At 44.8% G+C, this 919070-nt stretch carries 890 protein-coding genes, 7 tRNA genes and 4 other RNA genes (2 of these 901 only partly in view); 487 read left to right on the top strand and 414 right to left on the bottom strand.

What is annotated here, in order from left to right; translation table 11 throughout:
- On the top strand, window positions 1–1474 hold the 3' portion of the coding sequence (locus ACLWOR_RS08685; protein ID WP_413940305.1) for a tryptophan halogenase family protein. It extends 128 nt beyond the left edge of the window; 1474 of the gene's 1602 nt are visible here — the last part of the coding sequence; the start codon falls outside the window, past its left edge; the stop codon is at window positions 1472–1474.
- A 79-nt stretch (window positions 1475–1553) separates the two neighbouring features.
- Here ACLWOR_RS08685 and ACLWOR_RS08680 read toward each other — a convergent pair whose 3' ends face one another.
- Window positions 1554–1982 (bottom strand): organic hydroperoxide resistance protein, encoded by a 429-nt coding sequence (locus ACLWOR_RS08680; RefSeq protein WP_413940304.1) that lies wholly within the window; start codon window positions 1980–1982, stop codon window positions 1554–1556.
- Window positions 1983–2067: 85 nt separating this feature from the next.
- Entirely contained in the window at window positions 2068–2529 is a 462-nt protein-coding gene (locus ACLWOR_RS08675) for a MarR family winged helix-turn-helix transcriptional regulator (RefSeq protein WP_413940303.1), read from the bottom strand.
- Window positions 2530–2694: 165 nt separating this feature from the next.
- Between ACLWOR_RS08675 and ACLWOR_RS08670 the strand changes: the two genes are divergently transcribed.
- From ACLWOR_RS08670 to ACLWOR_RS08655, 4 genes are all read left to right on the top strand, one after another.
- On the top strand, window positions 2695–3174 hold the full coding sequence (locus tag ACLWOR_RS08670; RefSeq protein ID WP_413940302.1) for a carboxymuconolactone decarboxylase family protein: 480 nt from the start codon (window positions 2695–2697) through the stop codon (window positions 3172–3174).
- Window positions 3175–3666, top strand: coding sequence for an Rrf2 family transcriptional regulator (locus tag ACLWOR_RS08665; protein WP_413940301.1), 492 nt, complete (start codon window positions 3175–3177; stop codon window positions 3664–3666).
- A 102-nt stretch (window positions 3667–3768) separates the two neighbouring features.
- The gene (locus ACLWOR_RS08660) at window positions 3769–4506 is read left to right on the top strand and encodes a hypothetical protein (RefSeq protein ID WP_413940300.1); all 738 of its coding nucleotides are present in this window, start codon (window positions 3769–3771) and stop codon (window positions 4504–4506) included.
- A 61-nt stretch (window positions 4507–4567) separates the two neighbouring features.
- Entirely contained in the window at window positions 4568–4804 is a 237-nt protein-coding gene (locus tag ACLWOR_RS08655; RefSeq protein ID WP_413940299.1) for a DUF1653 domain-containing protein, read from the top strand.
- On the opposite strand, the gene ACLWOR_RS08650 is transcribed toward ACLWOR_RS08655, so the two are convergent.
- Window positions 4784–5359, bottom strand: coding sequence for a DUF2239 family protein (locus ACLWOR_RS08650; RefSeq protein ID WP_413940298.1), 576 nt, complete (start codon window positions 5357–5359; stop codon window positions 4784–4786). The genes ACLWOR_RS08655 and ACLWOR_RS08650 overlap by 21 nt on opposite strands.
- A gap of 302 nt (window positions 5360–5661) precedes the next feature.
- Between ACLWOR_RS08650 and ACLWOR_RS08645 the strand changes: the two genes are divergently transcribed.
- Both ACLWOR_RS08645 and ACLWOR_RS08640 read left to right on the top strand, forming a co-directional pair.
- Window positions 5662–6954, top strand: coding sequence for a hypothetical protein (locus ACLWOR_RS08645; protein WP_413940297.1), 1293 nt, complete (start codon window positions 5662–5664; stop codon window positions 6952–6954).
- Between the two features lie 33 nt (window positions 6955–6987).
- Entirely contained in the window at window positions 6988–7371 is a 384-nt protein-coding gene (locus ACLWOR_RS08640) for a hypothetical protein (protein ID WP_413940296.1), read from the top strand.
- A 70-nt stretch (window positions 7372–7441) separates the two neighbouring features.
- Here ACLWOR_RS08640 and ACLWOR_RS08635 read toward each other — a convergent pair whose 3' ends face one another.
- On the bottom strand, window positions 7442–8197 hold the full coding sequence (locus ACLWOR_RS08635; protein ID WP_413940295.1) for a transglycosylase SLT domain-containing protein: 756 nt from the start codon (window positions 8195–8197) through the stop codon (window positions 7442–7444).
- Window positions 8198–8401: 204 nt separating this feature from the next.
- On the opposite strand from ACLWOR_RS08635, the gene ACLWOR_RS08630 reads away from it, so the two are divergent.
- Window positions 8402–9037, top strand: coding sequence for a hypothetical protein (locus ACLWOR_RS08630; RefSeq protein ID WP_413940294.1), 636 nt, complete (start codon window positions 8402–8404; stop codon window positions 9035–9037).
- Window positions 9038–9054: 17 nt separating this feature from the next.
- The gene (locus tag ACLWOR_RS08625) at window positions 9055–9666 is read left to right on the top strand and encodes a 16S rRNA (guanine(527)-N(7))-methyltransferase RsmG (RefSeq protein WP_413940293.1); all 612 of its coding nucleotides are present in this window, start codon (window positions 9055–9057) and stop codon (window positions 9664–9666) included.
- On the opposite strand, the gene ACLWOR_RS08620 is transcribed toward ACLWOR_RS08625, so the two are convergent.
- The 4 genes from ACLWOR_RS08620 to ACLWOR_RS08605 all read right to left on the bottom strand — a co-directional run bounded on the left by ACLWOR_RS08620 (window position 9663) and on the right by ACLWOR_RS08605 (window position 13022).
- Window positions 9663–10202 (bottom strand): GNAT family N-acetyltransferase, encoded by a 540-nt coding sequence (locus ACLWOR_RS08620; protein ID WP_413940292.1) that lies wholly within the window; start codon window positions 10200–10202, stop codon window positions 9663–9665. The two genes, ACLWOR_RS08625 and ACLWOR_RS08620, sit on opposite strands and share 4 nt — an antisense overlap.
- A 9-nt stretch (window positions 10203–10211) precedes the next feature.
- A complete protein-coding gene (locus ACLWOR_RS08615) occupies window positions 10212–10964 on the bottom strand; it encodes a tyrosine-protein phosphatase (protein ID WP_413940291.1) in 753 nt (250 codons plus the stop codon).
- A gap of 115 nt (window positions 10965–11079) precedes the next feature.
- Window positions 11080–12534 (bottom strand): methyl-accepting chemotaxis protein, encoded by a 1455-nt coding sequence (locus ACLWOR_RS08610; protein ID WP_413940290.1) that lies wholly within the window; start codon window positions 12532–12534, stop codon window positions 11080–11082.
- A 101-nt stretch (window positions 12535–12635) separates the two neighbouring features.
- Window positions 12636–13022, bottom strand: a complete 387-nt coding sequence (locus ACLWOR_RS08605; RefSeq protein WP_413940289.1) for a cell wall hydrolase — start codon at window positions 13020–13022, stop codon at window positions 12636–12638.
- A gap of 134 nt (window positions 13023–13156) precedes the next feature.
- Between ACLWOR_RS08605 and ACLWOR_RS08600 the strand changes: the two genes are divergently transcribed.
- The 4 genes from ACLWOR_RS08600 to adeD are packed head-to-tail and all read left to right on the top strand — an operon-like array spanning window position 13157 to window position 19479.
- Window positions 13157–14623 (top strand): xanthine dehydrogenase small subunit, encoded by a 1467-nt coding sequence (locus ACLWOR_RS08600; RefSeq protein ID WP_413940288.1) that lies wholly within the window; start codon window positions 13157–13159, stop codon window positions 14621–14623.
- Window positions 14614–16938 carry a xanthine dehydrogenase molybdopterin binding subunit gene (xdhB, locus tag ACLWOR_RS08595; protein WP_413940287.1) on the top strand — a complete coding sequence of 775 codons (2325 nt, stop codon included), beginning with the start codon at window positions 14614–14616 and terminating at the stop codon, window positions 16936–16938. The genes ACLWOR_RS08600 and xdhB overlap by 10 nt, the downstream gene beginning before the upstream one ends.
- Entirely contained in the window at window positions 16931–17728 is a 798-nt protein-coding gene (gene xdhC, locus ACLWOR_RS08590) for a xanthine dehydrogenase accessory protein XdhC (RefSeq protein ID WP_413940286.1), read from the top strand. Before xdhB ends, xdhC begins: the two co-directional genes overlap by 8 nt.
- Window positions 17719–19479: an adenine deaminase gene (adeD, locus tag ACLWOR_RS08585; RefSeq protein ID WP_413940285.1), complete on the top strand. Its 1761-nt coding sequence runs from the start codon at window positions 17719–17721 to the stop codon at window positions 19477–19479. The genes xdhC and adeD overlap by 10 nt, the downstream gene beginning before the upstream one ends.
- Here adeD and ACLWOR_RS08580 read toward each other — a convergent pair.
- The 4 genes from ACLWOR_RS08580 to ACLWOR_RS08565 form a co-directional block, all read right to left on the bottom strand.
- Window positions 19443–20666: an MFS transporter gene (locus tag ACLWOR_RS08580; RefSeq protein ID WP_413940757.1), complete on the bottom strand. Its 1224-nt coding sequence runs from the start codon at window positions 20664–20666 to the stop codon at window positions 19443–19445. The two genes, adeD and ACLWOR_RS08580, sit on opposite strands and share 37 nt — an antisense overlap.
- 119 nt (window positions 20667–20785) lie before the next feature.
- Window positions 20786–21562, bottom strand: a complete 777-nt coding sequence (locus tag ACLWOR_RS08575) for an enoyl-CoA hydratase-related protein (protein WP_413940284.1) — start codon at window positions 21560–21562, stop codon at window positions 20786–20788.
- Window positions 21563–21564: 2 nt separating this feature from the next.
- Complete coding sequence (locus tag ACLWOR_RS08570; protein WP_413940283.1) at window positions 21565–23172, bottom strand: carboxyl transferase domain-containing protein; 1608 nt, start codon at window positions 23170–23172, stop codon at window positions 21565–21567.
- A 62-nt stretch (window positions 23173–23234) separates the two neighbouring features.
- The gene (locus ACLWOR_RS08565; RefSeq protein ID WP_413940282.1) at window positions 23235–23858 is read right to left on the bottom strand and encodes a PaaI family thioesterase; all 624 of its coding nucleotides are present in this window, start codon (window positions 23856–23858) and stop codon (window positions 23235–23237) included.
- A 101-nt stretch (window positions 23859–23959) separates the two neighbouring features.
- On the opposite strand from ACLWOR_RS08565, the gene ACLWOR_RS08560 reads away from it, so the two are divergent.
- The 7 genes from ACLWOR_RS08560 (at window position 23960) to ACLWOR_RS08530 (ending at window position 29096) form a co-directional block, all read left to right on the top strand.
- The gene (locus ACLWOR_RS08560) at window positions 23960–24469 is read left to right on the top strand and encodes a hypothetical protein (RefSeq protein ID WP_413940281.1); all 510 of its coding nucleotides are present in this window, start codon (window positions 23960–23962) and stop codon (window positions 24467–24469) included.
- Between the two features lie 4 nt (window positions 24470–24473).
- A complete protein-coding gene (locus ACLWOR_RS08555; protein WP_413940280.1) occupies window positions 24474–25517 on the top strand; it encodes a class I SAM-dependent methyltransferase in 1044 nt (347 codons plus the stop codon).
- A complete protein-coding gene (locus ACLWOR_RS08550; RefSeq protein WP_413940279.1) occupies window positions 25507–26034 on the top strand; it encodes a GNAT family N-acetyltransferase in 528 nt (175 codons plus the stop codon). Before ACLWOR_RS08555 ends, ACLWOR_RS08550 begins: the two co-directional genes overlap by 11 nt.
- 93 nt (window positions 26035–26127) lie before the next feature.
- Window positions 26128–26658, top strand: coding sequence for a hypothetical protein (locus ACLWOR_RS08545; RefSeq protein ID WP_413940278.1), 531 nt, complete (start codon window positions 26128–26130; stop codon window positions 26656–26658).
- A gap of 39 nt (window positions 26659–26697) precedes the next feature.
- A complete protein-coding gene (locus ACLWOR_RS08540; RefSeq protein WP_413940277.1) occupies window positions 26698–27528 on the top strand; it encodes an ABC transporter ATP-binding protein in 831 nt (276 codons plus the stop codon).
- Window positions 27479–28297 (top strand): ABC transporter permease, encoded by an 819-nt coding sequence (locus tag ACLWOR_RS08535; protein ID WP_413940276.1) that lies wholly within the window; start codon window positions 27479–27481, stop codon window positions 28295–28297. Before ACLWOR_RS08540 ends, ACLWOR_RS08535 begins: the two co-directional genes overlap by 50 nt.
- A 1-nt stretch (window position 28298) precedes the next feature.
- The gene (locus tag ACLWOR_RS08530) at window positions 28299–29096 is read left to right on the top strand and encodes an ABC transporter permease (RefSeq protein ID WP_413940275.1); all 798 of its coding nucleotides are present in this window, start codon (window positions 28299–28301) and stop codon (window positions 29094–29096) included.
- 9 nt (window positions 29097–29105) lie between these two features.
- Here ACLWOR_RS08530 and ACLWOR_RS08525 read toward each other — a convergent pair whose 3' ends face one another.
- The 5 genes from ACLWOR_RS08525 to ACLWOR_RS08505 form a co-directional block, all read right to left on the bottom strand.
- A complete protein-coding gene (locus ACLWOR_RS08525; RefSeq protein WP_413940274.1) occupies window positions 29106–31154 on the bottom strand; it encodes a phospholipase D-like domain-containing protein in 2049 nt (682 codons plus the stop codon).
- On the bottom strand, window positions 31151–32371 hold the full coding sequence (locus ACLWOR_RS08520) for a hypothetical protein (protein WP_413940273.1): 1221 nt from the start codon (window positions 32369–32371) through the stop codon (window positions 31151–31153). Before ACLWOR_RS08520 ends, ACLWOR_RS08525 begins: the two co-directional genes overlap by 4 nt.
- 9 nt (window positions 32372–32380) lie before the next feature.
- Window positions 32381–33964: a YiiX/YebB-like N1pC/P60 family cysteine hydrolase gene (locus tag ACLWOR_RS08515; protein WP_413940272.1), complete on the bottom strand. Its 1584-nt coding sequence runs from the start codon at window positions 33962–33964 to the stop codon at window positions 32381–32383.
- Between the two features lie 133 nt (window positions 33965–34097).
- Complete coding sequence (locus tag ACLWOR_RS08510; protein WP_413940271.1) at window positions 34098–36092, bottom strand: di-heme-cytochrome C peroxidase; 1995 nt, start codon at window positions 36090–36092, stop codon at window positions 34098–34100.
- Window positions 36093–36109: 17 nt separating this feature from the next.
- Window positions 36110–38431: a cytochrome P450 gene (locus ACLWOR_RS08505; protein WP_413940270.1), complete on the bottom strand. Its 2322-nt coding sequence runs from the start codon at window positions 38429–38431 to the stop codon at window positions 36110–36112.
- Between the two features lie 361 nt (window positions 38432–38792).
- Between ACLWOR_RS08505 and ACLWOR_RS08500 the strand changes: the two genes are divergently transcribed.
- Genes ACLWOR_RS08500 through ACLWOR_RS08490 form a run of 3 tightly spaced genes read left to right on the top strand, consistent with a single transcriptional unit; the run spans window position 38793 to window position 41127 of the window.
- Window positions 38793–39563: a hypothetical protein gene (locus tag ACLWOR_RS08500; protein WP_413940269.1), complete on the top strand. Its 771-nt coding sequence runs from the start codon at window positions 38793–38795 to the stop codon at window positions 39561–39563.
- Window positions 39563–40390 (top strand): hypothetical protein, encoded by an 828-nt coding sequence (locus ACLWOR_RS08495; RefSeq protein ID WP_413940268.1) that lies wholly within the window; start codon window positions 39563–39565, stop codon window positions 40388–40390. The genes ACLWOR_RS08500 and ACLWOR_RS08495 overlap by 1 nt, the downstream gene beginning before the upstream one ends.
- Window positions 40387–41127: a hypothetical protein gene (locus ACLWOR_RS08490; protein ID WP_413940267.1), complete on the top strand. Its 741-nt coding sequence runs from the start codon at window positions 40387–40389 to the stop codon at window positions 41125–41127. The genes ACLWOR_RS08495 and ACLWOR_RS08490 overlap by 4 nt, the downstream gene beginning before the upstream one ends.
- On the opposite strand, the gene ACLWOR_RS08485 is transcribed toward ACLWOR_RS08490, so the two are convergent.
- Together ACLWOR_RS08485 and rnpB are read right to left on the bottom strand one after the other, a co-directional pair.
- Window positions 41124–41948: a DUF6279 family lipoprotein gene (locus ACLWOR_RS08485; RefSeq protein ID WP_413940266.1), complete on the bottom strand. Its 825-nt coding sequence runs from the start codon at window positions 41946–41948 to the stop codon at window positions 41124–41126. The genes ACLWOR_RS08490 and ACLWOR_RS08485 overlap by 4 nt on opposite strands.
- 97 nt (window positions 41949–42045) lie before the next feature.
- An RNA gene (rnpB, locus tag ACLWOR_RS08480) (RNase P RNA component class A) lies at window positions 42046–42428 on the bottom strand.
- Window positions 42429–42525: 97 nt separating this feature from the next.
- Here rnpB and ACLWOR_RS08475 point away from each other — a divergent pair.
- The 3 genes from ACLWOR_RS08475 (at window position 42526) to ACLWOR_RS08465 (ending at window position 45098) form a co-directional block, all read left to right on the top strand.
- The gene (locus ACLWOR_RS08475) at window positions 42526–42996 is read left to right on the top strand and encodes a fibronectin type III domain-containing protein (RefSeq protein WP_413940265.1); all 471 of its coding nucleotides are present in this window, start codon (window positions 42526–42528) and stop codon (window positions 42994–42996) included.
- A 150-nt stretch (window positions 42997–43146) separates the two neighbouring features.
- Window positions 43147–43383 (top strand): CPXCG motif-containing cysteine-rich protein, encoded by a 237-nt coding sequence (locus ACLWOR_RS08470; protein ID WP_413940264.1) that lies wholly within the window; start codon window positions 43147–43149, stop codon window positions 43381–43383.
- A 128-nt stretch (window positions 43384–43511) separates the two neighbouring features.
- Window positions 43512–45098 carry an ATP-binding protein gene (locus ACLWOR_RS08465; protein WP_413940263.1) on the top strand — a complete coding sequence of 529 codons (1587 nt, stop codon included), beginning with the start codon at window positions 43512–43514 and terminating at the stop codon, window positions 45096–45098.
- On the opposite strand, the gene ACLWOR_RS08460 is transcribed toward ACLWOR_RS08465, so the two are convergent.
- On the bottom strand, window positions 45073–45900 hold the full coding sequence (locus tag ACLWOR_RS08460; protein WP_413940262.1) for a Bd3614 family nucleic acid deaminase: 828 nt from the start codon (window positions 45898–45900) through the stop codon (window positions 45073–45075). The two genes, ACLWOR_RS08465 and ACLWOR_RS08460, sit on opposite strands and share 26 nt — an antisense overlap.
- 97 nt (window positions 45901–45997) lie before the next feature.
- Between ACLWOR_RS08460 and ACLWOR_RS08455 the strand changes: the two genes are divergently transcribed.
- The gene (locus ACLWOR_RS08455; protein ID WP_413940261.1) at window positions 45998–46912 is read left to right on the top strand and encodes a class I SAM-dependent methyltransferase; all 915 of its coding nucleotides are present in this window, start codon (window positions 45998–46000) and stop codon (window positions 46910–46912) included.
- Between the two features lie 223 nt (window positions 46913–47135).
- Window positions 47136–47756: a superoxide dismutase gene (locus ACLWOR_RS08450; RefSeq protein ID WP_413940260.1), complete on the top strand. Its 621-nt coding sequence runs from the start codon at window positions 47136–47138 to the stop codon at window positions 47754–47756.
- 214 nt (window positions 47757–47970) lie between these two features.
- On the opposite strand, the gene ACLWOR_RS08445 is transcribed toward ACLWOR_RS08450, so the two are convergent.
- A complete protein-coding gene (locus ACLWOR_RS08445; protein ID WP_413940259.1) occupies window positions 47971–48759 on the bottom strand; it encodes a hypothetical protein in 789 nt (262 codons plus the stop codon).
- 340 nt (window positions 48760–49099) lie between these two features.
- Here ACLWOR_RS08445 and ACLWOR_RS08440 point away from each other — a divergent pair, with 340 nt between their 5' ends.
- Both ACLWOR_RS08440 and ACLWOR_RS08435 read left to right on the top strand, forming a co-directional pair.
- Window positions 49100–49927, top strand: coding sequence for a TIGR02147 family protein (locus ACLWOR_RS08440; RefSeq protein ID WP_413940258.1), 828 nt, complete (start codon window positions 49100–49102; stop codon window positions 49925–49927).
- A 4-nt stretch (window positions 49928–49931) separates the two neighbouring features.
- Window positions 49932–50477 (top strand): hypothetical protein, encoded by a 546-nt coding sequence (locus ACLWOR_RS08435; RefSeq protein WP_413940257.1) that lies wholly within the window; start codon window positions 49932–49934, stop codon window positions 50475–50477.
- Here the strand turns inward: ACLWOR_RS08435 and ACLWOR_RS08430 are convergent.
- Entirely contained in the window at window positions 50474–51034 is a 561-nt protein-coding gene (locus tag ACLWOR_RS08430; protein WP_413940256.1) for a flavodoxin family protein, read from the bottom strand. The two genes, ACLWOR_RS08435 and ACLWOR_RS08430, sit on opposite strands and share 4 nt — an antisense overlap.
- Before the next feature lie 278 nt (window positions 51035–51312).
- On the opposite strand from ACLWOR_RS08430, the gene ACLWOR_RS08425 reads away from it, so the two are divergent.
- The 4 genes from ACLWOR_RS08425 (at window position 51313) to ACLWOR_RS08410 (ending at window position 54824) form a co-directional block, all read left to right on the top strand.
- On the top strand, window positions 51313–51828 hold the full coding sequence (locus ACLWOR_RS08425; protein WP_413940255.1) for a hypothetical protein: 516 nt from the start codon (window positions 51313–51315) through the stop codon (window positions 51826–51828).
- Between the two features lie 66 nt (window positions 51829–51894).
- Entirely contained in the window at window positions 51895–52896 is a 1002-nt protein-coding gene (locus ACLWOR_RS08420; protein WP_413940254.1) for a hypothetical protein, read from the top strand.
- Window positions 52886–53815 (top strand): hypothetical protein, encoded by a 930-nt coding sequence (locus ACLWOR_RS08415; RefSeq protein ID WP_413940253.1) that lies wholly within the window; start codon window positions 52886–52888, stop codon window positions 53813–53815. The genes ACLWOR_RS08420 and ACLWOR_RS08415 overlap by 11 nt, the downstream gene beginning before the upstream one ends.
- 19 nt (window positions 53816–53834) lie before the next feature.
- Window positions 53835–54824, top strand: coding sequence for a hypothetical protein (locus ACLWOR_RS08410; protein WP_413940252.1), 990 nt, complete (start codon window positions 53835–53837; stop codon window positions 54822–54824).
- Between the two features lie 119 nt (window positions 54825–54943).
- On the opposite strand, the gene ACLWOR_RS08405 is transcribed toward ACLWOR_RS08410, so the two are convergent.
- A complete protein-coding gene (locus tag ACLWOR_RS08405; RefSeq protein ID WP_413940251.1) occupies window positions 54944–55468 on the bottom strand; it encodes a BON domain-containing protein in 525 nt (174 codons plus the stop codon).
- 34 nt (window positions 55469–55502) lie between these two features.
- Window positions 55503–55886 (bottom strand): HPF/RaiA family ribosome-associated protein, encoded by a 384-nt coding sequence (locus ACLWOR_RS08400; protein WP_413940250.1) that lies wholly within the window; start codon window positions 55884–55886, stop codon window positions 55503–55505.
- Between the two features lie 205 nt (window positions 55887–56091).
- Between ACLWOR_RS08400 and ACLWOR_RS08395 the strand changes: the two genes are divergently transcribed.
- Entirely contained in the window at window positions 56092–57012 is a 921-nt protein-coding gene (locus tag ACLWOR_RS08395) for a LysR family transcriptional regulator (RefSeq protein ID WP_413940249.1), read from the top strand.
- Here the strand turns inward: ACLWOR_RS08395 and ACLWOR_RS08390 are convergent, their stop codons facing one another.
- Complete coding sequence (locus tag ACLWOR_RS08390) at window positions 57013–58245, bottom strand: M20/M25/M40 family metallo-hydrolase (protein ID WP_413940248.1); 1233 nt, start codon at window positions 58243–58245, stop codon at window positions 57013–57015. It abuts the gene before it with no gap.
- 78 nt (window positions 58246–58323) lie between these two features.
- On the opposite strand from ACLWOR_RS08390, the gene ACLWOR_RS08385 reads away from it, so the two are divergent.
- Window positions 58324–59868, top strand: a complete 1545-nt coding sequence (locus tag ACLWOR_RS08385; protein ID WP_413940247.1) for a DUF4080 domain-containing protein — start codon at window positions 58324–58326, stop codon at window positions 59866–59868.
- Here the strand turns inward: ACLWOR_RS08385 and ubiG are convergent.
- On the bottom strand, window positions 59865–60635 hold the full coding sequence (ubiG, locus tag ACLWOR_RS08380; RefSeq protein WP_413940246.1) for a bifunctional 2-polyprenyl-6-hydroxyphenol methylase/3-demethylubiquinol 3-O-methyltransferase UbiG: 771 nt from the start codon (window positions 60633–60635) through the stop codon (window positions 59865–59867). The genes ACLWOR_RS08385 and ubiG overlap by 4 nt on opposite strands.
- 124 nt (window positions 60636–60759) lie before the next feature.
- On the opposite strand from ubiG, the gene ACLWOR_RS08375 reads away from it, so the two are divergent.
- The 3 genes from ACLWOR_RS08375 to ACLWOR_RS08365 all read left to right on the top strand — a co-directional run bounded on the left by ACLWOR_RS08375 (window position 60760) and on the right by ACLWOR_RS08365 (window position 64778).
- On the top strand, window positions 60760–61131 hold the full coding sequence (locus ACLWOR_RS08375) for a DoxX family membrane protein (RefSeq protein WP_413940245.1): 372 nt from the start codon (window positions 60760–60762) through the stop codon (window positions 61129–61131).
- 64 nt (window positions 61132–61195) lie between these two features.
- Complete coding sequence (locus tag ACLWOR_RS08370) at window positions 61196–62980, top strand: glycosyltransferase family 39 protein (protein WP_413940244.1); 1785 nt, start codon at window positions 61196–61198, stop codon at window positions 62978–62980.
- Between the two features lie 55 nt (window positions 62981–63035).
- Window positions 63036–64778 carry a hypothetical protein gene (locus ACLWOR_RS08365; RefSeq protein WP_413940243.1) on the top strand — a complete coding sequence of 581 codons (1743 nt, stop codon included), beginning with the start codon at window positions 63036–63038 and terminating at the stop codon, window positions 64776–64778.
- Between the two features lie 2 nt (window positions 64779–64780).
- Here the strand turns inward: ACLWOR_RS08365 and ACLWOR_RS08360 are convergent, their stop codons facing one another.
- Together ACLWOR_RS08360 and ACLWOR_RS08355 are read right to left on the bottom strand one after the other, a co-directional pair.
- Entirely contained in the window at window positions 64781–65044 is a 264-nt protein-coding gene (locus tag ACLWOR_RS08360; RefSeq protein ID WP_413940242.1) for a peptidylprolyl isomerase, read from the bottom strand.
- Window positions 65007–66437 (bottom strand): NAD(P)H-binding protein, encoded by a 1431-nt coding sequence (locus tag ACLWOR_RS08355; RefSeq protein ID WP_413940241.1) that lies wholly within the window; start codon window positions 66435–66437, stop codon window positions 65007–65009. Before ACLWOR_RS08355 ends, ACLWOR_RS08360 begins: the two co-directional genes overlap by 38 nt.
- A gap of 61 nt (window positions 66438–66498) precedes the next feature.
- Here ACLWOR_RS08355 and ACLWOR_RS08350 point away from each other — a divergent pair, with 61 nt between their 5' ends.
- Window positions 66499–67155: a hypothetical protein gene (locus ACLWOR_RS08350; protein ID WP_413940240.1), complete on the top strand. Its 657-nt coding sequence runs from the start codon at window positions 66499–66501 to the stop codon at window positions 67153–67155.
- Here the strand turns inward: ACLWOR_RS08350 and ACLWOR_RS08345 are convergent.
- Window positions 67138–68280, bottom strand: a complete 1143-nt coding sequence (locus ACLWOR_RS08345; RefSeq protein ID WP_413940239.1) for a hypothetical protein — start codon at window positions 68278–68280, stop codon at window positions 67138–67140. The two genes, ACLWOR_RS08350 and ACLWOR_RS08345, sit on opposite strands and share 18 nt — an antisense overlap.
- A 218-nt stretch (window positions 68281–68498) precedes the next feature.
- On the opposite strand from ACLWOR_RS08345, the gene ACLWOR_RS08340 reads away from it, so the two are divergent.
- Entirely contained in the window at window positions 68499–68912 is a 414-nt protein-coding gene (locus ACLWOR_RS08340) for a hypothetical protein (protein WP_413940238.1), read from the top strand.
- On the opposite strand, the gene ACLWOR_RS08335 is transcribed toward ACLWOR_RS08340, so the two are convergent.
- On the bottom strand, window positions 68909–69193 hold the full coding sequence (locus tag ACLWOR_RS08335) for a YheU family protein (protein WP_413940237.1): 285 nt from the start codon (window positions 69191–69193) through the stop codon (window positions 68909–68911). The genes ACLWOR_RS08340 and ACLWOR_RS08335 overlap by 4 nt on opposite strands.
- 131 nt (window positions 69194–69324) lie before the next feature.
- Between ACLWOR_RS08335 and ACLWOR_RS08330 the strand changes: the two genes are divergently transcribed.
- Both ACLWOR_RS08330 and ACLWOR_RS08325 read left to right on the top strand, forming a co-directional pair.
- Window positions 69325–70917 carry an ABC-F family ATP-binding cassette domain-containing protein gene (locus ACLWOR_RS08330; protein ID WP_413940236.1) on the top strand — a complete coding sequence of 531 codons (1593 nt, stop codon included), beginning with the start codon at window positions 69325–69327 and terminating at the stop codon, window positions 70915–70917.
- Between the two features lie 47 nt (window positions 70918–70964).
- The gene (locus ACLWOR_RS08325) at window positions 70965–72236 is read left to right on the top strand and encodes an MFS transporter (RefSeq protein WP_413940235.1); all 1272 of its coding nucleotides are present in this window, start codon (window positions 70965–70967) and stop codon (window positions 72234–72236) included.
- On the opposite strand, the gene ACLWOR_RS08320 is transcribed toward ACLWOR_RS08325, so the two are convergent.
- Complete coding sequence (locus ACLWOR_RS08320) at window positions 72233–73726, bottom strand: FMN-binding glutamate synthase family protein (protein ID WP_413940234.1); 1494 nt, start codon at window positions 73724–73726, stop codon at window positions 72233–72235. The two genes, ACLWOR_RS08325 and ACLWOR_RS08320, sit on opposite strands and share 4 nt — an antisense overlap.
- A 296-nt stretch (window positions 73727–74022) precedes the next feature.
- On the opposite strand from ACLWOR_RS08320, the gene ACLWOR_RS08315 reads away from it, so the two are divergent.
- Complete coding sequence (locus tag ACLWOR_RS08315) at window positions 74023–74682, top strand: L,D-transpeptidase (protein ID WP_413940233.1); 660 nt, start codon at window positions 74023–74025, stop codon at window positions 74680–74682.
- Between the two features lie 78 nt (window positions 74683–74760).
- Here the strand turns inward: ACLWOR_RS08315 and ACLWOR_RS08310 are convergent, their stop codons facing one another.
- A complete protein-coding gene (locus ACLWOR_RS08310) occupies window positions 74761–75066 on the bottom strand; it encodes a hypothetical protein (protein WP_413940232.1) in 306 nt (101 codons plus the stop codon).
- Window positions 75067–75256: 190 nt separating this feature from the next.
- A complete protein-coding gene (locus ACLWOR_RS08305; RefSeq protein ID WP_413940231.1) occupies window positions 75257–75763 on the bottom strand; it encodes a hypothetical protein in 507 nt (168 codons plus the stop codon).
- Window positions 75764–75951: 188 nt separating this feature from the next.
- Between ACLWOR_RS08305 and ACLWOR_RS08300 the strand changes: the two genes are divergently transcribed.
- Window positions 75952–76455: an SRPBCC family protein gene (locus ACLWOR_RS08300; RefSeq protein ID WP_413940230.1), complete on the top strand. Its 504-nt coding sequence runs from the start codon at window positions 75952–75954 to the stop codon at window positions 76453–76455.
- A gap of 14 nt (window positions 76456–76469) precedes the next feature.
- Complete coding sequence (locus ACLWOR_RS08295) at window positions 76470–77822, top strand: alginate export family protein (protein ID WP_413940229.1); 1353 nt, start codon at window positions 76470–76472, stop codon at window positions 77820–77822.
- A 1-nt stretch (window position 77823) separates the two neighbouring features.
- Here the strand turns inward: ACLWOR_RS08295 and ACLWOR_RS08290 are convergent, their stop codons facing one another.
- Window positions 77824–78738 (bottom strand): LysR family transcriptional regulator, encoded by a 915-nt coding sequence (locus ACLWOR_RS08290; protein WP_413940228.1) that lies wholly within the window; start codon window positions 78736–78738, stop codon window positions 77824–77826.
- 156 nt (window positions 78739–78894) lie between these two features.
- Between ACLWOR_RS08290 and ACLWOR_RS08285 the strand changes: the two genes are divergently transcribed.
- The 3 genes from ACLWOR_RS08285 to ACLWOR_RS08275 all read left to right on the top strand — a co-directional run bounded on the left by ACLWOR_RS08285 (window position 78895) and on the right by ACLWOR_RS08275 (window position 82433).
- Window positions 78895–79599 carry a hydrolase gene (locus ACLWOR_RS08285; protein ID WP_413940227.1) on the top strand — a complete coding sequence of 235 codons (705 nt, stop codon included), beginning with the start codon at window positions 78895–78897 and terminating at the stop codon, window positions 79597–79599.
- Between the two features lie 67 nt (window positions 79600–79666).
- Window positions 79667–81478: an amidohydrolase gene (locus ACLWOR_RS08280; protein ID WP_413940226.1), complete on the top strand. Its 1812-nt coding sequence runs from the start codon at window positions 79667–79669 to the stop codon at window positions 81476–81478.
- 253 nt (window positions 81479–81731) lie between these two features.
- The gene (locus ACLWOR_RS08275) at window positions 81732–82433 is read left to right on the top strand and encodes a pirin family protein (protein WP_413940756.1); all 702 of its coding nucleotides are present in this window, start codon (window positions 81732–81734) and stop codon (window positions 82431–82433) included.
- A gap of 44 nt (window positions 82434–82477) precedes the next feature.
- On the opposite strand, the gene ACLWOR_RS08270 is transcribed toward ACLWOR_RS08275, so the two are convergent.
- The gene (locus ACLWOR_RS08270) at window positions 82478–83689 is read right to left on the bottom strand and encodes an MFS transporter (protein ID WP_413940225.1); all 1212 of its coding nucleotides are present in this window, start codon (window positions 83687–83689) and stop codon (window positions 82478–82480) included.
- A 99-nt stretch (window positions 83690–83788) separates the two neighbouring features.
- Between ACLWOR_RS08270 and ACLWOR_RS08265 the strand changes: the two genes are divergently transcribed.
- Both ACLWOR_RS08265 and ACLWOR_RS08260 read left to right on the top strand, forming a co-directional pair.
- A complete protein-coding gene (locus ACLWOR_RS08265) occupies window positions 83789–84682 on the top strand; it encodes a LysR substrate-binding domain-containing protein (protein WP_413940224.1) in 894 nt (297 codons plus the stop codon).
- A 102-nt stretch (window positions 84683–84784) separates the two neighbouring features.
- Complete coding sequence (locus tag ACLWOR_RS08260; protein ID WP_413940223.1) at window positions 84785–86059, top strand: dicarboxylate/amino acid:cation symporter; 1275 nt, start codon at window positions 84785–84787, stop codon at window positions 86057–86059.
- A gap of 25 nt (window positions 86060–86084) precedes the next feature.
- On the opposite strand, the gene ACLWOR_RS08255 is transcribed toward ACLWOR_RS08260, so the two are convergent.
- Together ACLWOR_RS08255 and ACLWOR_RS08250 are read right to left on the bottom strand one after the other, a co-directional pair.
- The gene (locus tag ACLWOR_RS08255) at window positions 86085–86663 is read right to left on the bottom strand and encodes a TetR/AcrR family transcriptional regulator (protein ID WP_413940222.1); all 579 of its coding nucleotides are present in this window, start codon (window positions 86661–86663) and stop codon (window positions 86085–86087) included.
- A 13-nt stretch (window positions 86664–86676) separates the two neighbouring features.
- A complete protein-coding gene (locus tag ACLWOR_RS08250) occupies window positions 86677–87432 on the bottom strand; it encodes an SDR family oxidoreductase (RefSeq protein ID WP_413940221.1) in 756 nt (251 codons plus the stop codon).
- Between the two features lie 263 nt (window positions 87433–87695).
- On the opposite strand from ACLWOR_RS08250, the gene ACLWOR_RS08245 reads away from it, so the two are divergent.
- Window positions 87696–88229 (top strand): YceI family protein, encoded by a 534-nt coding sequence (locus ACLWOR_RS08245; protein WP_413940220.1) that lies wholly within the window; start codon window positions 87696–87698, stop codon window positions 88227–88229.
- Between the two features lie 63 nt (window positions 88230–88292).
- Here the strand turns inward: ACLWOR_RS08245 and ACLWOR_RS08240 are convergent, their stop codons facing one another.
- Complete coding sequence (locus tag ACLWOR_RS08240; protein ID WP_413940219.1) at window positions 88293–88826, bottom strand: SRPBCC family protein; 534 nt, start codon at window positions 88824–88826, stop codon at window positions 88293–88295.
- A gap of 87 nt (window positions 88827–88913) precedes the next feature.
- Here ACLWOR_RS08240 and ACLWOR_RS08235 point away from each other — a divergent pair, with 87 nt between their 5' ends.
- Window positions 88914–89537 carry a TetR/AcrR family transcriptional regulator gene (locus ACLWOR_RS08235; RefSeq protein WP_413940218.1) on the top strand — a complete coding sequence of 208 codons (624 nt, stop codon included), beginning with the start codon at window positions 88914–88916 and terminating at the stop codon, window positions 89535–89537.
- On the opposite strand, the gene ACLWOR_RS08230 is transcribed toward ACLWOR_RS08235, so the two are convergent.
- Entirely contained in the window at window positions 89538–90206 is a 669-nt protein-coding gene (locus tag ACLWOR_RS08230; RefSeq protein ID WP_413940217.1) for a hypothetical protein, read from the bottom strand.
- A gap of 109 nt (window positions 90207–90315) precedes the next feature.
- Here ACLWOR_RS08230 and ACLWOR_RS08225 point away from each other — a divergent pair, with 109 nt between their 5' ends.
- Together ACLWOR_RS08225 and ACLWOR_RS08220 are read left to right on the top strand one after the other, a co-directional pair.
- Window positions 90316–91017, top strand: coding sequence for a hypothetical protein (locus ACLWOR_RS08225; RefSeq protein ID WP_413940216.1), 702 nt, complete (start codon window positions 90316–90318; stop codon window positions 91015–91017).
- A gap of 178 nt (window positions 91018–91195) precedes the next feature.
- On the top strand, window positions 91196–94546 hold the full coding sequence (locus tag ACLWOR_RS08220; protein ID WP_413940215.1) for an ATP-binding protein: 3351 nt from the start codon (window positions 91196–91198) through the stop codon (window positions 94544–94546).
- 48 nt (window positions 94547–94594) lie between these two features.
- Here ACLWOR_RS08220 and ACLWOR_RS08215 read toward each other — a convergent pair whose 3' ends face one another.
- Window positions 94595–95389: an SPFH domain-containing protein gene (locus ACLWOR_RS08215; protein WP_413940214.1), complete on the bottom strand. Its 795-nt coding sequence runs from the start codon at window positions 95387–95389 to the stop codon at window positions 94595–94597.
- A 77-nt stretch (window positions 95390–95466) separates the two neighbouring features.
- Complete coding sequence (locus ACLWOR_RS08210; RefSeq protein ID WP_413940213.1) at window positions 95467–96816, bottom strand: MBL fold metallo-hydrolase; 1350 nt, start codon at window positions 96814–96816, stop codon at window positions 95467–95469.
- A gap of 125 nt (window positions 96817–96941) precedes the next feature.
- Between ACLWOR_RS08210 and ACLWOR_RS08205 the strand changes: the two genes are divergently transcribed.
- Together ACLWOR_RS08205 and ACLWOR_RS08200 are read left to right on the top strand one after the other, a co-directional pair.
- On the top strand, window positions 96942–97307 hold the full coding sequence (locus ACLWOR_RS08205; RefSeq protein ID WP_413940212.1) for an ArsR/SmtB family transcription factor: 366 nt from the start codon (window positions 96942–96944) through the stop codon (window positions 97305–97307).
- Window positions 97291–98253, top strand: a complete 963-nt coding sequence (locus ACLWOR_RS08200) for an SRPBCC family protein (protein ID WP_413940211.1) — start codon at window positions 97291–97293, stop codon at window positions 98251–98253. The genes ACLWOR_RS08205 and ACLWOR_RS08200 overlap by 17 nt, the downstream gene beginning before the upstream one ends.
- A 19-nt stretch (window positions 98254–98272) precedes the next feature.
- Here ACLWOR_RS08200 and ACLWOR_RS08195 read toward each other — a convergent pair whose 3' ends face one another.
- Complete coding sequence (locus tag ACLWOR_RS08195; RefSeq protein ID WP_413940210.1) at window positions 98273–98986, bottom strand: helix-turn-helix domain-containing protein; 714 nt, start codon at window positions 98984–98986, stop codon at window positions 98273–98275.
- A 187-nt stretch (window positions 98987–99173) separates the two neighbouring features.
- On the opposite strand from ACLWOR_RS08195, the gene ACLWOR_RS08190 reads away from it, so the two are divergent.
- Window positions 99174–99947, top strand: coding sequence for an exodeoxyribonuclease III (locus ACLWOR_RS08190; RefSeq protein WP_413940209.1), 774 nt, complete (start codon window positions 99174–99176; stop codon window positions 99945–99947).
- On the opposite strand, the gene ACLWOR_RS08185 is transcribed toward ACLWOR_RS08190, so the two are convergent.
- Entirely contained in the window at window positions 99948–100445 is a 498-nt protein-coding gene (locus ACLWOR_RS08185) for an FBP domain-containing protein (RefSeq protein WP_413940208.1), read from the bottom strand.
- Window positions 100446–100599: 154 nt separating this feature from the next.
- Here ACLWOR_RS08185 and ACLWOR_RS08180 point away from each other — a divergent pair, with 154 nt between their 5' ends.
- Together ACLWOR_RS08180 and ACLWOR_RS08175 are read left to right on the top strand one after the other, a co-directional pair.
- Complete coding sequence (locus ACLWOR_RS08180) at window positions 100600–101196, top strand: AhpC/TSA family protein (protein WP_413940207.1); 597 nt, start codon at window positions 100600–100602, stop codon at window positions 101194–101196.
- Window positions 101197–101312: 116 nt separating this feature from the next.
- Complete coding sequence (locus tag ACLWOR_RS08175) at window positions 101313–102635, top strand: c-type cytochrome (RefSeq protein WP_413940206.1); 1323 nt, start codon at window positions 101313–101315, stop codon at window positions 102633–102635.
- Window positions 102636–102740: 105 nt separating this feature from the next.
- Here ACLWOR_RS08175 and ACLWOR_RS08170 read toward each other — a convergent pair whose 3' ends face one another.
- On the bottom strand, window positions 102741–103964 hold the full coding sequence (locus tag ACLWOR_RS08170) for a hypothetical protein (protein ID WP_413940205.1): 1224 nt from the start codon (window positions 103962–103964) through the stop codon (window positions 102741–102743).
- A gap of 77 nt (window positions 103965–104041) precedes the next feature.
- Window positions 104042–105052, bottom strand: coding sequence for an SDR family oxidoreductase (locus ACLWOR_RS08165; protein WP_413940204.1), 1011 nt, complete (start codon window positions 105050–105052; stop codon window positions 104042–104044).
- A 176-nt stretch (window positions 105053–105228) separates the two neighbouring features.
- On the opposite strand from ACLWOR_RS08165, the gene ACLWOR_RS08160 reads away from it, so the two are divergent.
- Window positions 105229–106071, top strand: coding sequence for an acid phosphatase (locus ACLWOR_RS08160; RefSeq protein ID WP_413940203.1), 843 nt, complete (start codon window positions 105229–105231; stop codon window positions 106069–106071).
- Here the strand turns inward: ACLWOR_RS08160 and ACLWOR_RS08155 are convergent.
- Window positions 106068–106517, bottom strand: coding sequence for an SRPBCC family protein (locus ACLWOR_RS08155; protein WP_413940202.1), 450 nt, complete (start codon window positions 106515–106517; stop codon window positions 106068–106070). The genes ACLWOR_RS08160 and ACLWOR_RS08155 overlap by 4 nt on opposite strands.
- A 134-nt stretch (window positions 106518–106651) precedes the next feature.
- On the opposite strand from ACLWOR_RS08155, the gene ACLWOR_RS08150 reads away from it, so the two are divergent.
- Window positions 106652–107245: a YdeI/OmpD-associated family protein gene (locus ACLWOR_RS08150; protein ID WP_413940201.1), complete on the top strand. Its 594-nt coding sequence runs from the start codon at window positions 106652–106654 to the stop codon at window positions 107243–107245.
- A 214-nt stretch (window positions 107246–107459) separates the two neighbouring features.
- The gene (locus tag ACLWOR_RS08145; protein ID WP_413940200.1) at window positions 107460–108383 is read left to right on the top strand and encodes an SOS response-associated peptidase family protein; all 924 of its coding nucleotides are present in this window, start codon (window positions 107460–107462) and stop codon (window positions 108381–108383) included.
- A 2-nt stretch (window positions 108384–108385) separates the two neighbouring features.
- Here ACLWOR_RS08145 and ACLWOR_RS08140 read toward each other — a convergent pair whose 3' ends face one another.
- Genes ACLWOR_RS08140 through ACLWOR_RS08125 form a run of 4 tightly spaced genes read right to left on the bottom strand, consistent with a single transcriptional unit; the run spans window position 108386 to window position 110026 of the window.
- Window positions 108386–108586 carry a tautomerase family protein gene (locus ACLWOR_RS08140; RefSeq protein WP_413940199.1) on the bottom strand — a complete coding sequence of 67 codons (201 nt, stop codon included), beginning with the start codon at window positions 108584–108586 and terminating at the stop codon, window positions 108386–108388.
- A 20-nt stretch (window positions 108587–108606) separates the two neighbouring features.
- A complete protein-coding gene (locus ACLWOR_RS08135; RefSeq protein ID WP_413940198.1) occupies window positions 108607–109140 on the bottom strand; it encodes a GNAT family N-acetyltransferase in 534 nt (177 codons plus the stop codon).
- Window positions 109140–109619 (bottom strand): VOC family protein, encoded by a 480-nt coding sequence (locus ACLWOR_RS08130; RefSeq protein ID WP_413940197.1) that lies wholly within the window; start codon window positions 109617–109619, stop codon window positions 109140–109142. The genes ACLWOR_RS08135 and ACLWOR_RS08130 overlap by 1 nt, the downstream gene beginning before the upstream one ends.
- A gap of 17 nt (window positions 109620–109636) precedes the next feature.
- Window positions 109637–110026 (bottom strand): DUF3224 domain-containing protein, encoded by a 390-nt coding sequence (locus ACLWOR_RS08125; RefSeq protein ID WP_413940196.1) that lies wholly within the window; start codon window positions 110024–110026, stop codon window positions 109637–109639.
- A gap of 153 nt (window positions 110027–110179) precedes the next feature.
- On the opposite strand from ACLWOR_RS08125, the gene ACLWOR_RS08120 reads away from it, so the two are divergent.
- The gene (locus tag ACLWOR_RS08120) at window positions 110180–110476 is read left to right on the top strand and encodes an ArsR/SmtB family transcription factor (RefSeq protein ID WP_413940195.1); all 297 of its coding nucleotides are present in this window, start codon (window positions 110180–110182) and stop codon (window positions 110474–110476) included.
- Between the two features lie 193 nt (window positions 110477–110669).
- Window positions 110670–111419, top strand: coding sequence for an SDR family NAD(P)-dependent oxidoreductase (locus tag ACLWOR_RS08115; RefSeq protein WP_413940194.1), 750 nt, complete (start codon window positions 110670–110672; stop codon window positions 111417–111419).
- A 270-nt stretch (window positions 111420–111689) separates the two neighbouring features.
- Here ACLWOR_RS08115 and ssrA read toward each other — a convergent pair.
- From ssrA to ACLWOR_RS08095, 4 genes are all read right to left on the bottom strand, one after another.
- Window positions 111690–112034: a transfer-messenger RNA gene (gene ssrA / locus ACLWOR_RS08110) on the bottom strand.
- 567 nt (window positions 112035–112601) lie between these two features.
- Window positions 112602–113768, bottom strand: coding sequence for a TIGR02147 family protein (locus ACLWOR_RS08105; protein WP_413940193.1), 1167 nt, complete (start codon window positions 113766–113768; stop codon window positions 112602–112604).
- Window positions 113769–114004: 236 nt separating this feature from the next.
- Complete coding sequence (locus ACLWOR_RS08100; RefSeq protein WP_413940192.1) at window positions 114005–115009, bottom strand: hypothetical protein; 1005 nt, start codon at window positions 115007–115009, stop codon at window positions 114005–114007.
- Between the two features lie 212 nt (window positions 115010–115221).
- Window positions 115222–116700, bottom strand: a complete 1479-nt coding sequence (locus tag ACLWOR_RS08095) for a hypothetical protein (protein WP_413940191.1) — start codon at window positions 116698–116700, stop codon at window positions 115222–115224.
- A gap of 124 nt (window positions 116701–116824) precedes the next feature.
- Here ACLWOR_RS08095 and ACLWOR_RS08090 point away from each other — a divergent pair, with 124 nt between their 5' ends.
- Window positions 116825–117565, top strand: coding sequence for a phosphatase PAP2 family protein (locus ACLWOR_RS08090; protein WP_413940190.1), 741 nt, complete (start codon window positions 116825–116827; stop codon window positions 117563–117565).
- Here the strand turns inward: ACLWOR_RS08090 and ACLWOR_RS08085 are convergent, their stop codons facing one another.
- The gene (locus tag ACLWOR_RS08085; protein WP_413940189.1) at window positions 117566–118318 is read right to left on the bottom strand and encodes a M48 family metallopeptidase; all 753 of its coding nucleotides are present in this window, start codon (window positions 118316–118318) and stop codon (window positions 117566–117568) included. It lies immediately after the preceding gene.
- 57 nt (window positions 118319–118375) lie between these two features.
- On the opposite strand from ACLWOR_RS08085, the gene ACLWOR_RS08080 reads away from it, so the two are divergent.
- Window positions 118376–119347, top strand: coding sequence for a serine/threonine protein kinase (locus ACLWOR_RS08080; protein WP_413940188.1), 972 nt, complete (start codon window positions 118376–118378; stop codon window positions 119345–119347).
- Here the strand turns inward: ACLWOR_RS08080 and ACLWOR_RS08075 are convergent, their stop codons facing one another.
- The 3 genes from ACLWOR_RS08075 to ACLWOR_RS08065 all read right to left on the bottom strand — a co-directional run bounded on the left by ACLWOR_RS08075 (window position 119348) and on the right by ACLWOR_RS08065 (window position 122731).
- Window positions 119348–121441 (bottom strand): MGDG synthase family glycosyltransferase, encoded by a 2094-nt coding sequence (locus tag ACLWOR_RS08075; protein WP_413940187.1) that lies wholly within the window; start codon window positions 121439–121441, stop codon window positions 119348–119350.
- A 192-nt stretch (window positions 121442–121633) separates the two neighbouring features.
- Entirely contained in the window at window positions 121634–122293 is a 660-nt protein-coding gene (locus ACLWOR_RS08070) for a type 1 glutamine amidotransferase (protein WP_413940186.1), read from the bottom strand.
- Window positions 122294–122326: 33 nt separating this feature from the next.
- The gene (locus ACLWOR_RS08065) at window positions 122327–122731 is read right to left on the bottom strand and encodes a four-helix bundle copper-binding protein (RefSeq protein WP_413940185.1); all 405 of its coding nucleotides are present in this window, start codon (window positions 122729–122731) and stop codon (window positions 122327–122329) included.
- A 205-nt stretch (window positions 122732–122936) separates the two neighbouring features.
- Here ACLWOR_RS08065 and ACLWOR_RS08060 point away from each other — a divergent pair, with 205 nt between their 5' ends.
- Window positions 122937–124166, top strand: coding sequence for an isocitrate dehydrogenase (NADP(+)) (locus ACLWOR_RS08060; RefSeq protein WP_413940184.1), 1230 nt, complete (start codon window positions 122937–122939; stop codon window positions 124164–124166).
- Between the two features lie 117 nt (window positions 124167–124283).
- Here the strand turns inward: ACLWOR_RS08060 and ACLWOR_RS08055 are convergent, their stop codons facing one another.
- On the bottom strand, window positions 124284–124661 hold the full coding sequence (locus tag ACLWOR_RS08055) for a hypothetical protein (protein WP_413940183.1): 378 nt from the start codon (window positions 124659–124661) through the stop codon (window positions 124284–124286).
- 308 nt (window positions 124662–124969) lie between these two features.
- Here ACLWOR_RS08055 and ACLWOR_RS08050 point away from each other — a divergent pair, with 308 nt between their 5' ends.
- Window positions 124970–127228, top strand: coding sequence for an RCC1 domain-containing protein (locus tag ACLWOR_RS08050; RefSeq protein ID WP_413940182.1), 2259 nt, complete (start codon window positions 124970–124972; stop codon window positions 127226–127228).
- 8 nt (window positions 127229–127236) lie between these two features.
- Here the strand turns inward: ACLWOR_RS08050 and ACLWOR_RS08045 are convergent, their stop codons facing one another.
- From ACLWOR_RS08045 to ACLWOR_RS08035, 3 genes are all read right to left on the bottom strand, one after another.
- Complete coding sequence (locus ACLWOR_RS08045) at window positions 127237–127683, bottom strand: hypothetical protein (RefSeq protein ID WP_413940181.1); 447 nt, start codon at window positions 127681–127683, stop codon at window positions 127237–127239.
- 71 nt (window positions 127684–127754) lie between these two features.
- Entirely contained in the window at window positions 127755–128165 is a 411-nt protein-coding gene (locus ACLWOR_RS08040; protein ID WP_413940755.1) for a GFA family protein, read from the bottom strand.
- Between the two features lie 1165 nt (window positions 128166–129330).
- Complete coding sequence (locus ACLWOR_RS08035) at window positions 129331–129549, bottom strand: hypothetical protein (RefSeq protein WP_413940180.1); 219 nt, start codon at window positions 129547–129549, stop codon at window positions 129331–129333.
- A gap of 161 nt (window positions 129550–129710) precedes the next feature.
- Here ACLWOR_RS08035 and ACLWOR_RS08030 point away from each other — a divergent pair, with 161 nt between their 5' ends.
- From ACLWOR_RS08030 to ACLWOR_RS07985, 10 genes are all read left to right on the top strand, one after another.
- Entirely contained in the window at window positions 129711–130283 is a 573-nt protein-coding gene (locus ACLWOR_RS08030; protein WP_413940179.1) for a lipocalin family protein, read from the top strand.
- 104 nt (window positions 130284–130387) lie between these two features.
- Window positions 130388–131332, top strand: a complete 945-nt coding sequence (locus ACLWOR_RS08025) for a hypothetical protein (RefSeq protein WP_413940178.1) — start codon at window positions 130388–130390, stop codon at window positions 131330–131332.
- Between the two features lie 61 nt (window positions 131333–131393).
- An RNA gene (ffs, locus tag ACLWOR_RS08020) (signal recognition particle sRNA small type) lies at window positions 131394–131492 on the top strand.
- A 41-nt stretch (window positions 131493–131533) separates the two neighbouring features.
- Window positions 131534–133294 carry a DNA polymerase III subunit gamma/tau gene (gene dnaX, locus ACLWOR_RS08015; protein WP_413940177.1) on the top strand — a complete coding sequence of 587 codons (1761 nt, stop codon included), beginning with the start codon at window positions 131534–131536 and terminating at the stop codon, window positions 133292–133294.
- 11 nt (window positions 133295–133305) lie between these two features.
- Complete coding sequence (locus ACLWOR_RS08010) at window positions 133306–133629, top strand: YbaB/EbfC family nucleoid-associated protein (protein ID WP_413940176.1); 324 nt, start codon at window positions 133306–133308, stop codon at window positions 133627–133629.
- Window positions 133630–133631: 2 nt separating this feature from the next.
- A complete protein-coding gene (recR, locus tag ACLWOR_RS08005) occupies window positions 133632–134246 on the top strand; it encodes a recombination mediator RecR (protein ID WP_413940175.1) in 615 nt (204 codons plus the stop codon).
- Window positions 134246–134839 carry a GTP-binding protein gene (locus ACLWOR_RS08000; RefSeq protein WP_413940174.1) on the top strand — a complete coding sequence of 198 codons (594 nt, stop codon included), beginning with the start codon at window positions 134246–134248 and terminating at the stop codon, window positions 134837–134839. The genes recR and ACLWOR_RS08000 overlap by 1 nt, the downstream gene beginning before the upstream one ends.
- Before the next feature lie 93 nt (window positions 134840–134932).
- Window positions 134933–135907: a quinolinate synthase NadA gene (gene nadA, locus ACLWOR_RS07995; RefSeq protein WP_413940173.1), complete on the top strand. Its 975-nt coding sequence runs from the start codon at window positions 134933–134935 to the stop codon at window positions 135905–135907.
- Window positions 135907–136431: a 4'-phosphopantetheinyl transferase superfamily protein gene (locus ACLWOR_RS07990; protein ID WP_413940172.1), complete on the top strand. Its 525-nt coding sequence runs from the start codon at window positions 135907–135909 to the stop codon at window positions 136429–136431. The genes nadA and ACLWOR_RS07990 overlap by 1 nt, the downstream gene beginning before the upstream one ends.
- Before the next feature lie 72 nt (window positions 136432–136503).
- A complete protein-coding gene (locus ACLWOR_RS07985) occupies window positions 136504–136896 on the top strand; it encodes a hypothetical protein (protein ID WP_413940171.1) in 393 nt (130 codons plus the stop codon).
- Here the strand turns inward: ACLWOR_RS07985 and ACLWOR_RS07980 are convergent, their stop codons facing one another.
- Together ACLWOR_RS07980 and ACLWOR_RS07975 are read right to left on the bottom strand one after the other, a co-directional pair.
- Window positions 136897–137532: a hypothetical protein gene (locus ACLWOR_RS07980; RefSeq protein WP_413940170.1), complete on the bottom strand. Its 636-nt coding sequence runs from the start codon at window positions 137530–137532 to the stop codon at window positions 136897–136899. It abuts the gene before it with no gap.
- Between the two features lie 39 nt (window positions 137533–137571).
- Window positions 137572–138315, bottom strand: coding sequence for a L,D-transpeptidase (locus ACLWOR_RS07975; protein WP_413940169.1), 744 nt, complete (start codon window positions 138313–138315; stop codon window positions 137572–137574).
- 209 nt (window positions 138316–138524) lie between these two features.
- Between ACLWOR_RS07975 and ACLWOR_RS07970 the strand changes: the two genes are divergently transcribed.
- From ACLWOR_RS07970 to ACLWOR_RS07960, 3 genes are all read left to right on the top strand, one after another.
- Window positions 138525–139508 carry an alpha/beta fold hydrolase gene (locus ACLWOR_RS07970; protein ID WP_413940168.1) on the top strand — a complete coding sequence of 328 codons (984 nt, stop codon included), beginning with the start codon at window positions 138525–138527 and terminating at the stop codon, window positions 139506–139508.
- A 70-nt stretch (window positions 139509–139578) separates the two neighbouring features.
- Entirely contained in the window at window positions 139579–140508 is a 930-nt protein-coding gene (locus ACLWOR_RS07965) for a universal stress protein (RefSeq protein ID WP_413940167.1), read from the top strand.
- Window positions 140509–140661: 153 nt separating this feature from the next.
- A complete protein-coding gene (locus ACLWOR_RS07960; RefSeq protein WP_413940166.1) occupies window positions 140662–142044 on the top strand; it encodes an MBL fold metallo-hydrolase RNA specificity domain-containing protein in 1383 nt (460 codons plus the stop codon).
- On the opposite strand, the gene ACLWOR_RS07955 is transcribed toward ACLWOR_RS07960, so the two are convergent.
- On the bottom strand, window positions 142041–142940 hold the full coding sequence (locus ACLWOR_RS07955; RefSeq protein WP_413940165.1) for a LysR substrate-binding domain-containing protein: 900 nt from the start codon (window positions 142938–142940) through the stop codon (window positions 142041–142043). The two genes, ACLWOR_RS07960 and ACLWOR_RS07955, sit on opposite strands and share 4 nt — an antisense overlap.
- A 92-nt stretch (window positions 142941–143032) precedes the next feature.
- Here ACLWOR_RS07955 and ACLWOR_RS07950 point away from each other — a divergent pair, with 92 nt between their 5' ends.
- Both ACLWOR_RS07950 and fghA read left to right on the top strand, forming a co-directional pair.
- Complete coding sequence (locus tag ACLWOR_RS07950; protein ID WP_413940164.1) at window positions 143033–144142, top strand: S-(hydroxymethyl)glutathione dehydrogenase/class III alcohol dehydrogenase; 1110 nt, start codon at window positions 143033–143035, stop codon at window positions 144140–144142.
- Between the two features lie 14 nt (window positions 144143–144156).
- Window positions 144157–145020 carry an S-formylglutathione hydrolase gene (gene fghA / locus ACLWOR_RS07945; RefSeq protein WP_413940163.1) on the top strand — a complete coding sequence of 288 codons (864 nt, stop codon included), beginning with the start codon at window positions 144157–144159 and terminating at the stop codon, window positions 145018–145020.
- A 12-nt stretch (window positions 145021–145032) separates the two neighbouring features.
- Here fghA and ACLWOR_RS07940 read toward each other — a convergent pair whose 3' ends face one another.
- The 5 genes from ACLWOR_RS07940 to ACLWOR_RS07920 form a co-directional block, all read right to left on the bottom strand.
- The gene (locus ACLWOR_RS07940) at window positions 145033–147795 is read right to left on the bottom strand and encodes a TolB family protein (RefSeq protein WP_413940162.1); all 2763 of its coding nucleotides are present in this window, start codon (window positions 147793–147795) and stop codon (window positions 145033–145035) included.
- Between the two features lie 307 nt (window positions 147796–148102).
- Window positions 148103–150910: a hypothetical protein gene (locus tag ACLWOR_RS07935; RefSeq protein ID WP_413940161.1), complete on the bottom strand. Its 2808-nt coding sequence runs from the start codon at window positions 150908–150910 to the stop codon at window positions 148103–148105.
- A 185-nt stretch (window positions 150911–151095) separates the two neighbouring features.
- Window positions 151096–151171, bottom strand: a tRNA-Val gene (locus ACLWOR_RS07930).
- A 68-nt stretch (window positions 151172–151239) separates the two neighbouring features.
- Window positions 151240–151791, bottom strand: coding sequence for a hypothetical protein (locus ACLWOR_RS07925; RefSeq protein ID WP_413940160.1), 552 nt, complete (start codon window positions 151789–151791; stop codon window positions 151240–151242).
- 9 nt (window positions 151792–151800) lie between these two features.
- Entirely contained in the window at window positions 151801–152901 is a 1101-nt protein-coding gene (locus ACLWOR_RS07920; protein WP_413940159.1) for a winged helix-turn-helix domain-containing protein, read from the bottom strand.
- Between the two features lie 249 nt (window positions 152902–153150).
- Here ACLWOR_RS07920 and ACLWOR_RS07915 point away from each other — a divergent pair, with 249 nt between their 5' ends.
- Window positions 153151–153507 (top strand): hypothetical protein, encoded by a 357-nt coding sequence (locus ACLWOR_RS07915; RefSeq protein ID WP_413940158.1) that lies wholly within the window; start codon window positions 153151–153153, stop codon window positions 153505–153507.
- 19 nt (window positions 153508–153526) lie between these two features.
- Here ACLWOR_RS07915 and lon (ACLWOR_RS07910) read toward each other — a convergent pair whose 3' ends face one another.
- Entirely contained in the window at window positions 153527–156016 is a 2490-nt protein-coding gene (gene lon, locus ACLWOR_RS07910; protein WP_413940157.1) for an endopeptidase La, read from the bottom strand.
- 338 nt (window positions 156017–156354) lie between these two features.
- On the opposite strand from lon (ACLWOR_RS07910), the gene ACLWOR_RS07905 reads away from it, so the two are divergent.
- Window positions 156355–157899, top strand: coding sequence for an ATP-binding protein (locus ACLWOR_RS07905; protein WP_413940156.1), 1545 nt, complete (start codon window positions 156355–156357; stop codon window positions 157897–157899).
- Window positions 157896–158285, top strand: a complete 390-nt coding sequence (locus ACLWOR_RS07900) for a response regulator (protein ID WP_413940155.1) — start codon at window positions 157896–157898, stop codon at window positions 158283–158285. The genes ACLWOR_RS07905 and ACLWOR_RS07900 overlap by 4 nt, the downstream gene beginning before the upstream one ends.
- Window positions 158286–158375: 90 nt before the next feature.
- Here ACLWOR_RS07900 and clpX read toward each other — a convergent pair whose 3' ends face one another.
- Window positions 158376–159671 carry an ATP-dependent Clp protease ATP-binding subunit ClpX gene (gene clpX, locus ACLWOR_RS07895; protein ID WP_413940154.1) on the bottom strand — a complete coding sequence of 432 codons (1296 nt, stop codon included), beginning with the start codon at window positions 159669–159671 and terminating at the stop codon, window positions 158376–158378.
- Between the two features lie 16 nt (window positions 159672–159687).
- A complete protein-coding gene (locus ACLWOR_RS07890; RefSeq protein WP_413940153.1) occupies window positions 159688–160290 on the bottom strand; it encodes an ATP-dependent Clp protease proteolytic subunit in 603 nt (200 codons plus the stop codon).
- Between the two features lie 147 nt (window positions 160291–160437).
- Between ACLWOR_RS07890 and ACLWOR_RS07885 the strand changes: the two genes are divergently transcribed.
- The gene (locus tag ACLWOR_RS07885; RefSeq protein ID WP_413940152.1) at window positions 160438–161940 is read left to right on the top strand and encodes a leucyl aminopeptidase; all 1503 of its coding nucleotides are present in this window, start codon (window positions 160438–160440) and stop codon (window positions 161938–161940) included.
- An 81-nt stretch (window positions 161941–162021) separates the two neighbouring features.
- Here the strand turns inward: ACLWOR_RS07885 and ACLWOR_RS07880 are convergent, their stop codons facing one another.
- Together ACLWOR_RS07880 and ACLWOR_RS07875 are read right to left on the bottom strand one after the other, a co-directional pair.
- A complete protein-coding gene (locus ACLWOR_RS07880; RefSeq protein ID WP_413940151.1) occupies window positions 162022–162651 on the bottom strand; it encodes a hypothetical protein in 630 nt (209 codons plus the stop codon).
- Between the two features lie 56 nt (window positions 162652–162707).
- On the bottom strand, window positions 162708–164105 hold the full coding sequence (locus tag ACLWOR_RS07875; RefSeq protein WP_413940150.1) for a hypothetical protein: 1398 nt from the start codon (window positions 164103–164105) through the stop codon (window positions 162708–162710).
- Window positions 164106–164346: 241 nt separating this feature from the next.
- On the opposite strand from ACLWOR_RS07875, the gene ACLWOR_RS07870 reads away from it, so the two are divergent.
- The 4 genes from ACLWOR_RS07870 to ACLWOR_RS07855 all read left to right on the top strand — a co-directional run bounded on the left by ACLWOR_RS07870 (window position 164347) and on the right by ACLWOR_RS07855 (window position 175591).
- Window positions 164347–164562 carry a hypothetical protein gene (locus ACLWOR_RS07870; RefSeq protein WP_413940149.1) on the top strand — a complete coding sequence of 72 codons (216 nt, stop codon included), beginning with the start codon at window positions 164347–164349 and terminating at the stop codon, window positions 164560–164562.
- Window positions 164563–164575: 13 nt separating this feature from the next.
- Window positions 164576–173332: a hypothetical protein gene (locus ACLWOR_RS07865; RefSeq protein ID WP_413940148.1), complete on the top strand. Its 8757-nt coding sequence runs from the start codon at window positions 164576–164578 to the stop codon at window positions 173330–173332.
- A gap of 238 nt (window positions 173333–173570) precedes the next feature.
- Window positions 173571–174323: a TIGR02147 family protein gene (locus ACLWOR_RS07860; RefSeq protein WP_413940147.1), complete on the top strand. Its 753-nt coding sequence runs from the start codon at window positions 173571–173573 to the stop codon at window positions 174321–174323.
- Window positions 174320–175591: a hypothetical protein gene (locus ACLWOR_RS07855; RefSeq protein WP_413940146.1), complete on the top strand. Its 1272-nt coding sequence runs from the start codon at window positions 174320–174322 to the stop codon at window positions 175589–175591. The genes ACLWOR_RS07860 and ACLWOR_RS07855 overlap by 4 nt, the downstream gene beginning before the upstream one ends.
- 31 nt (window positions 175592–175622) lie before the next feature.
- Here the strand turns inward: ACLWOR_RS07855 and gshA are convergent, their stop codons facing one another.
- Genes gshA through ACLWOR_RS07835 form a run of 4 tightly spaced genes read right to left on the bottom strand, consistent with a single transcriptional unit; the run spans window position 175623 to window position 179947 of the window.
- Entirely contained in the window at window positions 175623–176879 is a 1257-nt protein-coding gene (gene gshA, locus ACLWOR_RS07850) for a glutamate--cysteine ligase (protein ID WP_413940145.1), read from the bottom strand.
- A gap of 13 nt (window positions 176880–176892) precedes the next feature.
- A complete protein-coding gene (locus ACLWOR_RS07845; protein WP_413940144.1) occupies window positions 176893–178008 on the bottom strand; it encodes a hypothetical protein in 1116 nt (371 codons plus the stop codon).
- Complete coding sequence (locus tag ACLWOR_RS07840; RefSeq protein WP_413940143.1) at window positions 178005–179081, bottom strand: ArsA family ATPase; 1077 nt, start codon at window positions 179079–179081, stop codon at window positions 178005–178007. The genes ACLWOR_RS07845 and ACLWOR_RS07840 overlap by 4 nt, the downstream gene beginning before the upstream one ends.
- Window positions 179078–179947: an ArsA family ATPase gene (locus ACLWOR_RS07835; RefSeq protein ID WP_413940142.1), complete on the bottom strand. Its 870-nt coding sequence runs from the start codon at window positions 179945–179947 to the stop codon at window positions 179078–179080. Before ACLWOR_RS07835 ends, ACLWOR_RS07840 begins: the two co-directional genes overlap by 4 nt.
- Window positions 179948–180086: 139 nt before the next feature.
- Between ACLWOR_RS07835 and tig the strand changes: the two genes are divergently transcribed.
- A complete protein-coding gene (tig, locus tag ACLWOR_RS07830) occupies window positions 180087–181400 on the top strand; it encodes a trigger factor (protein WP_413940141.1) in 1314 nt (437 codons plus the stop codon).
- 159 nt (window positions 181401–181559) lie between these two features.
- On the opposite strand, the gene ACLWOR_RS07825 is transcribed toward tig, so the two are convergent.
- The 6 genes from ACLWOR_RS07825 to ACLWOR_RS07800 all read right to left on the bottom strand — a co-directional run bounded on the left by ACLWOR_RS07825 (window position 181560) and on the right by ACLWOR_RS07800 (window position 186616).
- A complete protein-coding gene (locus tag ACLWOR_RS07825; protein WP_413940140.1) occupies window positions 181560–182141 on the bottom strand; it encodes a hypothetical protein in 582 nt (193 codons plus the stop codon).
- A gap of 69 nt (window positions 182142–182210) precedes the next feature.
- Window positions 182211–183602: a S41 family peptidase gene (locus ACLWOR_RS07820; protein WP_413940139.1), complete on the bottom strand. Its 1392-nt coding sequence runs from the start codon at window positions 183600–183602 to the stop codon at window positions 182211–182213.
- A 3-nt stretch (window positions 183603–183605) separates the two neighbouring features.
- Window positions 183606–184685: a murein hydrolase activator EnvC family protein gene (locus tag ACLWOR_RS07815; RefSeq protein WP_413940138.1), complete on the bottom strand. Its 1080-nt coding sequence runs from the start codon at window positions 184683–184685 to the stop codon at window positions 183606–183608.
- A gap of 33 nt (window positions 184686–184718) precedes the next feature.
- On the bottom strand, window positions 184719–185612 hold the full coding sequence (locus ACLWOR_RS07810; protein ID WP_413940137.1) for a cell division protein FtsX: 894 nt from the start codon (window positions 185610–185612) through the stop codon (window positions 184719–184721).
- Window positions 185609–186271, bottom strand: a complete 663-nt coding sequence (ftsE, locus tag ACLWOR_RS07805; protein WP_413940136.1) for a cell division ATP-binding protein FtsE — start codon at window positions 186269–186271, stop codon at window positions 185609–185611. The genes ACLWOR_RS07810 and ftsE overlap by 4 nt, the downstream gene beginning before the upstream one ends.
- A gap of 72 nt (window positions 186272–186343) precedes the next feature.
- Window positions 186344–186616, bottom strand: coding sequence for a hypothetical protein (locus tag ACLWOR_RS07800; protein WP_413940135.1), 273 nt, complete (start codon window positions 186614–186616; stop codon window positions 186344–186346).
- A 108-nt stretch (window positions 186617–186724) separates the two neighbouring features.
- Between ACLWOR_RS07800 and ACLWOR_RS07795 the strand changes: the two genes are divergently transcribed.
- The 8 genes from ACLWOR_RS07795 to ACLWOR_RS07760 all read left to right on the top strand — a co-directional run bounded on the left by ACLWOR_RS07795 (window position 186725) and on the right by ACLWOR_RS07760 (window position 199346).
- A complete protein-coding gene (locus ACLWOR_RS07795; RefSeq protein ID WP_413940134.1) occupies window positions 186725–187435 on the top strand; it encodes a YdiY family protein in 711 nt (236 codons plus the stop codon).
- 10 nt (window positions 187436–187445) lie between these two features.
- Window positions 187446–187922 (top strand): large conductance mechanosensitive channel protein MscL, encoded by a 477-nt coding sequence (gene mscL, locus ACLWOR_RS07790; protein ID WP_413940133.1) that lies wholly within the window; start codon window positions 187446–187448, stop codon window positions 187920–187922.
- A 205-nt stretch (window positions 187923–188127) separates the two neighbouring features.
- On the top strand, window positions 188128–188616 hold the full coding sequence (locus ACLWOR_RS07785) for a hypothetical protein (RefSeq protein WP_413940132.1): 489 nt from the start codon (window positions 188128–188130) through the stop codon (window positions 188614–188616).
- Window positions 188617–188770: 154 nt separating this feature from the next.
- Window positions 188771–190273: a hypothetical protein gene (locus tag ACLWOR_RS07780; RefSeq protein ID WP_413940131.1), complete on the top strand. Its 1503-nt coding sequence runs from the start codon at window positions 188771–188773 to the stop codon at window positions 190271–190273.
- 79 nt (window positions 190274–190352) lie between these two features.
- Complete coding sequence (locus ACLWOR_RS07775; protein ID WP_413940130.1) at window positions 190353–193004, top strand: penicillin-binding protein 1A; 2652 nt, start codon at window positions 190353–190355, stop codon at window positions 193002–193004.
- A complete protein-coding gene (uvrA, locus tag ACLWOR_RS07770; protein WP_413940129.1) occupies window positions 193001–195913 on the top strand; it encodes an excinuclease ABC subunit UvrA in 2913 nt (970 codons plus the stop codon). Before ACLWOR_RS07775 ends, uvrA begins: the two co-directional genes overlap by 4 nt.
- On the top strand, window positions 195913–197643 hold the full coding sequence (locus tag ACLWOR_RS07765) for an ABC transporter ATP-binding protein (protein ID WP_413940128.1): 1731 nt from the start codon (window positions 195913–195915) through the stop codon (window positions 197641–197643). The genes uvrA and ACLWOR_RS07765 overlap by 1 nt, the downstream gene beginning before the upstream one ends.
- Before the next feature lie 143 nt (window positions 197644–197786).
- Entirely contained in the window at window positions 197787–199346 is a 1560-nt protein-coding gene (locus tag ACLWOR_RS07760) for a sigma 54-interacting transcriptional regulator (protein WP_413940127.1), read from the top strand.
- Window positions 199347–199412: 66 nt separating this feature from the next.
- On the opposite strand, the gene ACLWOR_RS07755 is transcribed toward ACLWOR_RS07760, so the two are convergent.
- Entirely contained in the window at window positions 199413–200702 is a 1290-nt protein-coding gene (locus ACLWOR_RS07755) for a sensor histidine kinase (RefSeq protein ID WP_413940126.1), read from the bottom strand.
- 257 nt (window positions 200703–200959) lie between these two features.
- On the opposite strand from ACLWOR_RS07755, the gene ACLWOR_RS07750 reads away from it, so the two are divergent.
- Genes ACLWOR_RS07750 through ACLWOR_RS07740 form a run of 3 tightly spaced genes read left to right on the top strand, consistent with a single transcriptional unit; the run spans window position 200960 to window position 203888 of the window.
- A complete protein-coding gene (locus ACLWOR_RS07750) occupies window positions 200960–201832 on the top strand; it encodes a hypothetical protein (protein ID WP_413940125.1) in 873 nt (290 codons plus the stop codon).
- 47 nt (window positions 201833–201879) lie between these two features.
- Window positions 201880–202899, top strand: a complete 1020-nt coding sequence (locus ACLWOR_RS07745; protein ID WP_413940124.1) for an aminoglycoside phosphotransferase family protein — start codon at window positions 201880–201882, stop codon at window positions 202897–202899.
- A complete protein-coding gene (locus ACLWOR_RS07740; RefSeq protein WP_413940123.1) occupies window positions 202896–203888 on the top strand; it encodes a nucleotidyltransferase family protein in 993 nt (330 codons plus the stop codon). The genes ACLWOR_RS07745 and ACLWOR_RS07740 overlap by 4 nt, the downstream gene beginning before the upstream one ends.
- On the opposite strand, the gene ACLWOR_RS07735 is transcribed toward ACLWOR_RS07740, so the two are convergent.
- From ACLWOR_RS07735 to ACLWOR_RS07720, 4 genes are all read right to left on the bottom strand, one after another.
- A complete protein-coding gene (locus ACLWOR_RS07735; RefSeq protein WP_413940122.1) occupies window positions 203877–204863 on the bottom strand; it encodes a hypothetical protein in 987 nt (328 codons plus the stop codon). The two genes, ACLWOR_RS07740 and ACLWOR_RS07735, sit on opposite strands and share 12 nt — an antisense overlap.
- 6 nt (window positions 204864–204869) lie before the next feature.
- A complete protein-coding gene (locus ACLWOR_RS07730; protein WP_413940121.1) occupies window positions 204870–206426 on the bottom strand; it encodes a hypothetical protein in 1557 nt (518 codons plus the stop codon).
- Between the two features lie 109 nt (window positions 206427–206535).
- On the bottom strand, window positions 206536–207288 hold the full coding sequence (locus tag ACLWOR_RS07725) for an OmpA family protein (protein WP_413940120.1): 753 nt from the start codon (window positions 207286–207288) through the stop codon (window positions 206536–206538).
- A 2-nt stretch (window positions 207289–207290) separates the two neighbouring features.
- On the bottom strand, window positions 207291–207989 hold the full coding sequence (locus tag ACLWOR_RS07720; RefSeq protein WP_413940754.1) for a flagellar motor protein: 699 nt from the start codon (window positions 207987–207989) through the stop codon (window positions 207291–207293).
- Here ACLWOR_RS07720 and ACLWOR_RS07715 point away from each other — a divergent pair.
- Genes ACLWOR_RS07715 through ACLWOR_RS07695 form a run of 5 tightly spaced genes read left to right on the top strand, consistent with a single transcriptional unit; the run spans window position 207963 to window position 211004 of the window.
- The gene (locus ACLWOR_RS07715; RefSeq protein ID WP_413940766.1) at window positions 207963–208088 is read left to right on the top strand and encodes a hypothetical protein; all 126 of its coding nucleotides are present in this window, start codon (window positions 207963–207965) and stop codon (window positions 208086–208088) included. The two genes, ACLWOR_RS07720 and ACLWOR_RS07715, sit on opposite strands and share 27 nt — an antisense overlap.
- A 43-nt stretch (window positions 208089–208131) precedes the next feature.
- Window positions 208132–208716 (top strand): phosphatase PAP2 family protein, encoded by a 585-nt coding sequence (locus tag ACLWOR_RS07710; RefSeq protein WP_413940119.1) that lies wholly within the window; start codon window positions 208132–208134, stop codon window positions 208714–208716.
- Entirely contained in the window at window positions 208713–209699 is a 987-nt protein-coding gene (locus ACLWOR_RS07705; RefSeq protein WP_413940118.1) for an NAD-dependent epimerase/dehydratase family protein, read from the top strand. The genes ACLWOR_RS07710 and ACLWOR_RS07705 overlap by 4 nt, the downstream gene beginning before the upstream one ends.
- Entirely contained in the window at window positions 209683–210600 is a 918-nt protein-coding gene (mtgA, locus tag ACLWOR_RS07700) for a monofunctional biosynthetic peptidoglycan transglycosylase (RefSeq protein WP_413940117.1), read from the top strand. The genes ACLWOR_RS07705 and mtgA overlap by 17 nt, the downstream gene beginning before the upstream one ends.
- On the top strand, window positions 210597–211004 hold the full coding sequence (locus ACLWOR_RS07695) for a DUF523 domain-containing protein (RefSeq protein ID WP_413940116.1): 408 nt from the start codon (window positions 210597–210599) through the stop codon (window positions 211002–211004). The genes mtgA and ACLWOR_RS07695 overlap by 4 nt, the downstream gene beginning before the upstream one ends.
- A 65-nt stretch (window positions 211005–211069) precedes the next feature.
- On the opposite strand, the gene ACLWOR_RS07690 is transcribed toward ACLWOR_RS07695, so the two are convergent.
- The 4 genes from ACLWOR_RS07690 to dusB form a co-directional block, all read right to left on the bottom strand.
- Window positions 211070–211858, bottom strand: coding sequence for an ABC transporter permease (locus tag ACLWOR_RS07690; RefSeq protein ID WP_413940115.1), 789 nt, complete (start codon window positions 211856–211858; stop codon window positions 211070–211072).
- Entirely contained in the window at window positions 211859–212785 is a 927-nt protein-coding gene (locus tag ACLWOR_RS07685; protein WP_413940114.1) for an ABC transporter ATP-binding protein, read from the bottom strand.
- An 18-nt stretch (window positions 212786–212803) separates the two neighbouring features.
- The gene (typA, locus tag ACLWOR_RS07680; protein ID WP_413940113.1) at window positions 212804–214618 is read right to left on the bottom strand and encodes a translational GTPase TypA; all 1815 of its coding nucleotides are present in this window, start codon (window positions 214616–214618) and stop codon (window positions 212804–212806) included.
- Between the two features lie 68 nt (window positions 214619–214686).
- Window positions 214687–215700 (bottom strand): tRNA dihydrouridine synthase DusB, encoded by a 1014-nt coding sequence (gene dusB / locus ACLWOR_RS07675; RefSeq protein ID WP_413940112.1) that lies wholly within the window; start codon window positions 215698–215700, stop codon window positions 214687–214689.
- A 625-nt stretch (window positions 215701–216325) separates the two neighbouring features.
- Here dusB and ACLWOR_RS07670 point away from each other — a divergent pair.
- Window positions 216326–216859, top strand: coding sequence for a hypothetical protein (locus ACLWOR_RS07670; RefSeq protein ID WP_413940111.1), 534 nt, complete (start codon window positions 216326–216328; stop codon window positions 216857–216859).
- Here the strand turns inward: ACLWOR_RS07670 and ACLWOR_RS07665 are convergent, their stop codons facing one another.
- Both ACLWOR_RS07665 and lysC read right to left on the bottom strand, forming a co-directional pair.
- A complete protein-coding gene (locus tag ACLWOR_RS07665) occupies window positions 216860–217456 on the bottom strand; it encodes a nitroreductase family protein (protein ID WP_413940110.1) in 597 nt (198 codons plus the stop codon).
- 14 nt (window positions 217457–217470) lie between these two features.
- On the bottom strand, window positions 217471–218838 hold the full coding sequence (lysC, locus tag ACLWOR_RS07660) for a lysine-sensitive aspartokinase 3 (protein ID WP_413940109.1): 1368 nt from the start codon (window positions 218836–218838) through the stop codon (window positions 217471–217473).
- 91 nt (window positions 218839–218929) lie between these two features.
- Here lysC and ACLWOR_RS07655 point away from each other — a divergent pair, with 91 nt between their 5' ends.
- Window positions 218930–219424, top strand: coding sequence for a hypothetical protein (locus tag ACLWOR_RS07655; RefSeq protein ID WP_413940108.1), 495 nt, complete (start codon window positions 218930–218932; stop codon window positions 219422–219424).
- Between the two features lies 1 nt (window position 219425).
- Here ACLWOR_RS07655 and mltG read toward each other — a convergent pair whose 3' ends face one another.
- Genes mltG through ACLWOR_RS07630 form a run of 5 tightly spaced genes read right to left on the bottom strand, consistent with a single transcriptional unit; the run spans window position 219426 to window position 225776 of the window.
- Complete coding sequence (gene mltG / locus ACLWOR_RS07650; protein ID WP_413940107.1) at window positions 219426–220508, bottom strand: endolytic transglycosylase MltG; 1083 nt, start codon at window positions 220506–220508, stop codon at window positions 219426–219428.
- A complete protein-coding gene (locus tag ACLWOR_RS07645; RefSeq protein WP_413940106.1) occupies window positions 220508–222025 on the bottom strand; it encodes a succinylglutamate-semialdehyde dehydrogenase in 1518 nt (505 codons plus the stop codon). The genes mltG and ACLWOR_RS07645 overlap by 1 nt, the downstream gene beginning before the upstream one ends.
- 2 nt (window positions 222026–222027) lie before the next feature.
- A complete protein-coding gene (locus ACLWOR_RS07640; protein WP_413940105.1) occupies window positions 222028–223056 on the bottom strand; it encodes an arginine N-succinyltransferase in 1029 nt (342 codons plus the stop codon).
- A complete protein-coding gene (locus ACLWOR_RS07635) occupies window positions 223053–224399 on the bottom strand; it encodes a M20 family metallopeptidase (RefSeq protein ID WP_413940104.1) in 1347 nt (448 codons plus the stop codon). Before ACLWOR_RS07635 ends, ACLWOR_RS07640 begins: the two co-directional genes overlap by 4 nt.
- Window positions 224400–225776: an aminotransferase class III-fold pyridoxal phosphate-dependent enzyme gene (locus ACLWOR_RS07630; protein ID WP_413940103.1), complete on the bottom strand. Its 1377-nt coding sequence runs from the start codon at window positions 225774–225776 to the stop codon at window positions 224400–224402.
- 131 nt (window positions 225777–225907) lie between these two features.
- On the opposite strand from ACLWOR_RS07630, the gene ACLWOR_RS07625 reads away from it, so the two are divergent.
- The 18 genes from ACLWOR_RS07625 (at window position 225908) to ACLWOR_RS07540 (ending at window position 240912) form a co-directional block, all read left to right on the top strand.
- Window positions 225908–226693: a tetratricopeptide repeat protein gene (locus ACLWOR_RS07625; RefSeq protein WP_413940102.1), complete on the top strand. Its 786-nt coding sequence runs from the start codon at window positions 225908–225910 to the stop codon at window positions 226691–226693.
- 34 nt (window positions 226694–226727) lie between these two features.
- Complete coding sequence (locus ACLWOR_RS07620; protein ID WP_413940101.1) at window positions 226728–227468, top strand: outer membrane protein assembly factor BamD; 741 nt, start codon at window positions 226728–226730, stop codon at window positions 227466–227468.
- Entirely contained in the window at window positions 227468–228190 is a 723-nt protein-coding gene (locus ACLWOR_RS07615) for a tetratricopeptide repeat protein (RefSeq protein ID WP_413940100.1), read from the top strand. Before ACLWOR_RS07620 ends, ACLWOR_RS07615 begins: the two co-directional genes overlap by 1 nt.
- A 16-nt stretch (window positions 228191–228206) precedes the next feature.
- Window positions 228207–228725 (top strand): hypoxanthine phosphoribosyltransferase, encoded by a 519-nt coding sequence (gene hpt, locus ACLWOR_RS07610; RefSeq protein ID WP_413940099.1) that lies wholly within the window; start codon window positions 228207–228209, stop codon window positions 228723–228725.
- Between the two features lie 282 nt (window positions 228726–229007).
- On the top strand, window positions 229008–230492 hold the full coding sequence (locus tag ACLWOR_RS07605) for a methyl-accepting chemotaxis protein (RefSeq protein ID WP_413940098.1): 1485 nt from the start codon (window positions 229008–229010) through the stop codon (window positions 230490–230492).
- Window positions 230493–230507: 15 nt separating this feature from the next.
- The gene (locus ACLWOR_RS07600; RefSeq protein WP_413940097.1) at window positions 230508–230813 is read left to right on the top strand and encodes a hypothetical protein; all 306 of its coding nucleotides are present in this window, start codon (window positions 230508–230510) and stop codon (window positions 230811–230813) included.
- A 168-nt stretch (window positions 230814–230981) separates the two neighbouring features.
- A complete protein-coding gene (locus ACLWOR_RS07595) occupies window positions 230982–231164 on the top strand; it encodes a Flp1 family type IVb pilin (RefSeq protein ID WP_413940096.1) in 183 nt (60 codons plus the stop codon).
- Between the two features lie 30 nt (window positions 231165–231194).
- On the top strand, window positions 231195–231383 hold the full coding sequence (locus ACLWOR_RS07590; RefSeq protein ID WP_413940095.1) for a hypothetical protein: 189 nt from the start codon (window positions 231195–231197) through the stop codon (window positions 231381–231383).
- Window positions 231380–231634, top strand: a complete 255-nt coding sequence (locus ACLWOR_RS07585; protein WP_413940094.1) for a hypothetical protein — start codon at window positions 231380–231382, stop codon at window positions 231632–231634. Before ACLWOR_RS07590 ends, ACLWOR_RS07585 begins: the two co-directional genes overlap by 4 nt.
- 12 nt (window positions 231635–231646) lie before the next feature.
- A complete protein-coding gene (locus ACLWOR_RS07580) occupies window positions 231647–232294 on the top strand; it encodes a hypothetical protein (protein WP_413940093.1) in 648 nt (215 codons plus the stop codon).
- On the top strand, window positions 232288–232806 hold the full coding sequence (locus ACLWOR_RS07575) for a hypothetical protein (RefSeq protein ID WP_413940092.1): 519 nt from the start codon (window positions 232288–232290) through the stop codon (window positions 232804–232806). Before ACLWOR_RS07580 ends, ACLWOR_RS07575 begins: the two co-directional genes overlap by 7 nt.
- Window positions 232807–232823: 17 nt before the next feature.
- Window positions 232824–233747 carry a Flp pilus assembly protein CpaB gene (gene cpaB, locus ACLWOR_RS07570; RefSeq protein WP_413940091.1) on the top strand — a complete coding sequence of 308 codons (924 nt, stop codon included), beginning with the start codon at window positions 232824–232826 and terminating at the stop codon, window positions 233745–233747.
- A gap of 39 nt (window positions 233748–233786) precedes the next feature.
- Window positions 233787–235346, top strand: coding sequence for a BON domain-containing protein (locus ACLWOR_RS07565; protein ID WP_413940090.1), 1560 nt, complete (start codon window positions 233787–233789; stop codon window positions 235344–235346).
- Window positions 235347–235428: 82 nt separating this feature from the next.
- Window positions 235429–237648 (top strand): ATPase, T2SS/T4P/T4SS family, encoded by a 2220-nt coding sequence (locus tag ACLWOR_RS07560; RefSeq protein WP_413940089.1) that lies wholly within the window; start codon window positions 235429–235431, stop codon window positions 237646–237648.
- A gap of 3 nt (window positions 237649–237651) precedes the next feature.
- The gene (locus ACLWOR_RS07555) at window positions 237652–238527 is read left to right on the top strand and encodes a type II secretion system F family protein (RefSeq protein ID WP_413940088.1); all 876 of its coding nucleotides are present in this window, start codon (window positions 237652–237654) and stop codon (window positions 238525–238527) included.
- Between the two features lie 41 nt (window positions 238528–238568).
- Window positions 238569–240221 (top strand): DUF6531 domain-containing protein, encoded by a 1653-nt coding sequence (locus ACLWOR_RS07550; RefSeq protein WP_413940087.1) that lies wholly within the window; start codon window positions 238569–238571, stop codon window positions 240219–240221.
- A 19-nt stretch (window positions 240222–240240) separates the two neighbouring features.
- Window positions 240241–240504 carry a hypothetical protein gene (locus tag ACLWOR_RS07545; protein ID WP_413940086.1) on the top strand — a complete coding sequence of 88 codons (264 nt, stop codon included), beginning with the start codon at window positions 240241–240243 and terminating at the stop codon, window positions 240502–240504.
- A 189-nt stretch (window positions 240505–240693) separates the two neighbouring features.
- A complete protein-coding gene (locus ACLWOR_RS07540; protein ID WP_413940085.1) occupies window positions 240694–240912 on the top strand; it encodes a hypothetical protein in 219 nt (72 codons plus the stop codon).
- A 66-nt stretch (window positions 240913–240978) separates the two neighbouring features.
- Here ACLWOR_RS07540 and ACLWOR_RS07535 read toward each other — a convergent pair whose 3' ends face one another.
- Genes ACLWOR_RS07535 through ACLWOR_RS07525 form a run of 3 tightly spaced genes read right to left on the bottom strand, consistent with a single transcriptional unit; the run spans window position 240979 to window position 242857 of the window.
- Complete coding sequence (locus tag ACLWOR_RS07535) at window positions 240979–241239, bottom strand: hypothetical protein (protein ID WP_413940084.1); 261 nt, start codon at window positions 241237–241239, stop codon at window positions 240979–240981.
- The gene (locus ACLWOR_RS07530; protein ID WP_413940083.1) at window positions 241226–241618 is read right to left on the bottom strand and encodes a response regulator; all 393 of its coding nucleotides are present in this window, start codon (window positions 241616–241618) and stop codon (window positions 241226–241228) included. Before ACLWOR_RS07530 ends, ACLWOR_RS07535 begins: the two co-directional genes overlap by 14 nt.
- A 42-nt stretch (window positions 241619–241660) precedes the next feature.
- Window positions 241661–242857, bottom strand: a complete 1197-nt coding sequence (locus ACLWOR_RS07525) for a hypothetical protein (protein WP_413940082.1) — start codon at window positions 242855–242857, stop codon at window positions 241661–241663.
- A gap of 77 nt (window positions 242858–242934) precedes the next feature.
- Here ACLWOR_RS07525 and ACLWOR_RS07520 point away from each other — a divergent pair, with 77 nt between their 5' ends.
- On the top strand, window positions 242935–244536 hold the full coding sequence (locus ACLWOR_RS07520) for a hypothetical protein (protein ID WP_413940081.1): 1602 nt from the start codon (window positions 242935–242937) through the stop codon (window positions 244534–244536).
- Between the two features lie 169 nt (window positions 244537–244705).
- On the opposite strand, the gene groL is transcribed toward ACLWOR_RS07520, so the two are convergent.
- From groL to ACLWOR_RS07505, 3 genes are all read right to left on the bottom strand, one after another.
- Entirely contained in the window at window positions 244706–246352 is a 1647-nt protein-coding gene (groL, locus tag ACLWOR_RS07515) for a chaperonin GroEL (protein ID WP_413940080.1), read from the bottom strand.
- 95 nt (window positions 246353–246447) lie between these two features.
- Window positions 246448–246735: a co-chaperone GroES gene (gene groES / locus ACLWOR_RS07510; RefSeq protein WP_331339357.1), complete on the bottom strand. Its 288-nt coding sequence runs from the start codon at window positions 246733–246735 to the stop codon at window positions 246448–246450.
- Window positions 246736–246876: 141 nt separating this feature from the next.
- Window positions 246877–247353, bottom strand: a complete 477-nt coding sequence (locus ACLWOR_RS07505; RefSeq protein WP_413940079.1) for a hypothetical protein — start codon at window positions 247351–247353, stop codon at window positions 246877–246879.
- A gap of 250 nt (window positions 247354–247603) precedes the next feature.
- On the opposite strand from ACLWOR_RS07505, the gene ACLWOR_RS07500 reads away from it, so the two are divergent.
- Complete coding sequence (locus ACLWOR_RS07500; protein ID WP_413940078.1) at window positions 247604–248020, top strand: hypothetical protein; 417 nt, start codon at window positions 247604–247606, stop codon at window positions 248018–248020.
- A gap of 226 nt (window positions 248021–248246) precedes the next feature.
- On the opposite strand, the gene ACLWOR_RS07495 is transcribed toward ACLWOR_RS07500, so the two are convergent.
- The 3 genes from ACLWOR_RS07495 to ACLWOR_RS07485 form a co-directional block, all read right to left on the bottom strand.
- Window positions 248247–248322 (bottom strand) — tRNA-Asn (locus ACLWOR_RS07495).
- Window positions 248323–248375: 53 nt separating this feature from the next.
- Window positions 248376–248828, bottom strand: coding sequence for a hypothetical protein (locus ACLWOR_RS07490; RefSeq protein ID WP_413940077.1), 453 nt, complete (start codon window positions 248826–248828; stop codon window positions 248376–248378).
- A gap of 90 nt (window positions 248829–248918) precedes the next feature.
- Window positions 248919–248995, bottom strand: a tRNA-Arg gene (locus ACLWOR_RS07485).
- A gap of 144 nt (window positions 248996–249139) precedes the next feature.
- Here ACLWOR_RS07485 and ACLWOR_RS07480 point away from each other — a divergent pair.
- Both ACLWOR_RS07480 and ACLWOR_RS07475 read left to right on the top strand, forming a co-directional pair.
- A tRNA-Ser gene (locus ACLWOR_RS07480) sits at window positions 249140–249232 on the top strand.
- Window positions 249233–249404: 172 nt separating this feature from the next.
- Window positions 249405–249896, top strand: a complete 492-nt coding sequence (locus ACLWOR_RS07475; RefSeq protein WP_413940076.1) for a hypothetical protein — start codon at window positions 249405–249407, stop codon at window positions 249894–249896.
- Between the two features lie 74 nt (window positions 249897–249970).
- Here the strand turns inward: ACLWOR_RS07475 and ACLWOR_RS07470 are convergent, their stop codons facing one another.
- The 7 genes from ACLWOR_RS07470 to ACLWOR_RS07440 form a co-directional block, all read right to left on the bottom strand.
- Complete coding sequence (locus tag ACLWOR_RS07470) at window positions 249971–251191, bottom strand: N-acetyltransferase (RefSeq protein WP_413940075.1); 1221 nt, start codon at window positions 251189–251191, stop codon at window positions 249971–249973.
- Window positions 251172–252095 carry a hypothetical protein gene (locus ACLWOR_RS07465; protein WP_413940074.1) on the bottom strand — a complete coding sequence of 308 codons (924 nt, stop codon included), beginning with the start codon at window positions 252093–252095 and terminating at the stop codon, window positions 251172–251174. The genes ACLWOR_RS07470 and ACLWOR_RS07465 overlap by 20 nt, the downstream gene beginning before the upstream one ends.
- 23 nt (window positions 252096–252118) lie before the next feature.
- Window positions 252119–252478: a hypothetical protein gene (locus ACLWOR_RS07460; protein ID WP_413940073.1), complete on the bottom strand. Its 360-nt coding sequence runs from the start codon at window positions 252476–252478 to the stop codon at window positions 252119–252121.
- Window positions 252479–252666: 188 nt separating this feature from the next.
- Window positions 252667–253176: a preQ(1) synthase gene (gene queF, locus ACLWOR_RS07455; protein WP_413940072.1), complete on the bottom strand. Its 510-nt coding sequence runs from the start codon at window positions 253174–253176 to the stop codon at window positions 252667–252669.
- A gap of 46 nt (window positions 253177–253222) precedes the next feature.
- On the bottom strand, window positions 253223–253675 hold the full coding sequence (locus ACLWOR_RS07450) for a hypothetical protein (protein WP_413940071.1): 453 nt from the start codon (window positions 253673–253675) through the stop codon (window positions 253223–253225).
- Between the two features lie 4 nt (window positions 253676–253679).
- Window positions 253680–255716: a hypothetical protein gene (locus tag ACLWOR_RS07445; protein ID WP_413940070.1), complete on the bottom strand. Its 2037-nt coding sequence runs from the start codon at window positions 255714–255716 to the stop codon at window positions 253680–253682.
- A gap of 58 nt (window positions 255717–255774) precedes the next feature.
- Window positions 255775–256242, bottom strand: coding sequence for a nucleoside deaminase (locus ACLWOR_RS07440; RefSeq protein WP_413940069.1), 468 nt, complete (start codon window positions 256240–256242; stop codon window positions 255775–255777).
- Between the two features lie 136 nt (window positions 256243–256378).
- Here ACLWOR_RS07440 and ACLWOR_RS07435 point away from each other — a divergent pair, with 136 nt between their 5' ends.
- The gene (locus tag ACLWOR_RS07435) at window positions 256379–257938 is read left to right on the top strand and encodes a phosphoenolpyruvate carboxykinase (RefSeq protein ID WP_413940068.1); all 1560 of its coding nucleotides are present in this window, start codon (window positions 256379–256381) and stop codon (window positions 257936–257938) included.
- Here the strand turns inward: ACLWOR_RS07435 and ACLWOR_RS07430 are convergent.
- Both ACLWOR_RS07430 and ACLWOR_RS07425 read right to left on the bottom strand, forming a co-directional pair.
- Window positions 257886–258518, bottom strand: coding sequence for a DedA family protein (locus tag ACLWOR_RS07430; protein WP_413940067.1), 633 nt, complete (start codon window positions 258516–258518; stop codon window positions 257886–257888). The genes ACLWOR_RS07435 and ACLWOR_RS07430 overlap by 53 nt on opposite strands.
- 11 nt (window positions 258519–258529) lie before the next feature.
- Window positions 258530–259180 (bottom strand): SRPBCC domain-containing protein, encoded by a 651-nt coding sequence (locus tag ACLWOR_RS07425; protein WP_413940066.1) that lies wholly within the window; start codon window positions 259178–259180, stop codon window positions 258530–258532.
- A gap of 294 nt (window positions 259181–259474) precedes the next feature.
- Here ACLWOR_RS07425 and ACLWOR_RS07420 point away from each other — a divergent pair, with 294 nt between their 5' ends.
- The 3 genes from ACLWOR_RS07420 (at window position 259475) to ACLWOR_RS07410 (ending at window position 261563) form a co-directional block, all read left to right on the top strand.
- Window positions 259475–259783 (top strand): RNA recognition motif domain-containing protein, encoded by a 309-nt coding sequence (locus tag ACLWOR_RS07420; protein WP_413940065.1) that lies wholly within the window; start codon window positions 259475–259477, stop codon window positions 259781–259783.
- Between the two features lie 101 nt (window positions 259784–259884).
- Window positions 259885–260106, top strand: coding sequence for a translation initiation factor IF-1 (gene infA / locus ACLWOR_RS07415; RefSeq protein WP_413940064.1), 222 nt, complete (start codon window positions 259885–259887; stop codon window positions 260104–260106).
- 290 nt (window positions 260107–260396) lie between these two features.
- Window positions 260397–261563: a sensor histidine kinase gene (locus ACLWOR_RS07410; RefSeq protein ID WP_413940063.1), complete on the top strand. Its 1167-nt coding sequence runs from the start codon at window positions 260397–260399 to the stop codon at window positions 261561–261563.
- Here ACLWOR_RS07410 and ACLWOR_RS07405 read toward each other — a convergent pair whose 3' ends face one another.
- The 5 genes from ACLWOR_RS07405 to ACLWOR_RS07385 all read right to left on the bottom strand — a co-directional run bounded on the left by ACLWOR_RS07405 (window position 261564) and on the right by ACLWOR_RS07385 (window position 267281).
- On the bottom strand, window positions 261564–262451 hold the full coding sequence (locus tag ACLWOR_RS07405) for a hypothetical protein (protein ID WP_413940062.1): 888 nt from the start codon (window positions 262449–262451) through the stop codon (window positions 261564–261566).
- A 117-nt stretch (window positions 262452–262568) separates the two neighbouring features.
- Window positions 262569–262658 (bottom strand) — tRNA-Ser (locus ACLWOR_RS07400).
- Window positions 262659–262729: 71 nt separating this feature from the next.
- A complete protein-coding gene (gene serS / locus ACLWOR_RS07395; protein ID WP_413940061.1) occupies window positions 262730–264037 on the bottom strand; it encodes a serine--tRNA ligase in 1308 nt (435 codons plus the stop codon).
- 17 nt (window positions 264038–264054) lie between these two features.
- The gene (locus ACLWOR_RS07390; protein ID WP_413940060.1) at window positions 264055–264363 is read right to left on the bottom strand and encodes a hypothetical protein; all 309 of its coding nucleotides are present in this window, start codon (window positions 264361–264363) and stop codon (window positions 264055–264057) included.
- 26 nt (window positions 264364–264389) lie between these two features.
- Window positions 264390–267281 (bottom strand): tetratricopeptide repeat protein, encoded by a 2892-nt coding sequence (locus ACLWOR_RS07385; RefSeq protein WP_413940059.1) that lies wholly within the window; start codon window positions 267279–267281, stop codon window positions 264390–264392.
- 237 nt (window positions 267282–267518) lie between these two features.
- Between ACLWOR_RS07385 and ACLWOR_RS07380 the strand changes: the two genes are divergently transcribed.
- Window positions 267519–267944: a hypothetical protein gene (locus ACLWOR_RS07380; protein WP_413940058.1), complete on the top strand. Its 426-nt coding sequence runs from the start codon at window positions 267519–267521 to the stop codon at window positions 267942–267944.
- A 187-nt stretch (window positions 267945–268131) separates the two neighbouring features.
- Here the strand turns inward: ACLWOR_RS07380 and murA are convergent, their stop codons facing one another.
- From murA to rho, 5 genes are all read right to left on the bottom strand, one after another.
- Window positions 268132–269385, bottom strand: coding sequence for a UDP-N-acetylglucosamine 1-carboxyvinyltransferase (gene murA / locus ACLWOR_RS07375; RefSeq protein WP_413940057.1), 1254 nt, complete (start codon window positions 269383–269385; stop codon window positions 268132–268134).
- A complete protein-coding gene (gene prmC, locus ACLWOR_RS07370) occupies window positions 269378–270259 on the bottom strand; it encodes a peptide chain release factor N(5)-glutamine methyltransferase (RefSeq protein ID WP_413940056.1) in 882 nt (293 codons plus the stop codon). The genes murA and prmC overlap by 8 nt, the downstream gene beginning before the upstream one ends.
- On the bottom strand, window positions 270256–271335 hold the full coding sequence (gene prfA / locus ACLWOR_RS07365) for a peptide chain release factor 1 (RefSeq protein ID WP_413940055.1): 1080 nt from the start codon (window positions 271333–271335) through the stop codon (window positions 270256–270258). The genes prmC and prfA overlap by 4 nt, the downstream gene beginning before the upstream one ends.
- Before the next feature lie 114 nt (window positions 271336–271449).
- Window positions 271450–271695, bottom strand: coding sequence for a type B 50S ribosomal protein L31 (locus ACLWOR_RS07360; protein ID WP_413940054.1), 246 nt, complete (start codon window positions 271693–271695; stop codon window positions 271450–271452).
- Between the two features lie 241 nt (window positions 271696–271936).
- The gene (gene rho / locus ACLWOR_RS07355; RefSeq protein WP_413940053.1) at window positions 271937–273688 is read right to left on the bottom strand and encodes a transcription termination factor Rho; all 1752 of its coding nucleotides are present in this window, start codon (window positions 273686–273688) and stop codon (window positions 271937–271939) included.
- 369 nt (window positions 273689–274057) lie between these two features.
- Here rho and ACLWOR_RS07350 point away from each other — a divergent pair, with 369 nt between their 5' ends.
- Window positions 274058–274426, top strand: a complete 369-nt coding sequence (locus ACLWOR_RS07350) for a PilZ domain-containing protein (protein ID WP_413940052.1) — start codon at window positions 274058–274060, stop codon at window positions 274424–274426.
- Window positions 274427–274559: 133 nt separating this feature from the next.
- Here the strand turns inward: ACLWOR_RS07350 and ACLWOR_RS07345 are convergent, their stop codons facing one another.
- The 6 genes from ACLWOR_RS07345 to gatC form a co-directional block, all read right to left on the bottom strand.
- Complete coding sequence (locus ACLWOR_RS07345; protein ID WP_413940051.1) at window positions 274560–275930, bottom strand: LysM peptidoglycan-binding domain-containing protein; 1371 nt, start codon at window positions 275928–275930, stop codon at window positions 274560–274562.
- A 105-nt stretch (window positions 275931–276035) separates the two neighbouring features.
- The gene (locus tag ACLWOR_RS07340) at window positions 276036–276506 is read right to left on the bottom strand and encodes a DUF192 domain-containing protein (RefSeq protein WP_413940050.1); all 471 of its coding nucleotides are present in this window, start codon (window positions 276504–276506) and stop codon (window positions 276036–276038) included.
- A complete protein-coding gene (locus ACLWOR_RS07335; RefSeq protein ID WP_413940049.1) occupies window positions 276472–277383 on the bottom strand; it encodes a Ppx/GppA family phosphatase in 912 nt (303 codons plus the stop codon). The genes ACLWOR_RS07340 and ACLWOR_RS07335 overlap by 35 nt, the downstream gene beginning before the upstream one ends.
- Before the next feature lies 1 nt (window position 277384).
- The gene (gene gatB, locus ACLWOR_RS07330) at window positions 277385–278818 is read right to left on the bottom strand and encodes an Asp-tRNA(Asn)/Glu-tRNA(Gln) amidotransferase subunit GatB (RefSeq protein WP_413940048.1); all 1434 of its coding nucleotides are present in this window, start codon (window positions 278816–278818) and stop codon (window positions 277385–277387) included.
- Window positions 278808–280283, bottom strand: a complete 1476-nt coding sequence (gene gatA / locus ACLWOR_RS07325; protein WP_413940047.1) for an Asp-tRNA(Asn)/Glu-tRNA(Gln) amidotransferase subunit GatA — start codon at window positions 280281–280283, stop codon at window positions 278808–278810. The genes gatB and gatA overlap by 11 nt, the downstream gene beginning before the upstream one ends.
- Window position 280284: 1 nt before the next feature.
- Window positions 280285–280569, bottom strand: coding sequence for an Asp-tRNA(Asn)/Glu-tRNA(Gln) amidotransferase subunit GatC (gene gatC / locus ACLWOR_RS07320; protein WP_413940046.1), 285 nt, complete (start codon window positions 280567–280569; stop codon window positions 280285–280287).
- A gap of 119 nt (window positions 280570–280688) precedes the next feature.
- Between gatC and ligA the strand changes: the two genes are divergently transcribed.
- Complete coding sequence (ligA, locus tag ACLWOR_RS07315) at window positions 280689–282689, top strand: NAD-dependent DNA ligase LigA (RefSeq protein WP_413940045.1); 2001 nt, start codon at window positions 280689–280691, stop codon at window positions 282687–282689.
- A gap of 78 nt (window positions 282690–282767) precedes the next feature.
- Here the strand turns inward: ligA and ACLWOR_RS07310 are convergent, their stop codons facing one another.
- Window positions 282768–282962: a histone-like protein gene (locus ACLWOR_RS07310; protein ID WP_374076622.1), complete on the bottom strand. Its 195-nt coding sequence runs from the start codon at window positions 282960–282962 to the stop codon at window positions 282768–282770.
- A 90-nt stretch (window positions 282963–283052) separates the two neighbouring features.
- The gene (locus ACLWOR_RS07305) at window positions 283053–284513 is read right to left on the bottom strand and encodes a metallophosphoesterase (RefSeq protein ID WP_413940044.1); all 1461 of its coding nucleotides are present in this window, start codon (window positions 284511–284513) and stop codon (window positions 283053–283055) included.
- Between the two features lie 29 nt (window positions 284514–284542).
- On the opposite strand from ACLWOR_RS07305, the gene murD reads away from it, so the two are divergent.
- A complete protein-coding gene (gene murD, locus ACLWOR_RS07300; RefSeq protein ID WP_413940043.1) occupies window positions 284543–285847 on the top strand; it encodes a UDP-N-acetylmuramoyl-L-alanine--D-glutamate ligase in 1305 nt (434 codons plus the stop codon).
- On the opposite strand, the gene ACLWOR_RS07295 is transcribed toward murD, so the two are convergent.
- The 11 genes from ACLWOR_RS07295 to ACLWOR_RS07245 all read right to left on the bottom strand — a co-directional run bounded on the left by ACLWOR_RS07295 (window position 285837) and on the right by ACLWOR_RS07245 (window position 296262).
- Entirely contained in the window at window positions 285837–287957 is a 2121-nt protein-coding gene (locus ACLWOR_RS07295; RefSeq protein WP_413940042.1) for a hypothetical protein, read from the bottom strand. The two genes, murD and ACLWOR_RS07295, sit on opposite strands and share 11 nt — an antisense overlap.
- 128 nt (window positions 287958–288085) lie before the next feature.
- Entirely contained in the window at window positions 288086–288526 is a 441-nt protein-coding gene (locus ACLWOR_RS07290; protein ID WP_413940041.1) for a hypothetical protein, read from the bottom strand.
- Between the two features lies 1 nt (window position 288527).
- A complete protein-coding gene (gene fsa, locus ACLWOR_RS07285) occupies window positions 288528–289175 on the bottom strand; it encodes a fructose-6-phosphate aldolase (protein ID WP_413940040.1) in 648 nt (215 codons plus the stop codon).
- Between the two features lie 53 nt (window positions 289176–289228).
- Entirely contained in the window at window positions 289229–289714 is a 486-nt protein-coding gene (locus tag ACLWOR_RS07280; protein ID WP_413940039.1) for a hypothetical protein, read from the bottom strand.
- Window positions 289715–289717: 3 nt separating this feature from the next.
- Window positions 289718–290401: a 4-hydroxy-tetrahydrodipicolinate reductase gene (locus tag ACLWOR_RS07275; protein ID WP_413940038.1), complete on the bottom strand. Its 684-nt coding sequence runs from the start codon at window positions 290399–290401 to the stop codon at window positions 289718–289720.
- A complete protein-coding gene (gene dapA, locus ACLWOR_RS07270; RefSeq protein ID WP_413940037.1) occupies window positions 290398–291279 on the bottom strand; it encodes a 4-hydroxy-tetrahydrodipicolinate synthase in 882 nt (293 codons plus the stop codon). The genes ACLWOR_RS07275 and dapA overlap by 4 nt, the downstream gene beginning before the upstream one ends.
- On the bottom strand, window positions 291276–292136 hold the full coding sequence (dapF, locus tag ACLWOR_RS07265) for a diaminopimelate epimerase (RefSeq protein ID WP_413940036.1): 861 nt from the start codon (window positions 292134–292136) through the stop codon (window positions 291276–291278). Before dapF ends, dapA begins: the two co-directional genes overlap by 4 nt.
- A complete protein-coding gene (locus ACLWOR_RS07260) occupies window positions 292133–292345 on the bottom strand; it encodes a hypothetical protein (protein WP_413940035.1) in 213 nt (70 codons plus the stop codon). The genes dapF and ACLWOR_RS07260 overlap by 4 nt, the downstream gene beginning before the upstream one ends.
- Complete coding sequence (locus ACLWOR_RS07255; RefSeq protein ID WP_413940034.1) at window positions 292329–293195, bottom strand: tetratricopeptide repeat protein; 867 nt, start codon at window positions 293193–293195, stop codon at window positions 292329–292331. Before ACLWOR_RS07255 ends, ACLWOR_RS07260 begins: the two co-directional genes overlap by 17 nt.
- Window positions 293196–293198: 3 nt before the next feature.
- On the bottom strand, window positions 293199–293771 hold the full coding sequence (locus tag ACLWOR_RS07250; RefSeq protein WP_413940033.1) for a hypothetical protein: 573 nt from the start codon (window positions 293769–293771) through the stop codon (window positions 293199–293201).
- Window positions 293772–293838: 67 nt separating this feature from the next.
- Complete coding sequence (locus ACLWOR_RS07245) at window positions 293839–296262, bottom strand: DNA translocase FtsK (RefSeq protein ID WP_413940032.1); 2424 nt, start codon at window positions 296260–296262, stop codon at window positions 293839–293841.
- 92 nt (window positions 296263–296354) lie between these two features.
- On the opposite strand from ACLWOR_RS07245, the gene ACLWOR_RS07240 reads away from it, so the two are divergent.
- The 5 genes from ACLWOR_RS07240 (at window position 296355) to ACLWOR_RS07220 (ending at window position 300136) form a co-directional block, all read left to right on the top strand.
- Window positions 296355–296993: a radical SAM protein gene (locus ACLWOR_RS07240; protein WP_413940031.1), complete on the top strand. Its 639-nt coding sequence runs from the start codon at window positions 296355–296357 to the stop codon at window positions 296991–296993.
- 33 nt (window positions 296994–297026) lie between these two features.
- Complete coding sequence (locus ACLWOR_RS07235; RefSeq protein WP_061834327.1) at window positions 297027–297326, top strand: helix-turn-helix domain-containing protein; 300 nt, start codon at window positions 297027–297029, stop codon at window positions 297324–297326.
- 105 nt (window positions 297327–297431) lie between these two features.
- Window positions 297432–298847 (top strand): replicative DNA helicase, encoded by a 1416-nt coding sequence (gene dnaB, locus ACLWOR_RS07230; RefSeq protein WP_413940030.1) that lies wholly within the window; start codon window positions 297432–297434, stop codon window positions 298845–298847.
- A 71-nt stretch (window positions 298848–298918) separates the two neighbouring features.
- The gene (locus ACLWOR_RS07225; protein ID WP_413940029.1) at window positions 298919–299791 is read left to right on the top strand and encodes an SDR family oxidoreductase; all 873 of its coding nucleotides are present in this window, start codon (window positions 298919–298921) and stop codon (window positions 299789–299791) included.
- A gap of 138 nt (window positions 299792–299929) precedes the next feature.
- Window positions 299930–300136: a hypothetical protein gene (locus ACLWOR_RS07220; protein WP_413940028.1), complete on the top strand. Its 207-nt coding sequence runs from the start codon at window positions 299930–299932 to the stop codon at window positions 300134–300136.
- 110 nt (window positions 300137–300246) lie between these two features.
- On the opposite strand, the gene ACLWOR_RS07215 is transcribed toward ACLWOR_RS07220, so the two are convergent.
- From ACLWOR_RS07215 to rpsF, 4 genes are all read right to left on the bottom strand, one after another.
- The gene (locus ACLWOR_RS07215) at window positions 300247–301086 is read right to left on the bottom strand and encodes a S1 family peptidase (RefSeq protein ID WP_413940027.1); all 840 of its coding nucleotides are present in this window, start codon (window positions 301084–301086) and stop codon (window positions 300247–300249) included.
- Window positions 301087–301266: 180 nt separating this feature from the next.
- The gene (gene rplI / locus ACLWOR_RS07210) at window positions 301267–301710 is read right to left on the bottom strand and encodes a 50S ribosomal protein L9 (RefSeq protein ID WP_413940026.1); all 444 of its coding nucleotides are present in this window, start codon (window positions 301708–301710) and stop codon (window positions 301267–301269) included.
- A 12-nt stretch (window positions 301711–301722) separates the two neighbouring features.
- Window positions 301723–302613, bottom strand: coding sequence for a DUF2232 domain-containing protein (locus ACLWOR_RS07205; RefSeq protein ID WP_413940025.1), 891 nt, complete (start codon window positions 302611–302613; stop codon window positions 301723–301725).
- Window positions 302614–302634: 21 nt separating this feature from the next.
- A complete protein-coding gene (gene rpsF / locus ACLWOR_RS07200) occupies window positions 302635–303078 on the bottom strand; it encodes a 30S ribosomal protein S6 (RefSeq protein ID WP_413940024.1) in 444 nt (147 codons plus the stop codon).
- A 149-nt stretch (window positions 303079–303227) separates the two neighbouring features.
- On the opposite strand from rpsF, the gene ACLWOR_RS07195 reads away from it, so the two are divergent.
- A complete protein-coding gene (locus tag ACLWOR_RS07195) occupies window positions 303228–303917 on the top strand; it encodes an FHA domain-containing protein (RefSeq protein WP_413940023.1) in 690 nt (229 codons plus the stop codon).
- 32 nt (window positions 303918–303949) lie between these two features.
- Window positions 303950–304822 (top strand): alpha/beta fold hydrolase, encoded by an 873-nt coding sequence (locus tag ACLWOR_RS07190; protein WP_413940022.1) that lies wholly within the window; start codon window positions 303950–303952, stop codon window positions 304820–304822.
- A 76-nt stretch (window positions 304823–304898) separates the two neighbouring features.
- Here the strand turns inward: ACLWOR_RS07190 and ACLWOR_RS07185 are convergent, their stop codons facing one another.
- From ACLWOR_RS07185 to ACLWOR_RS07165, 5 genes are all read right to left on the bottom strand, one after another.
- Window positions 304899–306542 carry a S8 family serine peptidase gene (locus ACLWOR_RS07185; RefSeq protein WP_413940021.1) on the bottom strand — a complete coding sequence of 548 codons (1644 nt, stop codon included), beginning with the start codon at window positions 306540–306542 and terminating at the stop codon, window positions 304899–304901.
- Between the two features lie 195 nt (window positions 306543–306737).
- A complete protein-coding gene (locus tag ACLWOR_RS07180; RefSeq protein WP_413940020.1) occupies window positions 306738–306989 on the bottom strand; it encodes a hypothetical protein in 252 nt (83 codons plus the stop codon).
- A 473-nt stretch (window positions 306990–307462) separates the two neighbouring features.
- The gene (locus ACLWOR_RS07175; RefSeq protein WP_413940019.1) at window positions 307463–308251 is read right to left on the bottom strand and encodes a succinate dehydrogenase/fumarate reductase iron-sulfur subunit; all 789 of its coding nucleotides are present in this window, start codon (window positions 308249–308251) and stop codon (window positions 307463–307465) included.
- 10 nt (window positions 308252–308261) lie between these two features.
- Window positions 308262–310178, bottom strand: a complete 1917-nt coding sequence (locus tag ACLWOR_RS07170) for a fumarate reductase/succinate dehydrogenase flavoprotein subunit (protein ID WP_413940018.1) — start codon at window positions 310176–310178, stop codon at window positions 308262–308264.
- 12 nt (window positions 310179–310190) lie between these two features.
- Window positions 310191–310853, bottom strand: coding sequence for a succinate dehydrogenase cytochrome b subunit (locus tag ACLWOR_RS07165; protein WP_413940017.1), 663 nt, complete (start codon window positions 310851–310853; stop codon window positions 310191–310193).
- A 180-nt stretch (window positions 310854–311033) separates the two neighbouring features.
- Between ACLWOR_RS07165 and ACLWOR_RS07160 the strand changes: the two genes are divergently transcribed.
- The 9 genes from ACLWOR_RS07160 (at window position 311034) to ACLWOR_RS07120 (ending at window position 320411) form a co-directional block, all read left to right on the top strand.
- On the top strand, window positions 311034–311807 hold the full coding sequence (locus ACLWOR_RS07160) for an electron transfer flavoprotein subunit beta/FixA family protein (protein ID WP_413940016.1): 774 nt from the start codon (window positions 311034–311036) through the stop codon (window positions 311805–311807).
- Between the two features lie 9 nt (window positions 311808–311816).
- Complete coding sequence (locus tag ACLWOR_RS07155; protein ID WP_413940015.1) at window positions 311817–312785, top strand: electron transfer flavoprotein subunit alpha/FixB family protein; 969 nt, start codon at window positions 311817–311819, stop codon at window positions 312783–312785.
- Window positions 312786–312817: 32 nt separating this feature from the next.
- Complete coding sequence (locus ACLWOR_RS07150) at window positions 312818–313441, top strand: lysophospholipid acyltransferase family protein (RefSeq protein ID WP_413940014.1); 624 nt, start codon at window positions 312818–312820, stop codon at window positions 313439–313441.
- Window positions 313442–313494: 53 nt separating this feature from the next.
- Entirely contained in the window at window positions 313495–314301 is an 807-nt protein-coding gene (locus ACLWOR_RS07145; protein ID WP_413940013.1) for a peptidylprolyl isomerase, read from the top strand.
- 12 nt (window positions 314302–314313) lie between these two features.
- A complete protein-coding gene (locus ACLWOR_RS07140; protein ID WP_413940012.1) occupies window positions 314314–315285 on the top strand; it encodes a peptidyl-prolyl cis-trans isomerase in 972 nt (323 codons plus the stop codon).
- Entirely contained in the window at window positions 315278–316225 is a 948-nt protein-coding gene (locus tag ACLWOR_RS07135) for a peptidylprolyl isomerase (RefSeq protein WP_413940011.1), read from the top strand. The genes ACLWOR_RS07140 and ACLWOR_RS07135 overlap by 8 nt, the downstream gene beginning before the upstream one ends.
- Window positions 316218–317177 (top strand): 4-hydroxythreonine-4-phosphate dehydrogenase PdxA, encoded by a 960-nt coding sequence (locus ACLWOR_RS07130; protein WP_413940010.1) that lies wholly within the window; start codon window positions 316218–316220, stop codon window positions 317175–317177. The genes ACLWOR_RS07135 and ACLWOR_RS07130 overlap by 8 nt, the downstream gene beginning before the upstream one ends.
- Window positions 317178–317218: 41 nt before the next feature.
- A complete protein-coding gene (locus ACLWOR_RS07125) occupies window positions 317219–318589 on the top strand; it encodes a phosphomannomutase/phosphoglucomutase (protein ID WP_413940009.1) in 1371 nt (456 codons plus the stop codon).
- 163 nt (window positions 318590–318752) lie between these two features.
- The gene (locus tag ACLWOR_RS07120; RefSeq protein ID WP_413940008.1) at window positions 318753–320411 is read left to right on the top strand and encodes a methyl-accepting chemotaxis protein; all 1659 of its coding nucleotides are present in this window, start codon (window positions 318753–318755) and stop codon (window positions 320409–320411) included.
- Between the two features lie 85 nt (window positions 320412–320496).
- On the opposite strand, the gene ACLWOR_RS07115 is transcribed toward ACLWOR_RS07120, so the two are convergent.
- From ACLWOR_RS07115 to dnaA, 10 genes are all read right to left on the bottom strand, one after another.
- On the bottom strand, window positions 320497–320814 hold the full coding sequence (locus ACLWOR_RS07115) for an ATP synthase F0 subunit C (protein WP_413940007.1): 318 nt from the start codon (window positions 320812–320814) through the stop codon (window positions 320497–320499).
- Between the two features lie 39 nt (window positions 320815–320853).
- Window positions 320854–321543 (bottom strand): F0F1 ATP synthase subunit A, encoded by a 690-nt coding sequence (gene atpB / locus ACLWOR_RS07110; protein ID WP_413940006.1) that lies wholly within the window; start codon window positions 321541–321543, stop codon window positions 320854–320856.
- Complete coding sequence (locus ACLWOR_RS07105; RefSeq protein WP_413940005.1) at window positions 321533–321889, bottom strand: hypothetical protein; 357 nt, start codon at window positions 321887–321889, stop codon at window positions 321533–321535. The genes atpB and ACLWOR_RS07105 overlap by 11 nt, the downstream gene beginning before the upstream one ends.
- Window positions 321886–322122, bottom strand: coding sequence for an AtpZ/AtpI family protein (locus ACLWOR_RS07100; protein WP_413940004.1), 237 nt, complete (start codon window positions 322120–322122; stop codon window positions 321886–321888). Before ACLWOR_RS07100 ends, ACLWOR_RS07105 begins: the two co-directional genes overlap by 4 nt.
- Window positions 322119–322799, bottom strand: coding sequence for a tetratricopeptide repeat protein (locus ACLWOR_RS07095; RefSeq protein WP_413940003.1), 681 nt, complete (start codon window positions 322797–322799; stop codon window positions 322119–322121). The genes ACLWOR_RS07100 and ACLWOR_RS07095 overlap by 4 nt, the downstream gene beginning before the upstream one ends.
- Window positions 322800–322893: 94 nt before the next feature.
- The gene (gene gyrA / locus ACLWOR_RS07090; protein WP_413940002.1) at window positions 322894–325386 is read right to left on the bottom strand and encodes a DNA gyrase subunit A; all 2493 of its coding nucleotides are present in this window, start codon (window positions 325384–325386) and stop codon (window positions 322894–322896) included.
- A gap of 24 nt (window positions 325387–325410) precedes the next feature.
- The gene (gene gyrB, locus ACLWOR_RS07085) at window positions 325411–327828 is read right to left on the bottom strand and encodes a DNA topoisomerase (ATP-hydrolyzing) subunit B (protein WP_413940001.1); all 2418 of its coding nucleotides are present in this window, start codon (window positions 327826–327828) and stop codon (window positions 325411–325413) included.
- A gap of 22 nt (window positions 327829–327850) precedes the next feature.
- The gene (gene recF / locus ACLWOR_RS07080; RefSeq protein ID WP_413940000.1) at window positions 327851–328975 is read right to left on the bottom strand and encodes a DNA replication/repair protein RecF; all 1125 of its coding nucleotides are present in this window, start codon (window positions 328973–328975) and stop codon (window positions 327851–327853) included.
- Window positions 328975–330081, bottom strand: coding sequence for a DNA polymerase III subunit beta (dnaN, locus tag ACLWOR_RS07075; protein ID WP_413939999.1), 1107 nt, complete (start codon window positions 330079–330081; stop codon window positions 328975–328977). Before dnaN ends, recF begins: the two co-directional genes overlap by 1 nt.
- Window positions 330082–330312: 231 nt before the next feature.
- Entirely contained in the window at window positions 330313–331725 is a 1413-nt protein-coding gene (dnaA, locus tag ACLWOR_RS07070) for a chromosomal replication initiator protein DnaA (RefSeq protein ID WP_413939998.1), read from the bottom strand.
- Window positions 331726–331908: 183 nt separating this feature from the next.
- On the opposite strand from dnaA, the gene rpmH reads away from it, so the two are divergent.
- The 8 genes from rpmH to ACLWOR_RS07030 are packed head-to-tail and all read left to right on the top strand — an operon-like array spanning window position 331909 to window position 338826.
- Window positions 331909–332058 (top strand): 50S ribosomal protein L34, encoded by a 150-nt coding sequence (gene rpmH / locus ACLWOR_RS07065; protein WP_413939997.1) that lies wholly within the window; start codon window positions 331909–331911, stop codon window positions 332056–332058.
- Window positions 332048–332407, top strand: coding sequence for a ribonuclease P protein component (rnpA, locus tag ACLWOR_RS07060; RefSeq protein WP_413939996.1), 360 nt, complete (start codon window positions 332048–332050; stop codon window positions 332405–332407). Before rpmH ends, rnpA begins: the two co-directional genes overlap by 11 nt.
- On the top strand, window positions 332349–332642 hold the full coding sequence (gene yidD, locus ACLWOR_RS07055; RefSeq protein WP_413939995.1) for a membrane protein insertion efficiency factor YidD: 294 nt from the start codon (window positions 332349–332351) through the stop codon (window positions 332640–332642). Before rnpA ends, yidD begins: the two co-directional genes overlap by 59 nt.
- Entirely contained in the window at window positions 332629–334230 is a 1602-nt protein-coding gene (yidC, locus tag ACLWOR_RS07050; RefSeq protein ID WP_413939994.1) for a membrane protein insertase YidC, read from the top strand. Before yidD ends, yidC begins: the two co-directional genes overlap by 14 nt.
- A gap of 36 nt (window positions 334231–334266) precedes the next feature.
- Complete coding sequence (locus ACLWOR_RS07045) at window positions 334267–334824, top strand: protein jag (protein ID WP_413939993.1); 558 nt, start codon at window positions 334267–334269, stop codon at window positions 334822–334824.
- A gap of 17 nt (window positions 334825–334841) precedes the next feature.
- Complete coding sequence (mnmE, locus tag ACLWOR_RS07040) at window positions 334842–336272, top strand: tRNA uridine-5-carboxymethylaminomethyl(34) synthesis GTPase MnmE (protein ID WP_413939992.1); 1431 nt, start codon at window positions 334842–334844, stop codon at window positions 336270–336272.
- A 3-nt stretch (window positions 336273–336275) separates the two neighbouring features.
- Window positions 336276–338174, top strand: a complete 1899-nt coding sequence (mnmG, locus tag ACLWOR_RS07035) for a tRNA uridine-5-carboxymethylaminomethyl(34) synthesis enzyme MnmG (protein ID WP_413939991.1) — start codon at window positions 336276–336278, stop codon at window positions 338172–338174.
- On the top strand, window positions 338155–338826 hold the full coding sequence (locus ACLWOR_RS07030) for a 16S rRNA (guanine(527)-N(7))-methyltransferase RsmG (protein ID WP_413939990.1): 672 nt from the start codon (window positions 338155–338157) through the stop codon (window positions 338824–338826). The genes mnmG and ACLWOR_RS07030 overlap by 20 nt, the downstream gene beginning before the upstream one ends.
- Window positions 338827–338864: 38 nt before the next feature.
- On the opposite strand, the gene ACLWOR_RS07025 is transcribed toward ACLWOR_RS07030, so the two are convergent.
- Window positions 338865–339389, bottom strand: coding sequence for a hypothetical protein (locus ACLWOR_RS07025; protein WP_413939989.1), 525 nt, complete (start codon window positions 339387–339389; stop codon window positions 338865–338867).
- 125 nt (window positions 339390–339514) lie between these two features.
- Here ACLWOR_RS07025 and ACLWOR_RS07020 point away from each other — a divergent pair, with 125 nt between their 5' ends.
- The 10 genes from ACLWOR_RS07020 to atpC all read left to right on the top strand — a co-directional run bounded on the left by ACLWOR_RS07020 (window position 339515) and on the right by atpC (window position 347715).
- Entirely contained in the window at window positions 339515–340345 is an 831-nt protein-coding gene (locus ACLWOR_RS07020; protein ID WP_413939988.1) for a ParA family protein, read from the top strand.
- Window positions 340338–341366 (top strand): ParB/RepB/Spo0J family partition protein, encoded by a 1029-nt coding sequence (locus tag ACLWOR_RS07015; RefSeq protein ID WP_413939986.1) that lies wholly within the window; start codon window positions 340338–340340, stop codon window positions 341364–341366. Before ACLWOR_RS07020 ends, ACLWOR_RS07015 begins: the two co-directional genes overlap by 8 nt.
- A 14-nt stretch (window positions 341367–341380) precedes the next feature.
- On the top strand, window positions 341381–341722 hold the full coding sequence (locus ACLWOR_RS07010) for a bactofilin family protein (protein WP_413939985.1): 342 nt from the start codon (window positions 341381–341383) through the stop codon (window positions 341720–341722).
- 92 nt (window positions 341723–341814) lie between these two features.
- The gene (locus ACLWOR_RS07005; RefSeq protein ID WP_413939983.1) at window positions 341815–342249 is read left to right on the top strand and encodes an ATP synthase F0 subunit B; all 435 of its coding nucleotides are present in this window, start codon (window positions 341815–341817) and stop codon (window positions 342247–342249) included.
- A gap of 18 nt (window positions 342250–342267) precedes the next feature.
- Window positions 342268–342834 (top strand): ATP synthase F0 subunit B, encoded by a 567-nt coding sequence (locus ACLWOR_RS07000; protein WP_413939982.1) that lies wholly within the window; start codon window positions 342268–342270, stop codon window positions 342832–342834.
- Window positions 342834–343382, top strand: a complete 549-nt coding sequence (gene atpH, locus ACLWOR_RS06995; protein WP_413939981.1) for an ATP synthase F1 subunit delta — start codon at window positions 342834–342836, stop codon at window positions 343380–343382. The genes ACLWOR_RS07000 and atpH overlap by 1 nt, the downstream gene beginning before the upstream one ends.
- A 2-nt stretch (window positions 343383–343384) precedes the next feature.
- Complete coding sequence (gene atpA, locus ACLWOR_RS06990) at window positions 343385–344908, top strand: F0F1 ATP synthase subunit alpha (protein WP_413939979.1); 1524 nt, start codon at window positions 343385–343387, stop codon at window positions 344906–344908.
- Window positions 344909–344920: 12 nt separating this feature from the next.
- Window positions 344921–345811, top strand: a complete 891-nt coding sequence (gene atpG / locus ACLWOR_RS06985) for an ATP synthase F1 subunit gamma (RefSeq protein ID WP_413939978.1) — start codon at window positions 344921–344923, stop codon at window positions 345809–345811.
- An 11-nt stretch (window positions 345812–345822) separates the two neighbouring features.
- Window positions 345823–347229 carry a F0F1 ATP synthase subunit beta gene (gene atpD / locus ACLWOR_RS06980; RefSeq protein WP_413939977.1) on the top strand — a complete coding sequence of 469 codons (1407 nt, stop codon included), beginning with the start codon at window positions 345823–345825 and terminating at the stop codon, window positions 347227–347229.
- A gap of 72 nt (window positions 347230–347301) precedes the next feature.
- Window positions 347302–347715 (top strand): ATP synthase F1 subunit epsilon, encoded by a 414-nt coding sequence (gene atpC, locus ACLWOR_RS06975; protein ID WP_413939976.1) that lies wholly within the window; start codon window positions 347302–347304, stop codon window positions 347713–347715.
- 54 nt (window positions 347716–347769) lie between these two features.
- On the opposite strand, the gene ACLWOR_RS06970 is transcribed toward atpC, so the two are convergent.
- Window positions 347770–349443: a glycoside hydrolase family 3 protein gene (locus tag ACLWOR_RS06970; protein WP_413939975.1), complete on the bottom strand. Its 1674-nt coding sequence runs from the start codon at window positions 349441–349443 to the stop codon at window positions 347770–347772.
- A gap of 54 nt (window positions 349444–349497) precedes the next feature.
- Here ACLWOR_RS06970 and ACLWOR_RS06965 point away from each other — a divergent pair, with 54 nt between their 5' ends.
- The gene (locus ACLWOR_RS06965; protein WP_413939973.1) at window positions 349498–350250 is read left to right on the top strand and encodes a hypothetical protein; all 753 of its coding nucleotides are present in this window, start codon (window positions 349498–349500) and stop codon (window positions 350248–350250) included.
- Here ACLWOR_RS06965 and mfd read toward each other — a convergent pair.
- Window positions 350247–353771 (bottom strand): transcription-repair coupling factor, encoded by a 3525-nt coding sequence (gene mfd / locus ACLWOR_RS06960; protein WP_413939972.1) that lies wholly within the window; start codon window positions 353769–353771, stop codon window positions 350247–350249. The genes ACLWOR_RS06965 and mfd overlap by 4 nt on opposite strands.
- Window positions 353772–353895: 124 nt before the next feature.
- Between mfd and ACLWOR_RS06955 the strand changes: the two genes are divergently transcribed.
- The 8 genes from ACLWOR_RS06955 (at window position 353896) to ACLWOR_RS06920 (ending at window position 364525) form a co-directional block, all read left to right on the top strand.
- Entirely contained in the window at window positions 353896–354264 is a 369-nt protein-coding gene (locus tag ACLWOR_RS06955; protein WP_413939971.1) for an NADH-quinone oxidoreductase subunit A, read from the top strand.
- A 9-nt stretch (window positions 354265–354273) separates the two neighbouring features.
- On the top strand, window positions 354274–355425 hold the full coding sequence (locus ACLWOR_RS06950) for a complex I subunit 1/NuoH family protein (RefSeq protein ID WP_413939970.1): 1152 nt from the start codon (window positions 354274–354276) through the stop codon (window positions 355423–355425).
- A gap of 10 nt (window positions 355426–355435) precedes the next feature.
- Window positions 355436–355972 (top strand): NADH-quinone oxidoreductase subunit J, encoded by a 537-nt coding sequence (locus ACLWOR_RS06945; protein ID WP_413939969.1) that lies wholly within the window; start codon window positions 355436–355438, stop codon window positions 355970–355972.
- Complete coding sequence (nuoK, locus tag ACLWOR_RS06940; protein ID WP_413939968.1) at window positions 355962–356285, top strand: NADH-quinone oxidoreductase subunit NuoK; 324 nt, start codon at window positions 355962–355964, stop codon at window positions 356283–356285. The genes ACLWOR_RS06945 and nuoK overlap by 11 nt, the downstream gene beginning before the upstream one ends.
- 11 nt (window positions 356286–356296) lie before the next feature.
- Complete coding sequence (nuoL, locus tag ACLWOR_RS06935; RefSeq protein ID WP_413939967.1) at window positions 356297–358228, top strand: NADH-quinone oxidoreductase subunit L; 1932 nt, start codon at window positions 356297–356299, stop codon at window positions 358226–358228.
- 4 nt (window positions 358229–358232) lie between these two features.
- Window positions 358233–359843, top strand: coding sequence for a complex I subunit 4 family protein (locus ACLWOR_RS06930; RefSeq protein ID WP_413939966.1), 1611 nt, complete (start codon window positions 358233–358235; stop codon window positions 359841–359843).
- A complete protein-coding gene (locus tag ACLWOR_RS06925; RefSeq protein ID WP_413939965.1) occupies window positions 359843–361303 on the top strand; it encodes an NADH-quinone oxidoreductase subunit N in 1461 nt (486 codons plus the stop codon). The genes ACLWOR_RS06930 and ACLWOR_RS06925 overlap by 1 nt, the downstream gene beginning before the upstream one ends.
- Before the next feature lie 138 nt (window positions 361304–361441).
- Window positions 361442–364525 carry an efflux RND transporter permease subunit gene (locus ACLWOR_RS06920; RefSeq protein WP_413939964.1) on the top strand — a complete coding sequence of 1028 codons (3084 nt, stop codon included), beginning with the start codon at window positions 361442–361444 and terminating at the stop codon, window positions 364523–364525.
- Here the strand turns inward: ACLWOR_RS06920 and ACLWOR_RS06915 are convergent.
- Window positions 364522–365724: a patatin-like phospholipase family protein gene (locus ACLWOR_RS06915; protein ID WP_413939963.1), complete on the bottom strand. Its 1203-nt coding sequence runs from the start codon at window positions 365722–365724 to the stop codon at window positions 364522–364524. The genes ACLWOR_RS06920 and ACLWOR_RS06915 overlap by 4 nt on opposite strands.
- A gap of 249 nt (window positions 365725–365973) precedes the next feature.
- Here ACLWOR_RS06915 and ACLWOR_RS06910 point away from each other — a divergent pair, with 249 nt between their 5' ends.
- Window positions 365974–366438, top strand: a complete 465-nt coding sequence (locus tag ACLWOR_RS06910; RefSeq protein WP_413939962.1) for a hypothetical protein — start codon at window positions 365974–365976, stop codon at window positions 366436–366438.
- A 3-nt stretch (window positions 366439–366441) separates the two neighbouring features.
- On the opposite strand, the gene ACLWOR_RS06905 is transcribed toward ACLWOR_RS06910, so the two are convergent.
- From ACLWOR_RS06905 to hemW, 9 genes are all read right to left on the bottom strand, one after another.
- Window positions 366442–366984 (bottom strand): hypothetical protein, encoded by a 543-nt coding sequence (locus tag ACLWOR_RS06905; RefSeq protein ID WP_413939961.1) that lies wholly within the window; start codon window positions 366982–366984, stop codon window positions 366442–366444.
- A 12-nt stretch (window positions 366985–366996) separates the two neighbouring features.
- A complete protein-coding gene (locus ACLWOR_RS06900; protein WP_413939960.1) occupies window positions 366997–367578 on the bottom strand; it encodes a hypothetical protein in 582 nt (193 codons plus the stop codon).
- Window positions 367579–367865: 287 nt separating this feature from the next.
- Window positions 367866–370271 (bottom strand): endopeptidase La, encoded by a 2406-nt coding sequence (gene lon / locus ACLWOR_RS06895; protein ID WP_413939959.1) that lies wholly within the window; start codon window positions 370269–370271, stop codon window positions 367866–367868.
- 140 nt (window positions 370272–370411) lie between these two features.
- Window positions 370412–370783, bottom strand: a complete 372-nt coding sequence (locus ACLWOR_RS06890) for a TraR/DksA family transcriptional regulator (protein ID WP_413939958.1) — start codon at window positions 370781–370783, stop codon at window positions 370412–370414.
- Window positions 370784–370889: 106 nt separating this feature from the next.
- Window positions 370890–371258: a TraR/DksA family transcriptional regulator gene (locus ACLWOR_RS06885; RefSeq protein WP_413939957.1), complete on the bottom strand. Its 369-nt coding sequence runs from the start codon at window positions 371256–371258 to the stop codon at window positions 370890–370892.
- A 108-nt stretch (window positions 371259–371366) separates the two neighbouring features.
- Window positions 371367–373046: a penicillin-binding protein activator gene (locus ACLWOR_RS06880; protein ID WP_413939956.1), complete on the bottom strand. Its 1680-nt coding sequence runs from the start codon at window positions 373044–373046 to the stop codon at window positions 371367–371369.
- On the bottom strand, window positions 373043–374050 hold the full coding sequence (locus tag ACLWOR_RS06875; RefSeq protein ID WP_413939955.1) for a DnaJ C-terminal domain-containing protein: 1008 nt from the start codon (window positions 374048–374050) through the stop codon (window positions 373043–373045). The genes ACLWOR_RS06880 and ACLWOR_RS06875 overlap by 4 nt, the downstream gene beginning before the upstream one ends.
- Before the next feature lie 11 nt (window positions 374051–374061).
- The gene (locus ACLWOR_RS06870) at window positions 374062–374577 is read right to left on the bottom strand and encodes a nucleotide exchange factor GrpE (protein ID WP_413939954.1); all 516 of its coding nucleotides are present in this window, start codon (window positions 374575–374577) and stop codon (window positions 374062–374064) included.
- 71 nt (window positions 374578–374648) lie between these two features.
- Window positions 374649–375821, bottom strand: a complete 1173-nt coding sequence (gene hemW / locus ACLWOR_RS06865; protein ID WP_413939953.1) for a radical SAM family heme chaperone HemW — start codon at window positions 375819–375821, stop codon at window positions 374649–374651.
- A 16-nt stretch (window positions 375822–375837) separates the two neighbouring features.
- On the opposite strand from hemW, the gene ACLWOR_RS06860 reads away from it, so the two are divergent.
- From ACLWOR_RS06860 to tatC, 4 genes are all read left to right on the top strand, one after another.
- Entirely contained in the window at window positions 375838–378441 is a 2604-nt protein-coding gene (locus ACLWOR_RS06860; RefSeq protein ID WP_413939952.1) for a M16 family metallopeptidase, read from the top strand.
- 76 nt (window positions 378442–378517) lie between these two features.
- Window positions 378518–379150 carry a hypothetical protein gene (locus ACLWOR_RS06855; protein ID WP_413939951.1) on the top strand — a complete coding sequence of 211 codons (633 nt, stop codon included), beginning with the start codon at window positions 378518–378520 and terminating at the stop codon, window positions 379148–379150.
- Between the two features lie 18 nt (window positions 379151–379168).
- Window positions 379169–379510: a twin-arginine translocase TatA/TatE family subunit gene (locus ACLWOR_RS06850; protein WP_413939950.1), complete on the top strand. Its 342-nt coding sequence runs from the start codon at window positions 379169–379171 to the stop codon at window positions 379508–379510.
- Window positions 379507–380268, top strand: coding sequence for a twin-arginine translocase subunit TatC (gene tatC, locus ACLWOR_RS06845; RefSeq protein ID WP_413939949.1), 762 nt, complete (start codon window positions 379507–379509; stop codon window positions 380266–380268). Before ACLWOR_RS06850 ends, tatC begins: the two co-directional genes overlap by 4 nt.
- A gap of 76 nt (window positions 380269–380344) precedes the next feature.
- On the opposite strand, the gene ACLWOR_RS06840 is transcribed toward tatC, so the two are convergent.
- From ACLWOR_RS06840 to ACLWOR_RS06825, 4 genes are all read right to left on the bottom strand, one after another.
- Complete coding sequence (locus ACLWOR_RS06840) at window positions 380345–380872, bottom strand: acetyl-CoA carboxylase biotin carboxyl carrier protein subunit (protein WP_413939948.1); 528 nt, start codon at window positions 380870–380872, stop codon at window positions 380345–380347.
- Window positions 380873–380875: 3 nt separating this feature from the next.
- Window positions 380876–382378, bottom strand: a complete 1503-nt coding sequence (accC, locus tag ACLWOR_RS06835; protein ID WP_413939947.1) for an acetyl-CoA carboxylase biotin carboxylase subunit — start codon at window positions 382376–382378, stop codon at window positions 380876–380878.
- Window positions 382379–382387: 9 nt separating this feature from the next.
- On the bottom strand, window positions 382388–383956 hold the full coding sequence (locus ACLWOR_RS06830) for an acyl-CoA carboxylase subunit beta (RefSeq protein WP_413939945.1): 1569 nt from the start codon (window positions 383954–383956) through the stop codon (window positions 382388–382390).
- A 128-nt stretch (window positions 383957–384084) separates the two neighbouring features.
- Window positions 384085–385317: a S8 family peptidase gene (locus ACLWOR_RS06825; protein WP_413939944.1), complete on the bottom strand. Its 1233-nt coding sequence runs from the start codon at window positions 385315–385317 to the stop codon at window positions 384085–384087.
- A 283-nt stretch (window positions 385318–385600) separates the two neighbouring features.
- Between ACLWOR_RS06825 and ACLWOR_RS06820 the strand changes: the two genes are divergently transcribed.
- Window positions 385601–386482, top strand: a complete 882-nt coding sequence (locus ACLWOR_RS06820) for a hypothetical protein (protein ID WP_413939943.1) — start codon at window positions 385601–385603, stop codon at window positions 386480–386482.
- A 248-nt stretch (window positions 386483–386730) separates the two neighbouring features.
- A complete protein-coding gene (locus tag ACLWOR_RS06815; RefSeq protein ID WP_413939942.1) occupies window positions 386731–388335 on the top strand; it encodes a hypothetical protein in 1605 nt (534 codons plus the stop codon).
- A 50-nt stretch (window positions 388336–388385) separates the two neighbouring features.
- Here the strand turns inward: ACLWOR_RS06815 and ACLWOR_RS06810 are convergent, their stop codons facing one another.
- From ACLWOR_RS06810 to deoC, 4 genes are all read right to left on the bottom strand, one after another.
- Entirely contained in the window at window positions 388386–389201 is an 816-nt protein-coding gene (locus tag ACLWOR_RS06810) for a hypothetical protein (RefSeq protein ID WP_413939941.1), read from the bottom strand.
- Between the two features lie 99 nt (window positions 389202–389300).
- Window positions 389301–390116 (bottom strand): purine-nucleoside phosphorylase, encoded by an 816-nt coding sequence (locus ACLWOR_RS06805; protein ID WP_413939940.1) that lies wholly within the window; start codon window positions 390114–390116, stop codon window positions 389301–389303.
- A 25-nt stretch (window positions 390117–390141) separates the two neighbouring features.
- Window positions 390142–391461 (bottom strand): thymidine phosphorylase, encoded by a 1320-nt coding sequence (locus ACLWOR_RS06800; protein ID WP_413939939.1) that lies wholly within the window; start codon window positions 391459–391461, stop codon window positions 390142–390144.
- Window positions 391461–392135, bottom strand: a complete 675-nt coding sequence (deoC, locus tag ACLWOR_RS06795; RefSeq protein WP_413939938.1) for a deoxyribose-phosphate aldolase — start codon at window positions 392133–392135, stop codon at window positions 391461–391463. Before deoC ends, ACLWOR_RS06800 begins: the two co-directional genes overlap by 1 nt.
- A gap of 46 nt (window positions 392136–392181) precedes the next feature.
- On the opposite strand from deoC, the gene ACLWOR_RS06790 reads away from it, so the two are divergent.
- Window positions 392182–392565, top strand: coding sequence for a hypothetical protein (locus ACLWOR_RS06790; RefSeq protein ID WP_413939937.1), 384 nt, complete (start codon window positions 392182–392184; stop codon window positions 392563–392565).
- On the opposite strand, the gene ACLWOR_RS06785 is transcribed toward ACLWOR_RS06790, so the two are convergent.
- Window positions 392562–393647: a type IV pilus twitching motility protein PilT gene (locus ACLWOR_RS06785; RefSeq protein ID WP_413939935.1), complete on the bottom strand. Its 1086-nt coding sequence runs from the start codon at window positions 393645–393647 to the stop codon at window positions 392562–392564. The two genes, ACLWOR_RS06790 and ACLWOR_RS06785, sit on opposite strands and share 4 nt — an antisense overlap.
- Window positions 393648–393795: 148 nt before the next feature.
- On the opposite strand from ACLWOR_RS06785, the gene ACLWOR_RS06780 reads away from it, so the two are divergent.
- The 6 genes from ACLWOR_RS06780 to ACLWOR_RS06755 all read left to right on the top strand — a co-directional run bounded on the left by ACLWOR_RS06780 (window position 393796) and on the right by ACLWOR_RS06755 (window position 399174).
- Window positions 393796–395316, top strand: coding sequence for an Rne/Rng family ribonuclease (locus ACLWOR_RS06780; protein ID WP_413939934.1), 1521 nt, complete (start codon window positions 393796–393798; stop codon window positions 395314–395316).
- 349 nt (window positions 395317–395665) lie between these two features.
- Window positions 395666–396232, top strand: coding sequence for a 50S ribosomal protein L21 (gene rplU / locus ACLWOR_RS06775; RefSeq protein ID WP_413939933.1), 567 nt, complete (start codon window positions 395666–395668; stop codon window positions 396230–396232).
- Between the two features lie 29 nt (window positions 396233–396261).
- On the top strand, window positions 396262–396522 hold the full coding sequence (gene rpmA / locus ACLWOR_RS06770; RefSeq protein ID WP_413939932.1) for a 50S ribosomal protein L27: 261 nt from the start codon (window positions 396262–396264) through the stop codon (window positions 396520–396522).
- A gap of 111 nt (window positions 396523–396633) precedes the next feature.
- A complete protein-coding gene (gene obgE, locus ACLWOR_RS06765; protein ID WP_413939931.1) occupies window positions 396634–397665 on the top strand; it encodes a GTPase ObgE in 1032 nt (343 codons plus the stop codon).
- Window positions 397662–398696, top strand: coding sequence for a nicotinate (nicotinamide) nucleotide adenylyltransferase (nadD, locus tag ACLWOR_RS06760; protein WP_413939930.1), 1035 nt, complete (start codon window positions 397662–397664; stop codon window positions 398694–398696). The genes obgE and nadD overlap by 4 nt, the downstream gene beginning before the upstream one ends.
- A gap of 7 nt (window positions 398697–398703) precedes the next feature.
- On the top strand, window positions 398704–399174 hold the full coding sequence (locus ACLWOR_RS06755) for a 23S rRNA (pseudouridine(1915)-N(3))-methyltransferase RlmH (protein ID WP_413939929.1): 471 nt from the start codon (window positions 398704–398706) through the stop codon (window positions 399172–399174).
- Between the two features lie 20 nt (window positions 399175–399194).
- On the opposite strand, the gene ACLWOR_RS06750 is transcribed toward ACLWOR_RS06755, so the two are convergent.
- Window positions 399195–399968 carry a protein-glutamine glutaminase family protein gene (locus ACLWOR_RS06750; protein ID WP_413939928.1) on the bottom strand — a complete coding sequence of 258 codons (774 nt, stop codon included), beginning with the start codon at window positions 399966–399968 and terminating at the stop codon, window positions 399195–399197.
- Between the two features lie 224 nt (window positions 399969–400192).
- On the opposite strand from ACLWOR_RS06750, the gene ACLWOR_RS06745 reads away from it, so the two are divergent.
- Genes ACLWOR_RS06745 through rimO form a run of 3 tightly spaced genes read left to right on the top strand, consistent with a single transcriptional unit; the run spans window position 400193 to window position 402721 of the window.
- Window positions 400193–400708 (top strand): hypothetical protein, encoded by a 516-nt coding sequence (locus ACLWOR_RS06745; protein ID WP_413939926.1) that lies wholly within the window; start codon window positions 400193–400195, stop codon window positions 400706–400708.
- Between the two features lie 7 nt (window positions 400709–400715).
- Entirely contained in the window at window positions 400716–401351 is a 636-nt protein-coding gene (locus ACLWOR_RS06740; protein WP_413939925.1) for a LolA family protein, read from the top strand.
- Window positions 401348–402721 (top strand): 30S ribosomal protein S12 methylthiotransferase RimO, encoded by a 1374-nt coding sequence (gene rimO / locus ACLWOR_RS06735; RefSeq protein ID WP_413939924.1) that lies wholly within the window; start codon window positions 401348–401350, stop codon window positions 402719–402721. Before ACLWOR_RS06740 ends, rimO begins: the two co-directional genes overlap by 4 nt.
- Before the next feature lie 6 nt (window positions 402722–402727).
- On the opposite strand, the gene ACLWOR_RS06730 is transcribed toward rimO, so the two are convergent.
- Window positions 402728–403750: a tetratricopeptide repeat protein gene (locus tag ACLWOR_RS06730; protein ID WP_413939923.1), complete on the bottom strand. Its 1023-nt coding sequence runs from the start codon at window positions 403748–403750 to the stop codon at window positions 402728–402730.
- A 19-nt stretch (window positions 403751–403769) separates the two neighbouring features.
- Here ACLWOR_RS06730 and ACLWOR_RS06725 point away from each other — a divergent pair, with 19 nt between their 5' ends.
- The 3 genes from ACLWOR_RS06725 (at window position 403770) to ACLWOR_RS06715 (ending at window position 406727) form a co-directional block, all read left to right on the top strand.
- Window positions 403770–404627 (top strand): hypothetical protein, encoded by an 858-nt coding sequence (locus ACLWOR_RS06725; protein ID WP_413939922.1) that lies wholly within the window; start codon window positions 403770–403772, stop codon window positions 404625–404627.
- Between the two features lie 127 nt (window positions 404628–404754).
- The gene (locus tag ACLWOR_RS06720) at window positions 404755–405108 is read left to right on the top strand and encodes a DUF2203 domain-containing protein (protein WP_413940753.1); all 354 of its coding nucleotides are present in this window, start codon (window positions 404755–404757) and stop codon (window positions 405106–405108) included.
- The gene (locus tag ACLWOR_RS06715; protein WP_413939921.1) at window positions 405105–406727 is read left to right on the top strand and encodes an NAD+ synthase; all 1623 of its coding nucleotides are present in this window, start codon (window positions 405105–405107) and stop codon (window positions 406725–406727) included. Before ACLWOR_RS06720 ends, ACLWOR_RS06715 begins: the two co-directional genes overlap by 4 nt.
- 42 nt (window positions 406728–406769) lie before the next feature.
- On the opposite strand, the gene ACLWOR_RS06710 is transcribed toward ACLWOR_RS06715, so the two are convergent.
- Window positions 406770–407387 carry a PolC-type DNA polymerase III gene (locus tag ACLWOR_RS06710; RefSeq protein WP_413939920.1) on the bottom strand — a complete coding sequence of 206 codons (618 nt, stop codon included), beginning with the start codon at window positions 407385–407387 and terminating at the stop codon, window positions 406770–406772.
- A 69-nt stretch (window positions 407388–407456) separates the two neighbouring features.
- Here ACLWOR_RS06710 and ACLWOR_RS06705 point away from each other — a divergent pair, with 69 nt between their 5' ends.
- Window positions 407457–407756 (top strand): 2Fe-2S iron-sulfur cluster-binding protein, encoded by a 300-nt coding sequence (locus ACLWOR_RS06705; RefSeq protein WP_413939919.1) that lies wholly within the window; start codon window positions 407457–407459, stop codon window positions 407754–407756.
- Here the strand turns inward: ACLWOR_RS06705 and ACLWOR_RS06700 are convergent.
- From ACLWOR_RS06700 to mdh, 18 genes are all read right to left on the bottom strand, one after another.
- On the bottom strand, window positions 407753–408958 hold the full coding sequence (locus ACLWOR_RS06700; protein WP_413939918.1) for a hypothetical protein: 1206 nt from the start codon (window positions 408956–408958) through the stop codon (window positions 407753–407755). The genes ACLWOR_RS06705 and ACLWOR_RS06700 overlap by 4 nt on opposite strands.
- Window positions 408955–410271 (bottom strand): ArnT family glycosyltransferase, encoded by a 1317-nt coding sequence (locus ACLWOR_RS06695; RefSeq protein ID WP_413939917.1) that lies wholly within the window; start codon window positions 410269–410271, stop codon window positions 408955–408957. Before ACLWOR_RS06695 ends, ACLWOR_RS06700 begins: the two co-directional genes overlap by 4 nt.
- Window position 410272: 1 nt before the next feature.
- The gene (locus ACLWOR_RS06690) at window positions 410273–411358 is read right to left on the bottom strand and encodes a helix-turn-helix domain-containing protein (protein WP_413939916.1); all 1086 of its coding nucleotides are present in this window, start codon (window positions 411356–411358) and stop codon (window positions 410273–410275) included.
- Window positions 411355–412113, bottom strand: coding sequence for a tetratricopeptide repeat protein (locus ACLWOR_RS06685; protein ID WP_413939915.1), 759 nt, complete (start codon window positions 412111–412113; stop codon window positions 411355–411357). The genes ACLWOR_RS06690 and ACLWOR_RS06685 overlap by 4 nt, the downstream gene beginning before the upstream one ends.
- 23 nt (window positions 412114–412136) lie before the next feature.
- The gene (locus ACLWOR_RS06680; RefSeq protein WP_413939914.1) at window positions 412137–413318 is read right to left on the bottom strand and encodes a class I SAM-dependent RNA methyltransferase; all 1182 of its coding nucleotides are present in this window, start codon (window positions 413316–413318) and stop codon (window positions 412137–412139) included.
- A gap of 45 nt (window positions 413319–413363) precedes the next feature.
- Window positions 413364–413789: a nucleoside-diphosphate kinase gene (gene ndk, locus ACLWOR_RS06675; RefSeq protein ID WP_413939913.1), complete on the bottom strand. Its 426-nt coding sequence runs from the start codon at window positions 413787–413789 to the stop codon at window positions 413364–413366.
- A 111-nt stretch (window positions 413790–413900) separates the two neighbouring features.
- Window positions 413901–416210 carry a fatty acid cis/trans isomerase gene (locus ACLWOR_RS06670; RefSeq protein WP_413939912.1) on the bottom strand — a complete coding sequence of 770 codons (2310 nt, stop codon included), beginning with the start codon at window positions 416208–416210 and terminating at the stop codon, window positions 413901–413903.
- Window positions 416211–416321: 111 nt separating this feature from the next.
- Window positions 416322–416801 carry a hypothetical protein gene (locus tag ACLWOR_RS06665; RefSeq protein ID WP_413939911.1) on the bottom strand — a complete coding sequence of 160 codons (480 nt, stop codon included), beginning with the start codon at window positions 416799–416801 and terminating at the stop codon, window positions 416322–416324.
- A gap of 160 nt (window positions 416802–416961) precedes the next feature.
- The gene (locus ACLWOR_RS06660) at window positions 416962–418539 is read right to left on the bottom strand and encodes a hypothetical protein (protein ID WP_413939910.1); all 1578 of its coding nucleotides are present in this window, start codon (window positions 418537–418539) and stop codon (window positions 416962–416964) included.
- 217 nt (window positions 418540–418756) lie between these two features.
- Window positions 418757–419650: a hypothetical protein gene (locus ACLWOR_RS06655; RefSeq protein WP_413939909.1), complete on the bottom strand. Its 894-nt coding sequence runs from the start codon at window positions 419648–419650 to the stop codon at window positions 418757–418759.
- Window positions 419651–419678: 28 nt separating this feature from the next.
- The gene (locus tag ACLWOR_RS06650; protein ID WP_413939908.1) at window positions 419679–420923 is read right to left on the bottom strand and encodes a hypothetical protein; all 1245 of its coding nucleotides are present in this window, start codon (window positions 420921–420923) and stop codon (window positions 419679–419681) included.
- Window positions 420920–421957, bottom strand: coding sequence for a Tfp pilus assembly protein FimT/FimU (locus ACLWOR_RS06645; protein WP_413939907.1), 1038 nt, complete (start codon window positions 421955–421957; stop codon window positions 420920–420922). Before ACLWOR_RS06645 ends, ACLWOR_RS06650 begins: the two co-directional genes overlap by 4 nt.
- A complete protein-coding gene (locus tag ACLWOR_RS06640) occupies window positions 421918–422364 on the bottom strand; it encodes a type IV pilus modification PilV family protein (protein ID WP_413939906.1) in 447 nt (148 codons plus the stop codon). Before ACLWOR_RS06640 ends, ACLWOR_RS06645 begins: the two co-directional genes overlap by 40 nt.
- 2 nt (window positions 422365–422366) lie before the next feature.
- The gene (locus ACLWOR_RS06635; RefSeq protein ID WP_413939905.1) at window positions 422367–424847 is read right to left on the bottom strand and encodes a hypothetical protein; all 2481 of its coding nucleotides are present in this window, start codon (window positions 424845–424847) and stop codon (window positions 422367–422369) included.
- A 186-nt stretch (window positions 424848–425033) separates the two neighbouring features.
- Window positions 425034–427247: a hypothetical protein gene (locus ACLWOR_RS06630; protein ID WP_413939903.1), complete on the bottom strand. Its 2214-nt coding sequence runs from the start codon at window positions 427245–427247 to the stop codon at window positions 425034–425036.
- Between the two features lie 104 nt (window positions 427248–427351).
- Window positions 427352–428221, bottom strand: a complete 870-nt coding sequence (gene sucD / locus ACLWOR_RS06625) for a succinate--CoA ligase subunit alpha (RefSeq protein ID WP_413939902.1) — start codon at window positions 428219–428221, stop codon at window positions 427352–427354.
- Window positions 428222–428226: 5 nt separating this feature from the next.
- Window positions 428227–429390, bottom strand: coding sequence for an ADP-forming succinate--CoA ligase subunit beta (gene sucC, locus ACLWOR_RS06620; RefSeq protein WP_413939901.1), 1164 nt, complete (start codon window positions 429388–429390; stop codon window positions 428227–428229).
- A 16-nt stretch (window positions 429391–429406) separates the two neighbouring features.
- Window positions 429407–430351, bottom strand: a complete 945-nt coding sequence (mdh, locus tag ACLWOR_RS06615) for a malate dehydrogenase (protein ID WP_413939900.1) — start codon at window positions 430349–430351, stop codon at window positions 429407–429409.
- A 159-nt stretch (window positions 430352–430510) separates the two neighbouring features.
- Between mdh and ACLWOR_RS06610 the strand changes: the two genes are divergently transcribed.
- The 4 genes from ACLWOR_RS06610 to ACLWOR_RS06595 all read left to right on the top strand — a co-directional run bounded on the left by ACLWOR_RS06610 (window position 430511) and on the right by ACLWOR_RS06595 (window position 433555).
- Window positions 430511–431263: an ABC transporter ATP-binding protein gene (locus ACLWOR_RS06610; protein WP_413939899.1), complete on the top strand. Its 753-nt coding sequence runs from the start codon at window positions 430511–430513 to the stop codon at window positions 431261–431263.
- Between the two features lie 68 nt (window positions 431264–431331).
- Window positions 431332–432063 (top strand): ABC transporter ATP-binding protein, encoded by a 732-nt coding sequence (locus tag ACLWOR_RS06605; protein WP_413939898.1) that lies wholly within the window; start codon window positions 431332–431334, stop codon window positions 432061–432063.
- Window positions 432060–432839, top strand: coding sequence for an MlaE family ABC transporter permease (locus ACLWOR_RS06600; protein ID WP_413939897.1), 780 nt, complete (start codon window positions 432060–432062; stop codon window positions 432837–432839). Before ACLWOR_RS06605 ends, ACLWOR_RS06600 begins: the two co-directional genes overlap by 4 nt.
- Entirely contained in the window at window positions 432836–433555 is a 720-nt protein-coding gene (locus ACLWOR_RS06595) for an MlaE family ABC transporter permease (protein ID WP_413939896.1), read from the top strand. Before ACLWOR_RS06600 ends, ACLWOR_RS06595 begins: the two co-directional genes overlap by 4 nt.
- A 3-nt stretch (window positions 433556–433558) precedes the next feature.
- Here the strand turns inward: ACLWOR_RS06595 and ACLWOR_RS06590 are convergent, their stop codons facing one another.
- Together ACLWOR_RS06590 and ACLWOR_RS06585 are read right to left on the bottom strand one after the other, a co-directional pair.
- Entirely contained in the window at window positions 433559–434422 is an 864-nt protein-coding gene (locus tag ACLWOR_RS06590) for a hypothetical protein (RefSeq protein WP_413939894.1), read from the bottom strand.
- A gap of 85 nt (window positions 434423–434507) precedes the next feature.
- Window positions 434508–435134: a hypothetical protein gene (locus tag ACLWOR_RS06585; RefSeq protein ID WP_413939893.1), complete on the bottom strand. Its 627-nt coding sequence runs from the start codon at window positions 435132–435134 to the stop codon at window positions 434508–434510.
- A gap of 170 nt (window positions 435135–435304) precedes the next feature.
- Between ACLWOR_RS06585 and ACLWOR_RS06580 the strand changes: the two genes are divergently transcribed.
- From ACLWOR_RS06580 to ACLWOR_RS06540, 9 genes are all read left to right on the top strand, one after another.
- Complete coding sequence (locus ACLWOR_RS06580; RefSeq protein WP_413939892.1) at window positions 435305–436081, top strand: MlaD family protein; 777 nt, start codon at window positions 435305–435307, stop codon at window positions 436079–436081.
- A gap of 23 nt (window positions 436082–436104) precedes the next feature.
- Window positions 436105–436740, top strand: coding sequence for a hypothetical protein (locus tag ACLWOR_RS06575; protein ID WP_413939891.1), 636 nt, complete (start codon window positions 436105–436107; stop codon window positions 436738–436740).
- Between the two features lie 419 nt (window positions 436741–437159).
- Window positions 437160–437897, top strand: coding sequence for a hypothetical protein (locus tag ACLWOR_RS06570; RefSeq protein ID WP_413939890.1), 738 nt, complete (start codon window positions 437160–437162; stop codon window positions 437895–437897).
- Entirely contained in the window at window positions 437885–438322 is a 438-nt protein-coding gene (locus ACLWOR_RS06565; RefSeq protein ID WP_413939889.1) for a hypothetical protein, read from the top strand. The genes ACLWOR_RS06570 and ACLWOR_RS06565 overlap by 13 nt, the downstream gene beginning before the upstream one ends.
- Window positions 438323–438352: 30 nt before the next feature.
- Window positions 438353–438562 (top strand): hypothetical protein, encoded by a 210-nt coding sequence (locus ACLWOR_RS06560; RefSeq protein WP_413939888.1) that lies wholly within the window; start codon window positions 438353–438355, stop codon window positions 438560–438562.
- A 4-nt stretch (window positions 438563–438566) separates the two neighbouring features.
- Entirely contained in the window at window positions 438567–439619 is a 1053-nt protein-coding gene (locus tag ACLWOR_RS06555; RefSeq protein ID WP_413939887.1) for a PLP-dependent cysteine synthase family protein, read from the top strand.
- Window positions 439620–439628: 9 nt separating this feature from the next.
- On the top strand, window positions 439629–440789 hold the full coding sequence (locus ACLWOR_RS06550) for a cystathionine gamma-synthase (protein WP_413939886.1): 1161 nt from the start codon (window positions 439629–439631) through the stop codon (window positions 440787–440789).
- An 87-nt stretch (window positions 440790–440876) separates the two neighbouring features.
- Window positions 440877–440952: transfer RNA gene (locus ACLWOR_RS06545), tRNA-Phe, on the top strand.
- 202 nt (window positions 440953–441154) lie between these two features.
- Window positions 441155–442660, top strand: coding sequence for an Ig-like domain-containing protein (locus tag ACLWOR_RS06540; protein WP_413939885.1), 1506 nt, complete (start codon window positions 441155–441157; stop codon window positions 442658–442660).
- Between the two features lie 49 nt (window positions 442661–442709).
- On the opposite strand, the gene pgeF is transcribed toward ACLWOR_RS06540, so the two are convergent.
- The 13 genes from pgeF to ACLWOR_RS06475 all read right to left on the bottom strand — a co-directional run bounded on the left by pgeF (window position 442710) and on the right by ACLWOR_RS06475 (window position 454408).
- Entirely contained in the window at window positions 442710–443405 is a 696-nt protein-coding gene (gene pgeF / locus ACLWOR_RS06535) for a peptidoglycan editing factor PgeF (protein WP_413939884.1), read from the bottom strand.
- Complete coding sequence (locus ACLWOR_RS06530; protein WP_413939883.1) at window positions 443402–444412, bottom strand: RluA family pseudouridine synthase; 1011 nt, start codon at window positions 444410–444412, stop codon at window positions 443402–443404. Before ACLWOR_RS06530 ends, pgeF begins: the two co-directional genes overlap by 4 nt.
- Window positions 444402–445031, bottom strand: coding sequence for a helix-turn-helix domain-containing protein (locus ACLWOR_RS06525; protein ID WP_413939882.1), 630 nt, complete (start codon window positions 445029–445031; stop codon window positions 444402–444404). Before ACLWOR_RS06525 ends, ACLWOR_RS06530 begins: the two co-directional genes overlap by 11 nt.
- Window positions 445032–445036: 5 nt before the next feature.
- Window positions 445037–446017, bottom strand: coding sequence for a P-loop NTPase (locus ACLWOR_RS06520; protein WP_413939881.1), 981 nt, complete (start codon window positions 446015–446017; stop codon window positions 445037–445039).
- A gap of 13 nt (window positions 446018–446030) precedes the next feature.
- Window positions 446031–446726: a tRNA (adenosine(37)-N6)-threonylcarbamoyltransferase complex dimerization subunit type 1 TsaB gene (gene tsaB / locus ACLWOR_RS06515; RefSeq protein ID WP_413939880.1), complete on the bottom strand. Its 696-nt coding sequence runs from the start codon at window positions 446724–446726 to the stop codon at window positions 446031–446033.
- Window positions 446723–448381 carry an RIP metalloprotease RseP gene (gene rseP, locus ACLWOR_RS06510; protein ID WP_413939879.1) on the bottom strand — a complete coding sequence of 553 codons (1659 nt, stop codon included), beginning with the start codon at window positions 448379–448381 and terminating at the stop codon, window positions 446723–446725. The genes tsaB and rseP overlap by 4 nt, the downstream gene beginning before the upstream one ends.
- A gap of 74 nt (window positions 448382–448455) precedes the next feature.
- Window positions 448456–449286: a phosphatidate cytidylyltransferase gene (locus tag ACLWOR_RS06505; protein WP_413939878.1), complete on the bottom strand. Its 831-nt coding sequence runs from the start codon at window positions 449284–449286 to the stop codon at window positions 448456–448458.
- Window positions 449258–449986 (bottom strand): isoprenyl transferase, encoded by a 729-nt coding sequence (locus tag ACLWOR_RS06500; protein WP_413939877.1) that lies wholly within the window; start codon window positions 449984–449986, stop codon window positions 449258–449260. Before ACLWOR_RS06500 ends, ACLWOR_RS06505 begins: the two co-directional genes overlap by 29 nt.
- A 25-nt stretch (window positions 449987–450011) precedes the next feature.
- Window positions 450012–450572: a ribosome recycling factor gene (gene frr / locus ACLWOR_RS06495; RefSeq protein WP_413939876.1), complete on the bottom strand. Its 561-nt coding sequence runs from the start codon at window positions 450570–450572 to the stop codon at window positions 450012–450014.
- A 14-nt stretch (window positions 450573–450586) separates the two neighbouring features.
- A complete protein-coding gene (gene pyrH / locus ACLWOR_RS06490; protein WP_413939875.1) occupies window positions 450587–451300 on the bottom strand; it encodes a UMP kinase in 714 nt (237 codons plus the stop codon).
- Window position 451301: 1 nt separating this feature from the next.
- Window positions 451302–452228, bottom strand: a complete 927-nt coding sequence (gene tsf / locus ACLWOR_RS06485) for a translation elongation factor Ts (RefSeq protein ID WP_413939874.1) — start codon at window positions 452226–452228, stop codon at window positions 451302–451304.
- 102 nt (window positions 452229–452330) lie between these two features.
- Window positions 452331–453269, bottom strand: coding sequence for a 30S ribosomal protein S2 (rpsB, locus tag ACLWOR_RS06480; protein ID WP_413939873.1), 939 nt, complete (start codon window positions 453267–453269; stop codon window positions 452331–452333).
- A 425-nt stretch (window positions 453270–453694) separates the two neighbouring features.
- A complete protein-coding gene (locus ACLWOR_RS06475) occupies window positions 453695–454408 on the bottom strand; it encodes an NTF2 fold immunity protein (protein ID WP_413939872.1) in 714 nt (237 codons plus the stop codon).
- Window positions 454409–454843: 435 nt separating this feature from the next.
- On the opposite strand from ACLWOR_RS06475, the gene ACLWOR_RS06470 reads away from it, so the two are divergent.
- A complete protein-coding gene (locus ACLWOR_RS06470) occupies window positions 454844–456175 on the top strand; it encodes a sensor histidine kinase (RefSeq protein ID WP_413939871.1) in 1332 nt (443 codons plus the stop codon).
- Window positions 456176–456206: 31 nt separating this feature from the next.
- On the opposite strand, the gene ACLWOR_RS06465 is transcribed toward ACLWOR_RS06470, so the two are convergent.
- The 5 genes from ACLWOR_RS06465 to galU are packed head-to-tail and all read right to left on the bottom strand — an operon-like array spanning window position 456207 to window position 462072.
- Window positions 456207–457358 carry an NAD(P)/FAD-dependent oxidoreductase gene (locus tag ACLWOR_RS06465; RefSeq protein WP_413939870.1) on the bottom strand — a complete coding sequence of 384 codons (1152 nt, stop codon included), beginning with the start codon at window positions 457356–457358 and terminating at the stop codon, window positions 456207–456209.
- A gap of 55 nt (window positions 457359–457413) precedes the next feature.
- A complete protein-coding gene (locus ACLWOR_RS06460; RefSeq protein WP_413939869.1) occupies window positions 457414–458250 on the bottom strand; it encodes a CFI-box-CTERM domain-containing protein in 837 nt (278 codons plus the stop codon).
- Window positions 458251–458290: 40 nt separating this feature from the next.
- Window positions 458291–460333 carry a primosomal protein N' gene (priA, locus tag ACLWOR_RS06455; RefSeq protein WP_413939868.1) on the bottom strand — a complete coding sequence of 681 codons (2043 nt, stop codon included), beginning with the start codon at window positions 460331–460333 and terminating at the stop codon, window positions 458291–458293.
- Complete coding sequence (locus tag ACLWOR_RS06450) at window positions 460330–461178, bottom strand: hypothetical protein (protein ID WP_413939867.1); 849 nt, start codon at window positions 461176–461178, stop codon at window positions 460330–460332. The genes priA and ACLWOR_RS06450 overlap by 4 nt, the downstream gene beginning before the upstream one ends.
- 9 nt (window positions 461179–461187) lie before the next feature.
- A complete protein-coding gene (gene galU / locus ACLWOR_RS06445) occupies window positions 461188–462072 on the bottom strand; it encodes a UTP--glucose-1-phosphate uridylyltransferase GalU (protein WP_413939866.1) in 885 nt (294 codons plus the stop codon).
- Window positions 462073–462202: 130 nt separating this feature from the next.
- Between galU and ACLWOR_RS06440 the strand changes: the two genes are divergently transcribed.
- A complete protein-coding gene (locus tag ACLWOR_RS06440; protein WP_413939865.1) occupies window positions 462203–463477 on the top strand; it encodes a hypothetical protein in 1275 nt (424 codons plus the stop codon).
- Here ACLWOR_RS06440 and ACLWOR_RS06435 read toward each other — a convergent pair.
- Window positions 463474–464580 carry a M23 family metallopeptidase gene (locus ACLWOR_RS06435; protein ID WP_413939864.1) on the bottom strand — a complete coding sequence of 369 codons (1107 nt, stop codon included), beginning with the start codon at window positions 464578–464580 and terminating at the stop codon, window positions 463474–463476. The two genes, ACLWOR_RS06440 and ACLWOR_RS06435, sit on opposite strands and share 4 nt — an antisense overlap.
- Between ACLWOR_RS06435 and ACLWOR_RS06430 the strand changes: the two genes are divergently transcribed.
- The gene (locus ACLWOR_RS06430; RefSeq protein ID WP_413939863.1) at window positions 464579–465403 is read left to right on the top strand and encodes a hypothetical protein; all 825 of its coding nucleotides are present in this window, start codon (window positions 464579–464581) and stop codon (window positions 465401–465403) included. The genes ACLWOR_RS06435 and ACLWOR_RS06430 overlap by 2 nt on opposite strands.
- A 41-nt stretch (window positions 465404–465444) precedes the next feature.
- Entirely contained in the window at window positions 465445–465573 is a 129-nt protein-coding gene (locus tag ACLWOR_RS06425) for a hypothetical protein (protein ID WP_413939862.1), read from the top strand.
- A gap of 97 nt (window positions 465574–465670) precedes the next feature.
- Here ACLWOR_RS06425 and ACLWOR_RS06420 read toward each other — a convergent pair whose 3' ends face one another.
- Entirely contained in the window at window positions 465671–467023 is a 1353-nt protein-coding gene (locus ACLWOR_RS06420; RefSeq protein ID WP_413939861.1) for a TonB family protein, read from the bottom strand.
- Between the two features lie 245 nt (window positions 467024–467268).
- Here ACLWOR_RS06420 and ACLWOR_RS06415 point away from each other — a divergent pair, with 245 nt between their 5' ends.
- Window positions 467269–467532 (top strand): KH domain-containing protein, encoded by a 264-nt coding sequence (locus tag ACLWOR_RS06415; protein ID WP_413939860.1) that lies wholly within the window; start codon window positions 467269–467271, stop codon window positions 467530–467532.
- Here ACLWOR_RS06415 and nagZ read toward each other — a convergent pair.
- Window positions 467529–468647 carry a beta-N-acetylhexosaminidase gene (nagZ, locus tag ACLWOR_RS06410; protein ID WP_413939859.1) on the bottom strand — a complete coding sequence of 373 codons (1119 nt, stop codon included), beginning with the start codon at window positions 468645–468647 and terminating at the stop codon, window positions 467529–467531. The genes ACLWOR_RS06415 and nagZ overlap by 4 nt on opposite strands.
- A 5-nt stretch (window positions 468648–468652) precedes the next feature.
- Entirely contained in the window at window positions 468653–469534 is an 882-nt protein-coding gene (locus ACLWOR_RS06405; protein WP_413939858.1) for a hypothetical protein, read from the bottom strand.
- A gap of 121 nt (window positions 469535–469655) precedes the next feature.
- Here ACLWOR_RS06405 and ACLWOR_RS06400 point away from each other — a divergent pair, with 121 nt between their 5' ends.
- The 4 genes from ACLWOR_RS06400 (at window position 469656) to trxA (ending at window position 476214) form a co-directional block, all read left to right on the top strand.
- Window positions 469656–471869, top strand: coding sequence for a Tad domain-containing protein (locus ACLWOR_RS06400; protein WP_413939857.1), 2214 nt, complete (start codon window positions 469656–469658; stop codon window positions 471867–471869).
- Between the two features lie 153 nt (window positions 471870–472022).
- Window positions 472023–474920, top strand: a complete 2898-nt coding sequence (locus ACLWOR_RS06395; protein ID WP_413939856.1) for a hypothetical protein — start codon at window positions 472023–472025, stop codon at window positions 474918–474920.
- A 133-nt stretch (window positions 474921–475053) separates the two neighbouring features.
- Window positions 475054–475704, top strand: coding sequence for a hypothetical protein (locus ACLWOR_RS06390; protein ID WP_413939855.1), 651 nt, complete (start codon window positions 475054–475056; stop codon window positions 475702–475704).
- Window positions 475705–475863: 159 nt separating this feature from the next.
- Window positions 475864–476214 (top strand): thioredoxin, encoded by a 351-nt coding sequence (gene trxA, locus ACLWOR_RS06385; RefSeq protein ID WP_413939854.1) that lies wholly within the window; start codon window positions 475864–475866, stop codon window positions 476212–476214.
- A gap of 78 nt (window positions 476215–476292) precedes the next feature.
- Here trxA and ACLWOR_RS06380 read toward each other — a convergent pair whose 3' ends face one another.
- The 7 genes from ACLWOR_RS06380 to ACLWOR_RS06350 form a co-directional block, all read right to left on the bottom strand.
- On the bottom strand, window positions 476293–477021 hold the full coding sequence (locus tag ACLWOR_RS06380) for a peptidylprolyl isomerase (RefSeq protein ID WP_413939853.1): 729 nt from the start codon (window positions 477019–477021) through the stop codon (window positions 476293–476295).
- Between the two features lie 40 nt (window positions 477022–477061).
- Window positions 477062–479365 (bottom strand): glutamine-synthetase adenylyltransferase, encoded by a 2304-nt coding sequence (locus ACLWOR_RS06375; RefSeq protein WP_413939851.1) that lies wholly within the window; start codon window positions 479363–479365, stop codon window positions 477062–477064.
- Window positions 479358–480743: a translocation protein TolB gene (locus ACLWOR_RS06370; protein ID WP_413939849.1), complete on the bottom strand. Its 1386-nt coding sequence runs from the start codon at window positions 480741–480743 to the stop codon at window positions 479358–479360. The genes ACLWOR_RS06375 and ACLWOR_RS06370 overlap by 8 nt, the downstream gene beginning before the upstream one ends.
- A 10-nt stretch (window positions 480744–480753) precedes the next feature.
- A complete protein-coding gene (locus ACLWOR_RS06365; protein ID WP_413939848.1) occupies window positions 480754–481599 on the bottom strand; it encodes a TonB family protein in 846 nt (281 codons plus the stop codon).
- Window positions 481596–482015 (bottom strand): ExbD/TolR family protein, encoded by a 420-nt coding sequence (locus tag ACLWOR_RS06360; protein WP_413939847.1) that lies wholly within the window; start codon window positions 482013–482015, stop codon window positions 481596–481598. Before ACLWOR_RS06360 ends, ACLWOR_RS06365 begins: the two co-directional genes overlap by 4 nt.
- A gap of 2 nt (window positions 482016–482017) precedes the next feature.
- Window positions 482018–482758, bottom strand: a complete 741-nt coding sequence (gene tolQ, locus ACLWOR_RS06355; protein ID WP_413939845.1) for a protein TolQ — start codon at window positions 482756–482758, stop codon at window positions 482018–482020.
- A 95-nt stretch (window positions 482759–482853) separates the two neighbouring features.
- Window positions 482854–483249, bottom strand: a complete 396-nt coding sequence (locus ACLWOR_RS06350) for a hypothetical protein (RefSeq protein ID WP_413939844.1) — start codon at window positions 483247–483249, stop codon at window positions 482854–482856.
- 192 nt (window positions 483250–483441) lie between these two features.
- On the opposite strand from ACLWOR_RS06350, the gene ACLWOR_RS06345 reads away from it, so the two are divergent.
- Entirely contained in the window at window positions 483442–484044 is a 603-nt protein-coding gene (locus ACLWOR_RS06345) for a hypothetical protein (protein ID WP_413939843.1), read from the top strand.
- A 111-nt stretch (window positions 484045–484155) separates the two neighbouring features.
- Here ACLWOR_RS06345 and ACLWOR_RS06340 read toward each other — a convergent pair whose 3' ends face one another.
- The 3 genes from ACLWOR_RS06340 to ACLWOR_RS06330 are packed head-to-tail and all read right to left on the bottom strand — an operon-like array spanning window position 484156 to window position 487694.
- On the bottom strand, window positions 484156–485172 hold the full coding sequence (locus ACLWOR_RS06340; RefSeq protein ID WP_413939842.1) for a hypothetical protein: 1017 nt from the start codon (window positions 485170–485172) through the stop codon (window positions 484156–484158).
- A 12-nt stretch (window positions 485173–485184) separates the two neighbouring features.
- Window positions 485185–486201 (bottom strand): hypothetical protein, encoded by a 1017-nt coding sequence (locus ACLWOR_RS06335; RefSeq protein ID WP_413939840.1) that lies wholly within the window; start codon window positions 486199–486201, stop codon window positions 485185–485187.
- Window positions 486198–487694 carry a hypothetical protein gene (locus ACLWOR_RS06330; protein WP_413939839.1) on the bottom strand — a complete coding sequence of 499 codons (1497 nt, stop codon included), beginning with the start codon at window positions 487692–487694 and terminating at the stop codon, window positions 486198–486200. Before ACLWOR_RS06330 ends, ACLWOR_RS06335 begins: the two co-directional genes overlap by 4 nt.
- 192 nt (window positions 487695–487886) lie before the next feature.
- Between ACLWOR_RS06330 and ACLWOR_RS06325 the strand changes: the two genes are divergently transcribed.
- Window positions 487887–488192, top strand: coding sequence for a BrnA antitoxin family protein (locus ACLWOR_RS06325; RefSeq protein WP_413939838.1), 306 nt, complete (start codon window positions 487887–487889; stop codon window positions 488190–488192).
- 147 nt (window positions 488193–488339) lie between these two features.
- Here ACLWOR_RS06325 and ACLWOR_RS06320 read toward each other — a convergent pair whose 3' ends face one another.
- Both ACLWOR_RS06320 and ACLWOR_RS06315 read right to left on the bottom strand, forming a co-directional pair.
- Entirely contained in the window at window positions 488340–489263 is a 924-nt protein-coding gene (locus ACLWOR_RS06320) for a hypothetical protein (protein WP_413939837.1), read from the bottom strand.
- Window positions 489264–489314: 51 nt separating this feature from the next.
- Window positions 489315–490151, bottom strand: coding sequence for a hypothetical protein (locus tag ACLWOR_RS06315; RefSeq protein WP_413939836.1), 837 nt, complete (start codon window positions 490149–490151; stop codon window positions 489315–489317).
- A 162-nt stretch (window positions 490152–490313) separates the two neighbouring features.
- Between ACLWOR_RS06315 and ACLWOR_RS06310 the strand changes: the two genes are divergently transcribed.
- Genes ACLWOR_RS06310 through ACLWOR_RS06285 form a run of 6 tightly spaced genes read left to right on the top strand, consistent with a single transcriptional unit; the run spans window position 490314 to window position 496031 of the window.
- Window positions 490314–490766 (top strand): RrF2 family transcriptional regulator, encoded by a 453-nt coding sequence (locus tag ACLWOR_RS06310; RefSeq protein ID WP_413939835.1) that lies wholly within the window; start codon window positions 490314–490316, stop codon window positions 490764–490766.
- Complete coding sequence (sufB, locus tag ACLWOR_RS06305) at window positions 490759–492207, top strand: Fe-S cluster assembly protein SufB (RefSeq protein WP_413939834.1); 1449 nt, start codon at window positions 490759–490761, stop codon at window positions 492205–492207. The genes ACLWOR_RS06310 and sufB overlap by 8 nt, the downstream gene beginning before the upstream one ends.
- Window positions 492208–492221: 14 nt before the next feature.
- A complete protein-coding gene (sufC, locus tag ACLWOR_RS06300) occupies window positions 492222–492977 on the top strand; it encodes a Fe-S cluster assembly ATPase SufC (RefSeq protein ID WP_413940752.1) in 756 nt (251 codons plus the stop codon).
- Between the two features lie 9 nt (window positions 492978–492986).
- On the top strand, window positions 492987–494252 hold the full coding sequence (gene sufD / locus ACLWOR_RS06295; protein ID WP_413939832.1) for a Fe-S cluster assembly protein SufD: 1266 nt from the start codon (window positions 492987–492989) through the stop codon (window positions 494250–494252).
- Complete coding sequence (locus ACLWOR_RS06290; protein WP_413939831.1) at window positions 494245–495474, top strand: aminotransferase class V-fold PLP-dependent enzyme; 1230 nt, start codon at window positions 494245–494247, stop codon at window positions 495472–495474. The genes sufD and ACLWOR_RS06290 overlap by 8 nt, the downstream gene beginning before the upstream one ends.
- Window positions 495471–496031, top strand: a complete 561-nt coding sequence (locus tag ACLWOR_RS06285; protein WP_413939830.1) for a NifU family protein — start codon at window positions 495471–495473, stop codon at window positions 496029–496031. Before ACLWOR_RS06290 ends, ACLWOR_RS06285 begins: the two co-directional genes overlap by 4 nt.
- Before the next feature lie 18 nt (window positions 496032–496049).
- On the opposite strand, the gene ACLWOR_RS06280 is transcribed toward ACLWOR_RS06285, so the two are convergent.
- The 3 genes from ACLWOR_RS06280 to ssrS all read right to left on the bottom strand — a co-directional run bounded on the left by ACLWOR_RS06280 (window position 496050) and on the right by ssrS (window position 498864).
- Window positions 496050–496622 (bottom strand): hypothetical protein, encoded by a 573-nt coding sequence (locus tag ACLWOR_RS06280; RefSeq protein WP_413939829.1) that lies wholly within the window; start codon window positions 496620–496622, stop codon window positions 496050–496052.
- Window positions 496613–498538, bottom strand: a complete 1926-nt coding sequence (locus tag ACLWOR_RS06275; protein WP_413939828.1) for a hypothetical protein — start codon at window positions 498536–498538, stop codon at window positions 496613–496615. Before ACLWOR_RS06275 ends, ACLWOR_RS06280 begins: the two co-directional genes overlap by 10 nt.
- Window positions 498539–498689: 151 nt before the next feature.
- A non-coding RNA gene (gene ssrS, locus ACLWOR_RS06270) (6S RNA) lies at window positions 498690–498864 on the bottom strand.
- Window positions 498865–498944: 80 nt separating this feature from the next.
- Between ssrS and ACLWOR_RS06265 the strand changes: the two genes are divergently transcribed.
- The 8 genes from ACLWOR_RS06265 to ACLWOR_RS06230 all read left to right on the top strand — a co-directional run bounded on the left by ACLWOR_RS06265 (window position 498945) and on the right by ACLWOR_RS06230 (window position 505189).
- Window positions 498945–499163: a hypothetical protein gene (locus tag ACLWOR_RS06265; RefSeq protein ID WP_413939827.1), complete on the top strand. Its 219-nt coding sequence runs from the start codon at window positions 498945–498947 to the stop codon at window positions 499161–499163.
- Window positions 499164–499219: 56 nt separating this feature from the next.
- Entirely contained in the window at window positions 499220–500638 is a 1419-nt protein-coding gene (xseA, locus tag ACLWOR_RS06260) for an exodeoxyribonuclease VII large subunit (RefSeq protein WP_413939826.1), read from the top strand.
- Window positions 500638–500859, top strand: a complete 222-nt coding sequence (locus ACLWOR_RS06255; protein WP_413939825.1) for an exodeoxyribonuclease VII small subunit — start codon at window positions 500638–500640, stop codon at window positions 500857–500859. The genes xseA and ACLWOR_RS06255 overlap by 1 nt, the downstream gene beginning before the upstream one ends.
- 32 nt (window positions 500860–500891) lie before the next feature.
- Window positions 500892–501731: a polyprenyl synthetase family protein gene (locus tag ACLWOR_RS06250; RefSeq protein ID WP_413939824.1), complete on the top strand. Its 840-nt coding sequence runs from the start codon at window positions 500892–500894 to the stop codon at window positions 501729–501731.
- Window positions 501732–501733: 2 nt separating this feature from the next.
- The gene (locus ACLWOR_RS06245; RefSeq protein WP_413939823.1) at window positions 501734–502507 is read left to right on the top strand and encodes a TlyA family RNA methyltransferase; all 774 of its coding nucleotides are present in this window, start codon (window positions 501734–501736) and stop codon (window positions 502505–502507) included.
- 55 nt (window positions 502508–502562) lie between these two features.
- Window positions 502563–503477 carry a patatin-like phospholipase family protein gene (locus ACLWOR_RS06240; RefSeq protein ID WP_413939822.1) on the top strand — a complete coding sequence of 305 codons (915 nt, stop codon included), beginning with the start codon at window positions 502563–502565 and terminating at the stop codon, window positions 503475–503477.
- An 8-nt stretch (window positions 503478–503485) separates the two neighbouring features.
- Entirely contained in the window at window positions 503486–504802 is a 1317-nt protein-coding gene (locus ACLWOR_RS06235) for an aminopeptidase P family protein (RefSeq protein WP_413939821.1), read from the top strand.
- A gap of 96 nt (window positions 504803–504898) precedes the next feature.
- Entirely contained in the window at window positions 504899–505189 is a 291-nt protein-coding gene (locus ACLWOR_RS06230) for a hypothetical protein (RefSeq protein ID WP_413939820.1), read from the top strand.
- Between the two features lie 6 nt (window positions 505190–505195).
- Here ACLWOR_RS06230 and ACLWOR_RS06225 read toward each other — a convergent pair whose 3' ends face one another.
- A complete protein-coding gene (locus tag ACLWOR_RS06225) occupies window positions 505196–505939 on the bottom strand; it encodes an HAD family hydrolase (protein WP_413939818.1) in 744 nt (247 codons plus the stop codon).
- A gap of 52 nt (window positions 505940–505991) precedes the next feature.
- On the opposite strand from ACLWOR_RS06225, the gene ACLWOR_RS06220 reads away from it, so the two are divergent.
- Together ACLWOR_RS06220 and ACLWOR_RS06215 are read left to right on the top strand one after the other, a co-directional pair.
- On the top strand, window positions 505992–506447 hold the full coding sequence (locus ACLWOR_RS06220; protein WP_413939817.1) for a hypothetical protein: 456 nt from the start codon (window positions 505992–505994) through the stop codon (window positions 506445–506447).
- Between the two features lie 4 nt (window positions 506448–506451).
- On the top strand, window positions 506452–508095 hold the full coding sequence (locus tag ACLWOR_RS06215; RefSeq protein ID WP_413939816.1) for a glycerol-3-phosphate dehydrogenase/oxidase: 1644 nt from the start codon (window positions 506452–506454) through the stop codon (window positions 508093–508095).
- Between the two features lie 6 nt (window positions 508096–508101).
- Here ACLWOR_RS06215 and ACLWOR_RS06210 read toward each other — a convergent pair whose 3' ends face one another.
- A complete protein-coding gene (locus ACLWOR_RS06210) occupies window positions 508102–508740 on the bottom strand; it encodes a transposase (RefSeq protein WP_413939815.1) in 639 nt (212 codons plus the stop codon).
- Between the two features lie 249 nt (window positions 508741–508989).
- Between ACLWOR_RS06210 and ACLWOR_RS06205 the strand changes: the two genes are divergently transcribed.
- From ACLWOR_RS06205 to ACLWOR_RS06175, 7 genes are all read left to right on the top strand, one after another.
- Window positions 508990–511548: a hypothetical protein gene (locus ACLWOR_RS06205; RefSeq protein ID WP_413939814.1), complete on the top strand. Its 2559-nt coding sequence runs from the start codon at window positions 508990–508992 to the stop codon at window positions 511546–511548.
- Window positions 511549–511708: 160 nt separating this feature from the next.
- Window positions 511709–512515, top strand: coding sequence for a hypothetical protein (locus tag ACLWOR_RS06200; RefSeq protein WP_413939813.1), 807 nt, complete (start codon window positions 511709–511711; stop codon window positions 512513–512515).
- A gap of 104 nt (window positions 512516–512619) precedes the next feature.
- Window positions 512620–513663 carry a rod shape-determining protein gene (locus ACLWOR_RS06195; protein ID WP_015089392.1) on the top strand — a complete coding sequence of 348 codons (1044 nt, stop codon included), beginning with the start codon at window positions 512620–512622 and terminating at the stop codon, window positions 513661–513663.
- 11 nt (window positions 513664–513674) lie between these two features.
- Entirely contained in the window at window positions 513675–514145 is a 471-nt protein-coding gene (locus ACLWOR_RS06190) for a hypothetical protein (protein WP_413939812.1), read from the top strand.
- Complete coding sequence (locus ACLWOR_RS06185; RefSeq protein WP_413939811.1) at window positions 514126–515112, top strand: hypothetical protein; 987 nt, start codon at window positions 514126–514128, stop codon at window positions 515110–515112. The genes ACLWOR_RS06190 and ACLWOR_RS06185 overlap by 20 nt, the downstream gene beginning before the upstream one ends.
- The gene (locus ACLWOR_RS06180) at window positions 515109–517061 is read left to right on the top strand and encodes an ATP-binding protein (protein WP_413939810.1); all 1953 of its coding nucleotides are present in this window, start codon (window positions 515109–515111) and stop codon (window positions 517059–517061) included. The genes ACLWOR_RS06185 and ACLWOR_RS06180 overlap by 4 nt, the downstream gene beginning before the upstream one ends.
- 104 nt (window positions 517062–517165) lie before the next feature.
- Window positions 517166–517729 carry a hypothetical protein gene (locus ACLWOR_RS06175; protein ID WP_413939809.1) on the top strand — a complete coding sequence of 188 codons (564 nt, stop codon included), beginning with the start codon at window positions 517166–517168 and terminating at the stop codon, window positions 517727–517729.
- Here ACLWOR_RS06175 and ACLWOR_RS06170 read toward each other — a convergent pair.
- The gene (locus tag ACLWOR_RS06170) at window positions 517719–518141 is read right to left on the bottom strand and encodes a JAB domain-containing protein (RefSeq protein ID WP_413939808.1); all 423 of its coding nucleotides are present in this window, start codon (window positions 518139–518141) and stop codon (window positions 517719–517721) included. The two genes, ACLWOR_RS06175 and ACLWOR_RS06170, sit on opposite strands and share 11 nt — an antisense overlap.
- 157 nt (window positions 518142–518298) lie before the next feature.
- Here ACLWOR_RS06170 and lpoB point away from each other — a divergent pair, with 157 nt between their 5' ends.
- Entirely contained in the window at window positions 518299–518898 is a 600-nt protein-coding gene (gene lpoB / locus ACLWOR_RS06165) for a penicillin-binding protein activator LpoB (protein WP_413939807.1), read from the top strand.
- 4 nt (window positions 518899–518902) lie between these two features.
- Complete coding sequence (locus tag ACLWOR_RS06160; RefSeq protein ID WP_413939806.1) at window positions 518903–520159, top strand: COG3014 family protein; 1257 nt, start codon at window positions 518903–518905, stop codon at window positions 520157–520159.
- Between the two features lie 58 nt (window positions 520160–520217).
- On the opposite strand, the gene ACLWOR_RS06155 is transcribed toward ACLWOR_RS06160, so the two are convergent.
- Window positions 520218–520760: a polyhydroxyalkanoate synthesis regulator DNA-binding domain-containing protein gene (locus tag ACLWOR_RS06155; RefSeq protein WP_413939805.1), complete on the bottom strand. Its 543-nt coding sequence runs from the start codon at window positions 520758–520760 to the stop codon at window positions 520218–520220.
- 285 nt (window positions 520761–521045) lie between these two features.
- Between ACLWOR_RS06155 and ACLWOR_RS06150 the strand changes: the two genes are divergently transcribed.
- Window positions 521046–521525, top strand: coding sequence for a hypothetical protein (locus ACLWOR_RS06150; protein ID WP_413939804.1), 480 nt, complete (start codon window positions 521046–521048; stop codon window positions 521523–521525).
- Window positions 521526–521623: 98 nt separating this feature from the next.
- Complete coding sequence (locus ACLWOR_RS06145; protein WP_413939803.1) at window positions 521624–523480, top strand: tetratricopeptide repeat protein; 1857 nt, start codon at window positions 521624–521626, stop codon at window positions 523478–523480.
- A 61-nt stretch (window positions 523481–523541) separates the two neighbouring features.
- On the opposite strand, the gene ACLWOR_RS06140 is transcribed toward ACLWOR_RS06145, so the two are convergent.
- The gene (locus ACLWOR_RS06140; RefSeq protein ID WP_413939802.1) at window positions 523542–524132 is read right to left on the bottom strand and encodes a hypothetical protein; all 591 of its coding nucleotides are present in this window, start codon (window positions 524130–524132) and stop codon (window positions 523542–523544) included.
- Window positions 524133–524149: 17 nt separating this feature from the next.
- Between ACLWOR_RS06140 and ACLWOR_RS06135 the strand changes: the two genes are divergently transcribed.
- The 7 genes from ACLWOR_RS06135 (at window position 524150) to ACLWOR_RS06105 (ending at window position 531617) form a co-directional block, all read left to right on the top strand.
- Window positions 524150–524782: a hypothetical protein gene (locus ACLWOR_RS06135; protein WP_413939801.1), complete on the top strand. Its 633-nt coding sequence runs from the start codon at window positions 524150–524152 to the stop codon at window positions 524780–524782.
- A gap of 80 nt (window positions 524783–524862) precedes the next feature.
- Window positions 524863–526938, top strand: a complete 2076-nt coding sequence (locus ACLWOR_RS06130; RefSeq protein WP_413939800.1) for a PrkA family serine protein kinase — start codon at window positions 524863–524865, stop codon at window positions 526936–526938.
- Complete coding sequence (locus tag ACLWOR_RS06125) at window positions 526938–528035, top strand: DUF444 family protein (RefSeq protein ID WP_413939799.1); 1098 nt, start codon at window positions 526938–526940, stop codon at window positions 528033–528035. The genes ACLWOR_RS06130 and ACLWOR_RS06125 overlap by 1 nt, the downstream gene beginning before the upstream one ends.
- 1 nt (window position 528036) lies before the next feature.
- Complete coding sequence (locus ACLWOR_RS06120; RefSeq protein WP_413939798.1) at window positions 528037–529563, top strand: SpoVR family protein; 1527 nt, start codon at window positions 528037–528039, stop codon at window positions 529561–529563.
- On the top strand, window positions 529560–529922 hold the full coding sequence (locus tag ACLWOR_RS06115) for a translation initiation factor (protein ID WP_413939797.1): 363 nt from the start codon (window positions 529560–529562) through the stop codon (window positions 529920–529922). The genes ACLWOR_RS06120 and ACLWOR_RS06115 overlap by 4 nt, the downstream gene beginning before the upstream one ends.
- Window positions 529923–529977: 55 nt before the next feature.
- Entirely contained in the window at window positions 529978–530694 is a 717-nt protein-coding gene (locus ACLWOR_RS06110; RefSeq protein WP_413939796.1) for a response regulator transcription factor, read from the top strand.
- A 149-nt stretch (window positions 530695–530843) separates the two neighbouring features.
- On the top strand, window positions 530844–531617 hold the full coding sequence (locus ACLWOR_RS06105; protein WP_413939795.1) for a 4-hydroxy-tetrahydrodipicolinate reductase: 774 nt from the start codon (window positions 530844–530846) through the stop codon (window positions 531615–531617).
- On the opposite strand, the gene ACLWOR_RS06100 is transcribed toward ACLWOR_RS06105, so the two are convergent.
- The 3 genes from ACLWOR_RS06100 to ACLWOR_RS06090 are packed head-to-tail and all read right to left on the bottom strand — an operon-like array spanning window position 531614 to window position 534081.
- Entirely contained in the window at window positions 531614–532627 is a 1014-nt protein-coding gene (locus ACLWOR_RS06100; RefSeq protein WP_413939794.1) for a M48 family metalloprotease, read from the bottom strand. The genes ACLWOR_RS06105 and ACLWOR_RS06100 overlap by 4 nt on opposite strands.
- Before the next feature lie 42 nt (window positions 532628–532669).
- Window positions 532670–533062: a hypothetical protein gene (locus ACLWOR_RS06095; RefSeq protein ID WP_413939793.1), complete on the bottom strand. Its 393-nt coding sequence runs from the start codon at window positions 533060–533062 to the stop codon at window positions 532670–532672.
- Complete coding sequence (locus tag ACLWOR_RS06090) at window positions 533059–534081, bottom strand: hypothetical protein (protein WP_413939792.1); 1023 nt, start codon at window positions 534079–534081, stop codon at window positions 533059–533061. The genes ACLWOR_RS06095 and ACLWOR_RS06090 overlap by 4 nt, the downstream gene beginning before the upstream one ends.
- Window positions 534082–534192: 111 nt before the next feature.
- On the opposite strand from ACLWOR_RS06090, the gene ACLWOR_RS06085 reads away from it, so the two are divergent.
- Entirely contained in the window at window positions 534193–534585 is a 393-nt protein-coding gene (locus tag ACLWOR_RS06085) for an NINE protein (RefSeq protein ID WP_413939791.1), read from the top strand.
- 14 nt (window positions 534586–534599) lie between these two features.
- Here the strand turns inward: ACLWOR_RS06085 and tadA are convergent, their stop codons facing one another.
- Genes tadA through ACLWOR_RS06070 form a run of 3 tightly spaced genes read right to left on the bottom strand, consistent with a single transcriptional unit; the run spans window position 534600 to window position 537346 of the window.
- Window positions 534600–535496, bottom strand: a complete 897-nt coding sequence (gene tadA, locus ACLWOR_RS06080) for a tRNA adenosine(34) deaminase TadA (RefSeq protein ID WP_413939790.1) — start codon at window positions 535494–535496, stop codon at window positions 534600–534602.
- A 17-nt stretch (window positions 535497–535513) separates the two neighbouring features.
- On the bottom strand, window positions 535514–536266 hold the full coding sequence (locus tag ACLWOR_RS06075) for a TerC family protein (protein WP_413939789.1): 753 nt from the start codon (window positions 536264–536266) through the stop codon (window positions 535514–535516).
- 24 nt (window positions 536267–536290) lie between these two features.
- Window positions 536291–537346, bottom strand: coding sequence for a hypothetical protein (locus ACLWOR_RS06070; RefSeq protein ID WP_413939788.1), 1056 nt, complete (start codon window positions 537344–537346; stop codon window positions 536291–536293).
- Window positions 537347–537522: 176 nt separating this feature from the next.
- On the opposite strand from ACLWOR_RS06070, the gene rpsU reads away from it, so the two are divergent.
- The 4 genes from rpsU (at window position 537523) to rpoD (ending at window position 541987) form a co-directional block, all read left to right on the top strand.
- Window positions 537523–537717, top strand: a complete 195-nt coding sequence (gene rpsU, locus ACLWOR_RS06065) for a 30S ribosomal protein S21 (protein ID WP_413940751.1) — start codon at window positions 537523–537525, stop codon at window positions 537715–537717.
- Window positions 537718–537808: 91 nt separating this feature from the next.
- Window positions 537809–538255 (top strand): GatB/YqeY domain-containing protein, encoded by a 447-nt coding sequence (locus ACLWOR_RS06060; RefSeq protein WP_413939787.1) that lies wholly within the window; start codon window positions 537809–537811, stop codon window positions 538253–538255.
- A gap of 25 nt (window positions 538256–538280) precedes the next feature.
- Complete coding sequence (gene dnaG, locus ACLWOR_RS06055; RefSeq protein ID WP_413939786.1) at window positions 538281–540143, top strand: DNA primase; 1863 nt, start codon at window positions 538281–538283, stop codon at window positions 540141–540143.
- Between the two features lie 14 nt (window positions 540144–540157).
- Window positions 540158–541987 carry an RNA polymerase sigma factor RpoD gene (rpoD, locus tag ACLWOR_RS06050; RefSeq protein ID WP_413939785.1) on the top strand — a complete coding sequence of 610 codons (1830 nt, stop codon included), beginning with the start codon at window positions 540158–540160 and terminating at the stop codon, window positions 541985–541987.
- An 89-nt stretch (window positions 541988–542076) separates the two neighbouring features.
- On the opposite strand, the gene ACLWOR_RS06045 is transcribed toward rpoD, so the two are convergent.
- Both ACLWOR_RS06045 and ACLWOR_RS06040 read right to left on the bottom strand, forming a co-directional pair.
- Window positions 542077–542910, bottom strand: coding sequence for a hypothetical protein (locus ACLWOR_RS06045; RefSeq protein ID WP_413939784.1), 834 nt, complete (start codon window positions 542908–542910; stop codon window positions 542077–542079).
- 19 nt (window positions 542911–542929) lie between these two features.
- Window positions 542930–544411 carry a hypothetical protein gene (locus ACLWOR_RS06040; RefSeq protein ID WP_413939783.1) on the bottom strand — a complete coding sequence of 494 codons (1482 nt, stop codon included), beginning with the start codon at window positions 544409–544411 and terminating at the stop codon, window positions 542930–542932.
- Window positions 544412–544645: 234 nt separating this feature from the next.
- Here ACLWOR_RS06040 and ACLWOR_RS06035 point away from each other — a divergent pair.
- The 3 genes from ACLWOR_RS06035 to ACLWOR_RS06025 all read left to right on the top strand — a co-directional run bounded on the left by ACLWOR_RS06035 (window position 544646) and on the right by ACLWOR_RS06025 (window position 545882).
- Window positions 544646–544722: transfer RNA gene (locus tag ACLWOR_RS06035), tRNA-Met, on the top strand.
- 201 nt (window positions 544723–544923) lie between these two features.
- Entirely contained in the window at window positions 544924–545400 is a 477-nt protein-coding gene (locus ACLWOR_RS06030; RefSeq protein ID WP_413939782.1) for a carboxymuconolactone decarboxylase family protein, read from the top strand.
- Window positions 545397–545882: an RrF2 family transcriptional regulator gene (locus tag ACLWOR_RS06025; RefSeq protein ID WP_413939781.1), complete on the top strand. Its 486-nt coding sequence runs from the start codon at window positions 545397–545399 to the stop codon at window positions 545880–545882. The genes ACLWOR_RS06030 and ACLWOR_RS06025 overlap by 4 nt, the downstream gene beginning before the upstream one ends.
- 91 nt (window positions 545883–545973) lie before the next feature.
- On the opposite strand, the gene ACLWOR_RS06020 is transcribed toward ACLWOR_RS06025, so the two are convergent.
- On the bottom strand, window positions 545974–546336 hold the full coding sequence (locus ACLWOR_RS06020) for a DUF1428 domain-containing protein (protein ID WP_413939780.1): 363 nt from the start codon (window positions 546334–546336) through the stop codon (window positions 545974–545976).
- A 139-nt stretch (window positions 546337–546475) separates the two neighbouring features.
- Between ACLWOR_RS06020 and ACLWOR_RS06015 the strand changes: the two genes are divergently transcribed.
- Window positions 546476–546670, top strand: a complete 195-nt coding sequence (locus ACLWOR_RS06015) for a DUF5522 domain-containing protein (RefSeq protein WP_413939779.1) — start codon at window positions 546476–546478, stop codon at window positions 546668–546670.
- A gap of 46 nt (window positions 546671–546716) precedes the next feature.
- On the opposite strand, the gene ACLWOR_RS06010 is transcribed toward ACLWOR_RS06015, so the two are convergent.
- Window positions 546717–547697 (bottom strand): SDR family NAD(P)-dependent oxidoreductase, encoded by a 981-nt coding sequence (locus tag ACLWOR_RS06010; protein WP_413939778.1) that lies wholly within the window; start codon window positions 547695–547697, stop codon window positions 546717–546719.
- 347 nt (window positions 547698–548044) lie between these two features.
- On the opposite strand from ACLWOR_RS06010, the gene ACLWOR_RS06005 reads away from it, so the two are divergent.
- The 3 genes from ACLWOR_RS06005 (at window position 548045) to ACLWOR_RS05995 (ending at window position 551776) form a co-directional block, all read left to right on the top strand.
- Window positions 548045–549610: a L,D-transpeptidase family protein gene (locus tag ACLWOR_RS06005; RefSeq protein ID WP_413939777.1), complete on the top strand. Its 1566-nt coding sequence runs from the start codon at window positions 548045–548047 to the stop codon at window positions 549608–549610.
- A gap of 92 nt (window positions 549611–549702) precedes the next feature.
- A complete protein-coding gene (locus tag ACLWOR_RS06000; protein ID WP_413939776.1) occupies window positions 549703–550998 on the top strand; it encodes a beta-sandwich domain-containing protein in 1296 nt (431 codons plus the stop codon).
- Between the two features lie 133 nt (window positions 550999–551131).
- Window positions 551132–551776 carry a DUF4214 domain-containing protein gene (locus ACLWOR_RS05995; protein ID WP_413939775.1) on the top strand — a complete coding sequence of 215 codons (645 nt, stop codon included), beginning with the start codon at window positions 551132–551134 and terminating at the stop codon, window positions 551774–551776.
- A 113-nt stretch (window positions 551777–551889) separates the two neighbouring features.
- Here the strand turns inward: ACLWOR_RS05995 and ACLWOR_RS05990 are convergent, their stop codons facing one another.
- Window positions 551890–552510: an ATP-dependent Clp protease proteolytic subunit gene (locus tag ACLWOR_RS05990; RefSeq protein ID WP_413939774.1), complete on the bottom strand. Its 621-nt coding sequence runs from the start codon at window positions 552508–552510 to the stop codon at window positions 551890–551892.
- 361 nt (window positions 552511–552871) lie between these two features.
- Between ACLWOR_RS05990 and ACLWOR_RS05985 the strand changes: the two genes are divergently transcribed.
- Window positions 552872–553255, top strand: a complete 384-nt coding sequence (locus ACLWOR_RS05985; protein WP_413939773.1) for a hypothetical protein — start codon at window positions 552872–552874, stop codon at window positions 553253–553255.
- Window positions 553256–553492: 237 nt separating this feature from the next.
- The gene (locus ACLWOR_RS05980) at window positions 553493–553840 is read left to right on the top strand and encodes an RNA recognition motif domain-containing protein (protein WP_413939772.1); all 348 of its coding nucleotides are present in this window, start codon (window positions 553493–553495) and stop codon (window positions 553838–553840) included.
- Window positions 553841–553931: 91 nt separating this feature from the next.
- Here the strand turns inward: ACLWOR_RS05980 and ACLWOR_RS05975 are convergent, their stop codons facing one another.
- Genes ACLWOR_RS05975 through ACLWOR_RS05965 form a run of 3 tightly spaced genes read right to left on the bottom strand, consistent with a single transcriptional unit; the run spans window position 553932 to window position 558029 of the window.
- On the bottom strand, window positions 553932–555491 hold the full coding sequence (locus ACLWOR_RS05975) for a GIY-YIG nuclease family protein (RefSeq protein ID WP_413939771.1): 1560 nt from the start codon (window positions 555489–555491) through the stop codon (window positions 553932–553934).
- Window positions 555488–557860, bottom strand: coding sequence for an ATP-dependent DNA helicase (locus ACLWOR_RS05970; RefSeq protein WP_413939770.1), 2373 nt, complete (start codon window positions 557858–557860; stop codon window positions 555488–555490). Before ACLWOR_RS05970 ends, ACLWOR_RS05975 begins: the two co-directional genes overlap by 4 nt.
- Complete coding sequence (locus tag ACLWOR_RS05965) at window positions 557853–558029, bottom strand: hypothetical protein (RefSeq protein ID WP_413939769.1); 177 nt, start codon at window positions 558027–558029, stop codon at window positions 557853–557855. The genes ACLWOR_RS05970 and ACLWOR_RS05965 overlap by 8 nt, the downstream gene beginning before the upstream one ends.
- 77 nt (window positions 558030–558106) lie before the next feature.
- On the opposite strand from ACLWOR_RS05965, the gene ACLWOR_RS05960 reads away from it, so the two are divergent.
- Window positions 558107–558667 (top strand): hypothetical protein, encoded by a 561-nt coding sequence (locus ACLWOR_RS05960; RefSeq protein ID WP_413939768.1) that lies wholly within the window; start codon window positions 558107–558109, stop codon window positions 558665–558667.
- Between the two features lie 59 nt (window positions 558668–558726).
- Here the strand turns inward: ACLWOR_RS05960 and ACLWOR_RS05955 are convergent, their stop codons facing one another.
- On the bottom strand, window positions 558727–559164 hold the full coding sequence (locus tag ACLWOR_RS05955) for a hypothetical protein (RefSeq protein WP_413939767.1): 438 nt from the start codon (window positions 559162–559164) through the stop codon (window positions 558727–558729).
- A 139-nt stretch (window positions 559165–559303) separates the two neighbouring features.
- Here ACLWOR_RS05955 and ACLWOR_RS05950 point away from each other — a divergent pair, with 139 nt between their 5' ends.
- Entirely contained in the window at window positions 559304–560095 is a 792-nt protein-coding gene (locus tag ACLWOR_RS05950; RefSeq protein ID WP_413939766.1) for an MOSC domain-containing protein, read from the top strand.
- A gap of 3 nt (window positions 560096–560098) precedes the next feature.
- On the opposite strand, the gene ACLWOR_RS05945 is transcribed toward ACLWOR_RS05950, so the two are convergent.
- Window positions 560099–561385: a helix-turn-helix domain-containing protein gene (locus ACLWOR_RS05945; protein ID WP_413939765.1), complete on the bottom strand. Its 1287-nt coding sequence runs from the start codon at window positions 561383–561385 to the stop codon at window positions 560099–560101.
- A gap of 217 nt (window positions 561386–561602) precedes the next feature.
- Between ACLWOR_RS05945 and ACLWOR_RS05940 the strand changes: the two genes are divergently transcribed.
- The gene (locus ACLWOR_RS05940; RefSeq protein ID WP_413939764.1) at window positions 561603–561728 is read left to right on the top strand and encodes a hypothetical protein; all 126 of its coding nucleotides are present in this window, start codon (window positions 561603–561605) and stop codon (window positions 561726–561728) included.
- A 19-nt stretch (window positions 561729–561747) separates the two neighbouring features.
- Window positions 561748–562779 (top strand): FUSC family protein, encoded by a 1032-nt coding sequence (locus tag ACLWOR_RS05935; protein ID WP_413939763.1) that lies wholly within the window; start codon window positions 561748–561750, stop codon window positions 562777–562779.
- On the opposite strand, the gene ACLWOR_RS05930 is transcribed toward ACLWOR_RS05935, so the two are convergent.
- Entirely contained in the window at window positions 562760–563020 is a 261-nt protein-coding gene (locus ACLWOR_RS05930; RefSeq protein WP_413939762.1) for a hypothetical protein, read from the bottom strand. The genes ACLWOR_RS05935 and ACLWOR_RS05930 overlap by 20 nt on opposite strands.
- Window positions 563021–563139: 119 nt before the next feature.
- On the opposite strand from ACLWOR_RS05930, the gene ACLWOR_RS05925 reads away from it, so the two are divergent.
- On the top strand, window positions 563140–564306 hold the full coding sequence (locus tag ACLWOR_RS05925) for a hypothetical protein (protein ID WP_413939761.1): 1167 nt from the start codon (window positions 563140–563142) through the stop codon (window positions 564304–564306).
- Here the strand turns inward: ACLWOR_RS05925 and ACLWOR_RS05920 are convergent.
- Entirely contained in the window at window positions 564267–565064 is a 798-nt protein-coding gene (locus ACLWOR_RS05920; protein WP_413939760.1) for a substrate-binding periplasmic protein, read from the bottom strand. The two genes, ACLWOR_RS05925 and ACLWOR_RS05920, sit on opposite strands and share 40 nt — an antisense overlap.
- Window positions 565065–565248: 184 nt before the next feature.
- Between ACLWOR_RS05920 and ACLWOR_RS05915 the strand changes: the two genes are divergently transcribed.
- Window positions 565249–566061 (top strand): transporter, encoded by an 813-nt coding sequence (locus tag ACLWOR_RS05915; protein WP_413939759.1) that lies wholly within the window; start codon window positions 565249–565251, stop codon window positions 566059–566061.
- Here ACLWOR_RS05915 and ACLWOR_RS05910 read toward each other — a convergent pair.
- From ACLWOR_RS05910 to ACLWOR_RS05895, 4 genes are read right to left on the bottom strand one after another with little or no spacing between them, the layout of a single operon-like run.
- Complete coding sequence (locus ACLWOR_RS05910) at window positions 566048–566956, bottom strand: DMT family transporter (protein ID WP_413939758.1); 909 nt, start codon at window positions 566954–566956, stop codon at window positions 566048–566050. The genes ACLWOR_RS05915 and ACLWOR_RS05910 overlap by 14 nt on opposite strands.
- 44 nt (window positions 566957–567000) lie before the next feature.
- Window positions 567001–567408 carry a glycine cleavage system protein H gene (locus ACLWOR_RS05905; RefSeq protein ID WP_413939757.1) on the bottom strand — a complete coding sequence of 136 codons (408 nt, stop codon included), beginning with the start codon at window positions 567406–567408 and terminating at the stop codon, window positions 567001–567003.
- A 24-nt stretch (window positions 567409–567432) separates the two neighbouring features.
- Window positions 567433–568845, bottom strand: a complete 1413-nt coding sequence (gene glnA, locus ACLWOR_RS05900; protein WP_413939756.1) for a type I glutamate--ammonia ligase — start codon at window positions 568843–568845, stop codon at window positions 567433–567435.
- A 25-nt stretch (window positions 568846–568870) separates the two neighbouring features.
- Complete coding sequence (locus ACLWOR_RS05895) at window positions 568871–569209, bottom strand: P-II family nitrogen regulator (protein WP_413939755.1); 339 nt, start codon at window positions 569207–569209, stop codon at window positions 568871–568873.
- Window positions 569210–569481: 272 nt separating this feature from the next.
- Between ACLWOR_RS05895 and ACLWOR_RS05890 the strand changes: the two genes are divergently transcribed.
- The 15 genes from ACLWOR_RS05890 (at window position 569482) to cyoE (ending at window position 583189) form a co-directional block, all read left to right on the top strand.
- The gene (locus tag ACLWOR_RS05890) at window positions 569482–570084 is read left to right on the top strand and encodes a gamma-glutamylcyclotransferase (RefSeq protein WP_413939754.1); all 603 of its coding nucleotides are present in this window, start codon (window positions 569482–569484) and stop codon (window positions 570082–570084) included.
- A complete protein-coding gene (locus tag ACLWOR_RS05885; protein WP_413939753.1) occupies window positions 570077–570559 on the top strand; it encodes a tRNA (cytidine(34)-2'-O)-methyltransferase in 483 nt (160 codons plus the stop codon). The genes ACLWOR_RS05890 and ACLWOR_RS05885 overlap by 8 nt, the downstream gene beginning before the upstream one ends.
- A 120-nt stretch (window positions 570560–570679) precedes the next feature.
- On the top strand, window positions 570680–573349 hold the full coding sequence (secA, locus tag ACLWOR_RS05880; protein ID WP_413939752.1) for a preprotein translocase subunit SecA: 2670 nt from the start codon (window positions 570680–570682) through the stop codon (window positions 573347–573349).
- Window positions 573350–573469: 120 nt separating this feature from the next.
- The gene (locus ACLWOR_RS05875) at window positions 573470–574144 is read left to right on the top strand and encodes a hypothetical protein (RefSeq protein ID WP_413939751.1); all 675 of its coding nucleotides are present in this window, start codon (window positions 573470–573472) and stop codon (window positions 574142–574144) included.
- Window positions 574125–574733 carry a hypothetical protein gene (locus tag ACLWOR_RS05870; RefSeq protein ID WP_413939750.1) on the top strand — a complete coding sequence of 203 codons (609 nt, stop codon included), beginning with the start codon at window positions 574125–574127 and terminating at the stop codon, window positions 574731–574733. Before ACLWOR_RS05875 ends, ACLWOR_RS05870 begins: the two co-directional genes overlap by 20 nt.
- 118 nt (window positions 574734–574851) lie before the next feature.
- Window positions 574852–575298: an outer membrane protein assembly factor BamE gene (gene bamE, locus ACLWOR_RS05865; RefSeq protein WP_413939749.1), complete on the top strand. Its 447-nt coding sequence runs from the start codon at window positions 574852–574854 to the stop codon at window positions 575296–575298.
- An 86-nt stretch (window positions 575299–575384) separates the two neighbouring features.
- Complete coding sequence (locus ACLWOR_RS05860) at window positions 575385–576164, top strand: SDR family oxidoreductase (RefSeq protein WP_413939748.1); 780 nt, start codon at window positions 575385–575387, stop codon at window positions 576162–576164.
- 206 nt (window positions 576165–576370) lie between these two features.
- Complete coding sequence (locus tag ACLWOR_RS05855; RefSeq protein WP_413939747.1) at window positions 576371–577108, top strand: hypothetical protein; 738 nt, start codon at window positions 576371–576373, stop codon at window positions 577106–577108.
- A 190-nt stretch (window positions 577109–577298) separates the two neighbouring features.
- Window positions 577299–577835 (top strand): c-type cytochrome, encoded by a 537-nt coding sequence (locus ACLWOR_RS05850; RefSeq protein ID WP_413939746.1) that lies wholly within the window; start codon window positions 577299–577301, stop codon window positions 577833–577835.
- A gap of 14 nt (window positions 577836–577849) precedes the next feature.
- Complete coding sequence (locus ACLWOR_RS05845) at window positions 577850–578734, top strand: SCO family protein (protein WP_413939745.1); 885 nt, start codon at window positions 577850–577852, stop codon at window positions 578732–578734.
- 6 nt (window positions 578735–578740) lie between these two features.
- Window positions 578741–579697, top strand: a complete 957-nt coding sequence (gene coxB, locus ACLWOR_RS05840; protein WP_413939744.1) for a cytochrome c oxidase subunit II — start codon at window positions 578741–578743, stop codon at window positions 579695–579697.
- Window positions 579698–579710: 13 nt separating this feature from the next.
- A complete protein-coding gene (gene ctaD / locus ACLWOR_RS05835) occupies window positions 579711–581318 on the top strand; it encodes a cytochrome c oxidase subunit I (RefSeq protein ID WP_413939743.1) in 1608 nt (535 codons plus the stop codon).
- Window positions 581305–581967 carry a cytochrome c oxidase subunit 3 family protein gene (locus tag ACLWOR_RS05830; RefSeq protein ID WP_413939742.1) on the top strand — a complete coding sequence of 221 codons (663 nt, stop codon included), beginning with the start codon at window positions 581305–581307 and terminating at the stop codon, window positions 581965–581967. The genes ctaD and ACLWOR_RS05830 overlap by 14 nt, the downstream gene beginning before the upstream one ends.
- Before the next feature lie 3 nt (window positions 581968–581970).
- Window positions 581971–582306, top strand: a complete 336-nt coding sequence (locus ACLWOR_RS05825) for a cytochrome C oxidase subunit IV family protein (protein ID WP_413939741.1) — start codon at window positions 581971–581973, stop codon at window positions 582304–582306.
- 4 nt (window positions 582307–582310) lie between these two features.
- Entirely contained in the window at window positions 582311–583189 is an 879-nt protein-coding gene (gene cyoE / locus ACLWOR_RS05820; protein ID WP_413939740.1) for a heme o synthase, read from the top strand.
- A 76-nt stretch (window positions 583190–583265) separates the two neighbouring features.
- Here cyoE and maiA read toward each other — a convergent pair whose 3' ends face one another.
- Window positions 583266–583928: a maleylacetoacetate isomerase gene (gene maiA / locus ACLWOR_RS05815; RefSeq protein WP_413939739.1), complete on the bottom strand. Its 663-nt coding sequence runs from the start codon at window positions 583926–583928 to the stop codon at window positions 583266–583268.
- Between the two features lie 149 nt (window positions 583929–584077).
- Between maiA and ACLWOR_RS05810 the strand changes: the two genes are divergently transcribed.
- The 5 genes from ACLWOR_RS05810 to ACLWOR_RS05790 all read left to right on the top strand — a co-directional run bounded on the left by ACLWOR_RS05810 (window position 584078) and on the right by ACLWOR_RS05790 (window position 587186).
- On the top strand, window positions 584078–584716 hold the full coding sequence (locus tag ACLWOR_RS05810; RefSeq protein WP_413939738.1) for a hypothetical protein: 639 nt from the start codon (window positions 584078–584080) through the stop codon (window positions 584714–584716).
- A gap of 45 nt (window positions 584717–584761) precedes the next feature.
- Window positions 584762–585298: an outer membrane beta-barrel protein gene (locus ACLWOR_RS05805; protein WP_413939737.1), complete on the top strand. Its 537-nt coding sequence runs from the start codon at window positions 584762–584764 to the stop codon at window positions 585296–585298.
- 9 nt (window positions 585299–585307) lie between these two features.
- Window positions 585308–586285, top strand: coding sequence for a fumarylacetoacetate hydrolase family protein (locus ACLWOR_RS05800; protein WP_413939736.1), 978 nt, complete (start codon window positions 585308–585310; stop codon window positions 586283–586285).
- A gap of 199 nt (window positions 586286–586484) precedes the next feature.
- Complete coding sequence (locus ACLWOR_RS05795; protein WP_413939735.1) at window positions 586485–586709, top strand: helix-turn-helix domain-containing protein; 225 nt, start codon at window positions 586485–586487, stop codon at window positions 586707–586709.
- Between the two features lie 123 nt (window positions 586710–586832).
- On the top strand, window positions 586833–587186 hold the full coding sequence (locus ACLWOR_RS05790; protein WP_413939734.1) for a response regulator: 354 nt from the start codon (window positions 586833–586835) through the stop codon (window positions 587184–587186).
- Here the strand turns inward: ACLWOR_RS05790 and ACLWOR_RS05785 are convergent.
- Genes ACLWOR_RS05785 through ACLWOR_RS05770 form a run of 4 tightly spaced genes read right to left on the bottom strand, consistent with a single transcriptional unit; the run spans window position 587183 to window position 591586 of the window.
- Window positions 587183–587590 carry an OsmC family protein gene (locus ACLWOR_RS05785; protein ID WP_413940750.1) on the bottom strand — a complete coding sequence of 136 codons (408 nt, stop codon included), beginning with the start codon at window positions 587588–587590 and terminating at the stop codon, window positions 587183–587185. The two genes, ACLWOR_RS05790 and ACLWOR_RS05785, sit on opposite strands and share 4 nt — an antisense overlap.
- Window positions 587591–587646: 56 nt before the next feature.
- Window positions 587647–588144 (bottom strand): response regulator, encoded by a 498-nt coding sequence (locus tag ACLWOR_RS05780; protein ID WP_413939733.1) that lies wholly within the window; start codon window positions 588142–588144, stop codon window positions 587647–587649.
- Window positions 588145–588158: 14 nt separating this feature from the next.
- Window positions 588159–591266, bottom strand: coding sequence for an ATP-binding protein (locus ACLWOR_RS05775; RefSeq protein WP_413939732.1), 3108 nt, complete (start codon window positions 591264–591266; stop codon window positions 588159–588161).
- Window positions 591267–591280: 14 nt separating this feature from the next.
- Window positions 591281–591586 (bottom strand): Hpt domain-containing protein, encoded by a 306-nt coding sequence (locus ACLWOR_RS05770; RefSeq protein ID WP_413939731.1) that lies wholly within the window; start codon window positions 591584–591586, stop codon window positions 591281–591283.
- A gap of 129 nt (window positions 591587–591715) precedes the next feature.
- On the opposite strand from ACLWOR_RS05770, the gene ACLWOR_RS05765 reads away from it, so the two are divergent.
- Window positions 591716–592603, top strand: coding sequence for a phosphate/phosphite/phosphonate ABC transporter substrate-binding protein (locus tag ACLWOR_RS05765; protein WP_413939730.1), 888 nt, complete (start codon window positions 591716–591718; stop codon window positions 592601–592603).
- A gap of 1 nt (window position 592604) precedes the next feature.
- Here the strand turns inward: ACLWOR_RS05765 and ACLWOR_RS05760 are convergent, their stop codons facing one another.
- Window positions 592605–593636: a Ppx/GppA phosphatase family protein gene (locus ACLWOR_RS05760; protein WP_413939729.1), complete on the bottom strand. Its 1032-nt coding sequence runs from the start codon at window positions 593634–593636 to the stop codon at window positions 592605–592607.
- A 253-nt stretch (window positions 593637–593889) separates the two neighbouring features.
- On the opposite strand from ACLWOR_RS05760, the gene ACLWOR_RS05755 reads away from it, so the two are divergent.
- The 4 genes from ACLWOR_RS05755 to ACLWOR_RS05740 all read left to right on the top strand — a co-directional run bounded on the left by ACLWOR_RS05755 (window position 593890) and on the right by ACLWOR_RS05740 (window position 598389).
- Window positions 593890–595368, top strand: coding sequence for an acetyl/propionyl/methylcrotonyl-CoA carboxylase subunit alpha (locus ACLWOR_RS05755; RefSeq protein ID WP_413939728.1), 1479 nt, complete (start codon window positions 593890–593892; stop codon window positions 595366–595368).
- Window positions 595368–595745, top strand: a complete 378-nt coding sequence (locus ACLWOR_RS05750) for an acetyl-CoA carboxylase biotin carboxyl carrier protein subunit (protein WP_413939727.1) — start codon at window positions 595368–595370, stop codon at window positions 595743–595745. The genes ACLWOR_RS05755 and ACLWOR_RS05750 overlap by 1 nt, the downstream gene beginning before the upstream one ends.
- Window positions 595746–595754: 9 nt before the next feature.
- Window positions 595755–596696, top strand: a complete 942-nt coding sequence (locus ACLWOR_RS05745) for a hydroxymethylglutaryl-CoA lyase (protein ID WP_413939726.1) — start codon at window positions 595755–595757, stop codon at window positions 596694–596696.
- A gap of 157 nt (window positions 596697–596853) precedes the next feature.
- On the top strand, window positions 596854–598389 hold the full coding sequence (locus tag ACLWOR_RS05740) for an ABC-F family ATP-binding cassette domain-containing protein (RefSeq protein ID WP_413939725.1): 1536 nt from the start codon (window positions 596854–596856) through the stop codon (window positions 598387–598389).
- Between the two features lie 7 nt (window positions 598390–598396).
- On the opposite strand, the gene ACLWOR_RS05735 is transcribed toward ACLWOR_RS05740, so the two are convergent.
- Window positions 598397–598792 (bottom strand): hypothetical protein, encoded by a 396-nt coding sequence (locus tag ACLWOR_RS05735; protein WP_413939724.1) that lies wholly within the window; start codon window positions 598790–598792, stop codon window positions 598397–598399.
- A gap of 336 nt (window positions 598793–599128) precedes the next feature.
- Between ACLWOR_RS05735 and ACLWOR_RS05730 the strand changes: the two genes are divergently transcribed.
- Window positions 599129–600439, top strand: coding sequence for a hypothetical protein (locus ACLWOR_RS05730; RefSeq protein ID WP_413939723.1), 1311 nt, complete (start codon window positions 599129–599131; stop codon window positions 600437–600439).
- Here the strand turns inward: ACLWOR_RS05730 and ACLWOR_RS05725 are convergent.
- From ACLWOR_RS05725 to ACLWOR_RS05690, 8 genes are read right to left on the bottom strand one after another with little or no spacing between them, the layout of a single operon-like run.
- Window positions 600436–601248 (bottom strand): DUF2799 domain-containing protein, encoded by an 813-nt coding sequence (locus tag ACLWOR_RS05725; protein WP_413939722.1) that lies wholly within the window; start codon window positions 601246–601248, stop codon window positions 600436–600438. The genes ACLWOR_RS05730 and ACLWOR_RS05725 overlap by 4 nt on opposite strands.
- A 15-nt stretch (window positions 601249–601263) precedes the next feature.
- Complete coding sequence (locus tag ACLWOR_RS05720) at window positions 601264–603093, bottom strand: ABC-F family ATP-binding cassette domain-containing protein (protein ID WP_413939721.1); 1830 nt, start codon at window positions 603091–603093, stop codon at window positions 601264–601266.
- Window positions 603094–603105: 12 nt separating this feature from the next.
- Entirely contained in the window at window positions 603106–603480 is a 375-nt protein-coding gene (gene panD / locus ACLWOR_RS05715; RefSeq protein WP_413939720.1) for an aspartate 1-decarboxylase, read from the bottom strand.
- An 8-nt stretch (window positions 603481–603488) separates the two neighbouring features.
- The gene (locus ACLWOR_RS05710) at window positions 603489–604259 is read right to left on the bottom strand and encodes a type III pantothenate kinase (RefSeq protein ID WP_413939719.1); all 771 of its coding nucleotides are present in this window, start codon (window positions 604257–604259) and stop codon (window positions 603489–603491) included.
- Window positions 604256–605521, bottom strand: a complete 1266-nt coding sequence (gene coaBC / locus ACLWOR_RS05705; RefSeq protein WP_413939718.1) for a bifunctional phosphopantothenoylcysteine decarboxylase/phosphopantothenate--cysteine ligase CoaBC — start codon at window positions 605519–605521, stop codon at window positions 604256–604258. The genes ACLWOR_RS05710 and coaBC overlap by 4 nt, the downstream gene beginning before the upstream one ends.
- A complete protein-coding gene (panC, locus tag ACLWOR_RS05700; protein ID WP_413939717.1) occupies window positions 605508–606263 on the bottom strand; it encodes a pantoate--beta-alanine ligase in 756 nt (251 codons plus the stop codon). Before panC ends, coaBC begins: the two co-directional genes overlap by 14 nt.
- Entirely contained in the window at window positions 606260–607051 is a 792-nt protein-coding gene (panB, locus tag ACLWOR_RS05695) for a 3-methyl-2-oxobutanoate hydroxymethyltransferase (protein ID WP_413939716.1), read from the bottom strand. Before panB ends, panC begins: the two co-directional genes overlap by 4 nt.
- Window positions 607052–607058: 7 nt before the next feature.
- Complete coding sequence (locus ACLWOR_RS05690) at window positions 607059–607784, bottom strand: DUF2520 domain-containing protein (protein WP_413939715.1); 726 nt, start codon at window positions 607782–607784, stop codon at window positions 607059–607061.
- A gap of 132 nt (window positions 607785–607916) precedes the next feature.
- On the opposite strand from ACLWOR_RS05690, the gene ACLWOR_RS05685 reads away from it, so the two are divergent.
- The 9 genes from ACLWOR_RS05685 to ACLWOR_RS05645 all read left to right on the top strand — a co-directional run bounded on the left by ACLWOR_RS05685 (window position 607917) and on the right by ACLWOR_RS05645 (window position 614590).
- Complete coding sequence (locus tag ACLWOR_RS05685; protein WP_413939714.1) at window positions 607917–608657, top strand: hypothetical protein; 741 nt, start codon at window positions 607917–607919, stop codon at window positions 608655–608657.
- 198 nt (window positions 608658–608855) lie between these two features.
- Window positions 608856–609011 carry a hypothetical protein gene (locus ACLWOR_RS05680; RefSeq protein WP_413939713.1) on the top strand — a complete coding sequence of 52 codons (156 nt, stop codon included), beginning with the start codon at window positions 608856–608858 and terminating at the stop codon, window positions 609009–609011.
- A 10-nt stretch (window positions 609012–609021) separates the two neighbouring features.
- Window positions 609022–609831 carry a helix-turn-helix domain-containing protein gene (locus ACLWOR_RS05675; protein WP_413939712.1) on the top strand — a complete coding sequence of 270 codons (810 nt, stop codon included), beginning with the start codon at window positions 609022–609024 and terminating at the stop codon, window positions 609829–609831.
- Between the two features lie 185 nt (window positions 609832–610016).
- Window positions 610017–610817: a S1 family peptidase gene (locus ACLWOR_RS05670; RefSeq protein ID WP_413939711.1), complete on the top strand. Its 801-nt coding sequence runs from the start codon at window positions 610017–610019 to the stop codon at window positions 610815–610817.
- A 73-nt stretch (window positions 610818–610890) separates the two neighbouring features.
- On the top strand, window positions 610891–611283 hold the full coding sequence (locus tag ACLWOR_RS05665) for a VOC family protein (protein ID WP_413939710.1): 393 nt from the start codon (window positions 610891–610893) through the stop codon (window positions 611281–611283).
- A 126-nt stretch (window positions 611284–611409) separates the two neighbouring features.
- Window positions 611410–612264 (top strand): hypothetical protein, encoded by an 855-nt coding sequence (locus tag ACLWOR_RS05660; protein WP_413939709.1) that lies wholly within the window; start codon window positions 611410–611412, stop codon window positions 612262–612264.
- A 77-nt stretch (window positions 612265–612341) separates the two neighbouring features.
- Window positions 612342–613127: a basic amino acid ABC transporter substrate-binding protein gene (locus ACLWOR_RS05655; protein WP_413939708.1), complete on the top strand. Its 786-nt coding sequence runs from the start codon at window positions 612342–612344 to the stop codon at window positions 613125–613127.
- Window positions 613128–613871 carry an amino acid ABC transporter permease gene (locus ACLWOR_RS05650; RefSeq protein WP_413939707.1) on the top strand — a complete coding sequence of 248 codons (744 nt, stop codon included), beginning with the start codon at window positions 613128–613130 and terminating at the stop codon, window positions 613869–613871.
- On the top strand, window positions 613868–614590 hold the full coding sequence (locus ACLWOR_RS05645) for an amino acid ABC transporter ATP-binding protein (protein WP_413939706.1): 723 nt from the start codon (window positions 613868–613870) through the stop codon (window positions 614588–614590). Before ACLWOR_RS05650 ends, ACLWOR_RS05645 begins: the two co-directional genes overlap by 4 nt.
- Before the next feature lie 3 nt (window positions 614591–614593).
- Here the strand turns inward: ACLWOR_RS05645 and ACLWOR_RS05640 are convergent, their stop codons facing one another.
- The 4 genes from ACLWOR_RS05640 to ACLWOR_RS05625 form a co-directional block, all read right to left on the bottom strand.
- Window positions 614594–616006 (bottom strand): HD domain-containing phosphohydrolase, encoded by a 1413-nt coding sequence (locus ACLWOR_RS05640; protein WP_413939705.1) that lies wholly within the window; start codon window positions 616004–616006, stop codon window positions 614594–614596.
- Window positions 616007–616131: 125 nt separating this feature from the next.
- Entirely contained in the window at window positions 616132–617505 is a 1374-nt protein-coding gene (locus ACLWOR_RS05635) for an HAD-IG family 5'-nucleotidase (RefSeq protein WP_413939704.1), read from the bottom strand.
- A gap of 5 nt (window positions 617506–617510) precedes the next feature.
- Window positions 617511–617870, bottom strand: a complete 360-nt coding sequence (locus ACLWOR_RS05630) for a rhodanese-like domain-containing protein (protein ID WP_413939703.1) — start codon at window positions 617868–617870, stop codon at window positions 617511–617513.
- Window positions 617871–617958: 88 nt separating this feature from the next.
- A complete protein-coding gene (locus ACLWOR_RS05625) occupies window positions 617959–619950 on the bottom strand; it encodes a M13 family metallopeptidase (protein WP_413939702.1) in 1992 nt (663 codons plus the stop codon).
- 86 nt (window positions 619951–620036) lie between these two features.
- On the opposite strand from ACLWOR_RS05625, the gene ACLWOR_RS05620 reads away from it, so the two are divergent.
- Window positions 620037–621275 carry a DEAD/DEAH box helicase gene (locus ACLWOR_RS05620; RefSeq protein ID WP_413939701.1) on the top strand — a complete coding sequence of 413 codons (1239 nt, stop codon included), beginning with the start codon at window positions 620037–620039 and terminating at the stop codon, window positions 621273–621275.
- Here ACLWOR_RS05620 and ACLWOR_RS05615 read toward each other — a convergent pair.
- Together ACLWOR_RS05615 and ACLWOR_RS05610 are read right to left on the bottom strand one after the other, a co-directional pair.
- Window positions 621272–621445, bottom strand: a complete 174-nt coding sequence (locus ACLWOR_RS05615; RefSeq protein WP_413939700.1) for a DUF1328 domain-containing protein — start codon at window positions 621443–621445, stop codon at window positions 621272–621274. The two genes, ACLWOR_RS05620 and ACLWOR_RS05615, sit on opposite strands and share 4 nt — an antisense overlap.
- 122 nt (window positions 621446–621567) lie before the next feature.
- The gene (locus ACLWOR_RS05610) at window positions 621568–622752 is read right to left on the bottom strand and encodes a sodium/glutamate symporter (protein WP_413939699.1); all 1185 of its coding nucleotides are present in this window, start codon (window positions 622750–622752) and stop codon (window positions 621568–621570) included.
- A gap of 360 nt (window positions 622753–623112) precedes the next feature.
- Between ACLWOR_RS05610 and hppD the strand changes: the two genes are divergently transcribed.
- From hppD to ACLWOR_RS05590, 4 genes are read left to right on the top strand one after another with little or no spacing between them, the layout of a single operon-like run.
- Window positions 623113–624168 (top strand): 4-hydroxyphenylpyruvate dioxygenase, encoded by a 1056-nt coding sequence (gene hppD / locus ACLWOR_RS05605; RefSeq protein ID WP_413939698.1) that lies wholly within the window; start codon window positions 623113–623115, stop codon window positions 624166–624168.
- A 26-nt stretch (window positions 624169–624194) separates the two neighbouring features.
- Entirely contained in the window at window positions 624195–625382 is a 1188-nt protein-coding gene (gene ribD / locus ACLWOR_RS05600; RefSeq protein ID WP_413939697.1) for a bifunctional diaminohydroxyphosphoribosylaminopyrimidine deaminase/5-amino-6-(5-phosphoribosylamino)uracil reductase RibD, read from the top strand.
- Entirely contained in the window at window positions 625379–625759 is a 381-nt protein-coding gene (locus ACLWOR_RS05595; protein WP_413939696.1) for a PspC domain-containing protein, read from the top strand. The genes ribD and ACLWOR_RS05595 overlap by 4 nt, the downstream gene beginning before the upstream one ends.
- A gap of 23 nt (window positions 625760–625782) precedes the next feature.
- Window positions 625783–626190, top strand: coding sequence for a hypothetical protein (locus tag ACLWOR_RS05590; RefSeq protein ID WP_413939695.1), 408 nt, complete (start codon window positions 625783–625785; stop codon window positions 626188–626190).
- Here the strand turns inward: ACLWOR_RS05590 and ACLWOR_RS05585 are convergent.
- Both ACLWOR_RS05585 and ACLWOR_RS05580 read right to left on the bottom strand, forming a co-directional pair.
- On the bottom strand, window positions 626187–627554 hold the full coding sequence (locus ACLWOR_RS05585; protein WP_413939694.1) for a sensor histidine kinase: 1368 nt from the start codon (window positions 627552–627554) through the stop codon (window positions 626187–626189). The two genes, ACLWOR_RS05590 and ACLWOR_RS05585, sit on opposite strands and share 4 nt — an antisense overlap.
- Window positions 627544–628221: a response regulator transcription factor gene (locus ACLWOR_RS05580; RefSeq protein ID WP_413939693.1), complete on the bottom strand. Its 678-nt coding sequence runs from the start codon at window positions 628219–628221 to the stop codon at window positions 627544–627546. The genes ACLWOR_RS05585 and ACLWOR_RS05580 overlap by 11 nt, the downstream gene beginning before the upstream one ends.
- A 128-nt stretch (window positions 628222–628349) precedes the next feature.
- Here ACLWOR_RS05580 and ACLWOR_RS05575 point away from each other — a divergent pair, with 128 nt between their 5' ends.
- Window positions 628350–628541, top strand: a complete 192-nt coding sequence (locus ACLWOR_RS05575) for a hypothetical protein (RefSeq protein WP_413939692.1) — start codon at window positions 628350–628352, stop codon at window positions 628539–628541.
- 90 nt (window positions 628542–628631) lie between these two features.
- Here the strand turns inward: ACLWOR_RS05575 and ACLWOR_RS05570 are convergent, their stop codons facing one another.
- From ACLWOR_RS05570 to rfaD, 4 genes are all read right to left on the bottom strand, one after another.
- The gene (locus ACLWOR_RS05570; protein WP_413939691.1) at window positions 628632–629630 is read right to left on the bottom strand and encodes a DUF4105 domain-containing protein; all 999 of its coding nucleotides are present in this window, start codon (window positions 629628–629630) and stop codon (window positions 628632–628634) included.
- A 543-nt stretch (window positions 629631–630173) separates the two neighbouring features.
- On the bottom strand, window positions 630174–630956 hold the full coding sequence (locus ACLWOR_RS05565) for a TrmH family RNA methyltransferase (protein WP_413939690.1): 783 nt from the start codon (window positions 630954–630956) through the stop codon (window positions 630174–630176).
- Window positions 630953–632698 carry an aromatic amino acid hydroxylase gene (locus ACLWOR_RS05560; protein WP_413939689.1) on the bottom strand — a complete coding sequence of 582 codons (1746 nt, stop codon included), beginning with the start codon at window positions 632696–632698 and terminating at the stop codon, window positions 630953–630955. The genes ACLWOR_RS05565 and ACLWOR_RS05560 overlap by 4 nt, the downstream gene beginning before the upstream one ends.
- A 12-nt stretch (window positions 632699–632710) precedes the next feature.
- On the bottom strand, window positions 632711–633679 hold the full coding sequence (gene rfaD / locus ACLWOR_RS05555; protein WP_413939688.1) for an ADP-glyceromanno-heptose 6-epimerase: 969 nt from the start codon (window positions 633677–633679) through the stop codon (window positions 632711–632713).
- 189 nt (window positions 633680–633868) lie between these two features.
- Here rfaD and ACLWOR_RS05550 point away from each other — a divergent pair, with 189 nt between their 5' ends.
- The 3 genes from ACLWOR_RS05550 to ACLWOR_RS05540 all read left to right on the top strand — a co-directional run bounded on the left by ACLWOR_RS05550 (window position 633869) and on the right by ACLWOR_RS05540 (window position 636540).
- Window positions 633869–635419 (top strand): S41 family peptidase, encoded by a 1551-nt coding sequence (locus tag ACLWOR_RS05550; RefSeq protein WP_413939687.1) that lies wholly within the window; start codon window positions 633869–633871, stop codon window positions 635417–635419.
- The gene (locus ACLWOR_RS05545; RefSeq protein ID WP_413939686.1) at window positions 635416–636060 is read left to right on the top strand and encodes an alpha/beta hydrolase; all 645 of its coding nucleotides are present in this window, start codon (window positions 635416–635418) and stop codon (window positions 636058–636060) included. The genes ACLWOR_RS05550 and ACLWOR_RS05545 overlap by 4 nt, the downstream gene beginning before the upstream one ends.
- 69 nt (window positions 636061–636129) lie before the next feature.
- On the top strand, window positions 636130–636540 hold the full coding sequence (locus tag ACLWOR_RS05540; protein WP_413939685.1) for a bacteriohemerythrin: 411 nt from the start codon (window positions 636130–636132) through the stop codon (window positions 636538–636540).
- A gap of 7 nt (window positions 636541–636547) precedes the next feature.
- Here the strand turns inward: ACLWOR_RS05540 and ACLWOR_RS05535 are convergent, their stop codons facing one another.
- The gene (locus tag ACLWOR_RS05535; RefSeq protein ID WP_413939684.1) at window positions 636548–637558 is read right to left on the bottom strand and encodes a trypsin-like serine protease; all 1011 of its coding nucleotides are present in this window, start codon (window positions 637556–637558) and stop codon (window positions 636548–636550) included.
- A 102-nt stretch (window positions 637559–637660) separates the two neighbouring features.
- Between ACLWOR_RS05535 and ACLWOR_RS05530 the strand changes: the two genes are divergently transcribed.
- Entirely contained in the window at window positions 637661–638326 is a 666-nt protein-coding gene (locus ACLWOR_RS05530; protein WP_413939683.1) for a YkgJ family cysteine cluster protein, read from the top strand.
- A 10-nt stretch (window positions 638327–638336) separates the two neighbouring features.
- On the opposite strand, the gene ACLWOR_RS05525 is transcribed toward ACLWOR_RS05530, so the two are convergent.
- The 3 genes from ACLWOR_RS05525 to ACLWOR_RS05515 form a co-directional block, all read right to left on the bottom strand.
- Complete coding sequence (locus ACLWOR_RS05525) at window positions 638337–640193, bottom strand: hypothetical protein (protein WP_413939682.1); 1857 nt, start codon at window positions 640191–640193, stop codon at window positions 638337–638339.
- Between the two features lie 105 nt (window positions 640194–640298).
- On the bottom strand, window positions 640299–641468 hold the full coding sequence (locus tag ACLWOR_RS05520) for a hypothetical protein (protein ID WP_413939681.1): 1170 nt from the start codon (window positions 641466–641468) through the stop codon (window positions 640299–640301).
- Complete coding sequence (locus tag ACLWOR_RS05515) at window positions 641468–641995, bottom strand: peroxiredoxin (protein ID WP_413939680.1); 528 nt, start codon at window positions 641993–641995, stop codon at window positions 641468–641470. Before ACLWOR_RS05515 ends, ACLWOR_RS05520 begins: the two co-directional genes overlap by 1 nt.
- Before the next feature lie 68 nt (window positions 641996–642063).
- Between ACLWOR_RS05515 and ACLWOR_RS05510 the strand changes: the two genes are divergently transcribed.
- Entirely contained in the window at window positions 642064–642831 is a 768-nt protein-coding gene (locus ACLWOR_RS05510) for an exodeoxyribonuclease III (RefSeq protein WP_413939679.1), read from the top strand.
- 14 nt (window positions 642832–642845) lie between these two features.
- Window positions 642846–643406 carry an FxsA family protein gene (locus tag ACLWOR_RS05505; protein WP_413939678.1) on the top strand — a complete coding sequence of 187 codons (561 nt, stop codon included), beginning with the start codon at window positions 642846–642848 and terminating at the stop codon, window positions 643404–643406.
- A gap of 24 nt (window positions 643407–643430) precedes the next feature.
- Here ACLWOR_RS05505 and ACLWOR_RS05500 read toward each other — a convergent pair whose 3' ends face one another.
- Window positions 643431–644711, bottom strand: coding sequence for a penicillin-binding transpeptidase domain-containing protein (locus ACLWOR_RS05500; RefSeq protein WP_413939677.1), 1281 nt, complete (start codon window positions 644709–644711; stop codon window positions 643431–643433).
- 138 nt (window positions 644712–644849) lie between these two features.
- On the opposite strand from ACLWOR_RS05500, the gene ACLWOR_RS05495 reads away from it, so the two are divergent.
- From ACLWOR_RS05495 to ACLWOR_RS05475, 5 genes are all read left to right on the top strand, one after another.
- Window positions 644850–645464, top strand: a complete 615-nt coding sequence (locus ACLWOR_RS05495) for a TetR/AcrR family transcriptional regulator (protein ID WP_413939676.1) — start codon at window positions 644850–644852, stop codon at window positions 645462–645464.
- 83 nt (window positions 645465–645547) lie between these two features.
- Window positions 645548–645892: a hypothetical protein gene (locus ACLWOR_RS05490; RefSeq protein ID WP_413939675.1), complete on the top strand. Its 345-nt coding sequence runs from the start codon at window positions 645548–645550 to the stop codon at window positions 645890–645892.
- A gap of 353 nt (window positions 645893–646245) precedes the next feature.
- Window positions 646246–646614 carry a TraR/DksA family transcriptional regulator gene (locus ACLWOR_RS05485; RefSeq protein ID WP_413939674.1) on the top strand — a complete coding sequence of 123 codons (369 nt, stop codon included), beginning with the start codon at window positions 646246–646248 and terminating at the stop codon, window positions 646612–646614.
- A 163-nt stretch (window positions 646615–646777) separates the two neighbouring features.
- Window positions 646778–647047, top strand: coding sequence for a hypothetical protein (locus tag ACLWOR_RS05480; protein ID WP_413939673.1), 270 nt, complete (start codon window positions 646778–646780; stop codon window positions 647045–647047).
- Between the two features lie 91 nt (window positions 647048–647138).
- Window positions 647139–647585: a hypothetical protein gene (locus ACLWOR_RS05475; RefSeq protein ID WP_413939672.1), complete on the top strand. Its 447-nt coding sequence runs from the start codon at window positions 647139–647141 to the stop codon at window positions 647583–647585.
- Between the two features lie 25 nt (window positions 647586–647610).
- Here the strand turns inward: ACLWOR_RS05475 and ACLWOR_RS05470 are convergent, their stop codons facing one another.
- Entirely contained in the window at window positions 647611–649599 is a 1989-nt protein-coding gene (locus ACLWOR_RS05470; RefSeq protein ID WP_413939671.1) for a glycine-rich protein, read from the bottom strand.
- Between the two features lie 145 nt (window positions 649600–649744).
- On the opposite strand from ACLWOR_RS05470, the gene ACLWOR_RS05465 reads away from it, so the two are divergent.
- The 3 genes from ACLWOR_RS05465 to ACLWOR_RS05455 are packed head-to-tail and all read left to right on the top strand — an operon-like array spanning window position 649745 to window position 652226.
- Entirely contained in the window at window positions 649745–650485 is a 741-nt protein-coding gene (locus ACLWOR_RS05465; protein WP_413939670.1) for a TIGR02147 family protein, read from the top strand.
- Complete coding sequence (locus ACLWOR_RS05460; protein ID WP_413939669.1) at window positions 650482–651126, top strand: hypothetical protein; 645 nt, start codon at window positions 650482–650484, stop codon at window positions 651124–651126. The genes ACLWOR_RS05465 and ACLWOR_RS05460 overlap by 4 nt, the downstream gene beginning before the upstream one ends.
- Window positions 651117–652226, top strand: a complete 1110-nt coding sequence (locus tag ACLWOR_RS05455; protein ID WP_413939668.1) for a hypothetical protein — start codon at window positions 651117–651119, stop codon at window positions 652224–652226. Before ACLWOR_RS05460 ends, ACLWOR_RS05455 begins: the two co-directional genes overlap by 10 nt.
- Here the strand turns inward: ACLWOR_RS05455 and lexA are convergent.
- Window positions 652223–652942, bottom strand: a complete 720-nt coding sequence (gene lexA / locus ACLWOR_RS05450) for a transcriptional repressor LexA (protein ID WP_413939667.1) — start codon at window positions 652940–652942, stop codon at window positions 652223–652225. The genes ACLWOR_RS05455 and lexA overlap by 4 nt on opposite strands.
- A 139-nt stretch (window positions 652943–653081) precedes the next feature.
- Window positions 653082–653303 (bottom strand): hypothetical protein, encoded by a 222-nt coding sequence (locus ACLWOR_RS05445; protein ID WP_413939666.1) that lies wholly within the window; start codon window positions 653301–653303, stop codon window positions 653082–653084.
- Window positions 653304–653460: 157 nt separating this feature from the next.
- Between ACLWOR_RS05445 and ACLWOR_RS05440 the strand changes: the two genes are divergently transcribed.
- Window positions 653461–654402: a M14 family zinc carboxypeptidase gene (locus ACLWOR_RS05440; protein WP_413939665.1), complete on the top strand. Its 942-nt coding sequence runs from the start codon at window positions 653461–653463 to the stop codon at window positions 654400–654402.
- Window positions 654403–654417: 15 nt separating this feature from the next.
- On the opposite strand, the gene ACLWOR_RS05435 is transcribed toward ACLWOR_RS05440, so the two are convergent.
- Window positions 654418–656256, bottom strand: a complete 1839-nt coding sequence (locus tag ACLWOR_RS05435; protein WP_413939664.1) for a diguanylate cyclase — start codon at window positions 656254–656256, stop codon at window positions 654418–654420.
- A gap of 156 nt (window positions 656257–656412) precedes the next feature.
- Between ACLWOR_RS05435 and ACLWOR_RS05430 the strand changes: the two genes are divergently transcribed.
- Window positions 656413–657249, top strand: coding sequence for a substrate-binding periplasmic protein (locus tag ACLWOR_RS05430; protein WP_413939663.1), 837 nt, complete (start codon window positions 656413–656415; stop codon window positions 657247–657249).
- Here the strand turns inward: ACLWOR_RS05430 and ACLWOR_RS05425 are convergent.
- The 3 genes from ACLWOR_RS05425 to ACLWOR_RS05415 all read right to left on the bottom strand — a co-directional run bounded on the left by ACLWOR_RS05425 (window position 657237) and on the right by ACLWOR_RS05415 (window position 660515).
- A complete protein-coding gene (locus ACLWOR_RS05425; RefSeq protein ID WP_413939662.1) occupies window positions 657237–659018 on the bottom strand; it encodes a methyl-accepting chemotaxis protein in 1782 nt (593 codons plus the stop codon). The genes ACLWOR_RS05430 and ACLWOR_RS05425 overlap by 13 nt on opposite strands.
- A 97-nt stretch (window positions 659019–659115) precedes the next feature.
- Window positions 659116–660069, bottom strand: coding sequence for an aldo/keto reductase family protein (locus ACLWOR_RS05420; protein ID WP_413939661.1), 954 nt, complete (start codon window positions 660067–660069; stop codon window positions 659116–659118).
- Between the two features lie 44 nt (window positions 660070–660113).
- Window positions 660114–660515: a hypothetical protein gene (locus ACLWOR_RS05415; RefSeq protein ID WP_413939660.1), complete on the bottom strand. Its 402-nt coding sequence runs from the start codon at window positions 660513–660515 to the stop codon at window positions 660114–660116.
- A gap of 147 nt (window positions 660516–660662) precedes the next feature.
- Between ACLWOR_RS05415 and ung the strand changes: the two genes are divergently transcribed.
- The 8 genes from ung (at window position 660663) to ACLWOR_RS05375 (ending at window position 668190) form a co-directional block, all read left to right on the top strand.
- Window positions 660663–661349: a uracil-DNA glycosylase gene (ung, locus tag ACLWOR_RS05410; protein ID WP_413940749.1), complete on the top strand. Its 687-nt coding sequence runs from the start codon at window positions 660663–660665 to the stop codon at window positions 661347–661349.
- A 47-nt stretch (window positions 661350–661396) separates the two neighbouring features.
- A complete protein-coding gene (locus ACLWOR_RS05405; RefSeq protein WP_413939659.1) occupies window positions 661397–661711 on the top strand; it encodes a hypothetical protein in 315 nt (104 codons plus the stop codon).
- 41 nt (window positions 661712–661752) lie between these two features.
- Entirely contained in the window at window positions 661753–662154 is a 402-nt protein-coding gene (locus tag ACLWOR_RS05400) for a hypothetical protein (protein WP_413939658.1), read from the top strand.
- Between the two features lie 71 nt (window positions 662155–662225).
- Window positions 662226–663212: a hypothetical protein gene (locus ACLWOR_RS05395; protein WP_413939657.1), complete on the top strand. Its 987-nt coding sequence runs from the start codon at window positions 662226–662228 to the stop codon at window positions 663210–663212.
- Window positions 663205–664380 carry a 3-phosphoshikimate 1-carboxyvinyltransferase gene (locus ACLWOR_RS05390; RefSeq protein WP_413939656.1) on the top strand — a complete coding sequence of 392 codons (1176 nt, stop codon included), beginning with the start codon at window positions 663205–663207 and terminating at the stop codon, window positions 664378–664380. Before ACLWOR_RS05395 ends, ACLWOR_RS05390 begins: the two co-directional genes overlap by 8 nt.
- Window positions 664377–666200: a shikimate kinase gene (locus ACLWOR_RS05385; protein WP_413939655.1), complete on the top strand. Its 1824-nt coding sequence runs from the start codon at window positions 664377–664379 to the stop codon at window positions 666198–666200. Before ACLWOR_RS05390 ends, ACLWOR_RS05385 begins: the two co-directional genes overlap by 4 nt.
- Window positions 666197–667216, top strand: coding sequence for a chorismate synthase (aroC, locus tag ACLWOR_RS05380; RefSeq protein WP_413939654.1), 1020 nt, complete (start codon window positions 666197–666199; stop codon window positions 667214–667216). The genes ACLWOR_RS05385 and aroC overlap by 4 nt, the downstream gene beginning before the upstream one ends.
- Before the next feature lie 74 nt (window positions 667217–667290).
- Window positions 667291–668190 (top strand): 1,4-dihydroxy-2-naphthoyl-CoA synthase, encoded by a 900-nt coding sequence (locus ACLWOR_RS05375; RefSeq protein WP_413939653.1) that lies wholly within the window; start codon window positions 667291–667293, stop codon window positions 668188–668190.
- A gap of 68 nt (window positions 668191–668258) precedes the next feature.
- On the opposite strand, the gene ACLWOR_RS05370 is transcribed toward ACLWOR_RS05375, so the two are convergent.
- Window positions 668259–668909 carry a TetR/AcrR family transcriptional regulator gene (locus tag ACLWOR_RS05370; RefSeq protein WP_413939652.1) on the bottom strand — a complete coding sequence of 217 codons (651 nt, stop codon included), beginning with the start codon at window positions 668907–668909 and terminating at the stop codon, window positions 668259–668261.
- 154 nt (window positions 668910–669063) lie between these two features.
- Between ACLWOR_RS05370 and ACLWOR_RS05365 the strand changes: the two genes are divergently transcribed.
- The 3 genes from ACLWOR_RS05365 to ACLWOR_RS05355 are packed head-to-tail and all read left to right on the top strand — an operon-like array spanning window position 669064 to window position 674246.
- On the top strand, window positions 669064–670500 hold the full coding sequence (locus ACLWOR_RS05365; protein ID WP_413939651.1) for a TolC family protein: 1437 nt from the start codon (window positions 669064–669066) through the stop codon (window positions 670498–670500).
- A 2-nt stretch (window positions 670501–670502) separates the two neighbouring features.
- Window positions 670503–673700: an efflux RND transporter permease subunit gene (locus tag ACLWOR_RS05360; protein ID WP_413939650.1), complete on the top strand. Its 3198-nt coding sequence runs from the start codon at window positions 670503–670505 to the stop codon at window positions 673698–673700.
- A 30-nt stretch (window positions 673701–673730) separates the two neighbouring features.
- Window positions 673731–674246, top strand: a complete 516-nt coding sequence (locus ACLWOR_RS05355) for a MarR family winged helix-turn-helix transcriptional regulator (protein ID WP_413939649.1) — start codon at window positions 673731–673733, stop codon at window positions 674244–674246.
- 275 nt (window positions 674247–674521) lie between these two features.
- On the opposite strand, the gene ubiE is transcribed toward ACLWOR_RS05355, so the two are convergent.
- Together ubiE and aroF are read right to left on the bottom strand one after the other, a co-directional pair.
- Window positions 674522–675235, bottom strand: coding sequence for a bifunctional demethylmenaquinone methyltransferase/2-methoxy-6-polyprenyl-1,4-benzoquinol methylase UbiE (gene ubiE, locus ACLWOR_RS05350; protein WP_413939648.1), 714 nt, complete (start codon window positions 675233–675235; stop codon window positions 674522–674524).
- Window positions 675225–676058: a 3-deoxy-7-phosphoheptulonate synthase gene (gene aroF / locus ACLWOR_RS05345; protein ID WP_413939647.1), complete on the bottom strand. Its 834-nt coding sequence runs from the start codon at window positions 676056–676058 to the stop codon at window positions 675225–675227. Before aroF ends, ubiE begins: the two co-directional genes overlap by 11 nt.
- A 135-nt stretch (window positions 676059–676193) precedes the next feature.
- Here aroF and ACLWOR_RS05340 point away from each other — a divergent pair, with 135 nt between their 5' ends.
- The 3 genes from ACLWOR_RS05340 to ACLWOR_RS05330 are packed head-to-tail and all read left to right on the top strand — an operon-like array spanning window position 676194 to window position 679536.
- Window positions 676194–677213: a chorismate-binding protein gene (locus ACLWOR_RS05340; protein WP_413939646.1), complete on the top strand. Its 1020-nt coding sequence runs from the start codon at window positions 676194–676196 to the stop codon at window positions 677211–677213.
- On the top strand, window positions 677210–678781 hold the full coding sequence (gene menD / locus ACLWOR_RS05335; RefSeq protein WP_413939645.1) for a 2-succinyl-5-enolpyruvyl-6-hydroxy-3-cyclohexene-1-carboxylic-acid synthase: 1572 nt from the start codon (window positions 677210–677212) through the stop codon (window positions 678779–678781). Before ACLWOR_RS05340 ends, menD begins: the two co-directional genes overlap by 4 nt.
- Complete coding sequence (locus tag ACLWOR_RS05330; protein ID WP_413939644.1) at window positions 678748–679536, top strand: alpha/beta fold hydrolase; 789 nt, start codon at window positions 678748–678750, stop codon at window positions 679534–679536. Before menD ends, ACLWOR_RS05330 begins: the two co-directional genes overlap by 34 nt.
- Here the strand turns inward: ACLWOR_RS05330 and ACLWOR_RS05325 are convergent.
- From ACLWOR_RS05325 to add, 4 genes are all read right to left on the bottom strand, one after another.
- Complete coding sequence (locus tag ACLWOR_RS05325) at window positions 679516–680316, bottom strand: S1 family peptidase (protein ID WP_413939643.1); 801 nt, start codon at window positions 680314–680316, stop codon at window positions 679516–679518. The genes ACLWOR_RS05330 and ACLWOR_RS05325 overlap by 21 nt on opposite strands.
- 70 nt (window positions 680317–680386) lie before the next feature.
- Window positions 680387–681217, bottom strand: a complete 831-nt coding sequence (locus ACLWOR_RS05320) for a S1 family peptidase (RefSeq protein WP_413939642.1) — start codon at window positions 681215–681217, stop codon at window positions 680387–680389.
- 121 nt (window positions 681218–681338) lie between these two features.
- A complete protein-coding gene (pip, locus tag ACLWOR_RS05315; RefSeq protein ID WP_413939641.1) occupies window positions 681339–682298 on the bottom strand; it encodes a prolyl aminopeptidase in 960 nt (319 codons plus the stop codon).
- A gap of 73 nt (window positions 682299–682371) precedes the next feature.
- Complete coding sequence (add, locus tag ACLWOR_RS05310; protein WP_413939640.1) at window positions 682372–683394, bottom strand: adenosine deaminase; 1023 nt, start codon at window positions 683392–683394, stop codon at window positions 682372–682374.
- A 36-nt stretch (window positions 683395–683430) separates the two neighbouring features.
- Here add and ACLWOR_RS05305 point away from each other — a divergent pair, with 36 nt between their 5' ends.
- A complete protein-coding gene (locus ACLWOR_RS05305; protein ID WP_413939639.1) occupies window positions 683431–685437 on the top strand; it encodes a transketolase C-terminal domain-containing protein in 2007 nt (668 codons plus the stop codon).
- Between the two features lie 17 nt (window positions 685438–685454).
- On the opposite strand, the gene ACLWOR_RS05300 is transcribed toward ACLWOR_RS05305, so the two are convergent.
- The 3 genes from ACLWOR_RS05300 to ACLWOR_RS05290 are packed head-to-tail and all read right to left on the bottom strand — an operon-like array spanning window position 685455 to window position 688720.
- Window positions 685455–686396 carry an alpha/beta hydrolase gene (locus ACLWOR_RS05300; RefSeq protein ID WP_413939638.1) on the bottom strand — a complete coding sequence of 314 codons (942 nt, stop codon included), beginning with the start codon at window positions 686394–686396 and terminating at the stop codon, window positions 685455–685457.
- Window positions 686397–686408: 12 nt separating this feature from the next.
- Window positions 686409–688349 carry a DUF4105 domain-containing protein gene (locus ACLWOR_RS05295; protein ID WP_413939637.1) on the bottom strand — a complete coding sequence of 647 codons (1941 nt, stop codon included), beginning with the start codon at window positions 688347–688349 and terminating at the stop codon, window positions 686409–686411.
- Between the two features lie 50 nt (window positions 688350–688399).
- Window positions 688400–688720: a hypothetical protein gene (locus ACLWOR_RS05290; RefSeq protein ID WP_413939636.1), complete on the bottom strand. Its 321-nt coding sequence runs from the start codon at window positions 688718–688720 to the stop codon at window positions 688400–688402.
- A 273-nt stretch (window positions 688721–688993) separates the two neighbouring features.
- Here ACLWOR_RS05290 and ACLWOR_RS05285 point away from each other — a divergent pair, with 273 nt between their 5' ends.
- On the top strand, window positions 688994–689335 hold the full coding sequence (locus ACLWOR_RS05285; protein WP_413939635.1) for an FKBP-type peptidyl-prolyl cis-trans isomerase: 342 nt from the start codon (window positions 688994–688996) through the stop codon (window positions 689333–689335).
- Window positions 689336–689351: 16 nt separating this feature from the next.
- Here the strand turns inward: ACLWOR_RS05285 and ACLWOR_RS05280 are convergent, their stop codons facing one another.
- The 3 genes from ACLWOR_RS05280 to ACLWOR_RS05270 form a co-directional block, all read right to left on the bottom strand.
- The gene (locus ACLWOR_RS05280; protein ID WP_413939634.1) at window positions 689352–689804 is read right to left on the bottom strand and encodes a low molecular weight protein-tyrosine-phosphatase; all 453 of its coding nucleotides are present in this window, start codon (window positions 689802–689804) and stop codon (window positions 689352–689354) included.
- A 36-nt stretch (window positions 689805–689840) separates the two neighbouring features.
- Window positions 689841–690542, bottom strand: coding sequence for a tyrosine-protein phosphatase (locus tag ACLWOR_RS05275; RefSeq protein WP_413939633.1), 702 nt, complete (start codon window positions 690540–690542; stop codon window positions 689841–689843).
- Between the two features lie 153 nt (window positions 690543–690695).
- Complete coding sequence (locus ACLWOR_RS05270) at window positions 690696–691178, bottom strand: chemotaxis protein CheW (RefSeq protein ID WP_413939632.1); 483 nt, start codon at window positions 691176–691178, stop codon at window positions 690696–690698.
- 254 nt (window positions 691179–691432) lie between these two features.
- Between ACLWOR_RS05270 and ACLWOR_RS05265 the strand changes: the two genes are divergently transcribed.
- The 3 genes from ACLWOR_RS05265 to ACLWOR_RS05255 are packed head-to-tail and all read left to right on the top strand — an operon-like array spanning window position 691433 to window position 695455.
- Window positions 691433–693514, top strand: a complete 2082-nt coding sequence (locus ACLWOR_RS05265) for a chemotaxis protein CheA (protein WP_413939631.1) — start codon at window positions 691433–691435, stop codon at window positions 693512–693514.
- Window positions 693511–694383, top strand: coding sequence for a CheR family methyltransferase (locus tag ACLWOR_RS05260; RefSeq protein ID WP_413939630.1), 873 nt, complete (start codon window positions 693511–693513; stop codon window positions 694381–694383). Before ACLWOR_RS05265 ends, ACLWOR_RS05260 begins: the two co-directional genes overlap by 4 nt.
- Before the next feature lie 10 nt (window positions 694384–694393).
- Window positions 694394–695455, top strand: a complete 1062-nt coding sequence (locus tag ACLWOR_RS05255) for a protein-glutamate methylesterase/protein-glutamine glutaminase (protein WP_413939629.1) — start codon at window positions 694394–694396, stop codon at window positions 695453–695455.
- Between the two features lie 43 nt (window positions 695456–695498).
- Here ACLWOR_RS05255 and ACLWOR_RS05250 read toward each other — a convergent pair whose 3' ends face one another.
- Entirely contained in the window at window positions 695499–696689 is a 1191-nt protein-coding gene (locus ACLWOR_RS05250) for a CCA tRNA nucleotidyltransferase (RefSeq protein WP_413939628.1), read from the bottom strand.
- 121 nt (window positions 696690–696810) lie between these two features.
- Here ACLWOR_RS05250 and ACLWOR_RS05245 point away from each other — a divergent pair, with 121 nt between their 5' ends.
- Both ACLWOR_RS05245 and ACLWOR_RS05240 read left to right on the top strand, forming a co-directional pair.
- Window positions 696811–697626, top strand: a complete 816-nt coding sequence (locus ACLWOR_RS05245) for an alpha/beta fold hydrolase (RefSeq protein ID WP_413939627.1) — start codon at window positions 696811–696813, stop codon at window positions 697624–697626.
- Window positions 697627–697692: 66 nt separating this feature from the next.
- Window positions 697693–699312, top strand: coding sequence for a DEAD/DEAH box helicase (locus ACLWOR_RS05240; RefSeq protein ID WP_413939626.1), 1620 nt, complete (start codon window positions 697693–697695; stop codon window positions 699310–699312).
- 102 nt (window positions 699313–699414) lie between these two features.
- Here ACLWOR_RS05240 and ACLWOR_RS05235 read toward each other — a convergent pair whose 3' ends face one another.
- The 8 genes from ACLWOR_RS05235 to ACLWOR_RS05200 form a co-directional block, all read right to left on the bottom strand.
- A complete protein-coding gene (locus ACLWOR_RS05235; protein WP_413939625.1) occupies window positions 699415–699954 on the bottom strand; it encodes an ankyrin repeat domain-containing protein in 540 nt (179 codons plus the stop codon).
- 11 nt (window positions 699955–699965) lie between these two features.
- Window positions 699966–701384: a D-alanyl-D-alanine carboxypeptidase gene (locus ACLWOR_RS05230; RefSeq protein ID WP_413939624.1), complete on the bottom strand. Its 1419-nt coding sequence runs from the start codon at window positions 701382–701384 to the stop codon at window positions 699966–699968.
- Window positions 701385–701588: 204 nt separating this feature from the next.
- Complete coding sequence (locus ACLWOR_RS05225; protein ID WP_413939623.1) at window positions 701589–702794, bottom strand: serine hydrolase domain-containing protein; 1206 nt, start codon at window positions 702792–702794, stop codon at window positions 701589–701591.
- A gap of 207 nt (window positions 702795–703001) precedes the next feature.
- Window positions 703002–704084, bottom strand: coding sequence for a hypothetical protein (locus ACLWOR_RS05220; RefSeq protein ID WP_413939622.1), 1083 nt, complete (start codon window positions 704082–704084; stop codon window positions 703002–703004).
- 25 nt (window positions 704085–704109) lie between these two features.
- Window positions 704110–704991 carry an ABC transporter permease gene (locus ACLWOR_RS05215; RefSeq protein ID WP_413939621.1) on the bottom strand — a complete coding sequence of 294 codons (882 nt, stop codon included), beginning with the start codon at window positions 704989–704991 and terminating at the stop codon, window positions 704110–704112.
- Window positions 704988–706016, bottom strand: coding sequence for an ABC transporter permease (locus tag ACLWOR_RS05210; protein WP_413939620.1), 1029 nt, complete (start codon window positions 706014–706016; stop codon window positions 704988–704990). The genes ACLWOR_RS05215 and ACLWOR_RS05210 overlap by 4 nt, the downstream gene beginning before the upstream one ends.
- A complete protein-coding gene (locus ACLWOR_RS05205; protein ID WP_413939619.1) occupies window positions 706013–707485 on the bottom strand; it encodes an ABC transporter ATP-binding protein in 1473 nt (490 codons plus the stop codon). The genes ACLWOR_RS05210 and ACLWOR_RS05205 overlap by 4 nt, the downstream gene beginning before the upstream one ends.
- Window positions 707486–707490: 5 nt before the next feature.
- Window positions 707491–708471 (bottom strand): BMP family lipoprotein, encoded by a 981-nt coding sequence (locus tag ACLWOR_RS05200; protein ID WP_413939618.1) that lies wholly within the window; start codon window positions 708469–708471, stop codon window positions 707491–707493.
- A gap of 268 nt (window positions 708472–708739) precedes the next feature.
- Between ACLWOR_RS05200 and ACLWOR_RS05195 the strand changes: the two genes are divergently transcribed.
- Window positions 708740–709456, top strand: coding sequence for a Crp/Fnr family transcriptional regulator (locus ACLWOR_RS05195; protein WP_413939617.1), 717 nt, complete (start codon window positions 708740–708742; stop codon window positions 709454–709456).
- Between the two features lie 124 nt (window positions 709457–709580).
- Window positions 709581–711023 (top strand): phospholipase D family protein, encoded by a 1443-nt coding sequence (locus ACLWOR_RS05190; RefSeq protein ID WP_413939616.1) that lies wholly within the window; start codon window positions 709581–709583, stop codon window positions 711021–711023.
- Here the strand turns inward: ACLWOR_RS05190 and ACLWOR_RS05185 are convergent.
- The 8 genes from ACLWOR_RS05185 to ACLWOR_RS05150 form a co-directional block, all read right to left on the bottom strand.
- Window positions 711020–711622 carry a DJ-1/PfpI family protein gene (locus ACLWOR_RS05185; RefSeq protein ID WP_413939615.1) on the bottom strand — a complete coding sequence of 201 codons (603 nt, stop codon included), beginning with the start codon at window positions 711620–711622 and terminating at the stop codon, window positions 711020–711022. The genes ACLWOR_RS05190 and ACLWOR_RS05185 overlap by 4 nt on opposite strands.
- Before the next feature lie 53 nt (window positions 711623–711675).
- Window positions 711676–712158: a hypothetical protein gene (locus ACLWOR_RS05180; protein WP_413939614.1), complete on the bottom strand. Its 483-nt coding sequence runs from the start codon at window positions 712156–712158 to the stop codon at window positions 711676–711678.
- A complete protein-coding gene (locus ACLWOR_RS05175) occupies window positions 712110–712940 on the bottom strand; it encodes a thrombospondin type 3 repeat-containing protein (RefSeq protein ID WP_413939613.1) in 831 nt (276 codons plus the stop codon). Before ACLWOR_RS05175 ends, ACLWOR_RS05180 begins: the two co-directional genes overlap by 49 nt.
- A gap of 83 nt (window positions 712941–713023) precedes the next feature.
- Window positions 713024–714271 carry a hypothetical protein gene (locus ACLWOR_RS05170; protein WP_413939612.1) on the bottom strand — a complete coding sequence of 416 codons (1248 nt, stop codon included), beginning with the start codon at window positions 714269–714271 and terminating at the stop codon, window positions 713024–713026.
- 177 nt (window positions 714272–714448) lie between these two features.
- The gene (locus ACLWOR_RS05165; RefSeq protein ID WP_413939611.1) at window positions 714449–715903 is read right to left on the bottom strand and encodes a methyl-accepting chemotaxis protein; all 1455 of its coding nucleotides are present in this window, start codon (window positions 715901–715903) and stop codon (window positions 714449–714451) included.
- Window positions 715904–715924: 21 nt separating this feature from the next.
- Window positions 715925–716662 (bottom strand): DUF5020 domain-containing protein, encoded by a 738-nt coding sequence (locus ACLWOR_RS05160; RefSeq protein WP_413939610.1) that lies wholly within the window; start codon window positions 716660–716662, stop codon window positions 715925–715927.
- Window positions 716663–716753: 91 nt separating this feature from the next.
- Window positions 716754–718361, bottom strand: coding sequence for a S8 family serine peptidase (locus ACLWOR_RS05155; RefSeq protein ID WP_413939609.1), 1608 nt, complete (start codon window positions 718359–718361; stop codon window positions 716754–716756).
- Window positions 718362–718479: 118 nt separating this feature from the next.
- Window positions 718480–718887: a hypothetical protein gene (locus ACLWOR_RS05150; RefSeq protein WP_413939608.1), complete on the bottom strand. Its 408-nt coding sequence runs from the start codon at window positions 718885–718887 to the stop codon at window positions 718480–718482.
- Window positions 718888–719007: 120 nt separating this feature from the next.
- On the opposite strand from ACLWOR_RS05150, the gene tsaA reads away from it, so the two are divergent.
- From tsaA to ACLWOR_RS05130, 4 genes are all read left to right on the top strand, one after another.
- The gene (gene tsaA, locus ACLWOR_RS05145; RefSeq protein ID WP_413939607.1) at window positions 719008–719715 is read left to right on the top strand and encodes a tRNA (N6-threonylcarbamoyladenosine(37)-N6)-methyltransferase TrmO; all 708 of its coding nucleotides are present in this window, start codon (window positions 719008–719010) and stop codon (window positions 719713–719715) included.
- Between the two features lie 66 nt (window positions 719716–719781).
- Window positions 719782–720765, top strand: coding sequence for an isopenicillin N synthase family dioxygenase (locus ACLWOR_RS05140; protein WP_413939606.1), 984 nt, complete (start codon window positions 719782–719784; stop codon window positions 720763–720765).
- Window positions 720766–720776: 11 nt separating this feature from the next.
- Window positions 720777–721241, top strand: coding sequence for a hypothetical protein (locus tag ACLWOR_RS05135; RefSeq protein WP_413939605.1), 465 nt, complete (start codon window positions 720777–720779; stop codon window positions 721239–721241).
- A gap of 7 nt (window positions 721242–721248) precedes the next feature.
- On the top strand, window positions 721249–722001 hold the full coding sequence (locus ACLWOR_RS05130; protein ID WP_413939604.1) for a hypothetical protein: 753 nt from the start codon (window positions 721249–721251) through the stop codon (window positions 721999–722001).
- A 104-nt stretch (window positions 722002–722105) separates the two neighbouring features.
- Here the strand turns inward: ACLWOR_RS05130 and ACLWOR_RS05125 are convergent, their stop codons facing one another.
- On the bottom strand, window positions 722106–722336 hold the full coding sequence (locus ACLWOR_RS05125; protein WP_413939603.1) for a hypothetical protein: 231 nt from the start codon (window positions 722334–722336) through the stop codon (window positions 722106–722108).
- Between the two features lie 155 nt (window positions 722337–722491).
- Here ACLWOR_RS05125 and ACLWOR_RS05120 point away from each other — a divergent pair, with 155 nt between their 5' ends.
- Window positions 722492–723871: a hypothetical protein gene (locus tag ACLWOR_RS05120; protein ID WP_413939602.1), complete on the top strand. Its 1380-nt coding sequence runs from the start codon at window positions 722492–722494 to the stop codon at window positions 723869–723871.
- Between the two features lie 172 nt (window positions 723872–724043).
- Entirely contained in the window at window positions 724044–726017 is a 1974-nt protein-coding gene (locus tag ACLWOR_RS05115) for a lysophospholipid acyltransferase family protein (RefSeq protein ID WP_413939601.1), read from the top strand.
- Between the two features lie 62 nt (window positions 726018–726079).
- Here the strand turns inward: ACLWOR_RS05115 and ACLWOR_RS05110 are convergent, their stop codons facing one another.
- Together ACLWOR_RS05110 and ACLWOR_RS05105 are read right to left on the bottom strand one after the other, a co-directional pair.
- Window positions 726080–728758: a valine--tRNA ligase gene (locus ACLWOR_RS05110; RefSeq protein WP_413939600.1), complete on the bottom strand. Its 2679-nt coding sequence runs from the start codon at window positions 728756–728758 to the stop codon at window positions 726080–726082.
- A gap of 119 nt (window positions 728759–728877) precedes the next feature.
- Window positions 728878–731109, bottom strand: a complete 2232-nt coding sequence (locus tag ACLWOR_RS05105; protein WP_413939599.1) for a cation:proton antiporter — start codon at window positions 731107–731109, stop codon at window positions 728878–728880.
- Window positions 731110–731316: 207 nt separating this feature from the next.
- Here ACLWOR_RS05105 and ACLWOR_RS05100 point away from each other — a divergent pair, with 207 nt between their 5' ends.
- Complete coding sequence (locus ACLWOR_RS05100; protein WP_413939598.1) at window positions 731317–732795, top strand: methyl-accepting chemotaxis protein; 1479 nt, start codon at window positions 731317–731319, stop codon at window positions 732793–732795.
- On the opposite strand, the gene ACLWOR_RS05095 is transcribed toward ACLWOR_RS05100, so the two are convergent.
- From ACLWOR_RS05095 to ACLWOR_RS05080, 4 genes are all read right to left on the bottom strand, one after another.
- Window positions 732792–733643: a 3D domain-containing protein gene (locus ACLWOR_RS05095; RefSeq protein ID WP_413939597.1), complete on the bottom strand. Its 852-nt coding sequence runs from the start codon at window positions 733641–733643 to the stop codon at window positions 732792–732794. The two genes, ACLWOR_RS05100 and ACLWOR_RS05095, sit on opposite strands and share 4 nt — an antisense overlap.
- A gap of 236 nt (window positions 733644–733879) precedes the next feature.
- On the bottom strand, window positions 733880–734932 hold the full coding sequence (locus ACLWOR_RS05090; RefSeq protein WP_413939596.1) for a porin: 1053 nt from the start codon (window positions 734930–734932) through the stop codon (window positions 733880–733882).
- A 93-nt stretch (window positions 734933–735025) separates the two neighbouring features.
- The gene (locus tag ACLWOR_RS05085; protein WP_413939595.1) at window positions 735026–735367 is read right to left on the bottom strand and encodes a rhodanese-like domain-containing protein; all 342 of its coding nucleotides are present in this window, start codon (window positions 735365–735367) and stop codon (window positions 735026–735028) included.
- A complete protein-coding gene (locus tag ACLWOR_RS05080; RefSeq protein ID WP_413939594.1) occupies window positions 735357–736586 on the bottom strand; it encodes an MFS transporter in 1230 nt (409 codons plus the stop codon). The genes ACLWOR_RS05085 and ACLWOR_RS05080 overlap by 11 nt, the downstream gene beginning before the upstream one ends.
- 29 nt (window positions 736587–736615) lie before the next feature.
- Here ACLWOR_RS05080 and ACLWOR_RS05075 point away from each other — a divergent pair, with 29 nt between their 5' ends.
- The gene (locus ACLWOR_RS05075; RefSeq protein WP_413939593.1) at window positions 736616–737740 is read left to right on the top strand and encodes a hypothetical protein; all 1125 of its coding nucleotides are present in this window, start codon (window positions 736616–736618) and stop codon (window positions 737738–737740) included.
- Between the two features lie 34 nt (window positions 737741–737774).
- On the opposite strand, the gene ACLWOR_RS05070 is transcribed toward ACLWOR_RS05075, so the two are convergent.
- Genes ACLWOR_RS05070 through ACLWOR_RS05050 form a run of 5 tightly spaced genes read right to left on the bottom strand, consistent with a single transcriptional unit; the run spans window position 737775 to window position 740799 of the window.
- Window positions 737775–738062 (bottom strand): DUF167 domain-containing protein, encoded by a 288-nt coding sequence (locus ACLWOR_RS05070; RefSeq protein ID WP_413939592.1) that lies wholly within the window; start codon window positions 738060–738062, stop codon window positions 737775–737777.
- Window positions 738063–738077: 15 nt separating this feature from the next.
- Window positions 738078–738620, bottom strand: a complete 543-nt coding sequence (locus ACLWOR_RS05065) for a DivIVA domain-containing protein (RefSeq protein ID WP_413939591.1) — start codon at window positions 738618–738620, stop codon at window positions 738078–738080.
- A gap of 60 nt (window positions 738621–738680) precedes the next feature.
- Window positions 738681–739517 (bottom strand): pyrroline-5-carboxylate reductase, encoded by an 837-nt coding sequence (gene proC, locus ACLWOR_RS05060; protein WP_413939590.1) that lies wholly within the window; start codon window positions 739515–739517, stop codon window positions 738681–738683.
- Window positions 739518–739555: 38 nt separating this feature from the next.
- On the bottom strand, window positions 739556–740215 hold the full coding sequence (locus ACLWOR_RS05055; protein ID WP_413939589.1) for a YggS family pyridoxal phosphate-dependent enzyme: 660 nt from the start codon (window positions 740213–740215) through the stop codon (window positions 739556–739558).
- On the bottom strand, window positions 740212–740799 hold the full coding sequence (locus tag ACLWOR_RS05050; RefSeq protein ID WP_413939588.1) for a Maf family protein: 588 nt from the start codon (window positions 740797–740799) through the stop codon (window positions 740212–740214). Before ACLWOR_RS05050 ends, ACLWOR_RS05055 begins: the two co-directional genes overlap by 4 nt.
- On the opposite strand from ACLWOR_RS05050, the gene ACLWOR_RS05045 reads away from it, so the two are divergent.
- From ACLWOR_RS05045 to ACLWOR_RS05020, 6 genes are read left to right on the top strand one after another with little or no spacing between them, the layout of a single operon-like run.
- A complete protein-coding gene (locus ACLWOR_RS05045; protein ID WP_413939587.1) occupies window positions 740798–741736 on the top strand; it encodes a type II secretion system F family protein in 939 nt (312 codons plus the stop codon). The genes ACLWOR_RS05050 and ACLWOR_RS05045 overlap by 2 nt on opposite strands.
- A 2-nt stretch (window positions 741737–741738) precedes the next feature.
- Entirely contained in the window at window positions 741739–742086 is a 348-nt protein-coding gene (locus ACLWOR_RS05040; RefSeq protein WP_413939586.1) for a DUF192 domain-containing protein, read from the top strand.
- On the top strand, window positions 742073–743743 hold the full coding sequence (locus tag ACLWOR_RS05035) for an FHA domain-containing protein (RefSeq protein WP_413939585.1): 1671 nt from the start codon (window positions 742073–742075) through the stop codon (window positions 743741–743743). Before ACLWOR_RS05040 ends, ACLWOR_RS05035 begins: the two co-directional genes overlap by 14 nt.
- A 29-nt stretch (window positions 743744–743772) precedes the next feature.
- Window positions 743773–744864: an FHA domain-containing protein gene (locus tag ACLWOR_RS05030; protein ID WP_413939584.1), complete on the top strand. Its 1092-nt coding sequence runs from the start codon at window positions 743773–743775 to the stop codon at window positions 744862–744864.
- Window positions 744864–746858: an FHA domain-containing protein gene (locus tag ACLWOR_RS05025; RefSeq protein ID WP_413939583.1), complete on the top strand. Its 1995-nt coding sequence runs from the start codon at window positions 744864–744866 to the stop codon at window positions 746856–746858. The genes ACLWOR_RS05030 and ACLWOR_RS05025 overlap by 1 nt, the downstream gene beginning before the upstream one ends.
- On the top strand, window positions 746858–747538 hold the full coding sequence (locus tag ACLWOR_RS05020; protein WP_413939582.1) for a hypothetical protein: 681 nt from the start codon (window positions 746858–746860) through the stop codon (window positions 747536–747538). The genes ACLWOR_RS05025 and ACLWOR_RS05020 overlap by 1 nt, the downstream gene beginning before the upstream one ends.
- Here the strand turns inward: ACLWOR_RS05020 and ACLWOR_RS05015 are convergent.
- The 3 genes from ACLWOR_RS05015 to ACLWOR_RS05005 are packed head-to-tail and all read right to left on the bottom strand — an operon-like array spanning window position 747525 to window position 750395.
- Window positions 747525–748694 (bottom strand): hypothetical protein, encoded by a 1170-nt coding sequence (locus tag ACLWOR_RS05015; protein WP_413939581.1) that lies wholly within the window; start codon window positions 748692–748694, stop codon window positions 747525–747527. The genes ACLWOR_RS05020 and ACLWOR_RS05015 overlap by 14 nt on opposite strands.
- Window positions 748691–749056 (bottom strand): hypothetical protein, encoded by a 366-nt coding sequence (locus tag ACLWOR_RS05010; protein ID WP_413939580.1) that lies wholly within the window; start codon window positions 749054–749056, stop codon window positions 748691–748693. The genes ACLWOR_RS05015 and ACLWOR_RS05010 overlap by 4 nt, the downstream gene beginning before the upstream one ends.
- Window positions 749028–750395 (bottom strand): hypothetical protein, encoded by a 1368-nt coding sequence (locus ACLWOR_RS05005; RefSeq protein ID WP_413939579.1) that lies wholly within the window; start codon window positions 750393–750395, stop codon window positions 749028–749030. The genes ACLWOR_RS05010 and ACLWOR_RS05005 overlap by 29 nt, the downstream gene beginning before the upstream one ends.
- A gap of 240 nt (window positions 750396–750635) precedes the next feature.
- On the opposite strand from ACLWOR_RS05005, the gene ACLWOR_RS05000 reads away from it, so the two are divergent.
- Window positions 750636–751439 carry a TIGR02147 family protein gene (locus ACLWOR_RS05000; RefSeq protein ID WP_413939578.1) on the top strand — a complete coding sequence of 268 codons (804 nt, stop codon included), beginning with the start codon at window positions 750636–750638 and terminating at the stop codon, window positions 751437–751439.
- On the opposite strand, the gene ACLWOR_RS04995 is transcribed toward ACLWOR_RS05000, so the two are convergent.
- Window positions 751436–753259, bottom strand: a complete 1824-nt coding sequence (locus tag ACLWOR_RS04995) for a sulfatase-like hydrolase/transferase (protein ID WP_413939577.1) — start codon at window positions 753257–753259, stop codon at window positions 751436–751438. The genes ACLWOR_RS05000 and ACLWOR_RS04995 overlap by 4 nt on opposite strands.
- A 77-nt stretch (window positions 753260–753336) precedes the next feature.
- Between ACLWOR_RS04995 and ACLWOR_RS04990 the strand changes: the two genes are divergently transcribed.
- Together ACLWOR_RS04990 and ACLWOR_RS04985 are read left to right on the top strand one after the other, a co-directional pair.
- Complete coding sequence (locus tag ACLWOR_RS04990; protein ID WP_413939576.1) at window positions 753337–753966, top strand: MotA/TolQ/ExbB proton channel family protein; 630 nt, start codon at window positions 753337–753339, stop codon at window positions 753964–753966.
- A gap of 3 nt (window positions 753967–753969) precedes the next feature.
- Window positions 753970–754377, top strand: a complete 408-nt coding sequence (locus tag ACLWOR_RS04985; protein WP_413939575.1) for an ExbD/TolR family protein — start codon at window positions 753970–753972, stop codon at window positions 754375–754377.
- Between the two features lie 72 nt (window positions 754378–754449).
- Here the strand turns inward: ACLWOR_RS04985 and ACLWOR_RS04980 are convergent, their stop codons facing one another.
- Window positions 754450–754839: a response regulator transcription factor gene (locus ACLWOR_RS04980; RefSeq protein ID WP_413939574.1), complete on the bottom strand. Its 390-nt coding sequence runs from the start codon at window positions 754837–754839 to the stop codon at window positions 754450–754452.
- A gap of 8 nt (window positions 754840–754847) precedes the next feature.
- On the bottom strand, window positions 754848–756704 hold the full coding sequence (locus ACLWOR_RS04975; protein WP_413939573.1) for a sensor histidine kinase: 1857 nt from the start codon (window positions 756702–756704) through the stop codon (window positions 754848–754850).
- A 165-nt stretch (window positions 756705–756869) separates the two neighbouring features.
- Here ACLWOR_RS04975 and ACLWOR_RS04970 point away from each other — a divergent pair, with 165 nt between their 5' ends.
- Complete coding sequence (locus ACLWOR_RS04970) at window positions 756870–757373, top strand: hypothetical protein (protein ID WP_413939572.1); 504 nt, start codon at window positions 756870–756872, stop codon at window positions 757371–757373.
- 305 nt (window positions 757374–757678) lie between these two features.
- Window positions 757679–758335: a hypothetical protein gene (locus ACLWOR_RS04965; RefSeq protein ID WP_413939571.1), complete on the top strand. Its 657-nt coding sequence runs from the start codon at window positions 757679–757681 to the stop codon at window positions 758333–758335.
- 57 nt (window positions 758336–758392) lie between these two features.
- On the opposite strand, the gene ACLWOR_RS04960 is transcribed toward ACLWOR_RS04965, so the two are convergent.
- Window positions 758393–759631: an MgtC/SapB family protein gene (locus ACLWOR_RS04960; RefSeq protein WP_413939570.1), complete on the bottom strand. Its 1239-nt coding sequence runs from the start codon at window positions 759629–759631 to the stop codon at window positions 758393–758395.
- Between the two features lie 314 nt (window positions 759632–759945).
- Here ACLWOR_RS04960 and ACLWOR_RS04955 point away from each other — a divergent pair, with 314 nt between their 5' ends.
- From ACLWOR_RS04955 to ACLWOR_RS04890, 14 genes are all read left to right on the top strand, one after another.
- Window positions 759946–760533, top strand: a complete 588-nt coding sequence (locus ACLWOR_RS04955) for a diacylglycerol/polyprenol kinase family protein (RefSeq protein WP_413939569.1) — start codon at window positions 759946–759948, stop codon at window positions 760531–760533.
- Between the two features lie 9 nt (window positions 760534–760542).
- Entirely contained in the window at window positions 760543–761397 is an 855-nt protein-coding gene (pssA, locus tag ACLWOR_RS04950; protein WP_413939568.1) for a CDP-diacylglycerol--serine O-phosphatidyltransferase, read from the top strand.
- Window positions 761381–762385: an aspartate-semialdehyde dehydrogenase gene (locus ACLWOR_RS04945; RefSeq protein ID WP_413939567.1), complete on the top strand. Its 1005-nt coding sequence runs from the start codon at window positions 761381–761383 to the stop codon at window positions 762383–762385. Before pssA ends, ACLWOR_RS04945 begins: the two co-directional genes overlap by 17 nt.
- Window positions 762386–762486: 101 nt before the next feature.
- Entirely contained in the window at window positions 762487–763863 is a 1377-nt protein-coding gene (locus ACLWOR_RS04940; protein WP_413939566.1) for a CFI-box-CTERM domain-containing protein, read from the top strand.
- Window positions 763860–764918 carry a hypothetical protein gene (locus tag ACLWOR_RS04935; RefSeq protein WP_413939565.1) on the top strand — a complete coding sequence of 353 codons (1059 nt, stop codon included), beginning with the start codon at window positions 763860–763862 and terminating at the stop codon, window positions 764916–764918. Before ACLWOR_RS04940 ends, ACLWOR_RS04935 begins: the two co-directional genes overlap by 4 nt.
- A 129-nt stretch (window positions 764919–765047) precedes the next feature.
- A complete protein-coding gene (locus tag ACLWOR_RS04930; RefSeq protein ID WP_413939564.1) occupies window positions 765048–766319 on the top strand; it encodes an Hsp70 family protein in 1272 nt (423 codons plus the stop codon).
- A gap of 192 nt (window positions 766320–766511) precedes the next feature.
- On the top strand, window positions 766512–767012 hold the full coding sequence (locus ACLWOR_RS04925) for a hypothetical protein (RefSeq protein WP_413939563.1): 501 nt from the start codon (window positions 766512–766514) through the stop codon (window positions 767010–767012).
- A 159-nt stretch (window positions 767013–767171) separates the two neighbouring features.
- Window positions 767172–770603 (top strand): RCC1-like domain-containing protein, encoded by a 3432-nt coding sequence (locus tag ACLWOR_RS04920; RefSeq protein ID WP_413939562.1) that lies wholly within the window; start codon window positions 767172–767174, stop codon window positions 770601–770603.
- Between the two features lie 106 nt (window positions 770604–770709).
- Window positions 770710–771504: a tRNA pseudouridine(38-40) synthase TruA gene (gene truA, locus ACLWOR_RS04915; RefSeq protein WP_413939561.1), complete on the top strand. Its 795-nt coding sequence runs from the start codon at window positions 770710–770712 to the stop codon at window positions 771502–771504.
- A 109-nt stretch (window positions 771505–771613) separates the two neighbouring features.
- Window positions 771614–772054, top strand: coding sequence for a 50S ribosomal protein L13 (gene rplM, locus ACLWOR_RS04910; protein ID WP_413939560.1), 441 nt, complete (start codon window positions 771614–771616; stop codon window positions 772052–772054).
- 13 nt (window positions 772055–772067) lie between these two features.
- Entirely contained in the window at window positions 772068–772466 is a 399-nt protein-coding gene (gene rpsI, locus ACLWOR_RS04905; protein WP_413939559.1) for a 30S ribosomal protein S9, read from the top strand.
- Window positions 772467–772809: 343 nt separating this feature from the next.
- The gene (locus tag ACLWOR_RS04900) at window positions 772810–773052 is read left to right on the top strand and encodes a hypothetical protein (RefSeq protein WP_413939558.1); all 243 of its coding nucleotides are present in this window, start codon (window positions 772810–772812) and stop codon (window positions 773050–773052) included.
- 206 nt (window positions 773053–773258) lie between these two features.
- On the top strand, window positions 773259–773507 hold the full coding sequence (locus ACLWOR_RS04895; RefSeq protein ID WP_413939557.1) for a hypothetical protein: 249 nt from the start codon (window positions 773259–773261) through the stop codon (window positions 773505–773507).
- An 11-nt stretch (window positions 773508–773518) separates the two neighbouring features.
- A complete protein-coding gene (locus ACLWOR_RS04890) occupies window positions 773519–774868 on the top strand; it encodes a DUF3373 family protein (RefSeq protein ID WP_413939556.1) in 1350 nt (449 codons plus the stop codon).
- Window positions 774869–774956: 88 nt separating this feature from the next.
- On the opposite strand, the gene ACLWOR_RS04885 is transcribed toward ACLWOR_RS04890, so the two are convergent.
- A complete protein-coding gene (locus ACLWOR_RS04885) occupies window positions 774957–775349 on the bottom strand; it encodes a hypothetical protein (protein WP_413939555.1) in 393 nt (130 codons plus the stop codon).
- Between the two features lie 195 nt (window positions 775350–775544).
- Between ACLWOR_RS04885 and ACLWOR_RS04880 the strand changes: the two genes are divergently transcribed.
- Both ACLWOR_RS04880 and ACLWOR_RS04875 read left to right on the top strand, forming a co-directional pair.
- Window positions 775545–777839 carry an ATP-binding protein gene (locus ACLWOR_RS04880; protein WP_413939554.1) on the top strand — a complete coding sequence of 765 codons (2295 nt, stop codon included), beginning with the start codon at window positions 775545–775547 and terminating at the stop codon, window positions 777837–777839.
- 117 nt (window positions 777840–777956) lie between these two features.
- On the top strand, window positions 777957–778475 hold the full coding sequence (locus ACLWOR_RS04875; RefSeq protein ID WP_413939553.1) for a hypothetical protein: 519 nt from the start codon (window positions 777957–777959) through the stop codon (window positions 778473–778475).
- Between the two features lie 84 nt (window positions 778476–778559).
- Here the strand turns inward: ACLWOR_RS04875 and alaS are convergent, their stop codons facing one another.
- Window positions 778560–781283 (bottom strand): alanine--tRNA ligase, encoded by a 2724-nt coding sequence (alaS, locus tag ACLWOR_RS04870; RefSeq protein ID WP_413939552.1) that lies wholly within the window; start codon window positions 781281–781283, stop codon window positions 778560–778562.
- Window positions 781270–781737: a regulatory protein RecX gene (locus ACLWOR_RS04865; protein ID WP_413939551.1), complete on the bottom strand. Its 468-nt coding sequence runs from the start codon at window positions 781735–781737 to the stop codon at window positions 781270–781272. The genes alaS and ACLWOR_RS04865 overlap by 14 nt, the downstream gene beginning before the upstream one ends.
- 197 nt (window positions 781738–781934) lie before the next feature.
- On the opposite strand from ACLWOR_RS04865, the gene ACLWOR_RS04860 reads away from it, so the two are divergent.
- The 7 genes from ACLWOR_RS04860 to recA all read left to right on the top strand — a co-directional run bounded on the left by ACLWOR_RS04860 (window position 781935) and on the right by recA (window position 788203).
- Window positions 781935–782285: a KH domain-containing protein gene (locus ACLWOR_RS04860; protein ID WP_413939550.1), complete on the top strand. Its 351-nt coding sequence runs from the start codon at window positions 781935–781937 to the stop codon at window positions 782283–782285.
- Between the two features lie 74 nt (window positions 782286–782359).
- Window positions 782360–784072: an AMP-binding protein gene (locus tag ACLWOR_RS04855; protein ID WP_413939549.1), complete on the top strand. Its 1713-nt coding sequence runs from the start codon at window positions 782360–782362 to the stop codon at window positions 784070–784072.
- Window positions 784073–784128: 56 nt separating this feature from the next.
- Window positions 784129–784920, top strand: coding sequence for a substrate-binding periplasmic protein (locus ACLWOR_RS04850; protein WP_413939548.1), 792 nt, complete (start codon window positions 784129–784131; stop codon window positions 784918–784920).
- 115 nt (window positions 784921–785035) lie between these two features.
- On the top strand, window positions 785036–785944 hold the full coding sequence (locus ACLWOR_RS04845) for a 3D domain-containing protein (protein WP_413939547.1): 909 nt from the start codon (window positions 785036–785038) through the stop codon (window positions 785942–785944).
- Between the two features lie 52 nt (window positions 785945–785996).
- Window positions 785997–786476, top strand: a complete 480-nt coding sequence (locus ACLWOR_RS04840; RefSeq protein WP_413939546.1) for a phosphatidylglycerophosphatase A — start codon at window positions 785997–785999, stop codon at window positions 786474–786476.
- Entirely contained in the window at window positions 786476–786979 is a 504-nt protein-coding gene (locus ACLWOR_RS04835; protein ID WP_413939545.1) for a CinA family protein, read from the top strand. The genes ACLWOR_RS04840 and ACLWOR_RS04835 overlap by 1 nt, the downstream gene beginning before the upstream one ends.
- Before the next feature lie 93 nt (window positions 786980–787072).
- Window positions 787073–788203 carry a recombinase RecA gene (recA, locus tag ACLWOR_RS04830; protein WP_413939544.1) on the top strand — a complete coding sequence of 377 codons (1131 nt, stop codon included), beginning with the start codon at window positions 787073–787075 and terminating at the stop codon, window positions 788201–788203.
- A gap of 107 nt (window positions 788204–788310) precedes the next feature.
- Here recA and ACLWOR_RS04825 read toward each other — a convergent pair whose 3' ends face one another.
- The 3 genes from ACLWOR_RS04825 to ACLWOR_RS04815 are packed head-to-tail and all read right to left on the bottom strand — an operon-like array spanning window position 788311 to window position 790760.
- Window positions 788311–789045, bottom strand: coding sequence for a hypothetical protein (locus tag ACLWOR_RS04825; protein ID WP_413939543.1), 735 nt, complete (start codon window positions 789043–789045; stop codon window positions 788311–788313).
- A gap of 41 nt (window positions 789046–789086) precedes the next feature.
- Entirely contained in the window at window positions 789087–789473 is a 387-nt protein-coding gene (locus ACLWOR_RS04820; RefSeq protein ID WP_413939542.1) for a YbaN family protein, read from the bottom strand.
- A gap of 42 nt (window positions 789474–789515) precedes the next feature.
- Window positions 789516–790760, bottom strand: a complete 1245-nt coding sequence (locus ACLWOR_RS04815) for an NAD(P)/FAD-dependent oxidoreductase (protein WP_413939541.1) — start codon at window positions 790758–790760, stop codon at window positions 789516–789518.
- A gap of 194 nt (window positions 790761–790954) precedes the next feature.
- Here ACLWOR_RS04815 and ACLWOR_RS04810 point away from each other — a divergent pair, with 194 nt between their 5' ends.
- The 7 genes from ACLWOR_RS04810 to rnk all read left to right on the top strand — a co-directional run bounded on the left by ACLWOR_RS04810 (window position 790955) and on the right by rnk (window position 796094).
- Window positions 790955–791338: a hypothetical protein gene (locus ACLWOR_RS04810; RefSeq protein WP_413939540.1), complete on the top strand. Its 384-nt coding sequence runs from the start codon at window positions 790955–790957 to the stop codon at window positions 791336–791338.
- Window positions 791339–791460: 122 nt separating this feature from the next.
- Window positions 791461–792129, top strand: a complete 669-nt coding sequence (locus tag ACLWOR_RS04805; protein WP_413939539.1) for an isochorismatase family protein — start codon at window positions 791461–791463, stop codon at window positions 792127–792129.
- 162 nt (window positions 792130–792291) lie between these two features.
- Window positions 792292–793302 carry a hypothetical protein gene (locus tag ACLWOR_RS04800; protein ID WP_413939538.1) on the top strand — a complete coding sequence of 337 codons (1011 nt, stop codon included), beginning with the start codon at window positions 792292–792294 and terminating at the stop codon, window positions 793300–793302.
- 104 nt (window positions 793303–793406) lie between these two features.
- Window positions 793407–793667 carry a hypothetical protein gene (locus tag ACLWOR_RS04795; RefSeq protein ID WP_413939537.1) on the top strand — a complete coding sequence of 87 codons (261 nt, stop codon included), beginning with the start codon at window positions 793407–793409 and terminating at the stop codon, window positions 793665–793667.
- 216 nt (window positions 793668–793883) lie between these two features.
- The gene (locus ACLWOR_RS04790; protein ID WP_413939536.1) at window positions 793884–794120 is read left to right on the top strand and encodes a hypothetical protein; all 237 of its coding nucleotides are present in this window, start codon (window positions 793884–793886) and stop codon (window positions 794118–794120) included.
- Window positions 794121–794394: 274 nt separating this feature from the next.
- Window positions 794395–795492 carry a ribosome small subunit-dependent GTPase A gene (gene rsgA, locus ACLWOR_RS04785; RefSeq protein WP_413939535.1) on the top strand — a complete coding sequence of 366 codons (1098 nt, stop codon included), beginning with the start codon at window positions 794395–794397 and terminating at the stop codon, window positions 795490–795492.
- Between the two features lie 197 nt (window positions 795493–795689).
- Window positions 795690–796094 (top strand): nucleoside diphosphate kinase regulator, encoded by a 405-nt coding sequence (rnk, locus tag ACLWOR_RS04780; RefSeq protein ID WP_413939534.1) that lies wholly within the window; start codon window positions 795690–795692, stop codon window positions 796092–796094.
- 9 nt (window positions 796095–796103) lie between these two features.
- Here the strand turns inward: rnk and ACLWOR_RS04775 are convergent, their stop codons facing one another.
- Window positions 796104–796853 carry a hypothetical protein gene (locus ACLWOR_RS04775; protein WP_413939533.1) on the bottom strand — a complete coding sequence of 250 codons (750 nt, stop codon included), beginning with the start codon at window positions 796851–796853 and terminating at the stop codon, window positions 796104–796106.
- 115 nt (window positions 796854–796968) lie between these two features.
- On the opposite strand from ACLWOR_RS04775, the gene ACLWOR_RS04770 reads away from it, so the two are divergent.
- Window positions 796969–798768 (top strand): M3 family oligoendopeptidase, encoded by a 1800-nt coding sequence (locus tag ACLWOR_RS04770; protein WP_413939532.1) that lies wholly within the window; start codon window positions 796969–796971, stop codon window positions 798766–798768.
- Here ACLWOR_RS04770 and ACLWOR_RS04765 read toward each other — a convergent pair whose 3' ends face one another.
- Window positions 798769–799443 carry an NAD(P)H-binding protein gene (locus tag ACLWOR_RS04765; RefSeq protein WP_413939531.1) on the bottom strand — a complete coding sequence of 225 codons (675 nt, stop codon included), beginning with the start codon at window positions 799441–799443 and terminating at the stop codon, window positions 798769–798771.
- Between the two features lie 36 nt (window positions 799444–799479).
- On the bottom strand, window positions 799480–799851 hold the full coding sequence (locus ACLWOR_RS04760; RefSeq protein WP_413939530.1) for a hypothetical protein: 372 nt from the start codon (window positions 799849–799851) through the stop codon (window positions 799480–799482).
- 150 nt (window positions 799852–800001) lie between these two features.
- On the opposite strand from ACLWOR_RS04760, the gene ACLWOR_RS04755 reads away from it, so the two are divergent.
- On the top strand, window positions 800002–800469 hold the full coding sequence (locus ACLWOR_RS04755; protein WP_413939529.1) for a CBS domain-containing protein: 468 nt from the start codon (window positions 800002–800004) through the stop codon (window positions 800467–800469).
- Here the strand turns inward: ACLWOR_RS04755 and ACLWOR_RS04750 are convergent.
- Window positions 800466–800951, bottom strand: a complete 486-nt coding sequence (locus ACLWOR_RS04750) for a glutathione peroxidase (RefSeq protein ID WP_413939528.1) — start codon at window positions 800949–800951, stop codon at window positions 800466–800468. The two genes, ACLWOR_RS04755 and ACLWOR_RS04750, sit on opposite strands and share 4 nt — an antisense overlap.
- 309 nt (window positions 800952–801260) lie before the next feature.
- Here ACLWOR_RS04750 and ACLWOR_RS04745 point away from each other — a divergent pair, with 309 nt between their 5' ends.
- Window positions 801261–802550, top strand: coding sequence for a hypothetical protein (locus ACLWOR_RS04745; RefSeq protein WP_413939527.1), 1290 nt, complete (start codon window positions 801261–801263; stop codon window positions 802548–802550).
- Here ACLWOR_RS04745 and ACLWOR_RS04740 read toward each other — a convergent pair whose 3' ends face one another.
- Together ACLWOR_RS04740 and ACLWOR_RS04735 are read right to left on the bottom strand one after the other, a co-directional pair.
- Window positions 802551–803744 (bottom strand): aspartate kinase, encoded by a 1194-nt coding sequence (locus ACLWOR_RS04740; protein WP_413939526.1) that lies wholly within the window; start codon window positions 803742–803744, stop codon window positions 802551–802553.
- Window positions 803741–804709 (bottom strand): lytic transglycosylase domain-containing protein, encoded by a 969-nt coding sequence (locus ACLWOR_RS04735; protein ID WP_413939525.1) that lies wholly within the window; start codon window positions 804707–804709, stop codon window positions 803741–803743. The genes ACLWOR_RS04740 and ACLWOR_RS04735 overlap by 4 nt, the downstream gene beginning before the upstream one ends.
- A 233-nt stretch (window positions 804710–804942) precedes the next feature.
- Here ACLWOR_RS04735 and flgF point away from each other — a divergent pair, with 233 nt between their 5' ends.
- From flgF to ACLWOR_RS04670, 13 genes are all read left to right on the top strand, one after another.
- Window positions 804943–805764, top strand: a complete 822-nt coding sequence (gene flgF, locus ACLWOR_RS04730) for a flagellar basal-body rod protein FlgF (RefSeq protein ID WP_413939524.1) — start codon at window positions 804943–804945, stop codon at window positions 805762–805764.
- A 43-nt stretch (window positions 805765–805807) separates the two neighbouring features.
- Entirely contained in the window at window positions 805808–806593 is a 786-nt protein-coding gene (gene flgG / locus ACLWOR_RS04725; RefSeq protein WP_413939523.1) for a flagellar basal-body rod protein FlgG, read from the top strand.
- A 3-nt stretch (window positions 806594–806596) separates the two neighbouring features.
- The gene (gene flgA / locus ACLWOR_RS04720; protein ID WP_413939522.1) at window positions 806597–807526 is read left to right on the top strand and encodes a flagellar basal body P-ring formation chaperone FlgA; all 930 of its coding nucleotides are present in this window, start codon (window positions 806597–806599) and stop codon (window positions 807524–807526) included.
- Window positions 807527–807534: 8 nt separating this feature from the next.
- A complete protein-coding gene (locus ACLWOR_RS04715) occupies window positions 807535–808284 on the top strand; it encodes a flagellar basal body L-ring protein FlgH (RefSeq protein WP_413939521.1) in 750 nt (249 codons plus the stop codon).
- Entirely contained in the window at window positions 808277–809284 is a 1008-nt protein-coding gene (locus tag ACLWOR_RS04710; protein WP_413939520.1) for a flagellar basal body P-ring protein FlgI, read from the top strand. Before ACLWOR_RS04715 ends, ACLWOR_RS04710 begins: the two co-directional genes overlap by 8 nt.
- Window positions 809285–809813: 529 nt before the next feature.
- Window positions 809814–810503: a rod-binding protein gene (locus ACLWOR_RS04705; RefSeq protein ID WP_413939519.1), complete on the top strand. Its 690-nt coding sequence runs from the start codon at window positions 809814–809816 to the stop codon at window positions 810501–810503.
- 102 nt (window positions 810504–810605) lie between these two features.
- Complete coding sequence (gene flgM, locus ACLWOR_RS04700) at window positions 810606–810944, top strand: flagellar biosynthesis anti-sigma factor FlgM (RefSeq protein WP_413939518.1); 339 nt, start codon at window positions 810606–810608, stop codon at window positions 810942–810944.
- An 83-nt stretch (window positions 810945–811027) separates the two neighbouring features.
- Complete coding sequence (locus ACLWOR_RS04695) at window positions 811028–811546, top strand: flagellar protein FlgN (RefSeq protein ID WP_413939517.1); 519 nt, start codon at window positions 811028–811030, stop codon at window positions 811544–811546.
- 53 nt (window positions 811547–811599) lie between these two features.
- Window positions 811600–813009, top strand: coding sequence for a flagellar hook-associated protein FlgK (gene flgK / locus ACLWOR_RS04690; RefSeq protein ID WP_413939516.1), 1410 nt, complete (start codon window positions 811600–811602; stop codon window positions 813007–813009).
- 62 nt (window positions 813010–813071) lie between these two features.
- Window positions 813072–814154 (top strand): flagellar hook-associated protein FlgL, encoded by a 1083-nt coding sequence (gene flgL, locus ACLWOR_RS04685; RefSeq protein ID WP_413939515.1) that lies wholly within the window; start codon window positions 813072–813074, stop codon window positions 814152–814154.
- Between the two features lie 60 nt (window positions 814155–814214).
- Complete coding sequence (gene csrA / locus ACLWOR_RS04680) at window positions 814215–814442, top strand: carbon storage regulator CsrA (RefSeq protein ID WP_413939514.1); 228 nt, start codon at window positions 814215–814217, stop codon at window positions 814440–814442.
- 172 nt (window positions 814443–814614) lie between these two features.
- Window positions 814615–815142 carry a flagellar assembly protein FliW gene (gene fliW, locus ACLWOR_RS04675; protein ID WP_413939513.1) on the top strand — a complete coding sequence of 176 codons (528 nt, stop codon included), beginning with the start codon at window positions 814615–814617 and terminating at the stop codon, window positions 815140–815142.
- A 123-nt stretch (window positions 815143–815265) separates the two neighbouring features.
- Window positions 815266–816126, top strand: coding sequence for an EamA family transporter (locus tag ACLWOR_RS04670; RefSeq protein WP_413939512.1), 861 nt, complete (start codon window positions 815266–815268; stop codon window positions 816124–816126).
- A 6-nt stretch (window positions 816127–816132) separates the two neighbouring features.
- Here ACLWOR_RS04670 and ACLWOR_RS04665 read toward each other — a convergent pair whose 3' ends face one another.
- The 5 genes from ACLWOR_RS04665 to ACLWOR_RS04645 all read right to left on the bottom strand — a co-directional run bounded on the left by ACLWOR_RS04665 (window position 816133) and on the right by ACLWOR_RS04645 (window position 821748).
- A complete protein-coding gene (locus ACLWOR_RS04665) occupies window positions 816133–816693 on the bottom strand; it encodes a hypothetical protein (protein ID WP_413939511.1) in 561 nt (186 codons plus the stop codon).
- Window positions 816694–816758: 65 nt separating this feature from the next.
- On the bottom strand, window positions 816759–818678 hold the full coding sequence (locus ACLWOR_RS04660; protein WP_413939510.1) for a transglutaminaseTgpA domain-containing protein: 1920 nt from the start codon (window positions 818676–818678) through the stop codon (window positions 816759–816761).
- A complete protein-coding gene (locus tag ACLWOR_RS04655; protein ID WP_413939509.1) occupies window positions 818675–819619 on the bottom strand; it encodes a DUF58 domain-containing protein in 945 nt (314 codons plus the stop codon). Before ACLWOR_RS04655 ends, ACLWOR_RS04660 begins: the two co-directional genes overlap by 4 nt.
- Complete coding sequence (locus ACLWOR_RS04650) at window positions 819555–820469, bottom strand: AAA family ATPase (RefSeq protein ID WP_413939508.1); 915 nt, start codon at window positions 820467–820469, stop codon at window positions 819555–819557. The genes ACLWOR_RS04655 and ACLWOR_RS04650 overlap by 65 nt, the downstream gene beginning before the upstream one ends.
- 52 nt (window positions 820470–820521) lie before the next feature.
- Window positions 820522–821748 (bottom strand): DNA recombination protein RmuC, encoded by a 1227-nt coding sequence (locus ACLWOR_RS04645; RefSeq protein ID WP_413939507.1) that lies wholly within the window; start codon window positions 821746–821748, stop codon window positions 820522–820524.
- 77 nt (window positions 821749–821825) lie between these two features.
- Here ACLWOR_RS04645 and menA point away from each other — a divergent pair, with 77 nt between their 5' ends.
- From menA to ACLWOR_RS04625, 4 genes are read left to right on the top strand one after another with little or no spacing between them, the layout of a single operon-like run.
- Complete coding sequence (gene menA / locus ACLWOR_RS04640; RefSeq protein ID WP_413939506.1) at window positions 821826–822707, top strand: 1,4-dihydroxy-2-naphthoate octaprenyltransferase; 882 nt, start codon at window positions 821826–821828, stop codon at window positions 822705–822707.
- Window positions 822704–823696, top strand: coding sequence for an enolase C-terminal domain-like protein (locus ACLWOR_RS04635; protein ID WP_413939505.1), 993 nt, complete (start codon window positions 822704–822706; stop codon window positions 823694–823696). Before menA ends, ACLWOR_RS04635 begins: the two co-directional genes overlap by 4 nt.
- Complete coding sequence (locus ACLWOR_RS04630; RefSeq protein WP_413939504.1) at window positions 823672–824844, top strand: AMP-binding protein; 1173 nt, start codon at window positions 823672–823674, stop codon at window positions 824842–824844. Before ACLWOR_RS04635 ends, ACLWOR_RS04630 begins: the two co-directional genes overlap by 25 nt.
- Window positions 824845–824856: 12 nt before the next feature.
- Window positions 824857–825180: a (2Fe-2S) ferredoxin domain-containing protein gene (locus ACLWOR_RS04625; RefSeq protein WP_413939503.1), complete on the top strand. Its 324-nt coding sequence runs from the start codon at window positions 824857–824859 to the stop codon at window positions 825178–825180.
- Between the two features lie 21 nt (window positions 825181–825201).
- On the opposite strand, the gene ACLWOR_RS04620 is transcribed toward ACLWOR_RS04625, so the two are convergent.
- A complete protein-coding gene (locus tag ACLWOR_RS04620) occupies window positions 825202–827166 on the bottom strand; it encodes a hypothetical protein (RefSeq protein WP_413939502.1) in 1965 nt (654 codons plus the stop codon).
- A gap of 251 nt (window positions 827167–827417) precedes the next feature.
- Here ACLWOR_RS04620 and ACLWOR_RS04615 point away from each other — a divergent pair, with 251 nt between their 5' ends.
- Entirely contained in the window at window positions 827418–827783 is a 366-nt protein-coding gene (locus ACLWOR_RS04615; RefSeq protein WP_413939501.1) for a hypothetical protein, read from the top strand.
- A 22-nt stretch (window positions 827784–827805) separates the two neighbouring features.
- On the opposite strand, the gene ACLWOR_RS04610 is transcribed toward ACLWOR_RS04615, so the two are convergent.
- From ACLWOR_RS04610 to ACLWOR_RS04600, 3 genes are all read right to left on the bottom strand, one after another.
- Window positions 827806–828588 carry a D-alanyl-D-alanine carboxypeptidase family protein gene (locus ACLWOR_RS04610; RefSeq protein ID WP_413939500.1) on the bottom strand — a complete coding sequence of 261 codons (783 nt, stop codon included), beginning with the start codon at window positions 828586–828588 and terminating at the stop codon, window positions 827806–827808.
- A gap of 146 nt (window positions 828589–828734) precedes the next feature.
- The gene (locus tag ACLWOR_RS04605) at window positions 828735–830726 is read right to left on the bottom strand and encodes a chondroitinase-B domain-containing protein (RefSeq protein ID WP_413939499.1); all 1992 of its coding nucleotides are present in this window, start codon (window positions 830724–830726) and stop codon (window positions 828735–828737) included.
- Between the two features lie 339 nt (window positions 830727–831065).
- Complete coding sequence (locus ACLWOR_RS04600) at window positions 831066–831521, bottom strand: YkgJ family cysteine cluster protein (RefSeq protein WP_413939498.1); 456 nt, start codon at window positions 831519–831521, stop codon at window positions 831066–831068.
- A gap of 78 nt (window positions 831522–831599) precedes the next feature.
- On the opposite strand from ACLWOR_RS04600, the gene ACLWOR_RS04595 reads away from it, so the two are divergent.
- From ACLWOR_RS04595 to ACLWOR_RS04560, 8 genes are all read left to right on the top strand, one after another.
- Window positions 831600–832556 (top strand): polyprenyl synthetase family protein, encoded by a 957-nt coding sequence (locus ACLWOR_RS04595; protein ID WP_413939497.1) that lies wholly within the window; start codon window positions 831600–831602, stop codon window positions 832554–832556.
- The gene (locus ACLWOR_RS04590; protein ID WP_413939496.1) at window positions 832553–833620 is read left to right on the top strand and encodes a prenyltransferase; all 1068 of its coding nucleotides are present in this window, start codon (window positions 832553–832555) and stop codon (window positions 833618–833620) included. The genes ACLWOR_RS04595 and ACLWOR_RS04590 overlap by 4 nt, the downstream gene beginning before the upstream one ends.
- On the top strand, window positions 833596–834357 hold the full coding sequence (locus tag ACLWOR_RS04585) for a class I SAM-dependent methyltransferase (protein ID WP_413939495.1): 762 nt from the start codon (window positions 833596–833598) through the stop codon (window positions 834355–834357). The genes ACLWOR_RS04590 and ACLWOR_RS04585 overlap by 25 nt, the downstream gene beginning before the upstream one ends.
- Entirely contained in the window at window positions 834335–835492 is a 1158-nt protein-coding gene (locus ACLWOR_RS04580; RefSeq protein WP_413939494.1) for a hypothetical protein, read from the top strand. The genes ACLWOR_RS04585 and ACLWOR_RS04580 overlap by 23 nt, the downstream gene beginning before the upstream one ends.
- A gap of 20 nt (window positions 835493–835512) precedes the next feature.
- A complete protein-coding gene (locus ACLWOR_RS04575) occupies window positions 835513–836394 on the top strand; it encodes a PP2C family protein-serine/threonine phosphatase (protein WP_413939493.1) in 882 nt (293 codons plus the stop codon).
- Between the two features lie 88 nt (window positions 836395–836482).
- A complete protein-coding gene (locus tag ACLWOR_RS04570) occupies window positions 836483–837622 on the top strand; it encodes a citrate synthase (protein ID WP_413939492.1) in 1140 nt (379 codons plus the stop codon).
- Window positions 837623–837764: 142 nt separating this feature from the next.
- Window positions 837765–839318, top strand: coding sequence for a L,D-transpeptidase family protein (locus ACLWOR_RS04565; protein WP_413939491.1), 1554 nt, complete (start codon window positions 837765–837767; stop codon window positions 839316–839318).
- A gap of 16 nt (window positions 839319–839334) precedes the next feature.
- Window positions 839335–839844 carry an HIT family protein gene (locus ACLWOR_RS04560; protein ID WP_413939490.1) on the top strand — a complete coding sequence of 170 codons (510 nt, stop codon included), beginning with the start codon at window positions 839335–839337 and terminating at the stop codon, window positions 839842–839844.
- 75 nt (window positions 839845–839919) lie between these two features.
- Here ACLWOR_RS04560 and ACLWOR_RS04555 read toward each other — a convergent pair whose 3' ends face one another.
- Window positions 839920–840804, bottom strand: coding sequence for a hypothetical protein (locus ACLWOR_RS04555; RefSeq protein ID WP_413939489.1), 885 nt, complete (start codon window positions 840802–840804; stop codon window positions 839920–839922).
- A gap of 406 nt (window positions 840805–841210) precedes the next feature.
- Between ACLWOR_RS04555 and ACLWOR_RS04550 the strand changes: the two genes are divergently transcribed.
- The 4 genes from ACLWOR_RS04550 (at window position 841211) to ACLWOR_RS04535 (ending at window position 846742) form a co-directional block, all read left to right on the top strand.
- Window positions 841211–842959: a chemotaxis protein CheA gene (locus ACLWOR_RS04550; RefSeq protein WP_413939488.1), complete on the top strand. Its 1749-nt coding sequence runs from the start codon at window positions 841211–841213 to the stop codon at window positions 842957–842959.
- The gene (locus ACLWOR_RS04545; RefSeq protein ID WP_413939487.1) at window positions 842956–843723 is read left to right on the top strand and encodes a chemotaxis protein CheW; all 768 of its coding nucleotides are present in this window, start codon (window positions 842956–842958) and stop codon (window positions 843721–843723) included. The genes ACLWOR_RS04550 and ACLWOR_RS04545 overlap by 4 nt, the downstream gene beginning before the upstream one ends.
- Window positions 843720–845276, top strand: coding sequence for a chemotaxis protein CheB (locus ACLWOR_RS04540; RefSeq protein ID WP_413939486.1), 1557 nt, complete (start codon window positions 843720–843722; stop codon window positions 845274–845276). Before ACLWOR_RS04545 ends, ACLWOR_RS04540 begins: the two co-directional genes overlap by 4 nt.
- 80 nt (window positions 845277–845356) lie before the next feature.
- Window positions 845357–846742 (top strand): aldehyde dehydrogenase family protein, encoded by a 1386-nt coding sequence (locus ACLWOR_RS04535; RefSeq protein ID WP_413939485.1) that lies wholly within the window; start codon window positions 845357–845359, stop codon window positions 846740–846742.
- A 49-nt stretch (window positions 846743–846791) separates the two neighbouring features.
- On the opposite strand, the gene ACLWOR_RS04530 is transcribed toward ACLWOR_RS04535, so the two are convergent.
- Window positions 846792–846998, bottom strand: a complete 207-nt coding sequence (locus ACLWOR_RS04530) for a hypothetical protein (RefSeq protein ID WP_413939484.1) — start codon at window positions 846996–846998, stop codon at window positions 846792–846794.
- Window positions 846985–847113, bottom strand: coding sequence for a hypothetical protein (locus tag ACLWOR_RS04525; RefSeq protein WP_413939483.1), 129 nt, complete (start codon window positions 847111–847113; stop codon window positions 846985–846987). Before ACLWOR_RS04525 ends, ACLWOR_RS04530 begins: the two co-directional genes overlap by 14 nt.
- Window positions 847114–847178: 65 nt before the next feature.
- Here ACLWOR_RS04525 and ACLWOR_RS04520 point away from each other — a divergent pair, with 65 nt between their 5' ends.
- Window positions 847179–848135, top strand: coding sequence for a hypothetical protein (locus ACLWOR_RS04520; RefSeq protein ID WP_413939482.1), 957 nt, complete (start codon window positions 847179–847181; stop codon window positions 848133–848135).
- On the opposite strand, the gene ACLWOR_RS04515 is transcribed toward ACLWOR_RS04520, so the two are convergent.
- From ACLWOR_RS04515 to ACLWOR_RS04500, 4 genes are all read right to left on the bottom strand, one after another.
- A complete protein-coding gene (locus ACLWOR_RS04515) occupies window positions 848123–849214 on the bottom strand; it encodes a D-alanine--D-alanine ligase family protein (protein ID WP_413939481.1) in 1092 nt (363 codons plus the stop codon). The genes ACLWOR_RS04520 and ACLWOR_RS04515 overlap by 13 nt on opposite strands.
- Before the next feature lie 13 nt (window positions 849215–849227).
- The gene (gene elbB / locus ACLWOR_RS04510) at window positions 849228–849881 is read right to left on the bottom strand and encodes an isoprenoid biosynthesis glyoxalase ElbB (RefSeq protein ID WP_413939480.1); all 654 of its coding nucleotides are present in this window, start codon (window positions 849879–849881) and stop codon (window positions 849228–849230) included.
- Window positions 849882–849944: 63 nt separating this feature from the next.
- Window positions 849945–850856, bottom strand: coding sequence for a hypothetical protein (locus ACLWOR_RS04505; RefSeq protein WP_413939479.1), 912 nt, complete (start codon window positions 850854–850856; stop codon window positions 849945–849947).
- Window positions 850853–851944, bottom strand: coding sequence for a GNAT family N-acetyltransferase (locus ACLWOR_RS04500; protein WP_413939478.1), 1092 nt, complete (start codon window positions 851942–851944; stop codon window positions 850853–850855). The genes ACLWOR_RS04505 and ACLWOR_RS04500 overlap by 4 nt, the downstream gene beginning before the upstream one ends.
- 166 nt (window positions 851945–852110) lie before the next feature.
- On the opposite strand from ACLWOR_RS04500, the gene ACLWOR_RS04495 reads away from it, so the two are divergent.
- The 6 genes from ACLWOR_RS04495 to ACLWOR_RS04470 all read left to right on the top strand — a co-directional run bounded on the left by ACLWOR_RS04495 (window position 852111) and on the right by ACLWOR_RS04470 (window position 856706).
- Window positions 852111–852347, top strand: coding sequence for a ferredoxin (locus ACLWOR_RS04495; protein ID WP_413939477.1), 237 nt, complete (start codon window positions 852111–852113; stop codon window positions 852345–852347).
- Between the two features lie 90 nt (window positions 852348–852437).
- Entirely contained in the window at window positions 852438–853088 is a 651-nt protein-coding gene (gene nth / locus ACLWOR_RS04490) for an endonuclease III (RefSeq protein ID WP_413939476.1), read from the top strand.
- A 14-nt stretch (window positions 853089–853102) separates the two neighbouring features.
- A complete protein-coding gene (locus tag ACLWOR_RS04485; RefSeq protein WP_413939475.1) occupies window positions 853103–853585 on the top strand; it encodes a DoxX family membrane protein in 483 nt (160 codons plus the stop codon).
- A 1-nt stretch (window position 853586) separates the two neighbouring features.
- Window positions 853587–854627 (top strand): thiamine ABC transporter substrate-binding protein, encoded by a 1041-nt coding sequence (locus ACLWOR_RS04480; protein ID WP_413939474.1) that lies wholly within the window; start codon window positions 853587–853589, stop codon window positions 854625–854627.
- Window positions 854624–856087, top strand: a complete 1464-nt coding sequence (locus tag ACLWOR_RS04475) for an ABC transporter permease (RefSeq protein WP_413939473.1) — start codon at window positions 854624–854626, stop codon at window positions 856085–856087. Before ACLWOR_RS04480 ends, ACLWOR_RS04475 begins: the two co-directional genes overlap by 4 nt.
- Window positions 856059–856706 (top strand): ATP-binding cassette domain-containing protein, encoded by a 648-nt coding sequence (locus ACLWOR_RS04470; RefSeq protein ID WP_413939472.1) that lies wholly within the window; start codon window positions 856059–856061, stop codon window positions 856704–856706. Before ACLWOR_RS04475 ends, ACLWOR_RS04470 begins: the two co-directional genes overlap by 29 nt.
- 249 nt (window positions 856707–856955) lie before the next feature.
- On the opposite strand, the gene ACLWOR_RS04465 is transcribed toward ACLWOR_RS04470, so the two are convergent.
- Window positions 856956–859673, bottom strand: coding sequence for an ATP-binding protein (locus ACLWOR_RS04465; RefSeq protein WP_413939471.1), 2718 nt, complete (start codon window positions 859671–859673; stop codon window positions 856956–856958).
- 94 nt (window positions 859674–859767) lie between these two features.
- On the opposite strand from ACLWOR_RS04465, the gene ACLWOR_RS04460 reads away from it, so the two are divergent.
- The 3 genes from ACLWOR_RS04460 to ACLWOR_RS04450 all read left to right on the top strand — a co-directional run bounded on the left by ACLWOR_RS04460 (window position 859768) and on the right by ACLWOR_RS04450 (window position 862743).
- Window positions 859768–860526 (top strand): substrate-binding periplasmic protein, encoded by a 759-nt coding sequence (locus ACLWOR_RS04460; RefSeq protein WP_413939470.1) that lies wholly within the window; start codon window positions 859768–859770, stop codon window positions 860524–860526.
- Between the two features lie 111 nt (window positions 860527–860637).
- Entirely contained in the window at window positions 860638–861384 is a 747-nt protein-coding gene (locus tag ACLWOR_RS04455; RefSeq protein WP_413939469.1) for a 3D domain-containing protein, read from the top strand.
- 87 nt (window positions 861385–861471) lie between these two features.
- Window positions 861472–862743, top strand: a complete 1272-nt coding sequence (locus ACLWOR_RS04450) for a sensor histidine kinase (RefSeq protein WP_413939468.1) — start codon at window positions 861472–861474, stop codon at window positions 862741–862743.
- Here ACLWOR_RS04450 and ACLWOR_RS04445 read toward each other — a convergent pair.
- From ACLWOR_RS04445 to ACLWOR_RS04435, 3 genes are read right to left on the bottom strand one after another with little or no spacing between them, the layout of a single operon-like run.
- Entirely contained in the window at window positions 862712–864394 is a 1683-nt protein-coding gene (locus ACLWOR_RS04445; RefSeq protein WP_413939467.1) for a GMC oxidoreductase, read from the bottom strand. The genes ACLWOR_RS04450 and ACLWOR_RS04445 overlap by 32 nt on opposite strands.
- A gap of 10 nt (window positions 864395–864404) precedes the next feature.
- Window positions 864405–865505 carry a DUF6765 family protein gene (locus ACLWOR_RS04440; RefSeq protein WP_413939466.1) on the bottom strand — a complete coding sequence of 367 codons (1101 nt, stop codon included), beginning with the start codon at window positions 865503–865505 and terminating at the stop codon, window positions 864405–864407.
- Window positions 865506–867269 (bottom strand): alpha/beta hydrolase, encoded by a 1764-nt coding sequence (locus ACLWOR_RS04435; protein ID WP_413939465.1) that lies wholly within the window; start codon window positions 867267–867269, stop codon window positions 865506–865508.
- A 175-nt stretch (window positions 867270–867444) separates the two neighbouring features.
- On the opposite strand from ACLWOR_RS04435, the gene ACLWOR_RS04430 reads away from it, so the two are divergent.
- The 18 genes from ACLWOR_RS04430 to ACLWOR_RS04345 all read left to right on the top strand — a co-directional run bounded on the left by ACLWOR_RS04430 (window position 867445) and on the right by ACLWOR_RS04345 (window position 886001).
- Complete coding sequence (locus ACLWOR_RS04430) at window positions 867445–869103, top strand: methyl-accepting chemotaxis protein (RefSeq protein ID WP_413939464.1); 1659 nt, start codon at window positions 867445–867447, stop codon at window positions 869101–869103.
- Between the two features lie 607 nt (window positions 869104–869710).
- Window positions 869711–870535, top strand: coding sequence for a flagellin (locus ACLWOR_RS04425; RefSeq protein WP_413939463.1), 825 nt, complete (start codon window positions 869711–869713; stop codon window positions 870533–870535).
- A 296-nt stretch (window positions 870536–870831) separates the two neighbouring features.
- The gene (locus ACLWOR_RS04420) at window positions 870832–871470 is read left to right on the top strand and encodes a transposase (protein WP_413939462.1); all 639 of its coding nucleotides are present in this window, start codon (window positions 870832–870834) and stop codon (window positions 871468–871470) included.
- Window positions 871471–871817: 347 nt separating this feature from the next.
- Window positions 871818–872651 carry a flagellin gene (locus tag ACLWOR_RS04415; protein ID WP_413939461.1) on the top strand — a complete coding sequence of 278 codons (834 nt, stop codon included), beginning with the start codon at window positions 871818–871820 and terminating at the stop codon, window positions 872649–872651.
- Between the two features lie 404 nt (window positions 872652–873055).
- Entirely contained in the window at window positions 873056–873430 is a 375-nt protein-coding gene (locus ACLWOR_RS04410) for a hypothetical protein (protein ID WP_413939460.1), read from the top strand.
- A 196-nt stretch (window positions 873431–873626) separates the two neighbouring features.
- Window positions 873627–874967, top strand: a complete 1341-nt coding sequence (fliD, locus tag ACLWOR_RS04405; protein ID WP_413939459.1) for a flagellar filament capping protein FliD — start codon at window positions 873627–873629, stop codon at window positions 874965–874967.
- Between the two features lie 35 nt (window positions 874968–875002).
- Complete coding sequence (gene fliS / locus ACLWOR_RS04400) at window positions 875003–875410, top strand: flagellar export chaperone FliS (protein ID WP_413939458.1); 408 nt, start codon at window positions 875003–875005, stop codon at window positions 875408–875410.
- 23 nt (window positions 875411–875433) lie between these two features.
- Entirely contained in the window at window positions 875434–875859 is a 426-nt protein-coding gene (locus ACLWOR_RS04395) for a hypothetical protein (protein WP_413939457.1), read from the top strand.
- Window positions 875860–876022: 163 nt separating this feature from the next.
- Window positions 876023–877069: a tetratricopeptide repeat protein gene (locus tag ACLWOR_RS04390; RefSeq protein WP_413939456.1), complete on the top strand. Its 1047-nt coding sequence runs from the start codon at window positions 876023–876025 to the stop codon at window positions 877067–877069.
- A gap of 8 nt (window positions 877070–877077) precedes the next feature.
- The gene (locus ACLWOR_RS04385) at window positions 877078–877689 is read left to right on the top strand and encodes a hypothetical protein (protein ID WP_413939455.1); all 612 of its coding nucleotides are present in this window, start codon (window positions 877078–877080) and stop codon (window positions 877687–877689) included.
- Entirely contained in the window at window positions 877689–879230 is a 1542-nt protein-coding gene (locus ACLWOR_RS04380; RefSeq protein WP_413939454.1) for a glycosyltransferase family 9 protein, read from the top strand. Before ACLWOR_RS04385 ends, ACLWOR_RS04380 begins: the two co-directional genes overlap by 1 nt.
- Before the next feature lie 101 nt (window positions 879231–879331).
- Window positions 879332–880753, top strand: a complete 1422-nt coding sequence (locus ACLWOR_RS04375; RefSeq protein ID WP_413939453.1) for a glycosyltransferase family 9 protein — start codon at window positions 879332–879334, stop codon at window positions 880751–880753.
- Window positions 880740–881423 (top strand): hypothetical protein, encoded by a 684-nt coding sequence (locus tag ACLWOR_RS04370; RefSeq protein WP_413939452.1) that lies wholly within the window; start codon window positions 880740–880742, stop codon window positions 881421–881423. Before ACLWOR_RS04375 ends, ACLWOR_RS04370 begins: the two co-directional genes overlap by 14 nt.
- A 172-nt stretch (window positions 881424–881595) precedes the next feature.
- Window positions 881596–883386, top strand: coding sequence for an ATP-binding protein (locus ACLWOR_RS04365; RefSeq protein ID WP_413939451.1), 1791 nt, complete (start codon window positions 881596–881598; stop codon window positions 883384–883386).
- Window positions 883383–883736, top strand: a complete 354-nt coding sequence (locus ACLWOR_RS04360; RefSeq protein ID WP_413939450.1) for a response regulator — start codon at window positions 883383–883385, stop codon at window positions 883734–883736. The genes ACLWOR_RS04365 and ACLWOR_RS04360 overlap by 4 nt, the downstream gene beginning before the upstream one ends.
- Window positions 883733–884314, top strand: coding sequence for a 16S rRNA (guanine(966)-N(2))-methyltransferase RsmD (gene rsmD / locus ACLWOR_RS04355; protein ID WP_413939449.1), 582 nt, complete (start codon window positions 883733–883735; stop codon window positions 884312–884314). The genes ACLWOR_RS04360 and rsmD overlap by 4 nt, the downstream gene beginning before the upstream one ends.
- Window positions 884307–884789 carry a pantetheine-phosphate adenylyltransferase gene (gene coaD, locus ACLWOR_RS04350; protein WP_413939448.1) on the top strand — a complete coding sequence of 161 codons (483 nt, stop codon included), beginning with the start codon at window positions 884307–884309 and terminating at the stop codon, window positions 884787–884789. The genes rsmD and coaD overlap by 8 nt, the downstream gene beginning before the upstream one ends.
- Before the next feature lie 9 nt (window positions 884790–884798).
- The gene (locus ACLWOR_RS04345; RefSeq protein WP_413939447.1) at window positions 884799–886001 is read left to right on the top strand and encodes a pyridoxal phosphate-dependent aminotransferase; all 1203 of its coding nucleotides are present in this window, start codon (window positions 884799–884801) and stop codon (window positions 885999–886001) included.
- Between the two features lie 66 nt (window positions 886002–886067).
- Here ACLWOR_RS04345 and ACLWOR_RS04340 read toward each other — a convergent pair whose 3' ends face one another.
- Window positions 886068–887372, bottom strand: coding sequence for a hypothetical protein (locus tag ACLWOR_RS04340; protein WP_413939446.1), 1305 nt, complete (start codon window positions 887370–887372; stop codon window positions 886068–886070).
- Window positions 887373–887532: 160 nt separating this feature from the next.
- Between ACLWOR_RS04340 and ACLWOR_RS04335 the strand changes: the two genes are divergently transcribed.
- Window positions 887533–888384: a DUF2802 domain-containing protein gene (locus ACLWOR_RS04335; RefSeq protein ID WP_413939445.1), complete on the top strand. Its 852-nt coding sequence runs from the start codon at window positions 887533–887535 to the stop codon at window positions 888382–888384.
- 127 nt (window positions 888385–888511) lie between these two features.
- Here the strand turns inward: ACLWOR_RS04335 and ACLWOR_RS04330 are convergent, their stop codons facing one another.
- From ACLWOR_RS04330 to ACLWOR_RS04315, 4 genes are all read right to left on the bottom strand, one after another.
- A complete protein-coding gene (locus tag ACLWOR_RS04330; RefSeq protein ID WP_413939444.1) occupies window positions 888512–889402 on the bottom strand; it encodes a hypothetical protein in 891 nt (296 codons plus the stop codon).
- Between the two features lie 22 nt (window positions 889403–889424).
- On the bottom strand, window positions 889425–890282 hold the full coding sequence (locus ACLWOR_RS04325) for a hypothetical protein (protein WP_413939443.1): 858 nt from the start codon (window positions 890280–890282) through the stop codon (window positions 889425–889427).
- Window positions 890283–890593: 311 nt separating this feature from the next.
- Window positions 890594–891760, bottom strand: a complete 1167-nt coding sequence (locus ACLWOR_RS04320) for a hypothetical protein (RefSeq protein WP_413939442.1) — start codon at window positions 891758–891760, stop codon at window positions 890594–890596.
- Window positions 891748–894198: a hypothetical protein gene (locus tag ACLWOR_RS04315; protein WP_413939441.1), complete on the bottom strand. Its 2451-nt coding sequence runs from the start codon at window positions 894196–894198 to the stop codon at window positions 891748–891750. The genes ACLWOR_RS04320 and ACLWOR_RS04315 overlap by 13 nt, the downstream gene beginning before the upstream one ends.
- A 130-nt stretch (window positions 894199–894328) precedes the next feature.
- Between ACLWOR_RS04315 and ACLWOR_RS04310 the strand changes: the two genes are divergently transcribed.
- Window positions 894329–897265, top strand: a complete 2937-nt coding sequence (locus ACLWOR_RS04310) for a hypothetical protein (RefSeq protein WP_413939440.1) — start codon at window positions 894329–894331, stop codon at window positions 897263–897265.
- Here ACLWOR_RS04310 and ACLWOR_RS04305 read toward each other — a convergent pair.
- The 4 genes from ACLWOR_RS04305 to ACLWOR_RS04290 form a co-directional block, all read right to left on the bottom strand.
- Complete coding sequence (locus tag ACLWOR_RS04305; RefSeq protein WP_413939439.1) at window positions 897243–897662, bottom strand: hypothetical protein; 420 nt, start codon at window positions 897660–897662, stop codon at window positions 897243–897245. The genes ACLWOR_RS04310 and ACLWOR_RS04305 overlap by 23 nt on opposite strands.
- Window positions 897663–897703: 41 nt before the next feature.
- The gene (locus tag ACLWOR_RS04300; protein WP_413939438.1) at window positions 897704–898543 is read right to left on the bottom strand and encodes a hypothetical protein; all 840 of its coding nucleotides are present in this window, start codon (window positions 898541–898543) and stop codon (window positions 897704–897706) included.
- A gap of 109 nt (window positions 898544–898652) precedes the next feature.
- Window positions 898653–899171 carry a hypothetical protein gene (locus ACLWOR_RS04295; RefSeq protein ID WP_413939437.1) on the bottom strand — a complete coding sequence of 173 codons (519 nt, stop codon included), beginning with the start codon at window positions 899169–899171 and terminating at the stop codon, window positions 898653–898655.
- Window positions 899172–899291: 120 nt separating this feature from the next.
- The gene (locus tag ACLWOR_RS04290) at window positions 899292–902249 is read right to left on the bottom strand and encodes a TolB family protein (protein WP_413939436.1); all 2958 of its coding nucleotides are present in this window, start codon (window positions 902247–902249) and stop codon (window positions 899292–899294) included.
- A 121-nt stretch (window positions 902250–902370) separates the two neighbouring features.
- Between ACLWOR_RS04290 and pal the strand changes: the two genes are divergently transcribed.
- The 6 genes from pal to smpB are packed head-to-tail and all read left to right on the top strand — an operon-like array spanning window position 902371 to window position 906214.
- Window positions 902371–902874 (top strand): peptidoglycan-associated lipoprotein Pal, encoded by a 504-nt coding sequence (gene pal / locus ACLWOR_RS04285; protein WP_413939435.1) that lies wholly within the window; start codon window positions 902371–902373, stop codon window positions 902872–902874.
- Between the two features lie 23 nt (window positions 902875–902897).
- Window positions 902898–903209, top strand: coding sequence for a DUF4398 domain-containing protein (locus ACLWOR_RS04280; RefSeq protein WP_413939434.1), 312 nt, complete (start codon window positions 902898–902900; stop codon window positions 903207–903209).
- Window positions 903206–903889, top strand: a complete 684-nt coding sequence (locus ACLWOR_RS04275) for a tetratricopeptide repeat protein (protein ID WP_413939433.1) — start codon at window positions 903206–903208, stop codon at window positions 903887–903889. Before ACLWOR_RS04280 ends, ACLWOR_RS04275 begins: the two co-directional genes overlap by 4 nt.
- A 5-nt stretch (window positions 903890–903894) precedes the next feature.
- On the top strand, window positions 903895–904932 hold the full coding sequence (tsaD, locus tag ACLWOR_RS04270) for a tRNA (adenosine(37)-N6)-threonylcarbamoyltransferase complex transferase subunit TsaD (protein WP_413939432.1): 1038 nt from the start codon (window positions 903895–903897) through the stop codon (window positions 904930–904932).
- Window positions 904929–905756 (top strand): 16S rRNA (adenine(1518)-N(6)/adenine(1519)-N(6))-dimethyltransferase RsmA, encoded by an 828-nt coding sequence (rsmA, locus tag ACLWOR_RS04265; protein ID WP_413939431.1) that lies wholly within the window; start codon window positions 904929–904931, stop codon window positions 905754–905756. Before tsaD ends, rsmA begins: the two co-directional genes overlap by 4 nt.
- Entirely contained in the window at window positions 905753–906214 is a 462-nt protein-coding gene (smpB, locus tag ACLWOR_RS04260) for an SsrA-binding protein SmpB (RefSeq protein WP_413939430.1), read from the top strand. The genes rsmA and smpB overlap by 4 nt, the downstream gene beginning before the upstream one ends.
- Here the strand turns inward: smpB and ACLWOR_RS04255 are convergent.
- Window positions 906159–906818, bottom strand: a complete 660-nt coding sequence (locus ACLWOR_RS04255) for a hypothetical protein (protein ID WP_413939429.1) — start codon at window positions 906816–906818, stop codon at window positions 906159–906161. The two genes, smpB and ACLWOR_RS04255, sit on opposite strands and share 56 nt — an antisense overlap.
- A gap of 69 nt (window positions 906819–906887) precedes the next feature.
- On the opposite strand from ACLWOR_RS04255, the gene ACLWOR_RS04250 reads away from it, so the two are divergent.
- A complete protein-coding gene (locus tag ACLWOR_RS04250; RefSeq protein WP_413939428.1) occupies window positions 906888–907613 on the top strand; it encodes a hypothetical protein in 726 nt (241 codons plus the stop codon).
- Between the two features lie 16 nt (window positions 907614–907629).
- Here ACLWOR_RS04250 and ACLWOR_RS04245 read toward each other — a convergent pair whose 3' ends face one another.
- From ACLWOR_RS04245 to ACLWOR_RS04230, 4 genes are all read right to left on the bottom strand, one after another.
- A complete protein-coding gene (locus tag ACLWOR_RS04245; protein ID WP_413939427.1) occupies window positions 907630–908046 on the bottom strand; it encodes a hypothetical protein in 417 nt (138 codons plus the stop codon).
- A gap of 236 nt (window positions 908047–908282) precedes the next feature.
- Window positions 908283–908960 (bottom strand): flagellar brake protein, encoded by a 678-nt coding sequence (locus ACLWOR_RS04240; protein WP_413939426.1) that lies wholly within the window; start codon window positions 908958–908960, stop codon window positions 908283–908285.
- Window positions 908936–909835: an SAM-dependent methyltransferase gene (locus ACLWOR_RS04235; RefSeq protein ID WP_413939425.1), complete on the bottom strand. Its 900-nt coding sequence runs from the start codon at window positions 909833–909835 to the stop codon at window positions 908936–908938. Before ACLWOR_RS04235 ends, ACLWOR_RS04240 begins: the two co-directional genes overlap by 25 nt.
- Window positions 909832–910134: a hypothetical protein gene (locus tag ACLWOR_RS04230; RefSeq protein ID WP_413939424.1), complete on the bottom strand. Its 303-nt coding sequence runs from the start codon at window positions 910132–910134 to the stop codon at window positions 909832–909834. The genes ACLWOR_RS04235 and ACLWOR_RS04230 overlap by 4 nt, the downstream gene beginning before the upstream one ends.
- Window positions 910135–910325: 191 nt before the next feature.
- On the opposite strand from ACLWOR_RS04230, the gene ACLWOR_RS04225 reads away from it, so the two are divergent.
- Window positions 910326–911549, top strand: a complete 1224-nt coding sequence (locus tag ACLWOR_RS04225) for a hypothetical protein (protein ID WP_413939423.1) — start codon at window positions 910326–910328, stop codon at window positions 911547–911549.
- A gap of 14 nt (window positions 911550–911563) precedes the next feature.
- Here the strand turns inward: ACLWOR_RS04225 and ACLWOR_RS04220 are convergent, their stop codons facing one another.
- On the bottom strand, window positions 911564–912079 hold the full coding sequence (locus ACLWOR_RS04220) for a MarR family winged helix-turn-helix transcriptional regulator (protein ID WP_413939422.1): 516 nt from the start codon (window positions 912077–912079) through the stop codon (window positions 911564–911566).
- A 167-nt stretch (window positions 912080–912246) separates the two neighbouring features.
- Here ACLWOR_RS04220 and ACLWOR_RS04215 point away from each other — a divergent pair, with 167 nt between their 5' ends.
- Window positions 912247–913134: an NAD(P)H-hydrate dehydratase gene (locus tag ACLWOR_RS04215; RefSeq protein ID WP_413939421.1), complete on the top strand. Its 888-nt coding sequence runs from the start codon at window positions 912247–912249 to the stop codon at window positions 913132–913134.
- Here the strand turns inward: ACLWOR_RS04215 and ACLWOR_RS04210 are convergent.
- Window positions 913106–914425 carry a phosphodiesterase gene (locus ACLWOR_RS04210; protein WP_413939420.1) on the bottom strand — a complete coding sequence of 440 codons (1320 nt, stop codon included), beginning with the start codon at window positions 914423–914425 and terminating at the stop codon, window positions 913106–913108. The genes ACLWOR_RS04215 and ACLWOR_RS04210 overlap by 29 nt on opposite strands.
- A 134-nt stretch (window positions 914426–914559) precedes the next feature.
- On the opposite strand from ACLWOR_RS04210, the gene ACLWOR_RS04205 reads away from it, so the two are divergent.
- Complete coding sequence (locus ACLWOR_RS04205) at window positions 914560–915495, top strand: hypothetical protein (RefSeq protein WP_413939419.1); 936 nt, start codon at window positions 914560–914562, stop codon at window positions 915493–915495.
- 310 nt (window positions 915496–915805) lie between these two features.
- On the opposite strand, the gene ACLWOR_RS04200 is transcribed toward ACLWOR_RS04205, so the two are convergent.
- Complete coding sequence (locus ACLWOR_RS04200; protein ID WP_413939418.1) at window positions 915806–916405, bottom strand: NUDIX hydrolase; 600 nt, start codon at window positions 916403–916405, stop codon at window positions 915806–915808.
- Between the two features lies 1 nt (window position 916406).
- Between ACLWOR_RS04200 and ACLWOR_RS04195 the strand changes: the two genes are divergently transcribed.
- Both ACLWOR_RS04195 and ACLWOR_RS04190 read left to right on the top strand, forming a co-directional pair.
- Window positions 916407–917687, top strand: a complete 1281-nt coding sequence (locus tag ACLWOR_RS04195) for a TCR/Tet family MFS transporter (protein WP_413939417.1) — start codon at window positions 916407–916409, stop codon at window positions 917685–917687.
- 82 nt (window positions 917688–917769) lie between these two features.
- Complete coding sequence (locus tag ACLWOR_RS04190; protein ID WP_413939416.1) at window positions 917770–918300, top strand: hypothetical protein; 531 nt, start codon at window positions 917770–917772, stop codon at window positions 918298–918300.
- Between the two features lie 42 nt (window positions 918301–918342).
- Here ACLWOR_RS04190 and ACLWOR_RS04185 read toward each other — a convergent pair whose 3' ends face one another.
- Window positions 918343–919070, bottom strand: the 3' portion of a protein-coding gene (locus ACLWOR_RS04185) for a hypothetical protein (protein ID WP_413939415.1). Its footprint extends 286 nt past the window's final position; only the last 728 of its 1014 coding nucleotides appear in the window; the start codon falls outside the window, past its right edge; the stop codon is at window positions 918343–918345.

The following is a 919070-nucleotide window of genomic DNA, read 5'->3' as shown; positions in this document are numbered from 1 at the left end:
ACTCGCTCTAAAGAAATTGCACCCGAATATCAAAACTTCTGTAATCGAATCTAGCAAAATTCCAGTCATCGGCGTTGGCGAATCGACGACGACAGAGATCGTTCCTTTCTTGCACAGAACTCTGGGGATTGATCCAGGCGAATTCTTCCGCGCAGTTGAACCGACATTGAAACTCGGCATCCGCTTTGACTGGGGCGATCCAAAGGATTCTCATTTCAACTTCAATTTCTTCGCAGGTCACCAACAAGAATCTTACTACTACGAGCAGTCTATCAATAATGCGAACTGGGCGTCTGTTCTGATGGACAATAACAAAGTCCCAGTGGTTCGCCAAAAGGATGGCTCTCTTCTTTCGCTTCTTCCCAGTATTCCGTTTTCGTACCACATAGATAACAAGAACTTGATCCGCTTTTTGAACTCACTCTTGAAGCAACGTCAGATTCCAATCATCGATGCTGAAGTCGTGAAAGTGAACTTGGACGAGAAAGAATTCGTCACGTCTCTTGAAACAGATGACGGCCAGAAGCTTTCATTTGATCTTTATATCGATTGCTCTGGTTTCCGTTCCCGCGTTCTAGGGCAGGCTCTGAAAACAGAATTCATTCCGTTTAATTCAACTTTGATTAACAACCGTGCGTTGACTTTCGATATGCCCAATAAAGGCGAAATCGGTGTTCACACGCGTTGCTCGACAATGGATAACGGCTGGTGCTGGACAATTCCTATGCGCCAGGAAAACCATTATGGCTATGTTCACTCGACACAGTACTGTGACGAAGAAACCGCTGTTAAAGAAGCGCGCGCAAAGTACGGTCATTTTGATAAATACAAAATGGTTGAATTCAGGTCAGGCCGCCATAAGCAAGCTTGGAACAAAAATGTTTTCGGTCTTGGCAATGCTTACGGCTTTGTTGAGCCTTTAGAATCAACAGCTATTCAAACAGCTGTTCACAGCATTATGACTCTTTGTAAGTTGATGCCAAACAATCACCAAGATCATTCATCGATTGCAGGCATCAACCAAGAAATCGCTGTGACTTGGGATACATTCCGTTGGTTCTTGGGGATTCACTATAAGTTCAATAACAAGTTGGATACACCTTACTGGAAATGGTGCCGCGAAAACACAAACATCGGTGACGCAAAAGTTGTTGTGGACCTCTTCAAGCAACGCCCGCCATTAGTATCTTCAAACTTTGGGACCAATTCTCCGTACACAGCTCTTGAAGCTTTGGTCTTTAATAGCTACAGCTATGACACTCTTTTGTACGGACAAAAGGTGATCCCACATGACTTTAAGAAACCAAAAATGTCGAAGGCAGAATACGAGGCTCGCGTGGCTTCTTATCACGCACTCACCAAGAATGCGCTTTCGTTGCGAGAGCTATTTGATGGGGATCATCTATTTGAAGATGGAATCCTTGAGCATCTGTTTGAAGAACAAGATACTTGGATTGTTGAAACAGAAGCTTAAAATAAAAAAAGGGCAGCCTTCTCAAGCTGCCCTTTTCTTTATTCTCTTTTAGAGAACTACATGCACTTAAATTTCATTCCTACACGACGGTCAAAGTGACTTTGATATTGCCTCGTGTTGCATTGGAATAAGGGCATACACCGTGTGCTTTTTGCACCAGTTCTTGAGCGGCTGTGCGATCGAAACCTGGTATATTGATTTTAAGTTCAGCTTCGATTCCAAAGCCTGTTGGAATAACACCAATACCTACGAGTGCATTGACCGACGTGTCCGCTGGGAGAGCGATTTTTTCTTTCATTGCAACGAATTTCAAAGCTCCAATGAAACATGCGGAATATCCAGCTGCAAAGAGTTGCTCTGGATTTGTCCCGTGCTCACCTGTTCCGCCCAATGCTTTTGGTGTTGTCAGTGTCACATCAAGAACTCCGTTATTTGAAACAGAACGACCTTCGCGACCACCTGTTGTTGTGACTTCAGCTGTATAAAGAACTTTATCGATTGTTGCCATGGTATCTCCTTTTTTCATTTTGTACTATTTAATCGCGCGCTATTTAATTACCTCAGGAAAGGCGCTTTCTTTCCCAGGTTTTTCCTTACGTGTTCTTGGTTAAATTATCTCGCAGATGGTTCAGCTGGTTTTTCAGAGTTACAGCTTCATTCACTGTGCATTCTGCCGCACAAGCAATTGCTTCCCATACGGCCTCTGCTTTTTGCTTGAGTTTTTTACCTGCACTCGTCAACGTCACAATGACCACGCGCTCGTCTGCTGGCAAACGTTTGCGCGTGATAAATCCGGCTGTCTCCATTCTTTTTAAAAGCGGAGTCAGCGTCGCTGAATCTAAGAACAAACGCTCCCCGATCTGGCTGACGGACTGCTCATCGTTTTCCCAGAGCACCATCATCACAAGATACTGTGGATACGTCAGATCCAACTTCCCGAGCTGCTTACGATAGAGTTTATTCATCGCGAGACTTGCTGAGTAGATGGCAAAACAGAGTTGGTCATCTACGAGAAGTGTGGGTTTCATTTTGTTCATTGCGGTATCTGTTTTCATAAGAATATATTAGATCGCGCGCTATTTAATTGCAAGCTATTTTTAATAAGCAAGACGGCAAGGAGGTAAAACATCGTAAAAACAACTACTTATGGTGTATAAAATTTCAGCCTTGCGTCTGGATAATTAAGGATATATTATGTCCTTAATTGAAAGAGGTGTACCATGAGTATCCGTTTAAACTATCCAAGTCTCTCCCCTGAATCTTACTCAAGCTTGCTACAACTTGAAAAAACCATTGCGCAGTCGAGTGTTGAAAAAAACATTATAGATCTAGTGAAGATCCGTGTTTCACAATTGAACGGCTGCTTGTTTTGCCTTGATATGCATTCCAAAGAGGCCAAACGTCACGGCGAAAGAGAACTTCGCCTGTATCATCTGCCAATGTGGCACGAATCCAAACTCTTTACTGAAAAAGAAAAAGCCGCATTAGAATGGGCAGAACTTTTGACAAACTTTAAACCTCATGGTGTAGAAGACTCTGATTTTGACAAAGTCAGAACATTCTTCTCTGAAAAAGAATTGTCTGATCTCACATTTGCAATTGGCACTATCAATCTCTGGAATCGCTTCGGTGTCGCGTTTAGAAACGAAGCCGGTGCACTCGATAAATTGATGGGGCTTGATAAAGTTGGATTGAACTAAATGATTTTAAGAAACCAGGTCGAGTGGGCCCTCCATTGTTGTAGCATCTTAAGCGGACTTCCCGCCGACCGGTTTCTTTCAACTAAAGCTTTGGCAGAACTCCACGGAGTTCCAAAAGAATATCTCTCCAAAGCATTGCAAGCTCTCGCACAAGCGGGCCTGATCACGGGCACGCTTGGCCCAACCGGTGGCTATCGACTGGCTAAAAAAGCCAGCGAAATTACATTCCTGGATATTGTCGAGGCGGTCGAAGGACGAACCAGAACTTTTAATTGCCAAGAAATTCGCCGCAACAATCCATGCTTGAAAAAAACTGATAAAATTTCTGGTGTCTGCGTTGTCGCAAAAGTTATGAACCGCGCGGATCAAGCTTGGCGCGATGAGCTTCAAGCGATGACGCTTGAGATGCTGGCAATCGAGGTCATGAAGACCGTTCCTCAAGATCAACTCGAGCGCACCCAAGATTGGTTGCTCTCTCCGAAAGAGTCATAAATCATTAGCAAAACTGATTGCTATATTAAATCAATTAATTTTACGAATAATGGGATCTCCGCTATTTTCCTTGCAGAAACGAACTGTAAAAAGGAGATCGTAATGAAAGCAGCTCTATTGGCATTTTTGATCAGCTTTGGCAGCTTCTTGAACGCAAAGGCTGATATCCCGTCTGTTCATGGAATGTTAATGTTCGGTGATAAGAAGATTTATGCTTCTCACCTACCGATGTTCCATATTCCTCACAACTATCAAGTGATCCTTGAGATCTCTATTGAAAATGCCACACGTTCTCAGACGTTTGCATATTATGAATCATTGAAAGCATCAGGCAGTGAACAGTTCACTCTTGAACCTGAAGTAATGGATCTTACTCAAATCATCAGCGGTGAGAAAACTTCGTTTGGCGCTAAACTTTATAAAGGACATTTCGAAAGAGGTGGAACGCTTTTGGGTTCTGTGACAGTGAAAGTTGAGAAAGTTGTTTTCTCGAAGACACTTGATGCCAACGAAGCTTCCAATGGTGCAGATTACTTGTTCTTTGGTGCAGGTGATGAGTACTTTGCAGCTCACGTGATTCAGGGCCAACCAGGCTTTGATCAGATCCTGCAAATTGCGCATCCAAACTGGGGCAGAGTACCAGCTTGCAGAACAAGACTTTGCGAAACAGAGCCGGTTCAAACGCCTGCAATGGATTCAAACTTTCCGAAAGTGATTACACAGGCAACTATGGAAGATCCTTTGCAACTCAAACCTGGCTCTTTTCTTGGCGCTTTTGACGGATTCAATTCCTCTGTCCTTAAAGTTCTCTACACAGAAGTAGACGAGCTTTCACACTAAGCATCGTTTCTTGCAAAGTCCTTTGCCCTCTCCTAGATTGATGAGGCAAAGGACTCTTTATATGAATACTCCAACAGTTGAAATTGGCGGCATCTACAAACACTACAAAGGGAACCTCTATAAGGTTCTTGATATCGCCAAATCCAGCGACAATCTTGCTGATTACGTTTTTTACGAATGCCTTTATGCCAACTCTCTCGGACAAAAATGGATTCGGTCACTTCAAGAATTTACGGGAACCCTTGAAGTTGATGGTAAACAAGTCACGCGCTTTGCCTTACAAAATAGCGTCGGATAATTTCAATACGTGGTCGCGTACGTCTTTCGGCCACTCACCCATGAGTTTTTTGAACAACGAACCGTCCTTCGCGTAAAACGCACGAAGGGCTTCTTCGTAATGAGGCAGATCCCCTGCCATCACAGTCATAAACTTATAAGTCGCATCTTGTGCTTGGCGAATTTCATCGCGGCCTTGAGTTTTCTTTTTGGCTTCTTCAATCAGTTTACGAATTGTGACGGAAGCTCCTCCAGGTTGTAGGGCAAGCCACTCCCAATGACGCGGAAGCAAGCTGATTTCTCGAGACACCACGCCAAGTTTTGGTCTTCCGGGACCCGCTGGTTTTTCGCTTTCATCGGGAAAAGCTTCTTTCATTCTTTTTTCAACAGCTTCCATCGTTCCGCGCAGATCCAACTCGACTTGTGCGCTAGTCACATCGTCAAAAATCAAGATGGAAGCATTCTTATCTTTTTGCAGGTGACTTTTAACTTTCAGGGCCACATCCAGCAAATGACCATGGGCGATCTTTTTAGGCCCGGCAAAAGCGGTACAAGTTCTTTCCGGAGAGGGATTCATTGGAAACTCCTTTAATTCATCTTAGGAACTCCCTTAATATTACCCGGGTAAAATAGAAATGTCAATATTACCCGGGTAATATTATAAGACCATAAAATAGATCGTCTTTCTAGTAAGTTACAAATATTCAGGCTTAAACTTATCCTTTAATCACGCACTCTCTGCTTTCTCGCACCACCTAAAAGCTATGATTTGCACCCAGATCGTGCGCACTAACACCGCTTGCTTTGCTTTTAGCCACCAGCTCGTTCTTTCTTGATTCTGCAAATCTATAATCAAAGAAATCCAACAGGAGAGGCTTTATGCAAAGACTCGCGGCTGTGATTTTGCTACTTTTTCTTTTCTCACCTAATGCTCGAACTGAAACTTTCAAATGCAATCAGTTCTGGCCCGAGATTCCCGATCAAAACGAAAACTGCAACGAGTGGAAAAGCTTTCATCTCCCTAAGAGAATTAACGGTTCAGAAATGCGCATCTATCACTTTGCCGACTACTGGCATAACGACAAAACCTCACAAGAAATTTTGGAAACTATGGCCAACGTGATGGCAACATCAGTTCCACTCTTTAATCGCTGGTTCAAAACGCCTTCTGTTTACGCGACACTTTTTAACGAAGTCTCAGCTGACGGTACCTTTTCAGAGCAATCAAGTATCAATCCGAATCTGGGACAGCCTTGTCGCATTTCACTTTTCATGAACATTTCTGAAAACCGTCATCTGGCTGAGCAGATCGGAGCCCATGAAATCTTTCATTGTATTCAGGACAATTTGGTCTTTCACAAATCTTCAGAAAGTCGCCAAGGAGTTTATTCGTATGATTGGTGGATTGAAGGTTCTGCCAACTTTTTTGCCTCGTATCCATTTCCTGAAGGTGGTCTGGATATCCAGCACGGCGAAACCTACAATCCTCAAGAACCACTCGATCGTCAGCGCAATCCTTATTCCACGGTGTTGTTCTTTGATACCCTCCGCCAGCATTTCGGCATGGACTATGGCCAAATAGGTAATTTATTAAAACGCCAACCAGTCTATTCTTCTTTCGCCTCAGAAAGACTCGCCTTGGCTCGCTGGCCCGGCATCGACGAAAAGTTTTTTCAATTCGCACGTCATTTTGCCAATAAAGATATTCGCAATGTGGGAGGCTTTCTCTATAACAACGAGACTCTCCCATATGGACAACCGATCAAAATTGAGAAGGACAAATTTAAATTAAAACTTGTCGTTCAGCCCTTTACAATTGGCTCGTTTCGCATACAAGTTCCTTCTGCCACAGCGTTCAAAATTAAAGTGAAACGCTCTATGGGGTTTAACCAGCGCATACGCGTTTCCTATCGGCCCTACTTAAATTTAGAATGGAAAGAACCCACTACCTCCGCTTCGGAATTCGATGTTGATTGCCGAAATGAAGATCACAGTGGTATTTACGATGTGCTGGTTACAGGAATTTCCGAAACAGACCACGTACTCACAACCGAACTTGATATTGAACTTAGAGACTCAAATGCATGTAGCTTAACAAACTATGCCGATTTCCGATTAAATGCGGGAAATGTAAACTCTTTCCGTTCGCCGGTGATAGGTCCTTTTTGGTAAAACGAATCTTCACCTCAAAATAGGAGAGTTTCCATGAAAGTGCTTTTCGCAATTCTTGCGCTATCTTTTGCTTCGTCTTTAAGTTGGGCTAACATCACAGAAGTCTCAAGCTGCCACTCAGCGAGTCCCACCCACAGACTTGAGATCGCGAATGTTGGAGGAGGAGTTGAGCTTTCATTCAAAGAACTTACGCCTGAAAACCTCGGCAAGATCCCCGGATCCAATTATAAAGTGAGCGGTATTACGAACACGCGTCGTGTGATTCATGGAATTACGCTCTCTGAACTCACTCTGAAACGAAATCTAATCTCCGAAAGTTTGGTTTCTATCATGCGGAGTCGTCCCGAGTTCGATGGAGACGCGGACATGCACTATGCTTATGCCGATGAATTCATTCGCGCAATGAACTGCAAATAATTTCAAAACAAACAGGGCCGCAAGCTCATCATGAAACTTGCGACCCCAAGGAATTTAGATTCGAGAATAATTATTTACAGAAAGCGAGATTCTGACTCCACTTAACGATGGAGTTATAAGATTCTTTGTCACCGGCGCGAAGAACAGCCCAGTAACGAGCGCCGCCCTTCCAGCCGCCACTCACTTTACCAGCGATACGACCATCACGACCCACCCAACGATTCAAGATGCGGATACCGCAGCTTAAGTTTTGATATGGATCATGAAGATCTGCTGTCGTTTTGAAGTTACAACCGTAGGAATTTCCGCTCTCAATCGAGATTTGCAACAAACCACGGCTGATAACGCGTCTACCATTGCTGTCGTTGAAATCTTCTGTGTACTTGGTTTCAGTTTTGAAGTTACTTTCAAAACGAACCATTGATGACAAAATATATGTCCAATATTGCTTACGTTGTGCGTATGACAAGTTTGAGTATTTTGGACAGAACAAGCTTTTATCTGCAGGAATCACGTCCAACATATCTTGGCCCAAACTATCGAGCGCGTGATAAACGTGTGTTGACCACTCTTTGCCGTCTGCAACTTTGCTTTCCCAAAGTGGTGTGACATCCCAAGCTCCTGTATCGGGCTCTGTTGGTGTCGGTGACGGCGTCGGAGTTGGGGTTGGCGTCGGTTTTGGCGTTGGAGTCGGTGTTGGTTTCGGAGTTGTTGAACCACCCGAACCAGAACCTGGAATTTTTTTACCCATCGCAAAAGCAGATGGAGTTGAGAAGATTAAAAGACCAGCCAATAAGATTGTAAGTTTGTATGTCGTATTTTTCATACGACTAAGATCGGCATTTGACCACAGGCCTTTAGTCTCATTAAAACTGTCGAAGTTTTGATGATTTTCCTAGACCTAGATCCTGCAAAAAATCGCGATTTTTGCCTCTTAAACCGAGATTCCCAACCGTTCATCTAGAATCGAGGACGAAGTAGTCCAGCGTCATCTCTGGTTTTTTCACTCGGAGTCCTGCATGTTAGAGGCATGAAAAAGATCGGTTTTCTCCTCGGTGGAGCCTTCGTTATTATCACTGTTTGCATGTTGTATTTGGTGCGTAAGGGTATCAGCTTACGAACAGCTCCCCTGATTAAACCCACGGAGATTAGTACAGATCGACACAACATTGCCGAGCATTTAGTCCTTCGCCTTTTCCCTGAGTTGCAAAGCAATGACATCATTCTTTGGGGCATTCTTCCCGAAAACGCAGAATCACAAGCGCTTGTCCAAATGGCCGCTTCTGATTACGAAAGGATGTTTAAAACTCCTGTTCATTTCATCTCCAATGCTGAGTCTGCGACATTGCAAGATTTCCAAAACTGCAAGAAGCCTTGCTGGATTCTTTTAGCAAAAGATAAAGCCAATGAACTGACGCCCAATGAGTTTATTGATAAAAACATCCAGCCTCTGAATCGCCCTTATATCACTCTGACTTTGGTGAATTTCACGGGAGCAGAAGAAGTGACCGATGCCTGTGAGAATCAGCATCGTCTTCACTTGGACTGCCTAGTCCCGCTTTCGGTCCGTGATGCCAAGAAAAAAATGAAAGATCCGAACAAGCTTTACTTCTTTCTTCGCAAATACAATGATAGAGACTACTTCCTCTTCACGCAGACCAAATAACGTCGGAAGGACCTCAGATGTATTTTGAAAAAAGAATTCCTTTATTTTTGGAACTCGGATTCCGTGAAGAAGCTATTCCGCAGTTGAAGGCCTACGTTGATCTTTTGTGGAAATCCAACGAAGAGCTGAATCTTATCAGCCGCAAAATGACTTTTGAAGAATTGATCGATAATCACGTTATTGACAGCCTTTTGCCTCTTAAACATTTTCCAAACGGAGTTAAGACGGCTGCAGACTTTGGCTCGGGCGGCGGACTGCCAGGCGTGATTTACGCCATTCAGTTTCCGCAAGTGGCTTATCATCTTTATGAAAAAAGTCCGTTGAAGCAGGAGTTCCTCACACGTTGCAAAGCGATTGCACAAAACCTGGAAGTGCACGGGGAAATTCCCAAGGACCTGGATAAATACGATATCGTCACGGCTCGCGGGTTTAAACCTGTTGATGTGATTTTGGATATGAGTCGCGGTTATTACGCTAAAAAGGGCAAGTATTTCTTGTTAAAAGCTCGTCGCGAAAAAATCGATGAAGAAATGACTCTAGCGAAAAAGAAATTCAAAGACTTGAAAGCCGATATTATTCCACTTCAGTCTCCAGTTCTTGAAGTTGAACGCCATCTTGTACTGATTTAGATTTCTGATTTCAGCAACCCGTAATATTCAACTGAAATATATTTGCCGTTTTTAAATTCCGACTCGCGAAGCGTTCCTTCGTGAGTAAATCCGTTTTTCAAAAGCAAATGGCCGGAACGATCATTTCCTACTTCGACAGTGGCTTCAATACGGCGCAGACGAGTCTGGGTAAAAAGGTAATTGATAATCGCAGGTACACATTCACGCATCACCCCCTGCTTCCAGTACTCTGGCAAAAGCCAATAGCCCATTTCAGCTTTGTTGTGCACGTGAGACCAGCTGTTCACACCGCAAGCCCCTAGCAATACTCCCCGAGCGCGACGTGATTCGATAGCCCACCAAATTCCCGAATCTTCTTGGACAATGCGCTTAAACCAGTCCATTTGCTCTTTGGTCGCAGCTTTTGTTTTGTAGGAAACCCCGTAGTGCTTGATAACGGCAGGATGAGACAACCCACGAAAAACTTCGTCGATGTCGTTTTCCTTAAACTCGCGCAAATAATAATTTTCTGTGTGAAGCTCTGGAAACTGCTCCATCCCCTTATCCTATTCTGAAAAACGTGCTTGTAGAACTTCCAACTTTTCAGGAGTTAAACCAAATTCTGCACTGAAATATCTCTCAAAACTTCCATAGCGTTGTAAAATCGCATCAAATCCAGAGTGCAGAAAGCTTTCTCGCACAGACATCACGTAATGAAAATTGTCCATCGCTTTGACCGAATGACTGCCATTTGAAATACGCTTTAAAACTTCACTGCGATAATCGCTCAAACGCTCTTGCGTCAGCAGATAATCTTCCATCACAGTGTCTTGAGAAACCCCCAGCGAAAGCAACAATAACGCAGACCCCATCCCTGTACGATCCTTCCCAACCGCACAGTGCTGAACAAGCCCACCGTCCTGCAAATTCTCAACCTTACGAAAAAGCGCCTGATAAGCCGCATTCCCAAAAGGAAGCTTCTGATAAAGCGACTCCATAAAATCATGAGGAATAGCGGAAAGAACATCGTCACTAAAAAAATCCCGAGTTTGCGGAGAACTCTTATGAGAAATAGGATTCGCCGGAACGCACTCATGCTGAGCCCCATTCCAAACAACATCCTTATCATTCTCAGACTCATGATGATCCCGATAATCAAGAATATGCTTAATTGATAAAGACTCTAAGGTTTTACAATCATCCGAAGTTAACCGAGAAAGGGATCCCGAGCGATAGAAAGTCTGCTTTTTAAGCTTCATCCCACCCCGAGTAAGATAACCACCCAAATCACGAAAATTAATGCCACCTTGTAACTTCATGAAAAACCTCTCGTAAAATACAAATATATCACAAGAGATACTAACGAAAACATATTTATGAAAAGTAACCAAGGGCTTCGTGCTAGATTTCGCGGGTTAAAAGCCCCTCTAAAATCTAGCTCGCTTTGCCCATAACCTCGGTTGCAAGACTTGTGACCATGCCTTGTAGAGTTCGAGCCTGTGCCGACATTTCTTCAGATGTCGCCGCAGTTTCTTCAGCAACCGCTGAGAATGACTGCGTCTGCTTTTCCAAAGAACCCATACTCTCTTGAATAGAGTGAATGCCGCCCGCTTGTTCGCTCGTGGTCTCTGCGATTTCTTGGTTGAGCACGTTCACCTTTTCAACCGAAGCGACAATTCCATCAAGGACTCGGTCACTTTTTTCAGCTAACACTAATGACCGCTTCGTCTGCTCAACACTTGTCGTGATCACAGATTTTACTTCTTTAGCAGCTTCAGCTGACTTGAGCGCAAGACTTCGAACCGCATCAGCGACAACCGCAAAACCCTTACCTTGTTCCCCTGCTCGAGCCGCTTCGACTGCCGCATTCAGGGCGAGCAAGTTTGTTTGGAACGCGATATCGTCAATGATATCCATCGCAGAAGTGATCTTCTCAGAAGTTTTCGACATATCCGTAATTGCAGCGATGAGTTTTTTCAGCTCGGCATTTCCTTCTGAAGCTCCTTGTTGTGAACTTCTTGCGAGGTCGGCTGCGACACGCGAACGCTCTTCGTTCGCTTTTAGAATCGAGTTAAGATCTTGGATTGCACGCAGGGTTTCTTCGATTCGAGCTGCCGCATCCACGGCACCTTGTGCGACATTTTGTCCTGCACCAGAGAGCATGGTTGACGCCTCAAGAACTTGCTTACTTGCATCTCCTGTATCTTGCACTGTGCGAGATAAGAAACTCATCAAACGGTTTGTAAAGAGGAAGAAGACGATAAACGCCAAAGCAAAAGCGCCGAAAAAGCTGATCAAGACTTTATTGCGGAAACTCCCCACAGCTTTTTCCACATCATCTATGTAAACACCACTCCCCACGATCCAATTCCAATTCTTAATTTTGCGAACGAAACTGATTTTCGCGACTGGATTTGGCGTATCTGGCTTTGGCCAGAGGTATTCCACAAAACCTTCGCCAGAGGGGCCTTCTCCGACTTTGACAAATTCTACGAAGAGACGAAATCCATTTGGATCTTTCATATCACTAAGATCTTTGCCATTAAGCTCCGGCTTCATTGGGTGCATCAGCATTTTTGGATGAAGATCGTTGACCCAAAAATATTCTTTGCCGTTATAACGAAGTCTTCCCACTGCTGCGAGGGCTTGTTTCTGCGCCTCATCGACAGGCAGAACTTGTTTGTCTGCAAGCTCCTGATAGTGCTCAATCACTTTTGTCGCTATATCAACTGTGCTTCGAACCGCGACTTGGCGGTCTTCATGCATGGAAGTACGAACCAGTGGCAGAACATAGAAAAGCACAATTCCCCAGAGCGGAAGAATTGCCAAAATCAAAAGAGACAAAATCTTGAATCGATAGCTGCGTGATGACCAAAGTTTTTTATACATATATGAGATATTTCGGAGCCCCGAAAAAATCCTGAAGGCCACTCATGGCTTTGCGAACTTGTCTTTGATATTCGCATCAAACAGACACAAGACGAGACCTCTTAGTCATTGATCTTTGTGCAGAAAATCGGACGCTTTAAAGAGTTCTTCATATAAGTCGCCTGAAATTCGCGACTAGAAGACGACCACGACATTTGCGCATCGACGCGAAGTGAAGGGGCATACCACATCTTGATATAAGTATCGCTCTCCCAAATAGGCACTTCCAGAATTTGTGTGCGCGTGCTTTCTTTCACTTCAAGGCCGACCATCAGATCCACCTTCCCCATTTCCATATTCAAGTTTGCGTCGAAGTAGTCTTTCATGCGCAAAGAAGTCAGAGGATTGATTTCATCAGTGAAATGACAGCTAAAAACGCGGCTACTTTGAGCCAGAGCTTGCCCAGCTGTAAGGACCGTCATTAAGAGAGTGAGGACGCACTTTTTCACACTCAACTTATCGCGAAATTTCGCGACTTCCTTAACGCTGCTAAAAGTCCCCGCCCAAAGACTAGAGACCTTCTGCCGAGAACCTGCGTTTCCCTGTGAAAAGTATTGAAATGACAGCCGATTTATGAGAACCAATGAGAATGGCTGATTCAAGAATTCGCAATAATATCAATATCTTCATTAATGGAGTTGAGCACTCTGTTGCAGGTGAAGAGGCTTTTCTTCCACTCGCTCAATTTCTTCGTTATCGCGCAAGTCTTCCAGGTACAAAGGTTGTTTGTGCTGAAGGTGATTGCGGCGCTTGCACCACTGTTGTGTCAAGACTCACTGATAACAAATGGTCAAAACCACAAACCATCAACTCGTGCATTGCACCTCTTTATCTTTTTGATGGTTGTTCGGTGGTGACTGTTGAAGGACTTGAGAAAAATCAGCAACTCAGTGAAGTCCAAGAAAAAATGCGCAACTTCCACGGCGGCCAATGCGGATACTGCACACCGGGTATGGTGTGTTCTCTTTCATCTCTTGCCGAAGATTGTTCGCGCGAAAAAAAACAAATCACAGAGAAAAAAGCCCGCAACTATCTGACTGGAAATCTCTGCCGCTGCACGGGTTATGAGCCTATCTTGAATGCCGCAAGAAATTTAGATCTTTCTAAATGGGAATCACTCGAGTCTCGATACTTCACCGATAAAGAAGCCACTGTCCTGAAAGAAAAAACCAAAGACAGCTTAGCAATTCAAACATCTCTGAAACAAATCTTTGCGCCCACGACTCTTTCTGATGCCTTGGCATTTAAAGCACAGAACCCAGGCGCCCGTATTGTTGCCGGGGCGACAGATCTGGGTGTTCTTCATAACAAAGGAAAATCATTTCTAGATCAGGTTCTCGTTCTGAATCGCATCGCGGCTCTCTCTGAAAACAACAATACGCCAGACGGCGTTTGGATTGGCGCGCGCACAACTCTGACAGAGTTTGAAAACTACATTGAAGCCGCTCATCCTGAGTTTTCACGTTTACTAAGAATCTTTGCCTCTCCGCAAATTAAAAACCAAGGCACTTTGCTTGGGAATGTGATGAATGGATCACCGATCGGGGACAGCATCCCCGCTTTGTTAGTGCTGAATGCATCGGTGAAGCTAGTTTCTGCGGAAGGCTCCCGACTGGTTCCGCTTACTTCATTTTATAAAGCTTATAAAGTTTTTGACATCAAACCCAACGAACTTGCGACTGGAATTCTTATTCCGCACTTGCCAGGAAAATGGCAATCAAAACTCTTTAAGGTTTCGCTGCGCAAAGATCTTGATATTTCAGCGGTCACCTTTGCAGCCGTGCTTAAAATTGAGAATCACAAAATTTCTGAAGCACGACTGGCAATGGGCGGCGTAGGACCGACAGTGATCCGTCTGCCTGATCTGGAAAAACAAATGATCGGTCAGAACTTCTCACAAGGCCTTTTTCAAAAACTAGGCTCGCAGGTGAAAAACTTTATCACGCCCATTTCAGATCTCCGCGCCAGTGATGCTTACAGATGGCAGGTGGCACAGAATCTTTTTGAAAAATGCTATCACGAAATGAATGAGGAGCTCGCATGTCCATAGGTCAAAATATTCCCCACGACTCCTCTCGTGGTCATGTTTCAGGACAAAGCGTTTTCATTGACGACAGAGCTTTTCAAAAAGGTGAGCTCACGGTTCTGCCAGTTGGCGTTCCCGCGGCAGCTGGAAGACTTAAGAAAATCAATTACGAAAAAGCGTTACAGGCACCAGGTATTCTGGCGGCTTACACAGCAAAAGATCTGCACCACAACCATTGGGGAACTATCGTCGCCGAACAACCGATTTTGGTAGAAGATCAAATTGGTCACTATGATGAACCGGCTCTTCTCTTAGTTGGAACAGATATGGAAGAGCTTTTGCGTGCAAGATCTTTAGTTAGTTTTGAAGTTGAAAAATCCACTCCGGTTCTTTCTATCGACGAAGCCATCAAGCAAAATCGTTATATCTATAAGGCAAATCCTTTTATTCAAGGGAATGCCGATAAAGCTCTAGCCTCGGCTCCTCACAAACTCCAAGGTGTCTTTGAGTGTGGGGGCCAAGAACATTTTTACTTGGAATCAAACGCCTGTATCGCTTATCCACTTGAAGATGGACAAATCGAAGTTCACTCAAGCTCTCAACATCCGAGCGAAACACAACATGTGGTGGCTGAAGCTCTGGGTCTTCACCTGCATGAAGTCGTCTGCGTTGTAAAACGTATGGGCGGAGGCTTTGGCGGCAAAGAAAGCCAAGCCGCACCTTTTGCTGCCATGGCTGCTTTGGTTGCACAAAAAATGCGTCGCCCGGCCCGTCTGGTTCTTTCGAAAGACGATGACATGGTGATGACAGGAAAGCGTCATCCTTTTAAAAATTTCTATGAAATTGGTTTTGATAACGATGGCAAAATCTTAGCTCTGAAGGCTCACCTCTATGCAGATGGAGGCGCTTACGCCGATCTTTCCAGTTCCATTTTAGACCGTGCGCTATTTCATATTGATGGCGCTTATTATTTGCCTCATGCACACATCGAGGGAACTGTTTGCCGGACCAATCTTCAATCAAACACAGCGTTCCGTGGTTTCGGTGGCCCGCAAGGCACAATGACTATTGAATCCATCATCGAAGAGGTCGCGACTTATCTTAAGATGGATCCGCTTGTCATTCGTGAACGCAATTGTTATCAAGGCGAGCGCAACACCACTCACTATGGCCAGAAAATTGATCACAATCCACTTCCAGAACTTTTTGCGCGACTTAAAAAAGAATCTAACTATGACGTTCGCCGTAAAGAGATCGACGAGTTTAATGCGCAAGCCACTGGTAAAATCCGTGGTCTTTCATTGACTGCAACTAAATTTGGTATTGCCTTCACCGCGCGTTTTCTAAATCAGGGAAATGCTTTAGTAAATGTTCATAAAGACGGAACTGTGCAAGTTTCAACGGGTGCAACCGAAATGGGTCAAGGTGTGAACACCAAGATTCAACAAGTGGTAGCACATGCTTTTGGTATTCCCGCAACACATGTCAAAGTGATGGCCACGTCGACTGAAAAGAATCACAATACGTCACCAACGGCGGCTTCCAGTGGTTCCGATATCAATGCCGCAGCGGCGTTAAAAGCCTGCGTAGAAATTCAAAAGCGTCTAGCTTGGCTCTTCACACATATCATGAAGGGTACACGCATGGATGATATCAACGAATGTCCTCCATTGAATGAGAAAGAGCTCAATCTGAACGATTTTGAATTTGTGAATGAAGAAATTCGCCACAAAGTCTCAGGACAAAAGAAAACTTGGAAAGAAATTACGATCTCTGCCTACCTCAACCGAATGTCCTTGGGTGAGTACGCACACTTTAAAACAGAAGGCCTTGGATTTGACAAAAAGAAAAGCCAAGGAACTCCGTTTAATTATTTCACCAATGGTGTTGCTGTCAGTGAAGTGCAGATCGATACTTGGACCGGAGAATACAAAGTTTTGCGCTCTGATATATTAATGGATCTCGGGCGCCCGTTGAATCCTGGTATTGATAAAGGCCAAGTGACGGGAGCTTTTATCCAGGGCATGGGCTGGGTCACCTCGGAAAAACTCTTCTACAATAAAGACGGCCGTCTGCTCAGTCATTCGCCGACAACGTATAAGATTCCAAATGTGCAAGACACGCCTCGAATTTTTAACGTGTCCTTTATTGAAAATAATGAGAATCATCAAAATGTTCATCGCTCAAAAGCTGTCGGTGAACCGCCTTTCCTTTTGGGAATCTCAGTGTGGACAGCCTTGAAAGATGCTCTTCGCTATAAAACCAAAGGGAAGCTGCCTCAGATCAAATCACCTGCAACACCTGAGGAAATTTTGATGGAGCTAACAAAACATGCTTAAGACAAATTTTGAAGATCTTCTCTCTGCGGTAAAGACTCTGCAAAATCAGGGCAAGGACTGTGTCATTGTCACTCTGGTCAAGCAAGTCGGTTCATCCCCGCAAGATGTCGGCGCCAAAGCTTTAGTCAGCCGCGATGGATTGGAGTTTGGAACTGTTGGCGGAGGCAAAGTCGAAGCTCGCGCAATTTTAGAAGCGCAAAAGATGATTCAAGAACGCACGCCGCATGTCTATGCAGATTGGAATCTGCAAAAGGACATCGGCATGACCTGCGGTGGAGTGGTGAGTTTCTTTTTTGAACTTTTTGAAAAATCCCATCCTTTTCATGTCACAGTTTTCGGTGCGGGTCATATAGCCCAAGAATTCGTTCGTCTCCTGCTCCACCTGGACTGCCAGATCACCTGTATGGATTCTCGTCAGGAATGGGTGGCAAAGCTTCCGCAATCCCCAAAACTTAAAACTCTCTGCCTGGACAATCTTGCCGGAGAAGTTGCAAAAATTCCTGAACGCAGTTTCGTGACAGTGATGACGATGGGACATGGAACGGATCTTCCGGTCCTTACTGAAGTCATGAAACAAAGAGATCGTTTTAGCTATGTCGGCAATATCGGCAGCGATCAGAAAAGACTGCGCTTAGTAAAAGACCTGAAAGATGCCGGAGTACCAGATGGTGCGGTGGAGCGTTTCCATTGCCCGATGGGAGAAGAATTCGGCACCAACTCCCCTGTTGAAATTGGCTTTAGCATTGTCGCGCAAATTCTTCGCACTCGCGATGAGGTTCTATGTCTCTAAGTAAAAAAAAGACTCAAAACATTCCTTCTCATGAACTTCCTAAAAAACTTGCGCAAGCGCGAGGAGCTGAGAAGTTAGATCTTTTGATTAAAAATATTCGCCTGCTTGACGTGATTACGGGTGAAATCTATCCAAGCTGTATCGCAATTGGCGGAGATCATATCGTCGGCATTGGAATGGAGTATGAAGATTCCGATGCCAAAGAAGTCTTTGACGGAAAAGGCGCTTTCATCACTCCGGGTTTTATCGATGGGCACTTGCACATTGAATCTTCGATGATGTCGCCGTTTGAGTTCGAAAAAGCCACTTTGCCTTTAGGAACCACAACAGCGATCTGTGATCCACACGAGATAACAAACGTTTTAGGTGGAAAAGGCTTTACTTGGTTCCTCCGCTGTTCTGAACTTATGCACCAGAACCTTTTCGTGCAGATGTCATCTTGTGTTCCCGCTCTTCCTGGTTTTGAAACAACAGGCAGCGATTTTCCTTTGGAAGAAATGAAAAAGCACAAAGACCATCCATCTGTTTTAGGACTGGCGGAAATGATGAACTTCCCAGGTGTGATTAACGCCAATCCCGAAGTTCTGGCAAAGGTCGAAAGCTTTTCTGACCTCAATCTTGATGGGCACGCTCCTCTTCTCCGTGGAAAAGCACTGAACGCCTATTTGCTCGCGGGAATTCAAAACTGTCACGAAACTGTGACTTTAGAAGAAGGCCGTGAAAAACTGCAAAAGGGCATGGGCCTTATCATCCGTGAAGGCAGTGTTGCGAAAAACCTGCGCACATTGGCTCCGCTCGTAAATGAGTTTTCGTCACCGCAGTGTTTGCTGTGCACAGATGATCGCAATCCCTTTGAAATCGCTCATGAAGGACATATCAACTATATCATTCATGAACTTATCAATACGCATAAAGTGGCTGTTCACGTGGCTTATCGTTTGGCGACTTATTCCGCGGCAAAACATTTTGGTCTGAAACGCTTAGGCCTTGTTGCTCCAGGGAAAAAAGCCGACTTAGTTTTGTTGAGCAATCTTGAGAAAGTCGCAATCCAAGATGTGATGATCGGTGGCCAATGGGTTTCGAAACTTGAACTACAAAAAAACCTCAAAACAAAACTTGAGAAATCAGCACCGCCTCTTGAAAACACCATGAAACGCAAGCCCCTGACGGCAGGCGATCTGAAATTCAATTTAAGTCTTGGTACGTACAACGTGATTGAGATCGTTCCAAACGAAATTATAACCAAGCATTTAAAACTCACCTATGATGGTTCTAAATTTAATGGTGATGACGTGCTCTTCATGGCCAACATCGAACGCTATGGAAACAACCGCCCTCCTGCTTTAGGCCTTGTCAAAGGCTTAGGACTTAAAAGTGGGGCTATTGCAAGTTCTGTTGCTCATGATTCTCATAACTTGATGGTGATTGGAACAAACTCGGCTGATATGGAACTTGCCGCCAATACACTGATTAAATCAGGCGGTGGTTTTGTGGTGGTAAATAACGGCCAGGTACAAGCTCTTGTGGAATTGCCATTAGCAGGATTGCTCAGTCTGCAAAGTGCCGAAGAAATCAAAACTGGAATTGAATCCCTGAAATTCGCCTTTAAAAAACAGGGTGTTGTCATTGAAGAACCCTTTATTCAAATGGCTTTCTTGGCACTCCCAGTGATTCCGACCTTGAAATTGACTGATCAAGGCTTAGTTGATGTCACTCAATTTTCTTTCATTCCTCTGATGTGCGAATTTTGATTCCTCCAGAGATAAAGAAGAATCGTCACAATCCCGAGCGCTGAAAGGATCGTGGTTGTGATGATTGTTCCATAAAGTGAGGTGCGTTCCAAAAGAAAGAACGTACCCATGAGCTGCGCAACAGACCCCAAAAGACCAAACCCGAAATGATAGGCATTCGCTAATAAAAAATTGCGATACGCCTGTGGCAGCAACTCGCCAAGAAAAGATATCAGCGGAGCGTAGGCCGCCACTACGATGGTGCTTATAGCAGAACCAAAAATAATCATGAGCCAAGTATGAAGACCTATCAATGTTCCTTGGTTTTTCAAGCTTTCGCCGACATATTCAGCCAACATAAAATAAGGCAAAATAAAAACCGTACTAAGACTAATACCGATCAAAATCATTTTGGTTTTGTTCATTCGATCGGAAAGAACTCCCCAAAAGAAAAATGTCGGCAAATAAATAAGACTGCTTAACGCCAAAATAAATTTAGAAAGGATTGGGTCGACTTTCAGAAGTGTTTGCATAAAAAACAGCTGATAGACATTTCCCATAAAAGTCGTGAGGCCCACAACTCCAGTCACTGGCAAAATAAAAAAGAAAAAGGCCTTTGCAAAAGACTTGCGTGTTTTAAAAGAATTCACAACGGACTTAAGAACTTCCATCCGCGTTGAAAAAAGAGGCTGAAGTTCGAATTCACAATTCGTTAATTGAATTTTACGAATGAAATATAAAAGTGCCACTGCTGCAATGAAACAAACTCTCCAGCCCCACGCATGAAAGGCGACGTCACCGAGAAATATTTTGACAACAAGAACTGCTGCCAAGGAACTTAGATACCCTGCCGGCGCAGCCACCTGAATAAAACAGGTAAAACGTCCTTTAGAATTTTCTGGAGCCGCATCATAAGCTAAGAGCGCAATGGAACTATAAGTTCCGCCAATTGCAAAACCCTGCAATAAGCGTAAAAAAATATTTAAACTGGGTGTTCCCGCACCTAAGATATCGTATCCCGGAACAACAGCAATGATCGAAGTCACGACGCCCATTAAATACCCGCTTCGAAGCAGACATTGTTTCGCTCCCCGACAGTCACCTTCTAATCCGAAAAAGAAAGCACCCAGTGGCCGGGCGGCCATACCAATAACAAATCCTAGAAAGGATCCCACCATGGCAAAGTCGGACATTTTCGGTGCAATCATCGACACCGAGCCCTCGGAATAAAGGGCGCTCGGTAAATAAAAACAATACATGGAAAGGAAATTTGCGAGGGCGAGATAAGTCAATATCTCCCAGCGAACGTAATAATTAGGCTGCGAGTCTACACTCGCCATGAGGGTTCTCGTTTTTCAAGAAACGATTTCAATCCCTCTTGTCCCTCTGCACTTGCACGTCTTTCAGCGATCAATTTGCTGGTTGCTTCTTTTTGTTGTTCCCAAGTCATGCTGCTAAGTGAATTAAGCAATTTCTTGGTTTCACGAACGGCTTCGCGTCCGCACTGCAAATAGTTATGCAAAACTTTTTGCACCGTCGTGTGACCTTCACCTTGTGGAACGACTTCTGTAACCAACCCAGCTTGGTGGGCAATATGGGAGTTAAACACGACACCGGAAAGCATCAAAGGACGAACTTTCCCAGCTACAGCTTTGCGGTTTACAAATGCGCTGATCACAGCGGGAGCAATTCCCAACTTCACTTCACTAAAGCAAAATTGAGTCCCTTCCTCTGCAATCACTTCATCACATACCGCGACCAAACCCAGGGCGCCACCGAAGGCAGCACCATGAACCATACCGATAACTGGAAGTGAACAATTGGCGATGGATTCAAACATCGCAAAAAGTTTTAAAGAGTCTTCACGGTTTTGCGCAAATGAAAAATTCACCATTTCGCGCATCCAATTTAAATCAGCACCAGCGCAGAAAACTTTGCCTTCACCTTGTAAAACAACAGCCGCAAGATCTACTCTCTTATCCAAATCTGCAAAAGTTTGCGTGATCTCTGCGATCATCTCTGGATTAAAAGCATTACGCACATCGGGTCTGTGCAATTTTACATAGGCAACTTTATTGAGTTCCGTGACGACTACAAAATTCATAACTACATCCTAAATACGCCCTGAGATTTTGGTCCCCAGTCTTTATTCAAGCTGGCGGCAATTCCCAAAGCAAGCACACGGCGCGTATCAGCTGGATCAATGATGCCATCGTCCCACAAACGAGCCGTTGAATAATAAGCAGAACTTTCTTTTTCATATTTTTCAAGCGTTGGACGTTTGAACTCTGCTTGTTCGTCAGGCGACATAGTTTGATTTTTTGCTGCCATTTGATCCAATTTCACAGTCAACAAAACATTGGCTGCCTGCTCGCCACCCATCACGCTGATTTTCGCATTCGGCCACATCCACAATTGACGAGGTTGATACGCACGACCGCACATCCCGTAGTTACCAGCGCCGTAAGAACCACCGATCACAACCGTAAACTTTGGTACGTGAGCGTTAGAGACCGCCATCACAAGTTTAGCTCCGTGTTTCGCGATACCTTCGTTTTCATACTTCTTGCCGACCATAAAGCCCGTAATATTTTGCAAGAAGATCAAAGGAATTTCACGCTGCTCGCAAAGTTCGATGAAGTGAGCGCCTTTGACAGCACTCTCGCTGAACAACACGCCATTATTCGCGATAATTCCAACTGGCATTCCCCAAATATGTGCAAAGCCGGTTACGAGTGTGGAACCAAAGAGAGGCTTAAACTCATGGAAACGAGAACCATCGACAAGACGAGCGATCACTTCACGCACATCAAATGGCACGCGACTGTCTTTAGGGATCAAACCGTAAAGCTCTTTGCTGTCGAAAAGAGGCTCTTCAACAGGAAGCATTTTTAGGTTCACAATTTTTTTATGATTTAAATGCGCAACGATAGAACGTGTGATCTCAATGGCATGTTCATCATCTTCAGCAAAATGATCTGTCACACCGGAAGTGGCACAGTGAACTTGAGCGCCACCCAATTCTTGCGCATCAACAACTTCACCAGTTGCGGCTTTCACCAAAGGAGGACCACCCAAAAAGATCGTTCCGTTTTCTTTCACGATCACGTTTTCATCACTCATCGCCGGAACGTAAGCACCACCGGCTGTACATGACCCCATCACCACGGCAATTTGTGGGATGTTGGCGGCAGACATGCGAGCTTGATTATAAAAAATTCTTCCGAAATGATCGCGATCCGGGAAAACGTCTGCTTGCATAGGCAAGAATGCGCCACCTGAGTCGACAAGATAAATACAAGGCAAACCATTTTCAAAAGCGATCTCTTGCGCACGCAAATGCTTTTTCACTGTCATCGGGAAGTAAGTTCCGCCCTTGACAGTTGCATCATTGGCCACAATCACGCACTCAGTTCCGTGGATCACACCAATACCCGTGATCACGCCCGCACCCGGTGCTTGACCTTCATACATATCCCAAGCAGCTAAAGTCGAGAACTCAAGGAAAGCCGTGCCACCATCAACAAGCGCTTCAATACGCTCACGCGCCGTCAACTTGCCGCGAGCTTTGTGCTTTTTCACAGCATCAGCGCCCCCACCTTGCTTCACAAGGTTCACGCGCTCGCGCCATTCTCCTACAACGCTCATCATCGCATCGTAGTTTGCTTTAAAGTCCGCTGACCCAACATTAACCTGACTCTCTAAAATTTCCATAAAACTCTCTCTAAAAAACTCTAATCTCTAAATTTCTAATATCTAATTTCTAGCGCTCGCGACTAAGCGAGTGCTGGAATGTGTTTGAACTGCAAATGCAAACGGACATCCGCAACTGCTTGCTCATTTTCATCAAACACTTTCACTTCGGCTTCAGCTTGCGAAGAGCGATGATCACGCACTTCCGACAAAACCACTTCTTTCGTTGTTTCGGGAAGTTCAATGCGCAGACGACCTTCTTGCGAAAGCTCACGGTGCATTTCAAACTCAACTTTTGTCACAGTGATAACGAAGCTACCCATCGGTGCATGACGGCCCCACAAAAGTTTAGCGGCCTCGATGGCAGCAGTAACCAGAGCTCCTTCATGCATCATTTTGTCTTCATTCAAATTGCGCGTGCGTGTGGGGATTACCATTTCTAAATGGGTGTCTGACAGCCGAGAAACTCTCAATCCCATACCTGCAGAGAACGGGCGAACCACGTCCAGCGCATAACTCAAGGCGGCATGCGAGACCTTCGGAGAGATCTCTTCAAGAAGAGCAGCCAAATCCGCCGCGCTCATACGAATCCCACGTTCTTCAAGCTGAGTTTTCAAACCATCTTTCGCGGTTTGCAACTGCTGACGTAGGTTTTGTTCAAGCTCAATCCCCTTTGACATTAACGTTGTCAGCCAGTGTGGGTTCATGAGATATCCTCTCTGCTAGAGTGTTGAAAAAAACCGAATATCATGCTCGGATAAGGATGTCAGTTTTATCACACTGAGTAAATGGAGAGAGGACTCTGTAAATGAAGAAAATTGTAAGTTTAGTGGTTTTCATCGTAGCGTTGGCTTGGACTTGGAATGTGATTCACAGCTCTGAAGCTATTGGATTCGAGACGCACTCCGGCATTCAGACGAAATTGGCTGAATTGATCCAACAAACTCTCTCTGCAAAAAAACCGCACGCGAAAGATCTGTCAATTATGCGTCTATGGACAGAATCAATGGGCGAAAACAAAGTTCGCGCTATTTTCGCTTACAAATTCACCGACACTTCTGAAACAGGCGAAGCACTTGAGCAAATCATCGAAGGTGAAGCTGTTCTTCACCGTGAACCATCTGAAACACCAAACGTTGATAAATGGACTTTACAGTCTGTGAAAACAACAAACGACATGGTTGTCTTCTCAGAAGGTTCAACAATCACTCCGGGTGAAGCTGCTCCTGAATCAGAAGCATCTCCTGCTCCAACAGCAACTGCGACGCCTGCGCCTACAGCAAGCCCAGCAGCTCCTGCACACGGTGAAACGAAGTAATTAAATGCCAATTCCTACGCAGTTCGTACAGATCGATGAAGAGGGTTTTGGTCTTAGCCGCGAAATTCGCATCCAAGATCCTCTGGTAGGTCAAGAACTGCTCAGCAATCTTCACCTTCATGAAGGTAGCACTCTTCTCTCTACAATCGGCGCCACTCCTGTCATTGTTGAAGCTTTTGATGAGCCCTACGTGGCGGGACAAGTTTCAGTTTCCGACGGTCAATGGACGATTTCTCTCCCCTACGGTTTAGAAAAATCATTCGAATTAGAATCTCTTTCTCTGGACGAATGGGATCGTTTTCACGGATATGCAGATAATAAAATTCCATTTGTGATGTCTCGTAAAGCACAGGCGAGCTTCTTTAATCAGCTAGAAGAATTCGGCGATGATTTCATTATTTTCAACGGCAAACAATACGACATTCCGCCTTACTGGACAGATAAGGCCGAAGTTGAAAATGAAACTTATTGGAGCAAAATCTATCGTACTGAACCAGAGCCTGGATGGAATTTAGGGGCTCCTGCGGAAGCACTGAAAGACATGCTTCCGCGTCTGAAAATCTCTCGCTCTCGTGTTTTAGTTTTAGGATGCGGTGATGGGCATGATGCGGCTTTCTTTGCAGAAGCAGGTCACGTGGTCACAGCAGTGGATATTTCCCCATTGGCTCTGGAAAGAGCTAAAAAACTTTATGGTCACTATAGCAATTTAACTTTTGTGCAGGCGGATTTATTTAAACTTCCGCGCGAATTTGATGGCGCATTTGATATCGTATTTGAACAAACATGTTATTGCGCGATCAACCCGACTCGTCGCCAAGATTTGGTGAAAGTTTGGAACCGTGTTTTGACTCGCGATGGATTTTTGATGGGCGTTTTCTTTGCCATGGAAAGACGTAACGGTCCTCCATTTGGTGGCAGTGAATGGGAACTCCGTCAGCGCTTGAAATCAGCTTATCATCCGGTGTTCTGGGGCCGCTGGCAAAAGTCTGTTCCAAGACGCCAAGGCAAAGAATTTTTCGTGTATCTTAAGAGGACCCATGCATATTGAATTCACGCAAGCACAAGAACAGCATCTCGAAAAACTCGTTGAACTGGTGAACTCTGCCTATCGCGGCGAAAGTTCAAAAAAAGGTTGGACGACAGAGGCTAATTTTTTAGATGGTCAGCGCGTGGACATTGAAACTTTGCGAGAAATTATCGGCAAAGAAGATGCAGCGATCCTAATTGCCGAAGACGAAGATGCCGACAAAATCGTGGGCTGCGTGCAATTGGAAAAACAAGGGTCAGATTTGTACTTGGGCATGCTCACTGTGTCCCCGGAATTGCAGAAAAAAGGACTTGGCCGCCAACTTCTTCAAGAGAGTGAGGCATTTGCTGAGTTTTGGGACTGTACGCATATTGTTATGACGGTCATCGGGATTCGTACCGAGCTGATTGAATGGTACGAAGGACACGGTTTCAAAAAAACTGGTGAAAAGAAGCCGTTCCCCTATGGAAATGAACGTTTCGGGATTCCCAAAGTCCCTGATCTTTACTTCGAAGTTCTGAAGAAACGTCTGTCTTAGTCTATATTCTAGAACTGCATAATAACTTATGTTCTATACATTATAAAAACTCCTCGTTTTTAGCTATTGTCTCTCCAAATTCGGGAGGTATCCATGGCTATGAAAATCGTACTAGCAGCAGTTTTGGGGCTTTTGACCTCTTCACTTGCGTGGGCAGATCGCATGGGACCGAATGGCGATAAATTCTACGAAGCAGCTGCTCATTTCGAAAACGCATGTGGAACTGGAGAGTGTAAAGCTCCATTCAAGCGCATCGAAAACTACAACGTGAAAACTTCAATTGATACCCTCGATGCAAAAGTAAAAATTGAAATGAAGAAAGTGGCTAACGACCAAGCTGAATCTTGGGGCGACACTATTCTTGAAGGCGACTATTATTCATCTGGTCGCACTCGTTTGGATTCAGTTTCAGCTTTCTACAAAGGCAAAACTTTGGTGGGCTACAAAATTCAATACTCTGAAAAAGCATGGTTTGTTGGCGACTGCCAATACAATGGCACTCGCGAATCTTTGAAAGGCTGCAAAGAAGGCCGTATCGTGGAAGTCAGCTATGTTTCTCCAGATTTCTTGACTTACTTCAGCGACGAAGAACGTTACGCTGAGTTTTCTTTTGCTTCAAACTAGTCTATAGTTTCCTCTCCCCCCGTGGGATAGGAAACTAGCATGAGCATTGTCATCGAAACTCAAGACCTCACAAGGGTCTATCAGACGTACCAAAAGCCTGAAGGATTTCTGAATTCAATTAAATCCTTCGTCAATCGTCAGCACGTCTCTAAAGTCGCTCTCGATAAAACCACACTGCAAATTGAATCAGGCCAAATTGTTGGATTGGTGGGCGCGAATGGTGCTGGCAAAACAACTCTATTGAAAATGCTTTCAGGCCTTGTCACCCCAACAAGTGGCGATGCGAAAGTTCTCGGATTCAGACCGTGGGAACGTAAAAACGAATTCCTCCGTCAGATCAGCATTCTTTTGGGACAAAAGAATCAATTGTGGTGGGATATTTCTCCAGCTGATTCTTTTGCCTTACTTGCGCGTATTTATGATTTAGACCCGACGGCGGCTCGCCAACGCTATCTGCACTTAGCAGACCTTTTGCAATGCTCTCACGTCCTTCAAACACAGCTGCGTCGCTTGAGTTTGGGAGAGCGCATGAAGATGGAAATCATCGGTGCACTTTTGCATGAACCGCGAGTTTTATTCCTTGATGAACCAACGATCGGTCTGGATATCGTGGCTCAAGAAATCATTCGCAATTTCTTAGACGAGTATGTGAAAGAAAAAGGCCCCACAGTGATTTTAACCAGTCACTATATGGATGATATTGCCAAACTTGCCGACAAATTGCTTTTAATCAGCAAGGGTCACATTGTTTATCAAGGAACCGTTCCTGATTTTGTTGCGAAATCCAATACGAACTTAGCTGAAAATGAAGAGGTTGATTTTGAAGAAGTCATTCGCCGTTTTTTGGAAACGGAATCTCGCGTTCGCTAAGCTGGCGATCGTATCCAATCTTGAATATCGCCTGAACTTTTTTGTCGACGCTATTTTGCAACCGACGCTGACCACGGGAATTGAAGTTCTTTTGTGGTTTGCGGTTTTCCGGGGCGCTGGCACAACTGAAATCGCAGGTTTTACTCGCGAGTATTATATCGCTTATGTGATCTGGGGTGCGTTCTTTGCTCGTATTGCGACAAGCTGGATGTACGAGTTCCGTATGATTCAAGAAATTGATTCCGGCAGCGTGAACAGCCTGCTCGTTCGTCCGATGAGTTTCTACGAATACTATTTCTCCCAACTTATGGGATATAAGTTTGTAACGACAGTCATTTCGATGCTGGTTCCATTGTCTGTCATGTTCTTGGCAGATTTACCGACGCAGTATTCTCGTCTGCCGATGGCCTTTGCTTTAGAATTTTATTTTCTAATTCTAGTTCACTCTATCAGCTTCGTGATTGCTTCTTCTGCTTTCTATCTTAATAAGGTTTACGCCATTACGGGGGCTAAAAACTTAGCTCTGTGGCTTTTCACGGGTGAGTTGTTCCCCCTAGATTTGATGCCTGAACCGCTAAGATCTATCGTGATTGCGTTGCCTTTTAGTGCGGGCGTTTATGTTCCAGTCGGATACATCACCGGACGACTAGAAATTGATTCTGTTTGGCAATCATTTGTTTCTATCACGATCGGCATTTTAGTCGTAAATGCCATTGGCGCATGGATGTGGAAAAAAGGTGTCAACGTTTACTCAGGAACAGGGGCCTAGAATGTTTAAAACATTAAAAAAATACGCCTCTTTGTATGTCGCCCTTTTCCGCGCAAGTTTTATTGCCGACCTTGAATACCGGGTGAATTTCCTGACCAAAGTTGCCACTGACATTTTCTGGTACGCAGCTCAAGTCACGACGTTTGAAGTCCTCTTCCGCCACACGCCTCTTATTGGCGATTGGAACCTTGATCAAATGCGTGTCTTTTTGGGCGTTGTTTTTGTCGTCGACGCTCTTTACATGATTATTTTCTCAGAAAATCTTGATCAGTTCTCTGAAAAAGTTCGCAAAGGTGATCTGGATTTGCTTCTCGCAAAACCAATCAACTCGCAGTTTTTTATTAGCTTGCAGAAGGCCACCACCGCAATGATTGGAAATCTGGGAATTGCTTTGTCGTGGTTTATCTATGCCATGATCAAGATGCCTGATTTTGAATGGATTCGTTTGTTCTGGTTGATTCTTCTGGTCCCGTGCGGTCTTGTGGCATTGTATGCGACTCGCTTTTTTATGTCAGCTATGGCCGTCATCTTTGCACGTTCCGAAAATTTACAATTCATTTGGTATCAAATTTATCGCTTAGGGATGAGACCTGATTCTATTTATGTGCCGTGGATGAAGTGGTTGGTTCTGACGGCACTTCCTATGGGTGTGATTGCCAGCGTTCCAGCCAGATCTTTGCTGGAGCCACCAAACTATGGGCTTTTTGCTTGGGTTTTTGTTTTGGCGTGTGGGCTTTTGTATCTAACAAACAGATTTTGGAAATTCGCGCTGAAATTTTACTCCAGCGCGAGTTCTTAGATTTTTAATCTAGCGTTTTTCCAGATCATCCTTCGCACGAAGGATGGTTGCTCCTAAATTGTTTAAGAGCGAGCTTTGTTCAGGGGACAGAGTTTTGCCAAGAACTTGAAGTTGCAAACGGTCGCCCTCAAAGAAGGGACCCGTTTGCTCATTGTCATTCCAGGCAGCTTCAAACTCTTTCTCAAATCCCGCAATCACTTTTGTATCGTAAATCTGTGCACCAAATTCACGGAAGCTTCCTTGCAAAGTATCTGGATTCAAGTTTGAAGATCCGCCTAAGATCACCTTGCCATCAACGGATGTGATTTTGCGATGATTCTCTTGGTGATAACCTTGCGTTGTTCCGTTCGGGAATTTTGCTTCAATACCCAAAGTTCGGCGAGCTTTAATTTCCACTCCGTGTTTTAACATCTGCTCAAGGAACAATGTGTTTGGCAAACCACCCAAATGGAAGTTTCCGTTATGGTCAGCCAAGATACGGATTTTAAGACCCGGTACTTGGGCCTTACGTTTCATTAAAGCGTCATTGATATATTTGTCATAAATGAAAAGCTGTTCCATATAGATATGGCTTTCTGCTTTTGAAATCATATCGACAAGAATATTACGCACATCCTTGATTTTCCCATCAACATTAGCTTCTGCTAAACGCACGACTTGATCACCGACTGCTGGATAAGATGTACGTTTGACGCGAAACCATTCCAAGATTTCTTTACGAATTGGCAGGTAAGCCTCATTCGCGAAACCTCGTTCTTTAAAGAAGAACCATTTTTTCTCGTTTGGATCTGTCGTCAAAGCGGCATCGACGTCATCATAGTACGCGGCCTGAACCACAGCTGCCATCGGACCTTTTACGTAAATCGCATTGTCGTAGTAGTAACCACCACTGTGATCCGACCAGTTTTTAGAACCAAAGTAAGCTTCTGGCGCATCACCTTCTGCATCGATGACGATCACTTTACTGTGATCGATTTTTGATTCGTAGTACGTGTTCCGCTTTTCTAAATTCTTGAAAGTCTCTTCGGTTTTAGGAATGAGGTTGGTGATTCCGAAAGGAATTCCCGGCGGATGGCGCTGAATATTTGCTTGCAGCATGTACACAGAACCTTTAAGAGCCGGCTCTTTCTCAATACGATCTTTGATGTATTGGAAGATTGGCATCATCTCTTCCTTCATATTGTAGTTCGTTGCATAGTCGTGCAACAAAAGCACTTTGAAGTTTGGATTTTGCTTTTTTTTTTCAATAGCTTGATCCAGCAAGAACTTACTGAGAGTTCCTCCCATTGTTCCACCGAAAAGGAAGATATCAATAAAGACGGACTGTTTTGCTGTCAGTATCATATCGCGGATTTTGGCAAACATCGGGTCCTTAAACGAAGGATGTCCCTCATCAGTTGAACTGAGTGGCATCTTCATATAGGGCTGGTTGAAATCCAAAACCCCACCTGCAAAGATCACGCGGTCATTAAACCACTGAATTCTTTCCGGGGAGACTTCGTTATGACTGACTAGTTCCACGATATTTCCCGGAACAAAACCAATTGCCGACAACGAATAGTTATCCATTTCGGGGAAACGTTTTTTCAAATTCTCAGACAGCTCCGGCTGACGAGGATTTGTCGCACGAGCTTGCGACCATTTCATCATCAGGTCACGAGCTGCCGCTTGCGCGGCTTTGTCCTTCTTAAGAGGATGATCGGCGTAATCACGAAGTGCCTGCAGTCGTTGTTGCAACCAGAATTGCAACACGATTTGCACTTGCGGTTCCGATTTTTTGACATACTTCCAGTAAACGTAAGGCAGCAAAACTTTTTCCGGAACAAAATCTTCGTGATCTCGAACATACTGGCGAACAATCTTTTGTTCATTGGAGGAAAGCTTCTTTACTTGCTCCAACAAAGTCTCAGAACGTCGACATGCTTCCGGACCAAACAGTGTATTAAAATTCTTTTTATAAAATTCAGCCGCTTCCAACCGCTCTTTGATAGAAACGCTTTGAGCTTGAGCATGCACTGTGAATGAAAGTACCAATGCTAGAGAAATCAGAAGTTTCACAGCGAACCTCCCGGAAGAACAAAATCTAAATTCAACAATTTAGATAAAGGTTTTTCACATTGCTTTAAGAAATTGATTTTCGCTTGATTGGCAAGAGTTGAGTCCTCAGCAGGGCCGAATGAACGACCCGTTCTTTTCACGATATCAACTTCTGAGTCGCCGTAATTCAAAACACGGTCTTCAGCTTTATAGACAAGCTTTTGCAAGCTAAAGCTGACATCTCCACCTAAACCTTTTTTCTGACTGACGATCACGCTGGCTGTCGGAATACTTTTACCAATTCCTTCCGTCCCGCGCGGTAACAATTCTTGACGACCGACATTTGTCGTCGCGATAAGACCTGGATAAACTTCCACAGTCTCAGCGGTCGGGATCAAATTTTTAAGATTAAAGTTCTTATAAAGATCGACTGTATAGAATAACGGAACTCCCGCACCCGCTTTAGCCGCTTTTAGCGTAAAGTTTCCACAAACCATTTCACTCGAAAGATCTTGAGGCACACGATAGTAACGACGGTATCGAACAAAACCTTTCACACCATTTTTAAGCGGAAGAGGCAAACGAAGCTTCGGATTTGCATCCAAAATCTCAATAAAGATCGTCGCGACGCCACCAATATAGGAAGCATTTCGACCCGTATCTGGAACCAACGTCGAATACTTATAAACCGAATCTGTAGTCGTTGCTTTTTCAAGCTGATCCCATTTGCTGGTTAGAGATCCAACCTCATCTAAGTTCACAAGTTGATTGCTTGCAAATTCCGTTGTGAAATCCCCGGCTTTATTAGGTGTCGGTGCAAAGACCAGATCAACTTGCAAACTCGTGTTCACGATTTTATAGACACGAAGAGTTTTTACGAAATTATCTAAAATTGCGTCCTTAAGATTGCCAGCAACGATTTTTCCAAGGCCTTGCTCACTAGTATCCGAACCTAAACTCTTAAAAAGAGCTTCTTGCAATGCTTTCTTCGTTGTTTCTGTCAGATACTTCTTGTCGTTGTTCGTATAAAAGCGCACTTGCATCGAGTGACGATACGGCTTTATTGGAGAGTCTCCGGAAATCATTTCCGCCAAGATTTTTTCTTGCGATGGAGTGATCGAAATCCCAGCAGCCGCAGGTTCGCGGCTGTCGGCTGCTTCACTCACCACTTTTTTGTGCGTGCAGCTTGCCAAACCTAAAGACAATATCAGAGCTCCTGCAATCTTAAGTTGTCGCATAGTCTTTCCTTACTTGTGGAAACGTTCAAATTCAGCGTAAGATTCATCCGTCGCTTTCATAAGAAGCGACAATGAATGTCTGAGGTCTTTGTTGTAGCGCTTACCGTTGTAATAAAGAATCACAGGATCCAAAATTGGGTTTTGGCTGATTGCCAATTGCGCGACGTTATCTGGGCTGATCGTATAACGTTTAACCATTTCTTCGGTTGGCCATTTCACGTCCGTGAAAACAACGTAAGCGATCTCAGAACAAACGATACGGTTTTGTGTATTCACGTCAAAGTTAAAATCATACTCTTTACCGATCTGAGCAATGGCTTGCAAAACAGCCTTACGGCGATAAGCATCGTCAATCGGACGGTTATCACGAAGAACCAAGAAATCGTCGATGTTCATGAAGTGTTGAAGAGTATTAATTTGAACACCAGGTCGCAAAGCTTCAACTATGTAGTGACCATTACGGATACGCTGTTGAATCGCCGCTGGGATTTGATCCCACACGTTTAGATCTTTCAGCTGGCGCTCCGTTCCAGTCCAAATAGCAACGTGACCATAGTGACCAGGGATAAATTTATCAGTCAAACGGAATGGCGTTTTTTCTAACAAGATATCAAGGGGTTTCATTTCACTGATAAGGCCTTCTTGTTCTTTTTCAGACATATTGTACAAAAGACCTTTACGTTCTTCATATAGGCCCACCATGTTACCGAAGCCCATGCTGATACCAAAGCTAGCTGCGCGGACGCCGCGTTTTCCACGCAACATGATTCTATTCCAAAGGTTTTCTACACGAGCCGTAAGCGAGTTACCCGTTTCGCCTTTTTTCTCCATTAGATACCAGATTGTGGACTGAGTAATACCGTAAAGGTAAGACTCTTCAGGAGAGGTATCGACCATATTTTGACGTCTCCATGCCATCACAGCATCAACAAATTCTGTTGCTTGTGCGACTTGAAGTCTTTTAACCGGATTTGTATAGCTATCTGCGATTTCTTGGAGTTTACGTTGAGCATCGCCATCGTAATTTAAAACATACCTTGTCGAGGCATTGTCATTATAAGGAGCAACACCGACAACGTAGTTATCCATTAATAATAGCGCTGCCGCAAGACCCATTTGGATGTTGTAGATCGCTTTGCGACCTGTTTCATCAGTCGGATCCACACTGAATACTTCAATTTGCTCGGCCTTCAGTCCACGGTCACGGGCTGGGCCTGGTTTATCAATCTTGTATTTCGATGTCCCTTTTCCTGGGGCAAGAACGATTTTATGATTAAGGCCAAAATCGTTTTTATCACGTTCCGCGATTGCCATCAGCGCAGCACGAGTTTCAAGGTACTTCCTGCCTCTTGCACGAAGATAGTCACCCTCTTCCCGATTCAGTTGAAGATCCTTGCCTTCACCAACTTTATACTTTTCAGCAAAGTTCAGGGCCTCGGCACGAAAGCTCACGGACTCAGCCAAAAGAATTTGCAACTGCACATAGCGAGGATCTACCGGTGCCGATGCGGGTGTTCTTTCAGAAGTTTTAAAAGTTGTACACGCCGTTAAGGCAAAGAATAGCGAGAACGCCCCTAGAAGCGAACGAGACATAAAAATAACCCTCCACTACTTAAAATTTTAAATCTGCTTTAACTTTATAAATAAATGACATTTGTAGGCCGACACTTTTTTGGACCTTTGTCCGATTAAAAAAGAGCCTTCACGTGAAGGCTCCAGATACTTTTTACCAAGAGTATTCAGGCTCAGGTGGCAAGACTTTGAGGTATTCGATCAAAGCCCACTTATCGGAATCGGCCAAAGATGTTCCGTAATAGTGACCCTTGTTAGAGTTGCCAGGTGCCGACGTATCAAAGCAATGATCTTCACCTTTTTTACAAGGCTTCGGTCCACCTAACAAAGTCTTCTCGCGTTCGAACTTGTATCCCAATACTTTTGGATCAAATTCACGACTGCGAACTTCAAATATCTTCGAACGCTTCTCATGTGGCTGCAAAAGTTCCCACATATTAGGAACAGATCCGTTATGTAGGAACGGCGCTGTACCCCACGCACCTGAAAGATGGCGAGCTTTATATCCAGCACCTTTTTCAACGTCGCCATAGTTGTTTTGAAAACTATTTTGACGATCAAAACCATTTAAAGTGTCGCGGAAGAATTCATATCCACGAATATTACGGAACTCCATTTCAGCCTGTTGTTGCTCGCGAATATCATATTTTTGATAGTAGCGGGCTTTCAAACCGCCAACACCTTGGAAGATCGAATCTTCAAATGCTACATGGCCAACTGCTTTTGTCGCATTCACTGCCGCATTAGGATCCGTGCCAATCTTTTCCAGACGAATAACGTGGTATTCACGCAATTGACGATTTGGTCCGACGAAATGATTCGACTCGTGACAACCTTGGCAGTTTCGTTCGTAAACTTTTTGCCCACGTTGTGCCAACTCTTGATTGATTTGCAACTCTGTCACACCTGCGAATATCGTGTTCCAATCGGGAACTTGGATTTTATGAACCAAGTGCTCAATTCTATCCAAGTTGTGGATATTCACTGTCGAGTCACCGTTTTTATTCGTGATAATTGCGCCCAATCCTAACGATTGACCTACGTTGCGTAAGATCACCGAGTTTGAGTTGGCGTTATAGTGAAGCATCGCCATGTACTTAAGACCCCACACCCACGGTAATGACACCGGAGCTGTGTAATCAATTGGATCATCTCCACGCAGAACAAGATTTCCGATACGGCCGAAAGCATCAGTTCTGTTATAACCAGATGTCGTTTCACCTAGTTTCGGATCTGTACCAACCATCAAGTTCCCGAGATACTTCATACGAAGTTTCAAGTCACCAATGTTATCAGTTTCCTTAAGTCCGTAAGTCACACGCACGAGTTTTTCCAAGGTGTCGGCGATTGCTTTTTGACCTCGGAAAAAACGTTTTGTGTCCTTGAAGTACTTCGCCTTTGCTAAAGTGATTTTCGCACTTAGATTTCCTGCATTGAACAAACCGTAAGTATCATCTGCCAAACGAGCGTAGAAATAATCATTCAATTCCTTGGCACGTTTTTCAGGCTCAGGAACATTAAGACGTTTCAGGAATAAAACCATTTGCTCTTCGCTGGCCAAAATCGAAGCCGTTGATTTCGCCAAGTCCTGGAAGAACCCACGAACATTCAACATACTTGGCGATCCGTCGATTTTATAAGTCTTACCCTTATAATCAAGCGCACCCGAGTGACAGAACGCACAGTTTGTTCCCACCATTCGGATCGATTTTACGCCTTGGATATCACGAACGATTGTACCTTCGTCTTCCACGAATGCATCTGAAGATTGTGGAGGATGATTACTCCAAGCGGCCGTTAATCCCACCCAAGGAATCAAATAAGTTTTGCCTTCGGCATTTTTAAGATTAGAGCTTGGTAAAGCACCAAAGCGCACATCTAAATCTTTTAAGAACGGCTGAGTTGGATTTCCGTTTTTATCCTTGAATCCAATTGAATTTAGAGCCTTGATCCAATCATAAGGATAGACGTCAGCGCCCTCTGCCAAATGCTCAAAGTCAGCAAGGTCTGCACCGCGAAGACCTTCCGGTCTCTCATACACAGGTCCTTGCGAAGAAGGACCGCGTACATCGCTTTCGCGTTTCGCGCTGGTGCAAGAAACTGCACCAGCCAAGACGATACCAGATAACAAAGCCAATTTCATTTTCATGAATTCACCCTCTTAAATTATTTGATATCACTGAATTTTACTTTGCGGCCCAATACCAATGTTTCGTAGTAGTATTTTTCCTCGCGAGAAAGACCATCTTCTTTTTTGAAAGTCTTTTCATTGTAAACACCGTCTTTACATTTTTCGTACATTGTTTCACGGTCTTCACCCAAAAGGCCGCCCGTGTATTTGTGTTTCAATGCTGGTTTACCCAAGCACATTCTGAAACCGATGTTGAAGCGTGCATACATCATCATATCGCGCGATTTTGGAAATGAGCTTAAACCCGCAGGGTTCATGAAGCACTCACGGTAAGTGAAGCGGTCATAGAATTTCAACACATCTTCAAACTGCCAATCAGCGTTTGTCGTTCTTTGGGCCTGACGCAAGTTCAATTGCGAAACATCCAAAGGCTGACCCAACATCACGTTTCTATAGAAAGCGTCTTCGTTGATAGAAACCGGGAAGTCCGTCATACACTTTTTGTATGCAGCCGTGTGTTTGTCGCCACTTTCAAGTAAACCGAACTTACCTTTCTTAGCAGCATCCAACATACAAGCACGGAATGGCTTATTCATACGGCAGAACAAAAGATCGCGGTTTTCGTTGCTTTGTGCATTGATCTTGTGAACCTTGATATTACCGATAATAGCCTTCGTTGTGCGGAAAGGAGTTCCTGGTTTGTCATTGATGGACAAACCAGCCAAACATTTACGATACTCCTCACGGTCGAAGTCCATGATATAGTCTTCGTAAGAATAGCGGCTGTTCGCAACTTCAATCGCTTTACGATCTGCAGGGGCAGCATCGTAAACGAGAGAGAAACTCTCTGGGAACGAAACGCTCGTGTCATCTGCAGAGAAGATTTTGCCAGACATGCGTTTGCGGAAATCAACTTCACCCGCATATCCAGAAGCCCTTCTCAAACCTGGAAGTTTCAAAATCGCCATTACGATTTCTGGAACTTCGATTTCAGCCACATAGTCACCCAAGCAACGGTGATGACCGTAACCCAAGTGGAACATTTTATTTTGTGGACGATCTAAACGGAACTCAAGAGGGTTTTCAAAACCAGGCTCGGAAGCATCAAGCATCGCTGCTTGTGTCGCCACGAGAACGTGTGAACCTTTTTTGATCGTGGCGCCAGACTTCAAAGTGTAATCTTGTTCAGCGTAACGAACTACGAACGGATTCACTGGGTGGAAACGAAGAGCTTCCCACACGTATTTCGCCACCGTATCCACGTCACCCGCCAAAGCCGCTTGACGAGCTTGCTCAAAGATCTCGGGGCGTTTCATCATTTGATCGATAGATTGAACGATAGCGGCTTGTGTTGTTTCAACACCACCAACCAATGTACCAATGATATTTGTGCGCAAACGATCGTCTTCTGGCGAAGTCGGAGCCACAAAATCATTTACTTTGCTGCGGATCAAACGAGACATAATGTCATCAGAAGTGTCCGTACCAGCTGCGATTGCTTGCTGTCTTTGTGCAATCAGATCTTTCAAATAGACATGCATTTCTTTACCAGCTTTGATGGCAGCCGCAGCAACAGCCGGTTCATTTTTTACGTTATGGAAGAAATCGTCTTGAGTTGCGCGTGACCACTCATACATTTTATCCATGCTTGGACCAGGGAAACCAAAGTAAGCACCTGAAAGTTGAATCGGAACGCGTCGAGCGATCGAGTTTACAACTTCCAAACGACCGTAAGTACGGCCTTCAAGGTCGACTCCGATATAAGATTCATTTTTGATGGCCTCTTGAACAAGAGAACGAACCATTTGACGGATTTTCGGGTGATCCGAGTGTGGCATCATTTGTCTCATCCAAGGTTTTTCTTGGGTTGTGTAACGAGAACCATCAAACGCCAACATGAATGGCCCGACTGAATCAACCATGCGTTTTGAGTAGTTGCGAACTGTAAAGATTTTTGGATTATCCAAAACTTCTGTTACATCTTTATAGCGAGTAACAACAGTTGTTCCCTCGAATTTGTAAGGAGCATCTTTAATTGGAAGACTCTCCACGTTCAACACTGGAGCTTCTTGCAGAAGAGTTGTGAATGTCGCCACAGGATTTGCGCGCACCCATGTACCAAATTTTGCGAGCTTTGGTTTCAACAAAGGAAGCGTTTTTGGATTTGTGATTTTAAAATCGTCAACTTCCTGAAACTCTTGCCAGAAAGTTTTTCCAGATTGTGGATTCGTAAAAGTGATTGGCGATTCCGACGCCACCGCACGAGTTGTTGCAGGTTTCTTGTCACTGCTCACACACGAGCTTTGAATGAGGGAAAGGCAAACCAATCCCGACACCACGAAACGACGATTAAACATGAGCCCTCCTTAGCATTCACGTTCAGTATTTCCACACGCTAGCGAATTTATTTTGGAGTGAATACAAATCCATGTGGCCTGACAGCGAACTGGACTTTGGATCTGAGTCCAAAAAATTTAAAACGTATATGTTGTTTATAAGCGGTCGAGTGCCAAAAAGACCCTACTAATTTTTTCAGTAAAAAAAGTGTCCCGATTTACATGCGCGAATTTGCAGAGGATTTTTTCCGTCGAAAAACGGCAGCTGTCTCACTTTTAGACACCCTTAGAACCCTTGTACATCAATAGATTCCCGCTCTTCTTGGTATGCGATTCGCACAGAAATCATAGGATTCATTTTATTTTCCAATGGAGAACTTTTATGCGCGCAACTCAAACGCTTAAATCGGTTTTGGTAGCCTCAATCCTAGTAACGGGTGCTTTGTCTCACGCAGCCCCCGCGAAATCCGCTGCGGCAGCAGAAGCTGTTGCTAAAAAGGAAGCTAAAGAAACCAAAGAGAACTCCGCAATCTCGCAAGCTCTGTTAAACACTCTCCTGACATTGAAAAGTTTCGGCTGCGGATGGGAAATCGAAGGATCTATTGATGGCGAGAAAACAAATATCGATCTTCTCAAGGGTGATTGCATGTTGCAACTCTCTGACAAAAGCGATCTTATTCTTCCGATCCTTGAGCAGGAAGTTGATTCTAAAGGCCGTAAAGAAGGATTTAATATCGCCGTAGCCGTGAAGGCAAAAGCCCTCTACGTTCGTATTCTGACTCAAAAGAAGGGTGCTGACCTTGTCACGACAGTACGTTCGTATTCTGCTTTCGATAAAGCGACGAAAAAATGGACTGACAAACCTATTCTCGTAAGTGCAAGCGTTCTCAATGGCGATCAGGCATTAAATGCAGAATTATTTGAAGCTCGCTTTCATGGTATCGACGTCAAGCTTACTGAAAACTCAGAAAAACCAGGACAATATAAAGTCTCAGGAACTTGCAAAGCCGACAGAAAAGAATTTAGCTTCGTGACGAACACGTTCGAATTCAAGCCGGCTAAATGTTACCTTGAAGGAACATTCGGACCTAAGGACGAAAGAAAATTTAACTTTGGTTTCGTCAACGCAACTTCAGGTGCGGTTCTTCCTTAATGAAGGTTCTTCGCCTGGCGCTTGCCGCACTTTTTCTGACTCAAATGGCTTTTGCTGACGGCACTTCGGCTGTTCCGGCAAAACCAACTCCTCCTGAGAAAGCATCTTGGAGTTATCGCCTATTGGGTTTCATCTTCAAAGGACTTGAAGAGTCGTTGCAAAAGTCAGGACTTGAATTCGAAGTCTGCTCTTATCAAAGCTTAGACCCTGAAAAATCCATGTCCGCAAAAGGCATGGGCGAATGCCTCTTCATGAATTTCAAAGAAGGTCTTTCTAAAAAAGGCGACGTCGGCGTCACTTATATTTGGGTGAAATCTTTGCGCGGTGAAACTCTTCCCGTTCGCGTCGACTGGCGCCCAAGCGAAGAAGGTCTTGGTAAAATGGTGACCGAAGTTCTGACGTTGGCATTGGAAAACAACCGTCGCCCATCAAGACCGGGATTACCCCGCCTTGATACAACAAAGCAGAAACCTTTAAGTTATAAGCAAAATCTACTTGGTCATATTCGCTTAACGTTCCCAAGCGGGACCAAGCTTGTTGATTTCATTGCGGTAGAAAATCAACTACTGAGTGAAATGCAAATGGCGAAACAAATCGATTTAGAACTCACTCCGCTTTATAAAGAGAACGGCAAAGCTAACTATAAAGGTGTTATCAGCATCCAAAGTGAAGTGGAATCGCCGGATGAGCAAGGTCAGTGGACTATCGATTTTAAAACCAATATGAATTTCTTAAAACTGTCTCGCCCGTTTAACGTGCAAGGCCATGTTGATGGCGGTATCGCTCCTGAAGACATGCCGGAAATTCCAACAGAGGAGACTCCATGAAATCGCTGATTTTCATCCTTCTCACTGTTGTTGGGTTGCAAGCACAAGCCCTTGAATACGGTTGCAAGTTTCACCCGAAAGAGCTCAATGAAAAGGGCACGAACATGGTGAAGGCTTTCGCCGCGAGAAAACAATCCGTTCCCGAATCACTGCCTGTCACTCCTCTTCAGATTGAATACGCTGAATCCAATTCCGGCGAAGAAACTTCGCAGGTTGCAAAAGGTACTCTGGAAGGTTTCTACCGTCCTGCAGAAGACGACTTCTATTCTTTAATACCCATTCCAGTACTTGGAATCGCCCTGAGCCGCGAACGCAATATGATTTACGTTTGCGCCCACTATGACAGTATGGATCCAAAGAAAACGCACGTCACAGTTTACATGTTACGTGGTTACTATTTAGATCCCACTTCTCTCGGCACGGTCATTGGTAATCTGGCGTCGGGTCCACGCTTGGAAGTCAAACCATTGACAGCTGCTCTTGTTGATATCAACTTTATTCGCAAAGACTTCCTACATATTTTGAAATGGATTCCCTTTGTTGATGTTGGCTTAAACGCAACAAATGGAATTCAGCGCTTACTTGTCAATATGGTCGGTGACTTCACGGGTATCGGTGTTGAACGCCTGACAATGACAATGGATGGTGTTGAAATCGCCAGCGGCATTGATCTCAAACGCCCAGAAAAAGCGACGATCAAAAAATTCATTTCGTTTGATAAAATGAAAAAAGACTAACGACGGGCCAACTTGTCCAGATCCTGCGCACGAGTGAGCAGATGTTCTTTCAATTCAGATTTCTGTTCTTTATCCATCTTGGGCCAAAGTGACTGAGCAAAGAACTTTTGAAAAGCCAGCTGATGCTCATCGAGAGCCACCTTGAATTCAGGCAATCTTGCTGAATCATAGTCCCGGCAGTAGTCTGAGACGAATTTCTTTAAGGTGTCGCGACTTTTTCGCGCTTCCATAAACTTCGCTAGAACGAATTTCTTGTTTTTATTTTGTAAATCCCAAGGATAGGGATGATCTTTCAGAAATTTTCGTAGCTCTTCTTCCTGTGCGCTGGTCAGATCTCCAAACCAAAATTCAATCGACTTTGTATAGCGTTTCATCGATTGTTTCAGAGCCTTCTCGGGAGTTTCTGTATCCTCCGCACTCTCTTCGACTTCTTTATCAACTTTCTTTTCAAAATAACGGAATTGATCGTCTTCTAATGTGCTGGCGGTTTTCACCGCCGTTTGTTCAAATTTCGTACTGATTTGTTTTAAATATTGATCGATGTCTGAATAGATTTGTCCGACTTGCTCTGCCGACATTTCATTTTTGCTGGCTTGTTTATCTATTTTGCGAAGAGACTCTGCCATCTGCGGAAAAACATGCTGGCGAACTTCTGCCATATCTTTTTCTATATCTTTTTTAAGGGCGTCTTTTTGTTCACTGTTCAAATCGAAGTAATCATCGGCTTTAGAAACCGTCATGGATTCCAGGGCCACCCCTAAAAAACTGGGTGCACATCCTGTCAGAAACAAAAAACTGAGGAGGACGATAAGAATCTTCATAGTCCCTCAAGTTTAGGGATATATGACGACTTCAACTATGCTTGACGGAAAAAAACAGAGCCTTCGACCGAAAGGCTGCTAAAAGACACGAAATTGGGAGCGCGGTTTTGCTATAAGCCGGATTCTGTCCAAAACACCAGGTCCCATAAGTTTCCCGATATTCTTAGATGATCATTCCTCTAGGAGCGACATTACTGTCGCCCTCAAGCGATCTTACCCGAAAGCACCGGACTGGCCGTCCTTATTCGCTTTCCTATTTGATCTTGCTCCGCGCAGAGTTTGGCTGTTTTCACTCCAGCGGCTCCCCTGACCCTCCCGTTCCCGGTGTCAGGCTCAATGCCCTGGACATTCTCTCTGTTCCACTGTTCCTAGTATTACTACCGAGGGGCGTTACCCCTTGCGCTGCCATATGGAGTCCGGACTTTCCTCTCTAATATCAGATATTTAGAGCCTTAAAAGAGCGATCATCCGCAAAACCGACGGGTTTTTTAACACCCTCCAGCAAAATTCGCAAGAAGGTTTTCTAAAATCCCATTTTATTTTACTTTCAAAGCACTGATTACAAAAGGACTTAATTATGAAGATCTTGATCTCCCTCGTGGCGTTCGCAATGACATTGGCTCTATCAACTCAATCTCTAGCTGAAGAAGCTGCACACGGTGGCGGTCATGGCGGCGGTCACGGCGATCTAGCTGCTAAAATGAACGCACTCTTCCCACCTAAAGAAGCAAACCCTGCACGTCGTGATGTGCCCGCGAAACCAGAGCTTGTTTCTCCTGCTTATTTCGCGACTATCAAAGCTGACAAAGCAAACCTTGAGTGGAAAGCAATCGAGGGCGTTGAGTACCACGTACAAGTTGCAACTGATGCAAACTTCAAATGGCTTGTAGCGAATGAATATCATGTAAAAGGAAATAACTTTGAAGTGGCAGGTCTTGAGGCGGGTCACCACTACTTCTGGAGAGTGGCTGCTGTAAAACCAAATAACTGGAATACATTCCGCAAAAGTTTCTTCGCAACTTCAATGTTTGCGACTCCAGCAAAATAATAATTTCCTCTCGAGAAAAACTAAAAAAGCCTTGAAGATTTCTTCAAGGCTTTTTTTATTCCTAGACTCATTCTTTGTAAATCACCACAGGACCTTTTGATCTTATTTTTTCGCGCGATAATTCTCTTATGAATTTCTAAGGATTTTATTATGCGTGAAGAAAGAGCCGATTTTGATTTTAATAATTTTGAAAGTTTCGAACGAACCCAAGTCGAAAAGAAATTTCGTTGCCCGTATTGCCACGAAAAAATTTCGATGGTGATGGACGTTTCTGAAATAGGTCGCCACCTCTATATCGAAGACTGTGAGGTCTGTTGTCGCCCCATTGAAATCAGCTATTCCGCTGATCGAGGCCGCCTCTTCGACTTCACGGCGCGCAGCATTTAAAATGAAAAAATGTCATGCGACAACAAATCTAGTGCTTGTTTAGAGCTACTGAACACCAATTACAAAACTTTAATTCCTAAAAGTTTTTGTAATTTTATTAAGATGAAGAAATCAAGGACACTGTCGAAATGAATGATTCTGTTTACGATGCTTTGTTAAATTCGAACGCCGTAGTTGAATTTGATGTTAGAGGACACATCCTCTGGGCAAATCAAAATTTTCTCGCGTTGATGGGTTACGAACTCGATGAGCTCAAAGGCAGACATCATTCCGTTCTGTTGCCAGAAAATCATCATCAAGAATTCGAATATCAGAGAATGTGGAGCCTCCTTGCTTTGGGACAACCACAACAAGGTGAATTCAAACGCGTCAAAAAAAATGGCGAAATACTTTGGGTCCAAGGTTCTTACACTCCTCTTCGCGGTCCCCGTGGCGACGTCTTGAAAGTCATTAAAATGGCCCTCGACGTGACCGAAAAACGCACGCTCGAAGAAAATTTGAAAAAGAAAAACCAAGAGCTTTTAGCCGTTGCAAGTAAAGCGAAGGCCGCAACATATGCAAAGTCTGTGTTCCTCGCAAACATGAGTCACGAAATCAGAACACCTTTAAACTCTATTATCGGAATCACTGATACTTTGGCAGAAACTCCTCTTGATCATCAGCAAGCTTCATTTGTTGAGATCCTTCAGCGCGCCAATCATCAGCTCATGACAATTATCAACGACATTTTAGATCTTTCAAAGGTTGAAGCCGGTGAAATCGAAATGAAGCCGCTGCCGTTTGAAATGCAAAAAGTTTTAGACGATCTCAATGCAGTTCTGGGTTTCCGCGCGAAAGAAAAAGGTTTAGATCTTCAACTCAACATTGATTCTGATGTCGAGGAATTTTTCTTAGGCGATGCAGATCGCCTGCGGCAAATTTTAATCAACTTGCTGAATAACTCGATCAAGTTCACACATCAAGGTTCGGTTTCGTTAACGATTTCAAAAAATCGCACAAGCCGCCCGGGGAACTTACTATTCTGTATTGCCGATACAGGTATTGGAATTCCTCGCCATAAATTCAAAGATATCTTTAGACCTTTCACTCAAGCCGATCCGACAACGACTCGTCGTTACGGCGGCACGGGCTTGGGACTTTCCATTACTCAAAAAATGGTTCATCTGATGAACGGCGATATTTGGCTTGAAAGCGAACCAGCCGTGGGAAGCGTATTTTACTTTACCACGACGATGCCGGTGACTACAGAGCGAGTCACAACTGTGCACAATCCATTGCAGGGCAAATTTCAGCTCACGGATCTGAAACACAATTTAATCAGCACACGTTTGCGCATTTTGGTCGTCGATGATGTCGATGACAATCGCAATCTTTTTGGAATTTATTTGCAAAACACGATTCACAACATCAGTTATGCAAGTAGCGGCCTAGAAGCCTTGAAAATGATCGAAGAAGAAGACTTTGATTTGATCTTTATGGATGTGCAAATGCCAGAAATGGATGGATACGAAGCTACACGCCGTATTCGTCTGTATGAGAGCAGCAAGGGCCGTGGAGCAACTCGTATCATTGCTTGTACAGCTAATGCCTTCTCGGAAGACGTTGCGAAAAGTTTGCAAGCGGGTTGTGATCTGCATTTATCTAAACCTATTCGCAAAGACACTCTGCTCAAAACTATTAGCTATTACTTCAGTCCTCGCGAAGCTGTTTGTTAATTCCGTGTTGATCTAAAATAGTGGCCGTTGAAAGCCGGCCCTTTTCCTCGACTCCATAATAAACTTGCACTGACAAGGGTTGCTCACACCAATCATAAATCATCCCCGCGCACATCTTGCAGGGTTTGTGAGTCGAATAAATTTGTGCACCGATGGGAATTTTCTTTCCGGTTTCGCGAAAATATCTTTGCACCATATTCACTTCAGCATGCAGGGTTTTATTTTTAGAATTGGAGTTTACGCCATAACCTAAAACTGTGCCTTCTGCAGAAATCAGCAAAGCTGCGATTCCTCGGTCATAATCGTGTAAAATTTCACCACGAGGAACTTCACTGGCGACCTTGGCGGCACTTTTTAAAAGACTCTTAGGCGTTGTTGCATCCTTCGATGGCAAAAAACTCACAAGCCTTTCTAATGGCCATTGATTGCTGGAATTCAAGAAGGCCTTGGGCTGATAGAACATTTCTGCTTTCCCAATTTCAATCATCTCAAGAGATTCACCGAACGAACCTTGAGGCCTCATATCGCCTGTCGCTCTTTTGGCAACAACTTTGATCATACCCTTGTCCATTTCGGTGAGGGTGGCTGTCGTAAAGATCCGATTGCGCAGAATAAAGAAGCTATGATCGATGAACTGCTCAAAAAGACCCTGCAAGAGTTTTACAACCGCTGACGACGGCGCAGGTGTCCGTTTAGGATAGTAGGAAAAGAAAACTTTGCCTTGGTGTTCGACGAAGGCCACATCCATTTCCGGTTGGACCAAGTAAGAAGCTATCTGAGAGGCTCTGAATTCGTCTGACACTGGGGATTCCTTTAAATTCAGACTGAAATTACTATCTTTTTGGCTCGAGGAGCAGGTTTTTGTTCCCCTTCCCGCAAATTTTGTCTAAAACCGCCACATGATCCAAAATCGTCTCGAAAAAAATCTCAAAAAACTGAAACCCTGGGCTGACCGTGCGCAAATCGAGGCCTACCGCCTTTATGATCGTGATATTCCCGAGTTTCCGTTTATAGTCGACGTTTATAAGGATCACTATGTTGTTTACGACAAAAGCGAAGCCTTTAAAGATAAAGACAAGAACCATTTGCCGCTGGTGATGGATGCGATCAAGGCGATTTTCAAAACCGATGACAGCAAAATCATCCTCAAACGAAGAGAGCGCCAAGAAGGTCTTAAACAGTACGAAAAAATCGAAGAACAAAATCAAACCTTTGTCGTTCGCGAAAGCCAAGCTGTTTTTAAAGTCAATCTTTTGGACTATCTCGATACCGGGCTTTTCTTGGACCACCGCCCGATGCGCAACAAAATCTATAAATCTGTGCGCGGAAAAAGATTTTTAAATCTGTTTTGTTATACGGGTTCGGTCAGTGTTTTCGCAGCTCTCGGTGGTGCTTACACCACGAGCGTTGATATGTCGCAAACTTACTTGAGCTGGGCTCAAGATAATTTTGCACTGAACAGTATCGATTTGGGTCATCATAAATTTATCAACGCAAATGTCATTGAATGGTTGGCTGCTCAGCCTGCGAATCCCGTATTTGATGTAATTTTCCTAGATCCACCTACATTTTCAAATTCGAAAAAAATGTCGGACACATTTGAAGTTGAACGCGATCAAGATTTTCTCATCGAGAATTGTATGAAAATGCTCGCCCCTGAAGGCGTGCTTTATTTCTCGAATAACAAAAGAAAATTTAAACTCTCAGAGAAGGTTTTGTCTTCGTACAAAGTGCGAGATCTTACGGAAGAAAGCATCCCGCAGGATTTTCACGACAAAAAGATCCACAACTGTTTTGAGATCAGACATAAATAAGCAGTTCACACGCTTTTACCCAGCCAAAGACTTCAAGACTAAGCGCGCCAATTCTCTGGCCGAAGGTCTTAAATATTGTCACGAAGAACTCACAGGGCCGCCGCTGCATGATCCACGTTTGTGCGTCAGATGCTAGGCGATAACGCTTAATTCGTAGACCGCCTTCTGTTTTCATTATATTTTCATTTCACGAACATATAATTCAGAAAACAGGAGGCCTTTCATGTTCAAATTGCCACAACTTCCGTATGCGAAGAACGGACTTGCTCCTTTGTTCAACGAAGAACAAATGACATTCCACTACGACAAACATCATAAAGCTTACATCGACAACTTGAACAAGTTCGCAGAAACAGATTCTTCTTTGAAAGGCAAAACTTTAGAAGAAATCACTCTGACTTCTTCTGGTGGCGTATTTAACAACGCAGCTCAAGCTTGGAATCACACATTTTTCTGGTTTGGTATGTCTCCAGCTGGTCAAGGTGGCGCTCCATCTGCTGACCTTGAAGCAGCAATCAAACGCGATTTCGGTTCAATGGATGAGTTGAAAGCGAAATTCGTTGATGGTGGTGTTAAAACTTTCGGTTCTGGCTGGATCTGGTTGTGCACAGATGCTTCTGGCAAACTAAGCTTGGTATCGACTTCAAATGCAGCGGTTCCATTTACAAACAACGGACCAACGCCAATCTTGACGGCAGACGTTTGGGAACACGCTTACTACATCGACTACAGAAATCTTCGTCAAAAGTTCTTGGAGACTTTCTGGACTCAAATCAACTGGAAGTTTGTTTCTGAAAACTACGCTTCCAAAAAAGTTCGCGATTTGACGAAATCAATGACGTAAAATAAGTGGCCCCTCAAAAGAGGGGCCTTTTAGTTTCATTTTGACGGTAAAAGTCTTAGGGGGCCGTCAAAATAAAAAATGGAAATAATTTAAGATCTATGATTGAAACCCCAACTCTGATCCCTCCCATTATTTGGTTATGTTGATATAACGAAACCACAAGTCAAAAAGAAGATGCAGTTCCCCATCTTCTGTTTTCACCACTGATTTCTGCTCACCTCACCATTCGCATTTGAGAGCGTGATGAAGAAATATTCTTCCGATCCCTGCACAAACCTCGAGATTGGGAGTTCATGCTGATGATCGATGGTGATTTATTCGTGTCGCATTTCGTCTGTGTTTCAGAGTTGCTGCCACTGTTGAAGAGAGTCACATACTCTGAGTATCTGTTGTCTCTCGCGTTGAAATCATAAAGAATATCGACTTGCTTGTTTCTGGTGAGGCAAAGGCCTCCACTGCTGTTAACTCTAAAGGCGATGTCGGTCTTCGTGTATGATGAGCTCGCGTAGTTAGTTGAATTCGAGTCTGAATCAAGGATGTAAGCGCTATAGATGCCTTCTGGAAGTTGACCACATGGTGCTAATGAAAGTTCTTTGGTATTTATAATCTCCGCACGATAATCCCCCTTCATTTCACAGATCTTGTTCCCCGTTGCCTTATTCACGATGACAATCTTCACTGCGCTGCTCAAAATCAAGTTGCTGCCGAACTTTTCGCTGCGAATGTTTGAACACTCGAACTGGAACTTTATTTTGAGAGAGCTGCTTTCTTTACATGCTGTCGGATCTACTCCAGGATCTCGATCATCCGATTCACCCAATCGAATCGGATCTTCTCCTGGATCTCTCCCAAATACCGTTTCACTACTCACTTTGTCTGTTTTCGCAAGCTGATCGACTTCAAAGTGAGGGCGTGAGCAATTTTGATAACTCACACCGATGACCGTTAAAGCACCTGCTATCTTGATGTAAGCCAGTGTCTTGTTGAAGTTTAACGGTTTCATGTTGTACAGTTCCTATGTACAGGCTTAACAATGCAAACCAGAAGCCGAAGTCCAAAACGCGTAACTTCAACTACTTACCAACCGCGAAGTTGTTGAGGTCCTATTCAGTTTCATTCGCAGACAGGCGATAAGTTCTTGAGATCTTTAAGCTAAAGCGGCGTTACCCAGTAACTAGACAAAGGTCAAAAATTTGATCACACCTTTTAAGACACTTAAATTCATTTTTAAATCGAAAATCTTTATATCTATTTGTAACTACGTATAAATCTCATTTTGAGATGATCACATTTCTTTTATTTCATATGTTAATTCGCAAGAAAATGTTGAATACTATAAGTAGATGAGCAAACCAAATGTCTATAGCTATCATGACTATCGGACTTTTCTGAAAGATTGGATTTCTTCTCTTCAAGAAACTCAATCCGATCTTTCTATGCGCAAGCTCGCAGAAAAATCTGAACTTGCTGTCGGCTATCTACCAATGGTTCTCAGCGGTAAGCGCAACCTCACAGTCAAAGCGCTCGAATCACTAAAAAAGCACCTCAAACTTAAAACAGATGAAATCGCTTATCTCAAATACATGATGGAACTCAACGACTCTGATTCTCGCGAAGACAAATTAGAACTCGTGAAGAAGATGCAGAAGTTCCACAAATACGGCGAAGAAAATGCCAAAGAGCTTGAAGCTTATAAATATCTGACGAAATGGCATTACGTCGCTTTACGTGAAATGATTCTTTTAGAAGATTTTAAAAACGACGTTGATTGGATCCAAGATCGACTGAGTTTCGCCGTCACACCTAAAGATATCAACGAGGGATTGAGTTTTCTTTTAGAACACAACTTCATTGAAAAGACAGCCAAAGGAAAATTCAAAGTTAAGGATAAAATCATCGATTGCTTTGACGGCATATATCGCCTTTCTTTAGGCGAGTTTTATAAGCAGGTGTATGCGCTTGCTGTTGAATCTATTGAAAAGGTGCCGCGCAATGAGAGACTCTTATTAGGGCACACTTTTGCGGTATCAAATGAAGCTTTTGATAAAATTAGTGACGTCTTAAATGAAGCATTGGCGAAAATCCGTGAGATTGAGAAAAATGACTCTCAAAGAGACCGGGTTTATCAAGTTTCGTTTGCGGCTTTTCCATTAACAAAGAAGAAGGGATAACTTCATGAGAATCTTCTTGCTCTCTCTTGCGTCTCTCATGTTTCTCGGTTGTGCTAAGGATAGCGGGACCTCTACCGGCAATCCATTAGTTGCACTGAAGTTTGATTCCTTTACGTCAACACTCGCGCTTAAGACAGGTGATGTCGGTACTGAAGCTGTATCTTCCCTCAAACTTTGCTTTAAACGTTTGCGCTTTAAACTTGCCAACACTACGGCTGAAGACGAAGTCGATTTCTATCTTGGTGATGTGACAATTTCTAATCTCGGAACGGATTTGGGATCCATCAACCTGCCAATTGGAACCTATGACCGCGTCGAGTTCGACCTTGATGAGGACTGTCCGTCAACCAAGAGTATCCAATTGGTTAATTCGTCAGGAAGCTTTAGCACTACGGACCGCATTTCGATCCGCTTCGATGGCACCTTCACTCATACTGGCAGCAGCGACGTCCTGGGCATGAGCATCCAACAAATCGTGGATTCTCTGAACACAGTCACGAACAGCAGCCAACTGAAAGCCAAAGCCGAAGGCGCCTCCGGCAGCTTCTAAAGCCAAAGGCGACGAGGATCTTTTTTATCGACGGGCCAATCGGCCCAATCGATTTTGATTTCGCTGGCCTTGATAAGATTTAACAAAATCAATTCCGCATCTTCTTTCTGCCAGAAGTCCGCCGCATGAGAATTCTTTTTTGAAAGAGCAATATCAGAAACGAGAGAATACACCATTCCACTCATCGGCGGGATCAGACAACCGAACGTCGAAAGCACGCCTTGCAATCTTGAGAGGACACCTTTACCCCCCACTGAGTGCATCAATACGAAAACCGCAGCTGGTTTTCCCATAATAGCTTCCGTGCCTTCGAGGTCCGTCATGTCTTCTAAAAGTTTTTGTAGAGGGCTTCCCCAAGAATCCCAGTACGTTCCAGTCACGAAGACAAACCCATCCGCTTTCGCGATTTCTTTTTTGAAAGCAGAAGAGTAGCTTTCGTTTGCCAGATGCACGACTGACAGCTTCGCTGCATTGAGCTTAGGTAGAGATGAGATAAAGCGCGCGCAATTGCCCTTCTTACCAGAAGGACTTCCGTTTATAACTAAGATCTTCTTCATGACTTCCTCTATATATAGACAACTACTCCATCAGTGCCACTCGCAAAAATCAAATGTTTCATTTTGAGACGGAAAAATCTGACAATATTTGGTAGCGTCTGCGCACTCACAAAACAGCGCAGATGAATTTTAAGGGTGCGATTCATTTTTTGAAATCGGGTGCTCCCAACTCCGAACGGATGCAAATGCCATGGCTTCAACTTTAATTTGAGCCTATCAATTTGGCACACCCCTCGCATTGAAAAACCTCGTACTCAAACCAAAACAAGGAGAGATTCATGAAAAAAACGATCGTATCAGGTGTTATCGCGACAGCTTTACTTGCCGGTGCTGCTGCCCCTGCATTTGCTGATTCTGGCATCCAAGCTGCTCAACAAATGACTGAAGAGCAAAAAGACCTTAAAACTCAACAAATCATCGTAGCGTTGAGAACAGCTCAAGAGCAATTGAAGCAAGCTAATAAAGAGCTTAGCGACGCCCAATCAATCGCTGAGTATGCTGCTTTTGCGAACGCAGGTCTTAAAGGTAGTGAGTGGGCTTTTGCACTTATGGGTGCTAAAGACGCGGCTTTCGCGGTCATGGCGAAAGACAAACCAGCTCTTTCTAAAGCTCTTACTAAAGTTATCATCGGTGCAAGTGCTTACGTAGGCCACAAAGCTTATCTGGATGACGCTGTTGAGCGCCGTTCAACTGTAAGCGAAACAGAAGCGAAGAAAAGACGCGATGAACTTAAAACGAAAATCGACGACCTTCAACGTGACCTTGCTGCTGCGCTTGTAGAAGCAAAAAAATAATTATTACCGGCACGCGGCATCTTTGTCGCGTGCTGGATTTCTTGTGAAGACTTACCGGAGAAAATTATGAATGCGAAAAAGTTTCTGTCTGTCATGATTAGCACGGCTCTCTCTATTTCGAGCACGCAGTCTTTGGCGAAAACTGAGAATCTTTTTCGATCGTTCGACTCTAAGTCTTCAGAACAAATTCAACGAGAAATCGAAGCGGAAAAGGTTCGACTAGAGCCGCTTTTAAATTATGCCACCGAAGTCGACAACTTTTTAGTCGAAGCCGGCGATGAAGGATTGCTGACAGATTCACAAGAAAAACGAGACGGTCTACTCAGAGGAGCGATCGCAGCCGCCATGGCTTTCACGCCTATCGCAGTTACTTACAATATTGGCTTTAGCGAAGCCGTCTATCAGGAGATGAGAAAAGAAGACCGAGCTCTTTTCAAAGAGGCTATGGACCAAGCTCACGCTTATCACAATGAGTTTATTGAAAGTTTAAAAAAGACTTTCGATACAACAACCGCACGAAATATGCAGAAGCTTGAAAAGGAATACCTTCAGCACATTGATGAATTTGAAAAAGCGACTGGAAAGTATACCGAATCCATCTATGCTGCCAGAAATATTCTCCCAGGTCTTCGTTCAAACATCAGATTCGAGATTGAGAAGGCTGGCGGGGATGCAGGAAAAATTTTTCTTGCTAATGTCGAAGAGTATTTGCAGCACCATGCCTTCAATAAACGTTTTATGACTCCTTACGGAATTAAAGTAGATGCCCTTGAAGCGCGCTTAAGTAAAAAAAGATGGTTAGGCGTTCTCGTATCGGGTATTGCCGCGTCGGCTGGTGGAGCATTTTATTACTTCACAGATAATGCTCACAAGTTATCCGACCGTAATAAAGACGACATTAAAATACTTCTAAAAATGAAGAAGGATGGCCTGGATCAAGAGGTTGAAAACTACATTGATAAGGTTTTTGTCAACCAAGCCAAAAATGAAGCCAACATACTTGCGATCCAAGAGCGCATCATCCTGCTTGAAACTGTCTTAATGATGAGAGGCACAGTTGAGAAATAGTTTTTTCGCACTCATTCTGACGTTCTCTTTTTTGGGCGGAACAGCCTTCGCTGCTGGCCCCCAATGCGCAGAACTATTTGCGGAAAGCCTGCAACCCACCGCAGGGGCTGATCTCGGCCCTATCGAGATGGTGCGAAATCTCAAACAGAAATTTTTCCCGTCGAAGCTAGTTAAGAATTTCGATCAGCGTGCCTATGAAAACTCGGTTGCCGCAATTAAGAGTCAAGATCTTCGCGTGGAAAATGGCTTTAGACCCGAAAATTTAGAACAAGCTATTGCTTATTTAGACGTGCAGCTGGAATCACTTTCGATTTCGATTCCTCAAATGCCGCCCGTTCTTCGCCATAAAATTTATAAAACAGTTTCCGGCGTCCTTAAAGCCCAGGGCCGCAATTCAGATTCAGCTGCACAAGGCCTCGCGAACCTCATTTTCCGTGGCAGTTACACTAAGCCAACAAGCTTCTATAATATTCTGACGCATATGCCGCAAAATTCAGGGCGAGAAATGTTCGTTCAGCATTTACATACACTTGAAGTCACAAGCATCGTGACAGCTGCTTATGATTACAACTCAGGTCCGAAAAAAGCCGGCATGATAGAAAGACATTTACCAAAATTCTTGAAAGAGCATCGTGAAATCGCGATGGCTTCTCTTTGGGGCGGCATTAGTATCTACAGTACGATTAGCTCTCACTCACTTGAATCTATGTTTTTGCCTTCGCTCAATATTTTTAAACTCAAAAAACACAGAAACGACATCGAGCAAATCTACCTTGAGAACGGCCTTGAGGCGACGATTGAAATGCTAGGCGTAAAATACGAAAACACGGCTACTTTCAACTTCACTTATGCCGTCATCGAAAAAGCAATGAACTGGTATTTTTTTGGATCTATTTTAACAGTTTTCACTGGACCTTAAAGGTTCACGGAGAGTCAGTATGAAACCGAACAAGATAGTTTCGCTTGCAGTTGCAACAGCTCTGACGATTTCAAGTTCTCTTTCAGTTGGTGCAACTTCTATAAAACAATACAATAAGATGACGACGCAAGAGCTTCAGGCGCAGCTTAAATATGCGCGCACGGAAATGAAAAACGTCGAAATCCAAAGCAGAAGTAATGACGAGCTATTAACTATTCTCGAAAAAGAACAATACATGACGCCTCTTCAATCCGCGGCGAATGTCGCAATAAAAGGAGGCGTCTTAGCTGCAATAGTGAGCATCCCTCTTTATCTCGTCGCGAAGATAGAAGTGGAAGAAGGCTTAAACTATGAAAAGCATTTGACCGATCAAAAACGTCTTGAGAGCCAGTCCTGGCAAAAAGCTCTCGATATGCACCGAGATTTTTTGAACGAACTTAGAGCCGGCCTCGATGAGTCTTCAAATGTTAAGAAGGGAACCGCTCCACTTCGTGAAAAGCTGCTGTCTCGTATAATTGAAATTTCATCTAAATACGAACAATCTGTTTCAACAATTGCAGTCCAAAACGTTGAGGCTATTTTGGCATACGCTCAAGATCATACCCAATCCGAAAAAATGGTTATGGAGAAACTGGCTTACAACATGGGACTGCACGCACATAGAACTCCAGAAATCCAAAGCGAACTTAGCAAAAGTTTGCAAAAATATCGTCTCGAATCAAATGCTATGATGAAGAAAAAACTTGGTTTGTTGATTTTGGCTATCGGTGGCGGTTCTTGGTGGCTATTTAAGAATCTCAGCTCTGACCTGAGCGATGAGGATGATATTACTTACGATATCATCAAAGAGCATAAAAGAAATGACAATACAGATGCTGTTCAAGGGACAATTGATCGAGAAATTTTAAAACGCGCTGCTCTTGGAGAGAAAGCTGTTCGCCTTCAAGAAGACATCGTAAAAATCGAAACCGTTCTTATGATGAGAGGCGAGTCCGTCGTCGAAGAGTAAGTTCATTTTCTCTAGAACAAAAATGGAAAAGGGCGCCAGTGCGGCGCCCTTTTTTACTCATGGAGGGATAGGATAGGGAAAAGGATCGACCTATCTGTCTATTTAAAGGAAATTCACCATCAAGAAACCTCCTTCAAGGAGCCTTCAAGAGAAACATCTCCTGAAGGTCTAATAAATTCAGATTCGTATTCCATCTCTAGCGGCAATCGGTGAGGCGGTTCACGAATCTCGATGAAGTTGAGTACGTCGCGCACACCGGAAAGTTCCCACGCCGCACCAACGGCCATGGCTTTCATACGAGGTCTAAAGACCTCCCCTTCCAGTTTCACTATACCATCGACGACTTCCACTTCGACATGCTCGCCACCGATCATAACAAGTTCCGCTAGAGTGGATTTTAAGATCTGAGCGATCTCATCGTCGGTTCGATAGTAGTCTATCGGAACCACTATACGATCTTCGACCGCCCAAACTCCTTCCATTTCGGATATAATTTCAAGGGCCGCGTTTTTCTTGTAGGATGTGTCAACGAAACCGTTGACGATCACAACACCTCCGCGAATCGTAATATCAAGATCAGCAAGGCTCACTCTTTTATCCCACTTAATTCTTTCTCTGATTTTATGTAAAAGAGTACTACTCATTGGATTCTCCTTCTGCCTCTTGTTGCTTAACGAATTAAGCGACGGCTTGTTCCTCTTCTACTGTTGGCCAATAGCCAATCATCGGATCTCTTCGATGATGTTGCGCCTTTTTAGAAGAGCGTCTCTCCAACTGGGTTTTTAATGCGGCGACCGTTTTTGCAACACAGGCTCTAAATCTTTCATCCGTCTTGCGCACCTTAATGATGTTACGCGAACGGCTTGGTTTCAATATGACCTCACAAGTGTAACTTGGTTTCCGAGTTTGCGAGCGGTGTCTTTCCTGCTCGACTCGCACCGTGAGATGAGCATCACTGTCATATTTGAAAAAGAGCTGCACAGCTCCTTCTACTTTCTCAAGTAGATAGTCTTCCAAGTTATCTGATTTAGTGATGTCTCTGTAGTAGATGTCTGTTTGCATGATCTACCTCCTGTCTTGCTTTCATTATCGTTCAACCCCACCATTTCGTTAAATATATAATAAGTAATGGATAGTTAGCTTTTTCCTATGTATTATAGGGCCTGAACTTGGATTTTCTTTGGAGGTTTCATGACTTACAGATCCGCAGCGAAAGACCAGTTCCAAAAAGGCTCCAAAAAAGCCTTGTTAAGAGGGGGTCTAGATCGTGTTTAACTACAACCATTTGTATTACTTTTATGTAACGGCAAAGCTAGGTGGGGTTAGCAATGCAGCTCAATACCTCAGAATCAGTCAGCCTTCTCTCAGCTCTCAGATAAAAGTTTTCGAGTCGCAAATTGGTCAGAGACTCTTTGAAAAAAAAGGTCGTCGCCTGCAGCTCACGGGAGATGGCGAACGAGCTTACGCTTACGCAAAAAAGATTTTTGATGTGGCCAATGAATTCGCCGAATCGTTAAAGTCCCCAACAGAACAACAACGTCGTCGTATCCGCATCGGTGTCACTGATCAAGTTGAAAGACCCTTTGTCGCCGATCTCATTTCACCTCTGGTAAAGGGACAGAAAAAAGGCGAAGAGAAATTGTTTTATGTCAGCTCTACCTCTTCGGAACGACTTTTAGATCAGCTCCGCCGCGAAGAAATTGATCTGCTGTTAACTAATAAACCGGTCTATGCCGAAGATCTGGAAGAACTCGCTGTAGCTCCCATGGCGGTCAATCTTTTTGTATCCACACAAAATCTGCGCGAGCTTAAAATCCGTATTTCCAAACACACCACTCCTGCGGATTTTCTAAATGCCGTGCCGTGGGGTTTGGTGATTCCATCGAGCAAAATGAAACTGCGACACGAAACCGATGTGTTCATTCAAGAGATCAAAGCCCAAAAGAAAATTGTTTTCGAATCGGATATCATCTCAGTCGTGGGACGTGCGATCGTCGATGGTGCCGGGGTTGGGTTCTTACCACGTCCTTATCTTTTGGACGAACTTACTAATGGCTTAGTCACAAGCTTGGGATCAAAAGCTGGTTATTGGAAGCACACGTTGTATTTATTGGGCCGAAAAGATTCACGCTATGACCAAGCCATCGATGACATTGTTCATAGCGTGCAAAGAATGGAAAGAATGTAACTACGGCTGGCGAGCGTCGCTGTTCGCCAAATCCATACCAAAGATCACGGCAATTTTAGAATACATTGCCGAGTGCGCGAAGTTTGAAGTCGGAGAGATCACATCGCGAACAGTGTGAATATTGTTGTTCATTTTTCTCATTGTAGCTTCAAATGGCATCAAAGTTGGATAACCATTTTTGTACCAAGAAGCATGATCACTGCAACCGTATCCGCACTTGTCTTCAGAAATCGTCGCATGAATATAAGTTTCATTTAGTGCACGAAGGTAATCACGCAACCAAGCACTTGTGAAATCCGTCATGCTGCCGATCACGAACTCTCCTGAACCAGGGAACAAAGTCATATCTAACTGAAGGACAGCGACAACATCTTTTTTCTCTGACTTGTAAGAAGCGGCAATTTCAGCAGAACCAAGCAATCCAGATTCCTCACCCGCATACCAGAAAAACTCAATCGTGCGGCGAGGTTGGGGTTTATCCATCAAGATGCGAAGAGCTTCGATCAAGTTCGCGGAACCGGAAGCATTGTCATCAGCACCCGGCGCTTGTGTTCCACCACCCCAAGATTGGTTGATAGAATCCAAGTGACCACCTAGCACCACGATCTCATTTGGCTTTTCACTTCCCAGCAAACGCACACGAATCGATTTCTGTGGCGTGCTTCTGTGAGAAATCAAAGTCACTTCATGTGGAAGATTTGAATTTCCAAGCATCAATTCCAAACGCTGTTGCATTTGTTCAACGTGAACATTTGGAGTTTGTCCTTTGTTGAAACGATTCGGAAAAGACGAAAGCCATTGCACATAGCTTTTCAAATTTTCTTCATTCACTTCACTGATTGCCGATTGAATGTCGGCTCTGTTTTCCAAAGCCAAAGCTTTAAAAGGAGCGCGCTCATACAGATCGTTTTTGCGTTTCATCTCGGCAAATGGAGCAAAAAGCGAGTCAAAATCCATCGCGTGAAGTGAAGAAACTTGTGAGCTTAAATCCTCGAATCCCCCACATTTACCCACGTAATGAGCATTTTCTTGTATTTTTTGCTGCATCTGAGGTGTGATGACCGCATAAGCCACTTCAGACTCTTCATCCTTTGCCAGAACTGGAATGTTCAAAGCTTTGAGGTAGTTTAAGTCCGCTAAAATAGGCTTAGTTTCGAAATTTTCCAGGTGGGTCGGATGCGCGTGAACGACTGACGCCGCGGCGAATAAAAGAACCATCGTGGCCATTTTCATAATTTCAATCCTTTGAAATAGCATTGCTGCCATTTAATCCTAGCTAATTTCGAAGCATGATGGCAAAGAAAATGCGCGATGACTAAAGACATTCTGCTGACCACACTCAACTCTTCATATCCTCACAGTTCATTCGGATTGCGCTATCTTTATGCCAATCTCGGAGATCTCCAAGAGCGTGCGCAAATCATTGAATACACCATTCAAAGAAATGCGATGGATATCGCAGAAAATCTTCTGTCCTTTAAACCCAAGATCATCGGTATCGGCGTATATATTTGGAATTCCCAAGAAAGTCTTGAACTGGTTTCGCTTCTTAAGCGCATCAGTCCCGACACAATTGTCGTTCTGGGTGGACCTGAAGTGACACATGAAAGTGAGTCTCAACAGATCTGCAAGATCGCGGATTTCACCATCAAAGGCGAAGCTGACTTTTTGTTCCGTGAGTTCTGCGAAAAAGCATTGCTCGAGAATGTGTTGCCGGAAAAGAAATTTATCTCGGGCGATCTTCCTGACATTAAAGCGATCAAAGCGCCTTATGCCTACTACACCGATGAAGACATCAAAAATCGCGTGATCTACGTCGAAGTGTCGCGCGGTTGTCCTTATCGTTGTGAGTACTGCCTATCATCTCTTGATAAAGCTGTGCGCAGTTTTGATATCAATGAGTTTTTGGGACATATCCAAACGCTTATCGATCGAGGAACAAGACAATTTAAATTTATCGATCGCACTTTCAACTTAAGCCCAACAACGTGTACGCAGATTTTGGAATTTTTCTTAGCGCGAAGCGATCTAGGATTGTTCCTGCATTTTGAAATGGTGCCAGATCGTTTGCCGACAGAAATTCGTGAGCTGATTAAAAAATTCCCACACGGTGCTTTGCAATTTGAAATCGGAATTCAAACTTGGAATCCCGAAGTTGCAAAAAATGTCAGCCGTCGCAACGACCTTGAAAAAGTAAAAGACAATTTCAAATTCTTGCGCCAAGACACCGGCGTTCACACACATGCGGATTTGATCGTGGGACTTCCTGGAGAGAGCGTTGAGAGCTTTGCCAAAGGCTTTGACGTACTTGCTGGTCTTGATCCCGATGAGATTCAAGTTGGAATTTTAAAACGCCTCAAGGGCGCGCCTATTGCTCGTCATGATTTTGCATTCCAGATGGTTTATGCCGATCATCCTCCGTTCCAAATTTTGCGCACCAAAGATATCGACTTTGAGTGGATGCAAAAAATGAATCGCTTTGCGAAATATTGGGATTTGTATGCAAACAGCGGGAACTTTAAAAAGTTCACAGCCTACATCAAATCACAAGCAACAGAGTCTTTCTTTTGGGAATTCTTTAATTTCTCTGAGTATCTTTCAAAACGTTTTGCTCAGAACTACGGGATTTCTTTGAATAGTCTTTTTGAAGCAGCTTTTAATTACCTCAAAGAAGTAAAAGGTTTTAGCTTTGAAGAAGCACGTGACTTGTTGACGGCCGACTATTTGGCGCCGGGCAATCGTGACTTACCTCGTTTCTTGAAATACGACCTAGTGGCTCAGGCTGCCGCACAAGCAGCCCAAGCAAAAAACAACGTGATCCCTAAACGTCAGCAAAGGCACATGAGCACAACTTAGTGCTCACGCATCTTCTTCGCAAAACCCGTATAAGCAATCATTGTGGATTTAGTGAAAGTGAACTGGAAGTTTTTCGGAACAATTCCAGTTCGGATCAACTCCAGCATCGGCTTTTGAACAAAGACTGGGCGTATGCCTCTCACAGCCACCGTCTCTAAACCAAAGTCTTCCATCCACAGACGCAATTTATTGGGCTCAAGGAAAAGCGAGTACACGTGATATTGCGGAGGTGTGTTCTTCACAAACCACTCCATGCCTTTAATCACCACAAGCCAAGCCAGCGGATTTTTATTAAAGGTATTAAAGAAGAAAAGTCCCCCGGGTCTCAAAACGCGTGATGCTTCGGCGATAACTTGCTGTGGATCCGAGACGTGTTCAAGCATATCCATCGAAGCCACCACATCAAAGCTGCGTGAAGGAAATGGAACATGATAGGCGTCACCTTGGATGTATTTCACTGAATGTGTGCGGTCCCGCGACTCTGCAACCTTTAAACTGGAGGTTGAAAGATCAATCCCCGTCACTTTGTGACCTGCTAGAGCTAAGTCGTTTGAAAGAAAGCCGGCTCCGCATCCGATATCTAAGATTTCTGCGCGAAAGCCAATGTTGCGGCGGATTTCCTCTAAAATCCACGGCATCTCAAGTTTGTGTTGATTGCGCAAAAGCGCGATGGGATCGTCTTGAGCTTCGTACCATTTCTCTGCAAGAAGATCATAGGCCTCATTGTTAATGATTTCTCTATCTAACTTCGCAAGATCCATATCCATAGGCTTCCTCCCCATATTAAGGCTACAGAAGCAACAGCTCACTTGAGTAGGATTCGCTCGGGTCCAGTGTTTACAATCAAGTTAGTTCTTTCATCTCGGAATTTTTTAAAGTAGCATTTTGTTTATGAACTACCTTGAATTGGCACTTCGATGGATTTTTGGTTTGCAAATCGCGTTTTGGGGCCTCAATGGTTTCTTCAACTGGGTGAAAATTCCACCCCAACCTCCCGTCATCGACAAGTTCGTACAAGCTTGCATTGAAGCGCGCTTTATCATGCCGATAGTGAAAATTATTGAAATCGCAGCTGGCGTGATGTTGCTCTTAAATCTTTCGGTTCCCCTCGCTCTTGCACTTCTCGCTCCGATCATGTTTTTGATTACTGGATTGCACGCACTTCATAATCCAAAGCCAGGCGCGATTCTTTTACCGTTGGTTCTTCCTTATGCGTGCTTATGGCTCTTTTACGGGGTCACTTTCCTGCAGTTTTTCCACTAAATCATCGCTAGATGATGACAACGTAACTTGTGGTCAGACATAGGAGGCTCTAGAAAAGGGCCCTATGAGAAAATTCCTGTTAAATACCAATCTTCAGGTGGCGGCTTGTCTTCTCGGTCTGATCTCTCTCATCAGTTGGTTCTATATCCTGACTCCACAGTGGTCCCGAGTTGATTTTACCAACTCCCGCTCGCAAACTTCGCGCTCAACTTCACCGATGATTCCGGTAAAAGAAAACGAAGCGAACGGCATTTTCTGGATCACGCTTAAAAACCAATCACAAGCCATTGCTCCTGATCGTCTGATCATGCGTGTACGTGGCTGCATCACCAATTTTGCAATTAACGATAAAATCATTCCGCTCACCTCTTCGAATGGAGTTTTTTGCAACCGCCTCGAAGGCGCGCCAGCTCCGGCAGCAATTTCAGATTATCTGAAAAATGAAAACACTTGGTACATGGCCGGGATGAATCAGGGTAAAACTTACGGATTTCTGCTTGATAAGGACTGGCGAGATTTGCGCATGTGGCCCGCGCTTTTGCTCTTTGCAATCTTATTTGGATATTTTTGTTATCTAGTTATGCCCTTTTATCATCGCGCGGAAAAAACTTTTGCTGCAGCGGTGTTCACGTTGGCCCTTGCCATCCGCTACTACTTTGTTTTTATCGTTTCTCCTCCGGAATTAAGTATCTATAGTGACATGGCCGCTTACTACAATCGCGCCGTGGAACTTTCATACGGGAGTTTCACCACACGCCAACTTTTTCAACCTCTCGGTTTTACGCTCTGGAGTTGGCTTGTTCGTGAGTTCGGAAACTGGGAACTTTTCAAATGGGGTCAGGTGTTCCTTTCCCTCGGAACTGTGTATATCGTATTTATTATTGCGCACCGACACCTGGGAAAAGTCGCAGCCTTTGTGGCGTTAGCGTTAGCAGCCGTGCATATGCCACAAGTGTCGCTTGCGACTTTGCATCTATCTGAAACTCTCTATGCGTTTTTGCTAACGCTTTCCTTTTGGTATCTTTTGAAAATCAGTGAGTCGAATAAACTGGTCGGTTATATCGGCGCGGGATTTCTGCTCACCCTCGCCTTTTATGTGCGCGGAGCTCACAGCTTCTTTCTCCCCCTCTTCGGTCTGTGGATTTTCTGGCGGGATCGCAAAAATATCGGAAGAGCTTTTTTAAAAAACTTCTCTTTTGCAGTTGGCTGTTTGACCCTGATTATTCCCTTCGCTCTTTGGAACTACAAAATGGTAGGCCAAGCGGCATGGAGCCCTCGCGCCGGTGCCCTTAACTTTGTCGAAGGCAAATGTCCTTGGAAAGATAATACAGACTCTCGCGGCGAACGTTGGATGTCACCGCTCTTTGTCTTCACTCAAGAAACCACCGCACGCAAGTGGCCCCGTCCTTTTTCGGATGATAAATATTTTTGGCAACAAGGGTTTCAATGTATCCAGGAAAATCCAGCTGTTTTGATTGAAAGTTTTCGATCCATTTATTACCTAGCCGCTGGCAATCCACTTTGGCCCGCAAACACCACACTGATGCGTCCGTGGATGCAAACGTGGGAGCCGCTGTTTTATTATCTCATTTTACCGTTGACCTTTTTGGGTGTTCTAATTCGAAGACCTCAAGCTCGTAGCTTCTATGAGCTGAGTTTGTTGATGATACTTTCGCTGTTTTTCACAGTGTGGTTCTTTAAATCAGAAAACCGATTTCGCGTGCCGTTTGATGGATTTCTCATCATGTGGAGTGCCTGGGCCTTAGAGTGGATTTGGATCTTCTGTGGCACAAAAGTGGCTTTGTATCTCATCAGAGACTGGCAACTCAAGCGATCGGCAATTAGATAAACCTTCCTTGTCTATTGCGTTGACACCTGATGAGCCAGTTTAAGGAGGTCTCAAAATGAGATGGTCAAAGCTATTGCTGACATGTGGAGTGCTTTCATCGGTGATTATGATGGGTTGTCGCCAATCATCCAACAACGACAACGGACAAGCTGTGATCACGCCACCCACAACGCAATACCAATCTCAAAATTCAACCTATTCACATTCGGAAACGACGGTTACGACTTATCAACAAGGACTTCCACTGAACCTTTCCTCTCCAGCTGATCTTTCTAAAGCTTGCTACAGGGATCTTTGCCAAAGTGATCTTTCTTTGACGGACCTTTTAAAAAAATCAGAAAAAGGAAGCCCTGCCCAGTCCGAATACTTTCATTCCCACATCGAACCCCTGGCGAAAAAGCTCATGCAGCTCCGTCACACTCGCAAGAATCTTCGTCTTGAATTTATTAAGGAATTCGAAGGTCAGTTTGAGGAACTTGAACTGACTGACGTTCAACTTCGTATTGCAAAAGCTCTTCTGTTTGTCTTTAAAGAGGAACTCTATAAGCGCAAAGAGTTAGAGACGATCTACAAAAAGCTGGGAAAAGAATCCTTTTTCAAAGCTATGCACAACATATTCCCAACACAAGGGCTTCCAGGCTATTTCGCTGAGTTACACCCCAATACGGAAGTCACCAAAGCAGCCCGCCTTGAAGCGCAATATATCGTCGATACTCAGGCGAAATTGAATGCCGCCGCAAACACAGAACTTATCGCAATTAAAGATCCCTCTATTTTGCGTGCACTCAGAGGTGATTCTCTCGATGCCGCAGATTTAAATGTCATTATGTACAACTCCTATGGCATGCGCCGAGCTGAAACCATGATCACGGGTCATCTTGCTCAATATATGGACTCCATTCCTCGCAAGACATCATACTTTAGAGATTTGATTAAAGAGTCCAAGTATCAAAAGAAAATGGAAAAGCTTCCGGAGTTCAGTCAAATTGAAATGGACACGTGTCGCACGTCCTACTTTCAGTCCATCAACCTCTCTCCGACTAAAGAACAAATCGCTTCTTTCCGCGAACAGATGGATGTTGTTAAAGATGCGGCACTTCAACTGGTTCGAGAACAAAATCCTGCTTACAAAAAAATTAAGCAAACAGAATTTTTGCTGCCATTGACTCGCGATGAAATCAATCAAAGCTGGATCAAGCTCTTAAAAAGCCAAATCGCCGATCTCAAAGTGAACAGCGAAGACGAGGAAAAGAACCGCCGTGCTCCAGAAGCTTTTCTTACAGCACTGGGCGAATCTTTGAGAGCTGGAAAAGAAGACCTTTTTTGCAACGGATATTTCGACCCCTCAGTTAACGATTCGGTTCATGCAGACCTGGGTTCTTCACGACTCAGTTGGCTGAGTGTCATGTATCCGCGCTATGGCGTCGCGATCATGGCCCATGAGTTAGGACACGTTGTTTTCAAGCACAGCGATGAACACACAAATCAAGTTTCTTGTTTGATTGAAAAACAAAACAGTCAAAAGAAATACGCCAATGAAGACTACTCAGATCTTTTTGCCTCTAAAGTTGAACTCATCACGCAGAAAACTTTACAGCTTCCTAAGTCAAATTTTGGTTGCCTTGTTGCATCCCCAACCGTTGAGCAAGGCTTTATTAACATGGACTCCAATGACGTTCACTCCAGTCATCTGTACCGTGCGGTTCAATTTGCTTTAAATCGCAAGGAAGTGATTCCTGCGTCTTGTGAGCGACTCGGAGAAGTTCAATCACCGAAAGTCACAAAAAGTTGCGAGTAAGATCAGGCCACGCGCAAAATAATATGAAATCCAAAGCGCGTGCGCACAATACCTGACATTTGCCCCGGCTTTAAGATTTCAGCGGCCTCTTCAAAATCAGGATCGAGCTTTTTACCTTTAAGATTTCCCAAATCACCACCACTGGCCGCGGAAGGACACTGACTGCGCTTCTTAGCCATTTCAGAAAAATCTTTACCTTCTTTTAGAAGTTTTAAAATGTCTTCCGCCTCATAGCGGTGGGGAACTAGAATGTGTTTCAGATGCATATTCACTCTTTATCGCACGGCGCGAGTGTCTTGCCAAGTGACGTCCAAACTGTTTCATCACCCAGAGATGAAATAAAGCTTGAGTCGCCATGTAGATGGGCCACGGAAGCTTTGGTCTGAAATCATGAATGGCAGCGATACAAGCCTTGCCTCCGAGAATCTCTCGAAACTCCAAACGACCTCGACCTGACTTTTGCGATAACAGTCCCCCGCGTACATAAAAAAGATGACGATGATCCCAGCTGCGCAGAGGTGCGTATTCGAGAATCAAAAGAGGATAATAGGGAAAACGCACACTAAAATTAATCCACGGCACATCGACTTCGACTTTAATCAGTCCCGTATGCAAGCGCGGAAGAAATCGCATGTACGCGCGAGCAACTTGACCTGCGTTCCAATTCTTCGGAAGCGGCAAGCGCTGAACAGATCGCACCTCGTGATAACCGACAGGAGCAGATTGAAAGGCGTGAGGGGCTTTACTGTGATCATAGGATTGAAAAGCAAGAGCCAAAGCTTCTTGAATGTTCATGAACCGATGACCGGGAATTTTAAGCTCGCGTCTGGGATCGGCGACTAAATCTATTCGCAATCCTTCAATCAAAGGATCTACTAAATCTTTGGGAGCTCCTGTAATCAGTGACACCCAAAGACTCGAAAGACCTGGCGACATAAAGGGCACAGGAATCATGCGACGCTTTTTTCCTAAGAGCTTCGCCATTTCGCCCATCATTTCGCGATAACTTAAAATCGAAGTCCCACCTAAATCAAAAATTTTGTTCTGACATTCTTTTCTGCCTAAACAATACGAAAGAGCCAGAATCACGTCGGAAAGAGCCACCGGTTGACTGCGTGTCTGTGACCAGGTTGGACAGAGCATGGCTGGAAGCCGCTCTACTAATCTCGTCATAATATGAAAGGATGATCCTTCTGCGCCAATAATCATTGCCGCACGCAAGATCGTGTACGGCAAACCCGAGTCAACAAAGACGTCTTCCACTTCTTTGCGACTTTTTAAATGCAGGGAGCACTCCGAGTAGTCTTCGGGATGGAGTCCGCCCAGAAAAATAATGTGTTTGACTCGGTTTTTCTGTGCCGCGCGCACAAAGTTATCCGCCACGATTAAATCAAAATCTGCAAAATTGCCTTGAGTTAAATGCGCGTTGGGACGCATCGAGTGAACCAGATAAACCGCAACATCTGCCCCGACGAGTGCTTTTTCTGCATCCAACAAACTAAAAAGATCGCAGGTTCGCCACTCAACTGCGCCTTCGGTATTTTTTTGACTTTGACTGCGCTGCGAACGACTGAGAGCGATAATACGATGCTGTAAGGAGAGCTCTTGAACCAAGGCTTTCCCTATAAATCCGCTGGCACCCGCTATCGCCACTTTCATCGCATTTTCCCCAACTCTGGTCTAGATGACTTCAATTTTACCCTGAAGATATAATAAAAAAATGCGCCATCTTCATGTAACTGCCAAGTATCTGATTATTTTTCTACTCGTATGTTTTGTCACAGTTTTGGGAGGCGTCGTTTATCTTTCGTATCACACAGTTCAAAAGCTCACCCAGGTTGCAACGGATCAATCCGAAAGTGAACCCAATTTATCTGCAGTTTTAAAGCTCACTGGGTCTTATCTGGAAGACATTCGCCAGTATGAAGAATTTCTCACCACATTAGGATCTGATAAGTGGCCGTCTTTTTGTTCGGTGATCTGCAATCCTTCTCATTTTAATCGCGAACGCTATGTGAACGAACGTACGCCGTACTTGGTTTCTTATTACCGCCAACAAAAAAAGCAAGCGGCCGCTGATCCCGTGTTTCGCATGAAAATCGCGCAACTTGATTTCTTGCGCGAAACTGTTCCTTCTTCACTAAGAAATGTCATGCGCGACATTTTAGTTCCTCAGTCGCAGCACAGTATTGCTTCTCTTTCCTTTCGCTTGGACGGCGCAATGATGACGGTTTTGCCCTTCGCACAGTCGCGATACAACCAAGCTAAAGCCAGACTTGAGATCTTAAATCAAGTGCGAGAGATTGCGAGCTCCTGCGGAAAAGCGCCCAAAAAGGAAGTGATTGAGCGCTGTGAAGTTTTAGTCCCAGGCCAATAAAGCCGACCACGCCTCCAGATTTTCAATTTGACTGTGATCGTAAACATCAATACCTGGCGAGATGTCTTTGATAACTTCTATACTGCGGCGGAATTGCTCGACGGTGGGATAAACAGTTGAGTGCTGCCCCATCCATCCGGAAATTTCCACATGCATGATCGGAAAACTGCGATCCCCGATCATGGTAACAAAATCATGGGCGGCTTTTCTTGTCCACTCCGGTGAGAACGCCGGTGTCCCATATTCGGCGGCCCACTGTTGCCACATGATTTCCCCTATGACGAAATCCATCTTTTGCGGACCTTGCAAATTCAAAATGCCTTCCAGATCATAGCCCACTTCGTCTCGGACCATATCAAAAGTAAAAAGTGTTCCGTCTGCATAAGCTGGCCATGTCTGCACCACGCCACTGAGGACTCCTTGGGCATGAGCTGTTTCTGACATAATCGCCAGAAGCTCGGTCATCCCTAAGGCGCGCACTTTTTTCCAATCAGCATCACCCAATTCTCCTTGCGGAAAGCGCTTAAAAAATTCAGCGTTTGCCACGGGGTTGTAGTCAGACTCTGCCAACCAAAAGCAATCGATCGTCGGTTCAACAGCTTCAACAGCATATAATTCTGGAAAACGACTCACGAGATCCCGCACATAGCCACGCAACCACTGGCGATAATCAGGGTGCCATGCTGAAAGATAATACGAATGTGGGAAGGGACGATAGTCTGAACCATCCGCAATCTTTGATCGCCAAGTCGGATTTCGCTCCCAAATACTTTTGAAATCAGAGATGGGAATGACCGCTACGACTTTAAGCCCTCTGGTTAAGGCAAGATCGTAAATTTTTCGAAAGATGTCCTGTGTTCCATACCCAATTTCAACTGCGGTTTGTGGATAGTCGGTCAGATAAAATGCACCATTTGTTGGATTGTAGGCATACAGAAAAAGAGTATTAACATTTGCCGCTTGAGCTTTGCTAATAAGATCTTCAGCGATAGTACCTGCGTAGATCTGCCCTCCATAGAGGCCATAAAAATAAGATGGATCTACTCGCAGTCCGCGAATTTCAGGTGCGGCCCCTGCAATTCCGGTAAAGAACATCACAGACATCACTAAGATTAATGTGCGCATAAATTCCCCTCGATGAATTTAAAAATTATCTGATTGTCTAAGGGAGACTCTCTTCAGACAAGAAACCAGATACTGATTTTTGAAATGGTGGGACTGTTCGCCGAAGTAAATATTTCCTTCGACAGCGGGTAAAAATCAGGCGCGAATTACAAAATTAGAACGTGTTTTTATTTCCATCGTCACATATAAAAACTCGAAATATTGGAGGAGAAAAATTTATGAAAGCGCTGTTCGTATTACTTGGATTACTGGTTTCCGTCAGTGCATCAGCAAAAGAAATTCGACTTATTTGTGTAACAGGTGATGCTGTTGACATGGATATCGTGATTGAGCAAGGCACCGACAAAAAAGAAACTCTGAAAGTGATTTTGACTGGAATGGGAGAGCCTAATCCCAAAATCTATCTCAACTCTCACTTCGTAAAATCATCTTTATCTGAGGGTCTTAAAAAGGGCACAATCGAAGCTATTGTTTCAAAGTCTGACCTTGACCAAACATTTGGTGGAGCTTACATCGATGCGGGCATGATGGATCTTGCCTACAACAAGACGACGAAGAAATACGATGTCTTGTTTGCAGCTGAAGGTGAAGTTTATACAGGCGCTTGCCTCATTGATGATCGAAAACCTTAGTCTTCTGCAGCAGCGGGAGAGACTTTTGAAAGTTTGTTCCACTCATTCTTTGTTAAAAGAGTCACGGACTCAGAGTCAGGATCAAAAACCACTTTCACATCTCCCCGTTGCAGCTGCTTTCGAATTTGCTGCATTTTCGTCTCCAGGGCGATCTCATTTGCTCCATAGTCAGTGCCTTCCCGCTGAATAAAGTTTTCTATAATGCCGTTTAAAGCGTCTTCACTCAGGGCTTCCAAGGGAATTTCTAATGGAGGCTGTGGTTTTTGCTGATGATCTCTCATAGTTTCACATGCTCCTGCCTTTTCTGGGCTCTGTCACCCCTTTTCCCCTCTGTAAGGCCTTCATAAATGTAAGAAACGGTTGCTAATCCCCTCTGAAACACGTAAAAAATGCTCTTCCAAAGGACCCTTCCATGATCAGTACAAGCAATGTCAGCCTCCGCTTCGGTGGCAAAAAACTTTTTGAAGAAGTGAATGTTAAGTTTACCCCGGGCAACTGTTACGGCCTGATTGGCGCAAACGGTGCGGGAAAATCAACTTTCCTGAAAATTCTTTCTAAAGAACTTGAGCCCAACACTGGTGAGGTTCATATCGGCGCTGACATGCGCTTGTCGGTTTTAAAACAAGACCACTACGCTTACGACGAATTCCCTGTTCTTAAAACAGTTCTAATGGGAAACGAGCGCCTGTACAAAGTCATGGAAGAAAAAGACGCTCTTTATGCCAAGGCTGACTTCTCTGAAGCCGATGGCGTGCGCGCTTCTGAATTAGAAGGCGAATTCGCTGAATTGAACGGTTGGGAAGCAGAATCTGAAGCCGCCGTAATGCTGGCAGGTCTTGCAATTCCTGAAAGCATGCACGGCAAACTCATGAAAGAACTGAACGGCGGCGAGAAAGTAAAAGTACTTTTGGCGCAAGCTTTGTTTGGTCGCCCGGATATCTTGTTGCTGGATGAGCCGACGAATCACTTGGACATCTACGCGATCCAATGGCTTGAAGAATTTTTGCTGAATTTTGAAAACACAGTCATCGTGGTATCGCATGACCGTCACTTCTTAAACAAAGTCTGCACGCACATGGCCGATATTGATTACGGCAAAGTGACGACATACACGGGTAACTACGATTTCTGGCGCCAAGCGAGTGAATTGAATCAACGCTTGCTTGCAGATCAGAATAAAAAGAGTGCGGATAAAGCCGAAGAACTTAAATCGTTCATCGCCCGCTTCAGTGCAAATGCTTCTAAGTCGGCGCAGGCTTCTTCTCGTCGCAAACTTTTGGAAAAATTGGAGTTCAATGAACTTCCAGCTTCTTCACGTAAACAACCGTTCATCGGTTTCGATATCAAACGTGAATTAGGGAATGACGTTTTAGTCGTTGATAAATTAAATAAAACTTGGGAAGGCGAAACTCTTCTTAAGAACATCAACTTCACTTTAAAAAAAGGCGACAAGGTTGCTTTGGTTGGCAGAAACGATTTAGCTAAAACTTTGCTTTTAGAAATCATCGCTGGCGAAATGGCTGCGGATTCTGGAACCTATACTTGGGGTATTACGACAAATCGCAGTTACTTCCCCACTGACAACTCCAAATACTTCCAAGGCGACGAAGAAACTCTTGTGGATTGGCTTCGTCCGTTCTCTGAAGAAAAAGATGAGACCTTCTTGCGTGGCTTCTTAGGAAAAATGCTCTTTAGCGGAACAGATGCGTTGAAAAAACCAAATGTTCTTTCTGGAGGCGAGAAAGTTCGCTGCATGTTCTCGAAAATGATGCTTTCTGGTGCAAACATTCTGATCCTTGATGGTCCTACAAACCATCTAGATCTCGAGAGCATCACTGCGGTGAATGAAGGTCTGAGCCGCTTTAAAGGTACTGTGATCTTTACCTCACACGACCACGAACTGATTCAAACCGTTGCGAATCGAATTATTGAAATCGACGAGAGCGTTGTTTACGACAATCACATCACGTACGACGAATACTTGGCTGCCCGAAAGCCTCATTAATCAAAGGGCCCGTTGACAGGGCCTCTGCAGTTCTTCACCATGAGGGGATGACCAATACGCAAAATCCCCCTCAGTCTTTGTTTTCCGGTTATCAAAAATTCGTGATCGCAGTTCTCGCCTTCTTGCAATTCACGATCATCCTAGACTTTATGATTCTTTCCCCTTTGGGGGCCATACTAATGCCAGCCCTGAATATCACCACTTCCCAATTTGGATTGGTCGTTTCAGCTTATGCGTTTAGCGCGGGAGCCTCTGGACTTCTGGCTGCTGGATTTGCAGATCGTTTCGATCGCAAAAAGTTGCTGTTGTTTTTCTATACGGGATTTGTGATTGGCACTTTGATGTGCGGCCTGGCTCCAAACTATCATGCGCTTTTAATCGCTCGTATCGTGACGGGGATTTTTGGTGGTGTGATCGGCTCTATCTCATTTGCCATCGTAACGGATCTTTTTAGTTTTGAAAAACGCGGTCGTGTTATGGGTGTGATTCAAACTTCATTCGCAGCCAGTCAGATTCTCGGTTTGCCTTTAGGACTCTTCCTCTCTAATCACTGGGGATGGCATATGCCGTTCATTTTGATCGTCGTGGTCAGTGTGCTTGTGGGTGCGGTGATCTTTAAATATCTCAAACCCATCGACTCTCACTTGCAGCTGAAAACCGACAAAAAACCTTTTCATCACTTGATGCACACGTTGACTCAACCTCGTTATGTTCAAGGATTTGCTTCTGCAGCGCTCATCAGTATCGGTGGATTTATGATGATGCCTTTTGGTAGTGCGTTTAACGTGCACAACCTGGGTGTGAGTCTCGATGATCTTCCGGTCATCTATATGATCTCGGGAGTGGCCTCAATCATCATCGGTCCGTTGATGGGTCGCCTTAGTGATAAATACGGCAAGCTACAAATTTTTGCTTTCGGAAGCTTGCTTGCGGCCGTGTCTGCCCTCATCTATACGCGCCTTGGTGTTGTACCTTTGTGGTTTGTGATCCTCATCAGCGTGGTCATGTACTCAGGTGTCTCCGCACGAATGATTTCTTCATCGGCATTACTTTCAGCACTACCGGCCGCAACAGATCGCGGCTCTTATATGGCGGTTAGTTCTTCGATTCAACAAATCTCAGGTGGTGTTGCAGCAGCAATCGCCGGAATGATCGTCATTCAAAATCCCGGGGGCTCTTTGGGGCGCTTTGAAATCGTCGGCGACGTCATGGTAGGCACGACCATCATCACAGTTCTTACAATGGCCTTTATCAATCGCGTGATCCAACGCAAAAGCGAGATCCCATCGATCCCGCCCGTTGAACCCGCTACTCACTAGTTTGGATAAATCTCTGCATAAGTCATGATGCGATTTTGTTCGACCCGCTTGTGCAGATGATGTCTTTGTAGATCTCCGACTTTTGCGACTCCCATTGCACCCACCACGTGAGCCACTGCTTCCAAAGTTTCTTGGTGGAAGTTTTTAACACGTGTTCGTTTTGTCGGGACATGCAGGCCGTCGAATAAGTTCTTATCTTGAGTCGCAACACCTGCAGGACATTTATTGTTATTGCAACGAAGAGCTTGGATACAACCCAATGCCAACATCATGGAGCGAGCGGCGTACGTCGCGTCTGCGCCAATACACAGCAATTTCACGATATCAAAAGCCGTCGTGATTTTACCTGTGGCAATAACTTTGATTTTGTCTTTAAGTCCTGCCTTACGAAGGCAATCTACGATCACGACTAATGCATCAAAGCCTGGTGTGCCGATATAATTCGTAAACTCAAGTGGGGCTGCGCCTGTTCCACCTTCAGCTCCATCAACAACGATAAAGTCTGGATAACTTTTTTCTTTCACCATCAAATTAACGAGTTCTTCGAACTCTTGACGATGTCCCAAACACATTTTGATTCCAACAGGCTTACCACCTGACAAATCACGAAGCTGTTGAATAAACATCAACATGCCATGCGCATCTTTAAATGCCTTATGTGCCGGAGGAGAAATAACGTCTTTACCAAGAGGAACGTTACGAATGTCTGCGATTTCTTGAGTCACTTTTTTCCCAGAAAGAATTCCACCGTGACCAGGCTTGGCCCCCTGAGACAGTTTCAACTCAATCATTTTGACTTGGGGATGGCTGGCATTTTTCCTAAAAAGTTCTGGATCGAAATCACCGTCATGTGTGCGGCAACCAAAATAACCTGTTCCAATTTGCCAAATAAGATCGCCACCTGGCTCCAAGTGATAAGGAGAAATTCCACCTTCGCCAGTGTTGTGAGCGAAGTTTCCATCTTTCGCCCCACCGTTTAACGACAGAATCGCATTTGGTGAAAGAGAACCAAAACTCATCGCGGAAATATTTAAGAGCGAAAGAGAATACGGCTGCTTACAAAGATCGCTCCCCACTGTCACACGCAAATCTTTACGGTCCAGATGCGCGGGATACATGGAGTGGGTCACGAACTCGTAACCCTGTTCGTAAACATTATGTTGAGTTCCAAACGGCACCGTATCTAAAACTTTTTTAGCGCGTTGATAAACCACAGAACGTTGCTCGCGCGAAAAAGGTTTTCCATCGGTATTGGATTCAATGAAGTACTGATTGATTTCAGGACGGATGGATTCAAACAAATAACGAAGATGCCCAAAGACAGGAAAGTTGGCTTTGATGGCATGACGTTTTTGACGGATGTCGCGAAAGCCGAGCATGAAGAACGGCACAAAGAAACATAGCGAATACAGTCCTGGCGTCCAAACCCACAAAAAAATAAGGTTCAACACGATGACGGCAAAAAACGCGATATAGAATTCTTTTCTCACTTCTTCCTCTGCTGACAGAAATTTGTCCCTGCAGCATAACAGAAAAAACCTGTTTCGGCATGGACTGAAGAGCTTAGCAAGCCTGTCCACAGCCCTTAAAACCCACTCTATTGTGATAATATCTCTGATTCGCGCAAGAAAAGTGGACTTTGGCTAGTCGGCTGACTTTTGAGCGCTCACAAAGCTGTGTGAAATTTGAATGTCATAAATCGGAATTCGAACAGAAATAAACGAAATTTTGGCCGCAGGAGTAAAATGGGGGCAGAAAAACAGTCTCACAACAAATGAGGTGTGACATGAAAACAATGCGCCACATATCTAAGTTTGCCGCTTCCCTGCTTTTTATACTTTTTAGTTCCGTCAATGCACAATCATCACAGACCGTTTACATCAACAATGACCCGAACATTCCTGACATGATCGAAGAACTCAATCCGTTCGACCCGAACGTTGAGGAAACTCTTCGTTACTACGATGAGATCTATGAAGAAGAAACAGGAATGCCTTCGCACATTGAAAGCGATATGACGATTGATGAATATCTGGGACTTGCTGGTTGTCGACGTGCGAGTTGCCCTGTGTGGATACAAGTTGTGAAATCTTCGCAACGTGCATATTTGTATCGTAATGGCAGCATGGTCGATTCATGGCTGGTATCAACTGGAATTCCGGGATACGGAACTCCAAGTTTTGACAGACATCCAGACGGCCGTATCTATGACAGATACACTTCCAAAAAATTTCCTGGCGGTGATTATAACGGTTTAGGAAATATGCCTTATGCGGTTTTCATCACGGGAGGTTTCGCTTTACACGGAACACCACAAAGCAACTGGCCGAAGTTAGGTCAACGTGCTTCTCATGGATGTATTCGCATGATGCCCGACAAAGCATATATGTTTAATCGCCTGGTTCGCAGCTATGGCGTGCGCAATGTGTGGATCACAGTTCAATAGTGATCTTCGTTGGGCAAAAAAAAAGCTACGAGCAAAAACTCGTAGCTTTTTATTACTCAGAAATTACTGAGCTAGAAATTATCTAGCCAAGAATTTGCAGTATTGAGCAGTGTGAGCAACTTCTCTTACAGAAGAAGACAATTTTTCGCCAGAGCGAACACGTTGGTCAATGCGCTCTTGAACTTGCCATTGGCCATCACCGTGGCTGCCAAGTCTTTCGAAAGCAAACACAACATATTTCATGTCAAGAGTGCCGTCAGTTTTGTTGTTAAGAGTGCAAGTCCAAACATTTCCACGACGAGAAACTTTACCGTAGTGGCTGTCCAATTTTGCTTGAGCTGCGAATGCAGATACAGTTACCAAAAGAACCAAAAGTGATTTCATGTGAGCCTCCGTTTTTTTTGGAACTACTATTAGTATAACAAGATTCGGTCAAACTTTTTCGAACACTGAAGCCTTACATTTTCATTTAGTTTTCTAAACACGTGAAAGTCCATGGGTACGAAGCGTCAAACCCGCACTGAACGCGGAATTGGGGACAGGAGTGGCCACGAAATGCGGCCACTTTGTTCCCTTAATCAATAGCTGTGATACGGAGTTTTTCGATTCCAACCTTAAGACCTAGGCCGCCTAAAAGCTGGACGGAAACATTATAGGCTAATTGTGGCAATCCCAACTTGGTCGCTGTGAAGTATCCCGCACCGCCGCCAACTGCCACTTGATAGTTGGTGACGGAGTACTTACCCAGAATAGATTCAGGGTGTTCATTGAACAAACTAATCTCTGAAGACACGCCGGCCATTTTAAAATATCCCGCACCAATTGTCGGTCCGACTTTGTAGCTTGAAATATCAATTCTAACTTTACGTTTGTATGTTTCGCCGTGAATGCTAGCGCAGCTGAGTGTTCCGTAGGCGCGTGTACCAAATTTTCCAACGATAAATTGCAGACCTTTAGAGACACCTTTGAATTTCATTCCGCAGGCCCACACGCGCCCACGTTCGATTTCGATTTGATCTGTTTGAGCTTTGGCAGTCACGCCCGCAAAAAGCAAAACGCCCAACAACAATAACTTTTTCATCCCACACCCTCCTTGGTGAAAAAAAGTCCTCTGCTTAGTTCACCTGAGGAGTTCGAAGGAGGCAAAGACTCCAACACAAATACATACTTTCATCTTGGAGGTGTTGATCATTGTCAAAAAGCTCATTCCTTAGTGCAAAGTGACTTGGATAGAGTAAAGCCTGATCTGGAAGGCGCAGGAGACATATTATGGAAAATACCTCTGTCGACGTGGGAGCAGAAAGAGAACTCATCCTGACTCGCACACTCAATGCAAGACGTGATCAGGCATTTGAAGTTTGGACCAACCCCAAGCATGTCGAAAATTGGTGGGGCCCGGAGGACTTCACTGTGCCTCATTGTTCTATCGATCTTCGTCTGGGTGGCAGCTTTCATATCTGCATGCGCTCACCAACAGGGGAAGACTCTTGGCACAAAGGATTTTATCGGGTGATTCGACCGCCAGAGCAGATTATGTCGACAATTTTCTTTTCTGACAAAGACGGCAACTTCATTGCTCCGGTTAAATATGGAATGGGCCCTGACTTCCCAGCCGAAATTCTCATGACAGTTAATTTTACTGATGCGGGAAATGGAAAAACAAAGTTGACACTCAACTGCGGTCTTAGCGAAGTGATTGCGAAACGTTATCAAGCGGATCAAGGTTGGTCGCAATCATTAGATCGCTTCGAACAAGAACTAAAGCGCGTGTGAAGGAACTATAAGCCTTGAATTATTTTTTAGTTTTTTTATTAGCGGTGTTGCCTGCTTTGTCGTGGGCACAGGCGAAAATTCAATTTCAAACTTTGCGTTATAACGAAGACTACTCTCAGCTCATTGAGAAAAATACGTGGTTCGAAAAAATGAAAAACATCACGTTCGGAGAATTCCGCCTGAATTTCGGTGGAGACCTGCGCACCTCCGAAGAATGGATGGCTCATACTGATTTTGGTCAGGGCACAAATAACTCTGACGGTTATTTTCTCGTGCGCTATCAAATGCATATGGATTTGCATGCCCCCTCCGATGTTCGCGTTTTTGCTCAGCTCAAGTACTCCGCTATTGCGAGCAAGGAAGGTCCTTTAAGCCCTACCGATCGCGACGAGGGAGATCTGCATCAACTTTTCCTGGATAAAGTTTGGAACTTGGCGGATGAAGAAGCCCTCATCGCAAGGCTCGGTCGCCAAGAAACGGTCTTAGGCTCGGGATTACTTGTAGGAATTCGCGAAGGCCCTAACTCTCGTTTAAGCTTTGACTCTTTCAAAATGAATTGGGGGCGCAAGAAAGAATATTCTTGGGAGCTTTTTGCTGGAAGACCTGTCGATATTCTTCCTTGGGGATTTGATAACGAAACCAGCTCCAACATTTTACTTGCCTCTCTTTATGGAGATTCCCTTCGCAAGACTCCTGACTATCAGTCGGATGTCTATTTCATTTATTATAAAAATGACGCCAACACCTTCCAAGGGACGAATGGTAAAGAAGAACGCTACACGTTTGGAACACGTTTCAAAACGACTTTTCCAGAGTTCATATCGGAAACAGATTTCATGGTGCAATTTGGAAGATTTGCGGGAAAAGATATCTGGGCCTATGGTTTCGCCTCTCAGATGCGTGCACCCTTCATCGGAAATTTGGATGGCAATTTGCAACTGAGCGGTTTTTCAGGAGATGAAGATTCGACTGACAACCAATTGAATACCTTTAACGCTCTTTTTCCTAAGGGTCAGTATTATGGCTACTCTGCAGAAATTGGACATCCCAACTTGATTGCAGTGCAACCAGGTATCCTGTGGAAGATTCAACCCAACTTAAAGTGGCTCAATCAAATCGGGTATTTCTGGCGACAGAATGTTCATGACGGAGTTTACAAAGGCAATGGCCTGCTTCTGCGCCCTGCGGGAGGAAATGATCAAAGTGAAATCGCGGGACAATACAACACAATCGTTGAATGGAAGACCGATACGCAGCTGACACTCATTCTTGAATACAATCATATATTCCCGGGAAGCTTTCTTCGCGAAACAGGACCGTCAGAGGCCGTGAGTTTCACAGCCCTTCGTGCATATATGTATTTCTAGATTATTTTTTGGTTGAACGCTTTGGCTTTTTGGCGATCGCGTTCTTCTCAAGTTGCGCCCAAACAGCCCGGGCCACCGGTCCCATGGGTTTATTTCTTAGTCGCATCACATGAAGATCTAAGATGAAAGGTTTCACGTTGTCGTCTTGAATTTCCACCAAGACTTCTTTTTTAATTTCTTTTTCGACCTCATTACGCGCCAGTCGGCCCCAGCCAAAACCATGCAAGATCATCTTTTGTTTCAAGCTGTGATCGTTCACCAAACACTTTTTAGCGTCAGCTACGACTCCTTTTGTGTCTCTTTTGAGCAAATTACTTTTATCTCCTTGTTGAAGGACGACAACTTGCGGGTATTGTTTCAAATATTTGAACTGAAGCGATGGCATTGTTTTCGCCAAAGACTTTGCGATCACCGGGATCATTTCAATTTTATCGAACGGAATGCTTTCGATCGCATCATTCTCTGGCCCTTTAGTTGAAACGGCAAAATCAGCCTCACCCGAAAGAAGCAAATCCAATCCACCACTCATGATTTCAGAGCGAAAACTCATTTCCGTAGGATGTTTACTTAAAATGGTTTCTTGAAAGATCCCTTCGATGGCTTCAAAACGCGCCAACGGGTCTAGCACGATTGTTAAAAACGGCTCGACCTTTTTTGTGCCCAATTCTTGACCGACAGTCTGCAACTCTCGGAAAGAATAAAGGCATTGTTTGGCCCAATTATAAAAAACCAAACCTTCTGGAGTGAGTTTTGGACGGTACTCTTCTCGATTGAAAAGTTTGAGGTCAAATTCTTCTTCCAATTTCTTGATCGCGACACTCAGACTGGGTTGCGTCTTATAAAGATGTTCAGCAGCTGCTTTAAAACTGCCTTTTTCAACGATCATTTCAAGTGTCTCTAGCTGGTCGATGGTCATAAAAAGCCCCGAAAACTATATAAATTATTTCAATACACAATATAGAAACAAAATAATTTTTTTCAAGCCTTTTTGTGGCGATAGTAACTCCATCAGCGCAACACAAACACAAAGCGCACAACAAAAAAATAAAACATCTATGAGATGGGGGAATATATGAAACTAGTAAAATCACTTTTGACAGCACTTGTAGTACTTGCAGGCGTTCAAGCTCAAGCAGGAGCACCGGGGAAGGGTCTACTGACACCAACAAATCACACACTGATCTTAATCGATCACCAACCACAAATGGCGTTTGCAACTCGTTCGATTGATATCCAAGAACTTCGCAACAACACAGTAGGCCTTGCGAAATCGGCAAAAGTCTTTAAGGTTCCAACCATCCTTACAACGGTTGCAGAAAAATCTTTCTCAGGTCCACTCTTCCCAGAAGTTCAAGCAGTGTTTCCTGACGTAAAACCAATTGACCGTACGACGATGAATACTTGGGAAGATAATCGCGTTACAAAACGTGTGAAAGAAATCGGCAAAAAGAAACTTGTGATCGCAGCACTTTGGACAGAAGTGTGTGGCGTTGGTCCGGTGTTGTCAGCAATCGAAGAAGGTTATGATGTTTACTTCGTAGTAGATGCTTCTGGTGGCGTTAGCAATGTGGCTCATGACACAGCGATTACAAGAATGGTTCAAGCGGGTGCTCACCCAATCACATGGTTGCAATACCTTCTTGAGCTACAACGTGACTGGGCTCGCGGCGAAACTTACGATGCCGTTACTAAAATTGCGAAAGAACATGCTGGTGGTTACGGTCTAGGTATCATCTACGCAAAAGAAATGTTCGGTGCCAAAGAAGGCGCAAAATAATCAAAGACGATTTGCAAAGCTGAGGTGAAAGCCTCAGCTTTTTTAATATCCTAAGGGGACACCACCAATGAAAACTTCTTTTGCAACACGACTTAAAACTCTACTTATTTCTTCAGCTGCAATCCTTGCTTCTTGCTCCTCAACACCTGCGAACAAATCGACAACAAGCTCCTCCCCTGATTTGATCGTCTATAACGCCAAAGTTTTTTCTCACGCCAATGGATTTCAGGAAGCCTTTGCTGTGAAAAATGGCGTTTTCATGAAAATCGGTAAAAACGATGAGATCATGAAACTAAAATCCGATAAGACACAACTCATCGATGCTGCCGGGCGTACAATCATTCCCGGATTAACGGATACCCATGCCCATCCCATTCGCGCCGGTCTGAATTACAATCTTGAACTTCGTTGGGACGGACTGAAATCTCTCAAAGAAGGCCTGCAAATGATTAAAGAGCAAGCGGCGCGCACTCCTGAAGGACAATGGGTTCGTGTTGTCGGCGGCTGGTCTCCGCATCAATTTAAAGAAAATCGTTTTCCGACAATTGAAGAATTAAATGAAGCTTCTCCGAATCGTCCGGTTTTTGTTATGTACCTTTACTCCAAAGCTTTCATTAATAAAGCGGCGATTCAAGCATTGAACTACACGAAAGATACTAAATTTCCAGGTGGTGTGGTTGAGCTTGATAAAAAAGGAAATCCAACCGGTGTTTTGACAGCAAAACCAAACGCCATGGTGCTTTACAAAACTTTAGCTGCAGGCCCAAAACTTTCCAGCCGTGCAGAAGAACGCAACTCGACTATTTTGTATTTTCAAGAACTCAGTAAAATGGGTCTTACGACGGTGATTGATGCTGGTGGTGGCGGATTTTTCTTCCCTGAAGATCACCGCATTGCTAAAGAACTTTTCGATAAAGGCAAACTTGCCGTGCGTATTCCGTTCTTTTTATTTGCGCCCGTTGCTGGCAAAGAACTAGAAGACTACAAACGCTGGACAGCTGCCGCTCACCCTGCCACTTTGCACGAGATTGAAGAAAATCTTCCGTATCATTTGATGGGTGGTGGTGAGAACTTAACTTCAACAGCGGCCGATTTTGAAGACTTCATGGAGCCTCGTCCTGATTTGCCTCCAAACATGGAAGCAGAGTTGAAACCGATTCTAAAATTGATTTTTAAACATCAATGGATCTTCCGTATTCACGCAACTTATGATGAATCTATTGGTCGCATCTTGAATGTAGTTGAAGAAATCAAAAAAGAAGGTGGACCTTTCCCTGATCGTTTCATTATTGATCATGCAGAAACTGTCAGCCTTAAAAATCTAAAACGCATTCAAGCTTTAGGTGGCGGAATTTCTGTTCAAGACCGTATGGCCTTTCAAGGTGAAGAGTTCGTGAAACAATATGGCGCAAAAAAAGCGGAAACAACTCCGCCAGTTGCAGATATGTTGTCACTTGGAATTCCAGTCGGCTCAGGCACTGATGCCACTCGAGTTTCCTCTTTCAATCCTTGGATTTCACTTTACTGGCATGTGAGCGGAAAAACCGTAGGTGGTCTGAAACACATGAGCGATCGTAATCGCCTGTCTCGCGAACAAGCCTTGTACCTGATGACGAAAGGGGCTGCTTGGTTTTCGAAAGAAGAACAATTCAAAGGCGATATTCGTGAAGGTGAGTTTGCAGACTTTGCACTTTTGAACAAAGACTACTTCTCTGTTCCTGAAGAAAAAATCAAAGAGATCCACTCAGATCTAACTGTGCTGAGTGGGCGTGTGATGTACGGAGAAAAAGAGTTTTCAACTCTGGTTCCCCCAGCGCCGCCAGCTCTGCCAAAATGGTCTCCAGTGAACTTCTTTGGCGGCTATCAATATAATCGCTAAGTGTGCGGAAGCCCTGAGATTTTCAGGGCTTTTTTGCGTCTGCAACTATATAGTTAATATTTATATAGACTATGAATATTTAATAATTTTTTTATATCACAATATCCCCGATAATGTATTCAAGAGGGAGGCAAGTATGGCCAAGAAAAGCACGACACTGCCACGTCGAAAGTTTTTAGCGGGAGCTTTAGTAACGACCGCTGGGCTTATGGGTGCGGCCCTTGCAACACAATCCCTGAGAAAGGAAAAAGGTATGCTAACAATTAGAAAATCCAACGACAGAGGACTTGCAGAGCACGGATGGTTGAAATCACGTCATACTTTTTCATTTGCTGAATATTATGACCCACAACACATGGGCTTTGGACCACTTCGTGTTATTAACGAAGATCGTATTTCGGGAGGAACAGGTTTCGATACTCACCCCCACCGCGATATGGAGATCATCTCGTATGTGATCTCAGGAGCTCTTCGTCACAAAGACTCAATGGGAAATGTGGCGTTGATTAAACCCGGCGAAGTACAACGTATGAGTGCAGGCACAGGTGTTTTTCACTCCGAGTACAATGAGATGCAAGGAGAAGAAACGCACTTTTTCCAAATCTGGATCATGCCAAACAAACGTGGCGTGGCTCCTGGTTACGGGCAAAAGTCATTTGAGAAAGAACTGGATTCACAAAAACTTGTGCATGTGATTTCTCCAGATGGCAAAGACGGTTCGATTGGCATTCACCAGGACGCAGATATGTATATTTCTCGTCTGAAAAATTCAGAGAGCTTAACATTCAACCTTCCAGAGCAACGTAAACTTTGGATTCAGTTGGTGAAAGGCTCTGTGACTGTGAATGGAGAAAAGATCGAAACTGGTGACGCTATTGCAGCTCAAGATATCGGCAAAGCTGACATCACAGCCTCTGCTGATTCAGAAATGATCTTGTTCGAACTTCCTGCTTAGTCCCTACCTACCGGCGCGGGCATAGGGCCCGCGTCGTTTTTTACTTAATGCATTGAAACCAAATTTGTCGTGCCACTGTTAACGAATGTAGCGGCAGGATCGCGACGATCCAAATATCCCGCCAGAGTCGTTAATGCAGCAGCTCCCACTACGACCAAAGATCCCACCCAAGGTGTCGTCATAAGACCTGAACCCTCAACGATCAGTCCCCCGGCCCACGCGCCACCAGCAATTCCTAAATTGAAAGATGCAATATTTAATCCCGATGCGACGTCAACAGCTTCAGGTGCAAATCTCTCTGCCTGTCTAACGACGTAAATTTGCAGACCCGGTACGTTCCCAAACGCAACAGCTCCCCAAAGAAGAATTGTTCCTAGAGCGAAGTATGGTGAGTAAGCAGTGAACGTAAAGATGAAAAGTACAATCGCAAGTCCTAGAAAAATAAATTGCAAGGCGCGAATCGGACCAAGCTTATCCGCTAACTTTCCTCCCCAGATATTTCCAACTGCAACTGAGATTCCGTACACCAAAAGCACAAGTCCCACAGCACCTTCAGTAAAGCCCGTCACTTTTTGCAAAATTGGAGCAAGGAACGTAAACGCCGTGAAGGATCCCCCGTAACCAAGAGCTGTGATCAAATAGACCAACATAATGCGCGGTTGTTTTAAAACATTTAATTGCGCACTCAATTTCGCTGGGGCTGCTTTCGCAATATTTTTTGGAATGAGAACTGTACTGCCGATGACAGCAATGGCTCCAAGAGCTGAAACGGCGAGGAAGGTGGCTCTCCATCCAAAATGCTGACCGATGAAAGTTCCAAGCGGAACACCCGTTACCAAAGCCACTGTTAAACCCGTGAACATGATCGCAATCGCACTGGCAGCTTTTTCTTTAGGAACTAAGCTTGCCGCAATCGTTGATCCGATTGAGAAAAACACACCGTGCGCAAGTCCCGTGAGAACGCGAGCCACTGTGAGTGAACCATATCCCGGAGAAAGCCATGCCAGAATATTTCCAATGGTGAAAAGTGCCATCAACCCGACCAGCAATTGCTTGCGGGGAATTTTTCCGGTGAGCGCGGTTAGTACGGGAGCACCTATGGCAACACTTAAGGCGTAGAGACTAACAAGCAATCCCGCTGACGGAAGCGAGACATTCAGATCCTGTGCGATAGTTGGTAAAAGCCCCACAATCACGAACTCCGTCGTTCCGATTGCAAAGGCGCTAATAGTAAGTGCGAATAATGCTAATGGCATAAAGCCCTCTTTCCTGTTTCTTATGACACTCAATTTAGCACTTTCACTCTTGCTGATTTAGCCATAAACTATCAATTGATACTTGACTGGGAGTCAATAATGAAAACCACGCTGGACGAGCTGCAAACCTTCGTTTCTATTGCGGATTCTGGATCTATTACAAGTGCCGCGGAACTGCTGTTACAAACCCCATCTGGAGTCAGCCGGACTCTCTCTCGGCTTGAGAAAAAACTGGGGTGCACACTCTTAAGACGAACGACGCGCAAAATAGATCTCACACAAGAAGGCGAAACATTCTTGAGTCATGCGCGCGAAATCTTGAATTCTTTTGAGGTCGCAGAGGAATCTGTGAAACAAAAAAATATCGCCCCTTCGGGAGTTTTAAAGGTCGACTCGGCGACGCCATTTATTTTGCATGCGATTGTTCCGTACGTAAAAGAATTCAACGGACTTTACCCTGGCATTCAGGTGGAACTGCATAGCAGTGATCGTATCATTGATCTTTTAGAGAAAAAGATCGACGTCGCCATTCGCATTGGAAAGTTAGATGATTCAACACTCCATGCCGTGAGCTTAGGTGCCAGCCGCAGACGACTGATGGCAAGTCCTGCCTATTTAAAAGAGCACGGAACTCCTAAAACAGTTGAGGACTTAGACAAACATCATCTTCTAGGCTTTACAGCTCCTGTTCGCTTGAATCATTGGCCTCTTAAAACTGAAAATGGAAATTCTTATCCAAGTAAACCACGCACCATGGCTTCAAGCGGAGAAACCTTGATTCAACTGGCGCGACAAGGAGTCGGGATTGCGTGCTTATCAGATTTCATGACTAAGAAGGATTTAGCAGAGGGAACTCTTGTCCAAGTTTTAAAATCCCAAACTGTAGATCACCGTGAAGAAATTCATGCGGTTTATTACAAGAACACACAAGTTTCTCAACGCGTGACTCTGTTTATTCAATTTTTAAAGAAAAAATTGAAAGATCAGTACTAGCATTCAAGAGATCTCACGAATTTGTAATACAGACGGAGGGTTGCATACCTTGCCCCTCTTCGCAGAAACCTATTTAATGAAAACTTAAAGGGACGTTCGGTTATGAATACAAAAAGACTTTTTCGTTTGGATAATCTGACTTTTATAGCCGCTCTTCTTGGATTGGCTGCGGGTTTTTGGTTACCAGAGTTTTCTATTCGCGTGGGATTTTTAGGCGATATCTTTCTCACTCTTCTCCGCATGATGATTATTCCACTGATTCTGGTTTCCGTCTTTTTGGCTGTGGCGAAACAATCAGCACAAGGCGAGCTTTCCAAAATTGGATATAAAACTCTTGGCTATTTTATCAGCACCAGCGCACTGGCGTGTTTGACGGGAATGCTGGCGGCAAATCTTTTACCAGACGCGGCACCCGCGGTGACCGCGTTTAAAGGCTATGATGCTTCAAAAATTGAATCTGTTTCTTATGAACAGTTGATCCTCAGTTTCTTTCCTTCAAATCCGGTCAAGGCTCTCGCAAATGGCGAGATCATTCAGATCGTGATTTTCTCAATCCTCATGGGGCTTGCATGCATTCGCTTAGAAGCTAAAAAGCGTGATCTGCTAATCAATATTTCCGACGCGGGACATGATTTGATTATGACGGTGATCCAGTGGGTTCTTGTGATTGCACCCCTGGGAATTTTCTCTCTAGTCGCCGCCACGATCGCAAAAACAGACGCCGGAAGTTTGTCGGGACTCGGTTGGCTCTTTGCCGCGATCGGTGTTGCCGCTGCAACTCATTGCCTGATCACTCTGCCCGCATTTGGATTTATCATGGGACGTTTTCATCCCTACAAATTTATTTGGAACGTCAAAGAAGCTTTGCTTGTGGCTCTTGCAACAGCGTCAAGTTCTGCCACGCTCCCCGTTTCCACACGAGTCTTAGAAGAAAATGAAAAGGTCAGCCCCAAAACCACAGGTTTTGTTTTGCCGTTAGGGGCAACACTCAATATGGATGGCTCAGCTCTTTATCAAGTTCTGGTCGTTCTATTCTTGGGTCGTTTAGCGGGAGTCGATTTCTCAATCGGCCAGCAATTTCTGGTTTTCATTTTTGTGATGCTGTCATCTTCGGGAACCGCAGGAATTCCTGGTGGAGGCCTCATGATGATGGGCGCGATGTTGCAGATGTTGGGAATTCCATTAGAACTTATCGGAATTTATCTTTTAGTCGATCGCTTCTGGGATCCACCTATCACTGCTATTAATGTTATGGGTGATCTTTTCGGAACAAAAATCATTGATCGTTTTATTAAAGCCGATGCTGTGAAGTCACCCGTGAATCACACCAGTGATATCCTAACGAGTAATGGCTATTTAGAACCAAATAAAACTTGATGAATGAGTTTCACGCTTTGAGATTTTAGACATCCATTAAGGTGTAAGCTTGTCTTTTTCCCAGTTGAAGAATTTCACTGATCGTTTCTTGCGGGTAAAGCATGCGGCATACGCTCATGGTTCCAACCATCATCGAAAAAAGCGTGATGGCCTTCTTCTTACGCTCGGGTGAAGTGCCTTTTGAAAAACCCGAAGCTAAGATTTCAATCAAAGCTTCGTAGCGTTCTTCAAACCCGGATTTCTTAGACGTCTTTGCACGGTGGATATCGGGGCTAAGAGCGGCAAACAAACAACCCTGCTCCACTCTTTCAACGTGAGCCTCGCTGAGATATTCATCGACGATAGTTTTAAGACCTTTTGAACCTTGAGAATCGACGATCTCGCGATAACGAGACAAGAGATTATCAAAGTCCAAAAGTGTTGCTTGCAGGAACAGATCGTCTTTGCCTTTAAAGTGGCTGTAAAGAGCACCCGAGGTGAGGCCCGCACGCTTCATGATCTGATCGACCGGAGCGCCCGCATGACCGAACTTCTTAAAAGTCTTAACAGAATCTTTTAAGATCTCGCCTCTGAGTTTTTCTTTTTCACCCGCTTTAGTTCTCATAATTCCTCATGTCTTAGAGCTGAGTAGATCCACCATCAACAAATAACTCTGCGCCCAAAATATAAGTCGACTCGTTTGAGAGTAAAAACACGATAGGACCTGTCACTTCGTCAACTGTTCCGTACCGTTTCAATGGAACCTTCTCGGCAACCGCTTGTTTTGTCTGAGCCACAGCTTCACCAGGAATTGTTCCTGGTCTGTTCCAGATAGGAGTTTCAATCGGTCCAGGGCTCACAACATTAAAACGAATTCCTTTCTCTAAGCATGCACCGGAAAAAGTTCTCGCCATCGAGCGAACGGCCGCTTTCGTTGCACTGTAAACAGTCGAAGTCGCACTGCCAGTACTTCCCGCCACAGAAGCGTTCACAACAACAGAGCTTCCTTTTGAAAGAAGTGGAATTGCTTTTTGCATAGTAAAGAAAACACCTTTGACGTTCACATCAAATAGTTGGTCATATTCGGCTTCGGAGACAGCTTCGACTGGATTGAATTTTGCAATTCCAGCGTTAGCGAAAAGACCGTCGATATGACCGTATTTATTTTTTATTTGAGCATACATCGAATCAATTTCGGAAAGCCGACTGACATCTGCTTGAATTGCTTCGGCATTCGGTCCGAGCTCCATTTGCGCTTGTTTTAGTGTCTGCGGATCTCGGCCGGTGATAATGACTTTGCCACCCTCACTAACGATGCGTTTTGCTGTCGCAAATCCAATGCCGCTGTTACCACCAGTTACCAAGATAGTTTTTCCTGCGAATCGTTGTCCCATTTTGAAGCCTCCTTTGAGCATTCATAATTATAATAACGTTCGTTATTAATAATGAACGTTATTATAGCCAATGTCAATATGGCCACAGATCCAGCCTGAATCAATTTCTAAGTTATTGATATTACACATGTAATTTACATACACAGACGAGCTCACCTGGGAACACAATCGAAACAATCATTCCTGATTGTGTCCTCTTTGAAACAATCGGTTTTTGCCCGATGATAGATCCATAACAAACACGAATCCTCGGGAGGATCCAAATGTCTCAAGCAACTTTCACAATCGACTCTGCTCACTCCAGCGCTAACTTTTCAATTAAACATATGATGATCGCTAAAGTTCACGGTGGTTTTGAAAAAGTCTCTGGCACTTTACTTTTAGATTCACAAGATATTACGAAATCATCCATTGAGGCTTCGATTGAAGCTGCAAGTATCAACACGCGTGAACCACAACGTGATGCTCACTTAAAAAGTGCTGATTTCTTTGATATCGAAAAGTATCCAACTTTGAATTTTAAATCTAAAAAGGTCGAACAAGACGGTGATGATTTAAAAGTCACAGGTGATCTCACAATTCACGGAGTGACCAAAGAAGTGGTCTTTGAAGTAGAAGGCCCAACGGCTGAAATGAAAGACCCGTACGGAAATATCAAAATCGGTCTATCTGCTAAAACCAAAATCAAACGTAAAGATTTTGGACTCTCATGGAATGCTGCTCTTGAAGCAGGTGGTGTGCTGGTCGGTGACGACGTTGCCATCTCTTTAGACGTGCAATTCGCCAAAAAGGTTTAAGCCCCTCCCAATCCAAAGGTCCCCGCGAAGGGGACCTTTTTCTCGCAAACTATCTTTTTTAAATTAAGGTTGAGATTCTACAAGCTTTTTAAGGTTTTCGATGCCGACGTCGAACTGTCCCGCGATCATAGCTTCGCAATCAATAAAGACGTTAATTAATTTACCCATAAATCCACCATCACCTGACATCGACCAAGTAAATCGAGTGCCGCCGGCTTCAGGAGTCAAAGTGTACTGAACCAGATTTTCAGCGTGCAGAGGTTTGATCATTGTAAGTTTAATGTCGACAGATTGGTTCGGCACGATGTTAAGAATTTCAAGCTTTCCCGATCCGGCATCTTGATTTCCCTCGAACTCCATTGTTGATCCTGCTTGGCCATCTGTTCCTGAGTAGGACTTTTTCATATTCGGATCCATCTGCTCGTAGGGCGACCATAAACCACCTTTTTTAAAATCACTAATATAAGGGAATATCTTTTCGGGAGGAGCTTGAATGAGGCCACTGCGCTCATAACGGAATTTTCCTTCACGAGTCGCCACGTAACCTAGGAATACGAGGATCAGACCGCCAATAATAAGACCGATAGTTTTAAACACAGTAAACCCTTTCGTTGAATGTGAGATAAAATTAACATACTATTTAGTATGTTGTAAAGAGCCTTTAAATTTGCTAGACTTTCCCTAATGAAAAAGAAGACTTCCGCACCTAAAAAGACTCGAAACCTCGAAAAATCTCGAAAAGAGATCCTTGAGGTGGCCTTTATGGAAGTTTATACCCGAGGGTTTCAAGGGGTCAGCGTTGATGACATTGTTAAAAAGACCTCAATGACCAAGGGTGCTTTCTATCATCACTTTCCGACCAAGCTTGATTTGGGATATGCCCTTGTCGATGAAGTTATCAAGCCCATGACTGTGAGTCGTTGGATTGGGCCTCTGGCTGAATATCAAAATCCTCTTGAAGGAATCCTAAAACAGATGAAGCTTCTTATCGGGAAAGCAGATCCTGCAGAGTTGAAGCTCGGGTGCCCTCTTAACAATCTCGTACAAGAAATGGCTCCCGTTGACCCAGGCTTTAAAACTCGTCTGCAATCAGCTTTGAATTTTTGGATTGATGAAATGGACGTTCATCTTAAGCGCGCTAAAAAAAATGGTTATCTGAGAAGTGACATCAACACTCGCCATGTCGCTCAATTCGTCGTGATGACTCATGAAGGATTTTACGGAATGCTCAAAGGCCTTGATGATCCCAAAGCTTTTGATGCCATGTTTGATTCCTTAAAAAGATACTTTGAAACAATTTCGGCCTGATCAGAACATCATCCCCACATGAACTTGGATCAGCGAGAGTCGCGGTAAGTAGGATAAAATATCGACTGCTGTTTGCACTTTGTCGCGGTCATCGGGATCAGAACTGTCTTTCAAATAATCCGCATCTTTTGTCGTAATCAAAAGTGGTTGCGCCAGACACATCCAATCAATGCCGATGTTGATATTCTTTCGAATCGTCCATGTGTTGCCAAAACCCGCGGCAATTCCCCAGCCCTGAATTTTTAAAACATCAGCAGAAGGATAATTTCCATTCACCGAGTTCATAAACTCATCCCCTAGGGTCATTGAAAAATCAAAATAAGAAATGCCGTAACTTAAATGAAAACTTCCGCCAAAATAAGTACGTCCGATCAAAGAAATCTTGGTATCAGAAACATTGGCAATATCCGAAAGCAGAATCGACGATCCAACACTCCCCTTCATGTATTCAAGTTCCCATGTCTGGTCCGGATTCGAAATCAGGCCGACCGTACCTCCGTATTTACTTAGAATAGGAATATCCACAAAGGCATAGTTGGCAGAAGCAAAATAATTAAAGGAACTTCGTGGCGTCGCGGGAGATTCGAGCACCGACGTGTTTTCTGGTTCTGTCGCCCCAGCATTGGAAATTGCAAGCAGAGTAAAGATTGTGATTACAAATGTCTTCAATGTCTCCTCCATGATGCATGGAAATACTACTGTGATTTGACAATTACATCTACAACTTTGTTTCAGAACTCTTTGCCGACATGAAATCAATTCTGATAAAAGAAAGTCTATGTCGGGTGAAAAAATGAGAGCTCTTCAGGCCGCAAAATTCTTGGACTTTTTCTCTGCGCTAATGATTATCTTTCAGATCATTCTGATTGGTTTTGCTATTCACGCTGATAATCAAACTTATAAAGCTTGGGAAGTCCGCTTTCGCTCGATTCGATTAGCCGAAGAGCTTCGTCATAGTTCGCGTGACCTGACCACTGCCGCACGAGCGTACGTTGCAACAGGAGACATTCGTTACTGGCAGGAATTCCAATCCATATTGGACATTCGAAACGGTGTTAAACCACGTGCCGACGGCCGAACTGTGCCATTACGTACACTCATGAATGAGGCCTCATTTAAGACCGACGAAATTCTCCTTCTGGATTTCGCTGAGAAACAATCCAATGAGCTCGCGCGATTTGAAACAGAAGCAATGATGATGGTGAGAGAGTTACCAAATCCAAGCGCTTTGAACGAAAAGAAAAATAAGGCCATAAGCAAACTCTATGACCTTTCCTATAGAAGAAGTATTCAAGAAATCATGGCACCTATTTTAAGATTTGAAGACAGTGTGAATCAACGTACGCTTTTAGATGTCGAGAAGTACGACTTCTTATTAAAAACTTTGCTTATCGTGATTGCGGGTCTTCTTCTTATCAATGCGCTATTGACCTATGTCTCTTCACTGCTCAAGGCGAAAGACGCAAAAGTAGAAGTCTAGAGTATTCTGTAATCTAAATTTACCTGAATAAACCGTGAAAGTTACGGCATCGACATTCAATGTTCGAATTCACAATTTCTGTAATTAATTATGGAATCACACGATTTAATTATAGTTAGGAAATTAACATATTCGTGTATTGCTTATTTAAAAAGCACGATGCTATCCCCTCCGCACTATGAAAAATAAAACTGAAAACCAAACTCTAGGTGCGAACTCTCTTGAAAAAATTTTTCCAGGCGATAGCGAAATGGCGCAACACATGCGTGCTTTCGATTGGACAACAACCCCATTGGGGTCGCCAGAAACCTGGCCACAAAATCTCATAACTTCCATCAGTATTTGTCTCACATCACGTTTTCCAATGAATATTTGGTGGGGACCTTCACTTACTTATTTTTACAATGATGCTTACATTTCATATCTTGGTTCACAAAAACATCCTAAAGCGTTAGGCCGATCTGGTCGTGAGGTTTGGGCAGAAATCTGGCCAACAATTGGACCAATGATTGATGATGTTAAAACTCTGGGTTACGCGAGCTGGTCAGAGGACATGCAAATGTTCTTCGATCGTAAGATCACTCAAGAAGAAGTTTACATGACGTTTTCGTTCAGTCCTATTTACGGAGCATCGGGGCAGGCTGACGGAATTTTCTGTGCGAGTACCGAAACAACAGAAAAAATTCTCGGTAACAGACGTTTGCGCACGCTCAGAAAATTAAGTGCTAAAGCTGGGGAACCTCAAACTCTTAGTTCTGCTTTTGCTTCTATCATTGATATTTTATCTGTGAACCCAATGGATTTGCCGCTAGCTGCACTTTACTCCATTGATGAAAACGGCAACCAGCTTCGCCAGTCCACTGGTGAGCTTCAACCAGGTGAAATTTTACCCGAGCAACTCAAGCAAAATCTCGACGGCACTTATGTAACACCCCAAGAGGGCATGCACCTTTTCCCAATTCGTTCACTGGTTGCAGATAAGGTTGCTGGAATTCTTCTGGTTGTGCCAAATCCGCACCGCCCATTGGATTCTGCTTACATCACATTCTTCGATCTCGTGGCTTCACATATCGCCACTATTATAGATAACTCAGTCGCCTACGAGCTTGAGAAAAAACGCGCAGAAGCCCTGACTGAGCTTGATAAAGCCAAAACAACATTCTTTAGCAATGTGAGCCATGAGTTCCGTACACCTCTGACATTAATGCTAGGACCCATCGAGGAAATGCTCGACGGTCTTTATTTCGATTACGATAAACTCAAAATTGTCCATCGCGGTTGTCTCAGACTTTTAAAGATGGTGAACTGTCTTTTGGATTTCTCACGACTTGAATCCGGAAAAGCCCATCTTATCTATGAAGCGACAAAAGCTCCGGCTTTGACAGCTGATGTGGCGAGCGTATTCCGCTCCATGATTGAAGATGCGGGGATTGAATTCATTGTCGACACTCCAGAGCTTGATGAAGACCTTTATTTGGATGCCGAAAAATGGGAAAAAATCGTTCTGAACCTTCTTTCGAATGCCTATAAGTTTACAATGTCAGGACGAATCGAAGTTCGCACTCGCCGCCTCGAAAATAGATTTATTCTTGAGGTCAAAGATACAGGAACTGGAATTCCAGAAAACGAACTTCCAAATATTTTCAAACGTTTCCATCGTGTAGAGGGCGCCAAAGGACGAAGTCATGAAGGCACAGGCATCGGTCTGTCCCTTATTGAAGAAATCATCCACCTCCATGGTGGACATATCAGTGTGGAAAGTACGCTTGGTCAAGGCAGCACGTTTACCGTCTCTGTTCCTTTCGGAAAAGACCACCTGCCTGCGGGCCGCCTTGCCACTCGCAACGTCTCTTACTCTTCGGTTCGTCGCAAAACTTACCTTGAAGAAGCCATGCAATGGGGTACTGAGACAAGTTGCACAAGCAAAGTGGCTGATTCAACTGATGTGGAAGGTGCTATCGAAACCATCTGCAAAGATCGAAAAACTCGCATCCTACTTGTCGACGATAACACGGATATGCGTCGCTACGTTCATGGTCTCCTAGAAAAACATTGGGAAGTCGATGCCGTCTCTGATGGAACTCAGGCTATTGCCGCTCTTAAGAAGCAATCTTATGATTTGATCCTCTCAGACGTCATGATGCCTAATTTAGATGGATTTGGATTGGTCTCTAAAGTCCGTGAAAATCCACTCTGGTGTTCGATTCCAATTATTCTTTTATCTGCACGTGCGGGAGCTGACTCGAAGGTTTTGGGACTTGATGCTGGAGCAGATGATTATCTGACGAAACCATTCTCGGCAAAAGAGTTGATTGCTATTGTTCGCTCAAACTTGAATATGTCGAAGTTCCGCATGGAAACAAAAATGGCGGAAGCAGCTAATGAAGCGAAGTCGCAGTTCTTAGCACATATGAGCCATGAAATTCGCACTCCGTTAAATGGAATTTTGGGTTTCACGGAACTCTTGGCAGATGCTCCTCTGAGCAGCATACATCAAGACTACCTTGAGCGCGTGCGCGGAAGTGGCGCACACCTTATGAACATCATTGATAGCGTTTTGGATTTGACCCGTGTTGAAGAAGGAAAAATTCAAATTAGCTCGGTGCCTGTTTCAGTAGAAAATATTGCTCTTGAAGTATTCAACGCCACCAAGGTGCTGGCACAAAAGAAGTCACTCAAAACACGTTTTGATTACTCTTCCGTTGTTCCGTCATCGATCCAATCAGATCCGACGCGACTGCGGCAAATCCTGATGAATCTGATGAGCAATGCCATCAAATTCACCAGTGAAGGAGAAGTCACTCTTCGTTTAGCGAGTGAAAAAATCTCAGAACAAGAACAAATCGTCGTTGAGGTTGAAGATTCAGGGATTGGAATTGCTGAAGAAGGCGTTAAAAATCTCTTCCAGCCATTCACGCAAGCAGATCCGTCCATCAATCGCCGATTTGGCGGTACGGGATTGGGACTCGCGCTTTCTCACAAACTGGCTTTAGCTTTAGGTGGAAACCTCGAGCTGAAACACAGTGTTCTGGGCAAGGGCAGCTGTTTCCGTCTGACAGTTCCTGCAAATTCGTATTTATCTAAAGTTTCATCACTCCAGGATTTGGTTGCAACTCCGATTGCCCCACCTGACCCAGAACTTGCGGGTATGAAGGTTCTGCTAGCAGATGACTCTCCGGATAATGCGAAATTGATCGAAGCCTATTTAAAATCAACAGGCGTCGCTTTGAATTTTGCTCGCAATGGTCGAGAAGCAACCGTCATGGCAAGAAGCGATGACTACGACGTTATTTTAATGGATATTCAGATGCCAGAAGTAGACGGAATTAGCGCTACAAAAATCTTGCGCTCCCTTGGCTATGAAAAACCAATTATCGCATTCACCGCACACGCTCTTGAGACAGAACTGGTAAAAACTCTCCTTGCTGGATGCACGTCACACCTGACGAAACCAGTAAAGAAAGCAAACTTGATCAGTGCCTTGAAGCAGCACTCAAGAGTCGCAGCGGCAACCGCAACAGCTCACTAAATATACCCCGAGCAGACTCAAAGTCTGCTCGGGTCTTTTCGCCTGGTTTTATTTGCTGATGTTTACCATTCCCTTAAAGTCCATCGGAATGACTATCGTATTCACTCTGCCATTCGCAATCGCCTCTGCAATCTTCATATTTGCCATCGCTGACATATATTCAATAGCGCCTTTATTCGCATTAAGCGCAGCAATTCGTTCTGCTTCTTTTTTGGCTGTTTGGACTTCCACCTCTTTTTGCTTGTATTCATTTTTTGCGCGCACAAGGTCGTTTGCGGAAGCCACGACGGAGTCTGCTGGCAAGATAACTCTTACTAAGACTTGGCTGATAGTAATCGCCGAATCAAGTTTTTCATCCGCGAGACTGTGAACCATAAGGTCTTTTACTTCTGTTTCAATGGCTTGACGGTTGTCGTTCATATCAAGAGCATCGTATTTTCTTGCGGATTTATAAATCGCGTTTCGAGCAGTTTGATGAACATAGTTATACATCAAGTAGATGTCTCCATCATGTTCGGCATGAAAAGACCTGTTCTTGGAAACATACAACTCACTCACGGACTGAGGATTGATACTATAAATCACGAGCGCATCAAAATCCTTCATTGTGCTATTGTCTTTTGCAAGTGGTGTCATATCCTCGACTCTCACACTCACGTCTTTTACAGGAAATGTTAATACACTTCCAATGAGGGTTTGATTGAAGCTTCCTGGCAATAATTCGCCTGGGCTGATTTGTTTATCAAATCCAATGCGAACGCCGACCTCCCCGGTTTCAATACGAGTGCAACCAACGGATAACGAAAGAACAATACACGCAAAAAGACGATTAAAGAGTTTCAACTGAAAACGCTCCTGTAAATATGTTTGTGTCCTTAAATTTCGCCACACTCACAGGACTTAAGCAAACGGAAACATATTTATGACCAAGAACCCTTAATTCGTTTAAGTTGCTCGAGTTGGTAGGAACCGAATTCGCTCGTGAAGAGACAACGGACTAACGGGTCCTCCATGATGTCCACGGATTCCATTTCTTTTTCGATTTCCGCGCTGAATTTCATGGAATTGATTCGCACATACATTGAAGTTAGTGATTCACCTAGATCCAAAGCCGCAAAAAGTTTGTAAAGAGGGACTTCGGTTGACCATTCCAATGGTGCACGATCCTCTTCCTGAATTTGCAAATGACCTTGCTGAACCGAGTAGGTGAAGTGTTTGGCTGCACCTGTGTGATCAAATACTGAAAGCCGCCAGTTGCGAGGACGGTCAAAGAATGACTCTTCCAATTGATCAAGGGTTGTATACTTTTGCAGAATTTCTTCTTCGCAGAATTTGTAAACGCGTTGGGTTTGGACTGCATTTAACTCTGGGAAGTTCTTTGCAATTTCTGCCGTTGCTGGCGGAACCAACGCGGGCAAATATTGATAATCTAGGTTTTGCTCTCCTTTAGGTTTAACCCACGGAAGAGGTGCGGAGGGCTCTATACCTTGTTTACCGAGAAGTATTGAAACAGACGGATTGAGCCGAATCACTTTTGCTGATGGCAACGCTTGCTGAACTTCTTCTTGAAAGAATTGGTATGAGATGGGGAAGAAAGCATTGTTATACCAAGACCAACTCTCTTGTTTAAACTGACAAGAGCTGGGTACGACAAAGCGAGGATCGAGAGCTTGCAACTGCTCGATCCATTCTGGAGGAAGCTCTTGAAGGGCCGCAGGAAAACGAGTCGGCGCAATCACTTCAAGTTCTCGCATCGTTTGAAAGGGCCAAAGAATCATATCCCATGGTGATTCGTTTTTCAGCAGTTCTAAAGTGTCATAATCAATCCAAGAATCAACAACGTTGAGGATATTCATGCCAGCTGCTTTGATTTGAAAAAGAGAATCCACCTCTGCATCCAAGGCACGACGCGGGATCACTTCAAATGCGCCGATGTTCACTGGCTTATTCAAAGTAAGTGAGTAAACATTTTTAAATCCCAACTCTTGAATCCAAGTAAAGATTTCTTCAAACACACAGTACATGTAAATCGGTGTCTCGCGATCCAGAAGATTTAAACTCTCTAGCGAGCAGTGATCATCGTGATAATGAGATATAAACACGGCAGAAAATTTCAAATTTCGGATTTGCGCTTGATCAAACTCGACATCAGGAAAGGCATAACAATTTCGGCTGAATGGGTTTTCAAAAATCGTATCAAAAGCAATTTGAGTGCCCTCACACTCAAATACATAACCCGCATGCAGAATTCGCGAAACCTTGACACTCATGGGGGCATCCTAACCCAAGCAGTCCTTTATATCTAGCTAATATTGCTGGTAAATTCGGCAAATTTGACAATTTACTTGGTTCTTTTTATACTTAACTTATTAGTTAATTAACCGATAGGTAAAATATGCAAGATCAACTCAGCCAAACCTTTGCCGCACTCGCAGATCCCACCCGCCGGGCAATGCTTGCTCGTCTTTCCGAAGGTGAAGCCAATGTGTCTGATTTGGCGAAACCATTTCTGAAGGAAATGAGTCTTCCAGCCGTCACAAAGCATTTAAAAGTTTTGGAAAAGGCAGGTCTCATCACCAAAACTAAAGAGGCCCAGTGGCGACCTTGTAAATTAAATGCCAACGCCTTGAAAGATGTCTCCGACTGGATGGAGCACTACCGAATTTTTTGGGAAGAAAGTTTAGATCGTCTAGATGCTTACTTAAAAACCGTCACTGCTAAAGAAAAACCGAAAGGGAAAAAACATGGCCGCAAAAAGTAAACCGAATGAACTGACGCTCACAAGAATTTACGATGCTCCGGTAAAAACTGTCTGGGATGCTTGGACGGATCCCGAGCAAGTGGCGCAGTGGTGGGGACCGCGCGGCTTTACTCTTACAACTCATAGCAAAGATTTGAGAGTCGGTGGTCATTGGTCTTATACAATGCATGGACCTGATGGCACCGACTACGAAAATAAAACCATCTACCATGAAGTCGAACCTTACGCTCGCTTGGTTTACGATCATGGAGGTAATGAAGACAAAGATCGCCCGCCTCTTTTCCGCGTAACCGCGACATTCAAAGAGATCAAAGGCAAAACTCATTTTGAAATGACGATGACGTTGCCAACTCCAGAGGCCGCACAACAAACAAAAAAATTAATCAAACAAGCTGGCGGCAATTCAACATGGGATCGCCTGGGTGAATTTTTGGAGAAAAGAGCCTCTGGTAAAGAAAAATTCGTTATCAATCGTTCATTTGAAGTGCCATTGGCAACAATGTTTGAAATGTGGACGAATCCAAAGCATTTTGAAAAATGGCTTCCACCGACAGGTTTCAAAATGGAGTTTATCCGCTCGGATATTAAGCCAGGCGGAAGTACTTTCTATTTTATGAACAACGACAGCGGAATGAAAATGTACGGACGTGCTCACTACCAAGAAATTCGTCCCGATCGCATTGTCTACACCCAAGAGTTCTGTGATGAGAATGAAAACCTCTCCCGTCATCCTCTCGCACCGACTTGGCCCGCCAAGATGCTCACGGTTGTAACTTTAACTGAAGAAGGACCTGATCAAACTCGTGTGACTGTTGAGTGGGAACCGACTGGAGAATTTACCGCGGAAGAACTTGATACATTTATCAAAGGCCGCGCTGGTATGACTCAAGGTTGGACGGGCTCATTTGATAAGCTTGAAGACTATTTACTCTCTGGCCCTCGATAACTGCGACAATGTGACTTAACTAAAACGTTTTTCCTATACTTAATTGATTCAGCCAGACCGTCATATTATGGCGGTCTGTGACATCTCGTACGTACATTGATGAGGTGGGATTATCGGGATTGGGATTTAAATTGCAGTGAAAATGCTGCAGAACTTTAAATCCCTTTGGGAAAGCATACATGGTTTCAATAAGAGCCTCAGTTAAGCCGTAACGAAAAATAATTTCCCAGCGTTCTACCGTTGAAACTTTCAGAGCATAGGGCTGTACATCAACAACCGAGTTTTCAAAACCAATCAGTGCAGATAAGTTTTCGGTCATTGTCGCAACAGTGCCTTTAAGTTCGGCTGCCATACCAGAACTTTCATCAGGCAGCCGTTTTTTGTCCAACTCAATCATTCTTTGCACAAAGCGAACATCCTCTTGGTCATAAGTGACGACATTATTGAGCTCGCGATAATTTGTGCGCTCAGTGCTGGATGAAACATCTGAGATCAAGAGGTCCTCGACCGCAGTCATACGAATCAACGACGAAATTGGCAGTTCCAAAAACTTTGCAATTCGACCGAGTGTTTCAAGCTTCGGTTCAACCTCCCCCATTTCTAAACGCTGAAAGTTACGTGGAGAGATTTGGAGGGCTTCTGCCATTTCTGCTTGCGAAAAACCTTTGAGTCTTCGATAAAAACGCAAAATATAGCTGATCTTATTTATCACTTTAAAGTTTGGAGCACGCATGATGACCTCCATAATTTATGATAACATTCTTCATTCACATTCATTTTCCCCTTTGAAATTTCTCATCCAAAGACGCTAACCCTAAGACTTAATTGGCTAAAACTGTTTCTTAAATCCCACAATGTGCACCCAAGACTTAAGACAGCAGGCCTTGACCTTTTTCTTGGCAGAAGCCTAATGTAGATGCATGAAATTAATTTCCTGGAATGTTAACGGCCTTCGCTCTGTTCATCGTAAAAACTTTCGCGAATGGTTTGAAAAAGAAAAGGCCGACGTTGTTTGCCTTCAAGAAATCAAAATCACAGATGAAGCGATTCAGAAGGATGAAACTTTCTATCATCCTGCCCGTTATCATTCTTCTTGGGCCTTTGCTGAGAAAGCTGGTTACTCAGGATTAGCTCTCTATTCAAAAAAAGAACCCGACGATGTTCGCATTGGTCTGAGTATTCAAAAATTTGATCGCGAAGGACGTTGGCTTGAAGCTGACTTTGGAAATATCACGGTCGTGAATAGTTATTTCCCGAATAGTCAGCGTGACCATGCAAGATTACCATTCAAATTGGAATTCTGTACCGCGGCCGAAAAGCGCCTTGAATCTTTAAGAAAAAAAGGCCGTGAAGTAATGATCTGCGGTGACTTCAATATAGCGCACAAAGAAATCGATCTAAGAAATCCAAAGACCAATATGAAAAACGCAGGCTTTCTCCCAGAAGAACGCGCTTGGATGACGAGATTCCTGGATAAGCTTGAATGGGTCGATAGCTTTCGCAAGTTCGAACAAGGACCTGATCATTATACTTGGTGGAGCTATCGTCCCGGTGTTCGCGAAAAGAACATTGGTTGGCGCTTAGATTATTTCTTAGTGAATAAAGAAGCCTCAGATCGTCTTAAGTCAGCATCGATCTGCGCTGATGTGATGGGTTCGGATCACTGTCCTGTGCGCTTAACTCTCAAAAAATAATTAATCTGGTTTGTGCCCGCTAAGTCTTTCAAAGAGCTTACTCATGCGATGATAGAGCTCGGCGATGGGCTTTTCTGGATCTTTACCGGCAAGCATTGCCGCATCTTCGATTTTTTCAATGCAACTCAAATCTCGGCATAGAATATAGGAATTGCTGATATTCGGGTCCATCACCACAGATAAAAATCCAATTTCTTCCGATGACCCATAGGCATGACACCAGTTACAAAGCCCACCGACTGATTCCCCCGTCGGTGGGGTCCTTTTAAAGGCCACTCCACGGGGCATATCCCAATTTGGCATTTTAAAAACAAGATAAACGTAAACTCCGGAAGGCTCTTTCCAAGTAAAGTAAGAACGCACGTTGAGCGGAAACTTGAGGTTGTCAGGAAGGACCAATTTTTTTTGATCTCTCAAACGAAAGGCCTGAATTAATTCTTTTTCCGAATCAACAGAAAAGAAAATTTCTTTCTGGAAGTTATTGATTTGAGTTTGCATGCCACCCCACTGAGCAAAAAACTTATTATAGCACTAACCAGTGGAGAGATCTCTAATTTTCCCCCAACAGCGATTCACTACTTCGGTCTGTGTTTAAGTTATTTCGCAGATCCGAATAATGACAGATCCAACATCTGTTTGGTAAATTTTGTCTATGGCTACCGCTCACGACACAAAAATCGTAGTTGATATTGAAAATTTCAAGCTCTGCACTGTCATGAAGGAAGATGGAGAGAGCATTTCCATCCGATCTTTATGGGAGCATCAACCCGCGATATTTGTTTTCTTACGTCATTTCGCCTGCGATGCCTGTCGCCGACATGCACTTGATGTTTGGGAAAACCGCAAAAAGTACGAAGAAAAAGGTGCAAAGATTCATTTTATCGGCAATGGTTCACCTCATTTCCTAGCGGAATTCAAAAAGACTTTTGGTTTGCAAGAGGCTTCGTTTTACACAGACCCGACATTAAAAACATTTAGAGCTGCTGGATTTAAAAAAGGATTCTGGATTGATCCAGGAACTATGCATTCTCGTCCTGAATTTTTATACAAAGCCATTCGCTTTGCCGCGAGAAAAGAAAACGCAGGCTCTGGAAATGTTTGGCAACTTGGCGGGGTTCTTGTGGTGTGTCCAGGCGCTCTTCCGACTTACCAATTTACCAGTTTAACTATGGGACACTTCCCTCCTATCAACGACATTCCCGTCATCGTTGCCAGTGCCAAAAAGAAATTGGAAACTGTCGACACTTAAGCACTGTTTCATCACAAACATGCTTTGTTGATCTTTAACGACATCAAGAAATTAATTTGAGGCTTTCTTGTTCGCGATTCAATATCTGGGAACTTACAAAACCAGGAGATTGAATCATGAGAACGAAAAATCTAATTCTTCTTTCTTCTTTGCTTTTCGCCACCACAGCTGTGACAGCGATGGCCATCAGTAAAGGAGGATTCCAAAAAGCCTTTGGTAAAAATCCACCTGCTCGCGCAACTGACATTGTTGAAGAAGGCCGGGAAATATTCCGTCACGATACTTTTGGCAGCGAAACTTTTTGGGGGGATAAACTCCGCTTGCATCACGCTATTATCGGAGAGAAAAACGGCGGCGTTGGCGCGGGCGTGAGTCCCAAAGCTGCGCTGGCTGTCGGACTAAAAGTCGACATCGAATCCCTCTCGCAGGCCACGCTTGATGCCATCAAAAACGGAACTGCCGATTTAGATGATCCAAATACCAGCATTGTTCTTTTAAAAGAAGATGCCATCATCGGAGTGAAAGGCTTTTTCAATGATGCCGGTCAAATGACTTCGATCGGTGTTCAGTGCGCACTCTGCCATTCGACGGTCGACAATTCTCTAGCTCCAGGATTAGGAAAACGCCTCGATGGTTGGCCCAACAGAGACCTAAATGTAGGTGCCATTGTCAGCTTGTCTCCAGATCTAAGTTACTACAATACATTATTAGGTGTTGATGATGCCACAACTCGAACCGTCTTAAGTTCTTGGGGACCAGGCAGGTATGATCCGATTTTATTTTTGGATGGAAAAGCTTTTCGTCCTGATGGAAAAACAGCGGCCACACTGCTCCCTGCTGCGTATGGGTTGATGGGAGTTAACTTGCACACGTCAACGGGTTGGGGCTCGGTTACCTATTGGAACGCCTTTGTCGCCAATCTACAAATGCATGGTCAGGGAACTTTCTATGATCCGCGTTTAGACGATGCGAACAAATATCCCATCGCTGCTCGAGAAAAAATGGGACATATCAAAAATGCAGATGACAAAATCACGAGCAAACTTGCTGCTCTTCATGCTTATCAACTGGCATTAACTGCACCCGCGGCCCCTGCTGGATCGTTTGATGAAGCCATGGCAAAACGCGGCCAAGTTCTTTTTAATGATAAAGCAAAATGCGCTACCTGCCATACTCCCCCGCTTTATTCAGAACCCGGTTGGAATATGCACACGGGTGCTGAGATCGGTATTGATGAATTTCAAGCCATGCGCTCTCCAGCAGAACGCTATCGCACGACACCACTAAAAGGGGCGTGGGCACGTGCTCAAGGTGGTTACTACCATGATGGTCGATTTGCAAATTTAGGAGAGGTAGTCGAACACTATAATGGACACCTTCAGCTCAGTCTGACAGATGCAGAAAAAGCTGACTTGGTTGAGTTCTTAAAATCACTTTAAAAAAGAATGGGCTTCTCGATCTAAGTTGTACAAGTGCATCGCTCTCCAAAGAGCGACGCGAACTGCAGTGCTATCAGGTGTTGAATTTTCTTTTTTGTCCATTCCTTAAAATGGCCATAGATGCATTGAGAAGTCCAGAATAATGACGCCTGAGTTTTTTGAAAACTCTTGCGCAATCTGGTCATAGAGCTTCGTTGCTTGCTCTATCTGCTGACGAAGTGTTTCGCGGTCTCCAGATGAATTTTCGCAAAAAGACTTCATGGATTTCAAGTTTTCCGCCAACAGCACACGAGGCTGACCCTCAGCATCGGTATCAGGCACAAAACCTAAGCGGTTCACATTGTCGCGAAGAATTTCTGCTTGTTTGATATAGCGAGTGATAGTTTCACAAATATGCTCTTGTGTTCCGATTGTTCTGATTGATTTTAAATAGTTGAGGCCAGAGCGCAAACGCGCGAACGTCCCTTTGATGCTGTCGATATAATTCAAATTCTTAACCGCAGGGAGTTTGTAGTATTGCTCGACTTGTTGCGCGAGTTTTTCATCAGCGCCGTGTTGGTATGCAAACTCACGCATAATCAACGGGCGAAGGCTTTCTTCGGGCTTTTCATTTGAATTTTTGATCTCGTCCATGCTTACGCAAAGAGGAGCATTGGAACCGTTGTCTCTTTTGCCATCGCTATAATCACAAACACCTTGCTCTTTGATTTCAAACTGTAAATGGTTCTTGGTGCTGTTGCGAACAACGAGGTCGTCACGCATTTTTGCCAGAATATTTGTCAGCTCCTGTGAGCTTCCGGGTGAAACCAGAAAGTGCGTATGCTCTTGGCCGTTTGAATCTTTATAGGAATCCACGAACGTTGGCTTCATCGCCCACAAATAACTTGCATTGATACGATCAGCTGCGGAGGGAAGTTCTTCTTTCACTGACACTTCAATATTTGCGCGTGAATACTCACTCGCACTTGTAATCGGCGACGGCGAATTTTTTGATAAAATAGTTTCATCAGCAGCTTGTTCATTTCTAATTTGAGCTGTGTCACCTGCGGGAATGACCTTCACTTCCGGTTTTGTCTCAACAGCAGGAACTGTCTCTTCTTTAGAAGTTTTCTCTTCATGTTCATGCTGACGCTCAATTTCAGAGTGCCCATCCTCTGGGATCTCAATTTGCTCATCCGCGAGAGGGGTCGGCTTTGTTTTAGATCCCGAACTTTGAGGGCCGCAAGAAGCTGTCAATAACATGGTCACCAAGCCGCAAAACGCTATTAGATGGCGAAACGCAGTTTTAGCTCTTATGAGATGAAATATAACCGTATCTAGGCTCTTCATAGGTATGTCCTCTATAGGGACTTTCCATTTCAAATCCTATGCCTGCTGAATGTGAATCTGTATCATCGGTATCACTCTTAAGGCATTCCTCCGCCGCCGGCCGAACCATAGATCTGTCCTGTCGCGTAGCTCGCGTCGTTTGCCGCCAGTTGTACGAATATCGATGCCAGTTCTGCAGGTTGTCCCGGTCGACCCATCGGACTATCCGCTCCGAATTTTTTTAGTTTCTCTTGTGTCGCTCCACCACTCACTTGCAGCGGTGTCCAGATCGGACCGGGAGCGACACCATTCACACGAATACCTTTCGGCGCAAGTTGTTTGGCCAAAGAGCGAATGTAGTTGGTAGTGGCTGCTTTTGTTTGAGCGTAATCGTAAAGATCCGGAGAAGGATCGGTTGCTTGCACAGAACTTGTACCGATAATAACAGAGCCTGGTTTTAAATACGGCAGGGCTGCCTTGATTGTCCAAAACGGTGCATACACATTTGTTTTCATCGTCGCATCGAAATCAGCAGTAGTGACATCCAAAATAGAAGCTCGTGTTTGCTGTCTGGCTGCATTGTTCACCAAAATATCCAAGCCGCCTAGTTGTTTGATCGCCGTCTGCACTAGGACCTGACAAAAATTTTCTGTACGAAGATCACCTGGAATTGCCACCGCTGTTCTACCTGCTGAACGGATCAGCTCTAAAACTTCTTTTGCATCCTCTTCTTCAGCCGGTAAATAGTTAATTGCGACATCAGCCCCTTCTCGTGCGTAAGCAATAGCAGCAGCCCTTCCCATGCCGGAATCTCCTCCGGTAATAAGAGCTTTTCGTCCAGCCAATCGGTTGGTTCCACGATAAGATTTTTCTCCGTGATCAGGTCGCGGAATCATTTTACTGGCAAGCCCAGGCCAAGGCTGAGATTGTTGCTGAAAAGGAGGTTTAGGATATTTGCCACGAGGGTCTTGCAGCGGTTCGATCTTAACTGTGCGGGCGTCGGTCTGCGCTTGCGCTTGAGAATTTGCGAAGGCCACCGCAACAAGTCCTGCGCCAAAGCCACCCAATAGCTCGCGACGCTCTCGCGATTTTTCATCTAACTCATCCATATGTTCCTCGTTTGAAACGTTCCACTTGATGATAAGGGATATTCACAAGACGTCGCGCTGTATTTTAGACCCTGCATTTAACAGACAGTCAGCAAGGTCATGTTTCTCCGCTAGCCTTGTCTTTTTTCATAACTTCCTTTTAAATCAAAGACTCATGACATTTTTTGGAGATCATTATGAATGCTCAAACTGCTTCGATATTTCGTTTAATTGCTGCCTGCTCACTCTTTGTCGGCTGTGCAAGTTCGCGCCCTTCTGTTGTTATTCCAAAAGAAGTTCCCGTGGTTCGTCATGGAATTCTTGCGGGTTATCTTAAAAACGAAGATCTCCCAAATAGTTTAACGTTGCTGCCTCCACCACCAGCTGAGAAAACAGCTGCCTTTGCCGGCGACGAAGATGCTTTTAAAAAAACTCGCTCGTTGAAAGATACTCCTCGCTGGAAACAAGCCATTGAAGATGCCGACCTTAAGTTTCCGAAAGCTGCGGAAAATTTCTCTTGTGCTCTTGATGTTCCAATTTCAGAAAAAGAAACCCCTCACCTTTACATGTTAATGCGACGTACGTTAGCTGATGGAGCGCTTGCAACTTACAAAGCCAAGGAACATTACAAACGCACACGCCCGTTCGTTTTTAATAACACTACAAGCTGCACACCACATGATGAACAATTTCTGAGAAAAGACGGCTCTTACCCATCTGGGCATTCCGCTGCTGGTTGGACGTGGGCTTTGGTGCTTTCTCAAGTTGCCCCTGAAAGAACAAATGAATTGCTGGCGCGCGGACTTGCTTACGGTCAAAGCCGCGTGATCTGCGGGGTGCACTGGCAAAGCGACGTGACACAAGGTCGTGTGGTAGCAGCAGGTGCTGTTGCAAGACTGCAAAGTGATCCGATTTTCCAAGCAGAACTTGAAGCCGCGAAAAAAGAAGTTCTGAATTTGCGCACCCAAGGCCAAAAACCAACTCGCGATTGCAAAGCGGAAGCTGAAGCCTTGGGGTTGAACCTTGTAAGTTCTCTTTAGTTACCGTCGGGAATAGTTGGCTCAACAACATGAGCCAACAAGTGCAAGGACTGTTGCCATCCGACGTAACACATTTCCACAGGGATCATATCAGGAATTCCTTCCTGCGTGATCTTGACTTCCGTTCCACCAATAACTTCGCGGAATGAAATCGTCATCTTCATTTCACCAGGCATATTGGGATCATCAAACTTATCGATATATTTAAGAAGTTGATTTGGCTTAATCTCCGTATAGGTTCCGCCAAAAGACTGCACACTTTTGGTGGTAAAGTTTGTAAATGACATTTTATATCCACCGCCCACACGCAAATCCATCTGATGGACTTTCGCGGTAAAGCCATGCGGAGCCATCCATTTTACTAAAGCTTCTGGATCTGTAAATCCACGATAAACTCTTTCCACTGGTGCGGTAAAAACGCGATGAAGGTTTACTGTCCCCGCCATATTGTGCTCCTTTGAAATTTTTTGTTTTATCTCAGCATAAACACATCTTGCTTACAGGGCAGTCCAGAAAGTTCTAATTTTGTCGACAACCTCTATTTGGGAACACTAACGTGATAGTAGGCAAGGAAACAGCAATGAAATCATCACCGAAAAATCCAAAAGTAGATGCGTTTATAAAGACTCAGAAAAAATGGAAAGATGAAGTTACACTTCTCAGACAACTGGCATTAGAGTGCGGACTTAATGAAGATCTAAAATGGCGACTTCCTTGTTACACGCTTAATGACGCCAATATCGCTATCATTCAAAACTTCAAAGACTTTGTTGCGATCATGTTCTTTAAAGGTTTCGCGCTTAAAGACCCTAAAGGTTTATTAAAACAGCCCGGCGAGAACTCGCAGTCAGCAAGACGATTTGAGTTCACGAGTGTTTCTGAAATTTCAAAGATGAAGTCCACAATTAAGTCTTACATCAAAGAAGCGATCAAAGCTGAAGAATCAAACGTTAAACTTGATAAGAAAACCACCAAGCAACCAAAAATGCCTACCGAGTTTAAAGATAAATTAGACGGGAACAAAAAGCTAAAGGCCGCATTCGAAAATTTAACTCCCGGCCGTCAGCGTTTGTACCTTATGCACTTCTCTTCGGCAAAACAGTCGGCAACGCGTATTGCAAGAGTCGAAAAATGCATTCCTAAAATCATGAAGGGTCTTGGCCTCAACGATTGATTTCGTCAGGCGCATTCTTATCTGAAGCATTGGAAAATAGGATCGTCTTACGTTGGATATAGCCTCAGAGCAATACCTTTACAGAGGCGTGTCGTACTTGAAAACTTCACCCTGAGATGACAAATCCGCTTTGAATTTCCAAAATAGCTTGAAACGGTCCTGTTCTACGAGAATTCCTTTCATTCATAAACACAGGCACCTAAGATATTAAATTATGTGCTATTCAGCGATGATCGAAGCAGATCTGCGAAAACTTGAATATCATTTCGGCTCTCAGGTCGATTGGACAAGCTTTGAAGAAGCCTTTACCATTCGCTCGAAGTACGACCAGGCGATGATTCCGTCTGGTTTAGATTCTTATATAATTCAAAACGCCGAAACTCCGCTGCAAAAGCGTTTAGCGAAAATGGCAAAGGCCCATTATCAAGCTGAGATCGAAAAGTTTTCTGCAAAGTTGAAAAAGTACGAACAAGACGTCAAAGACTTTGAAGCCAAATTAAAAAGTGGATCGAAGGCGAAGGACCTCGCGGAGAAGTTAGAAAAACGTCGCGCGACGGTTGAGTGGCACAAAGAAAAAATCGAATACTACGAAAAAATTGAAGAAGCGGGCGCTCCTCGTGTCTTTCCAAATTTCTATGCACCCGTCATTGTTCAAGATGGAAAAGAAAACGTGATCCGCTTGATGCGTTATCATCTTTGCCCTAAGAACGGCAAAGAAATGAATGCGTTTAAGTATAACCTCTTCAATGCCCGCCGTGATCGTTTGTTAGATTCTCGTACATGGAAACCCATTTTCGGAAAAAAACATGCGATCTTTCCATTTCATCGTTTTTACGAAAGCGTCGACGATGGCAACGGCAACTCAAAGATTATTTATTTTGAACCAAAAGATCAGGAAATCATGTGGTCCGCTGCAATCTTTGAAGAAGCCAAAATCGAATCCGGATTATTGCGATCTTTCGCCGCGATCACAGACGAACCACCACCTGAAGTCGAAGCAGCCGGTCACGACCGCTGCCCAGTTTTTTTATCAAAAGAACATTTCAACAGATGGCTTACACCAAAAGAAAGTCCCACTGCTTTAGTGGACCTGCTCACTTCGGTAGTGCCTACTTACTTTGAACATAAAGCGGCTTAAATCTATTTCTGCCGCTTCTTCCATTCATCTGTCGGCAATCCTTCAAAACCCCAATCCTCATCGGCAATTTCTTGAATGACGATATGAGTGTGCTCTGGTTTTTTACCAAGAACTTTCACCAGAGATTGAGTGATATCCGCAATGATTTTTGCTTTTTGTTCTTTAGTCGCACCCTTGGTAATCTGAACATTCACGTACGGCATAATTTTTCCTTCAAAGAAATTTATGTAGAGAGCAGTTCATAACGAAAAGAATCTCTTATATAGCTCTTTATCTCTTTTGTTCCTTTTATAACTCCGACTCTTTTCATTCCAAGCTTTTCCATGACTTTGAAAGATGGAATATTGCGGGTATCGCAAGTCGCATAGATCACTGAAAGTCCTAGCGTATTGAAACCGAAGTTAATGAGGGCTTTAGCAGCCTCTGTTGCAAAACCTTGTTTTTGAAACTCGGGATTGATTGCCCATCCAAGATTTGCGACGTGACTGGCTTCAGTTTCTCTTCTAATTCCGCAGCCGCCAATCAGGAGGTCACTTTCTTTTAGACAAATAGCGAAATCAAATTTGTATCTTGGATTAGAGGTCGATTGCTCAATCATATCTGCAACGAACTTTTTTGTGTCTTCGACAGAGTTCGGACCCCATAATTCGTACTTAGAAAAATCCGGATCAGAACCGTAGATATGAACACGCTCCCAATCGTCAGGTCGGTAAGGGCGAAGAACAAGTCTGTCTGTTTGAAGCAAGAATTGTTTCATCAGGCTTGATCGTAAGCTTTCTTTAGTTCTTTGATATCAAGCTTAACCATTTTCCACATGGCATGCGCGACAGCTTCGGTCTTTTTCTTATTTTTGCTGGTATTCCATTTATCGAAATCCGCCGGCACGATTTGCCAACGAACGCCATACTTATCAATCAACCAACCACACTGGACAGGTTTACCACCACCACTCGTTAATTTTTTCCAATATGTATCGATCTCGCGCTGAGTTTTACATGGAACAACAAACGAAATGGATTCGTTGAAGGGCATATTTACGAAACCATTAAGGAGCATAATTTTTTGGCCCAAGAGAGTGATGTGCATAGTGAGCACCGAACCCTCTTTCACTCCCATAGGATTTTTAACCCAATAAGAAGTCTTTCCGATTTTCGTACCTTTGAAAATTGATTTATAAAACTTCGCCATATCGGCGGCTTTGTCGTTGGACCAAATGCAAGCGTACATTTTCAACATGGTGAACTCCTTCGTTTTTAAAGACTATATTCGAAATGATAAAAATGCTGACCGTCGATGATCTCAATTTTCATTGAGCCCGCAAGACCCGAGAGTCCACCAGTCCCCGTATCGGGTACAACCTGGATGCTCTGCTCTTGTTTACCTTTACTCATAAAGCAAGAATGCTGAAGAACGAAAGTTCCCTTTTTGTCTTCAATTTCGCCCTCAACAAGTTCAAACGCAATGTAACCACCAGAGCCTAACTCTTTGTTCATGATCCCGAACATAGAAACCTTACTGTTGGCTCTAAGAGACCCAGAGAACACTTTATCAAAGGACATTCCCATGCCACCCATCTTCTTGATGTTGTCGTCGGTAGTTGCCGGTGATGATTTAATTTCGAATTTGCCTTTAATCGTTTTCATATTTGTGTCTCCAAATCCATCCTATCTTGTTGAAATTATTAAGACCATAATATTCGACGATTTCAAAAACTCCGATACCGCAACCTGAGTTGCAAGTTCTGGAAAAGAGGCTCTCTAGACAGAACTCATCATTTCCAGTATGATCAATGTATTATGACGACAAAAACAGTTCGCTTAACAGACAAACAGTTTGAGCAAATCGGAAAGGCCCTCGCCGAGCCTCGTCGTTATATGATTTTAAAACAAATTGGCTCTTGTAAAAACGAGGGCACAATGTCGTGCAGCACCTTGCAGGAAGCGCATGAAATTTCCGCCGCAACTCTTTCCCACCATATTAAGGAATTGGAAACGGCTGGACTTATTGAGATCACTCGTGAAGGCAAGTTCATGCGAATGTCCATTCAACGTGATGTCTTACACGCCTATTTAGACAAGCTCGCAAAGATTTAATTCGTACTCCGTTATTTCCTAAAAACGACCTACGAGGGCTCCAGGATATTTTCTATCTATTGGATTTTACCTTGTTTTTCTCCACACTTCGATAATTATCTAATCGTCATATTGACAAAAGAATTTTCATTTCGATATTTATCTAAGTGTCGAACAATAACCCGGTTTATCCGGACAATCATTGGAGTCCCAAATGAAGAAGTTAAATGGAAAAGTTGCTGTAGTAACAGGAGCCTCTAAAGGCATTGGTGCGGCGATCGCAAAAGAGTACGCGGCCAACGGCGCATCGGTGGTAGTGAATTACTCAACCAGTAAAGAAGATGCAGAGCGCGTCGTTAAAGAAATCATCGCTAATGATGGCAAAGCTATCGCCGTCCAAGGTAGCGTTGCCAACGCGAGCGACGTTAAAAGAATTTTTGAGCAAACGAAGCAGGCCTTCGGTAAATTAGATGTTCTGGTCAATAACGCCGGCATTTATAAATTTGATTCTATAGAAGAAGTGACTGAGGAAGAATTCCATCGCCAATTCAACACGAATGTTTTAGGTGTCCTTTTATCTACACGCGAAGCCGTTAAGTATTTCTCCAGTGAAGGCGGAAGCATCATCAATGTCAGCTCCGTCGTCAGCACGAATCCGATTCCAGGCACCGCGATCTATGCAGCCACGAAAGGCGCCGTTGATACCATGACGATCGGTCTGGCTCGTGAACTAGCTGGACGCAAAATTCGCGTCAACAATATCGCTCCAGGTGGAATCGAAACTGAGGGCTCCATCACACTCGGCATGATCGGTTCAGACTTAGAAAAACAAATCGTTGCACAAACGCCGCTGGGTCGTATCGGTCAACCGCAAGATATTGCAAAAATCGCGTTGTTCTTAGCCTCTGACGATTCTGGTTGGGTTACGGGCGAGCGCATTCATGGCTCTGGCGGTTATCGTTAATCGTTTTCATTTTTTTGAAAGAAGAGGTGCAGGTTGGAGCATTTCAGCGGCGAACATTTAGTAGTGATTTTGTTAGCAGGATTTTCCTTCTTGGACCTCTTCAAACGTAGTGTTACGCGAATAATTTCGTGGCACAAGAAACCCCAAGCCATTCCGATTCCGTCACAGCAAAAATACTATCCTGGTGTTTATGCAAAAGTTCAGACTCCCATCAAACAATTTACGAAATAAAAAACCACCCGAGTGGGTGGTTCTTTATTTAGAAGAAATTGGTGGAGGCGGCGGGAATTGAACCCGCGTCCGCAAGTGATCCACGATAAGGCGCTACATACTTAGTCAGTGTTTTAGTTTGTCTGTACAGCTTCCACTAACAAAATCAGCACAGACACTCCCCCAGTAAATTTAAGCGAGCTTGCTGGAGAAAACCCAGCTCACCGAGGTCCCTAAATGACGATCAATCCAAGAGCGGAACCACCTCAAGGTTGATCGTGCGGCTAATTAAGCTGCAAGTGCGTAATCGTTGCCAATTACAAAATGCACGTTTTTATCGAGGTCCTCATGCGCCCCGGTATGCTCCTTATGTTTCAGCACCCACGTCGAAGCCAGTACGCCCCCACGATGAAAATGACTGGACATACTCAAGTTATATCACGAATTCAGCAAACGAAAATCGACAAAGTCACAGCGCAAAAATTCAGCACCTTATGTTACGTGATCTTAACGATACTCTAACAGAGGCAGTGGAGAAGCGACCCCAAAAGGTCCAGATATCCACCATTTATAGGGCTATTCCACAGACTTATCCACATGAGTGCCTAAAAAATGGGGCAAAAGTGACACTGAAATTTAAGAATCTTAAATTTACATGAGAGCGTTTCGTGTTATTAAACAGCTTATTTTTCAAGCAAAACACCCACTTTTTTGGTCAAAAAAATGGCTACACCCGTACTCAACATCGTGTCACCTCACATTTTAAAATTCGAAAAATGCGGTTGAACAAATTTGTAGCAGCAGCTGCTTTCATAACAAGCGATCTGCTTTTTCAAGCAAAGTCAGTATCTGTCTTTGCTGCTTTAATTTTAGTATCGGAATTTTAAGATCACGAAGAAGTCGCGGACTAAAAACAAAAATCCCCGAGACTTTGGATCTCAGGGATTTTCAATAGAACACTTAATAAGAGAACTAGCGGAAAAGATCTGCTGCTGACGCTGCAGACGCAGCCAAAGAACTGACGTTCTTGCGAGGGTCATCGTTCTTCTCAGGCTTAGCTGCAGGAGCTTGTGGCTTCGCTGCTGGTGCAGTTGCTGCCGCCGCCACAGGTTCAGCTGCTGGAGCAACCGGAGCTGCTGTCGCTGCTACTGGCGCTTCTGCTGCCACCATTGGAGCTGGAGTATCTTGAACGTTCAATGTTGGAGCTGCTGCTTTAGAAACAACACCATCAACTGCATTCGTTACCGGGAACAATTGAATGTTCAATTGATAAACTCTTTCGCCTTTTTCTTTCATACGAGCGATGGAGTTATCTTTGTTCAAAGCTTTGCGCATTTGACGAAGCTTGAATTTGATTTCTTCAAATTCAGATTTAGTAAGTGACATCGTCAATGTTCCGAACTCGCGATCCATCGGCTGATCTTGGTACAAAGACTCGAGACCCAAGTACATAAGTTGTGATTGCAACTTACGAACAAGTGCTACCGGCACTTCTTCAGGAGATTCAATCAAGTTGCGGCTTTTCTTAAGCTCGCCCGTTGCTTCATCACGACGAAGTTCGCCAGAGTTGAGCAATGTTGTCAGAGCGTGATCGATTTCGTCTTCAGACGCTTTACCGCGCAAAACTTTTTTCAAGCTTGCTGTATCAAACGTCACACCTTCTTGATCGACCATTGCATAGATAATCCACGCAACCCAGTTCGGAACTTTTTCCCAAGTCTTTTTGTCGATCTCGCCTGATTTCAATTTCATCGCTACACGGTGTTCGCTCAATTTCTTGAGGTACATGTTGCGATCAGCTGGATCCGTAGCTTGAGTAAAGTGCACAAGCAGGCGGAATTCTTCCGTGAGGTCTTTATTAAAGCCCAACGCTTTACCGAATTTACCGATCATATCGTCGGAAAGATTTCTTTTCCCTTCGATGATCATTTTCAAATAATTCGGTGATTTGATATTCGCTGCTGCTGAGAAAACTGCGTAGTTATAAGAGCGAAGAGAACCGCGAGAAGCTTTTCTCTTAAACTGATAAAACGCGCTCAAAAACTGGCGGTAATTCATGTAATCTGCAAGCACCGGCGGATTCGCCGAAGCTGTTGAAATTTCTTTGCCTTTGCCAAACTCTGGATGAAGATTTTGCATAGAAATTGTCTCCTCTTTTCACCCAAATAGTTCACCCGATTTGGGATACCAAAACAAGAGATTTAGAAAAGAGAAGTTTCGCGGAGCATTAAGCTGCCGACTTACACACGAAGACCGATCAAAAGGGTTCAGATGCAAGGCGGAGGGCTATTCAAAGCGCGGAGGCGTACTTTTATGTACGTCGCAGCGATTTGAATGGCCCGACAACGCAGTCAGATGGGCCCTTTTCATCGGTCTTATTCCGCAACCATTTTTGAGTAGAGATTGATCACTTCTTTGGAGTTACCAATGACCTGGTTCTTATCATCGACGGTCACGAACCATGAATCGTATGGTTTGGCCACACGCAAGTAAGCATCGTGCCCATAATCTCGGCGCTCTTGCTCACGAGCGACTTTATTTTCTGGAGGTGTCAGGAAAACATGCGTGAACTGACTTTGAACGTAGGATTTAAATAGACCCGTGTCGCCACCGGCAATAGACATTCGCATAAATGGAGTCACCGCCAAGAAAGGCATCGCCAAGACTTGCAAAGATACACGCGTATCCAAATCTATGAATTTTCCCGGTGAGCAATCCCAACAATTCTCGTGTTTTTTAAATTTCAGTTCCGGCTGAACCTTCGTGAAATCAAGAATTTCATCCTGACATGGCAAAATTTTTGGAAGTTGCCCATCAACGTAAGAAGAAAACATGTGAGCTGTTAAGAGTAAGTTATTACGATAATCAAGCCCGGGAGTTTTACCTCCCCAACTTGGAACACCTGTTGAAATAAAACGAATCGTATTTCGAACAGTCGAACACTGAGCACCTTCAATACCTTTAGAAAGTTCACGCGCCAAAATCTCAAACCCAGTTTGCACGATCACCGGATTATCAAACAACTGGGTACGACGATCCAGCATATCAGCCCAATCTTTAACATCACCCGCACCCTTTGTAGGTTCCGGCATTGTTGTAATCATCGTCGATTGCAAAAACTGATAAAGCGATCTCTGCGCCTCCAACAACTGGGCATTCTGAGATTGTTTTAACTGGTTGTACTGCTGAAGATTGATAGACTTAAAAGAAGCAAACTGAGCCCCAATTTCCTGAACAACAGCCTGATCTAAAACGATTTCATAAGAAGCCGCATGAGAAGTAGAAACAGCAAGTCCGACCACCGCAAGTGTCAAAACCTTAGACACGCGCCCCATCAAGGCACTCAAAATATTGTGAGGTCGAACAGATCGCAGTTTCATATCAGTTCCCTTTCTCAAAGACCTTATTTGCAAGGTCAGGGCCCAAGATATCGCACCAGCTATCACAATCCGTTAAAAACATTCTAACAAATCTGACCCATCCAAAACTTCAATGAGCCCTTTTCATCGACCGACAAATAAAAAAAGGCTGACAGCTTGGAGGTCTGTCAGCCTTTAAAACAAAACTTGGAGGAAATTGTTTTTATGAAGAACTATTTCAAATTGTCGTCATCAAGATCCACGATTGGCTTGATAACTCTCATAACAGTTACGGCCCAACGATCTTGAGCGTAGTTGTTACGTTTTCTCATTTTAAAGCCCAAGCGGATTTGACCCAAACCGTTGTTTGCAATCAAACGTGCTTCGCCAATTGAGTTAGCGTAGTTCAATTTCGATGAACCAATCGCGAGCAAGTCCAAAGAATTGTCTTCGTCTTTACCGATGCGGTTCAATGGAACGTTGATCGCTGTGCCACCTTCTTGAGAAAGAAGAGGACCCGCGAAAGCAAGAAGCTCATTGTTATAACCTTTAGTAGAGAAAATGAAACCAGAACGGCCGTTCACTACTTCCCAAGATTTAAATGATCTTGTTTTGATTTTCTCGTTTGTGCGTTTGTCACCAATAGTTGAAACGATATAGTCGCTGATGCTGTAGAACTCTGGGTTGCCAGAGTAGTCAGCTTTAGCAGGCAAGTGGAAATACAAGTCTGCTTTTGAGCTTCTGAATACAACATAAACGATACCAGAAGAACCTTTCGCACCGATTTCAACGCGTGCAAAAGAAGTTTCACAACCACCATCAAGGTCTACGCACTTCAAAGTTCCTTTGATTGGACGAGCACCTGTTGTTGGCAAACCGTTGCCACCACGAACAGCATACAATGTAGAAGCAGGGCCTTCAGCCATTGTGCCTTCAAGGTTGTAAACTTTGATGCCACCTGATTCTTGAACTTTCAATGTGATCACTGCGCTTTCGCCAGAGAAACCATCGTTTGAGATTTTAGCAGAAACGATAGAAGCCGCAGCAGCAAGGTTTTGCTGACGAGACTCATAACCTACGCGCTCGTTACGAGCTCTTAGGTAGTTGAGCAACTCATCAGTAGAAGTTGAAGTATAAACGTAACCTTCTTTTGTCACGCCACCAGTGAGACGTTTTGAAACACCGTCACGAGTCACGTTTGTGACGTCATTTGGACGGTAGTCACTTGGAAGTTCATTTGCAGAACCTGTTGGAGTTGGCATCACGTCAGTAATTGAAGGAGTTGTTGGCACCTTCTCAACTGCAGGTGGTTGCGGATAGTTTGGTTGCGCAGGTTTCGCAGGAGCCGGTTTTGCCGGAGCTGGCACTGGCTGTGCTGGAGCAGGCTTCGCCGGAGCTGGTTTAGCAGGCGCCGGTTTCGCTGGTGCTGGCTTCGCAGAACCTGGTTTAGGAGAAGTTGGTTTTGGCTCTTGTGGAGCTGGTTCATTAGGAACCGGAGTAGGTGGTTCTACGCTCTCATCATTTTCATCAGGCACGCCACCGCCAAGGTCACCACTTGTGCCTTCGTCTTTGCAGTTGTCTGTGCAAGGGCCTGCTTGTTTTTGCGGTTCCGCTGGTGGCGGAGTCACAACGTCAGTTTTCTTACCGCAAGCTGTAAGGCTTAAAGAAGCCATAAGTGCAGTCATAATGAGAGTGTGCTTGTTCAGCATCATAGGAAACCTCCAAGATTTCAATTCGCTCTCCTATAAGCAAGCCCTGGGCCAGGATTCGTCACTCCCCATCAGGCCTTGAATTCGAATACAGAACTGTTTTACACTCTGGCAAAGAAGGATTTACATGCCCGTACAAACATTCGCCGCGCTCCTTAAGGATCCTAAAAAACTCACAGTGCATCTGATTACGGTGCTTTCTACAGCGTTTATTTTGACTCTGATTGCGATGTATTCTGTGGACCAAAATCTCTCGATGTATTTCGGAGTAGCCGAGGTCAAAGAACGCTATTGGAAAGTCGCGCGTATCCTCACAGACATCGGGCTTTCAGAGTATTATTTTGCAATGGCTCTTCTGGTGTGGGCGGGAGCTAAATGGGTTGCTCCGAAATTGCACCTGCTTCGTTCCTCGAAAGAAACCATCGACTTTGCCCGTCGCTGGGGTTTGAACTTTTTTGTCGGCCTGATTGTTTCAGGAATTATGACTTTGCTAATTAAAATGACCGTCGGTCGTCAGCGTCCTCATAAGTCTCCTGAATTTGATCCTTATGTGTTCACGCCGTTTACCACGCACTGGCACTGGCATTCGTTTTCTTCGGGGCACACGCAGACCATTTTTACGGTTGCGACTTTCTTTAGTGTCGCGTTCCCGAAATTACGCTGGCTCTTTATTCCACTGGCAATGCTCATCGGTTTTACCCGCGTGGTTGTACACGATCACTTTATGAGTGACGTGATTATGGGAGCTTCGATTGGTTACGTGGGTTCGTTACTTGCAATGAAACTCATGCTGGAAAAAACCGAAAACGGACTTTATCCAGAAATTAAAGTCGAAGAAGAAAAAGCAGAAGGCCGAATTCCTGTTTAGTTATTTTTCAGAGAGAAATTCAACCAGTGGTTGGGTTTCTTTAAGTGCCTTCATCGGGATTTGATAATCACTGATGTACTTTTCCACCAATCCCCAAAAACGGTTGGAATGATCCATGTGTTGTAAGTGCGCCAGCTCATGCACAATCACATAATCAATAATTTCCGGCTTAAAAACAATTAGACGCCAATTTAAGTTAATCACTTTTTTGGACGAACAGCTTCCCCAACGCGTGCGTTGCTCACGGAATTTCACCTGTGATGGATAAAGCTGCATCTGTTCTGCCCAGTGTTTCACTCGCTCTGACAGAAATTTAACTGATTCGCGCTTATAGAAGTGACGAATCTCTTGCAAAGCTGTTGGGTGCTCATCAAGAGGGGTATTTGCACTCCACTCATCGCGTGGAATATGAATAAGTAGATTTTCGTCTGTGACTGAAACAAATGGTTTTTTATTCAGCGTGATTACGACCTTGCACTGACGTTCAATTCCTAAAAAAGGAAAAGTCTCGCGGGCCTTGATCTTTTTATCGGGGAATTTCTCTTTGTGTTCTTCAAACTTTTGAAAGTTCTTTTCAATCCAATCTTTTTTTGCCATCAAAAAATCAACAATCAGCTTTTGCGATGTCATTTTGCTAGCGACAACTTTGATCGGCTTGTTTGGGTACAAATAGATAGAGATCGAGCGACGAAACGCACGGCGGTGCACTTCCACAGACCAATTCGCAAATAGAAAGCTCTCTGTCTCTTTCATCGAAAGAAGAATGACTTAAAGTCTTCTTCGTGGCAATCTGCACTGTGTGAGGTTTCCTTGGATAAAACGTCTTCTTTCTACAATCTAGACCCCGATAAGGTTTTGCACGCGGCAGAACGGGCGGGTTTTTATCCAACGGGCGAGTTTACGCAGCTCAATTCCTATGAAAACCGCGTTTTTGATTTGAAACTGGAAGAGCCGATTCCGCAAAGTCTCACCAAAAACCTCATCGCCAAATTCTATCGCCCCAATCGCTGGAGCAAAGAAGCCATTCTTGAGGAACATGAGTTTCTGCTTTCTTTAAAGAATGAAGGCATTCCCGCGGTCGCGCCACTCATTCAAGGACACGACAGCACGATCATGGAAGCTGACGGCATGTATGCCGCCTTCTTTCCAAAGGTGCTCGGCCGTATGCCGCAGGAATTTTTAGGTGATGATCTTAAAAAAGTCGGAAGACTGATGGCGCAGGTTCATAATATCGGAGCCCGCCAAAAAGCTCTTCACCGCCCAACCCTTGATACGAGCTATTTTGGCGCCTGGGAGGCGTTGGATCTTTTGCAGGATTGGATCGCCCCGGAGCTTAAGGGTCGCTACAATGCGGCCGCTGAAGACATTCTCTATGCTTTAGAGGATACGGTTGATCCAAACGAGTTCATCCGCATTCATGGCGATTGTCATAAGGGCAATTTGCTTCATAACGGTCAGGAGTTTTTCTTGGTCGACTTTGATGATTTCGTCAATGGCCCGGTCATTCAGGATTTCTGGATGCTTTTATCAGGCGATGAAGACCACGTGGATGAAGAACGTTTTCAGATTATTGACGGCTATGAAGAACTGCGCGAGTTTCCGCATCACCAATGGAACTGGGTTCCTCTTTATCGGGGCTTGAGAATTATTTCTTATGCAGGATGGATTGCGCGCCGTTGGGAAGATCCAAGTTTCCCCAGACTTTTCCCGAACTACCGCGACTTCCGCTATTGGGCGGAAGAAGTGGAAGCTTTGGAAAAAGTCGCTTGGAAACTTGGCTAGCTAGAAAATTCCTTCACAAGTCAAAGCGCCCATGCGAACAGGAATTTCGTTTCTTTGCGGCAGAACACGTTCATAACGAACTTCATCTGAGCTTCTTGAAACCAGAAGGTGCGCATTCACTTTGCTCTCAATTGGATCACGGCCTTTACGGAACATTGTTCTGATTGAACGTCCGACTTGATACAAGCTTAACGGGAAACCCGCTGCGCGGTATTCATTTTGTGAGCTCTTCACATACCCGTAGTGAATTAAAGAACTTTGCAGCTTTACGTTGTTTTCAGCAAAACGCACAACTTCATCAAACACATCCAATGGCATCTTGATTTTCTTTTTCAGCAAAGTGCTATCAGAAATAACGCCGCCAGCTTTCAAGATTCTCAATGTCATATCGGCACAGTTGCAAGATTTTGCAACGTAATCGATTTTGCCATCTTTCCAATCTTGCTCGATCTTCACGATTTCTTCTTTCATCTTTTGCAGGTCTGCATCGGACAAACCATCCAAACGAACTGAAATAGAATCGCGACCGTACGCTTGGCCCTGCATTCCCGTGAACTCTTCATTTCGATAGTACGACTTCGTCGTATAGAAATAATCATGAACAGAAAGTTTATGTAAGAAGTAAGGTTCAGATCCACGTTGCGCCAAGTGATTCACTGTATAGACATTATCTTTCACACGAATCGCGATATGACCAAATGGATTGCTTTCTTTACCATCACCCATGTAGGTGCCATCTGCAGATTTTGGATAATTCAAATAAACTTCCACTTGCGCCGGGAAATCCTTGTCCAAACGTTCAATGGCGTCACCAGATCCACGAACTTCTTTTCCTTGCTTTAAGCCCAACTCAACGCTCAAAGTTTCTTTCTGTCCTGGAGACTGCGCCCAGTTTGCGATGTAATCCAAGTTGACCGAGTTACGGTACTCACGTTGATTCTCCATCATTTTTTGCATCAAAGGTTTGTTGGCAAGAACCTCAGCCGTTTTTGCTCCCAAATCTTTTGAAGAATTCACGATCTCTGCCATACCAGTACGTTTAAAGAACTCTGCGTTTTCTGCTTCATGCCCGCCGTACTCATTAATAAGAACCAATGGCTTCATCAAAAGCGCGCCCTCTGTCGGAGACAGACCACCCGCTTTTGTGACGTAAAGATCCGACACCGAAATCAGGTCAATCAATTGTTTATTCGGGATGAAGCCAAGGGGCTTCAGTGTCACGTTTGTCGGAAGTTTTTGTGCAAGAGCCTCAAGCATAAGGCGTGCTTTTTCATTTTTTCCGCAAACAGCCACGATTTGAATTTGTTCATTTGAATATTGCTGAGCCAAAGAACGAACCGCCGATTCATAGTCTTTAAGACCTTCTGATCCGCCAGACATCACAAAAGTTTTTGGCGCAGACTCCAAATTGATTTCCTTAAGAACGGCATCACGCTGCGCTTCTCCTGGTTGTGGGAGGTTGCGCACTGGAATACCCGTCACAGCCACTTTATCTTTGCTCACACCAAAACGTTCCCAGGCATCTGCCAAAGCTTGATGACCCACGAATGTTTTATCCAGGCGCTGAGAAATACGCGGAAAATAGTGTTCGATATAATCCGTATGAACCCAAGCCGTCTTAATGCCTGGAATTTTACCTTCACTTTTTAAAGTACCCAAATCAACGGCAGAACCATAGTGAGTCGCAATCACAGTTGTCGCATTAGAAGCACGGATATACTCAAGAAGTTGCTCCTTATTATAAGAAGATTTCAAGTCAGCTAAATCCTGAGCCTCAAGACCTGCTTTCATGGAGCTTAAATAAGCATTGCTAAAAACTTTCGGTAGATATTTAAAGACAACCCAATAAAGTTTCTCATCGATCTTACGCTTTGTTGGCGTCATAAAATCGCGAATATTCTTGAGCTCCACTTGAGCGTTGGGATCTTGCGCTTTGATTTTTTCTTCGATTGCACGAGATGCACTGAGGTGCCCCATCCCAATAGATGAGTAAAGAATCAACGTCTTTTGTTGGGCCCAAGCCGTGCCCATAAAGACAAGTGTTGAAATGATTAAGCTTCCGAAAAATGCAAAAACGAGTCTCGCGAATCTCATGGATTCCTCCGCATGAGACTCATTTCAAGATCCAGGCCCACCCGCGGTTTTCACGGGCGGCTCACCATTGCGCTTTATTTTGATTAAGAGATTGTTAAGAACGAAAACTTCTCAGATTTTGAGGTTTTAAGGACTTCGCGCTCCGTTTATCAATTAAGCAGGAGCTGACAAAAAACGTCGCTGGTTTTGTAACTAATACCAGCGATCCAATGTTTTAAAGAACCAGGCCTGCATAGGTTTTAAGAGGGGAAGGCTCTCAAGCATGTCTTGTTTGCTTTGCACCAGGCCTTCGTATTTAGGATCGATATCTTCAGCGCACTCACGCACCCAAGCTTCTGTCGTTTCTGGATGAAATTGAGTTGCGTAGATTTTGCTTCCCATGCGGAAAGCCTGATTTCGCCAGAACTCGCCCTCAGCCAAGTATTCAGCTCCTGGTGGTAAATCAAATCCGCACTGATGCCAGTGATAGACATGCAACTCGTAAGGGTTGGCTTCATCTTTCATCTGAACAGGAACAAAACCGACTTCCCATTTATGAAGTGGATAAACGCTTCCACCTAAAACTTCCGCGAGTAATTGACTGCCAAGGCAAAGGCCGAAAACAGGTTTGCCGAGGTCGATGGATTTTTTGATGAAGTCTTTTTCAGCGATCAACCATGGGTTTTCCGCTTCTTCAAATGTGTTCATGCTGCCACCACAAATGATCAAAGCTTTGAATTGATTAAATTCCAATGGCTGCGGATCACGAGCGACGTGCCAGATTTGCGTCGAAAGGCCACGCTCAGCGGCCCATTGCAGTGCCGTTCCCGGCGTCACGTCGTCTTCGTGTTGAATAATCAAAATATCTATCATGGGCTTTGTCTTAGCAAACAAAGCCCCAGAAATCTAGAGGACGTTGCGTGCTGTTTCGGTTTTGGAAGAAGTTCCCATACGAACTGTCATACCCGCCATTCCACGGCAAGACTCTGCACAACGACGGCAGAAATCAGCACATTTTGCCATGACTGGATCATCAGCATAGCGTTCGCACTCAATCGCACAGGCTTCGCAAATTTCATAGCAGAGTTCACAACTTTGATGATGAAACTTAAGATCGGCGATCATCATTTTTGCGGAAAGTTGACAGGCCTCCACGCACATTTGCAAAAGTGTGATGTGATTCCCCTGAAAGCGATTGGATCTCCCATTCAAGCAGTGATGAAGGGTTTCAAGACAAACCCGAGCGCAGGTCAGGCAGTTATTGATGCATTTTTCCATGTCGCTATCACGAAGAATCGGGTTCGTTGCCATTGGCGGCCTCCTTGAAAAAGTATTTCCTTGTCTTTCAAGTTTACCTGACACCGTAAAGGCAGGTCTTAAAGGTGTTACATTGCAGAGCATTCTCGTGCAGGAACACATGAAACACCCCGTCATCGAAGCCTTTTGGCTTGGGAACTCTGCGCTTCGTATTTTATATTTTGGATGCTTTAAAACGTCTAAAGACAAAGGAAATCCCATGAACAAGATTAAAGTAGCAAATCCTGTCGTTGAGCTTGATGGCGACGAGATGACACGTATCATTTGGAAATTTATCAAAGAAAAATTGATTCTTCCTTACCTCGATATCGACATTAAGTATTTCGACTTGGGCATGGAACATCGTGATGCCACAAACGACCAAGTAACTGTTGATGCTGCTGAAGCAATCAAAAAGTACAACGTGGGTATCAAGTGCGCGACGATCACTCCTGACGAAGCACGTGTTAAAGAGTTCAACTTGAAACAAATGTGGAAATCACCAAACGGTACAATCCGTAACATTCTTGACGGTACTGTTTTCCGTGAACCCATCATCTGCAAAAACGTTCCACGCCTTGTTCCTAACTGGACAGCACCAATCTGTATCGGCCGTCACGCATTCGGTGACCAATACCGTGCAACAGATTTCGTGACTAAAGGTAAAGGTAAATTGACTGTGACGTTCCAACCAGAAGGTGGCGGCGAGACGCAATCTTATGAAGTGTACAACTTCAAAGGTGATGGCGTTGCATTGACAATGTACAACACTGACGAGTCTATCTCTGGCTTTGCTCGTTCATGCTTTAACCAAGCATTGACGAAAAAATGGCCGTTGTACCTTTCAACTAAAAACACGATCTTGAAAAAGTACGATGGTCGTTTCAAAGACATCTTCGAAGAAATCTACCAAAAAGAATTCAAAGCGAAATTCGATGCTGCTGGTATTACTTACGAGCACCGTTTGATCGACGACATGGTTGCTTCTGCTTTGAAATGGAACGGTAACTTCGTATGGGCTTGTAAGAACTACGATGGCGACGTTCAATCAGATACAGTTGCTCAAGGTTTCGGTTCTCTTGGTTTGATGACTTCAGTTCTTGTAACTCCAGATGGAAAAACAATGGAATCTGAAGCCGCTCACGGAACAGTGACTCGTCACTATCGTCAGCACCAACAAGGTAAACCAACTTCTACAAATCCAATCGCTTCTATCTTTGCTTGGACTCGTGGTCTTGAGCATCGTGGAAACTTGGATAACAACCCAGCACTTGTGAAGTTCGCTCAAACTTTGGAAAAAGTTTGCGTTGAAACTGTTGAAGCTGGTTTCATGACAAAAGACCTTGCAGTGTGCATCTATGGCGACAAAGTTCCTGCAGACAAATACATGAACACTGAGCCATTCCTAGAAAAGCTTGATTCAAACTTGAAAAAAGCTTTGTCAATGTAGGTACCTGCTTCCTTTCGTGTCGAAAAGGTACCAGGTTCTTTTCGTTCGGAAAAAAGCACCAAATAAAAAAGCCTCGGGAGACCGAGGCTTTTTTTATTTCTAAATTTACGTGAGATATTACTTCACTTTGAACTTCGTTGAAGTTGAGCACTTCAACTCTTGCCATTCACCATCGAGAGTGGCTTCAGTGGTATAGCTGCGAAGGTGACGGAATGCTTTGATCACGAATTTTCCGTCAGTGCCGGTTGCTCCTGCAAACACACCAACTCCTTTTTCAAGGCTGATCGTGTTTCTGGCAATCGCTTTTTCACCATCAAAATAGATAGTAACAGGCACTTCGACATCGACATTCGTATCGTACTTAAGAACAACACGTACGTTGCCAGCTGTATCGCGACAGCTGACTCGATCTTGACGAGAAATTTCATACATCGCTGCATGAGCACTTGTTGCAGATATCGCCATCAATGAAGCAATAAGAATCTTGTTCAACATAAGTTATCTCCTCGAAGGAAGTCCGTTCTAATGAAAAGGAAACTACCAGAAACTTTCTAAGAAGGGTGAATTTTCCCTCACAAGAGAACGCCGAACACCTCCGGCTCCCCAATTACTGGAAAATTTCTATGACAAAAACTTTTACACCGAGACTTATATTACAGCCGCGAAAGACAACTCGATATGCGTGAAAGAAAAATCGATATCTCCGTGGAGCTCCATGAAGGCCCATATCATTCGGAGTCGCGGTCCGTGAGAATCCATCGCAATAATTTGATTCGGATAAGATTCGTTGCTGCAATTATCTCATGCCACACGACAAAGCTTTTGGACGTCGTACATTCTTGACTCGTCTCTCGGCGCTTGCAGCATCAAGTTTCGCGGCGACTTTTTCAAAGATCGAAAAACTTTACGCCTTCTCTTCTCCGCGGATGCGTCGTCCTCATGTGATGGTCTCGACTCTGTTTGGTTGGGGCAACAACTACGCATCTATTTTATCCGTATCAAGTGCAGCGACCTATGCTTCAACTCCTTGCCAAGCTAATACTAAAAAGTGGGCCAAGGTTGTCGGTGAAGCCAATTTTTCTTTCGGCATCACTGAAGATGGAGCGCTTTGGTATTGGGGCAACGATGGGCGTGGTTCTTTCGTACACGGAAACGGTGTGAACAACCTTTATAGTTCTCCGGTGCGCTTGGGAACAGCGACGTGGACCGATATTGCGTTAAGTGAAGACACGGCTTTAGCAATCAAATCCGATGGAACCTTGTGGGGATGGGGTCGAAATTATACTGATGCCTTTCCTATTAACGTTGCCAGCGATGCTGTGAGCTTGCCACTTATCGCTGCTGGCGCTGGCAATCCTTGGGTGTCGGTGTCTGCAAACTATGCGCAAGGTGCAGGTTCTAATACAATTGGAATTCGCTCGGATGGTTACGGCTACGTTTTTGGTTCAAACAACGATTATCAGTTGGGTCTTGGTGACAATACCAAACGTTCCGCTGTCGTTCAGATTGGACCAGGTTTTAGCTCCGCCGCTGTCGGCAGACGTCACTCCATGTTTATTTCTAGCGGCACGCTAAAAGGCGTTGGGCATCAGCAGTACGGGGCTCTTGGGAACGGAGTTAAAACTGACACCTTCGTCAGTACACCTGTCACGATAGGAGCTGCGAACAACTGGTCTGCGGTTGCTGCGGGAAACGAATGCACAGTTTTAATAAAATCAACGGGCACGCTGTGGTTTACCGGCATTGGGACCGACGGCACCTCAGGACTTAATAATACGAATGATGTCTCAACCCCGCTGCAAATCGGATCGCAGTCGACGTGGTCTAAAATTTCCTTGATGGATCGGCATGTGCTGGCCGTTAAAACCGATGGCTCTTTATGGACCTGGGGAAAAAACAATTTGGGTCAGCTTGGAAATGGGAACACGACTTATCAGTCATCTCCGGTTCGCGTTGGCGCTCTCACAACGTGGTCACAAGCAGCAGCGGGCACAGAAACTTCTCTCGGCATCATGACCGATGGTTCGCTCTGGGCTTGGGGTGATAACAACAACGGTGCACTTGGCATAGGAAATCTAACTTCCCAGAGTTCTCCTGTCAGAGTGGGAACCAACACTTGGCTGAAAGCTGCCACATCAACTTACATGAGCGCTGGCGTGCGCTCCGATGGAACACTGTGGGCGTGGGGATTTTTAACGAGCTTTACAAATTTTGGTCAGGTCTCAACCCCTGTTCAAATTGGATCTGATACGACTTGGACAGATGTGAAATCGGGTTATCACTATATCGTCGCCATTAAATCCGACAACTCGATGTGGAATCTTGGCACCAACTACTATGGACAATTGGGATCATCTGTTGAGGTCCTTTACTCAACTCCTGTGCAAATGGGTTCTGCAACTAACTGGAAAAAAATTGCGATGAAAGACTTTGCCGGAGTGATTGCCTTAAAGACTGACAACACACTTTGGAATTGGGGCTGGCAAATCCCGTCTGGTGACCAAGCATGGGCAGCCTACCGTCTTAAAACACCTGTGCAAGTCGGAACAGGAACGAACTGGAAAGACATCGACTGTTGCGGTGGCAACATGATGGCGCTTAAAAACGACGGCACCTTGTGGAGCTGGGGATCACAAAGAAACAAGAGCGGTTGGGCTGGATCTAATGGAGACACATCCACTCCGATTCAAGTGGGAACAGCAACGAACTGGCAACAGTTCTCTTTAGGAACAACGGCTGCAATTGCGATTAAAACCGATGGTACTTTATGGTCTTGGGGTGATTCTTACTACGGAGTTCTTGGCCAAGGTGGCGTCGGCAATATCTCGACACCAGTACAAATCGGAACAGCAACAAACTGGACCGAAATTCAAGTGCGCAACTTTCATGCGACGGCACTGCGGTCTGATAAAACAATGTGGTCATGGGGCTGGAATGATTTCGGTCAAATGGGTAACGGCACGACCAGCAACTCTGATACGCCCGTGCAAATTACGTCCACCAAAAATTGGGTTAAAATTTTTAGTGGCTCGCAATCGACTTACGCTATTCGAAAACTTTAAGACTGATTTTAATTTAAACGTTTGTGTACGGATTTATAGACAGGCGTCTCGTCTTGTATGATTTCTTTTACAAGATCTGAGTTTCTGTTGATGCGATAATCAAAGTTCTCGTCATCTGTTCGAACAACGCGACCTGTTTCATCGTAAAATTCACGCGAACGTCGGAATTTCAAGCGATTCTCATCACAAGAAATGGTAGTGATTTCAGCGCTGTTGCTGACTGGAAAGTCTTTGCGCACAGTTTTACCATCGGCGCGCAAAACACTGTCATACTTACAAACAGCACAGGTATGATCATCGATTGTGACTTCAAAAGTAGTGATTCCCGCTTCATCTTGCTTTTGCACGATATCAATCGTGGTTTTCCCACCATAGACAAAACTGCCTTCCAAATTCGGGCAAGCCATCGCCAAAGATGAAAAAGACATCACTGCTGCTAAAATTACTTTTGTCACAAAAAAACCTCGGTTTCCCGCGCAATATAGATCAAAGAAATGACAAGGTCACGTCTGCATTCGGTTTTTTATTAGAGATAGCTTGTAATTTTTGGCTCATGGAACCAGTTATTATCTTTACCATCAAAATAACGCATCGGAAGTGCTGCCAATTCTTCAGGCGAAACTCCCTCAAGGACAGAAATAACAACACTACGATAATCACCGCCTATTTCTTCAACATATCCTTTGCTAAACATTCTGACGCCGCAAGATTTACAGAAATAGTGGTGATTGGGACTTTCCGGTCTGAATTGATAATCGCCCAATTCAGCTTCAGAAGTGAGCAATCGAAATGCAGAAGGTTTCACAATCGCACTCCAGTTTCTAACCTTCGCACAAAAGCTGCAGTTACAACGGCCTGTTCCCGCCATCAAATCTACATCCGCTTCAAAGCGAACTTTTCCACAATGACAACTGCCTGTGTATGTTTTCAAAGCCATGCCGAACCTTCCTCGCTTGTTTAGATCTATGCATTTCTCAAATAGATCTAAACATCTGAAAGAAAGATCATCAAATCGATTAACTTCGATGAACTCCAACTTTAGACCAAGTAACTTTTCCGATACTTTGCGCGATATTTCATTGTTGGCAACAAGTCCGAACTCATCACTCACAATAGAACTGAGATATTGAACTAGTTTATCCTGAGTAGTGCCATTGTAAAGCACTCCAGCTATTTTTATTGCATACTGATCGTACTCTGCGTGAGCATTCGGATTACTCTTAACCCCAATCGGATCCCAGTCATTCAATAAAATCGCTTTTACATCATCAATTGCTTTCATTAAGCCGCCTAGGGGAAAACATTTATATCACTCAGAACGTGCGGGAGCGAATACCGGTTTATCGGATCGTTTCTACGTAGCCGTACAGATTTGCCTCCCCCACCTTCAAACCGAATCGGATCCTTACTGTCCAACGCCCGACCGTCGAATCATAGTAGCGTGCTCCAAATTTAATTAAGGAAGAACGCAATTTTTCTGATCGCACAATGGAGCAGATCGTGCCAGCGATTTAAATTTATTGAATTTTTTGGCACGTATCTGATTAATATAAAAATTAAACGCCCAAAGAAGACATCTAATTACTTTTTTCCTCCGCATAAAGAGGACTATACTTTTGATTCATTTCTTCTTTTAAGTCGTCTTTAAAAAAATAACCAAAGACAAAAAATAGAACCACTGAGACGATCATGATCAGTAATATCTTTTTAGATCTAGACACCTGGAGGCCTCCATGTATCAAGTCACAATTTTTCACCTCGAAGCCACAGCGATATCTTTTCTCGATATGGCCTTCCGTAATCTCAATAGTTAAATTTTTTCCCCTTTGAAAAAAAATAAATGCCCATCCAGATTATTAACTCGAGAAGAAAAAACTGAAAAATGCTAAGAAATAGTACCAACATGCGAGCCTTCCTATTTGCATCGCCGATAACTGGGTCATCTGAAATCTCCATAAAATAAAATAGAAGCGTCGTTTGAATCATCCAAATTAACCCAAAGTCGTAAAGAGTTCCTAAACAAAGACCTTTCAGTGAAGGTCTTTGTTTTTTATTCGGATAATACATGAAGAATTTTTTGAGACTTTTCATTGAACAACACCTTATGGGGAAGGACTTAAAAGGGCTGCTATGCACGCCGCACCTATTAACGCCTGTCTGCCTAAATCTGGAGTCATATAACTTTGAACCAAAGCTTTTTGCTTGTGGAGAAATTCTGCTTGGAGCTGGGCGATTTTCTCTTCATTCTCCGGACAGGTCTCTACCCCACTGCCTTTAAGCTTTTGAAATGCAATGGCACAAATTAGCATGAAAATTTTCACAATTATCCTCCGACAAAGCTAATTACTATATATCTATTTATCAATTCAATATTTGTTTGTTTATTGTTGCTAGACCTTGATCGTGAAGAATCCGTTTTGTATTTCGGCACCTTGATAACCTTTTTTTGAGAGCAGTGATAAAATATCTGCTAGGAGGCACCATGAAGTTCCTTCTAACAATTTTGTTTTTGGTCTATTCTTCCTTTAGTTATGCAAGATTACCACTCGATCGTGATCTCGTGCCTGTTGAACACGTCGATCTTGTTCGCTATCAAGGAAAATGGTTTGAGATCGCCTCGATCCCGCAATTCTTCCAAAGAAAATGTACGAAAAATACAACGGCAGAGTACACACTTCTCCCCGACAATTTGATGAAGGTCTATAACGCCTGCACGATTAAAAACGGCACCACAATTTCCAGCGAAGGCCGCGCCAAACCCATCGACACCACAAATGCCAAACTCAATGTCACCTTTGCCAAACTTTTTGACCGCTATCTCTTTTGGTTTTCTGGAAAATACTGGGTGATCTATCTTGAACCGAACTATCAATATGCTATCGTCGGTCACCCCACCCGCGACTATGGTTGGATTTTATCGCGCACACCCGAGCTAGCACCTGACATACTAAAAGAGCTCACCCACTACCTAAAAGTGGCTGGTTATGATCCGTGCCGATTCTATACGACGCCTCAAGAAGGCGGGCTGCAAACCAAGAAGTCACTTTGTAAGTAAATTGGAATTTAACTTGCTCTCAAACTGAGAATCCTAAAAAACTCAATTGTCCTTCGCGGATAAATATCCCATCATTAGTACTAAGCATCCAAGAGAAGGGTTTTATGATAAAACTCGCAGCCACGTTTTTGGTTTTCTTTCCGCTTTCGGTCTTTGCCGTGACCGATGCTCAATCTTTTTTTATGGCGACAGCCAAAGTCTACAATGCGCGACTCAATAAGTCGGCATGGCTGACAAAAATGAAAGCCACAGTTCCTGCTGAAGAAATCAAATCACTCGAAGACAGCCTCAACGCCATCAAAGACGATCAATTGCCGTCAGCCGTGCAACGAGATCGCAGTACTTTGGCGTTTGTGAATATGGAAGGCAAAACTTTAGCCACCCTGAAAGTTAACGAAGAGGGCAAAATCACTGTGAACGATCAAGAACTCAATCTTGAAGCGCACACGGGATTTAAGGCTCAGTTGGATTATCTCAAAACACTCGTGGCAAATGATCTCGCCGACGCAGGAATTTTAAAATTCCACCAAAACTTACTTGAAGGAACCAACGCTAAGACTCTCGCGCGCATTGAAACTGAAAGCAGTGATGATGCGCAAACTTTGAAAAGCATCACCGCAGGTCTTGAGGTCAAACGCCTCGACATTCAATGCACTTTGCAAGAAGACCAACTACCCAGCTATCTGGTTAAAAAATATAAAAGCGGCAAAGACTCTGAAATCGCACAAAAAGACAAAATCTATTCAGTGCGAAGCCTCAGCCTTCACCAATTGGACGAGTACGATGAACCCTATGAAGAGCGCGTCGATGTCGTGATTATTTCGCCAGAACACGAAGTGAAGTTCACAAAACCTTCAAAAAAGAAGAAGGGTGCAAAGCTCGTGGCGTCGGAACCTCGCTTTATGGAAGTGTGGAATTCGGGGAATTTGGTCAAAAAGAACGTCATGATTGAAAAAGCGAGTAATGATGCAGAAATTCAGAGAGCCAAAGCCCTCTTAAAATGCTGCCAAGACACAGCTAAATCCTGCCTCGATCGACTTCGTCCATAATCATCCTTACGCAATGAGTTATAGAATGAAAAGACCGCCCCCATGGGATACACCTGCCCGTGGTCGGGTCCCATACGATTGCTCTCTTGACGAAACCCGCTAGGTCCGGAAGGAAGCAACGGTACTCGAGGGACTTTGCGATATGGGGCGCCCGGCCACTTTTTTCGTGTCTTCGCACGAAGAATCTTGAAGGGGTGAGTTTTGTCTTATCAGGTGATTGCACGCAAATGGCGTCCACAATCCTTTTCTGACGTTGTCGGACAAAATCATATTACCCAAACGCTTTCCAATGCACTTAAGAACTCCCGCTTGCCTCACGCGCTGTTGTTCACGGGTCCCCGTGGAACAGGAAAAACTTCATCTGCGCGTATTTTGGCGAAAGCTTTGCGTTGCCCGAATGCAGTAAACTTCGTTCCTTGTGGCGAGTGTGATTCTTGTAAAGAAATCGCAGCCAGTGCCAGTGTTGACGTCATCGAAATCGACGGAGCATCGAACAACGGTGTCGACGCGATTCGTGAACTTCGCGACACAGTGGCGTTCATGCCTTCATCGGGTAAATACAAAATCTACATCATCGACGAAGTTCACATGCTTTCAACAAGTGCATTTAATGCATTGTTGAAGACTTTGGAAGAACCACCTGCGCACGTGATCTTTATCATGGCGACAACTGAGGTTCACAAAATCCCGCAAACAATTTTGTCTCGTTGCCAACGCTTTGACTTCCGCCGTATCTCGACAAAACAAATCACGGAGCATTTGAAAAACATCTGCGACAGTGAAGGTGTCAAAGCCGAAGAAGAAGCCCTTTGGGTCATCGCTCGTCAGGGTGATGGATCTATGCGTGACTCACAAAGTTTGCTTGATCAAGTGATTACGTTCGCCAACGGTCCTCTGACGCGCACAAATGTTGTCGACATTTTGGGTCTCACTGACCGTGCACTTTTGTTTGATACTCTCGAAGCTCTGATCGGTCGCTCAACGGCTGGCATTCTGGCTGTAATTGAAAAAATCGCAGCGGCTGGTTTTGAACCGCATCTCTTCTCTCAAGATTTGCTTGAGATGATTCGCAATTTGCTTTTGGTGAAAGTCGCTGAAGGTGAAGCTGTGAATATGCTTGAAATGCCAGATTCTGAAATCCAAGCATTGCAAGATATGTCTGCGCGTTTGTCAGAAGAAGATATTCACATGCTCTTCGACATGGCTCTTAAGGGTGGTAACGATATTCCTCGCGCCCAAGATCCTCGTATTGTTCTTGAAGTCACTTTGCTACGTATGGCTTCTGCTCCGAAAATCCAAGATTTGCGGACTTTGCTAGCGAACGGACCTGCGTCCTCTCACAGCGCAGGTGGGGCCAGGCAGCACTACACGCCGCCGGTAACTCCCTCTGCAAAAGGACATCCACGATTTCAGGAAGCGGCAAAAGTAGCGGAAGTTCCCTCAGGTTTAGAAGCTCTGCGTTCAGCTGTGGAAACTAAACCTGCTGCTAAAAAACCCGAAGCCCCTGCAAAACCAGCTCCTGTCGTCGAAGAAAAGCGTCCTCAGATTGCTGTCGGCGCAACTCCAGCGGAACGTTGGGTGAATTTCGTAGAATTAATTCGTAATGATGACGCCCTTTTCGCGGCAAAAGTGGAAAATCTTTTGTTTGTGAAAGAAGACGGGAAGCTTTTAAGCCTGGGAGTTCCAGCTAAATTGGTCTTTTTAAAAGAACAGATGGCTGACACCCAAGTGCGAAAAAAGCTGCAAGGATATATTGATTCACACTGGGGCCCTGGGTATTCTTTTGAGGTATTAATGAGCCGTGATCAAACTGGTGAATCCGCCCAAGCAATGGTGCAAAAAAAGCATCAACTTGCTGAAGACGAGATTCGCAATCAGATCGCAGCAAACCCGATGGTGAAAGCCGCTCAAGAAGCATTTCAAGGGCAGATTAAATCCATCACAGATTTGAATAAAAAATAAAGGAGTATTCCATGAAAGGTATGCCTGGTGGAATGGCTCAGCTGATGAAGCAAGCCAACCAAATGCAAATGAAAATGAAGAAAGCCCAAGAAGAACTCGCGAAAGCTGAGTACGAAGCAACTTCTGGTGGCGGCGCCGTAAAAGTAAAAGTGAATGGCGACCACATGATGACAGCTTTGACGATTGATCCTGAAGTTCTAAAAGCAGGCGACGTTGAGATGCTTCAAGATATGATCCTTTCTGCAACTAACGAAGCGGTTAAAACTGCACGTGATACTTCATCTAAAGAGATGGAAAAAATCACTGGCGGCATGAATATCCCAGGAATGTTCTAAGAATGCTTAATATCCCTGCTCTTGAAAAATTAGTCCACGAGTTGAGCCGTCTTCCCGGTATCGGGCCCAAGACTGCTCAGCGCTTGGCTTATTTTATTTTAAAATCAGGGAATGAGTATTCAGATCGCTTGGGCCAAGCATTGACCCAAGTGCAAGCTGAAGTTCACGATTGCCCTCGCTGCTTTAACTACACAGACGCAGATTTCTGCCGTTACTGTGTGGATCCTCATCGCAGCGATGATTCTCTTTGTATCGTCGAAGAACCTTCAGACATCATGCGAATTGAGTCTTCAGGTGCTTTCCGCGGTCGTTATCATGTTCTTCATGGTGCGATTTCTCCTCTTGAAGGTATTGGACCGAAAGATTTGAAGATTCAGGATCTTTTAGACCGTGTTGATGCGGGTTTAGAAGGAAATGGTCCTCAGATTAAGGAAATTATCCTGGCCCTTGATGCTGATCTTGAGGGAGATACGACTATTTTATACTTAGCGAAGCAACTTCAGGGCAAAGGATTGAAATTATCTCGCATTGCCCATGGAGTTCCTATTGGCAGCGACATCGATTTCATAGATGATAGAACTATGGGTCGTGCCCTGCAAAATAGAGTGGAGCTGTAATGTCTTTCATTAATTATAACGCTAAAGAGATTCATTGTAAGGTCGTTTACTACGGCCCCTCTTTGGGCGGAAAGACCACGAACCTCCAATGGGTTTACCAAAAAACTGCTGATGACCAAAAATCAAAGCTCGTTGCTTTGAACACTGATATCGAAAGAACACTGTTCTTTGACTTCTTGCCACTGAACGTGGGCGATATCCGTGGTTTTAAAACTCGTTTCCACCTGTATACGGTTCCGGGCCAAGTGGTTTACGATGCTTCTCGTAAGTTGATTCTGAAAGGCCTTGATGGCGTGATCTTCGTTGCCGACTCTCAAATCGAGCGTATGGAAGAGAACCTTGAGTCTTTGAGAAATCTTCAGATCAACCTTGAACAACAAGGTTATGACATTAAAGAGATTCCTTTGATCATGCAGTACAACAAGCGTGATCTTCCAAATGTGGCTTCTTTAGCAGAGCTTCGTAGCGCTCTAAATCCTTTCAATGCTCCTGAAATCGAAGGCTGTGCATCTGAAGGTAAAGGCGTCTTCGAATCGCTTAAAACCGTTTCTAAATCCATCATCAATGTCCTAAAAGGTGGCGCGACTCTGTAGTCGTTTCCCCCTACTTGCCCCGAGCTTTGGGCCTGTGCTATATGAGCCTTCTCAGGTTTTGTCCGTGCTATACTGACGTACTGAGTGAGGTTTATGAAAATGGCGAACTCAACAATAGTTGCAGAGATTCAGCGTCTTAAAAAAGAAAAGGATGCCGTCATCCTGGCTCACTACTATCAAGATGGTGAGATTCAAGATATTGCCGACTATATCGGTGATAGTTTCTATTTAGCGAAGATGGGCCAACAAGTTCAGGAGAAGGTGATTCTTTTGGCTGGTGTTGTGTTCATGGCTGAATCTGTAAAGATCATGAATCCTGAGAAAACTGTTTTGGTTCCTGAAATGCAGGCCTCTTGTTCTTTGGTGAAGGGTGCTCCTTACAAAGACTACTTAGCTTGGCGTCGTCAGCATCCTGATGGCATCGCGGTGACTTACATCAATTCCAGTGCGGAAGTAAAAACCATCTCTGATGTGATCATCACGTCTTCAAATGCGCAGCAAATTATTGAGTCGATCCCGAAAGATCGCAAAATCCTTTTCGGGCCGGATCAACACTTGGGTCGTTGGTTGTCTAAAAAACTTGGCCGTGAATTTGAATACTGGCCGGGAGCTTGTGAAGTGCATGTGCTCTTTAACGCCAAACGCCTGACTGATCTGATCAGAGAAAATCCAGATGCGTTGGTTCTGGCGCATCCTGAGTGTGATGCTTCGGTATTGGCTTACGCTCAAGTGATTGGCTCAACTTCTCACTTACTTGAATCAGTAACGAAACATCCGCATAAGAAATTTATCGTCGCAACTGAAACGGGTATTTTCCATCAAATGCAAAAACTTCGTCCCGATGCTGAGTTCATCCAAGCTCCGGTTGTCGATGAAGGTTGCAAATGTAACGACTGCCCTTACATGAAAATGAATTCTCTTGAGAAGATCAAACATGCTTTAGAGACTTTAAAACCGGAAATTACATTGCCTGAAGACCTGCGCTCAAAAGCGCAAACATCTTTGGATCGCATGATGGCCATCACAAGTGGCAAACCTGTGACTTGGCCTTCGGAGTTTTCTCTGTAATGACACCTGCGCAGATAGAAACTTTTAAAAAGATTTTATCTGCGCCGGATTTGCAAATCTTCACGCGTCCTGAATGGGGCGCACAGAATGAAAGTCACCGCGAACTGATTCGCTCTTTTGTTTCTGTTCTTAAAATTTCTCCTGACACAAAATTATCGATTTCTCACACGCAAGGCATGGGGCTTGTCGCCATCAACTCGTCTTCTGTGGGTGTTGATATCGAAGTCTCAAGACGAGTCACACCTGCCACAGTCGCGCGCATCTCGCGCGAAGAAGAGGTGAAGGCAGCTCCCTCGCCTGCTGCTCTCTGGTGTGCGAAAGAAGCGGCATTTAAGGCTCTTCGTGACTTTACCCAACCCCCGGTCGTTTCCAAGATTACTATAGGGGATTGGCAAAAAATTGATTCTCAGCTTGAGACGTTTAAGATTTTTAATTTCGCTGAACTTTCAGCTCCACAAAATGGCTTAGGCCTTCTAGCTTCGTTTTCACCTTACACTTACGCATTTTTTGTATTTCCCTCTTAACTTTGGTCGAGTCCTGCCGAAAAGTTTCTTAACTGAATGAATTGTTCTGAGTTGTTGAAGAGAGGGTTAGTTATGGGAAGTCCAAATAGCAATCGTCGAGTGGCTCCAAGGAAAGAAGTCTCTCCCATTCATGTGTCGTATCTCACTTCACTAGATGATTTTGCGAAGATCGCAAAAAACTGTGAGATCGTTGAAGCTTCATCATCAGGATTGTTGATGCTAGTTCGTCGCGAAGACTTGATCCCCGCGCAGTTACGAAAAAACCTGAACTTGGATGTTCTGGTTGGAGATCGCGTGTTCATGCATTTGGAAGAGTTGAATATCGAAATCTCAGGAGTGATTACGCGCACCCAATTGACGGGTAAAAAAGGTTTCCACATTGCTGTGGACTATAGCGATGATGCTCCCGAGTACTGGAGAGAATGCCTGATGGACCTTCTCCCAGCTCCCGGTGAATTAGATTAATTAAAGCTCTACGAATGGTGGCAGACCTTTTTCTGACACCAATACCAAAGAATAATGCGGAGGCAGGAACCAACTGATCGCCTCTGCAATTCCCTGATGTTCCTTCGTCGGCGGGTTCTTCAAAGACTCAAGTGAAATAGCCAAATCATAATTTTTGCGATCTGTGCTCATCACCAAAATGCGTGGTTGCAAGATACCTTGGTCGCGGAAAAATTCTTTTAAAATATTGCGCACGTATTGTGGCAAGTAATGAGGTGCTGGAGGACCGGCGTGAAGCTTTTGTCCTTCGCTCATCTCAAGCGTGCCGACAGGAACTTCGTCAGCAGTTTTATAGAACAAACCTGTTTCCTTGAAATGCCAAAGCATCCCGTAAGTGAAAACATAATCTGGATAATCTTTGTGAGGATTAACGGCAATGCCGATGCCTTTAGTAGCTGCCCACTGCATGATCTTGTTTGCAGGCTCTGTGGCGTCTTCAGAAGTGGCCGCCAACATGTAAGGCCATCCATCCGGTCCCGTTTGCGGAGCCTCGTGGAGAAGTTTCAATTTGCCAGAAGTGATCGACATGAAAAAGTCGATTTCCCATTGAGGGTCACGCTTTTCATCAGGGATTTGGACAAGCTCTAGTAAGTTCATGGGGAGATTCCTAACAGGTCCCTCCCCAGAGAGCAAGATTTAGTACTCTTCTACGATAACAATAGAACGGAAGCCTTTCTCATAACGAGGGCGGCCGTCGCGGTCTACCAAATGACGACCCGTGCGAGTGTCAATAACTGGGACCAAACCTTTATCAGCAGCAGTTACTGCGCTGTGGATATCAAGGATACGAGATTTGTGAACACGAACGCAGCCAGAAGAAGCACGCTTACCAAGTTGTGCTTCGCCTGCTGCTTCACCGCCAGAAAGATCTGGTGGAACTTGATGCACAGCTAAACCGCGCTTTTCGTTAAAGAACATCGCGTATGGCATGTGGAATTTAGATTCGCCAGAGCGGTAGTTGTAACCGTGAACGCGTTTGATTGTATAGAAACCACGAGTCGTGTGTCTCCAGTGAGATTCAGTTGTACCTTTGAAGATACCGTTGATGATGCCACGGAAAACACCGATGTGTTCAACGTCTTCGCGACCAGAGGAAATTTTTGTCGTTAAACGCAATTGGCGATTTGTATAAAGACGCAAAGTTTGAGCGTCAGGGCCACGTGCCGCTTTGTTAATAACGATCACGTTTACGAATTCATTTAGTGGTGTTTCACCACGGAAGTAAGCTTCTTCGTCAAACAAAACACCGCGTGGTGCTTCGTAAGAATCTTCTGTCATGATGCGCGCTTCGAATTCCGCTTTTGTTTCCGCAAGAGCATCAGATACAGAGCACATCACAAGTGCCATCGCAAAAAAGAAAACAACTCTCAATGACTTCACCGCGCACCTCCAAGTACTGTGAAAAAACTACGCTGGGCTAACATTTTCCGGCGCTTTATCGGCGCGTTTTGTAACATTACCATCGAGAAAGTGGAGAATATTTCCCCCATTGTGTAACTAATCAACAATCACATAAATTTTTCAAAACCTTGCCTAGGCACTGGTATTTCTGTGTGTCATTCTAGTTTTTCGACGGGAGGTTTTCTGAGATGCGTCTACTATCTGTTTTCATTCTAGTTCTGGCTTTTGGATCGCACACTTTCGCAAAAGGTTTTGATAAAGAGTTGAGTGAATACCCTTATCCCTTCCCGATTCAAAAGCATTCCTTTGAGTCCCAAAAGAATTCGTTAACGATGGTCTATATGGATGTTCCAGCAGTTGGAACCCATAAAGAGAACATCGTTTTGCTACACGGAAAGAATTTTAACGGTGCTTATTTTGAAGAGATGGCAACCATCTTAGCTAAAAAAGGCTATCGCGTGATTATTCCTGATCAGATCGGATTCGGGAAGTCCACAAAACCACAAAGTTATCAATATAGCTTTCAAACACTTGCCGAGAACACGCACGCACTTTTACAGAAACTTGAAATCAAACAGTATCAACTTCTTGGTCACTCGATGGGTGGAATGCTCGCAACCCGCATGAGTTTGATGTATCCCGATGAGGTGAAAAAACTATTCTTAGTAAATCCAATCGGACTTGAGGATTGGAAAACCATGACTTCTTATCGCAACGTCGATGAGCAGTTTAAAAATGAAATGGCAACAACGGCTGAGAAGATCAAAAAATATCAGCTCGATTTTTACTATGATAACAAATGGAAACCTGAATACGACCGCTGGATGTCGCCTCTAGTAGGTTGGGTGGAAGGCCCGGACCGCGAGATCATCGCTTGGACGGCGGCGCTTACATCCGACATGGTTTTCACGCAGCCGGTTTATTATGAATTCAAAAATTTGAAGATGCCGGTTATTCTGGTGATTGGTCAGCGGGATCGCACAGCTATTGGTAAGGCCTGGGCACCTGAAAATATGAAATCAAAGATGGGCGACTATCCGAAAATGGGAAAAGCAGTGGCTAATCTTATTCCCAAATCAACTCTGGTGGAGCTGCCTGGCCTGGGGCATTTGCCATTTATTGAAGCTCCCGACCAGTATTACAAAGCGATGGAAAAACACTGGACTCGTTAAGTCCTAAGTTGTCGCCAAACATCTTTAAAGCATAGAAACTTTCGGCAAAAATAAAGCGAAGGAAGTTTCTATGCCTACTAAAAAAATTCTTCTGATTGATGATATTAGCAAGCGTAACGGTGGAGCTAATGAACGTTCTCGAGCGCTTCACACGCTGACCGCTCAGCTTGCAAAAACTCTGAAAGCCGAAGCGCATTTTCTTTATATCGAGGACCTTCCTGAAAATTTACGCAAACGAACACGCATACCGCCATTGGAAAAGCGCAATCCTCTGCTCATCTCCGAACTCAACGAAGACCTCGCTGCAACAAAAATTCCGTGGACATTGCATTTCGACTCAGGACTCCCCGTCGAAAAAATTCTGAAATGGAATCGAGGCATGCAGCCTTATCTCACTGTTATGGGAACAAAAGGTTTGCGCGGATTGAGCAAGTTTGTACTTGGAAGTGTTGCGGAAGAAGTGTTGCGTAGGGCGACAAACCCGATCGTCGTCGTTGGTCCAAACAGCAAAGAAACTTCTTTTATGAAAGGAAAAAAATCTCTTCGAATATTAGTCCTGACTGATTTAAGCGGAGCGAGTCTACCTTGTGAAGAGTACGCAAAACACTTTGCAAAAGCCTGGGGAGCCCAGGTGACTCTCTTTCATGCTGTCGGCGAGACAGCGTTGCATCTAAAGAATCTCGCTTACTCAAGCCGTTTCCCAATTTACGACATCGATGCACAAATCGAAGATCTCAAATCCTGGTCGCGAAAAGAACTTCAAAAACGACAAAACCAATTTCAAAAAGAAGGTGTCTCCACGAGAAGTCTTTTTTCAGAGAAGGAATCTCCTCTTAAAAAAATTATTCCTGATATCGTTGAGAACAACTACGACTTTCTCGTCATGGGTACCCACGCTCGGAATAAGCTACTAACGGCTTTTTTCGGTAGTTCCGCTCGCGAAGCCTGCCGGGTGTCACCGTGCCCCGTGATCATTGTTCGCGCAACCAAAGGATCATAAATCAGCTCGATTATTTAAGGTTCTCCTAAACGCACAGCAGCTTTTTGATACTTGATATGTTCGATTGGTATCTGATTATTCCGATGATAAGCTCTTCCAGAAAGTCTTCACCGCAGATATTCGGGTTGTTTTCTTAAAGAAAGGTTAAGGCAAATGGAACTTGTGTTTTTAGGCGCCGCAGGAACAGTTACTGGCTCCAAGTTTCTAGTTCGTACCAAAAAACTTCAAATTCTCGTCGATTGCGGAATGTTTCAAGGACTCAAAGAGTTTCGACTCATGAATTGGGAGCCACTTCCAATAAAACCCGCGAACATCGACGCTGTCGTTTTGACTCACGCTCACCTAGATCACTCTGGCTATTTGCCACGCTTGATAAAGCAAGGATTTAAAGGGCCCATCTTCGCCACGGCGGCCACTGTCGAAGTGACCAAGATCGTCTTGGAAGACGCAGCAAAGATCCAAGAAGAAGAAGCAAACTTCGCTAATAAACATGGCTATTCTAAACACAAACCTGCTCTTCCACTTTATGACAGTGCAGATGTGGAAAAAACCTTGCCTCAATTTATAGGTTTGGACCTGCAATCTGATTTTGAGTTCGAAGATGTTATTTTTCGTTTTGAAAAAGCAGGCCATATCTTGGGAGCAGCTTCCGTGCTCATTAAGAACGAAGGTTCTCGCGTTTTATTTTCTGGAGACATCGGAAGACCAAATGATCCGCTGATGCCGGTACCGGAGGCTCCAGTATTGAGTGATGCGATTGTTATGGAATCGACCTACGGAGACCGAGTGCATAAGAATGAAAGTACAAGTGAACTTCTTCGCGATCTTGTTCTTGAAGCTTTTAATAAAAAAAGTATTTTGTTGATACCAGCTTTTGCCATTGGCCGCGCTCAGAATTTAATGTACGAACTTGTGACCCTCAGAAAAAATAGAGAAATTCCCAAAGAGATCCCGATCTATCTCAACACACCGATGGGTCAAAAAATTACCGCTCTTTACAAACAACATTCAGATAGCTTGAAAATATCTGCTGATGAAATGCAGAGTATACTCGAAGAAATAAATTTCGTTGAAACTTCTCAAGACTCAAAAGCATTGAATGAGCGGCAAGGTCCTATGGTGATCATCGCCGCCAGCGGAATGTTGACCGGTGGTCGCGTTCTCTATCACTTGGAATCTTTTGGTGGAGATCCAAAAAATATAATTCTGCTAGCAGGTTTTCAAGGCGCGGGAACCCGCGGCTGGGCACTGGCGAATGGATGTACCGAACTCAAGGTTCACGGACAGTATATTCCGATTAAAGCCAAAGTCGTACAATCAGATGCATTTTCAGCCCACGCTGATCAGAAGGAACTCTTGGCTTGGCTCGCGCAGGCCGCGCAAAAGCCTCAGCAAGTTTTCCTGGTCCATGGTGAGCCTTCTGCTTCGGCTGAACTTGCCAATCGTATTCGGGATCATCTGGGTATTCCCGTTACAGTGCCAAAGCTAAATCAGACAATTCTGTTGAAAGGAATTAAACCCTCAACTCACGACTAAAAGACAACATCGGCGTAATCATTTGAAAGATATTTTTTCAGTTCTTGAATGAACATCTTTACATTCACGTTTTGCGTGCGCCGAGCAGGAGTGACTACCCAGATATCTTTTTTTCCTTCGCCATAATTCTCTAGAACAGATATCAAACGGCCTCTTTTTATTTCCTCAAAAACATAGGAGCCCGGCAGCCGGGCGATACCTAAACCAGCAAGGGCCGCCTTCTGAATGACTCGCGGATTATTACTCTTGAGATTTCCGTTCACCGACACACGAATAGGCTGGCCTCGCTTTTTAAAACTCCACGAAAGGCGTTCACCGATACAGTTGTGCGCATAAAGATCCGCTGGCTCTTTCAAAGGGGGCGCGTGAGCCAAATAGCCTTTCGTGCACACGACGTATTCAACACGTGATGCTACCTTCTGGGCCATAAGCGTTGAGTCCTGCAGGTGGCCGATACGAATTGCGACATCGAACTTTTCCGCAATAAGGTCCACAATGCGCGAACTAAAATCCAGTTCCACTCGAAGATCGGGATATTTTTTTGCCATCTCTATAAGAACCGGTGCAATGTATTCTTCGCCAAAAATTCCGGCTAATGTGACTCGCAATGTACCTCGGGGCGTTTCAGAGAGATCAAGAATCTCTCTTTTAGCAGCATCGAGATTCTCAAGTGCGTGGCGGCACGTTTCTAGATAACGCTCCCCTAAATTCGTCAGCTGAATCTTGCGAGTGGAGCGCAAAAAAAGTGAGATTCCCAAATCCTTTTCAAGCTGACTTATGACCTTGCTTACGTGTGATTTGGAGACGCCTAGCTGTACGGCGGCTTTTGAGAACGTCCCTGTTTCAGCCACATTCACGAACGCAATGATTCCCTGTAATGATTTGATTGTTTCCATTTGGAAACACTATTGTTCCCGCCAGTGCCTAGTCAATGAAAGCCGCTATGCTATAATTTGTGGTTCACTATTCTGAAACTTAAGGAGTCACTATGAAAGTCAAAGCCGCTGTTGCGTGGAAAGCCGGAGCCCCTCTCTCTATTGAGGAAGTTGATCTAGAAGGGCCGAAAAAAGGCGAAGTCCTGGTTAAAATCGTGGCTACTGGCGTTTGCCATACTGATGCCTTTACATTGTCGGGTGCGGATCCTGAGGGACTTTTCCCCGTGATTCTTGGACATGAAGGTGGCGGCATTGTTGAAGAGGTCGGTGAAGGTGTCACAACACTGAAAAAAGGCGATCACGTGATTCCCCTTTACACTCCTGAGTGCCGTGAATGTAAGTTCTGTTTGTCTGGAAAAACAAATCTCTGCGTGCGCATCCGCGCGACACAAGGAAAAGGCTTGATGCCGGATGGAACATCTCGTTTTTCTAAAGACGGAAAAATGATCCATCACTACATGGGCTGCTCGACTTTCTCGGAATACACTGTGGTTCCTGAGATCGCGTTGGCGAAAGTAAATCCGGCGGCGCCATTAGAAAAAATCTGCTTGCTTGGTTGTGGAGTAACAACTGGTATCGGTGCTGTTTTAAATACAGCAAAAGTTGAAAAAGGTTCGACCGTCGCCGTATTTGGTTTGGGTGGCATTGGTTTGTCAGTGATCCAAGGCGCAAAGATGGCCGGGGCTTCACGCATTATCGCCGTCGACATCAACGATGCGAAATGGGAAATGGCGCAAAAATTTGGCGCGACTGATTTCGTAAATCCGAAAAAACACGACAAACCTATTCAACAAGTCATCGTTGAAATGACTGAATGGGGCGTTGATTATTCATTTGAGTGCGTAGGCAATACTTCGCTTATGAGAGCAGCTCTTGAGTGTGCTCACCGCGGCTGGGGTCAATCGATCATTATCGGTGTTGCCGGTGCCGGACAGGAAATTTCAACTCGTCCATTCCAATTGGTCACAGGCCGTGTATGGAAAGGTTCTGCATTCGGCGGTGTGAAAGGTCGTACAGAGTTACCAGGCTATGTTGATCAATATATGTCAGGCACAATCAATATCGACGATATGGTCACTTTCACAATGCCACTTGAAGACATCAACAAAGCATTTGATTATATGCATGAAGGTAAAAGCATTCGTTCCGTCATTAAGATGTAACAGCAGGAGATAAAATGTCGGTACAACTACTAAAATCACACAAGACGTTCAATGGACTCACTCAATTTTGGGAACATGATTCTTCATCTACCAAAACTAAAATGAAGTTTTCTACATTTATTCCTACGGGAAAAGTAAATGGCTGCATTGTGTGGCTTTCTGGTCTGACTTGTACCGACGAAAATTTTATCACCAAAGCTGGCGCACAAAAATATCTTGAGCGTGCGGGTCTTATGGTGATTTGTCCTGATACATCCCCTCGCGGTTTGCAATTACCTGGTGAACACGACAGCTATGATTTTGGTTCGGGTGCGAGCTTTTACGTGAACGCGACTGTTCCTGGATATGCGGATCACTATCAGATGTACACTTACGTGGCTTCTGAACTTCCGCAATTGCTGCAACAGCATTTCAAAGTTCCTGGTGATAAAATATCTATCATGGGCCACTCCATGGGTGGACATGGGGCTTTGGTGATCGGTTTGCGCAATCCGCAAGTATTCCAATCAGTTTCTGCGTTTTCTCCAATCACGAATCCAACTCAATGTCCTTGGGGTCAGAAAGCTTTGCCTGGCTATCTGGGCGCTGAGCAATCGGCTTGGCAGAATTACGACGCCACAGTTCTTGTCAACAATGGCAAGACTCATCTCCATGCGATCTTGATTGATCAAGGCACCAAGGACGAGTTCTACGAGAAAAAACAATTATTACCTGAAAATTTTGAAGAAGCCTGTCGTTCAAAAGGCCAAGCCTTGAAATTGAACTACAGAGAAGGTTACGACCACAGTTACTATTTTATTTCGACGTTCATTGAATCCCACATCGAACATCATGCTCAGGTCCTTTGCGAAAACAAAAACTGGGTCTTGGGCCTTTAAGCTCTCCCTGATTTAGAACGGGACTTTTTTCACGAATATGCAGCCGACTTCATAGATGTTGCCGGCTGTAAGGTTCGTCGCCCATGATGTAAACGACACGTAACGACCATCTCCGCTAATCGCCGTTTGGAATGAATCATCATTGCTTTGCATGCCTAATGCGTTTGTCGACAGACGAACCGTGTTCCCACTGACCCGATCGCGAATAAACACATCCTCCTGAGAGTTTGTGTCCCCAGAGACCAAATCATCGGCTTCACTATAGAAGACAACTCTCATCCCATCGTCACTGATTGATGGAAAATAGGAACTTCCATTGCCCTCACCACCTGAGGAATTCAGAGACTCACGAGTTGTAATCCCGGTTTGCAAGTCATGTACGAAGACGTCACGAGATGCATTTGTGTCTCCGGCTACAAGAGTATTCGCATGAGAATTGAATACAACGTATCGGCCATTGCCGCTCACCTTACCTGCTTCTGATATATCGTTACCTTCAGTCCCACCTGTGCTGACTGAAACTCGAGTCGTGGTGGCCGTTCCGATGTCATGAACGAAAACATCTGATCTGGCATTTGTATCACCGCCAACTAAATTAGTTGCGTCGGATGTGAATGCAATGACTTGCCCATCCGAACTAATTGATCCATCGGTAGATCCGCCGTTCGCTTGTAAGCCTGCAGGCCCCACTGAGACTCGAGTGGTAACGCCCAATTGAAGGTCGCGCACAAACGCGTCCGATGTTCCATTCGTGTCACCCGCAACTAGGTTCGTAGAACTCGAATGAAAAACGACATATCGACCGTCATCGCTGATCGCACCGCCCGAGGCACCTTGGTTTGCTTCAACGCCAGAAGCTCCCACGGAGGCTCGAATAGTCGTGCTTGTTTGCAAATCATGCACGAAGACATCGGAGAGTCCGTTTGTATCTCCTGCCACTAAGTTCGAAGCATAAGACATAAACACAACGTAGCGGCCGTTGCCGCTGATCTGAGGCTCTTGTGAATTTGCGTTGCCTTCAACTCCCGCAGAACTGACCGAAGCGCGAATCGTGACGCCAGTGCCTCGATCATGCACAAAAACATCGGAGGAACCATTTGTATCACCCGTCACAAGGTTTGATGAATCAGCGTCGAAAGCAATGAAACGGCCGTCATCGCTTATACTCGAGTGTTCCGCATCGCTGTCAGCAATGGCACCTTGAACTGTTTGCGTAAAACGAGAGGTTACGCCGGTATCTCTGTCGATAACAAAGATATCTTCGCTTTGATTCGTGTCTCCAATCACGAGGTTGTTAGCTACGGATGCAAACGCCACATATCGTCCCGACGAACTTATCATAGGATCGCGAATATGCTCGTTTGATTCAGTACCTGATAAACCTTGGTTTGCTCTCGACGTTGTCGCCGCCTGAATATCATAAACGAAAAGATCGGATCTAGTATTGGTATCGCCAGCGACAAGATTCGTAGAGTGCGAAGCAAAACTGACAAAATTTCCGTCTTTACTAATTTTTGGAGAAAACGAGTAGCCGTTACCAATTACACCCGCAGAACTTTTTGAAACTAATGTCGTTGTTCCCGCCTGAAGATCGCGAAGAAAGATATCGTTACCACCATTTGTATCTCCAGCAACAAGGTTTGTGGCACCCGCTTCCCAAGCAACATAGCGGCCATCACCACTTATAGTGGGAGTCATAGAATATCCATTTGCTTGAACACCAGCAGTTGTCACAGAAACTCGTGTCGTGGTGTTTGCGACCATGTCTCTTACAAAAATATCTTGTTGATTGTTGGTATCACCCGCAACGAGGTTATTTGCATCAGAACTAAAGACAACAAATTGACCATTATTGCTGATACTCGACTCGCCCGCTGAGCTATTACTTTGGACTCCCGCCGTACTTTGCGAGACCAACGTGATCACACCCGACTGCAGATCTAAGCGAAAGACGTCGCCACTGCCATTGCTGTCACCTGCAACCAGATTTGAGGCATAAGACACAAATACGACATAACGGCCATCCATTGAGATTGACGGAGCAAAGGAATCGGAATCAGCCTCCGCTCCCGCCAAGCCAACAGAAATTCTTGTCGTCGTTCCTAGCTGGCGGTCACGCAGAAAGATGTCGCTAAAACCATTTACATCACCAGCAACAAGATTCGTCGCATAAGAATTAAACACAACATATCGACCGTCGAGACTGGCTGCGCCTCCAACAGACTCACCATTTCCTTCCACACCGGCTGTAGAAACCGAAATTCGACTTGTTGTATTTGTCTGCGTGTCTAATAGGAAAATATCTTTAGTTGAATTTGTATCTCCCGGAACCAGATCCGCAAGTGATGACTCGAAGAGAATATAACGACCGGAATCAAACGCACCAGTGAGACGAAAGTAAGAGTGTGACTCAACTCCAGTGTACGGCGCATTTGAAATCATCACGATGTCTGATTCTTTTAAACTGATGTTGAAAGATATTTCAGAAGAAGTTTGGCCGTTAAGTTCATACGAACAAGTGAAGGATCTATTTTCGAGCGTTGACCAGGGACTTGCGGTGTTAAGCCAATAATTGAACCTCACATCAAAGTCTTCATCACCGCTCAAATCGACTGCATAAAGAACATCTGTAAGAGTTGTACCGCCGCAAGACAGAACCGCACCCGCCGGAAGATTTTTAAATCTGATCTTGCTTTGATAAATGTACTCTTCCATGTTGATGTCGACTTCATCACCACTCAATCCAGAACTTGTCGAATATAACGTTGATTTCATTCGACTGAAATCAACGTTATTCAAATCAAAGGCTAACGGAGAAGTGGAAGATGATCGACCCTGAGTAATATCGATATCGAGGGTACATCCCATTATGAGACTGCTAATGGCGAATAAAAATACAAGAGAGAACGTCCAAGTCATGTATTACTATTCGGAAAAACACACGTATTCTTGAAAATTAGATTCGCGTTTGATGACACATTTGAATCAATTTGGATCAAAAACCGTGAGCTTCATCGCTCAAAACGAAAAAGCTGTTACCAAATTTCGATGCAACACTCGTGTCTCTCAGAACGCGAATAAATTAGAAAAACGAACTAGCAAAGAAGAGTTCACCCTTCACTTCGTTATCGTCAAGTTTCTGAAGAACGCGCGCTCCCCAAGTCATTGGAATAAAGCGGAAGAAAACCGATTCAAAACGGGCCTCCGCTCCATAACTATTCAACGTCGAAGCAACCTTTGTGCTTGTCACATACGTCGAATCAAAGAAGAACTGACCGTAGACTTGTTTCAAATAGTACCAACGTGGAATCGCCACGTTCGGATACATGATCGGGAAGACGTAGTTTCCAGAAAGCTTCTGATACTTCGGCACCTCTTTATAATCATACCCGCGTGAAAACACATATCCGTCGTAGCTTATGCCTGCGGGTAGGAAGCGATAATTACCAGGACCGTCCTCTTGAACTTGTTCATCAAATGAGAATACAAAGCCGTCGTTCGCGAAAGCTCCGGGAGTTTGCAATACAGCTTCTTGGAAAACACGGTACGAAGATGACTCTGACTGCGCAGGATTTTCCGCATTGTCATAATGAATTTGATAGCTCAAGAGCCACGGCGCTTGAATCGAGCGCGCATGTTTTGCCTTAAACCAAGAAAGACTTAAACCTGATGACGTCTTATAAAAATAATCAGACCCATCAACATCTACTTTGTTGAACTCGTAATTAGAAGCGTCCGTATATTCAAAGCCACCACTTAAGCTTGCTGTGAAATTGTAAAGTCCCAGCTGCTTGATGTATGGGACAATCACGCCAAGACCTGCGTTGTTTTCTTCCCAAGTCGTGATGTCGTCAGTATCGAAATCAGTAACCGATCTGTTACGAGTTTCCGCCTGCAGACTCAAAATCGGATAATATTTTTTAATATTGAATGCAAAGTTAGCAAAGGACTCGTGTTCTTCAGGATCTGTTCCGATCACGAAGCTCGTGCTGAGAGTACGAAGGTAGTTGTCGGTCTGAAATCCAAGACCTCCACCACGACCCAAAGCAAATCCCCACGTATGCGGGATAAACAAACCACGATCAAAATCACCATAGTCCTGCGCTAGATAGCTGTCCTTGTTTTTTGTGAACATGCTTTCTTGATCTGGAAAACCTGTGATCGCAAATTTATTATAGTTATCAGAAGGTCCGTCGCCGAGATATTTGAAATCAACAAGATCACCAGCGGCCATATTTTTACAAGATGCCAGCGGTGACATCGCAATCACAGTCCCATACGTATCCATTTTGCTATAGTAAAGATTCGTACCATCTGAGTTCGGCGTATAGGCACCAATTTTAGATTCCGAGCAACGTGAAATCTGATTTTGTGCGATCATGAAAATTTCGTTGTAGCCCCGGTACTGAGCTTCGAACAAAATATTTTTATTCGGATCCACAACAAGTGAAGTCAGCATATTGCGCGAATGCGGAATCAAAGTTTTCGTGATGCTTTTTGCTTTCAAATCCACTTCGACCAGCGAACGATCCCCCAGCTTGTTTTGGAAGATCGCAACAGCGCGAGAGTCATCCAAATAGCGAGCTTCAGAGAATTTTCCCTCTGGTAGAGCAAAACTTTGGATTTCATTTCCTTGAAGGTCGAATTCAATAATTCCCCAGCTTTGATCTTTTTTAAATTCGACCGCAATGATTTTGCTTTCAGATTCATTCATGCTTGGATTATAAATCCTGCGACCGCTAGTGACTTTGTCTTGTGATCCAGATTGAAGGTCCACCACAACAACATCAGAGTAGTTTTCATGGCCATAACGACTGTCAGGAACGAATTCCGTCATGACCGCTTTTGTTTTACCAAAATGAATCTGCATGAAGTCTTTGGAAAAACTGATCTCAGCGATTTTTTCAGACTGACCGTTTTGTTCACGGTAAATCGTCGGAACTGTATTCATCGTCTGATGAACGTAATAAAGTCCATTTTGATTTTTGCCTGGAGAATAGCTTTCGCGGTAATCGACTTTCTCTTCAGCTGTCGGAGCATCCGCACTCCACTTTGTTTTCAGGTCATTCATTGTCTCAGCGTAGAAGTCTTCAAACTTCTGTCCCGTTACTCGTTCAAACGAAGTATAAAAACGGAATGGATTTGGAAATTTAGCGGCATCGTCCGCCACTTTCTGCCAAAGCTGATCACCGTACTTGATTGTACCGTAAGAAATAAGCGCATAACCGTAGACATATTGATTCGGCAAATTCGTTTTATAAGAACCACTCAAGAATTCATCATAAGACGGAATGTCGCCACTTAAGACAATAGCTTTGATACGCTCAAGAAAACGAGGAGAGCGCCCACGTCCCGCGTCTGTGTATTTCGTTTCAGTCCAAACAGCGTCACCTTCCATGTACCAAGAAGGCATCGTCATGGCGGCGGCTAACTGCACACCCATATCACCCATGAGAACTTGAAAAACCTTAGTTCCACTTCCATACATGAAGTTATCGAACTGATTTACGTGTCGGTATTCGTGAATCGAAAGTGTTTGCAGCCACTCTGTCGCGCCCACATAAGGAAAGAACGTTGAGTTCGTAAACCATTCACTACGACGAGGAGCCAACGTCACATAGCCATTTGGCAACGCGATTTCGGTTCTGACGATCAGATTGAATTGCTTCGGTTTCTCAATGTTATAAGTCTGACCAACAACTTTAGAATAGTGTTCAACCAAGTTCGCGATATAAACAGGTTCTACACCCAGATAGTCGGGGTAAATAACTTTCACAGAATTATTTTCGATCGACTTCCATTTTATAGACGGCGGACTTTGCATCAGATCAACTTGTGCAAAAGCCAATGAACTTGCGAACAACATCAAGAACGACAGACAGAATTTCATTACAGATCTCCCCGAGTATATCGGGTTACATGACTTTAATGGCGAAAGCATCGAATTCTCGCCATAACGAACAGAATTACGTTTAGGTACCAATAGATTTTGAAGCTGATAAGCATTGATAGATTTAAAACTAAAAAACCCGCTTGGTAGCGGGTTTAAAGATCCAGTCTAAGCCGGCATAAAAATGGTAGGGAGTACAGGATTCGAACCTGCGACATCCACCTTGTAAGGGTGGCGCTCTACCAACTGAGCTAACTCCCTGTGCGCGTTCGGAAGGATCACTTTGTAACAACGGTCCTTCCGTTCTGCAATCCTTTTTTTAAAAAAGATTACTTTTTCATCTCTTCAATACAGCTGCGCTGGTCGTATTGAGGAGAAATTTTCATGATTTCCATATGGAACATGTCATCAGGCTTCCCAGCATCGTTATTTAGGCCCAAAGAAAGGACCATAACTGATTCTTGGTGCGCCGCTGGCACATCCTTTTTATCTGTAATAGACGTCAAAACCAGGCGGTAAGACGTTCCGCTCTTTTTAGCCGTCATTTGGGCCAAAACGCGAGTTCCAGATGAATTTTCAGTTCCAACACCCGTTGCGATGTCTTCGCACGTTCTTGGATCCATTTGGCGAACTTGAAGTTGGCGGTGAGCGCCTTTTACTTTCACCTTTTTGAAGGAGAAGTAAGACACGTAATCGCCTTGCTCAACTCTCCATGTTCCTTGGATGTTATTCCATGGGAATCGCACCACCACCCCTTGTGGGAATGGAACAGGTCGGTTGTCGTGAGGAAGAATTTGATCGTCATCGCCTGTCGCATGAGCTGTTACAGCTGCGCCTAGTGATAACAAGACAGTTGCAGTTAACAAGATGTTACGAAACATGAACTCCCCCTATTGCTCGATGTGGATCCGAGCCACTTTATTCATGTAGTATCCGTTTTTAGCTCTGAAGATATACTTCGGCTTTTCGTAATCCGGCTCAATCATTTTACGCAAACGTTTAATTGTCACGTAAATCTTGTTGTCATGAACCTCAGGATCGTAGGGTTGTTTCCATACGTTTTCAACAAGGTACTCTTTCGAGTAAATGTGACCCTGATTCGAAACAAAAAGTCGCAATAGATCGAGAAGAATAAACTGATTTTTGAAATCAATTTTCCCCAGTTTCTTCTCAGTTACCGCATGGTTACCTTCGTCAAAAATAAGATCATAATTAGTTTGCGATTCTGTTCCCAGTTTATCGGAATAGAATTTTGCTAAACGAGAAAGACGAGTGTGCTCTTCTGTGATGGATCTTTGTGCCATCGACAAGTAAACACGAGCCAAATCTTTATCGCCCATTTCGAAGTACACATCACCCAAATTGATCATCAAGTAAGATGTTTGAATGATATTACGAGTTTCTTTCAAAGCATCGTAAGCTTTCCACAAAACCGTGAGAGCTTCTTCGTGCTTTTTCATTTGCGCCAAGATGTTACCATTTAGAATCAAAGCAGAAACGCGCAATTCAGGAAGATTGTAGACTTGGAAGAACACTTCCAAGTTGTAGATTTCTTTCAATGCATCGGCATTACGGCCGATAGACGGCACAGAGTACACCCATGCAAGACCGAAAATAGCATTGCAGATGTCTTCTTTATGGTCTGTCGCCAAACCAATAGCGAGAGCTTTTTGGAAGTAATCAAGAGCTGTGTCGTATTGGCTTTTGTAAGTCGCACAAATAGCAAGCGTGTAGTACGTGCGTGAATTGAGCTCAAAGCCTTCTTTCAAAACAAGGTCTTGGAGTTTTTCTTTGAAGACGTTGATTTCTTCAAACTCTTCTCTTTCTGCGTGAATACGCAAAAGAGTATTTAAGCACTTGAGGTACTGAGAAAAATTTTTCTCGGCGAAATACCCAACCGATGCGTCCTGGAGATGAGTCATTGCCTGACTGTACTCCCCGCGATCGAAATAGAGTTTGCCGAGCTCAAAAGCGCGATCAAATTGACTCATTTAAATTAACTCCAACGGAAATCTGCCGTCTTGGCAGGCGTGTGTTTTTGTCAGATTGTCAGGATTTCGTCAACGCAAGACGCGGACCGATGCTAACTTTTTAAGCAACTTGAGAATTGATTTCAGTAATTTAATGAAAATACCCGCATCTACGCGGAATGACTCTTGTTGTCGAGCCTCTTGCAAAATCGAAATTTGCCCCGGTTCGGAAACCCATGCTGGGATTGATTTCCACAGGGAGAAGCAGATATGAAAAATTCTGTCGTCATAGCGTTCGCCATATTGGCGCTCCCCTTGTCTGCTGTCGCAAATAAGATCGTGACAGTTAAGGGGCAAGGAACCACATCTGGATATTTCGAAATCAACGATGAGTGGAGTCTTACACCTTTAAAAAATCGCGCCAAGAAAGACGCCGATAAAGAAGCCCAAGGCAAGTGTGCAAAACTTCGGGGAAAACCACTTTTGAATTTAGCCTCTTACACTTCCACCTGCAAACCTCAGCCGCGATTCTGGACAGCCGCTGGTTACTGGCATGATTGTAAAGTCACGGTTCTCTTAGACTGCGAAATTAAAAAAGCCGACTTCTTTTGGAAGCCGGCTTTTTAGTTTTAGGGTTTAATTCGTCCTAGTGATGAATTGTCTGTTGGCCTGTGTATTGGGCTTTGATGCCGAATAGAGGCTCTTTTGTAAGTTTGAAAATCTCTTTTGGATTTTTGATGTCCAAAGCGTTAATCAACACTTGGTCAACATGGTCCACAAGGATCACTTTCAAATCTTTCATCACTTCTTTAGGGATATCTTTCAAATCTTTTTCGTTCTCTTTCGGGCAGATGATCAATTTGATTCCACCACGGTGAGCGGCCAAGATTTTTTCTTTCAATCCACCGATCGCCATCACACGACCACGAAGAGAAACTTCACCTGTCATCGCAACTGTGCGTTTCACAGGGATCTTCATGATTGCTGATACAATCGAAGTCGTCAGAGCGATACCCGCTGAAGGACCGTCTTTAGGAACAGCGCCTTCTGGCAAATGGATGTGAACGTCGATGTTCGAGAAGTATTCTTTATCCAAACCGAACAAAGGACCTCTTGAACGTACGTAGCTCATCGCTGCCGCACAAGACTCTTTCATCACATCGCCCAGTTGACCTGTCACTGTGAACTTACCTTTACCAGGTACAACGCTCACCTCAACAGACAACAAGTCACCGCCAACTTCAGTCCAAGCCATACCGTTCGTCATACCGATTTCGTTTTCAGTCTCGATAACGCCGAACTTGAATTTGTGAGGACCAAGAAGTTCTACAAGCTTCGTCGGAGTCACAATGTAACCGCCCTTGTCGTTCGACTTCGCTTTTGCTTTCGATTTACCAGCTGTTTTAGCTGTTTTCTTCTCAGCTTTATCTGTTTTGAAGTCGGCCATTGCTTCTGACATCACGATGTCTTTAGCAACTTTACGGCACACGTTTCCAACTTGTCTTTCCAAGTTACGCACACCCGCTTCTCTTGTGTAGTAGCGGATGATATCGCGGATCGTAGAATCCTGGATCGTAACTTTAAATTCTTTCAAACCATGGTTTTCCAATTGTTTTGGAACCAAGTAGTTCTTCGCGATATGGAATTTTTCCTGCTCGATATAACCTTCAAGCTGGATGATTTCCATACGATCCAACAATGGACGTGGGATCGTGTGCAGGCTGTTCGCCGTCGCAATGAACATCACTTTTGAAAGATCGTATTCAACTTCCAAGTAGTGATCTTGGAATGTTGAGTTTTGTTCTGGATCCAAAACTTCAAGCATCGCTGCTGCTGGGTCACCACGGAAGTCATTCGCCATCTTGTCGATTTCGTCGAGCAATACGAGCGGATTTCCTTTGTCGACTTTGCGAAGCGCTTGGATAATTTTACCCGGCATCGCACCGACATATGTTTTTCTGTGACCACGGATCTCTGCCTCATCACGCACGCCACCCAAAGAGATACGCGCAAATGAACGGTTCAAAGATTCAGCGATAGATTTCGCCAATGACGTCTTACCGACCCCTGGAGGACCTGCCAAGCAAAGGATAGGACCTTTCATGTCTTTTGAAATCGAAAGAACTGCTAGGTACTCTAGAATTCTTTCTTTTACTTTCTCAAGACCCCAGTGATCGTTATCAAGAATGCGTTGAGCATTTCTGACGTCATGTTTTTCTTCCGAGTAATCAGACCAAGGAAGTGAAAGAACCCAGTCGATGTAGTTACGAACAACTGTCGCTTCAGCTGACATTGGTGACATCATTTTGAGCTTTTTAATCTCTTTCATCACCTTGTCTTTAGCTTCTTGAGACATTTTCTTCGCTTTACATTTCAACTCAAGCTCTTGCAACTCAGCTTGGTAGTCGTCTTTCTCGCCAAGCTCTTTCTGAATCGCTTGCATTTGCTCGTTGAGGTAGTATTCCTTTTGCGAGCGCTCCATTTGTTTTTTCACGCGCGTGCGGATCTTTTTCTCGACTTCGAGAATTTCGATTTCGCCCGTCATCAAGTTCAACAAATGTTCCAAACGTTTTGCTGGATCTAGGATTTCTAGAACCGCTTGTTTGTCTTCCAATTTCAAATTGAGCTGAGCAACGATGATGTCAGCGAGTTCCCCCGGACTTTCAATCGTTGATACACGCATCAAGATTTCTGGTGGAATACGTTTGTTCAATTTCACGTAAGTTTCGAAAGTCGATTTTACGGAACGAACCAGGGCTTGCGCCTCAACGATATTCTCAGACTCTTCTTCGATCGGCTCACAAGCCACCACGAAGAAGTTCTCATTGTTTACAAAATTCTTAATCTTTACGCGACGTTTGCCTTCAACAAGAACCTTTACAGTTCCATCTGGCAGGCGCAGAAGCTGGATGATCGTTCCGATGGTACCAACGGAGAAGATATCCTTAGGCTCTGGATTGTTCGTCTTTGCATCTTTTTGTGCTGCAAGAACGATGTCGGTTTGTTTGCTCATCGCCTCTTCAAGAGCGTTGATGCTCTTTTCACGGCCTACGAACAACGGCATCATCATATGCGGAAATATGATGAGATCTCTTAGGGGCAAAAGTGGTAGTTGCTGTACTTTTCCCTCGCTCATATCCAGTCCCTCCCTGTGGGTTAACGAGCCCTTGCGCCTGTGACACAAGAGGGTCGGAGTTCCGGTTAATATCCATATTAACAACTCTCATCCCTAGACTCAGTTTAACTATGGTAACGATTGCTGGGAAGTAAATATATTCAGGAGAAAAAGAAGTCTGGTCCTCTCGCACTCACAAACCAGTCCTGCTTTGCGTAAAATTTGAGCAAAATAAGGGGCGCTTATGTTAACCGAAAGCAGCTCTGATTTGTGTCGAAATTTGAGAATCTTTCCATAATGTAATTCGAGAGCACAAAATATTCGTGCCCTTTTTCCTCAGAATGCACGATAAGTGCATAGTGACACCAAAGAAATCCCGTTGGAAGTGGTTCCGCGCCAATTCTCTATCATTGAAATTGCTCATCGCGACTTGGGCCGTGAGTTCCTTTGCTACGTTAATACTAACGGCATTTCAACTTTTCATGGATTATCAACGCGACTTTGACAAATTACAGAATAATTTCTCAATTATTAAAAATTCTTACCTCGACTCAATGGCGGAACACCTTTGGTCTTACGACACCCGCTTGCTTGAGATTCAGCTTGAGGGCTTAAGTCGCCTGCAAGGTGTGAGTTATTTGAAACTCACTGCCGATTCTAAAGCGATTTACGAATCGGGGAAATCAGATCCCTCGGAAGAAAATTTTAAGCGTTTTGAAATTCTTCATAAAAACACAAATGAGATCCTAGGTACTTTGGATGTCGAACTAGATATCAAGAGTCTGCGCGAAAAATACTTCACCGAGGCAATTTGGATTTTCATTCGTCAGGGTGCTAAAACTCTGGTCGTTGTATTTTGCTTGTACTTTGTATTTAACCACATCTTGGTTGTGCACATTCAACATATTGCCCGTTATTTGCGTGATCGCGCCGCCACCGGACCGATACGTGAAGGCGGTCCGCTGGTCTTAAAACGAAAACCGCAGGCCCAAGAAGACGAGCTCGATATTCTAGTTGGCTCGATTAATAAATTCCGTGGCGACATTTTGGATGCCTACCAAAAGCTTGAGCTCTTGAATCAGGCTCTTGAAAACAAAGTCAATGAACGCACCAAACAGCTCACGACTAAAAATGAATCTCTGGAAAAAGCGATGTTCCAGATTAAACGCATGCAAGCAACGATGGTCGCGCAAGAGCGTTTAGCTTCTTTGGGGGGACTGACTGCCAGTGTGGCCCATGAGATTCGCAATCCCCTCAATTTCGTTTTAAATTTCAGTGAGCTTTTAAGCGATTCCGAAGATCCAAAAGAAGTGCATGAAATCAGTCGCGTGATTTTGAAACACAGTCAGCGTATCGATCAGATTGTGCGCTCGATGCAGATTCTTTCGGGTCACGACAGCGACCTGTTAGAAACGGCTGATATTAACGAGATTGTGCGCAAAGCTTATCAGCAGACGATTTCAAATCGTTCACTGGGCTCAAACTTCCTGCCACCGAAGGTAAACTTCCGTTTAGCAGATGATTTGAAAGCCCCTGTGTTTTCGACCTCACTTGTCCGCGCCTTAAGTAACATTATTGACAATGCGATCTACGCGCTTGAGAAAAAAACAGGGACTAATAAAAACTTTGAGCCCGAGCTCACGATCTCGACTGCCCATAAAGGCGAGAGTATTGAAATCTCGATCAAAGATAACGGCGTCGGCGTTCCTGCCATTCTTGGGGAAAAAATCTTCGATCCATTTTTGACCACAAAAGCTCCTGGTGAAGGCGCAGGTTTGGGACTTACTGTCGCTTTTAATATTGCCCAGAGACACGGCGGTACATTAAAGTACACCAGTGAATTTGGTGAATGGACAGAGTTCGTTATGTCTTTGCCCGCAAGCCAGGAGAGACAAATTTCATGATCCATATCGTGATTGTGGACGATGAGGCAGACACTCACTTGCTCTACAAACTCAAAATGAAAAAACTGTTCGCTAATCTTGGTGAACTGAGCTTGGTTTCATTCCTAAATGGCCAGGACTGTCTTGATTATTTGAAAAAGACAGATACTCCCCACGTGGATTTGATTCTCTCTGATATCAATATGCCCGGCATGGATGGTTTTGAGCTTTTAAAGGCCGTGCGCGCGCTTAATAAAGACATTCCTTTTTATATGGTCTCTGCCTATGAATCGAGTGAGTTCCGCAATAAAGCAGAATCATTAGGCGCTCAGCGCTTTATCAGCAAGCCCGTTGATTTCGGGAACCTGGGTGATCTTCTTCGTCATGATCTCAGCTTAGAGTCCTAAGCCGTTTTACAAAAAATTTGTCCCATTTCAGAAACAAAAAAGCCCCTTCTTTGCGAAGAGGCTTTTTCTTTTTAGATTTTCATTTTTGAACTAAGCAGAAGTTTTCTTCTTTGCTTCTTCTTCTTCAGCTCTGATTTCTTCATCAGTTTTGTACACCAACATTGGCTGTGCGCCGTCGTTGATGACGTTTTCATCGATGACAACTTCCTTCACGTTATTTTTTGAAGGAATGTCGTACATGATATCCAACATCGCTGTTTCAAGAACTCCACGCAGACCGCGGGCTCCTGTTTTACGTTTCAAAGCCATTTGAGCAACTGCTCTCAAGGCCTTGTCAGTAAACTTCAACTCAACACCTTCAAAACCAAAGAGACGTTGATATTGTTTTGTGATCGCGTTTTTAGGGCGAGTCAAAATATCCATCAAGGCTTCTTCGTCCAAAGGAGCAAGAACTGCGATCGCTGGCAAACGACCAATGAACTCTGGGATCAAACCAAACTTCGACAAGTCATCTGGCTCAACCTTCGACAAAAGATTCGATGCTTTTTCGACTTCCGCAGATGTGCGGATGTCGGCAGCGATACCCATTGTTTTATTTGTAGTTCTTTGTTCAATGATCTTATCAAGACCTACGAAGGCACCGCCTACGATGAACAAAATATTTGTTGTATCAACTTGGATGAATTCTTGTTGTGGATGTTTACGACCGCCTTTTGGTGGCAAGTTCGCAACTGTCCCTTCAAGAATTTTCAGCAATGCCTGCTGAACACCCTCACCCGATACGTCACGAGTGATAGATGGGTTTTCAGACTTACGAGAGATCTTATCGATCTCATCCACGTAGATCACGCCTTTTTGGGCTTTTTCTACGTCATAGTCGGAAGCTTGCAGTAGATTCAAGACAACGTTTTCAACGTCTTCACCCACGTAACCTGCTTCAGTCAATGTTGTTGCATCCGCCATAGCGAATGGAACGTTAAGGACTTTTGCGATTGTTTGTGCCAGCAATGTCTTACCAGAACCTGTTGGACCGATAAGCAAGATGTTGGATTTTTGCATTTCAACTTCAGTGCTTTTCTTACCATTCGCCATCGCGTTTACACGCTTATAGTGATTGTGAACGGCAACAGCCAAAGTTTTCTTCGCCTGAACTTGTCCGATGACGTAATCATCAAGGTAAGTTTTGATATCAGCTGGTTTTGGAACTTTGAACGTTCCCTTGACCGCCGTCTCTCTCTCTTTTTCCTCATCAATGATGTCGTTGCAAAGATCAATGCACTCATCACAGATATAAACGCCAGGCCCTGCAATCAATTTTTTAACTTCTTTTTGGCCTTTACCACAGAAGCTGCATCTCAATGTTCCGTTTGTATCTTTAGTTGTCATCAGAGTACCTTCTTAGTTATTTTTTCGCTTTACGAGATTCTACAACGTGATCAAGCAACCCGAACTCTTTCGCTTGGAGAGGGTCCATAAAGTTATCCCTTTCCATAGCTTTTACAAGTGTATCGTAGTCACGACCTGTGTGCGTTTCATAAATGCGAGTCAGCTTCTCTTTAGTTTTAATCAATTCTTTCGCATGAATTTCGATGTCCGTTACTTGACCAGACAAGCCACCACCCGACAAAAGCGGTTGATGGATCATGATACGCGTGTTCGGAAGAGAATAACGCATTCCCTTCGTGCCGGCAGTCAAAAGGAGTGAACCCATACTTGCAGCCATACCCATGCAATATGTCGCCACATCGCACTTTACGAATTGCATCATGTCGTAGATAGCCATCCCTGCGGAAACGCTTCCGCCTGGAGAGTTAATATAGAGGTGAATCGGCTTCTCAGGATTGTCCACTTCTAGGAAGAGGAACTGAGCGATAATGGCATTAGCAACCTCATCTGTGACCGGTGTGCCCAAGATGATAATTCGGTCTTTTAAAAGGCGGGAATAAATGTCGTATGATCTTTCGCCTTTTGAGGTTTGCTCGACGACGTAAGGAATAAGTGCCACTGCTGTCTCCTGTGGTTAGTAAGTCTTATGCTGTGCTACCTATCGGAATACTCCCGCAGGACTTTATCAAAAAGCCTTTGACCAGCAAACTTGCTATGTTACACCTATTTTGGTCCGATAAAACCGTATTCATTTTAAGAGGTTATTATGACTTTCAACTTGCTCAATAAAGACATCAACACCCTGACTTGCCCGGCCTTGGTCGTGTTTGCGAAGGCTTCTTCACAAAAAGACAAACCAGCGAAAGTGACTCATTCTGAACTAGCAAAACGTCTAGCAGGAGCGGTCGAAGAAAAAACAATCACTGGTAAACACCAAGAAGCGGTTACTTTCCGCGAAATCGGCTTCAACGGCTTCCGCCACGTTATCGTAGTAGGTCTTGGTAAAGAAAATGCGATCGACCATGAGTCTGTTCGTCAATCAATGGCTTCTGCTTACGAAGCTATTAAAGCTTTGAATGTTAAAGAAGCGGCTATCCACTTTGATGGCGTCGCAACTGGCAAAAAAGATGCAGTTGAATTTGCACGTGCAACAGCTGAGGGTTTGACTCTGACAGCTTATGTATTTGACGAATTGAAATCTGATAAAAAAGATGGAAAAAAATCTGAGTTGAACGTTCACGTTGTGACTAAAGCTGCTGCTGGTATCAAAGCTGCTTTCAACGAAGGTTTGGTTCTGGGTTCTGTTGTTAACTTCTCTCGTCGCTTGGGCGATATGCCAGGTAACTTGATGACTCCAACAATCCTTGCTGACTCTGCTGTAGAGGCTGCAAAAGGTATCGCGGGTCTTAAAGTCACTGTTTGGGACAAAGCTCGTATCAAAAAAGAAAAAATGGGCGGCCTTTTGGGCGTTGCTCAAGGTTCTGATCAAGAGCCACGTTTCATCATCATGGAATACAAAGGCGCAGCAGCTGCTAAAAAGCCAGTTGTGTTCGTAGGTAAAGGTCTTACATTTGATTGCGGTGGTATCAGCATTAAGCCTTCTGCAGGTATGGAAGAAATGAAGTACGACATGTGCGGTGGCGCGAATGTTATCGGTACTTTGCTTGCAATCGCTAAATTGAAATTGAAAGTAAACGCAGTTGGTCTTGTGGCTTCGACTGAGAACTTGGTGAACGGTTCTGCGACTAAACCAGGTGACGTGCACACAGCTCGTAACGGTAAAACTTTTGAAGTGAACAACACAGATGCTGAAGGTCGTTTGATCTTGGCTGACGCTTTGTCATACGCTACTGAACTTGAGCCACAAATGATCTGCGACGCTGCGACTTTGACAGGCGCAATGGTTGTTGCTTTGGGTAACACGCACACTGGTTACTTCACACGCAACTCTGCTTTGAAAAACAAAATTGAAAAAGCAGCTGGCGAGTCTGGTGAGTGGGTATGGCAAATGCCTTTGACTGATTTCCACGTGAAAGACATGAAAGGCACTTACGCTGACCTTTCGAATATCTCTGCTGGTAAAGGTGCGGGTTCTGCGACTGCAGCAGCCTTCCTTGAGCAATTCGTTGGCGAAGGCATCCCTTGGGCACACTTTGATATCGCGGGCACTGGTTGGGCTGTAGGAAACAGACTTCCATACGCTCCGAAAAAAGGTGCGTCTGGTGCGATGATTCGTACATTCGTAGAAATTGCGAAACAGTACAAATAGTCCGCTCTTAAAGACTAAAAAACAAAACCCCTTAAGTTCATCGCTTAAGGGGTTTTTTATTTTCTTAATTTGAAACTAAAACTACCAAGTCAGAACCAATGGATGACCGAGGTATTTTGCGATTTCTTCGCTCTCTACTAACAAACCTTCGGATTTTTTTGGGTTGCTTAGTTTTACTGACTTCAAGATCCACTTGTGTGGCCAAGCATCAGGTAGGTTCGCAAAACGCACAACTACCGGACGACCTTCAGTAAAGCTAAACTCCCCGTCTCCGGGATTTTGAGCGAGGATTTTTTGAAACGGAACAACCAAAGGATTGATTTTCGTAAGGTCCGCCGAGAATTCACAACGACCTTCGACTTCCATCACTGAACTTTCACCTGATACCATCACACCTTCTGCTTCAAATCGCAGTGTGACCGTTTCAAATTCTTGGCAAGCTAGTTTCTTGTCACCTTCGTTTGTGAACGCAAAGTGACCCAAAGAAATACCGGTGCCTTCCAATTCTTTTTTGATTTCAAAGCCGGCAAGTAGTCTTTGTTTCACTGCTTCTTGCAGTTCATTGCCTTGGAGGTGAGAGAAGTCGAAATTATTTCGGATGGCTGCAGGATCACGATTGATTGTGTAGACATCGGTCGTGAAATACATGGCGGCATATCCACCAACAAAGCAAAGCGTGAAAAGCCCCAACACTCCATAGTACTTGTGCATACTAAAACCTCTTTCATGCAGAATAACATGCGAAGAGTTGGAGAATCCTCAGATATTTAGCGTGCCCCGCCCTTAGTCTGCGCAAGCTTCTCAAGTTTTGAATAGATGTCCTTATATGTGTGTTCCCAATTACCGAACTCTTTCTGACGATGAAGTTCAACTTGTGGATACCATGCACGTCCATTGTCGGGTCCAGCCCACACGTAATATGAACTTAAAGGACAGAACAACCAAACGGGTTTTCCCATCGCAGCTGCCAAGTGAGGAACAGAAGTACAAGATGAAATGACGAGGTCCAGATTGGAAATCGCAGCAGCTGTGTCCTCCCACGTATTTAAATAAGGCGCAAGGTCGACTACTTTAGAGTCTGCTGGACGTTCTTCAAGTCCACTGTCACGTTGAAGCGAATACACTTCTACGCCTGGGATATTCACGAAAGTTTCCATCAAATTAAACGGAACCGAACGCATCAGATCTTGTTCGTACAAAGCATTCCCCTGCCAACGAACACCGATGCGGAGTTTTCCGTTGTTAGGAATTCTCTTCGACCATTCTTTCACGAGACCTTCTACAGGTGTGATGTAAGAATTTTTTGGAATGTCTTCTGAGTTCAACTCCAAAATGCGCGGCAGATCCATAGCTGGCGCCCAATAATCAAAAGCTGGCGGCGCTTGTTTTTGCGAAAAGGCTTTTTCAATTCCTGGAGAGCGCGCCAGCAAAGATTCCAATTTATGGTTCGAGGCAAAAAAGACTCGAGCTCCGCGATCGCGCAAGGTTTGAGCGAAACGAGCGTTGATAATCTCGTCCCCGGCTCCACCCTCACCGACGATTAATATGTCTTTGTTACGAACATCGACCCCTTCAGTGAGCATTGGCTGAGGATAAGGGAATGAATACGCTCCCCAGATTCTCAAAGTACGCCCGATACCCAACATTCGTATGCCTTCTTTGAAATGCCCGGCCCTGATCTCATGCCATCCTAGATTAAATTGAACGACAGCATAGTTGCGATCAGCAGTGCCCACTCTGTTTAAGAGAGTACGAAGTTCTGCCTCTGCTTCATCAAAGCGACCTTGAGCCGCGACGTAAACCGCGTGATCGATAACGGGATCAATCCAATCAGGGCGTTCTTTCACAACCTCCGCCATCACCTTTTCAGCTTCTGCAGGAAAGGCTGCTGAGTTTAAACATTTCGCCAGATTGAATTTCGCCTCTGGAGTAGGAAGCATTGCCACTGTTTGACGAGCGTAAGGCACAGCTTCGCGATACATTTTGGCTTTGTGAAGAACCATTGCCATGAAGTCTGTGACTTCGGGATTGTCTTTAGGGAGGAACTTATAGACGGACTCCGCCAGAGCGCGAATGGTATTGAACTCTTCAACCTTAATTAGCCACCTAAATGTGTTCTGCACATCTTGGGGTATGAACGATGGAAAACTAATCTCTTTTTGCATAGGTTCTCTACTACGACGTTCGTCTTTCATACATAGATTCGATGTTTCATTGAGGGTTTGCAATACTTAATAGCTTCCGAGCTACATTACAGATTTGTAACTCATTTTAAGACGATCCTAAGGCCCTTTTAATGAAACCTCGCTTTAGGTTCCGAGAAACTGTCCGAAACGTATACATATGAAGAACTTCTTTACGTTTCTGTTTATAGTTTCTTGCGGATCGTTTCTTTCGGGGTGCTATATGGATGCACACATCGGGGAAATCATTTCATCCGTTATTACAGCAGACGCAGAAGAGACCACAATCGCTGTCGCACCTTCGGTGCAGCATAAATCTTCAGACACTACAAATACTTATAAAGCGAGAAGCGCAGTCGGGGAAGTCACATCGGGAACAAGCGCAGACTCTGGAAATCAATATCGCGCCGAAGTCAGCATAACGTATCAACGGTTGTAGGAAGGGCGGAACCATGACGGGTCGTTTTTTCATAATTCTTCTGCTTCTCACGTTCTCGGTTTATGCCGAGGCGAATCCCTCCGGGATTAATATCTCCGGTAAAATCACTCTCCAATCCGACAATTCAGCATTGTCAGGAAACGACGTGGATTTCAAGATTCGCGTGTTAAGTCCAGATGGTTGCGTGCTTTATACTGAGAAATTCGTTAACCAAGATCTTTCAACTACAAGTGGTGTTTTCAATCTAACTATTGGTAATGGTGATGTAACTTATAATGCTTGGGGTGGTACAACTGGTACTTCCGGTACTGCGAAATCTAAACCTTTCTTATTAAAAGTATTCTCTAACGGTTCAGTTCCTATTGCTTCTGGTTTGACTGCGTATCCAGGTGAGACATGTGCCGGTGGTTCTTATACTCCTGCAGATGGCGACGTTCGCCGTGTGGTTATCGAGTTCAGTCCAACAGGTGTTGATGCTCCTGCAAGTTACGTAGCATTGAGTCCTTATCACAGCATTCGTTCAGTTCCTTATGCGATGTTAGCTGACCAATCAGCCGACTCTGATAAGTTGGGTGGAGTACCTGCTGCTCAGTATGCGAAAAATTCTGATCTTGCAACAGCGGTTCCTGCTGCGGAAACAGATCCTAATACAAAAGCTTGGGCGAAAGCAGATATCAACGGTAACGCGGCTTGCTCGGGTTCTGATGTTTTAACATTTAATGGAACAAATCTTGTTTGTACTGCCGGTGGTGGTGGTGCTTACACATTGCCAGTTGCTTCCGACACTGTTCTTGGTGGTGTGCGTGTTCAAGCTGGTAGCAATATCACAATCAATGGTTCTGGTGATATCGCAGTTGATACAAACCTTGTAAATACTATTAATGGTAAAGTTGACATCTCTAAGATGGAAACTTGTGCTGCCAATCAAGTTCCAGTGTGGACTTCTGTGACTGATGAATTTGATTGTATGAATATCTCTGTCACAGCTTCCCAAATCTCAGACTTTAATACAGCTGTAGATGCGCGTGTTGCTGGTGGTGCTTTCTTACCTCTAGCGGGTGGTACGTTAACAGGTGACGTTTCTACAAACAGTAATCTTACATTCAGCGGTTCAAGCAAATATATCAATATGGGCAACAACAGCATCGCTAATATTGGTTACTTGCACATGGAGAACAAAGCTGCAGATCCAGGCGGTACCGCTAACGGTCACGTTTGGTACAACTCTACTTTGAAACAATTGAAGTATTATGATGGTGCTGCAAATCGCACAATCCCTGGTTACACGGGTGCCTGTGCAGACCAAGAAGTTTTAAAGTGGGATAATACTGCTGGAACTTGGGTCTGTGCTTCTGATGCCGGTGCTGGTGGTGGTGCTAATGCCACTCAAATCCAAGGTGTTGACGTAGCTGCAGCGGCTCCAACTGCTGGTCAATTCTTGAAATTGGTTGGTGGTGATTGGACTCCGACAAGCATGCCAGTATGTACTGCGGATCAAACTTTGATCTTTGATGCTAGCGGTGTGGCGACTTGTACGGCAATCTCCGGTTTAACTGATTCTGCGATTGCGGCTGGTGCGGCAATTGCTCGTACGAAATTGGCTTCTGGTACTGCAAACCATGTATTGATCAATGATGGTACAGGTGTGATGTCTTCTGAAGCTCAATTGGCAGTATCACGTGGTGGTACAGGTCAATCAACTTATGCTGATGGTGAATTGCTCATCGGTAAAACTGACGGCACATTGGCGAAAGCGACTTTGACTGCTGGTACAGGTATCAGTGTAACTAATGGTGATGGTTCTATCACTATTGCTTCAACTGGTGCTCCTCCAACAGGTGCTGCTGGTGGCGACCTTGATGGCACTTATCCAAATCCAGTTATCAAAGATACTGTGACGGGCGCGACTGGTACGAAAATTACTTATAACAATAAAGGTCTTGTGACGGGTTCTGCTGCTCTGGTTGCGGCTGATATCCCAGATCTTGATGCTGCGAAAATCACAACAGGTCAGTTTGGTGATTCGCAAATTTCTGGTGTTGCTGTTGATAAAATTCAAAGTGGTGCTGGTAAGTACTTCACTTATGCTCCAAACAACGTAGTCTGTGCCGATGGCGGAGTATTGAAGTGGGATAACACGAATAGCCGTTGGATTTGCGGTACTGACGCTGGTGCTGGCGGTGGTGTTGATGCAGTAAGCTTGCAAGGTAATGCCTTGAATGCAGCGACTCCTGCAATGGGTGAGTTCTTGCAATTCACTGGCGCTTCTTGGTCGCGTTTTGCAATGCCACAATGTACAGCTGATAAAGTTCTTACTTTCAGTGCAACAGGTGTTGCGACTTGCGAAAACATCGCCGGTCTTACTGATTCAGCAATCGCCGCTGGTGCGGCTATCGCTCGTACAAAATTAGCTTCAGGAACTGCGAACCATGTGTTGATCAATGATGGTACGGGTGTGATGTCTTCTGAAGCTCAGTTGTCTGTATCACGTGGTGGTACAGGTCAATCAACTTATACTGATGGTCAATTGTTGATCGGTAAAACTGACGGTACATTGGCAAAAGCTACTTTGACTCAAGGTTCGGGCATCACAATTACCAATGGTGATGGTACTGTGACGATTGCAGCTTCTGCAGTTGGTTCATCTGGTATCACTGATGACTCTATCGTTGATGCTGACATTAATTCTGCAGCTGCCATTGCTCGTACTAAACTTGCTAACGGCACTGCGAACCGTCTCGTTGTTAATGACGGTACTGGTGTTATGGCAGATGCTGCTGCTATCACGGCTAACCGTGCATTGGTTTCTGACGCTAACGGCATCCCTACTCACTCTGCGGTGACTGATACTGAACTTGGTTACGTATCAGGTGTCACATCTGGTATCCAAGGTCAAATCGATGCAGCTAGCACAGCTATTGGCACTAAAGTTAATAAAGCTGGCGATACAATGACAGGCAACCTTGTCATGAGTAACGAAAAAGAAGTTCGCTTCGGTGACTCTGGTGCAAAATACATCGGCTTGAAATCACCTGCGACTATCACGGGTTCTAGCCTCACTTTCACACTTCCAAATGGTGACGGTACTGCCAACCAAGTTCTTCAAACGAATGGTTCAGGCGTATTACAATGGACATCGATCCCAACAGGTCCTGGCGTTGCGAGTTACTCTGCAACAGGTCTTGTACAGTTCGATACGGATGCTGCGACATCAGGGGTTATTGTAGATGGTGCTGGTCTTGCGAAAGTCAACTTCGGCACTGGTAACAACCAAATCGTGAAATTAGATGGAACTGCAAAACTTCCAGCTGTTGACGGTTCGGCGTTAACGAACATCACAACAACGATTGATAAAATCACAAGTGGTGCTGGTTTATACTTTAACTATCGTCCAAACAATAATGCTTGTACGGACGGCCAAGTTTTAAAATGGGATAACGGAAACTCTCGTTGGATTTGCGGAGCTGATGCGGGTGCCGGTGGTGCTGATGCTTCTAGTATCCGTGGTGTAAGCGTTTCTCTCGCAGCCGTAACTCCCGCTGACGGCGCTTTCTTGACTTATAATAATGCGACAACAAGTTGGGAAGCTGCAGTTTTCTTGAACTGTAATGCTGCTAACAAAGTTCTTCACTACAACTCCACTCTTGATGTGTGGTCTTGTGATGATATCCAAGTAAACTCTGCTGAAATCGTGGATGGCACTATCGTCGATGCCGATATCAATGCATCTGCTGCGATTACACGTTCTAAACTTGCAAGTGGCACTGCCAACCGCATGGTTGTGAACAACGGTTCAGGTGTTATGTCCGATGCAGCAGCAATCACTGCTGACCGCGCTGTTGTTTCTGATGCAAATGGCATCCCGACTCACTCTGCTGTGACTGGTACTGAACTTGGCTACTTGTCTGGTGTGACTTCAGCTATCCAAACTCAAATTAATAACTTGAGTTCAGGTGCCGCCGATAAAGTTGCTAAAGCTGGTGACACAATGACTGGCAACCTTATCATGAGTAACGAAAAAGAAGTTCGTTACGGTGATTCAGGTTCTAAGTATATTGGTTTCAAATCACCTGCGACAATCACAGGTTCAAGCCTTACATTCACTCTTCCAAATGGTGATGGTACAGCTAACCAAGTTTTGCAAACGAATGGTTCAGGCGTGCTTCAATGGGCAAGTGTCTTGACGACTGTTGATTCATCTTCAATCACAGATGGTTCAATCATGAACGTGGACATCAATGCCTCTGCTGCGATTGACAGAACAAAACTTGCCAACGGTACCGCAAACCGTGTTCTTGTGAACTCAGCAGGTGGCGTGATGTCTGAAGCTGCTGCTATCACTGCTGACCGTGCTTTGATCTCTGACGCTAACGGTATTCCAACTCACTCTGCAGTAACAAATACGGAGCTTGGCTACTTGTCCGGTGTGACTTCTGGTATCCAAACTCAATTTACTGGAAAAGTGTCTAAAGCTGGCGACTCAATGACTGGTGCGTTGACGATGAATGCGGCTAACGAAGTTCGTTTTGCTGATACAGATTCTTCGAACTATGTCGGTTTCAAATCTCCAGGTGTCGTTGGTACAAATAGAATTTGGACTCTTCCTGCTGCTGACGGTGCCGCTGGTCAAGCGTTGAAAACTGACGGTGCAGGTAACTTGGATTGGGTCAACCTGCCTGCAGGTGCCGTTACTTCAGACTATGGGGTACAAGGTATTGTAGGATTCGATACAAATGCAGCCACTTCAGGAATGGTGTATTCAACTCCTGGTATCGCAAAAGTAAATACGGGAACTGGTGCAAACCAAATCGTTAAGTTAGATGGTTCTTCAAAACTTCCAGCTGTTGATGGTTCGGCTTTGACAGGTCTTGATGTTGCTAACATCGCAAGTGCAGCTGGTAAATACTTTAGCTATAAACCAAACGGAGCAGAGTGTGCTGACGGTGGCATCTTGAAATGGGTTGCTGCTTCTGACCAATGGGTCTGCGGTACTGTGGCTGATCTTGGTGCAATCACTTCGGTTGTTGCTGGTACAGGTGTTGATGTCAATACGGCTGCCGGTGCTGCAACAGTTTCAGTTGAAGCAGAGCTTGCAGCTCTGAATGGCCTTGCCACAACTGGTTATGTCCAACGTACAGGTGCTGCGACTTACTCGACAACTGCTGGTAATACATTGAATTCGAACAATACAGTTGTGACTCGTGATGGATCTGGTGTTTCTGGGTTCGCGGGTGTTGTCTTAAACAATGCCTCTATGAACGTCACTCAGACTGCTCCTGCAGCGGGAACAAGTTACTCTGTGACATGGCCAGATGCCGCTCCGGCTTCTAATGGTTATATCCTTTCATCCACGACTGGTGGTGTGATGTCTTGGATCCCTGCTCCTGCTGGCGCCGATAACCTAGGCAACCACACAGCGACTCAAAATATTCAATTGGGTTCTTTCTGGTTAAGCGGTGATGGCGGCAATGAAGGTATCCGTGTTGACAGTTCTGGAAATGTTGGTATCGGCGTTGCGGCTCCAAGTAAACTCCTTGACGTTCAGGGAACTGGCGACGTGGTTGCAAGCTTCCGCCGCTCTGATGATGACAACACTCGCGCGACTGTCATGCAGTTCCGCAGATCACGTTCAAGTGCAACAGCACCGGGCTCTGGGTTCGGCAGCGCAATGAGTTTTAGAGCTGAAGGTTTCACCAATGGTTCTGAAACAAATCAAGCAACTATCGGAGCCCTTTGGGAAACAAATCAAACGAACGATACAACAGATCGTGATGCGGCTCTAGTTTTCCAAACAGCTGATGCTGACACACTTGATGAGCGCATGCGTATTACTTCAAATGGCCGCGTTGGTATTGGCACAACGACTCCAGCTACAACACTTGATGTTGATGGCGGAATCAAAATTGGTGCGGAAAGTGCGACCTGTGACCTCACTCTTGAAGGTGCTATCCGCTACAATGCGGGAGCAGTTCAATACTGTAACGGCACAACTTGGACTTCTTTCGGTACAGGCTCTGGCAGCGGCACAGTTACATCAGTGACTTCTGCAAACGGTGACATCACGATTACAAATACAACTTCAACGCCGCAATTGACGTTGAATTCTGGTACTGGCAACAACCAAATCGTGAAACTCGATGGTTCTGCAAGATTGCCAGCGGTAAACGGTTCTTTAGTAACTAACCTTGATGTTCAAAATATCGCGAGCGCTACTGGCAAATATTTTAAATATATGCCAAACGGCGTAGAGTGTGCTGACGGTGAAATCTTGAAGTGGGTTGCTGCTTCTGACCAATGGGTCTGCGGTACTATCGCTTCTCTTGGCGCAATTACTTCAGTTGTTGCAGGTAACGGTATCGACGTGAATACAGCTGCAGGCGCTGCAACTGTTTCAGTTGAAGCGGAGTTGAATGCTCTTAATGGATTAGCAACAACTGGTTTCGTACAACGTACAGGTGCGGCGACTTATTCAACAGTTACAGGTAACACGGCAAATTCAAATTCAACAGTTGTGACTCGTGACGGATCCGGTGTTTCTGGATTCGCGGGTGTTGTGTTGAACAATGCTTCAATGAACGTAACTCAACAAGCTCCTGCGGCTGGCACAAGCTATTCAGTTACTTGGCCATCAGCTGCGCCATCATCAAATGGACAAGTTTTAAGCTCCACTACGGGTGGGGTGATGTCTTGGGTCAGTGCTGCAACAGGCGACTTCAAAGCTGACGGTACAGTTGCTATGACAGGCGCTCTTAGACATATTGCTGGAACAGCTGCGCTTCCTGGTATGACTTTCGTGAGCGATACGAACACAGGTATCTCGGCAGCAACTGCAGATACTATGGTTCTTTCGACTTCAGGTACTCAAAGAATGATTTTTGATCCGAACGGAAACGTTGGTATCGGAACGGCTGCTCCAACTGCTCTTTTCGATGTCCAAGGTGGTACGGCATCTGGCTCTACGAAGGGTAAAGATATTAAAATCACTGCCCAAACGGGTGGATCAAGTGGTGCTGCCGGTGGTGACATTTACATCACTCCTGGTGATGGCGGCGGCGGATGGCAACCTGGTAAGGTCTTTATTAATACTTCAGGTTCAACGAATACGGCCTTTCAGGTCACTCGCGCGGGAAATGACGCCTACGCAACTTCAAGTGGTGCTACGAGCATGCCGGGCACGAACACCGTACTCTATAACAGCTGGAACGTTGATAACAATACAGCGTTACTTGGATTCTCGGTTAACAACGGAAACTCAAGAAATCAAAATGCTTACATTGGTGCAGTGGCTGTTACAGGCGCTGGCTCTTATAATCCGGCATTGGTCTTTGGCCAAAGCACGGGTGCCAATGCATATTCTGAAAGTATGCGTTTAGATCCAAGCGGTAACCTAGGTATTGGCACATCTTCGCCAGGTGCGAAGTTAGACGTTAAAGGTGCGATCCGCATGTCGGGTTCGACTTCTGGTTACGTTGGTTTCCAACCAGCTGCGGCTGCGGGTTCAACTGTATATACTCTTCCTGCTGCCGACGGTACAGGTGGCTATGTTCTGAGCACGAACGGTTCGGGAGTATTAAGCTGGATTCCAGCTGGAACAACTCCAGGCGATGCTGGATACGGATCAGGTAATAAAGGTGTCGTAGCATTCAATTCGAATGCTACAACCTCAGGTATCAGTGTTGCTTCAGGCGTAGCAACAGTGAACATGACTCAAACTGCAGAGGTGAGCAAAGTTCTACAATTGGACGGTTCAGGTAAAGCAATGGTGAAGGGCCTTGACCTTAAAGGTACAACAAACTCTCTCACTCTTTCTCCTGCATCTGGTACGGCCGCTTACACATTGACGTTCCCTGCTGCGCAGGGTGGTTCAGGTCAAGTTCTTTCGAATGACGGTTCGGGTGGTTTAAGCTGGGTGACGGCTTTGACTGGAAGTATCGCTTCATCGCAAATTACTGACGGCACTATTGTCGATGCTGACATCAGCGCTTCTGCTGCAATCACACGTTCTAAACTTGCAAGTGGTACAGCGAACCATGTTTTGATCAACGACGGTTCAGGTGTGATGTCTTCTGAAGCCAATCTTGCAGTATCGCGTGGTGGTACGGGCGCAGGAAGCTTCACTGCTAACGGCCTTGTGATGGCAGGCACTACAAGTACATCCGCTCTTTCATCTATTACATGCTTGGCCGTTGCGGGTAGCGTTTTGGAGTGGACAGGAAGCGGTGGCGTTTGGGGATGTTCAAAAGACTTTGCAACGACAGGATCACCAGGAAGTAAAGTTAACTATGTCCTTATGACAGGTGCAGCTACTGGTTCTGCAGCTTCTATTGCAGCTGCCGGTGGGGATTTAAACGTCACATTATCCGTTGGTGCTAAAGGAACTGGTTACGTTCAAACAGATTCAACTCTGAACGTAAACGCGACTTATATCGAGCGCGCCCCTGCTGCAGCCACTGGTACTGGTGCAGTAACGATTCCAGTAACGTCAAATATCTATCGTCATACTTTGACGAATGGGGCTTCAACGACGTTCACATTGCCAGCGTGCCCTGCTGCTACGAACACAGCATTTAGCTTAACTGTGAAAGTTACCCAAGGAAACCTTGGCACAGGTACTCTTGGTACGTGGGCAGTCGCTTCGGGTGCTCTTGAATGGGATTCGAACACAGAACCAACAATGACAACGACTGCAAGTAAAGATGCTATCTACCAATTCCTCTGCATCGGTGGTGAGGCGAAGTGGTATGGTATGCAAGTTTGGAAATATCAGTAATAATCTTCTCCCCCGCTGCCCGTGCGGCTTTGCGGGGGAAACCTTTCTCCGAACATTTCCGTTACAAATTGGTCGCGGGTAAGAATCCCACAACGCTGTAATATTTTCCGAAGAGCCTACCAAATTTTGCAATTTACCTTCGAGATTTCGGTTATTTAGTCGGTCTTCGCAGACGTTGTCGGTAATGTATGTTTTCAAATTTGACTCGTATTGAGGGGCTTGTGGTAAACCCCCGGACATGAACAAGTCTTCAGAATTTCTAATCAATGAATATCACAGACGTAAACTCAATTCGCCTGGCCTGACGAACGCTCAGTTCGCCGACATTCTTGGAATTCCTTCCAGCCGTTTGAGTGATTATATTAACGGTCGTCGTATCATGACTCTACCAATCGCAAAACAAGTTGTGAAAGGTCTTAACCTCGATATCGTAGATGATTTCGAACACTTGAAAACGTTGATCGAAAGCGACCGCAATAAAAGAAAAACTCTTCTGCCAGAAACACAACTGAAAGAAGATGAGTTCTCTGTTATCTGCGACTGGTATCACTTCGCAATTCTCGCTTTGATCACAACGAAGAATTTCCGCTTGGATGCACACTGGATCGGCGAGCGCATCAATATTCCAGTTGATGTTGCTGCTGCTGCTATCGAGCGTCTTGTGCGTTTGGGCCTTATTGAAGTTAATGGTGGTGAAGTTGTTGCAACTCAAAAAAATCTTGAGACAACTCACAACATTCCTTCTGAATCTTTGCGCCGGTCTCACAAACAGTCTTTGGTGCAAGTGATTGATAATTTGGATCGCGTTCCGACTGATTTACGTGATGTCACGTCCATCACGTTTCCGATGAATCGCAAAAAGATACCTGAGGCAAAACGCCTCATTCGTAACTTCCGCCGTAAAATGGCAGGTCTTTTGGGACAGGGACCTAAAAATGAAGTTTACAATCTCAATGTGCAACTGTTCCCGGTAACAAAGGTGACGAAATGACAATCTATAAACTATTAGTGGGCCTCCTTCTCTTGGGTCTGTCACAACAGACTTGGGCCAACAACTGGTATGATCGTGGTAATGGCGGATTCGTATTGAGCTGCGGGGAACAACCTCTGCAAGTTCTTGATATTTACGAAGCTGCTTCTCGCTATTTTTTCTCTGTGAAGCTTTCTGAAAAAGGCGACGCCCTAGAAAAGGCAGAAGAAATTATCGCGCGCTTGGTTCCGTTGGATCCTGTTCGTGCTGAAATTTATTTGGCATGGCTTAAAAATTTCTATTCTGAATCGCAAATTCTTGTTGATACAGAATTCATGGAAACTCCAGATTTGGGTTTGGTAAAAAAACCTAAAGAATGCAAATTGGAACAAGTTGTATTCCAACGTGAACCTTCACGCTTGAATCCTGCTCGTTATATCATTAACAAAGTTCTTTGGGATAAACTTGATGCCGACAATCGCGCTGCTTTGATCATCCACGAGTTGATCTACCGTGATTTCTTGGCTGGCACTTCTCTAGAGAGCACGTCAGAGCGTATTCGTTTGTTCAATGCTGTGATCTTGGGTGACAAACTCAATGGTATCAAATTGCAAGAGTACCTTCGTATTCTTCAAGATGATCTTCACCTTTCAACGTACACGTTTAAAGGTATTACGTTGTTCCTAGGTGCAACGGATTCATCTGGTCGTTGGAGATCCGCTCCACTTGAGTTCCACAATAACGATGTTATCGCAAATGCACGTTTTGCTGCGAACCAAATGGTGAATTCAAAAAGCTTTGATTATTTCTGCATGAGTTCAGTTGATGTTCCAGATGGTGGATCAATTAACTTCTGGGAAAACGGAAACGTTCGCTCTTTGCGTATTTCTCCAGCGATGGAAGATAACGCCCTTTGCATGTATCCGAAAGTTGATGTTCCTTTTGACGGCCAATCCACGTCTGTTTCTGGAACAACTTGGGATTTCTATGAAAACGGCCAAGTGAACACAATCTCTGGAACGACGGCAAATTCAGTTTACTCAAAATTGAATTACAAACACATGGAATATGAGCGCAAGATCACTCTAGGCGCGGTTCCAGCTGTTGATACATATTTCCGTTTCGACACTGACAAAAATCTTGTTGAACTAAGCTTGGGCGGACGCCCTTGTGTCTTGCAAGATCTTTCATTGGTTCGTTTCGAACCAAGCTCCGACTCTCGCATCTGGACAGTTGTGATTGATAAAAACGGAGAGCTACAAACGAAATTGAACATCTGTAACTACTAGGATTTTTAAAAGCGGCTGACCTGTTCAGCCGCTAGTTTCCGCATCCGCTACGAGCCGTGTAGCCTTTAAATACCACACCCATTTCTTTTGCTTCGTAACCAATAGCTAACAATCCAAGTTTCGCTGTCCAACCGTAAACGTTTTCTTGCGGGCAACCTGGTGTGTTAATCGCGAGATCTGATACGCACAAACGCTTATAAACGGCGCCTGGGCTGTTCAAGCTCTCCGTTGAGCTTTTCTCTGAGTGAGTTCTTAAAAAGCCTCCAGCAAGCTCACAGCCGATCATATAGATCACAGGCTCCGCACTCGCGCCGTCAGCTTGTACGATAGAGGGAATGCCTTCTTGAATGATCACTTCTTCAACGTCACGTCCGCCTTTAGCAGCTTTCATTTTTTTGCGAGACTTGTACGTCCAATCCATCACTTCTGCACCTGATCCAACACGGATCACTGCTAAGCCGTAAGTGCCAGCGTTGTTTTTCACAAAAACAAAAGGTTCTTGGTCGATGTTACGTTTTTTGTATTCTTCACGAAGCTTTGCCAGCATCGCATCGACTCTTTCAGCCAAAGCTTTGCGGCTGTTTTCATCGCCGATATCAAAGTGCTCGAAAAGTTCTGTTTCAACTTTTAAAATGAACGGATCGATTTTTGCGATCGCCGCGAACTCTTCAACAAGTTGATTGTAGTATTTGAAGTAAGTGCTTTTCTTTCTTTGATACCAACCCAACTCGCGCGGAGGGTTCATCGGAATTGCGGCAACTGTTGCAGCCCATTCTTCGTAAGCAACCGAGAAATCGTTGTTGCTGATGATAAGATCTGGTTTGAATGTTTTGAACAACGGCCCGTCAACAAGCGCCGAATGAACTTCGACTTCGTTGCCTGCAGAGCTTGTCAGTTTAAGAGGTTCAGGCAAAGGTTGTGGAATCGCGACTTTCACAACGCGACCGCTGGCTTCAATCAAGTTGCGAATCGTGTGTACGTTTTCCCAGTAGAACGGATTATTCGTATGTTCTTCCGTCACCAAAAGAATATTTTTAACTGTCGAACCATAGTGACGTGTGATGAATTTCCCCATCAAGCCAATGGAAGTTTCTTTATCTGTGGGACAGATGTTGTTAAAACCTGCTGGATAGATGTTGGCATCGACGTTTGAAATCTTATAACCCGAATCGCGAATGTCGTAACTTGAGTAAATCGGATATCCCATGTCAGCCGTCTTAGCAGCAAACCAAGAGCAGATCTCTGTCATGTTGGACATTGTTTGTTTGTGGAGTGTTAACTTAGCCATGGGTGATCATCTCCTAGAGATTCGGATCCTCTGTCGGAACGACTTTGAGAGGAAGAGATATAGTGGACTTCTTTTCGTGAGGCAAGAGGGAGTCCGCTTTGACCCGTCCCGCACGTTTTAAGCTGTTGAGTTTTTTTGATTCCTCAGTTAGCTCCATGCCCCCGCGTGTCGAATATAGAAGTTCCTCGGTTTTTTTACGCATCAAAGACAACATCGCAAAGAAGTCTTTCTCATATGTTGTCTGTCTTTGTCCTTCAAGTGGACGGAAAAGATCTGCTCCTTCAATTAAATCAAAAAAGGCTCCGCCCATTTGAATTTGATTTTGATGAGATGTCTCTGCCACGACGAGGCGATCCAACTCACGATACATCTCATTGAGATAGTTCAACGCTTTCGGCGACCATTTGCTATCGTTGAGTTTGAGAACTTTTAGTAAGTACACCTGAACGACTCTTTCACCGCGGATAAACTCCGAAAAATTCTCGGCACCGAGCTGATTGATTGAAATACTTCCCATTTGATAATACGCGCGTGGCAACCAATCCTTGGCAAGACCTTCAGGTTTTTCTTGTTGGACTTTTTCCACACCTTTTTCCGCATCGTTCAAATAGCTCGCAGCTTCTTTGTCGCGTCCTTGGCTGGCGTAAAAAGCTGCAAGGCGTGCGGGGATTTCCACTTTCGTAATCTGCATTGGCAAATAGTTTCCAAGTCTTTGCGCATCTAAAAGAGCCGCCGCAGCTTTACTATCTTCACCAATTTCACGATACGTAAATGACAATCTGTAAAGAGCGAGAGCTGCGATTTCGGGTTGTTCTTTAAGAGTGATAAGGGAAACTTCGCGTTCGATGGCAACGGCTTGAGTCCATTGGCCTAAGCCCTCTAATGCTTGGGCTTCGCCTAAACGTGCTGCCATAAAAAATCCGCTTTGCGGGTATTCAGCTTGAAAGGCCTGAAAAGCTGCTAGGGCCTCGGCGTATTTTTCTTGGGCAAGAACTTCTTCGATTTTATTCAGTTCTTTCTCTTGAGCATCTCGTTCTGCCTGTGATGCCGCTTGATCATTTGGAGAAACCCACACATGACCGCAAGACATCATAAGACTTGCGCAAACTAAGAGTAGAATTCTCATCATGATTTCTTTTCCCCTTTTTTTATCACTTCACCTAGTTCTTGAAGACCCGCTAAATCTGAAATGTCTTTGACCAAATCAGGTACGCGGAAGATTTGCGCTTGGTGCGACATCTTCTCTTCAAAACCGCGATATAGAACATCCCTACGATTGTAGTAAGATTTCATTTGAGAATACATCTCGATAAGGTCTTGTTGCCCTTTTTGCGCGTTAGAAGCCGAGCGAAGGTCTAGCCAATGCGGGAAGACTCTATTGAGGACAACTGCTTGCAGATGATATCCACCTTTGTTGATCTCTCGAGCGAAATACTCAGCCTCACGCAGTTTTGCTTGATCAAATCCCGTGACTAGACAGAATTTTGTCTTTGGCGAAACTAACATGCGGTGAGTTTCTACGGTGCGAGCTAAAAGCTGTCCTTGCCACTGTTCGATATTCACAAAGAAATCAGCAAGCTCGCCAATAAACTGCGAACCCGTCAGTGTTTCAAGAATCTTGAGAACTTGGCGGGTACCTGTCTGTAAAAGATTGCCGAAGAATCCAGATTTTTTTCCCTCAGGATCACGGAACCACTTCGCCACACCCTCGTTAAAAAGAGCGGCGAGTTTTTGGGGTGCGCTGAGAAAGTCCAACGCATGCTTGGTTGGTGGGGTATCAAGAATGATCAAATCAAATTTTTTGGATTCATAGACGGAATAGAGTTTCTCAACACTGGTAAATTCTTGCGAACCGCTTAAATTTGTCGAGAGCTGTTGATAAAGACGGTTATTAAAAATCTTTTGCACGGCCTCTGACTTTTTCGCGGCTCTTAAGACAAAATCATCAAAAGTTTTTTTATGCTCAATCACTGAAGCATAAAGTTCCCCAGGAAAATTTTGTCCAGGAACTTTCGTGATATCACTTGTTCCCTCGATGCCAAGAGTTTGCGCCAGACGCTTGGCAGGATCGATGGTGAGAACCAGAACGCGTTTTCCTTCTTGAGCAGCGATTGTCGCAAGAGAGGCAGCAATTGTGGTCTTGCCAACTCCACCACTCCCCACACAAATCAGAATTTCTGTGTCTGCAAAAAAGGAACTCATGACAGTTTCTCCGCGATGAGTTCACTTAGGCGCCAAGGATCCATTTCAAAAAATTGCGGCACAATTCGAACTGAAGCTTTGCATTCCTGCGCTTTCGCGATCATCTCACGTTGGTGGGAAAGTTGGAATTCCACATAGCGCGCAAATTCTCCCATATCGGAATTTTCGCTCTGAGTTTTTTTAAGTGTGTCTTCACTCACCGCTGTCGTGAGCACTTTATTCATGATGAGCTCTGGTGCCACGGAAAATTCTGATTCTAGCTTTTCTATCAACTCGCGGGATTCTTTGACCGGAAGTTCTTCTGGCAGCGAAACAATGTGATAGTGAGAAATTTGCGGGTCACGAAGCACGCGGTCGATTCCACGACTTTGTTCACCCATCGGTCCAAACTGAACGGCACTGGCCATTCCTTTGGGGGCTTCCATCAGGGCAAGAAAATGTCCTGTGGCAAACGCATCCACAACGATGCAGTCAAATGGCAAAGGAGGGCCGTGTTTTCTTGGACCACTTGTGACCTTGCCAAGAATCGCAAGTTCCTGGAGAGCCGGAGCGATATTGATAAAAGCGCGCATCACCGCATTTTCAAAAAATAATTTCGAGAGACTCTCGACTTTAATGAGATGGACAGCGTATTCGCGTAAGCAGGTATCACCACTCCAAAGAGCGACCGACAGATTGGGCTTGAGCTGAACTGGGGAAAAGCCCACAGTTTCAAGTCCATAGAAGTCTTTATAGAAGCTCTGATCACCCAATTCGACAAGCAGAACGCGACGTCCTTCTCGGCTCTTTTTGAGGGCGAGAGAGGCCGCCACTAATGACTTCCCAACCCCGCCTTTTCCACTCACAAAGTGTATCTCTTGCTTCATAGATTCCTCAGTGTCTCTGAGGCTTGAAATATAGGCATCACGCATCGCGTAATTGTGTTGATTTAAGGCCTCCCCTCCACTAAGATCCACAGGCTTTAACGCACTTGCGTAATTGTCTGAAAATCTGAGGAGAATCCCCATGAAATCGAATGTAGAAAAGGTTTCTAACCTGTCTCGTAAATTGAAAGTAGAAGTGCCTGCAGCAGCTGTTCAAACTGCTTTCCAAAAAGTATTCAATGGCATCCAAAAAGAAGTCACTATTAAGGGTTTCCGTAAAGGGAAAGCTCCATTGAACACAATCAAATCTATGTACGGCGATCGCGTAAAACAAGACGTTGTTCAAGACTTGATCCAAAAACACTACGCTTTGGCACTTGATGAACACAAGCTTGAGCCAATCAGCTACCCTGAATTTGAATTCGTTGATCCAACTGAAGACAAAGATTTTTCTTTCTCTGCAAACTTTGATGTTCGCCCAGAAATCGCATTGAAAAAATACGAAGGCTTGGAAGTAGAAAAAGAAAAGTTCGAATTCGACGAGAAAAAAGTTGAGCAAGTTCTTGAGAACATCCGCGCTTCTCGCGCAACTTTCGAAACTGTGACTGAAGATCGCGCTATCAAAATGGGCGATACTGCTGTTGTTGATTTCGAAGGTTTCATGGGTGGAGCTCCACTTGAAAACGGTTCTGGTAAAAACCATCACCTTGAGTTGGGCGCAAAACAATTCATCGAAGGTTTTGAAGATGGCATCGTAGGTATGAAAAAAGGCGAAACTAAAACTTTGTCTTTGAAATTCCCAGATCCATATCACGCTGCTGAACTAGCTGGTAAACCAGTTGAGTTCAAAGTGACTTTGAATGAAATCAAAGCAAAAGTTTTGCCTGAAATGAACGAAGAGTTCATCAAATCATTGGGCGGTCCTGCAGATCTTGAAGCCTTGAAAAAATCAATCCGCGAAGATCTTGAAGGTACTGAAAAGAAACGTATCGAAGACGGTTTCAAAAACCGCATCTTGAAAACGCTTGTTAAAGAAAACCCAGTTGAAGTTCCTCCTTCATTGTTGAAAGAGCAAAAAGCTTCTTTGGTTGAAGACTTCAAAAAACGTATGTCTGAACAAGGCATGGGTGAAGCTGATTTCGCTTCTTACGTTGATAAATGGGATTCTGATTTCGAAAAAACAGCTTCTGAAATGATCCAATCTTCTTTCCTAGTTGATGCGATCGCGAAGAAACACGATCTTTTCGCTAAAAAAGAAGACCTTGATGCGAAATTCAAAGAATACGCTCAACAAACTGGTATCGAAGAATCTCGTATTAAAGAATTCTACGGTCGTCCAGAGCAAGCTAGCCGTCTTACTTACATGATCACAGAAGAGAAAGTTTTGGCTCTTTTGAACAAATCAGTAAAAGTTAAAGAAGTTCCAGCTGGAACTTTCAAAGACGAACAAAACTAGTTCGAAGCTGAAATTCAAAAAACTAAAAAGGGAACCGCGAGGTTCCCTTTTTTTATTCTTCTGCCAGAACCAAGGTTGATCAAAAAGGTTCAGATGCAAGGCGGAGGGAGCAAGGATCGCACCCGACAACGAAGTCAGATGAGCCTTTTTCATCAACCGTTAACGGCAGTTTCTGTATTCTTCGAAATAGCGCTGGCAGACTGAGTACTGCGAATTGCAGTCGTTGATATCTGTCGACGAATAGTGTGCGTTTGGACAGCGTCTTACTGGAGTGCGTGTGACTTTAACTGTGAAGCGGCCCTTTGCGATTTCGGTTTTTGGGCGGTCGTCGGCTGTGATTCGATAGTCGATAGTGTTTATGCCGGCTTGAAGAAGTGGTTTTTGGAAAAGTGTTGAGATCCACAAGTTAAAAGAATCTGAACTAATTCCGTTTGGTCCATCATAGTCGCCTGTTTTTGTGCGAACTGAACCGTCTTCGCGCGTGCAACGAAGCTCAAGGTTGGCTCCGCGAGCATCGCGAGGTCCGACGAAATAATCATAAGCTTGAGGATCCAAAACGACGTCACGGCAGGCATAGATCGCAGAACCTGTGCCATTAAAACCATTACATGTCACTGTGACTTGGCCTTCAACCGCAGCAGCAATGAACTCACTTCCGTGACGAAAACCAACGTACGCTAAATCAGCGTTGGCTTCGACAGCAGTCGCCATCAGAAAAATTGCGATGAAAGTTCTTAACATAAAAAGGCCCCCTCGCCTTATACGTGCAGAGGGGGCTAGAGTAGTTTTTCTAGTTTTTGGAATCAATTCCTAGCGCGTCAACGTTTTCATGGCGTTCCATGCTTTGAGATAGCTAAATGCCTGATATGCTTGATAATCGGACTTAAAAATCTTGTCGCGTGGCGACAGTTTTTCATCTTTTTTAGAGCCGATATCTTTCCACCATGCCAAAGCACCATCTTCATCGTTCTTCTTAATATCAAGCTTCTCAGCCGCTTTCTCTGCAGCCTTTTCGCGATCACCTTTTAAGTGACCCGCGATATCGCCTTCGCGTGTGCTTGATGATTTCACTATCGATTTCGTAAATGCTTCCGTATCCACTTCTTCGATATCGATATCAGGGTGAATACCTTCAGCTTGGATCGAAACACCACTTGGAGTGTAGTAACGAGCCACAGTTAATTTCAAACCACTGCCATCACCAAGTTTAATAACGGACTGAACAGAACCTTTACCGAACGTACGCTGACCTACGATCAAAGCACGTTTATTATCTTGAAGAGCGCCGGAAACGATCTCACTCGCACTCGCTGTGTATTCGTTAACCAAGATCACGATTGGGAAGTTTGTGTATTGAGCTTTACCAGAAGCTTTTGCGACTTCTTTTTCGTTTTTGTTACGACCAATCGTACTGACGATAGTTCCTTCTTTTAGGAACATGTCGCTGACTTTAACTGCCTGATCCAACAATCCACCTGGATTTCTGCGCAGATCGATGAGCAACCCACCCACTTGGCCTTTGTTGGCTTTCGCGTGAGTTTCTAAAATCTTTTGCAAATCTTTAGCTGTGTTTTCGATAAAGCTTGTGACTTTCACGTAAGCGTAACCATCACCCAAATCTGTGTACTTCACAGATTTGATTTTTACACTGCCGCGAACAACAGGAATGTCGATTGGCTTCTCTTCGTTTTCACGTACAACTCGCAAAACAACTTTGCTGCCTTTTTTACCGCGCATCAATTGCGAAGCTTCTACAAGGCTTACACCTTTTGTGCTTGTTCCATTGACCGCGACAACTTTATCTCCGGCTTTAACACCTGCAGTCCATGCGGGAGCATCTTCGATTGGAGAAATAATTGTGAGAATTCCGTTTTGGATCGAGATCTCAATTCCCAGACCACCGAACTCACCGCTAGTTTCTGATTCGAAGTCTTTGAAAACTTCTGGCGCCATAAAGTTTGTGTGCGGATCAAGCTCTCGCAACATTCCTTTGATCGCCCCGTAGATCATTTTTTTCGTATCTACTTCTTCAACATAGTATTGCTGAACAAGATTCAAAACCTTTGAGAAATTTTGAAGATCCGCATAGCGTTCTTGGGCAAAGGCCTTCACCTGGAAACCCGTCTCTGCCATAACGAGAAGAATGAGCACTAAAAGGGCTCCTAAGATGTACGTTTTCCAATAACGTTTCAGTGATTGCATTTACTAAAGTCCTTTCATCCACAACTGCGGGTCGTAGGGTTCTGAAAAATGTCGAATCTCAAAATATAGTCCGGGGTTGCTTTCAAAAGCGACGTCACCCACTTGCGCAAGAACTTGAGCCTGAGTCACCTCATCGCCCTCTTGCACCTTCACCGCATCTGCATGTGAATACACGCTGTAGTAGTGATCTCCATGATCAACGATCAAAGTTTGACCGAAACCTGGAACGGACCCAACAAAAGAAACTCGGCCGCCGAAAATGGATTTAATCTCACTTCCTTTTGCCGCTGAGATATAGATTCCTTTGTTATTAAAAGTGTAAGGCTGATCTTGACCTTTCATAAGTCCAAATTTTCTTGTTACGACCCCCTGAAGTGGGAGTGGTAAGTTTCCTTTTTGGTCAGAAAAAGAGGCTTTGAAAAGAAGATCGAAAACTCCAGCATCATCGATATTGAAATGCAGAGATTTCTCTCTAAGGCCCTGGATCTTATTCAGAGCGAAGAGTCGGCTTTTGCGGATGCCGTCGAGTAGTTTATTTTTCATCACTTGCTCGCTACGCAAAAGCTTCTCTTGCTGCGCGATTTGTGTTTCGAGATTTTTTATTTTCTCTAGACGAACGGCCAGAGCTTTTTTCTTGGTATCAAGATCTTTAAGGTCACGACTGTAGTTACGGATGACCTCAACATCTCTCCCCGCCACGAAACCTAAGATTTTAAGATTGCGTTCAAGCGAGGCAGAGCTGTTGGAGCTAAAAAGAAAACGCGCCAGCGAAGGGCCCCCCAGTTTGTAGATAGCCTTGAGTCTTTCTGCAAGCATCGCTCTTTGCGATTTTGTTCTCTCTTCGAGTTCGGTAATTTTTTGCCCGAGAATTCTGTTATTCACCTCAAGGTAAGCTCTTTGTTGTGAGAGATTTCCTTTTTCTGTGACGATCTTTTTTACTTTTTTATTTACTTGGTAAAGCGCCGAGAGAACTTGGCGTTGTTTGACTTCCGCTTCTTCGAGTTTTTGTTTGGTGTTTTCAAAGTCTTTCGTCAATGTGTTCACATCCGTCGGAGTCGAAGCACCGGCAGAAAAAGAAATCACACTAAAAAGAATGAAGAAAAATTTGTTCAACGCTTAACCCTGAGCCGCAGCCCAACCCGTATTTAATTTTTTCACGCAGAGATAAGATCCCAATGCACCCAAAAGAGTTCCTAAAACAACGAATGCCAAACTGACCCAGATCGGAAGGAACGTCAGATGTTGTCCTAGTTGGAAGAAGCTCAATTTTTGAACCAATAGATTTTTAAGTCCCCAATACAGAGCAAAACACAAAATGAGTGCGACTGCAGAAGACACAAATCCTAGCATCGCGCCTTCTTTTAAAAATGGCTTACGAATCGTGGTGGCCGTAGCCCCAATCATTTCAAGAACGACAATTTCATCAAAGCGGGTTTGAATCGATGCGCGAATCGCGTTGGACATAACAAATAAAGACGCAAGAACAATAATAACACCCAAAGAACTGAGGGTCATTTCAATTGCCGTTACTAATGAAGCATATTTCTCTACCCACTCTTGCCCATAGCTCACTTCATCAATGCCTTCTTTGTCTTTCAAAAGCTTCGCTAAGGAATCGAGAGTGGATTTTTGATCTGTGATCGAAATTGAATCCGCCAGTGAGACTTGTAAGCTTGCTGGAATCACCCGCAAAAGTTCATCATCTTGAGAAAGATCGGGTGCATAGGCCGCCAATTGCGTGCGGAAATCTGCGAGTGCTTTTTCTTGCGTCACTAAAGTGATCTGACCAACTTTGCCAGAATCTTTCAGCAGCTTTTCGATATCTTGTCGACCCTGCTCAGAAAGATCCGATGACAAGTAAACTGTCATCTGCACATCCTCACCCCAAAGCGTTAGAATCCTTTGGAAATTCTGAGACAAAATGAGCGAGAAGCCCATCACAACAAAGCACGCGGCGACGACGATAAAGGTTGAAATTCGCAGGGTCCATTGAGCATCTTTGCGCTTCATTTTTGATCTCCCACGATAGTGCCGTCTTTCAGTTGCAACGTGCGCTTGTTTCGACGTTTCACCATTTCATGATCGTGGGTCGCGACAAAAACTGTGGTTCCCTGAGCGCAAACTCTTTCCAAAAGATCCATGATCTCTTCGCTCAGGCGAGGATCAAGATTTCCCGTCGGCTCATCGGCAATCAACACGCCCGGTTGATGGACAATGGCTCGCGCAATTGCCGTTCGCTGTTGCTCACCACCTGAAACAAACTCGGGATACTGATCGTGTTTGTGAGCGAGTCCTACTTGCTCAAGCACGTCATAGACTTTTCTTTGAATGGTTTGAGTTCTTTCTCCGCGCACTTGCAGAGGCATGGCGATGTTTTCAAAAAGTGTGCGGTCTTTCAGAAGTTTGAAATCTTGGAAAACCACTCCGATTTTACGACGAAAAAATGGAACTTGATTGTGCTTAATGGTCCCTAAGTCATAACCTGCGACCTTGACGCCACCGGAGGTTGCAATGTCGTAAGCAGAGATCATTTTGAAAAGTGTGGTCTTCCCTGCACCGCTCGGTCCTGTGAGAAAAACGAACTCGCCCTTGTCGATACGCAAATCAATGTTTTTGAGAGCGTGAACAGGACCCGGATATGTTTTGTAGACGTGAGAGAATTCAATCATCCCCTTATCTTATGAAAGAAGACTGGGGAAGAATACTCGCCTCTGGTCGAGGTTTTAATGAAATGCCAAGATTTAAGGCATAGCTCCAGCCATCAGCGTATCGATGATCGTAGAGTGCTGGCGATGAAGTGCTTGTTTAATTGCTTGCTCCGAGTAAACCGAACCCGTGCGCAGAACAAGATCGTAAGGTGTTTTGATCGTTTTTAGTACGGCTCCATTCGCAAAAATTCGACTGACTAAAAACGGATTCTGCTGACCCCAATCTTCTGTTTGGATATGAAACTTTTGGCCACGCACTGTAATGTCTGAATTAAAACCTTTTTGCACCTTAACAAACCTCGACATGTACGTTACCAAAACTTTCGCTTCTTCTCATCAATTATTTGCGCGGAACTTTGTCGATTGACTCTGATCTTGGACCTGCTAAACAAAAATAAAAGGAGATACTCAGATATGCGTTTTATTATTGTTGCGCTTTTGTCTCTATCAGCATTTTCTGCTTTTGCAGATGAACAACCACCCTTCAAAGGTGAGGCAGAAGCCGGTGCGATTGTTGTTAGTGGAAACTCCGATTCAGAAAACTATGCCGCAAAACTTGGCATGAGCTACACGGTCGATAAAAATGTGTACAAAGCATTTGGTCGCTATCTTGAGGCAACAGCAAATGGGGTTCAAAGTGCCCATCAATGGGAAGCGGGCGTTCGTTACGAGCGTGAGCTGACAGAGCACTTTAGCTTGTTCATCGGTCAAAAAAGCGAAAGCGATATTTTCGCTGGTTACACCCAAAGGGATTCATCAGACCTTGGTGCCAAGTACTACTTCATTAAAGAAGACGCCATGAACTTCTTTGTTGAGCTTGGTTTGCGTTATTCAAAAACTCAGCCTTCAACTGGAGCGACTGCCTACGATAACTACGGTCGTCTTTACACGGAATTTAACCAAGCTATTGATAAAACTCTTTCCTACAAATTGTGGGCGGAGTATTTGCCAAACTTCACGGAAAGTGACGCTTACCTAGCTAACACTGAAGCTTCTTTGAATGTGATGTTGAATTCCATCTTCTCATTGAAACTTGCGTACCTATTACAATATCAAAATGTGCCTCCTTCTGGTGGCAAGGCAACGACGACCACGTCTACAATGAATCTTGTCGCAAAATTCTAAAGGAGTTTTTATGTTCAAAGAGTTTAAAACATTTCTTATGCGCGGAAACGTGTTGGATCTCGCTGTCGGTATCATCATCGGTGCGGCATTCGGCAAAATCGTTTCTTCTTTCGTAGGTGATGTGTTGATGCCTGTCATTGGGCTTGCAGCAGGGAAAGTTGATTTTTCAAATCTTTTTGTTGTTCTTAATGGTGGTAGCTATCCAACATTGGAAGCGGCGAAGGCGGCAGGCGCTCCCACTTTGAACTACGGTTTATTTCTAAATGCAGTCATTGATTTTGTGATCGTTGGTTTTGCGATCTTTTTGATTGTGAAGGCGGCGAACAAATTTGCTGCCAAAGAAGCAGCAAAAGCTCCTGATACAAAAGAATGTCCAGAATGCTTGTCGCAAATTCCCCTTCGCGCACGCAAATGCTCGCACTGCGGAAGCTTGCAAACAACGGGATCTTACTCGACTAAAGATACGTCACCAACCACAACGATGTAGTCATTTCAGCGAGACAATTTAAACAACGGCTTCAAACCCACAGCTCCGAACGGACTGTGGGTTTTTTCGTTCTAGCCCTTCGACCGAGCATGTTGACCTCATCATGTCACCCACCACAGAATAAGGTACCTGCTTCTTTTCGTGTCGAAAAGGTACCAGGTTCTTTTTCGACACGAAAGAAAGCAGGTACGTTCAAAGGAGACGAATGGAAACTGCTGATCAATCTTGGCGCAAATGTAGCACTTGTAAAAAACCTCTTGCATGGGGTGTTCGTTATTATGAATGCTCGGTTTCAACTTGTACCAATGAGCGCACAGGATACGTGTTCTGCAGTGTGGGTTGCTTTGATGCTCATCTTCCGGGAGCTCGCCATCGCAGTGCTGGAGCCATCGAAAAAATGGCTCCGAAACAAGGTCAGCAATCTCAGGGCGCGCGGACCTTGATTCGTCCTGCTCCAGCTGCTGGAGTTGCTTCTCCTTCCGCAAAAACTCAAATGCCTCAAGAAGTCCTTATTATTGCTTCTCGTTTGAAAGAGTACATTCAAGCGCGCTCGGAGTTTAATACCTCTGCTGCCGTGATGGATGTTTTGTCTGATTATGTACGCGTTCTATGTGATCGCGCGATTGATAATGCGAGAGCTGAGGGACGTAAAACCGTATTAGATCGTGATTTTGATTTCCTAAAAAAAGGTTAAGTCAGTTTTGAGAGGAAAAGAACCTGGTACCTTTTCAGCACGAAAGTAAGCAGGTACCTTTCGTCTCATTTTGAGAATGTGTTTAATTTTTAGAGTGGTGGTGCCGATAAATGGTACTGGTATTGCATCGTAATATATCATCCGGGAGGCGCAAATGAACAAACTCTTAAAGAATATAAACCAGGCAGGTGTTAAAACTCTTGGCATGGGTGTTCTGGGAATGATCATTTTCTCTACTCAAATTGCTCTCGCTGCTGATCCAACATATTCCTACAATCCTGAAGAAAATTGTAAGGGGTTGAAAAATGCCGAGATGCAACAGTGTTTGCGCGAAGTTAATGAAGCGCGCAGCGGAACAAATACTTGTAAAGACGCGCTTAAAGAAATCTCGGATGCAAAAAAAGAAATCGGAACTATTTGCGGTGAAGCTGGTTTCGGCGATGGCAAGCAGTGTATTCAAGATGCGATTGATTGTGATGATTTTATTACTGACGACACGCCAGGCGGAGGAGCAACAGGCCTTCTTGCCGGTGCAGCCACTACGCTCACGGGTCTTGATATTGCCAGTGCATTTAAAAGTTCAGGTAGCGGTGGAAATTGCCCGCAAATGGGTGGTACGGACTACTTTGAACAAAAGAAAATTCTGGATGATAAATTAGATGATCTAAAAAAAGAGTCGGCTGAGCTGACAGAAGATATCGCCAAGGCGAAAAAAGATTATCAAGACAATATCACGCAACTGCAAAAAGATATTCAAACGGCGCAAGAAGATTTGAAGAAAATGAAGAGAGACTCAAAAAACGCTCTCGCGGAACAGATTGCTGAGGCGGCTCGAAACGCAGATCAGGCAAAAAACAGTCTTCGTGAAGCTGAACTTAAAATGGTTCAACTGCGTAGCGATCTCAACATGGCCCAAGCTGATCAAACGAAAGTGATGATTACATTTTCAGACCAGTCGATGAAGGCCGCTTGTATGAAAAACGTAAACACTGCTAACGAAGAGTTTAAGAAGCTCTACTCCAGCAAATCTATCGGCAGCGGCAATTTGATTTCTGTTCAAAAAGAAAAAAAGAGAACTCTTATTGCAACTTATAACAGCTGCATTGCCTCCTATCAGCAGCAACGTATCGATGGATATAAGCAAGCGGAAGCAAGACAGCGTTCATTGCAAACTCAGATTGAAAACCTTCAAGGGTCAATTGACGACCAAAGAGTCGCAATGCAGTCAGCTAATGAGCGCATGACACAAATCCAAAATGATAATCAAAAAGAAATTACAGAAGCTGAGGAAAGCGTGATTCAAAAGATGTCGATGGCTCAGCAGGAAATGCAGTCAGCCTCAACAAATCTTCAAGATAATCTAACGGCCATCGCGCAAAAACAGCAGGCGAATAAGGACGCGATCCAACGTGTGAATGCTCAGCTTGCTGATATGACTGTGGGCGGAGTTCCTAAACGCGGAACAAAAATTTCTTCGTCTGAAGCTCGCAGTAAGATTTCTTCAGAAACTGAGCGAATCAAGGATATCGCTGCAGCTAATCCATCATGTCCAGCAGTTGTCGATGCAGCCAATGGCTATGACGGAAAAGTTTATTACGGTGGAAGTTCTTCTAACAAACACGGTCGAGGTAAGTCTTCAGACAAGGCAGCAAAATAACTCGCCTTCCGTCCAGTCTAACTCTAGACCCCCACTTTACACACTGCTAGAATAGGGGCTCGTTAAAGGAGCCCCCTCAGTGTTAAAAAAGATTCTTCTCCTCTTTGTCGGCCTTTTCTTGGTCGGTGTGCTTGGCATCTATCTGGCAATTCAATCTGTCAAATCAAGTTTGCCACAATTAATCACAGTCAAAGACTACGAGCCACTGTTGGTGAGTCAGGTTTATGATCGCAACGGGAAAAAGATCGGCGAGTTCTTTCGTGAACGCCGCACTTTGGTTCCTTACGAAAAAATTCCGAAAAACTTAGTCAATTCATTCCTCGCTGCAGAAGACGATCAGTTCTTCCAACATAAAGGAATCAATCCTCAAGCTATTTTCCGTGCGGCGCTTGCCAATCTTCGTGCGGGTCGTTCGGTTCAAGGGGGATCGACGATCACACAACAGGTTGCAAAAACATTGCTCCTTTCTTCGGAAAAAACTCTCACTCGTAAGTTGCGCGATATCCTACTCGCCATCGAGATGGAGAAAAACTTATCTAAAGAAGATATCTTGTACCTTTACCTGAATCAGATTTACTTTGGTCAAGGTGCTTACGGTATCGAACAAGCTGCTCAAGTTTACTATCGTAAAACAGTTTCAGAACTCACACTTCCAGAAATGGCGATCCTTGCGGGTCTTCCCCAAGCGCCAAGCGGATACAGCCCAGTCAGAAACCCTCTGCGAGCGAAAGAACGTCAGATGTACACGCTTCGTCGTATGGCGGATGTTGGCTACATCACCAAAGATGAAGCTGAAGCGGCAATCAAAGAACCTGTGAAAGTATATGTTCGCGAAACCTACGAAGAGTTCGCTCCCTTCTTTTTAGAAACAGTTCGTCAGTTGCTCGTTGCTCAATTGGGCGAGAATATGGTTCTAGATAAGGGTCTGCGCATTTACACAAGCCTTGATCTCGACAAGCAAAAGGCCGCACAAGAGTCTATGGTTGCGGGACTTAAAAGTTTAGATAAACGCCAAGGCTATCGTGGTCCTCTTAAAAACATCGCAGGTGACGACGTTGAGGCCTTCTTAAAAGAAAACCAACGCAAACTTATTTTAGAGTCGACTCCAGAGCGCATCATCATGCCGGATGGTAAGTTTGCTGAGATCACTCCGCAAAAAACTGACAAGCATCATCCGCTTCTGCCTGCTTTCGTCAAATTGAAAGACACTGTGGAAGGAGTTGTGGAAAAAGTCGATGACACTCTTGGTTTAGTTTATGTGCGCCTCCCAGATGCAAAAGGTCTGATCGATCTTGATTCTATGACATGGGCTCGTAAACCAGATCCAGAAGTTCGTTGGGATGCAGTCCCTCTAAAGAAACCTTCCGATGCTCTTAAGCAAGGTGACGTGATTCTTACTAAGATCGTCAGTGAAAAATTCTCTTCGTCTCGTTTGGAAAAAAAGAAAGTCGCAATTCCCGATGGTGATTATCTTGAACTGGAACTTGATCAAGAGCCACTTGTTGAAGGGGCATTGATTTCATTTGATCAACAAACACAAGACATTTTAGCAATGGTCGGCGGATCTAACTTTGCAAAAAGTGAATTCAACCGCGCGATTCAGGCTCCTCGTCAAACAGGCTCTTCTTTCAAAGCAATCGTTTATGCCTCTGCTTTGGACAAAGGCTACTCCCCTGCAACTCCAATCATGGATGCACCGATTGTATTTGAAGAAGGTGGTTCAGCGGCATCGGGCGATGCTGAAGGCCAAGGCGATCCAAAAGTTTGGAAACCATCGAACCACTCGAAAAGTTTCGGTGGCGATATCATGTTCCGAAATGCCCTTGTTCAATCACTTAATATTCCGACTGTAAAAATCATTGAAGACGTCGGCGTACCTTGGGCAATGGAATACGCAAAGCGTTTGGGAATTTACAGTCCACTTAATCCTGACTTTACATTGGCACTAGGTTCAAGCTCAGTGACTTTGTATGAGATGACAAAAGCTTTCTCTGAGTTCGGTCGTCTCGGTCGTCGCATCAGCCCGCTTTTGATTCACAAAGTTCAAGATGCAAATGGCAAAAGCCTTTTGCAGGAAGTGTCTTTAGATAAACGCTTTGAAAAAGAAGTTCATACGATTGATGAAGATTATGAAAAACGTCGTAAGGAATATCTTGAAATCGCAAAAGATGCGGCAAAGCTGGAAGAGTATAAAAAGAAAGAACCAAAAACGTCTTTGTTGAATGAGCATATCTTCTTTGAAGATCCAGATCAGTTGATCAAACCAACAACTGCTTATCTGATGACTTCGATGTTAAGAGGTGTTGTTGAAGATAAAAACGGAACTGGTGGTCGAGCTCGCGCACTTGGTCGCGAAGTTGCTGGTAAAACCGGAACAACGAATAACTACTATGACGCGTGGTTTATCGGTTACACAGCACAGATTTCTACGGGCGTTTGGGTGGGCTTTGACAAAGAGAAAAGCATCGGCAAAGGCGAGGTCGGTGGACGTGCGGCGTTACCTATATGGGTAGATTACATGAAAGCAGCTCACGAGAACCTTCCGCAGATGACTTTCCCAGTTCCAGACGGTATCGTATTTGCGAATATTGATAGTGAAACTGGTAAGCTGGCTTCAGCATCGACGAAAAATATTCTTCGTCAAGCTTTCGCAGAAGGTAGCGAACCAACTGCTGCCTCGAACAAAGCTGAAGAAGCCACTGACTTTTACAAACAGGATCTCTCTGAATGAAGGATATTCACCTCTGGGGGGTGAAACAAAACAATCTCAAAAACATCGAGGTTAAAATTCCGGTGGGTTCACTCACCGTGATTTGTGGCCCGAGCGGGTCAGGGAAATCATCCTTGGCTTTTGAGACTCTTTTTGCCGAAGGCCAACGCCGCTTCATCGAGAGTATGTCAAACTATGCGCGCCAGTTCCTGAACAAGGCGCCTAAGCCTGACATCGAAGGCATCAATAATATTCCGCCTGCAATTTCTATCGAACAAAAAAATAGCGTGAAGAGTTCTCGATCCACTGTTGGCACAACAACAGAGATCATCGATTACCTTCGTTTGTTATTTGAGAAAATGGGGCGTTCTTACTGCCCGATTCATCACTGCCCCACTGAAAAAGAAAGTGTCACCGAAGCGACTGACAAAGTAATTAAGAACTTTGCTGGTAAACGCGGTTACATTCTGGTCGAGATTTCTGCTGAAGGTCGCGTGGCTGAAGGCAAAAAACTTCATTCGCTGCTTTTGCAAGACGGATACTTGCGTATCTATCTTCCAAAGGTAGAGGCGAAAAAACCTGCCGCGGCTAAAACGGCCAAAAAAGCTTCTAAAAAAGTAAAAGTCGAAGTGGTTCCTGCTGTGGCTTCTTCTCCAGTGACATCTGAGGAGATGGGCACTGTGGTTGAAATCACCGATGCCGCGGCCATTAAAAAAGGGCTTCCGAAAGAGACCTTTTACTTAGTTATTGATCGTATGAGCTTTAACGAAGACGAGCGCGGTCGTATTGCCGACTCTCTGACTCAAGCTTACGAAGCAAGCATCAAATACAATACACATCTAGTGACTCGCAAAGCGACGATTCTTTCAACAGAAGGTCAACGCTTGCAGGTCAGTGAAGAAGCTTCGTGTCCTGTGTGTGGTTACACGCCGCCGCCATTAAGCTCTCGTCTTTTTAGTTTCAATTCCCCAATTGGAGCCTGCCCGACTTGTAAAGGTTTCGGAAACATCTTGGATGTGGATGAATCGAAAGTCGTGCCGAATCCAAATTTAAGTTTGGCGCAAGGAGCACTCAGTCCGTTCTGGATGCCAAGTGCGGCGCATGAAAAAAAGCAACTTCTCGCATACTGTAAAAAAGCGAAGATCGATGTACACACACCGTGGAGAGAACTTCCTAAAGAACACCGTGAGGTGATCTGGAACGGAAATAAAGAATTCTTCGGCGTAAAAGGTCTTTTTGAGTACCTTGATCAAATTAAATATAAAATGCACGTGCGCGTTTTTATCGCGCGCTTCCGCAGTCCCTTTATTTGCCCAACATGTAAAGGCTCTCGCCTACGCGAAGAAGCTCAGCATGTTTTGATTTCTAATACCAATATTCACCAGTTGTCGTCGATGACGATCGAAGAACTCACTGCTTTCTTCCAGAAATTGGAAGTCACTCCTTATCAACAAGAAGTGGCTGGTGAAGTTCTTAAGCAAATTCGTTCACGCCTCGAATTTTTGATGCGCGTTGGGGTTCATTATCTTTCCTTAGGTCGTGAAACCAGAACTCTTTCTGGTGGTGAGTATCAGCGATTGATTTTAGCGAACCAATTGGGCATGGGACTTTCGCAGACATTGTATGTTCTCGACGAACCAACAGTGGGCTTGCATCCTCGCGATAATGATCGATTGATTTCAATCCTTAAAGATCTCAAAGAACTTGGTAACACATTGGTTATCGTCGAACACGATCACGATGTGATCAAGGCTTCAGAAAACATCATCGAGATGGGACCAGGATCTGGATATCTTGGTGGACAAGTCGTTTATGAAGGAACAACCAAGGAATTCTATAAATTTCCACAATCAAATACAGTTCCTTATTTGTTGCCTCAAAAGAAAACGGCTCTGCGCACGATTCGTCCGGTTGATGTTAGCAATTACAAAGTAAAACTGGAGCTTAAAGGAGCTAAAGGCCACAACCTTAAAAATCTTGATGTGGTCATTCCTTTAAACCGCTTAGTAACTGTCACCGGCGTCAGCGGCTCAGGTAAGTCGACGTTGATTTCTAAGACATTGTATCCAGCATTGGCTCGCGCTCTTGATATCGATTATCTTCCTGCGCAAGACTATGCAGGTCTTGATGGCACTGAGCACGTGAAAAACGTTTTGCTCATTGATCAGTCACCGATTGGAAAATCGGCGCGCAGTTCGCCGATCACTTATCTGAAAGCATTTGATGCTATTCGCAGCATCATGGCAACAACTCAGGAATCTCAATCTCGCGGTTATACGCCCGGAACATTCAGTTTGAATGTGGATGGGGGTCGTTGTCCTGCATGTAAAGGTACGGGTTACGAGGAAATCGACATGATGTTTATGGATAACGTCGTGATTCCTTGTGATGTCTGCGATGGAAAAAAATATCGCCCTGAAATTCTGGAAGTGAAATACAAAGACCGCAACATTCACGAAATCCTGTCAATGACTGTCAGTGAAGCGATGAACTTCTTTGTGGCACATCCAAATATTCGAAAACCACTCAGCGTTCTTAAAGAAGTCGGCTTAGACTATTTACAATTGGGCCAACCAGCGAACTCACTGAGCGGTGGCGAATCTCAGCGTCTTAAAATCGCCAAAGAGCTTTCACAGGTTCAACAGAAGTCCACCCTGTACATTCTGGACGAGCCGACCACAGGTCTGCACTTCCGCGAGGTCGACTTACTGATGAAAGTTTTGAATAAATTAATCGAAAGCGGCGGCAGCGTCGTTGTAGTCGAGCACAACCTCGATGTGATCCGCAGCTCTGATTATATCATTGACCTGGGTCCCGAAGCGGGTAAAAAAGGCGGAAACATTGTCGCCCAAGGATCTCCTGACGAGATCATGAAGGTTAAAAAGAGCCTTACCGGGCAGTATCTCAAACGCTATCTTGAAGAGTCATAATGAAGAAATTAATACCTATAGAAATCCAAAAGCTCCTCGGCGAAGTTAAAGAGTACAAAAGATATATCTACGTCGTGGCAGTTACTGGAATTCTTTATGCCCTGGCTTACAGTCAGTTTGCGTTGATTATCAAATCTCTGTTCGACAACCTCCAATCTGGCAAACACGACGAACTGATGAAGCTGCTTCCAATTGCATTGGGGCTGACTTTGGTTTCTGCCGTTTCCCGCTATTACCATATTTATTTAATGAACTATGTCGCAGAATCCGTAGTTCAGCGTATCCGCCAGAAACTGCAACAAAAGTTCATGCACTTAAGTTTGTCATTCCATAATTCTTACGTGACGGGTTCGGGCGGTCTACTTAGCCGTATCACAAATGACGTGCGTATTATTCAAGATGGTTTGCGCTTAGTGGCCGACGTATTCTTGTACCCTTTACTTCTTATTGGTTTGATCGGAAACCTTTTGGTCATCGACTGGAAGCTGACGTTGTTTGCCACTTTAGTTACGCCTCTAATTGCGATGCTCTTGAAATCCGTTTCCCGCAGCATGAAAAAATACGTGCCGCAAGAGCGCGTAGCTATGGAACACATTACATCGACAATTAAAGAGAGCTTGGATGGCGTTCGCATCATCCAATCGTTCAATCTTGAAAAAGAAATGGGCGATAAACTCGTGAAGCAATCTGACGAGTATCTGGCGATTCGCAAAACCGTCTACTCACGCCAAGAAGCTGCGGGTCCGGTTACAGAATTTATCGCAACAGCTTTGCTTCTGACGATCTTGGGTTATACAAGCTTTCAGTTGGCGCATGGACAAGGTTCTGCCGGTGTGTTTGTCGGCTTCGTCACATCACTCTTGATGTTGAACGCACCGATTAAAAAAATCCAAGAGGCCATCGTCCGCCTCAATGATATCACGATTTCCTTGCAACGGATTTACTCTATCATCGATTCTCCAGAAGAAGTTCCGCAAAAAGCGGATCCAAAACCATTCCCTAAAGACTGGCAGAAGATTGTCTATAAGAATGTGACCTTCAGCTATGGCAAAGAGATGATTCTTAAAGGCATCGACCTTGAGATTAAGCGCGGGGAAGTTGTGGCTCTTGTTGGTGCCAGCGGCAGTGGTAAGTCGACGATCGTCAATCTTATCGAAAGATTTTTTGATGCAACGACAGGAACGATTTCCTTCGATAACACAAATATCTTGGATATCGACCTGAAAGATTTGCGCCGTAACGTTGCTCTGGTCACTCAAGATGTCTTCCTCTTCAGTGATACTATTGAGCGCAATATCCAAGCTGGTGATTTTGATCGCAACAAAGAAGATGTTTCTAAAATGGCAAAACTTGCCAATGCCCACGACTTTATCATGAAGATGCCTCAGGGCTATCAAAGCCGTGTCGGTGATCGCGGAAACTTGCTTTCAGGTGGTGAAAAGCAACGTATCAGTATCGCACGTGCGATGTTTAAAGATGCGCCGTTGTTGATTCTTGACGAGGCAACAAGTGCTCTCGATACAGCTAGTGAGATCGAAGTTCAAAAAGGTATTGATCACTTGATGGAAGGCCGCACAGCACTTGTGATCGCTCACCGTCTTTCCACTATCCAAAAAGCTGACAAAATTGTTGTTCTTCGCGAAGGCAAGATTGTCGAAATCGGAACACACCAAGATCTAATCTCTAGACAGGGTGAATACTTCCGCTTCCACAGCCTGCAACACACTTAAGTTCTTTTTAGCGCTTCAAAACGAGAAAGTACTGGATGATGGTCCAGTACTGCCGTCTTTTTCGACACTCTCCCTCAAGTTCGTCTACTTTCTTGACGATAAAACTATCGACAGTTTTTACGTTCATTTGAAAGGAACAGACTATGATTAATTGGGATGAGTTTGAACATATACATGTGATCAATAAGCTCAAACAGATTCTCGGAGCGTGGTGGAACATCGACGTGGTCTTTACAGACGAGCGTGGAACCCTAAAGGGTTATGATTCCGACAAAGCTCAGTTTGCAAACCCTGCTGTTGCAGCTCTTTTGAAAAAAGAAGCTGGTCAACAAAGCATCGCGGAACTTGCAACAAGAACTCTTGAAGATCTTCGCACTTCACAAAATCGTTTCAGCCTGCGCAAGTGGGATATGGTTGGTTTTGATGTCGGTATCTTCCCTATCATGATCGACAACGATTGTGTCGGTACAGTGATGGCTTTTGGTTTCTTCCGTGATGCAAACTTCAGCTCACGCCTTCAAGAAATCCGCGACCGTTTGGCTGCTTTTGGTATGTCAGGCGAGGTGATTGAAAAATCTTTGGGCAAATTGAAGTACATCGACGATTCAGAGCGCACTCACTTCTGTGAACTTTGTGAACTGGTTGCTCAAGAAATCGTAACTCTTCACCTTGAGATCACATCTCGTGAAGATCGTATCAAAGAATTGAATAAAGAACTTGGTAACAGATTTAAATACGACAACATGATCGGTAAATCTAAACCAATGCAATCTTTGTATGCACTTTTGGATAAAATCAAAGGCGCTGATTCAACAGTGCTTGTACAAGGTGAGAACGGTACTGGTAAAGAATTGATCGCAAAATCAATCCATTACAACTCAACTCGTAAAGACAAGCCTTTCGTTATCCAAAACTGTTCAGCGTTCAATGACAACCTCTTGGAATCTGAACTTTTCGGTCACATCAAAGGATCGTTCACTGGCGCTCTTAAAGACAAAAAAGGTCTTTTCGAAATGGCAGACAAAGGAACGTTCTTCCTGGATGAGATCGGTGACACTTCACCACAAATGCAAGTTAAGCTTCTTCGCGTATTGCAAGAAGGTACTTTCATGCCAGTCGGTGCGACAGAGTCACGTAAAGTTGACGTTCGTATCGTAGCGGCGACAAACAGAAACCTTCGTGAGATGGTTGAACAAGGTACATTCCGTGAAGACTTGTACTACCGCTTGAATGTTATCAACATCCGCGTTCCACCTCTTCGTGAAAGAAAAGAGGACATCCCTTTCCTAGTGGATTTCTTCCTTAACAAAATTCACGAACAAAGCCCGGGTTCTCCAAAGCGCCAGATCACGAAACGTGCTCTTGAAAAGCTTTACGACTATCCGTTCCCAGGTAATGTGCGTGAGCTGCAAAATGAAATCGAAAGACTTGTTGTTCTTTCAGGCGAAGAACCAAAATTAATGGCAGAACTTCTTTCTCCAAAAATTTTGGAAGCTGGCGAAAAGAACAAAGTTCAAGGCTCTCGCTTGCAAGGTAAATTGAAAGATGCTCTTGAGGACCTTGAGCGCGAAATGATTCGCGAGGGTCTCCGCAGAACGGGTTGGAATAAATCCAAGCTTGCAAAAGAATTGGGTATCAGCCGCGCGGGTCTTATCATGAAGGTTGAAAAATACGGCCTTGATAAACGTAAGATCGCTCGTTAATCAGATCTCTAAATAACAACAAAAAGCCCAAGGCGAAATCCTTGGGCTTTTTGTTTTTGAGCGACGTTAGCTGATGACGGAGTTTGCAATATCGAACGTCACCAGAGGCATATGCAGGCGCACTAAAGTTCCACGCTTTATACCATCGTGATCTTTTTCCCAAGAGAACACTTCAATTGCGCCTCCCATGAGCTGCAAATATTCTTTCACGAGGGGCATTCCATATCCGGTTCCCGTTTCACCAAAGGTTCCCGAGCGGGAAGTTTTGTAGTTCACACTAAAAAGGTTCTCCAGAATGTCTGGTGGAATCCCAATGCCATAATCTTGGATCTCAATGACAACGGAATCCTTCGAAGGATACGCACGCAAATCAATTTGCTCCCCCGCATATGAAAACTTAATTGCATTCGTGAGGAGATTTAATAAAACCACATTGCTTAAGATCGTCTTATCGCCCTTCACCCACATTTTTTCCCGCGGAATATCAAAGAAAAGTTTGATCCCCTTCTGCTGGGCCAAGCCTTCTACTTTCTCGTAAACCTCATGTAAAATCATCGTCAGCGAAATGCCTTTCAGAGGAAGCGGGCTTTTGCCATCTTTGATAGACTTCATATGACGGACTTGAAAAATCAAGGTGTTGATATTATCCATCGCTTTTTCGATCTTATCTATTTCAGCAGATGATGTCGGGTTTTGATTTTCCTCTTTGTGACGAACCAAATCGTACGTCATCTGTGATAAGGTATTTGCAATGTCATGCAAGAGAACGCGCAAGAGATTTTCCACATTGGTATTTTTTTGTAAAAGCTGAGCCGCGACCCGCACTTCACGTTTGTGATAGTAGCGCGCTGTCACTGACGCAAAAACGATGAAACCACAGAGATTGATGATCTTTTCAAGTTTTGGAATTCCATATTGCTCGATAAGATTCGGTCCGATGCCGTTTAAATTTGTATAAACGAAAATCGCGAGCGTCGTGAACACCACCAAATATCCTACCGCAGCTCCCCTTTTTCCTAAGAGGATTCCCAGTACCAGTGGAACGGCGGCCAACCACAAAAGGCCCGGAGCTTCGAGACCTCCTGCTAAAAATACAAGAATCAAAGTTAACAATGTCGTGAGTGAACAAAGAGCAATCGCCGCTGCTTTATAACTTTTCGTATAGCGAACGAATGCCGGCGGTACCGCCATCATCAAAATCCACAGGGGAATGAGCAGTCCATTATAATCTGGAACTCCGTATTCAACATTGAAACGCACGATGTAGAAAAGGGTATTGAATCCAGTCAGGGCATACACCATTTTCAGATACGCCCATTTGTTCCGCGAAATTTCTTCCATTGAGAATTGATCCACAGACATACTTTTCTATATCGGACTTTCGTACTGAAGCGCTTAGCTGCGTTTCCTTAATGTAATGTCCTTCATCGTCACCACCCTAAATTTATTACCCGTATGATCGAAACTTAGCGGGATTTTAAGGTCTCCTAAGGCCCTCGACCATGGTCCAAAAATGAGACCTAAGCTCCTAAAATAAAAGGGTTTTTACCGCTGTGTCTCATCTTGGCACTGGTCTTGTATTAGAAGGAGTTCGAGTAAGGGGTAAGTGGTATATGCAGAACTCAACTTTGGACAGTTCTTTCGTCAACAGATTGAAAGAGATTCTGGCCAGTCGCTATGGGAAGGGTCTTCAAATTCGTCAATTGATGGATTTGGCAGAGGTATCTGATGAACAGGAAGTATTCACGCGGGGGCGTGATTTGCACATTCCTATTCGTGTTAATGGGGCATTCTTAGGAACGGCCGTTGTGCCTTCTGCGGATGATCTCAATGAAGAAAAAAAGCAGGGCGTGACTCAATTAGTCCGCATGGTACTGGAGCCTGCTATGTACAAATGGTACCTCGAGCAACGCGAAGCTAATCTGACAGAGCTTAACAAAGCCCAGGTAAATTTCGATAACGTTGCAGTTTTCGGTGACGATCCCATGCCAACGATTGATGAAATCTTGGAGGAGATGCCCCTTAAACAAAACGAAGGTCCAGGCACGGAGTTGATCTCCAACCTCATTCACCTTGAGGGATCTTCTGAAACTTCCAACAAAAAGGTCGCTTTACAATTGCATGAGCTGACGGACCGTTGGGCGTTTGTTCCATTCAACGATATCAAGGGCCAACTTCATTCGGCATTTGATATCGCAAAAATGGGAGCGATGACGATTTTCATCGAAAAAATCGAAGCTCTGAACCAACCTGAGCAGGAACTATTGTTAGATTACCTCAGTGAAGAGCGTTTTGCCGATGAGCCTTTGATCATCACGAGCTCTCAATTGAGTTTTAAGGAACTTCAGTCATCAGCGCTTGCGTCTAGCTTGCTTGATGAAGTGAGCATTAACACCTTTGAAGTCGACAGAGCTCCTCTGACTTCAAGTGCGCTCAAGGAAGTTCTTGAGTTGTTCTTCCTAAAAGATCAACCGCTCAATTCTTAAATCATTAGTCCTTGATAAACTCATGTGTGTCTGTGAGAATTTTTCTTATGGTCACACATGATGAATTTCTAAATCCGTTTCTCTCTAACATTCTAAAATCGAATGCCTACAAAGTTTTTACTTTGGCAGGTGATGCGTCCAACCGACGCTATTATCGTATCGTCCTGGATAATCAATCCTGGGTGTTGATGAGATGGGATCCGTTTGATCCGAATAACTATCCGTTCCTTAGCGTCTTAAATCACTTCGCAAAAAATGGTGTGCATGTTCCCGAGGTTGTGGGCATGTCTCCGAAAGAAGGCCTTGTTCTTCTAGAAGACTTAGGTGACCTCACTTTGGAGCGAAAATTCTGGGAAAGCCAAAACCAACAAGGTTCGATGGACTTTTATGAGATGGCAATTGATGAGATCGTTAAAATCCATCACCCAGCGACTCTGGATAAATCTGACTGTACAGCTTTCAAAATTGAATTCAATACTGAGAAGTTTTTGTGGGAAATGAATTACGGCAAAGACAATCTCATTTGCGGCATCTTGAAATTTAATTTCAACGAAAAAGGTGCCAAGGAAATCAACGATATCTTCCTCGATATCTGTACAAAGCTGGATAAAGAACCAAAACGCATCGCTCACCGTGACTATCACTCACGAAACTTGATGATTAAGCTTGATAAGATGACAGTAATTGACTTCCAAGATGCACGCTTGGGACCGATTCAATATGACCTTGTCAGTTTGTTGCGCGATTCTTATGTCGATATGAACGATTCAATGGCGAAAACTTTGACGGATATGTATTTGGCAAAATCCAAAGAGTATTTACCGAAAGATTTCTCGCGCGAGCATTTCGATCGCATCTATGAATTGCAATCTATCCAAAGATGCTTCAAAGCTTGCGGTAGTTTCGCAAGTTTCTATCATTTGCGCCAAGACCGTCGTTATCTTAAATATCTTTCAGGCACTTTGCGACGTGTGATGAAAGCAATCAATGAGTTTCCAGAATACAAAATCTTTGCCGATGTTTTGATTGATTCCGGTGCTCTTGAGAGAAAGTACGAATCACTATGAATCTCATGCTTCTGGCGGCGGGTGAAGGGACAAGACTTCGCCCCTACACTTTGACTTTGCCAAAACCTGCGATTCCTTTTTTGAATGTTCCAATCGCCGCGCACTCACTGCGTTTTTTGGGTAATATCCAAATCAACAAGCTTGTGGTGAATACGTTTCATCTTGCTCCTGAAATTGAAAAACTTTTTAAACGCCTTCCTCATCGGGCCCGCGAACTTCATTTCTCGCATGAAGTAGGAGAAATTTTGGGAAGTGGCGGCGGACTTGGTAATGCACGTGCGCACTTTAAAGGTGGTGGCGATTTTATTTGGATGAATGGTGATGAACTAATTCTTCCAAAAGATCTGGACATCATTGAAAAGGTCGTGGCTTACCACAAAAAAACCGAAGCTCTAGCAACGATCGTTGTTATCAAGCACCCTGAAGTCGGAACCAAATTTGGCGGCGTTTGGGCAAATAGCGAGAACCAGGTTAAAACTTTTGGTCGTGAGCGTCCTGCCACTGGAGAAACGGGTTGGCATTTTATCGGTGTTCAAATCTTGTCTGAAAAAGTTTTTCAGTACATTCCAGAAAAAGGCCCTTCAAATATTCTTTACGACGCATTAGTGGCTGGAATTCAGGCAGGCGAAAAAGTGCAAGTCTATCCGATTGAATGTCGCTGGTTTGAAACGGGAAATCCGGAAGACTATATGAAAGCGACCTCTGAGTGCGCCAAGATCCTTTTTGAGGAAGCAAACGTAGAGAAGACTTCATTAGAAACAAGCTTTGCAAAGTACATGAGCGCTCGCCCGCAGCTTCAGAAATTCAAAGGTGCTTCTTTGATCTATTCTTCCGATGCGATTATTGATCCATCTTCTGAATTTAAGGGCTTTATCTGTGCCGGAGAAGGTTCTGAGATTTCTGCGGACTGTAAGTTGGAAAATGTGATTGTGGGTGCGGGCGTAAAAGTTCCGCCGGGCACCCAAGCTTCAAATACACTACTTCTTTAATGCAAGGTCAGAGTCCGAATAAAAGGACTCTTGGCTTTCTTTCACTTTATATCGTCGAGTCATCATCAGGAAAATACTATCAGCGGAAACACCAATTGGTTCACCGTTGTAGTTTTTTTGCATGCCTGCAAGACTTGATGGATCGCGATCATGACCACCCATTCCTGAACCTGCACCCATTCCAGCACCACCCATGCCGCCGGCATAAGGATCTGTTGCTGAAGCTGTCGACGCTGAACCACCGCCGCTACCACCACCAGCATCTGCATAACCGTTCGCTTCAGTCATTGCACCCAATTTGACTTTGGATACTTTGGCTTCCGCTCTTGCAGCTGCTTTTTCGGCATATGCATATGCACCATCAATCAAACCTGATGGAAATCCTGCAGCCGCCATTGCTTCTTTGGAAGCGAAGTCAGAAGTTTTATATGTTTTACCACCAACTTTGAGCGTTCCTGTTTTTGGATTGTAAACACCTGACTTCTCAAGATTTTTCAGAGTGTTTTGTCCCACTTGAGTTTCTTTGGCAATCGTAGGGTCCGAGATACCGCCACCTGTTTCATACAAGTCATTGTAACCGTCGGATTGGTTGCTTGTAAGACCTGCGGTACCCGCGGTTTTTCCGTGCGCTCCACCTTGCATGAATGACAAGATTCCCATTCCCAACAACACCACGCCCGCAGCAACTGTTGGAGGATTGCTACTTGAAACCATCGATGTTCCTGCCACCGTCAAAGCAGTACCGACCAGCATCGACATCATTTGACCTTTGGAGTTGGCGTCACCCGCTTTATTAGCCGAATCATTGACTGCTGGAGTTCCTGCACCAGCACCGGATAAAGGATTTCCCTTCGGTTGAGTTGCCGTCTCTTTTTCTCCTGAGACAGCTATTGCATCTCCAAAAGAAACTGATGGCGACAAAGCAGTACTTGCGACAAAAATTCCACAAACAAAATACTTTAAGATTCTCATCATCAACCTCTAGTTTCCTAAGAGTGTACTTTTATTATCTATGTAGCGATCTCTCACTTTTTCCCAATTTGATTTTCCAGCTTGGCCGGTTACATCTTTTGGTGTGAGCGCCTGACCAGCAAGTCCACGCGCAGGATCTTTTGATCCACCCGGAAGATAGTTGCGATAGCCAGAACCACTTCCTGACTCTTCACTACCGCCATAACCGCCGTATCCTCCACCGCCACCACCACCAGTGCCAGAAAGAATGTCTGTATTAAGGCCGGCTTTTCCGCCACCACCTTTTTCACCCACTCCACCGCCGCCACCGCCCGTGGATCCACCAAGGCCTGAGCCTCCACCACCGACAGGAGCACCAATACCGCCACCAGAGTCGCCGCTTGAACTTGCAAGGTTCTCACCCATTGTTGAAGCAGAATCTCCACCAGGAAGATTCACCCCTCCCGGATCTCCACCCGAAGCGATTGTTGGACTGACCGCTTGTCCCTGTCCTGCGTTTGCTTCACCGACTGAAGAAAGACCATTTGAGCAACCTGCCGTGCGAGGATTTGCTAAACAGATACACTCCGGTAAATTTGCGTTTGCAGCGTCCGCACATTTTTCTGTAAGAGAGGCCGTTTGTGTTCCGGCGTCAGAGTCTTCTTCACAACTTTTTGAGTCGCCCGCAGCTTTCTTTAAGTTCGCAAGACCCAGCGCCGCTGATCCCAATAAGGCCACATATTGAGTGGTACATCTTTCAGTTTTTTTAGCGATTGAAGTCTGGAGATTCAGGTTTAGTTCTTTATCAATTCTTGCCAAAAGGTCCTGCTTCGCCGAACCCGTATTTAAAATACCATTACAACTGTTATATCGAACTGTTGTCGGAGGCATTGGAGAGTCTGCACACTTCGAAACCGGAACGAGTTTTTTCATAGTTTCAAGGCCGCCACGTGCAGCAACGCAACTTAAGGCACACGCCGATCTCCACAATCCGCATTGCGCGGAATAGGCAGTCAAAGCCGCACTACCAATGTTCATAATTTTACCCATAGTGCTACAAGAGTCCGTAACAGATGCGAGACCACTTGTCGAAGCAAGCATATTAATGCTCGAAAGAGCATTTTGAAGATCTGAGTTATTTGTTTCTAAGCACCAAGTTGCAGCGGAAGCCTGTTTATCAATACAGTTCTGCCAATTACTTGCATACTTCTGATATGCCGCTACTACGGCCTTCGAGTTGTCGACTGAAAATGTAGCGTCCTGTTGATAGATCAATCTAACGAGTTCAGTGATAATTTTATTCGAATCATCCAAACCAACAGGAGTCGCGGCAGCTTTATCTTCGGCAGGATTTGAGCCACCAAATAAACCAGAGAACAAATTTCCTATATTGCTAAGTGCTCCACTGGCATTACCACCACTCTTCTCAGCACCTGTAGAATCCATTTCACCTTTTTTGCGACTTCCACCACTTGTTGAAGAGCCCTTCTTTGAAGAACCTAAAGCAGCATCGGCAAAAACCGGCGTGGGTATGGCCAGTGCAATAGAAATAGTTGCCGATAAAACAAATGTTTTCAGTCCCGCCATAGGTTCCCCCATAGACAATTTATCGGAAATTTTCTCTCCAGACTTAAGTAAGTCCCAAGGATGACAGCAGAAATTTAAGTTAATGGGGGGTTATCTAGGGAACACTGTCTCAGATTGAAACAGCTTTGCTTGGATCGGTCACAATAAAGATCTCAATTCGGCGGTTCATCGCCTTGTGCTCCTCAGTATCGTTGGGAACAATTGGTTTTTGATCACCATAAGAAAGCGATACAAATCTTTTCGGGTCCATCTTATGAACTTTAACTAAATAGCGAACAACTGCGGAAGATCGACCACCCGCAAGTTCCCAGTTACTTGGATACTGCGAATCCTGCATCGGTGTATCGTCAGTGTGGCCTTCGATAATGATGCGACGATCATTGGATTTCAAAATCTCAGCAAGCTTATCTAATGAACTTAAAGCACCGGCGCGAAGTTTAGCTGAACCTGGAGTAAAAAAAGTCGAAGCCGCGAGTGAAATTTTCACGCCGACAGCATCATGATAAATATCCTGAATGGCCTTTTTCTTTTCATCACCATCCATCGACTTATCCAGAGATCTTTCCACATAGTCTTCCACTTCACGTGGTCCGCCTTTACGTGGAAAAGCACCCACCGGCATTTCTAAATCTGCCAATGTGTCTTCGATCGTATTGCCCTGTTTGTCTGTGCCGCCTTGGCCAACCAGATGGAAATTAAGTTTGATCGAATCTTCAAAGCTCTTTTGTTTTTCTTCATTCGCACTCGAAGTCGCATACATCACGACAAAGAAGGCAAAAAGCAACGTGATAAAATCAGCATAGGACACCAGCCAACGCTCATGATTTTCGTGCTCTTCGTGTTTCTTTCGTTTCGAAGCCATTTTTATGCTTCTTTTTGCAGATAAGAGTGTAGCTTCTGCTCAATAATCAGTGGATTCATATCGCTATCCACCAACAAACCACCCTCAAGGATCATTTGTTTTTCGCGACTAATATGCTGCGCTTGTTTTTTTAATTTATTTCCAAGAGGCAGAAAAAAGAGATTCGCTGAACTCACACCATAAACCGTCGCCACAAAGGCAACAGCGATACCTGCACCAAGTTTGCTGGTATCTGTAAGATTTCCCATAACGTGAATGAGACCCAACACCGCACCGATAATACCAATTGTCGGTGCAAATCCTCCGGCGTCCGTCCAAACTTTTGCACCCGACAAAAGTTCCTCTTCTTCGGTATGGATTTGGGTTTCAAAAATTTCGCGAATGGTTTCTTTGGGAACTCCGTCGATCAGATTTTTAAGAATGCCCTTCAAAAAAGGATCTTGAACAGAGGACAACCGAGGCTCTAACGCTAGAATATTTTCTTTTCTGACGAAGCGTGCGCAGTCGACGATTTCATGAATGCGTTCTTTCATTCGCGAAGGCTCTTTATGAAAAGCTTTTTTTGCGAGATTCATTCCCGTTTTCAAATCTTTTTCCGTACTTGAAACCATCACAGCTCCAATTGTTCCGGCCATCACGATGATGAACGCAGTCAATTGCAGCAGAGAGCTCATATGGCCCCCCTCCAGAAGATTCCCGATAATAATCCCACCAAAGCCTACACCGAGGCCAATCCACGTCGCTTTATCCATGTGAAAATGATGCCACACGCATTGAGCGCTGACACTTGGACCCAGTAAAGTCCTAGACTTTCTGCGGGTGAAAAAATAGGTTAAAGTTTTCATGATGTTAGATTTTATTTTGAGTATCGATAAGAGCCTTTTTGAACTGATTAACTCCCACTGGACAGCTCCATGGGCGGATCAGTTTTTTCCAGCCATCACCGACCTCCATAAAACTGCGTTCTTCAAAGCTGTGATGGTTCCACTGGTTCTACTTATTTTTATGTGGAGAAGAGGAATCAAAAAAGGTCTGATGATTTTTATTTTCTGTCTGCTGGGAGTTCTCACATCCGATGGCGTCGGTAATTGGGCATTTAAGAAAACGGTGCAGAGGCCCCGGCCCGCCGAAACGCAGGGACTGCATGTGCAGGTCCGTGCTCCGTTTGGTGGATACAGTTTCGTTTCCAATCACTCCACAAATATGTTCGCTTTCGCAAGTTTCGTCGCTTTTATATTTCCTGCAGCGGCGGCTCCAATGTTCGCAATTGCGACGACGGTCGCCTACAGTCGAGTTTATAACGGCGTACATTTTCCGACTGACGTAATTTGTGGAGCCCTGCTGGGCTGCCTCTTTGGGATCGTATTTGCCAGATTGTGTCTCAGAATAATGGAACGTGTGGATTTAAAAAGGAATGAAGTTTCATGAAAGTCTTAGTGACTGGTGCGAATGGTTTTTTGGGCAGTTGGCTCACGCGAGAACTCGTCAACCAAGGTCTGGATGTCTATGCCTTGGTTCGACCTAAAAGCGATATCTCTGAACTTAACGGCGTTAATTGTAAATATTTGCACGGAGATGTGACAGATGTTCACTCTCTTTTGGAAGCTTTTAAAGGTATCGATACAGTTTTCCATTTAGCGGGCGTTATTGCTTACAAAAAATCAGATCGCGCTTTGATGGAAAAAGTAAATGTCGGCGGAACTCAAAACGTTGTCGAGGTTTGCCGCGAGCACGGCGTTCGTCGTCTGGTTTATTTATCTTCAGTCGTCGCAATTGGTGCCGGCTACACTCCTGGTGAAATTATGAATGAAAACTCTGAGTTTAATATTCATGATTTGGACTTAGGTTATTTTGAAACAAAACATAAAGCAGAACAAATCGTCAAAGAAGCCTGCAATCGCGGTGAAATCGATGCGGTGATGCTGAATCCTTCAACGATCTATGGATCCGGTGACGCCAAAAAAGGCAGTCGCAAAATGCAGATCAAGGTCGCACAAGGAAAGCTCAAATTCTACACCTCCGGGGGTGTGAATGTTGTCGCCGTAGAAGATGTTGTTCAAGGAATTATCAGCGCTTGGAAACAAGGTCGCACAGGTGAACGCTACATTCTCTCTGGAGAAAATCTTTTGATTAAGGATCTTTTCCGCATGATCGCTGACGAGGCTGGCGTAAAACCTCCGTCAAAGCAATTGCCTGATAAACTTCTTCACGTCGTCGGCGCCGTGGGCGACACGATGGAAAAGATGGGAATGAAGGGACCTTTAAGTCGTGAAAATGCTTGGACTGCGACGATGTACCACTGGTTTGATTCAACCAAGGCACAGAAGGAATTAGATTTCCACCCTCGTCCTGCGAAAGAAGCTATTCATAACAGCGTTCAGTGGATGAAAGATCATGGGCTCCTTTCTTAAATTGCCAAATTTAAAAATCGTCGGCCTGTTTTTTGTAATTGCCATTAGCGCGATGCTTTTTGCTTTTGCGTCTTTGACGTGGTGGTTGCCCACTCCGGAACAGATCAAGGGCTGCATGGTCACAACGATGTATCAAGTCGAACTTTGCCCGACATCGAAAAACTATGTTCCGTTAAAACAGATTTCTCCTTACTTACAAAAATCTATTCTTCTGACTGAAGATTCGAATTTTTATAACCACAAGGGTTTTGAGTGGGAAATCATAGAGAAAAATTTCCGTGAAGGATGGGAGTCAGGGCACTTCAAACGCGGGGGCTCAACGATCACGCAACAGCTTGCAAAGAACATGTTTCTTTCCAAGGACCGTACTTTTATTCGCAAGGGTTTAGAAGCCATCATCACAGATCGCATTGAAAAAACTCTGACGAAAAAAGAAATTCTCGAGCGTTATTTAAATGTCGTTGAGTTCGGAAAAAATATTTACGGCGTGAAGGCCGCGGCCCAAGCCTACTTTAAAAAACAGCCCTCACAACTCGATGTCGTTGAAAGTGCGTTTCTTGCGATGATTCTTCCGAATCCTATTCAGTACTCGCGCTCTTATTACAAAAAAGAACTCACTCCATTTGCAAAAAAACGTTTGAATGAAATTGTCGGCAATATGTACCGCTACCAGCGTATCAATGAAGAAGAATACAACGCCGCTGTTAACAAAATTCAATATTTCTTTAATCCAGAGCCGCCGCCTCCGGATATGTTTGATCCCGGCGAAGAAGATTTAACGCTGCAAGAACTTGAACAGGCTGCGGAAATCGAGCAAGCCGTGCAACAAGAAATTCAGCAAGAACAAATGCATGATGAATCTGGCACGTACGAAGAAATCGAACAGGAGCCAACAGAATGAAAATAGTTTCGGCCTGCCTCTCAGGAGTTCATTGTCGTTACGATTGCCAAGCTAAAACTCGCGTTGATGTCGCCGACATGGTGAAACGTGGAGAAGCAATTCCCGTTTGTCCTGAACAACTCGGTGGCCTCACCACTCCCCGTCCCCCTGCAGAACGCATTGGCGACAAAGTGCTCACCAATGGGGGCGCCGATGTCACAGCCGAATACCAAAGAGGCGCAGAGGAAGCTTTGCAAATCGCCAAACTCTGCTGTGCCACTGAGGCCCTTTTAAAATCAAAATCCCCCATGTGCGGAGTCGGAAAAATCTACGACGGCACCTTCTCTGGAAACACAAAACCCGGCGACGGCGTCTTCGCCGAACTTCTAAAAAAACACGGCATCAAAGTTACCGAAATCGACTAGGTACCTGCTTACTTTCGTGTCGAAAAGGTACCAGGTTCTTTTCCTCGACAAAAGGAAGCTGGTACCTACTTAAGAAGTTTTTTGTGGATGCGGAAGAAGGCGATGTTCATGAAGATCCAAGTTGCGATCAACATGATCACGACGTGAATCACGATCATCAAGGGCGGTCCTTGATGTAAAATTCCGCGCACGGCCGAAACTCCGTGAGTAAGTGGAAATAAGTAAGCCACGTAACGAAGACCCGATGGCAGTTGCTCAAGAGGGAAATAAGTTCCGCTCAGCAAACTCATGGGCACGATCAAACCTGATGTTGAATAAATAAAAGAGTCATAGTTGCGTGCAAACGACGTAAAGATCATTGCGATACAAGAAAACAAACTGCACAGCAAAAATAACACCGGAAGCGCCAATAGGATTCGATATGAATCAATCAAGCCAAAGAACAAAGCGACAGTTGTGACGCCGATCACACCAAAGAAGCCTTTGCTGGCAGCCCATAACAATTCACCGGCCACAATTTCTTCAGGTCCCACACGCGTGAGCATAATTGTCGCATAAGTTTTTTGGTGCGTGAGTTTTGTGTAGTTACCATAAGTTCCTTCAAAGAAAGAAACCATCATCGCGGTACTGCATAACAACGCTGGGAAAAAGAATTCGATATAAGACAAGCCACCCATGTTACTGACAAAGGCACCTAATCCAAAACCAATTGCCCCCAGATAAATAACCGGTTCTAAAACAATCCAGAACAGAGAAACCAGCCACGTCTTTTTGAAATATAAAAAGTTACGCGACCAAACCGCAAAGGCCCCATCATTCACTTTTGGACGGATGAAGTAGTCACGTAATTTCATCTATTCATCCCTCAATTGGTGACCCGCAAGTTTTAAGAAAACATCGTTCAAAGTCGGTTTACGAATAAAGATTTTATCGCTGGCAATTAGATCAATAACTTTACGTCCCTCTTGGTGTTCTTTCACCAGGACAGAAACAGTGTCTTTGATCACTTGATAAGCATAACCTTCAGCACGCAGTCGACCGAGGTAATAGTTGAGATCTACTGGGTTTGTATCAAACTCAACGACCTCTTTGCCAATCAACTCGCGAATCAAATCAGCAGGCTTACCCACAGTCAGGATTTTTCCGCCATCGATAATCGCCACGCGGTCACACATTTGCTCTGCTTCTTCCATATAGTGAGTCGTCAGAACCAAGGTGCTTTTTTCAGATTTGAGGTGCTTAAAGAAGTCCCAGATCCAGATGCGCGCCTGTGGATCCAAACCCGTTGTCGGTTCATCCAAGAAGATCACTTCCGGAGAGTTCATCAACCCACGTGCAATCGCCAAACGGCGGCGCATACCACCGCTTAAAGTATCAACCGAGCGATCTTGATATTCTTCAAGCTTCATCAGGCGCAACAAAGCCTGAGCTCTGAGCTCGGCTTCTGCTTTCATAATGTTGTGATAACTGGCGTAGACGAGGAGATTTTCTAGAACTGTGAAATCTGGATCGAGGCCGTCTTCTTGAGGAACAACCCCGATACGAGATTTGATTTCACGATAATTTTTTTTAACATTGAGTCCGAGAACGTAAAGCTCGCCGCTTGTAACAAGGGCTGAACAGTACATCATCTTCATCGTTGTGGACTTTCCAGCCCCATTTGGACCTAAGAGCCCGAAACATTCACCTTTTTGAATTTCAAGACTGATTCCATCTACGGCGACTCGATCGTCGTATTTTTTCGTCACATCTTTGATTTCAATGGCAACGTTCGTGCTCATTAGTCCTTTCAGTCCGAATTACTCTTTGTTAGCTTTCGGACGCTTGTGTGGATCAAGTTCACGCAAACGAAGACGGATGTTCTTCGGCGTTACTTCGATCAACTCAGATTCTTTGATCCATTCCATCGCGCGCTCCAAAGTGAACTTTTTCACTGGAACTAGACGGATAGCTTCATCAGAACCCGAAGCACGTACGTTTGACAATTTCTTTTCGCGTGTGATGTTCACTTCTAGATCATTATCTTTAGCGTGTTCGCCAACGATCATGCCTTCGTACACATCGTCACCGTGTTCAACCATCATGATACCGCGTTCTTGAAGATTCCAGATCGCGTATGCAGTTGCTTGGCCTTTACGGTCAGAAATCATCGCACCGTTCATACGGTGTTCGATCTCACCACGGAAATCATCCCAACCATCGAATTGTGTATTCAAAAGACCTGTACCGCGAGTGTCTGTTAGGAACTCAGAACGGTAACCGATCAAACCACGTGAAGGGATGCGGAATTCAAGACGAGTACGACCTGAACCTTTTTGAACCATGTTTGTCATGACACCTTTACGTTTACCCAATTTCTCAGTAACCGCGCCAACGAATTGGTCTTCGATGTCGATAACCGCGATCTCCATTGGTTCCATTTTCTTGCCGTTTTCAGTTTTAAAGACAACTGTTGGCTTAGAAACAAGAAGCTCGAAGTTTTCACGGCGCATTTGCTCGATCAATACACCCAACTGCAACTCACCACGACCGATAACTTTGAAAGCATCTGTGTTGTCAGTTTTTTCTACGCGGATCGCAACGTTGTAAAGAAGTTCTCTTTCCAAACGTTCGATGATTTTACGTGAAGTTACGTTTTTACCATCAAGACCTGCAAAAGGTCCGTTATTTACAGAGAACACCATTCCCACTGTTGGCTCTTCAACACGGATACGTGGAAGTGGACGAGGATCCAAAACAGAAGTGATGGTATCACCAATAGTGAAATCTTCCATACCTGCGATAACTACGATGTCACCTGCACCAACTTCTTGAGCAGCAACTTGCGAGTTCACTTTATATTGGAAAAGTGCAGAGACTTTAACTTTCTTTTGGTTGTTCGCTTGAACGCAAAGAACTTCGTCACCAACTTTGATTGTACCAGCTTTCATACGACCGATCGCCAAACGACCTACGTAATCATTGTACGAAATATTAGAAACCATAACTTGAAGCGGATGGTTTTCTTCGATTGTTGGAGGCGGAACCAAGTTTACGATAGCATCGTAAAGAACTTCCAAAGAACCTGTGTTCACTTTTGGATCCAATGTCGCCATACCTTCACGCGCGATAGCGTAAACAGTGTGGAAATCACATTGTTCTTCAGTTGCATCTAGATCGATGAACAAATCGAAAAGTTCGTTGTGAACTTCTTGGATACGAGCATCGGAACGGTCAATTTTGTTGATACAAACGATAACTTTTTTGCCGCCCTCAAGAGCTTTTTTCAATACGAAACGAGTTTGTGGAAGCGGACCTTCAGAAGCATCGCAAAGAAGGATACAACCATCAACCATGTTCAAGATACGTTCAACTTCACCACCGAAGTCACTATGTCCCGGCGTATCGACGATATTAACTTTAATATCTTTGTACATGAACGAAGCATTCTTCGCCGCGATCGTGATACCACGCTCTTTCTCGAGGTCCATGGAGTCCATGAGACGTTCTTCAACGTGTTCGTTGTCACGGAAAGTACCTGCTTGTTTGATCAAATGGTCAACAAGCGTCGTCTTTCCGTGGTCGACGTGCGCGATGATAGCAATATTTCTAATTTTCTTTGGATCTTGAATCATATTTACCCTTCATTAATTCACTTAACTTCTGAAACTCTTAACTTAAACTTTAAAAATAAAATCAAAAACTAACCGTGGCCGCCCATTAGGAACTCTTCTGAGCTCGTGTCTTCTTGCTCAACACTGCCTAGGCTAGCGAAAAATTCGTTAGCAAGGGCCATAATCTCTTCGTTGCTTTTGGATTGGAAAAGATTCTTTCTGAACTGTGCTGCTCCAGCATAACCTGTTGAGAACCACGCTGCAAACTTTCTGAGTTGAATGCCAGTAATGTGCTCATCACAATGCGCAACAATCTCAGTTTTCAGGTTATTAAATAGGCTCACATAGTCCCTTTGGACTTCCTTCGGGGATTCGCCTCTCCATAAAGCCAGGGCATCCATAAAAATAAACGGATTTTTAAGGCAGCCTCGACCAATCATCACTCCATCACAACCCGACTGTTGCAGACGAAGGTTGGCCTGACGTGCTGTGAGAATATCTCCATTTCCCAAAATAGGAAGTTTGGATTTGGCCTTAACATCCGTAATAAAATCCCAGTCCGCGAGTCCTGAGTAACCTTGAGCACGCGTGCGACCATGAATCGCCACCCACTCAATGCCTTCGTTGTACGCGATATTGCAAACTTCAACTGCGTTACGAGTATTCGCATCCCAACCTGTACGGATCTTGATCGTCAGAGGAATTTTAATCGCGCCTTTTACTGCGGATAAAACTTTTTGCAGTTGCACAGGGTCTTTGAGCATCGCAGAGCCAGCACCCTTTTTCACAACTTTCGGAACAGGACAGCCAAAATTCAAATCAACAAAGTCACAGCCTTCTGCTTCGGCAACTTGCGCGGCACGAGCAATCACTTCTGGTTCTTCACCAAAAAGTTGAATGCCGATGGGTCTTTGAGTTTCATCAAAACTCATCAACTTCATCGTACGTTCTGATTTGTATTCAATACCGTTTGCACTCACCAGCTCCGTAACAACAACGCTGGTATCAAGCTTCTTCATGAATGTGCGAAAGGCGTGATCCGTGATCCCGGCCATAGGCGCTAGGACAAATGGATTTTTCTTTAAGGCTTCAACTGGATTCATAGGCGTTGGGGTATAGCAAAATCACCCCTAAAAAGGTACATTTGTTTTCAAAAAATGACCTTATTTCATGGGTTTAGGAACGAATACCGTAGATCTGAGAACGCGACAAAAATGCCTATTTTCGAAGAGCAAAGGGAATTGCTGAACGAGATCATGTACTTAGCTTACAAAAAGGAAATCCCACGGGGGTTCGCCGTGGGATTTCGGGGTATCAGGTTTAGGGTCTTCGGGTCTTCTTTCGTATGCGTGCTGCTTTGATAATATTGCAAACGAAAGACCAACGATGCGCTCAAATTTACATCATAGTGAAACAGACACTTCTGCAAAACGTTGACGGTTCATTTTGAAACTTTTCAGAAAACACAGTCGCATTGAGTGCTTAAGATGAGTTGTACAGTTGCTAGTCGCCTCATCATTTGCTTAGAAGATCGACGCTCTTATATTGCTGGTTTTCACTCGGAAAAATGCTTCACTTCGAAACGAAAATCTTCACTCCCACTCTGAGACATAACAAAAATGGTCGGCATTTTTTCGTCTTAAACAGATGTGCGGTGACTCTCTGGCTTAAATTGCAGATGACGTTGGAACAACTATAGCAATGGAAATGTGTATGTGGAGGTGTCGTGTGAAAAAAGTTTTCTTTACAACTCTCTTGATGTTGAATTTTTCAATCGCTAACGCCCAGGGATTCGATTGGTATAAAGTCTCAAAAGAAGTCAGCGTAGGAAAAGAGAACGGGTACACCGCTCTAATTTCGGAATTTAAGTACGAAGGACGTGCGGAGGCCGACGGACATTGCCGACAATTAGGACATCAACTTGGTATGGATATCAGACTTGCGGACTTTGAAGAAGTTCTCCAGATTGCAGCTTATGGAAACCCCAAACCAGATGAGATGATGGTCCAAATTAAACTCAAAGACGGAACTGTTAAATACGGCATCGTGGCTTGGGACAATAAAAAAGCCATCAAGGTTGATCCAAAAAATCCTTCAAATAAAGATACAAAAGTTCTTTTTAAACTTCGAGGCAGCGGTTCAGCTGCAGTACTCGAAACGAGTCTAAAAGAAATGAACGAAAGTGATTTAACAGTTTTAAACTACCAAGATCAACCCGTCAAAAAACTTTCTGCCATCTGCGTTCACAATAAAAAGAAATAACTAGAGCCAGGTCACGCGACCTTCGAGTTGTCGCGGGGCTTTGGGCGGATTGTGATCCGGAACTCCCAGCACCATAGCGCAGAGGAGTTCCAACTCCCCTCGCTTGTATTCCTCTAACTTATCCACACCTAAAAAAGCGTCAACCTCTGCTTTGATTTCAAGAGGTGCACCCATCGTGCACGAACCTAAACCCTCAACCAGACACGCCAAATTCATGTTTTCCACAGCCATATACACAGACCCAATGCTCGTGTGATAGCGCTCTTCTGAATCATTTTGCGAATACGCAAAGATCACAACAGGCGCATCACCTAGTGTATAAAAAAATCTTTCTGTGAATTGATACAGAGAAGGCTTCAGACGCTGAGAGAGAATACCTTTAATTCCCAACCAAGATTTTTGCGAATACGCCAAATACTCGTCGCGCTTTTTTCCCGTCACAACAAAGAAGCGCCAGTTCTGACGATTTTTTCCAGAGGGCGCATGCATTCCGGCGGCCAGAATTCTTTCAATTGTTTCACGCGGAATCGCATCAGGTTTGTATTTCCGAATAGACTTACGTGATTCGATTAATTGATAGAATTCTTCTTTGTTCATTTTCAAATTCCCTACTAGTGGTTTTCAATAAAGCCGGCGTGGAGGCGTTGAATTGTTTCAACCGCCTGATCTTCATTCACAAGGAAGCAGAAGTTATGCTTGCTTGCACCCAAGCAGATCATGCGCACATTGATATTCCCGATTTTATCAAAAATCTGTTTCGCTAAACCTGCTGTGTGATTGATGTTATTCCCAATCAAAGAAATCAGGCAGAGATTTTCTTCGACCTGTACATCAGCAAACTTCGAAAGATCTTCGATGAGCTTCGTATTCATCAAAGTCGAGTCGTCCAACGTCACGCTGACGGAGATTTCAGATGTCGTAATTGCATCGATACTGACTTTGTGATCGTTAAAAACTTTAAAGATTTGGAATAAGAAACCATGCGCATGCAACATCTCGGGAGTCGAAATCGTCACCAGTATTTGCTTTTTACGCATAGCCATCGCGCGAATAAGAGGGTGATCTTTCACCTCACGGCGAACCCAAGTCCCACGTGCTTCCGCATCAAAGCTAGAACCCACAAACACTGGAATATTTTTGCGCATCGCTGGAAGCAAAGTGGCTGGATGTAAAACTTTTGCACCGAATGTTGCCAGCTCTGAAGTTTCAGTAAAAGAAATTTCTGCAATTGGTTTTGCTTTGGGACAAATTCGTGGATCCGTTGTCGCAATACCCGCAACATCTGTCCAAATTTCAAGAATATCGGCGTGAATGCCTTCAGCCAAAATTGCCGCAGAATAATCACTGCCTCCGCGGCCTAAAGTCGTCGTCATTCCATCCGCTGTTTTCCCAATAAAACCTTGGGTTACAGCCACGTGTTTTCCTTGTTTTACGAATGACAATTTCTCAGTACACAGACGCTCGACCTCAGCGGTGATAGGGCGAGCTTTGCTAAACGCATCGTCGGTGCGCAAAACATCCCGCACGTCGAACAATACGGCCTGCTTTGATGATTTATTATTACGAAGAACGGTGTTCATCGCTTCTGTGCAAAGGACAGACGACATGCGCTCGCCCAGGCTCTGCAAGGTGTCCATGGCCTTCACAGAACAATCTTTTAAAAGGTTGATCCCTTTAGCTAAAGATTCCATTTCGTCAAAAAGGTTTCTCAACTCTGCGGAAGAAGTTGGATTCAATTTGAGATCTTCGGCAATTTTTAAATGGCGATCGCGAATCTTCGTTAGAAGAATTTCTGCTTCCTTCCATGATTGTTTTTCTGCGGTCTTACCAAGTGCGATCAAATCATTCGTTGTTCCCGAAGTTGCCGAAACGACGACAACGCAAGAGTCTTGTTTAAATGCGACTTCCGCACTACGAAGCATGCATTGGGCATCACCCATGGAAGTTCCACCAAATTTTGATACAATCACTTGTTTCACGCTCACTCCTCGACCCGACACAGTTCGGGAACCAAAATCTTAAGTCTTTTCTGCTTTTTCATTCAACGACTTTTGTGGCACACTTTGAGTCATGACTTCACAAGATTCGACTTTCCAGAAAAAAGAAATCACCTTGATGGCCGTTTTGGCCATTATCGCCATGACCCTTCTCACGGTGGCGATAGTTCCCAGCTTCCGAACTGCTGTGAAGGACGCTTTGATTCCCAACGAACGAGTCATTCTGGCAAAAGTATCAGGCAGCATCTCTCCGGAAGGTCCCAAAGTCACAATTCTTAAAATTCGCACCAAAGATGCTCTCACTTTGGAGATCTATTCAGACGACGAGGGTAGCGAAAACACTCTCCTAGCAAGGATCCCATTGTTTGAAAATCGCGATGGTTATTTTGTCGTGAATGGAAATGCGACGAATTTAGCTCTGACTGATGTTGATCAAGATGGCACGATGGAAGTTGTCGCACCGACTTACAATGACCAAATGGTGCCACGACTGAATATCTTTAAGTACAACAGAGCATCCAAGAATTTTGATAGAGTGAATGCTCCAGAGGGAACTCAGGCTCAGTAAATTATTTTACTTCGCCTGCTGCTCGGTTCTTATTGAGATCTCTCCAAGACTTGCCCTCACGCGCTTTGCGATTCAGCTGAAATCTTTGAACAGCCTTATTATGATTTTCATAACTGTTTGAGAAAACATGTGTTCCGTCATTTTGACTAACGAAGAACAAATAATCAGTTTGGGCTGGCGCAATGGCGGCGGCCAAGGCTTCTCTGCCCGGATTTGCAATCGGTCCTGGTGGAAGACCATTGATTGTATAAGTATTGTAAGGCGTCGGCGTTAGAAGATCATTCTTAGTAATATTGATAACGATTTTCCCGAGCACCAAAGCTTTCCCGTAGATCACGGTAGGGTCCGTCTGCAAGCGCATTCCCTTTGCCAAACGATTATGGAAAACCGAAGAAATCATCGGACGCTCCTCAGGGGCACCGGTTTCTTTTTCGATAATACTCGAAAGCGTCACGATCTGATGGCGAGTCATGCCAAGATTTGATTTTCCTGCCGTCACTTCCCCGTAAACGATCAAAAAGCGCTTCACCATGTTTGAGATCAGTGTTCTTGTGTCCGTGAACTTGGTCAGCATGTAAGTTTCTGGAAACAAATAGCCTTCAAGGCTGTCGTGTTGTTCACCCAGCAATAATTGAATCAATTGCGGATCGCGAGTCAGACGGAAAAATTCTTCGGCCGTTCCGTAGCCTTGACGTTGATAAAGTTCAGCAATTTCATAAGTGCTAAGGCCCTCGCTGACCGTGAAGCCCTTCGCGATACTTTTTCCAGAGATGATCACATCCAGAACTTCACGAGGGCGCATCATCTGATTGAGTTGATATTGGCCTACTTTGAGTTTTGAACGATCCCCCGTTAAACGCGCATACAAACTGAACATTGTCGCGTTTTTTACAAGCCCCTGTTGCTCAAGCTCAGCAGCCACGGTGTTAAAGCTTTTTCCGGGTTCGACTTCAAATACGATACCGGTCGTTCCATAACCCGGAGGACTGTTTAAAAAACTATAAGCAATATAGCCAAGCCCACCGCCCGCAAGGACGATGAAAACTAGAACGGCAATGATCATTGTACGAACTGACTTACTCATTATTTCCAATCCAAATTCATACCTGGAAGAGCTTTCGACAAGTCAAAAGCTGTCGGATCTTCAAGGCTGGCAACAGGCACTGTGCAATATTGAATCGCATAGTGAGCCGAAGCTCTGTCGTTACCAGATTTACCCATACCACCAAATGGCAAACGAGAGCTTGCTCCATTCGTTGTCCGATTCCAGTTCAAAAGACCTACGCGAGCCTTGAACAAGGCCTCTTCGTAAAGCTCTTTGTTTTTACTAAACAGTGCCATCACCAAGCCATAACCCGTCGAGTTCACGATATTCATGACTTCATCAAAGTTATCTGATTGGTAGATCGCTACGTTTGGACCAAAGATTTCACTTTTTTGATAAACGCTGTTTGGATCAAATTTATTTACCAAGTGGATCGACGGCGTTACGTAATGCCCCTTGTGTTTTAAATCCAAGGCTTTACCACGCATCAAGCTTTCGCAGTGTTCGCGGTTTGCGATTTCTTGGAAGCGAATATACTTTTCAACAGCGGCACCGTTGATAAGTGGCCCCATGAATGGATTTTCGCTCCAGTGACCGATCGTCAAACGTTTTGCTGCTTGATAGAATTTTTCAGTAAATTGCTCGGCAATTTTAGGATGCAAGATCACGCGACTTGTTCCTGAGCAACGTTGACCAGAGCTCATGTAAGCTCCCACCAACGTTTCATAGATCGCCTTGTCCATATCCGCATCATCCCAAACTACAGTGGCGTTCTTACCACCCATTTCAAGAGCTAAGATTTTCCAATAGTGCGTGAGAGTTTCCTGTTTAATTTTCAAACCAACTTCGTAAGAGCCCGTGAACAAAACGCCGTCTACGTGTTCGCTCGCAACCAAACGTCCACCGGCGGCGCCATCACCTTGTACAAGGTTGAAAACACCTGCAGGGAACTGAGCTTTTTCAAAAAGCTCAGCATAGAATTGCCCGACCGCTGGAGTTTGCTCTGACGGTTTAAAGACAACCGTGTTGCCGGCAATCAACGAAGGAATAATGTGACCATTCGGTAAATGCGCCGGGAAGTTAAATGGTCCCACAACAGCCATCACACCACGCGAACGATGACGGATCACTCCGTCTACTTGCGGAAGAGCATTTGTGATGCGCTCTTCTTGGACCAGCTTCATGGACTGATTCAAAGTCACGTCGATCTTCGCACCCAGGTTTTTCGCTTCAGTGAGCGCGTCCCACATCGCCTTGCCCGTATCACGTGCAATGATTTGCGCCATCTGATCCGTGTGAGCGTCAAAAAGTTCTTTCAAACGCAAAATGTAAGACTTGCGCTCTTCAACAGTCAGCATGCCCCATGCAGGATAGGCCTTTTTCGCTGCGATACACGCTTCATCAATATGATCGTGTTTAAAAGGAACGACCATAACCATGTCGTTCAAATCCGCAGGACTGATGTCTTTGAATTCTCCATCACCTTTCGTCACCGGAACAAATTTTCCGTTGATAAAGTCACCCTTGTAAGAAATTGGATAGATGGTTGTGCTCATGGTTATTTACCTCTGTTGTAATTGAAAGGAGAAACAAAAACTTCTTCGCCGATTTCCACTTCAAGAAGCTGGCGTGATTTCGGGTTTAATGCCACTTCGCTGCCGCGAATATCCACTGAACAAAGACTGGCTCTAAACTCTTCTTGCGTCGTCGCAACCAAAGATTGCTCTTTGTAAGAAGCATCTGAAAACTCAGTTACTTTTAATCTACGACCGTACTTAATGGGCAAAATCTCAGATGTATTGGCGCCATAGTGAGGTCCCCCATCAAAAGGATCGACTTCGTCCAAATAGCTAAATCCAATACTCTCAAGCAAATGCTGCGCCGGTTTTGTAGCTTCACCAACGCGGCCTAAAACCAAACGAGCCTTCGCATCCAACAAGCACAGATAGATATCTTCTTGCGGGAACAGGCTTTCGATAAATTCTTTATGAGATTGGCTGAGTAAGTCAGCTTCTTGATACGGAAGGCCTGTGAAACGACGGCCCAGAGATTCCCAGAATTCACTTCGACCTTCTTCAGTAAGTGGCGGAGTGAGTTCACACAACACACGGTTTTCAAATCGGTCTGGATATAGACCCATGTAAAGGAACCGCGCCAAACTGATTTGTTTTCCTAGTTTTTCGGGACGACGACGATATGTTTTATCGACAAGAAGTCCTCCGATTTCTGTTGGCCCGTCAAAGTCCAATTGAAAGCGCAAAACTTGATGAATAAAACCGATACCGAGATCCTGAGAAAAATGATCTCTCTTTAAAATTTTGAAGTAAGAATGAGGCACTTCATCTGATCCATGTTTCGCAAGAACCAAAGAGCTTCCCACAACTTGCTTTTCTTCAACATCTTCCAACACAAACAAATACTCAGCTTGGTGTTTCGGAAGTTTTCCAGCGAAAGACTGTTCGCTGCGATCAATCTTTGCGCTGATAACTTTTTTATCTCCCGGTAAGTTCAAAAGATTGAACTGCTTCGCGAGATCCACCAATTGAGACAAATCATCGTGTCGGACTGAGCGTATTATGAAACTCATATACAAAACCTTTCGATGACTTTCTTATAAAATTCTACGGCCTTTTCTAAATCCGCGATGGCCACATTCTCTCGCGGTGTGTGCATATTGCCTTCGCGTTTGCCCGGGCCAAAACACACACATTCAATTCCCACTCGGGAAAAAATACTGGCTTCATTTGTCGACGACTGACTAATCGGCTTATCATTCAAGCCCATATTTCTCAATTCGTCCAAACAGCCCTTTGCCAAAATTGATGTTGTCTCCGTGCGGAATGGCTTTTTGTAATCATTCACACGAAAGACAGCGCCATTGGCCTCACAGGCCTGTCGCAATTGATCCATCCAACCTTCATAAGTTTCATGCGCGATCACAGGTGGAATGCGACACGTTCCGGTAATCTGCACATCGTCTTCATTCGTACGAACAAGTCCAATGTTCAAAGTTGGAGTACTTGGATGGAAATCATTGTCCCTATGACTGAGGAATTCCAATTCCAAGGTTTTCAGTGCGCGGTAAATACTCGCGATTCTTTTCGCAATTGGATTTTCAAATTGCGAATTCATATCAATCTCTAAAAATGCATGACTTGGAACCGTATTAAAATTAATTCCGCCGTCGATTTCCATGATGTTTACGGAATCCGGCAACATCATTAGATACTCCATCATCTTCACAATGGCGCTCTCGCCCAAATGTGGAGTTGAAGAGTGAGCTGCTTGACCACGGAACAGTTTCGACTGTGTCGAAGTGCTTTCACGCAGGTTGTGCTCTTGACGGTAAGTCATTTCTTCAGCTGAAAAAGGAATACGAATTTCAACGCTCGCAAAACCTTTAGCTGCTGTTATCAACTGCAAATCACTCGGCTCACTGATAATCGCCATCTTCGCAGCAATTTTATTTTTGCGAATAAGCTTCAGTGCTCCTTGCATTCCGGTCTCTTCGCCGAAAGTCCCCACCAATACTGGTGGAAGCTTCCAATCTGTACGTCCTTTAAACTGTGCCATCGCCTCAAGCTTGCACAAAAAGTCCAACTTGACGTCAGCGGAGCCCAACCCAAAGATTTTTCCATCAATGATATGAGCCTCAAACGGATTAGCACTCGTGTCTGTCCAAAGAGAAAACGGACCCGGGTCCACAGTATCCAAATGCGTTTGCAATAAGAACTCTGCGCCGGGGCGCTCGCTAGAGTGACGAGCAATAATATTAACCTGCTCAAGATCACCCACAATTTCCTCTTGCTCTTCAACTTGCAGGCCACGCTGGCGACAGAACGCAGCTGCCCAACGCGCGACTTCCTTATTTCCGTGGGAAGGCGTGCTATCTAGAGAAATGAGCTGCCTGCAAGCCTCAATAAATTCCAACTACACACCTTCGATCAAAGTTTTTTCGATGATCTTAAGCGCCAAATCGATTTCTTCATCTTTGATAATCGCTGGAACCAAGAAACGAGCGCGCACTGGATCTTTACCACAAGGGAATGCAATCACTCCGTTGGCGAAAAGTTTATTCAAGAAGGCATTTACTGTTTCTTTTTTTCCATCAAGCGGCGTGAATGCAATCATCAGTCCCAAACCACCCGCATCTTGAGCCAAGCCCTTGCAAGTTGTTTCATTCAAACGGTTGAAGCCATCAATGAAACGTCTGTGAATTTGGTTGATGCGACCATTAGGCCCCAAGAAACCTTCACCCAGCATATCAAGCATTTCCATACCCGCGCACAGTGAAGGAGTCGAGCCAGAGAATGTTCCTGCGATCAAACCTGGTTTCGGATTGTATTCTTCAGTGTAAAGAGTGGCGCCAATTTGCGCTGTTTTTGCAATCGTGCAGATATCCACGTATTGGCCCAAATCCAAAGTTTCAAATGCAAAGTACTCACCCGTGCGAGTGAATGTTTGAACTTCGTCCATCCAAATTGCGATGCCTTTTGATTTACAGAACTCAAGCATTGGAATAAAGAATTCACGAGGAGCAGCTTGATAACCACCTTCACCCAACATTGGTTCAAAACCAAAAACAGAAATTTGACCTTCGTGTTTAGCAACGTGTTCCTTCATCGCGTTCAAAGATTTCTCTGCAGAACGTGGATCTTTTTTGTCATAAAACGGAATGCGCAAAACTTCGTTATACTCTGGTAAGCCCTGTTTATATGCCGGGTTGTCCGTTACTTCCGCCATCATTGTTGAACGACCTGCGAAAGCGTCTTTAAAGCCCATCACATAACGAGCTGGCGAATGTTTTTGACGAGTGAGTTTCAAGGCGTTTTCATTCGCCATTGTTCCGCAAGTTGCAATCCAGGCATATTTCATGCGGCTTTTTTTACTAGCGATCTGTACAAGTTTTTCTGTGAACAAACGGTATTCGTTGTTTGGTTGCAAATTACCTTGGGTCAAAATATCAGACAGTGAACCACGAACAGCAGCAGCGATCACACGTGGGTGAGAGTGACCCATCAAGTGAATACCGATACCATTGATCAAATCCAATTTCACACTGCCATCTTCAAGTTCAACGAAAGGTCCGCGACCCGCACCAGTTCCCATATACGGGTAGTGAAGTGGACGACCACGCAACAAACCAGTTTGATCAATTTTTTGTTTCCCGGCGTCTTTGAATTCGCCAGAGGCTTCACGTGGAGCCGTGATTTGTGAGTTGAGCTTCGTCACTTCACCAACAAGATCTTGAATTAATTTTTGAACTGTTTCGGATTGTTTAATCTGATGACCAACAAGAGAACTCATATGACCTTTCGCGGGACTGTATTTATAAACTAGACCCATTATTGAATGCCTGACCAGTTTACTCCTGGGGCAGGACTTATACAAGCGACCGGTAGACACAGAGGGACTTTTATCTATAGACTTGAAAAGCTATGTCGAAGTCGAATTTACTCTCTGTGTTCTTTCTATTTTTAGTTTTGCCCTCTATGGTTTTTGCACAACAGGAAAGCCCGCAGCAATTATTCCAAGAAGGAACACGTCTTTACATCGCGAAAGATTACGCAAAAGCACAAGAGTCGTTTCAAAAATCTCTGGATATGGACCCGCGCAACTCCACGACTATGACGAACTTGGCTTTAGCCCAGTTTCAGTTGGGAAAAAAAGCGGTTGCCCTCGGACTTTTACGCAGAGCTTTGGCGATCGAACCCGATCTTCTCACAGCGCAACAGGCACATAAGTTTATTTTATCGCAAATGGAGATCAAAGAAGTTCCGCATCAAATCGAAGCCTACGAAAGTGCGCGAAAATATCTTCTGCAACCAATTCCTCTTACGGCTTATCTTGCGGTGACCGGCCTTCTTTTTTTCGCAGCCGGTTGGGCCCTGCTCAATTATGTCGGTCGTCGCAAAAAAGCTCTGACCGAAGAAAGCGCGCTTCCTGGTTTTCCAGTGTTAGCCTCGCTTTACTCTTTAGGATTTGTGCTTTTTACATGTCTTTTACTTCTGAAAATCCACGATTCGCGTCAAATTCGCGGAACCATTATTGAAGAACATATTTCTTTGCAAACTGCCCCTGGCGACAACCAAGCTGTTGTCCTTGAACTCTATAGTGGAGCTGAGGTTTTAGTCCTTGGTTTTCAAGATGATTGGGCGCAGGTGACATACCCGGGATCTCTTACGGGATGGATCAAAAAAAGCTCTTTAATTATGACGCGTTGACAGGGAGTCCTGGACCAAAATATGATCGAGGTCTATGTTGAAAACGCTCCGAGTCATAATCATTCTTGCTATCGCCTGTGGGTCACTCATTTCGTGCTCCACAACGGAAAAAAACTCTAGCACACCAGAGGGCGCGTTCGGTATCGCTCAAGAATACGACGAAGGTGAAAGATACGAAGAAGCTATTCGTCGCTATACGGAAGTGAAAAATAAATTCCCGTACAGCAACTTCGCAACGAAATCAGAACTTGCGATTGCGGACGTGTACTACAAACAAGAATCTTATGCAGAAGCACAAGTTGCGTATCAAATGTTTAAAGAACTTCACCCGACAGTTCCCAATGCTGACTACGTTCAATTCCGCATCGGCATGAGCTTCTTTAACCAGTTACCTTCTTCGATCGATCGCGACTTAACTCAAGCAAGCGATACGATCCTCAATCTATCGGAACTTATTAAGAAATATCCGAACTCAGAGTATGTGAACGAAGCTAAAGAGAAGCGTACAGCGACAATCAAAATGCTCGCTGAAAAAGAAGAATATATCGCCGATTTTTACTTCAAACGTAAAATCTATGATAGCGCTCTCGGTCGCTACGAAGGTCTTTACAACGTCTACAAAGGCTTGGGCTTTGATGCCAAAGCACTTTCTCGCGCGGCGATCTGTGCTTACAAAATTAACGACACTGCGAAATTTGAAAAATACAACGGTCTTCTTGCAAAGGAATTTCCTGGCAGTAGCGAAGAGCGCGACGTTATGAAGGAGACAAGATAATGAATCACCTTCAAGACGACATGCTTTCAGAAGCCCGCGGATATTTTATCAACGGCAACTACAAGATGGCAGAACCCATCTTGAATCAAATGTTGTTACAAAATACGCGCAACCCTGAAGTTTATCAGATGTTGGCGACGATTTTTTACGACAAAGGGCAATTCAGCAAAGCGATTAAAACGTTTAAGCGCGCGCTTGAAATTGATCCGACATACACAGACGCAAGCGTCGGTCTTTCCATTATCTTGAATGACTTGGGTAAATACGATGAAGGCAAGCAGGTCTTTTTCGATGCTCAGGCTCAACTTGAAAAGAAATCTGGCAAACAAGATCCTTTCGTTGATGAGAAGCTTGCTTCTAAGCACGAAGAACTTGCGGACCTTTACTTCCAATACAAGCGTTACAATGAAGCTCTTGAGCAACTTTTGAAAGCGCAGAAACTTTCCAGCCGCAAATCAGAAATCACACTACGCGTGGCCGAAGTTTATGTTCAATTGGGCCAACCAGAGCGCGCAATCAAAGACCTTAAAGCTTTGATTCGTGAGTTCCCACACCTTATTCCAGCTCGCCTAAAGCTTGGGGCGATCTACTACAACTCAAACAACATTGCTGAAGCCACAGAACAATGGGAGAATATTCTCATTCGGGATCCACATCATCCCGAAGCGCTACGCTATTTGAAAATGGCGCAAGCGGCTGGCATCACATCAATAGATTTGTAATTTAGGGGCAGCACACATGGCACAGCTTAAGCAGCAAATGTTTCCATTTCTTACTCAAGACGAAATCGCTGAGCTCGTCAGCCAATTGGCAAAAGAGATTCAGTCTGATTACGAAGGGAAAGAAGTTGTCTTCATTTGCCCTCTTCGCGGTTCAATTCATTTTACTGCGGATTTGATGCGCCAATTGGATCTTCCTCAACAAGTTGATTTCGTTCATGTGCAAGCAGTTGAGCGTGGCGGAGCGATTAAGATCGTAAAGGACATCTCAACGAATATCGCAGGTAAGCATGTGATCATTGTTGAAGAAATCATCGATACGGGTCGTACTTTGAGCTTCTTGCGCAGCCGTTTGTTTGCGTCTGCTCCAGCGTCATTGAAAATTGTGACTTTGTTAGATAAACCAGCACGCCGTGAATTGCCTATTAAGGCTGACTACATCGGCCGAACTATTGACGATCGTTATGTGGTTGGTTACGGGATGGATTCAGAAGAAATCGGCAGAAATTATCCCGATATCTACACTATGAAGAACTAAGAAACGAAGAACTAAGAAACGACGACGTTTACTACGAACAAAATAACGACACAAAACGCATAGAGAAATACAAGTTGTCTTGGCATGGCTGAATCTCCTGTGGGGTGAAGCCACAATTTAGGATGACTTAGGACTTTCGTCAATCATCTCTATGACTTTGGTCGATGAAACCAAACTTTAGTCAATTTATATAAAATTAGAAACCTCGCGTTCATGTCTAAGAACATGATCTGGCCCTATCTTTGCGAATATCCCTCCGACAAGTTGCTTCGGAGGCCACACATGTCTTTAAAAAAGCGGATCCTTTTGGTCGTCGGAATGCTGCTACTTTCAGCGCTAGCAACAAACCTATTCTCGCTTGAACGACTCTACTCTCAGAACAAAGTAAACTCTGAAATTGGTGAAGTTTGGTTGCCTGCCGTTGGCAAGGCTGCGGATATCAATATCAATGTCAGCAATTACCGTAAATATGAATTCAACCTGTTGGCGACCCAGTCGACTGACGAAAGAAAAATTATCCTAGAAGAGATGGACTCCTTGATGGGGAATATCACCATTTATTCAAAGGTTCTAGAACCTCTTCTCACCACACCCGAACTACAAAAATCTTTTACCGAGTTCCAAGAGGCTTGGGATGCCTACGTTGCTGATAGCGACCAATTCAAAGCGGCTATCGATCAAGAAAACACCAAGTTGGCAGAAGAAATCCTTCAAGGAAGTTCCGAAAAACATTTCAAAACCGTCTACGAAAAACTCAAAGGGCTGACTGACAATAGCTATATGGCCGGCGTCGCGATGAGCGAAAAAGTCTCTTCATCATTCCGTTTCACGTTTTACCTACTGATCTCGATGATCGTGGCCTCTATCTTTCTCGGTCTCGGTACGAGCTTCTGGAATATCCGGGTGATGCAAAGATCCTTGAAGGATGTAGCCGACGGCTTAAACTCCAGTTCGGACGTTGTCAATCAAGGGGCTCATGAACTGGTCAGCACAAGCGATCGCATCTCCACGAGTTCAACAGCGACAGCCGCGTCACTTGAAGAAATCGTCGCAACGATGGAAGAACTGACTGCAACTGTTCGTCAAAACTCTCTGAACTCCAACCAGGCTTCTGAACTTTCTAAAGAAGGACAAGCTTCTGTTCACGCCGGGCAAAAACAACTTCAAGATCTGATCTCTGTTATTGCCGAAATTTCCGAAAGCTCGAAAAGAATCGAAGAAATCTTGGGCCTCATTGACGACATTGCCTTTCAAACAAATCTTCTGGCTTTAAATGCAGCAGTCGAAGCCGCGCGCGCCGGAGAACAAGGCAAAGGTTTTGCTGTTGTCGCCGATGCTGTACGTGCGCTGGCGCAAAAATCCGCACAAGCCGGAAAAGACATCAATCACTTGATTCGCGAATCGAGCGAAAAAACAAAAAGCGGCGTGCACTTTGCTGCCGAAAGTGAAAAGGCTCTTAAGATCATAGTTGAAAATACCCATAAGGTTTCAGGTCTGATCCAGCAAGTGGCCGAGGGCTCTGCAGAGCAATCTCAAGGGATCGAGCAAGTGAACAAAGCCCTGACTCATATCGACCAAAGTCTTCAAGGCGTAGCCTCTTCAATGACTTCGGTCACTTCTTCTTCTGAAGACATGCGAACTCAATCTGAAAAATTAACTGAAATGATGCGTTCACTGAATGTGCTCGTCGGGCGCTCGTCTCAAGTACTAACTGAAAACAATCAATTAAACACCGACTCTGACGAAAAAATCTCAGAGGCGGCCTAAAATAAGGAGATATCCATGAAAAAAACCACTCTTGTTGTAGCCCTTTGCTTGGCTTCACAATTTGCTTTTGCCGGTGACTGCGTGATTTCTATTGATCGCAAAGCCTGTGCAGGTAAAGAAACTGAAGCAATGAAACCTTATAACGGAAAAAACCCAACTGAAGAGACGAAGAAGCTAGACTCTGCCGATGCTTGCATGAAGTTCGCAGAAAAAAGCTCCAAAATCATCCGCAAGGGAACACTGACTGAAAAGACAGTCTCTGGAAAATTCGACGGCAAGGACCTAGGTAAGACTTTCAGTGATAAAGCTGAATGTAAGTAAGTCTCAACCCAGAGTTGCATTACGATTGAAGAGGAGGTCAGAGGTGACTTCCTCTTCTCATTTTGAGACATCTCGGTTTGAGGCACGGACAAAGATCCTACGAAAATGCAATCTGTCCCTTAAGAGATTCCCAAAATTAGCCGATAAAAGTCTTAAGGGGGAACATCCATGAAAAAGTTTAAGAACTTTTCTAGAAAGCTATTGAAGAATCAGTCCGGCCAAGGAGCTACAGAGTACATCCTCTTGCTAGTTGTCGTTGTTGCTTTGGTTCTAATGTTTAAAAACCAAATCAAAGAAACTGTATCTGGTAAGATTTCTGAACTTCAAGGCATGATTGGCGAAGTTCAGTAATCCAACTGATTTCTCCTACTTGGAGGTTGGATGACTATCGAATACGTGTTGTTGCTTTTTGCTGCATTCTTTATCGGGCTGAAAGTTTTTATGACAGCCCCTGCGAATGCATTTCGCGAATCCGGCCCTCGTTTGGCCGCTCGCGTGGAGCAACAACTCGCTACTGGTGATGGCTTCAAACCTAAAGGAAACAGCCAAGAATGGACAAGTGACCAATGATGAATCCTATGAAGGACCGTCGTGGTCAATTTCTCATTGAGACTGTGCTGATGATGATTGTCACCATCGGCCTTTTCACGTGGGGCATGGGACAACTCCGTGAAGGAAAATTCCTCGCCAAGTTGATTTCAGGTCCGTGGGAAAAAGTGGCGGTTATGATTGAAACTGGTGTCTGGGAAACGCGTACCGTAGGTGCGACGAAGCATCCCAACACTTTCAACCGCGGGATCTCGTTAGATCCCAGTCAGTAGTTTGAGGAGGATATGAGAGCGTTGAAAAACTTCTCAAAACCAATTCGAAACTCCCGAGGAATGCTTTCGGCAGAGTTTCTTTTCGCACTTATCCTGTGTGCAGGGCTGTGCATGGTTTTGTTCGCTCTCAATTTCTCGCTCTCAATGGCCGAAGTCGCACAATATATCGCTTACTCTTCTGCAAGAGCTCATGCAGCTGCACAGTACGATCAAGCGACGCAAAAACAAATGGCCAACGATAAATTCAAAGAACTTATCAACAACCCGATTCTGCAACCTCTTTTTAATAATCCTGATGGCGGCTGGTTTCAGCTTTCTAACTTGGATGTACGCGGTGGCGGAACAGATGGTGCGACTTTCTCTGATGAATATACTTATCAGGAAGATCGTATTCCACAAATCGGTGTGCGCCTTGATTTCACGGCGCGTGTTTTAAATATGAAAATTCCCTTCCTCGGATCGACGAGCACGGAACCAAATGGCGAAGGTTTCACAGCTAAGGTCACAGGTCTTCTTATCCGCGAACCGACTCAGCAAGAATGTCAGTCCTTGCAAATGGCCGTTCGCTACAATGCGATTCTTCAACTCGATTCACGCTATGGTGTTTTGGGTCGAAATGGAGAGCGCGAATACAAACCATTGGAGGATAACGGATGCTAAAGCGTACAAAAAAATCCTCCGTGATTAATAATGAAAAAGGCATGGCGATCTTCGAGATGATTCCTATCATCGTCGTGATCGTTTTGTTCGTAAATTTCTCAATCGGTTTCTTCGGCGCAATTCACACCGGTATTTTAAATTCAATTGCCGCTAGAAACTATGCATTTGAAACATTTAGAAATCGTTCAAACCTAAATTATTTCCGTAACAACGTGGGGCTTTCGTCCACGAACTCCAAAGTTAATTACGTTGATATGCAGTTCAGGACGCATGCTATTGCTTCTGACAAAAAAGCAGGAACCAGCACTTGGTTTGCGACGACTCGCTTAATTGATTTTATGAATACGTCAAAACGCGCAGCTGATGTTGTGGGTAACACCTCGGCGGAGCATAACAGAAATGTTCGCAGTCTCCGGGAAACCCGAAACGAAACTGTAGGCGTGAACCCTATTTGGCTTCGAACTGTGTACGGCATATGCCTGAAATCTCAATGCGGCGAGAGCGGCAGCTAAGAAAGATGTAGGACGATATGGGATCGAATGAGACAAGAAATTTATGGCTTTCCATCGGCGCAGGCATCTTCGCCACGATCTTGCTTTATAGCTACTCGCAAGAAAAGAAAGCAGAGTACGACAAGCGTTTCGGCTCTACAAAACGTGTCGTCGTTGCGAAAGAAGATATCGCTGAAATGCAAACTATCTACGATACGATGGTCGAAACAAAAGAATTACCTGCTGACTTTATTCAGCCAGACGCCATTACAGTGCCGGATGAAATCATCGGTAACGTGGCTGCTGTTCCAATTCGTAAAGGTCAAATGGTTGTGAAAAATAACCTTCTGACTCCAGGACCTGACACAGGGATTTCATTGCAAGTGGCTCCTAGTAAACGTGCTGTGACGATTCCAGTGGATGAAGTTCGTGGTGTTGCGAAATTGATTCGCCCTGGTGATCGTGTGGATATCTATGCTGCGGTTGATACTGGTAAAGGTGTGGCTCAACGTCGCGAAGTTTTCACAATGATGAATGACGCTGTTGTCTTGGCAACGGGCGTGAGTGTGGTGAATAACATTCCACGGATGTTTGAATTGGATTCAACAGGTAAGAACTTGAATCAGATCGCTCTTACGGGCGACACGAAATATACAACGATCACAGTTGAAGCGACTCCGAAAGAAGCTCAAGATTTGTTCTATATTCTTTCGACGGCTCCGGGGAATATCTTCTTTGCTCTTCGTAATCCGAATGACAGAGCGGTACCTCCACGTATGCCAAGCTCGACCGCAGATTCCGTAACTGGAAGACCAATGGTCGCACTTGATGCGCCAACAGCTCCAGCGATGCCGGTACAACCAATGATGCAACAACCACAACGTCCTAGTTACGCTCCTCCGCAGCAACAGCAGCGGACTGCGCCGTCTCAACAACGTCGCGGTGGATTTCAGACTCTGTAAGCGGAACTTTTTTGTTTGAAGGATTTTTAAGGGGGATTTATGGGACCAAAACTGCTAGCAATAAGTTTGCTCCTTGTGATGGGAGCAAAGGCTGCGCAGGCACAGGATGAGCTTGTTGCTGAACCCACGTCCAATAAAACAGCTGAAGAAGCTGAGATGACGGCAACGGCTGAAGAGGCTAAAGAAGGCTCCTTCCGCTCTCGTAAATTCGTAAATCTGACACTCGGGATTGAACAAGACGAAAAACTCCCACCCATTCCAGGCAATGTGGAATTCAAAGGGGATTTCCGTCGTATCGTCACAGCATCTTACGCGAAAGACCTTGGCGTGCTTCGCTTTATTCCAAAAGCAGAAGGTTTTGCGACTCTGACAATCCACGATAAACGCAATGGTAAAATCGTTGCCGAATATCGTATCGACGTTAAGAAAAGCAAACTCGATAAAGTGGTTCGCGAGATGCGTGCGCTTTTAGGTGATATCGAAGGTATTAATCTTAAAATCGTGAATAATAAGGTTGTCGTTGACGGTCAGATCCTTTTACCGAAGGACCTTGCTCGTATCTATAACGTTGTTCAACAGTTCAGTGAACAAGCTTCATCGCTTGTTACATTGAGCCCTCTTGCGCAAAAGAAAATCGCTGAGTTCATCTCTCGTGACATCAACAATCCAGAGATCGAGGTCCGTGCCGTGAATGAAAAAATCATTCTACAAGGCTGGGCAAACAGTGATGAAGAATCAAAACGTGCCGAGATCATCGCTAAAACCTATCTTCCGGATATCGTGATTGAAGCGGCGGAAGAAAAAGGCGTGATCAAAAAACGTAAGCCTGCAAATGACGGTGTCATCAACTTGATCCAAATCAAGGAAGCTGCACCAAAACCACCAAGCAAAATGATTCAGCTGGTTCTTCACTATGTTGAGTTGAACAAAGACTATTCAAAAGCCTTTAAGTTCCAGTTCACTCCGGAACTGGGTGACAACTCGCAAATGACTTTCCAAACGGGAGGCAGTGAGGCCGGTGGTGTGATAAGCACGATCACAGGTACAATTTCAAACTTGTTGCCGAAACTCAACTGGGCGAAGCAACACGGACACGCGCGTATCTTACAAAGCACAAGCGTGATTGTTGAAGACGGTAAAAAAGGTGAGATCAAACAGGTAACGAACCAACCTTACAGTGTTATCGGTAAAGATGGCGCGCAAGGAACGGCATTTGCCGAAGTAGGTATCGTGACTGCGATCACACCGACATTGATTGGTGAAAAGTCTGGCAGCGTTCACATGGAAATGTCCTTTAAGGTTTCAAGCCTTGTGGGTAATACTCCGGGTGGGGCACCGATTACAAGCGCCAATGAGATGGCGAGTACTGTAACCGTCCGTGACCGTCAAAGTGCGGCCGTCGGTGGTTTGATCAGAAACTCGACGAGCACGGGTTACAACCGTCCATCTGGACAAAAGAACCCTATCATCAGCTTGTATGCATCTAAGGACTTCATCAAACAACAAAGCCAATTTGTTGTGTTCGTCACTCCCATCGTGAAGGCTTCTGCCAGTGCGGGAGTCGAGCAAACGAAGAAGAAGTTCCGTTTCCGCGAATAAATACGATTTGAGATGTATCTCATCTAAAGTCGCGTAAACGGACCTTTCGTTTCTGCCGAAAAGACAAAGGCGGAGGTCCGATTTGGCTATTAATCCGAATTGTAATTTAATTGCTGTTGTTGGTGGTAAAGGCGGGGTTGGTAAATCCGTTTTCGCGGCCAACTTTGCTTGCACGCTGATGACAGAGCTTCGCAGCCAAGTTCTTTTGATCGATGCTGACTCTAAGAGCGTGGGCGATCAAAACGTCATCATGGGTCTTAAACCGCAAAAGACTCTGAAAGAACTTGCAGGCTTCCAAGGATCTTTAAATTCTCAACCGATGAACAGTCTCGTGACGATGCATAGCTCAGGCCTTGCCTATCTGGGTGCTGTTCGTGGGCCAGAAGAATCTCTGAATATTTCTCCGGATCTTTTAGGAAAACTCATGGAGTTTTTCAGTCGCGCTTTCAAATTCGTTGTCGTCGATGTCGGCAATGATTTGGGCCCGATTCAAATGGCAGTACTCCAAGAGGCCACTGCGATCATGATCGTGACTTCTCCGGAAGTTTTGGTTGTGACACAAACTCAGCGTTTGATTAACGAACTTCTTTCCGCGACTTTTCCGAAAGACATGTTCCAATTGGTTGTGAATAAGGCTTCTCCTTCAGGGCTTTCTCCGCAAGCCATTTCCAATCAATTGCAATTGCCTTTCTTAGGTGTGATTCCACAAGACGAGCCAACAACCATGATGGCTCTACAAAAATACACACCGTTCGTGCTGGCAGCTCCTAAAGCTCCCATCACGGCAGCTTACTATGATCTCACTCGCCGCCTGACTGGTGGTGTTCTGCAAAGACTTAAAACTCTGAGCCGCCCCAAACCCGCGCCTCCTGCAGCAGAGGCAGCCGCTGGTGGCAACTCTCCAGTGCCAATGGCAGGAGTGGATGCGCGCACGCTTCTTAAAATCCGTGTGCACAATGAATTGATCCGCACCGTGGATCTGAAGAAGCTCTTAGTTGATACGGGCAAAGACGAATCTAAAGAAAAAGAAATTCGCGAAAAAACAAAACGTGAAATTACATTGATCGTCGACAAAGAGGCTCCAGATGTGGCTCGTGAAGAGCGATCTAAAATTATCAAAGAAGTTTTAGAGGAAGCATTAGGTCTTGGGCCTTTAGAAGACTTGCTTGCTGATAGCGCGGTTTCCGAGATCATGGTCAACGGTTTCAAAAAAATCTTTATCGAGAAAAGTGGCAAGGTGCAATTAAGTCCCGTCACTTTTACCTCCAATGATCACCTTCGCCGTATTATCGAGCGTATCGTGACGCCACTCGGTCGTCAGATCAATGACTCGGTCCCTTACGTGGATGCTCGTTTGAAAGACGGATCCCGTGTGAACGCCGTCATTGAACCTTTAGCGATTGATGGACCAGCTCTGACAATTCGTAAATTTAAAAAAGGTGGTATCACTCCGGAAAAATATATCGAGTACGGAAGTATCACGAAAAACATGATCGACTTTCTTCGTATTTGTTCAGAGAACGGTCTCAATATCGTGATCTCTGGCGGTACAGGTTCCGGTAAAACGTCTTTACTGAATATGCTTTCTTCCTTTATCCCTTCCAACGAACGTGTCATCACAGTCGAGGATGCGGCCGAGCTGCAATTGCAACAGGAGCACGTGGTGCGTCTGGAGACTCGTCCTGCTTCTATGGAAGGATCAAATGCTATTTCGATTCGTGATTTGATCAAAAATGCCCTGCGTATGCGTCCCGATCGCATCATCGTGGGTGAGTGCCGTGATGGTGCCGCTCTTGATATGTTGCAAGCGATGAACACAGGTCATGACGGTTCGATGACGACAACTCACGCCAACAGTCCCCGTGAATGTATTGCCCGTCTTGAGACTCTTTGTATGATGTCTGGGATGGAACTTCCAATTCGTGCGATCCGCGAACAAATCGCAGGCGCGGTGAATTTGATTGTGCAGATTTCCCGTCTCTCTGATGGCAGCCGTAAGATTCTTTCGATCACGGAGGTCGCTGGTATGCAAGGCGATGTCGTGACACTGGCTGAGATTTTCCGTTTTAAAGAAACGGGCTACGATAAGAATCGTAAGATCCAAGGGGTTTTCCAGGCAACTGGTACGATTCCAAGCTTTATCCAAAAGCTCAGCGATAAAGGCGTTGTGATTCCACGTGAGATCTTCTCGAATGATCCCGCGACGAACAACCCTGCAGTGACTTCACAAAAAACTCAACCACCTGCTCCAACGGCACCAAAAATGCCGGGCGGAATTCCGCCGATGAAAAAATCGGGGTAATAGATGAGCTTTTTACTTAACGAATGGATTTTCATTCCCGCTTTTGGTATCTGCATCTTTGTCATCGTCCTGATGTGGTCTGATAAAACAATCGGATGGTTGCACAAAAGAAGTTTAGGGCAAAAGGCAGAAGTCATTCGCTTGATGCGTTTGATGGGAATGGACGTTGACGAGAAAAAAGTCACGATCCTCATTCTGCTGATGAGCTTTGGTTTGGGAGCATTGGCATTCCTTGCGCTCTGGCCAAGTGTTGTCATGGGTCTTATCTTTGGCGCTTCACTCACAATCGCGGGTTGGCAGTTGCCACTTCTTATCATGAAGATGATGTATGAGCAGCGCTGCTCACGCTTTACAGATCAAATGGTCGATGGCCTTACCATTATGGCCAACGGTATTAAAGCTGGATCTAATCCACAAGAATCAATGAAGCGTGTTGTAGAAATCATGGGTGCACCGATCAGCCAAGAGTTCGCGCAAGTTCTTTACCAAATGCAAGTCGGTGACAGTTTTGAGAGTGCCCTGAATGACCTTGGAAACCGCATCCCACGTCCTGACGTGCAGATGTTTGTAACCTCGATCAATATCTTAAAAGAGACCGGTGGTAACTTGGCTGAAACTTTCGCGACCATAGTCACGGTCATCCGCGAACGCCAAAAGGTAGAGAAAAAAATTCAGGCTTTGACGGCACAAGGCCTCATGCAAGGTATTATCGTCACTCTTATTCCATTTATATTGATGGCTGTCTTTTTAGTCATCGATTCGAACTTTATCAAACCCATGTTCACCACAACCCTTGGTCTAGTGTTGCTCTTCGTGATGCTCACTCTTCAAATTATCGGTGGCGTCGTAATCAAAAAACTTGTTACTATTAAAGTGTAGTTCGTCAGTTTCTAAAGGGTTTCAGGGAAGAGGTACTCGTAATGAATAAAGCACTTTTGGCTTTCGCTTTTCTTTTTTCTGCCCAAGCGTTTGCTCTTGTGGATATGAAAAATGCCAACTACTCGAACACGTGGATTGATATGGACGTTCCAGGTGCGGGTTACGATCTGAAGATCGTTCGTACTTACAACAGTCGTTCACTTTTCAACGGTATGTTTGGTTTCGGTTGGTGTTCTGATTTCGAAACAAATATGGAAGTTACTGCAGAAGGTAACATCAAAGTCACAGAATGTGGTGGCGGTCTTGAGATCAGCTATTCTCCTCGTGAAATCACTCGTGCCGACGTTGATAAAACCATTAACGGCGTCATTGCAAAAATCAAAGCTGAAAAGAAAGTCGGTCAAACTCAAGCTTACTTTGATAACTTGAAGGCCCAACTACTTGAAGATGACAGTTTGCGTGCGAAATATGCTCGTCAATACGGTATGACTGTACCAATTCGCGAAGGCACGAAGTTCTATGCGAATGGAAAAGAAGTTGAATACTTCACTTTCAATAAAACTTACTACACACGTAACCTTCCAGACGGCAGCGCTCAACGCTACAGCCTGCAAGGAAAGTTGACTCATATCTATGATAAGAATAATAACTTCCTAAAATTTGAGTACGACAAAGACTCGATTGCAAAAATTGAAGATAATAACGGTCGTCGTTTGAGCTTTAAGTACTATCAAAACAAAAAAGTGAAATCGATTGTCGGTCCTAATGGATTAACTGCTGAATACAAATTCGCAAATCTTGATGACCTTTCAACGGTTAAAAATGCTTGGTTAAAAACTTATACTTACGAATACGACGAACTTCACAACTTAACCAAAGCTACTTGGCCGGATAAAACATTTATCTCCTTGAAGTACGATAAAAAAATGGACTGGGTTACAAGCTTTACAGATCGTGACAAATGCTTAGAGTCTTATAAGTACGAGTCTTCAACGAACGATCCAAAGAATCACTACTGGTCGACAATTAAGAAAGTCTGCGGCAAGGAAGTGATTGCCGATAACAGATACGAGTTCTGGCACAAACAACGTGATGACGGTCAATACTACCTCCAACGTGTTCTTACGAATGTGAACGGCAGCGTAACAGACATTTCTTATCATGAAGTGTTTGGCAAACCGACGTCGATCCGTCGTAACTCAGATCGTATTACTTACGAATATTTCCCAGATGGTCTTGTTAAAACCAAAGCCAGTGGCAATACACGTTTGACGTTTGCATATGATCAAGCCAGCCGTAAAGTCGCTTCTGTAGCAACTACGGTGTTTGATGAAAAAGGCAAAAAAGTTGGTGACCGCAACACTCAGTTTAAGTACGACAGCAAGGGCAACCTCGTTTTCGCTCAAAACTCAGATGGTCAGAAAATATCTATGACTTATGATAACCGCGGCCGTATCGCAACGATCACAGATCAAGCGAAGAAAGTTGTGAAAATCGAATACGAAGAGCGCTATGGAAAACCATCCGTTGTCACTCGCCCAGGACTTGGTACTATCCAAGTGAGCTATAAACCAAGCGGTGAGATCAACAAGGTCGACAGTAAGGAAGGCCCTTCAGTCGCGATGCAAGTTGCTAGCACCTTTAATAATTTACTAGATATTATTTCCCCTGCTACGGCAGAGCTTTATCTTTAGGATTAGGAGAGAGCGTTTTATGAAAAAGATTTTTCTAGCGTTTTCAATTGTGATCGGATTCTCGTTTGCTTGGGCTCAACAGTCGGTGAATCCGGGCACTGAACCCAATGAAGCTCTCGTTCCTCAAGGTGGAAATGTAGCTGAGATGGGGTTTAAGAAGTGTACTGCCTGCGAAAAGAACAAGTTTAATGGTAGACTGCTCGACAACACCAATCCAAGCAAAGAAGCAACTGGTGCGGACGAGAACACATCGCCTGCAAATACGTCTGGCGCGACTCAATAGACTGTCTAGTTTCTTTACAATTCAATTACACAAAAAGGCCCTGTTTCGTCAGGGCCTTTTTTATTGCCTTCAAACTCCGCTAACCCCTTGAAATGACGTCTGGCACGTCTCATTTTGAAACGCTTTTCCTGGCATATCCGCTGCACTAGAGATCTGTAAGAAGATTATTTCTTACCCAAGGAGAGCACTATGAAAACTTTTGTTAAATTGATGGCTGTAGCAACTGTAATGGTATCAACGTCAGCAGCATTCGCGACTGTTGGTTCATTGAGTAAAGGTATGAATGCAACAACTACAGTTTGCAAAGACAAAGTAAACGCAGGTCGCTTCGCAGATACAAGCGGTCAAACATTCGCTTCTGCTAAGACAGATACAGCACCTGTTAAAGGCACTAAAGTAATTCGCTAGTACTTAGAATTAAATTGTAAGGAAAAAGGAGAAGGCCCATCCCCCCAGGCTTTCTCCTTTTTTATTTTATCGCACAGCTTTTTCGGAAGCGCCTTCTTGGAATCCATCCACCGTACTGACTACGCCCTCTTTCACCTTCGTTCCGAGGTTACGAATCGCCATGGCGCCACCAGCAGCGACACTTTGAATGTATTGAGACACAGTTGATTTGCGCAACCAATGAAATGAGTAAGCTTCGATAGAGGCTCCGCCCACTTTCACTTGCATCAAAACAACGAGCAAGGCTGTGAAAAGGAAGCATTTCAAAACAAACTTAAGTTCTTCCATGTGAAGATTCTCCTTGTTGCGGTAACACTTTTGAAAGTTCTTGAATAACTTGTTCGCGAGTAAATGGTTTTGTTAAGTACGAATCAAAACCTGCGTCGTGCGCTTGCTGAATAAGTTCCACGTTGTCGACAGTGGAGCAGCCAATGATTTTTACTTCAGGATGAAGTTCTTTGATCGCGCGCGCCGTCTCAAGACCATTGCGCACGGGCATGACCATATCTAAAAAGATCACGTCAGGCAGAGTTTCTTGCACCAAGCGAATGGCTTCTTCGCCATTCCCGGCTTCACCGACGCAAACGCAACCCTGACTGTTCAGAATGTTCTTAATTAATTCCCTTAAAAAGGGTGCATCATCGGCAATAGCAAAACGCACTTTCATACAATCAGTATAGAGAGTGCGTTCACCTTTGATGAGAGGATTTTAGTGACCCCAACGATAGCCTAGTGAAAAGCCATAGAAAGTGTCAGTTACACTGACATTGTTAGGCGTTGTACCTGTTCTTGGGTCTGGGAGTCCCGCTGCTCCGTCAAAGACATCGCGCTCCGAGCTGATTCCTAAATTCCAGATTAATTGATTTTCGCGGTCGAATTTCCACTCGCCACCCAAATCAAGACCCACACGGGAAACTTCTGACAAGGATCCAGAGTTAATTGCAACGCCTGTTTCTGACTCGTCATGCTGCAATCGCGGATAGAAACTTCCACCGATCGCCCATGCATAGTTCACAGACGTTGGCAGACGCGCCTTAATACCGACACCAAAGCCGTTTGATTTCAAACGCGCACGTGACGTATTATCGCTCGGAACTGTCATTTTATTTTCAGACATTAAGATTGAGAACTCGAGTGAATTCGACTTACGAGACATTCCAAAGAACCTACGGAAATTCAGCCCCAAATCCATGGCTTCATATTTTGCACTGACGCGCGAAGAATCCATGATCGAATCAACATCCGCCGCAAACGAAAACAGGATCTGACCGCTGACGCCAATAAGAGGAGTCAACCATACGTTTGCACGAACCTTCATGGCGTTAAAGAAACTTTGGTAATCACGAAACGAATAGTTCGAAGAAGAATCGTTATACATCACAACCGGAGCGACTTCGATCTCCAGGCGGTTGTTGCGAATGTCATCTTCATGAATTTGTTCTTTATAGAACTCATAAACCTTGTTCGCGCCGTCATTGAACAGGCTTTGCGCTTGGGTCGAAAGTCCAGGTTCGGCAACTTCTTTCTTTTCTTCCAATGCTGTAGGAGCTCCCGGGGACGCGACAGCTGAAACGGCTTCTTTAGTTTGAATTGCCGGTGTCGGCGAAGGTGCTGGCGTCGCAACTTCAACTGCTGGCGCCTCGACAGGCTCAGCTGATTTTTTCGTACGCTTTGGGAGTTCCGCGGGCTTTACATCCTCAACTGCCTTATTCATTTCCTCAGCTGAAACGGTTTTTACTTCAATACTCTCATCAGACGAGGGCTTTCTGCCTTTGGCTTTCGCATTTGATGACTGACGAACTTCGTACCGACCGGTAGAGAAGCCCTCCAGACTAGACTGCGCAAATCCGTGAGAGACAAAAAAACTAAGTCCTAAAAAAATAGAAAGACGCTGACTGAATTTCATGATTTTTATTTCGGCTCTCGGTCCGAATTACTTGATGTCAAATTGACGGGAATTATGACTGAAGGCAGAATTATTTTATGAAGACATTTCCTCTCAGTATTTCCATCCTGATGTCCTGCCTCATTTCGATCTCTTCGTCGGTTTTTGCCCAGACAAATGCCCAGAACACTTACGTGAGTGCTGTGGACCAAGATCTAGCGATTAAATCGATCGTTTTAGTACCGACTACGGATAACGTCGGTGGAATTTATTCGCGCCCGGTGGAAGAAGAGCTTCGTCAACTTCTCAACGACGATAAGCAATGGTCGCTTACGGAAATGCCAAAGGATCTGAAAGTTAAATCAGAGATCTTAGATGAGAACCCTGCTGACGTTCAAAAAATTCTGAAGGCCGGCAACAGCGAGGCCGCTCTCACTTCAAAAATTTTGCGAGGACCAAAAGGTCTTTCGATTACTCTGACACTTTTCGTGGGCCGTGATGGATTGCCACTGGTGCAAGAGTCACTCACAGACTATAAAGGCTTTGACCTCTCTGAAGTCAAAAGCGAAGTCAGAAAATTATTTGAGAACATCAAATATAAAATGCCTTTCCGCGCCAGCATCCTGAGCCGTCGCGGGCAGCAAGTGACATTGAATCTGGGCAGTAATTATGGACTCAAACCAGATAGCCGCGTTTCCATCGTGCAAATCATCAAGGTCAATCGTCATCCGAAATTGCATTTCATGGTCAGCACAGAAAAAGAAGTTTTAGGTCGTGTGAAACTTTTTAAAGTCGAACCGTACTTAAGCTTCGGTTACGTTGAAATGGAAAAAGAACCCGGCGTGATTGCCGTTGGATCAAAAGTTCTCCCCGATGAATTCGTAAAATACGCAACACCGGTCGTGACTCCATCTGGAAAAGTTCTTCAAGATATCAGCACACGTCCCGACAAAGAAGTCGCGTTCGGCGAAGATCCACAAGAGTGGCTGCCGGAATCAAATCCGCAGTACGGTAAAGTGCAGTTACTGGCGGGACTTTCGCAATACAAACAAAATGCCGACCTCGACACAGTGGGATCAGTTAGCGGCAGCAACAACATGGCACCGAACCTGATGGTGCGTGGTGAATTGTGGCTGAACCCTGAATGGTTCATGGGAGCCGTCCTCAGACAATCCGTATTCTCAGTCGACAATGACCTGACGGGCTCGTCGCCGGGAAGTCTTAACATGTCGATGGCTCAATACGGAGTCAGTGTTGGTTATAATTTCCTTCTTACCAATGAGTTCTTTGGGCCGAAGTTGCAATTCACTGGTGGCTATCAAAGTACAACGTTCAACGTTGATTCCAGCACACCAACAGCATTCACAAAAATGCAGTACGGTGGTTTGCTTTTAGGACTTGCTGGACAATTCCCAGTCTCTGAGGAAGTCCCTGTGGATATCGGCGCAAAGTTTGATTTGTATTTCAATCCAAGCTTAAGCGAATCAGGAAAAACGAGCGGTTCATCTTCAAAAAGCAAAATCAATTCGTTTGGATTTTTCGTCGACTACAGAATGCAAAAACGCTTCAAGATTCACGGCGAATTGTTGTTTGAATACTACGATTCCGATTTTAGCGGAACGGGGACCCGAGAAAATTCCGCAACAACTATCAGCCACAAAATGACAACCCTCTTCGGCGGCGTCGAATACTCCTTCTAGGAGGTACGCCGTACTTTTTTGGCGCGCACAGCATTAAGTCAGACATAAAAAAAGCCCGGGTCTCCCCAGGCTTTTTCTATCCGCCATAGCTTCAGCGACGGCGGATAGCTTTGAATGTAGGATCCGCCTTCGCAAGAGCTTCGGCGGATGTAATCCGGCTTTGCCGAGATTACATCATGCCGCCCATACCACCCATGCCGCCCATATCGTGGCCGCCTGGAGCTGGCATTGCAGTTTCTTTCTTAGGTGCTTCAGCGATCATAGTCTCTGTAGTAAGCATCAAAGAAGAAACAGACGCTGCGTTTGTAAGAGCGCAACGAACAACTTTAACTGGATCGATAACACCGTCTTTGATTAGGTCAGTGTATTCGTCAGAGTATGCGTTGAAACCCCATGCAACAGATTTGTTTTGAAGGATACGATCCAAAACGATCGCGCCATCAAGACCTGCGTTTGTAGAAATTTGACGAATTGGCTCTTCGCAAGCACGTTTGATGATCATCGCGCCGAATGCCTCTTCTTCAGAGAATTTAGTTTTATCAACTTTTTGAGAAGCGCGAAGCAAAGCAGTACCACCACCAGCTACGATACCTTCTTCAACAGCTGCGCGAGTCGCGTTCAAAGCGTCTTCTACGCGGTGTTTTTTCTCTTTCATTTCAACTTCTGAAGGAGCACCAACGTGGATAACAGCTACGCCGCCAGCCAATTTAGCCAAACGCTCTTTCAATTTTTCTTTGTCGTAGTCAGAAGAAGTTTCTTCGATTTGACCTTTGATAGCAGAAACACGACCTGTGATGTCCGCTTTTTTACCAGCGCCATCGATGATTGTTGTGTTGTCTTTGTCTACTACGATACGTTTCGCGATACCCAAGTCAGCAACAGTTGCTTGCTCAAGTTTGCGACCGATATCTTCAGAGATCACTTTCGCGCCAGTCAAGATCGCGATGTCTTCAAGCATAGCTTTACGGCGGTCACCGAAGCCAGGAGCTTTAACAGCACAGATGTGAAGAGTGCCGCGAAGTTTATTAACAACTAGAGTTGCCAATGCTTCACCTTCAACGTCTTCAGCGATGATCAACAATTGACGACCTTGCTTAGCAACGCCTTCAAGGATACCGATCATATCTTTCATTGAAGAGATTTTTTTGTCGTAAACAAGAACGTAAGCATTCTCAAGAACTGCTTCCATTCTTTCTGCGTTAGTTACGAAGTATGGAGAAAGGTAACCGCGGTCGAATTGCATACCTTCTACAACTGTCACTTCAGTTTTAGCAGTTTTAGATTCTTCGATAGTGATAACGCCTTCTTTGCCGACTTTATCCATCGCATCTGCCAACATTTGACCGATTTCTTTATCGTTGTTTGCAGAGATTGCACCAACTTGTGCAACTTCGTTAGAACCTTTTACTGGTTTCGCCATTGATTTCAATTCGTCGATAACGATAGCTACTGCTTTGTCGATACCGCGTTTGATTGACATTGGGTTGTGACCTGCAGAAACAAGTTTAGCACCTTCGCGGTAGATCGCTTGAGCTAGAACCGTTGCAGTTGTAGTACCGTCACCAGCTTCGTCATTGGTTTTAGAAGCAACTTCTTTAACCATTTGCGCGCCCATGTTTTCGAATTTGTTTTCAAGTTCGATTTCTTTCGCAACAGTCACGCCGTCTTTAGTGATCAAAGGTGAACCGAAAGATTTATCGATAACTACGTTGCGACCTTTTGGTCCCAAAGTTACTTTTACAGCGTTAGCAAGAGTGTTCACACCTTTAAGGATGTGGCCACGAGCGTCTTCTGAGAATACTAATACTTTAGACATAATTTACTCCGTTTAGATTTTATTAAAATTTGAAATCTACTCCGACAAAGTCGGGAGTGAAAACCAGCCTCCGACAAAGTCGAAGCGCCAGCCAGCTAGTTAAATACGCCCAAGATGTCTTCTTCGCGCATCATCAAATACTCAGCACCTTCGAGTTTCAACTCAGTGCCTGCGTATTTGCTGAAAAGAACTTTGTCGCCAACTTTAACTTCCAAAGGAAGTACTTTACCGTCTTCAGTGATACGGCCTTTACCAGTAGCGATGATTTCACCTTTTTGAGGTTTTTCTTTAGCTGTGTCTGGGATGAAAAGTCCGCCAGCAGTTTTTTCTTCCTCTGCCATTCTGCGAACCAAAATTCTGTCGTGAAGAGGGCGAACGCCGATTTCGTTCTTAGCCATACAAAAGCCTCCATTAGCTTATTTTTTAATCTAGTGGAGGTAATATGAATCGCCCTGTGTATATGTCAAGTTAGGTAGGGGGAATTTTTCTTTTGACGCGATGATTATTTCAGAAATTTCAGGAGTTTACTTTAGTTCTTTAGGAAGGTTATTGGCACTCGTCGGAAGGTCCGATTGATGCGCCCCAAATACCGAGTTTGCGTAAGCAGTCATCAGCTCTGCCACTTCTTCTGGACTCAGTTTTCCAGCCACTTCTTGGAATGCGGCCTTTTTATCTTGGACCTTTGTGAGATACCCAACGAAGTAGTCGGTAACGGACAGATCCTTAGCCAATTCAAGATCATACTGCTCGGCGCGAAGAGTTCTTTCGAGCTTTTCAGTGACAGGGCTTTTGCCTTCGATCTGTGTTTTCGAACGCATGGCTAGGTTCGGATCGGTTTTCTTATCTAATTGCGCCTTAACGGAGTTTACGCGCAGTGAAGCCTGAGTGACCTTCTCGGTTTTCCACTCACGATAGCTTTTCACTCCCACCCCTGCGTGCGCTGACATAGAAATCAGCAAAGCAAAAGCGAGCATGGGCAGATGCTTAAAGAACTGGGACATTAGGGCCTCCGACAGACGTACTTTTAAATTCAGCAGCCATCAATACAAGGCCCGTGCCCGGCCTAAATATGACCCATTTGCAATATAGTCGATCTGGCAAACCCTTAGGGGCCCAATTGTGTTACTATGAGACGCATTTGGCTTTACAGCTAAACTTTACAAACCACTCGCGATTTTCGCCTAAGTAACTACTAAGGCAGAAACTTTCATAGTAATACTTCGCCTTCTCTTATTATGAAGGAGCTTTCCTATGATGAAATATGCAGTGGCATTCTTGGTTTTTGCAACAGCTCAATTCGCATTCGCAAACCACGCGACTCTTTGCACTCGTCCTTATTCAAACGATATCTTCACAACAGATTTGCGTCTGGCAGTTAGCAAAGAAGTCAACGGCGACAAATATCTTTGGATTGATGCACACATCCCATACGGCATTCGCCCACTTCCATACAAAGTAGAAAAACTGTCTTGCACAGATTCCACTCTGACAATTGCAGCCAAATCTGAAAGCAATGGTGTTGCTGTTGATTTTAAATTTACAAAATCAGGTAACAGCTCTGTTCAACCAGGAACAATTTCTTACGTAGATCTTGACGGCGATGCGGGCGCGCAATTTCAAATGAACTGCACAGTTCAAGCTATTGAAAATTTCTGTTCAGCACTCTAATTTTCACTTTTCCTCGAAACAAAAACTCAAATGGGTAGCACGAGCTACCCATTTTTTTTGGTTCTTCGCAACCCATGAGCAATGACTGAGTTATAAGTTTGTATTATTATTTCCGTAATTTAGATCAGTAACGAAGGGCTTCTTGTTCTTTGTCTGTCGCCAGAAAAAAGGCAAAAAAAAACCCCTGGATTGCTCCAAGGGCTTAAATTTCACAACTAATAATAGTTGGCTCAGAAGGAGGGACTCGAACCCCCGACCCAGCGGTTAACAGCCGCTTGCTCTACCGACTGAGCTACTTCTGAACTCGGTGAAGGGCCAAATTAAAGCTTTGGGCTTTTCTTGTCAAACAGATTTCCTACTGGGCCTGCTGTCTCTCCAAAGCCTTAACCAGCATAGGAGAGCTGAATGACATGCCCTTAACTCGGAACAGCGCCTTACCCGGGATTTGCTCCATAATAACTGAGGTCTTATCGGAGCTTGTCGCTCCCATACGTTGGACAAATTTGGCTTCATTAATATCTGTCGCCGAAACAGCCCCCATCATGATTTCGCAAAGCGCGCTGATATCTGCTGGGGCGGTTAGAGTTTTTAAAACTTCGCCTGAGTCTGAATAGATATCGATCTTCTCTGTTCCTTTTGGACACCACGCATACGGGCGATAATCGCTGCCGATTAAAACAGCCAAGGCACTGTCGGGATCCATAGTTTTACGCTCAAAATCAGGCGAGCGGAGCTCTTTAATAGAATAAACGACGACCCCAAAGGCGATTGCCATCATAGCGACTTTAAAAAAGAAGGATGTTTTCATGGAAAATATCTTCGCCGCTTGGACTGTGAAGTAAAAGCAGGAATTTTGTATGCGTCGCGTTGTGTTTTGGGGAAAAATAAAGGGAAAAAATGGTGCACTCGAGAGGATTCGAACCTCTGACCACTTGATTCGTAGTCAAGTACTCTATCCAGCTGAGCTACGAGTGCACTGTGAAAGAGACGTATAGATAGTCTGCGGCCAGGGAAAAATCAAGCATTCTTGCTAATTTTACAAAAAGAGTCGGGTCAAATCCTTGATTAAAGGCCCCCGCTATGGCAGTTTGAATCCTTCAGTCGTTAAGACTCGGCCGCGGAGAGGTGGGTGAGTGGCTGAAACCAAGCGTTTGCTAAACGCTCGTACACTCAAAAGGTGTACCGCGGGTTCAAATCCCGCTCTCTCCGCCATTTGTGCCTATAAAATCCCCATCACAGTATGTTAAAGAAACGCCCAGACTGGGTATTAGTCAAAAGCTTAGGCATCTCCGTCGCTATTTAAAACGAATAACGCGCACCCTTCCCGGAACGACCTTTGCTGTTAAACCTCGCGTGTTTGAAAAACCCTAACCTCGAGGCTCATATGAAACGTCTTTTTCTTTCGACTCTTTTAACTGTGATCTCTAGCCAAGCTTTTGCTGGTAGTATCTTTTTTCAATCAGGTTATATTTATAAAGCCCCCTATCAAGAGGGCGTGGGAACAGCCACTCTCATGATGACGGGAAGTCCTGAGTACGTTGTTATCGCAACAGACTCAAACCACTGTACCGTAACCCACTGCTATGCAGCTGCGATCAAATCTGATCTTTACTCAATGCCTTTGCGTCTAGTGAAGTCTTCAGAAACAGAAACATCTGTTACTTACAAAGCAGAAGTGCTTCCATTAACTGAAGCAGGAGAAAGACGTCTTGGTTCATGGGGCAAAGAAGCTCGTGACGAGATGGACGTCACCGTGACAGCGGAACTCACTAGAGAAAACAACATGGGTGGGACGCCGACAAGTCAGACTCCGCGAGTGATCACAATGAAAGTGAACGGTCGCACATACACATTGCATTTCTCTTCGAGACTTTAAAAACAAAAGGCCGCTTCATCGAGCGGCCTTTTTTATTTGGAAAATCTTTTCCATTCATAGGGACTTGTTTCTGTTCAGATCTTTTTTACGAACTGAATAGCACCTGGGTATTGAGTGCTCGTAACGAACTCCCAACCTTGTTTGCGATAAAAGGCAATTGCCCGCTCATTGGTTTCTGTCACATTCAAATGAACCTCAAAAACTCCATTGTTCGAAAAGAATTCGATGATAGCTCTTTCCAATATTTGAGCCCCACCTTGTCCGCGAAATTGAGGTCGCAGGTAAATAGAACTGATAAGCCCTGTGCCGTTCTCACGGATAGTAGCTTCACAGATGCCAACCAAATCATTGCCTGCCTTTAAATGCAAGAGAGCGGCAGTAGAAAGTCCGTTCCATTTTTTGAGTCTGTGATAATACTTTTCACCCCAAGGTCCAATGAACTGCTCATAATCGGCAGTTGATCTCTGGCTCTCGATAAAAATATCGCGCATGCATTCAAGGTAGAATTCGAAATACCGATCCAAGTTGTACTTCTCAACACTCAATCGCGAGTCTATTTCGTTCTTCAAGAAACTCCGCGCATGTGCAACATCCTTAAAACGATTTACCGCCGATGATTCCGTCGCAATTTCAATAAAACGTAACAACAAGGGATCGACCTCCTGCGACTCTGGGAGCAGCTGAAATTTTCGTCCGGCCATTTGAAATTTCTTAATAAAATCCAAACCGAAAAGAAGCTGAAATGTCGCAACCCCAATCGAATACAAATCTAACTGAGGTGTCAGAACAGTATCAGGCGGAATATGTTGCGATAACGAGCCTATTTGATGCGGAACAAAGCTTCCAACCTCAACCGCTCTGCCAAAGTCAGAAAGAAAAACCTTTATACCCTTTGCATCGTCCAAACGAATATTTTCAAGCTTAATATCAGCATGAACGAACCCCGAAAGGTGAACGCTTTCTAAACAATCAAGTAACGGCATAAGAATGTCGAAGAGAACTTCTTGAGAAGAAACCTTTCCCACAAGTTCAAGCAGATCTTTTTCAATAAACGGATAAACCAAAAAATCCTGACCTGAGATTTCACATGTGTCCAACAGAGGCACGACGCGCTTGATGGCGCCGGCTTTTTTATGAAAATTTATTTCGTTTAGAAAATGCTCTCGAGAAGTTTCGCTATCTAAAGACGACTTCAGAAAATATTTCTTCCCAGAACTTTCCGCAGTGCAAACGCTTGAGAATCGGAGTTCTCGCAATGGTGAGATACTTGAGTATTTAGTTTCCATTTTCCTCATACTGAACTCCCAGAAATTCGAAAACGAGATCGGATAAACTTGCAGTCTTGAGCTTATATAACAACGCACGAGATTCATCTGCTGACATTTGAGAAGGAATCTTGCGTGAACTTTGCACTACTACCTCTTTCGCAAATGACCTGTGCTTCGCCAAAGTATCTTCTGAAATCAAATCAAAAACTTCAGGAATTTTTACGGCATCCAGAAAAGCCTTTCGAAATTCATTCGAAAAGTTGTTCGCAGACTCAATGCTTTTACAATACTTGGTAAAACTATTCTCTTCACCTTGTTTGTAAGGAACTCGACAAAGCTCCTTAAATGCATAGTATTGATTTGTACTCATGAGGTCATAAGCAAGAATTAAATCAGCTGAAATGCAAAACCACTCTACCAGCACGATCAATTCATAAAGTTCATGATCACTGACTGGTAAATTGGAATAAATGTCCTTAAAGAATAAATGTGTATTCTCATGGTTGAACGTATAGAAAGGGATACGAATCTGGCCTTCATGAACTGAGTAAAATTTCTTACCAAGTTCACTTGAGTTGGTCCAAGGACAGAAGTTTCCAGTGTCGTCCTCAACAAATCGATAGGGCGTTTTTCCATAAGCAGCTTGACTGTTAATGTTGCGGTAAAGGGGAGAATTCATCATCAGACAAGAATGACCTGAAACCCAAAAATTATCTTGCGGCAGCTCTTCTCTTCTGGCTAAAGAAAGCAAGCGTAAGGCGCGTTTCTCTTCCTCTGTTTTGTCATCTTCTATCTTAAAAAAAGTCGATGAGGTTAGCGTCTGAAGAGTTTCAATTCCATCAATCCAAATCGAAGTCCCCATGGGGTGTCTTAATGCGTTTTGCGTATCCGACATCAACTCGAGCCAATCGTTAAATAGCTGTGTTTCCATGGGGACTCCTCGATCTTCTTAAACTATGTATTACCGTAGGGTACAAAGCGTGAGCTCAATGCATTCACAAGATCTTTCTGCTCGACAAGTTGGTCTGCTCTGAGTGAGTTTCCGTATGGAACGAATCGCGCAGACGAGCTTTGTGCTTCCTTAGCTAACTTTTGAAGTTGCGCCTTATCTTTCAACATGGAATCCAGCTTTTGTAGATTCAATACTGCTTTGTTCCCCTTTATCGAAACAGCGCCTTCACTGATCAAAATCGAAATCTCGGCAGCAGAGATATTTTGTAAACGGCCCTCAGATACCACGACTTCATTTGCTGACGCCATTTGGCCATAAAGATTCGCTACGATTAAAAGACCCATGATCGTTTTCTTATTCATTTTGTTCTCCTTTATTGAACAGTTCCTTGCCGTTCGCATAAAGCAGAGTCCGTGCCGGACTTAAAAAGAAATAGGTTCGTTTTGGGGCTTTAAAGCATCGATTTGTCCGATTTTAAGGACAGTAGTCCGAGATTGAAGAGGTGCTCTGGAAATAAAAAAGGCCGCTCGATGGCGGCCTTTTTTGGGTATTAATAAAGCTTTGAAAGCTCCATGGAGTATTTGCCTGGGGCGTATTCGCTCATGCGCTTTTCATACAAGCCTTGGAAGAATTTGTCCTTCACTGCGTAGTTTGCGTAAGGATAGATGGCAATACCCCCGCGCGGAGTGAACTCCCCAATCACCTCGATGTATTTTGGTTTCATCAATTTCACCAAGTCATCGCAGATCGTTTGCACGCAGTCTTCGTGGAAGTCGCCGTGGTTTCGGAAACTGAAAAGATATAATTTCAAAGATTTTGATTCGACCATTTTTTTATCAGCGATGTAGTTGATAAAGATTTTGGCGAAGTCAGGTTGGCGAGTTTTCGGGCACAAAGAAGTAAACTCGGTACAAACAAAAGTTGTCCAAGCGATCTTGCCGGGGTTTTTGTTGTCGAAAGCTTCCAAAATTTCCGGAGCGTAGGTTTCAGGATATTTGGTTTCGTTTTCGCCAAGGGCGAAATTCTTTAGTTCTTTTGCGTCTCTGCCAGTTTTTTTCATAAGGGAATCTTCTATCGAAGCCCCCCGAAAAGATCAAGATCCGACCCTATTTCTTTTTACGGCAAGGAAGTTTGTTCACGAGCTTAAAGCCAGCTTCCCACTCTGGGTGTAATGGATCTGGAGTGCGCTCCCGGATGTCATTCCTGTCAAAACGAGCACTAAAGGGTTTGTCCTTGGCTCTCATCTCGGCTATCTCTTTCGCCGTTTTCGTGCTTTGTAGCAGGCCTCGGTTTTTCTCAAGAGGTGATAAAATTTTCCCGTTCACCGTGACGGCCTTATCCATAAAGATCTGAGAAACCTCTTCCAGGTCTTCATCCATGTCCAAGGTGATTTCGCCGTTCACACCTTTAACTTTCACAACACGGAGTTTGCCAGGTTTGGCAATAACACCGTTCACTTCATATTCCCCACAACCGGAAAATTCATTGCTGTCACTCGCATAAGAAAGGCTCGTGCTAATGCATATCCACACTGCCAACACAGTTTTCCACAGTTTCATTTTATCAATCCACATTCGGTGCACCAGAGTAACGTGCAAGCCAGTAGGCATACAGGTAATCGACTCCGGTAAGTTCGAGGTTTTTTGCATGATTCGCGCGATAAATAAACGCCGAATCTTTCCAAACAAAATTACTATCAAACGCATTCATTTCAAAAACGGGATAGCTCACCAAACCCTGATAGAAATACTCAACCGGAGGTTCAGGTTTATTCACAGCCTTCCAGAACAAACGTGGAATCGGTGACAAACACCAGTCAGGGTTCAAAGAATGATCAATCGACACGTCGACATTCGGGCGCGGATAAGGAATTTCTCTTAAGCCCCAAGGCATTCTTGCCATCGCCGCGATAAAACGGCTGTCGTCCTTAAATTCATTGCGATAGTTATCACCGCGCACACCGTGACGATAAGCAAACGTATAAGCTGCAATCGTGAGAAGATGTCTTTGAGCAGGTTCATAAGTGACCCATGAGTCCATCAAACGTTCGCGCATGACATCTCGAGCTTTTGTATTTCCCAGAAGATCCGCGATTACGATGTCATTGATGTCGCCAACCATACTGAGGTTAATTCCGCTCCAGTCAGCCGTGCCCCGCCAATAGAAACTACTATCCCAACTCATCTCGATTTTCTTTTTCAGAGTCGAATAATAAGAGTCATAATCTTCGCGCGCTTTTTGATCGTGAGCAATCAAAGCCGCAAGTCCCAAGGCTGCGGGTTTGTTCTGAGATTTTTCGCGCACGACATTCAAATGGATCAACGCTTTGGCATTCGTTTCAAGCTGCGCCCAAAGTTCCTTGTCTGCTTTAGGCAAAACTTGGCTGGCCCACAGGAATCCGTGCGTAATTCCACGAAGCATATCGTTGTTTCCGCCCTCCATGTAAATGAAATTCGCATACTTGCCCCGGCCTTGCTTCCAACGGTCGGGGATTGGATCGCCTGCACGATATGGCATCACAGTTCTTGCAAACTCCTTTGGATCTCCGGTGATTTCCATCATTGCGAAAAGACCTTTTAGAGTACGACGTACATTGTTTAAAGCTTCCACATCTTTTGTCACTTTGTAGCGCATGGCTTGCGACGCCAGATACATCCCCGTCCACAGACCCGAATCTCCGTCAGCAGAATAACTGACAAATTTCCCGTTATCATCAAGCAAAGCATAGGACAAAATTCCCGCATCGTTGATGTGATGTTGGGGGGTATTTTTATCAAAGCCTTTTGCTTTGTCTTCAAGTGAAGGCGAGTATGCATTTCGTTTCGCGACCGATTCCGTAATACTGATATCGTCCGTAATTTTATTTACTAGGCGAATCGTATCTTTGTTTTCGCGATAAAACTGAAAGTCAGTGGGATCAAAAATAATGGTCGGGCGTTCGTCTTTAAACTCGGGACGACTTTTGAAAGATTTTACGTACGGGTCTTTATCGAAACCAATATCTTTTTTTGCTAAATTAATTGCCGCTCTTACTATGATGGGAATGTTTTTTCCTTTAGCATCAAGGCTCTGTCTTTGATTCATCCAGAGGGGGGCGGCTTCCAGATCTCTTCTGGTTGTGATCCACTCTGTGTAGCTTGAAGATTTTTTATCGCTAAACTGAGTTGCCAGTCCCTTGTTAGAAGGAATAAAGCGCGTGTTTACGGTTAAAGGCGCAGCGAACTCACTTGCCGCACGTTTTTGTGTTCCTAAACGAGTGATAAAATCTGCTTGCTTAAGTTCGTAGGTGATTGTGAGTGAGTCGGCTGTTGCAACAGCTTTTCCTGTCCAAACTTCTTGGATTTTCAGGCCATCGAAAAATGAATTGATGTAAGTAACAATACGAACAACATCAAATGTTCCATCGTGTGATTTACGCAGTTCAATTTCACCATTGTAGGGACCGCGAGAAGAACTTGTTCCTTGTACAAACCAAATGCCTTCCATCCCGCCCGTAGCTTGAAGAGAAGCAATGTCCCGCGGAATTTGTTTTTCAGGATGAGCACATCCGAAGAAAAATAAAACGCACAATAAAGACAGGGAAAGTGAAAAAATTCTCATTCTTTCATTTTCCCTGACTTAAGGGTTGAACTGGAGTCCTGATCTGAGAACTCAGACCTTAGTAGGGAACCTTATCGGTTTTAGCTGTCCACTCTTTGAAAACATTGAGTGCTTCTGAGTGCCCACATTGAATCATAGGAATTTTGCGGTCTTTGATGTCTTTTGGAATCTCTTGATAAAGGAAATCATCATCGAACTGAATGTCAGCAGCATCCTTGCGAGTGTTTCCGTAATAAATTTTATCGATACGGGCCCAGTAAATCGCCGCTAAGCACATCGGGCAAGGTTCACAACTTGTGTAGATTTCCGCACCCTCGAGGGAGAAATCCTTTATTTTAGAGCAAGCGTCACGAATAGCTGACACTTCGGCGTGTGCTGTAGGGTCATTTGAAGAAGTGACTTTGTTCCAACCTTCCCCAACAATTTTGCCGTCCTTTACGATGACAGCGCCAAAGGGCCCACCAGCCCCTGCTTGCATATTTTCTCTCGAGAGCTCAACGGCTCTCAGCATAAACTTCATTTCCATAGTTCGCATAAAATTAGGAGCCATAGAGCTTATAGTCAAGTGAGGGCTTATTCATTTTAGCAATGAACAAATTGTAAGAAGACTCTCGTCCTTGCCCCGTGACATTCTCACCACACTTTTTAGGAGGTTCTTAACTATGTCTTTCTTTTCCACTTTCAATTCTCAGCTTCTCCACTTGAACTCTCATAAATCGTATCTGATGGGTAAGAGCCTCGAGAAAAAGCAAGCTACCCTGGGGCCCTCCGGAGAACTCGTTATTCAAACCGGTACGCACACCGGTCGCTCGCCTGACGATAAGTTCGTGGTGATGAACTCTGTCAGCGAAAAGTCCATCTGGTGGGAAAACAATTTAAAATCGATTTCGCAAGATCAGTTTCACGCACTTCGCAAAGATGTTGAGGAATACCTCAGTTCTCAAGGCGAACTTTTCGCCACCGAGAGATCCATTGGAAACAGCGAACACTATGCGCTTAATATCGAGTTTGTCTCCGAAATGCCTTCAGCGGCATTTTTTACGCAATACATGTTTAAAAATCGCCAACCCAAAGCGCACGAAACTTATGGCATTTTGCACGCACCTCACATGAAAATTGATCCCAAAAAATATGGTCTTCGTAGTGGCACTGCGATTGTCACCTGCTTTAAAGAAAAATTAACTATCATCATAGGTACTTTGTACGCTGGTGAAATCAAAAAAAGCATGTTCTCGATTATGAATTTCATATTGCCGACCAAAGGTATTCTGCCTATGCACTCTGGTGCTAATCTGAATAGCAAAGGTCAGAGCTTTGTTTTCTTCGGACTCTCAGGAACAGGTAAGACGACTCTCTCGACCGATGTTGGCACTTTTTTAATTGGTGATGACGAGCATGGCCTCTCGGAAAAAGGTCTTTTTAATTTCGAGGGCGGCTGTTATGCAAAAACTTTTAAACTTGCCGCCGATACCGAACCTGGCATTCATAAGGCATCCACTCAGTTTTCATCTTTTTTAGAAAACGTCTCTGCTAATTACGAAAAAGGGACTATTGATTTCTTTGATTCTTCGTTTACAGAAAATGGTCGGGCAAGTTATCCGCTGGAGTTCATCGAGGACCGAGAGCCGTCAGGACAAGGTCCATTGCCACAACATATGTTCTTTCTTTCCGCCGATGCATTCGGAGTTTTGCCTCCGGTAGCCAAACTCACGCGTCAACAAGCTATGGATTTTTTTATTCTCGGTTACACTGCGAAACTTGCTGGCACAGAGATCGGCGTTAAAAGTCCGAAGGCGACATTCTCAACATGTTTTGGCGCTCCGTTTATGCTGCGCCACCCGCAAGACTACGCAAGCTTACTTTCCAAATACTTAGAAAAGTACAACATCAACGTGTGGATGGTAAATACAGGATGGACGGGCGGTCCATACGGAGTGGGCGAGCGTTTTCCAATTAAAACAACACGCGAAATTATTCGCGCAATCCAAAATCACGAGCTTGATGATGTTAAAATGGATAAAGATCCTATTTTTGGATTGCAAGTTCCTGCTAAGGTCCGCGACATCTCGGTTGATGTTTTAAATCCCGAAAAAGCCTGGGCTTCGGCTACAGAATACAAACAAGCTGCGCAGGCACTTGCGCAGCAGTTTCAAGAACAACTTAAAAAGCTTAAGACTTCTTCAGGCGAGACTTCACCCAAGGAACCAGCATCGGCAATATAGAAACGAAAATCACGCCGAAGATCACGATATGAAAATTTCTTTTCACCACTGGCAGGTTACCGAAGAAGTAGCCTGCTAGAATAAATGTGAAGACCCACGCAATAGCGCCGCCAATATTGTAGGCCACAAATTTGCGATAGCTCATTGAGCCGATACCCGCAACAAACGGAGCAAAAGTCCTCACGATTGGAGCAAAACGAGCCGCCACGATCGTGAATGCTCCCCACTGGTCATAGAAAGCACGAGTTTGATCGAGATATTCTTTTTTAAAGAAGCGGCTGTTCGATTCAAAAACTTTCGGGCCGAGATATTTACCGATGTGATAATTTACCGCATCACCTAAGATGCCTGCTATTGTGAGACTGATTAAGAGAACCCACACATTCAAACCATCCGGCACCGTGGCCAAGGCACCCAGTGCAAATAATAACGAGTCACCCGGTAAAAAGGGTGTAACCACCAATCCCGTTTCACAAAAGATCACCAGGAACATGATCACATAGATCCAAGGACCAAACATAGCCATCCACTCAACGAGATGCGCATCAAGGTGTAAGATAATATCAATGAGTTGTGTCATAGAGGCTGATCCTATTCGACCTGTTCTTTCACCGCAACAAGAACATCCATCCAGTGTTCTTTTAATTGATGACGAAGCCGGCCATCACGCAGTTGCTCATGATTAAATACCAAAATAGATTTCCCATTCGCGCGACCCACCACCCAGACTTGCAAAACAGATTTTTTCGTCCATTCCGGCTCTTGCCATGTCATGCGAATGCGATCGGGTGCTTTCATTGTACGAATTTCGCCGTAAGCTCCGGTTTCTGTTTCGAACGGTTCTCCGGGTTTTATTTTTACAGGTGAAAGCGGCTTTAACCAAATAGCCACTCCTTCGTTCGACACTAAAAACTTCCAAAGTTTTTTCGCGTCACACTTCAGTGTCTTAGTGGAGGTGAGCATATACTCACCCTTGGTGTTGCGCCCTTCAGCTCGACGCTGGATGTGAATTTCGTACGCAGTCGTCACGCCTTGTTGCCACCATGCTGTGAGTTTGTATTTCTTAGCTAAGAAAGCGACGATTTCTTGATGGGTTTGATTGCGCGCTCCGTTTTTATCTAATATCGCAATCCATTCGTCCCAATTTCTTCCAGTTCCTTTGACAACAGACTCTGCAGACACCCGGCCTATTTTGGTGATTTTGGGTTCAGATTTCTTTTTGCTCACTGCTTTTTTCGCCATAGATCATCATCACAGCCGCATTTATTTTCTCTGTCAAAATCATTTGCGCCGCCTCAATGCTGGGAAAAAGTCAGGCTCAGACTAGATCTATGTCAGAAAGTTGAATGAAAATTTCGTCTCAAGTGCGCGGTGACCGACTTGAGAACAAAATCAGACTAATAAATTCACGATGCGATTCGGGCCTATTAACTTTCGCTCCACTGTGTTCTACTTGCATTACAAGTCGTTCTCTCAGGTTCATTAGATTCCCTTTTGTCTTCTGCGAAATGGCCCCTAGCTTTTAAGGAGGCAAATATGGGAAAAAAACTTTACGTCGGTAACCTTTCATTTAACGTTGATTCAGAGCAATTGGCTCAAGCGTTTTCTGAGTATGGAACTGTTGATTCTGCAAATGTCATCACGGATCGCGAAACAGGCCGTAGCAAGGGTTTTGCTTTTGTTGAGATGTCATCTGAAAACGAAGCTCAGACAGCACTGCAAAAATTAAATGGTGCAGAGCTTTCGGGTCGCGCATTGAATGTTTCCGAAGCAAAACCACAAGCCCCTCGCGAAGGTGGCGGCGCTCGTCGCAGTGGTGGATTTGGTTCGCGTCGTTCTTATTAGTTTTTATTTGTTAGTTGTTGTTCGCTGCGAGCCGACCCCTCAATAGGGTCGGCTTTCCGCGTTCTTAAGAAGAAGATTTAAATATTTTATAAGGAGTCCTCATGGCAAAAGATGATCTGGTTCAGGTCGAAGGAAAAGTTGCTGACCTTACAGGCGGTGGAATTTATTTCGTTACTCTTGAAAATGGTCTTCCTATTAAAGCGCGCCTTTGCGGTAAAATGAAACGCTTCAACATCAAAGTCGTCGTCGGAGACCGCGTGACCGTGGGTGTTTCACCTTACGATCCTACTCATGGCCTTATCACACACAGGCACAAAATTTAGTGAAAGATCCAAAAACAATTTGTCGAAACATGAATCATGGTAAAATAAATCCAGCTGTCAGATTCTGTCCTAATTGCGGAGAGAAACTGACATCTGCCATATCTAACGTATGCAACGAAACAAAACACCAAGAACGCCGAAAAAATCGGGATCTGTTTTGTGTCGATTGCGGGAAAAGCCTGAAGGTGTAGTTCTTCGGTTCCTCTTAAATTCCGTCAGCTCTGCGTGTAACCTTGATTGAGATTCTGTTATTCGAGCATTCGACTATCAAATCTCAGAAAGGTCTTTTCATGGAGCCAACTCCCAATTTCGTCAGTGAGTGCAATTTAAAGACACAAAACGTCTTGTTCGCAAACCACCTCCGCACTCATAAAGAAGAAATTATCGAGCGTTGGCTGCAATCGGTTCTAAAAGAAGTTCCGCCTTCCAACAGAAATACCATTCCCGTGGTCATTGACTCTCTTGGAGTTTTTCTTGATGAGCTTGCCAATGAGCTTAGCCATGACGAACCCTCAGTAGAATATTTAACAGAGAGGGCTATGTCGACAATCCATGGTGGCGAGCGCGCATCTTTGGAGGGATATTTCATTCCCCAACTTCTAAAAGAATTCAGTCTTTTGCGTGAAATACTCAGTGATGAAATTAAACAACACGGTTTTTTTCAGTTCGAGGTTCGAGACTTCACGGATAAAGCGATTGACCACATTGTTTCAGCATCAACTTCAGAGTTTGTGGCTGTTCAAAACGAACAGCTCAGGAAAGCCCTGCAAGCGGCAGAACGCAGCAACTCTGAGCTTGAACAATTCGCTGCCATTGCAGCTCACGATTTAAAATCTCCTCTAGCCACAATTTATTCTTATCTGGATTTGTTAGAAGAAGAGAATCAGAATAGTCTGAGTCCTGACGCCAACAAGCTGATTCAAACCATGAAGCAAACTTCAACCCGCATGCTCAGTTTGATTGATCGCTTGCTTGAATACTCCCATATTTCTCAGTCGGATCACTCAATGACCAATGTCGATTTAAACGAAGTGATGGCCTCCGTTCTGCAAAACCTTGCCGAAACAATCGAACGCGAGAATGCGCAAATCGAATTTAATGAGCTCCCCACTGTCTACGGTGACGCTGCCCTTTTAGGGCAGGTATTTCAGAATCTCATCGCCAATGCCATTAAGTTCCGTGGAGAAAATCCCCCGCACATCACCATCACAGCGAGCGAACGAACGAACGATTGGCTTTTCGCTATCCAAGATAACGGGATCGGATTCGATCCAAAAGAAAAAGAATCCATTTTTGCCCTCTACAAAAAACTTCACGGTAAAAATGAGTTTCAAGGTGCCGGCATTGGGCTTGCGACCTGTAGAAAGGTCGTCGAACTTCACGGTGGCAAGATTTGGGCAGATTCCGAAATCGGAAAAGGCTCAACTTTTTATTTTTCAATAGGGAAGAAAAAGTAGTTATTGAATAATAACCGCATGCTTGATTCGTTCGGAAATAAACTTATTAATTTCTTTTTGGAACTTTTCCTTCTCATTTGCCGGAATAGATTCAAAAACGCCGGTCCAATAAGAAGAATTTTTAACATGATCCCGAATAATTTTATCGGCCCGACGAACAACCTCGAGTCCTTCTGGAGTTTTCGAGCACGCCAGGTACTGAACCATTGCCGGTTCAACATCCGAAAACGGAATACTTACAAGATCAGAAAATCGCGGCTGTCCTTCTTTAAAAGACTTTGCGATAAAAGCATATTCGATCGTGTAATCAGCACGTTTCGTTTCAATCATATTGAACGTGTTCGGACTGAACATTTCCGCTAGCACGACACGCAGATGGTGAGGTGTTGACGCTAGAATTTTATCTATCGTCGGCCCGTAAGATCGGCCCTCTCCAATAATTCCTCTCAGATTTTTATTGAGCAAAATCTCTTTAAGATTGATCGATTTTTTTCCATTGTCGGTTAGAAGATCCGCCATTTCTTTTTTTACAATCAGTCGCGGTGACGGTTGCACATACTGAGGCGTGAGATAAGAAAACTCTTTGCGACGCTCGGCTTCCGAACTTCCTGGGAAACAAACCAGTCTTTTGTTTTTTAGTTCTTTTTCAATCCGAGGCATCGTAGCCGAAATCATGCTGTGGTGATGATCGCTTAATTCGCGGTAGTACATCCGAAAGAGTTCATGACGATTGGTCACCAGACTGTTTTGAACCGTTGGAACTTTGTCGCCTAAACTAGAAAATGCCCAGACAATTGTAGGCGCATTTATATCCAAACGGTTGTGTGTATCCGCGTGGGTTTTAAGAAAAAGAAAAACTAAAACGAAAACCGTGAAGAGTTGTTTCATGAGGCTAAAAACATTGTCGATTATTTAAGAAACAATGCCAAAGAAATTAGAAACCCGTCTGGTTTTATAAAATTTAAATTTAAGAGATTTATAAGAAGAAGGCCGAAGAGCCTAAAATGGCGGAGAGTGAGGGATTCGAACCCTCGAGCCCCGCGAAGGGCTGCCAGTTTTCAAGACTGGTGTATTCAACCACTCTACCAACTCTCCGTCGACCGTTTTATGGGTTTTGAGGAGAGTGTTCAAGTAGATGTTGGCCCATAACGCATCGGGCCAACAGATTATTTCCCAGAGCGGATTTCGGTTTTACCACCCATGTACGGCTGCAACGCTTTTGGAATCGCCACTGAACCGTCTTCACGTTGGTAGTTCTCAAGAATCGCAACAGCTGTACGGCCTACTGCCAAGCCTGATCCATTCAATGTGTGAACGAATTGAGGCTTACCACCACCTTCTGGTTTAAAGCGGATGTTCGCGCGACGAGCTTGGAAATCTTCGAAGTTAGAACAAGAACTAATCTCACGATAAGCATCCTGTCCCGGCAACCAAACTTCTAGGTCATACGTTTTCGCAGATCCAAAACCCATGTCGCCCGTACAGAGAAGCATCTTACGATAAGGAAGTTCCAGATCTTTCAAAACTTGTTCTGCATGCGACACCAAGGCTTCATGGATATCGTACGATTTATCTGGGTGAGCAAACGTCATCAGTTCCACTTTGTTGAATTGATGCTGACGAATCAAACCACGCGTATCGCGACCGGCACTACCGGCTTCAGAACGGAAGCAAGGAGAGTAAGCGCAGAAGCTAATCGGTAACTCAGACTCATTTAGAGTTTCGTTATTAAAATAATTCGTCACCGGAACTTCAGCCGTCGGAATCAAATAGTAGTCCGTGCCTTCAAGATGAAACACGTCTTCTTTAAATTTCGGGAAGTTACCAGTTCCAAGCAAGCTGTTACTGTTTGCCATGAATGGCGGAATCATCTCTGTATAGCCGTGCTTTTGAGAGTGCAAATCCATCATAAATTGGATGAGTGCACGCTCCATTTGTGCCGATGCTCCTTTAAGAAAAGCAAAACGGGCACCCGTAACTTTACCAGCGCGCTCAAAATCAATAATATTCAGAGCTTCACCCAATTCAAAGTGTTGCTTTGCTTTGAAAGCAAACTTTGTCGGCGTTCCTGCAGTCGCAATAACTTTATTGTCTTGTTCGGAAGATCCAACAGGCACAGAAGAGTGTGGTTTATTTGGAATCGTCAAAAGCAAATTCGTTACGTCTTGATCCGCTTCAGCAGCTTTGGCTTCAAGATCTTTAACTTGGCTTTTTAAAGTATCTACTTCCGCCAAAATGCCAGACGCATCTTTACCTTCACGCTTTAGTTTTCCAACCTCGGCGCTTAATTTGTTTTGATTGGCTTTTGCAGATTCAGCCTGCGTGATCATTTCCTTACGCTTTTTGGAAAGATCCATGATGTTTTCAAGAATGTCTGTCGAAGCGCCACGGTTGATGAGGGCTTGTTTGTACTCATCATAATAAGATGGCTGTCCGTTTTCTGCTTTTTTCTCGAGAAGTTTAATATCAATCATGGCTTAGTCCTTCGCGCTTAAGGCGCGACCAGTATATACATTCTTAATAGCATCGCGACAAGAATGCAGATCAAATCAAAGATTAAAATCTGCCCGATACTCCACCCGGAGAGGGTTTTCATAATGACTGCAAGCACCACGATCATGCAGAAAATCAGAGCGAATGTTCCATACTGAACGAACTCTTGGCCAATCAGAGCAATCGTGAGTCCAAGGGCTAAACCCGTCATGAGTCGCAAGAAAATATGCAAAGCTGTCATCGACGAGGACTTCACCCCCCCTTGAACATTTGTTGCAAATCCCTTCATTTTATCACCGATTCCCATGGCTTCCCCTCACTTGCAGCATCTTCCTAATTGCCTAGCCGTTGCAGTTTCATTTCTATTTCAGCACGATCCGGAGCATTTGGGGAGAGGCCAAGATATTTATTATAAGCCTGCGCCGCAGACCGACCATCTCCCTTCATTTCGTATATCGCCCCTTGCTCGCGATAGATCTCAGCGTATCCATTTTCTCGAGCCGCTGCCAAGGACAACATGTCTTCTGCCACTTCAAGGGATCCCGATTGGCGATAACATTGGGCGGACTTTACATAAATATCCGCGCCTTGAGGACGCAGCTTCATGGCGTAAGCATACTCGCCCGCACATTCGCCGAATTGTTTTTTCGCCGCATAAACTTCAGCAGCCAGGATATAAGAATCTGCGATATTCGGGTTCTGACGCTTTTCTTGTTTTGCCGCCTCAAGGGCTGTTGCAAAATCCCCGGCCGCATAAGCCGACTTCCCGATATAATAGAAAGTTCGAGGGTAGTTGGGGTTCAACCTTTGCACGCGTTTAAACTGTTGAATGGCTTCATCATAACGACTGGTTTCAAGATATAATTTCCCAGCTTGGAACAAGGCATCTCCATCCGTTGGATCCAAAACCGCCGCACTCAAGAAAGCTTTGAGTGCTTTCTCGTTAAGGCCCAACGCCTTTTCACTTTCCCCAAGTCCCAGCCAAGCTTTTTTGTTTTTCGGATCAATCTCCACAACTGTTTGATAAATCTGTTTAGATTGATTGTAACGGTCCTCGGATTTGTAAATTTCCGCCAGCGCCACACGGTAATCAACGGTGTAAGAAAAGCGCTTGATCAATTCATTGAGATAACTAATTCCCGAATCCACACCATTGGTTTGCGCTAAAACTTTGGCGTAAGTAATCTGCGCCTCTGGATTGGTAGCATCGATCTCCACAGCTTTGGTCGCATAGCGAATCGCATCTTTGGCTGTATTTTCTTTTCGTTCGATCTCTTTTTTATTTATCGGCATGATCGACTGAGATAAAAAGCCATTGGCCTTCGACAACAAAATGTAAGTATCGATATCTCCATCATAGGCTTTAATCGCACGCATGCCATAGTTCACAGCCCCCACCATATTGTTTTTACGGAACTCGAGCAGGGCAAGACCGCGCAAAACTTCATAGTTGTTAGGTGCAATCCTTGTGGCATTAGTAAGAACCTGCATCGCATTGGTAAAGTCATAGCGCTGAGACATGTAATCAGCTTGCAGCACGTAGGCGGAAACCAATTTCGGCTCTGCCTTCATCGCTTTATTTAACCATTCAATTGCTTCGAAGCTTTGGTTCAGTTGCCACAAACTTTTTGCAGCTTTTAATGCCGCTGTTCCATTTTTAGGATCCACTTCAAATGCCGCTTTGAATTCCGCTTGCGCAGCAAGGAAATCCCCTTGGCGAACATACTGGTCTCCCAGATAGAGCAACTCGTTGTTTGCTCCTTTTTCACCTTTGATTTTATCCGAACCGCCTAAACGTACGACCAACTGTCGCAGATCATTGTTATTCGGGTTCAGTGCAAAACCTTTTTGTGCGGCTGACAAGGCTTTGCCTTTTTCATTTCTCAAAACCAGGATCTCGGCCAGGATATGATACCCTTCCGCCTCTACGAGAGGAGGGATGCGACCACGAGTTTCCAGAGCTGCATTTAGATTTGCATATGCCGATTCGGCATTTCGAAAGCCTCTAAACTCAATCACACCCAAAAGAATTTTAGCTTCTTTGTGTTTTGGATTTGCTGCGATGACTTTACGTAAGACATTGGCAGCATCCGTAAAATTATCTTGTTGTGCCATGGTTCTTGCCATTGCGACTTGCGGATTCAACCAACGATCCCAGAGCTGCGATGCTTTTTCATAGTACGGAACCGCATTCATCAAATCTTTTTCGCCCGCTAACAATTCCGCTTTGAAATCATACAAAACGGGGAGGAGAGAGAACGGCTCGCTCATCTCAAGAACTGACTCAATGGCACCCTTGGCTTCTTTGTAACGACCTGACGTCATGAGTTTCACAGACTCACACAATTGTCCAAATGGGCTGACGACATTCAGCGTGCGCGTCGCCTGAGTTACGGCAGAAATTGTTTTAATATCTTGAGCATCTTGGAATGAGAACGGCCAAAGCTCTTTGTAGACAACACAAAGGAGACCGCGCACTTCCAAATTCATCGGTGAGCCTTCAATAATAGAAACCAATTTGTTCTGCGCCTGCACATAAGATTCAAAAGTATCTTGCTCAATCGCCAACAAAGCTTCATTCAATTTGGTTTTTACTTCGGCATCAGAAAGCGTGGAGCTCGCTTTCCCCGGGGCCAGTAAGTGGATTTTTTCTCCGCTATCGGAATCGCCACTGAAAACAACCCAAAGACCAATTATCAAAATCAAAGCAATCGCCACAACCGGAAGCTTCACTGCTTTAAGCAATTCGCCTTTTTCCAGATTCTTTAAGTTTGAAAGCTCAATGACAGAGCCTTTGGTTTTCTCCTCTACAGAAGTCACCGTTGGTGGAACCGACGCCGGCGGTGGACTTGGGTACACACCTCCTGGCATTGTACCTTTACGTTCCACTTGCAAATTCGCAAATGAATCTTTTGTCGGCGGAGACGGCTTTTGTTCTTTTGGTTGTTGCGGAGTTGGCGGACGGATGATCACCGTTTCCGCTTCCATCTTCTGCGCTTTTTTCGGATCAACTTCGACAACACCTTCGAGTGCTTCTAAAAGTTTATCGTAGAAATGCGGCTCTTTTGAAATCAGAGTCCACTGTCCGTCAGGAAGTTTTGAGATCATTTCTTGGCCGGAAAAAACACCTTCGGCAATCATGCGCAAGATGGCCTCGGTAGAGTAAGGACCCTTTACCTGACCAGAACGTGTTTTAACTACCCAAGTGACCTGAATGCGCGACATAGACAATTGATTATATTGGGCTTTTTATTGAAGAACTACTTGTGTATGTGTCGACCGCCAGGTCTGTGCTTTAGTCGGTGTATTGTGGTTCCAGAATAGAACCTCCGACCCAGAATGGAATTACCCATGGTTCCGAATTGAGTTGGGATCATCCGTTGGGCGCGCCTCAAATCGAATTAAATGCATTTTTACGAATGTCTCAAATTGGCACAGTCGTTGCTTATATAGAAAGTGTTTTTGAAGTCATGGGAGAAACCAGCAGTGATTCGAAATGCTCTTATTGCGATTTACATCTTGATCGTCCTAGCAATCTCAGCGGTTGCACGCGCAGGAGTTCTTCCAAACGTAGGTATGACAGGTGAAGTAATCAACACTTCAGATGTTCAAAACTATAACTTCAAACAACACGAAGGCGAGATCGTAGCTTTGGCTGATGGCTCACTAGTTCTAGTGATGGATCAGCAAAATTTTGTGAATTTGAAATCACAAATCGATCTTACTCCGTTTATTGGTTCTAAAGTTGTGATTAGCGGTATCGAACTTGAGCATCAACTTGCTCCCAATTTCGAACTTGATGTTGTGGACCCCCTCCCTTCCATCGGTTCTGGGAACAAAGCGATTGTCTTCTTTGTGTTCGGCATCAGTGAGGTTAATAGCCTCTAATCATTGCGTGTCTCAGCCCCAATCCCCTCCGTGGGCTGAGACAATTCTTTTATCTCTTAAGAGAGTCTGCCACCCCCCTCATAGGCAGGCTCTTTTTTTTGCCCAAAATTTACCACTAGCAAATTTCAGACATAAAAAAACCCCTGCTTACTCAGCAGAGGTTCTTAATTTCAAATATAGTTTTTAACTATTCTATTCTTCTGATGACTGCGCCTAGGCTCGACAATTTGTCTTCGAGTTTTTCGTAGCCGCGATCCAAGTGATAAATACGGTTTACTACTGTTTCGCCTTTTGCGACAAGACCAGCAAGTACCAATGAAGCACTCGCACGAAGATCTGTTGCCATCACTTGTGCGCCTGTCAGTTCATTCGGACGACCGCGAACAACGGCAACACGAGTTTTAGGAGTGATGTCAGATCCCAAACGAATCAACTCTTGAACGTGCATGAAACGGTTTTCAAAAACTGTTTCAGTGATCACTGTTGTTCCGTTCGCAACCGCCATCAAAGCCATGTACTGAGCTTGCAGATCCGTCGGGAAGAGTGGATGTGGTGCTGTCGTGATATCAACCGCATTCCATGATTCACAAGGGAAAACGGTCATTGTGTCTTTCGTTGTTTCGATTTTAAAACCCGCATCGCGCATTTTAATGATCAAAGCTTCCAAGTGAGCTGGCACACACTTCGTCACAGTCACGTGACCTTTCGTGATCGCACCTGCAATCAACAAGGTTCCAGCTTCAATACGATCTGGCATAATTGAGTGTTCAGCTGGAGTGAGTTTTTCAACACCTTCAATTGTGATTACACTTGTGCCGTGACCTGTGATCTTCGCACCCATTTTGTTAAGGTACTCAGCAAGGTCCACGATCTCTGGTTCTTTCGCCGCGTTTTCAAGAACGGTTTTTCCCTTTGCAAGAGTGGCTGCCATCATCACGTTTTCGGTTCCACCCACAGTCACCGTTTCAAACAAGAATGTAGAACCCTTTAGCTTTGGTGTAGCCGCGTGAACGTAACCTTCTTTTTGCGTGATCTCGGCACCCAAAGCTTTGAAGCCTTCCAAGTGCAAATCAATCGGACGAGATCCAATTGCGCAACCACCCGGTTGTGAAACAACAGCTTCGCCGTATTTCGCAAGCATCGGACCCATGCAAAGAAAACTTGCGCGCATTTTGCGAACAAGATCGTAAGAAGCTTCATAAGATTGAAGACGCGAAACCTTTACGCGGAAAACGTCTCCGTCCCAGCGAGTTTCACAACCCAAGCTCTGAAGAAGTTCCGCTGTTGATTCAATGTCCTTCAACTTCGGAACATTTCTAAAAACGTGTTCACCTTCAGCCAACAATGTTGAGAAAAGAATTGGAAGAGCGGCGTTCTTTGCACCACTCGTCGCGACTGAACCTTTTAACGGGCCATTGCCCACAACTACCATTTTATCCATTGATCACTCCACGAAGAACCCTATCATGCCCCGAAAGGTCTTTGATGACACGGACTTCATTAAACTTTCCAAGTTTTTCCAAATGTCCCAACATAGCGGCACCCTGGCTCATGCCCATCTCCATCAAAAGCAATCCGGGACGAGAAAGCTTTTCAGAGTATGAAGACGACCACTGTTTTAAAAGAGCTAAACCACTGTCAGCCGCAAAGAGTGCTGTATGGGGTTCAAACTTTCTGACGTCTTTATCAACCAGGGGGTCCTCCTCAGCAATGTAAGGAGGATTAGAGACTAATATGTCGATTTTTTCCTGTCCCATGAATTCTTGGTAAGATGCCATTACATTTTGAAAATTACCTGCATCCTCGTTCACAAAGAACACACGCTCACGGACTCCTAAGGATTCCGCATTTCGTTTGGCAACCTCAAGTGCTTCCGCAGAAATATCCACTGTCACGAGACGGGCGTGCGGAAACTTTTTTAATAAAGTCAGTCCTACACAACCACTGCCACAGCCCAAATCCAAAATATGCAGAGGTTTTTCAGAGTCTTTTTCCCATTTCATCGCCTCTTCGATCAGATGCTCAGTCTCGGGACGAGGAATCAGTGTGTGAGAGTTCACTTCAAAGCGTTCCCCAAAGAAATCTTTGTAGCCCACAATATAAGCCACGGGTTCACCTTGAGATCTGCGGCGAACCAATTCACGACAAGTCGCCAGTTCCGCATCAGACAACGGCTGATCGAATTTTAGATAAAGCTGAATGCGATCGAGCTTCAGTCCATGGGACAAAAGCAGTTCCGCATCCAAACGAGGCGTGTCTATTTTCTTTTCTCGGAAAAAGGCAGTGGTTTTGTCGAGTACTTCTTTTAGCTTCATTGGTTTGCAGAGGTTTGTTTTTTAAGTGCCTCTGCTTGAAAGTTAGCAACGAGCGGATCAATCAGCAACTCAAATGAGCCACTCATGACTTGGTCCAGCTGATGGATCGTCAAGCCGATACGGTGATCGGTGATACGCGTTTGCGGGAAGTTATAAGTACGAATACGCTCAGAACGATCGCCTGTTCCGATTTGGTCCAAACGAACATCTGAAGCTTCTTTGCGTGCTCTTTCGTCTTCAATCGCTTGAAGTTTTGCGTAAAGGATTTGGAAAGCACGTTCACGGTTGGCAGATTGTGATTTACCCTCTTGGCACTTTACGTCGATACCCGTTGGCAAATGCACAACACGAACTGCCGATTCCGTTCTATTGACGGACTGACCACCCGAACCTTGAGAGCGCATTGTTTCAATACGCACGTCAGACATCGGAATGTTCACTTCTTTCATTTCTACTTCAGGGATCACGGCCACCGTCACTGTTGACGTGTGAATACGACCAGCAGCTTCCGTTTTAGGAACACGCTGAACGCGGTGAACACCTGATTCGTATTTCAATTTACTAAAGACAGAGTCGCCTGTAACGCTGGCGATGATCTCTTTTGCTCCGCCCACGTTTCCTTCAGAGAAAGAAAGCATTTCGACTTTCCAACCTTGAGTTGAAGCGTAGTGAACGTAACCACGGAAAAGTTCATCAGCAAACAAAGATGCCTCGTCACCACCAGCGCCTGCACGAATCTCCAAGATAATATTCTTGTCGTCGTTTGGATCTTTCGGGATGAGAGCAATTTTGATTTGCTGCTCAAGCTCTGGCAAAGCGGCTTCCAGTTCCTTCACTTCTTCTTTAAGAAGCTCACGCATTTCAGGATCTGTTTCAGAAGTATAAAGCTCTTTGCTGGCTTTGAGATTTTCTGTTTTCTTTTTGAAATCACGATAAAGAACTACAATCTTTTCTAGTTCAGCCAGTTCCTTCATCAAAGCGCGATATTGCGTTTGGTTTGAAGCAATGTCCGGTCTTTGAAGAGAAAGATTAACCTCTTCATAACGAGATTCAACTGCATCAAGCTTTGAGAACATGGCGATAGCTCCTAGATCAATTGCTAATTCAGGGTGTGTCTCAGAAATGAAAATGCGGTTCGAGAATTGAACCGCATTTCATGCAAGGAAATCCTCCGTACGGAGGTCCGCAATTTACTTTTTGCCGTATTTCTTTTTGAAACGGTCGATACGACCTTCAGTATCAAGAACACGTTGTTTACCAGTGAAGAAAGGGTGAGACTCAGAAGAGATCTCAACTTTGATCAAAGGATATTCTTTACCGTCTTCCCATTTGATAGTTTCAGCAGAGCTCAAAGTAGAAGTTGTCAAAAACGCGAAATCGCAAGAGATGTCTTTGAAAACAACCTGACGAACTTGTGGGTGAAGTTTTTCTTTCATGACCTGATTCCTTTTAAAAATTCAAACTTATATGGTCTTAAGCTGTAAGGGTTTAACACAAGGTGTAGGACCCATCAAGCACAAATCGCTGCTTTTTTTAGCACCAGAAAGACCTCATTCTAGCACACACAGTTCAGTAAAACCCTCGCATTTACGCATACTTAAATAAAAAGGAGGACCTTCTCAGTCCCCCCAATTTCTAATGTTCTAAGCTCTAATTTCTAGGCTCGTGAAACTAGCCTTAGCCTGGGCCTGACATCGCCTTCAAGAAGTCAGTATTGGATTTCGTGTTACCCACTTTATCCAACAAGAATTCCATCGCGTCGATGACGTTCATTGGCGCCAAAACTTTTCTCAAGATCCACAAGCGGTTCAAATCACCTTTGTCGATCAAAAGATCTTCTTTACGAGTGCCGGATTTGTTGATGTCCATGCAAGGGAAGATACGTTTTTCCATAAGCTTACGATCCAAGTGGATCTCGGCGTTACCTGTACCTTTAAATTCCTCGAAGATCACCTCATCCATACGAGAACCAGTGTCGATCAACGCTGTTGCGATGATTGTCAAAGATCCACCCTCTTCAATGTTACGAGCAGCACCGAAGAAACGTTTTGGTTTGTGAAGGGCATTTGAATCCACACCACCAGACAAGATTTTTCCTGAAGGAGGAACAACCGTGTTGTATGCGCGGGCCAAGCGAGTGATTGAATCGAGCAAGATCACAACGTCGTGTTTGTGTTCAACCAAGCGTTTTGCTTTTTCGATAACCATTTCTGCAACTTGAACGTGGCGAGTTGGTGGCTCATCGAATGTCGATGAAACAACTTCGCCTTTTACAGTACGTTGCATGTCAGTCACCTCTTCCGGACGTTCATCGATCAAAAGAACGATCAACTTCACTTCAGGGTGATTTGCTGTAATTGCATTTGCAATTTGTTGCATCAAAACTGTTTTACCTGTTCTTGGCGGAGCAACGATCAAGGCACGTTGACCTTTTCCAAGTGGCGCCATCAAGTCCACAACGCGAGTCGTGTAATCGCCTGGGTTGTGTTCCAACTTCAAACGTTGATTTGGGTAAAGCGGCGTTAAGTTGTCGAATAGGATTTTGTCTTTACCTTTTTCAGTTGTTTCAAAATTCAATGAATCAACTTTCAAAAGTGCAAAATATCTTTCGCCTTCTTTTGGAGGACGAACAGTTCCAGTAACAGTATCACCTGTTCTCAAGCCGAAACGACGGATTTGAGAAGGGGAAACGTAGATATCATCCGGACCCGGAAGGTAGTTGTAATCTGGAGAACGCAAGAAACCGTAACCATCCGGCAAGATTTCAAGAACGCCAGAACCATAGATGTCTTGTCCAAGTTTCGCTGCACGTTTCAAAATTTCGAAAATCATGTCCTGACGGCGAAGACCGGCCGCATTTTCAATTTTCAATTTTGTTGCAAGCTCCGTGAGCTGCGTGATGTTTTTTGATTTCAAGTCTTTAGATGAAAGCCAAGTTTTCTCTTCATCTGTTAATTGAATATCTGCCAAGTCCACTTCTTGAGTTTGTGCTGGTGGAGTTCCTACTGCTGATTCATCAGTTGGGTAGGCTTCTTCTTGGTTACGGCGGTTGTCGCGGAAGTCGCGACGTTGATTGTTGTTATGTCTGTGGCCACCACGGTCACGGTCGCCGCGATTGTCTCTATCGCCTCTGTCTCTGTTATCTCGGTCGCCACGATCGCGGTTGTCACGATTGTTCGGACGGAATTCACGACGTTGCTGGTGTTGAGGGCGGTGTTGTTGTTCTTGGCGAGGAGTTTCGCTTGGGGCTGATGCGCCTTCAGCAGATGCGGTAGCCGCGGGTTCAGAAGCAGCAGGTTCAGCGGATGGTGCGGGAGCACTTTCAGCAGGAGCTGCTTCGGCTTTTGGGGCACTTTCTTCAGAAGCTTTTGCGCGTGGTGAACGTTTTTTTACTACTTCTGTGCCTTGTTGATCTTTGGGTTCAGACAAACAATTTCTCCTTGTAGGGAATATAAAAAGAATAAGGTAAGAAAAATTAAAGAATATCCGCGGCTGGGATGCCCTCACTGTCCTAAAGGCCTGGATCTTTGTCAATGGGAAAAAGGAAATGCCTAAATTCGAGATCGGTTCCTGTTCCGAGGGCATCAGTTTGGATCACTTAAATTATTGTTTCATTATAAAACACCTTTAATGGTTCAAATTTTCAAAAGAAATTTCAATAAGTTAGTAAGCATATTTAAAAAGGCCAGTTTTGTTTAAATTGGCTGAAATTAACAAAAAATAAGTCTCTCTCCCTATTAACTTTCCGTAAGTAATTCCGATTAAAATAAGGTCTATTTAAGCAATAAGGAGTCTACCGTGGAGGATACTTTGAAAGTTCCGGCACCGCGAACCCCTCTCAATCTAGAGGTTTCGTTCAAGCGTAACTATGCGCGCGAGGAAACTAAAGGCACGCTTAAAAATATCAGCATCACGGGAGCCTTTTTAGAATTCAGCGGCGGAAACGTGCGCGCAAATGAAAAACTCAACCTGATCTTTGTCGTTGCCGGCAGAGAACGAAAGGTTGCCGCTCATGTTATTTGGGCGAACTCGGCTGGTGTTGGCGTAAAATTCATGCCACAAAACAACCGAGACGTTCAAATCGTCGATGACCTTATCTATTTCGTAGAGAATGATCGTTCGGGTCGTCGCTCGATTATGGATACAATTCTTAAGAAGGTCGGATAATTTTAGAAGATTCTAATTAAGAAGAAAAAAGCTCTGCGGTTCTGCCACAGAGCTTTTTGTTTTTAGGCTCCTGCCTAAAACCCCTCCGGGGCTGGCGCGAAAGAATAGCATCCCTGCTATTCTTTCGGTTTTTTTAGCCAACGTGAGTGTTATCGATTTGCTGTTCAAGTTCTCTTTGTCTGCGTTTCTTTCTCATCACGATCAAGATTGCAAGACCTGCTGCTGCCAAACCTACAACTGCTAGAGCCAATGTTGTGTCATTATCCATTCCCGGTGCCGCACCTTCGTCAGCCGCCACGTCATGTGCTGGAGCTGGAGGATTCACAGCTTCAACTGGTGGTGGAGGCGGAGGAGGTGGCGCCATCTCTTGAGCCATATCTGGTGGCGGCGGAGGCGGAGCCATTTCCTGTGGCATATCTCCAGGAGGCGGTGGTGGTGGCATTTCCATATCCGCTGAAGTTGGCGGAGGTGGGATGTCACCCGCTGGAGGCATTTGTTCCATTGGAGGAGGAGCCATTTCAGTTGGAGCCGCTGCAATTTCTTGGTGCGGTTCAGCTGGCAATGATGGAGGAGCGGCTGGACCTGCGGCGATTGGGCCACCTTTCCAGTAACGAAGTTCAGTTCCTGCTGCGATAGAATTTTTAGAATCTACCGAGTTGCTTGACCAAACTTCTTTCCATGCGTCTTTGTAACCAAGAAGTTCTTTTGAAACTTTTTTGATATCATCGCCTTCTTTAGCTATGTAAGTTTCGGGAGCAATACCGTTGTCTTCATAGTAAGTGAGCATGCGACCTGAATCGTCTGGACGAATCGGCGAATTATAATAAACTTTGTCGCCCGGTTTTACACCACGAGATTGAAGAGTAACGTTTCCTTTTTTGATTTCGGCACTTTTGTTTTTACCGTAGATCATTTTGCTGATGCTAGAAAGGCTGTCACCTGGTCTAGCAAAGTAAACTGTGTTGTACCAAACCTTGCCAACTTTCCAAGGAGCCGTTGCAACCTTTTGAAGTGGTGGAAGAGATTTCTTTTTTGGTTTTTCAGTTTCGTCTACGTATGTCGTCGTTGAAGTTGAAGTTTCCGTGGTTGTACTTTCTGTCATTGCAGGTTCAGGTGGCAATGAAGATTCTGCCATCGCAGTTGAAGAATCCGTCGAAGGTGGAGGAGTAGATTCAACTGACTCAGCAAATGGATCTGCTGGAAGCGATTCAGAAGTGGCAACTTCAGGTGCAGCCTCAGGAGCTGGAGCTTCGCTGGTCACTGTTGTTTCAACTGTCGTTGTGGATGTTGATGTTTCGCCAAGTGCATCTTCAGGAAGAGAGTCGCTTCCAAGAGAGCTGTCAGTTGCAGCTGTGTCGAGAGACTCCTCGCCATCTAGTTTTTCAAGATCAGCTGAATCAAAGTCAGAGGTGACGTCAGCGTCAGATTTAGAATCGTTGGAAGTGCATGAGGAGAGGTGTAAAGCTCCAAAGCACGCTAGTAGTACAACGAGTTTTTTCATCATGTGTTCATCCTTGAGTGATGCTATGAAACATACTGTTTCAATAAACGTTATTAACAATTTAATGCACAAGATAGAAGGCTTGCAATCACTAAAGGCCTGCCTGGACTAATGGTGGACTTTTAGTTTAGTTCCAAGCTTGACCTTGTTTTTGTCGAACCAACCCTTGTTCATTTCAAGTGCGTACTTTGCAGGTTTCGCACTTGGGTAAGAAGCCAAAAGCATGTCATTCGAAACGCCTTTGCCAGATTTCATTTCTTGAACATCGATCAAAGTCCCGGATGCGTCGAAATAACCAATCGAAAGGTCGATAAGTGTATTCTTCATCCAGAAAAATCGTGTCTCTTCGCCGGGAAAAATAAATAACATGCCATCATTTTCTCCCAGCTTTTCTCTGAACATAAGCCCGCGTGCGTGTTGATCCGCAGTTTCAGCCAGCTCCACTTCAAGCTTTTTATCTCCAAGTGTAATTTTCACTTTTGAAAACGGCTTTGCCGCTGAAGCATGTATTCCAACAAACACCAGGACCAAGGTCAGAAAAATTCTAAGGTGTTTGAAGCATTTCAAGTGCAACTCCATAACGAACTCCTTTAGTCGAAACGTACATTCCGTTCATACTAAGTTTATCTAGGACAGCTAATAATATAGAGGCTCCGGCAAAAATAATATCGGCGCGACCGCCAAGTTGGTACTTCGTCTTCTTTTCCTCGACAGAAGTTTGAGCGAACTCTTTTACCCAAAACTGCAATCTTTCTTTCGATAAGAAATAGCCATCTACTTTCTTTTCATCAAATCCACCGACTTCGACAGCTACGATCGCAGTCGGTGTTCCAGCAACCGCAATAATTCTCTCGACTTTGTGTTTGCGGATTTCCCCTAAAACTTTATCAAGTTCGGAGCTAGCAAACTGCGTGACACCTTCTTGTTCTTTGGCGGGGATTGGTTGGACAGTGACAAATCTTTCCGTCAAACGAACGGCTCCAATATTTAAACTCTCAGCAAAAAGAATCTGATTGGCTTTGCCAACGATGAGTTCTGTTGAACCGCCTCCGACATCAACAATAAGGGATACTTTGTCTTTCCCTTCAAGGCCGACAGTTCCACCTTGATAAGTGATACGAGCTTCGTCTTCCCCGGGAATGATCTCAATTGGAATACCGAGGTCTTCGCCAATTTTGAAAAGTTCTTTTCCATTTTTAGCATCACGTGCGGCTGAGGTCGCCATTGCTAAGATTTTATCAACCTTTTGTGCATCCATTTCTTTTTTAAATTCCGCCAGACACGCGCGCGCGCGGATCAGAGCATCGGGATGAAACTCTCCAGTTTTGTCGACACCTTGGCCCAAGCGCACTACTTGGACGAGGTCTTTGTGAACTTTTGTAATTCCATTTTTATCACCTTCCGCGATCAGACACAGAAAGGTGTTGGTTCCGAGATCAAGCGCCGCTACTTTCATATTACTTTAACTTCTCTTGTAAAATTTTATTTACGATATCCGGATTCGCTTGGCCTTTTGAGGCTTTCATCACTGCGCCAACAAAGAATCCAAAAAGATTTTTCTTCTTGCCGCTGCGATGATCGTCAACGATCTGCGCGTTGGCAGCGAGCACCTCGTCAATGATCTTTTCAATGGCTGCCGGGTCTGAAACCTGTACCAAACCTTTTTCTTTAATGACTACTTCCGGATCTTTTCCCGATGTCCACATTTCTTGAAAAACTGTTTTCGCAATTTTTCCAGAGATCGTACCTTTATCAATGAGGGAAATCATCTTTCCCAACTGTGCTGGATGAATCGGAGAGTCCTTGATGTTTTTATTTGCGGAATTCAATTCGCGCAAAAGTTCCGTCATAATCCAGTTTGCCGAGGCTTTAAAGTTGTTGGCGGCCTTTGCAGTCTCTTCGTAAAAATCCGCCAGATCCTTTTCCGTCGTCAGAACTAATGCATCTGATTCTGGCAAACCTTGTTCTTCTTGAAAACGTTTTGCCCGAAGTGACGGAAGCTCTGGAAGATCTTTGCGAATTCTTTCGATCATTGCATCCGTTACAATCACGGGGAGAAGATCAGGATCTGCAAAATACCTATAATCTTGAGCGTCTTCTTTGGTTCTCATCGTAAAGGTGCGGTTTTTGTCTGGATCCCAAAGACGTGTTTCTTGAACGATTTTTTCTCCGCGCTCGACAGCATCAATCTGTCTTTCAATCTCGTATTCCAGGGCTTTTTCCACAAAGCGGAATGAATTAATGTTCTTAATTTCAACCCGTGTGCCAAACTGGGTGGCACCAGTTTTGCGCACAGAGATGTTACAATCACAGCGCATGGAGCCTTCCTCTAAGTTTCCATCGCAGACGTCGAGATAACGAACGATCTGGCGAATTGTGCGGGCATATTCAGCTGCTTCTGCTGCTGATCTTAAATCAGGCCCAGTGACAATCTCTAACAGAGGAATGCCCGCGCGATTGTAATTCACAAGCGTGCAGTCGCCGGAGTGATTTGATTTTCCAGCGTCTTCTTCCATATGGGCGCGCGCAATGCGGATTGTTTTCTCGACACCCTCAATTTTGAAAGTGACGGAACCGTTTTCGCAGATGGGCTGGTCGTATTGTGAAATCTGATAACCCTTAGGTAAATCGGGATAGAAATAGTTTTTACGCGCAAACACGGATTTGCGACGAATATCACATCCCAACGCGAGACCTGTTTTAATAGAATATTCGACAGCTTTTTTATTAAGAACGGGCAACGAGCCTGGCATTCCCACGCTCACTGGCGAAGTATTCTCATTGTCACCGGCATCGAAAGTTGTCGCGTCGTTAGAAAAAATTTTACTCTTCGTGCTGAGCTGCACGTGGATTTCAATACCAATGACGGCTTCATATCCTCTAGAAGACATGGGGAAGTTTTCCTTTCACTGGTGAAGCACCTTCCAAAGCAAACGCCACGTTGAGCATTTTTTGTTCTTCAAAATGAGAAGCTGTGAGTTGAACACCGATCGGCAGCCCTGTCTGGGATAAACCAAAAGGCAAACTCATTCCCGGAAGGCCGGCAAGATTTGTCGAGGTCGTAAAGATATCATTCAGATACATTTGCAAAGGATCGGAAATGCGTTCACCGATTTTGAAAGCAGGGCTCACGGTCACCGGACTTAAAATCACATCGCATTTTTTAAAAGCATCAAGGTATTCGTTCATGATGAGACGACGAACCTGTCCGGCCTTTGCGTAGTAAGCGTCAAAGTATCCGCTGGAAAGACAGTAAGTTCCTAGCATGATTCTTCGCTTAACTTCTTTACCAAAACCCTCACCGCGAGTTTTTCCATAAAACTCTTCAAGATCGACTGCCGCAAGATTTTTAAATTCCGAACGATAACCGTATTTCACGCCATCATATCTCGACAGGTTCGAAGATGCTTCACTTGCAGCTACGAGATAATAAACTGGAACTGCGAACTCTGCTTTTGGAATTGAAACCTCGACGATTTCAGCTCCCATGCTTTTCAAGGCTTGAATCGAGTTCTCCACAGTCTTTTGCACATCAGAATCGAGAAGACCTGACGTCATAAATTCCTTCATGACACCAATCTTCATTCCTTTGATGTTTGCGGAAAGATTTTTGCTCCATGCAGGAACATTTCTCTGGGTTGTGGTAGAGTCGTGTGGGTCAAATCCGGAAATTACTTCCATCGTCAGGGCTGCATCTTTCACATTGTTAGCAAAAGGACCCGCCTGATCTAACGAAGATGCATAGGCGATAATTCCGTAACGGCTCACGCGACCGTAGGTGGGTTTTACTCCAACCACACCGCAAAAACTTGCGGGCTGGCGAATAGAGCCGCCCGTGTCGGTTCCAATTGTTCCCGCAACCAAACGAGCTGCTTGCGCAGCTGCCGATCCACCAGAAGAGCCCCCTGGAACACAATCTGTATTCCACGGATTTTTCACAGGACCAAAATGCGAAGTCTCGTTTGAAGAACCCATTGCGAATTCATCTTGATTTAACTTTCCTAAAACGATGACGCCTGCCTTTTTAAGACGATCGACAACAGTTGCGTCATACGGAGGAACAAAGTTTTCTAAAATCTTAGAAGCTGCGGTTGTGGGTAGACCTTTGGTGCAAAGCATTTCTTTGATTCCAAAAGGAACACCAGCAAGCGCGCCCACGCTTTCACCCTTCGCAATGCGGACATCAAGCGCTTCGGCTTCCCTTAGCGCATTTTCGTTTTTTGCGGTGAAGGAGTTAAGCTTTCCATCTAAGGACTCGATTCGATTTTGAAAGTGAGCGGTGACTTCTTTCGCGCTGACTTTTTTTGATTGAACAGCTTCCGCAATTTCTGAAATAGAGCTTAACGTTAAATCCATATCAACCTACCACCGGAGGGACTTTGAAAAGGTTTCCGGCTTTATCAGGAGCGTTGCCTGTCATTTCTTCCGCCGTGAATTCATTTAGCGCTTCGTCTTCGCGCCAAAAACTTTCAATTTCAGTGGGTGTGATAAGGGGCTCGACACCTTCCGTATTGACCTTGGATATTTGCTCAAAATGATTGAGGGCTTTTGCCAATTGTAGGCTGTACTCTTGCGCCTCTTGTTCAGTGATTTGCAGGCGGGCAAGTTTGGCAATATGCTCGATAGTTTTTTTGTCAATCACGGGGGTCTCCTCGCTCGGGAACTGATCTTCTTAAAATAACAAATTTTGGGTTGCCTCGTCACTGCTCGGAAGCGCATTTTCTACGTGACTGGACCTTCCGTGGTGGTAAAGTGCCCGATATGTCGAAAAAGCGTCACGAAGAGCTCAAAAAAATCATCGCTAAGCACGATTATAACTACTACGTCCTGGATCGTCCGGAGATTGAAGATTACGACTATGACAAACTCTATGCGGAACTTGTGGAACTTGAAAAGGCCGATAAGAGTTTAGATCTTTCCGACTCTCCATCTCAGCGAGTGGGCGGAAAGCCTCTTGATATTTTTGAAAAGGCCCCGCATCGACTGCCGATGCTTTCGTTGGCCAACAGTTATTCGCCAGAAGATATTTTCGATTTTGACGAACGCGTGCGCAAGTTTTTAAAAACCGACAAACAAATTGAGTATCTTTGTGAGCTTAAGTTTGACGGCCTTTCAATGGAATTGATTTATGAAAACGGTCAATTCACTCGTGCTCTAACTCGCGGAGATGGTACGGTTGGAGAAGACGTCACCCACAATATTAAAACTATTCGTAGCATCCCATTGAAATTGGGGATGAAGAAACCTCCTTCTCTTTTAGAGGTTCGTGGTGAAGTTCTGATATTCAAGCAAGACTTTGCAAAGCTCAACGAAACACAACAAGAAAATGGTCAGCAAACTTTCGCAAATCCTCGCAATGCCGCAGCCGGTACGGTTCGTCAGTTGGATCCGCGCATCGCTGCAAGCAGACCGTTACGTTTTTTGGGATATGCTCTAGGGGCTACCGAAGGTCTGACTTTCACCACGCAATACGAGATTGAAGAATATTTTGCCGAACATGGAATCCCAACCGCCATCAATATGGATAAAGAGTTGGTCGCTATCTGTAAAGGTCCGGAAGAGGTTGTTGAATATTATCATCGCGTTGAAAAACTTCGTCCGAGCTTACCCTTTGATATTGATGGTATCGTAATCAAAGTAAATTCTCTGCACACTCAAGATGATTTGGGTCTTGTCGCAAGAAGTCCCCGTTGGGCCACTGCTGCGAAATTTAAACCACAACAAGCCGAAACTCTGATTGAAAATATTCACGTACAAGTAGGTCGTACCGGAGCGCTCACGCCTGTCGCTATAATGAAGCCGGTAAAAGTTGGCGGTGTCACCGTCACAAACGCAACTTTGCACAACCAAGATGAAATCAACCGCAAAGATGTGCGTATTGGTGATACCGTGATCATTCAACGTGCAGGCGACGTTATCCCCGAAGTCGTTTCCGTTGTAATGGAGAAGCGGCCTAAAAATAGCAAAGCATTCTTAATTCCTTCTGAGTGTCCAGCCTGTGGTTCCCCTGTTGTGAAAGTCGAAGGCGAGGTCGTCACTCGTTGTGTGAACCCGCTTTGCATCGCCATGGTGAAAGAGTCGCTCAAACATTTTGTTGCTCGTCGAGCAATGAATATCGATAAAGTCGGAGATCGTCTGATAGAAACTTTGGTCGATCATAAACTGCTTAAAAGTTTTTCAGACTTTTATCGTTTGAAGAAGGAAGATATTCTTTCTCTTGATCGTCAGGGTGAAAAATCGGCAGAGAACGTTATTAAGAGTATCGAGAATAGTAAAAAGCCAGGACTGGGGCGATTTATTTTCGCGCTTGGAATTCGGTTCGTTGGCGAACAAACTGCAAAACACTTGGCTGATCATTTCGGCACTATTGAAAGATTCTTACAAGCCACTGATGAAGACCTTTTGCAGGTTCCTGAGATTGGTCCAAAGGTTCTTAAAACCATCCGTGACTGGATCTCAAATCCTATCTTGGTTCAAGAAGTCCACGACATGCTTAAGCTTGGCGTTACCATTTCAGGCCCTGCGCGTGCGCAAGAAGGTTCGCTATCAGGAAAAAGTTTTTTGATTACTGGCACTCTTCCCGTGAAGCGCGATGATGCTAAAGATTTGATCGAAAAAAATGGCGGCAAGATTTTGGGATCTGTCTCTGCGAAGTTAAATTACCTCGTTGTCGGTGACGATCCAGGTTCTAAAGTGGAAAAAGCACAGAGCCTTGGGGTGACTATTATTTCTTGGGAAGAATTGCAAAAATTGATCGGCTAATTTTGATCATGCACTTTCCAATAAAAAACCCACAGATTTCTCTGTGGGTTTAAATATTAAATCGATTTTAAGTGCCGATTATAGGTGGTCGATAACGATGTCACGAGCCATAACAGTTTTACGACCGTCAGCTTTCGCGCTTTCAACACCTTTCAAGCAAAGTTGCTCGATAGCTTTGCTGAGAACGTCGATAGTTTCAGCTGAAGTGTTCATTTGACCTTTTTCCTTGATCAGCTTCTTTACTTTGCTTGTTACTACAAGTACGTCTGCCATGTTAACCTCTCATCCTTGTTATTGATCTTTAAAAGGTTTGCATAGCCCCCCACGATTGACAATGGGAAACCTTTTTGCGGCGCGATAGAATTAGCCTCTTCCTGGGTTCAGCAAAACTTCAGATTTTCCGTCTTGAAATCGCAAGAGTTCAGCTTGTCGAACACCCGCGTCGCCTGGAGAAATCCAAATAAAGTTTTTTTGATCCAACGGCTTAGTGCATTCCACGTCCAAAAACGCCGGCGACCAACAACCTGGATTCAAGTGTTCAACCGAACCGATGATTTCATGGCGAGTATGATGTGTGTGCCCGAAAATAATGCGGTTGACGTGCGTGATGGCACTCGCCATCGCAAGCACACGATCGTCAGGTTCCTTGTAACTGGAAACTAACGAGGCAATCGATTTGCTGTAGAACAAGAAGAACGGCAAAAGAGCAAAAAGTGGAATGAACGCCCAGAAAAATGAAATTTCATAAACGGATCTTACAAAGACCATCAATTGAAAAATCAAAAAGAACGCGACAAAAATAATGAACGCACGATCCAACCACAATTCTTGAGCTAACAAAAACGGATTACTTGAGGCTGGAGTCACGAAAAGCTCTTTGAGTTCGCGCACCATTCGGTCGTCGGCATTGGCTTTTTCTGCAATATGAGACACGCGATCTTCGATCTTTAAAGGATTGCGAATTGGAGCCGCCAATCTGTCGAACGAAGAATGAAGCAAGGTTACAACTGATCCCCAAAACCAGGTCAAAACCAAACCAGGTTGTGCACGAGCCATGTATTTCAGGAAAAATGTCACATATTCTCGCAAGCTCATGATGTAGTTGGAATCTACATGGGGATTAAAAAATCCCATGCCATTCATTATGTAACGACAGGCAAGATTCCCAAATGGAAGTTTTAAAGAAATAAAATTATAGCCACGCACATACGGATTTACCGGATCTTCACACACGCAATAAGGATCATATTGATTACCGTGTTCAATCAAGGTGTCGCGATTGCTGATATAAAACCATTCCACAAAGCGAACCTGATCTTGAAATTCCATTGGTAAACTTAAGTGCTTACGAATTTCTGCCTGCACATCAGGGAAGTGCAATTCTAAATCGTGATTTCCCATAACGAATATCACGCGGTGGCCGCGCAAAACAAACTCACGCAGCGATTTTACAAAATCCGCGTGATCGGTCAAAATGACATCAATTTTAAAACGCGACCGAGCTTCTCGTGGATAAAGTCCACGATGGCGTTCTAACCAGCTTATGTGAAAAATCGGTTCTGCCGGCTGAGTCATAACACTGTCAAAATCGAAAATGTCACCGTTTAGAACCAATTCAATTTGTTGACCGCCAGCTTTGTCCTCGATGTGTCGTAAGAAACTTTCAAAAACATCATCAAAGAAGAACTGGCGCGTTTTAAATTTTTTCCACAGCGGATATTTCAAATTCACCGGTTGTGCTTCACACAAATGCAAGTCACTGATCACTGCAGTGAACAGGGCATTTTTAAAATTAGGCAAGGATTCAGAAAAAGAAGTGGGCAAATCTTCCTCCCACTATTATCATCGTGCAGATGAACGAATATATCAAGAACCTGAAGACCCCCATTGCAATTGTCGGAATGGGTCGAAGCGGTGATGCAGCTAAAAAACTTCTGAAGAAGGCGGGCGTTGCTGCCGCTGATATAGTTACTTTTGACGGCAAACTTTCAGCTGTCGACTTCAACGATCCTAATAAACTCATGTCTGAAGCAAAACCCGGAACTCTTGTGGTATCTCCGGGTGTTCCATTGGCGAGCCCCTGGATTCAAGAAGCAAAAAAGCAAGGCGTTCATATTACCAGTGAAATTTCACTGGCCTGTGCATTTCTCACAACCGAGCGTCTCATTGGCGTTACGGGATCTGTCGGGAAAAGCACAACAGTCTCACTTTTGGGTGCTGGCTTAGCTGCGTTTTCACCTACATCTTTTGTCGGCGGGAATTTGGGAATTCCTTTTGCTGAATATGCCGTCGGAATTTTAGAAGGAACGCATCCGATTTCAGAATGGGTGGTTCTTGAACTTTCTAGTTATCAATTGGAAAACTGCGAAGGCCTCCAGCTTGAGTATTCGATCATCACTTACTTTACTTCGAATCATCTTGAGCGCTACGAAAGCCTTGAGCACTACTATCAAACGAAATGGAAGATTTTATCTCTCACCAAAAAAACTTTATTGCTAAATAAAGAAGGTGGAGACCTGGTCGAGTATTTCAAAAAATGTGGATCTACGGATCAAGTTGAAATCGTTTCACGACAAGATGAAAAGCTCAAATCACTCAGACTCGAACAGGCACTTTTGATTGGCCAACATAACCAAGATAATTTGGCGATTGCTTCAACTTTGGCACTTCAGGCGGGTTGGCCGCATTCAGCGATTGAAGCGATGAAAAAGTTCACAGGTCTGTCACATCGTTTAGAGAATCTCGGCGTGCATCGTGGGGTTCGTTTTATCAACGATAGCAAAGCGACGGCGATGGACAGCGTTCTTATTGCGACCACGGCCGCGTTTGACACTCTTTCGAACGGTGGCAAGTTGTTTGTGTTGCTTGGGGGACGTGATAAGAATTTGCCGTGGCATGAGTTGGGCACACTATCTCATTTCAAGGGAATTGAATTTGTATTCTTTGGAGAATGTCGTCAGATCGCTAAAGAAAAATCTCTTTTGCCAGGTGTTTCATTCAATCATCTGAATGAAGCTCTTGATTACATCCAATCATCAGTGAAGTCGCAAGACACTGTCCTATTAAGCCCAGGTGGAACCAGCCTTGATGAATTCACATCATTTGAAGATCGCGGAAATTTCTTTAAGAAATGGGTGAGTAGTTTTTCTACTCTCTAAAAGTCAGAACCGAAAGTGAACTTGCATCGACCGGGATCACTTTCGAATGCATTTTTTGTGAACGAGTGCCCATGACGACAACTTCATGGGTGTCATCTGGTGTGTTAAAGATAATAAATCCGCCACCGGCAATACCTTTTCCAGTCTGAAGAATTCGGCCTTGCATATCAAAGTAAACAATATTTTGCGTGTCGAACTTCTCGTATCCCGCAAGATAAACTTCAAAGTTTTCGTCTGGCACAAAACCAACAACCGTACCGACGCTCGGCATGTCGCTGATTTTCAAATATGTGCGAATCGCATTCAACCACGTCCAATGAATCAGAGGAATGTGAATGAAATCGTCTTGGTCATTATAAGAATATTGAGCCGCTACAAAATCAGCGCCCTCTGGAACAACTCGCATTAGACCCATGCGATTCACGTGTGGAAGAGTGACAGTGCCTTGTCCTTTTTCCACAGAGATTTCCTCTGGTAACGACTGCAAAGTGATCGTTGCTGCTCGAGGTTCGGCATTAAAGGCATCGTAGACACGAATCGGGAGTGGATCAGTTCGTTTGCTAGATTCAATATCACCTTGAGCGACAGAGTTTTCTTCAACGATCACGTTTTGATAACCAAAGAACTGATCACCACGCTTTGCAAGCAGCGACTGAAATCCTAATGGTGCTTCGACAAATGCATAAAGACCATTTTCACTAGTGGCTTTCAGGTTCGGATCTGGAATCATGAAAGAGTTAAAGTACACCGCCTGTAAAGCATCGTTGCCTTCAACTTCCACCGTGATTCCGGCCAGAGGTTTTTCATCTAAAGAAGCGCGCCCCCAAATAATAGTTGGAGCACCTTCAAAAGACTGCATACGTTGTTGCGACAAAATTTCCTGGAATGCGCGAATCATGGATTCGGGATAAAGCTGAGTTTTAAATTCACTTCCTGAAACTACCAAAGCCGCCGTCTGAAGGTGATTCGGAGCCGCCGTTCTCATAACGGTCGTTGAACCTTTTGTTACATGGTCCATAGAAACCAAACCGTCTTTTTTAACAACGATTTCATTTTCACCTTTAACAAGCGTGACCAGTGTTTTAGGCGGAGCCGTTTCGGTTGGACGAGAGTTATAAGCACTCGTCAAGACTCCGGCAAATGAAGGTTGCGGTGCGATTTTAAGTGGAAGACCCGCAAGTTTAGTTCCTGTTTGAACTGGGACACGGCTTAAACGATAGCTGCCTTCACCCATGATTTTGCCATCGCGATCAACCAGACGAGCGAGAATGCTACCGGCAGTATCTTCAACCTGAATGCGATAAGTTCCTTGTGAAAGATCGACTTTACCAAGTTCTTTTAGCACGCCCTCATCGCTGCGGCGAATTTCAATATGATGATCGTTGGTAACTGCTAGGCCACCTGTGATCTCGATTGTTCCTTCGACAGTTTTATTTTGGCCTTCTTTACCAATATCCATTTCTGAAGGAAGGAAGCCGACGTCGCTAGAATCTGAATTACTTTGGCTGTTATTTGGATTGTTGGCTTTTTCTTCCTCAGTTGGAACTTCAACTCGTGAAGAGGGAAGACTTTCTCTTTTATTTCCTGCGCTGTCGGTTGCGGCAACGTACACACGATTATTACCGACTGGTGCATTTGGTTTGTTTGATTCAGCTAAAGCACCTGACTTCTCGAGTGTCTCGCGAACCATATCAGACCAAGTAGGAACTGACCAATCTTGAGAAAGAACTTCCGAACGTCTTTGCGCTTCTTGTAAGCGAGAAACTTGCGTTGAAGGGAGAGAATCAACCCACGCGTATTCTGAATTTCCACCGGACAAAGAAGCATTGTCAGCAGATGCTCCAGACTCTGGATTTGAACCAGAAGCAATCTGTTGTGTTGGAATTCTTTCCACAGTTTTTTGCACAAGCATTTCTGGAAGCACCACACGCTGAGCAAACAGCGGCGCTAACGTTTGTGCGCTTCCAAGTTGCACACTGGCTTTTTTAGCAATTTCGTTCCACTCGCTATTTAAAGTGTCTTTACTTAAAACTTCTTCAAACGCGATATGGGGTGGAGAATTTTTTGGAGCTTTAACAACAAGAGGTTCATAAATAGGAATGAATCGCAAACCCCCAACGGAGCTCGACCATGAGAAGCATCCTACTAATAAAAGCAGCGGTAAGAACCGCTTGAGTTGCATTCCTTGCAAACCCACCTCTATAAAAAGATTAGTCAAAATGACCAGTCTTCATTATTTTAGAAGGATCGGAAGTCGTCAATGACGTTGCGGTTGTCGCGACTTTGGTTAAGGGCTACGCGGATCTTTTCCGCGACAACTGCCGCTCGACCATCGTCTCGGTCCACAAGCTCAAAACGTCCGTCTTCCACGCGCGCTTCAATAAGAACTTCGACTTGAACGTCATAGGGGCGACGATCACCTAAGATTGTCACATGTGTGAAATAGCGTTCACGCGCCATGTCCATCTTCTCAATGGCCATGTTCTTTTTGTCATAATACTTAGATTCAAGTTCGCGGCCATTTTGGCTGACAGATCTTGGTTCGCCAATAATAGAAACGACCACGCGGCGAGTTTCGCTGACGTTAAGGGGAGTTTCTCTAAGAATGACTCCACCAGTTCGACATCCTGACAAAAAGAGGAGTCCTGTGAACAAGACTCCTGACATTAATTTCTTCATCTTATTTCTTTTGCGACTTATTCCAGTCGTCTAGGAAAAGCTTGATACCTTTGTCAGTTAACGGATGGTGAGTCATCTGTTGCATAACTTTAAATGGAATCGTTGCGATATCAGCACCCATTTCAGCTGCTACTTGGATATGCATAGGGCTGCGCACACTTGCGACTAGGACTTCCGTCGCAAAATCATAGTTTTGGTAAATCTGAATAACCTGATTAACCATCGACATACCTTCTGATCCGATATCATCAAGGCGACCGACAAATGGAGAAACCATCGTAGCACCTGCTTTCGCAGCTAGAAGCGCTTGCACAGGAGAGAATACGAGCGTGACGTTCGTCTTGATACCTTCAGCAGTGAATTTCTTAACTGCGATCATTCCGTCTTCTGTCATTGGTACTTTTACTACAACGTTTGAAGCCAGCTTCGCCAGTTCCTTACCTTCGCGAACCATTTCTTCGTGTTGTAAGCTGATCACTTCAGCAGACACAGGTCCTGAAATTTCTTTGCAGATCTCTTTGATCACAGTGTGAAAGTCTTTACCAGACTTTGCGATCAATGATGGGTTTGTTGTTACACCATCAACCCAACCACGAAGATTGGCCTGACGAATTTCTTCAATATCTGCTGTATCAATGAAAAATTTCATGAATGTCCCCTAAGTTTGATTCAATTTTTACGTGGGCCGATCTTTAAAGTCACTCAAAAATCGACCAGGCTTTTCCCTTGCGAATGGAACTCTGCCATCTTTGCATCTGGTGCCGAGCGAGCAATTTCACTTAAACTTTTTTGGTAAATGGGATGCTCATACTGTCCCCATGCCTCTGCTGCACAGCGAATGATCAAAGGATCCTGGTGCATCAGAGGGTAGGGCAGCGTTAAACGCGGCGACATGACGATCATATCATCAAAGCACAAAAGCGTCAGATCCATTTTGTGATCCGGGTCCAGAGTTTTAGTTAACTGCAAACACTGATCCACTCCCCACAAAGTTTCAAAGCGAAAAACAAATTCAATTCTCGCATTCAGGTCCACTCTCTCGGGGGTTAAATATCTTTTATAAACGGACGAAATGGCAATAATCTCACCGCACTCTTGCACTCTGACCAATAGGTCGCGAGCCTTATCCGGCCCACCCACAAGATCCAAAGAGACGTGAATAAGTGAAACATGCGAAGAAGACTTCATTTTCTATTTTCCAAAAAGCACATCGCGCATATGGTACAAGCCAGGCTTTTTATTCGCCAACCAACCTGCTGCCATCACTGCGCCACGGGCAAACACCGTCCGATTCAAAGCGGAGTGTTCAAAAGTAATAACTTCCTCATCACTCATTGCAAAGATCTTGTGTACGCCGAATACACCACCACCGCGAATCGCCAAAGGATCTGGCGCTTTTTTTCCAATCGCTGCATTTAAATTTTCTTGCAAGGTGAGGGCGGTGCCGGAAGGTTTGTCTTTTTTCTTATTATGATGGATTTCTTCAATTTGGAAATCGAAGTGCTTGATTGCTTCAAAAACTTTTAAAGCTTCATTCAAAACCGCAACGCCCAGACTCATATTCGAAGACCACAAAAGTGGAATCTTCTTGGAGGACTTTTGCAAAAGCGCTTTTTCCTTGGCTGTGAATCCCGTCGTTCCACAGACAAATGGAGTTTTAAATTTCTCAGCGACCTTTAAATTTTCAGCCAACGCTTCCGGCGACGAAAAATCAATCCAGACATCGACCTTCTCAGCTTTTTTCATATCCCATTTATCAGCGCGTGAATGCGGATAAAAAAGTTCGTACTCCGCGGCACTCTCAAGAATTTTACTGATCTCAAGACCCATGCGGCCGGTGGCGCCGATCAGGCCCACTTTCAATTTCTTTTTCACAAAATACCTACTTTTTTCATTTCCAGTTGCAACTTCTCGGTATGCTCAGGAGAAAGCTCGACCATCGGCAAACGAAGTTCGGCAGAAGAAATAATGCCCATGAGTTGCAAAGCTTTCTTCACTGGAATTGGATTTGCTTCTACAAATAACAAATTGATCAAATCCATGTACTTCGCAATATCGGCTTGAGCTTTTGCAATTTCACCGGCTTCCGCCCATTTTTTCCACTGTGCCATCTGACGAGGAATCACATGAGTCGCAACTGAGATCACACCGTGACCACCGACTTTTAAGAAGTCGACATATGTGCCATCATCTCCTGAAAGCATCACGAAATTAGAGCCGCAAGCCTTAATGATCTCTTGATCGAAATCAATCTTTCCCGAAGCCTCTTTAATTCCGACAACGCCAGAGACTTTTGCAAGATCACGAATTGTTTCTGTCGCCAATGCTGTGATCGTGCGGCCCGGAACATTGTATAGAATGGTTGGAATTTTCACCGATTCCGCAACCGCTTTGAAGTGCCGATACAGTCCACGTTGAGGTGGTTTGTTGTAATAGGGAACAACCACTAAGATTGCATCCGCTCCGAGCTTTTCAGCTTTCTTAGAATCTTCAATGGTTTGAGCGGTGCTATTAGAGCCCGTGCCCATGATCAATGGAACTTTTTCGCCGCAGAATTGACGAGCGTGTTTAAATAGTTCTTCTTTCTCAGAAGACGTCAGTGTTGGGCTCTCGGCTGTCGTTCCGTTGATAACAAAACCATCAACACCGTTTTCGAGTTGATGCTTCATCAACTTATCAAGAGACGCATAATCAATAACACCGTTTTTAAATGGCGTGATCAAAGCAGTAAATGTGCCTTTTAGATTTTTCATTTCAACACCTCAGTATTCATTTGAAATTCTCCGATGTAGTGCGCTTCACCCACCATCAGAGGTCGATTGCTGCCAGGAACAAAGGTCACTTCAAGCGGGCCGCCTGGCATCGTCACTTGGATCAGATTCTTTTTCGTTTGCAGATGGGCAGCTAGAGCCGCCGCAACCGCGCCTGTTCCACAAGCGAGTGTATAGTCTTCAACTCCACGCTCAAATGTCACCGCCAAGATTTTATCCGGCGCTTCTTCGGTGTAGAAGGTGACATTCGTTCCCGCTGGCATCAGGTCTGCATGCGAACGCACCTCGCGGGCGAGATCTTTCATGCCTTCAATGTCTTCAAAGCTTTGAATTTTTTGAACAGCATGCGGAACACCCGTGTTTACAAAGACAAATTTTTCCGTTGCGCCGCTGGATTTCGTTTTCAGTTCTAAATCCGCATTAATCACGCGTGCCTCTGGCATGTGAACTTTCACACGGCCATCGGAAAGAATTTCAGCTTCCACAAGACCAGCGCCTGTTTTAAAACGAAAGCTTTTTAATTTTCCTGCCGTCAAATCTTCGTGACAAAACACGGCGGCACAGCGAGCGGCATTTCCACACATCTCCGCAGTGGAGCCATCAGAATTATAGAAGTCCCAGTTATAATCAAAGCCTTCAGAGCCTTCTTGAATAAACAAAACTCCGTCCGTACCAAGACCCGTGACTTCATTGCAAATCACTTTCGCAAATTCAGGGCGAACGATTTTACTTTTCTTTTCTATTTCAGACCAAACAGAAGATTTCCGCGCATCGATAAGGGTGAATGTATTTCCCGTTCCTGACATCTTGTAAAAGGAAAGGGGAAGAGCGTGTTTCACGGTTCGTCCTCAGGATATGGAGTTTGCTCCTCAGCTTGCGTATCAGGATTTGATTTCTTGTTAGATTTCTTTTTCGTGGCTTCCGAGTACGTCGGTTCACCGCGACCCAATGGTGCCGGAGTGAGCGGCGGCAAAGGACGTCCTTTCACTCCGCATCCAGCTATGATCAACACAAGACCTAGAATTAAAATTTTATTCAGCTGATCCATTCATTCCCTTCAGCTCACCATCAAATTCGGTAACTCGACGGCAGAGTGCGGGATCCATCATATACTGGCGGTACTGATTCGCAGAAATGTTTTTGCAGCTCATCACGTATTTAAGAGCCTCATCTCGGTTTTTCTTTTGTAATGCTTGGTCAATGCGCCATTGCCAGTAGGGGGCCTCAGGGTATTTGGGATCAAGTTTTCTTAAAGACGCGAGGCTTTCTTGAGCTTTTACTGTATTTTTAAGGGACAAGAAGCGTTCAATTTCCAGCGGATACCAGTATTTCGCCAGGGAACTCTTTTTCGGCCCGTGAATTTCAAAAAGCATCTGATACTCGGTCCATTTGGACTGGCAGGCATAGGCTTGTGCCAAAGTCAGATTCAGTTCTTCATCAAAGTTGATCACTTTGAGTTCTTTTTGCACAAGCTCAGCGGCGCCCGCACAATCACCTTTAGCAATCATCAGACGAGCGGTTTCGTTTAAGATATCAAAGTTGTCGGGCTCAATTCGCAGGGCTTCGTTCATTTTTGCCAAGGCTTGCGTGGGATCCGACTTGCGCATCGAGACCGACGTTTCATAGAGCTGTTGCGCTTTATCGCTAAAGAAGACATGGCCAATGTCGTTTACGGCCTTTTTAAGTTCGCTGACAGCAGGTGTGCGCGATTCTTTTTTGATCGCATTAGCAAGAATGTTCAATGCTTGCTGACGATCTTTTTGCAGACTTAAATTGTAAGCTTTTTCGATGATGTCTTTATAAGTTTCAGACTTGGCCGGCTTAGATTGGGCCAACAGGAGCGGACTAGAAAAAGAAAGAGCCGCGACGACCGCGGCTCTCATCCATGCACTCAACATCAATTAGTTCTTTTTGAAAGATTTCAATAGAACATTAACGTTGCCGAATTGGCTTGGTTGGATTGTTTTCAACATTCCAGAAAGAGGAATAGCTGAAGGATTCATCCATACGTTGATTTCTTGGTTGTTATCTTTGTCTTTGATACGAACGTGGATGCACTCGAAAGTTCCAGCTGGAACAGTGATTTTATCTTCTTTCATATCGATAACTTCGATGTTTTGTTTCGGTGGAGCTTGCTCTTTACCGTTTACGATCATTTTTTTAACTTCGCCAGTGTTTGGATCTAGCAAAGTTTCAACTTTTTGCTTACCAGCGAAACCAAGATCCATGTTCTGATCCATCCAGATGCCTTCAGCACCAGTTGAACGAACAGTCATATCCATAGTTCCTTTGATGAAGCCCATGTCGATGCTGTAGTTGTTTTGGTCGCCAACTTTCCAATCCAAACCTTGAACATGTGCTTCTGCCATGATCGCGATTTGTTGTTGTTGGAAAACGACGTCAGTGATTGATGGTGCAGCAACTGCTGATACAGAAACCGCAAGACCTAAAGCTGCAATAAGAGCTTTGAACATAAATTCCTCCTTGAATGGTTATGGTCGTATAATCAGAACACGACCAGGACCAGAGTCAAGCTCGGAATCATTGCTCTTTATAACTGCTTACTAATACTTGACGCGGCTTGCTGCCATTCGCAGGGCCGACAACACCTTCTCTCTCGAAAAGTTCAATCATGCGAGCCGCACGCGGATAGCCGAGCCGGAATTTTCTTTGAATTAATGATGCGGAAATTTCTTTTTGTTCAGAAGCCCACGATAAAATTTCGTCATAGCGTTCATCGTATTCTTCTTCACCACCAAAACCACCGCCAGCTCCACCTTCGGAAGCTTCGCCGTCGCCACCACCTGAGAATCCATCAAGAGCTCTCATCGCAAGTGGATCGTATTCAGGCTCTGCTTGTTTCGCCCAGTGTTTGACGACGTTGCTAATTTCAGCGTCCGACAAATAGGGGCCGTGATGACGAGTTGGTTTACCTATTCCCGGAGCTTGGAAAAGCATGTCACCATTCGGTAGCAGGCGTTCTGCACCCGAATCATCGATGATGATACGAGAATCCATTTTCGATGCAACCTTGAGCGCCACACGACCTGGAATATTTGTTTTAATCAGACCGGTGACAACGTCTTTACGCGGCGACTGAGTTGCAATAATTAAATGAATTCCGCAAGCACGTGCTTTTTGTGTCAGACGTTGAATTGGTTCTTCAATGTTTTGTTTTTCAACGATCATCAAATCCGCAAGCTCGTCCACGACGATAACGATGAACGGAAGTGGTTGATAATAGTATTGCTCAAGTTTCGCTTTGCCTTCTTCAAGCTCAAGATTGATTTTCTCGTGCTCTTCGATATCGGCCTTAGTTAGCTCACTGACTTTTTGATTGAAGGCTTCAATTTTTCCCACACCAAATTTTGAAAGCGATTTATAACGTTTTTCCATTTCTCGCACAGCCCACTTAAGCGCTGTTGCGGCTTTCTTAGGTTCTGTCACGTGTGGCAAGCACAAGTGCGGAACTGTCGAGAACGGAGCCAAGTCGACCATTTTCGGATCGATCAAAACAAGGCGCATGGTCTTAGGTGAATGGCGGAAAAGAAGTCCTGTAATAATCGAGCTTACGAAAACTGACTTACCAGATCCAGTTGTACCAGCAATCAAAAGATGCGGCATTTTTCTTAAGTCCACAACGCGAGGCTCGCCGTCAACAGCGCGACCAAGCGCCATAGGCAACGCCAGGTCATCGCTCCAGAACGTGTCTTCGGCGATCAAGTCCTTGTAATAAACTGTTTCACGCTTTAAGTTCGCCGTCTCAATACCCACAACGTCTGTTCCAGGAATGTGACCGACCACACGTACTGATTCGGAAGACAAAGCCAATGACAAGTCGTCTTCAAGTTCTGAGATCTTACTGATTTTAACGTCAGCTTTCGGTTTGAATTCATACATCGTTACCAGTGGACCTGGTTTTGCCGCGACGATTTCACCTTCAACCGAGAAATTTTTAAGTTTCTCGACAAGAGAATCGGCTTTACGTTGAATTTCGCCTTTATCAATTTTGATCCGAGATGCCGGAGGATCCTCGAGCATTCCCAACTTCGGCATATCCCAATTTTCGATGCGGCGAGGTGGTTTTGCTTTCATGACGACTTTACGTTTTTGCGCCATGCGAACCGCTGGGACGTCTTCTTCGTCCTCGTCCTCTTCTTCACCTTCAGCGTCAGAAGCCTCTAACTCTTCGTCAGACTCTTCCTCATCCTCATCTTCTTCGTCTTCTTCTTCATCTTCGACAAGGTTTTTCAGTTTCAACTGTTCTGGTTTTTCTAAGAATTTCTCGTCAGCAAGAGGGAAGATGCTTTTGGGTTTATCATCCTTCTTGTCTTTTTTAGCAGCCTTCGCTTTTTTTCCTTCAATGATGAACATTCCGGCAAAGAACGCCGCAAGACGGCTCCATACTTTTTTCTTTTTACAGTAGGCCATAAAACCGCGCGGCACATCGGCCATTTCTTGCAGCGATTTTTCAGAATAGAACACAACCAGTACAGCCATGACGGTCCACAGAACAACTTGCACGCCAGCATGATTAAATGCTCGCACAAGCGCTTGTGACACACCTAAACCCAAAAGACCACCGAGATAGATCTGATTTTGGAAAAGTCGCGTATTCGGCAGATAGAGCGAAAGCAAAGCCGCCACATTCACGATCAGCAACAGTGCCCAAACAAAGCGGATATTGCGAACATCCAGAGATTCTCCGCGGAAGCTGGCCCACGCAATTTTCACAAAGCTTGCAACTAGCACCCAGGCCGCCAAACCAAAAAATTGGTAAAGCAAATCTGACATGAAACTGCCGACGATACCGCAGTAATTAAGAGCTTTAAGTCCTTGCCCAATAGAATTGAGAGAGGGGTCTTGTGGATTGTAGCTAACAAGTGCCAAGGCGAGGAAAAGTCCTAAGCCCAAAAACCCAATAGCAATAACGTCCTGTCGAAACTTTTTGAGGAATTGGTTCATTTAAAAAATTTACGAAATCTCGGGCACTTAGGGTAGCTATACTGGCGTCTCCTTGACTTAAGCCCCGGGGTGCAGGACAAAGAGCCAGCCATATGCTTAAAATAAATGAGATTTTCTATAGTATTCAGGGCGAAACGACCTATGTAGGTCATCCCACAGTTTTTGTGCGCACCACAGCTTGTAATCTTCGTTGCACCTACTGCGACACAAAATATTCTTATTATGAAGGCGATCTCAAAACCCACGAAAGTATCATTCAAGAAATCGAATCACATAAAGCTTCGTATGTTTGCATCACGGGTGGTGAACCCTTGTTGCAAAAAGAGGTTCATCCTTTGATGAAAGATTTGTGTGATCGTGGCTTCAAAGTTTCTTTAGAAACAAGTGGATCAAAAAACATTCAAGATGTTGATCCGCGCGTAAAAATTATTTTAGATGTGAAGACACCAGACAGTGGTGCAGCGGATTCTTTTGTTATGGAGAACATCGCGCTTTCCACTCCCAGCACGGAATACAAGTTCGTGATCTGTTCTGAAAAAGATTTTGAATGGAGCGAAAATTTCTGTCGTCAACACAATTTGTTCGAAAAATTTGTGGTTTTATACAGCCCATCATACGGCCAAGTATCTGAACGCTGGTTGGCAGAAAAAATTTTGCAGAAAAATTCATCAGCAAGGTTGCAATTACAGCTGCATAAGTATATTTGGTCTCCCGAAACACGCGGAGTATAATCTCCAACTTCAAGCTGATATTTTGGGAGTTCCATGACGCCGAACCTTAACAGTTCTGATAATCTTTTTGTCGCTAACCTTCAGTCCGTGAGCCTTGAGAAGCTCGTGAAGAGCAAACTAGAAGTTTTGTTTGCTCAACAAAAAGAAGCACAAGTTGAGTTGAACGGTCTTTATAATGTCGTTATCGAACAAGTTGAAAAGCCGCTTTTGGAGCTAGCTCTCCGTGCCTACAACGGCAACCAAGTTAAAACTGCGCAAATGCTTGGCATCAATCGCAACACTCTTAAGAAGAAAATTGACAACTACAAGATTCGTGTCAAAAAACTAAATTAATATTTATATTCTTTCTTGTCTTGCATCGGCGGGCCACCCAGAACCACCACCTCAGTACGAGGCCCGCGCTTTACTTAGAATTATTTCGTGTCTCGGAGGGGTTTCATGAGCACGCGAATTCCGCCACAAAATCTAGATGCTGAGCAGTCCATTTTGGGCGGACTCATGCTGGATCGAGAAGCATTGGATCAAGTAGGGGATGCCCTTACTCCTGATGATTTCTATAAACCAGCCCATCAAAAAATTTATCAAGCGATCAAAGAACTTCACGGGAAGAGTCAGCCAATTGATATCATCACGGTGACGAACCTTTTGCAGTCTCAAGGACACATGGACGTTGTCGGTGGCCCTGAGTACTTAGTTAGCCTCCTTGATAAGACAATTTCTTCAGCGAATATTTCTTCTCACGCTAAAATCGTTCGCGACAAAGCGTTGCTACGTCGTTTAATCCAAACCAATGGCAGCTTAATTGAACGCGCGTACTCACAAGAGTTCGTGGACGTTGAAAGTTTCATTGATACGGCAGAGAGCGAAATCTTTAAACTAGCAGAAACTCGCACGACGACAGGTCTTGTGGGCTCTATGGAAATCGTGAAAGCTTCGATTCAAAAAATCGAAGAGCTTTATAAACGTAAAGCTGAAGTCACAGGTCTTCCAACAGGTTTAACTGAACTTGATAAAATGACTTCCGGTCTTCACCCTGGCGAGATGACAATTATTGCTGCTCGTCCGTCAATGGGTAAAACGGCCTTCTCTCTGAACTTGGCACAACACGCAGCTCTTCGTTGTAAAAAGACGGTTGCTTACTTCTCTCTCGAGATGGGTAAGGAATCGATGATGATGCGTATGTTGTCTGCTGAATCCAAAGTCAGCATGAGTGAAATCCGTAATGGTCGTATTCAAGATTCGGCTTGGCCAAAATTGATCAACGCCGCAAGTGCGCTTTCCGAAGCTTCTATTTTTATCGATGACACGCCGGGTGTTTCTCCTTTCGAGATTCGCTCTCGCGCTCGTCGCCTGAAAGCAGAACACGGTCTTGATTTGATTATGATCGACTACTTGCAGCTCATGAGCATGAAGCAAAAATTCAACTCACGTGAGCAAGAGGTCGCCGAAATTTCTAAATCTCTAAAAGCTATTTCCAAGGAGCTACAAGTTCCTATCGTTGCACTTGCCCAGCTGAATCGTGGTGTGGAAGGTCGTTCCGACCGCCGTCCAATGTTGTCAGATCTGCGTGAGTCGGGATCGATCGAGCAAGATGCCGACGTTATCATGATGCTTTATCGTGATGACTACTACGACAAAGAAGATCCAGATAAACAAGGTCACGCCGAAGTTATCGTTGGTAAACAGCGTAACGGTGCAACGGGTACTGTAAAACTTCGCTTCGACGCGAAATACAATAGATTCCGTGATGCGGAACCTGAAGCAGCTGGCGTCAATGCGATGCCACCTCCGCAAGCACCGCCACCTATGCCAGGTGGCAGACCTAAAAACTTTGCGCCTGGAGCAGGTGTTTAAGATAATGGGGCCTTATGAGGCCCCTTTTTTATTTGTTCAAACGAAAGCAACCTCAAACCTATAAACCTGTCGTGCTGGTCACCGGGTGTTCTTCTGGTATTGGTTATGCTACAGCCAAATTGCTCTACACTTGTGACGAATACAGAGTGGTCGCAACCACTCGAGAAAATAAATTAGAAAAACTTCTGCAGGAGCTACCTGAAACCGATCGCTTTATCATTCGTGGGATGGATGTGACCTCCGAAGAAGATCGCAGTCGGGTGATTAAGTCCGTGGAAAAACACTGGGGTGGCGTCGATATTCTGATCAATAATGCAGGCATCTCCTATCGCGCGGTGATTGAACACATGACGGACAAAGATGAAGAACTGCAAATGGCGACAAATTATTTCGGACCAATGGGTTTGATTCGTTTGTGTCTGCCTCATATGAGAAACACGGGGAGGGGAAAGATCATCAATATCTCTTCTGTCGCAGGAATGCTTGCGATGCCAACAATGTCTTCCTACTCCGCCTCAAAATTTGCGCTGGAAGGTGCCAGCGAATCCCTTTGGTATGAGATGCGCCCTTTTGGTGTGCGCATTTGTTTGGTGCAGCCCGGATTCATTCACAGTCCGTCTTTTCAGAACGTTTACCACACACCTCTGTCTGACCCAGCATTGAACTGGAAAGGGCCTTACAGCGATTTTTACGCGAACATGACACCGTTTGTGGCAAAGATGATGAATATGTCGCTCACGACTCCAGAAAAAGTCGCACGGCAAATTTTAAAAGCCATTAAAACCGAGAATCCTCCACTTTGGATCCCCGCAACTTTAGATGCCACTGTGTTTTATTATATCCGCCGGCTGTTACCTAGAAGAGTTCTGCTTCCGTTTCTGTATTGGTGTCTTCCCGGAGCACGTAATTGGGCTAAGGAGTATTCTCATCGCCGTGACCGTTAAGTCCTGGACCTTCGCCTATATCAGCCCAATAGACTTGAATTCAGATTAACCTCTTGATCTGCTAGAGGCGTCTTGTAAGTAGAGGCCAATGAGGGCCTCGGGATACTAGCAAACCCTTGTTAAGCATGGAGGCTGATCATGGGAGAAAAATCACTCGCAGAAACGGTGATCGAGGCAACAGGATTGCCAACAACCGCTGTTGAAAAAGAATTTAATAAGCTTTTAAATAACCATGGTACAACGGCCGAAGACATGACGATGGACGATCTTCGCGAAATGATGGCGGAGTATCTGCAAACTGTTTTCTTAGAATTGGCCGAACAAGAAAATTCAGCTGCATCCTAATTGCCACTGCGTTCTGAGGGTGTAGAACCCGCTAGTGCTATTGGACTGACAAAATAAAAAAGGCAGCTTGCGGCTGCCTTTTTCTATTCTGACTTCAATTGTCTGTGCGATTATTTCGCAAGATCGATCAAAGCTTGATCAACGAAAGTTTTTTGTGCGTTGATTTTTGTGTAAAGGCTGAACAAAGAGCAATCGTCTACGCCATCTTTACCGATACCACGGCTTGTGATGCCCCATACATATGGAACGCCTTTAACCGTAAGGAAAGCGGGACCACCAGAGTCTCCGTGGCAAGCCCCTTTACCTTTTGATTGATCCAAAGCAATTTCAGTTTTTCCGAAAGATTGGATGATTTCGATGCCATCCACTTTACGAAGTTTGTTGTCGCTTGTTTTATTCACACCATCGGTCAAACCGTAACCAGCAAGAGTCACCATCGCGCCGTCAGTCAAAAGTGAATCATCACTTAGGAATTGAGCTACTTGATAACCCGGTTGTTTAGGACCAGCAAAACGAACCAACGCAATGTCGTTTGCATCAGAACCGTCGTCATTTTGTGTTCCGTATGAAGGATGAACAGCAACTTTATCAACAAGGCGAACTTGGCCACGTTGAATGTTGTTAAGGTCTTTAGTGAATACAACGTAAAGAGCGACCTTTTCGCCTTCTTTTGCTTCAGGTACACAGTGTCCTGCAGTCAAAACAACGTTGTCTTTAATCAAAGAGCCAGTGCAGATGTACTGACCTTCTTTGCCTTCAGAATCTACAACTGACGCCACAAGAGCGACCGTTGTTTTTGCAATTACGTCAGAAGATTCAACGATAACGCCACCAATTATAGATGCGTCAGCTTGAACTCCAACAACGTTTTGCTTTTGTGGTGCACAGGCAACCAAAGCCCCCGCTAGGCCTAGCACTGCAAGCAAACTTTTAGATTGAGATTTTTTCATTACAACCCCTCCAAGGTTCGGTGGTTAAACACCCATTTTGGAACCAGGGCAAACTAAAAATTTCAATGCGACTTATAAAAATGACTTATAGATGAATGCTCGACGCATAAAAAAAGGCTCCCTTTTGAGGAGCCTTTTCGGCATTTTCACAAAATATTTTGTTCTAATGCAATTGAGTGCTTACGCGCGCTCAACAGAGATTTGGATTTTCGCTTCCATACCTTCTGCATAACGTACTACCGCTTTGTGTTGACCCAAAATTTTGATTGGCTCTTCCAAAACGATGTCGCGGCGGTCTACTGAGAAACCAACTTTTTGCAACTCTTTAGAAATGTCAGTTGTAGTAACAGTTCCGAAAAGTTTGTCAGTTTCACCAGCAGGCAACTTGAATGTCACAGTTGTGCCGTTGATTTTGTTCAAAAGCTCTTGGCGTTCTGCCAATGCTTTTTTCTTTTTTGCTTCAGCAACGCGTTTCAAGTGTTCGTATTCTTTTACGCGTTTTTCAGTAGCTTCAGCCGCAAGTTTGCGTGGGAACAAAAAGTTTCTCGCGAAACCTTCAGAAACGTTCACCAACTCACCTACACGACCTACATCTTTAACGTCTTTTTGTAGAATAACTTTCATGTGATCTCCATTTCATGAGTTTGTTCCGACGGATCTGAGACGACGAAGTCTCCCGCGGAAATCAACCCAGTAATCGATCAAGCCAACGATACTCAAAACAAGCATCAATTGTCCGACCAAGATTATGTACGTCAGAACTCGAGTGAACACACCTGCGCGCATCGAATTCAGAAATACTTCCAACACTGCTAACCCCTGAAAGAAATAGAGAACGATTGCTACGTTCACGATATTTACTGCGAGGATCGCAATGGCCTTACCGCCAAAACCCACCATTGTTAGAAGGAAGGCTGTCATCGCTACCCAAATAAAATAATCAGGCAGACGATATTCTAACAACTTGAGCTGAGAGGCAATTTTCTCACGGGGCATATTGAGCCATGAAAAAACCCTTCTCTCAAAAATTAATCCCAAACCCAATGCCAAAATAAGAATGATGACAATGGCTGAAGGAATTTGCTGCAACAAAACTTGTGGATCCAGTTTCACTGCGGGATTCATTTCTTGAACCTTCGAAGTGAACTTTTCAACCAAGCCCTGCACTTCAGCGATGGTATTAATTCCATTCATTCTGAAAGCTCCGATGGCACTGAGTCCTGCGACTACAGATCCTGCCGAAACGCTCAGGAGTCCTGAAACCCACCAGCTTACACCTTTGGTTTCCATTTCCATATAAGCTCCTAAAGTCATCCAAATTGAGCCTATAAAGAATGCCAGAGGTTGCGCATTCAACAGCCAAGAGGCTGTTGTTACGACAAGTCCAAGAAGCCAAAAAGCCCAAGGACCGTAAGACTTACGCAAGACACGAAGAAGAGGAGCGCCCAAGATCCCAGTCATCATCGACAACAAAATCGAGATTGAAGAGATTGTGATGAATTTCTGAGGGGACGCTCTTTTCTGCATGGCTCACGCCTTTTCTAAAAACTATTCGCCGCGTTCAGCACGTTCAGCTTTTGCAGCTGCGAAAGCCGCTTTACGTGCTTGAATTTTTGCTTCGCGCTCTTTTTCACGAGCTGCAGATTCAGCAAGACCTTTTTTGAAGCCTTCCATGAATTTAGCCAATGAAGTGCGCTCGTCTAGGCGAGTGTGCATAAAGCGAAGAACTTTGTCGTTGATACGCATAGTTCTCTCAAGCTCAGCAACTGCTTGAGTATCTGCTTCGAATGTTGCGTGGAAGTAGATAGCTTTCTTAAGTTTACCAATTGGAGTTGCTAGAGTTCTTTTACCCCAAGTCTCAAGAGAGTGAACGTTTCCTTTAAAGCTTTCGATAGTCGCTTTATTTTTGCGGAAAAGTTCTTTTTGATCTTCTAGAGAAGTATCTGGGTGAACAAGAACAACAACTTCATAAGGTGCTACTGTTGTTTGCATGTGAATATCCTTTCGGTTAATAGCCCCCAACCCGAGGAAGGGAACAAGGATGACTTTTAAAATTTGGTCTATCGGGTGTAGCACGGCTTTGGACCAAGCTCAAGTAATAGGCAATTGAATCCCTAAGAAACCAGCCCTAACATATCTAAATGGTCACTTTTATTGAAATTATTCTGGGTTCTAACGAGGGTTCGCGCTTTAAAGTGGAAGCGGGCCTGACGCTGGGCCGCTCTAAAGCTGATATTGTGATCAAGGATCCGAAGATCTCCAGCACCCACGCCAAGTTCGGCTTGAACAGCAAAGACCAACTAGTTTTGAACGACTTAGACTCCTCAAATGGAATCTATATCAGCGGTCGTCGTGTGAAAAAAGTCGCGTTATTACCAGGGGTTATCTTTGAGGTGGGGAGAACCCAGTTTAAAGTCGTGACCGTCCAAGAAGAAGAGGCCGTCGACTTCAGTCGCTTTGTGACTTGGCGCACCATCGTAAGCGCGAACCTTGGAGCACAAGAAATCCCTAATAAACCTCAGCTTGGAAATATTGAAGCTTTTAGCCCGCCGGTTAAACTTACTTTTATACAGGGTATTCAAACTGAAGAAGAGCTTGTTCTGGGTTACGGGCCGCGAAAAGCGGGTGCGGACTCTTTGGACATTGAACTTTTTGAAGAAGATGCACCTCAGGAAGCCTTTGAACTCGTGCCGGGTCTAGGCGCTGTGCAAATTAAAATTAAAGAACCCGGTCGCGTTCTACTTAACAATAAACGTGTTAATTCCGAAATACTTAAAGATGGAGACTTGATTTCCTTGGGCAATACGCTCATTAAAGTCACGTATCTCTAATTTAGATTTTTTCGGAAGCGAGAACGACAACGATGGAGACGACTCCAAAAATCACAGGCCAATTTGAAAGCTTTGACGGCACACCGATTTATTATGAAGTGCGCGGTGAAGGTGAGCCCTTGGTTTTAGTGTACGGTATCGCTTGTCTGATCAATCACTGGCATCATCAGATCGAACACTTCGCTAAAAATTATCAAGTCATTGCGTTTGATTTACGCGGTCATCATCGCAGCAATCCTGTGATCAACAGATCTGAATTGACGATGGATTCACTGGTTGAAGACATCACAAGCCTAATGAAGCATTTGAAAATCAAAAAGGCGCACTTTGCGGGACACAGCTTTGGTGCTCCGATTATTTTGCATCTCTATGAAAAACATCCCGAACTTTTAAAGTCGATGACCTTTATCAACGGCTTTGCTCGCAATCCGATTAAAGGCATGTTTGGTCTTGATGCGATCGAACCGTTTTTCTATTTCGTGAAAAGTAAATACGAACATCAACCGGAATTGTGGAATACTCTGTGGAAAATGGCGATTGATAATCCGATGGCTATCTACCTATCCGCTCTCGCTGGTGGATTTAATTTACGAGTGACTCAGTTTAAAGATATCGAAGTCTACACCCGTGGTGTCGCACGAATGAATTTAGAAATTTTCTTAGGCTTGTTTGAGCAGCTGATGAAGTATGACGGGGAGAGTGTGCTTGAGAAGATCGAAGTGCCGGCCTTGATTTTGTCAGGTGAAAAAGATCTCGTCACGCCTTTGCGATTCCAACATCACTTTAAAGAGAAAATTAAAAACTCCCAATTCGTCCTGGTGCCCTATGGTTCTCATTGCACGCAGCTTGATTTCCCAGATTACGTAAATCTGAAAATCGAAAACTTTTTAAAAGACGTTAAATAAATATTTTTGAATTGAGAAAAAGAAAAGCCCCAACAATTTTCCGCTGGGGCTTTTTTATGATTACACTCGTTGCGGACTATCTCCAAGCCGCTTTCGTGATATCAAATCCGTATCTTTGAACTGAGTCGTCAGATGTGAACACAAGTTTCACATAGTCGCCATCAAATGGAACCGTGAAGCTGTCATCATTACGACCGCTGATCACGCCCAATTTTTTACCACTTCTGTCGAAGAATTCGATTTTGTCGTATTCTCTTTCAGTATCGAATTTTGAGAAGTAGATTGCGATTTGTTTCGCGCCTGGAACATTCACTTCATATTCTTCTTTTGTGTTTTCCTTGTAAGGATGCGCAGAAGAAATATTCAATGGAACAGTTTGCCAGTTGATTGGATCGTTAGGATCTGGTGCAGGCAATGTATTCGTCAACATTGCATAAGCATTTGCCAAACCACCGCGAGCTTTACCGCGAAGACCTGGAATTGGTTTCGAAGTAGAGACAATTCTTTCTTTCATCTCAACGTTTGTAAGGTTTGGTTCTTTAGCAACAAGAAGTGCCGCCATACCAGAAACGTGAGGAGTAGCCATTGAAGTTCCTGACCATGAATCATAGCCAGAACCTTTAACTGATGAATAAATATTCACACCAGGAGCACCCACGTGAACTTTTGTTTTTCCGTAGTTAGAGAATGAAGCCAACTGACCACGGTTATCAACAGCCGCAACCGCAATGACGTTAGGAACGTCGTAAGTTGCTGGGTAAGTTGGATTCGAATCGTTGTTGTTTGCTTCGTTACCAGCTGCTGCTACGAAAAGAGCGCCTGCTGTGTTTGATCTTTCGATCGCTTGTTTCAAAGTTTCAGAGTATCCACCGCCACCCCAAGAGTTTGAAAGAACGCGCGCGCCCATTTTAGTTGCGTAATCGATAGCTTTCAAAGCGCCTTCGAGAGAGCCAGAACCGTTTGCAGCCAAGAACTTAACGCCCATCAAGCGAACATTCCAAGCAACACCTACGATACCTTTGCCATCGTTACCAGTCGCACCGATTGTACCAGAGCAGTGTGATCCGTGACCGTGGTCATCAAGTGGATTACCTGTTGGTTTGTTTGCATCAACGAAACTTGCACCATAGATATCGTCAACGATGCCGTTGCCGTCGTCATCAACACCCGCTTGACCGTTTTTTTCTGCTTCGTTGATCCACAGATTGTCTTTCAAATCTGGATGGTTGTAGTTGATACCTGTATCGATAACCGCCACGATCACATCTTTCGAACCTGTCGTGATATCCCACGCAGCTTCCGCACCGATGTCGATACCTGCGATACCAACCTGGCGTCCCGAGTCTTGTTGACCGATATTGCTCATACCCCACAATTGACCAAACATTGGGTCATTCGGAGTTTTATTAATTCTATAAATATAGTTTGGCTCAACGATATCAACAGCAGGGTTTTCAGCCAAAGTTTTCAAAACTTCTTTTTCAGATTCAAATACTGGACGCTTGATCACCACGATGTTTTGACCAGGAATTGTGCTCTTCACAAAAGAACCCAACTGCATGCTCAAAGTATTCACAGAAGATTTCGCAGAAACTGTTGGCTTAAGTTTTACTACGAATTCACCAGGTACCGCTTCAGGTGCTGCCGCAAACGCTTGAGTGCTTGCGAAGAACAGACCCAACATTGAAATTTTGGAGGCTCTTCCAATAAGCCTTTTCATATGATCTCCTTCATTGGTGATTTTCATGTGCGGACGTCGGGGAAAAATTTGCCTAACGTGCGCCAGTTCCAAAATGGTACCAATGGGAGTCTGGGCTGGTTATCGTTTTTTGAAATTACTCAAAAAAAGCATAAGTTTTAGATTTAGGTCGAGTGCAATCAAGATCTTCGTCGAGGGAAAAATACAAATTTCAAACTAAGAGACGGCTTTCTTTCCAGACTTTGGTCGTGTGTCATCTTCAATGAATCCAAAACTGAGTTGTTGAGGTGCATTTTTAAACGACACGACTTTGTCAGGATTTTCTCTGATTTCTTTGGCTTCACTTGGTGTGGTCACATTCACGCCAGTAGATGCTTTGATAAGATGCTTGATAAAGGCTTCTTTCACGCTGTCAGGTCCATCTTTTTTAAATCCTAATTCCTGCATGATATTGCCGACTTTTTTCATAAGCCCACCTTAAGTCTAGTTTCGGATTATTGTTGTGCGAGCTTTAGAAGAAAATCGGTGTGATGTGGAATCGGTGATGTCTCTCACACTTATCGACTGATGGTGCGAAGTTTCATGGTTAATGGGTGTGTGAAATTTATTTGCCGGAGGAGCGTTTTAACGGCCCTAGCATGAAAAGATTCCTTGTACTCGCATTGCTTCGAGATAGGATCAAATGAGTTCGTTTATGGGAGCTAAACTTGGTCTCAAACTTGCTACTTAGATAGGTAGGAGGCCCTATGAAATTGTCTCAAATCGATTCAAACACACTTCTTCTCATCGCTATTGGCGTTATCGTCCTACAAAATATTGCCTTCGCTTAAAAGCGATTTGAATCATTTCAAATAGAAACAAAAAAGCGGACTTTTAGGTCCGCTTTTTCATTATGAGGGGCCGATTTTGGGCCCCTTTTTCAATTCTTTGGCAGAGGTTAATTAGCCTGCGCCGCCGTCTTGGATTTTTGGTCTTTTTGTTGCGCTCGCCACTGCAAATTCACGATTCATACGAGAGATGTTTGTAAGTTGAATGTCTTTAGGACATGCAGCTTCACACGCACCCGTCGTTGTACAAGCACCGAAACCTTCCGCATCCATTGCTGCTACCATGCGAAGCGCGCGTTCTTTACGTTCAACCGCACCTTGAGGCAACAAAGCCATGTGAGAGATTTTCGCTGATGTGAAAAGTGCCGCTGAAGCATTTTTACAAGCCGCTACGCAAGCTCCACATTGAATACAAGTTGCGGAAGACATCGCTTCATCAGCATCTGCCTTAGGAATAAGAATCGCGTTGGCATCAACTGGGTTACCCGCATTCTGAGAAATATAACCACCAGACGCGATGATACGATCCATAGCAGATCTATTCACCATCAAGTCTTTGATCACTGGGAAAGCTTTTGCGCGGAAAGGTTCCAACGTCAAAGTTTCACCGTCATGGTAGTTTCTCATGTGCAATTGGCAGATCGTTGTCGATTTCAAAGGACCGTGGGCTTCACCCTCGATAACGAAACCACATGCACCGCAAATACCTTCACGGCAGTCATGGTCAAATGCGATAGGTTCTTCACCCTTGCCAACGATTTCTTCGTTAACAGCGTCAAGCATTTCAAGGAATGAAGCATCAGGTGAAACATTCTTTGCTTGATACTCAACAAATTTTCCCGAATCTTTCGGGCCTTTTTGTCTCCAAACTTTCAAAGTCAAATTCATCGTTTTTCCAGACATTTTACGCCTCTTATTTGTAACTACGAGTTGCTAGGTGAACGTTTTCAAAAGTGAGTTCTTCTTTGTGACGAGTCGATGGCTTATTAGCGCCATTGTACTCCCACGCAGCCACGTGACAGAAGTTTTCGTCGTCACGTTTTGCTTCACCTTCAACTTGGTATTCTTCACGATAGTGACCACCGCAAGACTCTTTACGCTCAAGAGCATCACGACACATCAACTCGCCAAGTTCCAAGAAGTCAGCTACGCGGCCCGCTTTTTCAAGTTCAACGTTAAGGTAGTTTGTTTCACCTGGGATACGTACGTTTTGCCAGAATTCTTCGCGGATTTTTGGAATCATTTCCAAAGCTTTTTTCAAACCAGCTTCGTTACGACCCATACCACAGTATTCCCACATCACGTTGCCAAGCTCTTTATGGAAGCTGTCGACCGTGCGGCTGCCTTTGATGTTCATCAACTTGCTGATTTCTTCTTTCACGCTTGCTTCTGCAGCTTTGAAAGCGTCATTCGTCGTTGTGACTTTCTCAAGTTTTGTTCCGCCCAAGTAGTTACCAATTGTGTATGGAAGAACGAAGTAACCATCTGCCAAACCTTGCATCAATGCAGACGCACCCAAACGGTTCGCACCGTGGTCAGAGAAGTTGGCTTCACCAGCGACAAACAAGCCTGGAATAGTTGATTCCAAGTTGTAGTCAACCCACAAGCCACCCATTGTGTAGTGAGGAGCCGGGTAGATCATCATCGGTTGTTTGTACGGATTGTGACCGACAATTTTTTCGTACATTTGGAAAAGATTCCCGTAACGCTCAGAGATTTTATCTTCGCCCAAACGTTTAATTGCATCGGCAAAATCCAAGTAAACTGCTTTACCTGTTTCATTCACGCCGCGACCTTCATCGCAACGATATTTCGCCTGACGAGAAGCCACGTCACGAGGAGCCAAGTTACCAAATGATGGATACACGCGCTCGAGATAGTAATCGCGTTCATTTTCAGGAATCTCATTTGGATGGCGTTTATCACCAGCTGTTTTCGGAACCCATACGCGACCGTCATTACGAAGAGACTCTGACATCAGAGTCAATTTGGATTGGTTTTCGCCGTGAACGGGGATGCATGTTGGATGGATTTGTGTGTAGCAAGGATTTGCAAAGTAAGCGCCACGTTTGTGGGCTTTCCAAGCTGCGGTTACTGCACAGTTCATCGCATTTGTAGAAAGGAAGAATACGTTTGAATAACCACCACTTGCAATGACAACAGCATCGGCTTCGTGAGATTCGATTTCGCCAGTTAGCAAGTTTCTAACGATGATACCGCGTGCTTTTCCGTCGATAACAACGAGATCAAGCATCTCTGTGCGTGAATGAAGCTCCACTGTTCCAGCATCCACCTGTCTCATCATTTCAGAGTAAGTACCCAGTAGAAGCTGTTGACCTGTTTGACCGCGGGCATAGAACGTACGGGAAACTTGCGCACCACCAAATGAACGGTTCGCCAAAGTTCCACCATATTCGCGTGCGAATGGAACACCTTGTGCAACCATTTGGTCGATGATGTTCGCTGATACTTCTGCCAAACGATAAACGTTGGCTTCACGGGCGCGGAAGTCGCCGCCTTTTACCGTGTCATAGAAAAGACGGTAAGTAGAGTCACCGTCGTTTTGGTAGTTTTTCGCAGCATTGATACCGCCTTGAGCCGCCACCGAGTGGGCACGGCGAGGAGACTCATGCACGCAGAATGCTTTTACTTTGTAACCAAGTTCACCCATTGAAGCTGCTGCAGATGCGCCCGCAAGACCAGTTCCAACCACGATCACTGTGTGTTTACGTTTGTTGGCAGGGTTTACAAGTTTGTAGTCAAATTTTGCTTTTTTCCATTTGTCGGCAATTGGGCCGCTTGGAATTTTTGAATCAAGTTTATTAGCCATTGTCCTACTCCCTTAGTTCGTCGCGAAGAAGAAGAGGTAAAGAGGTTGAGCGATGAAACCCAAAGCTACGATCACAGCGTAAGCATAGCTGAGTTTTTTCCAAGTCCCGCGGTAAGTGCCTTCCATCAAACCAAGTGATTGGAAGCTTGAACCAACTCCGTGACTTAAGTGGAAACCTAGAAGAATCAAGCAGACCACATACCAAACTACGTAAGTCGTGCTTTGGAAAACTTCTTCCATCAAACGAGCCAGGTCACGCATCACCACGCCATTTACTGTCGTTTCATAGTGAGTTCCGTATTTGAATGTAATCAAATGATAGATCACAAAAACAAGAATCAATGAACCTTGAACGGCCATTGTTCGGGATGCAAGGCTCACTCGCTTTGCACCTTTCGCTGCCACTGCGTATTTTTGTTCTTTCGCAGCACGGTTGCTAATCGTCAATGAAACCGCAGTGTACACATGCACAATCAGCGCAAGAAGTAGCACGGCTTCAGCAATATAAATTAGCTTTCCGCTTGTAAGTGCGTGGCCATATGAATTGTAGGCATCGTGGCTCACGAAGATTAATAAATTTCCTGCCATGTGAGCGAGAACAAATCCCGCCCAAACTAGGCCAGAAATACCCATTAAGTACTTTTTCCCGACGGTAGAACCGAGAAATCCAGACATGGTAAAGGACCCCTTGTTTTGCTTTGTATTTTCTCAATAAGTTTACAAGTAACATTACTCCCGCCGACTGTAATTTGTCCATGACCCCCATCATGTTTCGCAGGACGTTAAATATATAATTTAGTTTTGCCTTTCTTATACTTGCGATAAAACAGGGCCCTTACAAAATGGGGTTAGAATATGAAGATTTTTGTGTGTATCAAGCAGGTGCCTGACACCGAAACAAAGATTAAAATCTCCGCTGACCAGACGAACATCGATACGGCTGGAATTAAATGGGTTATGAACCCATACGATGAGTATGCCGTAGAAGAAGCAAATAAGCTTCGCGATGCAAATCCAGGTAGCCAAGTTTGGGTTTTGAGTGTGGGTCCGAAGGCTCGTGTTGTTGAGTCTTTGCGTACGGCTCTAGCAATGGGTGCTGATGAAGCCATCGTGGTAAACGGTGAAAACCTCGACAACTATTCCACTGCAAAAGCATTGGCTGAAGTTATCAAAGCTGAAGGTGGCGCAAAAGTTATCTTCACTGGAAAATTGGCAATTGACGACAACGCGTCTTCAACAAGTCAAATGGTTGCTGAATTCTTGTCTATCCCTCACGCAACTGTGGTTTCTAAATTCGCTTTCGGCGGAGAGAACGTAACAGTTGAACGCAACATCGAGGGTGGTGCGAAAGAAGTATTGCAGATGATGGCACCAGCAGTTGTGGCTGCTGATAAAGGTTTGAACATGCCTCGCTATGCAAGTCTTCCTGGTATCATGAAGGCAAAGAAAAAAGTGATCAAAGAAATCGAATTTGCTTCTTTGAATATTCCTGCAACTGACATCAAAGTTAAGTACACAGGATTTGCTCTTCCTCCAGAAAAACCAGCTGTAAAAATGATTTCGGGCGATGCGGGTGCGCAAGCATCTGAGCTAGTTAAACTTCTTCGCGACGAAGCGAAAGTTCTGTAGGAGATCGACATGGCTAAAATTCTAGTATTTGCTGAACAATCAAATGGCGCTCTTAAGCGCAGCTCGATCGAACTTCTTCAAGCAGCCGCTAAATCTGGCGGAACTGTTGCAGCTCTTGTTGTTGGCTCTCACGCAGGTGATGTGACGACGGCAGCAGCGCAAAACGGTGCTTCTGAAGTACACGTGATTAAAGATGCCTCTTTGGATGGATACAATCCCGAAGCTTTCACTGCAAACGTGGCGGCTGTTATTGAAAAAGTACAACCAGCAATCGTGTTGGCGTCAGCTTCTTCGACTGGCAAAGATCTTTTCCCAAGAATTGCAGCTAAATTAGGTGCGGGTATCGCAAGTGACTGTGTGACTTTGAATATCTCTGGCGACACAGTAACGGCATCTAAACCAATGTACTCTGGAAAATGCTTTGCAAACGTAAACTTCCAAAACACTTCTATGAAGATCGTTTTGATGCGTGCAAATCAACTTCCAGTTGCAGCAGCTGACACTTCAAAAACAGCAGCAGTCACAGAACACGCGGTAATCAAACCTGATTTGAAAACGCTTTTGAAAGAAATCGTTAAAGGCACATCTGAGAAATTGGATTTAACGGAAGCAAACATCATCGTGAGTGGTGGTCGTGGTTTGAAAGAAGCTGCGAACTTCAAAGTCTTGAATGACCTTGCTGACGTTTTGGGTGCAACAGTAGGTGCTTCACGTGCCGTTGTTGATGCTGGTTGGGTCGGACACGGTATGCAAGTTGGTCAAACTGGTAAAACAGTGGCTCCTTCTTTGTACATCGCTGTTGGTATCTCTGGCGCGATTCAACATTTGGCTGGTATGAGCGGTTCTAAAGTTATTGTTGCTATCAACAGTGACCCGAACGCTCCAATCTTCCAAAAAGCAACTTACGGTATCGTCGGTGATGCTCTTGAAATCGTACCTAAATTGACTGAAGAGTTTAAAAAGGCTCTTCACCACTAATCGTGTTCAGGAAATACATCCTACCGATTATTGTGTTTGTTTTCTACCGAACCCTCTCGTGGACGTGGAGGGTTCGGCTTATCGAACCTGATTCCCTTCAAACTTCTCTCGACAATAAAACTCCGGTTGTTCTTGCTCATTTTCATGGTGATGAACTGGCGTTGATTTCAATCGTTAAGCGCTATCGAATTGCCACAATTGCTTCACAATCCAAAGACGGTGAGTTGATGGCGAAAGTGTTGAAGTGGATGGGTGCAAAAACCAGTCGTGGTTCTTCCACGCGTGGTGGCGTTCAAGCGCTCAAAGGTCTTTTGCGTTTACTAAAAGACGGGGGAAATTGCAGCTTTGCAGTTGATGGCCCGAAAGGTCCGTTACACAAAGTGAAGCCCGGCGTCTTTGAACTTTCTCGTATGGTCAATGCTCCGATTTACGCGGTTGGAGTAGCGGTTGATCGCGCGATTCATTTTCCACGCTCGTGGAATAAAACTTTTCTGCCAAAACCATTCGCGAAAGTCGTGATTTATTGGTTAGGTCCCATGCCTGCAGTCTCTCGAGAAGTCGATCCGAGAAACCCAGACCTTGCTCTAGAGCTAGAAGCTCTTTTACACCGCGCGAGGCAGGAAGCTCTTAAATTCATTGCGGATAATGATGCCTAGTGCTAGCGTTTTTAGGTAGAGTTTATTCAACTTTTAAAAGGGACTTTTAAAGTATGAAATTTGTTTTAAGCATCATGTTGCTCATCTCGACGTCTGCCTGGGCTCAAAAAGGCGAAGTCGTTGCCCAAGTCGGCAAAGAAACTATCACGGCTGAAGAATTCACTAAGAAATTCAATGAAGTAAAAAGCCAAACAATGAATCCTCCAACAAGAGATCAGTTTCTTGAAGATTTGGTTCGTTTCGAAGTGGGCGTACAAGAAGCTTACAAACGTGGTCTTGATAAAGATCCCATCGTGATCGATCGCTTCCGCCAAGAGATGTACAAGGCTCTTCTTGAAAAAGACATCGGCCCACGCATCCAAAAAATTCAAGTTTCAGACAAAGAAATGCAAGCTTGGTACAAAAACAATCCGGAACTTCGCACAAGCCATATCTTGATTGAATACAAGCCAGGTGCAACAGCTGCTCAAATTGCGGAAGCAAAAAAGCGTGCAACTGAAATCCTCAGCGAAGTGAATAAAAGTAAACGTCCGTTTGAAGAGCTCGTGAAGCTTTATTCTGACGACGCTCTTTCTAAGCAAGCTGGCGGAGACGTCGGTTGGCAGTCACGTGTGACACTTGTTCCATCATATTACGAAGCGATCGCGAACATGAAAGTAGGTGAGGTTAAGGGTCTCATCGAAACTCAATTCGGCTTTCACATCGTAAAGTTGACGGGTCGTCGTAGTTACGAAAACGCGAACAAACGCCAAATTCGTGCTGCGGTATTTGACGAAAAAAGACGTCAGATCTTCAACGACTACTTCGACAAACTTAAGAAGTCGTACTCTATCAAAGAAAATAAGAGTGCTATCAAATAAGGAATCGCATTCATGAAATTCTTTAAGAGCCCCGCCCTGTCGGGGCTTTTTATTTTTTTAAGCCTGTCTGTTCTCCCTGGTTGTCCTTCTAACTACCAGAAGGTTTCGACGAAACCCGTTGCAAAGGTTAACGATCACGTCCTCACCACGAAACAATTTGCAAATTCACTGGCTCGTCGACTTAAAAACTTTGATGCCCTAGCGGCCAAAGACAGCAACAATATTCATCGAATTAAAGAAGACATATTGCGCGAATTTGTGGTGAAGAGTTTGACGCTGGATTGGGCCCGCGCCCAAAGCATTGTGATTTCGGAGTCGGAACTCGATAAAGAAGTTGATAAGCTTCGCGCCAACTATCCAGATGATCTGTCATTCCGTCGCGTTCTCGCTCAGGAGAATCTATCATTTTCAGAATGGCGTGAAGATCTTCGTTATGTTTTGGTCGAACGAGAAGTTTTCAAAAAATTGAACGAAAAGATCAAAGCTCCGGGCGAAGAAGAAATAAAGCGCTATTACGAAGACCATAAAGACCGTTATAAGCGCAAAGAGCGTATTTACCTGCGCCAGATCGTCGTTGATGAAGCCGCCAAAGCAGATGCCATCAAAGCGAACCTAAAAACCGCTGATTTCGCTGAGCTAGCGAAGAAATATTCCATCACACCTGAAGGAAAAGCAGGTGGTGTGGTTGGATGGATTGAAAAGGGGACTGTGGATTACTTCGATCCTCTTTTTAGCGCGGGCGCTCAATTACAAACAATCAAGAGTCCATTTGGTATCCATCTGATTAAGGTTGAAAAAAAGGCACCCGCCTCAATTTTAAGCCTCGAAGAGGCTCGTCCCCAGATAGTTCGAGCCCTTCGCGCACAACGCGAGCAGGCAGAATACGTCGCATGGCTTGATGCTCAACTCAGAAGTAGTAAAGTCCTAAAGGACTACGACTTGATGAACTCGATCCGAATCGATACGCGAGGAAATGATGATTAACACACTTTTATCTTTGATGCTTTTAACGGCCCCAGCCCACGCCGACGTTGTGGAAAAAACTGTGGCTATTGTGAATTCTGAACTGGTGTTGGAATCGGACTTCAAAGCTCTTGAAAAAAGAATCGATAAACCAGGAATGGTGGATGAATCTCTTTTGTTCGATAAACCGGTATCAAGTCTTAAAGGAAATCGCAAAGCTCAGTTGGATTATTTGATTAACGAAAAGCTTTTGGAATCAGAAGTAAAGCGTTTGAATCTTGCCGTGACAACCGATCGCGTAGAATCTGAACTTCGCGATATGGCGAAAAGAAATAACTTAAGCCAACCTGATCTTATTAAAGCAATCAAATCCCAAGGTGTTACTGAAGAAGAATATCGCGCGTTTTTGAAAGAAAAAATCGAGAAGCAATCTTTGATGGATTCTGAAATCATTTCGAAGCTTCGCATCTCTGATGAAGACGCTTTAAATGAATACCTCAAACAAAATCCAAACAGCCGTCCTTCAATCGACGAGTTCAGCGTTGCGCATATTTTCTTTAGTCCGAAAAAAGGTGGCGCTGAAGCGGCAGTGAAAAGAGCGGAACTCGCGCTCGGAAAGCTTCGCCAAGGCGAGAGTTTTGAAACTTTAGCGCAACAATTCAGTGAAGATCCAAACTTCACAGCCGGCGGATCTCTGGGAACTTTTAAGTCAGGTGAATTCTTGCCTGAGATTGAAGAAGCCATTTCTAATCTTAAAGTAGGTGAAACAACACCGATCGTGAAATCTCGCATCGGTTATCACATCGTAAAAGTCACAAGTAAAAAAATGGCGATGGATCCAAAATTTGAAAAAGTAAAAGATCGCATCAAAGCGCAACTTCTCGAACAAAGCTTTAAGCGCCAATTGAAATTGTGGTTACAAACCAAAAGAGACGACTCTTTTGTTCGCGTAAATGAGTAATAAAAAAATTGCTCTTACTACTGGTGACAGCGATGGTATCGGACTTGAGGTCACGATCAAATCGCTGTTGGCATTAGGTCCACAAAAAGGAATTCAGTTCCTTCTGTGGCGGGAAGATACGACCTTAGCATCTAAAGAGATTCGCAAGCTTGATAAAAAGTTTAAGCGCATCACTGTTGATAATTTGGCCGAGGCTCTGAAGATCGATGGGGATTATCTTGTGGATATTGCCTCGGATCTATCTCCAGCACATTGGGTAGAGGAAACAGCGAAAGCTTGTTTGAAGAATCACCTTCACGCGATGGCAACAGCTCCGCTTTCAAAGACCCGCATCAAAGAAGCCGGCTTTAAAGATCTCGGTCACACGGATATTTTAAAACGAATTTCGCGCACTAAAAAAGTTCATATGGGCTTTATCGGCGATAAGTTTTCTGTCGTCCTTGCAACAGGCCATGTGCCGATTTCTCAGGTTTCAAAACATCTGAGCTTTAGTACTTTGACGGATGCCATTTCACATGCAGATTATCTGCGCCAACAACTTCCCGCGGCTTACAAGAAAAAGCCAATTGGTGTTCTTGGCCTCAATCCACATGCTGGCGAACAGGGGATGATTGGTCAGGAAGAGTTATTGATGTTTCCGGAACTTCCTGCGTGGGCTAAAGAAAAGAATATTCCGCTTGAGGGACCGCTCGTTCCCGATGCGGCTTTTTTCCCACAAAATTGGAAGAAATATTCCGTCTATGTAGCGCTTTATCACGATCAGGGACTTATTCCTTTTAAAATGACTCATGGTCAGGACAGCGGTGTCCATATGACCCTCGGAATTCCTTTTATTCGCACGAGTGTCGACCACGGAACTGCGAAAGATATTTTTGGCCAGAATAAGGCCAATCCTCACTCTATGATTGATGCCGTTCGCTGGGCGGTAAAATTCGCTCGACTCAAAGCCTAAGTAATTATATTCCTAAATGTCTGAATTAATTGAGGTGTTATATGTTCCAACCAGTCATTTTTAGAGAGTACGACATTCGCGGCGTTTACAATGGTCAATTCGATGATCATTTCGCTTATCTTTTAGGTCGCGCTTATGTTGTGTATATGAAAAACGAAAAGGGTATTTCAAATCCAACTGTTGCCCTTGGTTGCGATGCGCGTGAAAGTTCTCCTTCAATCATCAAGAATCTTGCAAAGGGTTTGATGGAATCAGGTGCTAAAGTCATTCACTTGGGTCTTGTCACGACTCCTGTCTGTTACTTTTCAACTTTTGAATTGAAGGGTGTTGATGGCGCGGTTCAAGTAACAGGCTCGCACAATCCTCCTGAGTACAACGGCTTCAAAATTTCTGTTGGTAAAGGCACAATCTTTGGTGCGGAAATTCAAAAGCTTCGTATCATCATGGAAAAAAATGAGTACATCAACGGTCAAGGTTCGGAAGAACACTTCGACATTAAGCCTATGTACTATGAGCGCTACCATAAAGAATTCGGAACAATCAAAAATGTAAAAGTTGTTCTGGATTGTGGTAACGGCGCTGGTGGTTCTGTGGTGCGCGGCCTATTTAAAGCTGTCGGACTAGAGCCCACTATTATGTTTGAACAACCAGATGGCACGTTCCCAAATCATCATCCAGATCCAACTGTTGAGGAAAATCTTGTCGACCTTAAAGCGCAAGTTCTTAAAGAAGGTGCAGTTTGTGGTATTGGATTTGATGGCGACGCCGACCGTATCGGTGTTGTTGATCACACCGGTCGCATGGTGTACGGCGATGAATTGATGGTGATCATCTCCCGCGCAATTCTTGAAAAACAAAAAGGTGCGAAGATCATCGGTGATGTAAAATGCTCTGATCGTTTGTACCAAGACGTTGCAAAACACGGTGGCACTCCGATCATGTGGAAAACGGGTCACTCTTTGGTGAAAGAAAAAATCAAAGTTGAAAAAGCTCCGTTCGGTGGCGAAATGTCTGGCCACATCTTCTTTGCGGATCGCAACTACGGCTACGATGACGCTCCTTACGCGGCTCTTCGCTTGGTTGAAATCTTGGCGCAAACTGGAAAAACAATTCCGCAGTTGCTTGAAGGTCTACCTCCTTCATTCAACACACCAGAAATTCGTATCGACACGACTGAAGAGAAAAAAGTTTTGATCGTTGAAAAAATGATCGAAGCTTTCCCAAGTAAGCCAGATGCCGACTACAAAGTGGATTTCACAGATGGAATTCGTTTGAGCTTTGCAGATGGTTGGGCGCTTTGCCGCTCTTCAAACACGCAGCCTGTTGTAGTTGTTCGTTATGAATCTACGTCTCAAGCGGGGCTTGATCGAATTCGCAACCGTGTTGAAGCGATTGTAAATAAATATCTATAAAACTCGGAATATCAGTTACTTTTGAGACACGCCATTTATGAGACTTTGTTGGAATCTCAAATCTAGGCGTGTCTTCCTTTTTTAGCGTTCAAACACCCTTGAGAATCCCTCCAAAATTTCCGAAGAATCGCTCAGTCCACAAAATAAAAAAAGGGTTGAGCACATGGCATCTGGTTCTTGGTTTAAAAGTATCAAAGGAAAACTTTTTGTTTCAGCGATCATCCCGTTAGCGGGATTTGCAGCGGTTGGATATGTTGCCTTTGGAAGTCTGAGTTCTATGGGCTTTATGCTGAACGACGCTTACGTCAATGTCATTCCAAACATGAAAGGTTTGGGAGATATAGAAGGAAGTCGCGCCCGTATCGGACAGTATCTCTGGGGTGCCTTAGCAAATAAAGATGTTCCAAAACATCGCGAAAGTTATGTCTCTAAAGCTCGTGTTGCCGTCGGTGAATTTAAAGAGGCTATAAAAGAGTATGAAGCTGCATCCTTTCAGCCGGGTGAAGCTGAAATGTATCAACCGGTTAAAAATATTCAGGCTGAATATATTAAAGAGGTCGAAGGCTTTATCGAAGTCATCGCCGTCGGTAACCCTACTGAACTTGAAAAAGCACGTGCGGATATGACTGAAGGTATTTACCTGAAACACTCAACAGAGATTAAGAAGTCTATTGGCGAGATCGTCGGATTTTACGAAAAAATCGCGGCCAACAAGAATACGACTCAACAAGCAGAATCTAAAAAGGCATTTATTATGCTAGCTGCTATTGGCGGCGGTGCCGGATTCGTTGTCGTTGCGATCTTAATGTATATCGGCCAAGGTTTAAGTCGTACAGTAAGCAATGTCGTCAGTAGACTTTCAGATGCTGGCCAACAAGTAAATCAAGCTATCGAACAACTTTCTACAGCAGGACAAGGTCTTTCTCAATCATCGACATCAGCGGCGGCTTCACTTGAAGAAACCGTAGCTTCTCTGGAAGAGATGACTTCCATGGTGAAAATGAATTCCGATAATGCGAAACAGGCGGCAAGCCTTTCACAGACTTCACGTGGTGCTGCTGAAGACGGGGAAAGAGAAATTAAAAATCTCGTGGCCTCAATGCATGATATTTCTCAGTCTTCTCGTAAGATCGAAGAGATCATTAACGTTATTGACGATATTGCCTTCCAAACAAATCTTTTAGCATTGAATGCAGCAGTTGAAGCGGCTCGGGCAGGTGAGCAAGGAAAAGGTTTTGCAGTTGTTGCTGAGGCTGTGCGCTCCCTTGCGCAAAGATCGGCAGCTGCAGCGAAAGACATCACAAGTCTGATTAAAGACTCAGTTGAAAAAATTGAAAACGGAACGGCCATTGCCGACAAATCAGGAGATGTTCTTAATAACATCGTGACTTCGATTAAGAAGGTTGCTGATTTGAATAACGAAATTTCCGCGGCAAGTTCTGAGCAGACAACTGGTATTCAACAGATCAACAAGGCCATGAATCAGCTTGATCAAAGTTCTCAATCAAATGCGGCCTCATCCGAAGAAATAGCATCTACAGCGGAAGAGATCGCATCTCAATCCAATCAAATGCAGATGATGGTTGGAGATCTCAATGCGTTTGTCACGGGCTCATCCACAACGGCAGCTAAAGAATCAGCACCATCAGCAACTAAGAACAAGAAAGCTCCGGCATTAGCGAAACCGAAAGACAAAGAACCAAAGGCGAAGGTGATTGAATTCAAACCGCCTTCAAGAACTCAGGCGCCAAGTGCCGCCTCTGATGTGATTCCGTTTGATGATGAGCCAAGAGCAAAAGTAGGAACAACAGACGGCTTCTAAAAAATTGAAGCCTGAAAAAAGAAAAGGCTGGGAAAACCCAGCCTTTTTTATTCTTATTACTCACGGCGCTTGAAAGCGCGTGCGATTAAGAAAGTTTCAAAGCGATGATCAACGCGTAGATAACTAGAGACTCAATAAGAGCTAGACCCAAGATCATTGGGATCAAAAGTTTACCAGAAGCCGCTGGGTTACGAGCGATACCATCAAGAGCTGTAGCAGCAGTTTTACCTTGTGCCAAAGCGCCACCAAGAACAGAGATAGCGATAGCAAGAGCTGCAGCGATAGCAACCATGCCTTTGTCAGAGTTAGCAACTACAGTTTCAGTAGCAGTTGTAGCAGCTTCTTGAGCGAAAGCAGCAGAAGTAGCCAACATAGCGATAGCAGCAACGATCATTTGTTTCATTTTATTCTCCTCGAATAAGTGTGGTTAGTAATTTGCTTCTTAGTGGTCGTGTGCAATCGCGAATGCTACGTAAACCATTGAAAGCAAAGTAAATACAAAAGCCTGAACAAAGCATACGAACAATCCCATCATGTAGAATGGAATTGGTACACCGATTGGAACGAGATCAAGGAACACAGACAATACTGTGTGGTCACCCATCATAACGTTCGCAAGACGAAGACCCAATGAGAAAGGACGAACCATGTGTGAAACAAGTTCGATCACGAACATCAAAGGAGCTAGGAAAATAACCGGACCCATGAAGTGTTTAAGATAAGCGAAGATGCCGTTCTCTTTCACACCTTGGAAGTTATAGAACAAGAACATCAAAATACCGAAACCGAAAGTAGTATTGATGTTTTCAGTCGCAGGAGTCATACCTGGGATCATACCCAACAAGTTGTTGAATACGACGAAGAAGAAAACTGAAGTGAAGAACGGTACATAGTGTTTTCCGTGTTCACCGATAACCATGTCAGCAAGTCCCGACACCATTTCAGTGAGCATTTCCATCACGCCACGAAGAGAGAATTTATCTGCAGGAAGAACTGCAACTTCACCTTTACCAAGAGAAGCGCGAGCTGCTACTCCAAGACCAATGCTTGCTGCTGTTGCGATACCAAGAGTTGCAACGTGAGCGTATTCGTGACCAACACCAGGAATGAGTTGTGTCCAATTAAATGACATTGTCGTTTCCTTCTTTTAAGCCTTCTCTGATTGCATAGATCAAAGCTGAGATGGCGAAGCTTGCTACACCCAGTGCGAACCAAAGCGGCGTGAACCACGAAAGCTTCACAAGAGTATAAATAATGATCCCTAAAATCGCGTACTTAAATACAATGATCCCTATGGCGAGGGCAATCATTTTCTTACTAAAGATAAGACTCCAGCCCCAAGCAAGAAGAACAAAGGTCAAAAAGATCAAACCAGAACCCGCAGCATAGGAAAGCGCCTGCGGCAGTGCAGCAAAATGAGCTAAAAGGAGGCTTCCAAGAATCGTGAAGAGAGCTTGGAAAATAATGATCAATTTCATTCAGGCTTTGTTTTATTCGATTTCTCAGCCGCTTCGTCTTCTTTATTGATGCGTTGGAGCATCCAAATCACCCGAACCAGCCATCCAATGAGGCACGCCACGCTTAGGCCCACAAAAGCGAGGCCCTTGGTTTGGTATTTCTCATCAATATATTGACCCAGGTAAAAACATCCTATGATCAATCCGACAAGTTCAAAGCCGATGGATGCAAAAATTATATATCGCTTCATCATTTTCTAAAGCCCTTCGCTCCCGGAGCATTTCGCATGCGCTCTTGAAGACGCTTAATACGAAGTTCGATATACTCTGGCGGCTTGTAGTGATTCTTGTGCTCTTCTAGAATCCGAATTGCACTCTTAAAATCATTATTCTCTTCATAACAGACAGCGAGGGTCAGCGCGACATTTTCTTGAATGGCTTTTTCAGGAAATTCTTGGATGAGGCTTTTGAATATTTCAGCTGCCTTTACGAACTCTTTTTTTCCAACCAGAATATTCCCTTTTAGCATCAAAGCACTAAAGCGGGTGGTGTCTTCGCTTTTCAATTTTAAAAGAGAATCGATTTCAGACTCGGCCTGAAAGAAATTGTTTTGGTAGTACTGAGCACGAGCCACATTCATTTTGTATTGCGCTTCTTCAGCGTCCGAATGAGGCATTTGTTGCAGCTTACTGTATTCAATAACCGCCATTTGATAGTTTTGGAGGTTATTAAAATAGATATCTGCGATTTCTTTCTGAGCCTGTAAACGCTCTTTATCATTAGTAGAATTCAAAACAATAAAGCGATGGTACTCAATGGCTTTAGGAAAATCCTTAATTTCAAAAAACGAGATTCGCGCCGCTTCGCGAGCTGCTTCCAGAGGATATTCGTTAGGGGAATTACGCTTGATAACTCGATCCAAATAGCTCATCGCTATTCGAAAGTGACCCTGCGAGATTTCTTTTTGGGCTTTTTTATAGTCGGACTGCTCCTGTGAGGAGCAGCCCGCCGTCAAAATTATAGAACTAGTGAACGTTAGCAGGAGGAGTCGCTGGAGCTGGTGCAGTTTCATCGCCACCCTCATCTTCAACAACTGCAACGCCTGTTACAGTCTCTTCTTTTTCATCGATGTTGATCAAACGCACACCTTGGGTGTTACGTCCTAGAACTGAGATGTCTGTGATTTTCATACGGATGACTTGTCCTTTATCTGTCGACAAGATCAATTCCATCTTATCAGAGACTTTCTTCGTTCCGATCACAAGACCGACTTTATCTGTCGTCTTTTGTGTGATGATACCCACACCACCGCGAGATTGGATGCGGTATTCGCCCGTTTCAGAACGTTTACCATAACCTTTTGAAGTCACCATCAAGATTGTATCTGTTGTGTTCTTCTCAAGGACTTCCATCGCCACAACGATATCGTCTTTGGCAAGAGTGATTGCTTTCACACCGCGAGCTGTACGACCCATTTCACGGACGTCTGCCTCGTTGAAACGAATCGACATACCTTCTTTAGTCGCAATGAAGATATCGCTTTGACCGTCAGAGATTTTCACGTCGATCACGCCGTCTTCAAGATCTGTCGTAAGGGCAATGATACCCGCAGTTCTTGGGTTGGCGAATGCATTAAGAGCGGTTTTCTTAATGATACCTTTTTCAGTGAGCATAACGACGTATCTGTTTTCGCTGAACTCGTCCACCGGAAGGATCGCGCGAACGCTTTCACCACTTGCAAGTTGAACAACGTTAGCAAGAGATTTTCCTTTTGAAGTTCTGCTTCCGAGTGGAAGTTTATGAACTTTACACCAGTAAACTTTTCCTTTGTCTGTGAACACAAGAAGCATTGTTTTTGTGCTCGCAGAGAAAAGATCCGTTACGTAATCTTCTTCTTTTGTCTCCATGCCTTTCAGACCTTTACCACCACGTTTTTGCACGCGGTATTCAGCTGTTGGCATACGTTTAATAAGACCTGTGTTTGTCACAGTGACAACCATGTCTTCGTCAGCAATCAAATCTTCGTCTTCGATATCATCGCCAGAACCTTGAAGCTGAGTGCGACGAGCATCAGCGTAACGTTTTTTAACGTCTTCAAGTTCGCCTACGATAATTTTGTAGATTTCACGAACGTCGGCCAAAACGAATTTCAACCAGTCGATTTGTTTCATCAGCTCTTCAAGTTCAGCGATGATTTTATCACGTTCTAAACCTGTCAAACGTTGCAAGCGCATTTCAAGAATCGCGACAGCTTGTTTCTCAGAGAATTCAAACTTCGACATCAAGGCTTCGCGAGCAGCATTCGCCTCTTTAGAAGCACGGATGGTTTTAATAACCTCTTCGATATGATCGAGAGCTTTTTTCAAACCTTCCAAGATATGTGCGCGTTCTTGAGCTTTCTTAAGTTCGAAGATACAGCGTTTCGTCACTACGTCGCGACGGTGATCAACGAATGCTTCCAACATCCCTTTCAAATCGAAAGTGATCGGTTGGTTTTTCGCATCAAGCGCAAGCATGATGATACCGAAGCTAGTTTGCAATTGAGTGTATTTGTACAAGCGGTTCAAGATCACGCTGGCGTTTTCACCACGTTTCAATTGAACAACGATACGCATACCTTCACGTGAAGACTCATCGCGGATATCAGAGATACCTTCGATTTGTTTGTCACGAACAAGGTCAGCCATGCTTTCAATGAGCTTCGCTTTATTCACTTGGTAGGGAATTTCCGTGATGATGATTTCTTCACGGTCCTTCGCAGGAACAATCTCAGCAACACCTTTCAAAGTGATGATGCCACGACCTTTTTTATAGGCTTGCAAGATACCTTCACGTCCGGCAATCACACCAGCAGAAGGGAAGTCAGGTCCTTTGATGTGAACCATTAAGTCGTCAATTGAGCACTGTGGATTGTTGATCAAGTGCACGCAGCCGTCGATCACTTCACCTAAGTTGTGTGGCGGAATATTTGTCGCCATACCAACCGCAATACCAGTCGAACCATTCACTAAAAGATTTGGAATTTTCGCAGGAAGAACCAACGGAATCTGCAAAGAGTCGTCGTAGTTCGGTCCAAACGGAATAGTTTCTTTGTCGATGTCTTGCAGAATTTCTTCTGCAAGATGAGTCATACGGATCTCAGTGTAACGCATAGCTGCCGCGCTATCACCGTCGATAGAACCGAAGTTTCCTTGTCCATCCTCAAGCGGATATCTCAGAGAGAAATCTTGGGCCATACGAACCATTGTTTCGTAAACAGCCGAGTCACCATGCGGATGGTATTTACCGATTACGTCGCCGACTACACGGGCAGACTTCAAGTACGGACGTCCCGGGCGGTTGTTCATTTCGTGTTGTGCGAAAAGCACGCGACGATGAACGGGTTTTAGACCGTCACGAACATCGGGTAGGGCACGACCGACGATAACTGACATTGAGTACTGAAGATATGCATCACGCATTTCCTTACTGACATCAACGCGGGTTACGCCTTTTTCTTCGTTATTATTATTTTCCATAATTCACCAACTTAAAAACTAAAATTAAACATCCAAGCTTCGAGCAAGAAGAGCATTGTCGTGAATAAACTGACGACGAGGCTCAACCATTTCACCCATCAAGATCGAGAATGTTTCGTCAGCCGCAACCGCATCGTCGATTGTCACCTGAAGAAGAGTTCTGTTTTCTTTATTGAGTGTTGTTTCCCACAACTGCTCAGGATTCATCTCTCCCAATCCTTTGTAACGTTGGATGTACATTCCTTTTTTCGTCGATTCCATCACGTGTGCGTAGAAATCGTTGTAGTTTTCAAAAGGAACTTCCACTTTTGCGTCACCTTCAAGGATCGTAATTGGAAGAGTTGTCACCGCTTGGATTTCAGACCAGATACGACGAAGTTCAATAATTTCTGACGAGCGCAAGCTGTCAGCATTGAATTTTGTTGTTAAGCGATCTGCATAACGAACAGTGTAGATTTCAGCGTAAGATTTTCCAGCTTCGTCTTTCTTCACTTCGCCCTTGTACTCTGTGATGCCAAGTTTTGGATCTGCATTGATCCATGCACCAAGGTCTTTCAACGCTTGAGTCATTTTCGCATCGTCAGCTACAAGCTTTTCGAAGTCGCCCACTTTGCTGAGCAAGAAGTATAAAACGTCTTTGTCGTATTTTTTCGAAGAGACGTGCAGAAGGCTGTTGAATTTTTGAATATTCAAGATCAATTGGCGAAGGTCTGACTCTTTCAAGTTTTCTTTGCCTTTGATTTTGAAGTTGTTCAATCCAGAGCTCAACAAGAACTCGGTCAACGCAGCTTCGTCTTTCAAGTAATTTTCTTCTTTACCTTTTTTCGCGCGGTAGAGTGGTGGTTGCGCAATGTAAACATAACCACGCTCAAGAACTTCAGGCATTTGACGATAGAAGAACGTCAAAAGAAGAGTCATGATGTGAGATCCGTCGACGTCGGCGTCGGTCATGATAATGATTTTGTGATAACGGATTTTATCCACATTCACATTGTCTTTACCGATACCTGTACCAAGTGCCGAGATGATAACTTTGATCTCTTCAGAAGAAATAATTTTATCGAAACGGGCTTTTTCGACGTTTAGGATTTTACCTTTCAAAGGTAAAATCGCTTGTGTACGACGATCACGTCCTTGTTTCGCAGATCCACCGGCAGAGTCTCCCTCCACCAGGTACAATTCACAAAGTGCAGGGTCACGTTCTTGGCAGTCCGCCATTTTACCAGGCAAAGATCCACCATCCAAAGCTGTCTTACGACGAGTGAGATCACGGGCCTTACGAGCCGCCTCACGTGCGCGCGCAGATTCCACACACTTTGAAATAATATTTTTTGAAACCGAAGGATTGCGATCCATCCAGTCCGCAAGCTTTTCGTTCACCATAGACTCAACGATACCTTTAACTTCGGCGTTACCGAGTTTTGTTTTCGTTTGTCCCTCAAATTGCGGCTCACGAACTTTGACGGAGATAACAGCAGCCAAACCTTCACGGATGTCTTCACCCTCAAGATTTGTTTTTAAATCTTTCAAAAGATTTTTTTCAGTGGCGTATGCATTTGTTGTACGAGTCAAAGCCGCACGGAAACCGACAAGGTGAGTACCACCTTCGTGCGTGTTGATGTTGTTACAGTACGTGAAGATGGACTCTGAATAAGAGTCGTTCCACTGCATTGCAATTTCAACATCGACGTTGTCTTTCTCACCGCGGAAGTAAACTACTTCGTTGTGAAGAGATTTTTTAGATTGGTTCATGTACTTCACAAATTCCGCAACACCTTCAGCGTATTGGAAATCTTGTTTTTTACCTGAGCGTTCGTCCGTCAACGAAATATGAAGGCCTGCATTCAAGAAAGCCAACTCACGGAAACGATTCGCCAAAGTGTTGAAGTCGTAGATGATTGTTTCGTCTTTGAAAATATCACGATCTGGTTTGAACGTTACTTTCGTTCCAGTTTTTGTAGACTCTTCGCCTTTTTCAACTGGAGCCATGATTTTTCCACGCTCGTAGCTTTGTCTCCAGAAATTACCTTCACGTTGAACTTCAACGTTCACGCGAGTTGAAAGTGCATTCACGACAGAAGCACCGACACCATGAAGACCGCCGGAAACTTTGTAACCACCACCATCGAACTTACCACCGGCATGAAGCACGGTCATAACAAGTTCAAGAGCAGATTTACCTGTTTGTTTTTGTGTAGCAACTGGAATACCACGGCCATCATCTTGCACAGTGATGGATTCGTCAGCGTTGATTGTTACATAGATGTGTTTGCAGTATCCAGCAAGGTGTTCGTCTACGGAGTTATCCACGATTTCATACACAAGATGGTGATAACCTTTGAAACCTGTATCACCGATATACATCCCCGGACGTTTTCGAACGGCTTCAAGACCTTCAAGGACTTGAATCGAATCTGCGGAATATGATTTTTGTTCTTCCACTATTTCCCTCACTGCGAAAAATTCAGTTAAGGATGTGACCATCCTTAATCGTGATCACGGACAAAGAATCGAGTCTGAATGAGTCGGGTAAAGTGAAGTCCGTTGTCGTTACAAAAATTTGCGTGTTGATCTCGTGTAAGAACGTAATCAAGGCATCTCTTTTTGCTTTATCGAGTTCGGATAAAACATCATCCAACATCAGCACAGGATACGTGCCGTGAGCCTTTCTATGGTACACTATTTGGGCTATTTTGAAAGACAATATGATGGCTCTTTGCTGCCCCTGGCTACAGTAAAATCTTGAATCTTTTTGCCCATATAGGAACACAATATCGTGCTTGTGAGGACCGACCAGACTAGTCCCACTCGAGAGCTCTGCGTCTTGCAGTTCGCGCATGCGATTTTGAAGTGCGTTAAGTACTGAATCTCGGTCAAATGTGATGCCGTTTTCACTCGAAATCACGTATTCCACCGAGATTTCCACATCGGATTTCCCAGAAATGTATTGCATGGCATTGTTGAACTCTTTCGAAAGTCCGTTCAATGCCGTGATGCGAGCAAAAGTTAAATCTGTCGCTAAACGCAGGAAACTAGGATTCAAGCTTTCCAAAAGTGAAAGGGTGACTTGACGGTCTTGAAGACCCTCTAAGTGGTTTTTAAGTATCTTATTGCGCGTTTTAAGGGCCTTTCGGTAATCGGAGATCAAATCCGCGTTCTTCCGATCAAAAGTCACAAGTAATTCGTCCAAAAGTTCCCGACGATGGTCAGCACCTTCTTTGATCGAAGAAAGACTTTCCGGACTGAACACGACACTAGCAAAAATTTTTCGAATATCCGTCGAATTAATGCGCTTGTCGTTCATCGTTAAAACTTTACGACTTTTTGATAAACCTAATTGCAATTTGTAGTGGAGATCATTTTGTACAACTTTGGCTTGGATGATGGCTTCCGAACAATCGGACTTAATCAGCGTGGAGTTGTCAGAGTAACGAAAGGAATCTCCTTGCGAGAGGAGAAAAAGAGCTTCAAGAAGATTTGTTTTCCCTTGGCCATTTTCTCCGACGAAAACATTTACTCGCGGAGAGAAAGAAACGACTACGTCTCGGTAGTTACGAAAATTAACGAGACGGAGTCTTTCAAAAATCATTAGATTCTCATAGGCATAACAACGCAAGTGTAAGAAGCGTCATTATGAGGTCTCATCAAACTTGGAGACAAATGATCATTCAATTCGAAATCCACTTTGTCTTGATCGATAGAAGTTAAAATGTCCGTGATGTAACGAGCGTTGAAACCAATTTTGATATCAGCGCCTGAGTAATCCACTTCGATTTCTTCTTTCGCATCACCCAACTCTGGATTGTTCGAAGAAATTTCCATTTTACCTTTTGAAAGGTTTAAAAGAACAGCTTTGGATTTCTGATTCGCAAGAAGTGAAACACGTTTCAAAGACATCAAGAAAGCATCGCGATTTACGAGAGCTTTTTGATTCAACTTCTGTGGAATAAACTGTTGATAATTCGGGTACTTTCCTTCGATCAAACGAATCATCAAAATCGTTGATGCATTCTTCAATACGAATTGAGATCCCTCTATCGTGATTTCCACAGAGTTTTCCATACCCTCAAGAAGTTTTTTAATTTCATGAAGGCCTTTACGAGGAATGATAACACCTTGAGTGGCTGCTACTTTCATTTCCTCAGAACCCTTAGTAACAAGACTCATACGATGACCATCTGTCGCCACCATTTTAAATCCTGTCGCTGGATTCAATTCAAAGAAAACGCCATTCAGGTGGTAACGTGTTTCATCGTTCGATACTGAGAAGATTGTTTTATCAATCATCTCTTTCAAGACTTGTGCATCAATTTTAATAAATGCTTGAGAGTTGTATGTAGGGAAGATCGGATACTCGTCAGCAGAGATACCAACAATTTTCGAAGTGTATTTCCCTTGTTTAATCTCCAACCAGTTATTTTCTTTTTTGATAAGAGTGATTGGACCCTCAGAAAGTTCTTTTGCAATTTCAAAAAGACTTTTTGCACTGACAGCTACTTTACCAGGTTGATGAACTTGGGCTTTGATTTGATCTGTCAGACTGACTTCAAGATCTGTTGCAAAAACTTTCAAAGTATTTTGATCAGCCTCTAAAAGAACATTGATCAAGATCGGCATTGTATTTCGTTTCTCAACGATGTTCTGAGTTTTGCCGATTAGACTTAAAAGATCTCGTTTATCTATTTCAAGTTTCATAAGAGCCTCTTAAAGCGTTCTATATAATACCTATTACTATTAATATAAATACTAGTAGTAGTAGTAGGAGCGTGGAAAACCTAACTTATCTTCTAAGTTGCTGTAAACACTAAAAAACAGTTGTGGATTTCGGTTGTGCCCAAGTTTGCAGTTTCGACCTCAAAAATGGGGGTAACTAATATCCACAAGGAGAGCCCCACAACTTTCCACAGGGCCTTCCACAGTCCACATTCACACCCCTGTGATATTGTGGATTCGTTGTTCTAAGTCTTCGATATCTTTCGCCAAATCCTGGTCAGTCGCTTGTAGATTTTTGACTCGCTCAAGTGCATTCATCACAGTTGTGTGATCTTTGCCGCCGAAAGCTTTGCCGATATCCACCAAAGATTTATCGAGAAACTTCTTAATTAAATACATCGCGATTTGACGTGGAACGACAATTGGTTTGGCGCGGGTAGAGGATTTTAGATCCAAAACGCGCACTTTATAATGGTCCGCCACCAGCTTCATGATCTCTTCAACAGAGATTGTTGATTGAGTTTCATGATGCGAAAGAATCTTTTTAACGAGTTCATAGTCAATTGGAAGACCTTGAAGTTCAGAGAACATCTTGATCTTCTTTAAGTTGCCTTCCAATTCACGAATCGAACGTTTTGAAATACGTGCGATATAATTCACAACTTCTTCAGGAAGACGAATGTTATAGCGCTCTGCTTTATACCTTAAGATCGCAATACGCGTTTCCAAATCCGGCATCGTGATATCAGCAATCAATCCGCGTTCAAGACGGGTGCGACTGCGATCTTCAAGTCCGTGGATATCCTTCGGCATACGATCGGAAGCCAAAATAACTTGCTTGCGACTGTCGATAAAGCTGTTCACAGTGTGGAAAAACTCTTCTTGAACCGCTTCACCGCGTGCAATGAACTGCACGTCATCGACTAAAAGAATATCTGAATTTTCGCGATATTTCTGGCGGAACTTATCCATTTCATGACGACGAATCGCCGAAACACATTCATTTAAAAAGCGTTCTGCCGAGATATAAGTAATCTTAAGGTGTGGAAATTGTTCACGAATATTATTTCCAGCAGCATGTAAAAGATGGGTTTTACCCATCCCAACCGGTCCATATATATAGAGAGGGTTGTAGTCGTCAGCTCCTGGATTGCGAGCTACGTTATAGCAAGCTGCGTGAGCAAATTCGGAATTTTTCCCAACAACGAAGGTAGAAAACGTCAGATCGAAATTAAGAGTATCCGAACTCGACCTTGGTTGAGTAGTCTGGCTACCCTGAGTACGAGATAGCTGAGCTTGAAGAACTTCGTTACTTTGCGGCTCTTCAACCTGAGTGGAGGTCTCAATGTGAGTATTTACTTTGGCCCCCGTAACACTGAACTCGACCTCAAAAGGCTTGCCATAACTATCTGAAATCTCTGAATAAATCTTATCTTGCAAGTTCTCGATTACAAAGTATTGGTGGAGGGCATTAGGGACACCAAGTACCAATTTGGGACGGTCAAGAGTACCAAGGGTATTCACGTATTCAATAGGATCAAGCCAGGTATCCAACAACTTATTATTGTCGTTCCTGCTTTTCATTTTTGTTTTGATAAATGACCAAAAGGTCGAATTAAGCTCCACGATCCCATCCCCTCAAGTAACCCGGAAACCCTCTTAACAAGCGGAGCTGAAGTTTTCAACAGTTGACCTTATTGCCGCAACGTGCTTTATTAGTGCCCCACGTATCTAGTTGAAAACAACTTTGTGGCACATATATACAGGTGTAATTGACGTCTATTAGCGTCGTAAAAGTCAGGAGATATCATGAAACGTACTTACCAACCATCAAACAAACGTCGTAAAACAACTCACGGTTTCCGCGCTCGCATGGCTACTAAAGCTGGCCAAGAAGTTCTTTCTCGTCGTCGCGCTAAAGGTAGAAAGCGTTTGACGGTTTCTACTGGTGGAAAATAATTCGCCTTTAACTATAAAGCGAAGCTCTGAATTTCTCTCGATAAAACAATCTGGTAAAAGACATTGGCCGACGAAGTGGCTTCTTATGAATTATAAGAAAAACACCGAAGGCCAATTGTGTTTTGGAGTCACGGCAAGCCGAAAAGTAGGCCCTGCTGTGGTTCGAAACAAACTCAAACGCTGGGTGAGAGAGTATTTTAGGGCTCTGCTGAAGGCGGGTCTTTTTCTTGAAGCCGACATCAATATCATTTTTAAACCCATGGATCCAAACTTCTACAAAGGCCTTCGTCATGAAGACTTCGTACAAGCTATGGACCGAGGTGTACAAAGCATTCGGAAGAATCTCTAGATTCTTTTTCATGACTTTAATTGGTGTATATCGATCTATCGGTACCACTCATTTAGGTGGTTCTTGTCGCTTCGAACCTAGCTGTTCAGCCTACGCATTAGAGGCCTTTCATAAACATCCAACACATAGAGCTCTTTGGTTAACCACGAAAAGAGTTTGTAAATGTCGTCCCGGTGGACCTTACGGATATAATCCAGTCCCACCAGTGAACGGAGAACAACATGCAAGAACGTAAAGACGGTCCTTCATTCTTTGATCCAAAAACAATTATCGCCGTCGCCGCTGTCGCGATCGCATACTACGGATGGAATACCTACCTTCAAAAGAAATATCCTGGTTACGGCAAAGCAAAAACAGAACAAGTTCAAACTGCCGAAACAACTGCTACCACTCCTGCTACTACAACAACCGGCGAAGCTGTCGCTGAAAGAAAATCCGAAGTTGTTGCTGCTCCTACTGCCGAAGAAAAAACCTTCCAATTTTCAAATGACAAAGTTTCTTTCGCACTGACTAGTCATGGAATGGGACTACGTAATTTCACAGTGAATAACTATCAAGATAAAGAGAAGAACAATATTAAGTTGGGTGCTTCTGATAAGAATTCATTGTTTGAAATGCGTTTTCCTGGCGACACAAAAGCTGTGGATTTCAACGTTGTTGAACAAGCTCCGGGTCACTTTGTTGGAACTGCACAAGCAGGCGAAATGACGATTAAGCGTGAGCTTAAATTCAACGCTGAGAATTCTTCATTTACAAATACTGTGACTTTCTCTGGTAACAACGAAGAACTTAAAAAAGGTTTCTCATTGCTTATCCCTGAGAGTATCCACGTGAAAGGTTCTTCTTCGTGGTTATTCCCTTCTTATGAACATCAAGATTTCTTTGTTGGGCATAGCGGTGGAAAACATGAAACTGTGAATTTCAGTGGCGCTAAAGAAAACGTAGCAAAAGACCTTACGCAAGCGTCTTTGGTTTCTGCGTCTTCTCAATATTTTGCGGCCGCAATCTTGGATAAATCTGAAATCATTCCGGATGTAAAACTCACTGCTGATGTTGCAAATAAATCTGCGATGGCAGAAATGACTTACAAACCAGTTCAAGTAAAACCAGAAATGACTTTTACGTCTGTTATGTATGCGGGTCCTAAATCAATCGATATCTTAAAAGCTGTTGATCCAGAAATGGCAAGTTTGATTGATCTTGGCTTCTTCACGTTCATCGCCAAACCATTGTTGTACGTGATGAAGGCGTTCCATTCATGGGTAGGCAACTGGGGTTTTGCGATCATTCTATTAACTCTTCTTGTGCGTCTTTGCGTTTTGCCTTTCAACATCATGTCTTTCAAATCAATGAAGGCTATGCAAAAGGTTCAGCCGCTTATCCAAAATCTTCGTGAGAAGTATAAAGATGATCCAATGCGCTTGAATCAAGAGATGATGGCTGTGATGAAACAAAACGGCGCGAATCCTCTGGGTGGCTGCTTACCGATGCTTTTGCAAATTCCGGTTTTCTTTGCTCTTTACCGTGTTATCGGTTCGAGCATTGAACTTTATAATTCACCGTTTATGTTCTGGATCACAGATTTATCGGCTCACGATAAGTTCTATGTATTGCCAGTTCTAGTTGCGATCTTCATGTACATCCAACAAAAGATCACACCTTCAACGATGGATCCTACACAAGCAAAAATCATGGCTTTCATGCCAGTTGTCTTCTCACTTTTCATGTTGCAATTACCTAGCGGTCTTTGCCTCTACATGGTTGTGAGTACTCTTTTCGGCATCATTCAGCAGTACCTGATCATGCGCGAAAAGAAGGCGTAGTTTTTAGATTTATTTTTTATTTATTAAGGAGGAATCATGGGTTTTTTGAGTAAGCTTTTCGGGGGAAAAGGCAAGAGCGGGAACAGTGAAGTAGAAGCCCTTGTAGAGAAAACACTAGAAGGTATTATCGAAAAGGCTCAGTTCGATCTAGACTTCAAAGTGAGAACAGAAAAAGAAGACGACGGTTCTGCTGTTTTGTCTGTTGAGTTAAGTGGTGGCGACGAAGAAATTTTGAAAGATAAAAAAGGTCAAATGTTGGATGCTTTCCAACTCCTTTTGAAACGCGTGATCCAGCACAATTTTCCAGAAGATAAAACAAGCGTAACTGTTGATTGCGGTGGCTACCGTGATGAATCAGAGAATGCGTTGATTGAGCGCGCTGAGAACTTGAAACAAATCTGCATCGAACAAGGTAAATCAGTGTACTATCGTGCATTACCACCAAAAGATCGCAAAGTTGTTCACCAATATCTTGCGAAAGACGCACGTGTAAAAAGCCGTTCACTAGGTGATGGACTTTACAAAAAGATCAAAATTTATCCTGCAAAAGGCGGAAATCAAAACGCCAATGCACAAGACTCTGTTCAAGAGTAGTTAAGAGAAGGGGCCACATGCACCAAGGAGATCGTGATAAGGATACTATCTGCGCGGTCTCCACTCCTCACGGAGTGGGTGGGATTTCTGTTATCAGAATCAGTGGCCCTCAAACTCTTTCCGTCGTTAAACGTGTCTGTGCCTTTTTACCTGAACATCCTGAATCTCACCGTGTGTACTTTGGATATTTAAAAAATCCACAAACAGGCGAGGAAATTGACGAGGTTTTGGTGACGTACTTTAAAACCGGAAAATCATTTACCGGTGAAGAAGTGATCGAAATTTCCTGCCACGGCAGTCCGCATATTTGCCAATCCATTCTGCAACAATTGATTTCGTTAGGTGCACGTCCCGCAGATCGCGGTGAGTTTACATATCGTGCTTTTATGAATGGAAAATTGGATCTTGTTCAGGCGGAAAGTGTCCTTTCGTTGATTGAATCACAAAGTTCACAGGCTTCTAAGTTAGCACTTCGCCAACTAAAAGGTGATGTTTCTAAGAAATTAGAGCAAATCGAAGACGATATGACGTGGATTTTGGCTCACGCTGAAGCTCAAATTGATTTCTCTACTGAAGGTATCGACGTTGTTGATTATTCAGTGGTGAAACAACGTCTTAAGAAGGTCGAAGAGACTTTAAAGGAACTTGTTGGAACATTTAAAGTCGGTCGTCTTTTGAAAGACGGCTTCCGGGTGGTTCTGACAGGTCTTCCGAATGTGGGTAAATCAAGCCTTCTTAATCTTTTCTTAGAAGATGAACGTGCGATCGTCACAGATATTCCAGGTACAACTCGTGACGTGATTCACGGGGATACGACTTTTGGTGGCGTGAAATTTACTTTTGTCGATACCGCTGGTTTGCGTGATCAAACGACGGATTTAGTTGAGCGCATTGGTATTCAAAAAAGCTACGAAGCTCAGAATGAATCCGATGTGGTTTTCTTTATCTACGACCTCGATAAGGGATTGTCGGCAGCAGAACTTCAGATTTTGGAAAGCTTAGAACCAAGCCGTACTTATATTATCGGGAATAAAGTGGACCGTTTAGGGGTTCCTCCGAAGGCTTTAGATGTCTTGGAAACCCTTAAAAACAGTAAATTTTTCCAAAAAATCGCAGATAAAACTGACTTCAGCACAAGAAGGATGTTCTTTGTCAGCGCTCTTGATAAAAAGGCCCGTACAAGCGTGCTTCAGAGCCTGGTGAAGGAATTTGCGGATCTTCAGGTAGAAAACACAGTTTTGATTTCCAACGCCCGCCATTTTGAGAATCTCTCCCGGGCTCTTGAGAACACGCAGCGATCACAGATGATCGTGGATAACGGAATGGGATCTGAGTTCCTTTCTTTGGAGCTAAAAGAATCCTTGATCGCGATCCACGAAACACTGGGTAAGCGGTTTGACGATCAGATTATGGATCGTGTGTTTAAAGAGTTTTGCATCGGGAAGTAATTTATGAGTTCAAAACATTATCAAGTTATCGTTGTGGGTGCCGGTCACGCAGGTGTTGAAGCATGTCTTGCGACATCTCGCTTGGGACTCAAAACTTTGATGGTCACAACGAATCTTGATCGCATCGCTTACATGAGCTGCAATCCTTCCATCGGCGGACTTGCAAAAGGTCACATGGTTCGTGAGTTGGACGTTCTTGGTGGCGAAATGGGTATCGCGGCTGATGAAACTTGCATTCAATACAAGCGTCTTAACTCCTCGAAAGGTCCCGCAGTTCGTGGAACTCGCGTGCAATCTGATAAGCATAAATACTCAGCCTACATGACAAATGTTTTGAAGACGCAAGAGAACTTGGATCTTCTTCAGGGCGAAGTAAAACGTTTAATTTTAGAGAATGATTTGTGTGTTGGTGTGGTTTTGCAAGACGGATCTGAGATTCGTGCGGATGCAACGATCATCACAACAGGTACTTTCATGAACGGTGTGATGCATATTGGTCTTCGCCAAGAGGCGGGCGGCCGTGTGGGTGATGCCGCTTCAATTGGTTTATCAGATCAGTTGGCGCAATTTGGTTTTGAAGTAAAACGTTTGAAAACGGGAACTCCTGCGCGCTTACTCAATTCAAGTATTGATTGGTCAAAAACTATTCCTCAAGGCGGGGATGAAAAGGTTTATCCTTTCTCTTATCGCTCTTCGACTCAATTAAAACTCCCGCAAATTCTTTGCTATCTCACTCGTACAACTGAAGAAACCCACGATATTATTCGTCGTAATCTGGATAAATCCCCTATGTTTTGTGGGATTATTGAAGGTACGGGCCCACGTTACTGCCCATCTATCGAAGACAAAATCACGCGTTTTGCCGATCGAACTTCTCATCAAACATTTCTTGAACCAGAAGGTTTGGATACGGATTTGATTTATCTTCAAGGCATCTCAACAAGTTTGCCGGAAGATGTGCAGTATGAATTCTTAAGAACGATTCCAGGACTCGAAAACGTCAAAGTGGTTCGCCCGGGTTATGCGGTTGAGTATGACTATATTGAACCAACTCAAATCTGGCATCGCCTTGAAACGCGCACGATCCGAAAATTATTCCTGGCAGGACAAATCAACGGAACTTCTGGTTACGAGGAAGCAGCTGTGCAAGGTTTTGTTGCCGGCGTGAATGCGGCTCACTCTATTTTGGAGCGACCAGAATTTATTTTGGGACGCGACCAAGCTTACATTGGCGTTTTAATCGATGATCTGGTGACAAAGGGAACGCGCGAACCATATCGCATGTTCACTTCTCGCGCTGAACACCGACTTGTTCTTAGAGAAGATAATACTATCGACCGTTTAGCTGATATCGCTGCCGGTATCGGTATTGTAAAAGCTCAATCATTAGATATTTTATCTGACCTTCGCCAACGCCGGTCGGATTTGCATGCAAAATTGCGTGAAACAAAGGTTTATCCGACCAAAGAAACACAAGAAATTTTGGCGAGCATTCCGACTCCAGAAATGACAAAGTCCTTAAGCTTCGAAGAGTTGCTGCGCCGTCCCGAGGTAGTGAGTTCACACCTTGAGCGCCTTGGATTTAGCGTTGATAGCGATCCAAATGTGCATGAACCGGTCGAAATTGAAGTGAAGTACTCGGGTTACGTGAAAAGACAACTCGAACTCATTAATCAGTCAAAACGCCTGGAAGAAATGCTTCTTCCTGAGACACTGATCTATTCTGAGATACGTGGCCTCTCAAATGAGGAAAAGGATAAGCTGCAACGTGTCAAGCCACGTACCTTGGGTCAGGCGCAAAGAATTAGTGGTGTAAACCCATCTGCAATTCAGGCTATAATGATTCATCTCAAAGGTCATAAAAAGATCAAGGAGTTGAATCTTGAAGGACAACAAAATTGATGAGCAGGAAGCTCCCACGGTATTCTGGAGAATCAACGATTGGTTCCCGGATTTAAGTCCTGAGACTAAGGTCGTGCTTAAGACCTATCATGAAGAACTCATAAAATTTAATCGGACCCTGAGTCTGATTTCTCCCAAATCAGTTTTTGTGGCAGATGCTCTTCATTTTGCAGATTCTATTCTTGCCTCAAAGATTATCGCCCAAGCAAACCCAGCCATCGGGAAGATCTATGACTTTGGCAGTGGCAACGGATTCCCGGGCCTGATCTACGCGATCTTAAATCCTAAGACTCAAGTTGTACTGGTTGAAACAGATCAGAAGAAGTGTGAGTTCTTGGGTCACATGATTTCGACTCTGGCCCTTAAGAATGCAACTGTAGAAAATAAATCTGTTGAAGCATTCCCGGAAGGATCAATTCAGTTCGGAATGGCTCGTGGCTTTTCGAATATTTCAAAGATCCTGTTGATCGCCCGCAAGACTATGGCAAAGGGCGGGAGTTTCTATCATTTAAAGAGTGAAGAGTGGGGAATGGAAGTTTCCGAGATTCCAAGCCAACTTTGCTCGATCTGGTCGCCTTCTTTAGTGGGAGAATACAAACTCCCGGTGGGCCCAGTGAAATTCGCAGTCGTTAGAACGGAAAAAATCGCATAATAGGGGATGTTCCACGTGGAACATCTGGTTTTTAGGGGTTAGTGCCCGGATTTCGGTGGTGCAGCCCCATGCTCTCCACCTGCCGGAGCCGTCGCAGCTCCATCTGACCCAATTCCAGCCTCAGATAATCGTTGTTTTACATCCCACTCTCTTTTAGCGTTTCGAAGCTTTTTAGCAGTGAGATATTCTTCCCATTCCTTCGGGTCGGGCCATGCCTCTTTCTTTTCGAATGCTTTTGCATAAGATTTGCGGGCTTGCGTGAGTCGTTCTTTGATTTTTAGCTCGTAATAGACCTTTTCTTGCTCAAGCTTTGTGATCTTTTGCTGAGATTCATACACGCGCTTTTGTGCGAACTTAATCTGACCAGATTGAGGAACAACGTCTTTTAATTCTTGCTTGAACCCCTCGAGCTTCTTGATTTCAGCATCAAGTGCCTGATTTGTAGCTCCTTGGAGCGCAATAAGATCAGAATACACTGGATCTTTCAATTCAGGGTTTGGATCGGGCTTATTACAAGCCGCGAGCAGCGGAATTAAGAGGAAAACAAAATAAATTATGCGCATATACACGTGTTCCACGTGGAACATCGGCAAAAAGAAGAAAAAACATAAGGTGGGGTGCGAAAAACTGGTCTTACTACTTGCTTGTTAGAAAAAAATGCACGATTTTTTAAATTCAGGGAGGAAATATGGCAAAAACGATCTGCATAGCCAATCAAAAGGGCGGAGTAGGTAAAACAACGACATCAGTGAATCTTTCTTCTGCGTTGGCTACTCTAGGCAAGCGCGTTCTTCTGATCGATATGGATCCGCAAGGAAATGCATCGAGCGGACTAGGCATCAAGCGCTATGAAAGCCAAGAGAGTAATACTTATCACGTACTCATCGGTGAAAAAACTCTCAGTGAGACTATTCAGAATACTTCAAATGGAAAATTGAAAGTATCCACGGCTAATCCTGATTTAGTTGGTGCTGAAATTGAGCTTGTAGACATGCCGCAGCGTGAATACCGTCTTAAACAAGCAATTGCCACAGTTGCTGAAGACTTTGATTTCGTGATCATTGACTGTCCTCCATCTCTTGGTCTTTTGACGTTGAATGCGTTGAATGCGGCTGACAGTTTCTTGGTTCCTCTTCAATGTGAATACTATGCGCTTGAGGGACTTAGTCAGCTACTCAACACAGCTGGATTAATCAAAAAGAATTTGAATCCCCAATTGCATATCGAAGGCATCGTTCTCACGATGTTTGATATCCGGAATAATCTAAGTCACCAAGTTGTGACTGAAATTAAAAATCACTTCGGCGAAAAAGTTTTCAGCGCGATTATTCCGCGTAACGTTCGTTTGAGTGAGGCTCCAAGCCATGGTCAAAGCATCTTTGAATACGATGCAAAATCCATCGGAGCTCTTCGCTATCTTGATTTAGCTAAAGAAGTTATCCAGCGCACCGACAGCAAACAAGCTGAGGCGCCTGCGGTAGCAGAACAAAACCAATACGAAGGTGAATTAAATGTCTGAAGTTGTTACTGATTCATCAAACAAGAAAAAAGGTTTGGGCCGCGGCCTGGGTTCTCTATTAGGTGGACCTGCTCCTGCGGAAATGAACAAACCGACTCCTGCAGCAGCACCTAGTACGGCACAAAATATTGCAGCAACACCTAAGGCGGTCGCGCCTTCTAATCCGACCTCTCCTGTAGCGACACCCGTCGCCCCTCCCGTAGATCCTGAGAGTAAGATTTGGAAGGTTGCGATCGATAAACTTTCCCCGGGCCAATATCAGCCTCGTCGTGTGTTCGAAAAAGAACCGCTTCAAGAGCTTGCTCAATCCATTCGTGAGAATGGAATTTTGCAACCGATCGTGGCACGTCGTACTTCAAGTGGAAAACTTGAAATCGTAGCGGGTGAACGTCGCTGGAGAGCTGCGCAGTTGGCTGGTCAGCACGAAGTTCCAGTAATCCTTAAGAATTACGATGACAAACAGGCGCTTGAATTAGCCATTGTTGAGAATATTCAACGTGAAGATCTGAATCCAATTGAGGAAGCAGAAGGCTATTCACGCTTGATCCAAGACTTTAAACTTTCTCAACAACAAGTTGCCGAGAAGGTCGGTAAGGATCGCGCGACAGTTGCCAATGCAGTTCGTTTGCTTTCATTGCCAAACGAAATCAAAGAGATGATTTCAGAGAATACGCTTTCAGTTGGTCACGCCAAAGTCTTGCTTGCTTTGCCAGATGCAAAGAAGCAGATCGAAATGGCGAAAAAAGTAATCAACGAAAAATTGGCTGTTCGTAAGCTTGAGAAAATGGTTCAGGCCATTGTTAAAGGAAACGAAGAGGCAGAAGAAGAAGTGACAGCGAAATCATTTGATTCAAATGTGACGCAACGTTTGATTAATGGTTTAAGCGAAGAGCTTCAAAAAATCATGGGCACTAAAGTGGCCATTGATTATTCTGGTTCAAAAGGTAAAATCAGTATTCATTTCTATTCTGATGATGAATTGACCAATTTGGTAGATAGGCTGAAAGAAGGATGGCAATAGCTTCACTTCCCCCAATGCAAGATGACTTATTAGCCGGCAACGTGACGGCTATTCTTGATCAAGGGACCCACTTTGAAGGGCGCCTCAGTTTCGAGGGAACCGTTCAAATTGGTGGGGACTTTAAGGGGGAAATCTTTACTAAGGATACTATTGTTATCAATGAGGGCGCTCAGGTGAACGCCCAAATTGAAGCCGATACTATTATTATAAGTGGCCGGGTGGAGGGAAATCTCTTTGCCCGACGCAGAGTTATCATGCACCCGCCAGCTGTCTTTAAAGGCACAGTGACGTCTCCAAGTCTTCGTATTGATGAAGGGGTCGTTTTTGAGGGTGCGTCCTATATGCCCAAGTCTTAAGCAGTCGTAATTCAACGCATATTTTGACCTTGACCTATTCCTAAGCCCTTGTTAATTCCGAAGCTCAAAAAATCAGTAGGGATTTCAAGCAAATGGACATTTTCGGACAACTAGGTATCAATACCACAGCCGCTATTCAGTTCGTACTCTTCGCAATTGCTTTGGTCTTCTTGACTAAGTTTGTTTTTGGGCCGTACGCCCACGCTCTTGAAGAAAGAGAAAGAAGAACAAAAGGTGGAGAAGAACTCGCGCACGAATTCCAATCTAAGTCCGTTGAGTTGCAATCAACTTACGAAGCAAAAGCACGTGAAGTGAATGCGGAAATCAAAAACATTTTCGACACTTCAAAAGCAGCAGCAAATAAAGAATACGAAACTGCTGTTTCAAAAGCGCGCAACGAAGCAGAAACTCTTGTTCAATCAAACAGAACAAAAATTTCTTCTGCTGTCTCTCAAGCTGCGGCTGAACTCAAGTCGCAAACAAATGCAGTGGCAATGGCCATCACTACTAAATTGCTTGGCAAATAAGATTCGAAAGAGATGACAATGAAAGCACTTTTAAACCTTATCATTATGTTGGCACCTGCGGTTGTAATGGCTGCTGGTGGTGAGCACGGCGGCGGACACCACGAAGGTATTCCGACTGTTACTATCTATCAATTGATCAACGTTGTGATCCTCTTCGGTGGTATCATTTACTTCACTAAAGACGGCATCATCTCTTTCTTCGCGGGTAGAAAAACAGCTTACCTTGAAGCTGCTCAAAAATCTGCATTTGCACGTGAACAAGCAGAAAAAGAATTCGTTGATTTGAAAAACAAAATTGCAAACATCGATGCAACTCGTGCTGAGTCTTTAAAAAAAGCGCAAGAGCATGCAGAAGAAGTTCGCAAACAAATCCTAGCTGAAGCAAATGACGTTTCTAAACGTATCCGCGAAGAAGCTGAATTGACTGCTAAGCTTGAAGTTCAAAGAGCACAAAAAGAATTGCGCGAGCAATTGTTGCAAGACTCTTTGTCGGCGGCCCGCATGGTTTTGACTAAAGACATCGGTGCTAATGATCAACAAAAGCTTCAAACAGAATTTATCAATAACATTGAGGGCGCACGCTAATGAGAGTAACTGAAGTTGCAAGAAGATATGCAAAAGCTCTTTTGGCTGTAACTAAGCAAAAGGGTACTCACGCGAAAGCTCTTACAGAACTTTCTGCTGTGGCGACTGCTTTGAATAGCGATGCAGCTGTTAAAGCTTTCTTTGGAAATCCAACTATTTCATCAGAACAAAAAGCTCAGGCTTTGAAATCAGCTTTTGCTGGTAAAGGTGTTTCAGACGAAGTTTTGAACACGCTTGTTCTTTTGGCTGAAAAAAACCGCTCTGAGATCGTCGACCAAGTTGCTTTGGCATTCCAAGGTCTTTTGGATGTTGAAGAAGGTGTCACTCGTGGCGTTGTTCGTTCTGCACAACCATTGTCTGCAGACGCTCAAAAAACACTAGAAACAAAAATCAGCGGTGTTCTTAAAAAGAAAATCGTTTTGACGTTCGAGCAAGATCCTAAGCTTTTGGGCGGAGTGGTTGCTCACGTTGGTGGCTGGACATTTGATGACAGCATCGACACTCACTTAAATAAATTAAATGAAGAATTAAACAGGAGAGCCAACTAAAAATGGAAACACAAATTCGTGCTGATGAAATCAGTCGTGTTCTCAAAGAACAAATCAATCAATACAACAAAAAGGTTGAAGTTAGTGAAACTGGAAGCGTTCTTTCAGTAGGTGACGGGGTTGCTCGTATCTACGGACTTGAGAACGTAATGTCTGGTGAACTTGTAGAGTTCCCAGGTGAAGTTTATGGTATGGCTCTGAACCTTGAAGAAGGTCACGTTGGTGCCGTTCTATTCGGTGAAGACCGTGATATCAAAGAAGGCGACGTAGTTAAACGTACTAAAAAAATCGTTTCTGTTCCAGTTGGTGAAGCTCTTCTTGGTCGCGTAGTTGACGCTCTAGGAAACCCAATCGACGGCCGCGGTGCTATTACAACTCCTCACAGCCGCGTAGTTGAAACAAAAGCTCCTGGTATCGTTTACCGTCACCCAGTTGAAGAACCACTTCAAACAGGTATCAAAGCTATCGACGCTCTTGTACCAATCGGTCGTGGTCAACGTGAGTTGATCATCGGTGACCGTCAAACTGGTAAAACGACTATCGCGGTTGACACTATCATCAACCAAAAAGGTCAAAACGTTCAGTGCTTCTACGTAGCTATCGGTCAAAAACAATCGACTGTTGCTCTTGTTGTAGAAAAATTGCGTGCAGCGGGTGCTCTTGAGTACACGACTATCATCGCAGCCAATGCATCTGACCCAGCTCCATTGCAATATCTTGCTGCGTACACTGGTACAGCTATGGCGGAATACTTCCGTGATACTGGCCGTCACGCTTTGATCGTATACGATGACTTGACGAAACAAGCACAAGCTTACCGTCAATTGTCTCTACTTCTTCGCCGTCCTCCAGGACGTGAAGCGTACCCAGGCGACGTATTCTATCTACACAGCCGTTTGCTTGAGCGTGCTTCTAAATTGTCTGCAGATAAAGGCTCTGGTTCTTTGACTGCATTGCCAATCATCGAAACACAAGCGGGTGATATCTCTGCATACATCCCAACAAACGTTATCTCTATCACTGACGGTCAGATCTTCCTTGAATCAGACTTGTTCTATAAAGGTATCCGTCCGGCTATCTCTGTAGGTAAATCTGTATCACGCGTAGGTGGTGCGGCTCAGATTAAAGCGATGAAACAAGTTGCGGGTTCTATGAAACTTGAACTTGCTCAGTTCCGTGCGATGGAAGCATTCGCGGCGTTCGCTTCTGACCTAGATAAAGCAACTCAACAACAGTTGGCTCGTGGTCGTCGTCTTGTTGAAGTATTGAAACAAGCTCAATACCAACCGGTAAAAGTTGAAGAGCAAATCGTTATGATCTTCGCGGCTTCAAATGCATTCGTAGACGAATATCCAGAGACAGATGTTAAGAAATACGAAAAAGAAATGATCGAGTTCTTGAAAAACAAGCACTCTGATATCTTGAAAACTATTTCTGAGAAGAAAGCTATCGGCGATGACACTAAGAAAGCGTTGTTGAACGCTCTTAATGAATTCAAAGCGATCTTCCAACCTTCTAACAAGTAATTTGGTGCTTAAATGGCAAGCTTGAAGGATATCCGGGCTCGAATTGAGTCCACTAAAAACACCCAGCAGATCACGAAAGCGATGAAGCTCGTCTCTGCTGCGAAGTTGAGAAAGGCGCAGAATAACATCGTTAATATGCGTCCTTATGCTCTGACTTTGCGTAAGGTGATTGCGGATATCGCTGTAACTAAAAAAGTGTCGCATCCGTTGATGGAGAAGAAAGAACAAGTAAAGAATGTTTTGCTTGTTGTTATCACTTCTGATCGCGGTCTTTGCGGCGCTTTCAACAGCAATATCAACAAATTTACTGAAGCTTATTATAACGAAAATAAGAGCAAGCTCGAAAAGATTGATTTCCTCTTCGTTGGTCGTCGTGGTCATGACTACTTCACTAAACGTGGAATTAAGCCGGTTGATTACATCACGAAGCTTGATAAGGACATCTCTTACGAATTGGCTTCTAAAGTAGCAAATCGCGTGATGAACGATTACCTTGAGGGTCAATACGACGAAGTTCGTATTATCCACAATGAATTCAAATCTGCGATCTCTCAAATTGTTGTAGCAGAAACAATCTTGCCAATTGATCTTGGCTTGACGACTTTTGCTGACTCGACTGAGACAACAAATGCAGCTGCTTTCTCTGTGGACATGATTTTTGAACCTTCTCCAGAAGCAATCATCAAACAATTGCTTGAGAAGCACTTTGATCTTCAAGTTTACAGAACTATGTCTGAGTCCGTTGCCGGCGAACATGGTGCTCGTATGAGTGCGATGGAAAACGCGACAAACAATGCGAAAGAGATGATCAACAAACTCACTCTGACATACAACAAATTGAGACAAGAAAAAATTACTACAGAATTGACTGAAATCGTATCAGGCGCGGAAGCGCTTAAATAGGGAGCTGAATAATGGCATTCGGTAAAGTAAAACAAGTGATGGGTCCCGTAGTGGACGTTGAGTTCGAAGGCGCAGAACTTCCTGCGATCAACTCAGCTCTTCGTGTAACTAACAAATTTATCTCTGACGCTGAATACAACCTTGTACTTGAAGTGGCACAACACTTGGGTGACGGTGTGGTTCGCGCGATCTCTATGGACCAAACTGAAGGTTTGGTTCGTGGCGAAAAAGTAAAAGTTTTGAATCAAATGATCACGGCTCCAGTAGGTCGTGAGGCTTTGGGTCGTATCATCAACGTAGTTGGTGAGCCAATCGACGAACAAGGTCCAGTAAACGCAAAAGAACACTGGGGCATCCACAGAACTGCTCCAAAATTCGAAGATCAAGCTACTGCTGCTGCAATGTTGATGACTGGTATCAAAGTCGTAGACTTGCTAGCTCCTTACGCTAAGGGTGGTAAGATCGGTTTGTTCGGTGGTGCGGGTGTTGGTAAAACAGTTCTTATCCAAGAATTGATCCGTAACATCGCGACTGAGCACGGTGGTTTCTCTGTATTCGCGGGCGTTGGTGAACGTACTCGTGAAGGTAATGACTTGTGGCAAGAGATGAAACAATCAGGCGTATTGGCGAAAACTGCGCTTGTATTCGGTCAAATGAATGAACCACCTGGAGCACGTGCGCGTGTTGCTTTGACTGGTTTGACTGTTGCTGAATACTTCCGTGACGTTGAAAACCAAGACGTTCTTTTCTTCGTAGATAACATCTTCCGCTTTACTCAAGCGGGTGCCGAAGTTTCCGCACTTCTTGGCCGTATCCCTTCTGCCGTTGGTTACCAACCAACTTTGGCGACTGAGATGGGTGCTTTGCAAGAGCGTATCACTTCAACTAAAAAAGGTTCGATCACGTCAGTTCAAGCGGTATACGTACCTGCCGATGACTACACGGATCCAGCTCCTGCAACTACATTTACTCACTTGGATGCGACTACGAATCTTGACCGTGATATCGCAGCTATGGCGATCTTCCCTGCGGTTCACCCATTGACGTCTACTTCACGTCTTTTGGATCCAACTGTTATCGGTGAAGAGCACTACAAATGCGCTCGTGACGTTCAAGCGTTGTTGCAACGTTACCGTGAACTTCAAGATATCATCGCTATCTTGGGTATGGACGAATTGTCTGAAGCAGATAAATTGGTTGTATCACGTTCTCGTAAAATCCAACGTTTCTTGTCTCAACCATTCTTCGTTGCTGAGCAGTTCACTGGATTGCCTGGTAAATACGTAGATATCAAAGACACAGTTCGTGGTTTCCGTGAGATCCTTGATGGTAAACACGATGCTCTTCCAGAGCAGGCGTTCTACCTTGTTGGAACTATCGAAGACGTTATTGAGAAAGCTAAAAAACTTCAAGCGTAAGCGCTGGCTTACACTCCGGCTCGCGCCGGAGTACGCTAGTTTACTCTTAGTTTTTTACGAAAGGTTTGTTAAATGTTTAAACTAACGATCGTGACTCCTGAAAAGCGACTCCTTCTCAATCAAGATGTTGAAGAAGTGTCAGTTCCAGCTTTCAAAGGCGAATTGAACATTCTGCCTGGTCACGCTCCATTGATCACGACACTTGAAACGGGTGTTATGAAATGGAAACTCAAAGGCGAATCGAAGCAAAACCAAGCTGTTATCAGCTGGGGATATTGCCAAGTAAGCCCTGAGGGCGTGAACATCCTAGCTGACATCGCTGATCTTCCAGAAGAGATCGATGTTGAAGCGAAGAAACAGCTTTTGAACGATTCTGAAAAGAAATTGGCTAATGAAACTCTGACTGATGAAGAGTGGAACCAAGTTCAACGTCAAATCGCAAGAGCGCGTGCAGACATTGAAATCGCTCCTTTGGCGAAAAAGTAATTTCAATTTAAAAATGAAATTTAGAAACCCACATGCGAAAGTATGTGGGTTTTTTTATTCCCCGTGATCCACCGATGTGACGTGAGTTTCATCAAGAAGCTTGGTGAGATTCTGAGCGATGCGCTTGCCAGATTCCATGTGATTAAATGACAGCTGTACGACTTTTAAATAGCCCTTGTTATTCGGAACCCAACGAGGTGTGCTGAGATTCACCACCAAAGTTTTCGACCTTGTCTTTGGCGCGAGGGATCCTGCAAGCTGTGCGGTTTTTGGACCGGTAATAGCGAGTAAAACCACGTCACAAGAACGACTCTTGATCCATGATTCTACTTCGGTCTTATCAAAATTTCCGTTCAATAAACGTGTCGGCTCCTTGCGAGTTCGTTCCGCTTTAAACGAAGTGATGAAGTCCTTTGATGGCGCAATTGTGCAGACAACTTCTTGAGAAGCGGGTTTGCGCGCTGATGTTTCTTTGGCCGGTAGGTGTGTAACCAGTAAAGAGGATTGTAGATTCTGAGAGAAAATTTGTTCTTCTAACTGATGATAGTTCGGCGATGTGAGAACAGATCCTGCTATCATCGAAGGAATCGCAGGATCACGTTTGTAGTTGTTGGCAAATGCCTTTGTGTAAAGAATGCGACGAAGTTTGTCGTTTAAATCCTTCTCGGCAAAGTCACCAGATTGAACAGCTTTTTTAACATGATTAAAGGCCTTACCTTGATCAGCAAAAGACCAACTTAACATCACAATATCAGCACCAGCTTTCAAAGCGCGAAGGGCAGCGACTTCCGGACGCAGAAGTTGTTTTGATCCTTGCATTTGCAGGTCATCAGTCATCACCAGGCCTTGGTATTTCATTTCTCCACGCAAAAGGTCCGTTGAAATTTTCTTTGAGAAACTTGCAGGCTCTCTTGAAGGATCAAGACTTGGATAGAGAAGATGCGAAAGCATGACAGCAACAGGTCGACCTAATTCTGCGTAAGCTTGATAGGGAACAAGATCGCGCTCGCGCAACGAAACGGAAGTGGCTGCGTTTTCAACGATCACTTGGTGTGGATCCAGAGCGAGATTTCCAGTTCCAGGAAAATGTTTCGCTGTTGGTATCACACGTGAACGGAGTAGGCCGCGAGAGTAAGCAACACCGACATCCTTCACGATTTCCGGATCGGGACCAAAAGATCTCACTCCAATAAAGCTGCGTGATTTTGGATCAACGACATCTAAGACCGGCGCAAGGTTCATATTGAAGCCAACTTCACGAAGGAAAAGCCCGGTCTGATAACCCATTTCTTCAGCAAGGGCCGGAGATTGAGTTTGTCCCAGCGCGAGAGCGTTGGGTTGGGTTGGGAAAAGTGGAAGACGAGAAACTGATCCACCTTCTTGGTCGATGGCAAGAAGAGGCGGGAGTTCTGAAGTGTCGTAACTTAAACGAGTGAGATCCGCATTGAGTTTTTTGACTTGAGCAAGACTTAAGATGTTTCTTTTAAAAAGAAGGAATGATCCTGGCTTGTAGGTGCGAATAAATTTATCGAGTTCTTTGGTGATATCTTTTTGTGGAAAGCCAACGATGAAAAGTTGTCCGACCTTTTCTTCGAGACTCATTTGCGCAATTCGTTTTTCAATACTTTGTTCAAGAGGAGTGGGTGCTGAAGCTAGTACAAAGTTGGGAATTAAGAGAATAAGAATACAAAGACTCAAATTCTTCAATGTGCTGATATACTCTCTCATAAGATAAGGGTATCACTAGCACTTGGACTGAATAGGCGAGATTTGAGTAACAGCATGAAATTGCACCTAAGTCTTAAAACAAAGGTTGGTATTTGGATCCTGGTCGGGTTCTTAAGCCCCGGTATGGCTTGGGCGCAGATTGAGTCCGAAAAAAATGATCCCTATGCCCTTGTTGAAGTTGAAGTTTCCCAAGACTATCTAGCCTCCTATAAAGCACGACGCGAAACCCATGGAATCTACTACGGAGTACAGTACGAACCACTGGTGCTTTCGAAGTACGCGTCGACAACTCAACCAGGTTTAAAATACAAAGATCTCTTTGGCGACGAACCTATCGGACTGATTCGTTTTAACGTCGACTATAAATACAATTTTGCCCTGGGTTCCTTGGCTGCCGGAATTGATTTGGCAACTGGCTCCGTGAGTGGATCAAAAAGTGGTTCTTCAATGAGCCTAGATGTCACAAAGATGGGTGCAAATTTTCAATTCACGCTAGATATGTTAATGGACGAGCCCTATGCGGCCCCGTACTTCGGCCTGAATCTTTGGCAGATGGAACTTTCAGAAAAAAGCCCGGCCGATTCTTTCTCAGCGACAACTCAAATGGGCTACAACTACATGTTAGGTGTACTCGTGCAGCTGAACTGGATTGATAGCGAAGTTGCTAAAGATGCGACCTTTAATTTTGGTTTAGAAAATACTTATCTTGATCTCTATATCACGCAGTACGCGAAAACTGAGTCGGCAAGTGATCCCAACACCGAAACTGATTTCTTATACGGCGCCGGCATTCGTTTAGAATTCTAAATAAGATTTAACAGCAGAGAGAGTTCTTCGTGAACCGCGCCCCAAGAGATGGTCGCCATCTTGATATTCAATCTATTGTCAGGAGTGATTGAATACTTTTTGCTTTCACGCATAGCGAGCTGGATTACGACTTCCGGTTTTAGCTTCGTTTTTTCAGTAAAGATCAAAGAAACGGATTTTACACCCGCACTGATATCACGAACGCCAAGCTCTTTACACTGACGGCGAATCAGCATGAGACCCATTAGATTTAAAGTTGGCTCTGGAATCGCACCGAACTGATCGCGCAATTCTTCTTCAATACGATCCAAATCTTCGTTTGACGTGATATCGGCCAGTGCCTTGTAGTAGCTCAAACGAATACGGATATCGCTGATATAATTATCAGGAATCATCGCTGGGATGCGCAGATTGATCTCAGGATCAAGATCCATGTCTTCAACTTTTTCACCCTTCGCTTCTGCGAGAGCTTCATTGAGAAGATCCATATAGAGTTCATAGCCCACGGAATTCACGTGGCCTGATTGTTCTTCACCCAAAATATTTCCGGAACCGCGTAGTTCCAAATCGTACTGGGCGATCTTAATGCCACTTCCAAGAGCGGTGTTGTCTTGAATGATCTTCAGTCGCTCTTGTTGTTCTTTGTCGAGCTTGCGATCTCGCGGCATCATCAAGTAACAATAAGCACGTGTCTTGCTGCGACCGACGCGACCGCGAAGCTGATAGAGCTGCGAAAGACCAAACATATGTGCGCTATCAATGAACATGGTGTTTGCGCGTGGCACGTCCATTCCGGATTCCACGATGGCGGTACAAATCAAAACGTCGATTTCGTGATTGAAGAAAGAGAGCATTGTTTTCTCAAGCTCATGTTCTTCCATTTGGCCGTGACCGATTTTAATACGGGCTTCGGGAACAATCTGGCGAATTTCATCAGCAAGGCCATAGATTGATTCGATCCGGTTATGAATAAAGTAAACCTGTCCACCACGAGAAATCTCAGCCGTGATCGCTTTGCGAATTGTTTCTGGATCAAACTTCGTCACAAAAGTACGAGTCGGCAAACGATCTACAGGTGCTGTGTTAATCAAACTCAAATCGCGAATTCCAACCAGCGCCATGTTGAGCGTTCTTGGAATAGGCGTTGCAGACAGTGTCAATGTGTCGACATGCGCACGAAGCTTTTTAATCTTTTCTTTATGAGTGACGCCAAACTTTTGTTCTTCGTCGATAATAAGAAGTCCAAGATCTTTAAAATCAATGCCGGATCCTAACAGTTTGTGTGTCCCGATTATAATGTCGACTTTGCCGTCTTTAAGATCTTGCTGCGTTTTTTTAACTTCAGCAGGAGTGACGAAGCGATTGAGAACCCTGATGTCAACCGGCCATCCATGGAAACGTTTTTTAACTGTTTCAAAGTGCTGGAACGTAAGAACTGTCGTTGGAGCGAGTAATGCAACTTGCTTACGAGCTTGAACAGCAAAGAATGCTGCGCGCATGGCAACTTCGGTTTTACCAAAACCCACGTCGCCACAAACCAAGCGATCCATCGGTTTTGTTCCATGCAGGTCTGAAAGAATATCGTTAATGGCCCGAGCTTGGTCTTGAGTCTCTTCGTAGGGAAAACCATTTTCAAATAACGCGATTTCATCTTCTTTAAAATGAAAAGGTTCACGGTGAAGTTCTGCACGTTTCGCATACAGAGCTAAAAGATCAGCTGCGATATCGCGAACATGAGCTTTAACCTTGGCCTTTGTTTTTTCCCAGGCTGTGCCACCTAGTTTATCAAGAACACCGGTGGGCCCTGCTGCGGAAAACTTTTGTAGTTGTCCAACACGATAGACGGGTAAGTAGAGTTTATCTTTGTCCTTATAGCCAACCTGAATGAATTCGGATTCAACGCCTCCGATATTCATGATCTTAAGACCCTCGTACTGACCGATCCCGTGTTTCACGTGGACGACCAAATCTCCTGGCTTTAAATCTCCAAAAGAAAGTCGTTTGGCATTTTTTTGAAAATCTTGTGAGGCTGAAGACTCTCGAGCGCGTTGTTTTTTGCCATGGAAATCTTCATCGCGAAGAAAAATAATTTTCTCTTCATCAAGGCGAAGGCTTTCAGATAAAAATCGAGGAACGAGATGCAAAAGTGCAGGATTGTGATCTTGCTCAGATAGCCACGTATCCCATTTATACTCATCGACGGCCGCCTTGGCCATCTTAAGTTCCATCTTTTCAAAGATGTGCGATAGCCGATCGGCTTGCGACTGATTTTTCGAACCAATAAAAATGCGATAGCCATCGGCTTTCCAGCGATGAATTTTATTGGAAGCAGCCTGCACCCAAAGGTCTGTACCCACGGCGTTGGTAAGAGCCAGGTTCGTGAAATCTTGAGTGAGCGAAGTTTTATATTCGACTCTTGCTTCTTCAGGTGTGCTTTCGTCCTCGAAATACTCTAACGATGAAAAATAGATTTCACGCGATTTAAGTGGAAACTTAATTTGGTCCATCGCTGTGAATAAAGAATCAATCTCAGGACGGATTACATGATTTTCGCTGGATGCAAAATCAGACTTCAGTTCTGCCCAGGTTTCGTCCCCACAGCGAGAAATTTCAACAGGATCTAAGAACCATAAATTCACTGCACCTGTAAAATGATCAACAGGTTGTGCGAGCTCTCCATAAAAATACGGCAAAAGAAATTCGATACCAGGGAATGAATTTTTTAAAACAAGAGAACGAAGTGTTTCTTCAGCTTCTGCTTTTTCAACGGGGCGTGCATCAATCGAAGCGCGCACTCGTTGCAAAAGTCTTTCGTGTGTTTCATCACGGAATAAATATTCTCGCGCCGGCGTAAGAACAAATTGGGTGATCTCATCGGTGCTGCGCTGATCATCAGATGAAAAATGGCGAAGCGATTCGATTTGATCACCGAAAAGATCCATGCGCACTGGAAGTTCTTCGGTCGGTGGAAAAATATCAACGATACCACCGCGAACCGCGAACTGCCCCTTATCCTCAACCATCGGTGCGGCTGTGTAGCCCAGCTCCGTGAAATACTCGACTAGATTTTCTGGAAGCTCATCGCCAGCCTTTAAAATTCGTGAGCGTTCCTTCAGGATTTGTACCGGAAGAGTCTTTTGCATGATCGCGTCAGACGAGGATATGAAGATTTCTCCGGCTTTGGCGTTCTGAGCTTTAAATAAGAACGAAATTCGTTCCGCCAAAACTTTTGAGTTCGGATAGAGACCCGAGTACGGGGAAACATCGAAAGCGGGTAGGATTGTTGAATGACGATCCGGGTCAAAAAACTTCAGAAGCTGCTGCAGCTCCTCTGCTTCGCGCGAACTTCCAACCACAACAAGATGCGGCAAGTTGTTAATAACTTTAGAGTATGTTTGAGACAAAAAGTAAGCGAGAGCCAGAGGAGAAGAGGCTCCTGTGACCTGAATTTTGTTGTGAGAAGTTTCCAAAGCTCGTTCCAAGATGGATTCAAGCCTTGTGTGAGTCATTTCAGCTTTCATTTCGAGGGCTCATGTTGCCATGAGTATCGCCTTGTTTCCATTCATATTTCTTGGTTTTCCAACACTCCATGTATATAACTAACTAATTGAAATCCAAATAATAACGACAACTTTCGGAGGGTCTGTGCCACTCGGTGGAGTTATATTCATCGTCATCTTTATCGCTGTCTTCGGTGCCTTCCTGCTTTGGCTCGCGTCCAAAACAGGTGGAAAGCCAGTTTATCATCCTATCAAGTACGAACCCTACGAGTGCGGTCTTCCATCACTTGATAAGAAAGATACAAAAGTTTCTGTGAAGTTTTATCTCACGGCGATTCTTTTTATCTTGTTCGATATCGAGATCATCTTCATGTATCCATGGGCTACAACATTCCGTGATTTCCTTGGCACTGGCGGCGGCACATTCGTGTTCATCTCAATGCTTGTGTTCATCGCGGTTTTCGTCTTCGGCCTTTTCTGGGAAGTAAAATCAAAAGCATTGGAATGGGACTAGATCATGGGAATGGGTAAAGACATTTTCGAAATTACCGTTAACGGTTTAAAACTCGTCGTCATCTTTTTGATGATGGTGCAAGCAGTACCAATCTTGGTTTGGCTTGAGCGCCGTGGTTCGGCTTTCATTCAAAATCGTTTGGGACCAAATCGCGTAGGCCCATTGGGTTTGATGCAGCTTTTGGCTGACGCTGTGAAATTCTTGACGAAAGAAAACTTCGTTCCTGATACAGCAAAACCGTTTTTGTATTATGCAGCTCCGGTTTTCGCTTTGATTCCAGGTGCAGTGGCATTCTCTGCGATTCCAATGTCGACACCAATTCAAGTAGGCACATTTGAATTGTTTGGTTCGACTTGGGGTCCCTACACTTTCTTGGTTCAAGGTTATGACATCGGTGTTGGTATCGTGTTCATCCTGGGTGTTTCTTCTCTAGCTGCCTACACTTTGTTGATGGCGGGTTGGGGTTCAGGAAATAAATATTCTTTGATGGGTGCTTTGCGTGCGTCGGCTCAAACAATCTCTTACGAGTTGGCTTTGGGTCTTTCCATCGTTGGTATCATCATGATGTACGGAACGTTTAACCTGACTGAAATGACAATGGCTCAACAGGGCACTTTCCATTTCACGTTCATGGGTCACACGATCTCATCTCAGTATCTTCCGAACTGGGGTATCTTCTTCCAACCTTTGGCAGCTTTATTATTCTTCTCTGCAACTTTCGCAGAATCGAATCGTTTGCCATTCGACTTGGCAGAGGGTGAGTCAGAACTCGTTGCGGGTTTCCATACTGAGTACGGTGGTTTCAAGTTCAACATGTTCTTCATCGGTGAGTACGGTCACATGATGATTTCTGCGGGCTTGATGACATTGTTCTTCTTTGGTGGTTTCGGTATTCCGTTTGTATCGGTTGCGGAACTTCAAGAATGGGCAGCAGGCGTGACGTCGACGGCTGGTGGCGCAAGCGGCTTGGTTGCTTTGCTTCACTTCCTTTCGTTCATGATTAAGTTTTCTATCTTCTTGTGGATCTTTATCTGGGTTCGTTGGACTCTTCCTCGTTTCCGTTACGATCAGTTGATGGATCTGGGTTGGAAAACAATGCTTCCTTGGGCGCTTTTCAACACTGTTTTAACCGCGTTTGTGATCTACATCGCAGCAATGTAAGGAGAATGACGTGACAGCAGATGCTTTTCTTTTTTGGTTTTTAGCTATCGTCACCCTGGGAAGTGGTTTGGCCGTGATTCTTATGTCGAATCCGATCTACTCAGCACTTTCTTTGGCGATGACAATGGTTGGTATTTCCGCGTTGTTCGTGACTTTGAACGCGTACTTCATCGCGGGTGTTCAGTTGATCGTTTATGCCGGCGCCGTGATGGTTCTTTTCACCATGGTGATCATGCTCTTCGACTTGAAGAAAGATCTTCAGGCGTTTACTCGCGGTAAAATGACAGGCGCTTTGAAAATCGCTTCTGTTGGTTTGATGGCGGGTTTGATCGTAGGAGCAGTTGTTCTTTCTGCAGATCTTTTGAGTGATAAAGCTCAAAAATCAACAGCACTCGCTGGTGATGGCATGGAAGCGACAAAACAATTGGGACAAATCTTGTTCTCAAAATACGTATTTGGATTTGAAGCTCTTGGTATTTTGCTTTTAGTAATCGCAGTCGGTGCGGTTGCTCTAGCGCGCAGTAAAGGTGGAACTCATGAACATTGATTTCATTAATAACATTGGCCTGACTCATTACCTCGTTCTGTCAGCTCTTTTGTTCGTGATGGGAATGGCGGGCGTTCTTTTAAGAAAAAACGTGATCGTTCTTTTGATGTCAGTAGAGTTGATGTTGAACTCTGTGAACTTAACGTTCGTAGCATTCAGCAAATACCTTGGTTTGATTGATGGCCACATCATGGTTTTCTTCGTTATGACAATCGCTGCAGCGGAAGCGGCAGTTGGTTTGGCACTAGCGGTTTCAATCTTTAAACGTTTTAACGAAGTGAATATTCGCTTCTTTGAGCACTTGAAAGGATAGGGGACCAAACGATGAACCACGCTGTTTTAATGGCCCTTGTTATTCTAAGTCCGCTAGTTGGATTCATGATTAATGGATTCCGCTATAAAAAGCACTCTGCAAACGTGGCGGGCACGATTGCAACAATCGCAGTTGCGATTTCATTTATCTGTTCGGTGATTTTGGTAAGTGATTTGATTGCTATGCCGGAAGAAGCACGTCGTATCGCGGTGAGCTTCTTTGAGTGGATGGCGGTTGGTAACTTCAAAATCAATGCGGGATTCGTAGTCGATCAAATCAGCGCCATCATGATCCTAGTGATCACAGGTGTTGGTACTTTGATCCACTTGTTCTCAATCGGTTATATGCACCACGATAAAGGTGTGGCGAAATACTTTGCTTACCTAAATCTGTTCATCTTCAACATGTTGTTGCTAGTTCTTGGTGATAGCTTGCTTGTGATGTTCGTAGGTTGGGAAGGTGTCGGTCTTTGCTCTTACTTGCTTATCGGTTTCTGGTTCACAGATTCAGAAAAAGCGGCTGCCGGCATGAAAGCTTTTGTTACGAACCGTGTTGGTGACGCGGCCTTCTTGCTTGGTATGTTCATCCTTTTCACAACATTCGGAACTTTGAACTTCGCAGAGTTGAACGCCTTGGCGCCAACAACGATGGAAGCCTCTTGGTTGGGTGCGGTGACTTTGGGAACAATGTTCTTATTCATCGGCGCAACTGGTAAGTCTGCACAGATTCCATTGTATGTTTGGCTTCCAGACGCGATGGCGGGTCCGACTCCAGTATCTGCTCTTATCCATGCGGCGACGATGGTTACGGCGGGCGTTTACATGATCGTTCGTTTGAATCCGTTGTTCCTAGCAGCTCCTAACACAATGATGGTAATTGCGATCATCGGTGCGGCGACTGCAGTTCTGGCAGCAACAATTGGTATGACCCAATGGGATATCAAAAAAGTTTTGGCATACTCAACTGTGTCACAACTTGGTTATATGTTCCTGGCTTGCGGTGTGGGTGCTTTCGGAGCAGCGATGTTCCATCTTATGACTCACGCATTCTTTAAGGCTTTGATGTTCTTGGGTTCTGGTTCTGTGATCCATGCGATGCACGAAGAACAAGATATCCGCAAAATGGGTGCTCTTAAAAAGTATATGCCGATCACACACATCACATTCCTTTTGGGATGGTTGGCGATCATTGGTATGCCACCATTTGCAGGTTTCTTCTCAAAGGACGAAATCTTGGCGTATGCATTCCAGTCGCCATTCGGCTCTCCAATCCTTTGGGTTGCGGGTGCAGTCGGTGCAACTCTTACTGCGTTCTACATGACTCGTTTGATGGCTTTGACTTTCTGGGGTAAGAGCCGCGTTCCTAAAGAAGTTCATCCGCATGAATCTCCAGCGTTGATGACAATCCCATTGATCGTATTGGCAGTGTTGTCAGTAATTGGTGGTTGGATTGGTATCCCTCACGCAATTGGAGAAATGCTTGGACACATTCCAAATGTGTGGGAGCACTGGTTGCACCCATTGATCAAGCCAATTCCGGGTTGGACGCCGCTTGATCACACGACAGAGTTTACTTTGATGGGTGTGTCTGTTGGTTTGGCTGCTGTTTCAGCTGCGATTGCTTACCACTTCTACGTGAAGTCTCCTGAGACTCCGAAGAAAATCGCGGAAAGCATTAAGCCAATTTACAACCTTGTTTATAACAAGTACTTCGTGGATGAAGCGTACTTCGGTGGCATCATCAATCCGCTTGTAAACTTGAGCCGTAATACTTGGCACTACGTTGACGTGAAATTTATCGACCGTTGCACATACTGGGCAGGGGACTTGATGAAAGGAATGGGCTCTTTGTCTCGTTCTCTTCAAACAGGAAACATGCAGCAGTACGCGATGTATATCGCTCTGGGTGTTGTGGCCGTTCTTTCGTTTGTGATCATGAGGTAATGGTATGATCTTAAGTAGCATTGTTTTTCTACCTCTTCTGTTTGCTTTGATCGTGGCTGTATGGCCAAAAGAAACCTCAGTTCGCCACTTGGCTCTAGGTTTCTCAGTGATCGAATTTATTTTGAGCCTTGGACTTTTCCGTCATTTTGACTCTGCAGCAACGGGCCTGCAAATGGTTGAAAAGTTCATGTGGATTGAACGTTTCGGAATCCAGTACTTCATGGGGATCGATGGCATCTCTTTGTGGTTGGTTCTTCTGACGACATTCCTAACTCCAATTATTATCCTTGCTAGCTGGGAGTCGATCGATAAACGCGTGAAAGGTTTCCACGTTTGTTTGTTCTTATTGCAAACTGCGATGCTTGGAACTTTCTTGGCGATGGATGCGATCTTCTTCTATCTGTTCTGGGAGCTTTCTCTTGTTCCGATGTACTTCATGATCGGTATCTGGGGTGGCGCAAATCGTATTTACGCAACTGTTAAGTTCTTCATCTATACCTTTGCGGGTTCGGTGATGATGCTAGTTGCGATCATCTATATGATGTACCTCACTCAAGAAGCGACTGGGCACATGAGTGCAAGCTTGCTTGATTTCTATCAGCTGAAGATTCCGTTTATCGGCGGGACCTTCTTCAGTCTGCAAACTCTGTTGTTCTTTGCGTTTGCTTTGGCATTTGCAATCAAAGTTCCGGCATTCCCAGTTCATACTTGGTTGCCAGACGCCCACGTTGAGGCACCAACACCTGGTTCAGTTATTCTTGCCGGTGTCATGCTTAAGATGGGTACATACGGTTTCATGCGTTGGGTGATTCCACTCTTCCCAGAGGCTTCCGAGTACTGGGCTTGGTTGTTCATGTTGATCGGTGCTGTGGGTATTATCTATGGAGCTTTGGTCGCGATGGTTCAACCAGATGTGAAAAAGCTTGTAGCGTACTCTTCAGTTTCTCACATGGGTTATATCTTGATCGGTCTTTTCGCTTTCAATGCCTACGGCATGGCGGGTGGATTGTACCAAATGTTGAATCACGGTATCTCAACTGGTGCGCTGTTCATCTTGATCGGTATGATCTACGAAAGAACACATTCTCGTGAGATTTCTAAGTACGGCGGTTTGGCTGGCGTATTACCGATTTTCACGATCTTCTTCTTTATCATCACTCTCTCTTCGATCGCAGTTCCGATGACGAATGGTTTCGTAGGTGAGTTCTTAATCCTTCTTGGAACGTTTCAAGCAAACCCTGTGATTGCATACTTTGCAGTGTCAGGTGTTGTGTTGGGTGCGGTTTACATGTTGTGGATGTTTAAACGCGTGTTCTTCGGCCCTAAAGGTGAGCTTGTGAAAGATGAGCATCATCCTCTTCATGACTTGAATGCACGCGAAATCGCGGTCTTGGTCCCGATGGTCATTATGGTGTTCTGGATGGGTCTTTTCCCGAATCACTTCTTGGATTATTCAAAATCCAGCATCGATTTCCTTGTGAACAATAAGAACAACTATAATTTGACGATCGCGGGATCGCAGCCTGCTGCTCCGGTTGAACAAACAACAACAACCGAAGAAGTGGCTCCAGCCGCAACTCCAGCTCAAACGCCAGCAGCTGAAGGAGCACAATAATGAATATCACAGTAGGACTTAGCGACATTCTGTTGATTTCTCCAATGATTGCTATTTTTTTAGCGAGCTTGGTGCCAATCACAACAAAAGTTTTGCGCGGTAACCGTGAACAACATCCAATGGTCACTTTGACTCAAGCTTTGATTGGCTTGATCATTGGTATCGGTCTTTTAATTGTTTTCGGTGGTGCTGGTAAAACAGCGTTCAATAACGGATTGATCTTTGACGGTGTGACTCAGTGGATGGGCGTAATTGCCCTGGCTGCTGCGGGCGCATCTCTTGTGATGATGTACGAAAACCCGGCGACTTCAGGAAAACAATTCTCTGAGTTGGTATTCCTTGCGATGAACTCTGCAGTCGGCATGTTGATCCTTGTATCAGCAGTTGATTTGTTGATGGTGTTCATCGGCCTTGAGTTGATGTCATTGGCCCTTTACTTGATGATCGCGATGAGCCACGAAGAGAAGCTTTCTAAAGAAGCCGCTCTTAAATACTTCGTTTTGGGATCTTTCGCTTCAGCGATATTCCTTTACGGTGTGGCATTTATCTTCGGTTCAACAGGTGGAACAAATATCTTGGCGTTCATGGATCAAGCAGCAGAACTTGTACAAACAAGCCGTCTGTTCTTGTTTGGTATTGCGTTTGTGATTTTGGGCTTCTGCTTTAAGGTTTCAATCGCTCCATTCCATGCTTGGACTCCGGATGTGTATCAAGGCGCTCCAACTCCGCACACAGCTTTCATGGCGACTGCGGTTAAGACTGTTTCTTTCGCGGCATTCTTGCGTATCATTGCGACGAAGTCGTTGGTTGGTTCAGACTACCTATTCGACGTTTTGCAATGGTTGGCAGTAGCTACGATGATCATCGGTAATACAGCGGCGATCTTGCAAAACAACTTCAAGCGTATGATTGCATACTCTTCTGTTGCTCACTCTGGTTATCTTTTGATCGGCGTGATCACGGCGGGTATCAGCGACAACGCAGCGTTTGGCGCTTCGGGCGTGATCTTCTATCTTCTTTCTTATGGTTTGATGACTTTGGGTGCGTTTGCAATTGCAAGCATGCTAGAGCGTTCTGAAAATCATATCGTGAATATTGATGATCTAGCTGGTTTTGCGAAACAACGTCCGATCTATGCACTTTGTTTGACGGTGTTCTTGCTTTCACTAGCTGGGATCCCACCGACTTTGGGCTTCTTCGGTAAGTTCTATTTGTTCAATGCAGCTATCGGCGAAGGTCTCTTGTGGTTGGCAATCTGGGGTATGATCAGCTCTGTTATCGGGGTTTATTACTACCTTCGTCCAATCGTAGTTATGTACATGAGAGAAGGAAACGCGGAAATCGCGGGTCGTTCTTTGAATGCAACGACTGTCACTGCAGTTATTATGGCTTTGGCAATTGTCTTGATGGGCTTCGTTTCTGGACCTATCTTCGCAGCTGTCGAGAAAAGTTTGATCTAAGTCTTACACTTCTTTGTAGTGTGAATGAAAAAGGGTGGTTTTATGAACCACCCTTTTTTTATTTTTGATAATGATTTTTAAGACCAGAAACTGTGTCTTTTTGTGGTCAGTTTCATTCGAGAACTCTATACTTTTTGAATGAACTTGATCGACCTTTCTATACGACGTCCAGTATTCGCGTGGATTTTGATGTTTGGTCTTATTGTCTTTGGTGCCATTTCTTTAAATAGAACTGGTATCAGCCAAATGCCCGATGTCGATTTTCCTGTTCTTAGCATCTCAGTAAGCTACGAAGGTGCGGCACCTGAAGTTGTTGAAGCTGAGATCATCGATCCTATTGAAGAAAAACTTCTGCTGATAGAAGGTATCGAAGAAATGCGTGCGAGCGCGAGCCAGGGCTCGGGTCGTGTGACGTTGTATTTTAATATTAATCGCAACGTCGATGTCGCTCTTCAAGAAGTGCAATCGGCACTAAGCCAACTACGTCTACCAACGGACGTCGATCCACCTATCATCCGAAAACAAAATCCAGAAGAAGATCCAATTCTGATTCTTTCTATCTATGGCGATGCTTCGATGAAAGAACTCTTAAAGTGGACAGATGGATATCTGCTCGATCAGTTGCGTTTCTTACCCGGAGTAGGTGAAGTCAGTATCCAAGGTTTCAGCGAACGAAACCTGCGAGTTTGGATCGATCCCAAAAAATTGGAAGCACTTGATCTGAGCATCAACGATGTGACGAATGCGCTTAAAACCCAACATATTGAAAGTGCGGCGGGACAGTTGATCGAAGGTGAGCGTGAGCTTCGCCTGCGTTGGTTGGGTGAAGCAGCGAACCCTGAAGAGGTTGGGAATATTCGCATTCTTACTCGCAGTGGTGGCGGCGCGATTACATTTAATCGCATGATTCGGGTTAAAGATGTCGCACGTGTGGATGACGGCCTCTCTGACATTCGTCGTATGGCACGAGTCGATGGCAAAGAAGCCATTTCAATTTCAATTCGCAAACAACGTGGAACGAATGAGATCGACGTCGCCAAAGCCGTTCGGGAACGAATTGAAGAAATCAAAGATCAATTTCCAAAAGGATATCACTATCGCTTTAACGTCGATTTTACAAAATCAACTGAAGCAACCGTGAACCTAACAATTGAAAAACTTTGGGTTGCTGCCCTGATCACAATTCTCGTGTGCTTCCTTTTCCTTGGAAGCGTTACGGCTGCTGTGAATATTTTGTTCTCGATTCCGGTTTCAATCGTTGGAACATTTACGATTCTTTATTTTTCGGGATTTACTCTAAACCTTTTCACCTTGCTTGCGTTAACGCTGGCGATTTCCATCGTCGTTGATGATGCAATCATGTTGCTAGAAAATATCGTGCGCCATTCGCGCATGGGAAAATCAGCTAACAAAGCAGCCTCAGACGGTTCTAAAGAAGTTTTACCGGCTGCAGTGGCTGCCACCTTAGCGGTTATTGCGGTATTCCTTCCGGTGATTTTCATGGACGGAATCATTGGTAAATTCTTTTTCCAATTCGGCGTGACGATGAGTGCAGCGGTTTTGCTCTCGCTTCTTGAGGCCGTTACGATTACGCCCATGCGTTCTGCCGCATTTTTAGCAACCTCACCGAAAGAGTCGAAGTTCGAATTGTTCCTAGAACATCTATTTGAAAAATTAGCACACGGTTATCAGGCTATGCTGAAGGTGACGCTGAAGTGGAAATACCTGGTGGTCATTTCTTCGTTGGTATTCTTTGCCGTTTCTCTGTTGCTAGTTTCAAAAGTTCGCCAAGAGTTTGTTCCCGCACAGGACCAGAATATTATTATGGTGAACGCGCAAACTCCTCCGGGATCTTCTCTCGAATACACGAGCGAAGTCGCAAAGAAATTAGAAGAAATCGTTAAGGCTAACGAAAACGTGGCTGGATTTTTTGTCTCAGTAGGTGGCGGCGGTGGTGCCAGCAGTGTGAACCAAGCGTTTATGCCAATTGAACTTAAGCCCAAAGAAACACGTAAATTGAACCACACACAAGTAATGTCGCAACTTCGTGAATCTTTTAAGCAAGTTAAAGGTGTCAGAATCACGATGCGTGACATCTCCGCGAGAAATCTGACCTCAGGTAGAACAAACCCAATCGCGGTGAATTTACGTGGACCCGATCTGCAAGTTCTTAACGACAGCGCAGACAAGTTAATGGAAGCTCTTGAGAAGGGCGGGTTTGGTGTCGACCTTGATAAAGATTATCGTGCGGGCATTCCCGAGCTTCTTGTTTTACCAGATCGTGTGAAGATGGAAAAACAAGGTGTGAGTATTGAATCAGTTGGTCAGATTTTATCCGTTGGAGTCGGTGGTTATCGTCAAGGACGCTTCACGCAAGAAGGCCGCCGTTACGACATTCGTTTCAAAATTCCAGAAGGACTTGTGAAGTCTGCCGCTGACATCAAGAAGCTGAAAGTTCGAAATGTTGCCGGAAACTTAATTCCGCTTTCGGATCTAGTTAAAGTGGTTGAAAAGAAAACATCGCAATCAATTAATCGTATCAATCGCCAAAGATCGGTGACTGTTTATGGAAACTTAGCTCCGGAACAATCGCAATCAGTCGTAATTAAAAAAGTGGAATCCTTGGCAAAAGAAATTCTACCGAAGAGCTACGTCTTTGCGCTGGAAGGGGCTTCGGCCGGATTTGCGGAGTCGTTTAAAAGTTTGATGACGGCTTTACTCGTGGGGATCTTAGTGGCCTATATGATCTTGGCTGTTCAATTTAATTCCTTTATCCATCCGATTCCGGTTTTGATCGCCCTGCCGTTTAGTGTGACCGGTGCCTTGATTGCGCTGTGGGGATTTGATGTTTCGTTAAATCTTTTTAGCTTCATTGGTTTAATTGTTTTGATGGGTATCGCGAAAAAGAATTCTATTTTGTTGGTGGAATTTACGAATCAGACGCGTTTGCATCATGGGAAAGACGTCTTGCCGGCTTTGATTGAGGCCTGTCCGGTTCGTCTTCGTCCGATCTTGATGACTTCGGTTGCAACGGTCGCGGCAGCAACGCCGCTGATTTTTGGTCACGGCATGGGATCTGAAACTCGTTTGCCAATGGGCCTTGCCATAGTAGGCGGGACGATTGTCTCCACAATTCTGACGTTGTTTGTAGTGCCAGCTCTTTATTTGGTTCTTTCAAAACTTGAAAGCAAACACGGAATCAAAGAGCGCGAGATCGTTTAGAAGTCGTAGTGACGAAGAACGTTGACCGCCGATTTAAATCCAATCCTGACGATTCGAGCAAGAATCTCAGGATTCAGACTGAAGTGATCCACAAAGAACATTTCGTAGTTTTGCGGGCGTGGAGCGATATAGATGTAATCCACGCTTGGCTGGTAGTTCACACGTTGTCTAATGATTTCAAGCAGTTTCTCGCGATGTTCAGCAGGCAAGTTTGCTTGTTTAAAATAACCATCGACAGCGTTATAGATCGATTTGATATCTGATTTATATTGGATATGTTTGGCAATCTTTTGCTGAACCACTTGGTAAAGTGCTTGATTTAAAATCAATGGAATACCGTGATTGGCTAAAGAGCCCATCTCATCCGTGTAGTGATACGGTTGAATCGAGTACGAAGAGATCACTAAATCCGCACCCGCATCCGCAGCAACATGGGTTGAAAGTGTGTCTCTGATTTCACCATCATAATAGTGAATCTCTTTACCATCTTCAGGGCGTTTGATTCCGTAAGGTGCAAACACGGGTGGAAGAGATGTAGAGCAAGCAACTGCGTCACTGATCGTGGCGTAGTTAATGTATTTAGTATTTTCGGTTTTATAAGACTCAGGAAAGTTTCCGAAGATCACTTTGCGGGTGTGGTTCAGCTGAGTGCCGATCACGAAAAGTTCAACACCCAGGCGAGCAAAGTCGTTGTCGAGCAGAACTTCCTTACGCAAATAAGATTCAATACCGCGTGTGGAAAATAGACCGTTCAGTTTAAGTCCGTTTTTCAACAGCGATTCAAGGCCCCCACTGACCAGGGTCTTTTCCATGATGCTTCGTGGAATAAATTTAAGCAGACCACTGGAGTTCAGATTAAAAATGTTTCGGTAGCTGATTGGTTTTAAATATCGAAGATCATTTTTTTCGAATGTCGGGTGAGAGCCCGAACCGATTTGAAATGCGTTGATCAAGGATTCAACTGAGTATCCAGCGGCTAAAATAGACGCAACGAAAGCTCCCGCACTTGAACCAACATACAACCGGATGGTCATCGGCTCTTCATTGGGATGTTGCTGACGCACCATCTCTTTGGTTCCGCCCGCAAACTTAAAACCTTTTTCTTGAAGAGCCAGACAGACCCCAATGTGGAAAGCTGCGGCTTTGATTCCGCCTCCACTGAGAACAAGGGCTATCTTTTTCTTATCTCTAATCCGCATATGTTTCTTAAGTATCGGATTTCTGAAGGAAAGGTTCAAAGTGTTCTTTGTGGATTTTGGCGACTACTCAGACCAAGGTCTTGTGACTATCCGCCGAATTTGCATGAATAACCAGATCAAGGTCCTGTTTTTTGTTGAATTTGAATAACTACTCACACAAAATTTGACAGACCGAAGTCGTGTGATAACGTTGACTACGCAGGCTGGAGGGTGTTCATTACATCCAACAGCTTGAAAGAAGAGGACTTAATGACAGTTGAGACGAATGATTCTTGGCTACCTTTAATGGACTACTCCACGAAACATAAAATCAGTGTGAGTACCTTACGCCGAAGAATCAAAGCTAACGATATTAAGTACCGATTTGAAGACGGTAAGTACTTCATCATGGATGAACCGATGGGTACCCATCAAAGAGTACATCGCCCCTCCCAAGAAAGCGACCCCGCTTTGGTGGGTGCTCATCAAGGAATGATGATGAAAGGCCAAGGTATGGCTCAGGACCTGAACGACAAGAGTGTGAAGGTGAACAAAGAGGAGCCTATTTTGACGGCAGCAAATAAATTGCTGAACGAGCTCAAAAAGGCTTACACGCAGATTTTGCAGGAAAAAGAAGAACAAATCCTGCACCTGAAAGAAGAAGTCACGGACCTTAAAACTCTGGTCCGTGTTCTTGAATCCGAAAACGACCGCTTACGCGGTTTCAAACAGTAGAGATTATTTTCCGTCGCCTGAAGCGATAAGTTCGACGACCACTTTTGCCGATGAGTCGTCGACTTCGCTTTTAAATGCGATTTCGCGTGGCTCATCCACCAAAATCTGATCTGCGATATTGTCAGCTGTGAACGGAATAATTTTAGCATCCAACACGCGGCCCCCACTGACCATGGAAAGCTTCAACTCAATTTTCTTGTTAAAATCAGCTGTTTTTTGTCCGTTAATGTCCCATCGACCGCTGATCATGCGAATAAAGATTAAAGTGTGGCGGTAATCGATGTCGTAATAGTCACTTGGTTTGAGCTCTTCTTCAACTCCGTCAACGACAAGAGAATATTTGATATCAACATCACCGCGCAAAACGCGTTTGTTGATCGCAATATCATATCCGTAATCAAGGCCTAGCGCCGTGTCCGCATAATACGGAAAGTCTTTTTTACTAGAGCAAGACTCTAAGCAAGATTTTGTGCGCTCATAGGCTTGAGCAGAAACCGTTGCAGAAACAAGCAGACAGATTGTTAATACATTTTTGATCAAGCCCATGAACAACCTCGATTACTTCGCGTTTTGAAGAAGAATGATTTTATTTAAGCTTGAGCCACTTGTTGCAGCTTTAAAGTCATTACCATTAGCATCTTTCAATTCAGCAGGAACCGAAAGAACATCAGAGAAAATGAGGAATTGAGCAGCAAGGTGAGCTTTGTAAAGTTGTTCCGTGATCAGCTGACGACCGTTAATTTTAATAGTGCCTTTAAGCTCTTCAGCGTTGTAGAGACCTGAAGTATTTGCCACAACAGAATCACCAGCAGTAAGAACATCACCCTCATTAAGGGAGATGACCATTTTGTTATACAACTGAGAAGTCATATAACCTTTTTCAGAACTTACCACGTGAGCCGCGAAGAACTGAGCATCACCTTGAGCAGCTTCAATTAGTTTCTTTGCTTGGTAGCGATCTTTTAGTTCTACCAAATAAGAAACCGGATACATAAGTGGAGTAACTCCGAAATAAACGGCTTCAAATACAGTCTTTTCTACTTTAGTTAAAAACGACTCTTTCTCTGCGCCTGAATTAGCTGCAAATGAACTAGAAGCTGTCGTGATAACAAGGGCAATCGCCAAGGCTTTTTTAAACATGGGAGTTCTCCTTCAAAAATTTCATACACCCAATATGGTTTAATTTATCATCCGCGGTTTACCCAGCAAGATATCAGCCAGGCAATGCTTGCTTAAAATTGAATAGGTCAGGGAAGGAGCGTTGATCTTTTGGAACAGAGCCGACTTTTGTCACAACGCTTAGGAAAGCTTCACGGGTTCGCGGGAGCGGAAAAAGCAAAAGGACTGGGTTTTAACCAGTCCTTTTGGATCGCACACCGAGGGTTCTTGAGGGCCTCGGTTGGGAGGGGCGATGTTGCTTTTAGCAATTAAGCTGCAAGCGATTTGTTTTTCTTAGAGTCTTTCTTCACACCTGGTTTCTTGTCTTGCGATTTTCCAGATTTATCGAAAGCTACTGCAAACACTTCATCTAAGTTTTCAGCAAGAATGAAGTTAATTTTGTCTTTAAAGATCTTAGGGATGTCAGCAAGATCCTTTTGGCAAGCCATTGGGATAATGATGTCTGTGATACCTAAGTTCAAAGCAGCCAAACATTTTTCACGGATACCACCGACAGGGAGGACGCGACCTTGTAGAGTCACTTCACCAGTCATCGCGATATCGTGACGAACTGGAGTTCCTGTCATCAAACTTACAAGCGCAGTTGTAAGAGTGATACCTGCAGAAGGACCGTCTTTCGGGATCGCACCTGCTGGCAAGTGAACATGCACGTCGTACTTATCAAAGAAGTCTTCTGGGATACCGAGTTCTTCTTGGTGAGCACGAGCATAAGACATCGCTGCGTGAGCAGACTCTTTCATCACGTCGCCAAGTTGACCCGTCAATGTCAGGTGTCCTTTACCTTTCATTTTCAAAGCTTCGATAGTAAGAACTTCACCACCAGCTTGTGTCCATGCAAGACCTTGAACCACACCGACTTGAGAGTCGTGGAACTTGTCGTCACGTTGGAAGCGTGGAGGACCCAAAAGTTCTGGAACAGTTGAAGCATTTACTTCTACGAAGTTTGTTTCACCCATCACAACCATCTTAGCCACTTTACGGCAGACAGAACCTACTTCACGCTCAAGGTTACGAAGACCTGCTTCACGAGTGTAGCCCGCGATCAAGTACTTGATACCTTCGTCAGTGAAGGAGATATTTTGTGGCGTGATGCCGTTCGCTTCAATTTGGCGACGGATCAAATGTTTCTTCGTGATCAACAATTTATCATTCTCTGTGTAACCAGGAATGTTGAGGATTTCCATACGGTCACGTAGAGCCGGTGGAATATTCTCAAGAACGTTCGCAGTTGCGATGAAGAGAACATTCGAAAGATCGAAGTCTACGTTCAAGTAGTTATCACGGAAAGCAGAGTTTTGTTCTGGATCCAAAACCTCAAGCATTGCTGCTGATGGGTCACCACGGAAGTCAGAACCTAATTTGTCTACTTCATCCAGTACGATAACTGGGTTGTTTGTTTTACATTGGCGAAGAGCTTGAATGATTTTACCTGGCATCGCGCCTACGTAAGTACGGCGGTGACCACGAATCTCAGCTTCATCTTTCACACCGCCAAGAGCGATACGGTGATATTCACGACCCATTGCTCTTGCGATTGATTTACCAAGTGAAGTTTTACCTACGCCTGGAGGACCACCGAAGCAAAGGATTGGACCTTTAAGGTTCGGTTTCAATTTACGGACTGCCAAGAATTCCATGATACGATCTTTGGCTTTTTCAAGCTCGTAGTGATCTTCATCAAGAATTTCTTTTGCACGTTTCAAATCAATAGACTCTTCAGATTTTTTCGCCCACGGAAGATCTGCCATCCAATCAAGGTATGTACGAACCATTGTTGCTTCAGAAGCATCTGGGTGCATTCTTTCCAAACGACCTAGTTGTTTCAAAGCTTCCGCTTCTACATTTGAAGGCATGCCTGAGTTGATGATTTTCTCGCGTAGCTCATCCATCTCTTCAGATTTAGAATCGCCTTCGCCGAGTTCATTCTTTATAGCCTTCATTTGCTCGCGCAAGAAGTATTCGCGTTGAGACTTATTAAGGTCTTCTTTCGCATTGCCACGAGTTTTCTGTTGAGCTTGCATAGTTTCAAGTTCAGCAGCCAAGATTTCATTTACTAGTTTCAAGCGCTCGCCAGCTTCAGCAGTCTCAAGAACTTTTTGAGCGTCTTGAACTTTGATGCCAAGATTTGAAGCGATCAAATCAGCGATACGACCTGGATCCGTGACATCGTCAAGAACCAACAAGATGTCTGGAGAAAGAGGGCGACCAAGTGCGATGATGCGCTCGATGTGTTCTTTCGCTGTGCGAATCAAAGCTTCGTTTTCAACAACAGTTTTTTGAACTGGAGTTTCTTCGATCTTTTCAACAGCCACTTCGAAAGAAGGAGAAGTTTTAGTGTAATTTTTTACACGGCCTTTTGCGACACCTTGGATAAGGATTTTCACGCGACCGTCAGACAATTTTCTCATGCGCATGATCATCGCGATCGTGCCGACAGTGTAGATGTTGTCTGGTGATGGGTTTTCTTCAGTGATATCTTTTTGTGAAGCTAGGAAGATCAAACGATTCTTCGCTAGAGCTTCTTCTACAGAGCGGATCGATGCATCTCTCCCTACGAACAATGGAATGATCATGTAAGGGAAGACAACGATGTCTCTCACAGGCAACATGGGAAGGGTCTGTGGGATCTCAAGAACTTTATCGTCAAAACTCATACCGCTCCTCCGCGTGATGCGGGAAATATTTATTTGGTATGAATCTTCTCGGCGTGAGACAGTTTTTGCTTGAATGGAAAATTAAAAATTGGACTGACATCCATGTCAGTAGAACTCATCCAATGAGTCGAAAGTCCGGATTACTGAAAGAGATTCGAAGTACTCTCTTGTTCTTCCATGCACTCAATACAAAGTGCTGTGAAAGGTCTAGCTTGTAGACGTCGAGCTCCGATTATTTCTCCGCAACTTTCGCACTGGCCGTAAGTCCCATCTGCAATTTTTCCCAACGCACGTTCAATGGCGAAGAGAGCGACACGGTCGCGTTCATGCAAATGGATTGAAATATTATTGGAGATATCTAGAGAAGCAGCTTCAGCTTCGTCAGCGACGTTGCTCATGCTGGATTGCTCTTCTTTAAATTCATGAGTCTTGTTGAGAATTGAACTCTTCTGTTGAAGAAGAGATTCTTTTAAATTTTCCAACTCAGTCGTATTGAGTTCGGTTGCGTTCATCTCACCCCCCGATATGATGTCCTTGGCCGAAATTTGTTCGCATATTACGGGGGAATGATTTTGTGTCACGAAAAAAGCAGCGCGTGACGATTATGTAAGCACATCTCTAACGCGCGAACTTTCTACTCACAGCTTCACGAAGTTCTGCACCCTCGATGGATAAACGGGTCCAAGGAATTGCAAGAAGGCGATCTTCCTCAATCACTTCTTCAGTTTCTTCACAGATACCGAAGGTGCCTTGCTCCATTCTTGATAAGGCCATTTCAATTTCTAAAAGTTGCGTTCTCATTCTTTCTTGCGCGACGAGAAATGAATGTTCTGCGATGTGTGCAACAGAGAGATCACCTTCATCGCCACCTTTTTCCACAGCAGAAAGTTCTCTTTGGGCTGTGCGAAAACGATTCAAGACATCTTGTTTCGTCATCAATAGTCTTCTGCGGCACTCTTGGATTAAGGTTTCGGAAATTTTTGTCATACAGCCCCCTTCTTTAGATTGAAGCGACCCGTCTAGTCGCTCGTGTTCCTAAGACGGGTGGGGTCAGGAGGCTGGTTAAAAAATATCTATAAATTAAAATTATGCGAGCTATTTACGAACTTTAAGGGGAGCGATTTCACCCTTATCCACAGTTAAACTCACGACAGGACGTTCAATTTCGCGCTCAGCGCTTAATTTAAGGACTCCCAGAGAGCCTGGGAAGGATTGAGGCGTACTGAGCTTTTCTCGCAGTTCTTCGCGTGATGAAGCGCCAGAGGCGATCATTTGGCGCAGGATCAAACCTGCATCGTAGGCCTGGAACTCAATCAATGAGGGTTCTTCGTTGTAAAGGTTGCGGTATTCTGCCGCAAAGCGAGACTGAGAGCTTGTTTCCGGGGACATGCTGTCCACGAAAATCAAACTGTTCGAAAAATTACCAGCGCGTTTTGCGATATCTTTCGTATTCCACAAGTTTGTGCCCATCAATTTCACGTTGCGCACATCATTGTAGGCAAGCATCGCGGCGATTTGTCCCATAGCTTTCGCACTGTCAGGGATAAAGATCGCATCAAAGTCGGTGAGCGGTGGTAATACGTTTTCAAGATTCGACTGACGCACAGAGCGTTTTTTGTCAGAGTGTTGCAGCTCTTTCAAGCGAACGTTGTACTCATCTTGTCGTGCTTCGCCGTAGTAAGTTCCAACAAGGCGCTGAATAACAAGACGGAAGTCAGTTTCTTTCGTTGAGTAAGTTTGCACAGCGGTAATTTGTCCACCGCGTGCAAGAACTTCGTCCCAGAAAATATTTGTGAATTCGATCCCGTAGGGATCGTTAGGGTAAAGTACTGCAAACTTTTTCATACCCATGTCTTCCATGGCAGTGCGAACCAGTTGGCGAACTTGCATTCCTGTAGTTAGAGAGTTTCTGAAAACGGAAGGACCAATTTCAGTCAAACCTGATCTTTGTGAAAGAGCGATCGACGGAACGCCGAGTTCATCCGCTTTCGCAGCAACCGCGGGAGCCGTTTTGCTTAAAAGGCTTCCAACGACCGCGATCACATTGTCTTCACGAACCAAACGCTCAACACCGCGACGAGCAGAGTCTGGATTTCCTTCGCTATCCATCACCGCCAATCTGAAAGCAGTGCCCGGGATGTGAAGTCCTAGACCCATCTCAAGACCACGCAGAGCACGTTGTCCGACTTGTGCATTTTTCCCGCTGAGCGGAAGAACGACACCAATTGTTTGTGAAGAAACGTTTTTGGAAGCAGCCAAGTGCTCAAGAATATTTTCAGCGCGTCCTGCAAGATCACTCTCAGGCAGGAAATCCACAACACCGGTAAAATATCTTGTGGCTTTCGAAGTCTCACGTTTTTCCAGAGAGATTTCACCAAGTCGGTACATTGCGTGACCGCGCAAGAAACCGAAATCAGAATCTTCCGCAACGTCTTCAAGCTGATCTTCGTTTAATTTATTTTCAACAACTTCAATAGAACGCAAGCGATAAAGTTCTTGTTCTTGTTTGTTAGGTGCTTGCACGGACATCGTCACAAGCTCTTTCAGGGCTTGCATAGGGTCTTTAGTGACCGGAGTCGGGATCGCCGGCATTTCCTTCAGAATCGCAGTGGGAGCTGGTTCTGGTGGACGCTCCGGAGTCATACCTGCCATGCCTTTTGGTTTCTTTTGCACAGTCGCTGTTCGTTGAGTTTTGAGTTCAGGACGTTTTGTTGCAACAGTCGCGCAAGAAACGAAGAGACAAGCCAGGAAGATCACGGTCACTTTTGATGTCATTTACGACTCCGCATGATTTGAGAAACTTTTTCTTGGAAAGATCGAACAAGCGGAGTGGCTTCGCCATTTTTTGCCAGCTCTTCGATCATTTCCTTTTGTTTTGATGAAAGATTCTGAGGTGTATCTACTAAAATTTTAACAAGCATGTCACCGGAGCCAAAGCCACCGAGTTTCGGAAAACCTTTTCCCTTAAGACGGAAGGTTTGACCTGTGTGTGTTCCTGGAGGAATACGAATCATCGCTTTTCCCGTAAGAGTTGGAACTTCCACATTGGTACCTAAGATCGCATCTGTGTAGGTCACCGGAAGATCCAAAGTGACATCGTGTTCGTTTCGTTTGAACAAAGGATGATCTTGAATATTCACGATGACGTAAAGATCGCCGGCACTGCCTGCGCCTGCAGGAGAGTCGCCTTCGCCAGAAAGTTTCAGGCGTTGCCCTTCTTTAACACCAGCTGGAACGTTGACAGCCAGTTTTGCGGATTCTTCTTTGTTACCGCGTTGGCGCATAAAGCTGATCACTTTTTCGGTACCAAGAGCGGCATCTTCGAATGAAACACTTAAAGTGTAACGAAGGTCTGCGCCCTTTGACGGACGACGAGCGCGCGCACCAGCTCCTGGTCCACGAGCGCCACCAAAAATATCACTGAATACATCGCCGAAAATATCTTGGAACGGATCACCACCGGGGCCAGCATGACCACCGCCTCCATGGGGTCCACCGAAGCCACCACCAAAGCCGCCGGCGCCAAACGGACCGCCAGCTCCGAAGCCTTGTTGCGTACTTGCGTGACCAAACTGATCGTACATTTCACGTTTTTTGGTATCGCTTAAGACTTCATAGGCTTCGCTGAGTTCTTTGAATTTCTCTTCAGCCTTTTTATCCCCTGGATTTTTGTCGGGGTGATATTGCATGGCAAGTTTGCGATATGCCTTTTTAATCTCCTCAGGAGTGGCAGATCGCGAAACACCGAGAACGGAATAAAAATCCTTCTTAGCCGCCAATGAGCACCTTCTTATTCTGGTTTCTTCGCAACAACCACTTGGCCTGTGCGGAGAACTTTATCATGGTACTTGTAAGGTTTTTTAAAGACACGCAAAACATGACCCGGCTGTACCTTATCGCTGGGTTCAGCGCCAAGAGCTTCATGAACAGCAGGATCAAATGGAGCGCCTTCGGCAGGAACTTCGGTAACAGAATTTTTTTGTAGGAGATTTTTAAGTTCTGTGGCCGTCATCTCAACGCCTTGTTTGTATGTCGGAAGATTTTCGGGCGTCACTTGCACCGCCGTAGCGCGCTCGAAATTATCCACGATCTCTAGTAGATCCCGAATAAAACGTTCGCCACCGTATTTAATTAGGTCGGAGCGTTCCTTAATTGCATTACGTTTGTAGTTTTCAAACTCAGCACGCAAATAAAGATAATCATTTTTAAATTTGTCGGCTTGTTCCTGCAGCTTTTGCAGTTCTGAAGGCGCATCCGCCGGAGGAGTATTTTGATTTGGATTTTGAGCGCCATTTTCTTCAGACATAGGGTATCCTTTCGCAATACTTAAGATTGTGTATTGATTAAGGATTGTCAATTCGCCCTGGGCTGACTTTTTTAGATTTCTCCAGAGAGAAAAGTCAGGTCTTGGAACACTCTGTTGCTTAAAACGATTCCCTCACGTGTTAGGGACCAAGAGTCCTCAGCTTTTCGAACCCAGCCTTTGTTTTCTATGTTGGCTAAGATGTTGAGAACACGTGAACTTATCGCTTCAGGAAATTTGCTCTGAAGTTCATTCACTTTGAGGCCGCGCATAAGACGCAGAGAAGTATGACAAAAGTCCGTAAGAGCTTGATGTATTTCAAGGACTTCAAATTGCGATTCCGGCAAGTGCTTATGTGGAGCAAGAAACTCTTGCGAACCGTCACCTTGAATTTGCTTTGTATATTCGCCAATCGCGTTCACATTCCAATAACGCGTGCCCCACGGTGTTGAGCGTGAATACGAGTGAGCACTTAATCCTAAGCCCCAGTATTCTTGATCCGTCCAATACAACAAATTGTGTTGGGATTCATAGCCAGGCAAAGCAAAGTTAGAAATCTCGTACTGTTGAAAGCCTTTACCCGTGAGCTCTTGCTCAATAAATTCGAACATTTCGACTTGCTCATCTTCAATAGGACGCCCTTTTGAAAGCGGATGTCCATCCGGTACAGTGAGGCAATAAGGGCTTAAATGACGAGCGCCTTGTTCAATGGCGATGCGCACGTCATTTTTTAAGCCTTCCAAAGTTTGCGAAGGAAGTGCGAACAAAATATCAAAGCTAAAATTCAGATTGTGCTTGCGAAGTAGGTCCAGGGTTTCCAACGTTTGCTGAGCATTGTGTTCGCGGTGAACCATTTTTAGCAAACGATTGTCAAAAGTTTGAGCTCCCACGCTAAAACGATTCACGCCGTGATCAAGATACATTTTTAATTTATCTGTGTTGATCGTCGCCGGATTAATTTCGATGGTGACTTCGGTATCTGGACCTGTCGTGTAACCGAACTTCTCAAGCTCTTTGATAATAGATACTATCAGAGGTGCCGGGATTAGACTTGGAGTTCCGCCACCGAAATAAAGTGTGTCGAGCTTACGAGGCGTATAGTACTTGTGCTTTTGGCGAATCTCAGAAAAGAGCACTTGGACATACTGATCCGGCGGCAAAATTTTGCTTTGCTCATAGGTTGCAAAGTCGCAGTACGTGCACCTTTGAATGCAATATGGAATATGAACGTAAACACCGAATGCCATGGGAGTCTTCTAGAGTATGTCAAAAAAATTTCAACTAAAAAACGGCCTAAAGGTCCTTTTCATCCAAAGTCACAAGTCCCCGGTGGTGTCAGTTCAAATGTGGGTGAAAACAGGCTCTGCAGACGAAAAAGCCGGAGAAGAGGGTATCTCTCACTTTATCGAGCATTTGGTTTTTAAGGGTACTCGTAAATACGGAGTTGGCGAGATTGCAGCTAAAGTAGAAGGCTCAGGCGGAGAGCTTAATGCCTATACTTCATTTGACCAAACGGTTTTTTACGTAACGATTTCCAAGCAATTTTCTGATGTCGCGTTAGACGTCATTAGCGAAATGATGGGTCACCCCATCTTTGATTCTAAAGAAATAGACAATGAACGCGAAGTCGTGATCGAAGAAATCAAGCGCGGCCAAGACAGCCCTGGCCGTCGTGCGAGTCAGTTGTTATTCACAAACGTATTTAAAAAGCATGCTTACGGTCGTCCTGTTATCGGTTACGACCGTATTATACGTAAAGTCTCGACAAAAAAAATTCGTGACTACTATCACTCACGTTATGTCCCTTCAAATATGTTCCTCGTTGTGGCAGGTGATTTTGAGGCGAAAGAAATGCGCAAGGAAGTAGAAGCAAAATTCGGAGATTTTACGCCCTACAAACTTAAGAAGGTGGTTCGCACTAAAGAGCCTGTGCAAAAAACTGTACGAGTTAAGATTGAACAAACGAAATTTGAACAGACTACAGCCTATATCAACTGGAGAATCCCGCATGTGCGCCACAAAGATTTGGCTGCTCTCGAGGTCCTCTCTGCAATCTTAGGCCAAGGTGATTCTTGTCGCCTCATGCAAAGTTTACGTATTAGAGAACCTGTTACCAACACAGTGGGGTCGTTCAGCTATTCCATGCAAGATGATGGACTCTTTGCAATTTCCATGGGTTTGGAAAAAGAAAATCTCGATCGTGCGTTTGCGCTTTTAATTCCAGAAATTGAATCGATTTTGAAAGAACCGCCGACAGCACAAGAGATGCAAAAAGCGATGACGAATTTTGCAAGCCATGAAGTTTATTCTTTAGAAACTGTGGATAACATTGCGAGAAAAGCCGGAAGTGATGAGTTCTATTACGGAGATCATGATCACTATCGCAAGTACATGAAAGAGGTCTATGCGCTTAAACCCGCAGATATTCAAAAAGCGGCGAAAAAATATTTAAAACCAGGCTGTTTTAGTATTTCGCTGATGACGAATCTGGATAAGAAAAAAGCCGAAAAGTCAGTAAAGGCTTTTACCCGAGATTTGAATGCGGCTTTAAAAGCAGGGGGCAAAGCTAAAACCCTGACTCCGAAATTTGTCGCGAAAAAATTCAATATTAAACCCTCAGGCGCTGATTTCACTCCAGAAACAGAGAGAATTGTTTTGCCAAGTGGGACAACGCTTCTTTTGCGAGAGCAAAAAGAAACGCCTTATGTCGCTATGAAGGCCGCATTCCTAGGCGGAATGCGTGTGGAAGGTTCCGATCCGGCCGGCACGACCGAGCTTTTCTCGCGCACTTGGCTGGCGGGATCAAAAAATTATTCCGAAGACGAAATCAATTTGCGCATTGATGAGATGGCGGCGGGAATTGGCGCTTTTGGTGGCAGGAATTCAGTTGGTATGTCGATGGATTACCTCGCACCATTTGAAGACAAGATGTTAGATATCTTTACGGACTCTCTTCTTCATCCGCAATTCCCAGATGCAATTTTAAATCGCGAAAAAGTCATTTTGAAGAATCAAATCAAAGCACGCAACGACAATCCGTCACAGATTTGTGTTTTGAATTTTATGAAAGAGATTTTTAAGGGACACCCTTACTCACACGATATGATTGGAACAGAGGGCAGTGTCGATTCCATCACCCGCGAAGGGCTGCAAAATTACTTCCAACGAATTGCTTCAGCCAAAAATCTTACTCTTTGTGTGGTGGGGGATATTGATAAGAAAAAATGGGTCAAGACATTTAGCGATATCACGAAATCATTTTCTTCGGGGAAGCGCTTGGAGTCTTCGTTTCCAGCTCCGAAGCTCGATAAGGACGTGAAAGTTTTCCATGAGCTTAACAAAGAACAAAGTCACATCATTTTAGGATATCCGGGATTGACGTTGAAAGATCCTGAACGCTACACGCTTGAAATTATTCAATCAATTTTGAGCGGGCAGGGCGGAAGACTTTTCCTTGAGCTCCGTGATAAAAATTCTTTGGCATACTCTGTTTCTCCGATGCACATGGAAGGAATTGAGTGTGGATATTTTGGTGGATATATCGGTTGTTCTCCAGAGAAGGCAGAGAAATCTATTTCCATGTTGAAAGAAGAGTTCACAAAACTTGCGGAAATCAAAGTTTCTGAAGACGAGCTTGCGCGTGCGCAGAAATACTTGATTGGTCGACATGATATCGAACTGCAAAGAAAGAGCTCTGTCTGCAATGCCATTATCTTCGACGACATCTATGGGCTCGACTATAAAGAGAGCTTAGAGGTGGCAGATAAATATTTTGCTGTGACTCCAGAAGATATTCAAAAACTAGCACAAAACATCTTTGGCGGCCCGTCTGTTATCAGTATTGTAGGTCCGCGAGACGCCGATTGATTCAGAATGAGACGTTGGACCAGGTTTTTAAAAAACAATTAACCGAATCTGGGTCTCATTTTGTTAAAATGGAAGCATGAGGGAAAAGTCGACACCCACATTGGAATTATTCGCAAGTCCCCAGGACTATTTCCAGGAGCTCGTTCAAAACGGGCTCACGCAAAGGAAGGTTCAAACCTATCCCTTTGTTCAGAATTATCTCGTGAATCTTTTGCAGCACTATCTCGATGCCCGAAATCTTTTTGATGCGACTTATTCTTCTGAAGACGGGACAAAGAACCCACAGACTTTGGCAGAAAACTTTCTCATAGCGCAAAATGCTGAGCCGGCAGTTCGAGCAGAAATGCTTCGCCGTCTAGCAGACCGCGCTCTTTATATCAGCGGCTTTTTTGGAGATTCTTTGCAGCGCAAGATCGTAGATATCGACTATTACGCGGATATCGGTGGGGCGGCCTATGCTTCACTGGCGCATTGTACGCGCGAAGACACGCTGGCAAAGGTTTACGGGGAGTTTAGCAATCGCTTCCTCGACTTCGTCGAGGTGCTTACTTATATCAGCCAACAGTCCTTTGTGAAGAGCGACCAAGGTATACTTCGCCTCTATGATCGATATATGAGGACGGGTTCAGAGTTAGCTCGAGAAAAACTAGTCGAAATGGGTGTTTTGACGTTGCCACAAGACCAAGTAAAGCTTGGCAAGCAAGGCTGATTCCACTATTCTGCGACCATGTTCGGTTTAGGAATGTCAGAGATCATTTTCCTGGGAGTTCTAGCTCTCATCGTTATCGGCCCCAAAGAGCTGCCGGAATTGGCTCGCACTTTAGGTCGCTTCCTTAATGAACTCAAACGCAGCACGAATGTTTTAGGTGACGAACTCAAACAACAAGCGGGCTTCGACAAATTAGACAAGCTTGAAATTTTTGAAAACAGAAATCCGCACACGCCGGATCCTGTTCAACATCATGGTGAAGTTGCTGAAGAACAAATTGAATCCACACCGGATCAACTTGAGCTCACAGATCAAACTTCCGGTGATAAATCCAAACCAGACGGTCACAATCACTCATGAATCGCGAAGAATTAGACTCTAAAGCCCAATCTCTTTATGAACACTTGGCAGAGTTGCGTACGCGCTTGATTTACAGCGTGTATATTCTTTTAATTGCGACAGGCATTTGTTATGGATTCAGCGATCATATTTTTAATTTCGTAAGAGCGCCGATTGCTCCGCACTTGCCAGGCGGCGGTCTGATTTACACCGGCCCTCTTGATAAGTTCATGGCGCACATCAAGTTGTCGTTCGTGTTTGGTGTGATTATTTCCTGTCCTTTCTGGTTGTATCAAGTTTGGAAGTTCGTAGCTCCTGGTCTTTATCAACGCGAACGCCGTTATACTTTTGGTTTTATTTTCGCTGGAACAGGACTGTTTCTTTTAGGTGCAGCGTTTTCATACTTCATTGCTTTGCCAATGGCTTTTAATTTCCTTATGCATTTCGGTGGAGATGTTGATAAGCCAATGATCTCAATCGATCAGTACTTAGGCTTCTTCACGCAAATGTGTTTGATGTTCGGGGCGGCTTTTGAGTTACCACTGATCATCGTGATTCTCGGCATGATGGGAATCGTCAGTCAGTCTTTCTTAAGAAAAAATCGCCGCTACGCCGTTATGACTCTTGCAGTGATTTCTGCGATTATCACGCCACCTGATCTCCTCAGCATGGTCATGATGCTCGCACCAATGTGGGTTCTTTTCGAAGCCTCTGTCGTTATCGTCGGCATCTTCGAACGCAAACGCGAAGAAGCCTTCGCCGTCAACGAACGCGAATAGTCTCTGAGTTTGGAAAAAGTTGTGGATTGCGAAATCGAGCAATAAAAAAGGGGACTTTGCAGTCCCCTTAAATTTTTTAAGGCTCTTCAAATTTAATCAGAACCGCACCGGATTCTACAGAATCGCCCTGCTTCACTTTGATCTCTTTGATTTTTACATCGCGAGTAGCGCGCATTTCGTTTTCCATCTTCATCGCTTCCATGATTAGCAACGGCTTATTCGCTTTCACGATGTCGCCTTCTTTACAGAAGATCTCGATGATTTTACCTGGCATACCGGATTTCAAATCTTGGCCGCCGCTCATGCCGCCGCCTTTTTTCAATGATTCGTGCAATAGCATTTCATCATTGAATACTTTGATCGCGCGGAATGAGTTACGAGTAAACACTGTGTATTCAGTATCTTGCCCGATCACGTCAATCAGGTAAGATTTCCCTTCGAAAAGGAAACTGATGTACTGCTCAGCTTGCTTGTAATCGCGTTTAGAAATGTCGTAGTGAACCCAGTCTTTACCCTCTTGTTGGAAAGAAACCTTCCAAGAGTTGCGTTGTTCAGTTACGTCTACTTTGTATTTTTGGCCTTTCAGCTCTGCTTCAAAATACATCTGCTAGGTCCTCAATTGAAGTTTTCTGCTGATACGTTTCCAGTTTGATGTGTAGTTCAGCTGACGCACATCCTTGGATTTTCTGTCGTTGTAAGCAGTGATCGCAGCAGCAATTAAGAATACCGGATCTTCAACTTGCTTAAACATTTGTGGTTCGATCACCTCAAAGTTCTTTTCAATGAACTGAGTTGTATAAGAACCATCGCGGAATTTTGGGTGATCCAAAATCGTTTTATGAAGAACGATATTCGATTTAATTCCCGTCAAAACGAATTCAGCCAGAGCACGTTGCATGCGATCAATCGCTTCTTCACGTGTTTCGCCCCAAGTGATTACTTTCGCAATCATTGGATCGTAATAGATAGGAACTTCATAGCCAGGGTACGCGTAAGAATCCACACGCATAAACGGTCCTTGTGGATGGCGGCAGGCGCGAATCACACCAGGATGCGGTTTATAAGTGATAGGATCCTCAGCACAGATACGTGCTTCAATCGCGTGACCTTTTTGTTTGATATCAGATTGTTTAAACGACAACGGTTTTCCGGCTGCCACGTTGATTTGCTCTTTAACCAAGTCAAAACCCGTCACAATCTCAGTGATCGGATGTTCAACTTGCAAACGAGTGTTCATCTCCATGAAGTAGAAATCTTTTGTCGTGTTATCAAAGATAAACTCAATTGTTCCAGCACCCACGTACTTAATCTGACGAACGGCTTGAACAGAAACCTCACCCATGCGCAAACGAACTTCTTGCGGCACAGAAGGTGACGGAGACTCTTCGATGATCTTTTGATTACGACGTTGCACAGAGCATTCCCGTTCAAACAAATGAACGTGGTTACCGTGAGTATCACCGAAAACTTGGATCTCGATGTGTTTTGGATCGTTAATGAATTTTTCGATGTAAACAGTTGGATCCGCGAAATAGTTTTGACCTTCAGAGCGGCAAGCACGGAACGCACTTTCAAGCTCATCCATCTTACGAACAATGCGCATCCCTTTACCGCCACCACCGGCAGAAGCTTTGATGATGATTGGAAGACCGATTTTTTCAGCGATCTTTTTTGCAGTTTCAACGTCTTCAACACCACCGTCACTACCAGGAACAGTTGGAACGCCAGCTTTCTTCATCAAAGATTTTGCAGAGATTTTGTCTCCCATTGCTTCGATGTTTTCAACTGTTGGACCGATGAAGGTAATGCCTGCTTCTTTGCAGGCTCTTGCAAACATTGTGTTCTCTGAAAGGAAGCCGTAACCGGGATGGATGGCATCCGCTCCTGCGATTTGCGCGACTTCGATGATTTTCTTATAGTTCAAGTAGCTCTCTTTAGAAGGAGAAGGCCCAATGTGATAAGCCTCATCCGCCAAGAAAACATGCAAGCTGTCGCGATCTGCGTCTGAGAAAACCGCTACTGATCCGATACCCAACTCACGGCAAGCGCGAGTGATACGGATAGCGATTTCTCCACGATTGGCGATCAGGATTTTTTTAAATACTGCCATGTTCGCCCCTTAGAGTGGAATATTTCCGTGCTTTTTAGCCGGAGTGATATCGCGTTTATGTTTCAACATCTCAAGAGAGTCGATGATGCGTTTACGAGTCAATGCTGGCTCGATAACTTCATCTGTGTAACCAAGCTCAGCAGACACATACGGATTGCTGAATTTGTTTTCGTACTCAGCAGTCAAACGTGCGCGCTCAGCTGCTGGATCTTTAGCTTTGTTGATTTCTTCTCTGAAGATAATGTTAACCGCGCCATCAGCGCCCATTACTGCGATTTCCGCAGACGGGTAGGCCAAGTTCACGTCAGAACGCAACAACTTAGAACCCATGACGATGTAAGCACCACCGTAAGCTTTACGAGTGATAATAGTAATCTTAGGTACAGTCGCTTCAGCGTAGGCATACAACAATTTTGCACCGTGAGTGATGATGCCGTTCCATTCCTGATCTTTACCAGGCAAGAAACCAGGAACGTCAACGAACGATACGATCGGAATATTGAAAGCATCACAGAAGCGGATAAAACGAGCAGCTTTACGAGAAGCTTCAATGTTCAAGCAACCTGCTAAAACGCTTGGCTGATTTGCAACAACGCCGACAGGGCGGCCATTGAAACGAGCAAAACCTACGATGATGTTTTGAGCGTAGTTGTTGTGAACTTCTAAGAAGTAACCCTCATCCACGCACTCCGTGATCACTCCGTGCATGTCGTAAGGCTTCTTAGGATTCTCCGGAATCATTGTGTTCAATGCTTCAGTCAAACGATCCGGACGGTCTGAGTTCGTCAAAACAGGAGCATCATCCAAGTTGTTTGAAGGAAGGAAGTTCATCAATTCGCGGATCAACAACAAGCAATGCTTGTCATCTTCAGCTGCGAAGTGAGCCACACCTGATTTTTCAGAGTGAGTCGAAGCGCCACCAAGCTCTTCTTTCGTCACATCTTCATGAGTCACTGTTTTAATAACATCAGGGCCAGTTACGAACATGTAGCTCGTATTTTTAACCATGAAGATAAAGTCCGTGATAGATGGAGAGTAAACTGCACCACCCGCGCACGGGCCCATGATAGCTGTGATTTGCGGAACAAGACCTGAGGCCATTGTGTTACGAGTGAAAATATCTGCGTAACCACCAAGAGCTTCGATACCTTCTTGGATGCGAGCACCACCCGAGTCATTGAGAGAAATAAAAGGCGCGCCGTTTTTAATCGCAAGGTCCATCACTTTGCAGATTTTGTTCGCTTGAGTGCGAGACATTGATCCACCAATAACAGTGAAGTCTTGAGAAGCAACGTAGACAAGTTTTCCGTTGATACGTCCGTAACCCGTGATAACGCCATCACCTGGTACAACGTTTTTATCCATACCGAAGTTAGTTGAACGATGAGTTACAAAACGATCCATCTCAACAAAGCTGCCTGGATCGACCAAAATGTCGAGGCGTTCGCGAGCGGTGAGGCGGCCACCTTGTTTGTGTTTGGCAATACGTGAAGCTCCTCCGCCTGCCATGGCTGCTTCATTTCTTTTCTCCAGGTCAGCAAGTTTTGCCTGAAGTCCTTGTGTCACTTCTGATGCCATAAGATTCCTTTTTAATACCCGTTAGTAAGGGAGCTCTATTTTTACCAACGAGGGTTTTAGGAAGCATCAAAAAGAAGAGACGCAGAGCATATCAACTGCCCTGCGTTAAGTTGTCTGTTTTATTAAGATTAAGGGACTAAGCGAGTCAAAACTTCGAGGGCCTTTTGCACGTTAATTCTTCCTCGAGTATTTACTTTAAACTGATGCCCCGAAGTTACATCTACAGATTGCAAAATTGCCTGTTTAACTTGCACTGCTGTTGCGGTCGGTCGCGCACTCATTAACAGAGCGGCCGCACCACTCACCATCGGAGCAGCCATACTTGTGCCATCCATGTAAGCAGTTCCATTGTTAGGAACCGTACTAAGGATGTCTTCACCAGGAGCCGCGACATGCACAAGATTAAATCCACTGTTCGACCAGTAAGTCATGAAATCCATTCTTGAAGAGGCAGCAACCGTGATTTGAGTTCCAACGTTGAAGGCGGCTGGGAAAGTTGGAGACACATCGATGTCGGTCCCCTCGTTACCTGCGGCGACGACGACAAGTATCCCGCGATCTTGCAAGCTCACAAACGCATTTTTCAAACTCGTATCACAAGGTGAACCACCCCATGAAGCATTGATGATGCGAGCACCACGACTGACCGCATACTGCATCGCTAGAATTGCATCACCCAATGTTCCGCGACCATCATCAGAAATAAATTGTGCAGGAATAATTTGTGATTGGGGAGCAACACCTTGAATGTCTCCGTAATTTGGATCAGCAGCAATAATTCCGGTGACGTGTGTTCCATGCGAACTTGTCGTCGGATTTGTGCCAGGAGTCGAAACAAATCTTGCGCCGTAATAGTCATCGACAACTCCGTTGCCATCATCATCAATTCCATTGCCAGGAATTTCCGCGGCATTAACGGCAATGCGAGGACGAATTTGCGGATGAGATGTATCGACATAAGAGTCGACAACTCCAACTTTGATATTTTGACCGTAAATGCCTTGCGCCCACAAAGTATCAGCCTTGATCATCTGTTGACCCCAGCTATCGGAATAGCCAGAGGCACGAACTTCCTTCGCCGTTTCAACTTGGAAAGTGCGATCGTACTGAACGAAACGAATTTCATTTAACTTTGGAACGATAAATTCTTTTTCAAACTTGTCAGCAGAAGAGGATTTTTCAACAGTGAATTTTCCATCTTCCCACTCAACAATGAAACGTGTCTGAATTGCCTGCCCCAAACAAGCGGCTGCATCGGCGCCACTTTTCCCTGGGAAAACAGATTCGGCTGATTTTTTGTAGCTACAAGCTGATAATGCAAAGATGATTGCTACCGCCGAGAGTATCTTTTGAACATCCATGTTCACTCCTCATGCGGGCCATCCTGGTCCTTAATTACGGGACACGCGGTTGACCCACTGTCGGTTAGCTATTCGGTTATTATATGTCTCAGATTGAGCTGAAATTGCCGAAACTAGACCTTGCTGAGGCCAATACCGGACCTGTGTAAAAACTTTAGACGGCTAAAGTCGATTTACATCGTTTTATTGGGGGCTTAGCAAGTATGGGGATTGCAGCTCAAGGTTGTTAGACGATCTTTGCTCTCACGACGATGGGCTAAGGTAAAGTGAGCCAGAGGTGAAGATGAAACAGCTGATTTTACTGGTGGCAATTTTTTTGATGAGCGCGACTGGCCATGCGGAGCCAAGAGTAGTCAGCGTTGGCAAAGAAATTTCGCAGACGTCATTATTTAATTTCCAGGCACTTCAAGAGCTCAGCCATCATAGCGATCAAGTTTGGAATCAGATCGTACGCGAAAAAGGATCCATTGCTGCGGCTCAAGCCTCTCTTACCGATTTTAAAAAACTGGATCCAAGAATTATCGAGATCCATACGGCCCTTGCGCAAATGATTGAGTCATCAAGATTCGACGAAGAACATTTTTTAGTTGTCTACGGGAGTTCTATTCAAGGTCCATCTTATCAAAACATCACGGGAGAAAGGTTAAGCCCTCTTTTACGTTACGTCGCCAGATCGCTCTCGACAGGGTTAGCCGTATTGATGTTTGAAAAAATGGATTCGGCGTGGACGTTCGTTCCAACGAATATTCTGGTCGGAGATATTATTGATTGTGCGATTAAGAACTGTGATCAAAGCAAGTACAAATCTGTAAATCCACAATACAGACGACCAAATTTTAGCGAGCAGATGTTGAAATACGGAAAAGTTTATTTTTATGCAGATGTTATAGCGACGTCGGATTATGACTCGGAATTTAACTGTGATTATTTTATCTATCCAACTTGGCAATATGCGATGGTAGACGCCCTCAGCGACATTCAGTATCGAAACCCTAAAACGTTAGAAGAGTCATCGCTGTTGTTTAGATGTGAACACGCGACAAGACCAAGAGACGTAGATTATGAAAGTTACGAAACCAACAGGGCCAAAAAATATACGCAACTGCAGGAGATGCAGGCTCTTGTTTTGAAGGTAACAAAAGCCTACGTAAAAAAAGCATTCTAACTTTTCTTCCAATATCCCGTGGCCTTGATCCAATCTGGATTGGTGCTACGCATGGTTCGAGCAACCCTGTCAGAGCTTTCATTTCCTTTTCACGACCTTAAACAATCTCCGAGACAGAAAAACGCAGCGCGGCGGGCGACCTGACACCAAAACCGGTGGCATTGTCCTTGCTTAAGCGAGGCATCGACAGGTTTTCATAATAGGGGGAAATAAAAATGCACCAGCTTCAATCAATAAAAAGGACAGGCATGATCCTCATGTCACTGCTTGTTGCGATCTCAGCCCACGCCGAGCCGAGTGAGAACGCGAAACAAACGCTCACTCGTTCAAGTAAAGATGCCTTAGTTCTGCAGACTAAACTGCAGAAAAATATTTATCGTCAAGAGCCGTATCAAGATACTTATGAGGAACAAGTTCCTTATGATGTGGAAGAAACGTATTACGTCGATATTCCATATCAAACCACCGAGACATATACAGACTACGAAGAATATTACGACAGCGAATACCGCTGCGATACATATACAGAGTATGAACGTCAGTGTCACAATGAACAACGTTGTAACTATGCTCTTCCAACTGACAAGTTGATCCCGTTCCGGGAACGCCCGCCAGGTACAGGCCCAGCTCCTTATGAACCACATCCAGGTCGTCCAAGTCCAAGACCAGAACCACCAAGCCACGGTGGTGGTGGCGGAGGCTACACTCCACCATCACGTCCCGAACCGCGTCCACCAAGCTGCCACACGGAATACGTTTGTAACAACGTTCCTGTGACAAGACAGCGCTGCGGTTACGAAAACGTTCGTAAAACTCGCCCCGTTACTAGAACTCGCACGGTGACTCGTTATCGCCAAGAAGCGCGCACTCGCACTGTGACTCGCTATAGAAGCGAAACAAGATGCTGCGTGACTCGTTACAAAGACGTGTTCGATCACCAATGGAATACATCTGTTGAAATCCAATTCCCACAGGGAACAGAGTTGCTAGCAGGGGAGCAAGAACAATTCAAAATCGAATTGATGGGTGAGGAGAAAAACCCAGACGTCAAAGTAACTCCAGTTACCACAGTATTTGGCTACTTAGTGTCGGACAAAAAAGTAACGGCTGATAAGATCACAATTGTTCTTTCTCAAGTACCGCGCTTTGCCGCAGGTGATTTGAAAGAGAAGACATTGCAGAACTTCCAAGCAATCGCGACTCGCGATGGTTTGAGCTACCGCTTTTATGACAATGCTTTGTTCCCACGTATCAAGAGCACGCATATCTTGCAGGTACGTGAAGCTGACACAAAACGTGTAGTTGCTGAAACTGAATCTCGTGCGATCTCTCAACGTGAGGTGAGTGGCACTCTTGCTTTAAACTGGAATCCGACTGCTAAATACGAAGTTATCTTGAAAGTTCAGCGTATTGGTAAAGAAGTCATCGATGAAGGCACGGTGAACTTCGAGTTGGCACAACCTATTGAAATGCTAGTTGATAAAGCGGCATTGAAAAGTTCAAGCAATATTTCAGCGCGCATCACTGGCAGCAGTTCAAAAGCGCAACTTGTGCTGAAAGATGCAACTTTGCAATACGCCAGCGTTGTGACGAAGTATGAGATTACGTTCACACGTAAAAACTGGTTGGGAATGAAAAAGACAATCAGCAATAAAACGATCTCACGCACGTCACTGAAAGCAGATGCTCAAGGCCAGTACATGATTCCACTGAGCACGCTGGGCGTAAGCAGCTCTGACATGAAAGAATACTTCAAGTCAGGCGAAAAAGTTCAGATCGACATCGACGTCACCCGCACACTCAGTGACGGCAGCAAAATCCGCATTTCCAAAGAAATCGCAGAAACAATCTAAAACAAAAAAGGCGAGCCCACAAAGCTCGCCTTTTTCTTTCCAAGGTCAATTTAAGGCTTGTCCCAATCTGTAAATTGATCTCCAGCGGGATTAGACGGATCTTCATCCAAATCTTCGTCTTTAACTTTAAATTCAATACGGTAGAGGGTTTCACCCCAAAGGTTGCGGCATTCAACCTGATAGTCTTCGAATTCTTCAGCCGTGTGTTGTCTTACTCCTGTATTTATAACAGTTGCCCGATCCGTCAAATCATTGGCGGCAGCTAAGTTTGCTGCTTCGAACCCTTGATACCAGCGCGTTGTATTTTCTGCTGGAAGAATATAGTGATCGGCCAGAGTAAGAAATGTCAAAAAGTAAGAGCCTTTGTTTACTGGAAAACTAGGAATCATTGCCGGAGCAGCTCCACCATAGCATTTTGCCTTATCCCCATCCCAATCTGCATGGTTTTTATCGCAGTTGGTTTCTTCGGTAGACCCTGGATTCGTAAATGCGGAGCTATTTGTTCTTCTATAGTAATAAGGAGAAAATACTATTTGAGAACAGCCTGAGTTTCCATGCGTACCAACCGTAAACCGAAGATCGCTAAAATAAAGCTGCGCTTCAGGAATCGCGACCGTACAAGTATTGTCGACGGTGCCGACCGGTGCGAGCGAGTCGATAGAACAGAGACCATGGACAGTATAGTCTCCATCATCATCGGATTCCCACCGAGTTGAGAACTGTACGTATAGCGGTGAGTCCACAGAAGGAAACTGATCGGAATCAGTGGAGGGGCTCTCTAAAGCAGCAGTTTTCTTTTCTGGAGCACAAGAAAGCACAAATCCCAAAGTTATAATAAACATGAAATAAAGCTTAAAGTTTTTCATGTTCGATTGATCGGTTTTGGCAGTTGTTAAATACAGTCCTGTTTTATAAATAGATGAAAATTTATCTATAATTTAACAGTATGCTTGTAATGAACTGGACTAAATAGCGCCGATGAATTCGCGTAGGAATGAGCTAAATTGCAGCTCAACGCGTTTTGCAGTCTCCGTGACCTCATCATGAGATAGCTTCTGCTGAGAAATACCTGCAGCCAAATTCGTGATACAGCTCAAGGCCGCAACACGCAAACCTAAATGGTTAGCCGCAATACTTTCTGGAACCGTACTCATACCCACAGCTTTGCCGCCAATAAGTTTCAAATATCGTACTTCAGCTGGAGTTTCATAAGTAGGACCGCTTACACCGCAGTAGATACCTTTGTGATAAGGAGTGCCTTGCTTCTGAAGCACTTGTTCCATGATTTGAACCAAGCGCTTGTCGTAAGCTTCAGTCATATCAGGGAAACGAGGGCCGAGTTCTTTGATGTTTGGTCCCATTAGAGGATTTGTGCCCATCAAATTGATATGATCTTCGATGATCATAAATTCGCCGGCTTTCATGTTCTCACCAAAGCCACCGGCAGAGTTCGTCAAAATCAAAGTCTCAACACCAAGCATAGCCAAAGTTCTCGTTGGGAAAACGACGGACTCCATGCTGTGGCCTTCGTAATAGTGATTGCGACCTTGCAGGATTGCGATGGATTGACCATCTACTTTTCCGAAAATCAAATTGCCTGAGTGCCCCTCCACCGTAGGTGGAGAGAAGTGAGGAATTTCTTTGTAAGGAAGAGTTGCTTCGATCTCAACGTCTTTCACGAAAGCTCCAAGACCAGAACCCAATACCACACCAATTTTCGGTTTTGCCGAAGTTTTTGTGCGGATGTAGCTAACTGTTTCTTGTAACTTGTTGAGTACCAAAATCTCTCCCTTTTTTCCTCGAGTATTAGCTCAAAGTCTTGAGTATCAAACTAGGCTTCGCAATTTTTTGCAAGGAAATAGTGAGTGATGAGCGAAGCATAGGCACGGCTGATTGCAGCAGATCCTTATCGTCTCCGTACAGAGTGAAAAGTGCGTCTCCCTCTTTTACTTCATCACCAATTTTCGCGTGGAATTCAATGCCTGCTGTTGGCGCAATAATGTCTGTCGTCTGAGCGCGTCCCGCTTTAATGATAATGCCTGCAATACCAATTCCTTCAGTATTGAAAGCTTCAACAAAGCCATGCTTTTCCGCTTTAATCACGACGGAATGTTTGGGTTTTGGAAGCGCTGCTAAATTACCACCATGAATTTTGCAAAGCTCTTCAAATTTTGCATAAGCCTTACCTGAAACCAGCATATCATTTGCAATTTTGTAAGACTCTTCAACCGTAGAACCCTTGCCAGCCAAGAACAACATGTGAGCAGAAAGTTGCAAGCTCAACTCACGCGTGTCTTCGTAAAGATCATACCCGTGGGGGCCGACGAATTTTTGGTTTTTCATAATTGCAACACACTCTTCAACTTCTAGAGAGTTTCCCGCGTATCGTCCGAGTGGTTGATCCATTTGTGTGATAAGTGCCGTCACTTTTTTACCGTAACCCTGAGCAATCGCCATCAAATTCACGGCGAGCTCTTCAGCAAGGGCGGCTGTCTTCATAAAGGCTCCAGAGCCGTACTTCACATCTAGCACAAGCCCATCAACACCCTCAGCTAATTTTTTCGACATGATTGAAGCACAGATAAGCGGCAAACTTTCAACAGTCGCGGTCACATCACGAAGTGCGTAGATTTTTTTATCCGCAGGACAGATTTCTTTCGTTTGGCCGATAAAGCAAATCAAGTGCTTACGAACAAGCTCGACAAACTCCTCAAGAGACTTTTGTGGATTAAATCCTGGAATGGACTCAAGCTTATCCAGTGTTCCACCTGTGTGACCCAAGCCGCGACCTGAAATCATCGGAACTGGAACACCGGCTGCTGCAACGATAGGACCTAGAATTAAACTTGTTTTATCGCCAACACCGCCAGTTGAATGCTTATCAACTTTAAATCCTGCAACAGACGAGAAATCGACAACTTCACCAGAGTGAAGCATGGCTTTTGTGAGCGAAAGAGTTTCCTCTTTCGTCATGCCACGAAAAAAAATCGCCATTAACAATGCCGACATTTGATAATCGGGAATCGTTCCGCGAGCATAACCTAAAATAAATTCGTTAATATCCTCATAAGATAAAGCCTGACCATTGCGTTTTGCTTTGATGATTTCGGCAGGAAGAAAAGACATTAGTAACCACCTTGAACATTTTGACCTTGAACTAAAGCAACTCCCGAGCTTGTGCCCAAACGAGTTGCGCCTGCTTGAATAAGCGCAATTGCCTGTTCTTTTGTTTTGATACCGCCAGACGCTTTGACTTCAAGCTTGTCGCCGACAACAGATTTCATGAGCTGCACGTCTTCAACCGTCGCACCACCGCCGTTAAAGCCCGTGCATGTTTTAACAAAGTGTGCGCCGGCGTTGAGTGAAGCTTGGCAAGCGAGAACTTTTTCATCTTGTGACAAGAGCGCTGTTTCAATAATAACTTTAACCGTGTTCCCTTGAGCAGCCTCGACGACAGCGCGAATGTCCGTGAAAACCACGTCAAGGCGACGATCTTTGAGTGCTCCGATGTTCACGACCATATCGACTTCATTTGCGCCATTCAAAATAGCTGTTTGAGTTTCAAATGCTTTGGAATTCGTGTCCATTGCACCCAGTGGGAAACCCACGACACAGCAAACCTTCACCGAAGAATCACGTAAAAGGTCAGCGCACGTCTTTACGTACGACGTATTCACGCAAACACTTGCGAAAGAATGCTCTTTCGCCTCGTTGCAAAGCTTTTCGATGTGCGAAAGCTGCGCGTCGGGCTTTAGAAGTGTGTGATCGATATAATGACTTAGTTGCACGGGGAACCTCATAGTGTTTAAATAACAGAAGCTATCGCATAATATTGCAGGAGGCAATATGACCCTCAGAAAGTGGACAACTCTCATTCTTATTGCCCTGACAATTGGACATTCATCCGTGAGTCTGGCTCAGCAATCACAACAATCCGGAAAAAGTTTCAAGAGGGGAGTTGCGACGATTCTGTTTTCGACTCTGGGAGGAGCGGTTCTCGGCCTCTCAACACTCTCTTTTTACGGTGATCCAGAAGAGCATACCGAGAACATTTCTACGGGAGCGTTGCTTGGATTGTTGGCAGGGGCAGGTTATCTCGTTTACGATTCTTCGCGACCGCCACAAGGAAGTTACGACATTTCACAGTCATTTGAAGATCAGATGAAAAATAAAAGAGCCCTCGCAAATGCGAAGGCTCCCGTTGTTATATCGTATCAGTTCGACTTTTAGCCGACTTTGGTTTTTGCAGCAATCGTCTGCTGAATTGTGGTATCGCCACCGCCGGTAGATCCCAAGAAGGTTTTTGCATCGTTGGCAGAAACCTTTCCTTTTTTAACAAGATCCTCGATGTATTTTTCAAAGAGAATCATGCCTGAGCTAGATCCGGTTTGAATAGCTGAAGGAATCTGATGCACTTTACCTTCCCGAATCAAGTTCGAGATGGCTTTCGTGTTTCTCATAATTTCGTAAGCAGCCACGCGGCCTTGTCCGTCAGCGCGAGTGAACAGCGTTTGTGCGACAACTCCACGCAAAGACTCAGCAAGCATCGTGCGAATCTGTTGCTGCTGTCCCGCTGGGAAAACGTCAATGATACGGTCGATGGTTTTAGCGGCACTGTTTGTATGAAGTGTCGCAAAAACGATGTGACCTGTTTCCGCCGCTGTCAGGGCAAGTGAGATCGTTTCAAGGTCACGCATCTCACCCACGAGCATGATATCTGGGTCTTCACGGAGCGCGGCTTTAAGCGCATTGGCAAAGCTCTTGGTATGACTTCCCACTTCACGTTGATTGACGAGGGACTTCAAATTCGGATGAACGAACTCGATTGGATCTTCAACCGTCAAAATGTGAGTCTCACGAGTCATGTTAATTTGATGCATCATCGCAGCAAGCGTCGTCGATTTACCGGAACCTGTTGGACCTGTTACAAGAATGAGTCCGCGATCACAATCGATCATGTCCAAGACTGCAGGTGGCAATCCGAGCTCTTGCGCCGTTTTAATTTTTTCAGGAATAATACGAAATACGGCGCCCAAACCTTTACGCTGCATAAAGATATTGCAACGGAAACGGCCGATGCCTTGAAGTGTATAAGCGAAATCGAGTTCCCACTTTTCAACGAAGGCTTTTTTCTGTTTTTCAGAAAGAATTTCGAAGATCAAACCTTGAACATCTTGATTTGAAAGTTCACGATAGTTGAGTGGCACCATATTTCCGTGCAAACGCAAATACGGGGGAGCACCGCTTGTGACGTGAAGGTCAGAAGCGCCTTGGTCGACCATGAGTTTAAACAGTTCGTCGATTGTAGCCATTTCGTTCTCCTAAAGGTGCTAATACAGTGACCTTTTCGGCTGAATGTGCTCTCATGTTTAAATATTAATTGCGCTCGGTCTTGTTTCTGGACTATGGAACTAAGAGGGCCTTCTCATTCTCGCCCGCGCCCAAGGAAAGGTTGCAGAAATGTCAGCTGAAATTCTCATCAATGTTCGACCACAAGAAACTCGTGTTGCCTATGTAGACGGTGGCATATTGTCGGATTTGAAGATTGAGCGCAAAACCTCTCCTACTTTGGTCGGGTCGATTCATCGTGGCACAGTGATTCGCGTACTTCCAGGCATGCAAGCGGCCTTTGTAGACATTGGTCTAGATAAAGCGGCGTTCCTGTACGTCGGCGATATTCGCGAGGACGTCGACGATAATTTCTTATCCGACGTGGATCGTGAAGAACCTCTAGAAATCGAAAACGACGAAGACAAGCCTCTTTCACACCACAATAAAACGCCCATCCAAGATTTGCTCAAGGAAGGCCAATCTATTCTCGTTCAAGTAGCAAAAGATCCACTGGGAACAAAAGGTGCGCGCTTAACAACGCACCTATCTTTACCTGGTCGCTTTGTCGTGTTTTTGCCAACGGTTCGACATTTGGGAATTTCTCGCCGCATTGAGGATGAGGAAGAGCGCGAGCGTCTCCGCAAGCTGGTTCAAAAAATCAATCCATCAGGTGGTGTGATCGTTCGTACCGCAGGTGACGGCGCTTCGGAAGAAATGTTGAAAGCTGACATCGAGTATTTGGATCGCCTCAGTAAAGAAATTTTCAAAAACTACGAAAAGAAAAAAACACCAGGCAACGTTCATACAGAACTCGATGTCGAGCTGCGCGCTCTGCGCGATTTAATGAGTGAGGACGTGGCAACTGTATGGGTTGACGATGTTGAGGTTCACAAGAAAGTTGTGAAGTTCGTCAGTCAGTTCATGCCGAAATATAAGCAAAACATTGTTCTGTACGAAGAAAAAAAACCTCTATTCGATCTCTATGAAATTGATATCGAAATCTCTCGTTCGATGGAAAGAAAGATTTGGTTAAAGTCTGGCGGTTACATTGTCATCGACGAGGCAGAAGCGCTTGTCGTTATCGACGTGAACACAGGTAAGTTCGTCGGAAAAAAAGATCTTGAAGATACTATCCTGAAAACCAATCTCGAGGCCGTTCGCGAGATTGCGCACCAACTGCGCATTCGTAACTGCGGTGGTATTATCATTATCGACTTTATCGATATGGAAAAAGAATCCCACAGAGATAAAGTGATGGAAGCCCTTGCTGAAGAGCTGCAAGGCGATCGCGCACGCACAAACATCGTTTCAATGTCTCAGTTGGGGCTTGTAGAAATGACTCGTAAACGCATTCGCCCAAGCTTGATCAAGACTCTTTGCGAGCCGTGTTCGTACTGCGATGGCAAAGGTTACATCAAACGCAAATCGACGGTCGCAAACGAAATGTTCCGCGAACTTGAGCGCGATGCTGACATGCTGATCAATAAAAAAACCAACGTCGTCGTCCATTGCCACAGCGAAGTCGTTGATTGGATCTACGAAGTCGAAGGCGAAAGCTTAGAGCGCATCGAAAAGAAGTTAGAGCGTTCTGTAGCCTTCAAAATTGAACCGAATTATCACTTAGAGCAGTACGAGATCTTTTTTGTATAGAGCCATCATATATATGTAACGATTACGGAGTTTTTCCTGGAAAATCTCCGGAACTCGGTAAATGACTTTGTGTTGAGATATCGACACGGGCAGACCAAGGAAATGAGGGGATTTCTTGATCTGACTAAACTGGCTGCTTAAAAAATCAGCTAAGCCATTGAAATATTTGGGGTTCGGTCGAACTCCAGAAAATAGGTCGAGGCCCCCTTTTTAATAGACAAGGTCCCTGGATTTGGCTAACCTCTTCTTCTCCCTAAAATGCTGAAAAAAATAACATGTATTAGGTTGACAAAGCCTAGTGCGAAGTGGCATTTACGTTTGGCTTAATTCGGATGGCTGGAGGTTATTCATGTACGCTATTATTCGTACTGGCGGTAAGCAGTATAAAGTTCAAGCAGGTGACGTAGTTCAAGTAGATCAACTTGAGCAAAAACTTGGCTCTGAATTCGAAATCAACGAAGTTCTCTTGGTTGGTGGTGAGTCCACTCACGTTGGTATGCCGCTTGTTAAAGGTGCTAAAGTTACTGTTGTTGTAACAAAACAAGCACGCACTAAAAAACAAATCGTTTTCAAAAAGAAACGTCGTCAAGGTTACAGAAAATTTGCTACTCACAAGCAAGATTTCACTGAGCTTTTTGTTAAAGCAATCACTTCTCCAGATGGAAAAGTTGCTAAAGCTGAAGGTCAAGCAGAAGTCGTAGACGTAGCTGCAAAACGCGCTGATGCTCACACTGCACGCGTAGCTGCTCGTAAAGAACGTGTAAGCAATAAATCTGCTGGCGAAGAAGTTGTTAAAAAAGCAGCTAAAAAAGTAGCGAAAAAGAAAGTTGTTAAAAAAGCGGCGAAAAAAACTGCTAAAAAAGCAACTAAATCTGGCGCTAAGAAAAAAGCCGCTAAGAAAACTTCTAAAAAGTAATTAATTTTTCATTTTAAGAGAGGTTCGTCATGGCAAGTAAGAAGGCCGGTGGTAGTACAAAGAACGGTCGTGATTCACAGAGTAAACGCTTAGGCGTAAAACGTTTCGGTGGTGAAAAAGTTCTTCCAGGAACTATCATCGTTCGTCAACGTGGAACAAAATTCCACCTTGGTAACAACGTGAAAATGGGCCGCGATCACACGATCTATTCAGTTATTGAAGGTAACGTAAAATTTGAGCGCTTCTCTAAAGAAGGCTTCAAAGTAAGCGTTTACGCAAAAGCTGTTTAATAGTTCTCGTCTCGATCACTAGAACATTTTTTCAATTTTTAAAAGGAGCCGTCCAAGGCTCCTTTTTTTGTGATAGATCTATCCCACTGAAATTTTAGGTGGAATTCCAAAATGAAATTCATTGATGAAGTAAATATCACGATTGCCTCCGGTCGCGGTGGCGGTGGCTGCGTCAGTTTTAGACGTGAGTCTCTTTTGCCACGTGGTGGACCAGACGGCGGCGACGGCGGTAAGGGCGGCGATGTAATCATTCGCACTTCTCGCCATATCAATTCTCTTGTCGATATCAGACAAAACAAACGTTACGCCGCTCGTAGTGGTCAACCTGGTTCTGGTGCCAATTGCTCAGGGCAAAACGGTGAAGATCTTGAGTTGATCGTTCCTGAAGGAACAATCGTACGTAATGCCGAAGGTGAGATCATCGTTGATCTGACTGGCATCAAAGAACACGTTCTGCTTAAAGGTGGGCGTGGCGGAAAAGGAAATACCTTTTTCAAAAACAGTATCAATCAAGCTCCTGACTATGCTCAACCGGGCGAGGAAGGCGAAGAGCTTGAAATCAAACTTGAACTCAAACTCATTGCAGACGTCGGCATCATCGGCTTCCCAAATGCGGGTAAATCGACATTGATCTCTCGTATCTCAGCTGCGAAACCAAAAATCGCAGACTATCCGTTCACAACGCTGACTCCGAATTTGGGTGTGGTGAAGTTGGGTGATTACAGCTCATTTGTTGTTGCTGATATCCCGGGTCTTGTGAAAGGCGCACACGAAGGCGTGGGTCTTGGTATTCAGTTCTTAAAACATATTGAACGGACTCGTTTGTTCATCCATCTTGTGGATGCTTCAGGTATGTCGGGCCGTGATCCTATGCAGGATTATGTCGACATCAACTACGAACTAAAAATGTACGACGAAAACAACGTCGAGAAAGAGGGCTTCTTCCCACTTTCAACACGTCCACAACTCGTGGTGCTCAACAAGATTGATGCTTTGTCTGAAGATCAATTGAGCAAACTCAAAGCTAATTTTAAAAAAGCGACAGGCACAGAGCCGTTTGCTATTTCAGCCGTAACAGGTAAGAACCTAAAAGAATTTGTTACGGAATTGGGCCGTCATATTTTGGCCGAGGAAGAACAATGAAAGTAGGAATATTCGGAGGCAGTTTCAACCCTCCACACATGGGACATATCAACGCCATCCAAACTGTGGCGAAAAAATTGGGCTTGGAAAAGGTTCACATTGTACCGGCTGCCCAAAACCCTCTTAAGACTCCAGTGGAAGGTCCAACTGCTGAACAACGCCTTGAGCTGACACGTTTGGCATTTAACCAGTACGGCGACACTTACATCGTTGATGACCAAGAGCTTAAGCGCGGTGGCATGAGCTACACAATCGACACGATCATGAATCTTCGTAAAGCATACGAAGCGTCTGATTTGTATTTGATCGTTGGTGCCGATAAGTTCGAAGAGCTTGCACAATGGAAAGACTATCAAAAGATTCTTGCTGAAGCGAACTTGGTTGTTACAACTCGCCCTGGCTACGATATGCCAGAGAGTGCCGAAGAAGTTCCTGCTTACTTAAAGCCGCTTGTTGCGGAGTTTGATTTCAACTTTATCGAGCTGACTACAGGTCGTAGCATTCAGTTTATCACTCTTCGTGATGTTGAATTGTCTTCAAGCGAAGTGCGTAAGTGGCTTCGTACTGGTAAGCCAGTAGAAAAATATCTTCCGCTTGCAGTTGAATCTTACATCAAAGAACACAAACTCTATCGTAACTTGGGCGATCGCATCGGGGACTTCACAAAGTTCTCTGAATTCTGCGCAAATGTTTTGTTCTCAAGAAAAGGGATCAACGTAAAAGCTTACGATTTGACGAAGCTATCTGCTCCAAGCGAGTACGCAGTTATCGCATCTGGTACGTCGACTCGTCACGCAGCTGCAATGGCAGAGAACGTGGTGATTGCGGTTAAAGAAGAATACAATGTTCTTCCGCAAAGTGTGGAAGGTATCGATGAAGGCCGATGGGTTCTTGTAGATTACGGCTCATTGATCGTTCACGTGTTCTACGATTTTGTTCGTCAAGAATACAGCCTTGAGAACTTGTGGCGTGAAGGTAAAGATCTTGGTTTGAAAGATCCTTACATCGGCAAACCAGAAGCCAATAACTAGATCTGCTATGAAGTTTGTTCTGATGAACCTTGCGACCGCTAAAGAAGCTTGGGCTGATGAGGTCACAGAACTCTATAAGAAAAAGATTTCGTTTTTTGTCCCCTTCGAGGTTCAGTCCTTGAAGGCCAAAAAATCTGCTCGTGATGATGCAGATTACAAGCGAAACGAAGAATCCGAACTCCTCCTAAAAAACTTAAGCAAAGATGATTTCGTTGTTTTGTTTGACGAGAGGGGTTCTTCTTTTGATTCGCTTCAATTCGCAAAGAAAGTCGAAGGCATTTTAGGGAGTTCCAAAAAGCGCGCGGTCTTTGTCATTGGCGGAGCCTTTGGAGTGAATGAAGAAGTGCGAAAAAGAGCCGATCTAAAAGTTTCGTTTTCGCCGATGGTGATGAATCACTTGATGGCTCAGGCGGTGGGGCTCGAACAAATTTATCGAGCCTTCACAATTATTAAAAAAATTCCGTATCACAATATCTAACGAGCACCCGTTAAATTAATCTATTTTTGCAACCACGGCGGGAAATCGCCAAGTTCTTTAACAGGATCACGATTGAGATCCACTAAGCGCTCCCATTCGTCTGGAAGAAAGCTTGTTTGTTCACGAAGAACTTCATCAAGAGGAAGGCCGTTGGGATGAACGCAGTCCATATTCGGATCAAACGTATTATGATCGCAGATAGCGTAAGTCACACGAGTGGCTGTCCCTCCGACAGCTGCATTCCATGCTTCTAATGTAATCGGCGCCTTTGGTTCAATAGCAGGATCATAAACGTAAGCAGTGTTGCCGACTCTATAAGTGACGGCAACATGATACCACCAAGTGACGTAACCGTAAGATGTATTGTTTGTGCGAGCACGCAAGTTTCCGAACACAAAAATTTTCTTTGGCGTCACAAAGTGAATGTCTTCAAGTGCTCGCGAGGCCATTTCCGCACGGGCGTAGCAGCCATCATCCGGATAAAGCCACGTCAGACGACGAAGAGTATTGGCGTGGCGAGTGTCTTCGATAAAGCGTAGGTCGCGAATATATTTAAAATTATTTTCAAGGTCCGAATAAGATCCCACATCTGGAATTTGGCGAATATCTAAATCCTTAAGTGATTTGCTCATTCGTTGTGGGAGAGAGGTGGCGGCAGGAGTAAAGACGTTTATACGGAAAGAAGCTTGCGTATGATCTTCGTGTTCAAGTCGAAGGGGTGAAAGTCCGATGCGTGCACCCAATGCAGTTGATGACAAAACTAAGCTGAAAAGTAATATGCGAAATGCTTGCATGCATTCCTCCCCTCATATCGCCATCAGTTTTGCGAGACTCCAGAATGCTGTCAAAGAAATTGCATAGTGCCTGTTGCATGAGAAAGCTTGCGCATTATATTCACGAGCACATGTCCTGTTGTCTGAATTGCGGATCCTTGTGGGTTAGCGGACACTCGTTGTGTGAACCATGCCTACGAACACTAAACTCTAAAGAAAGACTGGTTAGTTTCTATAAAGAAGATATGAAGGTCTGCACTCTGTATTCATGGGTGTCAGGAGAAAGCGATCTGCTATCGTACTGGTTGCTGTCGTTGAAAGGGGGAGGGCGGCAGAAAACGTGGAGGTGGGCAGCCTATAAAATACTAGCAGGAAAACTTCAGGAGCTACCTGCGCATTGTGTGGTGGTGCCAGCGCCACCAACCAAAAAAGGGCAAAAGGATCATGCCTATGAATGGGGAAAAGCACTGGCAGAATCAATCGGAGCTGACTTTGCCCCCTGTCTTGAAAAGGCCTCGCCCAAGGCGCAAAAGAAGGCTTCGGTGATGGATCGAGAAAATATGAGCCTGCAGCTCATTGAAAATTATACAGGCCTTGAGCGGGTCACCAAGTCGACGCTATGGATATTTGCCGACGATATCCTCACCACAGGCTCTACAGCAAGGGCGGCTCGCAAAGCCCTGGGTTATCCACCCCATTTTGAGACCTGGGTCCTTGCGCAGAGGAAGCTCTCTTGCGGAGCGTCCAAGCATCTGTTATAAGGTCCGAATGCTTAGAAATATCACGCTCTTACTTTTGTCCGTGAGCTTTGCCCTGGTGGCACATGCAGCTCCCAACAAGACATTGAAAGCCCTCAGCAAACACTATCGTTCTGCAAAGCTTGTGGAAATGAAAGTGGAAAAGACATTAAAGTCGGAACTTTTGGGTAAAGAAACACGTCACAGCGGAAAAATCTTTTTAGCGAACGGTAAGTTCCGTTGGGAAAACACGGTGCCGGAAGAAACATTGTTGGTGTTTGATGGCTCAACCATCTGGAGTGTGCAAGTTCCACCGAAAGAATTTGGCGGCGAACCGCAAGTAGCCAAAGGCAAAGTCGACAAGAAAACAAAATCTCAAATCTTGATTGCTTCTTTGTTGGGTGAAGATCTTGAGAAGAATTTTAAAGTTGTTAAAGACGATAAGAACGGAAACATCGAAGTTGCACCAAAAGGAAATGACCTAACGGTGAAATCTTTGAATCTTTCAATCGACACGAAAAAATCTGAACTCAAAGAATTGTCTTACAAAGACGATATCGGAAATCTGACGACGATTAAGTTCAGCGACATTCAATTTAAATCGAAAGCTAATAATAAACTATTCCAGTATCAACCACCTAAAGGTGCGCAGGTCTCAGAACTATGAAACAAGAAACTACAACTCAAAACAGTAAAGTCCACTTTATCAGCCTTGGTTGCCCAAAAAACCTAGTCGACAGCGAGATCATGGCTGGAACGCTGATGAAAGATGGTTACAACGTTGTTGGTGAAGCGGAAGAAGCCGACACAGTTATCGTCAACACATGTGGTTTCATCGAAGATTCAAAAAAAGAATCTATCCAAAGAATTTTGGAGATGAGCGCACTTAAGCAAGAAGGCAAAGTTAAAAAAGTTGTGGTCGCAGGTTGCCTTACTCAACGCTACAAAGATGAACTCGTTGAAGGTTTGCCAGAAGCAGATCTTTTCGTGGGTTCGGGTGAATTCCAAAACATCGCAAAAATCTTGCGCAACTCTGACGCTGGCGACACAAAAAAGACTTTCTTCAATTTGCCAACATACTTGCAACAAGAAGAAACGCCTCGCGTGAACTCTCAACCAGGGCATCGCGCGTATTTGAAGATCTCTGAAGGTTGCATGAAGCGCTGTGCGTTCTGCGCGATTCCTTTGATCCGCGGTAACTTGCAATCTCGTACAATCGAGGCTGTTGTTGCCGAAGCAAAATTGCTTGTCGCGGGCGGCGTAAAAGAAGTCATCATCATCAGCCATGACTTCACAGACTACGGTTGGGATTTGCGTCGCAAAGATCCAACTCGCAAAGACAGTCCGGTTGAATTGTTGAAAGCACTTGATCAAGTTGAAGGTCTTCAATGGATTCGCTTGATGTACTTGTATCCAGATGGAATCACTCCAGAGATGGTTCAAGTGATTAAGAATAGCAAAAAAATCGTGAAGTACTTCGACATGCCATTGCAACACGTGAACGACGAAGTTCTTAAAAAAATGAATCGCAAGATGACTCGCGGAGAAATTGAAACAGCTCTCCAAGCTATTCGTGAGAACATCCCAGATGCAGTGATCCGTACTCAGTTCATCGTGGGTTTCCCAGGTGAAACAGCCGAGCAGTTTGAAGAGCTATTGGGCTTTATCGCGGAACAACAGTTCGACCGTGTTGGATGCTTCAAATACTCACCAGAAGAAAATACTGCTGGCGGGCGTATGGAAGACCAGATCGACGAAGAAACAAAACAATACCGTCACGATGCTGTGATGGAAATTCAACAAAACATTTCTCGCGAAAAACATCGCGACTTCGTTGGTAAAACTATCGAAGTTTTAGTTGAAGGTTTCAGTGAAGAGACGGATTTGTTGTTACAAGGTCGTTTCTGGGGTCAAGCTCCAGACATCGACGGTGTTGTCTTGATCAACGATGGTGAAGCAAAAACAGGCGACATGGTGAAAGTGCATATCACGGACAGCATGGAATACGACTTGTTGGGTGCAATCGTAGAAGAGTAGTTCTTGTTAGAAAGTGCAATTTTCAGATGCACTTTCAAATTTGCCAGACCATTCAGAGTTCTGGCTGTTTCTCAAAATCGTGGTGGCTTTTCTAAAAGCCGCCGCAGTTTTCTTATCAAACTTACAAGCATTTTTATAAGCGATCAGAGCAACATCGAATTTACGAATTTCAAATGATGTCGTCGCCAAGCCTAGCCATGAGCGCGCCGCTTTTGCGTCAGCTTCCGTCGCAGCCTTATAAAACTTCATTGCATCAATATAGTTTTTTTGTTCTTCCAGAACTTTCGCGTAGTGATACTGAGCGACCTCAGAGTTTTTAAATTTCGCAGCGGTTTTTTTGAAGGTCTCGTTCGCTGCGTTTTCTTCGCCTGTCGCTTTTAAGCAAACAGCAAGGTAGACGTGATTGGAAGCGATGCTGGTGTCTTTCTGAATGGCTTCTTTACAACTGCGAATTGCAAGTTCACATGTTGAATCTTTCGCACTGATTTCACACATTTTTGAGAGATAAACGGGACGTGGCCCAATGTTGTCGATCATGTCTTGATAGAGTGCGCGAAGTTCATACAGGTTTGGCGGCTCCCGCATTTCAAAAATATTTGCCAGACCCATGTAGGCAGGTTCGTATTTTGAATTAAGCTCCAGTGCGCGCTTGTACGACTCAATGGCGTCCTTTGTTTTCTTTTGCATCAGAAAGGCGCTACCTAAGAACGTGTGTGCTTCGAAATCTTTTTCGTTTTTACCGATTAAGATATTTGCGGCACGAGCCATATCACCGGGTTCTTTTTTCTTTTCATGAGCTTTCACCAAAAGTAGCAGGCCTTGGCGATCCAACTGGTCGATGTTCCCCCAAAGGAGGGTCGTGGTTTTCGCGTATTCGCCCTTGTTGAAGAGATCTTGCGCCGTCTGAAGTGTTGAAAGGGGTTTTACCTGGCTAGTGGTCGGGGCCGTAGCCTGGGCATTGGCCCAAAATGAGACGAAAGACAAGAAGACGATAATAAGAGAATGATTGAAATACAGTCCCAACTTCATATGTTGTATTATGACTTAAATGCCTCTTCGAGTGAAGAACTCTCAAAAACTTACTGGACTTAACAATAATTCGGGACAAGCTCTGATCGAGTATGTCCTGATTCTCGTTATTACAGTTTCACTCGTCCTTGCTTTGATTTACCAAGTTTTCAAGCCATTTCAAAACTTCATTCAGTCGTATATGGGTTCGTACGTTCAGTGTCTTCTTGAGACAGGCGAGTTGCCGTCGTTTGGCTATGGCGAGGCTGCGATCAATGAAGAAGGTTGTGATGCGAAGTTTGCGGCGGCTTCTTGGAATAAGGGGCGTCCCCCAATAGGAACAGGGGGAAATACTGGTAATAACCAAAGTTCGAGTTCACAAAACTCCGGCTCGAGTGGCTCTGATTCCTCTAGCGGCTCGGGTGGCGGAAGCTATGCGGGTTCAAATTCGCGGAATGGTCGAAGCATGTTTAGGGCTCCTAGAAGCGCACCACGAGGCGTTGGCGAAGCGACCACTGGTGGGAAGGTTGTGGAAATTGCTCTTGATGGCAACGGTGCTGGCGGCTTTTTTAAGGGAAGTACGGGGGGCGGTTATGTTCGGCCTGCTCGTAAGATTACAGCGGTTGGAATTACCGGGCTCACTGAGGAAGAAAAAAAGAAGCTCGCAAAAAAAGCTGAAAACGGTGGTAAGCAAATGGTTGTGCAAGGTGGACTCACTCCGCCTGTGAAAAAAATAGCTGTGAAAAAACCGGAACCCAAGCCACAAGTAGAAGCCGAAGAAAGTGGTTTCACTATTGGAAATTTTATAAGAATTCTCTTCATCGCCGCACTCATCATCGCATTGGTGATTTTCATTGGTGGTCAAGCTCTGCAAATGTCGAAGAGTTTCGAGAAATAATCTGCATTGCGTTTAAAAATTATTCATAGAATTCCTTAAGTTGTCTGTTATCGGCTTTATTGCTTGAAACACGCGTTTCTTTCGTGGATACCAGTCTCTCTTTTCCGGGGGGAATTGTTTGGAGAATGTGATTGAGATCAATCGCAAAAAGTTTTTTACATTGGCGGATGCGCGCAATTTGTTGCCGGTCATCTATCGCCTAACAGAAGAAGCTTCGCGCGAAGTTAAAACTCAGTTGAACAGAATTGACGCATACTCCGATAAGTCCCACCCTTCCGTGGCAATCATCGAAGAACAAATCAACGGAATCATTGATCGTTGGCAGGCTAAAATTGAAAAACTAGGCGCAGAACCTAAGGGCCTTTGGATGGCTGACTTCGACAATGGTGAAGGCTATTACTGCTGGAAGTATCCAGAGAATGAAATAAATCACTGGCATGGCTACCAAGACGGGTTTTCTGGGCGTATAGTATTGGAATGAGAATCGCCCTAGCACAGATCAATCCGACACTTGCCGACTTTAAATACAATAAAGAAAAAATCTTAGATTTTGTTCATCAAGCACATCAGCGCAAATGTGACATGGTCGTTTTGCCAGAGTGTGCTCTCTTTGGATATCATCCGTTTGATCTTCTTGAGCGCAAAAAACTCGTTCTCCAACAAGAAGCAGAACTTAAAGACATTCATAAAAAAATTCCTAAAGGTATCGCCGTTATTTTTGGATTGATCATGCGCAATCCGGAAAAAAAAGGACGTCCTTATTTTAACAGCGCTGTGCTTTTAGCTAAAGGCGAAAAGCCACGCTTCTTCCACAAGCAACTTCTTCCAACTGGTGATGTGTTTGACGAAGCTCGCTTTATCGAACCAGGAGACGTGTCTCAAAATTATTTTCAGTGGAAAGGAAAAAAATTTTTCCTGACGATCTGTGAAGATATTTGGGCGTGGCCTGACAAAAAAGGCCATTCACCTTATAAAGTAAATCCGCTTGCTAAAGTGAAGAAGAAAAAGATCGATATGGTGATCAACTTGAGCGCTTCTCCGTATTTCGTCGGCAAGATGAAGCAAAGAGAATACGTCACAAGTCAAACGGCGGCCTATTTCAATGCTCCTATGATGTACGTCAATATCGTAGGTGGTCAGGACGAGATCATCTTTGATGGCGCAAGTTTCGTTATCGATAAAAAAGGTAAGAAACTTTTAAGCTGTCAGTCTTTCAAAGAAGATATCAACGTGATCGACATTGAGACCGGGGAAGTTTGGAATAAAACTTCTGCTCTTCAAAAAACCGAAGAACTCAGACAAGCATTGGTTCTTGGTATTCAAGATTTCTGTCTGAAGACGGGTCTTAAAAAAGTTCACTTAGGTTTAAGCGGTGGGATTGATTCTGCCGTGGTCGCAGCACTTGCTGTGGATGCTTTGGGACCAGCGAATGTGACAGGCTTGGCGTTGCCGGGACCGTTCAATGCGGAAGAAAGTCTGACGCTCTCACAAGTCCTCGCCAAAAATTTGGGAATTGCTTTTAAGACAGTTGAAATTCAGTCGATGTACGAAAAGGCTGTTGAGGCTTTCTCCAAGGGCCTGGGGCTTGAAGGATTTAGTTTGGTGAATGAAAATATCCAAGCGCGCCTTCGTGGTATGACGTTGATGGCTTTTTCCAATAAAGAAAACAGCATGCTCCTCACCACCAGCAATAAAAGTGAGTATGCGAGTGGCTATTCCACTCTTTACGGAGATATGTGCGGGGGCTTGGCTCCGATTGGTGATCTTACTAAAGAGCAAGTCTACGATCTTGCGAATCTTTACAACAGTCAGGATGAAATCATTCCGAAACGAATCATCACGCGTGCTCCGAGTGCAGAGCTTCGTCCCAATCAGAAAGATCAAGACTCTTTACCACCTTACGAAGATCTTGATCGTGCCGTGGTTTATCTTGTGGAAAAATCCGGAGAAGCAAAAACGAAGACTGATAAGTGGTTGTTGCCAATTTTGATGCGCACGGAATTTAAGAGATGGCAGGCAGCTCCGATTTTAAAAGTATCACAGCACTCTTTCGGACGGGGACGAAGATATCCCATCGCTCATCGGGCCAAAGAAATTTAATTTTAAATTAAAGAGCGGCGTACAAAGAGTACGCCGTTTTTATTAGAAGCCGCCGAAGAAATCCATTTGTTTAGGTTGGCGGACGATTTGCGGGAAACGAAGTTCAGGCTTACCTGTTAAAGCAACAAGGTTCGCAATTTGTGGAGCTTGTCCACCGATCGAAATTCTTTTTACCATATTCATGAACAAGTGACCTGCGTAAGTCGCGTCTTCTTCTGCTCTATGGAAATCGGTCGTTGGAATTTTTAAGTGTTGGACCAAAGTACCAAGTTTGTAGTTTGGAAGACCTGGGAACACTTTACGAGCGATTGGCAATGTATCGAGGATCAAACCTTTTGGTGCTGCTGTTTCAAACTTCTTAACGTCAGAAATCAAAAACTGCGCATCGAATGGTGCATTGTGAGCGATCATAAAATCATCGCCGCAGAACTCTGCAAGAGATCCCAGCAGGGATTCAATTGTAGGCTTACCTTTTACCATATCATCGGTGATACCGTTGACCTTAGAAGCCCCTGGAGGAATGGCTCTTTGTGGATCGACGAGTGTTGCAAAAACAGCTTCAGGCTGACCGTTAATGAAGCGCACGGCTCCAATTTCAACGATTTGATCAACACCGGGAACCGTACCTGTAGTTTCTAAGTCAAAAGCTATGAATCTCATGAAATCATTGATACAAAATGGGTGCGGGTGTTTCAACAAAAGAGTGGCTTTTTCGAGGAGTTGCCTACAATGAAGGCTAAATCAGGAAAATTTATGACGTTTTTACCGGACGAGGAAATTGTCGAGGTGAGTCATGAAGGGGCCACTGTCCTAGAAGCTGCTCTTGCTGCGGGCGTTGAATTAAATCACACGTGCGGTGGCTTTGGGACGTGCGGTACATGCAGGGTGTGGGTTGTGTCCGGTCTTGAGAAAATCGGGCCGAGAAACGAAATAGAGCAAGAAATGGCGGACGATCGCAAATTCGCCCCAGAAGAACGTTTAGCTTGTCAAATTTCAGCCTTTGCGGGGCTTGTAGTAAGAAAACCTTAACGCACGTAAAATGGATTGGTGTAAATCCACGAGATCCATTTTTTTGCATCTGGAAGTGGCAGCATCGGAATCACTTTAACTTGGACACGATAGACTCCGGGTTCTTTGATCACATAAGTCACTTCAGGATCCGTCAGACGATCAATAACGTTTCCATCTTTGTAGACAACAATTTCAAATTCATCACGGGGACGCGACGGCAAGGACACTTTAAGCACGGTATTTTTTGTAAGTTTCACTTCAGAGCCCATCAGGTGAGGCTTGCCGTCACTTTCCATTGTCGCGACAAAACCTTTCGGATCACCTAGCATGTCCATCGCAATATAGAATTGTCCATTTTTAAGAGCGTTGAAAATCTTCGCTCGATCGCTAGTAAAACTCCCGGTGAGTTCAGACGGAAGCATCACGTGCGTGCTCATAAACTCAAAAGAGCGTTTGTAGCTTGGAAAGCGAATTAAGTAATTCGCAAGGGGCAAAGCCCGAGCTGATGCTTCAGTTCCCGCATAGGCTACGATCTTACGTTGCTGGCTCATTTTATCAAAGAGTGCGAATTCTTCGGACGGCTCTGACCACAAACGCAAGAAAGCTAGATCCGCGTTAAATGGATAAATCAATAAGCTCCAAATTGTCGAAAGTTTGGATTCACCCCAAGCGCGATTGGCGAGACTTTTTAGATTCAAGATTTCAAAGCCATCCATGCCAGAGGGAATTTCTCCGCTCCAAGAATATCCCGCTTTGTAAGGATGTGCGAGAATAACAAGGGTGTCTTTGCTTGCACCGGTCTTTTGAGACAAGAGATCAGCAAGTTTTACTTGAGCATCACCGAGATTTGATCCGATGGATTCTTGTTGAAGTGAGTAGTAGATGAGTCTTGAGTCGAGATAGCTAAATTTTCCGCCATTCAAAACGAGGAGATTGCCGTGATAGGATTCAAAGGTTGTCGGCATATCAAAAAGATTTACATCAGTGAACATGATGAAATCGAGATTGGCGAGTTTTGCTGATGTGATTACAAAACTTGAAGAGGCCGATCCTGAAGACAGATCGGTGTGAATATTGAGAGAGCCGCGATAGTCGTAATAATTTTGTGCGTGTTCAGTTTTGATTTGTCGCGGAACAGTGCTGGTCTCGTACTGATTGATATAAAATCCGTACAAGAAATAACCGACTAAGATAAAAGAAAATGCGACAAGTGATTTCATTGCTTCTTGAATTCCATCAAAACATAGTCCGGATCGATCTTTTTGATGATCTGGCCTGACCATTGTTCTTGAGAAATCCAAGAAGGTAAACTGTTAGCTTCGCGTTTAACGAGATAAAATGGACTTTGCTGCGGAATAGCCTCGGGCAGAGTGTCGAAGAAATCAAAACGGCTGATATCTTTCAGTTTGTAGACTGGCACCTTACTAAAATACCAAAGAGATGAGGCCATTTGATAACTGCTTGCATAGAGCGGCTGAAATTCTTTTATTTCTTGGGCGAGTTGTTCGAACTCATAAGGCTCCGAAACCTTGTCATTGAGTTTGCGAAGCTGTGGAACCCAAAGAGTCGCTAAGACAACCGCAACAATAACTCCATAGAAGCCTACATAGAAACGCTGCCAGGAACGCATACGAGGATGTTGAATGGCGAGCATCAAAAAAGTTGGATAGGCGATAATTGGCCAATTCGCCTCAACGAGTGCTCGGAATGAAGTGAAGAAGAAAAAGATCAAAGGTGTCCACGCAAAGTACGCCACCCAACGGAGTTCGGGAATGCTACGTACACGAAGGGCGGACCAAACAACAAGAGGGAAAAGAATCATCACCTGTCCAAGGACATAAGTGATTGTCCATTCCGGATTGTAAGTTTCTTTTTCCAAACCGTGTTTCAGTTGGAAAGTAAAAGAAGCGAAATCATTCTGATAGTTCCAAAGAAGAACCGGAGTGCAAAAAACTAGGCCCGATAGAATTGTCAGCGGTACCAGATTCCAGCGAACATCTTTCCATTTTTTTTCAAATCCGAGATACAGTAAAAATGCTGGCACAAACAACACGATATGATATTTGGCGCAAAAGCCCAGTCCAAGCACAGCGCCCAGCCCAAGATAGTCAATCGCATTTTTTGTGCGAAGGGCGCGAACGGCAAACCAAATCGAGAGCATCCAAAAGAATACCACCGGCAAATCGGGTGTGACGACCAGCGAACCAAATCCGAGTAGGGGAGAAAAGAGGACCAGATAAACCCACAGGCGAACCTTATCCCAAGGTAAGCTGTGGCGGATCAGGTCAAATCCAACCAGCAAAGTTAGATGACCTAAAATCACAGCAGGCCAACGAACGGCATGCCCTAGAGGTTCAAGAAAGTGGCCGAGGTAAAAAATCCACGCCACCATTGGTGGATGGTCGAAGTAACTTAATTGGAGCTTGTGGGACCAAACCCAGTAATATGCTTCGTCAGCACTCAATGGTATCAGCGCAGAAAGAACCAGTTTAACAAGAAGACTGATGATCCAGAGGCGTTTAAATTCTTTCAACTTAGTAGCTCAATTTAATAGGTTTACCAAGATCTCCAGGAATACCAAGTTCCTTACCATTTAAAATAAGGTTCACGGCTCCGCCGTTTGAGAAATTAATTTTCAAACCACTCTTGCTCTTGAAAGTATGCACTTGTTCAGCGGAGAGTTTGATCTTTTGGGGTTTTCCTGATGGCGAAGAGTACTCAATCTCTACGTTATCCAAAGCTTCAACGATCAGCTCCACGGGTTTTCCTTCCTCAGGTTTTGCTGAAGGAGATGTAGATGGTGAAGGTTTTGGTGTTGGAGTAGGGCTCGGAGTTGTTGTTGCCGCAACACTTGGTGAAGGGCTTGGTATCGCGCTAGGAGATGGGCTTACTTTCGGAGTCGCGCTCGCTGCTGGAGTGACCGCTGGCGAAGGCGATGAAGCCGGAGCTGGTGTCGAGGTTGGCGATGCCGATGTCATAGGTGCTGACATTGGAGCTTCGCTGGTTTTTGCTTCCGTCGCTGAAGTCTGTGGTGCAGACTCAGTGGCTGTCGCTTCACCTTCTGACTCAGATGTCGGGCTTACTGGTGTCGCGCCTTCCATTGTTTGTTCAACTTCTGCTGTTGGAACCTCGGCTTCTTTTGAATACTTGTCGATCATCTTTTTGGTAAAAATAATCAAACCAACTAAAACGGCGCCAAGAATAACGGCGGCAATGGCTTTCGTATTACGGCCTTGTTGTAAAGGCGCCAAGTTGTCAGTTTTACGAGGAGCTGGTTTTGTAGGAAGTGGAGTAACAGTTGCGGGGGCAGAGGCTTCCGCTCCTTCAGTAGGAAGAGACTCTGGGGTCGGCGTTCCATCAGCGCGAATGTAAGGCTTCGGTCGCGTTGATCCCATTTCTTCGTAGAAAGTTTCTAAAATTTTATCAGTGTCGAGATGAAGATAGTTTGCATAGCTCTGCACGAAACCGCGCAAAAAAGTCTTTGCCGGCAATTGTTTCTCATCGCCGTCTTCGATTGCTTTCAAAACTTTGCTGCTAATTTTTAGGGACAGACCAATTTCATTTAGAGAGAGACCTTTCTCTTCTCTGGCTTTTTTTAAAATTTCACCGGTCTTTTTCATTGCTGTCCCTTTCGAATGAGATCAAGAAGTGCTTTGGCCTTATCTCGGTATTTGCCTTGAGGATAATATTTAATAAGCTCCTCGAAGCGTGCAATGGCCTTCGATTTTTCGCCAAGACGATAATATGCCAGGGCGCTGTAGTAGTGAGGTTCATCGATAAGCCCTTTTTGGCAGAAGCCAACGGCTCTATCCAAAGCCTCTGCAGCTCTAGAATAATCTTTTTCTTCAAAAAGAGAGCGACCGTAGTAAGTGTTTGCAACACAGTCGTCACTCTGGGTTTCTAGTACCTTTCCAAAGGCAGAACGTGCGCCTGAATAATCTTTTTGAAGGAACTTTGAAAGACCCCAGTTGATGTAGGCTTTCGTAACCCCAGAATACGTGAGGTCGTTAAACACAACTGTTAGCTCTTTTTCCGCTGCCTGATATTTCCCGACTTCGATCAGAGTGCGCGCTAGATTGTTGCGAGCATCGGTGTAGTCTGATTTTAGTTCAATTGCGCGAGAAAACTTTTGTTCTGCGAGGTCAAAACGTTCACGTAAAAAATAGACTTGTCCTAAATTGTTTTGGACAACAGGATTTTTTGGATCGAGTTCTTCTGCCTTCAATAATTCACGAAGGGCAAAAGGGTAGTTACCCGATTCGATGTAAGAAACACCTATCCGAAGATAAAGTTCCGATTTTTCTTTATTTTTACTTCCCCAACTTGCACATCCAACAAAGGCTAGGGAACAGAGTGCGAGCATCCATTTACGCATGCTAAAAAGGTATCATTTAGGGCTTAAGAGTCAACCCTCAGCTCCACAACAGTTTCGACGTGATCAGTCTGTGGGAACATCTCAAATGCTTGAACGCGACGGAGACTTGCCTTGATGTTAAGCTCCTGAGCTTTTTTGAAAAACCACTGGAGGTCACGAGCAAGTGAAACGGGATGACAGCTGATATAGATGATTTTCTTGGGACGCGCTTCCAGCAAGGCTTGCATGATGTACTCAGAAGCGCCTGCGCGTGGCGGATCCAGGATAACAAGGTCCTGACTCTGTGGTTTTGTCTTTTTTAAGAAACTTTCGACATCGGATTCCACAAACTGAATTCGCGAATCTCGACTTTTTGCCTGTCCGCGTTTTACAAGTTTTGGATTCAATTCAACTCCGGTTATCGGGGCTGAAGTCCAGCGCTCGGCAAACGGAAAAGTGAAATTTCCAGCCCCCGAATAGAGGTCCCAAATATGGCGATATTCTTCGCCGCTAGCCCAATCAAGAGCTGTGCGGATAAGATCGACGTTCTGAAAACGATTTACTTGGGAAAATCCGACGCCATCATCTTCTTCCGAGATAAGACCATAGCGAACAGAATCATCTTCAGAAATATACATTTCCAGTTTTTGCAGGCCTGATTTTTTTTGCGACTGCAGCCACTGCTTCACTTCAGAAAATTTATCTGTCAGCGCAGTTTCTGTGATTGGACAATCTTCAATCGCGACAATTTCATGAGAATTGCGTGCGAAAAAACCAAAACGTCCGTTGGCGTATTTAGGCTGAATGCGATTGCGATAGCGCAAAGAACGTGGACTTGCTTGAATTGGTAAATACTCAAATTCAAGACCGCGATTGAATTTCTGAATAGTCTCAAGAACGATTTGTTCTTTTTGACGTCGCTGTTCTTCTTCTGAAATTTGCTGCCAGTTGCAACCACCGCAAACCAGCGCCACGGGACACGGAGGCGTCCGTCTTGCCGGGCCTGGCTTGATAATTTCGAGAATGCGGGCCTCAGAGAAATTCTTTTTAACAAGGGTGAATTCTACCAATAGTTCATCATCCGGTGCTGCTAGAGGAACGAAGACCACGAGGCCCTCATGTCGAGCGACTCCAGCACCACCGACGGCGAGCTTATCAATTTTCACTGTTGCTTTAGAACCGACAAGGGGAGCTTGCGCTCCCCTCTGGTGAAGATTTTTCTTCATAAGACTTATTTCTTTATTCTTGAAAGCGTGCGCGCTTTACAAAAACTATACGTTGCAGATTTCTTGTTTTTCAAAGAACAAAGCAAGTTCGCGAGCAGCAGAAGCTGTGCTGTCAGAACCGTGAACTGCATTTTCGCCAACGTTGTCGCCGAATTTCGCGCGAACTGTGCCAGCGTTAGCTTTTTTAGGATCAGTTGCACCCATGATTTCGCGGTTTTTCAAAACTGCGTTTTCACCTTGCAAGCACATCAAAGCAACTGGGCCAGATGTCATGAAAGAAACTAGTTCGCCAAAGAACGGACGTTCTTTGTGTTCAGCGTAGAACTCTTCAGCTTTTGCTTTAGACATGATTGTGATTTTCAAAGCAGCGATTTTAAGGCCGTTTGCTTCGAACATGCTGATGATGTCGCCGATAGCGTTTTTCTTCATTGCGTTTGGCTTAATGATTGAGAATGTTTGCTCAATACCCATGGTATCTCCTTGTTATTAATAGATAGTTTTAAAACCCAAATCTTGTATCGAATGCTGAGGACCAAGTCTACTCTTGGTTTCCAGCACCCTCGCGTGCCGCACTAAGTCATGCTATTCTAGAGCATAGCGAGTGAGATCTAAATAGCCGTATTCGCTGGCTGGTCCTTGGGCAAAAAGCTTCTGTACGTCGTCGTAGGCCAACCAGAACTTTGGATCGGTGCGGGGGACTCCATAGACCTGCACGAGCTTGCGATAATCTTGAGGAGACTTCATAGCTCCTAGCTTTTTTACAAAAGCACCCAGCGCGGCCTCTTTCACCCGGAAAATCATGTTGGGATAAGATCCCCAGATGCCTTCGCGAATAGTTAAGCTGTCTTGTTCAGGCAACATGCGTAGAGATTCACCGAGAATCCAAGAGATATTCTCGTGCTCTTTGTTGTGAATGATTGAATATATTTTTTGAGTTTGATCAGAAGAATCAATAATCAAGAGCGCCAAGTCAGGATCGAAGTAGCGAGCAAAAGGCGTTTTCTTTCCTGCTTGAACGGAAGCAATATTTCTCAGAAGTGTTTCCGTTGGATTCACGCTCAGTTTGGGTTGGACAGAGTCCGGTACTTCCATTTTTTTCCAGTTGAGAGAGTCCAGAGATCCCCGCACCTTTTCGCTCATGCGGAAGAATAATGCTTTGGTCACAAACTGGGTTTTCGTTCTGGTTTCTGAATTGTAGCGAATGCCTGTGGGCTCTGCTGATCCGACCGCTGGAAAAACGTAATCCATTTTTGCCCGAGTGAGAAATCCTTTGTACCAGTCGCGACGATACTCCAAACGCTGTTCGGGTGGCAGGAACGTTAAGAATAGCTCTTCGGCTTCCATTCGAATTTGGTCCATATAGACACGAGTCAGGAACTGATGACTGATATTTCCGAAGACATCGAAATTCACAACAAGATTGTAAACAAGACGTTCGAGTAGAGCGTAATCTAAAACAAAAACAGTTTTGGACAAATCTCCAACGGCGCCTCTGCGAACAACAGCATTGTCATCGTGGCGGAAGATCGTGAGGATGGCATTTGGATTGTCGCCGTTACCGTCCCAAATATCCTGGAGCTTGTAACCTTGTGGTCGAAACTTGGTCAGGTTGTTGGCACGAAATAGACGGTATTTTTCACGACTGTCTGTGATCTTTTTTAAAAGCACGGGAGCTTCTAAAAGCTTAATATCACTTCCCCACATGCCGGGAAGAATTAACATTTGTGCGGCTTGTTTTTCGTATTCAGTTGATTCCAACATAAGATCAGAACCTGGATTTAGGAAGAACGTAAAAAATTGTTCTTGAATAGAATTGACAGCTTGGCTTCCGTTACAGACGGGGCCCTTGATGAAAGTTGCAACTTGATATTGGGCATCCTCGAGCAAAAATTCATAGCGTGCTTTTGCTGGAATGCTTTGAAATGCAACGAATGGGTTCTCGGCAACATCGGTTTTGTAACTTGGGAGCTCAGTCACCATCCATTCACGAGAAAAGAATATTTTTTTGTAGCGTTCCATCTTCTGTGCACTGAATTCATAGGGAAGATGAGTTTTGTAGACAACAGCTCCTTGGAAGGGGCGAAGACAGTAGTAAAAATTTTCCTTCCCCGGGTCGTCATTGGGACGACGTGTGGCGATTTCCTTGATTCCCTTTTTACATTTTGTTTCAGAGCGAACCAAACGGAAAAAGCTTTTTGGTTGTTCAGGAAAATAAATATGGGCGAGGAATAAATGCTCATAGAGATAACGACTTAAAAGCTTTTGCTTTAAAGATTCTTCATTAAAAAAATCCTGCCAGTCATTAATCTGCTTTTTTACGGAAGGCGTGACAGTTATCTCTGTCTCTGTTGTAGGCATGCCTTTTTGAATCCAATTTTTTATGACCTCAAGTTCAGCAGTTTCAAGTGCGGGCAAACCATAAGGCATTCCAATTTCTGGATTGTTCTTATTCACGGCAAGGAGTTGTTCCATGTTCGAAGGACAGACTTCAGATTCGGCGACTTGCTTTTTAATTGGCAACTGGGGGTTGTCCTTACGAAGTTGAATCATTCGCCAAAAAATATTCTGTTCTGGATCTTTTGAGTTTGCGACATCAAAAAATCCTTTTGCTCGCCACTCGGCGGTCGTTGAGGCATCAATCCACAGACGAGTCGGTTCGACACTTTCCGTACGTGTGCCATGATAGACATTGGCTTTATTTGCGCCTCTTAAAAAGCCGGTGGAATCCTGCAGGTTCAGCTGGCAAGGAGCATTGAAACAGCTGTGACAAGCTACACAGCGTCGTTCAAACAGAGGCTGAATGTGTTCTCGGTAAAGCTCGTGATCAGTTTTCTGAGCAATAGAAAGAAGCGGAAAGATAAAAACCAAGATGAAAATTCGAAATGCCGACATTTATGTCTCCTGCGAGACACAAATATAAATTCAAACTCGCCGAAGATCATGAAAAAAACCCCTCGCTTCCAGACGGAAGGAGGGGAATTTGAAGGGTCTGAGGAATTCTTATTAACGGTTGATGCGGTAAAGGTCGAATTGAGAATGGTCTGTGTGACTTTCAACTGTGCAAGGAGTGCACTCGTAACGACGTTCACTGCATTGTGGGAGGGATGAACGGTATTGTTGGCATTTTTGATAAGCAACTGCAGTTTTCTTGTCGGTGAAATGAAAGCTTTGTAGGAATTCACGACGTTCTTGAGGTGGATTCCATCCGCCACCGCCGTGGCCGCCACCAATTAATTGATAAACGAGATAGCTTGAATGATCAGAATGAGAAATTTCTGAGCAAGCGCCGCATTGGAAATCGCGAGAGCGGACGCAGCGAACATCTACCTGACGTGCATTTTTACAGTTTTGAATAGCGACAGCAGTTTTGCCATCATAGAAATGGACTTCGTCGACTTGACGCCACTCAGGTCTTCCCCAGCCTCCAGCTAGAGCAGAGATTGAGCTCAAACAAATGATGATGCTTGCGATTACTTGTTTCATGTGGTGGTTCCTCCCTGATTTGTTAAATGATCTGAAAAGTACTAAAGCAAGCATGATGCCAATATATTTGGTGGCATTTTGACTCCGAAGAAGAAAGAAAAAAGCCCTCCGGAAGTGGAGGGCTTTAGGAAATTTCAAATTATGTTTCTGACTTTTGACTTTATTGTGCTGGGTACTGGTCGCTTGGAACGATTGTGATAATGCGCTCTTTAGTTAAAAATTTGTAGAGGGTGAAGCGTGGATGTTCGACACCACCGAACGATTGACCAGGGAGAACTCCGATGCGCTCCCATTCTGCTTGTGCGGATTCAGGAGCTTCGAACTGCAATGCGTGGCCTCCCGCAGTGTCAGTAATAAACCAACCGTAGTCTTTGAGTGCGACAAGAATGACTTTGATTGCTTTACGTTTTTGTTCTGTTAAACCAGTTAACGTCGCAACGAAATCATCAATCTCTTTGTACGTTACATTCAGAGCAAAGCGCATTCCCTCTGGGATGTTTCCTGTTTTACCTGGGTGTTCAAGTTTTGTAGCTGGTGCTACATAGAAAGAACCCGATGTTCCAATGATGGGCATTGAAAGAGCATGTTCGATTTTTCCTTGTTCAATTTCCCAAGGACGTACAAGCATCGCGAGATAGTTGATACCAACACCGCGTGATCCAGTGCATTTTGTTGCTTTGTTGTCCCAGTTATTTGTGAGGTAATCACCCGGGCACAAATTTCCGTTACCAATCGTGATCTGTTTTGAAGCTGTGTCGACGACGACTTCCCACAAATTCCATTCTTTCCCGGTGATCGGATCCAGAATGATGATCTGTGAATCTGTCCCTGCATTAGGTTTCCAATTCGGATTGAACGGAATTGTCTTACCGTTCAGATTTCCCCAGTTGTTCGTGTCTTTAATCACATATTGATCCGTTGCTTTTGCAGCATCGTAAACGGGGTATGTGTATTTACGGAAATTCAACTCTGGAATTTTACCTGCAAAATCATTCCACAAATATTCAGCGTATTTTGCGCTCTCTGGATGGCGAGGCAAGTTTGTCACTGGAATATTCCAAGGCGCCATTGCTCCGTAAGGACGAACGCCGTTAAATGTGCGGCCTTGTGTAGGTGGCGTCGGACTTGGGCTCGGACTAGGTGACGGAGATGGTGATGGGCTCGGAGACGGTGAAGGGGAAGGTGAAGGCGATGGCGATGGACTTGGTGATGGCTGTGGAGTTGTTGTATCAGCCGTCAATGTCAGCGCGACATAATCAAGAGCGGATCCATCGCTTCCTTTGCTGGAATAACGAAGGACGAGACTTCCACTGGAAGAAACAAACTTACTAAGATCTCCCGAGATGGAATAAGACAAAAGCGACCACGTCCAAGCTTTCGCCCCAGTGTTGTTTGTGATTTTTTCGAATTGACCGGTTTGTGCATTGTAAATAGAGAAAGACCACTCTTGCGTTTTTAGCGCGGGACCTCGGTAGTTAAAATCAAGCTTCAAGGTTTTGATAGCTTTGTTTGCGACGACAAAACTGAGGTCTCCGGAAAACTGCGAAGTTTTTGGAGTGAAGTAAAGATATTTAGAGGCGGTCCTTGTTGTGCCGCTTTGGTCTTTGACCTTTAGTGCTTCAACACTCACCGACGAAGACGTGCCAGCATTGATGTTAAGTGATGATGGATAAATAGTTTGAGCGTGTGCCCAAGTCGAACATAGAAAAAGACCTAACAGGCCTGTGATGATACGCATTGAAGTTCCCCCGTTTTCGTTTGTTTCGCCAGAGACGTGCTAGTGACAATCAGCATAGAGGAAAATTCACGAAAGTCCCACGATTCTAAAATTTGGATATCGAATTAAGACGAAGGTGTTTTTTTCGAATGACTCCGATCAGAAGATCGAGAGTGAATCACTTGAAATGAAAAAGGCCTCCGAGTGGAGGCCTTAGAAAACTAAGTAAAAAAATTAACTATTGGCGCGTGCTGCTAGAGCAAGCCCAACCGGTACTTGTAGTTGTGCCTGAACGAGTAGAAGTGATGTTTCTATAGTACTGTCCGTTCTGACAACTTCTATATGTTGAAACATTAGAAGTACAAATCTGGTTACCACCTTTACCACCAGTCACGCAATTTGATGTCCATGAGTCGGTGCCAGTTCCGTCTGTACACCAAGAGTTACAAGCGGCATAGCAGGAACCTGCTGGGCATGGAGGAGGGACTGCGCATGAGTTGCTACCAGCGTAAGAAACAGTACCGTTGTTACAACTGACGGCGATCGTTCCGCGATCGACAGCTTTACCGTCGATAACTAAACCAGGAGAAGCCGAAGTACATGCCACACTTGTAGAACCACCATGTGCGATTGCAGGTGTGGGTACGTTAGCTGCTGCGGTTCCAGCTTGAATTCCTGCAGGAATTGGCGCTGAGCTAGCAGGACAGTCTTTAGGTTGTAAAGCGCAGTTTGATGACGTTACAGTCAATTTCCCGCCAGAGCAGACAACATTTACGTTACCTGCCGTAACGGGTTGTCCGTTACCGTGCAACGGTGGCGCAAAAGCCGTACACGCGAATGATGCTCCGGCACCATTTTTCAATTCTCTGACTGGAACCTCGGAAACAGATGCGCTTTCGGCAAGAATATTTGTACCTAAACGAACTTTTACGTTCATGCAGTTCACATCAGACTCTCCAACCACCATTCCGCCAGAGCCAGAAGAGGATGTTTGAGTTTGGGTCTGTTGACCGGTATTAGCTTCCTTTTCCATGCGAGCTTGCCAGCGATTCTTTGCAATTCCAGAGACAGCCGACAGAACCACTGCCAGAATGAGAAAGCCTGAAAACTTTCTGTTTAGACGCTTTATCATAACCCCTCCAAAAAACTTTATGCCTTAACTATGGAATAGCTGTCAGGAAAATATCCCAGACAACGCCTTTCTTTTCAGAACCATTTTTCACTTTATAAGTGAACTCCCCAGGTCCTAAAATTTTCGCTGAGTTGCCTTCCGAGCGCAATTCATTTTTATAGCTCAGCGAGATCGAGGTAATTCCTTTTCTGCTTAAAGGAATTACTTCTTTTTTTGCAGATACACCGTCATGGTTTACGTCTCTCCAGAGTACGAGTTGCGAGAATATTTTGTCCTTAACATCAATAACACCGTCTTTGTTGTCATCATAAGCACGCAGATTTTCAAAGCCATTTACGTAACCATTTACGTCCCCAAAAAGTTCCCCGCCGTATTCAATTTTTCCACTTTTATTGTGGTCAATTGCGAGAAGGTAAATTTCCTTTTTAAAGGAAGGCCAAGAAATTTTTTGTTTAACGTTTGCAGACTGCGCATCTTTAGCAAAGAGGGCGAAAGTTGAAGACTGATCCACCGCAGGAATCTCTTCATCAAAACTTAAAACGATCGGAGAAAAATATCCTCCACAGAATCGATTTTCTCCAGGGAATCCCGCATACACCGTCGCCTTCTTTCCATTTTCTGCAAAGTACCAAGTGATAGCAGCAGTCAAAGGACCATCTGTTCCCATGTACTGACCGCCGCCGGTTCCCGGAGGCATTTTTTGATTAAAGCGGATCGATTTAAACAGCAAACTTTTCTTATTGATCGCGTCTAGTTTCGCAAAATCCACGCCCGTGCTCAGAACGTTGACGCCGATAGTTTTTGTATTCTTAACAGCGACGCGAACCACGTTGCCACGCAAATGTGCGTTGAATTTTTCAGATGTAACAGCACCGTTTGCGTCTCTCACGGAGTTGTTTCCGGAAAGATCCTGGTTCATGTTCTCTGTAACAAGAGCGGCTTTTGCCGGGAAATTAATATCTAACGTTTTATAAGAACCGTCTTTTGTTTGGTACTCGATGGAGGCATAGATTGTCGAAGCTGGTGAAACCGGGTTTGCAACACTTCGTAAGTTCGTACCAAAGCAATAAACATATAGATCAAGTGTCGAGGTGTCGTTATTACTTCGGGTTACAGTCATTTGCGAGTCCACAACAACGTCATTCATATTGGGGCCAGCAAAAGGAAGAATGGCGATATCTGTTTTCGAAGTAGACTGCTGAGCATTTGAGATAGAACTTGAAAGCCCAAAACATGCTGCCACTAATAGGGGAGTGTATTTTAGATTTTTCATTTTTCAATCTCCATTCCGATCAGGGGAAGCGTGATCGACTTTCGTGTAAAACGTACCTGTTTGATTCTGTCTGCAACGGTGTGCTCATTGATGTATTGCCCATTAACCCACGTTTTCTGGATTAAATCGGCGTATCCTGCCGGGTAGGCTGAGTTTGGTTTCATTTCAAATCTTACTAATTGAGCGGGCTCGACTTTAACGAAGGGAGCAGCTCCTCCAACGGTCGGCAATTTCAAGAGATATTGGTTCAAACTCGTGTAAGGAGTCCCGGTAAGAGGATGTTTGTTGCCGACATCAATCGCGGCCTCTGCGGCAGCTAACGGAACCAAGTCGTCGACAAAAACCTTTCCAACAAACGAAGCCGTTCGAGGGACAGTGTTCAAGTCTACGTTTTTAGCAGCGTTAAGTTGGCGCAAATACGTAGGGCATGTAATCGCAAAAAGTTTTCCGTCTGCCCATCGTTCTTTAAAGACCGCCGTCATCAATTTCTGACTGGCCGGTACGCCAGATTCATTTTCCAGTGAAGGAACTGAGTTGATTCCGCGATACGCAAGAGTACCGTCTGTTAACAAACTTGCTGAATCAGTGACCGTGTAGGCGTGAACCGGGTCATAGACGATAGAATCAAATTCCGATTCTTCAGAAGCTAAAAGGTAGAAGTATCTGTTCGTTTGGTTCGCTTTGAGAGTAAATTGGCGCGTCTCTTCGCCAGCAGTAAAGTTACTAAGCGCGATGTCCGGATAATAGTCAAAGAAACTATCGTTGTTATCATCATTGAGCGTGAGACGATTAAAGCTCAAACTTGATCTCTTGATAACGTTTACAGCGGAGCGACTTAATATTGCGAGGTCAGCCTCTTGCATCGACTCTTTCTCAATTTTATCGAGATCTTTGATAAAGTCGTACATGAACACCGAGTTCCCCAGAATAACAATACTCGCGAGGGCCACAACGACCAATATTTCTGGCAGTGAGAAACCGCGATTATTTTGTGCTATTTTACGGTGATAAAGTAGGTGTATGTTTTGTCCCACGAAACCCCCATATCTTTAGCGCTGACGATCTTAAATTTCACTTGATAAAGATTGCGAACAAATTCACTCGGAATAATCAGGTAACCCATATACGCTTCACAACCGCGTGTTGCGCATTCGCTCTTTTGAATAACGGAACCTTTTGATACTCCCAGTGGAAGCTTGGTTGGCGTTAGAACTTCATTTTCCTTGGTAATCGAGTTGTCGAAAGTGACTTGGTAATATGAAAGATTAAAACGAATACTTTCGGCAATGGAATGCACCGCCTCACCTGTTAATCGTCGCAATTTTAATTGCTGATGCAACTTATTGAGGTCGGTCATGTAACTTGCGACCATGTAGGCAGTAATGCCGCCTACAACTGTCGTGACTAATACTTCTAAAATCGTAAAGCCTTTGTTGTTCATGACTACAGCCCCTTAGATCGACTGATCTCTTTAACAAGGAATCGAGTAGCCGCTTTTTTACATTTTACTTCGACAGATCCTGGCGGAATTCCACAATCTGGATCGACAGTCGTCCATTTAAATGGATCGGCTGTTCGCAAGCTGACGGGATTACAATTATAGTGTTTCAACGTGGAAGGAATCCCTAAGTTAGAAGCCCAAAGTGGTGGTAAAGTGGCGTCCTCACAGTTAATAAGGGTTCCATCTTTTTCTTTTCCAAGAATATTGAAAGCACGTAATTCGTAAACAGCCTGCGGATGGTAGATCGTACTCCAGCGAATGCCGTTTACATAGGCTGTGCTATCGATCTGAACATTTTTTGCGATGAATGTCCCAACGATTCGAAGAGGAGTGCTTCGCGCATTAATTATTAAGTTGTTGCACGTATAGAATCCCGTGACAAAGGTTGCTGTGCTTTCGATGGTACATGTTTCAATTAATGATTTGATTTCCCATTTCGGAGTTGTACCTGCATTCGTGCTGTTAAAAATATAGTTACCGCTAAAGTATCCATTCGTAAATCCGGCATCAGCTGAAAATTTCCAAGCATGTTCAGATTGAGTTACGAAGGACGTAGACCAACTCGCGGAAGGGAAAGATGTGTAATAGGCTTCGCTACCTTCAGGTACACCAAAGCATTTAGCATCGAAAGAGTTAAAGTCGCGATCGGTTGGGCCTGGAGCTTGAGCTGGATCCCAAACTGGATAACTAGGATCTGAGATTAACATGGGATTGTTATACCATTGAAGCATGCTTGCAGCGCTCAATACAAAATTGCCGCCAGAATTCAAGAACGTAAAACCATTGGATTTGTATTGCCCCATCGTTGCATGAACTGAGGGACCTGAGCGTACGTTCTGAGAATAGTTGTAGCCATAATCCATCGCCTCAAGAATAAAACGAACAGCACCGTCGACCATCACACCATTTTGTTGGTACTGACCCAAATTCAGCGCGGCTGGATTGACGAATTCGACCTTCAAGTCCACTTGGTTATGTTGTGGTTTTGATAGAACATAGTGCGGAGAAGAGGTGATTCTGATGGCTGCACCCGCAGCAGCTCCACGAGGATAGAGTGTTAGGCTACCGTTACGCGAAAGATAGAATGAATTCGTATAAACGCCTCGAGTTCCCGAAGCATCAGGAAGACCTTCAAAAATCATCTTCGCTTTAAATACAGCCCCACTCAAGAAAGAGTTGTAAACACCGGCGTCCGTTACACCGGGAACGTTGGTAGTAATTTGTCTATGTCGAGGTTCGTCAACTTGCTCAATTAGGTTGTCGATCAGACCAATTGAAACGGTTAAGTCTGCTGTGTTCGGAACTGACGAAAGGGCCTTAACAAAAAGTTGCGAATCTCTTGTAACCGTCAAATCATAAGCGGCCATTTGCCTTTTTTTGCAAAGTTCGAAATCTGTAAACGTATCGGAAGAAGGTTGAATTTTGAATAAATAATCAAGACCCATGTCTCTTTCTACGTCGAGCTCAAAGCCCCCGAGAAGTCCGTTGAATGACGGAATCTTGTAATTGAACATACTACTTTCGCCGCCGGCATCTTTCGGCACAAAGAAGTTACCGTCTTGTTTGAACATGCCTTCGCCGATGACGACTTTATCGACGAATGAAACGTTCTTCATCGGTTGAGTAAGTGCTTTTGGTGGCAACACAAGATTGCCATTAACGAAGACAGGACTTTCAAAGCGCAATCCTTTATTGGCACCAACAGCCACGTTATTAAAAACGACGTTTCCGCGATTAGCAGGAGCCACTGACCCTAGATATAAGTCATTTGGAACAATCAGCGCAAAGTACGAAAGCTCGCGAGGATAAACCACGATCTTTGAGTTGATCTCGAGATCATGTAATTTAGACCCAACGGGTGCAGGAGCTTTAATGACGATACGAAGAGGTACTTCTTTTCCTTTAGTCGTCGAGACGGCCGAATCGTCACGTTTAATTGAGAAGCTGACTGTCGGGTAAACGCCACGGAAAGGAATAGTCAGGCGATAGATAGGATGTGATTCTGGCAGAAGTGACAAAGTGACGGTTTGAGAAATTTCGGTCAGACGAAGGTCACCTGTTGGAAGTTTCATTCCAGATGTTTGGATATACGCGATAGTTTCATCATTTAAAAGCAAGCGTGCTGCGTACTTTCCATGAGTCAAACCGCAGGTAGTATCCTGCGCCCAAGTGGAAGAAAAGCACCAGCTTTGTTTTACGGCGTTAACAGTATAGGATAACAAACCATCAAGCACGATGCGGTTCGCAAGTTTATCAGACGAAGCATAAACTTGAGTAGCACGGGAGCGGATGTAATTTGTCGATGATAAAATTAAAATTGCGACGACAACAGCAAGCGCAAGCGCACCGAGAATGATCGATCCCGATTCTGTCCGTAGTCGTTTATAGTTTTTTGAATGGACTGATATACGCTCGTTCCCCATTCAAACGTTCCCCCTGAAATTAAAACCATGTTGGTACTGTCGAACTCATATTCTGCTGTCTAAATTGTATATGTGTGTCGACAGAAAAGATCGGATTTTTCGCCTTTTGTCTTATTTCAGGACGCTCGTTTGGGTTGCCAAGATTACAGTGGTAGAATGCCCGCAATGTTTCCTATAAAACTTGAGTTATTCACAGGTGGGTGTCCCAAAGTGATCACGAGCGAAGTCTTCAAATAAATTTAGAGGGGCGTCCTGCTTGTGGTACAAATAAACTGAATTTCGAACCGTGTTTCTCTCGATATAGGATCGGTCCAGCGTACTCATCTCGACATTTTTACCCACAGAAGAAATGTTTTTATAAAAAGGCACACACGAAAAGATGGACTGATCCTTGCGGATTTTGGTGAAGAAATCAAAGTCTCTGGGATCAATAAAAGAATTTTTATTAAGCACGTGAAGTGAATGTCTTGTATTGGATGCAAAGACAAATGGATACGGTTTTAACATAATATCGACATACCGAAAATGTTTGAGAATAGGCGCGATGTACTCTTCAAACTGTAACATATTATTAACTGATTCTGGATCAAAGTACGTCTGCAAAATCCCGTCCGAGGACAGGCATTCTTTCGCCAAGCCAACGAATTCGTCGCTGTATAACTTGGCGGCGTTATAGCTTGATGGTTGTGTTGATGTATTCAAAATCAAGTTGTAAGAACCTTTTTTGCAGTCGCGAACAAATCCAAATCCATCTTTCAGATAGAAGCTGACGTTCGCTCGATGAAGAAGATCTCGATTGTATTCTTTAAAAACGGCAAGATTTTCCATAACAGCAGGGGAGATATCTACAAGATCGGCGTGTTTTGAAATAGCCGCAACCCCCCAAGCAGATTGACCCGTACCAATTCCGACAACGAGAGATTTTTCCAACGGTCGAGAGAAAAATTTCGCAGAAGCTATTCCAGAAATATATTCATCGCCCCACCAAATATTATGAGAACCTAAACCATCCACAACATACATGCGTCGTGACGGTGGATTAAAGCATTTTGAACTGTCCAATGGAAGAGGTATCGGCGCATAAGTATAAAGAGCCACCGACGTCAGTGGGTGCGATAAGATTCGTACGTCACGTATGTGCTGACAGTTTTCTTCACCTTTCTTAAGACGATTCACAAAGAGAGCGTCTTTTGCTGCTGTGCTAACGAGAAAAGGCGTAAGGGCCAAAACCAAAACAATGACAGGAAATAGAGTTCGCAAAGTCTTTTGTCTATAGGAAAGAAAGAGAGCCTGTAGACTGCAGAATACGACGGCAATCGTAAAGTATCCAGGCTCCCACAAATAGTGAATCATCAGCGCGGCGCAAATAAAACCCGCAATATTCCCGAAACTTGCAAACAAATTAAGGGTTCCGCTTGCGACATCGACATCGAGTTTCGATTGAATGACACTTGTTTCTCGAACGAAAAGAAGGCTTGAAAATAAAACAGGAAGAGTGAGGTAGATAGAAAGTAAAAATGAGATGCAAAAATAATTTACAAGCTCTCCTGAGTAAAGAGAAGTAATTCCAGGTCCCGCAAACTTGAACGTCATACTAATAAAAAGTAACGATAAGCTTAAACATACGAAGAGTACTTGTTTGGAAAGATATTTGACAACTCTATTGAACAACCCCGCAGATGACATCCAAAAGAAGACAGCCGCGGAAATGGAGGTGGCATGTAGACGATAAGAGTTCGTCATCATGGACTGTGTTTTCAAAGCCCAATAAACCGAATAGAAGCTAACAAGTGAAGCTGAAAAAACAGAAAGAGTGCTGAGGGGCCAGGTTTGCACAAAGCGCACAATTCCGATCTCGGAAATCTTGGTTGTTTCAAGCACGAATACTTTTCTTTTTGTGAGAAGTAAAAGAAACCCTCCAAGGCTGAGTTGTATCAGGGCAACTAAAAGTACCGCGCCACTCGTTGAACCGGCGTTCACAAAATTCCACTCGAATGCAATCAAGCCAAATATAGCTCCAAAATGATAGACGAAGTAAATCCAGCCAAACTTAATCCGTCTCAAGTAATAGCTATATAAAGGAATGTGCGTACCGAGTGCCAAGGCAGGCAAAAACAAGCATGCAATCACGAAAGGTAGAGGAATGTCTTGAGAGTAAAATGGACCCTGAAGCAATCCAAAGACTACAAGTGAAAGGAATCCCGCCGCCATTTCAATATAGGCAAGATAAGGACGAAAGCGATGCCCAAAATAACTACCGATCGCAGAACCCAAAATAAACGTCAAACTAACAGCGATAAAAGTCGTGTAAAGATCGCCAACAACCATCGAGACGACTTTTTGAAAGACGACTTGAGAAGAAAGATTTATCAGTCCTGAGATCAACGCTAATAAGATCATTAGCTTTCAGTTTTCTATAGGACCTAAGCAGAGACAAGACCAGAAAAAAACCCACGGTTTGAGGCCGTGGGTTTCCGAGTGTAACGATAAATTTCTATCGTTGATTACTTCAGCATAGATTTCAAAGTCGTACCCATGTCAGCAGGGCTACGAGCAATCTTACATCCAGCAGCTTCAAGAGCTGCGAATTTTGCTTCCGCAGTTCCTTTACCACCGCTGATGATCGCACCAGCGTGGCCCATACGTTTACCAGCAGGAGCCGCAGCGCCCGCGATGAACGCAGCAACCGGTTTTTTGAAGTTAGCTTTGATGTATTCAGCAGCTTCTTCCTCTGCAGATCCACCGATCTCGCCGATCATGATAACACCGTCAGTATCTGGATCTTCATTGAACATTTTTAGAACGTCGATGAAGTTTGTTCCGTTCACCGGGTCACCGCCGATACCAACAGCTGTTGATTGGCCAAGACCCAAAGCCGTCAATTGACCAACAGCTTCGTAAGTGAGGGTTCCAGAACGTGAAAGAACGCCAATACGACCTGGCTTGTGAATGTGACCAGGCATGATACCGATCTTACATTCGCCCGGAGTGATAACGCCAGGGCAGTTAGGGCCGATCAAACGAGTGCGTTTGCCCTTCATGTATTCTTTAACTTTAACCATGTCCAAAACTGGAATACCTTCTGTGATACAGATCACAAGATCCAAATCCGCATCAACAGCTTCCATGATAGAGTCAGCAGCAAATGGGGGTGGAACGAAGATCACAGAAGCGTTGCAACCCGTAGCTGCTTTCGCTTCTTTCACAGTGTTGAACACTGGAAGACCGATATGAGTTGTGCCACCTTTACCTGGAGTCACACCACCGACCATTTTAGTTCCGTATGCCAATGCCTGCTCAGAGTGGAAAGTTCCTTGAGCACCAGTAAAACCTTGGCAGATAACTTTCGTGTTTTTATTAATAAGAATTGCCATCTCAATTATCCTTTAATTGCAGCAACGATCTTTTTAGCTGCATCAGTGAGGTTGTCAGCAGGAGTGATGTTCAATCCGCTGTCTCTCAACATTTGTTTTCCAAGCTCAACGTTTGTTCCCTCAAGGCGAACAACAAGTGGAACTTTCAAGCCCAACTCTTTAGAAGCTGCGATTACACCCGCTGCGATGATGTCACATTTCATGATACCACCGAAGATGTTAACCAAGATTCCTTTAACGTTTTTGTCTTTAAGGATGATTTTGAAAGCTTCAGTTACTTTCTCTTTGTTAGCGCCACCGCCAACGTCCAAGAAGTTTGCTGGAGAAGCACCGTGAAGTTTGATGATATCAAGAGTTGCCATCGCAAGACCTGCACCATTCACCAAGCAACCGATGTTTCCGTCCAATTTGATGAATGCAAGATCAAACTTAGAAGCTTCAATTTCAGAAGGTTCTTCTTCGTTCAAGTCGCGCATTTCAACGATATCTGGATGACGGAACAACGAATTGGAGTCGAAGTTCATTTTTGCGTCTAAGCAAAGAACGTCGCCTTCTTTAGTAACAACAAGTGGATTGATCTCAGCGATAGAGCAATCAGTTGCGATGAATGCGTTGTAAAGACCCGCGAAGAATTTCGTCGCTTTGTTGACGATTTCTGGTTGCATGCCGATAGCAAAAGCCAATTCACGAGCTTGGAAAGGCATCAAACCAACAGTTGGATCGATGTCGACTTTCTTGATCGCGTTTGGATTGTGTTCAGCAACTTCTTCGATATCCATGCCACCTTCAGAAGAAGCCATCATTGCAGCTCTTCCAGTTGCACGGTCGATCAAGCAAGCAACGTAGTATTCTTTCGCAATGTTGCAACCTTGTTCGATGAAAACTTTTTGAACAACTTTACCTTCAGGGCCTGTTTGGTGAGTCACCAAAGTCATGCCGATCATGTTTTTAGTGTAAGCAGCTACTTCGTCTAAAGACTTCGCAACCTTAACACCGCCGCCTTTACCGCGACCACCAGCGTGAATCTGAGCTTTAACAACCCAAACGCTTCCGCCGATTTCTTTCGCAGCTGCTACAGCTTCTTCAGGAGAGTGAGCAAGCTTACCTTTAAGCGTTGCGACTCCGAACTTTCTCAAGACTTCTTTGGCCTGATACTCATGAATATTCATCTAGATTCTCCGCGGCCTATTGAACCGTTTTAAGTGCAGATACAAGTGTACGAACTGCATCTACTGATTTTTTGAATTCTTCTTGTTCAGCTGGGTTCATTTCGAACTTGTGAACCTTTTCGATACCTTTACCGCCGATAGTAGCAAGAACGCCAACCATCAAGCCTTCGTTAACACCGAACTCACCAGTCAACTCAACAGCAACTGGAAGAACGCGTTTTTGATCTTTCAAAATTGCTTCTGCCATCTCAACCGCGCCACGTGATGGAGCGTAGTAAGCAGAACCCGTTTTCAAGTGACCACCGATTTCAGCGCCCGCTTGTTTTGTACGAGTCACGATCGCTGCGATTTTGTCTGCAGGCAATAGCTCAGTCAAAGGGATACCTGCAACTGAAGTGTGACGTACAAGTGGCATCATCGCATCACCGTGGTTACCGATCACGATACCAGTGACGTCTTTAACAGAAACGCCAAGCTCTTCGGCAACGAACAAACGGTAACGAGCTGAATCCAAGCAACCGCCCATACCAAGCACGCGCTCACGTGGGAAGCCCAAGATTTGTTTTGCGTAAACAGCCATAACGTCCATCGGGTTACAAACCACGATAACGTATGAGTTTGGAGCGAACTTTTTAACACCTTCGCAAACATCTTTAACGATTTTTGCATTGATACCAACAAGCTCATCGCGGCTCATGCCTGGCTTACGTGGCATACCTGCAGTGATGATAACAACATCTGCATCAGCGATATCTTCGTATTTGTTTGTACCTTTTACTTTTGCATCGAACATTTCGATTGGAGCTGCTTGAGACAAGTCCAAAGATTTTCCGATCGCCGCGCCTTCGTTGACGTCAAGAACAACAACGTCACCCAATTCTTTTTGAGCTGCCCAGTGAGCAGTAGTTGAACCAACGAATCCCGCACCAATGACGGCGATTTTTTTTCTTTTGTGAGCCATGATAATCTCCCTTAAGGCTTTGGCGGGTGGACGCACCGAAGAAGCTCCAAGCGCCTAAAATGAATAGAAAAAATAAAAACTTGCGTTCGAGGACCTATTCAATATCAAATTGCTTGAAGTGACAAGGATTAGCGCGGCTGCGCAGGACTGGACGAGCCTATGAACATGATCAGTTTGCAAGACATAACGATCGCTTTTGAGAGCCAAGAGGTTCTCAAAAATGTATCGGTCGATGTTCGGTCTGGCGAAGCGCTTGTTCTGGTGGGGCCGAGTGGGCAGGGTAAGACGACGTTACTGAAAACCATGTCAGGCTTGATAACTCCGCGAAATGGAAAGATTTTTATTGAACAACAAGAGTGGTTAACGCTAAGCAGTAAGCAGAAGCTGCCACTTTTGAAAAAGATGGGAATCTTGTTTCAAAAAAATGCCCTCTTTGATTCTTTGACCTGCTTAGAGAATATCGCCTTTCCTCTACGCGAGACCACCACACTTTCTGATTGGGAAATTCAAAAAAAGGCAGAATATTTTTTAGACGCTGTCGGTATCCCTCATGCCCGTGATCTGTTCCCCGATGAAATCAGCGGAGGCATGCAAAAGCGCTTGGGCATTGCTAGAGCGCTCGCTCTAGATCCACAAATTATTTTTTACGATGATCCAACGGCGGGGCTTGATCCGATCACGTCAAAAAAAATCATCGAACTCATCATCGATCTAAAAAAGAAAAAAAATTCAACTGTTGTCGCTGTTACCAATGACATGAATCGCGCATACCAACTTGCCGATCGCATTGCGATGGTCGTCGATAAAAATTTGCTTATCACAGGCACACCTGAAGAAACAAAAAATCACAAAGATCCACGCGTGCATCAATTCGTTCGCGGCTCGCTAGATGGACCACTAACAGCACCTTAAATCTTGGTGTCTTAATATTGATACAAGTTGAGATTGACCGGGCCGCTTCCGCGATTCACCATTAACAAGTGATAGAGTTTAAGAATCTCGTGAAACGCTTTGGTACAAGGACTGTTCTCAATGGATTGAATTTAAAAATCCGTGAGGGCGAGATTCTATTTATTCTGGGGACATCCGGAACTGGAAAATCTGTCTTACTAAAAAATATCGTGGGACTGCTGACTCCTGATGAAGGAGAAATCTGGATTGAGGATCAAGACGTCTCTAAATTCACTGAAGAACAATACTTCAGCATTCGCAAAACATGCGGAATGGTTTTTCAGCATCCGGCACTCTTTGATTCTCTGACAGTTTTTGAAAACATTGCCTTTGGCTTGCGTCGTCACTATCAACTAGATGAAGACGTCATTCGCGCAAAAGTGCAAAAAGCACTTAAGTTAGTTCATCTCAGTGGTGTTGAAGACAAAAAACCCGCGCAAATTTCCTACGGAATGCAAAAACGCGTGAGTTTAGCGCGAACAATTGCACTTGAACCACGCATTCTGCTTTTTGATGAGCCGACGACAGGGCTTGATCCTGTCACCACGACAGCAATCAATCAGTTAATCCTGGATCTCTCGCGTGAGCTCAAAACCACTTCGCTCGTCGTCAGCCACGATATGAACTGCGCTCTTTCAATTGCTGATCGAATTGTCGTTCTGGATAAAGGTAGCATTGCAGCCATCGGAACTCCTGAGGAGCTGAAGGCAAGCTCTCACCCATTGGTGAAAGACTTCTTATCGGAGGTCTTAGAGGCATGACGTTTTTATTTAATATCGCAGATGAAATTGGTGGTTCGTTGATTTTCCTTAAAAAAATCACGGATACAATCGTTCGCAAGCCACTAAAAAATCGCGAAATCTATGAGCAGATCTGGAAAGTAACAACTGAGAGTTTTCCAACAACCGCCATGGCGGGATTCTTTGTTGGCGCAATTATGACCGTGCAATTCTCAATGCTTCTCGCAGAATTCGGTGCCTTAGGATACCTTGGCGGTCTTTCAACCAGTGCCACTTTCCGAGAAGTCGGTCCTCTTCTAATTGCATTTATGCTCAGTGGAAAAGTAGGTGCTTATACATCTGCGGAACTCGGTACTATGAGAGTGACTGAACAAATCGATGCCGTGCGCTGCTTGGGGGCCGATCCCATGCAAGAAATAATAGTCCCGCGATTTATCGGCATCGTAATTTCAAGTTTCTTCCTTCTTGCCGGAGGACTCATGATGTCTGTTTTTGGCGGGCTTCTTATGGGACAAGTCTTTGCGGGCGTCGATAGCGCAGAATATCTCCGCTATATTCCAACGATTGTAAATCCAATCTCTATATTAAATGGTCTTATCAAATGCGGAACGTTCGCAGTGGTTCTTGCAACTCTTTGCACATACAAAGGTTTCACAGCTTCAGGTGGAGCAAAAGGGGTGGGGAGAGCTGTTGTGACAACATCTGTGATTACGATGGTTAGCATAGTTGTGATGGATTGGTTGACTTCTTTCCTTGCGGATATTGTTCTACAAATGCTTCGAGGATATAGATCATGATTTCACTTTTTGCAGAAACCCTCTTTGGCATTTGGGCGCCACCTTTCCGTTGGCGCGAGTTTATTCAGCAGCTTTATTTTGTCGCCAATCGCAGTCTATTGATTATTCTTTTTTGTGTGTGTTTCGCTGCTGTCGTGACGATCTTAGAATCGTCTTTCCACATGAAGCTCGTGATTCAAAACGACTCGATGGTCCCGGGCTTTGGCGCGCTCTTGATTCTACGAGAGCTTGCGGCAGTAGTAACAGCACTTCTTCTCGCTTCCCGAGTAGGCGCAGGATACGCATCTGAAGTCGGCACAATGAAGATCACCGAACAAATTGATGCTCTTAAAATGCTAGGAATTGATCCCATCAACTACCTTGTTGTTCCAAGATTCTTAGCTTGTATTTTGGGTGGGGTGATTCTCACAGTTGCTGCAAATGTCGTGTGTTTATTTGCAGCGATGCAAGTTAGTTATTTCTATCTGGGATATACACCTGCAATGTTCATTTCCTCTATGCATCGATTCGTGCAAATGCAGGATCTTTTCTTTGCGATGATTCGCGGGGCGTGTTTCGGAGCAGTTATTCCCTTAGTCGCTTGCTACTTTGGTTTTCGCTGTGAAGAGGGAGCCGAAGGGGTGGGCAAAGCAACCACAAATACAGTGGTTGTTGCTTCTATCGGGATTATCGCAATCGACTTTATTTTATCCTATACCTTTAGCCACTTTTACTAGCAGCTATTGCGCTGTTTCTACCTTTGGTTTTCGCGGACGGTATTTATTTAAGATCTCGGCCGTTTTCACGAGTTCGTTATTCAACGGACCTACATCGTGAGATTGGCACTGAATACATGAACGCTGTGCGCTTTCGTGTGCATAAAGAATTTGCCCATAAACCGATTGCGCCATCGAATAGAGATATTCTTTTTCCAGGGCATTTTTTGTGCGCGTACGAAGAAGCTCTTGGAGCTCAACCAAATATAGAAACCCGGTTTCCGTCAGAAAATTTGAAAGCTTTTCGAATGAAATATCAACGATTGTAGCGCTCAAAGACACACGCATATCTTCAAGCCTCAAGGCCCAAGATCGACCGCGAATAACTTGCAGAGCTTCTTGAACTTCACTGCTGGAGACGCACTGGTAATAGTTTACATTGTAGATCTTCACTTCACTGGCGTAAATGGACTTGTTGTAGCGTTGAAAGAGGTAATATCCAGGAGAAGTATAACTTGATGAGCTGCCATAGTTTGTACCGCGATAACTGTTCTTTTCAAAGACCCAACCATTTCCCATCAACAACGCTGCATGAGCCAATCGTTCACTATTATCTCGATAGGTCATGACGATTCCGTTTGGAGCTTCTTCGGGAGTCGTCGAAATTTCTTGGCAGAAGTTTTTTAAGTAAAAGTCCAGTTCTTTACCAGAGGAATACATTCGCTCCGATACATATCCCAGCGCCATCAGACTGGTGTTGTAACAGTTGGGACCGTCATGAAAAGAAGGGGATGAAAACAAGCTTTTCAGTTCTTGAGCATTAAAAACGGCAGTTTCTGCATGCGCTGAACCTACTAGAACAAGCAAGATAAAGAAAAATTTAAGCATGATTCCCCCGCCACTGACGTGACGGGGATTATATGGTTTTAAGGGTAAAAAGAAAGCGGCTCTAGAAGTGTTGAAATATTTCCACTTAAGGTTGGATGTTTGTTTGATAAAGAGTGCCGCCAGAACGCAATATTTCAGGGCTTAAAACGATATATTTCATTGAGAAATCATGGTCGCCCTTTTTCAATTGTTGGAAGGCAAGAACGAGTGGGTGGTCGCCATTTAGGATCGCGTAGAACACTTCGTTACGATATTCCGGTTTGATGTTCATTTTAATGATGTCTTTATAAAGCGACAGAATTTCAGTGCGAGGTTGAGCTTGAACCGCATTTAATCTCGCGCTTTGAATTTCTTTTACTTTTTGCTCGCGAACTTCTGGTGAAAGCCCTTCTAACTGTGAATAGTTTGGCATTTCGGGTAGTGGTTGATTCAGAGTGATCACTAACGCGGGCTTTCCTTCATGAGACTGCTCGAACTGAACATCGCCATCTAAGCTTGTGAAGCCTGTCTCGATGGTCGCTTCTAGAGATGTGGACAAGCCGATGTGATCAACTTGAATGCTGACATCGTATTTACCACCAGAGGACTCGATTTTAATTTTTTCTGATCCACTATACGTTTCTGAAAGCATGCCGATCATGCGTGCTTGTGCGTTGACTGCAAAAAATCCGATCGCCAAAGACATTACAAGTGATTTGATAGCTGTATTCATGGTTTCTCTCCAAGTTTGAGTTGTCGTTACAAACACAGTTTATCGAGAAAGAGGGATGCTCGACAGTTAGATGAGGTTAGAAGAAGCTTAAGCAATGTCTAAAAGTTTGACGCTCGAAATTCCTCAGGTACAATTTAAGCTACTTCTATCGGACGGGAGTTAATATCTTTATGAAAGTTGAAACCAAGGTTGGTCTTCTTGCTTTTGCTGCACTGGTTCTCATCGTCGGTTTTGCCTATGTGATGGGTTTCATTTCGCCATTTTCTAACGCTAAAGAACTGCATGTTATGTACAACTATGCAGGTGGAATTGAAGAGGGATCTCCAGTTCGCGTGATGGGCATCAAAGTGGGTCGTGTGAAGTCGATCACTTTTGATCCGGGATTTAAAATGCCAAGTGGTGAGGAAGCAAATCTTCGTCTTACCATCACAATCGACAAAAAAGCCTGGACTAGTGTCCGTAAAGACTCCAAGTTTTTTATCAATCTCGCAGGTGTGATTGGGGAAAAGTTTCTGGAAATCTCTCCGGGTTCCACGGAAGCAGCCTCATTTGAAAGTGGAGATCTCGTTCGTGGCGAAGATCCCCCACGCATCGATCAATTGATCTCACAAAGTTATGGTTTGGCCGGAAAAATCATCGAAATCGTCGAGAAAAATGAAGGTTCGGTGACGAACGTGATCCAACAGATCGATCGCTTGACGACGAATTTTAACAAAACACTCGTGCTCTTAGATAAAACGACAAAAAATCAAAACGTGGCTCGATTGTTGGATAACGCCGTCAAAATCAGCGACGACATGGCTTATTTAACGGGGCAAATGCGCTCCAAAAAGGCCGAAGAAACGTATGACTTGGTTCATAAATTACTTTTCCGCTTGGAACCTTTAGATGGCCCCGCTATTAAGAAGTTCTTCCAAGAAGAAGGCGTGAGAGCGCGTATTTTCTAGTTCCTTAAACGAAGGAGGACGTTATGAATAAATTTGTTTTAGGGTTGGGCTCCTTGATGCTTGTCAGCTCTGTTAGTGTGGCTCAAGTCAATCTCAGTGCGGATTCACAATCCATCACCACAAAAGCACGCGCCATCGAACAGGAGTACAGCCAAAATCTTCGTGAAGAGCGCCTTTCAACGACATTCGCGTCGAATCTAAAAATGCGTGAGCAACGCAAAGTAGGGATGGGAATGGCAGTCGGTGGAACTTTAGGTGTCGCCGGAGCTCTTTTGGAGTTCAATTTTGAAGATGCTGATGGCGCCGTGGCGGGATTTGGCACTGGACCTGGATATAATTCGATCGCATTGGCGTGGAAACATACTTTCGAGGGGGATTACCTGTCTCCATATACTACAGCAGGATATTCTCGTTGGTATAATTCGAGCGGACATTTTGACGGCAGCTCCAGCATTTTGGACCGTGTTTTGACTGATTCAGAAAAAAAATCCGGACAGTTCGGGACCGATTTCTTAACAGGTTCCATTGGTCTTCAATACAATCAGTTGTCCGGTGAATTATCCGGACTCGGTGTGTACGCTGAACTTGTCGCCCTTGTTGAAGTGAAAAGATCGCAGTTCATCCCAGCTGGCGCTGTGGGTGCTCTTTACTATTTCTAAGATTTAAATTCAGATGATGGCTTTCCTTGAAAGCCGCTCCCAGAGAGCGTTCGGAGACCCCGGACGCTTTTTTTATTTGCGTATTTCTCGAATGAAAAAAGGCAAAAAAAAACCCCAGAGTTGCCTCCGGGGTTTAGTGTACTAATTCAGTACTAAACGAACTACTTCTTAGCTGCTTTTTTAGTAGCTTTTTTTGTAGTTTTTTTAGCTGCTTTCTTAGTTGCTTTTTTAGCTACTTTTTTAGTCGCTTTTTTTGCTGCTTTCTTTGCCATTTGCTCCTCCTAGGATGCAATCGTTGTTGTTGTTACTTCTTACAAAAAAGTTTACTTACCCTAAGTTTTCCTAATTCGACCTGCGCCGTCAACAAAAAAATTCGCTTGCATATTTCTTGCGAGCTTTTGGGTCATCGGAGGTGGGAGATGTTCCTTCTTTTTACAGTTTCGATGATCGGATATGCGTTCGTTCACCGAATTTATCGCGAGATCATCGCCGAATTTGCTCTTTCCGATCAATCGATGCATGTTCTGTGCATTTATTTGATCGTCGTCGGCGTGTTCGCGGCAACTTTTCATGCATCACCACTCTCACTCTGGATTTTCATCGGCATTCTTTTAATATCTTTAAAGTTTTTTCCGACAATTTTGCGATTTTTTTTACTCCGCAGACTTCGATCGGCGCTAATTCCACTTCTTGATGGAATAATTTTGGGGGTTCAAGCGGGAAAATCTTTCCGCTCCGCACTTCATTCAAGCATCGAACTTCAACGTGGATGGGTCCGCAATCAACTTCGCGAACTTCAATCTTTGTTGCTGTCTTCAGAACAAGAGCATGCGCTGAAATCCGCACTGCTCAAGGATTTCATGGCAGAGCTTGTTGAGATTGATCGCTCGCAAAGTCGATGCGCTGATCAACTTCGAGCGCTGCGCGGACATCTTAAAATTCAGGAAGATTTTCGACGTAGGTCCGGACAACTCACGCAGCAAATAAAAATGCAGGCGATAATTGTCACTCTTCTTTTTTTAGGGCTCTTATCTTTTGTAATTGCGCAATTTGGTTGGCATGCGCATCAAAAATTGATCATGGGATCGGTTATTTTATTTTTGGCGGGGCTTTTTTGGATCTTTAATGCGGGCCGGAGGATGAAATGGAAAGTGTAGCACCTCCGTTGGCACTTCTTTTATGTGTGAAACGTGCGATTGAAAAGGGTCAGCCCGTTCGCGTTGGCATACTTTATTATTTAAAACGCCATGAAGGAGATTTTCCTGAGTTTGTTATGCGTTGGATGGGACTTTTGCAGCAGGGGCAGGATGCGACGACTTATTTAGAGACGGAAAAATCAATGCATCGCCGAATATTAATACAATTATTGGAGCGTGGACTGCGCGGAGAAGCGATTTATCCGACTCTTTTGCAGCTTGAAAGTGAGATCATTGAAGCTTGTCAGGATGAATTGGGGACAAAGCTCGCAAGATTGCCGTTTATTTTGTTAATTCCTCTGCTTTTATTCCAATTTCCAGCCTTTCTGATGCTTCTTTTCGGACCTCTGCTGAAAAATTTTTTTCACTCTTTCGGGGGCGGGTGATAGAGTGGGCCCAAGTCGGAGGAAAAGACTATGGCTCAACCAGAAAACAATAAAATGGCCCTTGAGCGCCTTGTTGATGAGTTGATGAAGGATGATCCCAATCGCCAGTTGGTAAAACAATTGTCTAAATCGCTGGGACTTTCTTATTCCGTCGATCCACTGACTCAAATGAATACGGTTTTGCACTCCATGAACGAGGTCTATCTGAAAACCCCTCGTCGTAAAGACCTAGAAAGATAAAATTATGTCATCAATACAAGAATCGATTTTAGAAAGCGTCGGCAACACGCCGATGGTTCACCTTCAACACGTCACAAAGGACTCTCCGCATCAGTTTTATGCGAAAGTAGAGTATTTTAACCCAGGTGGCAGCATCAAGGACCGCGTTGCGATCTCTATGATTGAAGAAGCGGAAAAACGGGGCGATCTAAAACCAGGCGGCACAATTGTCGAAGCCACTTCTGGCAACACCGGTGTGGGATTGGCTTTGGTGGGCGCAGTTAAGGGCTATAAATGCATTTTCGTCATGCCAGAGAAAATGAGTGAAGAAAAAAGAGCACTTCTTCGTGCTTATGGTGCAAGAGTTGTCCTCACGCCAACGGGTGTAGATCCTGATCACCCACTCAGTCACTATTCCGTCTCAAAAAAGATCGCGGCAGAGATTCCAGGAGCTTTCTTGGTCAATCAATTCCACAATCCTGATAATCCAAAACGTCATTATCAAACAACCGGTCCGGAAATTTGGAAGCAAATGGATGGAAAAGTCGACATGGTTGTTGGCGGAGCAGGAACAGGCGGAACTCTTTCAGGTTGCGCGCGCTATTTGAAAGAGAAAAACAAAGAAGTAAAGGCTATCTGCACGGACCCAATCGGTTCAATTCTGTACGATCTGTTCTACTCTAAAAAAATCGTGGATCCACCTGGGTCTTATTTGGTCGAAGGTGTCGGTGAAGACATGCTTCCAGATAACGTTCATTTGGACATCTATGATGGTTTTGAACGTGTGACGGATAAAGAAGCCTTCGACATGACTCGTCGCTTGGTTTCTGAAGAAGGCCTTCTTGTAGGTCCTTCTAGCGCCCTTGCACTTGTAGGCGCGATCAAAGCCTCTAAAAAACTGACGAAGCCTTCAAAAATCGTGGTGATTTTCCCAGACAGCGGTCGCGCTTATCTGAGCAAAGCCTTTAACGATCAATGGATGGTAACAAATGGTCTTTTGAAACAAGAAGAAATCAGCAATGCTTTCAATATCTGTGTTTCAGCTGAAAAAGAACTCGAAAACCTCAAAAAGAAATAAGAGGACGACATGAAAAATACTGATCAACTTGGCTTTGCCACTCGCGCGATTCACGCAGGACAAGCTCCAGATCCAACGACGGGCGCGATTATGACGCCCGTTTATTTGACCTCGACTTACGTACAAGAGTCTCCAGGCGTACACAAAGGTTGGGAATATTCTCGCACACACAATCCAACTCGTCGTGCTTATGAAAATTGTATGGCAAGCCTTGAAAGCGGCAAATACGGTTTTGCATTTGCTTCAGGTTGTGCAGCCACAACGACAATTTTGCATTTCTTGAAACAAGGCGATCACGTTATCGCGATGGACGATATGTACGGCGGTACGTTCCGTTTGTTCGATAAAATCTTGAAACACAATGGTATCGAGTTTTCATTCGTTGATTTGACGTCTCCAGATGGTTTTGAAAAAGCTGTAAAACCGAACACCAAAATGGTGTGGCTTGAAACTCCGACAAATCCTACTTTGAAGCTTGTTGATATCAAAAAAATCGCAGCGCAAGCAAAAGCCAGAAACATCATCACAGCTGTAGACAACACTTTCATGAGCCCCTACTTCCAAAGACCTTTGGAGCTAGGTGCTGATATCGTTGTTCACTCGGCTACGAAATACATCGGCGGTCATTCTGACGTTGTTGGTGGGATCGCGGTGACTTCGCGTGAAGATCTTGCAGAAAAAATGCAATTTTTGAGTAACGGAATGGGTGGCATTCAAGGTCCATTTGATTCTTTCATGTGCTTGCGAAGCTTGAAAACATTGCCACTTCGTATGAAGGCCCATCAAGAAAACGCGATGGCCGTGGCTCGCTTCTTGGAATCTCATCCAAAAGTGGACAAAGTGATTTATCCAGGTCTTTCAAGCCATCCACAGCATGCTTTGGCGAAAGAACAGATGCATGGCTTTGGCGGAATGATTACTTTTTACATTAAAGGTGGAATGGACGGAGCCCGTAAGTTCCTCGAAAATGTGAAAGTCTTTTCATTGGCTGAGAGCTTGGGTGGGGTTGAGAGCTTGATTGAGCATCCTGCGATCATGACGCACGCCTCCGTGCCGCCTGAAAACCGCAAGGCTCTAGGCATTGACGACAGCTTGATCCGCCTTTCTGTGGGAATTGAAGATATCAATGACCTTTTGGCCGATCTCAGACAAGCCTTCGATAAAGCTTAGTCCTCGGATCTGGCTTTTTTTCCAGCAATTGTTTGACATCAAAGAGGTCAAAAGTTAAACCTTTGATCTCTTTGAATCCGATCATGTGGCTTGGTAGCTCAGTTGGTAGAGCAGAGGACTGAAAATCCTTGTGTCGGCGGTTCAATTCCGTCTCAAGCCACCATTTTTATCCCTCGAATTCCACTCATAATTAGATAAGATTTCACACGAATCAAAACGAGACATTCGCGCGCGTGTCTGAAAGTTTGATAGACCTGTATTCGTTTTAGATACGTGCACACTCCTTAGTGGGTCCAGTGTGACTTGGGCCTATTGACGGATGGCACGCCCTTGCATCCTAATATTACTGAGGGGTGAAAATGGGAATGAAGACGATCATTGTTTTGGCATTGCTTACGGTGACTATTGTTTCATTTCAAAACTGTTCACAAGTCGCATTCAACAATCCAGAAGACTTCACAAATCTTAGCAGTTTCACAGATACAACTATCGTTGAAACGAAAATGAACACGCCAATTACTTTCAACGTTGAGCACTCAAAACCCATCGTCGTTGAATCTATTAAAGTTGAAGTCGAAGGCACCTCTATTAACGGTAACTTTGAAGTTTTGGATGAAAAAAACATCCAGTTCAAATACACACCAAACTTTGGATTCCGTGGTCGCGACTCAGTTCGAGTGACTGTTAAGGATAAATATCAAAACAGCGCTATTCTTTATGTCATTGCGAACGTCGGAAATTCACTTTCTGATTTCGAACCAGCACTCGCCGTGCGTGGAATGGGTTGTATTCAATGTCACGCGAACATCAAATCAAACATCGTGACTGATTTTGGTTACGGCAATGATTATTACTTTGGAGTGAAACCAGCAAACACTTGGTGGCGCTCTGGTGGTGTTTACGGAGATCACGACAATAAATTTGGAACGATGTCGATTCCTGCAGATAAAACTGTGCATGTACCGAAGGCGAGTCTTCCGGCCTTCGTAGCAGCAGCGACTTCCAAGCAAACTATTGCTCAATATGTGTCTGATCTTTTCTCAAAGTCAGAGTATGCAAATACGCGTGAAGTTGCAGTGGCCGAACAGAGTTCAATTTACATTGGCGCACCAACGGCAGCGCAAATGGCGTCAGCACTTCGCTTAGCCGATACAGAAAGATCTCGTTACTATAAAAACTCTCTTGATTCGGTAGAACTCAGTGGTGTGGTTGATCAAGGCACATTCTTTGAGATGTCTGGTCAAGTTGAGTGTGATGGGGATCTGGTCGTTCGTGGTCCGCTTTACATTGATAATTTAAATTTGAAAACAACAGTTGGTTGCCGTGTCTATGTGATCGGTTCGGTGTTTGCCTATGGACCAATAACGTATGCAGCAGGTTCTGATAGCAGCAATTTGCAGATCACCAGTACGAAGTCAGTGAACTTTGGCTTGGGTTCTGCGAAAAACAATGATGGAAAATACTGCTCAACAACTGATGTTTATTCGAAAGATAATTCTAGTTACGGATCGAACTCGTTAACGAACCGTTACTCAACATTCTGGACAGTTCCAGGTAACTTCGTTCGTCAAAGTGCAAGTCCAAAAGAATTCGGTGACTCAATCATCGCTGAAGCAAAATTAATTGAAGCTAAAAAAGGTTCGTTGAAAGACGCAGCCTGTGGAGCCGAGGGTCGCAATGTTTCCTTCGAACACGTTCTTGTGAACGCACCAGTCGTACAAAGTCGTTACGTGGGTGACTTCAAAGGAACAGTGATCGCGGAGTTCTCGATCATGACTTTAGGAGCTTTCAAGTTTGAATTTGACCCGATCTTCAAAACAGTTCCGGTGTGGCCGTTTTTGGACTCAAGAACTTATTTACACGTAGAATAGAAATCGAAATCTGATACTTAAACTATGATGGCGCCAAAAGGCGCCATTTTTATTTGTTCAAAACGATGAAGCTGATTTGTCGTCCTGATTTTTCTTTGTCCCGACGATAAGAATGAAATCTCGGATCTGTGACCGTATCGAGATGCAGATCAAAAACTTTTTCCAGCGAAACGCCTTCGCTTTGAATCTGCGCTTTGACGACTTGGTTTAGATCAACAAGGGCTTTCGTGTCTGAGATCTTCTCAGTGAAAAGAGCTCGGTCTTGCGCGTTCAGCGGACCCAAACTTGAAAGAATCTGATCACGAACGTCAAACTCCACTTCAAAACTTTTCTTTTGAATATGTGGACCGATGATCACTTGAATATCTTCAGGGTTTGAGCCGCGCTCTTTCAGTTGCGCAATCGTTTTGGGAATGATTCGACTTGCAACTCCGCGCCAGCCGGCGTGAATTCCTGCGACGACAGATTTATTTGGATCATACAGGAATGCAGGAACACAATCAGCCGTCACTACACACAGGGCAAGTGGGTGAGTGGTGAAATGCGCATCTCCCAAAATTTGATAATCTGTTTCAGTCGATGTTGTTTCAATAACAGCATCGCTGTGAATTTGTTTCAGACGCACAAATTTGAATTGTGGATAGTGTTCTTTGAGTTGTGGTAACTGAGAATTCACTCCACCAAAGAGCAAAGTGAAATCAGAAGTTTTGATTTCAAAACCTAAATTCGTCTCCAGCACGTTCATATCAGATTCCATTTTTTCAAAAGGGCTTGAATATCTTCAGGCCAATCTTGTTGAAAAAACATTCTGTCTTGCGTGCGAGGATGAGTAAAGCCTAATTCAGCTGCGTGCAATAAAAAGCGCTGCAGATTTTTAAGATCTTCTTGTGTGTATTTTGAGTCGACTGATTTTATTTTTTTGTCAGCACCATAAGTGTGATCGCCAGCAATTGGAAGTCCACTTTCAGAAAGGTGAACACGAATTTGATGTGTGCGACCTGTCTCAAGTTTGAGCTTCACGTAAGACAAACCACCTTGGCGTTTGAGGACGTCGTAATGTGTGACGGCCCATTTTCCAAAATCTGGTGGAAATTCTTTGTCGATTAATGGTTTTTTATCGACACCTAAAATCGAAGCATAGCGTTTGCGATCTGTCGGATGACGAGCAAGAAAACTTTTTATGGTGCCGTTCAGCGTTTTTGCAGTTCCAACACAGACAGCATAATAAATTCTGTGTGTGCTTCGTTCTTTAAATTGCGCCGTCAGCGACTCGTGAGCTTTGTCATTTTTTGCGACAACGATGATGCCACTTGTTTCCTTATCAAGACGATGAACGATTCCGGGTCTCTCTTCGCCAAACTTCATCGAAAGATCTCGAGTATGAGCAAGAAGAGCATTCACCAATGTATCTTGTTCGTGTCCCGCGGCCGGATGAACAACTAAACCCGCTGGCTTATTGATGACGATGATATCTTGATCTTCAAAAAGCACATCGAGCTTTAAATCGTAGGGTTGCAGTTCTGTCGGCACTGGTGCTGGCATTTGCACTTCTAAAACATCAGAAGCTTTAAGAACCAAAGATGCCTTTGGCTCCTTTTTGTTCACAAGAACGCAAGAAGTTTCAATAAGATGAGCAGCCCTTGCGCGTGTTCCAATTTCAGGAACTAAAGCCAAGGCTTTGTCCAAACGAAGTCCCACCATTTCTTCAGAAATGGGGATTAATAGTGGAGATGACGGGGAGTTATTTTCCAAGCTGGTTTTTAAAAATTTTCATGTAAGAGTCTGCGACTTTCTTTTCATCAAGTCCCAGAGCTTTCGCGATCTGAACCACGTAGCCTCTTACAAATACCACAGCTGGCAAACCTTCTGGTTCCATGCGCTCAACCGCACCGACATAGTACGGATTGATTTTCGTTGTATCGCTAATTTGTTGAACAGATAGATTTTTGTACTCACGAACTTTCTGAATGAAGGCGCCATCCCACTCTTCACGAGCAAGAATTTCTTTTTCAAAAGCTTCGTTGCGTTTGAAAACAGGCTCTTCTTTTTTTGGTTTCGGCTCTGGCATCATTTGCTTGCTCGCCTCGATAATAGAAGCGTAAGTCAAATCATTGAGAGAAGAGTGACCATTGCGAAGGCGTTGATCATAAATCAAACGGAGAGTTTTATTCCCTAGAATTTCATAAGCCTCTTCAATAAGAGTCAAAAATTCGCGGGCCTCTTGTTCAGAAAAGATCGTGTAGATAGCAGGATTGTCCCCAGAGTAAGTATGACGAGCGCGCTCATAGGCAGTCGTCACTTCGTGTTGAGGTGCGTTCGCCTTTAGCTCAAGAATCTCGTAGTAATTATAACGGGATGTGCCCTGTATCATACATATTATACTACGGCGCGAAGTTCCTCAGGATCAATAAGATGTTTGCAGCTATTCAAAAATTGTCCTGCAAGAGGGGTAAATGGCTGTGCTACTAGAGCGGGAGTGCGTGACTTGACAGACTGCCACACCGCATTGTCGTAGTTGATAGAAGCAGTGAAATCAATACCTAGGTCATAGTATTTGTGACAAACGCTTTTGATTGAGTGACCAAGTTCTGCGTTGGCTTGGCTACGGCACGAGTTCACAACAAGGCGAACAGGTTTCTGCGAAAGAGCTTCAAAGAAAGTATAAGAAATTCCAGTTTGTTCTTTCAGATAAGATTTAAAAGAGAATGGTTTGCTCAAAGTTCTTTGGCGGTGATCACGAAGAGTTGTGATCATGTTACCAAAAGCATCTGGTGCCGCGTTTTCTTTGAGTGAATGGCACATGTAAGCTTCGATAAAGCGATAAGTCTTTTCGATGCTTGTTGGTTCTGGAGACGTTACCAGGATTTTTTCATCAGCAGTTTTAAAGAGATTCAAATGTGCTTCCAAAGCCCCTGCACCAAGATCGACAAGGACGTAGTCGGCGCGCAGTTTTTTAAGCTCCGGAATCAAATTTTGAATTTGGTTGTAAGAGAAATCTGTCGGTGTCCAAGAATCCCAGAAGCCTTGCACGTAGGACAAACGTGGATATGTTGTCGGGATCACAAGTTCTTGCAGGGATTTTGCGCCTTCAAAGTAGTGGCGAATATTCATGTGAGAAGGATTTGCACCCAGAGATGTGTGTACGTTGGCTCCGCTCAAATCCAAATCAACAATCACAACAGAGTGGCCAAGCTTAGAAAGAGTCAGACCCAAACTAGTCGTCACAAAAGTTTTTCCAACGCCACCTTTACCAGAAGCAACCACCCACAATTGAGCATCTGCTTTTGCTTGCGCTGATTTTTTTGCTTTAACTTCGTTTGTCACAACATCTTTTGTTGTATCGAAATCTCTTTCCATGGAGCCGTCCTTGCTACTTCAGAGGTGTGATTAAAATCCCTTTCTTAGTCTCTTCGGCTTCAGACGCACGGATATAAAGAGGCACAAATGATTTCCAGTCCAAGGTTTGACCCTGTTTCGCTCGCTCGTAGGCAAGCATCGCTAGAGTCGAAGCATGAGGACTGTCTTCGAGGGAAGAATTGCGAGTCATTTTTGCTGATAATTCAGCAGGAAAATATTCATGGAATGCTTCCCAACCATCGCCGACGACAACAACATCGCGATCAACAAAAGCGGAAAGATGTCTCACCGGAACCGCTTCGGGACCTTTGACCATTTTTCCAGACTCATCGAATAGGGCTGAGTAAACCATGTTCTTGTAAGCATTGATGATTGCTAAAACTGGTTTGCCAAGTTTCAGTGCTGGAGTCGCGAGCAGAGTCAGAGTGTCGACAGCGACAAGGGGCTTTTCAAAGCTATACGCGTAGGTTTTGCCAGCGTTGGCAGCGACACGAATACCGGTGAAACTCCCTGGACCCTGTCCAATGGCGAAGACATCAATATCGGAAAGTGTGAGACCGGCTTTTTGGAGGCAGTTGTCGACAAAGACGTTGATGATTTCGGTGTGGGACTTTTGCCGAAAAGAGATTTCTTCGGCAACCAGTTTCCCATCAATAACCAGAGCAACACTGCCAAGCAGTGTGCTCGTTTCCATAGCTAGAACCTTCATAATCCTAATATACGAGTGAAGTCGTTAAAGAGGGCAAAGATCATAAGACTCATCAACAGAGCCATACCCACTTGTTGTGCGACTTCCATTTTGCGCAAACTTAGCGGCGCACCTTTCACAAGTTCGATAACATAGAACACAAGGTGTCCGCCATCAAGAACTGGGATTGGAAGAAGATTCAAAATAAAAAGATTCACAGAGATCACAGCCATCATTTGGAAGAACTGAGTCCAGCCAACTTTGAATGTTTCACTAGCTGCTTGTCCGATTGAGATCACTCCGCCAATGTTTTTTGGAGAGATCTTCGCTTGGAACAAACGAACAAAGCTCATCACTGTCATCACTGACACGTCCCAAGTTCTTTCTGTACCGCGAACCAAGGCCTCAATTGGATTTGAAGCTTTCACGATCATCAGCTCAGGTGCTGCCATATTCACGATGGGTGTAATGCCGATTGTGTAACGTTTTTCTTCCGTTCCACTTGCCGTCATTTGCGTCGTCATTTTTGGTGTGATGTTAAGATCAAGAACCTTACCATCACGAAGAACTGTCAACGCCACCGGATTTTTGCCGTCGAAGGATTTGATGTTGTTGATAACATCTTCCCACTTTTGCAAAGTCACTTTATTAATAGAAACCAAGCGATCCATTTCACGAAGGCCTGCCAGTTGCGCTGGCGAACCTTCCATCACGCGGCTCAAGTAAAGCTCAGAGCTTTCAAGACCCAGTGAAGACAGAGAATACTTTTGAATCGATGCCATCGGAGCCAGAGTCAGCACCGATGGTTTGTCAGCGCCTGCCACTTCTAGAGTCAGCGCTTCTTTCGGAGAGATTTGACCTAGTACTGTATCGAGTTCTCTCCAGTAAGCGACCTTACGACCGTTGATCGAAAGCAGTGTATCGCCAGTTTTAAGGCCCAGCGCTTTCAGTGGAGAACTGTCTAACACGCCAATCGTAGTGCCAGCAGAGTAAGGTGCAATGCCTTCGACGTTTCCGACATAGTCAAAACTAGAAAGCGGATTTGGATTGGCTTCAGGTTTTGCAGTCACAGCGAAAGTCGCTTTTTCGCCAGTACCTTCACGTTGAACTTCTACATCCAAACGTAGGTCCGTTGCTTCTTTAAGACCTAAAATATTTTGGAAATCTTCCCACGTGTTAATAGCCTTACCATTCACATTGATAAGTTTGTCGCCAGAGCGGAAGCCCGCCGTATAAGCGGCAGAATTCGCTGGAACATCACCCAACACCGGCGTTTTTGCATCTTCCCCCGCCATTGAAACGGCAAAGAAAATCAAAATAGCGAAGAAGAAGTTCATCAAAGGACCCGCAAGAACGACAGCAATTCTTTGCCATACGTTTTTGTGAGTGAAAGAAACTTTTTTATCTGCTTCGGAGATATTTTCGCCAGGCTGTTCGCCGAACATTTTTACGTAACCACCTAAAGGAATGATGGAAAGCGCGTATGTCGTGTCGCCTTTTTTATATTTTAAAATCTTTTTACCGAAACCAAGGCTGAACACCTCGACACGTACTCCGCACCAGCGTGCGACCAAGAAATGTCCTAACTCATGCACAAAAATCAGAATGCCGAGGAGGATGACGAAAGGGAGGATAACAGAGAGGCCCATATGTAGATAATTTGTGATCATTTCCATCCGCTTATTCTAGCGAAGCTTTAATGGCCGGGGCCAGGAAATAAAGATTGTGCCAAATAGGCTCGACTTAGTACCTACGACAAAAGGTGAGAGAGAATCAAAACGCCAAGCAATATAACGGGGCTCGCGAATAAAACGCCATCAATGCGATCTAATACGCCGCCGTGCCCAGGCATGATTTTTCCTGAATCTTTGACCTCTGCGACACGTTTTAAAAGAGACTCAAAGAAATCACCAAATTGGCCCGCGTAGCCCGCGAAAAGTGCGAGCGGCATTAAGAAGCTTAAATTGAATTCAGGGAGAAGAAAGTACCCACAAAGAGCTGCCGCCACTAAGGAACCAAAAAGCCCCCCGAACGATCCTTCCCAGGATTTTTTTGGAGATACGGCAGGCATCATTTTGCGACGGCCAAACAACACACCAAAAATATAAGCGAAAGTATCGCCAGCAAAAACAACGGCGAGTAAAAAGATAAACCAATTCAAACCTTGAGTATCAAGCAAGCGATATGCAAAAGCCGGCAACAGTCCCATATAGAACATGCCGAGAGCTCCGTTTGCTTGAATACGAACCATGCGCTGCAAATCCCCCGTGGTGTGCAGCACAAACAGCGACGCCAAAATCAAAATGATCAACGCGATTGAAAAAGCCAATGCGCCTAAATTCAATGTGATAGATGACAGTGCAAAAACCGCAAAGGTCAGCGCAAAGAAAAGCGCGCGAATAAATTTCGAGCTTTCTTTATTAAAGAGAATTTCTTGGAGTTCCCAAATTCCGATCGCCACAGCTAAGAAGATGACGAATTGCAAACCACGAACTTGGAAAAAGTAATAAGCAGCGAAAATAAGAGCGAGGGCAGCGATGGCTGAAAGGGCTCTAGTTTGAAAGCTTTTCCACGCTGTCATGTGCAACCTTGCCAAAACGACGTTGGCGTTGTGAGTAAGCTGTCAAAGCTTCCTCTAAATGTGTTTCAGTAAAATTAGGCCACAAGACATCTGTGAAGTAAAACTCCGAGTAAGCTGCTTGCCACAACAAGAAGTTCGACAAACGTTGCTCGCCACTTGTGCGAATAATCAAATCTGGATCTGGAGTTGGATACGTGCTGAGTGAGGAATTGATCATTTCCTCATCCACTTCGTGCGCTGAAATTTCGCCGTTAGCGATTTTTTCCGCGATATCACGAACTGCATTGGTGATCTCTTGACGAGAACCATAGCTCAAAGCAAAGACCAAATGCAGGCCTGTGCACTGAGCTGTAGTTGCCATCGCGCCTTCGATAGATTTCAAAACATCTTTTGGTAGGCGAGATAAATCACCGATCACAGAGAAACGGATATTTTCTTTAACAAGGTTTTCAGTTTCGCGACGAAGATAGCGCTGAAGGATTCTCATCAATAAAGAAACTTCAGTTTGTGGGCGGAACCAATTTTCAGTACTGAAAGCGTAGAGAGTCAGGTGTTTGATCCCACGACGAGAACATGCCGTGATGATTTTTTTCGCGACACGAGTTCCTTTGACGTGGCCAAATGAGCGCGGACGGTGCTTGAGCTGAGCCCAGCGACCGTTACCGTCCATTATAATTGCCACGTGTTTAGGAAGTGTCATGAAGTCTTAAGCTTTTACCAAGAAACTAGATCGTCATGATCGCTTTTTCTTTTTCGTCAGCGACCTGGTCTACTTTTTTAATAAAATCGTCAGTTACTTTTTGGATGTCAGCTTCTGATTTTTTACCTTCATCTTCACTGACTGCTTTGTCTTTTTGAAGTTTTTTAACTTCGTCATTCGCATCACGACGAGCCATACGAACAGCGACGCGTGCTTCTTCAGCGATTTTCTTAACTTGTTTAGCAAGGTCTTTACGACGTTCTTCAGTCAAATCTGGAACTTTCAAACGAATCACTTTACCGTCATTCATTGGCGCCATGCCAAGTTCTGATTTGATGATCGCTTGTTCGATATCTTTCAATACGGAAGCTTCCCAAGGAGCGATCAAGAAAGATTTAGCATCAGGGCAAGAGATAGACGCCACTTGAGCTAGAGGAGTTGGACTACCGTAGTAGTTCACTTTAATACCATCAAGCATAGAAACTTGCGCGCGGCCTGTACGAACTTTTTTAAGCTCTTCAGACAAAGCGTGAAGTGTCTTTTCCATTTTCGCTGTCGCGTTCTTTTTGATATCTGCCGTTGACATGATGATCTCCTTAATTAGTGAACAAGAGTTCCGATAGTTTCGCCTTGAACTGCGCGCAGGATATTTCCTGGAACAGTGAGATCGAAAGTGATGATCGGAAGTTTGTTATCCATACACATACTGATAGCCGTAGAATCCATCACTTGGAGACCGCGGTTCAATACGTCGATATAGCTAATCTTATCAAATTTCTTAGCATCAGAATGTTTCGCTGGATCTTTATCGTAGATACCGTCAACTTTTGTCGCTTTCATAATAACTTGTGCATTGATTTCCATTGCACGAAGAGAAGCGGCCGTGTCTGTAGTGAAGAATGGATTTCCAGTTCCAGCACCGAAAATCACGATGCGATCTTTTTCAAGATGGCGAATAGCACGACGACGGATGTAAGGTTCAGCAATTTCAGCCATTTCAATAGCTGTTTGCACGCGAGTTGGAACGTTCTCTTTTTCAAGAGCATCTTGTAGCGCCAAAGCGTTGATACAAGTCGCAAGCATTCCCATGTAGTCAGCACTTGCGCGATCCATACCCTCAGCAGAAGCGGCAACACCACGATAGATGTTACCGCCACCGATAACGATACCCATTTGAACGCCTGCTTTGTACGCTTCTGCCACGTCTTGTGCGATTTGTTTAATCACAGCAGTATTGATACCAGTCCCTTGCTTACCAGCAAGAGCTTCACCACTTAACTTGAGCAAAATGCGTTTATAAACAGGCTCTTTCAAACTAGTGTCCCTTCATTTGAGCTGCAACTTCAGCTGCAAAGTCGTTAGATTTCTTTTCGATACCAGCGCCCAATTCGAAACGTACGAAACGTTTGATTGTAACGTCAGCGCCGATTTCTTTTCCAACGTTTTTCGCCAATTCAGACACTTTCAAGTCTGGATTTTTAACGAAAGCTTGGTCCATAAGGCAGTTTTCAGCCAAGAACTTGCGGATTTGACCATCAACGATTTTTTCGATCATTTCTGGTTTTTTGCCTGATTCAAGGTTTTTCGCAGTCAAAATTTCTTTCTCTTTAGAAACAACATCCGCAGGGATTTGATCAGAAGAGATCGCCATTGGGTTCATCGCAGCGATGTGCAATGCAACGTCTTGAGCGAAAGTTTTCAAAGCTGGGTTTGCTACAGCTTCTGGTTTAGAAGCAGCAACTTCGATCATAACGCCGATTTTGCCTTCACCGTGGATGTATGTGTGCACCAAAGTGTTTGCAGAAGCAGTGTACTTCTCGTGACGACGAAGAACGATTTTTTCACCGATAGTAGCAGTTGCTTCAGTGAAAAGGTCGCCCAATTTTTTAGAAGGATTTTTAACGAATGCTTGTTCCAAAGCATCGCCAGTCGCAGTTGTTTTAAGCATGTGCTCAGTAACGTCAGCAACCAAAGCTTTGAAACCATCGTTACGAGCAACGAAGTCAGTTTCAGAGTTGATTTCCATTACAACACCAGTTGTGCCAACTACAGTTGCAGTTACAGCACCTTCAGCAGCGATACGGTCAGCTTTTTTCGCAGCAGCGCCAAGACCTTTTACGCGCAACCATTCAACAGCAGCATCAAAATCGCCAGAAGTCGCCTCAAGCGCCTTTTTGCAATCCATCATACCTGCGTTTGTTTTTTCTCTTAGCTCTTTAACAAGAGTAGCGGAAATAGACATAAGGAGAACTCCTTCAAATTATATAAAACTAAATATCAAAGACAGAATCAGAATAATAAATGGAAGGGCGGTTATCCCGCCCTTCTATCAATCCCCGGGGGATTACTCAGCAGAGTCAGAACCTTCAGTTGGGTTCTCAAGCTCAGCTTGGATTTCAACTTCTTCAGCTGTACCAGCTGCAACAAGTTTGCGTGATTTGCTTGCTTTAACAACTGCTGGGCCAGCACCTTTTTTAGGAGCTTCTTTGCCACCAGCTTTTGGAGCGCCACGACGCTTAGGAGCTTCTTCTTTACCTTCAGCTTTCGCTTCTTTAGCAACGTCAGATTGTTTGTCTGTCATTGTGCGAAGTTTTTGTTCCCAAGTTTTAGCACCTTCAAGGTAAGCTTCAGCAACTAGGTTCGCGAACAATTTGATTGAACGAATCGCATCGTCGTTACCTGGAATTGGATGCTCGATAGCCTCTGGATCAGAGTTTGTATCAGCGATCGCAACAACTGGGATGCCCAAGCGTTTAGCTTCAGCAACAGCGATGTGTTCTTTTGGAAGGTCTACTACGAACATTGCAGAAGGCATTTCTTTCATGTCGCGGATACCAGCCAAGAAATCAGTCAAGCGAAGGTATTCTTTTTCAAGCTTCGCGCGCTCTTTCTTAGTCAAGTAGTTGAACTCGCCTTTTTCTTTCATTTGATCGATTTTACGAAGACGATCGATAGAAGATTTGATCGTTTCGAAGTTCGTCAACATACCACCCAACCAACGCTTAGTTACGTAGTATTGACCGCATTTTTGTGCAGCTTCTACGATTGGTTCGATAGCTTGTTTTTTAGTTCCCACGAAAATCAAACGGCCGCCGTTTGCAGCAACTTCTTTAACGAAGTCAGCAGCTTTGTTAGCGCGTACAACAGTCTTTTGAAGGTCGATAATATGGATACCGCCTCTTGCTGTGTAAACGTATGGTTTCATTTTTGGGTTCCAACGCTGTGTTTGATGTCCGAAGTGGACGCCAGCGTCTAGCATTTCTTTCATGGTTACTTGAGCCATGGTAGTACTTCCTTTCTGGTTAATCCTCCTCCAGTGCAGAGCCAGCTTCTTTTTATCGCCGGAAGACCCTCTTTTTCAGTACTTGAGGGACCAGTTAGTGCACAGGAGTGTGTTATTGTTGGATTCTCGGGATATCACAGGGCGATATAGAGGGCAAGAAGTCTTTGCCCTCTGAAAGTGAATCTATTTCTAAAGCGGGTTTTAAGGTGATAGCCATGCGCGTTATCGGGGGCAGTGGTTTGAGTAAAACCCCTGCTGGGCGCTTATTTTAGAGATTTGCACACCTTTTTGTTGATGAGGCCTGGCCATCCATCATTGATTTGATAGGGTTGCTAGGTTGTGAACGAGTCGGTTTTGAGCAGAAGAAAAGTACGAAGACGATCGGAATGACTTTCAAGTCCGTCCGGTGCTATTCATTTCAAGCTCTACTTGTTATGTACTAAGTTTTTAACCTTACCATCTCTTTTGTTAAGTTCGATAGTAGCAACTCCGCCTTTGCAATTAGCACCAGATGGGCAATGGAAAGTTCCTGTTATCTTCCAAACATCGTTTTCAAGTCTCGCTTTAAACGGCCGCTGATTTAAAATCTTATCGCCATAGACATTAACAAGAATAGATTCGGCCGTTCGGATTGCGGCCTCCTCGTTGGGAAGCACACCATTTTCCGGAAGCTTGTCGCTTGCACTCACTATGCTTGCAAGCAACGACGACACTATAAATGTGATTATTTTTTTGGACATGTTAACCCTCTTTTCAATCGCCCTGCGGAGTTCAGTTGAATCAAGATATCCGTCAATCCCCCATATAGCATTACTCCAAATATCTTCCTTAGAGAAGCTTTCACTATCATAGCCAATTTGACTAGCGCCATGAGTATGATAGTCCGCTACCGTGCCTTTGGGAGGTTTAGGAAGATTTAATCCACTCGTGCTACCTCCAATTGGATATGTGGCAGAATATGTACCGTTGGAGTTCCGCACAATATATCCACCATATTCTAAATTCTGCTTAATGGATGTCGGATTCGAAAAGTTGATAGCATCTCCAGCAGCTTCACCTGCAGAATGAAATTGGTCACCGGGATCCAATCCTGACGGGTCAACAAAATTTACCGGATTTTGGGTCACGTACCCGAACAAGTTCGTGTCCCCACCGCCGAAAAGGATTGACCCAACGTGCTTGCAACGTGCCGTTGAGGGATTTGCCGATTCGACGATTAAGGCCGTCGATTTCGTATGTGATCACATCTCTATTTGGAAGAGTCACGCTCGTCAGGTTGCCGAAGACGTCGTACGTGTAGTTTGTTGTTGTGCTGAGGAGCGTGTTTGTTTTGCTCGAGAGGGCTCCGTTAATGTAAAAGATTGGTTAAAGATTTTGAGCATGATTTATCAAATCAGTTCGCTCTAATGTTCCGCCGTTGTTTTCGTCGTCTCAAAGTGATTCTTTTTTATTACATATTGCGGCTCTGAAAAGTGAGTATTTAGAGAGCCGAAGTGATGCCGATAAGTACTCAGTATTTCATGTAAACCTAGATTTGCCCTAGTTAAAATCTGTACGTTTATTGAAAGGCTAGAATGCGGCAAGAAGAGAAAATTCAGAGTTCCGAAGTCCTGGCGCTTTTTCATCATCAGGCCTTTGAGGTGGCGGTCCGTGTAGATCGGGCGTTTGCTATCTTGATGGCGGTTCAGTGGTTCGTCATCATCTTGGTTGCACTTTTTGTGTCGCCGAATGTGTGGAACTGGGGACCTGAAGCAGCTCACAATAACTTTCTGCTGGCCTTGGTTCTCGGCGGCCTTTTATCTCTACCAACTATTTTTTGTACCGTCGCTTTTCCGGGGAGGATTGGCACTCGCTACGTCACGGGAATTGCGCAGATGTGTTTTTCGACTCTGTTCATTCACCTGACGGGTGGGCGTATCGAAACGCATTTCCATGTATTCGTGTCCTTGGTGTTTCTGGCTTTTTATAAAGATGTGGCGCTGCTTTGGATTGGTGCTTTGATCGTTATTCTTTTTGACGACATCACACGCGAATATTTTTTTCCGTTGATCTTCAGAAGTGAAATTGCGCTGACTCACTGGCATTGGCTTGAACATGCCAGCTGGATTGTCTTTGAGTGTCTGGTTCTTTCTGTAGCAATCGTGCGAATCAATCAAGGCTTACTTGATACAGCTGAATCGAAACATCAGTTGATTCAAGCCCGCGAACACGCTCTAAAAGCAGCTTCTTTAAAATCAAACTTTCTTTCGAACATGAGCCATGAAATTCGGACCCCTCTGAATAGCATCATTGGTTTTAGCGATATCCTTAAAGACACCAAGCTGGATGAAGAACAGGCCTATTACGTCGGCACGATTCATCGCTGCTCGGACACGCTCTTGCATCTGATTAACGACATCTTAGATTTTTCAAAAATCGAAAATGGACTCATGCAAGTTGAACGCCATCGCTTTGATGTGCAAGAGCTGCATCATGATCTGCAAAGAATGTTCATGGTGATTTGCCGCGAGAAGGGTCTTGAGCTATCGGTCAAGATTGATGAGTCCGTTCCACGGCATGCTCTTGGTGATTCCTATCGACTGCGACAAGTTCTTACGAACCTTCTTTCCAATGCAATTAAGTTCACGCCAAAAGGACGAGTGGATCTGTGCGTGGGTATTCAAGACGGAAAACTCTGTTGGCAGGTGAAGGACACAGGAATTGGAATTCAAAAAGAAAATATCCCACATCTGTTTAAACACTTTACCCAAGCTGACTCGACAATCACACGTCGCTTTGGCGGTACGGGTTTGGGTTTGATGATTTCAAAAAACTTGATCGAACTGATGGGTGGAAAAATTTCAGTGGAAAGTGAAGTGGGAGCGGGAACTACTTTTTCTTTCGCAGTTCCCTTTGAAGAAGCCTAATACGCACCTGACGTAAGAGGCTTATCGGAAATTACATCGAAGCTTCGACTTCGGACTCAGATTCTTCTTCGTATTGTTCAGAAGTAGTCTCTGACTCAGTCACTTTGAACCCAAGAGAAGCCAAAATCATTTCAGCTTGTAGCAATGAACCAAGAACGTTTCTTTGTTCATTCATAGTTGCTGAAGCAATCCAAAGATTATTCAACTCAGGCAAAGTTTGGTTGCCACTGACTTTCAATTCGCCGTTACCAGCGATCAGAGGCGCAACAAAAATACGTTCCAATTTCAAACCATCAAGTGCTTCAGGGTAAGCGCGTTTGATTTGGCGTTTGATTTTTTTCAAAGCCATACCCACGACCTCACTGTCTTCAGTGGCTTCGTGCTCAATGAACGTCAACCACTGAGAAGATTGCAAAGTACCTTCTTCAGTTTCAACAACAGGACCGAACATACCAGCGCAAGGGCCGATTTCGTCTTGAGTTGTGCCGTTAAGAACGTGCATCGCAGTTGATTCCGTGACGGGTTTAGCGTGGCAAAGATCCAAGCACAAAGCTGTCCAGTAAGTGTTTTTAGAAAGGCGAGTGCGCGCACGGATGCTGATAGCATCTTCAGGCAACAACACAGCAAGATCTTTCACCGAGCCTGCGAAAATAAAGTTTTCTGCGTGCAAAGTTTTAGAACCGTTGATTGTGATGTGAGAAACTTTTGAACCTTCGTTGTGGAATTTCGTCACGTAAGAACGTGGCATGAAATCACCTTTGAACTGTTCAAAAAGTTTTTGTGTCCACTCGTACGGTTGCATCGCAAGTTCAATGCGTTTGCTTGAAGTGAAGTATTGCAACTCTTCGTAGAATGCTGGCGGGTTGTCACCAAAACCCAAGAAAGTTTTAAAGTTTCCAGAGTCGTAAGTAACAGGAGCCATTTCAGTCACATCTTTGATCACAGTCTGACCAACGAGGTTTTCAATAAATGCCATCGCTTTTTCAGCGAGAACTGAATCGGGAACAAAGCGCAGACCGTTGTTCATCGGGCCTGTCGGGAATTTGATTTGCTTGTTCACTCCAAATGGGAAATCCGCCGCTTCAATCAAAGCGATGTTTTTAGTTTCGCGGCTAAGTGCAGCAGCGATGCTAAGTCCGGTAAGTCCACTTCCAATAATTGCGTAATCGTAGATATGAGCCATGCAAATACCTTCCCTCAAAATAGAAGGGCTTTGCAAGCCTCAAAGAGAGGAAAAACTAGCTAACGCATTTAATCAAGATGCGGAGAAGGCCTCTGACAGCAGGTTTGAGCCAGCTCTGCTTATCGAGTAAGCAAGCAAAAGACGGGGAGAAGCGGTAATAAGCCAAAATAAACGCGCGTCCCCATTTGTATTTCTTCAGTGTGAGATCACGGAAGATACGGAGATCTTGAACTTCAGGAGCTTGCGGATTTTCAAAGGCCGCCGTCGCGATAAAGCAACGCGGACGCTCTTTGTTAGCGAGCTTTAAGAATTGTTTTACGATTTGCGGATTCTTTGCCGTTTTCTGGAAAGATTCAGCCTTGCGAATGATATCTGGATAAATCGGTGTAAACTGAATAAAGATCGCCAGTTGTTTCGCTGCATTCGTCATGCGATCCGAATACTTGTCATGAGTATCGTAAATACGCATCAAATCCCAATAGACCGATGCCACAACAGTGAGTTCCGTTGTGCGGGCACTTTCTTTAAAAACTTCCGGTTTTAGGCGATCGCCTTTTTTCACATCAAAAACGATGTCGAGAATTTTCAAATATTTTTCGTATGAAATCGCGGCTTCAGAGAAAAGCTTTTGGCCCATGCACATGCGCGCTTTTTTTATTAGCATCACACGGCTTTTCCAAAGAGTGAGGCGATGTTGTTCCTTGGCTCTTTCTTGAGCCATCAACACACCACCGCTGCTGTTAGCAACAACGCGCTTTAAATCGGATAAACAGCCCGCACAAACTTCAGGAGGAACGCCGGTTTCCCCTGCTGTTTGCAATCGACCCATCAGATCTCCATCTACGGGGTGCAGTTCTGTTACTTGTATTCCGCAGCGCGGGCATTGAATCATTCTTTATTCCTTAAGCTTCTATTCTAGGAAAGCTTAAAGTCTAAAGCAAACTCATTGGATCTATATCAATTAAAATCTTCACTCCTGAAGGAACCCAGGACTGATCTCCGAGGACTTGTCTTGAAAAGGGATTTACCACCGAGTTTTGTGAGGATTTTATCAAAAGGTGATAGCGGAACTGCCCACGAAGCTTTGCAAGTGCCGCTTCGGCCGGACCAAGGACCTCAATACTTGAATACTGTTGTGAGTATTGCTGCTTTAATGCGTGTGCACGTCTCGCCAAAAGTCCTGCTGTCTCTTCGACTTTTCCAAGATGAATTCCCTGAATTCGGAAACTGACGAGTCTTCCACATGGTGGATAATTTAGGGCGGCTCGCATTTGCAACTCATGTTTCGCGAATCCTTCGAAATCATGATTGCGTGCAAACGTGATGCTGTCGTGTTCGCAATTGAAAGTTTGAATGATCACGGCCCCCGGGCTTTCACCTTCTTTGACGTGACGGCCACTTCGACCGCTCATCTGCGTGATAAGTTGAAAACTTCTCTCTGTCGCACGGAAGTCAGGAAGATTAAAACCCACGTCAGCTAATACAAGTCCCACGAGTTTGAGTTTTGGAAAATCAAGTCCCTTGGCGATCATCTGTGTGCCCACCAAGATATCAATTTCACCGCTCTCCATTTGCGCAATCATTTCTTCAAGATCCGCGCGCGATTGTATTTCGTCGCGGTCGGCGCGTGTGACTTTTTTCCCAGGAAACAAACGAGTGAGATCGGTTTCTAAAAGCTCCGTGCCAAGACCAATCGCCTCAAGCTCGCCTTCTTTGCAATCAGGACATTTCACTTTGAAATTTTCGTGATAATCACAGTAATGACAGATCAAGTGCGAGTGCGCATGCAGGGTCAAAGAAATATCACAGTTCGGGCACTCACGTGTGTGACCACAAGCAGGACACACCACCATTTGCGCAACACCACGGCGATTTAAAAATAACGCGGACTGATCACCACGCTCCAGAGTTTCGCGCATGCGTTCATAAAGAGTGGGACTTAACCAAAATGGCAGATGAGAATATTTTTCGACGATAAGTTTTTGCTGATCATCATCAGCTTTTTGCTGGCGAAGATCGACAACTTCAATCTCTGGCATCGAACGGTTGGCCACACGATTTTTTAAATAGTGCAGGTGATAGCGACCTTCCGTCGCATTTTTCCACGTTTCCAGGCTTGGCGTTGCGGATCCCAAAATCACGGGGCAGCCGACGATTTTTCCCAACATCACAGCAGCATCGCGGCCATTGTATTTCAATTTCTCGTCTTGTTTAAAGCTTGGCTCATGCTCCTCATCGACAATAATTAAACCTAAATTGGGAACAGGGCAAAAAAGAGCAGAGCGAGCACCAATCAAAATCGATTTGCGACCCTCAACCACATCCCACCACTGATTTGTGCGCTCACGGTCTGTCAGCTGTGAATGCAAAGCTGCGATCTTGTCGCCAAAACGACGGGCAAAGCGTTGCACCAGCTGAGGTGTGAGGGAAATTTCCGGGACTAAAACAATCCCGCGCTTTCCTTCAGCTAAAACTTTTTCCAAAAGGCGAAGATAAACTTCAGTTTTTCCTGAACCCGTTACGCCGAATAACAAATGTGTAGAGAAATTTTTGTGCTGAGAAATCGTCTCGAAACTGGCAGCCTGCTCGGGAGTTAATTCCGGAGGAGTTTCCTGTGCCATTTGCGGAATGACCGGAGGACGCTTACTCTGCCTTTGTTTTTCCGTTTTTCTTAATGGTGGAAATGCAGATTGTACGACTTGTCCGATCGGATGAATGTAATACGTAGCAAGCCACTCCAACCATTTTACGAAATGATCGGGGAGTGGTTCGTATTCGTTATCAATTGAATCGATGGACTTGATTTCAAATTCAGGCTTTTCAAACACTTCACCCAGAACAAGGCCCTTGGTTTTTCTTCGTCCCAAGGGAACATTGACCAGTTGTCCGCGTTGCAGATCTTCAGAGAAATTGTAAGTCAACGGCTCAGAAAGGGGCGCATCAACAGCCACCTTCCAAAGACGAGATCCCGTCATCGAAACCTCGAGTAGAATTCTTGAACGGCCGCCTTAGCTGCTTTGCCTTCAAGTCCGTCCCATTTTGCCGGAGCATCCAAAGATGATGGTTGAAAAAGTCCTGACGCAGAAGCAGGGCGAGTGGACGCGCTGATCAAGCGAATATTTGCAGTCGAATTTCCCCAGCGAATTGTGCGGGAGCGGGGATAAGAAAGACCTTTTGCGTACTGGCTGTAGTTATCAGCCGTGACTTCAACACCCGAAGGCAAACGGAACTTACGAACAACGAATTGATCTTGTTCAATCCAAATTCCTGGATTTCCGTTTTCTTGTTCCGCCGGAGTTGGCGTGCCCAGAGCGTAATTCACAACACCACCTGTGCGCGAATAACGAACCCAAGATTCTGGATCGTATTTGAAATCCGCACCAGCACGCGCAAATGGTTTTCTGCTATAAGAGCCCGGAGGAATAATTTGAAAATGCGCTAAAGCGTTCGCGAAGATTTCAGGATTACGGAAGTTAAAAAATCTTTCTAGGAATTCGCTCGGAATGCTCTCGCTTTTACGAGTTCCGTTTTGCAAACTCCATTTTTGTCCACCGTTATAAATATTCTGCAAACGGAAGTTCAGATCTTTAGAGCCGCTCACAGCCAAGCGCATGGTGCGATCATTTTCAATCAACCAGGTCTCTTTCACGGTCAGAGTTTCTTCTCCTACTGTGAATTGCACCTCTTGTTCAATCGAATAAATTCCCGAACCAGAGTTCTCAGCTGTCTTTTGCAAAATAGAACGAGTTGGAATGATAGCAGCTTCGGCAGAAAGACCCACCAAGAAAGCAAGTAGTGTTAAAATCGAAACGGCCTTCATTCAAGCTCCCTATTTCAGGCTTTGCGCCAATTGAAGAATGTATTTCTTAAGTTCCGCACCGAGCTCAGGATTTTGCAAGCCCAGTTCGATGTTGGCCTGCAAGTATCCAAGCTTGTCACCGGCATCATAGCGTTGTGCTGTGAACGTCATCGCATTTAATCCGTGGCGCTGGCACAAAACCTTCATGCTATCTGTAAGCTGGATCTCACCATTCAGAGTTGGCTTCGCTTCTTTTAAGATATCCATGATGCGGTTATCGAAAACATAGCGGCCAGGCAGGGCCCAACGGCTTTGAGTTTCACTTGGTTTGGGTTTTTCGATTAATGAATTAACTTTAAAGAACCCGGTCGTTTTTTCTTCAACTTCGGCGATACCGTATTTCGAAACATCTTTTTCTTCGACTTTCATCACAGAAATTGTCGAAGTATTCGTTTCTTCAAAAGAGCGAACAAGTTGAGCTGTGACGTTAGGCTCGTTATGAAAGCCCATGGTGATTTCGTCACCCAAAAGAACCGCAAAAGGCTCTTTACCGATGATCGGAAGACCACTCAAAACCGCATGTCCCAGTCCGAGAGCATGTTTTTGGCGGATACTGATAACGTTGGCCATTTCGCGAATTTTGGTCACACGTTCTAAAAGTTTTTCTTTGCCATCTTTCGCCAAGCGATCTTCAAGCTCGTAAGAAGTATCAAAGAAATCTTCAATCGCGTGTTTACCGCGACCTGCAATCAAAACGATGTCTTCGATGCCGGCTTTCACGGCCTCTTCGACGACATAAAAAATGATGGGAGCATCCACGATTGTGAGCATTTCTTTAGGAACTGTTTTTGTCGCGGGTAGGAATCGAGTACCTAGACCTGCGGCTGGAATAATGGCTTTTTTTACTTTCGACATGGATCTATTGTTCTCAAACGTTTCATTCTAAGACAAGTGTTAATGAGGGTTGTCTCAACTCGGGATGTGGCCGTTTTTTTGATTTGGCACTGTCTGAGATGTGATAGGCTTGGAGTTGGGGGAAAATACCATGAAAGTGCGTTGGAGTAAGACGACATGGCGAGCCGTGAGCGGTATCGTGGCATCTCTTATCCTCATCTTTTCATTTCAGAACTGCGGCAAGGCGGGCTTTGATGCCAATCTTGACAGCTCTCTGGCAGATGCCGGTCTTTCTGATGCAGAACTCACTGCGAAATATGGTTCAACTCAAGGTGCAAAAGTAGCAGCAGCCCCATTTGCTTACGATGCGCGCTTTGACCAAATTGCCTATAACTCATGTGCAGAATCACACCTTGCAGGAAACGAAGCTTTCTTTTCCATTAAAGCAGGCGCGTACAGACCGGGAACTGGTGGCGTGAAAGTCCGTTCGGCATTTATTGATTACATTAATTCAAATTTCTACCCAATTTATCCCGCAACACAAATTTCAACAAATCAGTACAAAGAATATTTGGCTGATTCACCAGCAAACGCGAATGCAGTTCCGTCAATGGCCATTCGTGTGCGCAGCAGTTTGAATGACGTGTATGCGACTTCTAATACGGTGACATTGAATACTGACGTGATTCCAATGATTGGTTATTTGACTGATTCAGGAGTGATGGATTCATATGTTTCTGCAGCGATGCCATCGCCAACATACTTCCCATTTTCCGGTCAGTATAAAGTGATGGAAGCGACCATGAAACTGAACGCGAACGAAGGTTTGGCTCGCTCTTATCGTAACCTCATGATGAATGCAGGTGCTTTGACTTTGGCTTATATGCAAGACACCAGTCAGCCTTACAAGGTGCGCTCGCCTGCGGGAACCTCATCTACGTCGACCGCTCTCACAACAGCTTATGGTCGTGGATATCAATTTACCTTTGCGCAAATGAGTGGTGCGACTCAAGCCAATATTCCAACGAACACGGTTTACAGCATTCGTGAATACGATCTTGAAAATCCGAACAATGTCACGGCGACGTGGAATTGTTCTCGCAAATACATGATTGTTCGCTCTCAAGATGCCGCGACAGCATGTCCAAGTCATACCATCGGTGACTTGCAAAACGAAAGCATCCGCGCCGAGCTTGAAATTGTTCGCCGTCAGTTCCCAGCCGATCAGTGGGAGTTCAACGTGTCTCGCCGTTGTGCTGTTCCGAAAGGAAGCGTGTCTTGCTATAAAGAAGAAACTTATCAAGGAACTCCAGTGGGAGCGCAGTACGATCTAACAAAAGACTGCTTCCAGCCTTATGGAACTTATCTCGGCACAACGCCACTTGCTCGCTGTGCCCAATTTATCTCTGTGTGTTTGCGTCCCTAGTTCGTAGCGACGCGAGATTCTAACATTCGTTCAAAGTGGACAGGATACGCTTTGATGTAGTTAAGAGGGTCGACCATTCGGCCCTTTTTCTTTACCGCGAAATGTAAATGCGGGCGTGTGCAGTATCCGGTGCAACCGACTTCAGCAATATGCTCACCTGCTTTGATTTGCAAACCGACGCGTATATGACGATCAATTTTTCTTAAGTGATTATATGAAGTCTCCATGCCATTTGAATGCAAGAGCACAATGTAGTTTCCAGCGGCGCGATTGTGTCCATAACGAACCACGCGACCTGTGCGGGGAGCATAAACCGGCTCTCCTGTTGGCAATTCAAAGTCGACGCCTAAATGAGGCTGTACGCGACGAGTGATTGGATGGCGACGGTTGGGTTGAAATTGGCTGGCAATTTTCAAGTAATCAACTGGAGCATAAAACGGTTTTTCATCGAGCAGATCTTGTTCGTTAAAAAAGACACCGCCCCCTTTATGCCGAACAAAACGTTTTTGTAAGCGTTCGCCACCAATATCCAATGAAGTTTGCAGAACTTCACCGTATTTGATGAAATGGGGACCTAGATATTTTTTCTCAACGGTGAACCAGAAATGCGCCCCTCGCTGCAAACTTTTTTGTGCTCGCAATTCAAATGCGTAAGCATCCATAAAGCGAGATGCGACAAAGTTACTATTGAGTTTCGGCAAAATACTTCCCATCAAAGAGCCGTAAATACGCCCCTCAATTCGAACTGTGGTTGTTTTAAATTTTGGATCGTACTTATTGGCCACAACGCGAGAACCACGTTTAAAAATGCGGTAAGCATCAGCAGTCTGTGAATCAAACATCACGATTTCGGTTTCACCTTTGGCCGTGCGAACCAAATAGCGCGTATCGAGCGTGAGATAGAGATGGCGAAGACTCTGGTCTTGAGCAAGGACTTCTTGACGCTCTTTCTCTGAAAAACCGTGCTGACGAAGAATAGAAAGCAAATTATCGCCGACACGCACCGGTTTTAAAGTAAAGTTGTTGGCTCGGGCCTGGACTGGTTGATACGATGTGAGCGCAATAACGAACGCACTCACAATCATTGCGAGGTGAAAAAACATGCTCCATCCTTTGAGCTTCTTAGTTAAACTTCCTGTTTTACTACTGATCTATCTTAGCGCGAACGTGGCCCTCGCCCAAGTTTATAATTCCTCGATCTCCTCAGCAACCGGCGGAACTGGACGTGCGACCGTAGAAGCAGGTGACGCTTCTTTCTTGAATCCCGCAGCCTTGGTGCATTTGCGCGGAAGATATTTTTTTAGTTCGGTAGCTAAAGACGAATATGCGGTGACCTTGAGTGATAACACTTTGGAAAGTGCATTTCCTGCAGCATTTGGTTTTGTGCAACGTCAGAGTAAATTAAATCAAACAGATTTAGATCACAAAGACATGAGCTTCTCGGTTGCTGATTTCATCATGGATCGTTGGACGGTGGGAATCACGGGTCACTATGTGGAGCAGCGCCTTGGCGAAGAGTCGTACCACAAGGTAAACGGCGATATCGGTTTAGTTTACACTCCCCGGTCGTTTATTGGTGTGGGTTTGGTTGTTTATAATGTGATGGATGATAAAAGTGACATCCCAGAAGAGCTTAAAGCCAAAAGATCGGCTGGAGCCGGGTTCACCTATATCTATCGAAAATTTGCCCGAATGCGCTTGGATGCGACCACAGAATCGGAGTTTATGGCCGGGGTCGAAACCTACCTAAACCCCTTTATTGTCACGAGAATTGGGTATTCTGACGATACGGATGATGAGCGCCAGTTATTCACCGGCGGACTGGGTTTTAAAGGCCCTCGTTTTGCCCTGAACTACGCATATGAAGGAAATCCTCAGAATTCAGAGGATTACCGTCATTCGGTTGACTTCAGTGTTCCGTTTTGATAACTAACTCGCTCTGTTAAAAAAATCCCTGGGGGTAAGAAATGGCTTCTAAAACTAAAAAGACTGAGTACATCCGCGAAAAGAAAAAATCTACTAGCGGTAAAAAACGCAAAGCTACTCTTCGCAACAAAGGTACAACTAAGTCTGCTAAAGCACTTTTCAAAGACTAGTTCTTTTTAAAGCGTTTAAATTTCGTTTAAAACTAAAAAGCCTTTGGGATTTCCCAAAGGCTTTTTTAGCTTGTACGTTTTGAGATCGCAGATCGTATTAGTTCTGCGATACTTTGCTGCGGAGAAGTCCGCCGTCTTCTTGGGCTCCACCCTTTAAATCCCAACGGAATGGAAGTTCAACCCATCCTTCTTGTCCTGGATAGAAGCGCCATTTTTTAAGCGCGATCAAAGTTTTTGCGTCTAAATTTCTAAAGCCCGTTGATTTCAACATGCGGAATTGTGATGGGTGTCCTTCTTTAGAAATGTAAGCCACAAATACAACCGCACCTTGGTCACCACGCAAACGTTCTTGGCGTTCGTATTGGGGACGCGGGTTGCCTGGCATTTGACGAAGCTGATCTAAACTGCGCACACCTTGTGGAACTCCAGAAACCTGTTTGGAAGCGACATTGGCGTCACCGTTGTTACCGGCGCCAATACCTTCTTCAGTTCCGCGGCCCCCTCCATTACCACCGATTCCGGCAGCTTGTTTGGCGGCGGCTTCGCGCTCGGCTTTTTCACGAGCTTTTGCAAGAGCGGCTGCTTTTTCCGCGGCAAGAGCAGAAGCCACGGCTTGCGCATTCTTTTCACGAACGCGGTCTTGAAGAGCCGCGAGTTTATTTGCTTCATCTGCTGTTTCAGCTTCGGCAGAATCAAGTGCTTCGTTTTGTTCATCGCTCAAGGCAGCTGCCATCGCCGAAATGCTTTTTTCTTCGTTTTCGATTGCAGCTTTATGAGAAGCATCTGTCTTCGCGAAGTCTTCATTGAAGTCTTCGTTGAAATTAGATTCAACTTTAGTGTCTGCAAGCGCTCCGTTATCAAGTTCAGGAGCCGCGATATCATCAACAGTCATCGGCACAGCTTTGAAATCAGTTTTCTCAGCAACAGTTCCACCTTTTGGAGCGGCCGCAACTGAAGGAGTTGCTTTCACCGGTGCAGGAGCTTTTTCAGGAAGTTTTGCTGCAACAGGAGCTACGGTCGGAGCTTTCGCTGGAGCGATAACGTCATCTGGAGATCCAGCTTTTTCAAGCTCTTCTACTTTCGGAAGAGTTTCTTGTGCAATCTCTCCACCTTGAGTTGGTGGTGTGATGATACCTTTTGGAGCTGCTGTGAATTTCACTGGTGGAACATCTTCAATTTCAATTGTGATGGTGTCTGTTTTCACTTCTTCAACAAGTGGAACAGCCACAACAGCGACAAACAAAACAGCTGCCGCATGAAGTGCTGCAGATAAAGTTAAGAAGCGACCGGTTTTGGATTTTTCAGGGAGTTTTTGTGCCAATAACCAAGCGTTGTAATCATATGCGTCGCCTTTTGAAGACGAAACAAAATCTGCTTTAGGCATTTTATAATCAAACAAACTCAATTGATTGTTGTTTTGTTGCTGGTCTTTTTCTAAGTCAAAACCCATACAAACTCCTCTGGTACTAGAGGAGCATTATCAATTCCTGGGCCAGTTCCAACTCGTCTGCGAGCGCTTTAAGACATTGTGGTCGGGGAAAAATTTCATGTCTGACCAAAAAAGGTACGCCGTATCGAAGAGTCCTGATGTCACCAAGTGAAAGTGGTTATTTCTGAGTTTTGGCAAAATCTTATTGAGAGAACAGAAAAGCCATCACATTTTATCCACTAGTAAAGAGTGAGGTTATTGTTCCCATGGAAACAGGAATGGACGAAGTACGAAATCGTATTGCGAGTACATTGAAATCAGTTGTTGGTGAAATGACGGCTGGTAGTCACATTATCGAAGTCAGTTATGTTCAAGGTGAGAAAACGACGATCTATAAAATCTCGCTACCTCAAGAATACAGAGGAAAACTTATCGGAGCTGGCGGAAGAAATATTTCTTCACTCCGCCAAATCTTGACTGCGATGTCTGCTAATCACGGATTTCGCGCGATCATCGATCTTGTAGTCTAACCATGTTCTGGGAGGAGGCCATCAGGGATCTCTCCCTTGGCCACCGCCGCCGCGATCTTCAGATGCTCAGGATTTCCTACGACATTCAAAGCGTCCGTTAACGGTAAAGCTCCAAAGCTTGCGAGCTTCGCTTTTTTCACATCCAAAATTCTTTGATAGCTGTTTTGTAGGGTGTTTTTATCAAGCGATCCTTGCGCCACAGCTCCGAGCACGGCTTCAAGAGCTTGCGGTGGGACATTGGGTTCGTTGCAATATAAAAGTAAATCCACGCCGGCTTTAAGCGCGCGTACCGGGATTTCTTCAACACCGTAGTTGTCGGACATGGCTTTCATCCCGAGGTCGTCTGTGATCACCAATCCGCGATAGCGGAACTCATCGCGAATAATTTTTTGAATAAAGATCTCAGACAAAGTCACAGGCCATTCGGGATCGATGTTCGGGAACTTAATATGCGAAGTCATAATCATGTCAACGCGGGCCTTGCAGGCTTTTTTAAATGGAATCAATTCTAAGCTTTCAAGACGTGCTAGATCTGACTGCTCAACCGGTAGATCCAAGTGACTGTCGAGTAAAGTGTTGCCGTGACCTGGGAAGTGTTTCGCACAAGTCAAAACGCCGGATTTGATAAAACCACGGATGATGGCAGAAACGTGTTTGGCGACCATTTCAGGATCAGAGCTGATCGCGCGATCTCCGATCACAGTGTTAGCTGGATTGGTAAGAACATCCACGCTTGGAGCGAAATCAAGGTTGATACCGACGGCTTGCAGTTCCAAGCCCAAACGGTTTGCGAGATGGAAAGACACTGTAGGCGCATCTAGATCACCAAGTTTTTTAGCAGCTGGCCATTGCGTGAAGGGCGATTTCAAGCGGTGAACGCGGCCGCCTTCCATATCGATACCAATAAAGAGCGGAGCTTTGTCGGCCATCTTATGACGAAGAGATTGAATCTCATGGCAAAGTTCCCAAACTTGTTTGGGTTCAGCGACGTTGCGACCAAAAAGCACAACTCCGCCGATGTTATTGTCGACGATAAAACTTTTTTCTTCTTGTGTAAGAGTGTGACCAGAAATACCGATAAAAAAGTGCTGTCCAATAACGTGATTCATGCTCATGAGAACTAATTTCCTTTACCTTCTGTTTTATCAGGTTGAGCTTTGATAATGATGCCTTGCCCTTGTGGAACTCCCACTTCTTTCGAAGCTGGAGGGGCTTTTAGTTGATCCCTTTTTGATTTTTCAGATTCAGCAACGACGTTTCCAAGACCGGCGGGAATATTTCCGAAAAGTGTTTTCAGAATATTTGCGCTGTAGGGCTGATCCTTAGTTGCTTCTTCAGGAGAACCAACAAGTTTTGTTTCAATTCCCTGAGCGAGGGCGTTGGTGCCAAGAACTTGTCCCTGTTCATTAACGTAGCTTAAGAACTTCGTGTCTTTAAAAGTATTCAAGATTTTAAATACTTTGAAGCCGTTGAAAGTTTCTTCTTTTCCAACCAGAGCTTCACCTTTGTAGATGGCTGCATCTTCCTCAGCAATAGCTGAGTATTCATATTTGGTTTCAGATTTTAAGCCCTCTTTACTTTTTAGCATCAAGTAAACGAGGAAGGTTGAAAGGAAAGTCCCCTTAGGAATTTTCTTTTCAATTTTTTGAATTTTTCCACCTTGTTTCACATTTGCCGTCATCGTGCCGTTTTTAAAGCGGGCGTCGATGGTTTTGATCTCTTTGCCTGCTAAGCTTGTGTACTCATAGGAAATAGGGGCAAGCTCAGAATCGGCAACGGCTTTCACACTTTCGGTGATTTCCGAAGCTCCCTTGCCGGTTTTAAGAAAATACGTAGAAAGAAATTGTTTCTTTTTATTGTCAAACTCGTAGCGGCTGACGATATAGCCAATCTGAGCATCACCCGCGAGTACTTTGGAATACCCCTCGAAGAGAACATCCGCGTGAGCCGATGAGAGAGCACAAATAAATACTAAAACAAATGCGAAAAATCTACGGACCATGGTCGGGGTTTCCTCTCTGAGATCTTGGTACAAAGTCTGTCATCCCACTATAGAACAAGTCAAAGTTTTCGAGGTCGAGTTGTTGCGTCCTGTCCTCTGATACGAGACAATGTGCACAGACATGTTTAGTAATCGCAGCACCTTTTCTCAAATTACCAATCGCAAGGGTCAAGTCGCACTCTTTGTGGCTTTGATTTTTCAAATTCTATTTCTATTTTTCGCGATGGTGATTAATGTCGGTCTACTCGTGCATCATAAAATTAATCTGCAAAATTCTGTGGACCTTGCGGCCTATTACGGCGCGATGAAACAAGCAGAAGGAATGAACGCGATTGCGCATACGAATTATCAAATTCGCCAGAGTTATAAATTGCTCGCATGGCGCTATCGTATGATCGGAAGCGCGGGAGAATTCAGAGCGCATCCATACAGCAAATCCACACATCAGTTTCAGATGTCGACTGATGACATCGTGACCGATACACCGGGCCCACAAAAAAACTTTCAAGAAGCGCCGGCGTTTTGCATCACTTACGTTCCATTCAAAGGCATGCCGCCGAATGAAAATACATGTAAAGACATGGCTAATCGAAGCGGTATCACCGTGTTCAATGCTCCTCCATTAATTGCAGGTCACCAAGTTTTCTCTGGCGCCATCAGACGTGCTTCGGAAGTATGGAGAGACAATCTGACTCAACGTTGTAAGCTCGCGGGATCGTACAACTACTACATGCTGGGTAAATTCGTGGTTGCCTTCAACGTGGACCAAGGGGAGAGAATGTATTTGATTTCTCTTTTGTCTCAAGGTCTGAGTTATAAGCAAGACGACTTTTACGATATTGATGGATCTCTGGTCAGCGAAGGTATTGCCAATACACTTAAGAAAAATTTAACTAGTGCGAATAATAACTCCGACCTTGCATTCAAAGTTTACAACTCGCTAGGTGCAGATGGTTGTAATGCAATGGGCGGGGGTGATAAAGACTTGCCAGCGCAATGGTTAACACCGATTAAAATTTATCCTGGCTTTTCATATATCGACAACGAATGTCCTGATATGACCGGTGGCCGAATTAACACTGTTTCCAAAGAACTCACTGGAAACTTGAGTGATAAAAAAACGTCAGCACCGAACTATTGGGATGAAATGACGTTTGCGAATGATATCCGACAGCTCTCTGGTTTCATTGGTTATCGATCAAATTTGAATGACACGTACAACTTCTCTTTAGGTGTAGAGAAAAATCCTTGGTGCATGGCGTACGTCGGCGTTTCGGCGACGGCAAAACCAAAAATTCCATTCTCACCATTTGGTGGAGTCACCTTAAAAGCTCGCGCTTTTTATAAACCATTCGGGGGGCGCATCGGTCCTTGGTACAAAGAAACGTGGCCAAAAGGTTCGAAGTTCTCAAGCGTTGGCGACAAAATGGATAAGCTCGCGCCTCCGCGAGTGTCTGATATCGCGTCTTTGCAAACCGCCAATCAAAAAGAAGAAGAAAAAGCTGTTCGTGCTGTCAACCACAGCCGTTTTGTTGGCGATCGGTACGGTTTAAAAACGCTCAAGATGCTGGGCTTCTATGGTAAAGCAATTTACGAAATGGATCCAGGCTGGAGAAATATGTTTGCAACGGGCGCAAACGATTCTTACGTGACAAGTTCAGATCTTTACGAAGGGTCGACGGCTCCGAACTTTGCTGATTGGGACGATATTCCGTTTAACTTCTCTAAAGGTTCAGGGGATATTCTGGCGTGGGATTCGGCGACCAATGCTCCGTCAAAAATGCGCAACCTTGAGTTGATGGCGGTTCTCCCAGATCCATTTGATATGGCTTATTACTCGATTGAACCTGATTTTTATCGCAACTACTATACGCGCATCCGTGATGGTTTCTTAGCGGGTCCAGGTAAGGCTTTTGTTGCTTCGGGAAAAGTTCTTCGCCCTGATATCGGTTATCACAAAGGATTTAAATCCGGTCAGTACAATCTGGAAGAGTTCAGTATCAAAGATCAATACCGAGCGATTTCTGACTCTGGTATGCAAGACGTGGTGGAAAAGGAATTCACTTTCCTCAGCAAAGATTGGCGCAACGTTTTGACTGGCTGGGTGGGTAAAGATCTTTTGGATTATTCACTTGATACACAGAGATTTGGAAAATGTTTAGATTCTGAAGAGCCAAATCCAGCCACAGCAGGAAACTGTGTGGTGGGTGGAACAACTGGTTATTCTGTGAAAATGGTTTCTTCGTCTTATCTTCGCTCGGAAATTCGCAATCTCGGTGGTGAGGGTGCCAGTGGCACAATTATCAATCCTCCGCCAGATGACAATGAGTTCTAAAGCTGTCTCATTTTGAAACGTTGAGTTTGTTGACAGGCCCGTGACCAAAATGGGTTCACCGCTGGCAAATCATTACCATCTCGAATTAAACCCCCGAGAATAGGCCCAAGCCTTGCTCTTATTCCATTTGAGACATTTTCAGATGGAGAGAACATGCTGAATGCAAAGCAAATCATTTGTAGTTTTCTAGCGGTTGTTATGACGACCTCGTCAGCATTTAGCGCAACGTCTCTGACGGCTTCATCTCAGGGTTACATGCCGACTTTGCAAAAGATTGGTGAGAACTCATATAAGTACACGGAAGCAAAAGCTGAAATTAAATTTGATGTCACAGACCCACAAGTCGTTAAACAACGTATTCAAGAAATGATGAGTGCGGTTGAAGGAACTCAGCAAACAAAAGGCAAACAAAGCAAACTCTTAGGTGCAGCCACGCACACTCTTAAAGCTTATCCCATGGAATCTCTTTACTTCTTTCTAGGTATGGGAGCTGTGGCATTTGGACAATTGGTTCTTAATAACTCACACAATCCAGTAGGTCTTCAACAACACATTGAGCATTCTTTGTCGCCAATGGGAATGGCGGGTTTTGCAGTATTCATGTACTTCAATAATTTGACGTCAACTCAGCTCATGACGATGACAAACAATCCTGCTTTCATGAAGTACGTTCCGTATTTGGGAATGACAGCGGGTTTCTTGGCGCAAAGTATTTTCTCTCATGTCGCGGGTGATCCGAACATCAAGGCTTGTGTACTCAAAAAGCCAGTGACTGAAAAAGACAAAGAAGCCGGCGTCGATGAAAAGCCATGTGTGAAAGCGATGGAAAATTTCGCTGATTTAAGATTAGCACCGTCTCTGACTTCGATGCTTCTTTCAACTCTCTTGGCTGCGAAAGCAGAGAAGCTTGTTAAAGCAGGTTTCAGTATGGGTAAAAGCGGACTCTTAAAATTAAGAGGCGTTGATGTGGCTTTAACTCTTGCTCCAGGTAAAGTTCAAGTCTCTGCAGTTCGTGCGGTTCTGGTTCACGGCCTAGGTAAAGTAGCGCAAATCACAGCCTTTGTTCAAATCGACGAATGGTTAAATCGCATTGTGACTTATGCATGGAAGAACTTTTTTGACGGCAGTGATTTCTACGACATCAATAATTCCATTGTTGAGCGTTTGAATTACCTTAAGACGACAAACTGGGTTGAGCCAAAAGCAGAACCTTTCTTGCCAAATCTTTTACCAAAAGAATTTTCCGAGTGGATTGCTAAAGATCGCACATTGGAAGATCGCCTTAAGTACTTCCAAAAACGTATGACTGACTGGCGCATGACGAACTTGGCAGACGTTTATGAAGCTCATCAAAACTGGAACATGCATTTGCAACAGTTGACAGGAAAATATGCTTCCAGCCACGAGTTCTATACGCAAATCATCAACGCCATTCGCACGTCTCGCTTTGATCTTGGTTATGTAAAGCCATTGGAGATTCCATATCCACTTACAGGTCTAAAAGCATACAACGTGCGCCCGGAAGCGTACGATGCCATGGTCACACATCCTAAAATGTTTGAAGGTTATCAACGCGACAATTTGAAATTTATCGCGCGCTTGATGCAACCGGGTGCGATTCTGAATCCGAATTATATCACTGAAAACTTTGAGGATGCGGATGAGGCTTCGGCTTACATCCAGTTCGGGGCTCTTTTAAATGACCTTGAAGTTAAAGACAAAAAGAAGATGGCAAAGTTCCATCAAATGATCACAAGCACAGATGATAAAGTCGTGGCAAGAGCGCTCTACAATCTTCGCCAAGAAATGGCTCCCGCAATGCGCAACCCTGAAGATGCATATTCGCGAGTGATTTTGGCGTTAATTAATATTTTGGGTGCGCCATCTCCTCAGATGGAGCCAGGCCGTGGTTACGTCATGGGATTCCAATTTGCTCCATCGACACAAAAGTTTGTATCAGGCCTTGAGTTTAGAAAAGGTTCCAGCATGTTTGGAGCAAATATGTTGGTGGATCATTATCTTATGCAGATGGTGTGTGGACCTGATATCACAAACGGCGACGCTTTGGTCGAAGAAACAACAGGTTTTCCTTCGAACTTTAGAGCTCCAATGATTCGTCCGGCGAAACACAAGTTTGATAATGAGTGCAACTCCACAAAAGCTTATATGACTTCGGATTCAATTTACACTTATAAGATTTCTCAAGATGGCAAAACATACCGTGGTTTCTTGAACTATATTCGTGAGACCGCGCGTGCCTCTATCGTCGGTCATAAAGAGAATTCAAACTTCCAAAATTGGTGGGATTTCTACACGACAAAACAAATGAAGTCGGCGTTTGATGCCTTTGGTGTTCGCTACGATGAAATTGTCGTGAAGTTGGTGCGCTCGCTTTATTATCAACGCGAAGAAGGATTCTTTAACTCTGTCTATAACAAACTTGGTTTAAACCAAAACGGCAGAAACTCTTTGAATCAAGGTCCGGTTGGTAACGGAGCTTTGCAGGCTATGTTCCAAGAAGAGCGCATGTACCTTGCGATCCTTGAGGAAATCATGTTCCCGAAACGCTCTTTTGATTTCTCTCTTGAAACAGCGTTAGAGCGTAAACTTCAAGTTCCTGAAGTTCGTGAGATTGAGAAAAATATGATCGGCCTATCTGACCTTCTTAAGAAGATTCAGATTAAAGAAATTGGTGGCCGTGAGCGTATCGAGAGTTCGTTGATGAACGACGAACTTGAGTCTCAAGTTGAGACGATTCAAAAATCGCTTCATACGGTTAAATTGCAATTGGGCCTAGTTGGTGGTGAAGGTGATATCCCAGTGATGGTGCGTGCGCTGAACGACAATCAAAAGGCCGTGGCCAAGGTGGCTCTGGATTCACTCAGTAAGCTTGCAGATGAAATGGCGAATTATGGCCGTATCGCAAATGCGGTGAGCTGGAACAAGATTTATGATGATGAAACGAAGTCTGTTTCACAAACGAAGTCTAATCCTGAGACAGAAAAAGCCCTTAGAAATTCAGGGCGTATGACGGCGCCAGCGGGTCAATAACCCCTGGATCCTTGGAACGAGTTTTGAAGTAATTAGAAATTGAAAGATTTAAACCTACGGAGACGCTGAATAGGTTGGAAAAAGGAACCAAATTGGCGGCTCTGTAAAAAGATTAAACAGTTAAGGAGAGAAGATGAAAAAGACAGCAATTTTGGGAATGGTTTTGGCGACAACAATGAGTTTTTCTGCACTAGCAGCTCACCCAGCAAAAATGTTGGAGCGCGCAGCTGAGTCGAAAGCGAAAATCGAAGAGTCTTTGTACGGTAAAGACAAAGAAGGTAAAGTTATCACTTACAAATCACTCGGTGAAGCGGGTCAAAGATCTGCTCAAGATCGTTTGCTAGCAAAACTGCCAATCACTGGTAAAGATGCTGGTTTGAGAGACTATCTTCGTGAAGATGGCGCAAAAAGCAATGAGCGCATGAGTTTGATTTTGGATCTAGTTGCTAGAAAAACTTACGGTGAGAGCCTTGGTACTGCAGAAGGTAAAGCTTTGGCTGACGTTTCAACTGCATCACTTAAGCTTTTGTCGAATGCAACTCGCGCAAAAGACCGTAACGACGAAGCAACTCTTGAGCTTGTGAAACAAATTGAACAAGGTCAAATCGACTCTTGGAAACCAACACAAATGAGCAATATCGCGAAGATCCTTGAGGCCCAAGATCGCCACATGGAACAAGGTTTGGACTCAAACTCAGCGTTGGTAAAAGCGTACCAAGAAGTAAAAGGCGTTTCTGAAGCAGAAGCAAAAGCTGCTGTTAAGAAAATCAAAGAACTTTGCTAATAAGTTCTTTTAAATAGCACTTCATAAAGCCGAGGCCTAAAAACCTCGGCTTTTGTTATTTGGCAGCCCATCTATATTTGATGTGAGTGTTTCGCACAAAGTTTTAACTAGGAATCTCATAGGGAGAGTGAGACCCTGATAAGAGCAGGAGGACTCCCTATGGCAGTCGTAGATCTTACACGTAATAATATTAAAGAGATGGTTGAGAACAATCAGACTTTGATTGTTGATTTTTGGGCACCTTGGTGCGGACCGTGTAAGCGATTCGGACCTGTATTTGAAGCAGTGGCGGCTCGCCATCCTGATGTGAAATTTTTAAAACTCAATACTGAAGACGAACAAGAACTCGCAGCAACTTTTGAGATTATGTCGATCCCGACACTCATGGTGATCAAAGAAGGCGATATTATTTTTTCTCAAGCAGGCGCTTTGCCAGAAGATATTTTGGAAGAGATCGTGACCAAGGCCAAAGAAGTCGACATGGTTGAAGTGCGCCGTCAAAATACGTAATCAAAGCACTCAAATTTTGGGCATAAAAAAAGCCGCAGTCTCCTGCGGCTTTTTCATTTCGGAATGTTTCGTTAGAAACTACTCGCGAATGATTTTTACGTGGTTGATGATGATTGGCTCAACCGGACGATCCATTGGACCTGTTTTAGAGTTTTCGATAGCGTGAACAACGTCCATGCCTTCTACAACTTCACCAAACACCGTGTGGCGACCATCCAACCAAGGAGTTACAACAGTTGTTACGAAGAACTGTGAACCATTTGTGTTAGGACCCGCATTTGCCATTGAAAGCATGCCTGGCTTCGAGTGTTTGTAGTAACCAGCTGGGAATTCGTCATCAAAACGGTAGCCTGGGCCACCAGTTCCGTTGCCAAGTGGGCATCCACCTTGAAGCATGAAATCTTTGATCACGCGGTGGAAAGTCAAACCATCGTAAAATGGCTTTTTAACTTTTTCGCCAGTTTTTGGATTCGTCCACTCTTTAGTGCCTTCAGCAAGACCTACGAAGTTTTCAACTGTTTTTGGAGCTTTATCAGCAAAGAATTTTACTTTGAAGTTTCCTTTGCTTGTTTCGAATACTGCGAACATTGGTGTTCCCTTCTTTGTGTCTTTATTCTTATCAGCCTTTTTATCGGCTTTCTTGTCGGCCTTAGCATCTTTCTTTTCTTTCGTCGATGCTTCTACCTTGGCCTTGTCGTCTGTCTTTGTTTCATTTGTTTGAGCGTCAGCGCGGAAACTAAAAGCTGCGAGCAAGAACGCGAAAACGTAAATCCAAAGAACCTTCTTCACATCAATATTCTTTGACATGATTTCTCTCCCTAGTGGTGTTTGTGCAACCCTTCCACTATTAGTGAGGGCCTCGGCGTGGGTCAAGTCCCTTAAGGAGTACGCGATTGGACTCAAGAAGCTCAGTGACTTCCTTTAAAAGATCAGACGGAGACAAATGAAGCGACATGGCAAGTCGTGGAAAGGACTCATCATTTGGATTCACTTCCGAGAGAGATTCTGACGCCACCAGTTGGAGCATCTGCTCGATCTGACGCAGTCTATTATAGTTAGCCACCAGAGTCTCAGAAGAAGGTCCCATTTCTCGAATGAATGACAAGGTCGATGTGTCCTGCGGAAGTTTCTTTTGCACGAGCAAAGAGGCTTGGCTCGCCAGCTCCAGGTCAACCAACCCGCCGTCGCCATATTTCAAATCAATGGGGCCGGAATTTTTTTGCAGCTGTTGGCGAATGCGATCCAGTTCCTGCAGATCTTCTGTGGTAAGGCCTTTTTGGATGTACATTTGTGCCAGAGGTTTTTCATTGTGACCGACCCAGCGAGCTTTCAAGTAAGCTTGTCGCTCCCAAGGAACGGCTTCGTTCTGCAAATAATTTTGCAGATCTTCTAAATGCATAACCAATGGGCCTGCTTTTCCTGAAGGTCTTAAGCGCATATCAATGGGATAGATGCTGCCGCCGCGATGGGGCTCGGTAAGGCGGCTGATAAATCGGCGAGCGAATTTAAAGTCAACGTCGGTTGCTTCGTGTGGCAGTACGAAAATAAAATCTAAATCAGAGCGGAATCCAAGTTCGCGGCCGCCCCATTTTCCTAGTGCTAAAATTTGCACTTGCGATGGGTGTTCTTTTTTAAGTTCTTTTGCAAGTGCCATAACGATGGCGTCGGCGGTTGAAGTCAGATTCTCGAGAAGTGGTGGGAGGTTTTTATCTTCCAGAAATTCACTGCCATTAATGACCTCTGATAATAACCTTTTCTCGGTAAGATTTTCTAAGAGCTGCGCAAGATCGTCTGTCTGTGCGTCTTGCGCACGATAGACAAAGCTATCGAGAAGTTCAGGTCGACTGCAGAGAATTCTTGAAAGATAGGGGGAGTGTCCAAAGAGCCAGGCGATTTCTTGGAGAAGATTTTTTTCTCGAAGCAAAAGAGTAAAAAATGTCGCTTTGGCCCGCGTGCCGGAAATAAAATCCTTTAAGAGCAACAAAGCGCGCTTGATGTCGCCGCCTTGTTTCTTCAAGGTTTCGAGAAACTCGATCAGAAATGCTTTTCTGGAAAGCTCATCGCGGGTTTTGTTTCTTGAGAGAACTTCTTGTCCCAGAATATCTTGCCAGAGTTCTTGCAGCTCTGAATCTTGTAATCCGTACCGCGAGAGCTCCTCATCAAGTGAAATTTCTTGAGGGGCTTCACCCAATAGGCTTTTGACGATGCTGTCGCAACGGTTCATTTCATTTTTGAGCGTGACGATAGCCTGAGAGATAAATTCAGGGTGAGTCTCGTTAATTTTTAAAAGATGCGTCTGTTCATCATTTAAGGCCTGAACGTAGTTTTCCAACCGACGAAGATTCCAATAGTGATTACTGAGAAAATCAGCTTCGTCGTGGGGAAGCAGAGTCTTATTTGCGAGCAAGGCAAGAGCTTCCGTCGTCCCGTGCACTTGCAAGCTCGGATCTTTTCCCCCGTGCACGACCTGCAAAGCGTGGGCAAAGAGTTCTACATCGCGAATGCCGCCAATACCGAGTTTAAGATCAATTTGATTATCAAGACTGCGGCCCCAATAGTGATTCTGAATTTTGGTACGAAGAGTTTTCAAGTCTTCAAAAAGCGTAAAATCCAAATGCTTTCTAAAAGAGAATTTTTTCGCGAAAGATAAAACTTCATGAATCAGTTGCAGATCGCCGTCTATGGCGCGCAAACGCACAAAAGCCAAGCGCTCCCAAGTTTCGCCATAATTTCCATAGTAATCTTTGAATTGATCAAGGCTGGGGATTAAGGGTCCTTGTTTTCCGCCGGGCCGTAAATCAAAATCCAGGCGAAATACGAACCCGTGAGCATTTCGATCTTGGAGAATTTTTTGGAATCTTCGGAGCGAAGAAAGATTTTCGGAGGAAAGCTCATCAGTCACTAAAAGTAAATCGACATCAGAGCTGAGATTTAATTCACGCGAACCTAGTTTTCCCAAGGCGAAGAGTGCGATTTTTTGATTGGGAAAACAATGCTTAAAAGCTTTCTGTAAAAGAAGGTCAGCTGCGGAACTCCACGAATGACAAATCGATTGTGGAGTTTCGGAGTTTTCTTTCGCAGCTTGGGCCTTACGAGACCAGATCTCGTGACGCTCGACCCGAAGCTGTTCGTCGAAAGAATTATTACTCAATGTTAGTCGACCACTTTGGTTTGAAGTAGTTGTTATTGTCGCGAGTAATTGGACGCTCTTCTGTGCCGTCGACTGTTGAAATATAAATCTGATTTTTTCCAGTGCGGTTTGATGTGTACATCACAAAGCGACCGTCTGGAGAGAAGGAAGGATCTTCATTTGAAGACCAACGACCATTGGCTTTTTTAGCTGACGTCAGACGAATCATTCCAGTGCCATCAGCGTTCATCACGAAAATATCGAAGTGATCTTCGCTTTGTCCGGCGAATGCGATTTTTTTGCAATCAGGAGACCATGAAGGAGACGAGTTGAACACACCCGCGAAAGTACGACGTTGTGGATTTGAACCGTCTTTATTTGAAGTGTAGATCATGGGCTTACCAGCGCGATCAGAAGAGAAAGCCAAGACATTTCCACCAGGGCAAACCGCAGGTTCTACGTTCATCGCACCTGCAGGACCGTTTGTGATTTTACCGATGACTTTACCGGAAAGATCGATTTTCGAAATATCAGGATTTGTTCCCTGAGAAATCGTCAAATAAATTGACTGGCCATCAGAATCAAATGCAGCCCCAGAGTTGATACCAGGGCGATAGGAAATCAACGAGCGCTTCCCTGTTGTTAGATCGAGCAACAACATATCCGCGTTTCTGAATTTCGAGCCCACTTTTTTAACGTATGAAGTGTAAGCAACTTTTTTTCCATCCGGAGACCAAGCAGGAGAAATTGAGATACTACGATGAGCTGTTAATTGGGAAACATTTTCGCCATCCCAATCCATCGCAAAGATTTCTTTAGTTTTGCCGTCTGTGCGATCGCTAGAAACAACAACGCGCGAAAGGAACATTCCCTCTGTTCCAGTGAGTTGTTTTAAAACGTCGTTTGCAAAAGTATGGGCGATACGGCGAGCACTTGAAGTCGGGCCTTTATACTTTTTGCCAAAGATCAACTGAGCCTTACCGACATGATATGTATAAGTTTCCAGAGTGACATCGTTACCCGCAATCGAGAACCCTGCGCGGATCAAGAAGTCAGCACCGATTGCGGACCAGCTTTGGAATTTGAATCCATTTGCTTGGCCTGGTGCAGGCATTAATCCCGTTTTAGAAGGATCTTCTAAAAAGGCACTTGGATTGATGAATTGAAAGTAAGAAGAAACCGTTAGGTCATTGTTAATGACGTTAAAAAGTTCTGCGCCAACGCTTTGATATTTTGAAGATGAAGATGGCGAACCAAAATATTGAAGAGCTGGAAAAGCCATCAAACTCTTTTTCGTGCGGGCTTCACCAAGTTTGATATAAATCCCATTTTCTTGGGCTTGTGAAACAGCTGGTGCCAGCGAAAGCACCACGGCAAGAGTCATGATTACAGATTTCATTCAATCCTCCTTATTCTGGGAATCCAATAAGGATTCCGTCGACGGATACAACGGCCTGAAACTTCTCAGGGGGGGCAGGGAATGGAGCTGCCTTATCAATTGTCGCTAATACTTCTTCATCGTAGCTGGGATTTCCACTAGATTTAACTATTTTTCGTCCCAAAATATTTCCGCGCGTATCAATAAAAACACGTGCTTGCGCTTTGAGGTCACGTTTTGCCAACCACTCAGGCAATGCCCAGTGCTGCTTGATATGACGATCGAGATCAGCACCATAAGTATCATGCTGAAGTTTGTTGAGGCCTGTCAGAGAAGTACCTGGAGAAACCATGTTCCCTTTTACTTTTGCAGCGCCTGAATCATCTTTACCAGTTCCTGGAGGAGGAGTTTTCTTTTTCTCTTCCGCGACTTCATCTTTGATTTTTTCTAAAGCTGCCATGGCTTTTAATTTTTCAATCGCGCTTTGTTGGCTGGCTTTATTCTTTTCTAGATTAATGCCGTCATCTTTCTTCGGCTGATGCTTTGGCAATTCTGGTTTCACGGCTTCCACTTTTTTTGGTGGAGCCTTTTCCGCTGGTTTTTCCACAATGGGAGAAGGCTCAGCCTTGGGAGTTGGAGCGGGTTTCGGATTTTCTTTGGCTTCACTTGGTGCCGGCAAAGTTTTGGGGTCGACTTTGTCTGGCAATCCCACCATGTCAACGCGCACGGCTTGAGTGAAATCGATTTGTTCAGGCGTAAAAAAGACTGCTTTCAAAGTGAAGAAAGAAATCAAGAGCGCATGCAGGGCAAAGGAAACCCCTATGCCGCGGGTGAATTGCTCATTTTGTTGTTCAACTTCGTTTTCTAATTCGTTCACTGGTCTTTAGGCATTGTGATAAGGCCGATATTAAATACGCCAGCAGCACGAACTTCTGCCATAGCTTCCGCGACGAAGCCATAATCCACCTTGCGGTCTGCTTGGATGTATACCTGTTTATTTTTTCGATGTTCGAAGATGGCTTTTACTTTGTTACGCAGATCTTGCATGGCAATGCGCTGTTTTGCGACTGTCATTTTTTGATCGGCGTTAATAACTAAAACAAAAGGCTCATCGTTGAGCTCAACACCTGATGAAGACGTCTTTGGCAGATCAACTTCAATCCCTTGTTGCATCAGCGGAGTTGTTACCATGAACATAATCAAGAGAACCAACATCACGTCGACAAGGGGAGTGATATTAATCTCACTCAGTGTGGCTCGGCTTTTCTTTCCTCCGCCATTACCCATTCCCATGATTAGTTCCCTTGAAAGAAGTTTCTCTTCACAATATTCAAGAAGTCTGCGTTGAAGTTATTCAACGTGATCTCTTGTTTGCGGATTTTAGAGATAAAATTATTGTATAAAACAACCGCAGGAATCGCCGTTGCCAAACCAATCGCTGTTGCGATCAGAGCCTCGGAAATACCTGGAGCCACAACTGCCAAACTTGCTGAACCCGTTTGACCGATTTTGTGGAAAGATCCCATGATCCCCCAAACTGTTCCGAAAAGACCGATGAAGGGACCGGTACTTCCTGTTGTAGCAAGAACCGTCAGGCGAGATTCCAATTTTGCGATTTCGTTCTCAGCAGACTTATTTAAAACGCGCTCTAAGTTGTCGATACCGGAAAGAATCGGTTTATCACCTTGGGCTTTCGACATCAGCGGAGATTCCGCGATTTTTTTCATTTCTAGGTAAGCTGCTTTAAACACGCGAGCGACTGAAGAATCTTTATATTGGTCGATGTCTTCGTACAAAGTGTCGAGGGAATTTACTTTCCAGAACTTATTGAGAAAAAGTTCGTCAGCATCTTTCATCTTTTTAAAAGTCTGATACTTCATGTAGCCAATTGCCCAACAGAAAACAGACATCACGATCAGCATCAAAAGAGTGAGCTGAACGATAGGGCTTGCTTGAAAAATTGCATCGACTGAACTTGTGTTCACCGAAACAGAGGGTGCGGCCTCAGCCACACTAATGAAATTCAACGCGGACATAATCTTTACCTCCGAAGGTAACAGATTATGCGCAAATGCATCCTAGTTCAACCCTGCGACACGTGATGCCGCAGGTCCTTCGTCTAGAATCGACTCTAATTTGAGGGAGCTTCGACTCCTTCACCAGTGAGATCAACAACGACATCTCCCTGATCCGTGCGCACCCAAAATTGTCCTTTGTGTGGACCAAGTGAGGTGGGGGTGAAATCAATCTCTGAATCACAACTTGTCCCTTTCGGTAAAGTGTCGCCACATTCGGTATAGCCTTGGAACATTTCACCGGTGATTCCGATTTCTGAGATCTTAAGATCTTTATCTTTAGGCGCGTTGAGTGTGAAAATAGTGTAGTAGGTTTCGTTAAGTGGAACTTTCCCAAAATCAAATTTCAAATTTTCTTTGGGAGTTAAATGCGGATCCAGTGCTTGCAAACCCACGAGATGCGCCCAACTGAATACCGGTAAAGACAGCAGTAAGAATGCCAATGCCTTCATAGGAACCCCTTTTTTTTCATTTGGACACAACTTCTTTCTGAAGAACATCGGCTCGAGGTCCTATCCATCAAAAGACATATAGACTTAGGATTACATTTTCCAAAAGCCATTGCCTTAAAACAAATACCCACAATATCTTATTTATAAACATTGATGTGATTATGTGCTTATTGAACGTTTAAAAAGGGAACTATGATCAAGCTCTCTCGCTCTGAAATGCATGAACAAAACATCGTGACCTTCTTTTCCGGCACGCGCCTCGCAGCTCCGGGAAGTCCTTATATGTTTGAAGAATCCAACTGGCTTTTTGCGCAAGAAAACCTGGGTGTGAATTTGATTGAGTATTCTCGTCCAGAGAATGTTCGTTACTTGATGGAAGACCCCAAGATCCAAAAGTTTTTGGAAGGCACAAAAGGTAAACCAGGCACGTTGCCGACTCTTATCGACGTGACGATCGCCCGTGACCCGCAAGTTCCAGAACTTGCACTGAAATTTTCACCGCAATATATGGACAGCGTGCGTGTGAAGATGCTTGCGAGTGCACTGACAACGAAAATGGATTTCACCGCTAAGGCTGATGAAATGGGAGTGCGTGATCGCTTTCCATTGACGGGATTTGAGACGAATAAGTTCACTTATCTAAAAGTAACGCTGTCGGAAGGCTTCTTAGAAAGAAAAAAGCAACTGAGCGACAAGAATAAGTCACTACTCGATGCCGCCCGCTACGTGGATCCACAGGCAGCTTTCTTTATGATCATGACTTGTATGTCGGGGACAGCGAAAGCTGCCTGTTAACTTGAAATGGTAAAAATGTTCGGCGCAACAAGATATTTTGCCAACAGGTTCGGAAAAGAAGACGAGAAGCTTGGGGCGTGAATAATGTTGAGTCTGTCGGTAGCCGAGAAGCTACTTTAAAAAGCTCTTGGCCAAATTTCCGTATTCGATGAACACTGAATCAGAATAAGCTTTTGAAATTTCATGAGCAGGAGCAACTGCTGAGTCTTGATAGTCGAACCCTGCTAAACGAAGACTGCTATTGAAAAGCCAATTCTTTGGATGAGGATTTGAATAAACGAGCTCTGCCTTTGCCCAGCGACGATTTTTCTGTTCAGGAGAATCGAAGTATGTTTCAGCTCTGTATCTGCCTTGAAAGCCAGATTTTGTATTAAAAATTCCATAGCGAAAAGATCCTCCGCCGCCATTAAAAGAATAAATATCACGACTGCCGAAAGCGCGCGCCAATTTAACAGCGGCGATAAGAGATTCAACGTCGCCGTATCTTCCATTAGTAACAAGACACGTAATATCCCATGGCTGAAGCTCGCAACCGGGGCGGTAGGTGTTTTTTAAAGAAGGATTAGCGCGAATGTAGGAATTCAGTTCGTCTTCGCAAGGTAATGCGTTTTCCTCGGAGTTTGAAACATAGGCTGCGTAAAGATGCAGAAGCATCAACTGATTGCGTCTGTAATCAAGACCTGGGGTGGTCTTACCTAAACCATCGACACCCAAAGCGAGAAAACGAAGTGTTTTAAAAACAAGCGGGCATTTCATTTCATCCGCGGGCTTTACAAGCTCATGCGCGATAATTTCTAGTCCCGTTTGAAACATGACGGGATTGTGGAAATGTTGTTCGCGTCTTTCATACTCAGCATTGATTTCATCTTGAGTAGCCTTATCAGGGGCAGGCACAACTTGTAGTACAGACGAATCTATATACTGATGAACCATAGTCTGTGCATTCACAAGGCGTGCGTCTTTAGTTTCCTTCAGTCGTAAGTACTGAGCCATTGAGATCTTCTCAAAGACTTTGAATTCACTTTCCAGATCAGCAAGAGCTTGCAAATCCATGTTCTTTACCGTCGAATTCGCGAACGTAACGCTTGATAATACCAAGGACACGATGACAAAAATGAATTTATTCATATCGCGCACCTACTACCTTAAAAAGCCTTCAGCAAGTTTGCGATATTCATCGAAAACCTGCTGTGAATTAATTTTCGGAACTTCGCTTGGCGAAACGTCTCGGCCCTCAAAATTGGACATCTGCATTTGGCTGTCAAAGAGTGACCCACTTGGGCGTGGTCTTTGATACTGATAAATCATAAGAACTGGCCGCCGGTTCTTGACTGTTGGTGCATCAAGATAAGTTCCAGTTTCGTAGCTTGAAGAATATCCTTTGCCCGTACCTAAAATTCCGTAGCGGAATCGACCACCGCCACCGTTAAAATAGAAATTATCGCTATCATTATAAGCGCGCACGATTTTCATTAAAGCTAAACGTGTTTCTGAATCCCAGAATTTACCTTTGTCTGTATGACAGCTCACGTCCCAAGAGTTTTGATTGCAGCCAGGACGGTATTGATTTTTTAGAGATGGGTTTTGGATCGTATAGTCCAAGATTTCTTGCTGACAAGGGAGTGAGTTCTTCTCTTTGTTTTCAACGTAAGCAATATAAAGATGCATCAGCATCAGCTGATTGCGAACATAATCCAGGCCAGGGGTCTCTTGGCCATTGCCATCAACTCCTAAGGCAATAAATCTCAAAGTCGTCACAACAGTCGAGCATTTCATTTCTTCGACCGGTTTTAAAAGTTCATGAGCGATGATCTCAAGGCCCGTTTGGAAGATGACCGGACTTTTGAAGAACTGTTGGCGACGGTGGAACTCGGCTTGAAGTTCTTCTTCGGTGGCCACACCGGGATTTGAAACCAGCTGCACGATAGAAGATTGAATATACTGATGCATCATTCTTTGCGCGCTTAAGAGCTCCGGATTGTGGTTCTTCTTCAGTTGAAGGTACTGATTCATCGTGATGCCTTTGAAAGATTGAAATTCTCTTTCAAGGTCTGCCAAGGCGGCTTTATCCACGCTCTTTGCGGTGTCACTCATTGATGCGTTTGCATGAATGCCGAAGGAAATAACAAGCATTAGAACAAGAATAAAGTTTTTCATTTCAAAAACTCCTTCGCAAAAGAGCTATAAAGCGACATCACTTGCTGAGAGTTCAAATTAGGAACTTGGCTTGCAGGTGCAGCCCATCTGTTGTTGAGAGGCTCATAAGAAACAGAGCTATTGAGGATCGCTCCATCTAATTGAAGAGAGTCATAGTAGAAAACCAAGCCAACACGACCACGTTCAGACGAACTTGCCGAATTCATCAGGCCGTCGCTCGTGTAGCGCGCGATGAATCCATGTTTATTTCCAAACAAGCCACCGCTTTTTCTTTTTATCGCACCTTCGAAATCAAAACTGTCTCGGTCATTAAAGGCTCTCGCCATTTTCATAATTCCCAAACGAGTTTCCGCATCGACGTATCTGTTGCGATCTAATTCGCATTCTGTATCCGCAGCATCAGAGCAGCCTTCGTGATATTGTTCATACAGCTCAGGGCGCACCATCGGTTGACTGTTGATCTCTGCTTGGCAAGGCAGAGCATTCTTCATCATATCTCTGACATAGGAAGCATAAAAATGAACAACGAGAAGTTGATTACGAACATAATCAAGTCCCGGAGCTTTACGGCCCCACGGATCGGATCCCAAAGCCGTAAAACGAAGTGCATTCACGACAACAGAACATTGAATTTGATTTTCAGGTTTTAAAAGCTCATTTGATAAAATCTCAAAACCAGTTTGCACCATCGTAGGACTTGCAAAGAACTGCTGACGTAAATCATTGGCGCGGCGGATCTGTTCCGCACTCGCACGACCTGGTTGTGGTAAAAGCTCTGTGACTGTTGACTGAAGATATTGAGAAAGATTTCTTTGCGCCTCAATCAGGGAACTATTCTTTGCTTTCTTTAAAGCCACGTATTGCGCTGGAGAGATATTATCAAATGGACGGAATTGATCTTGCAATTCTTGAAGAACTTGGCTGTCGATACGTTTTGATTTTGCAAACTCTTGCTTTACAGCTTGCGCCTTGGAAAGTTCGCGACCTTCAAAGTTGAAATAAGGCTCTGATGTTGTCGAGCAAGAGCGATCACGACAAACAGCAACCGCGAATTGCTCACCACGCTCATTGCTAGAGGCATAAATTCCAACAACTTTAAACGTGTCATCATAGTCCGTTGCGCGCACAAAATTGCCTACGCAGATTTTATTCGTTCCACAGCCCGCCGTTTTCGCGAAGCTGAAAGTGATATTGCTAAGATTATATCGAGAGTTTGATTTAATATCGTGGATCGCCACTTCGGTAGAGCTGGTACCTTCAATTTTCAATGGACCGATCGAGCGACGAGAAGAATTTCGGTTGTCTTGCGCATAAACAATTTCCCCTGCGCAAACATATTGGTCTCGATTAAAAAGGTCTTGAGGAGAGCAATTCTGAGGACGGGCCGCTTTAGCTGGCAAATGAGCAAAAAGAAGCAGTGTCAAAACTTTAGACAGCAGCCCTATAAGGGCGCGAGATCGCTGTTTAAATAGAGATAAAATGAAGACTGCCATAGTTTTCCTCTGTGCCTTTTCCTATTGCAAGGTTGGCGCCGCAAACGGGGGCTTAATAACAAAATACCAAGCCCCTCAGCGAGAGGAGTAAAAAACAATCTAACAATATTGGCCCGATCTATTTTGCGAGTTTTGCCGTTGTCTCTAATTAAGTATATACAATATATAATTGAGTTCACAGGAGCTCGTCAGATGCGAAAGAAATCGAATATTACCGAGTTATCAGTGCGAGAACTGCAAACCAGAGTGAAAGGCAGTTCTACTCGAAAGGTCGTAAAAGATTCTGAAATAGATTACTCCGACATTCCCAAATTCACAGATAAGGAACTTAAAAAGAAATTTAAGAGACCGGGAAGGCCTTTGGTCGGAGAAGCGCCAAGAAAAGCGATTTCAATCCGAATTGATGAATCGGTACTAGATAAAATCAAAAAGAAAGCACGCAAAGAAGGTATCGCCTATCAAAGCTTGATAAATGATATTCTTAAGCGTGCCGTTTAGTTCCTGTTCCTAGCGTATCTATGCAGCGCAGTCGTATGAACTATCATTTCAAAGGAAGTTGCCTTGAGCTTTCTCAGGGTGGTCAGAGTTTCACTCTAGTTCCAAGATAAGCTGAAAAAGAAAAGGGGCTTTGAAAGCCCCTTTTTTTTACTTCACACAGATATAATTAAAAACTTTATCGTTCAGATTTGTTTCAGAGAAAACCGGAGAAGGGTTTCTCATCACTGGATGGAAAACATAACCGTTATCCATCGCCCAAGGTGTTCTTCCTAAATCCAAACCGCCCTCCCAAGGACCATATGCTTCCAAAAGCATATACTCTTGAGCGGTTGGCAGACGTCCTTGCATAGAAGCACAAGCCATCATGGCAGCTCTTGTTCCAACAACTTGAGCGACATCGCCATTCAGCGCACCCATCACGGTCAAGGTTTTGCCTTGATTGCTGATCGTGCTTGGGAATTGTGTTCTTTGATAATGCTTGAAAACTTGTTCAGCCAAATAGCCCATGACTGTTGCAGGCGTGCCATTCGCATGGAATGTTTCAATTTCAGAGTTACGATTCACAACCGACAATGTCACATAGATATCGCCAGCGCAGTTTGGAGCATAAGAGTAGGAGCCATACATCATGTAACCCAAGTCCCGCATTACTGGAGATCCGCCAATCGATGCTTGCGCTTCGCCCGGGTTGAAGAATACTAGCTTCTTGGTGCGTGGGCGAACCTGACGATACACTTGATCCAAATAAGCTTTAAATGAATTTTCCAACGTCACATCAATGCCGTAAGCACCTGTGCGCTTGTTCAGCTCATAAAGGTCGTTGAATTTTTTAAGAATGGCAGCCGCTTCTGAACCATATGAACCCATGTACATCAGTTGCGACGCCAGATTCACCATATTGTTCATGTACTCAGCGCGAGTTGAGTCGTAATTATTTTTGTAAGCACAAAGGTCCGCACCGCGCACAAAAGGAATCGAAGGCCAGATACGGAAAGACTTATCCGGAGCTCCCGCTTTTGCGATTGAAAAACTCAAAATAAGAGAAAGAAAAAACAAAACTTTGGATTTCATAAAAGCTCCTTTTGTTGAACTCGATATACCGGAAGGGGACTCCAAATGTCCCTAAAATTGCTCAAGGTTTTCGTAGATGTAACCGTCTGGATTAAACTCCTGGGCTTTTTTAATGTCATCTGCCGAAGTCAGTGGGCCTAAAAAGATTTTCTTATGACGACGGCGCATTTCTGCAATCACATCGGCATTAAATGCAGGACGTTTTGAAATCTGAATAGGCGCAATGAACACGTCACCTTTAAATTGAATCGCAGGCAACACGTACAAAGAGTCAAAACTCAACATGCGCACAAGATCTGGAGTACCAGTTCCATAAACCCACATCGGCTTCAAATCTTTGATTGCTGTCATAATGACGTTTGCTTCACTTTGAATCATTGTGCGCTTGTCAGGATTCAATCCTTCAATCGCAGAAATCACGGCTGTGTGCACGTCTAAAACATTATCGACAACGTTTAAAACGAAACGTGTTTGCGGGAACTGTTCGTAGTATTCTTTCAACGCAGGAGTGGTTTTGTAGAACTCGTTAATTTGCTCCCAAGGATACTCAGACAATTTTCCTCCGATCAAAATCGGAGTCTGCGGATTTTCATCCTGCAGCTTCTTTTTCATATCGAGGAATTCGCGATCACGAGCTGGGGGCAGGGAAAACGCCACTTTGTCCTTAGAAATACGGACATCCACCCAAATCACCGCGTCCGATTTTTTTGCCAAAATCGCGCGGACTTTGTCGAGGGTGTCGGCTTTTACGATGGTCGTTACCGGGCCGGCGTTAAAAAACTCGTGCGGATATTCCGGGAAAGTTTGCGACATTCCCCAAATACGCACCATGAGAATAAGAATTCCCATCACAAATAAAGTACCAAGACTGATCAATATAACTCTCATGGGCCTTCGTATAGCACCCTAAAGCTTTGAATTCAGCACCTTTTTTCAAAACTCATCGAAAGAATTCTGTCAAAGAATGAAATACGCTAAAATTAGGCGTATTTCGCCTTGTTTTTCATTTAGCTTTCCATTAGAAATGCAGACGATAAGGGCCCGTAACCTATGAATAAGATTAATCGTAAAGTTGAGTATGCCTTGATGGCGCTCAAATATATGAGTCAAAAAATTCCCGGAGAACTGACTTCTGCCAAAGAAGTATCAGACGCTTTTCATACGCCTTTTGATGCTACTGCTCGCGTCATGCAGCAAATGGCCAGCAAAGGTGGAATCTTGCGCGCGGAATATGGAGCGAGCGGCGGCTATCAAATCACTAAAGATCTCGCAAAAATCTCGATGCATGATTTGGTCGAAATCATCGAAGGCCCAACAGCTTTAGTGAAATGCCTGCACAAAGAAGGACCTTGTGAAATTCAAGGCACATGCAACATCGTTTCTCCAGTTACGACATTGAATCAAAAACTAATTGAGTTTTACAAAGGCCTAAGTCTTAAAGAACTTTTGGTCGCTAAGTCATCCGAAATGAAGAAAGCAGCTGAGGTGATGGCTCATGGATAATAATAAAAACAATCCTCTTGAGAGCTACGAATATAAGTACGGTTTCACGACAGAAATCGAAGCAGACGCCGTTAAAAAAGGTCTGAATGAAGATATCATCCGTTTGATCTCGTCTAAAAAGAACGAACCAGAATGGATGTTGGACTATCGCCTTAAAGCATTCCGTCACTGGCAAACAATGGAAGAGCCAACATGGGCGCATGTTTCTTATCCAAAAATCAATTTCCAAGATATTTCTTATTACTCAGCTCCAAAAACTGTTTCTGAGAATGAAAAGCCAAAATCTTTGGACGATTTGGATCCAGAGTTGATTAAAACTTTCGAAAAACTCGGCATTCCGTTGTCAGAGCAAAAACGTATCTCTGGTATCGCGGTGGACGTGGTATTTGACTCGGTTTCTATCGGAACAACTCATACAGAGGTTTTGGATAAAGCCGGTGTGATCTTCTGCTCTATCTCTGAAGCTGTTCACAAATATCCAGACTTGGTAAAAAAATATTTCGGTTCAGTCGTTCCTTACACAGACAACTACTATGCCGCTTTGAATGCAGCCGTCTTTACAGACGGTTCTTTCTGTTACATCCCGAAAGGTGTTCGTTGTCCTATCGATCTTTCAACTTATTTCCGAATTAACGCCAAAGACACGGGTCAGTTCGAAAGAACACTTCTTGTGTGCGACGAGGGTGGTTACGTGAATTACCTTGAGGGCTGTACAGCTCCTCAACGCGATGAAAACCAACTTCACGCAGCCGTTGTTGAGCTAGTTGCGATGGACAATGCGGAGATCAAGTACTCCACAGTTCAAAACTGGTACACCGGCGATAAAGAAGGTAAAGGCGGCATCTACAACTTCGTTACGAAGCGTGGAAAAGCAGCCGGTAAGAACTCTAAAATCTCTTGGACTCAAGTGGAGTCAGGTTCTTCGATCACTTGGAAATATCCTTCTTGTATCTTGCAAGGTGAAGGTTCTGAAGGTGCATTCTACTCTGTGGCTCTGACTCACGATATGATGCAAGCTGATACCGGAACAAAAATGATCCATATCGGTAAAAACACGAAAAGCACGATCATTTCCAAAGGTATTTCGACTGGAAAATCTTCGAATGCTTACCGTGGCCAAGTCAAAATCATGCCTTCAGCGGAAAACGCGCGAAACTATTCGCAGTGTGATTCGATGCTTGTAGGTGATCAGTGCAGTGCCAGCACGTATCCTTATATTGAAGTAAAAAACAAAACAGCAACTATTGAGCATGAGGCGACAACGTCTCGTATCAGTGAAGATCAGATATTCTATCTTCAATCTCGCGGTCTCGACATGGAAAAAACGATTTCTATGTTGGTGAATGGATTCTGTAAGGAAGTTTTCAAGGAACTTCCGCTCGAATTCTCCGTTGAAGCTGTGAAACTTATTGAAATGAAACTTGAAAATTCAGTTGGGTAATAAAGATGAACAACATGTTAGAAATTAAAAATCTCCAAGTGCGTGTAGAAGAAAAAGAAATCCTAAAAGGTTTGAACCTCACTGTGAAACCAGGCGAAGTTCATGCGATCATGGGGCCCAACGGTTCTGGTAAATCGACGCTTTCAAAAGTTCTAGCGGGTCATCCTGCTTACGAAGTCACAGGTGGCGAAGTTAAATACGAAATCAATTTCCAAATGAAAAACCTTTTGGATTTGGAGCCAGATGAGAGAGCTAAAGAAGGAATCTTCTTGGCGTTCCAATACCCAATTGAAGTTCCGGGTGTTTCAAACTTCACTTTCTTGCACACATCTTTCAATTCCATCTTGGCTCACCAAGGTTCTGAACCAATGCCTGAAGGAGAGTTCCGCGAATTCCTTTATCAAAAAATGAAATTGGTGAATATGAAGCCTGAATACTTGGATCGTCCGGTGAACACGGGCTTTTCAGGTGGCGAGAAAAAGAAAAATGAGATTTTACAGATGGCGGTTTTGTCTCCACGTCTAGCTCTTCTTGATGAAACAGACTCGGGCCTTGATATCGATGCTTTGCGTGTTGTTTCTGACGGTGTGAATAAGCTTCGTCGTAAAGACAACGCGATCATCTTAGTTACGCACTACCAAAGACTTCTTGATTATATCAAACCTGACTACGTTCACGTTTTGTTGGGTGGAAAAATTATCGAAACTGGTGACGCTTCTCTAGCCTTGAAATTAGAAGACAAAGGCTATGACTGGCTTGTGAAAGAGTAGGTCGCGGAAATGAACTTACTAACCACTTACGATAAATTTGCAAAAGTCAGCCCGGCGCAAGGAGCTCTCGCTTCCTTCCGTCAAGCGGGTTACGACTATGCACTTAAAAAAGGTCTTCCGACTCGTAAAGATGAGGAATGGCACTACACGAGCGTAAAAGCTCTGAATGAAACAGAGTTTGTTTCGAGTGCTCTTAATCCCGTTGAGCCAAATCATGAAACGATGACGGCGATTAAAAAACATCTCAATTCTGAATTCACAAACGTGGTGTTCTTTAATGGTGTTTTAAATAAGACGCTTTCAAATGAACTACCTCATGGTTTTACTTTGCGTGAACTGTCGGAGTATCCGACTCATTTTGATGATGCATTCGATGCTTTGAATGGTGCTTACTTAACAAAACCAATGGTGTTGTCTTTAGCTAAAGAAACATCTGTGGAAAAACCTGTGAACTTCGTGTTCTTTACAGCAGCGGAAAATACCTCCTCTGTGATGGTTCACCCACGTGTGCAATTGGATGTCGGCTCTCGCTCTTCAGTGCGTATCTTGGAAAGCCACTACGGCATGGGTCCTGCTTACTTTGTCAATTCGGTGATGGATCTGCATGTGGGTGACAGTGCGAAAGTCACTTACGTACGTGTTCAATCCGAAGACGACAAGGCGATCAATATCGGTCGCACGCGTATTCGTGTAGAAAAGAACGCAACTCTTGAGTCTTTGGCATTTGCAACAGGTGCAAGCCTTTCTCGTCATACCTTGGATGTGATTTTGGCGGGCCCTGGTTCAACTTCAGAGATCAATGGTGTTTATGCTGTTCGCGGCACTCAACATGTTGATAACACGACTTTGATCGATCATGCGGTTGGCGATTGCAATACAAACCAGCTTTATAAGGGCATCCTCGATGGTCAGGCGAAAGCTGCATTCTGCGGTAAAGTTTTGATCGAGAAAAATGCGCAAAAAGCAAACTCTGCACAGTTGAACAATAACTTGCTTTTAAGTTCTAAAGCTGAAGCTGACAGTAAGCCGATGCTTGAGATCTATGCCGACGACGTTAAGGCCGCGCACGGATCAACAGTCGGTCAGCTGAATAAAGAAGAATTATTCTATATGCTCTCGCGCGCGATCCCTAAAAAGAAAGCGATCGAGATGTTGAGCTATGGATTTTTGTCCGAAGTTATTTATAAAGTTTCAGATGAGAGCATTCAAAAGTGGTTGTCTGCGCACTTAGACCAAGTGTTCAGCAAATTTCACGTGGAGAATGTAAATGGATAATTTAACGAGTGTGTTTGCTCAAGTTCGCAGCCAGTTCCCGGCCTTGAATCAAAAAGTTCATGGCAAGGATCTGGTTTATCTGGATTCGGCTGCGACGGCACTCAAACCTCAATCCGTTATTGATCGTATTACGAAACTCTATTCGTATGAGACTTCAAACGTGCACCGTGGAGCTCACTATCTGGGTGATGTCGCGACGGTCGCTTTTGAAAATGCCCGCACACGTGTTGCGGAATTTTTAAAGGCGTCGAGCACGGATGAGATTATTTTCGTTCGCGGAACAACGGAAGGTATCAATCTGGTTGCGCAATCTTGGGGTTCTACGAACCTGCAAAAGGGCGACGTGATTTTGATCACCGAGATGGAACATCACGGAAATATCGTCCCTTGGCAAATGATCGCTGAACAAATGGGTGCGGAAGTTCAAGCTGTCGCTATCTTAGATAACGGCGAACTTGATTTGGAAGACTTGAAGAAAAAACTAAGTTCCAAGGTCAAAATGGTCGCCTTCACAGCATGCTCCAATGTTTTGGGCACTGTGAACAATGCCAAAGAAATCACGAAGCTTGCTCACGCGGTTGGCGCAAAAACTTTGGTTGATGCCGCTCAAATCGTGTCGCAAGAACCAGTGGATGTTCAAGATATCGACTGTGATTTCTTGGTTTTCTCTGCGCACAAAATTTTCGGCCCATTTGGTTTTGGAGTGGTTTACGGAAAACGTTCTTTGCTTGAAAAAATGCCTCCCTACCAAGGTGGTGGCAGTATGATTGCAAAAGTAACGATCGAAAAAACAACTTACAATGACATTCCTCATCGCTTCGAGGCGGGCACTCCGCATGTTGAAGGCGCTGTGGGACTTCATGCTGCGATTGATTTCGTCACTCAAATTGGATTTAAACAAATCCACGAATTTGAGATGCAGCTTTTAAAATCGGCAACTGACAAACTTTTGCAGATTCCAGATGTGAAGATTTTTGGAACAGCTCCTCACAAGGGGCCGTTGATTTCCTTCAATTTGAAAGGCGCTCATCATTCTGATGTAGGCCAAATTCTGGACCGCGAAGGCGTTGCCGTTCGCGCCGGACACCACTGTGCTCAGCCTTTGATGGCTAGACTTGGGGTGCCCGGAACCGTTCGTGCTTCTTTTTCAGTGTATAATAATGAAAATGATATTCAGACCTTTATTAAGGCCGTGGCGAAAGCACGGGAGATGTTATTATGAGCAGCCAAGACGTACTAATTAGAATTCAAGCAACACCAAATCCAAACGCATGGAAATTCGTGATGGATCGCCCGGTATTAAATGAGGGCAAAGCTACCTACGCGGATAAAATTGAAGCAGCACCAAGCATGCTAGCGTCAGCTCTTTTCCAAGTAGAAGGTGTTCGCCAAGTCCACTTTTTCCAAAACGTGATCACGATCACTCATCAGTTCGATGCCGATCCTGAAGAAATTCAGAAAAATGTGTGCTCGGTCATTCAAACTCGCATGCCGGCGCATAATCCAAATCAAACGCCACTTGATGAGAAAAAACTTCGTCGCGCAAGTTTGCCTCCTGACGTTCAACGTATCGAGGAAATCTTGGACGACACCGTTCGCCCGGGTTTACAAGGTGACGGTGGTGACTTGGATGTCGTGAAGTACGAAGACAACAAACTCTACGTATTTTATCAAGGTGCTTGTGGGACATGCCCAAGTGCGACTTCTGGAACTTTGATGGCCATCGAAGGTATTCTAAGAGATCAGTTCAATCCAACTATCGAAGTGATCCCAGTCTAGGGATCACTCTCAATTTTATTATTTGCGACGGCGGCCAGCCGCCTCGCCGAGCTGCTGAGCGGCTTCTTCCACAAGGACAGGAGCCACAGATTCCATCGTATCTTCTGGGCGACTGACGACAATCGCCGAATTTCCTAAACGTTGATCGCCCACGGGACCTGAGGAAGAAAGGCTGATGGCGTGTTGTTGTGATTTATTAAATCCAGTCACACGAATTTTTACTTCTGCAACCTGGCCTGCGTGCAAACCTGACAAGGAATCTTCGCGTTGGCCTTCAACTAATTTTACGCCCTCTGGGATATCCCAAAGATATTGAATATTACCTGTGAAGTTTTGATTTAAAGCGATTCTGCCCACGATTTCGACTTCATCTGTTTCGTTATCGGGAATTCGTTCCGGCTGCAAAATTTCAACTTTCAAAGGAGCCGTGTGTTTGTTCATTTCAAGGGGAGGAGCCTTCGAGGCGAAAGACAGCGTGCCTGATTTATCTTCTTTAGGAGTTAAATAAGCTTTCGTGATCGTGCCACACACCAGACCGACAGCGAAGCACGCGATGACTTTAACAGTGTTGGATTTTGCATTTATGGACATAAATATTTATCTCCCGCGCTGTTGCGAAGCGAATAAGGTGTCACGCCGTCGACTTGATTTGAAAGGCGTTGCTGGTACTGACCTTGCGAATTTTTCTCCCAAGCGTGAACCTTTACGTTCACCATGTACCAGCCAGCAGATTTTCCAGAGAGCGAAACTTCTTCACAGTTCTTCGTTGCATCGTAACTGCAAGTTGGTTCAGTACCAGTCTCACGTCGTCTTTGGGTGACGATGTAAGATGAGCTTTGCCCAGAATGATAATAGTAATCTTCTTGGAAAATATAAGAGACTTTATAAACGATGATATCGAGATCCATCCACGTCAAATTGTTGGAGGCTTTTGTTGGCGTGTAAGCCAAGCTGATCGTCGATGAAGTTGGAAGTCCATCGTAGTAATAAAGGAAGAAGTCGTTGTTTCGTAATTGATCCGAACGCGAAAGGCTTGAACCCGACGGATACTTTTCCGCAGTTCCTTGAATATTGCGTGAGCACGCAACCGCAGTCCAGTCGACTTCTTGCGCATACTCTTGTGTATCAGAACGTTGGCCTTCGTCGGTCAGGATGGCATTGAGATTCGTCTCTGAACCGGTGTAGTTAATTTTTAAAAGTTTGAGGAAGAGACCAGCTGATGGAGTCGGGTACGTAGAAGTTTGACGTAAACTTGTCGCTCCTGTTGCAAAAGTCTCCCAATATTTTGAGAACGGAATACCGCCACCGGATAGCGCGCCACCGACAGTGCTTGCTGGATTGCGTGAAGATTTATAAAGAGTTCTGGCAATCGACATTTCACGGAATTCACCCTCACCCAAAACAACAGAGCGGTCATATAGAGCTGTTCCGCCACCATCATTCATATCCACAGCGATATTCGCGCCCGCTGTTGCATCCGCAGAACTTGTTTTCCAGCCGTAAGTATCAATGTAAATACGAGGGCGGTGATTTGGGCTCGCTGGAACGGCATCTGTAGAAGATAACACCGCTGACTGGAAGTAGTTCGCCCAACCTTCACTCCATGCTAAGCGCGGATCGATAATGAAGTTCCCGTTGTGAGATCCACCTGGAGAGTCGGTATGACCGTAAACATCCTCGAGGAAATGACCGTACTCGTGCAATATAACTGAATCATCGAAGTGATCCGTGTCTTGCGTTTTTACGTTTCCATTGCTGCCGCCCAGAATATAGAGCTTGCGCTCGCCCGGAACATAGAATGAGAGTGGGGCAGACTGGTCGTAGTAAGTGTAAGGATTAAATCCAGCTTTCCAATAGACTGTCACTTTGCTGGCAACCCAGGCAGCGTTGCCAATCTCGGAACGAATGTAATCGTTGGCCATTAAAATATCATAGTAGATATTAAAAGCTGCACCCTCAATCTTCGAGGATTTGGATTCTTCTGCTTCTGCTGTCATGGTTCCAATGTCGTAAAGTGCAGATCCAAAAGTTCCCGCTGTGAGGGTGAAGGATTTCGAAATTGAATAAGGAGAGTTGTAGTAAATATCTTCAAGCACACTGATGTTTAGTTTGTTGTTTTGTGCGCGCGAGTAGACTTTCAAAGTATATGTGCCCGCAGTTTGTGGCATATCAAACAGCGCGACGCCGTCCGTATCTGTTTCGCCAGCTTGCACCATGGTTCCGCTGGAATCAAAAACTTGGAATTCTGCAAACGCAATTTCGGCGATGCTACCGGCGTCGGGAGCATAGAGACCCCAAGCGCCACCACTGGATTTTGTCGGACGATACTTAAACTTCGCAGTTGCCTTCACCTGGAATGTTCCACCATAGCTTACGCCAGCCTTACCCATATAGGCAGGCTCTGGAGTCGCTGGGCCACGCGAGGCCGAATCTGTTGCAAGCGGATTGCTACAGGCAGAAAGCAAGAGGATGACCGCCCCAAGGGCGAGCACAAAGTTCAACTTCATGTTGAACTTATCGGTTTTTTAAGTGTCCACCTGAACGAAAAGACAGTCGCTTTTCACTCGAGAAAGTGCTTCAAAGTGTAGAAGTTTTTTGCAGTGATATTTCAGTTTGAGACGATCTTGGAATTAATTAAAAAATGAGGTGAGAAAATAAAAAAAGGTCCGATGGCCACTCTGAAATTAAACCTGTTTTAGCTAAGGTGGGTGACCATGATAACAACTTTAGGCTTCTCAGTACGAGCTGAGCTTGCTCACCATTGTCAGGGACAGTCCCCAAAAATATGCTTGTAAGGTTTATTTTCGATGAGCTTTACGCCGTCGAACCCTATGGACTTCATTCTAGCATGTCCTTTGAAACCGTCAATCGAACCGGACTCTTACTTTTCCGTAAAAGACCGATAAATTGATTATGACGCCTGAAAAATTAGATTTTATTTTTCCATTCGTAGTTTTTTTCTATGGACTCTTGATGGTAGCTGTGCTGGAAAACCCTTATCTGGTAAGGGTTGGACAGGAACGCATGGGCGAAGCCTTTGCTAATCTGGCTCGTCATAAATCTCTTGGTTGGGTGTGTTTCTTCGTTGGTGGCCTGTGGTCCGCGCAGAATATTTGGTATTCGAATCTGTGACAGATTGACTCTCAATGTATTGACTCTCACAGGGGACAGCATTAGTTTTTGTGCCCATGTCAGACGTCTCAAATCAAGCACTCAGAAAAACAGGAATGTCCGCGCAACTGACTTTCGGTGCTCCCGAAGTTCAAGCGGCTCAGGAAAAATCTCAGGAACCTGCTGTTCTTTCAATTGAACAATTAAACGTCTACATCAAGCAACTTCTTGAAGGTCAAATTGGCCAAGTGTGGGTGAAGGGTGAAATCTCAAACTTCAAAGCACACACTTCAGGACATTTTTATTTCAGCCTGAAAGATTCAAAATCCCAAATCACTGCTGTTATGTTCCGCGGCAGCAATGCACGCTTGAAATTTAAACCTCAAGACGGCATGGAAGTTTTGGTTCGCGCTCGTGTAACAGTTTACGAGCCACGTGGAAACTACCAATTGATGTGCGATATGATGGAGCCAGTAGGTGCGGGTGCTTTACAAAAAGCATTTGAGCAGCTCAAGGCAAAATTGAAAGCAGAAGGATTATTTGATTCTGCTCGCAAAAAACCAATTCCAACTTTTCCGCGCCATATTGCTATTGTCACATCACCAACGGGTGCGGCGATTCGCGATATTTTAAATGTGCTCTCTCGTCGCGCAAAATCCATTCAGGTGACAATCGTTCCAACAATTGTACAAGGTGAGGCAGCTGCTCCAAGTTTGCGTGAGGCTTTTAAAAAAGCAACGGCACTTCCAGATGTCGATGCCATTATCATCGGCCGTGGTGGTGGTTCGATCGAAGACATGTGGTGCTTTAATGATGAAGCCTTGGCACGCTTGATCGCGGCAAGTCCCCTTCCGGTTATTTCAGCGGTGGGGCATGAAATTGATTTTACGATTGCGGACTTTGTTGCTGATTTGCGTGCGCCAACTCCATCGGCTGCCGCTGAGCTAGTCGCGAAAAGCTCTGGCGAGCTTGTTAATAAAGTAAAATCCGCAGAGCGTTTGCTTTATGTGTCTTTTGAAAAGCGCATGAAGCTTTTGCATCATATGATCACCGGCCTTTCAAAACGCCTGGTCGATCCGAAGCGCCGTCTGCAAGATCTACAATTGCGCAACGACGACCTGTTAACTCGTTTAGAGCTTTCAATGAATCGCTTGGTCTCGGTTCGTCAACATCGCGTGGAGATGCTCGAGCATAAGCTGGGCAGCCCTCAAGATTTAATCGAAGAACGCAAAAAGGATTTAAAATTCCTGCAAGCCCGTGCAGAGAAGTCGTTGATGTTCTCTCTTGAGAAAAAGAAAGCCTCAATGAGTCGCGTGATGGCGGTGTTAGATAGTTTGAGTCCACTGAAGGTGGTGGATCGTGGCTATTCAATCGTCACAAAAAATAAAGAAGTTATTAAATCGGCTAGTCAGGTGAAAAAAGGCGATGTGCTGGATATTCAACTGGCAGAAGGATCTTTAACCGCTGTGGTGGAAACCACAAAGGGAGTGAAGTAATGGATTTTGAAAAAAAATTAGGACGTTTGGAAGAGATCGTTCAAAAAATGGAAAAGGGTGATTTGGCTCTTGAAGAGTCTTTGAAACTTTTCGAAGAAGGCGTGAAGCTTTCGCGTGAGTGTCATTCGCGCCTTAACGAAGCAGAAGCAAAAGTAAAAATTTTGATGTCCGTTGATGCTGACGGAAAACCGACGACGGCTGACTTTACACCTGAGGACTAACTTTGGATTTAGCTCTGCAATTTGATCAGGAAATGGCTTCACGTGTACAAACTGTAAATCAGTTTGTAGAAAAATATCTTTCGCGTATGGAGCTACCCGCGGGCACCGCAATTGCGGAGCTGCAAAAATCAATGTTGTACTCAGCAACAAACGGCGGAAAAAGATTCCGTCCTGTTTTGTCGATCTTGATCGCTGAAGCATTGGGGAGTACGGCTGAAAAAGTTCTTCCTTTTGCGACTGCGGTTGAAATGATTCATACGTACTCTCTTATTCATGACGATCTTCCTTGCATGGACAATGATGATGTTCGTCGTGGTAAGCCTACGAACCACCGCGTGTACGGCGAAGATTTTGCTTTGCTTGCAGGAGACGCGTTATTGACTGAAGCTTTCTTGCTGATCGCTGAAGGATATTCAGACAATGCGTTCTTGGTTAGGCAGTTGACCAGCTTGCTGAGTCAGGCAGCTGGTTTGCGTGGTATGGTTGGTGGCCAAGCCATTGATCTTCGTGCTGGCGAAACAAAACTTTCCAAAGAGGAACTCACTCATTTACATCTTTTGAAAACGGGTGCCCTGATTCGTGTTTCGGTTGAAGGAGCTGCATTGATTGCTTCAGCTAAGCCTTCAGATATGGATCATTTGAGAAAGTTTGGTGAAGGCTTGGGCCTCGCATTCCAAGTGGCTGATGATATCTTAGATCACGGTGAAAAAGACCAAGACGTAAGAAGTTTCACAGGCATCTTGGGTCTTGAAGGAACAAAAAAGTACCTTCAAGAAATCAGTGATCAAACTCGCGCGGAGTTGCACAAGGTCATTCCAGAGGCGCCGATGCTTGAATTCCTTATTGGCTTTAATCAAAATCGCCAGGTCTAATTATGTCAGAGACAAAGAAACGCCTTGATCTTTATCTTGTCGAAAAAGGTTGGGCGCTTTCGCGCACGCATGCGCAAGAACTTATCCAAGCGGGACAAGTGTTTCTGATTGAAAAAGGTCAGCGCAAACCTCTTAAAAAAGCCAGCCTCAGTGTTGAGCCCGAATCAGAAATTGAAGTTGAGAAAGGTCCTGCCAATCGCTTTGTTTCCCGTGGTGGTTTAAAGCTTGAGGGAGCGCTCGAAAAAGTGAAACTGTCTCCGCAAGGCCTCAAAGCCTTAGACGTTGGAATCTCCACAGGTGGTTTCACGGATTGCCTTTTGCAAAAAGGTGCCTCTTATGTTTTGGGTGTTGATGTCGGGCACGGACAAGTGCATGGGAGTCTTTTAAAAGATTCTCGGTTGCAAGTTCTTGAAGGGATTAATGCTCGCGCATTGTCGCAAGAAGCAAGCGTTCAGACGAACACTCCGCCAGAAAAATTCGATCTTATCGTGATGGACGTCTCTTTTATTTCAATTGAACTCATCATCCCTGAATTGGCAGGTTATTTGAAATCCACTGGTCATTTGTTGAGTCTTGTAAAGCCACAGTTTGAGGTCGGCGTTGACGGACTCGGTAAGGGTGGTATTGTCAAGGATGCAAGTCTCTATAAGAAGGTCGAGGAGAAAATCAAAACGGTCTGCCAGAAATCTGGTTTTGAAGTTTTGGATTATTTTGATTCTCCTATTGAAGGAAAGGACGGCAATCGTGAGTTCTTCGTTTTTGCGAAAAAGTATTAGTGGGCTATTGCTAATGGTTTTGGTGGGCTGTCAATCGATTAAAACTCGAGAGGACATGAAGCAACAATCGAAACAACCGACTTCGCCAAAGTCTTCTACACAACAACATCGCGAATACGAACCACCTCCATTTGCTGTCCCGGAAGAAGGTGAAGAAGAAGCAGCTGAAGTTCCAGCAACACCTCCTCCGGCTCCGGTGATTCCAGCTCTCCCTAAGATCGGAATTATTTTGGGTGCGGGTGGGGCAAAAACTTATGCGCATATCGGCTTCTTGCAAGAAATGGCAAAAGCCAAAGTTCCAGTTCATGCGATTGCGGGCATTGAGTTCGCAGCTCCGATGGCCGCTCTCTATGCCAACCGTGAACTTGCTAACGACGTTGAATGGCAAATGTTCAAACTCAAAGACGACGAAGTCTTAAAAAAGTCTCTTCTTGGTTCTGTGAATAAAAATAACGAAGTCACTGTGCTGAAAGATTTCTTCAACACAGCTTTTGGAAAACAAAAAGCTGAAAACTTCAGAGCACCTTTTGCGTGCCCCTCTTTCAGTTTGAAAAAGAACCAAGTTTATTTGATGAATCGCGGATCCTTAGATCAAGTTATGTCGGCATGCATGGCCTATCCGCCATTCTTTAAGCCATTCCAGGGACAAGTGAGCGGAGTTCGGGATATCACAGCAACGGCTCAATATTTGCGCCAAAAAGGCGCCAACTACATCGTGTTCGTCAATGTGTTGCAGGCCCCTGGTAACTCCAAACCATATACTTTGGACGTCAATGCGACTGACAACGTATTATGGAGTGAGATTGCTGGTCTGTATAACAAGCCTTTACCCGGCGTAGATACCGTTGTTTCTCTAAGCAATGCCGATTATGGTATTATGGATTTTGATAAGCGTCGTGAGATCATGACAAAAGGTGCTGATATGACAGCCCGTCAGCTAAAGACTCTCACTAAAAAATGGGGATTGTAGGAGTTCACATGAGAAAGCCCACTATTGATATGAAAATTTTTGCTGAACGTCGCAAGAAAGTCGCTGCGGAAATCGCCGGCGGTGCTTTGGTTGTGGCTTCTCATCCGGAACACATCCGCAATCACGATGTTCATTATCCCTATCGTCAAGATTCAAACTTGTTCTACCTTACGGGTTGGGAAGAACCAGAATCTATTTTGATCTATCGTCCTGGTTTGAATCCAGAAACTGTGATGTTCGTTCGCCGTCGCGATCCAGAGCGCGAAACTTGGGATGGCTTCCGCTATGGACCAGAAGGTTGTGAGCGTGAATTCGGCGTCGATAAGGCGTACCCAATTGATGAATTTAAAAAAGTAGCTCCGACTCTTTTAAAAGAAGTCGATAAAGTTTACTACCGCATGTACAAAAATCCTGAAGCTGATCACATCATGCAAGACGTGTTGGAATCAGTAAAGGCAATGCAAGGTCGTACGGGTTACGGTCTGTTGCCAATTCACGATGCTGACACTCTTTTGGGTGAGCACCGCTTGGTAAAATCGGAATACGAACTCACGCAACTTAGAGAAGCTTGTGAAATTTCAGCACAAGCTCACTTGGCAGCAATGCGCTTCACGCGTCCTGGTGTAACTGAAAGACAAGTTCAAGGTGTTTTGGCTCATCAGTTCTATATGCGTGGATCAGCTCGTGAGGGTTATCACTCTATCGTGGCGTCGGGAAACTCAGCGACGACATTGCATTACAACTTCAATGACCAAGTCTGCAAAGACGGCGATTTGCTTTTGATCGATGCGGGTGCTGAATTTAATTACTACACTGGCGATATCACTCGTACCTATCCAGTTAATGGCAAATTCACCGATGAACAAGCACGTGTCTATGAAGGTGTTTTGAAAGTTCAAAAACAAATTTGTGACTTTGTAAAACCAGGTATCGTGTTTAAAGAACTTCACGACATGGGAACTTCTCTGCTAACAGATTTGATGTTGGAGCTGGGACTTCTTTCTGGTCGCAAAGACGACTTGATTCAAGCTCTTGCTCAGAAAAAATACTACCCCCATGGCATTGGTCACTGGCTGGGTATGGATGTGCATGATGCAGGTCTTTACTTCAAAAAAGGCGAACCACGTCCAATTGAAGCTAACATGTGCTTCACGATTGAACCGGGCTTGTATATTCCATACGATGATACGTCTGCTCCGCAAAAATATCGTGGCATCGGCATCCGTATTGAAGACAACTTGCGCGTGACTTCTTCTGGCAGCGAAAACATGACTTCATCAGCGCCAAAAGAAATCTCTGACTTGGAAAAGGTCATTGGCCACTAATTCTCGAAAATAATGTCAAACTCTTGGACGGAGTCTTTACAAGACTCAAGTCCAGGGGTTTAAAATCCGAAAAATACTTTGTCTGAGGAGGACACAATGACTCTTTTTTCAAAGTGGTTTGCGGCAGCTCTCATTTCTACGTCGCTGGTTTTTGTAGCTCCGTCAGCTGAAGCTAAAAAGAAAACTAGAACTCACGCAAGTCATTCGCATAAAAAAGCAGCCAAAAAGAAGAAGCATTCTGCTAAAAAATCAGAGCCACGTTCTCACGGTTACGCTCGAGCTTCCGAATATATGAAGTCTGATCGTGCGCCAGCGAGTGTGCATAAGGCGAAAAAACATAAAAAGACTATGAAGGCTAAAAAGAAAGCGCGGCATCACCGCGCTTAAGTTCACTTAGATAAATCTGTGCTTTTGCCACCCGTGTTCGGTGGCTTTTTCTTGAAGTTCAAATTCCGTTTTAAAAATACGATCATCACGTGATGCCGCACTGACGGCCAAGCTCAAGTGTGTCGCGGACTGCAAGAGTTGGTAGTCGCCCATTGTATTGCCTGAAGCAAAGAATGGTTTTTTGCCGCCAGTTTTTGCGAGCAAAGCATCGACCTTACCTTCGCGGTAGGAGATCATTCCCTTTTGGGTTTCAGTCACGATTCCGTTTTGAGTTTCAGTTTCAATTCCAATCACGTTATCGAAGTCAAGACCGAGCAGCCGCGCTCCAGGTTCAACCGCCCACTTTATTGAAGCCGTGACGATGTATATTTGAACACCTTTGGATTTAAATAAGTCGATGATTTTTCTTTGTTCTTCTAAAACCGGAACAGGATGGTGATCTTTCAAAGCGGCCGCGGCCCAAGTGCGCACTTCTTCAAGCGAATGTCCTTTGCAGATCTGGGCCAGCCACAAGTAAGCTTTGCGCGGATCAATCGTTTTCATATGTTCATAGTGTTCCCAAGGATGTTTCGGCAGGGACACAAGGTTGTTGTCGATTTGGTAGTGAAAGAAGTTTTCTCCCAAGTCGGTATCCCACAAAGTTCCATCTGCATCAAAGGCCGCGACCGGCGCAGAATCTACTTTTAAAACTTGGTCTAGTGTCGTATGAATGCGATTCCAAATGTCGGATGAATAATCTTTGTATTTCATGCGGCTTTAGTATGAAATAAGAATGACATAATGACAAGGAGTGCTGGGCATTATGAGCCTCGTTTGCCGCGTAATTCAGGCTGAAGATTTGCAGGAAATTTTAGATCTCGAGAATAAGAAGCTCCAGGATGCCTATCCTGACGAGATGGAACGAATGATCGCGGGATGGAACTCCAAGTTTAGAGTGGAAGCTCTGAATCACTATATCCCATTGGGATGGAGCTTTTTAGCTCGTGATCAAGAAACAAATAAACTTGCGGGTTACTTTATCGCTCAGCCCTTGTTGTTTTTAGATGGTCAAACTCAAAGTCTTTGGGTGGAGCATGTGCAATATCTTTCTCTGCAGGCACGAGATGAACTTTGTGAGCTGGCTTACAAATTGGGCCGTGAAAAACATCTGCAAAGAGTCTACTTCCCAAGTGAAAATGGTGTTGCGAATTCAGTCCAAGCATTTAAACCAGAGACTTGGCAGCCCGGAACTCTGAGAGTTAAGACGACGAAAGGCTAACAGCATGAAGAACTTCTCCTTTGCAAATCGAATTCAGAACATTGGTAAAATGAAATCACAAGAGTTCGATTTGGTGATCATCGGGGGAGGAATCAACGGAGCAGGTGTGGCACGGGATGCCTCTGCCCGCGGTATGAAGGTCGCGCTTGTGGAAAGTCGCGACTTCGCTTCAGGAACATCTTCCAAATCCAGTAAACTTATTCATGGCGGGATTCGCTATCTTGAAAACATGGAATTCAAACTTGTTTTCGAGGCGCTCAATGAACGCACAAAACTTTTTGAAATGGCTCCGCATCTTGTGCATCCATTGCGTTTTATGCTTCCTCTTTACGAAGAATCTCGCGTGGGTATGGGAAAAATGGGCTTGGGTATGTGGCTCTACGATGCTTTAGCTCTGTTCCAAGTTCCAGAAATGCACGAAAGACTTAACGCTCAGGAATCTTTGGAACGTATGCCGGCGATGCGCTCGGAACATCTCAAGGGCTCATATGTTTATTCTGATGCCTACATGGACGATGATCGCCTGGTTATTGAAACATTGAGATCGGCGAACGAAAATGGCGCCGTCTGTGCAAATTATGTAAAAGCCATTGGCGCTAAATTCGCCGACGGTCATGTGATCGGAGTTGAATGCGAAGACACCGTGACAAATGAAAAGTTCACGATTCAGGCGCGCCATGTGATCAGCACAGTCGGGCCGTGGACGGATCAGCTGGGCTCAGCACTCTTTAAGGACTGGAAAAAAATCCTTCGCCCAACCAAAGGCATTCACCTCACTCTTCCAAAACATCGCTTGCCACTCACGAGCGCCGTAGTGATGGCTGCCGAAAAAAGCGATCGCATTGTATTCGGAATTCCTCGTCATGAAATGATTATTATTGGAACGACAGACACGGACTTTAAAGAATCTCCTGAGAATGTCACTGTTACTCCTGAGGACGTCGAGTATCTTCTAGGTATTCTGGATCACTATTTCCCAGGAGCAAAAATCACCACCCACGATATCATCGCAAGTTACGCGGGTGTGCGACCGCTGGTTGCTGATGACTCTGAATCAGAGGGTAAAACCAGTCGGGAACATTCAATAATCGCGGATCCGCGTGGCGTGACGTTTGTTGCCGGTGGAAAATACACAACGTATCGCTTGATGTGTGAGCAAACCGTAGAAAAAGCTTTGCACTTTTTTGGTTTGGAAGAAAAAGTAAAATTCGCGAAGAAAAATACGGCGACACCACTGAATCCGTATACAAGCCCTGATCTTTTCCACCAAGCACAGGCGCAGGCAGATGCTTGGGCAAAAGAATTGGGACGTGCTCCGGAAGACACACGCATGTTGGCTGAACGCTACGGCCTTGAAGCCATTGAAATCCTCAACAAGTACCCGGAATCCTATTCGTATTGGCAACTCGAAGCCGCACAAGCGATTGAGCAAACCATGTGTTTGCACCTTCGAGATTTCTACGCTCGTCGAGTTCCGTTGTTCCTGGCAGACCGCAATCACGGCCTCCATCACTTGGATGAAATCTGCGAAGTTTTTCAAGACATGATGGGCTGGACAGACGCTCACATTGAGCGCGAAAAACACATGCTCAAAGACTACATGGCTCACGAACTAGAATGGAAAAAACATACGGTTCCTGGTACCTAATTCAGTCTACAGCGCATCATCTTCGAGTGAAGATTTTCTCTGGTTTACCGGTGCGAGTTTGAACTCGGATCTTCGCAAGGCTTTCCGTACTTCCTCCCAATGTTCTTTCTTTGGAGAAGCATTTAACCATTCCAAGGTTTCTTCGCGTGAAGCAAAGTTCGCCCAATTCTCATCTTCAGAAATGGGGACATCCAGCCATCGCTTGCCCAGTAGTCCTTGCAGAGAACTATACTCATAGTCTTCGACTCTCTCACAAAGTCCCGCTTCGACAGGATTTCGATAGAGATACTTGTAGGCATGTGAATAGTAATGTGGAGAGGAAATTAGACTTCGACGAAATCTTCCTCCAAAAGTTTGATTAATCCTGTTGCTGAGGCGAGTGAGATCTCGACTGGTTTCTCGAAGGAAGTAAGCCATTGCCTCACTCAGATTTCCGTCCGGCGCCCTGATGATCATATGAAAATGGTTATTCATGAGCACGAAGCCGTGAATTCGAAGATTAAAGGCATGGTTAACGAAGAACAAATGCCTCGTTACAATTTTCCAGACGAGCGGCATTTCTTGTGCAAACCAGTCTCGATTAATACATCGACTGATAATGTGATATGGAAGATTTGGATCTTGGACGAAATTTTTACGAGGCATATTTGCGTAACATACAAAACGTGAGCTTGTGTGAAAGTTGCGTGTAGTTTTGATCGCGGGCGAATGGCGGACGATGATGCAGTGTGGACTGGAATAGGTACCAGGAACCCGCAGACTGTTAGCAATTTTGGTCACTTGGGTGTCTTAAGTTCGTTATATACACTATAGGTTAGGCGCGCTCCTTGCTCGGTACTTCATCAGCTAAGCTGTTAGTGCCGGTGTCTCATCTTGAGACGAGAAGGAGTCCGTATGAAAAAAGCGTTTATTAGCGCTTTGATTTTATCAACCTCGGTGGTCGTGCATGCCCAAGATGGTGGGTCGGGGATGTCCTCGGCTTATGCATTTGGTGGTTCTTGTGCTTCACAAGGGATGTGGACTCAAAATGCCCTCCAGGGTACTCAAAACTTACGTAAAATCACACTTCAGCTTAGAGATGATTCAAACTGTAAAGCCTTAGCGGTTTCAACTCAGCAAGCTCTTGATGAGATCGCAGCTCAATTAAAAGACGTTTCGGATAGCCCAAAACGCTCAACTCGTCTTTCGCAAATTCCTGCTGAGATCGATGCCTTAAGATCTTTTGTGACAAGCAGCCCAGCAATGAAAACTCAAGTCATGCAATTGATGATGAATCGCTCTATCGAAGGAGCGACATTGTCAGCTCAAGTTGGCGCCGCAAATGCCAGCAGTGGCGCTTCGGAAATCTCAGGTCGTCTTGAAGATTTTGGTCAAAGAATTTCTCGCTCTACAAAAGCGGGAATTGGGCTTTTAAATAAAGTTGTCGATACCTTGCCACAACTTGATCAGTGTTTGATGGGCGAAGAATCACAAGCAATGGGTCAATTTCTTTCATCGACTATTCAAGTTGCAACTGCTTTTGCCGGTTCGGGACAAGACTCCACTGGAAGCCAAATGGCTCAGCTTGTTTCCAAGCTGACAAATGTTTTCCGTGAAGCCAGATTTTCGAAGGTTCTAAGAGAGTTGAATCAGCAAGAATTCTTGGCTTCGATGTCTTGTTTGATGGAAGTGACGAGTGAATCTTACTGCCAAGCACGCGATGCTATGAGTCTCTTTAAAGAAGGCATGAATGACATCGAGTGGAGACAAGAGCAAGGTAAAAAAGTTGAAGCTAAGAATCCATTCTTAGGCTATTACGTATTGAATACGCATGTACCGAACATCACAAAATGGATGCAAAAAATCCAAATCGGTGTGGATCCAAAACTCCCAACGGATGCGGATTTCCAGAATAAGATTCAACAAGAAGTGGTCGATTTTTACAAAGGTTTGAAGTCGCTTCTTGGTGTTTATAACTCGACATTGATGACAATTCGTCAGCTACCTTCGCTTGAGGCGAAACAAAACGCCGTTATCAAGCTTGTGCAAACAATTACAGATGCAATGACGGGCGGAAGATTCAGTTCGAATCCAGACAAAACAAATTTCTTCACCATGAATAAAACACCTCTGAAAATTCCGTTCTTCTTGATCGGTATGGATCAGGTGCCGGATCAAGTTGCAGGTAAAGCCATCGGTTTACCGCCTATTGACTACGACGGATGGTTGCAAGCTCACTATCAAGAACTTCCACAGTTCCAAGATCCAGTGACACTTGCTGAAACTATCGGTCGTAACATGCAAGATCTCGGGCGTGACGCGAATATTTCGGTTATTGCGTACTTCAGCAACTGGTACATCGTGGATAAGCAAGCTCTTGTCGGCGAAGCTTTGACTGACGTAAATTACACAGTGAAAGATAGTCTTCGTGTTGTGCGTGATTACCTTGATATCGTAAAAACGAGAATTGATGAGACAGGTGATGCATCAATTGTTTCTACCATCATGGATACTCAGCACCGCATTGATGTTATCATGGCGGCGTTCGACAAAGTTGAGTCTATCGGTAAAACTTTCTCGAAAAAAATTAATGCTAACAAGCTTGCACCTGAGGATATCACAGCTGCCTCAGAAGCTGCTGAATCCCTTATCAACACAGTGTTTGATCAATTCATGGTGATGCAAGCTCGTTCCGGCTTCTTAGCGAATCGTTTGGTGAACTTCGTTTACCAAGACTATATCCAATTGCTCAAGCGTGATGGCCACTTTACAGAGAGTCAAAAGGAAATCTTTATCCAAGCAGGTATGGCGGCACTCGATCGCATGCTGCAAATGTACAACGGAAATCCTGCGAATATTCAATCTGACTTGAATATGGCTCTTCGTATTAACAAAGGAAATATTCAAGCTCTCGAATATCTTTTGAAAGACAACGTGATTGCTAATATCGCCTCACTTAAAATGATCGGCGACGGCAAAAACACGAGCATCTTCAGTCAGGCCATGGATTCCTCACGACGTCTTATGAAGGACGTTTTCTATGATAAATACAAACATTCGAACGCGTGGAATTTCGCTCCAGATTTGACCAGCGCTCCAGGGTCGGCGATTTCAATGTACTCTTATTACTGGAAATACGCAGACCGTTATCCATTATTCAACAAAAACACGTTGGCACCACAAACAGAGTTTGATGAGTCATCTTACTTGCGCGCGCAACTTTGTGTTCAATCACTGGCTTTCTATAATCAGTCAGGATTGAGAGGCGTGTGTGAAGGCGCGGTCCTTAAAACACCATTCAAAGATGTGAAGGGCTATGACATTTCCTACGACCAACGCCTGAACAGTCACAAAGAAGACAAAGGTGTGAGTGAGCAAATGAAACAATCCCTCAATCACTCCGACCGCATCTGTGCGTTCCGCGACTTCAACAGAAAAAACATGGTTCTCTTCATGTCATTAAATAAGAAGTAGGTCGAAAATCCGATGAAATCTCAACTGAAACGGGAAGTGACACTTCCCGTTTTGCTTTTGAAAAAAGGTAAGTGGTTTCTTTCTTAGATCTATTGAATCCCCGTAAGGAGTTGGCAAAGAAATTGTAGTTTTTAGGGAATTCCTTAAAAGGGGAGGCCCTATGAAATCGGTTTTATTAACGACTCTTGCTCTGGCGACCTTGGCGTTGGCTGCTTGTAGCGATGGCGGTGGCGAGAAACAAATCGTTCCCCCACCAGGTGAAGTGTACCCAGAAAATAACGATTCCAATCTCAACGGTGCGACAGCTCGTTGTGTGGCAAAAGCGATGGACATTGATGATCGCCGCACATCTCGTGGTGGTGAAGTTTTTAGAGGTCAACGTCGTGAGGGTGTTCGCACGATTAATTGGGAGCCTCGCTACGAACAAACTTTTGATATTTTCGGAATGACAGATCATTCGTACGGAACGGCTCGTTGGACTTTGTTTCCAGCATCAGGTCGTTCGGGCGCCGAAGGTAAATTGGTACTTTCACAACGCGGTTCGCAGTTCTCAGTTCGTTCGGGATTGGGTGGTTTCGTGAACCTTTCGGTTTCAAATCACTATAGCAACAAAGAAGTCGAACTTCAGTGTCAGAGCCACTCGTCTTTCCGTCGGGACCGTGGCTATGAAGGCCAAGTGCGTTGCACAGTGCGTGGTGGAGAAAATGAACGCCGCGGTCGTGATGAGTACTTGAATTGGAATGGTGGGCAATCACAAGTTCGTGAGCTTTGGCGCAATCCGCGTGATGGCGAAAACGTGACAGTCCGCCTGAAATCCACTTCTGTTGTGGAAATCGTGGCTTCGAATCTTGATTCTGGCAAATCTGTGAGAGCTGAAGGAACTGTCTTTGGCGGTCTTGATTTCCGCTATCGTGGAAAGTTTGCGAACTCCGACGTGGTAGTGAGCTGCGCACCTGCGTCAAAATAACTCGCATAAGGGTCTAAATATCGGCATTGACTCCGGTTTTCCTTAAACCTAGACTTGAACCGATATTAGACCCTTTGAAATTTAAATCTGAAGCGAGTTTCAGCATGAGTTTTTTTGACAAAGTCCAAGATTATTTTTCTAACGATATCGCGATCGATCTCGGTACCGCGAACACACTAGTTTACGTCAAAGGACGCGGGATCATTCTCGACGAACCTTCTGTAGTTGCCGTTCAAAAAAATTATCGTGGTATGCAAAACCGCGTTCTAGCAGTTGGTAAAGAAGCCAAAGACATGTTGGGACGTACTCCTGGAAGTATCGTTGCAATTCGTCCGATCAAAGACGGTGTTATCGCCGACTTCGAAGTGACTCAGTCCATGTTGAAGTACTTCATCGGAAAATCTTTGGGCGAGAAAAAATCTTTCATCCGCCCTCGTATCATCATCTGCGTTCCTTACGGAATCACTCAAGTTGAAAAACGCGCGGTTAAAGAAGCTGCTCAATCAGCTGGTGCTCGTGAAGTTTATTTGATCGAAGAACCAATGGCAGCAGCAATCGGTGCAGGCCTTCCAATCACAGAGCCATCTGGAAACATGGTTGTTGATATGGGCGGTGGTACGACAGGTGTCGCGGTTATTTCATTGGGTGGTATCGTTTACTGTAAATCAATCAAAGTTGCGGGCGATAAATTTGACGAAGCGATCGTGAACTATGTTCGCCGCCAATTCAACTTGTTGATCGGTGAAAGAACTGCTGAAAACATCAAAATCCAAATCGGTAACGCGTATCCATTCGAAGAAGAAAAATCAATGGAGATCAAAGGTCGTGACCTTGTTGCCGGCGCTCCAAAAACAATCGAAATCACAAGCTCACAAGTCAACGATGCTTTGATGGATCCTCTTTCTGAAGTGGTCGACGCCGTTCGCACAGCGCTTGAAAAAACTCCACCAGAGCTTGCTTCCGACATCGTGGACAACGGAATCGTGCTTACAGGTGGCGGCGCTTTGCTTGCGAACCTAGACGTTTTGCTTCGTGAAAGAACAGGATTACCAGTTTCTATCGCGGAAGATCCACTTAGCTGCGTAGTTATGGGATCTGGTAAAGTTCTAGACCAACTTGATCTACTCAGACAGCTGACAGTAGATTAAGATATTCAAATATGACAGAGACCGAAACACAGTCGATCGCGCTATTCTTCTATTTTGCTTTTCTTGATGATCAAAAAGCCATAGAAGCAGCGGCGCGAGCTCTGGTCTTTTGTCGAGAACGTAAACGTAAAAATCCTGAATTAAAACCTTCCGTCGCTCTTGTAGCTTCAACGAAAACCGTTTGGAACCGCTATAAGGCGCGTATCTCTCGCGGTCGTCCTAATACTTCCATTGAGTCAGGTTGGTTGATCCCAGAAGGGGTTGATCTTGGTCCTTGGCGCGAGTTCCAGAAAACGGCGTCAGAGGATGAATTGCTCACAGTGATTTGGTCAAAAATTTTAAAAATCAGCGACAATGATATTTCTGAAGGATTAGGCATTACCTCAGGCACGATTCGTTATCGACTGGGCCGAGCTTTGCGTAAGGTCGGAAGTATGGCTCAGGGAGTGAGTAAACCAAAGCATGGCGCACCAGGAAGATAAGATACCTCTTTCAAAAAAAGGGAAGCGTGAAGTTTCGCCATTCGTGGGACACGAACTTCTATACGATTATCTGATGGGAAATCTGGATCAAGAGCGCCACGCCGCGGTTGCCGATCACGTGAAGTTTTCCCGCGATGCCCAACTGGATCTTAGCAAGATCGAAGTTGGTTTGAAGTATGCTGAAAAATTATCTGAGACCGTTGTTTCTCAACCGATCATCGAACAAATCGGAATTCCTTCAAATTATCTCACAGTGCTTTTGCAAAAGAGCCAATTTGATCGTTGGCCACAAGGATTGAAATGGGGACTTGAGGCCTTGGTGGTTGTAGCTGCCATTGTTGTTGTCCTAACCATCACACCTTGGCAAAAAGTAGTACAATTGGGAATGTCGACAGGGGCTAAAGATGTGATCTTAGCTGAGGTTTCTAAAACTGAAACTGCAGCTCCAGTAATTGAGGAAAAACCTCAGTTCGTCGATGAAGGAATTAAAACAGGCAAACACGCAGAGCCAGAACCAACAGTTGCTGCTGCAGACGCGAAAGTTACAACACCAACTCCTGCACCGAAAGCTTCACCGGCTGCTTCGCCGTCTCCTGTTGCAAAAGCTGAAACAAAACCAAAAGCGGAGCCAAGTCCTGAACCGACAAGCACAACAGCGACAGCAACTGGTGGTGGATTCCTGTATCGGGGAGAAATCGCTGTTACCAACCTGAATGTGACGGGTGCAAAAATCACCGACAAAATTGCCGAACTAGGTGGACGAAAAGCCGGGGCCGTGGAACTAGGATGGAAAAAGACTCCGAACTCCATGTATTATCACTTTACGATCCCCGAAGCGCGCTACCAAGATTTGCTCAACTTCCTCAGTACTCACGGGAAACCGCAACTTACAAAGGAAAAGCATCCACGCGTAATGCCAGATGGGATCATTCGTTTAATCCTAACTGTGGATGAAGATAAAAAGTGAAGACACTGAGACGAAAACCAAAAAGATCGCTTCGAACCATTTTGATTATTTGGTTCGGATTGTTTTCGATCATTCCTCTGGCTTTCGTAACTGGCTACTCCATGCTCAAATACGAAAAGGCGATCGACCATGAGTTGTCGCAACGTTTGAGTGGTAATGCCCGCGAAATCGGTGTTGTTCTAGCAGATCAAAAAAATATCCTGCAACAAAAACGGGACCGCTATATTCGTGACCCGAGCTTGATTTATCATATGACAGTCGGGGACGGTGCGACTCTTCGTCAGATCGGCACTCAATTAATCAAAGGCGACTCTGTTTCCAGTTTGACGTTCTTTAATCGCGAAGGCCGTATGCTTTCATCGGTTTTTAAAGACGACAAAGACAATGTTCGCAGCTTCGTTCCTTCGCAAGATGCAGTTTTTCTATCCGCAACTTACATGGCGCAAGTTAAAGACGGAAAAGAAGTTGGACTTGCAGAATTCCGTGAAAATCAAAAAATCAATTTGATCCTGATTTCAAAAGTGACAAGCACCAGTGGTCGTTTAGTTGGCTATGTTGAGCAAGTGATGGATCTCAACAAGGCTTTCGTTAGCAAACTCAAACTTCGCTTGAAACTAGAAATGATCTTTTTCAAAGATTTAGGCCAAGTCGTAGTGGCCAGTCATCCTGATTTTTACCTCTACAAGAAAGATTTCTTCCGTCCGTATTTTAAAGGCAACGATCCATTCTTTGATTTGAATGTGCGTGGCGTGCCTTATGGTTTCTTGATCTATCCAATTGAATGGGGTCAGACAAAGTTTTACGTCGCACTTGGTGCGTCTAAAAGCGAAGCCAAAGCTGTTCTTAAAAACGTGAACTACGCATTTATCACGGTCGTTGGCGCGGTTATTTTACTGTTGATCATGACGATTTTGGTGACATCTTCATGGGTGTTAAAACCACTTTATGAGCTAGTTGAGGCTCTGCAGTCTTTCGAATCCCAGGAGCAAGCAGTTACAATTCCGGTTAAAAATGACACCGAGATCGGTCTTCTCACGGAAAGTTTCAACGAGATGAGTAAGAAGATTTGGCAAGCCCGTTCGGATCTTCGCAAAAAAATCGCGGAGCTAGAATCTGCAAATAAAGAGCTGAAAGAAACTCAGACCAAGCTTGTTCACTCTGCAAAAATGGTCAGCTTAGGTCAGCTGGTGGCCGGTGTTGCGCACGAACTGAATAATCCCATCGGATTTATCTACAGCAACATGACTCATCTTAAAGAGTACTCAGACAAGTTGATAGATCTTGCCAATGCCGCAGAGAAAAATCCATCGAACTTGCCAGCACTCAAAGAAGAATATGAATTCGACTATATCGTAAAAGATATGCCGAAGCTGATTGCCTCTTGCCAAGATGGTGCTCGTCGTACGCGCGACATCGTTTTGGGTTTAAGAAATTTCTCTCGCTTAGAAGAAGCAAAACTGCAAGAGATCGATGTTCATCAGAGCTTGGATACGACGCTTAATCTTTTGCAGGGTGAAATTAAAAACCGCATTGAGATTCATCGTCAATACGAACCGATTCCGTTGGTTCACTGTTATGCCAGCCAGATCAATCAGGTCTTTATGAATATCCTGTCCAATGCGGTTCAAGCGATTGATGGTGCGGGACATATTTGGATTTCAACTGTTGCATTGAAAACGCACAAAGGTTCTCAAGACAAGCGCGGTTGGGTGCAAGTATCGATTCAAGATAGCGGCAAAGGAATGTCAGCACAGACCCTCGAGAAAATCTTCGATCCATTCTTTACAACCAAAGGAGTGGGGCAAGGAACAGGTTTGGGCTTAAGTATTTCGTACGGTATTATTCAAAACCACGGTGGCGAAATCCAAGCCCGCTCTGAACAAGGTGTAGGTACAGAGTTCATTGTCGTCATTCCAGTTTATCCACCCACTAAAGAAAAGATCCACTAGACTGTCTCAGAATGAGAAGTCGCTCTAGTTTTTCTTTAGAGTCGTCCACGAATTTCCGATGATATCTATATATGTCGTCGGAGAAGTCGCAGAAAGACAGATCTATGCTCATTGCCCTCTTGCTCTTTATTGGAGCGGGGATGCTGATCTTTATGTCTTTGGGTTCGGATAAAAAGAAATCCGTTTCTGGTGCGGCTCCGCAAACGAAATCAGCTGAATATCAAAGGTCTGTGAATCGCCATCTGATGATGACGAATGAAAGAATCAATTTAGAAAAACGGCGCGCGGCAATTGATGCCTATGACGTTGAAAACCGTTTCAGGGCTGCAGAAAAACAAAAAGCTTACGTGCCTTCCAATCGCGAGTTGGATCTTTCAACCGATCAACGTGTGTATGAAATTGCCAATGATTTAGGGCGCGGAGAAAAGCACGCGCAAGATCCATCGACTCCAGCAGAAGTTGTGCAGGCTGAACTCTACGCAATTGAACAATCCAACGAATACAATCAAGCTTACCGTGAAGAATACGCTCGCCAATTTGTTGAAAACGCTCGTCGCGGCGGTTACCGTGTGAAGCTGAGTGAAGACTTAAGTCGAGTGATTTCCGTCACTCCAATCCGCAATCCGAGCGGCAATATGGGGAACTACGGCGGCGGCGCTACTCAGTAAGATAAATTTCAAATTTCTTCTTACTTTTCTTCCATTTCTTAAAATATCCGTGATCGGCCATGCTGAAGTATTTTTGACTCGTAAATACGAGATGATCCTGTATCGGAATCTGAAGCATCGTGGCTAGCTGAAAAATTTTGTAAGTGAGTGTAAGGTCTTGCGGGGAGGGCGTAACGTCCTGGCTGGGGTGATTGTGTGCCATTATGAAGGAACTCGCATTGCAGATAATCAAAATGCGAAAAATGTCGCGAGGATGAATCAAACAATGGTCTGCAGTGCCGCGAAATATCATTTCTTTATGAATCATTTTCATCTGCGCGTTGAGAGCGATAATCCAAAGTTCTTCTGCAAATGGATTTTCATTTTCCTTGAGAACTTCAAATGCTTGGTGGCTTGAGGACACTTCGATCATGACTTTGCTCAGTGCAAAAATCGCATTTAAGCGGGAGTGATTAACGCAGATCTGATGGCCGAATTTGGGACGGCAGTCCTAGGTCAGATCTTGCACTGGAACGGCCAACAGCATAGACTTTTGATTGTTGAAACAGACAGTTTACAAGGAAAAACACATGAAAAAGTTCTTATTGGCAATTTCAGGAATCCTCGCAGCGATGACACTGACTAACTGTGGTCCGAAAGCTTTCACGAAAGGTGACTACGACGACGTGAACAGAGAAAATCTGTTGAACGATCAATGGTCCGAAACGGATATGCAAAAGGCAGTGGCGGACTTGGTTGCAAGTTTGACAACATCTCCACACATCAATAAGCCAGGTAAAATGCCAGTTGTGATGGTGACGAATCTTCAAAACAAAACAAGCGAACACATCGACACTCAGAGCATCATGGACATGGTTCGTGTTGATTTGATGAAATCTGGCAAAGTCGGCTTCATTGATAAAGAAGCTCGTGGCGATATCGCTGATGAATACAACTACCAAAATTCAGGAATGGTTGAAGAAGCAACGAAAAAAGGTCCGGGCGGACAAATCGGTGCAGACTTCATCATCAACGGTCGTTTGGATTCAATCGTTCAAGAAGTCGGCAAAGACAAAACTGTCTACTACAAATTGACTTTGAACCTCACGAACTTGAAATCAAGCATGATCGTTTGGTCGGATCAGAAACAAATCCGTAAAACATTTAAAAAGAAATCAGTTGGCCTTTAATTAAATGCTAAACTCTTCAAAAAGACTCACAGCACTTGTGGGTCTTTTTTTCGTCTTTACTAGTCTCGGCTGCGCCACCTACCAAGGAAAAATCGGAGGGGCAAGGCAATCTCTTGAGCGAGGAGAGTATCAAAAAGCTCTCGATGACCTCGAGCCCCTGGCATCCACCGATAATCGCGATCAATTGGTTTATCTCTTAGACTACGGCACGGCTTTACAAGTCGCGGGCCGCTTGGATGAAAGTAATAAAACCTTTATGAAAGCCGATCGTCTTGCGGACCTGGTGGACTATCATTCTCTTTCAAAAATCTCAGGCTCTTTGATTTTGAACGAAGAGATGAGTCAGTACAAAGGCGACACCTTCGAAAAGATTTTCATCAATGCCTACATCGCGATGAATTTTTTGGAGATGGGAAAATTAGACGATGCCTTGGTGGAAGCTCGTCGTATCAACGAAAAGTATTTAAAGTATCGTTCAGACGAAAAGAAAAATTTCGAGATGAATTCCTTCAGTAAGTATCTGTCGGCATTGATCTGGGAAGCCAATCGAAATTATGACGATGCCTATATCGCTTACCAAGAAGCTTACAAAATCGACCCATCAATTCCGATGCTGCAAGAAGATCTGATTCGCTCAGCTAAGAACGCGCGTCGTATGGATACATATAAAGACTGGAAAAAGAAATTTCCGTCGGTCGTTGAAAATCCCAACTGGTATGACAAGCAGTACGGCGAATTGGTGATTCTGCACCAACAAGGCTGGGGCCCACGCAAGATGCCGGCACAAAATGAATACCGTTTACCAGAACTTATTCCAACCCGCAGTAACGTCACGAAATCTCTCTTGATGATTGAAGGGGAGTCTGTCGGTTCAGGCCAGGGCTATCTCAGCAAAGAAGTTTACGATGTTGAGCAAGCCGCGATGCAAACGCTGAAGGAAGACTATGGAATATTAATTGCGAAGCGTGTGGCGGGAATCGCGACCAAGGCTGTTGTTTCGGATCAAATCGCGCAACAAGATAAAACCCTCGGGCAGCTAGCATGGATTGCGATGAATATTGCCGACCGTGCTGATCTCCGCCAGTGGTCATTCTTGCCACAAACAATTCAATTAATCCGCGTTCCTCTTAAGCCGGGCAAATATAAGATCAAACTTTTAGGAACTGATGAAGCGGGCCGCCCTATCACCAATGTGTCGCTCGAGCGTGAAGTCGAAGTGAAGGCGGGCACTAAAAAATTCGTCGTGTGGCGCACATTCTAAGCAAAAAAAAAGGCCCAGCCTAAGCTGAGCCTTTTGAAGTTTGCTCTCCAAGAGAAAACTATGTGTTCAACAAAGAAGATCCAGGAAGGTTCGGAGTTTCTTCGTCTTGTTGAAGACCTGGAAGTACAGTTGCTTTTTCAGCAGCTACTTTCGCAGTTGTATCTGTGTTGTAACGAGTTGCTGCAGTAGCAACGCGGTTTTCCAAGTTTTGTTTTGAGCTGTCAGAAGAAGTCTCAACAACAGTGTTTACTTGTTGCTTAGTCATGTAGTCCTGAGGGAACGCGCCAAGCTTAGCCAAGTAACCAGAGATGCTGCCGTTACCGTTCTGGATGATTTCGCGAAGTGTGAAAAGAGGAGCGTATTGAGATGCTTTCTTCTCTGCTTCGAAAATGATCTGAGTCAAAGTTGCAGCTGTGATGTCGTTTTTAGACTTGTTGTCGATAACCATCACTTCTTCGTTAGTGCGGATCATTTTTGCGATATCGTCCAAAGTGACGTAGCAGCTTTGTTGAGTATCGTAGAGTTTACGATTTTGATAACGCTTGATGATTTTAACTTTAGAGTTTGGCTTGGATGTCATTGTTTCGTTTTGGTTGATCAAAGTGCCTCCCAATTTGAAATTATCCCAAAATTTTCAAGAGGATATCCTGCTAAAGTATTCAGCAGACCCCTTGTCGATGGGCGCAACCTATCCCTGCCGCCACATGTTGTCAAGCGGTCCTCAAATCAAAAGAAAAGACTTTCAGCGTCAAGAAATCCCCCTTTGAGAAGCGCCTGCGAAAAAACCGGTAATAGTTTAAAAAAAATTTACAGACCTTTGTCTAAAGTTTTCGTCGAAAGTCTCCGAAATAGAAAGAAGAGCATTTCAGGGACGGGAATAAGATTGATGAAAAATCAAGAAAAACAAGAGCTTAGGTCGTCAGGCGTCTTAACCCTGTTGGGTTTGGTCGGCGTTTCTGGTCTTATTATTGCCACTCCTTGGAATAAGCGGGTGCAGGATTCCAGTTCCGAAAACGCACTGCAAAAAGCAGAGGTCGTAGGCTACCAAGTTGTACAAATTTACCGCGAAGCGTCTCGTTCTCAAGAGGTGTATTTCGACAAAGGTAACTCCCGTATGCCGGCTTCGGCCCAGTCAGAGCCTCTTCGCTCAACGGGAACGATGGGCACAGATCCTTGGGGACAACCGTTCAACTATCGCATTCTGTCTGGCAGCGACACGAAAAAGATCCGCATCCTCGTCTGGTCTAAAGGCCCGAATCAAAAACCCGAAACTTCCGATCTCGATGATGAATCTAAACCCCTCGAGACCCAACCCAACTATGCCGGCGATGATCTCGGCGTCATTCTGAGTGTGACTCAAAACTAGAAGTGATTTTTATACCTCGACCCAAGTCTGAAACTGGGCTCTGAGCCGTCAAGCAATTCTCGAAATGCGCCGATCAGCCAAGTGACCAAGGAGATTTCATGTTTCCATTCACTCGGACCGTATTATTGGCGACCCCTGTCTTGATGACACTCACAGCCTGTGCGACCTTCACGTCATCTAATGATACGGATAAAGCTCCTTACTACGAAGCGTCTTTCGACGACAAAAACAGAGCTCCAGCCAGTTTAACTCCTCCGGTCACAGTTCAAGATGAAAAAGCAACTTTAGATCCGCTCTACATGAGAACTCAGGCGGATTACTATTTCTCGATGGCTGAGGCTTACAGTCTTGAGGGCAATCCAGCAAAAGCAATTGAGTCATTCAAGATGGTGTTGGTTTATGACCAAAACTCTCCCATGGTGAACATGCGCCTAGCAGCAGAGTATTTGAAGCAAGGTTTGGTCGCAGAATCTTTGTCACAAGCGGAAGAAGCTGTGAAGAAAGATGCCAAGAACGTGGACGCACACTTGTTGCTCGGTGGCTTGTACTCATCCATGAAACTTTATCCAAAAGCGATGGCTGAATACAACACCGTGATGAAGCTTCAACCATCCAACACAGAAGCACCGCTTTATATCGGTGCGTTGTACTCAGAGCAAAAACAAGCAGACAAAGCTGTGAAGTACTTTGAGACGTTGACGAAAAATTCAGAATACCAATCTCCACACTTAGCTTATTACTACATTGGACGCGTGCGTTTAGACGAAAACACACCGGCTTCAAATAAGCTTGCCGAAAAAGCTTTCAAAAAATCATTGGAATTAAAAGCGGACTTTGCAGATGCAGTTTTGTCTTTGGGTATGATGTACACAAAAGAAAAACAAGAAGAGAAAGCTTTGGCTCTGTACCGCACGTTCCAAAAAGAAAATACACCAAGCCCGAAAGTGGCTGAAGTGTTGGCGCAATCATATATCGAAAAAGGCGACTACGAGAATGCTTACAAGCAACTTGAAGTTGTAGAAACAGACTCAGATGAACCATTGAATGTTAAAATGAAGATGGCGCTGATCTTGATTGAGCAAAAAAACTACGCTCTTGCGACACAAAAGCTTGAAGAAATTTTGGCTGATGCGCCCGAGTCTGACAAAATCCGTTTCTACTTGGCAGCGGTTTACGAAGAAACTCGCCAACAAGAAAAAGCGCTTCGCGAATTTAAGAAAATTCCTGTGACGAGTACTTATTATGGTGAGTCCGTAGTTCATGCGGCTTACATCGAAAAGAACTTAGGTCGTTTAAAAGATGCGCTAGAAACAATCTCTGCAGGCTTGAAAGAGCGTAAAGACCAACCACAAATCTATGCAATGTACGCTTCGTTGCTCGACGAAAAAGGTGACTTCAAAGCCGCTATTGGAATTTTGGAGCAAGGCCTTGAGAAGTTCCCAAGCAATGCGCAGATCCGTTTCTATTACGGAACTTTGCAAGATCGTGTTGGTAATAAAGAAAAAGTTGTCGCTGAGATGAAGAAGGTTCTTGAGATTGAACCTGATCATGTTCAAGGTTTGAATTATTTGGCGTTCACATGGGCTGAACTGGGAATCAATCTTCCAGATGCGGAAAAGCTTGCTCGTCGTGCTTTGGAATTAGATCCAAAGGATGGCTATATCTTAGATACATTGGGTTGGATCCTTTACAAACAAAGCAAGTACAGCGAATCGGTTAAATTTTTAGAAGCAGCTCACAAGTATCAATCCAACGTGAGCGTAATCGCAGAACACTTGGGCGATGCTTACTACAAGCAATCTATGGTGGATAAAGCGAAGAAGATGTATCGCAAAGCTGCGGATTTAGAGAGCGATAAAAAGAAAGCACAAGAGATCCATAACAAGATCACGGCGATTGAAAAACAAGAAGTGAACTCGCCACGTGTGCCAGCTTCAGTTTCTAGCGGGCGCTAGAAACTAGAGATTCGAGATTCGAAATTAGATTTTTTGGGAAGGGGGCGAGGAGCTCCCTTTTTTATTTTTTAACAGTGTAGGATGTTGCGAAGAAGAGGAGCGGTAGAGTGAGAATCCAAATCACTCCGAATGTGACCTCTGACAAGAGTACCAGGGCTGAAAAGATCAGACACAAGGGGCTCATCTCTTTAAAATTCTTAATCGACTCCAGGGCTGCTTGATCTAGTGCTTGAGCAATTCCCACAGAACTTGAAAGCGTGATCAGAAGCGCACGTGAAATCAAAAAATAGAAATAAAGACCTAGAAAAATAATTCCGAGAGCTAACGGCCACGATGTGAGAATGCCTTGGGGGCTGCTTAAAAGGCCGCTTGCCGAGCCAATCAGGATACTCGTAGGAGTCATCACGATGCTGCACACAAGAAGTGGAATGATAATACGTGGAAGAAGATCATTCTTCTGAGGCCATTTTTTATACTCAAGCCAAAACCAAGTGACTGCTTGAAAACTTAAAAGCAAGAGCGAAAGAACAAATGATCCGGCAAGAGGAACAGAAGGTGCGGCCAGAACACACATCATCGAAAGCAGTCCCAGCGCCAGGCTGATCTTCCAATGTTCTTTATATTGATTCAGAGCTTGTTTAAAAATAGGCATCACCCTATCCTAGAAAAATGAAACAGATTTGGCGACAACAAAGATGGCTATGGATGTTTTTCTGTCTGACTCTGGTCGGCTGCGCAAGTAAATCAGTGCGCGAAGGTGCTTATCAAAAGGCCCAATGGGAAACCAAAGCCATGGTAAAGGATTTCCGCCAAAACAAAACTCAATCGCTTAATATAGATATCTACGCTATCAAAAACGAACGCGCGCGTTTTGAGATCACGGCACTTTTAGGTTTTCAGGTCGCAAGCCTCGTGATGAGTCCTCAAGAAATTTCCTATATCATTTATCCTCAGAAAAAGTTTTTCTCAGGAAGAAATTCTGAGCGCGCCGTTGAAAATATGATTGGTCTTCCGTTGCATCCAATGAATCTCACGGCCATTGCATTTGATGAACCTGTGCGAGGACGCGGTTGGGCCTGTGCTGTTGATGGCCAGGGCTGGATTGCCTCCTGCGAGAATAAAGAAAGATCCATGGTCGTTCATTGGTTAAATCGATCTGAGGGTGCGAAAAAAGTCGTAATTACGGCTCCGCAATTCGAAATGCAGTGGCAATTTGAAGCACCCCAGACTGAGGTCCAGTTTAAATCTGAGCTTTTCACTTTGAAACAACCTGAGGGCTTCAAAGCAATACAAATTAATTAATTATGTCGTTAACCGTCTAGGATTGAGGCATACTCTAAGTATGTAGGTGTGTCAGGAATCACCACCTGGGGGAGACGTATATGGCCTCTAAGTTTGACCTATCATCACTAGTCGACAACTGGCAAAATTCAAGCGCGACTGCCAAGGAACATTGGAGCGGGACTTTCGGGGAATACCTCGATCTCGTAAAACAAAATCCAAAAATTACACGAAATGCGTATCAGCGTATGTACGACATGATTGTCGAAGAAGGCACTGAGACGTATATCGATTTCAAAAAAGAAGTTGTTCGCTATAAATTCTTCGACGACAAAGGCAACAACGGCCGTGATGCTGTTTTCGGTCTTGATGTGCAGTTGATGAAATTGGTCAACGTTTTGAAGGCCGCAGCTCTTGGCTACGGAACTGAAAAACGTGTCATCCTCCTTCACGGTCCGGTGGGAAGTGCGAAGTCGACAATTTGCCGCATGCTTAAGAAAGGTCTTGAGCGCTACTCGCACCAACCGCAAGGTGCTTTTTATACATTTGAGTGGATTGACGAAAAATTAGAATTAGATGGTCTTCTTGGTAAAGGCGTTAAGGTGTTCCATTCGCCGATGAACGAAGAGCCATTGCTTTTGATTCCAGAAGATTTACGTCCTTCCGTGCAAGATCAATTGAATAAAGGCCAAGAAGGTTCTTACCGCGTAAATGTAGACGGAGAGCTGAGCCCTCCTTCGCGCTTTATCTTTAAATCTTTGATGGAAAAATACGATGGCGATTTGATGAAGGTGCTTTCGCATGTACGTGTGAAACGTTTGTTCATCTCGGAAGCCGACCGTATTGGTATTGGTACATTCCAACCGAAAGATGAAAAGAATCAGGACTCAACAGAGCTTACTGGTGATATCAACTATCGTAAGATCGCTGAGTACGGATCTGATTCCGATCCTCGTGCCTTTAACTTTGACGGGGAGTTCAACGTTGCCAATCGCGGTATGATTGAATTCGTCGAGGTCCTCAAACTTGACGTGGCGTTCCTGTACGACTTGCTTGGTGCTTCGCAAGAGCATCGCGTGAAACCTAAAAAGTTCGCGCAAACTCATATCGATGAAGTGATCATCGGTCACACGAATGAGCCTGAGTACCGTCGTTTGCAAGATAACGAATTCATGGAAGCTCTTCGTGACCGTACTGTGAAAATCGATATTCCTTACATCACTCGCTGGAGAGATGAGATCAATATCTATAAGCGTGATTTCAACTCACAAAAAGTGCGCGGCATTTCAATCGCTCCTCACACAGTTGAGATGGCAGCGATGTGGGCAATCCTCACTCGTTTGGAAAAGCCGAAAAAAGCAAACCTCACGCGTTTGCAAAAGCTAAAACTTTATAACGGTAAGACGTTACCGAATTACACTGAAGACAATGTGCGTGAGCTTCGTAAAGAATCCGTGCGCGAAGGTCTTGAGGGTATCTCGGCTCGTTATATCCAAGATAAATTATCTAACACGTTAGTAACGGCTCAGCAGTCGAATAAAGGTTCGGTCAATCCATTCATGATCTTTAAAGAGCTTGAATCGGGATTGAAGAATCACTCTTTGATTGCAAACGAAGAGCTGAAAGCGGAATACCGCGAGCTTTTGGGTGTGGTCCTTCAAGAATACGAAGAGATCATCAAAGGCGAAGTTCAACGTGCGATCAGTGCCGATGAAAATGCGATGGCGCGTTTGTGCTCAAACTACATCGATAACGTGAAAGCTTACACACAAAAAGAACGTGTGCGTAACGCCTTTACAGGAAACGATGAAGAGCCAGATGAGCGTTTGATGCGTTCGATTGAAGAGAAAATCGAAATTCCTGAATCTCGTAAAGACGATTTCCGTCGCGAGATCATGAATTACATCGGTGCTCTTGCTTTGGAAGGCAAGAAGTTCAATTACAAATTGAACGAGCGCTTACACAAAGCAATCGAACTGAAATTATTTGAAGATCAGAAGGACAGTATCAAATTGACGACTCTTGTGAGCAACGTGGCTGACAAGGACACTCAAGAAAAAATTGATATTGTTAAAACCCGTCTCATCAAGGACTTCGGGTATGACGAGATTTCTGCAACTGACGTGCTTCACTACGTTGCGAGTATCTTTGCCCGTGGGGACGTAAAGAATAAATAATGGCTATTCGCGAAGACCATCACCGATTTCGAGAGATTATCAAGGGGAAGGTGAAAGAAGACCTTCGCAAATACGTATCCCAAGGTGAAATGATTGGGAAGCGGGAGAATGAATTCGTCAAAATTCCACTCCCGCGTATTGATATCCCTAACTTTAGATATGGCGCCAAACAACAGGGCGGCGTCGGGCAAGGCGAAGGTAAACCTGGTCAAGACGTGGGTGAGCCTGGCGAAGGTGGACAAGGTCAAGCAGGTGAAGCTCCTGGAGAGCATCTGCTTGAAGTTGAACTTTCAATGGAAGAGCTTGCGGATATCTTAGGTGAAAAATTGGAGCTTCCTCGGATCGAACCAAAAGGCGCAAAAAATATTGAATCCATGAAAACGAAATTCACAGGCTTAGCTCCGGTTGGACCTGAGGGACTTCGTCATTTTAAATCGTCTTATAAGAGAGCTTTGAAGCGCCTTGTAGGTGCTGGTGCTTACAACCCCGAGGAACCTGTCGTATTGCCGATTCGTCGAGATATGCAATACAAGTCCTTCAAAAAAGTCGTACAACCGCAAACTCAGGCTGTGGTGATTTATATGATGGACGTCTCGGGCTCAATGGGTGACGAACAAAAAGAGATCGTGCGCTTAGAGAGTTTTTGGATCAACACATGGCTGAAGAAACACTATAAGGGCCTTGAGACTCGTTTCATCATCCACGATGCAGCTGCCAAAGAAGTGGACGAAGACACGTTCTTTAGAACAAGTGAATCCGGCGGTACTTTGATTAGTTCTGCCTACAAACTCTGTCAGCAAATCATTGAAACAGATTATCCAGTCAATGAATGGAATATTTATCCTTTCCATTTCAGCGACGGTGATAACTGGAGCGGTGAAGACACACGTTTGTGTGTAAAAATGCTGCAAGAGTTTTTCATGCCGAACTGTAACGTCTTTAGTTACGGTCAGGTGGAAAGTAAATACGGAAGCGGTCAGTTCTTAAAAGACCTACAAAAAGAATTTGGCGAAGACGAGCGCATCACGCTCAGCCAGATTGAAAACCGCGATAAAATTTTAGATTCAATTAAGGATTTCTTGGGAAAGGGCCGGTAGTATGGCTAACCTCACACCCGAATTAGAAGCAGAAAGAGTGAAGATCTGCCAGTACGCGAAAGACGTGGGTCTTGATTGCTTTGAAACTATTTTCGAGCTGATCACTTACGATCAGATTTCTCAGTTTGCGGCTTATGGCGGATTTCCTGTTCGTTATCCTCACTGGAAATTCGGGATGGAGTATGAGCATCTTTCGAAGTCCTATGAATATGGTCTTTCGAAAATTTATGAAATGGTAATTAACACAGATCCTTGTTACGCGTACCTGATGGAAGGGAACGCAATGATGGACCAAAAACTCGTGATGGCTCACGTGTATGGTCACTGCGATTTCTTTAAGAACAATATCTGGTTCTCAAAGACCAACAGAAAAATGATGGATCAAATGGCCAATCATGCGACTCGTATTCGTCGCTACATTGATCGTTACGGAGTCGACACAGTCGAAAATTTTATCGACGTGTGTTTGAGTCTTGAAAATTTGATCGATCGTTATAGTCCTTATGTGGAAAAGTCTGCGAGTAAGTCGGCACCTTCTCCTCAGCAAGATGCCAATTATCTGCTTCGCGTGGATCGTCCCTACATGCGCGACTATATTAATCCACCATCATATGTCGAAGAACAAAAACGTAAGAGTGAAGAAGCGGCATTCGAGAGAAGCCAACGCTTTCCTCTACATCCTGAAAAAGATATTTTGAATTTTCTCATTCATCATGCGCCTCTTGCTGATTGGCAACAAGACGTGCTGACGATCATTCGTGATGAGGCTTACTATTTCTCACCACAAGGAATGACAAAAACGATGAACGAAGGTTGGGCGTCATATTGGCATTCGCGTTTGATGACGACAAAAATTTTGAACGACTCTGAAATCATCGACTTTGCGGACCATCATAGCGGTACTATGGCGATGGCTCCAAATGGCTACAATCCCTACAAAGTAGGAATTGAATTATTCCGCGATATTGAAGAGCGTTGGAATAAAGGTCAATTTGGTCGCGACTGGGAACAATGTGATGACGTGCGCGAGCGTAAGCATTGGAATACTAAAGCAATGCTGGGTCGTGAAAAGATTTTTGAAGTTCGCAAAGTTTGCAACGACGTGACCTTTATCGATCAATTCCTGACCGAAGATTTCTGCGTCCGTAACAAACTGTTCGTTTATAAATTTAATAAGAAAACACAAAAGTTCGAAGTCGATACAACAGACTTTAAAGCAATCAAAGCGCAATTGCTTTTCCATATGACGAACTTTGGGCAGCCGATTATTCGCATTGAAGATGCAAACTTTGAAAATCGTGGTGAGTTGTTGCTAACTCACTTACACGAAGGCATCGACATGCAACCAGACTATATGAGCGAGACTTTGAAGAATCTTTATAAGATTTGGAAGCGTCCTGTGAATCTGGCGACTGTGATGGATGAGTCGGCTCAACTTTTTAGATTTGACGGGAAGGAGTATACGCAGCATAAGTTGGGTGAACAACCCAGCCCGAATGCGGCGAATACGGAGAAAAGCGGTTCATGAGTTCGACTCGACTTGTATTTAGTACGGATCCAAAGGACATGATTCAGTGTCCGAAATGCAAAAAGCATAAAGACGACTGCATCTGCGTTCCGGAAGATGCAGTCGGTGAAAATAAGTTCACCGTTATTTTTCGCTTAGAAAAAAATGGCCGCGGTGGAAAAACTGTTACCATACTGGATGGCTTCCCGCGCAACGAAGCTTACCTTAAAGACCTCACGAAGGAACTCAAAGCAAAGTGCGGAACAGGCGGGACCTTTGAGATCGGCGCAAAAGCCGGAATGATAGAAATACAAGGTGACAAACGCGATCAACTGAAGAAGATACTGGAACTAAAGAAGATCAAGTTTAAGGGTATGTAAAACTGGACCAACTAAAAACTTGTATTTTTAGGTTGGAACAGAGAAGCTTCCAAATATGCAAATGTTTAGTGAAGTTCCAGTACGGGGTGAGAGTTTGGGCGCTAAGAAAATTGTTATCGTAGACGATTACGAAGAAAGCTGTCGTTTATTGGCTGAGATCCTCAGTTCAAGCTACGATTGCTCGTATACGTCTGATAGCTCAATGGCGGTTCAGCTTATCAACGAGAAAAAACCGGATCTTATTCTGCTCGACTATAAAATGCCTGGTTTGATGGGCGTTGATGTTTGCAAAAGCGTTCGCGAGAACGAAGCCACTCGCAAAACTCCTATTATTTTCGTATCTGGTGCTGCAACTATTGATGAAAGAATTAAAGCTTTCGAAACAGGTGCAGACGATTTTATTTCAAAACCGTTCCACGTAAAAGAATTGATCTTGAGAATCAAAGCTCGTTTGTCAGAAAAAGAACCAGAGGTTCTTGCTGAAATTCGCGCGGCAAATTTAACAATGAATTTGCTTTCTCGTCAGATCTTCGTTGATGGCGAAGAAATCAATCTGACTCCTAAGCAATTTGATATTCTTAAAATGCTTGTGCTCTCCAAAAATAACTTAGTTACTCGTGAGCGTTGTTTGACGGAAATCTGGGGAGACACAGAAGTGACTTCTCGAAACGTCGACTCTCAGATCAACTATTTGAAGCGCAAGATTTCAAAATTCCACGGTCGTATCGTGGCCGTTCCTTCGCTGGGCTATCGTTTAGAAGCTCAAGAGTAGGCGCTTTAGAAACGACATATATTCTTTATTGGGTTAAAATAGACGTCTAGGTCGAGGCATATGAGCTCGCTTCAGTCGAGCTGCAGCCATACTTTCTAGTACGACCTGATGATTTAAATCGGTGGCTTTAACTCAAGCAAGGAGTATAGATGTCAATTAAAGTAGGACTCTTAGGTTTTGGCAGAACAGGGAAGTTTGTCGCGTCAGAAATTCTCAAAGACGAAGATTGTTCTCTCGAATGGGTGATTCGTCGTGGCCCTTCCGAACCAGATTCCTACGCTTCTCAAGAGTTGGGAAGTAAAGAAGCCAAAGCTCCTTTTTTTGCAAGCTCCGAAATTGATGACGAATTCTTCGCTAAATATCCTGTCGACGCCTTAATTGATTTTTCCAGTGAAGAAGGAGTGCAAATTTACGACAAAGCAGCGCGGGCAAATGTGCGCATTGTATCGGCGATTTCCAATTATTCCGACGAGTGTAAAAAGAAGCTTAAAAAAATTGCGACCCAAACCGCAGTTTTGCATTCTCCCAATATCACCTTGGGTATTAATTGGCTTTTGGTTGCTTCAAAAGTTTTAAAACAAATCATCCCCGAAGCTGATGTCGAAATCGTTGAAGAGCATTTCCGTGAGAAAAGAGATAAATCTGGCACTGCTATTAAGATCGCCGAAAAGTTGGGATTGGATGCAACTCAACACGTGAACTCCGTGCGAGTCGGCGGAATCGTGGGAAAGCACGAAATTATTTTTGGACTTCCGAATCAAACCATTCGCTTGGTGCATGAAAGTATCAGTCGAGCGGCTTTCGGCAGAGGCGCTATTTTTGCTACGAAATGGCTTCAAAACAAAGATAGCGGTTTATATTCGATGGAGCAGGTCATTCAAGAAAAATTCCTGCGCAACCTGCAAGGCCTTAGTGTAAACTAGGCCTTCTGTTTTCTTTTAGCGTATTCAGTGCAAAGTGCTTTCATGCGATCAAACTCCGTTGACGAAGTAATTGCGCGCGGATTGCGTGGCTGAGAAGCGGCTAATTGTTGCATTTGCGTGACACGCTCACGACTTGGTGGATGCGTGCTCATGGCATCTGCCACGTAAGACATCACTTTGTCTTGGCTGGCTTTAGACTGCTGCTCCATTTTCAAAAGTTTCTCATAGAACAAGCCAACTTTTTCTTTATCGTATCCTGCGGCTACTGAAGTTCTAAATCCGATGCGATCTGCTTCCATCTCATCTTCACGAGAGTTCGCCATAAACGCATACTTTTGCACCAGCAAGCCACCGCCTGCACCAGCAGCGGCTCCATACAATGTTGCCTTCTGCATACATTGATCGTCGCCTTGTTTGCAGAGAAGTTTTCCGACGCCGTAACCAAGAGCGCCGCCTAAGATCCCGCCGCCGGCAGCGTACATCCAAGATTTTCCTTCTGCACGTTTCGCGTTTTCCATGCGAATCGCCGTATGACGGGCTTTGACGTGACCGACTTCGTGTCCGATAACACCAGCCAGTTCAGCTTCGCTATCAGCCATGGCAATCAAAGGAGCCGTGACAAACACAGTTCCTGCCGGAAGTGCGAATGCATTTACATATCCGACGTCGACAGCGGTAAAATTATAATTGTAAGGCTGCCCTTCAAGGCCGTTAGCCACAACAATCTTTCTCCCTAATTGGCTGATATAAGATTGCAATTGTGGATTTTGAATCGCTGGATAGTCTTTACGCATTTGTGGAAGGGCTTCCCGAGTGAGATTTTTTTCTTCATCTACTGTCAACGATGTTTCATTTCCAGTGAGATTGCCTTCACGCTGGCGGTGCTGCTCGGTCGCGCACGACGCCATCAAAAGTCCCAATGAAGCCAGAAAAGTACGGCGACCCATCGGAGTTGAAGTCCATTCTTTTAAAACATCGTCTAATTTTTTAAGAGCTTCTTTTTGTTCCATAGAACCAGATTTTAGAATGAAAAACAGATGATGGCAATATTCCTAGAACGCGTAACGGATCGAGGTCAGGCGCAGTTCATCCTTATACTTTTCGAAAGTGGCATATCCCTGCACACGTTGGTGATTTCCTAAAACCGCCATACAATAATAGATATCATTTTTTTTCGGGATCGTCGGGAGTACCGTGTCAGTACCTGTACACTGATAGAGATCCGCGAAGCGAAATTTCATCAACAAAAATTCAGAGAATTTTTCTCGAACCAAGACATCGAGTTGGGGCATAAGAACCTGACTCAAGCACGCATCAAACTTCTTTTCAGTCGTTGCCGTTCCACACTCTCGGTATTGGCTCCAAGTTTTCTGTGCCAGCTTTAAGTCGTCGGCCTGAGAAGAAACCGCAAAAAAGACTGCTAAGACAAAAGCAAATATTTTCATTGCAGTGCCTCGGCAGGAGCGGCATCGCGCGGTTGCGGTTGCTTATTTAAAAGCATGATGACAGCGCCATCGATATAATCTTGCGAGGTCATCTCAGAAGGTTTTTCCACTTCATAGCTTCCAGTTCCTAAGCAGCGAGGATGGAGAATTTTATTTGCAACATTTTCGGGAAGCGACTTGCGCAAGTCTGCACAAGCCTGTTCGTCGGCAGGGCATTTCATTTTCACTTTGTCCCACCCAACTTTTAGAGCGTTGATAACTGCTGCTGAATCATAGCTGTTGCAATTAATCGATTCATCCATGGACGGGTCGATATAGTCGGCTAGGTCAAATTTCCTTTTTTGAACATAGTGATTTCCATCGCATGCCAGGATCGGAGAAGGTCCGTTGAGCAGATCGCGCCAAAAGAACAGTCCGTGGTAATTTGCTGAAAGGTCTGCATAAGATTTTACCGAGAAACATTTAAGTCCCCAAATGCCTTCTTCTTGTGCGATTCCCATTTTCAGCATTCTTTGCACTTGTTCAGGTGGAAGTTTGGGGTCTCGGCCCATCATTTTCCAATAAAGATGCCCGTGGGAAAAGAGATGATCGATTTTATCGATTCCAATATAGAACGTCTTACCCTTGGATTTTACTTTCACACTTCGAGAGTAAGATTTCGAGTTGTACGGAACACGGAAGGAAAGTTTTTTTGCGCAAGCCCCGTTGCCGGTAGGAAGAGTTTTGTAAGGGAGCTTTTCCGCTTCATAAGGCCCAGCAGGAGGAACGTTGAGCTTGGAAGAATTGTAAATTGCCGGAAAATTCTTATCGAAGTCTTCTTTTAGAAATTCATAAAGGCGATCGACATCGCATCTTTTTGAGCCGAGATTGTAGGCTTCAAGTCGTTGCTGGATAAGTCCGTTGACAGCATTGTTGATGGCATCATTTGCATACTCGGCTTTTGCGCCTGATGCGCGCGCCATCATGTTATCGGGTTCGCCCGCAAACAGAAAATGTCCCAGCAAGAAAATGAGCATCATTATTTAAGGATATCTTTCACTCAGGTCCTCGTCTTGTTAAGCCTCAGAGCACAAATTTTTTCTGGACCTAGGTTAGAGCTCCCACTACGCTGAGAGTTCACGGGAGGAAGCATGGCTCAACAGACGCATTCCAAGGCGATCGGATACATTTTGTGGATCTTTGGATTTATGGGGGCGCATCGCTTTTATTATGGAAAGCCTATCACTGGAACTATCTGGTTTTATACATTAGGTCTTTTGGGCATTGGATGGATCATTGATCTTTTCCTCATCCCTAGCATGGATCGTTCTGCGAGTATTCGCTACTCTAGCGGAAAAATTGATTACAACATTTGTTGGATTCTATTAACGTTCTTAGGTTTCTTTGGAATTCACCGCTTTTATATGGGGAAATTCCTAACTGGCCTGATTTGGCTTTTGACCGGTGGCCTTTTCACCTTCGGCGTGATCTATGACTATTGGACATTGAACGGACAGATTTCCGACGTCAATAAGTCGAACTAGTAGTCCTCAAGCGATCAAGTCTTCTTAGGTAAAGGACGTTTTAACAGCTTTTGAATGGCGGCAAGAATATGTACGTCATAGGAAAAAGTTTTTGCGACGTCATTCTTTGAAATCCATGCGCTTCCCACGTTGTAAGCAGCATCCTTAACGGGACGAGGCGGGTGCCAGTCTTGATCTAAAACGGCGAGATAGAAATACGTATGGCAGGCATAAGATTGCCCGTTCCAGAAGAAGTCATACTTTTTTTCGACTAAGCTCTCGGGGAACAAGCGGATGCGATAGCCCGTTTCTTCAAAGCACTCGCGCACCGCGGTCTCTTCAGGCGTTTCCCCATCGTCAATTTTGCCACCGGGAATGAAGAAATATTTTTTCTGCGAAGTCGGATCGACGCCGTAAAAGCCCAAGATTTTTTTATCGTGAACAACGACCACCGAGCTGCGACGACGATAAATTTTATTGGCTTTTTCAGCGCGAGCATCTGCACGGCGAGAAGCAAAGAACTCTGTTAAAAGTTCTCCGCATTCTTTTGCCAGAACACCAGATGTAACTTGCACCTGATGATTCAAGCGCACATCAGACAAAATTTTATAAAGACTTTCAACAGCTCCACCTTTTGGATCAGTGGCACCATAAACCACGCGTCCGATACGGGACTGTTGCAAAGCTCCGGCGCACATCACGCAGGGTTCAAGTGTGACATAAAGATTGCAATCGCTCAGTCTCCAACTGCCAAGCTTTTTAGAAGCTCGGTGAAGAGCTAATAATTCCGCATGGCCAATGGGAGTCGTCAGAGTTTCACGCAGATTTTCACCTGTGGAAAGAATTTCTCCTTCAGGTGATACGACCAAAGCGCCCACCGGAACTTCTCCGCGGAGGGCTGCTTTTTTCGCAAGCTTTAATGCTTTCTGCATGAAAAGGACATCGTTCACTACTTGTGTTCCTCAGCAACGCGTTCACGCAATTTCACCGGCTCCGGGTGTTGTGTTTTGCGCATGCGAATATTCAAGATCTCAACAAACATTGAGAACGCCATCGCAAAGTAAACGTATCCTTTTGGAATATGGAATTCGAGAGCTTCGACGATCAAAGTAAAACCAATCATCAATAGGAAACTCAACGCCAGGATTTTGATTGTCGGGTGAGAGTCGACAAATTCGCTGATCTTTTTAGCGGAAACAATCATCACCGCTGTTGAAGCAATAACGGCTGCGACCATGATCGAAAGCTGGCTGACCATACCGACCGCCGTGATAACAGAATCCAGAGAGAATACGATATCTAATAGAAGAATTTGGAAGATCACGGAGTTGAACGAGTGAGCCACGGCATTTGATTGGCTACCCTCGACGCCTTCCAACTTGTGATGAATTTCAAGCGTACTTTTGACGATCAAGAACAAACCACCGATTAGAAGAATCAAATCACGACCTGAAATTTCATGGCCGATAACAGCGAATAAAGGCTCTGTTAGACCGATGACCCAAGAAAGAGAGAAAAGCAAAAGAACTCGAGTGATAACCGCAAGTGAAAGTCCCATCATACGGGCTTTTTGCTGCTGATCTTTAGGAAGTTTACCTGCGAGAATCGAGATAAAGATAACGTTATCGATTCCGAGCACCAGTTCGAGGCCGAACAAAGTTGCGAAGGCGATCCATGCTTGCGGGTTTGATAAAAGTTCCATTTGTTTTCTTTCTCCGGGGTGTCGTTATTTAATTTCCGGGTATTTTAAATCTTGTGAATAAAAATTTTCTATCCAAGTTCGTTTGTCCTGCATCGAGTACCACTTCCGATCCAGGAAGTAAGTCATCACAGGATCCGTCAATCGATACTGGAAACTCTGGCTCTGACTGAGAAAATGAAAGGCTGTGCTTTCCGCGAAATCTTCCCAAGAGCTGACGGCTGAGTAAGTCGTCACGAACTGAGTGGAGTTGAGCTGGTTATAAAACTCAGGCATTTTCTCAATAGACAAGCCGCGTCCGTTGCATCCATAAAAGCAAAGCTCTTTATGCAAAGGAAAATTATCGCGAGTTACAGGTTCAATTATATTTTGCCAGCTAAGTGCGGACCATGTTCCCGGTACGGGAACGATCTTGCGAAGTCCTTCGGGAGTTTGATCATCTCTCACGCAAGTTTCGCCGGTCTTACATTCGAAATCATTTGCAGCGTTAGCGAAATCAAAAATATGACCGAACTCATGCAAAACAACGTAATGAAGAGCGGTGTAAGATCCTTCGACCTGAGTTTGAATTTTAGCAGCACGTGGATCGTGCGAGTACGAAGGCATTTGAATTCCAAACGCTTTTTGCTCTTTCCAGCTAAGGACTTCACTTAATGAGCGATCCTGGGTCAGAAGGTCGGCGCGAATTCCCATTAAAGCAGTCGCACTTCCGTTTTGATTGCCTATGCCGGCATAAGCCAAGGCCTCGCTTTCACCTGCTTCGACGAAAATAACTTGGAGATGACAGAACATCTTTTGCATTTTTGGCGGGATAAGATCGTAAATAGTCTCAAGTGCCGGAGCGTAAGCATCACTGCCTAGTTCGCAAGTGCGGGGCTTGCCGAACTCTGCTGGTTCCTTGACCACGCACAAAAGCTGGCGAATCCGAGCTTTGCAATCATCGGAAAGCGCAAAATTTTGTAAAGCCTTCTCGGTTCTTACAAATTGGAAGCGCTCAGATTGATTGATAAAAAAGTCGCCGGAATGGGCTTGAGCTGCCAGAGATACAAAGAAAGCCAGTGATATTAGCAACATAGACTTCATGTAAAGGTCCCCTCATTTAGAAAAGTTGTCCCATATCTCGGGGGTCTTTGCCAGAGAGAATTATTCCGAATAATAATGCGCGGCATTAAGACCTCAGGGGTTGCCCCTTTTTTGCCACTTTGTTATACACTCTGTTCCTCTTAGTCCACATGGGAAGGTTGGTGATTGTCGTGGCAATGGTTAAAATCCGTGACGGAGAAAGCTTTGAATCTGCTTTCAGAAAATTCAAAAAATCTTGCGAAAAAGCAGGTATCCTTTCTGAAGTTAAAAAGCGTGAAAGCTTTGAAAAACCTTCTGTGAGACTTAAAAAGAAGTCTCTTGCAGCTCGTAAGCGCGCTGTGAAAAAATCTAGAAAAAGCTGGGGCGACTAGTCCTCAAACTTTGAACTGATTTTGTTCATTCACGAGGCGGCCTAACGGTCGCCTCTGTTTTTAGATCGATCCAAAAATTCATGGAGGCACTATGGAAATCAGAGAAAAACTAACTGCCGATGTTAAAGCAGCGATGATCGCAAAGGACAGCGTGAAATTGGGTGCTCTTCGTATGCTCCAATCTGCGATTAAAAATCGCGAAATCGAACTTCGTCCAGAAGCGATCTCAAATGATGACGTTATGGGCGTTATCAAAAAACTCGTTAAACAACGTAAAGAATCTATCGACCAGTTTAAAACTGCAGGTCGCCAAGATCTAGTTGATCAAGAAACAGCGGAACTAAAAGTTCTTGAAGTTTACTTGCCAGCGGCAATGGGCCGTGAACAAACAGAAGCTCTTGTTACGGAAGTGATCGCAGCGTTGGGTGCGAAAACTGTGAAAGACATGGGTCCTGTGATGAAAGAAGTTGTCGCGCGTGCACAAGGCACAGCTGACAACAAACTTGTAAGCGAAATCATCAAAGCAAAATTAGTCTAATCTTTAATTCCGTACTGGAAGGTAAATGAGATTTTCACAAGATTTCATTGAGAGAGTCCAAGAAGCTAGCAACCTGGTCGACATCATCTCTCAGTACACACAATTGAAATCCAGTGGTAGCGGCCTGATGGGCCGCTGTCCATTTCCGGATCACGTTGAAAAAACGCCAAGCTTCTCCGTTTCGGAAATGAAGCAGGTCTACCATTGCTTTGGCTGCCACAAGTCGGGCAATATTTTTTCATTCTTGCGTGACTATCAAGGGATGAATTTCCCTGAGGCACTGGAATATCTTGCGAATCGCGCGAGCATCCCGATGCCGGCTCCTGAAAATCAAGATAACGAAGTTCGTGACCAAGCCGCTGAAAAAAAGAAGTTGTTGTTAAAAGTAAATAAGCTCGCTGCTGATTATTTTTCAGAGCAACTTAAGCGCACCTATAACGATCATCCTGTGAAAAAGTACGTGGCAAGCCGCGGACTTTCTCAAGAAGTCATCGACACATTCGGGATCGGTTATGCTGTTCCTGAGTGGGATAGCCTCGAAAAGTATTTGCAACACAAACAAGTTCCGATGGCGCTTGCAGAAGAAGCCAAACTTGTAAAAGCTCGCAAAGACAGTTCTGGTTATTTTGATTTGTTCCGTGATCGTTTGATGTTCCCGATCTTTTCTCCAATGGGTGAGCCCATTGCATTCGGGGGACGTTACTTAGAGAAAAAAGAAACTGAACCCAAATATTTGAATTCTCCAGAGACACCGGTCTTTATCAAGGGCAAGGTGCTCTATGGTCTGCACCAAACAGCACGTTACATTCGCTCTGAAGACGTGGCTTTGATCGTTGAGGGCTACATGGATCTGGTGTCGCTTTACCAAGCGGGCATTCGCCCCGTGGTTGCGACGATGGGAACTGCACTCACGCCAGATCACGGGAAACTGTTGAAGCGTTTGACGAAAAACGTAGTGGCTTTGTTTGATGGTGACTCCGCAGGAATCGAAGCGGCTGAGCGCAGTTTGCCGATTCTACTCGCGGCTGATTTGTATCCGAAGGGTCTGACTCTTCCGAACAATATGGATCCCGATGATTATGTGAAAAAATACGGAGCGGAAGCTTTGAAAGCTGAACTTGAGCGCGCTCCGGATTTATTTGTCATGGTTTTAGATAAATGGATGGATGGATATCGTGGTGAAGCTTCAGAAAAAGTGAAACTTGCCGATAAGCTAAAACCTCTGGTGGCGGCGATTCCTGACGTGCGTTTACGAGAGCTCTATATGACTGAGGCCGCACAAAAAATGGGTGTGGCCCTACCTTGGTTGCGCCAAGCTGTCGGAATACAAAGCAGCGGGCCGGTTTATTCGCAAAATAGACCCCCTGTGGCAAGAACATTGCCTCCTTCAGAAAACACTAACCAGAAGGCAGCGGAGACCGTGTCTTCCTCTCAAGAGGTTGGCAAAATCAGCCTCAAAGGAGCCTCCAAAGCTGAAATAATGCTACTTGGGTTGGTACTCAAAAGTCGTGCCAATTTCGAGCAATTTGTGACTGAAAATATACTCGAGAGCCTTGCCCATCCCGGTGTGAAAAAGATCATGGAAAAGGCTGTGGATGTGTATAGACAAGATCTTAATAAGTTTGATAAATTGACCAGTCTGCTTGTCTCTTATGTCGATCATCCTGAATTGTTATTCCAAAATGGACCTCAAACTGAGAGTGATCCAGGGTTTGATCAAGAGGCCGAAGCGAAGCTGCTAAGGGACTGCTTTAAGCGAGTCAAAGAGAACTATCTCAGAGAGCAAGCGAAGCTTTTGGCAAAAGATTTAAAAGGCGAGCTGACTTCAGAAAAGTTGGAACAGATTATGAATATTCAGAGAAACCGAATCTCTCTGAATAAAGGGTAAAAGGCGGGGTATTGATGAAACCGAACCTTCCAAATAAACAAGAGAAAGAACCCGTAAAGGTTCTGACTCTGCAAGAACAAGAAGCGATGATTAATGAAGAAATTCAACGCTTTCTGAAGCTTGCTAAGGAAAAGGGTGCACTCACGATCGAAGAGATCAATGAGTTGCTTCCTCCTGAAATTATCGCACCTTCGGTGCTCGATTCCTTCATGCATGGACTCGAGGCTGGTGGTGTAGTTATTTCAGACTTGTCTGAAACTTCGAAAGACGAAGAGGGCGAAGGATCATTCCTTGAAAGCCCGGATTCAGACGACGAAGAAGTCGATGATGAAGAAAAAGCTGAAAGTGAAGACGTTAAGGGTAACGACCCTGTTCGTCTTTACTTGCGTAAAATGGGTAGCGTTTCGCTTCTTACTCGTGAGGGTGAAGTTGAAATTGCCCGTCGTATTGAAAAAGGGGAGCGCGAAATCGTTCGTGCGATCTTGCTTTCACCTCTTGGTACATACGAGATCATTCAACTTGGTAAACGTCTTGATGAAGGACGTATCAAAGTTAAATCGATCTTCCGTGGTCTTGAGGATGAGGACACTCAATACGATGAAAAGGAATACATCGATAAGATTCATGAACTCATCGGCCGCGTAACTGAGTATCAAAAAGCGTCTGCAAAGGCGTTTGAAGTTCTTCGTCGTGAAGAAACAAATACTCCTGCACGTCAGGCAGCGATGAAAGAATTGATCGCGATGAATGATAAGTTGATGGCGAACTTCGAATCCATCAACTTCAACCGTAAAACTATCAACCGCGTTGTGATCAAGTTCAAAAACTTGGTGAGCCGTATCGGAACTCTTCGTCGTCGTATTAAAGACGGTGTTGAGCGTACGTTCTCTAAAGACGTGGCTTCGATGGCAGAGCGTTTGAAACTTATCGATGCGAATGAAAAAGAACTCACTCGCATGACTCGCGACACAGGTTTGAACTATCAAAAGTTCAAATCATACGTGAACCAAGCTCAAGAAGCTGAAAAACGTATCACTCGTTTGGATTCAGAAACTGAAATGAATCACACTTGGGTGAAAGAAACATACACAGCCATCTGGAAAGGTGAGCGTGAGGCCGATGCAGCAAAATCTGAATTGGTTGAGGCGAATCTTCGTCTCGTTGTTTCTATCGCGAAGAAGTACACGAATCGCGGACTTCAATTCTTGGATTTGATCCAAGAAGGTAACATCGGTTTGATGAAAGCCGTTGATAAGTTCGAATACCGTCGTGGTTACAAATTCTCGACTTATGCGACATGGTGGATCCGTCAAGCGATCACTCGTGCGATTGCCGATCAGGCACGTACGATTCGTATCCCGGTTCACATGATCGAAACGATCAACAAGCTTGTTCGTACATCTCGTTATCTTATCCAGGAACTAGGCCGTGAGCCGACCCCTGAAGAGATCGCGGATAAAATGGACATGCCGGTTGATAAAGTTCGCAAAGTTCTCAAAATCGCGAAAGAGCCAATCTCTTTGGAAACTCCAGTAGGTGAAGAAGAAGATTCGCACTTGGGCGACTTTATCGAAGACAAGAAGGTTATCAATCCTTCTGAAGCTATCGTGAACTTGAACTTGGCTGAACAAACACGCCGTGTTCTTGCGACTTTGACTCCGAGAGAAGAAAAAGTTCTTCGTATGCGTTTCGGTATCGGTGAAGAGTCTGACCATACTCTTGAAGAGGTGGGACAAGACTTCAACGTCACTCGTGAACGTATCCGTCAGATCGAGGCGAAAGCTCTTCGTAAGCTTCGTCATCCTTCTCGCAGCAACAAACTCAAAGCGTTTGTTGATAGCTAGTCCGCGGATGCGGGCAGTGCCGAAGCGCCTTTGGGAGTGCACTGAAGCAATATTTCAAAAAGGGATCATCGAGAGATGGTCCCTTTTTTTTAGAGGTTGCAAAGAGCACGTTTGAGTTTTTCAAGCGCTCTTTTTTCGTTTTCGGTAAGATCTTTTCTTTGGCTGAAATCTTCGTACGGAGATGCCTTTTTTCCGTAATGAGTTTCAATTTGGTTGTTGTTGATTTTCCCGACCTCGTCACTTAGGTGATAAGTTCCAGGTGTGCGACGAGTGGTTGTTCCGGCCTGTTCTTTAATTTCCAGAGTTCCGTCTGAATAGATCGCGTTGGGGTAACCTTTTTTTAGGTTTCCACTAACGTCCTTATAGATTACCTGCTCTTGCGGAAAGACTTTTTCATAAACGATGACGTTAACGACCCTACGGTCCCCAACTGTTTTATAGACTGTGCGTCCTCTTAAGTCGGTTGATTTATAGACTGCAATTTTTTCTTTCGCGCCACCTATTTCTTTGGCCATAAAAATGTCTTCTGGATCGGCGTCGCGATACAGAACAAGTGGGCGTTCTTTTGGTATTTCTCTGCCTCGAACAGCGGGATTGGACTCGGCGACCGTTTCGTCAATTACGGAGTTTAAAAGAGGCGATCCTGAATCAGTTCTACGAGGAGCAAAACGATTGCGTTCCGCAGTTCTTTCAGAAGACACTTGATTCATGTCTGTGTTTTCAATGGCCTGTTGTAAAACGCGGCGGCCTTTTTCCTGTTTTAGCACTTTAATTTCGTGTTCAAGCTGCGTGCGGGTTGCAATATCTTTTAAGCTTACTCCCGTTAGACCTTTGATTTTTTCTTCCCGTAAGGCGATTTGTTCGTCTTGAGTGTTGTTAAGGACTTGGTCCAATACCGACTCTGCATTTACAGAAAAACTCATAAGAAAGAAAAGGAAAAGACTATATTTCACAACGAAGTCCTTTCAATTCCTGATTTAAAAGATGGGGCTTTCTCAACAACAAAGCACGCGTCTCGTCGTCGAGTTGTTCAAGAACAACGAACGCACGAGTTTGGTCATCCTTGTTTAATGACGAGAATGTTTCTTCAATTTTCTTGCGCTCTGCTGCTGAAAGTTTGCTGAGGCTTTTTGAGATCTGACTTTTGGCGTAGATTTTTGTTAAGCTGGAAAAGCCGACATGTCCGACACTAAAGCCGATAAGACCCAACATGTTATTATTCACCATTTCTCGGGTGAGCTCGGACTCTTTTCTTGTGAGGATCGTTAACTCATCTTTGCTTTCTTTTCCTGACTCAAGAACTTCAAGCACACTGCCTTGATTTCCATAGCTGTTGTAACGGCTCATCTGATGAGAAAAGTTTACGGCACTTCCCCCCGCGGTGGCCCAGCCAGCTGCCGCCGCAGTTGGACAGGCAATTAATTGTCCAATACCTGTCGGGGCAATACATAGTAAACCTGCAGCCCCTGAGAGGACGCCTGATACGAGCAGGGCTGACTCCGGTACGGGTGCGTTCGCTTTTTGGCATTCACACAGCTCTGAAAACACGTCGTCTGAATGTGCTGAAGAATTGACTGCAAACTGTGTGACTTCGGAATGCAGAGTTAAAGTTTCGCATGTATCAAAGTCTTTAAGTTTGGTTAAAGCCCCCAGTTGGTCGGCGAGAGATGACTGCAATTCCTGATTCAGGATATTACGCAGGTCTTCTTGGATGCGAGGGTTTTTGTTCTGTGCAAAGGATATTGCCATTTGTCCCATAGCTGAGCTTGTTTTGATGTCAGTAAAGTCGAGTGCCGAGGCTTTATCGGGTGTGTCGTTAAAGAGATAGTTATCTAGAAGCATTGCTTCGTCAGCGGACTCTTTCGAAGCCATATTGTTTGTCTTGAAGTGTGCAGCTGCGTTTATTCCGAGCTTCATAAAGCCGTGACCGGCGAGTAGAGGAAATCGGGATTCGAGTAAAGCGATTCGTTCTTTGAGTTGAATGCGATCGGCTTCGTTTAAGTAGTTTATTTTGCTATTGGCAATTTTGCGAAGTTCGTTATAGCGAAGGCTTGCGATAAGATATTTTTCTGACAGATTGGATTCTTCTTTTTCTGAAGGGACTGAAACTTTAAAGCCTTCTTTTTTTAAACTCTGAAGTTTGTAATTCAAAGTATTGTCGAAATTCTTGATCCCGATCCTTTGCAGGTGGGCGAGGGAATTTTTAATTTGCGCTTCAGAAAGAGTTTTGATGTTTTTCTTGATCTGTCCAACGGCAATACCTTTATCAAAATCGCCAAGAGAGTTTGAGATTTCGGACAGGTTTTTTTGCTCTTCCGGTTCGCAGCCTTGGAATGGATGGTTCTTTCGATAAAGGGTGTTTTCGCAAGCCTTGGTTTCGCCGCGAATGTCGCTTAACGAATAGGTGCTTTGCGCGGGGCTCACCCCTCGAAACATGGAAATTACACAGAAAATCAAAAGCCCGACAAATCCCAGATGCATCAGTCTTTTGATCGGATTTATGGGGGTAAACTTCAGCAGTTTTTCAGAGGAGAATGCCTCAGATTGGAACAATTGGTGCGTGGCAAGGGACTTGAGCCTCCGAGCCTCACTCGTCCTGCCTAATGCACTGTGTTTTTGCCAACCGAAGGGGAGTTTGATAGTCTCTGACTTCCGGTTGGGGGGCTAGCTTAGTTGGTTAAAGCACGGTGCTCATAACACTGGGATCGGGGGTTCAAGTCCCTCGCCCCCTACCATTTAAATCCATTTCTTGTTATTGCATACTTGCCATCAATTTTTCTGTCCCAATACTAGACCTTCAAAATATAAGTACTTCCGAATGTTTGTCTTTGAAATACATGTGCAGGTCCGTGTCCTCTTGATTATCAATCTATCTCGGATAATAATTATCCGAGATAGATTGATGCAAGCAATTTAGACAGTCAGGAGATCATGATATGCAAAGACTTAACTATTTCGCCCTTGCCATGCCGGCTTTTCAACATCTCGGAGCGATTGACCAATACTGCAAGAAAAGTTCCGTTGATCCTACGATTCTTCGCCTTGTTCAGATCTACGCTTCCCAAATAAACGGTTGTGCTTTTTGCGTCGACATTCACTGTAAAGAAGCTAAAATTGCTGGAGAACGTGAGTTAAGAATTTATCACGTACCTGTTTGGGAAGAATCACCACTTTTCACTGAAAAAGAAAAAGCTGCATTTGAGTGGACAAGAGCAGTGACACTAATCAACCAGGGCCCGGTCTCTGATGAGTTGTTTCAAACGATGCAACAACACTTCAGTGATCAAGAGATTGTAGATTTGAACATGCAAGTTGCATTCATCAATCTCTTTAATCGTTTTGCGGCAACATTCAGATCAGTCCCTGGAGACCGAGACAAAGTTTTGGGATTGGAGAAAGCGAATCTATCGTGATTTTGGGTAATCAAGTTGAATGGGCATTGCACTGTATGATGATTTTAGCGAGTGTCCCTGAGGGAAAACTTCTAAACGCTAAGGCGCTGGCTGAGTTTCATGGAGTTCCTAAAGAGTACCTTTCAAAATGCCTTCAAATGTTGTCACAGGCCGGTCTCGTTAAAACGACGACTGGCCCGTATGGTGGATATAGCATTGCAAAATCAGCTGATAAGATTTCTTTTCTGGACGTTGTTGAGGCCGTTGAAGGAAAAGTAAAAACTTTTAAATGTAACGAGATTCGTCGGAATAATCCCTGCCTTGCAAAATCAGATCGAAAATTCGGTCATTTGTGCGACATCGCTAGTGTGATGTACGAAGCAGATGAGGCTTGGCGAAAATCTCTTCGCGAAAGAAAGCTCTCGGATATCACCAATCATCTTTTAGAGGGCGTCACCAAAGAAACGGCTCATAATTTTGCCGAATGGTTAAGTGAAAACTAGAACGACTTAAATCTTCTTAAGAGTTCCTATGATTTTATACGGAATCGAGATATCCGATATCGAGATATCAGATATCCGACTTGAAATCAGACTAATCCTGAACCAGAGTTTTAAAACCACCGTAAGCCATTTTCGAAGCATCAAAAGGCATCGAGAAGTTCTTAGCGCCTGGCATTTGGCTGAATTCCTTGTGCACTTTTGCATTCACCTGTTTGCGATGAGCTTTCGATTTAAAAACAATAAACGCAAATATCACGGTTTCATTTTTCTTAATTTTGCACATTTGCGGAAAGTTTTTTGAGAAAGGTGCCTTGATATCATCAGCTACGCATTCAAAGTAAGACAGTGCTCCGTGCTTCATCCACGTTTTACAGCCCAGCTTTGCCATTTTTTTATATTCTTTAACTTTATTTTTCGGAATCGGAATTACAAATCCATCGACGTATGTGCTCATAAATTCTCCTTAGATTTATTGTGTAGAACTTAAGATGTTTATGAAAGGTATTTTGCAGAGCAATGCTGTTTTGCCAGAATCTTCATGGCTGCGGTGACTGTCATTGATCAACTTTGGTTGATAGCGTAGTCTGTCGCGAATGAAGTTTTTTAAAAAACTTATTACGCGCAAAAAAAATCCGAAAACGCAGCAAGTGCCCTTGCAAGAGGGCGTGGATTTTTACTATGAAAATGGCTTTATGGTTTTCACCGAAGCTTATCATCTCAAGCGCGGCTACTGCTGCGGCAGTGGCTGCCGACATTGTCCTTATTCTCACAGCAACGTCAAAAAATAGCACGAAAAGAACCTGGTACCTTTTCGACACGAAAGGAAGCAGGTACCTATTGGAACAAACGGGTGAATTTGATCCACCAGTATTTGAGGAGAGGTGGGTCGGGGCGGCGGTGACTGAAGCGGTGGCCCCATTTGCGCACGCGTGGGAGGCATGCATATAAAAATGGATGCAAGAAGCGACGGGGAACAAATCTTCTTAAGTAATAAAATAATTCTGCGTCGAAAGTGGCTGGCACCCAAAGCGGTGGGTTTTGCGTGCGGATCACGTCACGCACGAGGACGGCGACATTATTTGGAGTTGTGCGAGAATAATCCATCAATTCTGCGACGAAGGGACTCATGCTACGATAGAACTCGGAGTAGGCTTCATCGCCCGATTCAGATTCTTTGGCCGCTTCGGAATAGCGCACGTTTTTAAAAGATTCAGATTTGATAAATCCTGGTTGAATCATCGAAACATTGATCCCGAATGGACGAAGCTCATACCATAAAGCTTCACTAGCTCCTTCCAGAGCATATTTCGAAGCAGAGTAGGAAGCCATTGTCGGCATCGCAAGCATTCCGCTAACAGAGGAGACATTGATAATTTTACCACGTCCTGAATGGCGCATCAGTGGAATCACCAATCGAATCAGTTCCATCGGTCCGTGATAGTTCGTGGCCATTTGCAGTTCTTCGTCTTTAGCTGACATGTGCTCAACAACGCTGCGATAAGAAATTCCGGCATTGTTCACCAAAATATCGACGCTGCCCCATTTGCTCGTCAGAGTTTTTACGACATTTTCTCTTTGCTCTGATGACGTCACATCCAGAGCAAGAATGCAGAAGCGATCGTCTTCAGCAAATGAGCGCCGGAGTTTACCCAGACTTTCTTCTCTGGCGGTGACACAGACGCGGTAGCTTTTATCGATGTAAAAAAGCTTCGCTAAAGAAAGACCAATACCCGAAGCGCAGCCAGTAATCAGCACCACAGGTTTGTATTCGCGCTCGGGAGTCCGGAATTTATGCCAATAAAAGAACCGATACATATAGGTTCTATTTTATCTCTTAGATATTCGGTGACCAAATGAAAGTAGAGCCATCTCATAATAAGACGGCTCTTTTGTTTCTGATGTGATTGGAAGCAGCGGAATTTGACTATTGAACAGACAAAATGAACTCAACAAGTTCCGTGTCGGTATAAGAGCGACTGCTACGGCGCTTAAAATGTGGAAATTACAGAGATTTTGCGAAGTGTCCTGCTAGCTATCACCGAGAGTCTGTGATTTTGCACAAGCTGCCCATTTTCACTTCCGCATTCGAATCCCTGGTGTTCAGAATAAACGTCAATACCAAAGCATTTAGGTTAATTTGATGCATCCAAGGAGGGGTAATCATGGGAAGCCTTGTACAGGCACGCCTTATTTTTCTATTAGGACTCATTTGTTCGTCTTATTCTTTTGCGGATTCACACAAGACTCCACTCGCACAAGAAAGAGTCGATTACTCTTCAGTGATGAACCAGATGAGCATCCCGGATATGCGTCAGGGAATCTTACGAATCTGGCGTCATGGTTTAAATCCCAAAGCGTATTGGACAGACAAAATGGAATCCGTTTACAACAGCGGAAGCAGTGCGGATCGCAATCTTCGTCCTCTGGTAAACCAAGCATTCCTACGCTTGTTGCGTGATCTTCATATCGGAAATGTGAATCCACAAGACGTGGGCCGTGACGTTAAATTCATTCGCAAAGATTTTCTTACGCCCAAGCAGTTGCAAGCTGTGTTCCTCGCGGTGGGAGGAAATGCGCTCATGCTTCTCGACAAAGTAGCTCCGCAAAATGCGCCGTACTTAGCAGCGCGAGAAGGAATGCTAAAAATTTATCCGACTTGCATTGATGGATCTTGGGAGGAAATCGTTCCGGCGACGGTTCCGTTGCGCTTGTATTCCCGAGACAAAGTGATCCCGGCAATTAAAAAACGCCTTTCTCTTTTGGGATATAAAATGCAAGTGATGGACGATCGTTTCGACGGAGATTTACAAAGTGCAGTTTCAGATATTCAGTGGAATCTGCGAATCAAACCGGACGGAGCCATTTCTCCAAAAGGAAAAATCTGGAATTTCCTCAGCGTACCTTGCCTGGATCGCGTGCGCCAAATTCAGTCTGACATGGAAAAGATGCGCTGGTTCCCTCAGTATTTCGATAAAAAGTATATCTTCGTGAATCTCGCGATGTCGTATTTTATGTTAATTGACCAAACTTATGATTGGGAACGCGTCATGAGTTTCCGCACTATTAATGGACGGGTGGCACGTAAGTCACCGACGATGCAAGACGAGATCGTCAAGGTGATCGTGAATCCGTTCTGGGTCGTACCTCCCACTATATTTAGTGAAGATAAAGTAAACGACCTTAAGAATTTAACCAAAGCCCAAGTGGCAGAGTACTTTACGTCCCACAACTATGAAGTGTGGAGCGGTGATTTCCGTCGTCGCATTGATCCGACAAGTGTGGATTGGTTGGGAATCAGCGAAGGACGAGTGGCTCCTGATATCAATATTCGTCAGCTTCCACATCTGGGAAATGCGCTGGGAGTTTTAAAATTTGATTTAACAAATTCTTTTGCCATTTATCTGCACGATACAAACCAACGCGAACTTTTTGATGAGCCGATGCGCCAGTTAAGTTCAGGTTGCATTCGCCTAGAAAAGCCATTGGATCTCGCAGAATATTTGCTGGAAGACACGCCTTGGGATCGTAAAACAATTGAATCATTGATGGCACGTCCCGGAGAAGTTTTGACAAAGTCGACAGAACTACCGGTGCCGAAGCATAAGGTCATTCCTGTCTATACAGCGTACCTGACATCAATGGTGAGTTCAGATGGCGTCGTGCGATTTGTCGATGATCTGTATGGTCAAAATGCGGCGATCGAACGACGGCTTGATGGCCGCTTCTAAAATGAAAAAACAGTAAATTGAATGCGTGCCTTTATTACAATAGAAATTTGGTACTGATCTATGTTTCTAAAAATCATGAAAGAGGTGAAAAAATGTTTACCAAGCTTTGCAGAGTGTTTCTGTGTCTTGCGCTAGCTGCGCCGGTTGTTCATGCAGCCCCAGGGCAACTTCCAAAACCGCCCGCGCCACCATCACAACCGAACCCTCCACCTAAAGATCCTCAGTACGAGGGCGTTGGTCGCATCGATCAAGTGTCTCGGCAAGGAGGGGGAGAAATCTATCGACTTGATTTAGTAAAGGCGATTCCACTGGTTCGTCTCGAGGCTAAATCAAAAATGGGTCGTCTGAAAATTTATTCGACCGCGTTGGTGACCGATAAGAATGAAAGAATCCCAGTTCGTCAATTGGCTGGTGTCACTCTGGACGATTCCATGCAGCCATTGAGTTCAGAGATTTTCAATGTGCAAGCTGGAATTGCAGCCATTGAAATTTTAGCGGAAGCATTCGGTGGCGAGGCTTCTCTTGAAATCAAAGCGTTTTCAACGAAAGAAGCTCCGAAACTTTCCCAAGGAACAAGACCTCCAGAGTATTCTTGTAAGCGCAATATTGATGCGTTGTTAAAGGATAAGCTTGAGCCTGTGCAATTGTGGGTGGCACGCGCGGAAGCAAGTGCTCCAGGTTCTGTTCAGGAAAAATTCGCAGGCAATCAGTTGAAAGAGCAAGTGAAAGACTTTGTTGCAACACTTAAAACAACAGGTTCTTATTCTTCGACTCCATATCTTTTGACTCTGATTAACTTCTTTATGGATCAATACAACTCCGTGCGTGCCGGTGGTGTATCTGAACCAGCATATAAAGATTTACTGAATTCAACTTTCAGCGTTCTTCTATTTGCAGTTCAAAATGAGCTCCCTTGCCGACGTTTCCCAAGTGATGCGTTGATCAAGATGTCTATGGACCTAAATAAGAAATACTTAGAAATGTCAGAGAGCGCTCGTGCTCGTCCGATCCTTCTCAATATTATGACGAAGATTCGCGACTTCGCTCCTGAGCAGTATCGTAAAGAAGTCACAGCGACAAATCCGACTTTCCGCGAAGCTGATACGGAAGGTACGAAGTACTATATCATGTTCACTAAAGCTAAGGATGAGGACTTCTTGAAAACGACTCATCGTAACATGAGCGCCTATGCTTTTGTGGTGGCTGAACAAGCTCTACAGCGTGAAGTAAAAATGATGGATATCGAACAAAGATATCAACTCATCGTTGAATACCAAGCGAAGTACAACTCCAATACGGACTTCCCGCAAGCAGTGGCAGCAAGATACTTGCAAATCTTGGCCGACTCCACATACGGATCGCAATGGATGAAGATGTTTACAGAGTAAGTGTCGCAAAGGCCCTCGACCAGAGGGCCTTACTCTTTAGAGTCAAAATGTCCCTAAATTTCTTGGCATCGCATTTGCTTTAGCTCCTAATGACGGCGAAATGATTCGCTTCAAGTCTCAAAGGAGTGTCTTCATGAACAAACCATCTCTTGCATCCAACTCACTTCGTTCTTTAGCTCTGGCAACTGTCACTGCTTTGGTGGCGTTGGCGACGTTGACGGCAGAAGCGCAAGTTTCAGGCAGCATTGGTCGCGGCGGATTTGATCATGACGAACGCGGAAGGGGCGGCTATGAAGAAGATCGTGGAGAAGGTAGAGACGGCCGATTCGGTCGCTTACCTGGCAGAGGACGCGAGCCAGGACGTGGTCACGAACCAGGTCGTGGTCGTGACAGGGACGATGATCGTTATGGCCGTCGCGGTGATTTCCGTGATTATCGGGAATCTCAACGTCTCGTTGATTTGATTTATGAAGCGGCCTTATTCAGGCGTGCAGACTATGAAGGCCTTGAAGCTTTCTCAAGAGTCATTCGTGAAAATGGTGAAATCGGACTTTACAACACAGCCCGCATGATTGGATCCAGCGAAGAGTTTCAAAGAATTGTTCGCTATGACGGCGCCAGAAGAGTCGTCACTAATATCTATCAAGTTTTCTTTAACAGAACACCAGAACCAGAAGGATTACGCACTTGGACTCGTCTGATTGAGAGAGGCCAAGGCGGTGATGCGCTCGACGGTATCGTCAGATCCGATGAGTTCTATTTCAAGCAATTAAGATAAAAAAAGAATTTTACAAATTGTTCTAATAAAAAGGGCGCCCGAGGTAGCGCCCTTTTTATTTTTAGTCTTCATATAGATCTGGATATCCATCAGGTGTTCGGAAGCTTTACAGGCTATCCGACATCCAGGAGTTTCTTGTGTTTGCGAAAGGCCACAACTTGGTCAATGAGGCCTAAGTCTTTCGCTTCTTCAGCACTCATGTTGTGATCGCGTTCCATGAGTTTCATCAGATGCTCGAGTTTTTTTCCTGTGTGCGAAGCATAGATGCCAGTTAGTTTTTTCTTGGTGCGCACAAGTTCACGAGCATGGATTTCGATATCAGTGACTTGGCCACCGATGCCGCCATCGCCTAAATGAGGTTGGTGAATCAGAATCCGACTGTTGGGCATGGCAAATCTTTTTCCGGGAGTGCCTGCTGTTAACAGCAAAGATCCCATGCTTGCCGCCACACCGATGCAATAAGTTGCAATATCGCACTTCACAAATTGCATCATATCGTAAATCGCCATTCCGGCAGTGACTGAGCCGCCAGGAGAATTGATATACAAGTGAATGTCTTTGTCTGGATCTTGGACTTCCAAAAATAAGATCTGCGCGATAATGGAATTTGCAACTTCATCAGTGACGGCTGATCCTAAAATAATAATTCGATCTTTGAGGAGACGTGAGTACACGTCGTAGGTTCTTTCGCCCGTGGATGTTTGCTCGATTACGTGGGGAATAATGATAGCCATATGCTCTCCTTTTCAAGTTACGTGATTGAGTGCGTGACAAATTGTTCAAATGCAAAAATCGATGCCGATGAAAGCCACAGTGGAAAAGTGTTTCAGAGTGATTCGAAGTTTCATTCAGCGCAGATTTTATTGGTTTTGAAAAAAGGACGGACACCAAATTTTCACTCTGAAGAACAGCGAACGTATGACTGAAAAGTAAGCGAAAGAACAATTCGCGGCGGCACCAAGGTCGAAAGCTTTAGACCTCCGACGAGAAGGTCGCGTGTCTCGATGCATATCCGTCTGTGTGTTTTTCCAAGTCCAATTGAGCCCTAGATCGAGAAGTGAAAACATAAAACCAAAACATAAACGGAGGTTAAAGATGGATTTCGCATCAATACTCACAAGCTTAATTGCTGGAGGCGTGGGTGGTAATATCGCCGGGTCTCTGCTTAAAAAATTAAATTTGGGACCTCTCGGAAATACGATTGCCGGTGTTGTCGGTGGTGCTTTGGGTGGGCCCGCAGTTGTGAACATGATGGGTGTCACGGACACGGCGACAGGCCTTTTAGGAAACATCGCAGGCTCAGGTATCGGCGGTGCCGTCGTGATGATTCTTGCTGGTTTAGTGAAAAACTACTTCGATAAACGAGCTGGAAAAACGACTTCGACGACGACTAACATCACTCGAGAACAGCCACCACAAACGGTTTCAAAAACCTCACCCCCTAAATCTAAGGATTTTCAGGATGGTCCGCGCCCATGAAACATTGAAAAAAGGGGCCTAGTGCCCCTTTTTCCCCAGTGCTCTAATCGAATATATTTGATTAGAGGTCAGATTTCGGCTTTTTAATGCCAATTTGGTCTAAAACCAGTTTTTATTTCTTCCAAATTTTTTCGAATTCAGATACGAACAATGTTCAAAGTCACTGTAGAGTTTTCGGGCATGGTGCTCAGGTCCTCTTTAGCGGCTCCCAGATGCCAATTTCTTAAGGAGGCTCCCATGGGTAAAAAATTGTATGTAGGTAACTTGTCTTACTCTCTTGACGATCAGTCGCTTGCTGACGCTTTTTCTGAGTTCGGAAATGTTGAATCAGCTCGCATCGTTATCGATCGCGAATCTGGTCGCAGCAAAGGTTTCGGTTTCGTAGAATTCTCTACAGACGACGAAGCTGCAACTGCAATCCAAAAAATGAACGGCGTTGAGCTTGGTGGACGTGCATTGAACGTTAGCGAAGCGAAACCAATGGCTCCTCGTGAAAACCGTGGTGGCTTCGGTGGCGGCCGTGGTGGCGCTCCACGTGGTGGCGGTTTCGGTGGCGGCCGTGGCGGCGGCGGATCTCGTTACTAGTCTCTAGTGATTTTAGATAAGCACTTTGAGGGCAGGAGTCGAAAGACTCCTGCTTTTTTTTGTCCAAAATTTGGTAACTAAAACTTGTCAGCTATAAAGAATTGAGTTCGTAAGAACCGTCGCGGTTTTGAATCTTGGTAAGCTCGGATAAGAGCACAGACATGCGATCGTAAGTGTCCACACCTAAACCCTCCCATGGCAGGATCGACGCCGTAGAGGGCGCCTCTGGCGACGCTAGAGAGCCATTGCGGAAAGAAAGCAAGTAACGTGGACCTTCTTCTGCCACAGAATATTCAATATTAGAGTTTAAGAACTTTGTTAGTTTGCGGGCGCGCAGATAAGCATGAGCTCCGCGTTTAAAATGGCGTTCGAACTTATCAGCGATGTCGTCTGCTGTGACGATGACTTCTTCCTCAGAAATATCTTCGGCAGACTCCTCTGCTTCGGCTTCTTGTAAAAGATCGTCCTCTTCTTCGTCGTGGGAATTTTTAACAAAGATCATTCCCAGGGCCAGAATCGAGCGCATGGAATGAAACTGTGTGCGGGGTAAACCATGACGTGCGCAGAAAATATCAAAACCCTCTTCTAATAGAGAAGATTCATATGTGTCGTAGAACATTTCAGAGTCAAACGGCACGCCCTCACGCAGGAAGAAATTTAATTTTAGGATCGAATCAAAAATCAGCGTGCTTGAGAAGGGGCCAATGGGATGCAGTTCATCTTGAATTTCATTCATCGATAGAAAGTCGCGTGAGAAAAACGTCAAACTGCGAGTGCCGGTTTTTAGAACGATATTATAGCGCGGGTTGTGTTTTTTAATTTCATCAGTTTCAAGAAGTGCAGACTCAAGAGGAGACCGGGTTGTCGTGACTCGCAAGTCATATGCTTGTGTCAGCATTTCGAGCTTGCGAGGATCGCGATTTTTTTGCCCGCGGAAGTAGCTGTTCACACGGTCATGCAGTGATGTGGCTTTGCCGACGTAAAGGACTTCTCCCCATTGGGAAATCATACGATAAACGCCCGGCTCATCCGGTAAGGAAAGGCGTTTATCTTTCGGCATTGGGTATTCGTATTTGGTTCTCTTTTTTGGAACTTCTTTTTGTAACCAGTCTTGCAGTTCTGCCAAAGTGAGAATGTTTTCTTTCTCTAAAGCTTCAATAAGATGTTTCCAGATAACTTGCGTGGCTTCTACTTGGCTTGCGGCTCTTTTGAGTTCGCCGGAAAAATGTCCAAAGTATCCTGCAAGTCCCTTAATTCCTCGGGTTGGAAGATTCGGAAAAAGTCTTTTGGCGATTTCGTGCGTGCAGATAATGGGAAAAGCCGTGATTTGCAAAGCCTCAAAGGTTGCTGTCAAAAACGGCTTTTCAAATTGAGCAAAGTGAATCACCGCCGGTCTGTTCGCAACTTCTTCAGTCAGAGATTGAAAAAGATCAGAAATGGGTTTGCTGTCAGTCAGTTCTTCCTCGCGAATTCCCGTGAGAGATAAAATACGACGGGGAACAGCTTGGTCTTCGGGTTGTTTCACCAAAGAACTGCGAATTTGATTTTGCTCAGACAGACCCCAGGCGATCTCTAAAATATTCGCTGTTTCAGGTTTTGCACCTGTGGTTTGCAGATCTAAAAAGAAAACCGGTAAATCTCTTAAGGTCATGGAGTTTCAAGCTTCTTCCAGAAAGTATCGACGTCGGCAAGAATTTTATTCGAGACGAGCTCTCGCGGACTTTCCTTGAACCAACCTTGCGGCATAGCGCTTGCGTATTCCTTATTAAGGAAGCGAGGATCCATCAAAACTATAACGCCCTTGTCGGTTTCAGACCGGATCACTCGGCCTGCGGATTGAACGGCTTTAGCCATTGCTGGATAAACGTAAGTATAATTAAATCCATTTTCTTTTCCGTAGCGCTCATCAAAATAGGTACGAATTTGTTCTCGCTCAAAATCAAAACTTGGTAGTGCCGGGCCGACAACGAAAGCCCCAATTAACATATCCCCAGGGAAATCCACGCCCTCAGAGAAAACGCCGCCTTGTACAGCCAATAACAACAAAGGCTCTGTGTTGAGTTTCATTTCTTCCAGATAGGCTTGCACATCGGTTTGTTTCATTTCGCGCTCTTGGCGTAAAATGCGTAAATGTGGCAGCTTTAATAGCCCCTCGACTTGATTTAGAAAATCAAAGCTTGGGAAAAGTGCAATATAGTTGCCTTTGCGAATCTGTGTGATGCGTGAAATGACCTCGGCCACTTTTCCAGCACTGGCTTGGCGATCGCTTAATTTTGTTGAGATCTGCGGAATAATCATCAGTTGGCGATGTTCAGCCTTAAATGGAGACGTGAACTCGAGAGTCTGAGTTTTATCTTCAGGGAATCCCAAAAGCTCTTGATAGTAAGAAAAAGGTTTTAATGTCGCAGAAAAGGCGACGACATTTTTAAACTCTTTATAGGCAATTTTAAGTTGTTCGGAAGCATCACAGCAGGTGATCTTGATCATTTCAGTAAAACGATTTCGTTGGTAGGTCTGAAAAAATTCAGGTCCAACAAAAGTAAGCGCTGAAATAAAATCACTCCACATATTCATAAAGCGCAACATCGGATCGCGTGGGATAACCTCAGCATCACTTTCTAAATATTCCGTCGTCATCTGCCGAATGGATTTTTCAAGTTCTAAGAAAGGATCAATATCGATGTCGATTTTTTTGGAAGCGCCATCACGACCATAACTGCGGATGAGGTTTTTTGCCGAACGAATCAAGCTGGACGCCTCAAAACCTACCGTCGCTGGCAGCTGCGTAAAATCTTTTTCCAAGATATCCAGCTCTTGGATGCTCAATGACGGAGAGAAATAATCTTGCGCTCGTGACGGAAGGTTGTGGGCCTCGTCGATGACTAGGTTTGGTTTTTCCGATCTTTCAAGAAGAGGCTCTGAGAGGCGGCCCAAAAGACTGCGAGGTGCAAAGGCATAGTTATAGTCACCAATCACCACATCAGCGCGCTCAATAGCTTCAACAGATAACTCAAATGGGCAAACTTCAAATTGCTGACCCATCTCAATGATCTTTTCGTTCGTGAGACTGCGTTTCTTGGCCAGCTTGTTCACCAAATCGTGTTCAGCGACCTTGGTATAATAATCCTTGGCATATTCGCAGTAGCCAGGATTACAAAGAGTTTCAGCCTTCAGGCACATTTTGCTTTTTGCGGTTAAGGTCAAAGACCGAATTTTAGATCCTTGCTCTTGCAGTTTCTCAACGGCTTCTTCGGCGACTTGGTGTTGAGAGTTTTTTGGCGTGACGTAAACTGTCTTTTGCCCACGTGATAAAGAGTCTTTTAAAGTTGGAAATAAAACGCCGACGGTTTTACCCAAACCGGTAGGAGCCTGAACCAAGAGTGGATTTTCCAGCTGCACTTGTTCTTCAATGCTGCTGATAAGCTCCTTTTGTCCCTGGCGCGGAGTCGGAAATGGAAAATCCATTTCAGCTGCGATTTTGCGGCGGTTCTCAAAAAGTTTTTCTTTGATTTTGGTCTCTTCAACCAGCTCATTCAGGCGCAGTGCCAACCAAGTTTCATAGTCTTCGATAAAAAGCTGCACATCAAAATCTTGCGATTTGAAATTGCGTGACGAAACCAAATGCAAGGTTAAACGCGGAACTTCACCGGTTTGTTTGAAGTGAATATAGCCGTAAGTTTTAAGCTGCCAAATGTAGGGATGTTGATCGTCAAAACGAAGTTTGCGCCAAAGCTCATCTACATCAAAAGCAGTTTTAATCTCCTCGATGTGAGTAGGACGTTCATAGAATCCATCCGCTCGCCCTGAAATTTCGAAAACATAGTTTCCAGCTTCAAAGGAGTGGCTGAGGTATTTTTCGGCGGTATAGTTGTCGAATTCTTTTTTGCGACGTCGTTGAATAGCCGTGTGAATTTCTTGGCCGCTCATCGGGGGAGCGCCATAGCCTGAATGCAGCTCGATACTTCCTTTTCGAGGGCAGGGAACAGCAAATTGTCGGACATCTAATGAGACTTTACGCACGAAAATCACTCAACCATATTTCCCAGAGGTACGCCGTACCTTTTTGAAATGCATTGCATAATTTTAGCATTTTGTTGGCGAAGAACTGTTCATATTCATAGTTCTTTCCGGTTTTTTGCGACGGAACAATGCGTGAATGCAAATTTTCTTTGAAATTTATGTCTTTCATCCGGGGCCTTGCTCCTGGATCGGACTTCCTTCTGAATAAAGAAAGACTTTAACACGATCCAAATAAAGGGGGACGAATTGAAAAAGTTAGCACTGATTCTAGCAATGAGTTTGATGGGAGCGTTTGCTCACGCCAACACTGATGTTCAGACACTTGAAGGCGATATGAACGCCGAGAGTATTGGAGCTTGGACTTGCGGCGTGAAGTTCACGGGAACTTCAAAAGGTTTTAAAATTATCATTGGAAGTTTCAAAACCGTCGCATACGGAACTTTGAAGTGTGTGGGCCTTAAGAGAACATACACTCAAAAAGTAAAAGTAGAGATCGGTCACCATTGGATTGGTCCAACGGCGGGTATTGGTTACTTCAAATTGGCTGGTAAAGCATTGGAGATCAGCTTGCTCAATGCAGATCCAAGCGTGATTTTGGGTAAATACCTTGTCGCGCAAGGTGAGGCTGCGATCATCGGCGGTGTAGGTGCATTCACAGCTGTAAAAGTTGGTTTGCCACAATTGGCGCTGAACGTGTCTTTACAACTTTTGAAAGGCTTTGGCGTTCAAGTTGGTATCGACAAAATGAGAATCTCTGCGATCCATGATCCAGTAGAGGAACCAGTTCCATATTCTGTTGATCTTTAATTTTAAGGATTGAATTCAGAAAGAAGAAGGACTCTCCCAGGAAGGGAGAGTCCTTTTTTTTATTGTTTCTTTACGTAAGTTGAAAGGCGCATGCCAGGTGCTGCTGAAGTTGTTACAGTCACACTGGTGCCTTTTTCAAGATCTTCGACAGTTTTATTTCCAAAGTTGATATTAAAGTTTAATTTGCGAGAACGATCGCTTGGGCAAGTGAATGTACCGCGGAAGGTTTTGGCGGCCATCACGCCATTTTCAGTGCGGTAAAGGCTGTTTGCCAGATTGTAAGAGCCGTTGCACATCTCATCTTTACGTCCATCCGAATACGCTCTTTGAATTTCAAAATCTTTTGCATCCAGAACGCGTAGATGAACATAGTAAGTTTGAAACCCGACTCGAGTTTCAGCCTTGTATCGACCCACTAGATTTTCTGGTGTGATTTCCGTGGCCCATGCTGAAGCAGAGGCCAATACCAAACTCATTGATAAAAGCAATTTTCCCATTTTTCCTCCTTGATAGGGATAGCCATTTATACAAGTCGCAAGAACGCACGCACAAAACAAATGACCCACCCTTGAAGGATTACATAGGGAAATTGGATATACTCTTGCCAAGTACAGGAAGCAGAAGGATGATGCCTTTATGAAAATTGAAGACATCCGAATTTATCCAGTGAAGTCCGCTAAAGGACAAAGTTTAAAACAAATGCAAGTCACACATCAGGGGCCTGAGGGCGATCGCCAATGGATGCTGGTTGATGAGACGGGTAAATTTATTTCGCAACGGACTTTACCAAAACTTGCCACTGTCGAAGTTCACTGTGATGAGCAGGCATTGACGATGGGTTGGCAAAAGATGTTCTTCAAGATTTCAAAAAATAATTCCTTTCAACGCAAAGTGAAAGTTCAGGTTTGGAATGACACTTTCGAGGCAGCGTTGGAGCCGGATCTTTATTCGCAAGCTCTGTCTCAGTACTTGGGTGTGAATTGTCGTTTGGTTCGTTATGCGCCTTATTCTCTTCGTCGCGTGCGCAGCCACGATATGCAGTGGAAACCTGAGGTGCGATTTGCCGATGCTCGTCCACTGCAAATTATAAATCAAAAAAGTTTGGATGAACTCAACTCGCGTCTGCCATCGCCGGTTACGGCCGATCGTTTTCGCTCCAATTTATTGTACTCTGGAAAAATCGCCTATGAGGAAGAAGGCTGGAAAAAAATTCGCGTGGGTGAAGTCATCTTTTCGCAGCCGAAGCGTTGCTCGCGCTGTATGATCACGACGATCGATCAAAGCACAGGAACCGTAACCGGACCGGAACCTTTGAAAACTTTAGCAGGATATCGCCGCGAGGGGAAAGATGTCTTCTTTGGAACTCTGTGGATTCCAGAAAATGAAGGCAGCATTCGCTTGGGCGATGAAATTCAGATTTTAGAATAATAATTAGAAAAGATATCGATTCAAGAAGTCTTCAATAGTGATCGACGGCGCAGACAAAAGGAACTCGATGGCCTCCGTCGATTCCTGCAATTGATTTTCGCGGAACACGCGTTGGGCTTTTTCCACGAGACTGGCGCGAACCACTAGAATTTGCGGACTGAGTTTCGATAAGAACAAGCAATCCAAAATCGCATAAGAAGTATAAAGCTGGCAGGGTTGAGCCCAGCTTAATCGCATAAGAGCCACATCTTTGGCTTTCTCGAAGTCGCCATTAGCGATGTGATGTATAAACTCCAACTGCTCGAGGCGCGAATCCAGCGGACGGCGAGGTGCAAGTTTATTGAGGCTGCGACCTTTTTTGACTCGGCCTTTTGCAAGTGGGCAGTATTCGTTCTTTAACAAGGAAATCGTCGCATAACTTAAATGAATGATGGCTTGTCCACGGACCCAACCAATTTTTTCTGCCAGACGTTGCACACGATTTAAAGCAATAGTGGCGTTTTGAAGATCGCGCTGACGCAAATAAACCCAGGTAAGATGTAGGTAAAAAACCGCCGTCATCAACAAAACACCAGGTGTTTCGCTTTTATAACTTTCAATGATGGCTTGTTTCATACTCACGATAGCTTGGTCGTATTTTTCTGAATGAAAGAAAAGGCGACCTTTTAAAAAATGGAAAGTCGAAATCGTGATAGCGCACGATTTCGCACTTAATAGCGACTCTGCTTTTTGCACGAGCATGCTGGCTTCGTGCAAATTTCCGTTGAGCTCTTCGCGAACTGCCAACCAAGAATACGACAGTGATTTGGTATCTCGATCACCGAGTGTTTTGGCTATACTGATGGATTTTTCGAGATATGTTTTGCCCGCACGGAGCTTACCTAAATAAAGACTCGCGATGCCCAAGTTTTTAAAAAGCACCGCTTGCTGCTGTGATGGCAAGTCGTCGGCGATATAAGACGCGAGAATTCTTCGGTAAGAAGCCCAGTCAGCCGTCAGGCGAACTTTGAGAAGATATTCTTCCGAAGTGAGTTCTTTAAGCCCGGTGTTATAGGGACGAACTTGAATCTTTTCTGCTGAACGAATCAGCTTTTCTGCTGTTGTTCCCAACGCGGTGGCAAGCTGTGTAAGCGTATCGTGGCTCACACGGCGAGTGGTGCGATTCACCCAACGTTGAATGGTCTTTTTGGAAATACTCAAGCGATGCGCAAGTTCCGCCTGCGTCAATTCTTTTTCTTTTAAAAGACTCGAAAGAGTCTCGTGGCAGAGTTCAAAAAATTCAGTACCCATATATGTCTTTCAACAGCTTCAGCTCTTTTGACATACTTATCTACATAAATATTAGAAGCCCATATTATTAGTAGCAATGTCCACTGTGTCTTGAAATACACAAAGAGAGCAAAAGTTTGAAAGCAACTCGGATTCATAATCAAAATACGTCAGGCATGACGTATTTCTCGAAGTGAAATTCTATGCGATAATTTAAGTCAGCGAAGGGAGGTATACCATGGTCAGTCTAACAGTGGTCCTTTTAGCTTTGATACTTAGCTTTGGTGGAGCTTACCTGGTCTACAAAATGAACAGAAAAGAAGTTCCCCATCATGCAAAACGAACCGCGACTCGTCGCCACTAATTAGCAGCAAGAATAGAACATGGAATTATTCGCTCACGTCAAAGAAGTGCTTAAGATTAATACCGCACCTGCGTACTGGCCAAAAATGATTCTGTGTTCACTTGCGACAACTCTTCCTCTTTTGGTGGGAGTCTTAACCGGGCATCTGGTGATCGCATCTTTTGGTGCGCTGGTAGGTTTTACTCTTGTTTTAAACGATCATTTCGGCCAATTCGGCCACCGTCTTTGGATTATCACTCTGACATATTTTATTTTGCTGGCAGGATTATCGCTGGGAGTTTTTCTGCAAGGCCATGTTTTGCTCGCGGCCTTGGTTCTTTTTATCATTTCATATTGGGCAGGATTGATGGGCGGAAACGGCGCGGAGCTCGAGCGTGCCGTGATCTTTGCTGTCTTTCAATTTTTGGCAGGCTTTTATTCGCCGGTGATTGGTCCGGCTTATTCCATGGTCGTTCTTTATTCTTTGGTTGGTTACGTCAGTCTGGTGATTTGCGCTGCTATTATTGTGGTTCTACGAGGGCATAACCCGAATCCCTATTCCCGAGTGCGGGTGAGTTTGCGTTATGTTATTACGGCCGAACGTTCGCGACACTTCTACGCCATATCTTATGCAGTTGCTGTTTTGGCGTGCTGGTGTTTGGTAGAAATATTGAAGTTAGATCATGGCTATTGGGCGATCGGAACGATTTTGCTGATTATGCGTCCAGATGCCACGCAAAGTGTTTACCGGAGTGTGCAAAGATTTTTCGGCACACTTCTGGGAGTCATCGTCGCCGATATCTTGATTCTTTCTTTACACAGTCCAATTCCGATTGTCGCTGCGATTGCGTTTTTTAGTATCTTCACTCCCTGGAGTTTGGCGAGAAGTTATTGGCTTGGATCCGCGATTGCGTCTGTCTGTATTCTGTTGATTTTAGATTTGCCTAGTTTAACTCATGGGGATTTGCAAACGCCGTTGTTGCGATTGCAAGCCACAGCACTCGGCTGTGGCATCACGATTCTTATGGTCGCTTTTTGGAAATGGCGACCTGCTATCGGGTCGCGATCTTAACTTTCTTCGCACGCAGTTTGAGGAGTTGAAGATTTGGAACTGACATAGCCGTAGTCGAGGTCTCTGGATTTCGGAAGGTCTGTTCAAAACTGTTCACGACTTCGGATGAGTTCGAATCTGCAATCACTTTTTGATTGATTTGGTACTCGTCCTTCGCTGCTTGATTGATCTCTTCGTTAAAATCAATAGCTTGAGCTTGAATAGAAACTACCGTTACTAAAAGGCTTAAAACGACCTTCATGGTCCCTCCTCGAAATAGAGAACTTCGTGTCCTCTATACGTAAGACTGGGGAGGGAGGTATTCCGGTTAAAACCAAATTCTTGCTAATAATAACGATGCTTTATAGCATTAAATGATTAGTGAAGAAGCTCGGTCACATACTCCTTATTTTAGCAATTGCCATAAATTCTTGGGCACAAAACACAGCGGAGACTCCGTCTACACTGGATGATGCGGATATAATTCCTGCGCCGGAAGTTGAAGTGTCGAAACCTTATGTGGAGCCAGAGCCAATCCCGGAGCCGACGCCGACGTCAACTCCAGCTCCCACTCCCACTCCCACTCCATCACCGACTCCGGAAACAGTTTTAAAAACCGTGGATCTTCCACACGATAAAGTTCAAGATGACATCGCTAAGGAGCATGACCTCTGGGATCCTGATTTTCTTTTGCAAGTCGAAGAACGAAAAGAAGAAGCCGACGATCCTACCAAGAGTTACTTTGAACGATCGTATTTGGGTATATCACGAAGAGTTGTGCGTTTAGCAAACTCAGTTGACTCCATTTTTGGGGATCAGCGGGCCGTCGACGAATACGACGGAAGCACATTGCGAATCACACAAAATGCTTTATTAAGTGAAAGCGGATTTAGCACCCAGGATTTACAACTCAGTCTGAATCTGCAGTTACCAAATCTTCATGACCTGGAAAAAAGAGCCAAGGCAGCTATTACCAGTGATTCGGTGGACGAAGGCGAATCACAAGAGCAAGTTTCGGAAGAATTTAAAAAACAAAATCCTTGGGAATTCCGGCATGAGAGTGGGGTGCGTACGCGTTGGCCCGCTTCTTATTTTACGCAAGTGCGTGCCCGTCGAAATTATTTAACCATGGCCGTTGTGCACCATTTGCTCTTGCAATTGGGTTGGGATTCAGAAACAGAGTGGGAACAGAAAACTTCATTGTCTTCCGATTATGCGATCAATCGCGATTTTCTATTCCGTTTCTTAAATGAGGCTAACTGGGCGATGACCAATCATCTTTTTGGAACAATTCATGGTCCGTCGGTCATTCAAAAGATCGACGACTCCAGCGCGATTTCTTACGATGCACGTTTTACGACAAAGTTTGAAGGCGATGATTGGTATATCAATAATTACACTTTGGGATCGACTTATCGTAAAGCTTTTTGGGGACGCCGATTCTTCTTTGAATTAAAGCCTGAAATGTCATGGCCGAAATGGGATCGCCACGGATTTAACTGGAACATCTACATGAGCTTCGAACTTCTATTCGGACGAGCTTCTTGATTTTCGCTGGTGATTCCATCGCGTTTTAAAACTTTATCCCACAATCCATCTTTTTGAATCTGCTCAATGAGTTTAGTCAGGTCAGCAGCTGTGATGGGGCTTTTTTGCGGATTCACGATCGCACCGAGTTGATAAAGCTGGTCATACTTTTTTGAAACTAAGAGCTTCTTTTCTGCATCTGGATTCGATTTAAAATAAATTGGCAAATATTCCTTCGGCACAATTGCAACGTCAGCTCTTTTCATCAGGACGGACTGAATGTTTCCATCTTGAGTGGAAGTGAGTTCTAAATTGTACTCGCGCGCGGCCTTTGGTGCTGTCGACAGACCCAAAAATCCATAGTGATAACCATGAATTCCTTTAATGCTTTTGCCTTTAAGCTCATCAAAGTAAGTTTGATCTTTAGTTCCATCTTTCAGGGTAATAAAAACTTCGCCACCGGTATGGAAAGCCTTCGTCGTTTCGGTTCGTGTTGGATTCCATCCCCAGCTTTTACTTTCAAAAAGAATCAGATGAAAGCGTCCATCCAGAATATCTTGAAACCGACGCGTTGAGGACGTGAGTACAAATTCGAAATGATATTTGTTTTGGCTTTTGTTTAAGAGATCGATCATTTCCACTGATAAGCCAGTGGGAGTTTTGTCACGGATAATTACATAAGGCGGGAACTCGTAGCCACCCACGAGAACCTTGATTGGTTGAGCCCAAGACGCAGAAGCCAGTAAGCTGAATAAGAAGAGGATTAAAGCTGCCTTCACATTTAATAAGATAAAAAATGCGTCTGGCGAGGTCAATCAATTAGCCTGTTTCGACCAGGTATAGGTATTTAATTCTTCTTGTCGGGGAGGTATTTCAGAGTGACGGCGGAGTTTAAGGTCTTCTAGAATCAAGATAAGTGAATTCATACAAACCGCAGTCAAGGATCTGTCAAAAAGAGGGATTATGAAGAAATGTTTGTCCGTATTGTCTCTAGGTATTTTGTTCGTACTCATGGGTGCTCGTGCGCAAGCGGCAGAGGAAATCGTGAAGGACAATTCCTTCTTGATTGAGGAAGCCTACAATCAAGAGCCAGGCGTGGTTCAGTTCATTTTTACGCATCAATATCTAGACCCATCTCAAGAAACGAATTCGACTTTTACAAATGAAATTCCTATGGGAAGCGAAACGCATCAGTTTTCGTATGTGATCCCGTTTGAGAAATTGGCAACAGCTGCCGGAGATGAATCCGGAGTAGGTGATATTCTGCTGAACTACCGCTACCAGCTTGTGAATAACGAACATGTGGCAATGGCCCCTCGTCTTTCTTTGATTTTGCCGACAGGAGACTACAAAAAAGAATTGGGTTCGGGGTCAGCAGGTGTGCAATTTAATCAAGCAGTCTCAATCACTCTTGGCGATAAGTGGACAAATCACTGGAACGCAGGTTTTACGTACACTCCAGATTCAAAAAATGCCAACGGTGATACAGCAAATGTCTTTGGTTTCAATTTCGGAACTAGCGTGGTTTACAATGTAACACCAAGAACGAATCTGCTTTGCGAATTCGTATTTAACAATAACGAAACAACTGTCGCCCAAGATACAAAGGCATCTGAGTCGTCTTACTATGTTGTTCCGGGAATTCGTACGGCTTTTGATATTGGCGAAACTGAAGTGGTGCCAGGTATCGGTGCACTTTTAGGAATCGGACCTTCAGCGGAAGAACACGAGACAGGAGTATTTGCGTATCTGTCTTTTGAATCTAAGCTTTGGTAGGCACGCGCATTTTCGGTGCGAGAGTAAAGATATTTCCTAAAATACAAAGCAGGACACCGATTATAATCGTCGGTGTCCAAGTGAAATCCTCAAATAAACTTGAAAGCGTCAGTGCGATGATCGGTGAAATAACGCCGGTGTAGGCCGCTTTTTCTGCACCAATTCTTCCAGCCAGCGAAAGATACGCACCAAAAGCAATAACAGTTCCAAAAAGGCTTAAATAGGTCAGCGATAAGATAAATTTTGTCGTCATCGGAATTGCGAATGAGTGCTGCAAAATAAGTCCGACAATCATCGTAAAGATACTTCCGTAAAGCATGCCCCACGTATTGGTGACCACAACGGGAACTTTATCTTGATAACTTTTTTGCGCGACCATATTACCCATCGATGCAAAAAAAGTTGCAAGAAATCCAATTCCCAATCCCAACAAAGTTTTAGAGCTGGGGTCAAAGTTCACAATTTCGGGCATAAAGATAAATCCTAATCCGGCACCACCCATGAGTGAACCCACAACCACCCGCCAAGTGATCGGTTTTTTGAAAAAGATCCGCATGCCGAATATATTATAATAAAGCAGAACCGTGAAAGAGAGTGCCATAAGCCCGGAGCTGATCATCGTTTCAGCCAAATAGGTCAGCATGTAGTTGATGGAAAACATAAACACGCCTTGGGCAGCAAATAGCAGATGCTGCTTGCGTGAGTAATCAAGCTTGATGCGCTTGAATAGGCAAAATGCCATCAGCATCAGAAACGACAGGACAAAGCGCCAAAACACCGAAGTCACCGGCGACGCCGCATCCACTTGATAAGTGATGACTAACCAAGTAGAGCCCCAGATTAGAGTGCAAACAGTGTAGAGAAAAATATTTTCTGCAGATTTATTTTCAAACATAAAAGCAAAAAGCCCCGGCAAACCGGGGCTTTGTCGAAAGAAGATTAATCTTCATCCTCATCGTAATCGTCGTCTTCGTCCTCATCGTCGTCGTCATCATCATCGTCATCTTCGTCTTCATCCTCATCAAGGTCCTCATCGGCCTCGATGCGAACAAGCCATCCTTCTTCATATGGATCTTCCATAATAATAGAAGGATCGTCGATCACTTGACTGTTCACTTCGATGACAGTTCCAGAAACTGGAGAGTAGATATCCAATGGTCCGTCGTCGGTTTCAATTGTTCCGATAACAGCTTCTGCATCTACTTTTTCATGTTCAGGTGGAAGCTCTACCGAACTAATTGATTCAAAATCTTCCAAGCCATCTTCGTTGATACCAATAGTTACAACACCATCGGCTTGTTGAATCCAAAGATAGCCCATAAAATTTCTTACGTCGTCAGATCCCATTTCTACTCCACGTTCTATTAAGTCTTAACAATCGTAATACAAATGGAACTCATAGGGAACTGGTCTTTGCTGCACTGGGCGAACTTCTTTATCGATTTTGAACTGGACCCAAGTCTCGAGCAAATCTTGGCTGAATACATCGCCCTTTTTCAAGAAGCTGCAGTTCGCAAGCAAGTTGTTCAATGATTCTTCCAAAGTACCCGGTACAGATGGAATTTTTGCGGCTTCTTCAGGAGGCAATCCGTAGATGTCTTTATCCAGTGGATCACCCGGGCTGATCTTATTAATGATGCCATCCAATCCAGCCATCAACACGGCTGCTTCTGCCAAATAAATATTTGCAGAAGGATCTGGCGTTCGGAATTCGATACGTTTTGCTTTCGGGTTCGGTCCAACATTCGGAATACGCATTGCCGCGGAACGGTTTTTAAAGCTGTAAGCCAATTTTGTTGGCGCTTCAAAGCCCGGAACCAAACGCTTATATGAGTTTGTTGTCGGATTGATGATTCCGCACAAAGCAGGAGCATGTTTCAAAACGCCACCGATATAGTACAACGCCATTTCAGAAAGGCCCGCGTACTTGTTACCCGCGAAAAGATTTTTTCCGTCTTTCCAAAGTGACATATGGATGTGCATGCCTGAACCGTTGTCGCCAAATACTGGTTTTGGCATGAACGTCGCAGTTTTTCCATGACGGCGAGCCACGTTTTTCGTGATGTATTTGAACCACATCATCTTGTCGCCCATGTTCAATGCGGTGTCGAAACGGAAGTTGATTTCACCTTGAGCAGAAGCCACTTCGTGGTGATGACGTTCAACTTGAATGCCAATGCGCTCAAGTTCCATACAGATTTCGCTACGGATGTCTTGTTGTGTATCTGTTGGAAGTGCCGGGAAGTAACCTTCTTTAGGACGAATTTTATAACCGAGGTTTGAACCACCTTCGTCACGTCCTGAATTCCATGACGATTCTTCGCTGTCGATGGCGTAGAATGCAGAATTGCTGTTTTGTTCGTAACGAACGTCATCGAAAATAAAGAACTCTGCTTCAGGCCCGAAATAAGCAGTGTCAGCGATGCCGGTGCTTTGCATGTAAGCGATCGCTTTTTTCACGATTTGACGAGGGTCGCGGTTGTAAGCTTGAAGTGTTTCCGGCAAGCAAACATCGCAGATCACAGAAAGTGTCGGCATTTGCATGAACGGATCCATCATGACGGTTGCAGGATCTGGCTTGATAATCATGTCAGATTCTTCGATGCCTCTCCATCCGCGAATGGAACTTCCATCAAAACCAAATCCTTCCTCGAAGCTTTCTTCGGTGAGTTGGTGAAGTGGAATCGTAAGATGTTGCCAAGTTCCAACGAGATCGCAGAACTTGAGATCGACCATTTTCGCACCTTTTTCGTGCGCAAACTTCAGTGCTTCTTTTGCTGTCATGGGGCCTCCGTGGCGTTAAAATCTTCTACAATGCTTCATCATCGCGTTCGCCGGTGCGAATACGAAGAGCCGACTCCACGGGAATAACGAAGATTTTTCCATCTCCGATTTTTCCTGTGTGAGCCGTTTTGCGAATAGCTTCGACAGCACTCTCTACGAGAGCGTCTGGCAAGACTACTTCAATTTTTATTTTCGGGAGAAAATCAACGACGTACTCAGCACCTTTGTAGACTTCAGTACGTCCTTTTTGACGGCCGAACCCGCGAACTTCAGAGACAGTGATTCCTTCAACGCCTACTTCGGCAAGGGCGTCGACAACATCGTCGAGCTTGAAGGGTTTGATGATCGCTTCGATTTTTTTCATCGCTACTTTGTACTGAAAAGATTCCTACATCTGCTTGAGATAGAGGATAGCAGCAGAAGCCCCGAGTCCGTCAAAAAGCTTGTCGTTTGATTTAAATAATTTAATCGCTCTTAACGCCAACCGTTAAGTGAATGTGATCCCTGAGCTGCGCTTAGATGACCAAGAAAAAATGAATAGTTTTTATCAAGTCGGTTGCGGAGGCTTGTGGTTTTTGGTACACACGGGCCCTCGTTTTCGAAAAACCACTATTGTTGTCAGCTCGGGGGGGTACAATGACTACAACACGTTTTTTCGTGTGCGGATCTTTGTGTGAGGGGATGATTCACTTTCAAAAGATCGAAAAGTTCGTGGAATCTTCAGTATTTGCACGAATTAAAGCGACGGCTTATCGCTTAAAAGTAGGCTTTCCAGTTCTTGTTCGTGGAGGCTCTGACCTCGTTCCGGGACAACTTATTGAGCTTAGAGGATCAGATCTGTTGATCGCCCTTTTGGATGAATTCCATGGCTGCAATCCTATGGATCCGGATAAGAGCCTTTACTCTAGAGTTGAAGTGGACGTGTTCCCTGAAGGCGCTTCGGAGTCTATCAAGGCTTGGTGTTACTTCGTGAATCCGTTGAAGTTGCCTGTTAATGCCAACGTCATTCCTGGCGGCGACTGGAAAAAATCAATTGAAGAACAACCTGTCATGACTTCGAAACTGACAGAACGCCAAATTACCTATATTCAGAAGCTCGGCAAATCGACAGGACGTGAAATCGTTCCCATCGATCTTGCTCTTTACAGAGAGTTAATGAATTTAGAATTGATCGTGGATAAAGGGCGCCGTTTGGCTCTCTCGAAACTGGGTCAAGAGGTGTATCGTCATCTTGGATAATGTAGCTAAAAATTTTCGTATTGTTTTGATTGAGCCTGAAATTCCGCAAAACACCGGCAATATCGGGCGCTCCTGTGTCGCCACGAACTGTGAACTGCACATCGTGGGGAAGATGGGATTTGAAATCAACGACACGAATTTGAAGCGCGCGGGGCTGGATTACTGGCCCCATCTGACTTGGTTCCGTCACGAAACTTTCGCTGATTGGTTGAAATTAGTGGAAGACCCTTCTCGCATGTGGTTATTCACGACAAAAACGAAACGCACTTACTTTGAACCGTCTTACCAGCCGGGTGATTGGTTTGTTTTTGGTAAAGAAACCAAGGGCCTTGACCCTGAATTTTTAGCGAAATTCCCTCAGCAAACGGTCACCATCCCGATGGTGGGCGAAGGTGCACGCAGTCTGAATCTTGCAACGAGTGTTGCAATTGCTGCGTATGAAGGTGTTCGTCAGTTGCAATTCACTGCAAAATAAAACGAAAAACAAAGCTTGCCACTCGAGCCTTTGGTCGAGTGAAAGCCGCGTCAATGACGCATCCAGAAATTGCCCCCTTACCTTGCCGGGTGTTCCTTTAGGGTCTAAGCTCATAGGTCTATGATGACTCAAGTTTTGACAAAAATATTCGGTACGAAGCACGATCGCGAAATGAAAAAAATCCAACCGATCGTTGATAAAATCAACGCGTTGGAATCTTCCATGGTGGCTCTCACAGATGAGCAACTAAAAGCCAAAACTCCTGAATTCCAGGCTCGTTTACAAAAAGGCGAAACGGTAGATGATATTCTTCCAGAAGCATTTGCGGTTTGTCGTGAAGCTTCGAAGCGTGTTTTGGGTATGCGCCACTACGACGTTCAATTGATCGGTGGTATCGTTTTGAATCGCGGATCTATCGCCGAGATGAGAACGGGTGAAGGTAAAACTCTTGTGGCGACGTTGCCAGTTTACTTGAATGCCCTTACTGGAAAAGGTGCGCACCTTGTGACAGTGAATGACTACTTGGTTCGTCGTGATGCTGAGTGGATGGGTCGTTTGTACGGTTGGTTGGGTCTTACAACGGGTATTATCGTTCACGGTTTGAACGATGCTCAACGTAAGCAGATGTATGCTTGTGACATTACTTACTGCACGAACAACGAACTTGGTTTTGATTACCTTCGTGACAACATGAAATTCGCTCTTGAGGATTACGTTCAACGCGGTCACAACTTTGCGATCGTGGATGAGTGTGACTCCATCCTAGTCGACGAAGCTCGTACACCGCTGATCATTTCGGGTCCTGCAGAAGCATCGACAGAGAAATACCAAGTCGTAAACAGCATCATTCCGGCGTTGAAGCGCGATCAGCACTTCACGATGGAAGAAAAAACGAAAACTGTTTCTTTGACTGATGAAGGGAATGCGAAAGTAGAAGAACTTTTGGGCCTTTCAAATCTTTACGATCCACAAAATATCGAAATCCTGCACCACGTTTACCAAGGGTTGAAGGCTCACTACCTTTACCGTCTTGACGTTGAATATATGATCAAAGATGGCGAAATCGTGATCGTGGATGAATTCACAGGACGTTTGATGCAAGGTCGTCGTTGGAGTGATGGTCTTCACCAAGCGATCGAAGCTAAAGAAGGCGTTGAAGTAAAATCTGAGAACCAAACTTTGGCGACAATCACTTTCCAAAACTATTTCCGTATGTACAGCAAGCTTTCGGGCATGACAGGTACGGCAGATACAGAAGCAGTCGAGTTCAAAAAAATCTACAATCTTGACGTGAATGTGATTCCAACGAACAGACCTATTCAACGTAAAGACCAAGAAGACGTTGTTTATAAATCTGAAAAAGCAAAATACAAAGCAATCACGGCGGACGTGAAAGAGCGTTCTGCAAAAGGCCAACCGATCTTGATCGGTACAGAGTCGATTGAAAAATCAGAAGCATTGAGTGCTTACCTTCGTAAAGAAGGCATTCGCCATGAAGTTTTGAATGCAAAACACCATGAGCGTGAAGCGGAAATCGTTGCCCAAGCAGGCCGTAAAGGTGCGATTACAATCGCAACGAACATGGCAGGTCGTGGTACGGATATCATGCTTGGCGGTAACGCTGAGATGTTGGCAAAAGGCGAAGTTGGTAACGATGATTCTCCAGAGTTCCAAGAAGCCTTAGCGCGTATTAAATCACGCGTTGAAGCGGAACGCGCCGAAGTGCGCACACTGGGCGGTCTTTATATCGTCGGTACTGAACGTCACGAATCTCGTCGTATCGACAATCAGCTTCGTGGTCGCGCCGGCCGTCAAGGTGACCCGGGTGAGTCTCGCTTCTATTTGTCTTTGGAAGACAAATTGATGCGTATCTTTAACGGTGAGCGTATCCAAAAAATCATGGAGATGTTGAACATCCCTGAAGACGAACCCATCACAGCCAAGATGGTGACGAATGCGATCGAAGGTGCGCAACGTAAAGTTGAAGGTCACAACTTTGATATTCGTAAAAACTTGATGGAATACGATTCCGTCATGAATGCACAAAGAAATGCGATCTATGGCATGCGCCGTACGACTCTTGAAGGTCAAGATGTGGATCGCACAACTTTGGATTGGTTGGGAGATGTGGTTTCAGGCTTGCTTGATACTTACATCCCAGAAAATGCGAAGAAAGAAGAGTGGAGCCTTGATGGTTTGAACAATTCTTTGGCGCAAACTTTCGGTTTCAAAATCGATTTCAGCACAATGTCAGTGAATTCTGAAACAGTGACGGAAGCTGTGAAAAAAGGCGTGAAGGAAGTTTACGATCGCCAAAAAACACAAATGGGTCCTTTCTTTGAACAAGTTCAAAAAATGATCTTGCTTCAAAGTATCGATCACCACTGGAAGAATCACTTGTACGTGATTGATAAACTCAAAGAAGGTATCGGTCTTCGCGGTTACGCTCAGAAAGATCCTCTCATTGAGTATAAAAAAGAAGCCTTCAAAGCTTTTGAAACTTTGAATAATACGATCAAAAACGATGCAATTGAAAAAATCATGCGCGTTCAATTGGTTGCTCAGCAATCTGAACAAGAGGTTCTTGAAAGCCTTCGTCCAGAAGGAACAGACCTTGATGAGCTCGATTACTCTTCACCAAGTGAAGCAGATATCGGTCAGTCTCTTCCAGAAGCGAAACAGCCCGAGACACGCAAGATGACTTTCCAAAGCGGCCCGAGAGACGATCGTCCTCAAAACCGTGAAGAACGTCGTCGCATGGAAAAAGCACAGCAAAAAGGAAAGAAATAATTGGTTTCCTGTCCGAGTTGCCAACGGCCCGTCGAAATAACGGAACAAAACAAGGGGACGCTGTTTACATGTCCCCATTGTAGTGCTGTTTACTTTATTGATTGGAACGGGCAACCGGAAATGGCGCAAGCCGAAGACGCCTTTGTCTCAGAAGAAATCGCGCCTCCTCCCTATGAATCTCAGGGCTTTGAAGCCGCAAATTTCGAAGCTCCAGTCGTTGAAAATCCGCTCGAAAATTCTTTTAGCAATAATCAATTTAATGAAGCTGTTGCAGATGAGATCGCCAATCCACAGGATTATGCGATTAAACCTGACGACAATGTGGTTGATTTTAATATGCCGCTGGAAAATCCAATGGCGGACAGTGCGGTGGCTTCTTCGAATGATAATTACTCTTCCGAAGGTTTTTCCGGCGCAATGGATGGTCTAGAAGAAGCACCATATGATTTCAGCCAAACTTTAGATGCGAATGTGGCGCCGATTGCGGCGGATTCTTCCGATTCTGCTGATTTTTCTGATGTCACGGATTTTGCCAACGCCACGACAACGGTGGGTCCTCTCAGTTACACCTTGGTGATTGAAGGTATTGATTCAAGCGCTCTTATCAAACAACTCCGCGAAGCCATGATGGATTCGCGATTCCGTTGGGATGTGAATGGTCTGATTGATTCCATCCGCGGCGGCAAACTGGTGATTCCAAATTTGGGGCCTGCGAAATCTGCTGTGTTCCTGAACCGGATCAAGTACCTGCCGTTTAAAATTAGCTGGAGGCAAGATGTTCTCTCAAGCAATTAGCATTCTTCTTTGCACGCTTTTAGTTTCTTTTTCTGTTTTTGCCAATGAAGGTGGGGAAGAAAAGAAAGAAGGCGGTGGCGGTGAGCACGGTGGGGCGCCAGCGGCTCCAGTTCAAGAGCGTCGCACGACGGAAGCTTCCTACAATGAAGTCCTGGCAAAAGTTTCGGCCTTAGAAACCAAAGTTCATTCGGCTGAAGCTGAAATTGAAAAATTAATCGAAGAAAAGCAACACACCAAAGATCCAAAACGCGCTCAAGAAATCATTGCGCAAATGGTGAAGTTGCATCACGAGATGGAAAAAAACGCGAAAGAGTACGATCAGCAAAGATCTTTGTTGAAATATCGTTATCCGGAAAAAGCGGGCGCGGAAAAACGCGAATACGAACGTCTGGAAGTAAAGTCACTTGATGAGATGGAAGATGCAATGAGCTTGTCTTCATCCGTTAACAAAACTCTTAAAAAAGTACGTCGCCAGTATGTGGCTCCTGACGAATCGGCAATTGTGAAAAAAGAAGCCAAATCCGGCAAAAAGAAAAATGGCGAAACAGCGAACCCTGATCTCACGGCACCGGTTATCCTAAAAAAATAGCTCAATATAATAGATGTCAGAGGACAGCGCCTTGGTTTTTGTTTCAAAATGAAACAACTCAGCGGCGCCCTCTTTCAGGGTTCTTGTTTCATTGCTATCCTGATGGGGTGGGGGAACTATGCTCCGAAATTTGACTGTTCCGGTATTGGCTTTGTGTATGCTGATTCTGTCAGCCTGTCAGACTTCAATGGTCAAACAATTCGATCAAGTTACCGTCGGCATGGAAAAGGACGATGTCCTTAATCTCATGGGAAGCCCCCAACGCACGCAAAGATTCAAAGGCAAAGACAAATGGACTTATATTTTTTATGACAAACGCATTCGTCATGAAAAAGAAGTTCAATTCTTTGAAGGTAACGCTGTTTATGTCGGAAATATTTCCCAACCGCCTCCAGATCAAACGGCAGAAGCCGTTGACGCTCGCAATGCTGCTGCTGATAAAGCCATCGAAGAATCTATGATCAAAGAAGCGCAAGCCAATCGTAAAGCATACGATTCTTATCAAGCGGAAACAAAGGGCGAAGATAAGGTTCGCTATGTTCCGCAGTTCGAACCTGTTCAGTAAAGGCTGCTAAATCAAACATTAAAAACGCGCGTCGTTGACTCCTGCTTGGGTTGAGCGTGAAGATATCCTCCTGCAGGGAGGCGCAGATGTTTTCGTGGGATCTTTCAGGTAAAACAGCATTGGTGTGTGGGGCTTCGGAAGGTATCGGGAGAGCTTCAGCGGAACTCATGGCAGAGCGTGGTGCACGTATTATTGCGGTTTCCCGCACTGAAGAAAAATTGAAAAAATTCATCTCAGAACTGTCAGGAAAAAATCACGAATATTTTGCGATAGATCTTGCAGATACAGAAGCGATTCAAAAAAGTCTTCTTCCGAAATTGCAAAAACAAGAAATCCACATTCTCATCAACAATGCGGGTGGTCCTCCAGGGGGACTTTTGCATGAAACTAAAGTTGAAGCCTTCGAAACTCCGTTACGTGCGCATTTGTATGCGGCTCATCTTATTACTCAAGCTGTTTTGCCAGCGATGAAGAAAAATTCTTATGGTCGTGTGATCAATATTATTTCGACGTCAGTTAAAACGCCGATTCCGAATCTGGGAGTTTCAAACACAGTTCGCGCCGCTATGGCAAATTGGTCAAAAACCATGGCGGGGGAGTTGGCACCTTATGGCATCACTGTGAATAATATTTTACCAGGATTTATCAAGACAGGTCGTTTGGAGTCGCTGCTAAAATCCAATGCTGAGAGACAGAAAATCAGCGAGGATATCGCTGAAGAACAAATGCGTGATTCAATTCCCATGAAAAGAATTGGTAATCCACGCGAGGTTGCGGAAGTGATTTCGTTTTTAGCGAGTCCGGCGGCTTCTTATGTGACGGGAATCAATGTCCCTGTGGATGGTGGTCGCACTCCTTCTCTGTAGAATTCCAACTTGCTCGAAAATATAAAAAATACGAGACTTCCTTATAAACACTTATAAGTTTTGCAATTATCGAACACTTGTTTATACATATGCCTGTGTTAACGGAGCTCGTTTTTTCATTTATTTTAAACTCCTATCGGGATTTATCTCCCGAGGTTTCTTTCGCAAAGTCGGATCTTCAAAGTTTTCAAAACTTGGAGATGGAGATGAGCGAAAGCAGAGCTCTTCTATGTGGTCTTGAGAGTCAGGGGCTCTTGCCGTTTGATGAGCTTTGGCATCAACACGAGCGATTTGAAATTCCCGAAAAATGTTTTGCTAAGAATCAAGGTCCGAAATCTTTTAAAAAACTCAAAGTTCGAACGGTGAGCATTCGCTTAACAGATGAAATGCGTTGCTGGGATCAGAAGATCGAATGGAGCTTTGAAGGCGGGCAGATCAACACGCTTTATATACGACAAGACAAGAAATACGTCGGCGTGCACTCCACCCAGGGTTGGAGTGCTTGGATTGAACGCAAGCAAGGCAACTTTCGTTACGAGTTCGTTGATCTTGAGAGCCAAAGTCATTTTCGGCTAAAAGGACGAGGCCGACTGCATCCACTCAAAGGAAGTTTGGAAGAATTGGATTCGTTGGAGCTTCTTCATGTGAATCACTCTGGAAACGGCCCTCTGCAGGCGACGACTTTATCAGGCTCTAAAAAAGAAGGTTTAAGATTGCTCAGTTATCGGGCAGATTCAGGAGCATGGAAGCAAACTAAAGATCTCTGCAGTCAACCGGGGCTCTGTGCAAAGGAAAAACCTCTTGAAGTAACTGAGTCTTCAGCGCGCGAGTTTTTAAAAATTAAATCAGCCTCTTATCTGGGGTTCGTTCAAGCAGGAAGGCCTCTTGCATTCTTAAAAGTTGAAGCGTCTGAGCTTCTTCCTGCGGTAGCTCCGTATCGATAAGTGCGACGTTTTGTGAAGTGATCTCGGAGTTTTTCGGCTGCTCGAATTTATGACCACATGCAGCGCGGCCAAGTTAACTCGACCGCAGTGGCGTAATTAGTTGCCCCTCATTGCGTTTTCAGTTAACTATCGAATTTACATTACAAAGAGATGACAAAACTATTTTGCGTCCCCTAGGGAGTGCCAACCTATGTCTGAAAATAGAGATGAATATAATCGTGGTGGTATGCTTGCGTTCGCCTTCTGTATGGTGTTCTGCTTGGCGTTCTTCATTTACCTCGTTGCTATCAACAAAGGTGTAGACCTTGCTGAAAACGTTGTAGATCCAAATGCTCCTGCGGCTGAAGGTGCTGCTCCAGCATTTGATATCACGAAAGTTGCTGAACCTTGGGTATCAACTCCTGAGATGGTGACTTACGGTAAAAAAGTCTTCATGACGAACTGTGCGATGTGCCACGGTAACGAAGGTAAAGGTGACGGTGCTGCCGGTGCAGCTTTGAATCCAAAACCACGTAACTTGGTTGAAGGTAAATGGACTCAAGGTGAAGGCGTGATCGCTCACTACAACGTTCTTTTGAACGGTATCAAAGGTTCATCAATGGCTTCATACGCGCACTTCAAACCGGCGGATCGTTGGGCTGTGATTCACTACATCGACTCAATCACAAACAACAAATCTAAAGACGATCCTGCAAAAGTTGCTGAGTTCGCGAAAACTGCGAAATAATAGGAATCCAATCAATGCAATCAACAGCGTTTGTTTTGCTTAAGAAAACTATGGGAATGGTGCTGACAAGTACCGTTCTCGTTTCGTTTTCGGCGATTCAATCAGCGAATGCATACGATGGGAAGCCCCAACCAAAAGTTGCGAGCGAAACAGCTCAAGGCCTCGAGGGTGTGGGTATCGACGAACAGCTTGGTAAAAAAATCGATTTCAATTTGAAAGTGAAAGACGATAACGGCCAAGAAGTGACGTTGGGTTCTTTCTTTGATGGCAAACATCCGGTGATTATTTCTCCGGTTTACTTTTCTTGCCCAGGTCTTTGCAATTTCCACTTAAATGGTCTTACGGATGCTTTGAAGTTGATGCCAAAAGAATGGTCGATTGGCGGTAAGTTCAAAGTTTTGTCTGTGAGCTTCGATTCAAAAGAAACTCCACAACTCGCTCATGATAAAAAACAAACTTACTTGAAGTTGTATGAGCGTCCAAACACAGATGCTAGCTGGCATTTTTTGACAGCTGATGAGGCAACTGTTCAAGCAATCACAAAATCATTGGGATTTAAATTCCGTTGGGATGAAGCCGCGAAGGAATGGGCACACGCTTCTGCAGCCGTTGTGATCACTCCAGATGGAACGATTTCCCGTTATTTGCCGGGCATCATGTTCAGCCCGCAAGACATCAAGTTGGCTCTGAACGAAGCGACCGAAGGAAAAATTGGTAGCTTTGTCGACAACTTAGTTCTTTACTGTTTTAAGTATGATCCACACCAAAGTAAATACACTCTAGCCGCATTCAACGTGGTGAAAATGGGTGGCGCGCTCATGGTGTTGATTATGGTGATTTGGTTATTGCCGGTTTGGATCCGTGCTCGTAGAGAGCAAAAGAAATCGGCGGGGAGATAAAGGTACATGATGTGGTTTAATATCGCGAAGGCTCAATCCTTCATGCCAACGCAAGGAACCCAGATTGCGAAGCAGGTCGACAATCTTTATGGTTTCTTGTTGATTACAAGTTTCATCGCCTGCGTACTCGTGATCGGCGGGATGCTTTACTTTGCTTGGAAGTATAAGCGTAAATCTCCAAACGATAAAACGGCGTACATCTCCCACAATGCAACTCTTGAGTTCTTGTGGTCCTTCATTCCACTTGTGATCTTCCTTGCGGTTTTCGTTTGGGGTTGGTTTATCTACCACGAAATGAGAACAATGCCTAAGAACGCTCTCGAAATTAACGTTCTTGGTAAACAATGGGCATGGGAAATCGAATACAAAAACGGTTTCAAAGCTGTGAACGAAGTTGTTGTTCCAGTGAACACAGACGTGAAGCTTTTGCTTTCATCTTCTGATGTGATCCACTCATTCTACATCCCATCTTTCCGTATTAAACAAGACGCGGTTCCAGGTCGTTACACGGCTTTGTGGTTCAACGCTGATAAATTGGGTGAATTCCACGTATTCTGTACTGAGTACTGCGGAACGGCTCACTCTGGCATGATCGGTAAATTGCGTGTTGTAACTCGTGAAGAGTTCGACAGATACATGGAAGAAGGCCAAGAGGAAGGTTCATTGCCACTTGCTAAACGTGGTGAAAAACTTTTTGCTTTGAAAGCCTGCGCATCTTGCCACTCTGTTGCTGACGCTTCTACGAAAGTCGGTCCTTCATTGTACAAAAAATTCGGAACTGAAGAACACATGACTGACGGTACGGCTATTAAAGTAGACGAAAACTATCTTCGTGAGTCTATCTTGGAGCCGAACAAACACATCGTTAAAGGTTTCCCGACAGGCGTTATGCCAACATTCCAGGGTCAATTAAATGAAAATGAACTCAACGCCCTCGTTGAGTACATCAAGGAACTGAAGTAAGGAGTCCGGGCCTATGGCAACATCAGCAGCTCACGACCACAATTATTTGAATCATGAAAAAGGCCTCTGGTCTTGGTTAACAACTGTCGATCATAAACGTATCGGTCTTATGTACTTTATTACGGTTATGACTTTCTTCGCTATCGGCGGAGTGATGGCACTTTTGCTTCGTTTGGAACTTTTCGCTCCGAACGCAGTTCAAGGTGTTGGTGGCGTTCTTAAAAACGGCGACACTTACAATCAGATCCTGACTTATCACGGTGCGATCATGGTCTTCATGGTTATCGTTCCTGGTATCCCGGCGATCTTGGGTAACTTCTTCTTGCCTCTTCATTTGGGTGCAAAAGACGTGGCCTTCCCTCGTATCAATCTTCTGAGCTGGTACTGCTTCATGGCGGGTGCGGCTTTGGCGATTGCGACTTTCTTCACAACTAAGATCGACACGGGTTGGACATTCTATACTCCGTACTCTATCCGTACGGGAACAGCGACAGCTTTGATGGTTATCGCAGCGTTCATCATGGGTATGTCTTCGGTTCTGACAGGTTTGAACTTCATCGTAACAACTCATAAGTTGAGAGCTCCTGGCATGACAATGCACAGAATGCCTCTTTTCGTATGGTCTTTGTATGCGACGGCAATCCTTCAGATGTTGGCAACTCCGGTTCTAGCGATCACATTGTTGTTGCTAGCAATGGAACGTTTCCTAGGTGTTGGTATCTTCGATCCAAAACTTGGTGGCGACCCGGTCTTGTTCCAACATTTCTTCTGGTTCTATTCGCATCCAGCGGTTTACATCATGATCTTGCCAGCGATGGGTGTTGTTTCTGAATTGATCACGACTTTCTCTAAAAAAGTGATTTTCGGTTACACAGCGATTGCCTACTCTTCATTGGGTATCGCAGCTGTATCGTTCTTCGTATGGGGTCACCATATGTTCGTATCAGGTCAATCTGAGACGGCAGGTATCTTGTTCTCATTCTTGACGATGCTGGTTGGGGTTCCAACAGCGATCAAGATGTTCAACTGGGTAGCGACTCTTTATAAAGGTTCAGTCTCTTTCCAATCTCCAATGTTGTACGCTCTTGGTTTCATGTTCTTGTTCGCGATCGGTGGTGTGACAGGTATCATGCTTGCAACTCTTCCAATCGACGTTCACTTCCATGACACTTACTTCGTGGTAGCTCACTTCCACTACGTAATGGTGGGTGGTACTTTGATGGCGATCATGGGTGGTTACTACTACTGGTTCCCGAAAATGTTCGGAAAGATGTACAACGAAACTTTCGCTCGTTTGTCTTTCGTATTCATCTTCATCGGTTTCAACGTGACGTTCTTCCCTCAATTCATCTTGGGTGCGATGGGTATGCCACGTCGTTACTTCGACTACATCCCGGCTTACGAGACTTTGAATAAGGTTTCGACTGTCGGTTCTTGGTTGATCGGTATCGGATTCTTGATCGGTCTTTACACGATCGTTAATGGTCTATTGAAAGGGGAGAAAGCTCCTCAAAATCCATGGGGTTCTAAAACGTTGGAATGGCAAACGTCATCTCCTCCTCCTCATGATAACTTTGCAGTTGAACCAGTTGTAACAGCGGGGCCTTATGAGTACAGATAAAGCACACGGCGCTCACTCAGCTCACGTCGCTCATCACTTTAAAGATGCGACTCAGCAGTACCTGAGCGGTAAAGAAGGTATTTGGTTGTTCATGCTTACAGAGATCCTCATGTTCGGAGCGATCTTTGTAGCGTACGCGATCTATCACCATGCTTATCCTGAGATGTTCGCAGAAGGTGCGAAGTCTTTGGATTGGAAGATGGGTTTCATCAATACTCTGGTATTGATCTTCTCTTCTTTCACAATGGCGATTTCGATCTCTTTCATCCAGAAGAACGAACAAAAGAAAGCTGTCATCGCTTTGGCGACAACAGTTCTTTGCGGCGCGATCTTCATGGTGATCAAGTATTTCGAATACACTCATAAATTCCACTTGGGTCTTTTCCCAGGTAAATTCTTGGATGTAGCGAAGGTTGGAGCTGAGCACGCAAACCTTGGTTTGTACTTCGGTTTCTACTACTGCATGACGGGTCTACACGGTATTCACGTTTTGTTGGGTATGGGTTTGATCACTTGGTGTTTGATCCGCACAATGCGCGGTGATTTCCATGGTCAATATTGGATCGTAGTCGAAGGTGTTGGTATCTTCTGGCATATCGTCGACTTGATCTGGATCTTCCTCTTCCCTCTTCTCTATTTGGTGGGGTAAAGCATGGCAGCTAATAACAACAACGATCTTAATACACTTCATCCGCACATCACGCCGATGTCTACTTACCTAAAGGTAGCCGGCGCTTTGTTCGCTTTGACTTTCTTGACGGTGATTGCCCACCACTTTAACGCTCAGTTGGGCGCTATGGCGGCTCCGGTTGCATTCATCATCGCTTTGGTGAAAGCAACGTTCGTTATCTTGTGGTTCATGCACTTGAAAGACGACACGAACATCAACCGTGCGGTTTTCGCGAGTGGTTTCTTTTTCTTGGCACTTTTGTTCTTCATTTGTGCTCTAGACATCGCAACTCGTATGCCGGAAATCAGCCCGCTGTAATTTCGTGCTAAGAACTTACGCGGATCTAACCAAGTTTGGCATAGTCGTCTTCTCTGTTATCACGGGGCTTGCTGGCTATGCGACTGGGTTCTTAGTTGAAAATCCATTTGATTGGAAAGCAATCCTCAACACCTTGTTGGGGATTTATTTTTTGAGTTCAGGTTCTCTGGCACTCAATCAAGTTCAAGAGTGGAAATTAGATCAAAAGATGCCTCGCACAGCGAAGCGTCCGATAGCCGCTGGTAAAGTCAAACCAGCAGCTGCCGGCATTTTAGCTGTGGGATTTATCGCAGTTGGTTTGGATTTCTTGTTCACTGTTCAGCCAGTGGCTGGATGGGTAGGACTGGTATCCATGCTTCTTTATAACGGCCCTTATACAATGTGGTGGAAACGCCGCTGGGCGTTTGCGGCCGTACCGGGTGCAATCCCGGGGGCTTTGCCAGTGACGATAGGTTATGCGGCAGCAAATCCTGATATCTTGAATCCAGAATCTATTTATCTGTTCTTGGTGATGTTCTTGTGGCAAATGCCGCACTTCTGGGTTCTCGCGATTAAGTACAAAGACGACTATGCTCAAGGCGGAATTCCAGTTTTGCCAGTGGTAGCTGGAGTCGACAAAACTCTTTATCAAATCGGACTTTGGACATTCGTTTATGTGGGTGTGGCGTTGGCAGCACCAATGTTCGTACAAGCCAGCTGGATGTTCTTGCTAGTAACGGGGCCTATTTGTTTCAAGATCATGCAAGAGTTCTACCGTTATTATAAATCACACGGCACAGAACGCTGGTTCGCTTTCTTCATGTGGCTCAACATCAGCATGCTCATCTTCCTGATCATACCTGTCGTCGACAAATGGAATTTCCTATTCACGCATTCTAACTAGCGATTCCCCGAAAAAGGCAGATCCGACTTCGTTGTCGAGCTCCAAAAAGGTGCCCGGTGACTTTTTTGCGACCGGGCTAGTCGGCAATCCGCATGTCGGGTGGAGTATCCGACTGGCGGAACGGATGAGCCTTGTGGAAGGCTTGCAGCTTTTGGCAGTTATCGAAGATTTTCATTAAGAGTGGGTATTTGGACGTGTCCACGTGGAAGCGTTGGCAGGTCACGATTTGAGGAATCAAAAACAAATCGGCCATTGTGACTTGATCACCGAAACAATATTTTCCTGCGAAGTCTTTCAAAATAATCTCTAACGACGTCAAACCCTGCATGGTCCAATGCTGAACCCATTCTTCTTTTTGCGGCTGTTGGTAGCCCGCTTTCGCTTCCAGATATTGTTGCAGCTTCAAATTCCCCATCGGATGCATAAATGCCGTGATGATTTGGCAAACTTCGCGAACGCGAGCGCGAGTGAAGGGATCCTTTGGCAGCAGTGGATTTTGCGGAAAAACTTCCTCAAGATATTCAATGATCGCGTAAGAATCAGGAATCACTTTTCCGTCGTGAACCAGAGTCGGAACTCCGCCAGCAGGATTCAATTTTCGATATTCAGCTGAGTGTTGCTCGCCCTTCAACAGGCTCACCGCTTTGTACTCGAACGGGAGTCCCTTGTGATGAAGGGCGATGCGAGTGCGGTAAGAAGTGGAACTTCGAAAATAGTTGTAAAGTACCAATGAGGACATATACTGACTCCTGTTGGGATTCATTTCATTCGGTAATGACGGTTCAGTCAAAGGACTATTCTGTGCCCCATAGATTTATCTTTTCGCTGCGATTTTCTTCCAAAGTTTTTTTGCGAATCTTAATCATGTCAATCGCCATGATAGTTTTCATGAGCTTGTTCCGATTGAATCTTTATTTCCTCTCCGTCTTTCACGCGATCCCTGATGCAGATGGTATTGAAGTTTTACACTCATTCCTTGCGGGCATTCGTTTTGATATTTTGATCTTTGGCTTTGCACTGATTCCAATCACCGTACTTTTGTTCATTCAGGCTGTTGCGGAAAAGTGGCCCAAAGCAATGTTTGGCTTTTACAAGTCTTACATGGCATTCGTGTGGACGGCGATTTGCCTTTTAACTTACGTCGATTTTTTCTACTTCGTAAAACAAGGCGCACGCATGCGCTGGGAACAGTACAGGTCGTGGACTTTCCAAACTTGGATCGAGCAAACTCAAGAGGTTTTGCCGAATCAGTTGGTCATCTATAGCATCATCACTGTTTTGCTTTTGGCTCTAGGATTGATGATGGTGAAAAGCCTTAAGTTCGGTGAGTGGAAAGATGAGTTCTCTCCGCGCAAAGGTGGGAAGATCGAAATTGTTATTCGTATTCTTTTACCCTTTATTCTGGTTTTCTTGGCGGCCCGTGGCACAGTAGAGCCGCATCATTTGGCCTTGGAGCACAGCGAAGTGTCTTCTAAGCCTTCTATAAACGAAATGGCTCTGAATGCCGTGTGGTGTTTTGATAAATAAAAAAAGCTGTGAGAAGCTTTCGATACAAGTTTTCAAGGAGGACTTATGAAAAAGTTCGTTTTAGTGGCACTTTCTGTTTTGGGAATTTCATCAGCTGCTTTCGCTGATAATGACTTCGGCGTTGAAGTCGGTATTCGTCAACAATCAGGTGATACAGAGTCAGGCGCGGATACAACTTCACAAAATGGTTTCCAATTTGGTGGCTTTGCACACTTCCCAATTTACGAAAAACTGCATATCCGCACGGGCATGCTTTACACCCAACGTCCTCTTGAAGTTGCGGATGTTAAAGTTTCAATGAACTACTTGGATGTTCCAGTGACTTTGCTTTATAAGTTCGAAGAATACGCTGGTATCTATGGTGGTATCTCTTTGGCTTTGAATCTTGATGCGAAATCAGATGCAGGTGCAGATCCAGATGACGTGACATCTCCACTTGTACCTTTGCTTTTTGGTGCGTTCTTTAAATTCCACCCGAACTTCGGTGTGAACATTTATTACGAAAGCGCTTCTGGCAAAGTTGCTGACGGTCTTGAAAACTACCGTGCTGTTGGCGCGAATTTGATGATCACTTTTGACTAAGGAAAATTTGTGAAACTGGGTTCTTTAAAGTCTCAAAGTCTTGACGGTGAGTTGTGTGTTATCAGCCGCGATTTAAAAACGGCGGTCAAGGCAACTCACTTGGCTCCGAATCTTCGTGAAGCGATGGAAAAATGGTCGCAACTTGAAGGTTCTTTGCAGCAGATCTACACAGATCTGAATAATGGAAAAGCAAATGGTGCATTCGCTGTAAAGGAATCTGATTTCCATTCGGCGTTGCCTCGTACGTGGTTGTTCGCAGATGGTTCTGCGTTTATTTATCATATTAGGCTTGTCCGCATGGCACGCAAAGCGGCTTTGCCAGAGACTTTGACGACAGTCCCTTTGATGTATCAAGGCGAGTGCGGGCAATTCTTGGCTCCGACTCAAGATATTCCTCAACGCGATTTCTCGCACGGGACGGATTTTGAGGGTGAAGTCGGCGTTGTGACGGACTTTGTTCCAATGGGCGTAACTCCTGAACAAGCATTGAAGCATATCAAGCTTTTTGTTTTGATTAACGATGTGTCTTTGCGTGGTTTGATTCCTGAGGAATTGGCAGGTGGCTTTGGTTTCTTCCAAAGCAAGCCGGCTTCAGCATTGTCTCCATTTGCGGTGACGGCCGATGAGTTGGGTGCAGCTTATAAAGAAGGTCGTGTTCATTTACCTTTGAATGTCACTTTTAACGGTGAGTTTTTCGGTAAGGCCAATGCCGGTGCAATGCACTTCCATTTTGGCCAATTGATCGCTCATGCAGCTAAAACGCGTGATTTGGCTGCCGGAACAATCATCGGTAGCGGAACCGTTTCGAACGAAGAGCAGGGCGCAGGCTCCAGCTGTTTGGCAGAGAAACGCATGATCGAAACTATTGAAACAGGTGCAGCGAAGACGCCATTTATGAAGGCGGGAGACACTGTGCAAATGGAGATGTTCGGGGAGAACGGCCAGAGCATCTTCGGGCGTATTTCGCAAAAAGTGAAATCCGTTTAACGAAAACCATAATAAATATCGCATCTAAAAAAGACCGATTCTCATCGGTCTTTTTTGTTTAGAACTTCTTTCTATTTACCTACATTTCGGCTATTAAACCGCACCGACTTATTTTGAACGTTACGGAACAATTGCTAGGACTTTAATACGGTACAACAACACCATTGGTGTAACATTACCGTGTTTATAGACTTTTTGAATGAACTCATTAGAGAAAAAGTACGACAAATTGCTGATTAATATAGCAGCAAACATCAAGCGCGTGAGAAAATCGCGAGGCCTCTCTCAACGTGACATGGAAACCTATGGGTTCGATCTGCGCAACTATCAACGATTGGAAGCAGGCGACCATTCCCCAAGTCTTTACACGGTTCACAAGCTAGCAGTCGCTTTGCGCGTCGACATAGCTGAATTCTTTAAATAAACAGAACCCCACCCAACATATAGAAATTTAGTTTAGTTTCGAAAGGTCCTTGTCGTCTCTCGTATAAAATTGGATCATGTTTACGGTACAAGAACACCACTAAGAGAGAAGGTTAGTCAGTTTATGAGGATCCTCCTTGTAGAAGACTCGGATGACTTTTGCGAACTTTTGCATTTGCGAATGAGAAAAAGGTTTAAGGCAGAGTTTATAATTGCCAGAGGCGGTCGTCAGGCCTCAGAGCTGTTAGATGCTCATGAAATTGATTTGGTTGTCAGTGACTTTCATATGCCGAGCGGGAATGGGTTGTGGCTGTATCGATATATGCGCCGGCACTTTCCATTGATTCCACTGATCATGTTTACGAGTGCACCCTATGAAGTGAATATCGAAACAAATCAAATTCTACGCGCGGTCGTGGAAAAGCCCGACTTTAAAAGCCTCTTCACGCATATCGAAGAGGCCGTCGAATTTATTTAGATGTCGTAGTGAAACTGCACGGGAATTTGCATATCTGGATGCAAACTTAATTTCACCGGGCAATTCATCGCAATATTTTCAAGTTTTTTGCGATAGTCGTGGGGAATACTTTGTGGCATGTGCAAAACCACTGTGAGTTTCGCGATCTTACGTGGAGTTTGAACCATTTCTTTCTCCACTGATACACGAGAGTTCACAAGGTTCACTCCATCTTTCTCTGCGCCAATCGCCATTACTGTGAGCATGCAACTGCCCAGAGCCGCACCCACCAAATCTGTTGGAGAGAATGCTTCACCGCGACCGTTATTGTCTTTAGGAGCGTCGGTAGAGATATGAGCGCCAGAGGGCCCATGAGTGAGTAAACAATGCTTTTCGCCTTCGTAAATAGCTGTCATTTTAACCATGCAGTCAGCATTCACGAGAATGATCGGAACGTCAACTGGCACAAAGCTATCAAAGGCTAAGACGACATTTCTTCGATTATTTTACGCAAGCGCATCTCGGAAGATTTGGACATGTCTTGATAAATCTTGCGGAGGTGATTGGATTGCACAGGGTCATTTTTAGACGCTTTCATTTCGCGACCAAATTTCAAAGCCGCGCACACACTTTCGATGACAACTTTGCGTTTGGAGTCTTTCGTGATGAAGTCAAATGCGCCAAGCGAAAGTGCTTCGAGGGCGCGAGAGTGATCGCCGTGTGCAGTCAGAACTACAAACGGAGTCATCTGTCCAAGGGAGCGAACATACGCCAAGAATTTAAGTCCGTTAATTTGAGGCATTTCGATATCGGAAAGAATAGTGTCGAATTCGTTCGCTTTCACATGAGTGAGAGCGGCTGCTCCGTCTTCAGCTTCGACGATTTCATCTACAAATTCTTTCAGAAAATGTTTTAACAGTTCGCGAATGTCAGAGTCGTCTTCGACAATCAACAAACGGCTTTTATCATCGGTAGCCATGAAGCTTTCCCCTCTCAAGAATACTTTTCGATAACGGACAAAATCGTATTCTTTTTAAAAGGCTTAGTGATGTGATCATCACAGCCTGCCTTTATGGACTTTGCACGATCTTCTGACAGAGCATGAGCGGTGAGTGCAATAATCGGCGTGTGTTCTTGATGATGAGAATCTTCCCATTCACGAATTCGTGCCGTCGTTGCATAGCCGTCAAGTTCTGGCATTTGAACATCCATAAAGATGATATCAAACTTCTCTGACTTTATCTTATCTATGGCTTCAAGTCCATTTTCTGCTTCAACTATTTCAAATGGTTCTCGACTCAGATAACGGATAAATAGAATACGATTGTCCTCGGTGTCGTCAGCCAGCAAGATACGCAACTTGCGATTGGGATCACGCTCGCGCTTGGCAACGAAATCCAATTTCCCAGCCTGCATGGGAATGGGTTTATGCGTAACTGGGTGGGCAATTTGCTCGTGGTAGGGAATTGTAATGAAGAAACTTGTCCCCACGCCCTCTCGGCTTTTAAACCAAATTTGACCGCCCATCAGTTCAACCAGGCTTTTGGAAATCGCGAGACCCAGACCTGTTCCGCCATAACGACGAGTAATCGTGCTATCGGCTTGCGAAAATTTTTGAAAGATCAGATGTTGTTTGCTCTGCGGGATACCCAAACCTGTATCATTCACGCTGATAAGCAGATGGTCTTTTTTCGAAGGGTTTCGGCCCAACGTGACGCGTATGGACCCACGTTCAGTGAATTTCACAGAGTTACTTATTAAGTTGATCAATACCTGGCGAATCTTTGTTGGGTCGCCCAGTAGATGTGGATTTACTTGGGGACTGATTTCGAAAGAATACTCAAGACCTTTTTCCATCGCTCGCGGTCGCATGATATCTTGGATGTCGGTTAAGAGTTTTTCCATATCAAACGGAATATTCTCAAGAGAAACTTCACCTGCTTCGATCTTAGAAAGATCCAGAATATCATTGATCAAAGCCATCAGTACTTCACCTGCTTTACAGAAAATAGTGACGTAATACTGCTGATCTTCTGAAAGTTTTGTTTCTTTTAAAAGGTCGGCCATTCCCATGATGGCGTTCATCGGCGTTCGGATTTCATGGCTCATGCGAGCAAGAAATTCAGATTTAGCCTGAGATGATTTCAATGCTTCATTTTTTGCGGCAATCAAGGACTGTTCACCACGTTTCATTTCGGTGATGTCTTGAATAGTTCCGTACGTGACAACGGGGTTTCCGTAATCGTCGAAATCATTGCGAGCCGTACAGCGAAGCCAAATCAGTTCCAAGGTGTCGGCTCGACGGGCCCGAACATCAATACTAAAGGGCTTCATTTCCTTGTGTGAGACCTCCGCAGCCTGATCAAAAGTAATCAGATCTTCCGGAAGAATAAAAGATCGATACAACTGATAGCTGGGACGCACCTTTTTTGGATCTAGTCCGAATATTTTAAATGTTTCTTCAGACCAAATAGTTTCACCCGTGACGATGTCACGGCGGAACGATCCGACATGAGAAGCTGACTGAAGTTCTTTAAAAAGCATCTCTTTGAGTTCGACTTCTTTTTGCAGTTTTTTTTGCAGAGTGATGTCGACACCTGTGATGACTATGCTTTTGTGTTTGTTGTCGCGAGTGTCTTCGACTTCTACGCTACCGATTTCAATGGGAATAGCTTTGCCGGAAATTGAGCGCAGTTGGGCTTCCTGGCGTTTTTTAGAGTTTAATTTTTCTGATCCCAGATCCAACCACATTTTAAGTTCCGTGCCCTTCAGAGAACTTGAGGAAACTCCCAGCATTTCTGCAGTTGTGTCGCTGACCAATTGAATTCTTTGAGCTTCGTCCACCACGAATAAAATAGCGCGAGTCGCCGCTATGCCATCGGCCAGAAACTTCTGCAGACGCTTTGTTGTATCTTGGCTCTCAGAGAGTTGATTCAGCTGAGAGACGATAGGTTCAAACTCGTCATGACCTTGATACGGAATTTTATTTCCACTGCCAAAATTCTCCAGACTGCTACTTAATTGATGCAGAGGTCGCACCATGCGACGCGAGAACAGAAAAGCAATCAAAAGAAGCAGCAGCAAAACGGGAGCTAAAAATAAAATCACGTTGGTTGAGAATCGCGCCAAAGAAGGTTGAGAACCATCGTCGCGAAGTTTTGATACCAAAACCCAGTCCACTCCAGGAACCGATACGCGTGTGGATGTTTGTAAACTTTTAAGATTAGGCGGAGAATCATATTTTCCTAAAAGCAAAACTTCTGCAGAACCATCTTGTCTAAGAATTTCTTGAATGCGAGATTCAGCCACCTGAGCGACGAGACTGCCCAAGAGCCGAGTTTCATCGTAAACAGGTACGCTGATCCATAGAGAATTTTTCGCGACGAACGAGCTTTGCGGTGCTAAATCAAAAACTTGATAATTACGTGGTGATGCAGAAAGGCTCCATCGATAAGCTTGTGCTAAAGGACTTGAAGATAAAACGCCTTTGGCAAGATTGGTTCCGAAGTTAAAACTTTTCTCAACCGTGTAGAGCACCTGTCCAGATGTATCAATCAAAACTAAATCTTCCAGATGATACTGTTGGGCGAAATCATGCAAGAGCGGATGAATAGCAGCAATACCTTTGAAAATTCGATAAGAAGACGGGTCTCGAAAACTGACGATATCACGAACAGGAACATCTTTTTCTTTGGCTTCATGAATATAGCGCCATTGCATATAGATCGCTGTGTTCGGCATTTTTGCCAAAGCTCTTAAAAATTCCGGTTGCAGTGATGGAGAGTAATAACGACTGACTTCTGACTGAGCAGTCGAGGGGACGTCTTTGATCTGCTGAGATAATTCTTTGTAGTCTTTGGCTAGATTCGGAATTGTATTGCGTGCGGCTGTTAGCTCCGAAAGCGTGCGTAGACCATTTCCGATGCTTTCAATTTCATTTTTTAGTTCTTGTGCTTTCTGATCGCGGACCTGCATGAGAAAGCGTTCGTTAATTCCTCTAAAGGCCGCGGCTCCAATTTTGTATCCAATTCCGCCTACAACAGTTGCTGTCACGAGGACGAGTGCAGAGGTGAAAAGAAGGAGCCGAGTTTGAATTCTCATGGTGTCCCCACGCTTTACATGGAAACAAAAAGTACTTCGATATTGTCAAAATGCGCTTTCATGTCTTGCATAAGGCGCGGAAGGGGAGCAGGGTCTTTTCTTTTTGAGGCTGCTTCCATTTGAGAGGCATAATCACTCAGCTTCACGAAGCCATAACCCGCAGCTGCTCCTTTGATTTTGTGAGCTAATTGCGCGAGGGCGTCGAGATCATTTTTTTCTACGAGACCTTGCAAAACCTCTAAATCCTTTTTTCGGTTTTCCAAAAATTGCGGAATGAGATCCTGAAGGTCAGCATCAACTTCGACTTTATTATTTGCCATTTCCATGGACTCCTTATCTGGAAAAGCCGACAACTTTACAATTGATTTTAGTTTATCACAGACTTTATTGCATAGATTTAATATCACAAGTAATTGTAGAATTATTTTACGAGAGGTCTCATTGTGATCATGAAATGTTTCATCCTTTTAATAAGCGTGTTTGCGATCGCCTGCACGTCTAAAAATGAGATTGGCAGTAAAGAAAATCCGATTCAATTTGCTTTGGTCCCCGGACAAGATGCCGTTGTGCTTCTCGAGAATGGAAAGATTTTAGAAAAATGGATCAGCGAACAGACTGGATTGCATGTCAAAGTGCAAGTGCCCGTGAACTTCATCGCCGTAGTTGAAGCCCTGGGTTCTAAACGAGTGGATGTCGCTGTCTTAAATACATTTGGTTATATTTTAGCGCACGATAAATACCAGGCAGAGGCTTATTTGATTGGTGTGAACAAGGATCGCTCCGAATACTGGGGGCAAATAATTACTAAAGATCCCAAAATAAAATCAATCCAAGACTTGCAGGGTAAGAAATTCGCTTTCGTCGACCCAGCTTCGACCTCGGGTTATGTTTTGCCTGCGAAACTATTAAAGGATGAAAAAGTAAAACCGGGTGAAATCATTTTTGCGGGTAAGCACGACAGTGTCGTCACCATGGTCTATCAAGGTCGAGTTGATGCCGGAGCTGTTTATTATGCTCCACCTGAGGATGGAGTTCCGCAAGATGCGCGCAAACTTGTGCTCAGTCAGTATCCAGATGTTTTCGAAAAAGTACGAACGTTAAAAATGACCGAATCGATTCCCAGCGACCCAGTTGTTTTTCGAAAAGATCTTCCAAATGAAGTGCGCACGAAAGTAATAACAGCATTGAAGAGTTTTTCCTCGACTCCAGAAGGGGCGCGGGCTTTGAAAGAGCTTTATTTGTTGACGGGTTTTAAAGACTGCACAGATAAAACTTACGATCCCGTTCGTAAAGTGCTTCTTGATTTAGGTAAAGAAGCACAAGACTTTGTAAAATAGCTTAGCGCCAGAAATCTTTCTCGTACCAAAGCCCGTCGATCAAGCTGGCTTTCACGGGTTGGTATTTGTTCATATTCAAAGCTTTCATAAAGCCGCCGACCAAAACCAAGTTTGTGATTTCAGTTTGTACAAACTCACCACCGATTTCAGCGTCAGTCAGGTCCATTCTCTTTTTGAGGGCTTGTTCGACTTCAGTCGCTGTCACAGAAGTTTTATTCGTCACTTGATCGACGATGGAGCGTGATAGAACTCCACCGATACCGACGACAGCCGCATCTTTCTTTTTGATATGGAGTTGAATTTCAGCTGGCACAGTTTCGCGTGCATGCTGTTCGGCGTATTTGCTTGCGGCGGCCGTGGTCTTTTTCCCCAGAGGATTTGGAGTTGTGACTTTGTTGGTATCTTTTTTCTGGATACGAGAGATGACGTAGTTTTTGAAACTGACAGAAGCCAATGTTCCAGAGTAAATCACTGGTTCTTTTTTATCATTCAGCACAACCATCTGTTGGCTGCCGCCGCCAATATCCCACAAAATCATTTTGTCTTGAGGCAGTTGAGATAAAGAGGCTGCTCCCTTAAATCCAATCATCGCTTCTTGTTCTTGTGTGATCACTTTCACATGGATGCCGAGCTTTTTGTCGATCTCACTTAAAAATTCCGGAGCATTTTGAGCTTTACGGAAAGCAGCTGTGGCAACGCCGGCAAAGCGTGTGGCTTTTTCGTTTAAAGCTTTTTCCAAAAGACTACGAAGGGCCGCCATCCCCGCATCTTGAACTTCTTCCGAAAAAGTTTGATCGGAACTCGCTTGCAAAGATTCTTGATAGTTCACTTTGGCTTGATCTTCCAAAATGACTTTATTGAGTTTATCAGTGCAGGTGTCGTATTCGCCGACTTTCATTTTTGTTGAGCCGGAACCGATATCGAAGGCGGCGCGAACCTCAGGTCCACAGGTTGTTTTAGGTGCTGTCTGGCAGGCAGTTAAAACGAGAAATGGAACAACAATTATAGAGAGTAGAGAGGATGTGATTTTCATGCCCTTTAGGGTAGAGGCTTCACAGGTCTTTGCCAAGCAGTTCAAAGTCATCTTGACCCATGTCCGAGGAGTCGACTGTGGAAAACTCTGTGGTTAATTAAGTATTTAAAATAACGAGAGAAAGCTAAAACTCTTGGAAAGCAATTGAGTCGCTAGAAAAATGCGGTTTCGGCCCCGCAAAAGAGCCTTTTAATTGCCTTCCTTATGATTCAAGTCTATAGGTAAATGCTTAATAAATTGGAGCATTTGCACCATGAAGAAATTCTCTCGTATTGCTATTGCGAACCGCGGTGAAGTTGCAGTTCGTATCATCAAAGCCTGTGAAGAGTTGGGTATTGAAACAGTTCTTCTCCACTCTGAAGCCGACATTCAATCTCGCGCCTATAGAATGGCAACAAAAACAATCTGCATCGGACCGGCACCAACTGCGGAAAGTTATTTGAACATTCAAGCTAATATCGATGGCGCATTAGCAGGCGGTGCTCAAGCGGTTCATCCGGGTTTTGGTTTCTTATCAGAGAACGCCGATTTTGCAGAAGCCGTGAACAAAGCAGGTTTGACATTCATCGGTCCATCTCCAGAATCAATCCGTTCATTGGGAGACAAGGTTCACTGTAAAGAATTGGCGAAACAAGCAGGACTTCCTCTTGTGCCAGGTTATCAAGGTGAAAATCAAGATGTCGCTCACCTGATCAAGGAAGCTGAAAAAATTGGCTACCCTGTGATCGTGAAAGCCGCAGCCGGCGGTGGTGGTCGCGGAATGAAATTGATCAAAGCATCGGCTGAAGCGCGTGAGTTGATTGAGTCCGCTCAACGTGAAGCTCAATCCGCATTTGGTTCACCTAAAGTTTTCCTCGAAAAATATCTGGATCGCGCTAAACACATTGAGTTCCAAGTATTCGGTGATAGCACAGGGCATGTTGTTCATTTCTATGACCGTGAATGTTCTGTTCAGCGTCGCCATCAAAAAATTATCGAAGAAGCCACTTCACCGTCATTGACGGATGATCTGCGTCGTCGCATGGGTGAAGCCGCTTGCGCGATTGCGACCCTGGGTAAATACAAAGGCGCGGGCACTGTTGAGTTCTTGCTGCAAGACGGTGAATTCTATTTGCTTGAAGTGAACACACGTTTGCAAGTGGAACATCCGGTGACTGAAGAAGTTTTGGGCGTGGATTTGGTGAAAATGCAAATCCTGACCGCGCAAGGCGATTACGTTCATGATCCAAAACAAGTGCGCGCGACTCGTGGTCATTCTATCGAGTGTCGTATCTATGCTGAAAATCCATTTATGGGTGGCGTTCCTTCAACGGGGTTACTGGGGCATGTCGAGTGGCCGGAAGGCCCAGGCCGCCGTTACGAATATGGTTTTGACGAGGGTGACACAATCACTCCGTTCTATGACCCGATGATTGCCAAAGTCATCGTGTGGGATGAAACTCGTTCACGTGCGATTCAAAAAATGATTCGTGTGTTGAAAGACTCTGTGGTTTTTGGTGTGCACACGAATATTCCGTATTTGATCGAAATACTTTCTCACAAAGAATTCGTTAACGGCACCATGACAACTCGTTTTATTGAAACTTATTTTAGCGAAGCTTTGAAAGAGCCCGAACTCTCTGAGGTTGAAAAACAAATTGCTGCACAAGCTGTACTGCAATTAAAAGGCTCTGGAAAATCTGAAGTAGGCACGGCCACTTCACCATTTGCTTCTTATTGGAGAGGTGTCTAATGGAAATCAAAGTTCGCGTAAATGGTGTTGATCACAAAGCTGAAGCACAACAAATCAAAGGCGTTTTGTGGGTGCACTATCAGGGACGTACTTTCACAGTTGATAACTCTTCAGGACGTAAGTCTCGTAAAGGTGGTGGCGCGGGCGGATCTTCGGATCAAATCGCAGCTCCAATGCCTGGCAAAGTGACAAAGATTCTATTGAAAGTGGGCGACAAAGTTGCCGCGGGCCAAGCTGTTCTTGTGATGGAAGCCATGAAAATGGAGTACACTCTAAAGAGTGAAATTGCAGGAGAGATCGAAAGCATTTCAGGTGCGGCTGGTGAACAGGTAGCCTTGGGTAAAGTGCTTGTGAAAATCAAAGCTTCTGCCGAATAGTTGGGTCCGATGAAAAAGAACGCCGTTGTTATTGTTGAAATGGGATTAAGAGATGGACTTCAAAACGAGAAACACGTTTTGGATGCAGACACTCGCGTGGAGTTTGCGCGTCGCTTGATCACGGCAGGTTCAAAACGTTTGGAACTTGGTGCGTTTGTTTCGCCTAAGTGGGTTCCACAAATGGCCGGGACGTCTGAAGTGGTTTCTAAAGCTTTGGCTTTGCAGAAAGCTGGCGACCTTCCAAAGAAAATGGAATTTTCAGTTCTTGTTCCAAATGAACGCGGCATGATGGACGCGATCGAAAGTGGCGTTAAGGAAGTGGCGATCTTTGCCGCTTGCTCTGAATCTTTCTCTCTGAAGAATATCAACTGTAGCATTGATGAGAGTTTTGAGCGCTTTAAGCCGGTGATGGCTTTGGCGAAGAAACATAAAATCAAGGTGCGTGGTTATTTATCGACTTGTTTTGGTTGTCCATTTGAGGGCAAAGTTCCTGAAGCACGCGTGGTGAAATTAGCAGAGCGCATGAATAAATTAGGCGTCTATGAAATTTCTATCGGCGACACTATTGGTGTAGCGAATGTGGGACAAGTCGAAAGCCTTTTCAAAAAACTCAAAAAAGTGGTTCCAGTTAAAAAACTCGCAGCACACTTCCACGACACTCGTGGGCAGGCGTTAGCGAACATTCTGGAGGCGTACAAAGTCGGCGTTCGTGTTTTCGATGCGAGCCTTGGTGGATTGGGTGGATGCCCCTATGCTCCCGGAGCTGCAGGAAATGTCGCGACAGAAGATGTCGTTTACATGTTCCAAGGCATGGGTATCAAGACGGGCCTTGATCTGCAAAAGTTGATCGATATTTATCCTTGGATGACTGAAAAAATCCAACATACCCTCCCGTCGAAGGTCGGCAAAGTGGGGATTTTAAAGCCGTTAGGCGCGGTCACACCGTCTTAATTTCATTTTGAATCATAGGTTTGCGAATTTCTTCCGAATCGTTTATATTGATTGTGTCTGGCTCTAAACCAGACACTCTATGAGAAAATAAATCCGTCGTTATTTCTTTTTTATTAATTTCTAAAGGCCCTTTCTAGGGCCGCGGACGGATTTTTTAATGTCGTACAATTTATTTCAGGTGACCGCGAGGTCCTTGAGCTTTGATCTTCCACAAGGGGATCAGCTCTTTCATTCCATTTCATTTACTCTCACAAACACTCGCTATGCTTTGGTGGGACCCAATGGCGTTGGTAAAAGCACACTGGCAAAAATTATGGCGGGTCTGCTTGAGCCTTCTTCCGGTGAGATCGAAAGATCGCATGCGGTTTTGTATTTACCACAGGAAGAAGCGCGTCCTGAGCAAACTATAGGAGAATTCTTGATGCCGTTATGGGAAAGTCCTGCGGCAAATGAACCCTTATGGTCGCAATTAGTCGGCGAGCTTTCGTTGGAAAGTTCATTGCGCATTTTAAGTGGTGGCGAATGGATGCGAGTGCGGTTGGCGCGAAGTTTGGCCTATTCGCCTGGGCTTTTAATTTTAGATGAGCCGACAAATAATTTGGATGTGGAGGCGCGTACTTTTGTCACAGAGTTCGTGCGCTCGTATCAGGCGGGGATATTGGTCATCAGCCATGATCGACAATTGCTTCGCGAAGTAGAAACTGTACTTGAGCTTTCGAATCAAGGTCTCAGTGTCTATGGAGGCAATTACGATTTTTATAGTGAGCAGAAAGAATCAGAGCGGGCTTTGCAAGCGCGTCGATTGGATGAAGCCCGACGTGATAAGAAAAAGAAAGAACGCGAATATCATGAAAAGCTAGACGCTCAAGACAAGCGAATACGCCGAGGCGACAAGCTGGGCAAAAGCGGAAGTCTGCCAAGAATTATAGTGGGTGGTCTTAAAAGGCAAGCCCAAGAAACGCGAAATAAAATTCATGTGAACGAAGAAAAGCGTGTTGATCAGTCGGCCGAAAATTTTCGTGAACTGTGGGAATCGCAAAAAATCGAGAACAGTTTAAATCTACACTTACCGGAAACTTCAATTCCATCGGGGAAGCTAGTATTTGAAATTGAGGAGTTCAATTTCAAATACCCGGGCGCAAAAGAGTTTCTTTGGCGAGAAAAAATCTCTCTGATCATGCAAGGACCTCGCAGGTGGGCCTTGGCCGGAAAAAATGGAGCAGGCAAAACAACGCTTTTGCGGTTGCTTCTTTCTGGAGGTGAGGCTCCGCAAGGTGAGAAAGAAGGTCTGATAAAACGGGCAACGTTGCCGTTTGCTTATTTGGATCAACAATATTCTGTGTTAGATCCCGCCTTGAGTGTTTTAGAAAATGTGATGGCAATAACCAAGAAAGATCAAATAGAGATCCGCAATCAGTTGGCGCATTTTCAATTTTATGGGGACAAAGTTTATCAAAACATTGAAACCCTCAGCGGGGGAGAAAAACTCAAGGCTTCTTTGGCGAAGATCTTGTTGGCAGATCCGGCACCACAGTTTTTGATTCTGGATGAACCGACGAATAATTTAGATCTTGGCAGTCTCGAAGTTTTAGAAGAGGCTTTGCAAGCCTACGAAGGCGCGCTTTTGGTGGTGTCCCACGACGAAGAGTTTCTCTTGCAAATCAAGGTGGAGGAAATCTATGTCGTGGGATAACTCAGGCTTATTTCTTTTTGATAATTTTACATTCTTTATGAATGGCTTGTCCCGACCACTTGCCATTTTTGCAAGTGATCGTATCAGAGATACAGACATCAGGATAAGGAACGGTTGCCTTCATATATCCAGTTAAAGAACCACCGTCAGGAATTGTTCCAAGCGGTGTTTCACAATTGCGACTTCCCGAAGTTGTTTTCGCTGGAGCGATCTCCAAGGAAGGAGATTTACCTGGTTCCGTGTACACCGTTGTTGACGGTTCACCGTGGGCAGGAGCTGCTTTTTGTCCTGAGATATCAGACTCACTTCCCGTGTAGGCGTCTGAGGCTTGAGTCGGTTGAGTTGGTTGGCTTGAGCAGCCAGCTACTAAAAATACGGCGGCGATAAACAAAATATTTTTCATACTTAAATTCTGCGGGATCGAGTCTATGGGCGCAATAGTTTTTTTGTGGGGTATTTTTTGAGGGCCCACCTTTTGCAATTCAAGGCTGTAGGTATGATGAATCGGTGGTTTACTTCCATTAGTATTGTCTGTTTCTGCTTACTTAGCTTTGCGGTCCTTTCGATGACCCAGAGGCCTCTCTGTATTGATTCCAAGGTTGTCGAAAGAATTGACAGAGTCACCGAGCAGGGAACGGAAACATTATTCAGATGTGCTCTGAATAAGCCCACTCCCTATAATACTTATTTTGCAGACAAGCTTCGGGATCTTTCATACCGCGTACAACGGGCGGAAAGATTGTTAGAAAGTCTTGAGCCGTTCTATAAAAAAACTCAAATCACGATTATTTCAGATCGACCTCTCCTTTTCCGAGTGATGGGGCATCATATTTATATGGGCGAGGCCCTGCTCGATGCTCCGGGACACCTCGAGAAAGCTCTTGCGAAAGTTTGGTACCGCGAACGTAACGATAATTCTTTTGAACAACAGGATTTAACCGAAGAGGTGATCACTGATCTTTTGGTTTCACTTGAGGGTGGGGATGTTGATATCGGGGATCCGCAAACGCATGTGATGACAGCCCTTCGCAAAGTGAAATGGCCCTATGTGATTAAATCTATACGCGGCTATTGTGAATCTCCATGGAAGCGTTCTGAGCACTATGGAATTTGTCAGAACGCAACTGAAGGCGACAAGGAGTTCCAATCTGAAGTTGTGCAAATGAGCCTTCGTCCGATGTTGACGGCAAGCTTGGTGAACTCTTACCGAGCGCTTTCGTCTGCAGATCGTTATGCTTTTGCGGGCCAGCTTGCACAGTTCCTGCGCCAGGAAAATCTCTTACCAGGAAAAACAGAAACTCCAGCGCGCAATGTTTTAGAGCAAGCCGCGGGAATCATCCGTAACGTCAATCTTTTTGTTTCAAATCCGTTGGCCCTTAAAACTTCCCGCGTGCACCGTCTTTTTGTGACGAATTTTTCGAATGAACTACGCAAGAATGGTTATTCTGATGCTTTTGTCGAGGCGAGTTTTGATTTGCTTTTTGTCGCGCATGAAAAAGTGAACGAAAACGGAGCTGCCTTTAAAGAACTATTAGCCAAGTCGCAAAAAAATCCGCAAATGCAAATCGCCCTTCGCGATAAAGAAAACCTGTGGATGTTGCCTTCGAAATATCCTATGGCGATTGCGTCGTTTGGACAGATCAAAGCCAACAAAACTATCATTGAAAAATGTGGTGGTTACAGCTTTAGCTTTGTGATGGACTATGCGGATGTGACCGAAAAACTTTTGGTTGTGGATCGCTGTGCTTCTCAGAAAAAAGAAGTGCGTTATTCAGAATATCTAGAAAACGGGGCTGAGGCTTTTGCTCAGGTGAACAAGGGTGTGGCCTTTGTTCAGTTCCATATTCCATCCTTGTTGATGAAGAAGCAGGAACTCGAAACTGTTTCGAATGTTTTTGATTTTATTCAAAAGCGCGATGTCGACAATCCTTCCTTTAAAGGCCTTGGGTGGCAGGAAGTGCGTTGGGATGAAAAGGCCAGTGCCTATCAACCTAAAGCTTATGTCGACGCGATCGAGTGGTTTCGCGCTCCCAGCAGCACGTCGCTTTAATTCAGAGTCGCCAGTTCTTCTTTGAAATCAGACAGATTCTTATCGATGGCCGTGCGTTCTGCCTCCATCGATGAAACTTTGGATTGAGAATTTTGGTATTCCGAGCGCGCCGATGACAATTGATTGTCCAGCGTTCCGACTTCGCCAGCAAGATAGTTGGCTTCCGTAAAATTCTGCGTCGAGACCGCAAAATTACGACGGTCTTCCATCATTTGACGTTGATTTTCAAGTGATCTCACGTGTGAGTTTAATCGCATGCTTGTTGAATTCTGCATCGAAATTTTCGAATCCAAAGTTTGGCGTTCTACGGTCAAGTCCGTCACGCGAGCTTGAACATAAATCTTACGACCGCGTTTGTATTCAGGTAGAAAGTTTTTTTCGAGTTCAGCCGTGCAGACGCCTTGATATTTCTTGCCGGAGACGCCGGCATTATATCCGTTGCTTTTTTGGCAATAATCGCGATTTCCTTTTTGATAAGCTTGAAGCAGGCGAGTGATGTTCGGTCCTTCGCAGATATCTCGAGAGAAAAAGTCACCGGATTTACCAACAAGTTCGGCACGCGGCTCTGTGCAATAAACCGAAACACCATTTTTAAATCCCAGGTCTAACTGAGTTTCTGAAACTTCGGCGTCGACTTTACGGCATTCCATCACAGTTTGATCGGAATTAAGCCAAGCTCCGCGCATGGCGACTTGTTTGCCATGTTCGAACCAATTGATTTGTTCACATTGTTTGCGCTTGAAGTAACTTGCACAAGAGGCAAGTGAGAAAGCCAGGGTCAGAAATAACAGTGAACGAAACGCGCGCATGTGCAAATTCCTTTGTTAGACGCCCGTAAGATCCTTTAACTGACTTTCGAGAGTCTGTTGTTCTTCCATTGCTGTCAGCATGGTCATTTCTGTTTGATCAATCACTTCACTAATATCATGAAGTTCTTTAGCCAAACGACCTGCATCGGCACCCACCGAACTGATGAGGGATTCATTCAAAGCATCGCGTTTTTTACCGAGTTCCGCAACTTTCTTGTCGCTCTCTTCGATTAACTTTTGCGCTTTGCGAATCAAGTTTTCTATGCGTTTGCGTTCTTCTTTATAGTTAAAGCGTGGGGTGGTTTCCGCATTTGCGGCCTGCTTCTGTTGTTGTGCGGTCGCAGGTCCATCATGTCGCTCGGACAAGATTCCACGCTGCAAACTCCAGACGTATTCGTCATAGGTTCCAGGGTAAAGTGTGAGCTCGCCGTTATTAACCTCAAGAATTTTATTTGCCACGCGCCCAATAAATCCACGGTCATGGCTGACAGTGACGATAGTGCCTTCGTAAGCTTCAAGAGCCGAGGTCATGGCTTCAACTGTATCAAAATCCAAGTGATTTGTCGGCTCATCCAGTAAAAGCAAAGGCGACTTCTGCAAAAGAATTTGCCCCAGGGCTACACGTGATTTTTCGCCACCTGAAAGCACACGGACTTTTTTGTGAATCGCATCGCCACTGAAAAGCAAACTCCCGGCGATATTCAAAATATCCTGTTGCGTGATTTCTTTAGGGGCAGCAAAGGCCATAGCTTCAAAAACAGTGTGGTCCGGATTTAATGCCTCTGGCGTATGTTGCGCGAAATAAGAAAAGCGAACCTGATGGCCCCATTTAATTTCACCTTTAAGAAGAGGAATTTGAGTCGCCAGGGATTTTAGAAGCGTCGATTTACCAGCACCGTTAAGACCCACAATACCCAAATGGTTGCCGCGCTCCAAGCGCAGGTTCACGTTTTTAAGAATCACGCGCTCGCCATAACCACAGTTCACACCTTCAATTTCCAGAATCATTTTTCCCGTGGGACTTGCTGGAGGAATATTGATACGGCTATGAGTAGGGGCGGCCTTCAGTTCAATGGTTTCCATTTTCTCTAAGGCTTTAAGGCGGCTTTGTGCTTGGCGGGCTTTGGTGGCTTTTGCACCAAAGCGGGTGACGAAATCCATAATAGATTTCTTCTTGGCCGCTTGAGACATGGCTTGTTTCTGTAAGATTTCTTGCAGTTGTGCCTTTTGCTCAAAATAATCATCCAAATTTCCGGCAAACTTCACCATGTCACCGGCTTCGACTTCCAGAATATGATCTGTTACGCGACGAAGGAATTCGCGGTCATGGGAAATAAGCAGGAAGGCACCTTTAAACTCTTGCAGGAAGTTTTCGAGAACCAAAAGAGTTTCGAGATCCAAGAAATTCGTCGGCTCATCCAGTAACAATAAATTAGGCTCTTGTCCGATAAGATACAAAAGCTTCACACGCATTCGGTAACCACCGCTTAGTGATTTAAGTTGAGCTTGAAAATGATCTTCAGTGAGGCCGAGCCTGAGACCGAGCTGTTTGAGTTCCCAAAGCGGCTTGATACAGTTTTGCCCGAGATAGTCTTCGACTTTCTCATTTACGGACCAGTCGGATTCCTGTTCCAAGTAACCCAGGCGAAGCTGTTGAGATTTGGTGACTTCGCCGGTATCGAGGTGTTCTTGATCCACTAAGATTTTAAACAACGTAGTTTTTCCAGCCCCGTTTGGTCCAATCACGCCTACGTGTTCACCTTCATTAATTGCAAAGGCGGCATCTTCAAAGAGAACTTTGGAGCCGTAGGATTTAGAACCAGATTGAAGTTGGAGTAACGTCATAGAACCTTAATATTACTTGTTATTCTTGCGGGATTCTTTTCTTTTTTCTTTGATACGGTTTTTTTCGTCAACGAAAATCACTGTTGGCTCGTGTTTTTGCGCTTCTTCGAAGCTCAGTCCGCAATAAGACACAATGATCACTAAATCGCCTTTTTGTACGTGACGAGCAGCTGCTCCGTTCAGACAGATTTCGCCTTTTTTGCCTTTGATCACATATGTTGAAAAGCGTGCGCCGTTGTTGCAGTTATAAATATCAACTTTTTCATTGATCAACAGTCCTGAAGCTTTAATCAAATCCGGGCAAATGCTCACAGATCCTTCGTAGTTTAAATCAGCGCCTGTTACAGTGGCACGGTGGAGTTTAGTTCTTAACATTGATACATTCATAAAATACCTCAAGCGTTGTATTGGAGCGCGATCAACATGCCTTTTAAAACTAGATCAGGCACGATTTCGTCGAATATTTTTTCTTTTTCAAACAAATAAGAGAAGCCGCCGGTTCCAATGATCAGCGGTTTTTCGTCTTGAAAGCATTCCTTGGTGATGCGAGAGCTGATTTCTCTCATTGTTCCGAGATGTCCATAGAACAATCCGGATTGAATGCTTTCGACCGTCGAGCGACCCAATGCTTCATGCATCGAAATAATTTCGACGGATGGAAGTTTTGAAGTTTTACTTTCCAGTGCTTCCATGCAAAGTCGGAGACCCGCAACGATAGAACCACCCAAATAGTCTTTGTCTTTCGTAACAGCACAGAATGTTGTTGCCGTGCCGAGGTCCACCAGGATCAGATTTTTTCCAGGATACAGGTGAGTTGCGGCAATTGAATTCGCAATACGGTCTGCTCCTACTTCCAACGGATTGCGATACTTAATTTTCAAACCAGTTTTGACACCGGCTTGCAAGATAAACGGATTGATATTGAAATACTTCATGCACGCACCACGAAGAGAATAAATAACTTCTGGTACTACACTGCAGATCGCGATCTGACGAATTTTTGCAGGATCATATCCGTTTTCACGAATCACCGTTCGCAGGAAAATTCCTGTTTCATCAGACGATGCGCCACTTTTAGAACTTCTTCTAAAAGACAAAAGCATTTTGTCTTTATCGAAGAGTCCTCCATAAATTTGTGTGTTCCCGACATCTAAACACAAGATCATAAAAGGTCCTTTGGCAAAATCACTTTAATCAATTCATGAGTCAGTGTTGGCAGATCTTCGCAAATCACGGCCTTCTCTGGACTGTGCAGAGTAAATCTGTGGGTTCTTTGCACAATATCGATATCCGTCATGTCATTATGGACGACAAAGTCCGCGTGTGAATTTTGGAATAACTTGTTCACAGCTTTCATACGGTCTTCAAAAGAAGCATGACTGGTCAATTTAAACGCGATTACTTTGATGTCTTTATTTTTTGAATAATCATGCAGGCGATCGACAATCTTGTGATTGCGCTTCAGGTGAATTTGCATGTGATCAGCGTCCGAACTGACTTTTTTGACGTCAAAAGGTTTGTATTTTTGACCGCCCACTTCAATGGTATCGACTGAATAGTCACTGACGGCAGCCGCATGAATCACGTGTGTGTATTCATCTGAAGCTAAAAGTTTATGCATATTTTCATCAAGGCTTGAGAAGCTTGTGAAAAGCAAACGGTGCTCGACATGGTGATTCTTAGAAGCCGAATGAGATTGAAGTAAAGTCACATCAATTCCCATATCTTGCAAAGCCTCCGCAATTTTAATTCCGGTTTGCCCCGAGCTCAAATTGCTGATCACACGAACAGTATCAATCGGTTCTTGGGTTCCGCCTGCTGTGACCAAAACTTTGACCTTGGCAGCCAGGTTTTTTGCAACAGGTGTTGGAGCTTCCGCGACTCGAGGATTCTGTAAAGCTTCAAGAGTGAATTTCAAGATCAAATCAGGCTCAAGAAGTTTTCCCCAGCCTTCTTCACCACAGGCTAAAATGCCCGATGCCGTTTCCAGAATCTGAATGCCCATATCTTTCAGGGCATTCAAAGATTTTTGTGTCACCGGATGTGCATACATACTGGTATTCATCGCCGGAGCTACAAGGAAAGGTTTTTTAAAGTCATGAGCTAAGAAAAGGGTTTGCAGCAAATCATCGCCCACACCTTGTGCGGCTTTATTGATAAAATTCGCAGTGGCTGGAGCCACGAGAATAAGGTCCGCCCAGCGCATAAGGTGAATATGATCCATCACGTTGCCAGCGGCAAAAAGATCACTCACTACAGATTTACCGGTAAGACCTTCAAGTGTAGCGTTCCCCACGAACTTCAGAGCCGACGGAGAGGCGACAACTTGCACTTCGCATCCGGCTTGCACCAGACGAGACACCACATGGCAGGCTTTGTAACAGGCAATCGAGCCTGTCATAAGGAATAAAACTTTAGATTTGGACATTATCAATCAACCTCACTTCCCCGAGGCGGGCCGCCGCAAATCTACGACCTTGCAGATCTGTGACATAGTCCACGTTAAAACCCTTTTCGCTGAGGAGGCTTGCGGCTTCCTGAGCTGTTTTACTTTGTGTCAGCGCTTTGTAAATCCACGGAGCCAAAGCGCGCTGTTCCGCGGTTAAACGCACATTGCGCGAACTCATGGCCAGGCCATCTTGTTCACGCATTGTCGGAACCGGAATAATTTTTAGATCTAAGAAATAGGCTTCGACCATTCCCTTAATCAAAGTCAGTTGCTGAAAATCTTTTTCGCCAAAATAAGCTTTATCTGGCGACACGATTTGGAAAAGCTTCATGACGACTGTCAAAACGCCATCGAAGTGACCGGGACGATCGACTCCGTCCAAAATTTTTGAAAAATCATTTTCGATAACTTTGTATTTGTAGTTATCGGGATACATGTCCTCATAGCGAGGAAAGAAAATAGCTTTCACACCATTGCGTTTGGCCATCTCCAGATCCGCTTCCCAAGTTTTTGGATACTTTTCCAAATCTTTGGGATCGTTGAATTGTGTCGGATTCACAAAAATAGATAGAATAACGTTGTCGCATTCCTGCGCTGCACGTTTCATCAGGCTTTCGTGTCCAGCGTGCAAAGCACCCATCGTCGGAACAAATCCCACAGAACCCTTCAAGGTTTTGCGGAAATTTTTCATTTCAGAGGGAGAACGAAGAACTTCAATCATGAATAGCTCTCTTTCTCGGTTGGGAATTTTCCGTTTTCTACTTCATTATGATAGTTGTTAAAGGCTTTGATCATGAGATCTGCACCTTCGAAATATTTTTTCACAAATTTCGGTTTGAAATCTTGGTTCATGCCGAGCATGTCTTGCAAAACTAGAACTTGTCCGTCGCAATCAATGCCTGCACCGATACCGATTGTTGGAATATCCAAAGACGCCGTGATTTCGGCAGCCAGGGAAGAGGGAACGGCTTCTAAGACAATAGAGAAGCAACCTGCTTCTTGCAGTTTTAAAGCTTGTTCTTTGATTTTTCTTTGTGCCGCTTCGTCACGACCTTGAACTTTAAATCCACCGAGTTGATTGACTGATTGTGGAGTTAATCCCAAGTGTCCCATCACTGGAACACCAGAATCCACTGTGTGACGAATGAGTTTTAAGTTTCCAGCGGCACCTTCAAGTTTCACCGCTTGGGCGCCGGCCTTCATCACTTTCTCAATGCTGGTCATATTCGCCGTAAGACCTTTGCGGTAGCTCATGAAAGGAAGATCGGCGATAACAAATTTTCCACCAGCGCCGCGAACGACAGCTTCTGTGAAGACGGCCATCAAGTCCGAAGAAACATCCAATGTTGTGCTTTTACCCAACATGGTCATCGCTAAAGAGTCACCGACCAGCATGCAGTCGACTTCGCTGCTCGCAAGCAATCGCGCGAAGCTATAGTCGTAACACGTGACCATGGAGATTTTCTTTTTCAGATTTTTCTTCTCTTGGAAGTCGAGGATGCTTTTCATAGAAGCCTCACTTTCTTGGATACTCAGGCCAATACGTTTTCAAAAAGGCCTCGTAGATATTTTTGAAGTCATCGTTTTTAAGAGCGGATAAATTAGCTTCAACTGTCGCCACATCTTTACGAACCAGGGGGCCCGAAAGAGCTGAAGCACCTTGAGCGAAAACATTTTCCGTAATTTTTTCGAGATAAACCTGCGCAGCCTCAGGTGGAATATTCATATCCTTAAAGCCGGTAAGCATTTTACTTGTCAGCAAAGTCACAAAATTTCCGCCAATCACACAAAGTGCGTGATAGAGAGGTTTTTGTTCCGCAGGCAGAAGAGTAAATTTATTCGGTACGCCGGGAAGCGCTTCTGTGAGGCTTGCAGCTCCTGTCACGACAAAGTGAATGCGCTCGTAAAATTCTTGCGTATAGAGATCGGATCCAAATGTCATCAATGGATGAACGGCAACCATATCATCAAAATGATGAGCGCCGGAAAAATGCACGACGACTTTTTCATGCCCCGCCAGATGCTGGCGATAGAACGGGAAAATCGCCTCATCCTTGATCGCGAGCAGCACGTGAGTTGCAGCCGCAATTTTACGACGAATAGCGTGAGGATCTTGAGAGCGATCCCATGTTTGAAAACTGATATTTAACAATTGGAAGTAGTGTGCGATATGTGATGCAACTCGGCCTGAACCGATCAATAAATAAGAGATAGACTGTGGAGTCGTTTTCGTCTGCATCATATTTTGGAAGGTACCTGTCTTATTAGGATCAAGTCCTCTGTTAATGCCCGCAAATTAGCACAATTTTATCAGATTACAATCACTCTTGCCATGGCGGGTCGGGGGTGATAGCCCTCAGTTGAGGTATAGAATATGAAGTACGTCTATTGGATTTCAGCAGTAGCAGTGGTGGCAGCAGGGCTTTATTTCGCTTTGAATGTGAAGGTTCAACCAGAAGGCCTCACTAAGATTAAATACACACAAGTTCAGACCCCTGAGGACTTTGGCAAAATGGTGCTTCAGGAACTTAAACTGGAGATCCGAGAATCTCCAGTTATCTTTTTAGGTGTGACTCCGAATCAGATCGAAGACATGGAACTTTGGAGAGGCTTTCTTGAAATGAACCAAGAGTACGGCTTTATGTACGATGTTCTGTTAATGGAGCCCATGCTTCCTTATATCGAGATCTTCAACGTGGGTATGCGAATTGACATGAAGAACGAGATGGCTCGATTGGCCGAAGGTATTAGAAAGGCTCGTCTGGCAAATCTTCGTGTCGCGGTGGTGGTGCCTTCAATCTACTCGACTCATTTGTTAAAGAATAATCCTTACAATCGCCTCAAAGAAGAATACCAAATCGAAGGCCTGAGTATTTCAATTGCAAAGTTCCCAGTGACGAAAGAGCAGGAAGCAAGCTTTAGCCCTCGCTGCGTGGTCGAAGGAGCAACCGCTCAGGATCCAGCGGGCACTGGCGCCTTAGGTTGTGCCATTATCAATGGCGCACGCAAAACCTATAAAGAAAAAATCGATGATGGTAAGTACTCAGGCTTGATGGAACAAACCGGGGTGAAGGATTACTTGATTCTCTTTAACCGCAATCCTAACTCAAAATAACCCACAGGGCCCGTTCGGGGCCCCTTATTTTGGTATCGAATTTCGATCCAAAATCTACAAATTGAGCCTGAAAATAGCAAAAAAGATCAAAATTTGATACCCTCAGAGTCGACCTTGTAAGCCAAGGCGGAATGCTGCATTTTCTTTTTCAAGCAATGAAGTGAAACACACTTCGCCACTTGAAAGGGCAGATGCAAAATGAAAAGTTTAATGTTCGCACTTAAAAAAATGATGAGCCTGAACTGCGTAAATTTTGATGCCGATCTTCTTGAGAAAGAATTCTGTATCGCAAGCTACCGAGCGCAAACTCCGCAGTTGTCTGTTTTACCATTTTCAATGAATGCGCGTTTCTAAGAGAGTCACGATGAAAGAATTTAAATCACAACGAATCAAAGAAGCGATCAAGGAACTTTTGAAAAAGAAGGGCCTGACATACGAAAACTTGGCAGAGGATCTGGAGTGTTCAGTTCCGACGATCAAAAGAATCTTGGGACCTGAGGAATTAAGCCTCAATCGCTTGCTTCAGCTCTGTGACATTTTGGACGTGGATTTAGCTGACCTTGAGCAGATGACAAAATCTTCTAAGGAAGAGGGTGAAGAGTTCACTCCGGATCAAGAAGAGTTTTTGGCTAAGAATAAAAACTTCTTTGCTTACTTGATGCAGATCTATAGCGGAGAAACACCGAAGCAAATCGCGCAAAAGCACGGTTTAACGGATCGCTCGACGGATAAATATCTTATTGGTCTTGAGAAAAAAGGACTGATTCGTGTCACGGGAGCATTGAAAGTAAAACCAGCGTTCAAGGAAATGCCAGGGTTGGGTTCGGGGATTCTAGGGCGCACGTATTTTGAGTCTCTCATTAGTACCGGTGCACGTTACTATGTCGAAACAATTCGTGCGGCCTTTCGGGGAGATCCTGATGTGGGTGATCGCAATACGGCAAAGTTCTCTATTCAAGGCTTAAAAGTTTCGCGAGCTTCTTATATCGCTTACACGGAACAAAGAAATCGTGCTTGGAAAGAGTTTGAAAGACTCGCTGTTTTTGAAGAGAAATCGATGGACGAAAAGGATTTGATGACCGCCGTTATCATGGAGGCAAATACGCTTGTGAAAAACGATCATCCGACTCTTAAAATCATTGAGAACACATTAGGCGAGATTACGAATATCTGAAACTTCTGTGCCCGTATTAGTAAAAAGAAATTTTATATTCGCGTTACGAATACAGGTGTCCCGAGGATAAAAATCGGGACAGAAGGCACCTTTTTTCGACAAAAAGCACAGAGTTTTGTCAAACTATGAGCTGGTATACATCATCAAAGCGTACTAGAACCTTCCTCATCAAACGGAGGTTTTGAATGAAAAAAATTATGATGTCTCTGGCTCTTGTCATGGCTGTAGGATGCGCTCCACAAAACCAACAAGGTCAAATGAATGCTGCTGCTGATGCGAATATCGTGGGTGGTAAAAAAATTGATAACACAAATATCGCGGGACAAAGCACTGTTGGTATTTATGCAGACATCGGCTATATCTGCACAGGAACTTTGATTGCAAAGAACATCGTGTTGACAGCAGCTCACTGCGTGGATCCAAAAGCAAAAAAGTTGGCTTTGATTTTTGGCCCAGAAATGAAAAATGCAAATAAAGAACAAGCTCGTCTTGTCACTGGATCCGTGGTTCACAAAGACTACGCGACAGAAATGAAAGCGAAAGATATGTATGATATCGCTTTGTTGAAATTCGAAGGCACAGTGCCAGCGGGTTACAAAGTGGCTCCTATGTTATTCGATCGTGGTCATATCAGAACTGGCATGCGCACAATCGTTGCTGGCTACGGCTTGAGCTGGACAATCGGTCCTAAAGCAGGCGCGGGCACTTTGCGCACAACAGATCTTGAAATCGACGACGCTAATTACTCTAACACAGAAGCAAAACTCGATCAGTCTGTGACTCGCGGTATTTGCTCTGGTGACTCTGGTGGTCCGGCTTACTTGAAAGTAAATGGTCAATTGCATGTATGGGGTGTTGCAAGCCGTGGTGATTCATTGCCAGGTTGGTTGACTCCGAAATGTATGTTGTTCTCAATCTTCACTCGTGTAGATGCACACCAAACATGGATTGAAGAAAATATGGCAGCACTCGGAGCTGTTCAGTAGTCTTGCTAGGACACAAGTTGTTCTCTTCTCAATAAAGAGAAAAAATAAGGGCTTCCCATAAAAGGAGGCCCTTATGATTTTGGTAGAAGGAAGAAATCCAGTTGGTTGGTTCGAGATTCCTGTCACTGATGTTATGCGTGCACGCAAATTCTATGAATCCAGTTTCGACGTTAAAATGAATTTGATGGAAGGTCAGGGAGCCAAGATGGCTCTTTTTCCTATGCACGACGGAGCTGAAGGAGCGGCTGGGGCATTGGTACAGGCTTCCGGTTACAAGCCTGTCTATGATGGACCGATGATTTATTTTTCGGTGAAGTCCATCGATGAAGCTCTTTCAAAAATTCAACAAGCCGGTGGCAAAGTCATGAAAGATAAAACCGATATCGGTGAACACGGTATGTATGCCATCATCCAAGATGGCGAAGGCAATCGTATCGGCTTGCACGCCAATAAGAATAAAAATTAACAGCCATCAATAGGCGTCTAAAGCTTAGACAGCCGTCTGAAATACAGGGCCCTTAGAGCGATTTTAAGGGCTTAAAAGCATTAGGATTCAATTGAACGGGCACCTTTCTTGAAATTTTAAGATGGGATGTTAACAAGATTTTTTCTAGCTGCAGTTTTACTTTTAGGATTTACCGTATTCGCCCATGCGGGTGAGATTCACTCGGCTTTAGACGTAATGACTTTTGAGGACTCTTTCGTCTGTGAACAGGCGGAAGCACGACGCTGCCCTCATCACTCATTCAATGAAGCTGTCGTGTTTAAGGCCTGGTCTGCGGAAGAAAAAGAAGTCGTCAGTGGTTACCTTCGCAATATCAAAGGGCCGCGTCTGGCGTTTTTGTTAAAAACAATCAAATCCAAAGGTATTACCAAACTTCACCGCGTCGTTTACGGATCGACTTGGTATAACAATGCAGCTGAACGCCGAGCTGAATTCATGCGCTCTACAAACAGCGGAATTTTGTGGGTTGATCCTGTTACGAACGTCATCGGATTTACCGACAGATTTTTTAAAGGCACTGAATTTATCGATCCCTTTGCGCAGATTGAAAGAAAACAACTCAATGTTCTCCATGAGCTGATCCATGTTTTTGATATTGCCAATGGGCATATCTCTTCAGAAGAAGGTTTTAAGCGGGCATCAGGATGGGCATGGGATGGAAAAGAGTTTGTCATCAACGGAGTCGATTACCAAGCGGCTATGAAGGATTGGGAGTCGACGTACGCGCTGATAAAACATCACAAAGCAGCGGACGCCTACCACAATGACCGCGTGATGGGAGTTCAATATGGATTTCCAACTCTGTATTCAATGACGAATTCGCATGAATGCTTTGCGGAAATTCTGTCGTACTATATCTTGGATCCTACTGCGCCGACTTACTTGTCTCCGAGCCTGATGAAGTACTTTGACCAAGTATTGAAAGTTGATGCGTCCAATTAATCTTTCGCTGCTTTGGCCAGCGAATTAGTTTGATATTTAAAATAAAGATAGAGTTAAATCATGGGATGGGGGTTTCCATGAAATTTATTATTTCAAGTTTGATTCTGTCTTTGCTTGTCTCTGTATCTTGTACGAAAAAATCGGAACAACCTGACGCTGGATCTTCAGCGGCAAAAACGACTAAAGAACTTATCGTGGGGACGGATGCGGCTTACGCACCTTTTGAGAGCGAGAACGCAGATAAATCCATCTCAGGGTTCGATATTGACGTGTTAAAAGCCATCGCAGAAAAATCAGGGCTGCAATTGAAATTCGTGAATACGCCTTGGGAAGGCCTGTTCAGCCAGCTTGAATCAGGAGACCGCGATATTTTGATTTCAGCTATTACTATCACTGAAGAACGCAAAAAGGTCATGGATTTCTCTGATCCGTATTTTGAAGCCGCTCAATTGATCGCAGTTCCTGTGAAATCCAAAGTTACGAAGATGGAAGATCTTAAGAATCTAAAAATCGGCGTGCAAACAGGTACAACTGGCGACGAGATCGCAAGCAACTTGGTTGGTAAATCAAATCCGAACGTCAAACGTTTCGAAGGAACTCCTCTGGCGATCAAAGAACTGGAAAACGGTGGTGTTGATGCCGTTGTAGCTGATAACGGAGTGATTAATAACTTCCAAAAAAATAACTCAAGTGCTTTCAAGGTCGTTTCAGATGCCAGCTTCAAAAAAGAGTACTATGGCATCGGCGTTAAAAAAGGAAACACCGAACTTCTTAAAAAGATTAATGACGGGTTGGCAGCAATTAAAGCTGACGGAACTTACGACAAGATCTACCAAAGCTACTTTGGCGAAGTGAAAAAATAAATGTTTGCTTGGTTTCGTACGGATATTATTGCTGAGTATATGCCTCTGTTCATGCAGGGGCTTTTGACGACTATCGAGCTCACTCTCATCGGCGTTGTTGCCGGAACTATTCTCGGTCTTTTTTTAGGCCTTGGTAAAATTTCTTACGTCGAGCGCGGTCCGTGGAAATGGCCTGTGACTTTGTTGGTGCGCTGGCCGTCGCAAATTTACATTACCTTTTTCCGTGGTACGCCTCTTTTTGTTCAGATTCTCCTTATTCACTTTGCACTTGTTCCGTTATTGATTCATCCGGACGAAGGCTTGTTGATTACCGGAGAGACCGCGCTTTATCTCAAGCGGGAATATGGTTCTTTCATTTCAGGTGCCCTCGCGCTCAGTCTGAATTCCGCAGCCTATATCGCGGAAATTTTCCGAGCAGGCATTCAATCCATTGACCGTGGGCAAAGCGAAGCCGCCCGCTCTTTGGGTTTAAGTCATTTTCAAACGATGAAATCAATTGTGATTCCTCAAGCATTTCGTCGCATGCTTCCACCATTGGGTAACGAAGCCATTATGCTTTTAAAGGACTCTTCCTTGGTCTCCGCAATCGGCTTGGCAGAGCTTGCTTACGCCGCTCGTACGGCAGCGGGGGCTTATGCTCGCTACTGGGAACCGTATCTGTTTATTTCGTTTATTTATCTTATTATCACTCTGATGATGTCATACGGAGTGACTCGCCTTGAGAAGAGGTATCAAAACTTATGATCAAGGTTCAAAATCTACAAAAGTTTTACGGCAAGAAACAGGTCCTCAAAGATATCTCCTGCGAGATTCAAGATAACGAAGTGATCTGTATTATAGGTCCTTCGGGTTCCGGTAAAAGCACATTCTTGCGTTGCCTCAATGCTCTGGAGCAAGCACAGGACGGAGTGGTCAAAGTTGATAATTTTGAAGTGACCAATCCTGAAACTGATTTGAACGATTTACGTGCGCATGTAGGAATGGTGTTTCAGCGTTTCAATTTATTCCCTCATTTGACCGCGTTAGAAAATATCACGCTGGCTCCAATGAAGGTCAAAAAAATGACCAGGGAACAGGCTGAGGAAAAAGCGCAAATACTTCTCAAGCGCGTCGGCCTGGCAGACAAAGGTGACTCTTATCCTGAAGAGCTTTCCGGTGGGCAACAGCAGCGCGTGGCGATCGCGCGCGCGCTGGCGATGGAGCCCCACGTGATGCTTTTTGACGAGCCGACGTCGGCGCTGGATCCCGAAATGGTCGGTGAGGTTTTAGATGTTATTAAATCGTTAGCTCATGGTGGTCGCACGATGGTCGTCGTCACCCACGAGATGGGGTTTGCGAAACAAATTAGCGACCGTGTTTTCTTTATGGATGGCGGCCAGATTATTGAATCCGCGCCACCACAAGAACTTTTTAATAATGCAAAAAGCGAGCGGACAAAATCTTTCTTAAGCAAGGTTCTCTAGAAGCTAGCGGAACCCGTAAAGGTTTTTGCCTTTTGTGGTGCCGGCAATAAAAGTTTCGTCTTTGAGCTTTCCCTCAAAGAGGGGTTTGAGTTTCAATAGGAGCGTGAGCGAGTATCCGTCCAAGTCCGCTATTTTTTTAGTGATAAAATTTTGAAAGACTTCTTTAAATTGGATGCGCTCCTCTCCCATCTTCATAGTGAGGGCCTGATCCAGCTCTGCCGCCAATCTGGCGATCATACATTCTTCTTTGATTTTCACGGCGCCAGGACGATTTGGAAACCCCTTTTGATCTAAACGCTCATGCGACATCAAAATAATATCTTTGGTGCGATCATCTAGGGGAATTCGTTTTGAAAGAATTTGATTGAGGCTATAGATCGGATGTTTTTCAAACTCCATTTTTTCTTCGCCTTCAAAGCTTGCGACAGCTCCGTTTCGAACTTTTTTAGTGACGGAAGGAGACACAAGAATAAGTCCAATATCAGCTAACAAGGCGCCAATCATAATTTTTGCCGACATATCGGGAAGAGCGACATGTGAAAGCATTCCGGCATAAGCGGCAACAGCGGTTCCACGCTCGACCGAGCCAAAGTCACCAATGGATGAGCTGTTAATGACTTCCCACGGATATTGAACATCGGTTAGTGATGAGAGCAGTTCTTGGCAAAAGCCTTCGCAGTTTGCGAACAGATCACGGCCTGCGGAAAATGATGTGGACGTGGTTTGGTCACTAATAAGTAAAACGAGCTCCAAGAAAGCCTGCTGCAATTTTAAAAAATTCGCACGGCATGAACGCGCATCGTTGCTCTCATCATGCTGCTGATACTTTTGGATGTATTCAATCCAGGCTGGCAGGTCATTACGGTGAATGAAAAGCTCTTGGGCTTCCGTGTATTTTTTAATAAAGTCAGCGCTGATTTTGCTGCCGGGTTTAGAGATTTTTAGGAATTTTCCATTCTTCGGCATGAGCATATAAAGCGTACAGCTGACCGTCGAATCTGGAACTAAGTCGATCACCTTGAGCGGGATATACGCTGACTTGATAACCTGGCTGGAAACGAACTCAAGCTTGCTGTTTGTGGTAAATTCATTGTCGAGCATAATCAGGTTCGCACCAGATTTTTTAAGCAGATCCATTTCTTCCGGTGTCACACGTGAATCTAGAATGCAGATAATGTACGAGCGGTCCATCACTTGCCGCGCAACTTGAATAGTTCCCGCAGCTTCATGGATGTTGTCGAATTCTGTACAATCTAAAATAAAACAGCGAATAGTGCCGCTGTTTTCATTTTCTGCGAAAAAAGCATCCGCCGAATCAAAGTGAGCAAATTCAAACGTAAAGTCGTTCGAAAGAACTCGGCAGCGTTGAACGAAGCTTTTATTTTTTGATATGGAGACCAAATCAAGTTGACCCATGACAATAGGATCAAACTATTTCGGCCAGCTTGATACTCGCATTCAGAAGCGCGGGACTGTGCTTGGATCAAAGAACGGTTGAAAATAAAAAAGCCCGGCTTGTGGCCGGGCTTTTAAGGTTCTAACTAGTAAATTTCGTGGGCAAGAGGTCTTCTTGGCGCTCTAAAATAAGTGCGCGGAGAAAGATCTGTGAGGTCACTCAGTTTTTCCATGTAAACACAAGCGTAACGGTCCAGCTGGTAAGCGAAGTAACTTTCTTCGTTCCCTGCGCGCATCAACTGACCCCAATTGCTATTATACATAGCTTGCTGTTTTTTGATCAGCTGACTGATTTGACCGTCGATTTCAGAAATCGTTTTTTGCAAAGTTTCGATTTGGCTTTCGCTGACATCGACATGCTTTTCGATTTTCTTTGTCATAAGCTCTGTGAGCTCATCTTCAAACGGCTCTTTCTTACGCATCAAAGCTTCAATTTCTTGGTTTACTGGTTCTGCTTGCTTATTGTTATCAACTTCAACGTCAAGCTCTTCGATCACCATGGCCGTTCTCCAGTTACAATCCTTTTTCAAACGAAGGATGTCACCGTAGATATGGTCACCGATGTACAAGATATCATCTCCATCAAGTCCCAAGTCCGACGTGAATTTCTTCGCGTTACCGCCTTGGTAAATCCCTGGAGTCAATTTACCTTCCATATTTGTCATAGATCCATCAGCTGGATTTACGCGCAAATATTTTTGGTTCTCGTAGAAGTATTTTGGTTTTGAGGCAAACGTGATCACGAATTCAAAAAGATCATGCCATGACTTGTGTTCTTTCAAGAACGGTTGAACCGCATAGTCCAAAAGCAATTTCGTGTAATGGAAATCAGAGTTCGTCAAAACGAAAATCTTTTTACCGTGACGACGGAATTTTTCAAGACCTGCAACCAAGTGCGGATCTTTGATGATGTAGTGATCCAGATTTTTTTTCACTTCATCTTTCAATGATCCGTCACGGTGAGCTTCATCCAAAGCATCCAATACGTCGTCAGCAATTTGGACGTAGTCTGGATATTTGTTCGCCGTATCGCTGTCTTTCAATTCCACGATCTGAGCGATCAAGTTCGCCAAAGAGATCGAGAACGACGTATCAACAGCCAAATAGTCCGAATTCGACAAATCAATGTAAGTCGATTTGTAAAGCTTCTGGTGAGTTTTGAAATCCAACGGTTTTAAACCATGGAAGCTTGCGCGAATCGCTGTGTAGCGGTTCAGCTTCAAAAGATTTCCCATTTTACGGTCGATCACAAGTCCGCGGATCGCGAAGTTGTAGTCAAACGTCAACTTGCGAAGAGTTTCAGGGTAACCACGCTTCACGAGTTTATCGATCATAGTTGTGTGAGAAAGGCGTTCAAAATTTTCGCTGTTATAACGAACAAGCGTGTGATCCATATCGACGCCGATATAACGGATCTTTTTAAGATTCAAAGTACGATTAACAAAAACTTTTCCTGGCATTTTAATTATCTTTCAACGGGAAGTTGGAGATTGTTCCACAAAAGCATACCGCCTTGCATGTTATACACATGTTCAAAGCCGTTGATTTTTGCAAATGCTGTCGCGCGGGCTGAGCGGGCACCACTGCGGCAGATGAAAACAATCGTGTGATCTTTCGGTAGGTTCATCAAATGGTCAGGCAATGTATCAAGAACCATGAGCTCTGATCCTGGAACATGTCCCAACTCGCCAGTGTATTCGTCGGGTTGTCGAACATCGACTAGCTTTACTTGATTCATTTTTTGGTGGAGTTCGGCAGGAGGCACGTCAAAGACCCCCTCGTAATTTGGATTTTCGATTCGATTTTCAAAAAGCACCTGAGCCACTTAAAATATCCTCCTGAAAGGAAAGACTTTGAGTTTATCAGGTGCCTGTCAGGACCGCAAGGAGCGCGGCCTTGGTAAGGTGCGAAACTTACCAAATCTGAATACGTTCGCTTTCAGGAAGGCTCATTTTATCACCTGGCTTACAAGAGAAAGCCTCTGAAAAGCCGGGTTGGTGCTTAACTTGCTCATTAATACGCGCAGGGCCACTGGCATGTGGATCTGTTTTGCGCAAACGTGCTTCTAGTTCTGGTCGAACCACTTGGCACCATAAGCGTGCGTAGGCGACAAAGAAGGTCTTTTTGTCCTCGATCTTGCCTTCATTTTTCGGGAAAGCCGCATTGTAACCAAAGCTCAAGCCCACAAGGTCTGCCACGTTTTCACCCAAAGTGAGTTTACCGTCGTGCTCAGCTTTGTTGAATTGATCGATCATTTTTTCGCCGCGTTTTGAAAACTCAGCAAGATCTTTCATCGTCATCCATTGATTCAGGCGACCTGTGTGATCGTATTTAGAACCTTGATCGTCAACGCTGTGACCCAGTTCATGACCGATCACCGCACCCACAGCTCCAAGATTTTCAATTACGCTTCCATCTTTGTCATAAAATGGGAATTGCAAAATACCGATTGGCAAAACGAATTTGTTTTCACTTGGGTTGTAGTAAGCATTCACCGTGAGCGGTCCCATGCCCCAAGCATCTTTATTTGCTGGTTCGCGGATTTCTTTCATCGATTTTTCCCACGAAGCATCGGCATAGGTATACATGTTTTTGATATAGTCACTTGGATCGTACGTGCGCTGTGGAACGAAGTCCCATTCACGGTCGTTATGTGGTTTTACTAGCTGCAAGCGAGCTTTTTCAATTTTATTCAAAGCTTCCTTTCTTGCATCTTTTGAAAGCCACTTGTTCGCTTTAATGCCGTCAGCAATGCTCGTGCGGATACGGCTTGCGACTTCTTGAACTTTGGATTCGTCAAAGTTCGGGAAGAGTTTATCAACAAGTGCGGCGTCCATTTCTTTTGTGAAGTAGTTCGTCGCTTGCACTGTGCAGCGCTCTTGGCGATCTGGTCTCTTCTCCGGGCCACCGAAGTAGACTTTGTTAAATTTGAACGCCGCTTTGAAATACTTTTGGTAAGCATCGTCCATCACGTTATCGAGATTGGAATAAAGATAGAGATCTTTCCAAACTTGCAGCGGACGAGTTGTGAGGTCTTTCTCTGTGAAATCCAAAGTTTCAGGAATTGGGAGATTCACGGATGTTTCATTCGGAATATGCACGAATACATCTTTGAGTTGTTGCAGAGGATATTTTTTGATCAAGTCAGCTTGAGAAAAATTACGTTTTTCACTCCAGCGCTGGCGGCGAACGTTCGCGATCGGATAGTTTTTAATATATTCTTTTTGCTGATCAATCATGTCTTGCGCACGTTTTTCAGCTACTGATTTTTTAATTCCCGGCTCAACGGACTGAAGGAACGTGATCAATAGTTCTTTGAAGTCTTTCATCAGTTTTGCGTCTTCATAGTACTTATGATCGGGCAAAAGCATGAAACGAGCACCAATGCCCGCATCCATTTTGTCAGAGTTGTCCTGATTGTTTTGTGGCCACAGGTTGACGAACAAAGATTCGCCCGTTGCCAAGTGCTTGTTTGAATAAGCCACAAGTTCTTGCACGCTGCTGAGAGCGTTGATTTCACGAGCGAAGCGAGTCACGTAAGCTTTTTCTGATTTGGCTTTTGCTGGAGCATTCATACAGGACAAATAGAAATCTTTGACCTGTTGAGTACGGGCATCCAAACCTTTTGCCGAAGGTAAACCCTTCATGAATTTCTTTTTTGCTTCCAGAATTCTTTCGTTCGAATCGCTGAAGGCAAAGTCGTGATAGCTGCGATCAGGGCGCAATTTGAAACTGGCTTCCACTTCCGAGCAAACGTATTTGTGAAAATCTTCACAAGCATTCACCTTTGGATTTAAGGGAAACTCCCTTTTTTCAGGGATATCAGAAGAAGGTTTTTGGGTTTTTGCAGCATTTGCTGAAAGGCTCACAAAACCAGCGACGATGAAAAGACTCAGTTTGAACATATGCGCCATCCTTAATTTAGTCTGGATAGTATTACGCGGGAAAAAGGTACCTGCTATCTTTTTCTTATGGCAGGATGGTATTCCCTATGACGAAGAACCAGGTCGAGTTATCTCCCGAACAAGCAGGCGCGCTAGAGCTGTTACGCTCTGGTGAAAACGTTTTTTTAACGGGTGGTGCCGGCAGTGGTAAAAGTTTTTTGATTCGTCAATACATGCGAGAAATTGACCCTAAAGAGATGCCTATCTTGGCGAGTACCGGAGCCGCCGCTGTTCTTTTAGGTGGGCGAACTTTTCATAGTTTTTTCGGTCTTGGAATTATGGATGGTGGACCCGATGCCACCTATCAACGAGCGAGCAATGACAATCGTTTGATGGCACGTCTGCGTAAAGTCGAAGGTGTGATCATTGATGAGATTTCAATGATCCCTGGACAAGCGTTGATGATCGCTGAGGCCTTGGCACAAAAAGCACGCGAATCAAAACTCCCATGGGGAGGCATGCGTATCATTTGTGTTGGTGATTTTGCCCAATTGCCACCGGTGGCGCAGAGCGGTCCGCGCGACTGGTGTTTTCTCAATGGCGTCTGGGAGCAATCAGGTTTTCAAAGTGTTTTGCTTTCACACAATCAACGTGTTTCCGATAATTTGTTCCTCGATGTTTTGAGCGATGTTCGCCATGGACGTGTCAATGATCGTGTTCGGGAATTTTTAAACGACCATGTTCGTGAGCACGATGAAGATGATCCGGGCACGCGACTTTTTCCTCGAAAAATCAATGCTGAGAAATTCAATCAAAAAAAATTAGATGAGATTAACGAAGACGAAGTTGTTATTGATTCTATTTATCTTGGTTCTGAAAAACATATTGAGATGTTAAAGAAAACCGCACCAGTGCCGCTGAAGCTGGTTTTAAAGCTAGGCTGTCGCGTGATGTTTTTGCAAAACGATCCGCAACGGCGATGGGTGAACGGCACTCGCGGCTACATCACTGATATTTCCATCGATAAAATCACGGTAAGAAAAGACAATGGTCGCGAAGTGGAAGTCGATAAAACGACCTTTGCTCTGCAAGATGCTGAAGGCAATGTGGTTTCATCGGTGATTCAGTTCCCACTCACATTAGCTTATGCCACGACAATTCATAAAAGCCAGGGGGCCACTCTGGATGACTTGTGGTGTGACCTCAGTCAGCTCTGGGAGCCGGGCCAAGCTTATGTAGCCCTCAGCCGCTTAAGAACGGCTGAAGGATTACATTTGATCGGGTGGAATCCTCGCTCCATTATTGTCGACCCAAAAGTTTTGCACTTTTATAGTCAACAACGCTAACGATGTCCGTGCTTGCCGATCATGTTCATAAAGAAGCTGATGATCGCAAGGACAAGGAAAACGATAAGAAGAATTCGTCCGATTTCCATTGATAGTCCCGCGACGCCTGTTGCTCCTAAAACGAAAGCCACGATCGCAAGAATAAAGAAAGCGATGGCTGCGCGTAACATGGGCTCCTCCTTTGTTAGGGTCGAAACTTCAGCTCCCATTTTACTCTTGGATTTTGAAACTCCAACTGGACAAAGGGAGCTCGATGCTGAATCACATCGAGCTGTTTGTGGAACCCCACATGTTATCTAAAATAATTTAAGCAGAAGGTGATCAGAGCGGCGTTGATGAAATCAATAAAGCATGAACCAACAATAGGTACAGCTAAGAATGCTTTTGGTGCCGGACCATAGCGCTGGGAGAGTGCTGACATATTTGCCATTGCATTGGCCGTCGTTCCCATCATAAAGCCCGTATAGCCTGCACTGATGACAGAGGCTTCGTAATCTTTTCCGGTTACCCAAAACACAGGACCGAGCGCCGTGATCGCAACTAAAATTGTCTGAATGCCCAAGAATATCAGAATTGGAAGAGCCGCATTTTTAAGTTCTTCCAAACGTAAAGACATAATCGCCATTGCAATGAACAGTGTCAGTGCAACAGATCCGATTTCCTCAATCCAGTCGACATCAATTTTAAAAACCGGCTTCACGTCTTCGATGTTGCGGAAAAGAGCTGCGATTATCATCGAACCAATATAAATAGGCAGTGTGATTCCCAAATCATCGTTGATCCATTTGCTTAGAGTTGTTCCGATTCCCATAATCAAAATCAACGCGAGAATATTGTAGAGCAAGTCTTTGCCGGAGTGAGCTTGTAAAATTTTAGGAGCCGCCCGTTCAGTCGCATGCAGGTGGAGATTTTCGCGCAAAGATTTTTTATGAATAAGAAATGTGGCCAGCGGTGAACCTAGCAATCCGCCCAAAAGAATTCCGCCCATCGCGGCTGTTAAACCAATCGCGGATGCGCCCTCAACACCTGCAGCCTCAATCGGAGGGCCAAAAGCCAAAGCTGTTCCCGGTCCACCTGTCAAAGCCACGGCACCCGTGAGGACTCCCATCAGAGGATGAAGGCCCATCAATTTTGCCACGCCAATACCGGCAAGAATTTGCACGAGCAAGCCGGCAATTGTGAGAAGTAAAAAGAAAACCACAATCCGGCCACCTTCTCTGAGTAGGCGAACGGAAGCGGAGTAGCCGACTGAGGTGAAGAACATAATCATCAAGGCTTGCTCGAATGCTTTATCAAAATGAATAACGAAGATATCGTGTGCTTTAAGAACGGTTAAAACACCGGCCGTGATAAATCCACCAATCACAGGGGATGGAAGATTGTACTTGTCGATAAAGTGAATCTTCGTTTTAAGCCAACGTCCAAAATAGACAACCAATGCTGCAAGCGCCAGAGTTTGAAATGATGTTAATGTCATGACTTAAGTGTAGGGAAGAGATGCGTGATCTACAAGCTTAGAGGATCCACATAATATCTTTGAGCATACCAATTGCGATGATGATTGCCAGTGTTTGCACAATCAGAGCCCAATAAAACCAAGCCGGATTTTTTGATGGATTCTGATTCGACATGTTCCGGCCTCCTTAAATATTCTTCGGTTTATTTATAGAGAATCCTCAGGTTTTGGCATGGTCATTTCCCATCTGTAATAACCTAGATCCTACAAGAGTGAGTTTTTGACCCCTAAGTATCCGAAATCGTTTAACTTCTTCACACTTGAATAAGTCCCCAATTAAAGCTACTGTCGTAGGGATTTTGATATATCGCAGGAGGAATTATGTCCAAAATTACGGATAAAAACCCGATCGGTCTTGATGGCGTAGATTTTATTGAATATTCAGGTCCTGACGCTGCTTACTTTGAGAACGTTTTTAAGCGCTACGCTTTTAAACAAGTCGGCCAAGTTCACGGCAAAAACATCAAACTTTATCGCCAAGGTGACATCAACTACATCTTGAATTGCGAGCCACAAACTTTCGCAACTGAGTTTGCAAAACTTCATGGTCAATCAATCAGTGCTACGGGTTTCCGTGTTGAAGATGCGGACCACGCATTTAAAACAGCTGTCGCACGCGGCGCTCGTCCTTATGAAGGTAACGAACACCAAAAAGGTGCAACACCGTTCCCAGCTGTTTACGGCATTGGTGATTCTTTGATCTATTTCATGGATAAGAAGAATCAGGACAAACTTTATAACGAAATTTTCCAGGTAAAGGCCGAAGATCAAGCCCCAGCTGGTGTTGGTTTTAAAGTGATCGATCATTTCACAAACAATGTGCCTAAAGGTGAAATGCAAAAATGGTGCGATTTCTACATCAATATTTTTAACTTCCGCGAAGCTCGTTTCTTTGACATCCGCGGAGCTAAAACAGGTTTGATCTCTAAGGTGATGCGTTCTCCTTGCGGTAAATTCTCTGTGCCAATTAACGAACCAACTGAATCGAAGTCTCAAATTCAAGAGTACTTGGATGAATATAAGGGTTCTGGCATTCAACACGTGGCTTTACTCACCAACGATATCACTTCGACTTTGGAAAATCTCAAATCCAGTGAAATTCAGTTCCTGACGCCGCCTCCTCACACATACTATGAGATGTTGAGAGATCGCGTTCCAAACGTAACAGAAGACATCAATCGTTTGGAAAAAAATGCGATCTTGGTTGACGGCGATCACGATGGTTACTTGTTGCAGATCTTCACGAAAAACACTTTCGGTCCGATCTTTTATGAGTTGATCCAGCGTAAAGGTCACGATGGTTTCGGAGATGGAAATTTCCAAGCCTTGTTTGATGCTATCGAACGCGATCAAAAAGAGCGTGGTTACTTAACTTAATTTTTCAGATAAGGAGGACGGATCATATGGAGCAAATCTCTTCCGTCACTCTTCCTGCGCGCGGCACTCCGATGAGTGTTGCGCAAGCCTTGAAGCTTGCTATCAGCGAAGCTTACAAAGGTGCTTCTCGTGCTAGTCCCAATCCACTTGTGGGCTGTGTTGTTTTAAGTCCTGAAGGTACTTTTGTTTCTGCTGGCCATCATGAGTTTTACGGTGGACCTCACGCCGAAGTAAATGCCGTTAAAAATCTTTCTGAAGATGAATTGCGTGGTGCGCATGTGATTGTGACGCTGGAGCCTTGTGCACATGAAGGGAAAACTCCTTCTTGCGCAAAGATGCTGGCGAAGATGCCAATCAAAAAAGTGACCTTTGGATTGATTGATCCCAATCCTTTAGTGGCCGGACAAGGCGCTGAAATTTTGAAAGCGGCCGGCATTGAAACTGAAGTTTTCTCGTCCAGTGATAAGCAGGAACAATCTGAAATTCAGCAAGCACTTGAAGAAGTCGCAGAAGTTTTTCTGTGGAATTTCCGTAAGCGCAAAGTTTTTGTCGCTTTGAAAATGGCTTCAAGTCTTGATGGACAGGTTGCTTTGAAGTCAGGCGAAAGCCAATGGATCACGGGTCCTGAATCCCGCGAGTATGTTCATTACCTGCGCTCTTGTTATGATGGCGTGCTTGTTGGTAAGGGAACAATTGAGTTCGACAATCCGTCTTTGAACATTCGTCATTCTTCTATTCAGAAAATTAACAAAGTCGTTGTTCTGGATGGGGAGGCTGAATTGTTACCGCGGTTCCCCGAGCTGAAGCTGGGGCAAGTTCACACCGCGCAGAACGTGTTTTGGTGTATTGCCGAGGAAATGAAAACCGAAGCTTTGAAAATGGTTGAGGGTTGGGAAAAAGCTCCGCAATTGATTTTTGTGAAAACCAAAGTCGGCGGGGATTTGAATCTTCATGAGTTGCTATCTCAACTTTACGTGTTGGGTTTCCGCTCCGTGATGGTGGAAGGCGGAGCATTTACCGCAAGTTCATTTGTGAAAGAAAATTTAGTGAATCGTCTTTATCTTTTCCAAGCGCCGCATTTGATGGGCGCCGGCGGTTCGCGCTCGTGGACGGAAACTTTGCGCATTGAAGAAATGAAAAATAAAATTCATCTCCAAGATCCGCGCTACAAAATTTTCGGAAATGATTTTTTAATTACAGGGAGATTTCAATGACACCGCAGAATTACCGTTGGACCCGGTCGAACGTCGGGGTTTTAGCAGGAGTTTGTAAAGGTATTGCTGATGCCATTGGGGTCGAAACCTGGATCATCCGCGTTATTTGGCTTGTAAGTATTTTGTGGTTCGGAACTGGCGGCCTCTTATATTTGATCCTAGCGGTATGTCTGCCACGCGTCGACAAGCTAGACCAAGCTCTAGATAGGAAACTGCTGGGCGTCTGTGCTAGAATAGCTTCTAGATATCGGCTGGAAGTGGGCCTGGTCAGAGTGGCATTCGTGCTGTTCTTACTCGTAACCTTCGGAGCCGCTATTTTGGTTTACGGTCTTTGCTATTTCATGGTTCCCGAGACCGAGCCACGCAAGTCGCCTTAGGGCGCAGGAGCAGTTAGCACTATATGGGTGATGACAGTAGTAGGTCGATCATAAACGCCCTCAAAAATGAGTGGTCCCTTTTCTGGGACGCTTTCCAAAAAGAAGAAAAGTCCGAATCAGAAGAGCTTCTCACGGAGAAGCCAGAGGTGATGAGTCTTGATCAAGCCCGCGAGATCGCGAAGGCTTTGAGTGAAGACCGTAAAAAGATCAATCAAAAGCTTGAAAGCCTTTCGAAAGAAATTGAGTTGAACTCTGCAAAACTCGAGGGCCTTCGTCTGGTTGGTGGTTCGGAAGATGACACCATCAAAAGAATTGAAGAACTCAACGATCTCGGTCAGGTGATGGCCGTGTCCTTAGCAAAGTTAGATCTAAAGTTGCGAACTCTGCGCGAGCAAGAAAATGCTCTCAAAGAAGATCTAGCGACCTCTTAAGTCGTCACTGAAAGATTCGGAAAAGAAATCTCCACTGTCGTTCCTTGGGCAGTGGAGTGAATGCGCATTTTCCAACCATACAGATCCACAATAGTTTGTACCCATGCCAAACCAAGACCTGATCCGGTGTCATTTCCGCGCGTGCTTGGGCCCTTGTTAAAGGGACTGCCAATTCTTTCGAGCACATCATTCGGAATGCCTTCTCCTTGATCGACGATCTCAAGAACATGATCTTTCAAATGAATTTTCACAGGACCTGGAGAAGCATATTTCAGAGCATTGCTGACCAAATTATCTAGTAAATGGGAAAGGTGGAAGGGATTGCACATCACCTGGAAGTCGACGTCGGTTGTGACGGCCAAACGACCATCAGAAATTTTATTCCATCCCATCATCAATTCCGAAAGCACAGTTCCGATGCGAATCACATGAAGATTGGTCGGAGTTTGCGTACTAGCGACGTCGGCCCAATTAAGAAAATTCGTGATCGTCGTTGAAATACGTTTCATGGAAACGTTCACCTCATCGACTTCTTGCTGAGAGAATTGATGTTTCTTCGCTAAATCTTCGAGATCACGATTCAGAATTGTGAGTGGTGTTTTTAGTTCGTGCGCCATTTGAAACGTCCAAGAACGTGTGAACTTGGTGTTCAGATTCACTCGCGTGCCAAGCTGCTGAATGCCGATCAAGAGCTCGGCAAACTCATCATATTTGCTCAGTCGACGCTCTCTCATATAACGTTTAAAATCTTCTGGCAGAGGCGGAACATCCCGCCCCATTTCCAGAGAGTTTTGTGCATCCTTCAGATAGCGACCGACTTGTCTAACTGGGGCGAACAGAGTTCTCGAAAGAGACAGAGTAATAACAAATAAGACCGCGAGCAGAACAGCGATCCACATTATCGTTCGTGACGTCAAAGTACTCCAGAAAAGAAAATTAGAATCTGTGACCAGTCCCACCTGCAAAGTGCGATTGGGAACACGTGGGAGTTTAAGATTAAGAACTCGAATCAGTTTGTCTTCATAGTCGATACTGACCCATTGCGGAGTGCGGGGTACTTGCACGCCAAGCAGGCGAATGGATTCCGTTTGAAATAAAATTTCTCCGTCGTCCGTGCGGATGATAAAGAACTTACCGATACGATCAGGACCCAGTTCATCTGAAATGATACTATTGGCCTGAGAATAGTCTGCGTTTTTAATTTCTGAAATGCGCGAATCGACAATTGAAGTCGCAGACTCACGAATTTGGTCATCAAGCGAGCTCAGGCGTTCGCTGCGATAGTAGAAAGCCAAAAGACTGGTGATCGAGAGGGCGGTGACCAGCAAAAAGGCGAGAGAAATAAAGAAATATCTAATCCTCAAGCCAGTACCCTACATTGCGAATATTTTTGATTTGTACTGTCGCCGCACTGGCTTCAAGCTTGCGTCGTAAGTTGTTCATTGTGGCTTCAACGACTTTGGATTCGCTGTCTTTTTCAGAGTTCCAGATTTTTTCCATTAAAATATTTTTAGGAAAAATTTTGCCCGGGTTGTTTGCGAATAAAATCAAAAGTTGAAATTCTTTTTGTGTGAGAGGCAATGGTGCGCCATCAACAGTCGAGGAGCGTAGGTACTGATTCAGGCTTAAATTACCAACCTGAAGTTCATCAAGAGATTTTACTAATGAAGATCGACGCGAAAGGGCTTTGATTCTTGAAACCAATTCCTGTGAGGAGAATGGTTTAGAAAGATAATCATCTGCGCCTAAATCCAAGAGCTTGGCTTTTTCGCTGCCGGTGTCGATGGCGGACAGAATAAGTATGCGCGTATCGACGAAGCGGCTTTTAATTTTCTCAATCATCGACGCGGAATCTTCAGAACCTAGAATTCTGTCGAGGACGATGATGTGCGGATAGAAGTTTTTCATCTCAAGAAGAGTCGAAAGTGCCGGAAGACTTTGTGCCGTTTTCACCGTCCAGCCTTCGGTTTCGAGTGTAATAGTGAGATTCTTAAGAATGCTTGCTTCGTCTTCTACAACTAAAATATTCATAAATTGACCATACACTGTCTTTATAGTGAGTAACAATCTAGAACAGATAAGTTAAAAGACTTTTTATCTTGGCAAATTGCCACCGCACACAGCGCTGATAAACTGAGAGTATAAATAAGGAGCTCCGCATGAAGCGTGCTTTAATGATCTTGTCAGCGTTATCTTTGGCGTTCGCAATTGGAATGAATGCAGAAGCGAAAACTTCGAAAAAAAATCTCAGAGCGTATGAAAATCAATGCAAGGCCGAAAATCCAAATATCAAAAAGAAAGCATTAAGAAAGTGCGTGAAAGCGAAAGCGCGCTCGTCTCATTCAGCGTAATTAATTTTTAAATTCTACGGAGTGAAATTGAATTCCCTTCATGACATTCCTTGAGTGCAGGGCCCATCAGTCAAACTGATGGGTCTTTTTTTATGGTTGATGCCATGAGTATTTGAAAAGATCTGCGATGTTCTGATAGGTCTTTCCCAAAAAGTAATTGTAGTAGCGGTTGCTATCGCTTGGAAATTGTTCGTAGCCGAATTCTTTATTAACCAATGCGACTTGGCTCTTGGGATCAATCAACTTGCGTTTTCCCAGCGCACGCACTTCCGGTATAAAGCCCGCATCCGTTAAATACGACGGATACAAGCGGAAGGGACGCGTTTTTATATCCAAAGCTTTGTCGATAATAAGGAACAATTCAGAAGCGCAGTTTCGCGTGTAAGAGTTGTAGTTCACGTTATAGCCATTGGCTTCGCTGGTATTGACTGCGCTGACAATGATGCGGCCTGCTTGTTCGGTGTTGAGATTTAAATCCACTTCGTACACGTTTAGATTTTGTTTTACGAAACGAGTATTTGCTTCATCGTGAGTTGAGAACATCTGCACGACACTGCCATAAAGCCCGTCTTTAAAACCTTTCACAGGATTATAAACCACACCGGGTGGGGCCATGTAATTAAATGAAATAATCAAGTCGTCGTCGGTCAGAGGTGTATCGGAAGGATCTTGAGGGATGAGCTGAATGGCTTCGCTGTCTGTGAATTTCATGCGCATTTCTGTGTGCGAGACCGTGATAATGCCCCATTTGTTCAAAGGTGCAGGGTTCAGATCGACAGCGACGATGCTGACTTTTTGAATTTTACGAAGATCAATGCGAGCCGTATAGAATTTGCCGTTTTTGCGGTAGTTCGCCACCAAGATTTCATTTGCTGAATCTTGCCCTAGGTTCTTCAGGGAACGCTTCGCGGAGGTATCGATGCATTGACCTTGGTACTTGCCCTTAATCATGCGCGCGTCTGGAGAGTGCGGATCTTGAGGGTTGAAATTGCAGCTGCCGTTGTCCAATGGATAGGCAATGGAGCTTAAAAAGGTCAATACCAGTGGCAGAGAAGCTCTTAAAATGGAGGACGGCGTGAGAGTTTTCATAGCGAGGTTGAATTGCAAACCCTATGCTCGAGGATCTTGATTTGAGGCGGTGCCGTACCGGAAGGAAGCAGTCAACTTCTTCGACAAGTGGGCGGTGTCGATATTTTTGACTCTGGGTTGGATGCTCCCTAATTTTCTCCTCAGGTGCGGTTGATTTTTTTGCCGATCAAATTTTCGTTTTGGATTGGAACGAAGCGGACGAATTTATGGACCTGAATTTTGCTTAGAATCTGGTCGAATTCAAATTCTTATACAGGCGTTAAAGAACCTGATGCTTAAGGGGCCATGGCACTGACGTTGCTTTAAGGCTTTGTATAAGATCGGAGGGGAATCGATGACAAGGTTTTTTGGGTGACTCAAATAATTGTGCGAAGTTTACGTCCAGCTTCAATCAGAGGATGGCCGGAAGGTTTGCGAACAAAAAATAGAATTTAAAAAATAATTTAAAATTAAAAAGGTGATGAAAAGGTTTTGCTCTACCGCTTCATCATCTAACCAAGGAGAAGGGAGGGGACCTTCTCTTTGCCTTTTTCAGGGAGCATATTAACGTTCGCGGTTTTTCAATTCTTTCCACTCGCGAAGTTTGCGAATGCTTTGTTGCAAGACGGTTTCAAGAATCACCAACTCTTTTTTCGTTGGCGTGTTTTGCAAAAGCATGCGGCGAAGAACCAAGAACACGTTCATTTTACGTTTAGAAAGATCAAAGCCCATTTCTTCCAGCCAAATGCGCAAAGATTCTTCCGGATTAATACCCTCAACTCCGCGAGGGGCACGACGGAAGCTTCCGCCATCCAGTTTCGTGCGCTCTCCGCCCCAAACTTTGCGCAGCGAAAACATCGCGAGCAACGTCGCTTGAGCCAGATTCAAACTCCAGTTCTCACCGAAAGTTGGAATGCAGGCACAGAAATTCGCATGCTCCAGATCTTCCGCGCTGAGACCCCAGTCTTCCGGTCCGAATACCAAGTGTACGACGTAAGGAACGTCGCTTTCTTTTTGGAAAGCAGGCGCGTGGTCTTTGATGTCATTAAGAACGTCGTCAATATCACGAACTTGGCGACCTTTACCATCACGAGCGGTGAAGCAGATCACGATACTTTCTGGTTCTTGTTTAAAAAATTCATCCCAGTTCTGATAAACCGTGCGATTTTGTAAACCAGTTTGCCCAGTCGCCGCCGCTTTTTGAGCTTCATAAGTCAGTTCACATTGGGGAGCAATAAGGATCAGCTTATCCATTCCCATATTGCTCATCGCACGCGAGGTTGCGCCGATATTGCGCTCATAAAGAGAGCGCACCAGAACTATTCGAACTTCAAAGGGACGTTTCATGCCAAGGCTCCAGAGAGACGTAGTCCATCTTGGATTAGGTTTTTGGCGTTTTCATCCTTGGCGCCGATAGTATTCAGATCTTTTTCAATTTTTGCGATCAACACGGAACTAGAGGCGCGCGCTTTGAGAAGCTCGAGAGCTTCCACACGTAACAACCAGTCTTGCGCGAATTCTTTATCTTGAGTTGCAAGCAGAGTTGTCAGGGCCTTTTCTAATTCAGCACCGCTGACTTTTGTTTCACGCAATTGACGAAGAGTCGCATATTGCTTGTGAAGTGCCAGCTCCTGCTCAGAGTAACGGGGAGCTGGAACACGTTTTGCCACAAAGTCTTCTGTTTCTCCGTAAGCAATACGATCTGCTGGTCCACCGAATACGGACGGAACATTCATTCCAAGTCCCATATCAAATGCACCCCAGCTTGGATCAAACAGAACTTTTCCGTTCCATTCTGCTTTCGCTCCATCCAGAGTCAGCAACAATGTTTTGCCGTCACGAACTAAACGCGAACGCTGTTTTCCAGTGACGATCACGCCTGATGCAAATTCCAAACGGATATTTTGTCCATCGGCTACGCCGATCGCAGACCATTCAGTGTCCGTCAGTCTTGATGGGCATTTGCCTGGGTATTGTTTCAAAGCACCGACAGGAGTTCCGAAGCCATGAGAGTGGTAAGACTTGTCGTGGCCAGGCAATTCTTTGTCTTTAAAACTTAATTGTGTCGGACCTTGCACTTGCAGGTACGCCACTTGGCTCGACTTGTCTGTCAAAGCATCACGAATGACACCCGAAATTTGCAAACCAGAACTGAGTTCCGCTGTATTCACAGATTGCGCTTCGATTGCTTTTTTAAGACCCGCAAGACCACCGACCTTGAAGGCCATGTGCGAAGCCATTTCATCAAGCACAGTCACCAAAGTTTTAAAATCCGGAGTCACAAACAACTGCGGTTGTGGTTCCGTGATATCGTAACTCGTTTTTAGACAATCAAGAGTGAGAGGAATCTTTTTAACTTTATCGCTGAGACACCATTTTGATTCGCCGACACTTGAAAGAAGTCCCGCACCAAAGATGCGAGGCTTATCAAGTGATCCGATAAGACCGTATTCCGCTGTCCACCAGTTCATGCGACCTAATTCCGTCGCCTCTGAAACGTGACTCATTTGTGAAGAAACTTTTTCTAAATTCTTTTCAGCGGCTGTGATTTGTTCTGCAGTGGAATTTGGATTTTCTTTAAGATCTGAAAGTTCACGAATGGCTTCGTAAAGATCGAGATCTTCTTTGCTGATGATCGCTTTTTTCGCGACTTGAGCGTAACGGCGAAGGTAATCAGCAAATTCAGGATGAATCAAAATCGGAGCGTGTCCTGCCGCTTCATGCACGATGTCCGGTGCTGGAGTGTAAAGAAGATGATCCAAAGTGCGCATGTCAGATGCGATGGGCAAAACACCTAGTGATTGCAGTTCCATAAAAGCTGCTGGTGGAATGAATCCGCTGACCGGCAAGGCTCTCCAACCAAATTCTTTGAGTTTAGCGCTGATATCTTCAATGCGGGGAATGCGTTCGATTTCAATGCCGGTTTTTTGCAATCCTTCGACATAACATTCGTGAGCATGCTTTGAGAGGTAATCGCGAAGTTGGCGCAAAATAAAACGCCAAACCGCTTGATCGATCGGCGTGTATTTTTCGTAGTGTTGCTCAACGATGTATTTTTTTAAATGCGAGGGTAGAAAATCTGTCTCCATGAATAGCTCCTCTTACAAAAGAGGATCCTCTTTCGAAAGATAGTTTTGCACGTAATCAGTCACTGCTTTCTCCAGCGGCCATTTCGGTGCACTCATACCTGCGGCTGTCCACTTATCTGTTTTCGCTTCGGTATAGTACTGATACTGGCCGCGAATATTTTCTGGCATTTCCACCCAGTCGATTTTCATCGGCTGTTTCATCGCAGAAAATACGCTGCTAGCAAGATCTAACCAAGTGCGAGGTTTCCCAAAGCCCATGTTGTAAATGCCATTGCGTGGACGTTTTTCCATCAGCTCAGCCATCCAACCTGTGACGTCTTTCACGTATACAAAGTCACGCTTAAATTCGCCGTCTTTGTATTTTGGGTTTGCAGAACGGAATAGTGTCAGGCTGTGTTTTTCTTGAATTTGATGGAAAGCTTTGTACGCCACACTCGCCATCGGACCTTTTTTATGTTCGTTTGGTCCAAAGACGTTGAAGAATTTTAAACCATACCAATGTGGTGGCGTGTTTTTTTGTTTCAAAGCCCAACGATCAAAAAGAACTTTCGATTCGCCATACAAATTCAATGGACGAAGAGTTTCTGGATCTGTTGTATCGTCAAAACCAAGTTCACCGGCCCCATAAGTCGCAGCACTGGATGCGTAGATCATGGATTTTTCGTGACGAGTGCACCACTCAAAAATTCTTTGTGTGTAGTAAGTGTTATTTTCCCACAAGAATTCTTTGTTTGTTTCTGTGGTGGAAGAGCATGCACCCATGTGGATGATCCACGAAACTTGTTCTTTAGCTTCCTTTGTTTCAAGAAAAGGCCAAAGATCGTCTTTCGCTAAAAAACGTGAATACTGTCTCTTTTTCAGGAGATTGCGTTCGTTCAAACCCACAGAGTCCACGGCGACGATATCGCTAAACCCAGCTTCGTTGAGTTGCCATACCATCACGCTACCAATAAATCCGTTTGCACCAGTTACAATAATCATGCTTTGACGCTATCACAGGTGCGGTTTTCGAGCTACAGAGCTTTTCATTCGCCCGGCGCATAAAACCCCTCTGTGGAAGGCCTGAGCGAACCTGCATTTTCTTCATAAAATCCACCCTGAGACCTAACCAATTGCAGCTCAGTCGGCACACAGGTTGCTTTGCTAAATATCCGGTGCGGGAGGCGATGAGTGCTTAGTTCACCTCGATTTTTCTTAGTCTCATTGATTGTGTTGGCCGTGGGGGTCACGCTGTCTCTGTCACGTCCAAAGAGTGACATTTCCAAGATAAAGTCTGCTGAAGACTACTGGACCGAGGCGGGGCTCGGTCCAGAGTCCTTGGAAGACCTTGTCCAAGATCAAGTCTGTGGCAGTTCGGAACGCTATTTTCTCGCATGTACGAATTCCATTTTGGCTGTCGCTGGGCGTTTTAACTTAAGCCTCAATCAGCAAGGTCAGCTTGTGCCTGCTGACTCGATGTCTGCTGACATCAGCTCAGAAAAAAAACAACTCGAACCTTGGAAAGCTTTTTTCACGGCGCATACGGCGCAGGCAATGAAGCTTTCATTTTCAACCATTTGGAAAGAGCTCAAAGAACAGCATATTTCAGAGAGTCAGTTGCCATTGATGGTGGGGCTAGGTCTGAATGGATTTATTTCTGTATTCCGTGACCCGCATACGTACTTGATGCCAGTTGAGCAATTCAAAGAAGTCGTTTCCAAAGCGGACAGCCGTTCACAATCATTGGGAATGAGTTTGGGAAGATCGCAGGGTCAGTACGTTGTTCGCAAAATCATGCCTGGAAGTCCTGCGCAAAAAGCGGGGGTGATCAAAGGTGACGTGATTGTTTCCATTGATAAGCAACGCGTGCGCGGACTCTTGCAAGCCAAAGTTTCTGAGTTGATGAAGGGCGATGTTGGAACAAAAGTTCAAGTGGCAGTTGTTCGCGACGGCTATATCAAACGCTTTACGCTCTTGCGTGAAGAAAGCTTGATTGCGACAGTTTCAGGCCAAGTGATCGATGGTATTAAACCTGTGGGCGTGATCACCATCAATAAATTCGCTAAAGAAACTTGTGAGAAAACTAAGAAAATCGTGAATGACATGAAGGAAGCACAAGTACGTGGTTTGTTGCTCGATCTTCGTGACAATCCAGGTGGACAGATGGAAGAAGCGGCTTGCGTAACAAGCCTTTTCGTTGGTCCCGATAAGAAGATTTTTGAAGTGCGCTATTTAGATCCAAGCAAAAAAGCAGAAGTCTATTTTGGTGGCGAAGAGAAAATCTTTGATTTGCCAATCGCAGTTTTAATTAATGCTTCCTCTGCGAGTGCTGCTGAAATCGTTGCAGGTGCTTTGCGTGATTTGAACCGTGCGGTTCTAGTTGGTGAGAGAACTTTCGGTAAAGGCTCTTTCCAAGAAGGGGAGCTTTGGTCGCAGAACAAAAAAATCGCCTTGTTCGAGACAAAAGGTTTTTACTATCTTCCAACAGGGCGGTCCCCGCAGCTTCGTGGTCTGACTCCTGATGTGACGGTGAGATTTGATAACATATTTGTAGGACGTGAGGAGGATCAGTTCCTTCATCCGTTGAAAGCCCCAGAGCGTGCGGTGAAACATCCGGGTCGCGTGATGGCAGCCGGTGAGTGTCTTGAATTACAAGACGGTCCACAAAGTTTTGATAAAGAGTTACTTAAAGCCAGACAGGTTCTTTTCTGTTCTAAAACCGCTATCGGAGCGACCCAATGATTCACACGGAACTATTTAGACACAAATTCATCCCAGCACGTAAAAAGTCTGACTTTTTGATGATCGTGTTGCATGGTCGCGGCGACAGCATTGATCCATTTGCTGAATTCAATGACGAGCTAAAAATTCCTGAAATGAATTATTTGTTGTTGAATGCTCCTCGCAAATTTATGGATGGCTACACGTGGTATGGTGAGCCGCCTTTCCAAAAAAATGGCGTTCTTAAAATCCGTGAGAAGATGTTTGATCTTTTGAACGAGCTTGAGAATCAAGGTTGGAAGAGTGAGAACATTTTTTTCTTTGGCTTTTCCCAGGGCTGCTTGATCAGTGCCGATGTAGGAATGAACTATCCAAAGAAATTGGCGGGCGTTGTTGGAATCAGTGGATACTTCAATTTTTATCCAAGATGGCGTAACAGCATCTCAAAAGAAGCCATCGAGACTCCTTGGCTCTTTACCCACGGACATCAAGACGATGTCTTGCCCCTTGAAGAAACCAAGTACGGCGTTGAAAAACTCAAGGATGCGGGTTTTAAAGTGAACTGGGTTGAAATGGATAAGGACCATTCCTTAAAAGAAGAAGAGTATCCCATTATAAGACGCTGGGTAAAAGCCCAGCTCCAGGACCTTAAAAATAGTTAATGAATCATGATCTCCGTCATGTAGAAAGGTTTCGGGATCTCCGAAACTAAAAGCATCAAGGAGATCACAATGAGCGAATCATTCTTTAAATGGGACCCGGTACGTCTTACCACTCACGTCGATGCGATGGATAACGAGCATAAAAAACTCATCGACATCATGAACAAGCTTTACGAGCGTCACGAAGCGAAAGCGACGAAAAATGAATTGGGCGCCATCATCCGCGAACTTGCTGCCTGGACGACGACTCACTTCGAACACGAAGAGAAATTCTTTGATACGCTTCCGTACTCTCAAGCCAATGTCCACAAGAAGATCCACAAAGATCTGCTGGAACGACTGAAAGGGCATGCCGCCGAGTTTGAGAAAACCGGTGCATTGACGCCAGCGTTCTTTCAATTTTTGAAAACGTGGTTAACAGCCCACATCATGGGTATTGATACAAAGTACGGTATGATTGCGGCGAACAAAGCCGGTTAGATGATACCTAGTTGCCGACTTGTTGAAGCCATCCTTTTAATGGAAGCACGGTTTGATAAAAGGTATGCGCTGAACAGACCACAATACCAGTCAGGCTGCGATCGACTTCTCGACCGTTGATCGCCAGTCCGCTGGAAGTGACTCCGAGAAGTTTGTATTTCCCCTCTTTGGTAATAACGAAGAGGGGACTGCCCGAGTCGCCTTGGCAAATCGGGTGCGGAGAAGTTGTCAGGAGTTTTATTGATTGAGCCGTGCGACCATAAAGCATTGGCATCGCGCTTTGTTCAAGTGAACATTTATCATTACGCCCGTGGCAATAGGTTTTAAGATCCTGTGAAGCAAAGAAACGATCTAAAAGACTTTTATCAGAAACGCGGAGAGATTTGTTTTCCCTGCGTACTATATCTGAATAATTGTTGCTGCCATTAAATTCAATAACATCAGAATCCCAACCAAAAGACGATAGTCGGCCACCGCGCAGGTCTTCGTCTGTTGCCATATTTTTCACATCAAAGACGGGAACGAAGTCGGGAGCATTCGTTGCCAATTCAAGAACGGCTGCATCGAAAATAAAGACTCTCGTATTCCAATCTTTAGCATCGAAATTGACATTGACGTTGGGAAGCAGCTTTTTGCCGTCCGGGAAAGCAACTCGACGAACCTCTGCACTTTTTGTTGAAGCAAAAAAAGAAGTGCTTGTCGACACGGACTTATCACCTTTGGGGAACAAAACGGTCAGGTAGCGCGCATTGCTTTCTGTAATTGCGCAATGACGAGCTGTCAGAACTTTATTTCTTCCGATCAAAAGACCACCGCAAAAACTTGCAGAAACATCATCGCGACGACTGATCAAGACAACCGATTGGGCAGGATTGGATTTTGAATAGTTAGCAGTCAGCGTACCGCCAGCAAAACCATCGACATCACCAGAAAGGGGAACGGAGTTATTTGACTCTGGCCCACAAGAAGCCAAGCCCACACACAAAGCTAGAATTTTGATCAGGCCGCTCGTCTTCACAATCACCTCGGAGTGCAAACTTATACCATTTCCCAGTCTGGTTATCGCCTGTAATGATTCTGACGAAGTGACAAAATTAGGCCTCCGTATGACCCCTAGGTTGTGTTATGGTGGCTTATGACCAAGGAAGCCTTCTATAACACTCATACCAAGCTCACGCGCTCTTTAAAGAAGTTCGTGGAAGACTATGAGGGGCAACTCAGTCGTGAGGTGTTTGAGGCGTTTCTAGTCAATCTGAGCGAAGAACTGCAAAAGGCTTCTGAGGTGTTCCGGGCATTGTCGTCAGGAGAACCCCGGGCTCGCAAACTCCATGAGTTAGTCGAAAAAGAAATTGAGCAAGCTTCCCACATCGAAGTCAGTTGTCGCAAAGGCTGTTCGGCCTGCTGTCATATGGAAGTTGAGGTCACAAGCTACGAAGCCGATATCCTGGCAAAATTAGTTCAAAATGGTCATGTTATTGATGAAGAACGACTGACACAACAGAGTCAAAGATCCATTCAAGATAAATCCTGGAGTGCGGGAATTAAACTTCCAGAAAGTCGCTGTGTCTTCCTAAACCAAGAAGGCGCATGCAGCATTTACGAAGATCGCCCGGTCATGTGCCGCCGACATTCTGTCACGTCACCCGCAAAAAACTGCGAGAGCTTAGATGCTCCTATTACGCTTCGGTATTTTCCCAAAGTAGATTTATTGATTAGTGCTGCCAACGAAGACAGCCAAATGGAAATCGGTCCATTGGCAAAGATGCTAGCTCTTCGCCTGAAATAGACCGATCTAATTAGATACTTTCTTTATTTTCTTCGACGAGGCTTAAAAGTTTTGCGTAAAGATCCATTTTGACAACTGGAACTTGATGCAAGTTTTTATAGAAGCGACTTGTTGCAACTTCAGGCATGCCGTTGTGTTCAAAGACCAAACGATCCACGATCTTTTGGATTTGTTCAGCGGGAAGTCCTTTTTTCTTTTCGGTGATGATTTGATCAACCATCTCAATCAAGGCGTTTCCAGTAATTCGCTTATCAGAATTCAACTTCTGCGCGCGTTGGCTTAAACCGGCTAAAATTGTTTCAGGCTTGTTGCGACCCGCAGCCACAGTGACCAATTCACGATAAATCTTTTGCATGCTTTCGATGTGACGTCTTTGTTTTTCGCCCATGCGCGTGTCGCGGGACTTAGCAAAGCTTGAAAGAATGGTTTTAAAGAACTGACCTTCCGTCATCCAACGCTTTTCAAACGGCACAGCGCTTTCGAGCAAGAATGCCGGGTAGTCGTGAAGGAAAGAACGCATATTGTATAGGGCCGCGTGATTCACACCATCGGCAACTTTTTCAGTTGAACCGCTGACTTTGGCTCTTTCAAAGAATGAAAACTCTTTGTCGAACTTTTCAAACAAACCAGGCGTTGACATAATCAATTCACGCTGGTGCTGATTAAAGCCGACGCGATAAAGCATGCGATCTGCACGTTTTTCTTTAAACGACTCATTAAATTCGACCACCGCAGGATGGTGAGCAAAATCTTTGAGAGGTTTTTTGTTTTTCGTTTTCAAATAATCCACTAGTTGCGCAAAGACTTGCACGATCAGGCGAGCTTTTTGCTTTTGCTCATTCAAATTTGTCGAGAAGCGCTCCACGTCGTCATAGCGATATTTATCATGACGAATGCCGAATTGACGAACGCTGCCATAGTCGATGATGCCACCATCAGCTAAGACGTTATCGCCGTCCCAATCGAGCCAAGCAAAGATATAATCGATATCCAGTGCTGCCGTGAATTCACCAAAAGAATTCGCTACACAAGAAAGAAGCTCATCGTACTTTTGCAAACCACGAGCTTTGATATTCCATTGACCATTATCAACTTGGCGTTCAATGAGGTAGTCCGTAGCGGCTTTGAGTTCCGCGTAGCGTTCTTGTTTTAAGTATAAAAATAAATGAGCGGGGCGGATGAGGTTCGGTGCCGCGCGCACGCCAATTCCGTAACCTTTACCCAGATCAATCACACACAGAACACGCTCTGTGCGCAGACCTTGCAAATGCATGACTTCCGCTAAAATCGCAGCGCCAAGAAGCTCATCAATCTCAGCAAGACCACAGCCATAGCCAAATTCAGTGCCACCGGTTTTAAGAGGCTTTTGTGCTTCTACCGAACCAGGAGAAAGTTTGGTTACGCCGGTGCCGCGACTGGAAACATCCCAAGTCGTTCCACGGTGCGAGTAAGTTCCATTCCAAATACCACGGCCATCGCCTGAAGTTTTACCTTGTTTGTTGGCGTGTTGCAGTTGGAGGTAGCGAGTGGCCATGTAATTATTAGGACGAATTGTGGCAGGATCTATGCGGCGCTGAGTGAGTTCATCGTATTCATTTATAATTTGGAGAGAGAAAGTTTTGATGAGTTTTTGCTGCAGGTCTTCGTTCATCTCATGGGGATGATCCGGAGAAATCAAACCCATTTCTTTTGCGAGGATAAAGTTGAAGTAAGTGACTTTACCGACTCCGAGTTCGCGAACCTTGTAGGCTACGAAACCTTCTTTGACTGCGTTCATCCAAGGATGTTGTCCGTCGATTTGATCAAATGCCGAATAAAATTGACTGGCTTCTTGCCGTTTCCGTGCACCGCTGAGTTTCATCGTCATAGGGCTTCTACTCTCCTTGTAGAAAAATGAGACAATACCTTCTATTCGGCAGAACTGGCCTGCACTTTAATATTAAGCCCTAAAAATGTTTATATGCCTACTGGACTAGACGAATGTTACACACGCGAAACCCCCATAAGGAGCGCGCAAATTGGTGACTTGGCCTTGATAAAGACGTGCCAGAACGAGCTGTAAACGACCTTGATAAGCATAACAGCGAAGATCAAATTTAAATTTTTGCGGACCCTCGGGTGTAACGAATTCTCTCTCTGGAGCGGGCACGTATTCTTGTGCCAAAGTCTCTTCGTGTTTTAAGCCGTCAAAGGCTTTGCGGCTGATGTTTTCGCCACGATAAGATTGCTTAGAACCGTACGCATTTTTGGGTTTGAAAAATAATTTCTTTCTCTGTGCCCAAAGCTCTTCCACATTGTCGGATTTCACGTCTAAAGACCGGGGAACAATGCTTCTGAGGAAGTCAGCACTGTTGGAATCCACACCCAAAGCCTCAAAGAAGCCAGGTTGACTCCATTCTACCATGCGATTTTTATCCGCGAGCATCAGATACTCGTAAGGATTTGGTGAGAGGCAGACTTCTCGGTTTAAGAATTTTTCTTTCAACACAGCACTTGTCGGGTCGGACAAAAAGAAATCCGTGTGTCGATTGTAGATAAAATCCGGCGAAGAGTTTTTAAAAAGTTCGCGGTAATCCTCAATCGTGCAAACCCAACCCCAAGATTTGAAAAGTTCGCGATAAACCAAAAACTCCACATAAAGTCTCTGCGAAGCAGGATCCTCATCTGTGATCGCCACTTTCAAAGGTTGTGAAGGAACGCGACCATTGAGACGAAGTTCTGTTTCGATTTCAGCTTTCACCTCGGCAAAAGAAAAGTCAGACACTGGAAGTGGAATCTTGTGTGCCTTGTACATTTCCGTGCCCAATGCCAAAAATGCCGCGTTGGTATTGATTTCAATTAATTTCAAATTCTGATTTTCGTCGGTGTGAAAATCATAACTCATCATGATGGATTTATTGCCCGGATCGCGAATGCCTTTTTCGGCCAACGCATCCGAATAAAGTTTTTGATACGCTGGCAATTCTCGAATCGCAAAAATCTTTTCAATGAAATTTTGGGCCTGAGTTAAGACCGAAGAAGGCAGCTCAACATGAAAAGGGGAAACCAACTGATCCGACACAAGCTCTTCCAGAGGCTCGTTTTCGAGCTGTGGAAAGCTTGCGCGCAGTTGTTGAATGAATTCACCCTTGATGTTTTTCATTATTTCAACGGAATGATGTGAAGATCGCCCGGTTGCCATCCTGCTGCGCAAAGTTCGCCAGATTGACACGCATGAAGCACACGCATGATCTCTGCCGCATTACGACCTACAGCTGTGTTATGGATTCCGATGTATTGAAGCTTTTGATCCGGGTCGATGATGAAAGTGCCACGAGTTGCGATGCCACGTTCTTCAATTAAAACACCATAATCTTTGGCGATACGTTTTGTCAGATCTGAAATCAATGGATAACCCAAGTTTCCAAGATCATCGCGAAGCCAGCGTTTGTGAGAATGAACGGAATCTACGCTGCATCCCATGACGACCGCACCTGCAGCTTTAAATTCTGCGATATGTTCACGGAACTGCGTCAACTCAGTCGGGCATACCAGGGTGAAATCGAGGGGATAAAAGAAAAGAACAACCCATTTCCCTTTAAGATCGTTAAGAGAAACCTCTTTGATCTCTCCACCGTCAAAAACGGCTTGGGCGGTAAAGAGTGGCGCCGGTTGATTGATCATAGGCATAGACACTGTCTCCTTCTCTCTGCTATCTATAGATGCCTTTTATAGAATGGAAACTCAAGGAGAAACTGATGAAAATCATCTCTTGGAACGTGAACGGTATTCGAGCTTGTTATAAAAAAAATTTGCTCGATTTTCTTTCTCACGAAAATCCAGATGTCTTTTGTGTTCAAGAGACCAAAGCTCATATTGATCAGGTCGAGATCGGTGCTCGCACCTTGATGCGCAAGTATTCTTACTGGTCGTCTGCTACAAAAAAAGGTTACTCGGGTGTTGCGACATTTGTGAATAATGAACCTCCACGTGTAGAGCTCGGCATGGGTATCCCTGAGTATGACTCAGAGGGCCGCATTGTGATCACAGATCACGGTGAGTTTGATCTTTACAACATCTATTTCCCGAATGGCGGATCAGGTGATGTGCGCCATCACTTCAAACAAAAGTTTTTAAAAGATCTCAATGTGCATTTAAAAGAAAAGTTGGATAAGGGTCGTCAACTCGTAGTTGTTGGTGACTACAACGTCGCACATGAAGCGATTGACGTGCATGATCCCATTCGCCTCTCAAAAGTGAGTGGATTTTTCCCAGAAGAGCGTGCGTGGTTTGATTCTTTTCTCGACTTAGGTTTCATCGATACGTTCCGCTACTTTAAACCGCGAGAAACAAACAGATACTCGTGGTGGGATTATCGGACACTGTCTCGCCTTTCCAACCGAGGCTGGAGAATCGATCATATTTGTATTTCAAAAGGTCTTGAGAAATATTTGTCGTCTGCTGATATACTGGATCAAGTAGAAGGTTCGGATCATTGCCCAGTTGTCGCAACGTTGGATCTCTAAAAAGGATTTGAAAAATGATAATGCTCCCTTTCCCTTTAATCGTTGCTGAAATTGTGATTTTTGTTTTGTTCGTGCAGCGTTTGGGTTTTTTCCCGACGGTGGGATTCTATTTGCTGCCATGTCTTCTGGGAATGCTGATAGTGAGTACAGTGGGTCGTATGGCTTTGATGTCGATGCAAGGCTCGCTCACTCAAGGCAAAGTGCCTGGAACGCGTTTATTGCATTCGGGTGCGATCTTTTTGTCAGGGCTGTTCTTTCTGCTGCCAAGTTTCTTTTCGCGTATCGTAGGCCTCATCCTTTTATTGCCGGGTCTTCGTCATCTGGCGGTGTGGAGATTTAAAATCTATATGGCGCAAAAAATTGCCAAGGGTGGAGCGTTCAGTTTCGGGAACGGCTTTGGATTTAGCACCGGCTTTGGCAATGGCGGTTTTCAATACCGTCAATACGGCGGTGGTGGGCCTGCTCAAGGACCTGGCTTTGAGCGTGATGTTACGAATAACAACGCTGCGATCGATGTGACCCCGTTAAAGGTCACTCATGAGCCGAAGCGTTCTGATGAAAATGAAAGTCAGTAGGGAAATCGTAAGGACGTGTTGGAACTAGTTAGAAGTTACAACACGATTTTTCTGAGTCGATACCAGCGGGCCGAAATATTTTCTAAACATGCTTTGGCCCAAGTGAGCCGATTTAACTGTCCAGAATTTTTTGTTCACAGTGATCGCGGCAACCGCGATACGACGGTCTTCATCCAAAGCGTAACCCACAAACCAATCCACACGGCCACGTGGGTTGTCACCCGTTAAGTGACCTGTTTTTCCACCCATTTCAATTTCACGGAATTTACGATCTTTCACGATAGGGCGGAATGAACGACGAGATGTTCCCGCCAAAACTGTTTGCTCCATCAACTCACGGACTTTGCCAGCGGATTCTTTCGTCATGATCGTGCCATTAGAAAGAGAAGCTCCTTGATAGACAGCTTCACCTTTGTCGTTTTCTAACGAGCGAACCACGTAAGGCACAACAACTTTACCATCGTTTGCCACCGAAGCTGCGATCATCGCACCTTGAACAGGGCTCATGCGGTTTGTTTTGTTATAACCAGAAGCAGCTTCGGCCATTTCAAAGCCTTTGCCCGGTGGAATGTATGCAACGCCCATTTCAACCGGGAAGTCCGTTGGGATTTCTTGGTTGAACATAAAGCGGTTTGCGTAGTCATTCAAATCTTCAGGGTGAAGATTCTCAATGCTCAAGCGACCAAATGCCGTGTTGATGGAACGAGCAAACGCGTCTTTCAGAGAAATCACATTCGTCCAACGAGTGACTTTGTCAGAAAGAACGTTTTTACGGTAAAGCGTGTAAGCGCCACCGTTATAGTGGATTTTGTGCTCAGGCATGATGCCGGCTTTATCCACGGCCGCCGTTGCAGTCACAACTTTGAAAATAGATGCAGCAGGGAACGTCGCCTGCAAATTCAGGTTCGCGCCTGATGGATCGTCACGTTGAAAGCTCGACATTGCTAAAACTTCACCTGTCATTGCGTCGATCATAAAGATCGCGCCGTAATCAGGTTTGTAAGACTTTAAAAGTTTGTCTGCTTCAGCTTGGAGATTGCTATCAATCGTGTATTTTGGAGAAAGCGTTTTGTCTTCACCATCCAAATGAACTGACACTTTTTCTGGTAATTGATTTAAGCGAATTTGTGAACCTAGTGCTTTCGCAATTTCAGTTCTCTCTTCGAGTTGATTTTGAACTTTTTTGCGAACTTCCGCTTGTTGGCTATCGGATGTATTGAACCCCATGATGGAGTACAGGCCAAATACGCAGGCGCCCGAAATAACAAATAGTTTTAACAACTTAGACTTTTTTTGAATCGACATTATTTAATCGTAGCATCACAAATTCGACAGATTCAAGGCTATTCTCAGAACAAGTCGCTGGAAAACCATCTCCAGAGCCATTTTCAGGGGAGGATGTGCGTGACACTTTTTGAGAATTGGACTAAAGACTGAGTCTGTATGAAGACGAAAGAACGCATTCTCCTGACATCTATTGAGCTCTTTAATCGCAGCGGTGTGGTGGCAATTACCACAAATCACATAGCAAAAGCGATGGATATCAGCCCTGGAAATCTGTATTTCCACTATGACAACAAGGAAGAAATCGTCATCGAGCTCTTCAAGCGCATGATGAAAGAGACGTATGACATTTGGCGTCCTCGTCGTATGAAAAAAATGACGCCGCTGGATTTCATTCACGAGAATTTCGACATGTATTGGCGCTATCGCTTCTTCCATCGCGAGATGTACGCTCTTCGTCGTAAGGATGCGCAACTTGCGAAAATGTGGCGCGCTTATCTGCAAAAATTGATGAAACTTGAGATCATTTTGTACCGTCAATGGGTCAAAGATGGTCGCATGATTAAGATCAACGACGTCTCTGAAATGCAGTATATCGCGGAGTCCTTACTAGCGATGGCAACGACATTCCTGCAGTTCTTCGAGTCAGCAGAAAAACAACCAGGCAAAAAATCCATCGAGCGCGGAGAGCGCCACGTGGCTCGTTTGCTCTATCCGTACACGGCTGGCGAAACAAAAGACGAGTTTGAAAAATTTCTTAAAACACAGTCCTAAATCGTCACTGAACTCAAATACAGGGGCTTCTCACTTGGCAAGCCCCTTGCTTTAAAGGCCTTTCATAAAAGAAAGGCGATTCCATGAAATCTATTGCAGTGCTATCTGCAGCCCTTCTTCTTTCTGTGAGTGCACAGGCATCGACATGTGGGGAACTTCGTCAGGAACTCGATGCAATGAAGAAGGCGCAGCAACAAATGATGGATAGCCTCGTGAACAACCACGAGACTTTCGCGTCGACGATGGAAGAGTACTCCACGTCAGTTTCAGCCGCCAAGGGTGGGCCGTTAAACAAAACGATCTCGAAAAAGATGGGCGCTTCCGCTCAGGCTTTCCGAGTCAGAGGCATCCAGGGGAGAAGGATGGCTCAGAAGTTTGAAAGAGCTTCCGATGATCTTATGGAGCGTGTGGCAGCCTGCCTGCGCTAATTTCTGAAAATTTCTGTATCAATATGAGAATAACGGGAACCTAAAAAGGGTTCCCGTTTTCTTTTTCTAAGCATGCATTTAAAATATAATGCACCGCGCTTTTGCTCAGCGAGTAACCAGAAGGCTGGTTATCTTTGTAAGAAGCTGACCTAGAGGGGAAAAAGTGTGGTCTGTTGGGTCGGCGCAAGCATGTCCCCAATCAGAGAATCACCAAGATTTCCATGGCTTTGTTTATTTTTAAGTTAATGTAAGATTTTTTACTTGCAAAATTTACACGCCTGGAACTTAATAGGTCAGTTCCAAATTGGCACTTAGAGAACCGGACGTCCGGGCAGTATCTTGAGGGGGGCAATATGGCAATTTCTGAACAGCTAGTAGCTGAATGCAGAACTAAGCTTTTGAATTCGAAGCAGGACATTCTCAATAGAGTTAAAGAAGCTCGTTTGAATTTGGACCAAAATGAAGAAAAAGGCGGCGACGAGGGCGACCAAACGAGCCGAGTTCTTGCTGAACAAGAGTTTTTGAGCATGCACGAAAGACTTCGTCATCAATTGATGGAAATCGAAAGTGCGTTGGCTCGTATCGAAAATGGCTCATTTGGCTTCTGTGAAGAGACAGAAGAACAAATCGAACCAGAAAGACTTCGTGCGCTTCCTTGGACTCGTTTGAGTATCGAAGGCGCCGAAATCCGCGAATCCGTTAATAAACGTTACGCGCGATAATTTGATTTAGACATTCTCGAGGGGATTGAAAGGGACTTCTGCGTGAGCGAAAGTCCCTTTTGTTTTTTATCGGCTCGTATATGTCAGATGATATCAGGGCGATCCGCGCATTCTTGAAGGTATTTTCTCCACAGATAGATAAATCACTTATGTGGAGGTTTTTATGAAATCAGTATTTTCACTTTTCCTTGTCTTGGCGGTAACAGTTCCAGCATTGGCCAAGGCGCAGCCGTCATGCGAAGAGCGCGTTGTTGATATGTTGATGGAAGCTGACGCTATCGTGAAGTACGACCAAGAAATCAAAGACTATCTCCAAACTCTGAAACCGAATGAACAAAAAGTAGTAGCCGCTGAGTTTCAAGAAGATCTTAATTTTCGCGTGCAAGAACTTGAGATTGAACATCAGAAGATCTCTGCGGAATGTGTGAAATAACGGGGAATGTGTTCGAAATATGTTACTTGGCGGGCACATTTGACTTCAAATATCTGTTCAATAAACTTTTTCCTCTATGGAGGAGTTTATTATGAAGAAATTTGCGCTCGCAGTTTTACTCACGATCTCGTCTCAAACTTTTGCCTGCCCTGATCTCACGGGCACATATATGGTTTCCTCCAGCGATACTCTGTACGTGACACAAGGTCGCGATGAAAGTGGTATCACGGTTTATAACTTCACAACTAAAAATGCTTTCTGTCGTGCCTGTGAGCATCGCAGTATTTATCGCGCTGACGGGCGTACAACGACTCGGGAATTTGCGGACCGCATTCGTGTCGAGCACCGGAAAATTTCCTGTGATGGCGATAAACTACTCATTCGTCAGACAGCTGAGACCTTTGATCGTGGCAGAAGGGTTGCGGCTTTCACAGACCACTACGACTACAGCCTGAACTCTCGCTCAGGTCTGGTGGAAGAAGAAATCAAAGACGGTCAAGTGTATCGCACAACCACCCACTACAGATTAGCTCCGTAAAAAAAGTGGGATCTGTAAAACAAATTTACCAAAGAATTATAACAAGTCCGTTTCCACCATTACTCGAAGAGTTTGCGCCACCTGCGCCGATACCGGCGATGTAGTCAATGTCGCTGGTATTTCCAGGAGTCGCACCACTCGCAGCATAACCTGTTCCTCCGCCGGGAACTAAAGATGAGCCTCCGCCTCCTGAAGATCCACTCCCAGCTCCGCCGGTGTAAGTTCCTCCAGCGCCACCACCGTAGTAACCTCCACCACCACCGCCGCCGCCGACTGTGCCAGGAGTTCCTGCATTTCCTCCAGTGTAAAGTGAACCCGCAGAGCCTGCAGGGGAGCCTGAACCGACACTGCCTCCTGCGACTTGCGATCCCCCACTTCCTTGCGTTGTTCCAGAGCCTGCGTTTCCGGCAGAGCCCGTGGAAATTCCAGCAGCACCACCTATGAATGTTCGAGCGCCACCACCACCACCGCCAGCTGTGATGATGTCCGTGGAACTTCTTTGCACGGCCGATCTTCCTCCACCAGCACCACCGCCATCGTAACCACCATTTGATGTTCCGCCAGCTCCGCCGCCTCCATAAGAAGCAGCTCCACCTGTTGCGGCACTTGCGCGTGATCCGCCGCCGCCGACGATAATTTTGAGTGTTTCTCCCGGAGTGACAGATAAGGAAGCAACAACGGATGCGCCACCGCCGCCAGAGCCGGTGTACGTACTTGCGCCACCACCTCCACCAGCGCCCCAAACTTTTACGGTGATAGAAGTCACTCCAGTCGGAACGGTGAAAGTTTGGTCGGAACCGGTGTATGTATAACGAGCGAGAAGAGTGATATTTTGGTTGATGGTGCTTGAGTTCGCATCTGTTGTTGTGATGACTCCTGTTGAAGTGGATGTGAGTGAAGGAGTGAAAACTCCCGAAGAGGAATTGATGCTTCCGATTCCTGCACTCACAGAATACGTGTACGGGCCGGCACCACCACCAGCTTGATAAGTAAATCCCGTGAAAACATTCACGCGTGCAAGAGTGCTGAGCCATGCAAGTGTTGAAGCAACAGGACGAATGACGATGAGGCCGTTTCCACCCTTGGCCGTCGAGTTAGTTCCGCCAACTCCAATGCCGGCGATATAAGAGGCATCACCGGTATTGCCAGGAGTTCCTGCTGTTGCTGCGTAACCTGTACCTCCTGCAGGGACAAGACTAGAGCCGCCTCCTCCCGAAGAACCACTTCCTGATCCGCCGGTGTAACTGCCTCCAGCACCACCGCCGTAATAGCCACCGCCACCGCCGGCACCACCGACTGTTGCAGGAGTTCCAGCGCTCCCACCGGTGTAGAGTGATCCTGATGAGCCCGCAGGAGATCCTGATCCAACAGTTCCTCCCGCGGATTGAGTTCCACCTGTTCCTGCAGTTGTGCTTCCACCGTTTGAACCCGTTCCTCCCGTCGTGACACCGCCAGCGCCACCAACGAGTGTGCGAGCACCGCCACCTCCTCCGGCAGCTGTGAGAATATCGGTGTTGCTTCGCTGAATGGCGGATCGTCCTCCGCCTCCACCGCCACCATCATAAGAACCGGAAGATCCACCGGCGCCACCGCCTCCGTAAACTGCGGCACCACCTGTTCCAGAGTTTGCTCGTGTGCCACCGCTACCAACAATAATTTTTAAAGTTTCTCCGGGAGTAACAGCGATCGAGGCCACCACCGCAGCGGCACCGCCACCAGAACTGACGTATCCACTAGAGCCTCCGCCTCCAGCACCCCAAGCTTTCACTTGCAGCCCATAAACTCCAGAGGGAACAACATAGGTTTGATCACTTCCGGTGTAATTGAAGACTGTGGAGGGACCGAGGCCGCGCGACTTTGAGATTCGGGCGGAGAGAAATGCAGGGCTCGAAGAACTTCCAAAGATAATCCATCCGATTGCAAGCCAATAAAAAAGTTCAAAAGGGCTCTTTCCATTGAAGGAAGTATATTTTTGCAAATTCATGCCGCCAGGATAAGAAGATGATTTCTGCATGTGCACATTTTGCTGGAGCGTTTGGACTTTTTATTGATTCATAAAATTTTCTTAGTGAACAGCATTTGAGTTTCTTCACATGATCATCTTGAGTCCTCCGTTCATCTAAGATTTACTTTTTTCGGTGAAGCATTCTAATTTTTCCGTGGCACAGTTTATATCGTCCAAGTTCGAAGAACTTCGGAAGAGAAATCCCCGATTGAGTTTGCGTGCAGTTGCTCGCAAAGCAGGAATTTCGGCAGGTCGATTTTCAGAGATCATCGCGGGGAAAAGAAAACTCAGTTCTTATTATGCGGATAAGATCGCTGATGCCATGAGGCTTTCGCAAAATGAACGCAATGAGCTCTTCTCGTATGTGGAGACTTCATCTCGCAAAAAATTATCGTCGCGTGTTTTGCAAGAGCGTGAGATTGCCATGATCACGGGCTGGGAAAATTACGCCATTCTTAGTTTGATGAAGACTCAAGATTTTCGATCTGAGTCAGAATGGATTGCGGACCGATTGGGAATCACAAAATCGCAGGTGGAGAAATCGTTGGGAACGATGGAGAGCCTGGGAATCATCAAAAAAAATTCTCTGGGATATGTCAGAACAAGCGAATCATTTCAAACTATGAGTGAAATTCCCTCACGGCACTTGCGCCAAGTTCACCACAACGAACTCGCCAAGGCTCTTGAGGTCATGGAAAACACTCCGGTGAGTGTTCGGAGTTTTAGTTCGGCGACGATGCCCGTGAACTTAAACCGGTTGGCAGAGGCGAAAAAAATGATTTTGGAATTTCAGAACAGCCTCATGCAATTTCTCGAACAGGGAGAAAAGACCGAAGTTTATAATTTTAACATGCAACTTTTCCCGTTAACTGACGTGAGGAAAAAATCATCATGATTTTATTGGTCGCTTTAAGTCTGTTTTTCTCGGCTGAATCTTTTGCTGGCGATACGAAAGGACAAGGTGGCGATATCCTTGTTTGCAAGCGGGCAGACAGAACAACTTATGAAAGCTTTGATCTCTATGAACGCTACAATTATCGTTTGTCATTGGCCTTTGGTGAGACGACGACGTCTGAAGAAATCGTTGAGAAAGTTTTAAGTCGATTGATGAGTCTTGATCCGCAAAGATACTGCCTCTATAAAAAATATCTTGAAAGCTTCAGTCGGGAATCTGAGTACATCGAGACGGAGATTGAGCCGATCAACGACGAAGGTCTTCCGATAATCCCCCATCACTGCAAGCTTCAGCAAGCCGCGATTCAGACAATCTTGCCGGATTCGGCGGGGATTAAGTATCGTTTTTACCGACCCGCAGTGGAACAACTAAACGAGCTTCATCGCACGGCTTTATTTTTTCATGAGTTTGTTTATCGCGATGGCCTGGCTCACAACACGAATGGTTTTAAGGATTCTCAAGAAGTCCGTTATTTCACTGCATTCTTGTTTTCAAATCAGTTTCAAGAGGTCACGCAGAAACGCTATTCAGAAATGTTAAGAGTCGTGCGACTTCCTGTTCTAGAAAATCAATGCCAGTAAGCCACGACCCTCGTCTAGAAATGAGAGCCCATCGCAGACCTGTCATGAACGCGGTTGCGAGTCATGAGAACTTTATCTCTGTGAAGTACGGTTTTATTTTAGCCCTGATTTTAAGTCCCATTTTATCGTTCGCGATGGTCGCTGAAAAACGATCGGATCGGTTATTTCTTCGTGATAACGATTGTTCTCTATTGATAAATAGCGTGATGTCTCTAAAAAAATGGACGGAAGCGACAGAAGGTCGAAGTGCTTGTAGCTCCATCAGTCGCACAAATCTTGTGAAGGGGTGCGAGATCGACATCACTGACTGCGTACCTGCGCATGTATTAAAGTACCAAGGTGTTGCTGCTAAAGAAGAGGGACCTAACTGTTATAATTTAGCGCTCGTCATGAAAGGCATTTTGCCTGCCTTAAGATTTTCTCCTTCAGACGAAATGAGTTTTTATATGCGCCCACCTCTTTGTCGTGCCTTAAACGACAACGAACAAAGAAAGCCGGGGGATGTCGGAGCGATTCGCGAAGCAGGCATAAATGCTGAAGTGCATGGTTTTATCTATATCGACGAAAATGTCGCTTACACAAAAAACGGCAACGAAATTCAGCCTTACATGTTAGATTCGTTTAAGGAGTTGGTAAAAGGCTACGCGTTGACCGAAAACCCGGCGTGTTGGACTTCTGCGAAATCAAAACCGCCTGAATGTAAAAAAACTGTCTCTTATTTCCGCTGCGATTCGATGGAAGATTATTTGAAGAAAAATCCTGATCTTTCGCCTGAGATTTTAAAGATATTTGATCAAGTAGAGAATTTTGAAGAATGCCTATCTGATTCTGCCGTGCATGGAAAAATGCTGTCGGCAGAAGCAAAATCTAGCATCGTGAATACATCAAAAGCGCTCGTATTTTATTTAAGGTCGGAAAGGGCGAAACACGAGATCGGCAAGAATCCTGAAAATGATTTTATTTTGGGTGCATTGCAGTTGCGCTTAAGAGGCATAGCAGGACAACTCAATACGATGGAGCAAGAAAACCTAGCAGATACAGTTTGGGATCTTAATGCCATGGTTCGAAAATCCGCTGAGGACTTGAAGTCTTCTAATTAAAATTTACGAATAAGCCCTACGAGGATGCCGCGGATTTCAACCTCTTCCGGTGGGTACCACATAGATTTCATTGTTGAGTTGGATGGACGGAGTTCGACCATTTTGTCTGAACTCCCGCTATCAGGACGGGCGCGAAAGTAAATGCGCTTTACCGTCGCTTCATTTTCAACAGTCGCGACAACAATGTCTCCGTTGTTCGCGGTGTTTTGTTTTTGCACGAGAATAACGTCTTCATCGTGGATGCCATCTTCAATCATTGAATCCCCTTGAACTTTCAGAGCGAAAGATTTCGCAGGATTGCGAACCATCGAAGGTGGAACATCTACAAATTCATCGTGTTTTAAATTTTCAATGGGTTGTCCCGCAGCGACTTTCCCGAGAAGGGGAAGCGACAGGATCTCGTCACGAGCCTGGAGGAGCTGAGTGCGAGGAGACCCTGTCTTCGTCGAGACATTTTCAGAGTGATGCTGCTGGAAAGCCGAAGCTGAATGCAGCACCTGGATCGCTCTTTTCTGGTTTTGGGGATTTTCGATATATCCCTTTGCCGTCAATTGCTTCAGATAATTCTGAACCGAATTGAACGACGCCAGACCAAAGTGTTCCTTAATTTCTTGATATGACGGAGAAACTCCTGAACTTAAGATGTGGCTCTCGATAAACTCGAGAACGGATTTTTCTTTAGGTGTCAGTGGTGGGAGGGGCGTTTTCTTTGTCATAACTTACATATGAACTTACAGTGTAAATTATGTGTAAGTCAAAAGAAAAAACACAGGTCCAGGAAAGTATTAAAGCCACGCTGAGTCGCGTGGCTTTAACCCTTCTTAAATTGATCTATAGGACTTTTAGGGCACAGTTCTATTCGTTTTTTGGACACTCTTTCTTATCGTCTAGGCAAGTCGCCTTCGCCTCTTTATAGAGTGTAGGTGTTGTTTCTGAAGCAACAGCACGAACAATCGTAGGGCGTGGTTTGTTCTCAGCGTGGCTAATAGGAGTCATCGAGCAATTCTGATAGAAAAGTATCACGATGGGATTAATTACCAACATTGCCACGAAACTGAATCCACCCTTGTTAATCATTCTTCCTCCGAACCTGCGTAAAAAAGATCACACCTTTTACATTACGGACGAAAGGCACCTGGACTTTAGGCGAATTGTAAGGATTCTCAGATAGAGTCAAAAAAAGCCATTTTCTCATCTTGAGAGAAAGCAAATACCCGGAGATAATAAGAGAGCCATGACAATAAAATGCCTGACGGCCTCTATTTTTATAAGTTCCTTGCTATCTGTCGTTGCAGCACGTGCGGAGTTCACTAACATTCAGCAAGAGTGTGTTAACAGTCTTAAAAAATTCCCGGGTGCTTTCGATGACAAGCTTTTAGAGCAAGCATGTGAAAAGGCCATCGTGGATGAGTTGTGTACGAGTGCCGAAGGGCGCCCGATTTATCACTACGAAAAACTTTCGACCGAGAAAGACGCCAAAAAAATTCTCGTGTTCAGTTTGATTCACGGGGATGAAACGCCTGCAGGAACTGTGGGTCGTTATTGGATGGAACGCTTGCAAGGAATTGCACCTCGCAACTCTTGGCGTGTCATTCCAGTTCTGAATCCCGATGGCGTGAAATATAAAACTCGTACGAATGCGAACAAGATTGATATCAACCGCAACTTCCCAACGAAAGATTGGAGTACGGCTGCAGTTGAAAATTGGAAGCGCACAACCAAAGAAAATCCACGTCGTTTCCCAGGTAAAGAAGCGGCGAGTGAGCCTGAAACAAAATGTGCAGTTCATCACCTTGAAGAATTCAAACCTGATTTTGTCGTGTCTGTGCACACGCCGCTTAAAGTTTTGGATTTCGACGGACCGAAAGTATCACCACCAAAATTCGATTATCTTCCATGGAGAAGCTTAGGAAGTTATCCAGGGAGCTTAGGTCGTTATATGTGGTTGGAAAGAAAAACTCCGGTCCTGACAATGGAGTTGAAAGAAAACCTTCCACCGAACTTGCGACCGTTTGAGAAATTGCAAGACATCATCGGCAGCCTGGTGATGCTGGAAACGGGTAAGGTGAAACATCCGCCTGTAAAGTCGGTCGATGAGTTGAAAGCCGGTGATGAAGGCGATGAAAATGCGCAGAATAAAGCCGCCCCTCTTTTGCCGGTCGCTCTAGAACACTAAGATTTCAAATTTAAATTAAGCAGAATCTCGAAGACGGACGCCATTGCGTCCGTTTTGTTTTACTTGATACAAGGCTTCGTCGGCCAAGTTCATCATATGATCAAGCGGCGGCTTTTGGTTGGTGCATCCACAGACGCCCACGCTGACAGTGACGTTGAGACTCAACTCAAGATCCGTCATATCTGTACGAGCCACGCGATCGCGAATGCGTTCGGCAACTTCTTTTGCGGCTTCAGGTGGCGTGAAAGGTAAGATCACTAAAAATTCTTCTCCGCCAATACGACCGACGCGATCGGCTTGTCGCAAAAAGGATTTGCTGACGGCGGCAATTCGTTGAATCACTTGATCGCCGACAGCGTGACCGAAGGAGTCGTTCACGCGTTTAAAATGATCTATATCGAAAATCAAAACCGAGAACGGCTTGTCTTGCTCTTTACAAGTGCGCAGTGCTTCTTCACCGTAGGCCAAGATATGGCGACGGTTTGGGATCTGAGTCAGTTCATCCGTCAGTGCCAAGCTCTTCATCTGTCTTGCTAAGCGCACTTGGCGAATGGCGAAGAAGCCGCCTACTGAGAACAGGAGTGCTAATAATGAAATCACTGCCATTTGCAAAACTTGAATGCGCGAAGCTGTCTCAAGTTCTTTGCGGAGCAGTTGATTGGCTTGCTCTTTTTTGCTGGTTTCAAAGCGCAATTGCACACGAGCCAGTTGATTGTCTTTTTGATTGTTCAGGATTTGATCTGAAACCGATTTAAATTTCTGTGATTGGGTGTAAGCTTTTTGCCACTCGCGCATTTGCGCATAGACCAGACTGCGTTGTTCTAAAATATCGCGTTCATTTGTTGGGGAGCTCGATTTTTCAGATAACAACTCTGCGTGATCGAGTTCTTCCAAAGCTTGATCATTCATGCCCAGCAAACGATATGAAATGGCTTTTTCCAGGTGTACGCCCGCTTGGCTTTTCAGACGATTTTTTGCTTCCAGAATTTTAAGAGCTTTATCTAAGGAAGCCAATGCCACCTTCGGACGCTTTGTTTCGTTGTAAACACTGCCGAGCGCGCGATGAACGAGTGCGATGCTGGCTTCGTTGCCCAGCTCTGTGTGAATTTTTAGAGATTCTTCGTAAGAGCTTTCGGCTTTCGTAAAATCTTTTAAAGATTCATAGCGGCGACCGAGGTTGTAAAGCACAACAGCAACATTTCGTTTTTTTCCGGCGGCGCGATTTTTTTCTAAGACTTCAGTGAAATATTCGATAGCCTTTTTATCTTCGCCCATGCGTCCGTAAAGAATCGCAATTGAATTTAATGTGATGCGAATCTTGTGTGGCATCTCGACTTCATAAAACAGAGTCTGCGCGTTTTCGAGGAATACGAGGGCCTCACTGTAGTCCCCTTGGAATCCCCGAAGTTGTCCCAAGTTTAAGAGCGCTTCGGCTTCAACGGCTTTGAGTTTCGAAGAGCGCGCCATCGAAAGAACATCGAGATAGGATTGCTCGGCGATGTTTGCTTTTCCCAGTTTTTCTTCAGCACTGGCTTGGCACAGTTGCAGTTCTAAGGCTTCAGCTTTACCGAGGCTTTGTAATTTATGGGGAGTCCACTTGGCCACAATCTGTAGGGCCTCTTTGGAATCATCGTTGTCCACGTAGTAACCGCAGCGAATGAGGTCGGCTTCAAGTTGCGCGGCACTGTCGAGGGATTTTTGAGTTTCTAAATCTTTGATAATTTTCAGAGCGTCGTGCGGACTTTCACCTAAAAGTTCACGGGCTTGCGCAAGCAGATCGGAAGTTGTTGACGCTGCAACAACATCTGCGGACGCACATGCCAGAATAAGACAGAAAAGAGCCGACACTCTCATATGTCTCTTATCGGTAAACAAAAATTTGGCTTAACGGCTGGGTCACCGGTGATCGTTTCGAAGCTGTAATGTTCTAGATCTTAGTTGTGCGGACAGGACCTACGCACATAGTATTCTCTGTTAAGTATAAGTAGAATGGGGACCGGAGGTGCGTTGATGTCGGTTCTTTCCCGAGTTCTGATATTGGCTTTCTTGATCGTTTTTTCACAAGCCAGCTTCGCCAAACAAGTCGTCCGTATAACAACGGGTGAATGGGCTCCTTATATTTCCGAAAGTATTGATCAAAAAGGCTTGATCACACAAATCACAAAAGAAGCTTTTGCCAAAAAAAATATTGATGTCGAAATTGGCTTTTTCCCATGGGCGCGCGCGACCGAACTTTCTAAATCTGGAGAGTGGGATGCCACAATCGCATTTGCGCGTTTGAAAGAGCGCGAAAAATTTTATCTCTTTAGTAGAACTCTGTATATCGGTCGCTATGCTTTCTTTCATCTCAAATCCCAACCATTTTTTTGGACCGGCTATGAGGATTTAAAAGAAATCAAAATGGCGTCAACCCGAGGCTTTGGCGGGATGGGTGATGATTTTTTAAAAGCCGAACGCAGTGGTGTGATTACAGTCATGCGTCTGACGTCAGATGTGCAGAGCTTTAACATGCTCAAAGCGAATCGTGTACAGGCGGTGCCAAGTGATTTGGAAGCTGGATATGTTTTGCTTCATAAAATTTATGGGAAAGAAGCCAATCTCTTCACTCACAATCCGCGTTTGATTCAAAGCTCGGATTATCATCTTGTCGTATCTAAGAAAAATAAAAATGCGCAGAAAATTATCGACACCTTTAATGAAGGCCTGATGTTACTTCACAGCTCCGGCCGTTATGACGAAATTTTGAAAACTTGGTACAATAAACCTATTTATCGCCAATCTGTTCCTCCGGAGTATTTGCCTGCTCCGAAGGTCACAATGCGGACACCGGCACATCATAGATTCTGAGTCTGAGATTTTCCTGTGAGTTCTTTTTCCAATGTTTGCACAATAGAACTTAATTGCTTCGATTGATCCCACATGGCTTGCGAAGCTTTAGTTAGAAATTCAAGACTTTCTTGATTCTTCATCGTCTGAATTCCAAATTCAGAAACCGCTTTTGAGATTTGCTCGATTCCAACGGACTGCTCCACAGCCGAGTGAGAAATCTCGGTGTTGAGATGGTTCAGGTTTTGAATCGATGACACAATATTTTTGAGCATCACGGCCGCTTGATCGGCACCTTTTTGATTGTTTTGAATCAAAGAGACGCTGTCATGAACAAGTGCATTGATTTCTTTGGCAGAGCCGGCACTTTTTTGTGCCAGCCCACGAACTGCATCCGCAACAACGGCAAAGCCACGACCTTGTTCGCCCGCGCGAGCTGCCTCAACCGAGGCATTGAGCGCAAGCAAGTTTGTTTGAAAAGCAATGTCATCGATGATCGTAATGGTTTCGGAAATTTTCGTAGAGCTTTTTCCAATGTCTTGCATCGCGTGCAGCATTTTAAGGATTTCGCCCTGACCTTCATTTGCCGATTCACTGGCTGTGCGTGCTGTAGAAGAAGCTTGTTTGGAATTTTCGGTGCTGATTTTCACCATGCTGTTGATTTCTTCAAGGGTCGCGGCGGTTTTCTCAATCGCAGCGGCTTGTTCGGTGATGGCCTTTGAAACATTGCGAGTGGTTTCACTAAGTCCCTGGCCAATCTCCAAAGTCGAAGCTGCTGCGGTTTTAAGAGAAAATAAAGAGCTTAACATTTTGCTGAGGCTTTGATTGATCGAGCGGCCCACCATGATCGAAAACATAATTGCAAACAAAAGAGCAAGACCGGCTAGGGACAAGGCCTTCGTGCGGTGATCTGTTAAAGAGTTAATACGAATTTCTAGAAGTCTTTCAAGTTCCGTATTTGCGATATCCCAACTTGCATAACTTTGGTTTAAAGCTTCAAGGCCGGCCGTCGTAAACTCTTGGGCGTTCACGCTTTGACCTTTGCTGATATTGGTGAGAAGCGTGATCAGCTTTTGCAATTTCTCTTCGAGATCTTTCCCTGTCGAGGCCAAGTTTTTTTGAAGAGAAGGGGAGATGTCGTTAAAGTTTTTGTCTTCGTTCAGAGAAGTTTGTATATCCGTGAGCACACGTCCCAGATCAGATTCTTTTAATGACTGAGCAAAGACGGCCGCCTGTATACGATTTTCTTCTGTTAAAGTTTCACTGGCTAAGATGTTAGAAGCTAAAATATTTTGCAGGCGATCTTGCATCTGGGGTAAAGCGAGCAAAGTGATATCCATTAAATAATAGCTGTCTAAATCCGGGTCCAGAATCAGATTGGACGTATCCCCCAAGTGGGCAATGGCTGTTTTGATCGAATTGATCGATTCGTCCCAGTTTTTTTCGTTCAAAAATTTTTCGAGGTTTTGCAGGCTTGCGTTGTCTCTTTTGCGCGAGCCCAATCCATCCGTTGTGAACTGCAATGACTCGCCCATGAGTTGATGTTGATCTTTGAGATTTTTGAGATTCTCTGTAAAGTCTGGATTCTTAAGTTGCCCGAGTTTGACGAGAGCTACTTTTTGCATCAAAGCCTCATAAGGCTTTTGCATTTCTGTTCCCAACGATTCTTTCTGACCAAATTCGATGTTTACGCTTTCGGACTGATACATCAAATGGATAAGGACGACGATTGGAATCGAAAAGATAAGAACGTTCAAAAACAGACGCAAACCCAACGGAAGTTTATTCATGCAGACTCGCTTTTATGTGTTTATTGATTGTTTACACGTTTTTAAAAGCGAGTCATGAATTCTAAGGTCGAGCTAGTCCGAACAAGTGTTTGGAATTTTACTTAAAAAGTTGTTTCAACTCGCGGTCTACTTCCGGGGTGATGTTCACTTTAAGAGCTCCCAAGTTTTCCTGAAGTTGTTCGATTCTTGTGGCACCCAAAATCACGCTAGAAATGCCTTTCTGTGCCGCGATCCAAGCCAGCGCAAGTTGCGAGCGACTGCACTCCATTTCGTCGGCAATTTTCTTCATCGCTTTGACTTTGCGAACATTGTCTTCTGTGTAGAGCGTGTCTTTCAGCCACTCGATCTTAGACAGCCGCCCCTCTTTGATGCCGTCATCATACTTTCCGCTTAAAAGTCCTGAGGCCAATGGAGACCACGTTGTTAAGCCCATGCCGTGCTGAACAGCTTTGGCAATCACATCCGTTTCCATTTTTTCGCGTACCAGAAGATTGTACTGTGGTTGTTCGACAGCGGGTTTGTAGTAACCACCTTTTTCACAGATATCGATGGCCTCTTGGATTTGTTGTCCTGTCCATTCGCTTGTTCCCCAATACAAAATTTTTCCTTGGTGAATCAAGTCATCCATGATGCGCACGGTTTCTTCCACTGGTGTTTCCGTGTCATAACGATGGCAATAGTAAATATCTAAATAGTCGGTGCCGATACGTTTTAAACTTTTGTGGATAGATTCGTGGATATGTTTGCGTGAAAGTCCTTTGTCGTTAATATCGTCACTCATCGGCCAAAAAACTTTTGATGAAATCACTAGTTCGTGTCGTGGGAACTCACGCAAAACCGCACCCATCATGAGTTCTGATTCGCCTTTGGCGTAAACATCGGCGATATCAAAAAAATTAATTCCGGATTCGTAGGCAAGATGAAGAATACTGTGGATGGTCGTGGCGTCTTTGACGGTTCCGCCGAAGGTTGTCCATCCGCCAAGAGAAAATTGGCTGACTTTGATTCCGTTTTTTCCGAGATTTCTATAGGGCATATTCGCATTAAACATAGGAGCTCCTTCTCAAGAGCCCCTAGTGTGCGCCGCCTAAGGTCTTAGTGCAACACAGGATGCTGGAGGTAATGATTGATTTCGATAATGCGGTCTTGCTGACTTATGACACTATCTTGAATCTCAATCAGTTGTTTCAATAAATTTTCTTTGGCCAACTTAATAGCTTGGAAAATGTCCTCATGAACACCTTCCGCAGACACGCTTGTGTCGTCCTCTTTCAGAACAATCGCAATGCGGTACAGCTTTTTAAGTTCAGCGACCGAAAATTCGCGACCTTCCGTTTCATATTGAAGCGCGAGTTTTTTTGGATCTCGAGCGACAACTGCGACCACAGTCTGTGGCGTAACGAAGGGCTCGAAGTCCGCGATTTGCTGGTATATAAAGGACTTAACTTCCGGGTTTTGTTCAATAAGTTCTATGGTGGGATTTAGAAAGGTCGACATACCGGCCTCCTTTTCCTCTTGTTTCTAGTTTAACAATGAGGCTTAGATTTGTCTGGTCAAGTTCAACGGAACCGAAATAATTATTTAAAAAGGCATTAGTTTGCTTTAGAATCCGAGGCCTAGACCAAGGTTGTGTGTCAAACTGAGATGGACGGCGTGAAAACTGAAATTAAGTTAAATCCTAGTTGGAAAAGTAAACTCGAAACAGAGTTTGATCAGGAATACATGAAAAAGCTGAAGGCTTTTCTTGTTGATGAATACAAAGCGAAGAAAACCATTTATCCCAAAGGCGATGAGTATTTTGCAGCTTTGAATTACACGGATTTTGATAAGGTCAAAGTCGTCATCGTGGGGCAAGATCCCTATCATGGTCCCGACCAGGCCCATGGTCTTTCATTCTCAGTGCGTGATGGTGTTCGTTTTCCTCCGTCTTTGCAAAATATTTTTAAAGAACTCAAAGCCGATTTGGGAATTGAGCCTCCTAAGTCAGGTTCATTGGTTAAATGGGCAGAGCAAGGCGTTTTACTTCTCAATGCAGTTTTGACTGTTGAAGGCGGACTCGCAGCTTCTCATCAAGGTCGTGGCTGGGAGCAATTTACGGATAGAATCATCCATTTGCTGAACGAACAACGTGAAGGTCTAGTATTTATCTTGTGGGGCTCTTATGCTCAGAAGAAAGCGGCCTTTGTGGACAGAAAAAAGCATTTGGTTATTGAGTCTGTTCATCCATCGCCACTCTCAGCGCATCGTGGTTTCTTTGGGACAAAACCGTTTTCCAAAGCCAATGCCTATCTCAAGTCGAAGGGCGTGCAAGAGATCAATTGGTCTTTATAAATGACTTCGGAATTCCGATAAGAGATCATTCCTAAAAGGAGTCTTTTATGTTGAAGCGTTCCTTAGTTCTGTCGGTTTTAGCATTGATTTTGGGTTTCAGTTTTTCAGCTCAAGCTCATCCCCCAACGCGAGTTATTGCCCAAGCGGCTTCAAAAGTACTTAAGGATTCAGTTAAAAAGATCCGCGAGGACGACGAAGGCGTGGTGGTTTTGTTTGTAAAGACGCCGGGCTCCTATTATTTGCGCCGCACGACTGCAAATTTTGACGCTCTTAAGAAGAAATTGGACGAAAGCTTGAAATCAAAGTCCGAGATCTCAGTGACGTACGACTCCGCAGAGCTCAATATTCTTGAAGTAAAATAGTTCCATTGTAAAATGGGTCTTCGACATAAGGAGACCCAGATATGAAATTCATCATTGCCACTTTGGTAGCCCTTTCTTTCAATTCCGCATTTGCAACAACTGCAACTGACGTTTCAAACAAAACCAAAGAAGCTGCATCTGCAGCTGCCGACTATACGGTTGAACAAAAAGAAGCATTTCAAAAAGACATGGATGCAAAGTTGACAACTTTGAAATCTGAAATTGCCCTTCTTAAAAAACAAGCTTCTGAAAAAACCGGCGAAGCTAAAAAAAGCATGAATGAGAAAATCGCAGCGATGGAGCAAAAGCAAGCTGAGATGAAAGCAGATCTAGCAAAACTTAAGAAAAGCTCTGGAGCGGCTTGGTCACAAATGAAATCGGGTATGTCTAAAGCTTGGGACTCACTTTCTGATTCTTATACAAAAGCAAAAGCTGAGTTCTAGTTTTAATGAAGTCTTCGCAAGTTCTTTTTACTTCTAAATTTCCCAAAGTCTCTTCCCTAGGGGAGGAGACTTTGCTTATCTACGATAAAATTCTCGCAAAAAAATCAAAAGCGTTTCGTCAGTGGATGAAAAGCTTTGATCTTTCCTATGGTGTCCAAGCGGGAGAAGAATTAAAGGCCGTTGAGAATTTTCCCAAACACATTCAACACCTCGTGAAGCTTTGTGAAAACACTTCCAGCCGTCGTTTGACCTTGGTTGTTGCAGGTGGCGGCAGTGTGGGGGATTTTGGCGGATTTGTTGCTAGCATTCTGAAGCGTGGCGTGGGACTTGTACATGTGCCTAGTACCTGGCTTGCTGCTATTGACTCCGCTCACGGAGGCAAGACGGCTTTGAACGTAGCGGGATCCAAAAATCAAATTGGAACTTTTTATCCCGCAAAACAAACAGTTTTGGTTAAAGACCTTTTGCTTGCACAACCGGAAGAACGCAGCTTTGAAGCTTTTTCTGAGTTGATTAAAATTGCTTTGCTTGAGGGCGGAGAGTTTTGGCGAAAACTGCGTGCAGAAAAAGAAGTCACGTCGGAAATGGTCTGGCGCTATCTTCCGCAAGCAATCGCAGGAAAAATGCGCATCGTAAATAAAGACCCGCAAGAAAAATCAGGTCATCGTCATCTTTTGAATTTTGGTCACACAGTTGGCCATGTGTTTGAGGCGTACTATGAGCTTCCTCATGGTATCGCAATCAATTACGGTTTGGACTTTGCTTTAAAGTGGAGTGCTCGTCAGGGGATTCTGTCGGCAAAAGCCGAAGAAGAAATTCGCACAGCCCCGGTTTCGGCTTATTTATTATCAGCCGAACGAGATGAACTGTTGTCAGCACGCGAATCCGTTCTGAAAAAATGGAATCAGTTGTTGTTGCAGGATAAAAAGAAAAACTCGTCACGACGCCTGCGTTTTATTTTTATGAAAAAAGTCGGCCAACCAGTTATAAAAGAGGTCAGTGTTGATGAAATCTTAATGGAGCTTTGTCGTCAGAAAGAGGACGAGCTTCATGACTAAGCTTTCCTTCGATGGCGTCATTCCAGGATCGAAATCTGTTTTCAATCGCATCTTGATTGTAAAAAGCTACTTTCCAGTTTTGGAAATCAAGGGCTATTCCGAGTGTGATGACGTTCGCTATATGCGTGAAGGATTAAAAGAAATCAAAAGTCGCAGTCATATTGATTGCGGTGAAGGTGGCACGACTTTGCGTTTTATGGCTTTAAGAGCCTCGCGCACAAAGGGAGTTCATACACTTAAAGGAACTTCGCGATTGATGCAAAGACCCCAAACTGGATTGCTGGATTTGCTGCGCCAGTTGGGTGTGCAATGTCAGATGAAGGGCAATGAACTTTACATTGTCTCGGATGGTTGGAAGAAGCCAAAACAACCTCTGCGCTTACAACTCTCCGAATCCAGTCAGTACGCATCTGCTTTGTTGCTCAATAGCTGGATGTTGGATTTTGATTTGGATTTTGAATTGGTTGGAGAAAAACTCTCGGAATCGTATTTTGCTCTGACTCATAAAATGGTAAAGCAGCTTGGGATGCGCGTGCAACAAAAGGGATCGACTTATCATGTGCCAGCCGGTGAGAGAATCTCTCACCTTGAGTACGAAGTAGAATCGGATTTGAGCTCGACCTTTACGATGGCCACGGCGGGCGCTTTATCTGGGCAGGCGTTGATTCGCGAGTTTCCGCTGCAAAGTGAACAGCCGGATAAAGCTTTTTTAGATATTTTCAAGCGCATGCATGTTGAGCATGAGTTACATGATCGCACGTTACAGGTCAAAGAGAGCACCTTTTTAAAGGCCGCAGATAGTAATTTAGCAATGTCTCCGGATTTGTTTCCTGTGCTCGCGGTTTTGTGTAGTTATGCTCACGGCACCTCTCGGTTGCACGGAGCTCCTCACTTGGTTAGTAAAGAGTCCAATCGCATTGCCAAGGTGTCTGAGCTTTTAACTCTGGTCGGAGTTCGACATGAGAATTTGGACGATGGCATGATCGTGCATGGTGATCCCCATTTGCCGGTGAAAACTGGATTGATATTTAATCCTGATCAAGATCATCGCATGGTGATGGCTGCGACCTTGTTAAAATTAAAAGGTCATGGGATTCGCATTGAGCATCCAGAGGCCATTAACAAAAGTTTTCCTGAGTTTTGGTCAATGATAGGAGTCAAACCATGATTACGGCGGTTGTGGGACATCGCGGAACTGGCAAGTCAGAACTCATGAAGCGAATGACTTCGCATCTGCGCGATTATGATGTGGACCTTGTCGATTTGGATGAGGAGATCGAAAAGAAAATTGGTAAAAATATTTTCGAACTCGTCATGCAAAACGGTGAGCCGTATTTCCGCGAATTGGAACGCCAGGTGTTTTTGGAGTCCTTACAAAAAGCGACCAAAAATACTTTTATCGTGATGGGGGCCGGTTTTGACATGAAGGCCATCCCAGAAACTGTGCGAGTTCTATGGGTGCGAAGAAAATCCGATCTCGATGGGCGCATATTTTTAGATCGTCCTCGTCTGGATCCCGATATGTCGCCGATCGATGAATTCCGTCGACGGGCTGAAGTGCGCGAAGTGAATTATGCCAATGCTGCTGACGAAGTGTATGAAATGCCTGAGGGTATTTTTACGAATCACCATCGCGCTCTCGCAGTTGAAAAAGGCATTCTGACACACACACTTCAAAATATCAGTGGAACGGTCACGCTGCTGCCATCACTTTTTGAAAAGCCTTCGCGTTGGGAAGCATTTAAATCACGCTTTACCGCCAAAGGCATTTCTTTATTTGAGTTAAGAGATGACTTGCTTTCAGTTGAACAAATTCGTCAGGTGATGAATGAAATGCCTCACGAAGTTTTCTTATTGTCTTTCCGAAAAAGTCTTGAGCAAGCGCAGTATTGGTTGAGTGGAGAAGGCAAGGACGTGCTGGATCGTGTAGCCTGGATGGATTGGGCACTTGAGATCGGTTCGCCCGATGACTTCTTATCGTTGCTGCCTTGGAGCCGGATGATTGTTTCGTCCCACGAAAAAAATGGAATCGAACAATTAGCAAAATATGAAAGCAAAGTGGCACATAGCAAGTGGGCTCCTTTGTCCGATAATTTTTCTGAATTGTGGCAAGGTCACAGTTGGCAACAGGCGCAATCGGCAAAGCGTAGTTTCCTGCCACGCTCTGCGGAAGGTCGATGGAATTGGTATCGTGCTTTTCAAAAAGGTCAGCAGTTCCTAAATTTCTGGCGCTATGATGAAGGCAGTGCCGCCGATCAACCGAGTTTATTTCAGTGGATGATGACTTTTCAAAAACGGCCCACATTCGCCGCAGTTTTAGGTGATCCGGTTTATCACAGCTATACGCCTCTTGAGCACTCCGACTTTTTTGCAAAACGTGATATGTCCGTGTTTGCAGTCACGATTTATCGTGACGAGTTCGAGGAAGCTTTGCCGGTTTTACAAAAACTAGGTCTGCGCTATGCGGCTGTCACGTCTCCGCATAAGCAAGCTGCGGCTTCAGCCACTCAAAGCGAACTGCGTGCGGTGAATACTTTGTTTTGGAGTTCTAAAAGTAATAAATGGTTGAACACTTCTACAGACGATCAGGGCTTTATGGAATTGATTGAAGGAGTCGGGATGATCGCTCCTCTGCAAAAAGAAATTTTTGTCTGGGGTGGTGGTGGAACTTTAGAGATGGTCGAGAAGGCGATTCCACACGCCAGTTACTTTGCTTCTCGCACGGGGCAGCCGCGCGAAGGCTCCGAAGATGCATTGCAAATTCAGCCTAAGATTTTAATTTGGGCGGCTCCTCGTCAGGCTGATACGCAATGGCCACCGTTGGATTGGCATCCTTCGATGGTTTTCGATTTAAACTATAAAGAAGATTCGATGGGGCGTGAGTACGCGCTTCGTTGCGGGGCCCATTATCAATCGGGTCTGACAATGTTCCAAGGCCAAGCCCAAGGGCAACGTGCTTTTTGGTTAGAGTGTGAAGGTGCAGGATGAGTGCAAGTCAATTTGGTTCCCGTTTTTCAGTTACAAGTTTTGGTGAGAGCCACGGTGTTGCCTTAGGTGTGGTCATTGATGGCTGTCCTGCTGGGGTGAGTTTTGATCCTGCACTTTTACAAAAGGAAATGGACCGCCGTCGTCCTGGTCAGCAAGGTCAGGTCGTTTCAGGTCGCCAAGAAGAAGACAAAGCTGAAGTTCTCAGTGGTGTTTTTGAAGGAAAAACTTTGGGAACTCCGATAGCGATCATGGTTCGAAACAAAGACGCGCGCTCGCAAGATTACAATTCTATTAAAACGCAAGCGCGTGCTGGTCACGCCGATGATATGTGGAAAAATAAATACGGTCACAGCGATCATCGCGGTGGGGGACGTTCCTCGGGCCGTGAAACAGTGTCTCGCGTGATGGCCGGATCTGTTGCCAAGATGTTAATGAAAGAAGTGTGCGCTCGCACGCAGGTGATCGGCTATGCTTCGCAAATTGGGCCGATGACTTTAACGGCAGAAGAAAGAAAACAAATCATCAAGGTTGATGTGGATTCTTTCCAAGCGCGTTTTCCTTCGAAGCGTGATCAAGAAGTCACGGAGCTTTTAAAGAAAGCACAAGAGAGTGGCGAGAGTTACGGTGGTGTTGCTGAAATTCTCATTCAACAGCCTCCAGCTTTCTTAGGTCAGCCCGTATTTCATAAATTGAAATCCGACTTGGCTCAGGCCTTTTTGAGTGTTGGTGCGACGAATGGTTTTGAATTAGGTTTGGGTTTTGAATCCGCTGAGGTCAAAGGCACAGAATTCCATCAAGGCAATCAAGAAGCCTACGGTGGTATTCGCGGTGGGATCTCGACAGGTGAAGATATTCTTTTACGAGTTTCTTTTAAACCAACAAGTTCGATCCTTGATGTTGCAAAGAAGGGCCGCCATGACCCTTGTATCGTGACTCGTGCTATTCCTGTATTGGAAGCCATGACTTGGCTTGTTTTAGCGGACCATTATTTGTGGGCTAAAACAGACAGGGTTTAAAGTCCAAGTTTGCTGTTGGCAGACGCTGCCGAATGGTCTAAAACACGGGCATTCTCATACGTAAGGAGTGCCCGATGGTTTCTGATATTTTCAATCCCGAATGGTGGACCGAAGTTCCTGGTTTTAACTTTAAAGATATCACTTATCATCGCGCCAAAGATCAGGGAACAGTTCGTATTGCTTTCAACCGCCCTGAAGTGCGCAATGCTTTCCGTCCACAAACAGTAGATGAGCTTTATACAGCACTTGAACATGCACGCATCACTCCTGATGTGGGTGTTGTGATGATCACAGGTAACGGACCTTCACCAAAAGATGGTGGCTGGGCGTTCTGTTCAGGTGGCGATCAACGCATTCGCGGAAAAGACGGCTACAAATACGAAGATAAAGAAGCTGTTGGCAAAATGGATTTGGCTCGCTTGGGTCGTTTGCATATTTTAGAAGTTCAACGCTTGATTCGCTTTATGCCGAAAATCGTGATGGCAGTTGTTCCGGGTTGGGCCGTGGGTGGTGGTCACTCGCTTCATGTCGTATGCGATTTAACTTTGGCTTCGCAAGAGCATGCGATCTTTAAACAAACGGATCCAGATGTAGCAAGCTTTGATAGTGGTTATGGTTCGGCTTATCTTGCACGCATGGTCGGACAAAAACGTGCCCGTGAAATTTTCTTCTTAGGTCGCAATTACACAGCTCAAGAAGCTTTCGATATGGGAATGGCTAACGCCGTCATCCCACACAAAGATCTTGAGCGCGTGGCACTGGAGTGGGCGAAAGAAATGAATTCAAAAAGTCCAACTGCAATGCGCATGTTAAAATTCGGCTTCAACTTGATCGATGACGGTTTGGTAGGACAACAATTGTTCGCAGGTGAAGCAACTCGTCTTGCTTACGGTACAGAAGAAGCCCGCGAAGGCCGCGACTCCTTCGTCGAAAAACGCGACAAGGATTTTTCAAAATTCCCTTGGCACTACTAACTTAACTCTCGTTCAGTTAATTTATATTTTAGTTGAAATTAAAAAGCCCTCTTGCGAGGGCTTTTTCTTTAGGGTTCGAATGCTGGGATGTAGTTTTTAATGAAGTATTCGATTTGTAGGGCGGCTTTGTCGCGTGGGATGCCGTGGATGATGAGTTCGAATAGGAGGACTCCGTGGAAGAAGTTTTCTATTGTTTCGATGATCATTTCTATGTCGGCTTCTTTTTTGATTTTGCCGTCGTCTTTTAGTTTATTAAGTCTGTCTTCCAAACCTGTTTGTTTGAAGTTCGGGATTCTCTCGCGAATCATTTTTAGGAATTTTGCATCTACTAAGGCTTGTGAAAGGACGATCTTGAAAAATTCAGAGTCCTTAGTGCAGTGTTCGTTTAATCTTGCTTGGGCAAAGCCCAAGATTTCTTTCATTAAGGTGTCTTGCGGAGGGTAAGCAAGGTTACCGTGTTTGTGTTCTTTAATATGGTTATCGATCAACGCGAAGAAAAGGCCGAGCTTGCCTTCGAAATAGCGGCCGATAAGAGATTCGTTAATGCCTGCTTTTTTGGCGATCATTCTTGTTGTTGTCGCTTTAAAGCCAAAACGGGAGAAAGTTTCTTCAGCAGCCTTCAATAAACGCTCTTCGGATGCTAAACGATCTCGCTTTTTAGTCTTAAGTTTATCCACCTTCTTTTCAGTTGGTGTTCTTTTTTGGGATGTCTCGCTCATAAAAACCGCCCCTAAGTATCTGTAATTACTTATCTTTATATAATGTATCATAAAGCTATGAAGATTTCAATAAGTAATCACTTGAGTACTTTATTGAAATGCCGTAATAATAAGTATGTAAGCGATTACTTAATAATGTAAAGGCAGGTAGTAAATGAGTAGAAAAGTAAGCACTCCGATTCTTAGTGCGATTCTTTCTCTCGTAGTGGGAGTCGGAGGCACGCAAGCGCACGCTCTCACACTGAACGAGTATTTGGAGTCCGTAAAAACTCAAAATTTGGGCTATAAAGGTTCTTCTGAGCAATCCGAAGGAGCAGAACTTTTATCCCGCGAAGCAGATTTATTTTTTACTCCGCAGTTATTTGCGGAAGCAAATATTGGACACAATGGTAAGCCCAATACTCCGCAAATGTATGATCGCGTTCGTAGCCAAAGTTATCTTTTAGGTATCAGCCAACAGTTCAGCTTTGGTCTGCAATCGCGTCTTTATTATTCAATGGGTAGAAGTGAATTCGTAAATGCTTCTAATGCTATCAATCCTCCTCAATATTGGGACGCAAGTCCGCAACTTGAACTCACAATGCCATTGTGGGGCGGAGGATTCGGTCGTACAGCGCAAGCCAATCAAGAAGCCACTCGCCAAGCAAGTTTGGCAGAGAAATGGAACACTGAGGGGCAGTCACAGAATATCCTCATCGGTGCGGAAGCGACTTACTGGAAAGTAGCAGCCTGGCAAGATGTCGTTCGTATTCAAGAACAAGCTTTGACAGCAGCTCAAAATATCTACGACTACGTGGCTCGTAAAAAAAGAATGAATTTGGGTGAGACAGCCGACGTTGTTCAAGCCCAAGCCCTTGTTGAAGCTCGTACACTTGAATTGCAAATTGCAAAAAATGAATCTCAAGAAGCACAACGTGCATTTAATAAGTATTTGAATAAGGAAGCCAATGCGCCGGTGGCAGCTTTGGAGCCTGTAGACTATAAAGCTTTAGAGTCTATCACCGTGCCTGCGGCTCGCCCGGGTTCGCGTGCCGATGTTCAAGCAACAGAAGCGCAGTTGGCGGCAGCGAAAGCGCAATCAGCTTTAGCTCTGGAAAGAAACCGTCCAACACTCAACGTTGTTGGTCAGTATGCTTTAAATGGTCGCGATGAGGAATTAAATGAGGCTTTGAAAGAAGCCGGTCAAACGGAACAAGACACGGCTTTCATCGGTCTTCGTTTCAATATGCCCTTGAACTTCGGAGCGACAAGTGATGCGAAATCAGGTGCGTTGAAAAAAGAACGCGCAGCTGAAATGAATCGTGATTACGCTCTTTATGTTCAAGAACAAGACTGGACGAATCTTACTCGCAATATCATGGATGCTCGAGACAATATGAAAATCTTGTCTCGTCTTGAACAGGCACAGAAAACAAAACTTGAAACTGAGCGCGCACGCTTGAAACAAGGTCGTACAACGACCTACCAAGTCTTGTTGTTTGAACAAGACTACTCGCAAGCAGCCGTTTCAAAAGTGAAATCAGCAGTTAATATTTTAGCACTTCAATCTCAATTGAAACTTTACCAAGCCTCTCCTGAAGGAGGGAAATAGCCATGAGTCTTCCGAAAATATCCATTAGCAGACCGATCTTTATGACGTGTGTGACGATCGCCCTTGTGGTCGTCGGATGGGCTTCTTATAAATCAATGTCCGTGGATCTTTATCCAGACGTTTCCATTCCAGTCGTAACAGTTCAAACTGTTTATCAAGGTGCGGGTCCTTCAGAGATCGAAACACTGGTCAGCCGTCCTATTGAAGAAGAAGTCAGTACGATTTCTGGTATCAAACGTTTGACTTCAAAATCTTTGGAAGGTGTTTCGCAAGTTATCGTAGAGTTCAACTCCAGCGTTGACGTGAAACATGCTGAACAAGAAGTTCGCGATAAAGTAAACGTCGCAAAAGCAAAATTGCCAACAGAGGTTGAAGACCCTGTGATCAAACGTTTTGACCCGGCTGATACACCAATTATGATGGTGTCGTTGACGGCAAAAGGTTTGGGTGATGCGCAGCTTTTCGATATCGCGGATCAGTTTTTAAAACCTCGTTTGGAACAAGTTAGTAACGTCGGTGCGATTGAGATTCTGGGTGGTCGTGAAAGAGAAATTCATGTCCTTTTGGATCGTCGTAAATTGCAAGCGCGAGAAATGTCTGTCAGCCAAGTTGCCGCGCAAGTCGGTGCTTCGGGTGAAAACATTCCATCAGGTAAAGTAAATCAAGGTGAAAAAGAGATGGTGTTCCGTGGCCTGGGTGAATTCCACTCAGTTCCAGAGATCGCCGATACTCTCGTGAACCTTTACGGCAATGAAGTTCCAACACGCGTTGCTGACCTTGGTATTGTAAAAGACACTTTAGCAGATGAAAAATCACGTGCCTACGTGGATGGCGAAAAAGCGATCTTCTTGCAAGTCTATCGTCAATCTGGTTCCAACACTGTGAAAGTTGCTGACGATATTATGAAGCAGCTTTCTCGCGTCGAGCCTGAGCTTAAGAAAATGGAAGGTGGTCCGGAGATCCGCATCGTTACGGATGCATCTAAGAAAATCCGCGACAACTTGTATGACGTAAATGAGACGATCATTATTGGTATCATTTTGACAGTTTTGACGGTGTTCTTCTTCTTGGGAAGTCCACGTTCAACATTGATCACGGCTCTGTCGGTACCAATTTCACTGGTTGGTGCCTTCATGGTTATGAAGCTTGCCGGCTTCTCGATTAACATCGTTTCGATGTTGGCTTTGACTTTGGCCGTGGGTCTTTTGATCGACGACGCGATCGTGGTCATTGAAAATATTTATCGAAGAATGGAGCTGGGAGAAGATTCTCAAACGGCGGCTGAAAAAGGAACAACAGAAATCCAAATGGCCGTTATGGCGATCACTTTGGTGGTTATCGCGGTATTCGTACCAGTTGGTACAATGTCCGGTACAATTGGGCAGTTCCTAAAACAGTTCGGTATGACGGTTGTGTTCTCGATGGCGATCAGCTGGTTCGTGGCAATGACAGTTATTCCAATGTTGACGGCTTACTTCGGTGGCAGTGGTCACGGTGGTGGTCACTCGAAAGATCACAAACCAGCGGGTTTGTACGATAAAACTTTGGGCCGTTTGTTAAAAGGTTTCGACCGTTTCCAAACATGGCTTGAAAACGCTTACGAAAAATTGTTGCGTGTGTCGTTGAATTTCCCAAAAACAACGATCGCTCTGACAATTGTGGTGTTCTTTGCTTCGATTTACACGGTTACTAAAGTTCCAGGTGCCTTCATTTCGGACGACGACAGCGGTGAGTTCACTGTCACTCTTGAAATGCAACCTGGTACGAGCTTGGATGGTATGGAAGAAGTCGCTCGTAAGGTCGACAAAATCATTCATGACAATCCAGAAGTCGCATTTACAACAATGATCGTAGGATCCTTGTACGGAGAATCTAATAAGTCACAATTCTACGTTCGTATGAAAAGTGGCAAAGACAAAGGACCTCTTACAACTGAACAATTCCGCGACAAAATTCGTGGTCAGTTAGTGGGTTTTGCTGATGCGAATCCAGTTGTTAAAAAATACGATGCTTCTGGGGGTATGGGACAACAACCATTTATCTTGAACATCATCTCTGCAGATCCAAAAGAATTGGAAGAAGCAGGAACAAGAATGCTTGCGATCTTGAAAAAAGATCCACGTCTTAAAGACGTCGACACGAACTTCCGCCCTGGTAAACCAGAGATGCAAGTCGTGTTGAAACCAGGTGCTGCGAAAGCATACGGTATCAATACGAAGACAATGGGTGCGGAACTCCGTGCACAAGTTGAGGGTATGACGCCAGCGAAATTCCGTGAGAGAGGTCGTGAGTACGATGTGCGTGTTCGTTTACAAGACGATCAACGTGACTTGATGAAAACTTACAGCCAAGTTTACGTTCCAAACGTGAACAGAAAGCTTGTTCGCTTGAATGACGTGGCAAACGGCGACGTGAAATCAGGCCCGGCTTCGATTGAGCGTATGGACCGTGGTCGTTACATCCAAATCACAGCAGGTCTTGCGCCAGGCGTGGGTTTGAGTGACGTGGTTAACGATGCGGTGAAAGCGATGACAACTGGCGAGACGGCATTCTCTTCAAATGTGCGCTTTGGATTCGGTGGTGATGCAGAGAACATGCAAGAGTTGATGACTTCAACAGTCTTGGCTCTTGGTTTTGCGATTCTGTTTATCTATCTGATCTTGTCGAGCTTGTATGAGTCGTTCATCACGCCGATCACGATCATGATTGCTCTGCCTTTGGCCTTGAGCGGTGCCTTTGTGGCGTTGTTCATGTTCAAACAGATCATGACAATCTTTGCGATCTTCGGTTTCTTTATGTTGATCGGGGTTGCGGGTAAAAACGGTATCTTGCTTGTCGACTTTGCAAAACAAGCCATGGCAGAAGGTCGTTCACGATCAGAAGCCTTGATTTTGGCTGGTAAAACGCGTCTTCGTCCGATCTTGATGACTTCATTTGCTTTGATCGCGGGTACATTGCCAGTTGCGATCGGTCTGAATGAGGCTTCGAAAACTCGTACGGCGATGGGTGTGGCGATCATCGGTGGTATCGTGTCTTCCACGATTCTGACTTTGATTGTCGTTCCTGCAGTGTTCACATATGTGGATCGCTTCCGCATCTGGGCGAACAACTTCGGAGCGCGCTTCACTTCGAGTAAGAAAACAGAACAGCATTTAAAACACGGTGTTGGCGAGAAATCATCAATCCCACTTGAGAACTAATGAGTAGAATTTTTTAGAACGGAGAAATATATGGCTAAGCTTTATTTGCAAAATTTGCCAACTCAAGAAGAAGTTCATGCTCGTGTTGCAGGCTTACATCCCGATGTGGATGTAAAGCCTCTTTATACGAACATGTTATTTATGAAAGTCGCTGCGGAGTTAGAAACGCATTTCGATGACTTGTTATCGAACTATGGTTTGTCGAGCGGACGATTTACATTATTAATCCTGCTTCGCAATCACCCCGAAGGATTGAAGCCATCGGAATTGGCACTTCAACTGGGTGTTACGCAAGCGACGATTTCAGGTTTGTTGAATAATCTCGAAAAACTTGAACTGGTCTCTCGCCAAACGCATCAAACGGATGGGCGCGCTTTTGTGATTAAGCTGACTCAGAAAGGTCACGAGATCATTCAGGACATCTTCCCGAAATGGTATCCACGTTTGGCTGCTTTCTGGGCTGTGATTAATGGCGAAGAGAAAGAAAACATCAACGGCCTCTTAGGTCGTATGATTGAGAACACAGCTGTCTTAAATCAAAAGTAGTGATGTCGTAATACAATTGGATCAGCTCGTTTAAACGAGCGAGAATGAGAAGTATGAAACTACTTCTCATTTTTTTTGTAGTGGTCGCAGCGACATTCGCAATCGCTTCATGCCCCACAAAAAAAGACGTCATTCCAAATCCCACCCCACCTGAACCCAAAGTTCAAAAGGTTCCTGCTTCTTTTTCCGGTCCATGCTGCGTTAGTGTGTCGTGGGCATAAAAAAATCCGAGGTTTTGCCTCGGATTTTTGAATCTAAAATATTTCTAACGTAGATTACTTCACAACACCTTTGTAGATGTAAGCGATTCCGCCAGTCAAAGCTGTGTATTCAAAAGAAGAGTAAGCGTCGCTCTTCTTCATCAAATCAAGGAAACCTTCGCGGCATGGGAATGCGGCTGAAGATTTTTGCAAGTACTCGTAAGCGTCTTTTTGGCCTGTTACCAAGCCACCGATTTTAGGCAGGACGTGCATTGAATAGAAATTGTAAAGTGAACTGAATACCGGCAATTGCACTTGGCCGAATTCAAGAACCATCACAGTGCCGCCAGAACGAGTCACACGTGCCATTTCTTTCAAGGCTTTCACTGGATCACTGACGTTGCGGATGCCAAATGAGATACTTGTGATATCAAAAAGATTATCTGTGTATTGAAGTTGCGTCACATCAGCTTGTTCAAAAGTGATATCAAGTCCACGCTCAGCCGCTTTCGCAGGAGCCGGGATCAACATCTCAGCACAGAAATCAGTTCCTGTGACTTTACCTTGAGGGCCGACTGCTTTTTTGAATTCAATTGCCAAATCACCCGTGCCAGTTGCGCAATCTAAAACTTTTTGGCCCGCTTTAGCGCCAGACCATTTTACAAGTTTTTTTCTCCACAAGTGGTGAATGCCCATCGACAAGACAGAGTTGCCGCGATCGTAGTTCGCAGCGACTTTCGCAAACATGCTGCGGATGATTTCTGGATTTGGAGAATGATTAGCGGACATTGGCGATCTCCTTGTGCAAAGGACGTTCAACTGCATCAAGAATTTTTTCAAGACGCTTCATCATCGTGCTGAAATCTTCAAGAGTCAGCGCTTGCATGCCGTCTGAAAGTGCCTCTGCTGGACGAGGATGAACTTCGACGATCACACCATCAGCACCAGCTGCAGCGGCCGCGTAAGCCAAGCTTGGAACCAGAGCGCGAATACCGACTGCATGAGAAGGATCCACGATCACCGGAAGATTTGTATTTTTCTTTGCGTAAACAACGGCATTTAAATCCAAAGTGTTGCGAGTCGCTGTTTCGAATGTACGAATTCCGCGCTCACACAAGATCACGTTCGGGTTGCCACCGTTTGTGATGTACTCAGCAGCTTTCACCCACTCTTCGATCAGAGCGGCGAAACCACGCTTCAACATCACAGGTTTTTTCTGCATTCCCAACTCTTTAAGCAAAGAGTAGTTGTGCATATTGCGAGACCCAACTTGGAAGCACTCGACAACGTCGTAAACTTCTTCAATTTGACGAGCGTCAGTGACTTCGGAAACGAGGCTCATGCCTGTTTCTTTGCAAACAGCTTTGATAAAATCGAAAGATGAATTGCCCAAACCTTGGAAGGCTTTTGAAGACGTGCGCATTTTCCAAATGCCACCGCGAAGAAGATGAGCACCAGATGCTTTCACTCCTTTGGCAGTTTCCAAAAATTGGTCGTAGCTTTCAATCGAGCAAGGACCAGCGATGACAGTGAATTGAGATCCCCCGATCTGGTATCCGCCGACATTGACGATTTGGGTTGAGGGACTTGTTTGCATAGTTTGCGTTTCCATAATACGAACTTCTTTGTTCACCCTTGTTTAACACTTTTCCCATATTTGAGAATGGAAAAAGAGGGTCTATTTGTGGATCGGCAGAATAGCATAACGCTCTTGGGCATTACAAACTTTTTGGAAGAAGGGGCCCTCTTGCGCCATAAGGGCAAATGGATCCTGATTGAAGGCCCATTTAAAGCCCAAGAAAAGCCAAATAAGCATGAGATTTCAGTATTTTGCCCCGACTTCTACAATATTGAAGGCGGCACAAACTGGGTGGGAACCCACGCCTGCGAGCTCGAAACGCTACAGCTTCAATCGCTTTGTCAGGCCTACTTAGCAAAGAATACACGCTCATCTGAGGGTTTATCGTCTTGGGAAGAGCCTCGGAAAGAGGACTTCGCTGAATCACTGTCGATCATACAAGAGCGTATCCGCAAGGGTGAAATCTCAAAGGCGGTTCCTGTTGTGTTCGCAAAATCACGTCAAACCATCACCCCAACGATGCGTGCAGAGCTGATTTTGCAACTCACACATGCACCAACTTCCTTACATGTTTTTGGTTTCTGGCGTGATGGTGATGGAATTTTAGGTGCAACACCCGAAGTTCTTTTCTCATACGAGCATCAAATTCTTTCGACAATGGCGCTTGCGGGAACATGTCCCAAATCGGAGAGCTCCACTCGAGAATCGTTGCTACATGATCAAAAAGAACTGCAAGAACATCATTTCGTCGTCGAAGATTTGGTGAATTTATTTAAAGGCCAAGGCGATCTTGAAGTCGAGGGTCCCTCAATTCTCGAATTGCCAACGCTCTATCATTTGAAAACCGATATTCGTGTGCGCTCTTTTAAAGAACCTGATTTTCGCGCATTGATTGAAAAACTTCACCCCACGCCTGCACTAGGTGTAGCACCTCGCAAAGCGGGCTATCACTGGATGCAGTCGTTACCGGGTCAAGAGGGCCGTGCTCGATTTGGCGGGCCTTTTGCGTTTTTCATGGGCGAGGAGGCTCTGTGTCTTGTCGCCATTCGAAATTTGCAGTGGAATGAACAGTTCGCGATGATCGGATCGGGTTGCGGAGTGGTTGCAGCCAGTGAACTTGAGCGCGAGTGGAGAGAGCTTTATCAAAAGCGTCTTTCAGTGAAAAAGATTTTAGGATTTGAACTATGACAAATATGGAATTGGCCGGAAAAGTAATTCAAGAGCTTGTAAACACGGGCGTGCGCGAGTTTGTTCTTTGCGCAGGAGCTCGTAACAGTCCTCTTGTGCACATCTTAGATGAGATTCAAGATGTAAAAGTTTATTCCTTTTTCGAAGAGCGATCAGCAGCCTTTTTTGCTTTAGGTCGAATCGCCAACACACGTCGTCCCGTTGCAATCGTGACGACTTCGGGAACAGCGGTTGCAGAACTTTTGCCTGCAGCAGTTGAAGGAACTTATTCTTCCCTGCCACTGATTATGATCACAGCGGATCGTCCAAAAAATTATCGTGGATCGGGTGCTCCGCAAACAATCGAACAAGTCGGAATTTTTTCTTACTATAATGAAGTCGCTTTGGATCTTGATGCAGAGAACACGCATTTGTCGTTCAAATCATTGTCTTGGAAAAAACCAATTCACGTGAACGTCAGCTTCACAGAGCCCTTGATTGATGGACCGGTTCCGCAAATCAGCATTCCAAAAGTTTCTGAGCGCCTCAAGCTTCCAGGTCAATTGCCATTGGGAACTTTGAAAGCGATGGAAGCTTTCTTGAACAATCATCGTCCTCTGGTGATGGTGGGAATCTTACCTGATAAAGCTTACGGAACTGTTCTGGAGTTTTTAAAGCAATACAAATCTCCAGTTTACGCAGAGGGAATTTCGGGGCTCCGTGGAAATCCAGGAATCAAAGATATCGAAATCAAATCTGGTGAAAAAATGCTTCACCGTATTTTAACCTCTGGGGAATGTGATTCGATCTTGCGCATTGGTGGTATTCCAACAGCGCGTATTTGGCGTGATCTCGAAGAAAAGTACAAGGATATCCCTGTGTTCTCGGTCGGATTTAATCATTACACCGGCCTCAGTCGCCAAGTTCAGCACTTCAATTCTCTCGAAGTTTTAAGTCAGGTCGAGTTTACACGCCCACAACGCGAGAATAGTAAACTCAATATTGAGGACACGGCTCGCCGAATGGAAATCAGACGATTGTTAGAAAAATATCCGCAATCGGAGCAAGGCCTTATTTATTCTCTCTCTAAAAAATTGCATGGCGTTTCCTTGTACCTTGGAAATTCGCTTCCTGTGCGAGAGTGGGACGCGTGCTCAGATCATGACTTTTTACCAGCACGTGTCGCTGCGAACCGCGGTGCGAACGGTATTGATGGGCAGCTCTCGACATTCTTAGGCTGGGCGCAACCTGCAACAGAGAACTGGTGTATGGTGGGTGATCTCACGGCGATGTATGATTTATCGTCACTTTGGGCAACTTCTCAACTTGAGGCCAAAAAGTTTCGCATTGTCGTCATAAACAACGGAGGAGGCCAAATCTTCTCTCGAATGTTTAAGAAAGAGATTTTCATAAATAAGCACAATATTTCTTTCGATGGCTGGGCAAAAATGTGGAATTGGGGCTACCAAAAGTGGCATACTATACCAAACACTTTCGAGTTTTCGGACTCTCAGATTATCGAGTTGTGCCCAGATGAGCATCAGACTCAGCAGCTATGGCAGGAGTTGGATACGTTGTGGAGAGAGTAAATATCTTTTTTCTTCATGGTTTTTTAGGTCAGCCCCAGGACTGGAAACGAGTCCAAGAGGCGCTGCCGTCCCATGATCGATTGAGAATATTTACTCCTGATTATTTCCGTGAAGGTTGGTTGTCTCCAGAAACTCCACTGGATAAGTGGGGAGCCTTGTTCAATCGTTGGGTTGAGCTTCAAGGTTTCAGCGCCGATCGCAATGTCCTTGTCGGTTATTCGTTGGGCGGCAGATTGTCTCTGCACGCACTCGAACACAAACCCGCTCTTTGGTACAAAAGCTTTTTGATTTCTACGAACCCTGGATTTGATGATCAGCTAACTGGCTTTGAACCCAGCTCTGAAATGCGCCGTCAACGCTGGTTGCAGGATTCATACTGGGCTGAAGAATTTGAAAAAGCGCCTTGGGATATGTTGCTTCGTAACTGGAATGCTCAAGCTGTTTTCGGTGGCGGTATGGAAGAGCCCACTCGTGACGAGAAACAATACTCTCGAGAACTTTTGGGGCTTGCTTTGACTCAGTGGTCGCTGGCACAACAGAAAAATATGCGCCCTGTGATCGCAGCTATGCCAAACAAAATTTCATGGTTAGTCGGAGAGAGAGATGAAAAATTCGTCGATCTTGCGTTACAACTGAAAGAAAGCATCCCAGGTTTAAAACTCGATGTGATTCCAGACGCCTCTCATAGAATTCTTTTTGATAAACCAAAAGAACTGGCAGAGAAAATCAAAGTGCTACTGCACCAGGTTCTTTAAAGATTTATTGATCCAATCAGCATAACCTGAAACACGCATATAACGAGCCCGATCCGCGCAGGTATCGCCATCTTTGATTTGTCCTGACCACACCACCGCTGAAAGAACGCCGACAATGTAATTCACATTGCGATAGCGCATCAGCGCCGGGCCTCCGGAATCTCCGCTGCAAACACCTGCATCACTGCTTTGTTTGATCAGGAAATAGCGTCCGTCATCGCTTAAAGCCGTCACTGCTAAATGTGTGGATCTGAGGCGAGCCATTCCCTGTTTGTCTTGCGGTGATGAGGGAGTCCTACCTAAGGTTCGCCCGTAGCCGACGGCGGTAAACTTGTATCCTTCTTTAAGAGGAAACTTTTCAGGTGCGATTTCGACCGGCTTAAAACCAGGAGGTAAGCCGCCGGCAAAAATAATCAACGCAATATCGTGCGCATGAGGTGCGCGGAATGAAGGATGTGGAATAAAAGAAACGCTTTTGCGCGATACATATTTGCTCGTCATCGGAGCAACTCCAAAAATGATTTTAAGGCCGTCTGGTTTTTCACTCAGACAATGAGCCGCCGTTAAAATCACATTTTCACGAATCAGCGTACCTGTGCAGATCTTATTGCCGTCAGGGTTGTAGGTCATGACCACATATGGTGAGACTTCGTCTTGAGGGAAAAGTTCCTTGCCGCCAATGATGCCGTCATTGGCGAGCGACCATGGGTACGTCGTCGGATCGTACTCACCGCATGAGGAGAGAATGAAAAGTGAAATTAGAAGCAGTGCAAACTTCATAAGACTGAAATAACAAAAGGGCTGCTCATTGCCTAGCAGCCCTTTTAAGATTGAAAAATATTTTGCTAAATTACTGAGCTTCTTGTGTCGCCGGTAAAGAAACCAGCTCCAAGTTTGTCAGTGATTCAAGGATTTGTGGAGTCATGCGTTCCATCCATCCTCTGTAAAACAAAGCACTTGTGTATGCTGCGAACTGCGAGCAGTTGTTTTCTTTGTCCATCACACCACGACTTGTTACGCCCCAGAGGTAGTATTCGCCGTCGACTTCAAGGTAAGCGGGCCCACCCGAGTCGCCGTGACAAGCGCCGGTGCCGTGGCGTTGATCCACTGTGATTTCAGACATGCTGTAGCGAGGATCTGCGATTTTAACTTTCGTCATATGCAAAGTACCTGCAGTTTTTTGGTCTTTGCCGTCAGTCATGCCGAAACCAGCAAGAACAACTTCAGTACCACGACGAAGTTTTGATTTATCTTTTAAGAAAGTCGCGGGTTTGTAGCCAGCGGGAACTTCACCTTTGAAGTGAATCAGAGCGATATCACCTGTGTTGAATGTTTCACCTGCGCGCTCTTCCCAGTAAGAAGAAACCGCAACACGATCAACTGCGTAGCGTACGCTCTCACGACCCAATGCTGTGTCGAAGAAGATATACATCTGCGGGCTTAAGCAATGTGCTGCTGTTAGAACGATGTTGTTCTCAAGAAGAGAACCTGTGCAGAGCTGTCCGCCGACGGAGTCGTAAACAGCTACGATGCTTTCAAGAATCTTGTCGGTCTTTTGAACCGCCGTGCCCCCAATGATACTGTCGCCACTTACGACCTGAGTTGATTCACCCTTCGGAGCGCAAGCTGCGAGAGTTAAACCAGTCAGTACCCCTGCGAAAATCAATTTGGATTGATTCACTAAAATCCCCCCGGATTTTACGCACCAACTAGTCAGTGCGTAGTGTGAATAAACCCAATTTGGAACCACTTTACAAGATCATAATACTTATGGATGTGATAAGGTTTTTTACATGTAATTCTTACAAGGATTTGCACTCATCTGCGGCTGAAATCAAAGCAGAGCGGGTTCCAGGCTCTGAAGCCGCGTGGCCCGAGTCCGCAACGATTGAAAACTTTGCTTCCGGCCAAGCCTTATGAAGTTCCCAAGCCGATTTCGCCGGGCACACCACATCGTAACGACCTTGCACGATGTATCCAGGAATGTGGCGAATCTTGGAAATGTTCTCAAGAATCCAGTTGTCTGTTTTGAAGAACGCGTTGTTTGTGAAGTAGTGACACTCAATGCGCGCAAAGCTCAATGCATAATCGGGATCATCGAATTCATCGACCGCTTTTGGATCCATGTACAGACGCGAAGTGGCTGCTTCCCATTTGCTCCATGCTTTTGCCGCTTCCAAACGCACATCACGATTTTCGTGAATCAAGCGTTTATGATAAGCTGCGACCAAATCATGACGTTCATTTTCTGGAATGGGTTTCAAATATTCATCCCAAATATCAGGGAAAATTTGGGAAGCGCCTTCTTGATAGAACCATTTAATTTCAGACGGACGGCACAGAAAAATTCCACGCAGGATCAATGCTTTCACGCGCTCGGGATGAGTAATTGCGTAAGTCAAAGCCAGTGTTGATCCCCAACTGCCGCCGAAGACGACCCATTTGTCGATCTTAAGCAGCTCGCGTAGTTTTTCGATATCGCTGACAAGATCCCATGTCGTGTTTTCACGAAGCTCTGCGATCGGTGTCGATTGTCCAGCGCCACGTTGATCGAACAAAATAATGCGATAAGTTTCGGGATCAAAGAAGCGACGGTGATCGGGAGCAACGCCTCCGCCGGGACCACCATGTAGAAATACAACCGGTTTGCCTTTCGGATTTCCAACTTCTTCATAATAAAGATTATGAATTTCTGAAACCTTCATGAAGCCTTTATTGTAAGGCTCAATCTGAGGATAGAATTCGCGAGTAGAAGTTTGCATGGGGGCTCCTTTGAAAAGGACTTTACGTTAGTCCTTTTGTGGGGAGGCCGCAATACCTTCCGCTTTGCGGCTTTTAGAAGAACTCAGAGACGAATTTATTTTTCTCTTTATCGGAAATAAAGCTAGCTTCAAATGCGATTTGATTGCAGCGACGGAAATCTGCTGGGGTGAGTTGGTGGACACGGTGAACGACTTCGTAGTCATCACTCAAGGTCGTTGCAAATATTCCGGGGTCATCAGAATTAATCGTCACACGGATGCCACTGCGAAGAAGATCTTTGATTGGATGTTCTTCGTAGGTTTTAAAAGCCTGCGTGAGATAGTTGCTAATAGGGCAAACTTCAAGAGTGATTTTTCGCTCGCGCACAAAATCCATCACGGCAAGATCGCGAATGATTTGCACGCCATGACCGATGCGTTCGGCGCCTAAAATTTCAATGGAGTCACGAACCCATTGCGGAGCTTGGTTGTCTGGAGTTTCGCCGGAATGAGCGGTGATGCGAAGTCCGGCCTTTTTTGCTTTCTGAAAGATATTTTCGAAATTTTTAGGTTCAAAGCCATTTTCGTTGTCAGCCAAATCTAAAGCGATAAAGGAATCTTTGTGATCAATGGCGAAATCAACTACGCGCTCAGCGACGGGAAGCGGCTTCACTCTTTGTACGATGCAAATCAATCCCACGGCCATGTGAAATTTCTTTTTTGCCATCTCGATGCCTTTAACGAGTGAAGAATGAATTTTATCGAAATTTAAATTTGCATGGCCGTCTTCAATAAAAGTCGGGGCATAACGCAGTTCAAGAATACGAATGCCGTCATTAAACGCGTCTTCGCAGGCCTCAAATGCAATACGTGTGAGGATTTCCTCGCTCGCGAGAACTTGTTGCGCATTTAAGAATTTATGGAGGACCGAGCCCAAATCTTTCATGGGTTGAGTTATGAGGAACTGTTCCTTTTGCCCTTGCAGAGTCGGGGCCAAGGTGATGCCCGTTTGGGGCGCAATTTCCAGAAGCGTGCTCCAACGCACTGAGCAGTCCAAATGGCGGTGAAGTTCGACCTTTGGCAGGTGGCGTAGATTGTGAGAATAGAGCTTTTGCATTGAAGTTCCTTGCCGTCAGAAGTACAACTAGATGCTATGACAGAACCGATTCAAATCAAAACAAAACTTGCAGGCAATCCTTCTTCTGAACCTCAATTCAAAGTCTCTGTGAAAAGCAAAGACGGCCGTCAGATCCCAGCTGTGGATCCGCGTTCGACTCGTGCTTTAGTTTCGCTCATGGACATGAATGCTGTCCTTGGTGGAGCAGCATCTCACTACGGAGGTCCTGCGGCTTTTGCGGAGTTGATGTCAGCCATGCATGCGATTGTTTTTGATGAGGCCACTCGCGCTGGCAAACAATGGTACGACATGTTCCACTTGGTGAACGATGCTGGCCACTGTGAAAACGGTTTGTATGCTTTGAAGGCCAATTACAAAATGGCAGGTCTTGATTTGAACAGTCTTAAAAAATTCCGTTCAATTGAAAGCGGTCTGACAGGTCACGGTGAAGTTCACTGCTTCCCTGAAGGTGTTTTTGTTTCTAACGGTCCTTTGGGTTCGGCATTTCCGCAAACTCAAGGTTTGGCAATGGGTGAGGCGATCTCGGGTCGCAATCGTGTGACGATCACCGCGATCTCAGACGGTGCTTCCATGGAAGGCGAAGCGAAAGAATCTTTCGCGGCTATTCCAGGCTTGGCAGCTCGTGGTCAAATGGGCCCTTACGTTTTGATTATCAGCGATAACAATACGAAACTTTCTGGCCGTATTGATTCAGAATCTTTCTCTATGAATCCTTCTTTTGCTTCGTTGGCAACATTGGGATGGAAGTTGATCACGTTGCTTGAAGGAAATGATTTGCAAAAATGCTACGACGTGATTGCAGATGCAATTGCGATGGCAAAAGCAAATCCAAAACAACCTATCGCAATTCACGCAAAAACAATCAAAGGTATCGGCACGAAGAAAACCGCTGAATCTGCCACTGGTGGTCACGGTTTCCCTCTGAAAAGTCCTTCTGAATTACCGGCGTTCTTGACCGAAATCTATGGTGGAGAAGCGTTCCCAGCTGTTTTCAATTCTTGGATTGACGAATTGAATAAATGGGAAGCCGACATCAAAGCTAAAGGCGTTAAAGATTCTGGCGAGAAAATCCAAAAAGGTGTGGCGTCTGCAATGGTGAAAACTCGTAAAGCGGGTTTGCCTGTTGTCAGCGTGACTTCAGACCTTCCGGGCTCAACGGGAGTTGCGGATTTCCGTAAAGAATTCCCGAAAGACTCTTTCGACGTCGGTGTTGCGGAAAGTAACATGGTTTCTACTGCTGCTGGATTATCAAAACTTGGCTATATCCCAGTTGTTGATACGTTTGCACAATTTGGCGTGACGAAAGGTGCGTTACCTTTGACGATGGGTGCTTTATCAGAAGCTCCAATCATCGCGATCTTCTCGCACACAGGATTCCAAGACGCGGCTGACGGCGCTTCTCATCAAGCATTGAGTTATATGGCGATGGTGTCTTCGATTCCTCACGTGAACGTTTACTCTTTGTCTTGCTCTGACGAAGCCGATGCTTTGGTTACAGCAGCCATCGAAAACTTCGCCAAAGATCGCAAAGCTGGAAAAGTTCCAAACAGCTCTGTTTTCTTCTTGGGTCGTGAAAATTTCCCGAAATCATACGTTGCAGGCGCAACTTACGATTTGAATAAAGCGCAAATTTTAAAAGACACAACGGCTGGCAAAGCAAAATCAGTTGTGATTGCGACAACGGGATCTCTGGTTCCGCAAGCACTTGAAGCTGCGACAGCCCTGGAAGCAAAAGGTGTTGGGGCGGTTGTTGTCAATAGTGCTAATGTGAATCATGTGGACGTGGCGACTTACAAGTCTGTTCTGGCAAAAGCACAAGGTCGCTTGGTCACAGTTGAAGATCACCAATTGATTGGTGGATTTGGTCAAATGTTGAGTCATGCATTGTTGAATGCAGGCGTGACTTTCACATTAAAAAGCTTAGCTGTGCATGGAGAGTTCGGACAAAGCTCATACACAGCTCTTGATCTTTATAAGAAACATAAAATCGATGCGGGCGCGATCGTCGAGGCATCTCTGTAATCAGTATCAGGCGGGCTTTAGTAGAATTTGCGCATGAATGATTCTACTCGAGCCTGCATGCTTTCCCACTTCAAGTTGTAATCCCATTTGGCTTTCTTGTAGACGTCTTCGCGGTTCTTCGTGATGTTGCCGTGCCATACGTGTGTGGTTTCCGGGAAGTACATTGTGTATTCTTTGCTGAGTCCGCTGATAGAGTAAGCAGCGCGAGTGATTTCGTCCACATCAACGGCAGGATCACGTTCCGCATAAGCTAAGAACGTAGGCGCTTTAATTTTGCCGTAGACGTTCTTCATCGTCCCATTTCCATGAGTTTCACGAACGTTTTTAATCAAAGCACTCATTTGCTTGGCGGCATTCGGCGAATACAAAGGAGTTTCATCAAGGTTCGCGGCACCCTCAAAGAACGTGTTGCCGTTCAGGTGTAGAAGTCCACCCAAAAAACCACCGATTGAAACGGAAGCTCTGACGTCAACTGCTGGCGACCATAACAAAACACCTTCCGTGATACCGGGATTTGCAAGGGCTGCATCCATTGAAAGCAATCCACCTAAAGAGTGTCCTGCGAAAATAACTTTCTTGCCAAAGCACTGAGCAAGTTTGATGTTTTCACGAATTTCACTTTGCCATTCGCGGTAAGAAACTTTTTTCATGTTGCTCCAGTCACCTTGCCAATGGCCCGGTAAAAGAATGCTGATAGAAACAAATCCCTGGTCTTGGAAGACTTTGTTAATACCTTTAAAGAAATAGGGTGATTCAAACATACCGTGTGTGAAAATTACGACTGTTTGTTTTGGATTGTAAGCAGGCAGATAAAGACGCGGCAGATGTTTTGTCGGAACACCTTTAGAAATGCGCTGTTGAACGCGTGAGTTAAACTGCGCGACACAGCCGTCGAATTTCGCTGCAAATGCAGTCGTCGTAAATGTCGTCACTAAAGTAATAAGAAGTAGCTTGATCATGGAAACTCCTATTTAGGGCGTTAAAAATTTGAACTGCGCGCGGAAGAAATTATTAATATTGTCCTGAGTCTGAACTTTTTCTTGAGATAGTTCTGGGTTCTTTTCAGCAATCAATTTCGCCAAATCTTTAAAATTTGTATTAAAGCTGTGGTGAATTCCCTTAAATGCGTTCACATCGAATTCAGAACGCATCGGAATTCCGTATCCTTTTGATAGGTGTTCCGTGGGAGTTAATTGGCGAATCATGTCCTTATATTCTTCGACATATTTTTCACCGGCTTCAGAATCAATCATTTTCATGACTTCTTCCTGAACGACTTTGGTGAGGTCGCGATCGATTTTGACCTCGAGCAGGAAAAAGCTCGCTGCTAGAGCAGCGGCATTTTTATTATGAGTGGTGAGTGACTCAACCAAAGAAGCGCGTTCTTCGGCCGTGCTCGACTCGAGATACTGCTCCAGTGTCTTATAGCGAGCCTGTACGAGCGGGCGAATCGCTGCGAAAGAGCGGTGTAAGTCTTCATCTACTTTTGAGGGGAACAAATAGCCTTGATCGATAAGATCTTGGTTTGTTCCTGCAAACTTCGGCATAAGGCCTGCTGACTGTAAAAGATCAGCTACACCTTGCGGAGTGACGGGCTTCACTTTATGAAGAAGTGGATGGCCTTCAGGAAGGACACCTGTGATCAACTCAAAAGTTTCGCCAGCGCAGTTATTTGAGACGAAATAGTACTTTCCTCGGTACGACCAATGTAGTTCCATCACGCGTTTCACGAAAAGATTTTTTTGCTCTTCAGTAAGACTTAACGGATAACTCAAAAGGTCACGTTCTTCGTTGCGGTTGTATTCTGTTGTGACCTGGCTCATTGGCAAAATAAAAAGTTGGGACGGGTAAGCACCCGATAGCCCCTTCCAATAGTTCGTTACGATGTCAGCGACATTGGCGCGGAAGCTGACGATCACGTGATGAGAAATGTCCTGCAGGCAGTCAGTACCCACAGTAGCTCTATCTGGAGAACACACAATCAGACGAACCATCGAGTGGCCCCATCGGCTCATGAGAGCTTTGCCTGGTCCTCCCATGAAATAATGAACTTGATAAACACGACTGGCATCCAGAGATACAGGGCGGCCATCGTCTCCTGAAAGCGCATAGTTCACAGTATCGCAGTTACGACCTTTAAAAGGTTCATGTTTAAATTGTTTTGCATAGTACTGGTAAAAGCTCGGGCGACGGCATTGGTAGTCAGGATCAAGAAGAAAGTACTCTAAGTTGACGGCAAAGCTTTCTTCAAGGCTCGTCAGCTCGTAGGCCTCAGGCACGCGCGCGCCGAGCTTATTGCGTTTTGCCTGAGAGAGAATTTCAAAAGAGTTGCGATCTGATACCAGTCGCTTGCGTGAAGCCAGGTATTCACAGCGTGGAGTTGAGCGTAGTTTTTGGCTCTGCATTTTGCTAGCAGATTCGACTTTCTCAAAGTGGCATTTGCTGAGTTCTTGAAATTCTTTATCGGAAAGACGACTAGAAAAGTCGTATACGTGACCGAGCTCGTGAATAACAACGGCTTGAAATAAGCGGTCGCTTTGTTCATGGCCACAAGGGAACGAAAAGTTTTCTTTTCCCAGAGCAATTTGCTTTAAAGAGTTATCAAGAATAATCACCGGATTTTGGCGCGAAGGTTTGGTTTGAGCGAGACGGTGACTGAAGTTGGGAGAGCAGATCTGTTTAAGATCAACAGACTGTTTTCCCAGAGCTGCAAAAGAAAAGGTAATTTTTTTGTCAGCAAGTACAGCTTTAATGGCAGAAGGGAGGAGTGAGACACTTTTTTGAATTTTGGATTCAATCAGCGCGGTATCTGCGGCATTTAGAGATGAATTATTTTGAAGACGGATCGAAGCGTGGCTGGAGAAGCCAAAAAGAAGGACACATGTTATCGCGAGAGCTGTTGTGGTTTTCATTTTGCCTCCAGAAAAAAAAGGAGGGCCCTGCGGAGGGCCCTCGATCAGAATTACTTCATCAAGTTTTGGACAACTTCGATGTCTGACATAGAAGCAACTTTTGCTGCACCCAAAGTTTGAGTAAGAGCAGCACGTGCTGTTTTAACTGCGTCTTGAACTTGAACCGAGTAAACTTGGCTCAATACTGCGAACTGTTCTGCATTTGCAGCGATTTGTTCTCTTGCATAAACGCGAGAAGTGCCGCTTAACTCTGTTGAACCAGAGATAATGCCACCGCGACCACCAGAGTAAGATGTGTCGTTGCGAGTTTCCCAAGCGTTTGCTTGAAGAGATAATACAGTCGCAGCTGTAAGAAGAAGGGCTTTCATCATATAGAACTCCTTTTGAGTTGGTTTTTTTAAGATCGAGAAACCGCTCTCGATCTGTTTTGAAATTAAAAGCAAGATAGGGATTTGAGGCTTTGGTTACGATGAACTTCTCTGAACTTCGATGCGTTTAAAACTTAGACAACCTGCTCTTGTCCCTAGGTCTTATGGGTGAAGATTAGCGTTTATTGCCGGATAGAGAGTCCAATATCATCTAACAGAAGAGAGCCGCTCGAGGAGAGGGTTGTCCCACCCTGTAAATTCTGCTAGATCTGTTCTATGGAAGAAAACGGCGAACTCAAAATTACGGATACTTTAGAGGGTACGGGTAAGGTAGCAGCTAAGGGCGCTTTACTATTTGTTCAGTATGAAGGCTTTTTAGAGGATGGGACAAAGTTCGATTCTTCGTACGATCATGGCCGACCTTTTCAATTCGTGATTGGTTCGGGCCGAGTTATCAAAGGCTGGGATCAGGGCTTGATGGGCATGAAAGAGGGCGGCAAAAGAACTCTCTTCGTCCCATCCCACTTAGGTTACGGAGAACGCGTAAGACCCAAAATCCCCGCCCACTCAAACCTCATCTTCCACGTAGAACTCCTAGAAGTCCGCCCCCGCGAATAAAAGAAGCAGGCACTTTTTAGGAGATGCGGTTGATGAGGCCTTTGATGGCGTCTTCTAAGATGTCAATCACGAGTTCGAAGTCTTTGCCGCTTCCGTAATAGGGATCTGGAACTCCGCGGACTTTAAAATTGGAACAGTAGTCGGTGACCAAGGAAATTTTGTTTTGATACTCAGGTTTGGGGCAACGCTTTTGCAAGTTTGCGAGATTTGCGGAATCCATCGCAAGAATGAAATCGAAATGTTCAAAGTCGTGGGCAGTAACTCCACGAGAAATACTTGTCAGGTTGTAACCGCGCATTTCTCCATGGCGAATGCTACGCGGATCAGCCGATTCGCCATCATGATGTCCCGAAGTTCCCGCTGAATCACAAACCCAATTCAGTCCACGTTTTTTGATTTCCGCAACTGCAACAGCTTCGGCAGTAGGGGAGCGACATATATTTCCAAGACAGACAAAAAGTAGTTTCATAACCCGAGCATAAAACAAATCTGCCGTTCTGAGAAGTTACTGGCAGACGAATTTTGACTGGAGGGATTTGAAATTTGGATTCGAGTCGCAGAGAGAAGTCCTTAACGGAAGTCCTGCTTTTTTTGCGTTCGCGAGGATGATCAACATTCTGATATAGGTCGGAGTCAGAGTTTCGCGGATTTTTACAACCACGGTTTTGTACGGCTTATTGGGATTTCCGGCCTCATAACCATTGTTGCACATATCTTCCTGAAAGGATTCTTGTGCAGAGGTGCGAGCACCACTCCAAAGACTCCAGAGGCTTGCCAAATATCCCGTACGATCTTCGCCAGCAGTGCAGTGGAAGTAAATGCTTTCACCCTGGCGGTGAGCACTTTCAATTGTTTGAAGGGCTGCGATCGTCATCTCACAAGCAGAGCGAAAATCGGTGATATCTTTCCAGGGGAATGGAACATGAGTGATGTCCTCATTTCTGACGCCGAGTTTTTTCAGAGAAGAGACTTCTTTTGAGACTTCGCCTTTCACATCGTTTTTGAAAATCAAAAACTTGCGAACACCAATGTCGATGAGTTCCTGCATTTGATCTTCAGTCGGAGTTCGACCGCGCAGAACCTGCTGAGAATCGCTGTAGGTCACGACATGAGAATTCGGAATGGTCAGACCTTGGACTCGATTGTTGAGGTCATAAGCGTGAGCAGTGAGGGAGGTTAGCAGTGACAAAAGAAGAAGTGTTTTCATGCGACCCTTCTAGAATGGGATCCGCAAAAAGAAAAAGGCATAATACCTAAGATATTATGCCTTTCTAGAATGAATACAAATCTCAGCTCGAAACTAAGCTGCTTCCCGCGTGGGTCTGACGCGTTGTAGACCCAAAAAAGAAGCAGGCACCTTTTAGGCGGCTTCGGCTTGGAAGCCGGCCATTTGGCCCATTTGATCGGCTGAGAATGCTGATACGATGTCGACCAAGATAACAACCTTGTTGTCCACTTTACCCATACCACGAACGAACGACATTGCGTTTTCGTTACCTAGCACTGGAGGTGGTTCGATTTGGTTGTCTTGAAGATCCACAACCTCTTTTACTGAGTCGACGATCATACCAACTTGACCGATTTCAGTGTCGATCACGATGATGCAAGTGTCGCGAGTTGTGTCTTGTGGTTGCATTCCGAATTTCACGCGAAGATTCACTACCGGAATGATTTTACCGCGAAGATTCATAACACCTTTTACATATTCTGGAGTGCGTGGCACAGGTGTGATCTCGCCGAATTGGTTGATTTCACGTACCGTCTCAATAGCGACGCCATATTGTTCAGACATAAGTTGAAACGTCAGGTATTGACCAGGTTTTGCTTTCGTTGTTTCGCTCATAAGTAATGGCCTTTCAAAGTCGTTAGACAAAACTATCCTATTTCTTTTCGCGAAAATAGGGAGGCTACTTAAGTACTTTCTTACGAAATGGGAAAAAATAATAAACTCACATGTTTCCGTCTTGTCCTGAGACGATAGTCTAGAACACTTGTCAGTGTCTCGTCTCTAGACTTTCGCAGGAATGAGTTTCGCGAGACAGACACCGATATTTCCAATGAGTAAATTCATGATATTTGGCTATTGGAGCACCAACAATGAGTGATAATGCGTTTTTCGAAGAATTGCAGATGGACTTCTTAAATGAATCTGCCTTCATGCTTGAGCAATATGAAGAATATATGATGCGACTCGAAAACAGTGAAGATCCAGCACGTGACCTCACAGATATTTTCCGTGTGGCCCATTCCGTAAAAGGAGGAGCCGCTGCCGTTGGTTTGACGGATCTTGGTAAATTCGCCCACGTGATGGAAGATCTCTTGGATCTGTTGCGTTCAAGCCCGCATCTTGTGAACTCCACGGTCATTTCATTGCTCTTAGTCTCAGGCGATGAACTTAAAAATCGTGTCGCGGCTTTGCAACAAGGCAAAGGTGGTCCTTGGGATACATCAGCTCTTGTAACTCAGTTGGTGGATTTGCGTGAACAATTGTCTGGTAAACCAGCAAAGAAATTTGCAGAACCAGCAGCGCCTGCTCCGGCGCAAGAAGAAGTAAAAGAACAAGCGCCAGATGATTTCTTTGCGGCTCCAGTTGCTGAAGTGGCAGCAGCTCCAGTTGAAACTGAAGATCACACAAATCACGATCTTCTCGCCGAACTTCTTGCTGGTCTTTCTCCGGAAGACCAGGCTGAATTCCATGCGAAAGAAGCAGCCGCGGCCGCCGCGGCTCCAGCACCAGTTATCGCTCTTGCTCCAACTCCAGTTGAAGCGGAAGCGGCAGCACCCGTCGCTGAACCGGTTCCAGTAAAACCAGTTGCGGCGACACCTGTTGCACCAGTTGCGGAAGCAAAACCAACTCCGGCTCCAGCAGCACCAGCGGCAGCATCTGCCAGTGGTGGTGGCGGTGGTGCTCCGAAAGCGGGCGCGAAAAATACTAACAGCACAATCAAAGTTGACACCGGCCGCGTGGATTCAGTTTTGGACGCTGTTGGTGAGCTTGTTGTACTAAAAAACCAAATCGTCCATGACGAAGTCGTTCGTAATGGCGAAAATCTCAGACTTGAAGCGATCGTCGATCAACTCGACAAAGCCGTGCGTGAGCTCTATGAAAAAACATTGAGCATCCGCATGACACCGCTTAAATCCATGTTCGTGAAAATCCAACGTATCGTGCGTGACGTTTCAATCAGCCTTGATAAACCAGTCGATTTACAATTGATCGGTGAAGAAACAGAGGTTGAAAGAACCGTATTCGAACTACTTGGTGACCCTCTCGTTCACTTAGTTCGTAACTCGATGGACCACGGAATTGAAAAACGTGAAGTTCGTCAAGAGCGTGGTAAGCCACTTACTGCAAAAGTCATCGTGTCAGCGAAACAAACGGGCGGTAACGTGACGATCGACATCACTGATGACGGTGGTGGTATCAACCGTGAAAAAGTTTTGAAAAAAGCGATTGAAAGAGGCTTCGTACCACAAGGTGTGGACCCTGCGACAATCCCTGATGAACAAGTTTTCCAATATATTTTCCAACCGGGCTTCTCGACGGCAGATAAGATCTCGGATCTTTCGGGTCGTGGTGTTGGTTTGGACGTTGTGAAATCAAACTTGGATAAGATCCAAGGTAAAATCAACATCTTCTCTAAACCAGGACAAGGTTCGACATTCCGTTTGACGATTCCTCTAACGACGGCAATCACGGACGGTATTATTGTGGCCCTTGATGGTGCACGCTACATCTTGCCAATCCACTCGATCCGCGAAATCGTGCGTGTTCTTCCTAAAGACTACACGAATATTTCAGGCGCAGGAAAAGTCGCAAACATTCGTGGACTTTTGTTGCCAGTGATCGATGTTTCAAAAACATTAGGTGAGATCAATTGGTCATTTAATAAAAAAGACGAGCAGTTAGCGCAACGTCGCGAGAACTCACTCAGTGCACGTCGTGAAGAAAGTATGCTTGTCATTATCGAATCCATGACAGGTCAAATGGCTTTCCCTGTTGACGATGTCCTGGGTCAAGCACAAGTCGTTGTTAAACCAATTGCAACAACAGGCGAGCCAATCCCAGAAGTTGCAGGTGCTGCAATTCTTGGTGATGGTCGTACAGTATTAATCCTTGAGCCAGGTGCTCTTGTAGCGGGCGCTGCACGTAGCGGCGGTCGGGAGATGGCAGCATGACAATAGCAGCAAAAAAGAAGGACCTTGCAGGATCTCTTTACGATTTTGAAGAGATCAAACTTTCGGAAAAAACCTTCGAAAAATTTGCGACCAAAATGTATGATCTTGCCGGTGTGGATTTGCCGTTCACTCCGAAAAATCATGCTCTGATCCGCAATCGTATTGTGAAACTTTTAAGACGCCATGATCTTCGCACATACGAAGAATATTGGGCGATGCTTGAAAGAGGTGACAATACTCTTATTCAAGAATTTATTTCTGCACTGACGACGAACATGACGTCGTTTTATCGTGAGTCAAATCACTTTGATTTCATGGCGAAAGTCATGCCGGAGTTGATGGCGAAACACGGGCCAGAACTTCGCGTGTGGTGTGCGGCTGCAAGTACGGGGCAAGAGCCTTACACATTGGCGATGACAGTGTGTGAATCACTTCCTGAAGCACAAGCTTCACGAGTGCGCCTTCTTGCCACAGACATTGATTTGCAAGTTTTAAAGAAAGCCTCTGTCGGAACTTATGAAGAGCGCGAAATGCAGGGACTTCCTCCTGTGCAACGCACGAAGTATTTTGAAAAGACCAAAGTCAATGGCGATGAATATTTCCGCGCCAAGGATCAAATTCACAAGATGATCCGTTTTGCTCCTTTCAATTTGATGAACCCTAAGTATGAATTTCAGCACAAGTTCCATATGATCTTTTGCCGAAATGTTTTGATCTATTTTGATGAAGCCACAACTAAAAAAGTCATCGATAATTTGGTGTCGTGCTTAGCTCCTGGGGCCTATTTGGTGTTAGGACATTCTGAGTCAGGAAACGTTAAACATCCAAGCCTGAAACCGCTCTCGAGAGCAGTTTATCAGAAGATTTAAGAAGGTTGTCATGTCGCAAAAAATTCGCGTCTTGATCGTTGATGACTCTGCGGTGATTCGTAAGCTTTTGGAGAAGATCTTTTCTTCTGCGAAAGATATCGAAGTGGTCGGAACAGCATCCGATCCCTATATTGCTCGTGATAAATTGGTGGCGCTAAAACCTGATGTGATGACTCTGGATGTGGAGATGCCTCGTATGGACGGCATTAGCTTCCTAGAAAAAGTCATGCAGCATTTTCCAACTCGCACGATTATTTTTTCCAGCTTAGCGAAGACGGGCTCGGAGACGTATCTTCGTGCTTTGGAAGCTGGCGCGATTGAGATCATGGAAAAACCTTCCATCGACGTTTCGCAAACTTTAGAAGCTCTTTCTAAAGACATCGTGGAAAAGGTACGTGCGGTTGCAAAAGCTCGTATCAATCCAATTAAAAAAGTTGTGACTCCCGGTGCACCGGTTGAAAAAATCAAACCAACAGCAATGGCGCGTACCACGCATCAGTTGTTAGCGGTGGCTTCTTCAACAGGTGGAACGGAAGCTTTAAAAGTTTTCCTCAGTGGAATGCCAGCAGATATTCCGGGAACTTTGGTGGTGCAACATATGCCACCAGGTTTTACAAAGTCTTTCGCTGACAATCTCAATGCGATGTTCCCATTTGAAGTGAAAGAAGCGCAAGAAGGTGATCAGGTTGTTCCTGGTCGCGTATTGATTGCTCCGGGAAACTATCACATGGAAATCACTCGTAGTGGTGCCTTCTATTATGTGAAACTTCACCAAGGGCCGCAATTGCACAGTGTTCGTCCCGCAGCTGACTATTTGATGAAATCAGTTGCCAAATACGTTGGTAAGAATGCCATGGGCGTTGTTCTAACGGGTATGGGTAAAGACGGTGCAGAAGGTTTGCTTGAAATGAAGAACGCAGGTGCTTACACAGTCGCACAGAATGAAGAAACGTGTGTGGTGTATGGAATGCCAGCAGCAGCCGTTGCCTTAGGTGCTGCAGATAAAATTTTACCGCTTGATAAAATCGCGAGTGATTTGCTTCATCAATTGAATAAGAGAAATGCAGCTTAATTTATAAAGAACAAACCGATCTTGCGATCGGTTTGTGTAAGAGCTAGTGCGTAAGTGGCGGAACATGACCGCCACTGTATTTTTCAACCTGTTGCAGCCAGTAGTGAATCTCGGTTGCCGACAAAGAATAATCCATGATCGCAAGTTTTAATGCCAAGCGGAAGGCATCGTTCGTGACGAAAGCCATCTGACGACGTTCACCTTTGCGGGCGTAGTTGTCGATTTTTTTAAGTCCGCCCATGATGTGCAAGGCTTTAAAGAACATCATCGATTCTTGCTTAAATACTCCCAGCTCTTCTCTGATAAAGTGAGCCAAACGAGGATCGCTTTCGATTTGATCTTGGTTCCAAGGTTCTTCGCCGTATTGTGCTTTCATGAACGACAACAAGATTCCTGCAAACAATTCAGTTGGATCTTGAGTGTTGATGCTCGCTGACCCCATACGTGCCATATGAATTTCAAAAATTTCCATTTTTGAAGGATCCATAAACACATTGTGCAGGCTTGGCAGGATATGCTCCATGATATGTAGATCAAAAAGCTCCATAAAAGCCAAGTGAGGTTCGCGCAGACGCATGAATTTCAACCATTCTTCACGACGACGCGGAAGAACGGATTTTTTAAGCTCCCCAGCACACTCCGCAATCGCGGCACGCATCGAAGACTCAATTGAAAAACCTAACTTGTGAGAAAGACGAATCGCGCGAAGGATGCGCACAGGATCTTCAATCAAACGTTCTTTCGGATCGCCAATCATGCGCAGAACGCGATCTTGGATATCTTGAATGCCACCGCAATGATCGATCAATTTGTGATCAACAGGATCATAGAAAATAGCATTAGCGGTAAAATCACGACGTTGAGCATCTTCTGTCGATGTCCCGAAGTAGTTATCGCCTTCAACCGTGGATTCTTCCGTCATCTGAGCGACTTCTTCCGTGCTGACATTGCGGCGGAAGGTTGCCACTTCGAATTGCTGATCTCCGCGTTTAACAAGCACCAGCTTAAAGCGGCGACCGATGACATAAGCATTCGATACTTTTTTACGAACTTGATTAGGAAGGGCGCTTGTTGCGATATCAAAGTCTTTAGGATGGATGCCTACCAACAAATCGCGAACGCAACCACCAACAAGGTAGGTCTCAAAACCTGCTTCTTGAAGGTTCTTAACTATTCTGAGGGCAAAAGAGTCTATCCAGTCCTCGTGGAGATGTGGCTTAGCTGTGGAAATCATTGGGGCAGAATCTACCTTCCTTCATAGAAAAATTCAAACCCGTCTTTTGACTTTTGTAAACGTCTCAAACGACTAAGGTCTTGTTCTTTGACGGCTTCTTGGGCTGCGGGTATAAAAGGGCATGTCGTATTTAGATAACTTCTATCATCACTTTTATGGCCCCGAGAACGGCCGTCGCTGGGTTTTTGTGCATGGCTTGATGGGCTATGGGCAAAATTGGCGCAAAATTATTTCTGGCTTGGAAGAAACAGAACGCTGCTTGGCTTACGATCAGCGCGGGCATGGACGCTCCATGAAGCCTGACAGCGGATACAGCCCCGAAGACTATGCTGATGACCTCAAAAAAATCGTTGATGATTTGGGATGGGAACAGTTTATTTTGGTCGGGCATTCTATGGGGGGCCGTAATGTTTTGAATTTTGCCTCTCGTTACCCCGAATACCTCACTCATCTTGTGGTGGAAGACATTGGCCCTGAAGTGAAGCCCAATGCCCATGAGTACTATGATTACCTTTTGAATCTGGTGCCGACTCCTTTTGCCAATAGGGCCGACGCAAAAAAGTACTTCTTCGAAGACTTTGTGAATAACGCTCGAACCCGGGAACCTGCTCTTGTTATGGCGAACTATTTTTACGCCAATATGGAAGAGAAGCCTAATGGAACTGTTGATTGGCGTTTTTCTAAGAATGGAATCCTAGAATCCGTCAGAGCTGGCCATAAATTGGAGCGTTGGGACGAGATCGAGGGCCTGAAGGTGCCGACTTTGTGGGTGAGGGGGGCTAGATCTCAGGAACTTTCACGCGAAACCTATGATAAGATTTTAACCAAGAACCCATTGATCAGGGGCGTCGAAATCCCAAATTCTGGCCACTGGGTCCACTCAGATCAACCTCAGGCTTTCATCGAGGCAATCAGGATGTTTGTAGGCGGCTTTTAAGCGCCTGCTTTGACTTTTGCTCGCCTGCTAAGTAGTTTGAGGACTTGCAAACCGGAGTAGTGAACGTTGAAATTTTCAGAGTTGAATTTAGAAGCCAGTTTGAACGCTGCAATCCAAAAATTGGGTTATGAGGACTGCACCCCTATCCAAGAACAAGCGATGAACCCCATCCTAGACGGCAACGACGTTGCCGGTCTTGCCCAAACGGGAACAGGAAAAACCGCTGCCTTTTTGATTCCGTTAATGGAAAGAATCCTTCGCGCGCGCCCCGTAACAGGCGATGTTTCTGAAGAACAAAAAGCAATCACAGACAAAAGAGCTTTCAAAGATTGGAAACCACAAAATTTTATTTTGATCTTGGTTCCAACACGTGAACTTGCTGAACAAGTACAAGAGAACGTGACGAAACTCAGTGAAGTTTCGGGTCTTCGCGGTTTTGCGATTTACGGTGGTACTGGTTACGACAAACAAAAAGAAGCTCTTCGCAATGGTGTTGAGTTTATCGTCGCAACTCCAGGCCGTTTGATTGATCTTTACAAAGAACACTTGGTGGATTTGAAGCAAGTTCGCGCGATTGTATTCGACGAAGCGGACCGTATGTTCGACATGGGCTTCAAAGACGACATGAAATACATTTTGCAGCGTGTACCTCGCGAACGTCAGTTCTTGGTATTCAGTGCGACTTTGAATTTCGACGTTTTGAATACAGCTTACCAATTTGGTTCAGAACCAGTTGAAATCAACATCAGCCGTGATCAAGCCAAAGCTGAAAACGTGAAAGATATGATCTTCCACGTGGGTAACGATGAAAAACCTCAGCACTTGTTGTCTTTGCTTAAATTGCACAATCCAAAACAAGCGATCATCTTCACGAATTTTAAGTTAAGTGTTGAAAAAATCGCCCGCTTTTTAGTTGATAACGGCGTTCCTGCGATGGCGATTTCAAGCTTGCTCACTCAAGCGCAACGCAATCGCGTGATTGAACAATTCAAAGCTGAAAACAATATGAACATCTTGGTGGCAACAGACGTGGCAGCACGTGGATTGGATATCAAGGGCGTGGACGTTGTGATCAACTACGAACTTCCTAACGACAGCGAATCTTACGTTCACCGTATCGGCCGTACTGGTCGCGCGGGAACAACGGGAAGCGCTTTCTCGTTGGTCAGTGAAAAAGACGTCGAAGCTTTGGCTCGTATCGAAGACTATTTGAAACACAAAGTTGAAGCAGGATTCCTTGAGAATGATCAATTGGTGAAGGAATTTAAACCAATGACGTTCCAACGTGAAGATGGCTATCAAAAATCAGACAAACCTCGTGGTCCTCGCGGAGAGCGTGGCGATCGCGGTCCTCGTGGCGACCGTGGTGATCGTGGCCCTCGTCGTGATAACAGAGGCCCTCGTCCGGAAAAACGCGAACATGGCCAACAAGGTCAGGAGCGTGGTGAAGGTCAACAACGTAAGCATGGTGGAGGCCAAGGCGGTCGTCCTGAGCACAAACGCCATGACGGACCAAAACGTCACGATCACAAACGTGGTGATCAATCCCAACAACGTGGCGATTTCAAAAAAGGTCCTCACCAACACCGCAAAGGAGCTTCTGCTCCTAAACGTGCGCCGACTCCACCGAAACAGAAATCTGTCGGTCAGAAAATTGCGGGATTCTTTAAAAAGTTATTTTCTTAGTTGAAACTCAGGTCAGAGGTTCCAGGTACCTATTTCAGTCTACACCACGTCATTCTCATTAGTGATGATGCGCTGTAGACTGAAATAAGTACCAGGAACCTTCTACTTTTTTGTTAGCAGTTGAATTGCTTCTTCGTTTTTATTTTCTTTTGCGATATCAAGAGCGGTTTGACCTTGTTTGTTTTTGAGGTCCTTCTTCGCTCCGGCCTTGAGTAGAATTTCGATGGTGGGTTTCGAGCCGTATTTAGCCGCTTCCATAAGGGGAGTTGTGCCCTCGTTATCGGGAACGTCTAATAGACTTTTTTTCTTTTTCAAAACCAGTTTCATCAATTCATGATTGTTCGTTGTCGCCGCCATAAAAAGTGCGGACTCTTGATCTTCACCGATGTTTTCAAGTGCAGCGCCGCTATTTATTAACAACTTTGCCACTTCGGTTTTTTCATTGGAAATAGCGAAATAAAGGGCTGTGTTATTATCGTGGCCTTTTTCATTGAGATTTGTCTTTTGTTTGATGAGAGCTTGGACGGCTGCTTTGTCACCTTCAGATGCAGCCTTGATCAGCGGTGTAAGTCCTTGTGCGAAGCCTTGAACACTGCCGATGAAGAAGGTTGTCATCAGGAGTGTTCGTAAAAGCTTCGTCATAGAGACCTCGATTAGTTCATTTTAAGAGGAATTTTTGTTGGTTCTTTCACTTCTGGCTTTTCCGGTACTGGCGCTGGTGTAGCAGCAACGGTTTTTTCTTCTACCAAAGTGGCTTCTTTGTCATAGCCTACCATGTTCCCAATTTGAGTGTAAGGGAATCGTGTCAGAGTTTTGCGATTCACAAGTGTTTGAACCAGGTCACGGATATAGAAACGAGCATTGTCGACGTCTGAGCCACCATATACATCGGGACGAGTGAGAACTGCGAAATACAAATGTCCTTCACTTGTACTCAACATCCCACCGAAGGTGATTGCCAGATTCGCAGAACCTGTTTTCGCTACCAGCGTGTTTTTATAAGTGGAACCGTTGTAGAAACTTTTGAATGTAGAATAGGTTTCTCCGTCACCACCGACAGCCATCACGTCGGCCAGTTGGAACGAGCGAGAACCTTTGTAGTTCATGAGAAGATTATCAAGATCTTGTGTGATTTTCACAAGAGCCGAGCAGCTGACGAGGTTGTAGATTTGACCGTCTTCATTCTCATCCGGATGAGCAATTGGATAGCCTGATCCATTGTACATTTCGACTGAGTTTGCCGAAAGATGCAGACGGTTTTCGATAAAGCTTCGATAAGCTTCAGGCCCACCAAGAGTTTGGAACAGAATTTCAGGCGCATAGTTGAAAGAGTACTTATTAAAGTCTCTTAACATCATATGCAAGGGACGAGATTTAAATGAATACACTTGATATGGGACCTGAGTGACGTAGGCTTGGTAACGCTCTTTTGAAATCGGTCCTACGTTTTTCTCTTTATATTTAAGACCTGATTTGTATTTCAAGTAAGCTTGGAAATCCACGCTCGTACGGATTTTACCCACGAGCGGAGCCGGATTGTTCCATCCCGCGGCTTCGTTGCGTTGGTGTTTCAAGACATCCAGATATACGCGGAAATTTTCATCATAAGAAATAGTATCAACAGATGTGCAACCTTTGCTTTTAAGTACCTGGCGAATTTGCGGGAACACAGTTCCCAACATATCACGACCCATATAAGGATCGCCGCTGCCTTCGAAATGCAAGTTGCAGGTTTTTTCCGTTGGGCCTGGAGTGAGATAAATTTTAGTTTTAAAGCGGTATTCAGGTCCGAGAACGGCTACTGCCCAATGAGTTGTGAGAACTTTAGAGAGAGAAGCGATTCGGTACTTCGTCGTTATGTCTTCAGCATTCACACCTGTTGGATACTTCTTCAAGAATTTGCTTTTCGCGATTTCCTGTTTGGTGGGATTGAACGCAGTAACGGAGGCATTCTCCTTACTTTCCAGGTAGCACATGGCGTTCATCTTAACTCCAGCTTGGGCCGTGACAGCGCTGACAACAATCGTGGCAAAGCAAAGTGCGGTTCTATTTAGCATAGAGCGAGGTGGCATCGACGTACTCCTTTAACAACAACAGTTGCCCTGTCTCCAAGTTCTATACCAGCCCGAGAGGTGCCTAAATAGCCGCTCAGGTGTCTCAAAGTTAGACAGGGCCCGAAAAAGGGCTGTCATAAAACAGATGAAGATTGAGAGCACGTTACTTTAAAGAAAGCTTCATAATCTCAATCCCTGAATGCTTTAAAGAAGTTCTCAGACTTATTTTACGCCAGGAATGCTGGAATAAATTGCGGCTTTTACATCCGAAGTAAAGGTGGCCAGATCTAGTGAAGCTGTATTTGTGAGGATCACCACAACCAATTTCGCTTGGGGGTCGAGCCAGAAATTATGTCCATAAGCTCCGCCCCAATCGAGAGTGCCGACCTTCGCGGGAGAGCGTGCTTGCTCTGGATTTTTTAGGTACGAAAACCCAAAAGTAAAACCGTATCCTTCGGCATCAATCGGCAAGTCGCCGATCTGATTTGTTGTCATTAAGAGTGCGGTTTCGGGTTTCAGTCCCGTGGAGCCTGTGCGAATGGCTTCTAGAAACTTAAAATAATCATGCGAAGTTCCCATCATGCCAGCGCCACCAGAGGGGAAGGCTGTTGGATCGAGCGCGCGACCTGGCGAGAATTCAATATAATTGGCACCTATATATACACGATAGGGGTCTGTCATTCTTTCTGGCTCTGGAGATTTTGCTGCATAAGGGACAGTGAGGCGACTGGGATCTGTTACTAAGAAATTTGCGTCGGTCATTTTAAGTGGTTCCGTAACGGTTTCTTTCACGATATCTGGCAGAGGTTTTTTCGCAGCTTGCGCAAGAACTTCACCTAGCACGTCGATAGAGAGTGAATAATTCCATTTTGTTCCTGGCGCAGAGACCAGTGGCGCCTGGCCAAGACGACGGATATTTTCCGTCAGAGTAATTCCTTTGTTGTCGAGTCCATCTGAAACTCCAAGTTGATGATAGGGGCCATTCGGTGGTTCAAAGAAACTGTAGGTGAGGCCTGAAGTATGAGTGAGCAGTTGGCGAATAGTGATCGTGGGTTCAGATCGATCCAAAAGAACGGGTTTGAAATCAGGAATCCATTTACTGACCGGATCATCAAGTGTGATGATACCTCGGTCCACCAGGTGCAGAGCCGCCATCGACACAATTGATTTTGTCATCGAGGCATAACGAAAAATGGAATTCGTCTGTAAAACTGTTTTTGCCTCGCGGTCCTTAAAGCCAGCGGCACGCTCGTAAATAATATTTCCGTCGCGAGCGACTAAGATCACAGTGCCGACAAGTTTTTTGTTTTGAATGGCTTGATCAATAACGGTGTCGACGGCGTGTTTAAGTTCCGGATTGGCTTTGGTTTGCAGTCCCCACGACAGGAAAAAGGCGACGAGGACCAACGGGAAATACTGTGGTTTCATAGGCTCTCCTTCTTATTTCAACCTTTTCACTTTAAAAGAAACTTTGTGCGGAATGATCAAGAAGCGACAGATCCGGAAAGAAACAAAGTGCAAGACAAAGGTCCGTGTTCCAGAGTGGAAACGGACCAAGGAGAGTTTAATTAAATTTCAATATTTTTATGGAGTTGGCGACGTTTTGCCGCCCCTAGAGTTTTGAACTCTTAGGCCTTATTTTCCGGGAAGTTTTTCTGGAGAAGCTTGCGGGATATCAAAATAATCTGGAACAACGAAATCCACAGTGAATGGATAACGATAAGATTTGTAAGCTCCTAATTTAGGTTTGCCAGCTTTGGCATAAGCTTCATCCCAAAGAGCTGCGAGCAACACAGATCCACGAGCCATATCAGTTACAATCAAACCTTTCATGCGGTTGAATGCGACTTGGGGTGCCTCACGTTCCGCAGCCGTGCGGATGTTCATGCCACGTTCTTTAACAACAGTGGATTTCTTTTTGATTGGATCCATTTTCAAGATGCGTGGAATTTCGGAATTTGAAATCTCGCCCAAAACTTTCATTTTCTCAACAACAGTTGCTGGCTTTAGGAAAGCAGGCTTTTTCATGGAGCGTGCTTCTTTCAGAACCAAGTAATCAAGATCGCCATCGAACTGACCAACAACTGAATCTTCGAAGTAGGCATGAATGCCACCGTGACCTGCGGCATAGCCATCGTAATCAGCCGTCGTGTGGAAAGGTTGGCTGTTGTCGCCAACGAAGTGGCCCATCAAACCCATTGATACAACCATGTTATAGACAAGTTTGTTATAAGGGAGTTCGCTGTCTTGTTCTTCTTTAAAATTCGTTGGCATTTTTGCCGCTGCAAAATCTTTTTCCAGAGCAGCAATTGCGCGATAGAATTGATCCGCTCTCCACCAAGAAGAACCGAAATCTGTTGGAACTGATTTAATTGTCGTTCCATCTTTTTTGAAAAGATCTTCTTTGCCCGTATATTCAGTGACGATTTTTTTGTAATCGAGAGGGATATCTTGAACTTTCAAACCCAAAACTTCGATATCAACAAAGTGTGCGGGGCTGCCAAGAGCGTTGGCTTCACCACCTAAGCTTTTCCAATAAAAGTCCGGCATATTGCACAGATGACCCATCATTTGCGGTTTGTGACGGAGGTATTCTTTCAAGCCTTCTTCTTTCACCAAGAAGCTCGCCACTCGGCAAATGGTGTCGTGTCCACGACCGCCCCAAGCAAAAACATTTGCTGATAGCATAAGTACAGAAATGAAAACGAAACTGCGCATGGATTCTCCTTCGAACGCAATCAAACTAAAGATAAGTCTCACTGCCCAATGCCTTAGGCGCTCGGCGATTTCCAATAAAACCAGCAAGAGCTACGATTGTCACGATGTAGGGCAAAATTTGGACGAATTGAACAGGGATCTCAACTCCAAAAACTTGTACGCCCTGCAAACGAATTTGCACGGCATCGGCAAATCCAAAAAGCAAACAAGCCAGAGCTGCAGGTACCGGTCTCCATCCGCCAAATATTAACGCCGCTAAAGCCATAAAGCCGCGACCGCCTGTCATAAGAGGTGAATAAGAAGAGGCTAAATACAATGATAACGTCGCGCCACCGCATGCAGCAAAGGCCCCGCTTAAACAAACACTGACCCAGCGAACGCGGCGCAAACTCACACCACTCGATAATAAAGCCTCTGGATGTTCACCAGCGAACTGCAACCACAGGCCGGAACGCATTTTGTAGAGCCAAAAATGCAAACCTAAAACTAAAAGTCCAATCATCAGAATAGGTTCGAAATCAAAACGATCGTCAACGCCAAGTGGGGGAGTTGAGCCCGTGGAAGAATAAAGAATTTTTGTGATAAATGGAATGGCGCCCATAATCAGTAAATTAAACGCCATGCCTGTGATGATTTGATCGGCCTTTAATTCAATAACAAAAAAAGCAAAAAGAGCTCCGATCAAAAGGCCCGCCATCAAAGCAGCGCCCCAACCCATCCACGCGGATTCCGCTGCCACACCTGCGACAGCTCCAGCAAAAGCACCTACGAGCATGAAACCTTCAAGCGCGACGTTCACCACGCCGGAACGCTCACTCATAAAGCCACCCATCGCCGCAAAACAAAGTGGCGTCGCCAAACGCAAGGTCGCAAAAAGAAGAGGAAGAACAAAAGCCAATTCATTCATGAGTTTTTTCTTCCTTTCTTTTTCCATTCCCAATATCCCTGAGCCGCGACACCCAAAATAATTAACGCTTGGATGATGCGAGAGAAATCGCGAGTGATGGTGTTAGTTTCCAAATCCAAATCGGATGCACCCTTATGAAGGGCACCCATCAAAAAGGCCGCTGCAATAATACCAATCGGATTATTCCCAGCAAGAAGAGCAACGGCAATACCGATAAACCCATAATCAGGAGAAAAACCAATGCGATATTGTCCCGCACTTCCTAAAACTTCTGAGAGCGCGACAAAACCGGCCAATAAACCAGCTAGAAGCATGGCAATAATTTGCACTTTTCTGGCAGGAATTCCAGCGCGACGAGCGGCTTCGGGATTTTCACCGACGGCCCGCAAATCAAAGCCCCATGTGGTTTTCCACAGAAATATCCAGATCACAAAAGCCAAAATAATGGCAACAACCAGAGACGCATTGACCGGTGTATCCGGGAACCAACGCGCCAATAAATCATAATCCTTGAACATATAATTTGGTGCGACCATCGCAGTCTCAGGATTCTGCGAATTTGGATTTGGAATAATTTTAAGAGTGAACCAACTTGCTAAACCTGCGGCGATAAAGTTCATCATAATCGTCACAATCACTTCATGACTGCCACGGTAAGCTTTGAGTGCGCCAGGAATAAGGCCCCAGATAGCTCCAGCAACCAATCCGGCGAACAGAGCAACAAAAGGAGCTAGAGGAAATGGAATGTAAGGGACGAGGACGCCTACGGCCGCAGCCGTAATGGTTGCAATCGTCAATTGTCCTTCAGCCCCGACATTAAATAAGCCAGCGTGAAACGCAACTGCGACGGAAAGGCCTGTGAAAATAAGCGGAGTTGTATAGGATAAGGTCAATCCCAAATCATAGGCTGAGCCAAAAGCACTGCGCATGAGGATCACAAAGATATTCCAAGGATTTTCACCCGCAAAAGCTGTAAGCAAGAGTGCGACCGCAAGACCAATCAGCATGCCCAGGACACGTTTCATTGGCCACCTCCCATCGCTGTTCCCAAAGCAATTTCGTCAAATTGCCCGCGTTGGAATTCAGCATTGATATGGCCTTTATATAAAACCAAAATACGATCCGAAAGAGTCATCAACTCATCAAGCTCTGAAGAAATTAGCAGCACACCCGCGCCGCGATCTCGGCACTTGCGAATTTCACTATGAATAAAATCAATCGCACCGATATCGACACCACGGGTAGGTTGCGCTGCCAAAATCAAATCCGGATTTTGACTGAGAGCGCGCGCGACTACGAGTTTTTGTTGGTTGCCGCCTGACAAGTTCTTCAAAGAGAGCTTCTCGTTACGGGGGCGAACATCATAAGTTTCAAGAGCGTCCTTCGTTGCTTTGATCAATTCTTTCAATTTTAAGAACGGACCGCGCGCAAAGCGTTTCTGCTGACCTAAAAGGAAGTTTTCATACAGAGGTCTTTTCGCCAAAACTCCAAAACGCAGGCGATCTTCAGGAAAGCTACCCCAAACTCCATTGCTCTCAATTTTGCCGTGCAGACTTTTTTTCTCAAGAGCTGCAGGATCGATCAACGCGCGAATCAAGGCATCCTGACCATTGCCTTCAACTCCGGCAATCCCGACAATTTCTCCGGCGCGAATTTGCAAATTCAAATCCTGAATATATTGAGAACCAGAAAACGCGCGCAAATCGCGAATGTTGAGTAGCACTTTACTAGTATCAATTGCTGTTTTGCGCTCCTCAAGCTTAGGAAGACGTCGACCGACCATGAGTTCTGCGAGTTCTTCGACATTGGTTTGCGAAGTCTTCTTTTGCGCAATCACAGATCCGGCACGAAACACGGTGACAGAATCTGTAAGTTGCAAAACTTCCTTCAACTTATGGGTGATAATGATGATTGTGCGGCCCTCATGTTTTAAAAGACGCAGATTTTTAAACAGATCTTGAGTTTCTTGTGGAGTTAAAACCGCCGTTGGTTCATCGAGAATCAGAATTTGAGAATCCTGGGAAAGTACTTTAAGAATCTCAAGGCGCTGTTGCTCACCGACGGACAGGTCTTCCACTTTGGCTTCTAGATCGATGTGAAAGCCATACTTGTGAGCAATTTCATTCAAACGTTTTTTTTGTTCTGCACGCGGTAAAAGAGAAAACGCCGAACCTTTTTGTTGGAGTAAAATATTATCAAGCGCCGTCAGTGGTTCTGCGAGCATAAAGTGCTGATGAACCATGCCGATTTTTTCCGCCATAGCGGAAAGGGGAGATGCGAAATGTGTTTTTTCACCTTTAAGAAGAATTTCGCCCTGATCGGGTTGATAAAACCCAAAGAGCATTTTCATTGCCGTTGATTTACCCGCGCCGTTTTCGCCGACAATGCCATGAATTTCTCCGGCAGTGACTGAAAAAGTGATGTCTCGATTGGCAATACAGTCGCCAAATGCTTTTGAGACGCCTCGAAATTCAATCACCGGAGATGAGGACATCTGAGTTACTTCTTCTTATAATAGTCAGGAACTTTGATTTTTCCTGCGATGATGTTCTTTTTGATTTCTTCGACTTTTTTCTTCATTTCCGCAGTGATGAGCTTTTGATTGTGTTGATCAAGAGTGTAGTCGACACCTTTGTTTTGCAAACCAAAGCGCACAATACCTGCCGCAAATTTTCCCTCTTGAGTTTCTTTGATGGTATCAAAGACGGCGACATCGACAGCTTTCATCATACTTGTCAGAATTACACCTGGCTTCATCCAGTTCTGGTTCGAATCAACACCAATGGCGTACTTCTTTTTTTCTTCTGCCGCATCAAATACACCGGAACCCGAAGCGCCAGCAGCGACAAAGATCACATCTGTACCAGAACCAAATTGTGCGAGTGCTAATTCTTTTGCTTTTGCAGGATTGTTCCAGGCCTCGCCCGTAACACCCACGTAGTTTTCAGTGACTTTGATTTTTGGATCGATGTATTTCGCACCGGCTGCATATCCCATCGCAAAACGACGGATCAAAGGAATATCCATACCCCCAATAAAGCCCACTGATTTATTTGGTGAAGCCATCGCGGCAAGAGCGCCAACTAAGAATGATCCCTCATGTTCTTCAAAAAGAAGAGAACGGACATTGGGAGCGTTGACTTCGCCATCTACGATCGCGAATTTTGTTTTTGGAAATTGTGCTGAAACTTTTCTGACAGCTTCTGTTTGTGCAAAACCAACACCGATAATCAGGTCAAAGTTCTTTCGTGCAAACGAGCGATGTAGATTTTCAACAGCGTTGACGTCTGTAGCTTCGACAAATTTTAGTTCAATTTTAAGTTCTTTTTCGGCTTTTGTTGCACCGGCGTAAGCTGCGGAGTTAAAAGACTTGTCATCTTTGCCTCCTTTATCGAGAACTAGACCAACTTTTAGGGGAGCTGCATTGGAAAAACTGCATAATGACATAGATAACAGGGTAGAAATGATCAGTTTAGACATCTAAAAAATCCCCTATATTAAAATTTTTTTGGTGATTTCCGACAGCAATTAAGGCTTCGATATCACATAAAAATTTAAAGTTTATGTGCCGCCGAAAGTAGGTCCTGTCACTCAGTGAGTCAAGCCAAAAGCATGTTTGTGAGTCAGAACAGAGCCCGTTACAAGTCAGTTATGTCGAAATTTCAATTAGTCATGCTGTTTCGGGCGGGTTTAGGATGGCTTAAACATTTAACTTAACCCTATGAAAAAAGCTCGGAGGAAATAGAGTATGGAATCTCAAACGATACTCAATGGCGGAGTAAACTCCCTTGGTTTTATGGGCAGTCAAAACCTAAACATTCCAAGCACTTCGAATGTGCCTTATGAAGTCATTCATCTTAAGGAAGAAGAAATGATTTTTAAAGAAGGCGAGGTTGCCAAAGGTCTCTACTACGTACACTCAGGTTGCGTGAAAGTAGTAGTAAACCGTGCCCGCGCGCGTGGTCGTACAACGACGAATGAATATGTGACGAAGCTGGTTTCGCCTGGTGAATATTTTGGATATAAAGCTCTGGTAAAAGGCACACCGACGCAAAGTCATGCAAAAGCAGTGAAATCAACAGTTCTTTGGTTGTACCCAAGAGAGTTGATCCAAGTAGCAGTGGCCCAAGCAAGCCCACTTATTAAATTGTTGTTGAATCAAGCCGTTAATGACCTTGAGTCATTCGAGACGATCAGCCAGTTGCATTATTTGGCATCGGTTCAAGAACGCATTGCTTATCAACTCGTTTTGTTAGCAGATCGCTTTGGTGTTCAAACTCCAAATGGCATCTCTCTCAACTTGAAATTGACGCGCAATGAGTTCGCGCAACTTGCAAGTACGATCAATGAATCTTTGTCTCGTCATTTGACAGAGTTTAAAAATGAAGGTTTGATCGACCTCAACGGCAAAGAGATCATCATCAAAAATAAAGATGGTTTGATGAAAAGATCAGGCAATTTCTAAGGATCAAAACTTGAAGATTGAGACTCAGAGACGGAACCCATGTCTATGCTGGATATGGGTTCTTTTTTTTATGACTGCATGTCAAAGTCTTCCCAAGAATTATTCGAAGACTGAATCACACTATATGGCCGACAACTCGGGAACGACATTGGTGCGTAACTTTGGCGCGGAGATTCGCAAACATCCGGGTCAAGCTGAGCTTATTCCTCTTTCGTCGGGGCTCGATGCGCTGACCGGTCGATTGGCGCTGTCCTTTTCGGCAACCAAAACTTTAGATCTTCAATATTATATTTGGCACAACGATATTTCCGGTCGATTGATGATGGAATCAGTTCTGCATGCCGCGGATCGCGGAGTGCGGGTTCGTCTTCTTCTAGATGAAATTCATGGCGACGCTGTCGAGCAGCCACTTCGTGCAATGGCTGATCATCCCAATATCGAAGTGCGACTTTTTAATCCTTTTCACAATCGCTCTTGGAAAAGTTTAGATTTTATCACGCGTTTTTCTGAAGCCAATCGCCGCATGCATAACAAGGCTCTAATCGGGGATAATTTTGGCGCCATCGTCGGAGGTCGCAATATCGGCGATGAATATTTTGAAGCCAGCAAAGATCTGGATTTCGGTGATTTCGATGTCGTCGTGATGGGCGAAGTGGTCACGAATATTTCCAAAAACTTTGATCTATTCTGGAATAGCGAATTAGCTGTTCCGATTGAAATCACCTATGGCAAGGGACCTAAAATCACTTTAGAAGAAGTTCGGCAAAATCTTTTGGGTGATCGCATCGCAGTGGAATCAAGCCCCTATGCCGAAGCTCTTCGTGAAACCGATTTCGTCCAAAATCTTCAAGAGAGAAATCTGAAAACTTATTGGGGACCGGTGGTGGCCCTGTCGGATTCGCCGAAAAAGATTTCCTCAGAGGAGCTGCATGAAAGTGAACTCCTTATCAACCAACTGCGCCCGCATTTGGGAACAGCGGAAAAAGAAGTCTTTATCATCAGTCCTTATTTTGTACCGGGTGACAAAGGCGTGGCGCAAATTGCTGAAGCTGTCAAAAGAGGAGTGAGAGTTCGAATTTTGACAAATTCATTGGCATCGAACGATGTGAGCGTCGTCCATGCCGGATACAAAGGTTATCGCAAAGACTTGATCAAAGCGGGTGCCGAACTTTATGAACTCAAACCGAGCTTCCAAGAAATCCAGACAAAGAAAAAGAAGAAGAAAATGTTTTCTTCTCGCTCTGGCCTTCATGGCAAAGTTTACTTTTTTGATCGCAAGAAAATTTTCGTCGGTTCGATGAACCTGGATCCGCGTTCGATTTATTTGAATAGCGAAATGGGACTTGTTATCGACAGCCCCGATCTTGCTGAGTCGTTATTGAAAGACGCTGAAGAGAGATTAGATGAAACCAGTTACAGACTTTTCTTGGACGAGGAAAAAAATCTTCGCTGGAAAAGCATCGAAAATGCTCGGGAAGTCATCTTTACTAAAGAACCGGAAACGTCCTGGTGGCAAAGATTTAAATCAGGCTTTATCTCGATCTTTGTTCCTGAAAGTATGCTCTAGCCTTTAAACACATTGTACCAGCCATCGATGACGGGTGGGTCATACAAATTTAGAGTCTTCATGACTTCAACTGCGAAGTCTACAGGGTGAACTCCTCCGGCGGTGATGATACCTTGATCGATTACCGCATTTTGTTTTTGAAAAAGGGCCTCGCCCTGATAGCGGTCCTTGGCGTTCTCCTTGAGTTCTTCAACATTATTTCCAGTATGTTTAATTGAATTTAAGATTCCCAAACGTGCGAGTGAAATCACCGCACCGCAAATCGCCGCGACGGGGATTTTTTGTTCGTGAAAGGCCTGAATTTTTTCTGCGATGCCTGCGTTGTTTTGCGGGTTCTGCCAAGATTCTCCGCCCGGTAAAATAAGAATCGCAGCTTCGCGAGAAGAGATTTCCTCTAATGAAAAATCGGGAACAACTTTAAGTCCGCCCATACTCGTAACAGGCTGCTTTCCGATCGAGACTGTTTTTACGGGAAAGGTATTGCGCTTAAGTTCGTCAGGGCCGCCCATCTTTAAAGAAGGTCTGGCGATTTCTGGCAGAACGTATCCAAGTTCCCAATCGGCAAAACCATTGTGAAGATAAACGTACGCATTTTTCATCGAATGCCTCCAACCTTATTGTTGAGAAATAAGAGGGTGAAGGCAAGTGTGTATTATTTGGCGGCTTTAAACTTATAAGATGTGCCGAAAACCTGGAGTTCTAAATTGTCGCTCTTTGTATTGGCAAAAACAGCTGCGATTTTTTTGTCTGTCGCCAAGGGGACACTTTCTTGAAGCTCGTCGATTTTATATTTTTTTACAGAGGCTTCGTTGAAGTGATCGACAAATCCAGAGCTTGCCAAAGGGGTGCCGTCACTTAAAACCTGCAAATCACTTTTCGCTAACGACACGCGATCTTTTGGGAAGGATACGAATTCAAGTTCGACAATGGTTTGTGAAGCAAATCGGAACAATCGAACTTTCGCGCGCAAGTTGGGTTGCGAAACCTCGTGTTCGTTTGTGACTTTTGAAGTGAGCAATGCTTCGTTGTTATACCATGTGACGGGGTCACAAGCGGAGAGAGTGAAAAGCAAAACGAAGGGACCAATTACTTGGCCAAAGGAACGAACACCTTTTTGAAAGCTTTTTGAGTCCATTTTTGGGCCTCACTTTCTCTGTAGGTCTTTAGGTTATCAAAATAGGAGGGCGTAATCCAGTCAGGATTTCGTTCTTGAAGATAAGCGTAAAGGAGTGCATCCGCAAAGTGTTCTTCTGGGCCAATTAGAGATCGGCGTGTTGGCACGCCTGTTGGAAGTCCTTTAAGGTTGAGAAGGTCTTCTTCGTTACCCGTGACCCAATGAAATCCGCGAGTATGATAGATGTAAGTATCATCCTGCAGGCTCCAACCCATTTTCATCATAAATGTCTGATAGAATTTCGGTTCACTGACTTGAAAGGCGTGGAAGAGCTCATGAGTTAGAATCAATTGGAACTGACGGCTCCCACCCTTGAAAGCTTGGGGTTCGCGGATGCGGATGGTTTTCCAATAGGGATCGTAGTGTCCGTTCATGGAATCGTATTCATCAGTCCAATCCCAAAGAGCAATGATTTTGAGATTCGCAGAAAAAGCTTTGGATTTTTGCAAAAAGAAAAGAGTGCTGCGCAGTCTTTCGATCTGCGCTGCTGTCAAAGCACTCTCATTTAATACGACAGCATAATTAGACTCTCCCACTTTGAGGTTGAGATGTGGAAGAGTGTTTTGATTGCGAGAATCAAACGGTGATTCATCTAAAAGATTGGCGACACCGTCGTTATCGATGTCGCTGTCATACGCATCAATCAGGCCGTCTTGGTCGGTATCCCCAAACAGAGAAGAGCGGTTATTCACCAATTCTTTTTGTGTCTCTGTATTTACCAACGTCTGATGGAGGTAAAACATGTGTCCAGAGTCAAACCCAGACACAGAAGGCTGTGACCTTTCCGGTGCACAGCCTTGCAGTAAAACTAGAGCCAAAGCGGCGACTAGATACTGTCTGCCCATTCCCATGCCCAGTCTTCCATGAAGCCTTGGTCAAAACCAGAAATCATGTAAGAGAAAAGAACGACTGGAACATAAAGTGGACCGAAAAGAGCACTTTGAACCGCGTGAACACCTTCGTGTCCAGAAGCGAAAGCTTGTCCTGTGCCGTTATCAAGTTCCCAAATACCCAAGCTCATTTTACCTGGGATTGGGCTCATGCCAGTGACATCTGCGTAGATTTGCTTACCGTTGTATGCAAGAGCGAAAGTTGGGAAGTCAACATACGGAGTAAATGGTGACACGATCATAGTCACGATCACGATACCAAGACCCATCAATGTGTTTACAAGACCCCAAGTCAAGTTACCAACCCAAGTCAGCAAGTTCACAAGTGCGTTGCTGTTTGCGCCCGGAGTGTAAAGAAGAGACTTATTACCGAAAGTCTTTTTAACTTCGGCTTTCAATTGAGCCATTGTCTCTTTTTGTTCTTTAGTCAATTTCTCTTCAATTGAACGGATGCTTGCATCGCGTTTTGCACTTGAAGCGGCGAATTCTTGAGCTGTTTTAGCTACAAGCTTCTCAAGATTTTCATCGAGCTTTGTTTGCTTTTTTAAAGCTGTCAAAGCTTGAGTTGTTTTTTGCAAGTCTTGTTTCAAGATCACAGAAAGGCCGACCTGAGCAAATGCGACTTGAGTCACTTCTTTTTTGAAAGCTTCAACAACTTTTGAACCTTTCAAATCTTCAGAACCCAATGCCAAGAGAAACGGCATCAAGTTGCTGATCATTTGTTTGTTACCTTGGGTGTAGTACAAAAGAGCATAGAAGTTTGTGATTTGATCACGAATCGCTTCTTGTGGATTCTTGGCATTGAAAGAAGCTTTAGAAGTTTCGAAAATACGTTGGCGAAGTGAAGTGCCGTATTTTTCTACTTGTTGGTTCCATGCAATAAGGCTTGCGCGATTTGCTGTGATCCATTTTTCCGCATCAGCAACATTGTTTTTCAACTGACCTTTGATAGCTGGTGCTGTTGAAATAGATTTGAAGTAATACGTTTTGATAAGATCCAATTTTTGGATACGTTCTGCGATTTTTTCAGAACCTGCGAAAGTTTTGCTATCAGCTTCGTCTTTGTATTGCTCAACAACATCTGCAAAATCTGCATCGATAGAACGAGTGTCAACTTGGTATTTACAAGCTGTTACTTGGAACGCAAGAACGCCAGCCAAAGCAACCCGAATAAGGTTCTTCATATAAGCCTCCGCCTGAAGGATGACCCCTCAAGTACGTCAAAAATTGTTTTTAAAGATTAACGGGAGGACCTAAAGCAAGAGCCTTGCCATTCTAGGCAAAGCTCTAAACAGGATCATTTTGATTTGGCTTTAACTAGGCTGCAATACTCTGAACTTCTTACAGCCGTTGTTTGGGACTTAGGCGCCTAAAACCACTTGGCTAAGGACGTCCATCTGGGCTTTCATTTCCTGAGCCCGACGTTCAATTTCTGTCGACGTCGCGGCAATTTCTTCCGAAGAAGCGGCATTAGATTGCGAAGCCTGATCTAGTTGGTTCATGGCTTTACTGATTTGCTGAATGCCTTGCGTTTGTTCGTGGCTAGCTTGCGAGATTTCCTTATTGAGGACCACAACCTTATTCACGGAATTAAGAATTCGTCCCAGCACCTGACCTGAATTATCGGCAGATTCACGACCACTTTCAGTTCGTTCAACGCTCGCTTTAATGAGGTCATTGATTTCTTTGGCAGCAGTCGACGATCTTTGGGCCAAGGCACGAACGGCTTCAGCAACAACGGCAAAGCCTTTACCTTGTTCACCCGCCCGTGCTGCTTCCACAGCGGCATTTAAGGCCAACAAGTTTGTTTGAAAGGCGATATCATCAATCACAGACGTGATCTCTTCAATTTTTTTCGAATCAGACGAGATCATATGCATTGATTGAATCAGGCCATTGATTTCGTTTTCGCCCTCGCGAGCCACAGTCTCAGAGTCGTTCGCAAGATTTGAAGCTTCGCGCGCGTTGTCCGAATTTTTAGAAACCATCGACGTCAATTCTTCAAGAGACGCCACTGTTTCCTCGAGAGAAGCGGCCGCTTCTGTGGACGCGCTGGAAAGGGACTGGCCAGCGTGTGAAAGTTGCGTGATCGAGTGCGACACGTTCATGCTGATTTCAGTCAAGGCGCGAACGACACCACCAATAGAGTTTGAAACCTTGGTTGCCACAAGATGTAGGACCGCTAAGAGGATGATCGAAGCCACTATAGACACAGCTAGCAAGATCGTTGAGATGCGAGAGCGTTCTGATTTTTGCAGATTATTATTTTTTTGGCTAAGTTCCGTGTACATCGCAAAAATTTTTGTCGTTGTATGATCGACCTCGATTTGCATTTTTTGCCACGGACCCCCTCGGTCAATCATGTTTTCGACCCACGTGTAGTCTGCGGGCTGACCACGTTTGAGGGCTTCAATAATTTGTTTCGTATAGGTGATGTATTGCGGATAGTTGGCCTTCATCGCAGAAAAAGCTTCAACTTCTCCTTCTATATACGGTTGCTTCAAATATTCTTCGACTGCTTTTTGGTACGAATCGAGAGACATCTGAATCAAACCAATAAAGTTTTGACGATTTTTTTCGTCTGCCTTGTTGGCAAGAGCCGCGAAGCTAAAGTATCCAATGTTCGCGCGATTTAAATTGATTTGTCCTAAGATGCGAATATTTGGAACATAGACTTCGTAGGATTCCGCTAACATCTTACCGATCGAAGAAAGACCATAGAAGCTAATATAAGTTGTTACACAGAGTGCGATCAGTGGAAGTATCGCCGTACTGAGAAGTTTACCTTTAAGGCCTTTGAAATTAAAAATTTTCATATCTTGTCCTATTGATCTAAATTAAAAAATCCAAACGAGTTTTGCCTGACCGAGGCTCTCATCAAGACCGTCGATACCGTATTTATTTTTCCAGTAGAGCCATTCAACGCCGAGTTTGAGCGGCACTTTTCCAGCTGTTTTCTTCGAGAAGTCATAGAGAAGACTTGGTTGAGTCTGAAGGTTGTCTTTGATTGTACCTTCCTGGCCGGCCCAATCTAAGAAACCAGAAAACTCAACGGGAAACGAATCTCCACCAAAGCGTTTGAGCCAAACGATTGTGAATTGTCCTGTGTGGCCGTCATTTGCGAGGGTATCGCGATAAAGAAATTGAGTGGCGAAATAGTCAATACTGATGTCTTTCCACTCGATTGTGACTCCCGCCAGGGCAGCACGTTTCGCTGGGCCCTGGGGAAGCTCGTAATTCAACTGTAGCAGAATATCTTTCACCACAGAGTCCGGTTCTTTCATCAACCCCATTTTGGTCAGGCTGAATGCCGGAGAGAACTCCCCATAATAAGTCGTGTTGTCATCGGTGTCGGGACTGGAAATATCAAAGAAGAAAAAGTTGCTCCCATAAGCCCATGAGCTCACGTGATTAAAAGTAAAGACTGTCTTGGAGTATGTTGTATCTCCAGGAGCCTTGTACGAATCTCCATGCAGAATTTGAAATTCCGTCTGTTGCCAGTCGGCTGCATGGGAAGAAAAAGGAAGTAAGAAGGCCAGCGAAAGAGTGAATTTTGCGAATATCTGTTTTTGCATGGGCCTCGCTTCGGAGGCCTCGTATTTTTTCTTCAGTCACCTAACAAAAAACTCTGCTAAGGACCAAACGAATCAGAATTTACTCAGATTCTTACGGCAAATAGAACGTACTACCCATGCCAGCAGGAAGTTGGCAGAGTCCAGCTTCGTAAGGACGTTGGAAAATTTCCGCAGCTCCTTGGGGAATGATTCCAAAACGCGGGAACACTGCATAGCCACCTTGAGGCATTGCTACGATCATATCGTTGATCATATTGCGGCGAAGGTAAGGAGCCGCAAAGATCGGATCAAATGGCACCATCACGCGCACAGAGGCCGTTGTTTGCACAAGCACGCCGCCTTTCATGATGATGTCCTGGAGATAGGCTGGCACTTGCATGCGTGCGTTTTCAAAGCAACCTGGGCCTGTCGGACCAAAGCGCAGAAGATTCAAAGAAAGTCCGCGACGATCCCAGAACTGATTCGCAGTTGAGCGAGTGGCTTCGATCAAGTCTTTGCGAGTTTTCTTTGGTTCGTTAGACTTTAAGATCGCAAGACCTGCGGCGACGATGGCAGCGGAATTTGAACTTCCACGGTATTCTCCACCCTCAGTCAGTTTGATTGAAGAAGGCGCCATCAAATCTGGTTTTCCCAAGCGACGAGAAGACGAAGAACGATCTGAATCCGAAGCACCCACAGTAATCACTGTTGTATTATCAGCAGGGTTCAGCAAAGTTTCATCGACAGAGTGAGAAGGCATTTGCACGCCTTCGCCATCCACTGTGATGCGAAGAGTGTCGCGGCTGCCGAAATTTTCAGAGCGCGCTTTGACACGTAAAAAATAATTTCCGGGTTTGAGTTCAGCTTGGATAATTTCGCGCGGGTATTTTGAATACCCCGGACGTTCGGCATCTTCTTTGGTTTGTTTCAAAGCACTTGATTGCACGATGTTCAACAGATCATCTGTCAATGCCAGATCCAAATCCTTGTCCGTGCCGATATTCACATCATTTTTAAAATCATTCCACGAAAGAACAATTTTAACTGGGCATTTCTTTTGTTTGCCCGCTTCACAGCGAATGGCCAAAGCTTGATTTTGGTTCGGTAATTTCACCCAAGAGTCTTGGCCGATTTCAATTTTTGAGTTGTAAGTTGTAAGACCAAAGTTTCCAGCGGCATTCACCCAAATAATTCCCGCATTGGTTGCACGCGTGACCTGAGCATTGATGAAACCTGTGCCGTCGTGGTTTCCGCCGTATTCCCAAACTTCAGAATACAAAACCAAGTCCACTTGCTGCTCGATCATATCATCGATCGCCGCTTTGAAGTTTGTGTAGCCAAAAACATTGTACAAGAAAAGTTCTGGTTCCCACTGAGAAGCTTTCAAATCATTGGTCATGAAAGCTGTCAGAATCTGCGCCATGCGAAGGCCATGATCTGTCTCTGTTCCGCCAGCTGTTGCCGTCGGTGTTGGTGCTGGTTGATTAGGTCCTGGATAGTAGTAAGTGTCTTGAGGAAGCGTGCGACCGATTTCGTTTTCGTATCCCGCAAATCCTTTGTCCAAAACAGCAATGCGCAGACGGCGACCGTTGTTGTCTTCGTTGTAGTACTTTGTAAAACCCAACGAGTTTTTCAAGTTTTCAAGATTTGAAAATGGTTTTCCTGCAAGCGCAGAAAGAGAAAGAAAAAAAACCGCAGAAAGAGAAAGGAAGAACTTCATGGTCGCCCCTTATTGCTATAAAAATAGGAGCAAATATTTGCTCCTATAATTTCGTAATATCAAGGCTTTATCTGATTACGAGGGGTCTGCCAAATGAAAGCGACAGACCAGGTAATTCCTACCACCAGTAATTTGAGTAGTAGTAATAACGGTAGTAGTTCCAGTTGTAGTTATAACAAGGATTGTACCAGTTACCGTAGTAGTACATTGAAGAGTAGTAATACTGGTTGTAACCACCGTACCAGTACCAGCTCGAAGCGCCGCCATCTCGGTCTAATTCTTTAGCCAAGTTTTTTGCTGGCATTGGAGAGAACGTGCTCTCTTGTGCCAAAGCTTGTGCTTCGTGGTTGTTTTGCATAACCGCGTCTGTTGCAAGAACTGCAACGGCGTTTGTGCGTGTATCAACGCGAACAACGATTGTTCCGTTCATGGATTGGTTTGTGACTGATGACTCATTGTCGAGTTCTCCAGCTGAAGCTGAGAAACCAGCCAAAGCCACTGCTGCTGCAAGAATAAGATGTTTCATTGAAACTTCTCCTTTGATTATTTGCTCTTTTTTTATGCTTTTAGGTCCTCTTGTCACTCGAAAACAAACTGCATTTTGAAAGTCCTTGACGCAAGCGGGCCGGGCGGGGATACGGAGGGCGTGGAACCAATTGGATTTATTGAAACTTGCTATCGAGATAAGTTTGGAACCCCGCGCCAGCCGGGGCTTGTCAAACACGCTCATGCGCGCCTGAAAATACGTGCTGATTTGCAGCCCGAAGAATCTCTTCAGGGGCTCGAAGGATTTAGCCATGTGTGGCTCCTTTGGGTTTTTCACCAGAACAAAGTTTCACGCTTTCATGCGAAAGTTCATCCGCCTCGCCTTGAGGGAAAAACCATGGGTCTTTTTGCGACGAGAACGCCTCATCGTCCGAATCCAATTGGTCTGTCATTGGTGGAACTTATCGCCGTTGAAAAAGACGGTATCGTTGTCGCCGGTGCGGACCTTGTCGATGGCACACCGATCCTTGATATCAAACCTTATTTGCCGGAAGTCGAAGCCATTCCAAACGCGCGTACAGGGTGGCCTAAAGAAATTGAAAAAGACCCGATTGAGGTTGTTTTTGGTGCCAAGGCTGAAAGTATTTTAGGGGAGTGGCAGGCTCGAAATCCCGATAAATTATTACGAGAAGTGATAGTGGAAACATTGAAATTGGACCCGCGTCCTGTGGTTTATCGTGGGTTTGAGCAAGGAGATTCGCCCTATCGCAGCCAGCACGCTGTGCGCCTGTTTGACGGGGATATTCATTTCAAGTTCGAAAGTCCAACCCGGGTCGTAGTTTACGATATTCTTTTTACACATAATTAGTTGCTGTTGCTTTTTCTTTAGGCAGCTTGATAGAGTTCTCTACGAACTTAAAAAGGGAGGATTTTAATGAGAACAATGGAAACGGCTTCTCATGCAGAAAGCAGCACTCTTCGTAAGGTCCCAACATTGAGTCTGGCGTCTTACACGCAAGGTTCAGACGGTGATCGCGCCAAATTCATCGACAACCTTTTCACAGGTTTGAAAGAATACGGCTTCATCATCCTTAAAGATCACAACGTCAAAGCCGCGGACCTTAAACGCGCTTACGAAATCCTCGAAAAATTCTACGACTTACCAACAGAAGCAAAGAAAAAGTATGTTTCTCCGAAAGACGGTTTCCAACGTGGTTACACTCCGTTCGGCCAAGAACATGCCAAAGACTCTCCAGTAAAAGATTTAAAAGAGTTCTGGCACGTCGGCCGCGAGCTTGTTGCAAATCACGAATTGCGTTCTGTTTACCCAGACAATATCTGGCCAACTGAAATGCCTGAATTCAAAACTCTTTTCACATCACTTTACAACTCACTTGAAGAAGCGGGTAACGTGATGATGGAAGCATTGACGATGCCTCTTGAAGTTGAAAAAGACTTCTTCGCAAAAATGACGAAAGACGGTAACTCGATCCTTCGTTTGTTGCACTACCCACCAATTCCTGAAGGTGTTGATCCTCGTTGTGTTCGCGCAGCGGCTCACGAAGACATCAACTTTATCACGATCCTTCCTGCGGCAACGGCTTCTGGTCTGCAATTGAAAGATCGCGATGGTACTTGGTTGGATATTGATTCTGAACCAGACACTTTGATCGTAGACGTGGGTGATATGTTGGCTCGTTTGACGAACGATGTTTTGCCTTCAACTACTCACCGAGTGATCAATCCACAAGACGGCACAAATAAGAGCCGTTATTCTATGCCATTCTTTATGCATCCACATCCAAATGCGATGTTGAGCTGCTTGGCTTCTTGCAAAGGCACCGGCGCGAAATATGCGGATATCTCTTCGCATGATTTCTTGATGCAACGTTTGCGTGAGATTGGACTTTTGAAGTAGGAGGTTCTTTCGTGAAGAATCTCTTCATCATCTTTTCCGTTTTATTTTTCTCTTCGATGGGTCATGCGTTGGATAAACGCATGACTTTTCGTTTGATGTCTTACGGTCCGAATAAATACGAAATCAGTTCTGCTTGGAATCCACAAACACAAACAGCTCTTGTGCGTATGGGTCTCATTCCTATTTCGGTTGATTCAGGACTGCAGGATAAGGTTGTGCCATTTTCAAGTGCACAATCGGTGACATTTACTTTGCTCGACATGCCCGAAGTTTCAGCGGAGTGCGGTCAAGTGAGTTCATGGCATTTTGAGTACAGCCCGGATTTGCCAAATCTTCTGATGTACATTTCTTTAAAGGGTCCTGGTTGCCAAAAGCTTGCGCAAAACTTGGAAATTTACCTGATGCGTTTTCGCTTTGCTGGACTTTTTTTGACTCCTACCGAATCCATTGACGTCAGTGTCGAGGTCAGTCGATAAATAAAGGATGAATAAAAAGAATTTGATCCTCGTGGGCGTTATTGCAGTTATTCTGGTCCTTTCCTTTTGTTATTTCTGGAAGGCGGAAGGGCCCACTTCTCCAACATCTATTGAAAGTGCTGACGGTTTCCATCCTGATTCTATGCAGGAAACTCCACCACCTCTTGAAAACAAAGGCGACAGTGGCGGTCCAGCTACTGGTTTTGTCGCGACTCAAACCGCAGATCCTTCTCTGTACGAAGGTTATAAAACTCAACTTGTTGAGATGGGTAAATGTTTAAACCTTGAAGTCAGCGCGATTGATCCGAATGCGGAAATTAATTTTGAAACTTTGAATGTCGCGATCTCGAAAGACTTAGGCGATGTTGTGGCTGAAGAAGAAGACTGGAGTACAACAGATATCCGCACGCCATCAGGTGAGGTTCGTCGTATCTTGATTCAAACTCCTCCTCCGGGTGAGGGGGAGAGTGAAAGACGTTTGAAGTATTTGTCGTTGTCTCCAGATGGAAAAACAAAAGAACTTCCGGTCTCTCAAGATCAATCGGATAATCCGTCTGATACTTTGTTAGCAAGTCTTGAATCCGATGGCCAAGTCGTCGGTATGGCGAAAGCCCGTCGTATATTCTACGAAAACGGCGACGATCTCTACTTGTCAGAAAGAAACGGCAAGATCTATTCATTCACTCTAGCACACGAAGGCAAAGTCTTCCGCTGCAAAGGAATGGACGCCGGCAAGACAGTAAACTGTTCGTGTGAGTAAGCGCGCGTTTTAAAAACTAATGCGTTCTGCCTAGTCTGGCCCAGATAGCGAAAACAAAAAGTACAACGGCAATGCATCGAGCAAAAACAACGCTGCGAGGTCTATTAATATATGCAATTGTATTTCGTGGAATGAAGGTCAGCATTAGCAAAAACGTCGACATAAACATGAGAGCGACGGAAACGATCCAACGTGGGGCTGTGAGTTCTAAAAATATTAAAATCCCGATCCAACAAAGAAAAAAGACTTCTAAAATATTGTGTTCCCATTTCTTGCGCATATCTAAATCCCATCCCTGAAGTTACAACGTGCTGAAGCGAGATTGCTGAAGTCATTCTGACTCCAACGGTGTCGAGCAAAACTAAAGAGCAAAGAGAATGCCATTTCGCACGGTTGCAAAGTGTCGGAGGTACGCCGTAGCTAAAACATTATGACTCCAGTTGTTTTGGTACGGGAATTGCTCTCTGGTTTTTCACGGGGAGAAAACATCATGAAATTTTCAATACTCTTTCTAAGTTGCATATTAGCTGCGACTCAATCATTCGCCTTCGGTACGAAGGGACAAGATGGCTCTAGCGGTGATGATGGACGTCGCGGCACAGATGGCCAAGACATCCAAGTGTTTGCGCAGAATCTGACAGGTCTGATGACTTATCATCTAAATGGCACTGATGCCGGTGATGCAGAAGAAGGCCGCGATGGTGAAAGTGCCTACGCTTGTTCGTATTTTGAAGACGATGAAAACATTGTGGGCGCAGATGCTGGCGACGGTGGCAACGGAGGCGATGGCGGTCGCGGCGGTGATGGGGGCAGTGCCCTGATTTATTACTCTGATATTTCGCAACTCAAAAATCTTTATATTTCAGCTGTCCCAGGTAAAGGTGGTTATGGAGCTCGCGGTGGTCGCGCGGGACGTGATGGTTGCCGATGCAATCGCCGTTCTTGGGAAGTTCGTAAATGCTCGAATGAGTGGGTTCCAGATGACCGTCCTCCACAATATGATCCAGATGGAAAACCAGTGCCTCGTTCACCCATTTGGAAAGAGGTTTGCCATGAAGAACAGTTCTATTGCACAGACGGCCGCTCTGGCAGCAACGGTCGTGAAGGTTCCGATGGTTCTCGTGGAAATTACGGTGCGCTGACGTTGGTTAAATCCAACAGTGAACTTTTACCTGAAGCTGGTGGCGGATATGTTGCGATTAATAAACTTTCTGCAGCAGAGCCGACTTCGACAACTTTGACTGAAAATATTTTTGAATCGAAGAAGGGTGCAATTTCACTTTTAGCGCCGGGATCGATTGTTTCTGATACGTATCGCGAATTCGTTCGCCGTGCGGAAGAAAATGTTCAAATCATTTGGGCATCACCGAAAGATCCTGCCACTTTTTCTGGGTCTGTCTATGTTGGTATTGGGAATGGTCAAGTAAGCTTTCAAGTTATGTCTAATGAGCTGTTGATCTCAGAGACAAAAGACGAAGGTAATATGCATAGCTTGATCATCAAAGAAGCATATAAACTTGCTGACTTTGCCCAAGTAAGTTTGAAAAAGTCGCATTCTGGAAAGCGCACACAGATTATTGTGACGGCGCCAACTCCTCGTCGAGAACTGGTGAAAGATACTTACTCAGTTCGCATCAAGTATGTTCGTTGGTTGTTGCCGGATAAATATGTTTACTCCGGTGCTATCCCTCCAGAATTGGTTCAAAAGGGTGCTGAGCAAACAATCGTGAACTTGGGAAAATTGCAGTTTGAAGACTCAAGCTCGATCTGGAACAAGAAATTGGAAGTTGAGTTTACGTACTCTCGCCAAGTCCGAGGCTTGTCCCAAGGAGTTTCTAAAACTTTGAAATACACGCAAGAGAAGCTCTAAACATTAAATTGAAAGTGTTTCTCACTGACACCTGCCTAACAATTTTGGGCAGGTGTTTCTTTTTCTTCTCTGAGATCTTCTTTAACTCCCGCTGACGGGGTCCCTTTCTTGCTTTTCTAGTAGTCGAATTGACTTGATTATTTCCGTCTCAAAATGAGACAGAGGGAATTTTATGAAAGCAAGCCGTCTTCCGGTTCATTTTCTTGTGGCAGGCACATTAGCTTCGGGCCTTTTTTTAACACCTCCCGCGTTTTCAGCGAATAAGTGCGCAGAGCTTTTCAGTGAAAAGCAGGCCGCGATTTTAGCTCTCAAACTAGGCGTTCGCCAGACAGGCAATGCAAATAGACCCATGGGACTGCAGGTCGTGGAGTCACGATATAAAATCGTTCAAGAGACTATCAACGCATTTGCCACGTGGGTCCTCGGGAAGTCGATTCGTCTGGATGTTATTAACGATGTTGCCAAAAAATTCTTGGCCGATCAGAGCAGCGATCCTTATTTCGTGCGTCTGGCACGCGCATTTGATTTAAGAACCTCTGTGGATGAAGCGACACTAGCTAAAAATATTCCGGCTACTGGTGGGGGCATTGTTGTGTTAAATCATCCAAGAAATGGATCCGACGGAATTGCTGTGGCAGCAGCTATTTCCAAAATCCGTCCTGACGCTAAAGTAGCCATGACATTATTTTTAGAAAATGTTCCTGGCATGTCAGAGAATGCAATTTTCTTGAATCCTTACGGTGGACCTAAAGCTCGCCAATATAATGCAAGCCGAATGAAAGAAATGGAAGATCATATCCGCGCAGGCGGTTTGGTTGTGATCTTTGCATCTGGTGAAGTCAGTTTGAAAGATCCTGGATCAAACTTAAAACCTGTGGATCCAGAGTGGAAATCGGGAGTTGCACGTCTGATTCAAGCAGTTCCTGAAGCGCAAGTTATTCCTACCTATGTAGGAGGAGAAGCCAGTCGCGGATTCTATGAGGTTCGTAAAAAAGGTTTAGGGCTCAAAACCACTATTTTTCACGTTCGCGAATTGGCTAATAACGTGAGCCGCGAATTCCCGTTGTCATTCGCTCCTCCGGTCGCCGCCAAAGATTTGATCGAGATGTTCGGTACCAATACTAAAGAAATGACTCGTTATCTGCGCGGCCGTACTTACATCATGAATGAACAAACAAGTTTACGCGCGAAAAATGAAGTGACCAGACAAAGAACAGAGGAAATTGCGCAACCTAAAGATGCAGCGATGATTCATGCGGATATTCAAAAAACCGGGCAATTGATTTTTGCCGATCCTAAAAAAGCAATCAACGTCTATGCAGTTGACGGAGCAAAGATGTCGATCGACGTATGGCATGACCTCGGTATTGCTCGTGAGAAGTCCTTCTCCGTTGTTGGAGAAGGAACTGGCAAATCTATGGATATTGATCCTTTCGATCGTCATTACGTGCACATCATTGCGGTCGATACAAATAACAATAAGATGCTGGGCGCATATCGTGTCGGTCGTGTTGACCAAATCATGGCAGAAAAAGGGATTGAGGGACTTTATTCATACAAGTTCTTCGAGCATCAGGCATTAATCGCAAAGCATGGCTCTCAAATGTTAGAGTTGGGACGAAGCTTTGTGGACTTCGAAGCAGGGGCGAAAGCTATCATTGCTTTAGATCGCTTGTGGAAAGGCGTCAGCAGCTACGTCGCTTTGAACCCGCACTATCGCTATATGATTGGCCCGGTTTCAATTTCAAATGCATATTCGACAACGAGCAAGCTTTTGATCCTGTCTTATTTAAAACAGCGTATGGAGCCTGAGCTATCAAAAGTTACAGTGGGTCGTACGCCAATTGAATTCTCAAGCCAATTCCAAGCTGAAATCGATGCAGTGGCAGCGAGAATTCCGGATCTTAAAGAGCTTAATAAACTAGTCGTGAATCTTGATGGCAACGCGATTCCTCCACTGTTGACGAGCTATGGGAAGTTGGGCGCGAAGTATTTGGCTTTCGACCGCGACAAAGAATTTAACACCGTCGACGGGCTTATCTTGGTGGACTTGTTGTCCAAAGATGCTGCGGATGAAGCTTCAAAACACTTCGGCGAGCACTGGGATGCTTACTTAAAAGCGAACGGAATCAATTCGGAAAATTAGACAATAAAAAAGCCCACAACTTTCAAGGTGTGGGCTTTTTCATTTTCAGGAACTCAAAAAATCTATTGGAAGCGCATTAAAGATTCGCGCAAAGATTCCAATTGAACTTTGGATTGTGCTAACAACGCACGGTCCGCTGCCACAACTTCTTCATCAGCATTGGCTACGAACTTTTCATTCGAGAGTCGGCCTGTGAGAGAAGAAATATCTTTTTGCAGCTTTTCCATTGTCTTGTTGATGCGTTTTACTTCTTCGTCGAAATCGACCAAGCCTTCAAGAGGGATGATCACTTTCACGCTGGCATCTTTCACCACAACAGAAGTCACTGCACACTTCATAAGGTTGCCTTCTTCGCCGATTTCAAGGTTCTCAAGGCGGCCCATTGTCATGATTGCTGTGCGGTTGTTACCCAATAGTTTTTGAACTGTATCGTTTGTGACTCCCAAACGAACGTTCAATTTAATAGCTGGGCTGATGCGGTTTTCACCGCGGATATTACGCATAGCTGTGATTACTTCTTTAACGACGTCGATCTCAAACGCCGCACTTGTTGAAGCCAAAGACAAAAACTCTTTGTCGTTACGAGTGTTCGGGAATTGATCTACGATACAAGCCGCACCTTTGATCGGTAGCTTTTGGTAGATCTCTTCCGAGATAAACGGACAGAACGGGTGAAGAAGACGCGTGATACGATTCAAAACTTGCGCGATCACAAGTTGAGTCGCCGCTTTTTCTTCTGCATTTGTGCCGTTCATAACTGGTTTCGTGAATTCGATGTACCAATCACAGAATTGGTTCCAAATGAATTGGTATAAAGCGTTGGCAGCATCTGCAAAGCGTTCCGCTTCCATCGCCTCTTCAACTTCTTTTGTTACTTCAGCAAGTTTGGTGATGATCCATTGGTCAAATACGCTGATATGCGATTTGTTCGGCAATGCATTTGTTCCACCAGACGGAGCTTTAAAGTCAGACAAGTTCGATAACGCGAAACGAGCCGCATTCCAGATTTTATTCATGAAATTGCGGTAGCCTTCCAAGCGTTGTTCGCTGAATTTAAAATCCTTACCAGAATACAAGTGAGCTGCAAATGTGAAGCGCAAAGCATCCGCTCCGTACTTCTCAATCATCTCAACTGGGTCGATGGAGTTCCCCAAAGATTTGGACATTTTGCGACCTTGAGAATCGCGCACCAAACCGTGGATATAAACTGTGCGGAAAGGAACATCACGTTTGAACTCAAGGCCCATCATGATCATACGAGCAACCCAGAAGAAAATAATATCGTGACCCGTTACCAAGTAACTTGTCGGATAGAAGGTCTTCAAAGTTTCAGTTTCATTTGGCCAACCCATTGTCGAGAACGGCCAAAGTGCAGAACTGAACCAAGTATCCAAAACGTCGTCGTCTTGTCTGATATCGTGGCTGCCGCACTTTTCGCACGCTGTGATGTCTGTTTCACTTACGTTTTGGTGTTCGCAGTTATTGCAATACCAAACCGGAATACGGTGGCCCCACCACAATTGGCGAGAGATACACCAGTCTTCAATGTTGTTTAACCAGTGAAGGTAAACTTTTGTCCAAGACTCGGGTTCAAAACGGATGGTACCATTTTCAACAACACGTTTTGCTGGAGTCGCCAAGTTTTCCATTTTAACGAACCATTGTTCAGACAAGAACGGTTCAACCACTGCGCCAGAGCGCGAGCAGTGACCTACTGAGTGAACATGTGGTTCTTCTTTGGCAAGCAAGTTCTGAGCTTTCAAATCTTCAAGGATACGTTTGCGAGCTTCTTGAACTTTAAGTCCTTTGTAAGCGCCACCGTTTTCATTGATCTCTGCTTTACGAGTGAGGATGTTGATGAACTCAAGGTTATGAGCTTTACCGATTTTGTAGTCGTTAAAGTCATGAGCAGGAGTGATTTTCACAACGCCAGAACCAAACGCTTTATCCACGTAAGTGTCAGCGATGATTTTGATCTTGCGGTTGATCAAAGGAATAACAACATTTTTCCCGATCAAGTGTTTGTAGCGCTCATCTTCAGGATTTACAGCAACCGCCGTATCACCCAACATCGTTTCCGGACGAGTTGTTGCAATGGTCAAGAAACCAGAACCATCTTCTAGAGCGTAGTTGATGTGATACAAAGAACCTTTGATCGTTTGGTGCTCAACTTCAAGATCTGAGATTGCCGTTTCAAGGGGACCTGACCAGTTCACCAAGCGTTGACCACGATAGATCATACCTTTTTTGTGAAGGCTTACGAAAACTTTGCGAACGGCTTTTGATACGCCTTCATCCAAAGTGAAAGTCGCGCGTTCCCAATCACAAGAATCGCCCAAGCGGCGCATTTGAGAATAAATGCGATCACCGTATGTGTGTTTCCACTCCCATACTTTTTCCACGAATTTTTCGCGACCCAAAGCGTGGCGAGTGACGCCGTCTTTTTTAAGTTCTTTTTCAACGACAGTTTGTGTGGCGATACCGGCGTGGTCCGTTCCCGGCAACCACATCGTGTTGTAACCATTCATGCGTTTCCAGCGAATGAGCATATCTTGGATCGTGTGATCCAAAGCATGACCCATGTGCAAGAAGCCCGTGACGTTTGGTGGCGGCAAGATAATTGAAAACGGAGGTTTTGTAGATTGGTCTTGCGCTTTGAAGTAACCAGCCTGTTCCCACCACTGGTAGGTACGGCCTTCAACATCAGCGGGATTATAACGATCGGATAATTGTTCTGACATATGAAACACCTCGGAATTTGAACCTTTTGAGAGTATCAGATGTAGGCAGAACTGGGTAGTCGCTTGTGCGGTGTAGCTTGGCGAACTGCACCGCACAGACCTAGGTCAAAACTGGCGAATTAGAGGCCTTTTCGGTCCGAAACAACCCAAATCAAGTCGTTTTCGTGCATTTCGAAATTGCCAGTTGGTCCCAAAATTTTCTCATGGCCTCGTTCGACTCCCACGACCATGCCTTTATGGGCGTCGCGAATGCCGCTATCGCGGATAGATTTGTTTTTATACGGGGAGTTTGCATCCACAATAAACGAATGCAGGCTAAAGTCCTCTTTCCGAGCCACGATTTCCACGTTTCCGGAAGATTGGTGTTGTTTTTCGGCCTCGAGAAACTCGTGGAACTTTTGCAGCTCATCCTCGCTACCAAAACAAAGAAGCTTGTCGTAAGGCCAAATCACAAAGTCCCCACCAGGAGCAAAATGCCGTTGTGAACCGCGAAAGACTGCTGAAATCGTCACACCGAATTTTTCTTTTACCAGGGCTGTTCGCAAAGACTTCCCAACAAGTTCGGAATCAGCAATAACATCATAAACGCCCAGACTGGCTTCCCACGGCAAGAATTTGCGCGCCACTTGTGAACTTACCAGCTCTTTGCGCTCTTTTTCAGTCAGATTTTTTGAAAAGTTTTTTTCAATGAACTGATACAGGCGTCGCACCCAGAATTGACCGAATAAAAAGGCCACAGCCAAAGTACCGATCACCACACCTGAGGCCATACGCAATGTCACAAATTGTGCTAAGAGGGCTGATAACAAAATCAGAGCGATCAACACACGACCCGCAAAAATCGTAATTTGCAGTCCTCGGAGTTTTTGCAGCTCTTCTGCTTCTCGGCGACTTCCTAAAGAAGGTCCGCCCATGACGAGGCCCCAGAAGAAGGGCGCTGATGCCAGCAGTACCACCAGAATAGAAATCACTCCGGCCCATGGACTCTCTGACAGGTAGTTTGTCATCTCGACACTAAGGAAATTTCGATATGTTCCTAAGATCGCGATAATCACAATAGCGTTGAGTAAAATTTTAAATCCGTAGGTCTTCAGAATCAGGCTGCCCATACCACCTTTGCCTGTTTGATTAAAGGAAGTGTGATAGCGGTCCATAGCTTGGGCAATTGACGGAGGAATCTTGGGGTCGATCCAGCGATAAAAAGGTTCAGCCACCTTAATCAAATAAGGTGTCGTGAATGTCGTCACGGCGGAGACCGCGATTGCCAGCGGATAAAGGAAATCCGATGTCACTTTCAGACTCACACCTAACGAAGCAATAATAAATGAGAACTCCCCAATTTGCGCCAAGCTCATGCCTGCTTGCAAAGCTGTCTTGCGCGGTTTTCCAGATAGGAGGGCACCCAAAAAAGTGCTGACAAATTTTCCGAAGATCGTGATCAAGGTGACCATCAAAACCATATCCCAACGTTCGATCAAAACCTTAGGATCGATCATCATACCGACAGAGACAAAGAAGATCGCGGCAAAAAGATTTTTCACCGGCTGTAGAACATGCTCCATTTTATGACCCTCTGGAGTTTCAGCCAGCAACGAGCCCATGACGAACGCGCCCAATGCGGGAGAAAAGCCTACATTGGCAGCGATCATCACCATCATAAAACAAAGGCCGATAGCGACAAGCAGAGTTGTTTCGTCTTCCAAAAGAGAGCGAATTTTGCGCAGAAAAATCGGAATAAGAAAAATACCGACAACGAACCATAAAGCGATAAAGAAAAGAAGACGCAGTCCTGAGCCCAAAAGATCCAGACCGGAGATTGCACCTGATCCAGCGATGGCAGTGAGCAGAACTAACAACAAAATGGCAACGATGTCTTCAACAACAAGAATTCCGAACACCAGTTCGACGAATTTCTGGCCGCGCATTCCGAGTTCTTGAAAGGCACGCACAATAATTGTCGTCGAAGAAACTGAAAGAATACCACCAAAGAACAAGCTGTCTATGGTGTTCCAACCCCAGAGTCGTCCGACGAAGTAACCAAGGCCCAGCATAAAGATCACTTCAAAGACGGCGGTAAAGCTCGCCGCGCCACCTACTTTGAAAAGTTTTTTGAAACTAAATTCCAGTCCCAAACTGAAAAGAAGGAAGATCACGCCGATCTCAGACCAGACTTTGATGCTTTCGTTATCTGTCACCGTGGGAATAAAAGGAACATGAGGACTTACTAGGAAACCCGCGATCAGATATCCCAAGACTAAAGGCTGTCCTAATTTTTTGAACAGCAAAGTGGAGAGCGCAGCAATAACAAGGATGAAACCTAAGTCAGTGATAAGATGAGGCAAATGAGTCATATGTTACCTTTACAGAAGCGTCGATGGTGGGCCAAGTTCTAATCTCAAATTTGCGCAAAATGTCCTGTTTGTCCTGCTCCGTTTCCTACTTTGGTACGGCCGAAAATACTGCTGAAAATAAAATGTGAGTTAATAAACAAGTGTTCATTACTAAAGAACAACCTTTGGGATCCGAAGAGTAGTCTAATCAAAAATTAGAGGTTTTATATGAATGTATTCGCAAAGGTTCGCTTTTTTAACTTTCTTTCCGTGGGCATCGTCTTGGCGTTATATGTCTGCTTGGGGATCTCTTTTTATTCACAAAAAGAAGTGAATACAGCGCAAGAGGCAAAATTCAAATCAATGATGCTTGCTCAGGATCTGCGTTGGGATTCGGCAAATCTTACTCGTACAGCACGAACTTTTGTGGTGACGGGCGATCCACAATACGAACAACAATATATGGATATTCTGGCGGTTCGCGGTGGTCAAAAAGCCCGCGCGAATGGCAGAACTGTGGATTCCAAAACTTTGATGAAAGAAGCAGGCTTTACTGCTGAAGAATTTGAATTATTGGGTGAAGCAGAAAAGCGCTCTAATGAACTCGTGATCACAGAAACAATTGCGATGAATGCGGCAAAAGGTTTATTTCAAGATGCTGACGGGAAATTTACCGTTAAGAAAGAACCAAACTTGGAATACGCTCGTAAGTTGATGCATGACGAAGCTTATCACAAGTTTCTTGTGACTATTGGTGAACCTATCGCGAAATTTGAACAAGTTTTGGCGGCTCGTACTGAAGCCAGTGTTGTATCTGCCACTTCTCACGCTCAATGGGCTTTGGGTAGCATTGGTGTGATGATTATCTTCCTCTCTATTTCTATGTTCTTTTCATCTCACTCGTTGAAACAAGGCATTCGTTTGCAAACGGAAAGTTTGTCTTCAGCTTATGGTCAAATCCGTAAGTTGGTAAGTGACCTATCAGGTTCAAGCTCGGCCCTCTCTGCGGCTTCAACTGAATCAGCAGCGTCGCTTGAAGAAACAGTGGCTTCACTTGAAGAGCTTTCAAGTATGATTAAGCTAAATGCTGATAATGCGAAAATGGCATCTGACTTGTCACAAGTTTCGAAATCATCTGCTGAAGAAGGTTCAAGTGAGATTTCAAATTTGATGCACTCAATGCAAGAAATCGTGAAGAGCTCTAAAAAAATCGAAGAGATCATCACGGTTATCGACGATATCGCTTTCCAAACGAATTTGCTGGCATTGAATGCAGCGGTTGAGGCGGCACGTGCCGGTGAGCAAGGTAAAGGTTTCGCAGTTGTTGCAGAAGCAGTCCGCGCTTTGGCGCAAAGAAGTGCTCTGTCTGCAAAAGAGATTTCAGGTCTTATTTCTGAGAGCGTGGACCAAATTGAACAAGGTCACCGTGTTGCAGGATCCAGCCATGAAGTTTTGAAAAAGATTTTGGATTCAGTTACGAAAGTTGCAAGCTTGAACAATGAAATTGCAACAGCAAGTACGGAGCAAAGCACAGGTGTATCGCAAATCACTCAAGCGATGAATCAATTGGACCAAGCAACACAAACAAATGCGGCGTCATCAGAGACGATCTCTGAAGCTGCATCAAGTTTGAATGATTCAACTGGTGGATTGACAACGACAATTGTGAACCTTGAGACGTTGACAGGCGTTAAGCGCGCCGCTTAGTTCTGAGTTTGTTGGCGGGGAGCTGGTGGAGCCATCGGAGGCAACACCACTGCTCGCCTGATTCCTGGATATCCTTGACGTACGCGAACAGCCGTTGCTTCTTCCTCAGTTGCCATACGGAATTCAAACTGGTTCGCCTTATTCGCAAAGCCCATTCGCACTAAAATATTATTACGATCACGCAGGCCTTCAAAGCCGGTAAAGAAATCAAAACGGCTGATCCCGACAATAGCAGCTCCGCGGTCGCGCACAATAAAGAAACCGTCGTGGACTTCGCCGGTTGGCATAGTGACTCCGACGATACGAGGAACAAAGATCACATCACCTGGTTTGTAGATTTTGAGATCAGCAGCCACCGTAAAGTAAGGATCTAAGCAACTGTTACGAACACCGTAACCGTAAGGACATTTTTTTGTATCCACTTCTTTAAAGCGTGGAACGTCGTCGGTACCGCGGGCATAGTAGTTGTAAGAGCGGAACTGTCCATTGTCGTAAACAAAGCAAGCGCCTTGCATTAAGCAATTGCGGTAGTCAGGTCCACAAAGGCTTACTAGAACCGCACCTTCTGGTGAAATCATATCGACGATGTCACCGTTACATTTGCTCTTATCAAGGTAAATGGTCGGCTTATAGTAGATTGTCGGGTTGAGAAATGCCATTCCAATAGGTGGCGTCGGTGCAGGCGTCGGAGGTGGTGGAACTGGTGATGGTTCTGGTGTTGGTGCTGGAGCAGGCGCTGGATCAACAGGTGGTTGCGACGGTTCCTGCGAAGCCGTCGCATGCACACAAGCGATCAATAAAAATGAAAGAGAGTATTTAATAAACTCTTTAAGCACGCTGATTCCCATCCCCAAAATGTACCAAAGTTTCTAATTCACTTCTGCCCAAATGACAAAACACATTCACAGCTTGAAATGATTTCCGGGTTTCAAGCATAAAGAAGCGACGTGTTCAGAGCTGAACGGCGATTGGTTTGATCTGAAGCGTGGAGATTATTTTTTGAAAATTGTAGCGTGACAGGCAAATAAAAAAGGCCACGTTCCCGTGGCCTTTTTTGGTGTTCAAATCTGTCTTGAACTAGAGACTATTTCAAGAAATCTGCTAGCAAGCGTGTACCAACAACGATTTCTTGTCTTGAGATATCGCCAAGAGTTTCGTGGTCTTCAGTTGTTGTGTTGTAAGCAATATGGTAGCGGAAAGTATCTTCTTTCTTAGGTACGTACTCAACAACCGCACCGTAGCTCATGAACTTATTTGTCTCAGCAGTGCCGATTTCGCGTTTTTCTTCAGAAGAAATCACTTCAAGACGTGGGATCCAGTTTTCAAAACCTGTGTAAGCAAGTTTACCAACGATAGATGTCACTGTGTCTTTGGCAGTCGTTTCGTGTTCTGACATAAGGTAGTCAAGGCTTGCCATGATAGGAGCAGAGTCCCACTTCACGCCTACAGCATAGAAGTTGTTTTTGTCATCTTCAGATGCATTTAGGATGTGGTAAGAAGCCATAAATTGAAGGGCTTTTTCCATGAAAGCACCTTTATACACAAGACCCATCAAACCGTAGTTTTGAGCAAGTTCGCCACCAATAGTCACGTCTTTTTCTGCGTCCGCAGCCATCAAGAACACTGTTTGACCTTCGAATGTGAAAGCAGCTTTCGCACCAGTCATATACAACAGATCAGTCGTGCCAAGAGTTGTTCCGTCAAGGTTACGACTGTTCGCGCCTTTTTGAGTGTAGAACTCAGAAGTTAAGTAAAGATCAGCGCCACTTGTAGCACCTTCGAATCCGCCAAACTCTGTGTTGTATTTACCGAATGAAATCGAGAAAAGATCACTCATTTTATGAGTCAGGTAAGCAAGCTCAATACCTTTTGGAGTTGCATCACGAAGAGAAGGAACTTGGTCTTTTGTGTAAGCCCAACGAACACGGAATGAAACTTCGTCGTTCAATTTTCCAGCGTAATCCAAGCGACCTGTTTTGAAGTAGAACTTCGAAAAACTTGGAGCATCTGCTGAAGCCGTGTCAGCATCAAAAGTTGTTGAGTTGTAATCGACGCGAGCGTCTAGGTTGAGGCTTCCTGCGAAAGCGCTTGTTGTCATTGCAGAAATAGCCAGTGTTGTTAACAAAAGCTTCTTCATTTATACATCCTTGTTTAAAGTCTCTTTGTTTTAGGGACGAAGTAAGTATGCAATACGTTCGCCCGGTCGCCAAGACACAAATTTAAGGATATGTTAATTGCCGCCCTGTCGCTCGAGGTCGATGCCTTTGACTCCACCTTTAACATAATAAACGTTGATGCATCCGGCTTTTTCCAGTGCCGTCACTACGGGTCCACTGCGGCTGCCATCATGATCAATCACGACCACCGCATAATGGTTCGGAAGTTTCTTTTCGAGCACTTTGCTGACAGCTTCACTTGAGGAATTGCAGTCAATTGTAACGTTTTGCAGATGTTGCGCGACGAAACCTTTATAAATATGGCTCAGATCTGCTCCCATATTTATAAGAATAAAAGGCACGCGGCCTTGAACAAGATTGTCGAATTGGAAAAAACCAAGCTGATTAAGATCCATGTGTAGCCACCCGTGCATGATCAGGAATAAAACGATAAACTGACAAAACTATAACAATTGCGGCAAGGGCCATCAAACCTGACGCCCAAAAAGGGGCCGTGATGGCCAAGTGTCCGTATAAAAAACCACCGATTGCAGGACCGATGATACGGCCAAGGGACGCCATACTTTGAGTGACTCCCAACGCGGCACCTTGTTCTTTTGCTTCTGCAAGCAAGCTGATACTTCCCAAGGTCGAAGGATTGGTCAGGCCGTTTCCTAAAGAAAGCAAAGTCATGGTTAACGCCATCATCGGGATATTTGGCGCAAGAGCGATACCCGTGAGTCCGATCGCAAACAAGATCAATCCCAAACGTAAAACTTTACGCTCGCCCCATTTTGGAAGAAGTCGACGGACCAAAAAGCCTTGAGTAAAGATAATGATCACACCGATATAAGCAAATCCGAAGCTGACTTGCTTTACATCCCATTGAAACTTTTCGCCCATAAAAAGAATCAATGTCGCTTCCATGGAAGACATGGCAAGAGACGCCAAAAAGAAAACGGAGAGCAAAGAGCCAACTGTTTTGGTATTGAGGTAATGCCACAAAAGAGAAAAACGTTTTTTCTTCGCTGCTGATTCACTTTTTTCATTCAAAGATTCTTTTAGGAATTTCAAACCAAAAAGGAAGTTGGCGATGCAGAGACCTGCGACCCAGTAAAAGGCAAATGAAGTATCAAAGTGTGGTTCAGAAGAAATGTGACGACCCCAAACCGCCAAGCCACCTCCCAGTGCCGGACCAAAAACAAAGCCTAATCCGAATGCAGCCCCAATGAGGGCCATGCCTTTTGAGCGTTCATGTTTGGGAGTAATGTCGGAAATATAAGCCGATGCTGTTGAAAGACTCGCTCCAAAAAAGCCAGCCAGTGCGCGCGCGATAAACAACCATTCTAATGAACGGGCCCACGCAAAGAGAACATACGAAAGCGCTTCGCAAACCAAGCAGAAAAGCAAGATAGGACGACGTCCCCATCTGTCACTTAACTGGCCCCAAAAGGGAGAAAACAAAAATTGCATCAAAGAATAGACAGAGAGAAGCAGTCCAGTTTCTAATGCAGTCGCACCGAAATCACGACTCAAAATCGGAATGATGGGAATAACTACACCAAAGCCCACAAGATAGAGGAAAACGGTGAAAAAGATAACGGCGAGCTGTGATTTGTTTGATGTCATCGTCATAGGGTGTTTAATATTAGGAAGTGATGAAAATGGCAAATAAACTTCAGAGCTTAGTGCTTCTCTCAGGCATTCTTTTGTCGGCTTCGGGAGCCCTCGCTTTAGACAACTACAAAGAATTTAAAAGAGATACTTGGGATTTCCAGCTCGGCACCAATTACTTTAGTTCTGAGGCGAATTATGACTCCTCAGGTAAGAAGCAAAACCTGGTTTCCGGTGCAAAATACACGCTCTTGGATTTCAACTTCGAAACTCGTTACACTCCACGTCGCGACTGGTCAGTGTTTGCATCAGGTAACATCGGGAACTCGGAAAGTGATAATACTGTTGCGAAAAGAACCAATAGCACATTCACAGAGATCATGGCCGGCGCTGAATTTATGGCTTATTCGGAAATGTTTGATTTGATTCCTGAGTTCGGCTTGGTCGTACCCATTGAAAAGGTCGACATGAATTCCGATAGCTCCTTGAATTCGGAAGGTGTCGTCCAAGCTTGGGGTCGTTTGGTTGCGCAAAAAGATTTCGGTCCAGCTCGTGGATATGGTTGGATTGGATTTCAATATCGCGGTGATGGTCGTTCTTATCTGATGCCTTGGGGTTTTGGAGCACAAATCAAAGCATCTCGAGTCCATTTTGGTGGTGAGGTTTTTGGTTCTCAAAGCATCAGTGATGATGAAGACAAGGGTACCTTCAAAGAAACCACACGATTGACTTATCTCAATCAGGTGAATGCGGGTTCTTTGAAATTTTACTCGATCAATCCTTCGATCATCGACACGAAAATCTATGCTGATATCGTGATCAATCCGCAGTGGACACTGCAAGTAAACGGTGGGATGACCTTAGCGGGTAATAATGCGGCTGACGGATTTCATGTGGGTGGATTTATTCGTTACTCTTACGACATGGCATCGGGATACGTGGAAAGACCTTATGCTCCTGTGAACAGTCCGGTCCCAACCCAACGTTCGGAAATGCATGATCGCTCTGATACGCAATTAAGCTCTGAAAAGAAGGTGCAGCAGTTCCGTGAAGACACCGATGATGGGGTTTCACAAGAAGAGTTCAAAGCTCGTCCGACGAAACCACCCAAAAAGAAAGTTCGTCCCGCTGACACCGGCGATTTCCCTCTCCAGTTGAAGAAAAAACGAAGATAATTAAGTCACTCGAAACAAATCAAGATTGAGGCAGCTATTGATTTGACTTCATAAGGGTGTGGGCCTTTTGGAGGTCCGCACCAAGAATTTCGACGACCTTGTGACGATTCGTTTCGCCTTTTACCAGAGTGATATCACGCTTTGGAATATCAAAAATATCAGACAGAAATTCGATCAAGCCTTCGTTAGCTTTGCCATCAACAGGTGGGGAGGTTAGTTTGATTTTGATTTCGCCGTTGTGAGGTCCGATGACTTCGTTTTTCGAGGCTTTGGGCTGAATAAAAAGGTGGAGTCGAACTCCACCTTGAATTGATTCAATCATTTCTGGGGAAAACAACTATTCCGCTGAAAGTGGAGACACGTTCGTTGAGCGACCTGTGTTTCCTTGAGGACCTTGAGCGATGTTGTGATTAGGAAGTTGCATTTGTGGCATGTACTTTTCACCTTGTTCAAGCAAAGACAAATGAGCTTGAGCCAAAGCTTTCAAGTTCGCTTCAAATTGCATACGAGCGCGTTTCAATTCCGTGACTTCTTGGTACATCTTTTTCAAAGAGTCACGAGAATCACGAGTGATGATTTCGGCTTTTTGCTGAGCATCTGCCACGATCAATTTTGCTTCACGTTCTGCATCTTGACGAAGGCGATCTGCCATCTGACTTGCTGTCGCGATCGTTTCTTTCAAAACTTGATCACGCTCTTTATACTCCATCAAAGAGAGTTCTTTTTCGCGAAGAGCTTCTTTCAAAGCGTTCTTCTCTTGGATTAGAGATTCCATTTGTGCAGCGATCTGTTGAAGGAAATCCGTCACTTCATCAGAATCAAGTCCCATCATCTTTTTTCCAAAAGATTTATGCGCGATATCGATAGGAGTAATCTTCATCTTGTTCCTCCTTGAACAATAATGCTTTCAGGATAATTTCCGTCCCTGTCTTCGGGCAAGCTATTTGATTTCTTTCGCCATTTCTTTGTTTCTCATCGCCGCTTTCTCAAAGCTAATGCGAAGAGCGCGTTCGATTTCAAGTTCTCTCATAGACTGAAGTCCAGCAGCGGTGACGCCCTTTTTAGAAGTCACTTTGTTCTGCAAGTCCTCAACACCTTCGCGGGCTTGCGCGGCCAACAAAGAAGCGCCCACAAAAGTTTCAATTGTCATAAGACGAGCTTCTTCTGGGGAGAAGCCATGCTCTTCAATCCAATCTTGCCAGTACATCATCATTTCAAAAACAAAGCCGGTTCCACTAGAGCAAGAAACCATCAAAGCTTCAAACTGATCTTCATCACCAACTTGAATCACGCGGCCTAATGGCAAGAAAAGATCTTCAACTGTGTCAGACAAAGCTTGGTCGGCATCGTCGTTTACAAGATAACCAATGACACCTCTGCCGATCAATGACGGCGTGTTCGGCATCACACGAGCCAGGCGCGCGCCATGGGTGAATCTTTCCAGTTGTTCCATGCGAACACCAGCAGCGACGCTGATTAAAACTTTGGATTCATCCAAGCTTCTGCCAATCGGTTCTAGTGCGGTGATAAAATCTTGAGGTTTGACCGCCAAAATCACAATGTCACAGTGATCGACAAGTTCGCCGTTACTTTCCATCGCGTTGATTTGATATTGCTCAACAAGCTTTTGCAGTTTTCCTGGTGAACGATTGGTTGCAAATATATGTCGAGCGGGAATGCCCCCTTCAATCAAACCACGAATCATGGCTTGTGCCATGTTTCCAGCCCCGAGAAATCCAATTTTTTGTGCTTTTAAGAGGGGATTAGTGACGTTCATTACGAGCTCCTGGCAACAACATTATCTGCGTATTTAGGTTATCGTTTCGTCGGACGTTCGCCAAATAAAATAGTCCCAAGACGCACGATGGTGGCCCCTTCGGAAATGGCCACAGCATAATCATGGCTCGTGCCCATTGACAGCTCTGTCAGTGGGTGAACTTGAAGGTTTGTCTTGTTTTTTAACTCGGCTAAGAGATCGTGCAACTCCTTAAAGTAGGGACGCACTTCCTCACCAGTTTCGGTTAATGGTGGCATGGTCATCAGGCCTTTTATTTTCAGTCCCGGAAGCAGAGTCAAAGCCTCCCATGAATTCGACAGGCTTTCTTTATCAAAACCGCTTTTGCTTTCTTCCAATGCCAAATTCACTTGAATCAAAATGCTTTGCTGAATGCCTTTGTTCACAGCGATTTTGCTTAAACTCTCGGCCAGCGCCAGGCTGTCCACAGAATGAATCAATGCAAATTTGCCGACAACCATTTTGGCTTTATTTTTTTGGAGGTGCCCAATCAGATGCCATTCAATTTCAGGTAAATCTGCCAGCAACTCGATTTTTTCCAACGCTTCTTGTACGTAGTTTTCACCAAAACGTCGTTGGCCTTCATGGTATAAATGGCGAATTTTATGAGGGGATTGGAGCTTAGAGACAGCGAGAATTTTCGCGTCGCCTGCATTTTTTTGAATCTCGCGCAGACTCATAACGACCTCGTCAGCTTTTGTAACATCTCTTGCACCATTTTTACTGGCAATCCGACGACGTTATCAAAAGGTCCTTCAAATTTTTCAACGAAGCGACCTCCTAGACCCTGAATCCCGTAAGAACCGGCTTTGTCCATCGGTTCTCCGGTCTGGATGTAGGTCCAGATTTCCTCATCAGTCAGAGTTTTGAAGAAAACTTTAGTCGTTTCAATTTGAGACAGGACCTTCGAAGAGGCACTGTCGATCATGCAGACAGCGGTCTTAACTTCGTGAACATTCCCAGACAAAAGTTTGAGCATTCTGAAAGCATCCTCGCGATCCGAGGGTTTTCCAAGCGGCCCCCCTCCGAAAATCACCTCTGTGTCGGCGGAAATCACGATGAAAGGTGTTTTTCTGCTAGACTTAAGAAGGGGCAATGCTCCCTCGGCTTTTCTTCGGGCAATATCTAAAATCTGATCGTTTACATTCAGGTTTTTGTTAGGAATTTCCGATACTTTAACTGAAACCACGTCAAAAGAAAAACCGGCATCTGTGAGAAGTTGGCGGCGACGTGGAGACTCTGATGCCAATACAAGTGGTGTCATGAGTTCACTTGAACACAAAGAGGCGGAAATGGGAAGCGCAGAATTAATGCTCATTCTGGGTTTGGTGCTCGCAGGAGTCGCCGTCTTCCTATTTGTCAGTTCCATCTTTGCAAGCAATCAAGATAAGCAACAGTTGTCATGGGCGAACAATGACGAGCCTGTTAAATCTAAGAATCCAATCATCAATTTCTCACGTCCACTCGTGCATCAGTTCACTTTGCAGCATGCTATGCGCATTCGCAGTGAAGGTTATCGCAAACGTGTGCGCAAATATATTCTGACTTCCGGTTTGTCGTCAGAGCTGAACGAAGATGAATTCATTGGTTTGCAATTGTTGTGGGGAATTCTGTTCCCAATCTTTTTGTACATCATGAACTTCTCGCTGCAGTTGGGATTTTCAACGCCGATGATTTTTGGTTTGGGCTTGATTGGTTTCTATTTACCACAAGTTCATGCCAAAGGTGAAAAGAAGCGCCGTGAGCTTTCTGTGCGCGCAGACCTTCCGTTCTTTATCGATTTGTTGGCCTTGTCGGTTGAAGCTGGTTTGGACTTTTTCTCAGCTATCCAAAAGATCGTCGATAAAGCGCGTGGTACAGACAGTGTTTTGGCAGATGAGTTGGCAACGGTTTTGAAAGATATCAAAGTGGGTGCCTCCAAAACCCAAGCTCTGAAAGACATGAGTGAACGTCTGGACATGAATGAAGTGACAAGCTTTGTTGCAGTCCTTGTCGATGCAGAAGCGTCGGGTGCCAGCATTTCCCAAGTATTGAAAGATCAATCGGTGCAAATGCGACTTGAAAGATTCGTTAGGGCAGAGAAGGCCGGAGCGAGAGCTTCGCAGACAATCTTGATTCCTTTGATGCTCTTTATTTTGCCGGCGGTATTTATCATCGTGTTTGGTCCAGTCGCCGTTTCATTTATGAGCGGCGGGAAGTAGGAATGATGAAGTTAGAGAGTAAAACAAAAAATCTAACTCTGATTGAGCACCTCGAGGTGGCTGAGAGCTTTTTGGCTCGTGGCAAGGGCCTTTTGGGTCGCAGCTCATTGGGGGCGGATCAGGCTCTCTGGATTCATGACTGTAATAGTATTCATACGTTTTTTATGAAGTTCGCGATTGATTGTGTATTTGTGGATAAATCGCTCAAAGTGAAAGCGATTTATGAAAATGTTCAGCCATGGAGATTGGTCTTGCCAATCTGGGGTGCGCGTTCGGTTGTCGAAATGGCAGCAGGCAGTGCTCGTCGGTTGAATATGAATGTGGGAGATCAATTGAATGTGGTCACTTAGAATACTGACCGGCCCACAAGCCGGCACCATTATCGAACTGAAGATGGGACGAAATGTAATCGGTCGTGCCCCTCAGTGCGATATTAAAATGACAAGCCCGGGTGTTTCGAAGGAGCACACCGAGGTGATGGTTTATAAAGATAAAATCGTTATCACGGATTTGAAATCCAGCAACGGGACCTATCTGAATGGTGTCCGTATGCAAACAGGCATTCTACGTTTGGGTGATAAGTTAGGAATTCACGAGATCCTTGTTGATGTGATTCCAACTCCGGATATTCGCCCCGCCCAAACTTCTGCTTCACAAGCAGCGGCCAATCATTCTGTGTCAGTACCTTATTATGGTGGAGGTGCAGCTCCGGCAATGCCACCAATGCCACAAAGTATTCCGCAAGGAATGCCACAACCCATGATGGGCGTGCCAGGTGCTCAACCGGATATGATGGGAGCCGCACCTGCGCCAGCACCGGCTTATCATCCGGGCGGCGTAAAGGCGATTATTGAGAAAGTTCAAAATTATATTGAGCAAGTGGCTTTACCTGGAGTTTACAAACTTCCGCAGTTTGTTGAACTGAAGATGGTTCTGCTGGGCTTTATTGTGGTCTTTATCTTTACGACAACGTTACTTTCCATGATTCCAATGGTGCAAATCACCCGCGCGAGTATCGTAAATGAAAGTAAACGTCGTGCCTCCTCTATCGCAAGAACTGTTGCGACTTTAAATGCGACAGCATTGTTGCAGAACAGCTATTCGTCACTGAGTACGAACGCGGCAGAAACTGAAGACGGTGTGAAACAAGTTCTGATTGTTCAACAGTCAGATGGTATGATCTTAGCTCCAGCAACACGCGCGGGAACAACACCTGACTTGCCGTTTGTACACGTGGCTCGTCGAGAAATGCGACCTCAATCCGTTGAGGTAGATTCTTCCACAATCGGTGCTAGCTTCCCAATTGGACTTTTTGATCCAAATACGGGTGAGCAAGTCGTAAGAGCTCATGCGATTGTTCTGTATGACATTGGTAGCCTGGCCTTTGATGATGGCCGTGCGATCAGTCTTTTCATGCAGACATTCTTGATTGCTTCATTAATTGGTCTTGTCCTGTTCTTCTTTATGTACAAGCTGATTGAGTATCCGATCAATGTTTTGAACGGACAGCTGGATACAGCGATGAGAGAGAAAACAGATAATACTGAAGTGCCATTTATGTTCCCACCACTTCAGGCTTTGATTGGAAATATCAACAGTCTGTTAACAAGATATATCCATGGTGGGGGCGAAGCGGGCGGTGGAGCTGCCGGCTTTATTAATAAAGACGGCGAGGCTGAAAACCTCGTGCAAATGATCGGTTTCCCTTGTGTGACGATTTCACGCGAAGGACGTATGATTGCTTGCAATACAGCTTTTGCACAAATTTTGCGTTCTGATACTTCAGCGATTCAAGGGCACAGCTACAAAGCTTTACCAGATATCGCTCTTCAACAAAACGTTGAAGGCTTGATGGCGCGTGTTCGTGATAATCCGGCTGTGTTACAGAATGACCAATTGGAATTTAGCGGACACCTCTGTGTTTTAAGTTGCCAAGGTATGTCTTCGTCAGCGGGCGAAGTCGATTACTATGTATTGACGATTTCACCAGCTGAGGGAGGTTCTTAATGGGAGCTGCTCCAAAGGTGAAGGAGAATATGAAATTTGATTTAGCAGTGGTTAAAGGTCCGCATGCTGGATTGAAGGTCTCTTTTACAAAGGGAGTGGCAACTATTGGTCGTGGTCCAGAGAACGATGTGGTTCTGGCTAACGATCCTCGTATCAGTCGTCAACATGCTGAAATTAAACAGCGTGGTTCTGATTTTATCGTGGTGAATTTGAGCAGCAAAAACTTTGTGATGCTCAATGGACAAAGTATACAGTCGGAAGTGCTTGCAAAAGGTTCAACCTTGCAGATTGGCGACAGTGAAATTCGTTTCGATTACGATGCGCCACTGTTAGAACCCAATCCACCTCCGGCTCCTGCTTCACACGTGGCTTTGGCGCCAATGCCTCCACCTGTGCCGACAGCGCAGCAACAAAATGCCGCGATGATGCCGCACCCTCCACAGCCACCGCCATTTAATCCGGCAGCAGCTGCGGGACCAGCGGCTCCTTATCAGCAACGTCCTATGGCGCAACCTCAATACGGCATGGGTGCAAATCCTGGAGCAGCTCCTCGTCGGGCACCGGTTTCTCACGGTGGTGGAAATTCTCGTGCACGCTTCTATGGAATTATTGCTGTCGTCGTTGTCGCGGGTTGGTTCCTGTTCTCTCCTTCTAAAAAGAAGGAAGTTAAAGATGCCAATGCGATTCGTAGTTCTGTGATTTCAATGCAGGATGTGGCAGACGCGGATAAGCGTTCTCAGGAATTGCTGACAATTAAAAAAGAAAAATACGATTCTGTTCAATATCGCAGAGCCCATGAAAATTTTGTTCGTGGTTTCCGCGATTTCCAACAAGGTCAATATGCACGTGCGCGTGAGGCTTTCCAAGTGGTTCTGAATCTTGATCCGGAAAATGAATTGGCAAAACGTTATTTGCACCTCTCTCAAATTAAATTTGATGAGTTGGTAAAGTTTAATATGATTCAGGGCAATCGCTATCGGGAAAAACGGAACTGGAGAATGTGTCAGTCGAACTATTCAAATGTCATGACGATGCTGCAAAATCGCAGGGACGATCCGACATTTAAAGAAGCCAAACAATTCTACGAAGAATGTACTTTGAATGTGGAGGGCCGTTTCTAATGGCTCGTCTCAAGGTCCGCCTTCGTGGTAAACAGGTTTATGAAGTCGGTCTCCAAGAAGATCGTGCTTATATCGCCGGTCGTAAGGAAGATTGCGATATCGTTTTGCAACCTGAAAAAGGTATTTCTCGCGAGCACTTCAAAGTTGCCATGACCAACGGCGCTTGGACCGTGGAAGTGATTTCTCGTTATGGAGAAGTTTTCCATAACGGTGAGCAAGAGCAACAATTCGCGCTTCAACACGGATCTGCATTTACTGTTCCGCCTTATGATTTTGAATTTTTGATGACGTCTGATGAGGCCATGGTGGCTTCAGGTGGGGAGAACCTGCCTGCGGTTCAGGGTTCTTCAGATGAAAACTCTGGAGACGTGGGCGGTGACAAAACTGTGATTGGAGTCGCACCGAGTGCGGCTTATATCAAAATCACCGATGCTGCAAATGACGCCAAAGAATTGATTCGTTTGGATGCGGGTGATTCTTGGATCGCTGGTCGTGAATCGACTTGCCATATTCATATCAAAGACCCAAGAGTGAGTCGCCGTCAGTTTGAAGTTCGTCGTGCGGGGTCTCAGTACACGATTATTGACCTGGGCAGCGTGAACGGAACTTTGGTGAACGGAAATCCGATTTCCTCCTCTGAGCCAACGACATTGCGCAGTGGAGATGCGATCAGCGTTCTGGATAACTATTTGTATTTTGAATTGCACGATGCTGGTTTCCAAAGTCGTTTGGAGATGGTGAATATTGCTCCGCCAAATCCATTGGTGGCGCGAACGGATCAAATGCCAATGTATCAGGGTGGCGAGATGGCGCCGATGCCATACCAACAACAATACCCTGCTCATTATCAAGGTCATGCGGTGGGAGCTGCGCTGCCTCAGCAACCAGCGGGTCTTTTAAAAGGCAAATTTGATTTTGAAAAACACAGAATTAAAGTCATTGGTGGGGCAGTTGCCTTGCTTGCCGTGGCTTATTTCTTTAGCGGCGGTGAAAGTTCAAATGCTCCGAAAACCGGTGCAGGAGTGGTGGCTCCAGGATCTCCGCAAGAACTTTTTGCGAAGCTCAAACCTGAACAGCAAGCTTTGGTTCGTCAGCGCTATAAAGACGCGAAGAATCTCTATATGCAAGGGAAGTATCAACTTGCTCAGGATGAAATTGTTAAAATTCAGGAATTAGTTCCGGATTACGAAGATATCAAAGAGATCGAACGTCTCTCAAAAGAAGCAATTTTTATTCAGGAGCAGCAACGCCGCCAAGAAGAGCTAGAAAAGGCGCGTGCCGAAGCTGAAGAAAAGATTCAAAAACAAGTGGCCGAATGTCAGAAAAAGATCAATCCGAATGTCACAGTCGCTGAAATTGATGACTGTATCAGCCCGGTTTTGCAATTCAATCCTGATCATCCCAAGATCATGGAGCTAAAAGCTCAAGCCGAATCACTGACAGCGATTCGTGAAGCTAAACAGGCTGAGCGTGCCGCTTATCAATCACAAGTGGCTCGCTTAAAAAGCCTTTTTGATAAAGCTCAAGGCGTGCATAAGACGGGAAAACCGTTAGATGCCATCACGGCTTACGAAAAAGTCTTGGATGCGAAATTACCAGATCCAAGTGGTCTGAAAGATTCTTCACGTCGAAATATTGCTTCGATCCGTCAGCAGATGAATTCAAAAACAGCGACTCTTCAAGCTGAAGCTGACAAGTTCTATCAAGAGCAAAACATCAAAGGCGCGATCTTGGCTTTACGTAAAGCACGAGCATTGGATCCGACCAATACGGAGCTGCCAGAGAAGATCGAACGCTATACGGTTGAGCTTCGCAAGCAAATGATGTCGTTGTACCAAGAAGGTATTTTGGAAGAAAGTTTTGGTAACGTCGAGGGTGGTGAATCCAAAGCGGGTGCCAAAGACAAATGGAAGAAAATCATGGAACTCGACGTGCCAGAGGGCGAATACTACAAAAAGGCCTACATCAAGTTGAAGAAATACGGAGCTCTCTAGTGAAATTGATTGAAAGATCCTACAGCACGAAAATGTTGCGACCTCGTCCGTTGATTCATTCCGAGGATGACGGCAGTCTTGTGGTCATTGCGACAAGTTGGGGCCAGCCAGAGCACGGCCAGCGTGCACTTGATGAAGTTGTCAAATATGTTGGTGCTGCGAAATCAGATGTCGAAGTGACTTCACCGTTTGAATTTTTGGCCTGTGTTCCAGATGAAGTGAACTATGTGCGCACGGCTCTATTGCTCGCAAATGATCTTCTTTATCGCGGAGAAAACAAGATGGAGTATTTCTCGGGAGTTGAAATCCTGGCTATGTTCCGCCGTGGTAATATGCTGGCTTGGGCGCAAGTAGGAAACCCAAGTATCTTCGCGCAACGTACAGGCAAGCGTTTGCAACCCTTGCAGATGGGTCTGGACTTATCCACAGAGTTCAATACCCAAGATAAAACACTGCCGCCGATTCCGACGGAACTTTTGGGTTTAGAACCTAGTTGTAACATCAAATGCGGGCACTCGGTATTAAAAGCCGGTGAGCAAGTGGTTCTTTTGTCAGCATCGGCCATTGCCAACTCGCTTTTAAATCGTGAGCCTGGAAAATTTGATCTGAATATCATCACGCAAAAGATGATCCAAGAAGATCCCGAAGCCCCATTTTGGTTAGGGCTTATTGATCTGTAGTTGGTGTGCAGGTAAAGCTGGATTCAGACTTCAATTTCCAAGATAAACCCTTTAGATCAAAGCTATAAACTTCTTCCCAAACGTCTATGGATTGAATGCGATCGTTCTGAATTTTTACACGAATGCTATTTCGCGAATTGCGAATCTGAGTATTGGATTTTTCAACCAAAGTAATTTCGACCATACCGCCACGAGAGATGAAAGATTTCGATTTCTCGTCTGAGAATGTAAAGTCTCGAGTCACGGTACGATCTTTAATTTGCGCTGAAATTTTAATTTTTGATTGAGTCAAATCCACTACATAGGAACATGATTTTGGAAGGGAACCCGTTTGTTGTTCGCTTTCCAAGTATTCGAGCATCTCTTTGGCGGTGAATTCTTTATTGTAAGCCTCGTGCAAAGATTTTTGCTGTTCTGCGGATACGAATTCACCGAAGCCCATGCTCTGCAGGTCTTGCACGAATGACGCTAAGTCATTGCGGAATTGTTTTTCTAGAAGGCGAGTGGTCATCGTGCGAATTTGTTCGTAATCCACGCTATCAATTTGCAGAATGTTTTTACCTTCTAGCTTGTTTTTGATGCGTTCAAAGCCATCCAAATAATTTGGATTTAACTTTTTCTTATATTCTATGCTGCGCGAAATTTTTATACCCATGAATGCTTCGTGGATCAAAAGTGTTTCTTGCGCTTCTTCCGACATTTTTTCGAAAGATTTTTTATCGATCCAAACTTCATAAATATTTTGCAGGGCCAGTTGCTCGGTTGCAAAGGCGACGCTCAGATTTTCGGAGCTAATGGTAGAAAGTTTTTGATCCACCATGTGCCAGATTTTCTTTTTAAAGACGCCCTCAAGATCAGAAGCGAGATCTGGAATTGTGTTACGCAGTTCTTCTAGTAACGGTTCAATCGTTTTTTTGTAAACCGCGAGTTCGGACACTTTGAATTTGTGATTTTCAAGGGCAACGCCATCAAGCCCATTACCGCCACCACTGTGACCCGTTCCATTGGATTGAGTTGGATTACCATTGCCCCCAGGGCTTGCCGGCCCTTGCGGCACCGACGTCGGATCTGACGGATTGCCATTGGTCCCAGCAGTTTTCTGCTGAGTGCAACCGGCTCCGATTAAAATGATAAGGCCAATCAACAAATGCTTCATAATTTAAATTCAGTTACTTTCAAATCTTCTAAATTAATTTGCCATTCTTTACTGTTCGCAGGATCTTTAACAACGAGCTGCTTCGACGTATCATTGAAGAAAACTGTTTTCCCTGACCATCGTTGCAACTCTTTATTTTTTGATTCATCACTGATCACGAGTTCCGACTTCGGAATCACCCAAAGATTTGCATAAGACGATTGATCCGCTTCTACACCTTTAAGGCGTAGGCAAACTTTGCTCGCTGTACAGTGTTGCATTTCGTATCCTTTGATGCTCGCTCCCGCAAATGCAGAAGCGCTGCCGAACAGAATCGGCAGCGTCAAAGTGATCTTACTCGCAAGTTGAATCAATAAGTTCATCCGCGTTTCCTTCAGGAAGTAGTCCACCAAGAGTTGTATCTTTGAATCCTTTGTATTTAGCGCATTCGTTCAACGAAGTTGGCTTAAATGTTTCTTTCAAATCTTGGATTGGGTTACTCCAAAGAACAGAGTAGTTCACGAGCGCCGTCTTTTTCGTAACACCCCAATATGGACCGTAACCGTTGTTTTCGTCGTTGACCCAACCTTCGACTTCGAATGTAGTTGTAACAGGCCCATTCAAAGCTCTGTCCAATTTCACAAGGACCTGTTCAACGGCGCGAGTGTCTTCGATACAGAATTCACCAGGTACGACGTGACCTCTTCGTGCATGAGGTTTTTTCGTGCAAAGACGATCTTGGTATTCGATTGCCCATTTAGCTGCAGCTTTTAGATCCGTTCCCAATTCTTTGATGAAAGAGAAAGCTTGGTCTTTACGGAGTGTCAGGAAGTTTTTCTCTGACATAATCAGTTCCATTGCTTCATCAGGAGTGCGGTTTTCAAGTTTTTTTGCAAGCTTTTCGTAACCCTCAAGTGAGTAGTTTGTGTAAGGCAAAAGATAGAGAACATATCCTGCATAATATTGTTGCATCACCAAAAGGTCTGCGCCGTTTACTTTTGCTGTCCAAAGATTTTTACGGAAATCCTTATCGCAGATAAGTTCCATTTTATCGCCGACAGTTTGTACGTAGCAGGCATCTTCATTTTCGCGATCTTTGATCAGGTCGGCGAAAATTGTGGGATTGAGATTTAATGTCAAAGAAACATCGCTATTCTTTTTAAACCAACGAACCGATTCGATAAAGGCGTTGCGAACTTCAACCAAAGCATCTTGGGCTTCTTTTTCAGTCGTGATGTTTTGTTTTCCGGACGCCATCGCAAAATCAAGAATTGGCGATTGTGGAGCGGCTTCCAATAGTTGTTTGAATTCCGCTTCTTGACCGCGCTGTTCGAATCCTGGTTTTAATCGCGCCGCCATACCTTTTAAAGTCATCATCGGGCGAAGCACGTTTTTATAGAACAAAGCTCTTTTGTTGGTTGGATCTTTATGAAGAGCGATATCGAAAATTTGATCGGCAAGATGGAAGCTAGATGCCGAGATCAATTGTTCACCGGCAATTGCGATTTCTTCCGCAGAAGCGATTTTCATTTCAGGTTTGGCGTTTTCAGATGTTTCGCCATCTTTTGCGGGAACCGGAACTTCAGCTTCTTTCGTTTTAGGATCGACAACAAGAATAGGATCCGCTTTAGGCGAACCTTTCTTTTGATCTTTAGAGTCGCAAGCCACAAGGTTTGCGCACAAAGCAGTCGCTACGATCAGTGTTAAGAGTTTCGAGTTCATGTAAATCTCCTTCTTGTCGATGGTTTTGACAAGGACCCTAAAAATGGCGCGCGTTGGGACCCGAAGCTCCAGTTATTAAGGTTTGAGCAATTTCGGTTTCCATACGAGCAAAAGTCCTGCCGATGGAAAGGGTTTTACAACAATGCGTATCATGGACGATAGATTAGATTAGTAAAAAGTTATCAATATTTTTAGCTAAATGGTTAACACTCTGTAAGTTATCGGATATACTGGTGTTATATGGACATTTTTTCCTACGACGACTACAAAATTTACGTAAACGACTGGATTTCCTCACAAGAAAAAGGGGGGTACGGGGAGTACAAACGGATGGCGGCAAGCCTTGGCGTTTCTTCCACAATGATCAGTCAGGTGTTCAAAGGCGACAAGCATCTGAGTCTGGAGATGGCCAATGAGGTTTGTGATTTCCTAAGTCTCAACACCCAAGAGGTCGATTTCTTTTTCTTGCTTGTGGAGTATCAAAGAGCGGGAACGTACAAGTTGAAACAGCGGTTACATAAACGTGTTCTTGAGTCGCGGAGTCAGGCATTAGATCTTAAGAATAGAATTAAAAAGACAAATATACTGACAGAGGAAATGAAATCTATTTTCTACTCAAGTTGGATGTATGCGGGAATCAGCAACATCGTGGCTATTCCCGAGTACAATCATGCCTCCGAGATTTCGGAGCGCTTGGGAATTCCGAAAAACTTGGCGGCAAAGGTTATTGAATTCTTATTAGAAGCCAATATTTGTGTTCTGAAAGATGGAAACCTCGATGTGGGAACGGCACGAACACATGTTCCGTTTGATTCTCCTCATGTGAACAAGCATCACCAAAATTGGCGGATGATGAGTTTGCAGAAAATGCAGATGAAAAAAGAAGAGGATTTCTTTTTAACGTTTCCGATGAGTCTTTCAAAAGAAACCGCGCAACAGATTCGAGAAGAGCTTCCGGCATTTATTCAAAAAATTGATAAATGGGTAGGACCGTCACCGTCTGAAACCGTACGTTGCTTGAATATCGACTGGTTTGAGTATTAATTGCTTTCTGCTACTTCTGGAGTAGAGAGCGATTTATAGACTTGGATACGAGTCTTCGCAAGTTCCGGAAGGTGTAATGCCAACTCAGTTCGCGAAGGTGCAAAAATATTTTCTCGCGACGTATCCCAAATCATTCCTGCTGCAATATTGGTACGTTGAATAAGTTGATCCAACATATAATAGCGGAAAGAGCGTTCAAACTTGGCGCGCTGGACGTCACGTGACAAACCGCGAGCATCAGCACGCAACCAATCAATGAGTTCCAGGAACAGAGGATCGTTGCAAGCTTTAAGCAAATGAGCTTCGACTTTTTCACTGGTGAGCAGAGCAAAGCAGGGCTCTTCAATACGCGCACGTTTGATATTTAGATTTTTTTCAGCCACGTACTGCCAAATAGCCATTTGATTTTTGGTCCCTAGATTTTTCAGCGTTTCCCAGTCCTTCTGGTTCAAAGCGATTTGCGCTGTCCAATTGGCTAAATCCAGACTGCGCGGGAAATTCGAGTTCAAGCGTTTGAGATCGCGTAACAGCTGCGCTTCTTGATCAGTTCGCATCCATCGTGCGAAAGGAATTCCTAGCTTCGCTTTCCACTCAGGATTCACGCCACCGAACGCAGGGAAGCCACCTTTGCGCAAAACTCCCTGAAGCTTTTGAGTTGTGCGCAGAATACTTTCTTGTAGCAGCGGCAATGGATTAGTTTCGAGGCGATCAACAAGAGTATTAAAAAGAAGAGGTGCTTCATCGTTGATATAGAGAACATGTCCTGAAAGAGCGGCCGTTCGCAAAGGCCCTGCTCCACGCCAAGGTCCCCAACCTGACTCGATAAGAAGTGATCTGTCTTCAGGGCCGAGATCAGGACTTGGATTTTTCAGTGCGCCTACGAGCGAATGACCACTGACTTCAGCTCCCGCCGGATCAATCAAACTTTCGCCTAATAATTCAAAGAGAGTGCGACCCAAATCGACCAAAGACACGTTTTGATCCATCTTCCAATAGATGGCTTCATCACGTTTTTTAGTTTGCGCAGGTTTAATATAAAGAGCCACTTGGGTGTTTTCACTGTGGAGATTCAGAGGTGGCAATTCTCCAGGGCGTTCACTTCCCGTATGACCATTGAGTCCAACAAGAATCACCGTGGTGTTGTCCCAGCGATTCATTGCCTTCAAAGAAAGAAACAGTTCAAGCAGGCTCTCGTCGAGCTCATCCAACTGACTGTCAAAACTGAGGTTGCGAAGCTCACCGAGATCTGTGGTTGTCGGAGTTGCCGTGAATAAAAGATCGGGAACATAAATGACACTAAAAAATGGTGAAGATCCGGCTTCTTGTTTTACCCACTGAGTGAATAAGGGAATATTTTTTTTCAACGGGCGATAGAGACTGCCAAAGTTTGGATTTACGTTGTCTTCAAAGAGTTCAAAGCCTTGTTGCAGTCCAGTGCGACGGAAAATCGGTGCCCCTCCCGAGAAAAAAGCAGTGCGATAATCCTTCTTCAGGGCCAACTCAGATGCGAGTTCAAATTCTGCAGCTAGACCTGGTCCTCCATTGTGACGCACCTTATGTTGATAGGGGTAGAGTCCAGTTAGAACCGAAGCGAGTGCGGGCGCTGACAATGTTGAAGGTGTAAAGGCGTGTGTGAAGCGCACTGATTCTTTGCAAAGTAGTTGAAACCCCGAGCGTTCATCGGTGTCTGCGCACGGAATATCCGTCGAGATCAGCTCATTAACAGCGATAACAAGAATCGAGCTTTTGTCGTTTGTCTTGCATGAGATCTGGACCAAACTCATAAGCAATGCAAATGTGATGAAAATGAGCTTCAGCATACCTTGACCATTTCAAAGGGTTTTAGAGATAATGTTCCAATAACTTTGCACAGTCAAAGATTTGGAGGAAATCACCCATGCTCGCAGAGAAAGTTTTTGCCGTCGCCCACTTAGCTGATCAAGTCGTCTTATGGATCCTAGTGGTTCTAAGTATCTTGAGCATCGGGATGATTTTAGAGCGCTTTTTTGCGCTTAGAAAAGTATCCGGAGAATCACAAAAAGTTCGCGCTCAAATTAAGCGCGCTCTTGAAACAAACAGCGTTGAAGATGTAGAAAATATCGCGCGCGATATCAATTCTGTTGAAGGCCGTGCGGCTGGATACGCAATGAAACATATGAAAGATTCTGGCAGCCGTGGGTTGGAAGAGATTTTCAATTCATATGCTTTGACAGAAAGACCTGAGTTGGAAAAATTCTTGGGCTTCTTGGCAACGGTTGGTTCCAACGCCGTTTACGTCGGTCTTTTCGGTACAGTTCTTGGTATCATGAAAGCCTTCAACGATTTGGCGAATGCTCCAGAAGCAGGTCAACAAACCGTGATGGCCGGTATCTCGATGGCTCTTGTTGCAACAGCAGCAGGTCTTTTCGTAGCGATCCCAGCGGTTATTTCCTACAACGTTTACACCAAACAAGTGCGCGGTATTTTCCAGAGTTTGGACAGCGTGAAAGAGCTTTGCCTTGCTTACGCTAAGAAAAAAGGAATCTAATCCATGGCAATGAAAAATAGTCATGACGATCATGACGTAATGGCGGACATGAACGTCGTCCCTCTGGTCGATATCATCCTGGTGGTATTGATCATTTTCATGGTGACGGCGCCGATGTTCATGAAGCCGACAATCAACGTCAATCTACCGAAAGCAGCCAGCGGAGATCAAACGGCGCCAAGTAAACTCAATATCGCGCTGACAGCTGACGGTCGCATTAACTTGAACGGCAGCTTCGTGAATGAAGACGCTGTAAAAGCCAAAGCAACTGAAGAGGTTGGTAAGAACCTAGAAGTTCAAGCGATCATCTCGGCTGACAAAGACGTGCCACACGGTAAAGTCGTGGGCCTTCTAGATATCGTCAAAGGTGCAGGCGTTAAAAAGTTCGCGATCAGTATTGACAAGAAATAATCGAATCGGAAATTTAAAAACGAAAAAGGAAGGACGAAAGCCTTCCTTTTTTATTTAACATATATGGATCAACTACGCGGTTGTTACTGGAAATTGATTCGTGATCGTGCTTGCGAGCTTTCTAAACTCCAAAGGCTTAGAGAAAAATTGCATAGCTCCGACGTCCTTGGCTTTTTTTTCATATTCTGGAGTGTCGTAAGCCGTGCAAACGCAGTATTTTACCATTGGAAATTGAGTCTTAATTTTTTCAATTAATTCGAAGCCGTTCATGTGAGGCATATTGATATCGGTGATTACTAAAAGCGGTTGATTCTGCGCAAGTTCTCCCAAGAGTTTCAAACAACCTTCTCCGCTGCTAGCAGTATAGATCGTATTAGGATAGTCTTCGAGTTCGGAAGAGAGGCAGAGCTTTACTAACGGTAAAAGGTCTAATTCGTCGTCGACAAAAATAATTTTCAACATCTTATTACCTATGCCTTTCCGTGAGGAATTTCGAGAGTAAACTTACAAAACTCATTTTCCACTGATTCAAAGTATAAACGACCATCATATTTTTTTGCCAGATCAATACTCATCGAAAGACCAAGGCCGGTGCCTTGTCCAGGTTCTTTTGTTGTAAAAAATGGCGTAAAGATATTTTTTTGAATGTTTTCTGGGATTCCCACTCCGTTGTCTTCAACCGTCAACGACACGACGTCGCCGTCACGTTTGATCCGCACCTTCAAAAGGGCCTTATCAATTTCGTTGTAGCCCCATTTTTTTAACAGTGAGAAAATAGCATTATCCAAAAGATTAGCGACGATGCGGCGGCACTCTTCGGTGTGCATGACAACGTGACAGTCTTCGCCAGAAACCTCAAAAAGGTGAGGGATGTCGATATTATTTTTGACCCGAAAAGCCTTTAAAGAAAGCATCATCATTTCTTCAACGAGCTCGACAAGATTAATGTCGGACCGTGGCCCTACGTTCTTTTTCGCCGAAATCAGAATGCTTTTAACCAACATATCGATGCGATCAGCATGTTTTAAAATCACACTGCAAAGTTCGTCAGCTTCGTGTTGGTTAATTTTCATTTTCCCGTTTAAGTAACCGCGCAGAATTGAAGCGGAACTACTTAAAATACTCAGGGGATTTTTGATTTCATGAGCCAGTCCGGTCGACAGCACTCCCAGGCCTGCCATTTTTTCTTGCGCGATCATTCTCTTCTGCATGACCTTGATTTCGTTCAAATTGTCTTCAAGGTCTTGCGTTCTTTCACGTACCCGAACTTCGAGCTCGTCACGAATAGCGACGGCCCGGTCGTACTGTTGAGAAAGGCTTGTGAACTGGCGACCAAAATAAACCGTGACCAAAATGGCAAGTCCCAAGAAAGCAAATGCAATCACAATAAAGTAATTTCGCCAATACTGCACCAGCGATTTAACTTCCGAATTTGGAGTAAAGATTTGAACTTTCCATCCCAGTGAATCAGGGACCTGATTGCTTTGCAGGGGAGCCTCAATCGAAAAGCCATTTTTTGATTCGTTCTTTTTGAAATCAAGAGTTGGATCGCCCAAGCGAGTCAGTTCACTCCCATCGCCTTTGACTACTCGAATAACGGAGTCACCCAACCCCAGATCAACGAATTTGGCGTACTGTAATTCCACCGCCACACGAATCCAATCTAGACGAGCATAAGTTACAAGAACACCTTTTAAATTTCCAAAAGTGGCCGCCGTCGCGAAAATGGAATAGCCGTTTTGAGTGTTTGGAATAAGTTTGAGAATGGGGCCTTTATTCACGACATCGAAAAAGACACCTGTTGATCCCCGAGGTGATTTTTCAGCAAGGTCGGTCCCGATAGTCTGAGTAAACCAAGCAGTTCGTCGAATCTCTTCGGGAGATACCTGTATCAGTGCCGGAATTTTCGCTCCGGTTAAATCTGTGGTGTTGTGGAAAACAGGTTTTCCGTTTTGATCGACGAACAAAATAAGGTCATACAGGCGATAGAGATGTGCATAGCTATTTAAGAGTCGCACACCTGCAGCTGTATTCATGCTCGGAATTTCTTTAAGCGCACCGCTGATTGCGCGAATATCGCTATTTCGCTCGAAAAATTGGGATCCAATTTGTTCGCCGATAGACTGAGCTTGGCTGAGGTAAACTTTTTTAAGGCTGTCACTGACCGAATTCGAAAACACGGAAATGATAAACAAGCCAAGGAGTGCGACCAACAAGAACAAAGAAATAATAAAAAGAGAAATCGTTCCGACAAGGTTTGTTTTCGATGCCATGTCAGGAAAGTAACTGACTTCAAAGTCTGTATCAAAGCAATTGCGCATTCGCATAGATGATTTTTCTGCTCCCGAGTTTCCTCTTGTGGTGCGTGCAAAAATCAAAATCCTTCTGGCTGAAAGTCATGAATCCCCTCTAAGGTCGAAGAGGTTTTCGTTGGAGCGATCTCATTTTGACACACCTAAAGTCCGGCTTGAAAACTCCGATTAGAAGTTATCATGAGTCATAAGTTTTCAACCGACGCAAAATTCTTAACGATCACGACGCTGATTGTTCTCGCTCTAGGAGCGAAGACTTTTGCGAGTTTGACAGAGCCAGATCCAACACCCGTCGCGGATGTAGTTGCGAAAACGGGTTCTGTGAAAGCAGATCGTTCGCCTTCCAGTATTCCTGATTCAAAAGAAGTAAAACCACGTTGGGATCGTTTTGCTCAGCACGACTTGAGCTGCGCGAAAAAGGCAACGAGCTCGTTGGTTTCTATTAACGGCAGTTTCGTGCAAATCCAAGGTCGCAATTGCATCAAAGGATTTAAAGCGGAGTCGCTCGAAATCATCAATCTTAAAAACGGTTTTACGGCTTCAGTTTTCGAGAGCGGTCCGAATCGTTATCAAACAGATCTCATTCAGCTAGAGCAAGGCGATAACGAAATCGCTATTCGCTATAAAGAACGCGGCGGAATGATGGTTGAAGAAGTTCTTAAAGTTCACGCAAATCGCATCTAAAATCACCGAGGACATCTCCACGCATTTATCAGTTTTTCCCTCACATTCGAGAGGGAAATGCACTGTTGAACTCTTCAATCGGGAACAGTTTTGCCGACAATTCGAAAAACTCAATGAAGGTAAATAACTTCATGCAGTTACAATTCCAAGTCTTGAATAGAGACACTTCTGCGCATAATCGTTAGTCGCATTAATTTAATACGGGCATTGTGATTTCGAACACTTGCGTGCTGGCTTCCTTTTTGAATTACAGAATCACAACGACAACACGCTCACTTAACTTAAAACAACATCAGGAGATGAACTTGAAAAATCTAATTCTGTTTCTGGGAATTCTTGTATCGGTATCAACGGGTTTCGCTAAAAAAGGCGGAACAGAACCGAGTGGCGGTGGAACGACAGTACCGCTTTCACCACTAAAGGTTTTTAGATTTGAAGGAGTCATTCCTCCTTGTGAAAATAACGTCTTTAATATTTGTGACACACTAGTTCCGGGTATGCGCTTTAATCTGACTTACTCAGTAAATCCTAATGCCGCCTTCGATCGTAAATTCACCGAGAACTATCCGGGTGCGGCTTCGAATTTAACACTCGAGATTATTGGTTTTGCCACGTACACAGGCAGACGAGGCGATGTGCTCTTGCACTCGAACGGCGTCGGTGGAGCGGTCTATTACCAAGTTAGCATGCTGGATCTTGAAGGTGGCTTGCCAATTCCAAGATTTTCTCGCCCGGGTGCTCAAAACGGAGTTTCCATTTATATTTTGTTTGCAGATAACAGTGCCTCAATGTCTTCCCTCCTAGGTAAAACGTTGCGGACGGCGGCTCCAGATTTGGATTTCCAAAAGTTCACCGAGACGACTTTGAACTTTGTTATCAAAGGTGCGTTTGAAGGAAGTGGTAAGGCTGGAAATTGCACTCAATGCTTCGCTACCGAGTTCCTACTTACAAATGCAAAGTAAGTTTCAAAATTTAGAAAGCACAAAGCCCGCAAGTTGAAAGACAGCGGGTTTTTTCATTTAAAAGAAAAGCGGTCCTACAAATCCCAAAACCAAAACAAGTAAAAACCCGAGAAAGCTGCCCTTGGCTTTCCAGTTTGCGTTTTTTGAGCTGGCAATCAACGCCATCTTCGAAACTAATGAAGCCACATAACCTAAAGCCATTGCGATAATCAGGCTTTCAGAAAAACTTTCCGTGGCAGCCAGTGCAAACGTCACGCCTTGAAGTTCAAAGAGACCGCTTAAAAAACTCACCAGCCATAAGGCCTCATCGCCGACGAAATCTGCGGCGGCTTTGGTGAGTGCGATAATAACAAATAAGATCACCGCAAAGCCGATTTGATTTTTCCAATTCAACGGATCTTTGGTTTCGGCCTCGGCAACGGTTTCCTTTCTTGAAATAAAAAAGCAAACCACGGTCGTGATCACGATAACTCCAAGTACGACAGCAAAACTCCAAAGCAAGGCATGGAAGAGTTCCATCGAGTTAGCAACGATAATCGTAATAGATAATATCGTGGTTGCCGCAATCGACATCGCACCATAGGAGAGGGAACTAGCCACAGAACTTTTTGTTTCGCTTTCCATAGTCTGACGAATGTGTGCGAAGGCAGCAGTGCTCGAAACCAAACCAGCAAGAAATCCACCCAGAACAAATCCCACTCGTTTGCCAAACATTTTTAATAAAACGTAAGAGAGAAATTGCACAAACGCGAGAGCCAGAACCAGGCTTCCCAATTTAAACGGAACAAACAGGCCCCAAGGATCGACGGGTTCGCGGGGAAGCAGAGGTAAAATGCCGGCGCCGACCACGATCAAAGAAATCATCGCATCGGCTTCTTTTTTCGTAATTCGTTGGCGCGTGAAGTGATGCAACCACGTGCGCCCTGCGAGCAATGCTAAAACGAAGGCTCCCAGAATGCAGGCAATGAGGGGTTGCTTCACGCTGATAGATCCTAAAACAAAAACGCAAAACGCAGAGACTTCAGTCGTGAAGCCATAATCCGCGCTTTCAGCATTTTCAGTGGTTCGCCAATATCCTAACAAAATTGCGGTCAAGACAAACAAAGTCGTGAGGGCCGCATAAAACTCAGGAATCCCAGTTCCTGTAAAAGCTCCCAATAGCCCAATTAAAGAAAAAGTCCGCAGTCCAAACGCCTGAGTTTCGGAGGCTTGCGAACGCTCCCTTTCGAGTCCGACAATAAATCCGATTAAGAGTCCCAACCAATAGGGCTGCAGCCCGTCGATTACATCGGTCACAAATCCCCCACGGCTCTATTGAAGACCTCACATTCCGTGGGTGGCAATTGCGATTCCCTATCGAGAAGGCCTTTATGAAGACTTACATGGCTGTGTCGAGGGGCATTTGGTTGTTATATTTATAAGTAAAAACACAAACTTGATGCAAACGGCTAGAGTAAGATCAATTCCTTTGATATTAATAGCTTAAGCCTTTAAGTTAGCGCCTCGTTTGCATTCGAAGGATGAATTCAATCATGATTTTTGAAGGGCTAACAGAAACTGTGGGTTTAAAGAAACGTTCTGACATACATTATGCTCGGAAGATCTGGCATATGTCAGGAGTCTTCACGATGTTTTTGGCCTATACTTATTTGCCGCCAGCTGTGTCCATGACAATTCTTGTTTTGGCTTGGTTCCTATTTGTTCCCTTCGATTTCTTACGTCAAAGAAACGCAGCTCTGAATGATTGGGCCGTTCACGCATTCAAACCGATCATGCGTCAAAGCGAAGTTAAAAAACTCGCTGGTACGACTTTCTTATTAAGCGGTGTTTTGCTGGTTGATATCATTTTCCCGCGCCCGGTTGTGGGTTTGACTCTTCTTTTCTTGGCGTTTGCAGATCCAATCGCCTCTTACTTTGGGATCCTTTACGGTAAAGATAAGATCTTTGGTCACAAATCCATTCAAGGATTCATGGCAGCATTCTTTGTTTGTGCTGCTTTGACGTTCGCGTTCTTGTTGTACCACAACTATATGATGGATCGTTTGATCGTTGTCAGCTTGCTTGCGGGACTTGTTGGCGCTTTCGCTGAATTGATTCCAGTTGGCAAACTTGATGACAATCTAACACTGCCAGTAATGAGCGCGATCGGCCTTTCTATCCTCTTTTATTTCTTTGGATTTTTCGCTGTTGTCGGGTAGATTCCTGACATGGCAGATCCGACACAATCACATATCGACGCAGAAGAAGCCAAAGCACAACGCTTGGCTATGTACATTTACATCCTTCCAAATTTGATGACGACTGGAAACTTGTTCTCAGGTTTCTTCGCCGTTCTTCAAACAATCAAAGGAAATTATCTTTACGCAGCTTATGCGATTGTTGTCGCCGCAGTCTTCGACCAACTTGATGGTCGTTTGGCGCGTTTGACTCGTTCGACTTCTAAATTCGGTGCAGAGTACGATTCTCTTTGCGACCTTGTCAGCTTCGGTATGGCTCCGGGTGTTTTGTTGTACTTGTGGGCGCTTCAACCATTCGGCCGTTTGGGGTGGGTGGCTTCTTTCTTGTTCGTAGCCTGCGGAGCTCTTCGCTTGGCGCGATTCAACGTTCAAGCAAACGTTGTTGAGAAAAACTATTTCCAAGGTCTTCCAATCCCAATGGCAGCTGGTATCGTGGCTTCTTCTGTTTTGGCGTTCCAAGACTTGGAACTCGATGCCATGGGTAACGTGGGTCTTTTGATCATGACAGTGCTTTTGGCATTCGTGATGGTTTCGAATTTCCGTTTCCGCAGCTTCAAAGATTTGGATTTGAAAGAGCGTTTGCCTTTCCGTTACTTGATCTTGGGTGTTTCGATTTTGGTTGTTGTCGCTCTTCGTCCTGAAGTGATGCTCTTCGTATTGTTCTTGGCCTATGCAGGTCTTGGAACAGTTTTTGGTGTGTTCAGACTCGGAAAAAATATCCGTAAGATCAAACCTAGCGTCTATGCTCCGGCACAAGTTCATGAAAGTGATCTTGTTCTAGAGGAAGAAGAGGAAGAGGCACCAAAAAATGAAAAGAAAACTTAAAGTCGGTGTTGTCGGCGCGACCGGAATGGTCGGCCAAACTTTCATGAACCTCATGGAAGAAAGACAGTTCCCAGTTGCGGAACTTCGTCCTTTTGCATCTGAAAATTCTTTGGGTAAAAAAATCGAATTGCAGGGTCAAGCGTGGCCTTGCCAAGTTCTCAAGGAAGGTTGCTTCGACGGCCTTGATCTTGTTTTCTTTTCTTCTGGTGATGATATTTCGAAAGAATGGGCTCCAAAAGCAGTTGCTGCAGGTGCCTTCGCAGTTGATAACTCAGCTGCTTACCGCATGGATCCCAACACGGTTCTGGTTGTTCCAGAAGTAAACGGCGATCTTGTTGGCCCGGGTTCAAAACCACAAATTATTGCCAATCCAAATTGCTCAACGATTCAATTGGTTGTCGCGCTGAAACCTTTGGCCGACAAATTCGGTATTGAAGAAGTGCGTGTGAGTTCTTATCAAGCCGTGAGTGGCGCTGGTAAAGATGGCCATGATGAGTTGCTTGCGCAAACTTCAAACCATCAGGCCGATCACAAGCCAAAAACTTTCCCGCACACGATTTTGTTCAATGCGATTCCGCAAATCGGTTCTTTCAATGATGAAGGTTATTCTTCGGAAGAAGTCAAAATCATGAAAGAGACGCGCAAGATTTTGCGCCAAAATGATTTGAAAGTGTCCGCGTTCACGGTTCGTATCCCGGCATTGAATGCGCACAGTGAATCCGTATGGGTGACTTTGAAAAAAGATGTGACTCGTGATCACGTGATGGCAGCGCTTGAAAGTGGTGAAGGCCTTGTGGTTCAAGACGATCCCAAGCGCAGCGTTTATCCACTAGCTCGTGATGTCAGCGGTAAAGATCCTGTTTATGTTGGCCGTGTTCACCGCGATCCAGAGAATTCAAAACTTTGGTTGATGTGGGTGGTATCTGACAATATCCGTAAGGGGGCTGCCCTCAACGGAATCCAAATCGCCGAAAAAATCTTCGGCTGACCGCGGTTAATAGACGAAGGTCCGGTTGGCCTTTTGACAAGGCTATAGCCCCATGATTCGATGAGAGGATGGGGTTTTTCTCTAAGTTACAGCCTATATATTTGTTGGTAAGCGCGCTCTTAATGGGTTCATCTGCGCTGGCAACCGTGACTTTAAGTGGAACCCCGACAGGTGCCTCTGGTGTCGTCACTGAAGTTGGTGAAGACGGAACGACGACGAAGACAACTATATATGCTGGTGTGACCGGCTCCTGCGCGGGGGGCTCGACCTCGACTTGTAACACTTGCACAGGAACGCCTGTTACGGTTGGCGCTACAACCTATCAAATTTCTCCCTGCAATCCTACCAACGCTCATCAAAATCTCCTTTTGAACATGGAGTTTTCAGTCAGCAACTCATCCGTGACGTCTTCGACAGATGTCACTGTAAAAGTTGGTGAAAATGAAGTGACATCAGGACAAGTGACTCACACGTATTCCGGCGGTGTTCTTTCGGTTTCGGTGCCTTGGGGCGCGCTTTGTTCAAAAACCAGCGCGAATGCTTCAACGGATTGTTCAAAATCTTTTACCGATGATTTAGTTGTCGGATTTAAAAACATCGGTGGTTCTTCAGGATCAACAGACACGGCGACGATGACCATCAGCGTGAGCTCTGTTGATATGACAGCTATTACAACGTGGTTCTATACGGATTGCGACGTTGATAATGGTGGGGCCGAGCCGACAGTGAACATGGGCTTTTGCCATTTTGAAACTTATCCCGGAGATGCCAAGATCTACGCGGATCGACTGTTTGTTCAACCCAACGGTTATCCGAATTCGATCAGCGATGTCGATTACCGCGGGATTGTGTTTTTCTACGAAGAACAATTGAGTGGTGAAACCAACGCGCAAACTATCGCACGTATTACGAACGCTTCGCCGATGACGTCCATCAGCCTTAATACGCGTGCCAGTCCCCCTGTCGGTGACAATCGCATTACTGGTTTAAACAACGGATCGACATATTGCTTTGTGATGGCCAATCAAGATCGGGCCGGAAATATCTACTTCATCACACCGGTTGGAAATGCTCCGTCTCCTCGTCCCGACACAGAGCTTTGTGGGACTCCAGAAAAAGTCGTAGGCCTTCTTGATGACAAGTCCTGCTTTATCGCAACAGCGGCGTTCGGTAGTGATATGGCGCCTGAAGTTCAATCCTTCCGTGATTTCCGTAACGAGTTTTTGTTCTCAAATAAATTAGGAAAAGAATTCGTGCGCTTCTACTACAAACACAGTCCGTATTATGCCAACCGCATCGCTCAAAGCGATGCGGCTCGTGGTGTTGTGCGCTTGATGCTCTGGCCACTTTTGTTATTTGCAAAAGTATCTGTGGCATTTGGATTGTGGGCGGGAATTGCTTTGATCTTTGCAACATTGGGTTCAGTTGTTTTGATTTATCGTCGTTTCAAGCTGCCTAAATCTCGAGGTGTGGCGTGATCAGTCGTTCTTCCATATTAATGGCTTTGCTTCTGATCTCTGCTATTGGTGCGAAAGCCCAAGTCAAAGAGTCAGCTCCTCAAGAACCCCCTTTTGTTCAGGAAGACTCCGAGTTTGACGAAAGCCTGCGCATTGAAGACGAAATCATGAGTGCAGAGCCGAACCAACCGGTGCCACCACCTCCATCTGAAAAGAAATCTGTTGATCTCAACGAGAATGTGCCAGAAGCCGGATCCGTCGAAGATGAAATGAATCAGATTGGAAGCGACGTCGTTGAAGAAGCTCCTCCGATTGAAGATGAACCTGTGGTCGCAGCTCCGGTGTATACCGCTCCTGTAGTCGTACGTAAAAATCCAAAAGGTGGAACCGAATACATTCATCATCCTCAAGCCGCAAAAGGTTTGATGAGAATTGAAAAAGACGGAACTTACGTATATCGCACCGAAGAAGACAAAAAATTTTCGCAAACGGGAAGCTTCCGTGTGGGGATGATGGACGCTCCACGCATCACTGCCTCTGACGGAGTGACGACATTTAAAACAATGTACACCAAGGGTCCCGTTCCAGTTATCAGCTTCGACTTTGAGTGGAAGCCATTTGATTGGATGGGAAATCTGGCGGTGCAAACGGGTTTTGGAATTATCGTCGCGCAAGGCCGCGGTCGTTTCGTGGATCCAAGCCAAACTTTGATTCCGAAGGAAGAATATACTTTCGCAGCTGTTCCTCTGAACTTGGGTGCCCTTTACCGTATGCAATGGAAAGATCGGCAAGCGATTGCACCTTTTGTGAATGCCGGTGGAACTTACTTCCCAGTCGTTGAGTTCCGCGATGACGGTGAAGGTCCCAACGCCGTCGGAACGCCCGGTGGTTATGCCGGCGCAGGCTTGATGTTCAACGTCGGTTCGCTTGATCGTGAGACATCTTTCAGTCTCACAACAGAATACGGAATCAAAAACCTCTGGGTCGTCCTAGAATACCGCCAAATCGTAACAGTCTCCGAAGATCTCGACTTCACCGGAGGCCTGGCAAATCTAGGCATCACAACCGACTTCTAGGTACCTGCTTCCTTTCGTGTCGAAAAGGTACCAGGTTCCTTTCTTGCCGAAAAAAGTATATCTTTGGGCGAGTCCACCTTTCTCCTGCGCTTTCATTCATGTAGAATTACCTTTTTCTGGGAGCTCCTTATGAGTACGACTTTGGCTATTGATTTTGGGACGAGTAATTCTTTGGTGGGGGCTTATCATCAAGGGAAAGTGATTGGGGCGTTGCCAGTCGATCCGAAGGCCAGTGATCCTACGTTGATGCGGACTTTGCTTTATTTTCCTCATGCGGATCAGTGTTTTTATGGGTCCGAAGCGATTTCCAATTACATTGAAAATGATATGGAAGGGCGGTTGTTTCGTTCTTTTAAATCGCACTTACCCAATCAAGGTTATCTGGGCACGGTTCTCGACAATCGTATTCTCACTCTGGAAAGTTTAGTGGGCGTGTTTTTACTCGAACTAAAAAAGCGGGCAGAAGCCGCTCTCGGGACGACAGTGGATCGTGCTGTGATCGGGCGACCTGCCAGATACTCGATGGATTCCGTCGCGGATGGTTTTGCGCTTCATCGCATGGAGAAGGCTGCGAAGTTTGCTGGCTTTAAAGAAGTTGAATTTGTTCCAGAACCTTTGGCGGCAGCGTTTGATTACCGCAAAAATCTTAAAGAAGAAAAATTGGTTTTGATCGGCGACTTCGGGGGAGGAACTTCGGATTTCACCTTGATTCGTCTCTCCGAAAAAGACTTTAAGCGCGAAGACGTTTTGGCCATTGATGGTTGTCCGCTTGCGGGCGATGCTTTGGATAGCGTTTTCATGAGTCAGAGGTTGAGTGATTATTTTGGTGCAAAGTCTCGTTATCGGCTGCCGATGGGAAGCAATGTTCTGTCAATGCCTCCCGCTGTCACGCAACGACTGAATCATCCTGCTCATATCGTGCACTTAAAAGAAAAAGAGACTTACGAATTTATCCGCGAAGTTCGCAAATGTTCTCTCACGCAAAAAGATAAAGATGCTTTAGATCGTTTGTTCATCTTAATCGAAGACCAACAAATCTTTCCGTTCTTTGAATCAATAGAGAAAACCAAGCGCGCGTTATCGGGACAAGCCGAATCTGATTTTTCATTTGATTATCCGGGTGTCGAGATCCATGAGAAGTTTTCAGTGAGTCAATTCATCGAGTGGGCAATGCAAACGAAAGAAAAAATCTTTGCTTCTCTTGATGCATGTTTGGCCTCTGCGAACGTTCAACCAGAACAGGTGGATCTTGTTTGTTTGACGGGAGGAACGGGACAAGTTCCGTTCATTCGCCAGGAGTTCGAAAAACGATTTGGCAAAGAGCGCTTGCAAACGCAGTCACATTTCCATTCGGTGTTGTCAGGTTTGGTTGAATATATTCCAGCAGCACTTGGTAAATAACTTAGCCATACAAATAATTACTTGTATATCTGCAACGACACTCGTGCTTTCGTCGCAGAGTAATTTTGCCAATTCTTTTTTTGCACGCTGCTCTCTTTGTATGCTTGCAGATTTCATCTAAAAAAGGTCACCTTCGCATCAATCGCTGCCATTCTGTCTCCTCTGATTTCAACACAACCATAAGGAGGAAATATGTTGGTAAAAAATTTTTTGCTAGGCGCGATACTACTCGGCGCGATCCAAGCGTGGGCTTATCCGAAAGTAGGAGACAAAGCCGAGTGGGCCGGCACCATCGTATCGGGGGATGGGACTTCCGTTGCTGTGAAAGTCACCAAAGAAGTCATGAGCTTCAACGAGACCACGAAAAAGTGGACGGTGAAGGAAGAAAAAACTATTGGTGATAAAATGGAAACTGAGACGAATGAGGTTTCAAGACTTTATAGTTCTGAGGACTACACGAAAGTGATCGCGATGTGTGAATCCAAAGGTGGCAAGCTAGAAAGCATCACGGTTCCAGCTGGTACATATAATACGTGCTCATACACGAAATCAGACAAGGGCAAAGACGACGACGAAACAGTAACAAAATGGATCGGTGACGTTCCATTCGCAATTGTTAAAAAAGTTAAAGACGATAAAGAGGATAAAGAAGTCACAACTCTCGAGCTACAATCAGTAACTCTAGGACAGTAAGGACTTCGTCTCAAAATTTTTCGTTTCAGAAAAAGCACGCCGTCACTGGAGACTAGACGGCGTGTCTCATGTATCGAGACGGAGCATTTTTCGTATCTGTATATCATAGATAAAGTGTTCGATATTTACGGCATAATTCGAATCCCTTAATCTGGATTCATGAATCAACGCCGGGACTTTTTGAAAAATAGATTCAAAGCGCTTCTGTGTCGACTGCAAACAGATGCGGAATTTAAGAACCACCTCGAGTCTGAATATCAGTCTCTCGAGAGCGATAATCAGTTTTCTCGTCGTGATTTGATCAAGATCTGCGCCTCGGTCGCAGGACTCGTTGCTGCAAACACTTTCGTGACTCCGCAAAGTGCGCTTGGTTTTATTCGTGCTCGTATCATGCGTCGCAAAGTCGCGAATCTTCCGCCCGGCCTTTATAGCTGGGGAGTAAATACTTACGGACAATTGGGACATGGAAATCTTTCTTCGCAAATTTCGCCGAAACTTGTGGGAACTTCGACGACTTCATGGAGTGCCATTGAAACCTTTGTCGGCAGTCCCAGTTTTCTCGCCAGAAAAGATGACGGCACTCTTTGGGTCGCAGGCCAAGATCAAGGATCGCTTGGAACGGACCTTTCTGTTTTTGCCGAAACGCCCGTGCAAATTCTGGATGGGACTTTTCAAAAATACACCGCTCTTGATGCAAGCTGGGACAGCGTTCATGTGGCCCTTCGTTCTGACAACACGATTTGGGTGTGGGGCGAAGGGGATTATGAAAATCCTAACTATGGTGCAACGAGTTCTCCCGTGCAACAACCCGGAACAACTTGGGTTGATATCTTCCGCGGTGGTCGCTCGATCGGTGCTACCAAAAGTGACGGCACTCTGTGGGTATGGGGTCGCAATACCTATGGCGGTTTAGGAACGAATAACACCGTCAGCACCTCAAGTCCCGTTCAGATTTTGGGTGTCGGACCGTGGAAAAACTTGCTCATCAATGGCGACAATCTAACACCGAACTACGCTTTAAAAACTGACGGATCGCTTTATGCTTGGGGATATATGATCGATGCGGCTTGGCCCAACGATCACGTGACAAGTCCCACTCTTGTTGGCGGAGGCTTGACGTGGTCGCAAGTCGCGTCAACCTACGCGGGCACAGTTGCTTTGACGACGACGGGGAAACTCTATGGCGCCGGGAATAACGCCAACGCGCAGCTGGGTCTCGGCGATACGAATTCTCGCTCGGTGTTCACGCAAATTGGAAGTGATTCAGATTGGACTTCGATTTCTTCATTTTGTGAAGCCAATGTGATGTTAGCGCTAAAAAGTAATAAAACTCTGTGGGCGTGGGGCGGTTCAAGCTCCTATGCAAGCGGTCTGGGCACGACTTTAACAATATCGACGCCCGTGCAAGTCGGCACAGATTCTGATTGGGCTACTGTTGCCGTGGGATACGGGCATGCACTGGGTGTAAAAACGGATGGTTCTCTTTGGTCGTGGGGATCTAACAACTACGGACAACTAGGGCAAGGGGACTTGATAACTCGCTCGACTCCGGTGCGCGTGGGAACTCTGACGACGTGGAGCAAAGTCTTTGCAGGCTCGAGTTGTTCTTTTGCGATAAAAATAGACGGCACGTTGTGGACGATGGGCTCAAATTTATCCGGACAACTTGGTACCAATGCTTCTTCGACACCTGTGCAGTACGGAACAGGTACAACTTGGAAGTCGGTCACATGCGGATACGCGACTGCTTATCTGCAGGATACGGCAGGAAATGTTTATTTCTCTGGAACAAACGGCGGTTACCAACTCTCAGGTAGTGCGAGTCTGACGAATATAAGCTATGCAAATTTTCAACTCGCAGGAAATCAAAACTGGAATTCAATTGGCGTCACCGGAAAAAAGAGTCTCGATTCCACAGTGCTTGCAACAAAACCGGATGGAACTTTGTGGGTGTGGGGGCGCAACGATGTGAATCTGTCTGGTCGAGACGACAACGCCAGTTACTCAACGCCTGTGCAGATAGGGACGGGCACAACGTGGTCAAAGGCATTTAGTATTCTCGGATTAAGTTTCGCAATAAAAACCGATGGCAGTCTCTGGGCTTGGGGTATTTCAAACTATGGAGGTCTCGGTCTTGGAAAAACGTCGGTGAACCTGTCTCCTGTTCTGGCTTCTGCTGCGGGAACGTGGCAGTCGATCTATCAATCGAGCAGAAACTTGCCGGTCTATTTTGGAATTAAACCAAACGGAACATTGTGGGCGTGGGGGAATGGAGAAAATCCTACGGCCGTCCTTCCGACGACAGTACTAAAAGATCGTATTAGTCCCGTTCAAATAGGAACGGATACGACATGGTCAAAACTTTTTCTCTCAGTTAACTCCGCTGCAACTGTTTTTGCTCAGAAGACCGACGGCAGTCTCTGGGTGTGGGCTTATAATGTCGACGGTCGTGCTGGCGTGGGAGTTGTGGGCAATCTTTCAAGTCCTGTTCAAGTCGGCTCTGCAACTGATTGGGCTCACGTCGCAAATCAACAAGGCTCTTACTTTATCAAAAATGATGGAAGGATTTATTTTGCTGGTACCAATACGGCGTTCATTCCGAATGTCTTAAACGGCACGCAGATCTCGACGATGATTCAACTTGGCTCTGCGGTGAACTGGGCCACGATCGAAGCTCCGTACAATTCACAATTTTATACACCATCACTCGTGGGACTTGATAAATCAGGCATCATTCGAGTGTGGGGTCGCAATCGATACACGGCTCCTCAACGAATTCTTTCAACTCCAGTGCAGTTGGGATCAGGCACACAGTGGAGCAAAGCTGTCATCGGTGCCAACGTCGGACTTGGAATTAAAACCGACGGCACACTTTGGTCGTGGGGAAGTAACGGATATAACTCGGAGGGAACTTTTATTGGCGGTTTGGGGATCGGTGGTTATCCAAGTTCCATTTCTCCTCGACAAATTGGCAGCAGCACTTGGAGTGACATTGCATCTGCTCCGAAGAGCCAATTGGCCATTCGCTCTGATGGAACGTTGTGGGGATGGGGCGAGCGTGTTGGATCTTCGAGTGTTTATTTTTCGTCGCCAATACAGGTCGGTGCACAAACAACATGGGCGCAAGTTGTGCTTGGAGGACCTACATTTTCTGCCTCCGCTGCCGCGATTCAAACTGATGGCAGCTTGTGGACCTGGGGCAACGGAACTGCAGGAATCACAGCGCAAGGAATCACGGCCAGTCGATCAAGCCCCATCAGAGTTGGAGTCACGACGTGGATGAAAGTAGCTATGAGTGACGGACATCTTTTGGCGGTGAGATCAGATGGAACTTTGTGGGCTTCTGGAAAAAATAATAAATATCAGGTCATCGGCAACGGCGGAATCGATGTCTCCACTCTTGTGCAAGTCGGCAGTGACACCGATTGGGCCGATGTCGCAGCAGATACCGAAAACTCGATGGCCATGAAAACAAACGGCACTGTTTGGACTTGGGGGAATTTTACTGCGACTCCAACAAAAGTGGGAACCAACACCGGCTGGCTCACACTGGCCGGCGGCCTCTCAAAATTTGTTATCCGAAAAACATAAGAAAGCGAACCAGAGGCATCATCAGATTTTCTTTCTGATGCGGAGTACTCCAAAAAGGTACGGCGTACCTCTTGAAAAATTGGGCGGCGCGATGTAAACCGTGATCATGAGTGAAAAGACAAAGATCCGCTTTACCGTGGCCTATGATGGGACCGGGTTTTGTGGATGGCAGAAACAAAAACAAGAAGGACAGATTTCCGTAGCCCACGTTGTGGAACAAGCTCTGGAAAAAGTCTTTAATGAGAAGATCACTCTCTTTGCTTCCGGCCGTACCGATGCCGGGGTCCACGCTCTCAACCAAGTCTGCCACTTTTCTACGCATCGCAAGATCGATCCGGCTAAAAAATGGGACCTGTGCTGGGCCCTGAATTCTCAGCTGCCGCCGTCGATTGTGGCTAAAAAAGCGTGGATTGCTCCAGAAGACTTCCATGCGACTTTGTCGGCCACTCACAAAACGTATCGTTATTTAATTGTGAACCGTCCGCGCCCGAGCGCCCATTTAAACCGTTATGCGGAATGGGTGAGAAAGCCTCTGAATATCGAGCATCTTCAGGAAAGTTCAAAATTTCTCTTGGGAAAACACGATTTTAAGAGCTTTCAGTCGGTCGGAACCCCGATCCTGACAACGGTTCGCGAGATCTATCAAGCCGACTGGGAGTGGCGCCGTCCTGACGTTCTCCAATTTACGATCACGGGGAGTGGTTTTCTGAAGCAGATGGTTCGCAATATCGTGGGCACATCGCTGATGCTTGAGCAAAAAGGCATGAACCCCGTGAAAATGCAGGAGATTTTACAGGCTGAAGACCGCAAAAAAGCCGGTCCTTCGGCTCCTGCGCAGGGCCTGTATTTGATGAGAGTTTTCTATCCTCAGGACCTTGACAATAGGTGCCTAGAACTTTAAAACATCCCTTCCCGCAAAATAGTGTAAGAGCCCGTTGTTAAACTCAAACATTTTTTGCCGAGCATGCAGACGGTAAAACTGACATGTTCAAGAACATTGGAGACCCTAAATGAAAACTTTTAATGCTAAAGCAGATGAAGTTGAAAGAAAATGGTGGATCGTTGATGCTGCTGACCAAAAGGTCGGTCGTGTTGCGACTCACGTTGCGAACATCCTTCGTGGTAAAAACAAAGCCATCTACACTCCGAACGTAGATACTGGTGACTTCGTCATCGTTATCAACACGGACAAAATGGAACTTTCAGGAACTAAGTGGGAAGACAAAAAGTACTTCCGTCACTCTCGTTTCTTTGGTTCTTTGAAAGAGATGACTGCAGCTCAAGCAAAAATGAAAGATTCAACTTTCATCATGCACGAAGCTGTGCGCGGCATGCTTCCTACAAACAAGCTATCTCGCCAAGTTATCATGAAATTGAAGACATTCACTGGTGCTGAGCACACACACGCTGCTCAAAAGCCACAACTTTTCACTCTTCCTTCTAAGAAGTAATTGGAGATAGACAATGGCTGCAGCAGATAAATTCTACTACGCAACTGGAAGAAGAAAAACGAGCTCTGCGCGCGTTTTCTTGAAACCTGGTAAAGGCACAATCACTATCAATGGTAAGAAAGCAGACGACTATTTGTCTCGTATGCAATCTCGCATGGTGATCTTGCAACCGCTTGAGCTTTTGAACCAAACTGGCAAATTCGACGCAAAAATCACTGTAGCAGGTGGTGGTGAGTCTGGCCAAGCTGGTGCTATCCGTTTGGGTATCACTCGCGCGTTGATCGCATTCAACGAAGAATTCAAAGGCACTCTTAAAAAGGCTGGCTTTGTTACGCGTGACCCTCGTATGGTTGAGCGTAAGAAATACGGTAAAGCAGGTGCACGCCGTAGATTCCAATACTCTAAACGTTAATTCGCTGTTCCCACGAGGAACTACGAACAACGCGAGTTGGATCGAGAAAGGGAGCTGTTTCAGCTCCCTTTTTTTATTTGTTTCGGACTCCTCTATTTTATTTCTGATTTAACTCCGCTCACTTTTCTAGAGCCGTTTGAGGGCTCGAATTAACCTTATCAAATTGTAATTCTACCTTCATTGAAACCGCGATTAAGCGGTGCTAATTGCTAATTAACAGCGACCTCGGGACTTTCGGAACGTCATTGCAAAAATCGGTAAGTTGAACCCCTCTTAAGTCGGGCCGATGCTGCCGATAAATAACTTAGAAGCAAAAACGCTTCTATAAACGTGGACGTAGTTAATGAAAAAAGGCTTTTGCATCATCACTATTATGCTTGTGCTTTTGACTGACCTTGCTCATGCAAACAAGGTTGCCGCTGTACAAACTATCATTCGCAAAGAATGTGGTAAGCTGGTAAGTCCCGAAGAAGCTCAGTATTGGGTTCGAGCTTTGTTCCTTAGCTGTATTCCAAATACCGATGTGAAGATTGAAGAGCAATGCACGCTCAAGTGTTTGAAAACCGATTACGTAAATCGTCCTTGATAAAAAACAGTCAATAACCTGGACTAGAATTACCACATAATACATTGGTTAGAAGGAAAGGCTCGTATTTTTATGAGCCTTTCGTCTTGAAATTAAAGACTTACGTCCAGAAGAAATCTGTTAATTGGAAGGGTCTGTCAAGATTCATTGACTGAATGTGAGAATCCTCGAAATCATGATCGAACCAACGCTCATGGAGGATGTGCATGAAAAATATCATCATGGTGGCCGCAATATTGCCTATCATGCTTACCGGAAAGATGGCTTTTGCCGGTAAAGTCGAAGATGTTCAATCGGAAGTAAAAAAAGCCTGCGGAAAAGATCTCTCAAAAGACGACGCTCTTAAACAAGTTAAAAGCTTGTTCCTGTCTTGCGTTCCTGGCGACAAAGTCGACGTGGATGGATGCAAAGTAAGCTGCCTCAAATCAAACTCTGGTGCCGTTGTCGGACAATAGGGAGAAACACAATGTTAAAACAATTATCTAAAATCGCTTTGATTACCTCAATGGTTCCAATGATGGCTCAAGCTCAAAACATGTCTCTCGAAGACCGTGTTGCTGAGTTAGAAGCAAACCAAGCTTTGAATGTTTTTAAATTTAGCGGTTATCTGAACACACGCTATGACGATGTAGATGCTGAACAAACGACTCCTGTAACTGGAGCTTTTAAAGGTCACACTCAACATCTTCGTTTGCGTTCAGGTATTAATATTAACGCTGACGTGTCGAAAAAAATCAGTTTCTACTCGACTTTGACGGCTTCAAAGTACTTCAACACCTGGGCCGTTCAGCCAAGTGGTGTGGGAACTGCGCCATCATATTTAACGGACCCATCTGACTCTCGTGCGGAGCTTGGGCCTCAAATTTACTTGGAGAAAGCATACGCGGATTACCGTTTTGCTGAGCAGTTTACGTTCTCGTTTGGTCGTTTGCCAACAATGGACGGTCCTCCAAGTCATCTTCCTCTTGGAAAAGCTAGAATGGGTACTTATCCTTCTATGGGCTACAACGCTCCATTTGATGGTATCGCATTCTCTTACAATCTTCCGATTGATGCAGACCAAAGTTTTTCCGCCCGTATCCTTTATACTCCGATGTCATACTATACATCGAGCACGGGTAAAATTGGTGGCGCAGGAAATCTTGGCAATGTGACAATCGCAGGCAGCAAAATTAACAGTTTGTCTGACTTTACTTCTTTGATGCTTGAATACAACCTTGCGAACACGTCAGTCGCGAATAAAATCAGCATTCTAGCGATGGCTTATCAAACGGGCGACCTTCCAATTGATGGTTCTTTATTCAATGCGGGTGGTGGTGCTGGTGCTGGCTTGGTTAATTTCAAAGTTGGCGGTCAAGTTATCGTGGCAGAATTGAATCAAATCATGGATTCTGGATTTGATTTGGCTGTGACTTTCTTGAACACAAAAGTTGAAAACAGCGGAACTATCACTGTTCCTGGTTTGGGTTCTATCTACGGTTTTGGTGCTTCATCTGAAGGCGAATCGCTGACTGGTAACTCGACTTTGGTTTCAGCTCGATACAAATGGTCTGATTTGTTCATCGGTGCTGAGTACTTGGCGGGTGGTAAGAACGTATTTAACTACGACCCAGCAACAGAAGTTGTGAATGGTTTCTACAGCACTCCTGGTACTGGTACTCATGCTTATGCGCTTTACAAGCTCACTCCTGAATTAGGATGGCGCTTGGGCTATATGAAGCAAGAGTATAAAAACACTCCGTTCAGTTTTGGCGCGAGTTCGGACACAGATCGTGAAATCACGACATACTACACGGATTTACGTTTGGACTTCTAATCGGGTCAGTTTTCGTTTCCTGATCTGAAAAGACAAAGCCCTGGGAAACCAGGGCTTTTTTTATTTCGAACAATATGTCTAAGTGAAATTACTTTGTTTGGCAGTCTAGTGGGTAGATGTTGCCTTTTGCAGCCAAGAAGCCAGAGAACTTACCAGCAGATTCAAGACTCAAAGCTAGGAAGCCTGTGTTTGTGATAACGCCATCAACTTGGTTTGATTTCTCAGTCAAAGCCAAGATGTTCAAGAAACCATTTTGAAGTTGTTGCGCAACCGTGCCTTTATCCATTTGCGAGAAGAACGTCGAAGCACCAGACTTCTCATTCAAATAAACAGCAACGAAATCAACTGATTCATCGTCTGCTTGGTCGACTTTCAAAGTGACAGAGTTTGTTGCAGAAGGAACAACACATTTAACAATTGTTGTATCTGCGAATGCAGAAGAGCCAACAAGAAGCATAGCTGCTACCAATAGATTTTTCATAGAATCTCCTTTTACGGTTTTTTGACCAGGTGACGCTATGTCACCCTTTTGGGTGATGCAAAGAAAATGCGATGCAAAATGATGACTTTGGGGCATCCTCGTTGGACGCGTGGGCAAAAGTTCACCACTAGTAAAAGGTCCGAAGGAAATTTCTTGTAAGACGACAGGGGTAAGGAAGTTGTCTATCCTTTAAGAGTGAAGAAGAAGCTGACATTTGGGCATTTGTTTTTACTAAACCAGATAGTACTGGCGCTTGTTGTACTCACCATCATTGGTGTCTACGGAGCGTATTTGGCCCATCTTGAACAGCGTGCGATTCGTGACCGTCTTGAACCTGTTTTGAATCGTGAAGTCGATCGCCTGAATCACGACATTTCAAGCCTTGAAGGCAATGTTCAAAAACTCAAAAGCTTGGTCGATCTGTTTGAAGTGATTCCCGCGCATGAGCGCTTGCAACGCTTTAAAGAATTCACCTCTGCGACAATTGCTCCGCACACAACTCAGTTCAATGCCTTTTTTGCTCTAGGTCCTCGTTTGGCAAAAAAATATTTTAATCGCGAGTCGTTCATTCAAGTTGTGCATCGTGATTATTCTTTGTTTGCCAATGCCGCTTTCAATGATCCGAGTACTTTCGTCTCTGAACAATTCCTCACTCCAGGTTATGACAAAGACCCTGAGATGTTGTGGTGGGCGATGAATGAAGGTCGTCCCGGCGTAAATTTCTCTAACTTTTATTTCGATAAAGGTTATATCGAAAAAATCATGTTCACGACGGCGATGGGAATTTATCGGGAAAACAAACTAGAAGCTGTCGTCGGTATCGATACTTTGAGTGGCGATATTGCACATCGTTTGGGACTGGTGCGTTTAGGTGACACCGGCGGAGTATTGGTAGTCGATGAACATGGTCGTCCTGTATTGCCGTTGCTGGCGAAGGATTCTGCATTGATAGGATATCGTCACTTGCGGGCTTTCACGCGCGATGAGTTTCAAGCGCTTCCAAAATTGTCAGAGAAAATCTTCAACGTTCAAGGTCAACGTATTCAAGAATTCCTGGGTGCCGACGGTAAGACCTATATCAGTTTTGCGAAGCCTATCCGCGGTCGTCCTTGGCATCTTGTGATCTACCAAGAGAAAAACGAAGCTTACACCAATCTTTACTTCCGCCTGTTCATTTTTATCCTGTTGGCTTTTGTTGCGTATATCTTGATGACCTTGATGAACTGGTTCACCGGAAATTATGTGATGGCCCACGACCGACAGGCGATGAATGATCTTTTGGAATCACGTGATCGCGCCGAAGCGGCGACCAAGGCAAAGTCCTTATTTTTGTCGACCATGAGTCATGAAATTCGCACGCCATTGAATGCGATGTTAGGTTCTTCGGAGTTGATGGCGGAGACCGAACTCAATCCGGAACAGCAATCTTACCTGCGCTCCTTGCAAGAGGCGGGTGAAGTTCTGTTAAGCGTTCTCAATAACATTCTAGACTTTTCGAAAATCGAATCCGGAAAGATGCAATTGGAAAACCGCGAATTCCTTTTGAGTGACTTGGTCGGCGAGATTGAAGCCTTTATCCGCGCACCTTTGCAAAGACGCGGACTTCGTTGGTCATTGCATGTGCCAAATGAGGATCGCCGTGTGATGGGAGATTCTTTCCGCATCAAGCAAGTGCTGATTAATCTTTTAAGTAATGCAATTAAGTTCACGGAAAAAGGATTTGTTGAACTGACCATTCAGCCGCTTAATTCGTCAGGTACGGGTTATGAGAGAATTTATTTTGAGGTCAAAGACACGGGTGTTGGAATTGCCAGAGAAAACCTGCGTTGGATCTTTGATGAGTTTAAGCAAGAAGACTCCTCCGTCACTCGTCGCTTCGGTGGGACAGGATTGGGATTAAGTATTTGTCGTCGTATTGTGCAGCTCATGAAAAGTGAACTGCTCGTTGAAAGCCAACAAAGTGCGGGATCTAAATTTTTCTTTGTTCTAGATTTGCCGTCGCAAAAAATCGGCGTTTGGCCGCCAAAGCGAACGGATCCCAATTTCGAAGCCATAATTGAAATGCCCTTGCAGATGGCGGACTTTAACCAAACTGTTTTGATTGTCGATGATATGGAAGAAAATCATGCGCTAATCAAAGCTTACTTAAAACGCATTGAAGGTATCAATGTGGAGTCGGCTTACAACGGCATGGAGTGCTTGGAAAAGTGTGAACTAAAAAGTTACTCAATGATTTTGATGGACGTGCAAATGCCTCGCATGTCTGGTCTTGAGACAATCCGCCGATTGCGCAGCTGGGAAAGCGCTCATGGATTTAAACGCACTCCGATCGTGGTGATCTCGGCTAATAGTTTTACAGAGGACGTGGAAAAGAGCTTAGCCGCAGGCGCGGATGATCACTGCGGAAAGCCTATACGCAAGCAGACGGTTGTGGAGCTGGTTCATAAGTACTGCTTTAGTCGAGAAAGCATTCTTCCCGAGGAAGTGTGACTGCTTTCTTTTAGACAGCGTCTAAATCTTTTCCGCCGAATTACGATATAGAAGTCATAGGGTGGGAATGTTTCTTGCCTCTATTCACATTGATACACCGTAAAACGGGGGATGAACGTGAAGAAAATTGTTGGAATAGTTGGAGTTCTTTGTCTCATTTTGGGATTCCAAAATTGCAGTCAAAGCTCGCTCTCTTCAGAGCCAGAAGCAGGAGCTTCGGGAACGCCAAGCACGAAAGTAGGCGATCTTGAATCTGTGTCATTGGTCGAACTCACTTCAAATGAAGCGTCTCAATGGATTCTCGATGTGGAAAGCGGAGAGCTTCGTTACACGTCAGCGCAAGGACAAGTGTCTGCTCGCCGTTGCCTCAGTGATGATGACAAAGCTGAACTCAAGGCACTTCTTGAGGGAGCTTCCATTTGTAAAAGTGAAGTTCCAGCGGACGCCATCTGCACTATGCAATACAGTCCGGGCTACGCGATTTTAGTTTCTGACAGCGCGGAAAGAACCGCTCTTGGAGAAAAACTCGATGGTTGTGGTCGCGGTGCTATCGAAATTTGCGGAGTGAAAGGAACAGCATTTAAAGCGTTCTTGTCGCATCTTTCAAAAGATATCAACTCAATGAGTTGCGATTAATTTTTAGAGAATCTTTAGCAAGAACATTGGCAATAAAAAAGGCCTCCACATGGAAGGCCTTTTTTATTTTTAGTTTGAGAGCGATTAGACGCCCAACTGCGAGCGAACCTTTGTGAAGGCCGCATTGAGCTGTCCACGGTCCGGAGCTGCACCTTGAGCGAAGTCAGGGCGACCGCCACCTTTACCACCCATAAGCGCTGCAACCTCTTTTAGAAGATCGCCGGCTTTCACATCGCCAGTGAGATCTTTAGAGACGCTCACGATGATAGGGTGAGATTGGTCACCTTGTCCAACCACCACAACAACGCCTGATTGAATTTTATTTTTCAAGTGATCCGTTACTTCAGACAAAACTTGACGGTCATCAAGTGGAAGGTCCGCAAGAACAAGCTTTCCAGCGCCGCCAGATTTAGTTTTAAAGCTTTGTGCTTTTGCTGCTAGGTCATCAACATTCACTTGGCCACCTTGAAGCTTTTTGATTTCTTTTTCCAAGTTTTTCACTTGGTCTTTCATCGCTTCAAGACGATTTGCCAATGTCGCTGTTTCACCTGTTGTTTCCAAATGCTTCAAATAGTGCGGGCTTTTTTGGAAGCCAGCCGCTGCCAAAGCTTCGTCAAAGTGAGCAATGGCGTTCATTGCATAACGAACAGCACCGTCACCTGTGATCGCTTCTACGCGGCGAACACCAGCGCTGACGCCCGCTTCAGAAACGATTTTGAACATGCGGATTTGCGAAGTATTGGTCACATGCGTACCACCGCAAAGCTCTGTCGAGAAATCGCCCATTGTCAAAACACGAACTTGGTCGCCGTATTTCTCACCGAACAAAGCCATCGCGCCTTTGGCGATAGCTTCTTTATGGCTCATGACTTCAGCTTTCACTGGATTTCCAAGAGCAATTTGTTCGTTCACCATGTCTTCGATTTTTTTGATTTCTTCAGATGACAACGGTTTGTTGTGAGTGAAGTCAAAACGAGTTTTTTGTGAATCCACCAACGAGCCCGCCTGAGTCACATGTGTGCCCAAAACTTTGCGTAGAGCAGCGTGAAGCAAGTGAGTCGCGGAGTGATTTGCAGCTGTGTTACGGCGTTCGACTGGATCAACACCTGTTGTAACAGCAGCGCCTGTTTTAAATTCACCGTGCTCAATTTGTACGTGGTGGATGATGACATCGTCGATCTTTGTTGTGTTAACAACGCGAGCGCGGCTTGTGCCTGCCAAGATGTAACCTTGGTCACCGGCTTGACCGCCACCTTCACCATAAAGTGTTGTGCGATCCAGAATGATCAAACCTGTTTCGTCTTGTTTCAACGACGTCACAACTTTGTGACCGTCAGACAAGACTTCGATTTTTGCATCGTCAATGAAAGTGTCATAACCAGTGAAGACAACTTTCTTACCAGCACCAGCATAATCTTTGCCGATTTTGATAATATGTTGTTCATCCGCACCCAAAGCTTTTCCTTTCCAGGATGCTTTTGATTTATTGCGGTTGTCTTCCATTTGCTTTTCAAATTCTTCTTCGTTCACTTCGATGCCTTGTTCATTCGCGATCACGCGAGTGAGGTCAGCAGGGAAGCCGTAAGTATCGTACATGCGGAAAACCAATTCGCCCGAAAGAGTCTTCTGACCTTGAGCTTTGGCCTTTTTCAACTCATCCATCAAGATATGAGTTCCATTGTCCAATGTCGACAAGAAGCGATCTTCTTCGTCACGGATCGTGTTCAAGATATGATCGCGGCGAGTTTTTAATTCAGGATAAATATCGCCCATGCTTTCGATCAATGCTTCGGCCATGCCCGGTAGGAATGATTTATCAGCAGACAGCTTGCGACCATAACGAATCGCACGTCGCATGATACGGCGAAGAACGTAACCACGGCCTTCGTTTGATGGCAAAGCACCGTCTGCGATCAAGAAGCTCGTTGAGCGGCAGTGGTCAGCCAAAACACGAAGAGCTGAAGTGATTTCAGCGGCTGCTGGATTTTTCGCTAGAACTTCTTTGTCCGAGATGTATTGCAAGCCGCCGATTTTGCAAGCCAGATCAATCATTGGTTTAAAGAGATCAGTGTCGTAGTTATTAAACACACCTTGCATAGCCGCGGTCATGCGCTCCAGGCCGCCACCTGTATCGACAGATGGTTTTGGCAATGGAGTCAGCGTGCCGGGTGGATTTTCAAAGTATTGCATGAAAACCAAGTTCCAGATTTCAACGAAGCGATCTTCACCAGCGGCAATGCCTTTGTAAGGATCGTCGATGGTGCCAGCTTTAGGACCGTGATCGTAGAAAATTTCTGTACAAGGACCGCAAGGACCTGTGTCGCCCATTTTCCAGAAGTTGTCTTTGTCGAAGCGGAAGATGCGCTCGCGTGGAATACCTTCTTGGTTGTGCCAGATATCGGCAGCTTCATCGTCGGAGATGTGAACTGTCACATAAAGTTTCTCTTTTGGAATTTTCAAGTCTTTCGTCAAAAATTCCCAAGCAAAGTGAATCGCGTCTTTCTTGAAGTAATCGCCGAAAGAAAAGTTCCCCAACATTTCAAAGAATGTATGGTGACGAGCTGTGAAGCCCACGTTTTCCAAGTCATTGTGCTTACCACCAGCACGCACACACTTTTGCGCGGTAACGGCGCGAGTGTAGTCGCGGTTCTCAAGACCAAGGAAAGTATTTTTAAATTGATTCATACCCGCGTTTGCAAAAAGCAACGTCGGATCATTTTCAGGAATCAAGGAAGAAGAAGCCACATGGGTGTGACCATTTCTTTTGAAATAGTCGATAAAGGCTTTTCTAATCTCAGAGCTTTTCATACAGGACCTTTCTTACAGTCTCGCTATCGAATCCGCGGCTGGCGAGAAGCCGACCCACACGGGCTTGCTCCTCACGGCTGAATTCATAATTTTCATCGTACTTATTTTTGACAATCGTAAGAGCCTTTTCAAGCTCCAAAGCGCGATCGGTCTCAACGGCTGGGAGACCTTTTTCGCGGAGGTAGTTGTTGATGTAAATGATCCCCTTATTTCGACGGTGAAGCATGTCTGCCATGCGATAAGAGAGTTCTTGAGGATCACCTAACCATTTGCTGTCTTTCGCGAACTCGATGGCTTCATCGATCACGTTGTCGGAATCTTCAACTTCAGAGAATTTATCACGAAGTTTTATTCGCAACTCTTGTTCTGAATGATCCCGACGGCTCAAAAGGTCCATAACCTTTCTTTTTGCTAAATTTCGTGGGGAAGATCCGAGCTTTTTTTCTTCAGACATAAGTTATGGTTTTTAGCCTGATTTTCAGAAAAGAACAATGCGACATGACATGAAGCGCATCCCGGGCCTTCGTCGCATTCCTTGCTTCGGTGATAGATTTTGGCCCTTCCTCCAGTACCAACCTGAGCCCTCCTCCTTTAGAAAAGTAGTGTAGGCGCCGAAAAAGCATACAAAGGTTACAAAACCGAAAGGTGATTATGGGGACTAATGGCGATGTTAAAGTCATAAAAGTCGCCCCCAGACGATCTGGGGGAGATGCAAATGACGAATCAGTACGTGAAGCAGGAAAACAGATGATATTAGCGGTTTTGAACCTAATGATCGATCGCCCTGAAAGTACAAAAGTAGAATACACAGTTGGGGAAAGAACAACGATTTACAAAATCGACTGTCACCCAGAAAGTCTTGGTCAGCTCATCGGGAGCAAAGGTAAGAATATTTCCGGTCTTCGTGCAGTTGTGGCAGCAGCCATGGCTCGACAAGGGATCCGCGCCATTGTGGAAATTCCGTATCTCGCTCCGTCAAGTAAAGATCAATTCGACGAATAGGTGCTAAAACACAGATCGGCTGTCGTTCGCTGAAGTGCTAGCCTTAATGGGTTAGCCTGAGCGCAGGAGGTCTGATGAGTTTTCGCAGTGAATTCGAACAAGCCCGAGATTTCCTAATTCTGCACCGTGCAGACTATGAATACGCCTATAACAATTTTCGTTGGCCCGAATTGGAGAACTTCAATTGGGCACTGGATTACTTTGACGAAATGGCGGCAGAGAATGTTAAAACGGCTCTGTGGTTAGTCGATGAATCTGGCAAAGAAGAACGCTATTCATTCTTAGAGCTCTCACAGCGAAGCAATCAAGTTGCCAATTATCTCCGCAAGCTTGGAGTGAAAAAAGGCGATCACTTGCTATTGATGGTGGGGAATGATGTCGCTCAGTGGGAAGTGCTTTTAGCTTCGATGAAAGTGGGTGCCATTGTGGTTCCGACGAGCTCACTGCTTTCTGCTGAAGAGTTGGAAGATCGCTTAATTCGCGGTAGTATTCGTGCCATTGTCACCACCAAACAAGATGCCTCGCGCTTTAATATTACGGCGACAGGAATTGCGAAGGTGGTTGTAGATGGAGCTCATGGTGACTGGAGCGACTATGCCGAAGCCACGCAAGAAAGTATCGACTTCGTTCCGACTGAAATAACAAAAGCAACCGACCCGTTACTTTTATATTTCACTTCAGGAACAACGGCGAAACCTAAACTGGTCGAACACACTCATCAAAGTTATCCGGTCGGTCACCTATCAACCATGTATTGGATCGGTTTAAGACCGGGTGATGTTCACATGAATATCAGCTCCTCTGGTTGGGCCAAACATATGTGGAGTAATTTCTTTGCCCCGTGGAATGCCGAAGCAACGGTGTTCATTTTTAAAGAAGCTCGCTTTGATGCAAAACAAGTTTTACAAACCCTTGAGAAGTATAAAGTCACAAGTCTTTGTGCGCCACCGACAGTATGGCGTATGTTTGCAGCTGAAGACGTCGCGCAATATAAGATGTCTTTCCGCGAATTAGTCAGTGCGGGAGAACCACTGGAGGCGGCGCTCTTGCAAAAGATTGAAAATGCGTGGGGCGTGCCTATTCGCGACGGATACGGGCAAACAGAGACCACAGCTCTTATTGGAAATTCCCCAGGACAACGTATCAAAGAAAACTCGGTGGGACGTCCATTGCCCGGCTATCGAATTAAACTTTTAAATCGGGAAGGCGATGTCAGTCCTGAGGGAGAGATTTGCGTGGATCTTTCGTACAAAGCATTAGGTTTGATGTCGGGATATAAAGAACAAACGACAGAAACTCCGAATTTACAGAAAGAATATTATCATACGAGCGACGTTGGTGCCTTGGATGAGGATGGTTACATAACTTTTGTCGGTCGAGTGGATGAGATATTTAAATGTTCAGATTATCGAATCAGCCCATTTGAACTTGAAAGTGTTTTGCTCGAACACCCTGCGATTCGCGAGGTAGCGGTGATTCCAAGCCCGGATGCTTTGCGGTTAAATGTGCCAAAGGCCGTTGTATTTTTGGCAAAAGGTTTTGAACCGACAAAAGACATTGCGCTTTCAATTATGACCCATTCGCGTACCAAACTGGCGCCTTTCAAGCGTATTCGTCGGGTGGAATTTGCAGATTTACCGAAGACGTCTTCGGGAAAGATTCGTCGACTGGAATTGCAGCTGCGTGAAAAACGCAAAATAACCACGCAGGAAAAATCCCCGTACGAATTTTGGGAAGAAGATTTCAAAGCAACGCTTCCGGAAATTTGGGCGCAGGATTTACCGTGATTTAGACCTTCGTTGAATTGTTTTACGGGACTTTGTACTTCACTACGAAACAAGTCATGATGAATCATATGAAAGTTTCGGTACTTTTGGTTTTAATGGCTTTCTTGTGTCCTTCACAGAGTGGGGCGGCATGTGTTCGTACCTATACTGTCGGTGTTCTGAAAGATTCGCCTTATTATACGAAAGCGCCCCGAGTTCAGGCGACGGGGCTGGTTCCAGATCTCTTAACAGAAATTCGCAAAAGATTAGGCTGTCCTTTTCAGGAGGTGCCTCTTAACTATGTCCGTGCCCTAGAAGAATTCAAGGGGCAACGTTTGGATCTGTTCGCATTTACGTACATCAATTCAGATTGGCTCGAATTTGCAGAGCACAAAGTTGTCTTTTCGTCAGAGCGAGTTTTATTAGTTAAAAAATCCGCTTACAGAAAAAAGGGCGCCCTTGGCGATTACCTCCAAGATTCCAAGTTTAAGTTTGGAAATTTGATTGGCGCCGTTATGTTCTTCCAGCCTCGGGAGTTTGAAAAACTCAGTAAAGAAAATCGCATCGTCCAATCCTCTACCGCTGAAGGCGTATTTCAACTTTTAGCAACAGGACGTGTGCAGGGAGTGTTTATCACGCCTCTTTTTTTGCGCAACTTACAGGCGAAGCCTGGGTTCAGTAATGATTTTGAAGCAATCGACGATCCCAAAACGGTTCTTGATATCGGCATCTATATTTCCAAAAGAAGGTTCTCAAAAGAGGAAAGCACACAGCTAAAGAAAGTGATCGATGAGATGAGGGCTGATGGAACTGTGAGGTCGATTTTAGGTAAGTACGTTCCAGCCGCGGATCTAAAGCGATATAATTGATCTGAGATCTGAAGTGACATTATTTTGTACAGTTGTTCACTCTTTTTCAGAGCTTTCATAAAAGCCCCTGCTTCCGGCGATTCCACGATATATTGGGCTCGTTCTTGGAGGATCAGTGGCAAGTCGGATATTAATACTTTCAATTTTAGTTTTAAACGTAGCTCTTGGGTGTTCCGGGAATCAATTCACTCCTGTGGCAAGCCAAGGTACGGTTGAGGCTGACAACGACGGTCAAATTCAATCTGAATATATGTCTTCAGAAGGCGGCACGACTACGACGGTCGTTGAGCAAGATGAACCGGAAGCTCCATCTCACCAAACAGATGATAAAACAGACAATCAAGCTGAAGATGAAGAGCCAGGTGATGAAGTGGATCTTCCACCAAGTGAAAAAGACATTTCTGGTAAAGGCAGCTTGAAGCCGACAGTTTATTATTTCCCAGTTATCAACGAAGACAAAAAGAAATGTACTCCTGAGTGGAGAATCCGCGACGACAAAGGCAAAATCATGATGACGGTGTGTGAAAGCACGCGCGCTGCCTGCCGTTTGCAAGGTTCTTGTGCGATTGTTCAAAAAGGTAAGATGAAAACATTTAATATCGTAGGCGAGCGCGATGGCGTGGACCGTTTCTTTGATATCTCAAAAGAAACATGCCGCTTCGGTTTTGGTGTGAAGGCATCTTGCTTGGATCCGTTCTATACAATTGCGGCAGATCTTTCGATCTATAAACCGGGTGACGTGATTTATGTTCCTGCGGTTGTAGGTTTGGAATTGCCAGATGGATCTCAACATACGGGTTACTTTATTGTTCGCGACACGGGTCGCGCTATTAAAGGCCGCGGTCGTTTCGACTTTTACTCTGGTCATATCAGCTGGAGAGATGACGAAAATCCATTTAAGAAAATCGGCTTAACGGCAAAAACCAAGCGTTTTGAATACTACAGAATCAAAGGTGACCGTGCCGAGATGATTCGTGAAGAACGCAACTTCCCTAAATTGCCGGAAGAAATTATTGAGCATTGACGCTAGTCATTTGCGATTGCAACTCTCCTGACTTCCCTTTAACTCAAAAGGGATGAGAAATTTCCTAAAACTCTTAGCAACCTTCTTCGGTGTGGGCCTTTCTCCAAAGGCTCCGGGGACGGTTGCGACCATCGCGACAATTCCTCTGGTTCTTCTTTTGAATTACCTCGGGGTTTTCTTTTACATGGCGGCTATCATTTTGCTGCTCCCTGTCGGAATTCTTGCGGCCGAAGTCTACGAACAAGATAAAGGTGGTCATGATCACAAAGAGATCGTGATTGATGAGGTTTTAGGCTATCTGATCGCCATGGTTTGGCTGCCTTTGACATGGCAGGCCATTCTAATCGGATTTGTCCTGTTCAGATTGCTGGACATTACAAAGCCTTTATTCATAGGATATTTAGATAAGAAGATCCAAGGGGGTCTTGGGGTCATGGTCGATGACGTGGCAGCGGGTATCGTTGTCAGTATGATCATGCAAGCTCTTTACACCTACACGAATGTGCTAGGGTCTCAGGTGGTTGTTTTTTAATGGCCGTCAGAGACGAGAAACTCCAAGAACTCATTCGATCCCTTCGCGACCAAAAACTCACAGTGGGTTTTGCGGAAAGTTGTACTGGAGGTGCACTTTCGGCTTTTTTAACAGAGCAAGCAGGCGTGTCCGACATATTTTTAGGCTCTGTGGTTTCATACTCTAACGAGGCGAAGGTGGATCTTCTGGGGGTCCGTCGAGACACTCTCATGCAAGAGGGTGCGGTGAGCGAGTCAGTCGCTCGTCAAATGGCGCACGGAGTGCGTCGCCAATTAAAAACCGAATGGTCGGTGGCCATTACTGGGATCGCTGGTCCGAGTGGTGGAACTCCGGAGAAGCCGGTGGGCACTGTATGCCTTGCCATCGCTGGTCCGGGCTTTGAAGACTCACGAAAAGAACACTTTTCGGGAGATCGTAAGTCCGTTCAGCAAGCAAGTGTCGACTATGCCGTTGATTGGTTGTGTGCAGTTGTGCGTTCCACAAGTGCGCAGAAATCTCGATAGGAAAAAAGGCCCCGTGTGGCGAAAGCCCTGCGGAAAAGAACACAACAATTATAAAAGCGCGTAACCGAGTGGTTACGGGAAAAGGAACAACAAATGGCAAACCCATCTGTAGATAAAGCAAACAACGAAAAAATCAAAGCCCTTGAGCTGGCGGTTTCTTCTATCGAAAAACAATTCGGTAAAGGTTCCATCATGCGTTTGGGTGCGAACGAGAAATTGGTTAAAGACGTAGAAGCGATCAGCACAGGCGCATTGAGCTTGGATATCGCTTTGGGTATCGGTGGTCTTCCAAAAGGTCGTATCGTTGAAATCTATGGTCCTGAGTCTTCTGGTAAAACAACTCTTTGCTTGTCTGTTATCGCTCAAGCTCAGAAAAAAGGTGGCGTTGTTGCTTTCGTCGACGCGGAACACGCTTTGGATATTAACTACGCTCGCAAATTGGGTGTGAACACAGAAGATCTTTTGATCTCTCAACCAGACACGGGTGAGCAAGCTTTGGAAATCACTGAAACACTTGTTCGCTCTGGCGCAATCGACGTATTGGTTGTCGACTCAGTAGCCGCATTGGTTCCTCGTGCAGAGATCGAAGGCGACATGGGTGATTCTCACGTAGGTCTTCAAGCTCGCTTGATGTCTCAAGCTCTTCGTAAGTTGACTGCGGCTATCAACCGTTCAAACACATTGGTTATCTTCATCAACCAAATCCGTATGAAAATCGGTGTGATGTTCGGTAACCCAGAAACAACAACTGGTGGTAACGCATTGAAATTCTACTCTTCAGTTCGTTTGGATGTACGCCGTGTTGGCGCTATTAAGAATGGCGAAGATGTGACTGGTAACCGTACAGCTGTAAAAGTTGTGAAAAATAAAATGGCTCCTCCGTTCACTAAAGTTGAATTCGACTTGATGTACGGCGAAGGTATCTCTGAAGAGGGTGACCTTCTTGATCTAGCGGTGACTGCGGGCATGGTTGAAAAATCAGGTGCGTGGTTCTCTATCAATGGCGAGCGCATGGGCCAAGGCCGTGACCAAGCTAAAAACTTCTTGAAAGAAAATCCACAACACATGACGGATCTTCGTTCAAAAATCTTGGCAGCAAACGGTATCGGTAAATTGTTGATCGATGCTGAAGGCAACAGCGGCGAAGACCACGAAGGTTCTGAACCAGTTGAAGCTGAAGAGACACCGAAGAAAGCAAAGAAAAAAGAAAAAGCTCTTAACTAAGCGGCTGAGAGGTACGGGCAAGCTCTGCGACCGTACCTTTTTGAAACGCGTTGAGTAAAAATTTGAAACCCACAATCGGAAGGTTGTGGGTTTTTTTATAGATGGAATTATATTTTCTCGATCGTTTTGAATGGCCAAAAATTAAGTTCGATATCGGGTTGAGTAGGGTCGTTTGGAAAATCGAGAGATGTTGGGAAACTCTCTTTGTTGGCCTGAAAAAACAAGTTTGAAGTCCTACGCAAATATGTGATCTCTAAAACTTCGGGGATTTGGTGACAGTCGTCTTTCAAAAGAGGTGCGTGATTGTTGGCGTGAACGTGAACCACGCAGAAGTTTTTGAAAAGCTTTTCGTAAACCTTTCGGTAAACGTCGCGATCATCGCGCCAATGGTGAAACTCTATTATCAGCTGATCAAACATCGAGAGTGAGGGGAGGTCTACTTGGTTAAGAACATTCCATTCATCACCTTCGATATCCATTTTTAAAATCCAACGTCCACCATGAGGGATGACATACTGATCGATATACTCATTCAACGTCTGCATGAACTTATTTGAGTGGTCACCAATCCCTTTTTGCATAAAGAGCATCTTTTCCAGAAGGTCCTTTGGTGCGGGTATTGTGTGATCGAATAAGTAGGCCGAAGAACGTGGATACTTACGAACGAAATCCTTTTCGAACAAGCAAGTTGGACCTACTCCAAAAGAAAGAATTCCGCGAATATCTTCAAGGTTGTGATCAATGATAACATAACCGCCATCATAATTTTCTCCAAAGCGAACCTTCGTGCAGTTCACAGAGTGCGGAGTAAGATAAGGCAAAAAATCCTTTAAATTCGACATAGCAAAATCGTAGCAGTCTCGGATGTAAGTTCCAATAGGATCTAGGGACGCGAGTCTTCATTTCTTGTGGCGATAAAGATCGAAACTGTTGCGAGTAATAGATAGACTGAGAACCTAAGCCATAGGTTTGGAACTTTAAACCACATCACAACTGCGGAAATAAGAATCGAGGCCAAGGCAACGATCTTTGCCCTTCGAGAAATCGCACGGTTGTTTTCCCAATTTCTTAAAGCATCACCCAAAACCGGTTGTTGATAGATCCACTGATGGGCCTTCGGTGAGCTTTTCATAAAGCACCATGCTGCTAATAATACAAACGGTGTTGTTGGTAGCAGGGGCAGGAACGCTCCGATAGATCCTAAGATCAGGGCGGTGACACCAATGGAGAATAGGATAACTCTCAGAGTTCGATTTTTCACAATATCCATGATTATCCCTAGCAGCGACGCGCCGACTTTTCCGTTGGATCGTTAAAACCGGTTGGCGTCTAGAACTTTCATGTCGACGAACGGAGTTTTGCCTTCAAGCAAGTCGGCAACCAAAAGTCCCGTGCCCGTTCCACTCTGCAATCCGAGCATCTGGTGACCCACGGCAAGCATCATATTGGAAATATTTTTGTGATAACCGATCAAAGGTACACCATCAGGAGTGCACGGACGCAGACCTGCCCAAAGTTCTTGAACTTGTAAATCCTGAGGTAAATGTAAGAACTCTCTCGCGCCACGTTTCATGGTTTCGACACGCTTTTGGGTGATTGAGAAATCTTGATCGACTAATTCCAAAGTTCCAGCGATTCGCAAAGTGCTTTCGCGCGGAGTGATTGCAATTTTCTTTTCAACGATCATGATCGGGTACTGAGGTTGTTTTTCCAATTTCGGAACGATCATCGCGTAACCTTTACCGCCGAGGATCGGTACGCGTAGGCGCAATTTTTTTGCGAGTTCTTTTGACCAGCTTCCAGTTGCGATGACAACTTGTTTTGCCTTGATCACACCTTGGGAAGTTTTTACGGATTGAACTTTGCCACCGGCGATTTCTAAATCCTGCAATTCGCAGTTTTCTAAAATTTCACCACCTTGGCTGCGAATTTCTTGTGCGAGGGCTTGCACGATACGGAAAGGCTCACCCATCGCTTCTTTATCAAAGTAAACGCCACCTAACATAGGACCTTTAAAGGCAGGTTCCATCGCAAGGATTTCATCGCCGTTTAAAGCTTTACCTGTGACGCCCATGTTTTTAACATAATCAAGTTCTTCGACAGCAGCTGCGACACCGGCTTCAGTGCGACTCACCATCAAAAGACCTTTTTGCTCAAAACGAATGTCAGAATATTTCTTTCCTAGCTTTTCGTATTCAGTGAGACTTTTTTGCGAAAGCACGACCAAGGCATCAACCGCACGGCGAGCTTGTTCTTCATTCATCGCTTTCATAAATTGGAAAAGCCAATTCGCAAGATCAATAGACAATGAAGGTTTGATATAAAGCGGACTTTCCGGATTCAACAACCACTTCATGGATTTCAACAACATTCCAGGCATCGGCAGTGGCATGGCAAAACACGGAGTCATCCAACCCGCGTTTCCATAAGAACAACCTTTACCCACTTGGCCTTTATCAATGACACAAACTTTGGCGCCTCGACGAGAAAGCTCCGCACCTACGGCCGTACCAATAATACCGGCCCCTACCACTAGAATATCGACTTCTTTTTGCATCCCTCTATTTGATGAAGTTTTGTGCCCAAAAGCAAGGACTCTGGACTTTGAAGCAAATTCACTTCTTGTGCCGTAAATGGGCATTTTTTCGTCTGAAGGCCTTCTGATCTGGAATTGGTTTAGGCTAGGTCTGGTATCGGGATTGCTTAATAAAAACGCGAAATAAAACCCAACCTTTCCCAAAGGAGTTCTAGATGAAATCGATTCTTGCCGCTGCAGTTTTGCTCGCTTCAGCCCAAAGTTATGCTGGTCCTGAATGTAATGTGGCTTATGCTGCGAGCAGAAGTCACTTGTTTAAAGGAATGTCTCGACCAGTGGGTGATAAAGAAATTTTGAAGGCTGGCGAGGTATCGAAAGATGAGTTTTATACAGTGGCGCTTTCTAAAAAAGGAGTTTTGACTCTTAAAGAAACTCAAACTGGGAAGCCGGTCGAATTGAAATCTGGAAATTACGATGTCTTTACTTTGTGGAGTACTGAATCTTTGAAAGGACAAGTCTATCCGGACGGCATTCCAGGCGCATTCACGGGTCGTCAATTTATTCTCGCAGTTTGCGTTGAAGAAGGTTTTCAAAACTAATTTTAAGGCACAGTTAAATCTTAAAACGCGGGCGAGAGTCCGCGTTTTTTTATTGTAGAAACACATCTTGGCTCATCCGTACACGAATGTTGGACTGAGGTGAAATAGCCAAGGAGTTAAAAATGGCCTTTAGAAAAAGTCCCATGTGGGATGCCGATGACTGTGCGCTTATTATTATCGATTATCAAGCTGAGATGTTTAGCAAGGTGCGCTCAAGCGACCCGGCGCTTGTCGAGCTAGGTGTGCGTGCGCTGGCAAGGGGAGCACGTGCTTTTAATATTCCAGTGATTCTCAGCACCGTTGGTGTGCAAATGGGAGTGAACAAGCCCACCATCGAAGCTCTCAGAGCAGATCTTCCCAATGTTCAAGAAATCGATCGTAGCTCCATGAATGCATGGGAAGACGAAGCCTTTCAAAAAGCTGTGAAAGCGACTGGTAAAAAGCGTCTGATTTTCTGTGCGTTGTGGACGGAGATTTGTTTGGCATTTCCTGTTGTCGATGCGTTGGCTGATGGATACGAAGTCGCGATTGTCGTCGATGCCGTCGGTGGGCAAAGCAAGGTAGAACATGAAATGGCCGTCTGGAGAATGGTTCACGCCGGTGCTGTGACAAGCACAACGGCGGCCACTATAGCGGAATGGTTCCGTGATTGGAAGTCTCCAAGAGCCGCCGCAGGTCGCGAAATCTTTAATTGGTATTTGCGTGAACGTCGAACCGTTTTAGGAGACGAAATCAAGGCACAAGTACCTCGTCGCGACGATATCAGTGAACATCCTTCCGCACGTCATTAATCTTAAGCCCCCTGAGGGGGGGCTTTTAAAGATCTGAGGAGAACTCAGGCACTCAAATTGAACTCTTGAAAGACCTAAAGAGGGAAGCGCAAACCTAGTGGCTTTAATTGTCGCAAGACTAGCCAATGAGTAACAAATTGCGTTTCCCTAAAGGGTTGCGAGATGTTGTCACGTATAGGTTTTGTGTTTTTGCTACTACTTTTTAGTTTCAAGTCCTATGCGGGTAAGGATCTCATCTTATTTATTTACGCCAGCCAAAATTCGCCGCACATCAATGAATCTGACTATCTCGCTCGTTCATACAGTATGAAGGAGTTTGAAAGTCTCGTCCAACAAGCCAATGCCAATATCGCTCCCCAAGAGCGCCCCGAAGTTGTGCGTTTAGAGTTAGGAAATTTGTCTGAACTCGGATCGCGCCTTGCTGAACTCAGTCAACAAGATGCCAGCTACCAAGGCTCTCAAGTGCGTATGATTTTCATCGGCGGTCATGGCAATCGCCGGCAGTTTTTTCTGCATAATCAGATGAGTTATACGGGTACGCAGATGGCGCAGATTCTGACTTCAGAAAATGTTCATCCGCATTTGGGAAAAAACGTCGGTATCTATTTTAGCGCGTGTAATTGCGGTGAGAGCCTTAAGCCTGACACATTTCAAGTGGAGTTCATGAATCAGTTTAAAGAAAGGAATGAAAAACTTCAGAGCGAAAAACAAACTCAATCGTTGGTGAGTATCGCTCATCGCTATATGTCTTTAGCAGAAAGTTTCAAGGCACGCTCTTTTGGTTTTGATATGATCCTCTACAAAGCCAAGGTTTTAAAAGTTGTTGAAGATGTGAATATGTATATTTTCAAAAAATTGGGACGCGAGGCTTTGCATAATTCCAGCTTAGTTGTGGCAGGTGCCTTTGTTGGGCTGACTGCGATTCTCCACTTTGTCGTGAACCCAGAGATAACATCGGACTCGATTCGCAATTTGCTATTGTCGATGCAAGGAATTGGATTTGGTATGGCGTTCTTGCATGGAAATTTAAAGTTGATGGCCTACAAATGGACTCAAAAATTAGAGTATCGAAATTCTCCGACGGTCCCAATCACCGCCAAAGATATTGCGGCTGGAAACGCTGTCTTTGAAGTCATTCGCGTTCCCTTGTTCACCTGTGAGGGAGTTTTTTAAAACGCCTCCGCAACGCAACTGCTTTCCTTGTTAATTCGTCGATTGACACTTCATTGAGGTCTTTCTAGCCTTTTTCCTCAATTGATTTTTACAAGGAGATCTCAATGAAATCTATCGTGATTGCTGCTGCAATCAGCTTGATGTCGATCAGTGCAATGGCTACTGAATCTTACAGCTCAGCTGATCAACTTCCAGAAGGTTCTGTTATCGAAGCGATGTACAGCCTTTCTTCTGGCCGCCCTGTTTGCCCTAAGAAACACAACGTAGCAAAAAAATATTGCTGGAACAAACGCACTTGGAGATTCAAACACTGCGGTTACTTCTGCAGCCCAATTCCACCTCCTCCACGCGGCGGACAGCACTAATACGGCCACGGCTTCGAGCCGGAATTTGGCTGAGGAGTGGTTTCGTACTTAAACCGCTCCTCGCCGAATTATGCTAAATCGATGCGCCTTTCTAGATTAAGGGCCGGTCTTCTTCTGAAGTTAAGTATTTAGAAATAAAAGATTAAAAGTCTTTTTATCCTCAGGACCTGTAGAAACTGTGAAGTATCAGTATTCTTGTCTGACTAGGAGGACTTCATGAAGTCGAAATTCGTTCAATTGCTCTGCGCTGCTGCGTTCGCATTTTCGTTATCTGCTTGCTCAACTACAGAGCCTAAAAAAGAAGAAACACAAGTTCCAGAAATGTCGGTCAATATGCCAGCGGAAATTCCAACCGAAACGGCTGTAGCACCGGTTGCAGAAGAGCAACCTGTGAAAGCTAAGAAAGCAACAAAAACAAAAAAGAAAAGCGCTAAGAAGAAACAAGCCTCCTAGTCGCAGTTCAAAATTTAATTTGCAGAGCGAAAGCCACCACTTGGGTGGCTTTTTTCATTTTGGGGCGTGGTTATTGACGTATCCGTATAAATTTGAGAGACTCTATCTATCCATCAACCTAGGAGGGCCGATGATTGCAAATATCTTTAAATCAACTACTGGCTCTCTTTGCGTTTTGTAGTCTCAGAAAAATCATTTTTTAAAACTTAAAGACTCACAAGTTCTCAAAGCAGAGCTTCCATTTATTTTTATTAATTATATTGGGAGTTTTCGCGTGAATACGAATTCAAACCTCTCCAGATGGGGATGGGACTTATTTTTTGCAACACAACTGGAACTAGAGAAAGAAAAAAACAATTGGATCCCGGCGCGAGTGATTGGGCAAGAGAAGGGACTTTATCGCTTAGCCACTGATGTGAAGCAAGAGTGTTGGGCACAATTGGCTGGGAAATTTCGGCATGAACAAGAACACCTGCGTGGAATGTTTCCCGCTGTCGGTGATTGGGTGTTATGTCAGGCGGGGGACGAACAGGATCGCGCTTTGATCCATAAGGTCCTGGATCGGCGTTCTTGTTTTTATCGCAAAGATCCCGGCGCAGATCGACCGCAAGTCGTTGCCGCCAACATCGATGTGATTTTTATTGTCACATCACTCAATCAAGATCTGAATCGTAAGCGGTTGGATCGTTATATCAGTATCGCTTACGATAGCGGCGCATCGCCGATTCTAATTTTAAGTAAAAAAGATCTTGTCGCAAATGCGGAGGAGATCTTGTCGGAGTTAGAAGAGGCCTACATCGGAGTTCCGATGGAAGCTGTCAGTGTTTTTGAAGAAGAAACTTGCAAACGCTTGCTTACTTATTTGCCGCCGGGAAAAACAGGCGTGCTTTTGGGATCTTCGGGTGTTGGGAAATCCACGCTGACGAATTTCTTTTTGGGTGAACACTTAATCGCCACACAAGGAGTTCGCGAAGATGATGATCGTGGTCGTCACACGACAACCTCGCGTTCGCTCTATCGTCTTCAGAATGGCGCTCTGTTAATGGATACTCCGGGTATGAGAGAGCTTGCGCTTTTTGACCAGGAAGAAGGTGTTGGCGAGTTATTTGAGGATATCGTTCATTGGACAGAGTCCTGTCGTTTCTCAGATTGTCGGCATGAGACAGAACCGGGATGCGCCATTCAAGAAGCACTGCAGTCCGGAGCCTTGGAGGAAGAGCGGTGGCTGAGCTATTTGAAACTGCAAAAAGAAATAAAACATCAAGAACGACGCAGTGATCACAGACTTTATGCGGAGGATAAAAAGCGCTGGAAGAAAATCACCATGGATATGCGAGTAAGAGTTAAAAGAAAAGAACGTGGCGAAATTTAGGAGAAGGTGTTAAGATGTGTGAATCATGTTGGAAAGATCACTTTTCACACATTCTTATCTGTCAAAGACTCGATTTTTGGATCGCGTGACGGCCTTTATTTCTTAAGTCGGTTTTTTTAAAACCGACGCGGTTTTCTTTTATCTAAATTCAAATAGTTCCATACAACAATTCAACAATTGTAGATCAGGAGGTTTCTATGACCATGAATGATTCTTTACTTGTGACAGACCAAGACTACGAACGCTTGGTCTTGTTACTGCAAAACACCAACAGTCCAACAGCTGCAGCCTTGGAAGAAGAGCTAGGGCGTGCGACGCTCGTGCCGCAAAAAGAAATTCCTAAAGACGTGGTGACGATGAATTCCACTGTGGCATTCGTTGCAATGGAAACTGGCAAAGAGAGCGAAATCACTTTGGTGTATCCCAAAGATGCCGATGTTACGAAATCATGCATTTCAGTGTTAGCGCCAGTCGGAGTGGCCTTGCTTGGTTTGCGTGTTGGACAAGCGATCAAATGGCCCATGCCAAATGGAGAGCTTCGTCAGTTGCAAGTCACAGGAATTAAATATCAGCCGGAAGCATCTGGAGATTGGGAGCTCTAATCAGAGCTCCTATTTATAATGAAATACCATTCTGAACTCGAGGGCATTCAAATCCGGAGCCTGTCCTCTTTGGTAAGGTCCTGGTGCTTGAAGTTCTGAAGAATAATCACGCAATAAAAGCTGAGAGTCCGCAGATTTAATCGCCTTATATTTTGAAAGTCCGTTAAAAATATTCTTGATAGACTCTGCTGGATTCGTGATGACCAAAATGGTGCTGCCGAAAAATTTAGAATCACCCAAGCGGCCGCCATTGTCTTGAATGTGACCTCTTAAGTGAGTCACTGACTCTGACAAGAATGCCGCGAAAATAGGACTTAATAAAAAGCTATCACTCCTTGCAGCGGCTTCCAGGCGCTGTTCGCGCTCGGGATCACGTGAGGATTTAGATTGATAAGCAGTCATTCCAATGCTCAGTCCGCTTTTAATAAAATTAAGCAAGGGCTGATTTTCTTCAGTTTGGAAAACTACTAAATCTTTGTACGGAGAACTGGCCGATGGCGGAATGCAAAGATCATCGACTGCAAATTTGCTAACGCGAAGCTTGTGACGACGGATGAAATTGCGGATCTTTCCGCATTGAATCCCATCACGTGTATCCAGACGCACAGCTACTCCGGTTACTTCGGCCTGCCTAGGCAAGCGTGCCGTGATATCATAGATTTCTGCGTCAGAAACATAGTTTCCTAAAACCCCGTCAACCGCCATCGCGCGGATTGAAAGGCACGAAAAGAGTATAAGGACGAGGCATTTCATCAACATGAGGTCATTTATATCACGAATTAATGGGAGGCCTTGAACGCTTTGTCCGCAAAGAAAAGTATTCCTGTCTGACTAGTTTTTTGACAGCACCTAGTGGCGGGCATAGGATGGCCTGATGGAAAATGCAGCATGGAACTTAGAGTCCGAATACCCTTCAATTCATTCTGATCTTTTTAAACAAGATTGGGATTTCGTTACCAATGACATTACAGAAATGACAAAAGAGATGGAGTCACTTCGTAATGAGTGGGGGAATCCTTCACCGCAGGCTTTGACGAAAATAAAAGATATTTTAAAGAGCCGTAAAAAGTTCGATATGCTTTTGGGAAATCTTTCGTCCTATTTATATTTTGCCTCCGATATCGATTTAAGCAATGTCGAGATCACAAAGAAAAGAGCGGAAGCTCATACTCTTTGGTCGCGTCATTCTCAGATAATGATGCCGCTTTATCTTTTTATCAAAAAATGTGACGAAGCTATTATTCAGGAGTTTTTAAAAGATCCTGAACTCGAAAATTTTGATTTCCTTTGGCAAGAAAAACGACAACAAAACATATATTCTCTGTCGGAAAAAGAAGAAGTCCTCATCGAAGCTCTTGCAACAGATGGATTTCATGCTTGGAGCAATCTTTATAGAAATCTTTCAGGACAAATGAAGGCCCATCTTCAATATCCTGATCGCACCGAAACCTTGGGCATGGCACAAGCTTCGGCTTTGACACGTTCTCCAGATGCGCTTCATCGTAAAGTCGCATGGCAAGCGATTCAAGAGGCTTGGACGGAGCACAAAGTGACAGCCGCCGCGATTCTAAATTCTCTGGCAGGTCAGCGTTTAGAGATTAACAAGAAAAGATCTCACACCAAAGAACGCCATTTTCTTACAGAAGCCATGCTTGCGAATAGAATGACGCCTGAAACTTTGGATGCATTGATCGGAGCTTGTCGCTCGAGTGTTGAGAAAACGCGTATGGCTCCAAAAATGATGGCTCGACTTCTTAAAAAAGATGTTATCGATCCTTGGGATTTGTTAGCGCCAGGACCAGAGAAAGAAGATAAGTCCACGTGCTCGTTTGAAGAAGGTGTGCGCCTCATCGCTCAAGCTTACGGCGAGGTGTCCCCAGAGATGGGCGATTTTGTCGAGATGATGTATCAAAAGCGTTGGATCGAGGGACGAGTTCTGCCAAATAAAGCTCCCGGCGCTTATTGCGGCGGATTTAGAAAGTCAAAAGAACCGCGTGTCTTTATGACTTACATGGGTTCGAACAGCGATATCTCAACTCTGGCGCATGAGTTGGGACACGCTTACCACTCTTGGGTGATGAGAGATATGCCGGAAGAAAAAACACATTTCACGATGGGACTGGCGGAAACGGCGAGTATCTTTGGTGAAACGGTTTTACGCGATACTTTGATTCAAAAAGCATCGACGAAAGAACAAAAGGCGGATGTAGCCTGGAATGAAATCCAAGGAGCTGCAACCTTCCTCTTAAATATTCCGGCGCGTTTTGATTTCGAAAAAGAATTCTACGAGCGTCGACAAAGTGGAATTTTAATGGCTGATGAGATGATGGATTTGACGGATCAAGTTTGGTCTCGTTGGTATGGACGTGCGATCACCCAAAATGACAAAATGTTCTGGGCGACGAAGTTACATTTCTCGATGTCGCGAACAAGCTTTTACAACTTCCCCTATACGTTTGGATATTTGTTCAGCTTGAGCATTTATGCTCGCAGAAATGAACTCGGCGCGGAGTTTATGAAGACCTACGTCAATATCCTGCGCGATACAGGGAGCATGACACCTGAAGCTTTGGTGCAAAAACACTTGGGTGAAGACATCCGTGAACAAAAGTTTTGGCAAAAAGCGATTGATCACGTTGTTGGTCAGCTTAAAAGTTTTGAGTCGTTGATGTAGTTATTTTGATCGATCGGCCATCGCTTGAATCACGTCGGATTCATGAACTTGGTGGCCGATCTCATAGGATAGACTGGCCGTGACCATGGCTTTGGCAATGTCCGTTGCCTCAATCCCGCGATATTTTTTTAAAGGCCCGTGCATGATGACCGTATTTAATACCGGAGTCAGAGCTTGTGCCAGTCCTTCAAGCGGACGAGCCTCGCTGCGTTCGCCTAAGATTAAAGAAGGGCGAAAGATTTCAACTTGTGGGATGTTGAGTTTTTGAATTGCCTCTTCCATTTCGCCTTTCACGCGATTGTAAAAAACTTTGGAATGAGCGTCGGCACCCATCGCAGAAACCACCATCAATTTTTTCGCGCGAACTTTCTCTGCGATTTTTGCAAAGTGCAGAACATAGTCGAAATCGACTTTACGAAAAGCTTCTTGCGATCCAGCCTTTTTTATTGTTGTTCCCAGGCAGCAAATGAATACGGAGGCTTTCATTTCGTTCGTGAATTCTTCCATGTGATCAAAGTTGATCACAATGTTTTCTGTTTTAGGTGGGATAAAATCGAGTTTTTTGCGAGTGACGGCCTTGACGACATTTACCTGTCTTTGCTGCGTTAGTTGCATCAAGAGGTGATTGCCGACAAGTCCGCTGGCTCCAATAAGAGTGATATCAAGAGTGTTCATGTTTCAAGACTAATGCCCCCATCAAGGGAACACAAGCTATCTGCGAAGAAGTCCGCGGGACTCCCACTTTTTCATGGTGCTTGTTTCGCAGCCACCAAAGAGCGAGTAGTCAAAGATGCCTTTGAATGGATAAGTGAAATCTGACATGCCGTCATCGCCTTCTTCAGTCATCAAAACTTCAAGGGTGTGAGTTTCATCATTGTCTTTGATGATCAGCTTTCCATTTTTCCCGAAGGTGACATTTGCAGGAAGTACCACGGGATCTTCACCCACAGCTTCGTAAGTAATTTCATTGTCATCAGACGAATAGGTGACGGTATAAAAAGGTTCCGTGAAAGTGCAATAGATGCTCTCTGCAAAAGCGGACGAGCTTACGAACAAAGCTGCTAAGAAGATTATTTTTTTCATCTGTAGTCCTCCAAAAGCATCACAATTCACCTTGATGCGTACGTAAGACAAGTTTCAATAAAGAAACACTGTCTGTTGGCAAAAAGACTGAGCTTTGCTCCATAGATGACCCGAATCATTCTAAAATTGTGGGATCTAGGAGGAGTTTTTATGAGACTTGCACTTAAGGACCATATTACGAAGAAACTCATGGTGATCTCTGGAAACTCAACTGTTGCCGAAGGTTTGCAAATGATGCGAAATAATTGGATTCGTCATTTGCCTGTAATTGATGAAAACAACGAGTTTGTGATCGGAATTGTCTCTGAGCGCGATCTTTTAGCATCAACGAATACACATACAAAAATCAGTTCGATCATGTCGACGCCTATTCGCATTTTTGATGTGGGTACTGGATTGGATTCTGTCGTCCATGCAATGATCGAAGAAAAAGTTTCGGCTTACTTGATCACGGATAACGATGAAGTGATCGGTATTGTGACCACAGAAGATATGCTCGTCTTGCTAGAGAACTTCTTGAGTGAGAAGGAAAGTGCGAAACCCAGGACTCTTCTTGATTTTTTGATGAGTCCTGTGGTGCAAAAAACTGTGCGAATGGTTTCGGATGCGGGAATTTAAGCCAAGGCTTTTTGAACATCGTCGGCGATGTTCAAAGGTTCTTCTTGAGGCGCATAGCGCTTGATCACTTGACCGTCTTTACCGACGAGGAATTTCGTAAAATTCCATTTGATCATTTCAGTTCCAAGAATTCCCGGAGCTGATTCTTTCAACCATTTGTAGACGGGTTCTGCCTTGTCCCCGTTGACCTCGACTTTTCCCATCACTGGAAATGAAACGTCGTAATTCAAACTGCAGAATTGTTGAATTTCAGAATTGCTTCCAGGCTCTTGTGCGCCAAATTGATTGCAAGGAAAGCCAAGAATTGTAAAACCTTGTGCTTTAAATTTGCGATAAAGCTCTTCAAGTCCCTTGTATTGGGGAGTGAAGCCACATTTGCTGGCGACATTTACAACGAGGACAACTTGGCCTTTATATTTGTCGAGAGAAACGGGTTTTCCGTCTGAAGCTTGGACCGTAAATGCATGAAAGTTCGAATTCATAGTAAACCTCATTTTATTTGACACAAAATTCAAATCATTGTGCCTTGGATGTCTCAAATTGAGAAGGGCAAACTTGCGATTTATCAGAGACAATAGGTCGATTCTGATGACAGATTTGCCAACTCAAAAGTCCGAAATCCAATTAAGTTCTCTAGACTTAATGCCGATGAGACATGTATGGGGAAGACACTCTTTTCATTCTTATTTAGCGTTGTATTCACAATACTTTCGCAGACCGTTTTGGCTGAACCTTGTCGTGGCCCAAAGCATGACCAGTGCCCAAATGGTTATGTTTGTTCGAAGTCAGGCATGATGAGAAGTGATGGAATTCCATCCACTCAGTGTGTGAAGGCTTCGTTCGATCAAGGTTCACAAGTGAATACGGGCGGCTGCCTAGCAAAAGCTCAAAAACTAGTTAAAGCCTGTGAACAAACTAAAACCGATACAGCTTATTGGTGTGATTCAAACAACGACGAGGGCATGGGAAATGTGATGAACACAGCTTCCAAGCTTGGTGTGATGGCGGGCGCTGCGGCTTCTTCAAGCGTGACAGCGTCTTGTTCCGCCATGGCCGATCTCTCGCAAGCCGCAAACGGTGCGATTGCCGCTTACAAACTAAAATGCAGCAGCTACATTTCTGATTGCGCAGAAGCCTGCGATACAGCCAGAAATTTTTTAGAGTCAAATAGAGAATGTATTTCTGCGGAAAGTGCGAGCGGCAGTTTTACTGGATTCAAAGGCGCGGTAGGAGTTGCCGACATCAGCTTGCAGATCGAAAAAAGTGCGAGCTCATGTAAAAAGATGAATGCCAATGTCGCCGACGCCCAACAAGCTATCGTCAACTATGCGCAAACGGCGATGAATGCCAGTCAGTGTGCAAACGAATCAGCTGCCGTGGATAACTTGGCAGAGATGTGTAAAGCCAACCCAAGTTTTATTGGTTGTGGTGCTCTGACGAATGTGGATTGTACTTCGCCAACAATGGCTTCCAATAAGGTCTGTGTGTGTGCGAAAAATCCACTCGATCCAACTTGTAATCTCGATACAACAAATCGCAACCCAAATCCAGTTGCTGGTGGCGGAGGCATGTTTGACTCTGCTAGCACAAAAACAAATGGTGATGGACTTTCTTTAGGGGCCGGTGATCTGCCAGGTCTTCCTGATATTGCTCAGGGACAACGACCAGGTGGTTCATCTGAAACTATCGACGGAAAACAAGGTGGCGGTTCTGGATTAGGCGGCGGCGATGGCGGCCGTGGTGGTCTTGCTGGTGGTGGCGGGGGAGCTGCAGGCAGTGCCGATCCAAACGGTTCGCAAGTCAACGCTGGATTCTATGGCGGCGGTGGAGGCGGCGGTGGAGCTTGGGGCTCTGGTGGAGGTCGCGGTCGTTATGGCAGTGGTGGCGGAGGAAGTGTAAATCCAAATGGCCAAGCCGTGAATCCAGATTTGCGTCAGTTTTTACCAGGTGGAAAATACGATCCAAAATTCCGTGGTCTTGCGGGAATGTCAGGTCCCGATGGAATTACAGGACCCAACACAAGCATTTGGAAGAAAATCCAAAATCGCTATCAGGTGATGAGCCCGTCTTTACTGCCTTAATTAGACAGCAATCAATGTATGTAAAGTTTCAATCGTGCGAGTGCGGTCCTTAGAATCAATAAGGACCGTGGTGCTCATTGGACTCATCATCATGCGATGAAGAGGAATGCTGTGGGCAGATAGCTTCTCCAGAATTTGCTGAGGAATTTCTGGAGAAGTTGAACCCGTGCATGTCAAAGTCACTGTTGAAAACTCAGTGGAAGACAAAGAAAAACTCGATTGGCTTTGCAGTTCTTTTTTAATCGCCACCATGATTTCTTCTGGACCCGTCAGCAAAATTTCTGTCGACCCATTTTTAATTTCGCAATTGAGAAGCTGCGGGAACGCAATTTGATTCTGAGCAAAAAGATCCTGCAAATGACGAAGTGCTTTTTCTGCATGCGTTTCTTTGCAAATCACGTTGAGAACTTTTTCATGTGAATTCAAAGAAAGTGCTTTAGATGATTCAAACATATTAAGTCCTTTTTTAACCAAAGTGCCGTCAGAAGTTTTATTCGAAGCAGGGCCGATGTACAAAGTCACATCCCGAAGTTTTGCCAGCTCCACAGAGCGATAGTGCAGAACTTTGGCGCCCCAGAAAGTCATATCCATCAATTGATCATAATTCAGTTCTTGAATCGGGCGCGCATTTTTAGCAACACGTGGGTCGGCGGTGAAAACTGCGGGAACATCTTTTAAAATTTCACAGCGCTCTGCTTTGAAAGCAGCCGCCATGGCAACGGCTGAAGTATCGGAGCCACCACGACCCAGCGTTGTGATTTCTTTCGTCACCGGTGAAACGCCTTGGAACCCAGCAAGGATCACAACTTTGTCATTGCGAAGAGCTTCATCTACGCGCAAAGGTTTTACATCTTTAATGAATGCATTGACGTGAGAATCATCAGTGAAAATTCCTGCCTGGCTGCCGGTAAAACTAATAGCGGGACAGCCGCGATCATTCAGTGCCATGCTTACAAGCGACATGCTGATGCGTTCGCCCACGGTGAGAAGCATATCCATTTCACGGCGCTGAGGATGATGAGAAACTTGTTGTGCAAGATCAATTAAAGAATTTGTCGTTTTCCCCATGGCGCTCACGACAACAATCAAAGAATTATCTTTGGCTTGAGCGGCAACACGAGTGGCGACGGACTTGATCTTATCAGGATCAGCCAGTGTGGCGCCGCCGTATTTCTGCACAATCAGGGGTTTCATTCCAGAGCTACTTTCCTTTGGTCGTGAGCAAAGTTGGAAGTCAATCGAGCCGCACCTTTAGGAACGCGGATAAAATGATTTTCCACTTGGCGAGGAATGTACCCTAGATAGAGTTCCGCATTCAAATCTTTTAGTGATTTTCGCGTGATGCCTAGATGATCAGCAAGAGGCCCCAAGTCAGTTCCGCCGGGAACGCTGACAATCTCGTATTCCAATGGATCCATGCGTTCAAGATCGCGGAACCCATAAAGATTTGGCGCCTTGGTGATTAGCATCGCGGCCAGGATTTTAGGAACATACTCTTGAGTTTCAGCAGGAAGTGCTTTGAGCTTAATGAGTGTCCAGTAATCTTTGCTACCATACTTTGTAATCTGACGGCGCAAACCATTTTCACCCATGTTGTAACTCGCAGCTACTAAATACCAAGAGCCAAACTCTGCATAAAGATCTTTCAAATAACGAATGGCCGCCAAAGTTGATTTTTTCAAATCGCGGCGTTCATCCAACCACCAATTTTTTTCTAAACCATAGCGCGAACCTGTGGCTTCGATAAATTGCCAAGGGCCTACTGCCGAGGCATGGCTGACGGCGTTCGGTGCAAATCCGCTCTCAATCATCACCATGTAAGCAAGATCGGCGGGCAGATTGGCTTTGCGCAGTTCTTCTTGAATGAAAGGCATGTATTTGTAAGAGCGCTGAATCCACTCACGGAACCATTTGTTCCCGCGCCCTTGAAAGTAAGCAATCCATTTGCTGACCTTGGCGTTGTAGGTCACAGGCAAATCGAAAATCAAATTGTCGGAGTGAACCTTGGTTGATTTTGCGGTGAGAGCTTTGAGTTTTTCTTTGAGGGAAAGAGCTGATTCCGCGGGCTTTGCAGCAACAACAGGTGGTGGCGGTGTTGTTTCTGCTGTCGCAAATTGTGTTCCGAATACGATAATAGAAATTAGAGCCCACGTTCTCATAGTCTTCATTATGTGGCCGATTCTTTGACGGTGTCGATAAGTTACTGCCAATTCCATGGCGTCACGACGTAGGTCCATTCGTCGGCCAAATCGAAAAAAACTAGAGACCAGAAACAACAAACTCTCTGTTCGTCGAGTGCGGAAGTCTTTTCCCAGACTAACATCGGGCCTGTCAAAATCTGGCACATGCTTTGCTGATTACCATAGTGAGGGTCTAGCTAGAGAGGGGAAAAATGGGAGTAAAGGGCGTTTACACAGCACTCAGTGGAGCCATGGCTCAAAGTACAAAGCTCGATACGATTGCCAATAATTTGGCGAACGTGAATACTCCTGCCTTTAAACGTGACCAACAACTTTTCCAAGAATATTTAACTGCAAATGAAAAGCCACCTGAAGTGATTCAGATTCCTCGCGATGTGGCAGCAATCGAAAGTTTTTATAATATGCAAGGTGGCGACAAATCTTATGTCGACACCAAAGGAACTTTCACAGATTTCTCTCAAGGCGGCATGAAGCATACGGGAAATGCTTTAGATGTGGCCATTGATGGCAAAGGTTTCTTTGAAGTGGCAACACCTGGTGGTGTACGCCTGACTCGCGCCGGTAATTTTACATTAGATGGCAACGGACAACTTGTGACCAAAGATGGTCATCCTGTTCTAAGCGCCGGTGCTCCGGGTGCAGATCCTGCCGCTCGCGTAATTCGAGTCAATGGAACAGGTGCGGGCCCTCTTTCCATTGCTGACAATGGTGATGTCTTTGAAGGCACACAAAACATTGGCAAGTTGTCGCTTGTGAACGTGAACAATCCCGACACACTTCAAAAAGTCGGAAGTTCTTTATATACGTTTAAATCCAATAGCACTCCTGACATGACGAACATCAATAACCCAAGCCTCAAGCAAGGATTTTTGGAAACTTCAAACGTCAATATCGTTCAGGAAATGACGGACATGATTCAAACAAACCGCGTGTTCGAAAGTACTCAGAAAGCTATCAGCGCTTACGATCAGATGGCTGATAAAATGATCAACGTTGTTGGTAAAACGAACTAGTTTTTTAGATTTTATTTTTTGGTGGTAACGAAAGGATTCGTTCATGATTAAGAGTTTGAATACAGCGGCAACAGGTATGGCAGCCCAACAGACAAATATGGATGTCATTGCCAATAATATTGCCAACTCCTCGACAAATGGATTCAAAAAATCCCGCGCGGAGTTTGAAGATCTCATGTATCAAACTCAAAAAGAACCAGGCGCTGTCACAGGCATGAATGCTGTTTCACCAAATGGCGTACAAACAGGTTTGGGCGTTAAAACGGCAGCCATTCAAAAAGATTTCGATAACGGCAGTTCCGTGGTCACAAAAAATCCTCTCGATCTTCAAGTGGAAGGTGCGGGCTTTTTCCAAGTTCTGACTCCAGATGGTGATGTGGCCTATACGCGTGATGGCTCTTTCAAAAAAGATCCAAACGGCCGCATCGTTGATAAAAACGGAAATGCCTTGCAACCTGAAATCACAGTTCCGCCGAATGTATCGGGGTTGGAAGTCGCTCCCAATGGTGAAGTGCGCGTGATCGTGGGCATGAACGATGCGCCACAAACAATCGGACAAATTGATTTAACCAATTTCGTTAATCCAGCGGGTCTTAAAGCTGTGGGTAAAAATCTGTTCATGCAAACTCCGGCAAGTGGTCAACCGTTGCAGTCTCGCCCAGGTTTGAATGGCACAGGTTACTTGGCTCAAGGTCAGCTTGAGAGCAGTAACGTGAACATCGTTGATGAAATGGTGAATATGATTACCGCGCAAAGAGCTTACGAAACAAATTCGAAAGTGATCCAAGCATCTGATCAAATGCTTCAATCTGTTAATAACTTGAGATAGTGAATGAATAAATTTGTTTTTCTGATTCTTTTAATTTCCGTGACTAGCTGGGCTCGCCCTGAAGTCAGTATTCCTTCCGAGGTGGAAATCTCTCAACGCGAACTTTTGCGCTTGGGTGATATCGCGGAAGTGCAAGGCGGAGATGAAGCGCTGTTGGGATTGCTAGATAGTATTGTGATCCGTCCTGATGCGCGTGAACTTTTATTGTCGCAACATCTGAACTCCAGCGAGATCTTGACGAAAATGCGTGCGGCTTTGGAAGAAAACCAAGAATTGAAAAAACAAAACCCAGCATTCAAAGTGCCTTCACAAGTAAAAGTGAACTTTGCAACAACTCCGATTTCCCGCCAAGAAGTTGAGAGAAAGATTCGCAATCACTTGAAATCGCAATGTCACGACTGTGAATACAAAATCAGTATCCAAAGCACGCCAACTCCTTCTAATAAGCTTTGGGACTTGGATATGACGCAGTTGACACCTAAAGGTGGCTTTTTGCTGCCAGTACGTGATGGTGACTCAAAACAAATTAAATGGATCTCGGGAACAATTCGTGTTTCCAAATTAACCCCCGTGACGACTCGCCTGATCTTACAAGGAGAGAGACTGCAAAGTGAAGATTTGCGGATGTCCATGACGGACATTACTTTTGCCAAGGATGGCGCCCTTCGTATGGAGGATATCGCAGGTCAAGCAGCAGCTCGCTCTTTACCAGTAGGCACAGCGGTTTGGGCCGGGGACCTGAAAAGGGAACCAGCTGCGAAGCGTGGCCAGGTCATCAAAGCCTTAATCGGCGACGACACCTTTGAAGTCACAGCAAACGTTCAGGCTGAAGACAACGGATTTATCGGGGATCTTATTAAAGTTAAAAACCTAGAAACTCAAAAAGTTCTTTCCGGGCTTGTTGTCGATAAGGGCGTGGTGAAGTTGCAATGATGAAGCATATGATTCAAATCGTAATTCTATTTTTCGGTCTGGTGATGATAAGTGGTTGCGCCACGATGAATGATCTTTTGGCATCGCTTGATGGCAAAGACGAAGCGCCAAAATTAGAAAATATCAAAACAGCTCCAAAATACTCTGATAACCAAAACATGGGTGTACCGACGGATCGCCAATACAAACGCATGAATCGTCAGCGCATGGAAGAAGAAGCTGATTTGGGCGCAAATGCAGGTTCAACATGGGTGATGGAAGGCCAGGGCGCTTATCTGTTCGCGCAAAACAAAATGCGCACAGAGGGTGATTTGCTTAACGTGAAACTGGATGGCCCGGCCATGAAACAAGTCGAAACAAAAGTTTCTGTGATCAAAAAACTTTTGAAACAGCTTGAAGAACAACAGCAACAACAAAACTTGAATAACTCTTTGGCTTCAGCGGGTGATACTCGTGCTCCAGCATCAGCAGATGGCGCGGCAGCAAAGGCAGCGGAACCAAAGAAAGAAGAAAAAGAAGAGAAGGAAGACTTGTCTGACGTGGCAAATGTTCCAACTCGTATCGTAGAAAAGCTTCCGGATGGAAATTACCGCATCAAAGGTCAACAGCCTTTCATGATCGGAAAACGTGAATATAAAGTCATCGTCACAGGCATGATTCGTCCTGAAGATTTCAATGACGAAGGAATCACGTCACAAAAACTTTTGGATCCGCAATATGATGTCGTGAGCATCAGAAAGAATAAGAGCAATGAATAAAATCATCACTTTCTTTGCTGCATTTTTTGCTTTCGCTTTGCTGACAATTGAAACAGCAGAAGCGGCTCGTTTGAAAGATATCGCAAGCATTCGCGGTGTGCGTGAAAATCAACTGGTCGGTTACGGTATCGTAGTTGGTTTGAAAGGTACAGGCGACGGTAAAAATGAATTCATGAGCAAGAGCATGGTGCGTATGCTCGATAAACTCGGAATGAAATTGGACTCGCCAGAGTTTGGTTCTAAAAACGTCGCGGCCGTTATTATCACCGCAACGATGCCTGCCTTTGGTAAAGCGGGAAATCCAATTGATGTCACAGTCAGCGCAATTGGTGAAGCGTCTTCGCTTGCCGGGGGTACGCTTCTGCAAGCACCACTTCGTGCCGCGAATGAACAAGTATTCGCAGTAGCTCAAGGAAGTGTTGTGATTGGCAGTGATGGTAAAGAAACTCACGGCACCAATGGCAGAATTCCAAACGGTGCGATTATCGAACGTGATATGACAGCAGATTTTGCGACTCGCAAAATGTATCGTCTGACATTGATCAATCCTGACTTCACAACAGCAGCGCGCTCGGTGCTGACGATCAATCGTGAATTAGGTGGTCACTATGCTTCAGCAAAAGACGCAGGAACAATTGATATCATCACACCATTTGCCTATGAAAATCGTGGTGTTGAATTGCTTGCAACCATTGAAGCAATTGAAATCAATCCTGACATGAAAGCACGTGTTGTGATCAATGAAAAAACCGGCACGATTGTGATCGGTGATAAAGTGAAAATTTCGAAAGTCGCTATCTCTCACGGCTCTCTGTCGGTGAAAGTTGGCGAAGGAAAAAAAGCAAGCGAAGACAAAGTTGCTTTACTTGAATCAGGTGTCAGTGTCGGTGAACTTGTGCAAGCTCTGAACAAATTAGGAGTCTCGCCTAAGGACCTGATTACTATACTTCAGTCCATCAAAACTGCAGGAGCTCTGCATGGAGAACTCGAAGTATTATGAAATTTTTGTTTCATAATGACACAACGTTTAATAACATAGATTTATATGTCTCGGACACAAGGATGTGTTTGGGGCGCGGGGAGGGTGAGGAAGAGATCGCGAACCATGGATGGTCAAGAGTCAAAAGTTTCTCGCAGGAAACAGGAGCAATAGGTCAGCAAGCACCAAGGATTGGTGAAGACGAGCCGAAGCTACACTCTCAGAGTCAAGTGCAGGATGCACATGATTCTCCGACTCAACTCCCCTTTTTTTCTTCCTCTTTAATTTCTAAGATTTCGGTTGTGCGACGGGATGCAGAGTTTCTCTCTGCTGCCTCATCGCTTCGGACAGTCCTCGCGATTGTCGATTCTGTATTTGCATCGGTGTTTTCTTTTTTTAGTTTTCTGAGTGCTAATGCACTTCTTTCGTTTCGCTGCGGAACTTGCGCTGAGGCAGCAGAGAGAAACTCTGCAACCCTTCGTTCAACAATTCTAGCAAGCAATGATGTAGAGACGGGTAGTCTCGCTTCGCTCGCCTTGGGGGCTTTGTTATGTCTGGCATGATGAAGATGGGACCTCGATTTATGGGGCGGCCTGTGGAAACTAAGACTCCGGATCAGAAGCTTCGTGAGGTTTCTGATATGTATGAGAAGCATTTTCTTCGTGAGATGATGAAGGCTATGCGTTCTACTGTGCATGAAGGTGGATTCATTCAGTCGAATCAGGCGGAGAAAATTTTTAAAGAGCAGTTGGATGACCACTATGTTGAGAAGTGGGGAGAAAAAGGTGGGATTGGTTTGTCTAATTTGATTTATGATCAATTAGTTGACCGATATGGGGCGCAGCTTGGTTTGAAGAAACCTGTGCAAAAACCGCAAGGTCCGATCTCGCTTGATGAGAAGAGTAATTATACGGGGCATGCGTTTCGGCATCCTGGGAAAAAGGATGCGCTTTCTTATCGCTTTGACAATAAAGCGCAAGAGGCTGCTGACGTGAAAGCCCCTTGGGATGGGGTTCTCGCGGAAAAGAAAAATCTTTCTGATAATCAAACTCTTGTGGAGATTGAGCACGACAATGGTCTTAAAAGCCAGATGGTGTTTAATGGTTCTGCGGCCCAAGTAAAACCCGGGCAAAAGCTGCAAGCTGGCGAGACCCTTGGGGTTTTAAGTCCAGAGGCGAAAACACTCTACTGGACAGTCGAAGGACAGAAGGAAGCTGGACCAGAAAGTGTCTCAGAATGATTTGGTGGAACTGTCCCATTGTGATACTATAAGAAGAATATAAGAGTGTTTTCTAACACTCGATTCAGTGCTAGGAATGTGCTGAGAAAGTTGGAGGCGTAAATGAAAATCACGCATAACAAAGTCGGACAAAATCTGAACTTGGTAGATTCTGCAAAGCAAGATCGCGCTGCAGGTGTGACGAGTAAAGCCACAGAAAATTCGAAAGGTATCGACAAAGCAGATCTTCTAAAAAATTCTGCGTTGGGAACTGATGCTTCGAAAGTTGAATTGTCTCCAAAAGCGCAAGAAGCAAAACGCATCAAAGAAATTGCTATGCAAACTCCTGATGTGGATGAAGCGAAAGTTGCGAAATTTAGAAAACTCATCGACGAAGGAAACTACAAAGTCGACGCGAAAGCGATCGCCGACAAAATGGTCGATGAGCACCTAGAGTTTTAATTTACTGAAAACGGCCGAGGGATTTGTCGTTTTAAAAACTTAAATCGAGTGCAGTATGTGCTCGTCAGTCAAGGATGATGAATATGGACGGAACAGTTGAAAGAGCGTTCCAGAAGCTCGAAGCTAATCTCGAAGAGCTAACAAAAGCTTACCGTGCCCTTCTCGATGTTGTTCGCAAAGAAAAAGAAATTTTGCTAGCGGCAGATCGCGAAGCTCTTGAAGAAAATAACAAAATCAAAGAAGACATTCTTTTCAAATTGCGTGCGCAAGATTCTTTGCGTTCGCGCTACGCTTCGGATCTTGCGACATTGGTTCACGCTGATGCGGCAAATCCTCGTTTGCTTGAGCTTGCACAAAAGTTGGCAGGCACTCCAGCGGCGGATCGTTTGCGCACCCAACACGCGGCTCTTGATATTTTAATTAAACGAATCACCGAAATTAACAAAGAAAACGAAGAATACGCAAAGTCTGCTTTGAACACTCTGAATGGCGCTCTTGAGAACATCAAGGACACACTCAGTGGCAAAAAGACTTATGAGAAAAAAGGCCAATACAAACAAGGCCCGCAAGTCTCTGGTAACTTCGTAAGTAAAGAAGCCTAAGGCGTAAAGGCGCGGGCACAGGATGTGCTCTCGCTCAGGACGAAGGGGACAGGATGTCTAAAATTTCGGCCATGATGGATACCGGTAAGCGCTCGCTGATGAATTCTCAAACAGCGTTGCAAACTGTCGGTCATAACATCGCCAATAAGACTACGGAAGGTTTCTCGCGCCAACGCGTGGAGCTTTTGTCCAATACTCCAATCACTGAAGGAAATTTGCAAATCGGTATGGGTGCCCGTGCCGGTGTCGTGACTCGCGTGAACAACCCTTGGTTGGAAAAACAAATCCAACGTGAAGGCATGAGTATGGGATATGAAGATTCCCGCGCTGATGCCATGGGACGAGTTGAGCAAATTTATAATGAACAAACGAATAAAGGTCTGAACCAATACGTGACAGAGTTCTTTAACTCGTTCCGTGAGCTTTCAAATAATCCAGAGAGTTTGGCTTCGCGTACAATGGTTCGCGAAACCGCTGGTGCGATGACTAAAGATTTCGGTCGTCTCTCAGAACAACTTCGTGGTGTTCAAGCCGACCTTGACGGTCAAATCAAAACATCCGTTGACGAGATCAATCAGATCACCAAAGAAATTGCCTCTTTGAATGAAAAAGTTCAAACGATCGAAGTTCAAAAAGTTCCAGCCAATGACGAACGCGATCGCCGTGATTTATTGCTCAAAAAATTGGGCGAAAAAATTGATATCACTTGGGCGGAAGGTAAAGATGGTCTGGTGACGGTGACAGCAGGTCGCACGGCGATCCTGGTTTCTGGAACCGGCTCTTCCGAACTAAAAGCACAAACCACAGATGCCCGTGACCGCGTTGAAGTTTTCTTTGATGGGACAGGTGGATCACCTGCGAATATCACAGATCAAATTACCGGTGGCCGTATCGGTGGTGCTTTGCAAGTTCGTGACCGTGTAATCGAAGACCTTTTAGGTCACGTTGATAAAATGGCCTATACATTGGCTAAAGAAGTCAATGCAGCCCACATCGAAGGTTACGATAAAAATGGCAGAACGGGAGTTCTGTTCTTTGAAATGCCAGACACTGTAAAAGGTGCGGCGTCTTCGATGGCTTTGAATAAAACTATTTACAATGACGTCGGTCGTATCGCGGCAGCATCCAAACCAAATGCTCCTGGTGATAATACAGTGGCCAACGTGATCTCTTCACTTCAATCACGTCAAGTGATGGATGGTGGAACATCGACGATTGATGACTATTACAACACGCAAGTGGGTCAGGTCGGTGCGTTGACTCAAAGAGCGATCAAAGCTCAAGAGTCGCAAAAGAATATGATGAGTCAGCTCACAAACATCCGCGAAAGTATCAGCGGTGTGAGTCTGGATGAAGAGACAACGAAAATGATCGAATTCCAAAAAGCTTACGATGCCTCAGCTCGTCTGATCCGTACAGCTGATGAGATGTTCGACACAGTATTGAATTTGAAACGATTATAGTTGGCGGAAGCCGGTAGAGTGTAGCGGGCTGGGCCTGCGGAACTGAAGCAGAGGGATAGAAAGTGCGCGTAGCAGATAAAATGCAATTTAATCAGGTAAACCAGAATCTGACGAAGAATCGTTCAGAGATGGCTGATTTGCAGAATCAGGCTGCGACTCAAAAACGCATCAATAAACCTTCTGATGATCCTCTCGCTTCCGCACGTGTTCTTGCAGCTCGGACTGAAGAACGCGGCAATCAACAGTTCATCAAAAATATAAATAACGCCAAAGCCTTCTTGGAATTCTCGGATCAGTCTTTGGGAGAACTTTCCGATATCCTCGTTCGTGCCAAAGAACTTGCGATCAGCCAATCCAATGATGCCAGCGGTAATGCGGAAACTCGCATGGTCACGGCTTCAGAGATTGAGCAGATTTACAATCAGTCGATTCAGATCGGAAATCGCAAGCTCGGTGAAAGATATATCTTCGGCGGTTACAGCACACAAAAAACTCCATTTGATCACAACGGAAATTATTCCGGTGACGATGGCGATATGAAAATCCAAACGCAAAAAGATTCTTTTGTGGCGATGAACCTTGCCGGCAATAAAGTCTTTTTGGGACGTGGATTAGGTGGCGACGGAATCGTACGTGCTCGTTACGAAACGCCGACGACAGTTGAAGCTCTTAAAGATTTAAAAGTTGAAGAACAAGAACGAGAGCGGACCAACCGCGAGATCGAAGAAAACTATATCGAAACTCGTGGTCCTGCTTCTCTTCGTATAAATAGCCCAACAGGTAAGCAAGACCCGGTGACGGGTGGTGCCGGTATTAATATTTTCTCGACCCTTAAGGATTTGCAGATTTCTCTGACAACAAACGACAAAGAAGGGGTGCAATCTGCCCTGGATTCGTTGGATCAGGCGATTTCTCAGGTCGTTCTGTCTCGTGCAGAGGTTGGGTCCAGAATCATGGCCGTAAATAACACCATGGACTCCCTGCAAAAGGCAGTCGTGGATAACAAGGTAACGGCTTCCCAACTGGAAGATGCCGATGCCTTTCAGGTGATTTCTGATATCAATAAGTCCGATAGCGCCCTTAAGGCGACCCTCGAAACGTCTGGAAAGCTTATTCAGCGCAGCCTTCTTGACTTTCTAAGATAAAAATAATACCTACAGTTCCGCCAAATTTTACCGATAACGACTGCAGCAAAAGGAGTTGTCATGCTGGTTCTCACACGGAAGTTGGGTGAAAGCATCGCTATCGATGACCACATCAAGATTAGAGTAGTACAAATTAAGGGTAAGCAAGTTCGTTTAGGCATTGAAGCGCCCAAAGACACCAAAATCCATCGTGAAGAAGTGTACGCAGCCATTCAAGATCAGAATCAGCAATCTGCCTCTGTTCCAGCCGACAAAACTCGCAATCTAGCGAAGCTTTTAAAACCATAAAGCGTTGCAGCTAAATCCGTCCAGAAGGGCCACCAGGGCCCTTTTTGATTCGCGTCATTACCTCAAAATTCGATTGTTTCTCCCTAGATTTAGGTCCAGATTTATAGATGTACTCACCCGAAGAGCGTCTTGGCGTGTCTAAATTAAGGGTGAATCCTATTGGGGAGGGTGAATGATCATTTCCACATCACGATTCGGCCAAGTTGAGCTGAAGCAAGAAGATGTTCTGACGTTTCCAGAAGGCCTTTTGGGTTTCGCGGATTTGCGCCAGTTCGCACTTCTTGATGATCCAAGTGATGAGATCTTCGCGTGGTTGCAAAGCTGCGAATCTCCGCACATCGCTTTCCCAGTTCTTGAACCAGAGCTTTTCTCTGCTCAGTACAAAGTGAATTTGACGAAAGGTGATTTGGAAGCGCTTAAACTTCCAAACCAAGAAGCCGCTCGTTATTTCTCAATCGTGACTATTCCAGATGATCCAACACAAATGACTGCGAACTTGAAAGCTCCAGTTGTTGTGAACGTTGCAGCTCGTATTGCACGCCAATGCGTTCTTCAAGACAACAGCTTGGCAATCCGTGAGCCTATCTTCACGAAGCTTCAACAGCGTGTGGTTCAAAACCCTGCGGTTGCGATCAAAAATCAATCTAAAGGCATCGACGTCGCAACAAAATTGCACGTAGTAAAAGACGCCGAACTCTAGAAGGTTCCTGGTACCTAATTCAGTCTATAGAGCGTTAAATTAAAGCCCACTGAGTAAGTGGGCTTTTTCTTTGTATCATTCAAAGTATCTCGATAAATCAGTTTTTTCGCGTTAGAGTTTTTTGTGGCTTTAGGAACATCATTGCTTCTGTTATCTGCAGTTTTGCATGCGGCTTGGAATGCCCTCGCGAAAGCAAGCAAAGACAAAGAAGCTTTTCTATTTTTAACGATTTTTATAAGCGGTCTGATCACGTTTGCAATGGTCTTTTTGGTCGATGGTGGATTTCAGATGGGATCTTCGACCGTCGTGGGCATTGGCATTCTTTCCGGAATCTTTGAAGGACTGTACTTCATCACACTGGGGCGTGCCCTTCGAGAAAGTTCACTGGGTCAATCCTATGCAATCATGCGTGGCGGAGCGATGGTCTTTGTGTGGTTCATTTCATCGTTCTTCCTTGGCGAAACGGCGAAGTCTTATCACTACCTTGGCGCACTGATTATTCTGGGCGGAATTTTTGTTCTGAATACTCCCGGGAAGAGGAAGACTGAGGGTGCTCGCAAAATATCTCCTTTCGGAAATAATAAATGGTCTTATTGGAGTGCTGTCTTTATCGCGGGTTATCACCTTTGTTATCATCAAGCGCTGGTTCGTGAAGCTCATCCCCGTTCGCTATTTTGTATTGCGATGCTGGTGTCGTTACCGTTTTTGTTTTGGAGTTTGGGTAGAAAGCCATTTGCAAGAATTATCGGAACGTGGAATGTTTCGAAGTGGCGAGCGATTCTTACCGGACTCGGTGCGACGGCGTCTTTTCTGATTTTCCTCTTCGGACTGCAGCACTCAGCTCCGGGCTTTGCTATTTCACTTAGAAACTCATCTATTTTCTTTGCGCTGATTTTTTCTTTCTTCCTCCGGGAATCGCTGACTCGCGTTCAGATCATTGGCGCGATCACAGTCGGAGTTGGAACCTTTGTTCTGAGCATTTAAAAATATTCAATTGAGTGGCCACTGTGACAGGCCTCTTGCTTTTAGCCACGGTGATACTTTTTCTACGAGTGGGTAGGTGACTAAAACTCCGCCCATCCAATCGACAAGATTCACAAAAAGATAAGTGGGAATAAATTCATCGTGACCGTAGCGACCGACGGCCACGAACTGTGCAAAGATTAAATAATTGCAGATAATGTTTGGAAGCAAAATCACCCAAAAGAAGAATGTAAAAAACTGCACGTAGGCCGTTCGCGGTTCATTGCGAGTAAAGGCCACGAAGAGAAAGTATCCCATAAAAGCCTTGGTCGTGGAAATCACTGCAAACAAAGGTGTAAGAACCCACATCGAAGTTCCCGACAGCGAAGCTGTGAGCATTTCCGCCAGAAAGTAAGCTGGAATAATTCGCGGACCCCACCAGAAAAACAAAGCGGAGCCGATGAGGTGTGGAAGGTAAATATAGTGAACGCCAGCTCTCTGGAAGGTGAATTGCGAAATAATTTTAGATGATAGAATTATCAGAAATGGTAGCCACCAGGTCCATGAGGGGAGTTTTGTTTTTGTCACTCTTCCAAGTTATCGGTTCGTGATATCAAGAGCAAGGCTGTGTATAATTACAAAAAGTCCATTACCTAGGCGCGAGTGGCTTCGCGCCATTTCCGTGCAAGTTGCGCGGCACTTTGTGGCTGCGAAATTCCCGCGTAAATCTTTTGATCGAAGTACAGACTAATGTCCTCCAGAGCTGGAGCTAACTTCGGAACTTCGCGGCGAAGTCGAGCAAGATATTGCAGAGGAGGCTCATCCGTATGTTGAGGAAAATGATTCAGCCGTCCCCATTCTGCAATCTGAGAAAATAACAACTGATCTTCATTTTGCAAACGCTTACTGCGGAAAAGACTTCGGAATAGCAGAAAGCACAACGCCAGGATACAAATAAATCCTATTGAGATTTGCAATTTGGCGTCGGCGAGCTGACTCCAAAAACCTTGTTGCGCGCCTCTGTCGAAATCTAAAAGGAAGTACGTCCAACGGTAATTTAAATCTTCAGCTAAAAAAGTAATACGATCCCAGATCAAAGAACTATCAGCATTGGGGCGCCATTTTACACTTCGGGCGAATGCTTTTTGATCTTCTTCCGACATGCTAAAGAATTCATCCGCTCCGATGGCAAGACGTAAAGGTGCCACCCAAGATGTGGGGTCGACTCTTTGCCAGACGCCTTTTAAGTAAATCTCAACCCACGCATGCGCGTCTTTCTGTGAGATCTTCCAGAAATCCCCCAGCGGGTTGTAACGACCGCCTTGATATCCAATCACGACCCGAGTGGGAATTCCTAAAGCACGCGCCAGAGTGGCGTAAGATCCAGCAAAGTGCTCACAGAAACCTTTTCTTCTAAAAAACAAAAACGCTTCCAAGTCATTCGCATCAGTTCCATAAACGCCGGGACTTAATGTGTAAGTAAAATCATTATCGGCATAAAAGGCTTTAAGGGCTTCGGCGCGTTCTTCAAGGGTTGCATTCGCTGCTTTGGTTTTTTCAACCCACTCACTCACACGCTTACTGAGTTTCGGAACTTCCATATATTCTTGGTCCGGAACTTCGGTGTCAGGTTTTGTCGACCAAGCGCCTCTGTAAACAGTCGTTGCCATTAACGGACGTGAGGCACGAAAGATGTCGGATCGAAGCGGCAAAACAGTTCCCGATTCCAAACGAACGGCGTGGGTTCCATCGAGAGTAAATAAGAACAACGAGGCTTGCGGCTCTAAAGCGACTTCATACAAGAGCCCATCAAACTTTCGCGGATTATCGGCCAAAATCATTCGCGTCGGGCGCCAGCTAAGACCTTTCGATTGTGTGAGCACCGAACCGCGCCAATACATTTCGTTTGAATTCACCAATGGGAGTTCTGAGAGTTTAGCACGAAATGCGACATTCGTCGTTGAGGCAATTTCAGCGATACGTCCCGGATTGAGTTCGTCACTGAATCCAATTTGACCGTAGTTTCCCCCACGAGACATCGCCCAGGGCAGTACCAGACGCGGAAAAGCAAAGAATAAGATCAGAGCAAGAGGGGCCGAAAGCAAAAATATTTTCGCGAGCACGCGTCCTCGTTGCGGCAGTTGATCTGGTAAAAGTGAATACCACAGCCCCGCAAACGCCAAACCTGAAGGAACGATCCAGTAAATGTCCAAACTAAAAAGAGCTTTGATCGATATAAGGACAAATCCCAGCAGCACAACGAATTTATGATCGCGATCATTGGAGTAATCCATAATTCGCAAACCAGAGAGGCCTAGCAAAAATGTATAAGAAGGTTCTTGGCCAATCAGCGTGCGATATTGAATGAGAACTTGCACCAAAATAACAACGCTCAGAATACTGGTGAATTTTCTAGAAAGAGGTTTCCAATGGAGGTTTTCTACGCCCCATTTCCAGATAATAAGGCCCACGGCCAAAAAAGCCATCCACGGAGAAACTTCAAGGGCCACAAGAACCATCGCACAGATAAAAGAGAGCGCTAAAGATTTCTGTTCAAAGAACTTACGATTCATCTTAAGTCCTTTTCTGGAAGAAGAGCCAAGATCCCCAAGCACTCGCGCCAATGGTTAAGTCCTTTTCCGGCCGCTACTTCTTGTTTGCCGGCTAATAAAGAATAACTGTGCCCGCTGCGCTCGGCTTCATCCACCCACAAAGCCAATTGTGAAATGCGGTCCTCGTAGTTCGTTAACTGGGCAGTTTGATCCCAATGAAAATGCAGAGTGGGTTTTTCCGGTTCTTCGTAGTTCTTCACAAGTAATTCTTGGCGACGAGCACTGGCCTTCCAATCAATTTTACTAACTGGATCGGCTGTTTGAAATTCACGATGGTCGCGGAAGAGTCCTTGTTTTTGCAAATCTTCACCACCAACAGAGTCTTGCGGGAAAATGCGTGTGCCTTCACGAGATGGATAAATCAAAATTTCGGCATCAAACTTAAATACCTTCCACGCGCGTAGCAGTCCAAATGGAAAAGTACTTTCTAAAATAAAACGGGGAAGCTTTTGCAGCCCGCGATGAGGTGACATAAAATCGAGACGCACTTCTTTGGAAGTGAAAGCCGCCACCGGAGTTTTTTTGGTCTTCACATCTGTTTTTTCCAGGCGTGCTTCCATATCCCAAGAAGGAGCGCTATCGTTATTATGAAATTCAAGAAGCAAAGATCCTTCTTCGGTAGCGAAAAGATCTTGACCCTTGATTGTGATAATTTCCACGCGTTGCACATTGCGGTTGGTGATGAGCATTCCGGTGAAACCAACAGATGTCAGAAAGAAAACGAAAATATAAATCAAGTTGTTGGCGTAACCAACGGCCATGAAAAACAAAACGAGTGTCATAATCCCGAAGGCCAAGCCAAAACGGGAGGGAATGATATAAGTTCTTTTTCTTCTCTTAAACAGGGACTGGAGTCGATTTCTGAAGGGCTGTTGCCCATTCACGGCCGCGTTTAATGCCATGATTGCCTCCTAGTCGATGTCCAAGTACGGGAATTAAAACTTGTTGCACGTCTTCGGGTCTTAAATAATCGCGACCTTCAAGGAAGGCCCAAGCTTTGGCAGCTTTCATCAAAGCCATTCCTCCACGAGTAGAAAGCGGCGCTCCTTCAAATCCGGTGCGACGAGATCTTTCTAAAAGGTCCGCAACATAATTTGCCACGGGTGTAGAGACTTTTACTTTCTCAACTGTCAGCAGAGCTTCTTCGATTTCTGCTTCGCTGAAAAGTGACTGGAGATTTTGCAGCAGGCGGCGCGGATCTTCGCCTTGAAGCAAGCGCACCTCTGTTGTTTTCGAGGCATGATGCAGTTCCAAACTCATCAAAAAACGATCGAGCTGACTTTCAGGAAGCGGGAAGGTTCCTGTTTGCTGGTGTGGATTTTGAGTCGCGATAACATAGAAAGGTTTTGGCAAAGGCCAAGTCACACCATCAACTGAAACTTCGCGTTCTTCCATCGCTTGCAAGAGAGCACTTTGCGTGCGGGGGCTGGCGCGATTGAGTTCATCGGCCATCACCAGTTGCGCGAACAAGGGACCGGGATGAAAAATAAATTTATGCTCTTGTGGATGAAAGATCTGTCCGCCGATCACGTCTGCGGGCAAAAGATCAATTGTAAATTGGATACGACGGCTTTTTAGACCTGTGAGTTTTGAAAGAACTTGCACCAAAGTTGTTTTGCCAACCCCAGGAAGATCTTCAATCAGCAAATGACCACCAGCCAGCAGGCAAGTAATCGCCAAACGAATTTCGGCATCTTTATCAAGAACGACTTTAGAAGCTTCGGTGATCAGATCATGAAATTTTTTATTCATAATCTTAGGATAGGATAAGGACCAGCTTGCAAACTAGTCCTACTGCATTGTTCTATTCAACAACTTCGATCTGAGGCAGAGATTTCTCTGTTTTGGCTCCTAAACGCTTCAAATCTTCGACTTGATCGATCAAGTTTCCACGTCCTTCAGAAACTTTCTTTAAAACGTCCTCATGGGCTTTTTGGGCAGCCCCTAGTTTTTCCCCTAAGTTTTGCAGGTCTTTTAACAAACCAGCGAACTTTTCGTAAAGAAGGCCGCCACGCTTAGCGATCTCAAGAGCATTTTTCTCTTGGCGATCTTGTTTCCATAACGCTGCCACCGTACGAAGTGTTGCCAGCAATGTTGTCGGGCTGACGATCGCCACATTTTTTTCCCAAGCGTATTGGAAAAGTTCAGGCTTTAATTTGAATGCCAAAGCAAACGCCGGCTCAAGCGGCATAAATAGAATCACAAAGTCTGGAGACAATAATTTATCAGCGGCATGATACTTTTTCTCTGACAATCCATCGATGTGTTTTTTCAAAGACTCAACATGCAAACGACCAAAGCGTTCTTGGTCTTCATGACCTTCTGATGAAGAGTATTGTTCGTAAGCGAGCAAAGTCATTTTGGAGTCGACGATGATGTGTTTTTCATCTGGCAAATGCACGATCACGTCAGGGCGAAGAATCTGACCATCTTCACCACGCAAATCCAAATCTGTTCCTTGGATCGTGTACTCTTCGCCTTTACGCAGGCCCGAGCGTTCCAAGATATTTTCCAGAATCAATTCACCCCAGTTACCTTGAGTTTTCACTTCACCTTTAAGGGCACGAGTCAGGTTTTGGGCTTCTGCGGACATGACCTTATTAAGCTCCATCATTTTACCCAGTTCGCCGCGCAAAATACCGCGCTCGGAACGTTCTGTCGCATAAGCTTCTTCGACTTTTTTCTCAAAATCTTTGATGCGTTCTTTGAGTGGCTCAAGAACCGCCGCGATATTTTTATGATTTTGATCGGCAAATTTTGTGGACTTTTCTTCAAAGATTTTTTGCGCCAAAACTTCAAACTGCATGTTCATGCGTTTTGAGAGTTCATCTTGTTGTTTTTGCGCTTCCGAAACGGCCTGTTTCTGATCTTGCAAGCTTTGGGTAAGAAGGTCGTTCTTTAACTCAAACGCTTGGAGGTCGGCTTGCAGTTGTGCTTTCTCTGCAAGTGATTGAGCTTTCATACGGAAATAAACGATAAGACCCGTTGCGACGCCGCCCAGAATAAAAGCTAAGATTGAATACCCATTCACGTTAGGCCTCCCATGAAACCCATTTTTTGCCTTTAGAATTGCTTTTGGTCACGCGAAAAACGGTGTATGATGCGCCCATGAGTCAAATTAAAAGTATTCTTCTCGCATTCCGCCCAAAAACCCTCACTGCAGCCCTGGTTCCATGTTTGGCCGGGACGGCATTGGTGAAAGCCATGGGGCTTTCTTGGGACGGAGCTGTTCTGTTTTACGCTCTCGCGGCGGCTTTTCTGATTCAGATCGGAACTAATTTTGTTAATGATGCTGTGGATTTTAAAAAAGGCGCTGATACGGAAAAACGCATTGGTCCTCAGCGCATCACTCAAGCAGGAATTCTTTCGGCAGGAAAAGTGATGGCATTGGGAACTGTGTTCTTTGCTCTCGCGATTCTTTGCGGGATTCCGTTGGTGATCAAAGGCGGACCTGTGATCGTGGCAATCGGTTTGGCATCGGTGGCAATGGGTTACGCTTATACTGCAGGGCCCTTCCCTTTGGCTTACTTGGGCTTGGGCGATTTGTTTGTGATCTTGTTTTTTGGATTGTTGGCTGTAATGGGAATTGTTTTCCTCAACACAGGGACATGGCTGACGGAAGCTTTTGTCCTAGGATTACAAATCGGTTTGCACGCAACAGTGCTGATTGCGATTAATAACCTGCGAGATCGTGAAACAGATAAGTTGGTGAATAAAAAAACCTTGGCTGTTCGTGGTGGCGTGAAGTTTTCTCGCTGGGAAATCGCAACTCTTTGCTTTGCTCCGTTTCTTTTGAATCTTTACTGGTGGTTTGAAGGGTACAAAATTGCAGCAGTTTTATCATTGTTCGCATTGCCACTGGCAGTGAAAGTAACTAAGAATATATTTAAGACCGAACCAAGCGCGGCTTATAACAAATTCCTCGCGCAATCTGCAGGTTTACATTTGGTGTTCGGAATACTCATCTCCATAGGATTTATGATCGGGTGATTAAATTATTCCACAGCCCTTATTCACTAAGACCTCTTTCTTCCTTAAACGCGGCAACTCCGCAAAAGGAGCGTAAGGGGACTTTATTGAAGGTGCGTTGGGATGATGGATTGCAAGGGTACGCCGATCTGCACCCGTGGCCTGAACTTGGGGATCAACCTCTAGATTTTCATATCAAAGAATTGCAAGAAGGACGAATCACAGCTTTGGTGGAACAAAGCATGTGGCTGGCCCACAGAGATGCGACATTGCGATCTCAGAGAAAGAATTTCTTTGATGATGGCGTTCCGCTTAAAAATAATTTCACTGTCACACAAGCTCACAAGGTTGGACCAAATCTTGTTGATGAAATCAAAAGAGAAGGTTTTAGTAGCGTGAAGGTCAAAGTGGGCCGCAACTTTCACCAGGAAGTCGGATTTTTAAATCATCTAGCGGCCTCCAATCTTTTTATCCGTTTAGATTTCAATGCTCAGGGAAATTGGCAAACTTTTGAAAAGTACATTTCGAATTTGTCGTCAGAGGTAAAAGCTTTTATCGAATACGTCGAAGATCCATTTCCATTTGATGAACGCGAATGGAAAGATGCTTGTACTCTGGCGCCGATCGCTCTTGATAATGAATACCACAAAGTCCCTTGGCATCGAATTATCAATCCACCATTTGACGTCATGGTGGTAAAGCCCGCACGCGTAGATGTGAAAAAAGCGGTGGATTTCTGTCGGAAATGGGATTTGAAAATGACCGTGACAAGTTCGATGGATCATCCCGTCGGCGTGGCTCACGCGGTCAGTGTGGCCATGGAGCTTAAAAAAGATCATGGTGATATGATTCTTGATGCCGGATGCATGACTCATCGTCTGTATCAAAAGGATCTTTTTGTAAATGAGCTTTTGACTCAAGGACCTTATTTTACCAAAGGCCGCGGATGGGGAGTCGGATTCGATAAAATTCTTCAGGTACTGCCATGGCATATGCTTCGCGAATCTTAGATCTTGATTCAACCGAAAATATTTTACTTTTAAATCCTCGGTGGCCATCGGATGACGCTCAAAAACTGCGCGCGCTCAGCGAGGCCGCGCAAAAAGATTTAAATCTCCAAGGTCATGTGTGGATTGCAACTTCAGGTTCGACAGCGGACTCGGTAGCAAATAATAAACTCGTCGCTCTTTCAAGAAAAGCCCTGGTGGCTTCAGCAAAATCTGTGAATGAGTTTTTGCAAAGTACGGCCGCTGATAAATGGACTCAAGTTCTGCCTTCGTTTCATGTCGGTGGTTTAGGAATTGAAATTCGTGCAGCTTTAATTGGCGCAAAGGTCGTTCCTGCACTGTTGGATGGTAAATGGGATGTCACTCATTTCTATCAAGTTCTTTCCTCTGAAAAATGCACACTCTCAGCTTTAGTTCCCACTCAGGTTTATGATTTGGTGATGAGTAAGTTCAAAGCTCCGCCGGAATTACGCGCCATTGTTGTGGGTGGTGGAGCCTTGGACGTGAATTTGTATAAGCAAGCACGTGATCTTGGCTGGCCTTTGCTTCCCAGTTACGGAATGACTGAGACCGCTTCACAAATTGCAACGGCCTCTCTGAGCTCCCTTCAGCAAACCGAGTTTCCTGATATTGAATTGTTGTCCCACGCCAAAGCCCGTCGCAATACTCAGGGATTTTTGGAAGTGCAGGCTGAATCTTTATTCACTTGTTATGCGCAAAATCAAACGGATGGTCCTCGTTGGTGGAACCCCAAACAAGATGGTTGGTTCGTCAGTGAAGACAAAGGTGATGTGCAAGGGCGGGTTTTGATTATTGAAGGTCGCAGCAAAGACTATATCAAGATCGGTGGTGAAGGCACGAATATGGCTCGCCTTCGTTTGATTATGGATCAGTGCATCCGTGAGTTGATGCCCAAGGCTGCGATGCAAGTGACATTATTAGAAGTACCGTCAGCACGCTTGGGACACGAAATACATTTGGCCAGTTGCTTGAATCAAAGTGACAGCGAGATTTTAGCCCAGGCCTACGCTCAAAGAGTATTGCCATTTGAAAAGGTCCGCTCCATTCATTTAGTTCCCGAGATTCCTCGCAGCGATTTAGGAAAGATCCTTTGGCAGCCCCTGAGAAGAATGTGTAAGATTGAATCCTAGTCGGAGTCCAAGATGAAAAAAGAAGAAAATCCGTGGAGTGAAGGCATTCTGCTTATTTGTACAAAGTGTTCTAAATCTATTTCTGCTTCTGAATTAAAAGAAGAAGGAAATGCAGGTGAGAACTTGAAGATGTTTCTGAAGAAAAGCCTTAAAGATAGCGGCGACGGGAAAAAAATCCGCGTTGTCACTTCAAGCTGCCTCGACGTTTGCATCGATGACTTCCAAGCTGTGACCTACGCTTCCACAGCGGGCACAACAGAGACTATGATTCTTCACCCTGAAAAAGAAAAAGAGGAACTCCTTGAGTTCCTCAAATCCAAAGTGCGCGGTTACTAACCGGGCTGGCAGTCCTATAACTTAAGGGCCTGGGATCACAGGGTAAGTGACGCCGCCTATGTAAGGCACGTTAGCCGGTGGTGTCGATGTTTGAAATACCTGGAAGTTATACTGTTGAGGCGTGCTGTTAGCTTTAATCCAATAGTTGAAGACACCTGTTGAGGACACGCCCGGTCCAATTGACATTCCTAAGTTTCCGACAACTTCGTTACCTGCCGAACAAGAAGAATCTGAATACAGAGTGTACTCAAATGGTGCTGTCACGGACATGGTGATTGTGTAGCCAAGGGTATTTGCATAGTAATATCCACCAATATAGTCGGTGAGTTTCACTTCAATTGTTGCCGCTACACAGGCTGGGGATACCGGATAAGAAAGCGACGTCGCATTGCCGTTGATCAGCAAGGCAAATGATGTCGGTTTGTCGTCAATTGTAAATGTTCGAGCAGGGGTGTTAATTCCGGCAGACGAGAGTGTCACTGTCTGAGTAGAGCCCGGTGTGCCCGTGGTACGATACCAGACTTCAGTTGTAGAGCCTGTCATTGCAATTGCTGAAATCGGAGTTGTTTGGGTATCGCAACTCGATTGGCTTGCAAAGAGTTGCGAAACTGCTGACGACGGAGTCAATGTCACAGTTGCTGTACTAGAGGTTAAAGTTCCTTTGTTGTTAAATGCAGATAGGTTCATGCGTGTGCAGTATCCGCGTTGCACCGTCATAGGACCGGTTAAATCAATATGTGTCACTGTGCTATTTCCAGAGCGATCGATTTCAATCTTATGCGGAATATCGTCAAAAGTTCCGCCACCAAGGCTTGGCCCCGCAAGAGTATGCGTAATCGTGAAAGCTAAATTATCTGTGCTGACTTCGCTACCGACATATTTAAAATAAAACTGTCCATTTGCTTGATAGCCTGAAATCGTTGTGACCGAAGTTGTACAGCTAGAGTCAGCAAAGAACAACAACTTGCTCGCATTTGTTCCTGATACCACCGGCGTAATAGTGTCGGAACCCGAAAGATTGACCATGTTGCCGTTGTAAAAACGAGCGTTGAAATTGATCGGTGTACACATATTAGATGCCACGCGGTTAAATGAATGAGTGGAGAACCAGAAGCGGCTTCCTGAAGCATCACGGAGAGTGACAGGAGTGTAGCTTGATGTAGGCGTCGTGAGGTTCACGCCGCTGGAACGGAAGTAAATCACGCCATCGATAGGTGCATCTGGGAATCTATAATAAACTTGAATGCCGTTTTGTGAAGCGGGAATAGAGAATATATTCTGGGCGTTGGTTCCAGCTTGGCAATCCGCCATCGTCAAATAAGCGTCAATCTGCGAGTAAACTGTCGAGTCGACCTTTTTATCAATGCTAAAGTTTACCACTTTGCCTGCGCCCGCATAGTTACCGTTTGCATCACGAAGGCTTGCCATAAAATATTCACATTGAGTCGCGCCAGCGAAGTTATCTGGCCAGTATTTTTGGAGTACAACTTGAGTTGCAGGGCCTGAGTTTCCGGTGCCGCCATCTAACTTCGGATCTTTCAAAGTCAATGTGTGTGTGTCACCCACAATGGTACTGCCACGGAGATAGATATAGTTGACGTCCGCATCGGCAGCGATACCCCAAGACGTCATGTCACCTTCAGTTAAATAGAAATCAAATGTCCCATCGCCCTGACAGCTCAAGTCATTTGTTTCCGAGCCAGCTAATGTCGTGCCTGTGTAGTTGGGGATTGATGGAATTGAATACCAAGTTTTGTTATCAAAGCTAATCGATAAATCGCCAACGCGAACGCTGCAAGTTCCTTGAATACGCACATAGTTGTTCGCATTGAAATCCTGATCAAAAGGACTTGTACCTTTTAATTGAGGAGCAGCCATTTTTTTCCCCAGCTCGCTCAACGAAACCTCAGGCTCTTTACAGCCTGATAAAACGACAAGGCCAGAGAAAATTAAAATGAGAAGGCGATAACAAGTAACGTTCTTCATATGCTTACTTTTCGACAGGACCACCGTTGGTCTTAAGACTCAGAACGAGATTATTTCGGGCTCTGAGTTTTCTGTAAGATCGGCGAATTAATTCGAGAAAGTGATGCGGAAATGTCGCGGCGAAAAAGTGAGCGCATGTTTTAAAATGGGACATTTTAGTCTTTATCTGGATTTATTTGAATTTCTTGTCACAAAGAACCCGGATTGCTCCTAGTAGTCGATGCGAGTTTTAAACTTCGAAAGGACAGACCATGGATCAAATTAAAGAATGGGGCATTATTCTTGTTGCCGCAGTGATGCTGTTAATCGCCTCCGGTACTCAGGCTTTTGCTAAAGAGTCTTTGCAAATCGTCCCAACGCCAAAGGTGTGCATGGTTACCAACATGGTCTTCCCGCGTGATCAGATTCGTGTGGATTACGGTGGAAAAGCTTATTACGGTTGCTGTGAAAATTGTAAAAAGACTTTGTCAGAAGATGCAGCTTCTCGTCGCGCCGTAGATCCAGTGTCGGGAAAATCCATTGATAAAGCTTCAGCTGTCATCGCGGCTCGCGCGGATGGCTCTGTGATTTATTTTGAAAACAAAGCCAGTTTTAATCGTTACGTGAAGAGCAAATAGTCAGGAACGGCCGGTTTCTTTGCTATCGACATTCGAAGTTCGGGTTGCTCTGAAGCTGGGTCAGGAAATCTTGTAAACTGACGTTGCGGCAGCGAACGAATTTATTAGCATTACGAACGCCGATATAACGCCAGTGCCACGGTTCGAATATATAACCTGTGCGAGGATCAGGGTCTCCTGGTTGCTGAGCCGTTCCTCGCGGATAGCTAAGTACAAAACCAAACTTGTAAGCATTCATTCGCAACCAGCGATAACTGTCGGTGTTTTGCATGTCGTACACCAGTTGATAACCTATGCCTGGAATATCCGTCACAAGATCTGCAGCAGTTCCCAATTGATGTTCGCTTTCCCCCGGCAACGCAGATCGTGTGTTGACCCGACGAATGGCATCCTGAATGTTAACTGCGCCTGCTTGCATCTCTTTATTTAGCTTTTGTTTGAAGACCGAACATTGAGTTTTAAAAGGTCGGAAAGCAGAGTGAATGAAAAGTTCAATGCCGTCGCGTTTCGCATCGTCAATTAAACTCAAGAGTGCTTTCAGCGACTCCGGGGCCATGTAAATGTATTCATTGTTTTGTACAAGGGCTTCGCGGAATACGGGAGTGATGTATTCGTACGGGATGGGCTCTGCTGCGGGATCGGGTTGATAAGAGGCAGGCAGGCCTATGTTTTTGCCGACAGGTGAAAGATCATGAGCATGATTTCCATCGACACTGCGGTTGAGTCGGATGTCTTCAACCACGCAGTCAGCAGAGTCTGCCCAAGCAGAACTCGCAAAGGACACCAAAGTAAGGGAAATAAGCAAAAATCTTCTCATAAACACCACGAGCGCGGTGCTGCCAGAGTCGTACCAGAATCAAGTGCCGGTTTAAGGATTATAGAGGGAAAAGAGGTGTCAACACTGTAGACAAGTGCCGTATTTCCCCCAAAAAAAATTGGCCATGAAGCGATTTAGAACCCGCAACCGACCGTGCCACGAATGTGCGGCTGAAAAATATCGTAAATTGATGCATTGATGGAGGTGATTCGCGCGATTTCAGTGCTGTCTAAGTTGGCCTGTATCAGTTTAGCTGTTGTGATGCGAACATGGTTTCGCATGGGATCTTCGGGCCGTTCTATTGAGTTCCAGGTGTTGGTCACGATTGCAAATGACGGCAATTCTTGTGACGTGAAGTCGGGTTGAGAGGTGCGTGTTGAGTCGAACAATCCATTTGCTGCGTAATTATCTTTGAGATTCAGATTGGCAAGGGGAGAGTACAAATCTGCGTAAGGCTCTCCGTTTCGACCCAGAATAAAATTGAATGCGAGTGTGACGTTTGTCGGTGCGATAGTATCGTTGGTGACAGAGGCGGCGGCATCGGCCCCGATGTTCCAAGTGAGCTTGTTATTCACGAAAGTGTTCATAGCAATTTTTGTGTCTTTGACTGGAAAGTAATAATTGGCTTCTGGATTGTTCGTTCCCATTGGCAAAACAAGGGCTGAGTTTTTTGACATGTCGGCCGGGCTGCCTGGGTTTGTGTCTTGGATATGATTGCCGATGATCAAGTTGCCTTCATGTATGGCTCGAATTCCCCCACTTCCGGATTTGTTCATTCCTAAAATATAGTTAGCTTCTATCAATGTTCGGCCCGCGCTTCGAACGCAGATCGAACCTTTATTATTGCGAAAGGTATTAAAACGTATCGTATTGTCCCAGGACTTCACAGAAATTGTTTCGATTTCACCGTCGGCATTTTCTACAAGGTTATTTTCGAAAATAGATTTCGAGGAGGAGTACGTGTCGGCTCCTGTTCCAATACGAAGAACTTCATTTCCATTAGCACCTGATGCATAGACCTGATCCAGGAATTCATTGTTGTAAATTCTCGCTTTGTCCTCGACTCCATCGGTGCGCCAGATGACGATAAAATGTCCTGGGTTGTTGCGACCAATAAATGTATTGTGTGAAATTTCGTTCCCGACTCCCGCTGTGCCCAATGTATCAAACTCCTCAAGTGGAGTTGCGCCGGGATCGAAAGCAAGATTTGAATTATCCACTTTGTTGTATCTAAGAGCGCAAGAGTTGCATTTCAAAGAGTAGCTTGTTGGGATATTGAGCTCGGTTGGAGTAATAATTGAACTCGTGCCAGTTCTGCCTAGAAATAATAACGATGAACCCATCACTCCGGATGTCACCGTTGGCTTCACATTTTGAAAGCGAATGCCGGAAAATATAACGTAAGAACCCCAGATGTAGATTTCTGTTGATCCTGTAAAAACAACTCCACCTGGTGTTGCCGCTTCAATAATAACAGGCTTGTTGGGTTCTCCCACTCCGCCAATGTAGAGCTTTCCTACGTTATCATAAGTGCCGTTTGCTAAAGTCAGGCGACTGCCTGCGGGTAAACCGACCCATCGATTGCTGTCACCTGCATCAATAATTCCATTATTATTGGTGTCTGCTTTTTTGTAGAATGTGGTTTTGAAATTGGCAGATGTTGTCGCAGATAAAGTATTTGTTACCGCCCACTGTGACTGATCTCCGTCAATGGGACTTACATACGTCGGGCGCTGAAAATTGACTGCTTTCGTTGTCAGATCGAAGGTGGGAGTCTCTGATTCAAGAAGGCCGACTTTTACTTTGATTTTGGCAGCCGTGCCCGGAGTTGTTACTTCAAGCTGATTCCATTCAATCATTCCATCGGTCACGGTTGGCGTGATGTTATGAAGTGTCCCGTTGCTGCCAATGAGCTCGATTGAAATATCGGCGGGATTGGAAACTGTTTCGCCCGTATTATCTAAAACACGGACTTTGAGTGACGGACTCAAAGAAGTAAATGTGGACTGGGACTGTTGTGGCGCCTGGACTATTTCTAGATACGCCGGCAACCCTTCGGATTTTTCGATACTACTTAACACTTCGGTCAAAGACGAATTTGTACAGCCGATAAAACTGGTTGCCATTGTAATGAGAGATATATATTTCCACTTTGTTTTCCGAATGTTCACCATGTCTGTCTTTTCGGTACGAAGAAGAAATTCTTTCAGAGATTTTTTTAGAGTAAACTTTCAAAAAAAATTGGTGACCATAAATATTGATGGCGCGTTTGCAATGCAAAGGGCGCAAGATCCTCAGAGGAGAATTCAGGGCCACTACAGTGATTTGTAGACTGTGGAGTCCCATGTTCCCTGAATATTTAAAAGGAGATAGTAAATATTATTTATGAAATTGAATCGTTGATCCGAGTTATTTCTGCGAAAGCAGAGAGAGGGGCGGCGATGTCAGTGGACTCCGTAAAAGGGCTATTTTCCCCAGCCCTTTTCGCTTTCGATTTGTTCACGCAGTTGTTGTTCAATGCGCTCAGCAGGAATCACAGCGCCGCGACCGACACCGGGGCAGAATGCTTTGACGTCTTTTGCCCAACTTTTTGCATTCATCACTTCAGGCCAGAACGGCCAAGTACGGCACTGGGTGGGGCGTGCTTCGTACACGCCACATGCTTTGCCTTTTAAAAACATGCAATCGGTGTTTTTTGGGTCTTCTTTAAGATGCCAGATGCCGCCGGTTTTTTCGCAGTATCTGCGAGTAAACGTCGATGTGGAAATTTTTAAGTGTTTCGCGAAACGTTGGCGATCTTCCAAAGACAAATAAACAAAACCAAATTCGCCATGCGATGTGCAACATTTGCCCGAGCCTGTACATTCAAAGCGTACACCCTCGCGCCACCATTCTTTTCCCGTGAACTTAAATTCTTCCATTGGGGGGACTTTACGGTGTCAGAGCCCTTGACAGCAAGCAGATAAATCGCGATTGTGGGCTGCAAAGAGGAGCCCCGTTTGGCGCACAATGTTATTGATCTGAAAGTCTATGATTCTCGGGATTTCCCCGCTTATCTACCGAAGCTCAACAAGCTCTATGATGACCTCTTTTCTGGGGGCAAAGGTTTCCGCGCAAAATTGATCCGCATGATGGCGGATAATTTGAAATTGGACCCCAAAGCTGAGCATCTCTTGGCTCAGACAATTGAATTCATCCACAACGCTTCTTTGCTCCATGATGATTTGGTCGATCGTTCTCAACTTCGTCGCGGGAAACCGGCGGCTTGGACCAAATACACTCCTGAGTATGCTGTGCTTGCAGGTGACTACTTGCTTGCGCGCGTGATGGTGAATCTTTCTTCTCACGGCAATATCAAACTTGTTCAATACACAGCCAATGTTATTTCAGATTTGCTCGAAGGTGAGTGGTTGCAGGACTCTGTGGTTGGTGATTTCTTTGTCACTCTTGAGCAATTGGATCGCATTCACAATTTGAAAACGGCAAGTTTGTTCAAATGGTGCATTCGCGCGCCATTTATCGCGCAAGAACGCTACAACGAAGAATTGCACCAAATCCTTGAAGAGATGGGCACGTTGTTGGGGCAACTTTTCCAACGCAGTGATGACCTTTTGGATTACGACATTCGTAACGACGAAGGTAAAGCAATCCTGGGTGACCTCAAATCAGGTTACTTAAATTCTTTCGGTGCTTATGTGTGCCAAGGTCGCACGCGCCAAGAAATCGATCACATCGTGAAATCGAAAAACTTGGAAGAGTACTACGCCAGCATTGGTGGTAAAGCTCAATTCGATCAAAAGCTTTTGGCGTTTGATGAAATGAACAAGAACTTGATTCAAATGTACGACCACCACTTGGAACGTTTGAAAAAGCACTTGAAGCCTGGCGAAGAAAAATTGATCGATCAATTGCGTCCGTTGACTGAGATTCTTTACTGGAGAAGGAAGCCTTCGTGAGTCAGTTCGTGACCCTTTCTAAGAACTCTCCAGAGTTCGAGTCATATTTGCTTGGCACTTTTGCGGATGATAAGCGCGCACTTCCGGTGCAAACGTTAAACGTGAATTCATCTTCTGAGACTGTGACTTTTAAAGTTTTGAATTGCAATGAGCTCGCTCCTCCGGCGTGGGCCTTGGTGGCTTTGCAGACCCTTCGTATCCGCAGTTTTTTGCTGATCTTGGTTCCGTTGTTTTTAATCCTGACTAAAAATCTATCCGACGAGACCATGCGTGATCCGCAAGCTGCGATTCTTGCAACAATCGGTGTGGTTTTTGCTTTCCTGGCGATGAATTTGCGCAATGATTTTATGGATCACATGAAAGGCGTTGACCGCGTTTTTGAAAAAAGCGGCAGCCGTGCGATTCAAAATGGTTGGGTGCGTGCGATCACAGTTAAAAAACTTTCTTCGATGTTTTTGGTTTTGGCTGCTCTGACTTCGCTTCCCTTGATTTACACTTATCCAGATTTGGGAATTGTGATTGGGATCGCAGCCCTGGTTGGCATGTGGGCTCAGTTTAAAAAACAAAACTCATTCAAATACCAACGCGGTGGTGAGATTTCATTGTTCTTGATGTCAGGTCCACTTTTGACTGTGGGCTATCAACTGGCAATGGGTGCTCCATTTGATATGGAGAGTTTCTGGATTGGTTGTGTGTACGGATGGCTGGTGCTTTTCGTTGTGCACCTTAAAAACTTCTCTAATATTTTGCCAAGTTCTCAAGCGGGATTTTCCAATACGGTGAACTGGTTGGGATTTGATAAGTCTCGTCGCATGCTGGCTTTGTGGTGGGGCCTCTTTATTGGTTTTAATGTGATTTATCACTTTAACTTCGCGGGCTTTTATTGGGGATTTTATTTATCTCTGGGACTCGCTCTTATTTCTGTTCATTTCGTCGGAAAATTGAAAGCCATCTCAAGCCCCGCGGGCAGCGAAATGCGGGACATCTTCCGTCGCGGTTATGCTCTTTATCTTTTAGCTGTGGGCCTTTGGACATTTGAATGTCTGTGGTATCTGTGGCCGTAAAATCTCAAAGCCTTTGCGTTGTGTCTTCGGATGCTTCTTCGTTGGCAAAGGCGCAGGATTGGGCGCGCTTTTTACAAGCCCCTCTAAATCCAACGGATCTACAAAATTATTTCTTTCATTTTCATGTCGAGAACGGCTCCGTATTTGTGAAAGACACCGAGGGGCGAAAGCTTGCGATCGATTTTGATGAAAATCATTTGGATTATCAACGTCGTGGACATCGTGGGAAAAATGAATTGATTGCCAAGGCTCTTGGTGTCGCTAAGGGAACTAAAAAAGTTTTGGATCTCTCTGTTGGTTTAGCTGTTGATAGCGTGTTTTTATGTCAGCTTGGCTTTCAGGTCACTGGTGTGGAGCGCTCGCCGGTTTTGTATGCTCTTTTAAAAGAAGCTTTTGCAAAAACTCAGAAAGAAGAACTGAAAAGCTATGAGCTTTTTCACTCTGACAGCCGCGAGTTTTTAGAGACTCAAAAAAATAAAATCGAAGTCGATGCAATCTACTTTGATCCGATGTATCCGCATAAAAAGAAATCCGCTTTGCCAAAACAAGAAATGGTCGTGTTCCGCGATCTGGTTGGGGATGATGCGGATGCGGCAGAGGTTTTACGTTTAGCTTTACAGTGGCCGGTGCGCCGGGTGGTCGTGAAAAGACCCATGCGGGCAGAGGAGCTTCTTCCCGGAGTGACTCACGCATTTGAAGGAAAGGTGGTCCGCTATGATACTTATGTGGTTGGGTAGTTTAGCCCTTTTGCTTTTTGGTTTGGTTGAATCACAAAAAGCTATTGCGCACGCATTTTCATCTTTGCAAAAAAATGCGCTGGAAGAAAACGTGGAATCTTCAAATTTGAAGCTGTTTTTAAAAAATGCGATCTTAACGTTCTTTGAAGCTTCGCCTTCGAAGTCCCTCTATTCGGGAATGGCCGCTTACAACTTGCGCGTATTGAGTCTTCGTTCAGGTGTGTTGTGGATGTGTCTGAGTACCTTGGGTGCTTGGTGGATTCTAGTAATGGGCGCCATGTTCCTGAATCTGAACGGATTGCTTTTCTTAGGTTTGGGATTTTTTGCGTATGTTTTAAGAGGTCAAGCTGTTCGCCAATATCTGCGCATTTCTCTTTTCATCGGATTGTTTTTATTAGGCGGGGAGCTGGCGCTTCGCAATTCGGCCGTTCTTTTAAACTCATTGGGAACGGGAGAGTTTGTTTTCTTTATGGCGGATGGTCGCTTGCTCTCGGTTCTGGGAATTCTCTGCTTGGGTGTTGTTTTAAGTTTCTTTATCTCCGTTGAATTCTGGTCTGTATGTTTTGCCCTGTGCTTACTTGTTGCCAATATTATTTCAGTAAATGGTGCCCTGGGACTATTTGCCGGTGAGCGTATCGGCCGTATGATTCTATTTTGGTGGCGCACGCGCAGCTTGAATCAGGACTGCCGTCGTGTGGGCTGGCAGCTCGCGATGGTTTCGGCCTCAGCGGCGTTTTTGGGATTTATGATTGCTGGCCTTTTGCGCGGTGATGGTGGCATCGGTTTTTCTGGAGAAATGGATCTCAGTCGTGAGAAATTGATGGAGTTTTTGTCTCTCTCATTTGTGATTTTGATTGTTCAGTTTGTGGCACAAATGATCTGGGGCCACTTCGGCAGCCAAATGAAGGTCGATGAGATTCAAGAAGCTCGATACATTCCGAAATCTTGGCTGGATCAGGAGCTTTTGTCGGTCGAAGCCGTTACCTGGATTCGTACAAAAGTGCAAAAGCGAATCAGTGAGATTCGCTATCATCGCCAGGGTTTACAAACTGTCAAAGAAGGCCAAATTCCCGAGGCGATTCAAGCCCGACTTAAGGCCGAAGAGGAAGAGCTTTCTCGTTTTCTGCAAGACTGAGTTATGAGACCCTTTGATCTATGTCGAAGGAACTCAAAGAACGTATTTCAGAACTCGAACATGAACTGGCGGTGAAGGAAGCAGAACTTCATCGCTATCGTTTGGAACTGACGAAGGCCAACACCGCGATTGAAAAATTAATTGCGCAAATCAGTCAGGAATTGAAGATTGCGCAAGGGCTTCAAAAGTTTCTCTCTCCAACGACACTTCCCAATATTCAAGGTTTCGAATTCAGCACCAAGTTTCTTGCGGGAACTCGTTCGGGCGGCGATTACTTTGATATCTTTGAGCACGAAGACAAACTCAAATTTGGTGTTTTGATTTCGAGCGCCAGCGGCTACACGCTGTCGTCATTGCTGCTTTCAGTGATCATCAAAATCTCTTCTCAGATGGAGGCGCGTAAAGGCCTTGATGCCCATAAAGTTGTGGGTTTGTTAGCGCAAGAAATCGTGCCCCGAATTCAAACCGAAGATCGTGCGAGCATTTTTTATGGCGTCGTTGATCGTCGTAATTATGAGTTTCAGTATTGTTCAGTGGGAAGCATCGATGGATTTTTGCAGGTCTATGGGCAAGACGCTCTTCAAGAACTGCTTCCAACGGGGCCCGCCCTTGGGAAAGATTTTAACACAGAGCCTCAATCTCGAACTGTGCAACTCAATCCGCGTGATAGAATTGTACTGGCTACTGAAGGCCTTAAGATGTCGCAAAACGCCATGGGTGTAAACTGGGGCGGTCATGGACTCTCCGAGGCAATCTCTCGCTCTCCGAAGCAGGGAGTTCATGAGCTCAGAAACGAAATTTTGTACTCCAATGAAAAGTACACGGGTCGAACCGAACCTTTGCGCGATCAAACCCTGATTGTGACTGAAGTTAAGGACAAGATCATTAAGCTCGCCAAGTAGCCTTTTTCGGTCGGCATTGCTGGACTCGGGGATTGGATCTTGGTAAGACTGGTTGGTTATTTTACTTAGGCAGGAAAGGATACTGTATATGGCTGAAGTGAATATTTATGAAGGTGCGTTGGACAAGGGCTTAGAAGGCGTAGTTGCTTGTACAACTAAGGTTTCTTTTATCGTTGGAGATCATTTGAATTTCCGCGGTTACACAATCGATGATTTGGCTGCGAATTCTACATTCGAAGAGACAACATTCCTTTTGTGGAACGATCGTCTTCCAACTAAATCTGAATTGGCTACTTTCACAGCTGATCTTCATAAAGAGATGGCTTTGACTCCTGATTTCATCCAGGTTTTGAAAGGCATTCCAACAAACGTTCACCCAATGGCTTGGCTCCGCACTGCGGTTTCGTTGCTAGCTCACTGGGATAAGGATGCAAACGACAACGCTCCAGAAGCAAACGCTCGTAAAGCAGTTCGTTTGACTGCGAAAATGACAACTCTTCTTTGCGCATTCGATGCCATCCGCAAAAAACAAGAGCCTGTAGCTCCTAAAGAAGGCAAATCTATCGCTTGGAACATGATGTACATGCTTGGCGGCGGTAAAGAACCAAACGCTGAACACGTTAAGGTTATGGACACTTGCTTGATCCTTCACGCGGACCATGAGTTGAACTGCTCTGCGTTTGCAACGCGTGTAACGGCTTCTTCTTTGTCTGACCTTCACTCTGCAGTTGTTTCGGCAATTGGCGCGTTGAAAGGTCCTTTGCACGGTGGTGCGAATGAACAAGTGATCTTGATGTTGCAAAAAATCGGCAACATGGACAAAGCTCAACAATTCGTTAAAGACGCTCTTCAAGCGAAAGAAAAAGTAATGGGTATTGGTCACCGCGTTTACAAAAACGGCGACCCACGTGCTCGTATCCTTCGCGGTATGTCTGACAAATTGACTAAAGCTGCTGGAATGCACCACATGTACGAAATGTCGACTTTGATTGACGATACTATGTACAAAGAAAAAGGCTTGATGCCGAACGTGGATTTCTATTCTGCGACTGTGTACTTCTCAATGGGTATTCCAACTGATTTGTTCACACCAATCTTCGCGGCTTCTCGTATCTCTGGCTGGTGCGCTCACGCGTTCGAGCAATACGCGAACAACCGTATCTACCGCCCTCGTGGTAAATGGGCTGGTAAAGAAGGTTTGACTTGGAAGCCTGTTGAACAGCGCTAGTCTAAGTACGAGTTCTTAAGACTTAAATACCAAAAGGGAGGCTGGAAACAGTCTCCCTTTTTTTGTTTGCTCGCAGCCTAGACTCCTTGATTCACCCGCTTTTCTTTTTTTGGAAGAAAATGAGGGTGAATAGGGGGGATTTATGAATGCGCTATTCGGACTTTCTCTCTTTTTACTCTTGTTATTCTCTCACGTTTTAGCATCCGCGCAGAATGGACAAAACGGTCGCGATCACGCCGAGTATTTAGAGATGATGAATGAGTTTCCGCTTCAAGAAATTCGTCGCACCATCGGCACCATTGCCGCCCACGGTTTGCAACCCAATGTCTATTGGACAGCCGCGATGGAAAAATCTTATCTGGTTGACCCGGGTGATACGAATACGTCCCTTCGCACAAAAGCTAATGAAAATTTCTTAAGACTTTTACGAGATATTTCAATTGGAGGTACAGACCCACAGAAATTAGGTTTGGATATTCGCATTCCACAAAAACCTTTTATCCCAGTTAAAGATTTAGGAATGTTAATTGTAACAACCGGGGGAAAAGGGGATTTGATTCTTGAAGCCCTGGCTCCGCAGAATGTGTGGTATGCCTCACTACAAGAATCACTCAAGTATCTTATGCCTCTTTGTCAAAACGGCAGTTGGACGTCCTTAGCACCCGTGAAAAAAGAATTGAAACTTGGATCTAAAAATAAACAGATTCCCGAGTTGAAATCACGCCTGGCACTCTATGGATATCGATTTGCAAATATGGATGAAACATTTGATCAGGATTTGCTCTATGCTGTCAGTGACGTACAGTCGATATTAAGAGTGAAACCAGATGGTAAGATTTCTCCCGGGGGACGCACGTGGAGATATCTCAATGTCCCTTGTGCTTTGCGAGTTCGTCAGGTGCAAGCAGATATGGAAAAAATCCGATGGTTTCCTCCGACATTCGAAGATCGCTATATCTTCGTGAACCTGGCGTTCTCGCAGTTCCTTCTTGTCGATAAAACTGCGGGTGGCTCGAATCAATCGATGAATTTCCGAACAATCAATGGCCGCGTGCAAAGAAAAACTCCGATGATGAAGGACCGCATGGACTATGTGATCTTTAATCCATTCTGGGTTGTGCCACCGACAATATTCATCGAAGACAAAGTTGAGGAAATCAAACAACTCAACTATTGGCAGATCAATGCCTACTTTAATTCTCATAACTACGAAGTCTGGAATCGCTCGTTCACACGACGACTTGATCCGGCATCAATTAACTGGTGGGCGATAGATCCAAGTGCTGACTTTGATATTTATATTCGCCAACGTCCGCACACTGGAAATGCGTTAGGTGTGGTCAAGTTTATGCTGACAAATTCATTCTCGATTTACTTGCACGATACGAATCAACGCGAACTTTTCGCACAACCCAATAGGTTATTAAGTTCCGGTTGCGTGCGTTTAGAGAGACCACTGGATTTAGCAGAATATGTTTTGCAGGGAACCGAATGGAACCGTACTGCTATCGAAAACATAGTTGCCAAACCCGGTGAAGTCCTCAATAAGGACACGAAGGTGAATCTCACGAACAAAATACCAGTGTATCTCGTGAATATGACATCCCAGTTAAACTCGGACCGCGTCCTGAGATTTGCCGAAGACCCGTACAGCCAAAACACAAGAATCAACATGTACCTAAAAAGCCTCTTGTAGGTACCTGCTTCCTTTCGTGTCGAAAAGGTACCAGGTTCTTTTTGTCGACGAAAGAAAGCTGGTACCTGTGAATTTCCTTGCGCTTAGAGGTGAAAACTTCAAATATGAAGACGTATTTGGAAAGGACAATGCGATGTCAGTATTTACTAAAATTATTAATGGTGAACTTCCTTGTTATAAAATTTATGAAGATGAAAAGATCTTTTCGTTCTTGGCATTGGACCAAGTGAACTTGGGTCACACTTTGGTGATTTCTAAAGAAGAGATCAATCACTGGACGGAGGTTCCACCAGATGTTTATGCTCACTTGCATAAGGTTTCACAAAAAATCGGGAAAGCCATTTTGAAAGCTTCGGGTTCTCCGCGTGTTGGTCAAATGGTGGCGGGCTTTGAAGTGCCTCACTATCACTTGCACTTAATTCCAGCTTGGTCGATTCCTGATTTGGATTTCAAGAAAGCTCAACGTCGTTCTGATACAGAGATGAAGCAGATTCAGTCTGAGATTCTTCGTCACTTGGCTCTGTAGGAATTTTTGAAGCTTCAGAAAAGCAAAACCCCGATGTTTCCATCGGGGTTTTTTAATTTTTAAAGCTTAAAATTTTTAGAATAAGAAGCGGGCGTCTGCTCCGATAAAAAAGGCATTCGCTTTATCTGCGTTCAAATCACTTTTGTTCAAGATCGTCTCAAATGCTCCGTAAGGAATAATATCAAGGTTCTCAGTTGCAATAAAGCGAAGCGATCCGCGCACACCTAAGAGGTCTGACTTGGAACCATCAGAGATCGTCGTGCCATTGGCTTTGATTTTCGTAGCTTCCTCAGTTTTATAGTAGATGCTTGCATTCGGGTTGTAAGCATTTTCGATTTCACCGAAAAGTTGAATCGTCATGAGGTTACCGCCCGAAACTTTCGTTGAAAGATTGTTGTAAAGGTTAGAAGTGTAGGTTCCATCCCCTTCCATATTAAAGCGATAACTGAAAAGACCACCCAATTTAAAAACCGAGACCGGAGCAACCAAACCTACGGTACCCGTGAGGCCTATTTGTCCATCGGAAGCTGAATACTCATACGTCAAAGTATTTGAACTTCTTTTTTCCGGTGGAATCGAGAAGGTCCCATCTACATAAAGAGTCATTGATTTCATCAAATCAAAGTTTCCTTTGTAGCGAATATCAAAACTTTCGAAACCTTTCGTTTTTTGTTTGTAAGACGGAAGACCAAATGGTTTTACGTCTGCAGTCAGCGATTTGTAATTGAAACCGAAACCGATCGCATTGTTATCATTAAGACCGTAAAACGCCGTGAGCGGAATATTAAATCCATTTGCTGTAACCGTTGAACTGTCGTCATAGCTCATGTCGATGTACTGGTAATTCGCGCCACCACGAAGTTCGAATTGCTGGCCGCTTGGTGTGAGCGTTTGCTCAGTTTGAGTCAATGCAAAGGCTGCAGATGAAAATAAGAAAATCAAAGACGCGAGAGATTTCATAGGTTTCCTTTCATATTCCCTAGACCAATTTTGACTCGAGTTGAGCCTGTTGTGTAGCAGTGTTTCATATTGAGTGCCTTGAATCTGAAATCTGGACCATCATGCTATAGCGCATTTTGTTAGGACTACGGTAAGATAATATCAAGCTTCTATTGGGGCTGGAGAGGAGGTGATTGGTATGTGTAACACATGTGACATAACCAAGGCGGAGGTGGCGGTTTCTTAGAAACCCCAGGACCTTCGCCGAGATTCTGAAATGAATCAAAAACAAAAGGGCCGTCGCAAGATGGCCCTTTCCTATTTCAGCGATAAAACTAGCCTCGCTAAGTGTTTTTCCCGCCTAAGTTAAATGCCCGAAATTCCGATATAATTTTGTAATTGCATTGCAAAAGGGATCTGCAAAATTATGTCTGACGATTCAACCAAACCTCTTGAGAGTTCTCAAGAAGACATCATCATTATCGACTTCGCTGAAGTCGAACAAGTGTCACAAGTCTTCTTCGAAGAATCCAAAGACATTCTTGATAATTTAGATCAGCAAATTTTAAAACTCGAACAAGCTCCCGATGATCGCGATCAGATTAATGTTCTCTTCCGACGTGTGCATACCATCAAAGGCAGCGTTGGTGCGGTTCCCGGTGGACAGCTTTTAGGATCTGTCGCTCATGAGTTTGAAGCTCTTCTCAATCGCATTAAACAAGAGCAAAGACCCGTTTCAAAAGAATGCATAGATTTGTTTTTGCACAGCTCACGAATCCTCAAAATTCTCGCACATAATCTTCGAGAAAAAAGAGAGCTTTATCCTGAAGAACTCAGTGAAGCTATTGAGCTTATCACGCAGTACGGAAGTTTTCAGTTCAGCGATGATGTGCCAACGGCAGTTCAATCGAAAACGGTCAAGGCTCGTGTGGCTTCAAGCAATTCTGAAGACGACGGTGTTTGGCTTTCAACCAAACAAATGAATGAGATGCTCAAGCTCTCCGGAGAGCTATTAGTTCTGAAAAACTTTTTCACAATGATGAGCCAAACCGTGAACCTTCGTGAAGAGCCTGACCTCTATGAGCGTCGTCAGGGCGATTTTTCTCAGAGTCTGAATAAGATCTGCGAGCAATTTCAGTCTCAGGTACAAAGCATTCGCAAAGAAAAAGCGGAAGTCTGCCTGCAAGGTTTGCCGGTTCTAATTCGTCAGACGGCAACAGAGTTGAATAAATCCGTGCAATTTGAACCGAAAGGTTTGGATCTACTCATTGATAAGTCACTGGGTAAAGATCTCTATGAATCTCTGGTTCATATGGTGAGAAACTCAATTGATCACGGTGTCGAGGATCAGTTCGAAAGGACTGTTCAAGGAAAAGCCTCTATTGCGACGCTTTTTCTCGAAATGTCTGAGAACAACGGTGTGATTCATGTCCATTTCGGAGATGACGGTAAGGGGCTAGATCGCGCGCGCATACTAGAACGCGCTGTGAAAAATGCTCTTGTCACGGAAGAGGCGGCAACGCATCTGCCTGATGAAGAAATTTACAAATTTATTTTTCAACCTGGATTTTCAACTAAAGAAAAAGTCACCACCATGTCAGGTCGTGGCGTCGGTATGGATGTCGTTTTATCGACTATAGAAAAGTACCAAGGTAAGATACGTATTGAGACCGAACCTGGGCTGAAAACTTCCTTCTATCTTGATATTCCAGTGCCTCAGCACATTTTGGTCGAACAATCTCTGCTCAGTCAGTGGCAAGGATTTTATTTTGCACTTCCACTTCGTTCGGTGGCGCATATCACTTCCTGCGATTCTTTGACGATGACGAAAGTCGATAAGTATCGCTTCTGCCAGTTCAGTGGACTCACAGTTCCATTGATGCATTATCATGAAATTTTACGTCAAGATCTGATGATATCTGAAGACGAAGTTAAAAAGATGTCGGCAATTTTCTTAAAGGTCAAAGATCGTGTGCTTGCGGTCTTGGTAGATCGCATTGATGGTCAAGCCGACCTTGTCGTGAAGCCATTTAGTAAAATGGTGAAGGGCATGCAAGGCTTTAAGGGAACATCAGTCTTAGCAGATGAAAAAATCTGTTACATCGTCGATCCAGAAAAAATGCTGGGCCTTCTTCAAGTCGAAGAACATCCTGAGCAAGAAAGGTCAGCGGCATGAGTGACTTCTTTGGTGATGACTTTACGGCCGAGCTGAAAAACTATTTCTTGCAAAGTCTTTTGCAAGAAGGAGAGAAGTTTCAGGATCTTCTTGATGAAGTGACCTTCAAACGTGTTTTACCAGAAGTGCGCGAGCAACTTTCTGCATGGGTCGTGGATGCAAAGACTAATGAGTTTATTTATTTAGCAGCGTGGCTAGAGTCATTTGTTGAAAAAACCCGTGAATTTTCTGACTACACGGAATTAAAGTCGGCTCTGCAATCGTTTTTAACTTATGTCGGAAAGTTAGCGCAGGGCGAATCCGATAGCGCGGATTTGGCCTCGCAATTTTCGTTTGTTGCAGGCGGGAAAAAAGATGCACTCTATTTGCATTGCAAAGTCGGAGTTCAAGACTTTGTAATTCCAATTCAGTATGTACTCGAAATCAGCGGTCCATTGCCGTTGTTCCCGTTGCCTGAAAAACAAATGGGTCTTTTAGGTGTCATCCCATTCCGTGGAGAAGCTCTTCCCGTATTCGATCTATCCGAATACGGATTTCAAAAGATTGAGTCTGATTTTTATTATTTTGTGATCTGTGATCATGAATCTTCGCGATTTGCTTTGCAGGTCAGCGAAACTGATGAATTGTTAAACGTTAACGAAAAAGAATTACAAGCCAAAGACGTTTCAGCTTCCATGACCTCTGCAAATTTTATCCAGAGTTTTTTCATCCGGGAAGACAAGAGTTTGATGGTTCTTGATATCGACAAATTGGTGGCAGCATGAATACTTATTATCTTTTCCCAGGTAAAGCAGCAGCGTTTAAAGAAGAAACTATTATTTCAACTCTTCTCGGTTCTTGTGTTGCAGTGGCATTGCATGATCCTACAACGGGTATCGGTGGCTTAAATCATTATCTTTTACCAGAGGTGATGCCGAACGAAACGCCGAATACACGTTACGGTCAATTTGCGATTCCGTTTTTGATTGATGAGTGTGTGCGTTTAGGTGCAAACCGCAGTAAATTGCAGGCAAAAATATATGGCGGTGGTAACGTTATCAGTGTTTCGCAATTAGGTGACGGCATTGGTAAACGCAATATCGAAGTGGCCGAGCAAATGCTCAAAGCTGCCAGCATTCCCATTCTTGAACGCAATGTTGCTGGGGAATCCGCGCGCACGATTAAACTCAATACTTCGACATTCGATGTTTTGCATAATAGCGCCAACTCAACGGGTGCAGAAAAAACGCCAGTCGACGTCTCAGGTTTCCGTCCTTTGACGATTGCAAAAAATGTCAAAGTTCTTATCGTCGATGATTCGGCTACGGTGCGTACTCTATTTACAAATATTTTCTCTAAAAACGGTTTGGAAGTCGTGGGTGCGGCGGCCGATGCTTATCAAGCCCGTGAACTGATTCTACAGAAAAAACCTGATGTCATGACTTTGGACATTGAGATGCCAAAAATGTCTGGTGTGATGTTCTTAGAAAAAATCATGAAGCATCACCCGATTCCGGTGGTAATGGTTTCTTCCTTGGCCAGTACTGGGGAGGCCGCTCTTAAATCTTTAGAATTAGGCGCGGTGGAATTTGTTCATAAGCCTTCACAATTTGATCCCGTCGTGTTGAAAGATCTCGCCGGACTTTTAATTGATAAAGTTCGTGCGGCAGCTTCTGTAAATGTCCTTAAAAAATTAAAAGAAGCCCCGCCACCAATTGCTATTCGTCCTCCGACATCTGCGCCAAAACGTAAAGCGGCAGAATTAAAAATTATTGTGGCAGGTGGTAATGCCGGGAGTGCTGATGCTCTGGAAAAATTTGTGAAGGGCCTTGCTGCTGATACGCCGCCGGTGGTTGTGTCATGCAGTACCGTTGCGAACTTCGCAACAGCCTTTGTCTCGAAACTCAAGCTGGGAGCGAAAGTGACGCCGGTTGTGGGTAAAGATGGGGATTTCCTTCGCATGGGGCATGTTTATTTTATTCCTGCTGAACATCATGGGAAAATTGCGACCACTCCACAGGGACCACAGTTGAAAATTTTCAAAGGTGCACCGGTGGCTTCTCAATTACCTTCCAGTGACGTGCTCTTCCAATCAGCGGCAGCAAGTTATAACAAAGGTGTCTATGCCGTGTTATTGGGTGGATTCGGTTCTGACGGTGTAAATGGTCTTACCGACGTGCAGAAACTCGGTGGAGCGTCCGTCGTTCAGACACCAGATGAAGCGCAATTCCCCTATGGCCCGCAAAAAGCCATTGAACTGGGTGTCGCAGATGAGGTATTAAACGCTGATTCTATTGCAAGTCACTTAATGCAATACAGAAATCAGAACCTCTACTAAGGCGACTTTTTAAAAAGGCCCCTTCGACGGCGTTGTCGAGGACTGGATCTTTTTAAATAGCCTTGGAACTGTGGAAGAATATGAATCACATAAAGAATTTTATTGGTGGTGAGTTTGTCGATGGTGAAGGTGGGAAGACTTTCACTAAGGTTTCGTCGTTTGATGGCGAAACTCTCGCGACGGTTTCTGAAGCTGGTGCGTTTGATTTGATTAAGTCTATTCAAGCGGGCAAGAAGGCTTTCGTTGCTTTTGAAACGGCGACTCGCGAGCAGAGAGCTCACTTACTCAATTCGATTGCGACTCATTTTGAATCTAATAAAAATGAGATCGCTTTTTTAGAAGCTCTTTATCAAGGTTTGCCTCAAGAGTTTGTTTTAAATAACTCAGTGGAAGTTGCCATTCGTGTTTTGAAAGAAACGGCGCAATCACTTTTGAATTCAAAAAAATCAGAGATGGAAGTTCGATCGACAGGACTTATCGGAATTATCACGCCGTGGTCATTGTCGCTCCGAATGGTTGTGGACCGTTTGGCTCCTGCACTTGCTGCGGGTAATGCTGTGGTTGTTAAACTCTCAGAGCAATCTCCGATCACAACTCAAATTTTGGGCGAAGCTTTGATGAAAGCCGAAGTTCCTGCGGGACTTGTGAATATTTTGAATGCTCCTGCTGAAATTGGTCACATGTTGGCAGGACACCCTGGCGTGCGTGCCGTTACTGCCGCGGGTTCTAATGCGACGATGGAAGCCATCGCAACAGCGGGTCTTAAACAATTTAAAAAATTGCAGTTGTCGGGTTCAGCGAAAAACAGTGGCCTCGTGTTGGGTGATGCCGATTTTGCCAACAACATTGGTGAAATTCTTCGTCCGTTCCTAATTGGACAAGCACAAACGTGCTGGAATGTTTCGCGTCTCTTTGTTCTTGAGGCGACTCATAAAGAATTCTACGAAGCTGCGAAGTCTTATTTAGAAAAACTAACTCCATCAACGGGTCCAAAGGATTCTTCGCCGTGGTTGCCGTTGATCGCTCCGAAGGTTGCTGCGGACCTTGATCAGAAATTAAGTCTCGCAAAAACCGAACACGGAAAGATTCTTACGGGTGGAGAAGGACTTGCTGACAAAGGCTTCTTCCATAAACCCACTGTGATGATTGATCTGACGAATTGCTCGGTGATTCAACAGGATGAAGTGCAAGGTCCTTTGTTGTTGGTCACCCCAGTGAAATACCAACACGAGATGCTGAAGTGGACAAACACTTCCTACCTAGGTCAAGGTGCGGTTGTTTGGGGTTCAGCGGAAAAAGCAGCAAAGGTCATTCCGAAGTTGGAGTGCCAACAAGTTTGGTTGAATTCTTGGATGACTGGTGCTGAGAAATCTATGTTTGGTCACAAACAGTCGAGCTTTGGAAATCCGGATATGTCTTGGGATGGAAGTTTCTATTCTGACGTGAAATCTTTGACGGGCCTCTAGAAAGACGTCAGGAATCTGACGAAATCGCCCGTCATAACTTTGACAAAAATTAGTTCAAAACGTGGTTACGTGACCGAGTTTTGACGTCACAATGAGGGCAGAAAGCTTCTTCTTTTACCTCATCAACCGACTTGTCAGTTGTATGTTTGAGCTCGAGTACGGTGCCGCAAAGTACGCAATTGTTTTGGGAAATTATAAACTCGCGGTGACGAGGCACATCGGCTTTTTCAAAATACTGAATCTTATTTGCTTCCATTCAACTTATCCTTAAGTTGTTGTTTCGCGGGTTGCGAAACGTGCTCATCCTTGAGCAATAGTGTTCCACTGCAAGTTCCGTTCACAGGCAAAAGTCCGGGCTTCGGATCTCTCATTCATTCTCCTCGCAAATCAAAGCTGCCTCAATTTTGGAGAAGGTTCCCGCCATTAAGGAGAACCTATGAAACATAAAATTTCTAAACTCATCATCACGCTCGGAATTCTCGCGACACTTCCGGCTTGCATCGAAGTCAAAGACAAAGACGAAGAAGGAAACGTCGTCATTCAAACAATCGAAGGCGATGACCTCGTTGTCGATGAACCTCTGTTTTTACATGAAGGACAGTTTCTCCGCCAAGATGCCTTTCAACAAATCCGTACCCGCAGCACCTCACCGCAGGAATACAAAATCAAATTGGCGAGTTTAAAAATGGGCCCCAACGGAGTTATTTACACCATGGGAAACACCGTGAGATTTGATATTCACTCTTTAGAGTCAATGGCTGGAGTGATTGCGACTTTTCCAGAAGGCAGTAAAGCAGAGAGTGGCAAAGGCCGTTCCGGAGGTGCGATCATTATTCAAACCGCAAACGCACAAGGCATTTTGCGAATCAAGCTTATCGGAGAGACTGGCGGCCAAGGTGATCCAGGCCAATCGCCAACCGCGGCGATGAAAGGTGCAACGGGCGCAACAGGAAAAAATGGCGGCAATGCTTGCGGAGTGGGGGGAATTGGTGGGAGTGTTGGTGGCAACTTTAACGTCAGTGGAACTGTTGGCGGTAATGGTGGCAAAGGTCAGCAAGGATTTGTCGGGGGAAAAGGTTATGCAGGAGGTTCTTCAGGAACACTTAGTCTGACAGTGACAAACTCCGTAAACTTCAAGCCCGAAGTCGAAATCAAACCAGGCAAAGGCGGCGCAGGCGGTCTCGGGGGTGAAGGCGGCGAGGGCGGAGATGGAGGCCCTGGCGGCAAAAAGCCATGTGCGAAAGATAAATATTGGCCGTCGGGAGCAAAAGGCCCGCAAGGTGATCGTGGGCCTACAGGTCCATCGGGCTCTGACGGTGTCAGCGAAACAGCGTGTTTCTATGTCCTGCAGAATCCGATGTGCGATACGAAAAGTTTTTCTTACTCTAAATAACTCGTTTTCAATTTTTGGTCGGCGGCGTGTTTTTCTTGAGCCAACGTGATCAATTCAGTGATCAGATTTTTGTAACTCACGCCGCTGGCTTCCCACATTTTTGGATACATGGAAATTTTTGTGAACCCAGGAATTGTGTTGATCTCGTTCACATACAATTCGCCGTTATCTTTCAAAAAGAAATCTACGCGAGTCAAACCATCACAGCCCATCACTTGATATGTTTTCTCTGCCGCTGCTTGGACTTTTTTAACTTCTTCAGCTGTCAACTTTGCCGGGATCTCGATGATCGCACCGTTATCGTCGATGTATTTTGCTTCGTAAGAATAAAACTCGTGCTGAGGGATCACTTGTCCAGGAACAGATGCCTTTGGACTTGCGTTGTGACCTTTCACCGAGCACTCAAGCTCGCGACCTTGAATAAATTCTTCTGCCAAAACTTTCGTATCGAATTGGAAAGCATCATTCAATTTCACAGTGTAGTCTGCAGCCGATTTGATTTTATGAACGCCTACTGACGAACCTGCATTCGCAGGTTTGATAAAGAATGGAGTTCCGATTTTTTTCACGACTTCATCGTAGTTCGATGGATTTTGTGGTGTGAGCAAAACGTATTTGGCATTTGCAACACCCGCATAGTTCAATAAGCGCTTCATGATTTCTTTATCCATACCTGCAGCTGACGACCAAACGCCACAGCCGACAAATGGAACTTGCACCATTTTAAACAAACCTTGAATCGTACCATCCTCACCCATCGTTCCGTGGAGAATCGGAAAGGCACAGTCGATGTTCACTTGTTTTTGTGAATTCAAAGAAAATAAGACCGGTTTTCCCATTCGGCTGATCAAAGCCACAGGCTCCGCATTCGGCGGTAACGCACTGTCGACGATTTTAGTCGCTTGTGTAAAGATATTCATATCAGGAAATTGATACCAGCTGCCTTCTTTAGAAATCCCGATCAAGATCGGATTGAAAAGATCTTTATCCAAAGCATCAGCAATGTTTTTTGCCGAGCGCAGGGAAACTTCGTGTTCTGCTGATTTACCACCAAAAATAAGTGCGATTGTTTTTTTCATAGTTGTTCTTTCTTTATGCCCATTCTACGAGTTCATGCGCGAGTCCAAAGATACCTTTGAAAACTTCATTCGGTCTGGCGTTGTCGTACATATACGCTGGCGTTGTAACGACTTTTGTTTCACGATCTGAAATATAATCATCAACGGGACACTCTTCGTGGCGAGCGCCTGTTTTTTCGATTTCTTTTGCAGTCTCGACGTCTTCACCGATTGTCACAGTCACGCCGTGCTTTCCTAAAACTTTTGCGACTAAAACGGGAGCAATGCAAATCGCACCGATGGGTTTTGAAGCTTCATAAAATTCCGTGATGACACGTTTAACTTCCGGAAGCACTTCACACTGAGCTCCTTTTTCAGCCCAGTTGCAAAGATTTTTTGCAGCACCATAACCACCAGGGAAGGCAATCGCATCAAAATCTTTCGCATGAAGTTGTGCCAAGTCTTGGATATGACCGCGAGCAATGCGTGCGGCTTCGTTCATCAGGTTGCGTTTTTCATTTTCAGGTTTTCCGCTCATGTGATTGGTAGCAGAAATTTCGATGTTCGGTGCGAAGCAAGATACAGTGGCACCAGCTTCATTCAATGCGATCAACAGACTGACGGCTTCCGTGATTTCAGATCCATCTTTGAATCCACAGCCAGAGAGTACAACAGCAATTTTTTTCATGGAAAACCTCCCGAGGATTTTCTAACTCTACAGGAGGTTTTTGGCCGAGGCAATGATCGCTCTCTAAGGAGCAGGACGGTAATTCGCGAGTTTCACGCAATTTGTTACGAGGAACTTTCCGGAGTTGTATGAGGCCAACGCGCGAACACAGAACTCTGGCATGCGTGCAAGGTAAGGAAGGTCAGGACTCACTGCGAAAGAGTAATTAACCTTCTGCGTTTCAGTCATGTTTTTGTATTTCACAGTCAATGTACTATTGAACTTGATTCTTTTCTGATGGATTTTGCAATCAGACAAACCACCACAGTTCGGTTGAGAACGCATGGATTCAGGCGCGTTTACAACTTCATCGGAAGTTTCCAAATTTGTACAAGCCCGCGAACAAGTCTCTGCACCCAATTGCTCTTGGCAAGCCTTCACAAGTTCTTCCGAGTTCGTGCATGAATACATGGCTAAACCCAAGAGCTTTTCATATCCAAGCTCCATCTTAATATCATCCGCCATCAAGTGCAGACCTTTTGGTCCTAAAAGATTAAGAACAGCAGGAGTCGCAGCCTGGGGATTTTTAGTGTAATACGCACGACCTTGTTCTTTAGTCGATTGTTGAGCATTGTCGCCGGTATAAATTGCAGTCTCATACGCGAATGTATAAGTGTGTTTCAGATATTCAGGCTCTTCGGTGTCTGGCTTCACTTCAATCTTCATCAGATTGATGCCTTCTTGCATATACAAGCGAGGCTGTTGGGTTTCCAGTTGTTGGGTCGTATGAAAAAGAGCAAATTCTCCGACCTTCATTTCTAAAGGACTCGACTTCGCATCGGAATAAACCCATGCTTCATCCAAAACGGTCGCTAGATCTGCGGCCGTCGTTGGTTTTTCATTTTCAGAAGTGTCTTCATCACGATTAATACAAGACGTTGTCGCCACCGCCGTGATCGCGAGGGCTGACAAAAGCAAATTTCTCAATTTCATCATATAGAATCCCAGCCCCAAACCCACAAAGGAAGTGGCAGGACTTTTTCAAGTTTAACGACAGTTTCTTCTTTAAATAATCCCAATGCGCGGTAGTCGATAGGGCCAAAAAGAAGTTTTACTAAATCTGTTTCTTGTTCAATTGTGACGAGTTCTTGGCCAACGCCAAAAACAAAGTGCGCCGGATGTTTTTCTAAAACAATATCGGCAACGCCTTCCGCGCGGAAAGCACGTTTGATTTTTGCCGCCAGCTGGTCGAAATTAACCAACTTGATCATGCCTAAAAAGCCGCTATTCATTGTGACTTCTTTTGTTTGCAATTGATTGATCAAGTTTTGTGAATGGCGAGGAACGATAATCGTATAAGGCTGTTTTTTCTGAGCACGGATGTAAGCAAAAAGAGCCATCAATTTTGAAACGGAGCCGCCCCATTCGTGGATATATCCGCCGAGGTCCACACCTTTGCCTTCAATTGCATAAGCTGCGAGTTGGCCGTTGGTTTCCCAAGCTGTGTAGACTTTTGTTTGTGGAATCGAAAGAAACTTACGAGTTTCTTCAATTGTGCGAACTGAGTTCACGGAATGAGAAGCATAGAGGCGATAAATCGCATCGGGAGAAACTTTTGGATCATCAGAAAAGCGCAAATTCACTGGCGGAACATTGAATTCTTCCTCAATCACGAAGCTCACTTCGCTGCCAGCCAGTTCAAAACCCATACGACGATAGAAGTCGAAAAGATCTGTCCACAAAATCGCGATATCGCAGGATTGTTCCGTTGCCGATTTCAGACAGTCGGTGATGATTTGTGTAGAAAGTCCCTGACCGCGAGCAGCGTCATCGGTCACGACAGAACCAATGGCACCGACTTTAAAAATGACGTGTGGGGACTTGATGATAAGGGGTTTCATCACGGCATGCGAGAGGACCTTTTCGTCGTCCGCGATAATACGCATATTATGGATATTTTGAGGGGTGAAAGCCGTCGGGTATTCCGCCGTGATCGACCATGGGGCCTCAGAACGCAGTTTTTTATTCAAAAAATCAAAGACCTGAGGAAGCTCGGCCTCTCTTGGTGAACGCGGTCCTTCCATGAACCCTCCTTGGATATCCCTATCAGAATAGCTGGAAAGCGTCCTAGACCCCAGCATTCAACAATGTGAGCCCTGAAAAATGCGACCCAAGTCCGGACAGGGGTTTGACATCAAGCTCAAAAGGCATATATTACGGGGGCATTTTAAGTGTTCTAAGGAGTCCCAAATGGCCGACAAAAGTCAGAAATGGAATGAAAACAAATCCGGAAAAATGTACGTGGATCAATCGTGCATTGCCTGTGATGCCTGTGTTCTGACGGCTCCAAAAAACTTCTCTATGCATGAAGAAGATGGCCACGCATTCGTAGCAAAACAACCAGAATCTCCAGAAGAAGAAGCTCTAGTAAAAGAGGCGATGGAAGGTTGTCCAGTTGAAGCCATCGGAAACGATGGCGAAGGCTAGAAGTCATTTACTAACCCCAAATCCTGCGTTGTTCGTCGTCGCAGTACAGGAGTACAGCTCCTCCTCGCGCCTTGTCTTTGGAGTCATTAAATGACTTCTAAGAAAAAAGTCCCCCTCAAAGATTCGATCGCAGAGACGGTAACGCTGTTTAAGCGTTACTATCCAGACGCTCATTGCGCTCTTAATTATACAAATGCATTTGAACTTTTAGTTGCGACCATTCTTTCCGCTCAATGTACAGACGAGCGGGTGAATATGGTCACGCCTGCTTTGTTCAAAAAATACCCAACTCCACAAGCCATGGCGAAAGCGAAAGTCGAAGATATCGAGATGCTCATTCGTTCCACGGGCTTTTATAAGAACAAGGCTCGCAATCTGCAGGCCTGTGCGGCTGCCTTGGTTTCAAAACACAAGGGCATTGTGCCGCAAGAACTCGAGGCTTTGGTCGAGCTTGCGGGTGTCGGTCGCAAGACGGCCAACGTGGTTTTAGGAAATGCCTACGGAATTCCCAGCGGTGTGGTCGTTGATACTCACGTCACACGTCTTTCCAACCGCCTGGGTTGGGTGAAGTCGCAGAACGCTGTGTTGATTGAAAAGCAATTGGTGAAGCTTGTCCCCATGGAAGATTGGATTATGCTCTCGCATTATTTGATTTCTCATGGTCGGGCTATCTGTAAGGCGAGAAAACCTGATTGCGCTCACTGCTTCCTAGAGGAGACTTGCCCGAAGAAGGGTGTCTAGGCCACAATGGTGGCATGTTTGTTTCATTTTTTGAAAGCGTCAAGTACGTCGGCCATTTGTTACCTATCTCCTTCTTAAGAATTTTCTTAGGTTATTACTATATGGAGCAAGCTCTGCTGAAATTCCGCGGAGACTTCCTGACTCGTCCGCGTATCGCAGACCAGATGGCGGAGTGGTTGCCAGCAAGTCATGCTCCGAATTGGTTTAAAATTTTCGCCAGCAGCCAAATGATTCCAAACTGGTATACAGTTGCGTTTATCTTGTTGGGAATTGAATTTGCGATCGCAATCTCATACATCCTTGGTTATGTCGTCAGACCGATGGCGCTTTTAGGTGTCGGTCTTTGCTTCGTGATGCTTTTCATCTCGGGCCCTGGACACGAAGATTTGTACAAAACTTTTTTAGCCATTCACTTTGTCTTGGCGTGGGTCGGAGCAGGGCGCTGCTTGGGCTTTGATTATTATTTCTTCAAACGCCGTCGTGGTATCTGGTGGTAAGATGAAGCACTTTATTTTTTTCCTCGCGGCTGTTTTCTTAGGTTTATTCCTCGCGATTCTAAATAAAAACCAACAAGGTCAAGTCGCTAGCTCAGTTCCGGTTTTGCGCGTATTTGGTTATTCTTCTTTTACGAGTCGTTGGGGCCCGGGTCCTTTACTCAAAGAAGAATTCGAAAAAAAATGCAATTGCAAAGTTGAATTCATCGAAGGCACAGATTCAGGAATTTTGTTGCAGCGTTTGAAAATCGAAGGCGAGAGCCTTGGTGCCGATCTTGTTGTGGGTCTTGATCAGTTCGATCTTTCTAAAGCTCTCGGCGAACAATCTTGGAGAAAGCTCAGTACTGGGAATCTTGATGTCTATGAACCTGTGAAGGCGGCACTTGTTAATAATTTCTTTGTTCCTTATGACTGGGGAGCTTTGACATTTGTGACGAGAAAAGGCGAGTTTAGCAATCTACCGACACAAATGGACGATTTGCTAAAACCTGAATTTAATAAAAAAATCGCTCTAGAAGATCCGCGCACGAGTTCTCCAGGCATGCAGCTTTTGTACTGGGTGATCAGCCATAAAGGTGAAGAAGAAGGTTTTAAATACCTGCAGAAGCTTATGGATCAAGCGCATAGCTTTTCTCCAACTTGGTCAGCGGCATATGGGCTTTTCACTAATAAGCAAACCAAGATGGTTTATTCCTATGTGACTTCGCCTTTGTATCACGAGATCGAAGAGAAAAAGACCGAGTATCTAGCAATTCCGTTTAAAGAAGCTTTACCAGTTCAGTTTGAGTTCGTCGGAATTCCAGAGTTCTGTCGCCACTGTGAAATGGCGGAGCAGTTTATTAATTATATGCTTTCTCCTGAAGGACAGAAAATTATCATGGAGAAAAATTATATGTTCCCGGTGATGAAGGGTGTGATGGAAAATACACCTTTTGCTCCACTCTTAAATATTAAAACTTTAGAAAAAGTGGAAATTCCACCTGCTGCGGAAGTCGATCGTCTTCTTAAAAAATGGACTGAGGTGAGAAGGGGCGAACTCAATTGAGTCCTCGTCAGCTCCTTCGTTATTCTCTTGTTCTGTTTTTGTTTTTTCCGTTCGTGGTCTTGGTGTATGAATTTCGCATTGTCGAACTACCAGAACTCAGTGAGCTCTGGTGGGCTTTCAAAAATAGTTTCTTCCAAGCATTTTTTTCCGCCTTCTTCTCCCTGATCCTCGGCATTTGGGCGGCACAAGGTCTTTTGACTTTGGCGCGCAGTCGCTGGGCATGGGGAAGACCGATTCTTGATATTTTATGCTTGCTCCCGAACTTCTTGCCACCGTTGTTTGTTCTGTTGGCGATCTTGAATGCAGTGGACCCTTTTCCGATGGGCGTGATCGGGATTGTGATTGTTCATACTCTGATGAATTTTGGTTTGGTTGCCGTGTTAGTGGCGGGATTGATCGAAACTAAAATTGGCGCCATGGCTGAGCTGGCCTATGTTGAAGGTGCGTCTCGTTGGCTTTTTGTGCGCAAGGGGTTATTGCCATACTTAAAGAAAGACCTTTTTCTTTTAGGTCTTTTTGTTTTTGTGATTTGCTTTAGCAGTTTCTCAGTCCCACTGATAGTGGGTGGTGGCAAGGGTACAACGCTTGAGGTTTTAATTTACGAAAAAATCCGTCTCTCAGGTGACTGGGGGAGTGCCGTGATGATCGCTTTCTTGCAGTCGGTGTTTATTTTTGGTCTGTCGCTCATTGCCGGGCGTGGGCAATCAAGTTCAGAATCGCGCCCAAGTAATTTGAATATCTTAAGTGGATATTCCGGCATCTACATCGTTCTTTTGGTTTCGCTGATTTACATGTGGGGTTACGTCGAAGGTTTTATCGAAGGTCTTCCACAGATTTCAACTCTCTATGAACTGCAGTCCGCCTTGATATGGAATTTCCTGGGCAGCTTGTCGATGGGTCTGATTACGGGCGCGCTTTGTTTCGGCGGGTTGATGTTGATTGCTTATTGCTGGCCCAAATTTTGGTTCGGAAAAATTTTAAGTGGCTATGTAGCTCCATCGACATCACTGGCTTGTTTCTGTCTTTTACTATTAGGTCCCAACGAAGGTTTTTATCCATTTATCAAAATTCCAATAGCGCTCACACTGCTAAGCTTAACAAGTCTTTTTCGCATGGGTTGGGATGGAGAGCTACAGCGATTGGAATCTCAAATAACGGTGGCCTATTCTCTTGGCGCCACTCCCGCGCAAACCTTTCGCGAAGTTTTACTACCTCAAATGGCACCCAGAGCGGGAATTCTTGCAGGACTTGCATCAGTATGGGCCTGTGGCGATTTCGCCGTTTCCAGAATTCTCGGTCATCGCGATTTAACATTAGCCATGACAACAGAAAGCCTCATGTCAGGCTATCGCATCCACCAGGCGATTGTTCTGAGCTCTTTAGTTTTGTTGGTGGGAATCATTTGTTTCTTTATTTTTGCAGGAGGCGCCCGTGTCCTTAGTCGAAAACTTAATCCATGATTACGGTGATTTCAAAATCGAAGTTCCCACATGGGAAATCCTCGACACGGGAGTAACAGCTCTGTGTGGTCCTTCAGGCTCTGGCAAGACCTCGATTTTTCGTTTGCTATTAGGCCTTGAAAAAAACCAACAATACAATTGGAATTTCCAAGGAATCGACCTAGCAAAAATGAAAACGCCAGAACGCAAATTGGGTGTCGTTTTCCAAAGCTACGACCTGTTCCCTCACATGACCGCAAAAGAAAATATTCTTTTCGCAGCAAGAGCCAGAAAAGTCCCAACCGACCGAGCAGAAAAACGCCTTAAAGAACTCGTCCAAACCTTAAAAATGGAAAACTTTCTAGAGAGAAAAACCTCTCTGTGTTCGGGCGGAGAAAAACAACGTATCGCCCTCGCACGCGCTCTGATGGGCGAACCAAGAATTCTATTCTTAGACGAACCTTTCTCAGCCCTAGACCCCCATTTACGCTCAGAAAGCCGAAAACTAGTAAAAGACCTAATCGAAAAAGAAAAAATCCCCACAATCCTCGTCACACACGACAAAGACGACGTCGATTTCCTAGCAAACAAAGTAAGTTACATCGATAACGGAAAAATCACCAAAGAAGTCACTCTGTAGAAGCGTGCCATGATTCTTTCACTAAAGTGAAAGAGTGGCACAGAAGCAAGTGCATCTAATTATTTCTGGTAAGAGCAGAATTTGGATGAAGCTTTGAGTGCTTCTCCTCGGAGGCGACCTTTGTTGGCGCCACGACGGCGCGCACTCGCCTCGAAGAGGCGAGCAACAACCGAGCCGGACGCGTGTCGCCGCAGAGGAGAAGCACTCAAAGCTTCATCCAAATCCCCGCGCGACTCCCGAACTAAGATTTTAGATTGTATACCGCTGAACCATTTCGAGCAGAACGCTCTTCTTAATAGGTTTAGTAACGTGCTCAGTACAGCCGGCATCCAAAGACTTTTTGATATCTTCCGCCATGGCATTGGCACTAACCGCAATAATCGGAACCACAGGAAGAGAACGTTCTTTCTCCATTTCACGAATACGGCGAGTTGCCTCATATCCATCCATGATCGGCATCTGAATGTCCATCAAGATCAAATCAAATGGCTCCGCTGCGACTTTCTCAACAGCTTCACGTCCATTTTCAGCTTGAACCACATCAAACGGATATTTCTTCAAGTAAGTCAAAAGAAGGAAGCGATTGTCTTCGGTATCGTCGACAATCAAGATGCGTGTGTTGCGAGCGACTGCAGAGGCATCAATCGATGGCTGCGGAGCTGTCGGTGTATAGGTCTCAAGTGGTTGAGAAAGCGAGTCCGCCGCGACGTAAGGGAGAGTGAAGTAGAAAGTACTTCCGTGATCTTCTTCGCTTTCAAACCAAATCTGTCCACCCATTAACTCCACGAGATTTTTTGAAATCGTGAGACCCAAGCCGCTGCCGCCGAATTTGCGAGTGATGGAGCTATCGGCTTGGACGAAGTTTTGGAAGAGCAGATGTTGTTTTTCTTTTGGAATACCGGTTCCGGTATCTTGAATCGCGAAACGAATGTTGCGTTTTTCTTTGGTATCAAACCCAACACGCACCGCAATTTTTCCAGTTTGGGTGAACTTAATCGCATTGCCGATAAGGTTGAAAAGAATTTGGCGCAGGCGAGTTGGATCGCCAACCACCATCAAAGGCTCATCACCTTCCAGCGCGAAATCCAAAGTGAAGTCCAAGTTCTTCTCATTGGCTTTTTGTTTTAAGATATCGCAGATATTTCGTGTCGTGGATTCAAGATCAAAGGCGATTTTTTCCAGACGGACTTCGCGCGCTTCGATTTTTGAGATATCCAAAATGTCATTGATGAGTGAGAGAAGATTTTCTCCGGCATTGGCGCAAACTTTGACCAGTTGCGCTTGCTCAGGTTTTAAATCCGATTCGCTCAAGATATCTGTGATACCTAAAATGGCATTGAGTGGCGTTCGGATCTCGTGACTCATACGAGCCAAGAATTCCGATTTGGCTTGCGAAGCTTTCACCGCTTGTTCACGGGCTTCGATCAAAGCTTGTTCGGCACTGATACGTTCTGTGATGTCCGTACAAACAAACACGAATGTCAGCTCGCGCCCCGTGCGATTTGGTAGTGCCGCCCAATTCATCAGAATCGGCGTGCGGCGTCCTTCTTGGCCCACAATTTCTGCTTCAATACTGTGACGAGTTTGCAAGAGCCATGTGTAGTTCTTAAATTCTTCAGGGCCAAACACGCGGGATTTCAAATCTACCTGGGTTACTTGCTGAGCCGTCATTCCAAGGAGTTTTAAGGCCGCTTCATTAGCTTGAGAAATCATATAAGTCGAACGGCGCCAATCTTCATGCGGATTGACTCGTACGATGAACAAGAACGCCTTGATCGATTGAATTACGCTATCCAAAAACTCTTTAGAAACCGTGGTGGTTTCCAAACGGTCGGCGAGTTGATTGTACTTGCTCACCAGAAGACCGATTTCGTCTTTGGATTGATAGTTGATCTTTTGTGTGAGGTTGCTTGTGCCTAATTTTTCTAGACGATCGGTGAGGAGCTGAATCGGTTCAACAACTTTTCCGGTGGCCGCGAATGTTGCAAAGAAGAACAAGATAAAGATCAAAACGGCAGCGGCACTTGATGCAATGGCGATGCGATCCAGGACGGAGAAAGCTTCGGCTTCATCGACTTTGGTTTGGATGAACCAGAGTTCGCCGTTAGGAAGATAGATTTTCCCGATCGAGCGAATAACCTTCTTGCCGCGATAGTCTGTTCCCAGTTCTCGAACCTCAGAGAGGTTTTCAATTCTTTTAACGTCTTCGTCACCGCGATTTGTAGAAAGGACTTCTGCTTCAAGAGCACTTTGCGAACTGGTAGGCCCTTCGACACGGAAACGACCGGTGTTACGCAAACTCCAGTCTTCGCCGTAAATCAAAGTTTCACCGGTCTGACCCATACCGTGAGTCGCCCAGGCAAAGTTGTCACTGGTGATGCGATCAATTTCGGAAATTGAAATTTTAAGAACTACGACACCGACGACCGCATTGTTGCGATAAACCGGAGCTGCGACATACCCTGTCGCATAACTAGGGTTCACCGGATCTTTATCAAAGTCCAAAAACAGAGTGGAACCTTCTTGCGCCTTCATTCCCCAGGTAAAGAGGTCGCGCATTTTCGAGCCACTTGGTAAATCAGCGAGAACCGAAATTCCATCTTCGGTGTCTTTACGAGTTGTGTAGACAATATGACCTTTTGGGTTGATAAGTGCCATGTCATAGATATTGAAATCGAGGACATAGTTGTCTAAAAGACGGCGAAAGTCCGGGTGACTATCATACGAAGGAGAACGGAAAAGATCGTCGGTCAACTCGTGGGACGAGATTAAGTTGATAGCTGTCTGCAGATCGCGGAAGTAATTCTCAATTGCGGTCGTTTTGCTGATCCGAATTTGGGTCAAGCGTTCGTAGGTGCTGTCGATAACAGTTGATTCAACGATCTTTAAACCAATAATGGCAACGACAAAGGTCGCTAAAAAGACAGAAATCAGATTAAATAAGAAAATCCTAAGACGTATTGTCATACCTTTGTAAAATTAGTGATATCCTATAGGCAAAACCGGGGCAATTAGTACTTGCTGAATGAGCCATTAAACAGGTCCAAGGAGTCGAACAACGGTGAAAAAATGGACAAAATCCCACGGGAAAAAACAGATTTTGGTTTTGTTGCTACTTATTTTTGCTGGCTTCAATGCTAAGGCCGAACGCTGGGTGGTGAATACGACGGAGTGGCCGCCTTTTACCTGCTCTCGTTGTCCTGAAAACGGAGCGGCCGCTAAAGCTTTGCGTGAAACTCTTAAGCAAGTCGGCATTGATGTGGAATTTGTTTTTTACAATTGGACGCAAGCCCTCAAAAAAGGAACCGACCCTGAAGTTGTCGGCGTTTTTCCGGCGTGGGCCGAGATTACACATCCCGATTACACTCCTTCGGTTTTACTGTTTCGCTCGCCACTTGGATTTCTGGAGCCACGCGATCGACCTTTGCAATGGAAAGAGCTTAAAGATCTTAAGGGCAAGTTGATCAGCACCACACAAAGTTATGCTCGCCCACAAGAATTCGCCAATTTGGTCGAAAAGAAAGTCATTCGAACTGAGTCAGGGTGGGATGATTTCACGAGCGTTCGAAAAGTCGCATTGGGGAAAGTCGATGGCGCTTTGATGGATATCAACAATGCTCGTTATTATATCTATGTCGTTCAACCCTCTTTGGCTGGAAGAGTCAGTGTCAATCCACGAATTATTGAGAACAAAGAACTCTACTTCGCTGTGAATTCTTTGAATCGCTCCAAGATGAAGAAGTTGGAAAAAGGGCTCAAAAAGGTCAACTTTCAAAGAATTGTGGACGACTACTTAGTCAAATATCTGAAGGGTCACTAAGACTTAGCTCTGCTGTTGAACAAATTCTCGACACCCAGGAAAGCTTTGCAAGAGCTTTGTCTTTTTCCTTCTGTACCTGAAAATAAACCCGAAATTTGATAGAAAAGAGGCATGGAGAAGTGGTCGAGCTCAGGCCTTTTATTTATTCTATCGCTCTTAGTTTTTGGCGCTCTGATGTCTTGTGCAGAGACCAAGTCTTCTGACGTCTCTCAACTGATTCCAACGATTTACTACAAGCCCATCATTCAATACGATCGACAAAAATGTTCGGCCAGCCGTTTAAAAGACATGAAAGATCCCGACGGCAGAACTTTGATTACGATCTGTGATACGGACTATGACCGTTGCTTGATGCAGGGGTCTTGTTTTGTACATGAAGAAGATAAAACCCATTCGTTCAACTATCATTCCACCAAAGATGGAATTGCACGATTTGTCGAAGTCGACATTGCCATTTGTCCGTTTGGCTATGGGGTGAAAAGCAGTTGCTTAGATCCCTATTTTTCCGTCGCAGCTGATTTGTCAATCTACCGAGCTGGCGATGTGATTTTCGTTCCTCGACTGATCGGGGTGCGCATGCCAAACGGGGAAATCCATGATGGCTTTTTGGTGATCCGCGATTCCGGTGGAAAAATTAAAGGTCGAGGTCGCTTTGATTTCTTTACGGGATTTTACAACCATCTTGATAAAGAAAATGTATTGGCTCGCCTAGGCTTTAGTGACTCTCGACATCGCTATGAGTATCGAATTGCGAATCCGAGTGAGGCCGCTGCGACCCGCGAACGTCGAGGCTATCCAAAGTTGAAACCTCAGTCTCAGTTTGAAGCGGCATTGCTACTTCAAATTCCTCAAAAGTAAACAGCATTAAATTTTTGTATTTATGTCCGGATTTTTGCAATAATTCCGATACAATGGTCACGAGGGAGTAAATAAATACCAACACCTATGGCTGATTTTGTAACGACTTCTGAGGAAGCCCGCAGGAAGCATGTTGTTTATCTAAAGGTAGTTTATACCATCGGTGTTTCTATTATCCTTCTTTATATCCTTCGTTTTAATTTCGAGTATAAAGTTCCCGACTACAATACAGAGCTGATCACGATGTGGTCATTGTTACTCGTGCTCCCTCCTGTTTTGCTCTACAAATATCGTCTCTACTTCCTTGCGGCTTTCAGTATTTGTGTGCTGGAGCTCTCGATATTGCTCTACCTGCTGTATCTTTCAGGAGGAGCTGATGCGCCGGGAGTCTTTTGGCTTGCGGCTGTGCCTCTGGTGACGGCAGTTTTGTTGGGGGTGCAAGGGGCTTTCCTAGGATATATCATCGTCTTTGTGACCATGGGATTTTTTTGGTATTTGAAAATGCACACCGGCGCTCCGCAATTGATTTTACAAAAAATCAACTACAGTTACGAGAAGATGTTCAATACCTTTACGTTTTTGATTTTCGCCTCGTACACGACGAATCACTACGTGCAGGGCGAGAAATTATTTGCCCAAAGACTGGCCGAGAAAAATTCTGACATTGAGAATCTCTTGCGCATGCTTTTGCATGATATTGCCAATTCGCTTTCGACAATGACGCTCAATCTTCTAAAAGTGAAAGAAGGCGACCAAGAAAACACTGGTTCAAACGAAATCGAGAAAATTGAAAAAGCGGTGGATGATATCAACAATCTTTTATCGCAAGTAAGGCATTTGAAGTCTGTTAAAGACGGGAAGGCCACGTTGCCTTTGGTACCTTTGCTCTTGCCTTCAATTTTAAAAGAAGCCACTGACAATACAATTCCTGTGGCGTTTCGTAAGGATATTCGGTTGGCTTTAGACATCGCTCCGGAGCAACTTGTGATCAATGGTGAGCGAACTATTCTTTGTAGTATTGTTCTGTTGAATTTGCTCCACAACGCCATCAAATTTTCGCAACCAGGGGACCGTGTGGATCTAAGAGCTTACTCTCAAGATCTGTGGGCTGTCGTAGAGATTCAAGATTATGGAATTGGAATCCCGGAGGATTTGCTCGCTAGAATCTTTGATGTGAATGCGCCGACGACTCGGGCAGGAACTGAGGGCGAGAAGGGCACTGGTTACGGTATGCCTCTGGTGAAAGAATATTTGCAAATGATGGGAGGTACGATTGATATCACCTCCCACGAAAAAGCGACCGAAAGTCATTCGCAAGGAACGAAAGTTACATTGCGCTTTCCGCTGATTCAGTCTTAACAGCGCTTTTCGCTGGAATCTGCTCCGCCATATATTCAGCAATCGCTGCAATCGTAAGTGATGGATTGGGTCCTATTGACGTGGGAATAATGCTCCCATCAACGACGTACAATCCAGGATGCCCGTAAACTTCACCCTTGGTATTCACAAAACCTTCAGATTCATTGGTGCCCATCGGGCAACCACCTAACGGATGCACGGCAATCACTTTGTCTAAATAGGTCAGAGGATTGTCGAGGAAATCTCCACCCATATTCGTAGTAATTCGTTTCATCTCCGTGCGCATGCGATCATAGTGAAGCTGGCTGGCAGTGAGCTTCCACTTTAAGATCGCTTCACCGTCTTCGCGCAATTGCAGCTCACCATCGGCACGGTCTCGTCCCATGCCTAAAAGTAGGAATCCACGGCGAACAAAGTCGGCCCGATCGATAGCCTTTGCAAAGTCGTCTCCTAAATTGATTTCCGCAAGTTTTTGCGGCAGACGGAGGATCTTGCGAAGGAATCTTCCGACGTTCTTACAAACCAATTGAAGCGATCCCCAAATGGTTTTGACCTGCGGAATTTTTCCAGAAAGATACCAGGCCATGCCGATTGGAAATCCAGCATCCTCAATATACATCCCATGGGGATAAGCATCGGGATAAGGTTTGTACTTGTATTCAATAGCGCCGGTGATCACGGGACCTGTGGTCGGATCAGCTTGATTTTTCGAATCCAGAACAATTCCTAAAAGATCACCATTTCCACACCACTTTTTTCCAAGGAATGAATTAAGGCGCGGAAGATGGCCTTGCATTTTCATTTTAAGAAGAAGTGAAGTCGATCCCACCGATCCTGCTGATACAATGACTTTTTGGGCCGTGATCTTGATTTCCTCGAGAGGAAACTCCGGTACCACATAAGATACTTGATAATATGTTTTGAAATCTTCAATCCGCACAACTTCAGCTTGGGTGCGGACTTCAATTTTATTAGGGAGATGTTGAGCGCGGTAGATATAATTTAGGTCCAGAGTGTTTTTTGCATGGATATTACAACCTAAATCGCACTCGCCACATTTGTTGCAGCGAGATTGAAGGGCACCATGGGCGTTGCGTGTTTGCTGCCCGGGAAATTCACCCTCGAAACGAACCGCAAGGGGGGGGAGATTGAACTGCGGTTTCGCCGTCATCTCTTCGGTTTGTGAAAGTTCTTCGGCTGTTTTTTTGAGCGCCTGAGTTTTCGGTGTGTTTTTGTAGTAGGGGTCATCGACCGGATAAGATTTTGCTTCCATCACGTTCAAGACTTTGTCGTAATAGGGATCCAGCTGTGCGCGATTAAAAGGTGCGGGCCAGTCCTTGAAAAACTCGGATGGCATTCTGTAAAGAACATTTGCGTAAATAAGACTGCCACCACCCAGGCCGCTGGCTGTTAATGTCATGACATCGCTATCGGGATTGTCACGAAACTCCATTAAGCCGAATTTTTTGTCTTTCGGGTCCCAGAACATATTTTTTTGAATTTCGTGAGGACGGCGAGGAAACTCGTGCATTTTCCAATGACGACCGCGTTCAAGGAGGCAAACTTTGTAACCTTTTTCCGCAAGCCGACAGCTCATAACCGAGCCGCCAAAACCCGAACCGATGACGATAAAATCGAAATTCAATTCCATTTGAAATCCTTTACGCTACACAGATTTGATAGCGGGGTAAAATATCGTGCAAAACCATGAAGCGATAAAACAAGAGGGCATCGTGCATCATCTTCCAGTTGGAACGAAGGAAACTTTCTTTGTATGGAACACCTTCATATTGGAAGTCATCCATCACATCGAAATCGAAGGCTTCTTTGAGCCAGCTGTCGTTGCCTTCAACAGAGTATTTCCAGACGTCATTTCCGAATGAAAACTGCCCTTTTTGGATAGCAAGCTTCCATGCTGCTAGGCGCTCTTCGCCACTTTCGTAATCGATGCTTTGAAGTAGATTTTGAATTGTTTCAAGATCCTGATCTTGAATTTTAATGACAGTAAGATTGTGAGTCTCGCGCAGTTGGCGGTAAAAATCGAGCACGTGATGAACTGCAGTCATATAGTCGGTTGGATTATCACGTCGGACGATTTCACCCTTCCAGTCACGGTAGCTCCAACGTAAGTAAGGCAGATCAGGATAACTTAGCACGGGACCATGTCCGATAGGATTGGCTTCGCCTACGAATTTCGAAACGATCCAGTCCCAGAGTTTACGGAGGTAGTTGCGACTATAATATTTCTTTCGATAAGTCATCATTTGCTGATCTAAGACACCGTCTTCATCATAGATCTCAGAGACCTTATTGGCTTCATGGGTGATGCCGGAAAATCCTTGATGGGCCCACGTATCAACATACGCATGAGTCGTGACGCCTAATAGATGGTAACCATAAGGACGCTGAAACTGCGAAATACAGTTTTGCACGATATCTTGAGCGATAAGACTGTTGGGACGACAAATCAGTTTTTGAATCGCGGGCTCTAGATCAACCTGTGTCGTTTGGTTTCCAGGAATAAAATGAAACGGAATCCAGACGTGATGATTTGCGAGTTCTTTAAAGTTTCGATAGTCGAGCATGCGATGCGCACTTGCGGTGAACTGGTATGCTGAATGATTGTTGAACAGAATAGTTCCCGAATGAATGGCGTCATCAACATACTGGGAAGCACTGGCGATGGTGTTTGCTTCAAACGGAGAAAATCCACTGAGGCGGGCCAGAACATACGTGACGCCCAGGTGAAAATCTATTTGCATCTATGCGCTCTTTTCTTTGAGGAATTGAATCAGACGTGGGAAGACTTCGGTGTGACAGTATTGACCCATGAAAACGTCTTGATGCCCGTAATTTTCAAACTCGACATAATCGACCTTGCTGCTATGAACGCCGCGTTTTAAGGTTTCGTAAGTCAGTTTGTTTGAACCAGGAAAAATATTGTTTTCAGCACCACTGATAAAGAGCATCGGAGGAGCCGAACGCTTTTCCAGCTCGTGCAGATAGTTCACACGATTTTTTGATTCATAAGAGATTGAAGCTTTTGCGAAAAGCATTTTTCGAATGTGACGATAGTAGTGAAAGCTTGTTCCTCCGAAAAGATCGACAAGGCGTCGATGAGTCGTCGGATGAATATTGCGGTGTTTGTAGGCGGCGGGGAATCCCCAACCCCACATAAAACTGACAAGATGACAAGCGGGCTCCGTGCACTCTCGTCGCATCATGCGCTCCATCCAGTACATCCATTTGCCAAAACCAAATCCAGGGAAGTACGGCATACGAGGGCTGACATAGGCATAACGGAAAATGTATTCAAGAACTTCGGGTCCGAAGGTGAGTTTGAGGAGACCTTGCCACTTCACTTGCGGAGTGAGGGAAACGCTGTTTGAGATGACACTCTGAATCCCACTCACATGACCCGCAGCCAGCGAAGCCATGAATGATAATGAACCCACACAGTGACAGATTACGTGGATTTTTATGTCTGATCCGCATTGCGCGCGAATGTATTCAACAGCTTTCGGAATATCGTATTTTGCGATGTCGTCAATCGTGTAACGATGAGGACCGAGGTTATAAGTGAAACGTCCACTTCCGCGCCAATCTAAAGACCACACATCGGTAAAACCCTGACTGTGCAAGGTGTTCACGAGATTTTGGTGTTCTGGCATAATAAACATATCAGTGGACGTCGTTAAGCCATGTAAAAGCAAAACCACGTTTTTACTGTTATGGGTTTTAAATCTTTGCAGGGAAATTGTTAAACCGTCGGCTGTATCAAGCGGATGTAGAGTTTTTTCACCGCGAACCACACCTTGAGTCGTATGCATCGGGAAAAGATGTTCGTTCCAGCGAGCAGAGGTCGTCGTGAAAACAAAGGGCGCATAGGCTTGCCATAGATTCGAGGCAAAGGCGTCGAGGAATTTTCCCAATGTGCGTTGGCTTTCAAGAATATTATCATCGTTAGTTTTGAAGGTTCCGAGTTGTTTAATAAAGTCAGCTGCCGAAATTCTTAAAACACCGGTGCCAACAAGTTGCTTGGGGGTGTCATCTCCAAACGGCGTGTGACCTTTCCAGGCATAACAATAAAGTGTCGTTGTTTGGTCCCACATATCAAGACCGTCTTCTTTCAAAATTTCTTTAAACCCAAAAAATGTCCAACGACCCCCAAGGGCGTCAGAGAGATAAAGTGTGTAGTGCATTTCTTTAGCGGTGTTGAGATCGGGGCTTGCTTGGGGACGAGTGAAAAGATTGAAGGTGGCACTTTCAATTTTGACTTCGCGTTTTTCCAGTGGATGACTGATGGAACCAATCGCCGTCGCTTCGAGTTGTGGATCATCGATGAAGCGATCGACGTCGTTCACTTGAATTGTCAGAGTGAATTCGTAGGGTCTCTTTTGCGGGGAATTTTCTATGGCGAGAAATTGATCGCGAGAGAATCGTTGATCGGGTGCAAGTGTGCCTTCGTGATTGAGAAACAAACCTGCCATACGCTCTGTGAATTCAAGATTGTGAATTTGTGTCATCTCCCAAAGATAGATATGAACATGTTTGCTGTAAACAGACCTTAGATTGGTGGACAAAAGATAGTCTAGTCCGTCCCTACGAACATTTCAGCTATGTAAAAAACTAGACTCACAAAGTGTGAGGAGTGCTCCGAAATCTCACTTCGCAAAAACAAACGTGACTAGGAGTCAAATAATGTCCCAACTATCGTCGTGGTTTCGTGGAATTAAAGGTAAGTTGCTTTTCGCCGCAGTCTTGCCGCTACTTGGATTTGCATCCATCGGTTTTATTTCTGTGAGTGGTACGGGTGAACTCACTCGACTTTTGGGGAGTGCTCACAAAGAGATCATTCCAAACCTAGATGTGCTAGCAGAAGCACGTCAGTCGCGAAACAAATATGGCTACAAGATTTTCGCTGCGATGGCGGCTATTGAATACAATACCGGTGACTACATGGCAGAGCTTAAAGACGCCAGAGCGGGAGCAGATGAGTTTAAAGCTGCTTATGAAGCTTATGCAAAGACGGACTTTATGCCTGAAGAAGCCAAACGCTATGAAGGTGTCAAAGACGATTATGCACACCTTTCGACGATGATGTTTGAAATCGCCAACATGGTTGAAACCCGTGATCCACAAAAATTGGCGACAGCGCGTTTGATGCTGACAAAGGAATTTGATGATTTAGGTGACAAGGTCGGGGCGTTTAATCGCGATACATTCATGATGTACAACAAACGTGCGCAAGCCGAAGGTGAAGAAGCGGCAGCGACACAAAAGTCAGTGACACAGTGGATTTTAATGATCACAGCTTTCGCGACAACACTTGTGTTCGGTATCTTGCTGTGGATTGCAAGCCGAGTGTCGACATCGGTGTCGTCTATCGGCAGTCGCTTGATGACAGCGGGGGCAAGCGTGGCTTCTGCGGTTGAGCAATTGAATGAAGCAGGCAATAGTCTTTCTCAATCTTCAACAGAGGCCGCGGCTTCGCTGGAAGAAACAGTGGCTTCATTAGAAGAACTTTCTTCGATGGTGCAATTGAACTCTGATAATGCGAAACAAGCAGCGGCGCTGTCGGCTTCGTCTCGTGATTCGGCTGAAAAGGGTCAAAAGGAAATTGATATCTTGATCCATGCGATCACGGCGATTTCTCAGTCTTCGAAAAAGATCGAAGAAATTATTTCAGTTATTGATGATATTGCCTTTCAAACAAACTTGTTGGCTTTGAATGCAGCGGTGGAAGCGGCCCGCGCCGGGGAACAGGGCAAAGGTTTCGCAGTCGTGGCGGAAGCAGTTCGTGCATTGGCACAAAGAAGTGCAGCCGCCGCAAAAGATATCACTCACTTGATCAAAGAATCGGTGGCGCAAGTCGATGAAGGCAGCAAAATTGCGGGTCAAAGTGGTGATGTCCTTAACAACATCGTGAGTTCGGTTAAAAAAGTATCTGATTTGAACAGCGAGATCGCTTCAGCGAGTGCAGAGCAAACTTCTGGAATCCAGCAAATCACGAAGGCGATGAATCAGTTGGATCAAGCTTCGCAGTCAAATGCAGCATCCGCCGAAGAAATTGCGGCAACCAGCGGTGAAATCAGCAATCTAGCAGTGACGGCACAAAGCTTAACGGCGGAACTGAATCAGGTTATTCACGGAAAAACTTCTCAAACGTTGAATGCGTCAGCATCTGCTCCAGTGGGTGCGACTCGCTCTGTGAAACCAGTAACAGCGAATGTGGTGTCGATGTCGACGGCAAAAGCAGGAAAGAAAACTGCAAAGGCAGCGACAAAAAATTCAGCGCAAGAAGCGATTCCTTTCGATGAAGAGTCACTTGGAAAAGTAGGAACGACGGACGGCTTCTAACTCACTCGCGAGACACTTCTCAGAGGGAAATTCAGAGATTTTCAGAGGGGAATTCCATCATAATGAGATGGAATTCCCCTTTTTGCGTTTCATAATCATGCGAAACGTTGAAGAAACTAGTATTTCGGTCCGTAATTTTGTAACATAAGTACAGATAAAACATCGCGTTCAATTCCTTAGTCGAGCTTCACCTAGACCTTCGTCGTAAAATTTTTGTGTCCTTAATTTCTAATCATTTCAATAACTAAGGTTAGGTGTCCAAAAAAACCTAGACCTTAGCCCTAAAGTTTTCTGGACCATGGTCCGAAGAGTTTGCTGTAACACGTTGGGTAACGCTAAAAGATGGACCTCCTCCAAGAGACAAATCCTCCTAGGCGGCGAACAGCTTGAGACAGTTGAAATAGTCACTCAGCCCTCAAGCATGTTCGTTCCAACCTTAATTTTAATTTTAAATTTTTTTGTATTTTGAAAATTGAATAACAAAAACAGACACGGGACGTACGTTGGAATTTCGGAGTGTTCTGCAGGTAAGTGGTGCTACCTCGGTTCATGACATTTTCCCCAAGAAACGGCGGCTCTGGTCAACATAATCCCTTGGGAGGTTCGCATGGGCTTAAGAATCGCAACCAACACCGCTTCTATCGCAGCACAACGTGTGCTATCAAAACAACAAAAGAGAGCAGAGCATTCAGCGCAAGCTTTAGCGTCTGGTTCTCGTATCGTAAATGCCGCCGATGATGCCGCTGGTCTGGCAATCTCGGAAAACTTTAAAGGACAATTAAGAGGTATCTCGGCTGCCCGAAACAACGCCAACAACGCGATTTCATTCGCGCAGGTAGGTGAGGGTGGATTGAATGAGGTGTCGAATATCTTGGTTCGTTTGCGCGAGCTGGGGGTTCAGGCCGCATCAGATACCGTGAGCGATGTCGAACGCGGGTTCCTCAACAACGAGGCCCAACAATTAATCCAAGAAGCGGATCGTATCGCGAAGACGACTATGTTCGGTAAAACAAAACTCCTTGATGGATCAGGTGGACAACTAGAGTTCCATGTGGGACCTCAGGGTGGTGAAGATAACGTTATTGCTTTCGAATTCGATGCCGATGCAACGACAAGTGCATTGGGAATTTCTGGCCTCGCGGTTGGAGATAAAGGTGATGCGCGGGAAGCGCTCGCATCGGTGGACGAGGCGATTTCAAAGGTCGGTTCTCTTCGAGCGAATTTCGGTGCGATGCAATCGCGCATGGAATCGACGGTGAGCAATCTCGACGTCTCTTATGAAAACTTGTCAGCAGCGAACTCTCGTATTCGTGATACGGATATTGCGAAGGAAACAGCAGAGATGGCTTCGGCAAGTATTCTTCAAAACACAGCGGTATCGGTGTTAGCGCAAGCCAACCAAATGCCGAGTGTAGCGTTGAAACTAGTTTAATAAAAAAAGTTTCAGCGAATTTATTAACAGAAAATTTTAAAGACTTATCATTCTTGTGAATGTCGGGAGAGGCCTGTTTCTGGGATAGGGTCTCTCTTGGGAAGAGGGGTCGCCCACTTATACTCCTCGTCTTAAGCCCACCCTGGGAGCACCCGCTCCCAGGGATTTTAAAAGGTGCCCGGTGACTTTTTAGTCGCGCAGAGCATCAGTCCGGCCGTAACCCGGATACCTTTTAAAATCTCTCGCTTAAGGATTTTATCCCACGCACTCTTCGAAAATTGCAGTCTTCCCAATTCATGGGACGAAAGCAATTTATCTGTAATACCGAATTACCTTACCACATTACCGCTCGCTGTATTAATCGCGATTGGTTTTCCGAAGATCTCGAAGACGTTTGGTCAATTATGACAATGCACCTAACTTTCATTAGCTTTGCATTTAACATTCGAGTTCATGCGTTCGTGCTGATGAGTAATCACTATCATTTAATTGTGCACGCTCCAGAAGGAAATCTCAGCGAAGCAATGCGGTTTTTTATGAGTGAAAGCGGTCGAGATTTAAGAAGGTTGAGCAAAAGAATTAATTGCACCTACGGTACTCGTTTTCACCGTAGTCTTCTATCTTCTCCGCAATATTATTTACACGCCTACAAGTATCTTTATCACAATCCAATTGCTGCCGGAATTTGCGAGCGAGTGGAGGATTATCCCTACAGTGCTTTGCCGGGACTAATGGGTAACGCTCGAATGGATGTTCCTATTTACGATGATTTTAATTGGTCGACCTTTCACTCGCGAGTTTTAACACTTGATTGGTTGAATCGAAAACCCAACGAACTTCAGTGGGAAATTGTCCGGCGTTCTCTTCGCAAATCTACTTTCAAACTTCCAAAACAAAATAAAAAGCCTAACTCGTTAGAGTTTCATCGACTGTAGTTGCCCGAAAAATCACCGGGCACCTTTTTTGGTCGGGGTGGACTTTGGGTTTGGCTGGACCTTTGTCTTGAAAAATGCTGGGTGATGGTCTGTTTTTCAATACCATGGTCTAGGTTTTTCACGACGATGGTCTAGATCTGCTGGACGCGACTAAAGCCTTTTAAGACCTCGCCGAAAGGTATGTCAGAAGCAACGACGCAAACCAAAGTCGAAGCCGCTGAGAACTGAGTTGGAGTGACTACTGATTCAGATTCGCTTGCAGGGGGCCAGACGAAGGTGGAGTCACCAACGTGTTAAACAGGCAAGCCTAAGTAGGTATAAGGCTGCCGCAATAATGGAGGTCCCAAATGGGAATGAGAATTTCTACGAACGTATCTGCGATCAATGCACAAAGAACAATGGTAGGTTCACAACGTGCAATTGGTAAATCAATGGAGCAATTGTCTTCAGGTTCGCGCATCAATAAAGCAGCGGACGACGCAGCAGGTTTGGCAATCAGTGAAAACTTGAAATCACAAATCAGATCATTAGGTCAAGCAGGACGCAATGCCAATGACGGTATCTCGATGGTACAAACAGCTGAGGGTGGCTTGAGTGAAATCTCTAACATCTTGACTCGTATGAGAGAGTTGGGTGTACAAGCATCTTCTGACACTATCGGTGATACAGAGCGCGGTTTCCTCGATAAAGAGGTTCAACAATTGAAAGCTGAAGCTCAACGTATCACTCAAACAACTAAATTCGGTACGACTAAACTGCTTGATGGTTCCGGCGACAAGTTCGACTTCCAAGTTGGTATCAACAACGATGACGACGCTGACCGTATCTCTTTCAACGCAGGTGAAACAAATGCAACTATCGGTGAACTAGGTATCGACGGTTTCGACTTCACTGGAAAAGCTGGAGCGCAATCTGCACTAGAGCAAATCGATAAAGCACAATCGCAAGTGAATGGTTACCGCGCAAATCTCGGTGCCCTTCAAAACCGCTTGCAATCAACAGTTGATAACTTGGGTGTTCAACACGAGAACATCTCTGCAGCGAACTCTCGTATCCGTGATACAGACATCGCAGCAGCAACTGCTGAATCAACTCGTAACCAAGTATTGTTGCAATCTAATACTGCGGTTTTGGGTCAAGCGAACCAAATTCCAAACATGGCTCTTCGCCTAATTGGTTAATTGAATAATAAATAAGAGTTCGATCTGAGAGGGAGCCTCCGTTCCCTCTCGGTACCAACCTACCCAGGAGGGTTTTTCTTCCTGGGGTACTTACCCGGTGGGTCGGTTGCTTGGTTGGATTGTTAAACTCTGCTGCTCGGACAGTCCTCGCTTATCTTGTACTTGTGTGGCCTTGGGGATCTGAGGCTTTTTGTTTTTCCCGGTTCTTGCCGTGGTTTTTGGAAGCTGCGGAACTCGCGACAGAGTTCAACAATCCAACCAAGCAACCTCCGCGTAAGTTCTCAGGACTCAAACTTGCGTTTTTCCTCTGGCTCAGCCGCGCTTCGCGCGTCGCTGTCGCATCTGGCACTCGACTTTCGTCGCCGTGCTTAAGCTTTTAGCAAAATATGCCGATAAATTATCGTATGAATATTAAGGGTTTTATTCCTAATATTTTGCCCAATAACGAAGTTCGATCGATTGATCGTACGGGGCAGGCTATTAAGTCGGATATGACTCATGATCGCGATGCGAACGGGCAGGATTTTACGGGTGGGCAGCAGCAACAGCGTGAGCCTATGACTGAGGAGCAGCTCGAAAAATCCATGGAGCATCTTCGTAATTTACCCTCCTTTAAAGAGCACAAATGGACAGTGGAACTTGAGGATCTCGGTGACGGAAGGTTTGTTCTTGTGAAGGATAATTTGGGAAATTTGATTCGTCGAATTCCAGAGTTGGATTTGTGGACTTTGCCCTCTGATAACTCGCCTCGTGGGCAGCTTTTGAAGCGCTCGGCTTAAAATAAAATAAATCATCAGCATTTGCTTCCCAGTACTCCGTCTAGGAAAATACCCATTCGTCAGAATTTCTGCTGCGTAAATTCGTTCTCACTCTCAAAACCCGCGCCCCTGGCCCTTTCTACAGACATTTAATTGACTCACGGTGCTTGTGTTATTTTGAGACGATTATCTCATGGCAGGCATTCGATTTACAGGCATGGCATCAGGGTTACCACCCAACATCGTCGATCAGTTGATGGACGCTGAACGTATTCCTGTAAAACAAATGGAAACCCAGCGCACTAAGCAAGAGGACAAGCTCAAGCTCGTGCAAGATTTAGAAACGAAAGTAAACGATATCACAAAGAACCTCTCTGAGCTTACGGGCAATGGTGGTTTCATTGATAAAAAGTTTATTAGCGGTGACCCAAATGTTGTCGAAGGAACTGTCGATCCTGCGTCAGCAATTCCTGGGGATTACTCTGTGGAAGTTTTGCAGTTGGCACAGAAGCCGGGCGCGTTGTCGAATGGTTTTCCCGATAAAGACAACACGCAAATTGGTGTGGGTTACATCAAGTTCGAAACGAATGAGGGAACGAAAGAAGTTTACATCAGCGGATCGAACTCAACTCTCGAGGGAGTTGCGAAGCAAATCAATATGGCTAACTTGGGTTTAAAAGCTCAGGTTATTGAAGATCGTAAAGATAAAGAGAATCCGTTTAAGTTGCTCGTTTCCGGTATGGCTACCGGAGACAATCAACAAGTGACGTTCCCGAAGATCTATATGCTCGACGGGGACCAAGATATGTACTTCGATCAATCGCGTCCTTCACAGAATGCGAAGATCAAAGTCGACGGTTTTGAAATTGAGATTCCAGATAATAAAACATCGGATTTGATTCCAGGTGTGACGTTGGATTTTAAATCCGCGGCTCCTGGCAGAGAAATTCGCATGAAGGTGCAGGAAAACTTAGAAGTCATTTCGGGCAAAGTGAAAAGCTTTGTCGATGCTTACAATGCCGCTTTGGATTTTATCCAGAAGCAACACAAGCTGCAGGCGGGTAACGGTAAGAATCCACAGTTGGGCCCTTTGGGCGGTGACGGAATGATTCGTTCGGTAGAGACAGCGCTTCGTCGCGTGATTTTGAATCCGCAACTGGGCGTGGAATCTCCGATCACTCGTGTCGGAGAGCTGGGCATTCAGTTCAACCGTAACGGTACTTTGGATTTCAGTCAGGACAAGTTCAACAAAACGTTGAATTCAAATCCTGCAGGTGTAGCCGCGTTCTTCCGCGGAGACGGTTTTAAAACTGGCTTTGTGGCGACCTTGAAAAGAGAGATCGGCAACCTGACGAATGGTGCTTTCGGTGTGCTTTCAAATAGAAAGCGCGGTCTGGAAGATCGTATCAAGCAAGTGAATGGACGTATCGAAACCAAAGAACGTCAGCTTGAGCGGAAAGAAGAAAGTTTACGAAAAAAGTTTGCGGATTTAGAAGGAAAAATGTCGGAGATGCAAGCCCAACAAGCGAAGTTTGCGGCGATGGCTCCTAAAGGTTAATTGAAGTTTTAAAAGATGCAGGTAGGTGAGGGACTATGAATAAGAATGCGTACCAGAAGTACAAAAACACATCGGTTCAAAGTGCGAGTCGCGAAAAGATTCTGTTGATGCTTTATGAGGGGGCCATCAAGTTTACTAAGTTGGCAATTAAAGCAGCAGAAGAAAAGAAGATCGCAGATCGTGGTATGAACATTGGCCGCGCCTTCGACATTATCATGGAACTTAACAACACTTTGGATCACAAAGTCGGTGGTGAAGTGGCCAACCAGCTTGAACAACTTTATATGTTCATGATGGAGCAATACACAAAGGCTAACATCACAGGCAGTCCAGAGCCATTGCAAGCAAATTTAAAACTCTTGAACACACTCTATGACGGTTGGGTTCAGGCAGTTGAAAAACTTAAAAAAGAACAAGAAACATCAGACAAAAAAGTGGGCTAAAGATCATCATCGGAGGGGAAACCATGACAAGAATTATCGCTTTGCTCAACGAAAAGAATCACTACCTTGAAAAGTTCTACTCTTTAAATGAAACGGAATTGGCAAATTTCGCTCAGGCGCAATTTGATAATTTGGATTCATTTTATCAAACACGCGAAAGAATTTTGGACGTCATTAAATACGTCGACGCCCAAATTGAAAGAATTAATGACGATACGCAAGCTTTGACTGCGATCACGGATGTCGAACGCAATCAAGTAAGAGAAGCTTTGGCAATCAAAGATCAGTACGTTGCTAAAATTATCGAACAAGATATCCAAGTTTTGGCATGTATTGAAATGGCAAAGAACTCCATCATTCGTGAGTTGCAAGATCTTCGTAAAAGCCGCAAAGCAATCGGCGGTTATAAAACAAAGACCTTCAATCAACGTTTGGATGAAGAAGTCTAGGCGAATTCCTCCCGTCCAGGAAAAATTTTCCCGACAAAATGCTGACAGGCCTGTGGGTTTGTTGAGCCAAAGAGCTGGCTGAAACCAGCTCAAATCCAATTAAATAAAAATTCGAGCTTGGCACCTCTGTTGCTTTATCAAAACAACGGAGGAGACGAAGCCCATGTTGGAAAATCAGATCGTTCAAAAGTCCAGTGAAAATCTCGGTCCTAGTTTTGAGTCGGAGGTAACAACCGACACAGCAGGAAAAATCTATCTTGATGCGCAGGAAGCCATCCGAGATTTCGAAGCCGATACTCAACAAGTTGTAAAGAAGCAAAAAGGTGTCAGCCCAAAAGTGGCTTCATTCCTTGCGAACGCTCGTGTCTTGATGAAGCATCATGACTACAACTTGGCTCTTAATCTCTTACGTACAGCTTCAAATAGTGATTCGAAAAATCCAACTACACTCAAGATGTTGGCAGAGTGTCTTGAGCGCGTCGGTCGCGATTCTGAATCTCTCATTGTTCGTAAGGCTCTCGCGACGTATGACTATGGTTTTCAAAGTCTTTACGGATATGCGACATCGCTCTACAAAACAGGCCAAGATCAAGAAGCTCTCGATAAATATTACGAAGCTTTGTCCGTTCTTTCCGAAGAAGATGAATTGCTTTTCGAAACTTATAAGAACATGGGCAATATCTTTGTTAAACAAGGCGACTTTGATGCCGCTGAGGAATACTACAACAAAGCTTACACTGTAAATTCTCAATCCGACGTATTACTGGTGAACTTTGGCACACTCGAAGTGCAGAGAAATGATTTTGATAAATCATTGTACTGCTTCCGTAAAGCCGTTGAGATCAATTCAAATAATGACAAAGCATGGGTCGGCCTGGCGATGGTTCACAATCACTTCGGTGATGGTGAATTGGCTTGGGCGAATCTTGAAAGTGCTTTGGACATCAATCCTAAAAACAGAACGGCGATTCATTTGGCGGCAAATTGGGCCGTTCGTGATGGACGTTTGCAACGCGCGATCGACAGCATCCAAGCTTATCTGGCCGAAGTTGAACAAGACGAAGAAATCTCGTTGGTTTTGATCAATCTCTACTGCATGGCCAGCCAAATCGACAACGCACTGTTAGAGATGGAACGAGTTCTTTTATGGAACCCTGACAATGCTGACGTTCGCAATCTTAAGAAAAAACTTTCTTCCACTCATATGTAGGACAACCCATGAACATGATTACTTTTTCTGAAAACCACGAATCAAATCTTATCGCTTTTGAAGCAGGCCAAGCTTTGGCTTCTTTGCAAGATCCTCAAGCTCAAGCTTTGCGCTGGGTGTACTCTCTTGGAGTATTGCCAAGCAAGCACATCGTCGTAGTGGGTTTGGGTTCTGGTTTTCATGTGGCGGCAATGGCTGATATCGATCCAGAAGTTCGCATCACGGTGATTGAATCACGTGAATCGTTGATTCAAGTTTTTAGATCACAATTCGCAGACGTTGCAGACCGCGTTGACATTGTTGTTGCGCAAAGTGCTCAAGAGTTGCAACAGACAGACGCATTTGAAGATGTATTAAAAAACCGCTCCTATGTTGTTTCATTCCGAGAGTGCTGGGGCGGACAAGAAACTCTATTCACAGAATTTTTTGCTCATTTAACAGGTCGTTCGGTTGAATCGGTTCGCTATCATTTGGCGGAAATTGGCATCAACATGAAAGCCCTCTATTTGGATCCTCGCGTTTTGCATTCAATGACAGACGTTTTGCCAATCGTTGAAGCTTCGCAAGTTGATGAATCTAAGAAGCAGATTTTTCGCGCTTTAGGAGAGCTAGTTAAATAATGAAAATCCTCATCGTTTCGCTTTTACGTCTGGGTGATATCATTCAACAAGTGCCGGTGTTGCGGGGATTGCGTCAGCAATTTCCCGAAGCTCAAATAGATCTTTTGTTGAACCGTCAGTTTTCTCAGGCCGAAGAGCTTCTCAAAGATTTGGTTCACGAATTTATTTATTTTGATCGTGAGGCTTTGCAAAAAGGTCTTGGCGAAGCATCGTACAATTTTATGTGGTCATACACTCAGCTCGAAGGCCTTATCGGAAAGCTGTCGGATTCTCGGTATGATCAAGTTTATAATTTCACGCACACGCGCTTGAGTGCTTATCTTGTTGGCGCGATTAAAGCTGAAAACAAACAAGGTCTTTATCAAAGTGAAGGACGCTTCCGCGGGCTTGAAGATCCGTGGCTTAAATATTTCAATGATCGTTTTTCTGGGCGCAATATCTCTCTTTTTCATTATGCGGAGCTTTTGGGTCACGCATTTCGCATTCCGGTTGCCAGAGAGCCGCAGCGTGAACAAGGCAAAAAATCAAAACGCATTCTGTTTCAGTGCTTAACCAGCGATGAAAAGAAGAACTGGGGTCTGCAAAACTTCAAAGCTCTGAAGCAAACAATAGAGATGAGCCTCGTTGATTACCGAGTGCAAATCTTGGGGGCAAGCTTCGAACGAGAAAAGCTTCTGTCAGTATTTGATGAAAAAGATGTTTTGATCTGCGATCTTTCAGAAGTAAAAACGATTTTGCAAGGAGCTGACCTCTTAGTCACGGGCGATACAAGTATTAAGCACTTGGCCGCTCAGCAAGGCGTTCCGATAGTGGAAATCAGTTTGGGTGGAAGTGATCCGGCAAAAACAGGCGCGTTTGTTGAGAGTGCCGAGGTTCTTACTGCAAAAATTCCGTGTGCACCGTGTGTTCATTCACAGGCGTGCACTCAGAACTCTCATCGTTGTGCCGAAGCCATCGATATCGACCAGGTGTTTGCCGCTGTGTGGAGACTCTTAAGCGGGGAGACAATCCGCGACGTTAATTTTGAAAGAGAACTCGATCGTTCAGTATGGCAAGCTTACCTCGATAAGCATTTGCAAAATGATTTGATCCAGTTGCAGCCAGCAGCTGAAACTTTGCAAGCTCAGCAAGCGATCAATCAAGACTTGCGCGGAATGCTTCGTAGAATCGAAAAAGCATTGCCTAAAAAAGAGAACTTTGAAAAGCAGAAGCAGATTTCATCGTTGGAAGTTTCCGAGCTTATTCTTTGTGCGCAAGACATTTTGCGTTCAGGTAAAGACAAAGCGGGATACTTCCAAGCCTATGTGGAGTCTTTAACGCAAAAATACAGTTTGCCTATTCAAGTCTATAACCGTGTTAGTCAAGCTCTTGAAGAAGTGCGAGAGTTGCTGCAATTGCGCGAGCGTTTTGTAAACGATCTTATCGCGCCTGTCTCCAAGGAAGGGGATTACTATGCAAAAGGAATTGGACAATTACCTATCAGTGGCTTTGAAGAGGCTAGAGCAAGCCTACAACGAGATTATCAAGACGCAGACGTATAGCGAAGAAGCTCAAAACATTCAGCTTCTAACAGAACTCGTGAAAGAGCAGGTTCAAAATGAAAATTCTCGTTCTCCAGCTCGCTAGGCTGGGAGATATTTATATGACTTGGCCCGTGTTACGCGGGCTTCGTCGTCAGTATCCACAAGCTGAAATTCATATTCTCACGCGACCTCGTTTTGAGGCGGCGTTAGAGGGTCTGGAGGCTGTGGATCGTCAATGGTCTTTGCCTTCACAGCATGTGTTGGAACCCCTAATTCAAGAAGAGGCTGACGTAGTTGCGGCATCAACTCGCATGGGCGAGTTTGTTCAAGCATTGCGAAGTGAAAATTTTGATTGGGTGATCAATTTTTCTTTCTCACCGTTTTCAAGTCATCTCACTCACGCTATCGCGGAGGCGCAGACGCGCACCACGGGTTACACTCGTTTTGTCGATGGAACATTCTCTGCTGGCGATGATCTCAGTCACTATTTCTATGCACAAGTGGGTCTTGATAAAGCCAACCGTGTTCATGTGACGGATCTTTTTGCGGCAATGGTCGATGTGCAGTACGCTGAGTCCGACTGGCGAGGGCCGGTTTATACAGAGGCGTCTGACAACGAGTTGCATTTGCCAGAGTCTTTCATCGCTGTTCATGTGGGAGCAAGTGATGCGAAAAAAGCATTGCCAGCGAGCACGTGGGCGCGCGCTCTGAAATATTATTCGAAAAAGAATCCGCAAACTCATTTTGTGCTCATCGGCTCTGCAAATGAATCTTCGATCGCTGAAGAAATCTGCTCACAACTTCCGATCACGCAGGTTCGCAATCTTGTTGGTAAGACGTCTTTGCGTGACATCTTTACGATCATGAATGCGACGGATTTATTTGTTGGATGCGACAGCGGTCCTTTGCATATGGCATCTCTGACAGATACACCCACCTTGAATGTCAGCGTAGGTGATGTGAATTTTTGGGAGACGGGCCCGAAAGCAAGTTTAGCGTTCGTTTATCGTGTGAATCGCATCGATCAAATTGCAGCAGATCGTTTGGGCGAAATTCTTTCACAATTGATGGCGGGGCAAGTTCCCTCTGAATTGATAACACGTGCCCCAGGGGTCACAAGCTATCAGCGTAAAGAAACGGCAGCGGATCGTTTCCAATGGGATCTGATTCAGGCCATTTACATGGGCGAATCTTATCCGATGGCAGAACGTATGGAAACCTTGCAAGGAGCTATGAAGCTTCAGGAAATCAATAACTTCGCGCAGGAGCAACTCCTCATGATTCCCGAAAAAGGAATTGAGAGAGTAGCTCCGTTTTTAAATAGAGCCGAAGAAGTGATTCAAAGTATTAGCCGGTTTGTTCCCGAGTTGTGTCCATTAGTTAATTGGTACCATGCGGAAAAAGTCCGTATCGGGCCAGGATCATCCGAGGATGTTTTAGCCGCAACTTTGCAAGTCCATGAGCGTTTTGCTCAGCATCTAAGAGTCTATATTCCTCAAGAAGAAACAATTGAAGAAGAGGTTGGCGATGGAACGCTTTAAAGTGTCTGGAGAAGAACTCCGTGGTTTTTACAATGCAGGTACGGCTCTTGAACAAGTGTTCATGGATATCGAAGTTGATTTAGCAGCGACCAACCAAGTGGTGTGTCGTTATATCATCAACGGTCTGGAAATTCAGGAGCAGGATGAAGCTAGATTTTCCGAAGTGACGCTCGACCAAGTCGAAACTTTGGAGTACCTCACTGAAAATAGCCGTGATTTGACGGGTATTGTTTTACGTGGCTGGATCGAGGCTCTGCCGGAGCTTATTCAAAAAACCGAAAACCTTTCCAAGAGAATGCGGACCTTTGGCTTAAGCGGTCTTTTGAAGCCGATCCATGATTTGGTTCAAAACTGCGAATTTTTGATCGACAGTGTGGTCACTTTGAAGGCCATGATGGGTGATCAATTCTTGAGCGGAACTCCGGGAGATTGGTCGCAGACCGAAGCAGCCAGCAAGAAGACCGTTTTGGAGGCGTTGCATGCTCTTGAAAACAAGGATTTTGTTCTATTGGCGGATGTTCTCGAGTATGATTTAGCCAATGTGCTGCAGATGTGGATGCAACATTTAGTAGCTTTGGAGAGATCGCTTAATGGGGAACCCGCAGGACCTACTATCCATACCGAACAAAATCGATCCGATTCTGTGGGTCGGAAACGTATTGCCAATTAGGCTGCCCCATTTTTTTCCGTTTCAAAAACAAGAAGTCGAGATTTTATTTCGGGCCTCATTCGCTGAGGCTCGAACTCTTTTAACTCAGCAGAAATTTTCCACGATCTTAGTCCAGGACGGTGGCGACGGTGAAGGCTTAGAGTTTCTGGTCGAAGCTCGTCACTTACAACCTATGGCTCCACGTTTTTTTATGGCTGAAGATCTTACTGAAGGCGAAGTTCGTGAGGGCATTAACCGCGCCCAGGTTTTTCGTTTCCTTCGAGGCAATATCGGCGAGCGTGAAATTTGGTCGAACCTGGAAATGGCGTTGCAGCGCCACTCCATGCTGCTATCTCGGTCATTACTTTTAAAAGAATCATCTCATCAAAATAAACAACTGGAAGCCTTGACTCACTCCCTTGAGGGCATGGTTGATGAAAGAACCCAGTACATTGAACTTTCGCATCACGAAGAGGCAGAAAAGCTGAATCGTGAGAGACAACTCATTCGTTTGATCAAGGATTTGGCAACGCAGACTTCTTTTGAGGACATCCTGGTGATGTTGCGAAAAGAACTGCGCAAGTTTCATAAAATCGGAGATCCGATTTTAGCATTTCGTCTTGAAGGCGGTCGGACTTTTTTCTGGAGCTTCCAATCCGGAACGTTGACACAAACTGAATCCAATCACGCTTTTGAGTTTCCAAAAACTCCCCAAGTTCCTAGCGCGCAGTTGATTCGCGATTTTGCCAATCACTTTGGAAGACCCTTTATCAAAGCGTATGTTGTTCCCCTTGAGTTGCGCCTGACTGGACATCTTTTGGAGTCCACTGGCGAAGCCATTCTTTGTATTGAAAACTCTTTGACGGACAAAGAGATGGGATCTTTTGTTGAGTTCATGCAAGATCGCATGCGACCGCTCAGCATGGTTTTAGATCGTGTTTTATTGGAAAGTCAGCTGTCGTCATATTCTTATCGCTGGGAAAAAACTTTCGATGGAATGCGCGATCCTATTGCGATCGTCGATATTGATTATCAAGTTGTTCGTGCCAATAGGAAATTCAGTGATAAATTCGTTCATCACAAGTGTTATCAAAGTTTTGCCAATCGTGATGCTATTTGCGAAGGCTGTCCTGTTGCAAAAGTTCTTCAGGAAGGGAAGCCGCAATCGGGTCAAATTCATGTGGACGGACGCGTGTTCCAGGTCCACAGCTATCCGGTGATCATGGACCAAGAAGGAAGTCGCGTAACCAATGTGGTCAATCAATACGTCGACATCACCCAATCGCGCGAGCTTTACCTGCGCATGCTTCAGAATGAAAAAATGGGCGCAATCGGCATGCTTGCTGGCAATATCGCCCATGAATTGAATAATCCATTGACGGGACTTAAATCGCTCACGCAGGTTTTGCTACGAGAGGTGCCGGGTGGATCCACTTTGCATTCTGATCTCCAAGAAATCGAAAAAGCGGCGACCCGCTCGCAAAAAATTATCAAAAATCTTTTAGATTTCTCCAAAGGTGAAGACCAACCATCGGAGTATGTTTCGATGGATGAAGTGGTGGAAAAAACATTGCCGATGTTAAAATCAGCGATGCGCATGCACCGCTTGGAAGTTGATTTGCAAACTCTTGGTGTTGAAGTGTTCGTCGAGCCTCATTTGTTGCAACAAGTGGTTTTCAACCTTGTGAACAACGCCTGCCAAGCAATGAAAGACGCTGGTCGCCTTTCTGTGCGCAGTCGCTGTGAAAACAAACAAGTCATTTTAGAGATCGAGGACACGGGACCGGGAATTCCAGACGAAATTAAACAGCATATTTTTAAACCTTTCTTTACCACAAAAAAAGAAGGACATGGCACAGGCTTAGGATTAAGCATGTCGCTGTCGGTGATTGAAAAATTCGGAGGTAAAATCGAGTTCCACGATGTGCAACCTCATGGAACTTGTTTCCGAATTCTTTTGCCGCAAAAACGAGGTTCAGTGTGAAAGTTTTGATCGTAGACGATGAGGCCCTGGTTCGGCGCTCATTGAGTCGTGCCTTTTTATCGCAAGGTTATGAAGTTGCGGAAGCAGCTGATGGAACCAAGGGACTTGAAATGTGGCGCAGCTTGGCGCCTGATTTGGTGTTTTTGGATGTTTTAATGCCGGGACTCTCCGGGCCAGAAGTCATTCGTGAAATGGGCTCTGATCGGGTCGGAAAAGTGATACTGATGTCGGCATTTGCCGGGGAACATAATATCGAGACGGCACAGCAAATCGGGGCGGATCTCTTTATTCCAAAGCCATTTGATGATATTTTCGATGTTTTAAAAATGGCTGAGGAACTTTTAGCATGAGAATTATTGCCGGCAAATATCGCGGTCATCAGCTTGTGGCATTTAAGGCGGATCATATTCGTCCAACCACGGATCGCGTTAAGGAAACTCTCTTCAATCAAATTCAATTCGATATCGCCGGTGCGCGTGTTTTGGATCTTTTTTGCGGAACAGGAAATTTGGGACTCGAAGCTCTTTCGCGCGATGCTGTGTTTTGCACTTTCGTCGAAAAAAATCCCAAATCTTTGACTATCACTCGTCAGAATATTGAAAAACTTAAAGTTCCTGCCAGTGAGTATAAAATCATCAACATGGATGTGATCGCATTTCTGAAATCGTATAAAGGGGAACCCTTTGATATTATTTTAGCGGACCCTCCATTTACACAAAAAATGGCTCACTCTGTCGTGGAAGCGGCAAGCCAAAGTGAGGCCTTCGGACCCAATACGCTCATGGCTATTGAATCTGAGCAAAAAGAGCGCCTGGATGATGAGTATGGTGATCTTTTTAGATATAAGACCAAGGAATTTGGTGATAAGTATTTGAGTATGTTCCGTCACAAAAGTTCTGTTGCAGCATCTGAGGAAGACAATGGCTAATATCGCAGTTTATCCGGGCAGTTTCGATCCTATCACAATGGGACATGTGGATTTAATCAATCGCATGGCTCGTTTGTACGACGAAGTGATTGTTCTGGTGGCTCAGTCTTCACAGAAAAATTCTTTATTCACAGCTGAAGAACGAAAAGAACTCATTTTGAAAACCATGGGACATTTGAACAATGTTCGCGTGGATATCTTTGACGGCCTAACAGTTGAGTACATGAAGAAAGCAAACGCGCGAGTGATCGTTCGTGGGTTGCGCGCTGTTGTCGATTTCGAATACGAAATGACGATGGCGAACATCAATAAAAAACTCGCACCAAACATTGAAACAATGTTGGTTTTCGCAAGTCCTGAGTATTACTACATCTCTTCACGTGGCGTGAAGGAGCTTGCGATTAACGGCGGATCTTTGAAAGACCTTGTTCCTGATGTGGTGATCGAGGCTATGGCAAAGAAACTTAAAAAGTAGGGAGGGAAAGTGTTACAACTTTCTAAACGCGCCCAAAATTTGAAAACTTCTCCGACACTATTCTTGGTTGCGAAAGCAAAAGAATTGGCAGCTCAGGGACACGATGTGATTTCTCTGACGGTGGGAGAGCCGGATTGGCCGACATTTAAAATCCCATCAGAAGCAGGTATTGAAGCGATTCAAAAAGGAATCACAAAATACACAGCTGCAAACGGTACAATCGAATTGCGTAAAGCTATCGCAGGTAAAATCAAATCTGAACTGGGAATTGATTATTCGGCTAAAGAAATCACGGTGGCTTCGGGAGCGAAGTTCATTGTGTTCACAGCCTTGCAAATGATTTGTTCTCCTGGTGACGAAGTGATCTTAGGCGCTCCGTATTGGGTGAGTTATCCGACAATGGTCGAACTTGCTGATGGCGTACCTCGCGTGATTGAGTGCAATGAACAAGATCATTTCAAAATTACTCCTGCTAAACTTGAGGCAGCGATCACTGCGAAAACTCGCGGTTTTCTTTTCTGCTCGCCAAGTAATCCAACGGGTTTGCAGTATTCCGCTGAAGAGTTAAAAGCACTTGCCGCAGTTTTACGTAAGCATCCACAGATCGTGATTATTTCGGATGATATGTACAACCGTCTTGTTTTTGATGGCAGTCGAGTGGCTCCGCACATCTTGCAAGTGGCTCCTGATTTGCGCGACCGTACGGTAGCAGTGAATGGTGGTTCCAAAGCCTATTCAATGACGGGATGGCGTATTGGTTGGGCCGCTGGTCCGGAGAAGCTCATCACGGCGATGGGTGATTATCAAAGCCAAGCAACAGGGTCACCTTCGAGTATTTCTCAACACGCGGCTTTGGCGGCGATTCAAAATTGTGAGCCAGATATTGCGCAAGTGACAAAGATCCTAACGGGTCGTCGTGAATCTGGTCTAAAAGCATTGCAATCTATTCCTGGATTTAAAACAGCTCCTCCAGACGGTGCATTCTATTTCTGGGTTGATATTCATGCACACTTTGGGAAGTCATTTGATGGCAAAGTGATCCGCACCTCCAAAGACTTCTGCGACATTTTGTTGGATAAGTTCTATGTGGCGACGGTGCCTGGTATTGAATGCGGAACAGAAGGTTTTATGCGTTTAAGTTTCGCTGTTTCAGATGAAACCTTTATTCGTGCAACGGAGCGAATGAAGGAATTAGTAGCCGCTCTAAAATAATTTGAGACATAAAAAAACCGACGCGTGTTCTGCGCGTCGGTTCTTAATTTTTAATATTTAAAATTTCTAGAATAGATTCTTAAAGAATGTCACGATCTTCATCCAGAAGCTCATCGGTTCTGCTTTTGTGATCGAGCTTGGGGTACGTGAATCAGCAGGGCATTTGTATTGCGCCTTGATCGTGTAACCTTCCGGAACTGCTGGGTTGAACACGAGGTTCATACCACTAACAGAGTGTGAAGTACCCGTGAGTGTCGGAGAGTAAGTCACAGTGACAGCGCCTACCGGAGTACACTCAAGCGGAACAGATCCTAGAGAGTTTGTGATCTTATCAAAGAACAATTTCACATTGGCAGAGTAGTCAGCATCACAGATGGATCCGATTCCGCCGCCCGTCATATTTGAAAGTTCAGCGTAACGGAAGCCATAGTGAGATTTCGCTGTACCGGCGTCTTGAGCCGCTTTACAAGCTGTATCGCCTGGTTTCACGATGATTGAATTCACCGTGAAGCGTTGGTTAGCACCGAACGTTGACTTCACGTAGTTCACGAATACTGAAGGTTGGTCTTCGCTTTCAAGAGGCTTTAGTTCGCCTGAGTAAACTTGTTGAGAAGCGTCGCCACCGATACTGCGTTCGTCTTCATCTGAAATAATGATATAAGCAATTGCAGCGTCTGGACGATAACAACCTGAAACGCCAGAATAGTGGTAGTCACCGTTGTAAACGTGATTGTAAGCGGCTTTGATCGCACGCTCATCATCAGAGTTTTTCCAACCCGCATTAATATAGTTAATTGTGTGTTGGAAAACTGCAGAAAGATTTGGAGTTCCTTTTTTCAGGATAATGCCCATTGCTGAGCTTGGAGTGGAGCTACTTTGCCAGTAGATTGAAGCACCCCATGCCGAAGTTGTCGTCGTGATCGGAAGGGCACGAGTGACAGTTGCACACATTTGCCAGTCGATGCTGGAGTTTTGTAAAAGGGTCACAAAACCTGACAAGCGAGCTGCTAGCTTTTGGTTATCTGGAAGCATGGAGTTGGAGTCATCGACAACGAGTACGATATCGACCTTTTGTGACTTCGGTTCAACCGTATTTGTGTAAACCACATCACGTGTTGGCGTCGCTGATGGCGATGGACTTGGAGACGGCGACGGGCTTGGTGATGGAGACGGTGAAGGTGAAGGAGACGGACTTGGAGATGGAGACGGTGATGGAGACGGACTTGGCGTTGGATCAACAGGTCCTTCTGGTGTCACGCTTGGATCGTTTGATTCCGAGCTGAATTGAACAGGCATACAGGAAGCAACTGTTAAAAGTGCAAACATCCCCACGGCGATTCTTGCCGCCCATTTGTCTGATCGAATGTACATACTGTCTTATCCCCTTTGGTGCAGAATAACATAATCATCGTGTTTACCCCAAGCGCAGCTCAGTCTAGGTCTGGGTTTTCACATTCACGACCTAGGTCTCATTGTGAGACCGACCTTCGGAGGTTTAAACTGAAAGTCATAACGCCTTCAAGGAGGCCTGGTGAGCTTTTGGTTTTTACTACAGATTCTAATTAATCTCGTTCTGGTTGCAGCCGTTGTGGGATTGTGGGTTCGCCTCAATCGCCCCCCTAAAGATGATCCGCGTTTAAGCAAGGGTCTTCAACTATTGCAAAGCAAGATCGCGGTTTTAGAAGATCTATCGGATCGCACGGAAACTCAGGTGAATCAGCTAACGGCGTTGTTGGAATCGAAAGTTAAAGACATTCAAACAAAGATTCAGGCTTCAGAAAAACAAATCACGAAAATCGATCAAAGCATGCAAAAGAGCTTGGAAGTCGCAAAGATCTTCCAAGACCGTATTCCTCACACGGAAATTCTTGAGCGCCAGAATACAATTAAGTACGTGAAAGCCGCACGCTTGGCCCATCAGGGAATGAGTGTGGATGAAATCGCAGGACAAGTTGATTTGTCTCGCGGTGAAATTGAATTTATCGCGAAGGTAAATCGTGATCAATTGATGTTCTGTGAAGACAGCTTGCCTGAGTGGGTTGGTGAGGAAGCACAAATCGACAAGAGTCATGACTTGAGCGATGTTGACAATATCAGCTTCATGCAACAACCGTTGCAGAAAGAATCGGGAAGTAACGTTTCTGATCTTAGTTCTGTGTTCGAAGTTCCAAAAGCAGATCAAGACGCTCTGAAAAAACTGGGCGACGCTTTCAAGCAAGCCTGCAAAGAAGTCAAAGACCAAGAAGAAGAAGCCGCACAAAAACCACAAAACGTAGCAGCCCTCTTTAACAGCGTCACTCAAGGAGTCGCACAAAACTTCCTCAGCGAAAAAACCCTAGGAATCCGCCCCGTAGAATTCCGCCGCCTCGACCTCAACGAATAAAAGGTGCCCGGTGACTTTTCGGTGTCTCACCGCAACAGTCCGGCCGAACACCGGAACAATTTGGACATAAAAAAAGCCTCCGTGCATTGAGCAGGAGGCTTTTCTTTTTGAGAAACTCTCACCGGTACTACTCAAGACCCGGGAAAAAGAAATCCACAAGGCTGCGAGATTGCGGTGAGTAGAATTTCAATGAATATTGACCGACGCGGTAACTTGGAGAAGCGATCACAAAAAGTTCTTTGTTAGAAGAAGTTCTCATGAAGAATGCCACTTTGCTAATTGCAGAGTCAGATGTCATGTACTCACCCATTGTATCGAACTCACCAGAAAGCATCGCTGCGATTTTTCCGCCGTCGCCGTTAACGCCGACAAGTTCAAATGTCTGTTGCATAGAGCTTTCACCGTGAAGGGTCACTGAGCTACCAGAAACAACTAAGTTGTCGTCAGAGTTTGAACCTCTGAAGATTGTTTGGCTAGGCCCGGTTGCGAGGCGAATCGGTTCTTTTGAAGATGCACGCATTCCCATCAATTGACCGTTCAAAGCTCCGTTGTGACCTTGCAAAAGATAAGGATAACGAACCTTACCAGCATCCGCGCGAAGAGAAATCTCGATAATAGCAGCCCGTTGACTGAGTTCAGATTCAATCGCCAGGTTTCCGTTATTATCGATAAAAACCGGAGACAACATCACGGCTGCGCCATTTTTGATTTTCTTACCCATGTAGAATTGACCTACAGAAGCACGATCGCCGTTTTGACTGACCATCAAAGCAAAGAAGCGGGAACTGTCGTTTACGTATTTATCAATCACAAGATAGTGAGTGCCATGAACTTTTGATTTTTCGCTCCCAATTACGTAGACACCTGCGTTTAAGCTGATGCCGTAACCTTTTGCCGTTGGGTTGTTGTTAACGCCTGTGCCGTAGACTTTGCCCAAGTCTGTTTCAGGAAGTGAGCCTGTTGCGTGAACAACTGTTCCAGTCAAAGCGACGATCAAAGTTAAGATTAGATTTTTCATAGTCGTTATTCCTTTTCCTGAATTAGTAACCACAACGGTGAATAGAGTTTGCGGCAGAGCGGATTTGCGAGCGTACTTGATCAACATACCAATCGCTTGGGATCGTTGAGTGGCACATCTCTTGGCCGATTTCTCTGTCAAGATTGTGAAGATCTGTGATCACGCATGCAAAGTCGCGGCGGTAAACCGATTGCAACAAAATGAATTTTGCTGCGCGAGCTACGGCTTGAGAAATTTTAAGTTCAACGGCATCGTCAGCTTGAGCAGGACCCAATTTCACTTGCAAGTTCAAGATACGACCCGCAAGGTCGGAGATGCGCTCGTAGTAGTCGTATGGAAGATAATCATAGGCGCCGGAATCACAACGGTAACCACCGCAGTTTTCGTAGATGCTGCCGTAGTAGTGAACATCCAGATATTCGTACGCTTCAAAAATAATTTGGTAAAGCTCAGAGAGAGTCATGTACTTCACTTGACCAACAAGTTTTGAACCGAGTTTGCGTTGGCTTTGATCCGCGGCTTCGAAAGCTGTCATCGCAACTTCGTTGGCAGCGCGGATTGCTTCAACAGTGTGAGGATTTTGTGATTCCTGCCAAGGACGAACTTCACGGTTCTTCTGGTTCAAAGCTGCGAGCATGTGAGCTGCTGCTTTACTAAGTGAACCCGCGCGAGCCATCAAGCCAGCTTGGCGTTGAGCACTGCGAAGTTCGGAAACCAAATTTGTACAACGATTCAAGATATCGCGGTAAGAAACTTTGCTTGGATAAATCGCCACAGCCGGAACCGGAAGCGGACGAGGGTTTTGTTCACAACGACCCGCTTGAGCCATCGGGGCAGCCAACAAAGATGCCGCTAGTAATGTCGAAAATAGTGTTTTCAAGGAAAACCTCCTAAAAGTTAAGTCATCAGAACAACCCCAATCTACAACCCCCGCACCCACCCCACCTCGAACAAATCCTAACAAGATTGAGCCAGCAAAAAGGTCAAAAAGGTGCCTGGTGACTTTTTGGTTGTGGACTGCGTTGGTCCGACGGGGTTCGGAAGGGTATGGACATATAGCCGCTTTTGAGGGGCTTAGAGGAAGGTTTTGGGATACATGGACGTTCGTTTTTGGGCGACGAGACTCTAAAGAAAGGTGAAGTAGGGGGGAGACAGGTGACTTTTGGGAAAAAAGTCACCGGGCACCTTTTTTTATTTGCAGACTAGGTTGTTGAAGGTGGCTTTTGTGGCTTTCATGGCGTTGGCTAGGTATTTGTCGGTGTCTTTATTTGCTTGGAAATAGACTTGGAAGAGGCGGCGGGTTTCTGAGATGTGGGCTAGGCCGAAACCGCTGTATGTTTTTGGGTAAGCTCTTGAGATTTGCAAAGGCATGCCGCAAGCTTTTTTAAATTTTTCAGCGCCGTACTTGCCAGACTCCATCATATGGGAAGCTTGTTGATTGTGATTATAGTCACCGCCGAAAATCAATGCGCGATTCAGTGCTGGCCACAGCCCCAGGGCGGCGCAATTTGCGTTTTGCCCAGAAACGAATGAAGAAAGATTCAAATTAATTTTCACCCAGTTTTGATATTGATCTGAATAACGAGAAACATTGTACTGAGGATTGTCGCGAAGGAATTCTTCCATATACTCGTTGCGAGTTTCAGCGTCTCTGCGTTCCCAAATTGCAAGATTGAGAAAAATCGCGTCTTCGCGTTTTTTCTCGGTGAAGTAATTCAGAACCGTTGCCCACGTTTGCAAAACAACTTGGTACAAAAGTGGATGTTGATAGCGAATCTCCATCGGAGTCGAACCAACAAGACCCGGTCCATTGTGAATCAAAGGCATTGTATCTAGATATTGAAAAAAGTTAGCTGTGAGTTCGTTGATTTTTGCATACACCAGACGGCTTGCAGCGGCTGTTGGGCAAGGAGCACCACGGAAGTAGTTTCCGCGCAACTTTGATAGGTCACCTCTGTTGCAATCCTTCATTGCATTCCAAACATCGGCTGCTCGAAGATTCAACTCGCGGAAAACCTGCCAATCCAAATTATATGATTTGAAGTAAGCTGCGTCACCACTGGCCTGTTCTTTCCAGTAGCGTACACTTTGTTCTGCCTGTTGTTCAATTAGACTTAAAGGAAAATCTTGTTCCCCGAAATAGATGTCTTCAAGACTTTTCGGTACTGTCTTAATGATTTTTCCCAGCGAAGAATTTTTCAACTGCAGATTTTCAATCAGAGCCATATCTTCGACACTGAAAAGAGACGGAGGCGCCAAACCAAGACGAGCTTGCTCGCCCCAAAAGTCACACTTCATTGCCAAAGCCGGCTGAGAAACCAGAATGAAAGAAAGAAGTAACGAAATTATTTTTTCCATCCTGAGCCTCCGAACATACCACCCGTAATCTCAATAATCGGAGTCAAGCGCATTGGTTTTGCACCAATAAAGATTCTCGACTCAGGAACACCATTTTTAACCATGGTCGTTGCCGCACGAGTGTAGTCGCCTGGCTGACGGAAACCGTAAAGTTTTTTCTGATAGCAAATAGCCGTCAGCGGGAAGTTCACGTCGCCAATATTAAAGCGCGGACCACCGGGGAAGAATTGCATAGCATCGATCTTCGCACAGCTCTTGTATGCCGTCGCTAATTGATCTTTGAACTGATTAATTTGCTCATCCAACTGTTTCCCAAACTTCGCAGCAGAGAACGGAGATTCAAAGCCCAGGTTCGTCAAAAGGATATGTGCATTACGCATCTTTTGATTTACTTCCGTCGATACAGCCGTCCATTGTTCAGACTGAGCGACTTGGTAAATGATCGAAAGCTCACCCAACAGGTAATCCATCTCACGCATGTTGGTGCCAGCAGATGAAGCGAATTTCAAGGCCTCGACTAGTTCGTTCTCCAATTGGCGAGCGCGCTCTGGAGAAATATCTTCTTGGTCATAGAAACCCTCATGAAGTTTTGTCATCAAAACTTTTGTCGACGTCATGTTTTCCTTCGCGATCGGGAAGGATTGATCCAACCAATAAAGTGCTTTCAACAGGCGAAGACGAATCAAAGACTGAGTCAATGAACGCTGTTCGATCACAGCTCCCGAAGAAGCCACCGGACTCCAATTCGTTTTTTGCAAGTAAGATTGGAATGTCAAAGGAAGATCCGTTAGATCTTTCTTAAACTCCGAACTCAACTCGTCAGGCAAAACACTTGGATCAGCAGCGGCAGCGTGTAAGCCCAAAAGTTTCAACTCGCCAAAGCTCAAGTTATGAAGATCTAAAACACCAGCCTTCAAAACAATCAATGAAGAATTAATATCTTTCAAATCTTCAATGACACCGCGAACGGAGTTTCTAAAACGAAGAACCCAAGCTGTTGAAAGTTTCGCCGTCAAAATCACATAAGGGTTCGTCGGAGATTCAAATTTTCCAGGTTGAGTCCACTCGGGCAAACTCACAGAAGGTGCCTTGCCTGCCGGAATCTGGCGCAAGCTCTGAACTATAGAGGCGTACTTCGTCGACAAAGAAGAAAGCAAAGCCTTCGTTTCTGTTAAGTAGTGCAATTCCAAAACACTCTTCACATAGTTCGCTTTCATTTCCAAATCTTGTTGCTGAGCTGGCGTCATCCCACGTGGAATTTTCGACCAAGCTTGGGAAGACTTGTTGAAAGGATTCATAGAAGAACTTAAAGACTGAGCAAATTCAAATGAACCTTGAGTCATTTGCTCAAGGAAACCACGGCGCTCTTGTGACGGAGGCAAAACATTTAATTGAGATTGCAAACGAGCGTAAACCGCAATCGAAAATAAATAAGCGCGCACTTCATTTTCCAAAGTGACTTTCAAAAGAGCTTGAGTCCAAGAACGAATGACCGGGTCATTTCCTAATTCACGGTATTCGCCACGATCCAGTTGTTTTTGCAATTGAGAAGCTCGCATATCGCGAATTTTTGCAATCGCAGAAGAAGCATCCTTACGGCCCATTTCATTAAACACATCAAGCGCTAAAGCACGTGCCAATTCGTCTAAGCCATCACGAGGTCCCAGGACCTCGCGCAAGCGGGCCTGCACTTGTGGAAACAAGCTTTCAACTTGCGCCTGTGCTTGCGCCAATGTTGGATCCGCCAAGTGTACAAACTCATGTGCTAATGTCACGACAGTTTCTGCAGGAGACCGCAACATATCCGCCGCCAAAATATTTTGGCTTGGAATGTAAAGGCCATTCACCAGGTATTTACCTTGTTCTTGTTTTTCAATCCAAGTGTGGTTTTGGTGAGCGCTATTGGCAACCAAACGTGCCAGGCGGCTTCGTTGGCCCGGAGACAAATCCACCAATTGCACGCTTCCGCGAGACAAAATGCCACGAAGGTTCTCGAGAATCGGATTCATTTCCGAAACGTTTGCAAGTTTGATCAACGTCAGAACCATTTCCACGTAAGTTTTAATCACGCGAGCTTCAACTTGAGTAACATACGAAGAACCGGAATTGTCTTTCACCCAACGAAGCATCGCAATTTTAACAGGATATAATTTCGGAAGACGGTGAAAGCTCACGTCGCGATCACTTCCCGCAAAAATCATTGTACTAATATCACCCGCAGATTTTTGTGATTGCAGTGATTGCCAATACTGCAGAATCTCACGCCCTTCAGCGCTATCTGAGTCTTCAAAAGATTCAGCCCAGAGGCCGCCAGCCATCAATTGTTGAACCATCTTTACCGGAAGAATATTTGAAAGGTCTTTGGGAGCCGCAAAAGCAGACCCGCAAATCAGCGCTGTTATAACAAACAGTGATAAGTTTTTAAAAAGCTGGTTCATGGATCCTCCTTAGTACTCGACGAAGGTACTAAAAACGGGCAAACCCCGTATCCAAATTTACCTAACAATATTGAGCTAATATAATGGCTCAAGTCCTAAGGGTGCGATTTGTGTGCCAAAGAAGGGGAATATGTCACGCTTTCTAAGACGGTCTGAAGACCTCGATTGGCTGAATAGATGTCTCAAATTGAGCCAAGTCGTGCTGGTTCAAGGTTTAAAAGGAATCGGCAAATCAACCCTCATCCGCATGTGGGCGTCAGAAAATAAAAAAAGCTCAAAATGGATAACACTGTCGAGATTCTCAACACTGCAAGAAGCACTGGGAGCAAGTGCAACGACGCCACTTGAAAATGTTTTAGAAACATTTTTGCATGAGCTGCCTGCGGGCCAAGTTGTTGTTTGGGATGATGTTCACAATGCCGACGACACCAGTAAAAATATACTTCTTCACAGTTTGCAAAATTTTTTCGGCGATCAGTCGCATATCTTATTAAGTGATCACGGGATCTCTGCGCCCGCGGGAATTCCTCAGCATCTTTTGAAGCCGCTCTCCAAAGAACAGAGCTTGGAACTCCTTCACAATATGGGAATGGAGCTTTCAAAAAAAGAGCAAGAGAACTACATCAGTAAAACCGGCGGTATTCCGCTCTTGATGCAACTCTGGTTGCAGTCCAAAGGTGAAGTCGCCGATCTCAGCCGCGTGTTCTCCGAACTAAAAGGTAACGAAAAAGAAGTCCTCGAAGTTTTTGCGTTGATGCCGACAGGACTTTCACTCACGGCCGCGCAAAAAATGGATGACTCAATACTGGCAAGCTTACAAAAACAGCTTCTGATCGAAAAACATCGTGACCGGTACGAAATGAGCTCGGGCCTCAGAGATCTTCTGCTGGAGCAAATGAAAGGCGAGGGGTTAAAAGACCGTGCCCAAATGGCCCTCACACTTTTAAGCCAAGACACGAAGATAGCAAAATTAGAAGGTCTCTACCTCAATCTTTTAGCAGAGAACTTCAGTGCGATTTCGACAGAATCTATCGACCTCGCAGAGCTTGAAGGAATTAACAGCAACAACTTAACGCCGCTATGTGAAGCGATCGAACCTGCTTTAACAGCGGCAACACCTGTTGTGACAAGTCCTTTGAGAAGACTCAAGCTCCACAGTTTGATTCTGCAAAACCGACGTCCCGAAGCTCTTCAGGAAGCACAAGACATCCTCATGCACCCGCTACCAGAAGGACGTCCTTCAGAGTCAGAAATTCAACTGCGCTATGAGGCGCTCCACTGGTTAAATCGCGCAGAAAAATTCCAAGCAACGGAAGCTGAAACCGCAAAGCTTATCAACTATGCCCAAGGCGCGCAGAAAAGTCTTCTGCGGGTTGAGCAAGCGATGCCTTACATGCGAACGGATCTCGCCCGTGCGGAGGAAATTTTAAAACGCGCACTTGATGAACAAAGGGGTGAAAGCAATATCGCGACGGCTCAAGCTCACTATCAGCTGGGCGTACTTTTTGTTCAGAAAAAAGATTGGGCGAAGGCCAAAACACATTTCTATCAGGCCTATCAGCAATATCTTCAAGGTAAACGCAGCTACTTTGCTTTATTCAGCTTATTCAATGTCGCCTGGTTGCTATTCCAACTCAAAGATTTTGCTGAACTTGAAACCATGATGGACCGCTTGCAAAAAGCCGTACAACTGCATGGCTTTAGTTATTTGCAGGCCGGAGTTTTCTGGATTCAAGCGCAAATGGAATTCTGGAACCTACAATTAGGAAAAGCGTTGAACTCCATCACAGAAGCTTCAACAAGAATGACGGCATCTACGCCGCAACAAGCGCGTATGGATATTCTAACAGCAAAAGCTCGCATTCTTTACGATCTGGGACTTGAGTCGGAAACACAAGCGACGCTTGATCAATTAAGCCAAGTAAATTTAAAAGACGCGAGTGACCGAAGAAAAGCCTTAGAAATTGAACTTGGAATTAACTCTGTCGACACAGAAGAGTTTCAAGAACTTTGGGTGCAGTTGGGGCGTGCGGCAACTGAAGACGCTTATACAATTTGGCTTCTTGAAAGAGGCTCTTCAAAAAATATTGAGACCTCGGAACTTCTTAAAACTCGTCGTGGTCGGATGGCAGTTTTAGAGTCGCAAATTCTTACCCAAGTGCAGGAAAATAATTTGGAAGCTCTTGGTGCACCACTCAACGAACTCGAATCACACTTATCAGGAGTTTCCCAAGCCTTCCGCGTCCGACTTGCACTTCTCTGTTTAAGAGCGTCGCAGGATTCGTCGCGCTGGCTTGAAAAAGCCCGCCTCGAATTCAGTCAGTTGCGCCTTCCAAAATCAGATCACGATTTCTTCCACGCGTGGTTGCAAGAAATCCAAGGTGATCACAAATCCAAAGTTCCAAATCATCCGAGATGGGGATTGTGGCGTCCTAAAAAACAAGTCGAAAGTGAACGCTATAGAATCAAAACGGAAGCGGCAACGATGAGTGGCGCTGACGCCCCGGCAAAAGGCCATCCCCACTCTGTGACACTGCTAGAAGATCTTGGCCGCGTATTCGTGAATCAAGAGCAAGTCGAAGACTTCAATCGAAAGTCCGTCCTTCGACAGCTCCTGGCACTTCTTTTTGAATCGTATCCAGATAAGCTCAGCAAAACGAATCTCGCCCAAGGCTTGTGGGGAGAATCCTACGAACCCCAAGTGCACGATGCGCGTATCTATACAAACATTCAGCGCTTGCGTGCACTCCTGGGGGAAAAATCGATAGAAAATTGGGACGGCGGTTATCGCTGGAATCCAAGCGTGGCGTTTTACTACTATAAACTCCATGCGCAGCCACAACTCGGCAGTCACCGCGTGAAAACTTTGATCCTTGAAAGTTTGAAAAAACGAAAACAGGGTCGAGGGGAAAATGCTTGGATGTCCAGAGGAGAACTTGTGGAAGCCGCGGACTCAAGTGACGCCACCGTCAAACGAGTCCTGGCAGATCTTCTGAAGGAAGGCCTGATCGAGAGAACAGGCAAAGGTCCTTCAGTCGTTTACTCTATTGCGAAAGGCAAGACTTAACAGTATCTTCAAGGCCCGAGATATCAACAGTTGCTCCTGCAAGTTCTTGCGGGAGAATTTCTGCCATACCCTGGCTGATGTGAGCAGCGGAGCAGCTCTCAGAAGCCAACAAGCGGATCGCTTCAAGAACGATGGAAGTTTCGCCTGATAAATCATTTTTCTCAGGTTGCCATCCACCTTCAGAGGCACTTTTTAGTGTTTGAGCGCTATCCACTTTAATCTTCGCTTTGCTATCAGTCAGCTTTAAGTTCAAACCAGATTTCAACTTCAGTTGATAATTGATTTGGGAGTCAGACACTTTTTCTTTGACCAATTTTCCACCTGTGAAAGACACAGTTTGCGCCATTGCAGGAAGAGTCATCAGGACAGCGATCAAAGTCAAAATTGTTGATTTCATAAATTCCTCCGTAATCGGATTTATCAATATTTATGCCACGGTTAGCGTGGCGTAGCCTCTGTATAAACGCCGCTCGCACTCAATCTGTGAGCCATTTGTGACCAAACCTTGTACACCTTGACTCTCAACGCAGTCACATCAGAGGTATTTGGTTGTTGGTTGCGGCTAAAGCTTGCGATGATTCGGCGGTAAGCACCGTCGTTATTTTGGATATCGTAAATGTCCGCCAAAGCTTCGCGCATTCCGTCTGTGCGACGACGAAGATCGTTGTTCAAATCTTGGCCCAAGAAGCCAACAAGTTTCACCAGGATCACAGCCTTTGCAGAGTCACTCACGATGTTTGCTTGGTTACGCCACAGCAGACTTGAGTAGTAAAATCCATATTGAGCAATCGATGTTTCGCTGAAGTTTCCGCTCGCGAAAGTCGATTGATACGTGCGAATTTTGCATGGGTTATTGGCATAAGCCAAAGCCAACTCAAATGATGTGCGATAGAAGTTTGCCGCCCATTGCGCGATCAACTCAGAGTTGTAGCCCGCAACTTTCAAAGTCAAATCACCAACTGATTTAGATCTTTGCAAAGTCAAACGAACCGGTTCTTCAAAAGGATTTTGACCAGATTTACGAACGATCTTAGCAACGGCATCTTCGAAATGACGAATGCGTGGGCCCAGTGGCAACGTCTTTGCGTCTTCCAATGCACGTTGGATCAACGTCGTCGTTGTGTATGCACTTTCAATAACGGAAGAAGGATCTGGTGAATCCAACTGACCAGCAGAAAGATTATCTTTCGTAAGTTCATTTTCCCAAGAAGTTGATGCCTGAGAAACAGTTCCCATCATCAAAGTTGCGATCGTCGCAAGAGTCATAAAGCGTTTCATAAAAAAGCCTCCATTCAACGAAAACAAATGTATCCGAGGAATAGAAGACCCACGCCGAAGATAACCTTACAGCTTTGAGCTAATTAGATTTTTAAGTGAAAACAATAGCTTACTTCGAGCTCTCTTTAATAAAAAGAGTCAAATAATGGCGAACCATGTACTCGAGCTTCACTGGCAAACCTTGATAAGTCCACATCAACTCGCCAAAGGCACCCCATTTTGCTTCAACGACATGCTCATCCATCACGTTGCTTGCAACTTGAGTAGAGGATTCAATTGAGCCTGGAGCTGGAATGTAGTTCGTACCAATAAAGTTAAAGCGCACAGCGATTTGGCCTGGAGCTTTTAATGAAAAAATCATTTTGAAACCGTTACGGAACAACATGAAATCTGCGTGAGTTTTCGCGATCCCGTAAATTTTGATTCGGCCAAGAGCCGAAGGTTTCAATTCATTGAAGGAAGTAGCAGCGTCGACAAACTCTGTCTTGAGAGCCAAAAGGAACTGAACAGTTTCGCTGACAAGAATCTTATCGGTATCAAAACCGAAGCTCATATCAACAAGACCGGACTCTTCCATTTGTTGCTCAGCCTTCACAAGTTCTTTAATCCAGCTGATTTTCTCCATCATGCTCATCCCCCAAACGCCATATAAGCGCAGCATCCTCGCCGCGAGTTGTCGTTATCTTCAATAATTTCGAGGGCCTGGGTTTTTGTCAAGACGGAGCAGTTTGACGCGGCGGGCTTCTTACTAGAAGCCCGAGAATTGGATGCGGGTGCCTATGACGGATTCTGTGCCTTGGGGTTGATTGAAGGCGGCATAGTAACCCAGAATCAAATTGAACGGGAATGTGTAACCCAACGTTGTTTCAATTTTGAGTTCAGCACCGGCTGTCCAGAAAGAATCTGTCGTCATGCGGATGGCTTGGGCAGCGCCGGTTTCGTTGTTAAAGAAGAAACCGTCAGCGGCCACACCGTCGGCAATAATGGAGCCCACTAAGTTGTGCAAGAACAGCGCATCCGTGCCCGAGCCACTTTCAATTCGGTAAATAGGGAAGCGATATTCAAAGTTAGCATTGGCGATATTGCGACCCAAAACTTGCCCGCGTGAATAACCACGTAAAATATATTGCGGTAAAACACTGTCACTCATAAAAACCAATGACTCTGTCGAGCTACCATAAATCGCTGCAACTTGTTCGGGAATATGCAAACCAGCCACACGCAACATCACCGCGTGATGACGAGGCAAAAATTTTGATAAGTAAATTAATCCGACGCCAGTGAATTGCGAGTACTGAAGATAATCTTCTTGTTCGATGTAATAATCCGCGCCCAAATAACCACCCCAGCCAGATTCTGGAGAAATCTCGGCTCCTGATTGTGAGTAGTTCGCATAGTTGATCGCAGCCGTCGGGCCCATGCGTTTGAAAGTGCGCGAGCTGGATTCAACTTGGCGGTCCAGATACTTCCAACCGATTTGTGCAGCTGCGTAGCGTGACAACCAGAACATATTCGGAGACCCAACCAACAAGGCCCCATAGTCATCCACACGATTGTCAACAGTTCCCAAATAAGAAGCACGTTGATAACCAAAAAGAGTCCACGGCAAACGAGTGGTTTGATTTATGTAAGTCGCTTCAAAACTGCCGCGACCAATCCCCGTATCCCAACTGCCTAACAGCGCATAGGTGTGTTTTTTCAGCGGATCAAATCCGGTTGTTTGCGCCATGATAACCACGCCAGTTTCACTCGAAGAACCGGCAATGAACGGAATCCAGTAACGAGGTAGCAAATATCCCAGAGCGGAATAGTCTTCGATGTCTTCAGGTTTCACTAGTGTTGGCAAAGTTTCCGTAGAAACCGGTGCTGCTTCAGCTTTCACCGGATAACGATCCGCAAGCAAAGGCGCAATTTTTGGAAGCTCCGCCGGAGTTTTGTTCCAATCTTCCTGTGCAATGGCACCCACGCGCAAACCTTGTGAAGTCATCGTCGTCACAAAAAGTTCGGAACGTTGCGAGTCCAAATCACTGGTAAAATTCGCTGTCACTGTGTGAGTCAGCGGCCGAGCAGAAGACAAGTTCGCATCCGCCAAATACAAATTATGTGTTCCGTTTTTAGAGGAAGCGAACATCAAGCCCATCGAAGTCTTACGAGCAAAGCGAGCATTCGGGAAGTCAGAGAAAAGTCTTTGCGGTTCTTTACCGTCTAAAGCCAACTTATAAAGATGTTCTTCACCGTTTCCTTTGCGCCAAGAAAAGATCACAGTCTTTTCATCCCAGAACATCGGATACGAGATACGTTCTTGCAGAGGGGGAGTGAATAAAGTCGTCACTTCTTTTCGGTTCTCATCAAGACTCATCATTGCAAGGTGAGTTTTACCGCCTTGAAGTTTTACGAACACAACAGATTGACCATCTAAGGAAGGGGAGGGCTCACGCGCGCGCAGTGACTTTGTCACCTGACGTACTTTTTTCTTGGTTAAATCATAAATATAAAGATCAGAAAAACGGTCATAGCGACTGGAATAATCGATTTTATCATAGATAAAACGACTTGAATCGGGGAACCAGCTGACACGTTGAATGGATCCGGAAGCAGGGGCGTCTCGTTGCAGTGGAATATTTGGAATCTCATTAAACTCTTCGACCGTGTCCGTGCTTTTCACATCCAAAAAGCTTTGATCTAATTTTTCCCGCGTGATCATTTTGATTTCGCGAGAGTTGGCGTCGTTTTCTGTGATCAAAACTAAATGCTTACCGTCTGGAGAGATCGCCGGAGCAGAAACCGAATTAAAACGATTCACCGGTAATTTGATCGTCGTGGGGGGGACAGCTTTGAGCTTTTCAATTTGTGTGAACGCAAGTTCTGAAACAGTCTTCTGCATGTTGAAGTACTGTTGATTGTAGCTTGATCCCAGATAGTCATGTGCCGGAGTTTCAATAAAATAAGGAACGCGGCGACCGTGACGTTCATGCAAATCGCCCACCACTGAAGTGCCTTTGTCTTGAACCATCTGACTCCACATCAAAGATCCGAACAAGTAAGGACGAGCTCCCTGAGGCCAGCTTGGCAGAGCTTCGTTAGCCTCCGCAATATCGTATTGATGGAAAGTATTGTCAGCGACCATCGCGCGAATCGTAGCGTCCTGATAGACAGAGCGAAGACGGCCGTGATTGCTTAAGCGTGTTTCCATTTCAACGGCAACACCTTCTTTCCACCAACGTGGCAGCAACAAGTTTGGCGCGATGATCGTACCGAAAACCGCATGCAATGGGCGCATCACTCCACCATGAGGGGCGAATGTCAGAACGTGAGTGAATTCGTGTGACAAGAGTTCGTAGGCCCAGTCACCGGTGTCAGCCAAGCTGTCTTCGGGTCCCGGCAAAACGGGATAAGCCATGATATGACCATAGGGGATCGGTGTCGCGTATCCATTAGTGACATCTGTTTTATCATTGATCACCACGATGGTTTTTTCCGGCATCGAGTGAAAGAAAGGTGAGAGATCTTTGTAGGCTTTTTCTAATTTTTCAGCGTAAAGTTGCCCGAGGTCCTGCTGCTCGGCATTAAAAATCACTTCGAAGTGGGGAGTGTTCAGAGTTTTCCACTTAATCAGTGGCGAAACTTCAAGTTGTGCCCAAGTCTGAGGCGAAAAACAGAGTAAGAATCCTAGAAGAAGAAACTGGCTGAAAAAGAATTTTTGCATATTTGTACCTTGGACCTATAGCAACGCACCATTAGTTCTGGAATCATTAGTTTGACAATAAGCTGCTATAAATTAAAGTTTTTAATTGATGATAACTTTTTGAACTTCTGAGGAGGACTTCATGATTCGTAAATTGGCTTTTGGTCTTGTTGCATGTGCGTTGGTGGTGGGTTGTAAAGGAAAACAAACTCAATCTGACCAAGCTGTTGAAACTATGCCTGCAGGTGGAACTCCACAAATTGATTCTTCTGCTTTGAGCTTTGATCCAATGGGATCAGATTCTGGTAAAATCTCTGGTCTAGTAACTGTTCGTTTCGGTTACGACAAGTCTAGCTTGGACGCGAACTCTAAAAAAGACATCGCGACAAACGTTGATTGGATGAAGAAAAATCCAAACACACGCGTACAAATCGAAGGTCACTGCGATAACCGTGGTACAATCGAATACAACGTAGCTTTGGGTGAAAGACGTGCCAATGCAGTTAAAGCTTACATGGTAAGCCTTGGTATTCCTGCTGACCGTTTGAGCACAATCAGCTACGGTAAAGAAAAACCACTTGCTACTGGTGACAGCGAAGCCGCTTACGCACAAAACCGTCGCGCAAACTTCGTTCCTGCTCAGTAATTAGTTAAAACGAAGGGTGTGGAGTGAGACTTCAGAGAATTTTCATTGGGATTTTAATTTTCTCAGCGATCCTCGGATGTCAGACTGTACCCGCACCTTTAGAGGACTATTCTCTAGCTCGAGCCGCGATAGATGCGGCTCGTTCCGTTCAAGCCGCTCGTCATTCGCCAGGTTACTGGCATCAAGCTGAAGAAGCTTATCGTAAGGGTCGCATTTACTTCGAAGACCGCGACTATCAAAAGGCGAAAGAACAATTTGTCAGAGCGAGATTTGCAGCTGAAAAAGCTGAAAACTCCGCACGCCTTATTCGCCAAAAAACGGGAGATGTATTATGAGAATTCTTGTTGGGATGCTGGCCTTATCAATGGCTCTTACTGGCTGTTTGAAAACCCGTAACGAAGTTCGCGATGGTGAACAACGTCAAGTCATGCAACAACAAGTAACGACGATGCAAAGAAACAATGCCGATGCTACAAGTCGCGTTTCCGATATGGAAGAATTGATGCGCGAGTTGAACGGCCGTGTAGAAGTCGTTGAAAACAAACTCGAGAGAAACAATGCCGGTGTTGAAGGGGCGATGAAAGCGTCTCAAACCCAAAGTGCCGATCTCAATCAAAAAGTTCAGCTGTTGCAAGAAGCTCTCACAAAAATGGAAGGTCAACTTTTCCAAGTTACAGCTGAAGTTCAAGCTTTGAAAGCCGAGCGTGCCGCTGCGGCCACTCAGGCTCAGGCGCAAGCTTCTGAGAAAAAAACTAAAAAAGACACTTATGACTCTGCGACCGAGTACTTCAATAAGAAGGACTGGAAGCAAGCAATCCTCAATTATCAAAAATATCGCGATGAAAACCCAAAAGGTGGCCATTTTGCTGATGCGACTTACAAAATCGGCGTGGCTTTCCAGGAATTGGGTATGAAAGACGAATCAAAAACGTTTTATGATGAAGTTGTGAGCAAATTTCCTAAGTCAGATGAAGCTCGTCGTGCTAAGATACGCTTGAAGGGTCTTAAAAAGTAGGTTGAGTGGTAGAACGCGTATTATCGATTGAAACAAGTTGTGACGACACCTCTGTAGCTATTGTTGAGCGCAGCGGCTGGGTGCACTCTGTTGTTTCCGCGTCCCAAGACCTTGAGCACGAAATGTATGGCGGTATCGTTCCTGAAATCGCCGCTCGCAATCACTCCATCGCCCTTTTACCTCTGGTGGAAGAGGCCTTTAAAAAAGCCAATATGACATGGAAAGACGTTCAAGGAATCACGGTCACAAATCGACCGGGTCTTGTGGGTGCTTTGATTGTCGGACTGGTGACAGCAAAGGCGCTAGCGCAATCTAAAAAGTTGCCGTTTTTAGGGGTGAACCATTTAGAAGGTCACTTATTAGCGCCGTTCTTGAAAGACGCTCAATATGCGCCTCCGGAAGATTTTGATTATCCTTATGTCGGTCTTGCGATCAGTGGTGGTCATACAAGCCTCTATCATATCAAAGGACTTGGTGATTATAAGGTTCTCGGCGCAACGAAAGACGATGCCGCTGGAGAATGTTTTGATAAATTCGCCAAAATGGCGGGACTGGGTTTCCCAGGTGGTGTGCGCATTGATCAAATGGCGAAAACCGGAAATCCGCATGCTTATGAATTTCCGCGCAGTATGATCCATGACGAAACTTTCGATATGAGTTTCTCTGGACTCAAATCTTCAGGCCAAAGAATGCTTGAACAATTGGGCCCAGAGATGGTGAAACAAAATCTTCCAGATTTGTGTGCTTCTTTCCAAGAAGCAATTGTTGACGTATTGATTGCGAAATTAGATCGTGCTGCCAAAGTCATGCGTGCAAAACGTGTGATTCTTACCGGCGGTGTGAGTGCGAACTCTCGCTTGCGTGCACGTGCCGAAGAATGGGCTCAGAAAAAAGGTTTACGCCTGGTGATTCCGCCGCTTAGATATTGCACGGATAATGCGGCGATGATTGGTTATGTGGGCGCACTTCGTATGGCGCGTGGTGAAGTTTCTCCTTTGGATGCAGGTCCTTCTCCGCATACGTTAGAATCGGATTTTAGATGAGTGAAGCCCGTCAAAGGTTGATGGTTGCCCTGGAAGAACTGGGTATCCTCGCCAAAAAATCATTAGGTCAGAATTTTCTTGTGAGCGATATCGTGATTGAAAAAATCATCAATCAAGTGCGTGAGTTTCAGCCAGAAAAAATGATCGAAGTGGGGCCTGGTCCTGGCGCTTTGACGTTTTTCTTGCAACAAATGAACGTGCCGTTGCAATTGATTGAACTCGATTCGGTGATTGCAGAATATTGGCGCAACAAGGGTCTTCCGGTTTTGGAAGAAGATGCATTGCGCTTGGATTGGACACAGTTCTACGACGATAAAAAATTAGTCTTCGTCAGCAATCTGCCGTATCAGATTTCTTCAAGCATTGTGGTTGATCGCTCGCTTGAAGACAAAGGTGTTGCGCACATGGTGCTGATGTTCCAAAAAGAGGTCGCTCAGCGTATTCGCGCGGCTGCTTCAACGGAACATTATGGTTTTTTAAGTGTGATCGCACAAACCTTCTGGAAGATTCATACCGTGACGGACGCAGGTCCTCGTGATTTTGATCCACCGCCAAAGGTAGCCAGCCGTGTGTTGGCTTTTACGCGCATTGAAACTGAAGTCAAAAACCGTAAAGCGTTCCTAAACCTCGTAAAGCTGGCCTATGCCCAGCGCCGGAAGCTTTTAAAGAAAAATTTAGCTGGTCTTTTAAGCCAAAGAAAGCTAACTGAAGAGCAGCTCGTTCAATGGTTGAAAGAGCTAGGGCACAAAGAAACCGCCCGTGCTGAAGAACTCAGCCCTGCGGATTTTGTGCGTCTTTATAAGCACTTTGGATTTAATGAATGAGCAAAGAGAACATCTTAATTATCCAGGAAAACAAAAAAGCTCGTTTTGATTTCACGATCATTGAAGTCTACGAAGCTGGTATGGTTTTAATGGGTAGCGAAGTGAAATCCTTGCGCAATAAAGACGTGCAACTCAAAGATTCCTACATCTCATTTCGTGGTGAAGAGGCCTTCTTGCAGAATGCCCATATCGCCGAATACAAAGCTTCTAGCTACAACAACCACGCGCCTGAGCGTCTACGTAAGTTGCTTCTGAATCGCAAAGAATTAGGGGAGATTTACGGAGCCCTTCGCGAAAAGGGATACTCTTGCGTGCCATTGAAGATCTACTTCAAAAACGGTCGCGCGAAATTAGAGATCGCATTGGTAAAGGGTAAGCAAGCCCACGACAAGCGTGAAGCGATTAAGAAACGCGACGTTTCGAACGAGATTCGCTCAGCAACTCGACGTTCTCGTTAAGGATAAATTCCTCTTCGATGCCTAAGCGGGCACGTTTTTCAGACAACAATTGTTTCCAAGCCGCGTAAGCCTCACGATTGGATGGATCAATGCTGAGTTTTTCTAAAAGCTTCAGCTCTGTTTCCGTATTGGCTTTCAAAGCGCGGTAGAAATAATCATAGGTCATAGAAAGATCGCGGAAGTCATCATCGACCGGCATCGCGTAATCTGGAATATGCCACTGTCCCAACATCAATTGGTGCATGTGTTTTTCCATTGATACAAGCGGCGACAATAAATTCTTGGTCATACGAATACTTAAAAACAAAGTAACACCACAGAGGAAAACCACGCTGACCCCTAGGAATACTTTTAACCACGTTACTTCGCGCTCTAAGTGCGCCACGAGATTTGGATGAGTGTCGTAAGCTAGACTTTTGAATAGTTCGTAGTTTTGAGTAATGAAGAAATATGCAGGTAATAAGAAGAGGAGCGTCGCACCCACAATAGCCGTGATCATGTACCAAGAATACTTGTACTGAAAGGCTTTGTTTAAAATGAAGCGGCGAGGATTCACTCCTTGGGGCGCCCGCTGAGGTTCGATCACTCTTCGTCCGTAAAGCATAAGTCTCTTATCGGTCGGTTGTGTTTTCTTTCGAGTCCAATTATTCTCAAAATCAGACAAGGGGTCCTTATGAGTTTAGCATGGAGATATTTCTTACTAGGAACTGTCATTTTGACGGCGTTTGCACACACAGCGCACGCTGAGGAACCGACCTTAGTCGATGATAAATACTCTCTGAAAGCAGATCGCGAAGCCCTCGATAAGCTTCGCAAGGATATCCCCGTCGAAAGGCAAAAAGAAAACGACGAAAAGGCTTTCATGGATCAGATGATGTCAGATCTTACAAAAAGCCCCGCGGAAGTGCGCAGTCGTTTTAGTTCGATCCTGAATAAAAAGCGCGAAGTCTTTAACAAAGACATGACAAAAGTTCGCCAGGACTTCAACAAAGTCCAAACCAAAGAGCGCGAAGAGTTTACGAAGAAAGCGGGAGAAGAGCGTAAACAGTTTTCGAGAAAGAAAGCGTCTTCGGATGAAAGAAAATCTTTCTTTGAAGATCAAGAATCGCGCCGCAAAGAATTCTACGAAAATCAAAAATCCAAACGTGATGAGTTCGAAGCCGACATGCGCGACAAGCGCAAAAACTTTGACGACTATATGCGTGCGAAAACGGATGAGTTCAATCAGCTTCATCGCGATTACAGCAGCCGTTATCAAGAAAATAAAAAAGCTCTAGAAGATCAAAAGAAGCAGGCCGCTCAGAAGAAGAAGGACCTGCAAAAAAATATCGATAAAGAATACGAAGCAATTAAAAATCAGCCAGCAACAAGCTTAGGGGTGGAAGGCAGCGGAAATTAATCTCTGCTGCCAAATATTACTGAGGCTTGCACTCTTGAGAAGCAATCGACATATAACGAGTTTGGGATTCCACTTCTGAGAAGTTTTTGTCCACAAAACGAACTGGAGTGAACACTTCGCGAGATCCAGAGATCATTTTTCCTGTTTTATTAGAAAGAACGTATTTAACAACATGAACGGTGTTTGTTTCTTCGTGTTTGTGGGTCAATGTGTAAGTTGTTGCAATTTTGGTTTTGTTAACAGTACCGTTCTTAAAATCACCAAAATTCACGTCAGAAAACTCAGAATCGACTGATCCTGTGCACGTCCACTCGAGATCTTCCGACGCTAGTCTGAGAGTATTTTCAAGAGTTTTGAATTCATTTTCAGACAGTTGACCAGCAAAAGAATTCATGGCGAAAAGAGTGGTAAAAAGAGCTAAAAGAGTTTTCATAGGGACACCTTTCTAACGTTACTTGGTTAAATTTTTTTGATTGATCATTTCAAAGTTCCAGCAGTCGAAGGAATGGTCATCTATTGAATAATTTTCCTATTCAAATAGAATGAGAAACACTCGATCATCTCTAAAACTCAGATCAGATCTCGAAGGATTTTCTTTATCAATTTTTGTACCAAGGAGGTCTCCCAACAACTTCGGGAGCAGGGTGGGTCACATGATTTCCCTTTCCCTTACGGTCTAAAATACTGCTTATGAATTTCCATCGTCAAAGAGAACAATTTGTTCTCAACAATCGGTGGTAAAGACACGAACTCAATTCCGTAAGAGAAAACCTGTACGTTTGTTTCGTCAACTTTGATGTGACGGATTTGACCTTGGATTTCAATCGGCGGGTTTTTACCAACAAGCAATTGGCCGGTAACGTAGTCATTCAATTTCATCAATTGTTTGTCTAACTTGTAAGTCACACGGCAACCTTGAGCGCTGATATCTTCAATAGGTCCCACGATTGTTTGTCTTTTGGAGTTGATCTCGACGATATTGTAGAATGCTTTGAAACTTTCAGGAACTTTCACGCGATAATTCTGACGGCGCTGCAAATGATAGACGGCCTCTGGAAGAGGAATATGCAAGCGGCCTTGTTGAATAACTGCGGTGCTTTCAAAATAATATTTTTCACCACCGATAAATAAATGACCCAGGAATTCTTCGTTGTTTTCTAAGCCAGTCGAAGAAGCTGGAACACATTCGATGATATCTAGGCGAGCGTTGTAAAGCGCAGCTTTGTATTTGCAATACGACTCTGCTTTGCCTTTGCAAAGAATTTCGCCATGAGATTGAGCGAGATCGCTGAATAACTTCTTACGATCTTGTTCTCTAGAAACTAAGGAGAAGACGTCTTTATCCATACGGTAACCTCATGCTTATTATGATAGAGATGCTGTATTTTAGCACCTTCTAATTTTTGAAACTCGGCCAGAGTTTCAAAATCGGTTTTACCTTGGAATTTAATAGTGCAGACAAAGTTCTTACAAAGACCTGACTCCTGCCAACCGCGGACAAGTTCAAGTAACTTCTCCGGGTAGCAAATGATGTCAGAAAAAAACCAATCGATGACCCCGATATCTTGAGGCTTCAACGAGAACGCATTCGTCTTTATAAATTCGATTCGCGGAAGTGCTGCAATTTTTGTATCAAGCGGAGCGCGGTCAATACTGACAACATCGCAACCCATTTGCTGCAAGACCCAAGTCCATCCACCAGGGCAGCTTCCGAAATCAACAACGCGTTGGCCTTTTTCAGGGCGTACGCCATAGACAGTGAGAAGTTCCCACAACTTCAAATAGGCGCGGGACGGAGGAATTTCTTTATTCTCGTGAAATTCAATTTCACCATTTGGAAATGGTAAATTCGTTTCTGCAGAATAGAGCAGCGTATTTTTATCCAGCAAAGTCCACGAACCCAAAGGATCTTGTGGGAGAGGGCCCAAGAATTCTAAAATGCGCGGACGAAGTTTTGGCAGATTCTCTTGAATCAACTCCGCACGGCGGTGATTTTCAAAAGAATACAGACTCCAAAGTTTGCCCGCAGATTTTAAAATTTTGGCAGCTTGAGAAATCGACTCAAAAGATTCGATCTTGGCGTTGAGCCAAATATGTTGGGCCCAAACAGAAGACTGTAGGGGCCCATCAGTAAGAACCAGATTTCCATGAACAGAGCGGATGTTTTTGAGCTCTGCCTTTAGCTCTGGCAGAAATGAATCCGCGGCAAGATAAGCAATCACGCAGCTTTTGTAGCAACAGCCGGTGTCAGAAGTCCACGATTATTCCAAGTCGTCATGCAATCGCCCCAGAATTTTTCTTTGATCTTCATTTCCGCCGGACCAAACTTCACTTTTGGAAAATCTTGTTTTTCGAAGTGTTCACAAAATTGCGCTTCAGGGCAGGCGCGAACAACTTTCAACATGAGGTTAAAGTGAGCCTCAGTCATAGGTTTGTTATCCACGAACATTTTTCTGAGGCCGGCCTCTGGTGTATGAAGAAGGAAACTATACAATCCCGGCACATCATATTTTTGACTCATTTTGATACTCCCTTTTTGTTGTGACATACCATTTATCGGCTTTCTAAAAGGCCACCTTGAATGAATTCTCTAGACCATGGTCTAAAGCCTTCCCATTAATAATTTTTAAATTACCAGCTGCTAGACGTAGAACCTGAGAAAAAGGTCTAGGAGGCCTTAAGTCCTAAGACCAAGCTCCGATCTAGGAGCGCATGAAAACACAATTCCTCTCTACAAAAGTCCTGCTACTTGTAACGACATCACTTCTTTCCTCAACAGCGTTTGCTATGGGAAAGCAACCCGTGAAAGATCCTGCGCCGGCGCCAAGTCCATCGCCGTCGCCGAAGCCCTCGCCCACACCAGCACCAACGCCTCTTCCTTCGCCAGCACCACGTGAGCCCGCAGCGGTAACCGATCCGATCACGCCAGCGAACTTTGATGTTTTCAGCGAGGTCTCTTATCCCGTAGGGCAAGTCGTCGACACCCGTTTCAGCAGCTATCGCGAGCTTTTGCCGCAACGAAACGCACAAGACTCATTTAGAACCGATAATTGTGATGTAAATTTGGATGGCAGAGATCGTTTCTCTGATCGCGTGGCCTATGCGGTTGAATTAAAAATGCAGCCTTCCAAAGCGCAAGTGGGCTATGTTTATTCTTATTTCGGTCTAAATAAAGACGTGAACACTTATATGTCGAACAGTTTTATCTCACATCCGCTGTGCGAAGTGACGTCTTCTTCACTGAACACAACTTTGAAAGGTAAAAATGTTCCGTCCTCGACGGTGATTAAAAAAATCAATCAATTCAGCACGGCGATGAATGGATATCGTCGTGAGGCCCTGGCCGGAAACCGTGAAGGCTATGTCAAAGCCTCCAAGCTTTGGTCCAAATTTATGATGTGTCTGTCGTATACGGAATCTCTGACCAGTGCGGATAGCTCAAAATCTCAATCGGTCTCGCAAAAATATGCACCGTCAGGTTATCGCAAACCAGCGGGAGTGAAGTTTTACGAAGACCCTTATCAAGATGAAGCATCGAAACTCAATATTGGAATGTTCCAATTTACTCCCAACTCAGGCGGAAATATTCAAGCCTGCATCCGCGAATGGAATGTGCTTTATCCAAGTTGCACAATTTCACAGACAGCCGGTAAGTCGGAACTAATCCGTGCTCTGGGGAGTTCTTTGCAAACGTTCAATGCGTTTTGTGGAGCCGCAAAAGTGACAGGCATGTTCGGAGTTCAAGTGAACACGACGAAATCAGCGCATACACATCCGGCCAACCTCAAATCAAATGGAGCATTGAAAGCTCCAGCGGAAAGATGTGTAACACCTCATATGTCAGGAAATTCGTATAATCACTTTGGACCATTCCAAAATTCGACAGGAAAAAATCTTGAAGAAGTGATGAATTGCGTGCTGGCAGGGGAGTATTAAGACGCGAAGTAAAATTACTTCGCGCCAATAATGCTTACGCCTTTGATCATGCGACCAAAGAATGAACTCAGTGCTTTTTTCTCAGCTTCATCAAATGAAGACCAGAATTGATTTACACGTTCAAAGTAAATCGGAGTGATCTCTTTGAACAGACTCAGGCCCTTGTCAGTCAAACGAATCACAAAAGATCTTCCATCTCTTTCGTGCACTTCACGTTTAACAAGTTCTGCTTTCTCAAGACTGTTAATCAATCCTGAAATCGTCGCCTGTGTGACACCAACTTTTTGCGCCATCTCAGATGGCATCATTCCGTTCTGACTGCTTTCTAAGAGCAACAACAGTGTGAAGCGCCCTGTAGATAGGTTGTATTTTGAGAAGAAGCTCTCAAGATTTGTCTCAAAATCAGAACTCAACTTTCTAAATAAGATATGAGAATGCATCGACAACGGATCAATTCCAGGATGACTCTCTTCGGTTAGTTTTTTAAGTTCTGCTTCTGTCGGAAGAGTGGTTAGAAAAAGTTTTGCCATTCCGACTCCCTTCTAAAATTAACTTTTTGAAATAAAGGTAACCGTATCAAAATTTTACTTAGTAGAGCTCGGAATGACAAGTCTTCGAGGCTATTTGTGACTCAAAGTGAGTAAAAATTTGTTTATAATGCGAAATATTCTCGTGCTCTTTACAACAAAAGATAGTTATGCTTGTTTCGATGGATTTTCCCTCTAAAATTGCTCATTTTTTTACATTGAAAGCGGCTGCACACTTTTTGCCGAAGGTTTCTCTCCTCGACAACAAAGCAAAACGCGGGCGCAGTCTTTTATTCGCAGGCAGCGGTGAGTACTTTGGCGCAGGTGTGCTGGCGGCGAAAGCCGCTCTCAGAGCGGGAAGCGGGTATGTGATCTTGGTCAATGAGTCTTCACTCGAGAAAAGTTGGAACCATCCGGATATTATTTTACGCCCGTTAAGAAACGATCAAAAAAAATTTATTTTCAGCTCAGTTCTTGTTGGACCGGGCTATGGTGTGAATGAACAAACTGCAGAAATCATTCGGCAGCTAAAAAAACAAAATATAAAGCGAGTTATTCTCGATGCAGACGCATTGACGGTGTGCGCGCAATGGAATCTCTTTCCATTGCCTTCGTCGTGGATCATGACACCGCACGAAGGAGAACTTGCGCGCTGTTTAGATATTTCCAGCAGCGAAGTGCAAGCCAATCGAGAAAAGGCGCTGCAAAAAGCACTCGAGAAATTTAAGTGCACAGTGTTGTTGAAAGGTCACGGCACTTTAGTAGGTCATAAAAATAAAATATATAAAATTCCAACTGGAAATCCAGCACTCGCAAAGTCGGGAACTGGCGATGTACTCGCGGGAATTATCACGGCTTTCCGAGCACAAGGATTGGGCGCGACTTCCGCAGCTCTTTTGGGTGCCTACGTGCATGGAGCTGCTGCAAATTTATGGATCGCCAAAGAGCGTGATCCTCTTTCGTTAACAGCATCCGATGTCATTGAACTTTTACCCGAAGTTCTTTATCGCATCCGTGTGAGCGCAACGGCTAACGCACAATCTTCGCGCGATGTTTGAACAAAGATTCCAGCTTTGAACCGAAGGACTCTGTCGAGATCGCAAGGCCATTGGCAATTCTTTGCGATTCAATAATTAAAAAATTATGGCGCCAGGTGAACGCTTGTCGACGCGAGTTTTGGAAGCGGACTTTTAATGGGGAAGTAAAGCTGTGAATGGAGCTCGACGTAAACTCATGAGTTTGATAACCCAAAACTCGAGGTTCAATTCTCATTATCTCACTAAAATGCACATCCCCTGAACCTAAAGCAATCGGCGCCTCTAGACGGGAAAGCTTGCGGCAGAAGTCGACAAAGTTTTTTGCGTGGTCGCGCATAAAAGATTCTTCGTTTTTATAACAGCCAAAGAATTGGGAACCTGATAGGATCCAAGCAGGGTTCGAACTGTTTTCAAGCTCTTCTAGCAGACAATCTTGTGGCTCGCGTCCCCAATGGTAACCTGAAGAAAAGCAAGTGTCGCGGAAACTACGGTTATCCATAAAACAAAATTTTTGTCCAAAGCCCGTCAGACAAAAACCGACGCCGAAAGTTTTCTTATATCCCGAAACTTCTTTCGAACCCCAAAATTTTTGAAAGATACTTAAGGTCGTGCCTTTGTGTTTGAAATGGCGATCTCCGTTGTTCAAACCAAAATCGTGATCATCCCAAATTGCAAAGGTCGGAACTAAAATGGGTTGGCGATAAAGATACAAGCGTTGACGGCTTTCAACGTACCGATCCCACAGATTTTTCATCCCAAAAAAAGTTCCCATCTCGGCATACGACGTATCACCGACAAAGAAAATCATTTCGGGGCGAGCGTTGCCGACACAGTCCCACATATGCTTTGAAGGGCCCGCGTAAGAATCATAAGCACAACTCACCAAAGCAAAACGTGCTCGCTTTTCCGATTGCAAGGGGAGGTTGCGGAAATATCTTTCATCCGCAACCAAGCCATCATACTTGGTGATGATCTGTAAGAGATACCATTCCCCGTCACGCAGGCCTTCGACCGAAAGCTTGTCTAGCTCCCAAATCGAGCCTTTGTGATGAGCGTGATCCCATTGTTCGACGGGAAGTCTATTTCCTTTGGAATCAACCACGCGGTAAGAGTAGGGACGATGCCCATCGGTTAGCACCACAAATTGCGCGCTGGTGGAGTTCGTCATCAGCTGCAAAACTGGTATATCGCCCGAAAAGCGTGGCGGTTTGGTGTCGGCCTCAGCTGATTCAGGAAGAATAAGGCCACCTAAACTTGCGCCAATCAGTGTTTGCGCTGAAAGTTTGAGCAGACCTCTCCGTGAGGTTTTCATGGGATCGAACTCCTTTTCGATCAAAACAGTCTAGGGTTGATTTGTAAAAACTTCTAGCTGTCATTTAAGAGGAAACAGAGCTTCCTTTTTACCCTCGGACAGGCTACAAGCTCTCGAAAGATGGGGGATTTTCGATGAAGGCGATGTTTGTAACAGCTCTATTTATGACGGCTTCCGTCAATGTTTTCGCTCAAACTTCCACGGTAAAATTGAACGCAACAGAACAGCAACCTGCTGGCGAATCAGTTTTGAAAGTGGATCAAGTCTCTGGAAATAAAAAATTCGAAGCAGACAAAGACATCACCGATGCAAAGTTAAAAGCCGACTCTGGATCTCTTTCTCGTTACTCTTTGAAATTCTCTCTTTCTTACTACGGCCCTCCAGTGGGCGATATCTCAAACAGAAAACAACCAAATCCAGATGGATCTATCGGATCTAACGACACAGCTCTTGGTGGTGCGATCAGTGCTCGTTACCGCTTGAACAGCAAAAGTGCGATCAGCTTGGGAACGGGAATCAACGCGCGCACTCCGTTTCACGGAACAGAACAAGCCGATGTTAAAAATCCGTTCCTTGGTATCGATTACTCATCTCGTTTGGGTGATGTGCAAATGCGCAACTCCGGCAGCGTAGAAGCGGCGACAGTTCCTGAATATCGTGAAGTCGGTCAGTACGCAGGCTTGGATTTGAAAAACAGCCTTGTCTACAACATCGGTACTTCTGGTTTTGCTTTGGGGTTAGATACAAGCTTGAACTACTTCCTTTATGAGCGTGGATACGAACCTAAAGATAGAACGGCAGGCCGCTATGTTTTGTCGTTTTACCCAGAGGTAAAATACAACGTGAGCGATAAATTGAATCTTTCGACGTCATTAGCGGTGAAGTTCTTAAATCCACGTGCTCGTACAAGTGAAGCGGATCTTTTGAACAGAACTCTGACTTCAAGAATTGGTATGGGTTACGCGTTCACGCGTGATATCTATTTCGCACCGAACTTGAATTTCTACCCGAATGATTTTGCGTGGGAATCCACGACTGTGAATTTCTCAACGATCTTCTCAGTTCTCTAAGACATCGCTATCTTCAAATTTTAAAAATAAAAAAACCAGGCTCTTCATTAGACCTGGTTTTTTTATTTATTAGTTATTCGGTTAAGTTCCTATGAAGACTTTAACCTTGCTAGGGTGGCCCCGTCTCTGGTCGCAATCCCAATTCCAACAATTCCGGGTTGCGTTTGTGTTCCAGACGTACTTTATTAAGATTAAAAGCCATTTGGGCCCCTTTCTCTCTTCTTGTAATGAACTTATCGGCTGGACCTTTGTAGAGTTGAGGGGATTTTTTAGATTTCTAAAAGATTTTTCTCGAGTGAAAAGTCTAATCTCACTCTGAGACGTAGTCTGCTAGGTGAGTGAGCAGGTTCTGTGTCATAAAATAAGTCAGACCCCACAACGGCAGATCATGGTTCACATCAATTGCGGGGAGTTGCAGCTGAATATTCTCCCTTTGAATCGGATGCGTGGTTTGTCGCGATGGATTTTTAAGTTCGCGCAGGGGAAACCAAAAAAAATCAGCGACTTCTTCGGGAGCTAAGTTCAATTCCACATCTTTTTCTAAATAAAAGACAAAAGGACGAATAAAGAAATCGAGAATCTGTCCACCTTTACGTCCTTGAATATCATCAAGGCGTCCCACGTAACATGAAACATCCAAATCAACGCCGATCTCTTCGCGAGTTTCGCGCAAGGCCGTGTGCAAATCGCTTTCATCGATATCTTCGCGTTTCCCACCAGGGAAGGCGATCTGTCCTGACCAGCGATCATTAGGATGATGAGCGCGCTGGATATAACCAATTTCTAAATTTTCGCGCGGACCTCTTAATAGAATCACCACACAAGCATAGGCCTCTAAGATCTTGGAGAGATCTTGAATGTGATCATTGTGCAAAGCAGACGTGAGGTCTTGAATAAGGGAAGTCTTCATCGTGGATCATCTTAGCACAGAGTTTTTCTTTGATAAGTCTGGAAAAACAGTTAGCCTCATCAATATGAAAGCACCTAGCAAAGCAGCCAGCGTTCGTTTTATTTTTATCACTGTTCTTTTAGAGTGGATTGGGCACGGCATTGTCATTCCTATCTTGCCTGATGTTATCCGTCGTTTTGGTCACGGTCCGGATTTTGTGAATCACTATTACGGATACTTTGTTTCAGCATATGCCTTGATGCAATTTTTGATGTCACCGGTTTTGGGTTCATTGTCGGATCGCTATGGCCGTCGACCGGTTTTGCTCTTATCTCTTTTAGGTGCGGGTCTTGATTTCATCTTGATGGCACTGGCTCCAAATCTTTGGATTTTGTTCCTGGGGCGCATTATTTCCGGCATGACAGGTGCGGGGATCACAGTTGCGAGCTCTTACATGGCCGATATCTCCGATGATAGCAATCGAGCCGCCAACTTCGGCATGATCGGAGCGGCGATTGGTTTAGGATTTATCATCGGCCCGGTATTAGGTGGTGTCTTTGGTAACATGGGACCGCTTGTTCCGTTCTGGGTTGCCGCGTGTCTGAATCTTATCAACTTTGCATTTGGATTATTTGTTCTTCCTGAATCACTTCCGAAGGAACAACGCCGCGAGATCAATGTGAAGCAACTCAATCCGCTCAGATCTCTGATCAAAGTTTTAAAACCCTCACCAGTTTTACCGCTGATTCTAGTCTATTTCTTTTTGTATTTAGCAGGGCAGGTGCATCCGAGCATTTGGACTTTGTATACGCAGTTGAAATTTAAATGGACGGCGTTTGAGGTCGGAATGTCGCTTTCCTTTGTGGGTTTGTCGATCGCCTTTGCGCAAGGTTATTTGACTCGTATTTTTATTCCGAAGTGGGGAGAATACAAAGCCTTGAATATCAGCATGGTGATCACGGTGATTGGCTTTGCGCTTTTTGCGATGGCTAGTGAGGGTTGGATGATGTATGCCGTGATGGTGTTTACATGTTTGTCGGGACTTGGTGGTCCAGCATTGCAGTCTCTGATCTCAAAAGAAGTGCCACAATCTGAACAAGGTGAATTACAAGGTAGCCTGATTTCCTTGGCCAGTTTGACTGCGATCATCGGGCCGTTATTTTACACGGATATTTTTGCACGATTCACGAACGAACAAGGATTTTACTATCCAGGAATGGCGTATATGGCCGCTTCCGTGGTGAGTGCTTTAGCAATGTTGATTCTTTTGCCCTCTAGACTGAAGGCAAAATCAGCAGTGTAGATTTACACAAAGAGCTTTTGTCAGTAGGGGTCTTGCGTAGAATTCCTTAACATCAAATTAGATGTTGAAAAAGGAGACTTCCATGACCTCTTCTCGTGAAATGACCAAAAAGAAGATGACGAAACCTGAATATGATCTTTTCCTGGGCAGCTTTCCCGATCAATCCGGAAAAATGTCAGAAGAAAAAATCAACATGGCCCTTCATAAAGTGGAAGCGCTGGTGATGAAATATCGTCGTTCTGCCAAAAAAAATGCGGGCGGCAAACGAGAAAAACTCATTGAGTTTCGACTTCGCACTTTAGAAAGAGTCCGTGACCGTTATTATAAAAAGGTTCACGGGAAATCTCGTCCAAAACCTTCAGTGAAGGAGTCTCGCAGCCTGACAGCGCAACCTAAAATGTTGGTTCCGTTAAAAGACAATCCACGCGATCAATTCCTACGTCAGGCGAGAAAGAAAATTTATGAGTCCGAAGGCCTCGGGCTTCGCAAGGCCAATGCTTTCCGTGCCACGGCAGCAACTCGGATCGCGGGCACTGTGAAGTCGCGGGATCGTAAGGCACAAGTTGCAAGAGATCGCAAAAAAGCAGCCCGAGAAAGAGCACAAGAAGTTTAAAGGCAAAAAAAACCCGCCGAGATGGCGGGTTTTTTGATGGTGCTAAGCTTGAACCTGAGGATTTTGCTGCGGGACCTGCTGCGGCTGCACTTGAGCGGCAGCCACTTGAGCCATTTGGGCAACGGCCATTTGCGCATGTTGCGCTTGCTGATGATAGTAGTTCAGTTTTGTGACGTACTCTTTCATCGCGCCGTTTTCTTGCTTCAAAACCTGCAATTGAGTCAATGCTTGTTGCAAGTGACTGTAATAGTCTTGCGCTTCCAAAGCTTTTTTATCCATTGCGAGTTTCATTTCGACAATCTTGCCTTCAGCAACTGACATCAAATTGCGGAGCACATCGTTTTGCTGTTGAGCGGAAGCCTCCACATCGCTGTAAGAAGTCGAAATTTTTTCGATCTCTTCGTTCAAAGAAGTGATCGTGTTTTCACGCTCAGTTAAATTTGCTTTCAAAGTTTCGATCTCGGATTGAAGAGCAGATTTTTCAGATTCAAGATTTTGAATGTGATTTTCGTACTCGGACTTTTTATCCATCCAACTTTCATGGTCTTTCGCGTAAGCAGTTTTTGCTTTTTGCATTTCCATGCTGAGCTCATCGCGAAGTGCGATCAACAATTCATAATCTCTTTGCAAAGCGCGGTTCTTATCGAACAGTGCTTGGCTGTATTTCTTTTCTTCACTTTGCATTTGCATCGTGCGCGCTTTGAGACCTTGAATCTCAAGTTGCAGTTGCAAGCTCAGCTCCAAAGATTTTGCCAAATCTGCAGAGAGTT

This window comes from Bdellovibrio sp. HCB2-146, from assembly GCF_047345725.1.
Taxonomy (GTDB): Bacteria; Bdellovibrionota; Bdellovibrionia; order Bdellovibrionales; family Bdellovibrionaceae; genus Bdellovibrio.
This window is presented reverse-complemented; position numbering and strand designations above follow the sequence as displayed.

Bases quoted from the DNA above. Each gene is read 5' to 3' on its own strand.
- ACLWOR_RS07445 (WP_413940070.1), bottom strand. From the start codon at position 255,716: ATGAGAATTTTTTCACTTTCCCTGTCTTTATTGTGCGTTTTATTTTTC.
- ACLWOR_RS04585 (WP_413939495.1), top strand. From the start codon at position 833,596: ATGTCTGTGGTATCTGTGGCCGTAAAATCTCAAAGCCTTTGCGTTGTG.
- ACLWOR_RS07920 (WP_413940159.1), bottom strand. From the start codon at position 152,901: ATGAGTCAATTTGATCGCGCTTTTGAGCTCGGCAAACTCTATTTCGAT.
- ACLWOR_RS05690 (WP_413939715.1), bottom strand. From the start codon at position 607,784: ATGATGCAGACGAAAACGACTCCACAGTCTATCTCTTATTTATTGATC.
- ACLWOR_RS04745 (WP_413939527.1), top strand. From the start codon at position 801,261: ATGATGAGAAGTGATGGAATTCCATCCACTCAGTGTGTGAAGGCTTCG.
- ACLWOR_RS07105 (WP_413940005.1), bottom strand. From the start codon at position 321,889: ATGAAATTGATCATTATTTTCCAAGCTCTCTTCACGATTCTTGGAAGC.
- ACLWOR_RS05330 (WP_413939644.1), top strand. From the start codon at position 678,748: ATGGCAGGAGTTGGATACGTTGTGGAGAGAGTAAATATCTTTTTTCTT.
- ACLWOR_RS05875 (WP_413939751.1), top strand. From the start codon at position 573,470: ATGGCGCAAGCCGAAGACGCCTTTGTCTCAGAAGAAATCGCGCCTCCT.
- ACLWOR_RS08310 (WP_413940232.1), bottom strand. From the start codon at position 75,066: ATGAAATCACTTTTGGTTCTTTTGGTAACTGTATCTGCATTCGCAGCT.
- ACLWOR_RS07735 (WP_413940122.1), bottom strand. From the start codon at position 204,863: ATGATGAGAATCTTAAAGTATTTTGTTTGTGGAATTTTTGTCGCAAGT.
- ACLWOR_RS08345 (WP_413940239.1), bottom strand. From the start codon at position 68,280: ATGCGCACATTAATCTTAGTGATGTCTGTGATGTTCTTTACCGGAATT.
- ACLWOR_RS06585 (WP_413939893.1), bottom strand. From the start codon at position 435,134: ATGAATACAGCTATCAAATCACTTGTAATGTCTTTGGCGATCGGATTT.
- ACLWOR_RS06595 (WP_413939896.1), top strand. From the start codon at position 432,836: ATGATTTCACTTTTTGCAGAAACCCTCTTTGGCATTTGGGCGCCACCT.
- tig (WP_413940141.1), top strand. From the start codon at position 180,087: ATGAAATCGAATGTAGAAAAGGTTTCTAACCTGTCTCGTAAATTGAAA.
- ACLWOR_RS04210 (WP_413939420.1), bottom strand. From the start codon at position 914,425: ATGAAAACCTCACGGAGAGGTCTGCTCAAACTTTCAGCGCAAACACTG.
- coaD (WP_413939448.1), top strand. From the start codon at position 884,307: ATGGCTAATATCGCAGTTTATCCGGGCAGTTTCGATCCTATCACAATG.
- ACLWOR_RS04310 (WP_413939440.1), top strand. From the start codon at position 894,329: ATGTCACGCTTTCTAAGACGGTCTGAAGACCTCGATTGGCTGAATAGA.
- ACLWOR_RS05235 (WP_413939625.1), bottom strand. From the start codon at position 699,954: ATGACGAAGCTTTTACGAACACTCCTGATGACAACCTTCTTCATCGGC.
- ACLWOR_RS06505 (WP_413939878.1), bottom strand. From the start codon at position 449,286: ATGACAGCGTGGAAAAGCTTTCAAACTAGAGCCCTTTCAGCCATCGCT.
- sufB (WP_413939834.1), top strand. From the start codon at position 490,759: ATGGATAATAATAAAAACAATCCTCTTGAGAGCTACGAATATAAGTAC.
- ACLWOR_RS05110 (WP_413939600.1), bottom strand. From the start codon at position 728,758: ATGTCAGAACAATTATCCGATCGTTATAATCCCGCTGATGTTGAAGGC.
- accC (WP_413939947.1), bottom strand. From the start codon at position 382,378: ATGGCAGTATTTAAAAAAATCCTGATCGCCAATCGTGGAGAAATCGCT.
- ACLWOR_RS07430 (WP_413940067.1), bottom strand. From the start codon at position 258,518: ATGACACAACTCATTGATATTATCTTACACCTTGATGCGCATCTCGTT.
- ACLWOR_RS07120 (WP_413940008.1), top strand. From the start codon at position 318,753: ATGGCATCTGGTTCTTGGTTTAAAAGTATCAAAGGAAAACTTTTTGTT.
- ACLWOR_RS08025 (WP_413940178.1), top strand. From the start codon at position 130,388: ATGATAAAACTCGCAGCCACGTTTTTGGTTTTCTTTCCGCTTTCGGTC.
- ACLWOR_RS04550 (WP_413939488.1), top strand. From the start codon at position 841,211: ATGTCTGACGATTCAACCAAACCTCTTGAGAGTTCTCAAGAAGACATC.
- ACLWOR_RS04600 (WP_413939498.1), bottom strand. From the start codon at position 831,521: ATGGAAGAATTTAAGTTCACGGGAAAAGAATGGTGGCGCGAGGGTGTA.
- ACLWOR_RS06785 (WP_413939935.1), bottom strand. From the start codon at position 393,647: ATGGCTACAATCGACGAACTGTTTAAACTCATGGTCGACCAAGGCGCT.
- ACLWOR_RS05260 (WP_413939630.1), top strand. From the start codon at position 693,511: ATGACAATAGCAGCAAAAAAGAAGGACCTTGCAGGATCTCTTTACGAT.
- ACLWOR_RS07800 (WP_413940135.1), bottom strand. From the start codon at position 186,616: ATGTCGAGGTTTGTTAAGGTGCAAAAAGGTTTTAATTCAGACATTACA.
- ACLWOR_RS05565 (WP_413939690.1), bottom strand. From the start codon at position 630,956: ATGAAACGTCCCTTTGAAGTTCGAATAGTTCTGGTGCGCTCTCTTTAT.
- ACLWOR_RS05115 (WP_413939601.1), top strand. From the start codon at position 724,044: ATGAAAGCAAGCCGTCTTCCGGTTCATTTTCTTGTGGCAGGCACATTA.
- ACLWOR_RS05285 (WP_413939635.1), top strand. From the start codon at position 688,994: ATGGAAGAAAACGGCGAACTCAAAATTACGGATACTTTAGAGGGTACG.
- ACLWOR_RS04445 (WP_413939467.1), bottom strand. From the start codon at position 864,394: ATGGAATTGAATTTCGATTTTATCGTCATCGGTTCGGGTTTTGGCGGC.
- ACLWOR_RS05660 (WP_413939709.1), top strand. From the start codon at position 611,410: ATGTTAACAAGATTTTTTCTAGCTGCAGTTTTACTTTTAGGATTTACC.
- fsa (WP_413940040.1), bottom strand. From the start codon at position 289,175: ATGAAATTTTTCATTGATACAGCAGATATTGAAGAAATTCGTCAGGCC.
- ACLWOR_RS07255 (WP_413940034.1), bottom strand. From the start codon at position 293,195: ATGTTGAGTGCATGGATGAGAGCCGCGGTCGTCGCGGCTCTTTCTTTT.
- rplU (WP_413939933.1), top strand. From the start codon at position 395,666: ATGTACGCTATTATTCGTACTGGCGGTAAGCAGTATAAAGTTCAAGCA.
- ACLWOR_RS06690 (WP_413939916.1), bottom strand. From the start codon at position 411,358: ATGAAAAAGACCGGTGAAATTTTAAAAAAAGCCAGAGAAGAGAAAGGT.
- ACLWOR_RS04775 (WP_413939533.1), bottom strand. From the start codon at position 796,853: ATGTTGATGAAATGCCTCGTCCTTATACTCTTTTCGTGCCTTTCAATC.
- ACLWOR_RS06905 (WP_413939961.1), bottom strand. From the start codon at position 366,984: ATGGGCTTGATCAAAAATGTATTAACAATCTGTCTGCTTGTTTCTGCA.
- rseP (WP_413939879.1), bottom strand. From the start codon at position 448,381: ATGGAAATGATCACAAATTATCTACATATGGGCCTCTCTGTTATCCTC.
- ligA (WP_413940045.1), top strand. From the start codon at position 280,689: ATGTCGAAAAAGCGTCACGAAGAGCTCAAAAAAATCATCGCTAAGCAC.
- ACLWOR_RS08530 (WP_413940275.1), top strand. From the start codon at position 28,299: ATGTTTAAAACATTAAAAAAATACGCCTCTTTGTATGTCGCCCTTTTC.
- ACLWOR_RS04995 (WP_413939577.1), bottom strand. From the start codon at position 753,259: ATGCTGAAGCTCATTTTCATCACATTTGCATTGCTTATGAGTTTGGTC.
- panB (WP_413939716.1), bottom strand. From the start codon at position 607,051: ATGAAAAGCATCCTCGACTTCCAAGAGAAGAAAAATCTGAAAAAGAAA.
- ACLWOR_RS05280 (WP_413939634.1), bottom strand. From the start codon at position 689,804: ATGAAACTACTTTTTGTCTGTCTTGGAAATATATGTCGCTCCCCTACT.
- ACLWOR_RS06440 (WP_413939865.1), top strand. From the start codon at position 462,203: ATGAAAGTGCGTTGGAGTAAGACGACATGGCGAGCCGTGAGCGGTATC.
- ACLWOR_RS07625 (WP_413940102.1), top strand. From the start codon at position 225,908: ATGTCGAAGTCGAATTTACTCTCTGTGTTCTTTCTATTTTTAGTTTTG.
- ACLWOR_RS07705 (WP_413940118.1), top strand. From the start codon at position 208,713: ATGAAAGTCTTAGTGACTGGTGCGAATGGTTTTTTGGGCAGTTGGCTC.
- ACLWOR_RS06810 (WP_413939941.1), bottom strand. From the start codon at position 389,201: ATGAAAAACTTTAAGCTTTATTTCATGTTTATTATAACTTTGGGATTT.
- ACLWOR_RS05675 (WP_413939712.1), top strand. From the start codon at position 609,022: ATGAAAGAATTTAAATCACAACGAATCAAAGAAGCGATCAAGGAACTT.
- ACLWOR_RS04650 (WP_413939508.1), bottom strand. From the start codon at position 820,469: ATGAATAAAAAATTTCATGATCTGATCACCGAAGCTTCTAAAGTCGTT.
- ACLWOR_RS07535 (WP_413940084.1), bottom strand. From the start codon at position 241,239: ATGGAAGAACTTAAGTTTGTTTTGAAATGCTTCCTTTTCACAGCCTTG.
- ACLWOR_RS08200 (WP_413940211.1), top strand. From the start codon at position 97,291: ATGGCCGCAAAAAGTAAACCGAATGAACTGACGCTCACAAGAATTTAC.
- ACLWOR_RS05460 (WP_413939669.1), top strand. From the start codon at position 650,482: ATGATTTTATTGGTCGCTTTAAGTCTGTTTTTCTCGGCTGAATCTTTT.
- recA (WP_413939544.1), top strand. From the start codon at position 787,073: ATGGCAAACCCATCTGTAGATAAAGCAAACAACGAAAAAATCAAAGCC.
- ACLWOR_RS04365 (WP_413939451.1), top strand. From the start codon at position 881,596: ATGGCTCCACGTTTTTTTATGGCTGAAGATCTTACTGAAGGCGAAGTT.
- ACLWOR_RS06600 (WP_413939897.1), top strand. From the start codon at position 432,060: ATGACGTTTTTATTTAATATCGCAGATGAAATTGGTGGTTCGTTGATT.
- ACLWOR_RS05270 (WP_413939632.1), bottom strand. From the start codon at position 691,178: ATGAGCGAAACAACGAAAGCAAAACCTGGTCAATACCTGACGTTTCAA.
- ACLWOR_RS06145 (WP_413939803.1), top strand. From the start codon at position 521,624: ATGTTTCCATTCACTCGGACCGTATTATTGGCGACCCCTGTCTTGATG.
- ribD (WP_413939697.1), top strand. From the start codon at position 624,195: ATGGAGCAAATCTCTTCCGTCACTCTTCCTGCGCGCGGCACTCCGATG.
- ACLWOR_RS06005 (WP_413939777.1), top strand. From the start codon at position 548,045: ATGGGAAGCCTTGTACAGGCACGCCTTATTTTTCTATTAGGACTCATT.
- ACLWOR_RS07550 (WP_413940087.1), top strand. From the start codon at position 238,569: ATGAATAAAGCACTTTTGGCTTTCGCTTTTCTTTTTTCTGCCCAAGCG.
- trxA (WP_413939854.1), top strand. From the start codon at position 475,864: ATGGCAGTCGTAGATCTTACACGTAATAATATTAAAGAGATGGTTGAG.
- ACLWOR_RS05580 (WP_413939693.1), bottom strand. From the start codon at position 628,221: ATGAATATTTTAGTTGTAGAAGACGAAGCAAGCATTCTTAAGAATCTC.
- ACLWOR_RS05910 (WP_413939758.1), bottom strand. From the start codon at position 566,956: ATGTTTGAAAATAAATCTGCAGAAAATATTTTTCTCTACACTGTTTGC.
- ACLWOR_RS08440 (WP_413940258.1), top strand. From the start codon at position 49,100: ATGAGCAAACCAAATGTCTATAGCTATCATGACTATCGGACTTTTCTG.
- ACLWOR_RS08010 (WP_413940176.1), top strand. From the start codon at position 133,306: ATGAAAGGTATGCCTGGTGGAATGGCTCAGCTGATGAAGCAAGCCAAC.
- mtgA (WP_413940117.1), top strand. From the start codon at position 209,683: ATGGGCTCCTTTCTTAAATTGCCAAATTTAAAAATCGTCGGCCTGTTT.
- secA (WP_413939752.1), top strand. From the start codon at position 570,680: ATGATGACTCAAGTTTTGACAAAAATATTCGGTACGAAGCACGATCGC.
- ACLWOR_RS06830 (WP_413939945.1), bottom strand. From the start codon at position 383,956: ATGGCATCAGAAGTGACACAAGGACTTCAGGCAAAACTTGCTGACCTG.
- ACLWOR_RS05560 (WP_413939689.1), bottom strand. From the start codon at position 632,698: ATGGAGACAGATTTTCTACCCTCGCATTTAAAAAAATACATCGTTGAG.
- maiA (WP_413939739.1), bottom strand. From the start codon at position 583,928: ATGTCCTCATTGGTACTTTACAACTATTTTCGAAGTTCCACTTCTTAC.
- xdhB (WP_413940287.1), top strand. From the start codon at position 14,614: ATGTCCATAGGTCAAAATATTCCCCACGACTCCTCTCGTGGTCATGTT.
- ACLWOR_RS07955 (WP_413940165.1), bottom strand. From the start codon at position 142,940: ATGGAAACAATCAAATCATTACAGGGAATCATTGCGTTCGTGAATGTG.
- ACLWOR_RS04250 (WP_413939428.1), top strand. From the start codon at position 906,888: ATGAGTTTAGCATGGAGATATTTCTTACTAGGAACTGTCATTTTGACG.
- ACLWOR_RS04415 (WP_413939461.1), top strand. From the start codon at position 871,818: ATGGGAATGAGAATTTCTACGAACGTATCTGCGATCAATGCACAAAGA.
- ACLWOR_RS07935 (WP_413940161.1), bottom strand. From the start codon at position 150,910: ATGAAATTCTGTCTGTCGTTCTTGATGTTGTTCGCAAGTTCATTGGCT.
- ACLWOR_RS05575 (WP_413939692.1), top strand. From the start codon at position 628,350: ATGAAGCGTGCTTTAATGATCTTGTCAGCGTTATCTTTGGCGTTCGCA.
- ACLWOR_RS05980 (WP_413939772.1), top strand. From the start codon at position 553,493: ATGGGTAAAAAATTGTATGTAGGTAACTTGTCTTACTCTCTTGACGAT.
- ACLWOR_RS05470 (WP_413939671.1), bottom strand. From the start codon at position 649,599: ATGCAGAAATCATCTTCTTATCCTGGCGGCATGAATTTGCAAAAATAT.
- ACLWOR_RS08370 (WP_413940244.1), top strand. From the start codon at position 61,196: ATGAGAAAATTCCTGTTAAATACCAATCTTCAGGTGGCGGCTTGTCTT.
- ACLWOR_RS07425 (WP_413940066.1), bottom strand. From the start codon at position 259,180: ATGGCGAAAAAAGCAGTGAGCAAAAAGAAATCTGAACCCAAAATCACC.
- ACLWOR_RS07835 (WP_413940142.1), bottom strand. From the start codon at position 179,947: ATGAAGCAAGAGATACACTTTGTGAGTGGAAAAGGCGGGGTTGGGAAG.
- dnaG (WP_413939786.1), top strand. From the start codon at position 538,281: ATGAGATTTTCACAAGATTTCATTGAGAGAGTCCAAGAAGCTAGCAAC.
- ACLWOR_RS04370 (WP_413939452.1), top strand. From the start codon at position 880,740: ATGGAACGCTTTAAAGTGTCTGGAGAAGAACTCCGTGGTTTTTACAAT.
- ACLWOR_RS05070 (WP_413939592.1), bottom strand. From the start codon at position 738,062: ATGATTGAATCAATTCAAGGTGGAGTTCGACTCCACCTTTTTATTCAG.
- ACLWOR_RS08665 (WP_413940301.1), top strand. From the start codon at position 3,175: ATGATTTTAAGAAACCAGGTCGAGTGGGCCCTCCATTGTTGTAGCATC.
- ACLWOR_RS08030 (WP_413940179.1), top strand. From the start codon at position 129,711: ATGAAGTTCCTTCTAACAATTTTGTTTTTGGTCTATTCTTCCTTTAGT.
- coaBC (WP_413939718.1), bottom strand. From the start codon at position 605,521: ATGTCCAAATCTAAAGTTTTATTCCTTATGACAGGCTCGATTGCCTGT.
- ACLWOR_RS05420 (WP_413939661.1), bottom strand. From the start codon at position 660,069: ATGTTTAATGCGAATATGCCCTATAGAAATCTCGGAAAAAACGGAATC.
- ACLWOR_RS05510 (WP_413939679.1), top strand. From the start codon at position 642,064: ATGAAAATCATCTCTTGGAACGTGAACGGTATTCGAGCTTGTTATAAA.
- ACLWOR_RS08275 (WP_413940756.1), top strand. From the start codon at position 81,732: ATGCTAACAATTAGAAAATCCAACGACAGAGGACTTGCAGAGCACGGA.
- ACLWOR_RS07540 (WP_413940085.1), top strand. From the start codon at position 240,694: ATGAAAACTTTTGTTAAATTGATGGCTGTAGCAACTGTAATGGTATCA.
- ACLWOR_RS06010 (WP_413939778.1), bottom strand. From the start codon at position 547,697: ATGTATCGGTTCTTTTATTGGCATAAATTCCGGACTCCCGAGCGCGAA.
- aroF (WP_413939647.1), bottom strand. From the start codon at position 676,058: ATGGAAACGCAAACTATGCAAACAAGTCCCTCAACCCAAATCGTCAAT.
- sucD (WP_413939902.1), bottom strand. From the start codon at position 428,221: ATGGCAATTCTTATTAATAAAAACACGAAAGTTATCTGCCAAGGTTTT.
- ACLWOR_RS07925 (WP_413940160.1), bottom strand. From the start codon at position 151,791: ATGTTTCGTAACATCTTGTTAACTGCAACTGTCTTGTTATCACTAGGC.
- rimO (WP_413939924.1), top strand. From the start codon at position 401,348: ATGAAACAAGAAACTACAACTCAAAACAGTAAAGTCCACTTTATCAGC.
- ACLWOR_RS05250 (WP_413939628.1), bottom strand. From the start codon at position 696,689: ATGATTTCCACAGCTAAGCCACATCTCCACGAGGACTGGATAGACTCT.
- ACLWOR_RS07640 (WP_413940105.1), bottom strand. From the start codon at position 223,056: ATGAGTTTCATAATACGCTCAGTCCGACACGATGATTTGTCTCAATTG.
- ACLWOR_RS06130 (WP_413939800.1), top strand. From the start codon at position 524,863: ATGGCCTCTAAGTTTGACCTATCATCACTAGTCGACAACTGGCAAAAT.
- ACLWOR_RS07785 (WP_413940132.1), top strand. From the start codon at position 188,128: ATGGAAACTGCTGATCAATCTTGGCGCAAATGTAGCACTTGTAAAAAA.
- ACLWOR_RS08515 (WP_413940272.1), bottom strand. From the start codon at position 33,964: ATGTCTCGTTCGCTTCTAGGGGCGTTCTCGCTATTCTTTGCCTTAACG.
- ACLWOR_RS06565 (WP_413939889.1), top strand. From the start codon at position 437,885: ATGGAAAGTGTAGCACCTCCGTTGGCACTTCTTTTATGTGTGAAACGT.
- ACLWOR_RS05475 (WP_413939672.1), top strand. From the start codon at position 647,139: ATGAAGAAATTTGCGCTCGCAGTTTTACTCACGATCTCGTCTCAAACT.
- ACLWOR_RS07215 (WP_413940027.1), bottom strand. From the start codon at position 301,086: ATGAAAAAATCTCAATCTAAAAGTTTGCTTGCAGTGCTAGGCCTAGCG.
- ACLWOR_RS08290 (WP_413940228.1), bottom strand. From the start codon at position 78,738: ATGACCATCGACCAGCTAGAGACACTTGAAATGATCGTTGAAAAAGGC.
- ACLWOR_RS06525 (WP_413939882.1), bottom strand. From the start codon at position 445,031: ATGATACAGGGCACATCCCGTTATAATTACTACGAGATTCTTGAGCTA.
- ACLWOR_RS07005 (WP_413939983.1), top strand. From the start codon at position 341,815: ATGGACATTTTCGGACAACTAGGTATCAATACCACAGCCGCTATTCAG.
- murD (WP_413940043.1), top strand. From the start codon at position 284,543: ATGAACGAATATATCAAGAACCTGAAGACCCCCATTGCAATTGTCGGA.
- ACLWOR_RS08105 (WP_413940193.1), bottom strand. From the start codon at position 113,768: ATGCAAAATCTTCATCCAGAGTTTGGCAAAGGCAAAGAAATTTCAACA.
- ACLWOR_RS05620 (WP_413939701.1), top strand. From the start codon at position 620,037: ATGACGAAGAACCAGGTCGAGTTATCTCCCGAACAAGCAGGCGCGCTA.
- ACLWOR_RS07595 (WP_413940096.1), top strand. From the start codon at position 230,982: ATGAAAAAGTTTAAGAACTTTTCTAGAAAGCTATTGAAGAATCAGTCC.
- ACLWOR_RS07725 (WP_413940120.1), bottom strand. From the start codon at position 207,288: ATGGCTTCGAAACGAAAGAAACACGAAGAGCACGAAAATCATGAGCGT.
- ACLWOR_RS08475 (WP_413940265.1), top strand. From the start codon at position 42,526: ATGAAGATCTTGATCTCCCTCGTGGCGTTCGCAATGACATTGGCTCTA.
- ACLWOR_RS05570 (WP_413939691.1), bottom strand. From the start codon at position 629,630: ATGAAAACTCTCACGCCGTCCTCCATTTTAAGAGCTTCTCTGCCACTG.
- ACLWOR_RS08470 (WP_413940264.1), top strand. From the start codon at position 43,147: ATGCGTGAAGAAAGAGCCGATTTTGATTTTAATAATTTTGAAAGTTTC.
- ACLWOR_RS05430 (WP_413939663.1), top strand. From the start codon at position 656,413: ATGTCGGTTCTTTCCCGAGTTCTGATATTGGCTTTCTTGATCGTTTTT.
- ACLWOR_RS07825 (WP_413940140.1), bottom strand. From the start codon at position 182,141: ATGTTAAGAACTTTCATCGCAATTTTTCTGATGGCGACTGCTGTCGAA.
- ACLWOR_RS05090 (WP_413939596.1), bottom strand. From the start codon at position 734,932: ATGAAGAAGCTTTTGTTAACAACACTGGCTATTTCTGCAATGACAACA.
- ACLWOR_RS04340 (WP_413939446.1), bottom strand. From the start codon at position 887,372: ATGTACATTCGATCAGACAAATGGGCGGCAAGAATCGCCGTGGGGATG.
- ung (WP_413940749.1), top strand. From the start codon at position 660,663: ATGGACGGCGTGAAAACTGAAATTAAGTTAAATCCTAGTTGGAAAAGT.
- ACLWOR_RS07195 (WP_413940023.1), top strand. From the start codon at position 303,228: ATGGTCACTTTTATTGAAATTATTCTGGGTTCTAACGAGGGTTCGCGC.
- ACLWOR_RS08190 (WP_413940209.1), top strand. From the start codon at position 99,174: ATGAAATTAATTTCCTGGAATGTTAACGGCCTTCGCTCTGTTCATCGT.
- mscL (WP_413940133.1), top strand. From the start codon at position 187,446: ATGTTCAAAGAGTTTAAAACATTTCTTATGCGCGGAAACGTGTTGGAT.
- ACLWOR_RS08450 (WP_413940260.1), top strand. From the start codon at position 47,136: ATGTTCAAATTGCCACAACTTCCGTATGCGAAGAACGGACTTGCTCCT.
- ACLWOR_RS06780 (WP_413939934.1), top strand. From the start codon at position 393,796: ATGTCAGCTGAAATTCTCATCAATGTTCGACCACAAGAAACTCGTGTT.
- ACLWOR_RS06725 (WP_413939922.1), top strand. From the start codon at position 403,770: ATGCCTCTTCGAGTGAAGAACTCTCAAAAACTTACTGGACTTAACAAT.
- ACLWOR_RS06380 (WP_413939853.1), bottom strand. From the start codon at position 477,021: ATGTCAAAGAATATTGATGTGAAGAAGGTTCTTTGGATTTACGTTTTC.
- deoC (WP_413939938.1), bottom strand. From the start codon at position 392,135: ATGAGGTTCCCCGTGCAACTAAGTCATTATATCGATCACACACTTCTA.
- ACLWOR_RS06610 (WP_413939899.1), top strand. From the start codon at position 430,511: ATGAACATGATCAGTTTGCAAGACATAACGATCGCTTTTGAGAGCCAA.
- ACLWOR_RS07520 (WP_413940081.1), top strand. From the start codon at position 242,935: ATGAAGACATTTCCTCTCAGTATTTCCATCCTGATGTCCTGCCTCATT.
- ACLWOR_RS07245 (WP_413940032.1), bottom strand. From the start codon at position 296,262: ATGAACCAATTCCTCAAAAAGTTTCGACAGGACGTTATTGCTATTGGG.
- ACLWOR_RS04245 (WP_413939427.1), bottom strand. From the start codon at position 908,046: ATGAAAACTCTTTTAGCTCTTTTTACCACTCTTTTCGCCATGAATTCT.
- ACLWOR_RS06910 (WP_413939962.1), top strand. From the start codon at position 365,974: ATGACAGTTGAGACGAATGATTCTTGGCTACCTTTAATGGACTACTCC.
- ACLWOR_RS06800 (WP_413939939.1), bottom strand. From the start codon at position 391,461: ATGTCTTTTCTTCCTGCCGAAATCATCAAAGCAAAACGCAATGGTCAG.
- ACLWOR_RS04805 (WP_413939539.1), top strand. From the start codon at position 791,461: ATGGCCTTTAGAAAAAGTCCCATGTGGGATGCCGATGACTGTGCGCTT.
- ACLWOR_RS04660 (WP_413939510.1), bottom strand. From the start codon at position 818,678: ATGAATCGTAAGTTCTTTGAACAGAAATCTTTAGCGCTCTCTTTTATC.
- ACLWOR_RS06360 (WP_413939847.1), bottom strand. From the start codon at position 482,015: ATGGGAATGGGTAATGGCGGAGGAAAGAAAAGCCGAGCCACACTGAGT.
- ACLWOR_RS05940 (WP_413939764.1), top strand. From the start codon at position 561,603: ATGGTCAGTCTAACAGTGGTCCTTTTAGCTTTGATACTTAGCTTTGGT.
- ACLWOR_RS07845 (WP_413940144.1), bottom strand. From the start codon at position 178,008: ATGATGAGAATTCTACTCTTAGTTTGCGCAAGTCTTATGATGTCTTGC.
- ACLWOR_RS08285 (WP_413940227.1), top strand. From the start codon at position 78,895: ATGAAACTAGTAAAATCACTTTTGACAGCACTTGTAGTACTTGCAGGC.
- ACLWOR_RS05785 (WP_413940750.1), bottom strand. From the start codon at position 587,590: ATGGTTAAAATGACAGCTATTTACGAAGGCGAAAAGCATTGTTTACTC.
- ACLWOR_RS06450 (WP_413939867.1), bottom strand. From the start codon at position 461,178: ATGAAGGCCGTTTCGATTTTAACACTACTTGCTTTCTTGGTGGGTCTT.
- flgK (WP_413939516.1), top strand. From the start codon at position 811,600: ATGTCTAAAATTTCGGCCATGATGGATACCGGTAAGCGCTCGCTGATG.
- ACLWOR_RS05355 (WP_413939649.1), top strand. From the start codon at position 673,731: ATGGCTAAGCTTTATTTGCAAAATTTGCCAACTCAAGAAGAAGTTCAT.
- ACLWOR_RS08405 (WP_413940251.1), bottom strand. From the start codon at position 55,468: ATGAGTAGTACTCTTTTACATAAAATCAGAGAAAGAATTAAGTGGGAT.
- ACLWOR_RS07630 (WP_413940103.1), bottom strand. From the start codon at position 225,776: ATGAGTTCTCTTGTTGGTCATCAGATTAAACAATCCGAAACAGTTCAA.
- yidC (WP_413939994.1), top strand. From the start codon at position 332,629: ATGCAAGAACGTAAAGACGGTCCTTCATTCTTTGATCCAAAAACAATT.
- ctaD (WP_413939743.1), top strand. From the start codon at position 579,711: ATGGCAACATCAGCAGCTCACGACCACAATTATTTGAATCATGAAAAA.
- dnaB (WP_413940030.1), top strand. From the start codon at position 297,432: ATGAGCACGCGAATTCCGCCACAAAATCTAGATGCTGAGCAGTCCATT.
- ACLWOR_RS07025 (WP_413939989.1), bottom strand. From the start codon at position 339,389: ATGCGCATAATTTATTTTGTTTTCCTCTTAATTCCGCTGCTCGCGGCT.
- fliW (WP_413939513.1), top strand. From the start codon at position 814,615: ATGATCATTTCCACATCACGATTCGGCCAAGTTGAGCTGAAGCAAGAA.
- ACLWOR_RS05370 (WP_413939652.1), bottom strand. From the start codon at position 668,909: ATGAGCGAGACATCCCAAAAAAGAACACCAACTGAAAAGAAGGTGGAT.
- ACLWOR_RS06790 (WP_413939937.1), top strand. From the start codon at position 392,182: ATGACCCTCAGAAAGTGGACAACTCTCATTCTTATTGCCCTGACAATT.
- mnmE (WP_413939992.1), top strand. From the start codon at position 334,842: ATGCACCAAGGAGATCGTGATAAGGATACTATCTGCGCGGTCTCCACT.
- ACLWOR_RS07505 (WP_413940079.1), bottom strand. From the start codon at position 247,353: ATGTCCCAGTTCTTTAAGCATCTGCCCATGCTCGCTTTTGCTTTGCTG.
- ACLWOR_RS07015 (WP_413939986.1), top strand. From the start codon at position 340,338: ATGTCTGAAGTTGTTACTGATTCATCAAACAAGAAAAAAGGTTTGGGC.
- menD (WP_413939645.1), top strand. From the start codon at position 677,210: ATGACAAATATGGAATTGGCCGGAAAAGTAATTCAAGAGCTTGTAAAC.
- ACLWOR_RS08235 (WP_413940218.1), top strand. From the start codon at position 88,914: ATGAAAAAGAAGACTTCCGCACCTAAAAAGACTCGAAACCTCGAAAAA.
- ACLWOR_RS07530 (WP_413940083.1), bottom strand. From the start codon at position 241,618: ATGAAAGTGCGTTTTGCTATTGCCGATGATGCACCCTTTTTAAGGGAA.
- ACLWOR_RS07465 (WP_413940074.1), bottom strand. From the start codon at position 252,095: ATGGAAACACAGCTATTTAACGATTGGCTCGAGTTGATGTCGGATACG.
- ACLWOR_RS04760 (WP_413939530.1), bottom strand. From the start codon at position 799,851: ATGAAAAAAATAATCTTCTTAGCAGCTTTGTTCGTAAGCTCGTCCGCT.
- rsmA (WP_413939431.1), top strand. From the start codon at position 904,929: ATGAGTGAAGCCCGTCAAAGGTTGATGGTTGCCCTGGAAGAACTGGGT.
- ACLWOR_RS08580 (WP_413940757.1), bottom strand. From the start codon at position 20,666: ATGATTGCACCGAAAATGTCCGACTTTGCCATGGTGGGATCCTTTCTA.
- ACLWOR_RS04505 (WP_413939479.1), bottom strand. From the start codon at position 850,856: ATGATGAAATTGAGAAATTTGCTTTTGTCAGCCCTCGCGATCACGGCG.
- ACLWOR_RS05180 (WP_413939614.1), bottom strand. From the start codon at position 712,158: ATGGACTCAAAAAGCTTTCAAAAAGGTGTTCGTTCCTTTGGCCAAGTA.
- ACLWOR_RS08100 (WP_413940192.1), bottom strand. From the start codon at position 115,009: ATGAAACTGCGATCTGTTCGACCTCACAATATTTTGAGTGCCTTGATG.
- ACLWOR_RS08000 (WP_413940174.1), top strand. From the start codon at position 134,246: ATGTCTTTCATTAATTATAACGCTAAAGAGATTCATTGTAAGGTCGTT.
- ACLWOR_RS08420 (WP_413940254.1), top strand. From the start codon at position 51,895: ATGAATGCGAAAAAGTTTCTGTCTGTCATGATTAGCACGGCTCTCTCT.
- ACLWOR_RS05005 (WP_413939579.1), bottom strand. From the start codon at position 750,395: ATGAACTCGAAACTCTTAACACTGATCGTAGCGACTGCTTTGTGCGCA.
- ACLWOR_RS07460 (WP_413940073.1), bottom strand. From the start codon at position 252,478: ATGAATAAGAAAACGATCATGGGTCTTTTAATCGTAGCGAATCTTTAT.
- ACLWOR_RS05440 (WP_413939665.1), top strand. From the start codon at position 653,461: ATGACAATAAAATGCCTGACGGCCTCTATTTTTATAAGTTCCTTGCTA.
- ACLWOR_RS06570 (WP_413939890.1), top strand. From the start codon at position 437,160: ATGTTCCTTCTTTTTACAGTTTCGATGATCGGATATGCGTTCGTTCAC.
- flgF (WP_413939524.1), top strand. From the start codon at position 804,943: ATGGGAGTAAAGGGCGTTTACACAGCACTCAGTGGAGCCATGGCTCAA.
- ACLWOR_RS06420 (WP_413939861.1), bottom strand. From the start codon at position 467,023: ATGGGTTTTGACTTAGAAAAAGACCAGCAACAAAACAACAATCAATTG.
- ACLWOR_RS06330 (WP_413939839.1), bottom strand. From the start codon at position 487,694: ATGGCAGTCTTCATTTTATCTCTATTTAAACAGCGATCTCGCGCCCTT.
- ACLWOR_RS05085 (WP_413939595.1), bottom strand. From the start codon at position 735,367: ATGGATCTTAATCAGCTTGGTTTTTTCCAATTCGACAATCTTGTTCAA.
- ACLWOR_RS06640 (WP_413939906.1), bottom strand. From the start codon at position 422,364: ATGAACAACAAAGGCTTTACGATTTTAGAAGTATTAGTCACGACAGTT.
- ACLWOR_RS05075 (WP_413939593.1), top strand. From the start codon at position 736,616: ATGGCAAATAAACTTCAGAGCTTAGTGCTTCTCTCAGGCATTCTTTTG.
- ACLWOR_RS06825 (WP_413939944.1), bottom strand. From the start codon at position 385,317: ATGGATGTTCAAAAGATACTCTCGGCGGTAGCAATCATCTTTGCATTA.
- ACLWOR_RS07190 (WP_413940022.1), top strand. From the start codon at position 303,950: ATGGAGACGACTCCAAAAATCACAGGCCAATTTGAAAGCTTTGACGGC.
- ACLWOR_RS08115 (WP_413940194.1), top strand. From the start codon at position 110,670: ATGAAGAAGTTAAATGGAAAAGTTGCTGTAGTAACAGGAGCCTCTAAA.
- ACLWOR_RS07145 (WP_413940013.1), top strand. From the start codon at position 313,495: ATGAAATTTGTTTTAAGCATCATGTTGCTCATCTCGACGTCTGCCTGG.
- ACLWOR_RS04885 (WP_413939555.1), bottom strand. From the start codon at position 775,349: ATGAAAAATCTATTGGTAGCAGCTATGCTTCTTGTTGGCTCTTCTGCA.
- panC (WP_413939717.1), bottom strand. From the start codon at position 606,263: ATGATTGAAGTTCTTCGTTCTCCCTCTGAAATGAAAAATTTCCGCAAA.
- ACLWOR_RS05065 (WP_413939591.1), bottom strand. From the start codon at position 738,620: ATGAAGATTACTCCTATCGATATCGCGCATAAATCTTTTGGAAAAAAG.
- ACLWOR_RS05195 (WP_413939617.1), top strand. From the start codon at position 708,740: ATGGAATCTCAAACGATACTCAATGGCGGAGTAAACTCCCTTGGTTTT.
- serS (WP_413940061.1), bottom strand. From the start codon at position 264,037: ATGATTGATATTAAACTTCTCGAGAAAAAAGCAGAAAACGGACAGCCA.
- atpA (WP_413939979.1), top strand. From the start codon at position 343,385: ATGGAAACACAAATTCGTGCTGATGAAATCAGTCGTGTTCTCAAAGAA.
- ACLWOR_RS04380 (WP_413939454.1), top strand. From the start codon at position 877,689: ATGAAAATCCTCATCGTTTCGCTTTTACGTCTGGGTGATATCATTCAA.
- ACLWOR_RS04715 (WP_413939521.1), top strand. From the start codon at position 807,535: ATGATTCAAATCGTAATTCTATTTTTCGGTCTGGTGATGATAAGTGGT.
- ACLWOR_RS07310 (WP_374076622.1), bottom strand. From the start codon at position 282,962: ATGGCAGACGTACTTGTAGTAACAAGCAAAGTAAAGAAGCTGATCAAG.
- ACLWOR_RS04770 (WP_413939532.1), top strand. From the start codon at position 796,969: ATGGAAAATGCAGCATGGAACTTAGAGTCCGAATACCCTTCAATTCAT.
- ACLWOR_RS06435 (WP_413939864.1), bottom strand. From the start codon at position 464,580: ATGTTTTTTCACCTCGCAATGATTGTGAGTGCGTTCGTTATTGCGCTC.
- ACLWOR_RS08355 (WP_413940241.1), bottom strand. From the start codon at position 66,437: ATGAAAGTGGCGATAGCGGGTGCCAGCGGATTTATAGGGAAAGCCTTG.
- ACLWOR_RS08300 (WP_413940230.1), top strand. From the start codon at position 75,952: ATGGAAAATACCTCTGTCGACGTGGGAGCAGAAAGAGAACTCATCCTG.
- ACLWOR_RS05825 (WP_413939741.1), top strand. From the start codon at position 581,971: ATGGCAGCTAATAACAACAACGATCTTAATACACTTCATCCGCACATC.
- ACLWOR_RS08485 (WP_413940266.1), bottom strand. From the start codon at position 41,948: ATGAAGATTCTTATCGTCCTCCTCAGTTTTTTGTTTCTGACAGGATGT.
- ACLWOR_RS07435 (WP_413940068.1), top strand. From the start codon at position 256,379: ATGTCTTTCTTTTCCACTTTCAATTCTCAGCTTCTCCACTTGAACTCT.
- atpG (WP_413939978.1), top strand. From the start codon at position 344,921: ATGGCAAGCTTGAAGGATATCCGGGCTCGAATTGAGTCCACTAAAAAC.
- ACLWOR_RS08510 (WP_413940271.1), bottom strand. From the start codon at position 36,092: ATGAAAATGAAATTGGCTTTGTTATCTGGTATCGTCTTGGCTGGTGCA.
- ACLWOR_RS05810 (WP_413939738.1), top strand. From the start codon at position 584,078: ATGAGCTTGTTCCGATTGAATCTTTATTTCCTCTCCGTCTTTCACGCG.
- ACLWOR_RS06550 (WP_413939886.1), top strand. From the start codon at position 439,629: ATGAAAAATACTGATCAACTTGGCTTTGCCACTCGCGCGATTCACGCA.
- ACLWOR_RS07665 (WP_413940110.1), bottom strand. From the start codon at position 217,456: ATGAACAAAGAAGAATTCTATCAATTAATCGAATCACGTAAGTCTATT.
- ACLWOR_RS07690 (WP_413940115.1), bottom strand. From the start codon at position 211,858: ATGAAATTACGTGACTACTTCATCCGTCCAAAAGTGAATGATGGGGCC.
- ACLWOR_RS07340 (WP_413940050.1), bottom strand. From the start codon at position 276,506: ATGGAGTTGCACTTGAAATGCTTCAAACACCTTAGAATTTTTCTGACC.
- ACLWOR_RS08430 (WP_413940256.1), bottom strand. From the start codon at position 51,034: ATGAAGAAGATCTTAGTTATAAACGGAAGTCCTTCTGGTAAGAAGGGC.
- ACLWOR_RS04815 (WP_413939541.1), bottom strand. From the start codon at position 790,760: ATGCAAAAAGAAGTCGATATTCTAGTGGTAGGGGCCGGTATTATTGGT.
- ACLWOR_RS04820 (WP_413939542.1), bottom strand. From the start codon at position 789,473: ATGGATATTGTGAAAAATCGAACTCTGAGAGTTATCCTATTCTCCATT.
- ACLWOR_RS05595 (WP_413939696.1), top strand. From the start codon at position 625,379: ATGACACCGCAGAATTACCGTTGGACCCGGTCGAACGTCGGGGTTTTA.
- nuoL (WP_413939967.1), top strand. From the start codon at position 356,297: ATGAACCACGCTGTTTTAATGGCCCTTGTTATTCTAAGTCCGCTAGTT.
- ACLWOR_RS04695 (WP_413939517.1), top strand. From the start codon at position 811,028: ATGGACGGAACAGTTGAAAGAGCGTTCCAGAAGCTCGAAGCTAATCTC.
- ACLWOR_RS04575 (WP_413939493.1), top strand. From the start codon at position 835,513: ATGTCGAAGGAACTCAAAGAACGTATTTCAGAACTCGAACATGAACTG.
- ACLWOR_RS07655 (WP_413940108.1), top strand. From the start codon at position 218,930: ATGACTTCACAAGATTCGACTTTCCAGAAAAAAGAAATCACCTTGATG.
- ACLWOR_RS05170 (WP_413939612.1), bottom strand. From the start codon at position 714,271: ATGAAGAACCTTATTCGGGTTGCTTTGGCTGGCGTTCTTGCGTTCCAA.
- ACLWOR_RS08375 (WP_413940245.1), top strand. From the start codon at position 60,760: ATGAACTACCTTGAATTGGCACTTCGATGGATTTTTGGTTTGCAAATC.
- ACLWOR_RS06470 (WP_413939871.1), top strand. From the start codon at position 454,844: ATGCGGCAAGAAGAGAAAATTCAGAGTTCCGAAGTCCTGGCGCTTTTT.
- queF (WP_413940072.1), bottom strand. From the start codon at position 253,176: ATGAAAAAAACTGGCAGAGACGCAAAAGAACTAAAGAATTTCGCCCTT.
- ACLWOR_RS08050 (WP_413940182.1), top strand. From the start codon at position 124,970: ATGCCACACGACAAAGCTTTTGGACGTCGTACATTCTTGACTCGTCTC.
- ACLWOR_RS08660 (WP_413940300.1), top strand. From the start codon at position 3,769: ATGAAAGCAGCTCTATTGGCATTTTTGATCAGCTTTGGCAGCTTCTTG.
- ACLWOR_RS08505 (WP_413940270.1), bottom strand. From the start codon at position 38,431: ATGTTTAATCGTCGTTTCGTGGTGTCGGGATTGGTTTGCCTTTCCCTC.
- ACLWOR_RS05245 (WP_413939627.1), top strand. From the start codon at position 696,811: ATGTCGTATTTAGATAACTTCTATCATCACTTTTATGGCCCCGAGAAC.
- ACLWOR_RS06680 (WP_413939914.1), bottom strand. From the start codon at position 413,318: ATGAAGAAAAATCTTCACCAGAGGGGAGCGCAAGCTCCCCTTGTCGGT.
- ACLWOR_RS08335 (WP_413940237.1), bottom strand. From the start codon at position 69,193: ATGAGAGATCATCAGCAAAAACCACAGCCTCCATTAGAAATTCCCTTG.
- ACLWOR_RS06105 (WP_413939795.1), top strand. From the start codon at position 530,844: ATGTCAATTAAAGTAGGACTCTTAGGTTTTGGCAGAACAGGGAAGTTT.
- ACLWOR_RS06880 (WP_413939956.1), bottom strand. From the start codon at position 373,046: ATGACATCAAAAGTGACCGTGATCTTCCTGGCTTGTCTCTTCGTTTCT.
- ACLWOR_RS07980 (WP_413940170.1), bottom strand. From the start codon at position 137,532: ATGAACTTACTAGAGCTTGTCCAAATCCCTGATGAAAAGCGTGACCCT.
- ACLWOR_RS05185 (WP_413939615.1), bottom strand. From the start codon at position 711,622: ATGAAAAATGCGTACGTTTATCTTCACAATGGTTTTGCCGATTGGGAA.
- ACLWOR_RS07525 (WP_413940082.1), bottom strand. From the start codon at position 242,857: ATGAAATTCAGTCAGCGTCTTTCTATTTTTTTAGGACTTAGTTTTTTT.
- ACLWOR_RS07205 (WP_413940025.1), bottom strand. From the start codon at position 302,613: ATGCAGAAAAGAGCGTCCCCTCAGAAATTCATCACAATCTCTTCAATC.
- ACLWOR_RS04480 (WP_413939474.1), top strand. From the start codon at position 853,587: ATGAAGCACTTTATTTTTTTCCTCGCGGCTGTTTTCTTAGGTTTATTC.
- ACLWOR_RS06715 (WP_413939921.1), top strand. From the start codon at position 405,105: ATGAGAATCGCCCTAGCACAGATCAATCCGACACTTGCCGACTTTAAA.
- ACLWOR_RS07000 (WP_413939982.1), top strand. From the start codon at position 342,268: ATGAAAGCACTTTTAAACCTTATCATTATGTTGGCACCTGCGGTTGTA.
- ACLWOR_RS07765 (WP_413940128.1), top strand. From the start codon at position 195,913: ATGAAGAAATTAATACCTATAGAAATCCAAAAGCTCCTCGGCGAAGTT.
- ACLWOR_RS07555 (WP_413940088.1), top strand. From the start codon at position 237,652: ATGAGCTTTTTACTTAACGAATGGATTTTCATTCCCGCTTTTGGTATC.
- ACLWOR_RS06520 (WP_413939881.1), bottom strand. From the start codon at position 446,017: ATGGAAAGAGATTTCGATACAACAAAAGATGTTGTGACAAACGAAGTT.
- ACLWOR_RS08055 (WP_413940183.1), bottom strand. From the start codon at position 124,661: ATGTTGAACAAGATTCTTATTGCTTCATTGATGGCGATATCTGCAACA.
- ACLWOR_RS06635 (WP_413939905.1), bottom strand. From the start codon at position 424,847: ATGGGGAACGAGCGTATATCAGTCCATTCAAAAAACTATAAACGACTA.
- ACLWOR_RS08465 (WP_413940263.1), top strand. From the start codon at position 43,512: ATGAATGATTCTGTTTACGATGCTTTGTTAAATTCGAACGCCGTAGTT.
- ACLWOR_RS04290 (WP_413939436.1), bottom strand. From the start codon at position 902,249: ATGCAAAAATTCTTTTTCAGCCAGTTTCTTCTTCTAGGATTCTTACTC.
- ACLWOR_RS05445 (WP_413939666.1), bottom strand. From the start codon at position 653,303: ATGATTAACAAGGGTGGATTCAGTTTCGTGGCAATGTTGGTAATTAAT.
- ACLWOR_RS07500 (WP_413940078.1), top strand. From the start codon at position 247,604: ATGATGAAATATGCAGTGGCATTCTTGGTTTTTGCAACAGCTCAATTC.
- ACLWOR_RS05735 (WP_413939724.1), bottom strand. From the start codon at position 598,792: ATGAAAAATATTTTGTTTATCGCCGCCGTATTTTTAGTAGCTGGCTGC.
- ACLWOR_RS08245 (WP_413940220.1), top strand. From the start codon at position 87,696: ATGTCTCAAGCAACTTTCACAATCGACTCTGCTCACTCCAGCGCTAAC.
- ACLWOR_RS05425 (WP_413939662.1), bottom strand. From the start codon at position 659,018: ATGAATAAACTTCCGTTGGGTTTGCGTCTGTTTTTGAACGTTCTTATC.
- ACLWOR_RS07250 (WP_413940033.1), bottom strand. From the start codon at position 293,771: ATGTTCAAAGCTCTTATTGCAGCTTTAGGTCTTGCGGTTTCTGTATCA.
- ACLWOR_RS08255 (WP_413940222.1), bottom strand. From the start codon at position 86,663: ATGAGAACTAAAGCGGGTGAAAAAGAAAAACTCAGAGGCGAGATCTTA.
- ACLWOR_RS06070 (WP_413939788.1), bottom strand. From the start codon at position 537,346: ATGAAGTCTATGTTGCTAATATCACTGGCTTTCTTTGTATCTCTGGCA.
- glnA (WP_413939756.1), bottom strand. From the start codon at position 568,845: ATGACAGCAAAAGAAGCACTGAAGTTTGCGCACGAAAAAGGTGCGAAA.
- ACLWOR_RS05030 (WP_413939584.1), top strand. From the start codon at position 743,773: ATGAAATTTGATTTAGCAGTGGTTAAAGGTCCGCATGCTGGATTGAAG.
- ACLWOR_RS05935 (WP_413939763.1), top strand. From the start codon at position 561,748: ATGGAATTATTCGCTCACGTCAAAGAAGTGCTTAAGATTAATACCGCA.
- mdh (WP_413939900.1), bottom strand. From the start codon at position 430,351: ATGGCTCACAAAAGAAAAAAAATCGCCGTCATTGGTGCGGGATTCGTT.
- ACLWOR_RS08455 (WP_413940261.1), top strand. From the start codon at position 45,998: ATGATCCAAAATCGTCTCGAAAAAAATCTCAAAAAACTGAAACCCTGG.
- ACLWOR_RS04500 (WP_413939478.1), bottom strand. From the start codon at position 851,944: ATGGAAGGACCGCGTTCACCAAGAGAGGCCGAGCTTCCTCAGGTCTTT.
- ACLWOR_RS08640 (WP_413940296.1), top strand. From the start codon at position 6,988: ATGAAAGTGCTTTTCGCAATTCTTGCGCTATCTTTTGCTTCGTCTTTA.
- ACLWOR_RS06230 (WP_413939820.1), top strand. From the start codon at position 504,899: ATGACTCTTTTTTCAAAGTGGTTTGCGGCAGCTCTCATTTCTACGTCG.
- gshA (WP_413940145.1), bottom strand. From the start codon at position 176,879: ATGGCTAAGTTAACACTCCACAAACAAACAATGTCCAACATGACAGAG.
- ACLWOR_RS06240 (WP_413939822.1), top strand. From the start codon at position 502,563: ATGAAGCAACAATCGAAACAACCGACTTCGCCAAAGTCTTCTACACAA.
- alaS (WP_413939552.1), bottom strand. From the start codon at position 781,283: ATGAAAAGCTCTGAGATTAGAAAAGCCTTTATCGACTATTTCAAAAGA.
- ACLWOR_RS08680 (WP_413940304.1), bottom strand. From the start codon at position 1,982: ATGGCAACAATCGATAAAGTTCTTTATACAGCTGAAGTCACAACAACA.
- ACLWOR_RS06400 (WP_413939857.1), top strand. From the start codon at position 469,656: ATGTTTAGTAATCGCAGCACCTTTTCTCAAATTACCAATCGCAAGGGT.
- ACLWOR_RS04200 (WP_413939418.1), bottom strand. From the start codon at position 916,405: ATGAAGACTTCCCTTATTCAAGACCTCACGTCTGCTTTGCACAATGAT.
- pip (WP_413939641.1), bottom strand. From the start codon at position 682,298: ATGCAAACTTCTACTCGCGAATTCTATCCTCAGATTGAGCCTTACAAT.
- xdhC (WP_413940286.1), top strand. From the start codon at position 16,931: ATGCTTAAGACAAATTTTGAAGATCTTCTCTCTGCGGTAAAGACTCTG.
- ACLWOR_RS05855 (WP_413939747.1), top strand. From the start codon at position 576,371: ATGAGCGAAAGCAGAGCTCTTCTATGTGGTCTTGAGAGTCAGGGGCTC.
- ACLWOR_RS07695 (WP_413940116.1), top strand. From the start codon at position 210,597: ATGAAAATAGTTTCGGCCTGCCTCTCAGGAGTTCATTGTCGTTACGAT.
- ACLWOR_RS06500 (WP_413939877.1), bottom strand. From the start codon at position 449,986: ATGACACTTCCTAAACACGTGGCAATTATAATGGACGGTAACGGTCGC.
- ACLWOR_RS05390 (WP_413939656.1), top strand. From the start codon at position 663,205: ATGACTAAGCTTTCCTTCGATGGCGTCATTCCAGGATCGAAATCTGTT.
- ACLWOR_RS05095 (WP_413939597.1), bottom strand. From the start codon at position 733,643: ATGGGAATCAGCGTGCTTAAAGAGTTTATTAAATACTCTCTTTCATTT.
- rsmD (WP_413939449.1), top strand. From the start codon at position 883,733: ATGAGAATTATTGCCGGCAAATATCGCGGTCATCAGCTTGTGGCATTT.
- ACLWOR_RS06235 (WP_413939821.1), top strand. From the start codon at position 503,486: ATGAGAAAGCCCACTATTGATATGAAAATTTTTGCTGAACGTCGCAAG.
- ACLWOR_RS05915 (WP_413939759.1), top strand. From the start codon at position 565,249: ATGAAGAAATGTTTGTCCGTATTGTCTCTAGGTATTTTGTTCGTACTC.
- ACLWOR_RS08150 (WP_413940201.1), top strand. From the start codon at position 106,652: ATGAAATCATCACCGAAAAATCCAAAAGTAGATGCGTTTATAAAGACT.
- ACLWOR_RS06370 (WP_413939849.1), bottom strand. From the start codon at position 480,743: ATGAAATCTGTAATCATGACTCTTGCCGTGGTGCTTTCGCTGGCACCA.
- truA (WP_413939561.1), top strand. From the start codon at position 770,710: ATGAGTGAAAAGACAAAGATCCGCTTTACCGTGGCCTATGATGGGACC.
- ACLWOR_RS06740 (WP_413939925.1), top strand. From the start codon at position 400,716: ATGCTTAGAAATATCACGCTCTTACTTTTGTCCGTGAGCTTTGCCCTG.
- ACLWOR_RS07840 (WP_413940143.1), bottom strand. From the start codon at position 179,081: ATGAGTTCCTTTTTTGCAGACACAGAAATTCTGATTTGTGTGGGGAGT.
- ACLWOR_RS07875 (WP_413940150.1), bottom strand. From the start codon at position 164,105: ATGCAAAAAGAGATTAGTTTTCCATCGTTCATACCCCAAGATGTGCAG.
- ACLWOR_RS05040 (WP_413939586.1), top strand. From the start codon at position 741,739: ATGATGAAGTTAGAGAGTAAAACAAAAAATCTAACTCTGATTGAGCAC.
- ACLWOR_RS06685 (WP_413939915.1), bottom strand. From the start codon at position 412,113: ATGCGTAAATGGATGCTCGCACTCTGTTCCCTAGCCTTTGTTGGATGT.
- ACLWOR_RS07820 (WP_413940139.1), bottom strand. From the start codon at position 183,602: ATGCAATCACTGAAACGTTATTGGAAAACGTACATCTTAGGAGCCCTT.
- ACLWOR_RS06670 (WP_413939912.1), bottom strand. From the start codon at position 416,210: ATGTCGGCATTTCGAATTTTCATCTTGGTTTTTATCTTTCCGCTTCTT.
- ACLWOR_RS04535 (WP_413939485.1), top strand. From the start codon at position 845,357: ATGAATCACATAAAGAATTTTATTGGTGGTGAGTTTGTCGATGGTGAA.
- ACLWOR_RS06655 (WP_413939909.1), bottom strand. From the start codon at position 419,650: ATGATAAAGCGTCTAAACAGAAAGTTTTCAGGCTTTCTCATTCTGGCA.
- ACLWOR_RS07360 (WP_413940054.1), bottom strand. From the start codon at position 271,695: ATGAAAGAAAAACTTCACCCACAAGTTCGTCAGGTTGTTTTCAAAGAC.
- ACLWOR_RS07590 (WP_413940095.1), top strand. From the start codon at position 231,195: ATGACTATCGAATACGTGTTGTTGCTTTTTGCTGCATTCTTTATCGGG.
- ACLWOR_RS04790 (WP_413939536.1), top strand. From the start codon at position 793,884: ATGAAGTCGAAATTCGTTCAATTGCTCTGCGCTGCTGCGTTCGCATTT.
- ACLWOR_RS05765 (WP_413939730.1), top strand. From the start codon at position 591,716: ATGAAATGTTTCATCCTTTTAATAAGCGTGTTTGCGATCGCCTGCACG.
- ACLWOR_RS05860 (WP_413939748.1), top strand. From the start codon at position 575,385: ATGTTTTCGTGGGATCTTTCAGGTAAAACAGCATTGGTGTGTGGGGCT.
- ACLWOR_RS05755 (WP_413939728.1), top strand. From the start codon at position 593,890: ATGAAGAAATTCTCTCGTATTGCTATTGCGAACCGCGGTGAAGTTGCA.
- ACLWOR_RS04920 (WP_413939562.1), top strand. From the start codon at position 767,172: ATGAATCAACGCCGGGACTTTTTGAAAAATAGATTCAAAGCGCTTCTG.
- ACLWOR_RS04395 (WP_413939457.1), top strand. From the start codon at position 875,434: ATGACAAGAATTATCGCTTTGCTCAACGAAAAGAATCACTACCTTGAA.
- ACLWOR_RS05930 (WP_413939762.1), bottom strand. From the start codon at position 563,020: ATGAAGGTCGTTTTAAGCCTTTTAGTAACGGTAGTTTCTATTCAAGCT.
- ACLWOR_RS04895 (WP_413939557.1), top strand. From the start codon at position 773,259: ATGAAAAATATCATCATGGTGGCCGCAATATTGCCTATCATGCTTACC.
- ACLWOR_RS04615 (WP_413939501.1), top strand. From the start codon at position 827,418: ATGGATCAAATTAAAGAATGGGGCATTATTCTTGTTGCCGCAGTGATG.
- ACLWOR_RS05230 (WP_413939624.1), bottom strand. From the start codon at position 701,384: ATGCCACCTCGCTCTATGCTAAATAGAACCGCACTTTGCTTTGCCACG.
- ACLWOR_RS08365 (WP_413940243.1), top strand. From the start codon at position 63,036: ATGAGATGGTCAAAGCTATTGCTGACATGTGGAGTGCTTTCATCGGTG.
- ftsE (WP_413940136.1), bottom strand. From the start codon at position 186,271: ATGATTGAATTCTCTCACGTCTACAAAACATATCCGGGTCCTGTTCAC.
- ACLWOR_RS05645 (WP_413939706.1), top strand. From the start codon at position 613,868: ATGATCAAGGTTCAAAATCTACAAAAGTTTTACGGCAAGAAACAGGTC.
- rpsF (WP_413940024.1), bottom strand. From the start codon at position 303,078: ATGCAAACAACAGTAGCACCTTATGAAGTTGTTGTTCTTGTTCACCCA.
- ACLWOR_RS04545 (WP_413939487.1), top strand. From the start codon at position 842,956: ATGAGTGACTTCTTTGGTGATGACTTTACGGCCGAGCTGAAAAACTAT.
- ACLWOR_RS08445 (WP_413940259.1), bottom strand. From the start codon at position 48,759: ATGAAACCGTTAAACTTCAACAAGACACTGGCTTACATCAAGATAGCA.
- frr (WP_413939876.1), bottom strand. From the start codon at position 450,572: ATGTCAACGGCAGATATCAAAAAGAACGCGACAGCGAAAATGGAAAAG.
- ACLWOR_RS04740 (WP_413939526.1), bottom strand. From the start codon at position 803,744: ATGAAACCCCTGATTGTGCAGAAATACGGCGGCGCCACACTGGCTGAT.
- ACLWOR_RS05160 (WP_413939610.1), bottom strand. From the start codon at position 716,662: ATGCAAAAACAGATATTCGCAAAATTCACTCTTTCGCTGGCCTTCTTA.
- ACLWOR_RS05125 (WP_413939603.1), bottom strand. From the start codon at position 722,336: ATGACTTCAGCAATCTCGCTTCAGCACGTTGTAACTTCAGGGATGGGA.
- ACLWOR_RS05790 (WP_413939734.1), top strand. From the start codon at position 586,833: ATGAGGATCCTCCTTGTAGAAGACTCGGATGACTTTTGCGAACTTTTG.
- ACLWOR_RS05615 (WP_413939700.1), bottom strand. From the start codon at position 621,445: ATGTTACGCGCAGCCATCGCTTTCTTTATTCTTGCGATCGTGGCTTTC.
- ACLWOR_RS08250 (WP_413940221.1), bottom strand. From the start codon at position 87,432: ATGGGACAACGATTCGCAGGAAAAACTATCTTGGTAACTGGTGGTAAC.
- ACLWOR_RS06150 (WP_413939804.1), top strand. From the start codon at position 521,046: ATGAAAAATCAAGAAAAACAAGAGCTTAGGTCGTCAGGCGTCTTAACC.
- ACLWOR_RS08635 (WP_413940295.1), bottom strand. From the start codon at position 8,197: ATGAAAAATACGACATACAAACTTACAATCTTATTGGCTGGTCTTTTA.
- ACLWOR_RS04305 (WP_413939439.1), bottom strand. From the start codon at position 897,662: ATGAAATCAACAATTTTGACTTTGATCGCTGTCCTGATGACTCTTCCT.
- ACLWOR_RS05540 (WP_413939685.1), top strand. From the start codon at position 636,130: ATGAGCGAATCATTCTTTAAATGGGACCCGGTACGTCTTACCACTCAC.
- ACLWOR_RS04855 (WP_413939549.1), top strand. From the start codon at position 782,360: ATGAGTTTTCGCAGTGAATTCGAACAAGCCCGAGATTTCCTAATTCTG.
- ACLWOR_RS08145 (WP_413940200.1), top strand. From the start codon at position 107,460: ATGTGCTATTCAGCGATGATCGAAGCAGATCTGCGAAAACTTGAATAT.
- ACLWOR_RS04900 (WP_413939558.1), top strand. From the start codon at position 772,810: ATGAAAAAAGGCTTTTGCATCATCACTATTATGCTTGTGCTTTTGACT.
- adeD (WP_413940285.1), top strand. From the start codon at position 17,719: ATGTCTCTAAGTAAAAAAAAGACTCAAAACATTCCTTCTCATGAACTT.
- ACLWOR_RS06700 (WP_413939918.1), bottom strand. From the start codon at position 408,958: ATGAAATCACTTGTCGCATTTTCTTTTATCTTAGTCGGTTATTTCTTG.
- ACLWOR_RS05200 (WP_413939618.1), bottom strand. From the start codon at position 708,471: ATGTCTAAACTGATCATTTCTACCCTGTTATCTATGTCATTATGCAGT.
- ACLWOR_RS06920 (WP_413939964.1), top strand. From the start codon at position 361,442: ATGAACTTGATCGACCTTTCTATACGACGTCCAGTATTCGCGTGGATT.
- ACLWOR_RS07470 (WP_413940075.1), bottom strand. From the start codon at position 251,191: ATGAGGAAAATGGAAACTAAATACTCAAGTATCTCACCATTGCGAGAA.
- ACLWOR_RS05295 (WP_413939637.1), bottom strand. From the start codon at position 688,349: ATGAAAACCACAACAGCTCTCGCGATAACATGTGTCCTTCTTTTTGGC.
- obgE (WP_413939931.1), top strand. From the start codon at position 396,634: ATGAAATTCATTGATGAAGTAAATATCACGATTGCCTCCGGTCGCGGT.
- ACLWOR_RS06750 (WP_413939928.1), bottom strand. From the start codon at position 399,968: ATGCAAGCATTTCGCATATTACTTTTCAGCTTAGTTTTGTCATCAACT.
- ACLWOR_RS07565 (WP_413940090.1), top strand. From the start codon at position 233,787: ATGGGACCAAAACTGCTAGCAATAAGTTTGCTCCTTGTGATGGGAGCA.
- ACLWOR_RS04555 (WP_413939489.1), bottom strand. From the start codon at position 840,804: ATGAAATCTCTCGCGTCTTTGATTTTCTTATTTTCATCTGCAGCCTTT.
- ACLWOR_RS04530 (WP_413939484.1), bottom strand. From the start codon at position 846,998: ATGGAAGCAAATAAGATTCAGTATTTTGAAAAAGCCGATGTGCCTCGT.
- ACLWOR_RS08540 (WP_413940277.1), top strand. From the start codon at position 26,698: ATGAGCATTGTCATCGAAACTCAAGACCTCACAAGGGTCTATCAGACG.
- ACLWOR_RS07100 (WP_413940004.1), bottom strand. From the start codon at position 322,122: ATGATGAAGCGATATATAATTTTTGCATCCATCGGCTTTGAACTTGTC.
- ACLWOR_RS07175 (WP_413940019.1), bottom strand. From the start codon at position 308,251: ATGTCTGGAAAAACGATGAATTTGACTTTGAAAGTTTGGAGACAAAAA.
- ACLWOR_RS04220 (WP_413939422.1), bottom strand. From the start codon at position 912,079: ATGGCAAAACTTTTTCTAACCACTCTTCCGACAGAAGCAGAACTTAAA.
- ACLWOR_RS07280 (WP_413940039.1), bottom strand. From the start codon at position 289,714: ATGAAGTCTTCTTCGCATGTTTCACTTATTCACGTCTCTTTGGATCTT.
- ACLWOR_RS04810 (WP_413939540.1), top strand. From the start codon at position 790,955: ATGAAATCGATTCTTGCCGCTGCAGTTTTGCTCGCTTCAGCCCAAAGT.
- galU (WP_413939866.1), bottom strand. From the start codon at position 462,072: ATGTCGAAAGTAAAAAAAGCCATTATTCCAGCCGCAGGTCTAGGTACT.
- ACLWOR_RS04420 (WP_413939462.1), top strand. From the start codon at position 870,832: ATGGGACGAAAGCAATTTATCTGTAATACCGAATTACCTTACCACATT.
- ACLWOR_RS04835 (WP_413939545.1), top strand. From the start codon at position 786,476: ATGGCCGTCAGAGACGAGAAACTCCAAGAACTCATTCGATCCCTTCGC.
- ACLWOR_RS05480 (WP_413939673.1), top strand. From the start codon at position 646,778: ATGAAATCAGTATTTTCACTTTTCCTTGTCTTGGCGGTAACAGTTCCA.
- prmC (WP_413940056.1), bottom strand. From the start codon at position 270,259: ATGAAGCTAAAAGAAGTACTCGACAAAACCACTGCCTTTTTCCGAGAA.
- ubiG (WP_413940246.1), bottom strand. From the start codon at position 60,635: ATGGATATGGATCTTGCGAAGTTAGATAGAGAAATCATTAACAATGAG.
- ACLWOR_RS07420 (WP_413940065.1), top strand. From the start codon at position 259,475: ATGGGAAAAAAACTTTACGTCGGTAACCTTTCATTTAACGTTGATTCA.
- ACLWOR_RS06185 (WP_413939811.1), top strand. From the start codon at position 514,126: ATGGCGCACCAGGAAGATAAGATACCTCTTTCAAAAAAAGGGAAGCGT.
- ACLWOR_RS07160 (WP_413940016.1), top strand. From the start codon at position 311,034: ATGAAGATTTTTGTGTGTATCAAGCAGGTGCCTGACACCGAAACAAAG.
- ACLWOR_RS05895 (WP_413939755.1), bottom strand. From the start codon at position 569,209: ATGAAAAAAATCGAAGCGATCATCAAACCCTTCAAGCTCGACGATGTT.
- ACLWOR_RS05495 (WP_413939676.1), top strand. From the start codon at position 644,850: ATGAAGACGAAAGAACGCATTCTCCTGACATCTATTGAGCTCTTTAAT.
- typA (WP_413940113.1), bottom strand. From the start codon at position 214,618: ATGATTCAAGATCCAAAGAAAATTAGAAATATTGCTATCATCGCGCAC.
- ACLWOR_RS05830 (WP_413939742.1), top strand. From the start codon at position 581,305: ATGAGTACAGATAAAGCACACGGCGCTCACTCAGCTCACGTCGCTCAT.
- ACLWOR_RS05500 (WP_413939677.1), bottom strand. From the start codon at position 644,711: ATGTCGATTCAAAAAAAGTCTAAGTTGTTAAAACTATTTGTTATTTCG.
- recR (WP_413940175.1), top strand. From the start codon at position 133,632: ATGCTTAATATCCCTGCTCTTGAAAAATTAGTCCACGAGTTGAGCCGT.
- ACLWOR_RS06555 (WP_413939887.1), top strand. From the start codon at position 438,567: ATGTCATCAATACAAGAATCGATTTTAGAAAGCGTCGGCAACACGCCG.
- ACLWOR_RS06090 (WP_413939792.1), bottom strand. From the start codon at position 534,081: ATGATGCTCATTTTCTTGCTGGGACATTTTCTGTTTGCGGGCGAACCC.
- ACLWOR_RS07490 (WP_413940077.1), bottom strand. From the start codon at position 248,828: ATGAAAACATCCTTCTTTTTTAAAGTCGCTATGATGGCAATCGCCTTT.
- tolQ (WP_413939845.1), bottom strand. From the start codon at position 482,758: ATGTCCGCGTTGAATTTCATTAGTGTGGCTGAGGCCGCACCCTCTGTT.
- ACLWOR_RS06245 (WP_413939823.1), top strand. From the start codon at position 501,734: ATGTCAGAGACAAAGAAACGCCTTGATCTTTATCTTGTCGAAAAAGGT.
- rfaD (WP_413939688.1), bottom strand. From the start codon at position 633,679: ATGATTATTGTAACTGGTGCAAACGGATTTATTGGTAGCGTGATGGTA.
- tsaB (WP_413939880.1), bottom strand. From the start codon at position 446,726: ATGAAGGTTCTAGCTATGGAAACGAGCACACTGCTTGGCAGTGTTGCT.
- ACLWOR_RS05050 (WP_413939588.1), bottom strand. From the start codon at position 740,799: ATGACACCACTTGTATTGGCATCAGAGTCTCCACGTCGCCGCCAACTT.
- ACLWOR_RS07960 (WP_413940166.1), top strand. From the start codon at position 140,662: ATGGAACTTGTGTTTTTAGGCGCCGCAGGAACAGTTACTGGCTCCAAG.
- ACLWOR_RS08410 (WP_413940252.1), top strand. From the start codon at position 53,835: ATGAAACCGAACAAGATAGTTTCGCTTGCAGTTGCAACAGCTCTGACG.
- ACLWOR_RS05045 (WP_413939587.1), top strand. From the start codon at position 740,798: ATGAGTTCACTTGAACACAAAGAGGCGGAAATGGGAAGCGCAGAATTA.
- ACLWOR_RS06850 (WP_413939950.1), top strand. From the start codon at position 379,169: ATGTTCGGTTTAGGAATGTCAGAGATCATTTTCCTGGGAGTTCTAGCT.
- ACLWOR_RS05545 (WP_413939686.1), top strand. From the start codon at position 635,416: ATGATTCACACGGAACTATTTAGACACAAATTCATCCCAGCACGTAAA.
- ACLWOR_RS08435 (WP_413940257.1), top strand. From the start codon at position 49,932: ATGAGAATCTTCTTGCTCTCTCTTGCGTCTCTCATGTTTCTCGGTTGT.
- ACLWOR_RS04215 (WP_413939421.1), top strand. From the start codon at position 912,247: ATGCTTGTTTCGATGGATTTTCCCTCTAAAATTGCTCATTTTTTTACA.
- panD (WP_413939720.1), bottom strand. From the start codon at position 603,480: ATGAATGTATCAATGTTAAGAACTAAACTCCACCGTGCCACTGTAACA.
- clpX (WP_413940154.1), bottom strand. From the start codon at position 159,671: ATGACAACTAAAGATACAAACGGAACATTGAGATGCAGCTTCTGTGGT.
- ACLWOR_RS06840 (WP_413939948.1), bottom strand. From the start codon at position 380,872: ATGTATTTTGAAGCAGAGCTGAAAGGCCAAAAATACAAAGTAGACGTA.
- ndk (WP_413939913.1), bottom strand. From the start codon at position 413,789: ATGGGTATTGAGCAAACATTCTCAATCATTAAGCCAAACGCAATGAAG.
- ACLWOR_RS05845 (WP_413939745.1), top strand. From the start codon at position 577,850: ATGCAATCAACAGCGTTTGTTTTGCTTAAGAAAACTATGGGAATGGTG.
- ACLWOR_RS04705 (WP_413939519.1), top strand. From the start codon at position 809,814: ATGTCTGGCATGATGAAGATGGGACCTCGATTTATGGGGCGGCCTGTG.
- ACLWOR_RS06170 (WP_413939808.1), bottom strand. From the start codon at position 518,141: ATGATCGAAGTGTCCTCAAGCCACCAAGCATTTGAAGTTCTCAAGGAA.
- ACLWOR_RS07410 (WP_413940063.1), top strand. From the start codon at position 260,397: ATGGAGCCAACTCCCAATTTCGTCAGTGAGTGCAATTTAAAGACACAA.
- ACLWOR_RS06890 (WP_413939958.1), bottom strand. From the start codon at position 370,783: ATGAACGCAACCGAACTCAATACGACTGAGTTGGAAAATTTAAAAGAA.
- elbB (WP_413939480.1), bottom strand. From the start codon at position 849,881: ATGAAAAAAATTGCTGTTGTACTCTCTGGCTGTGGATTCAAAGATGGA.
- ACLWOR_RS05655 (WP_413939708.1), top strand. From the start codon at position 612,342: ATGAAATTTATTATTTCAAGTTTGATTCTGTCTTTGCTTGTCTCTGTA.
- ACLWOR_RS06345 (WP_413939843.1), top strand. From the start codon at position 483,442: ATGATCAAGCTCTCTCGCTCTGAAATGCATGAACAAAACATCGTGACC.
- ACLWOR_RS05905 (WP_413939757.1), bottom strand. From the start codon at position 567,408: ATGGGATCTGACGACGTAAGAAATTTTATGGGCTATCTTTGGATTCAA.
- ACLWOR_RS04930 (WP_413939564.1), top strand. From the start codon at position 765,048: ATGAGTACGACTTTGGCTATTGATTTTGGGACGAGTAATTCTTTGGTG.
- ACLWOR_RS04540 (WP_413939486.1), top strand. From the start codon at position 843,720: ATGAATACTTATTATCTTTTCCCAGGTAAAGCAGCAGCGTTTAAAGAA.
- ACLWOR_RS06885 (WP_413939957.1), bottom strand. From the start codon at position 371,258: ATGACAAAAATTTCCGAAACCTTAATCCAAGAGTGCCGCAGAAGACTA.
- ACLWOR_RS07125 (WP_413940009.1), top strand. From the start codon at position 317,219: ATGTTCCAACCAGTCATTTTTAGAGAGTACGACATTCGCGGCGTTTAC.
- ACLWOR_RS08340 (WP_413940238.1), top strand. From the start codon at position 68,499: ATGAAAGCGCTGTTCGTATTACTTGGATTACTGGTTTCCGTCAGTGCA.
- ACLWOR_RS05870 (WP_413939750.1), top strand. From the start codon at position 574,125: ATGTTCTCTCAAGCAATTAGCATTCTTCTTTGCACGCTTTTAGTTTCT.
- ACLWOR_RS04570 (WP_413939492.1), top strand. From the start codon at position 836,483: ATGGCTGAAGTGAATATTTATGAAGGTGCGTTGGACAAGGGCTTAGAA.
- ACLWOR_RS07780 (WP_413940131.1), top strand. From the start codon at position 188,771: ATGAACAAACTCTTAAAGAATATAAACCAGGCAGGTGTTAAAACTCTT.
- gyrA (WP_413940002.1), bottom strand. From the start codon at position 325,386: ATGGAAAATAATAATAACGAAGAAAAAGGCGTAACCCGCGTTGATGTC.
- ACLWOR_RS08545 (WP_413940278.1), top strand. From the start codon at position 26,128: ATGGCTATGAAAATCGTACTAGCAGCAGTTTTGGGGCTTTTGACCTCT.
- ACLWOR_RS08400 (WP_413940250.1), bottom strand. From the start codon at position 55,886: ATGCAAACAGACATCTACTACAGAGACATCACTAAATCAGATAACTTG.
- ACLWOR_RS08325 (WP_413940235.1), top strand. From the start codon at position 70,965: ATGACCAATACGCAAAATCCCCCTCAGTCTTTGTTTTCCGGTTATCAA.
- ACLWOR_RS07165 (WP_413940017.1), bottom strand. From the start codon at position 310,853: ATGTCTGGATTTCTCGGTTCTACCGTCGGGAAAAAGTACTTAATGGGT.
- ACLWOR_RS07575 (WP_413940092.1), top strand. From the start codon at position 232,288: ATGCTAAAGCGTACAAAAAAATCCTCCGTGATTAATAATGAAAAAGGC.
- ACLWOR_RS04840 (WP_413939546.1), top strand. From the start codon at position 785,997: ATGAGAAATTTCCTAAAACTCTTAGCAACCTTCTTCGGTGTGGGCCTT.
- ACLWOR_RS05770 (WP_413939731.1), bottom strand. From the start codon at position 591,586: ATGGCAAATAATAAAGTCGAAGTTGATGCTGACCTTCAGGATCTCATT.
- ACLWOR_RS05950 (WP_413939766.1), top strand. From the start codon at position 559,304: ATGAAAATTGAAGACATCCGAATTTATCCAGTGAAGTCCGCTAAAGGA.
- nadD (WP_413939930.1), top strand. From the start codon at position 397,662: ATGAAAGTAGGAATATTCGGAGGCAGTTTCAACCCTCCACACATGGGA.
- ACLWOR_RS08315 (WP_413940233.1), top strand. From the start codon at position 74,023: ATGAAAACAATGCGCCACATATCTAAGTTTGCCGCTTCCCTGCTTTTT.
- ACLWOR_RS08125 (WP_413940196.1), bottom strand. From the start codon at position 110,026: ATGAAAACGATTAAAGGCAAATTCGAAATTAAATCATCACCGGCAACT.
- ACLWOR_RS06390 (WP_413939855.1), top strand. From the start codon at position 475,054: ATGAAAAAGACAGCAATTTTGGGAATGGTTTTGGCGACAACAATGAGT.
- ACLWOR_RS07600 (WP_413940097.1), top strand. From the start codon at position 230,508: ATGAAAAAAACCACTCTTGTTGTAGCCCTTTGCTTGGCTTCACAATTT.
- ACLWOR_RS06705 (WP_413939919.1), top strand. From the start codon at position 407,457: ATGAAGGCTAAATCAGGAAAATTTATGACGTTTTTACCGGACGAGGAA.
- rpsB (WP_413939873.1), bottom strand. From the start codon at position 453,269: ATGGCTCAAGTAACCATGAAAGAAATGCTAGACGCTGGCGTCCACTTC.
- ACLWOR_RS06135 (WP_413939801.1), top strand. From the start codon at position 524,150: ATGAAACAGATTTGGCGACAACAAAGATGGCTATGGATGTTTTTCTGT.
- ACLWOR_RS08155 (WP_413940202.1), bottom strand. From the start codon at position 106,517: ATGGCGGGGACAGTAAACCTTCATCGCGTTTTTACCGCACCAGTGGAA.
- xseA (WP_413939826.1), top strand. From the start codon at position 499,220: ATGTCAGACGTCTCAAATCAAGCACTCAGAAAAACAGGAATGTCCGCG.
- ACLWOR_RS08520 (WP_413940273.1), bottom strand. From the start codon at position 32,371: ATGCGACAACTTAAGATTGCAGGAGCTCTGATATTGTCTTTAGGTTTG.
- pssA (WP_413939568.1), top strand. From the start codon at position 760,543: ATGGCAGATCCGACACAATCACATATCGACGCAGAAGAAGCCAAAGCA.
- yidD (WP_413939995.1), top strand. From the start codon at position 332,349: ATGAAGACTTCGTACAAGCTATGGACCGAGGTGTACAAAGCATTCGGA.
- proC (WP_413939590.1), bottom strand. From the start codon at position 739,517: ATGAACGTCACTAATCCCCTCTTAAAAGCACAAAAAATTGGATTTCTC.
- ACLWOR_RS08495 (WP_413940268.1), top strand. From the start codon at position 39,563: ATGAAGGTTCTTCGCCTGGCGCTTGCCGCACTTTTTCTGACTCAAATG.
- ACLWOR_RS04850 (WP_413939548.1), top strand. From the start codon at position 784,129: ATGATGAATCATATGAAAGTTTCGGTACTTTTGGTTTTAATGGCTTTC.
- ACLWOR_RS08040 (WP_413940755.1), bottom strand. From the start codon at position 128,165: ATGGCTTTGAAAACATACACAGGCAGTTGTCATTGTGGAAAAGTTCGC.
- ACLWOR_RS08185 (WP_413940208.1), bottom strand. From the start codon at position 100,445: ATGCAAACTCAAATCAATAACTTCCAGAAAGAAATTTTCTTTTCTGTT.
- ACLWOR_RS08260 (WP_413940223.1), top strand. From the start codon at position 84,785: ATGAATACAAAAAGACTTTTTCGTTTGGATAATCTGACTTTTATAGCC.
- ACLWOR_RS08270 (WP_413940225.1), bottom strand. From the start codon at position 83,689: ATGCCATTAGCATTATTCGCACTTACTATTAGCGCCTTTGCAATCGGA.
- uvrA (WP_413940129.1), top strand. From the start codon at position 193,001: ATGAAGGATATTCACCTCTGGGGGGTGAAACAAAACAATCTCAAAAAC.
- ACLWOR_RS05100 (WP_413939598.1), top strand. From the start codon at position 731,317: ATGAATGTATTCGCAAAGGTTCGCTTTTTTAACTTTCTTTCCGTGGGC.
- ACLWOR_RS07185 (WP_413940021.1), bottom strand. From the start codon at position 306,542: ATGAAAAGGCTTATTGGAAGAGCCTCCAAAATTTCAATGTTGGGTCTG.
- ACLWOR_RS05130 (WP_413939604.1), top strand. From the start codon at position 721,249: ATGAATAAAAAGAATTTGATCCTCGTGGGCGTTATTGCAGTTATTCTG.
- ACLWOR_RS06045 (WP_413939784.1), bottom strand. From the start codon at position 542,910: ATGAGTTTTTCTGTAAATGCAGAGTCGGTATTGGACCAAGTCCTTAAC.
- ACLWOR_RS07450 (WP_413940071.1), bottom strand. From the start codon at position 253,675: ATGAAACTGTGGAAAACTGTGTTGGCAGTGTGGATATGCATTAGCACG.
- ACLWOR_RS07605 (WP_413940098.1), top strand. From the start codon at position 229,008: ATGTCTTTAAAAAAGCGGATCCTTTTGGTCGTCGGAATGCTGCTACTT.
- ACLWOR_RS07140 (WP_413940012.1), top strand. From the start codon at position 314,314: ATGAAATTCTTTAAGAGCCCCGCCCTGTCGGGGCTTTTTATTTTTTTA.
- ACLWOR_RS06340 (WP_413939842.1), bottom strand. From the start codon at position 485,172: ATGAATAAATTCATTTTTGTCATCGTGTCCTTGGTATTATCAAGCGTT.
- ACLWOR_RS05520 (WP_413939681.1), bottom strand. From the start codon at position 641,468: ATGAAAAACATCAAGGGTGAATTCATTCAACAACTGCGCGCAAGCTTT.
- rpmA (WP_413939932.1), top strand. From the start codon at position 396,262: ATGGCAAGTAAGAAGGCCGGTGGTAGTACAAAGAACGGTCGTGATTCA.
- ACLWOR_RS06745 (WP_413939926.1), top strand. From the start codon at position 400,193: ATGAAGGTCTGCACTCTGTATTCATGGGTGTCAGGAGAAAGCGATCTG.
- ACLWOR_RS05525 (WP_413939682.1), bottom strand. From the start codon at position 640,193: ATGACGATGAAACTCAGCGGTGCACGGAAACGGCAAGAAGCCAGTCAA.
- ACLWOR_RS05225 (WP_413939623.1), bottom strand. From the start codon at position 702,794: ATGAAACCACAGTATTTCCCGTTGGTCCTCGTCGCCTTTTTCCTGTCG.
- ACLWOR_RS05625 (WP_413939702.1), bottom strand. From the start codon at position 619,950: ATGTTCAAACTGAGTCTTTTCATCGTCGCTGGTTTTGTGAGCCTTTCA.
- ACLWOR_RS05990 (WP_413939774.1), bottom strand. From the start codon at position 552,510: ATGGCTATCATTATTCCCCACGTAATCGAGCAAACATCCACGGGCGAA.
- ACLWOR_RS05035 (WP_413939585.1), top strand. From the start codon at position 742,073: ATGTGGTCACTTAGAATACTGACCGGCCCACAAGCCGGCACCATTATC.
- ACLWOR_RS04985 (WP_413939575.1), top strand. From the start codon at position 753,970: ATGGCAATGAAAAATAGTCATGACGATCATGACGTAATGGCGGACATG.
- ACLWOR_RS04890 (WP_413939556.1), top strand. From the start codon at position 773,519: ATGTTAAAACAATTATCTAAAATCGCTTTGATTACCTCAATGGTTCCA.
- ACLWOR_RS05490 (WP_413939675.1), top strand. From the start codon at position 645,548: ATGAAATCTATTGCAGTGCTATCTGCAGCCCTTCTTCTTTCTGTGAGT.
- ACLWOR_RS06660 (WP_413939910.1), bottom strand. From the start codon at position 418,539: ATGCGTATCATCACAGGCCTGTTAGGTCTTTTTCTATGTTCGACTTGG.
- ACLWOR_RS05015 (WP_413939581.1), bottom strand. From the start codon at position 748,694: ATGAAGCATTTGTTGATTGGCCTTATCATTTTAATCGGAGCCGGTTGC.
- ACLWOR_RS04970 (WP_413939572.1), top strand. From the start codon at position 756,870: ATGAGTCATAAGTTTTCAACCGACGCAAAATTCTTAACGATCACGACG.
- ACLWOR_RS04315 (WP_413939441.1), bottom strand. From the start codon at position 894,198: ATGAACCAGCTTTTTAAAAACTTATCACTGTTTGTTATAACAGCGCTG.
- ACLWOR_RS06275 (WP_413939828.1), bottom strand. From the start codon at position 498,538: ATGAAGTTGAACTTTGTGCTCGCCCTTGGGGCGGTCATCCTCTTGCTT.
- ACLWOR_RS06460 (WP_413939869.1), bottom strand. From the start codon at position 458,250: ATGATTCAATGCCCGCGCTGCGGAATACAAGTAACAGAACTGCACCCC.
- ACLWOR_RS06710 (WP_413939920.1), bottom strand. From the start codon at position 407,387: ATGAGATTCATAGCTTTTGACTTAGAAACTACAGGTACGGTTCCCGGT.
- ACLWOR_RS06325 (WP_413939838.1), top strand. From the start codon at position 487,887: ATGCGAAAGAAATCGAATATTACCGAGTTATCAGTGCGAGAACTGCAA.
- ACLWOR_RS05215 (WP_413939621.1), bottom strand. From the start codon at position 704,991: ATGAATGAATTGGCTTTTGTTCTTCCTCTTCTTTTTGCGACCTTGCGT.
- ACLWOR_RS07620 (WP_413940101.1), top strand. From the start codon at position 226,728: ATGTTGAAAACGCTCCGAGTCATAATCATTCTTGCTATCGCCTGTGGG.
- ACLWOR_RS08180 (WP_413940207.1), top strand. From the start codon at position 100,600: ATGGCTACCGCTCACGACACAAAAATCGTAGTTGATATTGAAAATTTC.
- atpC (WP_413939976.1), top strand. From the start codon at position 347,302: ATGTTTAAACTAACGATCGTGACTCCTGAAAAGCGACTCCTTCTCAAT.
- ACLWOR_RS04240 (WP_413939426.1), bottom strand. From the start codon at position 908,960: ATGGATAAAGACGTCTTCTCCTTAGTTTCTAGAGAACAAGATCGTAAG.
- ACLWOR_RS05080 (WP_413939594.1), bottom strand. From the start codon at position 736,586: ATGACGATGACATCAAACAAATCACAGCTCGCCGTTATCTTTTTCACC.
- ACLWOR_RS08560 (WP_413940281.1), top strand. From the start codon at position 23,960: ATGAAGAAAATTGTAAGTTTAGTGGTTTTCATCGTAGCGTTGGCTTGG.
- cpaB (WP_413940091.1), top strand. From the start codon at position 232,824: ATGGGATCGAATGAGACAAGAAATTTATGGCTTTCCATCGGCGCAGGC.
- ACLWOR_RS04515 (WP_413939481.1), bottom strand. From the start codon at position 849,214: ATGAAAAAAACAATCGCACTTATTTTTGGTGGTAAATCAGCAGAACAC.
- ACLWOR_RS06225 (WP_413939818.1), bottom strand. From the start codon at position 505,939: ATGAAATACAAAGATTATTCATCCGACATTTGGAATCGCATTCATACG.
- ACLWOR_RS06820 (WP_413939943.1), top strand. From the start codon at position 385,601: ATGAAACAGCTGATTTTACTGGTGGCAATTTTTTTGATGAGCGCGACT.
- ACLWOR_RS06280 (WP_413939829.1), bottom strand. From the start codon at position 496,622: ATGTCCATAAATGCAAAATCCAACACTGTTAAAGTCATCGCGTGCTTC.
- ACLWOR_RS06015 (WP_413939779.1), top strand. From the start codon at position 546,476: ATGAAGTTTTTTAAAAAACTTATTACGCGCAAAAAAAATCCGAAAACG.
- ACLWOR_RS06310 (WP_413939835.1), top strand. From the start codon at position 490,314: ATGAATAAGATTAATCGTAAAGTTGAGTATGCCTTGATGGCGCTCAAA.
- ACLWOR_RS06970 (WP_413939975.1), bottom strand. From the start codon at position 349,443: ATGAGAGAGTATATCAGCACATTGAAGAATTTGAGTCTTTGTATTCTT.
- ACLWOR_RS05985 (WP_413939773.1), top strand. From the start codon at position 552,872: ATGGATTTCGCATCAATACTCACAAGCTTAATTGCTGGAGGCGTGGGT.
- ACLWOR_RS06020 (WP_413939780.1), bottom strand. From the start codon at position 546,336: ATGAGCACATACGTCGATGGATTTGTAATTCCGATTCCGAAAAATAAA.
- ACLWOR_RS07135 (WP_413940011.1), top strand. From the start codon at position 315,278: ATGATTAACACACTTTTATCTTTGATGCTTTTAACGGCCCCAGCCCAC.
- ACLWOR_RS08425 (WP_413940255.1), top strand. From the start codon at position 51,313: ATGAAAAAAACGATCGTATCAGGTGTTATCGCGACAGCTTTACTTGCC.
- ACLWOR_RS08610 (WP_413940290.1), bottom strand. From the start codon at position 12,534: ATGTATAAAAAACTTTGGTCATCACGCAGCTATCGATTCAAGATTTTG.
- ACLWOR_RS07180 (WP_413940020.1), bottom strand. From the start codon at position 306,989: ATGAAAAAAGTCGGCAATATCATGCAGGAATTAGGATTTAAAAAAGAT.
- ACLWOR_RS07220 (WP_413940028.1), top strand. From the start codon at position 299,930: ATGGGAGAAAAATCACTCGCAGAAACGGTGATCGAGGCAACAGGATTG.
- ACLWOR_RS08120 (WP_413940195.1), top strand. From the start codon at position 110,180: ATGACGACAAAAACAGTTCGCTTAACAGACAAACAGTTTGAGCAAATC.
- ACLWOR_RS05155 (WP_413939609.1), bottom strand. From the start codon at position 718,361: ATGAAGTTCTTCCTTTCTCTTTCTGCGGTTTTTTTTCTTTCTCTTTCT.
- ACLWOR_RS07750 (WP_413940125.1), top strand. From the start codon at position 200,960: ATGCAGAACTCAACTTTGGACAGTTCTTTCGTCAACAGATTGAAAGAG.
- ACLWOR_RS06900 (WP_413939960.1), bottom strand. From the start codon at position 367,578: ATGTTTAAAAAAGCCTTGGCGATTGCCCTTGTTATCACGACAGCTTCT.
- smpB (WP_413939430.1), top strand. From the start codon at position 905,753: ATGAGCAAAGAGAACATCTTAATTATCCAGGAAAACAAAAAAGCTCGT.
- ACLWOR_RS05670 (WP_413939711.1), top strand. From the start codon at position 610,017: ATGAAAAAAATTATGATGTCTCTGGCTCTTGTCATGGCTGTAGGATGC.
- ACLWOR_RS05805 (WP_413939737.1), top strand. From the start codon at position 584,762: ATGAAAAAGTTCGTTTTAGTGGCACTTTCTGTTTTGGGAATTTCATCA.
- ACLWOR_RS05850 (WP_413939746.1), top strand. From the start codon at position 577,299: ATGTCTGAAAATAGAGATGAATATAATCGTGGTGGTATGCTTGCGTTC.
- ACLWOR_RS08570 (WP_413940283.1), bottom strand. From the start codon at position 23,172: ATGGAAATTTTAGAGAGTCAGGTTAATGTTGGGTCAGCGGACTTTAAA.
- ACLWOR_RS06110 (WP_413939796.1), top strand. From the start codon at position 529,978: ATGCAAATGTTTAGTGAAGTTCCAGTACGGGGTGAGAGTTTGGGCGCT.
- fliD (WP_413939459.1), top strand. From the start codon at position 873,627: ATGGCATCAGGGTTACCACCCAACATCGTCGATCAGTTGATGGACGCT.
- ACLWOR_RS04825 (WP_413939543.1), bottom strand. From the start codon at position 789,045: ATGTCGAATTTAAAGGATTTTTTGCCTTATCTTACTCCGCACTCTGTG.
- rnk (WP_413939534.1), top strand. From the start codon at position 795,690: ATGACCATGAATGATTCTTTACTTGTGACAGACCAAGACTACGAACGC.
- ACLWOR_RS06200 (WP_413939813.1), top strand. From the start codon at position 511,709: ATGAAATCGGTTTTATTAACGACTCTTGCTCTGGCGACCTTGGCGTTG.
- ACLWOR_RS07440 (WP_413940069.1), bottom strand. From the start codon at position 256,242: ATGGAAATGAAGTTTATGCTGAGAGCCGTTGAGCTCTCGAGAGAAAAT.
- ACLWOR_RS06220 (WP_413939817.1), top strand. From the start codon at position 505,992: ATGAGCCTCGTTTGCCGCGTAATTCAGGCTGAAGATTTGCAGGAAATT.
- ACLWOR_RS06730 (WP_413939923.1), bottom strand. From the start codon at position 403,750: ATGAAGTTGGGACTGTATTTCAATCATTCTCTTATTATCGTCTTCTTG.
- ACLWOR_RS05720 (WP_413939721.1), bottom strand. From the start codon at position 603,093: ATGACGTTACTCCAACTTCAATCTGGTTCTAAATCCTACGGCTCCAAA.
- ACLWOR_RS06870 (WP_413939954.1), bottom strand. From the start codon at position 374,577: ATGTCTGAAGAAAATGGCGCTCAAAATCCAAATCAAAATACTCCTCCG.
- ACLWOR_RS04630 (WP_413939504.1), top strand. From the start codon at position 823,672: ATGGCATATGCTTCGCGAATCTTAGATCTTGATTCAACCGAAAATATT.
- dusB (WP_413940112.1), bottom strand. From the start codon at position 215,700: ATGAATCCAGTTGAAGCCTTAAAGAAAAATCCATTTGTCCTAGCGCCT.
- flgA (WP_413939522.1), top strand. From the start codon at position 806,597: ATGAATAAATTTGTTTTTCTGATTCTTTTAATTTCCGTGACTAGCTGG.
- ACLWOR_RS04320 (WP_413939442.1), bottom strand. From the start codon at position 891,760: ATGGAAAAAATAATTTCGTTACTTCTTTCTTTCATTCTGGTTTCTCAG.
- ACLWOR_RS06100 (WP_413939794.1), bottom strand. From the start codon at position 532,627: ATGGAACAAAAAGAAGCTCTTAAAAAATTAGACGATGTTTTAAAAGAA.
- ACLWOR_RS05415 (WP_413939660.1), bottom strand. From the start codon at position 660,515: ATGTCGACCTTTCTAAATCCCACCATAGAACTTATTGAACAAAACCCG.
- ACLWOR_RS06000 (WP_413939776.1), top strand. From the start codon at position 549,703: ATGTTTACCAAGCTTTGCAGAGTGTTTCTGTGTCTTGCGCTAGCTGCG.
- ACLWOR_RS08070 (WP_413940186.1), bottom strand. From the start codon at position 122,293: ATGATAGATATTTTGATTATTCAACACGAAGACGACGTGACGCCGGGA.
- ACLWOR_RS05485 (WP_413939674.1), top strand. From the start codon at position 646,246: ATGGCAATTTCTGAACAGCTAGTAGCTGAATGCAGAACTAAGCTTTTG.
- pal (WP_413939435.1), top strand. From the start codon at position 902,371: ATGATTCGTAAATTGGCTTTTGGTCTTGTTGCATGTGCGTTGGTGGTG.
- ACLWOR_RS06265 (WP_413939827.1), top strand. From the start codon at position 498,945: ATGACGCCTGAAAAATTAGATTTTATTTTTCCATTCGTAGTTTTTTTC.
- ACLWOR_RS08390 (WP_413940248.1), bottom strand. From the start codon at position 58,245: ATGAAAATGGCCACGATGGTTCTTTTATTCGCCGCGGCGTCAGTCGTT.
- ACLWOR_RS04860 (WP_413939550.1), top strand. From the start codon at position 781,935: ATGGGGACTAATGGCGATGTTAAAGTCATAAAAGTCGCCCCCAGACGA.
- ACLWOR_RS06095 (WP_413939793.1), bottom strand. From the start codon at position 533,062: ATGAAAATATTTGCTTTTGTCTTAGCAGTCTTTTTTGCGGTTTCTTCT.
- ACLWOR_RS07880 (WP_413940151.1), bottom strand. From the start codon at position 162,651: ATGCACAAGTACTATGGAGTGTTGGGGCTTTTCACGCTTTGCTTTGTT.
- ACLWOR_RS05190 (WP_413939616.1), top strand. From the start codon at position 709,581: ATGGCCGACAACTCGGGAACGACATTGGTGCGTAACTTTGGCGCGGAG.
- ACLWOR_RS07260 (WP_413940035.1), bottom strand. From the start codon at position 292,345: ATGGATCAGCTGAATAAAATTTTAATTCTAGGTCTTGTGTTGATCATA.
- ACLWOR_RS05055 (WP_413939589.1), bottom strand. From the start codon at position 740,215: ATGAGTCTGCGCGAGATTCAAAAAAATGCAGGCGACGCGAAAATTCTC.
- ACLWOR_RS04735 (WP_413939525.1), bottom strand. From the start codon at position 804,709: ATGAGAACGTGGGCTCTAATTTCTATTATCGTATTCGGAACACAATTT.
- ACLWOR_RS06160 (WP_413939806.1), top strand. From the start codon at position 518,903: ATGCTAAACTCTTCAAAAAGACTCACAGCACTTGTGGGTCTTTTTTTC.
- ACLWOR_RS05505 (WP_413939678.1), top strand. From the start codon at position 642,846: ATGATAATGCTCCCTTTCCCTTTAATCGTTGCTGAAATTGTGATTTTT.
- ACLWOR_RS06115 (WP_413939797.1), top strand. From the start codon at position 529,560: ATGAGTTCGACTCGACTTGTATTTAGTACGGATCCAAAGGACATGATT.
- ACLWOR_RS06140 (WP_413939802.1), bottom strand. From the start codon at position 524,132: ATGCCTATTTTTAAACAAGCTCTGAATCAATATAAAGAACATTGGAAG.
- atpH (WP_413939981.1), top strand. From the start codon at position 342,834: ATGAGAGTAACTGAAGTTGCAAGAAGATATGCAAAAGCTCTTTTGGCT.
- ACLWOR_RS08305 (WP_413940231.1), bottom strand. From the start codon at position 75,763: ATGAAAAAGTTATTGTTGTTGGGCGTTTTGCTTTTTGCGGGCGTGACT.
- ACLWOR_RS05105 (WP_413939599.1), bottom strand. From the start codon at position 731,109: ATGACTCATTTGCCTCATCTTATCACTGACTTAGGTTTCATCCTTGTT.
- ACLWOR_RS08655 (WP_413940299.1), top strand. From the start codon at position 4,568: ATGAATACTCCAACAGTTGAAATTGGCGGCATCTACAAACACTACAAA.
- ACLWOR_RS06755 (WP_413939929.1), top strand. From the start codon at position 398,704: ATGAAGTTTGTTCTGATGAACCTTGCGACCGCTAAAGAAGCTTGGGCT.
- ACLWOR_RS08615 (WP_413940291.1), bottom strand. From the start codon at position 10,964: ATGAAGTTACAAGGTGGCATTAATTTTCGTGATTTGGGTGGTTATCTT.
- nuoK (WP_413939968.1), top strand. From the start codon at position 355,962: ATGAACATTGATTTCATTAATAACATTGGCCTGACTCATTACCTCGTT.
- ACLWOR_RS07745 (WP_413940124.1), top strand. From the start codon at position 201,880: ATGGTCACACATGATGAATTTCTAAATCCGTTTCTCTCTAACATTCTA.
- ACLWOR_RS05590 (WP_413939695.1), top strand. From the start codon at position 625,783: ATGGGTGATGACAGTAGTAGGTCGATCATAAACGCCCTCAAAAATGAG.
- ACLWOR_RS04655 (WP_413939509.1), bottom strand. From the start codon at position 819,619: ATGGCATTAAACGCGGCCGTGAATGGGCAACAGCCCTTCAGAAATCGA.
- ACLWOR_RS06085 (WP_413939791.1), top strand. From the start codon at position 534,193: ATGGCTCAACAGACGCATTCCAAGGCGATCGGATACATTTTGTGGATC.
- ACLWOR_RS08095 (WP_413940191.1), bottom strand. From the start codon at position 116,700: ATGATGCTGAACAAGCACACTCTCATTATGACTGCACTTATGGCTTCT.
- ACLWOR_RS06120 (WP_413939798.1), top strand. From the start codon at position 528,037: ATGGCTAACCTCACACCCGAATTAGAAGCAGAAAGAGTGAAGATCTGC.
- tadA (WP_413939790.1), bottom strand. From the start codon at position 535,496: ATGCAGAAAGCATTAAAGCTTGCGAAAAAAGCAGCCCTCCGCGGAGAA.
- ACLWOR_RS05255 (WP_413939629.1), top strand. From the start codon at position 694,394: ATGTCGCAAAAAATTCGCGTCTTGATCGTTGATGACTCTGCGGTGATT.
- ACLWOR_RS06815 (WP_413939942.1), top strand. From the start codon at position 386,731: ATGATCCTCATGTCACTGCTTGTTGCGATCTCAGCCCACGCCGAGCCG.
- ACLWOR_RS05635 (WP_413939704.1), bottom strand. From the start codon at position 617,505: ATGCCAGGAAAAGTTTTTGTTAATCGTACTTTGAATCTTAAAAAGATC.
- ACLWOR_RS07915 (WP_413940158.1), top strand. From the start codon at position 153,151: ATGAAAAATTCTGTCGTCATAGCGTTCGCCATATTGGCGCTCCCCTTG.
- ACLWOR_RS08280 (WP_413940226.1), top strand. From the start codon at position 79,667: ATGAAAACTTCTTTTGCAACACGACTTAAAACTCTACTTATTTCTTCA.
- ACLWOR_RS04495 (WP_413939477.1), top strand. From the start codon at position 852,111: ATGGCCGACAAAAGTCAGAAATGGAATGAAAACAAATCCGGAAAAATG.
- ACLWOR_RS08490 (WP_413940267.1), top strand. From the start codon at position 40,387: ATGAAATCGCTGATTTTCATCCTTCTCACTGTTGTTGGGTTGCAAGCA.
- ACLWOR_RS07860 (WP_413940147.1), top strand. From the start codon at position 173,571: ATGAACAAGTCTTCAGAATTTCTAATCAATGAATATCACAGACGTAAA.
- ACLWOR_RS08650 (WP_413940298.1), bottom strand. From the start codon at position 5,359: ATGAATCCCTCTCCGGAAAGAACTTGTACCGCTTTTGCCGGGCCTAAA.
- flgG (WP_413939523.1), top strand. From the start codon at position 805,808: ATGATTAAGAGTTTGAATACAGCGGCAACAGGTATGGCAGCCCAACAG.
- ACLWOR_RS07585 (WP_413940094.1), top strand. From the start codon at position 231,380: ATGATGAATCCTATGAAGGACCGTCGTGGTCAATTTCTCATTGAGACT.
- ACLWOR_RS05210 (WP_413939620.1), bottom strand. From the start codon at position 706,016: ATGAAACGTGTCCTGGGCATGCTGATTGGTCTTGCGGTCGCACTCTTG.
- ACLWOR_RS05640 (WP_413939705.1), bottom strand. From the start codon at position 616,006: ATGGGTCAACTTGATTTGGTCTCCATATCAAAAAATAAAAGCTTCGTT.
- ACLWOR_RS05740 (WP_413939725.1), top strand. From the start codon at position 596,854: ATGTCGTACAATTTATTTCAGGTGACCGCGAGGTCCTTGAGCTTTGAT.
- ubiE (WP_413939648.1), bottom strand. From the start codon at position 675,235: ATGTCCGCTAATCATTCTCCAAATCCAGAAATCATCCGCAGCATGTTT.
- ACLWOR_RS05610 (WP_413939699.1), bottom strand. From the start codon at position 622,752: ATGACATTAACATCATTTCAAACTCTGGCGCTTGCAGCATTGGTTGTC.
- ACLWOR_RS07335 (WP_413940049.1), bottom strand. From the start codon at position 277,383: ATGAAAGTAGCGGCGCTTGATCTCGGAACCAACACCTTTCTGTGTCTG.
- ACLWOR_RS04520 (WP_413939482.1), top strand. From the start codon at position 847,179: ATGAAACATAAAATTTCTAAACTCATCATCACGCTCGGAATTCTCGCG.
- ACLWOR_RS05890 (WP_413939754.1), top strand. From the start codon at position 569,482: ATGACTACAACACGTTTTTTCGTGTGCGGATCTTTGTGTGAGGGGATG.
- lon (WP_413939959.1), bottom strand. From the start codon at position 370,271: ATGAGTTTTGACGATAAAGTTCTTGAGATCCCACAGACCCTTCCCATG.
- ACLWOR_RS05795 (WP_413939735.1), top strand. From the start codon at position 586,485: ATGAACTCATTAGAGAAAAAGTACGACAAATTGCTGATTAATATAGCA.
- ACLWOR_RS04955 (WP_413939569.1), top strand. From the start codon at position 759,946: ATGTCAGGAGTCTTCACGATGTTTTTGGCCTATACTTATTTGCCGCCA.
- ACLWOR_RS07990 (WP_413940172.1), top strand. From the start codon at position 135,907: ATGACACCTGCGCAGATAGAAACTTTTAAAAAGATTTTATCTGCGCCG.
- ACLWOR_RS06425 (WP_413939862.1), top strand. From the start codon at position 465,445: ATGGCTTCTAAAACTAAAAAGACTGAGTACATCCGCGAAAAGAAAAAA.
- ACLWOR_RS08600 (WP_413940288.1), top strand. From the start codon at position 13,157: ATGAGAATGGCTGATTCAAGAATTCGCAATAATATCAATATCTTCATT.
- lexA (WP_413939667.1), bottom strand. From the start codon at position 652,942: ATGACAAAGAAAACGCCCCTCCCACCACTGACACCTAAAGAAAAATCC.
- ACLWOR_RS05025 (WP_413939583.1), top strand. From the start codon at position 744,864: ATGGCTCGTCTCAAGGTCCGCCTTCGTGGTAAACAGGTTTATGAAGTC.
- dnaN (WP_413939999.1), bottom strand. From the start codon at position 330,081: ATGAAACTTGAAATAGATAAACGAGATCTTTTAAGTCTAATCGGCAAA.
- ACLWOR_RS04925 (WP_413939563.1), top strand. From the start codon at position 766,512: ATGTTGGTAAAAAATTTTTTGCTAGGCGCGATACTACTCGGCGCGATC.
- infA (WP_413940064.1), top strand. From the start codon at position 259,885: ATGGCAAAAGATGATCTGGTTCAGGTCGAAGGAAAAGTTGCTGACCTT.
- ACLWOR_RS06575 (WP_413939891.1), top strand. From the start codon at position 436,105: ATGAATAAATTTGTTTTAGGGTTGGGCTCCTTGATGCTTGTCAGCTCT.
- ACLWOR_RS05165 (WP_413939611.1), bottom strand. From the start codon at position 715,903: ATGAAAATTTTTAATTTCAAAGGCCTTAAAGGTAAACTTCTCAGTACG.
- ACLWOR_RS05205 (WP_413939619.1), bottom strand. From the start codon at position 707,485: ATGTCCTCATCTCCGGTGATTGAATTTCGAGGCGTCTCAAAAGCATTT.
- ACLWOR_RS07870 (WP_413940149.1), top strand. From the start codon at position 164,347: ATGGATGCACACATCGGGGAAATCATTTCATCCGTTATTACAGCAGAC.
- ACLWOR_RS06560 (WP_413939888.1), top strand. From the start codon at position 438,353: ATGGCTCAACCAGAAAACAATAAAATGGCCCTTGAGCGCCTTGTTGAT.
- fghA (WP_413940163.1), top strand. From the start codon at position 144,157: ATGTCGGTACAACTACTAAAATCACACAAGACGTTCAATGGACTCACT.
- ACLWOR_RS04455 (WP_413939469.1), top strand. From the start codon at position 860,638: ATGGAGAAGTGGTCGAGCTCAGGCCTTTTATTTATTCTATCGCTCTTA.
- lpoB (WP_413939807.1), top strand. From the start codon at position 518,299: ATGAAAAAGTTCTTATTGGCAATTTCAGGAATCCTCGCAGCGATGACA.
- ACLWOR_RS08265 (WP_413940224.1), top strand. From the start codon at position 83,789: ATGAAAACCACGCTGGACGAGCTGCAAACCTTCGTTTCTATTGCGGAT.
- ACLWOR_RS05375 (WP_413939653.1), top strand. From the start codon at position 667,291: ATGGTTTCTGATATTTTCAATCCCGAATGGTGGACCGAAGTTCCTGGT.
- ACLWOR_RS08195 (WP_413940210.1), bottom strand. From the start codon at position 98,986: ATGCGTGCTCCAAACTTTAAAGTGATAAATAAGATCAGCTATATTTTG.
- tatC (WP_413939949.1), top strand. From the start codon at position 379,507: ATGAATCGCGAAGAATTAGACTCTAAAGCCCAATCTCTTTATGAACAC.
- ACLWOR_RS04410 (WP_413939460.1), top strand. From the start codon at position 873,056: ATGAATATTAAGGGTTTTATTCCTAATATTTTGCCCAATAACGAAGTT.
- ACLWOR_RS05775 (WP_413939732.1), bottom strand. From the start codon at position 591,266: ATGAGAATTCAAACTCGGCTCCTTCTTTTCACCTCTGCACTCGTCCTC.
- lon (WP_413940157.1), bottom strand. From the start codon at position 156,016: ATGAGCGAGGGAAAAGTACAGCAACTACCACTTTTGCCCCTAAGAGAT.
- hppD (WP_413939698.1), top strand. From the start codon at position 623,113: ATGTCCAAAATTACGGATAAAAACCCGATCGGTCTTGATGGCGTAGAT.
- ACLWOR_RS05120 (WP_413939602.1), top strand. From the start codon at position 722,492: ATGAAATTTTCAATACTCTTTCTAAGTTGCATATTAGCTGCGACTCAA.
- pgeF (WP_413939884.1), bottom strand. From the start codon at position 443,405: ATGAACGTGCTGGAGACGAATTTAGGTTTTGAAATCAAAACTTCTGAT.
- ACLWOR_RS07940 (WP_413940162.1), bottom strand. From the start codon at position 147,795: ATGAAATCAACGTTATATTCGACAAGTTCTGGATTGAGTGGTGATGAA.
- menA (WP_413939506.1), top strand. From the start codon at position 821,826: ATGAGTCAAATTAAAAGTATTCTTCTCGCATTCCGCCCAAAAACCCTC.
- ACLWOR_RS06290 (WP_413939831.1), top strand. From the start codon at position 494,245: ATGGATAATTTAACGAGTGTGTTTGCTCAAGTTCGCAGCCAGTTCCCG.
- ACLWOR_RS08225 (WP_413940216.1), top strand. From the start codon at position 90,316: ATGTCGGGTGAAAAAATGAGAGCTCTTCAGGCCGCAAAATTCTTGGAC.
- ACLWOR_RS04425 (WP_413939463.1), top strand. From the start codon at position 869,711: ATGGGCTTAAGAATCGCAACCAACACCGCTTCTATCGCAGCACAACGT.
- ACLWOR_RS05710 (WP_413939719.1), bottom strand. From the start codon at position 604,259: ATGATCTTGTGTTTAGATGTCGGGAACACACAAATTTATGGAGGACTC.
- ACLWOR_RS08075 (WP_413940187.1), bottom strand. From the start codon at position 121,441: ATGAGATTCGCGAGACTCGTTTTTGCATTTTTCGGAAGCTTAATCATT.
- ACLWOR_RS08385 (WP_413940247.1), top strand. From the start codon at position 58,324: ATGACTAAAGACATTCTGCTGACCACACTCAACTCTTCATATCCTCAC.
- ACLWOR_RS08220 (WP_413940215.1), top strand. From the start codon at position 91,196: ATGAAAAATAAAACTGAAAACCAAACTCTAGGTGCGAACTCTCTTGAA.
- ACLWOR_RS05780 (WP_413939733.1), bottom strand. From the start codon at position 588,144: ATGGCTACCGATGATAAAAGCCGTTTGTTGATTGTCGAAGACGACTCT.
- ACLWOR_RS07965 (WP_413940167.1), top strand. From the start codon at position 139,579: ATGCCTACTAAAAAAATTCTTCTGATTGATGATATTAGCAAGCGTAAC.
- ACLWOR_RS06965 (WP_413939973.1), top strand. From the start codon at position 349,498: ATGAAATTGCACCTAAGTCTTAAAACAAAGGTTGGTATTTGGATCCTG.
- ACLWOR_RS08625 (WP_413940293.1), top strand. From the start codon at position 9,055: ATGTATTTTGAAAAAAGAATTCCTTTATTTTTGGAACTCGGATTCCGT.
- ACLWOR_RS06215 (WP_413939816.1), top strand. From the start codon at position 506,452: ATGAAGAACTTCTCCTTTGCAAATCGAATTCAGAACATTGGTAAAATG.
- ACLWOR_RS04300 (WP_413939438.1), bottom strand. From the start codon at position 898,543: ATGAAACGCTTTATGACTCTTGCGACGATCGCAACTTTGATGATGGGA.
- ACLWOR_RS06250 (WP_413939824.1), top strand. From the start codon at position 500,892: ATGGCTTCACGTGTACAAACTGTAAATCAGTTTGTAGAAAAATATCTT.
- ACLWOR_RS07405 (WP_413940062.1), bottom strand. From the start codon at position 262,451: ATGAAACAACTCTTCACGGTTTTCGTTTTAGTTTTTCTTTTTCTTAAA.
- rpoD (WP_413939785.1), top strand. From the start codon at position 540,158: ATGAAACCGAACCTTCCAAATAAACAAGAGAAAGAACCCGTAAAGGTT.
- ACLWOR_RS06075 (WP_413939789.1), bottom strand. From the start codon at position 536,266: ATGGAACTTTTATCAAACCCGCAAGCATGGATCGCCTTCGCAACTTTG.
- ACLWOR_RS08645 (WP_413940297.1), top strand. From the start codon at position 5,662: ATGCAAAGACTCGCGGCTGTGATTTTGCTACTTTTTCTTTTCTCACCT.
- rpsU (WP_413940751.1), top strand. From the start codon at position 537,523: ATGGTTAAAATCCGTGACGGAGAAAGCTTTGAATCTGCTTTCAGAAAA.
- ACLWOR_RS06315 (WP_413939836.1), bottom strand. From the start codon at position 490,151: ATGAGAGTTATATTGATCAGTCTTGGTACTTTATTTGTGATGGGAATT.
- ACLWOR_RS04430 (WP_413939464.1), top strand. From the start codon at position 867,445: ATGTCCCAACTATCGTCGTGGTTTCGTGGAATTAAAGGTAAGTTGCTT.
- ACLWOR_RS04795 (WP_413939537.1), top strand. From the start codon at position 793,407: ATGAAATCTATCGTGATTGCTGCTGCAATCAGCTTGATGTCGATCAGT.
- nadA (WP_413940173.1), top strand. From the start codon at position 134,933: ATGAAAATGGCGAACTCAACAATAGTTGCAGAGATTCAGCGTCTTAAA.
- ACLWOR_RS05750 (WP_413939727.1), top strand. From the start codon at position 595,368: ATGGAAATCAAAGTTCGCGTAAATGGTGTTGATCACAAAGCTGAAGCA.
- ACLWOR_RS06855 (WP_413939951.1), top strand. From the start codon at position 378,518: ATGAGGGAAAAGTCGACACCCACATTGGAATTATTCGCAAGTCCCCAG.
- ACLWOR_RS04465 (WP_413939471.1), bottom strand. From the start codon at position 859,673: ATGACAATACGTCTTAGGATTTTCTTATTTAATCTGATTTCTGTCTTT.
- ACLWOR_RS05275 (WP_413939633.1), bottom strand. From the start codon at position 690,542: ATGAAAACACTTCTTCTTTTGTCACTGCTAACCTCCCTCACTGCTCAC.
- flgM (WP_413939518.1), top strand. From the start codon at position 810,606: ATGAAAATCACGCATAACAAAGTCGGACAAAATCTGAACTTGGTAGAT.
- nth (WP_413939476.1), top strand. From the start codon at position 852,438: ATGACTTCTAAGAAAAAAGTCCCCCTCAAAGATTCGATCGCAGAGACG.
- ACLWOR_RS06335 (WP_413939840.1), bottom strand. From the start codon at position 486,201: ATGAAAAACTTTATTCTTGTTCTAATGCTTGTTATTTCCTTCGGCATT.
- ACLWOR_RS05385 (WP_413939655.1), top strand. From the start codon at position 664,377: ATGATTACGGCGGTTGTGGGACATCGCGGAACTGGCAAGTCAGAACTC.
- sucC (WP_413939901.1), bottom strand. From the start codon at position 429,390: ATGAATATTCATGAGTATCAGGCCAAAGAAGTCTTGAGAAAGTTCGGA.
- ACLWOR_RS04435 (WP_413939465.1), bottom strand. From the start codon at position 867,269: ATGACACAAATTCACAATCTTGAATTCACAGAGCGTATGGCAGGTTTG.
- ACLWOR_RS05325 (WP_413939643.1), bottom strand. From the start codon at position 680,316: ATGAAGTTTGCACTGCTTCTAATTTCACTTTTCATTCTCTCCTCATGC.
- gatB (WP_413940048.1), bottom strand. From the start codon at position 278,818: ATGTCTTCTAGAGGATATGAAGCCGTCATTGGTATTGAAATCCACGTG.
- ACLWOR_RS04225 (WP_413939423.1), top strand. From the start codon at position 910,326: ATGAAAACACAATTCCTCTCTACAAAAGTCCTGCTACTTGTAACGACA.
- ACLWOR_RS08205 (WP_413940212.1), top strand. From the start codon at position 96,942: ATGCAAGATCAACTCAGCCAAACCTTTGCCGCACTCGCAGATCCCACC.
- ACLWOR_RS04485 (WP_413939475.1), top strand. From the start codon at position 853,103: ATGTTTGTTTCATTTTTTGAAAGCGTCAAGTACGTCGGCCATTTGTTA.
- murA (WP_413940057.1), bottom strand. From the start codon at position 269,385: ATGGATAAAATGGTAGTTGTGGGCAATGGCCCGTTAAAAGGTTCAGTC.
- ACLWOR_RS04295 (WP_413939437.1), bottom strand. From the start codon at position 899,171: ATGATGGAGAAAATCAGCTGGATTAAAGAACTTGTGAAGGCTGAGCAA.
- ACLWOR_RS06350 (WP_413939844.1), bottom strand. From the start codon at position 483,249: ATGAAGGCATTGGCATTCTTACTGCTGTCTTTACCGGTATTCAGTTGG.
- ACLWOR_RS07645 (WP_413940106.1), bottom strand. From the start codon at position 222,025: ATGAGCACAACCATCTATCCAATTTCTTACAAGGGTGACTTTATCAAC.
- ACLWOR_RS04440 (WP_413939466.1), bottom strand. From the start codon at position 865,505: ATGCAAATAGATTTTCACCTGGGCGTCACGTATGTTCTGGCCCGCCTC.
- ACLWOR_RS05150 (WP_413939608.1), bottom strand. From the start codon at position 718,887: ATGAAACATCTTATTCTTGCAGCAGCAGTGGCTTTGGCTGGTTTCTCA.
- ACLWOR_RS06255 (WP_413939825.1), top strand. From the start codon at position 500,638: ATGGATTTTGAAAAAAAATTAGGACGTTTGGAAGAGATCGTTCAAAAA.
- ACLWOR_RS04385 (WP_413939455.1), top strand. From the start codon at position 877,078: ATGAACATGATTACTTTTTCTGAAAACCACGAATCAAATCTTATCGCT.
- ACLWOR_RS07545 (WP_413940086.1), top strand. From the start codon at position 240,241: ATGAAAAAGATTTTTCTAGCGTTTTCAATTGTGATCGGATTCTCGTTT.
- nagZ (WP_413939859.1), bottom strand. From the start codon at position 468,647: ATGAGCATGAATCACGTTATTGGACAGCACTTTTTTATCGGTATTTCT.
- mltG (WP_413940107.1), bottom strand. From the start codon at position 220,508: ATGAGTAAGTCAGTTCGTACAATGATCATTGCCGTTCTAGTTTTCATC.
- rpsI (WP_413939559.1), top strand. From the start codon at position 772,068: ATGGCTGCAGCAGATAAATTCTACTACGCAACTGGAAGAAGAAAAACG.
- ACLWOR_RS04990 (WP_413939576.1), top strand. From the start codon at position 753,337: ATGCTCGCAGAGAAAGTTTTTGCCGTCGCCCACTTAGCTGATCAAGTC.
- ACLWOR_RS08350 (WP_413940240.1), top strand. From the start codon at position 66,499: ATGCGCCATCTTCATGTAACTGCCAAGTATCTGATTATTTTTCTACTC.
- ACLWOR_RS08065 (WP_413940185.1), bottom strand. From the start codon at position 122,731: ATGGCAACGAACCCGATTCTTCGTGATAGCGACATGGAAAAATGCATC.
- groL (WP_413940080.1), bottom strand. From the start codon at position 246,352: ATGTCTAAAGTATTAGTATTCTCAGAAGACGCTCGTGGCCACATCCTT.
- ACLWOR_RS07985 (WP_413940171.1), top strand. From the start codon at position 136,504: ATGGGAAGTCCAAATAGCAATCGTCGAGTGGCTCCAAGGAAAGAAGTC.
- gatA (WP_413940047.1), bottom strand. From the start codon at position 280,283: ATGGATTTAACGTTAAGCTCTATTTCAGAAATTGCGGAAGCTGTTCAA.
- ACLWOR_RS06195 (WP_015089392.1), top strand. From the start codon at position 512,620: ATGAGTTTTTTTGACAAAGTCCAAGATTATTTTTCTAACGATATCGCG.
- mnmG (WP_413939991.1), top strand. From the start codon at position 336,276: ATGAGTTCAAAACATTATCAAGTTATCGTTGTGGGTGCCGGTCACGCA.
- ACLWOR_RS05665 (WP_413939710.1), top strand. From the start codon at position 610,891: ATGATTTTGGTAGAAGGAAGAAATCCAGTTGGTTGGTTCGAGATTCCT.
- ACLWOR_RS08500 (WP_413940269.1), top strand. From the start codon at position 38,793: ATGCGCGCAACTCAAACGCTTAAATCGGTTTTGGTAGCCTCAATCCTA.
- ACLWOR_RS06930 (WP_413939966.1), top strand. From the start codon at position 358,233: ATGATCTTAAGTAGCATTGTTTTTCTACCTCTTCTGTTTGCTTTGATC.
- ACLWOR_RS07685 (WP_413940114.1), bottom strand. From the start codon at position 212,785: ATGAGCACGAACGTTGCCATTGAAATCAAAGATGTGACGAAAAAATAC.
- ACLWOR_RS05965 (WP_413939769.1), bottom strand. From the start codon at position 558,029: ATGAAAGACATAAATTTCAAAGAAAATTTGCATTCACGCATTGTTCCG.
- ACLWOR_RS07290 (WP_413940041.1), bottom strand. From the start codon at position 288,526: ATGAAGAAATTAATGTCAGGAGTCTTGTTCACAGGACTCCTCTTTTTG.
- dapA (WP_413940037.1), bottom strand. From the start codon at position 291,279: ATGAAAAATCTAAAAGGCACATTTACTGCTTTGATCACGCCATTTAAA.
- ACLWOR_RS08630 (WP_413940294.1), top strand. From the start codon at position 8,402: ATGAAAAAGATCGGTTTTCTCCTCGGTGGAGCCTTCGTTATTATCACT.
- ACLWOR_RS07615 (WP_413940100.1), top strand. From the start codon at position 227,468: ATGAATCACCTTCAAGACGACATGCTTTCAGAAGCCCGCGGATATTTT.
- sufD (WP_413939832.1), top strand. From the start codon at position 492,987: ATGAACTTACTAACCACTTACGATAAATTTGCAAAAGTCAGCCCGGCG.
- ACLWOR_RS08620 (WP_413940292.1), bottom strand. From the start codon at position 10,202: ATGGAGCAGTTTCCAGAGCTTCACACAGAAAATTATTATTTGCGCGAG.
- ACLWOR_RS04765 (WP_413939531.1), bottom strand. From the start codon at position 799,443: ATGAACACTCTTGATATCACTCTTATTGGAGCCAGCGGACTTGTCGGC.
- ACLWOR_RS05220 (WP_413939622.1), bottom strand. From the start codon at position 704,084: ATGCGCAGTTTCGTTTTCATTTCTGTACTTATGCTATCAGCAAATGTT.
- ACLWOR_RS05290 (WP_413939636.1), bottom strand. From the start codon at position 688,720: ATGATGAAAGCCCTTCTTCTTACAGCTGCGACTGTATTATCTCTTCAA.
- ACLWOR_RS06405 (WP_413939858.1), bottom strand. From the start codon at position 469,534: ATGGTCCGTAGATTTTTCGCATTTGTTTTAGTATTTATTTGTGCTCTC.
- sufC (WP_413940752.1), top strand. From the start codon at position 492,222: ATGTTAGAAATTAAAAATCTCCAAGTGCGTGTAGAAGAAAAAGAAATC.
- ACLWOR_RS08675 (WP_413940303.1), bottom strand. From the start codon at position 2,529: ATGAAAACAGATACCGCAATGAACAAAATGAAACCCACACTTCTCGTA.
- ACLWOR_RS07095 (WP_413940003.1), bottom strand. From the start codon at position 322,799: ATGAGCTATTTGGATCGAGTTATCAAGCGTAATTCCCCTAACGAATAT.
- ACLWOR_RS07810 (WP_413940137.1), bottom strand. From the start codon at position 185,612: ATGAAGCGCAAAGATGCTCAATGGACCCTGCGAATTTCAACCTTTATC.
- hpt (WP_413940099.1), top strand. From the start codon at position 228,207: ATGGCACAGCTTAAGCAGCAAATGTTTCCATTTCTTACTCAAGACGAA.
- rplM (WP_413939560.1), top strand. From the start codon at position 771,614: ATGAAAACTTTTAATGCTAAAGCAGATGAAGTTGAAAGAAAATGGTGG.
- ACLWOR_RS04275 (WP_413939433.1), top strand. From the start codon at position 903,206: ATGAGAATTCTTGTTGGGATGCTGGCCTTATCAATGGCTCTTACTGGC.
- ACLWOR_RS04750 (WP_413939528.1), bottom strand. From the start codon at position 800,951: ATGAATTCGAACTTTCATGCATTTACGGTCCAAGCTTCAGACGGAAAA.
- ACLWOR_RS05265 (WP_413939631.1), top strand. From the start codon at position 691,433: ATGAGTGATAATGCGTTTTTCGAAGAATTGCAGATGGACTTCTTAAAT.
- ACLWOR_RS07475 (WP_413940076.1), top strand. From the start codon at position 249,405: ATGAAACGTCTTTTTCTTTCGACTCTTTTAACTGTGATCTCTAGCCAA.
- ACLWOR_RS07885 (WP_413940152.1), top strand. From the start codon at position 160,438: ATGACTTTCAACTTGCTCAATAAAGACATCAACACCCTGACTTGCCCG.
- bamE (WP_413939749.1), top strand. From the start codon at position 574,852: ATGCTCCGAAATTTGACTGTTCCGGTATTGGCTTTGTGTATGCTGATT.
- ACLWOR_RS06030 (WP_413939782.1), top strand. From the start codon at position 544,924: ATGCAAAGACTTAACTATTTCGCCCTTGCCATGCCGGCTTTTCAACAT.
- ACLWOR_RS07240 (WP_413940031.1), top strand. From the start codon at position 296,355: ATGCTTAAAATAAATGAGATTTTCTATAGTATTCAGGGCGAAACGACC.
- ACLWOR_RS07710 (WP_413940119.1), top strand. From the start codon at position 208,132: ATGATGTTAGATTTTATTTTGAGTATCGATAAGAGCCTTTTTGAACTG.
- ACLWOR_RS06590 (WP_413939894.1), bottom strand. From the start codon at position 434,422: ATGCTTAAATTTTTCTTTATCTTGCTTGTTCTAGTAGGTTCAGCGCAT.
- ACLWOR_RS07740 (WP_413940123.1), top strand. From the start codon at position 202,896: ATGAATCTCATGCTTCTGGCGGCGGGTGAAGGGACAAGACTTCGCCCC.
- prfA (WP_413940055.1), bottom strand. From the start codon at position 271,335: ATGTTCTCAAAGCTTGATGCAGTTGAATCTCGTTATGAAGAGGTTAAT.
- ACLWOR_RS04230 (WP_413939424.1), bottom strand. From the start codon at position 910,134: ATGAGTCAAAAATATGATGTGCCGGGATTGTATAGTTTCCTTCTTCAT.
- ACLWOR_RS06465 (WP_413939870.1), bottom strand. From the start codon at position 457,358: ATGGCTCATATCTACGATTACGCAATTATTGGAAGTGGACTTACCGGA.
- tsf (WP_413939874.1), bottom strand. From the start codon at position 452,228: ATGTCTATTTCCGCTACTCTTGTTAAAGAGCTAAGAGAAAAAACAAAC.
- ACLWOR_RS04330 (WP_413939444.1), bottom strand. From the start codon at position 889,402: ATGAAAAATCTAATCTTAACTTTGATCGTCGCTTTGACTGGAACAGTT.
- ACLWOR_RS06925 (WP_413939965.1), top strand. From the start codon at position 359,843: ATGAATATCACAGTAGGACTTAGCGACATTCTGTTGATTTCTCCAATG.
- ACLWOR_RS04375 (WP_413939453.1), top strand. From the start codon at position 879,332: ATGACTTGGCCCGTGTTACGCGGGCTTCGTCGTCAGTATCCACAAGCT.
- ACLWOR_RS05685 (WP_413939714.1), top strand. From the start codon at position 607,917: ATGAAGTACGTCTATTGGATTTCAGCAGTAGCAGTGGTGGCAGCAGGG.
- ACLWOR_RS05515 (WP_413939680.1), bottom strand. From the start codon at position 641,995: ATGCCTATGATCAATCAACCGGCGCCACTCTTTACCGCCCAAGCCGTT.
- ACLWOR_RS08330 (WP_413940236.1), top strand. From the start codon at position 69,325: ATGATCAGTACAAGCAATGTCAGCCTCCGCTTCGGTGGCAAAAAACTT.
- ACLWOR_RS07170 (WP_413940018.1), bottom strand. From the start codon at position 310,178: ATGGCTAATAAACTTGATTCAAAAATTCCAAGCGGCCCAATTGCCGAC.
- recF (WP_413940000.1), bottom strand. From the start codon at position 328,975: ATGATTTTTGAAAGACTCCGTCTCGTTAATTTTCGTAACTACCGAGAC.
- ACLWOR_RS06580 (WP_413939892.1), top strand. From the start codon at position 435,305: ATGAAAGTTGAAACCAAGGTTGGTCTTCTTGCTTTTGCTGCACTGGTT.
- ACLWOR_RS06540 (WP_413939885.1), top strand. From the start codon at position 441,155: ATGAAGACGATCATTGTTTTGGCATTGCTTACGGTGACTATTGTTTCA.
- ACLWOR_RS04980 (WP_413939574.1), bottom strand. From the start codon at position 754,839: ATGTTGAAAATTATTTTTGTCGACGACGAATTAGACCTTTTACCGTTA.
- ACLWOR_RS08060 (WP_413940184.1), top strand. From the start codon at position 122,937: ATGAACAAGATTAAAGTAGCAAATCCTGTCGTTGAGCTTGATGGCGAC.
- ACLWOR_RS07115 (WP_413940007.1), bottom strand. From the start codon at position 320,814: ATGAAACAAATGATCGTTGCTGCTATCGCTATGTTGGCTACTTCTGCT.
- ACLWOR_RS04580 (WP_413939494.1), top strand. From the start codon at position 834,335: ATGATACTTATGTGGTTGGGTAGTTTAGCCCTTTTGCTTTTTGGTTTG.
- ACLWOR_RS05995 (WP_413939775.1), top strand. From the start codon at position 551,132: ATGAACAAACCATCTCTTGCATCCAACTCACTTCGTTCTTTAGCTCTG.
- ACLWOR_RS07010 (WP_413939985.1), top strand. From the start codon at position 341,381: ATGCAAGATGACTTATTAGCCGGCAACGTGACGGCTATTCTTGATCAA.
- fliS (WP_413939458.1), top strand. From the start codon at position 875,003: ATGAATAAGAATGCGTACCAGAAGTACAAAAACACATCGGTTCAAAGT.
- ACLWOR_RS07715 (WP_413940766.1), top strand. From the start codon at position 207,963: ATGGCCCCCCTCCAGAAGATTCCCGATAATAATCCCACCAAAGCCTAC.
- ACLWOR_RS05680 (WP_413939713.1), top strand. From the start codon at position 608,856: ATGAAAAGTTTAATGTTCGCACTTAAAAAAATGATGAGCCTGAACTGC.
- ACLWOR_RS05305 (WP_413939639.1), top strand. From the start codon at position 683,431: ATGACAGAACCGATTCAAATCAAAACAAAACTTGCAGGCAATCCTTCT.
- ACLWOR_RS04255 (WP_413939429.1), bottom strand. From the start codon at position 906,818: ATGCTTTACGGACGAAGAGTGATCGAACCTCAGCGGGCGCCCCAAGGA.
- ACLWOR_RS08175 (WP_413940206.1), top strand. From the start codon at position 101,313: ATGAGAACGAAAAATCTAATTCTTCTTTCTTCTTTGCTTTTCGCCACC.
- ACLWOR_RS04625 (WP_413939503.1), top strand. From the start codon at position 824,857: ATGAAAAAAGAAGAAAATCCGTGGAGTGAAGGCATTCTGCTTATTTGT.
- ACLWOR_RS08140 (WP_413940199.1), bottom strand. From the start codon at position 108,586: ATGCCGTACGTGAATGTTCAGATTACCAAGGGTGCGACTAAAGAACAA.
- ACLWOR_RS07970 (WP_413940168.1), top strand. From the start codon at position 138,525: ATGCGTCTACTATCTGTTTTCATTCTAGTTCTGGCTTTTGGATCGCAC.
- ACLWOR_RS07760 (WP_413940127.1), top strand. From the start codon at position 197,787: ATGATTAATTGGGATGAGTTTGAACATATACATGTGATCAATAAGCTC.
- csrA (WP_413939514.1), top strand. From the start codon at position 814,215: ATGCTGGTTCTCACACGGAAGTTGGGTGAAAGCATCGCTATCGATGAC.
- ACLWOR_RS07130 (WP_413940010.1), top strand. From the start codon at position 316,218: ATGAGTAATAAAAAAATTGCTCTTACTACTGGTGACAGCGATGGTATC.
- ACLWOR_RS07795 (WP_413940134.1), top strand. From the start codon at position 186,725: ATGCGTTTTATTATTGTTGCGCTTTTGTCTCTATCAGCATTTTCTGCT.
- ACLWOR_RS05000 (WP_413939578.1), top strand. From the start codon at position 750,636: ATGGACATTTTTTCCTACGACGACTACAAAATTTACGTAAACGACTGG.
- ACLWOR_RS05760 (WP_413939729.1), bottom strand. From the start codon at position 593,636: ATGAAAATCACATCCTCTCTACTCTCTATAATTGTTGTTCCATTTCTC.
- ACLWOR_RS08575 (WP_413940284.1), bottom strand. From the start codon at position 21,562: ATGAATTTTGTAGTCGTCACGGAACTCAATAAAGTTGCCTATGTAAAA.
- ACLWOR_RS07855 (WP_413940146.1), top strand. From the start codon at position 174,320: ATGACAATCTATAAACTATTAGTGGGCCTCCTTCTCTTGGGTCTGTCA.
- ACLWOR_RS04755 (WP_413939529.1), top strand. From the start codon at position 800,002: ATGAGACTTGCACTTAAGGACCATATTACGAAGAAACTCATGGTGATC.
- mfd (WP_413939972.1), bottom strand. From the start codon at position 353,771: ATGAAAGCTGAAATGACTCACACAAGGCTTGAATCCATCTTGGAACGA.
- add (WP_413939640.1), bottom strand. From the start codon at position 683,394: ATGCAAAAGCTCTATTCTCACAATCTACGCCACCTGCCAAAGGTCGAA.
- ACLWOR_RS04390 (WP_413939456.1), top strand. From the start codon at position 876,023: ATGTTGGAAAATCAGATCGTTCAAAAGTCCAGTGAAAATCTCGGTCCT.
- ACLWOR_RS06210 (WP_413939815.1), bottom strand. From the start codon at position 508,740: ATGCCTCGTAAAAATTTCGTCCAAGATCCAAATCTTCCATATCACATT.
- ACLWOR_RS05455 (WP_413939668.1), top strand. From the start codon at position 651,117: ATGCCAGTAAGCCACGACCCTCGTCTAGAAATGAGAGCCCATCGCAGA.
- ACLWOR_RS07390 (WP_413940060.1), bottom strand. From the start codon at position 264,363: ATGGGAATCGGTGATAAAATGAAGGGATTTGCAACAAATGTTCAAGGG.
- ACLWOR_RS08130 (WP_413940197.1), bottom strand. From the start codon at position 109,619: ATGTTGAAAATGTACGCTTGCATTTGGTCCAACGACAAAGCCGCCGAT.
- ACLWOR_RS06915 (WP_413939963.1), bottom strand. From the start codon at position 365,724: ATGCGGATTAGAGATAAGAAAAAGATAGCCCTTGTTCTCAGTGGAGGC.
- ACLWOR_RS06190 (WP_413939812.1), top strand. From the start codon at position 513,675: ATGACAGAGACCGAAACACAGTCGATCGCGCTATTCTTCTATTTTGCT.
- ACLWOR_RS07020 (WP_413939988.1), top strand. From the start codon at position 339,515: ATGGCAAAAACGATCTGCATAGCCAATCAAAAGGGCGGAGTAGGTAAA.
- coxB (WP_413939744.1), top strand. From the start codon at position 578,741: ATGATGTGGTTTAATATCGCGAAGGCTCAATCCTTCATGCCAACGCAA.
- ACLWOR_RS04565 (WP_413939491.1), top strand. From the start codon at position 837,765: ATGAATGCGCTATTCGGACTTTCTCTCTTTTTACTCTTGTTATTCTCT.
- atpB (WP_413940006.1), bottom strand. From the start codon at position 321,543: ATGTCATTTAATTGGACACAACTCATTCCTGGTGTTGGTCACGAATAC.
- ACLWOR_RS05365 (WP_413939651.1), top strand. From the start codon at position 669,064: ATGAGTAGAAAAGTAAGCACTCCGATTCTTAGTGCGATTCTTTCTCTC.
- ACLWOR_RS06950 (WP_413939970.1), top strand. From the start codon at position 354,274: ATGGGTAAAGACATTTTCGAAATTACCGTTAACGGTTTAAAACTCGTC.
- ACLWOR_RS05975 (WP_413939771.1), bottom strand. From the start codon at position 555,491: ATGACCTTAAGAGATTTACCGGTTTTCTTTTTAGATCTGCAAACCACA.
- ACLWOR_RS06320 (WP_413939837.1), bottom strand. From the start codon at position 489,263: ATGAAATCCAAAGTTTTGTTTTTTCTTTCTCTTATTTTGAGTTTTTCA.
- atpD (WP_413939977.1), top strand. From the start codon at position 345,823: ATGGCATTCGGTAAAGTAAAACAAGTGATGGGTCCCGTAGTGGACGTT.
- ACLWOR_RS04945 (WP_413939567.1), top strand. From the start codon at position 761,381: ATGAAAAGAAAACTTAAAGTCGGTGTTGTCGGCGCGACCGGAATGGTC.
- ACLWOR_RS06285 (WP_413939830.1), top strand. From the start codon at position 495,471: ATGAGCAGCCAAGACGTACTAATTAGAATTCAAGCAACACCAAATCCA.
- ACLWOR_RS04710 (WP_413939520.1), top strand. From the start codon at position 808,277: ATGAATAAAATCATCACTTTCTTTGCTGCATTTTTTGCTTTCGCTTTG.
- ACLWOR_RS06430 (WP_413939863.1), top strand. From the start codon at position 464,579: ATGCTCCATCCTTTGAGCTTCTTAGTTAAACTTCCTGTTTTACTACTG.
- ACLWOR_RS05945 (WP_413939765.1), bottom strand. From the start codon at position 561,385: ATGGGTACTGAATTTTTTGAACTCTGCCACGAGACTCTTTCGAGTCTT.
- ACLWOR_RS05725 (WP_413939722.1), bottom strand. From the start codon at position 601,248: ATGCGCGCGTTTCGTTCACTGTTATTTCTGACCCTGGCTTTCTCACTT.
- ACLWOR_RS04620 (WP_413939502.1), bottom strand. From the start codon at position 827,166: ATGAAGAACGTTACTTGTTATCGCCTTCTCATTTTAATTTTCTCTGGC.
- ACLWOR_RS08210 (WP_413940213.1), bottom strand. From the start codon at position 96,816: ATGAGTGTCAAGGTTTCGCGAATTCTGCATGCGGGTTATGTATTTGAG.
- ACLWOR_RS08160 (WP_413940203.1), top strand. From the start codon at position 105,229: ATGAATGCTCAAACTGCTTCGATATTTCGTTTAATTGCTGCCTGCTCA.
- rpmH (WP_413939997.1), top strand. From the start codon at position 331,909: ATGAAACGTACTTACCAACCATCAAACAAACGTCGTAAAACAACTCAC.
- ACLWOR_RS07730 (WP_413940121.1), bottom strand. From the start codon at position 206,426: ATGGCGGGACTGAAAACATTTGTTTTATCGGCAACTATTTCTATTGCA.
- ACLWOR_RS05400 (WP_413939658.1), top strand. From the start codon at position 661,753: ATGAAATTCATCATTGCCACTTTGGTAGCCCTTTCTTTCAATTCCGCA.
- ACLWOR_RS08670 (WP_413940302.1), top strand. From the start codon at position 2,695: ATGAGTATCCGTTTAAACTATCCAAGTCTCTCCCCTGAATCTTACTCA.
- ACLWOR_RS06630 (WP_413939903.1), bottom strand. From the start codon at position 427,247: ATGATCTTATTAGCGTTGATCTCAGGACTGATAAATCTTTCTTCTCAA.
- ACLWOR_RS05175 (WP_413939613.1), bottom strand. From the start codon at position 712,940: ATGTTTTACCTCCATCAGACGTTGGTAAATACAGAGACACAAAAAGAA.
- ACLWOR_RS08085 (WP_413940189.1), bottom strand. From the start codon at position 118,318: ATGAAAGAGACAGAGAGCTTTCTATTTGCGAATTGGTCTGTGGAAGTG.
- ACLWOR_RS04605 (WP_413939499.1), bottom strand. From the start codon at position 830,726: ATGGCAACCAGTTTTATCGGCTGTACAAATTCGTCTTTGACCGAAGTG.
- ACLWOR_RS05140 (WP_413939606.1), top strand. From the start codon at position 719,782: ATGAGAACAATGGAAACGGCTTCTCATGCAGAAAGCAGCACTCTTCGT.
- ACLWOR_RS07345 (WP_413940051.1), bottom strand. From the start codon at position 275,930: ATGATGAAAAAACTCGTTGTACTACTAGCGTGCTTTGGAGCTTTACAC.
- ACLWOR_RS07155 (WP_413940015.1), top strand. From the start codon at position 311,817: ATGGCTAAAATTCTAGTATTTGCTGAACAATCAAATGGCGCTCTTAAG.
- ACLWOR_RS06650 (WP_413939908.1), bottom strand. From the start codon at position 420,923: ATGAAAAATCTAAAATACACTCCCCTATTAGTGGCAGCATGTTTTGGG.
- ACLWOR_RS06665 (WP_413939911.1), bottom strand. From the start codon at position 416,801: ATGAAACAAGTAATCGCAAGCATCATCATTTGTTTGAGCTCAATCTCT.
- ACLWOR_RS08550 (WP_413940279.1), top strand. From the start codon at position 25,507: ATGCATATTGAATTCACGCAAGCACAAGAACAGCATCTCGAAAAACTC.
- ACLWOR_RS06175 (WP_413939809.1), top strand. From the start codon at position 517,166: ATGCTCATTGCCCTCTTGCTCTTTATTGGAGCGGGGATGCTGATCTTT.
- ACLWOR_RS06205 (WP_413939814.1), top strand. From the start codon at position 508,990: ATGAAAAAAGCGTTTATTAGCGCTTTGATTTTATCAACCTCGGTGGTC.
- ACLWOR_RS08565 (WP_413940282.1), bottom strand. From the start codon at position 23,858: ATGAACCCACACTGGCTGACAACGTTAATGTCAAAGGGGATTGAGCTT.
- ACLWOR_RS07235 (WP_061834327.1), top strand. From the start codon at position 297,027: ATGACGCCGAACCTTAACAGTTCTGATAATCTTTTTGTCGCTAACCTT.
- ACLWOR_RS08170 (WP_413940205.1), bottom strand. From the start codon at position 103,964: ATGAAGAGCCTAGATACGGTTATATTTCATCTCATAAGAGCTAAAACT.
- ACLWOR_RS04975 (WP_413939573.1), bottom strand. From the start codon at position 756,704: ATGCGAATGCGCAATTGCTTTGATACAGACTTTGAAGTCAGTTACTTT.
- ACLWOR_RS05300 (WP_413939638.1), bottom strand. From the start codon at position 686,396: ATGATCAAGCTACTTCTTATTACTTTAGTGACGACATTTACGACGACT.
- ACLWOR_RS05405 (WP_413939659.1), top strand. From the start codon at position 661,397: ATGTTGAAGCGTTCCTTAGTTCTGTCGGTTTTAGCATTGATTTTGGGT.
- ACLWOR_RS04525 (WP_413939483.1), bottom strand. From the start codon at position 847,113: ATGAGAGATCCGAAGCCCGGACTTTTGCCTGTGAACGGAACTTGCAGT.
- ACLWOR_RS05745 (WP_413939726.1), top strand. From the start codon at position 595,755: ATGAAAAAGAACGCCGTTGTTATTGTTGAAATGGGATTAAGAGATGGA.
- ACLWOR_RS07385 (WP_413940059.1), bottom strand. From the start codon at position 267,281: ATGTCGCGCATTCAGGTCACTTGGGTAGTTAAAACACGTTCTGGTCAG.
- aroC (WP_413939654.1), top strand. From the start codon at position 666,197: ATGAGTGCAAGTCAATTTGGTTCCCGTTTTTCAGTTACAAGTTTTGGT.
- ACLWOR_RS05435 (WP_413939664.1), bottom strand. From the start codon at position 656,256: ATGAGAGTGTCGGCTCTTTTCTGTCTTATTCTGGCATGTGCGTCCGCA.
- ACLWOR_RS04865 (WP_413939551.1), bottom strand. From the start codon at position 781,737: ATGTCTGAAGAAAAAAAGCTCGGATCTTCCCCACGAAATTTAGCAAAA.
- ACLWOR_RS05010 (WP_413939580.1), bottom strand. From the start codon at position 749,056: ATGAACTTATTGATTCAACTTGCGAGTAAGATCACTTTGACGCTGCCG.
- ACLWOR_RS05955 (WP_413939767.1), bottom strand. From the start codon at position 559,164: ATGGGAAAATTGCTTTTATCAATGAGTTTGGTATTGGCCTCTGCTTCA.
- ACLWOR_RS04205 (WP_413939419.1), top strand. From the start codon at position 914,560: ATGAAGGCGATGTTTGTAACAGCTCTATTTATGACGGCTTCCGTCAAT.
- priA (WP_413939868.1), bottom strand. From the start codon at position 460,333: ATGACGGGATCTCGTCTTTGGAAGGTGGCTGTTGATGCGCCCCTTTCT.
- ACLWOR_RS08165 (WP_413940204.1), bottom strand. From the start codon at position 105,052: ATGGATGAGTTAGATGAAAAATCGCGAGAGCGTCGCGAGCTATTGGGT.
- ACLWOR_RS06395 (WP_413939856.1), top strand. From the start codon at position 472,023: ATGCTGAATGCAAAGCAAATCATTTGTAGTTTTCTAGCGGTTGTTATG.
- ACLWOR_RS06060 (WP_413939787.1), top strand. From the start codon at position 537,809: ATGGAAATCAGAGAAAAACTAACTGCCGATGTTAAAGCAGCGATGATC.
- ACLWOR_RS07865 (WP_413940148.1), top strand. From the start codon at position 164,576: ATGACGGGTCGTTTTTTCATAATTCTTCTGCTTCTCACGTTCTCGGTT.
- ACLWOR_RS07950 (WP_413940164.1), top strand. From the start codon at position 143,033: ATGAAAGTCAAAGCCGCTGTTGCGTGGAAAGCCGGAGCCCCTCTCTCT.
- ACLWOR_RS07045 (WP_413939993.1), top strand. From the start codon at position 334,267: ATGGGTTTTTTGAGTAAGCTTTTCGGGGGAAAAGGCAAGAGCGGGAAC.
- ACLWOR_RS07580 (WP_413940093.1), top strand. From the start codon at position 231,647: ATGAGAGCGTTGAAAAACTTCTCAAAACCAATTCGAAACTCCCGAGGA.
- ACLWOR_RS08135 (WP_413940198.1), bottom strand. From the start codon at position 109,140: ATGAAACAATTCTTGCTTCAAACAGACAGACTTGTTCTTCGCCCTTAC.
- ACLWOR_RS07900 (WP_413940155.1), top strand. From the start codon at position 157,896: ATGATCCATATCGTGATTGTGGACGATGAGGCAGACACTCACTTGCTC.
- rplI (WP_413940026.1), bottom strand. From the start codon at position 301,710: ATGAAAGTTATTCTACAAAAAGACGTTAAAGATGTAGGTCGTGTAGGT.
- ACLWOR_RS04800 (WP_413939538.1), top strand. From the start codon at position 792,292: ATGTTGTCACGTATAGGTTTTGTGTTTTTGCTACTACTTTTTAGTTTC.
- ACLWOR_RS08555 (WP_413940280.1), top strand. From the start codon at position 24,474: ATGCCAATTCCTACGCAGTTCGTACAGATCGATGAAGAGGGTTTTGGT.
- hemW (WP_413939953.1), bottom strand. From the start codon at position 375,821: ATGGCATTCGGTGTTTACGTTCATATTCCATATTGCATTCAAAGGTGC.
- ACLWOR_RS05650 (WP_413939707.1), top strand. From the start codon at position 613,128: ATGTTTGCTTGGTTTCGTACGGATATTATTGCTGAGTATATGCCTCTG.
- ACLWOR_RS06415 (WP_413939860.1), top strand. From the start codon at position 467,269: ATGGAAACAGGAATGGACGAAGTACGAAATCGTATTGCGAGTACATTG.
- ACLWOR_RS04450 (WP_413939468.1), top strand. From the start codon at position 861,472: ATGGCTGATTTTGTAACGACTTCTGAGGAAGCCCGCAGGAAGCATGTT.
- ACLWOR_RS08090 (WP_413940190.1), top strand. From the start codon at position 116,825: ATGCCCGTACAAACATTCGCCGCGCTCCTTAAGGATCCTAAAAAACTC.
- ACLWOR_RS04190 (WP_413939416.1), top strand. From the start codon at position 917,770: ATGACCTCTTCTCGTGAAATGACCAAAAAGAAGATGACGAAACCTGAA.
- ACLWOR_RS06860 (WP_413939952.1), top strand. From the start codon at position 375,838: ATGTCAAAAAAATTTCAACTAAAAAACGGCCTAAAGGTCCTTTTCATC.
- ACLWOR_RS05360 (WP_413939650.1), top strand. From the start codon at position 670,503: ATGAGTCTTCCGAAAATATCCATTAGCAGACCGATCTTTATGACGTGT.
- ACLWOR_RS06125 (WP_413939799.1), top strand. From the start codon at position 526,938: ATGGCTATTCGCGAAGACCATCACCGATTTCGAGAGATTATCAAGGGG.
- ACLWOR_RS08360 (WP_413940242.1), bottom strand. From the start codon at position 65,044: ATGCATCTGAAACACATTCTAGTTCCCCACCGCTATGAGGCGGAAGAC.